Origin of the sequence: Olegusella massiliensis (assembly GCF_900078545.1) — a bacterium.
Taxonomy (GTDB): domain Bacteria; phylum Actinomycetota; class Coriobacteriia; order Coriobacteriales; family Atopobiaceae; genus Olegusella; species Olegusella massiliensis.
The window spans coordinates 922,744-1,755,906 of sequence record NZ_FLLS01000002.1; the positions used below are offsets into that span (position 1 = coordinate 922,744).

General features: G+C 49.2%; 695 protein-coding genes, 15 tRNA genes, 6 rRNA genes, 2 other RNA genes, 3 pseudogenes, 1 CRISPR repeat array and 3 riboswitches (1 of these 725 only partly in view). Of the genes and pseudogenes, 510 read left to right on the forward strand and 211 right to left on the reverse strand.

All coding sequences use genetic code 11. The features are described from left to right. The 13 genes from BN4314_RS04400 to BN4314_RS04460 all read left to right on the forward strand — a co-directional run. Positions 1 to 496, forward strand: the 3' portion of a protein-coding gene (locus tag BN4314_RS04400; protein WP_068539996.1) for a class II aldolase/adducin family protein. Its footprint begins 176 nt before the window's first position; the window shows 496 of its 672 coding nt (coding positions 177-672); its start codon lies beyond the left edge, outside the window; its stop codon occupies positions 494 to 496. A gap of 137 nt (positions 497 to 633) precedes the next feature. Next, positions 634 to 1,473, forward strand: a complete 840-nt coding sequence (locus BN4314_RS04405) for a hypothetical protein (protein WP_068539997.1) — start codon at positions 634 to 636, stop codon at positions 1,471 to 1,473. A 30-nt stretch (positions 1,474 to 1,503) separates the two neighbouring features. Further along, a complete protein-coding gene (locus BN4314_RS04410; protein ID WP_068539998.1) occupies positions 1,504 to 2,493 on the forward strand; it encodes a dihydroxyacetone kinase subunit DhaK in 990 nt (329 codons plus the stop codon). 60 nt (positions 2,494 to 2,553) lie between these two features. Continuing rightward, on the forward strand, positions 2,554 to 3,198 hold the full coding sequence (locus BN4314_RS04415; RefSeq protein WP_068539999.1) for a dihydroxyacetone kinase subunit L: 645 nt from the start codon (positions 2,554 to 2,556) through the stop codon (positions 3,196 to 3,198). Positions 3,199 to 3,272: 74 nt separating this feature from the next. After that, positions 3,273 to 4,967: a dihydroxyacetone kinase family protein gene (locus BN4314_RS04420; protein ID WP_068540004.1), complete on the forward strand. Its 1,695-nt coding sequence runs from the start codon at positions 3,273 to 3,275 to the stop codon at positions 4,965 to 4,967. Positions 4,968 to 5,250: 283 nt separating this feature from the next. Next, positions 5,251 to 7,986 carry a helix-turn-helix transcriptional regulator gene (locus BN4314_RS04425; protein WP_068540005.1) on the forward strand — a complete coding sequence of 912 codons (2,736 nt, stop codon included), beginning with the start codon at positions 5,251 to 5,253 and terminating at the stop codon, positions 7,984 to 7,986. 119 nt (positions 7,987 to 8,105) lie between these two features. Then, positions 8,106 to 8,798: a hypothetical protein gene (locus BN4314_RS04430; protein ID WP_068540006.1), complete on the forward strand. Its 693-nt coding sequence runs from the start codon at positions 8,106 to 8,108 to the stop codon at positions 8,796 to 8,798. Between the two features lie 178 nt (positions 8,799 to 8,976). Continuing rightward, the gene (locus BN4314_RS04435; protein WP_068540007.1) at positions 8,977 to 9,498 is read left to right on the forward strand and encodes a DUF2712 domain-containing protein; all 522 of its coding nucleotides are present in this window, start codon (positions 8,977 to 8,979) and stop codon (positions 9,496 to 9,498) included. Positions 9,499 to 9,566: 68 nt separating this feature from the next. Beyond that, positions 9,567 to 10,262, forward strand: a complete 696-nt coding sequence (locus BN4314_RS04440; RefSeq protein WP_068540008.1) for a hypothetical protein — start codon at positions 9,567 to 9,569, stop codon at positions 10,260 to 10,262. After that, a complete protein-coding gene (locus BN4314_RS04445; RefSeq protein ID WP_068540010.1) occupies positions 10,259 to 11,116 on the forward strand; it encodes a hypothetical protein in 858 nt (285 codons plus the stop codon). Before BN4314_RS04440 ends, BN4314_RS04445 begins: the two co-directional genes overlap by 4 nt. Further along, positions 11,113 to 11,958, forward strand: coding sequence for a hypothetical protein (locus BN4314_RS04450; protein WP_068540011.1), 846 nt, complete (start codon positions 11,113 to 11,115; stop codon positions 11,956 to 11,958). Before BN4314_RS04445 ends, BN4314_RS04450 begins: the two co-directional genes overlap by 4 nt. A 1-nt stretch (position 11,959) precedes the next feature. Further along, a complete protein-coding gene (locus BN4314_RS04455; protein ID WP_068540012.1) occupies positions 11,960 to 12,640 on the forward strand; it encodes an ATP-binding cassette domain-containing protein in 681 nt (226 codons plus the stop codon). Next, a complete protein-coding gene (locus BN4314_RS04460; RefSeq protein WP_068540014.1) occupies positions 12,633 to 13,277 on the forward strand; it encodes a hypothetical protein in 645 nt (214 codons plus the stop codon). The genes BN4314_RS04455 and BN4314_RS04460 overlap by 8 nt, the downstream gene beginning before the upstream one ends. A 172-nt stretch (positions 13,278 to 13,449) precedes the next feature. Here the strand turns inward: BN4314_RS04460 and trxA are convergent, their stop codons facing one another. Beyond that, a complete protein-coding gene (trxA, locus tag BN4314_RS04465; protein WP_068540015.1) occupies positions 13,450 to 13,767 on the reverse strand; it encodes a thioredoxin in 318 nt (105 codons plus the stop codon). 156 nt (positions 13,768 to 13,923) lie between these two features. On the opposite strand from trxA, the gene BN4314_RS04470 reads away from it, so the two are divergent. Both BN4314_RS04470 and pgi read left to right on the forward strand, forming a co-directional pair. Further along, positions 13,924 to 14,478 carry a hypothetical protein gene (locus tag BN4314_RS04470; RefSeq protein WP_068540016.1) on the forward strand — a complete coding sequence of 185 codons (555 nt, stop codon included), beginning with the start codon at positions 13,924 to 13,926 and terminating at the stop codon, positions 14,476 to 14,478. Between the two features lie 296 nt (positions 14,479 to 14,774). After that, positions 14,775 to 16,469, forward strand: a complete 1,695-nt coding sequence (gene pgi / locus BN4314_RS04475; RefSeq protein ID WP_068540021.1) for a glucose-6-phosphate isomerase — start codon at positions 14,775 to 14,777, stop codon at positions 16,467 to 16,469. Between the two features lie 91 nt (positions 16,470 to 16,560). Here the strand turns inward: pgi and BN4314_RS04480 are convergent, their stop codons facing one another. Next, positions 16,561 to 17,793, reverse strand: coding sequence for a hypothetical protein (locus tag BN4314_RS04480; RefSeq protein ID WP_068540027.1), 1,233 nt, complete (start codon positions 17,791 to 17,793; stop codon positions 16,561 to 16,563). A 547-nt stretch (positions 17,794 to 18,340) separates the two neighbouring features. Between BN4314_RS04480 and BN4314_RS04485 the strand changes: the two genes are divergently transcribed. Both BN4314_RS04485 and BN4314_RS04490 read left to right on the forward strand, forming a co-directional pair. Continuing rightward, positions 18,341 to 20,089, forward strand: a complete 1,749-nt coding sequence (locus tag BN4314_RS04485) for an ABC transporter ATP-binding protein/permease (RefSeq protein ID WP_068540028.1) — start codon at positions 18,341 to 18,343, stop codon at positions 20,087 to 20,089. Next, positions 20,086 to 21,807, forward strand: a complete 1,722-nt coding sequence (locus BN4314_RS04490; RefSeq protein WP_068540029.1) for an amino acid ABC transporter ATP-binding/permease protein — start codon at positions 20,086 to 20,088, stop codon at positions 21,805 to 21,807. Before BN4314_RS04485 ends, BN4314_RS04490 begins: the two co-directional genes overlap by 4 nt. Here BN4314_RS04490 and BN4314_RS04495 read toward each other — a convergent pair. Together BN4314_RS04495 and ade are read right to left on the reverse strand one after the other, a co-directional pair. Beyond that, a complete protein-coding gene (locus tag BN4314_RS04495; RefSeq protein WP_068540031.1) occupies positions 21,804 to 22,673 on the reverse strand; it encodes an HAD-IIB family hydrolase in 870 nt (289 codons plus the stop codon). The two genes, BN4314_RS04490 and BN4314_RS04495, sit on opposite strands and share 4 nt — an antisense overlap. A gap of 32 nt (positions 22,674 to 22,705) precedes the next feature. Next, positions 22,706 to 24,514 (reverse strand): adenine deaminase, encoded by a 1,809-nt coding sequence (gene ade, locus BN4314_RS04500; RefSeq protein ID WP_068540032.1) that lies wholly within the window; start codon positions 24,512 to 24,514, stop codon positions 22,706 to 22,708. Positions 24,515 to 24,639: 125 nt separating this feature from the next. On the opposite strand from ade, the gene BN4314_RS04505 reads away from it, so the two are divergent. The 3 genes from BN4314_RS04505 to BN4314_RS04515 all read left to right on the forward strand — a co-directional run bounded on the left by BN4314_RS04505 (position 24,640) and on the right by BN4314_RS04515 (position 26,646). Then, complete coding sequence (locus tag BN4314_RS04505; RefSeq protein ID WP_068540036.1) at positions 24,640 to 25,698, forward strand: Gfo/Idh/MocA family protein; 1,059 nt, start codon at positions 24,640 to 24,642, stop codon at positions 25,696 to 25,698. Between the two features lie 144 nt (positions 25,699 to 25,842). After that, positions 25,843 to 25,938: signal recognition particle sRNA small type (gene ffs, locus BN4314_RS04510), an RNA gene on the forward strand. 69 nt (positions 25,939 to 26,007) lie between these two features. Further along, positions 26,008 to 26,646 (forward strand): DedA family protein, encoded by a 639-nt coding sequence (locus BN4314_RS04515; protein ID WP_021734445.1) that lies wholly within the window; start codon positions 26,008 to 26,010, stop codon positions 26,644 to 26,646. A 217-nt stretch (positions 26,647 to 26,863) separates the two neighbouring features. On the opposite strand, the gene BN4314_RS04520 is transcribed toward BN4314_RS04515, so the two are convergent. The 3 genes from BN4314_RS04520 to BN4314_RS04530 all read right to left on the reverse strand — a co-directional run bounded on the left by BN4314_RS04520 (position 26,864) and on the right by BN4314_RS04530 (position 29,669). Further along, on the reverse strand, positions 26,864 to 27,658 hold the full coding sequence (locus tag BN4314_RS04520) for an ABC transporter ATP-binding protein (protein WP_068540037.1): 795 nt from the start codon (positions 27,656 to 27,658) through the stop codon (positions 26,864 to 26,866). Continuing rightward, positions 27,658 to 28,575, reverse strand: coding sequence for an ABC transporter permease (locus BN4314_RS04525; RefSeq protein WP_021734421.1), 918 nt, complete (start codon positions 28,573 to 28,575; stop codon positions 27,658 to 27,660). Before BN4314_RS04525 ends, BN4314_RS04520 begins: the two co-directional genes overlap by 1 nt. Positions 28,576 to 28,685: 110 nt before the next feature. Further along, positions 28,686 to 29,669: an ABC transporter substrate-binding protein gene (locus BN4314_RS04530; RefSeq protein WP_068540038.1), complete on the reverse strand. Its 984-nt coding sequence runs from the start codon at positions 29,667 to 29,669 to the stop codon at positions 28,686 to 28,688. 164 nt (positions 29,670 to 29,833) lie between these two features. Between BN4314_RS04530 and BN4314_RS04535 the strand changes: the two genes are divergently transcribed. Continuing rightward, positions 29,834 to 30,298: a low molecular weight protein-tyrosine-phosphatase gene (locus BN4314_RS04535; protein WP_068540039.1), complete on the forward strand. Its 465-nt coding sequence runs from the start codon at positions 29,834 to 29,836 to the stop codon at positions 30,296 to 30,298. Positions 30,299 to 30,304: 6 nt separating this feature from the next. On the opposite strand, the gene BN4314_RS04540 is transcribed toward BN4314_RS04535, so the two are convergent. After that, positions 30,305 to 31,585, reverse strand: a complete 1,281-nt coding sequence (locus BN4314_RS04540; protein ID WP_068540041.1) for an Mbeg1-like protein — start codon at positions 31,583 to 31,585, stop codon at positions 30,305 to 30,307. 112 nt (positions 31,586 to 31,697) lie between these two features. Between BN4314_RS04540 and BN4314_RS04545 the strand changes: the two genes are divergently transcribed. The 3 genes from BN4314_RS04545 to BN4314_RS04555 all read left to right on the forward strand — a co-directional run bounded on the left by BN4314_RS04545 (position 31,698) and on the right by BN4314_RS04555 (position 35,913). Further along, a complete protein-coding gene (locus BN4314_RS04545) occupies positions 31,698 to 33,050 on the forward strand; it encodes an MATE family efflux transporter (protein WP_068540816.1) in 1,353 nt (450 codons plus the stop codon). A gap of 30 nt (positions 33,051 to 33,080) precedes the next feature. Continuing rightward, on the forward strand, positions 33,081 to 34,502 hold the full coding sequence (locus BN4314_RS04550; protein ID WP_068540818.1) for an adenosylhomocysteinase: 1,422 nt from the start codon (positions 33,081 to 33,083) through the stop codon (positions 34,500 to 34,502). Between the two features lie 67 nt (positions 34,503 to 34,569). Continuing rightward, complete coding sequence (locus tag BN4314_RS04555) at positions 34,570 to 35,913, forward strand: amidohydrolase family protein (protein WP_068540043.1); 1,344 nt, start codon at positions 34,570 to 34,572, stop codon at positions 35,911 to 35,913. Between the two features lie 80 nt (positions 35,914 to 35,993). On the opposite strand, the gene BN4314_RS04560 is transcribed toward BN4314_RS04555, so the two are convergent. After that, positions 35,994 to 37,256 (reverse strand): adenosylhomocysteinase, encoded by a 1,263-nt coding sequence (locus BN4314_RS04560; protein ID WP_068540045.1) that lies wholly within the window; start codon positions 37,254 to 37,256, stop codon positions 35,994 to 35,996. Between the two features lie 57 nt (positions 37,257 to 37,313). After that, complete coding sequence (locus BN4314_RS04565) at positions 37,314 to 38,597, reverse strand: amidohydrolase (RefSeq protein ID WP_187369547.1); 1,284 nt, start codon at positions 38,595 to 38,597, stop codon at positions 37,314 to 37,316. 48 nt (positions 38,598 to 38,645) lie between these two features. Here BN4314_RS04565 and BN4314_RS08325 point away from each other — a divergent pair, with 48 nt between their 5' ends. From BN4314_RS08325 to dnaX, 5 genes are all read left to right on the forward strand, one after another. Next, complete coding sequence (locus tag BN4314_RS08325) at positions 38,646 to 38,777, forward strand: hypothetical protein (protein ID WP_021734397.1); 132 nt, start codon at positions 38,646 to 38,648, stop codon at positions 38,775 to 38,777. 119 nt (positions 38,778 to 38,896) lie between these two features. Further along, positions 38,897 to 39,868, forward strand: a complete 972-nt coding sequence (locus BN4314_RS04570) for a transporter substrate-binding domain-containing protein (RefSeq protein WP_021734367.1) — start codon at positions 38,897 to 38,899, stop codon at positions 39,866 to 39,868. A gap of 145 nt (positions 39,869 to 40,013) precedes the next feature. After that, positions 40,014 to 40,877 (forward strand): amino acid ABC transporter permease, encoded by an 864-nt coding sequence (locus BN4314_RS04575; RefSeq protein WP_021734418.1) that lies wholly within the window; start codon positions 40,014 to 40,016, stop codon positions 40,875 to 40,877. Positions 40,878 to 40,887: 10 nt separating this feature from the next. After that, positions 40,888 to 41,682 carry an amino acid ABC transporter ATP-binding protein gene (locus tag BN4314_RS04580; protein WP_021734451.1) on the forward strand — a complete coding sequence of 265 codons (795 nt, stop codon included), beginning with the start codon at positions 40,888 to 40,890 and terminating at the stop codon, positions 41,680 to 41,682. A 122-nt stretch (positions 41,683 to 41,804) separates the two neighbouring features. After that, complete coding sequence (dnaX, locus tag BN4314_RS04585; protein ID WP_068540050.1) at positions 41,805 to 43,937, forward strand: DNA polymerase III subunit gamma/tau; 2,133 nt, start codon at positions 41,805 to 41,807, stop codon at positions 43,935 to 43,937. Positions 43,938 to 44,042: 105 nt separating this feature from the next. Here the strand turns inward: dnaX and BN4314_RS04590 are convergent, their stop codons facing one another. The 3 genes from BN4314_RS04590 to BN4314_RS04600 form a co-directional block, all read right to left on the reverse strand. After that, positions 44,043 to 44,882: a hypothetical protein gene (locus BN4314_RS04590; RefSeq protein WP_068540061.1), complete on the reverse strand. Its 840-nt coding sequence runs from the start codon at positions 44,880 to 44,882 to the stop codon at positions 44,043 to 44,045. A gap of 66 nt (positions 44,883 to 44,948) precedes the next feature. Then, complete coding sequence (recR, locus tag BN4314_RS04595) at positions 44,949 to 45,554, reverse strand: recombination mediator RecR (protein WP_068540063.1); 606 nt, start codon at positions 45,552 to 45,554, stop codon at positions 44,949 to 44,951. A gap of 3 nt (positions 45,555 to 45,557) precedes the next feature. Further along, entirely contained in the window at positions 45,558 to 45,866 is a 309-nt protein-coding gene (locus BN4314_RS04600) for a YbaB/EbfC family nucleoid-associated protein (protein WP_222859683.1), read from the reverse strand. A 171-nt stretch (positions 45,867 to 46,037) separates the two neighbouring features. Here BN4314_RS04600 and BN4314_RS04605 point away from each other — a divergent pair. The 4 genes from BN4314_RS04605 to BN4314_RS04625 all read left to right on the forward strand — a co-directional run bounded on the left by BN4314_RS04605 (position 46,038) and on the right by BN4314_RS04625 (position 50,990). Then, positions 46,038 to 46,114: transfer RNA gene (locus BN4314_RS04605), tRNA-Asp, on the forward strand. 257 nt (positions 46,115 to 46,371) lie between these two features. Further along, positions 46,372 to 47,385, forward strand: a complete 1,014-nt coding sequence (locus BN4314_RS04610) for an HhH-GPD family protein (protein WP_021734413.1) — start codon at positions 46,372 to 46,374, stop codon at positions 47,383 to 47,385. 33 nt (positions 47,386 to 47,418) lie between these two features. Then, positions 47,419 to 47,964 (forward strand): rubrerythrin, encoded by a 546-nt coding sequence (gene rbr / locus BN4314_RS04615; protein WP_068540067.1) that lies wholly within the window; start codon positions 47,419 to 47,421, stop codon positions 47,962 to 47,964. Positions 47,965 to 48,341: 377 nt separating this feature from the next. Continuing rightward, complete coding sequence (locus tag BN4314_RS04625) at positions 48,342 to 50,990, forward strand: C1 family peptidase (protein ID WP_068540071.1); 2,649 nt, start codon at positions 48,342 to 48,344, stop codon at positions 50,988 to 50,990. Positions 50,991 to 51,197: 207 nt separating this feature from the next. Here the strand turns inward: BN4314_RS04625 and nth are convergent, their stop codons facing one another. Next, complete coding sequence (nth, locus tag BN4314_RS04630; protein WP_068540074.1) at positions 51,198 to 51,878, reverse strand: endonuclease III; 681 nt, start codon at positions 51,876 to 51,878, stop codon at positions 51,198 to 51,200. A 190-nt stretch (positions 51,879 to 52,068) separates the two neighbouring features. Between nth and glgB (BN4314_RS04635) the strand changes: the two genes are divergently transcribed. From glgB (BN4314_RS04635) to BN4314_RS04660, 6 genes are all read left to right on the forward strand, one after another. Next, positions 52,069 to 54,342, forward strand: coding sequence for a 1,4-alpha-glucan branching protein GlgB (glgB, locus tag BN4314_RS04635; RefSeq protein WP_068540076.1), 2,274 nt, complete (start codon positions 52,069 to 52,071; stop codon positions 54,340 to 54,342). 67 nt (positions 54,343 to 54,409) lie between these two features. After that, a complete protein-coding gene (locus BN4314_RS04640) occupies positions 54,410 to 56,863 on the forward strand; it encodes a glycogen/starch/alpha-glucan phosphorylase (RefSeq protein ID WP_068540081.1) in 2,454 nt (817 codons plus the stop codon). Between the two features lie 119 nt (positions 56,864 to 56,982). After that, entirely contained in the window at positions 56,983 to 58,134 is a 1,152-nt protein-coding gene (locus tag BN4314_RS04645; protein ID WP_021734411.1) for a glucose-1-phosphate adenylyltransferase, read from the forward strand. Positions 58,135 to 58,136: 2 nt separating this feature from the next. Next, positions 58,137 to 59,231 (forward strand): glucose-1-phosphate adenylyltransferase subunit GlgD, encoded by a 1,095-nt coding sequence (glgD, locus tag BN4314_RS04650; protein ID WP_068540823.1) that lies wholly within the window; start codon positions 58,137 to 58,139, stop codon positions 59,229 to 59,231. Between the two features lie 9 nt (positions 59,232 to 59,240). Continuing rightward, positions 59,241 to 60,725 (forward strand): glycogen synthase GlgA, encoded by a 1,485-nt coding sequence (gene glgA, locus BN4314_RS04655; RefSeq protein ID WP_068540083.1) that lies wholly within the window; start codon positions 59,241 to 59,243, stop codon positions 60,723 to 60,725. A gap of 156 nt (positions 60,726 to 60,881) precedes the next feature. Further along, complete coding sequence (locus BN4314_RS04660) at positions 60,882 to 64,142, forward strand: 4-alpha-glucanotransferase (RefSeq protein WP_068540085.1); 3,261 nt, start codon at positions 60,882 to 60,884, stop codon at positions 64,140 to 64,142. A gap of 164 nt (positions 64,143 to 64,306) precedes the next feature. Here BN4314_RS04660 and BN4314_RS04665 read toward each other — a convergent pair whose 3' ends face one another. Continuing rightward, positions 64,307 to 65,089, reverse strand: a complete 783-nt coding sequence (locus tag BN4314_RS04665; protein WP_068540087.1) for an exodeoxyribonuclease III — start codon at positions 65,087 to 65,089, stop codon at positions 64,307 to 64,309. Positions 65,090 to 65,393: 304 nt separating this feature from the next. Here BN4314_RS04665 and BN4314_RS04670 point away from each other — a divergent pair, with 304 nt between their 5' ends. Both BN4314_RS04670 and folK read left to right on the forward strand, forming a co-directional pair. Then, a complete protein-coding gene (locus tag BN4314_RS04670) occupies positions 65,394 to 66,131 on the forward strand; it encodes an NAD-dependent protein deacylase (RefSeq protein WP_068540089.1) in 738 nt (245 codons plus the stop codon). Positions 66,132 to 66,177: 46 nt separating this feature from the next. Then, complete coding sequence (folK, locus tag BN4314_RS04675) at positions 66,178 to 67,596, forward strand: 2-amino-4-hydroxy-6-hydroxymethyldihydropteridine diphosphokinase (RefSeq protein WP_068540094.1); 1,419 nt, start codon at positions 66,178 to 66,180, stop codon at positions 67,594 to 67,596. A gap of 89 nt (positions 67,597 to 67,685) precedes the next feature. On the opposite strand, the gene BN4314_RS04680 is transcribed toward folK, so the two are convergent. After that, a complete protein-coding gene (locus tag BN4314_RS04680) occupies positions 67,686 to 68,510 on the reverse strand; it encodes a type III pantothenate kinase (RefSeq protein WP_068540095.1) in 825 nt (274 codons plus the stop codon). A 138-nt stretch (positions 68,511 to 68,648) separates the two neighbouring features. Here BN4314_RS04680 and rpmE point away from each other — a divergent pair, with 138 nt between their 5' ends. Then, complete coding sequence (gene rpmE, locus BN4314_RS04685) at positions 68,649 to 69,077, forward strand: 50S ribosomal protein L31 (protein WP_021734417.1); 429 nt, start codon at positions 68,649 to 68,651, stop codon at positions 69,075 to 69,077. Positions 69,078 to 69,216: 139 nt separating this feature from the next. Here the strand turns inward: rpmE and BN4314_RS04690 are convergent, their stop codons facing one another. Then, positions 69,217 to 70,626 (reverse strand): hypothetical protein, encoded by a 1,410-nt coding sequence (locus tag BN4314_RS04690; RefSeq protein ID WP_068540096.1) that lies wholly within the window; start codon positions 70,624 to 70,626, stop codon positions 69,217 to 69,219. A 269-nt stretch (positions 70,627 to 70,895) separates the two neighbouring features. Between BN4314_RS04690 and BN4314_RS04695 the strand changes: the two genes are divergently transcribed. The 8 genes from BN4314_RS04695 to upp all read left to right on the forward strand — a co-directional run bounded on the left by BN4314_RS04695 (position 70,896) and on the right by upp (position 79,105). After that, positions 70,896 to 72,599 (forward strand): M3 family oligoendopeptidase, encoded by a 1,704-nt coding sequence (locus BN4314_RS04695; RefSeq protein ID WP_068540097.1) that lies wholly within the window; start codon positions 70,896 to 70,898, stop codon positions 72,597 to 72,599. A 128-nt stretch (positions 72,600 to 72,727) separates the two neighbouring features. Next, positions 72,728 to 73,795, forward strand: coding sequence for a peptide chain release factor 1 (prfA, locus tag BN4314_RS04700; RefSeq protein WP_068540098.1), 1,068 nt, complete (start codon positions 72,728 to 72,730; stop codon positions 73,793 to 73,795). A 103-nt stretch (positions 73,796 to 73,898) separates the two neighbouring features. After that, complete coding sequence (locus BN4314_RS04705; RefSeq protein WP_068540099.1) at positions 73,899 to 74,846, forward strand: alpha/beta fold hydrolase; 948 nt, start codon at positions 73,899 to 73,901, stop codon at positions 74,844 to 74,846. After that, positions 74,843 to 75,724: a peptide chain release factor N(5)-glutamine methyltransferase gene (prmC, locus tag BN4314_RS04710; RefSeq protein ID WP_068540100.1), complete on the forward strand. Its 882-nt coding sequence runs from the start codon at positions 74,843 to 74,845 to the stop codon at positions 75,722 to 75,724. Before BN4314_RS04705 ends, prmC begins: the two co-directional genes overlap by 4 nt. A 41-nt stretch (positions 75,725 to 75,765) precedes the next feature. Continuing rightward, entirely contained in the window at positions 75,766 to 76,416 is a 651-nt protein-coding gene (locus tag BN4314_RS04715; RefSeq protein WP_068540102.1) for an L-threonylcarbamoyladenylate synthase, read from the forward strand. A 45-nt stretch (positions 76,417 to 76,461) separates the two neighbouring features. After that, entirely contained in the window at positions 76,462 to 77,718 is a 1,257-nt protein-coding gene (gene glyA / locus BN4314_RS04720) for a serine hydroxymethyltransferase (RefSeq protein ID WP_068540103.1), read from the forward strand. 69 nt (positions 77,719 to 77,787) lie between these two features. Beyond that, a complete protein-coding gene (rpiB, locus tag BN4314_RS04725) occupies positions 77,788 to 78,246 on the forward strand; it encodes a ribose 5-phosphate isomerase B (protein WP_068540104.1) in 459 nt (152 codons plus the stop codon). A gap of 211 nt (positions 78,247 to 78,457) precedes the next feature. Further along, on the forward strand, positions 78,458 to 79,105 hold the full coding sequence (gene upp, locus BN4314_RS04730; RefSeq protein ID WP_021734431.1) for a uracil phosphoribosyltransferase: 648 nt from the start codon (positions 78,458 to 78,460) through the stop codon (positions 79,103 to 79,105). Positions 79,106 to 79,120: 15 nt separating this feature from the next. Here upp and BN4314_RS04735 read toward each other — a convergent pair whose 3' ends face one another. Beyond that, positions 79,121 to 79,426, reverse strand: a complete 306-nt coding sequence (locus BN4314_RS04735; protein ID WP_021734407.1) for a hypothetical protein — start codon at positions 79,424 to 79,426, stop codon at positions 79,121 to 79,123. Between the two features lie 354 nt (positions 79,427 to 79,780). Here BN4314_RS04735 and BN4314_RS04740 point away from each other — a divergent pair, with 354 nt between their 5' ends. The 44 genes from BN4314_RS04740 (at position 79,781) to BN4314_RS04955 (ending at position 130,854) form a co-directional block, all read left to right on the forward strand. Further along, positions 79,781 to 79,966, forward strand: a complete 186-nt coding sequence (locus BN4314_RS04740) for a hypothetical protein (protein WP_021734382.1) — start codon at positions 79,781 to 79,783, stop codon at positions 79,964 to 79,966. Between the two features lie 26 nt (positions 79,967 to 79,992). Then, entirely contained in the window at positions 79,993 to 80,796 is an 804-nt protein-coding gene (gene atpB, locus BN4314_RS04745; RefSeq protein ID WP_068540109.1) for a F0F1 ATP synthase subunit A, read from the forward strand. A 117-nt stretch (positions 80,797 to 80,913) separates the two neighbouring features. Beyond that, positions 80,914 to 81,108 carry an ATP synthase subunit c family protein gene (locus BN4314_RS04750; protein WP_021626236.1) on the forward strand — a complete coding sequence of 65 codons (195 nt, stop codon included), beginning with the start codon at positions 80,914 to 80,916 and terminating at the stop codon, positions 81,106 to 81,108. A 40-nt stretch (positions 81,109 to 81,148) separates the two neighbouring features. Further along, positions 81,149 to 81,751, forward strand: coding sequence for a F0F1 ATP synthase subunit B (gene atpF, locus BN4314_RS04755; protein ID WP_068540111.1), 603 nt, complete (start codon positions 81,149 to 81,151; stop codon positions 81,749 to 81,751). Further along, entirely contained in the window at positions 81,738 to 82,217 is a 480-nt protein-coding gene (locus tag BN4314_RS04760) for a F0F1 ATP synthase subunit delta (RefSeq protein ID WP_068540112.1), read from the forward strand. Before atpF ends, BN4314_RS04760 begins: the two co-directional genes overlap by 14 nt. Beyond that, complete coding sequence (gene atpA, locus BN4314_RS04765) at positions 82,207 to 83,856, forward strand: F0F1 ATP synthase subunit alpha (RefSeq protein ID WP_068540113.1); 1,650 nt, start codon at positions 82,207 to 82,209, stop codon at positions 83,854 to 83,856. Before BN4314_RS04760 ends, atpA begins: the two co-directional genes overlap by 11 nt. Positions 83,857 to 83,864: 8 nt before the next feature. Beyond that, positions 83,865 to 84,782 carry an ATP synthase F1 subunit gamma gene (atpG, locus tag BN4314_RS04770; RefSeq protein WP_068540114.1) on the forward strand — a complete coding sequence of 306 codons (918 nt, stop codon included), beginning with the start codon at positions 83,865 to 83,867 and terminating at the stop codon, positions 84,780 to 84,782. 5 nt (positions 84,783 to 84,787) lie between these two features. After that, positions 84,788 to 86,266, forward strand: a complete 1,479-nt coding sequence (gene atpD, locus BN4314_RS04775; RefSeq protein WP_035097459.1) for a F0F1 ATP synthase subunit beta — start codon at positions 84,788 to 84,790, stop codon at positions 86,264 to 86,266. A 7-nt stretch (positions 86,267 to 86,273) separates the two neighbouring features. Beyond that, positions 86,274 to 86,714, forward strand: a complete 441-nt coding sequence (atpC, locus tag BN4314_RS04780) for an ATP synthase F1 subunit epsilon (protein ID WP_068540115.1) — start codon at positions 86,274 to 86,276, stop codon at positions 86,712 to 86,714. 21 nt (positions 86,715 to 86,735) lie between these two features. Then, the gene (murA, locus tag BN4314_RS04785) at positions 86,736 to 88,022 is read left to right on the forward strand and encodes a UDP-N-acetylglucosamine 1-carboxyvinyltransferase (protein WP_068540116.1); all 1,287 of its coding nucleotides are present in this window, start codon (positions 86,736 to 86,738) and stop codon (positions 88,020 to 88,022) included. A gap of 100 nt (positions 88,023 to 88,122) precedes the next feature. Beyond that, positions 88,123 to 88,566, forward strand: a complete 444-nt coding sequence (locus tag BN4314_RS04790) for a metal-dependent transcriptional regulator (protein ID WP_068540117.1) — start codon at positions 88,123 to 88,125, stop codon at positions 88,564 to 88,566. An 81-nt stretch (positions 88,567 to 88,647) separates the two neighbouring features. Beyond that, complete coding sequence (locus tag BN4314_RS04795; protein WP_068540118.1) at positions 88,648 to 89,544, forward strand: UTP--glucose-1-phosphate uridylyltransferase; 897 nt, start codon at positions 88,648 to 88,650, stop codon at positions 89,542 to 89,544. A gap of 12 nt (positions 89,545 to 89,556) precedes the next feature. After that, positions 89,557 to 90,966 carry a phosphohexomutase domain-containing protein gene (locus BN4314_RS04800; RefSeq protein WP_068540119.1) on the forward strand — a complete coding sequence of 470 codons (1,410 nt, stop codon included), beginning with the start codon at positions 89,557 to 89,559 and terminating at the stop codon, positions 90,964 to 90,966. A gap of 266 nt (positions 90,967 to 91,232) precedes the next feature. After that, positions 91,233 to 92,745: ribosomal RNA gene (locus tag BN4314_RS04805) — 16S ribosomal RNA — on the forward strand. Between the two features lie 240 nt (positions 92,746 to 92,985). Then, positions 92,986 to 95,915 (forward strand): 23S ribosomal RNA (locus BN4314_RS04810). A 106-nt stretch (positions 95,916 to 96,021) separates the two neighbouring features. After that, positions 96,022 to 96,136 (forward strand): 5S ribosomal RNA (gene rrf / locus BN4314_RS04815). A 655-nt stretch (positions 96,137 to 96,791) separates the two neighbouring features. Further along, positions 96,792 to 98,304, forward strand: a 16S ribosomal RNA gene (locus BN4314_RS04820). A 240-nt stretch (positions 98,305 to 98,544) separates the two neighbouring features. After that, positions 98,545 to 101,474 (forward strand): 23S ribosomal RNA (locus BN4314_RS04825). 106 nt (positions 101,475 to 101,580) lie between these two features. Next, positions 101,581 to 101,695, forward strand: a 5S ribosomal RNA gene (rrf, locus tag BN4314_RS04830). Together the 16S, 23S and 5S rRNA genes form the textbook arrangement of a ribosomal RNA operon. 304 nt (positions 101,696 to 101,999) lie before the next feature. Continuing rightward, entirely contained in the window at positions 102,000 to 105,056 is a 3,057-nt protein-coding gene (locus tag BN4314_RS04835; protein ID WP_068540120.1) for an AfsR/SARP family transcriptional regulator, read from the forward strand. Between the two features lie 174 nt (positions 105,057 to 105,230). Beyond that, positions 105,231 to 108,020 (forward strand): preprotein translocase subunit SecA, encoded by a 2,790-nt coding sequence (secA, locus tag BN4314_RS04840; RefSeq protein ID WP_068540122.1) that lies wholly within the window; start codon positions 105,231 to 105,233, stop codon positions 108,018 to 108,020. A 95-nt stretch (positions 108,021 to 108,115) separates the two neighbouring features. Next, positions 108,116 to 109,225 (forward strand): peptide chain release factor 2, encoded by a 1,110-nt coding sequence (prfB, locus tag BN4314_RS04845; protein WP_068540124.1) that lies wholly within the window; start codon positions 108,116 to 108,118, stop codon positions 109,223 to 109,225. Further along, positions 109,222 to 110,115 (forward strand): YitT family protein, encoded by an 894-nt coding sequence (locus BN4314_RS04850; RefSeq protein WP_021735684.1) that lies wholly within the window; start codon positions 109,222 to 109,224, stop codon positions 110,113 to 110,115. Before prfB ends, BN4314_RS04850 begins: the two co-directional genes overlap by 4 nt. Before the next feature lie 146 nt (positions 110,116 to 110,261). Continuing rightward, entirely contained in the window at positions 110,262 to 110,945 is a 684-nt protein-coding gene (locus tag BN4314_RS04855; RefSeq protein WP_021735806.1) for a transaldolase family protein, read from the forward strand. Between the two features lie 40 nt (positions 110,946 to 110,985). Next, the gene (locus BN4314_RS04860; RefSeq protein ID WP_068540126.1) at positions 110,986 to 111,816 is read left to right on the forward strand and encodes a transketolase; all 831 of its coding nucleotides are present in this window, start codon (positions 110,986 to 110,988) and stop codon (positions 111,814 to 111,816) included. Beyond that, positions 111,813 to 112,754, forward strand: coding sequence for a transketolase family protein (locus BN4314_RS04865; protein ID WP_068540128.1), 942 nt, complete (start codon positions 111,813 to 111,815; stop codon positions 112,752 to 112,754). Before BN4314_RS04860 ends, BN4314_RS04865 begins: the two co-directional genes overlap by 4 nt. Positions 112,755 to 113,305: 551 nt before the next feature. Next, positions 113,306 to 114,409 (forward strand): cell division ATP-binding protein FtsE, encoded by a 1,104-nt coding sequence (ftsE, locus tag BN4314_RS04870; RefSeq protein ID WP_068540130.1) that lies wholly within the window; start codon positions 113,306 to 113,308, stop codon positions 114,407 to 114,409. After that, positions 114,402 to 115,334: a permease-like cell division protein FtsX gene (locus tag BN4314_RS04875; protein WP_232309716.1), complete on the forward strand. Its 933-nt coding sequence runs from the start codon at positions 114,402 to 114,404 to the stop codon at positions 115,332 to 115,334. Before ftsE ends, BN4314_RS04875 begins: the two co-directional genes overlap by 8 nt. Positions 115,335 to 115,385: 51 nt before the next feature. Continuing rightward, complete coding sequence (gene rnr / locus BN4314_RS04880) at positions 115,386 to 117,413, forward strand: ribonuclease R (RefSeq protein WP_082911170.1); 2,028 nt, start codon at positions 115,386 to 115,388, stop codon at positions 117,411 to 117,413. 52 nt (positions 117,414 to 117,465) lie between these two features. Continuing rightward, positions 117,466 to 118,311, forward strand: coding sequence for a hypothetical protein (locus tag BN4314_RS04885; protein WP_068540133.1), 846 nt, complete (start codon positions 117,466 to 117,468; stop codon positions 118,309 to 118,311). 4 nt (positions 118,312 to 118,315) lie between these two features. Next, entirely contained in the window at positions 118,316 to 118,798 is a 483-nt protein-coding gene (gene smpB / locus BN4314_RS04890; RefSeq protein WP_068540135.1) for an SsrA-binding protein SmpB, read from the forward strand. A gap of 192 nt (positions 118,799 to 118,990) precedes the next feature. Next, positions 118,991 to 119,791, forward strand: coding sequence for a GntR family transcriptional regulator (locus BN4314_RS08330; protein ID WP_082911171.1), 801 nt, complete (start codon positions 118,991 to 118,993; stop codon positions 119,789 to 119,791). Between the two features lie 78 nt (positions 119,792 to 119,869). Then, the gene (locus tag BN4314_RS04900) at positions 119,870 to 121,075 is read left to right on the forward strand and encodes a BMP family lipoprotein (protein WP_068540139.1); all 1,206 of its coding nucleotides are present in this window, start codon (positions 119,870 to 119,872) and stop codon (positions 121,073 to 121,075) included. A 105-nt stretch (positions 121,076 to 121,180) separates the two neighbouring features. Further along, positions 121,181 to 122,752 carry an ABC transporter ATP-binding protein gene (locus tag BN4314_RS04905; RefSeq protein WP_021735706.1) on the forward strand — a complete coding sequence of 524 codons (1,572 nt, stop codon included), beginning with the start codon at positions 121,181 to 121,183 and terminating at the stop codon, positions 122,750 to 122,752. Continuing rightward, positions 122,733 to 123,857: an ABC transporter permease gene (locus BN4314_RS04910; RefSeq protein ID WP_021735779.1), complete on the forward strand. Its 1,125-nt coding sequence runs from the start codon at positions 122,733 to 122,735 to the stop codon at positions 123,855 to 123,857. Before BN4314_RS04905 ends, BN4314_RS04910 begins: the two co-directional genes overlap by 20 nt. Position 123,858: 1 nt before the next feature. After that, a complete protein-coding gene (locus BN4314_RS04915) occupies positions 123,859 to 124,773 on the forward strand; it encodes an ABC transporter permease (protein ID WP_021735803.1) in 915 nt (304 codons plus the stop codon). Further along, complete coding sequence (locus BN4314_RS04920) at positions 124,766 to 125,374, forward strand: cysteine hydrolase family protein (RefSeq protein ID WP_021735686.1); 609 nt, start codon at positions 124,766 to 124,768, stop codon at positions 125,372 to 125,374. Before BN4314_RS04915 ends, BN4314_RS04920 begins: the two co-directional genes overlap by 8 nt. Next, entirely contained in the window at positions 125,374 to 126,366 is a 993-nt protein-coding gene (locus BN4314_RS04925) for a carbohydrate kinase family protein (RefSeq protein ID WP_021735750.1), read from the forward strand. The genes BN4314_RS04920 and BN4314_RS04925 overlap by 1 nt, the downstream gene beginning before the upstream one ends. Positions 126,367 to 126,379: 13 nt before the next feature. After that, entirely contained in the window at positions 126,380 to 127,135 is a 756-nt protein-coding gene (locus tag BN4314_RS04930) for a nucleoside phosphorylase (RefSeq protein ID WP_021735680.1), read from the forward strand. A gap of 15 nt (positions 127,136 to 127,150) precedes the next feature. Further along, positions 127,151 to 127,936, forward strand: a complete 786-nt coding sequence (locus BN4314_RS04935) for a BtpA/SgcQ family protein (RefSeq protein ID WP_021735775.1) — start codon at positions 127,151 to 127,153, stop codon at positions 127,934 to 127,936. 55 nt (positions 127,937 to 127,991) lie between these two features. Next, the gene (locus tag BN4314_RS04940; protein WP_035098581.1) at positions 127,992 to 129,140 is read left to right on the forward strand and encodes an iron-containing alcohol dehydrogenase; all 1,149 of its coding nucleotides are present in this window, start codon (positions 127,992 to 127,994) and stop codon (positions 129,138 to 129,140) included. Then, complete coding sequence (gene trpA, locus BN4314_RS04945; protein ID WP_232309717.1) at positions 129,133 to 129,870, forward strand: tryptophan synthase subunit alpha; 738 nt, start codon at positions 129,133 to 129,135, stop codon at positions 129,868 to 129,870. The genes BN4314_RS04940 and trpA overlap by 8 nt, the downstream gene beginning before the upstream one ends. A gap of 162 nt (positions 129,871 to 130,032) precedes the next feature. Then, positions 130,033 to 130,173, forward strand: coding sequence for a rubredoxin-like domain-containing protein (locus BN4314_RS04950; protein WP_021735716.1), 141 nt, complete (start codon positions 130,033 to 130,035; stop codon positions 130,171 to 130,173). 87 nt (positions 130,174 to 130,260) lie between these two features. Beyond that, the gene (locus tag BN4314_RS04955; RefSeq protein WP_068540143.1) at positions 130,261 to 130,854 is read left to right on the forward strand and encodes a TMEM175 family protein; all 594 of its coding nucleotides are present in this window, start codon (positions 130,261 to 130,263) and stop codon (positions 130,852 to 130,854) included. Between the two features lie 576 nt (positions 130,855 to 131,430). Here the strand turns inward: BN4314_RS04955 and BN4314_RS04960 are convergent. Together BN4314_RS04960 and ssrA are read right to left on the reverse strand one after the other, a co-directional pair. After that, positions 131,431 to 131,943, reverse strand: a complete 513-nt coding sequence (locus BN4314_RS04960) for a helix-turn-helix domain-containing protein (RefSeq protein ID WP_021735736.1) — start codon at positions 131,941 to 131,943, stop codon at positions 131,431 to 131,433. Positions 131,944 to 132,302: 359 nt separating this feature from the next. Continuing rightward, positions 132,303 to 132,673: a transfer-messenger RNA gene (ssrA, locus tag BN4314_RS04965) on the reverse strand. A gap of 168 nt (positions 132,674 to 132,841) precedes the next feature. On the opposite strand from ssrA, the gene BN4314_RS04970 reads away from it, so the two are divergent. The 13 genes from BN4314_RS04970 (at position 132,842) to rpsI (ending at position 146,065) form a co-directional block, all read left to right on the forward strand. After that, positions 132,842 to 133,750 carry a patatin-like phospholipase family protein gene (locus tag BN4314_RS04970; RefSeq protein WP_068540145.1) on the forward strand — a complete coding sequence of 303 codons (909 nt, stop codon included), beginning with the start codon at positions 132,842 to 132,844 and terminating at the stop codon, positions 133,748 to 133,750. A gap of 255 nt (positions 133,751 to 134,005) precedes the next feature. Continuing rightward, complete coding sequence (locus tag BN4314_RS04975; RefSeq protein ID WP_021735739.1) at positions 134,006 to 135,592, forward strand: ABC transporter substrate-binding protein; 1,587 nt, start codon at positions 134,006 to 134,008, stop codon at positions 135,590 to 135,592. A 134-nt stretch (positions 135,593 to 135,726) separates the two neighbouring features. Continuing rightward, positions 135,727 to 136,668: an ABC transporter permease gene (locus tag BN4314_RS04980; RefSeq protein ID WP_021735695.1), complete on the forward strand. Its 942-nt coding sequence runs from the start codon at positions 135,727 to 135,729 to the stop codon at positions 136,666 to 136,668. 2 nt (positions 136,669 to 136,670) lie between these two features. Next, positions 136,671 to 138,695, forward strand: coding sequence for a dipeptide/oligopeptide/nickel ABC transporter permease/ATP-binding protein (locus tag BN4314_RS04985; RefSeq protein ID WP_068540147.1), 2,025 nt, complete (start codon positions 136,671 to 136,673; stop codon positions 138,693 to 138,695). Then, positions 138,695 to 139,546, forward strand: coding sequence for an ABC transporter ATP-binding protein (locus BN4314_RS04990; RefSeq protein ID WP_068540149.1), 852 nt, complete (start codon positions 138,695 to 138,697; stop codon positions 139,544 to 139,546). Before BN4314_RS04985 ends, BN4314_RS04990 begins: the two co-directional genes overlap by 1 nt. An 81-nt stretch (positions 139,547 to 139,627) precedes the next feature. Beyond that, positions 139,628 to 140,623, forward strand: a complete 996-nt coding sequence (locus tag BN4314_RS04995) for an acetylxylan esterase (protein ID WP_068540151.1) — start codon at positions 139,628 to 139,630, stop codon at positions 140,621 to 140,623. Next, positions 140,623 to 141,501: an acetylxylan esterase gene (locus tag BN4314_RS05000; RefSeq protein WP_068540153.1), complete on the forward strand. Its 879-nt coding sequence runs from the start codon at positions 140,623 to 140,625 to the stop codon at positions 141,499 to 141,501. Before BN4314_RS04995 ends, BN4314_RS05000 begins: the two co-directional genes overlap by 1 nt. Before the next feature lie 49 nt (positions 141,502 to 141,550). Next, positions 141,551 to 142,471, forward strand: a complete 921-nt coding sequence (locus BN4314_RS05005; protein ID WP_068540155.1) for a dihydrodipicolinate synthase family protein — start codon at positions 141,551 to 141,553, stop codon at positions 142,469 to 142,471. Between the two features lie 12 nt (positions 142,472 to 142,483). Next, the gene (locus BN4314_RS05010) at positions 142,484 to 143,458 is read left to right on the forward strand and encodes an ROK family protein (protein WP_068540157.1); all 975 of its coding nucleotides are present in this window, start codon (positions 142,484 to 142,486) and stop codon (positions 143,456 to 143,458) included. An 11-nt stretch (positions 143,459 to 143,469) separates the two neighbouring features. Then, positions 143,470 to 144,159 (forward strand): N-acetylmannosamine-6-phosphate 2-epimerase, encoded by a 690-nt coding sequence (locus BN4314_RS05015; RefSeq protein WP_068540159.1) that lies wholly within the window; start codon positions 143,470 to 143,472, stop codon positions 144,157 to 144,159. Between the two features lie 88 nt (positions 144,160 to 144,247). Further along, the gene (nagB, locus tag BN4314_RS05020; RefSeq protein WP_068540160.1) at positions 144,248 to 144,976 is read left to right on the forward strand and encodes a glucosamine-6-phosphate deaminase; all 729 of its coding nucleotides are present in this window, start codon (positions 144,248 to 144,250) and stop codon (positions 144,974 to 144,976) included. A 253-nt stretch (positions 144,977 to 145,229) separates the two neighbouring features. Further along, positions 145,230 to 145,670, forward strand: coding sequence for a 50S ribosomal protein L13 (rplM, locus tag BN4314_RS05025; RefSeq protein ID WP_021735807.1), 441 nt, complete (start codon positions 145,230 to 145,232; stop codon positions 145,668 to 145,670). A gap of 2 nt (positions 145,671 to 145,672) precedes the next feature. After that, entirely contained in the window at positions 145,673 to 146,065 is a 393-nt protein-coding gene (gene rpsI, locus BN4314_RS05030; protein WP_021735799.1) for a 30S ribosomal protein S9, read from the forward strand. A gap of 541 nt (positions 146,066 to 146,606) precedes the next feature. Here rpsI and BN4314_RS05035 read toward each other — a convergent pair. Then, a complete protein-coding gene (locus BN4314_RS05035) occupies positions 146,607 to 147,494 on the reverse strand; it encodes a DeoR/GlpR family DNA-binding transcription regulator (RefSeq protein WP_068540162.1) in 888 nt (295 codons plus the stop codon). Between the two features lie 282 nt (positions 147,495 to 147,776). Here BN4314_RS05035 and BN4314_RS05040 point away from each other — a divergent pair, with 282 nt between their 5' ends. The 16 genes from BN4314_RS05040 to pth all read left to right on the forward strand — a co-directional run bounded on the left by BN4314_RS05040 (position 147,777) and on the right by pth (position 164,803). After that, positions 147,777 to 148,229, forward strand: a complete 453-nt coding sequence (locus BN4314_RS05040) for a PTS sugar transporter subunit IIA (RefSeq protein WP_021735709.1) — start codon at positions 147,777 to 147,779, stop codon at positions 148,227 to 148,229. An 85-nt stretch (positions 148,230 to 148,314) separates the two neighbouring features. Then, positions 148,315 to 149,778 carry a PTS ascorbate transporter subunit IIC gene (locus BN4314_RS05045; RefSeq protein ID WP_068540164.1) on the forward strand — a complete coding sequence of 488 codons (1,464 nt, stop codon included), beginning with the start codon at positions 148,315 to 148,317 and terminating at the stop codon, positions 149,776 to 149,778. 193 nt (positions 149,779 to 149,971) lie between these two features. Next, the gene (locus tag BN4314_RS05050) at positions 149,972 to 150,253 is read left to right on the forward strand and encodes a PTS sugar transporter subunit IIB (RefSeq protein WP_021735735.1); all 282 of its coding nucleotides are present in this window, start codon (positions 149,972 to 149,974) and stop codon (positions 150,251 to 150,253) included. An 81-nt stretch (positions 150,254 to 150,334) separates the two neighbouring features. Continuing rightward, positions 150,335 to 151,189, forward strand: a complete 855-nt coding sequence (locus BN4314_RS05055; protein ID WP_021735732.1) for a transketolase — start codon at positions 150,335 to 150,337, stop codon at positions 151,187 to 151,189. Then, positions 151,190 to 152,149: a transketolase family protein gene (locus tag BN4314_RS05060; RefSeq protein WP_021735793.1), complete on the forward strand. Its 960-nt coding sequence runs from the start codon at positions 151,190 to 151,192 to the stop codon at positions 152,147 to 152,149. Between the two features lie 320 nt (positions 152,150 to 152,469). Beyond that, the gene (glmS, locus tag BN4314_RS05065) at positions 152,470 to 154,317 is read left to right on the forward strand and encodes a glutamine--fructose-6-phosphate transaminase (isomerizing) (protein WP_068540166.1); all 1,848 of its coding nucleotides are present in this window, start codon (positions 152,470 to 152,472) and stop codon (positions 154,315 to 154,317) included. Between the two features lie 4 nt (positions 154,318 to 154,321). Beyond that, entirely contained in the window at positions 154,322 to 154,822 is a 501-nt protein-coding gene (locus BN4314_RS05070) for a holo-ACP synthase (RefSeq protein ID WP_068540168.1), read from the forward strand. Between the two features lie 4 nt (positions 154,823 to 154,826). After that, entirely contained in the window at positions 154,827 to 156,443 is a 1,617-nt protein-coding gene (locus BN4314_RS05075; protein ID WP_068540170.1) for a bifunctional ADP-dependent NAD(P)H-hydrate dehydratase/NAD(P)H-hydrate epimerase, read from the forward strand. Between the two features lie 11 nt (positions 156,444 to 156,454). After that, positions 156,455 to 157,615: an alanine racemase gene (alr, locus tag BN4314_RS05080; protein WP_187369548.1), complete on the forward strand. Its 1,161-nt coding sequence runs from the start codon at positions 156,455 to 156,457 to the stop codon at positions 157,613 to 157,615. A 43-nt stretch (positions 157,616 to 157,658) separates the two neighbouring features. Further along, positions 157,659 to 158,273, forward strand: a complete 615-nt coding sequence (locus BN4314_RS05085) for a uracil-DNA glycosylase (RefSeq protein ID WP_068540171.1) — start codon at positions 157,659 to 157,661, stop codon at positions 158,271 to 158,273. Next, entirely contained in the window at positions 158,270 to 158,770 is a 501-nt protein-coding gene (gene tsaE, locus BN4314_RS05090; RefSeq protein ID WP_232309718.1) for a tRNA (adenosine(37)-N6)-threonylcarbamoyltransferase complex ATPase subunit type 1 TsaE, read from the forward strand. The genes BN4314_RS05085 and tsaE overlap by 4 nt, the downstream gene beginning before the upstream one ends. A 412-nt stretch (positions 158,771 to 159,182) precedes the next feature. Then, positions 159,183 to 161,672, forward strand: coding sequence for a tRNA (adenosine(37)-N6)-threonylcarbamoyltransferase complex transferase subunit TsaD (tsaD, locus tag BN4314_RS05095; RefSeq protein WP_232309719.1), 2,490 nt, complete (start codon positions 159,183 to 159,185; stop codon positions 161,670 to 161,672). A 140-nt stretch (positions 161,673 to 161,812) separates the two neighbouring features. Further along, positions 161,813 to 161,886, forward strand: a tRNA-Gln gene (locus BN4314_RS05100). 192 nt (positions 161,887 to 162,078) lie between these two features. Then, positions 162,079 to 163,074 carry a bifunctional UDP-N-acetylglucosamine diphosphorylase/glucosamine-1-phosphate N-acetyltransferase GlmU gene (locus tag BN4314_RS05105; protein ID WP_082911172.1) on the forward strand — a complete coding sequence of 332 codons (996 nt, stop codon included), beginning with the start codon at positions 162,079 to 162,081 and terminating at the stop codon, positions 163,072 to 163,074. A gap of 127 nt (positions 163,075 to 163,201) precedes the next feature. Next, positions 163,202 to 164,209: a ribose-phosphate diphosphokinase gene (locus BN4314_RS05110; protein WP_068540175.1), complete on the forward strand. Its 1,008-nt coding sequence runs from the start codon at positions 163,202 to 163,204 to the stop codon at positions 164,207 to 164,209. 9 nt (positions 164,210 to 164,218) lie between these two features. Then, positions 164,219 to 164,803, forward strand: coding sequence for an aminoacyl-tRNA hydrolase (gene pth, locus BN4314_RS05115; protein ID WP_021735763.1), 585 nt, complete (start codon positions 164,219 to 164,221; stop codon positions 164,801 to 164,803). 46 nt (positions 164,804 to 164,849) lie between these two features. On the opposite strand, the gene BN4314_RS05120 is transcribed toward pth, so the two are convergent. Then, positions 164,850 to 165,863, reverse strand: coding sequence for a LacI family DNA-binding transcriptional regulator (locus tag BN4314_RS05120; RefSeq protein WP_068540177.1), 1,014 nt, complete (start codon positions 165,861 to 165,863; stop codon positions 164,850 to 164,852). 222 nt (positions 165,864 to 166,085) lie between these two features. Between BN4314_RS05120 and BN4314_RS05125 the strand changes: the two genes are divergently transcribed. The 7 genes from BN4314_RS05125 (at position 166,086) to gltA (ending at position 174,361) form a co-directional block, all read left to right on the forward strand. Further along, a complete protein-coding gene (locus tag BN4314_RS05125; RefSeq protein ID WP_232309720.1) occupies positions 166,086 to 167,135 on the forward strand; it encodes a Gfo/Idh/MocA family protein in 1,050 nt (349 codons plus the stop codon). Positions 167,136 to 167,173: 38 nt separating this feature from the next. After that, positions 167,174 to 168,094, forward strand: a complete 921-nt coding sequence (locus BN4314_RS05130) for a sugar phosphate isomerase/epimerase family protein (RefSeq protein WP_021735740.1) — start codon at positions 167,174 to 167,176, stop codon at positions 168,092 to 168,094. Positions 168,095 to 168,184: 90 nt separating this feature from the next. Next, a complete protein-coding gene (locus BN4314_RS05135) occupies positions 168,185 to 169,294 on the forward strand; it encodes a substrate-binding domain-containing protein (protein ID WP_021735747.1) in 1,110 nt (369 codons plus the stop codon). 67 nt (positions 169,295 to 169,361) lie between these two features. Then, positions 169,362 to 170,891, forward strand: coding sequence for a sugar ABC transporter ATP-binding protein (locus BN4314_RS05140; RefSeq protein WP_068540179.1), 1,530 nt, complete (start codon positions 169,362 to 169,364; stop codon positions 170,889 to 170,891). Next, positions 170,891 to 171,919 (forward strand): ABC transporter permease, encoded by a 1,029-nt coding sequence (locus tag BN4314_RS05145; RefSeq protein ID WP_021735772.1) that lies wholly within the window; start codon positions 170,891 to 170,893, stop codon positions 171,917 to 171,919. Before BN4314_RS05140 ends, BN4314_RS05145 begins: the two co-directional genes overlap by 1 nt. Before the next feature lie 208 nt (positions 171,920 to 172,127). Beyond that, positions 172,128 to 172,970, forward strand: coding sequence for a sulfide/dihydroorotate dehydrogenase-like FAD/NAD-binding protein (locus BN4314_RS05150; protein WP_021735688.1), 843 nt, complete (start codon positions 172,128 to 172,130; stop codon positions 172,968 to 172,970). Beyond that, complete coding sequence (gene gltA, locus BN4314_RS05155; RefSeq protein WP_021735754.1) at positions 172,958 to 174,361, forward strand: NADPH-dependent glutamate synthase; 1,404 nt, start codon at positions 172,958 to 172,960, stop codon at positions 174,359 to 174,361. The genes BN4314_RS05150 and gltA overlap by 13 nt, the downstream gene beginning before the upstream one ends. A 337-nt stretch (positions 174,362 to 174,698) precedes the next feature. Here gltA and BN4314_RS05160 read toward each other — a convergent pair whose 3' ends face one another. The 3 genes from BN4314_RS05160 to galE form a co-directional block, all read right to left on the reverse strand. Next, positions 174,699 to 175,628, reverse strand: a complete 930-nt coding sequence (locus tag BN4314_RS05160; protein ID WP_068540181.1) for a peptidoglycan-binding domain-containing protein — start codon at positions 175,626 to 175,628, stop codon at positions 174,699 to 174,701. After that, positions 175,629 to 176,687, reverse strand: a complete 1,059-nt coding sequence (locus BN4314_RS05165) for a polyprenyl synthetase family protein (protein WP_068540183.1) — start codon at positions 176,685 to 176,687, stop codon at positions 175,629 to 175,631. Between the two features lie 127 nt (positions 176,688 to 176,814). After that, the gene (gene galE, locus BN4314_RS05170) at positions 176,815 to 177,882 is read right to left on the reverse strand and encodes a UDP-glucose 4-epimerase GalE (protein ID WP_068540185.1); all 1,068 of its coding nucleotides are present in this window, start codon (positions 177,880 to 177,882) and stop codon (positions 176,815 to 176,817) included. Positions 177,883 to 178,074: 192 nt separating this feature from the next. Between galE and BN4314_RS05175 the strand changes: the two genes are divergently transcribed. The 3 genes from BN4314_RS05175 to BN4314_RS05180 all read left to right on the forward strand — a co-directional run bounded on the left by BN4314_RS05175 (position 178,075) and on the right by BN4314_RS05180 (position 182,097). Beyond that, positions 178,075 to 180,723, forward strand: coding sequence for an acyltransferase family protein (locus tag BN4314_RS05175; protein WP_068540187.1), 2,649 nt, complete (start codon positions 178,075 to 178,077; stop codon positions 180,721 to 180,723). 680 nt (positions 180,724 to 181,403) lie between these two features. Further along, on the forward strand, positions 181,404 to 181,640 hold the full coding sequence (locus tag BN4314_RS08180; protein WP_187369549.1) for a hypothetical protein: 237 nt from the start codon (positions 181,404 to 181,406) through the stop codon (positions 181,638 to 181,640). Between the two features lies 1 nt (position 181,641). Beyond that, positions 181,642 to 182,097 (forward strand): hypothetical protein, encoded by a 456-nt coding sequence (locus tag BN4314_RS05180; RefSeq protein ID WP_068540188.1) that lies wholly within the window; start codon positions 181,642 to 181,644, stop codon positions 182,095 to 182,097. A gap of 144 nt (positions 182,098 to 182,241) precedes the next feature. On the opposite strand, the gene BN4314_RS05185 is transcribed toward BN4314_RS05180, so the two are convergent. The 3 genes from BN4314_RS05185 to BN4314_RS05195 all read right to left on the reverse strand — a co-directional run bounded on the left by BN4314_RS05185 (position 182,242) and on the right by BN4314_RS05195 (position 187,449). Beyond that, positions 182,242 to 185,973 carry a phosphoribosylformylglycinamidine synthase gene (locus tag BN4314_RS05185; RefSeq protein ID WP_068540190.1) on the reverse strand — a complete coding sequence of 1,244 codons (3,732 nt, stop codon included), beginning with the start codon at positions 185,971 to 185,973 and terminating at the stop codon, positions 182,242 to 182,244. Between the two features lie 69 nt (positions 185,974 to 186,042). Next, positions 186,043 to 186,639 (reverse strand): hypothetical protein, encoded by a 597-nt coding sequence (locus BN4314_RS05190; RefSeq protein WP_187369550.1) that lies wholly within the window; start codon positions 186,637 to 186,639, stop codon positions 186,043 to 186,045. 186 nt (positions 186,640 to 186,825) lie between these two features. Continuing rightward, on the reverse strand, positions 186,826 to 187,449 hold the full coding sequence (locus tag BN4314_RS05195) for a glycerol-3-phosphate acyltransferase (protein ID WP_021735720.1): 624 nt from the start codon (positions 187,447 to 187,449) through the stop codon (positions 186,826 to 186,828). A gap of 209 nt (positions 187,450 to 187,658) precedes the next feature. Here BN4314_RS05195 and BN4314_RS05205 point away from each other — a divergent pair. Beyond that, a tRNA-Met gene (locus BN4314_RS05205) sits at positions 187,659 to 187,735 on the forward strand. Positions 187,736 to 188,114: 379 nt separating this feature from the next. Beyond that, positions 188,115 to 188,825: an ATP-binding protein gene (locus BN4314_RS05210; protein ID WP_021735794.1), complete on the forward strand. Its 711-nt coding sequence runs from the start codon at positions 188,115 to 188,117 to the stop codon at positions 188,823 to 188,825. 213 nt (positions 188,826 to 189,038) lie between these two features. On the opposite strand, the gene BN4314_RS08430 is transcribed toward BN4314_RS05210, so the two are convergent. After that, the gene (locus BN4314_RS08430) at positions 189,039 to 189,209 is read right to left on the reverse strand and encodes a helix-turn-helix domain-containing protein (RefSeq protein WP_081700955.1); all 171 of its coding nucleotides are present in this window, start codon (positions 189,207 to 189,209) and stop codon (positions 189,039 to 189,041) included. A 137-nt stretch (positions 189,210 to 189,346) separates the two neighbouring features. On the opposite strand from BN4314_RS08430, the gene BN4314_RS05215 reads away from it, so the two are divergent. The 7 genes from BN4314_RS05215 (at position 189,347) to BN4314_RS08100 (ending at position 197,533) form a co-directional block, all read left to right on the forward strand. Continuing rightward, a complete protein-coding gene (locus BN4314_RS05215; RefSeq protein WP_021735783.1) occupies positions 189,347 to 189,931 on the forward strand; it encodes a type IV toxin-antitoxin system AbiEi family antitoxin domain-containing protein in 585 nt (194 codons plus the stop codon). Between the two features lie 231 nt (positions 189,932 to 190,162). Next, entirely contained in the window at positions 190,163 to 190,777 is a 615-nt protein-coding gene (locus tag BN4314_RS05220) for a TetR/AcrR family transcriptional regulator (protein WP_021735813.1), read from the forward strand. Between the two features lie 63 nt (positions 190,778 to 190,840). Next, the gene (locus tag BN4314_RS05225) at positions 190,841 to 191,458 is read left to right on the forward strand and encodes an MptD family putative ECF transporter S component (RefSeq protein WP_021735719.1); all 618 of its coding nucleotides are present in this window, start codon (positions 190,841 to 190,843) and stop codon (positions 191,456 to 191,458) included. A gap of 75 nt (positions 191,459 to 191,533) precedes the next feature. Further along, complete coding sequence (locus tag BN4314_RS05230; RefSeq protein ID WP_035098550.1) at positions 191,534 to 192,280, forward strand: energy-coupling factor transporter transmembrane component T family protein; 747 nt, start codon at positions 191,534 to 191,536, stop codon at positions 192,278 to 192,280. Beyond that, complete coding sequence (locus tag BN4314_RS05235) at positions 192,277 to 195,540, forward strand: energy-coupling factor transporter ATPase (RefSeq protein ID WP_232309721.1); 3,264 nt, start codon at positions 192,277 to 192,279, stop codon at positions 195,538 to 195,540. The genes BN4314_RS05230 and BN4314_RS05235 overlap by 4 nt, the downstream gene beginning before the upstream one ends. Beyond that, entirely contained in the window at positions 195,534 to 197,372 is a 1,839-nt protein-coding gene (locus BN4314_RS08280; RefSeq protein ID WP_068540192.1) for an ABC transporter ATP-binding protein, read from the forward strand. The genes BN4314_RS05235 and BN4314_RS08280 overlap by 7 nt, the downstream gene beginning before the upstream one ends. Continuing rightward, the gene (locus BN4314_RS08100) at positions 197,369 to 197,533 is read left to right on the forward strand and encodes a hypothetical protein (protein WP_155887096.1); all 165 of its coding nucleotides are present in this window, start codon (positions 197,369 to 197,371) and stop codon (positions 197,531 to 197,533) included. The genes BN4314_RS08280 and BN4314_RS08100 overlap by 4 nt, the downstream gene beginning before the upstream one ends. A 410-nt stretch (positions 197,534 to 197,943) precedes the next feature. Here BN4314_RS08100 and BN4314_RS05245 read toward each other — a convergent pair whose 3' ends face one another. Next, complete coding sequence (locus BN4314_RS05245) at positions 197,944 to 199,338, reverse strand: AlbA family DNA-binding domain-containing protein (protein ID WP_068540193.1); 1,395 nt, start codon at positions 199,336 to 199,338, stop codon at positions 197,944 to 197,946. Positions 199,339 to 199,581: 243 nt separating this feature from the next. On the opposite strand from BN4314_RS05245, the gene BN4314_RS08190 reads away from it, so the two are divergent. From BN4314_RS08190 to istB, 4 genes and pseudogenes are all read left to right on the forward strand, one after another. Then, complete coding sequence (locus BN4314_RS08190; RefSeq protein WP_198145549.1) at positions 199,582 to 199,815, forward strand: helix-turn-helix domain-containing protein; 234 nt, start codon at positions 199,582 to 199,584, stop codon at positions 199,813 to 199,815. Positions 199,816 to 199,827: 12 nt separating this feature from the next. Continuing rightward, positions 199,828 to 200,472 (forward strand): annotated as a pseudogene (gene istA / locus BN4314_RS08435) (IS21 family transposase); the annotation flags it as partial. Beyond that, on the forward strand, positions 200,467 to 201,033 hold the full coding sequence (locus BN4314_RS08440; protein WP_408634888.1) for a Mu transposase domain-containing protein: 567 nt from the start codon (positions 200,467 to 200,469) through the stop codon (positions 201,031 to 201,033). The pseudogene istA and the gene BN4314_RS08440, both read left to right, overlap by 6 nt. A gap of 2 nt (positions 201,034 to 201,035) precedes the next feature. After that, positions 201,036 to 201,791, forward strand: coding sequence for an IS21-like element helper ATPase IstB (gene istB, locus BN4314_RS05255; RefSeq protein WP_187369551.1), 756 nt, complete (start codon positions 201,036 to 201,038; stop codon positions 201,789 to 201,791). Between the two features lie 53 nt (positions 201,792 to 201,844). Here the strand turns inward: istB and BN4314_RS05260 are convergent, their stop codons facing one another. Further along, positions 201,845 to 202,939: an IS3 family transposase gene (locus tag BN4314_RS05260; RefSeq protein WP_148424865.1), complete on the reverse strand. Its 1,095-nt coding sequence runs from the start codon at positions 202,937 to 202,939 to the stop codon at positions 201,845 to 201,847. After that, positions 202,846 to 204,486 (reverse strand): dihydroxy-acid dehydratase, encoded by a 1,641-nt coding sequence (ilvD, locus tag BN4314_RS05265; protein WP_068540195.1) that lies wholly within the window; start codon positions 204,484 to 204,486, stop codon positions 202,846 to 202,848. Before ilvD ends, BN4314_RS05260 begins: the two co-directional genes overlap by 94 nt. A gap of 482 nt (positions 204,487 to 204,968) precedes the next feature. Here ilvD and BN4314_RS05270 point away from each other — a divergent pair, with 482 nt between their 5' ends. From BN4314_RS05270 to BN4314_RS05310, 9 genes are all read left to right on the forward strand, one after another. Next, the gene (locus tag BN4314_RS05270; RefSeq protein WP_068540196.1) at positions 204,969 to 205,595 is read left to right on the forward strand and encodes a bifunctional 4-hydroxy-2-oxoglutarate aldolase/2-dehydro-3-deoxy-phosphogluconate aldolase; all 627 of its coding nucleotides are present in this window, start codon (positions 204,969 to 204,971) and stop codon (positions 205,593 to 205,595) included. A gap of 2 nt (positions 205,596 to 205,597) precedes the next feature. Continuing rightward, positions 205,598 to 206,059 carry a PTS sugar transporter subunit IIA gene (locus tag BN4314_RS05275; RefSeq protein ID WP_068540197.1) on the forward strand — a complete coding sequence of 154 codons (462 nt, stop codon included), beginning with the start codon at positions 205,598 to 205,600 and terminating at the stop codon, positions 206,057 to 206,059. Positions 206,060 to 206,120: 61 nt separating this feature from the next. Continuing rightward, a complete protein-coding gene (locus BN4314_RS05280; RefSeq protein ID WP_068540198.1) occupies positions 206,121 to 206,399 on the forward strand; it encodes a PTS sugar transporter subunit IIB in 279 nt (92 codons plus the stop codon). An 82-nt stretch (positions 206,400 to 206,481) separates the two neighbouring features. Continuing rightward, the gene (locus BN4314_RS05285) at positions 206,482 to 207,867 is read left to right on the forward strand and encodes a PTS galactitol transporter subunit IIC (protein WP_082911173.1); all 1,386 of its coding nucleotides are present in this window, start codon (positions 206,482 to 206,484) and stop codon (positions 207,865 to 207,867) included. 31 nt (positions 207,868 to 207,898) lie between these two features. Beyond that, positions 207,899 to 208,894 (forward strand): NAD(P)-dependent oxidoreductase, encoded by a 996-nt coding sequence (locus BN4314_RS05290; protein ID WP_068540199.1) that lies wholly within the window; start codon positions 207,899 to 207,901, stop codon positions 208,892 to 208,894. Between the two features lie 56 nt (positions 208,895 to 208,950). Continuing rightward, a complete protein-coding gene (locus tag BN4314_RS05295) occupies positions 208,951 to 209,238 on the forward strand; it encodes a UxaA family hydrolase (protein WP_068540838.1) in 288 nt (95 codons plus the stop codon). Further along, a complete protein-coding gene (locus BN4314_RS05300) occupies positions 209,231 to 210,406 on the forward strand; it encodes a UxaA family hydrolase (protein ID WP_068540200.1) in 1,176 nt (391 codons plus the stop codon). The genes BN4314_RS05295 and BN4314_RS05300 overlap by 8 nt, the downstream gene beginning before the upstream one ends. 52 nt (positions 210,407 to 210,458) lie before the next feature. Continuing rightward, positions 210,459 to 211,550 carry an iron-containing alcohol dehydrogenase gene (locus tag BN4314_RS05305; RefSeq protein WP_068540201.1) on the forward strand — a complete coding sequence of 364 codons (1,092 nt, stop codon included), beginning with the start codon at positions 210,459 to 210,461 and terminating at the stop codon, positions 211,548 to 211,550. A 122-nt stretch (positions 211,551 to 211,672) separates the two neighbouring features. Continuing rightward, on the forward strand, positions 211,673 to 212,653 hold the full coding sequence (locus tag BN4314_RS05310; RefSeq protein ID WP_068540202.1) for a phosphoglycerate dehydrogenase: 981 nt from the start codon (positions 211,673 to 211,675) through the stop codon (positions 212,651 to 212,653). A 322-nt stretch (positions 212,654 to 212,975) separates the two neighbouring features. Here the strand turns inward: BN4314_RS05310 and BN4314_RS05315 are convergent, their stop codons facing one another. Then, complete coding sequence (locus BN4314_RS05315) at positions 212,976 to 214,010, reverse strand: IS3 family transposase (protein ID WP_232309758.1); 1,035 nt, start codon at positions 214,008 to 214,010, stop codon at positions 212,976 to 212,978. Beyond that, positions 213,899 to 214,138, reverse strand: a pseudogene (locus tag BN4314_RS08285) (transposase); the annotation flags it as partial. The gene BN4314_RS05315 and the pseudogene BN4314_RS08285, both read right to left, overlap by 112 nt. A 137-nt stretch (positions 214,139 to 214,275) precedes the next feature. Between BN4314_RS08285 and BN4314_RS05325 the strand changes: the two are divergent. Then, positions 214,276 to 215,157 (forward strand): hypothetical protein, encoded by an 882-nt coding sequence (locus BN4314_RS05325; protein ID WP_068540204.1) that lies wholly within the window; start codon positions 214,276 to 214,278, stop codon positions 215,155 to 215,157. A gap of 26 nt (positions 215,158 to 215,183) precedes the next feature. On the opposite strand, the gene BN4314_RS08105 is transcribed toward BN4314_RS05325, so the two are convergent. Further along, positions 215,184 to 215,321: a hypothetical protein gene (locus tag BN4314_RS08105; RefSeq protein ID WP_021735808.1), complete on the reverse strand. Its 138-nt coding sequence runs from the start codon at positions 215,319 to 215,321 to the stop codon at positions 215,184 to 215,186. Positions 215,322 to 215,585: 264 nt separating this feature from the next. Here BN4314_RS08105 and BN4314_RS05330 point away from each other — a divergent pair, with 264 nt between their 5' ends. From BN4314_RS05330 to BN4314_RS05400, 14 genes are all read left to right on the forward strand, one after another. Continuing rightward, positions 215,586 to 217,514 carry a BglG family transcription antiterminator gene (locus BN4314_RS05330; RefSeq protein ID WP_068540205.1) on the forward strand — a complete coding sequence of 643 codons (1,929 nt, stop codon included), beginning with the start codon at positions 215,586 to 215,588 and terminating at the stop codon, positions 217,512 to 217,514. Then, a complete protein-coding gene (locus tag BN4314_RS05335) occupies positions 217,504 to 218,559 on the forward strand; it encodes a M20/M25/M40 family metallo-hydrolase (RefSeq protein WP_068540206.1) in 1,056 nt (351 codons plus the stop codon). Before BN4314_RS05330 ends, BN4314_RS05335 begins: the two co-directional genes overlap by 11 nt. Positions 218,560 to 218,634: 75 nt before the next feature. Next, a complete protein-coding gene (locus BN4314_RS05340) occupies positions 218,635 to 218,967 on the forward strand; it encodes a PTS lactose/cellobiose transporter subunit IIA (RefSeq protein WP_068540207.1) in 333 nt (110 codons plus the stop codon). Positions 218,968 to 218,969: 2 nt separating this feature from the next. Further along, on the forward strand, positions 218,970 to 219,311 hold the full coding sequence (locus BN4314_RS05345; protein WP_021735802.1) for a PTS sugar transporter subunit IIB: 342 nt from the start codon (positions 218,970 to 218,972) through the stop codon (positions 219,309 to 219,311). Positions 219,312 to 219,314: 3 nt separating this feature from the next. After that, positions 219,315 to 220,658, forward strand: a complete 1,344-nt coding sequence (locus tag BN4314_RS05350; protein ID WP_021735733.1) for a PTS sugar transporter subunit IIC — start codon at positions 219,315 to 219,317, stop codon at positions 220,656 to 220,658. Positions 220,659 to 220,736: 78 nt separating this feature from the next. Further along, positions 220,737 to 221,819, forward strand: coding sequence for a M24 family metallopeptidase (locus BN4314_RS05355; RefSeq protein ID WP_068540208.1), 1,083 nt, complete (start codon positions 220,737 to 220,739; stop codon positions 221,817 to 221,819). After that, the gene (locus BN4314_RS05360) at positions 221,820 to 223,019 is read left to right on the forward strand and encodes a MalY/PatB family protein (RefSeq protein WP_068540209.1); all 1,200 of its coding nucleotides are present in this window, start codon (positions 221,820 to 221,822) and stop codon (positions 223,017 to 223,019) included. Then, positions 223,006 to 223,617 (forward strand): RDD family protein, encoded by a 612-nt coding sequence (locus BN4314_RS05365; protein WP_068540210.1) that lies wholly within the window; start codon positions 223,006 to 223,008, stop codon positions 223,615 to 223,617. The genes BN4314_RS05360 and BN4314_RS05365 overlap by 14 nt, the downstream gene beginning before the upstream one ends. 548 nt (positions 223,618 to 224,165) lie before the next feature. Continuing rightward, on the forward strand, positions 224,166 to 225,833 hold the full coding sequence (locus tag BN4314_RS05370) for a hypothetical protein (RefSeq protein ID WP_068540211.1): 1,668 nt from the start codon (positions 224,166 to 224,168) through the stop codon (positions 225,831 to 225,833). Positions 225,834 to 226,167: 334 nt separating this feature from the next. After that, positions 226,168 to 226,836, forward strand: coding sequence for a response regulator transcription factor (locus BN4314_RS05380; RefSeq protein ID WP_068540213.1), 669 nt, complete (start codon positions 226,168 to 226,170; stop codon positions 226,834 to 226,836). Next, on the forward strand, positions 226,833 to 227,885 hold the full coding sequence (locus BN4314_RS05385) for a sensor histidine kinase (RefSeq protein WP_068540214.1): 1,053 nt from the start codon (positions 226,833 to 226,835) through the stop codon (positions 227,883 to 227,885). The genes BN4314_RS05380 and BN4314_RS05385 overlap by 4 nt, the downstream gene beginning before the upstream one ends. 236 nt (positions 227,886 to 228,121) lie before the next feature. After that, positions 228,122 to 228,898: an ABC transporter ATP-binding protein gene (locus tag BN4314_RS05390; protein ID WP_035098597.1), complete on the forward strand. Its 777-nt coding sequence runs from the start codon at positions 228,122 to 228,124 to the stop codon at positions 228,896 to 228,898. Next, the gene (locus BN4314_RS05395; protein ID WP_081700952.1) at positions 228,843 to 230,978 is read left to right on the forward strand and encodes an FtsX-like permease family protein; all 2,136 of its coding nucleotides are present in this window, start codon (positions 228,843 to 228,845) and stop codon (positions 230,976 to 230,978) included. The genes BN4314_RS05390 and BN4314_RS05395 overlap by 56 nt, the downstream gene beginning before the upstream one ends. A gap of 77 nt (positions 230,979 to 231,055) precedes the next feature. Further along, entirely contained in the window at positions 231,056 to 231,343 is a 288-nt protein-coding gene (locus tag BN4314_RS05400; RefSeq protein ID WP_021735797.1) for a hypothetical protein, read from the forward strand. Positions 231,344 to 231,422: 79 nt separating this feature from the next. On the opposite strand, the gene BN4314_RS05405 is transcribed toward BN4314_RS05400, so the two are convergent. Beyond that, complete coding sequence (locus tag BN4314_RS05405) at positions 231,423 to 232,688, reverse strand: sensor histidine kinase (protein WP_082911177.1); 1,266 nt, start codon at positions 232,686 to 232,688, stop codon at positions 231,423 to 231,425. Next, the gene (locus BN4314_RS05410) at positions 232,685 to 233,392 is read right to left on the reverse strand and encodes a response regulator transcription factor (protein ID WP_068540215.1); all 708 of its coding nucleotides are present in this window, start codon (positions 233,390 to 233,392) and stop codon (positions 232,685 to 232,687) included. The genes BN4314_RS05405 and BN4314_RS05410 overlap by 4 nt, the downstream gene beginning before the upstream one ends. A 241-nt stretch (positions 233,393 to 233,633) precedes the next feature. Between BN4314_RS05410 and BN4314_RS05415 the strand changes: the two genes are divergently transcribed. The 3 genes from BN4314_RS05415 to BN4314_RS05425 are packed head-to-tail and all read left to right on the forward strand — an operon-like array spanning position 233,634 to position 236,015. Continuing rightward, positions 233,634 to 234,533, forward strand: a complete 900-nt coding sequence (locus BN4314_RS05415) for an ABC transporter ATP-binding protein (protein WP_068540216.1) — start codon at positions 233,634 to 233,636, stop codon at positions 234,531 to 234,533. Continuing rightward, positions 234,533 to 235,279 (forward strand): ABC transporter permease, encoded by a 747-nt coding sequence (locus tag BN4314_RS05420; RefSeq protein ID WP_068540217.1) that lies wholly within the window; start codon positions 234,533 to 234,535, stop codon positions 235,277 to 235,279. Before BN4314_RS05415 ends, BN4314_RS05420 begins: the two co-directional genes overlap by 1 nt. Position 235,280: 1 nt before the next feature. After that, the gene (locus BN4314_RS05425) at positions 235,281 to 236,015 is read left to right on the forward strand and encodes an ABC transporter permease (RefSeq protein WP_068540218.1); all 735 of its coding nucleotides are present in this window, start codon (positions 235,281 to 235,283) and stop codon (positions 236,013 to 236,015) included. A gap of 102 nt (positions 236,016 to 236,117) precedes the next feature. Here the strand turns inward: BN4314_RS05425 and BN4314_RS05430 are convergent, their stop codons facing one another. Beyond that, positions 236,118 to 237,017: a DegV family protein gene (locus BN4314_RS05430; RefSeq protein WP_021735718.1), complete on the reverse strand. Its 900-nt coding sequence runs from the start codon at positions 237,015 to 237,017 to the stop codon at positions 236,118 to 236,120. Between the two features lie 290 nt (positions 237,018 to 237,307). On the opposite strand from BN4314_RS05430, the gene BN4314_RS05435 reads away from it, so the two are divergent. Further along, on the forward strand, positions 237,308 to 239,128 hold the full coding sequence (locus BN4314_RS05435; RefSeq protein ID WP_021735780.1) for an ABC transporter ATP-binding protein: 1,821 nt from the start codon (positions 237,308 to 237,310) through the stop codon (positions 239,126 to 239,128). Positions 239,129 to 239,131: 3 nt separating this feature from the next. Next, the gene (locus tag BN4314_RS05440) at positions 239,132 to 240,871 is read left to right on the forward strand and encodes an ABC transporter ATP-binding protein (protein ID WP_068540219.1); all 1,740 of its coding nucleotides are present in this window, start codon (positions 239,132 to 239,134) and stop codon (positions 240,869 to 240,871) included. Between the two features lie 156 nt (positions 240,872 to 241,027). Here BN4314_RS05440 and BN4314_RS05445 read toward each other — a convergent pair whose 3' ends face one another. Together BN4314_RS05445 and BN4314_RS05450 are read right to left on the reverse strand one after the other, a co-directional pair. Further along, a complete protein-coding gene (locus BN4314_RS05445; protein WP_021735757.1) occupies positions 241,028 to 242,005 on the reverse strand; it encodes a GTP-binding protein in 978 nt (325 codons plus the stop codon). A gap of 96 nt (positions 242,006 to 242,101) precedes the next feature. Further along, a complete protein-coding gene (locus BN4314_RS05450) occupies positions 242,102 to 243,160 on the reverse strand; it encodes an NAD(P)-dependent alcohol dehydrogenase (RefSeq protein ID WP_068540220.1) in 1,059 nt (352 codons plus the stop codon). Between the two features lie 681 nt (positions 243,161 to 243,841). Between BN4314_RS05450 and BN4314_RS05455 the strand changes: the two genes are divergently transcribed. The 3 genes from BN4314_RS05455 to BN4314_RS05470 all read left to right on the forward strand — a co-directional run bounded on the left by BN4314_RS05455 (position 243,842) and on the right by BN4314_RS05470 (position 245,865). Beyond that, positions 243,842 to 244,852: an SPFH domain-containing protein gene (locus BN4314_RS05455; RefSeq protein ID WP_068540221.1), complete on the forward strand. Its 1,011-nt coding sequence runs from the start codon at positions 243,842 to 243,844 to the stop codon at positions 244,850 to 244,852. Between the two features lie 12 nt (positions 244,853 to 244,864). Further along, positions 244,865 to 245,053: an Arc family DNA binding domain-containing protein gene (locus tag BN4314_RS05460; RefSeq protein ID WP_068540222.1), complete on the forward strand. Its 189-nt coding sequence runs from the start codon at positions 244,865 to 244,867 to the stop codon at positions 245,051 to 245,053. A gap of 389 nt (positions 245,054 to 245,442) precedes the next feature. Next, positions 245,443 to 245,865 (forward strand): VanZ family protein, encoded by a 423-nt coding sequence (locus tag BN4314_RS05470; protein ID WP_187369552.1) that lies wholly within the window; start codon positions 245,443 to 245,445, stop codon positions 245,863 to 245,865. A 103-nt stretch (positions 245,866 to 245,968) separates the two neighbouring features. Here the strand turns inward: BN4314_RS05470 and BN4314_RS05475 are convergent, their stop codons facing one another. Then, entirely contained in the window at positions 245,969 to 247,090 is a 1,122-nt protein-coding gene (locus BN4314_RS05475) for a helix-turn-helix domain-containing protein (protein ID WP_068540225.1), read from the reverse strand. Positions 247,091 to 247,194: 104 nt separating this feature from the next. Between BN4314_RS05475 and BN4314_RS05480 the strand changes: the two genes are divergently transcribed. From BN4314_RS05480 to BN4314_RS08200, 4 genes are all read left to right on the forward strand, one after another. Beyond that, positions 247,195 to 249,012: an ABC transporter ATP-binding protein gene (locus BN4314_RS05480; protein ID WP_068540226.1), complete on the forward strand. Its 1,818-nt coding sequence runs from the start codon at positions 247,195 to 247,197 to the stop codon at positions 249,010 to 249,012. After that, positions 249,005 to 250,759, forward strand: a complete 1,755-nt coding sequence (locus BN4314_RS05485; RefSeq protein ID WP_068540227.1) for an ABC transporter ATP-binding protein — start codon at positions 249,005 to 249,007, stop codon at positions 250,757 to 250,759. Before BN4314_RS05480 ends, BN4314_RS05485 begins: the two co-directional genes overlap by 8 nt. Positions 250,760 to 250,869: 110 nt before the next feature. Continuing rightward, positions 250,870 to 251,391 carry an alpha/beta hydrolase family protein gene (locus BN4314_RS08195; protein ID WP_198145551.1) on the forward strand — a complete coding sequence of 174 codons (522 nt, stop codon included), beginning with the start codon at positions 250,870 to 250,872 and terminating at the stop codon, positions 251,389 to 251,391. An 83-nt stretch (positions 251,392 to 251,474) separates the two neighbouring features. After that, on the forward strand, positions 251,475 to 251,795 hold the full coding sequence (locus tag BN4314_RS08200; protein WP_198145553.1) for an alpha/beta hydrolase family protein: 321 nt from the start codon (positions 251,475 to 251,477) through the stop codon (positions 251,793 to 251,795). 26 nt (positions 251,796 to 251,821) lie between these two features. Here BN4314_RS08200 and BN4314_RS05495 read toward each other — a convergent pair whose 3' ends face one another. Further along, entirely contained in the window at positions 251,822 to 252,661 is an 840-nt protein-coding gene (locus BN4314_RS05495) for a copper homeostasis protein CutC (RefSeq protein WP_068540228.1), read from the reverse strand. A 554-nt stretch (positions 252,662 to 253,215) separates the two neighbouring features. Here BN4314_RS05495 and BN4314_RS05500 point away from each other — a divergent pair. The 3 genes from BN4314_RS05500 to BN4314_RS05510 all read left to right on the forward strand — a co-directional run bounded on the left by BN4314_RS05500 (position 253,216) and on the right by BN4314_RS05510 (position 257,981). After that, positions 253,216 to 255,735, forward strand: coding sequence for a ribonucleoside-diphosphate reductase subunit alpha (locus BN4314_RS05500; RefSeq protein ID WP_068540229.1), 2,520 nt, complete (start codon positions 253,216 to 253,218; stop codon positions 255,733 to 255,735). A gap of 60 nt (positions 255,736 to 255,795) precedes the next feature. After that, on the forward strand, positions 255,796 to 256,854 hold the full coding sequence (locus tag BN4314_RS05505; RefSeq protein WP_021735683.1) for a ribonucleotide-diphosphate reductase subunit beta: 1,059 nt from the start codon (positions 255,796 to 255,798) through the stop codon (positions 256,852 to 256,854). Positions 256,855 to 257,048: 194 nt separating this feature from the next. Next, on the forward strand, positions 257,049 to 257,981 hold the full coding sequence (locus BN4314_RS05510; RefSeq protein ID WP_232309759.1) for a magnesium transporter CorA family protein: 933 nt from the start codon (positions 257,049 to 257,051) through the stop codon (positions 257,979 to 257,981). A 134-nt stretch (positions 257,982 to 258,115) separates the two neighbouring features. On the opposite strand, the gene BN4314_RS05515 is transcribed toward BN4314_RS05510, so the two are convergent. The 8 genes from BN4314_RS05515 to BN4314_RS05545 form a co-directional block, all read right to left on the reverse strand. Next, positions 258,116 to 259,150, reverse strand: coding sequence for a YeiH family protein (locus tag BN4314_RS05515; RefSeq protein ID WP_068540231.1), 1,035 nt, complete (start codon positions 259,148 to 259,150; stop codon positions 258,116 to 258,118). A gap of 274 nt (positions 259,151 to 259,424) precedes the next feature. Further along, a complete protein-coding gene (locus BN4314_RS08110) occupies positions 259,425 to 259,562 on the reverse strand; it encodes a hypothetical protein (RefSeq protein WP_157089941.1) in 138 nt (45 codons plus the stop codon). Next, positions 259,559 to 261,133, reverse strand: a complete 1,575-nt coding sequence (locus tag BN4314_RS05520) for a hypothetical protein (protein ID WP_068540232.1) — start codon at positions 261,131 to 261,133, stop codon at positions 259,559 to 259,561. The genes BN4314_RS08110 and BN4314_RS05520 overlap by 4 nt, the downstream gene beginning before the upstream one ends. Positions 261,134 to 261,145: 12 nt before the next feature. Further along, positions 261,146 to 261,931, reverse strand: coding sequence for a metal ABC transporter permease (locus BN4314_RS05525; RefSeq protein ID WP_021735618.1), 786 nt, complete (start codon positions 261,929 to 261,931; stop codon positions 261,146 to 261,148). Next, positions 261,924 to 262,601, reverse strand: a complete 678-nt coding sequence (locus BN4314_RS05530) for a metal ABC transporter ATP-binding protein (RefSeq protein WP_021735656.1) — start codon at positions 262,599 to 262,601, stop codon at positions 261,924 to 261,926. Before BN4314_RS05530 ends, BN4314_RS05525 begins: the two co-directional genes overlap by 8 nt. Positions 262,602 to 262,609: 8 nt before the next feature. Then, a complete protein-coding gene (locus BN4314_RS05535; RefSeq protein WP_068540233.1) occupies positions 262,610 to 263,629 on the reverse strand; it encodes a metal ABC transporter substrate-binding protein in 1,020 nt (339 codons plus the stop codon). Positions 263,630 to 264,083: 454 nt separating this feature from the next. Further along, complete coding sequence (locus tag BN4314_RS05540) at positions 264,084 to 264,755, reverse strand: transaldolase family protein (protein ID WP_021735637.1); 672 nt, start codon at positions 264,753 to 264,755, stop codon at positions 264,084 to 264,086. Positions 264,756 to 264,809: 54 nt separating this feature from the next. Next, entirely contained in the window at positions 264,810 to 267,224 is a 2,415-nt protein-coding gene (locus BN4314_RS05545; RefSeq protein WP_068540234.1) for a glycyl radical protein, read from the reverse strand. 107 nt (positions 267,225 to 267,331) lie between these two features. Between BN4314_RS05545 and BN4314_RS05550 the strand changes: the two genes are divergently transcribed. Continuing rightward, complete coding sequence (locus BN4314_RS05550) at positions 267,332 to 268,240, forward strand: glycyl-radical enzyme activating protein (protein WP_068540235.1); 909 nt, start codon at positions 267,332 to 267,334, stop codon at positions 268,238 to 268,240. Positions 268,241 to 268,323: 83 nt separating this feature from the next. On the opposite strand, the gene BN4314_RS05555 is transcribed toward BN4314_RS05550, so the two are convergent. After that, positions 268,324 to 269,070 (reverse strand): DeoR/GlpR family DNA-binding transcription regulator, encoded by a 747-nt coding sequence (locus tag BN4314_RS05555; protein ID WP_068540236.1) that lies wholly within the window; start codon positions 269,068 to 269,070, stop codon positions 268,324 to 268,326. Between the two features lie 88 nt (positions 269,071 to 269,158). Between BN4314_RS05555 and BN4314_RS05560 the strand changes: the two genes are divergently transcribed. From BN4314_RS05560 to BN4314_RS05590, 7 genes are all read left to right on the forward strand, one after another. Further along, positions 269,159 to 269,758 (forward strand): metal-dependent hydrolase, encoded by a 600-nt coding sequence (locus BN4314_RS05560; RefSeq protein WP_187369553.1) that lies wholly within the window; start codon positions 269,159 to 269,161, stop codon positions 269,756 to 269,758. 488 nt (positions 269,759 to 270,246) lie between these two features. Continuing rightward, entirely contained in the window at positions 270,247 to 272,169 is a 1,923-nt protein-coding gene (locus BN4314_RS05565; protein WP_068540237.1) for a C69 family dipeptidase, read from the forward strand. A 256-nt stretch (positions 272,170 to 272,425) separates the two neighbouring features. Next, on the forward strand, positions 272,426 to 272,977 hold the full coding sequence (locus BN4314_RS05570; RefSeq protein WP_068540238.1) for an NADPH-dependent FMN reductase: 552 nt from the start codon (positions 272,426 to 272,428) through the stop codon (positions 272,975 to 272,977). Positions 272,978 to 273,292: 315 nt separating this feature from the next. Continuing rightward, on the forward strand, positions 273,293 to 274,489 hold the full coding sequence (locus BN4314_RS05575) for an FprA family A-type flavoprotein (RefSeq protein ID WP_068540239.1): 1,197 nt from the start codon (positions 273,293 to 273,295) through the stop codon (positions 274,487 to 274,489). A 123-nt stretch (positions 274,490 to 274,612) separates the two neighbouring features. Beyond that, positions 274,613 to 274,996 carry a GntR family transcriptional regulator gene (locus tag BN4314_RS05580; RefSeq protein ID WP_315522668.1) on the forward strand — a complete coding sequence of 128 codons (384 nt, stop codon included), beginning with the start codon at positions 274,613 to 274,615 and terminating at the stop codon, positions 274,994 to 274,996. A 2-nt stretch (positions 274,997 to 274,998) separates the two neighbouring features. Continuing rightward, positions 274,999 to 276,024, forward strand: a complete 1,026-nt coding sequence (locus BN4314_RS05585) for an ABC transporter ATP-binding protein (RefSeq protein WP_082911181.1) — start codon at positions 274,999 to 275,001, stop codon at positions 276,022 to 276,024. After that, positions 276,025 to 276,741: an ABC-2 transporter permease gene (locus BN4314_RS05590; protein WP_021735658.1), complete on the forward strand. Its 717-nt coding sequence runs from the start codon at positions 276,025 to 276,027 to the stop codon at positions 276,739 to 276,741. It begins immediately after the preceding gene. Positions 276,742 to 276,806: 65 nt separating this feature from the next. On the opposite strand, the gene BN4314_RS05595 is transcribed toward BN4314_RS05590, so the two are convergent. Further along, positions 276,807 to 277,529 (reverse strand): B3/B4 domain-containing protein, encoded by a 723-nt coding sequence (locus BN4314_RS05595; protein ID WP_021735639.1) that lies wholly within the window; start codon positions 277,527 to 277,529, stop codon positions 276,807 to 276,809. Between the two features lie 193 nt (positions 277,530 to 277,722). Here BN4314_RS05595 and BN4314_RS05600 point away from each other — a divergent pair, with 193 nt between their 5' ends. From BN4314_RS05600 to BN4314_RS05690, 19 genes are all read left to right on the forward strand, one after another. Continuing rightward, positions 277,723 to 280,242, forward strand: a complete 2,520-nt coding sequence (locus tag BN4314_RS05600) for an ATP-dependent helicase (RefSeq protein WP_021735600.1) — start codon at positions 277,723 to 277,725, stop codon at positions 280,240 to 280,242. Positions 280,243 to 280,314: 72 nt separating this feature from the next. Continuing rightward, positions 280,315 to 281,217: a glucose-1-phosphate thymidylyltransferase RfbA gene (rfbA, locus tag BN4314_RS05605; protein ID WP_021735601.1), complete on the forward strand. Its 903-nt coding sequence runs from the start codon at positions 280,315 to 280,317 to the stop codon at positions 281,215 to 281,217. Between the two features lie 84 nt (positions 281,218 to 281,301). After that, positions 281,302 to 282,324 carry a dTDP-glucose 4,6-dehydratase gene (gene rfbB / locus BN4314_RS05610; protein WP_021735612.1) on the forward strand — a complete coding sequence of 341 codons (1,023 nt, stop codon included), beginning with the start codon at positions 281,302 to 281,304 and terminating at the stop codon, positions 282,322 to 282,324. Between the two features lie 22 nt (positions 282,325 to 282,346). Further along, positions 282,347 to 283,825: a sugar nucleotide-binding protein gene (locus BN4314_RS05615; protein WP_021735645.1), complete on the forward strand. Its 1,479-nt coding sequence runs from the start codon at positions 282,347 to 282,349 to the stop codon at positions 283,823 to 283,825. A gap of 9 nt (positions 283,826 to 283,834) precedes the next feature. Further along, positions 283,835 to 284,257, forward strand: coding sequence for a 6-pyruvoyl trahydropterin synthase family protein (locus BN4314_RS05620; RefSeq protein ID WP_068540240.1), 423 nt, complete (start codon positions 283,835 to 283,837; stop codon positions 284,255 to 284,257). A gap of 147 nt (positions 284,258 to 284,404) precedes the next feature. Further along, entirely contained in the window at positions 284,405 to 285,448 is a 1,044-nt protein-coding gene (locus tag BN4314_RS05625; RefSeq protein ID WP_021735591.1) for a cellulase family glycosylhydrolase, read from the forward strand. Further along, on the forward strand, positions 285,448 to 286,362 hold the full coding sequence (gene rsmI / locus BN4314_RS05630) for a 16S rRNA (cytidine(1402)-2'-O)-methyltransferase (RefSeq protein WP_021735590.1): 915 nt from the start codon (positions 285,448 to 285,450) through the stop codon (positions 286,360 to 286,362). Before BN4314_RS05625 ends, rsmI begins: the two co-directional genes overlap by 1 nt. A gap of 106 nt (positions 286,363 to 286,468) precedes the next feature. Continuing rightward, positions 286,469 to 288,094 (forward strand): methionine--tRNA ligase, encoded by a 1,626-nt coding sequence (gene metG / locus BN4314_RS05635; RefSeq protein WP_021735615.1) that lies wholly within the window; start codon positions 286,469 to 286,471, stop codon positions 288,092 to 288,094. A gap of 80 nt (positions 288,095 to 288,174) precedes the next feature. Next, positions 288,175 to 289,056 carry a 16S rRNA (adenine(1518)-N(6)/adenine(1519)-N(6))-dimethyltransferase RsmA gene (gene rsmA / locus BN4314_RS05640; protein WP_051333109.1) on the forward strand — a complete coding sequence of 294 codons (882 nt, stop codon included), beginning with the start codon at positions 288,175 to 288,177 and terminating at the stop codon, positions 289,054 to 289,056. Next, positions 289,053 to 290,039: a TatD family hydrolase gene (locus tag BN4314_RS05645; protein ID WP_068540241.1), complete on the forward strand. Its 987-nt coding sequence runs from the start codon at positions 289,053 to 289,055 to the stop codon at positions 290,037 to 290,039. Before rsmA ends, BN4314_RS05645 begins: the two co-directional genes overlap by 4 nt. A 90-nt stretch (positions 290,040 to 290,129) precedes the next feature. Continuing rightward, positions 290,130 to 290,945 (forward strand): ComF family protein, encoded by an 816-nt coding sequence (locus tag BN4314_RS05650; protein ID WP_232309722.1) that lies wholly within the window; start codon positions 290,130 to 290,132, stop codon positions 290,943 to 290,945. Between the two features lie 340 nt (positions 290,946 to 291,285). Next, on the forward strand, positions 291,286 to 292,452 hold the full coding sequence (locus BN4314_RS05655) for a substrate-binding periplasmic protein (RefSeq protein ID WP_068540242.1): 1,167 nt from the start codon (positions 291,286 to 291,288) through the stop codon (positions 292,450 to 292,452). Between the two features lie 105 nt (positions 292,453 to 292,557). Beyond that, on the forward strand, positions 292,558 to 293,151 hold the full coding sequence (hpf, locus tag BN4314_RS05660) for a ribosome hibernation-promoting factor, HPF/YfiA family (protein WP_187369554.1): 594 nt from the start codon (positions 292,558 to 292,560) through the stop codon (positions 293,149 to 293,151). After that, a complete protein-coding gene (locus BN4314_RS05665; RefSeq protein WP_082911183.1) occupies positions 293,138 to 294,229 on the forward strand; it encodes a DegV family protein in 1,092 nt (363 codons plus the stop codon). The genes hpf and BN4314_RS05665 overlap by 14 nt, the downstream gene beginning before the upstream one ends. A gap of 140 nt (positions 294,230 to 294,369) precedes the next feature. After that, positions 294,370 to 295,395: an NAD(P)-dependent oxidoreductase gene (locus tag BN4314_RS05670; protein ID WP_068540243.1), complete on the forward strand. Its 1,026-nt coding sequence runs from the start codon at positions 294,370 to 294,372 to the stop codon at positions 295,393 to 295,395. 38 nt (positions 295,396 to 295,433) lie between these two features. Continuing rightward, the gene (locus BN4314_RS05675) at positions 295,434 to 296,213 is read left to right on the forward strand and encodes an NYN domain-containing protein (protein WP_035098478.1); all 780 of its coding nucleotides are present in this window, start codon (positions 295,434 to 295,436) and stop codon (positions 296,211 to 296,213) included. 35 nt (positions 296,214 to 296,248) lie between these two features. Continuing rightward, positions 296,249 to 296,848: a hypothetical protein gene (locus BN4314_RS05680; protein WP_068540244.1), complete on the forward strand. Its 600-nt coding sequence runs from the start codon at positions 296,249 to 296,251 to the stop codon at positions 296,846 to 296,848. Positions 296,849 to 296,981: 133 nt separating this feature from the next. Beyond that, entirely contained in the window at positions 296,982 to 297,851 is an 870-nt protein-coding gene (locus tag BN4314_RS05685) for a hypothetical protein (protein WP_068540245.1), read from the forward strand. A gap of 5 nt (positions 297,852 to 297,856) precedes the next feature. Continuing rightward, complete coding sequence (locus BN4314_RS05690; protein WP_068540246.1) at positions 297,857 to 299,047, forward strand: purine-nucleoside phosphorylase; 1,191 nt, start codon at positions 297,857 to 297,859, stop codon at positions 299,045 to 299,047. Between the two features lie 14 nt (positions 299,048 to 299,061). Here BN4314_RS05690 and BN4314_RS05695 read toward each other — a convergent pair whose 3' ends face one another. Further along, complete coding sequence (locus BN4314_RS05695; RefSeq protein ID WP_068540851.1) at positions 299,062 to 301,638, reverse strand: DEAD/DEAH box helicase; 2,577 nt, start codon at positions 301,636 to 301,638, stop codon at positions 299,062 to 299,064. Between the two features lie 376 nt (positions 301,639 to 302,014). Here BN4314_RS05695 and BN4314_RS05700 point away from each other — a divergent pair, with 376 nt between their 5' ends. Both BN4314_RS05700 and folP read left to right on the forward strand, forming a co-directional pair. Continuing rightward, positions 302,015 to 302,740 carry a hypothetical protein gene (locus tag BN4314_RS05700; RefSeq protein ID WP_021735653.1) on the forward strand — a complete coding sequence of 242 codons (726 nt, stop codon included), beginning with the start codon at positions 302,015 to 302,017 and terminating at the stop codon, positions 302,738 to 302,740. An 84-nt stretch (positions 302,741 to 302,824) separates the two neighbouring features. Next, the gene (folP, locus tag BN4314_RS05705; protein ID WP_068540247.1) at positions 302,825 to 303,688 is read left to right on the forward strand and encodes a dihydropteroate synthase; all 864 of its coding nucleotides are present in this window, start codon (positions 302,825 to 302,827) and stop codon (positions 303,686 to 303,688) included. Between the two features lie 14 nt (positions 303,689 to 303,702). On the opposite strand, the gene trmB is transcribed toward folP, so the two are convergent. The 4 genes from trmB to yihA form a co-directional block, all read right to left on the reverse strand. After that, positions 303,703 to 304,542: a tRNA (guanosine(46)-N7)-methyltransferase TrmB gene (gene trmB / locus BN4314_RS05710; protein WP_021735616.1), complete on the reverse strand. Its 840-nt coding sequence runs from the start codon at positions 304,540 to 304,542 to the stop codon at positions 303,703 to 303,705. Positions 304,543 to 304,556: 14 nt separating this feature from the next. Continuing rightward, positions 304,557 to 306,218: a putative manganese-dependent inorganic diphosphatase gene (locus BN4314_RS05715; RefSeq protein ID WP_021735625.1), complete on the reverse strand. Its 1,662-nt coding sequence runs from the start codon at positions 306,216 to 306,218 to the stop codon at positions 304,557 to 304,559. A 150-nt stretch (positions 306,219 to 306,368) separates the two neighbouring features. After that, on the reverse strand, positions 306,369 to 307,943 hold the full coding sequence (locus tag BN4314_RS05720) for an FAD-binding protein (RefSeq protein ID WP_068540248.1): 1,575 nt from the start codon (positions 307,941 to 307,943) through the stop codon (positions 306,369 to 306,371). 2 nt (positions 307,944 to 307,945) lie between these two features. Further along, positions 307,946 to 308,542: a ribosome biogenesis GTP-binding protein YihA/YsxC gene (gene yihA, locus BN4314_RS05725; protein ID WP_148424868.1), complete on the reverse strand. Its 597-nt coding sequence runs from the start codon at positions 308,540 to 308,542 to the stop codon at positions 307,946 to 307,948. A 321-nt stretch (positions 308,543 to 308,863) separates the two neighbouring features. Here yihA and BN4314_RS05730 point away from each other — a divergent pair, with 321 nt between their 5' ends. From BN4314_RS05730 to BN4314_RS05765, 8 genes are all read left to right on the forward strand, one after another. Next, positions 308,864 to 310,435 (forward strand): TerB N-terminal domain-containing protein, encoded by a 1,572-nt coding sequence (locus BN4314_RS05730; protein ID WP_068540249.1) that lies wholly within the window; start codon positions 308,864 to 308,866, stop codon positions 310,433 to 310,435. After that, positions 310,428 to 311,798: an ATP-binding protein gene (locus tag BN4314_RS05735; RefSeq protein ID WP_068540250.1), complete on the forward strand. Its 1,371-nt coding sequence runs from the start codon at positions 310,428 to 310,430 to the stop codon at positions 311,796 to 311,798. Before BN4314_RS05730 ends, BN4314_RS05735 begins: the two co-directional genes overlap by 8 nt. 84 nt (positions 311,799 to 311,882) lie before the next feature. Next, a complete protein-coding gene (locus BN4314_RS05740) occupies positions 311,883 to 312,269 on the forward strand; it encodes a GntR family transcriptional regulator (RefSeq protein ID WP_021735603.1) in 387 nt (128 codons plus the stop codon). Then, positions 312,262 to 313,173, forward strand: a complete 912-nt coding sequence (locus BN4314_RS05745; RefSeq protein ID WP_021735661.1) for an ABC transporter ATP-binding protein — start codon at positions 312,262 to 312,264, stop codon at positions 313,171 to 313,173. Before BN4314_RS05740 ends, BN4314_RS05745 begins: the two co-directional genes overlap by 8 nt. Beyond that, positions 313,148 to 315,151 (forward strand): ABC transporter permease, encoded by a 2,004-nt coding sequence (locus BN4314_RS05750; protein ID WP_068540251.1) that lies wholly within the window; start codon positions 313,148 to 313,150, stop codon positions 315,149 to 315,151. The genes BN4314_RS05745 and BN4314_RS05750 overlap by 26 nt, the downstream gene beginning before the upstream one ends. Positions 315,152 to 315,266: 115 nt before the next feature. Further along, positions 315,267 to 317,624, forward strand: coding sequence for a DEAD/DEAH box helicase (locus BN4314_RS05755; RefSeq protein ID WP_068540252.1), 2,358 nt, complete (start codon positions 315,267 to 315,269; stop codon positions 317,622 to 317,624). A 68-nt stretch (positions 317,625 to 317,692) separates the two neighbouring features. Further along, positions 317,693 to 318,070, forward strand: a complete 378-nt coding sequence (locus BN4314_RS05760) for an HsmA family protein (protein WP_068540253.1) — start codon at positions 317,693 to 317,695, stop codon at positions 318,068 to 318,070. 108 nt (positions 318,071 to 318,178) lie between these two features. Then, positions 318,179 to 318,358, forward strand: a complete 180-nt coding sequence (locus BN4314_RS05765) for a hypothetical protein (RefSeq protein ID WP_021735650.1) — start codon at positions 318,179 to 318,181, stop codon at positions 318,356 to 318,358. A gap of 32 nt (positions 318,359 to 318,390) precedes the next feature. Here the strand turns inward: BN4314_RS05765 and lpdA are convergent, their stop codons facing one another. From lpdA to gcvT, 6 genes are all read right to left on the reverse strand, one after another. Then, entirely contained in the window at positions 318,391 to 319,761 is a 1,371-nt protein-coding gene (lpdA, locus tag BN4314_RS05770; RefSeq protein WP_068540254.1) for a dihydrolipoyl dehydrogenase, read from the reverse strand. 8 nt (positions 319,762 to 319,769) lie between these two features. After that, complete coding sequence (locus tag BN4314_RS05775) at positions 319,770 to 320,759, reverse strand: lipoate--protein ligase (RefSeq protein WP_068540255.1); 990 nt, start codon at positions 320,757 to 320,759, stop codon at positions 319,770 to 319,772. 36 nt (positions 320,760 to 320,795) lie between these two features. Next, on the reverse strand, positions 320,796 to 322,235 hold the full coding sequence (gene gcvPB / locus BN4314_RS05780; RefSeq protein ID WP_068540256.1) for an aminomethyl-transferring glycine dehydrogenase subunit GcvPB: 1,440 nt from the start codon (positions 322,233 to 322,235) through the stop codon (positions 320,796 to 320,798). Further along, the gene (gcvPA, locus tag BN4314_RS05785; RefSeq protein WP_068540257.1) at positions 322,232 to 323,548 is read right to left on the reverse strand and encodes an aminomethyl-transferring glycine dehydrogenase subunit GcvPA; all 1,317 of its coding nucleotides are present in this window, start codon (positions 323,546 to 323,548) and stop codon (positions 322,232 to 322,234) included. The genes gcvPB and gcvPA overlap by 4 nt, the downstream gene beginning before the upstream one ends. A 3-nt stretch (positions 323,549 to 323,551) precedes the next feature. Then, positions 323,552 to 323,935 (reverse strand): glycine cleavage system protein GcvH, encoded by a 384-nt coding sequence (gene gcvH / locus BN4314_RS05790; RefSeq protein WP_035098475.1) that lies wholly within the window; start codon positions 323,933 to 323,935, stop codon positions 323,552 to 323,554. Positions 323,936 to 324,005: 70 nt separating this feature from the next. Then, positions 324,006 to 325,088: a glycine cleavage system aminomethyltransferase GcvT gene (gene gcvT / locus BN4314_RS05795; protein WP_068540258.1), complete on the reverse strand. Its 1,083-nt coding sequence runs from the start codon at positions 325,086 to 325,088 to the stop codon at positions 324,006 to 324,008. An 84-nt stretch (positions 325,089 to 325,172) separates the two neighbouring features. Further along, positions 325,173 to 325,244: riboswitch (glycine riboswitch) on the reverse strand. Between the two features lie 3 nt (positions 325,245 to 325,247). Further along, a riboswitch (glycine riboswitch) is annotated at positions 325,248 to 325,330 on the reverse strand. 213 nt (positions 325,331 to 325,543) lie between these two features. Here gcvT and ettA point away from each other — a divergent pair. The 6 genes from ettA to BN4314_RS05830 all read left to right on the forward strand — a co-directional run bounded on the left by ettA (position 325,544) and on the right by BN4314_RS05830 (position 333,764). Further along, on the forward strand, positions 325,544 to 327,223 hold the full coding sequence (gene ettA / locus BN4314_RS05800; protein WP_021735589.1) for an energy-dependent translational throttle protein EttA: 1,680 nt from the start codon (positions 325,544 to 325,546) through the stop codon (positions 327,221 to 327,223). A gap of 609 nt (positions 327,224 to 327,832) precedes the next feature. Beyond that, the gene (locus BN4314_RS05810; RefSeq protein WP_068540260.1) at positions 327,833 to 328,486 is read left to right on the forward strand and encodes a ZinT/AdcA family metal-binding protein; all 654 of its coding nucleotides are present in this window, start codon (positions 327,833 to 327,835) and stop codon (positions 328,484 to 328,486) included. Positions 328,487 to 328,709: 223 nt separating this feature from the next. Then, positions 328,710 to 329,915, forward strand: coding sequence for a metal ABC transporter solute-binding protein, Zn/Mn family (locus BN4314_RS05815; protein WP_021735664.1), 1,206 nt, complete (start codon positions 328,710 to 328,712; stop codon positions 329,913 to 329,915). Positions 329,916 to 329,923: 8 nt separating this feature from the next. Next, positions 329,924 to 330,595, forward strand: a complete 672-nt coding sequence (locus BN4314_RS05820; protein WP_021735652.1) for a metal ABC transporter ATP-binding protein — start codon at positions 329,924 to 329,926, stop codon at positions 330,593 to 330,595. Next, positions 330,588 to 331,445: a metal ABC transporter permease gene (locus BN4314_RS05825; protein ID WP_051333108.1), complete on the forward strand. Its 858-nt coding sequence runs from the start codon at positions 330,588 to 330,590 to the stop codon at positions 331,443 to 331,445. Before BN4314_RS05820 ends, BN4314_RS05825 begins: the two co-directional genes overlap by 8 nt. 132 nt (positions 331,446 to 331,577) lie before the next feature. Further along, positions 331,578 to 333,764: a heavy metal translocating P-type ATPase gene (locus BN4314_RS05830; protein ID WP_082911187.1), complete on the forward strand. Its 2,187-nt coding sequence runs from the start codon at positions 331,578 to 331,580 to the stop codon at positions 333,762 to 333,764. Between the two features lie 71 nt (positions 333,765 to 333,835). Here BN4314_RS05830 and BN4314_RS08115 read toward each other — a convergent pair whose 3' ends face one another. Both BN4314_RS08115 and glmM read right to left on the reverse strand, forming a co-directional pair. Further along, positions 333,836 to 334,099, reverse strand: coding sequence for a hypothetical protein (locus tag BN4314_RS08115; RefSeq protein ID WP_148424869.1), 264 nt, complete (start codon positions 334,097 to 334,099; stop codon positions 333,836 to 333,838). Between the two features lie 112 nt (positions 334,100 to 334,211). Beyond that, positions 334,212 to 335,546: a phosphoglucosamine mutase gene (gene glmM, locus BN4314_RS05835; protein WP_068540261.1), complete on the reverse strand. Its 1,335-nt coding sequence runs from the start codon at positions 335,544 to 335,546 to the stop codon at positions 334,212 to 334,214. Between the two features lie 211 nt (positions 335,547 to 335,757). Between glmM and BN4314_RS05840 the strand changes: the two genes are divergently transcribed. After that, positions 335,758 to 336,300 (forward strand): cysteine hydrolase family protein, encoded by a 543-nt coding sequence (locus tag BN4314_RS05840; protein ID WP_068540262.1) that lies wholly within the window; start codon positions 335,758 to 335,760, stop codon positions 336,298 to 336,300. Positions 336,301 to 336,413: 113 nt separating this feature from the next. Here the strand turns inward: BN4314_RS05840 and BN4314_RS05845 are convergent, their stop codons facing one another. Beyond that, positions 336,414 to 337,220 carry a DNA glycosylase gene (locus BN4314_RS05845; RefSeq protein ID WP_021735642.1) on the reverse strand — a complete coding sequence of 269 codons (807 nt, stop codon included), beginning with the start codon at positions 337,218 to 337,220 and terminating at the stop codon, positions 336,414 to 336,416. 159 nt (positions 337,221 to 337,379) lie between these two features. Between BN4314_RS05845 and asnS the strand changes: the two genes are divergently transcribed. From asnS to BN4314_RS05875, 6 genes are all read left to right on the forward strand, one after another. Next, a complete protein-coding gene (asnS, locus tag BN4314_RS05850) occupies positions 337,380 to 338,783 on the forward strand; it encodes an asparagine--tRNA ligase (RefSeq protein WP_021735638.1) in 1,404 nt (467 codons plus the stop codon). A gap of 43 nt (positions 338,784 to 338,826) precedes the next feature. Further along, on the forward strand, positions 338,827 to 339,180 hold the full coding sequence (locus BN4314_RS05855) for a methionine--tRNA ligase subunit beta (protein WP_021735635.1): 354 nt from the start codon (positions 338,827 to 338,829) through the stop codon (positions 339,178 to 339,180). 102 nt (positions 339,181 to 339,282) lie between these two features. Next, positions 339,283 to 340,671: a class II fumarate hydratase gene (fumC, locus tag BN4314_RS05860; protein WP_068540854.1), complete on the forward strand. Its 1,389-nt coding sequence runs from the start codon at positions 339,283 to 339,285 to the stop codon at positions 340,669 to 340,671. A gap of 185 nt (positions 340,672 to 340,856) precedes the next feature. After that, complete coding sequence (locus tag BN4314_RS05865; protein WP_035098469.1) at positions 340,857 to 341,999, forward strand: ABC transporter substrate-binding protein; 1,143 nt, start codon at positions 340,857 to 340,859, stop codon at positions 341,997 to 341,999. A gap of 93 nt (positions 342,000 to 342,092) precedes the next feature. Further along, positions 342,093 to 343,820, forward strand: coding sequence for an ABC transporter permease (locus BN4314_RS05870; protein WP_021735596.1), 1,728 nt, complete (start codon positions 342,093 to 342,095; stop codon positions 343,818 to 343,820). Between the two features lie 2 nt (positions 343,821 to 343,822). Further along, on the forward strand, positions 343,823 to 344,899 hold the full coding sequence (locus tag BN4314_RS05875; RefSeq protein WP_068540263.1) for an ABC transporter ATP-binding protein: 1,077 nt from the start codon (positions 343,823 to 343,825) through the stop codon (positions 344,897 to 344,899). Here BN4314_RS05875 and BN4314_RS05880 read toward each other — a convergent pair. Then, positions 344,871 to 346,085: a cation diffusion facilitator family transporter gene (locus tag BN4314_RS05880; RefSeq protein ID WP_068540264.1), complete on the reverse strand. Its 1,215-nt coding sequence runs from the start codon at positions 346,083 to 346,085 to the stop codon at positions 344,871 to 344,873. The two genes, BN4314_RS05875 and BN4314_RS05880, sit on opposite strands and share 29 nt — an antisense overlap. Positions 346,086 to 346,344: 259 nt before the next feature. Here BN4314_RS05880 and BN4314_RS05885 point away from each other — a divergent pair, with 259 nt between their 5' ends. Beyond that, positions 346,345 to 347,220, forward strand: coding sequence for a MarR family winged helix-turn-helix transcriptional regulator (locus tag BN4314_RS05885; RefSeq protein WP_068540265.1), 876 nt, complete (start codon positions 346,345 to 346,347; stop codon positions 347,218 to 347,220). Positions 347,221 to 347,276: 56 nt separating this feature from the next. Here the strand turns inward: BN4314_RS05885 and BN4314_RS05890 are convergent, their stop codons facing one another. Both BN4314_RS05890 and BN4314_RS05895 read right to left on the reverse strand, forming a co-directional pair. After that, positions 347,277 to 348,755 carry a 3'-5' exonuclease gene (locus tag BN4314_RS05890; RefSeq protein ID WP_068540266.1) on the reverse strand — a complete coding sequence of 493 codons (1,479 nt, stop codon included), beginning with the start codon at positions 348,753 to 348,755 and terminating at the stop codon, positions 347,277 to 347,279. 192 nt (positions 348,756 to 348,947) lie between these two features. Continuing rightward, on the reverse strand, positions 348,948 to 350,858 hold the full coding sequence (locus tag BN4314_RS05895) for a DUF3825 domain-containing protein (protein WP_068540267.1): 1,911 nt from the start codon (positions 350,856 to 350,858) through the stop codon (positions 348,948 to 348,950). A gap of 211 nt (positions 350,859 to 351,069) precedes the next feature. Here BN4314_RS05895 and BN4314_RS05900 point away from each other — a divergent pair, with 211 nt between their 5' ends. Next, the gene (locus BN4314_RS05900) at positions 351,070 to 351,753 is read left to right on the forward strand and encodes a phosphatase PAP2 family protein (protein WP_068540268.1); all 684 of its coding nucleotides are present in this window, start codon (positions 351,070 to 351,072) and stop codon (positions 351,751 to 351,753) included. Between the two features lie 169 nt (positions 351,754 to 351,922). Here the strand turns inward: BN4314_RS05900 and BN4314_RS05905 are convergent, their stop codons facing one another. Then, positions 351,923 to 353,323 carry a Na+/H+ antiporter NhaC family protein gene (locus tag BN4314_RS05905; RefSeq protein ID WP_068540269.1) on the reverse strand — a complete coding sequence of 467 codons (1,401 nt, stop codon included), beginning with the start codon at positions 353,321 to 353,323 and terminating at the stop codon, positions 351,923 to 351,925. A gap of 194 nt (positions 353,324 to 353,517) precedes the next feature. Here BN4314_RS05905 and BN4314_RS05910 point away from each other — a divergent pair, with 194 nt between their 5' ends. From BN4314_RS05910 to BN4314_RS05920, 3 genes are read left to right on the forward strand one after another with little or no spacing between them, the layout of a single operon-like run. After that, entirely contained in the window at positions 353,518 to 354,474 is a 957-nt protein-coding gene (locus tag BN4314_RS05910) for a LysR family transcriptional regulator (RefSeq protein WP_068540270.1), read from the forward strand. An 8-nt stretch (positions 354,475 to 354,482) separates the two neighbouring features. Then, positions 354,483 to 355,391 carry an RluA family pseudouridine synthase gene (locus BN4314_RS05915; protein WP_232309723.1) on the forward strand — a complete coding sequence of 303 codons (909 nt, stop codon included), beginning with the start codon at positions 354,483 to 354,485 and terminating at the stop codon, positions 355,389 to 355,391. A gap of 47 nt (positions 355,392 to 355,438) precedes the next feature. Further along, positions 355,439 to 357,010 carry a 4Fe-4S dicluster domain-containing protein gene (locus tag BN4314_RS05920; protein ID WP_068540271.1) on the forward strand — a complete coding sequence of 524 codons (1,572 nt, stop codon included), beginning with the start codon at positions 355,439 to 355,441 and terminating at the stop codon, positions 357,008 to 357,010. A 354-nt stretch (positions 357,011 to 357,364) separates the two neighbouring features. Here BN4314_RS05920 and BN4314_RS05925 read toward each other — a convergent pair whose 3' ends face one another. Together BN4314_RS05925 and BN4314_RS05930 are read right to left on the reverse strand one after the other, a co-directional pair. Then, a complete protein-coding gene (locus BN4314_RS05925; protein WP_021735211.1) occupies positions 357,365 to 357,673 on the reverse strand; it encodes a hypothetical protein in 309 nt (102 codons plus the stop codon). A gap of 320 nt (positions 357,674 to 357,993) precedes the next feature. Further along, positions 357,994 to 358,644 (reverse strand): HAD family hydrolase, encoded by a 651-nt coding sequence (locus BN4314_RS05930; protein WP_068540272.1) that lies wholly within the window; start codon positions 358,642 to 358,644, stop codon positions 357,994 to 357,996. Between the two features lie 119 nt (positions 358,645 to 358,763). Between BN4314_RS05930 and secG the strand changes: the two genes are divergently transcribed. Further along, positions 358,764 to 359,012 (forward strand): preprotein translocase subunit SecG, encoded by a 249-nt coding sequence (gene secG, locus BN4314_RS05935; RefSeq protein ID WP_021735160.1) that lies wholly within the window; start codon positions 358,764 to 358,766, stop codon positions 359,010 to 359,012. A 460-nt stretch (positions 359,013 to 359,472) separates the two neighbouring features. On the opposite strand, the gene BN4314_RS05940 is transcribed toward secG, so the two are convergent. From BN4314_RS05940 to BN4314_RS05955, 4 genes are all read right to left on the reverse strand, one after another. Beyond that, on the reverse strand, positions 359,473 to 361,245 hold the full coding sequence (locus BN4314_RS05940; RefSeq protein ID WP_068540273.1) for an ABC transporter family substrate-binding protein: 1,773 nt from the start codon (positions 361,243 to 361,245) through the stop codon (positions 359,473 to 359,475). Positions 361,246 to 361,460: 215 nt separating this feature from the next. After that, the gene (locus tag BN4314_RS05945; protein ID WP_021735146.1) at positions 361,461 to 363,503 is read right to left on the reverse strand and encodes a dipeptide ABC transporter ATP-binding protein; all 2,043 of its coding nucleotides are present in this window, start codon (positions 363,501 to 363,503) and stop codon (positions 361,461 to 361,463) included. A 79-nt stretch (positions 363,504 to 363,582) separates the two neighbouring features. Further along, a complete protein-coding gene (locus BN4314_RS05950; protein ID WP_021735148.1) occupies positions 363,583 to 364,620 on the reverse strand; it encodes an ABC transporter permease in 1,038 nt (345 codons plus the stop codon). Positions 364,621 to 364,630: 10 nt separating this feature from the next. Beyond that, positions 364,631 to 365,623 carry an ABC transporter permease gene (locus BN4314_RS05955; RefSeq protein WP_021735200.1) on the reverse strand — a complete coding sequence of 331 codons (993 nt, stop codon included), beginning with the start codon at positions 365,621 to 365,623 and terminating at the stop codon, positions 364,631 to 364,633. 431 nt (positions 365,624 to 366,054) lie between these two features. On the opposite strand from BN4314_RS05955, the gene BN4314_RS05960 reads away from it, so the two are divergent. The 16 genes from BN4314_RS05960 (at position 366,055) to uvrB (ending at position 383,394) form a co-directional block, all read left to right on the forward strand. Next, complete coding sequence (locus tag BN4314_RS05960; protein ID WP_068540274.1) at positions 366,055 to 366,981, forward strand: ABC transporter permease; 927 nt, start codon at positions 366,055 to 366,057, stop codon at positions 366,979 to 366,981. 8 nt (positions 366,982 to 366,989) lie between these two features. Continuing rightward, complete coding sequence (locus BN4314_RS05965; RefSeq protein ID WP_068540275.1) at positions 366,990 to 368,048, forward strand: ABC transporter permease; 1,059 nt, start codon at positions 366,990 to 366,992, stop codon at positions 368,046 to 368,048. Positions 368,049 to 368,065: 17 nt separating this feature from the next. Next, positions 368,066 to 369,088, forward strand: a complete 1,023-nt coding sequence (locus BN4314_RS05970; RefSeq protein WP_021735169.1) for an ABC transporter ATP-binding protein — start codon at positions 368,066 to 368,068, stop codon at positions 369,086 to 369,088. Position 369,089: 1 nt separating this feature from the next. Beyond that, a complete protein-coding gene (locus BN4314_RS05975; protein WP_068540276.1) occupies positions 369,090 to 370,103 on the forward strand; it encodes an ABC transporter ATP-binding protein in 1,014 nt (337 codons plus the stop codon). Between the two features lie 128 nt (positions 370,104 to 370,231). Continuing rightward, positions 370,232 to 372,133 (forward strand): peptide ABC transporter substrate-binding protein, encoded by a 1,902-nt coding sequence (locus tag BN4314_RS05980; RefSeq protein WP_068540277.1) that lies wholly within the window; start codon positions 370,232 to 370,234, stop codon positions 372,131 to 372,133. Between the two features lie 222 nt (positions 372,134 to 372,355). Then, positions 372,356 to 372,838: a ribonuclease HI gene (gene rnhA, locus BN4314_RS05985; RefSeq protein ID WP_068540278.1), complete on the forward strand. Its 483-nt coding sequence runs from the start codon at positions 372,356 to 372,358 to the stop codon at positions 372,836 to 372,838. Positions 372,839 to 373,097: 259 nt separating this feature from the next. Beyond that, positions 373,098 to 374,312: a 30S ribosomal protein S1 gene (gene rpsA / locus BN4314_RS05990; protein WP_068540279.1), complete on the forward strand. Its 1,215-nt coding sequence runs from the start codon at positions 373,098 to 373,100 to the stop codon at positions 374,310 to 374,312. Between the two features lie 145 nt (positions 374,313 to 374,457). Beyond that, positions 374,458 to 375,723, forward strand: coding sequence for a peptidase T (gene pepT, locus BN4314_RS05995; RefSeq protein ID WP_232309724.1), 1,266 nt, complete (start codon positions 374,458 to 374,460; stop codon positions 375,721 to 375,723). Next, a complete protein-coding gene (gene coaE, locus BN4314_RS06000) occupies positions 375,704 to 376,333 on the forward strand; it encodes a dephospho-CoA kinase (RefSeq protein WP_082911191.1) in 630 nt (209 codons plus the stop codon). Before pepT ends, coaE begins: the two co-directional genes overlap by 20 nt. A gap of 135 nt (positions 376,334 to 376,468) precedes the next feature. Beyond that, on the forward strand, positions 376,469 to 377,443 hold the full coding sequence (locus tag BN4314_RS06005; RefSeq protein WP_068540281.1) for a glutamate ABC transporter substrate-binding protein: 975 nt from the start codon (positions 376,469 to 376,471) through the stop codon (positions 377,441 to 377,443). 62 nt (positions 377,444 to 377,505) lie between these two features. Further along, complete coding sequence (locus BN4314_RS06010; protein ID WP_068540282.1) at positions 377,506 to 378,165, forward strand: amino acid ABC transporter permease; 660 nt, start codon at positions 377,506 to 377,508, stop codon at positions 378,163 to 378,165. After that, positions 378,162 to 379,004, forward strand: a complete 843-nt coding sequence (locus BN4314_RS06015; RefSeq protein WP_021735183.1) for an amino acid ABC transporter permease — start codon at positions 378,162 to 378,164, stop codon at positions 379,002 to 379,004. Before BN4314_RS06010 ends, BN4314_RS06015 begins: the two co-directional genes overlap by 4 nt. A 55-nt stretch (positions 379,005 to 379,059) precedes the next feature. Continuing rightward, a complete protein-coding gene (locus BN4314_RS06020) occupies positions 379,060 to 379,812 on the forward strand; it encodes an amino acid ABC transporter ATP-binding protein (protein ID WP_148424870.1) in 753 nt (250 codons plus the stop codon). 61 nt (positions 379,813 to 379,873) lie between these two features. Next, positions 379,874 to 380,632 (forward strand): gamma-glutamyl-gamma-aminobutyrate hydrolase family protein, encoded by a 759-nt coding sequence (locus BN4314_RS06025; protein WP_232309725.1) that lies wholly within the window; start codon positions 379,874 to 379,876, stop codon positions 380,630 to 380,632. A 56-nt stretch (positions 380,633 to 380,688) separates the two neighbouring features. Continuing rightward, complete coding sequence (locus tag BN4314_RS06030) at positions 380,689 to 381,105, forward strand: zinc ribbon domain-containing protein (protein WP_021735213.1); 417 nt, start codon at positions 380,689 to 380,691, stop codon at positions 381,103 to 381,105. 6 nt (positions 381,106 to 381,111) lie between these two features. Continuing rightward, the gene (gene uvrB, locus BN4314_RS06035) at positions 381,112 to 383,394 is read left to right on the forward strand and encodes an excinuclease ABC subunit UvrB (protein WP_021735170.1); all 2,283 of its coding nucleotides are present in this window, start codon (positions 381,112 to 381,114) and stop codon (positions 383,392 to 383,394) included. A gap of 50 nt (positions 383,395 to 383,444) precedes the next feature. Here the strand turns inward: uvrB and BN4314_RS06040 are convergent, their stop codons facing one another. The 6 genes from BN4314_RS06040 to BN4314_RS06065 form a co-directional block, all read right to left on the reverse strand. Continuing rightward, on the reverse strand, positions 383,445 to 384,917 hold the full coding sequence (locus tag BN4314_RS06040) for a polysaccharide deacetylase family protein (protein WP_068540284.1): 1,473 nt from the start codon (positions 384,915 to 384,917) through the stop codon (positions 383,445 to 383,447). Between the two features lie 55 nt (positions 384,918 to 384,972). Then, positions 384,973 to 386,673, reverse strand: coding sequence for an NAD(P)/FAD-dependent oxidoreductase (locus tag BN4314_RS06045; protein WP_068540285.1), 1,701 nt, complete (start codon positions 386,671 to 386,673; stop codon positions 384,973 to 384,975). Positions 386,674 to 386,685: 12 nt separating this feature from the next. After that, complete coding sequence (locus tag BN4314_RS06050) at positions 386,686 to 387,975, reverse strand: aminoacetone oxidase family FAD-binding enzyme (protein WP_068540286.1); 1,290 nt, start codon at positions 387,973 to 387,975, stop codon at positions 386,686 to 386,688. A 3-nt stretch (positions 387,976 to 387,978) separates the two neighbouring features. Next, positions 387,979 to 388,848 (reverse strand): Mrp/NBP35 family ATP-binding protein, encoded by an 870-nt coding sequence (locus BN4314_RS06055; protein WP_232309726.1) that lies wholly within the window; start codon positions 388,846 to 388,848, stop codon positions 387,979 to 387,981. Positions 388,849 to 388,947: 99 nt separating this feature from the next. After that, entirely contained in the window at positions 388,948 to 391,104 is a 2,157-nt protein-coding gene (locus BN4314_RS06060) for an LTA synthase family protein (protein WP_068540287.1), read from the reverse strand. Beyond that, positions 391,101 to 392,123 carry a glycoside hydrolase family 25 protein gene (locus tag BN4314_RS06065; protein ID WP_021735143.1) on the reverse strand — a complete coding sequence of 341 codons (1,023 nt, stop codon included), beginning with the start codon at positions 392,121 to 392,123 and terminating at the stop codon, positions 391,101 to 391,103. The genes BN4314_RS06060 and BN4314_RS06065 overlap by 4 nt, the downstream gene beginning before the upstream one ends. A 184-nt stretch (positions 392,124 to 392,307) precedes the next feature. Between BN4314_RS06065 and BN4314_RS06070 the strand changes: the two genes are divergently transcribed. From BN4314_RS06070 to BN4314_RS06085, 4 genes are all read left to right on the forward strand, one after another. After that, complete coding sequence (locus BN4314_RS06070; protein WP_082911194.1) at positions 392,308 to 392,676, forward strand: ArsR/SmtB family transcription factor; 369 nt, start codon at positions 392,308 to 392,310, stop codon at positions 392,674 to 392,676. Between the two features lie 3 nt (positions 392,677 to 392,679). After that, positions 392,680 to 393,759 (forward strand): nucleoid-associated protein, encoded by a 1,080-nt coding sequence (locus BN4314_RS06075; RefSeq protein ID WP_068540288.1) that lies wholly within the window; start codon positions 392,680 to 392,682, stop codon positions 393,757 to 393,759. Between the two features lie 108 nt (positions 393,760 to 393,867). Continuing rightward, entirely contained in the window at positions 393,868 to 394,191 is a 324-nt protein-coding gene (locus tag BN4314_RS06080) for a glutaredoxin family protein (RefSeq protein WP_068540289.1), read from the forward strand. After that, entirely contained in the window at positions 394,188 to 395,345 is a 1,158-nt protein-coding gene (locus tag BN4314_RS06085) for a glycerate kinase family protein (RefSeq protein ID WP_068540290.1), read from the forward strand. Before BN4314_RS06080 ends, BN4314_RS06085 begins: the two co-directional genes overlap by 4 nt. A 36-nt stretch (positions 395,346 to 395,381) precedes the next feature. Here BN4314_RS06085 and BN4314_RS06090 read toward each other — a convergent pair whose 3' ends face one another. After that, positions 395,382 to 396,803, reverse strand: a complete 1,422-nt coding sequence (locus BN4314_RS06090; RefSeq protein ID WP_148424871.1) for a lipopolysaccharide biosynthesis protein — start codon at positions 396,801 to 396,803, stop codon at positions 395,382 to 395,384. 194 nt (positions 396,804 to 396,997) lie between these two features. Between BN4314_RS06090 and BN4314_RS06095 the strand changes: the two genes are divergently transcribed. From BN4314_RS06095 to BN4314_RS06150, 12 genes are all read left to right on the forward strand, one after another. Beyond that, a complete protein-coding gene (locus BN4314_RS06095; RefSeq protein ID WP_325062666.1) occupies positions 396,998 to 399,709 on the forward strand; it encodes a phosphoenolpyruvate carboxylase in 2,712 nt (903 codons plus the stop codon). 236 nt (positions 399,710 to 399,945) lie between these two features. Further along, positions 399,946 to 400,227, forward strand: a complete 282-nt coding sequence (locus BN4314_RS06100) for a FeoA family protein (RefSeq protein ID WP_021735139.1) — start codon at positions 399,946 to 399,948, stop codon at positions 400,225 to 400,227. Between the two features lie 103 nt (positions 400,228 to 400,330). After that, on the forward strand, positions 400,331 to 400,552 hold the full coding sequence (locus BN4314_RS06105; protein WP_021735168.1) for a FeoA family protein: 222 nt from the start codon (positions 400,331 to 400,333) through the stop codon (positions 400,550 to 400,552). Between the two features lie 120 nt (positions 400,553 to 400,672). After that, positions 400,673 to 402,934: a ferrous iron transport protein B gene (gene feoB / locus BN4314_RS06110; protein ID WP_068540291.1), complete on the forward strand. Its 2,262-nt coding sequence runs from the start codon at positions 400,673 to 400,675 to the stop codon at positions 402,932 to 402,934. 334 nt (positions 402,935 to 403,268) lie between these two features. Beyond that, on the forward strand, positions 403,269 to 404,234 hold the full coding sequence (locus tag BN4314_RS06115) for a lactate/malate family dehydrogenase (RefSeq protein ID WP_068540292.1): 966 nt from the start codon (positions 403,269 to 403,271) through the stop codon (positions 404,232 to 404,234). Between the two features lie 302 nt (positions 404,235 to 404,536). Continuing rightward, positions 404,537 to 406,264, forward strand: coding sequence for a hypothetical protein (locus BN4314_RS06120; protein WP_035098076.1), 1,728 nt, complete (start codon positions 404,537 to 404,539; stop codon positions 406,262 to 406,264). A gap of 19 nt (positions 406,265 to 406,283) precedes the next feature. Next, on the forward strand, positions 406,284 to 407,039 hold the full coding sequence (locus BN4314_RS06125; RefSeq protein ID WP_232309727.1) for an ABC transporter ATP-binding protein: 756 nt from the start codon (positions 406,284 to 406,286) through the stop codon (positions 407,037 to 407,039). A 6-nt stretch (positions 407,040 to 407,045) separates the two neighbouring features. Continuing rightward, the gene (locus tag BN4314_RS06130) at positions 407,046 to 409,409 is read left to right on the forward strand and encodes an FtsX-like permease family protein (protein ID WP_021735172.1); all 2,364 of its coding nucleotides are present in this window, start codon (positions 407,046 to 407,048) and stop codon (positions 409,407 to 409,409) included. 158 nt (positions 409,410 to 409,567) lie between these two features. After that, positions 409,568 to 410,974: a cation:proton antiporter gene (locus BN4314_RS06135; protein ID WP_068540293.1), complete on the forward strand. Its 1,407-nt coding sequence runs from the start codon at positions 409,568 to 409,570 to the stop codon at positions 410,972 to 410,974. A 97-nt stretch (positions 410,975 to 411,071) separates the two neighbouring features. After that, positions 411,072 to 411,854 (forward strand): ZIP family metal transporter, encoded by a 783-nt coding sequence (locus tag BN4314_RS06140; protein WP_068540294.1) that lies wholly within the window; start codon positions 411,072 to 411,074, stop codon positions 411,852 to 411,854. Positions 411,855 to 412,016: 162 nt separating this feature from the next. Continuing rightward, positions 412,017 to 412,778, forward strand: coding sequence for a DUF3793 family protein (locus BN4314_RS06145; protein WP_068540295.1), 762 nt, complete (start codon positions 412,017 to 412,019; stop codon positions 412,776 to 412,778). Positions 412,779 to 412,857: 79 nt separating this feature from the next. Then, entirely contained in the window at positions 412,858 to 413,268 is a 411-nt protein-coding gene (locus BN4314_RS06150) for a flavodoxin domain-containing protein (RefSeq protein WP_021735162.1), read from the forward strand. A 142-nt stretch (positions 413,269 to 413,410) separates the two neighbouring features. On the opposite strand, the gene BN4314_RS06155 is transcribed toward BN4314_RS06150, so the two are convergent. Continuing rightward, complete coding sequence (locus tag BN4314_RS06155) at positions 413,411 to 413,836, reverse strand: Fur family transcriptional regulator (protein WP_068540296.1); 426 nt, start codon at positions 413,834 to 413,836, stop codon at positions 413,411 to 413,413. Positions 413,837 to 413,991: 155 nt separating this feature from the next. Here BN4314_RS06155 and BN4314_RS06160 point away from each other — a divergent pair, with 155 nt between their 5' ends. Together BN4314_RS06160 and eno are read left to right on the forward strand one after the other, a co-directional pair. Further along, positions 413,992 to 414,519 carry a hypothetical protein gene (locus BN4314_RS06160; protein ID WP_068540297.1) on the forward strand — a complete coding sequence of 176 codons (528 nt, stop codon included), beginning with the start codon at positions 413,992 to 413,994 and terminating at the stop codon, positions 414,517 to 414,519. Positions 414,520 to 414,838: 319 nt separating this feature from the next. Continuing rightward, entirely contained in the window at positions 414,839 to 416,128 is a 1,290-nt protein-coding gene (gene eno / locus BN4314_RS06165) for a phosphopyruvate hydratase (protein WP_068540298.1), read from the forward strand. Positions 416,129 to 416,389: 261 nt separating this feature from the next. Here the strand turns inward: eno and BN4314_RS06170 are convergent, their stop codons facing one another. Both BN4314_RS06170 and BN4314_RS06175 read right to left on the reverse strand, forming a co-directional pair. Continuing rightward, the gene (locus tag BN4314_RS06170; protein ID WP_068540299.1) at positions 416,390 to 416,926 is read right to left on the reverse strand and encodes a hypothetical protein; all 537 of its coding nucleotides are present in this window, start codon (positions 416,924 to 416,926) and stop codon (positions 416,390 to 416,392) included. A gap of 201 nt (positions 416,927 to 417,127) precedes the next feature. Next, on the reverse strand, positions 417,128 to 417,643 hold the full coding sequence (locus tag BN4314_RS06175) for a ferritin (RefSeq protein WP_068540300.1): 516 nt from the start codon (positions 417,641 to 417,643) through the stop codon (positions 417,128 to 417,130). A gap of 163 nt (positions 417,644 to 417,806) precedes the next feature. On the opposite strand from BN4314_RS06175, the gene BN4314_RS06180 reads away from it, so the two are divergent. Then, a complete protein-coding gene (locus BN4314_RS06180) occupies positions 417,807 to 419,201 on the forward strand; it encodes an MATE family efflux transporter (protein WP_082911195.1) in 1,395 nt (464 codons plus the stop codon). A gap of 5 nt (positions 419,202 to 419,206) precedes the next feature. Here BN4314_RS06180 and BN4314_RS06185 read toward each other — a convergent pair whose 3' ends face one another. From BN4314_RS06185 to BN4314_RS06195, 3 genes are all read right to left on the reverse strand, one after another. Further along, positions 419,207 to 420,133: a putative ABC transporter permease gene (locus BN4314_RS06185; RefSeq protein ID WP_021735182.1), complete on the reverse strand. Its 927-nt coding sequence runs from the start codon at positions 420,131 to 420,133 to the stop codon at positions 419,207 to 419,209. A gap of 67 nt (positions 420,134 to 420,200) precedes the next feature. Further along, positions 420,201 to 420,713 carry a nitroreductase family protein gene (locus BN4314_RS06190; RefSeq protein ID WP_068540301.1) on the reverse strand — a complete coding sequence of 171 codons (513 nt, stop codon included), beginning with the start codon at positions 420,711 to 420,713 and terminating at the stop codon, positions 420,201 to 420,203. Between the two features lie 939 nt (positions 420,714 to 421,652). Further along, a complete protein-coding gene (locus BN4314_RS06195) occupies positions 421,653 to 422,447 on the reverse strand; it encodes a hypothetical protein (protein ID WP_068540302.1) in 795 nt (264 codons plus the stop codon). Between the two features lie 237 nt (positions 422,448 to 422,684). Here BN4314_RS06195 and BN4314_RS06200 point away from each other — a divergent pair, with 237 nt between their 5' ends. After that, entirely contained in the window at positions 422,685 to 424,868 is a 2,184-nt protein-coding gene (locus BN4314_RS06200) for a family 78 glycoside hydrolase catalytic domain (protein ID WP_068540303.1), read from the forward strand. Between the two features lie 157 nt (positions 424,869 to 425,025). Here the strand turns inward: BN4314_RS06200 and BN4314_RS06205 are convergent, their stop codons facing one another. Next, a complete protein-coding gene (locus BN4314_RS06205; RefSeq protein WP_068540304.1) occupies positions 425,026 to 425,634 on the reverse strand; it encodes a hypothetical protein in 609 nt (202 codons plus the stop codon). A 362-nt stretch (positions 425,635 to 425,996) separates the two neighbouring features. Further along, a riboswitch (TPP riboswitch) is annotated at positions 425,997 to 426,108 on the forward strand. A 46-nt stretch (positions 426,109 to 426,154) separates the two neighbouring features. Here BN4314_RS06205 and BN4314_RS06210 point away from each other — a divergent pair. The 5 genes from BN4314_RS06210 (at position 426,155) to yfbR (ending at position 430,100) form a co-directional block, all read left to right on the forward strand. Beyond that, the gene (locus BN4314_RS06210) at positions 426,155 to 426,493 is read left to right on the forward strand and encodes a thiamine-binding protein (RefSeq protein WP_068540305.1); all 339 of its coding nucleotides are present in this window, start codon (positions 426,155 to 426,157) and stop codon (positions 426,491 to 426,493) included. A gap of 10 nt (positions 426,494 to 426,503) precedes the next feature. Continuing rightward, a complete protein-coding gene (locus BN4314_RS06215) occupies positions 426,504 to 427,286 on the forward strand; it encodes an ABC transporter permease (protein ID WP_068540306.1) in 783 nt (260 codons plus the stop codon). Further along, the gene (locus BN4314_RS06220) at positions 427,286 to 428,335 is read left to right on the forward strand and encodes an ABC transporter substrate-binding protein (RefSeq protein WP_068540307.1); all 1,050 of its coding nucleotides are present in this window, start codon (positions 427,286 to 427,288) and stop codon (positions 428,333 to 428,335) included. The genes BN4314_RS06215 and BN4314_RS06220 overlap by 1 nt, the downstream gene beginning before the upstream one ends. Before the next feature lie 2 nt (positions 428,336 to 428,337). Then, a complete protein-coding gene (locus BN4314_RS06225; protein ID WP_068540308.1) occupies positions 428,338 to 429,153 on the forward strand; it encodes an ABC transporter ATP-binding protein in 816 nt (271 codons plus the stop codon). A 344-nt stretch (positions 429,154 to 429,497) separates the two neighbouring features. Then, positions 429,498 to 430,100 (forward strand): 5'-deoxynucleotidase, encoded by a 603-nt coding sequence (gene yfbR / locus BN4314_RS06230; protein ID WP_068540309.1) that lies wholly within the window; start codon positions 429,498 to 429,500, stop codon positions 430,098 to 430,100. On the opposite strand, the gene BN4314_RS06235 is transcribed toward yfbR, so the two are convergent. Then, complete coding sequence (locus BN4314_RS06235) at positions 430,097 to 431,047, reverse strand: hypothetical protein (RefSeq protein WP_068540310.1); 951 nt, start codon at positions 431,045 to 431,047, stop codon at positions 430,097 to 430,099. The genes yfbR and BN4314_RS06235 overlap by 4 nt on opposite strands. Before the next feature lie 297 nt (positions 431,048 to 431,344). Between BN4314_RS06235 and fba the strand changes: the two genes are divergently transcribed. Then, the gene (fba, locus tag BN4314_RS06240) at positions 431,345 to 432,217 is read left to right on the forward strand and encodes a class II fructose-1,6-bisphosphate aldolase (protein ID WP_021735138.1); all 873 of its coding nucleotides are present in this window, start codon (positions 431,345 to 431,347) and stop codon (positions 432,215 to 432,217) included. 408 nt (positions 432,218 to 432,625) lie between these two features. Here fba and BN4314_RS06245 read toward each other — a convergent pair whose 3' ends face one another. From BN4314_RS06245 to sufC, 6 genes are read right to left on the reverse strand one after another with little or no spacing between them, the layout of a single operon-like run. Then, positions 432,626 to 433,087, reverse strand: a complete 462-nt coding sequence (locus BN4314_RS06245) for an RrF2 family transcriptional regulator (RefSeq protein WP_082911196.1) — start codon at positions 433,085 to 433,087, stop codon at positions 432,626 to 432,628. A 2-nt stretch (positions 433,088 to 433,089) separates the two neighbouring features. Then, a complete protein-coding gene (gene sufU / locus BN4314_RS06250; protein WP_068540311.1) occupies positions 433,090 to 433,524 on the reverse strand; it encodes a Fe-S cluster assembly sulfur transfer protein SufU in 435 nt (144 codons plus the stop codon). Then, on the reverse strand, positions 433,511 to 434,776 hold the full coding sequence (locus BN4314_RS06255) for an aminotransferase class V-fold PLP-dependent enzyme (protein WP_068540312.1): 1,266 nt from the start codon (positions 434,774 to 434,776) through the stop codon (positions 433,511 to 433,513). The genes sufU and BN4314_RS06255 overlap by 14 nt, the downstream gene beginning before the upstream one ends. Next, positions 434,777 to 435,862 (reverse strand): SufB/SufD family protein, encoded by a 1,086-nt coding sequence (locus BN4314_RS06260; RefSeq protein ID WP_068540313.1) that lies wholly within the window; start codon positions 435,860 to 435,862, stop codon positions 434,777 to 434,779. It abuts the gene before it with no gap. Next, entirely contained in the window at positions 435,862 to 437,271 is a 1,410-nt protein-coding gene (gene sufB / locus BN4314_RS06265) for a Fe-S cluster assembly protein SufB (protein ID WP_232309761.1), read from the reverse strand. Before sufB ends, BN4314_RS06260 begins: the two co-directional genes overlap by 1 nt. Position 437,272: 1 nt before the next feature. After that, positions 437,273 to 438,058: a Fe-S cluster assembly ATPase SufC gene (sufC, locus tag BN4314_RS06270; RefSeq protein WP_068540315.1), complete on the reverse strand. Its 786-nt coding sequence runs from the start codon at positions 438,056 to 438,058 to the stop codon at positions 437,273 to 437,275. A 414-nt stretch (positions 438,059 to 438,472) separates the two neighbouring features. Here sufC and BN4314_RS06275 point away from each other — a divergent pair, with 414 nt between their 5' ends. The 7 genes from BN4314_RS06275 to ybaK all read left to right on the forward strand — a co-directional run bounded on the left by BN4314_RS06275 (position 438,473) and on the right by ybaK (position 447,272). Then, positions 438,473 to 439,201 carry a hypothetical protein gene (locus tag BN4314_RS06275; RefSeq protein ID WP_068540316.1) on the forward strand — a complete coding sequence of 243 codons (729 nt, stop codon included), beginning with the start codon at positions 438,473 to 438,475 and terminating at the stop codon, positions 439,199 to 439,201. Positions 439,202 to 439,371: 170 nt separating this feature from the next. Further along, the gene (serC, locus tag BN4314_RS06280) at positions 439,372 to 440,454 is read left to right on the forward strand and encodes a 3-phosphoserine/phosphohydroxythreonine transaminase (RefSeq protein ID WP_068540317.1); all 1,083 of its coding nucleotides are present in this window, start codon (positions 439,372 to 439,374) and stop codon (positions 440,452 to 440,454) included. Positions 440,455 to 440,528: 74 nt separating this feature from the next. Beyond that, positions 440,529 to 441,701, forward strand: a complete 1,173-nt coding sequence (locus BN4314_RS06285; protein ID WP_068540318.1) for a 3-phosphoglycerate dehydrogenase family protein — start codon at positions 440,529 to 440,531, stop codon at positions 441,699 to 441,701. Positions 441,702 to 441,977: 276 nt separating this feature from the next. Then, positions 441,978 to 442,895, forward strand: a complete 918-nt coding sequence (gene cysK / locus BN4314_RS06290; RefSeq protein ID WP_068540871.1) for a cysteine synthase A — start codon at positions 441,978 to 441,980, stop codon at positions 442,893 to 442,895. Between the two features lie 2 nt (positions 442,896 to 442,897). Then, complete coding sequence (gene epsC, locus BN4314_RS06295) at positions 442,898 to 443,656, forward strand: serine O-acetyltransferase EpsC (RefSeq protein ID WP_082911197.1); 759 nt, start codon at positions 442,898 to 442,900, stop codon at positions 443,654 to 443,656. A gap of 111 nt (positions 443,657 to 443,767) precedes the next feature. Next, the gene (uvrA, locus tag BN4314_RS06300) at positions 443,768 to 446,677 is read left to right on the forward strand and encodes an excinuclease ABC subunit UvrA (RefSeq protein WP_068540319.1); all 2,910 of its coding nucleotides are present in this window, start codon (positions 443,768 to 443,770) and stop codon (positions 446,675 to 446,677) included. Between the two features lie 97 nt (positions 446,678 to 446,774). After that, entirely contained in the window at positions 446,775 to 447,272 is a 498-nt protein-coding gene (gene ybaK, locus BN4314_RS06305) for a Cys-tRNA(Pro) deacylase (RefSeq protein WP_068540320.1), read from the forward strand. Between the two features lie 419 nt (positions 447,273 to 447,691). On the opposite strand, the gene fic is transcribed toward ybaK, so the two are convergent. Then, complete coding sequence (gene fic, locus BN4314_RS06310; RefSeq protein ID WP_068540321.1) at positions 447,692 to 448,297, reverse strand: protein adenylyltransferase Fic; 606 nt, start codon at positions 448,295 to 448,297, stop codon at positions 447,692 to 447,694. Positions 448,298 to 448,843: 546 nt separating this feature from the next. On the opposite strand from fic, the gene BN4314_RS06315 reads away from it, so the two are divergent. Further along, on the forward strand, positions 448,844 to 449,044 hold the full coding sequence (locus BN4314_RS06315; protein ID WP_148424873.1) for a hypothetical protein: 201 nt from the start codon (positions 448,844 to 448,846) through the stop codon (positions 449,042 to 449,044). A gap of 79 nt (positions 449,045 to 449,123) precedes the next feature. Beyond that, on the forward strand, positions 449,124 to 449,246 hold the full coding sequence (locus BN4314_RS08335) for a hypothetical protein (RefSeq protein WP_267899993.1): 123 nt from the start codon (positions 449,124 to 449,126) through the stop codon (positions 449,244 to 449,246). Between the two features lie 588 nt (positions 449,247 to 449,834). On the opposite strand, the gene BN4314_RS06320 is transcribed toward BN4314_RS08335, so the two are convergent. Further along, positions 449,835 to 450,962 carry a glycerophosphodiester phosphodiesterase family protein gene (locus BN4314_RS06320; RefSeq protein WP_068540323.1) on the reverse strand — a complete coding sequence of 376 codons (1,128 nt, stop codon included), beginning with the start codon at positions 450,960 to 450,962 and terminating at the stop codon, positions 449,835 to 449,837. A gap of 109 nt (positions 450,963 to 451,071) precedes the next feature. Between BN4314_RS06320 and murJ the strand changes: the two genes are divergently transcribed. The 4 genes from murJ (at position 451,072) to uvrC (ending at position 457,576) form a co-directional block, all read left to right on the forward strand. Next, positions 451,072 to 452,823: a murein biosynthesis integral membrane protein MurJ gene (murJ, locus tag BN4314_RS06325; protein WP_198145555.1), complete on the forward strand. Its 1,752-nt coding sequence runs from the start codon at positions 451,072 to 451,074 to the stop codon at positions 452,821 to 452,823. Positions 452,824 to 452,963: 140 nt separating this feature from the next. Beyond that, on the forward strand, positions 452,964 to 454,181 hold the full coding sequence (locus tag BN4314_RS06330) for a C40 family peptidase (RefSeq protein ID WP_068540324.1): 1,218 nt from the start codon (positions 452,964 to 452,966) through the stop codon (positions 454,179 to 454,181). A gap of 78 nt (positions 454,182 to 454,259) precedes the next feature. Then, positions 454,260 to 455,549, forward strand: a complete 1,290-nt coding sequence (locus BN4314_RS06335) for a carboxylate--amine ligase (RefSeq protein WP_232309728.1) — start codon at positions 454,260 to 454,262, stop codon at positions 455,547 to 455,549. An 11-nt stretch (positions 455,550 to 455,560) separates the two neighbouring features. Next, positions 455,561 to 457,576: an excinuclease ABC subunit UvrC gene (gene uvrC / locus BN4314_RS06340; protein ID WP_082911198.1), complete on the forward strand. Its 2,016-nt coding sequence runs from the start codon at positions 455,561 to 455,563 to the stop codon at positions 457,574 to 457,576. A gap of 63 nt (positions 457,577 to 457,639) precedes the next feature. Here uvrC and whiA read toward each other — a convergent pair whose 3' ends face one another. Both whiA and rapZ read right to left on the reverse strand, forming a co-directional pair. Continuing rightward, positions 457,640 to 458,581 (reverse strand): DNA-binding protein WhiA, encoded by a 942-nt coding sequence (gene whiA, locus BN4314_RS06345; protein ID WP_068540326.1) that lies wholly within the window; start codon positions 458,579 to 458,581, stop codon positions 457,640 to 457,642. A gap of 19 nt (positions 458,582 to 458,600) precedes the next feature. Continuing rightward, positions 458,601 to 459,542, reverse strand: a complete 942-nt coding sequence (rapZ, locus tag BN4314_RS06350; protein WP_068540327.1) for an RNase adapter RapZ — start codon at positions 459,540 to 459,542, stop codon at positions 458,601 to 458,603. Between the two features lie 282 nt (positions 459,543 to 459,824). Between rapZ and gap the strand changes: the two genes are divergently transcribed. The 10 genes from gap to BN4314_RS06405 all read left to right on the forward strand — a co-directional run bounded on the left by gap (position 459,825) and on the right by BN4314_RS06405 (position 473,097). Beyond that, entirely contained in the window at positions 459,825 to 460,850 is a 1,026-nt protein-coding gene (gap, locus tag BN4314_RS06355) for a type I glyceraldehyde-3-phosphate dehydrogenase (RefSeq protein ID WP_021625730.1), read from the forward strand. Between the two features lie 137 nt (positions 460,851 to 460,987). After that, positions 460,988 to 462,181 carry a phosphoglycerate kinase gene (locus BN4314_RS06360; RefSeq protein WP_068540329.1) on the forward strand — a complete coding sequence of 398 codons (1,194 nt, stop codon included), beginning with the start codon at positions 460,988 to 460,990 and terminating at the stop codon, positions 462,179 to 462,181. Further along, positions 462,174 to 462,938: a triose-phosphate isomerase gene (gene tpiA, locus BN4314_RS06365; protein WP_068540331.1), complete on the forward strand. Its 765-nt coding sequence runs from the start codon at positions 462,174 to 462,176 to the stop codon at positions 462,936 to 462,938. The genes BN4314_RS06360 and tpiA overlap by 8 nt, the downstream gene beginning before the upstream one ends. A gap of 373 nt (positions 462,939 to 463,311) precedes the next feature. Beyond that, entirely contained in the window at positions 463,312 to 464,730 is a 1,419-nt protein-coding gene (locus BN4314_RS06375; protein ID WP_068540335.1) for an efflux RND transporter periplasmic adaptor subunit, read from the forward strand. Then, a complete protein-coding gene (locus BN4314_RS06380; protein WP_269746751.1) occupies positions 464,727 to 465,665 on the forward strand; it encodes an ABC transporter ATP-binding protein in 939 nt (312 codons plus the stop codon). Before BN4314_RS06375 ends, BN4314_RS06380 begins: the two co-directional genes overlap by 4 nt. A gap of 17 nt (positions 465,666 to 465,682) precedes the next feature. Next, complete coding sequence (locus BN4314_RS06385; protein WP_068540337.1) at positions 465,683 to 467,509, forward strand: hypothetical protein; 1,827 nt, start codon at positions 465,683 to 465,685, stop codon at positions 467,507 to 467,509. An 8-nt stretch (positions 467,510 to 467,517) separates the two neighbouring features. Then, the gene (locus BN4314_RS06390) at positions 467,518 to 468,810 is read left to right on the forward strand and encodes an ABC transporter permease (protein WP_068540339.1); all 1,293 of its coding nucleotides are present in this window, start codon (positions 467,518 to 467,520) and stop codon (positions 468,808 to 468,810) included. 171 nt (positions 468,811 to 468,981) lie between these two features. Then, on the forward strand, positions 468,982 to 470,778 hold the full coding sequence (gene aspS, locus BN4314_RS06395; RefSeq protein ID WP_068540341.1) for an aspartate--tRNA ligase: 1,797 nt from the start codon (positions 468,982 to 468,984) through the stop codon (positions 470,776 to 470,778). 31 nt (positions 470,779 to 470,809) lie between these two features. Continuing rightward, the gene (locus tag BN4314_RS06400; protein ID WP_068540343.1) at positions 470,810 to 471,577 is read left to right on the forward strand and encodes a prepilin peptidase; all 768 of its coding nucleotides are present in this window, start codon (positions 470,810 to 470,812) and stop codon (positions 471,575 to 471,577) included. Between the two features lie 182 nt (positions 471,578 to 471,759). After that, positions 471,760 to 473,097: a coiled-coil domain-containing protein gene (locus BN4314_RS06405; RefSeq protein ID WP_148424875.1), complete on the forward strand. Its 1,338-nt coding sequence runs from the start codon at positions 471,760 to 471,762 to the stop codon at positions 473,095 to 473,097. A 207-nt stretch (positions 473,098 to 473,304) separates the two neighbouring features. Here BN4314_RS06405 and BN4314_RS06410 read toward each other — a convergent pair whose 3' ends face one another. Further along, positions 473,305 to 474,783: a C69 family dipeptidase gene (locus BN4314_RS06410; RefSeq protein WP_021735501.1), complete on the reverse strand. Its 1,479-nt coding sequence runs from the start codon at positions 474,781 to 474,783 to the stop codon at positions 473,305 to 473,307. A gap of 202 nt (positions 474,784 to 474,985) precedes the next feature. On the opposite strand from BN4314_RS06410, the gene BN4314_RS06415 reads away from it, so the two are divergent. From BN4314_RS06415 to BN4314_RS06425, 3 genes are all read left to right on the forward strand, one after another. Then, positions 474,986 to 475,189: a cold-shock protein gene (locus BN4314_RS06415; RefSeq protein WP_021625714.1), complete on the forward strand. Its 204-nt coding sequence runs from the start codon at positions 474,986 to 474,988 to the stop codon at positions 475,187 to 475,189. Positions 475,190 to 475,522: 333 nt separating this feature from the next. Next, positions 475,523 to 476,671: a coiled-coil domain-containing protein gene (locus BN4314_RS06420; protein WP_068540345.1), complete on the forward strand. Its 1,149-nt coding sequence runs from the start codon at positions 475,523 to 475,525 to the stop codon at positions 476,669 to 476,671. 140 nt (positions 476,672 to 476,811) lie between these two features. Beyond that, positions 476,812 to 478,227, forward strand: coding sequence for a Sapep family Mn(2+)-dependent dipeptidase (locus BN4314_RS06425; protein ID WP_068540347.1), 1,416 nt, complete (start codon positions 476,812 to 476,814; stop codon positions 478,225 to 478,227). Positions 478,228 to 478,696: 469 nt separating this feature from the next. On the opposite strand, the gene BN4314_RS06430 is transcribed toward BN4314_RS06425, so the two are convergent. Further along, the gene (locus BN4314_RS06430; RefSeq protein ID WP_068540349.1) at positions 478,697 to 479,365 is read right to left on the reverse strand and encodes an HAD family hydrolase; all 669 of its coding nucleotides are present in this window, start codon (positions 479,363 to 479,365) and stop codon (positions 478,697 to 478,699) included. Between the two features lie 292 nt (positions 479,366 to 479,657). Here BN4314_RS06430 and BN4314_RS06435 point away from each other — a divergent pair, with 292 nt between their 5' ends. After that, positions 479,658 to 481,073, forward strand: coding sequence for a Sapep family Mn(2+)-dependent dipeptidase (locus BN4314_RS06435; protein ID WP_068540351.1), 1,416 nt, complete (start codon positions 479,658 to 479,660; stop codon positions 481,071 to 481,073). A 223-nt stretch (positions 481,074 to 481,296) separates the two neighbouring features. Here BN4314_RS06435 and BN4314_RS06440 read toward each other — a convergent pair whose 3' ends face one another. From BN4314_RS06440 to BN4314_RS06460, 5 genes are all read right to left on the reverse strand, one after another. After that, positions 481,297 to 482,286 carry an ABC transporter ATP-binding protein gene (locus BN4314_RS06440; RefSeq protein WP_068540354.1) on the reverse strand — a complete coding sequence of 330 codons (990 nt, stop codon included), beginning with the start codon at positions 482,284 to 482,286 and terminating at the stop codon, positions 481,297 to 481,299. Then, positions 482,286 to 483,281 (reverse strand): ABC transporter ATP-binding protein, encoded by a 996-nt coding sequence (locus BN4314_RS06445; RefSeq protein WP_021735468.1) that lies wholly within the window; start codon positions 483,279 to 483,281, stop codon positions 482,286 to 482,288. The genes BN4314_RS06440 and BN4314_RS06445 overlap by 1 nt, the downstream gene beginning before the upstream one ends. Before the next feature lie 10 nt (positions 483,282 to 483,291). Further along, positions 483,292 to 484,191 carry an ABC transporter permease gene (locus BN4314_RS06450; RefSeq protein ID WP_068540357.1) on the reverse strand — a complete coding sequence of 300 codons (900 nt, stop codon included), beginning with the start codon at positions 484,189 to 484,191 and terminating at the stop codon, positions 483,292 to 483,294. 9 nt (positions 484,192 to 484,200) lie between these two features. Next, positions 484,201 to 485,121, reverse strand: coding sequence for an ABC transporter permease (locus BN4314_RS06455; RefSeq protein ID WP_068540359.1), 921 nt, complete (start codon positions 485,119 to 485,121; stop codon positions 484,201 to 484,203). Between the two features lie 120 nt (positions 485,122 to 485,241). Next, positions 485,242 to 486,942, reverse strand: coding sequence for an ABC transporter substrate-binding protein (locus tag BN4314_RS06460; RefSeq protein ID WP_068540361.1), 1,701 nt, complete (start codon positions 486,940 to 486,942; stop codon positions 485,242 to 485,244). Between the two features lie 255 nt (positions 486,943 to 487,197). Between BN4314_RS06460 and BN4314_RS06465 the strand changes: the two genes are divergently transcribed. Both BN4314_RS06465 and BN4314_RS06470 read left to right on the forward strand, forming a co-directional pair. Continuing rightward, positions 487,198 to 488,559: an alpha-L-fucosidase gene (locus BN4314_RS06465; RefSeq protein WP_232309729.1), complete on the forward strand. Its 1,362-nt coding sequence runs from the start codon at positions 487,198 to 487,200 to the stop codon at positions 488,557 to 488,559. 3 nt (positions 488,560 to 488,562) lie between these two features. After that, positions 488,563 to 491,205 (forward strand): transglutaminase-like domain-containing protein, encoded by a 2,643-nt coding sequence (locus BN4314_RS06470; protein WP_068540375.1) that lies wholly within the window; start codon positions 488,563 to 488,565, stop codon positions 491,203 to 491,205. Between the two features lie 91 nt (positions 491,206 to 491,296). Here the strand turns inward: BN4314_RS06470 and BN4314_RS06475 are convergent, their stop codons facing one another. The 3 genes from BN4314_RS06475 to BN4314_RS06485 all read right to left on the reverse strand — a co-directional run bounded on the left by BN4314_RS06475 (position 491,297) and on the right by BN4314_RS06485 (position 496,550). Next, entirely contained in the window at positions 491,297 to 492,241 is a 945-nt protein-coding gene (locus BN4314_RS06475; protein ID WP_068540377.1) for an ROK family protein, read from the reverse strand. Between the two features lie 178 nt (positions 492,242 to 492,419). Continuing rightward, positions 492,420 to 495,002: a tetratricopeptide repeat protein gene (locus tag BN4314_RS06480; protein WP_068540379.1), complete on the reverse strand. Its 2,583-nt coding sequence runs from the start codon at positions 495,000 to 495,002 to the stop codon at positions 492,420 to 492,422. A gap of 312 nt (positions 495,003 to 495,314) precedes the next feature. Next, positions 495,315 to 496,550 (reverse strand): DUF1015 domain-containing protein, encoded by a 1,236-nt coding sequence (locus BN4314_RS06485; protein WP_068540382.1) that lies wholly within the window; start codon positions 496,548 to 496,550, stop codon positions 495,315 to 495,317. A gap of 163 nt (positions 496,551 to 496,713) precedes the next feature. Here BN4314_RS06485 and BN4314_RS06490 point away from each other — a divergent pair, with 163 nt between their 5' ends. The 3 genes from BN4314_RS06490 to BN4314_RS06500 all read left to right on the forward strand — a co-directional run bounded on the left by BN4314_RS06490 (position 496,714) and on the right by BN4314_RS06500 (position 499,759). Further along, on the forward strand, positions 496,714 to 497,436 hold the full coding sequence (locus BN4314_RS06490) for an HAD hydrolase-like protein (protein ID WP_187369556.1): 723 nt from the start codon (positions 496,714 to 496,716) through the stop codon (positions 497,434 to 497,436). Positions 497,437 to 497,576: 140 nt separating this feature from the next. After that, positions 497,577 to 498,002, forward strand: coding sequence for a hypothetical protein (locus tag BN4314_RS06495; protein ID WP_068540384.1), 426 nt, complete (start codon positions 497,577 to 497,579; stop codon positions 498,000 to 498,002). Between the two features lie 29 nt (positions 498,003 to 498,031). Beyond that, positions 498,032 to 499,759 (forward strand): ABC1 kinase family protein, encoded by a 1,728-nt coding sequence (locus BN4314_RS06500; protein WP_068540386.1) that lies wholly within the window; start codon positions 498,032 to 498,034, stop codon positions 499,757 to 499,759. 65 nt (positions 499,760 to 499,824) lie between these two features. Here the strand turns inward: BN4314_RS06500 and BN4314_RS06505 are convergent, their stop codons facing one another. The 3 genes from BN4314_RS06505 to BN4314_RS06515 are packed head-to-tail and all read right to left on the reverse strand — an operon-like array spanning position 499,825 to position 504,117. Beyond that, positions 499,825 to 501,804, reverse strand: a complete 1,980-nt coding sequence (locus BN4314_RS06505; protein WP_082911202.1) for an ABC transporter ATP-binding protein — start codon at positions 501,802 to 501,804, stop codon at positions 499,825 to 499,827. Beyond that, on the reverse strand, positions 501,797 to 503,650 hold the full coding sequence (locus BN4314_RS06510) for an ABC transporter ATP-binding protein (RefSeq protein ID WP_082911203.1): 1,854 nt from the start codon (positions 503,648 to 503,650) through the stop codon (positions 501,797 to 501,799). Before BN4314_RS06510 ends, BN4314_RS06505 begins: the two co-directional genes overlap by 8 nt. Beyond that, positions 503,650 to 504,117 carry a MarR family winged helix-turn-helix transcriptional regulator gene (locus BN4314_RS06515; RefSeq protein WP_068540388.1) on the reverse strand — a complete coding sequence of 156 codons (468 nt, stop codon included), beginning with the start codon at positions 504,115 to 504,117 and terminating at the stop codon, positions 503,650 to 503,652. The genes BN4314_RS06510 and BN4314_RS06515 overlap by 1 nt, the downstream gene beginning before the upstream one ends. Positions 504,118 to 504,451: 334 nt before the next feature. Between BN4314_RS06515 and BN4314_RS06520 the strand changes: the two genes are divergently transcribed. The 3 genes from BN4314_RS06520 to BN4314_RS06530 are packed head-to-tail and all read left to right on the forward strand — an operon-like array spanning position 504,452 to position 508,115. Beyond that, complete coding sequence (locus tag BN4314_RS06520) at positions 504,452 to 505,204, forward strand: DeoR/GlpR family DNA-binding transcription regulator (RefSeq protein ID WP_021735436.1); 753 nt, start codon at positions 504,452 to 504,454, stop codon at positions 505,202 to 505,204. Then, entirely contained in the window at positions 505,201 to 506,103 is a 903-nt protein-coding gene (gene pfkB, locus BN4314_RS06525; protein WP_068540390.1) for a 1-phosphofructokinase, read from the forward strand. The genes BN4314_RS06520 and pfkB (BN4314_RS06525) overlap by 4 nt, the downstream gene beginning before the upstream one ends. Before the next feature lie 47 nt (positions 506,104 to 506,150). After that, on the forward strand, positions 506,151 to 508,115 hold the full coding sequence (locus BN4314_RS06530; protein WP_068540392.1) for a PTS fructose transporter subunit IIABC: 1,965 nt from the start codon (positions 506,151 to 506,153) through the stop codon (positions 508,113 to 508,115). A 194-nt stretch (positions 508,116 to 508,309) separates the two neighbouring features. Here the strand turns inward: BN4314_RS06530 and BN4314_RS06535 are convergent, their stop codons facing one another. Continuing rightward, entirely contained in the window at positions 508,310 to 509,197 is an 888-nt protein-coding gene (locus tag BN4314_RS06535; RefSeq protein WP_082911204.1) for an alpha/beta fold hydrolase, read from the reverse strand. A 2-nt stretch (positions 509,198 to 509,199) separates the two neighbouring features. Beyond that, positions 509,200 to 511,254, reverse strand: coding sequence for a class I tRNA ligase family protein (locus BN4314_RS06540; protein ID WP_068540394.1), 2,055 nt, complete (start codon positions 511,252 to 511,254; stop codon positions 509,200 to 509,202). 223 nt (positions 511,255 to 511,477) lie between these two features. On the opposite strand from BN4314_RS06540, the gene BN4314_RS06545 reads away from it, so the two are divergent. The 4 genes from BN4314_RS06545 (at position 511,478) to queA (ending at position 516,163) form a co-directional block, all read left to right on the forward strand. Continuing rightward, positions 511,478 to 512,398 (forward strand): SPFH domain-containing protein, encoded by a 921-nt coding sequence (locus BN4314_RS06545; RefSeq protein WP_021735382.1) that lies wholly within the window; start codon positions 511,478 to 511,480, stop codon positions 512,396 to 512,398. A 161-nt stretch (positions 512,399 to 512,559) separates the two neighbouring features. After that, positions 512,560 to 513,207 carry an epoxyqueuosine reductase QueH gene (locus BN4314_RS06550; protein WP_232309730.1) on the forward strand — a complete coding sequence of 216 codons (648 nt, stop codon included), beginning with the start codon at positions 512,560 to 512,562 and terminating at the stop codon, positions 513,205 to 513,207. A gap of 113 nt (positions 513,208 to 513,320) precedes the next feature. Continuing rightward, positions 513,321 to 514,919 (forward strand): alpha-amylase, encoded by a 1,599-nt coding sequence (locus tag BN4314_RS06555; protein ID WP_068540396.1) that lies wholly within the window; start codon positions 513,321 to 513,323, stop codon positions 514,917 to 514,919. Between the two features lie 59 nt (positions 514,920 to 514,978). After that, a complete protein-coding gene (queA, locus tag BN4314_RS06560) occupies positions 514,979 to 516,163 on the forward strand; it encodes a tRNA preQ1(34) S-adenosylmethionine ribosyltransferase-isomerase QueA (RefSeq protein WP_068540890.1) in 1,185 nt (394 codons plus the stop codon). Positions 516,164 to 516,204: 41 nt separating this feature from the next. Here the strand turns inward: queA and BN4314_RS06565 are convergent, their stop codons facing one another. Next, positions 516,205 to 517,497: a coiled-coil domain-containing protein gene (locus BN4314_RS06565; protein ID WP_068540398.1), complete on the reverse strand. Its 1,293-nt coding sequence runs from the start codon at positions 517,495 to 517,497 to the stop codon at positions 516,205 to 516,207. Between the two features lie 174 nt (positions 517,498 to 517,671). Here BN4314_RS06565 and BN4314_RS06570 point away from each other — a divergent pair, with 174 nt between their 5' ends. From BN4314_RS06570 to BN4314_RS06675, 21 genes are all read left to right on the forward strand, one after another. Then, a complete protein-coding gene (locus BN4314_RS06570; RefSeq protein ID WP_021735307.1) occupies positions 517,672 to 517,944 on the forward strand; it encodes an HPr family phosphocarrier protein in 273 nt (90 codons plus the stop codon). Between the two features lie 103 nt (positions 517,945 to 518,047). After that, positions 518,048 to 519,175 (forward strand): tRNA guanosine(34) transglycosylase Tgt, encoded by a 1,128-nt coding sequence (tgt, locus tag BN4314_RS06575; RefSeq protein WP_068540400.1) that lies wholly within the window; start codon positions 518,048 to 518,050, stop codon positions 519,173 to 519,175. 175 nt (positions 519,176 to 519,350) lie between these two features. Then, positions 519,351 to 520,844 (forward strand): protein translocase subunit SecD, encoded by a 1,494-nt coding sequence (gene secD, locus BN4314_RS06580; protein WP_021735515.1) that lies wholly within the window; start codon positions 519,351 to 519,353, stop codon positions 520,842 to 520,844. After that, on the forward strand, positions 520,837 to 521,832 hold the full coding sequence (gene secF, locus BN4314_RS06585; RefSeq protein ID WP_021735311.1) for a protein translocase subunit SecF: 996 nt from the start codon (positions 520,837 to 520,839) through the stop codon (positions 521,830 to 521,832). Before secD ends, secF begins: the two co-directional genes overlap by 8 nt. Positions 521,833 to 521,904: 72 nt before the next feature. Then, a complete protein-coding gene (gene recJ, locus BN4314_RS06590; RefSeq protein WP_232309731.1) occupies positions 521,905 to 525,123 on the forward strand; it encodes a single-stranded-DNA-specific exonuclease RecJ in 3,219 nt (1,072 codons plus the stop codon). Positions 525,124 to 525,127: 4 nt separating this feature from the next. Next, positions 525,128 to 527,488 (forward strand): RelA/SpoT family protein, encoded by a 2,361-nt coding sequence (locus BN4314_RS06595; protein ID WP_068540404.1) that lies wholly within the window; start codon positions 525,128 to 525,130, stop codon positions 527,486 to 527,488. Positions 527,489 to 527,490: 2 nt separating this feature from the next. Beyond that, a complete protein-coding gene (locus BN4314_RS06600; protein ID WP_082911205.1) occupies positions 527,491 to 528,270 on the forward strand; it encodes an MBL fold metallo-hydrolase in 780 nt (259 codons plus the stop codon). Positions 528,271 to 528,392: 122 nt separating this feature from the next. Beyond that, a tRNA-Leu gene (locus BN4314_RS06605) sits at positions 528,393 to 528,479 on the forward strand. A 591-nt stretch (positions 528,480 to 529,070) separates the two neighbouring features. Then, positions 529,071 to 529,634, forward strand: a complete 564-nt coding sequence (infC, locus tag BN4314_RS06610) for a translation initiation factor IF-3 (RefSeq protein WP_035098345.1) — start codon at positions 529,071 to 529,073, stop codon at positions 529,632 to 529,634. Between the two features lie 4 nt (positions 529,635 to 529,638). Then, complete coding sequence (gene rpmI / locus BN4314_RS06615; RefSeq protein WP_021735415.1) at positions 529,639 to 529,833, forward strand: 50S ribosomal protein L35; 195 nt, start codon at positions 529,639 to 529,641, stop codon at positions 529,831 to 529,833. A gap of 56 nt (positions 529,834 to 529,889) precedes the next feature. Next, positions 529,890 to 530,255 carry a 50S ribosomal protein L20 gene (rplT, locus tag BN4314_RS06620; protein ID WP_021735526.1) on the forward strand — a complete coding sequence of 122 codons (366 nt, stop codon included), beginning with the start codon at positions 529,890 to 529,892 and terminating at the stop codon, positions 530,253 to 530,255. A 259-nt stretch (positions 530,256 to 530,514) separates the two neighbouring features. Then, entirely contained in the window at positions 530,515 to 531,276 is a 762-nt protein-coding gene (gene cas6, locus BN4314_RS06625) for a CRISPR-associated endoribonuclease Cas6 (RefSeq protein WP_068540406.1), read from the forward strand. After that, positions 531,267 to 533,618, forward strand: a complete 2,352-nt coding sequence (gene cas10 / locus BN4314_RS06630; RefSeq protein WP_082911207.1) for a type III-A CRISPR-associated protein Cas10/Csm1 — start codon at positions 531,267 to 531,269, stop codon at positions 533,616 to 533,618. Before cas6 ends, cas10 begins: the two co-directional genes overlap by 10 nt. A gap of 3 nt (positions 533,619 to 533,621) precedes the next feature. Next, the gene (csm2, locus tag BN4314_RS06635) at positions 533,622 to 534,026 is read left to right on the forward strand and encodes a type III-A CRISPR-associated protein Csm2 (RefSeq protein ID WP_068540408.1); all 405 of its coding nucleotides are present in this window, start codon (positions 533,622 to 533,624) and stop codon (positions 534,024 to 534,026) included. A gap of 5 nt (positions 534,027 to 534,031) precedes the next feature. Beyond that, complete coding sequence (csm3, locus tag BN4314_RS06640) at positions 534,032 to 534,703, forward strand: type III-A CRISPR-associated RAMP protein Csm3 (protein ID WP_068540410.1); 672 nt, start codon at positions 534,032 to 534,034, stop codon at positions 534,701 to 534,703. Between the two features lie 3 nt (positions 534,704 to 534,706). Then, positions 534,707 to 535,636 carry a type III-A CRISPR-associated RAMP protein Csm4 gene (gene csm4 / locus BN4314_RS06645; protein WP_068540413.1) on the forward strand — a complete coding sequence of 310 codons (930 nt, stop codon included), beginning with the start codon at positions 534,707 to 534,709 and terminating at the stop codon, positions 535,634 to 535,636. A 3-nt stretch (positions 535,637 to 535,639) separates the two neighbouring features. Beyond that, positions 535,640 to 537,046, forward strand: a complete 1,407-nt coding sequence (gene csm5 / locus BN4314_RS06650; protein WP_068540415.1) for a type III-A CRISPR-associated RAMP protein Csm5 — start codon at positions 535,640 to 535,642, stop codon at positions 537,044 to 537,046. Continuing rightward, a complete protein-coding gene (csm6, locus tag BN4314_RS06655; RefSeq protein WP_068540418.1) occupies positions 537,043 to 538,257 on the forward strand; it encodes a type III-A CRISPR-associated CARF protein Csm6 in 1,215 nt (404 codons plus the stop codon). The genes csm5 and csm6 overlap by 4 nt, the downstream gene beginning before the upstream one ends. Positions 538,258 to 538,284: 27 nt before the next feature. After that, entirely contained in the window at positions 538,285 to 539,295 is a 1,011-nt protein-coding gene (cas1, locus tag BN4314_RS06660; RefSeq protein ID WP_148424876.1) for a CRISPR-associated endonuclease Cas1, read from the forward strand. A 7-nt stretch (positions 539,296 to 539,302) separates the two neighbouring features. After that, positions 539,303 to 539,662, forward strand: coding sequence for a CRISPR-associated endonuclease Cas2 (cas2, locus tag BN4314_RS06665; protein ID WP_082911208.1), 360 nt, complete (start codon positions 539,303 to 539,305; stop codon positions 539,660 to 539,662). A gap of 61 nt (positions 539,663 to 539,723) precedes the next feature. Further along, a CRISPR array of direct repeats spans positions 539,724 to 541,190; the repeat unit is 36 nt; unit sequence GTTGATTGACTTAGATCCCCGAGAGGGGACGGAAAC. Positions 541,191 to 542,251: 1,061 nt separating this feature from the next. Further along, complete coding sequence (locus BN4314_RS06675) at positions 542,252 to 543,463, forward strand: glycosyltransferase family 4 protein (protein WP_068540424.1); 1,212 nt, start codon at positions 542,252 to 542,254, stop codon at positions 543,461 to 543,463. Positions 543,464 to 543,544: 81 nt separating this feature from the next. On the opposite strand, the gene BN4314_RS06680 is transcribed toward BN4314_RS06675, so the two are convergent. Beyond that, positions 543,545 to 544,474: a radical SAM protein gene (locus tag BN4314_RS06680; RefSeq protein WP_232309732.1), complete on the reverse strand. Its 930-nt coding sequence runs from the start codon at positions 544,472 to 544,474 to the stop codon at positions 543,545 to 543,547. A gap of 87 nt (positions 544,475 to 544,561) precedes the next feature. Continuing rightward, positions 544,562 to 546,376, reverse strand: coding sequence for a 1,4-alpha-glucan branching protein GlgB (gene glgB / locus BN4314_RS06685; protein WP_068540429.1), 1,815 nt, complete (start codon positions 546,374 to 546,376; stop codon positions 544,562 to 544,564). A 204-nt stretch (positions 546,377 to 546,580) separates the two neighbouring features. Between glgB (BN4314_RS06685) and BN4314_RS06690 the strand changes: the two genes are divergently transcribed. The 6 genes from BN4314_RS06690 (at position 546,581) to rho (ending at position 554,016) form a co-directional block, all read left to right on the forward strand. Next, positions 546,581 to 546,656: transfer RNA gene (locus BN4314_RS06690), tRNA-Ala, on the forward strand. 190 nt (positions 546,657 to 546,846) lie between these two features. After that, the gene (locus tag BN4314_RS06695; protein WP_021735512.1) at positions 546,847 to 547,152 is read left to right on the forward strand and encodes a hypothetical protein; all 306 of its coding nucleotides are present in this window, start codon (positions 546,847 to 546,849) and stop codon (positions 547,150 to 547,152) included. Positions 547,153 to 547,313: 161 nt separating this feature from the next. Continuing rightward, a complete protein-coding gene (locus tag BN4314_RS06700; protein WP_068540432.1) occupies positions 547,314 to 548,798 on the forward strand; it encodes a nicotinate phosphoribosyltransferase in 1,485 nt (494 codons plus the stop codon). 123 nt (positions 548,799 to 548,921) lie between these two features. Continuing rightward, the gene (argS, locus tag BN4314_RS06705; protein WP_068540434.1) at positions 548,922 to 550,766 is read left to right on the forward strand and encodes an arginine--tRNA ligase; all 1,845 of its coding nucleotides are present in this window, start codon (positions 548,922 to 548,924) and stop codon (positions 550,764 to 550,766) included. 312 nt (positions 550,767 to 551,078) lie between these two features. Continuing rightward, on the forward strand, positions 551,079 to 551,750 hold the full coding sequence (locus tag BN4314_RS06710) for a MarR family transcriptional regulator (RefSeq protein WP_068540436.1): 672 nt from the start codon (positions 551,079 to 551,081) through the stop codon (positions 551,748 to 551,750). Positions 551,751 to 551,979: 229 nt separating this feature from the next. After that, positions 551,980 to 554,016: a transcription termination factor Rho gene (gene rho / locus BN4314_RS08020; protein ID WP_082911209.1), complete on the forward strand. Its 2,037-nt coding sequence runs from the start codon at positions 551,980 to 551,982 to the stop codon at positions 554,014 to 554,016. A gap of 161 nt (positions 554,017 to 554,177) precedes the next feature. Here rho and BN4314_RS08290 read toward each other — a convergent pair whose 3' ends face one another. Next, positions 554,178 to 554,453, reverse strand: a complete 276-nt coding sequence (locus BN4314_RS08290; protein WP_222859681.1) for a hypothetical protein — start codon at positions 554,451 to 554,453, stop codon at positions 554,178 to 554,180. A gap of 779 nt (positions 554,454 to 555,232) precedes the next feature. On the opposite strand from BN4314_RS08290, the gene BN4314_RS06725 reads away from it, so the two are divergent. The 8 genes from BN4314_RS06725 to BN4314_RS06760 all read left to right on the forward strand — a co-directional run bounded on the left by BN4314_RS06725 (position 555,233) and on the right by BN4314_RS06760 (position 564,947). Beyond that, positions 555,233 to 556,531: a hypothetical protein gene (locus BN4314_RS06725; protein ID WP_068540440.1), complete on the forward strand. Its 1,299-nt coding sequence runs from the start codon at positions 555,233 to 555,235 to the stop codon at positions 556,529 to 556,531. Between the two features lie 195 nt (positions 556,532 to 556,726). Then, on the forward strand, positions 556,727 to 557,956 hold the full coding sequence (locus tag BN4314_RS06730; protein WP_068540442.1) for an ABC transporter substrate-binding protein: 1,230 nt from the start codon (positions 556,727 to 556,729) through the stop codon (positions 557,954 to 557,956). A gap of 88 nt (positions 557,957 to 558,044) precedes the next feature. Continuing rightward, complete coding sequence (locus BN4314_RS06735) at positions 558,045 to 558,920, forward strand: branched-chain amino acid ABC transporter permease (RefSeq protein WP_068540444.1); 876 nt, start codon at positions 558,045 to 558,047, stop codon at positions 558,918 to 558,920. A gap of 4 nt (positions 558,921 to 558,924) precedes the next feature. After that, positions 558,925 to 560,043 carry a branched-chain amino acid ABC transporter permease gene (locus tag BN4314_RS06740; RefSeq protein ID WP_082911210.1) on the forward strand — a complete coding sequence of 373 codons (1,119 nt, stop codon included), beginning with the start codon at positions 558,925 to 558,927 and terminating at the stop codon, positions 560,041 to 560,043. A gap of 73 nt (positions 560,044 to 560,116) precedes the next feature. Then, positions 560,117 to 560,956 carry an ABC transporter ATP-binding protein gene (locus tag BN4314_RS06745; RefSeq protein ID WP_068540899.1) on the forward strand — a complete coding sequence of 280 codons (840 nt, stop codon included), beginning with the start codon at positions 560,117 to 560,119 and terminating at the stop codon, positions 560,954 to 560,956. 3 nt (positions 560,957 to 560,959) lie between these two features. After that, positions 560,960 to 561,667, forward strand: a complete 708-nt coding sequence (locus tag BN4314_RS06750; RefSeq protein ID WP_187369557.1) for an ABC transporter ATP-binding protein — start codon at positions 560,960 to 560,962, stop codon at positions 561,665 to 561,667. Positions 561,668 to 561,810: 143 nt separating this feature from the next. After that, on the forward strand, positions 561,811 to 563,631 hold the full coding sequence (locus BN4314_RS06755; RefSeq protein ID WP_068540446.1) for an ABC transporter ATP-binding protein: 1,821 nt from the start codon (positions 561,811 to 561,813) through the stop codon (positions 563,629 to 563,631). 8 nt (positions 563,632 to 563,639) lie between these two features. Next, positions 563,640 to 564,947, forward strand: coding sequence for an L-cysteine desulfidase family protein (locus tag BN4314_RS06760; protein ID WP_068540448.1), 1,308 nt, complete (start codon positions 563,640 to 563,642; stop codon positions 564,945 to 564,947). Between the two features lie 95 nt (positions 564,948 to 565,042). On the opposite strand, the gene thrB is transcribed toward BN4314_RS06760, so the two are convergent. Continuing rightward, complete coding sequence (gene thrB / locus BN4314_RS06765) at positions 565,043 to 565,969, reverse strand: homoserine kinase (protein WP_021735322.1); 927 nt, start codon at positions 565,967 to 565,969, stop codon at positions 565,043 to 565,045. Continuing rightward, the gene (gene thrC / locus BN4314_RS06770) at positions 565,966 to 567,459 is read right to left on the reverse strand and encodes a threonine synthase (protein WP_068540450.1); all 1,494 of its coding nucleotides are present in this window, start codon (positions 567,457 to 567,459) and stop codon (positions 565,966 to 565,968) included. Before thrC ends, thrB begins: the two co-directional genes overlap by 4 nt. A 101-nt stretch (positions 567,460 to 567,560) precedes the next feature. On the opposite strand from thrC, the gene BN4314_RS06775 reads away from it, so the two are divergent. The 3 genes from BN4314_RS06775 to BN4314_RS06785 are packed head-to-tail and all read left to right on the forward strand — an operon-like array spanning position 567,561 to position 571,064. Next, complete coding sequence (locus BN4314_RS06775) at positions 567,561 to 568,709, forward strand: homoserine dehydrogenase (protein ID WP_068540452.1); 1,149 nt, start codon at positions 567,561 to 567,563, stop codon at positions 568,707 to 568,709. A 3-nt stretch (positions 568,710 to 568,712) separates the two neighbouring features. Further along, complete coding sequence (locus BN4314_RS06780; protein ID WP_068540454.1) at positions 568,713 to 570,038, forward strand: aspartate kinase; 1,326 nt, start codon at positions 568,713 to 568,715, stop codon at positions 570,036 to 570,038. 15 nt (positions 570,039 to 570,053) lie between these two features. Beyond that, positions 570,054 to 571,064, forward strand: a complete 1,011-nt coding sequence (locus BN4314_RS06785) for an aspartate-semialdehyde dehydrogenase (protein WP_068540456.1) — start codon at positions 570,054 to 570,056, stop codon at positions 571,062 to 571,064. Between the two features lie 217 nt (positions 571,065 to 571,281). Here the strand turns inward: BN4314_RS06785 and BN4314_RS06790 are convergent, their stop codons facing one another. The 5 genes from BN4314_RS06790 to BN4314_RS06810 all read right to left on the reverse strand — a co-directional run bounded on the left by BN4314_RS06790 (position 571,282) and on the right by BN4314_RS06810 (position 574,359). Then, positions 571,282 to 572,172, reverse strand: coding sequence for an amino acid ABC transporter ATP-binding protein (locus BN4314_RS06790; RefSeq protein WP_082911212.1), 891 nt, complete (start codon positions 572,170 to 572,172; stop codon positions 571,282 to 571,284). A 94-nt stretch (positions 572,173 to 572,266) separates the two neighbouring features. After that, on the reverse strand, positions 572,267 to 572,920 hold the full coding sequence (locus BN4314_RS06795) for an amino acid ABC transporter permease (RefSeq protein WP_021735387.1): 654 nt from the start codon (positions 572,918 to 572,920) through the stop codon (positions 572,267 to 572,269). Positions 572,921 to 573,032: 112 nt separating this feature from the next. Further along, the gene (locus BN4314_RS06800) at positions 573,033 to 573,911 is read right to left on the reverse strand and encodes a transporter substrate-binding domain-containing protein (protein ID WP_068540458.1); all 879 of its coding nucleotides are present in this window, start codon (positions 573,909 to 573,911) and stop codon (positions 573,033 to 573,035) included. A gap of 289 nt (positions 573,912 to 574,200) precedes the next feature. After that, positions 574,201 to 574,277: transfer RNA gene (locus BN4314_RS06805), tRNA-Lys, on the reverse strand. 5 nt (positions 574,278 to 574,282) lie between these two features. Beyond that, positions 574,283 to 574,359, reverse strand: a tRNA-His gene (locus tag BN4314_RS06810). A gap of 393 nt (positions 574,360 to 574,752) precedes the next feature. Here BN4314_RS06810 and BN4314_RS06815 point away from each other — a divergent pair. Continuing rightward, positions 574,753 to 576,390 (forward strand): aminotransferase class I/II-fold pyridoxal phosphate-dependent enzyme, encoded by a 1,638-nt coding sequence (locus BN4314_RS06815; protein ID WP_269746752.1) that lies wholly within the window; start codon positions 574,753 to 574,755, stop codon positions 576,388 to 576,390. Between the two features lie 78 nt (positions 576,391 to 576,468). Here BN4314_RS06815 and thpR read toward each other — a convergent pair whose 3' ends face one another. The 4 genes from thpR to BN4314_RS06835 all read right to left on the reverse strand — a co-directional run bounded on the left by thpR (position 576,469) and on the right by BN4314_RS06835 (position 581,006). Beyond that, the gene (gene thpR / locus BN4314_RS08025) at positions 576,469 to 577,641 is read right to left on the reverse strand and encodes an RNA 2',3'-cyclic phosphodiesterase (protein WP_187369558.1); all 1,173 of its coding nucleotides are present in this window, start codon (positions 577,639 to 577,641) and stop codon (positions 576,469 to 576,471) included. Between the two features lie 10 nt (positions 577,642 to 577,651). Further along, positions 577,652 to 578,968 (reverse strand): amidohydrolase family protein, encoded by a 1,317-nt coding sequence (locus BN4314_RS06825; RefSeq protein ID WP_232309733.1) that lies wholly within the window; start codon positions 578,966 to 578,968, stop codon positions 577,652 to 577,654. An 87-nt stretch (positions 578,969 to 579,055) separates the two neighbouring features. Then, positions 579,056 to 580,255, reverse strand: coding sequence for a DUF349 domain-containing protein (locus BN4314_RS06830; protein WP_187369559.1), 1,200 nt, complete (start codon positions 580,253 to 580,255; stop codon positions 579,056 to 579,058). Between the two features lie 202 nt (positions 580,256 to 580,457). Continuing rightward, positions 580,458 to 581,006 carry a glutathione peroxidase gene (locus BN4314_RS06835; RefSeq protein ID WP_068540463.1) on the reverse strand — a complete coding sequence of 183 codons (549 nt, stop codon included), beginning with the start codon at positions 581,004 to 581,006 and terminating at the stop codon, positions 580,458 to 580,460. 174 nt (positions 581,007 to 581,180) lie between these two features. On the opposite strand from BN4314_RS06835, the gene guaA reads away from it, so the two are divergent. From guaA to BN4314_RS06875, 8 genes are all read left to right on the forward strand, one after another. Beyond that, entirely contained in the window at positions 581,181 to 582,188 is a 1,008-nt protein-coding gene (guaA, locus tag BN4314_RS06840; RefSeq protein WP_082911215.1) for a glutamine-hydrolyzing GMP synthase, read from the forward strand. 50 nt (positions 582,189 to 582,238) lie between these two features. Further along, a complete protein-coding gene (locus BN4314_RS06845) occupies positions 582,239 to 582,451 on the forward strand; it encodes a hypothetical protein (RefSeq protein WP_148424878.1) in 213 nt (70 codons plus the stop codon). 156 nt (positions 582,452 to 582,607) lie between these two features. Then, complete coding sequence (locus tag BN4314_RS06850; protein WP_068540467.1) at positions 582,608 to 582,793, forward strand: hypothetical protein; 186 nt, start codon at positions 582,608 to 582,610, stop codon at positions 582,791 to 582,793. A 548-nt stretch (positions 582,794 to 583,341) separates the two neighbouring features. Beyond that, positions 583,342 to 583,548, forward strand: a complete 207-nt coding sequence (locus tag BN4314_RS06855; protein WP_021735392.1) for a hypothetical protein — start codon at positions 583,342 to 583,344, stop codon at positions 583,546 to 583,548. A gap of 2 nt (positions 583,549 to 583,550) precedes the next feature. After that, positions 583,551 to 585,347 carry a type I restriction-modification system subunit M gene (locus tag BN4314_RS06860; RefSeq protein ID WP_068540469.1) on the forward strand — a complete coding sequence of 599 codons (1,797 nt, stop codon included), beginning with the start codon at positions 583,551 to 583,553 and terminating at the stop codon, positions 585,345 to 585,347. A 2-nt stretch (positions 585,348 to 585,349) separates the two neighbouring features. Then, positions 585,350 to 586,597, forward strand: a complete 1,248-nt coding sequence (locus BN4314_RS06865; RefSeq protein ID WP_082911216.1) for a restriction endonuclease subunit S domain-containing protein — start codon at positions 585,350 to 585,352, stop codon at positions 586,595 to 586,597. 2 nt (positions 586,598 to 586,599) lie between these two features. Beyond that, positions 586,600 to 587,739, forward strand: a complete 1,140-nt coding sequence (locus BN4314_RS06870) for a PDDEXK nuclease domain-containing protein (RefSeq protein WP_068540471.1) — start codon at positions 586,600 to 586,602, stop codon at positions 587,737 to 587,739. Further along, positions 587,736 to 590,828: a type I restriction endonuclease subunit R gene (locus BN4314_RS06875; RefSeq protein ID WP_068540473.1), complete on the forward strand. Its 3,093-nt coding sequence runs from the start codon at positions 587,736 to 587,738 to the stop codon at positions 590,826 to 590,828. Before BN4314_RS06870 ends, BN4314_RS06875 begins: the two co-directional genes overlap by 4 nt. 430 nt (positions 590,829 to 591,258) lie before the next feature. On the opposite strand, the gene BN4314_RS06880 is transcribed toward BN4314_RS06875, so the two are convergent. Together BN4314_RS06880 and BN4314_RS06885 are read right to left on the reverse strand one after the other, a co-directional pair. Continuing rightward, the gene (locus BN4314_RS06880) at positions 591,259 to 591,513 is read right to left on the reverse strand and encodes a hypothetical protein (protein ID WP_068540475.1); all 255 of its coding nucleotides are present in this window, start codon (positions 591,511 to 591,513) and stop codon (positions 591,259 to 591,261) included. Positions 591,514 to 591,523: 10 nt separating this feature from the next. Further along, positions 591,524 to 591,841 (reverse strand): hypothetical protein, encoded by a 318-nt coding sequence (locus BN4314_RS06885; RefSeq protein ID WP_187369560.1) that lies wholly within the window; start codon positions 591,839 to 591,841, stop codon positions 591,524 to 591,526. 529 nt (positions 591,842 to 592,370) lie between these two features. On the opposite strand from BN4314_RS06885, the gene BN4314_RS06890 reads away from it, so the two are divergent. From BN4314_RS06890 to BN4314_RS06910, 5 genes are all read left to right on the forward strand, one after another. After that, positions 592,371 to 598,406 (forward strand): Cna B-type domain-containing protein, encoded by a 6,036-nt coding sequence (locus BN4314_RS06890; RefSeq protein ID WP_068540479.1) that lies wholly within the window; start codon positions 592,371 to 592,373, stop codon positions 598,404 to 598,406. Between the two features lie 291 nt (positions 598,407 to 598,697). Beyond that, a complete protein-coding gene (locus BN4314_RS06895) occupies positions 598,698 to 599,030 on the forward strand; it encodes a DUF4298 domain-containing protein (RefSeq protein WP_068540481.1) in 333 nt (110 codons plus the stop codon). Between the two features lie 81 nt (positions 599,031 to 599,111). After that, on the forward strand, positions 599,112 to 600,071 hold the full coding sequence (locus tag BN4314_RS06900) for an NAD(P)-dependent oxidoreductase (RefSeq protein WP_068540483.1): 960 nt from the start codon (positions 599,112 to 599,114) through the stop codon (positions 600,069 to 600,071). A 159-nt stretch (positions 600,072 to 600,230) separates the two neighbouring features. After that, positions 600,231 to 600,920, forward strand: a complete 690-nt coding sequence (locus BN4314_RS06905) for a queuosine precursor transporter (RefSeq protein WP_068540485.1) — start codon at positions 600,231 to 600,233, stop codon at positions 600,918 to 600,920. Positions 600,921 to 601,163: 243 nt separating this feature from the next. Next, positions 601,164 to 601,670 carry a flavin reductase family protein gene (locus BN4314_RS06910; protein WP_068540487.1) on the forward strand — a complete coding sequence of 169 codons (507 nt, stop codon included), beginning with the start codon at positions 601,164 to 601,166 and terminating at the stop codon, positions 601,668 to 601,670. 154 nt (positions 601,671 to 601,824) lie between these two features. Here the strand turns inward: BN4314_RS06910 and BN4314_RS06915 are convergent, their stop codons facing one another. Together BN4314_RS06915 and BN4314_RS06920 are read right to left on the reverse strand one after the other, a co-directional pair. Next, entirely contained in the window at positions 601,825 to 603,942 is a 2,118-nt protein-coding gene (locus BN4314_RS06915; RefSeq protein ID WP_068540489.1) for a HelD family protein, read from the reverse strand. Positions 603,943 to 603,945: 3 nt separating this feature from the next. Beyond that, the gene (locus BN4314_RS06920; RefSeq protein ID WP_068540909.1) at positions 603,946 to 604,908 is read right to left on the reverse strand and encodes a DMT family transporter; all 963 of its coding nucleotides are present in this window, start codon (positions 604,906 to 604,908) and stop codon (positions 603,946 to 603,948) included. 135 nt (positions 604,909 to 605,043) lie between these two features. Between BN4314_RS06920 and BN4314_RS06925 the strand changes: the two genes are divergently transcribed. From BN4314_RS06925 to BN4314_RS06945, 5 genes are all read left to right on the forward strand, one after another. After that, positions 605,044 to 606,249, forward strand: a complete 1,206-nt coding sequence (locus BN4314_RS06925) for an NADP-dependent isocitrate dehydrogenase (protein WP_068540491.1) — start codon at positions 605,044 to 605,046, stop codon at positions 606,247 to 606,249. Between the two features lie 75 nt (positions 606,250 to 606,324). Further along, complete coding sequence (locus BN4314_RS06930) at positions 606,325 to 607,773, forward strand: PQQ-binding-like beta-propeller repeat protein (RefSeq protein ID WP_148424880.1); 1,449 nt, start codon at positions 606,325 to 606,327, stop codon at positions 607,771 to 607,773. Next, positions 607,766 to 608,569, forward strand: a complete 804-nt coding sequence (locus tag BN4314_RS06935; RefSeq protein WP_187369561.1) for a hypothetical protein — start codon at positions 607,766 to 607,768, stop codon at positions 608,567 to 608,569. Before BN4314_RS06930 ends, BN4314_RS06935 begins: the two co-directional genes overlap by 8 nt. Before the next feature lie 49 nt (positions 608,570 to 608,618). Next, positions 608,619 to 609,119: a ribonuclease domain-containing protein gene (locus BN4314_RS06940; RefSeq protein ID WP_187369562.1), complete on the forward strand. Its 501-nt coding sequence runs from the start codon at positions 608,619 to 608,621 to the stop codon at positions 609,117 to 609,119. Continuing rightward, positions 609,112 to 609,405, forward strand: a complete 294-nt coding sequence (locus tag BN4314_RS06945) for a barstar family protein (RefSeq protein WP_021735497.1) — start codon at positions 609,112 to 609,114, stop codon at positions 609,403 to 609,405. Before BN4314_RS06940 ends, BN4314_RS06945 begins: the two co-directional genes overlap by 8 nt. A gap of 70 nt (positions 609,406 to 609,475) precedes the next feature. Here the strand turns inward: BN4314_RS06945 and BN4314_RS06950 are convergent, their stop codons facing one another. Both BN4314_RS06950 and trhA read right to left on the reverse strand, forming a co-directional pair. Beyond that, on the reverse strand, positions 609,476 to 610,162 hold the full coding sequence (locus BN4314_RS06950; protein WP_021735303.1) for a YoaK family protein: 687 nt from the start codon (positions 610,160 to 610,162) through the stop codon (positions 609,476 to 609,478). Between the two features lie 112 nt (positions 610,163 to 610,274). After that, on the reverse strand, positions 610,275 to 610,931 hold the full coding sequence (gene trhA / locus BN4314_RS06955; protein ID WP_068540499.1) for a PAQR family membrane homeostasis protein TrhA: 657 nt from the start codon (positions 610,929 to 610,931) through the stop codon (positions 610,275 to 610,277). 170 nt (positions 610,932 to 611,101) lie between these two features. Between trhA and BN4314_RS06960 the strand changes: the two genes are divergently transcribed. Next, positions 611,102 to 611,626, forward strand: a complete 525-nt coding sequence (locus tag BN4314_RS06960) for a DUF1836 domain-containing protein (RefSeq protein ID WP_082911220.1) — start codon at positions 611,102 to 611,104, stop codon at positions 611,624 to 611,626. Next, positions 611,623 to 612,624, forward strand: coding sequence for an asparaginase (locus tag BN4314_RS06965; RefSeq protein WP_068540501.1), 1,002 nt, complete (start codon positions 611,623 to 611,625; stop codon positions 612,622 to 612,624). The genes BN4314_RS06960 and BN4314_RS06965 overlap by 4 nt, the downstream gene beginning before the upstream one ends. Before the next feature lie 45 nt (positions 612,625 to 612,669). Here the strand turns inward: BN4314_RS06965 and BN4314_RS06970 are convergent, their stop codons facing one another. The 4 genes from BN4314_RS06970 to BN4314_RS06985 all read right to left on the reverse strand — a co-directional run bounded on the left by BN4314_RS06970 (position 612,670) and on the right by BN4314_RS06985 (position 617,741). Continuing rightward, a complete protein-coding gene (locus tag BN4314_RS06970; protein ID WP_068540912.1) occupies positions 612,670 to 613,947 on the reverse strand; it encodes a glutamate-5-semialdehyde dehydrogenase in 1,278 nt (425 codons plus the stop codon). 39 nt (positions 613,948 to 613,986) lie between these two features. After that, positions 613,987 to 615,105 carry an Ldh family oxidoreductase gene (locus BN4314_RS06975; RefSeq protein WP_068540504.1) on the reverse strand — a complete coding sequence of 373 codons (1,119 nt, stop codon included), beginning with the start codon at positions 615,103 to 615,105 and terminating at the stop codon, positions 613,987 to 613,989. Positions 615,106 to 615,181: 76 nt separating this feature from the next. Then, positions 615,182 to 616,372 (reverse strand): NAD(P)-dependent malic enzyme, encoded by a 1,191-nt coding sequence (locus BN4314_RS06980; protein ID WP_068540507.1) that lies wholly within the window; start codon positions 616,370 to 616,372, stop codon positions 615,182 to 615,184. A 76-nt stretch (positions 616,373 to 616,448) separates the two neighbouring features. Further along, positions 616,449 to 617,741, reverse strand: a complete 1,293-nt coding sequence (locus BN4314_RS06985) for an O-acetylhomoserine aminocarboxypropyltransferase/cysteine synthase family protein (RefSeq protein WP_068540509.1) — start codon at positions 617,739 to 617,741, stop codon at positions 616,449 to 616,451. Between the two features lie 113 nt (positions 617,742 to 617,854). Here BN4314_RS06985 and BN4314_RS08300 point away from each other — a divergent pair, with 113 nt between their 5' ends. Together BN4314_RS08300 and BN4314_RS06995 are read left to right on the forward strand one after the other, a co-directional pair. Then, entirely contained in the window at positions 617,855 to 619,195 is a 1,341-nt protein-coding gene (locus BN4314_RS08300; RefSeq protein ID WP_082911221.1) for an ADP-ribosylglycohydrolase family protein, read from the forward strand. Positions 619,196 to 619,334: 139 nt separating this feature from the next. Beyond that, positions 619,335 to 619,410: transfer RNA gene (locus BN4314_RS06995), tRNA-Arg, on the forward strand. Positions 619,411 to 619,428: 18 nt separating this feature from the next. On the opposite strand, the gene BN4314_RS07000 is transcribed toward BN4314_RS06995, so the two are convergent. Next, the gene (locus BN4314_RS07000) at positions 619,429 to 621,372 is read right to left on the reverse strand and encodes a DUF4012 domain-containing protein (RefSeq protein ID WP_068540511.1); all 1,944 of its coding nucleotides are present in this window, start codon (positions 621,370 to 621,372) and stop codon (positions 619,429 to 619,431) included. Positions 621,373 to 621,698: 326 nt separating this feature from the next. Here BN4314_RS07000 and pfkB (BN4314_RS07005) point away from each other — a divergent pair, with 326 nt between their 5' ends. Both pfkB (BN4314_RS07005) and ptsP read left to right on the forward strand, forming a co-directional pair. Then, entirely contained in the window at positions 621,699 to 622,634 is a 936-nt protein-coding gene (gene pfkB / locus BN4314_RS07005; RefSeq protein ID WP_021735408.1) for a 1-phosphofructokinase, read from the forward strand. A gap of 104 nt (positions 622,635 to 622,738) precedes the next feature. Continuing rightward, a complete protein-coding gene (gene ptsP / locus BN4314_RS07010) occupies positions 622,739 to 624,445 on the forward strand; it encodes a phosphoenolpyruvate--protein phosphotransferase (protein ID WP_021735342.1) in 1,707 nt (568 codons plus the stop codon). 193 nt (positions 624,446 to 624,638) lie between these two features. On the opposite strand, the gene BN4314_RS07015 is transcribed toward ptsP, so the two are convergent. Beyond that, entirely contained in the window at positions 624,639 to 626,141 is a 1,503-nt protein-coding gene (locus BN4314_RS07015; RefSeq protein ID WP_021735281.1) for a basic amino acid/polyamine antiporter, read from the reverse strand. Positions 626,142 to 626,224: 83 nt separating this feature from the next. After that, on the reverse strand, positions 626,225 to 627,001 hold the full coding sequence (locus tag BN4314_RS07020; protein WP_021735338.1) for a dimethylarginine dimethylaminohydrolase family protein: 777 nt from the start codon (positions 626,999 to 627,001) through the stop codon (positions 626,225 to 626,227). A gap of 217 nt (positions 627,002 to 627,218) precedes the next feature. Here BN4314_RS07020 and BN4314_RS07025 point away from each other — a divergent pair, with 217 nt between their 5' ends. Further along, entirely contained in the window at positions 627,219 to 627,872 is a 654-nt protein-coding gene (locus BN4314_RS07025; protein ID WP_021735261.1) for a GntR family transcriptional regulator, read from the forward strand. A gap of 25 nt (positions 627,873 to 627,897) precedes the next feature. Here BN4314_RS07025 and BN4314_RS07030 read toward each other — a convergent pair whose 3' ends face one another. Together BN4314_RS07030 and BN4314_RS07035 are read right to left on the reverse strand one after the other, a co-directional pair. Beyond that, on the reverse strand, positions 627,898 to 628,890 hold the full coding sequence (locus BN4314_RS07030) for a diacylglycerol/lipid kinase family protein (protein WP_068540513.1): 993 nt from the start codon (positions 628,888 to 628,890) through the stop codon (positions 627,898 to 627,900). 187 nt (positions 628,891 to 629,077) lie between these two features. Beyond that, positions 629,078 to 629,153, reverse strand: a tRNA-Gly gene (locus BN4314_RS07035). A 201-nt stretch (positions 629,154 to 629,354) separates the two neighbouring features. Here BN4314_RS07035 and BN4314_RS07040 point away from each other — a divergent pair. The 7 genes from BN4314_RS07040 to BN4314_RS07070 all read left to right on the forward strand — a co-directional run bounded on the left by BN4314_RS07040 (position 629,355) and on the right by BN4314_RS07070 (position 637,648). Further along, positions 629,355 to 629,431: transfer RNA gene (locus BN4314_RS07040), tRNA-Pro, on the forward strand. Positions 629,432 to 629,643: 212 nt separating this feature from the next. Further along, positions 629,644 to 631,005, forward strand: coding sequence for an NADP-specific glutamate dehydrogenase (gene gdhA, locus BN4314_RS07045; RefSeq protein WP_068540515.1), 1,362 nt, complete (start codon positions 629,644 to 629,646; stop codon positions 631,003 to 631,005). A 218-nt stretch (positions 631,006 to 631,223) separates the two neighbouring features. Beyond that, a tRNA-Leu gene (locus BN4314_RS07050) sits at positions 631,224 to 631,308 on the forward strand. 65 nt (positions 631,309 to 631,373) lie between these two features. Further along, the gene (gene tig, locus BN4314_RS07055; protein ID WP_187369563.1) at positions 631,374 to 632,717 is read left to right on the forward strand and encodes a trigger factor; all 1,344 of its coding nucleotides are present in this window, start codon (positions 631,374 to 631,376) and stop codon (positions 632,715 to 632,717) included. Positions 632,718 to 632,855: 138 nt separating this feature from the next. Next, positions 632,856 to 633,464 (forward strand): ATP-dependent Clp protease proteolytic subunit, encoded by a 609-nt coding sequence (locus BN4314_RS07060; protein ID WP_021735414.1) that lies wholly within the window; start codon positions 632,856 to 632,858, stop codon positions 633,462 to 633,464. Positions 633,465 to 633,484: 20 nt separating this feature from the next. Next, on the forward strand, positions 633,485 to 634,861 hold the full coding sequence (gene clpX, locus BN4314_RS07065) for an ATP-dependent Clp protease ATP-binding subunit ClpX (RefSeq protein WP_082911223.1): 1,377 nt from the start codon (positions 633,485 to 633,487) through the stop codon (positions 634,859 to 634,861). A 75-nt stretch (positions 634,862 to 634,936) separates the two neighbouring features. After that, a complete protein-coding gene (locus BN4314_RS07070; RefSeq protein WP_068540517.1) occupies positions 634,937 to 637,648 on the forward strand; it encodes a valine--tRNA ligase in 2,712 nt (903 codons plus the stop codon). Between the two features lie 58 nt (positions 637,649 to 637,706). Here BN4314_RS07070 and BN4314_RS07075 read toward each other — a convergent pair whose 3' ends face one another. Next, on the reverse strand, positions 637,707 to 638,618 hold the full coding sequence (locus BN4314_RS07075) for an aldose 1-epimerase family protein (protein WP_068540519.1): 912 nt from the start codon (positions 638,616 to 638,618) through the stop codon (positions 637,707 to 637,709). A 136-nt stretch (positions 638,619 to 638,754) separates the two neighbouring features. Here BN4314_RS07075 and BN4314_RS07080 point away from each other — a divergent pair, with 136 nt between their 5' ends. The 18 genes from BN4314_RS07080 (at position 638,755) to BN4314_RS07160 (ending at position 658,459) form a co-directional block, all read left to right on the forward strand. Next, positions 638,755 to 639,963 (forward strand): MalY/PatB family protein, encoded by a 1,209-nt coding sequence (locus BN4314_RS07080; protein ID WP_068540521.1) that lies wholly within the window; start codon positions 638,755 to 638,757, stop codon positions 639,961 to 639,963. A 145-nt stretch (positions 639,964 to 640,108) separates the two neighbouring features. Next, a complete protein-coding gene (locus BN4314_RS07085; protein ID WP_068540523.1) occupies positions 640,109 to 641,821 on the forward strand; it encodes a gluzincin family metallopeptidase in 1,713 nt (570 codons plus the stop codon). A gap of 79 nt (positions 641,822 to 641,900) precedes the next feature. Then, complete coding sequence (locus BN4314_RS07090; RefSeq protein WP_187369564.1) at positions 641,901 to 642,542, forward strand: 4'-phosphopantetheinyl transferase family protein; 642 nt, start codon at positions 641,901 to 641,903, stop codon at positions 642,540 to 642,542. Beyond that, positions 642,529 to 643,149 carry a 5-formyltetrahydrofolate cyclo-ligase gene (locus tag BN4314_RS07095; protein WP_068540527.1) on the forward strand — a complete coding sequence of 207 codons (621 nt, stop codon included), beginning with the start codon at positions 642,529 to 642,531 and terminating at the stop codon, positions 643,147 to 643,149. The genes BN4314_RS07090 and BN4314_RS07095 overlap by 14 nt, the downstream gene beginning before the upstream one ends. 220 nt (positions 643,150 to 643,369) lie before the next feature. Next, positions 643,370 to 643,510, forward strand: coding sequence for a hypothetical protein (locus tag BN4314_RS08130; protein ID WP_021735491.1), 141 nt, complete (start codon positions 643,370 to 643,372; stop codon positions 643,508 to 643,510). 240 nt (positions 643,511 to 643,750) lie between these two features. Further along, positions 643,751 to 644,101 carry a hypothetical protein gene (locus BN4314_RS07100; RefSeq protein ID WP_021735282.1) on the forward strand — a complete coding sequence of 117 codons (351 nt, stop codon included), beginning with the start codon at positions 643,751 to 643,753 and terminating at the stop codon, positions 644,099 to 644,101. Positions 644,102 to 644,401: 300 nt separating this feature from the next. Then, entirely contained in the window at positions 644,402 to 646,066 is a 1,665-nt protein-coding gene (locus BN4314_RS07105) for a formate--tetrahydrofolate ligase (RefSeq protein WP_068540529.1), read from the forward strand. 61 nt (positions 646,067 to 646,127) lie between these two features. Continuing rightward, complete coding sequence (locus BN4314_RS07110; protein ID WP_068540531.1) at positions 646,128 to 646,754, forward strand: cyclodeaminase/cyclohydrolase family protein; 627 nt, start codon at positions 646,128 to 646,130, stop codon at positions 646,752 to 646,754. 2 nt (positions 646,755 to 646,756) lie between these two features. Then, a complete protein-coding gene (locus BN4314_RS07115) occupies positions 646,757 to 647,611 on the forward strand; it encodes a bifunctional 5,10-methylenetetrahydrofolate dehydrogenase/5,10-methenyltetrahydrofolate cyclohydrolase (RefSeq protein WP_068540533.1) in 855 nt (284 codons plus the stop codon). Continuing rightward, entirely contained in the window at positions 647,612 to 648,229 is a 618-nt protein-coding gene (gene folE / locus BN4314_RS07120) for a GTP cyclohydrolase I FolE (RefSeq protein ID WP_021735447.1), read from the forward strand. A gap of 9 nt (positions 648,230 to 648,238) precedes the next feature. Continuing rightward, a complete protein-coding gene (locus tag BN4314_RS07125; RefSeq protein ID WP_068540535.1) occupies positions 648,239 to 649,675 on the forward strand; it encodes a bifunctional folylpolyglutamate synthase/dihydrofolate synthase in 1,437 nt (478 codons plus the stop codon). Positions 649,676 to 649,790: 115 nt separating this feature from the next. Continuing rightward, entirely contained in the window at positions 649,791 to 650,222 is a 432-nt protein-coding gene (locus BN4314_RS07130) for a double zinc ribbon domain-containing protein (RefSeq protein WP_021735337.1), read from the forward strand. 421 nt (positions 650,223 to 650,643) lie between these two features. Then, positions 650,644 to 652,404 carry a threonine--tRNA ligase gene (gene thrS, locus BN4314_RS07135; protein WP_068540537.1) on the forward strand — a complete coding sequence of 587 codons (1,761 nt, stop codon included), beginning with the start codon at positions 650,644 to 650,646 and terminating at the stop codon, positions 652,402 to 652,404. A 17-nt stretch (positions 652,405 to 652,421) separates the two neighbouring features. Then, on the forward strand, positions 652,422 to 653,252 hold the full coding sequence (locus tag BN4314_RS07140) for a putative ABC transporter permease (RefSeq protein WP_021735325.1): 831 nt from the start codon (positions 652,422 to 652,424) through the stop codon (positions 653,250 to 653,252). Positions 653,253 to 653,292: 40 nt separating this feature from the next. Then, positions 653,293 to 654,093, forward strand: a complete 801-nt coding sequence (locus BN4314_RS07145) for a PLP-dependent aminotransferase family protein (RefSeq protein ID WP_068540539.1) — start codon at positions 653,293 to 653,295, stop codon at positions 654,091 to 654,093. 226 nt (positions 654,094 to 654,319) lie between these two features. After that, a complete protein-coding gene (gene adhE / locus BN4314_RS07150) occupies positions 654,320 to 656,944 on the forward strand; it encodes a bifunctional acetaldehyde-CoA/alcohol dehydrogenase (RefSeq protein WP_068540541.1) in 2,625 nt (874 codons plus the stop codon). Between the two features lie 36 nt (positions 656,945 to 656,980). Next, the gene (locus tag BN4314_RS07155; RefSeq protein ID WP_021735490.1) at positions 656,981 to 657,781 is read left to right on the forward strand and encodes an aminoglycoside phosphotransferase family protein; all 801 of its coding nucleotides are present in this window, start codon (positions 656,981 to 656,983) and stop codon (positions 657,779 to 657,781) included. A gap of 21 nt (positions 657,782 to 657,802) precedes the next feature. Next, positions 657,803 to 658,459, forward strand: a complete 657-nt coding sequence (locus BN4314_RS07160; RefSeq protein ID WP_068540543.1) for a hypothetical protein — start codon at positions 657,803 to 657,805, stop codon at positions 658,457 to 658,459. A 121-nt stretch (positions 658,460 to 658,580) separates the two neighbouring features. Here BN4314_RS07160 and BN4314_RS07165 read toward each other — a convergent pair whose 3' ends face one another. Genes BN4314_RS07165 through BN4314_RS07180 form a run of 4 tightly spaced genes read right to left on the reverse strand, consistent with a single transcriptional unit; the run spans position 658,581 to position 661,398 of the window. Next, positions 658,581 to 659,072, reverse strand: a complete 492-nt coding sequence (locus BN4314_RS07165; RefSeq protein ID WP_021735344.1) for a dihydrofolate reductase — start codon at positions 659,070 to 659,072, stop codon at positions 658,581 to 658,583. An 8-nt stretch (positions 659,073 to 659,080) separates the two neighbouring features. Then, on the reverse strand, positions 659,081 to 659,929 hold the full coding sequence (gene thyA / locus BN4314_RS07170; RefSeq protein ID WP_068540545.1) for a thymidylate synthase: 849 nt from the start codon (positions 659,927 to 659,929) through the stop codon (positions 659,081 to 659,083). Positions 659,930 to 659,933: 4 nt separating this feature from the next. Further along, complete coding sequence (locus BN4314_RS07175) at positions 659,934 to 660,374, reverse strand: hypothetical protein (RefSeq protein ID WP_068540547.1); 441 nt, start codon at positions 660,372 to 660,374, stop codon at positions 659,934 to 659,936. A gap of 10 nt (positions 660,375 to 660,384) precedes the next feature. Next, the gene (locus BN4314_RS07180) at positions 660,385 to 661,398 is read right to left on the reverse strand and encodes a diacylglycerol/lipid kinase family protein (protein ID WP_021735435.1); all 1,014 of its coding nucleotides are present in this window, start codon (positions 661,396 to 661,398) and stop codon (positions 660,385 to 660,387) included. Positions 661,399 to 661,556: 158 nt separating this feature from the next. Here BN4314_RS07180 and rnd point away from each other — a divergent pair, with 158 nt between their 5' ends. The 6 genes from rnd (at position 661,557) to BN4314_RS07210 (ending at position 666,747) form a co-directional block, all read left to right on the forward strand. Continuing rightward, positions 661,557 to 662,687 carry a ribonuclease D gene (rnd, locus tag BN4314_RS07185; RefSeq protein ID WP_021735514.1) on the forward strand — a complete coding sequence of 377 codons (1,131 nt, stop codon included), beginning with the start codon at positions 661,557 to 661,559 and terminating at the stop codon, positions 662,685 to 662,687. Between the two features lie 52 nt (positions 662,688 to 662,739). Then, positions 662,740 to 663,414, forward strand: coding sequence for a zinc metallopeptidase (locus BN4314_RS07190; RefSeq protein ID WP_021735472.1), 675 nt, complete (start codon positions 662,740 to 662,742; stop codon positions 663,412 to 663,414). Position 663,415: 1 nt separating this feature from the next. Further along, positions 663,416 to 664,837, forward strand: coding sequence for an exodeoxyribonuclease VII large subunit (gene xseA, locus BN4314_RS07195; RefSeq protein ID WP_021735340.1), 1,422 nt, complete (start codon positions 663,416 to 663,418; stop codon positions 664,835 to 664,837). 2 nt (positions 664,838 to 664,839) lie between these two features. After that, complete coding sequence (gene xseB / locus BN4314_RS07200) at positions 664,840 to 665,103, forward strand: exodeoxyribonuclease VII small subunit (RefSeq protein WP_068540549.1); 264 nt, start codon at positions 664,840 to 664,842, stop codon at positions 665,101 to 665,103. 36 nt (positions 665,104 to 665,139) lie between these two features. Continuing rightward, positions 665,140 to 665,487 (forward strand): HIT domain-containing protein, encoded by a 348-nt coding sequence (locus tag BN4314_RS07205; RefSeq protein WP_021735221.1) that lies wholly within the window; start codon positions 665,140 to 665,142, stop codon positions 665,485 to 665,487. A 90-nt stretch (positions 665,488 to 665,577) separates the two neighbouring features. Further along, a complete protein-coding gene (locus BN4314_RS07210) occupies positions 665,578 to 666,747 on the forward strand; it encodes an acetate/propionate family kinase (RefSeq protein WP_068540551.1) in 1,170 nt (389 codons plus the stop codon). A gap of 54 nt (positions 666,748 to 666,801) precedes the next feature. Here the strand turns inward: BN4314_RS07210 and BN4314_RS07215 are convergent, their stop codons facing one another. Beyond that, a complete protein-coding gene (locus BN4314_RS07215; RefSeq protein ID WP_068540553.1) occupies positions 666,802 to 667,290 on the reverse strand; it encodes a GNAT family N-acetyltransferase in 489 nt (162 codons plus the stop codon). 215 nt (positions 667,291 to 667,505) lie between these two features. On the opposite strand from BN4314_RS07215, the gene pckA reads away from it, so the two are divergent. The 3 genes from pckA to BN4314_RS07230 all read left to right on the forward strand — a co-directional run bounded on the left by pckA (position 667,506) and on the right by BN4314_RS07230 (position 671,708). Continuing rightward, the gene (pckA, locus tag BN4314_RS07220; RefSeq protein ID WP_021735225.1) at positions 667,506 to 669,143 is read left to right on the forward strand and encodes a phosphoenolpyruvate carboxykinase (ATP); all 1,638 of its coding nucleotides are present in this window, start codon (positions 667,506 to 667,508) and stop codon (positions 669,141 to 669,143) included. 137 nt (positions 669,144 to 669,280) lie between these two features. Continuing rightward, positions 669,281 to 670,303, forward strand: coding sequence for an ABC transporter substrate-binding protein (locus BN4314_RS07225; protein WP_068540555.1), 1,023 nt, complete (start codon positions 669,281 to 669,283; stop codon positions 670,301 to 670,303). Between the two features lie 61 nt (positions 670,304 to 670,364). Next, positions 670,365 to 671,708: an ATP-binding cassette domain-containing protein gene (locus tag BN4314_RS07230; RefSeq protein WP_068540557.1), complete on the forward strand. Its 1,344-nt coding sequence runs from the start codon at positions 670,365 to 670,367 to the stop codon at positions 671,706 to 671,708. Between the two features lie 145 nt (positions 671,709 to 671,853). Here BN4314_RS07230 and pta read toward each other — a convergent pair whose 3' ends face one another. Further along, entirely contained in the window at positions 671,854 to 672,831 is a 978-nt protein-coding gene (pta, locus tag BN4314_RS07235; protein ID WP_068540559.1) for a phosphate acetyltransferase, read from the reverse strand. 221 nt (positions 672,832 to 673,052) lie between these two features. Here pta and glf point away from each other — a divergent pair, with 221 nt between their 5' ends. From glf to BN4314_RS07260, 5 genes are all read left to right on the forward strand, one after another. Then, positions 673,053 to 674,255: a UDP-galactopyranose mutase gene (gene glf, locus BN4314_RS07240; RefSeq protein WP_068540561.1), complete on the forward strand. Its 1,203-nt coding sequence runs from the start codon at positions 673,053 to 673,055 to the stop codon at positions 674,253 to 674,255. Positions 674,256 to 674,308: 53 nt separating this feature from the next. Further along, positions 674,309 to 675,343, forward strand: coding sequence for a glycosyltransferase family 2 protein (locus tag BN4314_RS07245; RefSeq protein ID WP_021735250.1), 1,035 nt, complete (start codon positions 674,309 to 674,311; stop codon positions 675,341 to 675,343). A 147-nt stretch (positions 675,344 to 675,490) separates the two neighbouring features. Next, positions 675,491 to 675,676 (forward strand): ferredoxin, encoded by a 186-nt coding sequence (locus BN4314_RS07250; RefSeq protein WP_021735336.1) that lies wholly within the window; start codon positions 675,491 to 675,493, stop codon positions 675,674 to 675,676. Positions 675,677 to 675,782: 106 nt separating this feature from the next. Next, positions 675,783 to 676,400 carry a Maf family protein gene (locus BN4314_RS07255; RefSeq protein ID WP_021735418.1) on the forward strand — a complete coding sequence of 206 codons (618 nt, stop codon included), beginning with the start codon at positions 675,783 to 675,785 and terminating at the stop codon, positions 676,398 to 676,400. Positions 676,401 to 676,411: 11 nt separating this feature from the next. Further along, positions 676,412 to 677,422, forward strand: a complete 1,011-nt coding sequence (locus BN4314_RS07260) for a P1 family peptidase (protein ID WP_068540564.1) — start codon at positions 676,412 to 676,414, stop codon at positions 677,420 to 677,422. Between the two features lie 3 nt (positions 677,423 to 677,425). Here the strand turns inward: BN4314_RS07260 and BN4314_RS07265 are convergent, their stop codons facing one another. Further along, on the reverse strand, positions 677,426 to 678,451 hold the full coding sequence (locus BN4314_RS07265; protein WP_068540566.1) for a S66 family peptidase: 1,026 nt from the start codon (positions 678,449 to 678,451) through the stop codon (positions 677,426 to 677,428). A 212-nt stretch (positions 678,452 to 678,663) separates the two neighbouring features. Here BN4314_RS07265 and BN4314_RS07270 point away from each other — a divergent pair, with 212 nt between their 5' ends. Then, complete coding sequence (locus tag BN4314_RS07270) at positions 678,664 to 678,864, forward strand: CsbD family protein (protein ID WP_021735403.1); 201 nt, start codon at positions 678,664 to 678,666, stop codon at positions 678,862 to 678,864. A gap of 376 nt (positions 678,865 to 679,240) precedes the next feature. Next, positions 679,241 to 680,029, forward strand: a complete 789-nt coding sequence (locus tag BN4314_RS07275; protein ID WP_068540568.1) for an alpha/beta fold hydrolase — start codon at positions 679,241 to 679,243, stop codon at positions 680,027 to 680,029. 231 nt (positions 680,030 to 680,260) lie between these two features. On the opposite strand, the gene BN4314_RS07280 is transcribed toward BN4314_RS07275, so the two are convergent. Beyond that, entirely contained in the window at positions 680,261 to 680,914 is a 654-nt protein-coding gene (locus BN4314_RS07280; protein WP_068540570.1) for a cupin domain-containing protein, read from the reverse strand. A 134-nt stretch (positions 680,915 to 681,048) separates the two neighbouring features. Here BN4314_RS07280 and BN4314_RS07285 point away from each other — a divergent pair, with 134 nt between their 5' ends. Beyond that, complete coding sequence (locus BN4314_RS07285; RefSeq protein ID WP_021735453.1) at positions 681,049 to 681,720, forward strand: Crp/Fnr family transcriptional regulator; 672 nt, start codon at positions 681,049 to 681,051, stop codon at positions 681,718 to 681,720. After that, positions 681,713 to 682,081: a DUF488 domain-containing protein gene (locus BN4314_RS07290; RefSeq protein WP_068540571.1), complete on the forward strand. Its 369-nt coding sequence runs from the start codon at positions 681,713 to 681,715 to the stop codon at positions 682,079 to 682,081. The genes BN4314_RS07285 and BN4314_RS07290 overlap by 8 nt, the downstream gene beginning before the upstream one ends. Positions 682,082 to 682,225: 144 nt before the next feature. Here BN4314_RS07290 and BN4314_RS07295 read toward each other — a convergent pair whose 3' ends face one another. From BN4314_RS07295 to ppk1, 5 genes are all read right to left on the reverse strand, one after another. Beyond that, complete coding sequence (locus tag BN4314_RS07295) at positions 682,226 to 683,746, reverse strand: DUF438 domain-containing protein (RefSeq protein ID WP_068540573.1); 1,521 nt, start codon at positions 683,744 to 683,746, stop codon at positions 682,226 to 682,228. 178 nt (positions 683,747 to 683,924) lie between these two features. Then, on the reverse strand, positions 683,925 to 684,599 hold the full coding sequence (locus BN4314_RS07300) for a DNA alkylation repair protein (RefSeq protein ID WP_068540920.1): 675 nt from the start codon (positions 684,597 to 684,599) through the stop codon (positions 683,925 to 683,927). A gap of 242 nt (positions 684,600 to 684,841) precedes the next feature. After that, positions 684,842 to 688,060 carry an SHIRT domain-containing protein gene (locus tag BN4314_RS07305; RefSeq protein ID WP_148424882.1) on the reverse strand — a complete coding sequence of 1,073 codons (3,219 nt, stop codon included), beginning with the start codon at positions 688,058 to 688,060 and terminating at the stop codon, positions 684,842 to 684,844. A 200-nt stretch (positions 688,061 to 688,260) separates the two neighbouring features. Further along, the gene (gene rlmD, locus BN4314_RS07310; protein ID WP_068540577.1) at positions 688,261 to 689,595 is read right to left on the reverse strand and encodes a 23S rRNA (uracil(1939)-C(5))-methyltransferase RlmD; all 1,335 of its coding nucleotides are present in this window, start codon (positions 689,593 to 689,595) and stop codon (positions 688,261 to 688,263) included. Beyond that, a complete protein-coding gene (gene ppk1, locus BN4314_RS07315; RefSeq protein ID WP_068540579.1) occupies positions 689,592 to 692,033 on the reverse strand; it encodes a polyphosphate kinase 1 in 2,442 nt (813 codons plus the stop codon). The genes rlmD and ppk1 overlap by 4 nt, the downstream gene beginning before the upstream one ends. A gap of 592 nt (positions 692,034 to 692,625) precedes the next feature. Here ppk1 and arcA point away from each other — a divergent pair. The 6 genes from arcA to BN4314_RS07345 all read left to right on the forward strand — a co-directional run bounded on the left by arcA (position 692,626) and on the right by BN4314_RS07345 (position 699,446). Continuing rightward, positions 692,626 to 693,879, forward strand: coding sequence for an arginine deiminase (gene arcA, locus BN4314_RS07320; RefSeq protein ID WP_068540581.1), 1,254 nt, complete (start codon positions 692,626 to 692,628; stop codon positions 693,877 to 693,879). A 93-nt stretch (positions 693,880 to 693,972) separates the two neighbouring features. Further along, a complete protein-coding gene (argF, locus tag BN4314_RS07325; protein WP_021735486.1) occupies positions 693,973 to 694,965 on the forward strand; it encodes an ornithine carbamoyltransferase in 993 nt (330 codons plus the stop codon). Positions 694,966 to 695,361: 396 nt separating this feature from the next. Beyond that, complete coding sequence (locus tag BN4314_RS07330; protein ID WP_068540584.1) at positions 695,362 to 696,831, forward strand: YfcC family protein; 1,470 nt, start codon at positions 695,362 to 695,364, stop codon at positions 696,829 to 696,831. Between the two features lie 112 nt (positions 696,832 to 696,943). Continuing rightward, positions 696,944 to 697,429: a hypothetical protein gene (locus BN4314_RS07335; protein WP_068540586.1), complete on the forward strand. Its 486-nt coding sequence runs from the start codon at positions 696,944 to 696,946 to the stop codon at positions 697,427 to 697,429. A gap of 107 nt (positions 697,430 to 697,536) precedes the next feature. Next, the gene (gene trpS / locus BN4314_RS07340; RefSeq protein ID WP_068540588.1) at positions 697,537 to 698,592 is read left to right on the forward strand and encodes a tryptophan--tRNA ligase; all 1,056 of its coding nucleotides are present in this window, start codon (positions 697,537 to 697,539) and stop codon (positions 698,590 to 698,592) included. Between the two features lie 254 nt (positions 698,593 to 698,846). Then, entirely contained in the window at positions 698,847 to 699,446 is a 600-nt protein-coding gene (locus BN4314_RS07345; RefSeq protein ID WP_068540590.1) for a 5-formyltetrahydrofolate cyclo-ligase family protein, read from the forward strand. A gap of 95 nt (positions 699,447 to 699,541) precedes the next feature. Here the strand turns inward: BN4314_RS07345 and aroQ are convergent, their stop codons facing one another. The 5 genes from aroQ to aroA form a co-directional block, all read right to left on the reverse strand. Then, positions 699,542 to 700,552, reverse strand: a complete 1,011-nt coding sequence (gene aroQ / locus BN4314_RS08035; protein WP_082911225.1) for a type II 3-dehydroquinate dehydratase — start codon at positions 700,550 to 700,552, stop codon at positions 699,542 to 699,544. A 131-nt stretch (positions 700,553 to 700,683) separates the two neighbouring features. Beyond that, a complete protein-coding gene (locus BN4314_RS07355) occupies positions 700,684 to 701,970 on the reverse strand; it encodes a shikimate kinase (RefSeq protein ID WP_068540592.1) in 1,287 nt (428 codons plus the stop codon). Beyond that, positions 701,970 to 703,115: a bifunctional chorismate mutase/prephenate dehydratase gene (locus BN4314_RS07360; protein WP_187369565.1), complete on the reverse strand. Its 1,146-nt coding sequence runs from the start codon at positions 703,113 to 703,115 to the stop codon at positions 701,970 to 701,972. The genes BN4314_RS07355 and BN4314_RS07360 overlap by 1 nt, the downstream gene beginning before the upstream one ends. Before the next feature lie 47 nt (positions 703,116 to 703,162). After that, on the reverse strand, positions 703,163 to 704,299 hold the full coding sequence (gene aroC, locus BN4314_RS07365; RefSeq protein WP_068540596.1) for a chorismate synthase: 1,137 nt from the start codon (positions 704,297 to 704,299) through the stop codon (positions 703,163 to 703,165). Next, positions 704,289 to 705,605, reverse strand: a complete 1,317-nt coding sequence (gene aroA / locus BN4314_RS07370) for a 3-phosphoshikimate 1-carboxyvinyltransferase (protein WP_082911250.1) — start codon at positions 705,603 to 705,605, stop codon at positions 704,289 to 704,291. Before aroA ends, aroC begins: the two co-directional genes overlap by 11 nt. A gap of 205 nt (positions 705,606 to 705,810) precedes the next feature. On the opposite strand from aroA, the gene aroF reads away from it, so the two are divergent. From aroF to aroB, 3 genes are read left to right on the forward strand one after another with little or no spacing between them, the layout of a single operon-like run. Next, complete coding sequence (aroF, locus tag BN4314_RS07375) at positions 705,811 to 706,905, forward strand: 3-deoxy-7-phosphoheptulonate synthase (protein WP_021735444.1); 1,095 nt, start codon at positions 705,811 to 705,813, stop codon at positions 706,903 to 706,905. Next, positions 706,892 to 707,788, forward strand: coding sequence for a prephenate dehydrogenase (locus BN4314_RS07380; RefSeq protein WP_068540600.1), 897 nt, complete (start codon positions 706,892 to 706,894; stop codon positions 707,786 to 707,788). The genes aroF and BN4314_RS07380 overlap by 14 nt, the downstream gene beginning before the upstream one ends. A gap of 12 nt (positions 707,789 to 707,800) precedes the next feature. Then, complete coding sequence (gene aroB, locus BN4314_RS07385) at positions 707,801 to 708,868, forward strand: 3-dehydroquinate synthase (RefSeq protein WP_068540602.1); 1,068 nt, start codon at positions 707,801 to 707,803, stop codon at positions 708,866 to 708,868. 62 nt (positions 708,869 to 708,930) lie between these two features. On the opposite strand, the gene BN4314_RS07390 is transcribed toward aroB, so the two are convergent. After that, a tRNA-Arg gene (locus tag BN4314_RS07390) sits at positions 708,931 to 709,007 on the reverse strand. Positions 709,008 to 709,074: 67 nt separating this feature from the next. Here BN4314_RS07390 and BN4314_RS07395 point away from each other — a divergent pair. The 21 genes from BN4314_RS07395 (at position 709,075) to rsfS (ending at position 733,384) form a co-directional block, all read left to right on the forward strand. Beyond that, positions 709,075 to 711,510 carry an HAD-IC family P-type ATPase gene (locus BN4314_RS07395; RefSeq protein ID WP_068540604.1) on the forward strand — a complete coding sequence of 812 codons (2,436 nt, stop codon included), beginning with the start codon at positions 709,075 to 709,077 and terminating at the stop codon, positions 711,508 to 711,510. Continuing rightward, positions 711,446 to 714,190, forward strand: coding sequence for an aconitate hydratase AcnA (gene acnA, locus BN4314_RS07400; RefSeq protein ID WP_082911227.1), 2,745 nt, complete (start codon positions 711,446 to 711,448; stop codon positions 714,188 to 714,190). Before BN4314_RS07395 ends, acnA begins: the two co-directional genes overlap by 65 nt. A 62-nt stretch (positions 714,191 to 714,252) precedes the next feature. After that, positions 714,253 to 715,281 carry a zinc ribbon domain-containing protein gene (locus BN4314_RS07405; RefSeq protein WP_068540606.1) on the forward strand — a complete coding sequence of 343 codons (1,029 nt, stop codon included), beginning with the start codon at positions 714,253 to 714,255 and terminating at the stop codon, positions 715,279 to 715,281. 134 nt (positions 715,282 to 715,415) lie between these two features. Next, a complete protein-coding gene (locus BN4314_RS07410; protein ID WP_068540608.1) occupies positions 715,416 to 715,958 on the forward strand; it encodes a peptidylprolyl isomerase in 543 nt (180 codons plus the stop codon). A gap of 64 nt (positions 715,959 to 716,022) precedes the next feature. After that, a complete protein-coding gene (locus BN4314_RS07415) occupies positions 716,023 to 717,510 on the forward strand; it encodes a tetratricopeptide repeat protein (RefSeq protein ID WP_068540610.1) in 1,488 nt (495 codons plus the stop codon). Positions 717,511 to 717,529: 19 nt separating this feature from the next. Beyond that, entirely contained in the window at positions 717,530 to 718,582 is a 1,053-nt protein-coding gene (gene mreB / locus BN4314_RS07420; RefSeq protein WP_021625356.1) for a rod shape-determining protein, read from the forward strand. An 11-nt stretch (positions 718,583 to 718,593) separates the two neighbouring features. Next, the gene (mreC, locus tag BN4314_RS07425) at positions 718,594 to 719,610 is read left to right on the forward strand and encodes a rod shape-determining protein MreC (RefSeq protein WP_068540612.1); all 1,017 of its coding nucleotides are present in this window, start codon (positions 718,594 to 718,596) and stop codon (positions 719,608 to 719,610) included. Between the two features lie 6 nt (positions 719,611 to 719,616). Beyond that, entirely contained in the window at positions 719,617 to 720,192 is a 576-nt protein-coding gene (mreD, locus tag BN4314_RS07430) for a rod shape-determining protein MreD (RefSeq protein ID WP_068540614.1), read from the forward strand. 14 nt (positions 720,193 to 720,206) lie between these two features. Continuing rightward, the gene (gene mrdA / locus BN4314_RS07435) at positions 720,207 to 722,231 is read left to right on the forward strand and encodes a penicillin-binding protein 2 (protein WP_325062667.1); all 2,025 of its coding nucleotides are present in this window, start codon (positions 720,207 to 720,209) and stop codon (positions 722,229 to 722,231) included. A 1-nt stretch (position 722,232) separates the two neighbouring features. Further along, positions 722,233 to 723,441, forward strand: a complete 1,209-nt coding sequence (locus tag BN4314_RS07440) for an FtsW/RodA/SpoVE family cell cycle protein (RefSeq protein WP_068540615.1) — start codon at positions 722,233 to 722,235, stop codon at positions 723,439 to 723,441. An 89-nt stretch (positions 723,442 to 723,530) separates the two neighbouring features. Further along, complete coding sequence (locus tag BN4314_RS07445) at positions 723,531 to 724,520, forward strand: hypothetical protein (protein ID WP_068540617.1); 990 nt, start codon at positions 723,531 to 723,533, stop codon at positions 724,518 to 724,520. 211 nt (positions 724,521 to 724,731) lie between these two features. Continuing rightward, a complete protein-coding gene (rplU, locus tag BN4314_RS07450; RefSeq protein ID WP_068540619.1) occupies positions 724,732 to 725,040 on the forward strand; it encodes a 50S ribosomal protein L21 in 309 nt (102 codons plus the stop codon). 46 nt (positions 725,041 to 725,086) lie between these two features. Next, positions 725,087 to 725,338, forward strand: coding sequence for a 50S ribosomal protein L27 (gene rpmA, locus BN4314_RS07455; RefSeq protein WP_021735304.1), 252 nt, complete (start codon positions 725,087 to 725,089; stop codon positions 725,336 to 725,338). 364 nt (positions 725,339 to 725,702) lie between these two features. Continuing rightward, positions 725,703 to 726,272 carry a tryptophan transporter gene (locus tag BN4314_RS07460; protein ID WP_148424883.1) on the forward strand — a complete coding sequence of 190 codons (570 nt, stop codon included), beginning with the start codon at positions 725,703 to 725,705 and terminating at the stop codon, positions 726,270 to 726,272. Between the two features lie 41 nt (positions 726,273 to 726,313). Beyond that, positions 726,314 to 728,131, forward strand: coding sequence for an ABC transporter ATP-binding protein (locus BN4314_RS07465; protein ID WP_232309735.1), 1,818 nt, complete (start codon positions 726,314 to 726,316; stop codon positions 728,129 to 728,131). After that, complete coding sequence (locus BN4314_RS07470; RefSeq protein WP_021735274.1) at positions 728,132 to 728,878, forward strand: energy-coupling factor transporter transmembrane component T family protein; 747 nt, start codon at positions 728,132 to 728,134, stop codon at positions 728,876 to 728,878. A 117-nt stretch (positions 728,879 to 728,995) separates the two neighbouring features. Continuing rightward, on the forward strand, positions 728,996 to 730,366 hold the full coding sequence (gene obgE, locus BN4314_RS07475) for a GTPase ObgE (protein WP_068540926.1): 1,371 nt from the start codon (positions 728,996 to 728,998) through the stop codon (positions 730,364 to 730,366). Continuing rightward, positions 730,359 to 731,480 carry a glutamate 5-kinase gene (proB, locus tag BN4314_RS07480; protein WP_068540622.1) on the forward strand — a complete coding sequence of 374 codons (1,122 nt, stop codon included), beginning with the start codon at positions 730,359 to 730,361 and terminating at the stop codon, positions 731,478 to 731,480. Before obgE ends, proB begins: the two co-directional genes overlap by 8 nt. Before the next feature lie 46 nt (positions 731,481 to 731,526). Continuing rightward, positions 731,527 to 732,333: a nicotinate-nucleotide adenylyltransferase gene (nadD, locus tag BN4314_RS07485; RefSeq protein ID WP_082911228.1), complete on the forward strand. Its 807-nt coding sequence runs from the start codon at positions 731,527 to 731,529 to the stop codon at positions 732,331 to 732,333. Continuing rightward, positions 732,330 to 732,965, forward strand: coding sequence for a bis(5'-nucleosyl)-tetraphosphatase (symmetrical) YqeK (gene yqeK, locus BN4314_RS07490; protein WP_068540624.1), 636 nt, complete (start codon positions 732,330 to 732,332; stop codon positions 732,963 to 732,965). The genes nadD and yqeK overlap by 4 nt, the downstream gene beginning before the upstream one ends. Positions 732,966 to 732,991: 26 nt before the next feature. Beyond that, on the forward strand, positions 732,992 to 733,384 hold the full coding sequence (gene rsfS, locus BN4314_RS07495; protein WP_021735471.1) for a ribosome silencing factor: 393 nt from the start codon (positions 732,992 to 732,994) through the stop codon (positions 733,382 to 733,384). 9 nt (positions 733,385 to 733,393) lie between these two features. On the opposite strand, the gene dinB is transcribed toward rsfS, so the two are convergent. After that, positions 733,394 to 734,677 carry a DNA polymerase IV gene (dinB, locus tag BN4314_RS07500; protein ID WP_068540626.1) on the reverse strand — a complete coding sequence of 428 codons (1,284 nt, stop codon included), beginning with the start codon at positions 734,675 to 734,677 and terminating at the stop codon, positions 733,394 to 733,396. 259 nt (positions 734,678 to 734,936) lie between these two features. Here dinB and rpsP point away from each other — a divergent pair, with 259 nt between their 5' ends. The 28 genes from rpsP (at position 734,937) to BN4314_RS08305 (ending at position 761,891) form a co-directional block, all read left to right on the forward strand. Beyond that, the gene (rpsP, locus tag BN4314_RS07505; protein ID WP_068540628.1) at positions 734,937 to 735,254 is read left to right on the forward strand and encodes a 30S ribosomal protein S16; all 318 of its coding nucleotides are present in this window, start codon (positions 734,937 to 734,939) and stop codon (positions 735,252 to 735,254) included. Positions 735,255 to 735,257: 3 nt separating this feature from the next. Next, a complete protein-coding gene (locus BN4314_RS07510) occupies positions 735,258 to 735,575 on the forward strand; it encodes a KH domain-containing protein (protein ID WP_021735402.1) in 318 nt (105 codons plus the stop codon). 177 nt (positions 735,576 to 735,752) lie between these two features. Then, on the forward strand, positions 735,753 to 736,088 hold the full coding sequence (locus BN4314_RS07515; RefSeq protein WP_232309736.1) for a ribosome maturation factor RimM: 336 nt from the start codon (positions 735,753 to 735,755) through the stop codon (positions 736,086 to 736,088). A gap of 12 nt (positions 736,089 to 736,100) precedes the next feature. Continuing rightward, positions 736,101 to 736,808 carry a tRNA (guanosine(37)-N1)-methyltransferase TrmD gene (gene trmD / locus BN4314_RS07520; RefSeq protein WP_068540630.1) on the forward strand — a complete coding sequence of 236 codons (708 nt, stop codon included), beginning with the start codon at positions 736,101 to 736,103 and terminating at the stop codon, positions 736,806 to 736,808. A 1-nt stretch (position 736,809) separates the two neighbouring features. Continuing rightward, a complete protein-coding gene (lepB, locus tag BN4314_RS07525) occupies positions 736,810 to 737,358 on the forward strand; it encodes a signal peptidase I (protein WP_068540631.1) in 549 nt (182 codons plus the stop codon). Positions 737,359 to 737,448: 90 nt separating this feature from the next. Beyond that, entirely contained in the window at positions 737,449 to 738,354 is a 906-nt protein-coding gene (locus BN4314_RS07530; RefSeq protein WP_021735293.1) for a glycine--tRNA ligase subunit alpha, read from the forward strand. Further along, positions 738,355 to 740,451 carry a glycine--tRNA ligase subunit beta gene (gene glyS / locus BN4314_RS07535; RefSeq protein WP_068540633.1) on the forward strand — a complete coding sequence of 699 codons (2,097 nt, stop codon included), beginning with the start codon at positions 738,355 to 738,357 and terminating at the stop codon, positions 740,449 to 740,451. A gap of 68 nt (positions 740,452 to 740,519) precedes the next feature. Continuing rightward, positions 740,520 to 740,924: a kinase/pyrophosphorylase gene (locus BN4314_RS07540; protein ID WP_021735259.1), complete on the forward strand. Its 405-nt coding sequence runs from the start codon at positions 740,520 to 740,522 to the stop codon at positions 740,922 to 740,924. A 184-nt stretch (positions 740,925 to 741,108) separates the two neighbouring features. Further along, positions 741,109 to 743,838 carry a pyruvate, phosphate dikinase gene (gene ppdK / locus BN4314_RS07545; RefSeq protein WP_068540635.1) on the forward strand — a complete coding sequence of 910 codons (2,730 nt, stop codon included), beginning with the start codon at positions 741,109 to 741,111 and terminating at the stop codon, positions 743,836 to 743,838. A gap of 213 nt (positions 743,839 to 744,051) precedes the next feature. Beyond that, positions 744,052 to 744,396, forward strand: a complete 345-nt coding sequence (rplS, locus tag BN4314_RS07550) for a 50S ribosomal protein L19 (protein ID WP_021735394.1) — start codon at positions 744,052 to 744,054, stop codon at positions 744,394 to 744,396. 102 nt (positions 744,397 to 744,498) lie between these two features. Further along, positions 744,499 to 745,284, forward strand: a complete 786-nt coding sequence (locus BN4314_RS07555) for a ribonuclease HII (RefSeq protein WP_068540637.1) — start codon at positions 744,499 to 744,501, stop codon at positions 745,282 to 745,284. A 174-nt stretch (positions 745,285 to 745,458) separates the two neighbouring features. Beyond that, positions 745,459 to 745,872, forward strand: a complete 414-nt coding sequence (locus tag BN4314_RS07560; protein ID WP_068540638.1) for a YraN family protein — start codon at positions 745,459 to 745,461, stop codon at positions 745,870 to 745,872. 1 nt (position 745,873) lies between these two features. Next, positions 745,874 to 747,367: a YifB family Mg chelatase-like AAA ATPase gene (locus BN4314_RS07565; protein WP_068540640.1), complete on the forward strand. Its 1,494-nt coding sequence runs from the start codon at positions 745,874 to 745,876 to the stop codon at positions 747,365 to 747,367. A gap of 12 nt (positions 747,368 to 747,379) precedes the next feature. Next, positions 747,380 to 748,312, forward strand: a complete 933-nt coding sequence (locus BN4314_RS07570; protein ID WP_068540642.1) for a DNA-processing protein DprA — start codon at positions 747,380 to 747,382, stop codon at positions 748,310 to 748,312. Between the two features lie 14 nt (positions 748,313 to 748,326). Next, complete coding sequence (gene trmFO / locus BN4314_RS07575) at positions 748,327 to 749,712, forward strand: methylenetetrahydrofolate--tRNA-(uracil(54)-C(5))-methyltransferase (FADH(2)-oxidizing) TrmFO (protein ID WP_068540643.1); 1,386 nt, start codon at positions 748,327 to 748,329, stop codon at positions 749,710 to 749,712. Further along, positions 749,709 to 750,659, forward strand: a complete 951-nt coding sequence (locus BN4314_RS07580; protein ID WP_068540645.1) for a tyrosine recombinase XerC — start codon at positions 749,709 to 749,711, stop codon at positions 750,657 to 750,659. The genes trmFO and BN4314_RS07580 overlap by 4 nt, the downstream gene beginning before the upstream one ends. Before the next feature lie 213 nt (positions 750,660 to 750,872). Beyond that, a complete protein-coding gene (gene rpsB, locus BN4314_RS07585; protein WP_021735511.1) occupies positions 750,873 to 751,640 on the forward strand; it encodes a 30S ribosomal protein S2 in 768 nt (255 codons plus the stop codon). A 40-nt stretch (positions 751,641 to 751,680) separates the two neighbouring features. Further along, positions 751,681 to 752,553, forward strand: a complete 873-nt coding sequence (gene tsf / locus BN4314_RS07590) for a translation elongation factor Ts (RefSeq protein ID WP_068540647.1) — start codon at positions 751,681 to 751,683, stop codon at positions 752,551 to 752,553. Positions 752,554 to 752,686: 133 nt separating this feature from the next. Next, on the forward strand, positions 752,687 to 753,415 hold the full coding sequence (pyrH, locus tag BN4314_RS07595) for a UMP kinase (RefSeq protein WP_021735234.1): 729 nt from the start codon (positions 752,687 to 752,689) through the stop codon (positions 753,413 to 753,415). After that, positions 753,412 to 753,966 (forward strand): ribosome recycling factor, encoded by a 555-nt coding sequence (gene frr / locus BN4314_RS07600; protein WP_068540649.1) that lies wholly within the window; start codon positions 753,412 to 753,414, stop codon positions 753,964 to 753,966. Before pyrH ends, frr begins: the two co-directional genes overlap by 4 nt. Beyond that, positions 753,967 to 754,752, forward strand: coding sequence for an isoprenyl transferase (locus BN4314_RS07605; RefSeq protein ID WP_068540651.1), 786 nt, complete (start codon positions 753,967 to 753,969; stop codon positions 754,750 to 754,752). Further along, positions 754,749 to 755,708, forward strand: a complete 960-nt coding sequence (locus BN4314_RS07610) for a phosphatidate cytidylyltransferase (protein ID WP_068540653.1) — start codon at positions 754,749 to 754,751, stop codon at positions 755,706 to 755,708. Before BN4314_RS07605 ends, BN4314_RS07610 begins: the two co-directional genes overlap by 4 nt. Continuing rightward, positions 755,705 to 756,904 (forward strand): 1-deoxy-D-xylulose-5-phosphate reductoisomerase, encoded by a 1,200-nt coding sequence (gene dxr / locus BN4314_RS07615; protein WP_187369566.1) that lies wholly within the window; start codon positions 755,705 to 755,707, stop codon positions 756,902 to 756,904. Before BN4314_RS07610 ends, dxr begins: the two co-directional genes overlap by 4 nt. Then, complete coding sequence (locus BN4314_RS07620; protein WP_021735469.1) at positions 756,904 to 758,259, forward strand: M50 family metallopeptidase; 1,356 nt, start codon at positions 756,904 to 756,906, stop codon at positions 758,257 to 758,259. The genes dxr and BN4314_RS07620 overlap by 1 nt, the downstream gene beginning before the upstream one ends. Before the next feature lie 32 nt (positions 758,260 to 758,291). Then, positions 758,292 to 759,368 carry a flavodoxin-dependent (E)-4-hydroxy-3-methylbut-2-enyl-diphosphate synthase gene (gene ispG / locus BN4314_RS07625; RefSeq protein ID WP_068540655.1) on the forward strand — a complete coding sequence of 359 codons (1,077 nt, stop codon included), beginning with the start codon at positions 758,292 to 758,294 and terminating at the stop codon, positions 759,366 to 759,368. Positions 759,369 to 759,411: 43 nt separating this feature from the next. Beyond that, the gene (locus tag BN4314_RS07630) at positions 759,412 to 761,139 is read left to right on the forward strand and encodes a proline--tRNA ligase (RefSeq protein ID WP_068540657.1); all 1,728 of its coding nucleotides are present in this window, start codon (positions 759,412 to 759,414) and stop codon (positions 761,137 to 761,139) included. Positions 761,140 to 761,244: 105 nt separating this feature from the next. Next, positions 761,245 to 761,320 (forward strand) — tRNA-Ala (locus tag BN4314_RS07635). Between the two features lie 406 nt (positions 761,321 to 761,726). Further along, on the forward strand, positions 761,727 to 761,891 hold the full coding sequence (locus tag BN4314_RS08305; RefSeq protein ID WP_232309737.1) for a hypothetical protein: 165 nt from the start codon (positions 761,727 to 761,729) through the stop codon (positions 761,889 to 761,891). Between the two features lie 156 nt (positions 761,892 to 762,047). Here BN4314_RS08305 and BN4314_RS08445 read toward each other — a convergent pair. The 4 genes and pseudogenes from BN4314_RS08445 to BN4314_RS07650 form a co-directional block, all read right to left on the reverse strand. Then, a pseudogene (locus tag BN4314_RS08445) lies at positions 762,048 to 762,119 on the reverse strand (hypothetical protein); the annotation flags it as partial. Between the two features lie 58 nt (positions 762,120 to 762,177). After that, positions 762,178 to 762,510, reverse strand: a complete 333-nt coding sequence (locus tag BN4314_RS07645; RefSeq protein WP_068540660.1) for a siphovirus Gp157 family protein — start codon at positions 762,508 to 762,510, stop codon at positions 762,178 to 762,180. 63 nt (positions 762,511 to 762,573) lie between these two features. Then, a complete protein-coding gene (locus BN4314_RS08340) occupies positions 762,574 to 762,696 on the reverse strand; it encodes a hypothetical protein (RefSeq protein WP_267899994.1) in 123 nt (40 codons plus the stop codon). A 90-nt stretch (positions 762,697 to 762,786) separates the two neighbouring features. Next, positions 762,787 to 763,179, reverse strand: a complete 393-nt coding sequence (locus BN4314_RS07650; RefSeq protein ID WP_068540662.1) for an RNA polymerase sigma factor — start codon at positions 763,177 to 763,179, stop codon at positions 762,787 to 762,789. A 483-nt stretch (positions 763,180 to 763,662) separates the two neighbouring features. On the opposite strand from BN4314_RS07650, the gene BN4314_RS07655 reads away from it, so the two are divergent. The 9 genes from BN4314_RS07655 to BN4314_RS07690 are packed head-to-tail and all read left to right on the forward strand — an operon-like array spanning position 763,663 to position 775,935. After that, the gene (locus BN4314_RS07655) at positions 763,663 to 763,857 is read left to right on the forward strand and encodes a helix-turn-helix domain-containing protein (protein WP_068540664.1); all 195 of its coding nucleotides are present in this window, start codon (positions 763,663 to 763,665) and stop codon (positions 763,855 to 763,857) included. Positions 763,858 to 763,898: 41 nt separating this feature from the next. Then, a complete protein-coding gene (locus BN4314_RS07660; RefSeq protein ID WP_068540666.1) occupies positions 763,899 to 766,571 on the forward strand; it encodes a type I restriction-modification system subunit M in 2,673 nt (890 codons plus the stop codon). Beyond that, complete coding sequence (locus BN4314_RS07665; protein WP_068540667.1) at positions 766,565 to 767,698, forward strand: restriction endonuclease subunit S; 1,134 nt, start codon at positions 766,565 to 766,567, stop codon at positions 767,696 to 767,698. Before BN4314_RS07660 ends, BN4314_RS07665 begins: the two co-directional genes overlap by 7 nt. A 15-nt stretch (positions 767,699 to 767,713) precedes the next feature. Next, the gene (locus tag BN4314_RS07670) at positions 767,714 to 770,890 is read left to right on the forward strand and encodes a type I restriction endonuclease subunit R (protein WP_068540669.1); all 3,177 of its coding nucleotides are present in this window, start codon (positions 767,714 to 767,716) and stop codon (positions 770,888 to 770,890) included. Next, positions 770,890 to 773,454, forward strand: coding sequence for a YgjP-like metallopeptidase domain-containing protein (locus BN4314_RS07675; RefSeq protein WP_068540671.1), 2,565 nt, complete (start codon positions 770,890 to 770,892; stop codon positions 773,452 to 773,454). Before BN4314_RS07670 ends, BN4314_RS07675 begins: the two co-directional genes overlap by 1 nt. Before the next feature lie 16 nt (positions 773,455 to 773,470). Then, the gene (locus tag BN4314_RS07680; RefSeq protein ID WP_068540672.1) at positions 773,471 to 774,466 is read left to right on the forward strand and encodes a restriction endonuclease; all 996 of its coding nucleotides are present in this window, start codon (positions 773,471 to 773,473) and stop codon (positions 774,464 to 774,466) included. Between the two features lie 3 nt (positions 774,467 to 774,469). Further along, the gene (locus BN4314_RS07685; protein WP_068540674.1) at positions 774,470 to 775,597 is read left to right on the forward strand and encodes a hypothetical protein; all 1,128 of its coding nucleotides are present in this window, start codon (positions 774,470 to 774,472) and stop codon (positions 775,595 to 775,597) included. Further along, positions 775,524 to 775,700: a hypothetical protein gene (locus BN4314_RS08140; protein ID WP_157089942.1), complete on the forward strand. Its 177-nt coding sequence runs from the start codon at positions 775,524 to 775,526 to the stop codon at positions 775,698 to 775,700. The genes BN4314_RS07685 and BN4314_RS08140 overlap by 74 nt, the downstream gene beginning before the upstream one ends. A 28-nt stretch (positions 775,701 to 775,728) precedes the next feature. Next, complete coding sequence (locus tag BN4314_RS07690; RefSeq protein WP_198145558.1) at positions 775,729 to 775,935, forward strand: DNA-3-methyladenine glycosylase I; 207 nt, start codon at positions 775,729 to 775,731, stop codon at positions 775,933 to 775,935. Between the two features lie 698 nt (positions 775,936 to 776,633). On the opposite strand, the gene BN4314_RS07695 is transcribed toward BN4314_RS07690, so the two are convergent. Together BN4314_RS07695 and BN4314_RS07700 are read right to left on the reverse strand one after the other, a co-directional pair. Beyond that, a tRNA-Ile gene (locus BN4314_RS07695) sits at positions 776,634 to 776,706 on the reverse strand. Positions 776,707 to 776,919: 213 nt separating this feature from the next. Further along, positions 776,920 to 777,909: a helix-turn-helix transcriptional regulator gene (locus BN4314_RS07700; RefSeq protein ID WP_068540932.1), complete on the reverse strand. Its 990-nt coding sequence runs from the start codon at positions 777,907 to 777,909 to the stop codon at positions 776,920 to 776,922. A 109-nt stretch (positions 777,910 to 778,018) separates the two neighbouring features. Here BN4314_RS07700 and BN4314_RS07705 point away from each other — a divergent pair, with 109 nt between their 5' ends. The 3 genes from BN4314_RS07705 (at position 778,019) to BN4314_RS07715 (ending at position 779,981) form a co-directional block, all read left to right on the forward strand. After that, positions 778,019 to 778,345, forward strand: coding sequence for an HIRAN domain-containing protein (locus BN4314_RS07705; RefSeq protein WP_021735487.1), 327 nt, complete (start codon positions 778,019 to 778,021; stop codon positions 778,343 to 778,345). A 101-nt stretch (positions 778,346 to 778,446) separates the two neighbouring features. Next, a complete protein-coding gene (locus BN4314_RS07710) occupies positions 778,447 to 779,061 on the forward strand; it encodes a pyroglutamyl-peptidase I (RefSeq protein ID WP_068540677.1) in 615 nt (204 codons plus the stop codon). A 59-nt stretch (positions 779,062 to 779,120) separates the two neighbouring features. Further along, a complete protein-coding gene (locus BN4314_RS07715) occupies positions 779,121 to 779,981 on the forward strand; it encodes an HAD-IIB family hydrolase (RefSeq protein WP_187369567.1) in 861 nt (286 codons plus the stop codon). A gap of 29 nt (positions 779,982 to 780,010) precedes the next feature. On the opposite strand, the gene BN4314_RS07720 is transcribed toward BN4314_RS07715, so the two are convergent. From BN4314_RS07720 to BN4314_RS07730, 3 genes are read right to left on the reverse strand one after another with little or no spacing between them, the layout of a single operon-like run. Next, positions 780,011 to 781,753, reverse strand: coding sequence for an ABC transporter ATP-binding protein (locus BN4314_RS07720; protein WP_068540680.1), 1,743 nt, complete (start codon positions 781,751 to 781,753; stop codon positions 780,011 to 780,013). Beyond that, positions 781,746 to 783,467 (reverse strand): ABC transporter ATP-binding protein, encoded by a 1,722-nt coding sequence (locus BN4314_RS07725; protein WP_068540682.1) that lies wholly within the window; start codon positions 783,465 to 783,467, stop codon positions 781,746 to 781,748. The genes BN4314_RS07720 and BN4314_RS07725 overlap by 8 nt, the downstream gene beginning before the upstream one ends. Positions 783,468 to 783,500: 33 nt before the next feature. Continuing rightward, positions 783,501 to 784,982 carry a DUF1846 domain-containing protein gene (locus tag BN4314_RS07730; protein WP_021735287.1) on the reverse strand — a complete coding sequence of 494 codons (1,482 nt, stop codon included), beginning with the start codon at positions 784,980 to 784,982 and terminating at the stop codon, positions 783,501 to 783,503. A gap of 222 nt (positions 784,983 to 785,204) precedes the next feature. Between BN4314_RS07730 and BN4314_RS07735 the strand changes: the two genes are divergently transcribed. The 8 genes from BN4314_RS07735 (at position 785,205) to BN4314_RS07770 (ending at position 792,901) form a co-directional block, all read left to right on the forward strand. Next, the gene (locus BN4314_RS07735; RefSeq protein WP_068540685.1) at positions 785,205 to 786,434 is read left to right on the forward strand and encodes an alpha/beta hydrolase-fold protein; all 1,230 of its coding nucleotides are present in this window, start codon (positions 785,205 to 785,207) and stop codon (positions 786,432 to 786,434) included. A 74-nt stretch (positions 786,435 to 786,508) separates the two neighbouring features. After that, the gene (locus tag BN4314_RS07740) at positions 786,509 to 787,273 is read left to right on the forward strand and encodes a CDP-alcohol phosphatidyltransferase family protein (protein WP_068540934.1); all 765 of its coding nucleotides are present in this window, start codon (positions 786,509 to 786,511) and stop codon (positions 787,271 to 787,273) included. After that, positions 787,266 to 788,123, forward strand: coding sequence for a hypothetical protein (locus BN4314_RS07745; protein ID WP_068540687.1), 858 nt, complete (start codon positions 787,266 to 787,268; stop codon positions 788,121 to 788,123). Before BN4314_RS07740 ends, BN4314_RS07745 begins: the two co-directional genes overlap by 8 nt. 137 nt (positions 788,124 to 788,260) lie before the next feature. Continuing rightward, positions 788,261 to 788,692 (forward strand): FHA domain-containing protein, encoded by a 432-nt coding sequence (locus BN4314_RS07750; protein WP_021735522.1) that lies wholly within the window; start codon positions 788,261 to 788,263, stop codon positions 788,690 to 788,692. Between the two features lie 2 nt (positions 788,693 to 788,694). Then, entirely contained in the window at positions 788,695 to 789,447 is a 753-nt protein-coding gene (gene ftsR / locus BN4314_RS07755; RefSeq protein WP_068540689.1) for a transcriptional regulator FtsR, read from the forward strand. 35 nt (positions 789,448 to 789,482) lie between these two features. Continuing rightward, positions 789,483 to 790,016 carry an adenine phosphoribosyltransferase gene (locus BN4314_RS07760; RefSeq protein ID WP_068540690.1) on the forward strand — a complete coding sequence of 178 codons (534 nt, stop codon included), beginning with the start codon at positions 789,483 to 789,485 and terminating at the stop codon, positions 790,014 to 790,016. Between the two features lie 100 nt (positions 790,017 to 790,116). After that, positions 790,117 to 791,277 carry a C40 family peptidase gene (locus BN4314_RS07765; RefSeq protein ID WP_068540692.1) on the forward strand — a complete coding sequence of 387 codons (1,161 nt, stop codon included), beginning with the start codon at positions 790,117 to 790,119 and terminating at the stop codon, positions 791,275 to 791,277. A gap of 31 nt (positions 791,278 to 791,308) precedes the next feature. Further along, the gene (locus BN4314_RS07770; RefSeq protein WP_232309738.1) at positions 791,309 to 792,901 is read left to right on the forward strand and encodes a ClC family H(+)/Cl(-) exchange transporter; all 1,593 of its coding nucleotides are present in this window, start codon (positions 791,309 to 791,311) and stop codon (positions 792,899 to 792,901) included. A 247-nt stretch (positions 792,902 to 793,148) separates the two neighbouring features. On the opposite strand, the gene BN4314_RS07775 is transcribed toward BN4314_RS07770, so the two are convergent. The 6 genes from BN4314_RS07775 to BN4314_RS07800 form a co-directional block, all read right to left on the reverse strand. Beyond that, positions 793,149 to 794,105 (reverse strand): NAD(P)/FAD-dependent oxidoreductase, encoded by a 957-nt coding sequence (locus tag BN4314_RS07775; protein WP_068540695.1) that lies wholly within the window; start codon positions 794,103 to 794,105, stop codon positions 793,149 to 793,151. A 253-nt stretch (positions 794,106 to 794,358) separates the two neighbouring features. After that, positions 794,359 to 795,621 carry a uracil-xanthine permease family protein gene (locus BN4314_RS07780; RefSeq protein ID WP_068540697.1) on the reverse strand — a complete coding sequence of 421 codons (1,263 nt, stop codon included), beginning with the start codon at positions 795,619 to 795,621 and terminating at the stop codon, positions 794,359 to 794,361. A gap of 55 nt (positions 795,622 to 795,676) precedes the next feature. Further along, positions 795,677 to 796,990 (reverse strand): NCS2 family permease, encoded by a 1,314-nt coding sequence (locus BN4314_RS07785; RefSeq protein WP_021735319.1) that lies wholly within the window; start codon positions 796,988 to 796,990, stop codon positions 795,677 to 795,679. Between the two features lie 91 nt (positions 796,991 to 797,081). After that, positions 797,082 to 797,531 carry a dUTP diphosphatase gene (dut, locus tag BN4314_RS07790; protein ID WP_068540699.1) on the reverse strand — a complete coding sequence of 150 codons (450 nt, stop codon included), beginning with the start codon at positions 797,529 to 797,531 and terminating at the stop codon, positions 797,082 to 797,084. Continuing rightward, positions 797,528 to 797,977, reverse strand: a complete 450-nt coding sequence (gene nrdR / locus BN4314_RS07795) for a transcriptional regulator NrdR (protein ID WP_021735427.1) — start codon at positions 797,975 to 797,977, stop codon at positions 797,528 to 797,530. The genes dut and nrdR overlap by 4 nt, the downstream gene beginning before the upstream one ends. A 134-nt stretch (positions 797,978 to 798,111) precedes the next feature. After that, positions 798,112 to 798,564: a LysM peptidoglycan-binding domain-containing protein gene (locus BN4314_RS07800; protein ID WP_068540700.1), complete on the reverse strand. Its 453-nt coding sequence runs from the start codon at positions 798,562 to 798,564 to the stop codon at positions 798,112 to 798,114. A 191-nt stretch (positions 798,565 to 798,755) separates the two neighbouring features. On the opposite strand from BN4314_RS07800, the gene lexA reads away from it, so the two are divergent. Beyond that, entirely contained in the window at positions 798,756 to 799,400 is a 645-nt protein-coding gene (lexA, locus tag BN4314_RS07805; protein WP_021735446.1) for a transcriptional repressor LexA, read from the forward strand. Positions 799,401 to 799,402: 2 nt separating this feature from the next. Continuing rightward, positions 799,403 to 800,185 carry a heparan-alpha-glucosaminide N-acetyltransferase gene (locus tag BN4314_RS07810; protein ID WP_082911232.1) on the forward strand — a complete coding sequence of 261 codons (783 nt, stop codon included), beginning with the start codon at positions 799,403 to 799,405 and terminating at the stop codon, positions 800,183 to 800,185. Here BN4314_RS07810 and hflX read toward each other — a convergent pair. The 29 genes from hflX to crcB all read right to left on the reverse strand — a co-directional run bounded on the left by hflX (position 800,180) and on the right by crcB (position 831,337). Further along, positions 800,180 to 801,496 (reverse strand): GTPase HflX, encoded by a 1,317-nt coding sequence (hflX, locus tag BN4314_RS07815; protein WP_068540702.1) that lies wholly within the window; start codon positions 801,494 to 801,496, stop codon positions 800,180 to 800,182. The two genes, BN4314_RS07810 and hflX, sit on opposite strands and share 6 nt — an antisense overlap. Further along, complete coding sequence (gene miaA / locus BN4314_RS07820; protein ID WP_021735389.1) at positions 801,483 to 802,448, reverse strand: tRNA (adenosine(37)-N6)-dimethylallyltransferase MiaA; 966 nt, start codon at positions 802,446 to 802,448, stop codon at positions 801,483 to 801,485. The genes hflX and miaA overlap by 14 nt, the downstream gene beginning before the upstream one ends. Beyond that, the gene (gene miaB / locus BN4314_RS07825) at positions 802,445 to 803,815 is read right to left on the reverse strand and encodes a tRNA (N6-isopentenyl adenosine(37)-C2)-methylthiotransferase MiaB (RefSeq protein ID WP_021735374.1); all 1,371 of its coding nucleotides are present in this window, start codon (positions 803,813 to 803,815) and stop codon (positions 802,445 to 802,447) included. The genes miaA and miaB overlap by 4 nt, the downstream gene beginning before the upstream one ends. Further along, a complete protein-coding gene (locus BN4314_RS07830; protein WP_021735433.1) occupies positions 803,812 to 804,144 on the reverse strand; it encodes a stage V sporulation protein S in 333 nt (110 codons plus the stop codon). The genes miaB and BN4314_RS07830 overlap by 4 nt, the downstream gene beginning before the upstream one ends. Before the next feature lie 116 nt (positions 804,145 to 804,260). After that, complete coding sequence (locus BN4314_RS07835; protein WP_068540704.1) at positions 804,261 to 805,340, reverse strand: ATP-binding protein; 1,080 nt, start codon at positions 805,338 to 805,340, stop codon at positions 804,261 to 804,263. Positions 805,341 to 805,350: 10 nt separating this feature from the next. Next, entirely contained in the window at positions 805,351 to 806,910 is a 1,560-nt protein-coding gene (gene rny, locus BN4314_RS07840) for a ribonuclease Y (RefSeq protein ID WP_021735466.1), read from the reverse strand. A 259-nt stretch (positions 806,911 to 807,169) separates the two neighbouring features. After that, positions 807,170 to 807,844, reverse strand: a complete 675-nt coding sequence (locus tag BN4314_RS07845) for a regulatory protein RecX (RefSeq protein WP_068540705.1) — start codon at positions 807,842 to 807,844, stop codon at positions 807,170 to 807,172. Between the two features lie 7 nt (positions 807,845 to 807,851). Next, entirely contained in the window at positions 807,852 to 808,961 is a 1,110-nt protein-coding gene (gene recA / locus BN4314_RS07850) for a recombinase RecA (protein WP_068540707.1), read from the reverse strand. A 257-nt stretch (positions 808,962 to 809,218) separates the two neighbouring features. Further along, positions 809,219 to 809,731: a CinA family protein gene (locus BN4314_RS07855; protein ID WP_068540709.1), complete on the reverse strand. Its 513-nt coding sequence runs from the start codon at positions 809,729 to 809,731 to the stop codon at positions 809,219 to 809,221. Between the two features lie 3 nt (positions 809,732 to 809,734). Continuing rightward, a complete protein-coding gene (gene pgsA / locus BN4314_RS07860) occupies positions 809,735 to 810,364 on the reverse strand; it encodes a CDP-diacylglycerol--glycerol-3-phosphate 3-phosphatidyltransferase (protein ID WP_051333097.1) in 630 nt (209 codons plus the stop codon). A gap of 218 nt (positions 810,365 to 810,582) precedes the next feature. After that, positions 810,583 to 811,926: a 30S ribosomal protein S12 methylthiotransferase RimO gene (gene rimO, locus BN4314_RS07865; protein ID WP_068540938.1), complete on the reverse strand. Its 1,344-nt coding sequence runs from the start codon at positions 811,924 to 811,926 to the stop codon at positions 810,583 to 810,585. 48 nt (positions 811,927 to 811,974) lie between these two features. After that, positions 811,975 to 813,588 (reverse strand): helix-turn-helix domain-containing protein, encoded by a 1,614-nt coding sequence (locus BN4314_RS07870; RefSeq protein WP_068540711.1) that lies wholly within the window; start codon positions 813,586 to 813,588, stop codon positions 811,975 to 811,977. 3 nt (positions 813,589 to 813,591) lie between these two features. Next, on the reverse strand, positions 813,592 to 816,219 hold the full coding sequence (locus BN4314_RS07875) for an FtsK/SpoIIIE family DNA translocase (RefSeq protein WP_068540712.1): 2,628 nt from the start codon (positions 816,217 to 816,219) through the stop codon (positions 813,592 to 813,594). Then, a complete protein-coding gene (locus BN4314_RS07880) occupies positions 816,219 to 817,883 on the reverse strand; it encodes a ribonuclease J (RefSeq protein WP_068540714.1) in 1,665 nt (554 codons plus the stop codon). The genes BN4314_RS07875 and BN4314_RS07880 overlap by 1 nt, the downstream gene beginning before the upstream one ends. 766 nt (positions 817,884 to 818,649) lie before the next feature. Further along, positions 818,650 to 819,132: a hypothetical protein gene (locus BN4314_RS07885; protein ID WP_021735535.1), complete on the reverse strand. Its 483-nt coding sequence runs from the start codon at positions 819,130 to 819,132 to the stop codon at positions 818,650 to 818,652. Between the two features lie 267 nt (positions 819,133 to 819,399). Beyond that, positions 819,400 to 821,667 carry a polyribonucleotide nucleotidyltransferase gene (locus BN4314_RS07890; protein ID WP_068540716.1) on the reverse strand — a complete coding sequence of 756 codons (2,268 nt, stop codon included), beginning with the start codon at positions 821,665 to 821,667 and terminating at the stop codon, positions 819,400 to 819,402. Between the two features lie 147 nt (positions 821,668 to 821,814). Beyond that, positions 821,815 to 822,093, reverse strand: coding sequence for a 30S ribosomal protein S15 (rpsO, locus tag BN4314_RS07895; RefSeq protein WP_021735571.1), 279 nt, complete (start codon positions 822,091 to 822,093; stop codon positions 821,815 to 821,817). A 166-nt stretch (positions 822,094 to 822,259) separates the two neighbouring features. Beyond that, positions 822,260 to 823,009 carry a DNA repair protein RecO gene (gene recO, locus BN4314_RS07900; RefSeq protein WP_068540718.1) on the reverse strand — a complete coding sequence of 250 codons (750 nt, stop codon included), beginning with the start codon at positions 823,007 to 823,009 and terminating at the stop codon, positions 822,260 to 822,262. 2 nt (positions 823,010 to 823,011) lie between these two features. After that, positions 823,012 to 823,923 (reverse strand): GTPase Era, encoded by a 912-nt coding sequence (gene era / locus BN4314_RS07905; RefSeq protein ID WP_068540719.1) that lies wholly within the window; start codon positions 823,921 to 823,923, stop codon positions 823,012 to 823,014. An 11-nt stretch (positions 823,924 to 823,934) separates the two neighbouring features. Beyond that, the gene (locus BN4314_RS07910) at positions 823,935 to 824,309 is read right to left on the reverse strand and encodes a diacylglycerol kinase family protein (RefSeq protein ID WP_021735576.1); all 375 of its coding nucleotides are present in this window, start codon (positions 824,307 to 824,309) and stop codon (positions 823,935 to 823,937) included. 2 nt (positions 824,310 to 824,311) lie between these two features. Continuing rightward, positions 824,312 to 824,812, reverse strand: coding sequence for an rRNA maturation RNase YbeY (ybeY, locus tag BN4314_RS07915; protein ID WP_021735570.1), 501 nt, complete (start codon positions 824,810 to 824,812; stop codon positions 824,312 to 824,314). Between the two features lie 8 nt (positions 824,813 to 824,820). Next, positions 824,821 to 825,780, reverse strand: a complete 960-nt coding sequence (locus BN4314_RS07920) for a PhoH family protein (RefSeq protein ID WP_021735559.1) — start codon at positions 825,778 to 825,780, stop codon at positions 824,821 to 824,823. 122 nt (positions 825,781 to 825,902) lie between these two features. Beyond that, positions 825,903 to 827,168: a tRNA (N(6)-L-threonylcarbamoyladenosine(37)-C(2))-methylthiotransferase MtaB gene (gene mtaB, locus BN4314_RS07925; RefSeq protein WP_068540721.1), complete on the reverse strand. Its 1,266-nt coding sequence runs from the start codon at positions 827,166 to 827,168 to the stop codon at positions 825,903 to 825,905. Between the two features lie 12 nt (positions 827,169 to 827,180). Then, a complete protein-coding gene (gene dnaJ, locus BN4314_RS07930; RefSeq protein WP_068540723.1) occupies positions 827,181 to 828,290 on the reverse strand; it encodes a molecular chaperone DnaJ in 1,110 nt (369 codons plus the stop codon). Between the two features lie 78 nt (positions 828,291 to 828,368). Continuing rightward, a complete protein-coding gene (locus BN4314_RS07935) occupies positions 828,369 to 829,481 on the reverse strand; it encodes a DnaJ domain-containing protein (RefSeq protein ID WP_068540725.1) in 1,113 nt (370 codons plus the stop codon). 56 nt (positions 829,482 to 829,537) lie between these two features. Then, positions 829,538 to 829,612, reverse strand: a tRNA-Val gene (locus BN4314_RS07940). Between the two features lie 73 nt (positions 829,613 to 829,685). After that, positions 829,686 to 830,066, reverse strand: a complete 381-nt coding sequence (locus BN4314_RS07945; RefSeq protein WP_021735568.1) for a hypothetical protein — start codon at positions 830,064 to 830,066, stop codon at positions 829,686 to 829,688. 16 nt (positions 830,067 to 830,082) lie between these two features. Next, entirely contained in the window at positions 830,083 to 830,493 is a 411-nt protein-coding gene (locus BN4314_RS07950; RefSeq protein ID WP_021735569.1) for a GtrA family protein, read from the reverse strand. A gap of 418 nt (positions 830,494 to 830,911) precedes the next feature. Beyond that, on the reverse strand, positions 830,912 to 831,337 hold the full coding sequence (crcB, locus tag BN4314_RS07955; RefSeq protein ID WP_198145560.1) for a fluoride efflux transporter CrcB: 426 nt from the start codon (positions 831,335 to 831,337) through the stop codon (positions 830,912 to 830,914). A gap of 358 nt (positions 831,338 to 831,695) precedes the next feature. Between crcB and BN4314_RS07960 the strand changes: the two genes are divergently transcribed. Continuing rightward, positions 831,696 to 832,808 (forward strand): IS110 family RNA-guided transposase, encoded by a 1,113-nt coding sequence (locus BN4314_RS07960; RefSeq protein WP_068539149.1) that lies wholly within the window; start codon positions 831,696 to 831,698, stop codon positions 832,806 to 832,808. Positions 832,809 to 833,163: the final 355 nt, after the last annotated feature.

The window sequence follows — 833,163 nt, forward strand, 5'->3', positions numbered from 1 at the left end:
GGACTTTGATGCGAATGTTGTCGAGAATCAGACCGGTTTGCGTCCGACCTCAGAGTCCTTGATGCATCTGAAGATTTATCAGGAGCGCAAAGACGTTGTCGCTTTGGCACATACACATTCGATGTATGCCACAACCCTTGCCGTGCTCAACAAGCCCATCCCTGCGGTTGTCTATGAGGTGGCTACTCTCAATTGCTCCAAGGCTCGTATTCCTGTGGCTCCTTATGGTCGCCCCGGCACCCCTGCCCTTGCCGATAATGTGGTTGAAGCCATCCATGAGTCTGACGTTTTTTTGATGCAAGGTCATGGTTGTGCTGCTGTAGATGAGACCAGCGTGGAGGAAGCCTACCTCAAGGTCTGCTATATCGAAGAGCTGGCTGAGCTCTACTACCACGCTCTTGTTGCTGGTCAGGGTGTCGAGCCTTACAGCTTCCCTCCGGAAGAGCTTCAGAGCTGGGAGTACCCCAAAGAGATTAAGTTTCCCAACGCTAAATAGATAAAACTTCCAACATGGCAGATGCTACGTGCATCTGCCATGTCTTGGTGTTGCAATTAAGGGTGGCTGTGCCGATGGGGATGTGATTTTGCTAGCGGTGCTATAGCGCCATGTTAAGAAGAGTTTGGAATCACTATATGAGCAGGGGTAAGCAGGTGCAAAAGAGCAAAAAAATCCTTCAGACAAAGGACAGTGCGTTAAACTCTGTCGAACAGGATGTTATTGCTGCTATTGACGCTGCAAGTCCTGCGGCACGCCGTGAGTCAACGAAGGCGGATGCACAGACTGAGACACCCGAGGAGAAACCTACTCACAAAAGCGTTTGGGAAAAGACCGAAGACGGCGATTTAATCGTCTCGGAAAATCCTCTCACACATGCCAATAAAACCAATGAGCGCGATGAGCGTCGTCGCCAGAAAAAACGCATTGAGCGCCTGCGCAAAAAGTATGGCCTTGAACGTATGACTGAACGCAAGGAGCCCTTACCCATTTCGCTTGGCATGCGCATATGGACTATCGCTGAGGCGCTCGCGTTCAGCGCAGTATGGATTTTTGCTTTTAATCTGCTCTATGACCGACTAGGCGACATCATGGCAGCTGTTGGTCTTGCGGTGCTTTTCTTTGGCATATTGTTTGCTATGCATGTGACCCGTGGGCTGTTGGAGTCGCGTCGTCGTTATAGCGTAAAACCTTCGGCCTCGACAATTCACTATTACATGCAAATGCTGCATTACGACGTGAGATGGTGGGGTCTTATCACGTTTGGTGTGTATGCGGCCATGTGGTTTGTCGAGCGTTTAGTGCCTATTAGTGGCACCGCAATGGATGTGGTCTATATCGCGTGTGCTGCTTATCTGGGTTATATCTGGACTATCAAGTACAAAGGTAGTGAGTTTGTGCCCTTTACCTATATGGAGACTATTTTTTGCCTGATTGCCATGCTCTCTAATTACCTCGTGTTTTTTGTCATGCGCTAGGTTGCCACTGCGCAAAAGAAGGGATGAGCTATGAAAAAGATCATCAACGCACCTGAGAACTATACCGACGACATGTTGCGTGGTATCTACGCAGCTCATCCCGAGGTTACGTATGCCGAGGATGACCTGCGCTGCTACTGCATTGCCAAGCCCAAGCCCAACAAAGTTGCCATCATCACAGGCGGGGGTACAGGACATCTACCCCTTTTCTTGGGCTATGTAGGCGAAGGACTTATCGACGGCTGCGGTGTTGGCGGCGTCTTCCAGTCCCCTTCGGGTGAGCAGATCTACAACATTGCTAAGCAGGTTGAGACAGGTGCTGGCGTGCTGTTCCTTTATGGTAACTACACGGGCGACATCATGAACTTTGACATGGCAGCCGAGATGCTTGATATGGATGATATTGAGACTCGTTCTATTGTCGGTGCCGATGACGTCAATTCCAACGCAAATCCTGAGGCACGTCGCGGTGTTGCAGGCATCTACTTTATGTATAAAGCCGCTGGTGCCAAGGCAGACCAGGGTGGCAGTTTGGATGAGGTTCTTGCAGCTGCAAAGAAGGCCGGCGACAATGTCAGGACAGTTGGTTTTGCTCTGGCTCCTTGTATTGTGCCTGAAGTTGGCAAGTCTAACTTCACGCTTGGGGACAAGGAGATGGCCTTTGGTATGGGCATTCACGGTGAGCCCGGCGTTTGGAATGGCCCCATCAAGACTGCTGATGAACTAGCAGAAGAGTCGCTTGACCTTATCCTCAAGGATATGCCTGTGGCAGAGGGTGAAGAAGTTGCCGTACTTATCAACGGTCTGGGCGCTACCTCTGGCGAGGAACTCTATATTCTCTTTGATTCGGTCCATCGCCATCTTGATGCCAAGGGTATTAAGGTCTACAAGGCTATTGTCGGCGAATATGCGACCTCAATGGAAATGATGGGTGCCTCTATCTCAATCTGCAAGATGGACAACGAGCTCAAGGGCTATGTTGACTACCCCGTGAATACCCCCTTCATCTGCCAGAAGTAAGAAGTGCCTGGGACAAGTAGGTTCTGCCTGTCCCTTGTAATACGCAAGGAAGGAATCTGTATGGACAAGATGGGCGTAGAAGACGTTATTGAGATGTTTGAGAGCGTGGCGGCTATTTTTGCTGAGAAAAAAGAAGAGCTCTGCGAGATGGATGCCGCTATGGGCGATGGTGATTTAGGTCTGACGATGAATAAGGGTTACGCGGCGCTGCCGGGTTTGCTGCGCGACAACTCTGCTGAGGGCGATATTGGCAAGATGCTCGCAAAAGCTGGCATGAAGATGTCCTCTGTTGTTCCGTCAACAATGGGCACTTTGATGAGTTCAGGCATCATGGGCGCGGGCAAGGCGCTCAAGGGTAAGACCGAGCTTGAACCTGCTGACCTTATAACCTTCTATCGTGCTTTTGCTGATGCCTTGGCAAAACGTGGCAAGACTCAGTTGGGCGACCGCACTATTCTTGATGCGCTGGATGCAGGCGCAGTGAAAGCTGCAGAGGTAGATCCTGCAGAAGGCTTTTTGGCTGTTGCCACTGCCGCAGTTGAGGGTGCCAAAGCGGGTGTTGAGGCTACCAAAGATATGATTCCTAAGTATGGTAAGGCTGCAGTTTTTGCTGCTAAGGCCAAAGGTATTGCGGACCAGGGCGCGGTAGCTGGTTGCTACCTTGATACAGCCATCTTGAACTACTTCCAGGCTAAAAGCGCTTAGCCTATCCCTTTTCGGTAGGCGTGATGGATCTTTTGGCTGTCACGTACGTTTTTCTCGTTCTTAAAGGAGGTCCCATGCTATACAACGACCCTAAAACCTTTCGCGAGGATATGCTCAAGGGCTATGAAACGGCCTACCCTGAATATATTGTTCAGGTGCCAGGTGGCGTAGCTCGCGCTACTGAAATGCCTGACGATAAAGTTGCTATTATCAATGGCGGCGGCTCGGGTCACTATCCCGCATTTTGCGGTATTGTTGGCGATGGATTTATGGATGCAACCGTGGTGGGTAATGTTTTTACGTCACCTTCCACCGATGATGTTTTGCAGGTAGCAAAATCTGTCGAGCACGGTACCGGTATCTTTATCCTTGGTGGTAACTACGCTGGTGACAAGATGAATTTCAATCTTGCGCGCGACGCCTTGCGTGAGGAGGGAATCGACGCGCGCACCTTCTTCATTACCGATGACGTCGCTGCTGCAAAGCCCGAAGAATGGGAAAAGAGGCGTGGCAACGTCGGTACTTTTACCGTATTCAAATCCGTGGGTGCTGCTGCAGCTGAGGGCAAAGGCCTTGATGAGCTTGAGCGCGTAGCAAAGCTCTCCAATGATCGCGTGCGTACGATGAGCATAGGTTTCCGCGGCTGCACGTTGCCGGGCGAGAGTGCACCTTTGTTCAATGTGCCCGCAGGTAAAATGGAAATAGGCCAGGGCATTCATGGCGAGCCTGGTGTTGGTGAAGCAGGCCTTGCCTCTGCAGCTGAGGTGGCAGAACTGCTAGTCGATCGCGTCTTGGCAGAGGCTCCAGCAGATGACAACAAGCGTATTGCCGTTATTCTTGATGGTCTCGGATCCACCAAGTATGAAGAGCTCTTTGTGGTGTGGGGCACCGTGCGTGAGCTGCTTGAAGAACGCGGATATACCCTAGTTGAACCCTTGGTAGGCGAGTTTGTTACCAGTCTTGATATGGAGGGCATCGCGCTTTCTGTTGAATTCTTAACCGATGAGTTGGAGCGCTACTGGAAAGCCCCTGCATCCACTCCCGCATTCCGCAAGGGTGCAAGCGAAGGGCTTTCTGGTGCTCGTCGTGAGTATGTTGCAGTAGTCAACGCAAGCAAGAGTTACGCTGCGGGTTCCGAAGCTTCTCGCGCCGCTGCGTCCTATATTGTTGATGCGTTTAACCGCGTGAAAGCAGCGATTGCTGAGGCTGAGCCTGAACTTGCAAAGATTGATGGCGTAGCAGGTGATGGCGATCACGGTCGTGGCATGGTAAAAGGAACAACTTTTGCTGCTGAGGCAGCAACTGAGGCGTATGACGCAGGTGCCGCTGCAGGCTCTGTGCTTATCGAAGCAGGTAAGGCTTGGGCATCTAAGGCTGGAGGCACCTCGGGTGTGCTGTGGGGAGAAGCCCTCGAAGCTGCTGGCAAAGTTGTGGGAGACAACGCAGACAGCTACGATGCCACGATTGCGGCAGCTGCAACCAAAGCTGCATATGAGCGTATGCTTGAGCTTGGTGGCGCACATCGTGGTGACAAAACCATGCTAGACACCCTTATTCCTTTTGCTGAGGCACTTGAGGCTGCAGCACAAGATGGATCTTCTCTTGCTGATGCGTGGGCAAAGGCATCTGAGGTTGCCGATCAGGCTGCCAAGGATACGGCACAGCTTGTCCCCAAGGTTGGTCGCGCGCGTCCTGCGGCGGAGCGTAGTTTAGGCACACCCGATGCAGGAGCCGTGTCAATGGCTTTGGTTATTCGCACGGTGATGTAGTGAGGAGATAGCGTACGAGTAGACTCTACATAATCTAGAATGCTGTGCGACGTGAGCATCTTTCTTGTTTGTGTTCTCTAGCAAACGAGGATGAGAAAAAATAAGAGGGATGTTTTGGGCTGACTCCGAAAAAACAGGAGTCAGCCCTTCTCTATATAAAGGGTCAAGTAAAAAAGAGGGGTTTATACTTTGGTTTATAGTAAGCAGTGATTCCATAAAGATAATGAGAGACGAGAGCGCCCACATGCAAAAACGCCAACTGGACATAGTATGGGGAGCTCTCATGGCAGAAACTCTACTTGCTGTCCGGTTATGGCAGGGAGAGGGCCTAGGATATCCTGGCATATTTGTGTGCCTAGCAATGGGCATTATGGTAGGCGCAGTGTTTTATAACAAAATCGCGCATACAGACTTTTTTACCGTGGCTCATGGAGGTGTGGTTTTACTTATCGTTGGGTATGTCGTAACGACATATACCGTGCTGCTTTTTGCAATATATTCTACGGGCTTTATAGAGCCTCCCTTTATGGGTGAGCTGTATTGGATATGGGAACTGCTGCCCCAAGCACTCGTCATGACTTCTGGCGCACTTTGCATGTTGAGCTATGCTGCACGCGCCCAAACTTATGCTGATAAGGCAATTCAAGAAGAGGACCTGACGGTTCGTCATGGATTCCCTTTACTTCTTCTAGCAGGATTTTGTCAGTCGTCCTCGCAAATTTTTCCAGAACATCTATCACTTGGATATAACCTAATTTCTGCAGTTGTCGCGCTTGTTGCAGTGCTTGTGCTCCTTTATTGTGGCAGCCCACAGGCAGATAATGCGGCAGCTAGTCCCTCTGCAGAGAACTTGGGGAGCGAGGGTGACGCAGCGCAGATACAAACAGCTGGTGCGGAGGGGATGTCTACAAAAAAAGAAATTATTGCAAAGGCGCATGCTCTAGAACAAGGTTTTTTACGGGCAGACAAGTTGGCAACACAACGCGCCGTCTATATGGGGCTTTTTGCATGCGGACTCTTTATATGGAATGTAATGACGCGAGTCGTGAGCATGTATATGGTAGGCATCATTGCCTGTGCACTTCTCGTTCTTCTTTTGATACTGCTTGTGCTATCACTTTGGGGCTTAGTAAAAGACCCCACAAGTCCCGTTGAAGATGACCAGCTGGAAGAAAGGCTTATTGCAGTCAGGTCACTGTGCGTTGAAGCAGGCCTCAGCGATCGCGAAACGGCGGTAGTTGAGTTGATGCTCACAGGAAGGACATCCGCAGACTCTGCTAAGGATTTAGGTATTAGTGCTTCAACGGTGCGCACCTATCTTCGACGTTCCTACAAAAAGCTTGGCGTTGTTGATGGCCAGGAGCTCATGTCGCAACTTAATTGGGCAGATGATAGTACAAGCGCTCGTAGTGAGGACGAGACTCAGGCTAATGAGAACCACAGTTTTCAAAACATTGATTCGCTGTCAGATGTTTCTCAAAGTGATTGGGGGCTGTCTGGGCAACTGGAATGGAGGAAGCAGCTAAGTTTGCCAAGTTGGCTACATCTCCCGAGGAGCCTTGAGCTTTGCGGACCTATTTCACTTATTTATTTACTTTTATTACCCATAGGTGCCACAAATCAACTCTGGGGTTCAGGTCGCCATATCGTACTTGGCGTTGCTCTTGCTTTTGTTGTATGCGGCGCTCTGCGTTTGTATGCAGAGTTTCATCAGACAGAAGAAAAAGATGAAGAGGACGATGTAGCCTTTAGTGGTATAGAAAAATTTTTATTAGTTGTAGGCATCGTTTTTATGGTTGGCATATGTGTAAAGTACACCCAAACTTATATACGCGTAAAGGATGACGGCTTTTTGGACTTTGCTGCCCTAGGGTATCTACTCACGTATCTCAGTCTCACTTCATGTATTTTTTTATGTATCAGAGCAGCAATTCACACAAGCCGGGCATGTGAATTTATACAGGCTATTGCTGCTGCAGCGGGGATGATGGCCTTCTCGTTATTTGGAGACATTACTTGGCTTATTGCGATTGCTGTGTCAGTTGCTTTTACGGCTTTATTTGTAGTCGATACTACGTGGATAGTGAGTGATGGAAATACATATGGGCTAAAAGAGGAGCGCTCCCAACGGGCATCTCAGCTACAAACTGGCGTGATACGCGTAGCTGCTATAGGTGCTGCCGAGCGAATATCGCTCTGCCTACTCGCCGGTGTACTTGGCTTCGTTTTTGAGGAGTCGTGGAGAATTCACACGCTGCTGTGCGCGCTCCCTGCGTTTGTTCCCTTTATTGCAACGCTTATATTCTTGTCGGGATTTATACTGATAAAACACCGTATAGCACGCCTTTTCATTCCTGCAAGTATCGTCTGTGTGAGTGGGATACTGCTGATAGCGCAGCAAAGCATTTGGAATATATGCCCCTATATCATTTTTACTTGGTGTCCCATGGTGGTTGCGGCCGTATTCGTGCACTATCCGTGGCTGTCCTCCATTCTAGAAGAGCTATCTCCAGCAAATGGACTATCGTCTGCGCTGCATATCGCATCGGTCTGCCTTGTTTGTTTTGGTGTTGGAGCAGTTTTTGGCTCAATTGCAGTTGATAAGTATGCAACCTTATTGATAGCAAATTCATACTACTTTGAGTGGCTGGGTGGCCCCACCATCCTAAAGCAGATTTTTTTGTTTTGCTCGGGCATGGGATCGGTGCTGGCGTGCGCCGCAGCCATCTTCTGCTACGTACAGATATCTGGCAGGATTTCGAGCTATGAGCTGAGCGATAAGCTGCCTCAGTCGCTGGACGAGCGGATCCTTTATCTTTTTGCATCTCGAGGACTCAGTGAAATTCAAGCCCAGTCACTACTTGGCGTAATTCGTGGACGCACGACAAGAGAAATTGCCTCTCATCTGGGATATTCCTCTTCTAGTATTAGCGCGGCGCGTTCAAGTGGCTACAAAATTCTTGGTATCTCAAGTAGAGATAAGCTTGTTGACTTTGTTTCACATGGTTTAGGCATGTAAACAGCCCATTCTTCCAACTCTGGTACCCCTGTTGACTAGCGCTACACGTGCTATCGCACAACAATCTGCTTAGTACAGGCACCCGGAGACTTTGAAGAGTTGTTTGAGGGAGAGTCATTGTGGCAAGGATAGCTCAAATCACAAAAAGTGAGAAACGTGCCTTAAAGTTGCTTGTAGCGTTTACCATAGGATCCGTGTTGATATATGGAGCTTGGCTTACCTATCAGTATGCACTTTTAAGACAAGATCACCAAGAGGCCAAGGAATTTGAACAGAGTGAAAATAAACGTATGCATGGAGCGATGCATACAACAATTACCCTTGACTCCAAAAAAGATCGAAAAGAGACATCATCAGGTTATTCATATGGGGTGTGGTATTCATGGTCTGGAACGATGCAAGTTACGGTTGATAAGTATGAATTGTTTGATTCTCCAAAAGATGCAGGTCTTGCCGCTGGAGAGTACGATGAAATATCGCCTGAGGACAAAACATATGGATTTGCACTTATTACCTTTAGAGTAAAAAATATCGATGCGAAGCCTTTGTATAGCGACGATGGTACATTTCATATCAGTACCTTTAATTACAATTTGGGATCGGAAGTAGCCTACTTTAATAACTCAGCTTATACACTTGAACAGCCAGAATACCTTCACTTTAGATTAGATCCAGGTGAAGAAAAGACAATGGTTTTAGGGTTTTATCTGGACACCGATCCTTCAGATCAGGCAGCTGAACTTTCCATCGGCTCTGGCGGATCAGATATGTACCACCACATCTCCCTGAGCACAGAGAAAGATGACAAGTAATGATTTGGAGTGGCTGGGTGGTCCCTCCATCTTAAGACACGCTATTTTACGTGGTTGAGGTTTGTAGTCAGCCCGTTCTTCCAACTCTGGTACCCCTGTTGACTAGCGCTACACGTGCTATCGCACAACAATCTGCTTTAGTACAGGCACCCGGAGACTTTGAAAGAGAGGAAGAAGCATGCAACAAGGTAGAAAGCGCTGTTGTCTGAAATGGGCTGTGGCAGTAGCGGTATTACTCATGTGCGTTCCAGTTAGTCCCGCGTTCGCACATCCAATCAATGAAGCAACAAGTGATTCTCTTATAGCTCCTTCTGGTTCGAAGAGTCCAATGAGGGCTAACACGAATGATACGAAATATAATTTCGTATTTACCCTGTGGGATAAAACTGAGGGAACTCCTGGTCGTCGTAAAGAGGATACCACCCCAACATACGTAAATATAGCAACATTAAATATTGGTAATGGCAAGGCAAATATGTATGTAGATGGTGGCAAAAGCCAAACGGGATCATGGAAAAACATGACCGTTGGTGGCTATGCACCAGTCCAGGGTACGGGTAAGTGGTGCATTCACAACAATGTGAAAGAAAAAGGATATAGCTTTGCCAGATTGACCTCTTGGCTCAAGGAAGGCACGGGAGGACGCATATCAGGGTGGTGGAGTCCCGATAGTATGTACTCATATCCTTCTATGAATTAACTAGTAATTCAGCAATAAGGGCATGAATTAAGTTTCCGGGTGTATTTATTTGCTTTAGGAGAGTTGTAATGGCAAGGGTTGCTCAGATTACAAAAGGTGAGAAGCGTGCCTTAAAGTTACTTGTACTGCTTGCTATAGGATCTGTTTTGGTATACGGAGCATGGCTTACCTACCAATATGTGCTTGCGATGCAGTCTCAACAAGTGATTAAAGAGTTCAAGCAGAAAAATGAAAAGCATATGCACGGAGCGATGCATACAGCATTGATGTTAGATTCCACAAAGCACTCAATTGTCACTCCAGACGGTTTGTCTTTTGGTGTGGATTACGACTGGTCGGGCGTCATGCAGATAACAGTTGATAAGTACGAAGTGTTTGATTCTCCAAAAGATGCAGGTCTTACAGTTGGAGAGTACGATGAAATTCCGAGCAAGTTTAAGACATACGGATTTGCACTTATCACCTTTAGGCTAAAAAATATCGATGCGAAGTCTCTTGAGGGTAGTAATGACGGCACATTTAATATAGACACATTTCACTACAATTTGTCATCTGGCGCCTCTTATTTTAATAGTTCTGCTTATCCGCAAAGCAATCAATACTATTACCGCTACAAGTTAGATCCAGGTGAAGAAAAGACAGTAGTCCTAGGGTTTTATCTGGACTCCGATCCTTCGGACCAGTCTCCCGAGCTCTCTATTGGTAATGGGTCGCATATGCACTACCACATTCCTCTAAGCACAGAAAAGGATGACAAGCAATGATTCGCTTGCTAAAAATGGAGTTATCACGCGCTTTTCGCAATAGACTATACTATGCCGTTCTTGCGGTAGGCATTGTCTTGGCTCTGTTAAGTGCGGCTTATGGTATTCAAACGCATTTTGAGATGCTCCCAAAAGAGCTCTCTCCAACTAGTTGGGGACCAACGGGCTGGGATAGCTGCTATGTCTTTTGGATGTCAGTACATGATGTAGTTCCATTTGAAGGTTTGTTTTATCAGTTGGTGCTCCTGCTGGCAGCAATTCCTTATGCCTGCTCAATGCGTCAAGAACTTGAATTTGGGTACGCAAACCAAGTATTCTCGCGCGTATGTCGCGGAAAATATTTTGTTGCAAAGTATATTGCTACCTTTATTTCGGGCGGTCTTGTTGCCCTCATTCCGTCTACGGTTAATCTGGTGACACTTGCTTGCTTTGTGCCAGCATATCTTCCCTCAATTGAAAATGTTCTCAATATTGGTGTATATACCTCAGCTCTTTGGTCAGAGGTTTTCTATACGAATCCGCTGCTTTATTGTGTACTTTATTCGGCCCTTGCATTTTTTGTGTGTGGCTTGTGGGCTGTTTCAGTGCTCGGCTTGTCTCTTCTTATTCGCAATCGTGTCGCGCTCATTTCAGGCACATATCTCGCAGCCATTCTTTCCGATTTTATTTCCGATCGCTTTCATCTTATAGTTGGTGACGTACTTTATCCCGAGTTTGGATTGCCGCAACTTATTCGGGCAATGGAAGAAACAATAGGTACGCATAGCCTTATTGTAATTGGTATTTGGATGCTGGTCCTACTCGTTTTATCGATTATTCCGCCCATGGCGAGACTGGGGGGAGACGTATTATGAGCAGGTTTTTTAAATTCTTTATGCTAGATATTAGGGAGGGTTGGCGCCGCTCGTTTGCATGGTGGTTAGTTGCAGCAGGGGTTTTTCTTATTCTTCCGGTTGCATTTTATTTAAGCACACTAAATCTACGAGCAGAAGGCATAGCAGCTCAATTTACCTTAGGAGATTACTATTTTAATCTTACTGCGGGTGGGCTTGCCTACGATCCGACAAGCTCAACACCATTTACGCTGCCTATCAGCTGGTTTGCCCCCATTCTCTTATTAGCATACATCACCTTGTGGTATCCCTATCATGATTTGATGGGTTCAGGTAAAACAATGATGATTGCAAGTGGTTCGCGTTGGTCGTGGTGGCTTGCAAAGTGTGCGTGGATAATCGTATACGTTTGCATTTATTGTCTCATCGGATTCATATTGACAACAGGTTTCGCACTTATTGTTGGCTGCAATCATTCTTTTATTGCGACAGATACATCAGCTTTATTACTTAGATTTGTGAGCGTAATCAATTTCGATGTTACCAGCTACCATATTTTATCTTTTTTACGAATTGTACCTTTAGTGCTCTGTGCACTCTGCATGCTGCAACTTGCCATCTCGCTGCTTTTCCGTCCGCTGTGGGGCTATGTAGTAACGATTAGCATTCTTTTTGTGTCAGCCTTTTCGGGAAATCATTTTTTGCTGGGCAATTCTTTGATGGCAATTCGGAGCACTGTATATGTTGCAGATGGCGTATCACCCCTATGGAGCACCTGCCTTGGATTGATAGTGATAGTGGCCTCTGTGGTTATAGGGGGCCATTTCCTTACAAAGACAGACATCCTCGAGAAAGAAGCTTGATATGTCAGTAGAAATTAAAGAATTGAATAAATCAATTCGTGGTATAGACATCCTTAAAGACATTACTATGAGCTTTCCTTCTGGATATGTAACAGGACTTTCTGGAGTCAATGGCTCAGGCAAAACCATGCTTATGCGAGCAGTGGCAGGACTTATACGCCCCAACTCAGGAACGATAGATATTGATGGAAAACGCCTCTGGCGTGATATATCCTTTCCTCCAAGCGTGGGTGTACTTATTGAAAACCCAGCATTTCTCAATGACCGCACAGGTCTAGAAAACCTACGTATCCTCGCCTCTATTAAGGACTTGCTACAAGAAGACGATCTGCGATGCGTTATTAAAGAGGTGGGTCTTGACCCAGATGATAAGCGTAAGTTTCGCAAATACTCCTTGGGTATGAAACAGCGCCTAGGTATTGCTGCCGCAATAATGGAGCGCCCAGATCTCCTCTTGTTAGATGAGCCTACCAATGCGCTAGATTCTGATGGTGTGGCTATGTTCAAACGCATAGTCGCCCGTGAACGTGAGCGTGGTGCAAGCTGTGTCATCTCTTGTCACGATGCATCAATACTGCGTGAGCTCTCCGATCAAATCTACTACCTTGCAGAAGGCCATATTGATGGCTATGAAAAGCTTGAGTCTGCATCTGATTTAGAGAAAGATGCCCACCATGCATAAGAAAAAACACTATCTCATCGTTGCTGTAACACTTATAGCCTGCGCTTTGATAGGCATACGTATCTGGTGGGTTAATGCCACACGTATTGAGACTCCAGAGCAAACGTTTTCGATGAATGAAGAAGTAAAACTAAACGGAGCCTTTATTGATGATATTAGTGAGGATACGAAAGACTATTCTCTCACCGTAAAAAGTGCTCAAATAATGTCAGCAAATGAATATCTCAAACGCTACGCACGCGATGGCGTGACAAGTGTTGAAGGTGGAGACGTACCCAATACAAGAGTTGTACTTGAGGTGGAGTTTAAAAATTCTGGGAAAAAAGATGGTGGTGGCTTTAATTGTGTTTCTGCATGGGTAATAGGGAAACCTAATAAAAATACCTTTTATCGTACTGATTCTGAGCTTTGGGAGCACAGAGAAACTAAACTGGCGGGTACCATGTATGTGGGAGTTGGCATAAAAGGTGGCACTACATATACAACGTATTTACCTTTTTATATTCTTGATGATTCACCAGAGTTTTTTAAGCCGAATCCAGCAACAGGCTCAGAGTATGCAGTAATTAAAGAAAAGGAATTTTACTATCTTTTGGCAACAAAACCCCAGCGCATGGTTGTTGATATACATGTCTAGGTAAATATTAAGAAGCGCTATATCACCCTTTTTCTGTATCTAAAAGGAGACGGCATAAACTTAGTAAATCGCTTGTCGTGTCACTTTATATGCTCAAAGCCAATCCACCTTGGAGTGAATTGGCTTTTTGTTTGTACTGCCTAATGACTGAATTGGATATCTGCACGAACCCTTAGAGGCTGGCCTCAATTTGGCTGATAAGGGAAGACTTTGGCATGGAACCAACAAACTGCTGGACCACCTCGCCACCCTTAAAGAGAATTAGTGTGGGGATAGAGACAATGCCGAACTGCTGAGCAAGCGCAGGCTCTTCGTCAACGTTGCACTTATACACATTGAGTTTATCGGCCATCTCGTCGGAAACCTGCTCGACAACAGGACCCATTGCGCGGCAGGGGCCACACCAAGATGCCCAAAAGTCTACAAGGACGGGTTTGTCGCTGGACTTAATATCGTTAAAGTTGCTAGTAGTGAGCTGCTTGCTTGCCATGATTAGTTCCTCTCGTGAAAGCGCCGCATACCATACGGGATGCGCCAGTTTTAAGCGCACTTATTTCCTTGCTTTGACGTATACCCAATTTCTTACGTTGCTATCGCTCATGTAGAATTGTCTGTGAAGAATACGGAGGAAAGGCGGCGGACGTTCGTGGTTGTCAGTCAATCGAACCGACGTAAGGCATATCTTGCCAAGACGCAAGCGGAACTTGCATCGCTTGCAGAGCGTGGCGTGGTGATGAGCGGCAATGCTTTTTCATCGTTATTGCTGGTGAAAGGTGACCTATCACCTGAGGAACGTGCGGGTGGCGATCTGCTAGCGGGCGCCGATGGCAGGGCGTTGCGACAGGCGTTTGCGGCGCTGGGTTATGCGCCCGAAAATTGGACTGCGCTATCTGTGCTGCGCGCAGATGGCAGTGTTATGCAGCTAGAGCTTTTTTGTGAGGCAGTGGCGGCGCTGGGGCCTACAACGCTGGTCGTGCTTGATGAAGTTGCAGCAGATGTTGTGCGTTCTGCTTATGTGAATCAGCTGGTAGAAGTTGAAGAGTTGGACGCGGCGCTGCTCAAGGCTGGCCTTGTTGTGCGCGTGTTGGGCATGCGGGTGTTAAACCTAGGCGATTTTGCGAAGTCGCTGGAAGATCCACAACGCAAACAGTGGGCGTGGGCCTGCCTTAAGCGCATTCCGCCATTGGGCGAACCATATTAGGCATGGCGTCATGTGGCATAACGCTGCTGGCCGTAACACCACTGGGCATAGCGTCACGCGGCACAACGCCACGCGGGCGTGAATGCGACTTTTCTAAGCTAGTTCATTGGGGTAGCCCCGACTCAACCGAATTGCTTCAGTGTTTGAATCTTAAACTCTGTTGCATAATTCTGTTTGCATAAGATTCTCCGACAACTGGGATGCTCAGGTCACAAATTGGCTAATACGGTGGTAGGCTATGCATAGGTAGCACTGTATACCGTAGGCAGATCCTGCGGCAGGAAAAAGGAGTAGCTATGGCAGCAATTTCCGCACCTATCGATGCGACCCAAACTCCCGCATGGCAAGCACTTCAGAAACATTACGACAAGATGGTTGCTGATGGTTTTAACCTAAAGCGAGCTTTTTCCGAGGACCCTGATCGCGTTCAAAAACTCTCCTTTGATACTTCGGATTTGCATTTTGATCTGTCAAAAAACCTCATCGACGATACAACGGTATCGCTGTTAGCTGATCTTGGTCGTGCGGTGGATTTGGAAGCCCGTCGCGATGCCATGTATGCTGGCGAAAAAATTAATACTACCGAGAATCGTGCAGTGCTCCATACGGCCTTGAGGCGTCCCGCCGCCGATAAAGGCAAGGTGATGGTGGACGGACAAGACTGCGTTGCTGACGTGCATGAGGTGCTGGACCGCATGTATGCCTTTGCTGATCGGGTACGTTCGGGTGAGTGGCGCGGTGTGAGTGGTAAAACCATCAAGCATGTACTCTCGATTGGCATCGGCGGCTCTGATTTGGGCCCCGTCATGGTGTATGAAGCCTTGAAGCCTTATGTGACCGCAGGTATTGATTGCCGCTATGTCTCAAATATCGATCCCAACGATATTGCAGAAAAGACTCGCGGTCTTGATCCTGAAACAACGCTGGTCATCATTGTATCCAAGACTTTTACTACGCTGGAGACGCTGACTAATGCGCGTGAAGCAAAAACCTGGCTGCTCAAGACCTTGCAGGAGGCGGGCGCTATTGATGGATCAGATGAGCAAGCGGCTGATGCAATTCGGAAGCATTTTGTTGCGGTGTCGACCAATCTTGAGCTAGTTGAAAACTTTGGCATTGATCCTGAGAATGCCTTTGGTTTTTGGAGTTGGGTCGGCGGTCGTTATTCGGTTGGTTCTGCAGTGGGCCTGTCGCTGATTGTTGCTTTGGGACCCGATATCTGGCGTCAGTTCCTTGAAGGTTTTAACGAACTGGATGTCTATTTCCAGGAGACGCCGCTTGAGAACAATGTTGTGGCACTGATGGGTTTGCTGAATGTTTGGTATAACAATTTCTGGGGAACTACCAGCCATGCCGTGTTGCCATATTGCCAGTATTTACATCGTTTCCCTGCGTATCTGCAGCAGCTTACGATGGAGTCCAATGGTAAGGCAACACGCTGGGACGGCACACCGGTGACGTGTGCAACAGGCGAGATTTTTTGGGGTGAGCCTGGCACCAATGGCCAGCACGCCTTCTACCAGCTGATACACCAAGGAACTCGCAAGATTCCTGCGGACTTTATTGCTTTTGCCAATACGGCCCATCCTGTTGTTGACGGCGACCAAGATGTACACGAGCTTTTCTTGGGCAATTTCCTTGCGCAGACAAAGGCGTTAGCCTTTGGCAAGACTGCAGATGAGGTGCGTGCTGAGGGAACGGCCGAATGGATGGTGCCTGCGCGTGTATTTGAGGGTAATCGCCCGACAACCTCTATTTTTGGTGAGGCGTTGACTCCACATGCTCTTGGTGAGTTGATTGCGCTTTATGAGCATATTACCTTTGTTGAGGGTACGGTATGGGGTCTTGACTCCTATGACCAGTGGGGCGTTGAGCTGGGCAAGCAGCTTGCAAAGCAGATTACCCCCGCTTTCCAGGACGATGAGGCGTTAGCGACTCAGGATGCAAGCACACAAAGTTTGATTGCTTATTATCGCGCCCATAGAAAGTAAGCGCTTTATTAACCTGCCGTGAAATAGCCCCAGCTTGAGCTGGGGCTATTTTTTATCCTAGGGCCTCTATGTAGGGCGGCGTCTGCTTGGTTTAAAAGGCCGCGTGTCTAGAACCTACTAGGCTCAAACGTTCGAGTAGTTTCGTGCGCACCTCACGCAACTCACGAGTATCAGCGGTCTTGAAGAGCTTGGCGGTGTTGTTCGTAAATTTTTGTGCTTGACGTTCGAGTGCCCACACTACTTGGTCCATACGTTGTGCGCTGAGGAAATCGTTACTCAAGACGGGGATGACTTTGATGCCCAGCGCTTGTATATCTCGTGAGCGTCTGCGATCTGCTGCTTGATGACTGATTTCTCTTTTGCGCCAGCGATCAATTTGATCGGTGGCTATGCCAGCCTGCAGCGGGTCGAAGTGAAATCCACTACTTTCATATTCCAAGTCACAGAGCCATTGTGGATAGTACAGATCGGGGTGAAAATTATTTCGACCTACATAGAGGCGCGCATCATCGGGGATTGAAATTTTTGGATTAAGGACGGGCCGCGGGAGGCCGTATCCGCCAAGCTCTTCAGGAAGTGTCAGTGTGAGGGTAAGCGCGGTTTCCATTGGTGAGGCGGAATTATCCGTACAGTAGGTAAGGGCAGCCTCGAGTTTGTGGCGGTATCTGCGCATATTTGTCGCTTTGATAAAAGCCGCTATGCGTGCACACGTTGTAGCAGGATAGTCACAAGTAACAAAACTTTGCTCTGCGCGGAGAGAGCCATCGCGTTCTGGATGCAGAGAATAACGCCCGCACAATTCCATTATTACAAGTGCAAGCTCAACAATATCTAGCTGAGAGGTCAACTGCATAATGCTTAGCTCGGGACTCGAAATCGCGAGACTTGGATCAATGGGAAATATTGCTTGCGTAGGTAGCCTGCGCGACAGTGTAATCGTTCGAGACTTTGTACGCTGATAGCGTTGATTTTGGTTGAAGACTCCCAGCTCCAAAGGATGTTCCGCATCGATAGCACATCTATCAATAAATCGGCTGAGATCCGTCTTTGCAAGAGGACTGACAGTCTCAAAGTCAAAGCCACTATCTTCAAGAGTAGACCCAGACAGGGTGGCTAACTCAGAATTTGAGCTTAGTTGTTCGACGCAGAGCGTTGAATGAAATGTAGCTAAAGACTTTGTGCTGAGAACGTCTGCGCCCGCAGGAAATGAAAGCTGTATCTGTGGCAGGTCAACGAGTGGCTCTTTGATAGCATTCCCCCGATTTGAGTGGCTGCGGATAACCCGAGTGAGGAGTAACGCCGATTGGCCAACGACAATTTCCAATTTTGTCCCCTAAGTCAAAAAAACATCCACACTATTCAGCATGTAATTAAAAAATATATCCGATAACCTGCGGTTTCTAGATATATATCTATAATAGTGTGGATGTTTTTTGTTGTCATTTTAGAAAATTGAAAATATTGTTACCTGTAAACCCCCACATAGAATGGGGCGAATTGTTGGCTCATTACTCCACCGAAGGAAAATCTGCCTCGCAAAAATGCAGGTAAAGATAGGTGTTTTTGAGCAAAATTTCACACCCCCTATGTATGAGCCAGAATTGCTGACGAGCGTCATTTCCATACCGAGGTCATATTACCTATGCGTATGGTTTGAGGTGCCTTAAAAGAGCTTAGAATCGTTCATAAATAATTTAAATTAGTTACCAAATTAAATTGAAAGTATCAAAAACTATCTTTGGGTGAAATACTGTCGCGCAAGAAGGGAATGTTTACTTAGACAAACTAATTTCAATAACTAAATGGATGACAGAACTATCATCCATTTAGTTGCAGGTAATTTGAATCGCTATTGCATGTGAAGGGGCGGCATGCTGTTATTAGATAAAACACTTTTAAGACTGTCTAAAGGACTCTGGGGTTGGATAGTCGCCATTGTTGTAGTTCGTTTTGCACAACTTATCGGCGTTACTCTGTTTGCGGAGGTTATCGGTGCTTTTCTAGGCAATTTGGCAAGCCCTCAGCCTGATACTACCAGGCTTGCAGCCGCGGCGGCCGCCGCGGCTGCTGCTTCGTTACTCACCTTAGTTGCACGTCTTGCACAGGGGGAGCTGCAGTATCGCACCACCGCCTTTGCCCGCGTTCATCTGCGTGAAGTCATTTTTGACAAGGTTCTTGCTCTGGATGTAGGCGGTATCGAAAAAATTGGTCCGGTATCAGCCATCACCTCATCGGTGGATGCTGTTGAGCAGATGCAAACCTATTATTCACTCTATCTGCCTTCGCTGATTTTTTCGGGGATTGCTCCTATCTATTTATTTTTCCATTTAGCGCCCCTGTCGTTGTCTATAGCGGTATTGCTGTTAGTAGTATCTGTAGTGCTCTTGCCGCTCAACAACTTGTTCCGCCATCAAATAGAAGCTCTGCGCCGTCGCTATTGGATTTCGGTTGAAGATATGACAGCGTACTTTCTTGATTCGTTGCGGGGACTGACGAGTATCAAGCTTTTTGGTCGTGACGCAGATCGCAGCCAGACTCTACAATCCAAGGCAAGTCGCTTGAGCACGGATATCAATGAATTCATGCGTATCAACTTTAGCTCACACTTTGTCAATGAAGCGCTTATATATTTGGCTATAACCATTGCACTTGTTATCGTATGTTTCGACTTGGCAGCAGCTAGGATGACTGTGGGTGCTGGCCTCACCATTCTTTTGCTGGCTTATGGTTATTTTGCATCAATACGTCAGCTCATGGATGCAACCCACGACGCACTCACCGCAGTATCGGCTGCTACAAAGGTCGAAGATATCTTTGCGGTTGATACTTCCCGAGCTTACAATCCTCATGCGCCTACCGATCCCGAGACATATGACGGTATCCGCTTGGAGAATGTGAGTTTCAGCTATCCCGACTCTAAGAATCGCATGGCTCTACATAATGTTTCGCTTCGAGTGCCTCGCGGCAAGACAATTGCGCTGGTAGGCCTTTCAGGCTGTGGTAAATCAACGGTCGCAGCACTTCTTGCGCGCTTTATAGATCCCACAGTTGGCGCTCTTTATATCGAGGGGCAAAACTATCTTAGCCTTACCCCCGAGGAGTTGCGTTATCGCGTAGCAATGGTTCCTCAGACCGTCAGTCTCTTTACGGGCACCATCCGTGAAAATCTTCAGATTGCCGCTCCGCATGCAAACGATGAAAAGCTTTATGAGGCGTTGAACGAAGCTGCTTTGGGCGATTGGGTGCGTAGTCTGCCCGACGGATTAGATACCGAAGTAGGTGATGCGGGATCGCGCCTTTCGGGTGGTCAACGTCAAAAAATGGGCATCGCCCGCGTGCTTTTGTCGCAGGCAAAATATCTCATCTTTGATGAGTCAACCTCCTCGGTTGACGAAGAGAGTGAGCGGGAGATTTGGCACTGCATCCATCAGTTGTCACGTAACCGTACCTTGGTGATTATCTCTCATCGTCTTTCAACCATTCGTTGGGCAGATTGTATTTATGTTCTTGAACAAGGCTGCATTACAGCACAGGGTACACATGACGAGCTGATGCAGCATAAGGGTCTTTACCAGCAACTTGTCGCTGAGCAAGCAAAACTTGAAGGAGCTGCAGCATGAGTAAAAAGAAAAGCTACAGCTATGCATATCCACTTCCTGTACTCGTAATTCGCCTGTTGCGTATAGGCAAGCCAATCGCTTTCTATCTTGTGGTGTCGGCGTTTGCGTCACTTGTGGGCAATCTGGCGCGCCTGGGTGTTATGGGCTTTGGTGTTGCTGCAATTTTGAATGTAAGCCAGATGTTGGCTGGTGATTGGCGCGTTTATCTTGCGGGGGTAATTTTTAGCGGCAGTCTTATTGCGCTTTGTCGCTACCTTGAGGGGTGTTATTCGCATGTAGGCGCTTATAACTTGTTGGCACAGCTGCGTGTCCATCTATTTGAAGAAATTGACCGCCTGGCACCTACCATTTTGATTGAACGCAGCCAAGGCGAGTTGCTGTCTATTGCAGTAACTGATGTTGAAACTCTCGAGTTCTTTTTTGCGCATACGATAGGTCCACTGTTTACGGTGGTGCTTGTGCCTCTCGCCGCACTTTTGGTGGCGGCGCGCGTACATCTTTTGTATGTTGCGGTACTCCTGCCGATTTTTGTGTTGACGAGTGTTTTGATTCCGTTGCTAGCCTTACGTGTGGGCAGAGGCATTGGTCTGCGCTATCGTGCTGCTCTCGCCCAACTCAAATCATTGGTACTTGAAAGCGTGTATGGCATACAAGACATTCAAATATTTAGTGCGGGGCAGCAGCGCAAACGTCAGGTTCTAGCGGCAAATGAGCAGGTTAATAGTTCTGCGCATGGGTTGGCTCTTCATCAGCAGGCAGTATCCGCACTTCCTGACTTCTTTGTTTACCTCGCGCGTATTTTGGTAGTTGCTGTAGCAGCACGTCTTGCAGCGGCAGGTGTGGGAAGTCCCGCCGGAGCGATTATTGTCTCTTTCGTTGCAACAGCATCGTTTTCGTCGACGTTCTCCTTGACTTTTGTGGTGACGCACCTGCTTGAAGCATTTGCTGCGGCAGATCGGATTTTTCGCATTGAAGATTGCGCTGCAGCAATTGCAGATACGGGACGCAGGGATTGCGGATCAATCCAGTCTATCGAGTTTGAGAATGTGAGTTTTAGCTATCCTGGCGCGCATGCCTCCGTACTGGATGGCGCCAATCTGCATATCAATGCGGGAGAACGTATTGGTATTGCGGGACCAAGTGGCGCAGGTAAATCAACAAGTTTTCGCCTGTTGCTGCGTTTTTATGACCCCAATCGGGGACACATTCGGATTAATGGCGTTGATGCACGAGAGATTTCTCTAAACGTTTTGCGCCAACGTATAGCCTTGCTCGAACAGGATACGTACCTTTTTGATTGTTCCGTCGCAGATAATATTGCATTTGCGCAGCCAACAGCAACATTTGAGGAGGTGAGGCGTGCTGCAAAACGAGCAGGCATTGCCGATCTTATCGAGAGTCTGCCTGAAGCTTATGACACGCAAATGGGTCAGATGGGAGCGCGTCTTTCGGGTGGAGAGCGCCAGCGTATAGGTATTGCGCGTGTGCTGCTAGCTGACCCTGATGTCATTGTTATGGATGAGCCAACAAGTGCGCTTGATGTGTTGCATGAGCGCGAGCTCCTGCATACGTTGCAAACGGTGTATGCCGACAAGACCATCATTATGGTTTCTCATAGGCCTTCGACATTATCATCATGCGACCGCGTTTATCAGCTTGAAGATCGCAAATTCATCAAGCAGGTATCTGATGAGACGGCCGCTCCAAGAGCGCTCTAAGCTTGATACTGTTCCAGCCAGACAGCTACACCCTGTTCGTCAAAAGAAGGACAAATCTCATCAGCATCCTTGAGAATTTTGGGTGTGGAGTTAGCCATTGCGACAAAGGTACCGACACGACCAATCATTGAGTAATCGTTGCCGCTATCACCAAATGCGACAGAACGCGAAATGTCGAGTTTCAGCTCCTGACACAGTTGCTCAAGTGCGCTTCCCTTGTTGACACCAGCGCGGGTAAGCTCATATTCAATAGGACCCATCCGTGCGATGTCGAGCTGGCCAAGCGCGTGTAAGCGCTGGCCAGCCTCTTCAGCCAGTGCGGTGGTCTCAAAGCTGCATTCCATCTTAAAGACCGCGTCGGGATGCTTCGCCATGGCTTCATGAATGGAGTCCACAGGTTTCATACCTGTCATCGTATTTATGATGTCTTCTTCGCTAGTGGCATCGCCTAGGCCATCCGATCCTTTACGCGCCATATAAGTAATTGCACGGAGCTCGCGGTAAGTCTCGCTCTCATAAAAGATAAACCACGCAGGATTAAGGTCATCAAGGGTAGAAAAAACATCATTTACCAGCTCACGAGGCATTTCATTTTTAAAAAGAATGCTCTGGTCGCTCTGGCGGCGCACAACAGACCCATTAAGTGTTACCAGCCAATCGACCCAATCCCATACCAGCAAGTCGTGGAGCATATGCAGGGGACGACCGCTCACCACACAGACCTGAGCTCCATGGTCATGGGCGTATTTAAGTGCTGCTTGAACACGTGGATGCATTTTGCCCGAAATCGTATCAATGGTGGTGCCATCAAGGTCAAAGGCAACAAGTGAGAAGGGATAATTTTGCATGTGTGTCTGTTGCAGCACAGGCATTCCTTTCGATGGAAATTGACAGTAATTTACTCAGCTTCGAGTGGCTGGAACTGATAGCTTACGCAGTTAACATAACCTCTGTTGGTGATGCGCAGCACGGGCACACACGCCAGCGACATAATGCCCATAGTCATAAAGGGCGAAGGCATGGTGCATCCCATTGCGCGCCATGCCTCTTCCACCTGAGCAACTTTCTCAGCGATAAGCTCGATGCGCTGGTCGGAAAGCAGACCAAAGACAGGCAGTTCAACTAACGCGAGTATCTTGCCATCCTGAACGGCGACTTCGCCACCGCCGCACTCGATGAGAGTGCGTGCAGCCAGGGCCATATCAGCGTCGTTATCACCAGCAACCAGCAGGTTATGAGCATCATGCGCGACGGTCTGTGCGAGGGCGCCATGAATACCAAAACCATGCAAGAAGCCCGCTGCATGTGAGCCAGTGGCGTGATGGCGCTCAAAGACACAGACCTTAATCAAATCGTTTGCGGGGTCGCTGAGCAGTTCGCCGTCCTTGGCGAGGACTTCCATAACCAGATTATCTGTGACTGTAGAGCCAGGAGTAGAGCCAATGACATGCACCTTGACGGGACCATCGGCCTTATCAGTGGGAATACGGAAACTTTCCGAAGTGATTTCCATACCGAGATTCATGGTATGCGTATACTCCCGCGGCCAGTCGTAGGGCTCAAAGTCAAAGAGGGGCTTACCATCCTCAGCAACTAACTCACCATCAATAAAGACCTGATGGACGTTGAATTCATCAAGGCTATCGCACAGTACAATATCGGCGCATTTCCCGGGGATGATCGCCCCTAAATCATGGTCAAGATGAAAGCATGTTGCCGTGTTAATGGTTGCCATCTGTATAGCCTCGATAGGATTGATGCCGCAATTTACGGCAAGGCGCAGCAAGCGATCTACGTGCCCATCCTCAACAATGGTGCGTGGTTGATTGTCATCGGAGCACAGCGTACAGAATCTACTATCAATCTGATGATGTGTCAGCGCGGGAGCTAGACGTTTCATGTTTTGCCAAGCAGAACCCTGGCGCAATTGCACATACATGCCCAAGCGCAGCTTTGCGACTACATCTTCGGGACGATAGGACTCATGATCCGCCGTGATACCGGCGGCGATGTAGGCGTTGAGATCACGGTCATGCTCGGGCACCGTGTAATGGCCCGTAACGGTGCGCCCTGCTTTGAGCGTTTCGGCAACCTCGTCAAGAGCGTTGTCTTGGCAGGAAAGAATACCAGGATAGTTCATCATCTCGCCAAGAGCTACGGTGTCATCGCGTTGCATTTCTTGGGCGATATCAATGGCGCCAACCTTAGCTCCTGTATCTTCAAAACCCGGCACTGCTGGTACGCAACTTGGTGTGGTAACCATCGCTTTAAGCGGTGTGCGTTTAGCATCGGCTTCAGCAGCATGTACTGCTGCAAGACCCGCGACGTTGGCGATTTCGTGCGGATCCCACATGATGGCTGTGGTGCCATGGGGAACAACCGCACGTGCATACTCGGAAGGCGAGCACATGGAGGATTCAATGTGGATGTGTGAGTCGATAAGGCCGGGCAAAGCATAGTAGCCCGTAGCATCTACAACTTTGGTATGAGGTCCAATACAATGCTCGGCGGTCTTTCCCTCCAAACCCAGATAAGCCACACGGCCAGCGACAACGGCAATGTCTGCATCTTTTAGCAGTTCGCGGGTGGTAGTAGAAACTAAAGTTGCATGACGGATGACCAAATCCGCGGCTTGCTCACCGCGTGCAACGCGGATGAGGTCACGCTGACACTCCCATTGGGACTTTTTGCAATACGCATTGAACATGGCGACTCCAATCCATGGGTTTTGCTTTTAACATAATACCCCGCAGTCAGACAAAACAATTCCCACTGGTGGGATAATGAGAAATGACGGACAAATGTCAAAGTAAGCTGAGGGAGGTTGCAGCTATGGGACGTGAGTTAAGAATCGCGACTATCGGTACCAGTGCGATTTGTGAGAGGTTTCTTGATGCGGTAGCAAAAACTGAAGGTGTTTGCCTGGCAGGATGCTATTCGCGCACGCTTGACCGAGCAAAAGATTTTTCACAAAAGCATGGCGCGGAGTTAGCGTTTGACGATCTTGCTGAATTGGCTAGTTCACCTGATGTGGATGCAGTGTATATCGCAAGCCCCAATGCGCTACATGGACCTCAGGCAAAACAACTCATTGCAGGTGGCAAGCATGTGCTGGTAGAGAAGGCTTTTGCATCGAATGCTGCTGAAGCGGTGGAGGTGTTTGCTGCTGCAAAAGCCGCAGGGCTTATTGCGATGGAAGCAATGCGCAATCTTTATGACCCGGGTTTTGCCAAGATTGAACAGAATTTAGACCGCTTGGGAACTATTCGCCAAGCAACCTTCCGCTTTTCCAAAATTACTTCTCGCATGGCGCGCTTGCTTGCTGGTGAGCGTGTCAGTCAGTTTGATCCCTTACTTTCCGAGGGTGCCCTGATGGATATTGGCATCTATACCATGGAGCCCGCGATAGCGATTTTTGGCCAACCCAAGCGTGTGCTGGCTGCCGGAATTTGTATGTCAGTTCCTGGAGAGCCTCTTGATAGTGCTTATGGAAAGATTGATCTAGCAGGAGAGGTGCTGCTTGACTACGGAGACAAGGTAGTGAATCTTTCTTATGGAAAGGTGACGGACGATCTTATCCCGTCTCAAATTCAAGGGGAAACAGCCACTTTGACCATAGGAGCGCTGCCCAACTGCTCACAGCTAAAGCTCGTGACGCATGTAGATGCAGGTATGGCATATGGCACGGTAGGCGGTGCGGAAGAAGAGCTCCCCGTTGTGATACCCGAAAACGATATGGTGTATGAGCTGTCCTTCTTCCGTGATGCGGTGGCAGGGAAGGCTGAAGCACTTAAACGTGTTCATCAATTCCAGCAGGTGACCTGTGATGCGCTCACCACGATGGACGAAGCACGCAGACAGCTTGGCGTGCGTTTTCCTGCAGACAAATAGATAGAGAGTGCCCCTGTATATGCTTGTGGCTTTCGTCAGTACGTCTCTCAGTAAGTCACAAGCTTTATGAGTATTTGTGGCAGTGCGGTAGCCGAGCTAGGCAACAAAGCTTGGCTACCGCTATACTTTGGCCTGCAAGTGAGTTGGGTGGGTTCGGGCGACGCACTGTTCCGAACCTGGTCAGGGCCGGAAGGCAGCAGCCATAAGGAGCCTCGGGCGGGCGCCCGTTCCCACCGAGCGCACTTGCAGTCGCCCCGAGACTTTCTGAAAGCCCCGGGGTGTCATCATAAATAACGACGTTAGGAACACATGGGTATTGTCAACTTTTTTGTCGACCTTCTCCGCGACCCCCGCAGTGCCATCGCAAGCTGGATTGCGATGGGGCCTGTTGCCGCATATGGCTTTATCTTCTTGATCATTTTCGTTGAAACAGGGGTTGTGTTCTTTCCTTTTCTGCCGGGTGATTCTCTCCTTTTTGCATCAGGCTTTTTTGCAGCAACAGGCGACTTTAATATCTATCTGTTGCTGGGGATTGCGTGGTGCGCTGCAATTTTGGGCGATCAATGCAACTTTTTGATTGGCCACTTCCTTGGCAGGCGCATTATTGATTCGGGCAAAGTAAAGGCTATGACGCCTGAGCGCATAGAGAAGTCCGAGGCGTTTCTGGATAAGTGGGGTCGTCTTGCCATTTTTCTCGGGCGTTTCTTTCCCTTTATTCGTACGTTTGTGCCCTTCCTTGCTGGCGTGGGTGGCATGAAGTGGCATCACTTTGTGCTCTTTAATATCCTTGGTGGAATTACGTGGTCAACGCTTTTCCTACTTCTAGGCTATTTCTTTGGTGGTATCCCTGCCGTGCAAGCGCACTTTGAGCTGGTGGTTGTTGGCATTGTCTTAGTCTCAGTTATTCCAACAGTCGTTGGTCTGATTCGTAGCCGTCTCAATAGATAAGCCAAAGAATGACAGATGAAGAGATGCTTTTTCGCAGACGGCAATTGGGATACAAACCACAGATGGTTCGAGTTTCGAGGTAGGCAATCGTAAGACCGCAGGTTAAATTTTCCTCTAGTTCGAGAAACGAACCATCTTTTGAAATGAGTCATCTTTCGACAAACAAAGCATTTATCGAGAAGCGAACCTTTTTTTGAAATGTTTGCGGTGCGAGACTCTACGACAAAAGCATGCGGTCGTTTGCGAGCTCGCCTCCTGAGACTTCTTCAAATTTTTGAAGCAGATCTTGTACATGTAACTGCTGTTTTTCTTCGTCTCGGACGTCGAAAATGACATGACCCTCATGCATCATAATAAGACGGTTGCCCAAGCGAATGGCATCGTTCATATTGTGCGTAACCATGAGCGTAGTCAGTTTGTACTCTCCTACGAGTTTCTTAGTTAAATCCAATACTTTTGAAGCAGTCTTAGGGTCAAGAGCAGCGGTGTGCTCGTCTAAAAGTAACAGCTTTGGCTTTTTGAGTACTGCCATCAACAGGGTAAGCGCTTGACGTTGTCCACCAGAGAGTAGTCCCACCTTGGAGGTCATGCGCCCTTCAAGACCAAGGTCTAGCTGGGCCAGACGCTCATGGTAAAGAGCGTGTTCTTTTTTGCTGATACCCCATCTGAGCCCACGGCTTGCTCCACGTCGTGCCGCAAGAGAAAGATTCTCAATGATTTGCATGTCAGCGGCAGTGCCTCGCATAGGATCTTGAAAAACGCGGCCGAGATTGACCGCGCGTTTGTGTTCGCGTAGTCGACTGATATCCTGTCCGTCCAAGATGACCTGGCCGCCATCGAGGGGAAAGACGCCTGCAATACTATTGAGTAGGGTGGACTTGCCAGCTCCGTTGCCGCCTATGACTGTGACAAAGTCGCCAGGATTGAGGTGGAGATTTACATTAATGAGTGCTGGCTTCTCGTTAACGGTACCTTTGTTGAAGGTCTTACTGACGTTTTTAAGTACGAGCATTAGCACTCACCTCCTTTGGCATAAATGCGGTGCTGTTGATTGCGCTCCAAGACCACGGGTACGACTAGCGCAAGTGCAACAATAGCTGCAGATAGCAGTTTCATATCATTGGCGTCCATGCCCATCTGCAACACAATTGCACGAATGAGGAAATACACGACAGAACCTATAACGGCTGACGTGAGACGGCTGCCAAAGGCCTGTAATTTATTGGGGATGAGACGCCCAAGCACTTCGCCAATGACAATAGCGGCAAGACCAATAACGATGGCGCCTGTTCCCATGCCAATGTCAGCATACTTTTGGCTTTGACAAATGAGTGCGCCCGACAGACCCACAAAACCGTTGGAAAGCATAAGGGCAAAAAGCTTAGTGATACGTACATCTATGCCCAATGCGCGGCACATATCTTCGTTTTGGCCAGTAGCACGCATCGCCGAACCAATTTCAGTACCAAAAAACCAGTAGAGAAATACGATTGATAAAACAGCAACAACAATTCCCACAACAAGCGTTGCATTATCGCGCGAAATATGCAAAAGGGATGCGGTACGAGTAAAAACAGTGTCGACGTTTAAGAGTGGCGTGTTTGATTTGCCCATGACACGTAAATTGACAGACCAAAGCGCAATCTGAGTCAGAATTCCCGCCAAAATCGCTGGAATATCAAAGAGGGTGTGGAGCAGTCCGGTAACTGCTCCTGCGGCAACGCCTGCGAGCATACCCAGTAGTACTGCGACAAGCGGGTCGAGGCCCATCCCAACTGAACAAACTGCTGCAACACAGCCTCCCAATGCAAAGCTGCCGTCAACGGTGAGGTCTGCGATATCGAGCATTTTGTAAGTGATGAAGACTCCGAGTACCATCACACCCCAGAGGATACTCTGAGATATTGCTCCCGAAAGCGCTAATAGCATGTACTTCTCCCCAACATAGTCTTTTGCCGCCAGCTCAAAGCCCGCGCCGCGTTTGTTGACAATCGTGAGTGGGCAATCTTAAGAGTATCCATTATAAGAAAAGTGTGGTCCTAGGCATCCAATTTTGAGAGATCAATGCCGAGAGCTTCAGCAATCTCTTTGTTAGTTGTCAAGGTGCACTCGGAAACATCGAGATGTTCGATAGGCATCTCGGCGGGGCTTGCTTCTCCGTTGAGAATTTTGACAGCCATCTCGCCGGCTTTGTAACCCAATTTCTCGTAATCAATGCCGTAGGTGGCCAGGCCGCCGTTTTCCACCATCCCGCTTGCACCACAAATAATGGGGAGTTTGTGCTCGGTTGCAACCATAGAAACGGTTTGCATGCCTGATGCGATGGTGTTATCTGTGGGCGCGTAGATAACGTCTACCACACCAATCATTGATTCAACAACCTGTTGAATCTCATTAGAGCTTGAGACTGTGTAGTCTTCGGCATCTAAATTGCGTGTGCGAGCAGCATCGTGAGCCATTTTGGCTTGTACGCTCGAGTTGGACTCTGCAGTGCAGTAAAGAATTCCTACCTTCTTGGCATCGGGCAGGAGTTTTTGCAGCAGATCAAATTGTTTATCAACGGGTGTGAGATCAGAGGTGCCTGTGACATTTCCTCCCGGAGCATCATTGTCAGCCACGAGCCCCGAGGCAGCGTAGTCGGTAATGGCAGTGCCGACGATGGGAATATCTGTTGTGGCACCTGCTGCAGCCTGGCAAGCAGGCGTTGCTATGGCAAGAATGAGATCGTTGCCTTCGTTGACTAACTTTGAGGCGATAGTTTGGCAGGCAGATTGGTCATTTTGAGCATTTTGCTGGTCAATGGTGTAGTTGATACCCGAATCATCGAGCGCTTTGACAAAGCCCTTGTTTGCAGCGTCAAGTGCCGCATGCTCAGTTAGTTGTAATACGCCAATCTTGAATTTTCCATCGCCAGAGGAAGAACCGCCCGAGCTAGTCTTAGAACAAGCAGAAAGTCCAAAGGCAGCTAATCCCATGCCCCCCAATATGCTCAATGCACGACGACGTGTGATAGTATTTGACATGGCGCTCCTCCTCATAAGCTCCGCCACACAGTGTCGTATAGCGGTAATTTGTTTTTGTGTCACTTCTTGGGACAAGGGTACTAATACTATCATCGCTGTATGTATCCTGTTGGGTGTCTTGCAACAACAATTGATTACAGAGTCGTAACCGGTAGGATAAAGAAATGAATAAAATCCTTTTCATCTGCCATGGCAATATTTGTAGGTCAACAATGGCAGAGAGCGTAATGAAAGATTTAGTGTGTAAGGCAGGGCGACAACATGAGTTTGTCATTGACTCTGCCGCGACCAGTCGTGACGAAATTGGCAACCCCGTGCATCACGGTACCGTGCGCAAGTTGCATAAAGAAGGAGTGCCTGTCTGCGAGCATTATGCACGGCAGTTCCACGCCTCCGAGTATGGTAACTGGGATTTGATTGTTTACATGGATGATGAGAATCTTGGTGGCTTGCAGCGTATTTGCAGGGAAGACCCTGAGGGCAAGTTTGTCAAATTACTTTCCTTTGTGGACGGAAATCCGGGACAAAATGCCGCTAACATTGCAGATCCCTGGTATACCGGAGATTTTGATGCCACTTGGCGCGATGTGCTTTCTGGCTGCAAAGCATTGCTCGCGTATTTAGGATAGGCAAAGCTAGTCAGTTTTTTCGTCAGTTTTGTTAAGCGGACTTGGTAAAGACTTATCTTGTAGTGCGCCTGTTTGCAAGTCTTCAATACGTGCTTCGGTCTGTGCTTTCCATTCCGCGAGAGTTTCTTTGGTTTTTTTACCAGCTTCGGTGAGTGCATCGTTGACCGCTTTGGCAACAGGTGCCAAGACCTTGGCGGTCTGCTCGGCTGATTCCTCCGCCGCACCGCGCACGGCGCCTCCCATGGAATCCCACAAGAAACTGTTAATGATATTTTTACTATTTTCATCGAGCGACTTAAGCGAATCGGTGATTGCTCGGATTGCCGCAGGACTTTGCTCCACGATATCTGTGAGGTCATGAATATCATGGGAGATAAATGCCTGATAGAGCTCGTCAGTGAGATTCTTGCGTTCCTGCAAATCAAGGCTGGCGAGCAGTTCATTGAAGGCTCGTCCTATATGAGCGCTGGCATGGTGTTCTGCGTCTCCTCGTACCAATTTATCGCGCATAACCTGCCAGTTAATCGCGCTGTGCTCCATAACGCCTTGCGCGCTTGATTTGACGAGAACAGGCTCTACTGGATGTGATAAAAGCCCTGCTACGAGGCTGTATTCGGGCGTAAAGAGATGTGTGCGCTCGCGCAGGCGCTCAAAGGTTGAGAGTGGAAGTATAGCGTCGTCAAACCCTGGGGAGTCGTTGCACCAAAGTTCAATAATACGTTCATCGAGCTCTGGCGCCATAGCAACTGCATAGGCAGCCAGATTGCCGCCCTTTGAGTGCCCTCCAACTCGTAAGGGGCCATCTGTCAGGCTTGCGATGCGGCGGAGATAGGCGAGTGCATCTTTTTGTGCAGGGACGATGCTGTAGCTGATATCACAGTCCTCGATCCATCCCACCAAGCTGTCATCGGTGCCGCGAAACGAGACGTAGCTGCTGCCATCGGATAGACAAAGCGTCAACGCAGCAAATTGCTCACGCGCCTCTTCGTCAAAGTGTGTCTCGTAGCAACCAAGCTTTGCCTTGGCAAAGCGCCGGCCCGACTTGACCATGTATCCCAATAATTCATTCGTGCGGCTCGAAATAAGTGGTCCGTTGCTGGGCAATTCCTTTTGCGTAGAAAACCTATGCCACACCTCAGAGGTATCAAAGAACTCACCAGCAGGAAGTATGTTATCGAGCTTTAGATAAGACAGATGGGCGAGTATGATATTGTCCACTTCATTGAAAGGAACGTGGTCAAAATCGAAGTTACCAAACCAATCTAAGTAGTCAAACATATCTGCCATGAGCACCTCTCCTTTATTGGTATTTTTTATAGTACCAAAGAGGAGTTCACGGCTAGACTACTCTTACAAAGAGATTGTTATATACATGCATGGTGACGATAATTTGGACCCTATGAATAACGAAAAACTTTTTACTCAAACAAGCCCGACTCGTTTGTTTTTTATGGCGGCACTTCCTGGTGCTGTAAGCATGGCAGCCTCTTCGCTCTATAACGTGAGCGAAGGTCTTTTTGTCGGGCGCTTTCTTGGTAGCACGGCGTTTGCAGCGGTCAATCTTGCACTACCGCTTGTCATTATCAATTATGCAATTGCAGATTTGCTGGGTGTGGGCTCATCGGTGCCCATCTCAATTGCGCTGGGTCGTGGTGATGAGGATGAGGCTAACAATATTTTTTCAAGCACCATAGTGTTAATCCTTGCAGCAGGTTTGTTGACCGGATCTCTGCTTTTCTTGGGGGCGCCGTCTCTTTTTAGGGCAATGGGAGCTGAGGGGGAGCTACTTGATAATGCAGTAAAGTTCTTGCGAGTTAGTGCGATGTGGTCGCCCATCACAACCATTGCGTATGCGGTAGACAACTATTTGCGCATCTGTGGGCGCATCCGTCGCTCAACGAGTGCCAATATTTTGATGAGCAGTTTAGGTATTGCTCTGATGATTTTGTTTTTAGGTGTTTGGCATCTGGATGTAGCAGCTGCTGCACATGCGTTTTGCTTAGCTACTTTTATAGCCGTATGCGTGGCATTTTGGCCATTTTTTAAGGGTGAGTTGCAACTGCATTTTGTGCAACCTCAGTTTAGTTGGACCCTCATTCGCCGGGTGGTGGGCGATGGAACGCCAACGTTTCTTAGTAATATTGCGGGCCAAACAACTGCGCTGATACTGAATTTTTTCCTTCTTAAATTGGGAGGTCCTACTGCGGTTACTATCTACGGCATGGTGATGTATTTTGATGGCATGGTGTTTCCTCTCGTTTATGGCATGCTCGATTCCTTGCAGCCAGCAGTTGGTTTTAATTGGGGCCGCCATGATGTACATCGTGTCAAGCAGATTGAGCTGCGCTGTTTTGCGGCGGCGGCAGTGGTGTGCATTGTCGCACTTGTCTTGCTTTGGATTTATCCTGACGAAATTGTTCATATCTTTATAACGACTGCTCGTGGTGACAATCTGGCAGAGGCTATTCGGGCACTGCGACTATTCTCACTGGGCTATCTTGTGCGTTGGCTGGTGATGGGTACCTATAGCATGTTGGTGGCGCTTAGCCAGCCGCGTTTGGCTTCGATTTTGTCGTTATGCAACGCCTTCATTTTCCCCGTTACGCTGGTCTTTTTGTTGTATCCCTTGGGACTTTTGGGTATGTGGCTCAACTATGTTTGTGCTGAGTGGCTCGGTGCGATTTTGTCGCTTGCAGCGCTGTATTACTTTCGTCGAGAGTTGCGTGGCGGCAAAATTGAGATAGGTAGATAAGCAAAGCAGAGCGGAAGTTTGGTAGCTGATATGGAATTTGCACAATGGGTTGCGGAGTTGTCCGTGCGGACAAATAGGTCACTTGCAGGCTCACGCGTTTTTGTGACTGGGGACGCTCTGACAGATGATCTGCGCGCAGCGTTTCAGAGTTGGGGATTGTTGCCAATTTTTCAACGTGAGCAAGCTGATTTTATCTGGAATGAGTTGCCCCAAAAGAAAGAGCTTACTGGTGCCGAAGCCATGGCACGCGCTGCAAAATACATGCCTGTTACCCGTGCGCTTATAGATCGTCTTGTGGCCAAGCAAAGCTTAGAGGGGCTGCGTATTGCAGTTTGTCTGGTACTCGAGCCCAAGACAAGTGTGCTGTTGCAAGAGCTTAAGCGTGCGGGCGCTGAGGTAGGGGTGTGTGCGCCTGCCGCAGAAGTTGACCAACGCGTGGCTGATGAGCTCGCCAGACGTGATGTGATAGTTGAGGCATGTGCTACCTGGACGCCCGAGCAAGATCACGCAGCTGCGCTGCGTTTGCTTGATCGTCTGCGACCTAATTTGATTGTGGATGATGGGGGTAGTTTTGCGCGGCTATGCAAGCTAGAGCGTCCAGCGTTATCTAGGCAGCTCATAGGTGTGGCAGAGGAGACAACCTCGGGCGTTCGTGCATTTGCAGCCATGGAAGCAGCGCGGGAGCTGTCCTGGCCTGTGGTTGCGGTTAACGACTCGCGCCTTAAGACCTGCTTTGATAATCGGCATGGTACAGGTGAAACCTGTGTGACAAGCATGCAGGCTCTGCTTGGATGGAACTGTTTTTCCAGGGCCGAGGTAGTGGTTATTGGCTATGGCCCTGTGGGGGAAGGGTTTGCACGGCGTATTTGTACGCTGGGGGCGGACGTCTGCATCGTGGATGGTGATCCCGCAGCTGCTTTGCGGGCACGTTTTGATGGCTTTAATGTTGCCGATATTGCAGAAGCATTTGCAGGTGCTGATATGGTTGTGTCTGCAACGGGTGTTCGCCATACCGTATCGATGGAGGAGATGAAGCTGCTACGAGATAAAACGATCCTCGCAGTGATAGGCGGCATTGCTCATGAGCTTGCCCTAGACGATCTGCCCGCCGATGCACTAGGCGATGCAGACACAAATGCCATTTGTGAGCTGCAAGTTCCCGATGGCCCAACACTCCGCCTGCTTGCCCATGGTGATGGGGTAAATTACACCGCCGGTGGAGGCAATCCGATTGAGGTGATGGACCTGAGTTTGGCTGTGCAAGTGGCAGCGATAGCATATCTCGCAAAACATAAGGGAGAGCTTCCTGCCAAGCTGTTACGTCTTGGCAAGGATGATGAGAACCTTATAGCTCAGCTTGCGCTTGCTGTCCGAGGGGCTTCTGCACGACAAGTGGGGCAAAAGAGTGATACCGTGCCTGATTGGAAACTTACACGCTTTTCGGATGCCTAGCCTAAATGTCTGAAGCGCTATTGTGTAAGCAAATTGTGTGACCAAATTTGCCGCCAAGGAGGCAAGCATGCAGAGCCAACAAGTTATTGTGTATTCAGCTCCCCTGGTTGTACCTATATCGATGCCGGTTATCGTCGATGGTGCTGTAGCGGTACGTGGGGAGCGAGTTTTGCATGTGGGCACACGCTCTTGGGTGCTTGAGGTGCTGCACGAAGAACTGGATGCACAGGCTCAGCAAGGGATGCTTGAGCGGCATTTTGATGGCATGTTATTGCCTGGTCTTGTAAATGCTCATACGCATTTGCAGTACACGGGTATGTCTTCGGTGGGGCAAAAGATTTATGACAGTTTTCGCGCATGGGAGCTGGCTTTTGATGAGGTTTACGATGCGCCCGAAGAGAAGCCTTGGAAACATTGGGCATACGATGGTGCGCGTCAGCTCCTCGAATCGGGTGCAACGTCGGCAGCCGATGTGGTGTCTGATATCCAAGCAGTTGGTGCGCTTGGTAGTCACGGCATGCACGGTATTGCGTATTGGGAAGTTATGGATTGGGAAAATGAGGCTTGGTCGCGCGAGGGTGCACGCACGCTCATTAGTCAACTGGCAGAAGCTGGACGTAACCGAGATATTCGTTTGGGCATCAGCCCTCATGCACCCTATTCCTTAGGTTCAGGACCCCTGCTTGACTTGCCTGATATCGCACGTGGCCTTGGCATGCGCTTACATATTCATTTGGGAGAAACTCCTGTTGAGGGTGGAGCTTTTCCCTCAAGGCTCTCAAATCTTACCTCGCATGCATGGAGTGATAAAAACTGGGACGGTTACCTCGCGCTCCATGCGGCTGGGTTTGAGGCAAGTGCAATCCAGTTTGTTGATCAGCTGGGGGTGCTAGGACCAGATGTGCATATTGCGCATGGGGTATATGCATCGCGTGAGGATAGACGTATTTTGCGGCAACGTGGTGTCAGTGTTGCTTTGTGTCCACGCTCTAATCGTGTGACCTGCACCATGCGTGATGCGCCTGTTGCTCGCTATCTTGAAGAAGGCAATCCTATTGCAATTGGCACTGACTCCTTGTCGAGCTGTCCTTCCTTAGATGTTATGGATGATGCAGCTGAGGTCTATAGGCTTGCAGTTGAGCAGGGCTACGATCGCGATGATTTGTCACACCGCATTATTCGTGCGCTGACCTTGGGAGGGGCCGAGTCGATGGGGCTTAATTGTGGTCCCGATCGTGTTGGTCAGATTAATCCTGGCGCCCTTGCCGACCTCGCGTTCTTTGATATACCCATTGATGTCAGCACGCCTATGGGCGTTGAAGAAACGCTTGATTATTTTGTCCTCAAAGGTGCGGGTAGCTGTCGTGCAACGCTATTGTCTGGCAAGCTTGTCCACAATCGCGTCTGGTAGTAGGAAGCATTGCTTTTTGTAAAAGAAAAGCAGGTAAGCCTAAGGGCTTACCTGCTTTTGTATGGCTTATCCTCAAGCTTTTACACGTCGGAATCGTTGAGGTAGTGTTCTTGCTCGGGTGTAAGCACATCGATGTTCTTACCCATAAAGGAGAGTTTTTTACGAGCAGTCTCCAAGTCAACGTCTGTGGGAACATCCATGAGCAGCTCATCAAACTCACCTTGATGTTCAACCAGATATTTTGCAGAAAGCGCTTGAATGGCAAAGGACATATCCATAATTTCTGCGGGGTGTCCATCACCGCAAGCAAGATTGACCAAGCGACCCTCACCAAGAACATAAATCCAGACACCATTAGGCAGTTTGTAACCCATGATGTTTTCACGCATACGCTTGGATTCTACGGCAAGCTTGTGCAGGCCCTCCATGTCAACCTCGACATCAAAGTGCCCAGCATTGCACAGGATGGCACCCTCATGCATCAGAAGGAAATCTTCTTCGTCGATGACCTTGTTGCAGCCGGTAACCGTGATAAAGAAGTCACCTAAAGGTGCGGCCTCTGCCATAGGCATCACATCAAAACCGTCCATCACCGCTTCAATTGCCTTGACAGGATCGATTTCGGTAACGATGACACGAGCTCCTAGACCTTTGGCGCGCATGGCAACACCCTTGCCACACCAGCCATAGCCTGCAACAACAGCGGTTTTGCCAGCAACAACAAGATTGGTAGTGCGGTCAATGCCATCCCACACCGACTGGCCTGTGCCATAGCGATTGTCAAAGAAGTGCTTCATCATGGCATTATTAACGCGCACCATAGGGAAGCGTAGCTTGCCCTCGCGATTCATAGCTTCTAGGCGGATGATTCCCGTTGTCGTTTCCTCGCAGCCACCAATGACATGAGGAATAAGTTTTTGCAGCTCTGGATCGGTATGCATGAGATAAACCAAATCGCCACCATCATCGATGATGAGATCGGGACCAGCGGCGAGTACGGCGTGAGTACCAGTAGTATATTCTTCGGATGTTGCGCCATGGATGGCATGAACCTCAAGACCCTCATGTACTAATGCGGCAGCGACATCATCTTGGGTAGAGAGTGGATTGGAGCCCGTAACATACATTTCTGCTCCGCCAGCCGCGAGTACAAGGCAGAGATAGGCTGTCTTTGCTTCAAGATGAATGGACAGGGCAATTTTTTTGCCTGCAAATGGCTTGGTCTGCTCGAATTCTTCTTTCAGCATGGTAAGCAGAGGGCAATTGCGTCTTACCCAATCAATCTTGAGCAATCCAGAATCAGCAAGCTTAATGTCCCTGATAACACTTTTGTTGGCTGGCATACCTATCCTCCGTTACATAGTGCGCTGCTTTTGCACATTCTTACAAAATTGATCTATCTAGAGGTTGAGACGATGACAAATACGCGTGATTTCTGCACGCACTCGCTCTTCGTCAATAGTAAGTAATTCTCCGTGATCCATGACAAATTTACCATCAATCATGACGCTTTCTACCTCAGAACCGTTTGCCGAATAGGCGAGTGCAGCAGGAAGGTTAGTGGCAGGAATCATAGAGGGCAGATCGAGCCGCAACAATGCCAGGTCTGCTTTACGGCCGACAGTGATTTCGCCGCAGTTCAGCCTGAGTGCGCGGGCGCCATTGCTCGTTGCTGCGCGCAAGGTATCTGCTGCGGTGACGCAGGTGGAACTGTTATGGGTTCCCTTGTGTATCAAAGCAAATAGCCCCATTTCACGAAACATATTCTGTGCATTGTTGGAAGCAGGACCATCGGTGCCCAGGCATACATTTACCCCTGCTGCCATGAGTTCGGGCACTGGTGCAAAGCCATTGCCAAGTTTCATATTTGAAGCGGGATTGCTGACAACACTGACGTGCTTTTTTGCAAGAAGTCTGCGGTCGGAGGGGCTGACACGAATGCAGTGTGCCGCGATGCAGGGTACATCAAAAATGCCCGTGCCATCGACATATTCAACAGGCGAACAGCCATATTTTTCTTGGATGTTTTCAGTCTCAGTTTGGGATTCGGCAACGTGGATATGGATACCCATTTGAGATTTTTGGGCCACCTCGGCAAGCATACGCAGGTAATCAGGACCACAAGAATAAGGAGCGTGGGGCCCCAACAAAAAGGAAAGTCTGTCGCAATCACGCCAATCCTTGCGTTCGCGGAGGGCTTCTGCCAAGCGACTATCATCAAGATTGTATTCGTTGCCTACAAGACCTCGGCAGATGACGGCGCGCATACCAGTTTCGCTAACAGCGCGCGCAGTCTGATTAATATGCATCTGCATGTCATTAAAGCAGGTAGTGCCCGTACGAATCATTTCTGCTTGACTTAAAAGCGATGCCCAGTAGGCATCGTTGGGTTCCATACGGTCTTCGATGGGCTGCACACCACCAAAGAGCCAATCGAAAAAAGGTAGGTCATCAGCTACGTTGCGCATCGGCGACATGTAGCTATGTGTATGCGCATTGATGAGACCGGGGATTATGAGACGATCGTGCGCGTCGATGGTAGTCTCTGCTATAAATCCAGCGGGCGCCTCATCGATGCCTACGATTAGCCCATCGTTGATATAAAGCGATTTTTGCTCCACGCAAAAGCCAGATTCTTTGCCCTTGTCAAGCAAAACTAGGCCATTTTGAATTTCAAATCCCACAAGCAATCCTTTCGCAATTGAGCTGTTTTTAGTATAGCGAGGTGCTGAATGGGTGGTGGTGTTGCTTGGCTGGAGTGGACAGGTAGTGATGGGGAAGCTTTGGTGCTGCTTGGCAGGCATGACCTCATTACAGTGACAGAAAGGAATGTTACGTTTTTTGCCACTCATTTCTTGACTTAGCTCGCATACCAAGCGACAGATTGCTAGGATATTAGTGCTAGAGCTTTCGTAGGATGGCAGCTTTTGCTGCCATAACATACTCGTAGTTGTTGCGAGCGCGTTGAGGAGGGACTACGCAAATGGCGAATCTTGATAGGCGTAACTTTTTGAAGGCATCAGTTATTACTGCTGGTGCAGGAAGCGCTATGGTTTTGGCCGCATGCTCAAATAAGACACCTCAGAATAGTGGCAGCGCTGCGGGTAGTGCTGCGGGTTCGGCGAGCAATGATGCTGCAAAGGCGGAGAAGGCTGCTGCTTTTAAGGCTTCTTATCCTGTTGCTACCACTACCGATGAGGCAAAGGCACTTGCCACTCACGAGGCGGGTAAGCTGACTATTGCCACGGGTGAGCCTGCTTGGCCTCCCTATGTCATGGATGATGCCCCCGAGACGGGCGAGGGTTTTGAGGCTGCTGTTGCCTATGCCGTTGCAGCTCAGCTTGGCTTTGCTTATGACGATGTCGTTTGGGTGCGCACGAGCTTTGATAATGCAATTACTCCTGGCGATAAAGACTGGGATGTCAACATCCAGCAATTTGGCATTACTGAAGAGCGTAAGGCTGCCGTAGACTTCTCTAGCCCTTATTTCACCCCGACCCAATCGGTGGTTGTGGATGCTGCTAAGGATCACGACAAATTTGCAAAAGCAACTTCGTTGTCTGAGCTTAAGGATGCTTCCATTGGTATGGATGCTTCTTCTACAGCTCTAGCTTGGACACAGGAGAAGATTGGTAATAATGTCCAACCTTTGGGCGATACTGTCGACTCTGCTTCTCAGCTCAACTTACACCAGATTGACGGCGTTGTGACGGATACCCCCACAGCTGTTTACATGGCAAATCCTGATAACGGCGAGCTTGATAATGCCAAGCTTATTGGTCAGATTCCTGGTTCGAAAGCAGAGCCTCTTGCCTTTATTCTGCCCAAGGGTTCCAAGCTTACCGCTCCTGTTACGGCCGCTGTTGATGCCCTGACCAAAGACGGCAAGATTGAAGAACTTACCAAGCAGTGGATGGCAGAGTACACCACTGAGATCCCTACGCTTTCTGAGTAATACTCATATTTCGACGGCAGGCGGACTATTCTTCCGTCCTGCCGTTGTTATTACGGCTCATTAACCCAGCCGCTCATTCTTTGCACAGGACAAGAAAACCACCCGCTCTTGTGGGGGATTGTGATTTATGGAAAAGGTGGACAGGATGTCAGACGACAAACCACTCGATACTGAAGTAAGCAGCATCGAGCAGGAGCGTGAGGCGTTCCGACGTCACCAGAGTATGCGTTCTGTAGTGGTGAGTTTGCTGAGCACAGTTGCTTTTGTTGTGGCTGTGGGTATGATTCTCAACGCATCTCCCGGTTGGCCGCGTGTGCGCGAGATGTTTTTCTCACCCGAATATTTTGCCGATTCGTTCCCCAAGGTGCTTGATGGCTTGTGGCTCAATATGCGTGTGCTGGTTTATGCTCTTGCCGGCACAGCAGTGCTTGGTACCTTGTTGGCGGTTGTGCGCATTTCCAAATCGCCTGTTCTGTTCCCTTTGCGCGTGCTTGTGCGTGCCTATACAACGATTATGCGTGGCATTCCTATGCTGGTGGTGCTGTATCTAATCGGTTTTGGTATTCCTGGCCTCGGACTTTTTGGGCGCATGCACTCAGCGATACTGGGTACTGTTGCAGTTATTTTGAGTTACTCCGCCTATATCGCCGAGGTATTACGCGCAGGCTTTGAAGATGTACACCCATCACAGCGTGCCTCTGCTCGCTCATTGGGGTTGACTTCGGGTCAAACGGTACGTCTTGTTATCATCCCGCAAGCATTACGCAAGATTGCGCCCGCCCTGATGAATGACTTTATCTCTATGCAAAAAGATGTGGGCTTGATTTCGACCTTGGGTGCGGTTGATGCAGTTCGTGCAGCACAGATTGCGGTATCACGTTCGTTTAACTACACGCCTTATGTGGTTGCAAGCTTGCTTTTTATCCTCATGAGCATACCGTTCATTATTCTTAACGACTGGTACACCGCCCGCCTGCGCAAGCGTGAGCAGACGTCTGGCATGGTATAGGGGAGCTTTCGTGGCAGATTTGATTGCTAGTGAAGACTATAGCAGGCAGGAACAGCGCGTAGTTGGTGAGCCAGTCCTGCGCATTGACGGTGTGGTCAAACGCTTTGGTGACAATGTTGTGCTCAACCATATTTCTTTTGATGTACGCAAACACGAGACAGTGGCAGTGTTAGGGCCTTCGGGCTCAGGCAAGTCAACCTTGATGAAGTGTGTCAACCTTCTCGAGCAGGTCAATGATGGGCAAATTTGGCTGGGAGATACCGACATTACCAATCCGCGCATAGATCAAGATAAGACCCGCGCACGCATAGGTGTGGTCTTCCAGCAATTCAATCTCTTCCCACACATGCGCGTTATTGACAATGTCACTCTGGCTGCCCGTAAAGTGTTTGGTTGGAATCGTGCACGTGCCGAGGACCGCGCGATGGAACTGCTCAAGCGCATTGGCATGGATGTCAAGTCTCGCGAATTTCCTGATCGTCTTTCTGGTGGTCAACAACAGCGTGTAGCCATTGCACGTGCGCTCATGATGGAGCCTGAACTACTGCTACTAGACGAGATCACCTCTGCTCTTGACCCGTTGCTCGTCGGCGAAGTGCTCGAAATGGTCGAGGAGCTCAAAAATCAAGGTGCTACGATTTTGATGGCAACACATGAGATGGGCTTTGCTCATCGCGCGGCTGATCGTATCGTGTTGCTTCGCCGTGGCAAGGTGGCCGAAAACGGTACACCTCACGACGTTATGGATAATCCAAGCGACCCTGAAACCCGTGCATTTTTCCATTCGTATCGTGATTGGAATTAAACGGTTGTGACCGCTCTAGGCACTAAGATATTCTGCTTATAAATTTTTCGTTTGGCTCTGGCTACTCTGTAGTCTAGGTCGGTGGGTATACTTAGTATTCACCCAACCTGTACGGAGGAAGCATGGAGTCGCTCTATCGCAAATATCGTCCCCAGACATTTGAAGATGTTGTTGGACAACAGCATGTGGTTGCTACGTTAGAACATGCAATTGTTGAAGGCCGTGCCAGCCATGCTTATTTGTTTTGTGGGCCGCGTGGCACAGGCAAGACGACCATGGCACGCTTGCTGGCAAAAGCTTTGTTGTGTGAGCGTGGGGCGGGTCAGTTGCCTGATGGTACTTGTGAGCAATGCCAGCTTATTGCAGCGGGAGAGCATCCTGATGTCTATGAGCTTGATGCGGCTTCACGCACAGGCGTTGATAATGTGCGCGAAGAGATTATCAACAACGTCAGCTTTGCTCCTGTGGGTGGGCGTCACAAGGTTTATATCATCGACGAGGTTCATATGCTGACGACAGCAGCCTTCAATGCGCTGCTCAAGACTCTTGAAGAACCTCCAGCACATGTGACTTTTGTGCTCTGTACTACCGATCCGCAAAAGGTGCCCGCAACGATTTTATCGCGTGTGCAACGCTTCGATTTTCGTTCGATAAGCAATGCGGAGCTGCAGCAGCGGCTTGCGTATGTTTGTGAGCAGGAGAGTTTTAGCTACGAGCCCGCTGCACTGGAATTGGTTGCCCGTCATGCGCGCGGTGGCATGCGTGATGCGCTCTCCTCGCTGGAACAGCTATCGGTTTTTGGTGCGGGTTCAGTGACTGTTGAGCTGGCATCGGGTTTGTTGGGTGAAGTTAGTTCCGCAACACTTGCGGGCATAACAAAGGCACTTGCGGCACGTGATGTTGTTCAACTTTTTTCTGAAGTTGCCACTTTGGTTGATGAAGGCCAAGATTTGCTTCAGTTTACCCGTGAGTGGGCTGCGCACTTACGTGATGTGTATGTGATTGCAGCTGTTGGTCCCCGAGCAGAGATTGTGTATTCCAGCCAAGAAGAACTTGGAGAGCTGAGTGAAGAGGCAGCCGCTTTTGGGTCTGCAGATCGCATCTCTCGAATTTTGGGAATTTTGAGTGAAACGATGGGGGAGATGCGTACCGCACGCAACCCGCGCTTGACGCTTGAATTGGCTTTTACGCGTTGTGCCCGTCCCGGAAGTGATTTGACGCTTGAGTCTTTGGCAGAGCGCATTGCTGTGCTTGAGGCGCGAGCGTGCGATGGGGCTGCCTTGCCTGTAGCAAAGCCCGCAGCGGAAGCTAGGCCCAAGTCGCGCCCTGTTGCCGTGCCGAAGCCTAATCCGCGCCCTGTTGCTGCACCCAAGCCTACGCCTACGCCGCATCCTGTTGCTGCACCCAAGCCAGAACCAGCATCTGCAGCTGTTTCACACCCTACTGCGCCTGCACTACATCCTCTTACGCCGCAGACAGCACCAGTTCAGTCGCAGCAGTCCGCATCCTCCGCTTACACGGCTCATACGGCGGCATCAGCTGCTGCCATGACAAGCAGCGGAGACTGGAATCAAGTCATTGCTCAGCTTCAACAGGCAGCGCCTTCAAGCGCTGCTTTGCTTCGCAACTCTAGTGTTAAGTCTGATGATGGCAGTACGTTGGTTGTTGCTTTGCATGATGCTTCGTCTTTTGCAGCTAAGATGCTCTCTCGACCTGAAGTTGCTAAAACGGTGAACGACGCTGTGGCTGTGCAGTTTGGTCGCAGACAGGTAGTGTACGAAACTGCTGCCAGTGTTAGCTCTGCCACATCGGCTGTTTCCGCAATGGATGCGCCAGCGTCTCGCCCCGTATCTTCTCCCTCTGCTCCTCAGCCTCAATCACAGGCCGCTCCTATGCCCACGCCCGCCGCAGTAGTTTCGCCCTTGCCGCAGTCAGCCCCGGCACAGCCTGCGGCCGCTACAGCGCAAGTAGAGCCTGTGCAAGCCGAGGTACCCGTATCGCAAAAGGTGCCCGCGCAAGCTGAGGCGCCCGCACCGGCATCAACCATCGCTTCGCCTCCTACCCCGAACCCAACGCCAACATCAGCTGCTGTGCCTGTGACACATCCTGCCTCGACAGTTGCGCCACAGCCATCCCCTGCGAAGCCTTTGGATACCTCACAGCCTGACTTTGACCCCTCTGATGCAGCAAGTGTCATGAACATGCTGGTTGGTATCTTTGGTGATGGAGTCAAAGATCGCAGCGATCAAAATTAGCTCAATGTGTCCAAGATCTGCTTGACGTTTATTTGACAGTTTGCTCGATTGAGAAAGCAGAAGCTTATGCGGAGGCAGAGGTTTATGTGACTGTGCGGAAATGGCTTACGACAGCTCTACTTTTGTGGTTGTCCCATCCTTAGCAGAGACGGTTAGCGTAGAGTCATTTAGCTCAGCAGATACCAGTGAGCCCTTGCCGCCGACTGGCTTTTTATCTGCAGTAACAGGCACAGGTTCTGTATTGACACCACGCATGTATGCAAGGACATCCCAGCCAGCTTTGGTATTCTCAGGAATGATTAACGAACCATCAAAGAAATAAAGACCTATTGGTTGACCACTCAGCGTACACAGGGTTTGTTCTGCATCCGCGCCTTTTGCAAGATACGTTAAGGCATAGCTGCCATCAGTCTGCTCGCGCAGAGCATATGCAGCACCGTCATGCTTGAGGGTCTCACCAACAGCTGCCTGCGTCTGCTGGACGTTCTTCTTTGCGGCAGGGTTTGGTGCAAAAGCAGCACGCAGCAAGACGACAGCTAACAAAATTACGATTGCCGCTAGGACTCCTAGCAGGATATAGAGTTTGTGATCGCCATGAGTTTTGGTCTGATGAGACTTTACCTTGGGACGAGCAGAACGTGATAAGCGACGCTTGCTTGAAAGAGATGCTTGCGTCTGTGCTTGACGAGCCAACTCAGCATTGTCGCGATTGGTAATGCGCGCCCCTTGCCCTTTTTCCAAAAGTGAAAATGAACCAGTCTGAGCGGGGTCTACGCCGATGGGACGCGGAGAGTCATCATCAAGCGGTGAGGGAATCCGCGTGTTGGCGGGTTTTGTGCTGGGCGCAACGCCAGTCATGTGGCGGCGTAATCCTCTACGAGAAGAGTTTGCGGCCGCTCCAGAGCGCTGAGCGTTATTCCCGTGCTGTGCATGGTTTGCTGCCATCGTCTGTCCTCTCAGCCACATCTACAGACTGTTCTGTGATTTTACCGCTCATTTCATGTAATGAACCTAAAGAATACGGCGCGCCTCAATGGCTCGGCCAAGCGTCACCTCATCGGCGTATTCTAGATCGCCGCCAACAGGCAATCCGCTCGCAAGGCGCGAAGTTGTGATGCCCAGTTGGGAAATGATACGAGCAAGGTAAGTAGCGGTGGTCTCGCCTTCAACATTGGGATTGGTAGCAAGGATAACCTCGGTCACGGTACCGTCAGCAAGACGCGCGAGCAACTCGCGTACATGAAGTTGGTCCGGACCAATTTTATCCATCGGTGAAATAACGCCGCCGAGCACATGATATAGACCGTGATAGGCCCCCGTTCGTTCGATAGCGCTAATATCGCGCGGCTCGGATACAACGCAAATTGCCGAGCAATCGCGACTGGTGTCCGCACAAATTTCACAACGATCTTCAGTGGCATAGTTGAAGCAAATCGGACAAAAATGCACTTGGCGCTTAAGATCCAAAATTGCACGAGCCAAGCGGGATGCTTCCTCAGTATCCGCCTCAAGCAAATAGTATGCAATTCGTTGTGCCGACTTTGGCCCAATGCCCGGCAGACGCCCCAGCTCGTCAAGGAGGCGCTGCAGAGTATGTCTGTTGCTGGTATTTTCCAAGGTCTACATCAGCCCTGGAATATTGAATCCACCAGTAGCAGCGGAGACTTGCTGGCTCGCCGCTGCCTGAGCAGATTCAATCACATCGTTAACTGCGGTGAGAATCATGTCCTGCAGTAGATCAACATCTTCGGGATCGAGTGCCTGTGGCTCGATAGTGACTGAAGTAACCTTCATATCAGCAGTGGCAGTCATTTTGACCATACCGCCACCTGTTGAAGAAGAGACTTCGATGTCGCCGAGCTTTGCCTGAGCTGCTTCGAGCTGCTCCTGCATCTTGCGGGCCTGCTTCATCATCTGCTGCATATTCATCTGGGGCATGAAAAAATCCTCTCGTTTAGTCACCAAATTTGCACAAGTACCATCAAAATGCACGCTTAGAGTACTACTGTAACCACAAATAAGTCCCTAGATACAAATTTTTAAAAAAACGCTAGACAAATGCCATTGCTTCTGTGTACAATGCTTCCGCACGTGATTCCTGGGGTATTAGCTCAGCTGGTTAGAGCGCCGGCCTGTCACGTCGGAGGTCGCGGGTTCGAGCCCCGCATATCCCGCCAGGAAATTTCCAGACCCTACTTTGGTGGGGTCTTTTTTTGTAGCGAGCTGATGTGCCTTGCTTTCTGGCATATACATCTAAGATGAGCCATCTCCCTATTGTGTCGTCCCCTGTCTGCCAAGCGCCACACATCATTTCAGAAAAAATATCTTTTCTTATATGCTTATAAGATAACAAAGGAGGCTTAAAGGCCAGTCTGTGCCCGATGTTCCCTAAACGCGCTAAATTCTTTAAGCCTTAAGACAGGAGCAGATAAAAATGCCCAAATCACCCACCGATGGACCTTCTTTATCTTTAAATACCTTGCAAGAAGCCTCTCATATGTGTCGCGCGTTAGATGGTGCTGATAAGTGCGGTGTACGTTGGGCTTTGGCGAGAGACGCTATCTCTCTGACAGACGTGCCACAGTTTGACGTAGCGAATCTTTCTGAATTTCGCGTAAAGGTACTCGCTAAAGGGCATGAGCTTTATCGTGACCTGCCCTGGCGGCGCACACATGACCCCTATGCAATCTGGCTCAGTGAGGTAATGCTGCAGCAGACACAGGTAGCGCGCGTAGATGGTCGCTGGCAAAAGTGGCTTAATCGCTTTCCTAACGTAACGGCTCTTGCTGCAGCGTCCGTTGCCGACGTGCTTGAAGAATGGCAAGGGATGGGCTACAACCGTCGGGCACTTTCGTTACAAAAAGCCGCTCAGATGATTGTGCATCAAGGTGGAGAATTTCCTTGTGAACTAAAAGACCTGCTTGCCTTGCCAGGGGTGGGACCTGCCACTGCGGCAGGCATTCGAGCTTTTGCATGGGGGCTTCCTGGCATATATCTTGAAACAAACGTGCGGACAGTATTTCTTCACGAACTCTTTCCTCATGAGCTTGATGTGCCCGACAAGAAAATCACCCCTCTTGTTGAGCAGACCTGTCCTCCTGAAAGTACTGATGAGTTTGATAACCCTCGTAGCTGGTATTATGCCTTGCTTGATTACGGTGCATTTCTTAAAGCAAATCTTCCCAATCCTTCCCGTAGGTCACGTTCGCATGTCAAGCAATCTCGTTTTGAAGGCTCGCATCGTCAGAAAAGAGCGACTCTCATAAGGCTACTTTTGAAGGCACGTGGCGGAAATGATGCGGATGTTACGTTACTTACAAAAGAGCTCTCGAAACTTGAGGAGAAAGCGGGTAGACTCTCTTTAGATGTGGCCGAAGTCACGAGTCTGTTGCAAGAGCTTGAAGGGGAGGGCTTTTGTTATCTAGACGAGGGGCGCTGGCATGTCTAGCAGTTGAGTTGTCTAATGAGAGGAGAGGCCCATATGGCAATCGATTTTGAGAACTCCCAGACCAAGAAGAACCTTGAGGCTGCTTTTGCAGGTGAGTCTCAGGCACACACCAAGTATGAGTACTATGCCAGCAAGGCAAAGAAGGAAGGTTACGTTCAGATCTCCAATATCTTTGCTGAGACTTCTGGTAACGAGAAGGAGCATGCAAAGCTCTGGTTTAAGTATCTTCATGATGGTGATGTGCCTGATACTCTGACCAACCTGAATGATGCAGCTAATGGCGAGAACTATGAGTGGACCGATATGTATGTCGGTTTTGCTGCTACTGCCAAGGAAGAGGGCTTTGCTGAAATCGCAGCAAAGTTTGCTTTGGTTGGTGCGGTGGAGAAGGCTCATGAGGAGCGCTATCGCAAACTCGCCGAGCACATTGAGAAGGGTGATGTCTTCACTCGTCCTGGTGTCAAGGTTTGGAAGTGTCTCAACTGTGGCCACCTGCATGTCGGTGCTGAGGCCCCCGCGGTCTGCCCCGTCTGCAATCACCCACAGGCATACTTCGAGGAGCAGGTTGTCAACTACTAAGCAGTAGAAAGCAGTAGACTGTGCTCTGCTTGACACCATAGCACTCGAACTGATAAGCCCACTTCATTTTGAAGTGGGCTTTTGCATGAGAAGAGCATTTATTACACGGGAATGCAATGCATTTTTGGCAAGTGACTGAGCAAGTGTTAGTGAAAGTACTTGCTAATGCCGCTCATAAAATTTATAAGTATTGGGCGTTTATAAATAGGTCACCAAAAACATCCATAGCGATCTTAAAAATAGTTCATAACGATGAGCAGAATTTAGTATTTATACAAATAGCGATATACCATTAGCCGACTCTGCTTACTCATTCTTAAGTTCATTTCTCATTATTAAACTCGTTTGAGTTTTAGCTATTGTCTCTAGGAGGAGAAATGAATCAGAGAAGAACGCTCGCCATTCTTGATGCACGCGCTGCACATAGCGCGTGGTCAAAGCACAAGATGCTCTTTGGCATCGTTGCAGCTCTTGTTACCGCTATGTTGGCCCATCCTGTTGCAGCACATGCCACTGAGCTGCAGACTCTCAAGGAGCCCGAAGCCATTGTTGCTACGGTTGCCACCGACGCTCACGAGACGAGTGCCAAGGAAGCCGAACAAGCCACCGCGCTTGCGGAGACACCTGTCGTAGCCAACGATACCACTGTGGCGCCGAGCGAAGCTTCTGAGCTCCCTGCCGCAGAAGCCCCCAAAGTTGAAGAGCAGGCTAGTGAAACCGAAAAGTCACCAGAGGCTGAGGTGAGCAATGCCGCTACGGCAGATTCCAAGGTTGATGATAAAGCTGAGCAGCCCGCGACTCTTAAAAAGCAGCCCCAGGCTCCCACTGAACCCGCAAAGCCTGAATCTGTAATCGACAAGGCTTCCAAGCATGCCGCCGACAAGCTTGGTACCAAGATCATCTTTGATTTTAATGGTGATGGCAAGACGGATGCCGAAGACTGGAAAGCCTATCTCAAGTGGATGAGCGAATTCAAGCCTTTTGACTTTGACCTTAATACAGGCGATTTGGGCGATTCTCATAACGGTGGCATTCAGATTACCGGTGCTACTCAGATTATTGCAAATGGCTCCAATAAGTCTCGTACGCTGAGCTCTATCAATACCAACCTAGACGTTACCAAGATTACTCGCTACTACCTCAACAACGTTAAACAGGCTACGTCAATCAAAAATCAGAGCCCCTTTGGCACCTGCTGGTCTTTTGCCTCTATCTCGGCTCTTGAGAGTGCTATTTTGAAGGCGCAGGCAGGTGACAAGGCAACTGTAGTCAATCCCCATGACCACCTGAAGCCTATTCTTTCCAAGATTGACGACAAGGGCGTTGACTACTCCGAGCTTTACCTTGCTTGGATGGCATTTTCGCTGCAGGAGGCAGGCTCACAGAAGGGTGAGGGCGAGACCGATATCCTTCCCATTGATGAAGAGTGGGACCGCTTGCAGGCTGGTGGCTGGGCAACCATGGCCGAGACCCTCTTTACTGCTTGGCAGGCCATTGCAACTGAAAAAGAAGTGCCCTACTGGCCTAAGGGTGTTCCTGTTACCTTTGAAAACTTCTTAAAGATTGCGCGCATGGGACCAAAGTGGAAGCCCAACCCCAAGTCCATTAACAATACGGTTCGTGTCAAGGGCGTCTACTACTTGCCCGACCCCAACATTCTTGAGATGGACAAGAAAGACCATCTTGTTTGGAAGGGTTACAACAAGAATGCCAATAAGATTATCAAAGAAGCTCTTATTAAATATGGCGCTGTTCAGATTGGCTATGGTGCCGACACGGCACAGCCAGGTGCGCATCCCACGAGCAACTACTTCAATGCTAATACGTGGGCGCAGTATTGCGACGCAACCAACATTGAGATTACTCATGCAGTGACTATTGTTGGTTGGGATGATGACTTTGATCCTGCTAACTTCCAGGCAGATAGCAACAACATCAAAGGTCTTAAGAAAGGCGCTTGGCTCGTAAAGAACAGTTGGGGTTCTGGAGATTGGTATACCAAGAATTTTGGACTTGATCCTAACTCCCTCTACAACAATCGCCGCGTGCGTAAGTGGGGCATTATCGATCCTGAGACCGGTCTGCACACAGGCTACTTCTGGCTTTCCTACTACGACCACTCTATCAACACGCCATCGGTTTATGAGGTTGAGCTTGCTGATAAGAATGGCAAGTTCCAGCATGACCATAACTATCACTACGATACCGCTATCAACCAGTCGCAGGCACCTTTTGTGTTCCGCACTAAGGACTCTGGTACCTGGGTCTCCAACGTCTTTAAGGCAAAGGGCAAAGAAATCCTCAAGGCGGTTACAGTTCATACGTCGACTGCCAACTCAAAGGTCAAGATTCGTATTTACCTCGTGAATGCCAATGACCTGAAGGACAACAACCCCACCAATGATCGCAAGCCGGTACTTGAGATGGATTACAAGGCAATTCTTGCAGGTACTCACACTGTTGAATTGAATAAGTACATTCAGCTGAAGCCTGGTCAACTTTTTGCAATTGTTGAGAATATTGTCAGCCCTGAGGACAATTCATCTTTGATTAACCTTGAGACTGGTATGGCGCCAGCGGCACAGTATCCTTATCCTGCGGGAGCAAAAGCTACAGGTGAAGAGTCCAAGGGTCGCGCGATGGGTTACATCTGGACTCATATTGTTGCCAATCCAGGCGAGACATTCATCAAGATGGCGACCAAACAGGGCTATCTTTGGATGACCCCTCAGGAGCTTTCTGAGTGCTACATGGGCGGCAATGTCTTTGAGTTTGGCAACGCCCTCATCAAAGCGTTGACCTCTGATGGCACGCTGCCTGTTCCTGCTCAGCCCGAAAAAGTCAAGCCGATTGTGGCTCATACGGAAGATGCCAATGGCAAGCATATTCGTCATGCCTTAGCTTCGCGTACCTCCGCATTGCCGCAAACTGGTGATGCTGCAAATGGCGTACCTTTTGCATTGCTCGCTCTCGGTAGCGCTCTTGCTGCTGCAGGCGTTCTGGTGAAGAAGGACTCCGAAGCATAAAAATTAAGTAGCACTTTTTGCTGAAGCAGAGCGGCGGCGTTGAACCGTATGTAGAAGTGCGAGAAATGCTTTTGCGCTGCTTGTAGGAGTTGAGGAGGCGTTTGCCACCACCTAACAGTCTTTAGGCTGTTAGGTGGTGGTACTGTCTTGGTATCGGGTGCAGCAGCCCGGGATGTGAGATGGTAATGGTGCAGTTTGGGTAGAGTGTTAGCGCCTCTTGTGTTTAAGATAGCGATCGGGCTGGCCTGCGCTGGGGCAAAGATCGGCGAGAGGACACGCATCGCAGCGCGCTCCGCGGGCACTGCAGATTTCGCGGCCTAGGCGTATCCAAGTTTCATTTACCCCATGCCAGAGGCTTTTTTGAATAAGTTCAAGTAGATCTTTCTCAGCGGCAGCAGGCGTTGGCGCCTTGGTAAAACCGAGCCTTGTTGCAATACGATATACATGCGTATCCACTGCAATGCCTTCGACAATGCCAAAAGCCTTGTTAAGCACGATATTTGCTGTCTTTCGCCCTACACCTGGTAGACGTGTGAGTTCCTCCATGCTTTTTGGAACTTCTCCACCGTATTCAGAGATGAGTACTTGTGACAATTCAATCGCATGTTGTGCCTTAGTACGATAAAAACCTAGAGAGTGGATTACATCTTCCACCTGGTAAAGCTCTGCTTGGGCAAGTTCGGCAGGTCCTGGCCAACGCGCAAAGAGCTCAGGGGTTACCTTATTGACGGCAACATCAGTGGTCTGCGCAGACAGCATGACGGCCACCAACAGGGTAAACGGTGACGTATAGTCCAGCGCGCTTTCCATATGGCCATAGCGTTCCTCCATGCGAACGCAAGTCTCCTCAGCGCGTGCCTGCTTTGATTGCTTTGATTCGCGTGGCATTTCTTCCCCTTGTAATACGTAGCCAAAATAACCGCTTGCCGCTTATAGATTGTATCCACCTACCGCACATCCGATAGCATGCCCCATTTTGTTCTATCCAAGACTACTATGGAAGGGGTATGGAACCGTTCCCTCACCAGAGGGGATCAGACGCTAGCCAATGAAAAGCGGCGACTGTTGGAGGTAAGGAATGGGCACCACAGACACAATATATAGACTGAGCAATGATGACATTTATCTGCTGGCCGAAGGCGCTTGGTATCGCAGTTATCAAAAGTTAGGCGCGCATCCCGCAACAGTTGATGGTGTCGCTGGGTACTTCTTTGCTGTGTGGGTGCCTGACGTGCACTCTGTGCATGTTATTGGTGAGTTTAATGGCTGGGACCCCACAGCCAATCCGCTGGAAGTTACGCCCTACGGTGGCGTTTGGGAAGCTTTTGTTCCTGGTGTGCAAGAAGGCCAACTTTATAAGTATCTCATTGAAACTCAGTCGGGAGATCTGCTTTATAAAGCAGATCCCTATGCCTTCTCAGCTGAAATGATCCCTGGTACTGCCTCAAAGACTGCCGATATCGAGGGTTATGTCTGGGGCGACAAAAGCTGGATGGACAAACGCAAAAAGACCAATCAGATGAAGGCTCCTCTCAACATTTTTGAGGCACATCTTGGCAGTTGGAAGCGCCATGATGACGGCTTGGCTGGCAATGGTGACCCCGACTCTGATGACCATGCAGGTACCTACCTTACCTACGAAGATCTTTCGGTTGAGCTCGTTGAGTACGTTAAAAAGATGGGGTATTCCCACATCGAAATTCTGCCCGTGATGGAGCATCCCTTTGATGGCTCTTGGGGTTATCAGATAACGGGCTACTATGCGCCAACCTCGCGCTATGGTACACCCAAGCAGTTCAAGCATTTTGTTGATAGCTGTCACAAAGCTGGCATTGGTGTCATTTTGGACTGGGTTCCCGGCGGTTTTTGCCGTGATGAACATGGTCTAGTGCACTTTAATGGTCACAAGCTTTATGAAAAAGAAGAGCATCCCAATTGGGGTACCTTTAAGTTTGATTTTGCTCGAGGTGAAGTACACTCCTTCCTTATCTCCAATCTTCTGTATTGGATTGATGAGTATCATGCCGATGGTATCCGCATGGACGGCGTTACTTCCATGCTCTACCTCAACTTTGGCATTGATGATCCGCGTCTCAAAAAGTTCAATGAGAAGGGTACCGAGGAAGACTTGGTCTCGATTGAGTTCATCAAGGGCTGCAATGCCACCATTGGCAAATACTGTCCCGATGTGCTGATGATTGCCGAAGAGTCGACCGCATGGCCACTGGTGACCTATCCACCCGAGGATGGTGGCTTGGGCTTCCATCTTAAGTGGGATATGGGCTGGATGAACGATACGCTGCATTATATGCAGTCTGACTTCCCGTATCGCCCGTCCAATCATGGCCTTTTGACTTTCTCGATAATGTATGCATTCAACGAGAACTTCGTGTTGCCACTGTCTCATGACGAGGTTGTACACGGTAAGTGCTCACTGATTACACGCATGCCCGGTGATTACTGGCGCCAATTTGCCGGTATGCGCTCGTTGGCTTTTTATCAGATGACGCATCCTGGTGCCAAGCTTAACTTTATGGGTAATGAGATTGCCCAGTTCATTGAGTGGCGCTACTACGAGGGTATTCAGTATTTCTTGACAGAGCAGTACGAGGCACATGCTCATCAGCAGCATTTTGTGGCCAAACTCAATGATTTTTATAATTCTTACCCAGCGCTTTGGCAGCGTGCGTATACCCACGATGGTTTTGAGTGGATTAACCCTGATAATGCCGAGCAGTCCATCATCTCTTACATCCGTCATGGTGATAAGCCCAAAGATGATCTCTTCATCCTCATCAATTTTGATCCCGCTACGTATGAGGAATATCGCGTGGGTCTGCCATATGCAGGCAAGTGGAAAGAAGTGTTTAACACCGATGCCGAAGAATTTGGAGGCTCTGGTGTCACTAATTCGGGTTTTGTGTATGAGACAGTTGAAAAACCCTGTGATGGCCGCGATTATTGTGTGACGTTGCGTGTTCCTCCCATTGGCGGCTTGATTCTTGCTTATGAGGGGCCTCTTCCCTCAAAGAAGACCCGCGCAAAGGCACATACGAAGAAGGCATCAAACAAGACAACTAAGAGGGCTGCGGCAAAGGCAACCACAAAACCCGCCGCAAAGTCCGCCGCAAAGTCTGCAGCCCAGCCTGCAACAAAGTCAGCAGGTAAGCCGGCCGCAAAGCCCGCTACAAAGTCCGCCGATAAAGCGATGGTGCAGCCCAAGGCTGCCACAACATCTCTGACCACGCGTCCATCAGCAGCAAAGGCGATCGCAAAAAAGACGGTGGAAAGCAAAACTTCGATAACAAAAACAACTGCCAAACGCACAACGCGTCAGAGTAAGGCAAAATAGAATACACACTCGCAGTTTTTGGGATGCGAGTGTGTACCTCGTTTGGCAGTACCGTAGGAAGGCATATATGCAAATCGCAAATAAGCAGGTAGACATTGAAAACCTTAGCTTAGAGGCTTTCAATACTAAGGAGAATTTCAAGGCATACTACAAAGATTCTATCAGGAGTGCCTTTGGTCGTGAGTTTGAGGATTGTACACCGTATGAGCGTTATTACGCCCTTGCAACCCTCGTTGCTGGTCTTGCGCGCAAGGTAGAGGTCAAAAATTATGACAAGAACAAAAAGAAGGTCTACTACTTCTCGCTAGAGTTTTTGTTGGGACCTCTGCTGGATAACTATCTGCTCAATATTGGTGCTCGTGACGTTGTCGAAGACGGCTTGGCTGATTTGGGGACTTCTCTCGATGAACTCGAAAAGCAGGAGCCTGATCCTGGTTTGGGCAATGGTGGTTTGGGCCGTCTTGCCGCTTGTTTTTTGGATTCCATGGCAACGGAAGGCATTGCCGGCTATGGCAATGGCATGCGATATCGTTACGGTTTGTTCCGTCAGGAGATTGAGGGCGGTCGTCAGGTTGAAAAGACTGACAACTGGCTTGAAGGTGGCTATCCTTGGGAGACTCGTAAGGTTGGTAGTGCAGTAGATGTACAGTTTGGTGGCCAGGTAGTTCGCCACGAGAGCGATGGCGAGTACTGGTTTACCCAAGAAGGCGGCGAGATTGTTCGTGCCGTACCTTATGATCTGCCCATTATTGGTTATGGTGGCAACACCGTTAACCATCTGCGCATTTGGAAGGCAGAGCCCAGCTCTGAAGACTTTGACCTTGATGCGTTTAATGCTGGTGATTATGCGCGTGCAAACAAGTTCCGTTCGGATGTCGAAGCTATTTCGATGATTTTGTATCCCAACGATGCGGGTGAGCATGGCCGCCTGTTACGCCTTAAACAGGAGTACCTCTTTGTTTGTGCTGGTCTACAGGCTATTCTTCGCACATACAAGAAGGAGCATGGTGAGGATTGGGAGCATTTGGGTGACTACGTGAGCATCCATACTAACGATACTCACCCTGCCATGTGTGGTTCTGAGCTTATGCGTCAGCTTGTCGATATCCACCATGTAGACTTTGATTTGGCATATAAGATTTGCACTCAGACCATTAGCTATACCAATCATACGGTTATGCCTGAGGCGCTGGAGAAGTGGCCCATCAATACCTTTAGGGCTCTGCTTCCCCGCGTGTATATGTTTATCGAAGAGATTGATCGTCGTTATCGTGAGAGCTTCCCTCAAGATGCTCCTAACTGGCGTGATCAGCTCCAGGCAACAGCAATCCTGTGGGATGGTCAAGTGCGCATGGCCAATCTTTCTGTGATTTTCTCCCACTCGGTCAATGGCGTTTCAGCACTTCACACTTCTATTTTGGAAGAGTCGGTGCTTAAGGACTTCTATGCTTTGACACCTCAGAAGTTCAACAACAAAACCAATGGAGTAAGTCCTCGTCGCTTTCTTGCAAATGCCAATCCTAGTTATGCAAAGCTGATTAGTGATGCAATTGGTACTGGCTGGCTTAAGGATGCCGACGAGCTTAAAAAGCTTGAGGCGTTTGAGAATGACTCCAACTTCCTTGAGGGCTTCCGCGCCTCCAAAAAGACCAACAAAGAGCGCTTGGCCGCTTATGTCAAAAAGACTACGGGTGTAATTCTGGATACCTCCACGATTTTTGATGTGCAGGTTAAGCGTTTTCATGCCTACAAGCGCCAGCTGCTCAATGTCTTTAAAGTAGTTGACCTCTACAATCGCCTGCTGGCTGATCCCAGTTTTGATATCCAGCCAACTACCTTTATTTTTGCGGGTAAGGCTGCCCAGAGCTACGACTTTGCCAAGGAAGTTATTCGTCTTATCAACTCTGTTGCCGATGTTATCAACTCTGACGAGCGTGTTAACAAAAAGATGACCGTGGCCTTTGTGCCTAATTTTGCTGTTTCCAATGCTCAGTATATTTACTCTGCAGCAGACATCTCCGAGCAGATTTCTGTTGCGGGCGCCGAGGCTTCTGGTACTTCTAACATGAAGCTGATGATGAATGGTGCTATTACCTTGGGCACCTATGACGGTTCTAATATCGAGATTACTGAGCTTGTCGGCGAAGAAAATATCAAGATTTTTGGTCTGCGTGCACACGAGGTAGATGCTTTGCGCGCTAGTGGTAGCTACTATGCGTGGGATATGTACAATGCCGACCGCGCTCGTTTGGGTCGCATTATTGACCAGCTGACGGATGGTACTTTCGCACGTCTTTCAGGCAACTTTGAGAGTGTTCGAGATGCCTTGATGGTCAACAACGATCAAGATCTTGTTTTGAAGGATTTCTACTCCTATGTTCAGGCATGGGAGGAGCTAACCGCGCTTTATCCCAATCAGCAACGTTGGGATCGCATTTCGGTTCACAACACTGCTGAGTCTGGATTTTTCTCCTCTGATCGTACGATTAGAGAGTATGCGCGCGATATTTGGCACGTCTAGCACGGTCGCTGGGCGGCGGTACCGTCGCCTGGCTTTGGTGGGGATTTCGCTGCCCATTGGGGGCGGCGCCAAATATGTGATGTCCCCCTGGGGGAGACGGACGAAAGGGGAAGTGAGCCATGAGCAAGACCGAATGCATCGCGATGCTGCTCGCGGGCGGACGGGGAAGCAGGTTAGGCGTGCTGACAAGCAAAATCGCCAAACCAGCCGTCTCGTTCGGAGCGAAGTATCGCATCATCGACTTTGTACTTTCCAACTGCGCAAATTCTGGCATCAATACAGTTGGTGTTCTCACGCAGTATCGTCCTTACCTGCTGCACTCCTATGTAGGTAACGGCAGTGCGTGGGATCTCGACACCATTGATGGCGGTGGTATTTCCATCTTGCCACCCCACGAGACTCAGGCGGGTTCCAATTGGTATGCGGGTACTGCCGATGCCATCACGCAAAACATTGGCTTTATCGAGCAGAACGATCCTGAGTACGTGCTCATTCTCTCGGGCGACCAGCTCTATAGCATGGATTACCAAAAGATGCTCGACAATCACAAACGCCATAATGCAGATCTTACAGTGGCAGTTATGCCTGTGCCTTGGGAGGATGCGTCTCGTTTTGGCATTATGACGCAGGATGATGATGAGAGGATTCTTGAGTTCAACGAGAAGCCTGCCAATCCCACGAGCAATCTTGCCTCCATGGGCATTTATATCTTTAACGCCAAGCTCTTAGTAGATACCCTCAAAGCCGATGCTGAAAACCCTGATTCGCATCATGACTTTGGTGGAGACATCATTCCTGGTCTGCTGCACTCGGGCCATCGTCTCTATACCTATCAATACAATGGCTTCTGGCGTGATGTGGGTACTATTGCCAGCTTCCACGAGACCAGCATGGAGCTTTTGGGCAGGAATCCCGAATTTGACCTGTATGCAAAAGATACGCACGTCCTTTCGAATTCCTCCACTATGCCGCCCGCTTACATTGGGCCAGATGCCGTAGTTGATGATTGCTTGACTGCCGGTGGTGTTCGTATTCTTGGCACCGCCAAGCACTCCATTGTGTCTTTGGGCAGCACCATTGGTGATGGTGCAGTGGTTGAGGACTCCGTCCTTCTTCCGGGCGCTACCGTTAAGGCTGGCGCACATGTTGTTCGCGCAATTATGGGTGAAAACTCCACGGTCGCCGAAGGCGCAGTTCTAGGCACCGCAGATACAGCGGCCGATTACGCCGTCATCGGTGATGATGTCGTTGTCGAGAAGGAAGGGGAGTAATGATGCACAAGACCATCGGACTCATTACTGCTAACTACTCCGTCAAGGATCCTGATGTCCTGATAGAGAGTCGTCCAGTAGCGTCGCTGCCTTTCTTGGGCCGCTTCCGCCTGATTGACTTTGCCCTGTCCAACATGATTAATGCCAAAATTAACTCTGTTGGCATTGTGATGCCATACAATTATCGCTCGCTGACCGACCACGTTGGCGCTGGCAAAGACTGGGGTTTGTCCCGCAAAAAGGGCGGCCTATTTGTGTTGCCTGGCTCTGCTTTTGGTAGCACCCGCCATGGCTCGCGCTTTCTTGTGCGCGATCTTATCTACAACAAGGCATTCTTTAATCGCTCTGAAGCTGAATATGTGGTGTTAAGCAGTGCAAATTTTGTCTGCAACATCGATATTCAGGAGTTGATTGAAGCTCATATTGAATCTGGCGCTGATATTACCGTTTTGACTCAGACTGCTCGACATAATCATTCTGACGTGATGAGTTTTATTACCGAAGATGGTCGTGTTAAAAGCATCAAGCACGGTTGCTCTGAGGGCAATACTGCTTTCCTCGACTGCTGTGTCGTTTCTCGCGACAAGCTTTCTGAGATTATCAACTGGTACTCCTCCACTGATTACCTCGATCTTTTTGAGGCAATTCAGGGCGAGTATGATCGCGTTGATGTGCATGTTCACGAGTTTAATGGTTACTGTGCCCCCGTCTTTACTACCGAGGCATACTTCAAGGCCAATATGGACATGCTTAAGCCCACGGTTACTGACGAGCTCTTTGATCCCAAGCGTCCCATCCGTACCAAGGCTCACGACAATGCTCCTGCCAAGTTTGAGTCAGGCTCTAAGGTTACCAACTCGCGCCTTTCGGGTAGCGACCGTATTTATGGCACAGTTGCTGACTCTATCTTGGGCCGTAGCGTTGTTGTTGAGAGTGGTGCTGTGGTGCGTCATTCGGTCATCATGCAAAACTGCATCATTAAGAGTGGCGCGGTTATCGAAAATGCTATCGTGGACCGCAACAATATTATTCCCGCAGGTACTGAGCTGCGTGGTACCGTTGATAACCTCTTCATTATGAAGAAGGCAAACGAGTAAGGACTGGCAATGGCAAAAAGGGTAAGACGTAAGATTAGAGTTCTTCTAGCTGCATCCGAAGCCTTGCCCTTTGCCAAGACTGGCGGCTTGGGCGACGTAGCAGGTTCATTGCCACGTGCGCTCAAGCACGCTGGTGCCAAGGTAGCTGTTATTCTTCCTAAATACGGCACTATCCCTGAGCAGTATCGCAATCAAATGCGTCACATTATTGATTTTTATGTGCCGCTTGCTTGGCGCAATGTGTATTGCGGTGTCGAGAAACTCACCTACCAAGGTATTGATTTTTACTTCATTGATAATGAGGACTACTTTAGGCGTGACGCACTTTATGGCTATTTTGATGATGGCGAGCGTTATGCGTTTTTCTCCAAGGCAATTTGTGAGGCTATAACTCAGCTCCCAGAGCTTGCTTGTGATGTTCTACATTGCAACGATTGGCAAACTGCGCTGGTTTCCGTCTTTTTGCGTGAGTTCTATCAGGGCGTTGAGGCATGTCGCACTATCAAAACTATCTTTACGGTGCATAACGTCATGTTTCAAGGGCAGCTTTCGGATAGATTGCTGTCAGAGGTACTGGGATTGGATAGCATTCCTGCGGCAGCGCATCAATTGCGCTCGGATGAGCGCTCCATCAATTACATGAAGGCCGCACTGCTCTACAGCGATACGATTTCTACAGTAAGTCCTACCTATGCTCGTGAGCTGCAAATGCCCTTCTATGGCTGCGGCTTGGATGGCATTTTCCGTGAGCGTAGTTGGTGTCTGCATGGCGTGCTTAATGGCATTGACATAGAGGAATGGAATCCTGCTCAAGACAAGACTATCCCTCAGGCATTCACTACAGATGACCTCTCGGGCAAGGCGGCATGTAAGACTGCCCTTCAAGAGGAGCTGGGCTTGCGTGTTGATGCTGAGCTACCACTTATTGTGATGGTTGGTCGTCTGACCAACCAAAAAGGCTTGGGTTTGGTGCGTTATGCGATGGAACGGCTGATGAACAATGGTGTTCAGATGGCCATCCTTGGCACAGGTGATGCAGATCAAGAAGAAGCATTCCGCTATTTTGATACAACCTACGGTGACATGCTTTGTGCGCGTATTGCCTTTGATGGTGCACTGGCTCATCGCATGTACGCTGCTGGCGATATGCTCTTGATGCCGTCTGAGTTTGAACCCTGTGGTCTTGCTCAAATGATTGCTATGCGCTATGGCACACTTCCTGTGGTGCGCAGAACTGGAGGTTTGGCAGATAGCGTTGCTTCTTATAATCCCGAAACTGGTGAAGGCACAGGCTTTAGCTTTGCCAATATGAATGCAGATGAGATGGCAGACTGTGTGTTATCTGCTTGTGAGGTCTTTAGGACCAATCAACCCGCATGGCAGTCGCTTATGGTTCAGGCAATGCAGGCAGACTTCAGCTGGAATAGAGCCGCTGAAGATTACCTGAGCATGTATTATGACCTCCATCCAGAAATTATTCGATACAATAGCTAACGTCAAGGACAGGGAAGCTTGCAGTACAGCTGATTTTGGCCGTGCCTCAAGCAAAAATATACGTGCGTCCTTTTTCGTCCTGGCATGATGCTGTGCATCTGCTAGGACGTGTTTGTTGTGTATGGATAGATGTAGAAGAACGGGGATTGGTCACTCGTGAGAGCTTGTCATAACACTTCGGAGCGTCATTACCGCACTCCTTTGGGTGCGCTTCCCATGGGCGACACGGCAGCACTTGCCATTGATGTTTGGGACGAACCAGAGGCAACTGCCGAATTGCGTCTATGGACCGACGATGGGGGAGAGACCATTATTGCAATGGAAGGTTCCATCGAAGGTGACCATATTCATTTTACGGCTGAGCTCGCATCTGAGCGCCCAAGTATTGTGTGGTACTCGTTTCGTATTTATGCAGCTGACGGTAGCGTTTGGCGTTATGGCGCTGCTCCCAATCGTGCGGTAGGTGAAGGTGCGTTTGCATATGGCGAGCCCCCTTCATTTCAGCTAACGGTTTATGAACGCAGGCGACGTATTTTGCCTGAGTGGTTCAAACAGGCAGTGGTGTACCAGATTTTTCCCGATAGCTTTGCACGTGGCAGTGATTGGAAAGAACGTAGCAAGGTTTTAGATCAGCCACGGCACGGAGCTCAGAGGCGGCTCGTTGATTGGGGGATAACCCCTCGCTATGAGCGCAATGATGATGACTCGATTGCTACCTGGGATTTTTATGGCGGCACGCTTGAGGGCATCCGAGAAAAGCTTGACTATCTAGAGGGTTTGGGAATTACCTGCATTTATCTCAACCCAATTTTTGAGGCAACATCATCTCATCGCTACGACACAGCTAACTATCTCAAGATCGATTCGGTGTTAGGTGATGAGAAATCCTTTACAAAGCTCTGTGAAGACGCGGCATCCCATGGCATTTCTATCATCTTGGATGGTGTTTTTAACCATACGGGTGATGACTCGCTTTACTTTAATCGTTATGGCAACTACCCCGATTTAGGCGCTTGGCAGTCTGAGGATTCTCCGTATCGTGGTTGGTATAAGTTTGATGAGAATGGCGAATACAGCAGTTGGTGGGGTATTGCCAATATGCCTGATCTTGAGGAGACCAATCCTGAGTATCATGAACTTATCTGTGGTGATGAGGGCGTAGTGCGACATTGGTTGCGTGCAGGTGCGCGTGGCTGGCGTTTGGATGTTGCCGATGAGCTGCCCGATGACTTTATTGCTGACATTAAGCGAGCAGCACTTGCTGAGCGTGACGATGCGGTTTTGATTGGCGAAGTGTGGGAGGATGCCACAACTAAGCGCGCCTATGGAGAGCTGCGTCAGTACTTCTGGGGCGACGAGCTAGATGGCACGATGAACTACCCGTGGCGTCATACGCTGTTGCATTATATATTGGGTAGGGCAAGCGCTGACGAGCTTGCTGTTGTTCTCGAAACTTTACGTGAGAATTACCCACGTGAATCCTTCTATACGGCGCTGAATATCTTGGGTAGTCACGATCGTGTGCGTCTGCTGACTATCCTAGGTGGCACTCCCAAGCCCAACGCTCTCAGTGAGGACCAAAAAGCATCTTTTTGTCTGAATAAAGATCATCGCAATCTCGCGATAAGCAGACTTTGGGTGGCCGCCCTGATGCAAATGACCCTACCCGGTGTACCTTGTATCTATTACGGCGATGAAGCGGGTTGTGAGGGTTATGCCGATCCGTACAACCGCGCGAGTTTTCCTTGGGGCCACGAGGACCTTGATTGCCAGACGATTTATCGCAATGCTATCGCCTTGCGCAAATCTATGCCGGTAATGATCGATGGTGATTTTGAACCTTTTGCAGAAGGTGACGACGTACTGGGTTACTGGCGTTGGGATGATAATGAAACAGTCTGCGTGCTAGTTAACCGCAGCCTTGAAAGTTCGCATAAAGTGAGCGTTGAGATGCGCGGAGAGACTGTTTCTGATGTCATTAGCGGTGATGACCCTGAGGTGTGCGATGGCAAAGTGTCTATCTCTCTCTGGCCTTTGGGTACTGCAGTACTTTATTTCCGCTCAAAGAAACGTCTGCAAAAGCCTATGCCTTTGGGGATGGGTCTCATCTCGCATATCACTTCAATTCCCAATGATAAACATCCTGGTCAGCCTGGTACGCTTGGCGCTCCCGCAAAACATCTTGTTGACTGGATGGCGCGTACGGGACAGCGCTACTGGCAAATGTTGCCAGTCAATCCAACTGATCGCTTTGGTTCACCTTATGCGGGACTTTCAGCCTTCTCGGGTAATCCGCGTCTGCTCGAGGGTGGTGCTCGTGCTGCTGCAAAACCCTTTAGCGATAGCGAAAGACTTGCTGAATATCACCGTTTTTGCGAGGAAAATGAAGCTTGGCTTTTGCCCGCTGCAACGTTTGCAGCCATCAAGGAGCTTGTAGGCGAAAAGGTACCTTGGCAGAAGTGGCCTAAAAAATACCACAGCTGGTCACGTGCATTGGTTAAGTGTTCTGAGCTGAAGGCAGGTATTGCTCGTGCATGTCGTCAGCAGTTTGAGTTCCAGCGCCAATGGGATGAATTGCATGAGTATGCTCGCAAACGTGGCATTTTTCTGATTGGTGATATGCCCATTTATGTGTCGGCAGATTCTGCAGATGTGTGGAGCGAGCCTGAGATCTTTGATCTTGACGCCCACGGTTATCCAGCTGTCTGCGCCGGTGCGCCGCCCGATAGCTTTTCTGAAGATGGGCAGTATTGGGGCAACCCCACCTATAACTGGGATGAGTTGCGTCGCCGTGGGTACTCGTGGTGGATGCGCCGCTTTCAAAGAATGATTTCGCTTTATGACTATGTGCGCCTCGATCATTTCCTAGGCTTCTCATCGTTTTATTGCATTCCTCGCGGAGCTTCTGCAAAGAAAGGCCAATGGCGTTTTGGTCCGGGTATTGAGCTCTTCCAATGTGCCCACCGTCATTTTGGAGACCTACCCTTTATTGCGGAAGATTTGGGAGCTGTCACCCCTGCCGTGCGTGCCCTGCTTGCCGAGTCAGGCTTTGCAGGTATGGATGTTGTGCAGTTTGTAGATGGTGATGTACGCAGTGCTTATCGTGCATGTGCAGGCAAAATTACGTATGCGTCTACTCACGACACTTCAACCTTGCTTGGCTGGTGCAAAGAGAGTTTTGGCAACGATGACGCAGAGGATGTAGCCAAGCAGATTACGAGCCAGCTTCTGAACTCTGATGCTGATGTTGTTATGCTTTCTCTGCAAGACGTGATTGGTCTTGATGATAAAGCACGCATGAATAAGCCAGGCGTTGCTGAAGGTAACTGGTCTTGGCAGGCGACAGCCAAACAAATGGCTTTGGCAACTGAGTATACTCGTCAGATTGCATTGGAATCTGGCCGCTTTGCTTTTTAGCTCACACTGTTGACTGTTTGGTTTGTGCTTAAAAAATGGCTATCGGTATTTTTACGATAGCCATTCTTTCTTGCCAAAAGACGAGTTGTTATGATGCGTTTCTCATTTAAAAATTTATATCTAGTAAAAAGATATGATGTGGCGGGCTGCCAGCTCTTGGTGCACTATAGCGTAATCGTTAGCTCGACGGGGCAATGATCACTGCCGTAGATATTACTGAGGATGCGAGAGTCTACAATGCGGTCGGCAACACGATCACTGACAAGGAAGTAGTCAATACGCCAGCCTACGTTGCGTTCGCGCGCACGCATGCGGTAGCTCCACCAGCTGTAGGCATCCGTCTGCTCAGGATAGAGGCTGCGGAAACTGTCGGTAAAGCCAGCGTCCAGTAGCTGTCCAAAGCCCGCACGTTCCTCATCGGAAAAACCTGCGTTCATATGATTAGTATCGGGGTTTTTTAGGTCGATTTCCTCATGAGCAACATTAAAGTCACCGCAGGTTACTACAGGTTTTTCCTGAGCAAGACGAGCGAGAAATTCACGATAATCCTTGTCCCATACCATGCGTTCGTCTAAGCGAAGCAGGCCATTTTTTGAGTTGGGTGTATACACATTAACAAACCAGTAATTCTCAAACTCAAGAGCACAAACGCGGCCCTCATTGTCGGCAAACTCACAGCCAATTTTGCGAATTACTTGCCGTGGTTCTTCTTGGCTAAAGACAGCTGTGCCAGAGTAACCCTTGCGTTCTGCATAATTCCACGTTTGATAATAGCCAGGAAAATCTATCTTGATCTGGCCTTCCTGTAACTTTGTCTCCTGCAAAGCAAAGACATCAGCAGATGCCTGTTCAAAAATTTCAGGAAAACTCGGTTCTTTTTTCATAACGGCGCGCAGGCCATTAACGTTCCAAGATACGAGCTTAAGCTCGCGGGGAGTATCGCTCATGTACTATCCCATCTGCAAACTAAAGGCGGACTATACAACGACTTGATTAAGTGTAGCCTACCCAAAAATTAAGGCGATATCGTGTACATTTGATTTTATTGGTGGATACTCATCGCCTTAAGGACGAGCGATTAACTTTTGAGTACCTAGTCTTCATTGGACATGTTGGCTAACTGGTCCAAAATGCCCTCCATTCGCGAATTAGTTCGCTAGGAGATTTTAGTGAAGGTGGTAGGGGTGCTAGAGTGGATGGACAGGAGCTCTAACAAAAGCAGCGCATGAATGAAGCTGGAGTGTAGCTATCATGGGTCAAATTATTCGCGATCCTCAAGAGGCAGCACATGAACTCAAGCACCGTATAAGCAAAGCTCGGAACGTAGTTTTCTTTGGTGGTGCGGGAGTTTCGACGGCAAGTGGTATCCCAGATTTTAGAAGTCCAAATGGGCTCTACCGCCAAAAGCTTGATTACTCACCCGAAGAGATGCTCGAACATAGTTTCTTCATTGAGCATACGCAGGAGTTCTATGACTTTTATCGCACGCGCATGATTGCGCTTGACGCACGTCCCAATCAAGCCCATCTCAAACTTGCCGAGCTTGAGCGCGAGGGCAAGCTCGCAGCGGTGGTGACGCAAAATATTGACGGCCTGCACCAGGCGGCAGGTTCTCATCAGGTCTATGAGCTGCACGGTTCGGTTCATCGAAATATTTGTCAGCACTGTGGCAAGACGTATTCAGCTGAATGGATAGTGGCAAGCAAAGGCGCACCTCATTGTGAATATTGTGGCGGACTCATTAAGCCTGATGTAGTGCTTTACGGTGAGCCTCTTAACCAGGAAGTGCTTTATGGGGCAGCAACGGCTATCGCTGAGGCTGACATGCTTATTGTCGGCGGCACATCCCTCGTGGTATATCCTGCCGCAGGTCTCGTACAATACTTCCAAGGAAATGATCTTGCGATAGTCAATATGCAATCAACTCCTCAGGATGCAATGGCGGATCTAGTTTGTGTATGTGATATTGCAAAGGCTTTTGATTTTTGATCGCATCAGTGAGCTGTGCCCTATAGCGGGCTTGAGTGGAGGATTTATGGCTCGAGAGGACTTTGCCATTTTGCGTTGTGGACATCATGAACTCTCGCTGGCACGTCCACGTATCATGGGCATGCTTGAGGTGGGCCCTCGTGGTTTGGCGGCGGAGGAAGCAATTGCGCTTGGTAAGGCGATGCTTGATGAAGGTGCCGACCTTCTTGATGTGAGCTTTGCGCCAGCGCCAGAAGAGCTTCCTGCTACTGATTCTGCTGCAGCTCGTGCGCGTCGTGCGGCAATTGATATCGAGGGCGAGGCGGTAGTGCCCGTGGTGCGCGGACTTGTCGACACAGGTGCAATTGTATGTATTACCACCCGTCATCCACAGGTTGCAAAAATGTGTATTCGTCTCGGTGCAGAAGTGCTCGACGATCCTGAAGGCTTTACCAACGCCGAGATGGTTGAGGTTGCAGCCGAGAGTGATTGTGCTTGTGTGGTACTTTGCGATAGTGAGTTCCGCGTGAACGCCTCTCGTCGTTCAGTCGTACTTGACCAGACTCATACACCTTTGCGTCCTGTAGCATCCAACCGTCGTTTTACTTTGCCTGAAGAAGCGCCCATTATGCGTGAAATCATGGGCTTTTTAGGTGATCAGGCGCGCACGTTGTTGCGTGCTGGCGTTTCGCGTGATCGTATTTGTTTTGATCCTGGCTTAGGACAAAACAAAACTCCTGATGAAGATGTTGTAGTGCAGCGTAATGCAAAAAAGCTCATGTCATTGGGCTATCCATTGCTTCAGTCAGTATCTGAGGGAGATTTTTCTACTTCAGTTGCGGGATCTCAAGCAGACAAAGCGGCAGCTATGGGCTTTTGTATCTGGGGCATTCAGGCTGGAACGCGCATTTTACGCGTGCATGATGTGGCCCAGATGGCGGAGGCGGTTAATGCATATTGGGCAATGGCAAAGCCGGATGCACGTCAAGGCTTTGTCTCTTTGGGTTCAAATGTAGGTGACCGTATAGGCTATCTGTCTCAAGCGGTACAGCTTATTGATAAAATTCCGATGACCTGTGTTGTTGCCGTGAGTTCTGCTTATGAGACTGAACCCGCATATGGCATTGCAACGCCTGTTGCAAATGCGGTGGCCGAGATTCGTACCGAGTTGCATCCCCTAGTGCTGTTGGACCATCTGACAGAGATTGAAAATAAGTTGGGACGTATTCGTGATCCTAAAACGTTGGGTCACGGTCCGCGTACGATTGATTGCGATCTTGTGTGGGTTGAAGGCGAGACACATGCAGGAGAACGCTTGACGTTGCCGCATGCACATTTGGGTGAGCGTGATTATGTATTGGTGCCTATGGAAGATTTAATGCATGATCCCGTACGTTTTTTGACACATGCAGGTGTTGAGGTAGCAGAACCCGAGCAGCGCATCGGCCGCGTCACTTCCGAGCTTGGACCCCTCGACTGGAAATAAGCAGCACCGCGAGCGTGCGGCGCTTTGCTTGACAAGAAAAGCCCAGCAGTTGAGTCATTGCTGGGCTTTATATGATTGCGCGCAGGGTCTTAGATGCGATTTGCGCGTTTTTCTGCACGGTGAAGCCAAATTTGTCTAATACCACGAATAGTAATATCAGGATCGATTACATCAAAAATATCAGTTGCTTCGGCCACAACGGAAGAAAGCCCTCCTGTACCTACGATGGTACAGCGCGGCATGGTTGCACCGTCATGTGTTTGTGACCATTCAGCGCAAAGTTCTGCTTGTATGCGCCTCACCATACCTTCCGCCTGGACTGCTGCACCAATAACAATGCCTGACTGCACAGCAGTTTCGGTGCTGTTGCCGAGGGCATGGGCAGGAGCAATAAGCGGTACATTTGACAATTTTGCTGCACGCTCAAAAAGTGCAGCTGCCGAGAGCTGCAGACCTGGCATGATGACTCCGCCTCGGAAGCGACCATGAGCGTCAACCACATCGATATTAGTTGCGGTGCCAAAGTCAACCACAATGACGGGTGCACCATAGCGCGCCTTTGCGGCCACCGCATTTGCAATGCGATCGGCTCCGGCTTGACTAGGGTCGGGGAGGGCAACTTCAATCCCGCAATCGCGCGAAGCGTCTATCACTAGAGGAGTAGTCCCCGAAATCTCTTTTGCCAAGCGAATCCACGACTGAGTAAGCGTAGGCACGACCCCTGCGATTGCTATGTCGTTGATGTCTTGGAGCTTGTAGCCCAGCATATGAAAGTAACCATAGAGGCGAGCATGGAGGGAGTCGGCAGTATCTGTGCGCAAGGTTGCCATGCGCCACTGCCGAAGCAAGGTCTCATTGTCGGCGATTAAACCGAGGGTTGTTTGAGTATTTCCTATGTCAACTGCGAGAAACATGTGAGTCTCCTGGACTTTGCTTGGCGTTTTTGCTTCACACGTGTTATTATCGCAAAGCTTGTCACAAACGGTAGGTTATGTTTAGATAAGCGCACACCACTTGCCTGGTCGGAAACCAGGCCTACGTTAGGAGCTGTCATGAAGCAAGGAATCCATCCCGAGTACGTGGAGTGCACGGTACGTTGCACCTGCGGCAATACCTGGAAGACTCGCGCTACCAAAAGCGAGATGACCGTCGACCTCTGCGATAAATGTCACCCGTTCTACACCGGTCAGCAGAAGCTTGTTGACACCGGCGGACGCGTCCAGCGCTTCTCTGACAAGTTCGGTGGTGCTGCTGCACAGCAGCTTAAGCGTATGCAGGAAGCCAAGACTGCAAAGGCTGCACAGGCTGCCGAAGCTGCCGCTGCCGCAAAGGCTGCCAAGGAGGCAAAGGCTGCTGAGAAGGCCAAGCGTGCTGCAGAGTATGCCAAAAAAGCTGAGGCTGAGGCTGCCAAGAAGGCTGCCGCCGCTGCCAAAGAGGCAGAGTCTGCTACCGTTGCTGCTGAGGAGCCTGCAGCTAACTAAGGACCTGCTTTACAGATGTACGAATGACCCGCTAGCGCTGAGGGAACTGCGCCAGCGGGTTTTTTAAGTTGCTGAAAGCCATCCGAGCCTTTTAGCTTTGCGGGATGCGATTTGTAGATTCGTTTGCCGCAGCAGACCTTTAGTCTGCACCGTCTTTGCTCAGTGAATAGCTATCGGCAAATTCGCCTTTGACGGTGTAGGGGATGACCAAGAAGTTTTGCTCGTTTTCATAATGGGTTGCTAGTGTTGCGCTTGCTGCGTCTGGAGTTTTGCTTCCACCAAAAACCAGTGTCAGCTCGATGGTACCCTCAGCGGATTTAGGTGCTGTGTACTTTACTACCAAAGCCCCGCTTGCATTTGTTTCAAGCGTACTGGTAAACGAAATGTTCTCAACGCGAGCATCGCCTTCGCTTGAATCTGTGTCCTTTGACACAGCCCCGTGACGGTGTACAAGTCCAGAAAATGTTCCTGTTAACTGAGTAGTGCCATCACTGTTAGTCTGCGTACTACCAATAGTGATTTTGAGCGGCGAAGAGTTTGCGCCATAGCAGCCGTGGCCGTCATTTTTCTGGGATTGATAGCTGCCTGTCCACGTACCTACAAGCGGGGCGTAGTTGGTCTTTCGTGCATCTGCATCTGGTGTGCAGGATTTGATGTCCCACTGACCTGTTTTTGATGAGAGATGAAACTTGATGGTGAGCTTGCACTTGCGTTCGGAAAAACTGTCCTTGTTGGAAAAAGCCAGCACAATTGTGGCGTTGTTAGTCTTGGGGTCGAATTCTTCTTGGAATAGCGTGCAGTCCGCATCGCGATAGAGAGAATAAAGCGAGTCTTGCTCTGTAGAAGAAGTGTTTGTCTGGTTAGATTTCTCGTTTGTTTTGGCAGCTTTACGTTCGGCAATATCTGCGCGCTGTAAAAAAACGCGTGCTTGTGTAAGTACTTTATTCGTATCGGGACCTTTGCTAGCAGACCAGCTCACCTCTTGGATGATGAGATCTCCGGTTGCAGACCACTTGCCGTGGCTGTGATGGTCGTAGAGAAGGCTAACTTTCTCGCGCGCAGCAATTCCATCGCCTGCGTAAATGACAGCACCTGTCGCATTGCAGTGATCTTCATTGCGGATGACCTCGCTATAGTCTACAGAATCGAGGGTGAGTGTCGCATCACGGCCGAAATCGCCAGGGTCATAGGCAGGCGCTTCGGACAGGTTGGCAATGTCGCTGCTCACCTGATTGAGCGATGGCTTGTCAGTCGCACGGATTGATGAAATGGTAATCATTGACAGAAGAATGACTGTAGCTATCCCCAGCACTATGAGGCCACGTAGATGAGCTTGCAGCCAAGGATGACTCTTTAGTCTCGATTTTGGTGAGGCAATTGGATCTGGCCCTGAGCTCTGTTCTGGCACCTTATTGAAAAGATCGCGATTTTGAAGGCGTGTGGCGGTAACTTCAGTCTTTTCAAGGTTATCTGATGTGGCGCTGTGCTCCTCAGTGTTTGCTGCAGAAGAAGGCAGACTTGTATCGTTATGAAGTCCGTCTTTGCTCATCATGTATCCCTAAAGTTGCGTTGTGCTGTTTGCCGTTGTAACCAAAGCTTTTACCCATTATGGAGCTTACTGTGCATCTGCGCTACTGAAAGTGAGTATCGAGCGGGGTGCGGGTGGTGCAAAGATGTGAAAAAAAGGTCATTTCATGGTGGATTGAATTGCAGGGCAAAAGGGTATTTCTTATCACGAAGATGCGGTACTCATCTTTTAAAGCTAAAAATTTGCTAGCGTAGTGCTGTCTCAAAACAAGCAAAACGAAGGAGTTATCCATGAAGTTTCAGGATATGCCCTATGAGCGTCCCGATTTGGCAAAGATCAAAGCAGATATCAGTGCATTGACAGAACGCTTTGCCAATGCGAGTAGCTTTGAGGAAGCAGAGAAAGTCTTTCTAGAAAAAGATCAACTCGCCGGTCACATTTTGACCTTACAGACCCTTGTTGAGATTCGCCACTCAATCAACACGCTTGACGAGTTTTACGATAAAGAGCAGCAGTTCTGGAATGATGCATCCCCTGAGATTGAGGAAGCTGATGATGCTTGGAGTGCAGCTCTTCTTGCCTCGTCCTTCCGTCCTGAGTTTGAGGCAAAGTATGGCACGCTCATTTTTGATAAAGCTGAGCAGGATCGCCGCTGTTTTTCTCCCGCAATAATGGATGAGATGAAGCGCGAAAACGCCTTGGTTCAAGCATATGAAAAGCTTATCGCCTCTGCTCAGATTGAGTTTGAGGGTGGCATGTACACGCTTTCTCAGCTTGCTCCCCAAAAGCACGACAAAGACGACGCTCGTCGTCTTGCTGCCTGGAAAGCCGAAGGCTCATGGTACAAAGACAACCAATCTGAGCTGGATCGCATCTACGATGAACTGGTACATGTCCGTGATGCTATGGGCAAAAAACTTGGCTATGACAATTACCTTCCTTTAGGCTACGACCGTATGGAGCGTCTGAGTTACAAGCGCGAAGATGTCGAACGTTTCCGCAAGGCTGTTCGTACCTATGTGGTGCCTGTGGCAAATAGAGTTTTTCTTGAGCAAGCAAAGCGTATCGGTCGCCCATATCCCCTCTCCTTTGCAGATGAGGGCCTGACTTTCCGTTCAGGAAATCCTCTGCCTGAAGGCACGCCCGATGACATCGTGGCGGCTGCGCGCAGCTTCTACAGTGAGCTGAGTCCCGAGACCAAGGAATTCTTTGAGACTATGCTCAACGGTCAGCTCATGGATTTGCTTTCCACTAAGGGAAAAGCTGCCGGTGGCTATATGACTGAAATTCCTGACCACAAAGTTCCGTTCATCTTTGCCAACTTCAACGGCACTCAAGGGGATGTTGACGTGATGACCCATGAGGCGGGTCATGCTTTTAGTTATTACATGAATACTCAGCGTGTACCCGGCTTGCTTGCAATGCCGAGTTCAGAAGCTTGTGAGGTTCACTCTATGAGTATGGAGTTCCTCGCGTGGCCTTGGATTGAGGGCTTTTTTGGCAAGGATGCTCGTAAATATCGCTATGCGCATTTGGCGGGTGCCCTTACCTTTATCCCTTATGGCACGATGGTCGACCACTTCCAACATCTGATGTACGAGCAGCCCGAGCTGACCCCTGCCGAACGCCATGCTACGTGGCGTCGCCTGCTGGCAATCTACATGCCCTGGGTATCCGTTGATGGCGACATTCCTTTCTATGGCGACGGTATGGGTTGGCAACGTCAGATACACATTTATGAATGGCCGCTGTATTACATCGATTATTGCTTGGCACAAACTGTGGCGCTTGAGATTTGGGAGCTCTCCCAGGAGGACTTTGCCAACGCTTGGAAACATTACATGGCCTACACGCGTCAAGGTGGCACCAAAGCATTTACGGATCTTGTTGCTGGAGCCGAGCTTGTCTCGCCCTTTGATGAAGCATGTTTGCGCAGTGTTTGCGAGCACGCGAGCAAATGGCTTGACTCTTATGATTTGACGGGCATCGAGTAGCTAACAAAATAGATAGGTTTTAAGGTGGCAGGGCTTCAACGTTTAGCCTTGCCACCTCGGTGGTATCATTTGTGAGTTGAGAAATATGCGCAGCATTGACTGCGTGAGTAAAGCGTTGAGGAGCCATCATGCGGGACAAGCTCGAAAAACTCATTGCAGCCTATCTTGAGCTGGAAAAGAAACTCATGGATCCTGAGGTTGTGTCGGATCCTAAAGAATATGCGCGTCTTGCCAAGGAGCACTCAAACCAGTCTGATCTGGTGGAAAAGGCACGGGAGTACTTAACAGCGCTTGATGATATCGATGCGGCAAAGGAAATGCTGCGCGAGACCTCAGATGCTGAGGATAAAGAAATGCTTCAAGCAGATATTTCTGACAATGAAGCAAAGCTTCCCGGTCTTGAGGATGAGATTAAAATCATGCTCATTCCAGGCGACCCCAACGACGAGAAAGACACCATCGTTGAAATTCGCGCGGGCGTAGGTGGCGATGAGGCAAGTATTTTTGCGGGTGACCTTTTTGCTATGTACCAGCGTTTTGCTGCTTCTAGAGGGTGGAAAATTGAAGTTTTGAGCTCCAATGAGGGCACGGCTGGCGGTTTCAAAACTATTGAATTTAAGGTTATGGGAGACAAGGTTTACTCCGTAATGAAGTACGAGAGTGGTGTCCATCGCGTACAGCGTGTTCCCAAAACTGAGAGTCAGGGTCGCATCCAGACGTCGACAGCAACCGTTGCCGTATTGCCCGAAGCAGACGAGATTGATGTTCAGATTGCACCCGAGGATATTCGTATTGATACCTATTGCTCGTCGGGTCCTGGCGGCCAGGGCGTTAATACGACCTATTCGGCTGTACGCATTACGCACTTGCCTACCAATACCGTTGTTACTTCACAAGACCAGCGTTCGCAGATTCAAAACCGCGAAGCTTGTATGCAGATGCTGCGTGCACGTCTGTATGAGATGGAACTTGAAAAGCAACAGGCAGAGGCGGGCGCCAGCCGCTTGGCGCAGATTGGCCACGGCAATCGATCTGAAAAGATTCGTACCTACAACCAACCTCAGGATCGTGTGACGGACCATCGCATAGGTTTTAATGGCACGTACAATGGTGTGTTGTTGGGTGATACGTTGCCTTCGGTGATTGAGGCTCTTGCCGCCGCTGACCGAGCGGAGAAGCTCACACAGGCTGTCTAAACTAGCATTTGTCTGACGCCTCTGGCTTGAATGGAGCTAGAGGTGTTTTTTTGTTTATGCCTATGTACTGGGTGCGTGTACGGCAAGTCTGCAGGAGGTGCTTATGACCCACGAAGATATCAAGCTGCAATCAGCTGATGGGCAAACGACTTGTATAGGTGATATATGGCTGCCCAAAGATGTGCCCTGCGGTATCGTGCAGATTGTGCATGGGATGGTTGAGCATTTTCGCTGTTATGACAAGGTTGCCGAAGCACTGACGTCTGTGGGTTATGTCGTTTGTGGCATCGACCAGCTAGGGCATGGTCGAACAACGCCTCATACAGCTCAACGCGGTATATATGACCCCAAGCATGGTGCGGATTATCTCATCGAAGATCAGCATGCGCTCAGGCAGCTCGTCTCTAATCGTTTTCCCAAGCTACCTTATGTGATGCTGGGACATTCGATGGGTTCTTTTGTGGTGCGCTGCTATATAGCTCGCTATGGTGAGGGACTTGCTGGTGCCATTATCATGGGCACCGCATGGATGGCAAACGTTGCCGCTCCAAAGATTATTACCTCAATTATTGCGCGCTTTCATGGTTGGGGTTATCGCTCTGCTTTTGTAGACAGTATGGGCACAGGAAGTTATAACAAGAGTTTTGAGGGTACGGGTGCCAACACAGGCTATGAGTGGCTTAGCTCAGATCCTGCGCGTCCGATTAGCTATGCGGCTGATCCAGATTGTGGCTGGATGTTTTCGGTTTCGGGCTATTATGTCATTGCTCAGCTTCTTGAGGAAGCAGAGCGCCCCGAGGCTTTGATGCGCATCCCACACGAACTACCCGTGCTGATTTTATCGGGCGAGCAAGATCCCGTAGGTGAAAACGGTAAAGGTCCGCGCAGCTGTGCTATGGCTTTGCGCAAAGCCGGCCTTCTGGATGTGACAGTCAAGCTTTATCCTAACGCTCGCCACGAATTGCATAATGAGCGTTGCCGCCAAGATGTGCGAGCTGATGTGGTGAAATTTCTTGAAAGGGTCTGTGTGCCTGCTGGAGGAGAGCAATGACAAAAAACGAGTGGACCTGTAAGGCCATACTCGATTGGACAAGTGAGTATCTAGAGCGTAAAGGAGATGAGCACCCCCGCCTCTCTGCGGAGTGGCTGCTTTCTGGTGTATTGGGACTTTCTCGCATTGAACTTTATACCAACTTTGATAGACCACTTGATAGCTTGGAGCTTGCTGCAATGCACGCCGCTATTGAGCGTCGTGTAGCTGGAGAACCGCTGCAGTATGTCACGGGAGAGACTGCCTTTCGACATATCGTAGTCAATTGTAAAAGCGGTGTGTTGATTCCGCGCCCTGAGACGGAATTACTTGTTGAAGAGGTGCTGAACCATTTATCAGCTCAGCTCAATCAATACCCTGCGCTGGTATTGGAGGTAGGCTGTGGCACTGGCTGCGTTGCTTGTTCACTTGCTCACGAGCGAGCTAAGACACACGTAATCACGACAGACGTATCGCCTGATGCAGTAGCACTCGCACGCCTCAATCGCGATAAGTTGGGACTGACATCTCTGGTGGACGTTTTGGAGTGCGATCTTGCTTCTAAAGTAGATCCAAGACTTATGGGACATTTTGATGCACTTGTTTCCAATCCGCCCTATATCCCAAGTGAGGTGGTAGAAGAGCTACCTTATGAGGTATCAGGCTTTGAACCGCATCTCGCGTTGGATGGGGGTGCAGATGGTCTGGATGTGTATCGTCGCCTCCTAGAACTTGCAGGGCAGGCGTTGCTTCCCGGAGGTCTATTTGCGGTAGAGCTTTTTGAAACAACTCTTGAAGAGGCAGCAGGTTTAGCACATGCGCAGGGCATTTGGCAGTCGATTGAGGTGCATGAGGACTACACACATCGTCCGCGTTTTTTGCTTGCGGTGCGTGCATAGTAAAAGAATGCAGATAGTTTGTCTGTTGCAGGGAGAATACTATGGGTGCAATGATTGAGGTCGACCAACAATGTCCATCTGCAGAAGTGCTTACACGCGTCTGTGACGTTTTGTTACATGAGGGTGTGCTGGTAATGCCAACGGATTCGGTATATGGCATTGGCTGTCTTGCGGCGCCTGGCAACCCTGCGCGTGCGAGAGTTTTTAAAATCAAAGAGCGTCCAGCGGATATGACTCTGCCCTGGCTTGTTTCGGACGCATCTGAACTCGAACGTTTGGGTGTTGATATTCCTGCTTGGGCTACTGCATTGGCACAAGAGTTTTGGCCAGGTGCGCTTACCCTTGTTGTTAACGCGTCTGTGCAGGTGCCAAGCGAATACCAGCGTGCGGATAGCGGCACCATCGCTCTGCGTGTTCCCGACTCTATGTTGGTACGTGAACTTGCACGTCGCGTTGGTCCACTAGCGGTTACTTCAGCTAACACCCACGGAGTAGATGCAGCTGTCTCTGGTAGATCAGTTGAGGAGCGCATTGTTACATTAGCGGATTTGACTCTGGACTCAGGCCCCGCTCCACTAGCCATCGCGTCTACAATTGTTGATTGTACGGGGACGGAGCCAACTATTTTGCGCGAAGGAGCTATTCCTGCGATAGATATTATGCGGATTGCTTTAGGCGCAAGCTCTGCTTAATTGCAAAAAGGTCGAATGTGGAATAGACGGGGAGAGGAACTGCGTATGAACTTTAGATATCTGAGTCAGGCGGACCCTGAAGTTGCAGCTATTATCACCGACGAGCTTGGACGGCAGCGTGAATCTATTGAGCTGATTGCTTCTGAAAATCTTGTTTCGCTGCCGGTAATGGAAGCTGTGGGTTCTGTTCTTACCAATAAGTATGCAGAGGGCTACCCTGGACATCGTTTTTATGGTGGTTGCTGGGCCGTTGATAAGGTAGAGGAACTGGCACGCGAGCGCGCATGTCAGCTCTTTGGCTGCAAATTTGCAAATGTGCAGCCGCATTCGGGGGCTCAAGCAAACTACGCAGCCGAAGCTGCGCTTATGCAGCCGGGCGATACCTTTATGGGTATGAATCTTTCTGAAGGCGGTCACCTGACTCATGGCTCGTCTGCCAATTTTTCGGGCAAACTCTATCGTAATGTGTCTTATGGAGTAAGCTCCACCGACGGACGTATTGATTACGACCAGGTAGAAAACCTTGCTAAGGAATGCAAGCCAAAGCTCATTATTGCGGGCGCCTCAGCATATCCACGCGTTATTGACTTTGAACGCTTTGCTGAAATTGCATATGCGGTTGGGGCATATCTGATGGTGGATATGGCACATATCGCAGGTCTTGTGGCTGCGGGCCGACACCCGAGCCCCTTCCCCTACGCCGATGTAGTTACTACAACGACGCACAAGACCTTGCGCGGTACGCGCGGTGGGATGATTCTTACCAATGATGAGGAGCTGTACAAAAAGATAAACTCGGCGGTGTTTCCTGGGACACAGGGTGGACCGTTGATGCATGTTATTGCGGGCAAAGCAGTTGCTTTGGGCGAGGCACTCAAACCTGAGTTTGCAGCCTATATTGATCAGGTACTTCTTAATTGCCAAGCCTTAGGACAAGGCATGGTTGATCGTGGACTTGCGCTTGTATCAGGTGGCTCTGATAATCATTTGCAGCTGGTAGATTTGACTCCCTTAGGTGAAGTTACTGGTCGTGATGCTGAGCTTGTACTTGAAAAGGTGGGTATTACGGCAAACAAAAATACTATTCCAGGTGAGAAGCGTAGCCCCTTTAAAACATCTGGCCTGCGTGTTGGGTCGCCCGCAATTACCACACGTGGTTTTACCGAGCAAGAATGTTATCGCGTAGGAGAGATGATTGGCGAAGTATTAGCTGCACTTGAAGATGAAACGCTGGCGACTCATATAGCGGCTGAAGTTCAAGCCTTGCTTGCTGCTCACCCACTGTATCCCGAATTGGCTTAGATTGACTGTGGTCTTGCGCTGTAGTTATGGCGCACAGTTTATGAGACAAACATGAGAGAGGATATGTTTATGCGCGTTGCAATTGCTTCTGATCATGCAGGTTTTCTGCAGAAAAAGCCCGTCATTGAGTTCATTCAGGGTATGGGTCATGAGGTGCTGGATTTTGGACCCGATAGTGATGGCAGGGTAGATTATCCTGACTATGCCGATAAAGTTGCCCGTAAGGTTGCTTCTGGTAAAGCAGAATACGGTGTTTTGATTTGCGGCACTGGTTTGGGTATGGCAATTGCTGCCGATAAGGTTGCGGGGATTCGTGCGGTGTCCGTGCGGGATACAACCTTTGCACGTCTTGCTCGTGAGCACAATGATGCAAATATCGTCTGCCTGTCTGGTCGCTTTGTGAGCCTGATGGATAACTGTGCCATCGTTGAGACATTCTTAACGACAAAACATGCTGGCGGTCGCCATACAGATCGCGTTGCCAAAATTATGCGTGAGGATGACGCTGCTTTCCTCGGGGTGGAGTAGCAGTACTCTTGGGCGTTGCTTTTTGACATTAAGTTTTTAGTTAGCTCTTTATTCTGCCTAGGAGTGGAAGGATGTGCCATGGCTATTTCTATCTGCCATTTCTATCGAACGAACAATTTATAGGCTGTTCTGCGCTAGAATTTGGGAGGTATTAGGGGACTGCAACAGCATATCAGATGCGTTGTAGTTCACGCGAAAGAAAGGATCGCCCATGGCAATCGAGTTTGACGAGAGCCGTCTTACCATCATTGATCACCCCCTCGTACAGCATAAATTGCATATTTTGCGCGACAAGAACACCCCTACGAAGCAGTTCCGTGAGCTTGTGAGCGAACTTGCAATTTTTGAGGGTTATGAGGCTATGCGCGATCTCCCGCTAGAGGACGTTGAGGTTGAGACTCCGCTTGAAACTGCCGTATGCAAGCGTCTTTCGGGTAAAAAGGTTGCTATTATTCCCATCTTGCGCGCAGGCCTTGGCATGGTTGATGGCATCCTCTCTCTTGTTCCTTCTGCTCGCGTTGGCCATGTGGGCATGTATCGCGACCCTGAAACCCATGAACCGCATCAGTACTACTGCAAGTTCCCTCAGGATATCGAGAATCGTACCTGCCTGATTGTTGATCCCATGCTTGCAACTGGAGGCTCGCTTACCGCAGCTATTCAGTTCCTACGTGAGGCGGGAGTCAAAGATATTCGCGCTTTGACCCTCGTATCGGCTCCAGAGGGTGTCAAGACAGTTCTCGACTTTGATCCTGAGGTTCGCCTGTATACCTGTGCTCTTGATCGCCAGCTTAACGATGCTGCCTACATTCTTCCTGGCTTAGGTGATGCGGGCGACCGCATTTATGGAACCAAGTAAATAGAGCAACAAACCCTACTGGTCTTTTTTAGGTGATTTAGGTTTGAGAAAGCGCAGGATGCCACCGCGGCCATCCTGCGCTTTGTCGGCCTCAGATATATGCACATACTTGTCACAAATAGCTTTAGTGCGCAGATATTCACGGCCGCGCGGGTCGGTGACGGGCACTAGTTCTTCGGGGCTATCGGCAAAATAATGATCGGGGCCCTCATCTATGTGGGGGTTTGCCAAAATATAGCCACGCATGCAGGTTCCACGCCAGCGACCAGTGCGCTCGTTGCGTTCGAATTTGCCAAACTCGCAGTCTGTGCAATGCAGCATAAGAAGTCCTGTTCTCGGATAGCCTATTACTATCTGCGTCCAATCTTGATGATATGCTAAGCGAGAAATTCAAAAAAGGGCCTCAGACTTATGTGTTGAAGGCGTAAGTTCGTACATAGTTCAGAGGGCGTACAATTTAAAAGGACTATACTGGCGCTCCCGCATGACTGCACATCATAGGTAGTTCAAAGGGAGTACAATTTATGCGAACCATACTGCCGTCTGCTTTGATTTGCGGTAAGGAATAGCGCCTTGGAGACATGGAGTACAGTAGTTGTAGGTGCTATATGTGGCATAGTGGGAGCTCTCCCACAGGTGTATTTGTTTGAGTGTGCCATACGACGGCGTGGGAAAGTGAGTATTGCTTTAGGACTTCTGAGTGTTATTGTGTCACTTTGTGTATTTGAACTTGCTCTTTTTGTCGTGTGGGTGGTGGCGCCAAAGCAAGAGCTGAGTTTTGGGATTGCGTTAGTAGCTGCGTATCTCAGTCTTTGGACTGTTGGAGCAGTACGTGCCTGGCAAGATGCCCAAAAAGGCTGAGGACCGGGTTGGGGAAAGGACTTGCTGTGGGAGTCTTTGATAAGCTGCCAGCGGTTGTGGATGAGCTCGTAAAGGGCTTTAATTCCACACCAGCTTTTGGCAACCTAGGCTTTGGAATTACTCAGTATTCGTTCTGGTTGTACCTCTCCTGCATTTTTCTGCTTGTTCTTATGGTGGTCTTTACTAAGGCACAGGCAAAATCAATTGCTCCTAAAGGCAAGTTTGTCAATGGCATGGAGTTTCTCATTGAGTTTGTACGCGATGATCTCTGCATCGGCATGCTTGGTCGCGACAAGTGGCGCAAGCACTTCCCCTATCTTGCGACACTGTTTTTCTTTGTTTTGGTCAATGATGTAGTGGGTATTGTGCCTGGTATGCACCCTGGTACGGGTACCATCGGCACCACGGCCGCTCTTGCTCTCGTCTCTTTTATCTACTTTATCTGGATGGGCGTTAATGCCAAAGGTGGTTGGGGTTATATCAAGAGCCTTGCACCAGAAGGTTTGCCGCTGCCTTTAGCTCTTCTTGTCTGGGTTATCGAGATTTTCTCTACGCTCTTGCGCCCCATCACTTTGGCTATTCGTCTTTTTTGCAATATGTACGCAGGGCACATTGTTATGGGTACCTTTGCCGTTTTGGCATCAATGTTTTTCCAGCCCCTGCTGGTCGCATTTAACCCTGCCAATGCGGCAGGTGTCTTTGCTTCGATTGCATGGGTATTCGTTCTCATCATCATCTACCTTGTAGAGATGCTAGTTGCAGCAATTCAGGCATATGTTTTTACGCTTTTGACTGCCGTATACATTAGCTCTGCTGAGGAGGGCGACTAGTTACCATTTTTACCGTATATCACGGTATAAATTGGCCTTGTGCGGGTATAAGACCCGCTTGGCATAACGTGTAAGAAATAGCACGCACGTCTTTTAAGCAAGTCATAAGGAGGAACCGTGGGAGTTATTGGTTACAGCCTCGGCGTTATTGGTGCTGGCCTGGGCATTGGTTTGGCAGCATTTGGCGCTACAAGTGCAATGGCGCGTCAGCCTGAGGTACAGGGCCGCCTGTTCACCGTATTTATTCTCGCGTCCGCATTTGTCGAGGCCCTAGCTCTGATCGGCTTCGTTGTTACCCTGATTGCTAAATAAGCAGCGGGTGACAAAGACGTTTTGGACGGAGGCTAGCAATATGGACAACAAGACGCCGAAGGGTGTGCGCAAGCTTGCTGCACTGGGCTTCGCCGCAATTTCAGCGGCTTCTCTTTCAGGTTGCAGCATGCCAGAAAGCGCGAGCATTCTAATCCCCAAGCCTGCGGAATTTATTCCCGCACTGATTGCCTTCCTAGTCATTTGGTTTTTGTTGGCAAAGTATGCTTGGCCCACAATCATCAAGACCCTAGATGATCGCCAGGCAAAGATTCAAGAAGACTTGGATGCTGCTGAGCGTACGCGTGCTGAGGTCGAGAAGGAAAAGCACGAATATGCTACCCGTGTCGATCAGGCGCAGCGTGAAGCAGGAGAAATTGTTGCTGAGGCAAAGAAGGACGCAGAGTCTGTGCGTTCTGAAGTGCTTGCTAAGGCGCAAAAAGAAGCTTCGGGCATTATCGCAAAGTCGCATGAAGCTCTTGAAGGTGAGCGTCGTAAGGCCATGATTGAGCTCTCGGGCTCCGTTGTAGACCTTTCTGTCGAAATCGCAGGCAAGATTATCGGCAATGACCTCTCCGAAGATCAGCAGCGCGCCCTTGCTGAGAAGTATCTTGCAGAAGTGGGAAAGACCAATGACAAAGAGTAGCGACGACAGGCAGAAGGTTGAGGCTTACGCTCGCGCGCTGATTGAAGCAGGTCGTGCTGAGGGTCGCCCCAACGCTGACCTCGTGCAGTGGCTGCATGCAGGTAAGTTCTCACCTGAGGTTCTCGAGGCACTGGGAGCCATGCACCATGCTGGTGACCTAGAGCTTATCGATGCTGTCTCCAAGCAATACAAAGAGATTATCGATAATGAGGACGACACCGTAAATGTTACGGTAACCACAGCGGTTCCGTTAGATGAGGAGCTGCGCCGCAAGGTTAAGACAAAGGTCGAAGCAGATCTTGGTTGTCCCATTTACCTTGTCGAGCGAGTAGAGCCCGAGATTTTGGGCGGAATTATTATCGAGCAGCGTGGCAAGCGTTTTGATGCTTCGGTGCGAGCACAGCTCACCAGCATTCGCAGGCAGCTCTCAACTACCTTTATTGGAGTTGATGACAATGACAAATAGCATTAGCTCCAGCGAGGTCATGAATGCATTGCGTGACAGGCTGGCACAAATTGGTACAACGGTAGATCTTAATGAGGCATCCATTGTTACGTCGGTAGGAGATGGTATTGCTCGTATCGACGGACTTAAGACGGCTATGGCAGGTGAGTTGCTGGAATTTACCAGCTCTCGTACTGCGCACTCAGTCTATGGTCTTGCTCAAAATCTTGACACCGATTCTGTTGGTGCGGTTTTGTTTGGCGAGGTAGACACCATCAGAGAGGGCGATGAGTGCCATACGACCGGTCGCGTTATGGATATTCCTGTTGGTCACGCCATGCTTGGCCGTGTTGTTAATCCTTTGGGCCAGCCTATCGATGGTCAAGGCCCCATTAACACGTCGCACCGCCGTCCTATTGAATTTAAGGCTCCCGGCATCATGGAGCGTCAGCCAGTGTGCGAGCCAGTACAGACTGGCCTCATAGCAATTGATGCAATGGTGCCTATCGGTCGTGGTCAGCGTGAGCTTATCATTGGCGACCGCAAGACGGGCAAGACTGCTATCGCTATTGACGCTATCGTCAACCAGCGCGACACCGATATGATTTGTATCTATGTTGCGATTGGTCAAAAGGCATCTACGGTCGCAGCTATTCGCGAAGAGTTAGCTCAACGTGGTGTTCTTGGCAAGACTATCATTGTTGCTGCTACCGCTGCTGACTCCGCCCCCATGCAATACATCGCTCCTATGGCAGGCGCTGCTATTGGCGAGTACTTTATGTACAACGACAAAAAAGGCAATCCTGCAGATGCAGAGCACCCCGGTGGACACGTTTTGATTGTCTATGATGACCTATCAAAGCAGGCGGTGGCATACCGTCAGATGTCCCTCACGCTACATCGTCCGCCTGGACGCGAGGCGTATCCTGGCGACATTTTCTACCTGCATTCTCGCTTGCTTGAGCGTGCAGTCAAGATGAGTGATGCCAATGGCGGTGGCTCAATGACCGCTCTTCCCATCATCGAAACTCAAGAGGGAGACGTTTCTGCTTATATTCCGACGAATGTAATTTCAATTACTGATGGTCAAATTTATCTGCAGTCAAGTCTTTTCTTCCAAGGACAACGTCCCGCAGTTGATGTGGGCATTTCGGTTTCGCGCGTGGGTGGCGCTGCTCAGCTGGCTGCTATGAAGCAGGTGGCAGGTACGTTGCGTTTGGATTTGGCTAGTTACCGCGAAAAGCAGGCCTTTGCGCAGTTTGGCTCCGACCTTGATGCTACGACGCGCTACCAGCTCAACCACGGTGCTCATATGATGGAGCTGCTCAAGCAAAAGCGCTTTGCGGCACTTCCGGTAGCCGATCAGGTTATCTCGATTTTTGCTGCCAAGGAAAACTTCCTTGATGATATTGACCTTGAGAATGTGGTGCTCTTCCGTGACGAGCTGGCCAAGTATATGAATGAGCGTCACGGGAAGCTGCGTCGCAATATCGTTAAGAGCAAAATCAGCGACAAGCAGGCAGAGCGCCTTAAGATGCACATTGCGCATTTTAAAGAGCAGTTCCTCGCTAAGCATCCCAACCAAGAGGAGATTGACGTCGAAAGTTTCTCTGAGGATGCACAAGATTCTGATGACATTCGGAAGACAACCGAGGCATAAAGGCAGACATGGCGAATCTTCGTGACATATCGCATCGCATGGCCTCTATCAGGAGCACTATGCAGATTACGCGCACAATGGAGATGATCTCCACGGCGCGTATTCAGCGTGCTTTGCAAAGAGCTGAGGATGCAGCACCATACAAGGACGCAATTACCAACATTCTTGCCAATGTGGCTGCGGCAAGTTCTCTGTCTGAATTTCCGCTGCTTATACAGCATCAACAGGAAAAGAGTGTACTCTTTATCCTCATTGCTTCAGATCGTGGTCTTGCTGGTGGTTTTAATATTGTGCCTCAGCGCGAGGTAGAGCGTGATATGCAAAAGCTTGCTGCCCAAGGTAAACAAGTAAGTGTTATTACCTGTGGTCGTAAACCTACCGAGTACTTTAGCTATCGCAAGACAATGCCTGCTCTTTCTTTTGTAGGAATTTCTGCCGATCCTACTCGTGATGAAGCAGAGCGTATTGCTTCGTATGTAATCGATTCGTATACCTCAGGTAGGGTTGACCGCGTAGTTATTAAGTATTGGCATGCCAAAAACCGCATGGAGCAGCAACTGGTCACCGAGCAGTTGCTACCTCTCTCACGTGAAAAGCTCATGATGCCAAACAAACCGCGTAATCCTGAAGCAATGGGGGAGGTAGCGCTTGAACGCTTCCCTACTTTTAGTTTTGAACCTTCGGCTTCAGAAGTTTTGGGTTACCTCATTCCTTCCTATATCCGAACGGTAATTTACCATGCACTTCTCGATTCGGCTGCGGCGGAGCACGGCGCTCGCCGTCGCGCCATGCAGTCGGCCACTGATAACGCCCGGGAAGTTTTGAGTGGCCTCGAGAGGACCTACAACCGCGTACGCCAGAGTTCGATTACCACGGAACTCAACGAAATTATCGGTGGCGCAGCCGCATTGGAGGAAAGTAACTAATGTCTATGGAAACTACGAGAGAGCGTAGCGCTCTTGAGGACGCTGCGATTCAGCAGATGTCTCGTACCGCTGGTACAGGCACCATTGTTCGTATCGTTGGCCCTGTCGTAGACGTACAGTTTGGCAATCGTATGCCAAGCATTTATACGGCATTAACGGTCGAAGCTGATACGCCAATGGGTCATATTTCGACTATTCTCGAGGTTGAATCACAACTCCCCAACCGCGTAGTGCGTACCGTTGCAATGTCTTCTACCGACGGGTTGCAACGTGGTGTCAAGGTTAAGGCTACAGGCCATCCCATGATGATGCCTGTTGGCCCATCAACTCTGGGCCGGGTGTGGAATGTCATGGGTCAGCCTGTTGATGGCAAACCTATACCTGATGATGTTGAGTATTATCCCATTCACCATCCCGCACCAGCTTTTGACGAGCTGACTACGCAAACTGAGATTTTTGAGACAGGTATCAAGGCGATTGACCTGCTTGAGCCCTATGTTCGCGGCGGCAAGACCGGCCTTCTAGGTGGCGCAGGTGTTGGTAAGACCGTTTTGATTCAGGAGCTCATTAACAACCTTGCACAAGAGCATGGTGGCACCTCAGTCTTTACAGGTGTTGGCGAGCGTACTCGTGAGGGTACTGACCTCTATCTCGAGATGAAGGAATCTGGCGTTTTGGAGAAGACCTGCTTGGTCTATGGTCAGATGAACGAGCCGCCTGGAGCACGCTTGCGTGTTGGTCTGGCTGGTCTAACTACCGCTGAGTATTTCCGCGATAAGGGCCAGGACGTGTTGCTTTTTATTGACAACATCTTCCGTTTTTCCCAGGCAGGCTCTGAGGTTTCCGCGCTGCTTGGTCGTATGCCCTCTGCTGTTGGTTACCAGCCTACGCTGGCTACCGAGATGGGCGATTTGCAAGAGCGCATTACCTCGACACAACAAGGTTCTATTACCTCTGTTCAGGCAGTCTATGTTCCTGCAGACGACTTGACCGACCCCGCCCCTGCAACAACCTTTACCCACCTAGATGCCACGACGGTTCTTTCACGTTCCATTGCATCTTTGGGCATCTATCCTGCGGTTGATCCTCTGGCAAGCTCTAGCTCGGCACTGGATGCCAGCATTGTTGGCGAGGAACACTATCGTGTTGCTGTAGCTGTGCAGGAGATTTTGCAGGAGTACTCTGACCTGCAGGACATCATTGCTATTTTGGGTATGGATGAACTTTCCGAAGAACAGCAGCTCGTTGTTGCTCGTGCGCGCAAAATTCAGCAATTCTTGTCTCAGTCCTTCCATGTTGCTGAAAAATTCACGGGCAATGCAGGTGTGTACTGCAGCATTGAAGAAACTGTTCGCTCTTTTGCAGAAATCGTTGATGGCAAGTGTGATGATCTGCCCGAGCAGGTTTTCCGCTATGCGAGCTCAATTGATGACGTGCGTGCTCGTGCCGCCAAGATGGCAGAAAACTCTGTAGCAGGAAAGTAGGACGTCTATGTCTTCTATTACCTGCCAGTTTGTCCGTCCAGACAAGCTGCTCTTTGAAGGACATGCCAAACATTTAACCCTCCTCACTCCTTCGGGTGAGGTGGGTGTCTGGCCTGGGCATGCCGCTGAAATTTGCGCTCTTGGTGACGGCGTAGTACGCCTGCACCCCGTTGACGAAGAGGGCGGCGGCCAGGTGAACGTTATTATTTCAGGTGGCTATGCCGAAATTAGCAATGATATGGTTATTATCTTGGCTGATCACGCGCGTCGCTCGGACGATATTGATCCCAAAGTTGTGCGACAAACGCGCCAAAAAGCTTTTGATGCAAAAGAGCAACTTGCTGCAGATGACCACAGCAATGCGTATTATGACGAAAAGATTAAGTGGTGCAACCTGCTGCTGAAGCACGCCGCCTCCTCTGATGCGACTGCTACAGTAGAGGAGTAGCAGGCGACGAAAGAGGGCCTCATGGAAGCAATACAAGTCGAGGGCGGACATCCCCTTAGTGGTGAAATTATCGTTGAGGGTGCAAAAAATTCCACTCTAAAGCTTATGGCGGCTACCATTTTGGCCCCTGGCGTAACAACACTTACCAATGTGCCCAATATTGCTGATGTGCATGTGATGGGCAAGGTACTCAAGCGCCTTGGCGCTGAGATTGAAGTTGCAGATGAGCATACGCTTCGTATTGATACTTCAGGTGTTGACAAGTGGGAGACACCTTATCAATTAGTAGTTCAGATGCGAGCCTCAACAGCAGTACTTGGTCCTTTGTTGGGTCGTTTTGGCAAGGCGATTGTTGCCATGCCTGGAGGCTGCAACATTGGTGCTCGCAAAATTGATATGCACATTCTTGGTCTTGAGGCGTTGGGTGTGAGTTTTGATATCGATCATGGCAATATCCATGCTTCGACGCCTAATGGCTTGGTTGGTTCGACGGTGACCTTGGATTTTGCCAGTGTTGGTGCTACCGAAAACCTCATGATGGCATCAGTGCATGCGTGTGGAACAACCGTTATTGACAATGCTGCTCGCGAACCTGAGATTGTTGATCTAGCTAATCTTCTTAATGAAATGGGTGCTCATATCAAGGGCGCAGGTACTCCTGTCATTGAGATTACAGGCACCAAAGAAACTCTTCATCCAGTGGAGCACCGTACTGTTGGTGATCGTATTGAAGCCGGCACCTTTATTGGTATGGGTGGGCTAGCTGGCGGTCCTTTGACCGTGCGCGGCTTTGACCCTCGCCATCTTGATCTTGTTCTGCGCAAATATGAGCTTATGGGTCTTGATATTGAGCGCCTTTCTGATGGTGTTGTCGTACGCAAAAATGGTTCTATTAAGCCAACGGATATTCAGACTCTACCTTTCCCAGGCTTTCCAACCGATATGCAAGCGCAGACTATGTGCTTGTTGGCACTTGCTCAGGGCAGTAGTGTGGTAACCGAGAATGTCTTTGAGAATCGCTTTATGTTTGCCAGCGAGTTGCAGCGTATGGGTGCTGATATTGTTATCAAGGGTCATCATGCTATTGTGCATGGAGTTTCGGGTTTCTCGGGAGCCGAGGTAAAGGCCCCTGATCTTCGCGGTGGTGCCGCACTTGTTATGGCAGGTCTTGTTGCTGACGGGTACACCACGGTTACTGATGTGCATCATATCGATCGAGGGTATGAAGGCTTTGTTCCCAAGCTTACTTCGGTTGGTGCTGTCGTTCGCCGTATTGACTTGCCCGATCCCAGTTTTGATAGCGAGTAACCTCTATCTGCTTGACCGTTCACGGGTATTGTGATGTTTGACAAACCGCTTCAGTGGGTAAAGTTAGCCTCAACTGATGTCAAACGAAGGGTTTTTATATATGACTACAAAGTCAGGTAAAGTCAACACTCACGGTGCTGATAGCCTTTCTATGTCGAGCGAGGATTATCTCGAATCTATCTATAGGCTGAGTCAGACAAGCGATAAGCCCGACTCAAGTGTGCACTCGGTAGATGTTGCCGACCAGTTGAATGTCTCCAAGGCGAGCGTCAACAAAGCGCTGACCGCCTTGAGAGAAGCTGGCATGGTCGAGCAGGTGCGCTATGGTCGTATCGAGCTGACGCCTCAAGGCCGCGAGTATGGTCGTGATATCTGGCGTCGTCACCTCACGTTGCGCGCTTTCCTCGAGCAAGAGTTGGGTGTCGACCACGAGACAGCAAACGCTGAAGCTTGTCTTATGGAACATGATCTTTCTGCGGACACTATGAATCGCTGGGTTAGCTATCTAGAGGAGCAGGGTGTCTCGCTTAATATCGAGTTATAACGTGTAAACATACTCTCGCGTTCTGCTTTAATGAATAAAGAAATCTGCTAGAAAATGCAGCACAAACGAAAGGAATTGCTCATGAAGGCCGTAATCCCTGCCGCAGGTCTTGGCACCCGCTTTCTTCCGGCCACCAAGGCGCTGCCCAAGGAGCTTCTTCCCGTACTCGATAAACCTGTTATTCAGTATGTGGTAGAAGAGGCATTGGCACCTTCTGCAGTTGATGGTGTTGTAATTGTTAACTCTCATGAAAAGCCTCAGATAAACGAATACTTTTCGGTGGATAAGCATTTTGAGGAGTATCTTGAGGCGCATGGTAAAAGTAAAGAAGCAGAGCTTGTTCATGAAGCAGGTGCTCTGCCGGTAAGCTTTGTGTATCAAGATGATCCGCGTGGTCTTGGTCATGCGGTACTTTGTGCTGCTCCAGAGACAGCGGATGAGTCGTTCTTTGTTCTGCTTGGTGACTATTTTGTGCCCGAAAAGCAGATGTGCGTACGTATGCAAGAAGTATCTGAGGCTCACGGCGGCGCCTCAGTCATTGCGGTGGCGCCCGTGCCTGCCGATCAAGTGAGCCGCTATGGCATTATCGCTGGCGAACGTGTTGAGAGTCTTTCTGGTCTTGAAGATGCAGCCGATGAGGAGCCTGGTGCTGTTTGGAAAGTGAGTGGTCTCGTAGAAAAACCTAGCCTAGAAGATGCTCCTTCCCATCTCTTTATTGTTGGTCGCTATCTATTGTCTGCCCGAGTGATGGAACTTTTGCGTACTCAGGGCCCTGGTGCTGGTGGCGAGATTCAACTGACCGATGCCATGGCACGTCTTCTTGAAGAAGAAGAAATGTACGCTGTTGTAGTGGATCCCAACGACGGATGTGATACGGGTACTCCCGCCGCTTGGGCAGCCACTAACGCTCGTATGGCGCTTGCTAATCCCGCGTTCCGTGATGCCTTCATTGAGGGTCTCGGCGGAGCTAGAATCTAAGGGGCAGAAGTTATGCCCGTCATTAGGTTTGCTCCCTCCGGTTGGCAGGGGCGCTTTGACGGAGACTTTAGCGAAGCCAATGTCACGCGTATTGCTGGAGCTATTGGTGCAATTTGGTCTCAGCGCTATGGTGATGCTCGTGTGTATGTGGGCTACGACAGGCGCTACCACGCCGAATCATTTGCATTGCTTATAGGCAAAACGCTTGCGGCTTTTGGTCTACAGCCGCAGGTGTCACTTGGTGCCTGCCCTTTGCCAGCAGTTGAATGGGCTGCGGCAAACGATAGTCATGCTGCGGGTGCGCTCATGGTTACGGCTTCTGAGAGTCCGTGTGAGTATGGTGGCATTATTGCGCGTGGTAAAGACGGCGGTCCTGTAACCTCTGCATTTGCGCATGAGGTTGAGAGATGTGTGTTGGCAAATCCTCTTCCCACCTATGGTGAGGTCGAACGAGCCAATCTAGTAAAACCTTATCTCGATAATCTTTTGTCCTACTTTGATGCCGATCTGATCCGCTCGGCGCAGTTAAGGATAGTGCTTGATCCCATGTATGGTGCGGTGTCTGGGGTTTTGTACAATGCGCTTGAGACGATGGGCTGTTCGGTTACCGAAATTCATGGGGACCGACGTGAAGATTTTGATGGCTTGCACCCCAAGCCTGTAGAGCCTTGGGTAGATGAGTGTGAGCAGTTGGTCATTTGCCAGCACGCGGACGTGGGTCTTGTGCTTGATGGTGATGGCGATCGTGCCGCGCTTATTGATGAAAAGGGAAGACTGGTTGTTGCACACAATCTTGCTCCCTTAATTCTGGGCTATCTCGTCGAACATTACGGATTACGTGGCCGTGTGGTTACCACGTTGGCGAGTTCTATGCGTATTGTTTCACAAGCAAAACGCCTTGGTTTAGAAGTGACTCAGGTGCCCGTAGGCTTTGATCGCCTCTATGCTGAAGTACGCCAGGGTGATGTTGTAATGGCTGCAGAGGAATACGGTGGCATCTGCGTACCAATACATCTGTATGAGCGAGATGGACTTTTGAGTTGCCTTTTGGTGTTGGAGCTCTTAGCACAAGAAGGGCGTCCGTTGTCCGAACTTGTAGACGAACTTTCAGAGCGCTTGGGTTCAATGTCATATATACGGCGTGATTTACGCCTGGATTCTGCTGCATCCCAAACGCTGCGCAATCTGCTTCCGGGACTCAATCCGCCGACTCTGGCGGGAATGGAGCCTGTATCAATCAATCATGCCGAAGGGTTGCGCGTGCAATTCAAAAACGGCTCGTGGGCGATGTTACGCCCATCTCGATCGGGCTCTCACGTGCGCATTTATGCCGAAGCGGCAAATGCTGAAGCCCGCGATGCGCTTATTGAAGCTATGTCGCAGCTTGCAAAGCATCCTCACATATGGAGAAACCATGGATAGTCACCTACAACCCTCGCAAAGTAGAGCCGGGGTGCGTATAGTGATTCCTCGCGTTGCAACACACAAGCAACGCAGCGAACCTTGAAAACCGGATACTGCGATTGATGAAATCGATGAGAGACAGACGAAATGAAAGTCATTTCGGAGAGTGTGTACCACAATTTCGTATAACACAAACCGATCAATTTCATTGAATCCGAGATCAGCGTGATTTCGGGGACGGACCGACTCAAACAGTAGATTCGCTACTTATATAAGTAGCTTTTTGAACGGAGAGTTCGATCCTGGCTCAGGATGAACGCTGGCGGCACGCTTAACACATGCAAGTCGAACGATTAAAGCACCTTCGGGTGTGTATAGAGTGGCGAACGGCTGAGTAACACGTGGGCAACCTGCCCTTCAGTTCGGAATAGCTACGGGAAACCGTGGGTAATACCGGATGATCCACCTCCCTCGCATGAAGGAGGTGGCAAAGATTTATCGCTGAAGGATGGGCCCGCGGCCTGTTAGCTTGTTGGTGAGGTAACGGCTCACCAAGGCAGTAATGGGTAGCCGGGTTGAGAGACCGACCGGCCAGATTGGGACTGAGACACGGCCCAGACTCCTACGGGAGGCAGCAGTGGGGAATCTTGCGCAATGGGCGAAAGCCTGACGCAGCGATGCCGCGTGCGGGATGAAGGCCTTCGGGTCGTAAACCGCTTTCAGCAGGGACGAGGCCGCAAGGTGACGGTACCTGCAGAAGAAGCCCCGGCTAACTACGTGCCAGCAGCCGCGGTAATACGTAGGGGGCGAGCGTTATCCGGATTCATTGGGCGTAAAGCGCGCGTAGGCGGCCTGTTAGGTCAAGAGTTAAATCCGGGGGCTCAACCCCCGTCCGCTCCTGATACCGGCAGGCTTGAGTCTGGTAGGGGAAGGCGGAATTCCAAGTGTAGCGGTGGAATGCGCAGATATTTGGAAGAACACCGGTGGCGAAGGCGGCCTTCTGGGCCACGACTGACGCTGAGGCGCGAAAGCTAGGGGAGCAAACAGGATTAGATACCCTGGTAGTCCTAGCCGTAAACGATGGACACTAGGTGTGGGGGGAACATCCCTCCGTGCCGCAGCTAACGCATTAAGTGTCCCGCCTGGGGAGTACGGCCGCAAGGCTAAAACTCAAAGGAATTGACGGGGGCCCGCACAAGCAGCGGAGCATGTGGCTTAATTCGAAGCAACGCGAAGAACCTTACCAGGGCTTGACATATAGGTGAAGCGGTGGAAACACCGTAGCCGAAAGGAGCCTATACAGGTGGTGCATGGCTGTCGTCAGCTCGTGTCGTGAGATGTTGGGTTAAGTCCCGCAACGAGCGCAACCCCCGTCGTATGTTGCCAGCGGTTCGGCCGGGCACCCATACGAGACCGCCGGCGTCAAGCCGGAGGAAGGTGGGGACGACGTCAAGTCATCATGCCCCTTATGTCCTGGGCTGCACACGTGCTACAATGGCCGGCACAATGGGCTGCCAAGTCGCAAGACCGAGCGAATCCCTAAAGCCGGCCCCAGTTCGGATTGGAGGCTGCAACCCGCCTCCATGAAGTCGGAGTTGCTAGTAATCGCGGATCAGCACGCCGCGGTGAATGCGTTCCCGGGCCTTGTACACACCGCCCGTCACACCACCCGAGTCGTCTGCACCCGAAGTCGCCGGCCCAACCTTTTGGAGGGAGGCGCCGAAGGTGTGGAGGGTAAGGGGGGTGAAGTCGTAACAAGGTAGCCGTACGGGAACGTGCGGCTGGATCACCTCCTTTCTAGGGAGATACGCTTTCTAGGAAGCATCATTTACTTTGTACTTCTATGGGCGGCCCGTCCTTAATCAGTTTGTTTCTCATTGCACCATCTCGGTGCGCAGTGTCCGGTCTCGAGGGTTCGCCCTCGCCGTACCTTGAGAGCCGCATAGCGTGATGTAGATTGAAATCTACATTCTCCTTAATTTAATAAGATCGCATCAAGAAGATGTGCAAATCATCGTTATGTGATACCAACCATCGAAAGAAGATGGTAAGAGCACACGGTGGATGCCTTGGCACAGGAAGCCGATGAAGGACGTGACAAGCTGCGATAAGCTGCGGCTAGGGGCACATTCCCTTTGACCCGCAGATTTCCGAATGGGCAAACCCACGTGGGGTAATTCCCACGTACCTCGCGCCGAACACATACGCGCGAAGGAGGCAACCCGGGGAACTGAAACATCTAAGTACCCGGAGGAAGAGAAATCAAACGAGATTCCCCTAGTAGTGGCGAGCGAACGGGGACCTAGGCCAAACCGATGGTTGCTTTTGCGCCGTCGGGGTTGTGGGGCCGGTGTTGTGCAGTCAAAAATTCTTTAAGAAGTGGAATGGTGTGGGAAAGCCAACGAGACAGGGTTAAAGTCCCGTACACGAATCTTTAAGAACTGCCATCCGGTTCCCGAGTACTGCCGGACACGTGAAACCCGGTGGGAAGCTGGGGGGACCACCCTCCAAGCCTAAATACTCTCCTGTGACCGATAGTGAACCAGTACCGTGAGGGAAAGGTGAAAAGCACCCCGGGAGGGGAGTGAAATAGTACCTGAAACCGTGTGCTTACAAGCAGTCGGAGCGGAATTTATTCCGTGACGGCGTGCCTTTTGTAGAATGAGCCAGCGAGTTACGGTATGCGGCGAGGTTAAGCCAGTAAGCGAGCCGCAGCGAAAGCGAGTCTGAATAGGGCGCCCATAGTCACATGCCGTAGACGCGAAGCCAGGTGAGCTATCCATGAGCAGGCTGAAACGGGGGTAAGACCCCGCGGAGGGCCGAACCCACTTAGGTTGAAAACTGAGGGGATGACTTGTGGATAGGAGTGAAAGGCCTATCAAACCTGGAGATATCTCGTTCTCCCCGAAATAGCTTTAGGGCTAGCCTCGGATGTTTACCTGCGGAGGTAGAGCACTGAATGGACACGGGGGCCTCACCGCCTACCAACTCCAATCAAACTCCGAATGCCGCCGGTCTATAGTCCGGGAGTCAGAACATGTGGGCTAAGCTGTGTGTTCGAAAGGGAAACAGCCCAGACCGCCCGCTAAGGTCCCTAAATCCATGCTAAGTGGCAAAGGATGTGCGTTTGCTCAGACAACCAGGATGTTGGCTTAGAAGCAGCCATTCATTTAAAGAGTGCGTAATAGCTCACTGGTCGAGTGGACATGCGCCGACAATATACGGGGCTAAGCATGGTACCGAAGCGGCGGACTGATTTATCAGTGGTAGGGGAGCTTTCCGTCTGGAGTGAAGCTGTAGGGTAACCTGCGGTGGACCGGCCGGAAGTGAGAATGCTGGCATGAGTAACGAGAGCGGCGTGAAAAACGCCGCCGCCGTAAACCCAAGGTTTCCTGGGCAAGGCTAATCCTCCCAGGGTCAGTCGGGAGCTAAGGCGAGGCCGGAAGGCGTAGTCGATGCACAGCAGGTTGATATTCCTGCACCTCCGAAGCAATGTTTGAGCAATGGGGTGACGGAGAAGGGTAGCTCAGCGGGGTTCTGGACGTCCCCGTGAGAACACGTAGGCTGACAGATTGTAAAATGCGTCTGTCATATAGGCTGAGGTGTTGGACGAAGCAATTGAGTGAAGTGAGTGAGCCCATACTTCCGAGAAAAACCTCTAGTTAGTTGCTAGGAGCCCGTACCGCAAACCGACACAGGTGGGTGGGTAGAACATACCAAGGCGATCGGGAGAACTATGGTTAAGGAACTCGGCAAAATTACCCCGTAACTTCGGGAGAAGGGGTGACCGCTCGGTGATAGGACTTGCTCCTTGAGCCCAAGCGGCCCACAGTAAAGAGGTCCAAGCGACTGTTTATCAAAAACACAGGACTCTGCTGAAGTCGTAAGACGACGTATAGGGTCTGACGCCTGCCCGGTGCCGGAAGGTCACGAGGAGCTGTTAGCGCAAGCGAAGCGGCGAATCTAAGCCCCGGTAAACGGCGGCCGTAACTATAACGGTCCTAAGGTAGCGAAATTCCTTGTCGGGTAAGTTCCGACCTGCACGAAAGGCGTAACGATTTGGACACTGTCTCAACCATAGACCCGGTGAAATTGCACTAGTCGTGAAGATGCGACTTACCCGCGGAAGGACGGAAAGACCCCGTGAACCTTTACTGCAGCTTGACATTGGCTGCCGGTGCGTCGCGTAGAGGATAGGTGGGAGACTTTGAAGCAGGGACGCCAGTTTCTGTGGAGTCACCCTTGGAATACCACCCCCGACGTATTGGCATTCTAACCCGTGGCCGTGATCCGGCATGGGGACCGTGTCAGGTGGGTAGTTTGACTGGGGCGGTCGCCTCCTAAAGAGTAACGGAGGCGCACGTAAGGTCTGCTCAGGATGGTCGGCAACCACCCTTTTGAGTGCAAGAGCATAAGCAGGCTTAACTGCGAGGCCTACAAGCCGAGCAGATGGGAAACCAGGTTCTAGTGATCCGGCTGCTTAGAGTGGAATTGCAGTCGCTCAACGGATAAAAGGTACTCCGGGGATAACAGGCTGATCTTCCCCAAGAGTCCACATCGACGGGAAGGTTTGGCACCTCGATGTCGGCTCATCGCATCCTGGGGCTGGAGCAGGTCCCAAGGGTATGGCCGTTCGCCATTTAAAGCGGTACGCGAGCTGGGTTCAGAACGTCGTGAGACAGTTCGGTCCCTATCCTCCGTGGGCGTAGGAAAATTGAGGGAGGCTGCCCCTAGTACGAGAGGACCGGGGTGGACGGACCTCCGGTGTACGGGTTGTTGACCAACAGCATTGCCCGGTAGCTGAGTCCGGTTAGGATAACCGCTGAAAGCATCTAAGCGGGAAGCCTGTCCCAAGATGAGTTTTCCTTTTGGTAAGACCCCTCGTAGACCACGAGGTGATAGGCAGCAGGTGTAAGACGTGCAAGCGTTTGAGCTGAGCTGTACTAATCGGTCGAGCTCTTCTTTTATTATTTGTGTTGGGCACATCTTCTTATGCATCTTGTTAATGGAGAATCACGCTGTGCGGCCCTGAGGGCACGGCTGAGGTCGTACCTGATGGAACGCCTCTAGTTGGTCAGCGACCATAGCAGGGGAGGCACACCTGGTCCCATTCCGAACCCAGAAGTTAAGCCCCCGAGCGCCGATGGTACTGCGGAGTAGTCCGTGGGAGAGCAGGTCATCGCTGACCAACTAGGGGCGCTTTGTTTTGCGCAGAGAAAGGACTTCCTTTTGTGGAAGTCCTTTTTTGTTATGTGGATATCTTCTTGCACAGTAAGTCTCAAAGAGGGCTGTGGGGTTAGGACGAAGGATTAACAGGAGACTGCTTTTGCAGTATCCAAATATGAATACTTTTTGTGGAAAGAAAATTCTTTGTAAACGCGCAGAGATTGTGTAGGCATTCAGTTGCTCGATGTGCTTTTTTGCAAAAGAACGCGTTAGTTGCCGTCTGCTCTTTAAAAATGACCGTTTACCTGCATATATTTGCCTAGTCGGACTTTATCACGTAAAATATAACATCCAAGGAATCACAATCTATCTCTCTATCCTGGTCTCCATATATGGAGAAACCATGGATAGTCACCTACAACCCTCGCAAAGTAGAGCCGGGGTGCGTATAGTGATTCCTCGCGTTGCAACACACAAGCAACGCAGCGAACCTTGAAAACCGGATACTGCGATTGATGAAATCGATGAGAGACAGACGAAATGAAAGTCATTTCGGAGAGTGTGTACCACAATTTCGTATAACACAAACCGATCAATTTCATTGAATCCGAGATCAGCGTGATTTCGGGGACGGACCGACTCAAACAGTAGATTCGCTACTTATATAAGTAGCTTTTTGAACGGAGAGTTCGATCCTGGCTCAGGATGAACGCTGGCGGCACGCTTAACACATGCAAGTCGAACGATTAAAGCACCTTCGGGTGTGTATAGAGTGGCGAACGGCTGAGTAACACGTGGGCAACCTGCCCTTCAGTTCGGAATAGCTACGGGAAACCGTGGGTAATACCGGATGATCCACCTCCCTCGCATGAAGGAGGTGGCAAAGATTTATCGCTGAAGGATGGGCCCGCGGCCTGTTAGCTTGTTGGTGAGGTAACGGCTCACCAAGGCAGTAATGGGTAGCCGGGTTGAGAGACCGACCGGCCAGATTGGGACTGAGACACGGCCCAGACTCCTACGGGAGGCAGCAGTGGGGAATCTTGCGCAATGGGCGAAAGCCTGACGCAGCGATGCCGCGTGCGGGATGAAGGCCTTCGGGTCGTAAACCGCTTTCAGCAGGGACGAGGCCGCAAGGTGACGGTACCTGCAGAAGAAGCCCCGGCTAACTACGTGCCAGCAGCCGCGGTAATACGTAGGGGGCGAGCGTTATCCGGATTCATTGGGCGTAAAGCGCGCGTAGGCGGCCTGTTAGGTCAAGAGTTAAATCCGGGGGCTCAACCCCCGTCCGCTCCTGATACCGGCAGGCTTGAGTCTGGTAGGGGAAGGCGGAATTCCAAGTGTAGCGGTGGAATGCGCAGATATTTGGAAGAACACCGGTGGCGAAGGCGGCCTTCTGGGCCACGACTGACGCTGAGGCGCGAAAGCTAGGGGAGCAAACAGGATTAGATACCCTGGTAGTCCTAGCCGTAAACGATGGACACTAGGTGTGGGGGGAACATCCCTCCGTGCCGCAGCTAACGCATTAAGTGTCCCGCCTGGGGAGTACGGCCGCAAGGCTAAAACTCAAAGGAATTGACGGGGGCCCGCACAAGCAGCGGAGCATGTGGCTTAATTCGAAGCAACGCGAAGAACCTTACCAGGGCTTGACATATAGGTGAAGCGGTGGAAACACCGTAGCCGAAAGGAGCCTATACAGGTGGTGCATGGCTGTCGTCAGCTCGTGTCGTGAGATGTTGGGTTAAGTCCCGCAACGAGCGCAACCCCCGTCGTATGTTGCCAGCGGTTCGGCCGGGCACCCATACGAGACCGCCGGCGTCAAGCCGGAGGAAGGTGGGGACGACGTCAAGTCATCATGCCCCTTATGTCCTGGGCTGCACACGTGCTACAATGGCCGGCACAATGGGCTGCCAAGTCGCAAGACCGAGCGAATCCCTAAAGCCGGCCCCAGTTCGGATTGGAGGCTGCAACCCGCCTCCATGAAGTCGGAGTTGCTAGTAATCGCGGATCAGCACGCCGCGGTGAATGCGTTCCCGGGCCTTGTACACACCGCCCGTCACACCACCCGAGTCGTCTGCACCCGAAGTCGCCGGCCCAACCTTTTGGAGGGAGGCGCCGAAGGTGTGGAGGGTAAGGGGGGTGAAGTCGTAACAAGGTAGCCGTACGGGAACGTGCGGCTGGATCACCTCCTTTCTAGGGAGATACGCTTTCTAGGAAGCATCATTTACTTTGTACTTCTATGGGCGGCCCGTCCTTAATCAGTTTGTTTCTCATTGCACCATCTCGGTGCGCAGTGTCCGGTCTCGAGGGTTCGCCCTCGCCGTACCTTGAGAGCCGCATAGCGTGATGTAGATTGAAATCTACATTCTCCTTAATTTAATAAGATCGCATCAAGAAGATGTGCAAATCATCGTTATGTGATACCAACCATCGAAAGAAGATGGTAAGAGCACACGGTGGATGCCTTGGCACAGGAAGCCGATGAAGGACGTGACAAGCTGCGATAAGCTGCGGCTAGGGGCACATTCCCTTTGACCCGCAGATTTCCGAATGGGCAAACCCACGTGGGGTAATTCCCACGTACCTCGCGCCGAACACATACGCGCGAAGGAGGCAACCCGGGGAACTGAAACATCTAAGTACCCGGAGGAAGAGAAATCAAACGAGATTCCCCTAGTAGTGGCGAGCGAACGGGGACCTAGGCCAAACCGATGGTTGCTTTTGCGCCGTCGGGGTTGTGGGGCCGGTGTTGTGCAGTCAAAAATTCTTTAAGAAGTGGAATGGTGTGGGAAAGCCAACGAGACAGGGTTAAAGTCCCGTACACGAATCTTTAAGAACTGCCATCCGGTTCCCGAGTACTGCCGGACACGTGAAACCCGGTGGGAAGCTGGGGGGACCACCCTCCAAGCCTAAATACTCTCCTGTGACCGATAGTGAACCAGTACCGTGAGGGAAAGGTGAAAAGCACCCCGGGAGGGGAGTGAAATAGTACCTGAAACCGTGTGCTTACAAGCAGTCGGAGCGGAATTTATTCCGTGACGGCGTGCCTTTTGTAGAATGAGCCAGCGAGTTACGGTATGCGGCGAGGTTAAGCCAGTAAGCGAGCCGCAGCGAAAGCGAGTCTGAATAGGGCGCCCATAGTCACATGCCGTAGACGCGAAGCCAGGTGAGCTATCCATGAGCAGGCTGAAACGGGGGTAAGACCCCGCGGAGGGCCGAACCCACTTAGGTTGAAAACTGAGGGGATGACTTGTGGATAGGAGTGAAAGGCCTATCAAACCTGGAGATATCTCGTTCTCCCCGAAATAGCTTTAGGGCTAGCCTCGGATGTTTACCTGCGGAGGTAGAGCACTGAATGGACACGGGGGCCTCACCGCCTACCAACTCCAATCAAACTCCGAATGCCGCCGGTCTATAGTCCGGGAGTCAGAACATGTGGGCTAAGCTGTGTGTTCGAAAGGGAAACAGCCCAGACCGCCCGCTAAGGTCCCTAAATCCATGCTAAGTGGCAAAGGATGTGCGTTTGCTCAGACAACCAGGATGTTGGCTTAGAAGCAGCCATTCATTTAAAGAGTGCGTAATAGCTCACTGGTCGAGTGGACATGCGCCGACAATATACGGGGCTAAGCATGGTACCGAAGCGGCGGACTGATTTATCAGTGGTAGGGGAGCTTTCCGTCTGGAGTGAAGCTGTAGGGTAACCTGCGGTGGACCGGCCGGAAGTGAGAATGCTGGCATGAGTAACGAGAGCGGCGTGAAAAACGCCGCCGCCGTAAACCCAAGGTTTCCTGGGCAAGGCTAATCCTCCCAGGGTCAGTCGGGAGCTAAGGCGAGGCCGGAAGGCGTAGTCGATGCACAGCAGGTTGATATTCCTGCACCTCCGAAGCAATGTTTGAGCAATGGGGTGACGGAGAAGGGTAGCTCAGCGGGGTTCTGGACGTCCCCGTGAGAACACGTAGGCTGACAGATTGTAAAATGCGTCTGTCATATAGGCTGAGGTGTTGGACGAAGCAATTGAGTGAAGTGAGTGAGCCCATACTTCCGAGAAAAACCTCTAGTTAGTTGCTAGGAGCCCGTACCGCAAACCGACACAGGTGGGTGGGTAGAACATACCAAGGCGATCGGGAGAACTATGGTTAAGGAACTCGGCAAAATTACCCCGTAACTTCGGGAGAAGGGGTGACCGCTCGGTGATAGGACTTGCTCCTTGAGCCCAAGCGGCCCACAGTAAAGAGGTCCAAGCGACTGTTTATCAAAAACACAGGACTCTGCTGAAGTCGTAAGACGACGTATAGGGTCTGACGCCTGCCCGGTGCCGGAAGGTCACGAGGAGCTGTTAGCGCAAGCGAAGCGGCGAATCTAAGCCCCGGTAAACGGCGGCCGTAACTATAACGGTCCTAAGGTAGCGAAATTCCTTGTCGGGTAAGTTCCGACCTGCACGAAAGGCGTAACGATTTGGACACTGTCTCAACCATAGACCCGGTGAAATTGCACTAGTCGTGAAGATGCGACTTACCCGCGGAAGGACGGAAAGACCCCGTGAACCTTTACTGCAGCTTGACATTGGCTGCCGGTGCGTCGCGTAGAGGATAGGTGGGAGACTTTGAAGCAGGGACGCCAGTTTCTGTGGAGTCACCCTTGGAATACCACCCCCGACGTATTGGCATTCTAACCCGTGGCCGTGATCCGGCATGGGGACCGTGTCAGGTGGGTAGTTTGACTGGGGCGGTCGCCTCCTAAAGAGTAACGGAGGCGCACGTAAGGTCTGCTCAGGATGGTCGGCAACCACCCTTTTGAGTGCAAGAGCATAAGCAGGCTTAACTGCGAGGCCTACAAGCCGAGCAGATGGGAAACCAGGTTCTAGTGATCCGGCTGCTTAGAGTGGAATTGCAGTCGCTCAACGGATAAAAGGTACTCCGGGGATAACAGGCTGATCTTCCCCAAGAGTCCACATCGACGGGAAGGTTTGGCACCTCGATGTCGGCTCATCGCATCCTGGGGCTGGAGCAGGTCCCAAGGGTATGGCCGTTCGCCATTTAAAGCGGTACGCGAGCTGGGTTCAGAACGTCGTGAGACAGTTCGGTCCCTATCCTCCGTGGGCGTAGGAAAATTGAGGGAGGCTGCCCCTAGTACGAGAGGACCGGGGTGGACGGACCTCCGGTGTACGGGTTGTTGACCAACAGCATTGCCCGGTAGCTGAGTCCGGTTAGGATAACCGCTGAAAGCATCTAAGCGGGAAGCCTGTCCCAAGATGAGTTTTCCTTTTGGTAAGACCCCTCGTAGACCACGAGGTGATAGGCAGCAGGTGTAAGACGTGCAAGCGTTTGAGCTGAGCTGTACTAATCGGTCGAGCTCTTCTTTTATTATTTGTGTTGGGCACATCTTCTTATGCATCTTGTTAATGGAGAATCACGCTGTGCGGCCCTGAGGGCACGGCTGAGGTCGTACCTGATGGAACGCCTCTAGTTGGTCAGCGACCATAGCAGGGGAGGCACACCTGGTCCCATTCCGAACCCAGAAGTTAAGCCCCCGAGCGCCGATGGTACTGCGGAGTAGTCCGTGGGAGAGCAGGTCATCGCTGACCAACTAGGGGCGCTTTGTTTTGCGCAGAGAAAGGACTTCCTTTTGTGGAAGTCCTTTTTTGTTATGTGGATATCTTCTTGCACAGTAAGTCTCAAAGAGGGCTGTGGGGTTAGGATTGTTTGCTATATGCTTGGCGCAAATTTGGCAGCAGACTGATACAAGCTTGGCAGGATTGTGGATATCCCTTGAACTTTTGCATCTTATGCATTTAAAGTGACCTCTTATGCAGTGCGAGAATTTGGCAAGCAACTTCTTCAGGAACAATCAAACTTCCGGATCTGATTGTTTGGTAGAAGGAGAAGCCTATGGATGCACATGGTGTTAGCTCGAGTCTTGCTGTGGCTGAGGACGTTGTTGAGCCTGCGGAGGGTAGCCCTCTCTTGCCTCCCATGGCCCCACCAGAGCTATGCCGATGCGATATCGTACTTGTAGTGGGTGAGCCGGGACTTATGAAAACTCTGCTTGCAAAGCGTCTGCTTCAGAGTCGATCTTTAGATGCTCCGCAACCATTACTCACCTTTCTCAAGGCCAATTCTCATGAACTTGCCAAGAGACTTGAGGATACGCTCTGCAAGGCCAGAGCCGTGGCCCGCAAGCAGAAAGATCAGCTGGTCTGCGTACTTTTTGATGATTTTCCTGCCCTTGACGAAGAGACAATTGATAAGGCTACAGAGCTTATACGAGCTGCTGCGGTAGAGGGCGTCACCATACTGATAACACTTTGTCCAGAAGCGGAGCAGCTCTGTGAGGAGCTTCCAGAGGCGTATGTGCTTGCTGGTCGTGAATTGCTTTATCGCATGCCGCTACAACCCAGTGATTTAGCGCGGCGAGCTTGGAGTATGACCAATGGCATCCCATTGCTGGCACGCGCTCTTACACATGAGGTAGATCCGCATGCTCCACGTTATCTCGAATCGCTTCAACGTGTCGTAATCATGTCCTTGCGCAACGGCATACCTCTATCAGAGCTGAGAATTCGCTATGCGATGATGCTGCTTGGTTCAGGTAACTTTGAGCAGCTGCGTCAAATACTTCCAACGACTGATGATGAAACTCTTGCATGGATGCAGGCGGAAGCCTTTTTCTTTCAAGTCAATGTTTATACAGGTTCATTTTGTTGTGCGGGAATTGACGATATTTCGCTTTTCCGGCTTTGTTTTCCGAGTCTAAGACAATATGCAGGACTTTATGCTGATATCGTTGAGCAGGCCTTTAGCGTGTTGTGTCGAAGTCATAACTTTGTCCGTGCTGGAATTTGCGGCGCTTTGCTTCCCACAACAGATAGCCGCAGTAAGCTGCTGATGCCATGGGGAGTTGAACTTTGTGCAGCAGGAGCGTTGGGTATTATCAAAGACTGTCTTGCGGCAGCCCGGCAACTTTTTATGAAAGAGGAAGTAGGCTACCTAGAGAGCGCTGCTGCATATGCTTTGATTGAACAAAAGCAGATGGTAGCTCGCCAAGCCTTTGCGGCAGTAGTAGACCAACAAAAAACAAGGGGAGCAAAACTACAGTTTCGTGGTAATTCAGCGCTGCTGTTACGTATGCTTGCGCAGGGTCGTAGCCTTGCTATGGGAGATAAGCTTGTAGGCATACATGACAAAGCAGCAAAAGTATATCCAGAGTTGTTGTTGCATCTAGAGCTGAGGCAGCTCCTTTTTGAGGGGCAGTTTCATCGAGTTCTTGAGCGCTTTACCGAAGAGTCGCCGTGGTCACATGGCAAGAGTCTTGCTGAACTGTTGCTAATCAATGATTTGGTGCTTGCGACTGCGTTTGGCGGTGAGACCGTAGGAGACGAGCTCAACGCGCTGCTTGTCAAGGCAGAACAGGCACTAATTCATAGCAGATCCCAACGCTTGATGGACTACCAACTTGCGGTAAGCGAGCTGGTGGCGATTGCGGGCGGCTCTTGTAGCTCAGGTTTTTTAGAGCGTGCGGCAGCACGAGCGGAAAGTATGGGCGACCGCATGTTACGAGCGGTTTTTTCTCTGGCATTGGCACTTAGTGAGTTGAGAAATGGCAATCTATCAAGCGCACATGTAAGAGCGCAGCGCGCGGTTGATTTGGCAGCGCCCTGTGAGTTTGACTATATAGATAGCTGCGCGCGACTGGTTGAGGCTGTTATTGCGGCGCTCGCAGGAGATGCGGGACCACTGCGTCGCATGGCAGAAACGAAAAAAGAGAAAAGCATTCCTCAAGATCTCGCAAGACTATTACTTTCGTTTGGTGCTGACGTTATAGCGGATGGCAATTTTCACATTGAGTCTGCTCGTCCAGAGAATAAAAAGACACAGCGGATTGAGTTCCAGGTGCTTAGTTGGCACAAATTGCAAAACGATGCGTTGTGGCTCGTCGGTTGGCTGATTAACGATTGTGCAGAGATTTCCCAACTTTGTAGACTCAAGATGCCGAAGCACTGGATTGCGGCACTGCTGCCACACTCAGCGTCTACTCAAAAAATGACTTCCGTTACAACTGCCCGTCATAGTAGTTCTCCTGCCCAGACAGATAGTCCCCACCTATCACAGCACTCGCACGCTACTGAGCAGCCACACTATCACGTCGTTATCAATCTATTGGGTGGGCTCTCGGTAAGCGTTGATGGTCATCCCATTGAGATGCGAAAATTTAATCGGCGTCAGTCAAAGGTGTTGCTTGCTTTACTTGCGGCAAAAGAGAATCACCGTATGCGTCGTGTAGAACTGGCAAATCAAATTTGGCCTGACGCAACTTTAGAGCTGGGCATGCAAAGGCTTTACGAGGCGATATCTGGCGCGCGCAAGGCAATGGAGTCGCGTTATCGCGGTTTTGAACCCTTTTTGACAAATAAGGCGGATGGCACCGTAGCACTTAACCCTGAAGTAGTTGTTTGTGACGTTGATTGCTTTGTAGAAGCAGTGCATAGTTGTGCGGTCAATGATGGGATTGCAGATGAAGTAATCAATGCAGCCTGCGAGGTACGTGACCTTTATCTAGGCGATATGGATGTGACGACCATAAATCCTGAGCCATGGATTAGCTTGCGAGCAGAAAATCTTCGTTCAATGTTTGTTGCCGCAATGGTTACCGGTTCTCGCACAGCACTTCTCCAGGGAAAAGTGCAACTTGCCATACAGTTTGCGCGTAGCGCTGTCTCGGTGCAGTGTAACCGTGAAGATGTGGTTACGGTGCTTATTGAAGCTCTTGTGGCAGCGGGTCGTCCGGGAGATGCGCGCGATGCTTATCTGCGTTTCTGCAGCAGGGTTGTTGGCTCAAAAGGACTGCCACCTTCTCGTGAACTCAGGCGACTTGTTGCCGATCTTATACCAGAGCCTAAGCAGTCCTCCCACAGTCATATTGCGCGTGAAGATGTCATAGGAGCATGATGTGAAACACAAAATAGCCAAATTAGCGTCAAAAGAACGAAGAAATTGCGTGATGTAAACGCTTATTTGATGGGAACGCGCGTTGTGGCTCGCATAGACGTCCAAGACGCGATACCTTAGTGCTCGTTTGAGAAATTGGATGACCCTAGGGTCTCGGGCTTACGAAAGGCGCGTATGCCAAACTTCTTCTCCAGTCTCCTCAGTCGCGGAGCCAATAAGCAGCTTCGCGAGCTCGAGAAAATCGCTGCACTCGTGAATGACCGCGAGTCAACATACCAAGCCATGGACGACTCTGAACTCAAGTCCCAAACAACCCTCTTTAAGGAGCGTATTGAGCAGGGCGAGAGTCTCGATGATTTGCTCCCTGATGCCTTTGCAGTTGTGCGTGAGGCGTCTAAACGTTCGATGGGCATGCGTCACTTCGATGTGCAAATCATCGGTGGCATTGCCCTGCATCGAGGCATGATTGCCGAAATGAAGACGGGTGAGGGCAAGACGCTTGTCTCTACACTGGCAGGCTACCTTAATGCGCTCTCAGGCAATGGTGTCCACATCGTTACCGTTAACGACTACCTAGCAAAGCGAGACTCCGAATGGATGGGTCGCGTGTATCGTTATCTAGGCATGAATGTGGGCTTGCTGCAAAATGGTATGTTACCCGCACTCAAGAAGCCTGCGTATAACGCTGATGTCACGTATGGTACCAACTCTGAGTTTGGCTTTGACTACCTACGTGACAATATGGTAATGCGTGCTGACCAGCGAGCCCAACGTGGTCATCATTTTGCCATTGTCGACGAGGTTGACTCCATTCTCATTGATGAGGCGCGCACGCCTCTTATTATCTCGGGCGCAGGTACCAAGTCAGCCAATACCTATAAGGATTTTGCTCGCGCTGTTCGCGGCTTGATTCGTGGTGAAGAAACACCAGCTGATCCGCTGACAGGTGAAAAACCCGAGCCTACGGGCGATTATGTCATGGATGAAGCAAAGCGCACTATTACGGTGACCGATCGTGGCCTCAAAAAGGTTGAACGTGCGCTGGGTATTGATGATATTTATGCTGATATGTCTGGCCAGCTGGTCAATCATTTGCAGCAGGCGCTCAAGGCGCAGTATATGTTCCATCGCGATAAGGACTATGTCGTGATGGATGGTGAGGTCAAGATTGTTGACGAATTCACGGGCCGTATCATGGAAGGCCGTCGTTGGTCTGAAGGCTTGCACCAGGCAGTTGAGGCCAAGGAAGGCGTAGCTGTCCGCGAGGAAAACCAAACCATCGCAACCATTACCCTGCAGAACTATTTCCGCCTGTACGAGAAGCTCTCGGGCATGACAGGTACAGCTGTCACAGAAGATACTGAGTTTCGAGAGATTTACAAGCTGCCCGTTCAGGCTATTCCACCCAACAAACCCGTCATCCGTAACGATCACGATGATTTGATTTATCAGACCGTTGATGCAAAGTTTGATGCGGTGGCCGATGAGGTTGAGGGGCGACATGCTTATGGTCAACCTTGTCTGGTGGGTACAGTTTCCATCGAGAGTTCCGAGCGTTTGTCTCGCACGTTGAGTAAGCGCGGTATTCGTCATGAGGTTCTAAACGCTAAATTCCATGAGCGCGAGGCACAGATTGTTGCCCAGGCTGGTCGCGAAGGTGCTGTCACCATTGCTACTAACATGGCAGGTCGCGGTACAGACATTTTGCTTGGCGGCAACTCTGAAGAGATGGCTAAGGAATCTCTGCGTGAGCAGGGTATTGATCCTGAAGAAGTGAGCGACGAGCAGCTTGCCGCGGCTACTGCAGAAGCAAAGAAGATTTGCGAGATTGAGCGCGAACACGTACTTGCTGTAGGCGGGCTTTGTGTTATCGGTACGGAGCGTCACGAGAGTCGTCGTATTGACAACCAGCTCCGTGGCCGTGCTGGTCGTCAGGGAGATCCCGGTGAGACACAGTTTTACCTTTCGCTTGAAGATGATCTTATGCGTCTCTTTGGTGGTAACCGCATGGATCAGATTTCTGCTTTGATGACCAAAGCGGACTTGCCTCCCAGCACACCCATTCAACACCGTATGGTATCCAAGGCGGTTGAGGGCGCCCAGCGTAAGGTTGAGGAAGTCAATTATGCGATGCGTAAAAACGTCCTTGATTATGATGACGTTATGAACAAGCAGCGCCAAGTCATCTACGAGGAGCGCAACAAGATTTTAGATGGCAAGGACTTGGTTGCTCATGTCAATGAGGTTACTGAGAGCACCGTCAATAGGGTGGTAGCAGAGTTTTGTCCTGCTGATGCTGAGCCTGAGACCTGGGACCTTGATGGTCTGCGCTCTTGGATTGAACAATTAACAGGTCGTGAGGATACGCCGGTCACTGACGGTGAGTTTGACATTGATGAGCTTGAGGAAAAAGTGCGCGCTTTTGTGAGCGACTGCTACCAGCGCAAAGCAGATACCTTGGGAGATGAGGTGCTCCAAGCGCTCTCTATGCAAGTTATGTTGCGCGTAATTGATACTCGCTGGATGGGCTATTTGCAGGACATGGATTATCTGAGGACTGGCATTGGCCTGCGTGGTTATGGTCAGCGTGATCCTTTGGTGGAATATAAAAGCGAAGCCTACGCCGCCTTTACCGATTTGGTGAACACGATGTATGAGGACTTCCTTCGTACTATCCTGCGCCTACAGATTCGCTTGGCTCCCACCCAACCCGCCGTACAGCCTGCAGCCGAAGAACCTGAGACCTTGCGTGGAGCACACTTCTCTGGTCCTTCTGAGGTAGATGGAGACAATGGCAGCCCAACAATGCACCGTGCTCGTCACTCTTCGGAAAATCCGCATGCAGATGCAAAGCCTGCTACCTATCGTAAAAGCGATGATCCCTATGCAGGTGTTGGTCGCAATGAGCCCTGTCCCTGCGGCTCTGGTAAAAAATTCAAGAATTGCCACGGCAAGAACCGCTGACACAGATTGTTGACTTTGTTGCAAGCCGGGCGTGGCGTTAACTCTGACGTCAAGCTCGGCTTGTTTGTCGCTGCAGATGTTGGGGGAGGGGCAAAATGATAGATGCAGGCATGCTAAAAGAACTCAAAAAGCGTCTGGATGATATTGAGGGCTATCTGCATATAGATGAAAGACGTAAGCTCATTGCCAAGCTTGAAGAGCAGAGCGCAGTTCCTGGTTTTTGGGATGATGCAGACGCTGCTCGTCAGATTATGGAGCGTCTAACGCAGGCCAAGTCAGATGTTTCTGCTTTGCAAGAGGCCCGAAGCCAATTTGATGATGCTGAAGCAGCGCTTGAATTGGGTAGCGAGTTGGAGGATGAAGAGACTCTTGCCGAAGCCGAACAACTTGCAGTCGACCTAGCTCATCAACTCGATGAGCTAGAGCTTGCTAGTTGGTTTAATGATGAGAGAGATCATGGTGACGCTATCGTCTCTATTACCCCTGGTCAAGGCGGCCTTGAGGCGCAAGACTGGTGTCAGATGCTGTTGCATATGTACCTACGCTACGGTGAACGCAGAGGTTGGAAAATTACGGTCAACGATGCCCCTTCTGCCGACGTGATAGGTATCGATCATGCGACTTTTACCGTAAGCGGACACAATGCGTACGGGATGCTACGTGCAGAGCATGGGGTACACCGTTTGGTGCGCATCTCACCAACTGATGCAAAGAAGCGTCGTCAGACCACCTTTGCAGGTGTTGAGGTACTGCCTGTTTTGCCTGAGGATATTGAGTTTGAAATTGATCCCAATGATCTTCGCATTGATGTGTATCATTCTTCAGGTCCTGGTGGTCAGGGAGTCAATACGACCGACTCGGCTGTACGTATTACTCACCTTCCTACAGGAACAGTAGTTACCTGCCAAAACGAACGTAGTCAGATTCAAAATAAGGCAACTGCGATGGGCATTCTTCGCAGCCGTCTCTATGAGCTTGAACAAGCTAAGCGTGCAGCCGAACTTGATGAGTTACGTGGTCCCAAACGTGACATTTCTTTTGGAAATCAGATTCGCAATTATGTCTTATATCCCTTCCAGTTGGTAAAAGACCCACGCACAGGAGTAGAGACAGGCAACGTCGATGCAGTATTGGAAGATGGTGATTTGGATCGCTTTGTTGTGGGCTACCACAGATGGGCGGTTGGGGGAGGCGAAACCTCATGAGCAGAGTAATAACACGGACTCCTGTGCCTATAGCAAAACTGCTAAAGGATGCAGCTTATATCTTTGTGGGATCGCTGATATATGCCATTGGCGTTGACTGTTTTGAAGTACCTAATGGTCTTGCTGCGGGCGGTCTTACAGGTTTGGCCACAATTTTTTATGCGATTGCCAAGGATTATGGCATTCACTTTCCCGTTGGTATTCAAACCATTGCAATGAATGTGTTACTTCTTACCTATGTGGAACTTCGCACGCATGACCGTAGCTATGTAGCTCGCTCGATTGCAGGTATTTTAATCTCAGGCATTCTTACGGACGCACTAGCGCCCATTTTACCCAACCTTGCGGCAGATGATTTGCTGCTTGCTTCACTTTGGGGCGGCGTGCTTGTAGGTGCCGGTATTGGCATTGTTTTTCTTTCGGGAGGAAATACCGGAGGCACAGATATTATTGTGCAGATGATTGCCAAACGTACCGGTTCGCCAATTGGCACGGTTGCCATTGTGGTTGATGGTGCCATTATTTTGGCATCAATCCCCGTTTTTTCGCTCAGTAATGCATTGTATGCAACGATTGCGTTGTATATTTCTGGTCAGCTGATGGACATGGTGGTCGATGGCCCACGTACTGAGCGGGCAGCTTATGTTATCTCTGAATACCACGATCGTATTGCCAATGAAATTATGTACAATCTTGGTCGTGGTTGCACTGAGTTGCAAGCGCGTGGTGTATGGAGTGGTGCGAGTCGCCCGGTACTTTTGTGTGTTCTTGGTCGAAGTGAGACCATGCGTCTTAAAGATATTGTGGCGCGCATTGATCCAGATGCGATTATTATCATCTCCGAAGTGCATGAAGCATTTGGGCAGGGATTTGGCCGCATAGGGAATTAAGCCTTTCCCTTGCAGAAGCTGCGGGCCAAGGTGCCTTCGTTGAAGATACTATTGTGGTGCTTTGTATTCATCGTCAGAAACACAGGCGATGGTAGTACATTTTGTTTAGCTTTGTTTATGCAAGATTCCTGTGAAAGGGGACCGCAATGAAGTTTTTCATCGATACCGCTGACCTAGACGAGATTCGCGAGGCAGAAAGCTGGGGCGTCCTGTCTGGTGTTACCACCAACCCGAGTCTGTATGCAAAGACCGGTGGCAAGCTTGCTGATTTTAATGATCACATGGTCAAAATTTGCGAGATTTGCAAGGGCCTGCCTGTTTCGGCCGAGTCTCAGGCAAAGACTACAGAAGACATGATCCGCGAGGGTCGCGAGCTTTCTGCGTTGGCTCCCAACATTGTAGTTAAGCTCCCCATCTGTGAGGAGTCTCTTCCTGCAACTCACGTGCTCGCCGCTGAAGGCGTTCGCATCAACATGACATTGGTGTTCTCACCCACACAGGCTCTGCTTGCTGCTGCTGCTGGTGCTCGCTACATTTCGCCTTTTGTTGGCCGTTTTGATGATATTGCTGAGGATGGCATCGAGCAGTTGGCCAACGTGGTACAGGTGCTCAACAACTACGATTGGTCTGGCAAAAACGTCGACAATCAAGTTGAGATCATCACTGCTTCTGTTCGTACCCCCAACCACATTACCCAGGCAGCTCTTCTTGGTGCCGACATCGCTACAGTGCCCTTTGGTGCCTTGAAGAAGGCCATCAAGCATCCTTTGACCGATCAGGGTCGCGCTAGCTTTGACAAGGATTGGCAGAAGGTTCTGGATGCCCAGTAGAATTTGTACGCGCTTCTCTTACGAAGGGATGTGTCCTGACATGGGCAATATCGAACTCAAGAGACGTGCAAACGAGATTCGAAAAGGTATCCTGACAAGTGTTCATGCCGCAAAGTCAGGTCATCCCGGCGGATCTTTGTCTGCGACCGAGATTTTCACGTACCTCTACTTTGAAGAAATGCATGTTGACCCTGCAAATCCTGCAGATCCAACGCGTGATCGTTTGGTGCTGTCCAAAGGACACTGTGCACCAGGCCTCTATGCCACGTTGGCAGAGAAGGGCTTTTTCCCCAAGGAGTGGCTGTTGACGCTGCGTCATGTTGACTCTCGCCTACAAGGCCATCCCAATATGAATGACACGCCAGGCGTTGATATGTCAACAGGTTCGCTGGGGCAAGGCATCTCTGCTGCTGTAGGTATGGCTCTGTCCGCTCAAATGTTTGGCGATACCAATCGCGTGTATGCGCTGTTGGGTGACGGCGAAATTGAGGAAGGTCAGGTGTGGGAGGCTGCAATGCTTGCAGGCAACCACAAGCTTGATAACCTCTGCGTTATTGTTGATAACAACAATTTGCAGATAGACGGGCCTATCACTGAGGTCAACCCAGCTTATCCTATTGATGAGAAGTTCCGTGCATTCAACTTCCATGTAATTAATGTCGCTGATGGCAGTGACTTTGATCAGCTACGAGCTGCCTTCACCGAGGCTCGTGAGACTCAGGGTATGCCTACCGCAATTATTTGCAAGACTGTCAAAGGCAAAGGCGTCTCCTTTATGGAAGACCAAGTGGGCTGGCATGGCAAGGCTCCCAATGATGAGCAGTACGCCGAGGCTATGGCTGAGCTAACGAAGGTAGGTGAGGAACTGTGAGCGATGTACAAAAAATTGCCACCCGCGCAAGTTATGGCGCAGCTCTCGTAGAGCTTGGCAACGAACATGACGACCTTGTAGTTCTTGATGCTGACCTCGCGGCGGCCACTCAGACGGGGAAGTTCAAGGCAGCGCATCCCGAACGTTTTATAGATGTAGGTATCGCTGAGGCCAACCTCATTGGTGTTGCTGCAGGCATCGCGACAACGGGACGCGTGCCTTTTGCAAGCACCTTTGCAATGTTTGCAGCTGGTCGTGCTTTTGAACAGATTCGTAACTCTGTGGGATACCCTCATCTCAATGTAAAAATTGGTGCTACACATGCAGGTATTTCTGTTGGTGAAGACGGTGCCTCCCATCAATGTAATGAGGATATTGCCCTCATGCGTACCATTCCTGGGATGACAGTTGTATGCCCCGCCGATGATGTTGAGGCTCGTGCCTTGGTTAAGGCCGCCTATGAGTTTGTGGGTCCCATGTATATGCGCTTCGGGCGTCTCGCGGCTCCTGTGATTCACGATGAGGCGACGTATAAGTTTGAATTGGGCCGCGGAATTGTTGAGCGCAAAGGTGCAGATGTTACCATTGTGGCTACGGGATTGATGGTAGGCGAAGCTTTACAGGCGGCAGAGGAACTTGCCAAAGCAGGTATTGATGCTGAGGTTATTAACATTCACACTATCAAGCCGCTTGATGAGGAGCTCATCGTTTCGTCTGCAAACAAAACACGCAAGGTTGTTACGGTAGAAGAGCATTCAATTATTGGCGGTTTGGGCAGTGCGGTATGCGATGCTTTAGCAGAGAAGTACCCTGTGCCTGTCCGTAAAATTGGCATGAACGACACCTTTGGTGAGTCTGGTCCTGCTGTGGAACTGCTTGTCAAATATGGTCTGAGTGCTCAGAATATCGTTTCCCAAGTTACTGATTTTCTGAAATAGCTTTGTATCAAAGGTGATACAACAATCTCCTTCGCATATAACGTGCGGAGGAGATTTTTTGTTGCGCTATGTCTGGGTATCCTGCAAGGCATTTTTTGCAAAGCATTGCTTATAAACAAGCCAATCGCTAAGGGCTGGCGCTGCAAAACAAGATATCGTTCCACAAAACATAAGGGCTGGCATCACAAAACAAGATAGATGCTTCAAGCCTCGATGGCGTATTTCTTAGATGGTTCATTCTTCGCAGTCAGATGCCGTAAAAGAGCAGGTCATTTTTTCCTTGAGTTCGAAGGATGAACCATCTGAAGAAAAGAGGCCGAAACATGAACCATCGAGGGAAGAGCTGTGTCCATGAAGCAGCGTGGGAAACTTTCTTGAAAATAAAGGAGGGTAAAGGCGCGTAAAGCGGACCATTGCGATGGTATAAAAAGCAAAACTACCAAAAAGCTATGTCGCATCCATATGGACAGATTACTGCTTGCATGAATTACATGCATTTTTGGTACTATATATCAGTCTATCCATGTCGCGAACAAAACAAAGGAGATCTCGTGGCTCAACACTTTCGCAGCTCAGAGCGACAGGGGATGGCGGACCGAGATGTGACAGTTAACGACGAGAAGGTCGTGGCTGAAGTCGCGGACCAGACTCTCGTCGAAGAGGTCGCACCAGCCCCTGAGGCCGCTCCCATAATGGATTCTGTTGTTATTGCTGACACTGATGCCGTTGCAAGCACGGTGTCTGATGAAGAGGTGTCGGCAGCATTCGATTCTCTCTCATCTGTATCGCCTCTTGTGGCAGAGCCTGAAGCTCCTGCCTACGATATGCCTGAGGCTACATCGGCAGCAGCGCCCGTCACAGTTCCTCAAGTCCCAGTTATTTCGACTGTCGACACTCCTGCTGCACCCGCTTATAGCGATGCCTTCATGGATTCGCCGGCGGTGCCAAGGAATGGTACGCCTACCATCTCGATGCGTGGCGTAACAGTGGTCTACCCTGCTCAGCCTAATAAACCCGCCCTCGAAGACGTGAGTGTGGATATCTATCCTGGTGAGTTTGTCTTTATTGTTGGACATTCGGGTTCAGGTAAGTCCACCTTCATCCGCCTTTTAACTCGTGAGCTTCGCGCTACCCAGGGGCAGGTTTTGGTTGCAGGCCAAGACCTTACTAAGATGCGCAACAGCAAGGTACCCTACCTGCGCCGTCAGCTGGGCTGCGTCTTCCAGGACTTTAAACTTTTGCCTGACAAGACTACCTACGAAAATGTTGCTTTTGCTCTTGAGTGCATTGGCAAGCCCAAGTCTGTCATTAAGGCTCAGGTGCCTGAGGTACTCCGACTCGTGGGTCTTGGCGAAAAGATGGACAATTATCCCGACCAGCTTTCTGGTGGCGAGCAGCAGCGTGTGGCTGTTGCCCGGGCTATGGTTAATCGTCCGCCGCTTTTGGTCTGCGATGAGCCCACGGGTAATCTTGACCCCGCAATTTCGTTAGGCATCATGAAATTACTTGACCGCATTAACCGTGCTGGCACCACTGTCGTAATGGCCACGCATGACCGCGAGATGGTCGACTCTATGCGCAAGCGCGTTATCACGCTTGAGGCAGGCCATGTCGTCCGTGACCAGGAGAGGGGAGGCTACGGTTACTATGTCTAACTTCGGCTATTCCATACGTGAAGCGATTAAACATTTCCGCCGCAATTTTGGTACCTGCTTAGGCGCCACCATTACCATCTTTCTATCCCTTTTTGTTATCGGCGCTTTTGTGTTGGGCAGTGCCCTTCTTACCGGTCTCGTTGGTAGCGTTGAGGATCGCGTGACCATTCAGGCCTTCCTGTCTGATGATGCCGTCAACAAAAACCTTGATGAGGTCAAAGCCTTACAAGCAAAGATTGAAGGCTGGAAAGACGTTGAGCCTCCTGTTGTCTACAAAGACAAGGAGACCGCGCTCAAGGAGTATCGTGAGACCATGAGCAATCGCAACGCTGAAGAAGCGGTTGCCGCCTTAGATGGAATTAACCCTGTACCTGCATCCCTTGTTATCAAGTTGGATGACCCTGAGAAAGTCAAAAAAGTTGCTGACCACTTGGCGGCTGATTCTGATTTTGCCAAGCTATGTGATGATGCTAAAAATCCTTCCGCTTCTGTCTTGTATGGTCGTGAGACAGTTGAGCGCCTCTTTAGCGTAACGCGTTATATCCGCATAGCAACTATTGGACTGGTTGTTCTGCTTACCTTTGTCGCCTTTGTCTTTATTAACAACACCATTCGTTTGGCTATCTCTGCACGTCGTCGTGAGATTGGCATCGAGCGTTTGGTTGGCGCTTCTAATAGTTTTATTCGTGGACCTTTTGTTGCTGAAGCAGCACTGGAAGCCTGTCTAGGTGCCGCCTTTGCCATTGTTGCTTTGCACTTTGGCAAGGCAGCTCTGCTCCCTCGCCTGTCTGCAGCCATGTCCTTCCTCTCTTTCAAAATTGCCCCAAGGATAGTACTGAGCACCTATGGAGCACTGTTGATTATGGGCGTGCTGCTGGGTTTGCTAGGTTCTGCAATTGCTATGAGGCGCTATCTTAGGGTTTAGTAGTCGGTTGTGATGTGTTGTTGAGCATCACATAGTTCAGAAGAGGGGCATATGTCCCGCAAGAGAATTCATAAAGGCCATCGTCGTAACTCCGGCGGTGGCCTTCACCGTCCTCATCAAACGATTCAGGGGACATTGCATGTGCAACGCAAAGGCGTTGCTACCGTGGATACTGCCGGGGGCAGTTTTGGTGTTGCTCGTGGCGGTATTCACGAAGCGATGGATGGAGATGAGGTCCACGTACTGTTAGTGCAGCGCGGCAGACACGAGCGTCTAGCGGTGGTCTGCGATGTTATTACGCGTGCTCACAGTGAGTTTGTAGGCCTTTATGAGCTGGCAGATCCATTAGGAGTGATAACTCCTTTGGATGGCCGTCTGGCACGGGATTTTTTTGTATTGCCCGAAGATAGTTCTGCTCAGCGTCTAGGCGTTAAGCCAGGCGATGTAGTGCGCGCACGCATTTTGGAATACCCTAGCCGCCGCTCGGCAGGTGTGGTGACGATTGATGAACGTCTCGGGACGAGTTCAGAACTCGATTTGGATATCGAGGCATTGATTGCTTCTTATGGCTTGCCAGAACCTTTTTCTGAAGCAGTGCTTAGTGAGGCTCAGGCCTTGAGCTTTGATGCTGAAAAGCTTTTGACAAAGGACACGCTGCGGTGCGATTTGCGCCACTTGCTGGCGGTGACAATTGATCCTAGCGATGCTCGTGACTTTGATGATGCTGTTGGTGCTCGCATGTTGGATGATGGTGGTTTTGAGCTTGAGGTGCATATTGCTGATGTGAGCCATTTTGTCCCTTGGGGATCTTCAATTGATCTTGAAGCGCGAAGTCGCACGTGTTCGACGTATTTGGCTGATCGCGTCATTCCCATGTTGCCCGAAAAACTCTGCAATGACCTGTGTTCGCTGATGCCTGAGACTGATCGTCTCAGCATGAGTGTATTGATGCAGCTCAACGCCCGAGGCGAGACCATATCTTGCAAGGCAATGCCTGCTGTTATTCATTCATCAGCACGTTTGGATTACGACAGAGTTGATCAATTGTTGACAGGAGAAATTGCGGCAACAGACCTACCTTGTGCAGAAAAGTTACAGCAGCTCGTGTCAGAAATGCTGCACACACTCAACCACATTGCGATGCTCAGGCGCAAGATGCGCCAATGTCGAGGTTCGATTGATTTTGAGACAAGCGAATCTAAGGTTTTGCTTGATAAAGAGGGACATGCGATTGGTGTTAAAGTGCGTCGGCGTACTGCTGCAACAAGTCTTATTGAGGAAGCCATGCTTGCAGCTAATGAGGCTGTGGCACAAATGCTTGTACAAGCCCAGATTCCTGCGGCGTTTCGCGTACATGAGGCGCCAACGAGTGAGGATCTCAAGGCGACATTGCCAGTCTTGCGCGAACTAGGGGTGCTCAACGCGGAGGATGAGCCTGCGCTGGTGGCGGGTAGCCCACATGCTATTCAGGCAGTACTTGACGCTGCGAAAGATCAGCCTTCGGCTCCGCTTGTGTCGGCTCTACTTTTGCGCGCTCAAAAAAGAGCAGTTTATAGGCCAGAAAATCTCGGTCACTATGCATTAGGTGCGGATGCATATTGTCACTTTACTTCGCCTATTAGACGCTATCCCGACTTGGTGGTGCATCGAGCGCTCAAGGCTTTGCTTGCTAAGCAAAGGGAAAGTAAGGAGCAGCACCAAATTGCTCAGGTATTGCCCCAAATTTGTCGGAACTGCTCTGACCGTGAACGTATCGCAGATGCAGCAGGAAAGATGTCACAAAAGATAAAGATGGCAGAGTACTATTCTGACCACATTGGCGAAGCTTTCTCAGGAGTCATTATGGGCGTTGAACGCTACGGACTCTTTGTGACGCTTGACGATACCTTGGCGGAAGGCCTGTTGCCCGTGCGAGTACTGGGGGCAGAATGGCATCTTTTTGATGATGCGCACATGACACTGCGAGGAGAGGCAAGTGGCCGTGTGTGGCGCGTGGGACAACGCGTGGCCGTGCGCGTTGTGCACACCAATTCTGCTCGTGGGCAGATAGATTTTGCCTTGGCAAGTGATACCCGCTGAAACACTGCGAGCCCAGTCGGGTAGACTATCCTCACATGATGAGAGGAACAAGATGAATGCACCTACTACATTAGAAGAAGAACTTCTGCGAGCGGAAGGCTTGCTTGTCCAAGGTGAGGCTGAGGCTGCTCATACGCTGTTGGTACGCATGGCTGAAGATGCGGAAGGCTATGTTGACGCCAATTGTGTGACAACCGATGAACTGCAATGGTTTAGCTTTCCGTCGCTGTTTGAGCGCTTGGCATATCGTCGTGTTGAAGAAGATCCGCGCGAGTTGCGTGATGTGGGTGAGCCATTGGAGCGTTTGTATGGCGACTTGGGGCTTGCTGAGGTGCATCTTGGTGACTACGAAGCGGCAATGCGCGCGCTCACTCAGGCGGTGCGATGGAACCCTATGGGTTGTGAGCACAGGCTTAACCTTGCAGATTTATACCGTTTAGCAGGGAATATGCAGGAGTATTTGGCACTGACATACTCGGTATTTGAGCGCGCATCCGATGTGCAGCATCTTTGCCGGGCGTTTTTGAATTTTGCAAATTGGTTTGCCGAGACGGATAAGCCCCAGACTGCGGCGGCTGCACTAAGGGTGGCGCGTCGCCTGGACGCACAGGATGGCTCGCTTGCCGCAGCGCTGGAACAAGCGCAGGGCACTGATCGTGACCCCGATACCTTAAGTGATGCTGAGGCGCGCAAGCTTTTGAGTGAAGAGGGATTGCCCGATGGCGCAAATGCAGAGATTGCTATTTGCTTGCTGATGTGTGCAACAGATGCGGCGGATGCTGGCCAGCGTGGGCTTGCAACGCAGCTGACTCTACGTGCTCGCGACCTGGTGGGTGAAGATGCGGCGATGACCTTGCTACAGCTTATCCGTGCGGATAATACAGCGGATGAGGTTTAGCAGTATGGCTCAAAAGACAAACAAGCGTAATATAAAACTTATCTCGCGCAATCGTTCTGCTCGACATGAGTATGAGATTGAAGAAACCTGGGAAGTAGGTATTGAGCTTACGGGCACCGAAGTGCGCAGTTTGAGAGAGCGCGCTTGTCAGATTTCAGACTCCTACTGTATTGTCCGCAATGGGCAGCTGTGGTTGGTGGGTGTGCATATCCACCCCTTTTCACATGGTACGGTATGGAATGTTGACCCCGATCGACGCAGGCGCCTGCTTATGCACAAGCGTCAGATAAATTATCTTGATGAAAAGCTGCGTATTCGCGGCATGGCTATTGTGCCGCTGCAGCTTTATTTTGACGAGCATAACCGCGCAAAACTTCAAATTGGTCTTGCTCGTGGCAAAAAACTCTATGACAAGCGTCATGATTTGGCTCAGCGCCAGTCCGAGCGCGAGATGCAGCGCGCACTGAAGGAACGTAGTCGGTATTAGAGAACATGGCAAATACGACATAGATACAAGTAAATATACAGGTATTGCCGCCTTTTTGTTGGCGGCATTTTTTAGACCACTTACCGAGTTGGATGTGTATATGAAGAGAGGTTATCTATACTTCAACTCATCATGACAACCTAACAACATGATGTTTATAAGATACGAAATTGACACTTGGAGACACAAACAATGGATAAGGGAAAAGTGTCTACCAAACGGGTACTGAGGAACGGCACGGTAGTGGTTAACTCTACCCGGCCTCAATCTTACGTTCCAAAGTATTACACGGTTAAAGAGTGTATCTCCAAAAATATAGCTGCTAATAAATATAGGTCAGGCGATGCAATACCTAGTGAGCACGACTTAATGGAGTACTTTGGAGTTAGTCGCATTACGATTCGTCGCGCAATCGATGACCTTGTCAACGAGGGTCTTCTCTATCGCGTTCAAGGTAAAGGTACATATGTTAGCGGCGCGGGATTTAGCGAAGATTTACTTTCGCTTATGAGTTGTACTCAAGATATTCAAAACTTAGGAATGACCCCCACCAGGAAAGTAATATCAAGTTCAATTGTTGAGCCAGACGCTGAGCGGCGTACAGTGCTAAATCTTGGTGATGGCGAAGCTGTATTTCGACTTGAACGTATTTACTATGCGGATGATTTGCCCGTAAATCATACGACCACATATCTGCCGAGTCGTCTTTTTCCTGAAATTGAGCAAATTGACTTTTCACAAAACTCTCTTTATGAAGTGCTTCGCAAGCGATATGAAGTGCAATTGGTTGAAGCGTTTAGAACAGTACAAGCAGTTAGAGCAAATAATGACATTGCGCGATACCTGCAAATCTCAAAAGCTTCACCCGTGCTTTTCTTTAGCTGTGTAACTACGGGAGAAGTTCGTGGTCGAAAGATTCCAATTGAAACTTTTGACTGTCATTATCGCAGCGACAAATTCAAGTTTTATATCAGACAAGCTGCTGGTAATTAGACAGATTTTTTGGCAGGAGGACATCAAGAAAGATGTCTAGTTTTAAACGGTACAAGAAGCAACGAAAGGAAGAGAGAGATGAGAAGCACTAATGTTAGCAGGCGTTCTTTCCTAGGCGGATCCGTTGCATTGATTGGTCTTGGTCTTGCGGGCTGCGGCTCAAAAGGTAATTCCAAGACAGAATCTGGTTCAGCAGCTAAAGCTGGTGACAAGAAAGTAGCTATTGTATGTGATGCAGCAGGAAAGACTGACAACGGCTTTAACCAGCAAGCCATTGAGGCTGCTCAATCAATCTGTGATGAGAATGGCTGGGAGCTCAATGTTATTGAGCCCACCAATGGACTCCCCGCAGCTCTTGAGACGTTAGGTGAAGAGGGATACAACCTCGTCTTTAATATGCAATATGATTTTGAAGCCCTCATTAATGGCACTGGTGGTGCAAGCCCCTTGGCGGAGCAGTATCCAGATACCACCTGGGTAGTATTTAACGACAATCCTAATGTTGATAAAGAAGGCAAGCTTATTCATAAAAATGTGATTTCTGTTCTCTTTAATATGAATGAGAATTCTTATCTTGCCGGTGCTCTTGCAGTTTTAGTTAATGAGAACGCAGAAAAAATCTTTGCAGGCGGTGATTACAAGTTTACCGCTCCAGACAAGACACGTGCAATGGGCTTCATTGGCGGCACCGAATCTAATGGTATTACGGTATTCTCCTATGGCTTTATTCAGGGCATGCAGCATGAGGCGGAGAAACTTGGTGTGAAATATGACTATTACACCAAGTATGATGCTGGTTTTACAGATACTGCCGCTGGTTCAACGACAGCAGGTACCTACTATGACAACGGCGCAAATATTGTATTTGTTGCTGCAGGCGGCGTGGGCACAGGTGTAACCTCCAAGGCAAAAGAGGTTGGCAAGTTAGCTATAGAAGTTGATGCCAATAAGGATGAGGATCAGCCTGGTTATATTCTCACGTCTGTGTTGAAGTCAACCAATGTACCCGCCCAGGCGCTCTGCGAGGCGCTCGGTAATGGCAGTATTGCTGAGGTAGAGCGTGTGCAATATTACAACCTTGAATCTGGTGCAGTTGATTTGACTGATTTTGCAACGATTGAAAAGTCGATTACTTCTGATGAGGGCAAGACAAAGTGGGAAGAAGCAAAGCAGGAGATTGCAACTTTAAAGAAGCAAATTATTGATGGCGACATTAAGGTTGTAAACGCTCAAGAAGGCGAAACATTTGATCCTGCTACTTGTCCCAACGTGAATATTAAGTAGCTTGCTACATATAAGAGGGGATGGTTGCATTATTTGCATCCCCTCTTATTTCATGCGTTTTTATGTCTATGTGTTCCACCTCAACCATACGGAGATGTATGGCAGATGAATATTATCCAAACAATCGGCTTAACAAAGAAGTTTGGTGACTTTGTTGCCAATGATCACATTGACCTCTCAATCAAAGAGGGGGAAATCCGCTGCATTGTCGGCGAAAACGGTGCAGGCAAATCAACATTGATGAATATGCTCTATGGGATGTTGCGTCCTACGAGCGGCACACTTCTGCTCCGCGGTAAAGAAGTTCAGATTGACAGTCCTACCGATGCGATTAACCTAGGCCTTGGCATGGTGCACCAACACTTTAAGCTTGTACCTAGTCTTACGGTCTATGAGAATATTCTGCTAGGAGCCGAGATTAAGAAATCGGCAAATTCCCCGCTGATTGATACACGTAAAGAAATTGAAGTTGTACGCGCATTGATTGACGATTATGACTTTGAGCTGAATCCTGAGGATAAGGTTGAAGACATTTCCGTTGGCGAACGTCAGCGGGTAGAGATTCTCAAAATGTTATATCGCAATGTCGATATCCTTATTTTGGATGAGCCAACGGCGGTGCTTACCCCTCAAGAAGTTGACGGACTCTTTGAGAATCTTCGCAAACTACGCTCTCAAGGCAAAACTATCATCGTCATTACGCACAAGTTGCGTGAGGTCATGGCGTTGTCCGACAACGTTACCGTTATCAAAGCTGGAAAAGTTGTTGGCCAGCTTAAGACAAGCGAGACAAATGAAGTGGAACTTGCCCAACTAATGGTGGGTCGCAAGGTGGCCCATGCAGTTAATGATGGCTCGGTCCAAGCACCCTCTGACAACATTATGTATTACGTTGAAAATCTACGCACGATTGATGGGTATGGCAACGAAGTTCTCTTTGGAGTTTCATTTGAGGTTCATAAAGGAGAGATTCTTGGCATTGCAGGTGTTGAGGGCAATGGTCAATCAGAACTAGTAAGCCTTTTATCGGGGACGATGGAGGCTACAGCAGGAAAAGTATTTCTTAAAGGTAACGATATCACCAATTGGTGGCCTGATCAGCTTCGCCATGTTGGGATAGGTATTATTCCGGAAGATCGAGGTCTAGAGGGTCTATGTGGAACAATGAGCATTGCTGATAACGCGATAGCAGGCTATCACGATCGATCCGAAGTTTGTCATCATGGCTTTTTGGATAGCAGAGCAATTAAGACAAAGCGTGATCGTCTTCTTGAAGCCTTTGCTGTCCGTACGGGTGATGTTAACGGTGATGTAGGCGCTCTTTCTGGTGGAAATGCGCAAAAACTCATTGTTGCTCGTGAACTCGAAAGCAATCCACATTTCCTTATTGCCTGTCAGCCTACGCGTGGTGTTGATATTGGATCAGAAGAATTTATCCATGCTAAATTGCTTGATTTTCGTAATGCCGGCCAGTCAGTGCTGTTGGTGTCCAGTGAGCTTTCTGAGGTGCTAGGCCTTTCAGACAGAGTACTCGTTATGTATCGCGGAAAAATCGCAGGTGAAGTGGATCCTAAAAAGGTTACGAGTCGAGAGGTGGGCCTGCTGATGGCGGGAATCTCGGCCGAGGAGCAAAAATCAGAAAGAAAGGAGGTAGGCGATGAAGAGAACCAATCGTAATAATCTAAAAAAAGCCGTTTTAAACTCAGTTCTTCCTGTTCTGCTTGCTCTTATAATCGGCGCAATTATTATTGCCTGCATTGGTGAAGACCCTTTGGCTACGTATACCCTTCTTTTTGAGAAATCTTTACTGACGCCAAAAGGCTTTATGAACACCTTGCACTACGCGATGCCATTAGTGCTGACGGGCTTGGCAATCGCAGTGACATTCAAGGCAAATATATACAACATGGCAGTTGAAGGCTCGTGTGTTCTTGGCGGATTCTTTGCGGGTATCGTGGGAGCGAGTCTCTCTGCACAGATGGATGTTCTCTCTATGCAGGCCATCTGCCTTCTTACGGGCATACTTTTTGGTGTCCTCTTTGCGCTGCTTCCAGCTGTGCTTAAAGCAGTTTTTCACGTAGATGAGATGGTAGTTACCTTGATGCTTAACTACGCTCTCCAGAAGATTTTGGAGTACTTAGCAACTGGTGTATTTCGCGATACTGCCTCAGGCTATGTATGTACTCCTACAATCCATACAAATGCAATGTTCAACCGAATAGGCAATTTTCGCATTACACCCTTTGTATTTATAGCCTTGGTCGCCTTTATCATTATCTATTTGATAATGAAGCACAGTAAGTTAGGCTACGAAATTACCGCAATGGGGAAGAGTGCGACTTTCTCTGAAGCTATGGGTATGCGCACCACCCGCAAAATAATTATTTTAATGATAATCTCTGGGGCACTTTCAGGTCTTGCGGGTGCTGGCTGGATGATGAGCGAAAAATTCAAGTATACCTTGGACTTTTCAGGTAATCCTGGCCTTGGCTGGGATGGCATGTTGGTATCTCTGCTTGGTGGGCACTCACCTATCGGAATTCTGGTGGCGGCTATTCTTTATGCAGCGCTTAAAACTGGAGCAGATAGCATCAATATTTACTCCACCGTTCCGAAAGAGATAGTTTCAGTTATTCAAGGTCTGATTATTCTTTTCTTAGCTATCAAGTTTGTTGATGAGCGTTTTGGAGTAAGCGGCAAAATCTCGCAAGCAATACACACATATAAAGCTCGCCACAAGAAAACTACGTCTGATCAAATTTCAGTTCAAGAGGAGGTCTAGTATGCAGCTCCTCGGTAACATTCTGTACGACACTATTTACCATAGTGCTCCAATTATTTTGTGCGTTATCGGAGGTGTATTTGCCTTTAAAGCAAATGTGCTCAATATTGCGCTCGAAGGAATGATGGGTATTGGCGCATTTTTTTCAGTATATGTGACATTTATTACAGGCAATTTATTATTGGGATTTATTGCTGGGGTAATTGTAGCGTTGGTTTTTGGCGTGATGTTTTCGTTGTTTGGAGTGACTTTCAAGGGCAATGTTATTGTTGTCGGCCTTGCACTTAATTTGTTAGCAACAGCAATTGCAAGTTTCATTTTGGTGCAAATGGGTGAGTCAAACCTCACGCTTTCACATTTTAGTGTGGCAGATCTTCAGATTCATATCCCCTATATCGAATCTATACCACTTCTAGGCTCTCTTCTCTCAGGACATCCCTTCCTAACGTATGTTGCTTTTATTGGTGTTTGGCTGACATGGATGCTGATGTATCGTACAAAATTTGGCACCTATGTACGTGTGGTCGGTGAAAATGAAGATGCGGCAAAGAGTCTCGGCCTTAAGACAGATTTGTACAAGTGGTGTGCTGTGCTTATTGGGGCGCTTTGCTGTGGTCTCGCGGGCGTTAATCTCTCTACCGAGCGTTTGGGTCTTTATACAAATGGTATGACTGCGGCGCGAGGATTTATTGCAATTGCCGCTATTTATTGTGGCCGAGGCGATCCCTTTATCTCCTCTATTTATGCTGTTCTCTTTGGATTAGCCCGTTCCCTAGCAATTAATTTCGCTGTTTTTGCGGGTCCTATAGCAGGTCTCTTTGATGTTATTCCCTACATCGTGATGGTGGTCGCGCTCTTTGTGGCTTCCGTTAGTCAGCGCCGCCACGTCAAGGTTAGGGGGTTTGCAAATGGCTAGTAAAACAACATCTGCGGCAATCGATGCAAAAAATCATGACCAGACTGCTCTTTTGATTGTAGATATGCTGCGTGACTTTACTAACCCTGCAGGGCTGGTTTATTACCCACAAAATAGGGAAGTGCTTCCCCGTATCGCGGAGGTTCTAAAGAAATTTCACGATAGTAAGAGGTTGGTAATTTTTCTAAGGCATTTTACTCGTGCAAATAAGCCCGATGCTAAATCTTCATCTATGCGCCCGAATTCTATTGAGGGAAGTTGGGGTGACGAAATCGATGACATGCTTAGGGTGGATCCTGAGTGTGATTACATCATCAATAAAAGACGATACAGCGGTTTTTTTGGAACTGATTTGGATTTGGTCTTGCGTGAACACGACATAAAAAACCTGGTCATTGTAGGTACCAAGACAAATTGCTGTATCCGGGCTACGGTTACCGATGCGTTCAACCTTAACTACGAACCAATAGTTGTAAGGGAATGCGTAGCAACTAATTCCCAGATAGTAAATGAGGTAAACCTGCAAGATATCGATAAATACCTAGGTAGCGTCATTACTCAAGAGGAGCTATTTGAAAAGCTGGAGAGGGGGGAACTGTAATGACAGGTGATAGTTTGCCAATAGCCACTGAAGTACTAACGAGTGGTTATGTGAGCATGGATCATATGGTAAGAGTAAAGACACCTGTGCGCGTTGGATACACTTCCCTCATTTCTAACGCGAGCTGCAACACCATAAATTACGGCGGATGCTCGGTAAATATTGCCTATGCTTTAGCGCAGCTCAGTGTTGCAGCGGCGCCTGTGTTGCGTGTTGGTAATGATTGGGAGAACAATGGTTTTAGGGCTTTTCTTGAGAAGGGAAATGTCCGTACATATGCGATTGAAGTTATACCTAGTGAAATTACCTCCCTTTCATACATGGTGGAAGATCCGGAAGGCCAACATATCTGTCTCTTTTATCCGGGCTCAATGGATGCTTGCTATGCCCACAAGCTGCCTGAAAAGCTTTTTGAGGGAGTTAGCTTAGCTGTTATTACAGTCGGCTCTCGGCCTGATAATGAAGAATTCTTTCATCAGTGTAAGACGCATAAGGTGCCAGTGGCGTTTGGCATGAAATGTGACTTTGATGCCTTCCCGCAGAGCTTTCTTCTCCAATTACTCAGGGGGAGTCAAGTGATTTTCTCCAATGAAGGCGAGCGCGATTATCTAGTAGATCAGTTTGCTTTAGGGAGCATCGAAGAGCTTTTTGAATATGAGGCAAAAGTCATTGTGACTACAAAAGGAGCGAATGGCTCTTGCTATGCTGCAAAACTTCCTGATGGGACAATCGAGCACGGCAGCTTGGGCTGTTGTCCCGTAGACGAAATTGTGGATGCTACAGGTAGTGGCGATGCGTATATGTCGGGATTTATCTATGGCTACCTGCGTGGTTATGACCTCAAGGATTGCTGTGCTTTAGGGGCGACCCTTTCAGCATTCGTACTTGAAAAAGAGGGCTGCTGCGCAGGAGTGCCTGATGAGATGGAGCTGCTTGAACGCTTTACGGCTTTCCGTAAATCAATGTCGTTCGATGAAGGCAACAATAGATAAAAGAGGTTTCACTATGGGAACACTGTATATGGGCGGAGATTCTAGTACGATTGCCCCTACCGTTATTTTTTCAGGCGATCCTTGGCGTGTTGAAGTTGTCAAAGATTATCTTGATAGACCTAAGAAAGTTGCTTTTAATCGTGAATTTAATACTTATACCGGCAGTTATAAAGACGTGCCGGTAACGGTGACTTCAACTGGTATGGGGGCTCCTACGGCAGCGGTTGCGGTGGAAGAGATGTACGCATCTGGCATGCGCGTAGCCATCCGTATGGGGACCGTCATGTCGCTGGATGATGATATGCTGGGCGAATTTTTTGTACCCGTAGCTGCTATGAGGCGTGAAGCGACAAGCGATACCTATGTGGATAAATCGTTTCCTGCCGTTGCTGACTTTGATCTTATCAACGTGATGAATGAAGTGGTACATGACTATGGTCATCGCAGCAGCAATGGGATTTCATGCTCCATGGATGGCTTTTATACCCAGATGCATGATTCAAAATTTTCGCGTGAGTTTGGCCGCGATATAAGCAAGATCTTTCACGAGCTTCATAACTTGCATGTGGGCGGGGTCGATATGGAAACATCCTGCATGCTTACGGTTTGTCGTCTCATGGGCGTAAAAGCTTGTTCCCTTACCGTGGCAACAGTTCTTGAAAATCTTAAAGCTGCACTCCAAGGGAAGGCACGCACCGATGCAGAAGATCTGCTGTGTCGTGTTGCTCTAGAGGGCGCTTACCGCTATAACCAGCGCTTTGGCGCATAGAAGAAAGGATGTCTTATGAGTAAAACGCTATTTCCGTTAAACGGAAAAACCGCTATCGGAATGGTTCATTGCCTAGCTCTTCCTGGTGCTGCAAATTTTGATGGCAATATGGACAAAGTGGTCACGCAGGCAATTGAGGATGCACGCACTCTTGAGCGCGCTGGTGCAGATGCAGTTATTGTTGAAAATATGAATGATTTGCCTTTGCCAGCAGAGCTTAACAAGGTTGAGGTTGCTGCACTTGCAGCTGTCACTTCTTTGGTTTGCCACTCAGTGTCTATCCCCGTAGGAGTTGATGCTGCTTTCTCCGACGGCGAAGCTGCAGTTGCGGTTGCCGTAAGCGCTGGGGCACAGTTTGTGCGCTGCCCAGTCTTTGTTGATACGGTAGTCAACTTTTGCGGAACGATTGGTCCGTCTGCCCAAATTGTTATGCAGACGAAGGCCCGCCTGCATGCTGAGGATATTTTTGTTTTGGCAGATATCCAAGTTAAGCACTCACGCATGCTGTTGCCAGAGACCTCTATCGAGGAGTCTGCAGCTAATGCGGTTGCCTGTGGAGCCGATGGCATTATTGTTACGGGTTTGACGACGGGTATGGCGACTCCTATGGAGCTTGTCACGCGAGTAAAAAATGTAGTACAGGTTCCTGTTTTTGTGGGATCCGGCGTTACTGCCAAGTCTATTGCTGATCAATTGTCTATCGCAGACGGTGCCATTATCGGTACAAATACTAAACCTGGCGGAGTGTTATCGGCACCCGTTGACTACGACCTTGCACACGAGCTTTTTTCAAGCCGCTAAAACAAAGTTGTTTTTGTAAGCAGTGATATAGCACTGTAAGAACGGAGAGAAGAATATGATGCGTCCCATGAAGCTTGCAGGAAGTGAGCTTATGTTTGGCAAAGGAAGCCTCGAATACATCAAGACTTCCGTATATTGCAAGCGAGCAATCATTGTCATTGGTGGTAAGAGTGTTGAAAAAAACGGCACTCTTGCAAAAGTGGAAGAGTATTTTCACGCTAATGGTGCTCAAACTACGGTCTTTGAAGGTGTTGAGCCAGATCCCCACTTTGCGACTGTTAAAGCTGGCGCAAATGTAATGACTGAATGGCAGCCAGATCTAATTTGTGCGTTGGGAGGTGGTTCAGTAATGGATGCCGCAAAGACGATGTGGGTCATGTACGAGCATCCAGAACTTGATACGCTTGATAAAATATTGAGTACCAAGCCGTTGCCTAAACTGCGTGCAAAAGCACGCTTTATGTGCATCCCTTCTACTAGTGGAACTGCAAGTGAAGTCTCCCGTTCAGTGGTAATTTCCGATGATGAAACAGGTCATAAGCACGGCCTTGGTGATATGGAAATGATGCCAGATATCGCAATTGTTGATCCTCTGGTTTCCTGCTCAATGCCTGCACATGTTACTGCGGAAACGGGTATGGATGCGCTGACTCATGCAATCGAGGCGCTCGTTTCTAATCGTGCCAATTATGTGTCCAATATTCTGGCGATAGCTGCTGCAAAAGATATCGTTACCTGGCTTCCTAAAGCCTATGCCGATGGCAATAATATGGAAGCTCGCGAAATGATGGCAAATGCTTCTATGACGGCAGGGCTTGCTTTTACTAATGTCTCTCTTGGCATTGATCATTCGATGGCACAGACCATTGCAGGGTTTTTCCCCATGGCTCATGGTCGTATTTGCGCAATCCTGCTCCCTTATACCATTGAATGGAACAGCCAAGATTTAAGAGCAAAGCAAATCTATACCGATTTTGGCGCATTAATCGGTACTGATAATCTTGCGCAGTATGTGCGCGAGCTGAATATAGCAGTGGGCATTCCCCATTGCATTCGTGAAATTGTGCCTGATAAGGATGCCTTTATGGCAGTTCTTGATGATATGGCACGTCTATCGCTTGCTGATGGTTGCACTAAGACCAACCCCATTATTCCAACGGTTCCTCAATTTGCCGAGCTTATAGAAAAGGCCTACCTTGGCTAGAGAAGAGAAAAAGATGAAATTGATTTGTTATTTCTCGGGCGGATATCCTGATTTTAAGAGTGCCAATCGACTGGCTCACGCATATGCTGATGCGGGTGTGGATACCCTAGAGATTGATTTTCCTTCTTCCAATCCCTTTGTAGATGCTCCGTATATTCAGCAACGTATGAAAAAAGCTCTTGAGCATTGTAACGATCTAGATAAGTATCTTGAAGCCGTTGCCCAAATTAAGAGTGAATTGCCAAGTAAAGCCATTTTGCTGACTATTTATGAAAGCAGCATTGTAGAAATTGGCATCGAAAAATTCTGTGCTTTCTGCCGTGAGAATGATTTGCTTGATGTTATCGTGACAGGTCTTACAGGCGATGACGTAAAAGATGCTCTGATTGCAGGCGGTGTACATGTTAGCTGCTACGTTCCCTTTGATCTGCCAGAGACTGATGTAGAGTTAGCACTTTCATCAAATGGCTTTTGCTATCTTCAGGCAGTTCCCACGCAAGCGCAGATCAATGCAAAACACCCCGATCTTGCGTCTTGTATCAACTATCTTAGGAACCGGGGCTTAAAGAATCCAATATATTGCGGTGTGGGTGTGCATAGTCCAAAAGAAGCAAAAATGGTACGTGACGCTGGTGCAGACGGTGTGTTTGTGGGAAGTGCGGTATTAAAACTGACTGACGATTTGCCAGCAATGACTGAGTTGATTGGAAAATTTAAGGCAGTTTGTTAATTACATCTACCTAGCCATTTCTGTTGTGAGATGCAGCGCGTACTGAAGGAACGTAGTCGGTATTAGAGGGCGAAAACATTTTCTATCTGTGTTTAAAATTTCTCATACGTGGTATCCTACCTGCAAGCGCAAGGTGCGCAAACCGTCGAGAGAGGAGCCATTATGGCTGACGAGAAGACCTACACGTTCCGCTGCACTGTTTGTGGCTATGAAGTTACCGTCGACACTCCCGAGCTGCCTGATGACTATGTCTGCCCCGTCTGCGGCGTCGGTGCTGATATGTTCGAGCTGGTTGAGGATTAGTACTTCTTACAATGTGTATGGTAGAGGCGGCCCTGCGGGGTCGCCTTTTTAATACGGGTGCTTATGAGTTTGACGGCGGTGTGACGCATGACAACAGATAGACTTGAAGCTTTTTCTGATGGCTGTATTGCAATTTTTATTACGATTACCCTGCTGACATTTCGACTGCCAGAAGGAGATACGTATGCCAATCTCTTGGTACAAGTTCCTGCTTTTTTCTGTTATGCAATAAGCTTTATCGTGATTGGTATCTATTGGGGCAACCACCATCATCTGATTCATACCATTGAAAAAGTTTCTGAAAAAATCATGTGGGCAAATATGGCATGGCTTTTTGCGCTGAGTCTGGTGAGCTTTGCGACGGGCTGGGTGGCACTCTATATGCTTGCTCCGCATACAGTATCTTTTTTTGGTGTCATTTTGCTGGCATGCAATCGGACCTATGTGTATCTTGAACACTGTGTAGTTGAGTGCGAACGTGAAGAGGCAAAGCAGCGCGGTGCACGGTATAGCCTTGACGACAGGCTAGGCGAGCGCATCAAGGAGCGCGTATCGATGTGTTTCTATGCAAGTGGCGCTGTGATAGCGTTTTGGCTGCCTTGGGTTGCCGTGCTTTTTTACTTTGTGGTCAACGTTATCTGGTTTGTACCCGATCGTCGCATTGTCCACATTATGGAATAAACTTTTGCAGCGCTTTGATGTGTGCTTGATAAGAGCGTTTTGTATATAAATGTGATGGCGACTTCTTTTTTTCCTATAGGTGGTTCAGTAGGCACTCTTTTACCCGTAAGCAGCTCACCATGCTCCTATACGGCAATCATGATTTTCTCTGTTCGTCGTGGGCTTACATTGCAGCTGATGCTACAACGTAAGACGGACGGCACCTACTGCAATAGGTCAAGCCATCTCCAAATCACTTTTGTAGAGTGAAGAGAGCGGCCGTTCCTATTTAGTTAGGGGCGGCGTTTTCTTTGGGCAATCACATCGCCGCATTTTCCACTTTTTGCTTCATCACGCCATTCGGCTTTAAGCTGCGATGCCAGTGGGCGCCTTGTGGTTAGTGCTTAGTCCTTGAGCGCCAGGATGGCAGCGAACGCATCGACCTTAAGCCAAGGAACGATAACGAGCGCTAATACTCTTTTATTAGTGACGACAATCAACCGCAGCAAAATTGAGCGCAACTAAGAATACTTTGGCAGGTGTATAAGCGATCGATTCTGATCTGACTGCTCAAGACTCTTATCTTCAGCAGGCTTGCTAATAACTCTTTTTTTCTATGAGGATTATCCCGATGCCTGCGCCAACCAAAACAATAGGGGCAAGTCTGACAAAAGCCCATTCAAAGCTATGGATAATGGTTCCTATCACAGCAGTCTCAGGATTGCTATAGTCCCATTCCAAATACGATCCGTCTATTCCTAATAGAACTGCAAAGATGATGACAATTGCAACGCATAGTAGAATCAAAAACCATCGAAGGTGCTTTCTCCTAGCCTCTTTCTGTTGTGCTAGTTGAAAGTTAATGACCTCAAGCTTTTCTGATATGACCTTTAGTTCGTCAGTTTCAGTTACCGTTACGTTCTCGCCAAGCAGTGTGCTTGTGGGGACTTCGAATACATCTGATATGGAAATAAGCATTTCAGAATCAGGGACCGATAGGCCTCGTTCCCATTTTGAAACCGTTTGCCGCACCACGTTCAGCTTGATAGCAAGGTCGTCCTGCGAAAGTCCCTTAGATTTTCTCAGCGCTTTGATATTTTCGTTTAGCATTATTAAAAACCTCCTTCCGTACTCACGATAGACGCTCTTTGCGTTGCTGCAAGCAACGCAAATTAACATGTCATATTGCCTTGCTTATGTATCGAATAGCGCAGACGGTTCGTGTTTCGGTGTCAATCAGCAAGGATGGTTCGTTCTTCGAGTTGTCACAAATTCTGACCTGCGGTTTTATGGATGGGCATGCCAAAGTTTGAACCATCAACAGTTGGAGGAGTCGAAGCTTGAACCATCTGTTATATAGTTGCTTAACACATGTATTTACCTGCGGATGTTTGTCAATTCCCGATAGTAATGGCTTAATAAAATAAGACCCCTACCAGCGGAAACGCCGATAGGAGCCTGAAACGTCATGGTGGAGGCGCGGAGAATCGAACTCCGGTCCAAAGCAACTCCCTGACAGGTGTCTCCAGGTTCAGCCAGCGATTTAATCTTGGATGCTGTACACACGCTGACCAGCGCGCAGTATCCCAGTCGGTTCAGTCTTTGCTTGCGGCATACCGACTACGTCCGCAAGCGCATCTCCCTAGATGACGTCACACCGGGGGCGGGAGTGTTCCCCGGATAGACGCGCCAGGCTTAATTAAGCGGCGAGAGCCATGGAAGGCTCAAAAGAAAGAACGTTGTCGTCAATTCAATTTTGACTGTACCCCTGTTTTACGTGGCGAGGAGACCACGACCTGCTGCCCATCTCAGAATTACCCTGTCGAAACCAGTCGCCCCCAAAAAATAAGCCGCTGGCATGCAGTTACACACCAGCGCTGGCACGCCGTGGCGCACCAGTCAAAAAGGGGCACAGGGCCACCATGCGAATTTCAAAGTACCATCGCAGCATAACGCTTTGACGTAGTTTATTCTACCCAAGTAAGCATATATGTAGACAGGAGCCAAGATGAGCATACAAAATCGCATCGCTTTGGTGCTTGAAGGCGGTGGCTACCGAGGCATCTTTACGGCAGGCGTACTCGATGTGTTGATGGAGCGAGGGCTGGGCGATGAGTATGCCAGTGTTTGGGGTACCTCTGCTGGTGCTATGAATGCTGTTAACGTAAAGAGTCGCCAGATTGGGCGCACTATGCGCATCATGCTCGCCTTTCGGGATGATCGCCGCTTTATGTCCTTTATGTCTTTAGCCAAGACAGGTGATTTAGCAAGCGGTGAGTTTATCTACGACGAAGTCCAAAACAAACTCGACCCCTGCGATTATGAAGAATTTTTTGATAATCCTCTGGAGCTTTATGCAATAGCAACTGATGTCGTGTTTGGTACGGCTGCCTACCTACCTGTGCGTAGCAAAGAAGATTTTTTGGCGGTGCGTGCTTCTGCATCACTGCCCGTAGTTTCTCGTATGGTTGAGTTTGGCGGGCATCGCTATCTTGATGGCGGTACTGGCGATTCGGTTGCCTTTGAAGCAGCGCTTGGACTTGAAAGCGCAGCCGGCTCACTTCCCGAAGGATATGTACCAGCAGACCGAGCGCTTGTCGTGCTTACCCGCGACCGCACGTATCAAAAAGCTGCCTCATCTCAACGTCTTGCTCTTCGCTCACATCTTTATGACAATTACCCCTACTATCTTGAGGCGCTTCGTACACGTTATATCCGCTATAACGAGCAGCGTAAACGTTTGTGGCAACTTGAGGAAGAGGGAAAAATCCTCGTTATCGCTCCTGATAAGCCTGTAGAAGTTTCTGTCAATGAACATGATGGAGCGCCCTTGCTCGACCTCTATCTTCAGGGTCGTCGTCAGACGCAGGCGCGTCTTGCTGAAATTGACAAGTTTCTACATCCTGCCGAAAAATAAAAAATTTATAAAAATGAATAAGTAAAAAGCTGGCTTAATCAACCTAGTATTTTGCTAGGTAATATAAAATCGGTATTCAATAATAGTACCAGTTGATGAGGTGGTATCCCGCTCAGGGCAGATTATGACCGTCTGCCGAAATTCAATGGCCGCATCATCAAGGTTGTTTGCATTATTAAACAAATGCGTGCGCAAAAAGCGCTCGTTCAGTCATCGACGATAGTTGTCGGGTAACCTCATTCGAAAGGGGTATGCATGTCAGCCATCTCTCGTAGGCAGTTTATTGGTACGTCCGGTGCGGTAGCAGCTATGCTCGGTCTCGCAGCATGCGGTGGTCAGTCTGCTCCTTCCAGTTCTGGTAGTGGAGCTGGACCTGCTGGCAAAGGCGGCGGCACCATCACTGCTGGTTCTGGCTATGCAGGCAACAACTTCCACCCTGGTACGACTTCCTCTGCATTTTGCATGGGTGTCAACATCAATGTGATGGAAGGTCTATACGGTTTCGACTTCCATGACTTCTCGGTCTACAACCAGCTTGCAGCTGATGACCCCGTCAAGGTTGACGACACTACGTATGAAATTACTCTGCGCGACGGTGCAAAGTTCTCCGACGGCACCGACGTCAAGGCAGAAGATGTTGTCTCCTCCTTTAAGCGTGCAAGCGCTGAGGGCAATATCTATCAGTCTTTCCTGACTCCCTTCTCTGCGCTGGAGGCAAAAGACGACAAGACCGTCACCGTGAAACTTGCGTATCCGTTTGGTCTTATCAAGCAGCGCCTCGCTGTCTTTGGCGTCATCCCCACATCCATGAGCGATGATGACGCTACAGCAAAGCCGATTTGCACGGGTCCTTGGAAGTTTGACGAGATCAGTGCTGATGGTCTTACCGTTACCTTGGTTCCTAACGAGCATTACAACGGCAAGTTCCCCGCAAAGGATGAGAAGCTTACCTACACGTCTATGGTCGACGACACCGCTCGTGTAACTGCGGCAATGGACGGCACGACAATGGTGATGGAGAATGTCCCTGCTGACTCCATCGATCAGCTTACCGGTGCCGGTCTTAAGGTTGACTCCATCCAGGGCTTCTCTCTGCCCTTCTTGGCATTTGACTGCGCTAAGGATCCTTGGAAGAACAATGTTGCTCGCCAGGCCATCTTCTACGCTCTCAATGTCCCCAAGATGATTGAGAATGTTCTGCTCAATCAGGCAACTGCAGCTAGCTGCTACATCCCCGAGACGTTTGCCAACTACAACAAGGCAGCAAATGTCTACACCTATGACCCCGAGAAAGCAAAGAAGCTTTTGGCTGACGCGGGTGTCACCCCTGGCGCTATTACCCTGAACACCACCGACCACGGCTGGATTGTCTCTATGGCAGCGCAGGTCAAAGAAGACCTTGATGCTCTTGGCTTTAAGACCACCATCAATACCCAGCAGTCTTCGGCCATCTATGCTGACCTTGTGAGCACAGAGGGTTGGGGCGACTTACTGTTGGCTCCTGGCGATCCCTCTTGCTTTGGTAATGACCCCGACCTGCTTATGTGCTGGTTCTACGCTGACGGCGCCTTTACCAAGACCCGTACGTTCTGGCAGATGGGCAACCCCGATCAGTTCAAGGAGGTCAACGACCTCATGGACAAGGCACGTCAGGAAGTCGATGCGGACGCTCAGCAGAAGCTTTGGAACGAGTGCTTCGATAAGATTTCCGAATACGTACCTCTGTATCCCCTTCTGCACCGTAAGGTTTCCACTGCTTATAGTGCCGAAAAGATTGCCGATTTTGCTGGCATCCCCATTCCTGGCATGGATTTCCTCGGTGCAGCTACCACCGGAGCATAAGCTTTCGGCGTATATGCGCTGACAAAGAAAGGGTGCCAGTCTCTATGGCTGGTACCCTTTTTCGCAAGAACCTTTGAGGTTTTTGCATCCTCCCGCGGGGGAGACGGGAGTGGACGCGGACAGAAAGGGGCCTCATGAACAACCTCCTGCGTCTTATTGGTAGACGTCTTATTGCATTTCCCATAATGATTATTGGTGTGTCATTCCTCGTGTTTTTCCTTATGTCATTCTCGCCGGTAGATGAGGCATATGCGGCCCTGGGAGAGAGTGCCACCATAGAACAGGTGCAGGCATACCACAAGCAGTATGGACTTGATGATCCGTTGCCAGTACGTTATGGCCGCTACATGAACAATTTTTTCCATGGCGACTTGGGCACATATGGTGTCAATAGGGCGTCGGTTGCTGATCGTATTGCCTTGGCTTTGCCCGTTACTTTGCAGCTTACGTTTATTGGTTTGCTTATTGGCGCAATTGTCTCGTTCATCCTAGGTGTGATTGCAGCGCTCTACAGAGATAAGTGGCCTGATCAACTGTTGCGCGTTTTTTCGATTGCAGCATTGGCTACACCCTCGTTTTGGTTGGGCGTTATGCTTATTTTGATGTTCCTCGGCAAGCTACCTGTTTCTGGTCCCTTGCCACCTTTTGGTACGGCGGGCTATTGGGGGCGCATGTTGCTTCCTGCTATTGCACTAGCAACCCCGCTTACTGGTCAGATGATTCGTATTGTGCGTACTTCTATGGTTGAGGAGCTTGATCGCGATTACGTGCGTACTGCACGCGCGGCAGGTATTCCCTATGCCACCATCGTTAGTCGCAATGTTTTGCGCAATGCTTTGATTACTCCAGTTACTACCTTGGGTATGAAGATTGGTTATCTCATGGGTGGTGCTGTTGTTATTGAGGTTGTATTCAACCTGCCGGGAATGGGCATGACACTACTCGCAGGTGTTCAGGGAAACATTCCTACGCTGGTACAAGGCGTCACTACCGTGGTCGCTATCGCCTTTATCGTTATCAACATTGTGGTTGATATGCTCTACCTGCTAATCAACCCGCGCATTAGGTCGGTGTAGCCATGAGTAGAAAAGAACAGACAGAAAAGTTGGAGGCGTTGGCCGGTCGCAAGCCGCGACTTGGTGGCTGGAAACGTCTTGCTACTCCTTCGAAAGTTGCTTTGATTCTCCTTGCGGTGGTTGCAGTCATTTCTATCCTGGCGAGCGTGCTTGCACCACACCATCCAACGGAGATCTTCTCTGCGCGAACTGCTCCTAATGCTCAGTTCTTTTTTGGTACTGATGACAAGGGACGAGATGTACTATCCCGCCTTATGTATGGTGGCCGCTACTCGCTTGTTATTGGCTTTGGCTCGGTAGTCTTTGCTCTTGTACTGGGCTCAATCCTTGGTGCCCTTGCCGCAGTTACCCGCAAATGGATTTCTGAAGTCATCATGCGTATCTTGGACATTATTATGTCCATTCCGGGCATCGCCCTTGCCGCTGTTTTGGTCTCAGTGTTGGGCAATAGCGTGCCAGCAATTATTGCGTCTATCGGCTTGATGTATACACCACAGATTGCGCGTATTGTGCGAGCAAATATCATTTCTGAATATGGCGAAGACTATGTACGAGCAGTTGTGGTGTCGGGTGCTCGCGCACCTTGGATTTTGTGGAAGCATGTCCTGCGCAATTGCATCGCTCCCATCATGGTATTTACAGTGACATTGGTTGCAGACGCTATTGTTTTTGAGGCATCTCTTACCTTTATTGGTGCGGGCATTGTTGAGCCGACTCCTACTTGGGGCAATATTTTGTCTAATGCTCGTGGAGGCGTTTTGGCAGGTCGTTGGTGGCAGGCACTCTATCCCGGCCTAGCAATTATGTTGACCTCTCTTGCACTTAATATTCTGGCTGAGGGTATCACTGACGCAATCGTTGCAGCTCCTACGGCTAATGTTGAGGCAAATAACGATTCCACTCGTGAAGAAGATCGTATTCTTGCCAATCCCGTCTCTGCTTACAAGGCTCAGGCTCCCGCCCTTGCTGCCGCACTTACTGCATTGCGTGAGGTAGAACTTCAACGCGCTGATCGTCATAAACCTGACTATGATGTGAAGCCTTTGCTTGAGGTCAAAGACCTTTGTATTCGCTTCCCACGCCATGGTGATGTCGATGTAGTTGACCATGTCAGTTATTCCGTTCGTCCTGGTCAGACCATGGGCTTGGTGGGTGAATCTGGATGTGGCAAATCCATCACGGCTCTTACGGTGATGGGCTTGCTTGATCCACGTGCGACGGTCTCAGGTGAGGTTCTTTATGATGGTCGTAACCTGTTGGATCTTAATGACAAGGAACGCGAAGCTCTGCGTGGCAACGAAATTGCCATGGTGCCACAAGACGCCTTATCTTCGCTCAATCCGTCAATGCTCATTCGAGCTCAGATGAAGCAGCTCACCGATCGTGGTGGCACGCGCTCGGCTGAAGAGCTTCTTGAGCTTGTTGGTCTTGATCCCAAACGTACACTTGAAAGCTATCCGCATGAATTGTCCGGTGGTCAGTGCCAGCGCGTGCTTATCGCTATGGCTCTGACGCGTGACCCACGTTTGGTAATTTGTGATGAGCCTACAACGGCGCTCGATGTTACCGTGCAAAAGCAGGTCATCAAGCTTTTGAACGAGCTACGCGAGAAGCTTGGCTTTGCCATGCTCTTTGTCAGTCACGACTTGGCCTTGGTGGCCGAGGTTGCTAACGATATCACGGTTATGTATGCCGGTCAGGTTGTCGAGCAGGCTCCCACGAGCGAACTGCTTGCAAATCCGATTCACGAATACACCCGTGGTTTGCTTGGCTCGGTGCTTTCTATCGAGGCTGCAAGCGGTAGGTTGCATCAGGTGCCAGGAACGGTGCCTTCGCCCAAGGACTTCCCCATAGGTGATCGCTTTGCTCCGCGCTCAAGCCATCCTGAGGTTGGTTTGGACATTCGACCTATTCTCAAGACTGAGGTGGGTCACCCCAACCACGTGTACAACGAAATTCCCGATGAAGACATGATTGCTGCTGGTCTTGTACCACATGCACAGCAGGTCAAGGGAGGTGTTAAGTAATGAGCGAAACCATTCAGAACACTGCGCCTGATGGCACGGTAGATGGTGTGACCCCTATCATCTTTCTTGATGACATCAAGGTGACGTTCCGTACGCGTACAGGACCCATCTTGCATCCCAATTTGGTGCAAGCAGTTAAAGGTGTCACGCTGCGCTTAATGCCAGGACGGACAATTGGCATTGTTGGTGAGTCCGGCTGTGGCAAGTCCACGACTGCCAACGTTATGTGTGGTCTACAGACGCCTACGGAGGGGAAGGTTTGGTTTAAGGGTGTAGACGTGACAAGACGCTCCGCTGAGGATCGTATGAAGATTGGTCGCGTTATTTCGGTTGTTTTCCAAAATCCAGCCACTGCGCTCAACGCCCGCATGACTGTGCACGACCAGCTCATGGATCCTTTGCTGGTGCATCATATTGGCAGCACTCCCGAGCAAGAAAAGCGTGTGCGTGAATTGTTGGATATGGTCGGTTTGCCTTCAAGTAGCCTTCAGGCTTTGCCAGGTCAGCTCTCAGGTGGTCAACGTCAGCGTGTAGCTATTGCTCGTGCGCTTTCACTGGGGCCAGACGCAATCATTGCCGATGAGCCTACCTCTGCACTGGACGTATCGGTACGCGCACAGATCTTGAACCTCTTGACTGACCTAAAGCGCGATTTGGGTCTCGCAATGGTCTTTATCTCTCACGATATTTCTTCGGTGCACTATGTCTCCGATGATATTGCCGTGATGAACAGGGGCAAGATTGTCGAATTTGGACCTTCGGACGAGGTGTTCCTTAATCCGTCAGATGGTTACACAAGGACCCTTCTTGCCGCTGCGCCTTCGTTGCTCCATCCCAAATTAGGAAGATAAATATTTGACTGACTATGACGCGGTGTCTCATACGAGATGCCGCGTCTTCGCTCGCCCGTCTCGTATATCTGGAGGTGGCTTGTGCCTGTAACTGCATCTCAACTCGCAGAACTCAAAAAAATACACGGCGCTACGGTACCGCCGCTTGACTTTAATGAGTTTTGGGCGGAGAGAATGGCTGAGGCTGATGCTATACCGTTGCGTTATGACATCTCGCCTGCAGATGAGGTACCTCAGTATGATTGCTGCCAGTTCTTTGATGTGTGGTTTTATGGGATGGGCGGGGCGCGACTCTATGCAAAGTATGTCTTGCCCGTGACAGATGCATCGGCGCCTTTGGTATTGCAGTTTCATGGCTATCCAGGAGCTACACGTAGTTGGTTTGAGCAGGCTTCTTTTGCGGGTTTGGGGTATGCGGTGCTTGCTCTGGATAACCCTGGGCAGGGCGGCAAAAGCGAAGATATCGGTGGATATAAAGGCACAACAGTTTCAGGGCATCTCATCGCAGGTCTTGATGGAGATATGAAAGACAGCTACTACGTGCGTCTTTACCAAAATGTGCGCATACTTTGTCGGATTGTGCGGCAGCTACCGTGCATCGATTGCGCCCGTGTCTTTGTAAATGGCGCCTCCCAAGGTGGCGGGATGGGCATTGCTTGCTGTGCGCTAAATTCCGACTTTATTGTGCGTGCTTCAATTTTATATCCCTTCCTGTCGGATTTTCGTCGCGTATTTGAGCTTGGCCAAGATGAACTTGCTTATGAGGGACTGCGTTATTACTCACGGTGGTTTGATCCAGATGGCACACGACAAGACGAGATCTTTGGCAAACTTGCTTATATCGATACGCTGAGCTTTGCTCATTTAGTGCGCTCGGAAGTGCTGTTTGGGTCTGGTCTTTCCGATGCGGTCTGTCCTCTGCCTACGCAGTATGCCGTCTACAATGCGCTCAACTGCCCGAAGGTTCACGTGACGTTTCCATCGTTTGGACATGAGGAAATCCAAGCGTACGATGATTTGATTAATGATTTCTATCAGTTGGGTCTTGTCGGCATAGGAGGAGGTGCAAACGCATAATGAGCACTCCTCGCGATTTTGAAGAGTACTGGCGTGCGCGGGCAAGTCGAGTTTTGCTTGACCAAGACGTGCGGCGTCAACCCGCAGACGTTATAAAAAGCAGCTCAAAGCTTAGATGTGAGTATCTGAGCTATCGTGCAAGCGATGGAGCAGAGCTACACGCACGCTATCTTCAGCCAAAACAGCTGTCGCAAGGACCTTGTGTGGTGGTTTTCCACGATGTGGGCCGGCCTCAGCGAGGTTGGTTTTACCTCTCTCGTTTTGTGTCACTGGGGTATTCAGTATTTGCGCCAGAGATGCGCCCATGGTCAGGCGATGTTACGCGCGGCTGGCAAAATGGCCCTGATGCTTTGGAGTTGGCCCAGATTATCGAAGACGCGCTCACTGCTGTGGGTATTGCGGCAACTCAGACATTTTGCGCTCGCACAGGACTCGTGCTTTGGGGCGAAGGCTGGGGCGGAGCGCTTGCTTTAGACTCTGCTGCTTTAAGCTCGAAAATTTTGACTCCAGCAACGCTGCTTGCCTGCGCAGCACTCAACCCTTCTGCGGCAAACTGGCGTCAGCTGTGGGAAAGCGACGCTGATGGAGATTTGACGGTAGGATTACGGCGATATTTTCGCGAAGTTGATCCAAGGGGTATCACTGCGGAAGCACTGTTTAACACCCTGAGTTATGTAGATACGCGTTCATTTGCATCGCTTGTGACAACGCAGACATTGGTGGGGCGTTGCCTGATGGATACAGAGGCATTGCCATCTGCTACAAAGGAAGTGGTGTCTGCTCTTGCGGGAAATGTGACCTGCGTGGATTATCCAAAATATGCCCATGAGCGTGTCAATGACTTTGAAAATAAACTTTTAGCTTTTATGCATCTGTAGACTTAAATACGTAAAGAAGAAGTACTTCCAACATGGGAAAGGAAAAACAATGTCGGATTTCAAAATTCGTGGCGTTATACCTCCTGTAGTTGTTCCCGATACCGACGACCGTCAGCTTGATGTTGAGTCTTTCGAGCGTAGTATCAATCGCATGATTGATGCTGGTGTCGATGGCTTGTTCTTCTTGGGCTCATCAGGCGAGGCGGCTCTTGCTACTGATGAGCGCCGCGATGAAATTGCGCGTGAAGCTATGCGTATTGTCAACCATCGTGTTCCTGTTTTGCTTGGCATTATTGATACCGAGACCGAGCGCGTAATCGACCAAGGCAAGCGTGCACAAAAGCTGGGCGTAGATGCTCTCGTGGCGACAGCGCCGTTTTATGCCTTGGGTGGGCAAGCTGAAAATGAGGCACATTTCCGCATCTTGCATGAAGCGCTTGAGTTGCCGATTTTTGCTTATGACATCCCCGTGTGCGTACACACCAAGCTTGACTGGAAGATGCTTATTCGCTTGGGTGAGGATGGTGTGCTTGCTGGCGTCAAGGACTCCTCTGGCGATGACATTTCCTTCCGCTATCTCTGCCAAGAAAATGAGAAGGTGGGACACCCCCTGTCTCTGTTGACAGGTCATGAAATCGTAGTTGATGGCGCTTATCTTTCTGGTGCTGATGGCTCGGTGCCCGGCCTTGCTAACGTAGAGCCTTCGGGCTACGTCCGTATGTGGAAAGCAGCTGAGGCAGGAGATTGGTCAACAGCTAAGGCAGAGCAGGACAGGCTAAACGAAATTAGCCACATTTTTGATGTCACTTCAGGTGTGCAGGGCTTTGCGGCAGGCGTTGGCGCTTTTAAGACTGCGCTGCAGCTCATGGGTATTTTTGCGACCAATCAAATGCTTCGTCCCGTCAAGCGGCTTGAGGGTGCCAATGTTGAGGCTATTCGTACGGTACTGGTGAATAACGGCCTGCTCTAAGGAGGTTGACATATGGCAAAAGAGACTGCAGTTGTAGGCGTTGATATTGGCGGTACCAAGATTGCGTGTGGGATTGTACTGCTAAGTGAGGACTCAGTTCGTGTTGAGGCAGTCGAAAAAGTTCCCACTGAGGCCAAATGCGGTGGCAAACACGTTTTGGCTACCGTTATCGAGCAGGTCAAAGCTGCTCAAGCGCGGGCTCGTGAGCTGGGCGTCACGCCTGTTGGTGTGGGTATTTCCAGTGCTGGCGTGGTTAATCCTCGCAACGGTGACATTACCTTTGCAAATGATCTTATGCCTGGGTGGGGTGGTACGCATCTAGGAGCAGAAGTGAGTGCTCGCTCAGGTCTGCCTTGCCGCGTCTTGAATGATGTCCATGCCCATGCTTTAGGTGAGGCGCGTCGCGGTGGTGGGCGTGGAATGTCGAGCTGTCTGGTGGTAGCCGTTGGCACTGGTATTGGTGGTGCCTATGTCGAGCGCGGCACCATCATGCTTGGCGCTCACGATGAAGCAGGGCACATCGGGCATGTCGCCTGTATTGCAGCCGCGGGTGTTCCTTGTTCTTGTGGAGCAACGGGTCATCTTGAGCCTATTGCTGCAGGTCCGGGCATTATCGAGGAATTTGTTCGTCTTGGTGGCAGTCATACTCAGGCAAATGGCAGTCCCATGGATGGTGCTGAAATTGACCGGCTGGCTGCTGAAGGAGATAGTGCTGCTAAGAGAGCAGAAGAGCGCGCTGGCAGGGCTTTAGGTGAGGTGCTTGGCAGCATGTGCAATATGCTTGACCCCGCCTGCGTCATATTGTCTGGTTCGGTAGCACAGTGTGGCCCCGACTGGTCTGATGCCATGCATCAGGCATTTCTGGGACAAGCAATGCCACCTGTCCAAAAGACAGCGATTGTCAGTGGCGAGCTTGGGGGAGAGGCTCCGATTATCGGTGCGGCAGAAAACTTCTTGCACTCAGGCTATGCAGAGATTAGTGAGTAGGAGGAAGCTTCATGGCAGTGCCACAGCTCATCCAAAATCTGAAAGGCAAGCTCATTGTGAGCGTTCAGGCTTATCCTGGCGAGCCCTTGCGACATCCCGAAACTATGGCTCAGATGGCGCGCGCCTGTGAGCTCGGAGGAGCTGCAGCTATTCGCTGTCAGGGATTGTCTGATATTGCTGCCATCAAGGGTCGAGTGGATGTTCCCGTTATTGGTCTTTGGAAAGAAGGCCATGAGGGTGTCTATATCACGCCAACCCTGCGCCATGCTATCGCTTGCGTCAATGCAGGTGCCGACATAGTTGCAATCGATGCGACGGATCGTCCTCGCCCTGATGGCCGAAGCTTTGAACAGACCGTTGTTGATTTGCGCGCGCAGTGCGAGACACTGGTGATGGCTGACTGCATGACAATTGAAGATATTCGACATGCGGTTGCTGTTGGTTGTGACGTGATTTCGACAACCCTTTCGCATAACAAAGCTGCCATCAATACCACGATGTCAGAAGGTCCTGATTTGCCAATTTTGCGTCAAGCGGTTGAAGAATTCCCTAGCATACCTGTGATTTGTGAGGGGCATGTACATACACCAGCCGATGCTGCTGCTGCTATGAGTGCAGGAGCTTGGGCGGTTGTGGTGGGTACGGGCATTACTCATCCCACCTCTCTTACCAAGTGGTTTTGCGCGGCAATTGATGAATAGGGTGCAATCCAGTATTGTTGCGAAAGCTGTGGGTGGACGAGTGTTTTGTTCGGCTTAAAAATTGTGTTTTTGCGAAAGGAGATGCCATATGCGCATCATCGAGGCAAGAGATTATGAGGATATGAGCCGCAAGGCTGCAGCCATTATGGGTGCACAGGTTTTGCTCAAGCCCAACTGCGCTTTGGGTTTGGCTACAGGTACCACTCCTATTGGTGCATACAATCAGCTTATTGATTGGTACAAGCAAGGTTATTTGGATTTCTCTCGGGTGAGCACGTACAACCTTGATGAGTATCGTGGCTTGTCTCACGATGACCCTCAAAGCTACCACTATTTTATGTACGAGCATCTCTTCTCACATATCAATATTGATATTGAGGCCACTCATGTGCCCGACGGCTCCAATCCCAATGCCGAAGAGGCATGCTCAGGCTATGATGCGCTGGTTGAAGCTGCTGGATATGTCGATCTTCAACTACTAGGCATTGGCAATAACGGCCATATTGGCTTTAATGAGCCCGCCTCCGCCTTTGCTGCTGGTACCCAATGCGTAGATCTTACTGAGTCAACCATTGAGGCAAATAGCCGTCTTTTTGATCATATCGAAGACGTGCCTCGCCAGGCATATACCATGGGTATTGGTACCATCATGCATGCTCGCCGTGTTCTGTTGATTGCAAGCGGCCCCAAGAAGGCTCAGGCAATCTATGATACTGTTCGTGGCCCTGTGACGCCTGAAGTGCCCGCTTCTGTTTTACAGCTGCACCCTGACTGCACGATTGTTGCTGATAGTGAAGCGCTGGCTTTGCTTACGTAAGATAATTACGAACACAGATGGTTTTGTCCTTCTCTGTTGTAGTTGGATAGTTTGTAGCTTTAACCCCTGCCAGTTTATCTGGTAGGGGTTTGCTTGTATAAGTTGTGTATGAAAAAAAGCGCTGCACATGGGTGTTTTTTCGCGCTATACTTGAGAACGCTTCTTTGCAGAGCCCCGTAACCTCTGAGAAGAAAAAGCAAGCGTCTGTTCGTCCAGGAGCTGACGCATTTTAGTAGGTAAGTGGAGGAGTCAAGTGAACAAGTCGACTCATTACGCCAACAAGGGCGAGATTGAGCGCAAGTGGTTGCTCATCGACGCTGATGGCGCAACGCTTGGTCGCCTCGCAACAGTGGCGGCTATGGCGCTTCGTGGTAAGAACAAGCCACAGTACACCCCTAATGCTGACACGGGTGACTTTGTTGTCGTTATCAACGCTGACAAGGTTGTTTTGTCTGGCAACAAGGCAGATGCAAAGCGCTACTGGCGCTATTCTGGCTGGCTAGGCGGAATGCATTTTGAGTCTTTTAAGGAAGCTATGGCAAAGCACCCTGAGCGTGTTGTTGAGCACGCTGTCAAGGGCATGCTTCCCAAGACCAGATTGGGTCGTCAGCAGGGCATGAAGCTCAAGGTGTATGCTGGCCCCGAGCATCCTCACACCGCTCAGAATCCCACGCAGATTGATTGGAGGGCCTAGCCATGGCAGATACTGTTGTCTACACTGGCACTGGCCGTCGTAAGGAGGCCACCGCACGCGTGCGTCTCGTACCCGGCACTGGCAAGGTCGTGGTCAATGGCCGCGATGCCCTCAACTACTTTGGTCGTCAGCAGCTTGTTGACAATGCACTGGCACCTTTCCGTGTGACTGACACCCTTGATCACTTTGATGTTTTTGCCAATTGTGATGGTGGCGGCATCAATGGTCAGTCTGGTGCAATCCGTTTGGGCATTGCTCGCGCCCTGCTTTCTGCTGGTGAGTACCGTGCTGACCTCAAGAAGGCTGGCTTCCTCACCCGTGATGCACGTGCTGTCGAGCGCAAGAAGTACGGTCTGAAGAAGGCACGCAAGCGTCCTCAGTTCTCCAAGCGCTAAGCCTTCTGCGTTGTATTTGTACCTATTTGGGTTGTGCCCTTTCCGCCCGCTGGGAAACCAGCGGGTTTTTTGTGTCGCGACTTTGTGTGCGGCAGCGCGTGTCAAACGCCATATGTCGTTTCAGTCAACACAGTCCTGCTTGCCAAAAGTCACGGATCGTTTCAACTAGCGCGGCCTCTGCTTGCCAAAAGCCACATTCTGTTTCAATCAACACGGTTTTGTTTGCCAAACGCCACGTTCTGTTTCAGAAAAAATGTCAAAAGCCACACTCTGTTTCAAAGGGCCTGACGTTTGCTCAGGTAGATTTTTTTCGCGTGAAATGAAACGTGGCTTTTGGCAAAAAAAGTGAAATAGAACGTGGCGTTTGGCATCGGGCATGCAACAGAACGTGGCTTCTGTTGCATGGCATGCTGCAAGATGAGTTGATACTGGATTTGAGAAGGAGATGTGCGAATAGAGCGACGGAGTGATGGCAAATCTGAGAAGGAAGTGAGTTTATGCTCAGTCAGATTTGCTTGGGCGAGAGACCGACCTAGCGACGTTAGCTTGGATTTGAACGAAGCGTGGGAACGCCATAGCGGGAGAGTTGGGTTAAAATCTCAGGATCCGAAGCGTTTGTGATAATTGCCGAGAAGTCAGTGATGGAAGCAAAACGGAATACGCCAGGACGGTGAAACTTCTCTTCTTCTACCAGCAAAAAGCGATAGGAGGCGTTATGAATGACACGCTCTTTCATCTCGCCTGTGTCGATGGAGTTGGAAGTTACAGCTCCTTGCGTGAGGTTTATGCCACTTGCTCCGATAAATGCCTTTGCCATCAGCAAGGGCTCCAACAAACTTTGGGTAGCAGAACTCATTGAACCTGCAACTTGCACATTGAGATAGCCACCCGTGCCTAACACCGTAACATGAGGCAAGAAAGACAAGCGCCGCTGTACTTCAATCATATTGGTGGTAACAATGACGCGTTTGTCGCCTTCGGCAATTAAATCTGCCAGCAACAGGTTTGTTCGTGACACATCCAAAAAGATGGAGTCACCATTGTTGATTTCAAGATATGCACGTCGTGCAACTGCTTCACGAGCAGGATGCGCTGTAGTGTCAACTTCTTGTTCGACAGAAATGGGGCCTAAGGTGGGTTCGGAGATGTTCCAAGGCCAAGGGTGAGGCTGAGTAGTGGGATGGGCAGTAGATTCGAAACCTCGAATAGGATCCTGACCACTACGGCGGACAGTAGCGGGGGAGGGGCTCGTAGCCCTGCGAGCTCCACCGTAATAGCGCTCAATACGACCTTCACGAGAGAGGGCTTGTAAATCCTTGCGGATGCTATCGACACTCACATCAAAGCGACGCGCAAGGTTTTCAACACTAGCTGAACCCTCGATCTCAAGGATGGCAACGATCCGCGCCCAGCGCTCCTGACGAAACAAGTCCGCACCCCCTCTCTCTCGGCTGATAGACTTGTGGAAAATCTACCTCACGATACCTCCAAAACGGTAGACCTTTTTTAAACTCATCATAAATATGTAGAAAATATGTACAAAATGAGAATAAATAGGAATGTGTACGTTTTTCGAACAAAACAGGAAAAACATGAATAGAATGTGCACGTAATGAGAAGCATCTATGAACTTTCCAAGAGCTTACGCGCCAATAGAAAGGTCTTATGTTGCTTCTAGTGTTGAGAGCCGATTTTTGAGGGAGGTAACACTATGAGCGCTATGTCTGAAATGCTTAAAAGAGAAAACGTACAAATTGTTTCTTCTTGTGCAGATTGGCAAGATGCTATTCATGTGGCCGTCCAACCGTTGGTAGACGGTGGTTTTGTTACACCTGCCTATATTGACGGCATCATCGAAAACACAAACAAGTTTGGTCCGTACTTTGTGCTTGCTCCGGATTTGGCTCTGCTGCATGCCCGTCCCGAGCAGGGTGTAATCAAGCAGCAGCTTGCGGTAACTATTGCGCGCCAGGGTGTTGAATTCAAGCCCGGCGAGCCTGTTCGTGTCATCGTTACACTGGCTGCAACAGATCCCGATTCGCACATTGATGTAATGCGCGTCTTGGCAACGATGTTTGCCGATCCTGCAAATATCGAAAAAGTGGCAACCGCTGCTGATGCCGATGAGGTCTACAGAATTTTTGTTGAGGCATCTGCCGCCTAATACGTTGCTTTGCGGCCTGGCCGCCAAAGGACGTTTGTAATATGAGCGGAACCATGTAAGGCACATTGCAACTGGAGGAGGAAAAATGGCAGTACTAGACTTTATTGTCAACATTCTGTCGACGCCGGCTATTCTAGTCGGTCTGCTTGCATTTGTGGGTCTATGCCTGCAGCGCAAGCCTATTGAGGACATTGTCAAAGGCACCATTAAAACCATTGTTGGTTTCTTGGTGCTGTCCGCAGGTGCATCTTTCCTGCAGACCGGCTCTTTGCTCGCCTTTGGTGAGCTTTTTAACTACGCCTTTAATATGCAGGGCGTTGTTCCTAACAACGAGGCAGTTGTCGCTGACGCTCTTCAGAACTTTGGTACCAGCTCCGCTATCATCATGGCTTTGGGTATGGCGCTCAACATTGTTCTGGCTCGCTTCTCCCGTATGCCTTATATCTTCCTGACGGGCCATCACACTCTGTACATGGCATGCATGATTGCTGTCATTCTTGGTGGTGCTGGTCACCTTGAGGGCGCTTCTCTCTACATTGCTGGTGGTTGCCTGCTGGGTCTCATCATGGTTCTGTCTCCTGCTTATTGCCAGGTTACCTTCCGCAAGGTCACTGGTACCGATAGTGTTGCTTTGGGTCACTTTGGTGGCATCGGTTATTGGTTTGCAGGTGTCATTGGTAAGCTTTTTGCTAATGACCCCAATCGCAAGAGCACCGAGGAGATTAACTTCCCCAAGCGTCTTGTCTTCCTGCGTGATACCACTGTTTCCATTTCCATCACGATGATGGTCTTCTTCCTGATTGTTGTTGGCGTTGCTGTTGCCAAGGGTCTGCTGAACATTGTTCCTGCTGGTACCGATGCAACTGCAGCGGCTGAGCTGCTTGCTCCTTATGGTCTTACTGTTGGCAACCTTGGCGCGCTGCTTAACATTGGCACCGAGACCAAGACCAACTGGATTGTCTGGGCTCTTACCTCTGGCATGAGCTTTGCTGGTGGCGTCTACATCATCCTGTCCGGCGTCCGCCTGATCATTGGCGAGATTGTGCCTGCTTTCAAGGGTATCGCTGACAAGCTCGTTCCTGGCGCAAAGCCCGCTCTGGACTGCCCCGTTGCCTTCACCTATGCTCCCAATGCTGTTATCATCGGCTTCTTGAGCTCCTTCATCGGGGGTATCGTTGGTCTGCTGATTCTTAACGGTATCAACACAGCCATTCCAGTTGCCCTTATCCTTCCTGGTGTCGTACCTCACTTCTTCTGCGGCGCAACTGCTGGCGTCTTTGGTAATGCTGAAGGTGGTCTCAAAGGCTGCATCGCTGGCTCCTTTGCACACGGCTTGCTTATTACCTTCCTGCCCATGATTTGCATGCCTGTCTTTAGCGCTCTGGGCTATGTTGGCAGCACATTCTCTGATGCTGACTTCTCCTGGATGGGTATCGTCTTTGGTAACACCGTCAACTTTGCACAGAATGGTCTGCTTGTTGCAATTTGTGTCATCGTGTACCTGCTGCCGATCATCTACAACTTCGTCGCTCCCAAGAAGCAGGCCTAATGCCTCAATTCTTGTCTAAGTGATGAGATAGCAAAACGTGGAGCCGGAGCACACCTGTCTCCGGCTCCTTTGCTAGAAGTACCGTTTATCGGCGTTGTAATTTGTTCTGTATTACTGCGAGAAAAAGTGGATAGACTAGATACAAACACGCCGCTAAAACGATTGTCTGCGGCCCAACCAAAAGGAGATCACTATGGCTATTCGTAAAATTATGTGCGCCTGTGGTTCTGGTCTTGGCTCCAGCCTCATTGTTCACATGAACACTGAGGAAGTTGTCAAGAAGCTTGGTCACAGCGAGATTGAGGTTGACCATACAACCATTTCTGATATCAATCCCACAGCTGCTGACCTCTTTGTGGTTGGTGCTGACCTTGGCGACTTCATTGCGAGCATCCCCGATGATCGTAAAGTTGTTCTAAGCAATATTCTCGATAAGGCTGAACTTGAAGAAAAGCTCAAGGCAAAGCTGGGTTAGATTCCTATCTAATCGCCCTGTGTAGCCTTGGCTCACAGGGCCTTTTTTGTTTTGAAGGTTTCATAATTTATTGGAGGTAACGTGAAAGAAGAAGAGCTCAAGGAGGCAACGCTACTGGCAGCGCGTGTGCGTCGCGATGTACTTGCCATGTTGCAGCACCGCGGATATGGTCACGTTGGCGGCTCCTTATCCTTGGTTGAGCTGATGGCCGATTTGTACACCAAGCAGCTAAAACACGACCCTGCAAACCCCAAGTGGGAAGAGCGCGATCGCATTGTCTTGTCCAAGGGCCATGCAGGCCCCGTTATGTATTCTGTGTTAGCAGAGCGAGGCTTTTTCCCTAAATCGTGGCTCATGACTCTTAACGACCCTGGAACTAATCTGCCATCTCACACTGACCGCCTAAAAACACCAGGTGTTGATGCAACGACCGGCTCACTCGGTCAGGGCACTTCCGAAGCAGCAGGCATTGCGCAGGCACTTGCGCTTAAAGGATCTGATGCGTACACCTATCTCATCGTAGGCGACGGTGAGCTCAATGAGGGCCAGTGCTGGGAGGCATTCCAGTTCATTGCAGCAAAGAAGCTTTCCAACTGTATCGTCTTTATCGATAGCAACAAAAAGCAACTTGATGGCACTATTGACGAGGTTCTTTACGGCTTTGATTACGTAGAGAAGATGAAAGCCTTTGGCTTTGAGACCCAAAAGGTCAACGGTCAAGATATTGCCGCAATTGATGCTGCTATTGAGGCTGCAAAGCAGAACAAATCATCTGCTAACGCTATCGTTTTGGATACGGTTAAGGGTGCAGGTGTCAAGTACTTTGAGAACGCCGTATCTAATCACTCTATGAAGTGGAATAACGACGAAATCAACCAGGCAACCGATGAAGCTATTGCTGATCTTGATGCAAAAATTGAAGGGAGTGAGGCATAAATGTTCACACTTTCCGAAACGCTTGGCAGCAAGGGCGCCTCATATCGTGATGCCATCTGCGATAGCATCATCGACCTTATGAACACTAACGACAAAGTTATTATGCTTGAGGCCGACCTTGGTGGGGCCTCTGGTACGAACAAGATTTTGAAAGCACACCCCAAACAATATGTGCAAGTAGGTATTGCTGAAGCTGACATGATGGGTATTGCGGCTGGTATGAGTTCTGAGGGATTTATTCCCTTTACTCATACTTTTGGGCCTTTTGCGACGCGTCGCGCCTTTGATCAGATTTTCCTATCTGGTGGTTATGCGGCCAATACTATCAATATCTGGGGTTCTGACCCTGGCTTTACAGTGGGCGCAAACGGTGGCACGCATACAACTTGGGAAGATGTTGCAATTATGCGTACATTGCCAGGTTCTGTTATCTGTGATGCAGCTGATGCAGTGCAGGCCGACTGGATTGTGCGAGAGTTTGCCAAGATGGACGGTATTCATTATCTGCGCACAGGGCGCAAGGATGCTCCTTCCATTTATGCTGATGGCTCAACTTTTGAAATGGGCAAAGGCAACATAGTGCGCGAGGGTTCCGATGTACTGATTATCAGCGCGGGCCAGCTGGTTGCCGATGCTCTCAAGGCAGCAGATCTGCTTGCCGAGAAGGGCGTCTCTGCAGAGGTTATCGATATGTTCTGCATCAAGCCTCTCGATGTTGAGCTTGTCTTGGCTGAGGCGGCTGGCAAGCGTGCAGTGGTAACTTTTGAAAATCACAGCATCGTCGGTGGTTTGGGCGAGGCTGTTGCCGCTACCCTCATGGAAGGCGGCATTGCGGTGCCGTTTAAACGTCATGGCGTCAATGAGCGCTTTGGTCAGGTAGGTACGCCCGAGTTTTTGCAGGCGGAGTTCAAGCTCACTGCTGCCGATCTTGTGGAGACGGTTGAGGGTCTGCTTGTGTAAGTAAGCCTGCACGTTGCGCTTGTCTTGCTTGTCTTACTTATTGTGTTTACTAAGAGCACTATGAGTTAAGAGTTGCGTGTTATGACAGGACCGATGGTTGCCACTGTGGCACTATCGGTCTTTTTTCGTGCAATAGCTACGCAGGTCATTGCACTCAACTCACATGTTGTTAATAGCCGCACTCTTCAGTAGAAAGGGACGCTTCCGGGATTTGTATGGGAGATACATAAGCAATTTAGCTATGCGTACTTTCTATATATCGTCTTTTGCTGATGCTGGTAGAATTATGCAGAATATGGCACTTTTGGAAGAAGGAATGCATGTGCGGTATTGTTGGCTTTACCGGCAAAAATCAAGCACAGCAGTTTTTGCTTGATGGTCTGCAGGCCTTAGAATATCGAGGCTACGACTCCGCTGGCCTGTCTATTTTGTCTTCTGATGGCGAGCTGCATGCGGTGAAATGTTCCGGCCGTGTAGCAACTCTTGCTGAACGCTGCCAAACAGCAAATTTGGTAGGTACCCAAGGCATTGCTCATACGCGGTGGGCGACACATGGCGCACCGACCGATCGTAATGCGCATCCTCATACTGATTGTACGGGGCGCATTGCCATTGTGCACAACGGCATCATCGAAAACTATCTCAGTTTGCGCAGCTATCTGATGCAGCATGGCCATGAAATCAAGAGCGAGACGGACTCTGAAGTAGTGGCGCATTTAGTGGAAGATGCGTGGAATGGACCCGCACGTGGCAATTTGCTTGCCGCGGTTCGCAATGCGGTATCGCGCCTTGAGGGCTCATGGGCGCTTGCAGTTGAGTGTGCCGATGTGCCAGGTGAGCTCGTTGTAGCACGCAAGGGTTCGCCGCTGGTAGTTGCGTCGACACCTGAAGGTGCCTATGCTGCTTCTGACGTTATGCCACTTGCAGGCGTTGCTTCTGAAGTTATCAATCTTGAAGATGGTCAGTTTGCTCGCCTTTGCGCTAATGGCAACGTTGAGGTGTTTGAGGCAGACGGCACACCTTGCGCATATCCTCAGACTCTGCAGGTTGATTGGGATGCTTCTGCAGCAACACTGGGAGGCTACCCTGACTTTATGGCAAAAGAAATTGCCGAGCAGCCCGAGGCGCTGGAGCGCTTGCTCGCGGGTCGTTTGGGCAAGCATGGCATTGAGCTGGACGAGCTTTCCATGACAAAAGAAGAACTCGCGGCAATCGATCGCGTATATTTGGTTGCGTGCGGAACTTCTTACCACGTCTGTCTTATTGCCCGTGAGCTGATTGAGCGCTGGGCGCATATTCCTACGTTTTGTGAATATGCTTCCGAACTTAACTACAAAGATCCACTGGTTACCGACCATACGCTTTGCGTTATTGTGACCCAGTCGGGCGAAACGGCAGATACGCTGACTGCAGCTCGTCGTATGAAAGCTTTGGGCTGTAAGGTCTTTGCAATTACCAACGTGCTCGGCTCAACTGCTGCGCGAGAGTCCGACGGCACAATGTATGTGCAAGCAGGACCTGAGGTTTGTGTTGCATCGACCAAAGCTTATACGGCACAGATGGTTGCTGCATGTCTCTTGACGCTGCGACTTGCCTTTGCCAAGGGCGCCATGACCACAGAAGAAATTTCTCGACGCTATCATGATCTTGAGGCACTGCCCAATCTCATCCGTGAGGTTTTGAAGCGCAGCTGGCAAGACAAGCGCGTGGCACAGGTTTTTCGCAAGGCGCATTCAGCACTATTTTTGGGTCGTGGCGTCAATGCAACGACAGCATTTGAAGGTGCTCTCAAGCTCAAGGAAATTAGCTATTTGCACGCTGAGGCCTATCCTGCTGGAGAGATGAAGCACGGTCCGATTGCTCTGCTTGAGCCAGGCTTTCCCGTGGTTGCAATTGTGCCAGCAGACCATGTGCATGATAAGACGGTTTCGAACATTCAGGAAGTTCATGCTCGCGGTGCACACTGTATCGCAGTGGCCACCGATGGTGATGTTGATGTAGCACGTCAATGTGAGCATACTCTTTGGATTCCGCCTGTTCCCGAAGAAGAATTGGTGCCTATTGTGGCCATCGTGCACTTGCAGATGCTTGCACGTTTTGTTGCGATGGAACGCGGTTGTGATGTGGATAAACCTCGTAACCTCGCAAAGTCTGTGACAGTGGAGTAGGACTATGGCAACAGCTGGCATCGGCGTTAACATTTTGAATATAGAGCGTGTTGAGCGCACTTTGGCTCGCCGCCCGTCGATGGCCCGTCGGGTATTTACTGACGATGAGCGTCGCTATTGCGAGTCTCGCCCTCGTCCTGCAGCTCACTATGCCGCGCGTTTTGCTGCTCGCGGAGCTGTCGCGACTGCCTTGGGAGCAGGTCCCAAGGATGGTATTTGGATGAGAAATGTAACCATCGAGCGCGATGAAGATGGCAAGAGCCATGCAGTTCTTGCTGGTCGTGCACTTGAGCTGGCACAAAAGGCGGGTGTGAGCGAAATTGCCCTTTCCCTGTCTTTGACACACGAAGTGGCAGTTGCCAATGCGGTTGCGGTGACCGAAGATTTGCGTCCGCGCCTTGAAGAAAAGCCTGACCCTGCTGAGGAGTTACGTGCAACTTTTCGTCGTGCTCGGACGGTAATTGATGAATTAGAGCGTATCCAAGAAAACCCCACGAAGGAGTGATGACATGCAGCCAGTGCTTAATGTCGAAGATGTTAGAAGGGTTGAGGAGGCGCTCACCAAGGCAGGCGTGAGCGTGTCAGAGCTTATGCACCGCGCAGGCGCTGCGTTGGCCCATGAAGTACTGCGTATGGAAGACATCCATGAAGTTGCCGTCCTTGCAGGCTTGGGTAACAACGGTGGTGATGGTTGGGTAGCAGCAGATGAACTCAAGCGTCGTGGACTCAGCGTAACGGTGGTTTCGCCTGCAGAGATTGAGGACATTCACAGCGATCTTGCTCGCGTGTGTGCTCAAGCAGCCCACAAAGCAGGCGTTGGCGTGATGGTTGCTCCTCCGCGCGATCAACTGGATGCTCTGCTTGCGCGTGTCGATGTTGTGATTGATGCCATGTTGGGTACAGGTTTTCAAGGCAGCGCTCGTCCGCCTTTTAATGTATGGATTGATGCCGTGAATGCGTCGGGCGCACGCGTGGTTTCCGCTGATGTGCCAAGTGGGCTTTCTGCCCAGCGTGGTGTGGCCTCTGGTCCCTGCGTAGCCGCCGATATAACCGTGACAATGCTTGTGCTCAAACCTGGTTTGCTAGCTGATGATGGTCGCGATGCCTGTGGGTCTATTGTTGTAGCTCCTTTGGCCGAGCAGACCGAAAGACTTGTCCGTGAAGCAGATCCGGTAGCATGGCGCCCCGATCTTGATGACTATTTAGATGTGATGGTGCCGCAGTCTTCAGCGGTTGATAAGTTTAGTCGTGGCTCCGTGTTGGTGGTTGGCGGTTCCACTCGCTATCCAGGCGCTCCGATGATGGCTGCTCTTGCCGCTGCACGCGCGGGTGCTGGTTATGTAACGCTTGCGGTACCTGCAGCTATTGCCGGCCTTGTGCAAGCACACATGATGGAAATTCCGGTAATCGCATTTCCTGCTGATGGCGATGGTTGTTTTTCGACACGCGCTCATGATCTTATTGAGTCTCTGGCAAAAAAGTGCGATGTGACGCTTGTAGGACCTGGCATGCGTGTGAGTGGTTCAACGGTTTCTATCATTTCGTCTTTACTTACCGTTGATAAACCATTGGTTATTGATGCTGATGGCCTTAATTGTCTTGCTCGTCTTACTTCAAACCGATTGGATGAATTCCCCGAGCTGATTCGTCGTAAGGCGCCATTGGTTTTGACGCCGCATCGTCGTGAGCTTGGCAGATTGGTAGGACTATCTGATACGCCACCTGATTCACTCACGGCAACTCTTGAGGCTGCCCGTCGCATTGCTTGGGCCGATGGCGGCTCTGAGCTCTGTATAGTGGCAAAAGGCAGCGCGACCGCTTGCGTGAGCCCAGAGTCTGCTCTGCTTCCCAAACCTGGACCTGCGGCGTTAGCGACCGCTGGTTCGGGTGATGTACTGGGCGGTATTATTGCAGCGCAGTTAGCGACCACCAAGATTGGCACAGAGGGGCTGCCCTTACTTTCTGCCTTGGCCTGCGAGATTCATGGCCAGGCAGGGGCCATTGCAGCTGGGCGTTTTGGCTCGCGTGGTGTAATGGCAACAGACGTTATTGATGCAATTGGACTTGCGGCAGATGCCATCGAGGAGCAGGTAGCGCTTCTGGATGTGCCTACTGCAACGGAGTAGGAGGCTGCAGCATGGTGCAAACAAAGTATCCTTCTGACCGTTGGGCATGGGTGGAGATTGATCTTGGTGCAATCAAGAGAAATACACGGGCATTTCGATCGATGATTGAGCCAGGCACCAAGCTGATGTGTGTGGTTAAGGCAAATGGTTATGGCCATGGTGCAGTTGCTTGTGCCAAAGCTATGCGTTCTGGTGGAGCAGATCAGTTTGCGGTGGCAACCGTTGCTGAAGGTGTGGAACTGCGTAAAGCTGGAGCAACACGCCCTATTTTGATACTTAATCAACCTCCAGTTGATGCGGTCCCAGCGCTTGTGGAATACGACATTATGCCATCGGTATATGGGACAGAGTTTGCTTTGGCATACGGCGAGTGCGCTGCTGCTGCCAACAAGGTGGGCAAATATCATCTTGCAGTTGATACGGGAATGACACGTATTGGGGTAATGCCTGACGAGGTACGCGAATTTCGCCATGCGATTGACTTTCATCGAGGCCTTGAGTGTGCGGGTACCTTTACACATTTTGCAACAGCTGAAGTGCCGGGGAGCTGGGATTTTGAGTTGCAGGCTAACCGTTTTTCTGAGGCTATTGCTGAGTTGCGCGCATCGGGTGTGAATCCCGGTCTGGTACATTGCGACAATACACCAGGTACGGTATTGCATCCGCGTCAGCATTTTGACATGTGCCGCGTGGGCATAGGTTTGTATGGTTTACAAGCCTCTGATACCACTGCAGCACGTATGGATTTGGAACCTGCAATGAGCGTGCGTGCTCGCGTAACGCGTGCGATTAACCCCTCTGTAGGAGCAGGTGTTGGCTATGGGATGACTTGGCGTGTTCCTCGTGGAAATGTGCAGGTTGCAACAGTACCCTTGGGCTATGCAGACGGACTTGCTCGTACACTATCTAACCGTATTGACGTGCTGTGCAAGGGACGTCGTTTCCAGCAGGTAGGCAATATCTGCATGGATCAGTTTATGTTTGCGGTAGAGGTTAATACTGCTCGCAGTTATCAACCTATCGAGCCAGTACAAGAAGGCGATGTGGTAACCATTGTGGGCCGCGATGGTGACGATGAAATTACGCTTGATGATATGGCTGCAGTACGTGGAACTATCAATTATGAAGTTGCTTGTAACTTTGGGTTAAGACTTGAGAAGGTTTATGTCTAGAGCGCGCAAAATTCGTCCGAGTCTATTTTCGGAAGAAGGCAAAATGGGGGTTATGCATATCCCTGGTCATCAAGATCAAAAGCCAGGCGAGGTTTCTCTTGCAGAAATTCGTGCGGTATTGGGTGACTGTCACCTATGTCCTTTAGGAGAGACTCGCAATCAGCTGGTTTTTGGTGTGGGCAACCCTCATGCACGAGTGATGTTTGTAGGTGAAGCTCCGGGCAAAAATGAGGATCTCAAAGGGGAACCTTTTGTTGGTGCAGCTGGTCACAACCTTGATGCACTGTTGGGCCTTGCAGGGCTTCGACGTGAGGACATCTATATTGCCAACGTGCTTAAATGTCGTCCTCCCGGAAATCGTAATCCCCAACCCTCAGAGATTGAGCATTGCTCACCTTTTTTGCGTGAGCAAATTCGCAGTATATGGCCTGATGTTATCGTGTGCTTGGGCAACTTTGCGGCGCACTTTGTGTTACATACCGATGCAGGTATCATGAGCCTGCGTGGGAAATTTTATCAAGCGGGGCATTTTGCGGTGCTGCCCGTCTTTCATCCCGCCGCTGCTTTATATCACCGTGAATGGCAGCAATTTTTGGATGATGACTTCCGTATGTTGGGAGCCTGGCTGGCAGAGCATCCGGCAGGAGGCATAAGGTGAGTAAGCAGCCGATGGAAGAGGGCCTGTGTATAAAAACGCAGTCCACAGAAGAAACTATTGAGTTTGGTCGTACGCTTGGCGCGCAGTTGGCACCTGGTGATGTGCTGATTTTGACAGGAGATCTTGGCGCCGGTAAGACTCAGCTTACTAAAGGCATTGCGGATGCCTTGGGCGTTGAAGATGATGTGACAAGCCCCACCTTTACCATCGAGATGGTCTATGAAGGCAAGGATATGCCGCTGTATCACTTTGACTTGTATCGTTTAGATGATTCTGATCAGCTAGAAGATACTGGTTTGTTTGATGTGCTTGGTGGCGACGGTGTTTGTGTCATAGAGTGGGGCGAGCAGTTTGCAGATGAGATTGGTGATGAGCGTCTAGATATTTATCTTAGTCGCCTAGATGATGAGGTAGAAGCAGGTCAAGAGCCTCCCCGCAAGCTTTGTCTTGTTCCGCGCTGCCCGCGCGCTACTTCGCTTCTTAGCTGCCTCGCCTAGTTTCTAAATTAGTTGCCCGTGCCGTGGCTCTGCTTCTCTATAGTGGGCACTTTGGTGGTATAAGGTGTTACTTTATATGAGAATTAGCTTTGTTTAACTCCGTTGCAACCTCAGGTTGCAACGGAGAGCAACTACCTGCGCATTTATTGGTTTATGCAGGTAGATGGGGGTGTGGAAAAAACGTTGCAACCTGAGGTTGCAACGTTTGCTGCTGTAAGCGCAGGCAGGGAAAAATCTCGGGACATGCTAGGCGAGAAAGATAAGAGCGAAGAGACCGAAGCCAGAGGTATGTAATGAGGGTGAAGAGGGGTGTTGAGCAGCGAGGAGGGCTAAACTAAGGAATTTGGGATTGGCAGCGAGGTGGCCCCGTCCAAGGGGTCTTTAGCAAATAGCTTGATGAGATGAGTAGCGGATGAATGGCACTAACGATATGAATGCAAAGCAGGCCGAGCAGAACGTTCAGTTGGGGAAGCTGGTGCTTGCTCTTGATACCTCTACGGATATGCTGGCATGTGCAGTGGGTCGTATACAAGGCTCACAGGTTGAGCTACTCGCCTCTTCCGATCACCTATGTCGTCGCAAAGCCAATGTTGAGCTTGTGACAAGCTGTGAAGAAACGCTTGCACAAGCAGAACTTTCCATGGAAGACTTGGATGCAGTGCTCGTTGGCCGTGGTCCCGGCTCTTTTACTGGTGTCCGCATTGGCATTGCTACAGGTAAAGGTATTGCTTGTGGAGCAAACCTACCTCTGTATGGCGCATCTGCCTTGGATTCTGTCGCTTGGTCGATGTGGAAGCAGGGCACGCGCGGCAAAATAGCTGTGGCGGCTGATGCCATGCGCGGTGAAGTGTATCCGGGTATTTATGTGCTTGATGAGGCTGGTGCACATCGCACATTTGAAACCGAAACGGTGATGAAAGCGGCTGCCTGCGCGCAGGCGTGGGGCGCCCGTAAAGACCGAGATGAGTTACTGGTGGTTGGCGGTGGCCTTGTGAAACACCGTGCTGCCTTTGAATTAGCTGGCATGACGCATTTTGCCGCAGAGCAAAACTGGCTACCCACAGGCGAAGGCTTGCTTATGGCAGCTGCATCTGCTGATGGACGCAGTCGAGCAGGAAACGGAGATCCCGCACTCGTACTCCCTGTTTATACCCGCTTATCTGATGCGGAGGAAAGCGAGCGCCAGCGCTTGGGCCTTACTCTTCCCGCCTCGGTAAAGCTTACGGGAGTCGATGATGCACTTGCGTCCATTCATCTACAGCTTCGTCCCATGTCAGTTAACGATCTTGATGCGGTAGTTCGGCTTGAGCAAGATGTTTTCCAAGGTGCAGCCCATACGCCCTGGACGCGTGCAATGTTTTTTGAAGAGCTCTCCCAGCCCAGTCGTAGTTGGTGGGTAGCTCACGATCGCGGTCAGGTGATTGGTTTTGCAGGTGGTATGCTTGCGGGAGATGATCTTGAGCTACTAGATGTTGTAGTAGAGCAGAGCCGTCGTAGGCAAGGCATTGCAACACGTTTGATTTCTCGCGTGGCCTACGATGGACAAATGCTTGGTGCTCACTATCTATCCCTTGAGGTCGACTCCAAGAACACTGCAGGTCAGGCTACCTATGCGGCGCTCGGTATGAGTGAGGAAGGTAGGCGTTCTGCTTACTATGGCAAAGGTCACGATGCGTTGATTTTGCGTGCTGCTCTGCCGCTAGCTCTAGATGAGAAGCTTGTTGGTACTCGTCCCGAGCCCAAGCCGTCCCTACGTGAATGGCCAGTTCATGTTGCTTCACGCGCTACAGAGGCTCAGGCGCGCATCAAAGCGGCAGCTCCGCTTATCTTGTCTATTGAGTCTTCCTGTGATGAGACTGCTATGGCAATCATCAACGGTAAAGGCGAAATTCTCGCCAATGTTGTGGCAACTCAAATTGACTTCCATGCTCGTTTTGGCGGGGTTGTCCCCGAGATTGCCAGTCGCAAACATACCGAGGCAATTGTAGGTGTCTACGAAGAAACGCTCGCGCAAGCAGGTGCATTGCTGGGCGTTGGAACGCTGCTACCCTCAGACCTTACGGCTGTCGGCGTTACTGCGGGTCCTGGACTTGTTGGGGCGCTTGTCGTGGGCGTCGCTTTTGCAAAGGGTCTGTGCATTGGCGCTCATGTGCCCTTGCTGGCGGCACATCATCTCGAAGGCCATCTTTTTGCTAACCTCTTTGAGACGCCTGATCTTCAGCCACCTTTTGTGGCCAGCTTGGTTTCTGGTGGCAATACCATGTTGGTACATGTGCGCGATTGGGGAGATTACGAGATTTTAGGTACCACCATTGATGATGCGGTGGGTGAAGCATTTGACAAGGTGGCAAAAGCACTCGGTCTTGGTTATCCCGGTGGTCCTGTGATTTCGCGCCTGTCTGCCCAGGGCAACCCCAAGGCGATTCACTTCCCCCGTGCGATGATGCATAGCCATGATTTCCGCTTCTCTCTTTCGGGGCTTAAAACCTCTGTCATTACCTATATCGAAGGTGAAAATAAGGCTGGTCGTCCTGTCAACTTGCCAGATCTTGCTGCAAGTTTTGAAGCAGCGGTTATTGATGTGCAAGTTGCAAAAGCAACAGAAGCAGTGCGTCAGACGGGTGTCAAAGAGTTCTGTGTTGGTGGCGGTGTTGCTGCAAATCCTGGACTGCGCGCGGCTTACAAAAAAGCCTTTGGCAAGATGGGAGTTCGTGTCACCGTGCCACCAATGGTGGTTTGCGGTGATAACGGCGCTATGATTGCGGCTGTTGCGCTGCGCAATTGGCGTGCAGGCCTGATGGCTCCTCTTACTTTGGACGCAGATCCAAATGCAAAGATTGATGCATGGACAAGCCCAGAGCCTCCAGTTATTGCGAGCACTTGGCCTCCGCGCAACAAATGAGAGAAGTAGTCGCCATAAACAGGAATGGTCGCCATAAATACGCAGAGCGGAAAGTAACAGAATTTATCGCGAAAGTTTCATATACGTGTGAGATGACGACTGCGCAAGTGCTAGGCATCTGGTAGAATCAGCCGAGTCACTGGGGTATCGTCCAATGGCAGGACAACGGTTTTTGGTGCCGTGAATGGGGGTTCGAATCCCTCTGCCCCAGCCACTTTTTATTGCGCTTGTGTATGCGCAGCAAAATCTTGTATCAAAAGCTAATTCTTTTATTCTTGTGGTCGCATTTTGCAGGAATGTTTTGCCGCCCACATGGTAGTCTCTACGCTATAGTAATTTAAAAGAGAAGTTAGCTTGTTCAACTTCGCTTTAAGGATCTGCAAACCCCATACGGGAGGGTCTTGGCATGCCAACAACCGCGATTGTACTCGCCGCTGGCGAGGGAACGCGAATGAAGTCTGCCCATTCCAAAGTTGCCCACAAGCTCCTCGACAGACCCCTGGTCTGGTGGTCTGTGCGTGTGGCGCGTCAAGCTGGAGCTGATCGCATCGTGGTCGTTGTGGGAAGTCACAGCCAAGAAGTACGCGATTGTCTCGATGGTGAAGATGTGATTTTTGTCGAGCAAGCAGAACGTCTCGGCACTGGTCACGCTGTCCGCTGTGTACGTGATGCGCTTGGTAGCTTTGATGGTCCGGTCGTAGTTTTATCTGGTGATTCTCCGCTGTTGCGCACTGAAACCATCGTTTCTCTTATTGAACGCACAAAATCGGAGCATAACGCTTGTACGGTACTTACGATGACGCCTCCTGACCCTACGGGGTATGGACGTATTGTCTTTGATGAGACTGGCAAAGTTCAGGCAATTATTGAGCATAAAGATTGCACCCCTGAGCAGCGCCAGAGTTTGTCTGAATGCAACTCAAGCATTTACTGCTTCTGTGGAGGCAGGCTTACGGTCAACATTGACAAAATTGGCAACCATAATGTCCAGCATGAGTATTACCTCACAGACATGGTGGGTATTTATGTGGATATGGGTGAGCCCGTTGCCTCTGTGCATGTTGATGATTACGCTGAGCTGCTGGGCGTGAACAGTCGCGTACAGTTGGCTGAGGCAAATAAAGCCATGCAGTTGCGCATCAACCATGCACTGATGGCCGAAGGTGTTTCGATGCTTGATCCTGCGCTTGTCTGGGTGGGCCCTGAAGTGAGTATTGGACGTGACACCACTTTGATGCCTCTTACGATGCTCTGGGGTACTACGCAGATTGGCAAAGATTGTCTTATTGGTCCTCATACGCGCCTTACAGACGTGCAGGTAGGTGATGGTTATATTCTTGAGGATTTAGTTGCCAAAGAAATTAACATTGAGGATGAACTTGATGCTGCACAGCCTTCCTAAGCACATGTTTTACTTTTAGCTATCCAGGTGTATAGACACCTTGATAAGCAGTTTGTTTGCTGTATTGTTCAAATATTACAAAGAGTCGTAGTGCCAGCCACGCAGTCCCATCAAGGAGGACAAGTACATGTACGAAGATCTATGCGCCCCTATGTTTGCAACCAAGGAAATAAAGCTTTTTACCTGCAGCGGCAACAAGGAGCTCTCGCAGGAGATTGCCGACATCTTGCACCTTGAGGTTTCTGGTCTCAAGCTCGAAAAGTTTGCCAATGGCGAGATATATGCTCGTTTTGATGAGTCTGTTCGTGGTGACGAGGTTTTTCTTATCCAATCTATTGCAGGTAAAAATGTTAATGACCTGCTGTTGGAGCTGCTCATTGCAACTGACGCAGCCCATCGCGCATCTGCTGCAAGTGTGACAGCTGTCATTCCTCACTATGCCTATGCTCGTCAGGATCGTAAAGCTGCTTCTCGCGAGCCAATTACTGCTCGCCTTGTTGCCAACCTGCTTGAAACCGCGGGCGTTGATCGTGTTATTACTCTTGATTTGCACCAAGGCCAGATTCAGGGGTTTTTTGATATTCCTGTCACCCACCTTACCGCCCTTGATCTCTTTGGCAAGTACTATGCCGAGATGGGCGAGGAAAAGGGTTGGGATTGGAAAAACGTTGTCGTTGTTTCTCCTGATGTGGGTCGTGCTAAAGCTGCTAAAAAGCTCTCCGATATGCTGGGCTGCTCGCTTGCTATTGCTCACAAGGGCCGCCCTCGTCACAATGTTTCCGAGGTCATGGCTATCATTGGTGATATTCAAGGTAAGACCTGCATCATCAACGACGATATGATTGATACCGCAGGTACACTTTGCGGCTCGGTGAGGGAGCTTAAGAAGAAGGGCGCAGGCGACATTTATGTCTGCGCTACACATGGTGTTTTTTCTGGTCCCGCTATCGAGCGCCTTGAAGATGTGCCTATTGAAGAGTGCTGCGTTACCAATGCGATTCCTTGCGAGCATGCAAATAAGGAAGGCTCCAAGATCAAGACTGTCTCAGTGGCAAACGAGCTTGCTGAAGCAATTTATAAGGTATATACCAACCAGCCGACCTCTACAATTTTTGGTGGCGGCGGCGAGCTATAGGACGTTTTCATGCCCTCTGTTCCAAAAACAATTCGCATAGTCTGTGGTCTGGGCAATCCTGGTGCAGACTATGCGTTTACTCGTCATAGCATTGGCTTTGCTGTAGTTGACCGTTTGGCGGATGACTACGGTGTTCGCTATTGGAAAAGCGAAGCGGGATGTATGGTCGCGCGAATCACGGTGACGGATGTTTTTGGTGAAACGCGCGAAGTGCTGCTTGCCAAGCCACAGGATTTTATGAATACCAGTGGCGGGCCTCTTTCCAAACTTGCACGCTTACATCATGTGAGTCCAGCGGAGTTGCTGGTAGTGCACGATGAGGTCGATTTAGCGGCAGGTACGGTTGCCGCCAAGTGGGGTGGAGGCCTTAACGCACACAATGGCCTGCGTTCAATTGCTGACAAGCTGGGCACACGTGATTTTGGTCGCCTGCGCTGTGGCATCGGACGTCCTCCTGGAAAGATGGATGTGGCAACGTATGTGTTGCGTCAGCTCAAAGGTACTCAGTTAGAAGAGTTTGAGATGCTTGCCTCTGATGGTGCCGCCTGCGTAGAGCGTTGCTTGAAAGAAGGATTCGCTCAGGTAGCAAAATAGCGTGTCTTGCTTACAGGTAGTTGGGACTGGTAAGAGGGCTTAATTTTTACCTGCACATGTGGGCTGTGGACTCACGAGAGATGAGTTCGGTTTGTAGGAGCATGGATGACACGCCCGATGATGTGCCACGAAGTCTTTCCAGCATTAAAGTGCAAGCTGAATATCCCATTTGATAGCGTGGCTGAGCAATGGTAGTGATAGACGGCGTGAGCATCATTGACGACTCAATATTGTCAAAGCCAACTACAGAAAGTTCTTCAGGGATTTTGATACCCATTTTGAGTGATGCACGAATAACAGCAGCTGCATATACATCAGAGCAGGTAAAGATGCCGTCAGGAATTTCATCCAAACCAAAAAGATGACTTGCTGCCGAATATGCAAGTGCATAACTATTGTCAGGGAGCTGCATGGTGTACTCGGGGCGGAGTTGCAGTCCATGCTCTTCGAGTGCCTCGACAAAACCTCGATAACGCTCGCGTGTGTATTTGTATGTCTCGGGCCCCCTCATGATTGCTAGTCGTGTGCATCCACAGCTTACAAGACAATCGACTGCTGTTTTTGCGGCCATTCGGTCATCGATACTGATGAATGGCAAATCTGCTGCAGGAGTGTATTCAGCACACTGCACCACAGGAAATTTCTTGTCGAGTTCGACAAGAAATTCCGCATCAGTAGGGCATAACATGATGACCCCTGATGCGTTGCAAGCCTCTAATGCCGCTATAAAGCGCTCAAAGCTACCTCTAGCGGGGGCTTCATAGCGGACAAGAATTTCGCTTCCTGCCATACGCGCGGCATCTTGGGCACCATGAACAATCTCACTATAAAAGGGATTATCAAACCAAGGTATGCACATAACAATAGGCCCGCGCAGTGTACGAGTAACACCACGTGTTGGAACTTCGTAGCTGTAGCCGAGACGTGCCATGGCAGCATGAACGTTACGTGCTGTTGCAGGGTCGACAATATCAGGGTGATGCATAACACGAGAGACGGTCGCTGGGGATACTTGAGCCTCTTTTGCCAACTGTGAGACTGTTACTTTTTTTGCTGCCATGACGGATTCCTTCGCCTGAACAGATGAGCTGATAAATTTTCAGCACCTATCTTTACATAAGAGGAACTCAAAATTACTCAGAATCTTTCATTTAGATGAAAATCATGAAAATTTACCATTAGCAGTAAAAAATTAGCCGTCTAACGATGAAAACGTGAAAAGTAATGAAAAGATATTCAAGATAAATGAAACAAAATGCTCATTATTTCATGAAATACATTCATGCGGATGGGAGAGCTTATGCTGAAGGCAGGGGTTATAGGATGCGGACGTATCGCTCAAACTCGTCATCTACCCGAATATGCCGCCCGTAAAGATGCCGAGGTATTGGGTGTATTTGATCAAAATTCCACCCGTGCAGCAGAGGTGGCCAAGCAATTTGGTGCTCAGGCATATTCCAGTGCAGAAGAGCTCATTGCAGATGATCAGATTGATGCTGTAAGTATTTGCACTGCCAATGAAACGCATGCAGAGCTTGCAATTGCAGCCCTTCGTGCGGGCAAACATGTTCTTTGTGAAAAACCCATGGGTACCACCTTGGAAGAGTGCGAAGCTATGGCAGCGGCTGCACGTGAAACTGGCAATCAGCTGATGATTGATCAAAACCAACGTATTGCTGCGGCTCATTGCCGTGCTCGACAGTTGATTGCTGAAGGTCGCATTGGAAAGCCGTTGAGCTTTTCTACAACTTTCGCTCATGGTGGCCCCGAAACTTGGAGTGTTACACCCGGCACTACGAGCTGGTTTTTTGATAAGAAGCGCGCATCTCTTGGTGCGATGGCGGACCTCGGTGTGCACAAGACCGATTTGATTCAGTATCTACTTGGCAGTACGGTAGTCGAGGTCAGTGCAAAGATTGCCACACTTGACAAGCGTACTCCCGATGGCGAGCTTGTGAGTGTTGATGACAATGCCCTGTGCATCTATTGCATGAGTGATGGTGTAATTGGCACTATGCGTGCTAGCTGGACCAACTATGGCCCTGAAGACAACTCGACGATTATTTACGGTGATGCAGGCGTCATGCATCTGTATGACGATCCCACGCATTCAATCGTGATTGATTTGCGCGATGGCACGCGCGAGCTATATGACCTTGATGTTATTCAAACCAATGACAATCAAACCTCTTCGGGCATTATTGATGCCTTTGTCGAAGGCATCAAAGATGGCACAGGTCCTCTTATTTCTGCAGAGAGCGTATTGCCCGCAATGAGGGCAGTATTTGCTGCAGTTGAATCTGACCGTCTTGGTAAGGCCATTCGGATTTAACACAAAGTACCTATAGTGCGAGAAGGGAGCAAAGCTTTATGAAATTAGGAATGCTCACCGCAATCCTTGATGATTACAGCTATGAGGAAGCAATTGATGCTGCAGCTGCATTGGGGTATGAATGTGTAGAGGTTGCATGTTGGCCCCAAGGCAAAGCAGAGCGGCGTTACGCAGGTACGTCTCATATTGATGCGGAGCGCATACTCACTGATGATGCTTATCGTGATCACGTAAAAAGCTATGTGGCTGAGAAGGGCATTGAGCTTTCAGCTTTGGGCTATTACCCCAACGTACTTGATCCTGATCCATATCGTCGCGAGGTATTTGTTGCTCATTTGATGGCACTTATCCATGCTGCAGCGCGTTTGGATGTGCCTGTTGTGACTACCTTTATTGGTCGCGATCAAAAGCTCAATGTTGAGGAAAATCTTGAACTCGTAAAGCAGGTTTGGCCGGCGATTATTAAAACAGCTGAGGATGAGGGCATCAAGATTGCTATTGAAAATTGCCCTATGCTTTTTGGTCCTGAGCAGTGGCCAGGAGGTCAAAATCTCTTTACTTCCCCAGAGATGTGGAAGCGTATTTTCGAGATTCTTCCATCCGAAAATCTTGGCATTAATTTTGACCCCTCGCATTTTGTGTGGCAACAGCTTGACTACGTCCGTGCTGTTAGGGAATTTGGCGACAAGATCTTCCATGTGCACTTCAAAGACATCAAGCTCCTTTCCGATGAGCTAGCGCGCGTAGGGGTGCTTGCCTATCCGTTGGAGTACATGGTCCCTAAGCTGCCTGGTCTTGGTGACGTTGATTGGGGCTCTTTTGTCTCGGCTTTAACTGAGGCGGGTTATAACGGCCCTGCTTGTGTAGAGATGGAAGACCGCGCTTTTGAGAGTAGCCGTCAAAAAGTAATCGATAGTCTTACGCTGGCACGTCGTTACATGTTGCAATTTGTTATTTAGGAATCACGCTCTCATCGATGATGGGGGCTTGAAGGGACAGGGATTGATCCTGCAATGATTGGCAGTAATGCTGACGAAAGGGAGAGAGAAATGATTCAACTTAACCGTCGTACATTCTTGGTGGGCGCAATGGGCACAAGCCTTGCTACGGCACTTGCAGCTTGCGGATCATCCAAAACTGCAGACAGTGGCTCTTCTGCGGGTAGCTCGGCTACTGGCTCGGGCAAGCATATTTATGTTTTGACCCCTTCTGAAGATCATGGCTGGACTGGTTCTGTCGCTACTTTTGCAAAAGCAAAGATTGAGGAGGTCAACAAAGCTGGTACATACGAGGCTGAGCTTATTACTTCCGACAATGCGGCAGACCAGATTAAGCGTGTCGAGGATATCCTTGCAGGAGACACCAGCAAGATTGCAGGTATTGTTATCCAGCCTATGGACGACACTCTGCAGGCAACCGTTCAGTCCATCGCCGATGCCAAGATTCCCTATGTCGCATTCGATCGCATTATTGATGCTGTTGCCTCTACAGCAGTCTCTAATGTCAAGGGTGATAACCAGGGTATCGGCGCTGGTTCTGCTGCTTGGTTTGTTGAAAATGGTCTCAAGCCTGGCGATGACGTCTATGTCTTTGAGGGCGATACCTCCTCTGTTACCACCCTGCGTAATGAAGGTTTTACCAAGTATTTGACGGGTGATCTTGATTTTGATGGTGCTTCCATTGACAGTGCCGCAAAGTGGAGCGAGGACGATCTCAAGCACATTGCCAAGTCTGGCGCTACAAACTGGAGTCGTTCTGATACCAAGGCAGATTTCGAATCTTTGCTGGGTGATGAGGCAAATGCAAAGATCAAGTGGTGGTATTGCGAGGATGACGAGCTGGCTATGGGCATCCTTGAGGCCCTCAACGGTGGCGGTATTTCCGATTCCGCTAAGAAGACTTTCTTTGAACAGAAGCCTTTCATCACAGGTTGCGGTGGTCTCGATGAGCTCTATGAAGTTCTGCGCGGCAACTCTTACCAAGACATCGTTGCCAAGATTGGTGGCCTCATGTCTGTCACCTACTCGCCTTCCATGATTCAGACTGCAATCCAGGACCTTATCGATAGTCTTGATGGCAAGGATGTCGAGCAGGATCACGTTATCGAGTGCCATAACGTTACTGCTGAAAATGTTGCTGACTTCAAGTCCTTCAAGTAAGTAGCACGATGTACGACACGGGTGGGGTCCCTCTGCTCCACCCGTGTACTTTTTGGGAGGAGAGTGCATGAGCCTGCTTGAAATGCGTGGCATCAAAAAAGCATTTAATGGAATTGACGTGCTTAATGGTGTAGACCTTACGGTGGAACGCGGAGAGGTCCATGCCCTGCTTGGTGAAAATGGAGCAGGTAAATCCACACTGATGAATATCCTGACGGGAGTTTATTTCTCCGATGCTGGTACGGTGAACTTTGATGGTCAAAACCTTACAGGTTTATCAATTCGTGATACCGAAGCTGCAGGCATTGCCTTTGTGCATCAGGAACTTAGTTTGTTTAATGATCTTAAGGCTTATGAGAATATTTACCTTGGCAAGGAGATAATCAACCGTTTTGGTACATTGCAACACCGGCAAATGGCAAATGCTGCAGATGAGCTCTTTGCACGATTGGGTGTAGATATTGATCCTTACGCGGAAGTTTCTGAGCTCAAAACCAGTCAAAAGCAATTGCTTGAGATTGCAAAGGCACTCTTTTTTGATGCAAAACTCCTCGTTCTTGATGAGCCGACAACTGCACTCAACAATGAAGAAGTAGAGCATCTCTTTCAGATTGTGCGCAAGCTCAAGGAAAAGGGCACAGCATTTATTTTTATCTCCCATAAAATGCCAGAGATTTTTGAACTCTGCGACAGTTATACCGTCCTGCGTAACGGAAGCTTTGTGACATCAGGCAAGATTGCTGATACAACACCTGCTCGTGTGACGGGACATATGGTGGGTAGCGAATTGCGCCAAGGCGATGTGTATGTGGCTCGCGCTCTGGGCGATACAGTGCTGTCACTTAAAGATTTTTCAGGTCCAGGATTTGCTCATATCAATCTTGAACTACATCGAGGCGAAGTTGTGGGCTTCACAGGACTGCAGGGGTGTGGGAGTAGCGAACTCATGCAGTGCATGTTTGGTGCAACCTCACCCACCTCAGGCACAATTGAGATGAACGGGAAGCGATTGTCTGGTGGGTCTATCCATGAGGCAATGCGCTCTGGTATCGCTATGCTTGCCTCAAACCGTAAGGAAAACTCCTTGCTTCCAGACTTGTCGTTGCTTGAGAATATGTATGTCTCCGAGCAGGTACTTTCTGCTCGCCACTTTAACATCAAGTATGCAGAAGAAGAGCAAAAATTTGCCAATTACCGGGAGTCGCTGGGTATTAAATGCAATAACAGCGAGGATTTGATTACCGCGCTTTCTGGTGGTAATCAGCAAAAAGTTTTTGTGGCACGTTGGCTCAATACGGATGCGCAGGTTTTGCTTTTTGATAACCCCACGCAGGGCATTGACGTGGGTGCCAAGGCAGAAATATATCGACTCATTCTTACACTTGCTGAGCAAGGTAAAACTATTGTCATCAATACACTTGAGATTCCCGAAATCCGTCAAGTAGCAGATGCATGCTATGTCTTCTACGAAGGCTCGATTATCAAGGCGCTTTCTCATCAGAAAATTGAAGAGCATACCGTGATGTTATATTCCACCAATTCCCTTGCCGCAGAGGCGACGGGTGGCAACAAGACCAAGTGGCAGGAGGAACACTAATGGCAATAAATACTAAGGGAGGGACTTTACTTGGCTCTCTCAAGAAGTACGGCTATATTTTGGTTTTCTTGGTCATCTATCTGGTGTACGCCAGTGCAAGCGGCGGTTTGAGCATCGCATCTTCAATGAACATTTTGCGTCATAGTGCAGTTATTGGCTGCGTGGCAATTGGTATGGGCGTAATTTGCTTGACAGGTGATATTGATTTGAGCGTAGGCTCTATGCTGGCACTTGTTGCAGGTTTTGCAGTAGTAGCGTTCAATGCTACAGGCTCCATTATTGTGACGCTGCTCTTTGCGCTTGTCTTTGGCGCTCTGCTCGGCTTTATTAATGGCGTGTTGGTGGGCGTGGTAAAAATGCCTGCCTTTATTGCGACTCTTGCAACGATGCTTATTTATCGTTCTCTATCTCAGTATTTTTGCCAACACCTGCCGGCAGAGCTTATTGGAAACGGTAGTTCAGTTTATCGCATGTCTGCAAGTATTCCTTCTTATCAAGGACTCTATGGCTTTGGTAATGGCAAGCTTGGAGTTATCCCCATCGTAGGTATTGTGCTGATTGCTCTGGCTGTTGTCTTTGTATACGTGAGCGGTTTTACTAAATTTGGCAAGAAGATTTATGCCGTAGGATCTAACGCTAAGGCAGCTCAACTAGCGGGTATTAATGTCGCTCTTATGCGTACTCTTGTATTTACCCTTTCGGGTGTCCTGGTAGGTTTGGGTGCTTTTCTTTGGATTGCAATGAACGCTTCTGCTGATCCTGCAACTACAGGCAGTGGCTATGAGATGTACGCTATTGCCTCTGTTGTCCTTGGTGGCGTCAGCATGGCTGGAGGCCGAGGTACCTTCCTTGGGGTGCTTTTTGGCACACTTTCTTACGATGTTATCGACAAGATTATCATCGCCCTCAAGATGGATTCTCTTATCAACAATTCGATTAAAGGCGTCATCTTAATTTTGGTTATTCTGATTCAAATTTCAGCCCCCGAAATCCGTGCATGGTTCGTGTCGCGTCGTAAGTCTGCTTAAGGCGAAATACCACTATTTAACTAGGCTTTTTCATTTTTACCTCCTTCCTTAGGTTTAGCAATTTTGGGGAGGAGGTAGGGTGTTTTTGGACGTATTGCCTTAAGGGGAACCGCGCCTTTGCGTTACAATCTTTATGTTGTGTGGTTCGATCGGCGCGGGGGACGTGCGGATCGAATTGAGATGCTGCGAAGGAGAGGAGCCCTGCGCTATGTACAAAATCCTCGATAAGACGCAGTTCTCGGAGAAGGTATTCAAGTTCCGCATTGAGGCACCCAAGATGGCCAAGCACTGCAAGGCTGGTCAATTCCTGATGGTGCGTGCAAACGAGACGGGCGAGCGTGTGCCCTTCACTTTTGCGGATTGGGATGCTGACGAGGGCTGGGTTGAGTTCATCTTCATGGTAATTGGCAAGACCACCATGATGCTATCGACGTATCAGATCGGTGACATTATTCAGGATGTTACTGGTCCTTTGGGACGACCCAGCGAGTTTGAGGATGGTGTTTGGACGGTTATTGGTGGTGGCGTTGGCTTGGCTATCGCATTCCCCATTACCCGCCAGCTCGTCAAGACTGGTCATGAAGTTCATGCCATCATGGGTGCTCGTACCAAGGATTTGCTGTTGCTTGAGCCTCAGTTCCGTGAGATTCTCGACGACGAGCATGTTCACATCACCACCGATGACGGCTCCTATGGTGAGCAAGGCGTTGTCACCGCACCGCTTGAGCGTCTCCTGCAGGCTGGCCAGACGGATCACGTCTTCTGTGTAGGTCCCGTGCCGATGATGAAGTTCTCTGCTTTGACTGCCGAGAAGTACAACACGCCGATTACAGCTTCTTTGAATCCCATTATGGTTGATGGCACTGGTATGTGCGGTTGCTGCCGTGTTGAGGTTGGTGGCAAGACCAAATTTGCGTGCGTTGATGGCCCTGACTTTGATGCAACCAAAGTAGACTGGAATGACCTGCGTGCTCGTCAGGCTGCATACCGCACCGAAGAGGGTCAGGCCATGAAGGCCTATGAGGAGGCGAATTGCGCATGCCAGAAGTAAAGGGTCGTTACATTCCTGATATGAAGACGCCGCGTGTTCCTGCTAATGAAGAGCCGGCACTTGAGCGTGCTCGCGACTTCCGTCCCGTTGATAAGGGCTATACCGAGGACATGGCAGTTACCGAAGCTAATCGTTGCCTCGATTGCAAGCGTCCATTCTGTGTTGAGGGCTGTCCTGTCAACATCAATATTCCCAAATTCATCGAAGCCATCCGTAAGCGTGAGTTTGGTCATGGTCTGGATGTCATCCATGAAGACTCCATGCTGCCTGCCATCTGCGGTCGAGTCTGCCCGCAAGAGAGTCAGTGCGAGGGTAAGTGCATTCGTGGCAAGAAGGGCGAGCCTGTAGCAATTGGTCAGCTTGAGCGCTTCTTGGGCGACCGTCCTGAGCTTGCTTCTGCTCCTGTCAAGAAGCCTGCCAATGGCAAGAAAGTTGCCATTATTGGCTGTGGTCCTTCCGGCATTACCTGTGCTGGTGAGCTTGCTCGTGAGGGCTTTGACGTTACCGTGTTTGAGGCCTTCTTTACTGGCGGTGGCGTTTTGGTTTATGGCATTCCTGAGTTCCGTCTTCCCAAAGCAGTTGTCAAGCGCGAGATTGATGGCCTTGAGGAACTTGGTGTCAAGTTCGAGTACAACTCGGTGGTTGGTCGTATCACCGATGCCCAGGAGCTCTTTAACCAAGGCTTTGACGCCCTCTACATTGCACTTGGTGCAGGTCTGCCCAAATTCCTGAACGTTCCTGGTGAGAACCTGCCCAATGTCTTTTTTGCAAACGAGTACCTTACCCGTGTCAACCTCATGAAGGCAAGCCAGTTCCCTGAGTACGACACGCCTACCAAACACGGTAAGCATGTCGTAGTCTTTGGTGGCGGAAATGTTGCTATGGACTCTGTCCGTACTGCTTTGCGTCTGGGTGCTGATGAGGTTACCCTTTGCTACCGTCGTACCGAGGCCGAGATGCCTGCACGTCGTGCTGAGGTGCTCCATGCCAAAGCTGAGGGTGTCAAGATTCATGAGCTTGTCTCACCTCTGGAGTTTATTGCTGGTGAGGACGGCTCTGTCAGTGGTGTCAAGGTTCAAAACATGCAGCTTGGCGAGCCAGATGAGTCCGGTCGTCGCCGTCCTGAGCCTATCGAGGGCGACACGGAGATTATTCCTTGCGATGTTGCCGTGTCCGCAATTGGCACTAACGCTAACCCCTTTGCCGAGATGGTTGGTGATTATGACCTCAACAAGTGGGGCTACATTGCCGCCGATGAGGACGGTCGTACTTCCGATCCTCGTATCTGGGCTGGTGGCGACGTTGTTACTGGTGCCGCTACGGTTATTTTGGCAATGGGCGCTGGCAAGAAGGCCGCTGCAAGCATGACCAAGGCTCTGCTTGGCGAGTAAAGCTTCACGCTATTTATCTAGGTAGGTCAGGCGGGACTCGCAGACGCGAGTCCCGTTTTTTATGGCTGTCTATCTGGTTTTCTGCATTTTTTGCAGGCAAATTGCTGAGATAAAGCCAACCTAGCCTCACTTATTCTTTGACCAGCCCTCATAAGCGTTGCAACCTCAGGTTGCAACGCTTTCCATCTACCTGCACTTTTGTATAAATAAGCAGGTAGATGGCTATGACGAATATTCGTTGCAAGCAGAGGTTGCAACGAATACAAAAGGGATTTGCAATAAAAAAGCTCCAGTCTCAGACTGGAGCAGAGTAGAGCTTGGGATGAGAAAAGCAAAGCTAGTGTGCCTCAGGCAAAGCAAAGGCAGCACAGATTGCATCCAGCAGCATGACAGCAAAGGTCTGAGAGTCGCTCGCAGTAAAACTGCCGTCATATCCTAACTGGAGCGGCAACTCAATGCGAAGGACTTGTGGCTCCTTGTGTTTGTGTGTGACATCCAAAGCAACGCGGATACGCATGGGCAGCGCATCTACATCATCCATCGTTACATTTTGGATGGATGAGTCAGTGGGTAGTGGTGTTGTGGCCACAATAAAGAGCACATCAATATCTGAGCGAGCGTCATCAGGAGTATTGATAAGTTCAAGACCGCTCTCTTCAGTTGTAGCAGAAGCGAGGTTCCATACGCGTCCTGCAATATTACGAGAGATGGGTTCTTCGCCAGTAATCTGTATGCTCATCGATTCCAGTACATCTGCTGCGCGCGCAAAGCCCATACCACCCATAGGATGCGGGTCAGAAGCAGGCTTGCCGCCCCATACATGATGCAGACGATCAATAGCCTCAAAGGTATCTTGGAAGCACATGCCATCGGCAAGAGCCCCCTGGCTTTCTTGGAATTGCTTTACCGCAGACTCAGTGTAGGCGCCATAGTATCCATCAGCCTCTCCGCAAGAGAAGCCCAAGATATTAAGACGTGTTTGCAACGTACGCACATCGGAGCCATGAAACTTGGGCAACCTTAGGTAGAGCGTACGGTCACCGAGCTGGTAGCTTTCATCTACCAAAGCAGACCATGTTTCGGTATCGATGCAACTATCGAGTGTTAGCCCCTGCGCCAGACGAAAACGACCCACGGCTGTTGCGGTAGAAGGACCAAAACGACGAGCCTCAAGTTCGGCTGCATCAATCTGCTGACCGGTAGCAACTAGGCGCTCCTGGATGTCCTCCACGGCGGCGCCAGTCGCGCCCTCGCGAATGGGTTCCATTTATGCACTCCGTTCAATAAAGAAATCTGCCATAGAAAGCAGGGTGGCACGCGCCTCTTTGGCAAACATAGCGCCATCCAGCTTGAGTTTTGCTGTAGCAATCAGGCGAGCAGCCTCCTGCCGTACATAGTCAATCGATCCCGCCTCTTGCATGAGTTCGACTGCATATTTGAGTTTAGCAGCATCGGCTGTGTGGGACTTAAGAATCTGTAGTAGTTCTCCCTGCTTTTCTTCAGGAAGATGCGTAAGTGCATGAACCACTGCAAGCGTGCGCTTTCCCTCGGTGATGTCACTGCGGAAGTCCTTGCCTTGTGCTGTGGCATCACCTATGAGGTTAAGCAGGTCATCGGCCAGCTGGAATGCTAGGCCTGCTGCCATACCAAATTCTCTTAGTGCTTTGACTTGTTCAGGACTACCTCCGCCACAAATAGCGCCTACGGCCAAAGGTACTGCCCCTGAGTAATACGCAGTCTTATGTTGCGCCATGTATAGATAATCTTCGGGCGTAATATCCCAGCGCTCATCACGCACCCAGCCTAGGTCAAGCGCCTGTCCCTCGACCGTCATACGCTCCATGCGTACAATCTCGCTGATGGCACGCAATGTTACCGCGTCCGGCAGGCTGCTGTGAGCAAGCATATCGCTTATGACTTCTACTAACGCGAGGTCTCCTACGTTTATTGCAATCCCGATGCCTTCACTTACATGCACGCAGGGTTTGCCCCGTCGAGTCTCTCCTTGATCGGCAATATCATCGTGAATCAGCGCGGCACTCTGAAAATTTTCAATTGCGCAGGCAAAGGGTAGCGCCCGTGTGGCATCTCCCCATACTGCCTCACAGCCAAGCAGACAGAGCGCAGGACGTGTTCTTTTGCCTCCGCGTGCGGTAAATTCTGCGAGTGGCTCATAGAGATAACGCTCTAAGTCATCATGCTGGCTACCAGCAGCTGCATGTGGTGCATGAGTTGTGAGGTAGTCTTCGATGATAGGCAGGCTCCGACGTAAATATGCAACAAAACGACCAGGTTCGGGTTGTACACTCGCTGCATGTGAAGTCATATTTCGCCTGCTTTCTTATTGTCGTAAATAGTTCAGTTTTTAGTTTAGAACTCAATTTTAGCGTATGCCTGCTGTGTGCTGCGAAAGCTGACAGTTATACCGTTTGTAGCTGTCAGAGGGGCAGTAGCTACTCCTTGCTCTCAGACTCATAGCCATTGGGGTTGTTGCTCTGCCAATTCCAGCTATCGCGGCACATATCATCAAGGTTGTATTTTGCCTTCCAGCCCATCTTTTGCTCTGCTTTACTGCAATCTGCATAGTTGGCAACAACATCGCCTGCGCGGCGGGGACCAATCTTGTAAGGTAATTCTTTTCCACAAGCGCGTGAGAAGGCATGCACTACATCCAACACAGAAGAACCCTTACCCGTACCGAGGTTAAAAATCTCTACACCCGTACAGCCGTTCATCCAAGCAAGAGCCGCCACATGACCTGAGGCGAGATCCATCACATGGATATAGTCGCGGACGCCAGTGCCGTCAGGCGTGGGGTAGTCATCACCCCAGATACGGATGTATTCGCGTTTGCCCACGGCAACTTGTGCGACATAAGGTACAAGGTTGTTGGGAATTCCTTTGGGATCTTCGCCCATAAGCCCTGAGGGATGAGCGCCAATGGGATTAAAGTAGCGAAGCAAAACGACATCCCACTCGGAATCTGCCACGTGCAAATCGCTTAGGATTTGTTCGATCATCCATTTGGTCCAGCCATAGGGATTAGTGGCAGGTTTTTTAGGACTGTTTTCGGTGAGCGGCAATGTGTCGGGTTCACCATAGACGGTAGCTGAGCTGGAAAAAATTATGGACTTGCAGCCGTGATCGCGCATGACTTCAACGAGGTTAAGCGTATTGCCCAGATTGTTCTTGTAGTATTCGATGGGTTTTTCGACGGACTCACCTACAGCTTTGTAGCCGGCAAAGTGAATAACACGGTCAATCTGATTGTCCGTAAAGATGGTATCCATGGCCTTGCGGCTATTAACATCGGCCTCATAGAAGGTCAGACGGCTAGCTGCTTCATCGCCGACAATCTCGTCAATGCGATCGATAACGATATCAGAGGCATTGGATAGATCATCCACAACAATAACCTTATAGCCTTGCTGCAACAGTTCGACTACGGTATGGCTGCCAATGAAGCCTGCGCCGCCAGTAACGAGTACACACGTATCCTTGGGATTTTTCTTCTGACCCATGTCTGCTCCTTGATGAGATAAGAGTAAAACCTCGCTAGAAAGAGTATACATGCGCACGGTATTGGTAACGCGAGGAGCTGTAATGGACATTTTTCCGATACGTAGAACAGCCAAAGTTTACTTATGAGGTATTTTGAGTTGTTGACCTGCTACCATAGCGAAGTATCAAAGCTTAAATGATGGAGGCGTGACGTGAATCAGCGTATGGAACCAGATGGCTCTCGCGGTAATGGCTCTCAAAGCTCAAGTACCCGCAGGACTCATACGCCACGCCGCAGCGCTCGTGAAGCCGAAGAACGCCGTCGCACTCGTCGTAATGTGCGCCGACAAGAAGAACATCAAGGTCTATTTGCGCACAGGGGTATACGACACTCTCAGCGTGAGCCACAAGCAAAACAGGAGGCTCGTGATTTGCCTAGAGAAGAAAGACTGAGCGTTCGTCAGATGAGAGATGTCGCTACATCTGCCATCACCAATAGTGCTTCTCCATACGGAGAAGGGCCTGATGCTATCTCGCGTAATAAAAGGCTGCGTGTTGATGCGCTCGATGGTCTGCGTGCGATTTGTGCATTTGCCGTTATTGCGTATCACATGGGTATTAAGTGGATGTCGGGTGGCTTGCTGGGCGTTACGGTTCTCTTTGTGCTTTCGGGCTACCTAGCAACTGATAGCGTGATGAGTGAATTTGCTCGTAACAAGGGGCGTTTTGATATCAAAGCTTATTTTCTGCGTCGTGTTCGCAGGCTGATGCCGCAAGCTATACTTTGTGTAGTGGCGACTGCGGCACTTTGTACGTTGTTTAACCATATTTTGCTGACAAAAATGCGACCTGATGTTATTCCGTCTTTGCTGATGGTGCTAAATTGGTCAAAAATTTTGACGAAGGTTTCTTATTTTGCAGCTGCGGGTGCTCCTTCACCACTGACACATTATTGGTCGCTGGCCATTGAGTGGCAATTCTTTTTGGTGTGGCCACCGCTTTTGTATCTTTTGATGCGCCGGCGTGTGCCCAAGCGCCATATTCGCATTGCCCTGCTTGTGTTGGCGGCTATTTCTACAGCATTGATGGCTATTCTTTATACGCCTGGAGCGGACCCGTCGCGTGCTTACTATGGTACTGATACACGTGCAATGAGCCTGATTTTGGGTTGCTGGCTTGCTTTCAAACTGCCGCTTCGCAAGACCGCATCAGCGGTTGCTGAGGGTAAAAATCGCCGGATTGCCGAGCTGGCAGGAGCCCTGTCTATCGCAGCACTGCTTGTCATGATGGTATTTACTGAAGGATATACCTCATTTTCCTATTACGGCGGTGTCGCGCTTGCATCTGTGGTGAGTGTTATTGCTATTGCGGCTCTGCTCCCTTCGGGAACTATCATTTCCAAACTGCTCTCCCTGCTGCCTTTTGTGTGGCTGGGTCAGCGCTCTTATGCTCTTTACCTCTGGCATTACCCCATAGTTTTGCTGTTCTCAAATTTTAATTCGACGTCGGGTACGCCCTGGTGGTCATATGTGTTACAGCTGGCACTTACCTTACTTGCGGCCGATTTGACCTACCGTGTTGTCGAGCAGCCTTTAGGCAAAAAAGGAACGCTTACGGCAACGATTGCAAACTTTTTTGACGAAGTGCGTGAGCATGGAGCTGCGTTGGCGTTCAAGCAGCGTGCACTGATAATTGCACCAGTGACTTTGACATTGCTTATTGCAGTGTTTGGTTTGGCGCTGGTGCCTGCCGCTGATGCGGCAGGTGGTAAGTCTGGAGAAGATCAAGTAGTAGCTGCTTCTCTGCGTACTCCTACCGCCGATGGTGTTTACGATGTGGTGCTTGTAGGCGATTCTGTGCCCTTGGATGCCTACGACCAGCTTGCAGAGGTTTTCCCCAAAGGGCTGATTGATTGTAAGATTTCTCGCCAGATGGATGCGGGCATTAAAGTACTTAAAGGTTATATTGACCAAGGTGTTGTAGGCGATACCGTGGTGAGTTGTCTTGGTTCTAACGGTGCGCTTGAGGAAGCAGAGCTTAATCAGCTGCTTGAGCTTGTCGGTGATAAGCGTACGCTTTGGTTGGTCAACAATCGTATGAAAGATAGTTGGCAAGATGCCAATAACCAGCTAATTAGCAAGTTTGCTGAAGCTCATGACAATGTGAATGTTATTGACTGGTATGACCACAGCAAGGGTCATGACGATTGGGTTTGGCAAGATGGTGAGCATGTGACACCTGAGGGTGCAGTAGCGTACGCCCAGCTCATTAAGAAGTCGATGAATTATGAGACACCCACCAAGGAAAATACGACCTATTCGACACTGGTGGTTGGCGATACCGTAGCCTTGGATGCCACAGATGAGCTAGCGGCCGCCTTCCCACAGGGTGCAATTGACTGTGCCGAGGGTCGCGGCTCCAAGTCCACACATGAGACAATTACAAGTTATCTCAAAAAGAAGGTTGTTGGATCTAACGTTGTAGTTGCTGTTGGCGCTGAGTCTGTTTTGGTGAAAAATGAGCTCGAGAAATTGATTGATGAATTAGGCAAAGATTGCAAAATTTGGCTGGTAAGCGTTCGCTCGTCGGGTCCTTGGCAAGATGGTAATAACAAGCTGTTAAAGGGGATAGCTGAAGCTCACGACAACGTGCAGCTTATTGACTGGTACAAGGCGAGCGCAGGTCACGATGAGTACTTTGCGGGTGATGGTGCTCATCTCAGTAAGGGCGGCGCCAAGGCATACGCACAACTTGTAAGTGATGCTGTGGGCGACACGGCGGGTGCATCCAAGGATAAGGGCTCTGCTGATGCGGGAACAGATGCCAATACCAATGCGGATGCCGATTCCCAGAAGGCTTAACGTCCAAGCGAGTGGTAATCTGCCTTGGCTCTGTACTTTTCGATCTTATATCGCTTGGTTGCCTGGTTGCCGCTTTGCTTGGCTTCTGCTCCTACAGAGGGTTCATCTTTCTGTGGTCATCACGCTAGATGGTTCACGTTTCGGATGCTTTTCGATAGATGGTTCGTTTCTCGGTCTAGAGGAAAATTTGACCTGCGGTTTTGTGGAGCCTGACTCCGAAGGACGAACCATCTGCGATAGTACTGTAGGGAACAAGAAGAGCTCGGTGGTAGTAAAGTAATTCTAGGCAGATATTGATGCTGACAAGTTATATGTCAGCTATGATGGCAAAAATTTCGAGCCTTACGAAAAAATTTCTAATATACGCGTGACATATCTGGCAGATTCCTAATAGCAAGTAATTTTTGTTCTATAGCCCTGAAACGCTGATAATACAAATACGGACCTGAGCTTAGCTTATCTTTTCAAAAGATGTTTATAAAAATTTATGATGGGCTCAACTGTTGTATTTACTTGTGGCATCTATACATTTGTACTTCTGTGTTAACCGTTTACCGAACTAAACAGTACATATGCAGATATATTCTGTTAACGAAAATTATACTAAGTTAACTATAAGATACTTATAGTATGTTTTTAAGCTATTTGAGAGGAGAAGTGAGACATCCTTTGGTTTTCCGTTGAAATACGGAAGCACTATTGGTGTTTCAGTTTCTTTTGCTCGCGCTAATGCGGTTTCTGGTGTAACGGTTCGCATTCCCGCTGGCGGACGTAAGAAAGTAAAAATGAATTTAGAATACGTTTCCACACCATATACAGTTTATCGTGTTGATTCGAATGGAAAAAAACATTTCTATACGCGTAATCATTCTTTCCCAATTGTTTGCGGGCATGATTACAGAGTAGTGAAGGCTTAATATGTTCAAGAACATAACAAAGCAAAACGCATTGCTCCTATGTATCACTGCTGTGGTTTCAATAGTTATTACTTTTCTTGTAATGATGTTTATAGGGAAAGGTGTGGTGCTTAACTACATCGCCACAGGTGCACTCGAGGGGTATTCCTTGAAGGGGACATATGCTGTTGGAACAGAAATAGATAACTCTATTTATTTTGAAACTAAAGAAGACAGTCGTATCGTCACGTGGGGTGCACGGACTCCTGACACCGACTATGTGACGGGGACTGCGGAGCAAACTGATGACCCAAATATTTATGTATTGCTTGATGAAAAAGGCAGCTTTTATGCTTTAGCTCACCTAGCTTATGAAAGGAATAACACTGGCAAGTTGTTTGTCAGCTATGATGGCAAAAACTTCGAGCCTTATGAAAAAATTTCCAATATACGCGTGACATATACAGCAGAACCCTAATGGCCCGTAATCTTTACCTTGCTTAGTTTTTCGATTGTGGCGAGGTATGCGTTAAAATCAGGCATGCTTTATGTTCTACGGATCAAAAAAGCAGGGACGAAACACTCTTCGCCCCTGCTTTTGTCTGCTATGACAATACTTTGTTTAGCTGAAGTACTCGACACCGCCTTCAAAAATAGGCTGGAAGTGATTGCCAGGGACGTTTTGGAAGTTGCCCGCAGTCCAGCGTTCAGTGTGTCCCATTTTGCCAAAAATGCGACCGTCAGGGCTGGTAATGCCTTCGATTGCCATTACAGAACCATTGGGATTCACGTTTAGGCTCATGCTTGGTGTGCCCTGCTCGTCTACGTACTGAGTTGCAATCTGGCCGGATGCTATCATCTGAGTAAGCAGTTCATCGTTTGCTACAAAACGACCCTCACCATGACTAATAGCAATGGTATGTATATCGCCAACCTCGCAGTGTGAAAGCCAAGGCGAAAGATTAGAAGCAACGCGCGTGTGCACGAGCCTACTTTGGTGACGACCGATGTTATTGAAGGTCAACGTGGGACAGTTCTCGTCCATTGGACGAATATCGCCAAAGGGGACAAGGCCCAGCTTAACTAGTGCCTGGAAGCCATTGCAAATACCGAGCATCAAGCCATCACGTGCCTGCAGCAAGTCGCGTACCGCTTCGGTAACCTCAGGTGCACGGAAAAATGCAGTAATAAATTTTGCAGAACCGTCTGGCTCGTCGCCGCCACTAAAGCCACCAGGAATCATGATAATTTGGCTTGCCTTGATTTGGCGTACCAACTCGGCGGTACTTTCGGCAACAGCCTGAGGTGTAAGGTTGTTAATGACAAGCGTACTCACCTCAGCACCTGCACGTTCAAAGGCATAAGCAGAGTCATATTCACAGTTGTTGCCAGGAAAAACAGGGATGATGACGCGGGGTTTAGCAAGCTTAGGCTTGGGGGCGGGACGGCTGATATTCTTGTTGGCAATGTTAAAGCCTACGGTCTTTACCTGCTCACCTGCGCCGCGATAGGGGAATACGGGTTCCATATGGGATTCCCAAGCCTCCTGCAAGCCGAAAAGATCAATCTGCTCGTCTTCGCAGCTCAAGAGATAGTTGGCGGAGCTCGTGCCTAGACGAATTGCGTTGACGCCTTCAGGCAGTTTGGGCAAGCATGCACCCTCAGCCAGTTCAAGTACAAAGCTGCCATAAGCAAGCTCAAAGAGACTGTCCGCGTTGATGGCCTCATCGAGAGTCAGACCAATTTGATTGCCTATACACATCTTGAAAAGAGTTTCGGCCAAACAGCCATAGCCAGGAGTTGCCACGGCGTCCACTGTTTTCTCACCAATGAGTTTCTGAACGTAATCAAGCGCTGCAAGTAGTGACTTTGCTTCGGGCCTCACGCCATCGGATAAATAATTTGGCTTGATAAGCCACAACTCGGATCCCGCGCGCTTCAACTCGGGACTGGTAATGCGGTCAATTGAGCCTACAGCCGTTGCAAACGAGACAAGAGTGGGTGGCACATCAAGATTCTCAAAGGAGCCAGACATAGAATCCTTGCCGCCGATAGCGCCCACTTCAAGTTCGACTTGCGCCTTTAGTGCGCCAAGCAGAGCGGCCAGAGGCTTGCCCCAGCGCTCGGGCACATCGCGTAGTCGTTCAAAATACTCTTGGAAAGTCAGATAGGTATCCTGGCGCTTGAGACCTGCAGCAACAAGACGTGACAGCGACTCCACTACAGAGATATATGCACCAGCAAATTGATTGGCTTCCATCAGGTAAGGATTAAATCCCCAGGCCATACCACTAACTGTAGTGGTTTCACCATCAACCGGTAGCTTTGCCACCATAGCCATTGTAGGCGTGAGCTGGGTTTTGCCACCAAAAGGCATGAGTACCGTTGCAGCACCGATGGTGGAGTCAAAGCGCTCGGAGAGCCCCTTGTTGGAAGCAATATTTTCGTCGGTAAGCAAAGAGACGAGGCGCTCACTCAAGCTGTCTCCCTGCCAAGATGGGTGATAGTTGCCCTGCTTTTCTACGTGGACATCCTGATGTTTTGGTGCACCATTGGAGCCAAGGAACTCACGGCTTACATCAACGATAGTCTTTCCTTGCCACATCATGCGCAGACGCGGCTCTGCAGTGACTTCAGCTACGACTGTTGCTTCGAGGTTTTCTTCGCGCGCATAGTCCATAAACTTATCAACATCGGCAGGATCCAATGCGACTGCCATGCGCTCTTGGGATTCGCTAATGGCAAGTTCGGTGCCATCAAGACCCTCGTACTTTTTGGGAACGGCATCCAGATTGACTGCCAAACCATCTGCCAGCTCGCCAATAGCAACAGAAACGCCACCTGCACCAAAGTCATTGCAGCGCTTGATAAGTTTGCAGGCATCTTCGCGGCGGAAAAGTCGCTGGAGCTTACGTTCGATAGGGGCGTTGCCTTTTTGAACTTCAGCACCGTCTTTTTCTAGAGACTCGGCATTGTGAGCCTTGGAAGAGCCAGTAGCTCCGCCAATACCATCGCGGCCTGTACGACCACCAAGCAAAACAATTTGATCTCCTGGAGCGGGGACTTCGCGACGGACATGGTTTGCGGGAGTGGCCGCTACAACAGCACCGATTTCCATGCGTTTTGCTATATATCCAGGGTGATACAGCTCACTGACCTGACCTGTTGCAAGACCAATCTGGTTGCCATAGGAAGAATATCCTGCAGCTGCCGTAGTCACAAGCTTACGTTGGGGAAGCTTGCCTTCCAGGGTATCTGCAACGGGTACCAGGGGGTTGCCAGCGCCTGTAACGCGCATGGCTTGATACACATAACTACGGCCAGAAAGAGGATCGCGGATTGCACCGCCGATGCAGGTGGCAGCACCGCCAAAAGGTTCTATTTCGGTTGGGTGGTTGTGCGTCTCGTTCTTAAAGAGATAGAGCCAGTCTTCGCTGTGACCATTAACATCAACCTTGCATTTGACCGTGCAAGCATTGATTTCCTCAGACTCGTCCAAGCGCGTCAAAATACCTCGGTGCACGAGAGTTTTTGCACCAATGGTGCCAATATCCATCAAGCACAAAGGCTTTTCCTCGCGACCAAGTTCACGGCGTAGCTCAAGGTAGTGCTCATACTCGGCGCGAACATCCTCATCATCAATGCTTATATTTTCGAGCTTGGTGCCAAAGGTGGTGTGGCGGCAGTGATCCGACCAGTAGGTGTCAATAACGCGCACCTCCGTGATGGTGGGATTGCGCTGCTCACCGCGGAAGTAGTTTTGCAAAAACTCAATATCGGCCTGATCCATTGCCAGACCGTGGCTGGTGCGAAACTCCTCCAGCTCATCGCTATCCAGAGTGTTGAAGCCATCTAAAATCTCAACCGCTTCAGGTGTCACAATGTGCTGCTTGAGCGTCAGCTTAGGTTCAAGAGAAGCTGCACGCGCCTCGACCGGATTGATGACATAGTGTTTGATGGCATCCACGTCTGCATCAGTCAGATCACCGGTAAGCACATAGACCTTGGCTGAGCGCACCTCAGGACGTTCACCCTGACTAATGAGTTGTACACACTCGCTTGCACTTGCTGCGCGCATGTCAAATTGACCCGGTAAAAACTCGGTTGCAAAAACGTAGGCATCTTGAGGCAAAGTAGGCAATTCAAATGTGACATTGTCACTTTGCGGCTCGGAAAATACCGTGGGTATGCACTGCTTGAAGAGAGCCTCATCAATATCTTCGATGTCGTAACGATTAAAAAGGCGTAATTTGTCGAGATGCGTGATACCCAGAATTTCTTGAAGCTCGTGAGCGAGTTGACAAGCTTCAACATCAAAACCGGGCTTCTTCTCCACGAAAACGCGCGAGACCATAGGGACCTGCCTTCCAGAATGGGGATGCTTAGGTTGGGTTTCGTGTCAGGTTCTATGATAGCGCGACCGCTAGATTTTGAGGTCTGTTTCGTTGTGACTCATGGCATCAAATCGGTTGATGCGCGAGAGGATCTGCTCGAGGTCAAGAGCACCCCAGAGAAAGACGTGGGTGGATTGTGTATAGATAAGCAGGCTGCGGTAGCCACTGCTCAAATAACTGCGCATCCAACGCATTCGCCGAATCTCGGCATACCGGATTTTCTTTGTGTTGCCAAAAAATGAAGTTACGTTGAGCGAGTCTGCAAAGGTTGTTACACGATAGCGACGGATGCCGAGCCACATAATAAAAGCTACCACCAAAAAAGAAGCAAAAAAGGTGTAGACCGACATACTGTCTGTAGTAAAAACACCTACCGAGCAGAGCCAGCCGGCAACAAGGCCCAATACACCGACAAACGTCATCATCAGCATGAGTGTGGAGGAAATGGAACGAGGTACGAGATAGGTATCGTGATGAGTGTGATGGCGCTCAGAGATGCCAGAATCGCCAATCCATTCAATCAAAATTGACAGTAGAGGCACCAAGCCGATAACTATGACTAGTGCAAGCGGGCCCATCGCCAATCCTCCAAAGGCGGATGCCATCACCGCGATGGGGTGAGGCATATGCAAGAAAGGACGCAAAATACCTGTTCATCGGCGGCGTGTTGCTTGTCCAATGCATGAGGGAAAAGCAACAAAACTTTTATCGTCAGAAAGTAGGTTATCAATTTAGCGACAAAATTTTTTTTGGCGTACAAGGTGTGCGGTATCAGTTTTGCGGTGCGCGGTGCAGCGGTAGCTATTCTTCTGTTAGCGGTGCAAAATACCACGTATTTTGGTTGAAATACCTGCACGAGCAGTTGATCCGCTGGAGATTCCTCGTAGGGTGCTGCCATGGGCGATAACCATCAAGACTAGTAGAGCGAGCGCTATGAGGAAAAATTCTGCGGACATGTGGATGGTGGCTACAAGAGCAAGCCAGCAGACGCAAATTGCAACAGCACCCACACAGAGGTAGCCCGACAGGATTACCGCAAGCAGACCAAAGAGACAGGAGCCAATACCCAGCAGAGGAGAGGCCAAAATGATGGCAGAACAGGTGGTAGTGACGCCTTTGCCTCCGCAAAAGCGATGCCAGATAGGGTAGTTGTGACCAAGTGTCGCGCCAAGACCCGCCCACATTCCTGCAAGCAGGGCAACGTCAGGATAGAGTGCACGAGCGATAAGCCAGCCTGCGATAGTTTTTGCAATGTCTCCCGCGAGGACAAGCAGGGCAGCTTTTTTACCGAGCTCATGGCCAATGTTTGCCATGCCGGGGTTGCCTACTCCCACATCAAAAGCACTTTTGTGCGCAAAAGTGTAAGAGACGACGTCTGCGGTGAGAAAGCAGCCAAGGACATATCCGATGAGCAGACTAGTAATGCGCATGGTCATGGAAAAATCCTCTCGGAGGTTGTTGCTCTGAGAAATGCTTGTAGCTTTAGCATAGTGCTGGCTGTAGCTTTTAGCATAGTTTTTTCTAGGGCAGCATTGGGGTTGGGTGCAAGGAGATGTGGATAAAGCTTCACGATTGTGCCGCGCTGTTTGACAGAAGCGAAGATAATGCGTATCTTTATATATCGCGCTAAGGCGCATCCAGACATTGCGGGGTGGAGCAGTCTGGTAGCTCGCCGGGCTCATAACCCGGAGGTCGTTGGTTCAAATCCGGCCCCCGCGACCAAAAATACAGAGAGACCTGCAGAAATGTTGGTCTCTCTTTTTTTTTCTTAGAAATCGATGGTACATCAATAGGTACATCACTTTTTTTCAGAAATTGATGTACAAATGATTCTATCAAAAAATGTGGTTGAAATATTGACAACGAAAAAGTGCTGCTTTAACTTAACAGCAAGGACGGGAGTCCGAAAATGTATGGGGCGTCCAGAGCCCCTTAAAAAAGTGCCTGTGGGAGTGTTCACCGTCCCACCCAGCTGTTTCGCCGACCCGAAACGCCGTAGCTGGGCACCCCGGTCGTAAGGCTTGGGCAGGTGTTTGGTGAAACGGTGAGACCGAGGCAGGATTTGTCGACCTCGGCGGTCGGATAAAGTGGAAGCCTTTGGATGGGGCGACTGGACCCACACCCGACATTTTATGCGTGCGCCTACAGGGGTACGCGCTCGATTAGTGGGTGTGTACCATGTTTAAAGCTCGACGACCTGGTCGACGTGCTGGCGTCGTCCACCGGCTCGCTCACGAGCCCCTCCAGGATCGAGGCGACTTTCAAAAGCGCTCTTGGCTCGCGGATCAGCGCGAACACGCTGGAGTCCTACATCGGTTACCTCGAGGACGCCTTCGTGGTCAGCGAGGCCAGCCGCTACGACATCAAGGGCAGGAAGTACATCGGAGTAGTGCGCAAGTACTACTTCGAGGACGTCGGGCTGCGCAACGCCCGTCTGGGCTTCCGCCAGGTCGAGGAGAACCACCTCATGGAGAACATCGTCTACAACGAGCTGCGCGCACGCGGGTTCTTGGTCGACGTGGGCGTGGTGACCAAGCGCGAGAAGGGCGCCGACGGGCGCGAGCACGAGTCACAGCTCGAGGTGGACTTCGTCGCGAACCTCGGTGGCAGGCGCTACTACATCCAATCGGCCTACGCCATCCCCGACGACGAGAAGAGGCGCCAGGAGAAGGCGTCGCTTCTGCGCGTGGGGGACTCGTTCGAGAAGATCGTGCTGGTTAAGGACGTCGTCAACCAGTCCCGAGACCACGACGGTATCGTGACCATGGGGCTCTTCGACTTCCTGCTCGACCGGGACAGCCTGCGCATCTGAGCCGCACGCCCTCCCGTTGACGAAAAGGTGCACAATCGGACAAATCCGTCAATAGCGTCGAAGCCCGATTGGACACAAGCCCCGAGGAGCTCGCACTCCTGCAGGTTCTCGAGGACTTGACACCCGCGGCGAAAAGGGAAGCCTGCGTTTGCAGAATCAAATGGCCGCCCACCAAACGGGCGGCCATTTCTGCGTGCATGGTCGGTTTACGCATCAGGCGGCTACAACTTCGCCGGAAACAACTGCACGCTGTAGGTACTCTTCTAGCGCGCGGCGGTTAACGCGGATGGTCTTGGCCCCCAGCTTCACCGCCGGAATGTCGCCCTGGTGGATGAGCTTGTAGATGGACGCGATGGGCGCGAGGACGTCAGATTCCCAGCAAATCGAGCACGCTCACATCGGGCCCCACGGCCGGGAACAGCGCGGCATCGGGTCTAGGCCGACGGCATCCGCCCTATTGTCCTTATCGACTGAATATGAGAGAATGTTCAGTGTAAACGGACTACAGGGAGATGACGGGCATGCAGGCTATCGTCGATTTGGCGCAAAGCAACGGCGGGCTGGTGACGACGGCGCAGGTCGTGGGCGCCGGCATCCCACGAGCCCGGATCTCGGACATGGTGAAGGCGGGTGAGCTCGAGCGCGTGCGACGCGGAGTCTACTGCCTGGCCGACGCCTGGGAGGACGAGTGCCTGGCGGCGCAGCTCCGCTTCCCCAAGGGCGTCTTCTCCGACGGGACGGCGCTCTACCTCCACGGCTACACCGACCGCACGCCGCTGCGGCTCACCATGTGCTTCCCGCGCTCGTACCGGGCCACCAAGGCGCGGGAGGAGGGCATCGAGGTGCGCACGTGCGCCGACGACGTGCTCGACCTCGGCCTTGCAACAATCAAGACCGGCTACGGCAACGAGGTGCGCGCCTACGACCTGGAGAGGACGCTGTGCGACATCGTGCGCGGGCAGCGCGTCGTGGACGTGCAGGTGGTCAACCCGGCCATGAAGCGGTACGTGCGCAGCGGCGGCAGGGACGTCCAGAAGCTGCTGGGTTACGCCCGCGAGCTCGGCGTGGAGAAGAAGGTACGCAACTACCTGGAGGTGCTGCTGTGAGGACGAGGAACGCGATGCAGCTCAAGGCGATCATCCGCAGCTTGGCCAGCATACGCCCGCGCGACTACTACGACCTGCGCACGCTGTGGCTCATAAGAGGCGCTGCAGGCGGAGCAGCTGTGAAACGGCGCCTATTGACAAATCCGTACTTACGAGCAGGTTTTTCTGTTGACAGGTGAGTTGCCGCTTGCTATTTTAATTAAGTAAGCTATAACTAACAAAAGAGGTTGCATGCCGATAAGCGCTTCCGAAACGCGCACAGCCTTGCTGAAATGCGGCAAGGAGGAATTTCTCAAGCGAGGCTTCAAGAAGGCTTCGCTGCGCGCCATCTGCTCGAAGGCGAACGTGACGACCGGTGCGTTCTACACCCACTTCAAGACGAAAGACGAGTTCTTCTGCGCAATCGTCGAGGATGACCTGCACGAATACAACGGGTTGTACGACGGCCTGATTGATCGCGTCGTCGGGCGGGTTTCGTCCAGCCAGGGCGAAGAGCGGAAGATCATGGAATTCATCATGGACCACCGCGCGCTGTTCTGCCTGCTGTTCGATTGCTCGGATGGCTCGTCGTACGAGGGGTTCAAGGACGATTTGCTCCGGAAATTCGACATCACCTATCAGCGCTTTTTCGATTCGTATGCAGCTAAGCCCGTCGATCCGGCACTCGTGCGGACGGTCGTGCGCATGAAGTTCGCGCAATATTGCGAGATGATCTACGGCGACTTCGACCGAGATGAGGTGATGCGCATAACCGATTCCCTTGCGGAATTCACACGGGCAGGGTTCGAAGCCCTGCTGGGAACGAAGTTCGAGAGCCCGGGCTATGTGCCCGGGCTTTTTTCATAACGAAAGGTATCAAGTGTTATCTAAAGGCGGCGCAGAGGGCGCCGACGACGAAAGGAGAAAATCGTGGCACGTAAGGAAATCACCCAGCAGACCGGGCAGGACGACAAGAAGCTGCGCACGCGCGACCTTATCTATGCGGGTGCGTTTGGGGCAATCTACCTGGTGGTTATGCTGATCATCGTCTTGGGTACGAGCGCAATTCCGGTGCTGTACCTGATCGCCCCGCTGACGGTGGGTATCGTGTGCGGTACGATTTACGAGATGTGCGTGCTGAAGGTTCACAAGTTCGGGGCCGCGCTCATTTTAGGCGTGCTGTTTGCGCTGGTAGCCTGCGGCACCAACATCATCGGGCTTATCGTGGCGATCCTTGTGGCGGTCGCGGCGGAGCTGGTCATCAAGGCGGGCGACTACAAATCCAAGAAGATGTACCTGGCTTCCTATGTGGTGTTCAACATCAACATGGCCTGCCCCTATCTGATGCTCGTGTTCGCGTATGACGAGTTCATGACGCGCGCAGCCGAATACTACGGCCAGGCGCACGCCGACGGCCTCATGGCCGTGATGCCCTCGGGCGCCATCTGGGGCGCGAGCTTGGGCCTTGCCATTTTGGGCGGCATTATCGGTGCGCTCATCGCGAGCAAGCTCATCGCGAAGCATTTCGAGAAGGCCGGTATCGTTTAAGGCTCCGCTGTTCTGCCGAAATGCAAGCCGTTTCTGATTTTGCCGAATCTGCGATTCTATTGGTTGTGGTGTTCCATGGATTTAGAGCTTTACGGTGACGACTCGAAGGGGGTTGTGAAATTCGACCCCCGCACGAAGATGCTCGTGTTCCTTGCGAGCTGCGTCGTCGGTATCAATTCGTACAATTTCGCGGCGCTAGTCGTGTATGACACGATGCTCTGCCTGGTATTCGGGCTGGCGGGCAAGCCCGTGCGCGCCCTGAAGGCATTCGCCGCGTTTGCCATGGCGGTATTCCTGCGCGTGTGCATCGAGGCGCAGGGCACGGGCGCGGGGTCGATTGTCATGATTTGCGAGATGCTCATCTCGCTGTTCCTGTTCTGCTTCCCGTTTTTCCTGTCTATCATGCTGCTCGTGCAAACGACGCGCATCAGCCAATTCTTGGCAGCATTCCAGGCTATGCGCGTGCCAGCCCGCGCCGTCATCCCCGTGGCGGTGCTGTTCCGCTTCATCCCGACGGTGGCCGACGAATGGACGGGCATCCGCAAGGCAATGGCGTTTCGGGGCATCGAGCTGACGTTCGGCAATGTGATCAGGCATCCGGGTCAGGCGATCGAATACATGCTGGTACCGCTGCTCATGTCCAGCGTCGCGGTGATGGAGGATCTTGCCGCCGCCGCCGAGGCGCGCGGGCTGGATGCCGACCACATTCGCACATCGTACGAGGATGTGAAGATGGGCGTTGCGGATTACGTCGTGGTCGTCGCCTTCGCGGCCGTAGCGCTCTTCGTGCTGGTCACGAGCATCGGGGCGGTGGTCGCATGAACGAGGGCATGATCCGCTTCGTCGATGCGAGCTTCCATTACGGCGGCGAGCATGGCACGGGCGAGGGCGTCGATCACGTGGGTCTGACCATCGCGCCGGGCGAATGCGTCATTTTCTGCGGGCGGTCGGGCTGCGGTAAGACCACGATAACGCGCCTGGTGAACGGCCTGGCGCCCCACTTCTTCGAAGGCCAGATGGAAGGTGAGGTGTGGGTGGGCGACACGTGCGTGACCACCGCCCCGCTCGCCGACGTGGCGGCGCTGGTGGGAAGCGTGTTCCAGAACCCGAAGAGCCAGTTCTTCAACGTCGATACCACGGGCGAGGTCGCGTTTGGCTGCGAGAATCTGGGCCTGCCGCGCGAGCAGATCCGTGCGCGCGTGGATGCGGCGGTGCGCGACTTGCAGCTGGATGCCCTGATGGATCGTAACATTTTCGAGCTGTCGGGTGGCGAGAAGCAGCAGGTGGCGTGCGGTTCGGTATATGCGGCCGACCCTGCGGTGTATGTGATGGACGAACCGTCATCGAACCTCGATCGCGGAGCCATGCGCCGGCTGCACGATGCCATTGCGCGCATGAAGGCCGCCGGTAAGACCGTGGTCGTGTCGGAGCACCGCCTGCATTACCTCATGGATGTGGCCGACCGGTTCGTGTATCTGGACGACGGCATCGTGGCGCGTGAATTCACAGCGGCCGAGCTGCGCTCCTTACCCGACGGCGAGCTGCAGCAGCTGGGCTTACGCTGCACAAGCTTGGCGGATTTGGCTGCCGTGCCTACGCATGCCATCGGCGCCGCGCAGGTTCCCGCCCTGGATGCGCTCGACCTTTCGTGCGCGAAGGGCGGGGCGCAGATCCTCGACATCGAGCGCTTGGCGCTTCCCGCCCACAGCATTGTGGCGCTCATCGGCGATAACGGCTCGGGAAAGTCGACGCTATCCGAGGTGCTCTGCGGCGTTTTGCCTGCTAATGGCGGCATCGGCTTCAATGGGATGTACCTGGACGGGAAGGCGCGTGCCCGTCGGAGCTTCCTGGTGATGCAGGATGTGAATCGCGAGCTGTTCAGCGACAGCGTTGCCGATGAGGTGCTGCTGAACGCCGGCGTAGGGCGCGAGCAGGCCGATAAGGTTCTTGCGCGCCTGGGCTTGTCCGATGCGGCCGATCGTCACCCCGCCTCTCTTTCGGGCGGGCAGAAGCAGCGCGTCGCCATCGCGAGCGCGCTGTGCTCGGGCAAGGACGTGTTGTTCTACGATGAGCCCACGAGCGGGCTCGACCGCGACGGCATGGAGCGCTTCGCCGACCTGCTGGCGGAAGTGCGCGACGATGTGGACGTGCAGGTGGTCGTCACGCACGACCCCGAGCTTGTCGTGCGCGCATGCACCCACGTGCTGCGCATGGACAACGGGCGCGTCGCCGGCATCTACCCGCTTGATGGGCAGGGCATCGAGCGCGTGCTGTACTACTTCACATCCGAGGCGTGCGAGAATTCGAGCCGCCGGCGCGAGAAGACGACGCCGCTCGGCAAGATCTGGTCCTATGCGGCGGGGCAACGTGGACGCATCGTGGCATCGGCCGTGCTTATGACGCTGGGAGCCCTGTGCTCGGTCGTGCCTTACCTGGCTGTATTCGGGTTGGTGGATGCCGCGCTTGCCGGCACGCCGCCAACGCTCGAATCCGCCGCACCTGCGCTTGCGGCCGTCCTTGCGTGCCTGGTGCTGCATGCCGTTTTGTACATGACCGGCTTGCAGCAATCGCATCGCGCCGCGTATCGCACGCTGGAGAATCTGCGCTGCTCGTTGCAGGAAAAGCTCGACCGACAGCCCATCGGCACGGTGCGCGACATGGGCTCCGGAGCCCTGAAGAAGCTGTTCAACGACGACATCGAGTCCATCGAGCTGCTGCTGGCGCACATGATTCCCGAGGGGGTGGCCAACATCGCCGTACCCGTGGTCGTGCTGCTGGTCATGGCGGTCGTCGATTGGCGGCTCGCACTGCTCACCGTCATCATGATCGCGTTCGGCATAAGCGCCTCGGGGCAGATGTACACGACGGGTACGGAGCGCATGGGCAGCTACTTCGCTGCATCGAAACGGCTGAACAACACGATCGTCGAATACGTGGATGGCATGGAGGTCGTGCGCGTGTTCAACCGCGGCGACGAAGCGAGCGAGAAGCTGGGCAACGCCGTGCGCGGATACCGGGACTACGCGCTGGCGTGGTATCGGGCGTGCTGGCCGTGGATGGCCGTGTACGGCTCCCTCTTCTTCACGGCGGCGCTCTACACGTTGCCGTTCGGGGCGCTGCTCATTTTGCTTGATCAGCTGAGCCTTTCGTCGTATGTGCTCGTGCTGTGCATGACGTTCGGCATAGGGCCGCTGCTCACGCACGTCATCGGCTTCATCGGCGCGCTTCCGCAGGTGAACTACAAGATTCAGTCGCTCGAGAAGGCGCTTGACCGCCCGCCCGTGCGCGAGGGCGCGAGCGCATACGTGGGCGGCCCGCGTGATGTCTCGTTTGAGGACGTGCATTTCGGCTACGGAAACGACGAGGTGCTTCACGGCGTGTCGTTCACGGCGTGCGAAGGGCGCATGACGGCCATCGTGGGCCCGAGCGGTTCGGGCAAGTCGACGCTGGCCAAGCTGATCGTGCACTACTACGACGTGGAAAGCGGCTCGGTGAGCATCGGGGGCCAGGATATCCGCGACATGACCCTCGAAAGCCTGAACGAGCAGGTCTCGTACGTGTCGCAGGAGCAGTTCCTGTTTAACGACAGCATTCTGGAGAACATACGCATCGGTCGGCCGTCCGCCACCGACGACGAGGTGCGCGAGGCGGCGCGCCGTGCGCAGTGCGATGAGTTCGTGACCAAGCTGCCCGATGGCTACGGCACGCAAGCGGGCCGGGCGGGAGACATGCTTTCGGGCGGGCAGCGCCAGCGCATCGCCTTCGCGCGCGCCGTGCTGAAGGATGCGCCGATCATCGTGCTTGACGAGGTGACGGCGTACGTGGACCCCGAGAACGCCGAGCGGATGAACGCCGCTGTGGCCGAACTGGTGCGCAACAAGACGGTCATCGTCGTCGCGCACCGCCTGAGCACGATCGTGGATGCCGATAACATCATCGCCATGGCCGATGGTCGCATTCTAGACCAGGGCACGCACGGGCAGCTGCTTGAAGGCTGCGCGACGTATCGCGATCTGTGGTCGGCTTCGGCCCAGGCTGGCTCGTGGACGCTGAAGGCCGAAGGGGGTGTTGCAGCATGTTAGGGCTTGTCCGGCAGATCATGCGGTTCTGCGGTCCGTATGCCAAGCGCATCCGCATCGCCTGGATCTTCGCATTCCTTAAGTCGCTGTGCGCAAACGCGCCCATCGTCGTTGCTGTCGTGCTGGTGAATATGCTGGTGGAAGGCATGCTGGATGCGATGGGATGCATCGTTGCGGCGGTGTTGCTGCTGGCGCTGATCGTGCTGCAATCGGTGTTTCAGAACGCGGTGGACCGCTTGCAGTCGGCGGCGGGCTACGAGATCTTTGCCGAGAAGCGCATGGAGTTCGCCGCGCATCTGCGGCATTTGCCCATGGGGTATTTCAGCGCGGGCACCATGGGGAAGATCAGTTCGATCCTCTCGAACGATATGACGTTCATCGAGGAGCAGAGCATGCGCATCCTGGCCGATGTGGCATCCGATGTGTTTGCCCAGGCCATCATCGTGGCATTCCTGTTCTTCCTGCACCCGTTCGTTGGCGCGGCGGCGCTTGCCTGCGTGGTCGTTGCCTGCGTGCTAGGGCACTTCATGAATCGCGAGGCGCTGGCCGATTCGGCGCGGCGCCAGCAATCCATCGAGGATTTGTCGGCGGCCGTGCTGGAATATGCGGCTGGCATCGCCGTGAACAAGAGCTTCAACCGTGCTGGTGCGGGTGCGGCCGAGTTGCGTGCGGCGTTTTCGGATATGACAGCATCGAACCTCGCGTTCGAGCACAACCATGCGCCTTGGGAGCGCCGGCTGCTCATCGTGTATGCGCTGGGCATGACTGCGGTGGCTGCGCTTTCCGTGTGGCTGCTGAGCGAGGGCACCCTTGCGCTTGGGTCGTTCATCGGCGTGATGCTGTTCGTGTTTAACCTGTTCGCGCCCCTGAAGCACCTGTATCTGCAGGATACGCAGGTCACGATTATGAAGACGTGCATGGACCGCTTACGGGAGGTCATGGACGAGCCCGAGCTGCCCGACGATGGCGCTTCTGCGCTGCTGCCTTCCGGTGCGGTGTCTGGTGCAGCACCCGACGCGGCACCCGCCGCAGTGCCCGACGCGGCACCCGACGCAGCACCTGCCGCAGCGCCCGACGCAGCGCCTGCCGCAGCGCCCGACGTGGAGTTTCGCAACGTTACGTTCGGCTATGGGGGCGAGGCTGTGCTTTCGGGCGTGTCGTTTGCGGCCGAGCGCGGGCAGACGGTGGCGCTTGTGGGGCAGAGCGGTTCCGGCAAGACGACCGTGGCGAACCTGCTCGCGCGTTTCTGGGATGTGCAGGATGGTGCGGTGCTTGTGCGCGGCGTCGACGTGCGCGACCTGCCCATGAGCGTGCTCATGGGGCACCTGAGCATGGTCTTCCAGCGTGTGTACCTGTTCGAGGATACCGTGTTCAACAACATCGCCATGGGCAATCCGACCGCAACGCGGGAGCGCGTGGAAGCGGCGGCTCGCAAGGCGCGCTGCCACGACTTCATCAGCGCGCTGCCGTATGGGTACGATACCGTGATAGGCGCAGGGGGCGCCAGCTTATCTGGCGGCGAGGCGCAGCGCATCTCCATTGCGCGGTGCATTCTGAAGGATGTGCCGATTGTCATTCTGGATGAGGCGACGGCCAATTTGGATGCAGACAACGAAAGCGCCATCCAACAGGCGATGACGGAGCTCTGCCGCGAGAAGACGACGATCGTTATTGCGCATCGGCTGAATACGATCGCCAATGCCGACAAGGTAATCGTGTTGGATGCGGGTCGCGTGGCCGAAGCGGGAACGCATGATGAGTTGCTGGCGGCCGGCGGCCTTTATGCGCGCATGGTGGCTGCGGCGGCCGAGGCGGGCGAATGGAGCGAGCGATGATAAGCAAAACGGCAATCAAGATGCTGGGGCTGGCCTTGATGGTCGTCGGCGTGTTCGCGATTCTGTTCGGAACGCACCTGGTTGGCGCGGCATGCGTTGCCATCGGCGTGATTGCCCTTCTCGTGGGGTTGGTGCTGTACGCCGTGGTGCGCACCGATTGAGCGCGGTGAGCCGGATAGCCCGTTCGCTGGATGAAAGTGCTCTCCAGCCCGTCGCATTTCGCGTGTAGGGGCACGCCAAGCCTCTTGTTGCGTAAAGCATGTTCAATATTCCGACTTTGTCAATAACGACGCGACCGCGAAAAAGCTGCGCAGCAACCGGGAGGCGAGCGTTGCGGCAGTTGGCCGGCCGTAAACTCGGGCGTGAAAGCGAGCTGGAGCTGCCCGCTTTCGGTAAAGAGCTCTGGAGCGTCCGCGTGGTCAGTCCGTGGCTTGCTGGCGCTATGCGAAATGCGGGCAGCAGTCCGAGGGGGGCGTTAGGGTAATCGTCGATTCCGATCGCAAGCGCCTTGCCTCCTCCTTGGTCTCCTCAGCGGGGGTCATGCGGCGTCTCCGGTCCCTGCTGCAACGCATTATCCGGCCGGCACGTACCTCCGTGCCCGGCCGTTGCCCACTGGAGTTACGGCTCCCTCCTCGACGAGCGCGGCGAGCGCGCGCTGCGCGGTCCTCCTGGAATAGCCGGCCTCGACGGCCTCGGACACGGACAGGCTGTCGCGGGATGCAACCAATCTCGCTATTCCGGCAACGACGTCCGTGGAATTTCTGGCACCCGGCGTCGCGTCGCCCAGCGCTCCGGAAGGCCGGTAGATGGGGACCGATGCGGTGAACACAGTCCCCTCGATGAGTTCGGGGTCCTCCCCGGAATAGCGCGGTGAGTACCTGAACAGGTTCCTCGTGCCGCTGCCCAGCTCCTCGGCGAGTCCGATGCTGGAGAAGAAGGACGAGATTATGGGGTTCTTCGGCAGGGGGCTGAAGCCCTCCGGGGTGATGGGTCCCTGGAACATGGCCCTGCTCGCGTTCTCCGTGCGAAGGGCTTTGCCGTCGATGACGATGCGCGCCGGGTAGGGGCTCGTGAACTCGCGATGTATCAGGCAGTTGGCGATCACCTCGCGCACGATAACGTCGCGCAAGCTGACCGACTCGTCCCCGTCGAGCGCAAACCTGTCCGGCATGTGCTTCCGGCAGAAACCCGCCAGCAGGTCGTAGGCGTCGACGAGGTTGCAGCGGACGACGATGCGGTCGTCGTAGCGGCTCTCGGGGTCCACCCGCCATATCGCGTCGGTCTTGTACGGTGGGCAGACGGAGCGGATGACCTCGTCCCTGCCAATCAGGAGCACGGCGGCAAGGTTGAAGCCCTCGTCTCCCGTCGAGAAGTCCTTGCCCAGAAGCCCCGCCGACCTCATCAGCTCCTCGTCTCCGAGCCTTGCCCATTCGTGGTCGGCTCGCTTGCGGACGGCCCTTTCGCGGATTCCGTCGAGCATCTCCAGCTTCAGGTCGCCCGGCCCGACGTGCTTGTACACCCTTTGCTCGGTGTAGAGCCCCTGCTTGCGTATGCAAATCTCCGCCAAGCGCGACGCGCTGCGCACCACTATGTTGGAATCCTCCACCCGTTCGTAGATTTCGCCCTTGAACCGGTGCATGTTGGGGCTGGGCGGGACCCAGAGCCTGAGCACCGCCTTCCCCTCGAAGTCGACCTCTTCGAACTCGAAGGAGACCGGGGAATCGAACAGCTTAGGGTTGTTTACCACGTTGACGATGTTGCGCTTGATGGCAAGGGCGGCGTCCGCCTTGATCCCCGAGACGGTCCCATCGTCCTCGACCCCGAGGAAGATAGAGCCGCCGAAGGTATTCGCGAACGAGCAGACGGACTCGAATGTGTCCCTTTCGGGCTGCTGCCCGCATCTCTTGAATTCGACGCTCGCGGTCTCGCCGATCGCGAGCGTTTCCGCCAGAGTCTGGTGGTCCATTTACAATCGGCCTCCTTTCTGCGCCAGAATACATCATATGGCGCGATTTGGCGCATAAATGGCGCGATTTGGCGCGGAACGAGCGTTGGGAGGGTGTCTTGTTCCGTTCGATAGGTGTATGCGGTAGCTTGAGATAGAACACGCTGGCACGATCGTTTTGAACACAACGGCAGACATGCCGACCAACACAACCGGCTAACTTGGTTGTCGCTTGAGTAATTCAACCGAGGAGGCCAGAAAGGTATGATCAGCATGTCGCAAGTTCATTCTATACGCCTGCTGCGCAGGGAGGGCGAGACCATCGCGGGAATCGCCAGAAAAGTGGGTGTGTCGCGAACGACCGTCTACGAGAAGCTCCGCGAGGGGGACTGCTCGCCGAAGATGCCCGTCAGACAGCACAAGCACAGGATGCTCGACGATTACAGGGCAATCATCGAGGGCTGGCTTGACGAGGATTCCCGCAACTGGCGCAAGTAGCGCCACACCGCGCGCAGGATATGGCAGCGGCTGCGGGACGAGTACGGGGTCAGATGCTCGGAATCCACCGCCCGCCACTACGTCTGCGAGTTGAAGCGCACGCGCAGAAAGCCCGAGGAATGCTTCCTCGACCTGGTGTGGAGACCGGGCGAGGCGCAGGCGGACTTCGGCGAAGCCGACTTCTACATCTGGGGCGCCAAGCGTCGCATGAGCTTCTTCGTGCTCTCGTTCCCCTACTCGAACATGGGCTTCGCCCAGCTGTTCCCCTCGGAAAACGCCGAGTGCGTATGCCAGGCGCTCAAGCAGGTGTTCGAGTTCACGGGCGGCGTGCCCGCGCGCATCGTGTTCGACAACGCCACCGGCGTGGGCCGGCGCGTCTGCGGGGGCGTGCGCACCACCGAGACCTTCACGGCGTTCGCAGCCCACTACGGGTTCGCCTACAGCTTCTGCAACCCGAACTCCGGTCACGAGAAGGGCAACGTCGAGGGCAAGGTCAAGTTCATACGCTCCAACCTGTTCGTTCCGGTGCCGCGCCTGCAGAACGTGGGGCGCTACAACGCGCGCCTGCTCGGGAAATGCGCGGGGCTGGCCAAGGAGCACTACATCAAGGGCGTCCCCGAAAACGAGCTCTTCGCGGAAGACAGGGCCGCCATGCTAGGCCTGCCGGAAGCGTCGTTCAACGTGGTCCGATACATGACCGCCCGCGCCGACAAGCAGGGCAAGGTGCAGGTGGACGGGCGCCACTTCTACTCGACCGACCCCGCGCTGGCGGGCGCAGAGGTGATCGTCGCCCTAGGCGCCACCACCGTGGACGTGTTCACCGCTGACGGCGAACTCGTATGCGCGCACGAGCGCCGCTACGGCAGCGCGCCCACCGACTCGACCAATCCGGCCAGCCAGCTGCCGTTGCTCGCCGTGAAGCTGGGCGCCTGGGCGAACAGCCAGGTCAGGGCTTCCATCCCCGACAGCCTGCGAGAATACATGGACAGCCAGGGCAGGCGCGACCTCGCCGGCAGCCTGCGCATCATGCGCGACCAGGTCGAGGCCAGCGGCTGGGACGCGGCCATCGACGCCATGGAGGTCGCCTTGGAATCGACGGGCAGGGTCGATGCCGCCAGCGTCGCGGTCGCCGCCGCCCGCGGCGTCGGCGGCGCGATAACGTACGACGAGCCGGTCGACCTCGCCGCCTACGACGAGGCGATCAGGAGGGCGGTGTAGCCATGCCCATCAGGTCCAAGAGCGACGCCGAGACGCTGCGCGGGCTGGCGCGCAGCCTGTACTTTTCCAACGACACCATCGACTGGTTTCTCGCGGAAGCCAACGCCGCCCAGCTCAGGAGCGTTGTCGGGATGATCGAACACGAGCTGGAGGTGCGCGAGCGCAACAGGCGCGCCCGCCTGTACAGGCGGGCGAGGGTCCCGCAGGGGAAATCCTTCGAGGGCTACGACTTCTCGCAGGTGGTGCTCCCCGAGGGGTATTCCGTGGAGGACCTCAAGTCGCTGTCGTTCATCGATATGGCGCAGGACTTCGTGTTCCACGGCCAGACCGGCCGGGGTAAGACCCATTTGGCCATCGCGCTGGGCAACGCCGCGGTGATGGCGGGGAAGACCGTGAGGTTCTACACCGCCGCCGAGCTCGCGCTGTCGCTGGCGAAGGCAAACCGCGAGCACGCGCTGGAGGCGACGATGAGGGACATCGCCAGGAACGACCTGGTAATACTGGACGAGTTCGGCTACGTGCCGCTCGACGTCGAGAGCTCGCGCCTGCTGTTCCAAGTGGTGTCGCTATGCTACGAGACGCGCAGCATGATACTTACCACCAACATCGAGTTCGGGAAATGGGGCACGATACTGGGCGACGACAAGCTTGCCGCCGCGATGATCGACCGCATCGTGCACCATGGCCGACTCGTGGAATTCGGCGGCAACAGCCACCGAATGGACGCTGCGCTGATGCTCGGGAAGGCGGAAGTCTAGAAATCACGGCATGTCTGCCAAAGTGTCCAATCTGTGCGTGCCACTGTGTTCACCTATCGCTTGACAGAAACAGTCCACCCCTCCCAGTCCCTGCCGTGGAACGCCTCGTTCTTGAGCGTCCCGAAGAAGCCCTCGCACGCGGCGTTGTCGGGGCTCGTCGACTTCCTCGACATCGACCTCGCGATGCCGGCGGCCTCGCACCTCTCCTTCCAGCCCGGCCACCGGTAGTGGCGGCCGCGGTCCGTGTGCAGCAGCGGCGCCTCGCCGGGCGCCGGCCTGGATATCGCGTCGTCGAGGCTCGAGTTCGCCAGGTCCGCGTCGGGCGACGTGCCCAGCGCCCAGCCCACGGGCCTGCCGTCGAACAGGTCGACGACCAGCGACAGGTAGACCCTGTCGCCGCAGGGCAGGGCGAACTCGGTGATGTCGGAGGCCCACCGCTCGTTGGGGCGGGACGCGGAGAAGTCGTGCGTGCCGTCCTCCCTCAGCAGCAGGTTCGGCGCCCCGGCGTCGGCCTCGCCCCGGTAGGAGCTGTAGCGGCGCCTCCTCCTCAGCCAGACCGGCCTCAGGCCCTGCTCCCGCATCGAGCGCCGCACCAGCTTCTCCGACACGGGCCCCGCCCTGCGCGCGACGACCTCGCGGACGAAGCGGTAGCCCCTGGCCCCGCGCCCGTCGCCCTCGAAGGCCCGCCTGACCTCGGCGTCGAGCCAGGGCCTGGCCGGCGGCCTGGTCATCGCCCCGAGCTGGTGGTAGTAGGTCGACCGGGCCAGGCCCAGCCTCCCGCGCGCCGCGGCCGCGCCGAACCTACCCGACAGCCTCTCCGCCACCGTCGCCTTCTCCCGGTTGGTCAGCGCCGACGGAACGCAGCCCGNACATCGAGCTCTACTACAACAGGCAGCGGTTGCATTCCAAGAACGGATATATGGCGCCTTGCGACTTAGAGCGAGATGCCGCCTGAAGATGCTTAAATAATTGTCCAGAAAACCTTGACCACTCCAATCCGACCATCGCTGGATGGTCCAGCTTTTAGTCCGCAGTCCCAACGGAAAATGAGTCTCTAACTGAGAACGGCACCCGTCTTTGCGGATCCCACTTGCTTGGCATAACGAGCAAGGAGTCTTCCGCCGTTCTCGTGAATCATCGGCTCCCACGCCGCACGCCTACGCTCCAAATCTTCCTCGCTCACCTCAAGCTCAATGAGGTTGCGGCTCAGGTCAATGTGGATGATGTCGCCATCCTCCACAAGCGCAATGGGCGCGCCGTCGAGCGCCTCGGGGCACAGGTAGCCAACGGACAGACCACCCGAGGCACCAGAGAAGCGACCATCGGTGATCACGGCAGAGTTGGGAATACCCTTCATGATCTCCGTCACGCGGTGAAGCTCCTTCATACCCGGCCCGCCCTTTGAGCCCTCGTAGCGCACGACAACGCCCGTACCAGCAGCGATGCGGTGCTCGTTATAGGCTGCAAACGCCTCGTCCTCAGAGTTGAACACCATGGCAGGGCCGCTCCACACGTGCTGGTTGGCCGGAACGGCGCTCGTCTTGACCAACGCTCCCTCCGGGGCCAGGTTGCCATAGAGAACCTGGATGCCGTTGGCAACCGAGGCCGGATCGTCCTGCGTCCTGATAACCGAACGATCAACGGGGATGCCGCCTGCAAGCTCGCTGGCCATGGTCTTGCCGCTTACCGTCATGACGCTCGTGTCGAGACTCGCCTCGATAGTCTTGAGAACCGCCGGAATGCCACCCGCCTTGTACAGGTTGATGCACGAGATATCCCCGTTGGGCACCACGCTGCAGACAACGGGCGTGCGCGAGGTAACCTCCGCAACCTTGGCCCACGTACATTCAAGGCCAAGCTCGTCTGCCAGCGCGGGCAGGTGAATAAGCGCGTTGAGCGAGCCGCCAATGGAGGCAAGCAGGGCCACGGCGTTGTCGATTGCACTCTGCGTCATGATGTCGCTTGGCTTGATGCCCCTGCGCACAAGGTCAACAACGGCCGCACCGGTGCGCCTGGCGGAGAACCTGCGCTGGCTCGTCGAAGAGGGCCACAAGGCGCCATAGAGTAGCATCATGCCCAGACCCTCGCAGAGGCACCCCATCGTGTTGGCCGTACCCAAGAACGGGCAGATGCCGGGACCCGTGTAGTAACGAAGCGTCCCCTCGATGACCTCGCGCTCGGTGGCCTCTCCCGCCAGGAAGCGAGCGCGCAGGGCCTTGGATTCGGACGGCTTGATCTCGTCATAGCAGGGGCCTGCGGTAACGATGGCGGCGGGCAGGTCGATGCGCGCCGCGGCCATGAGCATGCCGGGGATAATCTTGTCACAGCTACCCATATAGACAACGCCGTCAAAGCACCCCTCGCCCACGATCATGGCCTCGCACGAGTCCGTGATAAGGTCGCGGTGGGGCAGGCAGTAGCGCATGCCTGCATGGCCCTGCGCCACGCCATCACACATGCCAATGGTGTTGAACTCAATGGGTTCGCCGCCAGCCTCCAAGATTCCCTTCTTGACCTCGGCGGCAAGCTGCCGCAGCGGCTCATGGCCGGGGCAGAGCTCATTCCAGCTGTTGGCAATGGCAATGAGTGGCTTGTCCGGATTCTCGAGAGAGTCAATGGATACACCCGCCGCCGCAAGGTGAGCCTTAGAGATGGCCCTCTGGAAGGGCTCCAACTTGTCAATTGCTCGCTGCATGGGAAGTCCCCTTTCCCGATAGATGGAGTCGCTTGATAGGCGCCGCTGATGAGGAAAACCCCGATTACGCGGCTAGGCCCATGGTATCGCCTCGCAAAGTGTGTGCGTCTGCGACCGCTCATTAAGCATGAAATATGGAGGAAATATGTAGATGCTTAACATATGAATGCTGAGATATACAAAAGCAAAATGAAAATATGCACTTTGTAATAAGCGGAATACGTGGTAGGGGGGGGTATCTCAAAGAATTCAAATTTAGTATTCGGTAAACGGTGCTTTATCATTTCAATAAAATGCAGGTAATTTGCGTTATCAGCCTGGCAATTTGCCGTTTACGGATTTGACCTTTACTGCTTTATCAGAAGTGAAGAAAATATAAACCAGTAATTCACAGCTTTAGTGAATTATGCATTTATAAAGACAAACGCTTTGATGACTGCAGGCCATGGCTCTGGTTCTAACAGGGAGAGGAGAAGAGCTGGATGTTTGACAAGAATGCTGATTTTCCCAAGGTGACGGTGATTCTTCGAGGCTATACATACGAGCAATGCCGCTGCGTGGTCGAGCAGCTCGTTGGCACGAAGCTCAATGCCGTTGAGGTTGCGTTTAACACTCCGGGCGCTGCTGACATTATCGACAGGCTCAACGGAGAGTTCGGTGCCGAGGTAAAGATTGGCGCCGGCACGGTCACGACGGAAGAGCGCGCGGTTGCCGCCGTTAAGGCGGGCGCGCACTTCATGTTGTCGCCTATCAACTTCTCGGACCGGATCTTTGAGATTGCGAAGGACGCCGGTGTGGTAACGGTCCCCGCGGCGTTTAGTCCCTCCGAAATCGTTGAGATGTTCGACAAGGGCGCCGACATCGTGAAGGTGTTCCCCGCGGGCATCCTGGGTCCCAAGTACTTTAGCGACGTGCAGGCTCCTCTGGATTACTTACCTCTCATGGCCGTAGGCGGCGTTAACGGCGGCAACGTCCAAGAGTTCTTCGATGCTGGCTGCTCTTACGCTGGAATTGGCTCTGGCATTTTCGACAAGCAAGACATCAGAGAGATGAACTCTTCGGCACTGGCGCACCAGATTTCCGAATTCGAGAAGCGCGTGAGGTGGTAGTGATGGCAGAAGTTAAGTTCAACGAGTCGCTCGTTCTGGATCTTGAGAATCCCGAGAGCACGGCCCAGGTCGAGGGCGTACTGGCAAACCACCTTTATGAGCTTGGTAGCGTTAAGGAAAGCTATATGGGTGCCTTGGCTGAGCGCGAGAAGAACTATCCCACGGCGCTCGAGGTCGGCGAGATTAACGTGGCCATACCTCACTGCGACGCCGAGAACGCTAATGAGGCCGCGGTCTGCGTTGGCATTCTTCGCAAGCCAGTGGATTGGCGACGCATGGATGACCCCGACGCCACGACGCCCGTGAGGCTCGTTTTCATGCTTGCACTTAACGAGGCTCACTCCCACCTCGAGATGATTCAGAAGATCATCGGCGTTATCCAGGACCAGGAGTTTGCCAAGAAACTTGCCGAAAGCAATGCCCATGAGGCTTACGAGCTCCTCGCTCCTCGATTCGCAGAGTAGTCAACTTGCGTAGGTTGTTTAAAACCGCGGCACGGGTCGCGGAGGAAGAAAGGATAGCTAGATGAAAAGCATCTTGTTTGCGTGTGGCAACGGCATGGTGACGTCGACGATGGTCGCACACAAGGTGACCGACTACCTCAAGGAGAACGGCGTTGAGGTCAAGTACAACCAGTGCCGCGTCCAGGAGGTGGAGCATCTCGCCCAGGATTACGACCTTGTGGTTACTTCGGGCAGGTTCAAGAAGGGTGCCGTCCAGACGCCGGTGATCATGGGAACTCCTCTGCTCACGGGCATTAACGAGAAGGCCGTCCTGCAGCAGATTCTCGACGCGGTCAAGTAGGCAGTATCCGGCGGGAGAGGCACTGTAGGTCTGTATAGATTTGATGGGTTACCAGTTTGAAAGGAAAGTGAGTTAAAGAAGTATGGACGCATTCCTGAATGGATTCATGACGGTGTTTAACGCCATCATGAACGCCGGAGTCTACGTGATGCTGCCTATCATCATCACGCTTCTCTCCCTGCTCTTTGGTCTGAAGCTGAGTAAGGCTTTTAAGGCCGGTGTCACGATTGCCATTGGCTTCGCAGGCATCAACCTTGTCGTTCAGCTTATGAAGGATCAGCTTGGCCCCGCGGCAAAGGCCATGGTTGATACCGTTGGTATTCAGCTCGATGTTCTCGACGTGGGATGGAGCGCTCTTGCGTCGGCCGCTTGGGCAAGCACCCTCGTTCCCGTTATCGTGCTCGAGGTTATTGCCGTCAATATCGTGATGGTGGTTCTTAAGCTGACGGATACGATGGACATCGATATTTGGAACTACCACAGCATGCTTACCTGTGGTGGCCTGATCTTCTTCGTGACCGGCAACCCTGCATACGCCCTGATTGGCGTTGCCATCATGTCAATCATCACGTTCAAGTTCGCCGACTGGACGCAGCCCTTTGTGTCTCACTACTATGGCATCCCCGGAGTTTCGCTGCCTCATGTGCCTGCTCAGAGCTCCCTTATCATTGCGGCTCCCCTGAACTGGCTCTTCGACAAGATTCCCGGTCTCAACAAAATCGATATCGATATGTCTGGCGTTCGCAAGTATCTCGGCTTCTTCGGTGAGCCCTGGATGCTTGGACTTATCCTCGGCTGCGTCATTGGTGCGCTTGCCGGCTATGATCCGGGTAAGATTTTCACCCTTGGTATTTACATGTCTGCCGTCATGGTGCTCATCCCCCGCATGACCCAGATCTTCGTTGAGGGCCTTATGCCCGTGTCCGAGGCGGCTGGCGAGTGGTGCCAGAAGCACTTCAACGGCCGACAGCTTCACATTGGCCTTGACGCTGCCGTCATCGTCGGCGATGAGTCCGTCATTACGCTGACGCTGCTCATGACCCCCATCACCATTCTTCTTGCCGTGATTCTGCCGGGCAACCGCATGCTCCCGTTCGCTGACCTTGCGGTCATCACGTTCCGCATCTGCCTCATCCTGGCCATTTGCCGTGGCAACATGTTCCGCTCGCTTATCATCGGCACCGTTGTTATGGCTTCGGTTCTCTACTGTGGAACCTGGTCTGCCGAGGCTATGACTGGCTTCGCTACGGCCACCGGCCTGAGCTTTGACTCGGGTCTCATCGGCTCCTTCTGCGGACCGTCCTTGATCATGTCCTACATCATCTTTAAGGCGTGCACCACAAATCCTGTTGTCATCATTCCGATTATTCTCGTCGTCTTCATTGCCGTTTGGTACATCGTCGAGAAGAAGGTTGGTATGAAGAAGGTCGAGGAGTACGCCGCCGCTTGCGATGACATGCTGGAATAGCACGGACCGATTGCATTTGAAAGGATGAGTCATGGGGCAGGATACGAGCGGTGTGAGCATTGCGATCACCAACACGAATTCTTTTGGCTATGCCATTCCCGAGCACATGGAGCGACTCGAGAAGCTCGGGCCCGTGAGGCGCGTAAGCGTGCCTGGCGACTGTCGGGGTAGGGAGCTCGCCGAGGCGGTTGGCGATGCGAATATCATCATCACTTCTGGAACGCCTCAGTTCGACAGGGAGTTCTTTGAGTGCAAGCCGGAGATGAAGCTCGTTGCTCGCGACGGTCTTGGTTTCAACAACGTTGACGTTGAGGCGGCGCGGGAGCGTGGATGCTTTGTCACAAAGGTCGAGAAGTCTGTGGAGCGAGAGGCCGTGGCCGAGTGCGCCGTTTGCGAAATGATTGATTTGATTCGCAAAATCTGGCTTGGCATTCGCGCGGTCGACTCGAACAGGTGGCTCGACCGAGGTCAGTTCGTTGGATTTGAGCTTCGCAACCGCACTGTTGGTATTGTTGGCTGCGGTAATATTGGCAGTCGCGTTGCGGAGATTCTCCACCATGGATTTGGTGCGCGAGTAATTGCCAACGATCCCGTGGCGGATGAGGCGTGGGCCCAGAAGAACGGCGTCGAGTATGTAGATCTGGACACGCTCGTTGCCGAGTCTGACGTCATTACGCTCCATGCAACCCTTAACCCAACGTCTTTCCACCTTGTTGATGAGAAGTTTCTTGCTGGAATAAAGCCGGGGACCTATCTCGTTAACACGGCGCGTGGCGACATACTCGACCAGTCTGCCGTAGTTGACGCGCTGACGAGCGGAAGGCTCGCGGGACTCGCAATCGACGCCACAAGCGTTGAGCCCCCTGCTTCCGACGACCCGTTCCTCAATAACCCAAGAGTGCTTATCACGCCGCACATCGGCGCCTACACGGTTGAGGCATTGGGGGGCATGGGCGACATCTGCGTTACCAATGCCGAGCTTGTGGCTAGGGGCGAGAGGCCAGAGCATATCGTCTGGGAAGAGTAAGAGTGGCGAGGGGCGGGCACCAATACCGCCCGCCCTTTTCTTTTGATTGGAGTGCCATGAATAAGCGCGCCTTGCTTATGAACGAGAAGGACAACGTCATCACGGTTATCGACGCCGTCCAGAGCGGTGACGTGATTACGGTTACGCGCAAGGACGGAACCGTCGTGGGCGACCTGAAGGCGCTCGAGGCGGCTGACCGCTATCACAAGCTGGCTTATTTGGATTTGGAGCCGGGCGACCTTGTAACTAAGTATGGCCAAACCATCGGGCGCGCCACTTGCGCAATTAGGCGTGGGGAGTATGTGCACGTCCACAACATCGAGAGCGTTAAGACCAATGATTAGCGGATTTGTCAGGCCTGACGGCAAGGTCGGAATTCGAAACAAGGTTCTAATCCTGTCAACTGTTGGCTGCGCAAACAACACTGTCAAGAGGATTGCCGCACAGGTCGAGGGGACGGTTGCCCTTCCCAACGTTAAGGGTTGCGGGCAGATTGGCAAGGGCATCGATATCATGCGTCGCTGCCTCGCGAATGTCACCCAAAACCCGAATGTCTACGGCACAATCATCGTGGGCCTGGGCTGCGAGACGACTAAGCCGCACGAGCTGGCTGAGCATGTTCGTTCGCTTTCTGACAAGCCCGTGGAAGTGTTTACCATCCAGGAGCTTGGAGGTACGCCCAAGGCAATTGCCTACGGCGTTGCGCTCGCCCGGAAGATGGTTGCCGAGGCGGGGCTTGTGCCTCGCGTCCCTGTTGAGCCCTCCAAGATTGTTCTCGCTACCAATTGCGGTGGGTCTGACGCCACGAGTGGCCTCGCCGCCAATCCAACCGTTGGCGCCTGCTCTGACATCCTGATTTCCAAGGGCGGAACGGTGATGCTGGGAGAGACTACTGAGCTCATTGGTACCGAGCACCTGCTTGGCGAGCGTGCAAAGGACGATAAGGTCAGGAACGACATCTACACGATTGTTCAAGACCTCGAGCATCAATTTATTGCCAACGGTATTGACGTCCGTGGAGCAAACCCGACCCCGGGCAATATGAAGGGTGGCCTTTCTACTCTCGAGGAGAAGGCCCTCGGAGGCATCTCCAAGGGGGGATCAGGACCTATTAACCAGGTTGTTGGATATGGCGAGATCCCGTCTGAAAATGGCCTCGTCATTATGGATACGCCTGGATATGACATCGAGAGCGTGTCGGGCATGGCCGTTGGCGGTGCACAGGTCTGTATCTTTACGAGCGGACGCGGTAACCCCGTGGGCAATGCTCTCATTCCCGTGATTAAGGTTACGGGTAACCCCGAGACGTACGAATCGATGAAGGATAACACCGATCTTGATACCTCTGGTGTTATCGATGGCTCTGACACAATCGATTCTCTTGGCGAGAAGCTGTACGGCATTCTCGAAGATGTGTGCAACGGCATGCCCTGCAAGTCCGAGGCTTACGGGTTCGATGACTTTGCGGTCTATCACAACGAGGAGATTTGGTGTACCTGCGACCTTTCGTAGGACTTGATGGGCTGTCCGTCGTATTAACCGTTTCGTTTACATGGAGGTTCTAATGGATTTGTCTTCGCGGGACTCGGCAATTAAGTTTGGTATGGGTCGGTACAGGCAGGCGTCAGGCCTGTTGGAGCAGCTTGGAGATGAGTTGTCTCGCTTTGGCAATAAGGCTCTTGTGATTGCTGGCGAGCGCTCATGGGGAGCTGTGAGAGACCGTCTTGTTCCCGTGTTTGAAGAGTCAAAAATCGAAACAAGCCTTGTGATCTGGAAGGGTGCCTGTTGCGCCGAGGGAGCCAGGGAACTCAGCGACAGGGCGGCAGAAATTGACGCAAAACAAATCATTGGCATTGGCGGCGGCAAGATAATCGATCTTGCAAAGGCAACTGCCGAGTTGCGCGGCGTTGGCGCAACTCTCATTCCCACCAATGTTGCTCAGTGTGCACCGGGGGCATGCACGAGCGTAATGTACACGCCGAATGGGGCCAAGGATGTTACGTGGCGCTATGGGCATGAGGTCAATGGCTGCTACATAGACCTCGACGTGATTGCCCAATGTCCGCCCCGGTATCTTGCCGCTGGGATTGTCGATGCAATGGCCAAAAAGATTGAGATACTGAATGGTAGGCCAAATCTTGACCTAATGGCGACGGATATCGATTTGTATACCGCATATAACATCGCGTGCTACACCTACGACGTTCTTAATAGCCGCTGGCAGCAGGCTATTGAGGACAACAGGGCTGGCCGGGTAACTAAGGCCCTGGAAGATGTTGTGTTTGCCGCGGTGCCCGTTACCGGCGTTATCTCTAACACTACGAGGGGATATAACCAAACTCAGATTGCCCATGTGATATATGACGGAGTGCGAACGCTCTTTACCGAAGAGGCAAAGCAGTCCCTTCACGGGGAGATCGTTGCCGTTGGCCTGTTCTGCCAACTGTATTTCAATGGGCTTGAGAAAGAAGAGGATGGCCTGAAGAACATGCTGAGAAGCATGGAAATGCCGCTTACACTTTCGGACTTGGGCATCGATTCCAAGGAGGAGAACCTCGAAGCGCTTGAGCGCTATATTGCTGGGTCGCGCCATTTCAATAGCGAGGACCCGATTGCTAGGAAGAGGCTTCACCGCGCGATGCTCGAAATGATTTAGTTGTCTGCAGCAAGGTGGCAAGATGGGGCCGGGCCAATCTGAGGAAATGGCCCGGCCCGATTTTTGCTGACCAGTTTTATACTTCTGTTCAGATTTTTTATTCAAGAAGAAGAGTCTTGGAAATGCAAAACGCCTCCTTCAAAGTTGTCTCTTTCGCCGCAACGTTTGGCGTCTTTACGACGGAGCCAAAACAACGGCTTGAAGATGCCGGCTGCGAGGTAAAGATCATTAAGCATAGCCGCGTGCTGACCGATGCCGAGAAGATTGGCTGCGCAAGGGATGCCGATGCCGTCATTCTTGGCGGCGACGGCATGTCGAGACGCGTGATTAACGCCCTGCCAAAGCTGAAGGTCATTGCTCGGCATGGTCGCGGCATAGATGGCATTGACTACAAGGCGGCGACAGACAAGGGCGTTATGGTCGTGAATGCCCCTGGTGTCAACATTGAGGAGACAGCAGACCTTACGTTAGGCCTCATCCTCGATCTTGAGCGGCACATTACCCAGATGAACAATGACCTCAAGGCTGGTATCTGGGAAAAGCGTGCTGGGCACAGTCTATATGGCAAGACGATTGGCATCATTGGCGTGGGTGACATTGGCCTTGCTGTTGCGCGGCGCGCGATGGGTTTTGGCATGGATATCCTGGGAAACGACATTCGTCAGCGGCCCGATGCGGCAAAGACGGGGTTGATGTTCACGGGTTTGAACGATTTGCTTAAGCGAAGCGATATCGTGACTATTCATACGCCGCTTACTGCATCAACCACCAACCTGATTGGCGCCAAAGAGTTAAGGATGATGCGAGAAGACGCAATTCTTGTTAACACCTCGCGCTGGGGAATCATCAGAAAAGAAGCCCTGGAAAAGGCGTTGCAATCTGGCCAACTAATGGGATATGCGACTGATGTGCACGAGCAGGAGCCGGGGCCCGCTCCGTCATTTGCTGATTTGCCGAACGTCCTTGTTACGCCCCATGCCGGATCGGCTACGTACGAGACAAACCTGCGAATGGGCATGACGGTTGCCGACAACATCATTGCGGTCAAGAATGGCGTGACGCCACCAAATCTGGTCACATCTGTTTCATTGATATTTGGGTAGGGACAGGGCTGGGGTAATCGACCGAACGGTTGCGCTTAATGAGACGAGAGCGTTCGCGAGGCCACCGCTTAGGCTCCTAAGCCCAGAGGCTGCTGGTCTGTAATATATAGATGTCTGCAAACTATGGGGCCGTACCTTTGGATACGTTAATCGCTGTTATTTATTGTCTTGTTGCGGCGGCCGGCGTCTGTGTAGTTCGGCGTTTTGGCCCGTTCTCGCTCTCTTCGTACTGCGTTGAGGGACTGCGGACATTTTCTTGGACAGTCTAGCGTACCGGGACTTTGGAGTGGTCAAGGTTTTCTGGACAATTATTTAAGCATCTTCAGGCGGCATCTCGCTCTAAGTCGCAAGGCGCCATATATCCGTTCTTGGAATGCAACCGCTGCCTGTTGTAGTAGAGCTCGATGTATTTGAACACCTCCTGCCTCGCCTCGTCCTTGGATTTGTATCTTCTGTCATTTATCAGCTCTCGCTTGAGCGTCTTGAAGAACGACTCGGCCACCGCATTGTCCCACGGATTTCCAGGCCTTGACATTGACTGGGCTATCCCGTGCGACTCGAGGCATCTCTGGAATGCGCGCGAGGTGTATTGGGACCCCTGGTCGTCGTGGAACACCAGCGAGAAGTCATCCGGCGGATCCTCCCTTCCGACGGCTTGCTCAAGCGCATCGATGGCCAGCTTCTCCGTGATCCTGTCCGACATCGACCATCCGACGACCTTGCGATGCCACGCGTCTATCACGGCCGCGAGGTAGAGCCAGCCCTCGTCGGTATCGATATAGGTGATGTCGCCGACCCAGAGCCTGTTCCTGGCGTCCACGTCGAAGGCGCGGTTGATGAGGTTCACGCGCGGATCGCCCTTCTCGACCGGCTTCGCTCGCCTGTGCTTTCTCGTCGTGCCCTTAGCCTGGAGGCCCAGCCTGCGCATGACGGCCAGGACGCGCTTCTCGCTCACGGCTATCCCGTCGCGCCTGAGCTCGCGGTTGATGCGGCGGTAGCCGTACCGGCCCTTGTGCAGCTCGAACTTCTCGGCGACGAACCCTTCGAGCGCCTCCCGCTCTATCTGCGCGTTCGACTTGGGCCTATTCAAGTAGTCGTAGTACTCGGATTTGGAAACGCGGAGGATCTCGCATGCCTTCCTGATGGGGCCGAATTCGCCCCTATGCGCCTTGATGAACTCGCACCTCACGCATGGTCTTGACTCAAGAAGGCCCGGAAATTTTTTAGCAGCTCGTTCTCGCGCTCGAGCTCCTCGACCTTCTTCCTGAGCTTCACGATCTCGTAGTCCTTGTTGACCTTGGGGCTTCCGTTGCCGGGAAAGGCGGCATCGCCCATCTCCTCGTATTCCTGAGCCCAGCGTCTGAGCGTGGAATCCTTGATCCCAAGCTCCTTTGCGAGGTCGACGACTCTCATCTCTCCGCTCAGCACCACCCGAGCGGCCGCGACCTTGAACTGCTTGTCGTAGCGCTTCCTTCTTTGGGTCATCCCGAACACCTTTCACCCTTAACTTGGTGTCCAGAAAATTATGCCCTCTCCACACCTTTCACCCTTAACTTGGTGTCCAGAAAATTATGCCCTCTCCAGTTCGGGATGCTGCTTCGGTCTGGACGGAAAACGGGAAGTTGAAGATCTTTACTCCTCCCATTACGCAGGAAGAGCTCGATCATATCATCGATGGCTTCAAGGAATCTCTCGGCATTAACTGGGCTACCCAGCAATGGTTTGATGATATATGGCTTGAACCGGCAGAGCGGTACTGGCAAAACGAGAACGCACATGCTTGCTGGCGAGCAATTTTCTTTGATAATCGGCTTGTTTGTTTAGGGGTTCTCGACTCGGAAGATGAAGCTGGGATTCCGCGCCCACCCGAAAGCCTCATTGCAAAAGCTTGCGAAGACTCAAAACCTTTTAAGGCTGTTGATTTCGCTTTGACTGTGAGCGGAATTTGGCGTGTTACTCGTGTATTTGACGCGCAATTTACAGACTTGCCGATGTCGGTGAATCCTTGCGAGTACTACGAGAAACTGGGTAATTGTGTAGGCGATGCCCCTGTTGTGCCCGAGTGGGCATGGTGTCTAGTCGGCAAGATTGTCGACAGGAATATTGTTGGAAAAGACCATCGAGTTGTTCATGGAACGCGTCATTTTGCGCCCGGGACTAAAGTGTATTGTGCTTGTGAGCTAGGCGGTAACGGCTGGGAGCGCATTTGCGTAATCGGCGTGCCGCGCTACTCAGATAAGCTTGTATGCATGATGATTCCCGCGACGAAGATATGCGATTTCCATTTGGAAAAGGTGACTGACAAGAGTGTCATCGAAGTTATGACGAACGGATATTTAGGCGGCGCCTTCTGCTCTATTCACCCTGCTCAAATCAGGTTTGGCTGGACTGATTCCGATGAAGACAAGAGGGATATCGAAGGCCTTGTTGAAGCGTTCAAGGTTTGCCCATGGATCACGGACGAGAAAGCAGAGACGTCCGGGAAATCTATCAAGAACGATTAATGCAAAATGCTGAACGTTCTGCTCTCCTACTCGCCAAGAGTAAAGCCCTTCTGACTTGCTATCTTGTGGGTCTCCGTGTAGTCGGATACACGCTTGAAGCGCTCGTCGGTCGAACGGTCGAGATTATCCAGCCTATGCAATGTCTTTGATTTGCACGTCATCATACGCGATGATTGCCGTCTTGTTCTTAACGGACTCTTAGCCGGGTAGAAGCAGTTTTTCTCTTTGAAACGTTGATGGAATTGTATCAAGTGCGCTCACATCTATCAAAAGATGAATGAAGTTAGACCTCAATCTCTTTTGTGTGTGGCTATACCTGTATCCTGGTTTACTTCAGGCAATTGAAATATAACTTGCGTCATTTAGAACAAAATTTATCCTAAATGTGAGGGTACAGCTCGTCTATGCTGTTTGCAAGGAGGTGCACCATGCGCTTGGTTCGACTTGCAGAGCGACTCTCTAAAGCAACGATGCCAGTGGACAACTTAACTCTTGCGGCGGAGCTTGGTGTGTCTGTGCGAACTGTTCAGAACGACCTAAAAACCTTACGTTCTGCGTCTTCTGAGCATGGTTTCTTGCTTCTGACAAAGCGTGGTGTCGGCTCTACTATTCGAATAAGCAATTCAAGTGCATTTGATGCGTACCTACAGAGGCTACGCATGGGTTCTGAAATTACCCCTTCCGAACTTCCGCAACTTGTACTCCAAGTACTTGCAATAAAGACAGACTATGTAAGTGCTGAAAGTCTTGCTCAGACACTTGGTGTGGGAAGAACTGCAATTATTGCAGCGCTGGATAAAGCGGAATCTCTGGCAAAAGAAGAAGGTTTTACTATGGAGCGACGCCCTCATCTGGGCGTGCGTATAAAAGGTGAGTTCACTACGAGGGTTAGTTTCCTAACCACCCGCTATGCCAACAATGATTGTTTCATGCGAAATGTGGTTGACTCCAGTCTTCCTGACGTTTTTTCCCACATTGCATGTGAACTTCGCCACACTCTTGCCGCAGCGGGAATCTACGTGAACTATCCTGAGTTTAATCGACTTCTCGCGCTTCTCAAGATACTTGTTTACATGCAAGTGAATGGCTTGGATCGACGGGATAGCGATGATAGCTATGGGCATCAAGAACCACTACAAGCTTGTACCTCGCTGGTTTTTGATTTGATTAGTGCAATTCGCGAGGCAACGGATGTAAAGCTTAGTTCTGCAGCAATCACCTATCTGGATGAGGTTCTTTGTAGGTTGACGGATGGAATGCAGCGGGGTGGATATGAACTTAAGGGAGAGATCGCCCATATGATGGGTGACTTTCTCACTGAGTGGGATTCATCTCATGGCACGACTTATATGCAAGACAATGCATTTCGGACAATGCTTCTCAATCATCTAGCTCTTCTTATTAGTAGGCTATCGCGTAATGTTGCTTATCAGTGTGCATTTGGCGAGGAATTGACCATTACTAATCCTTCAAATGTAGATCTTGCTCTGCTTATTTGTCAGCGTCTTCAGGAGTGTTTTGATGTTGAAGTGACGGATGATGAGATAAGCCTTGTAACTGCTCATCTTGCGGCTCATAACGAACGCGAGCGACAGAACCGTTTGCGCGATTTTGCTCGCGTGGCAGTGGCTTGCACAACTGGTGCAGGGGGCGCTTATTTAGCTAAGCTTCAGTTTGAGCAAATCTTTCCTGTGGCAGATGTCCGCACCTTCTCCTATTTGGATATAGAGGGCATCAAGTCTTTTTCACCAGATTTGGTGCTGAGTATGATACCCCTTGGCAGCTCAATCAAAGCTCCTGTTATCAAGATTAGTGAGGTTTTAAGCCAAGAGGAAATCTCTAGTATTAATGAAGTTATCAGCTACGGTGAACTCCAAGATGGCAAGACCTCAGTATCCCAAACCAAAATTCCTTTCCGCGCCGATTTCTTTCGACGACTAACCCCTTCCTCAGAAATCAACCACTACACCAGCGTTGTGAGTCGTATGGCTAAAGAATTGGTGGATTGTGGACTAGCTCAATCAGGCTTTCATGACCTAGTTTTAGAGCGCGAGCAGTATGCATCTACCGTTTATCTCAATGGTGTCTGTATACCTCATCCTATGGAGCCAGTTGGCAATCAGGATGTTGTATCAGTCTGTGTAGTGGAGCACGGTTTGACTCATGGCAGCAAGGAGGTATGTCTTATCTTTCTTGTGTGCCTTAGAAAAGAGCATATCAACATGTATCAGCCGATTGCTCGTAGGCTTTATGCCCTTATGCGTAATCGTCAGTTGGTTAATCGCCTGATGTCGGTGGTGGATGGTCGTGAGTTCATTAAGGTTTTTGAGCGGGCGGAGGTAAATTATGCAGATTGAGCAAATCCTCATGAAGCTATGCTCAGCAGATGCTGTGGCAGGAGATGAGGGGGAGATTCGTAACATTACCCGCGAATTCATGAAGCCATTAGCAGATGAGGTCATGACTGATGGAATAGGGAGCCTTGTCTTTCATATGCATAGTACAAACGAGAATCCCGTCAAGATTCTTTTTTGTGCACACATGGATGAAGTTGGTTTTTTGGTACGTCATATTTCTCCCATAGGTATGGTTTATGCCCATCCAGTAGGGAATCCTTTGGCAAAGAGTCAAGACATGCAGCAGGTGAGGATTACTACAGCTTCTGGCAAGAAAATCCGCGGTGTAATGAATACCACTCGCGACATGACGGGGCAGGTTGAGGATGTCTATGTGGATTTAGGCGTGGATAGTGAAGAGGCCGTGCGTTCACTAGGTGTATCCGAGGGAGATATGATTTGCTGGGCTACCGAACCCTACGAGCTCTCAGAGGGTGTAGTGTCCGGCAAAGCAATGGACGATCGAGCTGGCATCACAGCACTGGCGCAAGCCATGGAGTCCATACGTGCAATGGGTACGCCTACCAACGACCTTTACTTTGCTGTGACCTCCAGCGAGGAGGTGGGAACCCGCGGAGGCAAGCTTTGTTGTGAGCTTGTTCAGCCAGACCTCGTAGTAGCAGTAGATGTGGCCAATCATTCTGAACTTGATAGAGGATTTAAGAATCATCGGCACCTTGGGGCGGGCCTTATGTTGGAGCTCTACGACAAGACCATGTCACCTAATCGTGCTCTGTTAAATTGGGTTCGCAATAATTTGGAAGCCGTGGATGTTCCCTACCAGTCTGACATGTTTGGTGGAGGCGGTACCGATGCAGGCTTAGCTCACATGGTGGGGACGGGGTGTCTGGCGTTGGTATTGGGGATACCTATTCGCTACTGTCACAGTAGCATTAGCCTAGCGTCTATTGCAGATATCAAGGCGACTGCTCGCGCGGTGACATCTATAGCCACAAGACTTGCCGTAAGAGATATTGCTTCCTTTACAGACTTTATTCACCGTTAAGCGACTACGAAGAAACTTCCTTTGAACTTAAGTTAGATTTGCTGCCTCTCCTGAGGGTCAGAGAAAGGAAACGCAATGACTGTAGACGAACAACAGATTCTATTGATGATTTCTTCGTCTGGTGTGAGCAAGACCAAAACCTTTGAGGCACTTCGCAAGTGCAAGACAAGGGAATACGATGCTGCGCGCGAGCTTTTAGCAGAGGCAAAGAAGGCGGATTTAGAAGCGCATAATGCTCAGTCCGCGATGATTTCTGCTGCCTTACGCACTGATGGAGCTGATGCACCGTCCATATCATTGCTTGAAGTACATGCGCAGGATCACTATATGACATCCCAGCTTGCTCGAGACCTTATCGAGGAGCTTGTAGATGTGTTTGAGGCAAGAGATGCGGAAGGTAGGGAGTAAGAATGAAAATTGTGCTTTGCTGTGCAGGAGGTTTCTCTACGACTATGCTCATGGACTCCATGAAGGCAGCCGTCAAGAAAAGCCCAAAGCTGAATGAGGATGACTTCCAGTTTGATGCCATCCCCGTAGATTTGCTTGACGCTGAGATTGAAGATGTTGATGCCATTGTTTTAGGACCTCAGATTGCTCATAAGCTTGACTCGGTAAAAAAACAGCTTGGCGATCGTCAAGTACCTGTGGTGGTTGTGGACTCTAACACCTATGGACAGATGGACGGGGCAACCGTCCTCAAAAAAGTTCTCATTGAGCTTAAGAAAATTGATATTGCAAGGAACGGGAGGTAAACAATGAGTGAAGCAACAGAAAAGCACGGCATGGGATTTGAATCTTGGATTGACAAGCACCTAACACCCATTGCTAACTGGATGGACAAAGAAGTACATCTTAGTGCCATCAAGAAGGCTATGGTTGGACTTACCCCACTCCTGATTATTGGCTCCTTCTGCCTGATTCCCGAGGCTATCCCCAATATGATTGGAACGGAGAATGCCTTCTCCCAGGCAATCCTTGCCAACCTGGACCTTATTTATATTCCCTATAAAGTGGGCATGGCTCTCATGTCTCTTTATGCCTCGGCGATCATGGCGTATCACTTGGCCAAGTCCTACCGTCTAGATGTTCCTGGCTGTATCTCCATGGGTGTTATTTCCTTCTTAGTTTTGGCAGTGGACTACACCGAAGATGGTGGTATCAATACAACTTTCTTGGGACCCAAGGGCCTTTTTGCCTGTATGTTTGGCACCTTGATAGCTGTCGAGCTATTTCGCTGGTGCAAAAAGAGAAATTTCACTATTAAAATGCCAGATCAGGTGCCTGACTTTGTCTCCCGCTCCTTTGAGATGATTCCTATTTCCGTGATTATTATTGGATTCTTCCTGATTATTCGTATCTTCTGCGTCAATGTATTGGGGACTATGCCCCCACTAATTTTCACGGTTATATTAGCGCCGCTGGTTGGATCGATGGATAATCCTTTTGCTGTATTGTTCCTGCGTATGCTCAACTGCCTCCTCTTCTTCTTTGGCATCCATCCTTCTGTTTTAAGTCCCATCACCAGCCCCATTTCCACTCAGTTTTTGGCTGAAAATATTGCCAACTACCAAGCTAATTTGCCAATGACGCATTTCTTCTGTCCTGGACCTATGAGCGCATTTGGCAACTTTACGGGTACTGGTATCACGGGTGGTCTTGTACTTCTGTGCATGTTCTCCAAAAACGATATGCTTAAAAAGATTGGTCGTGTCGCTTTCATTCCCATGCTCTTTGGCATCAATGAGCCCATTCTTTTTGGAGCACCTGTTGTTTTGAATCCACTCTTTTTCTTCCCGTATGTCATTGGCGGTGGCATTGTGGGTACCTTTGATGCTTTTGCGGTGTCACTGCACATGCTCACCCCTTCCTTTTTCACACCGCCTTATGTGGGTGTCTTCCTAGAAGGATTCTTGACCAATCTTGATCCGCGTTCCATTGTGGTTAATGCTTTGCAGTTGGCAGCCTCTTTTGCTATCTACTTCCCCTTCTTCAAAATTTATGAGAGAAGGCTCAACGAGCAAGAGCAAGCAGAATCGGCGAGTAACTTACTATCTGCTGAAGATCAAGCCCTACTTGATGAGATGGATTTGGGGATTTAGTACCTCTACTTTGCAAAGTGGTGCCATGAAGATTTTTTTGATGGCACCACTTTTTGTATCTTAAGTTGGGAGAAAAAGATGGCACGCCACATTGAGGATGTGCGAGCACTTCTTGACCAAGAAGAACTAGATGCAATTCTCATCTGTTCAAAGGCTATGAAGCGATGGATGGGCACTCTAACGGGTGGCGGCTGTTTTGTGCTGATTGCTGCTGATGATAAGCGCTTGCTTTTAGATGGTCGTTATATAACTGAAGCACGTGAACAAGAACATGACCTTGTCATTGACCTTCTTCCCAGCCAATCAAGTTGTAATCTATGGATACGTCTAAAAGAACTTGCATTTCGGCAAGGCTGGAAGAGGATTGGTTTAGAGGGAGAAGCTACATCAGCTGAAACTTACCAGACGGCTCAGCAGTTTGTTGAAGAACCCGTGCTTCTTACCGATCAGATGGCACGTCTTCGTATGATTAAGACACCTGACGAGGTGATACATCTGCAAGCGTCTGTAGAGTTGGCAGACGATGTCTTTGCTGCAGTAGTGCCCAAACTCAGGGTAGGTATGACTGAGCATGAAGTCTCCGCGCTCTTACAATTTGAGTCAGTGAGACGCGGAGCCGAAAAAATGGCTTTTGATACTATCGTTGCTGCAGGAGAGCGCACAGCTTTGCCTCATGGTCGCCCGACATCGCGTGAGATTCGATATGGTGATAATCTCATGTTGGATTTTGGTGTTCAATATGAGGGCTATCAGTCTGACATAACAAGGAATGTTTTCTTTGGCGAGCCACGAGAAGAGCTCTCTCATATCTATGATGTTGTACTTGAAGCACAGCTTGCTGGTATTGCTGCTATTGCTTTGAATGTGGACTCTGAAGATGTGGATAGAGCTGCCCGCTTTATAATTGAGAAAGCTGGATATGGTCAATATTTCAACCATGGTCTAGGCCATGGTATTGGCGTTGATAATGACACTGAGTTACCGCTTCTGCGTCCAGGTAAACACTTTCGGCTTGCAGAGGGTATGTGTATGAGTTGCGAACCCGGCATCTATATTCCTGGATTGGGAGGCATCCGTATTGAAGACGATGTCCTTCTCAAAGATGGATATGGGCACCCTCTCAACCAAGCTCCCAAGACCAAAATTATTTTGGAGGGATAAATGCCCATTCATAACTTCGATATAGTGCATGATCGTCGCGGGACATATTGTACTCAATGGGATTACATTCAGGATAGGTTTGGAAAGCCAGGCATTCTACCTTTTTCTATTAGCGATACGGATTTTACTACGCCTGAGCCCATTGTACGTAAGGTCACCGATGTTGCTTCTAGGGGGCTTTACGGATACACCCGCTGGAACCATCATGATTTTAAGGGTGCTGTTGCTGACTGGTTTTTACGACGTTATAGCGCTTCGATCGTTGAAGATTGGGTACTTTACAGCCCTTCGGTCATGTACTCTGTCTCTCTTCTTGTCCGTCTACTAACTAAGACTAACCAAGGTGTCCTGAGTCTCAATCCAATGTACGATTCGTTTCCTGGCGCCATCACAGGTAATAGACGGCATATGGTTACGAGTACTTTAGTGTGGGACGGCAGCAAGTTTGTTATGAATTTCGATGAGTTGGAGAAGCTTGCACCAAATTGTGGCATGTTTTTGCTTTGCTCACCCCACAATCCCACTGGTCGTATATGGACTCGTGAGGAGTTAGCAAGAGTGATTAGCCTTTGCTCTCGTCACGATCTCTGGCTAGTTACGGATGAGATTCATGCAGATATCAATCTCTGCGGACGTCCTCACATATCTGGTTTGGACTATGTGGGTACATGGAGCAAGATTATTACGGTTTCATCTGCATCAAAAACATTCAACACGCCTGCTCTGGGCGGCTCATATCTTATTATCCCTGACACAAATGTTCGTGAGGCCTTTATCAACCACACCCGTCATGTAGATTTCCTCAACTCAGCTACAGTTCTAGGAATGCATGCAACCATAACGGGGTATCGGGAGTGCGACTATTACGTAGACCAACTCTGTGAGTACATCCGTGGAAATATGCGATATCTAAAAGAGTGGTTGCAAGAAAACTATCCCCAGATACGTTTTGAAATTCCAGATGGTACCTATCTTGCTTGGATGGATGTAAGTAGGTTGGGTTACTCTACAGCAAGTCTCCAGAACGCCCTAGTTAACGTGGGAGAAGTTGGAATCATGCGGGGTGATACCTATGGTAGTGCGGGTGAGGGTTATCTCCGTATGTGTATAGGATGTCCTCGTAGCAAGCTTGAAGAGGGATTAATCCGTATAGGTAGGGGTATCGAGTGGCTGAGAGGAGAGAGCAGTGTCCAAGGCTAAGATTCAACCAGACAATACGCATAAGCAAAGCGCTTACGAAGTTCGCAGTATGCACAACCATATCTGGCGTCGTATAAGTGCGTATGTTATAGATTGGACTCTCTCTGGTATTCTCATAGGTTTTCCAGGTGTGGTTATCTTTAATCTTTTATGCGGAACTCATGAACTTTTTACGAGTCTTTATGTATTTCCAGCTAAAGGCTTAAGCGTAGGTTGGTCGTATGTGGTTTGTGCCACCTCATTGATGATATTTCTTGTCTACTTCGTGGTGATTCCACTAAAGATTTGGCGAGGGCAAACGCTAGGTAAACGGATTTTCAGACTGCGCATAGAGCATCAAGATAACAAGGATCTTGATCTTCGAACCATGCTTATGCGCCAGATGTTGGGGCTACTACTTGTGGAAGGCATATCTACGCTTGCGGGTACGTATCTTCGCCAAGCTCTTACTTTGTTAATCGGCTCTTATGTGGAACTTCCTCTTTTGGCTGTGGCATACGTGATTACTATGATTTCAGCAGTTTTGGTCTTTGTGAGTAAGAAAGGCCTCGCTCTCCATGATTTGCTCGCAAGGACATGCGTGGTCGCGGCTGATTGATGGTGGGAGCTCAGGACAGATTTCCGTACGGAATGGTCAGACCTTTTTTGATGGGGTATACGCTGGCGTTACTTTAATAAGCATATGCTATTGACCTGTCTGCCAAACAGCATGAGCGTGGGATTTTTCGAAGGCGCTCTATAAGAAATTTCGATAGATGGTTCGTTTGTCGGACTGTTCAGCGACAAATGGTTCAAGCTTCGAACCTTTTTTCAATAGATGGTTCGTTTCTCGAACTAGAGGAAAATCTGACCTGCGCTTTTATGCTTGCTTACTTCGAAACTCGAACCATCTTTTGTTTGAGGCGTCGAAACTTGAACCATCTATGGTTCGAGTAGTTAACATCAGCAATCTTGCATCTGCCTAGTTCTCTATAGGCATCGCTTCAGAAAAAAGTAATTCTGCTCTATCTAATCTAAATTAGAGTGAGCAAAGTCAATCTGTTAAGTCCAACAGAGCGGTTTTCGCTTGCTAAAAAGTAGAAGCTACTGGTCTGGTGCCGTCTTATATATTGCGTGACGATACCAATATAGTGAGGAGATTTTCATATGACACGTGAACAGTCCCCTTTCCTTATTAAATGTTCCTCATGTGGACAACAGGCCGACTTTGACATCATGACGCAATCGTATCGTTGTACGTACTGCGGAAACGTTGACTCTGTGGGCGATGCTCTTGCTAGTTTTAAGGCGCGCCAAAAAACTGGTGAGCAACGTGTGGCACTAGAGGCACGCGAGTACCCGCGCGTAGTTTACAACTGCCCTAACTGTGGAGCAGAAATTTCAGTAGAAGAAGGCGAAGCGGGAGGCATCTGCGACTATTGCGGAGGCAAGCTCGTGCGATCTGAGTTTACAGATGCTAGCAATATGCCTTGGACTATCATTCCTTTTGCTCTTACAAAGGCCGAGGCAGCGGCACAACTTACTGCATGGTGCGACTCTCACGCAAGCACTCCTGAAGCTCGCAAGCTTAGGACGAGAATCTCCAACCTCAAGGGAGCTTATCTGCCTTACCAATATATTGCAGGTTCTGTTGTATGCGATGTTTCGCAGGATAACTCCGCACGTACCTATCATTGCGCTGGCGAGCTTAAGGATACGCCAGTCAATACGGTAAGTAACCTTGATAACGAACTACTTGATGCCGTTGAGCCCTTTGACTCATCGGGCATTCGCGAGTTTGAGTTCGGTTGGATTGCGGGACAGAAAGTAAAGTTACAGGATGTGAGTGAGGCAGAGCTCGAAAAACGCATTGCCGAAGAAGTACGTCATGACTATTCACCTATCTTTGCAAAAAAGTTTGGTACACAAGGAATTGGCATTACACCGTCTATCGACAATATGATAAATACCACCACGCTTTTGCCCCTCTATTTTATAAAGAAGGGAAAAGCAACACTTGCTGCCGTGAATGGTCAGACTGGACGCGTTGCGATAAACACCACGCGGTACAAACATGACTACAAGTGGGCAATCGAAGCAGGACTGGCAACACTTGTAGTGCTGCTCGTTATGCTGTATTTATTCCGCGGGGTATACGAAGTTTGGTACGAATGGTTAGGTATGTCGGCAGCTGTTGCTGGAGTCGCAGGAATTTTTTTCTTTGGGATACTTGGACAAGATCGCGACACAAGCGGAACACATGTTATTTATGACAATGGTGTCATTAGTGCAGAGCGCGATGGCAATACACTTCGCTACGTCACCAGTAGTAAGGATAAGCAACTCAAAGCATCTGTAGCGCCACCTGTACTTTTTGAGCGTCAGCAGGATACTTGGGTACCTGTTGATCTGAGTTTTTATACACCGCCCCGTGTGATGATGCTCATCTGTTTGAGTCTTTTTGCACTATTTGCACCTGTGGTGCTCGCAGCGTTGATTCGTCTTATTCAAGTTGCTTCGGACACCAGAGCTTCGTCGGAGCTGTTTGCAAATTTTGATATTGGCTATGGCGCAGCATGGTATTGCATCGGCCTCTTTTTGATGATTCTTGCTGGGACAAAGGCTGGTCGAAGGCTGGTATTTGACTTCCCCATATTTCATCGCATTATGCCTGATGGTAGCTTTGGTCCTTTTGATACAAGAAACTCTCGTGTTAAAGGTTCCCTGTTTGGCACTATCCTGCATACCGTGTTGGACATACTACGTGAATTGCCCCTTTTTGCCCTTCTTTTTGTCGTATTACTCATAGGATCGGCTTGCGCAATTGCATTTTAATAACGTCAGATAAACGACTAAAAGATAGTGATGCTTAGTTGATTTCTTGAGCATATGATGGCTGATTCTTTCCAATAGTTGAATTCGAAGGCTATCTCTTCAATCTTACTCGTGCTCTTGCCATCAAAACCATGACGTCGCTTGGTGCCCCCGTGTTGACAACGCAGGTTATAACGACCTTCATTATGGACTTGACCAGCTCAAGTTCTGCTCGTAGCATTAAGAAGGTTCGTTGGGGTACTGCACCTTTCATCATTGGCGCAGGGATACTGACATTGTCTGCAACCATTGCTCTTTGCAGCGCTTTCATTTGTGGTAGGGATGTACCTTTAATATGGCACGTATTTTTGTCATAGAGGATGATGAAGCAGTTCGTACTCAGCTTGCAATCCTTTTGCAAAACGCAGGACATGAAGTCATTGAACCTTCGTCGTTCAAATATCTTGCAACAGAAGCCATTAGGTCAAACCCGCATTTAGTCCTGCTTGATCTTGGCTTGCCAGGTACTGATGGTCAGTATGTAGCGCGCGAATTGCGTCAACGTTCTGATATCCCCATCGTGGTCCTTACAAGTCGTGCGAGCGAACTTGATGAACTCATGAGCCTTTCTTTGGGTGCAGATGACTTTATTGCAAAGCCCTACAATGGGCAGGTTTTGCTTGCCCATATTGATGCGATACTTCGTCGTACTCAATCTGCTATGGAAGCAGGACGTTGTATAAGCTGGAAAAACCTCACACTAGATGTACTGCGTTCTACTGCAAGTCATGAGGGAAAAAGCATTGAACTAACCAAAAATGAATTGCGCACTCTTGAATTGCTGATGCGTGGTGAAGGCGCGGTTATATCGCGCGAAGAAATCATGGAAGCACTGTGGGACTCCGATAGCTTTGTTGATGACAATACTCTCACGGTCAACATGAATCGTCTGCGTCAGACTTTAGGGCGCATTGGGGTAAATGATTACATCACTACTCATCGTGGACGAGGATATTCTGCATGAGTCCTCTTGATTATCTGCGTGCTCACCTAGCAAGCACTATTGCCTCACTCGCTGCATCGGTATTACCTTTTTTGTTATTACAGCAGATGGGTCTTGAGCATGATCCAGCCTTGCTCGTCTCTCTGTGCATATTTTTCTTTTGTTTGCTGTCAGGCTTGAGTAATTATGCGCATGAAAAAAGTTTTATGGATGCGCTGATGCGTCTTTCTGCAGAGGATGTTGATCCTTTTGCTAGCGCTACACAACTGAGACGTCCAGATTTTGCTGAAGGCGAGATTACTTGGCAAGCCATCAATAAGCTTACCCGTGAAGCGCGGAACAAAATAGGCGAGCAGCAAGCTCAAACTGCCGCATATCGCGAATATATTGAGACTTGGGTGCATGAGATTAAAACGCCTTTAGCAGCCCAGCGGCTTATGCTTGAAAACTTACATGATTCGCGTTTGCGTCCCTATGCGCAGGAGCTTAGTCGCGTGGAAGAATATGTTGAGCAAGCGCTCTTCTTTGCGCGAAGCTCATCGGTTGAGAATGACTATCTTATTCGACAGTGTGCGCTTGATGATTTGGTGCACGCGGCAGTTAAATCTCGTGCACGAAATCTTATTGCTTGCAAGATACATCTAGACTTTCAAGGTTTAGGAGATCCTGCGCCAATAGTGCCTTGTGATTCCAAATGGATGATTTTTATTTTGGGGCAGCTTATTGATAATGCGGTGAAGTATTGTGCAGATACACAGGGGTATCCTCGAGTACCAAAGCTTTCTTTTTCTGCCCAAATGCTGGATAAGGGTAAGGCAAATGAGAGAGTAGAACTATGTGTTGCGGATAATGGATGCGGTATTTCTCAGGCTGATCTTCCGCGTATTTTTGAGCGCGGTTTTACGGGAGAAAATGGGCGTCAGCACTTACGTTCAACTGGTTTGGGGTTGTATCTTGCCTATACCCTCTGTCATAAAATGGGTCTTTCTCTACGTGCGGAAAGCCTTCAGGGGTCTTGGACAAAAATTATCATCGCTTTTCCTTGCCAAGGTTTAGATGAGCATTTATAAAGCACCTGCACTCGTACGACATATTTTTAACTTACAAAGATGTAAGGCAAAGGTCACCTCTTTCGATGGCAGTGACTGATGAGTCGCGACATGATGTTTGTTGCAAACAAAAAGACGGCTGTCAGTGTTGACAACAGAAGGGGAAGCTGATGATTGTACACAAACAAGATGTGGACGCGGGCAAGCATTTTTCTAACTCAAGCGATGTTGCAGCTCGCACAATAAATAATGCTGCAATGAGCAGTGATGCTTCTGTAATTTTGCAGGTAAACAATGTTGAGAAGACTTATGGAAACAAAGATGCTGTTACCCGTGCGCTTGCAGGTGTTAGTTTTGCTGTGCAAAAAGGTGAGCTCGTGGCTATCATGGGTCCTTCTGGGTCGGGCAAGTCTACCTTACTAAATTGCATTGCTACCATTGACGTGCCTGACTCAGGCACTATTTTGATAGGAGACCAAGATAGTTCTCGTTTGTCTCAGCGCAAACTTGCAGATTTTCGTCGTAAGCATTTAGGTTTTATTTTCCAAGACTCTAATCTACTTGATGCTCTGACTGCATACGAAAATATTGCATTGCCGCTTTCTATTGACAGAGTAGCTGCCGCAGAAATTGCATCTCGTGTGGAATCCGTTGCTGCTACTTTGGGCATTACAGAGGTTTTAGACAAGCGTCCATCTCAGATGTCGGGAGGTCAGCGCCAACGTGTAGCTGCAGCTCGTGCCATCGTTACCAATCCTGATCTCGTATTGGCAGATGAGCCCACTGGTGCTCTTGATTCTAAAAATAGTCGTATCCTGCTTGAGCGTCTAGAAAATTTGAATCGCGCCCACAACGCAACTGTGCTGATGGTTACCCACGATGCATTTGCTGCAAGCTATTGCCGCCGTGTCATATTTATTCGTGACGGACGCTTGTTTACCGAGCTGAGGCGTGGAGAGATATCTCGCCGCAATTTTTATGAACGCATCGTTGAGGTGGTTGCAACGATTGGCGGTGGTGCTGATGCTCGCTAAGCTTGCTTTTGGCAATATTAGGCGCTCTGCACGCGACTATTCAATCTATTTTGTAACCTTAGTGCTGGGTGTAGCGGTGTTTTATGCCTTTAACAGCATTGCAGTCCAAGCGGATTTTCTTGACAAAAGTGCTGCCGAAGGCGTGCGCAATATGGAGGCCTTCATTACGGGCTTGACGGTGTTTATTGCCATTATCATGGGCTTTCTTATGGTCTACGCCAATAATTTTCTAATGCGTCGGCGCAAGCAGGAGCTGGGCCTCTATCAGGTTTTGGGTATGAAGCGCTCCCAGGTGTCTTTTATTATTACCTTCGAAACGTTCATGGTCGCTTTGATTTCCTTTGTGGTGGGTATCTTGGTGGGGATGTTACTCTCTCAGCTTTTGTTATTTGTGACTGCAGCGCTCTTTCGCACTAAAGTAACCCACTTTCATTTCTTCTTTTCTACGAACGCATTGCTTATCACCTTGGTCAGTTTTGCGTTGATTTTTGTGATGATGGCGCTGCTTAATCTTTATAGCCTACGGAAACTCAAGCTTATCGAGTTAATATCTGCACGTCATCAACAAGAGCATATAGTTATCAAAAGTGTGTCGCTTTCGACTGCGCTCTTTGTACTTGGCTGTGGATTGGTGGGAATTGCCTATTATCGTCTGTTGACTTGGGGATTTCCTGGTTTTAACTCTGGAGCAAATCCTTTGCAGTTTGTTGTGACTACCGTGATGGTCATTGTGGGTACAGTTTTGGCATTCTTTGGCCTCGCTACGGTGGCCACCTCATTGCTTCGCAGGTCAAAGCATTATTGGCGCGATCTTAACGCCTTTACGATGCGACAGGTAGATTCTCAAATTAATTCAGCTTGCATGTCAATGGCTGTGGTTTCTTTGGTGCTGTTTTTAGCGATCACATCGGTAACAGGTGGCATGAGTATATGTTCAGCGCTCAATGAGATGGCACGCGCTTCTTCACCTTTTAGCGCCTCAATTAAAGTGCTATATGGCCCCGATACGACAAAGGTAGTAGATATTCAACAGATTGTTGCAGATGAGGGAGTAGATCTTGCGTCTGTAGGTACTTCTAGTTTATCAACGCTGTACCGCACTGACAAAATAGTAAGTAAGCATACCTCAGTTCATCTTTCTAATATCGGGGATAAGCTTGGGATTGAGCTACCCGATGCATTTAAGAATGCCAGTGGCAATATATTGGGTATGTTTGCAATGAGCTTGAGTGATTACAATTCGACTCGTGAGATTTTGGGTATGCCAAAAATTCAACTCGCAGATGATGAGTATGCAATTAGCTGCACCCTCAGTGGCATTAAACAGTTTTATAAGGAGATGCTGAGGAAGGGCTATGATCTCGAGGTAGGAGGGCGCAAACTTCATGCATCCACGCTCGGCTTAATAGATGATCCTTCGGCTGCTATCGAAAATTCTCTTATTGCAATGAACCCCGGTACTCTTATTCTTCCCGATGATGTGCTAGAAGCAGGGACACCTTATGAGACCGTGTTGAATCTCGCTTATATAAAACCAGTAGCGCAAGCAAACGTTTCAGTTCAAAAGGCAATTGATATTCTTGAACAGTTCCAAGCTGATAAGGGAGAGACAAATCATGTGATTCAGGTGATGAGTCTCACGGCAACTGAAGCAACGCAAAATGGAAATACACTATCTGGCCTCATTAGTTATTTAGCAATATATATTGGATTTGTACTCGTAGTAAGCTGTGCCACTATTCTTGCAATTCAACAGCTTTCTTCTTCTGCTGACTCCGCTCCTCGCTACTGCACCTTAGCGGAGCTTGGTTGCCCAGATAAGCTCCTACGTCGCTCACTCGCAACTCAAATTGCGGTGTCATTTATTTTGCCTTTGATAGTTGCTTTGGCTCACTCACTCTGTGCACTCATAGTTGTGATCAAGTTGATTGAATCGTTTGGCTTTGTGAATTTGGTTTCAAGTTCTACTTTAGTGCTCGTGATATTCGTGGTGGTATATGGTGGTTATTTGTTGATAACCTATGCCTGCTCGCGCGGATTGATGCTTGCAGCTATTACCGAAGGCAGGCATGCACTGTAGTTTTTAGAGCGGAGGCACCGCAAACAAATATGCACCAAAAGGGTCAGTCATCTCGACTGACCCTTTTTGCATAAGAAGTGATTGAGCTTATTGGCTATGGCGCAGCATGGTATTGCATCGGCCTCTTTTTGATGATTCTTGCTGGGACAAAGGCTGGTCGGAGGCTGGTATTTGACTTCCCCATATTTCATCGCATTATGCCTGATGGCAGCTTTGGTCCTTTTGATACAAGAAACTCCCGTGTTAAAGGTTCCCTGTTTGGCACTATCCTGCATACCGTGTTGGACATACTACGTGAATTGCCCCTTTTTGCCCTTCTTTTTGTCGTATTGCTCATAGGATCTGCCTGCGCAATTGCATTTTAATAACGTCAGATAAAGAAGAAACCTATGGAAGAGGCTGCAATACCGCGTCTCTATTACTTCACTGCGACCTCTTCATGCTTTACGTTCGCCGCACTGCAATTGGTAGCTCCACGGTACAAGTACACCCGCAGCCCTCATTGTTTGTGAAGCTTGCTCGTCCACCATGGGCTGTAGCAATGCGTTGCACGATAACAAGCCCCAGCCCGTGTTCGGGAAGCTCATCACTCGACTTCTTCTTAAGTGTCGGGAGTAACACATCCCCAAATCCATGCCCGTCATCGCTCACGGAGAGCACGCAGCGTTGTCCGAATGCCAATCCAAACAATCCCGTGCGTATATCAAGCGATACAGTTACATGGCAGCCCTGCGGATTGTGTCGGATGCTGTTGCCTATGAGGTTCGATAACATGCGCTTTAAGAGTGCCTCGTTGCCACGTATGCAGACGCCTTCAGCTGTAGGTGCTACAGCCAGCTCTAGTTCGCAATTACCTGTTTTCTCGTCTAAGAAACTTGCTACCGCTGAGCGTGTAACTGCTGCGAGGTGCACGCCGCAGGTATCAACTGGCTCCATGGAGTAGCGTAAACGATTTGCCGTGTTGAGATCGGCAAGCAGCGCTGCTGTTTCTTGTGACTTTGTCACAATGCGCTTAGCGCGTACCCGCTCTGCGTTATCAAGATGAGGACTTTCTAACAGTTCACTTGCATCAGTAACAACCGCCGCAAGCGGTGTACGTACATCGTGGGAAACCGCCGCCACCCATTCATTGCGCGCATCATCGCGCCGTTTCCATGATCGACGGGCAAATAGCCATGCGAGCACGACAAGCACACTCAGATCGACAAAGAAAAGTGCAACGACGAGTAGAATATCTCCACCTAATACTGCGAAGCTCGATGTGAAGGAGTATTTCCACACCGAGTTCTTTGGCAGTCCTACCACTACCAGTCCCTCACCGTGTCTCCAAACGGATACGGGATAGTCGTTTAAGTACCAGCGTGCAAAAGATGCGACGTCAGCAGGGGTATAGCTTGCGGGTACATCATCGGGCACATCAAGACCCCAGGCTAGCTGTCCATCTTTATTGATAAGTAAAGCCCAGCAGTTGCGCTTGCGAAGGTTCCTCACCATATTCGTAGAGAGAGTATATGTACTACCTCGTTTGGTGAGTGCTTGAGATACCTCTGTAGCGGTTGGACCAGTATCGTTTGCACCTGTGAGGAAAAGCGTCAAGGTGACCGCAGCCACAATGAGAACGTTAGTGATAAGGATGACTGAGGTGCCAATGATGCAGGATGCGACAACACTCAGACCATTTTGCATGTGCGTACGCGCTAACCCCTTCATTGTGTATCCTCGTTCACTAGGCGATAGCCCAAGCCGCGTACCGTAACCACCCAGTATGGATGTGAAGGATCATCCTCAATCTTCTCGCGTAGGCGGCGCATTAGGATTGCAAGAGCATTGGCATAGCCAAATTCATCTCCGTAGACGCTGCGGCATAGTTCGTCGGTCGTTACAATAAGGTCACGACTCTCAGATAAGCGCTTGATGAGGGCATGCTCCTTGGCAGTGAGGGTTGCCACCGCGCTACCAGCACGATGTACTTCACCTGTTGCCAAATCAACCGTTGTCTTTCCCAGCACGATTGTAGGAAGTACTTCGGGTAGACGATAACTGCGACGTAATACGGCAGCTATTCGTAGCAAGAGCTCGGCGGGTAAGAATGGCTTGGTTACATAATCATCGGCGCCTAATCCCAAACCTCGTAGTCGGCTGGCATCCTCATCGCGGGCAGAGAGGAACAGCGCGGGCGCATTGCTCGTCTCGTGCAGGCGACGTAAAAGATCAAAACCGTTGCCATCAGGCAACATCACATCAAGCAGGTAGAGATGTGGCTGCCAGGTGCTGGCGAGGAAGAGGGCGTCCGCCACGGTAGCACTCCCGTGTACATCGCGGTACCCCTCGCGACCAAGAAGTCCGAGCAATTGTGCGCGAAGGGTGGGATCGTCTTCCACCACAAGTATCCGTGCCTCGTATATATCTCTCATGCTCTTACCTCCTGTTTTCCTGCATTTTAGCCTAGCAGTAAGAGGGGTGTTCTTAGGGCATCCTTCTTACTCAAAAAATGAAAGCTAAATGAAAGGTGGGGGAAAGCGAGGTGAAATTTGCGGATTCTAGCCTTGAAATGGCGATTTGGATAGCTAATCGATAGTTTGTTTTTTGCACAAGATTCAGATGGTTGGCAGGTCTTTTTAAGCTGCGTAGAAAGAGAAGTGAGGAAGGGAAAAGATGAGCGAATTGGCAATCGCTACGCATGCACTGAGCAAGTCGTACAGTGGCACGCGTGTTGTAGATGGCATCGAACTTAGGGTGCCAAAAGGAGCGGTGTATGGCTTTCTTGGCCCCAACGGAGCAGGAAAGTCCACCACCATGAAGATGATTTTGGGTCTTGTGCGTCCTTCGTCCGGAGAGGTGGATGTGTTAGGTGAGCGCATGGGAAGAGTCAACCGTCTTGAGGTTCTTGCACACGTGGGCTCACTCATAGAGAATCCGAGTTGTTACCGTCATCTTACAGCACGCGAGAACCTTGATATCATTCGCAGGCTCAAGGGACTTCCTGTTTCGTCAATTGATGAGGTTCTCGAGACGGTGGGGTTGGCCGATACGGGCAAGAAGCTTGCAGGCCAGTTTTCACTGGGCATGAAGCAACGCTTAGGACTTGCAGCTGCGCTGCTTGGCAATCCCAAATTGGTACTGCTTGACGAACCTACTAACGGCCTTGACCCCGAGGGTATACATGAAATGCGTGCGCTCGTCCGTAGGCTACCCCAGACACATGGCACTACGGTCCTAGTTTCGAGTCATTTGCTTTCTGAGATTGAGCAGATGGCCAATCAGGTAGGCATCATTAGTCGAGGCCATATGGTGTGGCAAGGTTCCCTTAAGGAGTTGAGGGCATCTGCCAAGCGACAGCTAGCCTTTCGCACGACCGATGACCAACGTGCATCCGTGCTCTTGGGTGCCACCAAACAGGATGGTTGGCTGCTGACTTCCTTTGCCGACGATGCGACAGTAGCGCGTCTTTCCCTTGCACTGGCACGGGCAGACATTGGCGTCGTGCGGATTGAAGAACGTAGCGAGAGTATCGAAGACCTTTTCCTTGCTCTCACAGAGGGGAGGAATCTGTGATGCGCGCGCTTATGCTTGAGTTTGCTAAGCTCAGGCGCAAGAAGGTATGGCTCATCTGTTTTGCTACTGCTGCTCTCTGCCTCATATGGATGGCGCCCAGCGCTGCACGCACTATCCAGGGTTCATCGGACGGAACAACATCCCTGCTCTATATGGCTCCAATTGTAAACTCTATCGTTTTGACTTTATTTGCTGCGATTATCTCATCTCAAGCGTGTGAGACTGATCACGAGGCACGGGCTCTAAAGGAGCTCCTATGTCTACAGCGTCCCGCTACGCTCTTTGCCGCAAAGCTTGCCTGTAGCCTCGTGCTCATCACCTTTACGGTCGCGCTAGAAACTGGGGGACTTGTCATACTTGCTGCCTATAAGAGCTTTACTGATCAGGTAGGTGTTGGCGAATTTGCAGTTTTTGCCATTTGTCAGATTGGCCCCACCTTTACAGTGGCTGCTGTTGTACAGGCAGTTGCGCTGCGTTGGGAGAATCAGTTTGCCTCGCTCGCACTGGGCCTTGCCCTCTCGCTCGCAGGTCTGTTTAGTCTCTTTTTCCCGCCTGTCATCCAGCGTTTTATTCCTAGTGGCTACTTCGGCCTGCTTTCATGCGCACGGATGAACTGGGACGCTGCTGCACATGTGATGTCCTTCTACATCGTGCCATTTGCCTGGGGAGATGCAGCTCTTTTGGCTGCGATATGTGCGACAGTCATCGCAGTCTCGTCCGTTTGGTTCTCAAGAAAGGAGCTCTAGCATGATGATGCAAGCTCTGTGTGCGGAGGTTAATAAATTACATCGCGCACCCATCTGGATCGTCTATGTGACGCTACCTTTTATCGCGGCAGTTATCGGTACCTTCAATTACCAACAAAATTTAGGTCAACTTACGCCAGGCTGGGAAAATCTCTGGACGCAGCATACTCTGTTTGAGTTCTACTTCTTTTTGCCTGCACTTGTAGGTGCGGGTTGCTCATGGCTCATGGGGCTCGAGCATGCGGGGTCAAATTGGAACCAATTACTTACGAGTCCTGTCGGTTCTTGGCGTATCGTTGCCGCGAAGCTCGTGGTGGGCACAGTGATGCTGGGTGTCGCCCTTACTGCGACAGGGGCGTTGTTCGTAGCCTGTGGGAAAGCAGTGGGTCTTGCTGCTTTGCCGTCCTGTGACTATATCGCCTATCTCCTACTCGCCTGGATCGGGGGCATAGCTATGGTGGCAGTGCAACTGCTTGTGTCATTAGTCGTGCGCAGCTTTGCCGCACCAGTAGGAATAGCACTTGTAGGGAGTATCTCGGGTCTTTTGCTCTCGTCTAAAGGATGGGGCTTGTGGTGGCCTTGGGCGCTTATGTCGTTGGCATCAAACGCCAACGGACGAGGCACCCTAATGTCCGCCGAACTCGTGCAATTTGTGGGCATAGTTGCCCTCTTTTCCATTGCAGCATCCGTCCTCTGCGCTCTGATAATGTCACACGCGGCAGCAATATCTAAATAGGAGGACAAGACGAGAGAGCTGCAGCAATGCTCGGAGTAAAACACAACGATGCATAAGAAGTGATTGAGCTGATGGAGCAAAACGAAATCGGAGACAAGGATGCTAGGCAGTAATTATCTCTGGCATCGTTGAGGCAAGTTTGGCAGAAAGAGGCTCCTGGCATTCGTAGACTAACCCCACTGCAGGACCTACGTGCACACCAATTACAGGGCTTGCAGGAGTTACCATGACCTCTCTTCCGACAATAGGCTCAATGCACTCCGTTGCCCATGCCTGCGCAACGTCTTTGAATCCGATGTAATGAACAGTGACATTTGCCAAGCCTTTTTCGTGGATATCATGCTTGAAGGTGTCGACGATCTTTTGCAAAGCTTTCTTTTGAGTTCGTACCTTTGTAAAGGTTGTTGCAATACCGTCTTGTACGGTGAGGATAGGGGAGATACGAAGCACATTACCGAGAAGTGCTGAAGCCCTTCCGATACGCCCGCCTTTTTCCAAAAACCTTAGGGATTCTGGTACAAACAAAAACCTTGTTAACAAAATAGTTTTTTTTGCAGCTTGGACACAATCCATCAGACTGCCACCAGCATCTCTACAGGCGCAGGCAGAGATAACAGGCCAGCCCAATTCCATGCAGTTAGTCATACTATCGATGAGCGCATAGTTAAATGAGGGATGTCTTTCGGATATTTCCCGCGCAGCCCTTATGACGCTTTCCAAAACCCCAGACATCTTAGCGCTAATGAATATGCCCAAGACTTCTTTGCCCTCAACAGCAGCCTGCTCAAGTGCAGTTTCTACAGCGAGCGCAGAAGGCTGGCTTGAGGTAGGTATATCGTCAATCATCTCGTATATTTTTGAATAAAAGGCATCAAGATCCATCTCGCCTTCGCTGTAGCTAGCACCACCATGATTAACCGTCAGGTTGAGTAAGCAAATATCTAGCTTCTCTCTTAAAGCTTTTGGGATTGAAGACGTAGAGTCGGTGATGATGCGTATCATGGGCGTAAAACCTCTCGTATCTATAACACAGCAGACTCTATTGTTGTGGCTCATTTTGATACTGAGAGATTTTAGATTCAAGCTCCCTTTGGCTTTGTTGGTTAGGGCGAAACGTGCGTGCTTTATCAGTAGCGTAGGGTAAAACCTTCTTTTTCAGTTCGCTTTAGAAATTCAGCGCCCCTATTACACATACATGTTCAAAAAGTTAGTGATAGATTACTTTAATGAGATTATAGTTAGCCATGTATAACTATTGCTCTCGACGATAAGTCTGAAGAAAAGAGGTGTCTATGGCTGAAAAGGCAGCAAGAAACGCTGCGACTCAGCAGCAAAACAAAAGCATTGCCCTTATGTTCAAATATGCAGGTAAGTATCGCTTTCTTACCTATCTAGGTGTGCTTTGTTCTGTATTGGCTATGGTATTGGGATTTGTTCCGTATATCTGTATTTGGCTTGTGGCACGTGACCTGATTGCGGTTGCTCCTAACTGGGCTAAAGCGACTCAGTTAGCTCACTATGGTTGGATAGCGTGCGCCTCTGCAATTGCCGGTATTTTGTTGTATTTTGCTGCGCTAATGTGCACACATGTAGCAGCTTTCCGTACGGCTTCTAATCTGCGTAAAGCTAGTGCACAGCACTTGATGCAGGTGCCTTTGGGCTACTTTGATACTCATGCATCAGGAGAAATCCGCCGCATCATTGATGGCTCGGTAGGATTGACCGAGGCCTTTTTGGCACATCAGCTTCCTGATGTAGGCGGTACCGCTGCATTGTTCATTGGCATGCTCATCCTCCTTTTTGTCTTTGATTGGCGCATGGGATTAGCCTGTTTGTTGGATGCTGTGATTTCTATTGCCTGCGTTAGCATGATGATGGCGGGCAAGGGTATGAACTATATAAATGAATATCAATCAGCCCTTGACCGTATGAATAAAGCAGCTACGGAATATGTTCGAGGCATTCCTGTCATCAAAGTTTTTCAGCAGACCATCTATAGTTTCAAAGCCTTCCATGAGGCTATCGAAGCATATAGCGATATTGCTCAAAGTTATGCAAACAATTTTTGTCGCGTGCCCCAAGCACTCAATCTTACTTTTATTGATGGCATAGTAGCGCTACTTGTACCAGCAGCGTTGATTTTGGCTCCAGGAGCAAAAGATTTGCCGCACTTTTTGGCCGATTTTGCCTTCTATGCCATTTTCTCTGCAGTAGTCTCGACCGCTCTCCAACGCCTTATGTTTGCGGCAAATTTTACCATGCAGGCTAATAATGCAATGGAACGAATTTCAGCTGTACTCGAAGCTCCTGTATTACGTGATGCAGCAGTGATTGAGCATCCATCAGGTTCCTCCATTAGTTTTGAGCACGTGAGCTTTCGTTATGAAAACAGCAAAATTGATGCATTGAATGATTTGAGTTTTGCTATACCAGCAGGTTCAACTGTTGCCTTGGTGGGTCCTTCGGGTGGAGGTAAGACAACTGCTGCATCGCTTGTCCCGCGTTTTTGGGATGTATCGGCAGGCAGAGTGTTGGTTGGCGGTGTAGATGTGCGCAATATTGCTCAGAGTGACTTGATGAATCAAGTTGCTTTTGTCTTCCAAAATAATCGCCTATTTAAAGGCAGCATTCTTGACAATGTTCGGGCTGCTCGTCCTGAGGCAAGTCGTGAAGAAGCTCTTGACGCTTTGCGTGCAGCTCAGTGTGATGACATTTTGCTTAAAATGCCAAATGGTGCTGATGAGCTTATTGGTCCTGGTGGCACCTATCTGTCTGGCGGTGAAGTCCAACGTATTGCGCTTGCGCGTGCAATTCTCAAAAACTCACCTATTGTGGTGCTCGATGAGGCAACCGCTTTTGCAGATCCAGAAAACGAAGCGCTTATCCAAAAGGCTCTCGCACGTCTTACAGAGGGTCGTACGGTTTTGATGGTGGCACATCGTCTTACTACCGTGCGCAATGCTGATCAAATTGTGGTACTTGATGGTGGCAAACTTGTTGAAAGTGGCAATCACGACGATTTACTTGCTGCAAATGGGCGTTACGCACATATGTGGGCGGACTATCAGCAGTCCATTAATTGGAAGATTCGATCCACGGGAAAGGAGGCATAAAAGATGTTGAATTTGCAAAAACGCTATGGCCTCTCTGCCCAAGGAGCAAAAAATATCCAGAAGGGCATCTGTTGGACAGTCATCGTAAATCTTGTAGTCATGGCAGGAATGTCTCTGTTTTATTTGGCAATGCGCGACTTGATGGCAGTAGTTACGCAAGATGCGAGCATGCCTACACTGCTCCCTTATATCTTAGGCTGTCTTGTCTTTTTACTACTTTCGTTTGTTACGCATGTACAACAGTACATCAACACCTACGGTACGGTTTATGACGAGGTGTCGCACATCCGCATCTCGCTGGCCGAGCGCCTGCGTAAGCTGCCTCTGTCTTTCTTTGGCAGCCATGACCTTGCTGACCTTACCGAGACGATGATGTCTGATGTAGACAAGCTAGAGCACGTGTGGTCTCATGTATTGAGCTATCTGTACGGGTCGATTATCTCAACAGCTATCATCGCACTAGGTCTTTTTGTCTTTGATTGGCGTCTTAGCCTGGCTGCACTTTGGTCGGTGCCTCTGGCATTCGTATTACTCTTTGGCTCACAGTCTTGGTGGAAGTCGTTGCAGGATCAAGCTCGCATGAAGTCGCTTGAAGTTTCTGACGGTATGCAAGAACTGCTCGATAACGCTCGTGAGATTCATGCAACCAATCAAATTGATGCCTATCTTTTGCAACTAAACTCAAAGATTGATTGTGCGGAATCAACAATGCAGAAGGCAGAGTTTGTCGGTGGACTTTTTATCAATAGTGCTACCGTGATTTTGCGTCTTGGTATTGCAACGACGATTTTGGTTGGAGCATATCTTATTAGTACAGGCGCGATTGACTTCTTGACATTTTTTATGTTTTTGCTGGTTATATCACGTATTTATGCACCGTTTGACCAGTCATTTGCGCTCATTTTTGAGCTCATCCTGAGCAAGCTTTCCTCTGCTCGTCTCAATCGATTTTTTGATGAGCCGCTTGCAACGGGCAGTGAGGATTTCCAGCCTGCAAATCACAGCATTAGCTTTGAGAAGGTCGGATTTGATTATGGTACAGGTACCGAAAAAGTGCTTGAAGAGGTGAGTTTTATAGCACATGAGGATGAAGTTACCGCGTTGGTAGGTCCTTCTGGTTCGGGCAAGTCTACCTGTGCGCGCTTAGTGGCTCGTCTTTGGGATGCAAATGCAGGCGCCGTGCGCATTGGTGGTGTTGACGTAACAGAGGTTGATCCCGAGACGCTCTATGGACATATATCGATTGTGTTCCAGGACGTTATGCTCTTTGATAACAGTGTGATGGAAAATATACGTATTGGTCGTCGCGATGCGAGTGATGAAGAAGTGCTTGCTGCGGCAGCAGCAGCTAACTGTGATGAGTTTGTTGAGCGTATGCCTGATGGCTATCAGACCTTAATTGGTGAAAACGGCAGTCGCTTATCAGGTGGTGAGCGTCAGCGTATTTCTATTGCACGCGCGATGCTTAAACGAGCGCCAATTATTTTACTTGACGAGGCAACGGCATCACTTGATGTGGAAAACGAGACCAAGGTGCAAAAGGCCTTGTCTAGATTATTGGAAGGCAAAACCACTCTTGTTATTGCGCATCGTATGCGTACTATTTCTAGAGCCGATAAGATTGTGGTGCTTGAGGATGGTCAGGTAATTGAGCAGGGCAGTCCTGCCGACTTGCTTGCGCGTGATGGAAAATTTGCCCATATGGTTCAGTTGCAAAACCAAAGTGAGGTCTGGGCATTGTAAAGAATCTCAAAAAGTAGATCCTGGCACGCTGAGTTGAGTTCTGTTGATGGGCTCAACTCAGCTTTGCAAGAGACCTTACAGGCAAGCTGAGTAAGTGTCCTAAAGCAGACGATGAAGCTATATGTACAGCTCACTGGTTTTTTATATATAAGTATCTTATTTGTTGTGGCTATGATCATGCTCCTGCTCGTCATGTGCATGATGATGTTCGTGTCGCAATTCAGCATGTTTTTGCCATAGAGCAGGCACAAAGGTTTCGCGCAGGCCCGAGCGCAAAAGTTCTTCTCCGATAAAAACGCAACGCGTTTCTTCTTGGGTATCTTCGATGCCAGAAATAGCCCAGCTTCGCTCAACCAAATCAAAGCGCAGTTTTTGGTTTCCGCAGTTCACCGTACCTTTTGCTCGAGCTAATTTGCCAAATACACCAGCTGAGAGTGCGTCAAGCAACCAGATAAGATGAGTGGGGCTCGGCAGTTCTACGTGTTCGAGAGCCATCGTTTCAAACTCAGGACTTTCTGCATGGTTTGCATCCGAAGTTTCTAGTGTGCCCGTGCGCCCCCGGAGGAACAGACGAGACCACCATTCATCAGGAATATTTTTATAAGGAAGTGCAACAAATTCAGCCTGTGGGTTGAGTTGCTCTACCAACTGATGAATTGCATCTGCGTCAGATGTTGCTCCAAGTTTGGACACGATTACCGTTGCAGCATGTATGATTTGATCATCAAATATCTGCTGCGCATGCTGTCGTTGTTGGACCCATGAAAGTGCATCTACTACCACAACGGGCGCTAGCTGCGAAATGCGCTCCCACTCTACCTGTGAGAGATTGTCCAGAACGTTTCCCAAGCGAGCAACTCCCGTAGGCTCCACAATGAGATATTCAGGATCTAAGGTATTTGAAATAGTAAGCACCGAACTTGCAAAGTCTTGCTTGCCCGAGCAACAAATACAGTTTTCAACGGACTCCCATACCTGTAAATCAGAGTCAGCTCGTAGACGTCGTGCATCAATATCTGCTTCGCCATACTCGTTCTCGTAGATAACGGCGTCTTTGCCAGTTCGGCGCAATAATTCCTGAATAAAGGTAGTTTTACCTGCGCCAAGACAACCAGAAACCACGAGAATCTTCACAGCACGCTCCTTGCTTAATCTACTGTGCTAGTAGATGAAAACCAAAAAAGGCCGCCGCGTAGGGCGGCGGCCTCAGTCATACAAGTGCTACAAAACCTAGTCGATGACAACAACGGGCTTGATGAGGTCTGCTGGCTTGTCCCTCATGAGGAACAGCGCCTCCTCGAGGTGGTCCCAACCGTGGAAGACGTGGGTGCACTCAGGGTGCAGGTCAAGACGGCCAGCAGTGACGAGGCTGGAGAGCTTCTCCATGCGCAGGCGTCCGCCAGGCATGAGACCGCCGCGGATGTCCTTGTGACCCATGCCAACACCCCACTCGACGCGCGGGATGTTGATGTAGTCGCCCGAGCCGAGGTAGTTGACGTTGCCGATCTTTCCACCAGGCTTGAGCGCCTTGACGGCGGGCTCGAAAGTTTCGACGGTGCCGCCGGCGATGCAGACGCGGTCCACGCCCTTGCCGCCGGTAAGCTCCATGACCTGCTCATCGATGGGGCCATCCTTGTACGAGATGAAGTCTGTTGCACCATAGCCCTTGGCAGCTTCGATGCATACGGGGCGGGTGCCGACGGCGATGATGCGAGAGGCGCCACGCAGGGCTGCGCCTGCGACGCTCATAAGGCCCACGGGGCCAATGCCGATGACCAGGACGGTATCGCCTAGCTGGACATCAGCAAGCTCGACGGCGTGGAAACCAGTAGGTACCATGTCGGACAGGATGCAGGCATCAGCAGGGTTCATGCCCTCGGGCATAAGGGCGAGGTTGCCGTCGGCATCGTTTACGTGGAAGTACTCGGAGAACACGCCGTCCTTGAAGTTGGAGAACTTCCAGCCAGCGAGCATGCCACCAGAGTGCATGGAGTAGCCAGCCTGTGCTTCAAGAGAGTTCCAGTCAGGAGTAATAGCGGGGATGAGGACGCGGTCGCCGGGCTTGAAGTCCTTGACCTCGGAGCCCACCTCAACAACCTCGGCGGAGGCTTCGTGGCCCAAAATCATGTTGTGGCGATCGCCGATGGCGCCTTCCCAGAGCGTGTGAACATCTGAGGTGCAGATGGCGACAGCGAGCGGCTTGACAATGGCATCGAGTGGACCGCAAGCAGGCGTATCCTTCTCAATCCAGCCAGACTCGCCAATCCTGAGCATTGCATAACCCTTCATGGTGCCTCCCTTTTGTTGAAACAGACCTATCATTTACATGTGGAAAGCCATGCTTTTTAGCACAGCAATTCGCTTGGATTTTATCGTATTAATTAGGGGTCTGAATAGACCCTATTTTTATTAATCTTTTTAGGCGAATAATCCTATATAACGAAAAAATAATAAATATATACATAAAATACGCGTCATATCGTGTAAACGATCATATTAGCAAGGTGTGATTGGCGTTATGCCGACCCTGAGCAGGATAAATAACTCGTCCTGAGCAATGCCAAAACAAGCTACCCGGTAATCAGAAATAAGACTACTAGATAATCCGATTTGTTCTAAAGTAATGTTCTGAAATCGTTGCAACCTCAGGGTGCAACGATTTTTTCATACACCCATCTATCACTTGCTTTAAGAGAATCTGCAGCTAAAGTCCGTGTGTTGCAACCTCAGGTTGCAACAAATTTGCTGCTTATAGTTTCATTGAGATTACGCGGTGCACTAGGGGATTACGTAGCTTGCTTGTTGCAAGCAAATAAAAAAGAAACGCCTACAAAAGTCGCTTGACAAGAAACCAAAGTGATATCACAATGAGTTCACCGCATGCGTGATTTGGCTCTGCATGTACGGAAATACCGTTGAGTTATGAGTTGCTCTAGCCATTTTCTGGCGCCTTTTGAAAGGGATGTCATTATGAGCAAAGAAAAAGTATTACACGTCTCTTCTGGTTGGGGCATGCTTGCAATAGATTTGCTGATGTTTGCTGGCTCCATTGCCTGTTTTGTGCTGAGTCTCATAAGCATGATTCAAGCAGACGAAAGTGCGCTTCCCGTGCCAGTTCTAGCAGTGCTTGGCCTTATTGTGAGTGTGCTTATTTTTGTTGTCGCCATTATCGTTTCCAATGGTTTCTTTTCTCTACAGCCAGGCCAAGCACGCATTTGCGTACTTTTTGGTCAATACCAAGGCACCGTACGCGATGAAGGCTTGCGTTGGGCAAATCCTTTTTTCTCTAAGAGTTTGGGTGCTGTTTTAGGGCACTCTTCTTCAAGTCTCAAAGTGGGTGAGGAAGGTGTGTCTTTTGATACGCGCAAGCCCACATCAGCGACCATTTCTCTGCGTGCCCGCACTCATGACGGTGAGCGTATCAAGGTTAATGACAAGATGGGCAATCCCATCGAGATTGCAACGGTTGTTGTATGGCATGTAGCCGATACGGCAAAGGCTGCCTTTGACGTTGATAACTACGAGAGTTATGTGTCGATGCAGACCGAAACTGCCCTGCGTCACGTGGCAAGTATTTATGCCTATGATCATATGGAAGACGAGGATAACAATAATAACGCTATTACCCTGCGTTCCAATATTGAAGAAGTGTCTGCCACGCTCAAAGCAGAGCTTGATCGCAAACTAAGTGTTGCTGGTGTAAGTGTGGATGACGCTCGTCTCACTCATTTGGCATATGCACCTGAAATTGCACAGGCAATGCTGCGTCGTCAGCAGGCCGACGCTGTTATTGCTGCACGTAAAAAGATTGTTGAGGGTGCAGTCAGCATGGTTGACATGGCCCTGTCTCAACTCTCTGATGGAGGTATTGTCGAGTTTGATGACGACCGCAAAGCTGTCATGGCATCGAACTTAATGGTAGTTCTTTGCGGTGAATCTGAAGCTCAGCCTGTGGTGAATACCGGTAGCCTCTATCAGTAGGATTTGATTGGCATGTCAAGGAAGCAATATCCTCTGCGCATAGACCCAGAGCTTTGGGAAGCGGTGCAACTGTGGGCCGCTGATGAAATGCGTAGCTCTAATGCCCAGGTAGAGTGGATTATTCGCGATGCTCTCAAGCGTGCAGGACGCTTGCCCGCCGCAAAACGTTCACCCAAGAAAGATTTAGGGTCACAAAGCTAAGCGGCAACTGCGGAAGAATAAAACCATACCTAGATGTTATGTATCTAGGTATGGTTTATTTTCATGTACAAGTAGTCTTTCACAGGCAGTTCACAAGGCATTTTTTCTGCAGATGGTCGCAGTTGTGCCTCGAATCTCAGGGCATCCATATTGGGTGCGATACTGTCTCTGGCTTCCTGCAGGCGGTTCAATGCCGTCGCTCTATTGCCGTAAAAGCACTGTTTGCTTTTTTGCTGAGGGTGCATCTTGAATCCGATTGAGCAAAATACAAATAAATGGATGATCATGAACCCGTTGTATTGCATTTCTCACAGGCGGTTCAAAGGCGTACCGAATGACTCGAGAAACCCCAGATAAAAATTGTCGTAAGGGTGCTTATTGAATCGTTTGTGGGTAAAAAGGTGCTTATTGAACCCGATGTAGCCAAAAGGGTGCTTCTTGAACCTATTGCCTGCCCAGCTTTGACAAGATGGTCCATCTTTCGAGATTCAGAAAAATCTGACCAGCCCTATATTTTGCTTTGGCAACCCGCTACTCTTTTCTTTAACCTTGTTGTTTTAGTCCCTTTAGGATGCATCTTTCGTACAAAGGCGGTGCCTGTAGGTAAATCAATCATTGCTGCAATACTTATCGTACTTGTATGTGAATCGTTACAGTATGTGTGCAAACTTGGCATCTTTGACGTGATAGACGTCGTGTCTCATGTAATTGGTTTTATTTTTGGCTTCTATTTGGCGGATGCACTTATTGATTTTGGGCTGCACTTTAGTGCCGTCAATGAACATATTTGTTCCCTGACAAGAAAAAACTAACATCCCATATGCTTTCAAACTTTATTATGTATACCTGTAAAAAAGTAGCGTGTTGTCTGGCATATCTTGTATAAGAGGGACATTGCGTAGGATAAGCAGCGTGCTACCTATTCAAAGGATTTTGATATGGGTGTGACAGTTTGTCACGACGAAAGCGGCTGGGTGTCATGCCCGTCATTGCTTTGAAAGCTTCTGAAAATGCGCCTTGATTGGCATAACCAACATACTTGGCTATGTTACAGATAGTCTCGTTTCCGTCTAACAATTGCATAGCGGCAAATTCCACGCGCTGCTTTCGTATAAAATCTTGAGGAGTAGTTCCGCGACTGCGCCTAAAGGCATCAATGAGGCGCGCCGCACTAAGATGTAGCACCTTTTCAAGGGTACGCGTGGATAGATCTTGATCAAGATTTGCTTTTATATATTGGCTAGCTTCTTCACAGATTTCCCAATCCTGTACCGAACGTGAGCTACGAGCTGTATGATCTCTGTGCACACCATCTATAAGCAGTACAAGAAGTTCAATAAGCTTAGCGCGATAGTAGGCAGGCGCACAGTTTTTACTAGGACGCGCGTCTACGAATTCATTCATTGCTTCTTTAAGCTTGGATAGCTCTCGAGTGCCGTCAAGCTGTGAAATAGCAGAAAGAATATCTTTGGGAGTAACTCCCAAAAGACAACTATAGCGCTCAAGTGCTTTTGGACGCAGAGAAAGAGAACAACTTTTGAATTGAACGTGAGCTTCGCATATTTGTTGGAACAGATGATAGGTCCATCTATAACCAATAAGAGATGGGCGCTTATCTGGTAGTGGTTCGATGAAATAGTTGGTCATATCATGTCCATAGCAACCAAACCCTATGAGTGCGACTGACGGACCTCGATAAATCGCGCGCTCATTCAGCTTTAAATCCATTGAGATAAGTACCGCATCTGAATCGATGATGCCATACCAGTACTTTCCACTGCCTCGGGCTGGATTCATTACCCAAGTTGACCCATACGATCTGATTGCAGTCTTAGAAATCCATCCCTGGTCCAGTGCTTCTTTACTGGGAACGCAGCCTATAGTTTGCAGCATTGGCTCAAAGGTATTGCGGATGGCAGATAAATCACCAGATGACTGCTCAGTCAACAATTCCGGGTCTTCCGATAGTTTTTTGTACCACTTACTCGAGAAATGATTTTCGGTAATATTCATTATTTTTTCGGGGACCTTCTCCATTTAGTACTTCCTTAGCAGCTCATATGCAAAGCTCTATAGAATGAAATGTTAGTAAAGGTTAACATACTTCAGCTCGCCTTCGGGTTTGGACTGAGTGGTGACTCATGGGAGGTACTGCTGTGCCACAAGTTTCTGAAGAAGACCGCCAAAAAGATAAAGCTGGTCGCGAGGCAATGAAAAAACTCTCGGCACCAATTAAGGGAAGAACAAGAATCGCCCAGATACTTACTGTTGCATCTGCCATGCTTGCTTTTGTACCGTACTTTGCGCTAGTAAAGCTGGGAGACGTTTTTCTTGATGTGTCGACGGGTAACTATCCACTTGATACTCATCAGGTTGAGCATATTGTTTCGCTGCTTGTTATGTTCTTTTTAACTAAGATGACGTTGTATGTGCTAGCGCTTTCGATTACACACTTTGCCGATGTGAAGCTGCGCGTGTTGATTCGTGAGCGCATTGCAGAGCGTCTGAGCAGTGTTCCTTTAGCATGGTTTGACACTCATGGTTCGGGTTCTATTCGTAGTGCCGTACAGGATGACACGCGTGTGGTGCATACCGTGATTGCACATGCACCAGTTGATTTGGTTAATGGTGCATTAACGCCGCTTGTTCTGCTTGTTTTTATGTTTGTTATCAACTGGAAGTTGGCTCTGGTAGGCGTCGTTACGGTGCCTATTTATATGCTGCTTTACGGTAGTTCAATGAAAGATATGGGTCCAAAAACTGCCGAAATGAATACGCATTTAGCTGAGGTTTCCTCAACGATGGTTGAGCTTGTCTCGGGTATTAAGGTGGTTAAAGCCTTCTCTAAGGTAGGGGAGGCACACGACAATTATCAAAACGCAGCCAAGGGTTTTGCAGATTCTTACTGGGCTTGGTGCGGACCCTTAATTGGTTTGTGCTCCGTAGCACAGGAGTTTGTGTCCATACCTGTAATTTTGCTGGTAAACCTTGGCGGTGGCGGCCTGCTGTGTACTGCTGGCTTGGCGACAGTTCCACAATTGCTTGCTTGCACGCTTATAGCCGTTGTATTGCCAAATGCAATGACTACGGTTTCGAATATCGTCTGGTCATATCAGACTGCAGGTGCAGCTGCGATACGTCTTTGCGAGCTCATGGAAGTTGATACTTTGCCGCAAACAGATTGTCCTCAACTACCTGAAGGTGATTTGGATATCGAGGTTGATGGCGTCTCTTATTCCTATGGAGAGACAAACGCTTTATCACAGCTTTCATTGACGTTTAAACCCAATACGGTGACAGCGCTGATTGGTCCTTCGGGATCGGGTAAATCAACGCTCGCCACGCTTATTGCACGTTTTGATGATCCTGACGAGGGGACAATTCGTCTAGGTGGGATTGATTTGCGACAGATTGATACAAACGAACTGTATCGTTATGTGTCTTTTGTTCTGCAAGATTCAATGTTGCTTAATACCAGCATTCGCCGAAATATCTCTTTGGCATGTCCTGATGCTAGCTTGGAAGAAGTGCGGAGAGCTGCACAGATTGCGCAGATAGATGACTATATTATGTCGCTACCCAAGGGCTATGACAGCGTGTTGGGATCCGATTGTCAGCTATCAGGCGGTGAAGGTCAGCGTGTAGCTATTGCTCGTGCGATTTTAACTGATGCTCCAATTTTGATTATGGATGAGGCAACTGCCTTTGCCGATCCTGATTCTGAGGTTGAAATTCAGCGTGCTCTCAGAAATTTAATCCAAGGGCGTACCGTGCTTGTTATTGCTCACCGTCTCAATTCAATTCTCGGTGCCGATCAAATTGCAGTAATGGAACGTGGGCATATTGTTGCGCTCGGCACTCACCAGGAATTGCTTAATAACGGTCATTACCAAGCCCTGCTTCAGCAGAGTGGTTTTGAAAATTTCCTTTCCGCAAAGGAGAGTGACATTTATGCTTAAAGACAAGTTGATTCTTCCGCGTCTCTATCGTTTTATGTCTCGCGCTGATAAAGCAATTCACCAGAAAGGCTCCTTTTATAAGCTTGTATCAGGTGTTATTAGCGGTGCGAGTTTAACTGCAATTATGCCAACAGTTACTGCTTTGCAATCTGGGACGCCACAGTGGGGATTGAGCTATAAGGCATGGATAGTTTTTCTTGTCGTGCTTGCTTTGTGTGGGGCCGTGACTTCGGTTGAGGGCACCAAGCTGAGCTATATATCGGGTTTAGGGTACATGCGCAATCTGCAGATTATGATTGGCAATAAAGTTTCGCGTTTGCCTCTGGGCTGGTTTGACTCTCAGAGCGCGGGCCGCCTAAGTCGTATGGTTACCAATGAAATGATGTCAACAGGACAAGTAGCTGCATATTTCATTGGTAGCCTTCTGCATAATGCGTCTGCCTGTATTATCTTTTGTCTTGGTTGCTGGATATGGAATTGGCAGTTGGGACTGTTGCTTAGTGTGGGTGTGCCTATTGTATTTTTGCTGATGCATGTGGGGCAGGCCTGTGTTTTTCGCATGTCTCATTTAGAAAACAAAGGAGAAGAGCTAATTGCAGCACGCATCGTTGAGTTTGCTCAGTGTCAAGGAGCGCTTCGCGCTTGCAACGCGAGCAGTAGCTATCCCGAGTTGAAGGATAGTTTTTCAAAGAGCAAAGCTTGTCTAACTCGTGGTCTGTGGTGGGGTGTTGTAGGAAATTTCCTTTCGGGTATGGGTGTGCAGATGCTTACTGTGTTAGGCATCATGGTTGTTTGCCAGATGGGGCTTACAGGAAACATGAGCCCTCTTGAAACACTCATTATGATTGGCGTCATTTTGCGTTTTTCGGTACTTCTCACCGAGGTAGCAGCTTCACTTTTTGGTCTTGAAGAGCGCCGTATGATGCTCAATGGTATTGATGAGGTAATGGATGCACCCGAGATGTCTGTATGCGAGCAGAGCGTAGGGCTGCCCGCTGATAGCTCCGTTGAGCTAAAAAGCGTTGCTTTTAGCTACATAGAAGGTCAACCTGTTATTCGCAATGTCAGCGTGATGGCACCCGCATCAAAAATGATTGCTATCGTAGGCCCATCTGGTTGTGGCAAAACCACACTCATTAAACTTATTGCTCGTTTTTATGATGTCGATGCAGGGCAAATTACCATCGGCGGGACAGACATACGGAATCTTTCTACGCAGCATCTCTTTGAGCAAGTGTCTTTTGTTTTTCAGGATGTATATCTCTTTAACGATACACTCCGCAATAATGTATTGATTGCTCGCCCCAATGCTGGAGAAGCAGAACTTACGCGCGTTGCTGAGCTAGCAGGAATGACAGAGATTATCGAACGTTTGCCCGAAGGCTGGGAAACGCCTTGTGGTGAGGGTGGACGTAGTTTATCTGGTGGTGAACGTCAGCGTGTTTCGATTGCACGTGCTCTGCTCAAGCAGGCGCCTATTGTGCTGTTTGATGAAGCAACCTCTGCACTCGATGCAGAAAACGAGGCGAATATCGTGCGCTCCATGGAGGAGTTGAGACAGCATTCGACTCTGATTGTGGTGGCCCATAAGCTTGAAACTATCAAAATGGCAGATCAGATTGTGGTAATGAATGCGGATGGAGAGTTGGCAGAGGTTGGTACTCATGAGGAACTGCTTGCGCAGAATGGTAGCTACGGTGATTTTTGGAACAAGCGCTGCTTAAGCGCTCAGTGGAGTCTTGTATAGAAGTGCTGAAGTGTAATTACGTGCTTTAAGACTGCGATTTGGACGAGCAGGACTATAGTGTCAATAATAATTTGTATTCTTGATATCGGTTTGAGACGGAAGAAGTTATAATGCCGCGTCCTGTCGCAGTCGTGCTTGGAATAGTTGGTGTAGCAGGATTTGCGCTCTATATGGCATCAACCATAGCGCACCCGCAAGGCAACGATCTTAAAGCCGAGCGTCAGTGGGAGATTGACCATGGGCTTTGGGGAGATTTTGATTTGCTTTCTCAAAGCGAATATCAGGTAAAAGAATATGACGGATATGAACTCCACTGCAGTTTTGTGCCTGCAGAACACACCAGCAACAAGTACGTCATTATTTCTCACGGCTTTTGTTCTAATCGCTATGGTGCAGCGAAATATGTAGCAAGTTACCGCAAGCTCGGCTTTAACTGCATCATCTATGATATTCACGCACATGGGGAAAATGCCTCAACTACCTGTACGCTTGGCAATCTTGAGTCTGAGGATTTGCTTGCCCTCATTCAGGACACACATCAACGCTATGGCAAAGACATTACCCTTGGTCTGCATGGTGAGTCTATGGGCAGTGCAACAATGCTTTCGGCGTTGGGAAAAGTCCTGACATAGATTTTGCCGTAGCGGATTACGGTTTTGCTAATTTATACGATCTGCTGTAGGCAGGATACGATCAAGCCCATCTAGGAGCACTGATGTCTGTGGTTGGTGCAGCGTATCGCCTGCGTTACGGTTATGACTTGCACGATACTAGTCCCATAGGAGCGCTTAAAAACAATGAAGTGCCTCTGTGCTTAATTCATGGGTCTGACAACGACCTAATTGCACCATCAAATAGCGGAAAATTACGTGATGCTACCAAGGGTTATGTTGAGCTACATCTTGTCGATGGTGCCAGGTATGCAGGGTCTCGAGAGCTTTTGGATGAGGATGCTTATATTGAAATCATCGCAGCATTTCTCAAGAAGGCGCTACATTGGTCTTGCGATAATGAGGGCAATATCCATGCCGACTAGTGTGCAGCACCTGACTCATGGTTTAGTCATCTGGCATTTGAAATCCCTGGTAAAAACTCAAGTAATGAGTGGCTTGAGTCTGTGGCGGACGAAGAGTATTCCAAGCTCGCTTGGACTTCAGCATGGTGCACGGTATAAGTGAGCGCTTGAGCGCGCTCTTTGCTCACACAGTCAAAGGAGCAGGATAGGTCATCCTCAAGGTAGGCATAACTGACCTCATTGCGGGCGGTAGTGGGGTCTTTTTCGTAGTCTCGGCAGGAAGCATGTACCTGGCTTATGCCAGTTTTGTTGATGAGCTCACAGACATTTTGTGCATTGATGCCTGCACCAGCGAGGATTTGAATACGCCCTGCTGCTTGTTTTTGCAGCTGAGCAATGAGCGTTGCTCCCGCATGTGCGCTTGGCTTTTGACCACTGGTAAGAATACGGTCAACTCCGCAATCAACGAGCATTTCAAGTGCGGCTTTGGGGTTGGGCGTTACGTCAAAAGCACGGTGGAACACTGCCTCTTTGCCTGCTGAATGTGCAAGTTCAACCATCAGGCGTGTTTGCTCAACATTAATGGTGGCATCAGGGTTAAGAAAGCCAAACGCAACCCCATCTGCTCCTGCATCTATGAGCGCTGAGGCATCAGCAAACATAACCTCGACTTCGTGGGGAGAGTAACAAAAACCTGCTCCCCGTGGGCGCAGCATGGTGATAAGGGGAATATCAAGAGCCCCGCGCACAAGACGTAGTGTGCCCAAACTGGGTGTAAGACCTCCCAACCACAAGGCAGAGTTGAGCTCTACACGGTCAGCACCTGCGTCCCGGGCGCTTAGGCAGTCTTCGTAGCTTCCAGTGCATATCTCGACCGTTGTAGGCATTGCTCCTCCTCGCTTTGCTTCATACGTATTCCTTAGTTTTTATCACATACTACAATCTTGCATGTAAAAAACTTGCACGCAACAAACTTGTATATAGCAATCTTGCATGCAACAAATCTTGCATTCAATGTATCCAATAAATCTATATTTGCATCTAGGTAGTTAAATCTTTTAGCCCCGAGGAGTCGTTTTTGTTCGCATCCCGACTAAAAACGCGTCCACGGGGCTAAAAGTTGAACTATTAGCTGTTTCGTGAGCTAAATAGTTGAACTAGTGATAATTTGCGCCCTAGATATGAGTGTTTGGTACAAATTAGACGTTTTGCGACCTAGATATGAGTGCTTGGTACAGCTCTCGCATTCTCAGCAGCAAACGCACAAGCAATTGCAGAGCTGATATCCAACTATAGCAACAATATATAGTGGTTTGATTTCGTATGTGCTTCTAAATATTGCGTATATTGGCTTAAAAAGCAGCGAGCTATGGTATCGTAGTCACCGTTGTTTTTAGTCTTATCGGGACAGATTTGCTCCGCTTCGTGGCATGGGGGATACATGCAAATTATCAAACGCAATGGCTCGCTGGAGGAGTATGACTCATCCAAAATTGCGCGAGCAATAGAGAAGTCTTTTGCAGCAACTTCGACTAAGCCCGCAGAAGATGAGATTGCCAAACTCGTCTCACAGATTGAGAGACGCATGGCAGAAGAAAATGCAACAAGTGTTGAGCACATCCAAGATCTTGTAGAAGAAGTGCTGATGCGTGAGGGACATTTTGCGCAGGCAAAGTCCTATATTTTGTATCGTTCACGCCGTACGGAGCTTCGTCAGCAGCGCCAGGAAATCGTTGGTCTGGTGGGCGATGAGGGTATTGATGCGCTCATACTGCGTATCCAGCACGATTTTCTCGATGAGCAGTATTCGAGCTCTGCTTTATTCAATCGTTTTAGAGGGTTTTTGACAGAAGATATGGCATATCAGCAGCGTCTTGAGGCGCTGGTGCGCGCAGCTGTAGAGTTGACAAGCAAAGAAGCACCCAAATGGAGCTACATAGCAGCACGTTTGTTGGCCTATAGCCATCACGCCAAGATTAATAAGATGATGGCAGCACGTTCGATTGAGTCTTTTTATGACAAGCTGCGTTATTTAACTGAGCTAGGCCTGTACGGTACCTACATTCTTGAGTCCTATACCCGAGAAGAGATTAATCAAGCTGCGAGCTTTATTGACAACAACCGCGATGATCTTTTTGATTACGCTGGTCTCGATTTAATGTTGCATCGTTATGTCATTCGCTCCTTTGAGGGTGAGGCACTTGAGACTCCGCAGGAGATGTTCTTGGGTATTGCTCTTCATCTTGCTATGCAAGAGAAGCCCGCAGTACGTCTGGGCTGGATTAAGCGCTTTTACGACATGTTAAGTACACTCAAAGTGACTATGGCAACGCCGACGCTATCCAACGCACGTCGTCCTCAGCATCAGCTTTCTAGTTGCTTTATTGATACAGTGCCCGATTCGCTTGAGGGTATTTACCGCTCCATTGCAAATTTTTCTCAGGTTTCAAAATTTGGCGGCGGTATGGGCATGTATCTGGGTAAAGTCCGCGCTGCAGGCGGCTCTATTCGGGGCTATAAAGGTGCTGCTGGTGGTGTTATTCGCTGGATTCGTGTGATTAATGATACGGCTGTAGCAGTTGATCAACTTGGCGTACGTTCGGGTGCCGTGGCAGTTTATCTTGATGTGTGGCATCGCGATTTGCCAGAGTTTTTGCAGCTACGTACCAACAATGGTGACGAGCGTATGAAAGCCCACGATGTATTTCCTGCCGTTTGTTATCCTGACTTGTTTTGGAAGATGGCAAAAGAAAATATGTCGCAGGATTGGTACCTGATGGATCCTCACGATATTCTGACCGTCAAGGGCTATGCCATTGAGGATTATTTTGGAGACGAGTGGGAGAAGCGCTATCTAGACTGCGTTGCTGACCCCCGTATTCCTATGCGTACGCTGCCAATTCGTGAGCTTGTCCGCCTGATTCTGCGTTCAGCCGTTGAAACAGGTACACCCTTTGCCTTTATGCGTGATACGGTCAATCGTGCCAATCCTAATCCGCAAGCAGGTGTTATTTACTGTTCCAACCTTTGCACCGAGATTGCGCAGAATACTTCTGCCATGGAGTCGGTCAGCCAAGAAGTCATCACCAAAGAGGGGGATACCGTTGTGGTGAACACCACGCGCCCTGGTGACTTTGTTGTATGTAACCTCGCAAGCCTGACACTTGGGCGTATCAATGTTGAGGATGACGAGGAGCTGCGTCAGATTATTCATTCGCTTGTGCGTGCCTTGGATAATGTTATCGACCTGAATTTCTACGCACTGCCTTATGCAAAAATTACCAATCATCGTTATCGCTCAATTGGTCTTGGTGTCAGTGGGTATCACCACATGCTTGCCAAGCGCCACATTCGCTGGGAGAGCGAAGAACATCTGCGCTTTGTTGATGATGTTTTTGAACGCATTAATCGTCATGCAATTGAGGCTTCCAGTGCTCTTGCTGCTGAGAAAGGCTCCTATCGTTACTTTGAAGGTTCTGACTGGCAGACTGGTGCCTACTTTGATAAACGCGGCTACACGGGTGAAGTTTGGGATAGCCTGCGTCGTCGCGTTGCTGTGCAAGGCATGCGCAATGCATATTTGTTGGCAGTAGCCCCAACCAGTTCGACTTCTATCCTTTCGGGCACTACGGCAGGCCTTGATCCTATTATGAAGCGCTTCTTCTTAGAGGAGAAGAAAGGCATGATGCTGCCGCGCATTGCTCCTGAGCTTTCGATGGATACCTATTGGTATTACAACGCTGCACATAATACCAATCAGCTATGGTCTGTGCGCGCAGCAGGCGTGCGTCAGCGTCATATCGATCAGGCTCAGTCGATGAATCTTTATATCACCAATGAGTATACGATGAGCCAAGTGCTCAAACTGTATATCGAAGCATGGGAGCATGGTGTCAAAACGCTTTATTATGTGCGCTCCAAGTCTCTCGAGGTAGAAGAGTGTGAGAGCTGCTCGTCTTAGGCATACGCAAGAAGGACTGCAACACACGAGAAAATGAATGCGATACGTGAGGGTGGGGATATGACCATCGAAAAGAGTAATCAGCTGGTACGAAAAGCGCTGTTCAATCCACAGGGTGATACCGCAGTGCGCAACCGACGTATGATTGGTGGCAATACTACTAATCTCAATGACTTTAACAATATGCGCTATGGCTGGGTGAGTGATTGGTACCGTCAGGCAATGAATAATTTTTGGGTACCTGAGGAAATTAACCTCGCCCAAGATGTTAAGGATTACCCCCATCTCAGTGAAGCAGAGCGTAGTGCATACGACAAGATTTTGAGCTTTCTTGTGTTTCTTGATTCACTGCAAAGCTCCAACTTACCCAATATTAGTGCCTATGTAACAGCAAATGAGGTCAACCTCTGTTTGGGTATCCAGACCTTCCAGGAATGTGTTCACTCACAGAGCTATTCTTACATGCTTGATACCATCTGCTCTCCCGAAAAGCGCAATGAGATTTTGTACCAGTGGCGTGATGACGAGCATTTGCTACGCCGTAACACATTTATTGGCAATTGCTACAACGAGTTTGTGAATCATCAGGATGCGCGCGCATTTTTGCATGTGATCATGGCGAATTATATTCTTGAGGGTGTGTATTTTTACTCAGGATTTATGTTCTTCTACAACCTTGCGCGCAATGGCAAAATGCCTGGAAGTGCCCAGGAAATTCGCTATATTAACCGCGACGAAAATACACATCTGTGGCTCTTCCGCAATATTATCAGCGAGCTTCAAAAAGAAGAACCACAACTCTTTGATGAGGAGATGATCGCTGAGCTGCGAGCGATGCTGGAAGAAGGTGTGCGTCAGGAGTGTGCTTGGGGTCGCTATGTTATCGGTAACAAAATTTCGGGTCTTACAGGGGATATGGTTGAGAACTATGTCCGCTATCTAGGCAATCTCCGCTGGAGTGCTCTGGGATACGGCAATCTTTTTAAAGATAATCGACGTGAACCTGAGGATATGGCTTGGGTTAATCAATATTCCAACGCCAACATGGTCAAGACGGACTTCTTTGAGGCGCGCTCTACTGCCTATGCGAAATCGACCGCATTGGTAGATGACCTGTAGGATTGAGATGATTGCTAGGATATTATTGGGACATTGAGAGGCTGCGTACACAAGGCAATCTCATACGAATAGCCGCCCAGTTCTAGGACAACGAGAAATGGGTGGCTTTCCTGTGCTAGGCTTTCCTTGCATGAAATGGATGCCGTCACCGCTATGTTGATGACTTGCAGATGGGGAGGTATACGTTGATTGAGATGTTTCGAACTGAAGGTCGCGTAACCTCATCAGTTGATGATATGGGTGAAGGCAGTTGGATAAGGCTCAGTGCGCCAACGCTTGATGAGGTAGACACGATTGCTGATATCTTTGGGCTTGAGCGTGATGATGTTCTGGCTGCAACTGACCTTGAGGAAAAGGCGCGTGTGGAATATGAGGGTGACACCATGATGATATTGGTCGATGTACCCTCATCGGGCGAGATCCATGGTGAGCAGGCTCGCAACACAGTGCCTCTCTGCATTATTCTGACCAAGTCGAATGTCATTACGATTTGCTCGGAGCGTTTTGCTTTGCTCGATGATTTTTCATCAGGCAAGGTACGCGGGTTCTCGACTTGGCGACATAGCCGTTTTGCTTGCAGTATTTTGCTGCGTCTAGGAGTGTTTTATCAGCAGGTGTTGGCAGATATTGACCGTAAGCGACTTGCTCTTGAAGGGCGAATGGATCGCAGTATCAACGAATCTGACCTTTTTGATTTGCATACTTTAGAGTCATCGTTGGTCTATCTGTCAACCTCGCTGCAGGGCAATGCCAATGTGCTTGGGCGCCTGCGCCGCTCCTCTCGGCTTCTGCAGCATGAGGGGCTTGATGAAGAGCTTGAAGATGCTGTTATGGAGCATCAGCAGGCAATTGAGATGGCACAAATTTATCGCAACGTTATTGATGGTACGCGTGATCTAATGTCTTCAGTGATGGATTTGCGCCTTAATGAGGTCATGCGTCGTTTAACGGTCATCACAGTCGTACTATCAATTCCAACGATTATCTCGGGCTTCTATGGTATGAATGTCGATACACGTTGGATGCCTTTTGCCAATACGGTGCACGGCTTTACCCTGATTAGCTTACTGACCGTGCTTGTTTGTTGGCTACTTATTATTCTGCTCAAGAAACGCCGTGTATTTTAGAAGTTGGTTAGAACGTATTTTTGATCAGAGGCACTGCTAAACGCAGTGCTCTCTGATCTTCGAGATACTTCTACAGATATTACGTTTAACACCCTAAAATTGATGTGATGTACATCAAAGGCTATTGGCATTGCTTACCAAATACCAAGAAGATGCTGGACAACCAGACTGGTAGCGATGATACCAATCCAGCAGCAAAAACCTAGAGCAATAGGTTTGCCGCCCGTACGGACGAGTTTGACGATATTAGTATTAAGGCCAATCGCTGCCATCGCCATGATAATAAAGAACTTACTGAGGTTTTTGAGTGGTGCAAAGATAGTGGTAGGTAATCCAAATGAGCTCAAGATTGTGGTAACAAGCGATGCGAGTACAAACCACAATAGAAACATAGGGAAGGCGCGTTTAAACGAAAATGTGCTTGCACCTTTATCCTTTTCATGATGAGCCTGGAACAACGCAAGAACAAGTGTAATAGGGATAATGGCAAGCGTACGCGTTAATTTGACGGTGACAGCCTTGTCTAGGGTTGCAGTACCTAGGCCGTAGAGCGCATCCCAGCTGGCTGCAGTAGCGGTAACTGAGGAAGTATCATTAACAGCAGTACCAGAAAATATACCGAAGGCTTCACCACTAGTAGTACTAAAGCCCAAGGCTGCTCCGATAGCGGGAAATGTTAGAGCAGCAATGAGGTTAAAGAGAAAAATAACTGACATTGCCTGCGCAACTTCCTCATCATCAGCATCTACTACTGGAGCGGTTGCAGCAATGGCGGATCCTCCGCATATAGAAGAACCCACACCGACCAAAATTGAAATCTTGGAAGGTACCTTAAGTGTTCGATGTATTAGGTATGCCACAATCAAAGAGGCGCTGATGGTAAGTACAATGATGGGTAATGATTGTGCACCAGTTTGGGCGACAATACGCAGGTCAAGACCAAATCCCAAGAGTACAACAGCTGCTTGAAGGATTTTCTTTGAGGTAAAACTGATGCCCATATCATACTCAGCGCGATTTTTGAAAAAAAGAGCAACAATCATGCCTGCAATAATGCCAAGAACTGGTCCTCCTACTACAGGAAATAATGTGCCAAGCCACCAGCAGGGAACAGCAATTGCAAAGCATAGTAGGATACCTTTAGCGTTATCTTTTGCAAATCTCGGCATAAATCTCCTTGTTTGAGTTGGATGTCTGTCAAATCGGTCTTGTCATGATACATCCGAGAATGCTGAAAAATGCTAACTTCATCTATTTTCTGGCTTGGCTATAAAACTCAGCAGTTTTTCTATGGATGTGCCTGCTGATTTTATGCCTTACATAGAGGGATTATTTGGGGCAATACAGCTATAGGACAATTTATGAGCACTCTCTTCATAAGAAAAAAAGGAGGAACGTAAAGCTCCTCCCTCATCTAATAGCCGTTCAGCTCTTGGTGGCTTATTAGTTTTTGCCAGCTAGCGCCTTGAAATTATAGGTCTTTCCATATACGACAACGGTGCCATCATTGTTGAAGACAATGTCTTTGAGTTTTACATTGGGAAGCTCAAAGAAGGCATCATTAAACTCGTTTTCGCTCATACCGTAGATCGCGCTGTACTTGGCATTATCTCTTGGTCGCTCATGCCTGCATTAGGGCTTTTGGACTCTGCTTGTTCGATGGTAATACCGGGATACTTTGACTTGGGGTTGGAATAGACGCTGGTATAGCTGCCATCCTCAAAGTAGATGACCCAGCAACCCTTGTTGGCCTGCACGATACGGATGACCTTCTTCTCAACCTCCGGGGCTTCTTTTTCGTTTTGATTTTCGTCCTGATTGTTATCTTCAGCGGGTTGTGTCTCATCTTTATCAACAGTTGCGGCATTTCCCCAGCCGTTTTTGCCTTCGGGTCGTGCTTCGGGGTGGAGTACCAAATACTTGAGAGTAGCAACAACATCGCGGGCATTATCAGAACCAAAGGTAGAACCACCATCACGGCAGAACTGAATGATGGTATCGATACTGACATAGTGATAGTGATCATAGTGAGGAATGACAAAGGCATTGCGGCTCTTGTCAAAACGTGTGGTGTGAGCTGCACCGCCGTAGCTAAGTTTGTCTAAAGGTACGATTAGCTTTGCTTCCACATCATCGTATTCAAAACGCTCGTTATCTTCTACGGGATCGAAATGCTTGCCGTGAGTAGGATCGTACTCTTCAATCTTAATATCAGGGTAAAGATTGCTGGGGTCATCGCGAGTAATACTTTCGGTACCATCAGCATGGCGCAGATGCCAGTGGTCTTCGTGATGTTCGATACCCACAATACGTTTGGGGTCATTGGGATCCTGCTTGATAGGGGTTACTTTAGTTTTGCTTGGCTTGTTAGGTTTGCCATGCTCACCAATATAGTTTTCGATTTTGATATTGGGGAAGATGCGCGCTGGATTGTCATGTGTGATGAACTCACTACCATCCTTGGTATAGGCATGCCAATGATCACCGTGTTTGGCGATGCGAACGATAGGCTGCAGGGATAGCTCGCGCAAGCCTACGACACGTACAATACTTAGACCGCCAGGTAGTTTGGGCAGACTCTTGTTTTGTTTTGCACCTGTGGTTTTGTTGGTCCTTGCCTGTTGGACATTGGGCTTGGAGCTACTGTGATCAGCGTGAGAACCCGTGTAGGTCCCTACTATTGCATGGGGGTAGTAGGGGCGAGGATCGGTGTAAGTTACAAACTCAGAGCCGCCAGCAGTAAAAATATGCCAGTGATTGCCGTGCTGGAGAATTGTGACCACGGCATTAGGATCGATGCGGGCGAGCTCCTTGCCTGTGACAACCTTGGCGGTCTTTTTGAGGTCACGAGAACTTTTTGCCTTGGCAGGATCGGTATAAGTGATAATTTCACGACCGTCTTTGGTAAAGACATGCCAATGATCCCCGTGCTGAACCACTTTTACAATCTCGTTGGAATCAACTTTGGAGTCAATTAAGACCTCAGTAGTGTGGTCTACTTGGAAGTTTTGAGTTTTCTTTTGGATTGCTGCGGAAGCCTCTTTTTGGTTTTGGGCAGCAGGAGAAGTGGGTTTTTGACCGTAGCTACAAGCGCTCGCGGCAAGAGCGAGACAAAGGGCACCAGAAAGCGCCGCTTTCTTTGGGTTATTCATTTTTAAAAATTCCTAACGTTTTTTCACAATCAGACTAATAACGAGAATAAAGACGCTAATCAGCACAATTACCGCACCGGGGCGCAGGTTGTAGTAGTACGAAATAAATAAACCTGCATACACCGAAATGAGCGAAATGACGATGGCAATAGCCAAAGTACCTCTATAGGTGCGACCCAGCTGCATAGCGCCAATGACTGGTACAACAAGAAGCGAAGATACGATGAGTGAGCCGATGGTCTTTGCAGCGATGGAAACCGTAATGGCCACCATGAAAGAAAATGCAAAGCTCAAGGTCTTTGCCTTGATGCCAAGAAGTGCTGCGGCTTCGGGATCGAGCACACTGAGGTAGAGCTTGTCATAAAGCAGACGATACGCAATGAGAACGACACAGGCAATGATAATGACGAGGTAAAACTCCATATCACTAATGGTCACGATGGAACCAAAAAGGTAAGAGCTAATGGAGTTGCTGTTACCCGCAAGGCTGGTAAAGATGCCCGCTAGGCCAATTGCAGAAGCAAGTACGATAACAGCAGAAATTTCTTGATAAGCTTTGAGTTTGCTGCTCATGAGTTCGGTTGCAAGACCTGCAATAATGCAGGCAACAATAGATCCCAGCAGTGGATTAAAACCAAAGCAAAGACCCGCAGCAACACCAGCTAGCGAAGCATGTGAAAGCGTATCACCCATCATCGATAGGCGCTTGAGTATGATAGGAAGACCAATGCAAGGCAAGATAATTGCCAAAATGCTGCCTACCATAAAGGCACGTTGCATAAATTCATACTTAAACAAGGTCTTCCATACCTCCCTTCCACAGCCTAGGGTCCAGTTCAGAGCAGCTACCGTTTTTAAGACGAACAACTCTATCGACAAAATTCGTCGCCTCAGCCGGGTGATGTGTTACTAGTACAATCGCGCGTCCTTCATCGGCAAGCCCGCGTAAAATCTGATAGAGCTCAGCTGAAAAAATCTTGTCGATTCCTGAGGTTGGTTCGTCAAGAAGGATGAGACGAGCGTCTTTTGCTAGTGCCAAAAGGAGTCCTACACGCTGAAGCTGACCACCCGAGAGTTCACTGAGGCGGCGATTTGCGTGATCTTCAAGTTCTACTGTCGCTAGAAGCTCGGTAATGCTTGCCTTCTTTTTAAGATGGCGAAGCTCAATGCGCACCACTTCTTCAACCGTAGTGGGAAAATACTTGTAGCCCAATACTGCATTCTGTGAAACATAGGCAATGTCGCGATAGTGATTGTCGATGGCGTGGTCGTCACCAAAGAGACTTATTTTGCCGGAGCTTGGTTTGAGCCTGCCCAAGATTAAATTCATCAAGGTAGACTTGCCAACACCATTTTCACCAATAAGGGCCAGGAACTGCCCTGCATCAACTGAGAGGTTCAGCTGATGCAGGACGGATTCCTGTTCGTACGAAAAACTTAAGTCGCTGATAGCTAGTGCGTTTGCCATAAGAAAATCTACTTATCGAAAGACTTCATAATCATGTCAAGGTTGCGTTCCATGAGACCGAGGTAGCCGAGGTCCTTCTCCTCATCGGTAACACTTTCCATAGTATAGATGCTGGCGGTCTTTACACCGGTATTTTTAGCGAGAGTTTCAGCAACCTTGGGAGTCGCCTTGCCCTCAAAGAAGATTGTACTGACCTTGTGCTGCTTAACAAAGTCGGCAATTGTGGCAAGCTGCTGAGCAGAGGGCTCGTCTTCGGGGGAAATGCCGGTTACTGCAACCTGCTTTAGACCATAGTCATTGGCAAGATAGTTGAATGCAGCGTGTGAAACGATGAGGTAACGCTGGTCTGCAGGGATAGAAGAAATTTTCTCCTGGAACTTCTTGTCGAGAGCATCAAATTTGGCAGCTGCTTCATCAAGATTCTTTTTGTAGTACTCAGCATTGTCAGGATCAATTGCGGAGAGCTTCTCGTAGATAGCGTTGAGCTCCATCTTTGCATTCTTGATGCTTAGCCATGTATGGGGGTTGATACCACCGTGGTGATGATGGTGGTGCTCATGCTCCTCGGACTCCTCATCATGATTCTCGCTGCCGGAGTGCTCATGCTCTTCTTCCTCATCATCCTCGCCTTTGAGTAGGGTGAGACCCTCAGACAGATCGAGGAATTTACTGTCATCATTGGCAGTCTCTTTGAGATCGTCAATGAAAGACTCCATTCCCGCACCGTTGTAAACGATGAGATCTGCTTCGGAAATTTTGCCCATTTCGGAAGCTTGTAGTTCAAAGTCGTGAGGCTCTTGGTTACCGCTGATAATCATTTCGACGTTCATCTTGTCGCCGGCGATGGTTTTGGTGAGGTCATAGATGGGGAAGAAGGTCGTGTAGACGGTCTTTTTTGCGCCAGACTGAGTGGTAGCACTGTTGGAACCTGCAGCTTGCTTGCCAGAAGTGCCACAGGCTGCCAAGGGGAGAGCTAGAAGGGCTGCTGCTAACGCAACTGCTAGCGTTTTACCGAATTTCTTGTGCATCATATCTCCTTGCACGTTCGTCTGATTCTCATTTTGAAACGATTTTTGAGCTGCTCAGACAAGCAATTCGGCACTCAAGCGGGTGACAAATTTAAAAGTAAGCTCAATTCGAATTCGAAAATGAGAATCAATATTAAATTGGTCTGAAGTAGGTTAGCACAGTTGAGGGATAAAGACATTGGTCATTTTTTAAAAAGTTAAGTCCATAAAACATTCGCTTTTCTGCGCTGCGTTGCTGTGCTGTATGGCTTGTCATACATACGCCGAGTGTAGGCAGTGCGATAGCGCCGGGAGTGTCTGCAGGAAGCTGGTAAAACATAATATGAATTGCCTCCCAGTCCTTAGAGGAATAGGAGGCAATTTGAGGTAGCGATTATGGCTATGGCTCGCACTACTCAAACTTTACGAGCAGTGCATTAGCGATGCAAAAAACCGTGCAAAAGACGCTGCAAGCCTATGCTTTGAGAGTGTTGCGGCTGTACGCCTTCTGCCAGTTGACGGAAAACTCGTCAACAGCGATAGCAGTACCAGGGTGATCAATCATGGCGCGGATGACATCGGGAGCAACGGTCAAAGCAGGGCAACCTGCGGCGAGCAACTGATGTACCTGATCGACATTCTTGAAGGAAGCAGCGCAAACCTTGGAATCGATGTTATAGATTGCCAGCGTATCCACGAGCTCGGCTACCTGACCAACACCATCACCATAGTTGCACATACGATTGACGTAAGGAGCCAGATAATCCGCGCCAGCCTTGGCTGCCCAGAATGCCTGGTCGGGCGAATAGATACCCGTAGCCAAAATGTTGATGCCCTCTGCCTTGACGGCAGGGATAGCCCGCAGACCCTCACGACTCACAGGAATCTTGACTAACATGTTTTTACCGCCACGTAAAGAAGCAATCATACGAGCCTCTTTGAGTATTCCTTCATAATCGGTGGCAATTACCTGTACAAAGACCTTTTGATCTTCGTTGAACTCCTCAAAAATATCGGCTAGAGCCTGTTCGGGAGACTTACCCGATTTAGTGAGAATGGTGGGATTGGTTGTTACGCCATCAATAGGAAGAATGGCATTGAGCTCCTTGATGTCTTCGATATTTGCGCTATCGATAAAAAATTCCATGGGATCCCTCCGTTTTTCCTGTGTATCTACGGTACAACTCAAACCCTATCTTACTTATATTGTCTGTTCGGTACGTCCAATAATGTCATCTTGTGTTGCTTTTGAAAGGGCGTTAAAGAAGGCGCTATAGCCAGCTACACGCACAATCAAGTCCTTGTAGTTCTCGGGATGTGCTTGGGCATCAAGCAGCGTTTCGCGGGATACCACGTTGAACTGTACATGATAACCATGCAGACGGTTAAAGAAGGTACGCAGCATCATTTCGAGCTTTTGCTTGTTTTCCTCGCGAGAAAGCATCATGGGTGTAACTTTTTGGTTGAGCAAAACACCACCGGTAATCTTTTCGGTAGGAAGTTTGGTGATGGATTTAAACACCGCTGTGGGTCCCTGCTTGTCACAGTTGTGAGCAGGACTACAACCCTCGGCGAGAGGTGCATGCGCGTGGCGTCCGTCGGGGGTTGCCATGGTGCCCATACCCTGGCCGACATTTGCGGAAATAGAGCTTGTGCCAGCATAGCGGATGCCGCCAACAGGTCCACGCATATAGCGAGTCGAAGGGTAATGCTCAATTTCTTGGATATAGGGTTCATAGGCCTCGACTGCAAGCTGATCGACATAGTCGTCATCGTTGCCATACTTGGGGGCATTTTCAATGAGCAACATTTGGATGCGCTGGCCTTCTTCAGATTGGAAGTCTTCGAGGATGGCATCCCATAGTTGCTGTGTAGTGATTGTCTTCTCTTCAAAGACAAGTTTTTTAATAGCTGCAAGACTGTCTGCCATGTTGGCCAGGCCTACCTGCAATCCAGAGATAAAGTCGTAGACCGCACCGCCTTCTTTGATGGTTTTGCCGCGTGCAATACAGTCATCGGTGAGCGCCGAGCAAAGCACATCGGGAACATCACGCTCAGAAGCTTTGTCGATAAAGTTCTCAACAATGACCGAGTAGCGAGTCATCTCGCGAATTGTGCTATCCCAAGCGGCAAAGAGCTCATCGTAGCTTTGCATAGCGGTGAAGTGGCCATAGTCTTTGGTGAAGCGTCGGCCGCTGGTGAGATCTACACCACCGTTCATTGCGCAGAGCAGCAGGCGAGGGAAGTTGAGATAACTCATGCCCGTGCAGCGATAGCCCCACTTGCCCGGAACCGCAGTTTCAACACAGCCGATTGCAGAGTAGTTATAGGCATCTTCTTCGGCAACACCCCAGTTGATAAATGAGGGGATGATAACTTCGTCGTTGTTGAGAGCGGGCATACCAAAGCCAAGCTTCATCACTTCAACGCACTCATCGAGGAATATCTTGTCGATATTGGCGTGATAGCGCACCGTAAGATTGGGCTGGGTGAGGCGGGTTTGCGCAACCGATTGCAGCACAAGATAAGAGAGCTCATTGACTGCATCTTTGTGCTCGGTGGTTTGGCCGCCAATGGTGACGTTTTGATACATGGGACTGCCAGCTGAAGAGAGCGTATGCGACTGACTGCGGATCTTTTGGACAGTCAGAGACTTGATCCAGAGGTTAGTAAGCAGTTCAAGCGCTTCATCGCGCGTGATAGCACTGCTCGCAAGATCTGCTTGGTAATAGGGCAGCATATACTGATCAAAACGGCCATAGGAAAGTGAGTGACCGTTGGACTCAATCTGCAGTAAAACCTGGGAGAACCATACGGCTTGAATGGCTTCGCGGAAATTGTTTGCAGGCTCATAGGGAACCTTGGCGCAAATCTCACTCATACGGGTAAGCTCTGCCTTACGGATGGGGTCACTCTCAGCTTGAGCAAGCTCAAACGCAAGATCAGCATAGCGCTGAGCCCAGCGATGAACGGCCTCAATCACAACGAGAACGGCACGATAAAAAGCCAGCTTATCAACAGATTCGGGGTCAGTGAGGTCGAGTGCTTCTTTAGCTGCACGCGCACGTTCCTCATAGCCGCGCAGACCTTCACGTAATAGGCGGGCATGATTGATAGCTAGGTGGGCATCGCCTGCATTGAGTTTGCCCTCCATGCCAAAAAGGCCCGTCTCCATAAAGACCGAAACCTCGTCGGGAAGCAGAGCCATACCGCGGTCGCGCAGAGTATTGTTTTCCCAATAGGGTGCAATCTCACGAATGCGAGCTTTGTCTTCGTCGGTTACGTAGAAAACGTCACCATCACGTTTGTCAAAAAGATCCAGCTCATTTATGACAAAGCCGAGTGTGTACTCGGGAAACACCGGAGCATTGCAGTTTTTGCTTGCTTGGTTTCCTGCAAGCAGTGTTTTGTCCTCAATGTAGATGCTCATCTTGTCCAAAATATGAGCAAAAGAGAGAGCACGGCGGAGAACAGGAGGCTGGTTTGTGCTCTGTTTGTAGGACTCAGTGCAAAGAATTGCGCGCTCAGCGTCAACGAAGGGCTTTTCATCGAGCACTTCTTCACGGAATGCCTGCATGCGGGCAGTCAAAGAACCAAAGTGCTTGGAATTCTGCATAGCCTTCTCCATTTCATAAAAAAGCTTGAAAAGTTTCGAACGTAAGTTTATGATACCAAGCGGAGAGGGAATGTCAAGTAAAAAGACAAATTGTGCAGAGGATATATATGCAGTCAGCCACCGTATTTAACATCCAAAAATTCAGTCTCAATGATGGTCCCGGAATCCGTACGGTGGTGTTTTTGAAAGGTTGTCCTCTGCGTTGTTTTTGGTGCTCCAACCCCGAAAGTCAAATGCGTCGTCCGCAGTTGGAGTGGAAGGCAGACGCCTGCATTGAATGTGGTGCTTGTATAGCTGCCTGCCCACAAGCGGGTGTGTCAACGACAGCAGGCAAGCGGCACGTCAATATAAACACCGTTGATGGCTCATCTGAACTTGCAAAGCAGATGGTAGATACATGTCCAGGCCGTGCGCTATCCTTGGTGGGAACGACACAGACAACAGAAGAGGTTCTCAAAGTCTGCCTGCAAGATAAGCCCTTTTATGAGGATTCGGGTGGCGGCGTTACGTTGTCTGGCGGTGAGGCCATGCTTTGGCCTGAGTTTGATATCGAGCTATTGAGTCTGCTGCATGCTGAGGGAGTGGATACCTGCATTGAGACCGAAGCTTATGTTTCAAACAAAGTCTTTGCTGCGGTGGCGGAGCATCTTGATCACCTGCTGATTGATTTTAAACATGGCGATCCACAGGCGCATAAACGCGGCACAGGCGAGACAAACGAGTTGCCTCTAGAAAATATTCGTTGGGCACAAGAAGCGGGTAAGGATGTGCTGATACGAACGCCAGTTATTCCCCGCTTTAACGATTCGGTTGAAGATGCAAAATGCATGGCAGAAACCCTTGCTGAGTTGGGGATAGAGCGTGTGCAGCTGTTACCTTTCCACAATTTTGGCGAAAGTAAATACGCTCTGCTTGAGCGCAACTACCAGCTCTCAGGAGAAAAAAATCTCTCGAGTGATGACTTGTGCGCCTATGCTCAAGCATATGAACGTGCAGGCATCCATGCTTTTTGCTAGTTGCTCTGTTCATCTGTGAGCTCATTGCAATACTAAATATCAGCAGATGAGCAAAGATGCGGCATCTCGTGTTTGGTGAGCGCTTAGGCAAGCGCGATATGAATGCCGAGTTTTTTGACTTTGCGACGGTCAGCAGGACTGATGCCAGCGTCAGTAACAAGATAAAGCGGCTTGTTTTCAAAGCGCAAAGGTACGGCTTCATATTGATGGAACTTTTCGGATTCAGTGAGCACAACTACTTGCGCCGCTGATTCTGCCATGGAAAGTACTGCTTCCGCGCGGAATTGATCTCCGTTGGTAAATCCTATGCCGTCAAGCCACCCATCAGCTCCAATAAAAAGGCGCTCTACCGCAAAGGACTTTACGCAGCTACGCAGTAGTGGACCTACGGTGACCTGAGAATCGCCTTGGACCGTACCACCGAGGAGCACCGTTGTGATATTGGGAGAGTCACGCACATACGTGCTGATAAAAACACTGTTGGTGATGATGGTGACGCCTTGGTGTGTATCCGCTAACTCGCGGGCAAGCAGGGCACAACAACTGCCGCTTTCAATCATGATAGTTGCACCATCGGATATCGATTCGGCTGCTCGCTTGGCGATGCGAAGTTTTTCTTCATAGTGGTAGGCAAGACGTCCAGCTACATCATTGGGATTTGAAAGTAAAGCAAAGCCATGTTCGCGTAAAGCAAGGCCGCGTGTTTGCAGGGAGTCGAGATCTTTGCGCATGGTGACGGTTGAAACGCCAAAATGCTCAGCGAGAGCAGAAACCTCAATTTTCTTTTCACTGGTTAGCAGTTCAAGAATCTGAGCGTCGCGTTTGGACATAACACTCCTATCGAAGAAAAATAAGCAAAATCATTTTCATATGAAACCATGATATATTTTTTCTAGTAAAAGGTGGTGAAAGTAGATGATGGGCAAAACCCACATAACTGTTGGTATTGCAGCGGCACTCTTTGTGTCGCAGCCAGCGAGTTCTGCTGCCTGTATGGCCGCTGTCCTTGCGGGTGCACTTGGTTCGATTACACCTGATATCGACGTGCACGCCACGAGTCACAGTCGCGATGTTTTCATTGCGCGGCTTATCGTAGCTGTGCTGGCCATAGTGAGTTTTGGTATTGACCGTGCTTTAGGGGCACAGCTCTGGGCATATATTTTGCAGATCCAGCTCAGTCAACAAGTTATAGGACTACTTGGCTTTTTTGGGCTTTGTATTATCGGCAGGTTTACGCCGCATCGGAGTTTTACTCATTCGGTACTGGCGCTTGTACTCTTTTCTGTGACGATAGGTCTTGTGCTGCCGATGGCAATCCCTTCTTTTGCAGCTGGGTATGCCGCCCATTTGTTGCTTGATTTGCTTAATAAAATGCCGATGAATCTGCTCTTTCCTTTGGAGTCGAGCTGGTGTCTGCATTTATGTCATGCTGACGGACTTACCGACAAAGTGTTGATGCTTGCTGGTTTGGTGGGCGATATTGTTCTACTCACCCTTTGTATTGAAAAATTTATATAGGAATATCCTATTCATAAGAGTCTAAATCACCTTAGCTCTATCCATTATATTTAGTACTTATCCTTAAAATATGCATTATAAATTTGTTGTCATCTGTCGCAGGAGAAGCCCGGAGCATTATTTTTTCATCAGTTTTTCAGCAAAAGATTTTTAGTGCTTTTTTGCTAGCTCAAAGCCCTGTTGATTTTCAAGACAATGATGTCCTAGAGCTTTTTTCGAGTTTTTTGCAGTTTTAAGGACTTTTTTACGAGCGCAACATCTGAAGTAGGCATTAGCTTATGGGTCCACCCGTGGTAAATTCCCCAAACCAAACGTAGGCCTGATTAACCATTTTATCTGCTCATGACAGCTCACGGCAGCTATTGCCCCGCTCGCCGTATTGAGAGCGATTTATACAATATTTCAAAAATGTTTCGCTATCGTGAGCCATGGCCGTTTCGTTTTTACAGCGGAAGCAACAGGCTTCCAAGCTGAGAGGAGACTAGCACATGTACAAGAAGTTTAGATTCTCTAAGGCAACCCGCGCTCTCATCGTTGCTGCAACTGCAGTCGCAATTTCGGGTATTCCCCAGACTGCTCTTGCCTGCACCCAAGTTTATATAGGCTCCGAACTTACCACTACAGGTGATACTTTCTGGGGTCGCGCAGAAGATTATGCCAATCGTTACCCCAAGGCTTTTGGCGTTGCTCCTGCTACCAAAAATGGCAAAGTCATTCAAAGTTACGAGAATGACACCGATCCCAAAGCAAGCTTCTCTTATAAAATTGATGGCCCTACGTTCCGTTATACCTATGTTCGCGATACACCTGATAACTGGACTGAAGCTGGTGACGCGAATGCCAAGGCTTATTCCGAGGCTGGTACCAATGAGAAGGGCGTCAGTGTTTCTTCAACTCTAACCACCAATATGAGCGATGCTATTGATAAGGTTGACCCTCGTATTGATACGGGTATTGGTGAGTACAGCATCCATGACTTTGTCCTTTCTCAGGCTTCTACCGCTCGCGAGGGCGTGGAGCTACTTGGTAAGGTTATTGATGAGCAGGGATCTCAGGACTGCAACCAGATTGTTATTGGCGATGCAAACGAGACGTGGATCTTTGCTCAGCTGTCTGGCAAGCAGTGGATTGCCGTTAAGATGGCATCCGATCAAGCTTCTTTGAATCCCAATATGGATAACCTCAAGTTTGATGTTGACCTTGAGGATAGCAAGAATTGCTTGCACTCCAAGGATCTCAAAAAGGTTGCCGAAGATGCTGGTACCTATGTTGAAAAAGATGGCAAGATGGACGTTGCCAGTTCTTATGGCAACAGCTCTGAGGATCAGGGTGTAGGTCAAAATACCCGTTATGTCCAAGGACATCTTTACTTTGGTGAGAAGCTTACTGAGGGCAGCGACTATACCGTTGACAAAGACGGCTCCGTAGCCACCGTTGCTAACTCTACTTTCTATGTCAAGCCTGCCGAAAAGGTTGATACGTTCACGGTTTTGCGCTCCTTGGGCGCTCGTGGCGAGGGCACAGCGGTAGATGCCAACAAGAACGATAAGCTCTATGCAGTTGGTAACAATCGTAGCACCGAGAGCCATATCTTCCAGGTACGCAAAGGCTTGGATGCCGATATTGCAACCATTCAGTGGGAGGGTTTGTCCCGCACTGAGTTCACCCTTTATATTCCTAGCTATTCTGCATTGCTGACTGAAGTTGACCAGGATATCTATCCCAACGAGGCTGCATACGATACCTCGCATGTTGGTGACATTATGGAATACAGCAAGGATAAGGATGGCAACAAGATCTACGACGAGAAAATCACTGAGTCCAACGAGAAAATTGCTCTGAAGGATTCTGGCACGAAGTATCTCGATTACGATTTGATGGACCTTAATACTCTTGCTTACAACCACCGCAAAGATGTTGCTGAGGGTGTTCATGCATATCTTGATGTCTTGCAAAAAGATATTATTGCTCAGCATGAAACCGTTGATGCTCAGATGAAAGATGTCAAAGACGGCAAGGCTCGTATGGCCTTTGCAAATAAGGCTCATGATGTTGTATCCGAACAGGCACAAGCCAAGGTGCATACGCTGGTACAAGAAGTACGCGATTATCTGAACGCTGGAGATACCTCCAAGCCTTTTGCTGCAAGTGATCTTGCTGAGGGCAAGCTTGCTACTGCTTTGACCTATGCTGACGAGCTGGCAAAATTTGATGCTGATGCCGCTGCTAAGGATGTCGTCGAGCCGGTTGAGGAGGAGAACACCAAACAGGAGGCACCTGCCGAGGGATCTGCAGACAGCAAGAAGGCTGACGAGGCACGCTCTATGCCAACTGGTGTTATCGGTGTCATCATTGCTGTTGTAGTAGCAATTGCTGGCTTTGTTGTTTACCGTGGTCGCAATAAGGAGTAAGTGCAATAAAGAGTAAACAGCTGCACATATAGTGAAGCTTTGTTGCTGACTATCAAACCGTCTGTCGTATGAATTGCATCAAGCGTGGATTTCAACATTGCAAACCATGTTATTAAGATGCAGCTCAAAAGGCAGGCGGTTTTTTGTAGCGGGTATGTGGTCTTAGGCGTAGATGAAAACCTCGTGATTTACCGGGTATAAAACAATATGTTCAAGCTCAATGGCTTGGTGCCGAAATAAAGAGAGGGATAACGCATTGAAGAAGACCATCCTTATGGTGCAGGGTTCCCTGCGCAAGCAGTCATTCAATCGTCAGCTCCAGGCAGCTATCATCCAAGCTTTAGGTGATGCGGTCGAGGTTAAAGAACTTGACTTTGGGGATGTGCCTTTTATGAACCAAGATATTGAATGGCCAACCCCCGCATCTATCCAGCGCGTGCGCAACGAGTTTGCTGCCGCCGATGGTATTTGGATTGTCACCCCTCAGTACAATGCAAGCTACCCAGCTAATATCAAGAATCTTATTGACTGGATGAGTCGTCCTTCGGCTCAGGGCTCTTCCAAAAAAGCGACCAAGGATAAGAAAGTCACCTTCTCTGGTATTGGAGGCAGAACCGCAACGCTAGAGATGCGCACCAGACTTGGCGAGCTTCTTCCTTTTGTTGGGATGAATTCCATGGATGAGTTGGGCCAAGGCTATACGGTCAATGGTTCTGCTTGGGGGGATAATGTCGTTGTTTTCACTGATGAGCAAAAAGCGGCTATTCAGGCTCAGGCAGATGCTTTCCTCAAGTTCATTGAGGCCTAAGCATTAACGAACACTCATCCAGCTCCTTTCCTTTGTGAAAAAAACAGCATCCTATAGGATGCTGTTTTTTGTAGGTCATCAACCCAGGACCGTGCGCTCTTTGCACAGGACAAGAAAAACTATTCGCTATGCGAGAAGCATCTGCAATGTGCTGTTTATCGAAACAGTTATGCTCTGCACGTCTCTTTATAGGCAGAATCGCATATCATTTGAGATGAGAGCTTTCTCCAGACATTTCTGCTTGCAGTGCACATGCAGGGACGTGGGGAAAATTTATATGTGCTTGATAAGCGTTACTCAGCAAGGAGTGAGATTATGCACAACGTTCGCGAGATTTGCGAAGATAGTTGGTGGTTGGGCGCATCTGATAGGCGGCTAGAGTTTTTTGAAAATACCTATCCCACACCTGCGGGCATGTCGTATGACAACTATCTTATCTTGGATGAGAAGACCTGCTTGATGGATGGCACTGATGAGGTCACCATACTGCAGGTAATGGAAAACCTTGAGTATTTACTTGCTGGACGTACGCTTGATTATATGGTCGTAGATCATATGGAGCCCGACCATTGCCGTATGATTCCTCAGCTGGTAGAGCGCTATCCCGAGATTAAGCTTGTGGCTACGGCCAAGTCTTTTGAGTTGATGTCACAATTCTTTGATTTTGATGTTACTCCTCATGCAATTACGGTCAAGGAAAACGATACGCTTGAGCTGGGACGCCATACCCTGCAGTTCTTTTTAGCTCCCATGGTCCACTGGCCCGAGGTGATGGTTTCCTACGATCAGCTGACAGGCGTTTTGTATTCCGCCGATGCCTTTGGTGAGTTTGGTGCGCTGGGTGGCAACATCTTTGCTGATGAGGTTGATTGGGAGCACTACTGGCTGGATGAGGCGCGTCGCTACTACGTTAATATCGTAGGTAAGTATGGTGTGCAAACCAATATGCTGCTCAAAAAACTTGCCAAGTTGGATATCCGTATGATTTGTCCGTTGCATGGCCATATCTGGCGCAAGGACTTTAATCTCATTCTTGATAAGTATGCCAAGTGGGCAAGCTACGAACCCGAAATCGATTCTGTCGCAATCTTTTATGGCTCAGTTTATGGCGATACAGCTGTTGCGGCTGATATTCTTGCGGGCAAGCTGGCTGAGCGCGGCATGCGCAATGTACGCGTTTACGATAGCTCCAAGACGATGACCTCTGAGCTTGTTTCTGTTGCCTTCCAATACTCCAAACTTGTCTTTGCTTGCGCCACCTATAATTTGGGCATCTTTGATAGCATGCGCACTTTGCTGGACGATATCGCAGCTCATGCCCTTAAGAATCGCGTTGTTGGTATTATGGAAAACGGCAGTTGGGCTCCTACGGCGGGCAAGCTCATCCAAACACAAGTTGAGGCCATGCCCAATATGACTATTATCGAGCCTGTGGTGCACCTGCGTTCTAGTGTTAAGGAAGTAAATCTCGCCGAGATTGAGGCTTTGGCCGACGCCCTCGCTTCCGCCTAATTCGCCTTACATTAGCTGTTATTTATCCGCTTAGGGAGAGTCCTAAGCGGATTTTTCTTGACATACTGTATATATATGATATATACAGTATGTACACAATGAACAGAACAAAGGGAGAGGGAAATGAGCGTGGAGATTGTAATTTCCAACTCCTCGGGCAAGCCCATCTATGAGCAGATTGCAGATCAGTTGAGAGCGGCTGTTCTTGCAGGCGATCTTTGCGCTGGTGAGCAGCTTCCATCCATCCGAAGCCTTGCAACGAGTCTGCGCATTAGCGCCATTACCACTAAACGTGCCTATGCAGAGCTTGAAGCCCAAGGCATTTTGGAAACGGTCCCTGGTAAAGGTTGCTTTGTAGCGGGTGTCGATCCAGGACTTTTGCGAGAAGAGCAACTCAGACGGGTAGAAGCAGCGCTTGCGCAAGCGGTCACTGTGGCACGAACTGCTGCGATTGATTCTCAACAACTGCACGAAATGCTTGACTTGATTCTTGAGGAGGAACACTGAGCATGAAAGCATATGTGGGTACAGACGCTCAGAGTGCTGCGCATTTTGCGCGTAAGCCTTTTGATAGGGATAACAAGCTTCCCCTTGGTAGTCTTGACTTGTCAGGGGAAATTTGCGATTTGAGATTGCGCGAGATTGACAAACGTTACGGTGACTTTGCCCTTCAATCAGCATCTCTTGATGTGCCTCGAGGGTCGATTGTAGGTTTAGTGGGCCGTAATGGCGCAGGTAAATCTACACTTATGAAAGTTGCACTCGGTTGTGTGCATGCTGATGCTGGTTCGGTCGAGCTCTTTGGCAAAACACGAGATGCTCTTTCCGGTGCGGAGCTCAACGCTCTTAAAGCACGTATAGGTTATGTGAGTTCGGTCTGTGCATATCCGTTGCGAATGAGTGTGGCGCAGGTTGCAACAATGTATAGCTTGGCATATCCAAAGCTTGACTATCCGTTGCTCCAACATCTGCTTGAGCGTATGGGCTTGCTACAAGCAAATCCAAAGCCCCATCGTTCATATGCTGCCCGCAAAAAGGTTGGAGAGCTTTCTCGCGGTATGGGTATGAAATTACAGCTTGCTTGCGTGCTTGCCTGCGGTGCAGATTTGCTTGTAATGGACGAACCGACAGCAGGTCTTGATCCTATTGTGCGCGATGAAGTGCTCGATATTTTACGCGAGAGCATGGAAGATGGCACGAGATCAATTCTCATTTCTAGTCATATTACCAGCGACCTTGAGCATATCGCAGACTATATTGTGATGCTTGAAGAGGGAAAAATTGCATTTGCAAGTGATTGTGGGCGCATTTATGACGAGATGGGTATCGCTCATTTGCGCGGCGAGGAACTGGAGTATCTGCTTGCAAGTGCTTATATTCCTGAAGGCCAAATCCGTATAGTAAAGCGTGACTTCTCCTGGGATGTGCTTGTTTTCAACCGTGCTCAGTTTGAGCAGCGCTTCCCAACTTTTACCATTGATAAAGCGACAATCGATGAGACGATGACCCTCGTTGCGAAGGGAGAGCTGAGATAAATGCTTGCGGTTCTTTATGCAGATTGGTGCCAGTTTTTGCGCAAATTTCCGCAGTATCTTCTGCTATTTGCGACGGTAATTATTCTCGTTGGAGCGGGCGCAGTCTTTGGAGGAGACGACATAGATATTGCTCACGTCACGATAACAAAGTTGCAGATACAGATTTCGCTCACCATTTTCTTTATGGTGATGTATATCTTGGCAGGAGGTGCTTTTTCAGATGACGAAGCAAATGGTTGGCAGCAGGCTCGTGATGCGCTTCCTCTGACGCGCGCTCAAGTGGTAACAGGACGTTATGTTTTTGTGTTTGCGGTAACTATTACGGGAGCTATCGTTTGCATACTGCTCAATGGTGTAGTGGTACTCGCAATGCAACAATTCAACAGCAATGCCTTAAGCACTATGACAGAAGTTGGCTCTGTACTTGTAGCGGCTGCCTTGATATTGCTTCTGTTACTTTCACTCCAAATGCCTGTTTTGTTTTGGTGGGGAGCTCAACGAGCTTGGCCTGTTATGTCGCTGCCTGTGATGCTTCCGTTATTGTTAACTTTCCCTGCACCAAGGCAAGGATTTTTACGAGCGACAGAAACGCTGTCAAAGCTGTATGCGCAACTAGGGATGGGATGGAGTTTAGTTGTTGCGGCTCTGCTTGTGGGTTTACTCTCCTTCGCCTCGCTCAAACTCTCGCAGAAACTTTACGCAAAGCGGGATTTGTAAGAAAAAGCGCCTGGGGCCTGTGCTGTCCCAGGCGCGCTGTGCGTTATAGGCGGATAAGTCAGCGCTTAGATAAGTGGAGTCGTGCGATGATCAATCGTCAGATAATCTTTGTTGGTGGTATGAGCACCAAGAATTTCGCTGGTAAAGACTTCTAGTTGATCGATAGCAGCATGCAGATCATTCACGCGATGAGGCTCAATACACTCCATGATAAAGGCGCAATGAGGGGTGTTGTCTGTAGCTGCGCTGCGCTGGCAGTCACGCCAGTTCCAGCAACGACAAATAGCCCCCGCATCGTCTAGGTATGCAAGCTCACCAGCGAGGGTGGGATCAGGAGTATCCTCACCAACAGCCAGATAGTCGTCTCCACCTTCGCTTAGCGCGAGACGGAAGGTGCCCACAAAAGCATCGATATTTTCTACGCCCATGGGGAAGGCATAGGTCAGAGAAACTGCATTGGACACATCAACTGCGGGGTTGATGGAGCCAACAGGATTGTCTTTAAGGACGCGCTTAAGTAGGTTTTCGATTGAGCAGCGGGCACCATGCTTGGTCTTAAATTTGCGGTATGCCTCGCGCCATACCGCAGGAACTTCGTTTTTGCTAATGGGGTTGTTGGGCACCCATTTGCGCGCAACGATATTGGCACGTTTAAGCTCCTTCTGAGCACGGGCGACCAGTTCGGGATCAATTTGGTCGGTTGGCTTGATGCCATCTACGGTCAAAACGCCGATAGTTGCCTCAGGGAAAAGCTCCCAGAAAGACTCCTCAGTGACAAAATTAATCATATGACCCTCCATGTTGCTGCTCGTTGAGAGCGCGCTTGAATGACTTAAATGTTCCCACATTAGTTAAGACTTATGTTGCAGAGTTAAACAAGTCGAAAATTGATGAACAAATAAGAGACAGATGAGTAAAGCCCTTTTGAGGTCCGCTACAGGGGGTAGACTAGTAGCTCCCACATGATGAACGGAGTTTCCCTTGTCACTGTCTTTTGATGAGTTTATGAAGTCTCAGTCTAGCTTCTCTGAGCGACAGAGCGTAGCTGCGTCTGTTGTAAAAAAACAATCTCGAGTAGCAGTTGGTACGACTGATAAAGAGTCTTTTGCCTCTGTAGAAAGCGCTGTTGATATTGATAGTCTTAATGCTGCGCAGCGCAAAGCGGCGCTGTGTACACGTGGGCCCTTGCTGGTTTTGGCAGGCGCTGGTTCAGGCAAGACGCGGGTGTTGACGTACCGCATTGCGCACATGATTTCTGATGAAGGAGTGCGTCCTTGGCAGGTGTTAGCAATCACCTTTACCAACAAAGCAGCAGCCGAGATGCGCGAGCGTCTGGACGCATTGCTCCCTGGGGGCACGCGTGGTATGTGGGTGTGTACCTTCCATGCAATGTGTGTGCGTATGCTGCGCGAGGATGGTGAGCTGCTGGGCTATCGTCCCAATTTTACTATCTATGATGACGATGACTCAAAGCGTCTTGTCAAGACCATCATGGATGAGTTGGATATTGACCCCAAGCAATTTCCCCTACAGGCTATTCGTTCACGTATCTCACAGGCAAAAAATGCAATGAAAACAGCTGCGGATATGGCAGATGAAGCCACAGGGGATCATAATCCGCTTAGTCTCAAAGCAGCTCGTGTATATCGAGAGCTGCAACTTCGCCTGGCACGAGCAAACGCTATGGATTTTGATGATTTGCTTATCAAGGCATATGAGCTGTTGGCAAAACATCCCGACGTATTGGACAAGTATCAGGAACGCTTCCGTCAAATTAGTGTGGATGAGTATCAGGATACCAACCATGTTCAGTATTCCATTACCAATTTGTTGGCAGCAAAGTATCGCAATTTAATGGTGGTTGGCGATGACGACCAGTCAATTTATAGCTGGCGTGGTGCCGATATAAAAAATATTCTTGCTTTTGAGCAGGACTATCCCGATGCGCAGGTAGTCAAGCTCGAGCAGAACTATCGCTCAACCCATCATATTTTGTCTGCAGCAAATGCTGTGGTGAGTAACAATTCTCGACGCAAGGCCAAGCGTCTTTTTACCAATCGCAACGATGGCGACAAGATTTTTCTGTATCAAGCCGATGATGAACGCGATGAGGGTCGTTGGATTGGCTCGGAGATCGAAAAAAATCATGATGACGGTACCAGCTACGATGACATTGCGGTCTTTTATCGCACTAATTCTCAGTCGCGTGTACTCGAGGATATGCTGTTGCGTGCGGGGGTGCCTTACAAAATCGTGGGCGGTACGCGATTCTTTGATCGAGCAGAGATTCGCGATGTAATGGCTTATCTCAAGCTCGTGGTCAATCCCGACGATGACATATCGGCCTTACGTGTTATCAACACGCCCCGTCGAGGTATTGGTACAACTTCCATTGGCAAAATTCGCAGCTATGCCACAGAACACGACTTGACCTTCTTTGCAGCTGCTCAAGCTTGTGTGGCAGAAACAGGTCTTTTTAGTCCTAAGGTACGTGCAGGTTTGGGTGAGTTTAGCGCAGCTATAGAAGCAGGTCGTCATCTGCAGGGTGACTTGTCAGATGTGGTTGAGACAATTGTTGACAAAACGGGTCTTATACGTGCTCTCGAGGCAGAGCATTCCGTTGAAGCCGATGGTCGCATTGATAACATTCGAGAGTTTTTTGGTGTGGCTGCCGAGTTTGATGAAACGCATGATGATGCCACAGCAACGCTTGAAAGCTTAGCCCAACTTGCTGCAGCTGTCACAGCGGATGAAGCTTCCGCAGCGCCCCGTGCAGCAGCAGAAAATGCGGCGAGCGTTGCTGCCAAAAAGCTCCCTGCTTTTATGGAGTGGCTAGCTCTGCGCTCGGATCTTGATAGTTTGGCTGGCTCCAGTAGCGCGGTAACGCTCATGACTATTCATTCTGCAAAGGGCTTGGAATTCCCTGTTGTATTTGTTGCGGGTATGGAAGAGGGGCTTTTTCCTCATCGTGCAAAGGAAGGCGAGCCAGATTCTTTTGAGGAAGAACGCCGTCTTGCCTATGTAGCCATTACCCGAGCAGAGCGCAGGCTCTATCTGAGTTATGCAGCAACACGTAGAATGTTTGGCTCTACCTCGGCAAATGCGCCGAGCCGCTTCTTGGCAGAAATCCCTGAAGATGATGTTCAAACCATAGGTCTTGGTTCTTCGGGATATCGTGGAGTTGGTTGGGAAAAACGTGGCGATCGGCATGGTACCTATGGTAGTGGCCGCGGTAGCGAGGTTTACGGTGGGCAGGTCTTTGGTTCGCGTACGCGCTCAACGGGTGGTTCTCGTGAGATGGGTTCTAATGCACAGCCCATTCGTCGCGATGTCGCAAAGGCAAATGAAAGCTTTGCGGTGGGCGATCGGGTGTCGCATAAGACTTTCAAGATGGGTACTGTGCGTGCAATAGACAAGGACACTTTGACAGTCTATTTCGAAAGTCTTGGCACTACCAAACGCTTACTTAAGGGATTTGCGCCGATAGTCAAGATTGTTTAGGAGCAAACGACTCTTTGGCTCTGCTTGCGTTACTCTTACTGTATCTGTAAAGCCCTATACAGGAGGTTGTTTGTGAAAGGCATTATTCTTGCGGGTGGCTCGGGAACGCGCCTGTACCCCTTGACCATGGTCACGTCCAAGCAGCTTTTGCCTGTGTATGACAAGCCGATGATTTACTATCCGCTGTCTACGTTGATGCTGGCTGGCATTCGCGACATCTTAGTGATTTCTACTCCTACAGATACCCCTCGTTTTGAGCAGTTGCTGGGTGATGGTAGTCAGTTTGGCATCTCACTGAGCTATGCTGTGCAGCCAAGTCCTGATGGTCTCGCTCAAGCTTTCATCATTGGCGAGGAATTTATTGCAGGAGATTCTTGTGCGCTCGTCTTAGGCGACAATATTTTTTATGGCAATGGTCTTTCTCGTCATTTGCGTCATGCGGTAAAGGCAGCTGAGCGTGAGGGAGGAGCGACGGTCTTTGGTTATTACGTGGATGATCCCGAGCGTTTTGGCGTGGTGGAATTTGGGGAGGATGGCAAGGCAGTTTCTATCGAAGAAAAACCCGCCAACCCCAAAAGCAATTACGCTGTAACCGGTCTGTATTTTTACGATAACCGCGTGACCGAGCTGGCTCGTCAGGTTAAGCCTTCTGCTCGTGGTGAGTTGGAGATTACGTCCCTCAATGAGATGTATTTGCAGGATGGCGCTCTTGATGTGGTAACGCTGGGTCGTGGTTATGCATGGTTAGATACAGGTACCATGGACAGCCTCTTTGATGCCTCCAACTTTGTTCGTACTATCGAAAGCTCACAGTCTATTATGGTTTCAGTACCCGAAGATATTGCGTATCAAAATGGCTGGATTGATAAGGATGCGCTTAGGCAAGCAGCCGAGGCGTACGGTAAAAGTCCCTATGGTGAGCACCTGCGTCATTTGCTTGATGGCAAGATTCGCAAGGATAGCCGCTTTGAATAGGATTGGATAGCCAGTTCACGCGGGCTTTGCTTGCCTTGTATACATGAGAAAACAGCACCGTTTTGGTAGCCGAAAGGAACCTACATGGCAGAAGAGAAATTTATTCCCAAGCACATTCTGGTGACGGGTGCGGCTGGTTTTATTGGCTCAAATTTTGTGCATTATGTCACCCGTGAGCACCCAAAGACACAGGTGACGGTGCTGGACAAGCTTACCTATGCAGGTAATATTCATAATCTCGATGGTATTGCGCCTGAGCAGATGGATTTTGTACAGGGAGATATTTGTGATGCTGAGCTGGTAGACCAGCTAGTCTCACACTGTGATGCTGTCGTACATTATGCCGCTGAGAGTCACAACGACAATTCGATTTTGGATCCGTCACCCTTTATCCAAACCAATGTGGTGGGTACCTATACCTTGTTAGAAGCAGCACGTAAATACGATGTGCGTTATCACCAGATTTCAACCGATGAGGTTTATGGAGATCTGGCCTTAGATGACCCTCACAAGTTCCACGAGGGTTCACCTTATTGTCCAAGTAGTCCTTATTCTTCGAGCAAAGCGAGCGCAGACCACCTGGTGCGTGCTTGGCATCGCACATTTGGCGTACGCGCCACCATTTCAAATTGCTCCAACAACTATGGTCCCTACCAGCACATTGAGAAGTTTATTCCTCGTCAGATTACCAACATATTGTGTGGTATTCGTCCTAAGCTTTATGGCGATGGCAAAAATGTGCGTGACTGGATTCATACCGATGATCATAGCAGTGCGGTCTGGACCATTCTTACTCAGGGACGTATAGGCGAAACATATCTCATTGGTGCTAATGGCGAGCGCAACAATATTGATGTTTTGCGCTTGATTTTGGAGCATATGGGCCGAGCTGTCGATGACTTTGATTGGGTGCGTGACCGTCCTGGTCATGACCGTCGTTATGCCATTGATGCGAGCAAGCTTCAAACTGAGCTTGGTTGGCACCCATCCCACACTGACTTTGAGAGCGGACTTGATGCCACTATCGCTTGGTATCGCGATAATCGTAGCTGGTGGGAGGACACAAAAGCCGAGACTGAGGCAAAATATGCCAAGCAAGGTCAGTAAGTAAAAATTCGAGGGAGCTCCAGTGGATTTTGGAAAGCAGCTTGCGGCACACGAGACAAGCATACCAGGCGTTATTGTTTTTGATCTAACGGTGCACGGCGATAATCGCGGCTGGTTCAAGGAAAACTGGCAGCGTTCCAAGATGTTAAAACTGGGACTCCCTGACTTTGGTCCTGTTCAAAACAATATCTCTTATAACGAGTCTCGCGGTGCTACCCGTGGCATTCATGCTGAGCCTTGGGATAAATTGATTTCTATCGCGGCAGGCAAGATTTTTGGTGCTTGGGTAGATTTGCGTCCTGGCGCGAGCTATGGTCAGGTTTTTTGCTGTGAGCTCGATCCAACGCGAGCAATTTATGTGCCACGTGGCGTGGGTAATGCATACCAGGCACTTGAGGATGGCACCATCTACACCTACCTTGTTAATGCGCATTGGTCTGCCGAGCAAAAGAAAAACTATACGTTTGTAAATTTGGCTGATCCACAGCTCAATATCAGCTGGCCCATCCCTTTGGAGAAATCGATACGCTCCGAGGCAGACTTACACCATCCTTTCCTTGCAGATGCCTTGCCCATGGGTCCTCGTAAAACTTTTGTAGTGGGTAGCAACGGTCAGCTCGGGCGTGCACTCCAAGCAGAAGTCGCGCGTCGCGGGCTTGAGGGCTGGGAGTTTCACGATATCGAAAGTTTTGATATGTGCGATCCTGCAGCCTATGAACATATTGCTTGGGATACCTTTGGCACCATCATTAATGCGGCTGCTTTTACGGCGGTGGACAAGGCGGAAACCGCTGAAGGTCGTAGAGCTGCTTGGAACATTAATGTCGAGGGTGTCGCCAAACTTTGTCGTGTGGCTGCCGAACATCAGCTCACGCTTGTACACGTGAGCAGTGATTATGTTTTTGATGGTATTCAAGAAAGCCATAACGAAAGCGAGGAGTTTGCTCCCTTAGGTGTCTATGGACAAACCAAGGCCGCAGCAGATGCACTCGTCGCACAGCTCCAACGTCATTTTATTGTGCGTTCAAGTTGGGTTATTGGTGATGGCAAAAATTTTGTTCGCACCATGATGGATCTTTCGCATCGCGTGGCAGCAGGCAAGCTTTCGCAGGTGAGTGTAGTTAACGATCAAATTGGTCGCTTGACCTTTACAAAAGATATGGCTGCAGGCATTTTGTGGCTGTTGGGATATCGTGAAGGCGATACGGCACTCGATGACCGTGCGCCACATGCTGAATTTGGTACCTACAATCTCACGGGTAGCGGCGCGAGTGCCAGCTGGGCTGATATTGCTGCGCGCATTTTTGATTTGACTGAGGGCAATGGCGGGGCGGTCAAGCCAGTTTCTACAGCAGATTATTTTGCTGAGGCTCCAACCCCCATTTCTCCTCGTCCCCATTACAGTACTCTTGCATTGAATAAACTCTCAGCTACGGGCTTTGTTCCTGCGAATTGGGAACAATCGCTCAAAGCCTATATTGAGGCTGAGAAGGCTCATTAGGAGATAGTGGTGTTTGGACTCAAGACGGAAGCGTGCTTTGATAGCGCACATTTTTTAGCTGACTATCACGGCAAATGCGAAAATCTTCATGGTCATCGCTGGCGTGTTGTTGTGTATATCAAGCAAGACCAACTTGGCACTGAGGGAACACAGCGCGATATGGTGCTTGATTTTGGTGAGCTTAAGCGTGTCGTGCGTGAAGAGGTTGCTGCGTTTGACCATATGTTTTTGGTTGAAGAGGGTACGCTCAAGCAGGCTACTATTGACGCGTTGTGTGACGAGGGTTTTAAGCTCAAGATAGTGCCCTATAGGACAACGGCCGAAAATTTAGCCAAGAATTTTGCTGAACTTTTTTACAAACGTGGCCTGCCTATAAGTCAAGTAGACGTATATGAAACGCCTTTGAACTGTGCAAGTTATTTTGTAGATTAGCTTTATTGCCTGCATCTGTGCATATCTAGATAAAAGCGACCAAATGTATCCTTTTTTGTGGATAAAGGATCATTATGTATCCCCTTGATGTCCACTGAGGTGGGTATACTTCAAGTGCGAGCAAAATTTTGAACAGAGGAGCAAGTAATGGACAGGCGGACCCTACATGGCGTGAACCTTACTGGTTGGCTCACACTTGAGTCATGGGTTACCCCTGGTCTTTTTGCGGATTCTGGTGCCCTCGACGAGCCTTCACTGATTCGTGCGGTGGGTATAAAGCGCTATCAGGAGATAGTGCACCATCATCGTGCGACCTTTATCTCCCAGGCAGATTTTGTACAGATTGCAGGTCGCGGGTTTAATGCCGTGCGGCTGACCGTGCCTTGGTATGTGTTAGGTGATGATGGTCCCGAAACTGGTCCTTATGTGGGATGTATACAGCAGGTCGATACTGCGCTTGAGTGGGCAGAAGATGTTGGGCTCAAATTGCTGCTTGTGTTGGGTGTCAATCCTGGTCGCGAGGCAGATGATGGTGGCCTTGTACATGGTCGGGCGCGTTTTGTTGACTATCGCCAAAGTGCTTTGCAAGTCATTGCTACGCTGGCTCGCCGCTATGCATTACGCGATGGTTTTGTTGGTATTGAAGTAGCAGATGAGCCCCTCGCTCAAGTACGTCATGGCTTGGTCTTAAGCGATGGTGTGCCTATGCACATCTTGCGTACCTATTATCGTGATGCATACGAGATTATTCGTAAAGAGGCGGGCGAGGATGCCGTTGTAGTTTTGCCCGATGCAGATCTACATCACTCGTGGCGTTCGTTTATGGGACAGCGTCAATACAAAAATGTTTGGCTTGATGCTCATCTTTACCATTACGAGGATAAGGTGGATGCTACAGGTCCTGTGGGCGTGCGCAAACTTGTGGCAAGCTCTCGCGCAGCGCTTAAAGCTATAGGACGTGGCCGTCTGCCCGTGATGGTAGGTAAATGGTCTGGTTCTTTACCTTTCCCCGATTCTCTGATGACACCTGAAGGTCGCATTGCGCTTGAGCGTGTTTTTATTGCCGAACAAATTAATGCTTTTCGCGACTGTCCTGCGTGGTTCTTCCAGACTTGGAAGACGACAGGCAGGCTGATAGGCTGGGATGCTCGTGTAGCTTTGGCGACTTTTGAGAGGCGGATGCTCGACTAATGGCTATTGCACATTCTCATGCAGCCGCAGCACAAGGAGAGGGTGTTCTTTCTTTAGTTGGCACACCTATTGGTAACCTTGGAGATATTTCACCACGCGTAAAGAAGACTTTGAGTTCTGCTGATGTGGTGCTTTGTGAAGACACCCGAGTTACCGGCAAATTGATGTCATATTTAGGTCTGCATGTACCTCTTGAGCGTGCCGATGACAATGTGCTCGCGAGTCGTATTGAGCCTACGCTTGCCCGTATCGCTGCGGGTCAACGCGTTGCTTTTGTATCGGATGCAGGTATGCCTGGAGTATCCGATCCTGGTGTTCGTTTGGTAGATGCAGCGCTTGAGCAAAGTCTTTGCGTGGAAGTTATTCCTGGACCCTCAGCGCTTACATGCGCTTTGGTGGCATCGGGTCTTCCCATGGAGCACTTCTTCTTTGAAGGCTTTTTGCCGCGGAAAGCAAAGGCCCAGCAAGAGCGTTTGGCCGAACTTTCGGTAGTACCAGGGGCATTGGTGCTCTATGAGTCTCCACGTCGTGTGGTAGATACCTTGACAGTAATTGCTCAGGCTTTTCCTCAACGTTTGGTAGCTTTGGTGCGCGAGTTGACTAAGTTGCATGAAGAAGTTTTGCGTGGGCTAGCACGTGAGTTGATAAATGAACTTGTCCAGCGACAAGCTGCAGGTAATGTGCTTAAAGGTGAGTGTGTCATTGTGATTGCACCGCCTTCCGCAGACGAATTGCGCCAGATTGCTCTGCGTCTTTCACAAACTGCTGAACAACCGGTCAGTTTTGAGGAAGCGGTACAAGCAGGACTCGCCGTAGGAGAAGCAAAAACGGTCCTTGCTAAGCGTCTTGCCAAGCGATATGGTCTCCCAAAATCCGATGCCTATGCTCGCATTTTGGAGCTCTCTGACAACTAAACTGCCTAGGGTCTGTTTGTACGCATTTCTCTGAGGAGCACAAAGGAGGCTTGCGTTAGAATAGTAAGTTGCATCATTCGCAGACTTTTAGCAGGAGATATTTTTCATGGCAGACAATCTAAACAAGCCGTCTTTTTATATCACCACCCCTATCTATTATGTCAACGCCGCCCCGCACCTCGGTACCGCATACTGCACTATCTTGAGTGATGTGCAGGCCCGTTATCGCCGCGCTGCTGGCTATGATGTCAAGTTCCTCACGGGCCTTGATGAACATGGTGAGAAAGTTGAGACTACGGCCGCTGAACACAAAATGACTCCTCAGGAGTGGTGTGATTCGCTGGCTCCTGCTTTTACAGATATTTGGAAGACCCTTGAGATCTCCAATGATGACTTTATTCGTACTACCGAGCCCCGTCAGGAGCGTGCGGTGCAGTATCTCTGGGAGCGCATGAGGGAGTCAGGCTACATCTATAAGGGCAGTTATGATGGCTGGTATTGCGTTCCTGAGGAGACGTACTTTACCGAGACTCAAGTACGCCACTCCGACGAGGAAAACCACACCGAAGGTCAGCATCTTTGCCCCGACTGCGGACGTATGTTGCAGCGTGTGCAAGAGGAGAGCTGGTTCTTTAAACTCTCTGCTTTCCAGGATCGTCTGCTTGCTTTTTATGATGAGCATCCTGACTTTGTGATGCCCTCCTTCCGCATGAAGGAAGTTCGCACCTTTGTTGAGGGTGGCCTGCAAGATCTTTCCGTCAGTCGCACGAGTTTTGACTGGGGTATCAAACTTCCCTTTGATGAGAAGCATGTGACGTACGTCTGGTTTGATGCGTTACTTAACTACATGACGGCAGTGGGTTATGGTCAGCCAGGTGAAGATGCCGCTGTAAATCTTGCACGCCGTTGGCCTGCTCAGTATCACGTGGTTGGTAAGGATATCATCCGTTTCCACTGTGTTATTTGGCCTGCCATGCTGATGGCTATCGGTGAAGCCCTGCCCGAACACGTCTTTGCTCATGGCTTTTTGATGGTCCGCAATGAAGAAACCGGCCAGGGCGAGAAGATGAGTAAATCTCGCGGCAATGCTATTGCGCCTCAGGAGGTTATCGACTTACTGGGCATTGAGGGCTACCGCTATTACTTTATGCGTGATTGCAAGCCTGGTGAGGACGGCGCTATCTCTTTTGCTCGTATGGAGCAGGTTTATAATGCCGACTTGGCTAATAGCTGGGGCAATCTTGTGTCTCGTGCACTTAATATGTCCGTCAAATATTTTGATGGAAAAACTCCTGCGCTTCCTGCGGATTGGGCGCAGCGTGAAAGTCCTTTGACACAGGTAGCTGCAGGTATCTATCAGCGCTATGCCGCAAAGATGGATGTCATGGCATATCCTGAGGCAATTGATGAGGTCATGGCCCTCGTGGGGGCTGCAAATCACTACATTGAGGATTCCAAGCCCTGGGCTTTGGCAAAGCCAGATGAGAATGGTGTAGCCCAGTTAGATGAGCTGTCCTTTGTCATTGGCGGCCTGCTTGAGGCGATCCGCATTTCTGCTCATCTGCTCGCACCCTTTATGCCCAAGACATCCTCTGAAGTTTTGCGTCGCCTTTCCTTAGGAGATGAGGCCGAGTCTGACGATTTGGCTGCTGTATGCGCCTGGGGTCAGCTGCCTTCTGGCATTGCGGTGGAGAAGGGCGAAGCGCTCTTCCCACGTTTGGCATCTAAATAAGCAGAGCCATGTAGAGATAGGTGTCTATACGTAGCACCACATATCAATTTGTTCAGCCGCAAGAGGGGAGAGCAGACGTGATGACTGAGACCAAGCAAGCGCCATTTTCGTCTGTCGTGTGCTCGCCTCTTGCCAATCCTCGTGCTACCCGTGCTGCTCTGGAGCGTCACGGTCTTGTTGCAAAGCATCGCTTGGGACAGAACTTCTTAGTTGATGATTCTGTTGTGTGTCGTATTTTGCAGTTAGCCGAGCTCAGTAAAGCAGATACGGTACTCGAGGTGGGTCCTGGCATGGGTACGCTTACCTGTGCACTTTTGCCTCGAGTAGAAAAAGTCATTGCCGTTGAAGCCGATCACACACTAGAAGCGGTACTTGCTGAGACATGTGCCCAAAACTCTGATTGCCTAGAGATTCTTTGGGGCGATGCGCTCAAAGTGTTGCCTTCTAGCCTGGGTAAGGCGCAGCCGACTCAGTTGGTTTCCAATTTGCCATATCAAGTAGCGGCAACTTTGATACTTCGTGTGTTGAGTGAACTTCCTTCTATCAAACGGGTGGTCGTAATGGTACAGGCGGAGGTAGCAGACCGTATTGCAGCTGTACCTGGCAACAAAACCTATGGTGCATATACCGCAAAGCTTGGACTTTATGCTCAGGTAACTGGACGTTTTGAAGTAAGTCACACCTGCTTTATGCCAGCGCCACATGTTGAGTCAGCGGTTGTGCGTATTGATAGGCGACCGCTCACGCCTGATGTTGGCTTCGCCTTTGTGTCTCAGGTTATTGATGCTGCCTTTGCGCAGCGACGCAAAACTATTCGAAATTCCATGGCCGCAAGCGGCTTTGACAAAACAGCTCTTGATACTGCGTTTAAGCAGACACACATTCAGCCCACGTGTCGTGCAGAAATGCTTGCTGTTGAGGACTTCATACAGCTTGCTCGAGCCTTGGAGTTAAAGCGATGAATATAGAGCTGAGTCAAGAACAGCTTAGTGCTGAGTATTGGTATCTACGTGACAAAAAGAAACGCGTAATAGATTTTCCTCAGCCTTTGGTGGCGTTGGCAGATACTCACGCTCACCTTACCGTCTTTCAAAAAACAGATCCTGTAGAGGCTTTGGTGCGAGCAGCTCTTGCAGGACTGAGGTTTTTGGTGGTGCCACTTGATCCCACAGAGGATGTAAAAGATGTTCCTGCTTTTCTTACTTGGTGGGATGAAATCAAAGAGCAGGCTCGTGCAATGCTGGAGCAGCTGGAAGAGATAGGTATTGCGGCAAGCAGTGCTAAAAATTTGTTTGATGAACTTTATTTCATTGCAGGCATTCACCCCTACGGTGCTCAGATTTGGCTTGATGACGCATCAGCTCATGAGCGTTTGGATATGCTGCTTGCTCATCCCTACTGTCTTGGTATGGGCGAAATTGGCCTTGATTTTGGCCCGTATAATGAGTTGCCTCAAGAGGTACAACTTGAGACCTTTCATCAGCAACTACGCATGGCGCATGAGTATAACCTTCCTGTTGAGCTGCACCTGCGTGATGGAGAAAACGATAGTTTGGGTCATGACCTCGCACTTCAACTGCTTCGCAAAGAGGGTGTGCCGCAGGCAGGATGTGATCTGCATTGCTTTACGAGCGGTCCTGAAGTTATGAAGCCTTTTGTTGAATTAGGCTGTCATATTGCCTTTGGTGGTGCTGCCACTTTTAAGCGTTCCGATGATATTCGTGCGGCATTTCTTGCCTGTCCAGATGAGCTCATACTGTCTGAGACTGATTGTCCTTATATGGCACCAACTCCTTTGCGCGGTATGGAGTGTGAGCCTGCAATGGTAGCTTTGACTATCGATTTTTTGGCTGAACAGCGTGAGCTCGCGGGTGTTTCTTCTCGCGCAGAAACGTATCGCAACTTTTGGTGTAACGCTCACAAGTTCTTTGGACTTACGTTTTAACTAGTAGGTATTGATACGCTAGGGATTGGGTATATCCCAAGCACTGGTCTTCCTCGTGTACTGTTTGTGCGCGAGGGGAGTTGCCCTGTCTTGAGTTCATATCAAGAAAATCAGTCGTACAATCTAGAACTTCATTTTTTACTTGACCATCTCATTGAGTTAGTGTGGCCTACTCGCTGTATCGTCTGTGATACGTCAGGCAAGTTGCTGTGTGACAATTGTCGCCAGAAGCTTAAGTGGATACAACAACGCTATGCCTGTCCTATCTGTGGTACTCCACATGGCTGGCTCACCTGTACAAACTGCGGAGCAGAAGCCCTACGTGAAAGACGTGTGCAAAAAAATTCTGAAACTAATGGAGAGCTTGCGCCCTATCACTGGGAAGCTCGTACGACTATCTCGGCATTGGAGTTTTCAGGTAGCGGTGCGTTGCTGGTAACCACACTTAAAGATTCTCATGAATTGCGCTTGGCTCCCATTATCGCAGCTGTGATTGCTACAGCTCTTGATGAAGCGGCAAGCTGGACGGCAGCAGATGGTTGTGCACGTTATGACTTTCAGAAGCTAGATGGAATTTGTTTTGTACCTGCCTCGCCTTCAGCTTTTTTGCGCCGTGGTTTTGACCACATGGAACTTATTTCGCAGGCGCTTGCAGCTTTGTTGGGCCTGCCTGTGTGTGACGTATTGCTGCGCCATGAAAGTCGCGATCAGCGCGAACTGGATAGGCAGAGTCGTTTGCGCAACTTAGAAGGTTCGGTGGAGGTGATAGATGATGTAGCTGGTGCTCGTCTGTTGTTGGTAGATGATGTTATTACAACAGGTGCTACCCTGCGTGAAAGTACGCGTGTCCTGCTTGAGCGCGGCGCTGAATCGGTAACCGCGTGTTCTCTTGCGCGTGCATGGTAGGTAAGGGTAAGTAGCTGGTATAATATGTATCGTCTTTCCAGGTCTGTGGTTGCGGACGCAAATGGCTATGGTCTGTGCGTCTTAGTCCATGGCAGACGAGGCCAAAAGGATCCACGTAAGTTCGGATCGCGATTCGAGCGAGCATGGCTCGTCCTAGAGGTAAGCCGCACCGCCCGTCCTACTAGAGATATTCCGTCTCGCGGGCGAGAGAGTTTGTAGTGGGGGCATCGCGTAGCCCGAAGCGAAGACTCCTGTGCGCGAGTGTGGGGTCAAATACCAGGTCAGCTGGGAAGACGGTGTGTTTTTGAGTAAGCTCATAGTGGCTTTGAGAGGATAGTGTATGGGGCGAAGTACAAAAAAGAAGCTCATTGGCCTTGTTTGTACCGTACTTATTTCGGGTTGTTTGATAGGCTGCAAAGCTCAACTTCCTTTTAAGCTTCCCTTTGAGCTACCAGACTTGTCTCACATTATTTCTCCAACCACAAAGCAGGGAAGTATTGCTGATGGCCTTGCTTCTCTCAAACGCAGTGGTTCTGATTTGGCAGAACCTACTCTTCGTCAGACTGGTGTGCTCACCGTCGGTATCAACACCAATATCACGTCAGCGCCTTTTGTGCTTTCAACGCTGGGTGACGATACGGTTAAGGGCTACGGCATCGAGTTGGGCGAGGCGCTGGCCGATGAGTTGGGCTTAGACGTGCGCTTTGTGAACGTGAGTGATATTGATTCTGCTTGTGCCAATACCGTTGATATTGTGCTGGGCGTTTCAAAAGATGATGTCAAGAAATGCAGTATTGTTGGCCAGACCAATGAAGCAGCGCCCTCTTTCTTTTATCGCGGTGATGAGCGTGTGCTCGCAAAAAAAGAGCTGATGGGTAAGAGTTGTGGTTTGGTGGCAGGCAAATCTTCTGAGGTAACTCTTAGTCGTACCGATCTCAAGATGAATAAAAAAACTTTTGGTAATCTCAACGAAGCGTTCGATGCTCTTGATGCTGGTGAAGTGGAATATGTACTTTGTGATGCCTACGCTGGTGCTTTTCTTGCCAATCAGTACAAAGATATTCACTTTGCTGGGAGTCTGATAGCTCCCGTAAATCGTGGTATTGCTGTACTTTCTTCTAACAAGAGCCTCATTACTGAAATAGGACGTGCTCTTGAGACCCTTCAATCCAATGGTGTTGATACTATCTTGCGTACGAGGTGGTTGGGTAAATTTTCAGGTCTTAGTGCTAAGACGCAGATAGAGGGCATCAAAATTACCGAGAAGAAAGAAGATGCCCCTGAGGTTGCCACCAATGCAGGTAGCGCAACAGCACCTAAAAATACCAGTGATTCTGGCGACTCTCTTGATTACAGCGACTACAGCAATTACAACACGTATAACAACTATAACGCAGGTGGAAATGCTGATGCTGGTGGTAATGCTGAAGTCACAGGCGGTGAGGAGGCCAGCTATAGCACAAATGGCGGTGAAAGTGGCGAAGAAACAGTCACGCCCCAAGAGTAGCCGCTGGGCGGATTGTTGGTGATGCTTTGGGTAAGAGAGGGTATCAAAGCAATAGGGCAGAGCTTTTGAGCCCTCGTTTTATAGGACTACAACAAGGAGGCGCCAATGGTGGATATTAAGATTTCGGGACGCAAGGTTAGCGTCACGGACGCCATGCGCGATGCCGTTGAGGAAAAAATTGGTAGCGCCCTCAAGGTGTTTGATATTCAGCCTATGACCTGCGAAGTTGTGCTGCGCGTAGACAAAAATCGCTCTAACCCTGAGCGTCGTGCCTGTGAGGTTACGGTTTTTGTTCGTGATACTGTCGTACGTGTTGTTGCTGAGGCCCAGGATATGTATGCGGCAATTGATGAAGCTGCTGACAAGGTAGCTCGTCAGCTGCGTCGCTATAAGACCCGTGTGGTTGATCGCCGTCAGCATGCAGGTCATGCTATGCCTCGTCCTCTGCCCACTTCTGTAGAGGACTTGGCAGATTTGATTGAGCCAAGTGAGGATGATGATCAGCTGGTACGTGAGAAGTACGTTGATCTCAAGCCTATGACCGAAGAACAGGCATTGGTACAGACCGATTTGCTCGGCCACGATTTCTTTGTTTTTGAAAACGCAACAACAGGGCTTATAAATGTCATTTACCACCGCAACAATGGTGGTTATGGCATTATCAAGCCAAAGATCGAGGAGTACGATGAGCGAGCCTAGTTGCGAGAACGAACAGCCCATTGATATTCAGGAGGGCTCTGCTGCGAGCAGCGGGGCCCTTCCCCCACAACATGAGGGCAGTAGGCCTGCCGCGGCTCCTCATGAACTAAGGCGTATTGGCAGCGCATATCACAAAAAGCGTACTACGCGCATCATGGTAGATACCACCTCTGACTATAACGCTGAAGTTTTAAAACAGCTTGGCATTGAGGTGATTCACTTTCGCTATGTGGGTCCTGATGGTGAGCGTGAAGACGATTTGTGGACCTCGCAGACGCCACATGAGTTCTATGAGTGCATGCGCAAAAACCCTGACGCACGTTTTACCACTGAGGCAGTCACGCCAGGTACTTACCTTGAGGCTTTTGAAAACGCCGCCAAGGAAGGCACGCCTACGCTCTACCTGTGCTTGTCTGAAGGTCTTTCCTCAGCTATTAACTCTGCTCGGCAGGCTGCAGAAATGATTGCCGAAAAATATCCAGATTTTGAGCTCTATGTGCTGGATAACTGCTGTGATTCTGCTGCAGCAGAGCTTTTGGCTATTGAAGTTGTACGTCAAGCTTCTTTGGGGCTTACTGCTGAGGAGCTTTATGCATGGGCACAGGATGCACGCTATTTTGTGCACGGTTATTTTACGTTAGATAGTTTGCATTGGCTGGGTTTGGGCGGGCGCATTCCGCCTGCAGCAGCTCAGTTGGGCGGAAAGTTAGATATGAAGCCCGTCCTTTCTTATGATATCAATGGCTCTCTCACATTGCGCGGTGTGTGCCGTGGTCGTAAAAAAGCTCTGCGCGCCATTCTGCAAGACTTTCGTGACAATTACGCCCATGATTCTTCATTACCGCTCGGTATTGTCTCAGCTGATGCAGAAAAAGATGCGGACTGGCTTGAAGCTCAAGTTCGTAAAGAAAAGGGCTGCGAAGATATCGCAGTTATTCGTAGCTCGGTTTCTCCCGTGTTAGGTTCTCATGTGGGTCCTGGTATGGTGGCACTTTGTTTTTGGGGTATTGACCGTAGAGAGAAATTATCTCTGACTGACCGTATCGCACGTCGCGTGCGTAAGCGGGGAGATCGATAAAAAGTAGAACAGCTTGTATGCCAAGCGTTTTATATGAAGAAGAATAGAAACTGCGCAAAAGGGGAATCGTAACAGGGACTTATGTCTTGTGGACAGAAATTTTTTTTGTTCATACAGCGCAGTATTCAATGGAGGAATAGATGCACGATCAGCATGCTCAAATAAACGCTCAATCTCAGGTTGCCTTTATTGGTACGGGCATCATGGGTGCGCCCATTGCAAAACACATTCTCGATGCGGGCTATGACCTTACCGTCTTTAATCGCAGTAAGGACAAGATGGCAACTTTGGTAGATGCGGGTGCTCATGAGGCAAACTCCATTGCCAGCGCTGTTGAGAATGCTGACGTAGTCATTACTATGTTGGGCTATCCCACCGATGTTGAGGATGCGTATCTGGCAACGGCAGGTATTCTTGCAAGTTCCAAGAAAGGTGCCTATCTTATCGACCTGACAACCAGCTCACCCGAGCTTGCGCGCGATATTCATGATGCTGCTGAAGTTTCGGGTAAGCATGCCTTTGATTGTCCCGTAACGGGTGGACAAGAAGGTGCTGAGGCGGGTACGTTAACACTTATTATCGGTGCTGATGAGCCTACGGTAGCTCCGGTACTTCCTCTTCTTCAGACTTTTTCTGCCAAGCAGTACTACTTTGATGCTGCAGGTAAGGGCCAACTGGCAAAACTTACCAATCAAGTATCGCTTGCTTCTTGCATGATGGGTTATGCCGACGCTATGGCTTTGGCAGAACAGGCAGATCTTGATGTTCAGCAGACCCTACAGATGATTTGCGATGGCATGGGTGGATCAGTTGCGATGACTCGTCTGGCTCCCAAGTCACTTGCGGGCAACTACAAGCCGGGCTTTTTGGCAGAGCATCTCCACAAAGACTTGAACCTGGCTTTGGCATCTGCGCAGGATTTGGGTATCACGCTTCCTGGTGCGGAGACGGCATTTACGCTCTATGACCTACTTTGTCAGGTGGGTGGCTCTCGCATGGGGACCCAAGCTTTGACTCTGCTGTATGCTGACCAAGAAACTGGTGAAGCAGCTGGTCTTGACTGGTCTATTTTGGAAGCAGAGCAGGATGAAGATGAGGGCTGTGATTGTGGCCATAGCCATGGTCATGATCACGATTGCGGCTGTGATCATCACCACAAGGACTAAGACTGCTGCAAACATGTAGCACATAGAATGGATTGTGTATGAGTGAGAATGAAGCACAACGCTCCATGGCGGTGCTCATTGACTATGAAAATTTGGCATTAGGCACAGGTAAACGCAAGCGTAATGGCCACCAAGAACCGGGACCTCGTCCCGATGTTAAAAAAATTCTCGAGCGTTTGGTTGAGAAGGGCCGCATTGTTTCTAAGCGCGCCTACTGTGATTGGCAGCGCTTTGGTGATGCAATTACACCCCTGCATGAGCTGGGCATCGAGCTCATTGAAATTCCTGACCGTGCTTATACGGGTAAAAATTCGGCAGATATTCGCTTGTCTGTTGATGCGGTAGAGATGTGCTTTACCAAAGATCACATCGATACTTTTGCCATTTTATCGGGCGACTCTGACTTCTCTCCGCTGGTAGCTAAGCTCAAGGAATTTGGCAAAACAGTTGTTGCGGTGGGTATGAAGGAATCTACGAGTCCACTTCTTTCCGAAAACTGCGATGAATTTATCTTTTACGAAGACATTGTCAGTGATACGGGCATCCCTGATTTTCGTAGCAAGGTTTCCAAGGACAAACACGAGTGTTATCAACTGCTTTTTGAGACTATTGATGCGCTTCAGCGTGAGAATGATAGCCCTGCTCTCGCCAGTCTTATCAAGCAAACGATGCGCCGTAAGCGCCCCCAGTTTTCGGAGCGTACCTACGGTTATCATTCCTTTACCAATCTTTTGCGCGAGGCATCTAAGCTTGGCTTTCTTGAGACACATCAGGATGAAAAGAGCGGCACTGTTGTCGTAGATGGATTCAAAGAGTAATGACTGCCATAAAGGCATATGAGAGGAAGCGAACTATGACCGAGCAACAAACAACTCTGAGCGATGAAATGCTTGCCTCGTGTGTGGAAGAGCTGGGAGGCGTTCGTCGTAGGGCACGCCAAGAAGCAGCCCATGCGCTCGCCGCCGTTGCACATGATACGCCAGAGCGCATTCATGACTTCGTACCTCAGCTGGTGGAGGCTCTCTACCGTCCTGAAGCTCAGACACGCTGGGAGGTACTCGATGCGCTTTCCTGTATTGCTTCCGAGCGTGCTGACTTGGTAGCAGATGGTTGTGATGGTGCTGAGGCAGCTCTTTTTGATGAGAGTTCTTCTTCGGTGCGTGAGTCTGCGTTTAGATTCCTTTCATGTTTTGGTGCAACAACCCCTGAGAGGTCCAATGCAGTCTGGCGTCTGTTGGATGAAGCTGTGCAATGCTATCACGGCGACCCCGAATATCGCGACATGTTGGCAAGCTTGCTGCTCTTTGCACAAGGCTCTCTTTCTGATGAGACTCGTGCTGCGTTGATTGAGCGTGTGAGTTTTGATGCTGAACATGGACATGGCTATATCAAGGCTTTTTCGGGAGATATCCTTAAAGCTTTGTCTGATGCAGCAGATTCCAATGCTGAGTAGTATCATTTTTTTCGTTTTGCAGACTGTCGATATGAGATGCAATGCTGCTTATTAGCGCAAAGATGAAATTGCAGACCTTGTCGGTCAGCGCGAAATTTGCACTATGACAGCATTGGTTTTGCAGGAGGTTTAGATGGCAGGAAATTCACACACGCTCTCTGGTTTTAAGCGCATTATGTGGCCACTTATCGCTGTAGTGTGCCTTGTTGCGGGTTTATTGATTGGTAAGTTTGTGCTTACCAGCAGCACAAGCGCCGCATCAATTAAAAACCTTGGTGACAAGGACACAATTGCTGCTGACAAGCTTGATACCGTAATAGCAACGTATACCTACGCTGGAAAGACCTCCAACATTACTGTTAAAGATGTATTGGAGCTTTCAGGCAACATTGATAGTGCAAAACAAAAAGATGGTAGCTACCTCGTACCCGCTGCTGATGGAGTACTTGCTGCTGTACGCACTCAGATTGTGTTGCAAGAGGCAGAAAATCAAGGAATCAAGATTTCTGACAAAGAACTTGATGAATACACCACTCAGCAATTAGGTAGTGCCGACTACGAGACGCTTGCCAAAAATTACAAGGTTGATGTTGATGTCCTCAAGAAGCTGATTCGTGAGCAGGCTATGACTACCAAGCTGCGCGAAAAAGCAACAGGTTTGACTGCTCCTACGGCACCTAGCGCTCCTACTAAGCCTTCTGATGACAACAAGGACAAGGCTACCGAAGATTATGCCAAGTACATCATTAAGCTTGCGGGTGATCAGTGGGATGCCAAGAAGAATAGCTGGAAGGATGAGGCGGGTAGTTATGCCGCAGCTCTTGCCAACTATAATTTTGATGGCAAGACTGCTACCTATGAGGTTGCAACTATTGCCTACAAGACTGCAATGACTGAGTATTCAGCCAAGAGCCAAGAGATTACCCAGACGTATCAGAAGTACTTCAATAGTCTTTTTGCTAAAGCAACGCTTTCTTTGAGTACGCTTGTCATAAGGAATTAAACACTGTGCGTGTCATAGTGAGCAAATGTTTGCAGGGTTTTGCTTGCCGTTATGACGGTGGAGCAAAACCCTGTTTTGCTGTCTCAAGACTATGTGAAAAAGCCGAAGTAAGAGGGGTTTGCCCCGAATGTGAGGCAGGTCTTCCCGTACCCCGCCCACCCGCAGAGCTTCAAGATGGTAGGGTATTTTTTAAAGACGGGCGCGAGGTGACCGAGGCTTTTTACCGTGGTGCTCATCTCTGTTTAGAGCAAGCACGGCGCTTTGGAGCATCGCTCGCGGTTCTTAAAGAGAAGAGTCCCACCTGTGGTGTCTCGTACGTTTATGATGGTACATTTTCAGGAGTATTACAGAAGGATGCGGGTATCTATACTCGACTGCTGCTGGAGGAGGGGATGTGTGTGGTAAGCGAAGAGGTTGTTGAGAGTTGCAAACCGTCTGTTGAGCACCCCGTAGCTATCATTTTGGGAACTGGCTTGGGTCATATTGCGCAGCTCGTTAAGCCTGTACGTCGCATTGATTATCACGATATTGAAGGTTTCCCTGTGGATGCGCGACCTATTGAAGGCCATAGCTTCGAAGCAACCATTGGCACCATTGATGGAGTGCCAGTCATTGTATATCCCGGTCGTATCCATCTGTATCAGGGCTATTCTGCCGCTGAGGTTACCTCATTGGTGCGTCATGCTCATCATTTGGGCGCACGAGATATTATTTTTGCTTGCGCGACTGGTGCCGTTGAAGGCAAAGACCATGTGGGCCTGGGTATCCTGTCCGATCAGATTAACCTTACGGCACGGAGTCCTTTGGCTGAGTGGGATGAGATTCGTAATATCGATACGCCTTTTGTAGATATGACTGATGCGTATAGTCCTTATCTGCGCACGCTTGCTCGTGGTGTCGCCGATGATGCGGGCATCGCCGTAGAGGAAGGTGTTTTTGCGGGCGTGCTTGGTCCCTGTTTTGAGACCAAAGCCGAGGTGGCTGCTCTGCGCACGTTAGGCGTGTCATATGTAGGCATGTCAACAGCCTGTGAGGTTATTATGGCACGCGCTCTCGAGATGAATGTTTTGGGCCTTACCTTGGCGGCAAACGCTGCAGGAGATGGCACATCAACACATGAAAGCGTGCTTTTGCAGGCGGGTAAATATGCAACTCAGTTTGAGCGTCTTGTACGCGGTGTTTTAAGAATGCTCTAAATCAAAGTAGTCCCTCAATCAAGATCTTCATAGAATCCGGCGCGGTAGTTGTCAAAGACTACTTCGCCGTTTTCTTGTGTCTCATCAAGCAAAACATCGGCTTTGATTTGGAAATCACGCTCATCGTCCGAGTCGCTAATGATTTGAGTAAGCTGCCAGCGATGTTCGCTCTTCTCGTTTTGTTCGTCGATAAAGAAGAATTGTGTGGAACGTGCATCAGCGTCTAGTTTGATAGAGCCATGCTGCTCAAAGAAGGCATCAGAGCATTCACGCCAACGACGTTGCCCCCAGCCCCAATCGATATCGATGGTGCCTAAGGTTTGAATATCGCGTGCGGCGAGTAGGCGTACGCGCTTCCAGAGTGCGTTGCGGACGAGTAGCGTGACCGCGCGACGGTCACGAACAACAACGTCTTTTGCCATAGGCGGACACTGCTCTTCGCTGTTTGTGCCAGATGATTCCCACTCGTCAATAAGGCTAGAGTCTATGGTGCGCACGGTAAAGCCCAGCCAGTCGATGATTTCTTTCAGTTGGTCGTTGAGCTTATCGGGAGGTACCGTGCGTGAAAGCGCACGATATGCTTCGGAGAGATAACGCAACAGGGTACCTTCAGCTCTGCTCATGCCAAAGCCTGAGACATAGCTTCTAAAGTCGTTCGCTGTTTCGAGCATATCGCGGAGTACGGACTTAGGATGCAATTCGTAATCACGAGCCCAAGGGACTTCTTTGCAGTAGCTATCAAAAGCACGGTAAAGCAGATCAGCGAGGGGCCTAGGATAGCTCACCTCAGCTATGCGCTCGATGCGTTCGTCATATTCAATACCTTCAGCACGCATAGCTGCCATTGCCGTGTCACGGGCACGTCGTTCCTGTACACGCAGAATCTGCCAAGGATTTTCGAGAGTAGATTCAACCATGGAAATGAGGTCATAGCTATAACTCTCGCTTTCTGGGTCAAGCAGCTCAAGTGCTGCAAGCAAAAAAGGCGAGAGTGGCTGGTCAAGAGCAAAATCGTCAGGAAGTTCCACCATCGTGGAATAGTTGGTACTGCCATCAGCTTGCTTGGTGCACAATACCACCTCAGCATCAATGAGCGTTGCCATAACCTCATCAACACGATTATTAAGACGTTGTTTTTGCTCGTCTGTCTGAGCGGAATTGGCTATGAGCTTGCGCATGCGTGCCATGGCATCTCCACCTTGCATAACTTCGGCAAGCACCATGGAGTGTGTGACGCGTAGGCGCGGTGTAAGCGTTTCGGGGATAGACTCTATCAGCTGCGTAAGGGTTTGCTCGTTCCAGCTTACAAAACCCTCAGGTGGGTGCTTCTTTTTGACGCGACGACGCGCTTTGGGATCGTCACCTGCTTTTGCAAGCGCTTTGGCGTTTTCGATTTCGTGCTCGGGTGCAAGCGCAATGACGAGGCCCTCGGTATCAAAACCCGACCTGCCTGCACGACCAGCAATTTGATGAAACTCGCGGCTTTTGAGGCGGCGCATACGATTGCCATCAAACTTGGTAAGCGAAGTCATTACAACCGTATGAATGGGCACATTGATTCCTACACCGAGCGTATCCGTACCGCAGATGACCGGCAAAAGACCCCTTTGAGCAAGCTTTTCTACGAGCAAGCGATATCGTGGGAGCATTCCTGCATGATGTACGCCAACTCCTGATGAGAGTAGACGCTTGAGTGTTTTGCCAAATGCCGTGGTAAAGCGGGTATCTTTGGAAGCCTGCTTGACAGCCTCACGCTGAGCTTTGTCCGAAACACCAAAGCTTGAGAGTGCTTGTGCTGTTTTGAGAGCTGCATCTTGGGAGCTATGGACAATATAGAGCGGTGTTTCGTTGTTTTTGATAGCGAGCTCGACAGTTGCTTCTAGAGGCGTGAGGGCATAGCGATAGTGCAAAGGAACAGGACGCTGTGCATCAAGTACCAAGTCAACACTTCTCTTTGTATGCTCTTTCAGCGAGGAGGCAATCTGGCTGACGTCAACCAAGGTGGCACTCATAAGCAAAAACTGAGTGTGAGTGAGCGTGAGAAGAGGTACCTGCCATGCCCAACCTCGGTCAGGGTCAGCATAGTAGTGGAACTCATCCATTGCTACAGCCGCAACATCGCTCTGCTCACCCTCGCGGAGGGCCAGATTGGCAACAATTTCTTGGGTACAACAAATAACTGGCGCATCAGAATTGATATGAGTGTCACCTGTTATCATGCCGACATTGTCGCGGCCAAGCAGGTCAACGAGGCCAAAAAACTTCTCGTTGACGAGCGCCTTTATAGGGGCGGTGTAATAGGCCACCTTGCCAGCGCAGAGTGCAAGATAAAGCATGCCAAGGGCCACTAAGGATTTCCCTGAACCTGTAGGGGTGCCCAAAATAACATGATTACCTGCAGCAAGCCCAAGCAGAGCTTCTTCTTGATGGGGCCAAAGCTCGATATCTCGTGACTCTACCCACTTTAAAAACTCGTCAAGAGCATCTTCGGGTTCCATATCCTCGTCGTAGAGGGGGAGCTGCCCCGAAGCTGGTAAGCGACTCTCACCATCATTTGTCCATGTATGTGAGGTTTCAGAGAAAGTATCCATTGCATAAGAATTTGTGTTGTCTTCCGAATCGTTCTGAGAAAAATGCTCTGCCGCAATGACCACTATAAAACTCCCTGTAAGCGCATATATAAATAAAAGCGCTTCTTGGCGATAGCACTATTTGTACCCTTTCTATCCTAGCTTAGCGATGGCGCGACATATGCAAGTTATAAAGGAAAGCTTGGATAAAACTTGGCATCTCTTGCTGAGCGTACAGTCTTTTTGAAAGAGTAACAAAGAAAACTGCTGGTCAATCCCCTGTAGTTTGAGGCCAGCTGGCCGCCAGTTTAAGACAAGGCTAATTCAAATTTTGAGCTCAGATTTGTTCAGATGCCTCTAGGCTTGCTTGCATAGTTGGTACGTGTGAGGAGAGAAAATGCTTGCAACAGATGAGGGATATGTCTTTGACGATGCCTACGATATAGCTGAAGTGGGATATTTTTGGGAGCGCTGTCATCCCGAGAGTTTTCATGAGGCGCAGGAGCGTTTTGTACAAGAGGTTGATCCTTATGCCATGCATGTGATGATGCCTTGTGAGAGTGATATCCAGCTTGTACAGATGATGTTTACCGAATGGCTCGTCTTTGACTATGTAGCGCCTGATGGACACAATCCGCTTTATCACTACATGGATGCCTGCAACGGGGCTGGACGCTGTCTGACAGCTGATCAACTTAAGCAAGTAGAACACTCACAGTTTTTCTCCCAGTTTTGGGTAATTGCGCAGGATGAGGAGCATGAGACTGCCTTGCTTGCAGATAGCAAAAGCAAACAGCTTTTTCATCTGCACAATGGATTGGTAGCATGTAATGAAAACTGGGAAGATGGACTCCTAGGTCTAAGGATTGCGCATATTGATGGTGAGTGGCACATGGTGGGCGGTATTCCTCTTCATGATCGAGGTCTATGCAAAGATGAACATGTTTGCGCAGCTGAGATGAGCCAATATCACTTTGAAGGTCCTACTGCAAAGAATAACTGTGCGCAGAGCTATCTGTCATGTGCACGAGATTTGATTGGCGCGCGGGGCCGTTATCGGGGGACGGTAGAGGTGGTGGCCTATCCTGAGTCCGAATCTGCTTGTTCAACTGGTTTGCTATAGGCAGCTGAGTTGAGACGTGGTGTTATAGCTTGCAAGCGAGTATCCTCATAGTGCAATATGACTAGGACAGCAGGGGAGCAGCTCATGACTATAGAAGAATCGCAGCCAAAAAAACCTACATACTGGCTGTGCGGGAAATATCAACTTGAGCTCTCACATCCTTTGATTATGGGCATTCTCAACGTCACTCCTGACTCTTTTTCCGATGGCGGGCGCTTTACCTCAGCAACACAGGCAATCGAAGCAGCACAGCTCATGATTGAGCAGGGTGCAGATATTATTGATGTCGGTGGAGAGTCAACGCGCCCCGGATCGGATGAGGTGGCACCCTCAGAGGAGCTTTCACGCGTGCTGCCTGTGGTAGAAGAACTTGCACTACGAAATATCGTGGTATCGGTTGATACTCGTCACGCCGAAGTTGCGCGTGCCTGTGTGGAAGCTGGGGCTTCCATAATCAATGATGTATCAGGTTTTCGCGATCCCGCTATGGTAGAGGTTGCAAAGGGCTCGGATGCAGGTCTTGTAGTGATGCATATGTTGGGTGAGCCAAAAGGTATGCAGGTGGCTCCCCAATACAAAGATGTTGTAAGGGATATTTCATGGTATCTCTGTGGTCAAGCCCAGATGCTTGAAGAGGCAGGTATTGCTCATGAGCGTATTTGTATTGATCCCGGACCCGGCTTTGGCAAGACAACAGACCATAATCTATCCTTGCTCCGTGCAACTCATCGGCTCTCAGCATTGGGCTGGCCTTTGATGGTGGCAATCTCGCGCAAGCGTTTTGTAGGTGAGATTACCGGTGTCTCTCAGGCGCGGGAGCGAATCTTTGGGTCAGTTACTGGCGCTTGTTATGCGGTGGCACAGGGAGCAGCAATAGCGCGTGTACATGACGTGGCAGCTACGGTGCAGGCATTTCGGATGCTTCGTGCAATACAAGAGGCTTCCTAAAAGCAAAGCGTGTTTTAGCGTTGTTGTTTGGCTTTGAGATTGCGTAGATTGATAACGGTGGCCTCCATACCGTGAGGTACGTAGTTCATGGTACTGAGGTCATCGGGAAGATAATCAACCAAGCTTTGCGAGACAGCTTTTTCGGCCAGCGCTAGTTCATCGGTATGAGGCATAGGTTTGTGACTGGATACAGCGCAAATCCCATGAACCTGAGCCCCTTGAGCCGTGAGTCTTTGTTCATATCCAGTTTCGGGATCTCCGGGATGGTCTCGGCGCACATCATCGCTCATCCAGCAAATGTCATAGCCAGCCATTTCAAACTGCGGACGAGAGTACAGCCACAGTGGCGTGCTATCTGTCTTAAAGATTATTTTTGCTTCTGGCGCAAGAAAGCGCCTCAATGTGGCGAGTTGAGCTACATGTGTGAGGCGTAGTTTGGCATGACGTCGTTTGGGGTGGGGGGTCGGAAAGTTGATGTAGATACGGCTCAGTTCAGCTGGGGCGAAAAAAACTTCTAGACGCTCAGCAGTGCCAGGGATAAGCACGGCGTTTTTAAGCCCTGCTTCACAAACTGCCTGAGCAGCATAGGCGATACATACAGGCTCGTTGTCGATACCGAGAAAGAGTACATCAGGGTTGCGGCGCGCAGCTTCGACAAGAAAAGTTCCTTTGCCACAACCCAAATCGAGATGTACTTCACGAAAAGCAGAATTTGCACTCCCATCAAGAGGCTTGCAGGCTGTTGCCCACAGGCCCGCAAACTGGGAAGGAGAAGTTTCAATTGCGTCCGCATAGCGGGCAAGCCGTTCCTCAAGGACAAAACCCTTGGGGAGGCGTAGGTGAAGCGCATGCATGCTTACATCCTTGTTCAGTCAGCTTCCTCAAGATTCTGGAAAGCTGCCATGATAGGCGGAATCATCTGTTTTTTGCGGCTCACTATGCCAGGTAGAGTAAAGATTCCATCAACGGGCTCGACACCAAAGGCGCGACGAGCAATACCTTCGGCGCCAACGCCGTAGTACAGCAACTCAGTGGTTTGGCTTTTTACATCGGTGAACATATAGAAGATTATGGGGATGTCATTAGCAACAGCGGCTTCTTTAAGGTAAGGACCCACAAGAGCCTCAGCGGCCTTGCGACTATTGGTAGTCATGTATGAGCCCTGACCCACGCCAAACTTTGCTTGACCACGGCTAAAGATCTTGAAGTCTGAGTTAAAGACCTCTTCGGCAGTACGACCGCTGACATCAGCGCCTGCATCAAACATAGCATCTGCATAAGGCTCTATATCTTCACCACAGATAGCAGCTAACGCCTCGCCCGCAATACGGTCACGCTGAGTGCAAGTGGGGGAGCGGAACATTAAGGTGTCAGAGAGAATAGCCGACATCATCAATCCAGCGATATTCTTGGGAATCTCGACACCTAGTTCTTGGTAGATGCCATAGAGAATAGTGCAGGTGCAGCCCACGGGTTCATTGCGGAAGTAGGCAGGTTGGGAGGTCTCAATAGTGCCAATGCGGTGATGGTCGATGATTTCCATGATGATGGCTTCTTCAAGGCCATCGACAGCCTGAGCGCGCTCGTTGTGATCGACCAAAATGACATGCTTGCGGTTGACTGACAGTAGATTGGGTACCGAGACAACACCAGCATAGTGGCCATTTTCATCCAATACAGGGAAGAAACGGTGGCGAGATTGGGCGATAACCTTGCGCGCTTCATCTACTGAGGTATCTACTGAAAAACGAAGGATACCGTCGGTGAGCATACGATCACGTACTGGCAGCGACATCGTGATAAGACGAGAAGCGGCAAAGGTGTCATAAGGTGTGGTAATGACAGCGATACCTTTTTCCTCTGCAGATTTTTTTACCACGTTAGAAATACGTGCACCAGCGCAAACTACCATGCAGCTGACGTTGGATTCAACAGCAAATAGCTGAGTTTCAAAGCGGTTGGTGACCAAAACAATATCGCCCTTGTGGATGGAGTTTTCCATCAACTCGGGAGTGGTGCCTACCGTGACTGCACCGCGCTCAATACGAGCTTCGGGGTCCCCCAGCACCATCTCACCTTTGAGGGTTTCAACGACATTGCGATACTTGGTATGTGCGGCGGAAAGAACGCTGTTATCAAAGATATCCATATTGGCATTAGCAATATCTTTAATCGCAATGATGCCTTGTAGGTCGTTGTTTTCGTCGGTAATGCAGAGCGTATCAACTTTGGTATCGCGCATCCTGTTCCAGGCGCTAAACAAACTCATATCCGCATCGATGCCTTCAGATTTTTGAACCTGAACATCTTTAATCTGGGGAGTAACTGTGGTAATGAGTTCAGGTTCCTTGAAGCCAAAATGATTGAGGACAAAAGCAGTCTCACGGTTGATGGTGCCTGCTCGACGAGGCTCATAGATGTGATCGCCCGTGTGGTTTTTGAGATAAGCGTAAGAAATGGCAGCGCAGATGCTATCCGTATCTGGGTGAAGGTGGCCGATTACGTTGACCTTGCGAATGTTGTTGGGCATATAGGCCTCCTGCGAAGTTGACGCGCAAAGTTATGCACGTACTTTGTCTTGTTATGCAGGAATGGTACAGCGTTTCATAGTCATTCCTACCCTCAGATAGGACTTACGGTGGGAATCCATAGGTATGTGACGAGCAACAAACAAAAAGTCCTAAAAAACAATAGGAGTAATGTCAAATTCTTCACGGCGTAGGGTGAGCGTATGAGCTTGAGCACATGCAGAATTTGCCGTGGGAAAGTCATGTCGGAAATGCGACCCGCGGCTTTCAGGACGAGCAAGCATTGCGGCAACAAGAGCCCGTGCGCTGAGACAGGCGTAGCTAACGCGTGCCGTAAGAGCGATGCTTTGAGGATCTGAGCTTGGCGTAAAACGCTGAGAAAGCTGAGCCTGGATATGAGATAGCTGCTGTTGAGCCTGGGTAAGTGTCCTACTCTCTCGTCCTAGCAAACAGTTTGTATCCATGATGTGGCGAATGTGTTTGAGTGCGTATTGGCAGTCGGTAATGCTGGCAGCCTTTGTGGGCAAAACGATGCTGTGCATTTTTGTCGTGTGACTTTGCGCATATGCTGCTGCGGCCTGACCCGCAATTTCGCCAAAGACGAGGCAGTTAGCGCTGGAAAGACCTCCTATTCGGTCTGCTCCATGCATGCCGCCGGTGGCTTCTCCGCAGGCAAAAAGTCCAGGTATGCCACAGGAGGCTGAGCTGTCAATATAAATGCCACCGTTTGCGGCATGAGCATAAGGAGCAATGCGTACGTTTTTAAAGGGGCTGCAGTGAAAGCTATGGTAAAACCAGTCGGCATAGGTCTGCATAAATTCGGGCAGCACGTCAGGTAAGCTATAGCTTAGTTTTGCTCCACCGGACTTGCGAGCGATAGCAAGATCTACAAGATGGTCAGGTAGGCTTGCCGAGAAGGGCCCATGGCCTGCACGAGCTGTCATAAGATGAGAGAAGTTTTGCTCCTCAAATCCCTCGAGACGAGCAAAACGGAAGCTTTTCTCATTAAAAACAATTCCCTTTTTTGGGCTCAAAAGCCCTGGCATTATCTGGATGAATTCAGCGTTGATAAGTGCAGCTCCATGTTTGAGAGCAATTGCCTGAGCAGTGCCCAGTACATCGGGCATAGTTAAAGTGTGCTCAAACAGTCCGCCAAAACCACCTGTGGCAAGTACGACTGCGCCTGCTTTGATTTGTCTCAATTCGCTGTGAGTTGAGTCATAAAGCAGAGCTCCACATATGCCACAATCGTCTTCCACTAGGTCGATGAGCTCATGGTAGGGAAGCATCATGAGCTGTTGAATTTCAAGGGCATCTGCAATCGCTTTTCGATAGGCGCTACGACCAAGACCCTGCCAACTGCGTTGCTTGTGATCAAAACAGGGAATGAATTCTTGTTGCTCGGCAGCTTGAGCATGTCGCAGATGAACACCGCGTGATTCAAGTTGTCGGACTGCGGGCTCGATACCTTTGACGAGCTGTGTAACTAGGGTGGGTACTGCCATTCCGCGTCCAACAGAAAGTATTGTCTGCGTAAGTTCTGCTTCATCGGAGATGTCTTGGGGGCCGATGAGTCCCAGACCCCACGTGCCACCAAAAAAGCTTGAGCCAGAAAAGATGTGAGCGGTGCTTGCGAGTATGATACGTGCACCAGTATTGGCGGCAGCAAGAGCAGCGGTCGTGCCTGCAATACCTGCGCCTATGACCAAGACATCACAATCACGCATGGCTATGCCCAAGGAGATACAAACTCGCCAATAAGCATACGCAAATCTTCAATGCCCTGTCCAGTCTCTGACGAGCAAATCAATACAGGTGTATCTCCAGGAGCTTTGAGCTGGGCGCAAAGTGTGCGTGTTTGTTTGACTTGTTTTTGTTTGCTCAGCTTGTCTGCTTTGGTCAAGACAATTGCCATGGGAAGCTGATGGTCGGCAAGGTAGTTAACCATTTGAGTGTCAAGAGGACTTGCATCATGACGGATATCGATAAGACATACTACCAAAGCATGTTGGCGAGGCTGTTCAAAATACCCATTCATCAGGTCGCTCCAGCGCGCTCGCTCGCTTGCACTGACTTTTGCAAAGCCATAACCAGGCAAATCGACAAAATCGACCATATCGGTGGGAAAGAAGTTGATAGTGCTTGTCTTTCCTGGTTTGGATGAAACTTTGACCAAACCACGACGATTAAACAGTCTATTCATGAGCGATGACTTGCCCACGTTGGAGCGTCCCGCAAAAGAGACTTCGGGGCGCGTAGATTCGGGTAGTTGCGCAGCAGTGCCATAGGCAGCCGCAAAGTGAACCTGTTGATAATTAATAGACATACACACTCCTCCAACTGAGTGTTTTTATTGTGCCAAAATCTGTCACTCTCTGCTGTACGGTAAAAAGTGTCTGTTGAATAGGCGATTGCTCAATCTATTCCAGCAACCTGTAGTACGTCTTTTCTTCCAACTCCCAAAGAGTTCTGCCTGGCTGCCAACCTAGACACAAAAGGCCTGATAAATGGCCTAAGCTATTTGATGGTATGGAGTGTTGACTGATCTTAGTAAGAACGTATATACCATAACAGATATACTACTTTTGTATCTGTGCGACACTGGATGTTGGACTCAACAATATCGTAAGAACGGTGCTGGAGGATGATGGCGGGCGCCAAGCATTCAGCTCATACACATGGACGTCCGGATGTGGCTGCGCTGCGTGAAGCGATTGACGCGCGGCTTCGTGGTCGTGCTGCCTTCAGCGATACAAATTACAGCGATGAACCTATTATTTTTTCAGGCAAAAAACTTAAGAGTTACGTACCTGAACAGCTCGCTCAAGCGAGGGCATTGGCGCATAGCCCTGCAATGTTGCATCACAGTGAGGCATATATTTTTTGGCGCCAGGCAAGGTTTTTGGCTGACTACGAAGATGATTTTGAGTACCACGGACATTTCTCTCGTTATTTCCCTACTTATCAGTTGATGAACAATGAGCAGCTGAGGGGTTATTTTTCTTGGCGTACCCAGTGGCGTCACGGTAAGGTTCAGGCTACGGAGACCTCCTTTGTATATCTTTGTGCTTATGAGTTGTTGCATTGTGTTGGTGTAGATGATGCGCTGCAAGCTCACAGTCAGATCGCCAAGCTGCGCAAAAACTATGGCAAAGATCTCGCAGATTATCGTCTGTTCAAAAACTTGACTGAATGGATGGATGAGTTTGTCATCTATTGGGATTTGCCTCAGGAGCTACTGGAAGAGATGCCCTATCGCGAGGAAGATAGGGCTTTGCTGGCTTTATCTACAGTTGCAGATATCACCGATGAGCAGCTTTTTTCTGCTTTAACAGGACTTTCTTCGTATCGCATTGAAAGCTCTGCTTTGTATAAAGTACGGCCAGCAACAGTTCAGCGTGTTGTGTGTGAGGTTGTACGTAAAGTGAGCGCCCATCATGATCGCTCACTCAAGCGCAGTATGCTCGAGAGTTACTGTGGCGCATGTACGGAGCGAGATTTTCCCCTGCTTCGCAATGCAGTTTTTGCTGATCCAAGAGCGGGCGCAAATCGCAGTTATGAACTGAGCCTCTTTGATCAACTCTATTGCCGAGGTGGTTTTTGGTCACGCAAACGTTATTGGGGCATGACAAAGTCTCGCAAAAAATTTGGTGATTTACTTAAAACTATTGATGCTGCGATGCGGGAGCAGCTCAATTTTGAACCTTCCATTGAAAGTCCTCTTAAAACTCGCTACATCGTCCAAGTAGCTTGCGAGCTAACTCAGCGCTGTGTAGATGAGCAAAAAGCAGCAGAACGTCGAGCCGTGCATATTGATTTTTCCAAACTGGGAAGCATTCGCAGCGCTGCTGATACCACGCGAGATCGTTTGATTGTGGAAGAAGAACCTGAATTTGTTTTAGATGTTGCGGCAGTTACAACGGAAGTGTCCGAGCCAGATTTAACAGAAGCGCATGAGCTAGATACCTTGGACGAGCCTGAGCCAGATACCACGGTTACGTTCAGTGACGAAGAGCGAGCACTGCTTAGTTGTCTGCTCGAGCAGAACTCTGTGGTTGCTTTTGAGCGCGAACATCAGCTGATGGTATCGCTGCTTATCGAGTCCATTAATGACAAGCTGATGGATGTCATTGATGATGTGGTCATTGATGCGAGTTCTGTTGAACCTCAAATATATGAGGACTATCTTGACGATATAAGGGAGTTGCTCCATGCCTAAGGTACCCAAGCGCATAGCAAATACGGTAATCAACTCGCTTAAGGGTGGCGTTGTACCACGCGTGGGCTTGCCTTATATCACCGTAGGGCGCACACACGAGATTGAAGCGCTGCTCCATGATGTGGAGGTTATCCGTGAAGGAGGAGCATCATTTCGTTTTGTAGTGGGTAAGTATGGTTCGGGCAAGTCATTTTTGCTGCAGACCATTCGAAATTATGCAATGGATTTAGGCTTTGTCGTTATGGATGCCGATTTATCTCCTGAGCGTCGTTTGCAGGGTAGCCATGGGCAGGGACTTGCTACCTATAAGGAGCTTGTGCGCAATATGGCCACCAAGACTCGTCCTGAAGGTGGCGCGTTGACACTCATTCTTGACCGTTGGATTTCTGGTGTGCAAAGTACGGTAGTTGCCGAAGGTCTATCAGCGGATGATCCTCATTTTGCTGCTACCGTTGAGCAGCGTATTAGCGATGTCATAACACAGATGGGCGAAATGGTTCATGGTTTTGATTTTGCTCACCTGCTACAGCTGTATTTTCGTTCGTACCTAGAGGGTAACGATGAGATAAAAGGCAAGGTTATTAAGTGGTTTCGCGGGGAATATGCCAACAAGACTGAAGCTCGTCGGGAGTTGGGCGTAGGCATAGTTGTGGGCGATGATGATTGGTATGAATACGTCAAGCTCTTTGCGTTTTTTCTCAAACAGGCGGGCTATGCAGGCTTATTGATGCTGGTAGATGAGCTCGTCAATATTTATAAGGTGCCAAACTCGATTACCCGTCAGTATAACTACGAAAAAATTCTAACGATGTACAACGACACGTTGCAAGGCAAAGCACGCTACCTAGGCATCATTATGTGTGGTACACCCCAAGCTATTGAAGATCGTCGTCGGGGTGTGTATTCCTATGAGGCTTTACGTTCTCGTCTCTCTGAAGGTCGTTATGCTGCGGGTGTCTATAAGGATTTAATGGCGCCCGTCATCCAGTTACAGCCACTCACTCATGAAGAAATGCTGGTACTCATAGAAAAGCTTCAAGATATCCATGCGCAACTCTATGCGTATGAGCCTCGTCTGACCGAGATGGATTTGGTGAGTTTTATCAAACAAGAATACGAGCGTGTAGGTGCAGATACGCATATCACGCCGCGCGAGGTAATTCGCGACTTCATTGAGCTGCTAGATATTTTGTATCAACATCCTGAGGCTCAAGTAGTCGAGGTGATGGGGCAAACAATAGGGGGCGCAAGTGAAAGTGATGCTGAGGCTTTCACACAGACCGCAGGCATTGCTTTGCCCCGTAGTGGAGCTCCTGCCAGCTCTGGTAGATCGCAGCAAGATTTTTTTGAGTTCAAACTCTAAAAGGAATTGTGTATTGACTTTAGAGAACCCAGCTGTATTATCTGTATTAAATGAACTAATACAGTTATAGCTGAGGGGGTGCAAGTGATTCAAATTAGCTATAAAGACTCTCGGCCCATTCACGAACAAGTAGAAGATGGCATACGGCGTCTTGTTGTATCGGGGGCACTGGTGCCAGGTGAGCAGTTGCCCTCTGTGCGTGAGCTCGCATCTACTCTCGCTATCAATCCCAACACTATAGCTCGTGCGTATCGTGAGCTTGAAATGCAGGGTTATGTATGCAAGGTAGCAGGTAAGGGCTCGTTTGTAAGTGAAGGGGTGCCTGATGATCATCAGCGCATTACAGATTTACGTTCTGCTTTTGACGAAATTGCAACTGAGCTTCTGTATTTGGGCATTGATTTGGCCGCATTAAAAAAACAACTTGATAAGCTTGCTTGTGCTATGGGAGGGGAGGGACAAAATGACTAATGAAATGCTCATTACCAAAGATGTTGTAAAGAATTTTGGCAATTTTCGTGCGCTTGACGGCGCTTCGATACGTGTGCCAAAGGGTAGTGTGTATGGCTTGGTAGGGCCTAATGGTGCGGGTAAATCCACCTTGCTCCGTCATGTCATGGGAATACTTCGTCCTGATGAAGGTGAAGTCTATATCGATGGCGAGCCCGTGTGGGAAAACGACGTGCTTATGCAGCGTGTTGCCTTTATTCCCGATGAGCTCTTTTACTTTCCCAATGCAACAATTCAGGATATGAGGCAGTATTATCGCGGACTCTATCCCCGTTTTGATGATAAGCGCTTTGAGACTTTGCATGAGGTATTTAGCACGATTGATAACAAACGCCCTGTGCGTCGTTTGTCCAAAGGCATGCAAAAACAGTCGATTTTTTGGTTGTCTTTATGCTGCCATCCAGACTTTTTGGTACTCGATGAGCCCGTGGATGGCTTGGATCCTGTGATGCGTCATCAAATCTGGAGTCTGCTCATGAATGATGTGGTTGAGCAGAACACGACGATTTTGGTTTCCTCTCACAACTTGCGTGAACTCGAAGATGTGTGTGATCACGTGGGCATTATGCACAAGGGCAAGATTTTGTTGCAGCGATCGCTTGAAGAGTTGGAGGGCAGTGTCTCCAAGGTACAAGTTGCCTTTGCAAATCAGCCGCCAGCATTTCCTGAAGATATCAAAATCATGCATCACGAAAAGCAGGGCCATGTCCACACCCTCATCGTGCGGGGCAAGCGTGAACAGCTTGTCGCACACTTAACGGCACTACATCCGCTTTTTTTGGATGTGTTACCGCTCACGCTAGAGGAGATATTTATTTATGAGATGGGAGGCGTGGACTATGGCATCAAAGACATCCTTGCTTAGCCGCACAGTTTTCCTAGGACATATCAAGCGCTTTGTTCCTTTGTGGGTACTCTATACCGCAGTACTCACCATTTGGTTGCCCATAGGCCTGTCCCTGCGTTTTCAGAGCATGGAACGCCCAACTGCCCAAGATTTGTATACAGTGGTTTACATGCACGTAAGCCTTAAATCATTTATTTTTGTGACGGCGGTCTTTGCAATTATCTGTGCCGTTTGCCTTTTTTCATATCTATACAAGAGTTCCTCGGCAAATATGATGCATGCCTTTCCACTCAGGCGTTCAACTCTTTTTGTATCAAGCTATCTTGCCGGTTTGTTTATGATGCTGGTGCCTACGGCTGTAGCGCTTTTACTCATGTTTTTGGTATGTGCTTCTCACCAGGTCATTTGGGTAAGCCTGATGTCACAGCTGGCGATAGGTGTACTTTTTAGCTCTCTCTTTTTCTTCTCGTTGGCATCGCTGTGCTGTATGATTTCGGGCACTATATTTGCAGCTGTTGCGTTTTATGGCATCTGCCAGCTCGCCTGGAGCGCAGTGTACACTCTGGTGATGATTTTTGTTGTCAACTTTACCTATGGTATGGAGCAGCTGTCCACGCCTGTATTGATGTTAGGTGGCAACGTAGGGTTTTTGTCTCCCTTGCCGTATTTATTAGGTCATGTCGGACTATTTGCTCAGAATATTGACCTTGCAGGTGGCTTTAATCCCGCAACCATTGATGCCAGAACACATATCGAAGGTTTTCAGTGTCTCACGGCGTTTTTTATCGCAGGATTTGTTGTGACGGCACTTGCTTGGTGGATTTATAGCAAAAGGCGTATTGAAAGTGCGGGCGATATGGTTGCTTTTCCCGTGCTCAAATTGCCTGTACGCTGGTTAGCTGCCTTTATTGGCGGTATGGGAAGCACCTTTGTGATGGCTGCCCTAAGAGGTGTTGCGGGAAGCCGGCAGGATCTCGCCGTATTTGTTGGGTATTATGCACTTTTTGCCCTGATATGCTTCTTTGTGACGGAGATGATTCTCAATAAAACGGTGCGTATCTTTACTCGCAGTCGTGCAGTTGAAGCACTCGCAATGTGTGCTTTAAGTTCGGTTCTACTTGTGGGGCTTGGCTTGGACCTAGCTGGTTTTTCGACCACAATTCCGCAGACTAAAGATGTTTCAACCTTGAATCTTCAAGTTTGTGACACCGATTATGCTGCTCAGGCAGGACTTGGCAAAGATTCCGATCGCCTGATGCAACAAACGATTGATTTACATCAAACTATTGTGGAAAATCGTGATGAGCTCAAAGCTGAGGTAGAGCGTATCAGTAGTTCTTCTGACGCTACTACGGTCTATGTACGCTTTGCGTATCAGCTCAAAGATGGTCGCAGCTTGACCCGATCTTATGTCATTCCTGTCTCTGAGCAAACGGTCAGAGATCCCCATAGCGCTGCGTCAAAGTTGCTCAATATCTACAGCGATTCTGATTTCTTCCTTAATGCTTTGCTTGGATACGATCACGCTGATTTCGAGTGGGTTGGCGCAGTGTTTGCGCCGAGCTACAAAGGTGGGGACTCTGGTGAAAGTATCAGCATTGATAAAAATAAGGCAAAAGCTATGGGAGAAAAGCTCATATCTTATATTCAGAGTAAATCTTGGAAGGAATCTGCGCTGAGTCGTATAGGACTAACTGCGAGCAATGCAAGCAACGAGTATCAATACTTCGGGTCGTTGGTAATGAATGGTCGCTATGAGGGAACCGGCAATACGACTCAACGTATCTTAGCTGATACCGGTCTTTTGAATTACACTGAGAACAGTCATGGTGCATGGGGCTATTCAGAAAATACCAAAACCAATGACGATGGCAGTTTCACCACTAACATCAGTCTCTCCCTAGATGTTGATAACGATCTTATGGCAACGGATTTTGCCGAGGTGATAAAGGCCTCCGGCATCAAATTGGACGCTAACGATGCAGCTGCAAACTAATACCAGTTTGCCCTCCTTTCTCAAGCGTCTTCCTTCTTCGAGGGAAGACGCTTTTTTTGGCTGTGAAAAGTACATAAGCGAATATCTGTGCTAGCGTGAAGTGTTGGGAGGGAATATGGAAGCATTTGAGCGTTATGCGCCGTTTATTCAGGATTTTATTTACCGCAATGGGTGGCAATCGCTGCGTGGTGTGCAGGTGGCAGCCGCTCATGCGATTTTTGATACAGACGATAATGTGTTGCTCTGTGCATCCACAGCTTCTGGAAAAACTGAGGCAGCATTTTTCCCCATACTGTCAGTTTTGGAGGAAGAACCCTCAAGTTCTGTTGGGGCGCTCTATGTGGGCCCACTCAAAGCACTGATAAATGATCAGTTTGGACGCTTAGAAGAGCTTTGTGAAGAAGAGGAGATTCCTGTCTGGCGTTGGCATGGAGACGTTGCTGCTTCGCGCAAGGCAAAATTGATAAAGCATCCTTCAGGAATATTGCAAATTACGCCAGAATCCCTTGAGGCACTGTTGCTACATCGCCATTCAGCAATCCCCAAGCTCTTTGGTGATTTGCGTTTTATTGTGATTGATGAGGTACATTCTCTCATGCGGGGCGATCGAGGCGCTCAGACCCTTTGTGTGATTGAACGCTTGTCTCGTCTAGCAGGAGTGAGGCCACGTCGTATTGGACTGTCTGCGACAGTGGGCGATCCCGAGCGTACGGGCGAATATCTTTCTGCGGGTACAGGGCACAAAACGCTCATTTTGCGCATTGATGATGCGTCTCAACGTTGGCGCTTGTCAATGGAACATTTTTATATCAGTGATTATCAAGCTGTTGATGATGAGTTGGGGCGCGGACCTTATGCCCATCGGCATGAGGCAGAGGAAGCAGCTGTATTGACCGATATCGAGGTGGATGGGGGCATGCCGGGCAAAGAAGGACTTGCTTGCATGCCTCAGCGCAGCTATGAGAGCAAAACCGATACTGCACCCCAGCTAGCAGATCCAGGCCTCGGATATATTTTTGAACATAGTCGGGGTAAAAAGTGCTTGGTTTTTTCCAATTCGCGCGAGGACGCTGAGGCGGTGACTACGACGCTTCGCTCATATTGTGAGGCAAATGGTGAGCCAGATCGCTTTTTAATCCATCATGGCAATCTTTCTGCTCCCTTGCGAGAATCTGCCGAAGACGCAATGAAGGATGAAGAAACAGCCCTCACTACAATTACAACCTCAACTCTTGAGCTTGGTATTGATATTGGAAGACTTGAGCGCGCCTTTCAAATTGATGCACCTTTTACGGTATCAAGTTTTTTGCAGCGCATGGGGCGCACTGGTCGTCGTGGTACGCCGTCCGAGATGTGGTTTGTCATGCGAGAAGAACGACCTGAGCCTCGCTCCACCTTGGGTGAAACTATTCCTTGGAAACTTTTGCAAGGCATTGCTTTGGTGCAGCTCTACCTTGAAGAGCGCTGGGTTGAGCCTCCCCGCCTGGATCGCCTACCCTTTAGCCTGCTTTATCATCAGACAATGGCAACACTGGCATCACAAGGTGAAATGAGTCCCGCAGAACTTGCAGTGCGCGTGTTGACTCTCACGCCATTCCAACGGGTTACAACAGATGACTATCGAGTACTGCTTCACCATTTAATTGCGAGCGAACAAATTCAACAGACTGATGAAGGCGGCCTTATTGTGGGCTTAGCGGGGGAGCGTGTGGTTAACAATTTCCGCTTCTACGGAGTCTTTGTTGAGAGTGAGGAGTACACCGTTCGTAGTGAAAGCCAAGAGCTTGGTACTACGGTGATGCCGCCACCTGTAGGTGACAAAATTGCTATTGCGGGTGCCACGTGGCTGGTAGAAGAAGTGGACCATAAACGGCATATGGTTTACTGCACCCAGGTAAAAGGTCAGGTGCCTGCCTATTTTGGCGAGTGCCCCGGTGACATTCATACCCATGTACTCGAGCGCATGGCACACATTCTCGCAGAAGATGTGATATATCCCTATCTCATGGATAATGCCCGTGCTCGTCTTGCTCAGGCGCGTCGTACGGCAGGCGCTTCAGGCATGCTTAACGCGCCGCTTATCAATATTGGTGGAGATAGTTGGGCGCTGTTTCCTTGGCTGGGCAGTTATGCTTTTTTGGCTCTAGAGCGTTTCCTTAAGCTGCGCTGTTCAGAGGAGTTAGGACTTAAGGGCCTGGACTCAAGTCGTCCATACTTTTTGCAATTCCGTATGAAAGCAGATGCGCAAACCTTTGTTGATGTGCTTGCCAAGCAAGCCCTGCGTCCGCTTGATCCCCTTGAGTTGCTCTATCCTAAAGAAGTGCCTGTTTTTGAAAAGTATGATGCCTATGTGCCAGTTGAGCTGGTGCGCAAAGGTTTTGCCTATGGGATTTTAGATACAGAGGGCATGTTGCATCGTGTGCGTCAATGGTGTGGCTTGCCTGAGTTGCCTGAGTTAGGAGGTCAAGCGTAAGGGTTTTAGTGGGGTGTTTGGGCGTAGGATAGCTGGGGAGAGAAAAACAATATGGAGCAGGAGAACTCATGAAACCAATGCTTTTGGCTGCAATCATTGCAATTACACTCGCACTTATTTTGTATACCATTGGCGTCTTTTCCGAACGTCACGCAAAAGTACTTAAGCCAATGCATCTTACACTGTTTTGGTTGGGATTGATTTGTGATAGTACAGGTACAGCCTTGATGAGCAAGATTGCCCAAGCAGGTGCTACAGGAATTGGATTACATGCAGTTACCGGTGCTCTAGCGATTGTTCTTATGGCATTTCATGCAATTTGGGCAACGGTGACGCTTGTGAGTCACAATGAAAAACGTGCTCGTACCTTCCATCGCCTCAGTCTTTTTGTCTGGTTGGTATGGCTTGTGCCTTATGTTATAGGTGTGTATATGGGTATGCATTAGACAGTTTTGTAGGAACTTTTGGTTTTAGAGTTTTGTTGGTAAGGGCGTTGCAGTGCGTAAAGGGCAGCAGTATTGCCGCCTCAGGCGAACACAAGTAGGGGATGCGCTATGGCTATTAGTTACGTAGATTCCAGCGAGCTCGATGAGTATCTGATGATGCCTGATTGCCCTGAATGTGGTAGTGAGGACGTAGTCTGTACGGAGACCTACCAAGATGGTGAGTGGACCATCAAGCAGTATTTCTGCAACAAATGTGGACATGTTTGGGTTGAGCGAAGCAAGGCATAAGATTGCGAGCCAAGATATAAGACAATCGCTGCTTATATCAATTGAAACGCGGCTTCGGCAATGAGCTCGCTTACGGTGGGATGCGGGTGGATTGTTGCAGCAAGCTGGGCTGCTGTCATGTTTTGTGCGATGGCTACAGCGATCTCTCCGATGAGGTCGGTGGCACGCGGACACACAAGCTGTGCCCCTAAAATTTGTCCGTCATCTTTTGCGGCAATAAGCTTGAGATAGCCTGAGTCGCCACCTTCTATCAGACATTTTGCATTGGACCCACTTACGACTTTTGCCACACGGATTGAGAGTTTGCGCTCTTTTGCCTCGGTTTCGGTCATGCCGATGGATGCTACTTCAGGTGAGGTATAGACACAGCTAGGAATGAGCTGCTCATTTATGAGCTGCTCCTCATGACAGATGGCCCGTATCACATTGCGTGCCTGAGCCATTGCAACGTGTGCGAGTTGAGCTGTACCTGCACGGACATCGCCGATTGCCCACACATGAGGTAGGCTACTGCGTCCGTCATTATCGCAAATGAGAGCACCGCGTTCTAACTTTGCGCAGATAGTATCTGCAAATAAGCCCGTTGTTTCGGCAGCGCGTCCCGTAGCAATAAGTACGCCATGAGCACACAGCTGTTGTTCGTTACCCTTTTTGTCGCAATATCTGACGCATAGGGTATCGTTTTGCTGCGTAATTTCAGCAACACGAGCAGACGTTTCAATCTTGACCTTTGATTTTTTGAGATGCATGTTTACCCGCTGGGCGATTTCCTTGTCAAAGGGTGGCAGTATGCGCTCCATTGCCTCAAGAATGCTCACTTGTCGACTTAATGCAGCATATAGTTCTGCACATTCGACTCCGATAACGCCACCGCCAATAATTATCAAGGAGGAAAGATCTGCACCTTCACCCTCAAGGATATCATCGCTGGTAAGTACCCCAGGAAGATCGATGCCAGGAATAGGAATGCGTTTGGGCACCGAGCCTGTGGCGATGATAAGCTCATGTGCTTCGTATTCCATTCCGCCGCAAACAATGATGCACGATGCATCATTTGCAGAAGTGAGCTGCGCCTCTCCTTCTATTAACGTAACTTTGTCGTTTTTCATAAGTTTGGCGAGACCATCACGAAGACCGGTCACGATTTTTGTCTTGTGCGCATGCATGGCAGAAAAGTCCAACACTACGCCCGAGCAGCTGATGCCATATTCACTTCCGCTGCTTGCCTCAACGAAAGCTTTAGATGAGTGAAGTAGAGCTTTTGTAGGTATGCAACCGCGGTTAAGGCAGGTACCACCAAGGAGATTGCGCTCAAATAAAACGACCGATTTGCCTCGACGAGCAGCCTCGTGGGCTGCGGTATAGCCGCCAGGACCTGCACCGATAATGGCAATATCAAACATGTTTTCTCCTAGCGGGCAGCAATTGATAGGACTAATTGTGCAAGGTCAAAGGCGACCTGCTTATCTATTTTTTCGCCCTCAAGGCGGGATCGCAATTCGGACGCATCAAGTGCGCAACCCGAAAGGGCGCGTTCTACAAGGATGGGTAAACCTTCGGCAAGAGCGTCTGTCCAGAGATAGGCTTGCTGTATGAGTCCCTCTGCAATCTCAAGGTCAAGACGGACGGTGCCCCAAGAAAATCGAGCTTCAGCTCCTTGGGACAGATGGCGTTTTTTCCCAAGATTCCATGCTGGCGAAGCAAAATGCGTGCGGAGCTGCTCAAGATACTCCTCATCAAGTTGAGTAGAATCTATGCGCTCTACCTGAGAGTTGAAGACCTTTCCAAATGACTGGCCAAGCGCAGACTTGAGCTGCTGTATGGTGAGCGAGGGCGAAAGTTCGGATAGGTTGACAACACGTGAGCGTATCGATTTGACGCCGCGTGCTTGTAATTTGAGTGGTGAAGGTTGCAAGTAGCGGCTCAGTGCGCCGAAATCTGCTGCAACAAGAAGTGTTCCATGGTGGTAGCTATGCTCACCTTCGTGCAAATACGCACAACCCGAAAACTTTCTTCCATCTACGGTGAGGTCATTGCGACCTGTAGCCTGCGCATTGATACCAAGTGACTGTAACGCGTTAAGTATTACCGCATTTTGCTTTGCAATATCAAAGTCTTTTGTTGGTATAAGGAAGGTAAAGTTCAAATTGCCAAGATCGTGATATACTGCACCGCCTCCAGAAAGTCGCCGCACAAGGTGCCCACCCTCAGCTTCGAGAGCACATACATCACATTCATCCAAAGCATTTTGATTGCGCCCAATTACCACGGTGTGGGCATTTTGCCAGAGATAAAGTACGCAGCAATTGGGGCCCGTCTGCTCAAATAAGAGTCTCTCAAGAGCAAGATTGGCATAGGGGTCATAGCCTTTTGCCTCTATGAGTCCCAAGTTCTTTATCACGGTGATTTCCTCTCGTGGCAATTGGGCGTTTCTTAGTTACTCAACATCAAAGTCATAGCGTAGGTGTGGTTTACGTGCAGCACCCACCTCATCCGGTCGTCCTATAGGACAGCTAAAGGGCGCATCGTGCAGACGTGTCCCATCGTGGCGCGCCTCGGTCAAAATAGTCTTGAGGATGCCGATAAACTCATCAAGAGTTTCTTTGCCCTCAGTTTCGGTAGGCTCTACCATGAGTGACTCGTGCACGATAAGCGGGAAATACATAGTGGGTGGATGAATACCAAAATCAAGCATACGCTTGGCAACATCCATTGCAGACACGCCGCATTCATCCTTGAGAGGCCCTATATCCATCACAAATTCGTGCATACAAGAATCAGGGAAGGGGATAGTAAAATCCTTACGTAGCGCTGCAAGTAGATAGTTTGCATTCAAAACTGCATTGGCGGAGCTCTGTCTCATGCCGTCTGCGCCAAGTGACAAGATGTAGGCATATGCACGCAGAACTACAAGGAAATTCCCATAGAAGCTACGTACCCTCCCAACACTTTTTGAGGGCGTCTCAAAGCTAAAGCCAGCATCAGTTTTGGTGATAAGAGGTCCTGGCAAATAAGGTGCAAGTTCTGCTTTGCAAAGTACAGGACCCGCACCTGGGCCACCTCCGCCATGAGGTGTCGAGAAGGTCTTGTGCAGGTTGAGATGGGTGCAATCAAACCCCATATCGCCTGGGCGGACGCGTCCCATAATTGCGTTGAGATTTGCACCGTCGTAATAGCAAAGGCCTCCCGCTTCGTGGATGATGCGGGTAATCTCAAGAATATTGCGATCAAAAAGCCCGAGGGTATTGGGATTGGTGAGCATCAGCCCCGCGGTGTGGGGACCTACGGCTGCCTTGAGTGCATCGAGGTCGACTCCGCCTTCATCGTTAGAAGCTACCGAAATTACCTGAAAACCAGCCATACTTGCCGAGGCGGGATTGGTGCCATGCGCAGTATCAGGAACGATAATTTCATCACGTTCGGCTTTACCATGATCAAGGAGCCAAGCACGGATGAGCAGCAGTCCCGTAAGCTCGCCATGGGCACCTGCTGCCGGCTGTAAGGTGGTCGCATCCATGCCACACACTTCGCGAAGGGTGTGATCGATGTTATAAAGCAGCTCAAGGCAGCCCTGCACCGTTGACAGAGGCTGCAAAGGATGGATGTCAGCAAAATTTGGCATGCTGGCAAGGACTTCATTGACGCTGGGATTGTATTTCATGGTGCAAGATCCCAGGGGATAAAAACCATCATTGACACCATGGGTCTGCTTCATAAGCTCGGTGTAATGGCGAGCTATATCGACTTCGGAGAGCTCGGGAAGCCTTGGTGCCTGTGTGCGTAACTGTGCGGCATCAAAGTGAACCTCAGCTACGTCTAGTGCGGGTAGAAGCTCGCAATGACGCCCCGAAACACTACGCTCAAAGAGGAGTTTCATACACCGCTCACCTCCTTAAGAGCAGCAATGAGTAGGTCGATTTGCTCGCGGTTGTTGAGTTCGGTACAGCACCAGAGCAAACCCCCGGCAACAGGAAGACCGGCAAGGATTCCCCTCTCGCTCAGCTTGGCTACAATTTGTTCTGCATCGAAGGGACAGTTGGTAAGGAACTCATGGAAGAAAGGACGCGTGTCACGTAAGCTAAACCCAGGGATTTCTTCAAGGCACCTTTGCAGGTAATGTGCATGAGCAGTACAGCTTTGTGCGACTTGATAGATGCCTTTGGGGCCCATCGCTGCGAGATAAACCGAAGCTGTCATAGCGCACAGTGCTTCATTAGAGCAAACATTAGACGAGGCTTTTTCACGGCGAATATGCTGCTCGCGTGCTTGGAGCGTCAATACAAAAGCGCGACGTCCCTTCGCATCAGAGGTCTCGCCTACAATGCGGCCAGGCATCTTGCGCATGAGCTTTTTTGTGCATGTCATCAAACCCAGATAAGGACCGCCAAAGCTTAGCGGCATACCAAGAGCTTGCCCTTCGCCTACGGCTATATCAACTCCATACTCACCAGGAGTTTTGAGTAAGCCCAAGGAAATAGGATTAAAGCTCATAACAAGCTTGGCGCCATTGCTGTGTGTTGCGGCAACAATTGCATCAATATCTTCAATCACACCATAGTAGTTAGGACTTTGTACCAGCACAGCGGCTGTGCCAGCATTCATAGTGCTTTCAAGTGCAGCGATGTCAGTTGCACACTTATCTGCAGCTACCACGTGTACGGGAACTTTGCGGCTTGCACAATACGTCTTGACGACAGCGATGGTTTGCGGGTCGACCGTAGCAGAAATAATAACGTCTTGGCGTTTGCGCTCTTGGCACATCAACACTGCTTCTGCAGCAGCGCTTGCCCCGTCATACATAGATGCGTTGGAAACCTCCATGCCTGTGAGTTCGCAAATCTGTGTCTGGTACTCAAAGATTGACTGGAGCACACCTTGACTTATTTCTGCTTGATAAGGCGTGTAAGCCGTGCGGAATTCCTCCTTGCTCGTAACGCTCTGCACGATTGCAGGGATGTAGTGGCGGTAGGCGCCAGCGCCGCGAAAGATGCTCTGAAAACGCTGATTTTTATTGGCAAGCTTGCTGAGAGTATCAACAACTTCTAATTCGCTTTTCCCTACAGGGAGCTCGAGTTTGGATACCAGCGCTTCTTTGGGGACTACTTGATAGAGTTCATCTAAGGAGTTGAGGCCTACGGTTGAGAGCAGCTCTTTTTGCTCTGCTGCAGTTGATGGGACGTAGACTCCCATGGTTTATGCCTCCTCGTTGGCGCAATGTTTCATGTAAGCTTTGGCATCAAGCAGCTCTTCTATATCACTGACATCTTCAACTTTGATGAGCCAACTGCCATAAGGATCCTCATTTACCAGCTCAGGAGCATCAGCAAGTTCCTCGTTGACTGCAGCAACGGTGCCTGTGAGCGGGCTAAATACATCGGATACTGCTTTGACAGACTCGATATCAGCAAAAGGTTCGCCAGCAGTGATGGTATCGCCTTCTTCGGGAAGGTTGACAAATACGATGTCGCCAAGGGAATCTTGCGCAAAGTCAGTCAGACCTATTGCATAGATATCGCCATTTTTCTCGACCCACTCATGGGAGGTGGTGTACTCAAGTTCTTCTTTGACCTCTGCCATCATGCAATCCTTTCTTACTGCTTTTAGTTATTCGGACTTTTTAAGTCCGCTTAGTGCTAAGAAGTGCAAATTAGTCGCGCTTGTAAAAAGGAAGTTCTACGATACGCACAGCTAAGCGCCTGCCACGGACATCGGCTTCTGCCTGAGTGCCCACTGCGGCATGAGCAACATCGACCTTTGCCATAGCAATTGACTGCTTAAGATGAGGTGCAAACGTGCCAGAAGTTGTGTGGCCAATAAGTTCATCGCCAATGTAGAGGTTTTGATGTTCGCGTAGAATGCCACGTTCTGTTGCAATAAGACCCACGCGAATGACCTGAGGATCGCCTTTGGAAAGCAAAGCATCGCGTCCGATGAAGTCGTCTTTGTTGAGTTTGACGCCAAAGTTCAGACCTGCTTCTAGCGGTGTGGTTTGCTCATCCATTTCATGCCCATAAAGTGGCATCGCTGCTTCAAGGCGCAGAGTATCTCGAGCACCCAAACCACAGGGAATAAGCCCTTCGTCTTTGCCTGCTTCGCGGAAGAGCTGCCAGAGTTTTGTGACCTGATCGTTTGCACAGTACAGCTCAAAACCCTTTTCACCGGTATAGCCTGTGCTTGACACCAGGCAGTCAATGTCACCCACGAGAACATGAGGACAAAAACTGTAATAGCCTTGGGGTAGCGTTTGGGGATCAGTTAGTTTTTCGATAATGGTTTGCGCCAAAGGTCCCTGTAGTGCAAGTTGGGCAGTACTGCTTGATAGGTCTTCAAATTGCGTATCAGGCAGTAAGTTTGCCTGCATGTGAGCAATATCTTTGTCATGATTATCGGCGTTGATAACAACAAAATAGTCATCGTCGGCAAACTTATAGACGATAAGGTCATCGATGCAACCGCCCTGCTCATTACACATAATGCCGTAACGACATTTGCCTATCTTCATTTTGCTGTAGTCGTTGGTAAGTAAATGATTGATGGTAGCAAGAGCACCAGGACCTGAAAAACGTACTTCGCCCATATGAGATACATCAAAAAGACCGCAATGTGTACGTACGGCTTCATGCTCTGTGCGAATGCCGGTGGGGTACTGTACTGGCAGCAGGTAGCCAGCAAAGGGGACGATTTTTCCACCTTCTTTTACATGGATGTCGTACAGGGGTGTTTTTTTCATAGCTACTCCCTCGAGACTTTGTGGCTTCCAGCGCGAAACGGTAGAGTCATGTTTTACGAACAGAGCAAAACTTCAGCTCTGTGCCCTTGTCTTTGACCTGAAAGATTCTCCAAATAAATGGATTGCTTCTTCGGTGGTCAGATGACCTTTCCAAGGTTTCGTCGGCGAACGGTCCTTTTGCCTGAGAGTTATTGCCGCCCCTTCGGCTCCGTGTGAGTCACGGTCTCTTCCGTTCGTGTCTTCCGAGAGTATTCATTTGTCGTACCTGTAGGTACTTGTCGCCATACTAACAAGTGATTTCGTGTTTTATCACTAGCAATCGCTTTGGGGTGGCGGAGACACGGTGAACGGAGTAGTGAGGATGAAAGTAAGCTGTTTTGCCTGTTATTATCGATTAAGAAGTAAAGCAACGTGAGACTGTCTTGTAGTATGCAAAGCAGGATATGAGGAGAGATATGGCAGAGTTTGTCTACCAGATGTACAAGGTTCGCAAAGCTTTTGAGGGCAAAGTCATTCTTGATGATGTGACGATGGGCTTTTTCCCTGGCGCCAAGATTGGCGTTGTCGGTCCTAATGGTATGGGTAAGTCGACCCTGCTCAAAATCATGGCAGGCATGGAAGATATTTCCGCAGGTGAAGCAAGAATGGCACCAGGCTATAGCGTAGGTATGCTACAGCAGGAACCACCTTTGGATGATTCCAAAACGGTTAAAGAAAACATCGAGATGGCTTTTGGCGATTTGCTTGCCAAGATTGAGCGCTTCAACAAAATCGGTGAGGAAATGGGCGAGCCTGATGCTGATTTTGATGCTCTGATGAGCGAGATGGGTGAGCTACAAACTGAGATTGATGCGGCAAATGGCTGGGATCTGGATAGCCAGCTGACGCAGGCGATGGATGCTCTGCAGTGTCCTGATCCAGATGAGCAGGTTGACCACCTGTCGGGTGGCGAGCGTCGTCGTGTGGCGTTATGCAAGCTCTTGCTGGAGGCGCCTGATTTGCTGCTGCTAGACGAGCCAACCAACCATCTGGATGCTGAGTCGGTACTTTGGCTTGAGCAGTTCCTCAAGAATTACCCTGGTGCAGTGCTGGCAGTTACACATGACCGCTATTTCTTGGATAACGTTGCCGAATGGATTTGCGAGGTTGACCGCGGAACGTTGTATCCCTATAAGGGTAATTACTCCACCTATTTAGAGACCAAAGCAGCCCGCCTTGAGATGGAGTCCAAGCAAAATGCTCGTCGCGCCAAAAAGATGAAGTCTGAGTTGGAGTGGGTGCGCAGCTCTCAGAAAGCACGCCAAGCAAAAAGCCGTGCTCGTCTTGCCGCGTATGAGCAAATGGAGGCGGAGGCACGCCAGACCAAAAAGACTGACTTTACAGATATCCAGATTCCCGTGGGTCCTCGTTTGGGTAACAAGGTGCTTGAGGTTGAGCATCTGCATAAGGCCTTTGGTGAGCGCGTGCTCATTGATGAGTTGAGCTTTACGTTGCCACGCAATGGTATTGTTGGTGTGATTGGCCCCAACGGTGTAGGTAAGTCGACACTCTTCAAAATGATAGTGGGCCAGGAGCAGCCAACGTCTGGCTTGTTGGAGTTGGGGGAGACGGTAAAGCTTTCCTATGTCGATCAGGGACGCGCTGGCCTTGATGCCGAAAAAACTGTTTGGGAAGTTGTATCGGATGGTAATGATTATATAGTTGTCGGCGATCAGGAAATTCCCAGCCGTGCCTATGTTTCTGCTTTTGGTTTTAAGGGCACCGACCAGCAAAAACGTGCAGGTGTTTTGTCTGGGGGCGAGCGAAATAGGCTCAATCTTGCTTTGACCTTACGACAGGGTGGCAACCTGCTGTTACTCGATGAGCCTACTAACGACTTAGATACTGAGACGCTTGAGAGCTTGGAAGAAGCTTTGCTTGCCTTCCCTGGCTGTGCTGTGATTACTAGCCATGACCGTTGGTTTATGGACCGTGTTGCCACGCATATTTTGGCATGGGAAGGTACTGACGAAAATCCTGGTGCCTGGCATTGGTTCGAAGGCAACTTCGAAGACTATCAAGCAGATCGCATACGCCGTCTAGGCCCGGATGCTGCGCGACCTCATCGCCTGCATCGCAAGCTTACAAGGGACTAGACTCTGCTTTTCTGCTAAGTGATTTTGGTGCCGCTCCATTGCTGGGGCGGCATTTTTGTACGGGTCATCAACCCTGTTGCACGCGTTTTTATGCGCGAGACAAGAAGTAGGTCAGCATCAAAAGCCACTCTATGATTTGTGACTTGGTGGAGGACGAAAAGGGGACGAGTTTTGGCAAGCAGAGCTGACCTGCTAGGTGAGGGAAAAAACACTGTATTGTGACCGGAAATCGCAGCTCCAGCATGCAAAACACCGTTTTGTGACAAATTAATTGTTTGATAAAGCATCCAGCAGCTGTTTTGTAAAAGACAAATTCATGTTTTGATGTTTTTACAATTTTAGAGGTTGCGAAAGAGTTTCTTTGCGGTGGTAGTGACGTATGAAATGATGCTTCCTGGGTAGCAGATAGTTAATACACAAGTCTCATGCGCGTGGATAAATATGGGGTTCTACCTATGCTCGCACGTTAGAACCAATCACAGTTTATCGTGTCAATACTGAAGTCGAAGATTTAAGTTAGCTAAGGTTGACAAATGTAAAATAAGAAATACCCTAGTAAAAGTTAACCATGGTTATCTTTAGGATAAGGATAGAAAGTGGAGATAGATAATGAATAGGATGACAACTCTTGCAGCTTCGGGCATTTCTTTTGCTCTAGCAGCAACTCTTGTACTAACCGGTTGTGCTGACAACAATACTCCAACGCCTGCTGGATCTGCTGGTTCCTCCGCTGGCAGTGCAAGTAGCTCGCAGAGTGCTACCCAGACCGTTAGTCTTTCTGATTGGGCAGGCAGTTGGAATGGTTTTTCTGCTTACCTAAGCAATCCCGAGCTCGATAGCACCTTTAAGGAAGTGGGTGAGCGCGATAAGAAGTCTGCCGATGAGGTAAAGAAGGACTTCTCTGCCAAGGTAAAGGCTGACTTTGATGGTCTTAAGATCGAAGGCGATACCGTTACATTCCTTGATGGCTTTGAGGATAAGGGTGGTAAGGAACTTACCCATGCTGAATATCACTTTAAGGAAGCTCGCAAAGTTGAGCATGGTGGGCACCAGTTAGAGTGGGATATTTTTGAGGCAAGCGATCCTCAGGCAGAATATCCCGTACTACTGATGATGCCCGTGCATGGTGAAGAAGAAATGGTTCACTTCCATATGCGCTATGGCAAGAATGCCGATGAGTTGATGGCTGCTGGCGATTGGTATCCCACCTTTGTTAAGCCCAATACCACACTTGAGCAGGTTAAGGGCGAAATCAAGGAGTAACGCGCATACAGAGCCTGCGTTGGCTGCCGAAACCCCCAGCTTTTGGCAGCCTCTTTGCTCTCTTTGGCTGCATTTTGCGTGAGAAAAGATTTTGCAAGGAGTTTTTATGCACTACACAAGAAGAGACTTTCTGAATATGTGTACCAGGGCGTGTTTGTTACCTCTTATGGGGGCATCGCTTGTTGCATGTAAAAAAACACCGCATGTACCTGCTGGGAGTCCCTTGGCTTACGCATCATTTTTTCCCGTGTATGATCTTGCGCGCGAGGTGGCAGGAGATGCGGTAGAGATACGCTCGTTTATGCCTGCGAACAAAGATCCTCATCTGTGGGAACCAACTCCCAAGGCTTTGCGTGACCTTTCAGTAGCTAATTTGCTCATTATCAATGGCGCCAATATGGAGCATTGGGTCGACCAAGTGCGTGACAACATTCCAGCGCTCCCCATGCTCAGGCTCTCGGATAGCGTTGATTTGATTACCTATAAAGGTGCTGCTGCAATGGGTGAGTTTCAGTATATGGCGCGACTTGAAGTCAGGCCGGGTACCTATGGCTTTGAATTTGGTCATACTCACCAAGACATCATGCGTGTTGCGTTTATCCAGGCATCGGCAGATACCTCCGAAAAAGAACTCATCAAACTTGGCCGTGAGGTTATGAACAAGCAGGGCAAAGTTGTTGTCCAGCACTCCATCATAGATGTTCAAGCAAACGAAGTGTATGCACTTGAAATGGGACATGAGAGTGGCTATATCGGCTTTACGCTGCCCAAAGGCAAAGATTGGCTCTTAGTTTCTGATCGCGCATCAGAAGACTTGCTTTCCTATCGTTTGGTTACCAAAGAAAATGGCGATGAGATTCCTGTAAAACAGGTTGTAGAAGGTGCTTCTTCAGGACATGACAAGATCACGTTTGATCCGCACTCATGGCTTTCGCTCAATAATGCAAAGCACTACTGTAATCTCATTTGTGACTGTTTGAGCAAACAGTTCCCTGATGGAGAACGTGGCTTCAGAAAAAACAAGGTCGATGTGGTGTCACGTCTGACTGAACTTGATGCGGAATATCAGGATAAATTTGCAGATCTAAAGCGTCGCGAGTTTGTAGTCACACATAATGCTTATGCCTATCTCTGTCGTGACTTGGGTATCAGACATTTTCCTCTTCAGGGACTCACATCCACCGAGGCTCCAGCCCTAAAAACCGTGCGAAAAGCAGTGGAATTCTGTCGCAGTCATGACGTTAATACGGTGTTTTATGAGCTTGGGGCATCGTCTAAGGGAGCAGATGCAGTTGCAGGTGAAATTGGAGGACGTGCCGTTCCTCTGGCTTCGATGGAATATGTGAGTGAAGAGCAGGGCGCTGAGTTGCACGGTTATGTCGAAATCATGCGTTCGAATCTCGAAGCTATCTATCAGTCCTTGGTTTAGGAGGCCGGATGAATGCCGTTGAAGTATGCGATCTGAGCTTTGGTTATACAGCAGAGCCAGTGTTGAAAAAAATATCCCTGAGCGTTGCCGAAGGTACGTCTTGTTGTATTACAGGCGAGAATGGCTCGGGCAAGTCGACCCTGCTCAAACTGATTTTGGGTGAGCTGAAGCCGCGCAAGGGTAAGATTTTAGTTTTTGGTGAACCTGCATCACATATGAGCAATCCTCGTTGTATTGCGTATGTACCCCAAGCAAATGTTATGGACAAGGTGGCATTTCCTACAACTTGCCGCGAAATGGTATCGCTAGGTCTTTATGGCGACTTTGGTTTTATCAAAATACCGCGCAAACGTCAGTTTGAGCGAGCTGAGCAGGCTTTGGCTGATATGGGACTAGCGGCTTATGTGCGCGTGCCTTTTAACGAACTTTCGGGTGGATTACAACAGCGTGTCATGATTACGCGCGCGCTTATCAACGACCCCAAACTCCTTGTGCTTGATGAGCCTACAGCAGGTGTGGATAGCGAAAGCAAGATCTGCTTCCTTGAGCTGTTAGATCGCGTACGAGCAGAACGAGGTATTAGCACGCTTTTGGTATCACATGAGTTAGAGCTTGTGTCGGCGCATATGAAGCTGGATGCGACTTGGCGAATTGTAGATGGGAGGATTACCCATGCTTGAGTTTGATTTTATGCGTCGCACTTTGCTTGCGGGCGTGATGTTGGCCGTCGCATTGCCCCTGATTGGCATTGTGATGATTAACCGCAAGACTTCGATGGTAAGCGATGCGTTGTCCCATGTGTCTTTGTTGGGTGTGGGTATTGGCCTGATGGGCGGCTTTGATCCCGTACTCGGTGCGGTAGCAAGCTGTGTAGCGGCGGCTTTTATGATTGAGGCCGTTCGTGTGCGCTTGCCGCATTTTGGGGACATGTCTGTTGCAGTCATCATGAGTGCTGGGTTGGGCTTGGCTGTCATTTTGGCGGATTTAGCTCCAGGTGGTAATACTTTTGAATCCTATCTTTTTGGCTCGATTGCTTCGGTGACTTTAATTGATTTGGTTTGGACAGCAGTAGTGTTTGTTGTCGTTGTAGCTGTAAGCATTATTTGTTATGCGGCTCTGTTGGATTTGGCGGTAGATGTAACCTTGGCGCGACTAGCAGGTGTCAAAGTTGGTGTAGTCAACGGTATTTTCACCTTGCTTTCTGCGATTACAATTGGCCTCGCGTGCAAGGTTGTGGGCGCACTGTTGGTAGTGTCTTTGGTCACACTGCCAGTAGCGACCGCTTTGCTTGTTAGCCGTAGTTACAAGCAGACCTGCATTTTGTCGGTGGTTTTAGGCGTGATTTATACATTCTGTGGCTTGAGTTTTTCGTATTATTACGATGTCCGGCCGGGTGGCGCCATCGTGGTTGCTGCGGTTATTGGCATCATTTTGTTTACCATTTACGGACGTCTACGTCGGCGACCTAAAACGATGGTAGAAGCCAGTGTTCCCACAAAAATAAACAAAACAGCAGTGGCCGGGGAGTAGAACTTCACTTTGCTTTGCTTGGTAGAAGGAATTCTGTAGCGCTTTACTTTTTTACTAGACAGGAGGAAAGTAGAGCGCTATGCTTTAGCAGAAGATATGAATATATGCTCATATATTGTTTAGGAGTATCAGATGAGTGAGATTAAAGAGCAGCAAGGTGGTGGCTGCAAGGAAGAAAAGCAGTGTCATTGCCATGAGGAGCAGCACGAGCACAGCCACGATTGTCATTGCCATGAAAAACATGACCACAGCCATGTGCATACTGACTCAGGTAATAGTAGTCATAATCATGAGCACTGCCATGACACAAAAGGCCATAGCCATGGATGTTGCTGTGGTGATTTGAGTCAAGCTCGCAATGAGGATGAGGAAAATCCTAAAGCCCAGCTCATCCGTATCATTGCTGCCGCTATTCTCTTGCTCATTTGTGTGGGTGTTGAGCGGACGTTTGAACCCTCGATGTGGGTTCGCCTTGTGATATTTGCTGTGCCCTATGTAGTCGCAGGCTATGATGTGTTGGCAGCGGCTTGGCAAGGGATTTGCGATCATGATCCGTTTGACGAGAATTTGTTGATGGCCGTATCAACGCTGGGTGCCTTTTCAATTGGTTTTTTGCCTGGTGGTGCGCCCGAATTTGCCGAGGCTGTCTTCGTCATGCTTTTTTATCAGGTCGGCGAACTCATCCAAGATGCTGCAGTGGATAAGAGCCGTGATTCCATCGCAGAGCTTATGGACATCCGCCCTGATATTGCCAATGTTGAGCGTGCTGGTAATGTTGTGAGCGTGGATCCTGCAGAGGTGGCGCTCGGCGAGCTTATTATTATTCGCCCTGGCGAGCGTATACCTTTGGACGGTATTGTTGTTGAGGGTAATTCAAGTTTAGATACAGTTGCTCTTACGGGTGAGAGTCTTCCCCGAGCTATTGGTGTAGGCGATGAAGCAATTTCAGGGTGTGTTAACCAATCGGGCACCTTGCGCGTACGCGTAACAAGCAGTGCTGGCGAATCCACAGCTAGTCGTATTTTGGATTTGGTTGAAGGTGCCCGCGAGCGCAAGTCTCGCTCTGAACGCTTTATCACACGTTTTTCTCATTACTACACTCCTCTTGTAGTATTTGCTGCGTTGGTGCTTGCCTTTTTGCCACCACTGCTGTCTGCTGACTTTGCTGCCGCCTTTCCCACATGGGCACTACGTGCTTTGACCTTCTTGGTTGTGAGTTGCCCCTGCGCCTTGATGGTGTCTGTACCCTTATCTTTCTTTGGGGGTTTGGGTGGAGCCTCGCGTCAGGGCATTTTGATTAAGGGAGGCAATTATCTTGAGGCTCTTGCCGCAGTTGATACTGTTGCTTTTGACAAAACAGGCACCCTGACTCGTGGCTCCTTCGAGGTGACTGCCGTGCATGATATTGCCTGCGTTGAGGCGGGAGAATATAGCAATGGTCGTGGCTATGCTGGTCTTGATGCTTGCGATGAAGATGAGCGCCGCCTGTTGCATCTTGCGGCCCATGTTGAGAGTTTTTCAACCCATCCCATTGCACTTGCTTTGCGTCAGGCTTATCCAGAAACAGATGATGATTGCAGCGTAAGCACTGCTCATGAAATTGCTGGTCAAGGTATTGTTGCTACGGTTGATGGCAGACGAGTTGCTGTGGGCAACGAGCGCCTTATGAAAGCAGAAGGCGCGCATTTTTATCGTTGTGAACATGTAGGTGCTGCAGGTACGGTTATCCATGTTGCAATTGATGGTGTTTATGCTGGCCATATTGTTATTGCCGATGAGATCAAAACTGATGCTGCCAAGTCAATTCTGGCAATGAGGGAAGCCGGAGTTACAAAAACGGTCATGCTCAGCGGAGACCGCCAACAGACCGCGGCTGAAGTTGCTGACAAAGTCGGTGTTGACGAATACCATGCAGAACTTCTTCCTGGTGATAAGGTCAAACAAGTTGAGCATCTGCTTGCTACTGAAAAGACTGGTGGCAAACTTGCCTTTGTTGGTGATGGCATTAATGATGCTCCCGTTTTGGCGCGTGCAGATGTGGGTATCGCGATGGGTGCACTTGGATCAGATGCTGCTATTGAGGCAGCGGACGTCGTGCTGATGGACGATAGACCCTCACAGATTGCTGTTGCCATTCGTATTGCTCGCGGCACCATGCGTATTGCTCGTCAAAATATTTTCTTTGCCTTGGCTATTAAACTAGTGATTCTGACGCTGGCTGCGGTGGGTTTGGCTCCTATGTGGCTCGCAGTCTTTGGAGATGTAGGCGTTATGATTCTTTGTGTGCTTAATGCAACCCGTGCATTGCGCCTGAGCTAAATGACTCTCATATAAGTTGCTCTTTTACTCCGTTGCGAGCTCATCTTGCAGCGGAGTTTCTTTAGCTGCATTTACTGCGCTGCTTGCCAAAAGCCACGTTGTGTTTCAGAAAAAATGTCAAAAGCCACATTCTGTTTCAACGGTCCTGACGTTTCCGCAGATAGATTTTTTTCGCGTGAAATGAAACGTGGCTTTTGGCTAAAAAAGTGAAGTAGAACGTGGCGTTTGGCACCTGACATGAAACGGAATGTGGCGTTTGGCACTTGGCTTGAAGTGACATGAAACGGAATGTGGCGTTTGGCACTTGGTGTGAAATGAAGTGTGGCTTCTGCCACATGGCATGCAACAAAAAGCTATCCCAATCTGAGGTTGGGATAGCTTGGGGTGTAGGTAGGAGCTGTAAGCAGATCCATATTTCTGCTGAGATGCTGCTAACTCTCTCTATGGTTAGTCTAGAGCCTTTAGTGCCTCGACTACAGGGGCAACTGCCTCTTCGCACTCCCGTTGGGTGGGAGCTTCGGCCATGACACGGACAAGCTGTTCGGTACCTGAGGGGCGTACGAGCAAGCGGCCGTTACCGTTAAGTTTTGCTTCTACTCCAGCAATTGCGGTCTTAACGCTATCGTGATTAAGAGCATGTTCTTTGTCAGAGACAGCAACATTGACCAGTGCTTGTGGGAAAATCGTTACAGGGGCAGTGAGTTCGGAGAGTGGCTTGTTCTTTTTGACCATTACCTCAAGGATACGCAGGGCGGTCATGATGCCGTCGCCGGTCACCTCATAGTCAGAGAAAATGACGTGACCAGATTGTTCGCCACCCAGTTTGTAGCCATTCTCGCGCATGCAGGCATGGACGTACTTATCACCGACTGCAGTTTGAGTCGTCTTAAGACCGTTGGCCTCACAAGCTTTGAAAAAGCCCAGATTACTCATTACGGTAGCAACAACCATGTGGTCGGGGAGTTTACCTAGCTCATCGAGGTATTTACCGCAGAGGAACAGCGTTAGGTCGCCATCTACAACTTCGCCACGCTCGTCTACGGCAATGCAGCGGTCAGCATCGCCATCAAAGGCAAAACCACAGTCCAGCAGGTTGCCACGGACATGATCTTGCAGGGTAGAGATATGTGTGGAGCCACAATTGACATTGATATTAAAGCCATTAGGTGTGTCATTGATGACATGTACCTCGGCTCCAAGGGTGGTAAAGACGCGCTCGGCAACAGTCCAGCTTGCGCCATTTGCGCAGTCTAGGCCAATTTTCATGCCATCAAGACGGAAGTTTGCGGTAGCAACCAGATGGTTGAGATAGCGCTCGCGGCCTGCTTCATGGTCGATAGTGCGGCCGATAGCATCGCCGGTAGCCAGAGGAACCTCAATCTTTCCATCGATGTATTCCTCAACTTTCTCGAGGATTTCGGGCTCCATCTTGAAGCCATCACGATTGACCAGCTTGATGCCATTGTCCTGATAGGGGTTGTGGCTAGCGGTAATCATGATGCCGCAGTCAAAACCACCATCAATAACAACATAGCTCACAGAAGGGGTGGGCGTGACATGCAGTAGATAACCGTCAGCGCCGCTCGCCACCAAACCAGACGCGATGGCATACTCAAACATATAACTGGAGCGTCGAGTGTCCTTGCCCACTACAATACGTGCTTTACGGCCTGTGCGTAGACCGTAATACCAGCCAATATAGCGGCCAATCTTGAATGCATGCTCAACTGTGAGACCTTCGTTTGCCTTGCCGCGGAAACCATCAGTGCCGAAGTATTTCATTTGAACTCCTTTTTATGTTTAGGTACTCCGCCAAAAGCGTTCGCGCCTTATTTTAGCGTTTTGAATTTCATACGCAGTCATGCCCGCGATATCTACGGATTAGGAGGCGATAGGCATATGGTTGTCGCGGCTAGTTATTTATGGAACACTAGATGTACGGACTTTTTGGTTCGTGCATCTTTTTGTCGTAGACGTCGTGGCTGGGGGAACGATGAAGAAAATCCTTGTTGTGGTAGATATGCAAAATGACTTTGTTGATGGCGCTTTGGGAACACCTGAGGCTCAGGCGATTGTTCCTGCAGTAGTCAAAAAGATTGCGACGTATCCCGCTGATTGCGTGTGGGCCACAAGGGATACACATTCTGTTGACTATCTTCAGACTCAGGAAGGCGCTCATTTGCCCGTGGAGCATTGCATCAAGGACAGCAAAGGTTGGCAAATTTGTCCGCAGGTGGCTGCAGTTTTGAGCCCCACAACACGTATTTTTGACAAGCCAAGCTTTGGGTCGATGGCTTTGACTCAGGCGCTGGTAGAAGAAGATACCCGTGAACTTGCGCTTTCTGGTGAGCATATTGAAGTCGAGTTTATTGGTTTGTGCACAGATATTTGTGTTGTCTCTAATGCTTTGCTTGCCAAGGCGGCATTGCCTGAGGTAACGATATCGGTTGATCCAAGTTGCTGCGCTGGCGTTACGCCCGCAGCGCATGAGGCAGCCCTTGCCACCATGCGTAGCTGCCAAGTGCAAGGTGCATAGCCTGCATTTGCATAGTAGCTAGGACCTTATTTTGTAGCATTGACCAATGGTTCTACCATCAGTTTACCTTCTTAAGTCTTGTTTCCTGATGGTAGAACTGTTTTGCTAGGCTCTTAACGTTTTGCGTGCTCGCGCATCCAAGCAAAAACAAACTGCTGCTGTACACCACCAAGACGCTCATGCCACACAAAACCATAGTCTCGTTCGGCCTTCTTTATCCAGGTATCGCGAGGCACTGCTTCTAGATAACCGAGGCCATAAAGGCAGATGCAGCTTGCGACTTTGGGACCGATACCTCGAAGAGTTTGAAACTCAGCCATTTGCGTAGAAAGTGCTGCATAAGGGCGACTAAGCGACAATGGCTGCCAGCCTCTCACCACCTGTGTTGCCAAAGACTCGAGATAGGGCTTTCGATAACCAAGTTTAAGCGCCGCACAAAGTGTTTCATCGCCCAGAATTTCTAAGAGACGAGATGCTGTTGGAACGCAGCCAATGGGATTACCCTGCTTCATCAGTAAGTCCATAGTGTGTTGGATGCGCGTGATAGAGGAGTTTTGACTGATAACAAAGCTCACAGCCACATCCCACCAGTTTTGATAAAGCACACGTATGCCCTGCTGTGTCTCGAGCACTTCTTGTTTGAGAAGCCCCGAGGCAATAAGTTCTGTTTGCATGAGGGCATAGTTATCATCGAGCGCAAGGTAGTGGTGCCAATAGTTTGCTTCTCTCGCAGAAAGTTCACTACCGTCAGGACGGCTTAACGACAACGTCTTACCCGTCTGCTGTGCTACGCATTGCTGGTGGCCCGATGCGATGAGGTAGCTTGTGGCGTCTGCCTTTTGGATTGGATGCCATGTGAACACCTGTCCACTTTCTGCGATCGCAGAAAGTGAGAAGTTCTTGACGGTAAAGCTTGTCATGCACTCCTCTTTCCATGTCGTTTATTTGCAGGATAGCGCGAGTTAGCAGATAGTGCAGACTAACTTGGACTCCTAGCTGTCATAAGGAGGCTATTTGCGATACGCTAGGAAAGTTAATGCTCAGCGCGGATATGTGCGCTGCATGCCAGGGAGGAAAATGTGAATCGTACTAAGATTGCACAGCTATTTGCTGATAAAGATGAGTTTGGTGGACATGATATTACCGTCGCCGGTTGGGTTCGTTCCATTCGCGATATGAAAAATTATGGCTTTGTCGTGCTTAATGATGGCAGCTGCTTTAAGGATCTGCAGCTGGTTATGCAGCGTGATGGCCTGGTCAACTATGACGAAATTGCTGCGTGTGGAACGGGTACCGCACTTATTGTGCACGGTAAGCTTGAGCTGACTCCCGACCGTCCTCAGCCTTTTGAGTTGCAGGCACGTGAGATTATTGTTGAAGGTGCCTGTGCTGATGATTATCCTTTGCAAAAGCAACGTCAGCCCAAGGAATTTTTGCGTACCCAGCAGCATCTGCGCAGTCGCACCAATTTATTTCGTGCGATTTTTCGCGTGCGTAGTGTAGCGGCCTATGCAATTCACCGCTTTTTCCAGGAGCATGGCTTTGTTTATGTGAATACACCCATCATTACTGCAAGTGATGCTGAGGGCGCCGGCGAGATGTTCCGTGTGACAACACTTGACGTAGCTAACCCACCGCTCCTAGAGGATGGCAGCGTTGATTGGAGCCAAGACTTCTTTGGTAAAGCGGTAAATCTCACCGTGTCTGGCCAGATTCAGGGTGAGAACTTTGCCCTGTCTTTTGGTGACATCTACACCTTTGGCCCAACTTTCCGCGCAGAGAATTCCAACACTCGTCGCCATGCAGCAGAGTTTTGGATGATTGAGCCTGAGATGGCTTTTGCAGATCTTGCTGACGAGATGCAAAATTCTGAGGATATGCTCAAGTATGTTATTCGCTACGTACTTGACCATTGCCCTGATGAGATTGAGATGTTTAACAAGTTCGTTGACAAGGGCCTACGCGAGCGTCTGGAACATGTGGCAAGTTCTGACTTTGCGCGCGTAAGCTATACCGAGGCGGTAGAGATTTTGACGAAGGCTGCCTCTGAGGGTACTCAGTTTGAATACCCTGTTGAGTGGGGCATTGACCTGCAGACCGAACACGAGCGCTATTTGACCGAGAAGTATTTTAAGCGACCGACGTTTGTGACTGATTACCCGCGTGAGATTAAAGCCTTTTATATGCGCCTGAATGATGATGGCAAGACGGTTGCTGCAGCGGATTGTTTGGTGCCAGGTATTGGCGAGATCATCGGTGGTTCTCAGCGTGAGGAGCGCCTTGATATTCTTGAATCCCGCATCAAGGAGCTGGGTATGAATCCCGACCAATATAAGTATTACCTTGATCTGCGGCGTTACGGTGGTTGTCACCATGCGGGTTATGGTTTGGGCTTTGAGCGCCTCGTGATGTATCTCACGGGTGTCGATAATATTCGCGACGTGTTGCCTCATCCTCGTACGGTAGGTAATGCTGAGTTTTAGTTGAGTGAGTCGCAAGATTGGGTACCGGAAGAAAAGAGTCTCTATGAGTGAGCCTGTTAAACCAGAAATTAGCTATGACGATTTTGATAAGCTTGATATCCGTGTTGGCCTCATTACCTCGGTTGAGGATGTGGCTCAGTCCAAAAAGCTCGTAAAGATTACCGCTGATTTTGGTGATTTTACGCGCCAGATTCTCTCTGCTTTTAAAGATGAGAACCGTGATCCTCAAAGTGTTGTAGGCAAAAAGTGTCTCTTTGTTGTGAATATGGCGCCGCACAAAATGGCAGGAGAGATGTCAGAAGGTCTTTTGCTGGACTTAGGTTACGACGATGGTCTACGCCCACCTGCGCTGGCAATTCCTGACTTTGATGTTCCTGCAGGCACTCGCTTGAGCTAGTTTGTTAGCTGACAAGCTACCCTACAGGTATCCCATAACCCTATTGAGCGAGCGCTGTTACACTCGACTCATCGAAGCATGGCGAGGGGAGCAAGCATGGGCATGAGTGACGAAATGCGCGTTGAGCATGATTCTATGGGTGAAATGCTAGTACCCATCGATGCACTTTGGGGTGCGCAGACTCAGCGTAGTCATAATAATTTTCCCATTGGCACCGAACGTATGCCTATCGAAATCATTCGTGCTTTTGCGCTGGTCAAAAAAGCTGCTGCTCTTGCTAATGCTGAACTTGGAAGTCTTAATCAGACCTGCTGCCAGCTCATTTGCCAGGCAGCTGATGAGGTGCTTGCAGGTAAATGGGACGAGCAGTTCCCTTTGGTGGTGTGGCAGACAGGATCGGGTACCCAATCCAATATGAATATGAATGAGGTACTCGCCACCCGAGCAAATCAACTTGCTGTCGAGCAAAACATCGTCCTTGATCAGCCTATTCACCCTAATGATACGGTCAATATGTCGCAATCGAGTAACGATACCTATCCGACCGCTATGCATGTTGCGGCAGTCTGCGCGCTGCAAGAACAGCTACTCCCTGCTCTTGATGGTCTTATTTCTACGTTAGCTCGTCTTGAAAAAGAAAATCGGGGCGTGATGAAGTGTGGTCGCACTCATCTGCAAGATGCAGTGCCTATAGGGTTTTGGCAGGAAATCTCAGGATGGCGTGGTCTGCTTGAGGGTGCAAAGGAAGAAATTTTGGCAAGCTTGGGCGGACTTTTGCGCCTTGCTTTGGGTGGAACTGCGGTGGGTACAGGATTGAATGCACCTGCGGGTTTTGCTAAATGTGTAGCAACACAACTAGCGGGTCTTACGGGACATGCTTTTGTTACTGACCCAAATAAATTTAGGGCACTTTCTGCTAAAGATGCGTTGGTTTTTTCGCATGGAGCACTTAAAGCGCTTGCAGCCAATCTCATGAAAATCGCCAACGATATACGCTGGCTTGCCTCAGGTCCACGTTTGGGCTTGGGCGAGATTTCTATTCCCGCAAATGAGCCTGGCAGTTCAATCATGCCAGGTAAAGTTAATCCCACCCAATGCGAAGCAGTGACGATGGTTGCCGTACAGGTTATGGGTAACGATGCTACAATCGGTATCGCAGCTAGTCAGGGTAATTTTGAGCTCAATGTTTTTATGCCTGTCATTGCCTATAACTATCTGCAATCTCTCCGCTTGCTTGCCGACGTGATGAATTCTTTTGAGCAGCGCTGTGTAGCAGGTATCAAGCCTCATATCGACAAAATGGCAGATAATCTCTCTCGGTCTCTTATGCTCGTAACCGCGCTCTCTCCTGAAATTGGCTACGAAAATGCAGCTCAGGTAGCAAAAAAAGCATATTTTGAGGGCACAAGCTTGCGCGAAGCTTGCACAGAATTGGGGTTTTTGACGGCAGAGCGTTTTGATGAGGTCTTTCATCCTGAACGCATGGTCTAAACAACAAAAATAAATTTTATGCGGACCGTTTGCCGAGTATATGCCTTAGAACACCTATTTCCTCTGTTATATATATATTTTCGGTTGAGAATAGCTATGTTGGGTTCTAGATTTTCTGGAACAAGCGTGTCACCATTTCCTGCCAGCAAAAGGTAGGAGCAAGTGATACAGGAAAGGAAAAGCTTATGAGTAACGTAACGCGCAAAGGCTTTCTCGCTACTACAGCTGGCATGGGCATTGCTTTAGGCCTAGCAGCTTGTGGCGGCAAAAACAACGGTGGCAATGCTGGTTCTGCTGGTAGCTCCAAAAAAGATCCTGTTGGTGCGAGCGCCGAGCTGATTGATGCAGCCAAGAAGGAAGGCTCCCTCGTTGTCTACGTTTCCTGTGAGGAAGACTATGGCGCGGCTGTCTGCAACCACTTCCAGGAGCTTTATGGCATTGAGACTTCCTATCAGCGCCTGTCTACCGAAGAGGTAGAGGCAAAGATTGAGGAGGAAAAGGGCAAGCCTTCTGGTGATGTTTGGTTTGGTGGCACGACTGATCCTTACAATGTTGCTTCCTCCAAGGGTCTGCTTGAGAAATATGATCCAGAAAATGCCAAACACCTTATTGATGAGTCCTATAAATCCACCGAGAATGACTGGTATGGCATCTACAAAGGCATCTTGGGCATCATGTACAACAAAGAGGAACTTGAGCGCCTGAAGCTCGATGCTCCCAAGGACTACGATGACCTGCTTGATGAGAAGTACAAGGGTCTTGTCTGGATGGCCAACTACAACACCTCTGGTACGGCCTTGCTTTTCTTGAATACCATGATTCAAAAGAAGGGCTCCGAGGAAGCTGGTATCGAGTTCCTAAAGAAACTTGATAAGAATATCGCTCAGTACACCAAATCTGGTTCTGGGCCTTCCAAATCGGTGGGTACTGCAGAGTGCACCATTGGTATTGGCATGCTTCACGATGCTATTTACCAGATTGTTGATAACGGCTATGACAATATTGGTCTGCAGGTTCCCAGCTCTGGCGCATCCTATGAGATCGGCGCTACGGCAATGTTTGCAGGGTGCGCTCATCCCAATGCGGCAAAGCTTTGGCTTGAGTATGCCTTGAGCCCTGAGTGCGTCGGCCTTGCCCAGAGCAATGGTTCTTATCAGTTCCTTGTTATTGACGATGTTGAGCAGCCCAAGGTTGCCACAGAGTACGGCCTTGATCCCGACAATGTCATGAAGTATGACTTTGAGGATGCAAAGCAGAACAGCGAGAAGTACAAGAACGACCTTATGCAGGCCCTAGGCGGCGGCGACGATCGCTTTAAGACCGAATAAGGCCCGTTGATTGTTTTTTTGAGTTTTGATTTTTAGGGCCAAGTGGGCATATACCCGCTTGGCCCTAACTGCCGATGGGAGGTAGATTGCCTCATGGCAAAGGCTAAGACAAAGCAAGGCGCTGCACTTGATAGGGCAAAATTTTTTGGCGACCCTGTCATGGTAACCACCATTGTGGTGCTTATTGCCCTGCTTGCGCTGTTCATCCTGTACCCGCTTGCGATACTGCTGGTGGACTCCATTATTACCAATAAAGGCTTGTCCCTTGAGGTCTTCCAACGTATTTTTAATATGCCGTCCTTCAATCATGCAATCTCAAATACGTTGAAGGTAGGTTTTGTCGTTGGAATCCTGTCGGCACTGGTTGGTTTGCTATTTGCTTATGTCGAGGAGTATGTTGAACTCAAGACAAAGTTTTTGACGGGACTTTTCAAGGTGGTCTCCATGCTGCCTGTTGTCTCGCCTCCCTTTGTGTTGTCTCTGTCTATCATTTTGCTCTTTGGCAAGTCAGGCCTGATAACTCGCCAAATTTTGGGTATTTACGACAACAATGTCTACGGTTTTTGGGGCATTCTAGCGGTACAGACTTTGACCTTCTTCCCCGTGTGCTACATGATGTTGCGTGGTTTGCTGCGCAACATCGATCCTTCTCTTGAGGAAGCCGCCCGTGATATGGGAGCTTCTCGTTGGAAAGTCTTTACCTCAGTGACTTTGCCGCTGATTTTGCCTGGTTTGGGCAATGCATTTTTAGTGACGTTTATTGAGTCGATTGCTGACTTTGCAAACCCGATGATTATCGGTGGCTCCTACGATACGCTAGCAACTACTATCTATCTGCAGATTACGGGTGCCTATGACAAGCAGGGTGCCTCTGCAATGGCAGTGGTTTTGCTTTGTATTACGCTCGTGATGTTCCTTGTGCAAAAGTATGTACTTGAGGCCAAGAGCACGGCGACCCTCAGCGGTAAAGCCAGTCGTGCACGTATGTCTATCACTGATAGTTCAGTGCGACTGCCGCTCGCTATTATCTGCGGTGTCATTGCGGTATTTGTTGTGGTGATGTATGCCTGCGTGCCTCTGGGTGCGCTCTTCAAGACCTGGGGTCGTGATTATTCGCTCACTCTGCGCTGGTTTGACATGGTATTTAATAAGTATCATGGTCTTGAGGCGTTCAAAGATTCGTTCCTACTTTCACTCATTGCTAGTCCAATTACAGCCTTGTTCTCGATGATTATTTCTTATCTTGTGGTCAAGAGAAACTTCTATGGCAAGGGCTTTATTGAATTTGTTTCTATGCTGGCCATGGCTGTGCCTGGTACTGTCTTGGGCGTTGGTTATATTCGTGGCTTTGTCGGCGGCGTTTTTGGTACAGGTTTTTTGCAGAGCATCTATAACTCTGCTGCCATTCTTATTATCGTTTTTGTGGTGAGATCTTTGCCGACGGGTACGCGTTCAGGTATCTCGGCTTTACGGCAGATTGATAAGTCTGTTGAGGAAAGTGCCTACGATATGGGCGCTGACAGTTTCACCGTATTTAAGACGGTGACGTTGCCACTTATTAAAGACTCGTTCCTCTCGGGCTTTGTAACCACGTTTGTCCGCTCGATTACTGCAATTTCAGCAGTTATTCTGTTGGTTTCGCCCAAGATTTTGATGATTACTGTTCAGATTAACGAGTTTGCCGGTAAGGGTCAGTATGGCATTGCCTGCGCCTTTGCCACCATCTTGATTATTATCACCTACGCATCCGTACTCATCATGAATGCAATCATCAGGCGTTGGGGCAAAAATAGTGTCGCCAGCCGCGTTGAGGAGGACTAACAATGACCAAGGAAAAGCAGAGTGTTCGTTTGGAACATGTCTCTAAGATTTATCAGGACCCCAAAACGGGGAAAGATTTTTATGCCGTACAAGATGCTAATCTGATGATGGAACCAGGCTCATTTACGTGCCTGTTGGGCCCTTCAGGCTGTGGTAAGACTACGATTCTGCGTATGATTGCTGGTTTTGAGAGTCCCGATGAGGGTGAGATTTTCATGGGTGAGGTCCCCATCAACAAGCTCACGCCTAACAAACGAGATACGGCGATGGTCTTTCAGAGCTATGCATTGCTTCCGCACTACAATATTTTTGACAACATTGCCTATGGCCTTAAGTTGCGCAAGCTTGATGCGGCAACCATTAAAGATAAGGTTGAGCACATCATGGCGCTTGTGGGTCTTGAAGGCATGGAAGATCGCATGACCAATCAGCTTTCGGGTGGTCAGCAACAGCGCGTTGCGTTGGCTCGTGCCCTTGTTATCGAGCCAGGCGTGCTGCTTTTTGACGAACCACTTTCCAACCTTGATGCCAAATTGCGCGTGGATATGCGTACCGAGATTCGTCGTATTCAGCAGGAGGCAGGTATCACCGCAGTCTATGTTACCCACGATCAGTCCGAAGCGATGGCCATTGCCGACCAAATCATCATTATGAAAAAGGGCGTAGTCGCCCAGATTGGTGGCCCGCACGAGGTGTATAACCATCCCGCTGATGAATTTGTTGCTGACTTTATTGGTGAGTCAAACTTCCTTCGCGGTAAGCTTTCCGAAAAAATGGGTGATACAGGCGTTGTAGAGACCGAGGGCTTCAAGGTTCCCGTGACCGCTGTCAGTCATCTAGAGTTGGGAGCCAGCGCAACGCTGGTTTTGCGTCCTGAGGCATTGACCTTAGCTGATCATGGTCTGCTTAAAAGTGAGGTTGTACTATCTCGCTTTATGGGCGCATATCAAAACTATCATGTCCGTATTGGTCATGCGTTGGTTAAACTTGCGGTATATAACCCTCGTAACAAAAAGATTTACAACGTGGGTGACACAGCATATGTGGACTTTAACCCTGAGGATGTTCATGTTCTTTAGAGTTGATATCATCGGCAATGTGCAAGTAACCCTCGTCAATAACGATTGAGAGTGTGCTATTGCCGATGAGAGGTTTGAGTACCTCATTCAAAGCTTCACGTAGCTCATCGTTTGTCATAGGTAAGCCTTGTGGGCGTATGCAATCAAAAGAGATTGTTGCGCCCGCTTTTGTGTCATTAACTGAGCCCTCGACATGCATATCGTGAATGGTCAGGCGGGGATCGATTGAGCGTATGCGGCGGGCGATCCTGTTGTGTAAATCGGTGTGCTCGGGGTCGCAGGTGATGATGGGATCGTAGTGCAATACCAGATGAAGACCATCTTGGGAAAGAAAATCCTGCTCTATCTGGTCAAGGATTTTATGGGTTTCAAGTGGGTTGCGCTCAGCTGCCATCTCGACATGTGCACTGGCAAACTGCCTACCAGGACCGTAGTCATGCACCATAAGATCATGGGTAGCAAGTACTCCTGGGTAGGAAAGAATACGACGACGAATGTGCTCAACTTTTTGTGTACTAGGAGCGTGGCCCAGCAAAGGATCAACTGTATCTTTGACGAGCTGTACACCGCTATAAATAACAAAAGCAGACATCGCAAGGCCAGCCCATCCATCAAGATTAATACCCGTTAAATGGGTAATGAGGACAGCGATGAGCACTCCTGTGGTCGTGAGGGTGTCGTTGCGAGAGTCGATAGCTGCTGCTTTGAGCGTCTTAGAGGAGATCTGCTTGCCCACCTTGCGTGTGTAGTTCATCATCCAGAGCTTAAGCAAGATAGAAGCAAGCAGAGCAATGCCGGTAAGTATCCCAAAATTAGTTGGACTGGGATAGATGAGTTTTTCAATAGAGCTTTTGAGTAGTTCAAGGCCCATTGCCATGACGAGTAGTGCCACTACCAGCCCTGCAACATATTCGTAGCGACCATGCCCATAAGGATGTTCAGCATCAGCAGGCCTGCCAGCTAGTTGGAAACCAACGAGCGAGATAATATTGCTTGAGGCATCCGAGAGGTTGTTGACCGCATCAGCTATGACCGAGACAGAACCCGCAGCAATACCTGCGAGAGCTTTTGCAGTAGCTAAAGTAACATTGCAGATGATGCAGACAATGCTTGCATGGCGGCCGATGGCAATACGATCGAGTGGTTGTACGGCCTGCTCAGTTTTTTGTTGTTGATTTGTGGACATGGGTTCTCCATAGCTATCGACAATTAGCAAACAGTCTACCCCCCAATTGCCCTTTTTATAGGTATACGGATTGATAAAAACTGCGCATCCTGTATATAAGCAGGACAAATTCGTGTGAATCAGCTGTGTTTACCAGGAATGTTTCTTGGGTAGTTTAGACTTGTCCTGGCAGCAGCTTGCTGTCTTGAAAAACCTTGACATGGGGTCAGGGTCGCGCGGAAGCGCGGGTGCGGGAGCACCGGAAGAAAGATGAAGGTATATGAACGCCAACGAGATGATGGACCCGGCACGCGAGAATTTGCCTGAATGGGCTCAAGAGCCAAAGATGACAGAGCCAGTAAAGGAGAGCTCTGTAGCAAGCAAGACAGATGATGATAAGTTGTTTATGGACGAGTTGATGAAGGCATCTCGTCTGATGCGTCAGCGCCAGCGCATGATGGGCGATGAGCGTCGTGATGCTGCTGAGCGCGATCGTGAGGCTCAGCGTGCTCTTAAAATGCTGACTCTCAAGTCTGAGATGGAACAAAAAGAAATGGCCGAGCTGATGGGTACTCGCCTGCGTGCTTTGGACGAGCTGCTGGCTGGTCTTGAGAAGCGCGGTCTCGTTACTCGTGTGCAGCCCGAAGAGCCTGACATGCGTATAGTGCGCGTCTCTTTAACCGAGCAAGGCAGGGGCACGTCTGAGGGTGAGAGTGCGGATAGTGTTGAGCCCACTTTGATTCCTGGCTTTGCTGAAGAAGATCGCAAGGACCTGGTCGAACTGCTTAAAGGTCTTAACGCATCATTGGAGGCTATGGGTCTGCGTGATGAGGACCGTGGGCCTCGTGGCAGTTTCCGTGGCAGCGAACGTGGTGGTTTTGCTGGTAGACATGATGACAATAGACGAGGCGGGGGCCGTGGGGGCTTCCCTAGTCGTGATAACAGGCGCGATGGTTTCCATGGCCGTGATGAGCGCGGCAGCGATCGTGGAGGTTTTCGCGGTGAGCGTAATGACCGCGGCGGCTTCCGTGGTAATCGCCCCAATCATAGTGCTCGCTATGAGCACAATGACCGTGGCAACCAGCGCTTTGGTAGTCGCCGTAGTGGAGGTTTTGGTGGCGGCAATCGTGGTCGCGGCTTTGGTAGCAGTAACTAAAAGTTTTGCGACCTGGGCGCATCTTGCCTCATAAGCCTTGTTTCATAAAGCTGTTACTAACTAAAGCAGGCAAGCGAGATGGAGTGCGTAGGAAGTTTGCCAGTAGCACTCACTTGGGCGAGCGCTACTGCAAAGCAGGCAAGTCCGTGAGCTAAACCAGTTTGGTCTACTACGCTCAGGCGCGCTTGGATGACCTGTGGATTGGCGTTGCTTTCGCCGGTAATAGAAGCAACAAAATCCCCTTGCTCAACACTTCCTATCCGTACAGCTGCCTTAAGATGTTCGGGTAGTTGGGATGCCGCTTGAGTAAGCCAGGAAGCAGACCAATTTGCAAGTTCAAGAGAGCCTCCGCGCGAAACTGTAGCAAGAGGTTCAAGAAGCGCTTGCTCGAGGTTTTTGCTCGCAGTTTTGAGCTGGGGTGAGTGCTTTGTCTGTATACGCTTTGTATCGTGTGATTTTGTCGTTGTGGTCGTAGTACCCGTCTTCTTGTGAGTGGCGCTTGTGTTTGGAGATTTGGCTTCTGCATGTGTGGAACTCACAAACATATTACGGAGAGCAAACTCAGCTTGTACAGTGCGCAGCATCAGGTTGGTATCATCAAGACCAAGGTGTTTTTCTACTTCTCCTGTGTCCAAGGTGCCGCGACGACGTGCCCAGTTTTCTAGTGAAGCGGGGCGCGATTCGCGGGGCAACCCCACCATATCCTTGTCAATGCGACGGCAAATATCGCGTGTGTCGATAGGTATAATCTTGCCTGCTTTGCGTGCTTCGGCATAACCGTTGAGGTGCAGCATCATCCAAGAATCCTCAAATGAAGCATTGTGTGCCATAAAAGGATACCGAGAAAGCAGGGTTACCAACTGTTTTTGTAGATCTTTGTCCTGACGCAGGGGTTTTTTACCAGCAAGCATATCAGGGGTAATGTGATGAACACGCTCCATTGGAATCTTGCGACCTTCCCATGCATCAGGAAGTCCACAGTAGACGGCACGACCATTTTGGGGAGTTGCTTCGGGCGTGAGCTCCATGGTTTCCCAGCCAATATTGATAATATAGCCACGGTCAGGATTGCGCCCTGTAGTTTCGAGGTCAATACCAACAACGGTACCCTTGACGGGTGCGGCAACATAGACCACGGCAAGATTGTCCATATTGCCGCCTACTTCGCGTGTAACCTTCTTAAACGAGCGATGCTGTAGTGCAGCTACGCCATGGATAAGATCGGCGTCAGTCATACCGCGTGAAAGATTAGGACTGTTGGATTCGGCGCGACGGGTCGCGAGGGCAACTGCCTCTGGCGCATCGGAGGTTTCTACTAGGTCACAAAGCGTGCGATTGCGGTCGGCTAGTTCACGCACTAAATCAAAGGAGAAAGACTCCTTGCCCAATGGCTGCGCAAACCACTCATCGCGCAAGACTTTAATGGCCTCCTCAGTCCTGAGGCGCTCTGATTCAACGGCAGAAAGACCATCGGCAAGAAGAAATTCAGGAATAAAAAATGAGCCGGCAAGTTCAATAGCTTGACTAACGTTCATGGTGCTCCTTGTGGTGCTAATTTAGCGAATGGAACTTATGGATATCCAGCCGCCTCATCTTGTGTGCTGTCTTAGATTCTACCCCTCAATCAGGACAGGCTTGCAGCTATGATTTTGCATTGATGCGGCAAAAAGCTTTTGCAGCCAAAGACTTGTCAGAGTTCATTTGTGATGCTGGGTAGACGTACTGTATCAGGCTTTAAGGGCTTCCGAGAGCCAGCGAGGCATTTGAGCTGATACCACACGAGCACATGCATAGGCATCACGCAAGCAAAGCGTCTTCAAGGGGTGTAGGCGACCTGCTTGGTATTGTGCTATAAGTGCTGCGCTCACTTGGGGGTTAGCCTCTTCTGCTGTTGTTTTTTCAAGTGGGAGTAACAGGTAATTTTCACTTGTTTGAGGATCCCAAATGAGTGCGAGTTCACGAAAGGATCTTTTTACGCGAGCGAGTGCACGCATGCAGGCTTCTGTAGTAACGTCCGCGCGGGGATTGTCGAGAAGTGTGGTTTCATATGGTAGATAGAGATCCTCGAGAGAAGAGATATAACTTGCAGGAGCGGGGAGCATCTCCCAGCCAGTGAGACGAGGATCTGTCGCCGTGAGCGCCGCGACAAATTCCGCAGGCCCAGACTCTGCGGCAGAGACTACATTCATGAGACAGAAAATCTCCTGGTAATTCGCATTGACCAGACCAGTATTCCAGAGTTTTTGCTTGCCGTCAGTTGACGCTACGACGCGGTTTTGTTCAAGTGCGCGAACAAAGTTGACACTGAGATATTCACGCAGAATTGGCAGGTCGTCCTCGTCTATCTCACCCCAAGTTTCATGAGCCGCAAGCAGGAAAAAGCTTTGACAAAATTCTGTCCAGCTTCCGAAATGCAAATGTCGAGAGAGTTCTAAGGCGAGATTACGACGACGATAAGGTGCTAAAGAGGTGGCAGAGATTGCCATCCAGAAATCCTGTGTTGTGCGAGGGACTGTGGCCAGCTCTCTATGCTCGGGAGTTGATCTGCATTCTGTATGCATCTGGACATCAGAGATAATCCAGCGCTTGCCTGCGTTTAGACCATTACTGCGTTTGAGATACACCTCAAGAGGTTTTTTGCCGGCATCGTGATAGCGCAAGGGGAAGTGAGCATCATTGCGCGTGTAACTCACATTGCCAGTTGCACGAGCGACCTGCCAATCCTCCTCGAGTGTTGATAGGACGTCAGCGCCGAAGGGTAGCGATAGGGCGAGCTTGCTCATAAGTTCTTCAGGACAGCGCACCTCAGGCCAGAATTGCTTGGGCAAGGCACGCTCTGCAGCACTTTGAGTGGGAATACTAGGGGTAGACATAACAGCCTGAGATGTAGGATGAGGTGCAGAACTTTTGTGTTCAGATTTGGGAAACAAACCCTCTTCCAAAAGACTTTCGTCTTCTATGACGTTTTCTTCCTCGAGGCTTTCTACATCAGGCCCAGATTTGGGAACAATAGTGAGACGAATTGAGGGCTGAGGGGTCAGAAGGGCAGTGTTGGTCTCATTTGTATTTTCGCCCTCAAAGGGAGTTTCATTTTTAGGTTTTTCTGCCGTTTCGTCAGGAACATCGGAAGCCTGGTTTTGCTCAAGCTCGATAGGATCTGGCGTTTTTGCAACAGCTATTTCAACTTGCGCAGACGTTTTGGCAGATGTGTTTTCGGATTCTGCCGTACTGATTGGTTCAGACGCAGCTGTTTCTTCTTCTGTCAGTTCTTCATGCAGGGGTTTTAGTGGCTCGCGATGAGGTGGATGTATAGGTCTCATCTGAGCCTTTTTGCGCTTCCAGGGCTTGCCAGTTTTTTTGGGTGCTTCATTTTCCGCAACTGTTGTTAGTGTGGTCAGTGCTTCATCAAACTGAGGATGTGCCTGTAGCGTGGCATATATGCGTCCACCTTTAAACTTGGTGAGGGTCACAAACTCAAGTTTTTCCAAGAGCTCTGGTACAGACTCGCAGTCTAAGTCATACGCTGTGATGCCATCTGCCTGCAATACTTCTGTGATGCGGGGCAAAAAGATTTGCTTGCCCTGGCCAAAAGCCTCAAGAAAGAGGCGATACAAATAAAGCGCGTTTTCTGTACTCATTCTCGATGTCATAATATCCTCTCAAAGCTGTAAAACAACTCTTGTGAGGAGTTGTACGAGTTCAAATCTAGCGTTGTACCTACCTTATGGTAGCGTCCGCGGAAGACATAAGTTTGCGGCGTTACGATGCCTTTATGCTTAGTTAAGGATACACAAAGAATTATTGGACAAAATAGCTTATGCCTACATGACCGGCGAGCGGAGATTTTGAATGGATACTGAGTTGCTTTCACAAGAAGCCCAAGAAGTGGCTAAGAAGGGCCGGCGCCTTGCGTGGGCAAACCGACGCTCAGTGATTTTTGCTATCTGTGTCGTAATTTTTTTGCTTTTGCTAGAAGATGTGTGGGGAGGCGAGATACTGCGCCTTGATCGTCTGGCATACCACTATATCGTTGAGGATTTGCGGAGTGATTTGCTTACGCCAATTATGCAGGCAATTACAGGCTTAGCAATGCCCGTAGTGTTGGTGGTGGTATGGATTGTTGCGGCTGCTTTTGCGCCAGGGCGGCAGCCGGGGCGGTGTATGTTATTCAATTTGGCAGGCGCTACTGTGCTTAATGTTTTGCTTAAACAGCTGGTACAGCGTCCGCGCCCTGAGGGCTTTCGCCTCGTAGCGGAGAGCGGTTATAGTTTTCCATCGGGACATTCGATGGTGGCAATGGCATTTTATGGTCTGCTTGCTTATTTGGTATGGCATTATGAGAAAGACCGCGTCATGCGTTGGGTGTGGTCAGTCTCACTCGCGTTTGTGGTACTTGCTGTGGGCGTGAGTCGCATTTATTTAGGTGTGCACTATGCATCTGATGTGTTGGCTGGTTTTTGTGTCTCAATGGCTTGGTTGGCGGTGTATACCAAGGTAGTTTGCCCGCTCTTTTTGCCCGAACCAGCTGAATAGCCCTGACACTCGCAGGTCTAGACCCTGGTTTAGTAAACGCTACAAGCTCTTAATCCCCGCAGTTTTTGATCCCAGTATGTCCTGGGGACTAGGGACGCTTTTAACCTTGCGCGCAAAGGCGCACAAAGATGTGTGATGCGCAAGGTAGAGACAGCGAAAAGTACTGTGATTATGCGACCTTAGGAAGGGCATCTATGGTGCCACGAACGCGTCGGACATCATCGTGCTCAGCAAGACCCAGTAAGCGTCCTGCCTCAGAGGCAACAAAGTTAGGATCTTTGCGCGACTTAAAGGACAGAAGCAAGGTCCAAAGCGGAATGAGATATAACAGGAAGGCCCACACAATGCAGCTAGTGGGGGCATCTACAAAAGAAAGAATAGCTGCGCAGGTAATCGACCAAGGCACGAGCGCTGTAATTACAATAGCGCTGTTTTCTAGGTCCAGTGCTAGAGCAGAGCCATCGCCTTCGACGTCGTCGCAAAGCTGCTGGGTTAGCATGACTGCTAAAGTTTGCTCGCAGCTAATGATGGCCGCCAGTACTGAAGTAATAAGCACACTCACAAAGGGCGTATAGCGTTGGGAAATCTTTTGAATCATACCGCGCATACCGCAAATGAGCCCCGTGCCCTCAAAGATAGTTGCATAGCTGCCAGCAATAGAGATGATTGCGATAATCTCGAGCATTGTGTGAATACCGCCGCCATCAACCATATGTGCCAAGGCAGGATTCATTGAGTGGAAGCCACCAAAGTAAAGCGCCGGCAGCTCTCCTACAGGAACACCTTGGACAAAGACGCAGATAAGGCTTGCTAATGCGAGGCTCACCAACATAGTTATATGCACGCGCACCTTAAAAGCAGAAAGTACAATAACGGCAAAAGCGGGAAGCAAGACTACAGGTGACATTTCAAAACTTGACGAAAAAGCAGCAGAAACATTGGGAACCGTACCTGAACCTGCGCTAAATATTCCTATAAGCACGTAGAGAATACAGCTGCCGATAAAAGGAACGATGCCAGTGCGTAGCATGCGCTTCACATTGTCAAAGATATCGGTATCAGTGATAGTTGCTACGATAAAAGCACTTGATGACATGGGGGACCAACGGTCGCCGCAGTAGGCTCCAGCCAAAATTGCCCCACCAGCAAACATGGGATTGATACCCATGGCGCGGGCGATGGTCATGCAGATAACGCCCATTGTTGCTGCTGCACCAAAAGAGGTGCCCATAAGCGTTGACATTGCTGAGCAGAGCAAAAAAAATGCAAGCAAGCAAAGCTGTGGAGAAATAATCTGGGTTGACAGACAGACAATAGCTGGAATAGTACCTGATGCACGCCAGCTTGCGGTAATGGCTCCAATGATGAGCAAAAGAAGAAGTACGGGACGAACCTTAGATACGCCCTGCTTGATCATGCCAAAAAGGGCTTGGGGTTTGTGTCCGCGAAAGAGACCATATGCCAAAAAGATCATGAGGCCCATGGCAAGCGATACAACTAGGGGAATGCCTGAAGAGAGGGTAACTAAAAGTATTACGACGAACAAACCAAGAGTAATGTACTCAGCCATGCGGCAAGTCCCTTTCATTTAATACGCGCACATACAGAGCTATTCTTGCCGCATGAGAACATTGAGTCAAACTGTATTTAGATGTACTATATACAAATATTATTTGTGTTAAAAAAGCATCAAAAACGCTACGTAAAGCTAAGTGTATTGCTCAACAGGGATTCAGATATGTGTCCGCATAAGGGGAGAACAATATGAACTTTAGCTCCTTTGATTATTTTATTGCAGTTGCAGAAGAGCTTAGTTTTACTCGCGCAGCCGAGCGGCTCAACGTAACCCAGCAAACACTATCTGCTCATATTGCTGGCCTTGAGCGCGAGCTGCACGTGAGACTAGTCGATCGCCATGTGCCTTTGACGCTGACATATGCCGGTGAAGAATTTCTTGAATATGCACGCCATTTCCAAACTAAGCGTCGCGTGATGGAGCAGGAGTTTCGCGATATTTCTGGCAACCAGCGTGGTCTTTTGCGCGTTGGCGTGGCATCTACGCGTGGTCACATTATCATGCCGCGTACTATAGCCAGTTTTCAGCGTCGCTATCCTCAGATTACGGTCAGCTTGTACGAGAGTGAAAACCAAGACTTGGTACAGCTGTTGCGTGAAGGACGCGTTGATATGGTTGTTGCAACAATCGAATCTGATGCACAGGGATTAGTGGTGAAAGATTTGTACGATGAGGCAGTTATGCTGCTTTGTCGTCAAGATTTGCTTGAACGCTATTATCCTGGTCGCGCAGAAGAAGTGGTGGCAGAAGCGGCAAAAGATGGGGGCCTCAAAGCACTAGAAAAGCTACCTTTTTTGCTGGTAGGAGATGGAGATATACCAGGGGCAGTACCTCGCCAGGCCTTTCGTCGCGAAAACATCCATCCTGATGTGCGCGTAATTTCTAAAAATGCTGAAACTCTGGTGGCACTGGCATACCGAGGGGTAGGCGCTTGTTTTTGCTCATCTGAGCTTGCCCATACGAGTTTTCCCCACTCAGCAGAAGCAGGTATGCGCCTCATAGACCTCGGTGAAGGAGCAAAGTATCCCATCTGTGTCGCGTGGCGCAACTCCCCCCATACGTGGTCTATCGTTACGGCCTTTTATGATTTGCTCCAAACCAAAGTGAGGGATGGCAAGGGCTGGTCGGCAGAAGGTCCTCTCTAGGAGTTGCAATGAGCAAAACTCAGGCGTTTCATGTGGTCTCTGATGGAGAGCAGCTATGCTTTATGCCCACAAGAGAGATGTTGGCAGGCCAACTTCTTGCGGCAGCAGGAATTTCTAAGCGGCAAACTCAGCGCATCTTTGCGAATGGACGCTTGCGTTTGGCAGAGCAGGTCCTGCATCCCGAGGACATGCTCAGTGCTTGGGAAGAAGTAAAGCTTCAGCTAGCTGTTAGGCCAGTGCAGTGTCTGGACCCATCTGCAGCGAAAGGCTTTTCTTTGCTTGCAGCCGATGCGTTTTTTCTTTCAGTTGATAAACCTGCAGGTATTTTAGTGCATGGAGATGGGACTGGAGCTCCCAATCTGAGCGAGCGAGTTGCAGAGTATCTATGTACACAGGGTTATGCTGGGCGACCTCAAGCAATTCAGCGCCTCGATGTAGCAACGACGGGATTGGTGATATTTTCTCTTACCGAAGAATTCCAACCTGCCTTTGATGCTCTGGTGGCAAGCAACGCTTTGCGTAAACGCTATTTGGCCGTGGTTGCAGGGGACTTCCCCTCGTGCATTCATCAGATAGATGCAGCTATCGGTCGCGATCGTCATAATGCTCATCGCATGCGTATACATTCCCATGGAAAAGAAGCACATACTCGTGTTTGTGTACTTCAGCGCTGCAAGGGTTTGAGCTTACTGGAACTTGAGTTGCTTTCTGGACGCCGCCATCAAATTCGAGTACATCTTGCTTCTGTGGGCTTTCCTTTGCTAGGAGATAGTCTTTATGGTGGTGTGCCGCATCCTGATGGTTTAATGCTTCATGCTTGGCGTGAGGAGTTTGAGCATCCAGTAACTCAACAGCATATAAAGCTCGAAACCGCTTTCCCAAAACGCTTTGCCAAGCTGGGCTTTACTGCGTCATAATAGACTTTAAGAATTGGGGAGAAATACAGCAAAAGAGAGAGGCAACCATGGCTGATACCATGCGTGGCGTGTACACCAGTCTAACTAAAATTAGGCGTGATGTATTCCGCGAAGTCGCAAAGATTTGCTATAGCATCCCGAGTCATCCCGAAAGTGGTGATGAATATTTTGATGCTAAATTTGACAATCTTCCGTACAAGATTTTGCCTGGTGATGTAGCTACTTATCGTGAATCAGTTTTTCTTGAGCGTGCCATTGTTTCTGAGCGCATTCGTTTAGCCTTGGGCTTGCCTTTGCAAGGCGTTGACAAGCCTTGCCGTGTTTCTGAGGGAATCAAAGAAGCTACGACTAACGGTTTGGATTACTATAAGCCGCCGCTGATTAATGTTATCAAGTTTGCTTGCAATGCTTGCAAAGATAATGTGTATGAAGTCACAAACAGCTGTCAGGGCTGCCTTGCCCATCCCTGTCGTGAGATTTGTCCCAAACAGGCGATCTCGTTTCAAAACAAGCGTGCAGTTATCAATCAAGACCTTTGCATCAAGTGCGGACGTTGTGCGCAGGTTTGTCCTTACCACGCAATTCATCGTCACGTGCGTCCCTGCGCTGATGCCTGCGGCATGCACTGCATTGGTTCTGACGAGCATGGGCGTGCTGAAATTAATTCTGAAAAGTGCGTTTCTTGTGGTCAGTGCCTCATTAACTGCCCCTTTGGCGCTATCGCCGATAAGAGTCAGATTGCGCAGGTTATCTTCTCTATTCTTCAGGGAGAAGAAGTGATTGCTGCGGTTGCGCCTGCCTTTGTTGGCCAATTTGGCGGTAAAGGTAATGTTGGCAAGCTGCGTGAAGCCTTCAAGCTATTAGGCTTCTCCGGTGTTGAGGAAGTCGCTTTGGGTGCCGACCTCTGTACAGTGCAGGAAGCAGAGGATTATCTTTCTGAAGTACCTGATAAGCTTCCATTTATGGGCACATCTTGTTGTCCCGCATGGGCTTCTATGGCAAAGAAAGAATTCCCCGAGCACAAAGAAGCCATTTCCATGGCGCTAACTCCGATGGTTTTGACCGCGCGTATGATTCGAAGCCAACATCCCCACGCAAAGATAGTTTTTGTAGGACCATGTGCAGCAAAGAAGGGTGAAGCACTTCGCAAGTCTGTTCGCTCTGAGGTTGATTTTGTTTTGACCTTTGAGGAAATGGCAGGCATGATGGAAGCCAAGGACATCGATTACCTCAGCTTACATGATGATAATAAGAGCGATTTTGACGTTGCGAGTGCTGATGGTCGTGGTTTCGCGGTCGCGGGTGGCGTTGCAAACGCGGTTGTTAATGCAATTCATGATAAATATCCTGACCGTGAGGTGTCTATCGCAAATGCTGAGAGTCTTGATGAGTGCCGACAGATGATGAAAGATGCCATCAAAGGCAAATATCCTGGCTATCTATTGGAAGGTATGGCTTGTCCTGGCGGCTGTGTGGCTGGCCCTGGTACTTTGGTGCAGATCAAGAAGTCGGCCTCTGCAGTTAAGCGTTATGCCAAGAGGTCGCCGCATAAGTTTGCTACCGAAAATATGTACCTTGACCATCTGGAGAGCCTCACTGCTGATTTTGATTCTGAGTAAATAATTTGCGCACAGAGATGTAGCCAAGCAGAGCTTGCGTTTAACGTGCCTTCGGTTAGAGAGGGCACAGCGTGAGTGCAGATGTGCCCTCGACCACAGATGGTTCGAGTTTCGAACGCGCCAATTACAGATGGTTCAAGTTTCGAGGTCTTAAACAAAAGATGGTTCGAGTTTCGAGGTAGGGGAGCGTAAAACCGCAGGTCAGATTTTCCTCTAGTTCGAAAAACGAGCCATCTATCGAAAAGCAGACCGAAAAACGAACCATCTATCGAAATTATGACTAAGGTCCGCTGACTTACGCCAGCGGACCCCGAGTCGTTTTAGAACTTTATGTAAAGCTACGATACGCTTTGCTTACGCGCTTTTCTCATGAGAAAGAGACGCATAGAACTTGGAGTCAGAGAAGACATCCTTGATGGTTTTGCCGTGGATGAAGGGAAGAGCCAAGAACTCATCGACCGTAGGTACCAAAGGGCTGCAATCTACAAAGTGATTCTTGCTATTACGCCTGCTGGTGTCCTGTGCACGCCACGACTCGAAGTTAACGTCGGTCAGATAATAGACATTGCCGTCGACCTTCATATACACTGAGTGATTGCAGTGCAGATAGTCGGCGAGCTCGTCGTAATTAATCTCGAGTGCCTCAGCAGCTTTCTTACCCATGTATGCCACCTTTCCTCGGATGAGTGGATGTTTCCATATTCCAATAGTAGCCCGAAATTACCAGTTTTATACGCACAGCCACTTACCGATAGGTAAGCGTTGTATTCGCGGGATTTTCTGAGGAAAAAATATAAAATCCGCAGTTGATTGCCCAAAAAATAAACATAAATGATGGCTTAATGAGCATGCTTTGAAGGCATTGTGAATATCAAGAATTTGTTGGTTTCTTTTTTGCTTATGCGTTTTGTAGGATAAGCAAATCGCATCTTCCTGTGGCGTATGTCATCCTCGCCACGTTTCGTTGCGGCTTTGGGTTGCAACTAGCTGAGGATTGCCTGTAGTAGTGCCGCTGTGTCACTGACAATAAGTGGCGCTCCATGCTCACGTAAAAAGTCATGGTCGCGGAAACCCCAATCCACCACAATACAGTCGCAGCTAGTATTGCGAGCGGTATCGATGTCAACCTCTGAGTCGCCAATGTAGACACAATCAGCGGGTGTGAGTTCAAAACTTTTGAGTGCTGCCTGTACCATGTCGGGAGCGGGTTTGCGCCGAACGCTTTCGCGCTCACCAACAGCAATATCAAACTTACCAGAGAAGTACTGCTTTACAAGTTCCTGAACAGCAAAATCGCCCTTGTTAGAAACCACAGCGCAGCGAATATTGTGTGCGTGCAAGGCATCAATCAGCTCATATATACCCGGATAGGGAGCAGTTGTCTCGGCGCAGTGATCCGCATAATGAGCTTTGAAATCTGTCAGGACTTGTTGTGTTAACGATTCAGGTGTATTGAGAGGCACGGAATGTTCAATGAGAAACTTCATACCATTGCCTAGATTGCGGCGGGTTTCTTCATGACTTTTTTTGGGCATGTCGTGAAGCTCGAGGGCATAGTTAACCGAGGACCACAGGTCCTCAAGGGTATTTAAGATGGTGCCATCCAAATCAAAAATCGCTGCTGAATAACCCATATGTATCCTTAGTCTTGAAGTTATGTGGCAAACACTAATAGATGGTATTCTGCTAAAATTGTATGCTATCCGTCTTGGAGTTGGTATGCGGTTGTGTCTGCCGCGTGAAGGAGTCTTTTGTGAACGTGCTTAATATTATCCTCGTTGTTTTGCTTTTTGCTTCTGGTTTGTTCACGGCTTTGCTTATCCTGATGCACTCTGGCAAAGGTACAGGTGTTTCTGACATGATTGCAAGCTCCATGTACAATTCCGCTGCTGGTTCTGCCGTTTGGGAAAAGAATCTTGACCGTTTGACTGTCATTTCTGCAGTGGTCTTTGGTTTGTGCATCGTAATCATGGCGTTGACATTCCCTCTGGGCACCATCTAAGCCCTGCTGACATCCTGTACGTCTAAACCCGCAGCTTCCTGCGGGTTTTTTCATGCCTTATGCTTCTGTGTCATGCCAAATTCCACACATCATTTCCAATGTCGCAGCTTTGCTTAACAAATACTACGTTCTATTTTGTTCAGTGGAGTTCTGCGTGCCAAACGCCACGTTCCGTTTCAGAAAAAATGTCAAAAGCCACATTCCATTTCAAAGGGCCTGACGTTTCCGCAGGTAAATTTTTTTCGTGTGAAATGAAACGTGGCTTTTGGCAAAAACAGTGAAGCAGAACGTGGCTTTTGCCACGCGGAGTGAAATGGTTTGAAGTAGAACGTGGCGCATGGCAAGCAGAGCCGGATTGATACTCGAGACGACTCGAGATGTGCCGTGCATCTCTCAGTAATAAAAAAGAGCCTCCCAAAGGAGGCTCTTAGTCGCGCTTATTTGGCGCAAGCAAGATAAGCTACTTTGCCCAACCAATGTTCTCAGCCTGGATATCGGAGAGCAGAGCGGGACCCCAGTTAGCAAGACCAGCCTTGCAGAGCATGCAGTCTGCACCAGCGTACAGAGGGATGAAGGCGTAGGAAGTAAGAGCTTCCTTCTCAGCCTCGTTAAAGGCCTTCATCTGCTCAGCGTGATCGGCGATACCCGTGACAGCAACAAACTTCTCATCGAGTTCCTTGGAGCCAGTGTGGGTGAAGTTGGAGTCGCTGTCGACACCAAAGATCTGCTTGCCGTTGTTGTAGGAAGCAGAGCTAGAGTTCCAACCAAAGAGGAAGGTATCCCAGTTGCCGCCAGTCAGAGTCTTGGAGAACTCAGAAGCAGGCTTATTGTCGATGTCAATCTTTATGCCGGCATCCTTGGCCATCTTTTGGATAGCAGCAGCACGGTTCTTGACGGTGTTGGAGTCACCAATGGCGGTAAAGGTAAAGGCAACCTGCTTGCCGTCCTTCTCGTAGTAACCGTCGCTACCCATGGTGTAGCCAGCATCCTCGAGGGTCTTTTTGGCGGCAGCAATCTGCTCCTCGCCAGGCTTGGGATCAGTGACATCCTTGGGCAGGTTGTTCTCATAGCCGTCCATCCAGGGCAGAATAGTCAGCGAGCCCAAGCGCTCCTCAGACCAGTTAACACCCTGATAGACGATGCCCAAGATGGTCTCGGTGTTGATGCACTGGACGAAAGCCTTGCGAACTGCGATGTCCTTGAGGCCCTCACGGGAAGCGTTGACCTCGATACAAGCAATGCTGGTGGAGTCGCCACGACGCACCTCGGTGTCCTCCATACCCAAGAAGTTGGAAAGCATCTCGGCAGAGCCGCTCTGGCCAGCCTCAGTGGCGTCAACCTCACCATTCTTGAAGGCGTTGAACATTGCCTGAGAATCCATCTGCTTGAAAGTGATGGACTCGAGTTTTGCCTCGTCGCCCCACCATTTGTCGTTGCGGACAAAGGTGATCTCGGTCTCATCGGCCTTGTCGATGACGAAAGGACCGCAGCCCCACTCGTTGTGCCAGTTGTTGACCCAGCCCTCGTTAAAGACCTTAGGATCAGCAGCTGCAGGGTGTAGGGCACCCATCAGAGACTCATAGGGGTAGAAAGGCCTATCGAAAGTGATGATAGCCTGCTTGTCATTCTCGCCCTTCTCGACGCTTGAAATCTGATCAAAGCCGTCAGTAGCAGAAGGAGTGTAGTTCTCGTCTTGACCATTCATGCAGCTCCACAGAGCCTTAACAGCGGTCCAGTCGATGGGGGTACCATCGTTAAAGACTGCCTTCTCGGCGAGATTGAGGGTAACAACCTGCTTGCCGTCCTTGTCCTCAACGGAGCTGGACTCAACAAAGTTGGGGTTGGGCGTAAACTCTTTGCCGGTAGGATCGCAGCGATAAAGAGTAGCAGCCTGGTTGTAAAGGTACCAGAACCACCTGATGTAGGTGGTATTACCGTTTACGCTGAAGTAGTTAAAGTCTGGGCCAATCTCGGTAATGGGGAGCACGAGGGTGCCGCCGTCCTTGATTGCATCGCGCTCAAGCGGGTTATTGTAGGTCTTGCCCTTCTCAGGGATGGGAAGCTTGTCAAGCGGGGTAGTTGCGGGAGAACCGTTCTGGGGCTCAACACCTGCGTCGCCCGCGTTAGAGCCAGCGCCGCTGTTGCCAGACTTGCCGCACCCAGCCAGACCAAGTCCAGCGATGGTGGCAGCAGTACCTGCCATACCCAAGAACGAACGACGAGAAAGTGCCATGTTTCCTCCAAAATGTCAGCGAACAAATAACTAGTGCTGAAAAGCACCTATTGGTACTCCACAATATCTTATTAGAAATCACATAAAAAATGGTGAGATATCTGTGGATGGACGTTTCTAATCTGTTACATGATGCAATAGACGTCCGATACATACAAAAAAGTGACCCGCACATTGCGAGTCACTTTCAACTTGTTTTTTGCACTGAAGCTATGCTAGGCCTTGTGGCTAGAAAGTAGGCTAGAAGAGGAAACTAACTTGCCATCCTGATAGACCATACGCTCGCGTGTGCGCTCAATCTTGGGGTCAGGAATGGGGATAGCAGAAAGCAGAGCTTGTGTGTAAGGATCTTGCGGATTGGTAAAGACTTCTTCGGTGTCTCCCTGCTCAACAATCTTGCCGAGGTGCATAACGGCAACACTGTCGGAGATGTGGCGAATAACTGCCAGGTCATGAGCAACAAAGAGATAAGAAATCTTGAGCTGTACCTGCAGATCTTCAAGCAGGTTGATGATGCCTGCCTGGATAGAGACATCCAGAGAAGCAATAGGCTCATCAAGCAACAAAATCTTGGGGCTGGTAGCAAGGGCGCGTGCAATAGCAATACGCTGACGTTGACCACCCGAGAACTGAGAGGGGAAGCGGTCCACATAGTCGGGGTTGATACCGACAAGATGCATCAGCTCACCAATACGCTTGTTGATATCCTTGGGCGACCATTTCTGCGCGCGCAGGGGCTCTGCCAACACATCATAGATAGGCATACGAGGGTCAAGTGAGCTCATGGGATCTTGGAAGATAACCTGCAAATCACGTCTAAGCTCACGACGTTCGCGGTTGTTTTTAAGGCTTGCAATGTCCTTACCCAGTACGGTAATACTGCCGCTTTCAGGTTTCACAAGATCCATGATCTGCATTAGTGTGGTGGACTTACCCGAACCAGACTCGCCAACCAAAGCTAGTGTCTCACCCTCATGGAGCTTGAAAGAGACATGGTCAACGGCAGTCATCGTACCCTTGTCACGGCGAATCAAACCCTTGCCTTGAACAGGGAAGGTCTTTACCAAATCCTTGACCTCAAGGACAAGGGGGCGCTGATCGCGAGGTACTTCGGCCCACTTGGCTGGTAAGGGCTCAAGCTTGGGATAAACATCTTCAAAGTTGAGGTGGCGATCGCGGATGGTTGCGAGCTTATGACAGCTTACAAGGTGGCCTTCGGCAGCGTTAAAGGGATCAAGAGTTGGCTCAATCTCAAAGCAGGAGCCGCTTGCCATGGGGCAGCGCGGTGAGAAGGGACAGCCCTTAGGAATAGCTGCCAGCGAAGGAGGGTTGCCCTTGATAGGGACCAGACGGTGCTCAGCCGCTACGTGAGGCTTGGGTACGGCACCCAAAAGGCCCATGGTGTAGGGGTGAGAAGGCTGGTCAAAGACGGTGTCGATACTGGCACGCTCGACAGCACGACCAGCATACATAACCAAGACATCGTCTGCGGTACCTGCGATTACACCCAAATCGTGGGTAATCAGGACAACCGCTGCGCCTGTCTCACGTTGAGCTACAGCGAGCACATCTAAAATCTGTGCCTGAATGGTTACGTCGAGTGCCGTGGTGGGCTCGTCTGCAATGATGACATCAGGGTCGTTAGCGATGGCAATGGCAATAACAACGCGTTGACGCATACCGCCAGAAAATTCGTGAGGGTAAGCGTCCAGACGATCCTCGGGGTTGGTAATACCCACCATGGTAAGCAGTTCGATGCAGCGATCATGGAGCTGCTGCTTGGTCATATTGGGGTTATGAATGAGCAAGGTTTCTGCTAACTGATCACCAATACTGAACATGGGTGTTAAAGCAGATAGAGGGTCCTGGAAAATCATCGAGATAGACTTGCCGCGAAAAGCGGCCATCTCTTCATCTGTCTTGTCTACCAGCTCTTCTCCATTAAATTTGACCGAACCGGTAACGTAAGCATTGTCATCAAGAAGGCCAATCAAAGAAAGAGCAGTTACCGATTTGCCCGAGCCCGACTCACCGACGATACCTAAGGTACGTCCGCGCCAAAGGTCAAAGTTAACGCCACGTACGGCGTCGACGCGACCTGCCTCGGTTGCAAAAGACACCTTGAGGTTGCGAATACTCATGATAGGGTCGCCCTGAGGGGCACCCTTGGGTCCGTTATTTTCAAGCAGCTCATAGCGTAAGGTATCGTCCTTGACAACCCAAGAGGTCTGCGTACTTGTACTTGTCGTTTCGGCCATTTGTAGCTCCGTCACTTTCATTTGTTGTGCGCTCGTAGGTGAGCGCGCCATACCCAAGACGTGAAATCACAAACTTTCTTTACGCCTTAGCGGTCTCGGTAGCAGCTGCATCCTCTTCGGCATCATCTTCTACAGTGCCGGCAGCGCGGGAATACGGATCGATTGCATCGCGCAGACCATCGCCGATGAGCTGCATGCTGACGCAGAGCACAATCAAAACGATAGAGGGAATGAGAATAACCCAGGGGGCAGAAAGCATAGCGGATGAACCCTGGCTCAAAAGGTAACCCAAAGATGTATCGGGAGCCTTGATGCCCAGACCCAAGAAGCTATAGGCAGTCTCGGAGTTAATACCACCAATAACACCCAGCACCGTGTCCAAAATCAAGATGGAACCAAGGTTGGGAATAAGGTGACGAATAATGGTCTTAATAGGGGAGACACCCATGTATTTTGCGGCACGAACATAGTCGCGTTCACGCAGAGAAAGCGCCATGGTACGCAGGGTACGAGCATAGCCAATCCAACCAAAGGCAGTCAGGCCCACAATCAGCATCCACCAGCCCTCAGTACCGCTGGAGGCACGAACCACCATGGCCACAAGCAAAAAACTTGGGATGATAAGTAGCATATCGAGGAACCACATGCCAATTTTTTCCGGAACGCCGCGTACATAAGCAATAGAGGTGCCAACAACTGCAGCGATGATGGTGGTTAGCACAGAGTAAATAATACCGATTGCCAAAGAACGGCCGAGGCCATGAACAACGCTGGCAAACAGATCAAAGCCACCGCCATCGGTACCAAACCAGTGCGTTGGATTGGGAGGTACGTTCAGCGCCGTGAAATCGGGGTCGGTATAGGTAAAGGGCGTCATATATGGCCCAAAAATAGCGAGAATGATCAGGATAATCAGGATAACAAGTCCCACCATAGCGCTACGCTGGCGCACAAAACGACGACCAATAAGTGAAAAATAGCCGATACGCTTGACCTCGCCACCAGAGCCACCCAGCTCGTCGGCCAATAGTTCGAGCTCTGCGTTGGTGAGGTGGACCTCATCAGGTTTTACGTCCGTATTTTCAGGGGACGCAAGCTGTCTTTTTTCTTCAGACATTGTGCTCTCCTTAGCTCATCTTGATTCGAGGATCGAGTGCTGCAGCAAAGAGGTCGGCAAGTAGAGCACCGACGAGCGTACAAGCACCACTGAAGGCGGCAACAGCAACCGCACCATGAATATTGTTGTTGTTGATGCAATTGATGAAGTATTCACCAAGACCGTGGATAGCAAAAATCTTCTCGGTCATAACAGCACCAGTAAAGATGCTAGCGATGGAGAAAGCTACAGATACGGCAGTAGGAATCAAAGAGGCGCGGAGCGCATGTTTGCGAATAGCCTGTTTTTTTGTAAGACCTTTTGCACGAGCAGTGCGCACATAGTCAGCGTGCATTTCGTCAAGCAAATACGTACGCTGACCTAAGTGATAACCAACGGCGCTGATAATAGTAAGGACGATGGTTGGCAGTAAAATGTGCTGAAGAAAGTCGAGCAGACTAACAAAGAAGTTGGAACCGCCGTAGCTGGAAAGTCCCGTTACATAGAAGATGCGTGTGCCAGCCGCGGTATTAACTTCGATTGCAAAAAATACAATCAGAATTGCCAAAACAACAGTTGGGATGACCATGAACAGTGAAGCGACACCGCTCCAAAAACGGTCTTGCCACTGGTATTGGCGTTGAGCTGTGTAGACACCAAGACTTACGCCGACCACGATAGAAATAATGGTAGCAAGTAACATGAGCTGGACAGAAGCGCCAATACGGGAAGAGATTTCGTTGTTAACCGAAGCGCCTGTTGGAGTCTTGCCAAAGTCAGCTTTGGTGAGAATGTCACCAATCCACTTTTGATAGCGCTCCATGATAGGTGTCTTATCGTTGAGGTTGGCAGCATTAAGTGCGCGCTCAATAGATTCTTGTGGGGGCCGTGGAGTACGAGACTCATAATTAGAACGTGGACTCATAAAAGCTGAGGCCAAAAAGAAAGTGAACGAGGTTGCTACAAAGATCATAACTATGTAGTTCAAAACTCGCTTAACGACGTATCCGACGAATCGCGCCATGAACGCTCCCCATTTCAGTCCGCATCGCACTTGATGCGGGAGACATACAGTTTTTGTTAACTGCTATCCCTTCTTGCATTATGCGTACATACAGAAGGCTCCGACAAGAAGCCTGCTGCATAACGCAGCGAGGCATGCCAATTAAACAGTGGGGTAATAGGGTACCTCACAGACAAAAGACACGCAGCACAGCATTCTATATACTACCATTTTTGAAATTCCCGCAGCAAATTTATGAAATCTTCTTCTGCGTACAGGGAGTTTACTGTTCATCTTTGCTAAACCTTTGGGCCCCCTAAATGAAACCCCCCTGTAATCTATCCGTAATGTGGGTTAGCAAAGATAATTTAAGTTTTGTTTAGATAAGTTTGCGTCATTCCACAAATTTTTGATGAGAGCTGAGAATTTATATCCGGCGACAGGAGAGCTTTATGAACTCAAAAGAAGTTGCCTACATCATCAAAAGGGTGCTCTTTGCTTTTGTCACCATCTGGGCAGTCATTACCATCACGTTTTTTGTAATGCACTCTGTGCCAGGTGGGCCCTTTGCGAGTGAGAAGGCAGTTACGCCTGCTGCAAAAGCAGCGCTTGAAGAGAAATTTGGTCTCAATAAGCCCTTGTTTGAGCAGTATCTCACTTACCTAGGTGGCGCTTCACACTTTGACTTTGGCCCCTCGCTCAAGCAGCGCGGTCGTGAGGTAACCACTATTGTTGCCGATGGTATGAAGACTTCAGCAAAGCTTGGTGTCGTTGCATTGATTATCGCTACAACATCAGGCGTTTTGCTTGGCGCTCTTGCCGCATTGAGGCGCAATACTATCGTCGATAAAATCATCATGGTTATCACGACAGCATTTGTATCGATGCCATCGTTTATTATGGGCACGCTGCTCTTATTACTTTTTGCCATTGAGTTGCATCTTTTGCCCGCAAATGGTGCAGCCAAAGGTGGCCTGATACTGCCTATTGTGACCTTGGCGCTTTATCCTATGGCCTATATTACGCGTTTGACCCGCTCTTCAATGCTTGATGTGTTAGGGCAAGACTACATTCGTACTGCCAAGGCAAAAGGCGTTTCGCAGCGCAATATTATTCTTAAGCATGCCCTCAAGAATTCCTTGATTCCCGTTATTACGTATCTGGGGCCCGAGCTTGCCTACATCACCACAGGCTCTTTGGTTGTTGAGCAGATCTTTGCGGTACCTGGCATTGGCCGTGCATTTGTTAACTCAATTACTGGTCGTGATTACCCGCTCATCATGGGTACCACAATCATTCTTGCCACACTCATTGTGGTTATGAACCTTGTAAGTGACATTTTGTATCGCGTGGTTGATCCGCGCATCAGCCTGGATTAGGAGTGATGATGAACAAGAATCCCCTGAGTATGCAGGTTGACATGGACGATTTCCTTCCTGCATCTGAGGAAGAAAAGTTCTACATGGTGCAAATGCGCGCCAGCTCGACCTTCTTCCGTGATGGTTGTAAGCGTTTTTACAAAAACAAAGTTGCTTTTACCAGCTTGGTAGTCATTGTGTTGATTGTTATCTCAGCCGTCGTACTGCCTATCGTGTGGCCCTATTCCTATGATGTGCAGCTGGGCGTTCAACCAGGCAAGCCTGTTGATGCTTCTTATAACAACTTGGCTCCAATGGAGTATTCCCACAGCGAACAACAAATGATGAAAGATGGTCAGTCTGTCTTCCCACACTTTTTTGGTACTGACGCTTCTGGTCGTGACTACTTCATTCGTGTCGTCTATGGCACACGTATCTCGTTGGCCGTAGGGTTTTTTGCTTCCATCATCGTATTGATTGTGGGTCTGACTATGGGCTCCATCGCAGGCTTTGCGGGTGGTCGCATCGACATGGCAATCATGCGCATCGTTGACATTATCTATTCTCTGCCCGACATGTTGATGGTTATCTTGCTGGCATCGGTTATGCGCGCAAGCTTGGGCAGCGTTTTTGATGGCACGGTGTTCGCCAAAATTGGTTCGAATATTTTGTCCCTGTTCATCATCTTTGCATTGTTATATTGGTGCTCGATGGCACGTCTCATTCGTGGCCAGATTTTGTCTTTGCGCGAGCAGGAATATGTTCTTGCCGCTCAGGCGGCAGGTGCCAAGGCAAAGTGGATTATCACAAAGCATCTCATTCCCAACTGCATTTCTATCATTATCATTTCGACAGCACTGCAAATTCCCTCTGCAATCTTTACGGAGAGCTTCCTGTCTTTTTTGGGTTTGGGCGTCAATGCTCCTATGCCTTCGCTGGGTTCACTCGCTTCCGATGCTCTGAACGGTATTTCAAGCTATCCCTCGCGTTTGGCAATTCCGGCTCTTGCAATTTCTCTCATCGTCTTGGGTCTTAACCTCTTTGGCGATGGTTTGCGTGACGCATTTGATCCCAAACTGAACAACTAGGAAGGGAGGGGATTTAGATGGCGCTTCTTGAAGTAAAGGATTTGCATACATCCTTCTTTACGGATGCAGGAGAGGTAAAGGCCGTTAACGGTGTGAGCTTCAACCTTGATCATGGCAAGGTGTTGGGCATCGTAGGCGAGTCCGGTTCGGGCAAGTCAGTAACTGCGTATTCCATCATGCAAATCTTGGCCCCTACAGGAAAAATTGTCGGTGGCTCTATCAAGCTTGATGGTCAAGAGCTGGTGGGTGCAGGCGAGCAGGTCATGCGAAATGTGCGTGGCAACAAAGTCTCAATTATTTTCCAGGATCCGATGACCTCTTTGAATCCCACCCTGAGCATTGGTCACCAGCTAATGGAAGCCATTCTTTTGCATACCGATCGCACACGCGAACAAGCGGAAGCGCGTGCCATTGAGATGTTGAGCTTGGTTAATGTCAATGAGCCTGCAAAGCGTATGAAGCAGTATCCACACGAGTTTTCCGGCGGTATGCGCCAGCGTGTCATGATTGCTATGGCGCTTGCCTGCGAACCCGATATTTTGATTGCAGATGAGCCGACTACGGCGCTTGACGTAACGATTCAAGCACAGATTCTCGAGTTGATGCAAAAGCTACAGCGCGAGATGGGTATGGCAATTATCATGATTACCCATGACCTGGGTGTTGTTGCCCAGATGTGCGATGAGATTGTTGTTATGTATGCGGGTTCTTATTGCGAGCGTGGTACCGCGGATGAGATTTTCTACAACCCACGTCATGAGTACACTCGCGGTCTGCTTCGCTCTATTCCGACGTTAGGATCGATGGGTCAAAAGCTGCATCCTATTACGGGTACCCCGATTGACCTGCTCAATCTTCCTGAGGGCTGTCCCTTTGCTCCTCGTTGCGAAAAGGCAATGAAGATTTGTATTAAGCACCCCGCCGAGTCGATGGATATCAATGCATTCCACAAAGCGTCCTGTTGGCTTAATGTCAAAGATCTCTGCGAAAAGCAACAGCCTGCTTCTGTTGTGAGCGCTCAGGAAGGAGGCGAGGCATAAGATGGCTGACGAAATCAAAGCCTCTGCAAATAAGGAAACTCCTTTGGTTGAAATTCGCAACTTCAAGAAGTACTTTCCCGTAAAGACAGGCTTCTTTGGTTCGACACCGCTTAAGGCAGTTGATGATGTCTCGTTTTCGATTAAGCGTGGCGAGACTTTGGGCCTGGTAGGTGAGTCTGGCTGCGGCAAAACTACCGTCGGCCGCACAATTTTGCACTTATACGAACCTACCGCAGGGCAAGTTATTTACAACGGCAAACCTGTCAATTCCAAATCAAAAGAAGAGATGGCAGAGTTCCGCCGCAAAACGACGATGGTCTTTCAAGACCCCTATTCCTCACTGAATCCTCGTATGACGGTTTCCGATATTATCGGCGAACCTTTGGATATACATGGCATGTGCAGCTCAAAAAAGGAGCGTATGGATCGCATACTTGAGCTAATGGATCGCGTAGGTCTCAACTCCGAACATGCCTCGCGTTATGCTCATGAGTTTTCAGGTGGTCAACGTCAGCGTATTGGTATTGCCCGTGCTTTGGCAAGCGGCCCTGAATTTATTGTCTGTGACGAGCCTGTCTCGGCGCTAGACGTCTCCATTCAGGCGCAGGTCATCAATATGTTTGACGAGCTGCAAGACGAGCTTGGTCTGACGTATCTGTTTATTGCTCATGACCTTCTGGTGGTGCGGCATATTTCCGACCGTATTGCGGTTATGTATTTGGGCAAGATGGTTGAGCTGTCAGATGCTGCTGAAATCTATGATCATCCCATGCATCCCTATAGCAAGTCATTGCTTTCCGCAGTACCCATTCCTGATCCCAAGATCGCTCGTGCCAACAAGCGAATTCCTTTGCAGGGCGATATCCCAAGTCCTCTGCATGCGCCTTCGGGTTGTCCGTTTCGTACGAGATGTCCGTTTGCCAATGAGAGTTGTTCTGCTTCCATGCCTGAATTCAAGGAGGTTAAACCAGGTCATTTTGTCGCTTGCCATCGCGTGGAAGAGATTAATTCTTAAACATATTAATTCTTAGGTTCATCTTGGTTTCTGTTGCACTAAAAGTGCACTGAAATACTTGGTAACAGTTCACTGTTATCAGAAGCTAGACAGTATCAAGTCTCAGATCCGATAAAGGGGGAGTTAGCATGTCTCAGCTCACACGTAGGAATTTTGTTAAGACCGTTGGCCTAGCTGGTCTGACCTCGATGCTCGCTGCATGCGGCAACGGTGGTGGATCTGGTTCTGGGTCTGCAGCCGCAGGCGAGACTATCGACAGCATTGGTGTTTGCTTGGCTTCCGAGCCCGATAGTATCGATCCTGCTCTCAACTCTGCAGTTGATGGCGCCACGTTGATTTCTCACCTTTTTGCTGGTCTTGCAAAATGGGAGAAAGATGGTGAAGAGTTCAAAATTGTTCCCGACTGCGCGACCGAGCTTCCTAAGGGTGAAGATACTGGTGATGGAAAGCTCACCTATACCTATATTTTGCGCGACGGTCTGAAGTGGAGCGATGGCAAGGATTTGACGGCCAACGATATTGTCTACTCTTGGAACCGTGCTGCAGGACCTGCGCTCTCTGGTGACTACAACTATATGTTTGACCAGATTGATGGTTATGACGCAATGTGGGAGTCTAGGGATACGGGTGAGACAAAGAAGAATGAAGAGACAGGTGAAGAGGAGCCTGTTCTCGAGTTTGTAAATCCCGATGCCAAGCTCAATGTCACTGCCAAAGATGATAAGACCCTTGTGGTTGTTGCATCCAAGAGCTGCGAGCCTTACTGGAATGAGCTGCTTGCCTTCCCGACCTTCTTCCCCGTTCGCGAGGATGTCGTTAAGAGCGATAAGTGGGCAACTGATCCTTCGACCTATGTCAGCAATGGCGCCTACAAGATGACCGCCTGGGATCACAACTCTGTGATTAGCGTTGAGAAAAATGAGAACTACCACAATGCCGATGTGGTCACGATGAAGGAGATTCAGTTCTACCTCTCTGACGATGCGAATAATATGCTCTCTAACTTTGAGAATGGCACGTGGCAGCTCATCGATGATGTTCCCACCAATGAGATTGCTTCTCTGAAGGAAAAGTATCCTGATGAGTTTAAGGTTGATGGCCAGCTGGGCACCTATTATGTCAACTGGAACGTCAATCTTGAGATTCTTCCTGCTGGTACCAATCTTACTGGTGCCGAGGCCGAGAATGCGCGCTCCGAAATCCGCAAGGCAATCGCTTTGCTCTTTGACCGCAACCACATCATCAACGATATTGCTCAGGGTGGACAGGTGCCCGCTTCTTCCTTTGTTGCTATGGGCATGACTGACGCTGACGGCTCTCAGTTCTACGAGAACGCTGGTGACAAAAAGAAGAATGGTTATATTGGCTACATTGATGTTGCAGACGAGTCTTTAGAGAAGAACTTCGCTGCTGCTATTGAGACGCTGAAGAAGTACTACAAGTATGACGAGAAGAAAAAGACCTTTAGTGACTTCCCCTCTTTGACCTACCTGTACAATACCCAGGAATCTCACAAGATGATTGGCGAGTACCTACAGGCGGCGCTCTCTGGTATCGGCATCAATGTCAAGCTAGAAAACCAAGAGTGGAACACCTTCCTCAATACTCGTAAGAACGGCGACTACGGTATCGCACGTAATGGCTGGGTGGCAGACTATAACTACCCGATGACCTTCCTGGATATGTGGACGACGCAATCTGGTAACAATGACGTCCAGTTTGGTAAGGGTGCCCACGCAAGTCTTAAGGCCTATAGCGTTGATACCACTGATGCGGGTGGTGACCTCAAGGTTGAGAATGGTACGTGGGCTGAGACCTATGACAAGCTGATTGATGCCATCAAGGCTGAAGCTGACAGCAAAAAGGCCTACGCTTTGATGCACAAGGCAGAAGATTTGCTGATGTCTACCGGTTGTATCTGCCCTCTGTACTTCTACACCGACCTTTATATGGTTGACAAGAACCTCAAGGGCTTCTTCAGCATTCCTCTGGGCTACAAGTTCTTTACGTATACCACGCTTAAGAAGTAGTTTTGCGTGTAGCTGGCGGTGCGCTTGCGCTGTCATGCAGGTTTGAATGAGAGGCGGCTGCCTTCGGGCGGTCGCCTTTTTGGCGCTGAGGCTAGGTGTTTGGGATGACCTGACGGGGGCACGACTGCACTGAGCGAGTAAAGGTAAGCGACAGCGATGGTGGCATGAGATGGGTAAGAACTCCAATTACCTATAGACTAGGAAGGGTAAAAGGAGGTGCCGATGCGGGTGACGATATATACCGACGGATCAAGTCGAGGTAATCCAGGCCCTGGTGGCTATGGTGCAGTGCTCATATATACAGATAAGCAGGGCGTAGAGCATCGTCGCGAGTTATCTGCAGGATATCAGCGTACAACCAACAATCGTATGGAGCTAATGGCGGTCATCGCGGGTTTAGAGGCGCTTAAAAAGCCCTGTGAAGTAGAAGTGCATTCTGACTCCCAATATGTCGTTAACGCCTTTAACAAGCATTGGGTAGATGGCTGGAAATCTCGCGGTTGGAAAACCGCCTCAAAACAGCCTGTCAAAAACCCTGATCTTTGGTGCCGCCTCCTACAAGCAAAACAGCCCCACAAAGTGAGCTTCATATGGGTCAAAGGGCACGCAGGTCAAGAGCTTAATGAGCGCTGCGATGAACTGGCAACCAAGGCAGCAGACGGCGAGTTGGGCCCCCTTCTTATTGACAAAGGTTTTACCAATTAAGCCAAACTATGTTTTCTGAAAAAAAGTGCATGAAACTCTGGCTTGCCGCTTGAAATTAACCGCCGTTACAGGGTAATCTATACTTCGTGTGAGTTCTGCCCACACACTGTATCTGTTGGCCCCCGATAGCAAGGTCAGTTTCCACACGTGCGAGGTTGCACGGCGAGCGGGCGCGTTGCGGCGCCCACCGTACGTTAGACAGCGCCCTACGGCAGCGATCACCGCGATCGGGGCCCCGTTGTTCGAAAGGGGTCCACCTTTGAGTGAGATTCAAAACTCGTCCGTCTTTGCGTTGGATGAAGTATCCGATGAGGAGATGAACAAGCTCATTGACGGCACTATTACTGCTTTTGATGAGGGCGACTTGGTCACTGGCACCGTCGTCAAGATTGAGCATGATGAGGTTCTGCTGGACATTGGTTTTAAGAGCGAGGGCGTTATTCCTTCTCGTGAGCTCTCCATCCGCAAGGATGTTGATCCCTCCGAGATTGTGCACCTTGGCGATCAAATTGAGGCTTTAGTTCTCCAGAAGGAGGACAAGGAAGGCCGTTTGATTCTCTCCAAGAAGCGCGCTGAGTACGAACGTGCTTGGAATAGTGTCGAGGAGAAGTTCAACGCCAATGAGAACGTCGAAGGCGAAGTTATTGAGGTTGTTAAGGGCGGTCTTATCCTTGACATTGGCCTGCGTGGCTTCCTGCCTGCTTCTCTTGTTGACCTTCGCCGCGTCAAGGATCTCGCAGCATTCATGGGCACGCGTATTGAGGCTCGTGTTATCGAGATGGACCGTAACCGCAACAACGTTGTCCTTTCTCGCCGTGTTGTTCTTGAGGAGGCTCGCAAGGCCGAGCGTTCCGACATCCTCTCCAAGCTCAAGCCTGGCATGCACCTCAAGGGTCAGGTTTCCTCCATCGTCGACTTCGGTGCTTTTGTCGACCTTGGCGGTATCGATGGTCTGGTTCACATCTCTGAGCTCTCTTGGAATCACGTTAACCACCCCTCTGAGGTTGTTAAGGTCGGCCAGGAGATTGAGGTTCAGGTTCTCGATGTGGATCTCAACCGTGAGCGCATCTCCTTGGGTCTCAAGCAGACCACCGAGGATCCTTGGCGTGTTCTCGTCAAGAAGTATCCCGTTGGCGCTATCGTTGAGGGTGTTGTTACCAAGCTCGTCTCCTTTGGTGCCTTTGTCGACTTGGGCGACGGCGTCGAGGGTCTCGTGCACATCTCCGAGATGGCACGCCAGCACGTCGAACAGCCCAGCCAGGTCTGCAGCGTTGGTACCAAGGTCCAGGTCAAGGTCATGGAGATTGACCTCGACCGTCGTCGTATCTCCCTGTCGATGAAGTCTGCTGCTGAGACTCTTGGCTTTGAGGTTGACGTGACGCCGCTCGAGAATCCGGAGGCTGCTGAAGCTGCTGAAACTGCTGAGGAGTCCGAGCCTGTCGAGGCTGAAGTTGAGGCTACCGAGGCTGAGTAAGCTTGTGTTTTGTCCGCTTTGCTCGGATATATAGTTCGTTTAGGCGGAGTCGCTCTGTGTGACTCCGCTTTTATTATGATGAAAGTCATTTTCTTGCTGAGTAATTGCTTGTTCAGGCGCGCATTCTCAAGGTTTAGGAGCAGTCATGGCAAAAGAGAATATGAGTGATGTAGTTGCGCGACTTATGAGGTATTGTGCTATTCCCTCACCCTCAGATGCTCTTTCTCAAAGCGGTGTTCCTTCATCTCCCGAACAGCATACGATGTCAGCTTGCATTGCAGATGATTTGCGTGAGCTGGGAGCCGAGGACGTAAGCATGGATGAGCATGCCTATGTTATTGCTCACTGGCCAGCGAGTGTGGGCGCAAAAAACCTGCCTACCTTGGGCTTTTGTTGTCATGTTGATACCGTACGTCAGCTGCATAATGCTCCTGTCTGTCCCCAGATAGTGACCTATCCGGGTGGTCGCTATGTGATTGGATGCGATAGTGACGGTAATGAAGTTGCTATCAGCCCAAAGACAAATCCTCAGCTGGCGCAGATGGTAGGAGAAAAGCTCATCTGCGCAGATGGGACTACCTTATTAGGCGCCGATGACAAAGCAGGTTGCGCAGAGATCATCTCTCTGCTTGCGCGTCTCAAGGACAATCCCGGCCTGCCACATCCGCGTCTTGCGCTAGCTTTTGTGCCTGATGAGGAGATTGGTCATGGAGCCTCCCTGCTTGACCTTGAGCGTTTTGGTGCACGTTGGGGCTATACCATTGATGGTGGTCCGATGGGGGAGTTTTGTTATGAGACCTTTAACGCCGCAGAGGCCCGTCTCAAGGCGCGTGGTGTTTCGGTACATACGGGTACCGCAAAAGGTTTGATGATTAATGCCGCCGAATGTTTAATGCACTACAACGAGTTGCTACCCGCACAGGATCGTCCTGAATATACCGAGGGGCGTGATGGTTTTTATTATCTAGAGCGGATATGTGGTGACTGTGAGACGGCGACAGCCGATTACATTATTCGTGATCACGATGCGCTTAAGTTTGCCCAGCGTAAGCACTTGATGCAGGATGCGGTAGATTACTTTAATCAGCGCATGGGTGCTAAAGTTCTTAGTATCGATATCCATGATCAGTATCACAATCTGGCAGATATTGTGTTACTTCTAGAAAATGCCCCTCTTATTGAGCGCGCCCGTGCTGCATACAAGACGGTGGGCTATGAGATGAAGTGTATTCCCATGCGAGGTGGCACCGATGGTTCTCAACTTTCTTTCCGTGGGTTTGCATGCGCAAATCTTTCTGCCTGCTATTACAATGCACATGGACCCATGGAATTTGTTCCGGTAGCCGAGCTCGAGAGCATGGTCGATATGCTCCAAGAATTGGTGGCACTTTATGCTCAGCCCAATGCCTAAAACAGGCAAAGCGCGGATAGTATTTCTCGTAGGTGGCATTGCTTCGGGAAAGTCAAGCGTGGCAGCTCAGCTCGAGCGCTTGGGCGCCATATGCATTGATCTTGACCAAATTTCGCGCGAAGTATTGGTTCCGGGCTCTGCCTTGCTTAAAGATATTGCAAAAGAATTTGGAGCAGATCTTATCCAGGCAGATGGAAGCCTTGATCGACACAAGTTGGCCCTCAGGGCTTTTGTGAGCGCTGAACGTACGGCGACTCTCGAGGCGCTCGAACTGCCCGCAATTAAAAAGGAGCTTGTAGAGCGCATTAAATGTATTCAGCTAGTCCAAAAACAGGCGCCCTGTATTGTGGTTGAGGTTCCGCTTCCCGATAAAATGGGGCCGCTTTTGGAGCTCGCGGATGAGGTGCTTGGTGTTATCTGTCCGCGAGAACTTCGTCGTATACGTGCTCTTGATCGTGGTATGAGCGAGCATGACTTCGAGCGACGTGTCGCTCGTCAACTCAGTGATGCTGACTTGCTGGCCCTCTGCGACACTACACTCGATAACTCAGGTGATCAAGAAAGTCTCAAAGAGCAGTTACAAAAGTGGTGGAACGAACGTTTTGTGTAGCATTTTTTAGCATCACGTAATGAGCAAGTTACACGATGATTTTTGCAGGTATGAGCAGAACTCGACTTGGGTACAGTAAAAAACTAAGCGAGTATTCTGTCCGATGAAACTTGCTCATCACGAAAGGATGTACGTATGGCAACTCTAGACTCTAATCTTTCCCGTCGCCAAGTCTTTGGTTTGGGTGGTATCGCCTCTGTTGCCGCCTTTGGTCTTGTAGCTTGTGGCGGTCAGTCAGCTGATGCACCCAAGGACAAGGATGGAAGTGCTGTTGACGAGACGGTACAGATTGATGCCAAGATCTACGATGATGTAATCTCTGCTGGTACTACCGCAGATGATGCTGCAATTACAGCTAATAGCTGGGCAAAAAAGATTAAGGGTGCTGGTGAGTTTCGTGTTGGCGGCGTTGATACATCTACGCTATTTGCCCTTCGCGACCCCGAAAGTCAAGCAATTCGAGGTTTTGATGCGGGCCTTTATCAGCTGCTCACCCGCTATATTTTGGGTGATGAGTCAAAGGTAAAGTTTACGCAGGTCACCTCTGATACTCGTGAGTCTTTGCTCCAAAACGACAATGTTGACGCTGTCTTTGCAACGTATTCCATTACTGACGATCGCAAGAAGCTGATTTCTTTTGCAGGTCCCTATTATGAGAGCCAACAGGGCATTTTAGTGGCTGCCGATAATACTGATATCAACGGTATTGATGACCTTGCAGGCAAAAATGTGGCCGCTCAGTCTGGCTCGACTGGACCCTCCATTCTTGAGAAAGAGGCGCCCAAGGCAAATGTCCAAGAATACAAGACCGATGAGGAAGCTCGCCGCGATCTGGAGCAGGGTCGCGTTGATGCGTATGTTATCGATATGACCATGCAGGTTAGCTCTATGGCTAAAAATCCTGGTAAGTATCGTATCGCTGGTGATGCCTTTGGCCCTATTGATGCCTATGGTATTGGTCTTCCCAAAGATTGCGATGGAGTCAAGTTTGTTAACGACTGGCTCAAGGCCATCGAAGAGGATGGCACCTGGGAGAAACTCTGGAAGGTTTGCATTGGCGACCGTACCAACATCAAGGAGGTTCCTACGCCTCCCGCAATTGGGGCCTAAGTTTTTGTAAGTTTTGGCCCCCGTGCGACGAGCGCGGGGGCTTTATTTTGGGAGGAGTGTGAATGGGGATTTCCGAGCTGATGGCAGAGTATGGCAGCAAATACCTCTTGGCTCTTTTGAGTACCTGGCAGCTGACCCTGATCTCATTCGCCCTGGGTATGATACTTGCTATTGTGGTAACCATCATGCGCGTGTCGCCTATCAAGCCACTACGGGTGCTCGGCGACTTTTATGTACAGGTATTTCGCAATATCGCAGGAGTTTCTCTGCTTATCATTGTCTACTACGCTCTGCCGTATTTAGGTTTGGTGCTTAAGCCTCTGACCTGCGTAATTATTACGGTTACTCTCATCGGTTCGGCTTTTGGTTCTGAGAACTTTATGACAGGTATCAATACAATCGGCGTGGGTCAAATTGAGGCGGCGCGCTCTATCGGCTTGAGCTTCTTCCAGATTATTCGTCATATTGTGGCACCCCAAGCTTTGCGTTCGGTGGTGCTGCCCATGACTAATCTGCTGATTGCGGTCATGCTCACGACAGCGTTAGGTTCGCAGATCCCACTTAATCCTCAAGAACTGACGGGTTTGGTGAGCTACATCAATACTCGTACTACGGGTGGTATTACGACCTTTTTGATTTCTGCTTTGGGATATGTCCTCACAGCGCTGGTGATAGGTTATGTTGGCAATCGCCTTGACAAGAAGGTGAGGATTCTGCGATGAGCGTACATGTTTCTGTACGTGATTATCTTTATGAGGAGCCAGGCCCCAAGACGCGTCGTGCCATTCGCCTGTGCACGGCTATCTCGGCAGTAGCGCTTGTAGCTCTGCTTGCTTTGATAGTGCGCAGCTTTGCGGTAGCAGGCCAGTTGGATCCAAAGTACTGGTCTTTCTTCCTTTCGTCTGCAACCTGGCGTTTTTTGGGAATGGGACTTGTCGGCACTATAGAAGTGGCGCTTACTGCTGGCATACTTGCGCTGGTACTGGGCTTTCTATTGATGTTGATGCGCATGAGTTCCTATGCTGTCCTGCGGGGCATCGCGCGCGTCATCACGGAGTTTTTCCGTGGTGTACCCAGCCTGTTGCTGATTTACTTTTTCTTTCTCGTCATTCCTCAGTACGGCTTCAAAATGCATACCTTCTGGATGATTACAACGCCTGTAGCACTGGCGGCATCCGCGGTACTCGCTGAAGTTTTTCGTGCAGGTATGAACGCAGTTCCTGTAGGTCAGACAGAAGCAGCACTTTCTTTAGGTATGCGCCCTTTCATGGTCAAAATGAAGATTGTTTTTCCTCAGGCCGTGCGCATAGTTATTCCCTCGTTGATTTCTCAGCTTGTGGTTGTAGTGAAAGATACAACCGTTGCCTATGTGGTGAGCTTCCCCGATATGTTGCAAAATGCTCGCGTACTCATTGCTAACTATGATGCCTTGGTATCGACTTACCTTGTTATTGCCGTGGTTTATATTCTGATTAATTATGGTGTCAATCAGCTGGCCATATATGTTTCCAAGCGCAGTGGTGGAACAATTGTAACTCAGACCAACATCGATCCTGTGTGAGCTGCTCGCACGCAGCAAAGAGGATTTTGAGCTCAAAATACGAAATGGAGTCATCATGAGCAGTACCGAGCAGATCCCTGTCATAGAACTTCGTCATGTTGACAAACACTATGGTCAGCTACATGTACTCAATGATATTAATTTGACTGTTAATAGGGGAGAGGTATTAGTCGTCATTGGACCGTCTGGTTCAGGTAAGTCGACTATGTGTCGTACGATTAACCGTCTTGAATGTATTGATTCTGGTGAAATTCTCATTGATGGCCAGGCGCTCCCGCAAGAAGGCAAGGAGCTTGCAGCCGTGCGTGCGGAATTAGGCATGGTATTTCAGAACTTCAACCTCTTTGCACATAAGACCATTCTTGAAAACGTCACGATGGGTCCTGTTGAGGTACTCAAAGTCCCACGTAAAGAGGCGGAAGAACGTGCGATGGCTTTGTTGAGGCGCGTGGGTGTAGCCGAGCAGGCAAACAAAGTACCCGCACAGCTTTCTGGCGGTCAACAGCAGCGTGTAGCTATTGCACGCTCCCTTGCAATGCAGCCCAAAGCGATGCTTTTTGATGAGCCTACCAGCGCCCTTGACCCCGAGATGATCAACGAGGTGCTTGATGTTATGGTTGAGCTTGCGCGTGCAGGTATGACCATGATTGTCATTACCCATGAGATGAGCTTTGCTCGCCGTGTGGCGCATCGCGTTGTTTTTATGGCGGATGGAGAGATTATCGAGCAGGGTACCCCTGATGAATTCTTTGATCACCCCAAGACTGAGCGTGCTAAGGAATTTCTTGACTCAATTATGGGACATTAGGCCCCTATTGGTGATAGGGTAGTGAGCGTTTGTAAGACGAGCTTGCAAGGAAGGTTGTAGTGTGGATAAGAAGGTCAAACGTCCGAGGATTTGTGTTCCACCCCGCATGGAAGAGCGGACTGCTCCTGTGTCGGTTGATAATTTTCTCGCGCCACTTGAGGGCGGTGCCTCTGACTTTGTTGATGCCATTATCGCTGCGGGCGGTATGCCAGTTTTAATGCCTATGACTCATGATGACTCTTTAATCGCTGAGTATGTGGAATTCTGCTCTGGTTTGGCAATCCCTGGGGGAGAGGACGTGGATCCTGCACTGTGGGGTAGTGAGGATTCCTACGACGAGAGTCTGCTCAATCACGACCGCGATCAGCTTGAGCTTGCACTTATCAAGGGCTTTCGTGCCGCAAACAAGCCTATCTTTGCTACCTGTCGTGGTATGCAGATACTCAATGTTGCCTATGGTGGCACCCTCGATATGGCCATCGAGAAGCGCCAGCCTCTGCCCGGAATGATGCTTTGGCATCATACAGGCATTTTGTCATCGCCAGCGCACCCCATTGATATTGTTGAAGATTCCCTGCTCTATCACTGCGTGGGTGATGTCACGATGGTTCAAGCCAATTCTTCACATCACTGTAGTGTTTTGAAGCTGGGTAAAGGGCTCAATCAGACTGGCCAAGCCACGGATGGAATTCCTGAAGCGATTGAAGATCCCCGTGCGCATTTTGTACTCGGCGTACAGTGGCATCCTGAGTATACATGGCAGCGCAACGAGACCGATGCATGCATCTGGCGTTCGTTTGTTAACGCTTGTAGAGCTTAGTCAGGCTGTACACAGCATTCATGTCTATACTTGAGCTTACGAACAAAGGAGTTCCTATGAATGATAAGTTGTATGAGTTGCAGCAAAAGATCAACCTCTGGATGCAGGGGCGTAATGGTGCCGATACCTTGAGCAATACGAGTATTTGGTCGGGTATCATCCTTTATATCATCGGATTGATTTCGCACGTAGCTGCGCTGAACTTTATCGCGTTGGTGTTGGTGGTCTATGCCTTTTTCCGTATGACCTCACGCAGTCTTGATGCACGTGCCAAGGAAAATAAGGCGTTTCTCAAGCAGGTCGGTCCCTTGCGTCCTTGGTTCAAAAACCCTGCAGCTGCGTGGAACGAGTTCCGTAGCTATAAGCACTTTAAATGCCCTCATTGTGCTCAGCGTATGCGTGTTCCTCGCGGTCGCGGCAAGCTGCGTGTTAGCTGCCCCAAGTGCCATCACAAGTTTGAGTGTGAGTCCTAGTTCACTATGCCCGAAGACGTCAAGCAATTCAAATTACAGGGGCATACTGCTGTAGATACTGTACGAGAGCGCTTTGGTGGGGAGCTGAAGCGCTTTGGTTTAGACCATGGTGATACGCCTCTTAAGGTTGTATCTGATTATGCTCCTGCAGGTGATCAGCCCCAGGCTATTGCGAGCCTTTCTAAAGGTATCCGCGATGGTTTGCGCTATCAGACTCTTTTGGGAGTAACGGGCTCGGGCAAAACCTATACGATGGCAAAAACTATTGAGGAGCTTAATCGCCCAACACTTATTATGGAACCCAACAAAACGCTTGCAGCTCAGGTTGCAAGTGAGATGCGTGAGCTCTTTCCTCATAATGCTGTTGTCTATTTTGTCTCGTACTACGACTACTATCAGCCTGAGGCCTATGTCCCGCAGACTGATACCTTTATCGAAAAAGATGCTTCCATTAATGAAGAAGTTGAGAAACTCCGCCATCAGGCAACAAGTTCTCTGCTTTCACGTCGAGACGTTATTGTCGTTGCTTCGGTGAGCTGTATCTATGGTATCGGTAGTCCCCAGGATTATGCTGGCTTGGCACCTAATATTAGCAAAGATATACCGCTTGAGCGTGATGAACTTATTCGCAATCTAATTGATGTGCAGTATGACCGAAACGATTATGACCTTGCTCGTGGCACCTTCCGAGTGCGTGGTGACACGGTTGATGTGTATCCGCCCTATGCAGACAATCCCTTGCGTATTGCTTTTTTTGGTGATGAGGTAGAGACCATTGCCGAGGTAGATAAGGTAACTGGTGAGATTGTACGCGAATTTGATGCCATCCCCATTTGGCCTGCAAGCCACTATGTGACCGAACAGCCCAAGGTACAACATGCACTGCAGTCTATCAACGAGGAGCTTGAAGCACGTGTGGCTGAACTCAAGGCGCAAGACATGCTCCTTGAAGCTCAGCGCCTCTCTCAGCGCACAGGCTATGATCTTGAAATGCTTGAAACCATGGGTTTTTGCTCGGGTATTGAAAACTATAGCCGTCATTTGGACGGGCGCAGCCCAGGTGAGCCTCCCTATACCCTTATTGACTATTTTCCGCGTGATATGCTCTGCATTATCGATGAGAGTCATGTGACGGTACCGCAAATCCGTGGTATGTATGAGGGAGATCGTTCACGCAAGGTGACTTTAGTAGAACATGGTTTTCGTTTGCCATCCGCGCTGGATAATCGGCCACTGCGCTTTGATGAGTTTGAACAGCGTATCCCCCAATTTATCTATGTATCGGCAACGCCAGGTGATTATGAAGAGAAGGTTTCTCAAAACGAGGTTCAGCAGATTATTCGTCCGACAGGCCTGCTTGACCCTACCGTGGAGGTTCGTCCTGTACGTGGACAGATTGATGATTTGATTGACGAGATCAAGGCACGTATTGCTAAAAAAGAGCGTGTATTGGTAACTACGCTGACCAAGCGTATGGCAGAAGACCTCACTGATCACCTGCTTGATGAGGGTATTCGCGTTAATTATATGCACTCTGATACCGCAACACTTGACCGTGTTGAGATTATTCGCACGCTACGCGAAGGCAAGATCGATGTCCTTGTAGGCATCAATCTGCTGCGTGAAGGCCTTGATATTCCTGAGGTATCGCTCGTTGTTATTTTGGATGCCGATAAGGAAGGGTTTTTACGCAATCGTCGCTCGCTTATCCAGACTATGGGTCGTGCTGCTCGAAATGCCCACGGTGCCGTCATTATGTATGCCGACAAAATGACTGACTCGATGAAGATTGCTATCGACGAGACACGCCATCGACGTGAACTACAGGAAGCGTTTAATGCTGAGCATGGGATTGCGCCGCAAACTATTCACAAAAGTCTTGGCGATATTAGAGGCTTTATTGAAGATGCAGAAGCAACACTGGCTGGCAAGGATCGCTCCCGTGGTGATACGTTCGGTCATGGAGCTTTTTTTAGCGGAAAAGATGGAGCTGTCCTTAAGACAGTGGGAAACGATGAAGAGGCAGCTGCTGAGGTATTTGTGGCAGAGCTTGCAGATCTTCCTGCTTCCGAACGTGAGTCTTTGCTTGCCTCATTGGAGTCTGAGATGCAGCAGGCTTCAGAGGAGATGGACTTTGAGCGTGCGGCGCGGCTGCGCGATCAGCTGGTAGCCATCCGCACTCGTCTCGAGGGAAGCAGCGCTGAGGACATTATTGGCCGTCTTAAGAAGACCGATCGTAAGGGTTCTGCTCATGCAACAAGAAGACGGTACCGCCCGCGTAAGCACTAACGCGTTTAGTACCGTCTACGTATATCTCGTCCAAATTTGGATGAATTCCCTTACGCAGTCGTTCCGTCGTCAGACTTGGATTTGTCATCCTTGGCGTCTGCTTTGCCGGAATACTTGTTATTAATCTCAAATAACTCGTCAATCGTGACAAACTTAAAGCCTTGTTCCTTGAGATAGGGAACAGCTTTTTTGACCGCCTCAATAGTCTGAGTACGATCTCCACCACCGTCGTGGCAAAGGATAACCTGTCCTGGCTTGGCAGACTTGATGGTGTTTTCAATGCTTTGAGCACCAGGACGGCTCCAGTCCTCAGTATCGAGGTTCCAACCAATCTCTGCATCAATCATGCCACTGAGTGTATTGACAATCTCGCCATAGAAATTGCCACCAGGCGCGCGGAGAATATGGGTTACCTTGGTACCTAGGCAATCTTCAATAGCCTGAAGGCCTTTGGTGATTTCATTTTTTTGTTCTTCGGCGGTCATATAGGTAAGGTTGACACCCTGACCTGCACCTGCAGCGTGATCCCAGGTATGAGTAGCTACTTGGTGTCCCTCGGCATGCTCACGCTTAACGGTATCAGCATGCTCAGCGACCTGATTGCCAATAACAAAAAATGTGACATGGATGTCGTTTTCCTTGAGAACATCTAAGAGCTGAGGAGTGGTCTCCCAAGGACCATCGTCAAAGGTTAAGGCGACGACCTTTTCATCGCCTACATTTGCATCAATGATGTGGTAGCCAGCGTCAATTGGTTCTTTGGTAGTCTCGCTGACAGTCTTGCCTGATACCTTGCCTGTGCGTGTGGTTTTTTCACCCTCGCTACCCTTGCTGTAAACGTGTAGTGCAGCTCTGAAGTAGCTATCGAGTGTGCTGAAATCATCACTTTTGGTCTCAAAAGGAATCTTTTCAGTCTTTTCGCTATAGTCCTCGGTAGTATCGGCACCATCAGAGATGGTGACTATCGCATTAGCGACTAGTTTGCTTGCAGGATTATTGGTCTTTTTGCCGTTGATGGTGGCGGCAAATATATCGCCTTTGCCTTCGGCAGCGACACTGCCATCGACTGCCATGAGGTTACCGGGTTTGGGCGAAGCAAGGCCATCTTTGATGGCACCTTGCAGGGTAGTGCCTGCGCTGACACGATAAGTAGTGCCATTGATGCTTACATCAAAAAGAGGTGGATTGCGTACAAGGTAGACACCTGTAGCGCCTACGCCTGCGACCGCAGCAAGTGCAGCTGCTGCCTTGAAAAGGCCACGGCGAGTCATACCATCCGAAGATTTGCTGTTTGCATAGGCAGATTGAGATTGTCTGCTGTATGCGCTGGAATCCAACAGATGCGCCTGATTGGAGACGGTACGCCGAGTATGCTGCATATGGTTGCCATGCGTAGCTCGACGCGCTTGAGGAGCGGCGCCTGCGGCATGAGCAGCGGCGTGGCGTTGAGTTTGGCGTGGCTGAGGATGAGTGTTGGACTGGGTTTGCCTTTGAGGCTGAGGGTTGTGTTGCATCTTATCCATAGTTACCCCTTTGAAACTTCTAGAACTGAACCTCATAGTAGCAGTTCATGCAAGTCTAAGTTGTAGTTTTCCAACTCTCCACCAAAGCAGTTGCAATACGGATGCCATCTGTAGCTGCACTCATGATGCCTCCTGCATAACCTGCGCCTTCACCTGCAGGCCATAAGCCTGTGCAAGATACAGACTGCAGGCCTGCTCCACGTATAACACGAACAGGAGAGCTTGAACGTGTCTCTGCTGCAGTAAGAATCGCAGTTTCTTCATTAAAGCAGGACAGACGACGTCCCATCAGAGGAATTGCCGCACGCAGTACCTCACTGACATAATTGGGTAGGCACGTATCAATTTCTCCCCATACAACACCGCGAGGATAGGTGGGCATTACGTCAGCGGCTCCGGTAGAGGGTTGACGCGCGAGAAAATCTCCTACAAGCTGAGCTGGAGCTGCGTAGTTGGAACCACCCAGCTCAAAGGCTTTGTGTTCACAGCTGCGTTGGAGTTTAATGCCCTCTAAAGGGTCATCTCCTGGCAGGTCATCAGGAAACACATTGGCAAGCAAACCAGAGTTGGCATTGATACCATCGCGAGCAGTAAAACTCATACCATTGGTGACTACAGCATCTTTTTCGCTTGTGGCAGCTACCACATAGCCACCAGGACACATGCAAAAGGAAAATGCGCTTCGCCCTCCAATGCGTTCAAGTTCTGGTGGAAGATGGGCAACGAGTTTATAGGGTGCGGCTCCAAGAATAGGATCGCCCGCAAAACGTCCATATTGCGCACGGTCAACATCTGCCTGTAGGTGCTCAATGCGTACTCCCATAGCAAAAGTCTTGCGTTCAAGAGCAATGTCCTTGTCTTGAAGCAACGCAAAAACATCGCGGGCAGAATGTCCACAACTAAGCACCACATCGTTGGTATCGATTTGCTCTTCTCGAAGGGTGCCATCAGAGAGAGTTTGAACCACTTTGATGCCCGTGATACGGCGTTCTCCCTTGGTGCCTTTGTAGATGATATTGGTCATGCGACAACGGCAGCGCAGCTCTCCACCTAGCTCACAAATTCGCTGAGCAATATGGGTGACAACCTGGGGGAGCACATCGCTGCCTACATGAGGATGAGAGTCCCAAAGGATATCTGCTGAGGCGCCTGCTTTAACAAAGGTATCAAGTACCAGCCGGTGTAGTGGGCTTTTGGTACCTGTGGCAAGTTTTCCGTCCGAAAACGTGCCCGCACCGCCCAGTCCAAACTGGATATTGGATTCACGGTCGAGTTCCGCTCCATGATTAAATGCATTCACTACATGGCTGCGTCGTCTTGCATCGTCACCACGCTCAATCAGAATAGGTTTCAATCCTGCTTCTGCAAGTGTAAGTGCGCAGAAAAGACCAGCGCAACCAGCTCCTACAACAACAGGACGTTTGTGAGCGAGCAGGGTTGGTTCAATATATGGCCAGTATAAAGGCACCTCTTCTACCTGCTTGACGCCACTCTTGTCGTGGCAGTGTTCCAAGCGATGTAGAAGCTCGCGCTCGGCATTGGCTCCACCGCGCAGAGTTGCCCTGAGCGTGTAATTGAGCTTTAGACGATCTTTCTTGCGTGCATCTATAGAACGCCGCTGCAAAACGATGGAAGTTATATCATCGGGAGCCACATGTAGGCGGCGAAGCAGGGCGGCACGACAAGCTTGTGTCTCTGCGCTTTTGTCACCATGCATATCGCGTGGGGAAAGTTGGATGCCTGAAACTTCAATCATGTACCTTGCCTTTCACCCTGAGCATAGCTGAGCTGCTGCACTGCCGGCTACTATGCCACTTTTCCATGCCCAGGCAAGGTTAAAACCACCACAATCCGCATCGATATCGAGTGCTTCTCCACAGGCAAAAAGTTGAGGGCAGCTTTGAATGGCAAGCGTTGTTGGTTCAAACTGATGTATATCGAGGCCACCACGGGTGACTTGTGCCAATTCGGGATGAGCAATACCACTGACGCGTAACGGGAAGTTCTTTACCAAGCTAAGAGCATAGCTCAATGGGTCTGCTTGCACAGCAAAATCGGGGGCGTCTGCGCGCGTATCGTTTGCGAGAACCCATCGCTTGCGTGCCAACTTGATAATTTGTGCTGCAATAAGAGGGTCAAGCACCCCATCAAGACATCCATCAACGAGCATGCCGCTGAGTTGAGGATCTGCAATTTGACGCAGTTCAGAGGCGTTGTAGTCGGGGGCGAAATCCAGTGTAATCACATCATCTGGCTGAACATGTCGGGAAAGATTAAAGCATACAATGCCCGAAATGCCATAGTCGCGCAGTAAGACTTCTCCGCGCTCGCGAGCTTGTGGGAAGGCGTTCCGATAGATATGAGCGATGACTTGGGCTCGTCTTCCGGTCAGACTTGCAAGGGGAGAATTTTTACAGGCAAGTGGTGTGAGTATAGGCGACTCTGGAACAAGTTCTAGACCTAGGCCTGCGGCAATGTGAGAGCTTGCGCCACCACCCACGGCAATAATGGTTGTGCGAGCGTTTATAGAGCAATGCTGTGCAGACTCTCGCGTTTCATCGGCAATCTTGATAGTACAGGTGCCATCATGCATTTCGAGTTGCTCGACTTTGCGTCCACAGGCAACAATCACACCAGCTCGTTTTGCGCGGGCAAGGAGCACATTGCGTACGCTCGCTGCCTGACGTGACACGGGATAGAGGCGATCTTCTTCAAGTGTCCAACGCAAGCCACATGCGTTCCAAAAACCCAGCACATCATTAAGCCAGCTGTCGCCGCAAACTTCAGCAACAAATTCAGGATGGTTGTAGTGCTTTGGCGCAAGTGAAATATTTGCCAAATTGCAGCGACCATTCCCCGTGGCAAGAATACTCTGAGCTGCCTGCAGTTTTTGCTCGATAACAACTGTCTTGGCACCTGCCTCAGCAGCTGTTATGGCGGCAACCATTCCAGAGGCACCTCCACCAATGATGCAGACATCACAGTTTTGCGGGAGGGTAGTATTGTGTGCCTGAGCGAGCAGAAGCGCTTGTTTTTGCGCGCGTGAAGATCCTTTCATGTCTTAGTTCCCAAAAAGAGAGCTAGCTTGTACGATGCTCTTAACAGCATCTGGTAGCAGATTTTCGGGCAGATCTTGCTCAAAACTGCCCTTGTCACAGCTTGCTGCCAGTGTAGGATCGATGGGCAGGGACCCCAACAGCGTCAAACCATCGTGCTGCGCGGTTTTGGCAGTCTGGCTTGGTCCAAAAACTTCGATATGCTTGCCGCAGTCAGGGCAGATGGCATAAGCCATGTTTTCAACTAAACCAAGTACGGGGACGTTCATCTCCTGTGCCATATTGACAGCCTTGGAAACTACCATCTGTACTAAGCCCTGAGGCGCGGTAACAATAATAAGGCCATCGATGGGCACCTGCTGAAAGACGGTGAGTGCAACATCGCCCGTTCCCGGAGGCATATCGACAAGCAGGTAATCAATCTCGCCCCATACGGTTTCTTCCCAAAACTGCTTGAGTACACCCATAAGGATGGGGCCACGCCACAGTACAGGATCCGTTTCGTTTTCGAGTATGAGGTTGGTTGATACTACGCGGATACCTCCCTTTGTGGTGACGGGAATCATCATAGAAAGTTCTGGATCGCCCATAATGCGCTCATCTGATAAGCCAAACATCTTGGGTATTGAAGGCCCTGTAATATCAGCATCAAGGATGCCAACCTTGTATCCCTTGCGGGCAAGTTCGCAGGCCAAAATGCCCGTAACGATGGATTTGCCCACGCCGCCCTTACCAGAAACTACGCCGATAACATGCTTTATGCGACTGTACTCGTTGGTCTTAAAATAGAAAGACTCCTGGGGAGCCTTGCCAAAGGTTGCCTCAACCTCACGACGTAGCGCCTCTTCCTCTTCGGGCGTCATTTCATCTGCCATGAAGTATCCTCTCTCGGTAACTTTCATCAATGCTTTAATCCTACCCGCTTTACAGGTACATCACTCAAGCAAAACGAGCTTTATGTGACTTTTGGGCATTTAGACAAGGCTACCAAAGTCTCGGTAGGAGAGATAATGCAGTTCTTGCAGGGTTTTTGCAGCTGCGTTGTTTGTATCCTCGTTGAGGTCATGCCAGGTACCTTTAAGATCGCAGTAGCCAAACAGATTGAATCCGATGAGTTGATCGCGGGCTCCAAGCTGGGCTTTTTGATGTGGTGTGAGTGGCATGCCTATCTGCTCAAGGCTTTGCGCGGCAAGGTCAGAAGCACTTGCGACGTGGTTTTGTGCTGCTTGGCTGCTGCCTGCGACTTGGTAGTTTGCCCAGATGAGGTAGTCACTTTGATATAGGCGCTCTTCATGCGTTACCGTGTCTTCGCCAGTATAGAGAGCATCATTGATGACATTGGAAAAATAGGGCTGATGATCACCAAAAAAGACAAGCAAAACGGGGCGGTCGAGCTTGCGTAGCTGGCTGACAAAGTCTTTAAGAGCCCGATCGGATTCTCCAATGCAAGCAAGGTATTCTTTGATGAGGCAATTGGTGTTGTCATCGAGCTTGGCATTGCCAAAGTCTGCGTATGGCATCATTTTGTCGGCGGGAATACCACCTTGGTTGTAGCCACTGTGATTTTGCATCGTGACCGTAAAAATAAATTGTGGCTGCTCGCCAGATTGCAGTATGTCCAAAATCTTGTCGTAGCACGCTTCATCACTCACAGCATTGTGGAAACTCTTAGCATCCTTAAAATCGTCAATATCGTAGAAGTGCTCAAAACCCATGCCCTTATAGCTGCGATCGCGATCCCAATTTGAAGCGAGATTGGGATGCAGAGCCACACAACGATAGCCCTGCTTGGCAAGCTGACGGGGCAGAGTTGCGACCTTCGTGAAATCATAGAGGGTGTAAGGGTATTTGCCGTTACCCACAAACGCCATGGATTGCCCGGTAAGAAATTCAAATTCGGTGTTGCACGTGCCGCCACCATTGACGGACACGGCGAGTTTGCCACGCCTGAGGACATCGGAAAAACTCTGCTTGAACCACTCGGGTCCCAGGTAGCCACCAAAATCGTCGTAGAGCGTAAGGTCGGTAAAGGTTTCATTCATGACAACTACGATGGAAGGCTTTTGCTCTTTCCACTGTGCCTGAGCTGCAGAAAGTCCGGGGTTTTTGTCTGCGTTTTTTTCGTAGCGCCCAATGAGCTCGCTTTCCGCTTTTTTGGCGGCTTCGACAGAATATCCCGCTGGTTTTTTAATGGGAAGATCTTGAGCTTCGGCGATAAAAGAAGGCAGGAAGCAGTACTTTTTGTGATCAAGAAGCTGCCACTCCCACCAATATTCGACCTTGATATGCAATTGATTTTGGTAGTTAGGGACCAGCAGCATAAAGGCAAGAGCAAGGGCCGCCAGCCCCGCTGCACTCCAATGACGCAAGAGACGAGAAGCAAGATGTGTGTGGCTCTGCTCGTGATACAGAAGTGAGCAGCAGAAAATACCCAATGCTGCACAGCTAAAGCCGAGGAGCATAGGTGCTTCGAGTTGGTAGTTGTAGCCTCCACTTACTGCTGCAGCAGTGCCTGCTGCATAGAGGTCACCTATGCTTAATACGCTACCCTTGAACGTCAGTACAAAGCCCTGCACCATTCCAATACAAGTAAAAGTGATCACGCCGAGAGCAAGAGCAAGCCCTGATCCCAAAAAGAGTTGGTATATCAGGATTAAAACGAGCAGTATGAGCAGTAGTTCCAATGCTGCAGCATGTGGCAGGACAAAAGGAAAAAAAGAATTACAGCTGAGTTCAAGTGCATACAAGGTGCTGATACAAATCCAGAGCAAAAGTTTTGCTTGCACACTGAGCCAACTCTTTTTTCCGCGGAGTTTCTCGTGTTCGATTTGTTGTTCGTAAAGTTGTGGCGCAATAAGACGACGGCGCAGACTTGCATGTCCGCAAAACCATAGGGTATAAGCGCTAATTGCAGCGATGAGGACGCTATCGGTATAAGGCCAAACCAGCAGGCAAGCAGCAATTATTCCAGCTAAGACAGCAAATAGACCAGACCAGAGGGTATCGCTTACACGTGGTAATTGCGTATGGTTTTGTTTGTCTGGATGACGATGTGCTTTTGTTATTTCTGCGCAGAGTACGACTGCGGATGCCGTGAAGGCTGCGGCAGAGATGAGCGCTTGCGGTGTCACTTTTTAGCTTTCTTGAGGATGGGCGTAAGATCAAGGTCAAGATCAACGGGTCCCTCAATGCCAGCTACGCTACCTGTACTGGAGTATTGCCAGATAGCCATCCGAATCGAGGTGGAGGGCATGCTGGCATACTCGGCATACCAAAAACCGCGAGAGGCGAGTTTTTCGGTATCAAAGCCCATAAGTCCACTTGCATTGCCGTAGACCATAGCAGAATAACCAGCCTCTTCAATGCGTTCACAGAAGGCAATGGCAACAGCGGTGCGGTCGTCAAAACTCATCTCCTTAACACGTTCGGTTTTGAGGTTACCCGTCTCAAAGTCAAAGACAACAGGATAGGAGATGGTAGTGTTTTTGATGGCGTTGAGCACCAGGTCTGCTTCTTCACGAGCTTCATCAACGCTCATCGCCTGTGAGTAAAAATACACGCCAAGCTTAAGTCCTGCTGCACCTGCGTCAGCGAGGTTTTTCTCAGCAGTCTCATCCTCAGCAATTTTGCCAATATCGGCACTGCGGTAGCCTACGCGAATATAGGCAAAGTCAATGCCATCGGCAGCAACACGCTCCCAGTCGATGGCTCCTTGGTGCTGTGAGACATCGATGCCCGTATACGAGAGGGTTTTCCCGTCTGAGACATACGTGATACGGCCCTTATTGTCCGTTTTAAGCTTTGACCAGTCATAGGGGTTGTCATAGAGCTTGGAAGCATCAACACCTGCATTAATTTGGTTTTGAGTGGCGGGCGCCTGGCAAGCGACCAGGCGAAAACCCATAATGACTGCTGCCACTACCAGTACGAGCAATACGGGTAAAAATGCAGAGGAACGCCTACGCTCATTGCGGCGACGCAGATTGGTGGGCTTGCGGCGAGCTGTGGCATTACTATGACGGGCATCAGGGCGCTGCCTTGGGGCAGAAGGAGTCGTTCTTCTTCTTGCGCGGGCAGTATTGGTGCTGATGTGTGAATGACGCTGTCTATTTCTGTGTGCTGGCGTTTGTTTACGTCTTCTGGCTGCCAAAAGCTCACCTCCTTGTCTACTTTGCTTTGCGCGGCTTGTGCGTACAGGCCTCATGTCTTGTTTACCAAAGGCTTCAATCCTGAAGAATAGTGTCGATGCAGAGTTCTCTCTCCTGTAGTTTAGCGCGCCTCTCAAAGACCTGCGATATACTCACAAACCAAGACAAAGATTATGGAGGATGCTCATGTCTGAAACACCTCATCATCACGAAGAAAAGCCCGCCTTGGTGTCAGATGCCGAGCTTTGTGAGCTGATAAAAGATGACGATTTAATCTATACCGCAACGCAAATTTTTGATGCGCTTTCGGATTATACGCGCTTTAGGATTTTGGGGGCGCTATCAATGGGGGAGCGCAGTGTTAAGGAACTTGAAGAGGTGTGCAATGTGTCCCAATCGGCGGTTTCACACCAGCTACGTTTGTTGCGCGACCGCGGTCTTGTGTCGGCAAGGCGCGAGGGCCAGCGTTCGGTGTATACCATTGCGGATGATCATGTAAATACGCTTTTGCGTGTCGGCCTAGAACATGCCGGCCATACATTTGAGGGAGTTTAGTAGATGCTCAAGGTAGACCATGCAGTGTTGCATGTTTTTGATTTGGATACGGGCTCGTGCATATTGTCCGAACACGAATTAGATTTGAGTGAACGTCAGCCGCGTTCATATGTGCAGCGTATGATGCGCAAGGCAACAAATAGCCCAGATAACAACACAGCAAAACTTGATACAGCCTCAAATTTAGGATCCGAATTATTACGGTATGCACAAGGCCTACAAACACTTGTAGATCTATCGCAAGATATTGCTCGCGAGCTGTGGGAACCACTGCGCATGAGCGAAGAAGCAACGCCCTGCGATTTGCTGGTAGCTGATTTTACTGATACTGAGGCGGCACATGCGACTTTAGGGACAAAAATTGATGTTGATGATGACGTGCCTTGGGATGATGAAAAAGAAGAAGATCGCAGTCGCCGTTTCTTGGGCATTATGTTGCTCCCGCGTAAGCGTGCCTTTGTGCATCAGCTGATGGATAGGGATGGCGTCTCGGCCAGTGGTCTTTCAACAAATGATTCTGCTTTGCCCAATCCTACACAGAAGTTATCGCACTACATGGTGGTTGATATGGATAACCTTGAAGTAGGTATCGTTGACGAGAAGATACAGCTTGCTGGCAATCCTTGTTACCTGCTTTCTCAAACCTTGCTTCGCTGCACACCAGCGCCTTCCCCGCGCAAGGTGGTAGATACGGTGGTACGTATTGCAGGCGATATTGCCGAGCAATACGGTGAGCCTGCAGCGCTTGTGATGGCGGATGCCAAAGATTATGTGACCCATAGGGCACAGCAAGATAGTGCAATTACACCGCAAGAGCTGGGTGAGCAAGTATTTGCAGATAAGCCCGAGCTTGCAAGTCGTTTTGCGGCGGCGGTGCAGGAGGAAGCTTTGCCCGAAGAAGTTCATTTGCGTGCTTCGGCAGCAAATCGTTTGGCAAAAAGTCACCGTATACGTACGGATACAGGTATCGATATTACCTTCCCGTCTGCCTATGCATCCGATCAGCACTACATTGAGTTTGCACAGGATCGTGAGGGCGGCATCCAGATTACCATCCATGCCGCACATATCGAAAATCGTTAGTTTTTGCTTAGTCCGTTTGGCGAGAGTTTGAAAGCAAGGTGTGTGGGTAAGTTTTATATTGGTTGTAAGAACGCGCGATGACGTGTTATTGATGAGAAATGAGAAGTTATGGCAAAGCTTGAGCTTTTTTATAAATCAGATTGTCCGTGGTGTCACAAGGTCATGGATTTTATGGATGCTCACCATATTGAACTTGAGATGCACGATATTTACGCTGAAGAAGACGGCGATGCCGAACGTGCTCGCCTGATTGAGTTTGGTGGCAAGCGTCAAGTGCCCTGCCTTTTTATTGATGGCAAGGCTCTTTATGAGTCAAGCGACATTATTGATTATTTGGGTCGTGAGTTTGGCATTACTGAGGATACCGCGGCAGATACGGACGTTCCTTCGGGTACTGCTTGCTCGATTGCGGGTGGTTGTAGCTTCAAATGAGTACGCTGCCTCACCTCGATACCAAGGTTTTGATAGCCACCGATTCCTTTAAAGGTTCTGCAACCAGTGCAAAAGCGGCAGAGCTCATAGCACAAGGTGTGCAGAGAATCTGTCCACAAGCTCATGTTCGTTGTGTGCCCATCGCTGATGGTGGGGAGGGTACGGTAGATGCGCTTTTGGCCACGCGGGGTGGCGAGCGAAGAACACTGCAGGTAGAAGGCCCTCTCGGGGGACAGATTGATGTTTCATACGGTGTTTTGTCTGATGGCTCTGCTGTTATGGAGGCTGCTTCTGCTGCAGGTATCGCCTTGAGCTCTTGTTGCGAAGAAGATGCGTTGCAGGCTTCAAGTTTTGGTCTTGGGCAGATGATTTTAGATGCGCTTGACCGCGGGGTAGGTCGTATTTATCTAGGCTTGGGTGGTACTGGCACAAGCGATGGTGGAGCAGGCCTTGCTCAGGCGCTGGGTGCTCGTGTGTTGGCACTTGATGGCAGCGAGGTTACTCGAGGCTTAGTTGGTTTGCGTGATGCTGTGCGCATTGACCTTTCAGGTTTAGATTTTCGTCTCAAGGTAACCGAGATTGTTCTGCTGACTGATGTGACAAATCCTTTATATGGGCTTGACGGTGCCATACACGTATATGGTCCTCAAAAAGGGCTTCCCCAAGACAAGCTGGGTATTTTTGATTCGTGGATGGTACGTTACGCCCATGCGATGATGGAGTCGGTGGGTAAGGATACATCCCGCATGCATGGTGCGGGTGCTGCAGGTGGTCTGGGGTTCTGCTTGGCTGCTTTGTGTGGGGCTACTCCCAAACGTGGCATCGAAGAAGTACTTGATGCCATCGATTTTGATCATATGTTGCGCGGTGTTGATTTGGTAATTACAGGCGAGGGTCGCATGGATGCGCAAACTGCATCAGGCAAGGCTCCAGTAGGCATTGCTCGTCGAGCACGCTCTCGCGGCATCCCTGTGATTGCTGTGGTTGGCAGTCGCGCAGACGACTTGGGTGCGGTTTGGGGCCAGGGTATCGACTTGGTAATTCCTGCGCTCACAGAGCCCATGACGTTGGAGCAAGCTTGTGCCAGAACAGTCACCTCGTTGCCACTTGCTGGCGAAACTGCCATGCGTGCTTTTATGCTTGGATACCACTGACGCGCATGGTATTTTTTTGATGATTAGTCGGACGCCCTAGGCACGACGACGGATGGTGACATATTGGATGGCGAGCAAGATGAGCAAAACGCCCATCGTGACCAACGAAGCATAGACGGCACCACGTAGTTTGAGTAAATGCACCAGGCCATATGAAACGGGCACCGAAATTGCAAAACCTAAGGTATAAAGCTTGGTTACCGCTTCTTGTTGGCGTACTACGGTAATAATCTGGTACAAAAAGTCGATAGCAGCAGCAATGCCGCCCGAGATAATCATCGCATAGATAAGGTCACCAAAACGCTCAAAGTCGACACCATAGAAAAAGCTCATGGCTTTGATGCCAATGACACTCATGATCACCGCCACAACGGCGGTTACGGCGGCAGTGACTCCTAGCACGGCGAGAATGATGACATCAAAGCGCCTTCTGCCACGCGGGTCTGCCCAGACATTTGCGAGGCGAACAAGCTGTGGCTTGTAGACAAAGCCGACGGTCATGATGATGGCATGTGCAGGGAAATAAATTGCGTTGTAGTAGAGCTGGTTGTCATAGGACAAAGCACCTTCCATTGCAAATTTGGGCATGTTGTCAATAACGGCATAGAGGAAAAGTGCTGCTGCAGCTGGAAAGCATTGGATAAAGATCTCGCGAATTTCAACGAATTCAGGTGTACGTGATTTGGGCGTTTCAAGAAGCGCCAAAGGCAGCGTCGCAAAGAGAAAGCTTGCTATAGCGCCAATCAAAAGTGCCATGCTTGCTGTAGCTAAATTGCGGGTCAACAAAAGTACAGCGCTGCAGGCAATGAAGGTTACAGATGAGCGCAACGCCTGAGAAATCCCTGCTAGGTAGAGTTTATCTTGCTGTTGTAGACGCCCTTCATAGACATCGGCTAAGGCGTCTATCATGCGGAAACCAAAAACGCCAAAGCAAATTTGATTCATCTGATGGTCATATTGGTGCAGTGCACACCACACAACACCCACAGCAACCATCAAGGCACAAGCCAAGAAACGCTGAATCTGATATGCCGCAAAGCTCTGCTCTTCGTGTACATCAGAAACTTGGAAGGTGCGCGCTCCGTAGTTGCCAATAAACATCAACATCATGCCAGTTACGTATGCCATCGAAAACATACCGGCGCCTTTGACGCCTACGAGCTGCGTGACTACAACTGTAAGAAAAGGAAACTCTGCACCCCAAGCAGCTAGGCCAAGCGAGTTCCAAATGTAGTCGCGCTGTGTGCGTCCTGCACCATAGAGCTCTACCGCATCGCCAAATTCGTGACGGGTAACCGATTGCAGCAAGCGGTCCCACCAACTGTTGATAATGCGTACCAAAGGTGAGGGCTTATGTTCAGCGGGACTTGGTCTGCGGGCATTACGAGCTGCACGAACGCGACGGGCTTGGGCAGCGCGAGCACGTCTTTGTTGAATAGTGGAAAATACCTTGTTCACTCAAAACCCCTTTTGTATCGCTTTGTCTGGAACTGATTGTAAAGCTCCAGTTTGAGTATGAGCGTAAATTCTGAGTTTCTTTAAGGTCAAGATAAGGTGACATGCGTGCAACGCGACAAAATCGCGCTATGGTATCTGGGCATGTGCAAAAAGCGCAACAACTCGCGCTTACATACTGCACGGAAGGAGCAATGATGCAAGAACAGGGGAGTACGGTACCCCAAGGAAAAAATGCTGCTGCACGAGCGTTTGATGCGGTAGATGTGCCCGATCAGATTAAGGACAATCTCTCGCTTTTTCTGCGTTTGGTAAGTACCATCATCAAAGAAAACGATCCAAGCTTGCTTGCAACCTTTGAGAATCTGCTTGCTGCTGAGGCGGATTTATATAACAAGAACTTAGACACCAAACAGCGCGAATCAATCTTTGAAGAAGCGGTGGGTACCATAGATTTGCTGCCGACCGAGCAAGCAACGCTGTTAATGCGTGCGTTTGCAACTTTTTTTCACTGTGCAAATATTTGTGAGGAGAGCTATCGCGTACATGCACTTAAGGCTCGCGAGGCAGAACACAAGCCTTCTGTTGAGAGTGATCCTGTCAACGAGCTGACGGTTGCTTATCACGAACTCACTCTTGAGTGTGGTAAAGAGGGAGCAGATCGTTTGCTTGAGCGTTTAGAGTTTCATCCGGTGTTTACCGCGCATCCTACTGAGGCGCGACGCAAAGCAGTCGAAGGTAAAATTCGTCGTATTGCCGATTTGCTTGAGGAGCGTTCACGTCTATCAGGTATTGGTTTGGTGGAAAATGAACGCCTGATGTTGCAAGAGATTGAAGCTTTGCTGCGTACTTCTCCCATTGCGCTCAAAAAACCCACACCTGTTGAAGAGGCCGATACGATTCTGGGCATTTTTGATGCGACGCTTTTTGATATGGTGCCCGAGGTATATCGCCGTTTTGATGACTGGGCACAGGGAGATAAGGCCGGTCTGCTACCGCCTAAATGTCCCGCGTTTTTTCATCCTGGGAGCTGGATTGGCTCTGATCGCGACGGCAATCCTAACGTAACAGCCAAGGTGAGCCGTGATGTTGCTGAGAAATTCCGCGTGCACGCGCTTGAGGCGTTGGCACAGCATACCCATGATGTGGGCCGTAATATGACACTGGATGTGTCAACAACTCCGGCATCTGCAGAGTTGCTCAATCTGTGGAATCATCAAGTTGAAATGAGCGAGGGGCTTACAAGTTCTGCTCTTGAACGCTCGGCATTTGAGATTCATCGTGCTGTTATGCTGGTGATTTCCCAGCGTTTGCGCGCAACGGTGAGCCGTACAGCAGATGTGATGTATCCATCTGCGGAGGCATATATAGAGGATCTGCACGTGGTGCAAAGGTCGCTCGCTGAGGCTGGTGCTGTGCGTACTGCGTATGGTCCCTTACAAAAATTAATTTGGCAAGCGCAAACTTTTGGCTTTCATCTGGTTGAGATGGAGTTTCGTCAGCATTCCGTCGTGCACGCTCGAGCGCTGGCGGATATTCATGAGCATGGTCGTTGGGGAGAACGTGGCCAGCTCAATCCGATGACTCGTGAGGTACTGGATACCTTCCGTGCAGTCGCCTGGATTCAACGGCGCAATGGTGTCAATGCTGCGCGCCGCTACATCATCTCATTTTCTAAAACTGCAAAGGATGTTGAAGCGGTCTACGAGTTGGCGCGTCTTGCTTTTGCACATGCTGAGGATGTGCCGACGCTCGACGTCATTCCGCTGTTTGAGCAACTAGAAGACTTGCAGAATGCTGTATCAGTACTTGATGAGATGCTGCATTTACCCGAGGTTCAGCGTCGTCTTGCTCAAAATGGTCGTAAGCTTGAGGTTATGCTTGGCTACTCTGATTCTTCCAAGGATGCTGGTCCTACTGCTGCAACTTTAGCGCTGCACCAAGCCCAAGGTGAAATTGCTGCCTGGGCCGAAAAGAACCATATTGACTTAACGCTTTTCCATGGCCGTGGAGGTGCTGTTGGACGAGGGGGAGGCCCCGCAAATCGTGCAGTACTGGCTCAACCCAAAGGCTCTGTTAATTGCCGTTTCAAACTAACTGAGCAGGGCGAAGTTATCTTTGCTCGCTATGGAAATGTGGCATTGGCTCGTCGCCATGTTGAATCGGTTGCAGCAGCAACTCTGCTGCAGTCTGCACCTGCCTCTGAGTGGACCAATACAAAATCCACCGAGCGCTACTGGCCGATGGCGCGTGATTTGTCTGAGTTTTCACGCGAGCGTTATCTCGACCTGCTTGAAAGCGAGGGCTTTGCCGAGTGGTTTGCTACGGTAACGCCTCTGACTGAGATTGGTTTAATGCCTATTGGTTCGCGTCCTGCTAAGCGCGGTTTGGGTGCCAAGTCTCTTGATGATCTGCGTACAATTCCTTGGATTTTCTCCTGGAGCCAAGCACGTGTAAATCTCGCTGCGTGGTATGGCTTGGGTACTGCTTGTGAAAAATTGGGCGACCTTGACAAACTGCGTAAAGCATATTGTGAGTGGCCACTGTTTTCGACCTTTATTGATAATGTTGAAATGTCACTGGCAAAGACGGATAGCCGTATTGCACGTATGTATCTTGAGCTGGGCGGACGTGAAGATTTGGCAGCAAAGGTACTGGATGAAATGATGCTGACTCGTCGCTGGGTATTAAGTATTGTTGGTGATGAGTGGCCTTTACAGCATCGCCGCGTGCTTGGTCCTGTGATTCGTATGCGTCTGCCCTTTGTGAACGTGCTTTCGATGACCCAAGCACGTGCGTTGCGGGCAGTTCGTGGCGGTAAGTTGACCGATGCTGAGCGCGAGCGTCTTATCTACTTAATTTTGTGTACCGTATCTGGAGTCGCGGCTGGTCTACAAAATACTGGCTAAGCAGATTTTGGCTAAGCAGACGCGAGTACGACAGCTGTGCTTGCGCCTGCTTTGTGTAGATGCTTGCCGAATCCTCTGTAAGCAAAATGGTGCGTGATGAGGTGCTGGCACAGAGGTTCTGATTATTTTTTCACGTAAAGAAAAAAATTCTTGCTACTCTTTAAGTTAACCTTATACTACTATGAGTTAAGACTGGCGAACATGTCTGAAGGGGTTTCAGATGCTGAGGAGGAAACATGGAAGTCGCTATGAATAGACTAGTTTCTGAGTCCGCTTCTCCTGCGACAAGTCCCGTAGGAGCGCAACTGCCGTTGAACTTGGTGCATGAAGGTGAAACTGTTCACGTCCTTAAGTTGCATGGTGATAAAGCAACCCGCCAGCATCTCATTGAATTGGGCTTTGTTGAAGGTAGTCAAATTAAAGTTATTACTCACTCTGCATCGGGTGTTATCGTTAATATCAAAGGTGCCAACCTGGGCATTGACTCTAACATGGCTCGGCGCATTACTACGTATTAGGGAAAACGCCACATTCTGTGGCATTCCATAGGCGTCTTTATGAGGGAGACGTCAGATGTGTATGTTGTCGCAAAACTTGCGGCAAAATCAGGAGGGAAGAGGGATGACTACTCTCAAAGATGTGAAGGTTGGCAGCAGCACTGTTGTTACCAAACTCACCGGTACAGGCGCTATCAAGCGGCGCATTATGGATATGGGCCTGACCAAGGGTACCGAAATTTATGTGCGCAAAGTCGCACCTCTAGGCGATCCTATTGAGATTACCGTGAGAGGTTATGAGCTGAGCATTCGCAAGGATGAAGCAGAAAACGTTGAGGTTGCGTAATTAGAGGGACATATCAATTTTTTTGCATAAAGAGTTCGGCTCGTCTAACAAAATGGCAACGCCACGTGCCTAAAACCGTGGCAGTACGCTTTGTGCGTGCAGTAACAAGAAAGGTTTGGAATGGCAGATAAGACTTACATTGCGCTTGCAGGCAACCCTAACTGCGGCAAAACCACGCTTTTTAATGAGTTGACGGGCTCTAATGGCTATGTCGGCAACTGGCCGGGTGTTACCGTTGAAAAAAAACAGGCGCCTTGGCTTGCCGATAGAAAGATTGAGTTTGTTGACCTTCCAGGAATTTATTCCTTGTCTCCCTATTCTCCCGAAGAGACGGTTTCTCGTGATTACCTGCTGGATAGTCGCCCTAATGCGACGATTAATCTTGTCGATGTAACTAATCTTGAGCGCAATCTCTATCTCACAACGCAGGTTCTTGAGACGGGCTGCCCTGTGGTAGTGGGCCTCAACATGTGCGATTTACTCAAAGAGCGTGGTGATGTTATTGATACCAAAGCTTTGTCTGAGAAGCTTGGTGTGCCCGTGCTAGAGGTTTCAGCTCTGCACAATCAGGGACTGGACGAGCTGGTGAAGACTGCCGTTTCTGCTGGCAAAGCTGGCAAGGCTGCTACGGGTGTCAAATGTTTCCCCGCAGATGTAGAGGATGCGCTTAGCAAGATTGCAGCTCGTATTACGGGCAAATGTGCAGCTAACTTAGTGCGCTGGTATGCCATCAAGATCTTTGAGCGCGATGCGGTAGCCGTTGACTCACTGAAGCTTTCTCAGGCAATGCTTGCTGAGCTTGATGCAATCATATCTACGGTTGAAGCTGAGCGTGATGATGCTGCTGAAGACATCATTGCTTCTGAGCGTTACGAGTGGATTGCTGGTGTTATGGATGCCTGCGTTAAAAAGGCACCCAAAAAGCTTACGCGCTCTCAGAAGATTGACAAAATTATCACCAATCGTTTTTTGGGTTTGCCTATCTTTATGCTCGTTATGATTGGTGTGTATTGGATTGCCATCTCGACTGTTGGTACAGGAGCTACCGACTGGGTTAATGACAATCTCTTTAGCGACGGCTGGGAGCTCTTTGGCATGGCCATGCCTTCAATTCCAGCTGTTGTGACGGGCTGGCTTGAGGCAGCGGGCGCAAGTGCGCTGGTCACCAGCCTTGCAGTTGATGGCGTTGTTACAGGTGTTGGTGCTATTTTGGGCTTTGTACCTCAGATGACCGTACTGTTTGTCTTGCTTTGCTTCCTTGAGGATTGCGGCTATATGAGCCGCGTTGCCTTTGTTATGGACCGCGCATTCCGTCGTTTTGGTTTGTCTGGCAAGTCGTTTATTCCTATCTTGATTAGCTCTGGCTGTGGTGTCCCCGGTGTTCTTTCGACCAAGACAATCGAAAACGAGCGTGATCGCCGCATGACCGCTATGGTTACGACTTTTATTCCGTGTAGTGCCAAACTGCCCATCATTGCTCTGCTTATGGGCGCACTGATTGGTGGCGTTAAGGCATGGTGGATTGCGCCATTTTTCTATTTCCTTGGTGTGCTTGCGGTTATTGTGTCTGCCATCATGCTCAAGAAAACCAAGCCCTTCTTGGGTGAGCCTGCTCCCTTTGTGATGGAGTTGCCTGATTACCACTTCCCCTCGATTAAGTCTTGGTTCTTGCATGTGTGGGAACGCGTTAAGAGCTTTATTGTCAAGGCAGGTACCATTATCTTTGCGTCAACGGTAGTGGTGTGGTTCCTTTCCAACTTTGGTTTTGCTGGGTGGGAAGGCGGCAGCGGTGCTTTTGGGTACCTGCCTGGCATGGAGGGCGCTCCCGATGAGTTTATTGACTACTCTGTGCTTGCCACTTTCTCTGGTCTCATTGCTTGGATTTTTACACCTTTGGGCTTTGTCAGCTGGAAGGCAACTGCTATGTCCGTTATGGGACTAGTTGCCAAGGAAAATATTGTTTCTACCTTTGCCACGCTTTCGTCTTTGGGTGATGCAGGGGAAACTGACCCCTCCATGTGGGTTGCCTTTGGCCAGATGTTTGCTGCGAATGGTGTGGTCAATACCGGCGCGATGCTTGGTTTTGTTGCCTTTAATATGCTCTGCGCACCCTGCTTTGCTGCCATGGGTACCATCAAGCGTCAGATGGATGATATTAAGTGGTTCTGGGCAGCGATTGGTTATGAGTGCCTCTTTGGTTGGGTTGTCGGCATGATAATCAATCAGCTCTATGGTCTGATTGTTTACGGCAGCTTTGGTTTTTGGACGCTGGTGGCGTTTGTGTTGCTCGCAGCTATGTTGTTCCAGCTCTTCCGCCCGGTGCCTACGCATGAGCATAAGGACAACAAAATCCTGACAAAGCTTAGCGAGCAATCCCAGTAAGCTTTGGTTTCATTTGGCTTGATGTGCACGTTGTAATTTGGAGCTGCATCAGAAGTTGATTCTGATGCAGCTCTTTTTTATAGCTATCCCAAGTGCCGCTTGAGCAGATGGATAAGTAAGTCCTCCCGTACCAAGCATACGTATGTCTGTATCCCGCAGGGTGCTCAGGCAGAGATCCTCTCAGAGTCATTCATCGTTGCAGGCGCTCTTGTGTCTCAACTGCGTTACAGCTGCTGCGGCCATCCTGTGCTGCGTGCATAATACTTGCATGTTCGTGCGGGTTGTCTTGGTATCAAGTTTTACCACGACAACAAGCAGCAATTTGGAGGTGCATATGAAGGCAAGAAAGATCGGCATCATCGGAGTGGGTCATGTTGGTGCTCATGTGATGTTTGATATGGCAGTCCTAGGGATTGCCGATGAAATTATTCTTGTAGACATTAACGACAAAAAGTCTGCCTGCGAGACCCAAGATCTCTTCGATAGCTTGTCTTTGTTACCGTATCGCGTTCGTGTTCGTGTGGGTGATATTGAGGATTTGGCTGATGCTGATGTAGTGGTAAATGCCTCTGGCAAGGTCTCTCTGCTCATCGGTAGTACTGATCGTACGCGTGAGCTGCGCTATACCATCCCCGCAGTGCATACTTGGGTTGACCGCCTGCACACGTCTGGCTTTGACGGCATATTGATCGATATTTCTAATCCTTGTGATGTGGTTACACGTGAGATTGCCTTGGGTTTGGGGCTTCCCAAAGGCCGTGTATTTGGTACAGGCACCGGTTTGGATACCGCGCGTTTGGTATCGCGCTTGGCAGAAGAGACGGGCATCGGCCACAAGTCAATTACTGCTTTTATGATTGGTGAGCACGGGAGCGCACAGTTTTGTCCGTGGTCGTGCGTGAGTTTTGCTGGTGTGCCTTTAAGTGAGATGGCAAAACGTGACGAGAAGTTTGCCTTTGATCACGACAAGATAGAAGATCTTGCGCGCCAAGGTGGTTGGGTTACCTTTGCGGGCAAGCAGTGCACGGAGTACGCTATTGCGTTGACGGCCGCACGTATGGCCCAGGCTGTGCTACATGATGAGAAGCTCATTATGCCTGCAAGCGCTTTGCTTGAGGGAGAATATGGCGAGCAAGACATTTACGTGGGTATTCCTGTAGTAATTGGCGCTGGCGGTGTTGAGCAGATCCATGAGCTGCCACTAACCGCAACAGAGCTTGCGCGCTTCCACGACTGCTGCGAGAGCATTCGCACCAACATGGCGCTTGCCGATGAGTTATATCCCGAAAAGCAAGCGTAGATCCAGCATATTTGAGCTGCAAGACTGACTATAAAGCGTGTCTATCAAATGGTAGGCACGCTTTTTATCTTAAGTTTTCTATCAAGCAGAGCTTCTCAGTTATTTTGATACCTATTTTTAAAGTATGCGCAGGGGGCTGCCGCTGGTAAAAAGACTCCTGTTTAAGAAGTGAGAAAGAGCTTAAATCATGTTACCTCTGGTATACTTATTGAGTTAGTTATAGAAAACTTATGAGTGGGTGAGAAACAATCTTTCATTTAGAGTACTTCTCAGCCATACTCGCAGCGGAATAGGAATTGACTATGGGTGATACCAGGAAAACTAATTCCTTTATGACGCAGAAGCTCTGGGAACTCACAGCGCAGACCAGTTGCCAAAAAAGGGCAGTGGTCGCTGCAGCCATGCTTGTAGTGACAGGTGTGGTGTGCATACTTGTGCTTCAATTGCCTCAACTCAAATCTGTTCAGGCGCAGGGGAGAAGGCCTGTTACCACTTTAAGCACCAAGCAAAACAATGCCACGCAAAGCGCTGTCGCCACCCAAGCTGACTTTTCACAAGCAACAATACCTCAGGAAAAGTCCGAAACCGTAACAGTACAAGCGGCTCCTGATGGTAGTTTTCACGATATACGTGTAGCGGTTCAGCTCACCAACCCCAGCAGTGCAAAAACCCTGCGTGACCAGTCAAATCTTTCTGAACTCGAAGAAGATGAAACGAACGCTCGGCCTACAAAAACAGCTCAAGGCCTGCTGTGGTCAAGTGGGGAGCCTACCCTCAAGTACAAAGGTAAATCCACACAGCAGCTGCCTTTTGCTCTGCGGATGAGTTATGAGCTTGATGGCAAGACAATCACTGCCAACCAACTTGCAGGCAAAAGCGGGCACGTTAAGATTTGCTACCAATTTGAAAATCTTACAAGTAAAGATCCAAAGCACTGCGTGCCTTTTGTTGCACTTTCTGCTCTTATGCTTGATGGCGAGAAGTTCAGTAAAGTGCAGGTCAGCAATGGTAAGTCGATGGATATGAACGAGCGTATCATGGTAGTTGGATATGCCATGCCCGGTTTGCAGGAAGGTCTTCATCTCAAAGGAGATACCCAAGATATCCCCTCATCATTCACCATCGAAGCTGATGTTAAAGATTTTGCACTTGATACTGCTGTGACACTGGTTTCAACTGATGCTCTCAATGATTTCAAGCTTGAATTTGGTGAAGATGCACGTGACTCAATGGACAAACTTAAAGATGCCAGCTCACAGCTTACATCTGGTTCGCAGTCACTTGCTGATGGTATGGACAAGCTGAGTTCAGGTGCAGGTACTTTATCTGATGCCATAGTAACAGCTCAAACGGGTGCATCTCAGCTCTCGGAAGGTGTGGATAGCTATACGAGTGGTGTTGATCAAGCAGCCAAGGGGGCTACAACTTTGCAAGCTGCACTTGATGCGGCTGTAGAGGAGGCACAGTCCCAGGCGGCAGTAGCTCAGGACACTCTTTCTCAGCTGCAAACGCAGTATGCAGCAGCGTATGAAGCAGTCCTTGCCGACCCGAACCCCGAAAACCTCGCTGCACTACATGAGGCGGTCCAGGCGCTTGCTCATACATCAGGGATTGCGGGCCAGGCGGCAGGTGCAGCAGCAGCTTTACAAAATGACCAGCTTACGCAGGGCATTTCTTCGCTGAATACGGGTTTGGCTAGGCTTAGCGCTAACAGTCAGCAGCTCAAAGATGGTGCATCCCAGTTGAACGACGGTCTTTTGCAGTTAAGTGATGCGAGCGGCGCGCTTGCAAAGGGTACCGACAAGGCAGCAGAAGGATCCTCCGCGCTTGCCGAGGGCTTCTTGCAGCTCGACAAGCAGGGCATTCAGCGCATCGTCAGTCTATATGAAGACGATGTCGTTGGCCTTCGTGATCGCATAAAGTCGCTGCAAGCAGCAGGAAAACGCTATGACACTTTCAGCGGTATTGAGGCTGGCACCAAAGGCAGCGTGCGCTTTGTAATCAAGACTGCAGCCATTGGCCTAGATTAGCAAGACGATGGGAAACACTATGCTTGACCAGGAAATGACCAAAAATCAGTCATCTTTCACTGAGCCCTTCACAGACGCTTATGTGAGCGTCTCACGCTTGTATAAGTCCTATGGTACGGGCGATGCGCATATCACCGTTCTCGACGGTATCGAGACAAACATCAACAAAGGTGAGATGTGCGTTTTGTTAGGTCCATCAGGCTCGGGAAAGTCAACTTTTCTCAATCTATTAGGAGGTCTTGAGCAAGCAGATCACGGGAGCATCCGTATTGCTCATACGGATATTTGCCAGCTCAATAGACGTGATCTTATTGAATATCGTCGCCGTGAACTGGGGTTTGTCTTTCAGTTTTACAATCTGCTGCCAGACTTGACGATTCGTGAAAATGTCGAAGTGTGTGCGCATCTGAGCAAAAATCCGCTGCCCGTAGATGAGCTGCTTGACCGCTTAGGTATTAGGGCGCAGGCAAAGAAATTTCCACGTCAAGTATCGGGTGGGCAACAGCAGCGTTGTGCAATTGCTCGTGCGCTTGTCAAACGTCCAGGCTTGCTGCTTTGCGATGAGCCTACGGGTGCACTTGATTATGAAACCTCCCTTGATGTACTTGATGTACTCGAGCGCATGAACAAAGAGTTTGGTGTGACGATGGTTATCGTGACGCATAATGATGCAATTGCGCAGATGTCTGATCGTGTTATGCGCCTGCGTGAGGGCGCACTTGTGCAAGACAAACGTAATACTCAACGTCTGCACGCCTACGATTTGAGCTGGTAAACGCCTATGTCTCCCTTAAAGCATCGCATTTTGCGACAACTCAAAAATAACTTTGGCAAGTATCTTGGAATCTTCCTGATGATGGCGTTTATGATTGCGTATATCTCGGGTTTTTTAACCGCGGCAAGTTCCATTCACACCCAACTTGTTGAATTGCCTGAGCGTTACCATCTAGAAGATGGACGCTTTACCGTAACGCACAAGTTAGATGAGCGCCAGATGAGTGCTGCCGAGAAAGGTCGTTTTTCTTGGCTGGATCGTTTGACCCTATCTTTGGCCGAAGAGGACACAAATCTTGATAATTATGAGCAGCTTACGGTTTATCCGCTCTTCAGCCACGATCTTAAAGCGACGATTCCACATGACCCCGTCAAAAATAAGCGACCTATTAACATGCGCATTTATGCCGCGCGTGACAAGGTTAATCTGCCGCAGATTCATGTAGGGACACTGCCTAAGACCGATGATGAGATTGCCATCGATGTTACCTTTGCGCGCAACCATCAACTCAAACCTGGTGATAGTTTTAATCTTGCGGGGCACAAGCTGCGGGTAAGCGGCACCGTGACACTGCCTGATTACACCACACTTTTTGAGAAGAATTCCGACTTTGTGATGGATGACTTTACATTTTGTGTGGGCGTGCTGACGCCACAGGGGTATGCGGCTTTTGCAGACCAGCCCGAAACTTATACGTACGCTTATAAATTTAATACGACACAACTCAATTTAGCGCAACGTACCACAGCCGAGAGAAACTTGCTGCGTGCACTATCACTTGCCGATGCCCATGTTACTGACCTTGTGGACGTTACATCCAATCAAGGAGTGAACTTTGCTCCCAAGGATACTGAAGGCGATTCGCAAATGTGGCAGGTTCTTTACTACATCATTGTGATAGTTATGGCATTCATTTTTGTGGTGCTTACGCGCGCGAGCATTGAAGCCGAATCTCCCGTCATTGGTACGTTATTGGCATCGGGCTACAGACGCATAGAGCTTATGCGTCACTACGTTATTTTGCCTATGCTCGTTGCTATTGCTGCAGCTATTGTGGGAAATTTGACTCAGTTTGTCTTTATTCGATTTACCTATGACATCTATAGCAGAAGCTATAGCCTGCTGCCCTTTGACCTAAAGGTTAATCCAGGAGTTTTCTTTCAAGTAACGGTAATTCCTGTGCTCTTACTTTTTGTCATTACCGTGCTTGGCTTAGCTTCAAAACTCAAGTACACGCCACTGGCCTTTTTGCGGCACGAAGCTACGCGTGTCCGCCGAGGTCATGGTTGGCCTCTACCTGCACGTTGGCCTTTCTTTACTCGTCTGCGCCTACGTGTGTTATCCAATAACATTGGCAGCGCATTCACTATCTTCTTTGGTATCTTTGCGACAGGAATTTTGCTGATTATGGGCCTCGGCATGATGCCAATAGTCGAGCATATGGCAGAGAAAATGGCTGATGCTATGCCCGCTCAGCATGTTTATACTCTGCGTCGTTCTGTAGAGTTGCCCGCTGAGGACGCAGCACTCGCATATCAAGCAGAAAAAGTTGAATTTGCAACTCTTCAGGTTTCCAAAAAATGGAATTGGGGCCCGATGGATATTACCACCTACGGCATTGATGCTCAGGGCCCTTATTGGAAGGATTTTGATGTACGTGATGGAAAAGTTGTTATTGGTGGTGGGTTAGCACAAAAGTCTGACCTTGCCGTGGGTAGCACACTTGCATTGCGTGACGCTTATCAGGACAAAAATTTCTCGGTAGTCGTCTCGGCAATTAGTGATAATAAAATCGATACGAATGTATATATGAGTCGTGAAAAGCTCAATGAACTGCTCGGCAACAAGGCAGTAGATTTCAATGGTTGGGTATCCAATAAAGATCTGCATTTTGACAAATATGATGTGTTGTCTGATTTGACGCCAGACGGTGCGGGTAAGATGGCTGACCAGATGCGTGCATCGATGGGTAGCATGATGAACTTAATCGTATCAGCAGCGCTTATTATTTATGCCATTGTGATTTATTTGTTATCAAAAACAGTGCTTGAACGTAGTTCACGTGCAATTTCTCAACTCAAGGTATTTGGTTACCGCAGTGGTGAGTTAAGCCGTGTGTATATCCATGCAATTAGCCTGTGCGTGATTTTGTCGCTGATATTGACAGTTCCTGTAATAAAGCTTGCCTTTACAGGGATTTGCGAACTGATCTTTATGGATTACGATCTTGCGCCCGAGATTGTATTGCCGCCCATGCTGTATGTACAGTACATACTCATTGGCCTCAGCTGTTATGCGGTGGTAGCCATTGCCAATCATGTGCATTTGTCGCGTGTGCCGTTAGCTGTTGCACTCAAGAGTCAGGAGTAAGACACGTAACCTTAAGGCCGGTAGTGTAAGTTGCTGAGGAACTGTTTTTGATTGCTTTTGTGAGGGAATGCGCACATGCACCCGTGTGTTCATGGCAACAAATTGCACCAAAGGTTAAAATAACGTGCTATTCGATTTGTCAGATCCGAGGGGGACCTATGCTGACGACCCTCTTTCTTCTTTCAATTGCTTTGCTTGTAGCGTTTCTTGCGCCGATTGTTGCAAGCATCATTCCTGGACGAGCAGTACCTGAGGTCGTGCTTTTGGTATTTGCAGGTGCCATTTTGGGTAGATGGCTGCCGATTGCAAACGATACAGGTATGGAATTTTTTTCCGAACTTGGCATGGCATTCCTCTTCTTGATGGCAGGTTTTGAAATTGAGCCAACAAAGATGTCGGGAAAGATGACCCGTCATGCCCTGCTTTCGTGGCTGGTATCGTTGGGGCTAGCATTACTTTTTATTCAAGGCATTTCTTCTGTTCGTTTTTCGGGAGTAGCGGGCTATGCTTTTGCAATTGCACTAACCACCACGGCATATGGCACACTTGCGCCCATCATGCGCGAGCGCGGGCTGCTTGGCACGCGCGTGGGGAAAGCGGTCACGACATATGGTGCACTGGGCGAAATATTGCCCATTGTTGCGATGGCTTTTTTGTTGTCAACACGTGATCATATGGCGACCAGTGTGCTGCTACTGTTTTTTATAGTGATGTGCGTGCTCATTGCGACGTTTCCTTTACGCGCAAGAAAACTTGGAGGCAAATTACAGGCATTTTTGCAAAGCAATGCGGCAGCTAGTACTGAAGCGGCTGTACGTGCTGTTACTTTGCTTTTGGTTTTCCTCGTATTTTTGGCAGAACGTTTGGGCTTTGATGCAGCATTAGGAGCATTTGCAGCAGGCTTTACCTTGCGTGGTCTTTTGCCTACGGGCAACGATCATCTTGAGTTGCGCTTGCGTGTGATTGCGAGTGGCTTTTTGGTACCCGTGTTTTTCTTTGTATCCGGTGCGACAATTGATTTGGCTGCGGCGTTTGCGGATTTGAAACTACTTTTTGGCTTCATTGCTTTGCTTGTGCTGGTGCGTGGAGTGGTAATAGGAATTTCCTTAAATATGTGTTCTGAAACGCGTTCAATGAGTTGGCAAGAAAAGTTTTCCGCTGCGGCATACTGCACCATGGCTTTGCCTTTAGTGGTTGCGGTTACACGAATTGCAGTAAATAGTGGCGCAATGGGGGTTTCTGAAGCATCAGTGTTGGTCACGGCAGGTGCATTGACAGTGTTGCTAATACCAATTCTTACCTCATTGGTGCGCGTTACCAGCGCTACTCATCCTGTAGAAGCTGCTCGTGAAATTGCAGCTCATGAGCCGGTTTGGGAAGTTATTGAGCAGCACCGTTTGGAGTTGCGTCGAGAAGAACAGCATCTCAGAGATCTGCGTCGCCATGCGCGCAAACATAAGATCTCCTCGACTGATTATTTGGCAACGGGTCATTTGCAGAGGGATAAACAATTTGGCGAAAATGCCCGGCGCCAATCACATTCACAGCGAATAGATTCAGACTAATGCGCAGTCGAGGGTAAAGCATTAATGTAGGCGGGTATACTTTCGCCAGAATTATGAGCGAGGCTTTGTTCTCGTTTTGCTATGGAGGTTTGCTACTATGGACTCTGCAATTGTTATTGGTGTGCTCATTCCCTTTTTAGGTACATCGCTGGGCGCAGCGTGCGTCTTTTTTATGCGCAACAATCTTTCCGATACTGTAGACCGAATACTGACTGGCTTTGCTGCGGGCGTTATGGTTGCGGCATCGATTTGGTCACTGATTATTCCTGCCATTGAGGGTTCAGCATCGTTGGGTAAATGGGCATTTTTACCAGCCTTTTTTGGATTCTGGTTGGGGATTTTATTTTTGCTCTTTTTAGATCATGTCATTCCACACCTTCATGCGCGTGCAAATGAAGCAGAAGGTCCTGTTTCTAATCTGCGCCGTACCACAATGATGGTGCTTGCCGTTACCATGCACAATATCCCTGAGGGAATGGCCGTTGGAGTTGTTTATGCAGGCATGGCACTTGGTGGAGCAGGAATTACTGCCTCTGCTGCGGCTGCACTTTCTTGGGGTATTGCAATTCAGAATTTTCCCGAAGGGGCCATTGTATCGATGCCTTTGCACGAAGAAGGGGAGAGCAAACTCAAAGCATTTGCGTTGGGTGTGCTGTCTGGTGTGGTAGAACCCATCGCTGCAGTTATTACTCTGTTTGCAGCAGAACAAGTCGTTGTTATTATGCCCATCCTGTTGTCTTTTGCGGCGGGTGCCATGATGTATGTTGTGGTAGAAGAGCTGATCCCAGAAATGAGCGCGGGCAAGCATTCTAATGTTGGCGTGCTGGCATTTGCTCTCGGCTTCACTATTATGATGGCGCTTGATGTCGCTTTGGGTTAAGGCTCGAACCGTTTGACTGTCGTTTGATGATTTGAAGTTCCTTAGGTGTTGCCGGCTTGGTCCGGAACAATTTCACTAGGGAAAACTAAGAGTTGACCCAAATAAGTAAACCATGTATAACTATCTTGTTATAAGTAAGCGTTAGTTAACAAGGGAGAGGGCATGGGAGACTCACTTTTGCTGGGCACGTGCTATCATCCTGAGGTGCTCAATAGCTTTGCCAGCTCAAATCCCGATTCTAACGGTGAAAGTATTCATCAACATGAGAAGACTGAAGCAGCGCTCGCTCGTGAGCTCGTGGGTCGTCTTGTAGTGGGAGCAGCGGGGGTTATTTCTGGGATAAAACCAGCATCTTTAGTAAATTATGTCCCCCATGTTCTTGAGTTAAATGGAACTCATCCGCGTGCAGCACGTGCAGCAGAGCGCAAAGCTATTTGCTGTTGTGCGCGAAATCTCGTTCGCTTTGGCTTGCGTTTGATTGTGCTGGATCGTCGTGGTGGTAGAGTAGTCCTCTTTATATATCGTCCCTGTGCTTTGAAGCAAGTACTTACTGATTCTAAGGTGTGTTCTCTGCTTACTGCTACAGGTTACGATATTCGTTCGCTTGACACGGTGATCTCTACCCTGCGCCAGCGTATGGCAAATTACTATGGTGCAGCCACTCATTGTGCGGCAAGCTTTCCGCATGAAGTTGGTCTTTTGCTGGGTTATCCCGCTGAAGATGTTCGAGGTTTTATGGCTGGCAAAAAAGAAGTATGCCGAGGCCCTTGGAAAGCTTATGGCGACGTAAAAGCTGCACAAGCTCGCTTTCACTGTATTGCCGCCTGCGAACGGCATTGTCGTGAGCGCTTTGCTGCAGGTGAGTCCTTTGCAGAATTGCTTGCTCAGCCAAGTGTTATGCACATTCTACAGTCTGTCCTGTAATGACCATAGTAAGTAGGTTATTTGGTATCAATTCGCACACGCGAGGTACATGTCGAGAGTCCTTTGATTGGAGAAACAAATGAGCAAACTGGCAGTTGTGTATTGGACAATGACTGGCAACACCGAAGCTATGGCCCAGGCCGTAGCTGAAGGTGCGACCGATGCAGATGTTATTGCTGTCGCCGACTTTAGTGCTGATAAAGTTGCAGACTATGATGCTTTTGCGTTTGGCTGTCCTGCGATGGGCGCAGAGGAGCTTGATACTGACGAATTCGAGCCTGTTTGGGATGAGTGCTGTCCTGAGTTTGGTGACAAGCCGGTTGCTCTGTTTGGATCTTATGACTGGGGTACTGGCGAATGGATGGAGACTTGGAAGTCCCATGCCGAGGAGGCTGGTGTCCAGGTGGTTGATACCGTTATTGCCAACCTCGAGCCTGATAATGATGTAATTGAGGCTTTGAAGAATCTAGGCGCAAAGCTCTCTGCCTAAAGGCTGTTTAACGCTGAGATAACAAAACATATCTATCAATCAAAACGGCAGGTGTGCTTATGTCATGCCTGCCATTTTGGTAAAAGTTTCTGCCATGTTTGCAGTATTGAGCGTAGCTATATTATTTGTTGTGCTGTTTTGTCTAATCGTTCTGCTTTGCCATGCATTCTTCGCAGGTGCCATAAAACACGGTCTGCCACGGATCAATCCTAAATCCATGCTCTTTTTCGATATGCTCGCGAATTCCAGATAGCTCATCACAGTGCAGGTGAATGAGCTTGCCACATTCGCGACAAAGACAGTGAAAACAGGCTGGCTCGTCGTGATTGTTCTGATCGCCCACGTATTCATAGCACGCAGCACAACCACGAGCATCAGGCATTTTATGTACCTTACCCTCACCCTCAAGTTGTGTAAGCGTACGATATACCGTTGCAACACTGGTAGCATAGCCGTCCTCAGCAACGCTTTGGACAAGAGCTTGGGCAGTGATATGATTGCCAGCATTTTTTTGAAGTGCAGAAAGAATTGCGTCACGTTGTTTGGTTTTGTAGCGCTGCCTTGCCATATTTGCCTTCAACTTTCTAGTTATCACACGACAAATTTTAGCGGTTGAATCGTTGAATTTGAAAACGGTTTCATATCGTAGCACGGCGTAAGATTAGCTAAACTAAAACAAGCAACTCTTTGCATAATTCGTATATGCCAAAACGGGGAGTTCTTATGGTTAGCATTGATATGACAATTGGCCAAGAAGAAAAAGATGTACTGCTTGAGTTGTCCTTGCGTTTTCCAATATACAAAAGTCGCATATCTAAGGTTCGTATTTTTGTTGCAGTAGCCGCAGTAGCATCATTTGTTTTTGTGCTGTTAGACTACGGATTTTGGTTTCGAGTATTAATGGCAGCTGCAACCATATTTTTTGCTTGGTATGCCGCAATAGGTTACAAGTGGGTATACGGCAGGAGTTTTAAGAAAATGCAGCGTTCGATGGACGAACGTTTTGTGTCAAACAAACGTCACTATGAACTTGATTCACAAGGTATCACTTCTACTTCTCAGGTGGGTAAGGCTCAAAACAACTGGGATGCATTTGAGGTTTGGGGAATCTATCACTCCTATGTATATATTCGGCGTTTTGACGGTGGCATAGTGCTACTTGACCAACGACTGCTGGTTGATAGCGAGCGGGAAGAGCTTTTTGACATACTAAAAGCTTCGGGCGTTTCGCGCGAGTCTGAGGCGAAATAACTTACAACTAAGAGCAGCGTCAAAGTGTCTTGAGAGTTTACCTCTCAAATTGAGTATGTAGCATTCTGCTTTAGTATCTTGCGCCAAGTTGACTAATCTGCGTGTTTTGATGTCGTTTTACTACGGCTCGTTGATATACCTTGTGCTGATTTCACGCGAGGTCGTCATTGATTCAAAAATGAAAAGTTTCCTTAATCTGACTTTTATCATGGATTTTGCAGTTTAAAATGTATGATATGGCTAACTAATGGATAACCTACTTTATAAGTAGGATTTAATCCATCAGTAGGATTTGGTCCGCCGCATGAAAGGGGCTTATATGAGCAAGATTGCAAAAGTATATGGTCGCGAAGTTTTGGATTCTCGTGGTAATCCCACAGTTGAGGTTGAGGTAACTCTTGAAGATGGCAGCTTTGCTCGCGCCATCGTTCCGTCTGGCGCATCTACTGGTGAGTTTGAGGCTGTAGAGCTGCGTGATGGTGATAAAAACCGTTACCTCGGTAAAGGTGTTTCGCAGGCGGTGGCCCATGTTAACGATGAATGCCAAGTCATTGTGGGCATGGATGCCCACGATCAGCGCGCCGTTGATCATGCTTTGATTGCTGCTGATGGCACGCCTAACAAGGGAAAGCTTGGTGCAAATGCCATTTTGGGCTGCTCACTTGCTGTTGCTCGCGCTGCTGCCATCTCTGCTGGTTTGCCTCTGCATGAGTATTTAGGCGGTGCTGGTGCCCATACGCTGCCAACCCCGATGATGAACGTTCTCAATGGTGGCGTACATGCCGATAACAACGTGGACTTCCAAGAATTTATGATTATGCCCGTAGGTGCTCCGACTTTTAAGGAAGCTCTGCGCTGGTGTGCTGAGGTCTATCACACCCTTAAGAATGTTCTTAAGGAAGCTGGTCTGAATACCGGTGTGGGCGATGAGGGTGGCTTTGCTCCTGACCTCAAAACTAATGCTGAGCCCTTTGAATACCTCATGCGTGCGGTCAAAGAGGCTGGTTTTGAGCCAGGCCGTGACTTTATGTTTGCTATGGACCCCGCGACGTCTGAGGTCTATAACAAGGAAACCGGTATGTATGAGCTCAAGGGCGAGGGTCGCACTCTGACCACCGACCAAATGATTGATTACTGGGCCGAGCTTGTTGACACGTATCCCATCATCTCCATTGAGGACGGTTTGGCTGAGGAAGATTGGGATGGCTGGGTCAAGTTGACCGAGCGTCTTGGCAAGAAGGTCCAGCTTGTCGGTGATGACCTCTTTGTTACCAATACTGAGCGCCTCGAGAAGGGCATCAAACTGGGTGCGGCAAATGCCATTCTTATCAAGGTCAACCAGATTGGCTCTTTGACCGAGACCCTTGAGGCTATCGAGATGGCAAAGCGTGCCGGCTATACCGCTGTTGTCTCTCACCGTTCTGGCGAGACCGAAGACACCACTATCGCCGACCTTGCTGTAGGCACCAATGCTGGTCAGATTAAGACTGGTGCACCTTGCCGTACTGACCGCGTAGCCAAGTTCAACCAGCTTCTGCGCATTGAGGACAATCTAGATGAGGCATCTGTCTACGATGGTATCAAGAGCTTTTATAACCTAGGTAAGTAAGCTAACGAGGATTGGACGTTCTGCTTACGTAAGCAAAGTAGTACAAACCGCGGGTGCCTTTGTTGGGCTCCCGCGGTTTTGCTTGTCTGAGCAATACATGCCAGCTTTTCCGAGTCCAAAGGCATATGCGATCTTTTGCGATGAAGCTTTATTACCGTTTCCACCTCATATAGGCAATGGCATCAGACGCGCGTTTTGCTTATATGCTCAATCTAAGCATGACTAAGTATCCGATTATATTACGGTCAAATGGTTGGTGAGTTAGCCGGCACTGCCTTCTGTCTCTGAGTCGCTTGAGATGGTCATAGGAATATTTGCTATCTTGTCGATAGGGCGCAACTTACCATCACCAAAATCGATATATATCAGACCGGCACTCTGGTTATTTGGCATGCCCATATCAAAGGAGTAGGCAAGATGTGCTTTGCCGTCCGTGCCTCCATCATCACGATGCAGAATATATATGTTGGGATCTTGGGTGGCTTCTACCGTGCCGTTAATCTGCTTTTCATCTTGGGGATTTGCCTGCCAAGTGATTGTGCCCGTTTTTTTATCAGGATGAGAAAAGCTTACCGATGTTTGTGTATCGCCTTCAAAGGCGCCAGGATATTTTGTAGGAGTGCCGTGGCTTTGATATGTTCCCGTCAGTTTGAAGCCCTCTTTTGAAGCGATAACGTAGGCTTGGGCTTCTTTTTGTGCTTTGGCCATAAGTCCTGCAAGTATGCCTACGACAACAAGGAGCAGCACAATAATTATCTCGCGCCAACGCCGCTTGAGGAATTTGCCCATATTTTTCATTATGAGATCCTCACATTCTTAAATGAACGAGAAATCGTCGTGAGCCGAATTAACGCTTCGGCATAGTGTACTACAGGTACTGTGGCACGTAGCTCTGCTTGACTGTGTATGAAAAAAGCCTAGGAGTCGATGTGACGTCCTAGGCTTTGTTTGTGAACAAGCAGATCGTGCGTGCTGCATGTCATCGCGTGCAAGTAAAACTTACATTGGCAGAGTAGGAGCAACAAAAGTTCTCGTTTGGTATTCGCGATCCAGCGCAAAGAGACCTTGTGGCGTGGTGCCGAAGAGCTTCATGTTAGAAATCACCTCGGCAGCCTGGGCCTCTTCTTCGCCCTGCTCTTTGATAAACCAATCCAGCATCTGCATCGTGCGGAAGTCATTAACCTCTTTGGCAGTGGCATAGCAGTCATTGACAAGTGAGGTGACATATTCCTCGTGTTTGAGGCCCTCTTCCAACGGCTCAAGATCGTTCTCAAATGTCTTGGTGGGCTCCTCAAGAGCAGACATCTTGACATTCACACCGTTATCAAGGAGGTAACGGCGCAAAATCTTGGCATGAGCAACTTCTTCTTGAACCTGAATCATGTACCAGTTGGCAAAACCCTTAAGACCGCGCATCTCATAATAATCCGCGAAAGTTAGGTAGTAATACGCCGACCACAGCTCCCTGTTGATTTGATAATTGAGTTTCTCGGCGACCTTTGCATCGAGTGCCATAGCAGTCCTTTCCTTGTGATGGGTGCATTACTGAGTACATATTTGATATACCCTGTATGCCTTTAAGATTTCTCCAGATTTTTGAACTAAATATTTTGTCGATTTTTTTATAACTTGCGCAGAGCTGAGGTACAACGGTATATAGACAAAAAGATGAACGGAGATGGCTGGTGTGACGGTAAGCAGTCCAACATTACAGGCGGATGAGGAAGCAACACAGCGCAAGCGAGAAGAGATGCTCACTCAGCCCATAGGTCCCCTTATCTTGCACCTAGGCGCACCGTCAGTGGTTGCGAACATCGTAACAACCATTTATAACCTTGCTGATTCATTTTTTATCGGACAGATTTCGACTGCCGCAGAAGGCGCTGTGGGTGTGGCATTTTTTGTCATGACCCTTATCCAAGGTATAGGTTTTTATTTTGGTCAAGGTACGGGCAATGCATTAGGGCGCTACCTTGGCAAAGATGAGCGTGAACAGGCGCAACGTATGGCAACAGCAGGGCTTGCGTTGTCATTTGGTTTTGGCGTGATTCTAGCTGTGGTTGGAACGATTTTACTTGAACCAATATGTCGTCTAGCAGGGGCGACTGAGACCATATTGCCGCATGCAAAAGCTTATATGTCCCTCATATTAATTGGCGCACCATGGATGGCAGCCTCGCTGACAACAAACTTCCAGCTGCGTATGGAAGGCGAGTCGTTCTGGTCGATGGTGGCCTTAGTTACGGGAGCTGTATTGGATTTTTTGCTTGATCCGATTTTTATTTTTGTGTTGCATATGGATATCGCTGGTGCAGCCTTGGCGACGATTATCTGTGAATTGATTAGCTTTTTGATGATTGTGATTTCGTCACAAAAATTGGGTGTAGCACCGTATGACTTTAGACTGCTGAAGATTGATGGCGATTTGTTGCGAGAAATTAATAACGGAGGTTTGCCTTCACTTGCACGTCAGATGGTATCAGGCGTGGCAACAGTTGCGCTCAATCATGCTGCGCAGCCTTTTGGTGATGCGGCTATTGCGGCGATGGCTATTGTGTCACGCGTTTCGAGTGTGGGGAATTATGTGCAGATTGGTATTGGCCAGGGTTTTCAGTCGCTATGCGGTTACAACTATGGGGCAGGTAGAGGAGATCGTGTGCGCAAAGGCTATTTCTTTGCGGTGCGTGCCTGCATAATTGCAGTTGCTGCGGTGAGTGCACTGGTGTTTGTTTTTGCGCCACAAATTGCAGCTGGCATGCGTAACGATCCCGAGGTAGTTGCAATTGCAACGGTAGCTTTGCGTTTTCAAGCAATAACTTTACCGATTACCGGCATTGCAATGATTACGAATTTTATGTTGCAAACGACAGGACGTATGTGGCGTGCCCTTTTCTTGGGCCTGGCGCGTCTGGGCATTGTGCTGGCCCCCATGGTCACGCTGCTGCCATTAGTATTTGGCCTGTTAGGTGTTGAAATGGCACAGTCAGCTGCAGACGTGGTGACCGTATGCATTGCCATTCCGATGGCTCGAACAGCACTGCGTGAGTTGGGTGTGGTGCAGCCAGTAGAGTAAAACTTTTAATAGGATTCTAGATTTTGGAATCGATTTGCAATGAACTGATCGGTATAGTGCGTGTCTATCCACACTTCAAAAGCATTTGCAGGTGGAATTCCCATTTCGCGTGAGACCTTTCGATCAAAACAAAATATAGTCATCCAAATGTCAAGGCTGAGATAGGTTGCCAACAGTACGATAAAGACGAGCTGTCGCTTTGAATGAAAAGTGCCAATGGCATAGAGTAAGTTTGGCATGATGGTACGTGTCCAGATAAGACCAAGCAGTCCCCAGATAACAAGAAAACGCCAGGCCACATAGGGTGTGATGTGGTCAGGAAGATAGATATAGGTCCAAGAGCGTGCATGGATGAGGTGCTCCATACCCCAGCCAGTGATTTGCTCGAGTGTACCGCCGATAATGGCTCCCGAGAGAAATATCTGCAGGTTATTGGCATGGTGGCGGCGTAGAAAATATGCGTTGAAAGTGAGCAAAACCGCACCAAAACCGTAGAGCGGTGAAAATGGTCCCCATACGAGTCCAACACGACTTTGGGTGAGCCCAGCTGTAATGAGCATCCAAATTTCTTCCAATATCAGTCCCAAAATGCTACACAGGAAGAAAATCATGATGGCTTGCCACCAACCGATGGGCGTGGCATCAAGAAACTCCTCGCGCAGATCGCGCACGACATCATTTACGCGACGTCGTTGCTCACGCGAAAGGCGAGGGCTTCTAAGAGTGTAGAGCGTCTTGCGCGTGCCACGCGCTTGTCTCCAAGCACGTGCCGTAGCAATCTGGATTTGAATGTCTTCATCAAGTTTTTTGTTGGCGCTTAGGCGGTCAAGCTCTTTTCCGCCGCCGAGCCAGTTCCAAAAGTTGCGAATGAGCCAAGCGATTAGCTTGAGGACCTCAAGTAAAACAACGAGGCCGATAATAGTCCAAAGCACAACCTCTCCTTACTTTTTGGTCTTGAGTATTTGGATGAGTGAATGCTGCGTTGGTGTGCTTGTGTTGCTAGAGATAGCTAACCGTTTCGGACAGCGGCTTGCGTAACTCATGATTTTTGAGAGGAACGCCATCTGCTGCAGCATGTCCTAAATCAAGTAGAGCCACAGGTACGTACTGCTTGGGCAAGTCAAAAATCTGCTGGGTTTGCTCAGGGTTAAAGAGATTAACCCAGCAGCTGCCCAAACCTTCGTTTGCTGCAGCAAGCATCATATGGGTGGTCACAATTGCTGCATCCTCAGCCCCTGAATCCTGGGAGCTTTGTGGATAGTGGAAGACAGCATCGGCGTCGTAACACACCAACAAGACGATAGGGGCACCGTACCTGCAAGGCGTTATTTCGTCTACTTTGGCGAGAGCGTCAGAACTCTTGAGCACATAGATGCGCTGCGGCTGACTATTTTTTGCAGTAGGCGCAAGACGACCTGCCTCAAGAACAACTGCAAGCTGCTGATCATCGATTGGGGTGTCGGTGTATGCCTTGCAAGAGAAGCGAGCTTGTGCGAGTGAAAGAAAGTCCATAATGTCATCTCCTTTTTGCCGCTTTAGTTAGCTTAGCAAATTGGGGTGATGTATCTGTTGTTTGATAAGAAAAAGTGCGGGGAGGATAGGGGAGAGGTAACGAAGAGCTGCAGTGGTGAAAGGCTGCATATTTATAGAACAGCTCTTCATATGAAAGCCCTCCTCAATTCCTACTAATTTTTAGGAATAATGCTTGACAGCAATAAGTAACCCATGTATAACTTTTATTGTCAAAAACAGAAGGAGGCTAAGATGATTCAAGCAGTAATTTTTGCAGTAGCTGTAAGCGTCTTGGGCCTCGCGATTCATAATTTTTGTTTGAGACAAGTTGTTTAAACCTGGCTGAGGCTGTGGACCCTCTCCCCACAGCGATAAGCCCTTCATAACCGCCGACGTTCCCCCTTTCTTGCGTCGGCGGTTTTATTTTTGCTGAGGTTTTGGGATATAGGCAAAAAAGTGTCTGATTGTATTTCTTATATATGGCAGATAAGAAAATCTATCTCGGAGCAGCAGCTGTTAAGTATTTTGTCAAGGAAGTTGCTGCTTATAAATATAGTAAGAATATCAGAGGATAGCTACCCCTCTTCGCTCTGAGGGCCGATGTGCGCCATTGCCCCGTTTTTGAGTCTCAGTGTTTTCGCTGGTAAAAGACCTATTTTGAAAGGCAGCTTTTTTCCCGTGTTTTGCCGCACCTTTTAGTTTTAACAAACTCGCTGATAGACGACGTACGCCCGTATTTCAAACATAAATATCTTATCCAATAACAGCTCTAAATGGCGCACATCGGCCCTCAGAGCGAAGAGGGGTGTAATCAGAGGTTTTCTACCGAGTGGTTTTGCTTGATTGAAATCTGACCTAAACTGAGGTTGGGATAGGTTTGCGTCTATGTTTAGGCAAGCAGGACGAGGCGCAGATTGACAGTCCAAAACACCTTGCAGCTTACCAGTCACTGCTCCAGTCAGTATCGCTGCTGTCCCAGCCGCCAAAATCAATATCCCAATCGTCATCGTCCCAGTCGTCGTTATTCCAGTCATCATCACTGGTGTTGGACTCATAGCGCGGAACGTTTGAATCGGATAAGTCCGAGGTATTCTTGCCTTCAAAATACTCATCGGCGTTGTCTTCCAGTTGATCAGGTACATCAGAAGCAGAGGTCCAGTCGTTACCAGTTGTTTGGTACCAACCACGATCGTAGTAGTAATAGTTGTTGTTATAACGGTAGTAACCCTTGCTGTGCGTGCCGGTAGACATTATCGCTGCGGCAATGGTGACAATGAAGACGATAACGATGATGATGAGGGCTAAGACAATGTTTTTTATGATGTTTGCTTTGTTGGAGCTGCCTTGGTGTCGCTGGGATTTGCCGCTCTGCTTACGATCCAGAATTTCAGAGCGCATTTTTTGATAAATTTCATTGACGGCATATGCTTCATCGTCGCCTGAATAACGAATGACGCGAGAGCCATCGGCTTTGTTTTTATAGACAATAAAATTGCCATCCGTCGGGTTTTTGTAAATGCCAAAAGCACGAGGCTCCTTGTAGTCCTGTCCAATGAAAAAGCGCATCTTTTCCAGCGGAAGCTTGTGCGCATGGGCAAAGGCAAGCAGCTCTTCAATGGTCTTTGGCACGCCGTGGCCGCTGCGGGTCATATGCTCGTTTGGCGCTCCGCAATATGGGCAGCGTTCGTCAGTCTCATCGATGTAGTTGTCGCAAAAATCGCATTTAACCTTCATGTGGCAGCCTCCTCGATGAAGTCCTAGGGGCGCGGATGTGGTGCATACTTGAGAATAAGTGTATCCTAGCTCAGCCAAAGCGTGTAAAGCCGTTAATGTTGCGCACGCGAATGTTTACAAATTGCACGTAGGCGTATCGCGTTAGAATAGATATGTGCATTACCTGCGCAAATTCGGCGCGTATTGCGTTGGCTGGCGTGGAAAATGTCTCGACACAGATGAGGCATAGGAGGAGCTATGACATCTGCACTAAAAACCGCTGCTTGGATTTCGGGACCTGAGTTTGACTATGGTTCAGATAATGCGGGTTACTTTGATGAACATCACAATCATATTGTAAAAACCGATTTTGACTGCGATACGCCCAAGGGAGCGACGTTGGAGATTGCTTCGCTGGGTTACCGCGTGGCACGCATCAATGGTCAGCGTGTTGGCAAAGACGAACTGGCGGGGGCGTGGACGCGTTTTGATAAGTTAGTTTATTTTGATCGCTACGATATTTCTGATTTGTTAGTAGCGGGCAAGAATAGCATTGAAATAGAGCTAGGTAATGGCTGGTATAACCCTGCTCCCATTTTCCTGCAAAGCAAGCAGAGCCTGCGCGATAGCTTATCGGAAGTTGGTACGCCTCAGGTATTGGCAGCGGTTGTTGCTGCCGATGGCACGACGTTGACCTGCACTGATGCAAGCTGGATTTGGCGTGAGGGGCAGCTGACCTTCAACAATCTCTATCTGGGTGAACATCGTGACCTAGGATTTGAAGGAGTAGAGCGAGGCGCGGTTGTTGCACGCCCCAACACGCGCGTGTTAGCACCGTCAGTAGTGCCTGGTTGCTCGCGAGAAGGTGTGGTGATGCCAGGCGCAGCACGCGAATTTGCTGATGGCATTTTGATTGATATGGGTCAGATGATTGCAGGCATCATTGAGTTTCATTTTCATGCATGTGCCGGTCAGAAGGTTACCATCAACTACGCTGAGCAGCTCGATGAGGAAGGTAGACTACTCTTTGCTGCAAATGAGCTTATTCAGCAGGACATACTGACTTGCACTGAAGGTAAGAATTTCTTTACCAATGAATTTTGTTGGCATTCCTTCCGCTATGCCTTCGTTGAAGGGCTTGCTATGGAGGATTTTGAGCGCTTTGATGCCTACTATGTGCATACGGCCCTCATCCAGACGGGAGATATTGTCACAGATAACGCCTCTTACCAGCAATTATTTGATGCTGCGCGCCGTACAAAGTTAAACTGCATCCATGGTATTTGGGAGAACAGCGCGTTCGACCGTTTTGGCTACGGTGGCGATATGGCGGCGCTGTTCAATTCGAATGCGTTTCTTTTTGATACAGAAGGCCTGCTGGACAAGACACTGGGTGATTTCTCGCGTGATCAAACTGCACGAGGTGGTGTACCGGCTACAGTGCCTGGAGTTGGTGTTGGGACTGCGTGCCCTGCGCCTGGAGAAGGCCCCCTGTTATGGCAGCTTGCCTATCCCTATTTGGCTGTTCGAGCAGATCAGTGGTATGGCAGGAAAGATCTGCTTGAGCGTGAATGGCCCCAGTTAGAGCGCTTCTCTCAGTATTTATTGAGTTTTGATCCAGCTGAACTTGCCCAGTTTTGTCTAGGCGATGTAGGTGGCATCAGCGATAGTGAGGGTGAGACACCCGACCGTGAGTTTGTTGGCTGGTGTGCGATTTTTTGGGCTTTGAGTTGTGTAGATGAGGTTGCCAATCGCCTCGGCAAGCAAAACCAAACACTCGAGGCAGCTATCGAAAAGCTGCACAAACAAATTGTTGAGCGCTTTGCCCATGCTGATGGCAGCTTTGGTGATGGTACGCAGACCTCATATGCTTCTGCGGCGGCATTGGGTTTGGGAGACGGGCGTAAGCTCAGTCATAAACTGGCAGAAGCAATTCGTGCAAATGATGGCGTTGTGAGCTGCGGCATGTTTGGCTCGGTGCTTGCTTTTGATATGCTCAATCGTTTTGGATTAGATGAGTTTGTTGAAGGCTGGCTGCTGCGTGAACAGTCCCCAAGTTTCTTGGATATGCTATCTGAGGACTCTGGTTCGCTTAAAGGGGTCTTTGGGGGCCATATTATCTCGCGCAACCACGCGATGATGTCGGGTTATGTGCAGTGGATGGCACAGGCACTAGGCGGCATACGTGTGGCAGATGATGCGCAGGCTGCAAATCACCTCGTGATTTCACCTTTCTTCTCGCCAAAGACTAACAGTCTGACCTGCTCGTATGTGACTCCTCGTGGACAGGTATGCGTGAGTTGGGAACGGCAGGCAGCAGGTATTGCGCTGACGGTGACTGTGCCTGCGGGGACGGCGGCAGATGTTTGGGTTGACGGTGCTATCAACACACTTCCTGCCGATGATGCGCCAATAACGCAAGCTTTTCTCATCGAAGCCTAGTTTGCGCCTGAGATCTGCTTGCCTACTTATCCACTAAGCGCGCTCATTTTGTCAGCAATGAGCGCGATATGCCTCGTGTATTTGTGCAGTTGGTGAAAGCTCATCAAGGTAAACGGTGTCATCGCCTAGATGCTTGGGTTTAAGTCCTGCTGCATGGTTATGCGCTATAGGGGTGCTGCAGTGTCTCCATGTCCTCTGCGTTGACCAGCCAGCACTTCATCGGAGAGGCTAGTGCGCAATCGGCGGCATTGAAGATGGCAAGGCCACGTGCGCTCATGACCGCGCGGTACCAGTGGCGAATCTGCCCCTGTCCCTCGTTGAGCAGGCTCCTCACGACGCTTGGCGTAAGGAGGGGCTTTTCATGGGCCTGCTTTTCGTCGAAGAACTCAGAGAAGAAGACATAGTCGGGGCACTTGTTGGCTTCGACCATCTGAGTGATGAGCTCGTCCACGTTGTCGAAGAATCGCTCCGCGTTGTAGAGAAGACCCCTCCTGGCATCGGGGGTCGAGCAAATCTTTTCGACTTCCGTCAAGGCGACGGAACGCATGTATCTCGTCACACGAATTCCGCCGTCATCGAAGAGGATGAGTCTGTCACACTCCTTGCAGTGCCAAACATCAGACTTCTCGCCAGGGACGTAGTCTAGGTCGAAAAACGCCTCGCTGTCGGCGAACTGGTCCATAAGGGTGGATGAAACGAAATACCAGACGTTGTCGTGATCGTTCTCGCGCACGTCGTTTCCACAGAGGCACCCAATGTGAGACATAGCTCGCGCTCCTTCCTTGATAGTGTGATGAATGCCAATAAATTCAGAAGGAGCCCCTCGCGCAGTGCTTGGTTCTGGTGGAAAACGGATAGGGGAAGCCCAAATCGATAATCCCTTCCGCTCATTATGTCTTCGTTTGAGTGCGCGACGTCCTTAATGAATAGCTTACATCCTTTGCCACGCTCCACAACTGGTTGCTCATGTAGCGTAGTGTGGCGTTTTCATGACTCGGGTTTCTGGCAGCAGATGGACTGCTATTCCAAACTCCACAGATAAAAAACACTCATGTTTGCAAGCATTGCAAATAATCCTATATCCTCATCTACCTGCGAGTTTGCGATGGACTGCGGGGGCGGTATAATGGCATCGACAAGGGGGGCTGGCGCACGCCGGCTGAGATTGGGTCCACTGCGACCCTGACCCGTAGACCTGATCTGGGTAATGCCAGCGTAGGGACCAGCGTATACGAAGGGTCCCGCAATGGCGCGGGGCCCTTTTCCTGCGCCGGAAAGGAGAGCAGATGAACTGCTCTGTAGCAATTCAGTATCTTCCCATGGATACCACGAGCGATGAAGAAACTTGCCGTGTGGTAGATGCGGTCATCGCCTACATTGATTCGACAGGGCTGGACTACTTTGTTGGTCCCTTCGAGACTGCCATCGAAGGCGATTACGACGCGTGTATGGAGTGTATCAAGCAGTGCCAGTTGGTAGGTGCCGCTGCGGGCTGTGGGCATGTCATGACTTATGTCAAGATCAATTACAAGTCCACAGGTGATGTCATGTCCACCGAGCACAAAGTGGGCAAATATCACGCGGATGACCCTGAGTTTGCTGCGGTCAAACAGTCCGCTGCGTAATTGTCAGCTCATGTTTAATTTCTCAAGCAAAGCCCAACGTCGGCGTCTTGTGGTGCCTAGCATAGCCATCATTGGCCTGCTTGCCTTTTGGCAACTTGCCTGCTTAGCGGGATGGGTGCCCAACTTTATGCTGCCCAGTCCCATTCAAGTGGTCCAAGCGCTCATCTACGATGCTGCTTTGCTTGCAAGCCACTCAATAACGACGCTGATAGAAGCGGCGTTAGGTCTTGTAATCGGCGTGGCGCTGGGTTTTGTGGTTGCTGTGCTGATGGATCGCTTTGAGACGGTTGCACTAGCGCTCAATCCCTTGGTAACGATTAGCCAAACGGTGCCAACGATTGCCATTGCGCCTCTGTTAGTGCTGTGGTTTGGCTATGGCCTTGCGCCAAAAGTTATCCTCATTGTTATCTCGACCTTTTTTCCGATAACTGTGTCACTGGTTGCAGGATTTCGTTCGGTAGATCCTGACCTCATCGCACTTATGCGTACGATGGGTGCCTCGCGGATGCAAGTGTTTATCAATGCAAAGCTACCTGCTGCGCTGGAGTCTTTCTTCTCTGGACTGCGTATTAGCGCTACCTACGCCATTGTCGGCGCTGTTATTGCCGAGTGGCTCGGTGGTTTTGCGGGGCTTGGCGTTTATATGACTCGTGTCCGCAAGTCATTTTCGTATGATCGAATGTTTGCCGTAATTCTTCTTATCTCAGCTTTGTCGCTGCTACTCATGAGAGCTGTTGATCTCATGCAGCGATTGGTAATGCCTTGGCTTAAGGCAGAAAGGAACGACCAATAATGAAGCACATCAAATTTTCTCAGGGTATTTCTCGCCGTAATTTTCTAGCCGCTAGTGCAACTGCGGCAGGCAGCCTAGCGCTTGCCGCCTGTGGTGCTCATGCGGAAAAAGAACATGCGACAAACGGTTCTAGTGCAGCTAAAAAAACAACAAAGCTCACCTTTTGCTTGGATTACACACCCAACACCAATCACACGGGCATCTATGTTGCCGCTGCAAAAGGTTACTTTGCCGATGAAGGTCTCGAGGTGGAGATTGTCCAGCCTGCCGAAGATGGCGCTGACGCAATGATTGGTACGGGTCAGGCTCAGTTTGGCGTGTCTTATCAGGACTATATTGCTAACGATATCGCCGGAGGTAATACAGGCATTACTGCAATCGCGGCGATGGTACAGCACAATACCTCAGGCATTATGTCTCGTAAGGAAGATGGTATTACTCGTCCCAAGGCGTTGGAGGGCCATAAGTACACTACCTGGGAGATGCCCATCGAAAAAGCCACTATGAAGCAAGTCGTCGAAAAGGATGGGGGAGATTGGTCCAAGGTATCCTTGGTACCCTATACCACCAATGACGATGTTGCGGGTCTTCAGTCAAAGATGTACGACGCCGTGTGGGTATACGAAGGCTGGGCCGTACAACAAGCTGCGCTGCAGAAGGTCGATGTGAACTACTTCTCCTTTATCTCAATCGATGAGACCTTTGACTACTACACGCCTGTTATTGCAGGTAACGTTGACTATATGAAGAAGAATGCTGAAGTTACCAAGGCTTTTTTGCGTGCAGTCAAGAAGGGCTATGAGTTCTGTGTTGACCATGCAGATGAGGCGGCAGATATTTTGTGCAAGCAGGTACCTGAACTTGATGCTGACTTGGTAAAGAAGAGCCAAGAATTCCTTGCAGGCCAGTATACGGCTGATGCTACGAGCTGGGGCGTTATTGATTCTGCTCGTTGGAGCGGCTTTTATAAATGGCTCAACGATAACCAGTTGGTAGAAAAAGAGCTTGATGTTAATGCAGGCTTTGATACTCAGTACCTCGAGGCATAACTATGAGTTCTGCAGCTTTTGAAAACGCTTCTGTTTTTGTGGATGATGTTACGGTGGCGCCCGCTCTAAAAGCGCAGCATCTGAGCCTATCTTGGGATGACTCACACGTTGTTGTAGCTGATGTAAATATTACAGTGAGTGCTGGCGAAACTGTCTGCATGGTGGGGCGTTCAGGCTGTGGAAAAACTACGATTTTGCATGCTTTAGCTGGTCTTACACGACCTTTAGAGGGGCAGATTTTGCTTCACGGGAAAGATGTGACGGGCATTCCAGGTCATGTGAGCTACATGTTTCAAAAAGATTTGCTTATCCCCAGCAAACGGGTGCTGGACAATGTGTGTCTGCCGCTAACGCTTAAAGGCATGAGCAAAGCGGCGGCACACAAGCAAGCACGACCGTTGCTGGGGCGTTTTGGTTTGGCTGATACTGAGGATAAGTGGCCATCGGAGCTCTCGGGTGGCATGCGCCAGCGCGCTGCTTTTTTGCGCACATACCTGATGGGCAATGATGTAATGCTGCTGGACGAACCGTTTTCGGCGCTTGATGCAATTACCCGCAAAGACCTACGCGAATGGTTTGTGTTGACAAGTCGAGAGCTTGGTGTGGCAGCGCTGATGATTACCCATGATGTAGACGAAGCAGTTGCCTTGGCAAGTAGAGTGTATGTGCTGGGCGGCAATCCATCTGCAGGAAAACCAAGCCATATTTTGGGCGAGGTTTTGGTACAGCGCGAGAGCGGGTCGAGTGACGCTGACTTTGAGCTCACGTCCGCTTTCTTGGAAGCAAAGCGCGCGGTTCTCGCCCTGCTTAATAGCTAATTTACTTTTCCATCTGTTGTTTGAGGAGCCTGCGGAGCAGTACAACAAAGCAGTAGGAAAACGATTACTTCATAGAGCCAAAAGGACCATGAGGCTTGGCTCCATGGAGGATACGTAGCTGTGGACATTGATAGCAATAGTCGCTAAAAGCCTGGATCGATAAAAACACAAAAGGCAGCCCCGTAATAGCTCCTTGCGAGAGCTTATTTTTTGTGTCCACAGAGCTTGATAAAATACTACCTAAGCGGCCAAGTTCGTGTGTCATGCTTTGTAAAAGGCAAGTTAATGTCTAGGTTTTAGGACCGCGTAGATTTGCATAGGCGGTTTGAGAAGATAGGGGAGTCATGGTAGCCAAGAGAGAAGAATCGCATTTCTTTGCCCTGCTTTCTCGATTAAAGTATATTGACCGTTGGGTCTTGATGCGCTGTTCGCGTACGGAAAATCTTTCTGAACATTCGCTGGAAGTTGCGATGATTGCTCATGCGCTTTGCGTGATTGGTAACGTGCGCTATGGTCGCAATCTCAATTCCGAGCGAGCGGCGTTGGTGGGCATGTATCATGATGCATCCGAAATTATTACTGGTGATATGCCAACACCGGTAAAGTATCGTAACGGTCAGCTGCGCGATGCATATCACCAGGTAGAGGCTGAGGCAGAAGATGAGCTATTGGATACGCTGCCCGAGGATTTGCGCGATGAGTTTGAACGAGTATTTCGTTTTGGCGCAGATGACAAGCTGATGTTGCGTCTAGTCAAAGCGGCAGACAAACTATCTGCCCTTATCAAATGTGAGGAAGAAGAGCGTAGTGGTTCGGGCGAGTTTGCGACCGCTGCAGCTTCCACACGTCAGAAACTTGAAGAGATGGCACGAGAGCTGCCCGAAGTGCGTGACTTTATGGAAGAGTTTTTGCCTAGCTATGGCCGTACCTTAGACGAGCTTCTTTAGTTTGAGCTGCTAGAGGTATTTGTTTGGTTGTCGCCGGTACCGCTCTTACTCGTATCTGTTTCTGTAGAAGAAGTGCCGGCGTCAGACTTGTCGTGGTTCTGCTTATCCTCGCTTGGATTGGTCTTGTGAGGATCACCATTTGCAGTATCAGAACTGCCGCTGTCGTTGTTTTCGCCATCATTTCCGCTTGGGTGGTCGTTTTCGTTCGTCTTTGCGGGGTCGTCAGTCTTGTTGGGGTCTGTTGAGCCTGTCGTCTTGTTGTCTGTCGTAGTGGCAGTATTTGCATTTTCGTTAGCTTTTTGCTGAGTGTCTGCTGAGTTGTCCTGCTCGCGTGTGTCTGGCTTGGTGTAGGTTGATGGTATCAATACAGTTTTGGAGCCAAGGCCCTCACCTGCTGTGACAAGTGAAATTATTCCAGCTGTTATTGCGAGAGCTAGTAATGCTGCGGCAATGGCTACGCCTAGACGACGCCAGGCCAGCTTGTTTGTGCGTGCAGCTGCGGCTTGGCGGATAGAATGTGGAGCTATAGGAGTTCCTGTTGTTGCATGGGAATGTGGGCCAGTTTTGTCTGAAAGAGTGAGTGGGCGCTGTTGTACTACAGTGTGATCCATTGCAGGCTCAGACATAGCCACAGTCGCATCGCTGCAGGTGGAATCCGTGTTTTTCTCAAAAGGCGAAAAAGTTGTAGGTAAAGAAACATTCTGCAGCTTAGCTGCCGAACGATGAATGATTTGCTGGTAAATCTGACTTGCAAAAGATGAGGCAGCCGCTGCAATTATGGTACCGATAAGAGAGCCTGCAACGCCAATTTTGGTTGAAAGTATGAGCGCTGTACCTGCTGCCATTGCACTTGCAAATACTGTCGCAAAGGAAACCTCGCCAAACAAGCCTTTCTTTTCGCCAGAGTTGGCAGCTGCGGCATTGACATCGTTTTTCTTGTAAGCCATAGCTATTGAAGTGCCTCCTCAAGGTTAGTCGTCTTGCTCATTTTCCCGAATTGGCCTCGGTTATACCAGTCAAGCTAAAATTCTTGGCAGAATTACACGAAAAGCTAATTGCCCTTGCATGTTTTCGTCAAAACTTTCCCTAGCTTAGCATCCCAAAAATTGGCCTCTCTCTGGTCTTGCTCATAAGACTTTCTAGAAAAGCAGTGCCCAGCTGACAAATGCGGACGTTTAAAGACGGATTGGCTGGTAAAATGTTTTGTAGGACGTGTTCGGTAGTTGCGACATTAGGAGGCACACATGCTTGTCAACGCAACACAGATGCTCCAAAACGCTGAGAAGGGCCACTATGGCATCGGCGCATTCAACACTAACAACCTCGAGTGGGCAGACGCCATCATCACGGCTGCTGAGGAGAAGCAGTCTCCGCTGATTATTCAGTGCACCAGTGGCGCCATGAAGTGGCAGGTTAGCTTCAAGGTTGTTTCTGAGATTGTGCATCAGATCGTTGAGGATAGGAAGATTACCGTTCCTGTTGCTTTGCATCTTGACCATGGTTCGTATGAGGCTTGCTTTGATTGCATCGAAGCTGGCTTTACCTCCGTTATGTATGACGGCTCTCATGAGGCTGACTTCCAGACCAACCTCGATCGTACCGCTGAGATTGTGAAGCTTGCTCATTCCAAGGGCATCTCTGTTGAGGCCGAGGTCGGTGGCATTGGTGGTACTGAGGACGGCGTTACCGCTCAGGGCGAGCTTGCTGACCCCGAGCAGTGCAAGCAGATTGCTGATTTGGGCGTTGACTTCCTCGCTTGTGGTATCGGTAACATCCACGGTCTGTACCCTGATAATTGGGCTGGCCTGAGCTTTGATCGTCTTGCCGAGATCAAGGCTGTTGTTGGCGATTTGCCTCTCGTTCTCCATGGTGGCACAGGTATTCCTGTTGACCAGATCCAGAAGGCAATTGCTAACGGCGTTTCCAAGATTAATGTCAACACTGACCTTCAGGTGGCCTTTGCTAACGCTACTGCTAAGTACTGTGCTGAGCATCCTGGCTTTGATGACAAGGCATTCGATCCTCGTAAGCTCCTCAAGCCTGGTCGCGAGGCTATTGCTACCCGCACCAAGGAGCTCATTGACGAGTTCGGTTCTGCAGGTAAGGGCTGGGCATAAGTTTTTGCTGCGTATGCCAAGACGAGCGTATTGCTTGTGCTCTGATGACGTATTGCTGCATGTAAGCGTGATGGTTAAAAGGAGTCAACCTTCGGCTTGGCTCCTTTTTATGCTGACTATTTTTTAACAAGTGGCGTCGACGACACTCAAAAAGAACAAACCGTAGATGTCGAGTAGGCTGCACACTTCAGATGGGAAGCAGGGCAGGGAAGCGGAACACAAACCTCAGATGGGAGGCATGCCACAAACCACAGATGGTTCGAGTTTCGGACGTAGCCAGCATAAAACCGCAGGTCAGATTTTCTTCTAAGTCGAGAAATGAACCATCTATCGAAATTGTGGCAGTATCAAAATTGTGACTATGCGGGAAAAGGTGACGTGTTCATCACCATAGCGGGAGGTTTTTGCCTAGCAGTCGATGTGGTTGATCTGGGTGTTAGCAGGATGTGCTTCGGATCCGCCCGTAGGTAAAATGTCTGCCAAAGTTTTACCGTCCAAATACTCAGCGGTGACCTGGCCGAGACCTACCCATACTTTTACCGTAGGACAATCAAAAACCTGCGGGCAAATCTCATCGCGGGTACACTGTAAACACGCTACCGGCGCCAGAGAACCCTCGGCAGCACGCAATATTTCGCCGATGGTGTATTCCTCGGGTTTGCGTGTCAAACGATAGCCGCCGCCCTTACCGCGCTGACTATCAACGTAGCCTGCTTTGTGCATGAGCGCAATAACCTGCTCAAGATACTTACGTGAGATCTTTTGCCGCTCAGACACATCCCCAAGCGAAATCCATCCTTCATGCGTTGCCAAATCGCTCATTGCGCGTAAGGCATAGCGCCCCTTGGTGGAGAACATATTTGCAGCCATGGCTAGTCCCCCTTTTCCAGCATTTCTTCAAGCGTGCGCCACGCCAATTCTGCACATTTTACACGCGCAGGCATATGCGAAATATCCTTCAAGCTCGCTGCATCTTCGAGTAGAGCAAGTTTGTCAGGATCAGCTTCGGTGCCACGTACCATGTCCATAAACAAGCGACACAACTCGATTGCTTGTTGGGGTGTTTTGTCTGTTATAAGGTCAGCCATCATATCAGCTGATGCCTGGCTGATTGCACAGCCACTACCCTGATAAGCTGCTTCCTCAATTACTCCGTCACTGCCGATTTTGACGGAAAATACCAGGTCATCACCACAGCTCGGGTTAACACCTTCATGGGTGTGTGTGGGGTTGTCCATCTGATATTTGTAGTCGGGATGGGCAACATGGTCCATGAATGCGGCATTGTAAAGATTAACGGTTTCCATGGAATACCTGCCAAACCTGTTTTAGGCCTTCGACCAGGCGGTCGATATCTGCCTTATCGTTATAAAAAGCAATACTTGCGCGACTGGTACTTGACACACCCAGCTCAATCAAGAGTGGCTGAGCACAGTGATGACCTGCACGAATACAAATGTCTTGCATATCAAGAATAGAAGCGACGTCGTGTGGGTGCACGTCTCCTACGTTAAAGGCAACCGAGCCTAGGTGACGCCTGCCATCGGTAGGGCCGATGATATCGATAAAGTCGAGCGCTGCTAGTTGATCGGTGAGGTAGCGTGCCAGCAGACGTTCGCGCGTCTCAAGAGTATTCCAGCCTTTTTCTTCCAAGTAGCTCAAAGCTGCATTTAGAGCATAACTGCCTGCAGCGTCTTGTGTGCCCGCCTCAAATTTTTGAGGCACAGGAGCCCATACAGCATCAGTTTCGCTAACGGAGTCAATCATCTCGCCACCAGTCAAGAAGGGCGGCATGACATCGAGTAGCTCTGCTTTGCCCCAAAGGACGCCAACACCCATAGGACCGCACATTTTGTGAGCCGAGAAAGCAAGCAGATCACATCCAAGTTTGCGCACGTCAACAGCTATATGCGGTACGGACTGTGCACCGTCGACGACCATCTTTGCACCCATGGCATGTGCTCGTGCAGCAATCGCGGCAATGTCGTTTTCGATGCCAAGTACATTGGAAACCTGTGTAACCGAGACAATCTTTGCACGTGGACCAATCTTGGCCTCAATTTCGGCGGGCGTGATGCGAAAATCCTCATCAAGTCTCAAAAATACCAACTTTGCACCAGTCTCGCGGCAAATCTGTTGCCAAGGAATGAGATTGGAATGATGCTCCATAATCGAGACGACTACCTCGTCACCTGGCTGTAGAAGCAGATGTCCCAACGAACGTGCAACAAGATTGAGACTTTCAGAAGCATTCCGCGTAAAGATAATCTCATTAGCCTGCGGGATGTCCTGTTTGTCCACAGCACCAATAAAACGCGCGACATGCGCCCGCGTCTCAGCGATAGACTGCGTCGCGTCAACCGACAGGCGATACAGGCCACGTAAGGGGTTTGCATTCATCGTCTCATAGAATTTGCGTTGTGCATCAAGCACGCAAGCAGGACGTTGTGCCGTTGCAGCGCTATCCAAAAAGACCAGTTGGGGATTGTTGGCCAGCAGAGGGAAATCCGCCTTATAAGGGTTTTGCTCAATGAGAGCGAGCTCATCAGCATTCAACATTTAAGCCTCCTTGCTCTCGTCAAGCTCGTGTGCGACCTCAGTGCCTAAAATGGCTTCCGCTCGTCTGACGGCGGCAGCATGTAAATCCTCGGAGGGTGCATTGATGATTGCATCATCAAAGATTGCACGGACAAAAAGCGCCTCTGCTTCCTCGCGAGAAAGACCACGGGCAGCAAGGTAGTCCAGCTGCTCGGGACTCACCGAACCGATGGTGGCTCCGTGATTGCCCTGGACATCATCTTCATCACAAAGTACCGTTGGCAGCGTTTTGTTGACAATATCGTTGCCAGTCACCAGTACCGTTTCGGATTCGTTGCCTTTGGCATCTTTTGCACCGTGAATCAAATCAATGGTCTGGCGCAAAGTTTTTTTGCCAGCATCGGCAAGGACACCCGTTGCGTGCATCTCAGAGCGGCTATGGCGACCGCACATACGACATAGCTGATTTACGTCAAGCAGATCGTCTCCGCTTACGTGGTAGCGCATGGTTAGATCCAAGCGGCTGGATTGGCCCGCAAGCTTGCACCCAAAACCAAATGCGACCTTTTTGCCACCCAAAGCGTATTGGCGTACCGAAATCTGTGCGTTTTCATTGGCAAAAATGCCCACAGTTTCGATGTGTTGTCCTTCAACGGCGACAAGTTCAGTTAATTGCAGTTTGGCGCCGCGCTCAACATAAATGCGGGTAAGTGCTGCTGATGTCAGGTCCGATTTGGTGGCATTGCTGTTATTTGGCGAGCTTGCGGTGTCAGCAGCGACCACAGTCACCGTTGCGCGCGATCCCGCGCGTAGCATCACCGCGGTATTGGCAATATGTCCTGCAGAAACGTTAATAACGATGGGTTCGCTGCGTGTGGTATTGCGTGGCACTTCAATATAGTGACCATCGCCTGCAGCAGCTGCAATCCACGTAGCTGCCTCGCTGCCTGAACCCGTCTCGACACTATCAAAGATGCGCGGCACTGCTTCGTAGACTTTGCCTGTTGCGTTAGGTGTGGGCACATCAAATTGCACATCGTTAATGCGCAAATAGTTCCAAGTTTCAGCAACAGGTACGTTGACGTGCGAAAGAGTTTGCATATCCATTAGCCGATTGCCCCCTCCATCTCGAGTTTGATCAGGTTGTTCATCTCGACCGCATACTCAAGGGGGAGCTCCTTGGACACGGGGTTAGCAAAACCATTGACAACCATTGTGCGAGCTTCTTCTTCGCTACATCCACGGCTCATCAAATACAAAATAGTGTCATCAGAAATGCGGCCAATGGTGGCTTCGTGGCCCACCTGTGCAGAGCTACAACGTACATCCATTGCTGGGATGGTGTCTGAGCGACTGATATCGTCAAGCATCAGTGACGAGCAGCTCACAGATGCACGAGCGCGTTCAGCTTTGCGACCAATGACAACGGAGCTGCGGAATGTGTTGATGCCACCGTCTTTTGAGATTGACTTGGTTTCGACCGATGCGGTGGTATCGGCGCCCTGCAGGATAACCTTGCAGCCCGTATCGAGATCTTGATTTTGACCAGCAAAGGTGATGCCGGTGAACTCAACACTGGAGCGGTCACCCTTCATAATCGAGGTGGGGTAGAGGTAGGACACATGGCTACCAAAACTACCCGAAATCCATTCCATTTGTGAATCGGCACCCACTGTGACACGTTTGGTGTTGAGGTTAAACATGTTCTTTGACCAGTTTTCGATGGTCGAATAACGCATGTGTGAGTGGTTGCCAACAAAGATTTCAACCGCGCCAGCATGAAGGTTTGCGGCATAGTATTTTGGTGCTGAACAACCCTCAATAAAGTGCAGGTTAGTATCATCTTCGCAGATAATCAGCGTATGTTCGAACTGTCCTGCACCCTGTGCATTGAGGCGAAAGTAACTTTGCAGTGGATAATCTACCGTGATACCGCGTGGCACATACACAAAAGAGCCGCCTGACCATACCGCGTAGTGCAGCGCAGCAAACTTGTGGTCACGAGGCGGAATCAACGTGCCAAAGTATTGCTTAACCAGCGGCTCGTATTCGCTGTGAAGCGCATCTTCGATGGTAGTGTAAACAACGCCTTGCTTTGCCATCTCTTCTTTCATGTTGTGATACACGATTTCGGAATCATACTGGGCACCTACACCAGCGAGACTCTCGCGCTCTGCTTGCGGAATGCCTAAACGCTCAAAGGTATCTTTGATGTCTTCAGGCACTTCTTCCCAGTTGCTAGCCTGCTTGGTTTTAGGCGAGACGTAGGTTGAGATATGACTCATGTCGAGCCCGCTTGTATCTGGGCCCCAATTGGCCGGCATCTCGAGATTTTGGTAGGTTTCTAGCGCGTCCAGGCGCATTTGCGTCATCCACTCGGGCTCATCTTTTTTGGCCGAGATAGAGCGCACAATTTCGGGGGTCAATCCATCGGCGTAACGCTCGTAGCCCTCTTCTGATTTGGTGAAGTCATACAGTGAGCGGTCAACGTCTTGGACCTGTGTCCTTTCTGTCAAGCTACTCACCGCCCTCGGCGCTTGCATTGGCCGCGTTTTCAAAGCGCTCAAAGCCGTTGCGGTCGATATCATCAATCAAAGAAGCAGGACCTTCGGCAACAAGTTGGCCTCTGACCATGACATGGGTGTGATCCACATCAAGACGCTCGAGGATGCGGGTGTTGTGTGTAATCATAAGCAGTGCGCCATCGCAATCTTTGCGATAGGCTTCAATGCCACGAGATACAACGGAGAGTGCGTCTACATCGAGACCCGAGTCAGTTTCGTCAAGAATTGCCAGTTTGGGACGAAGCAGCAGAAGCTGTAGCATCTCGATTTTTTTCTTCTCGCCACCCGAAAAGCCTACATTGAGTTCACGGGTGAGAAAACCCTGATCCATGCTCAGCTGGTCGCAAATCTCACCGACGCGCTGGCGGAACTTGCGAGCGTTCATTTTGAGCTCGGGGCGCATCTGGGTAATGGTGCGCAAAAACGAGTACAAAGGCACGCCAGGTACCTCGACAGGTGCTTGATAGGAGAGGAAGATGCCAGCGAGACTACGCTTGTTGGCAGCTTGCTCGGTAATATCAACACCATCAAAAATAATTTGGCCATCCGTGATTTTGTAGGTGGGATCGCCCATGATGACGTGACCCAACGTAGATTTTCCTGCGCCATTGGGTCCCATCAGGACATGGGTTTCGCCTGATGCCACTTCCAAGTTGGCATGATGGAGGATCTGCTTGTCCTCGGTGCCGGCGGAAATATTACGCACACTGAGGAGTGTGCCATGAGTTGTGTCGGACATAAACGTCTCTCCGTTCGTATAGCTGCAGCCAGATGTAGCAATTCACGCGAGTTAAATCCGGTTCTTGCGGTATCGTGCTGCTGCTTCCCTCCCTCGAAGAAAATGCTCCTGTTCGAGCAATTTCTTTGTGGAAACTCTCCGCGCTCAAGCGTCGCTCTTATGGCGCGTGCTTGGTTGAACTTCCTTTGTAGAAAAGCTCTTACCTAAAGAGGTTCCCCTTTTTCTTCTAAATCATACTAGCTGAGGGGTATTTAAACTGAAAGAGAATATTTGGCTTTTTTGAACTCCTACACAAGCTTCAATTGCAACTTTTTATAAGTGGTCTCATCGTTTTTGTGTCAACAAATACAAAATCGCGGTCCTACCAACAGATTATTCACGCTAGAGTTTTATATGAACAAAAGGAGGATCGCCATGCTTGCTCATAATCGATTTGAATTGGTGGGTGTAGGAAAGCAGCTGGTAACGGCTGCTTTGATGGCTGTGCTCGCAGGCTCTTTGATGGCATGCAGTGGTGGTACAGCAAAAAATATCCCTGCAGAAACAGGTGAAATAGGCTCTCAAGCTGCAGAAAGTTCAGCTAGCAAGAAAGATGCAGCTCATAGCGATAATAGCGATAAATCTGATACTACTGTTAGCCAAGAGAGCAAGGATGCCTCTGCTGAAGGCTCAAATGCAACAACAAAGACGGTATCTACCGAAGCATATGCCAACAAAAAATATGGCTTTACCTTCGATTCATCGTTTTGTAACGACCTCAAAAAGTTGGATGAAACCGAGGATTCGGTGCATTTTAACAGCAAAAATTGGGAAATGGATCTTGTTGCGCAGGCAAAGGAAAATACTGCTCATCTCGGAGCTTCGGCAGTGGCTGATACTTATACCAAGTCAGCGGATAGTTCAATGGAGCCCGATGTTTTGGTAGATGAAGGCGACAACGTCTCATACTGTCTGGTAGTTCAGGCTGAAAAGGATAAAGATGGCAAAGCAATCGTTGTCGTTTATATTTCTTATGTGGGCTCAGGCAGTATCCAAGGTCTGCGTGCAAGCTTTCCCGCAGAAAAATATGCGAATTTAAGCGAGGAGCAAGCTCAGCAGCTTGTGGCATCTTTCGTTCCAGGTGATTTAAAGGCGCGCCACTAGAAAAAGAATAAATGCTGCCAAGCATAGGCGCCGCATGACATAAAGATTATGAGAACGTAACGCTTCCATGTCAGCTCGTAACAAATCCGTCTCTATTCACAAAGCTGTGCGATAGTTTCCAGAGCAATCGTGTGATTGCAAACTGCAATGATAGAGAGAATAGAGGACGTATGAGTCGCGTATACAATTTCAGCGCAGGGCCAGCCGTGCTACCGGAAGAAGTTCTCTCATCTTGCCAGTCTGATCTGCTTGATTATCGTGGCTGTGGTATGTCCGTTATGGAAATGAGTCACCGTTCGGCTGTTTTTCAGGAGATTCTCGATGAAGCCGAAGCCAATCTTCGCGAGCTCCTTGGCGTTCCTGATAATTATAAAATTCTGTTTCTCAGCGGCTCAGCGCATCACCAGTTTGCGGCTGTGTGCATGAACCTTATGAAAAACCGCGTGGCTGATTACATCATCACTGGTCAGTGGGCTAAAAAGGCCTATGCAGAAGCCAAGCTATTTGGTCAGGTAAATATAGTAGCAAGCAGTGAAGACGCAACATTTAGCTACATTCCTGACTGTTCAGAGCTTGCAATTGATGAGAATGCTGATTTTGTTTATATCTGTGAAAACAACACCATCTATGGCACAAAATTTCACCAGCTGCCATGTACTCGCGGCAAGATTTTGGTTTCTGATGTATCGAGCTGTTTCCTCTCGGAGCCAATGGATATTTCTCGGTATGGTGTCGTTTATGGCGGCGTCCAAAAAAATATTGGCCCAGCAGGCATGACTATCGATATCATTCGCGAAGACCTTATCCGCGATGATGTTTTGCCCGGTACTCCAACCGTAATGAAGTGGAAGACCCAGGCAGATAAGGGATCTCTCTACAACACGCCTAATTGCTGGGATATTTATGTCTGTGGTCTTGTCTTTAAGTGGCTCAAAAAGCAGGGCGGACTTGCAGCAATGAAGCAGCTCAATATTGAAAAAGCCCAGCTCCTTTATGACTTCCTTGATGCATCATCGTTGTTTAAGGGTACGGTCCGTACAAAGGATCGCTCTCTTATGAATGTGCCTTTCATAACGGGGGACAAGGCGCTCGATGCAGAATTTGTAAAGCAGGCAAGCGCTGCGGGTCTTGTCAATCTCAAAGGCCATCGTAGCGTCGGCGGTATGCGCGCCAGTATCTATAATGCGATGCCCAAGCAGGGCGTTGAAACCTTAGTCAAATTTATGGGCGACTTTGAACGTGCACATAAATAGGGTGTTTACCAGTAAAGGTCAGAGCGCGATTGGTCGCAACAAAATGTGTTGCAACAAACATAAGGGAGATTTGTATGAAAGACCGCAAGGTTTATTGTCTCAATGCAATTTCTGCTATCGGTACAGATAGTTTCCACACTGGTTATAGTCTTACTGATCAGCTAGATGATGCCGCAGGCGTTATGGTGCGTTCCGCAAAAATGCATGACATGGCATTTCCACCCAGTCTACGTGCTATTGCTCGAGCGGGTGCGGGTATCAATAATATCCCGTTAGAACGTTGTTCGGAAGCAGGCATTGTTGTCTTTAATACTCCTGGTGCCAATGCAAATTCTGTCAAGGAACTTGTGCTTGCGGGCATGCTGCTCGCATCGCGCGACCTACTCGGTGGTGTTGCGTGGGTGCAAGACAATGCGTCCGATCCTGCTATTGCCAAGTCTGTCGAAAAGGCAAAAAAAGCCTTTGCAGGTCATGAAATAGCAGGTAAAACCCTTGGTGTTGTTGGTTTGGGCGCCATTGGTTGGCGTGTAGCAAACGCCGCCATCGACCTTGGTATGAAGGTCATGAGTTACGATCCTTACATGTCGCTCAGCAGTGCATGGCATTTGAGTCCACAGGTAGGCAATACCTCTGATCTAGGTGAGCTTGCTGCGCAAAGTGACTTTTTGACGGTACATGTACCTGCAGGTGACAAGACAAATAAGATGATTTCAGCCGATATCATTGCTCGCATGAAGCCAGGTGCAACTTTGCTCAATTTTGCCCGCGATATCGTGGTGGATGAACAAGCAGTTGCAGAAAGTTTGCAGGCAAAAAAGTTGCACAAATATGTGACTGACTTTGCAAATCCCCTGACGGCCAACCTACCTGGAGCAATTGTTTTGCCACACCTCGGGGCTTCTACCGAGGAAGCAGAAGATAACTGTGCAGTCATGGCAGCACAGCAGCTTCAGAACTACCTTGATAACGGTGATATCACCAATTCTGTTAATTTCCCCGCTATTGATTTAGGTGTTTGTGAAACTGCATCTCGCGTATGTGTATTGCATCGCAATGAGCCTAATATGCTGTCGCAAATTACAGGCTTTTTTGGCAAAGCAGGACTCAACATCGAAAATCTTGCCAACAAGAGTCGTGGTAGGTATGCGGTGACGTTGCTGGATATTGATGAGACGATGCCGCATGATACGGCGGAGCGCCTGGGAGATATTGCTGGAGTTCTTCGCGTGCGTCGTATTGAAGGTTAGTTTACAAGCAGAGCGTGCTATCAGTAGAGCAGAGCTGTGCATGATTGTGACGCACAAAGCAGCAATATATAACGCGCGATTCACCTTTGGGTCGCGCGTTTTTTGTTACATAAGAGGATATTCATACGTCACAAGTAGGAATTAAGGGTATAGTGACTCGGTAGCAAATACGTCGCTTGTGGGTGAACAACACCGTTGTTTTATCTACGTGCGTCGGGATGAGCATTGCCGAATCAGGGGAGATTTGACCTGCTCATTTGTGTGGAAGAGGAGTACATTATGGAGATTGCAAATCGTGTAGAAGGCCTTATTGGCTCTACGCCTCTTATTGATTTGTCAACCCTTACATCTAACAGCTCTGCTCGTATTCTCGGTAAGTATGAGGCCAAAAATCCTGGTGGATCTATCAAAGACCGCGTTGCGCTTTTCATGCTCAATGCAGCCGAAAAAAGTGGCAGTCTTGCTCCTGGCGGCACCATTATTGAGCCCACCTCGGGCAATACCGGCGTTGGTCTTGCCATGCTTGCTGCCGCTCGAGGGTATCACCTTATCTTGACGATGCCCGATACAATGAGTATTGAGCGTCGCCGTCTTGCTGCAAGCTATGGTGCAGAGATTGTCCTTACACCAGGCGCTGAGGGTATGGTAGGTGCAGTCAACAAGGCTGAGGAGTTGCACTCAACAATTCCTCACTCCATTATTGCAGGTCAATTTTCCAATCCTGCCAATCCGCAGGCACATTACGAGACTACGGGCCCCGAAATTTGGCGTGATACTCAGGGAAGCGTTACAGCAATTGTGGCAGGTGTGGGCACGGGGGGCACGATTTCTGGTGCTGCTCGCTATCTTAAGGAGCAAAATGCCGGCATTCAAGCGATTGCTGTCGAGCCTGCAGAATCTCAGGTGCTCGCGGGTAAACCTGCTGGTCCTCATAAAATCCAAGGCATTGGTGCCAACTTTGTCCCCAAAAACTATGATGCACATCTTATTGACGAGGTGCTTTCAGTAACATCTGCACGCGCCATTGAGGTAAAAAAACTTCTTGCAGAAAAACTTGGTTTGCTTGTGGGTATTTCCTCAGGGGCCTCGGTAGCTGCTGCTTTGGAACTTGCCTCTCGCAAAACCTATGTTGAGGCAACTATTGTTGCCATTTTGCCTGATACTGGTGAGCGTTACCTCTCAATGGAGTTCTAAGCATGGCACCAATTACCCCAGCTCCCATCAACGCAAGTGCGCCAACGACTGAAGGCGTGCCCCTGCGTCAGCTGATGCGCGAGGATCTTGATGCTGTGTTTGCACATGATCCTTCTGCAACTTCGCTTTTCCGTGCACTGATGTTTTCGGCGGGCTTGCGTATCGTTTGGGCCTATCGTTGGCAGCATTGGTTGTGGCAGCATGGACATACGTTTTTGGCCCGCCTGTCACATCGTCGTACCCGCCGTCGTTATGGCTCGGATATCCATCCCGCTGCTTGTATTGGACGTCGTTTTGCTGTGGATCATGGTGTGGGTGTGGTCATCGGCGAAACTGCCATTGTGGGAGATGATTGTCTTGTCTACCAGGGTGCGACCTTGGGCATGACAGCAAAGAATTTTGCCGCAACAGGCAAACGACATCCCACCGTGGGTGCAGGTGTACTCATCGGTGCAGGTGCCATTGTGTTGGGCGATATCACGATTGGTGATCGCTCCAGCGTTGGAGCCGGTTGTGTTGTAGTCAAACCCGTGCCTGAAAATTCCACCGTAGTGGGGATTGCGGCGCATGTCATTGGCGATCGTCGGACATGTCCGGCAGACGATGCTAATTGGGGCGTTTTGCTGCGCACGAGCCCCGAGCTTCAAGCTCGTCTTGACGCTGTGAGTCGCGAGTTTGGCGTAGAAAAACAGAGCGTATCACCGCAAACTATCGCAGCTGCCGATTGCAACTGCCCCCAAGTAGACAGGGTGGCACAATAGGGAATCTGTGCTGTTCTGCTTAGTTGCTAAAATTTAATAAGAATTCATCACGATTTGTCCTTGGGCATCTTGTGCGATGTCGCAAAGACAGGTAGATAAGTGAGGCGCCGTATGGCTTCGGAAAGCATTGTTATTCGCGGAGCGCGTGAGCACAATCTGCGCGATATCAACGTCACCATCCCTCGCGACAAGCTTGTGGTTATTACCGGCTTGTCGGGATCGGGTAAGTCAAGTTTGGCCTTTGACACTATATATGCCGAGGGTCAGCGCCGCTATGTCGAGAGTCTTTCTAGCTATGCGCGCCAATTTTTGGGACAGATGGACAAGCCCGATCTCGACTCAATTGATGGCCTATCGCCAGCTGTTTCCATCGATCAAAAAACCACCTCACGCAATCCCCGCTCCACCGTGGGTACAGTTACAGAAATCTATGATTATCTGCGTCTCCTCTATGCACGCGTGGGTGTGCCTCACTGTCCTGAGTGTGGCCGCGTCATCGAGCGTCAGACTACCGATCAGGTATCAGATAAGGTTCTCGAGGCAGGTATGGGCCGTCGTGCCTACGTACTGGCACCTGTGATTGTGGGCCGCAAAGGTGAGTACACCAAGCTTTTTGAAGATCTGGCCAAAGAAGGTTTTTCGCGCGTGCGTGTTGATGGCGAAATTCGTGAGCTTGGTGGAGAAGAAATTCGTCTGGACAAGAAGTTCAAGCACAATATTGAGGTCGTAGTAGACCGCGTTGTTATCAAAAAAAATTCACTTGGGCGTATCGCTGAAGCTGTAGAACAAGCAACGCGTCTTGCGGAAGGGAGGGTAGCGTTTTACCTCCTGCCTCAGCGCGATGCACCCGAGGGTAGTGAGGGCGATTTGCTGGAGTACTCTCTTGATCTTGCCTGCCCCATTCATGGTCATTCTATTGGTGATTTGCAGCCGCGCGATTTTTCTTTCAATGCACCGTATGGCGCCTGTCCTGACTGTGATGGTCTAGGTACAAAGCGTATGGTGGATGCTGAAGCATTGATCGAGGACCCCAGCTTGTCTGTAGCAAGTGGGGTTTTTGGCAGCATCTTTGGTCATTCTAATTACTACCCGCAGATTTTGGCTGCGGTATGTCGCCATTTTGATGTTGATCCTGAAACTCCTTGGCAAGACCTACCAAAAAAAGTGCGTACTGCTCTGCTTGATGGTACAGGATCAACCAAGATTCACGTAGACTACCATACGCGTGATGGTCGTGATACCAATTGGTCGATTCAATTTTCTGGTGTGCGTTCGATTCTTTTTGACAAGTATCAGGAGACGAGCTCAGATACTATGCGCGCACAATTGGATCGATATATTCGCGAGATATCTTGCCCTACGTGTCACGGTGCGCGACTCAAGCCCGAGTATCTTGCGGTGACTATTGGCGGCAGTAATGCAAAGGGTGAGGGTGTGCCCGAGCGCAATATTTGGGAACTCTGCGAGCTTTCTTGTAAGGATGCTCTGACGTATTTCCGAGGTCTGCATTTGACGGAGCGCCAGCAGCTCATCGGAGCCCCTATCGTGAAGGAAATCCTTGCACGCCTGCAATTCTTGGTGAATGTGGGCTTGGATTATCTGACGCTTTCTCGTGCAGCAGCAACGCTATCTGGTGGCGAAGCCCAGCGTATTCGTCTGGCAACCCAAATTGGCGCGGGTCTGATGGGCGTGCTCTATATTCTTGATGAGCCATCGATTGGCCTGCATCAGCGTGACAATGACCGCCTGATTGCAACGTTAGGTAACCTGCGCGACCAAGGTAATACGGTTATTGTGGTTGAGCATGACGAGGACACGATACGTGCGGCAGACTATGTTATCGATATGGGTCCTGGTGCTGGAGAAAATGGCGGCGGAGTTGTTGCTGCAGGTACGCCAGCTGAAATTGCTGCTAACCCTGACTCGTTGACGGGAGCCTATCTTACTGGCAAGCGGATGGTGGCACTGCCGGAGGGTCGTCGCAATCCAGGTCGTGGTGCACTTAAAATCACGGGTGCAACGGCCAATAACCTCCGTGGCGTTAATGCTAAAGTCGAGTTTGGCACGCTGACGCTGGTGACAGGAGTGTCTGGTTCGGGCAAATCTTCGCTGGTTACAGATACTTTGGCACCTGCACTCACCAATGCGATTCAGCGTAGCAAACGACCTGTGGGTCCTTATCGCAAACTTGAGGGTGTAGAAGAAATCGACAAGGTTATTGATATCGACCAATCACCTATTGGGCGTACACCTCGTTCAAATCCTGCAACCTATATTGGACTTTGGGATGATTTACGTGCACTTTTTGCTTCGACTCCTGAGAGTCGTGCGCGTGGTTACAACCCAGGACGTTTTTCTTTTAACGTATCGGGTGGTCGCTGCGAGGCCTGCAAGGGTGACGGTCAAATCAAGATTGAGATGAACTTCTTGCCCGATATCTACGTGCCTTGCGAAGTGTGTCATGGCAAGCGCTACAACCGAGAGACTTTGCAAGTTCTCTATCATGGCAAGTCAATCTCGGACGTGTTGGATATGACGGTGACCGAGGCATTGGCGTTTTTCTCGGCCATCCCAAAGATTAAAAACAAGCTCAAGACGCTCTACGATGTGGGTTTGGGTTATGTACATCTGGGTCAGTCCGCAACAACCTTATCCGGTGGTGAGGCTCAGCGCGTAAAGCTGGCAAAAGAGCTGCATCGCCAGCAGACGGGACGCACTTTTTACATCCTTGATGAGCCGACAACAGGTTTGCATTTTGAGGACGTGCGTCAATTGATCGATGTATTGGAGCGCCTGGTAGATGCAGGTAATACGGTGCTTGTCATTGAGCATAATCTTGATGTAATCAAAATGGCAGATCGTATTATCGACCTTGGACCAGAAGGCGGAGCTGATGGCGGTACGGTTGTTGCTTATGGCACGCCCGAACAGGTGGTACAGGTGCCCGAGAGCTATACCGGCAAGTATTTGGCACCCATCCTTGAGCGCGACCGTGCTCGTATGAAAGCAAAGAAAGGGTAAGTGTTGCGGTACGGTTATATGAGAGATTTATGAGAGACATTACCGCTAGAGACACTACTGCGAAAGACACTACCGCTTTGCTTAGCTAGGGAGTTACATGGCAAAAAAAGACAAGGTTCAAAAAACAAATGCGATGCGTGAACTGGATCGTGCGGGTATTCGTTATGAGGCGCTCGAGCTTGAAGGCGAAGAAGATATCTCGCGCGGTTTGGGCGTGCGCATGGCACATGAAGCTGGCGAGGATCCCGATTCGGCGTTCAAGACTTTGGTTTGTGTGGCACCGTCGGGAAACCATGTTGTGTGTTGCATTCCCGTCGCACAGGAGGTTGATCTTAAAAAAGCCGCAGCTGCAGCTGGAGAGAAATCTCTGACGCTTTTCCCTTGGCGGGAGCTGGAGGGTTTGACAGGGTATGTGCGCGGAGGTTGCTCTCCTATTGGTATGAAGCGGCAGCTGCCAACCTTGATTGATGAGACGGCCCAACTATTTGAGCGCATTTCAGTGTCGGGCGGGCGGCGTGGCCTGTCTTTGATGGTAGAGCCAGACGCGTTGCTTGACTTCCTTGGAGCAAGCTACGCCGATATCACTCGTGTATAGGCAAGAATTGCGTATATGCATGACCTAGGTCGTTGCTTTCCGTGTTACTTTCTGCTGAGAATTGCTTGCGGTTTGTGCCGGCACTTCAAAATTAGATAAGTTTTTATCTGATACTCTATATCTGATATAGTTGATTAAAACATTTATACTTGGTCAGCTATAGCGCTACTTGGAATTACGAATAAATTCTTGTATAGCTGCAATTAGATAGGGGATTGCTTTTATTATCGAAACGATGATAACTGCAACAATTATAAAAACCAAGATTTCAGGCATGTGATTACCTATCTATCCGAGGTTTACATTCGTTTGCATACATTTGGTTTGTCCTGTTTATCAACATCCTTACGACACAGTATAGTTGAACCAAATTTATTCCCAAACATGAATCAAGGGCGTATCTATCAATGTGTTCTGTCTTACAGATATTCAGTCTTATAGCTTGTATATCCTTCGTAATGATAGCTTGCATCAATACCTTTCATGTACACGTCTCTATCAGAGATGGCATACGTTAGAGCTTCATGCAAGACGTGTTTGATTTCGATATCTCGGATAGGGCTACGTTCCATTGCGAGAAGATAATCTTCTTTATTGACCTTACTCCAATCAATTACCTGGCCAAGATTCTCCTTGAGCATTAAATCGAGCCAAATCCTAGTAGAACGCCCGTTTCCTTCACGAAACGGATGAGCAGCATTCATTTCGACATACTTCTCAACTATTTCATCAAAAGATTCCTGAGGCATTTTCTCAATATTTGTAAGACTTGTTTCAAGATACATAACAGGAGCGAATCTAAAGCTTCCCTTGGCGATATTTACTGTACGAATTCTTCTCGCAAATTTATACACATCTTGGAAAAGGAAAGCATGAATCTTTTGAAGTGACTCGACTGTTCCTGGGATAAGCGTATCTAGGAATCCGCTCTCGAACATCTCAAGAGCTCGCTTTTTACTCAAGCGCTCCTCTTCGCGAGCAAGCTCTGCTTCTTCTGTGAGATGGAGTTTATTTTCTAAGATCATAGATTCATATTTCCTTATACAAATAACTTTTTGAGGAAGGATTACTTCATATTCCTGAGTATATCCAACTTACACAAGTGAGGGATGATGAATAAAGCGTAAAGAGGAGGCTGAAGTGGTTTTTCCGGACCATCCAAAACCACTTTAGATTAAGAGAATTGCGCAGGATTGCATTATTAGATATCGACATCCAAGGGTATTGTGGCGTAGGTCAACTGATTTGTAGAGTAAATTTCTTGTCATAGGAAGAAATAAAGCCGCTACGTAGATAAAACTACTCAAGCTGTCCTAAAAATAACCCATCTGAGTACATATGTTCAGATAATCTAATTTTAATTACGTTTCAAACAATACTATTCCAAGTGTTTATGCGAACGAGTAAGAACTTGAAATAAAGGTACTCTTTGGATATTGAATGTGAAAAGGATAGGTTTTAGTGTCCGCATAAGTTGTTAGAGTTGAGAAATAGAGAGTTCAGGTGTTTCAAGTTAGCCAATTGCTGCTACAAAGGAGCTGAAACAAGCAATGTTGTATGCACACTCAAATATGGCAGCAACCAAGAAACAGGAGAAGGTGCTTAGTGCGCTAGGCATTCCAAGCGACCTATCGTCCCTTACAGATGACCAATGGTTTGATGCCGAATCAAAGCTGAGCAGCGAACTACAGATGCGCGGTATTTCTGACGGTGGGCTGAACGAGTACGGCAAAATTTGTGATGCGCTTCTATTCGAGTTATCCCAAGTCTAAACATTGACCGCGTGAGCTACCTTTTAACCTCCCTTCTAGTTGCTGAGATAAGCTCAGCACACAAGAGGGAGGTTTATTTATGCTGGAAGACCCCACTAAGGGCGAGGAGACCACCAAAGACCCCGAGGGCGGCGAGGTTAGTGCAGACTTTAAAGCTTACAAAACCTCTACCGAGCGTAAGAAAGTTGAACTCAAGCTTTGAGTTGTCAGTAATGCTCCCCGCACACGTGGGGATGATCCTGACACTTGTGGGACGTGTCAAGCTCAAGTTCGAAGGTTGTGATACGGTAAACAAGAGCCTATTGCCACGTCGTATGCGAGACGATAGGCCCATTTTTATTTGCGCTCAACAACTGCGAACCTTTAACAACGCGCAGTCGTGCGTTAGAACAAACGCTACTCCCCGCGCACGCGGGGATAATCCCTCAGCTGGTGTGTGGTATAAAGGAAGTGAGGCGGAACCCGGACTACAACTGGTCCTTTTGGTTCCGCTTTCTTTTTCTACTCCGCGCACGCGGGGATAATCCCACCCGTCTACGGTTTTGGAGACCGTCACTCTGTCGTTTAACTAAGCGGGTGTTTGGGTCTTGGCTGATTAACTGGGTAAAAAGGTGCTATAAGACTTGCAATTTGTTAAAGGGTGCTTATTGAACCCGCTGTAAGTAAAAGAGTTTTTATCGAACCTTCTACAGCCAATAAGGTGTATATCGAATCACCTATGGGGTGCAGGAGGAGGATATTAGAAGGGGAGTGCAGAAGGAAGGTGCATGCGCCATTCCCTCCACACACCTTACTTGCTCAACCTCGATTTTGTTTCGGGGCGAATATGCTCAAAAATCGCAGGAGCACCTTCACGCTCAGATTCGGCGAGGTCGGCTTCGCTGCGTACGGTCCATGTCATCATACGTGCGCCCATTAGACGCGTCGCTAACCACACAAAGAGATTGTGTCTGTCGGCAAACTTGTATGCAATGTAGTCTGGTCTACCCATCACATTGCACAAAAGCCAAGACTGTCCTACACGTAAAGGCAAACCGTACTTCTCGGTACCAAGATCGAGCAAAAAATCCTCGCTTAGCTGTCCGCGCAACACGCCAGGACGGTGGCGACGTAACCACCACAGCACACGAGTGTCAAAACTTTGGATGCAGTAATCTACATCGTATCGGTCAAGCGTGAGCATTACCAAACGTACGAGGTCAGCGTAATTAGTAACGGTAGTCTTGAGCTCGATTAGCACTGGTGCACAACGGTGCTTAGTCTGAGGATCAGTATCAAAGAGTGCAATGGCCTGCGAAAAAGTGGGAATCTGTTCATCGGTGTCAAGCAGGCGATATTCGCAGAGCTCCTCGTGGGTGAGTTGCTCGACAAAACCCGCACGACCACATACGCGCTCAAGGTCAGAGTCATGTACAACGACAGGTACATTGTCTTTAGTGAGACGAACATCCATCTCGACACCATAGCCAGCCTCAGCTGCAGCACGAAATGCGGGCAGGGAGTTTTCGGGCACAAGATTTGCCCAATCGCTGACATCGTCTTTCCACAGCGGTGGAGCTACCACGGCATCGGGGCTCTTGGTGATTACCTTGTCGGTGAACTGTACAATCTTATCGGGGAACTGCATGATGCCGTCACCTTTGCCGACACCCTTAAAGGGGTCTCCTGCCATACCTTTGGGGTAAGCCTGCGCTGAGGGCGGCACATCAAAAAGCCCGCGATGTGCGTAGCGGTGCTTCTCGATTTCCTTCCACTTGGCGGTTGTTTGCCAGTCGCGTCTACGTGGGGCAACAAAAAACGCCGCAGTTCCTATGACACCTATCGCAGCAGCGCCAGCCTTTAGCAGAGCGCGACGCCCCTCCGATGTGAGGTAGGGCTTGTGATGCTTCAAAAATGATGAGATAGCATTCTTTGACATGAGCTCTCCTTCCAGGCTGTATTCTTAGCATCTTAGTGCGTTTTTGTCGAGCGCGCCCGTCTCAGCGGTCGATGGTTAAAATAGGAACATAACGTCTCGAAAGGACCTTATGGCTGCCAAGCATCTAAGACAAACATCTGCCACCGAGCTGGCTCGTCGTTCCCATCACAATCATGCAGCTTTGCCACCAGCACATATGGTGACAGAGAAGCGGGATGTGCGTGTTGCAAAAGCCACTCGGGCTACGGTGGATACGGTCAAGCAAAACCCAGAGGATAGTATCTCAACTGAGGTAGCCGTAGGGCGCTCAGCCGCGCTGATGAGTGTGCTTGTAGCTATTAGTCGTATTACAGGATTTTTCCGTACCTGGGCGCAGGCTTTTGCGCTGGGCACTTCTCTTTTATCTAGTTGCTATACCGTGGCCAACAATCTGCCAAATCAGCTCTACGAACTGGTAATCGGCGGCATGATTGTGACAGCGTTTTTGCCAGTCTACCTGTCAGTTAAAGAGCGCTCGGGTCGCGAGGGCGCAAACGCTTATGTATCCAATCTGCTTTCTATTGTGTTTTTGCTGATGGCAGCGCTCACGCTGCTGTGTATTGGCTTTGCGGGGCAACTGGTCTATCTACAATCGGCAGGTACCAATCAAACACAGATGGTCGATGCGGTTTGGCTTTTTCGCTTCTTTGCAGTGGAAGTGCTGTTGTATTGCTTGTCATCTGTCGCCTCGGGCGTGCTTAATGCCGAGCGGGATTATCTGTGGTCAAATGCTGCCCCTATCTTTAATAATTTCATCACGATTGCTTCGTTTTTGTTGTTTGCTGCGCTACAGTCAACCAACTTGCCCTTGGCCATGCTTGCCCTCGCGCTGGGTAATCCCTTGGGTGTATTGGTACAGGTTGTCATGCAAATTCCCAGCCTGCGCCGCCATAAGGTGCAGCTTAGTTGGAGAATCGACCTACATGACCCAGCGCTCAAAGAGACATTGGCTATTGGCATACCCACCCTTATCACGACAGGCTGCGCTTTTGTGACGGTTTCAGTTATGAACTCCTATGCACTGATGGCTCTGCCCGACCAGGGTAGTTCGGTGCAGTATTACGCGCGTCTGTGGTACACCCTGCCGTATTCGGTGCTTGCAATTCCTGTGACTACAACGATGTTTACCGAGCTATCAGATATGTATGCGCGGCGCGATATGACCAGCTATGTACGCGCTTTTACCAAAGGAGCAGGGCAGATTCTTTTTACCTTGCTACCCTTTATGATGTATCTCATCGTGTTTGCAGGACCTTTGATGCAACTGCTGCGTTTAGGTGCATTCGACAGTGAAAGTGCCAATATTACAGCGTACTACCTGCGTTTCTTGGCTTTGGCATTGCCTTTCTTTGGTCTATCGACCTTCTTTCAAAAAGTATTTTCCTCAATGCGTCGCATGCTGAGCTTTGCTTTGGTCAATGTGGCGGCATCGGTGGTACAGGTGGCCTTTACCGCGATATTAACCCCCATCATAGGTATTGCGGCGGTGGCCTTAGGTTCGGCTGCGTTTTACTTTTTTATTGATTTGCTCGCTTTTGTACTGCTGTACCGTGAGTTGGGTCACATTGGCATGCGTGAGCTCGTAGGCGCCTCCGTGTGGTCAACGGTTCTTGGCGTTATTGGGGCAGCTGTAGGCTACTTTGCCAACATGCAGTTGGTAGCATTGGGGCTTGCTGGATCTTTGGTACGCACGCTTGCGGCACTTGCCCTCTCTGGTATCTTGGCGGTGCTGATAACCTTTGGGGCAGCGGTAATCTTCAAACTCCCTCAAGTTTCCTTTTTACGCCAAGTGCTTGGAAAGTTTTTGCGTCGCCGCAGCTAAAAAAGAACATTAAATTGTCTGGAATATATTCAAAAATTCGGTGAACGTTGTGTTTTTCTCTGCTGAGCGTAGAGGTCTTGGCAGAAGCTGTGTTGTCTGCGCTAAAATGCTTCTCATATGCGATACAGGAAGGTGAAACGATGCAGAATTCGCAGCACAACACAACTGGTATCACGCGTCATATTCAAGGCAAACATATTGCCGCCGTTTTGGGTCTTGTACTTATGTCCGCAAGCGCACCAATGATGGCTCCGCGTATCGCGTTTGCAGATACCTCCGCTCAGCTACAGGCACAACTTGATGATGCCAAGGCGCATCTGAATGAAATTCAGGCCAAACTCATGGCCGCCGGCGAGGAGCTCAATGATACGCAATATCAGCTTGAGCAGACCAAAGCCAAAATCACTGAGATGCAAAAAAAGATTGATACTACCAAGACTTCCATCAAGGAAAACACCGAGAAGTTGGATAAGCGTCGTGCTGTATTGGCTGATCGTGTGTCGGCCAACTACAAGATGGGCGGCACGTCTTTGCTGAGCATTGTGCTTGATGCCGATAGCTTGGAAAGCTTGATTTCCAATATTTACTACGCCGACAAAGTGGCAGCAGCAGACAAGTCTCAGATTGATGAGATTTCCGACCTTCAAAGTGAGTTGGAAACTCAGGAAGCCGAGCTACAAAAACAGCAGGATGCACTTAAAGAGCAAGAGAGCTCTCAGCAGAAGTTGGTTGATCAAAAGCAAGCTCAGCAAGATGAGCTCGCCTCTCAACAAGCAGACCAAAAGGCCTATATCGATAGTCTTTCTGCTGAGGTACAAAAGGCTTTAAAGGCTGAGGCCGAAGCAGAACGCAAGCGTCAGGCAGAAGCTGCAGCCGAAGCAGAACGCCAAGCTCAGGCCGCAATTGATGCTCAGCAGCGCCAGCACGAAGGCAACAATACGCAAAATCCTGGCAATAACAACAATGGTAATTCGAACAATACAAATAACGGTGGTTCGAGTAATAAGCATTTCGATGGTACTACACGCTCCATCATTGTCCAGGCAGCATATTCCTGTATTGGTACGCCATATGTACTGGGTGCCTATAGCCCTGGTACTGCTATTGATTGTTCGGGTCTGACTAAGTGGGCCTACGCACAGGCAGGTTTGAGTATTCCTCATAGTTCTGCAGCTCAGCGCAATATGACTAACATCAAACCGATTTCTCAGTGCCACCCGGGGGACATGGTCTTTTGGTATGGGCACGTTGCGATTTATGTAGGCAATGGCAAGATTGTTCATGCCAACTACGGTGGCGTTGAGGAGACGACGCTGTACGGTAGTTATCTCGGCGGCGGTTGCCCCTTTGATATTTAAGCATGAGACTCCAAAATGCGGCGGGTCCCAGCTGGGGTCCGCCGCATTTGTATGTGTATAAATAAGGAAGGAAGTCCTGTGAGCCAGCAAGCTGCAGCAGCACGCCATATCCACAGTGAAAAAGACGTAGCAAAACATCTGGTGCCCGTGGTTTTGGGTGCCGATATTTTGGGCTATTCATACGTGCGTTGCTTCCATGAGGCCTATGGGATGAATTCCATCGTATTAGCATCGGCAGATGTCAAAGCAACCTCGTCCAGTCGTTTTGTTGACTATCGTGTGGTAGAGGGCATTGATCAAGAAGATGCTCTGATTGCCTACCTCAGCGAGCTGGGAATGCAGCTGGATGCCCAAGACCAAGTAGGTATTTTGCTTGGTTCGGGTGACTGGTACGCGCGTATTTTGTCACAGCACAAGACGGAGTTGATGCAGTGGTTTGTGGTGCCCTATATTGACTTTGATCTGCTTGATGAAATTACGCAGAAAGAGCGTTTTTACGCGCTTTGCGAAAAGCTGGAAATACCGTATCCAAAGACACGTACTTACGATTGCGCCGATCCAAACGCACGCATTGATACCAGCGAGTTTGCCTATCCTTGTATTGCCAAACCATCCAATTCAGCGCGCTATCATTATGCAGAATTTGCAGGTAAAAAGAAGATCTTTGAGGTTGAAACGCCGGAGGAGCTAGAGCGAATTTTTGCTGCGTTGCAGGCTTCAAGCTATGATCGCGAGCTGATTGTGCAGGAGTTTGTGCCAGGGGACGATGATGCTTTACGTTCGATTACGCTTTTTGCTGATCAAAACGGTGACGTGCGTGTATCGGCTATGGGGCGCGTGGTGTTACAAGACCATGCACCGTCAGCAATTGGTAACCCCGTGTGTATTGTGGGTGAGCGAGATGAGCGCGCTATTGCAGATGCTGCTCGCTTTTTAAAGCACGTAGGTTATCACGGATTTGCTAACTTCGATTGCAAATTGGATCCGCGTGATGGTAGCTATAAGTTTTTTGAAGTAAACACACGTCCTGGACGTAATAGCTATTACCTAACGCTGGCGGGTGTAAATTTTGTAACACTCTTTGTAAAAGACTATGTATTAGGCCAGGTTATCCCTGTTCAGAAAGCAAATAAGCCTTTTGTATATGCGTGTATTCCGCCCATAGTCGTTCGTAAGACGGTCAAGGATGCTGCACTGCGCGAGCAAATCCTCAATATGTATCATCAAGGGCTCGCAAAGTTTCCACTGGATTATGCGGCAGACTCTCTGCGTCATCAGTTTTGGGCATCAATTACCTATTATCATCAGGTAGCAAAGTTCAAGAAATATGTTTGGGATACCGGCGGCAAGCAGGCCGCTGCTGACTAAGGTCTGCTTGTATGACTATCAAAGACCCTGCGGCCCATCAGCCAGATTTACATTCACGTATCCCACGTCCCGAGGATGAAGGCTTGCCTTCGATTGCCGAGCAGGTAGAGCGTGTGCCTACCGAGCCAGGTTGCTATCTGTGGAAAGATGCTCGCGGTGATGTCATCTATGTTGGTAAGGCCAAAAATCTGCGCGCTCGTATGAAGCAGTACGTGCAGCTGACCGATGATCGTCTTAAGATTCCACTCATGATGCAGGTTGTACGCTCGTTTGACTATGTGGTTGTAGGGTCTGAGCACGAGGCATTGGTGCTCGAACGCAATCTCATTGGGCAGTACCATCCGTACTTTAACGTCGATTACAAAGATGATAAAAGTTATCCCTATATTGCGGTGACCGAGTCCGATCCGTATCCAGCGATTAAATATACTCGCGAAAAGCATCGCAAGAAGACCCGCTATTTTGGGCCTTACACTGATGCGCGTGCAGCACGCCAGACTATCGATACCCTGCGCAAAGTAGTACCAATTTGTATTTCTACCTGCGCGGAGTGGCGACGCTGCCAGCGCTATTTAGCATCCCACCCAGATGAGGTTGCCGTAGCTCCACTCGTGCTTGGCAAGCTGGGGCGGCTCTGCTTTGACTATCACGTGGGATTGGGACCGGGTGTGTGTGCAGGGGCTATTGATACGCCTGAGTATGCACGACACGTAGACCAAGTAGTGCGTTTTTTGTCAGGTAAGCGCCGGGATATACTCAATGAGCTGACCGAGCAAATGCACGATGCTGCGGCAGATTTGGATTTTGAGCGTGCTGCTCGTCTAAAAAAGCGTCTTGAGGCACTGGCAGCAACAGGTGAGCGTCAAGAAGTGATGTTTTCTTCTGATGTAAATATGGATGTGATTGGCTTTACGCGCGAGGAGACAATTAGCTGTGCTTGTGTCTTTGTGGTGCGTGAAGGCGTAACGATTCGTAGCGCTGAGTTTGTGCTGGACAAGGGCCTTGACGTGACCGAAGAAGAGCTGGTTGATGGCTTTTTGGCCCGTTATTACAACGAAACGGCTGACATCCCTGCCGAGGTAGATGTAGCGGTGGAGTTGCCTGATGCAGCGGCTGTAGGAAAGTGGCTCGCAGAAAAGCGCGGTCGCGCCTGTCATCTGCATGTGCCCCAGCGTGGCGAAAAAGCGCATCTTCTGCAAATGGCTGCCAAGAACGCGCGTCATGCTCTCAATCGGTATATGGTGCGCACAGGTTATGCAGACAAGCGTACCAATGAGGCATTGCTGCAGTTGGAGAGTGCTTTGGCGCTTGACGTGCCTCCCATGAGAATTGAATGCTATGACATTTCTACCTTGCACGGGGCGTTTACCGTAGCATCAATGGTGGTCTTTACCAACGGACGACCAGATAAGAGTGCATATCGTCGCTTTAAGATTCAAGCTGACCTGGATGAGGCAAACGACTTTTTGTCCATGAGTGAGGTATTGGGCCGACGTTTTTCGCCCGAACGTGTAGCAGATGAGCGTTTTGGCAGCCTGCCCGATTTGTTGGTGGTTGACGGTGGCAAGCCACAGCTGTCAGCTGCGATGGGTCAGCTGGCTGAGCTTGGGCTTGATATCCCTGTTTGTGGTTTGGCAAAGTCCGATGAGGAAGTATTTGTGCCTTGGGATGAGATGCCCGTTGTGCTGCCGTCAGGTTCTGCTTCCTTGTATTTGATCAAGCAAATCCGAGACGAGTCGCACCGTTTTGCGATTACCTTCCATCGCAACTTGCGTACCAAGGCACAGTCTGTATCGATCTTAGATGAGATTGCTGGCGTTGGACCCAAGCGCAAAAAGGCAATTATGGCGCGATTTGGCTCGTTCAAGCGCCTGCGTGAGGCATCGCCCGAACAAATTGCCGAGGCTAAGGGCGTACCTGCTGCTGTTGCTGAAGCTGTCTGGCAAGCTCTTCGCGCCTTTGAAGCCGAGCAGGATAGTGCTCAGGCGGACGGCGTTTGGCAAGCAGGGGAGCGCCATTTGAAATGATGTGTGGCGTTTGACAAGCAGAGCGTCGTGGGTCTTAAGCGCGCTACGGATCTCCTTATCGATTTAGCTTTGCTTGTGGCTACGCTCATCGAGAAAAGCAGCAAGACGGAGAGCACGATGATGCATAGCAGATTTGCCGACTGGCGGATTGCAGAGCTTGCCCAAAGACGCTAACGATAGCTCGGGATGCATTCGTCGCAGCAAGCAGAACTCGCGTAGCGCAGGTGGCAAAACTCGAAGGCCAACTTCGCGTTCTGCTCGATCTACCAGGGCTTGTTGTGTGGCTGCAGCTCCTGTGGAACGTGCTTGATTGGCAATTTCGGCATTTACGCGACGATTAACATCGTTTTTAAGTGTCTTTACCTGGCGTACTTGTGACACTGCCAAGGCAGAGCGCTTGGCGCCAATTACTCGCAGCATTGAAGCGACACCTTCAAAGCTTTTTAGATACACCACATACGACCCGCGTCTGTGGTTTACACGGGCATCGACTCCCAAGTTAGTAGCGAGCTCACGCACTTCTTCGGCGAGGCGTTCACCCGAAAGTGCAATCTCCAAATGGAAATCTCCTCGCGGATCAGACACAAAACCACCAGCCATGAACGCGCCGCGCAAATACGCCTCCTGACAGCAGCGCTTTTTGACGAGTTTTGGTGGAATGCCTGACGCAAGTCCGCGTCCTGGTAACAAAATACCTAGCTGAATGAGTGCGTCTTCCAGCTCTGCTTGATTGCGAATTTCAATCAAAAAATTATGCGCGCGGTGTAGATTGGAGCGACGTACCGTCAGCGGTGTCTCCAAGTCAAATAAGTTGTGTGACAGACGGATCATCGTGCGTGCTACGGCACCTGTTTCGGTGGCCACGCGCAACGACCAGCTGCCCGATCCGTGAAATGAGAGCGTGCCGCAAACGCGCATAATGGCCGAGAGCTCAGCATATGCGCAGTCAGGACAGCTACCATCCACGCGAGAAAGTTCATCTTTGACCTGAGCTGTAAATGACATAAGCTAGCCTGACTGCGGACTAATGTGCGTCGGACTCGCCTTTGCGGAACACGGCGAGCTTGAGATCACGGTGGGAGAGCGTCACATTGTATGTGCGCTCCTTGAGGTAGGCAGCAGTATAGTTGGCAATAGCGACGCTACGATGCTGACCACCAGTGCAACCAATTGCAATGGATAGTGTTGGCTTGCCTTCGGCTACATAACCTGGCATGACGACATCCAGTAGATGCTCCCACGCCTTGGTAAATTCGCGCGTTACAGGGTGATCGAGCACATATGTTGCGACACGTTCGTCATTACCTGTGAGATTGCGCATTTCAGGGTCATAAAATGGATTGGGCAAGAAACGCACGTCAATAAGCAAATCCGCCTCTGTTGGCAAGCCATGCTTAAATCCAAAGGAAAACACATGCACATCCATGAGCTGCTGTTCGCTTACATGCGAGAAGTTACGACGGATGCGGCCGCGCAAAGTTGAGGTGCGCATGCGACTGGTATCTATCACGAGGTCGGCGCGGTTGCGAACCTCTTGGAGCTGCGTGCGTTCACGACGTATTGCGTTTTCGATACCCTCACCAGAAATTTGTAAAGGGTGACGGCGGCGATTTTCATCATAGCGGCGACAAAGTACTTCGTCTGAGCTATCCAGAAAGATTATTTTGTAGCTGATTTCGTGGTCATCAAGTTCCCTGAGTGCATCAAAGAGATCTTCAAACAGTCCCTGGCTACGCAAGTCGCAGGTCACAGCTAAGTGACGACCTGTTGCAGAATTAATACCCACAATATGCGCGAGTTGCAAAATAAGTCCAGGCGGTAGATTGTCAATGCAGTAGTAGCCCATATCTTCAAAAGCATGCATCGCCTGAGTGCGTCCCGACCCTGACATGCCTGTGATAATCGCAACATCAGATACCGTAGCATCTTCGGCTGCTTTGCGCATTTCGCGGTCTTTGGCTGTCATGATGTCTCCTTTGCAACTCTTATCTAATCCTAGCGCAGATGAGCTCACTCGGCCTCACAACAGCTTGAGAAGTCTGCATAGTAGAGAAAAACATCGTAATGTGAGATTGATTCCACATCTACTAACCGTAATAGCTCACTTTTTATACTAAACACTGATTTTTTCTAAGAACTCGTTATTTCGATGGGTTTAGACTCCATTTTTTGGGTAGAATTTAAAGAGTAATCGACTAGGTCTTGTTTCAGGGATAGGCTCTGAAGAGGCCTTGCGAAAGGAGACAGCATGGCAGTTAAGGTTGCTATCAACGGCTTTGGACGTATCGGCCGTCTGGCTTTTCGTCAGATGTTTGGTCACGAGGGCTCCGAGATCGTTGCCATCAACGACCTCACTTCTCCCGACATGCTTGCGTATCTGCTGAAATATGATTCTACTCAGGGCAACTATAGCCGCGACCACAAGGTCGAGGCTACTGAGGATGCTATCGTTGTCGATGGCAAGAAGATTACCATTTACAAGGAGGCTGACGCTAACAACCTTCCTTGGGGCGAACTCGGCGTTGACGTTGTCCTCGAGTGCACCGGTTTCTACACCTCTAAGGCAAAGGCACAGGCCCATATCAATGCTGGTGCCAAGAAGGTCGTCATCTCTGCTCCTGCAGGCAATGACCTTCCCACCATTGTCTTTAATGTCAACCATGAGCAGCTGACCGCTGATGACAATATCATCTCTGCAGCTTCTTGCACCACCAACTGCCTCGCTCCCATGGCAAAGGGTCTCAATGACTTTGCTCCTATCGTCTCGGGCATTATGACCACCATCCACGCCTTCACCGGCGATCAGATGCCTCTTGATGGTCCTCAGCGCAAGGGCAACTTCCGTCGTAGCCGTGCTTGCTCCGAGAACATCGTTCCCAACTCCACGGGTGCTGCAAAGGCTATCGGCTTGGTTCTCCCTGAGCTCAACGGCAAGCTCATTGGCGCAGCTCAGCGCGTCCCGACGCCCACTGGCTCCCTCACCAACCTCTACGCTGTCGTTGACAAGACCGTCACCGTTGACGAGGTTAACGCTGCCATGAAGGCTTATGCCGAGACCATCCCTGAGACCTTTGCTTACAACACCGATGACATCGTTTCTCGCGATATTGTTGGTGAGACCCATGGTTCCATCTTTGATGCTACTCAAACCATGGTTCAGGACCTTGGCAATGGCCAGAGCCTCGTTCAGGTTACCTCTTGGTATGACAACGAGAACTCCTACACCTCCCAGATGGTCCGCACCATCAAGTACTTCGAGAAGTTCGTCGCCTAGTCGACGCGCTCCCCTTGGTTGCAATGGGCGCGGTGCAGCTTTCGGGCCGCTCCGCGCCCTTTTTTTAAGAGGAAATATTGGATGTGCATCCAAGCCCTTACAGGGCTTTAGTCGCACCAGTACAAAAAGGAGCATCTATGGCATTTACCAAGAAGACCGTCCGTGACATTGATGTCAAGGGCAAGAAAGTTCTGATGCGTGTTGATTTCAACGTGCCTCTCAAGGATGGTGTTGTCACCGATGACACCCGCGTTCGTGCTGCAATTCCTACCATTAAGTATCTCAAGGAGCAGGGTGCTGGCATTATTTTGATGAGTCACCTTGGTCGTCCCAAGGGAGACGGTCCTGAGCCTGAGCTTTCGCTCAAGCCTGCAGCTGACAAGTTGGCCGAGCTTACGGGCTTTGATGTCAAGTTTGTTCCTGATACCTATGGTGATGAAGCTGCAGCAGCGTGCGAAGAGGTCAAGCCAGGTGACATCATTGTTCTTGAGAATGTTCGCTTCCTCAAGGCTGAGAAGAAAAATGACCCCGAGGTTGCAAAGAAGCTTGCCTCCTACGCTGACATCTTTGTTCTCGATGCGTTTGGTACGGCTCATCGTGCACAGGGTTCCGTCGTTGGCCCAGCTGCTTATCTGCCTGCTGTCGCCGGCTTCCTGCTTGAGAAAGAGGTTGATACTCTGACCTCCATCTTTGCTGATCCCGAGCGTCCCTTTGTTGCTATCGTTGGTGGATCTAAGGTTTCCTCCAAGATTGGCGTTCTTGACCACCTGATTGACTCTGCCGATACGCTCATCATCGGTGGTGGTATGGCGTATACCTTCTTCCTTGCCAAGGGTTATAAGACCGTTGGTACTTCTTTGAAAGAGCTTGATTGGGTTGAGCCTGCAGCCAAGATGCTGAAGAAGGCCGAAGCCAAGGGCTGCAAGATTTTGCTTCCTATCGATAATGTCGTTGCCGACCATTTTGGCGAAGACGCAACGGGCGAAATTGTTCCTTCTGATGCTATTCCCGAAGATCGCATGGGCATGGATATTGGTCCCAAGACTATTGAGCTGTACTGCGATGCTGTTAAGGCTGCAAAAACCGTCTTTTGGAATGGCCCCATGGGCGTCTTTGAGATGGATCAGTTTGCAAAGGGCACCGAGGCTGTTGCTCGCGCCATTGCAGATTCTGATTGCACATCTATCATCGGTGGCGGCGATTCCGTGGCTGCTATTAACAAGTTCAACCTTGCTGACAAGATGAGCTGGATTTCCACGGGCGGCGGCGCCTCGATGGAGCTCGTTGAAGGCAAGGCTCTTCCTGGAGTGGAGGCGCTTCTCGATGCGTAAAAGGATGATTGCTGGCAACTGGAAAATGAATATGACCTACAACGAGGGCGTTGTCCTCGCACAAGGTCTTGCTCGCGAGCTCGAGGGTGGTACGGGCGACGTAGACGTGGTCGTTTGCCCCCCTGCGGTTGATCTCAAAGGTGTTTCTGAGGTCATTGAGCACGAGTCTGCTCCCTTTGCTCTTGGTGGACAGAATGTCTACTGGGAAGAGAAGGGTGCCTATACGGGAGAGACCGCTCCCAATATGCTGGAGGCTGTTGGCGCTACCTACTGCATCATTGGTCACTCTGAGCGTCGTGGTTACTTTGGTGAGACCGATGAGGATATCAATCGCAAGGCCAAGGCACTGATGGCTCACAATATTGTGCCTATCAGCTGCTGTGGTGAGTCTCTTGAGATCCGCGAGGCTGGCACCCACGTTGCCTTCGTTGTTGACCAGATTAAAAAGGACACCGAGGGTCTCGAGATTACTGATCCCTCCAAGTATGTCATTGCTTATGAGCCTATCTGGGCCATCGGTACGGGCAAAACTGCTACTGCTGATGATGCTCAGGAAGTTTGTGGTGCAATTCGCGAGACCTTGACCGAGATCTTTGGCAAGGAAATTGCTGATGGTATCCGCATTCTCTATGGTGGTTCCGCAAAGCCCGACAACGTTGCTGGCTTCTTGGAGAAGCAAGACGTTGATGGTGCGCTCGTTGGCGGCGCATCCCTTAAGGCTGATAGCTTTGCTGCTATGGTTAAGGCTGCAATGTAAGGAGCATTGTGCTTGCATCTAGCGCTGCCCAGTAGCGCCGCTTGTCTTGCATGCATAGTGTTGCATGGTGGTATCCAAGCCTCGTTGCCTTGTGCGGCGAGGCTTTTTTGTGTTGCTTATCATGTATGGATGTCCGGCTATTTTGCGTTCTAAGGTAGATGCACAAAAAAGCTCACGCTTCATCCCATGTTGGTATGCGCCCTGCTCGCCAAAGAAATTGCTTGCAACAATCATAAGCTAACATTAACTTTTCTTAATACCAGCCCTTTTATTACAAACCGGGACACGTTCGCCGACTAAAAGCCTTGCCACAAACTCAAGGACACTTTAGCATCTAACAGGGAAGATGCGGGTATGGAGAATGAGGCACATCATGGATTTGGGAAAGACTACTAACCATGGTTTGGGTGGTTTGAAAAACCTGCCACGTAAACGACTTGCTACCATCATTGCGGTAGCGGCCGTGTTGGTATTAGCGGTGATATTTTTTGTGGTGCGCTCATGTGCGGGCGCGCCAGGAGATGCAGTCTATGTGCAGCCAGTTGCAAATGTCAACATTGCTGCCGCCGATGCCCAAGTAGGACGCTATTCGGGTGTTGTTGAATCAGCGGGATCACAAAAGGTAAGTTTTGACAACGAGCGCACTCTTGACAAGGTTTCTGTCAAAGTGGGCGATCATGTCAAAGCAGGGCAGGTGCTTTTTAGCTATGACACAACTTCCCTCAAGCTCACAGCTGAAAAAACTCAGATTGAAATAGACCGTCTGGACCAGACCATTGCAAATAGTAGTGAGCAAATCAGCCAGCTCCAAAAGCAGGCAAATAATTCCTCGGGTGATGAGCGTCTTGATGCGCTTGCACAAATTGGACAACTTCAGGCTGATATTGCTCAAGCCCAATACGACAAGAAAACCAAAACAGCCGAGCTTGAGCGTCTCCAGGCAAGCATCAAAGATCCTTCAGTCAAAGCTGAAATTGCCGGCACCATTGAGAAAATCGATATGAACGTTATTTCTGGATCGGGCCAGAATAACGGTGATGCAACTCCTACTGCAGACGAAGGCAGTGATGATAACGGTGGCAGCGGATCAGCTAGTGGTGACAGCGCTTTTATCACTATTCTTGCAGATGGTGATTTTCGTGTAAAAACTGTTGCCAATGAGCAGGGCATTGGCTCTATTTCCAATGGCATGGAAGTTATCGTGCGCTCTCGTGTGGATACTACCCAGACTTGGAAGGGTAAGGTTGGCAGTATTGATTCCAAGCCTCAAAAGAGTAATGAAAATGAAGGCATGGAGGGCGGCAATGGAGGCGAAGCTTCCAAGTACAGCTTTTACGTTAATCTCAGCGTTTCAAAGGGTTTAATGCTGGGCCAGCATGTGACGGTTGAGCCCGACCAGGGCCAGGCAAGCAACCTCAAAGGCATCTGGATTGATACGGGCTGGATTGTGACAGAAGGCGACAAGTCCTTTGTGTGGGTAACTGATCACGAGGGAGGCAAGCTCACTCGCCGAGAAATCAAGATTGGTGAGAAGAACGATGAGCTTGCAGCTGTGCAAGTACGTGAAGGCTTGAGCAACAGTGATTTTATTGCTTGGCCAGCTGATAATTGCAAAGAAGGTGCTCCCACAACAACCGAGATGGTTATTCCTGAGCCGGGTGACGGGCAGGACGCTGGTGGCAGCTCCGAGCAGGGAGGCGGACAAAACAACCCTGGGCAAAACGGTAATGGTAGTGAAGAGCCTTCGGTAACGCCTTATGCTGGTTCTGCTGCAGATGGTGATGACAAATGAGCGCGGCACATCTCTCAACGCGCATTTTAGCAACGGGTGAGCACAGCCAAAAGTCGCATAAACTTTCAGCTTTGCCGACCATAGGCTCCGGCTCTACTTTAAAGCCTCTTGAGACGGGTGATTTGGCGCCAACGACAAAGGCGGTTTTGCCCGTAAATTTGCCGGTTATTAACGCCAACAATCAGGCAGACGACCTTGAAGACACCAATTCTTTGCGCATTAAGCAGGCTGAATCAGAGTCATTGACGTTATCGGGGGAGCATCTGCTTGACCTTCGTGATGTCTATAAGACATACGGCGTTGGCGAGATGGAAGTACCCGTCTTGCACAATATCAATCTGACGGTGGATGATGGTGAATACGTAGCTATTATGGGCCCTTCTGGCTCGGGCAAGTCTACCCTCATGAATATCATCGGCTGTCTCGACGTGGTAACAAAGGGTACGTATTTACTTGATGGCACAGATGTTTCTAATCTTAGTGATGATGCGCAGGCGCAGGTTCGCAATCGCACCATTGGCTTCGTCTTTCAAAATTTCAATTTGATGCCGCGCGAAACTGCTGTAGAAAATGTTGCACTACCCATGATATATGCAGGTATCGGCCGCGCGGAGCGACGCGAGCGTGCTTACAAGGCGCTTGAACGCGTAGGTCTTGCCGATCGTGCAGAGTTTTTGCCAACCAAACTTTCTGGTGGCCAGTGCCAGCGTGTAGCTATTGCACGTGCCATTGTGATGCATCCTCGTCTGTTACTTGCTGATGAGCCAACAGGGGCCCTGGATTCAGTTTCGGGAAAGCAAGTTATGGAACTTTTTGCCGAACTTAATGCCTCGGGTATGGCTGTTGTGATGATTACTCATGATCCTACTATTGCCGATCATGCCCAAAGGATTTGTCATATAGTCGATGGTCAACTTGCGGATGGTGCGCTATGAGCGGAAAACGGCAACCAATGACAAAACAAAAGCGTATCCTCACCATCACGGGCGTTGTGGTACTCATTTGCGCGTTGATAGTAGGCGTCATTCTTCTTATTCGTAACTTTACTCGCAAACCCGTTGAGGTGTTTCCTGTCTCAAATATCAACAATGGCATGGTCGATGACGGCGGTACCTTATCTGGTCAAGTCGCTCAGGGTGACGTTCAGACACTCAAGCTTTTGGAGGCCCCTCTTGAATCCATCAAGGTCAAGGAGGGGAGCAAAGTTAAGGTTGGCGATGTGCTGGCAACCTTTGATATGACGCAGGTTAAACTCACCAAGCTGTCGCACAAAGCACGCCTAGGCGCCGTCGAAAGTGAACTTCGTCGAGCAAAACGTGAACTCGCGCGTGTATCCAATTTGACGCCTGCTCCCGAAGATGGTGGGGGCGACGGCGGTGGTGGCGGCGGCGAGGAGCCAAGGGTTAAAAGGATAGATCACGGTGAGCTGCCTTTTGTAGATAAACTAACTCCCAAGAGTAAGTCTGCTACCGAAGGGAAAAACGTAGAGTACTACGTCGAGGCTACAGGTGGTGCGAGCCTGTACGATTTACTTTACTTTGTAAAGCCAGACACAGTGATTAGCTCTGACTTTCTTAAGATGCTTAAAGAGCAAAACAAAACTTGTGAATTGCGCCTCTTTACTATTGGAGATGACAAGAAGCCCGTCCGTTGCGGTAGCTGGGTTTTGGTAGGTTCTCTGCTGCCTGCAGAGACTGCTGATAGCTCGAGCCAAACTGAAGAGGATACGGGTACTGGTACAGGCACGGGCACGGGTACAGGCACTGAAGATAGCGGTACAGGTGCAGATGAGGGTTCTGCTTCTGAAAATACTAACAATGAGTCCACACCTGGTGCTCAAAAAAATGATGCATATGCTGACTGGCGTGCGGGTGCAGGTATTATTGGTAAGGATGGCAAGACTCTAGAAGAAAACCCCAAGGTTGTGCGCAACTGCGGCGTTTTTGTTTCTATGCAGCCCCTTGTTTACGAACGTTTTGAAGAAGTTCCACTGGAAGATGACAATAACGACGATGTTGAGGCACCCGAAGAGCAGTCTTATACGCGCGAGCAAATCGACAACATGATTCGCGAGCAAAAGAAGGCTGTTGAAACTGCAAGTTTGGATGTGCGTGAGGCTCGTATCGCTGTTCAGCAGGATGAACTTGTCAATGATAAGGGCGAAGTACAGGCAAAAATCGCGGGTACGGTGACCAAGGTTGCTGACCCCAAAAAGATCCGTAAAGGGGACACCTTGCTTTCGGTACAGGGCAAGGCAGCATATAGCGTGACGATTTATGTTGATGAGCTTTCGCGCAACTCTATCCAAATAGGTGATACCTATCGCATCAATACGTATCAGTCTGGTGCTTCGGGTATAGCTCATGTCAAAAAAGTTGGTACGGTACCCGCACCAAGCGGACAGTATGCCTCGGGCAATCCGTCCAATACGTTTTATCCGGTAACTTGCGAAGTCACCGAACTCGATGACCCCTCTATGAGTTTTGAGGTGGGCGAGGGCTGCGATGCGAGGAAGTCTACGGACGAAGATGAGGGCGATATTATCAGCCTAGACAAAATGTACATCCGAAATGATAAGGATGGTTACTACGTAATGGCTGCAAATCCGCAGGGTAGGCTCGAACGTCGCGGCATAAAGGTTGGACGGATTTACTGGGGCAGCATCATTGAGGTCAAGGATGGTTTGACACAAGATGACAAAATTGCATTCCCCTATGGTCGAGATGTAGTTGAGGGTGCGCCGACCAAAGAAGTCGATAGCCCCAGTATGGACTTTTAGGGGGAGCCATGATTGAAAATCTGCGCATTTCCCTTCGGGGCATTTGGTCGCACAAGCTTCGTAGTTTGCTTACTATGCTTGGTATTATTATCGGTATTGCGGCGATTATCTCGATTGTCTCCACTATTGAAGGTACTAACGAGCAGATCAAGCGCAATCTCGTAGGTTCTGGTACGAATGCCGTTGCGGTTATAGCGACTCTTGATGGTAATTCACTGGAATATGGTATTGATAATCCTCCCGTGGGCACTCCTATGCTTGACGAGGATGTTAAGCAGGAGCTTACTGGTATTGACGGTGCCACCCGTGCGGCTTTTTATCGCAAATTGAACTACGCTCCTAACGTATATTTCCTCAATACCTCGCTGGACTCGGCTGCAATTGCAGGCATTGACGAAGATTATCTCGAGACAGCAGGTCTGTCTGTTATTGCAGGGCGTGGCATCACTGCTCATGATATGAGTGGCCAACGTATTTGCTTGATTGACAAATCAGTGGTCCGTGCAGCTTTTAATGGGGTTAATCCTTTGGGAAAAACAATTGATATTGCGGGCGAGCCTTTTGTAGTTGCTGGTGTTGTTGCCCCAACGTCGCGTTTTGAGCCAACCATCGAAAACATATCTGATTACTACATGTATGAAAATACAGGTGGTGGAACAATTTATATCCCCAATACACTGTGGCCCACTATTTCTAAGTATGACGTGCCGATGTCTGCCTTGGTGCGCGCTGCCTCGACCGATGATATGGGCAAGGTGGGCAAGAAGGCTGCGGATCTGCTTAACAAAAAAATTGGTGCCAATACCCAAGCCAGTCCCAAGGAACAAGACGAGAAAAGCGGGAGCGGTAGCGGACTGAGCTATCAAGCAGTAGATGTAACCGAGCAGACCCAAAAGCTGCAGCAGTTGGCGAGTTCAACTAATGCCATGCTTATTGGCGTTGCTTCGATTTCGCTCATTGTTGGCGGTATTGGTGTTATGAACATCATGTTGGTTTCGGTTACCGAGCGTACACGAGAGATTGGACTGAAGAAGGCCTTGGGCGCGCGTCGCCGTACCATCCTGATACAATTTTTGACTGAAGCGGTCATGCTGTCAGGTATTGGTGGCTTGTTTGGCGTGATTGTAGGCTTTATTTTGTCGCATGTAATTTCGGCACTCGCGGGGCTGCCTGTGGTGATTAGTGTACCAGCAGTCTTGGTAGCTGTGGCATTTTCAATGGTGGTGGGTGTGGTCTTTGGCATCATGCCATCGATGAAAGCAGCTCGCCTGAGCCCCATTGATGCTCTCCGCTATGAGTAGTGTCTACGAGATATATTTTTGTGAGTAGGGTTGGAATGCGCACTTGTCGCGATTCTTCTGTGTCTACGCTGCTACCATGAGAGTCCGTGCTTTACAGTGCAGTCTACGCTGTAGGGCCGTCTGCTGATCTGCGTCCGTACGGCACGGGGCGCGAGAGACGAGAGGATTTTGATGAGCAAATTTAGCATGCATACTCACAGCTGTGGCGAGTTACGTCGCGAGAACATTGGCGAGCAGGTTACCCTTACGGGCTGGGTGTGGCACCGCCGTGACCATGGTGGCATGGTTTTTATTGATTTGCGCGACCGTGAGGGTTTGACGCAAATATCTTTTGATCCTGACCACGCTGATGGTGTGCCTTTTCATGTGGCCGAGAAGGTTCGTCTTGAGTGGCCTGTTTTAGTGCGTGGCGTTGTGCGTAGTCGCGGTACCATGGCAAATCCCAATCTTGCCACGGGCGATATCGAAATTCTTGTCGATGAGATGCAGGTGCTGAACTCTTCGCAGACGCCCCCTTTCCCCATTGAGGATGATGGTGATACCGCTGAAGACATTCGTCTGCGTTACCGTTACCTTGATATTCGTCGTCCAGTAATGACAAAAAATTTGCGCTTGCGTTCAGATTTTGCCTTTGCGGTTCGTGAGGCTTTCCATAAGCATGATTTTGTTGAGGTTGAGACGCCTGCGCTCTTCAAATCGACGCCTGAGGGAGCTCGAGATTTTCTTGTACCCAGCCGTACTCAGGCGGGCCACTTTTATGCGCTGCCTCAATCGCCGCAGCTACTCAAGCAGCTGCTCATGGTGGGTGGCATTGAGCGCTACTACCAAGTAGCAAAGTGTTTCCGTGATGAAGATTTGCGTGCTGACCGCCAGCCCGAATTTACCCAAATCGATGTTGAAATGAGTTTTGTCGAGCAAAACGATGTGATGGGCTTGGCTGAAGAGGTGATGCATGATGCACTAGCGGCAGTGGGTGTTGATTTACCTCTGCCTATGCGTCGCATTTCTTATTGGGATGCTATGGACACATATGGCTCCGACAAGCCTGACACTCGTTTTGGCATGGAAATTCATGATGTAACGAGCATCTTTGCAAACTGTAAGTTCAAAGTCTTTTCATCTGCTGCAAATGCAGAAGGGGAGTACGTTAAGTGCATTAATGCCAAAGGTGCGGGTTCTTGGGCGCGCTCTAAAATTGACAAGCTCGAGCCCATTGCACGGAGCTTTGGTGCAAAAGGTCTTGCCTGGGTTGCCTTCCGTCCTGACGGTACGGTAAATAGTCCGGTTGCAAAATTCTTCTCGGATGAGGAAATCGCGGCGCTTAAGGCCGAGATGGACGTTGCAGCTGGTGACTTAATTTTGTTTGCAGCAACCAAGCGTCTAGAAGCCGATGAGATTTTGGGTGGCATCCGTACTCATATGGCAGCTGCGTTGGAGTTGCCTCGCGAGGGTCACGATTTCCTTTGGGTTGTCGATTTCCCGCTCTTTCACTGGGATGAGGATCGTCAGGCCTACGCTGCTGAGCATCAGCCCTTTACTCAGCCCCTTGAAGAGGATGTTGAGCGTCTGGATAGCGATCCTCTGTCTGTTGGCTCTCATACCTTTGACTTTGTCATGGATGGGTTTGAGGCTGGCGGTGGTGGCATGCGTATTCATAATGCCGAGCTGCAAATGCGTATTCTCAAGATGCTGGGCTTTACCGAGGAACGTGCACGCGAGCAGTTTGGCTTTTTGATGGAAGCTTTGACCTTTGGTGCGCCTCCTATGGGCGGCTTTGCTTTGGGTCTCGATCGTGTGTGCATGCTGCTTGCGGGCGCCGATTCAATTCGTGAGGTTATGGCCTTCCCCAAGACGACTTCAGGATCTGACCTCATGAGCGCTGCTCCAAGCATTGTGGGTGAGCGCCAGCTGTCTGAGCTTGGGCTGGAAGTTTTACCGAAGGCCAAAGAAGAAGAGCTACAACAGTAATTCGTATGATATAAGGAGGAGCGGAAGCTCTATGACTGAGCCGCAAGCTTGGGTGCAGATGGTCGTGCTTGCACTGGTGCTGGGCTTTGTCATGGTGCGTCCGCTCCTTTTTTGTGCACGCAGTTTATTGACAAGCGCGTATCAAAGCAATGCAGTGAAGGCAGCAGTAAAGATAGACGCTTTGGGTGGCACTACGCTTGCTATGGTGACATTGCAAGCGGTGTGTAGTGTGCTGTATCTGCTGCTTTTGTGGCGCTATGGCTTTACGGCTGAAGTTCTCGAACTGCTTATCTTTGTGAGCGCCTTGCTGGTACTGACGCTGACAGATCTTGCGGCGTGCTACATTTCCAATGAGTGTTTACTTGTCGCAACGGGTGCTCGGCTCTTATATCTGTTGAGTGAGGGATTGGCAGGTAGGGTAAGTTTTGCTGTGCTCGCCACGGCTTGTCTTGATGCAGTTATAGTTGCCGCTCCGCTGCTTGTCCTTGTGTTGCTGATGGATCTGCTGTTGAGGCGCCCGAGTATGGGTGGAGGAGACCTCAAGCTTTTTGCGTTGGCAGGATTTTATTTTGGTTGGCAACGCTGTATTCCGCTTATTTTGATTGCATGTATTTTGGGTATTGGCTTCTCATTTGTGTGGGGAATGCGAAAAAGCAAGCGCGGTGCTGTCTCCTTATGCTCCATAAGCCCAAAGCCTACAGCTGACTTTCCCTTTGGCCCTGCCATCGCAGCATCGTGCTTTGTGATTGCCCTGCTAGGAGACGAATTTTTGATTTGGCTCATGAGCTTTTTTAGCTAGGTTTATCGCTTGTACGGAATTGTCTTCAGCGAAGAACTCATTTTGCAATGAATCAAAAGCTGTTCGAATGGGCACACTGCTGCCATTAACCGTTTTTTGGGCGCACGTTACCCATCGACTGCTGTAGTGCTACTATGAGTGGATACATATGCCAAGCAAATACAGCACAAACGGAGGTAGGCTTGGAAACGCGTAAGAACAAGCGCAATGGCGCTTATCCTTTTAACCCAGACCGCATGAATACCCCTGCAGATGATGCTGCTGATATGCCGGGCGAGTCTACGTTTACTCGTCGTGCTGCCCTGCGTATGCTGTTAGGCGCTGGCATTGGTACGGCTCTGCTTCCCACGACAGCCCTTGCTGTGGACAAGACCAAGGTCAACGAAGCCCAGGATGCTCTGGACGACGCTCAGGCGAAATACGACCAAGTGAATTCTCAGCTTGATATGCTTGGTAATGAGTTTGAGGAGTTGGCACAGCAGCAGTCTGCGACACTCAGCCAGATTGAAGAGACCTCGCGTCAAATCGATGACACCAAGACAAAGGTGGGCGATACTCAAAAACGTATTGACGAGACGCAAAAAGACATTGCTAAGCGCCAAGCTGAGCTTGACTCCAAAAAAGAGGTGCTTGCGGCTCGCGTTGCGGGGGCGTACAAGTCTGGTGGACGCGACTTTTTGTCAGTACTCATGAGTTCTGCTTCCTTTGAGGATCTTATTTCCAACGTTTACTATCTCGACAAAATCAGTGAATCTGATGCGGCGATGATTGAGGACGTCAAGAAGGCAAAAGAGACGCTGGACCGCAAAAAGGCTGGACTTGAGGAAGATAAGACCAAGCTGCAAGAGCAGCAAAAGTCTTTAGAACAGCAGAAATCCGACCTTGATACACTCAGCCAGACCCAAAAGCAACAGCTTGAGGATATGCGTGCCAAGCAAAACGAGGTGCAAAAAACTCTTGATGGCTTGTCTGGTGAAGTTGCGAGCTTGATGAAGAAGCGCGATGCCGAGATTATGGACTACAATGCGGCGCGTCAGGCTGAGAAGGAAGCAGCAAGAAAAGCGGCTGCGGACAGCAATCCTGGTAGCAGTAATGCGGGATCACATATTTCTAAGGGCGGCGGTCAGTCTTCAGCCTCTACGGGTTCGCAGGCAGCTATCGTGAATGCTTGTCATAGTGTTGGTTCGCCTGGTGCAGGTTACTGTGCTATGTGGATATCGCTGGTGTTCCAGCGCGCGGGCTATGGCTATATTGGTGGCGATGCATGTGATATGTATAACGCCTATTGCACCAGCTCTAGCAAATCCAACCTTAAAGTTGGCATGATTGTAGCGGTATCGTCGCACCCCCATACGCGTGCTGGTCGTATTTATGGTCACATTGGCATCTATATCGGTGGCGGTATGATGATGGACAACATTGGCTATATTCGTACCGAAAGCGTTGATGAGTGGATTTCTTATTATGGTCAGACGGTGACGCCGCGCTGGGGCTGGGCTGGCAACATAGTTTTGAGCTAAGGCTGCCCTTATATCCACAGATGGTTCATCCTTCGGTGTTTACTGCCATAAATGCGCAGGTCATTTTTTTGGAAGTCCGAAGGACGAACCATCTGTAGAAACAGCTGTAAAAGTAAGCACATAGAAGCAAGCAAAGCAAACATATGCAAGCACACGCCAGTGCACATAACCGTAGCTCAGCATGCTCCTATGTCACAAATAGGTGTACTAGCCGTCGTTGCGCGAGAAGCTGTTGGTCATGCGTAGGCTGACAGTATCCAACACGCATGCGAGCAACTTGTTAGTTTCCTCGCGAACGACATCGGCAATGGCTTCGTTAGTCTGCTCGCGGATCTGCTCGTTAGCTTCGTCTTCAACCTCGTAAATGAGCGCAAGAGCACGAGCGGGTACTGCTTGCTGATAGCGCTCGATAAGCGGAGCGCAGTCGTAGAAGTGTGCATCGGCCATAGCGGCAATCAAACGATTTGCCCAGTAAAAAGACTCAGTACTGACCCTGGAGCTGGTGTTGGAGAAGTACTCAGGTGTTCTGCTGACTCCCACAAACTGAGGAACGATAGCGTTAAAGACATTAGAGCCAAATGCGAGCCAATGGATCGCACGAGTAGCCTCAGGACCGTCAGCGCGAAGTTGCAAAATAGATAGCTCACTGGTGCGGTTGATGCCAATGGGGCGATACATACGGCGCTGTGCTGGATCGCCTCCACGTCCGTATGGGTCATATGGTGTGCCCTGATAGTGGCGGGAAAGCAAATCTTTAACGTCAGCGACGGTGAGTTTGCGTTCGGGATGTACTGCCCAAGGAATATCATCGCTTTCAGGGGTAAACTCGGCATCAGGTCCTACCCATAGTGCTCCGTGAGGTGTAAGGGTGCGCTGTAAGTCCCAAGCGCGTGGCGTATTATATACGTGGTCAGCATCGGAGTGTGATCCAAAAGCGTAACGGGGGTTGAATTGGCCATCCAGTGAAAGATCTAGGTGATTGGTTGATATAAACTCACGTAAATCCTCACTACATAAGAAGTTTATGCCCTCTCCAAAGGCGTCTTTCATATCAAAAAAGTCGATTCCCAATTGATTGGGCATGGTAACGACGCAATCATCAGGAACACGGACAGCAATCCAGTGGTGACCACCGATAGTTTCGAGCCACCAAATCTCGTGAGCGTCTGAAAATGCAATGCCGTTCATTTCGTACGTGCCATATTCGCTCAGCAGAGCACCAAGGCGGATTACACCTTCTCGAGCACTGTGGATATAAGGCAGCACGCAGGTAACAAAATCTTCTTCACCAAGACCGCCTGCAAGCTCGGGAATATAACCACTCTCACCCTCAGTGCCGACAGCGGCAATGAGCTCCACGAGTGGGTCAGCTGCAAGTACAAGTTCGTTGGTGGTGATGGTTTCTGTTGCGTTCATTGCAACATTAGCATCGTTAATACCAGCAGCAGCCCAAGTACCGCCACCCTCAATAGCTTCGGGGGTCGAGCTGTAACGCAGGGGATTATCGGGTAGCTCTACTTCCACATGGCTGATGACCGAGCGGTAATGACGAGGTTGGTCTTCGGGGTTAACGATGACAAATTTTTTGGGATTCCACTCACCGTTGCAAGAATCCTCATTGCGTCCGACGAGCGTCGAACCGTCGTAGCTCACTGCTTTTCCTACAAGCAAAGTCGTGCAAGACATGCTGCCTCCTTTTGTCCAAAGCTGCAAACGTTATAGTGTGCATTTAGCAGTCTATATACGCCGTCAGCGGATTGTTGGCATAAAACACCTTGTTTTGAGGTACTATAACCCTTGTGTCGCGCGGGACATCCGCTCGATATGGTATCGCGCGAAAAGCGCAGCGTTTATTGCGTCATAAAGGCGCACGAAGGAAAGGCACGTCATGGCACAGGGTACTGTTAAGTGGTTCAACCCCGACAAGGGCTACGGCTTCATCTCTCGCGAGGATGGCGACGACCTGTTCGTCCACTACAGCGAGATCAAGATGGACGGTTTCAAAACTCTTGATGAGGGTCAGGCTGTCGAGTTTGATATCACTACTGGTCAGAATGGTAAGCTTCAGGCTTCCAACGTCACCAAGGCATAGTTTCCCGCTGCGCTTAGCAGCTGAAGCAAAAGCTTGAGAGGGGTCCGAAAGGGTCCCTCTTTTTTTGTAGGTTCAAAATCCCAAAAGTCGACTTATGCCAAATTCCTGCAGTTATGAGTTGACATTTGGTGAATGGGCTTCTCTCGGGTAGAATCTTGAAAGTTATTCGGTTGCCATAGCTTGCTTATAGGCTGTTGTAGCCCACAAAAATGAAGAGTTTTTTATTTGCAGGATACGTCGTCGTTTTGGTCTTGGGCGGCAAAGCACTATTTAAGAGACAAGACGTACCTCCGCTTATGCGGCCAAAAGGTGCGCAGAAGAAGGGACTCTAGCGTGCAGCAATGGCAGGCAGCAACTAGTCGACAAGCGCTCAAGATTCTCGCACTTGCACTTGCAGGCACTTTGTTGGCATTCTCAACGCCGATTGTTCTTCCCCATGTCGCATACGCCGCTGGTAAAGATGACATTGCTTCTATTGCCAAGCGTGTTGAGAAGGCAAACGACGATTATGATGCCGCGGTCAAGAAAGTCGAAGATGTCAAGAAGCGTATGAGTGAGGTCCAAGATCGTATTGATACGATTAATGCTCAACTCCCTGAGCAGCGCGAAAAGTCTGCAAGCTCTATGCGCACGCTCTATAAGTTCCAACAGTCTCGCGGAGGCCTGATTGATTTAGTCCTTTCTTCAGAGGATTTTTCGAGCCTTTTATCGACTCTTCAGTATCTCAACATTATTTCGGATAAAAATACCGATGAAATTACTTCTTTGATAGAACTGCAAGACGAGCTTGAAGTAGCTCAGACCACTCTCACGGCGGAAAAAGTTGAGGCTGAGGAAGCCCGTCAAAAGGCAGAGGATGCGTTGAATGCAGCCGAGGAGGCTCGTGCTGAGGCAGAAGCTCGTGCGGTAGAGCAGGCAAAGGAAGAGGCGGCTGCCCGCGCGGCAGCTCTTGCTGAGGCAGAAAAGGCAGAAGCCGAGCATAAGACTTTTAAGACCGTTAATGGTAACGAAGTTAAGGTGAGTTCCAACGCCAAACAAGACGGGTCAACTCCTGCAAAAGTTGATCACAACACGTCTGCTGTAGAAACTAACGGTGGCAATAAGAAAAGCAATGGTTCTTCTTCATCTGACTCTGTTGACTCCTGGGCTGCACGCATTGATGCCTACCTTGCAGGTTCGCCGCTTGCTGGTCAGGGGAGGACTTTCGCCGAAGCTGCTCTTCGCTATGGTGTTGATCCGCGCTGGTCTCCAGCAATTTCATGCATCGAGTCCAGCAAAGGCGCTGCTTGTTTTAAGCCACATAATGCGTGGGGCTGGGGCAGCTGCAGCTGGGGTAGTTGGGAAGAGGCTATCAATGCGCACGTTGCTGGCCTCGCGAGTGGCTATGGCTATACCATCTCGCTAAGCGCGGCAAAGAAGTATTGCCCGCCCAACTATTCTTTCTGGTATTCTTGCGTCTCCTCGGAGATGGCTAGCATCTAAGCCAAAGAGACAGGTAAGTAAACTTAAACGAGCTTGATGCGCGAGTATCCGCTGCGATAGGTCTTAAGTCTGGATTATCGGCTCCTTTTGTGTCGTTTTACTCCGCGCAAAAATGTGAGTATTGAGGTTGGGAGGCCTAGATGGTTGATGAACAATTCAAGCAGAACGTTGATGCCTTTGTCGATGAGGTCTGGGAAGACGTTGTTGCTGATATTCGCAGGCTCGTGCGTATTCGTTCTGTCGAGGATCGCGCTGCCGCAAAGCCTGGTATGCCTTGGGGTTCTGCCTCCCATGATGCGCTCGTAGTCGGTCTAGGCATTGCCGATCGTTTGGGCCTGGACGCACATGAGTGCGAGGGTTATTTGGGCTACGCAGACCTTGCCGGTGAGTCGGACAAGCAAATCGCGACCATTGCTCATACTGATGTTGTGCCCGAAGGCTTAGGTTGGACCTTTCCTCCCTTTGATGTTTCGCGTAAGGAAGGTTGCCTTGTTGGTCGTGGTGTTTTGGACGATAAAGGCCCCTGTGTGTTATCGCTTTATGCTGCTCACTATTTTGTGCGTGAGGTACAACGTAGCGGCAAGAAGCTTCCGTATACCCTGCGCTGCATCGTAGGTAACAATGAAGAAACCAATATGAAAGACCTTGATTGGTATCTTGAGCGCTACCCCATGCCTGTATTTGCATTTTCGCCCGATGCAGAGTTCCCGCTGATTTGCGGTGAGAAGGGCCTGTATTCAGGAACTTTTTGCTCGGGCAAGATTGCAGGTGATGTCATTGTTGAGCTCGATGGCGGTACCGTTGGCAATGCAATTCCTGGTCGCGCAACTGCTGTGGTCAGGCGTGTAGCAAGTGAGCTGCCTGAAGCCGATAATATCGATATTGAGGCGGCGGGGGATAGCCAGGCACTCATTACTGCTCATGGCAAGGGAGGTCATGCTTCTCGACCTGCAGGTACTATCAATGCGATTGCTTTGCTTGTTGACTATTTGCTAGAGCACAAGCTGTGCTCTGCTAAGGAGCGCGTCTTCCTCGAGATGGAGCGCATACTGCTTGCGACAACCGATGGCTCTTCGGTGGGCATCGCAAGTGAGGATGATAAGTTTGGGCCGCTGACGCTCATTGGTGGCACAGTGCGTACGGAGAACGGCTGCTTTATACAGACGGTTGATTCACGCTTCCCGACTACTACGACGGGTGAACACATCACCGAAACACTCAGCAGCTTTGGAGCCCAATATGGCTGCAACTACGCTGAAGGACGCAATGTTACGCCCTTTTATGTGAGCCCTGAGCTGCCCGAGATTCGCTGTTTGTTGGATACTTATGAAGAGTATAGCGGGCGTGAGGGCAAGGCCTTTACCATTGGCGGTGGTACCTATGCGCGCCACTTTGCTTGTGGAGCTGCCTTTGGTCCCTGGGATCCAGCCGATCCTGTACCCGAGTGGGCAGGCCCCGAGCATGGTCCCAATGAGGCAATTCCTGAGGCCAGCCTTAAGCGTGCGCTTAAAATTTATATTGTGAGCATTGCCCGACTGATGGAACTCGAATTCTAAGACCTTCTTGTAGTTTAGATGCTTCAAGCTTCAGTTCGCATAAGCACAGATGGTTCATCCTTCGAGTTGTTTACTAACAGATGGTTCGTTTGTCGAACTAGAAAAAAATCTGACCTGCGCTTTTATACTCGCCGACTTCGAAACTCGAACCATCTTTTGTTTGAGGCTTCGAAACTTGAACCATCTGTTATGTTTACTTCGAAACTTGAACCATCTGTTATGTTTACTTCGAAACTGGTTGTAGGGTACGTCAGGGCATGCCTTCTGATATAGCAACCATTCAATGGGAGAATCTCTCTCGTGTAGAATTTGGCTTGTTTATACCTAGCTACTCGGCACTTCTTACTGAGGTAGCTTTTGCAAAACACTCCTTCAGCTTAGTCTGGAGGAGTGTTTTCTCAATAGCAGTATGAAAATGGAACTGGTGTGGGGACGTATCATTTACTTAGTTACCTGTGAATAATGTTTCTTATGTCAGACAGATATCCCGCCAGTCGTGTAAAAAAATATCTGCGAGCCGTGTTATGACCTGCTCGTCTTGCATGGGGTCATTACTGGCAACAGCGCAGGTTAACATTCCAACACTATGAGCAGAACGAATACCCTCAGCAAGATCTTCGAACACAATACAGTTGGCTGGGGCAACGCCAAGCCGATGAGCCGCCTCGAGGTAAATATCAGGATGATCCTTGGGATGGGAGACATCCTTCCCATAAACCTGTTGGTCAAAAAGACTGTGCACATCAATATGACGGCATGATTCTAATACCTCAGCATCGTTTACCGTTGCCAATGCACAGGGAATGCCCTGCTTTCTTAAGGCTTCGATATAGGCTTGAGCGCCTGGACGTAAACGAACGCGGTTGTGATAGAGTGCCTTTCCCAATCGGTTCCACTCATCACATATTTCATCGACAGTTTCACGCAGGCCAAAACGCTCGATGGTATAGCGCGCGCCCTCCTGAAACCCCATCATTGAGAGCATTTTTTGGTACTCAAGATCAACCTCAATGCCACGTGAACCCAAAAAAATTTGATCGACCTCATGCCAGATCGAGTGCGTCTCAGCAATTGTTCCATCAAAATCAAAAATTGCAGCTACAAATTCTGCCGGCCATAGCCGTGTATCTACTGCCATTTATCTACCGCCCTGCGTGGGATATGTTGCTATCCTTGGCATTCTAAAGGAGTCTATGGCTTATCCTGCAGCTCAAGAGCAGACAAATACTACTAATTCATGCATGTTTGCTTCTTGTATCTTTTGTGCATGACTTTCTGCAAAAATTGTGTATACCCAAAGACTCTTCCCGCTAACTTTTGCCGTCTACCGAGCCTCAAAGCGATTTGCCGCTTTGGTTCTCTCTGATGATATTAAACGCTAAACTAGCAATGGTTATGCAATCAAATGAGTTTCGACAGAAAGGACTGTCATGGCAGACGAGCAGGTCAAACAGGACGCGCGCGCTTATATTGAGCGCGAGTGGGAAAACATCGTTGCTGATGTTGCTACCCTTGTCAGTATTCGTTCCGTTGAGGATATGGAGCATGCTGCCGAGGGCATGCCGTATGGCCCCAAGCCTTACGAGGCTTTGTGCGCCGCATGCGATATTGCAGAACGCATGGGTTTTGATACTCACAATTGTGACGGCCATATCGCTTATGCAGATATCCCTGGTGCTTCCAAAAAGCAGCTCGCTCTTATTGGTCATACCGACATTGTGCCCGAAGGCACTGGTTGGACTTTCCCGCCCTTTGAAGTTACCCGCAAAGATGGCTACATGATTGGTCGCGGTGTTCTTGATGATAAGGGTCCTCTGGTTATGGGCATGTATGCGGCCAAGTTCTTTAAAGAGCAGGCAGACAAGACTGGTGAGCCCCTGCCTTATACCATCCGTTGCATTATCGGTAACAACGAAGAGACCGATATGCGTGACGTGGAGTGGTATATCGAGAACTTCGAACAACCCGCGTTCCTTTTTACTCCCGACGCAGACTTCCCGGTAATCTGTGGCGAAAAGGGTGGTTATTCTGCCACCATCCGTTCCAACAAGGCAATTGCCGACCAGATTGTAAGCTTTGAGGGTGGCACTGCCGGCAACGCTGTTCCTGGTCAGGCGATTGCAATCGTACGTGCCGATGCCTCCAAACTCACTGCTGCTGACCGTATTGAGGTTGAGGACTTGGGCGACGGTACCGTTCGTATCATAGCTACCGGTATCGGTGCTCATGCCTCCATGCCCGAGGGTTCCGTAAATGCAATTCTCGTTCTTGTTGATTATCTGTTGGACAATGGTATTGGTAGTGAAGCAGAGCGCCGCTTCCTTGAACTTGATCACAAGGTACTTTGCACCACGGATGGCTCTTCTATGGGCTTTGCTTCCCGCGATGAGATGTTTGGTCCTCTGACCTGCATCGGTGGCACCATCTGCATCAAGGATGGTATTTTTGAGCAAACCATCGACTCTCGTTATCCTACCTCTATTAGTTCGGATGAAATTAGCGCTGCTATTGAGAAGGTTCTTGCTGATTACGATGCTAATCTCACGATAGATCTTGATATGCCGACCTTCTATATCAAGCCCGATCATCCCGCAATCCAGACCTGCGTAGACACGTACAACGAGTACACGGGTCGCGATTCTGAGGCTTATGTTATTGGTGGAGGCACCTATGCGCGTCACTTCAATTGTGCCTGCGCCTTTGGTCCCAATGATCCTGCCTTCCCGATGCCTGACTGGATTGGTGCTGAGCACTCTGCCGATGAAGGTTTTTCTGAGGAGCAGTTCAAGAAGGCCTTGGAGATTTACATCGTTGCGATGTCTCGTCTCATGAAGCTTGATTTCTAAGCTCTGCTTGTATATGTGTGGTTTTAGGCATCAGGCTTTTGGCCTGATGCCTTTTTTAGCTAGATATCTCAAAAGCAAAATATGACTCTGTGAAAGCCCAGCGTAAGGTGTATCAGAATAACTATGAGCTGCTGAAATGTGAGTATGAAGGTCACATAAGAAAAGGGGAGATGTTCTTTTGAACTATCTCCCCTTGGATTAGCTGTATGTGCTAAACAACCGCTTAGATCTTTGCATTTGGAAAGTGACACTTCACGAAGTGGCCATGGGAGGGCTCTGTCATCTGCGGGACTTCAGTTTTGCACTTCTCGGTGGCAAATGGACAACGCGTATGGAACGGGCAGCCTGAAGGGATATTCGTGGGGCTTGGCAGATCACCCTCGATAAGCATATGCTTCTTCTCAATCAAAGGATCGGGGATAGGCACAGCGGAAAGCAGGGCCTGCGTGTATGGATGCAGTGGGTTTCCGTAGAGGTCCTCATTGGGAGCGACTTCCATGAGCGAGCCCAGATACATGACACCGATGCGATCGGAAATCATCTCGACGACAGCGAGGTCATGGGAGATGAAGAGGTAGGTCAGGTTGTATTGCTCCTGAACATCGCGGAGAAGATTCAGAACCTGAGCTTGAATGGATACGTCGAGAGCCGAAACGGGCTCGTCGGCCATGATAAGCTTAGGATTTACCGAAAGTGCGCGAGCGATGCCGATACGCTGGCGCTGGCCACCAGAAAACTCGTGAGGATAGCGCTCGCCATGCGAAGCCGAAAGACCAACGACCTCAAGCAGCTCCTGTGCTTTTTTCAAGCGCTCCCCGCGGCTCATTTTGGTATGAACAAGCAGCGGCTCGCTAATAATATCCTGTACCTTCATGCGCGGGTTGAGTGATCCGTACGGGTCCTGAAATACCATCTGCATCTCTGCGCGTAGGGTACGAACCTCTTTCTCGGAGAGCTTCGCCACATCCTTGCCCTCGAAGAGAATTTCTCCTTCGTCGGGCATGATGAGATGGTTGATCAGACGTGCGGTGGTAGATTTTCCGCAGCCAGACTCACCCACGAGCGAGAAGGTCTCACCAGGCATAATGTCAAAGGACACGTCATTTACCGCATGGACAAACTTGTTGGCACGACCAAAAAAGCTCTTGCCCACAGGGAATTTCTTGCTCAGTTGACGAACGGACAGCAATGGTTTGGTTTCAACTGCACTCATTATTTCTGGGCCCCCTCTCGAGCATCGTGATAGAACGGACATGCACAGAGATGGCCTTTAGAAACTGTTTTGAGCTCAGGAAGCTTCTGCTTGCAAGAATCCTGCGCATACTTGCAGCGCGGAGCGAAACGGCAACCCTCGGGCATAACGGACAGATCAGGAACGGAGCCGGGAATGGATGGTAAGCGGCGTAGTCGCTTGCCGAGACGCGGCACCGAGGCAATAAGGCCCTCGGTATAAGGGTGCTGTGGATGGGCAAACAGCTCCTTGATTGGCGCTTCCTCGACAATATTGCCAGCGTACATAACGATGACACGGCTGCAGGTTTCGGCAACAACACCCAAATCGTGCGTGATAAGCAGGATGCCCGTGTTACGGCGGTTACGGATATCCTCCATCAGCGCCAAAATCTGAGCTTGGATGGTTACATCGAGCGCAGTGGTAGGCTCATCGGCAATTAGCAGCTTAGGCTCGCAGGACATGGCCATAGCAATCATGACGCGCTGGCACATGCCACCCGAAAGTTCATGTGGGTAGTTGCGCAATGTCATCTCAGGCTCGGGGATTCCTACAAGTTTGAGAGCGTCAACACAGCGTTTGTGAACGTCGGTCTTACTGATATTGCTGTTGTGCAGTTTGATGACCTCGGAAAGCTGGGTTTCAATGCGCATGATTGGATCAAGAGCACTCATAGGCTCCTGAAAAATCATGGACATATCGTTGCCGCGCATGGACTGCATCTCGTTTTTGCTGAGGTTAAGGATTTCTTTGCCATCAAACTTGATGGAGCCAGAAATCTTGGTCAGACGCTCGTTATGCAGACGCATAACGGAAAGGGAGGTTACAGACTTGCCGCAGCCAGACTCACCGACCAGCCCCACAATCTCACCGGCGTTGACGTTGAAAGATACGCCGTTTACAGCCGTGATCCAATCCTTTTTACCATGCTTGAATTGTGTTCTGAGGTCACTGACCTCTAAAAGAGTTTCAGACATCAGGACTCCCTTAGTTTAGTCGCGGATCAAGCGTATCGCGCAGACCGTCACCAAACAAGTTGAAGGCAAGCACGGTCAAGAAGATTACCAAGCCAGGAAAGAGAACCAGGTTAGGAGCAATAGCGAGATAGTTGCGACCCTGAGAGAGGATTGCACCCCATTCAGCCTGCGTCACAGATGCTCCAAAGCCCAAAAACGACAGGGATGATGCCGAAAGGATGGCACCACCGATGTTCATCGTAAAGTTGACGATAAGAGCCTGCATAGTACCTGGAAAAATGTGCACGAACATGATGCGGGCATAAGAGCAGCCGATGGACTTTGCTACCTCGACGTATAGCTCGCTGCGAACCTCTAGCACTGCACCGCGGATGATACGTGCAAACGATGGTACGGTGAACACAGCAACGCCGATCATGATGTTGGTGATACCGGGACCTATGATGGCAACTATTGCGATGGCGAGCAGAATGCCTGGGAACGCAAACATGACGTCGCAGACACGCATGATGAACGAATCGATAACGCCACCGAAGAAGCCAGCGATGAGACCCAAGACGACGCCTGCAGCGGTGCCGATAACCGAGGCGGTAAGTGCCGTACCTATTGATAGCTGCGTACCAGCAAGGATACGGCTAAAGACATCGCGACCAAACTCGTCGGTGCCCCATATATGCTTGGACGAAGGACCAGCTAGAATCGCGTTGTAGTCATACGCGTTAGGATCATACGGTGTAATGCTAGGTCCGATTACGGCCAAAATCAGGATGAAGATGATGAATAAAAGGCCAATAACGGCCGTTTTGCGGCGCAAGAACTTCTTGATGAACTGCTTGATTGGACTTTGCGCCTTTGGTAGCTCCTCTGCTTTAAGCGTCGCGGAGGCAGTATGTACAGTGGTATCAGACATGGCAATCTCCTATTTGTAGCGCACACGCGGGTTGATGAGGCCGTACAAGATATCCGCAAACAGGTTGATCACCATATACTCAATCGAGAAGAACAAGATAAGTGCTTGTACGACCTCGTAGTCACGAAAACCAATAGAGTCGACAAGCAGACGGCCCAAACCAGGGATTGAGAAGACTGACTCAACTACGACAGAACCAGCAATCAATGCGCCAATCTGGAGAGCTGTGACAGTGACGACGTCAATGGCGGAGTTCCTGAACGCGTGGCGCATGATGACGAGATGCTCAGGGAGGCCCTTAGCGCGTGCAGTACGGATATAATCCTTGTCCAGATTTTCAATCATCGAGGAACGTGTTACGCGTGCCAGGATACACATGATGCCAGCACCCAAAGCGATTGAGGGAAGAATATAGCCTTGCCAAGACTCAAGACCACCCGTAGGTAGAAGCCTCAGGTTCACAGCGAAGATTTGCATGAGCTGCAGACCCAGCCAAAAGTTGGGTAGCGAGATACCAGCGATGGCGATAACCATACCGATGAGATCGAAGGTACGACCGCGATTCACAGCGGCTAGAACACCGATAATGATACCCATGAGCGCCGACCAAGTGATTGAGCAAATAGTCAGGTAAATCGTGATGGATAAACGGGGCACGAGGAGTGCGATAACGGTGGTCTTATTGGCATAGGAGATGCCGAAATTACCTGTGAAAATGCCAACAATCCACTTGAAATACTGTGATACCAAAGGTTGATTCAAACCGAGCTGGTTACGAATCTCGTTCACCTCACCGACGGTTGCGGTAGGACCAGCAATTTGGCGGGCGGGGTCACCAGGGATAAGGTGAATAAACAAGAAGATGATGATGGAGATAACAAATAGCAGAGGAATCATGTTGATGATTCGTTTAACGATGTATTTCCCCATATAGCTTCTTCCCCTTTCAAATCAAGGACAAACAAGTCGTAAAACTGCCGGCCTCCGCAAATGGAAGACCGGCAGAAAAACTATTTGCTTGTCAGCGTATAGAACCGAACACGCGCAGCCTTAGACAGTAAGCTTAGCATGAATTACATCGATACCCTGCGCAACATACTTGATACCAGACAAATATGCCTTGTAGGACATCAGTGTGTTGTCAGAAGCGAGATAGAGCCACGGGCACTCTTTCCAGACGATATCCTGGCACTTGCCGTAGTGCTTGTTCTGCTCTTCCTCAGTGGTGGCCTCGTTGCCAAGCTCCAGCTCATGGTCAAACTCTTCGTTCTTCCAGAAAGCGGTGTTGTAACCAGTCGGGGGAGTCATAGCGGTGGAGAGCAGCGAACGCATGAAGCCGTCGGCGTCAGACTGAGACCAGTTGACATACCACATTTGAATCTCGGTGGTGTCCTCGGGCTCAGCTGCAATCTCGGCATTAGTAGCGGCTTCGTTGGGGAGAACCTCAACCTCGATGCCAGCCTCCTTGAGCTGCTGCATGACAAAGGTCATGCCCTTGGTCTCTTGAGTTGAGTTGTCGCCGATAATCTGGACCTTGAAGCCGTTTTCATAGCCAGCCTCCTTAAGGAGTGCTTTAGCCTTATCAAGATCGTAGGCAAACGGCTCCTGCTCTTTGTAACCAGGCACGAGGGCAGGAAGAACAGAAGTGGCTGGAGTGGCGGCACCAGAATACATAACCTTGACATATTCGTCTTGGTTGAAGGCATAGTTCATGGCCTGACGTACGCGAACGTCAGAGAGCTCCTTGAGGTTGGTATTGAGGGTCACATAACGCATGGTGGTGGAGGGCATGGAAACCATGTTGATGTCACCGGCGCTGCGAATGGTAGCAACTTGGTCGGTCGGCATTGGGTAGATGACTGTAGCTTCACCAGTCTGGAGAGCAGCAATACGAGAGCCAGCTTCGGGAACGACTTTGAAGTCGACACGGTCAATCGCGATCTCGCCCTCGTCCTTCTGTCCGCCCCAGTATTTTTCGTTCTTGAGGAGCGAGCAGTGGTTGCCCTTGGCATACTCTTCGAGAATGAAAGGACCAGAACCAGCGGACTTCTTGGAGTAATCGTAGTTCGGGTCGGTGACGATTTTGGGGTTTACGATATAGAACTGTGTGACAGAGTTCATGAAGGGGGCGTAGGGCTTTGGCAGGTGGAAAGCAACCTTCAATGGGTCGTTATCAACCTTGTAGACATTATCGATGCGGGTCTCTTCGGTATTGTCATCAATAGTGCGGATGAACATGCGGCGACGACGCCAGCCGTTTTCCTTCTTTATGCACTCCTGGTAGTTGGTAACGATGGCATCGGCATCAAGAGGTGTGCCATCTTCGAAGGTAATACCCTCATGAATCTGGAAGGTATAGGTGCAACCATCCTCAGAGACCTCATAGGAGTCAGCAGCTTTCGGAACGAGCTTGTAATTCTCGTCGAATGCATACAGGGAATCATAGATGTAGTACACGACGTTGCCAGAATTACCGTCTGACCAGTTCATGGGGTGCATATTCTGAATTTCGCCCTCGAGCGCAATGATGCACTCGTTCTTGGGAGCCTTGCCATCGGTCTTCTCGGCTTTGACGACGAAACCGTCTTTGTCAGCAACGATTCCCTCAACAGAGCTGGAGCCGGAACCCTTAGATTCTTCAGAACCAGTCTTGCCACAAGCGGCAAGGCCGAGAGCAGCAGCACCAGTTACAACGGCACCGACAAAACCACGACGGGAAACGGCGGGGTTAAGTCTGTTTTCCAAATCCATGAAACTCTCCTTCCGTGACTGCAAGCTATCCAAAACCGCAGACATCCTTATCCTCGGTGAGACCGTTGAAGGCTTTCAACTTCAATGAATCTCGCACCGCAATTTATTGTATTAAATTCGGGTTGTTTCTTTATTTATGATGCTTTAAGATGACCGCTAAAGCAGGTGAACGGTTGTTGGTTTACCAATCGCGTCCAAATAACTACCGTTCACGACTCGTAACCTGTGGTTTGCATACAATCTGACAATCACAGAATGGATATCGCCATGACCTATCAGTTTGATCGCGCTCAATATGACAAGCGCATGAAGTGGTATTTGCATGACCGTTTTGGTCTTTTTCTTCATTTTGGTTTGTATTCCATTCCCGCCCGCGGTGAATGGGTTCGCAGTGATGAAGAGATGCCCGAGGAGTTATATCAGCCCTACTTTGATGAGTTTAACCCCTATGCCTTTGATGCTCGCAGCTGGGCGCGTACCGCACGCAAGGCTGGCATGAAGTACGCTGTGCTTACGGCAAAACACCACGATGGTTTTTGTCTCTTTGACACCCAGACTACCGACTGGAAATCGACTAAGACGCCCTTTGGTCGCGACATTGTCTCTGAGTTTTTAGAGGCCTTTCGCGCCGAAGGTCTCAAGGTCGGTCTGTACTACTCGATTATTGACTGGCATCACCCTGATTTCCCGCAGTATGGCGATCGTCAGGCTCCACTGCGTAACGACCCTGTGGCAGGTAGCAACGAAGGTCGTAACTTCAACCGTTACCTCGACTACATGCATGAGCAGGTGCGCGAGCTCTGCACCAACTATGGCAAGCTTGACCTTATGTGGTTTGACTTCTCCTACGACTCACCCGTTAATGGTATGAAGATGCGTAGCGAGACCTGGCGCGCAACCGAGCTCATGAGTATGGTACGTGAGCTGCAGCCGCAGGTCATTACTAATAATCGTCTCGAGGTTTCAGGTGAAGGCTTTGGCTCACTTGCCACGTGTAATCCTACACCCTACCATGGCGACTTCGTGACACCTGAGCGCATTATCCCACCAAACAGCATTCTGGATGTGGAAGGTAATCCCCTTTCCTGGGAAGCCTGCATCACCATGAATGACAACTGGGGTTACTGTTCCACTGACACTAACTACAAGCCATCTTCGTTGCTTATCCACAAGCTTGTGGAATGTGTCTCCAAAGGGGGTAACCTCATCCTGAATGTTGGGCCTGACGCTACCGGTCGCTTCCCTGAGCAGTCGTGCGCTATTCTGAAGCAGATTGGCACGTGGATGGATCGCAACTCCCAGAGCATCTATGGTGCTGGTGTGTCAGCGGGCGGTCCCATCGAACCCGAGCGTCCCGAGTGGGGTCGCATCACACGCAACAACAACACGTATTACTTCCATCTGTATGAGAACGCCTTGGGTCCTGTACCGCTGATGGGTGTGCCCAAGGATTGCGTCGAATCTATCCGTCTCCTTCGTGACGGTAGTGAGGTCAAGCTCTCCCATAGCTGGACACACAGCGACTACCCGGATATTGCCTTTGCCGACCTGGGTCCCTTGCCCTATCTGCCAGATCCTGTGGATACCGTTTTGGTCGTCAAGATTAAGGAGAGCTAACGCATGCCCATTCTATCTCCCGCCTTCGTCACTTTTGCTCAGACTAAATTCGATGAGCGTGCGAAGCTGCTTAAGCCCCTTGCAAGTACTATTGCTGCAGGTCTTTCCCGTGTCGACAACGCCGATGTAGTAGCGCTGATCAAAAACTACTATGGCACTCTGCCGCTTACCGATGTGTTTGACACCGATTTCTCCGTGTTTGAGTCCATAGCGCGTCAGGCGATCAAACTTCGCATCACCTCGCCTTGGTGTCGCGAGGTGGACGAGGATATCTTTATCCACTTTGTCGCCACCCCACGTGTAAACAACGAACCCCTTGTCGACTCGTGGCCCATCCTACGTGAGGAGTTGACTAAACGCATTGCAGGTATGAGTGCCTATGACGCCGTGCTTGAGATTAACTACTGGTGTTGTGAGACCGCAACCTATCAGACAACCGATGAGCGCACCCTAGGCCCGTTGGGTATGTTGGCATCTGGTAGCGGGCGCTGCGGTGAGGAATCCACATATCTGGTCACTGCACTGCGCGCAAACGGCATTCCTGCGCGTCAGATGTACACCCCGCTGTGGGCTCATTGCGATGACAATCACGCCTGGGTTGAGGCCTACGTTGATGGCAAGTGGTACTACCTGGGTGCCTGCGAGCCCGAAGAGGCACTCAATCGCGGCTGGTTCACTGCTGCCTCTGGTCGTGCTATGTTGGTGCATACCCGCCTGTTTTCCGACTATGGATGCGATTTCGAGCGCGACGGAAGCATCCTTGCACGTGAGGGCAGCCAGGTCATCGTGAATCAGACAGAGGCCTATGCGCCCACCGTTAAATTCACGGTCATGGTCACCGATAAAGCGGGCGAGCCTGTTCGTGATGTGTATGTGCGCCTAACACTTATGAACTTTGCTGAGTGGGGTACCATCGCGCAGCTTGTTACTGACGAGCATGGTCGTGCGCAGATCGTGATTGGCAAAGGAACACTACGCGTTTTCGCTTCAACCGAGACTCAGATGGCGGATGCCTTAGTCAATACCGAAAAGTGCGACTATGTGGAACTTAGCTTACACGATGTAGATATGGCAGCCTCCGCTTCGTGGCGTGACATCGATGCTTTCGCACCTGCTGATCATCCCGCCCCCTCCTGCTCACTTACGCCTGAGCAGGCAGCTCGGGGACGCATCCGCAAGCATGAAGCTGACCAGATGCGCACCGAGCGCGTAGCAGCCTTCGTTGAGAAGGCTCGTCGTCTGGCTGCTGCTGCGACTCATGCTGATGACGATTGTCTCACGTACTATGAGCAGGCTTTTGCCAACGCTCCTGAGGTTGATCGCTTCCTGGCTAGAGACAATGAAGTTGACCGCATCCAGCTGCTCTCGACCCTCACCACGAAGGATTTCCGCGATCTTAACGCTGATGTTTTAGAGGACCATCTAGCGGGTGCTCGCGCAATGCACGATGCAGCAATTGCCTACCTCGAGCGCGAGGGAGCAAAAGATGATGCTGAGAAACTCTACGTAAAGTACGTCCTCGCTCCGCGTATCATGTTCGAGCAGCTCTCGAGCTTCCGATCGTATTTCGTCGAGACTTTTGACGCTGCGACGGTTGAGCAATTCCGTGCAAATCCACGCTGCGTGTGGGACATGATTTGTGAGAACCTCGACTTCACTGCTTCTGAGCACGTAAAGAAGCTTTGTGCCAGCCCGCGTGGTGCTTGGCTTTCTCGTCAGGGAAGTCAGGTTACTTGTCGTGCATTATTTGTGGCTATCTGCCGTGCCTTTGGTATCGCTGCTCGTCAAAACCCGCATGACCGCGCCATTGAATACTATCACCAGGGTGGATTCGTGGCTGTCGAGCGCCCTGTGCATACGGTTGATGTCACGTTCACGTCCGACGTAGAACCAGGTCCTGGTTACTTCCAGGCTTGGAGCGTTGCCCGTCTGGAAACGAACGTCACAGTTGCTGGTACTCGGGCCCTGGGTTTTGAAGCTCTCGACTTTGGGGGTTCCTCGATCCAAGATAAATTGTGCACACTGCCGCTTCCTGCGGGCGATTACCGACTAGTCTGCAGCACTCGTCTGCCAAGCGGTGATGTGCAGGTTGCCGAGCGTAGCTTCCCTGTGAGCGACATGGGTACTAACGATTCCATCGCACTCGTTTTGCGTGAACCTGAGGTAACGCAGATGCTTGAGGATATTGCACTCGAGGCCTTCACCTTGTGCGATGTCGAGGGTAACGCCATCAATGTTGCCCAGATTGCCTCCGAACACGGAGTGAATTCACACCCCATTGCCATCTCGTTTTTGGAACCTGGCATGGAGCCCACTGAACATTTGCTCAACGAGCTGCATGAACAAGCAGAGCGCGTCGCTAAGGCTGATTTGCCACTCGTTTTTGTAATTAGCAATCCTGCTCAACTTGAGGATCCCACGCTTGCTCGTACGCTCCCCACACTCACCGGTGTGACTATTGCGTATGACGATTTTACTGAGCTCCCCGAGAAAATTGCACGCCGTATGTTTGTAAATCCCGAGAAACTGCCGCTTACCGTGCTCGCTTGTAAACAGTCCGATGGAAGTCTACGTGGCATCTATGCCACTGCTGGCTACAACGTGGGCACCATCGATTTGCTTATGAAGCTTATCGCCCTCGTCTAGTCCAAAGCAACGTTCTTGCATATATTCGGTTTAGTAAAGGGAGCATATTGTTGATATGCTCCCTTCTTTAGATTGGTATGTCGAGATAAATTTACGCGTTGGTCACGGCATAGTATGCAGCACCGAGCATGCCAGCATCATTACCTAGAGAAGCGACGGTGATAGGCGTGTTTGCACAGCAGGACAGCGTCATCTTCTTGAAAACCTTGGTTACATGGTCGAGATAATGCTCTGCACCAGCGGAAACTCCACCGCCTAGTACAAAAACCTCGGGATCGAAAGAGCAAGCGGCATTGGCAAGTCCAAAGCCTAGGGTTTCTGCCATCGTGTCGATAGCAGCACGAGCAGCCTCATCACCTGTGACGAGAGCCTCGAACACGCTTCGGGAATCGGAGGGGCCAGAGAGCTCGACGGGTTTACAGCCGCGCTTCTCGCACTCCATGCGATAGCTGTTGACAATACCCGTGGCGGAAGCATACTGTTCCAGACAGCCACAGCGACCGCAGCCACACTGACGCGTTTCGGCGGGGTTGACAATCACGTGGCCCAACTCTCCCGCAGCACCATTAGCGCCTGCAAGAACCTTTCCGTCATACACAATGCCTGCCCCGATGCCAGTGCCGATCGTAACGAACACGAGGCTGTTGTAGCCTGCGCCAGCGCCCTTCCATAACTCACCCATAGCAGCTGCGTTGGCATCATTGAGAAAGCCTACGTATGCGTTTGGAAAAGCGGTCTGCAGCGCATGGTATAAGCCCAACAGGTTAAGGTTCAGATTGGCAATGACAGCAATATTGCCGTCAGCGGGAATGGGGCAAGGAACGGCAAGGCCAATGCCCTTGAATAGGGAAGCGTCAATGTTAGCGCTCTTGAGTACCGACTTGACGCCGTCCGTGACAGCCGTATACCCTGCTTCATCTATGAGTGGAGGGGTAGGAACGTTCGCTCTGGCAAAGATGTTTCCATCCTTGTCTACAATGCCGATCTTGACCGAAGTGGCACCCACATCGATGCCCGCATAGAATTCATCTGCCATATTCTTCCTCTTTCTCGAAGGAAAATATCGTTTCTAATTTCACTACACTGGATGATAACGTGACATACTCCAAGTGTGTTTCAAATATCGCGGAGTGGTTGTAGGCACGCATGTGTTCGGCAAGACGTATGCTCATTTTTGTAAGATAAACGTTGTTTACAAACTTAAGGGGAAGACCTTACAGGGAGTCGGGGAAACTTTCGAGAGAGTTCATCATGCCGACGATAATGTCGTCAGGCGTGAATGCTGCCAGTGTGGACAAGAAATTCCGTGCAACAGGAAAAACTTCCGCATCAAGTGATGCCTGAGCGCATTCCATAAAGACCCCAGACATTTCATCGGTGGGCGACTCAGGAATATGGTGAGTCTCGAGGATGTGGTGCAGCTCGGTGGGTGAGAGTGGTTCGCGCGCATCTTTGATGCCTGTCTGCATTGAGAGCGCTGTGAGTTCCATTGCAATGGTCGGCATGGCAGCTGGAACAAATTGTGTTGCCATCTGATAGCATGCCCGTGCAGCCAAAATGTTACCCTGCTTCCATTGGAAGAAAGCCATGCGGTAGTAAGCAGTACCAACAGCTTGAGGATCGTGTGCTTCTTTAAGCAACTGCGTGAGAAGTTCAACGGCTGCTTTATCGTTGCCTGATGCTTCTAAACACCGTATCAACTGTAATTTTGCATGTGCATCCAGAGGAGCAATACGTACCAATTCTCGAGCATGTTCTGTTGCTCGTCCCACATGACCTTCCGCAAGCTCAGCCATAACTGCGAGCACATGAGCATTGTAGTAGGTATCAGGTATGAGCATGAGGCTGCGACCGTTGGCTTTGTGGATGCGATTGTAGAGCGCACGGTCTACAAAACTCGAGAAAAAACGCCACTCTACCTGCGGAGACTCAGCATATGTACCGGCTGCATCCAGCGGTTCTAGCGCAGCCCTGAGTACTTCCAGTGCACCTGAGGCGTTATGAGCTTGTAGCGCCCTGCGCGCGAGCTCGCAGGCACGAGACAGCACATCTCCCGTCATAAACTCTTCGACAACAGACTGAGGTTCTCCATCAATCGATCCGCGTACGAGGGCATTTGCTGTACGTTCTGCAGCACTACGAACGCTAGGATCAGGATCGTCTCCTGCCAGCTCAAGGATGGTGTGGACGTTATGCTGAGTTGCATTCTTGCGTACAGGTGCTACCAATCGTCGCAAGATGTCATCAGCGATTGCTTCGCGTTTCTCGGATTCTTGGATAGCAAGCCCGCTTACGTGGTCGGTGCCCAGTGCATGTGCTAGGTGTTTTGGTAGCTTGCGTGTTGACATCGAAACGCTTTCGTAACGCCGCCGCGGGCAGAAGCGCTCTTCTGCAAGAGAAAAACTCTGCGTAACAGGACGCAAAAAGCCATCCTCAAGGCGCATGACAGGACAGAAGGGTCGCATAATTTTTTCGAGGTCATCGGTATGATCAAGCTCCGTTTTGGCAAAGCGCCAACGGTCAAAATCTACCGAGAGATAGCAATCATGACGCGAGGAAGTATCCAGAATGCCTGCTATCCAAACATGCTTAATCTTGGAGGATGCACGGAACGCACTTGCCGCCAAAAGCAGGGCAAGACGAATAGCATAAGCAGAAGCCATTTGGCGACGCATCTGTTTGGTAGTTTGCACACGCTTGCTTTTATCATTGAGCATCGGCACTGCCCATGAATTGGGGAAGACATCTGAAGGTATAAGTTGTATTTCGATAGCGACATTACCATCGGCGACATTGGTGCGCCATGATGCGGTCAAGCGATAGGGTAGCTGGAAGCTCTCGATAGCTGTTGAGATGTAGTTGCGTACTGCCCACTCACCATCAGGTTCTACACCATCGGGCAGCTCAATAGGAGTATCAATAGCTGCTGCCTGTGCCACAATCGAAGAAGTAATGCGCTGTTGAAGCACAGCGACATCTTCTTCGCTTGCATCTTGTGGGTCTTCAAAATAACTGTACGCAAAGCGCAGCGCATTAAGTGCAGCTTCGATGCGCAGAATTGTGAGAATTGCTGAGTAGGGGAGCTGTCCCTGCTCAATTCTGAGATACAGCATACCGGATGCATGCGGGCGTACAATGCGTATATGAGGTAGTTCAATCTTCTCGTCAAAAAGTCCCGATTCATACAAGCGATGTGCCAAGAAAAGCTCTACACCACAAGGTAGGAGGGGTTCTTCATCCTTGGCATATTCAAGCTGAGATACCATATCGTTGGGTTCTGCTTCGCTAAGATCTGCTTCTTCAAGGGCGAGGGCACCGTAGAAGTTTTCGCGTTCGCGCACCTCTGCAGCAAAGAGTTTGAGCTCACCTAAAGGGTCAGGGCTTTCAAGCAGTTTTTTGGTGAACTCTGTAAAGTCAAGCTGTGAGCGAAGATAGGCGGGTTCACCATCATCTTCAGCGACTACAGGTGCTTCTGTGGAGCTCAGTGTCTGATTGGCATCGGTAGTATTAGGGTTCAGAGGGGGATGGGATACATCCTTTCTTTTGGATGTATCGTCAGTTGCAAGCTCTGTAGCCTCAACAGCGCCAGTAGTTTTGGCATCATCAACAGCACAAGACTTGCTTGCGAGTGCCGCTTTGTGTTTTGCCTGCAGAAGAACATAGGCGCTGACAGCACCACCAACAACACCTAGCAATACAGCAATTGCCAGCTCATTGTTTGGCACCAATCTTGCTATGCCCAGTGCAGCTGTTATCCCCAGTACCCATAAAATCGCTTTTTTCAAGTGCGATTTCATCGTAGGTGCTGAGGTCTCCCTATTTTTTTGTGTATCAGTACGGCCCAAAAGTCGCATTCATCTCACTTTCACAAGTTGCTCTATATAGTTTTATACCCCAGCAGGCACACATTAAAACCTCTCGTGTGGCAATACAGCTGCCTTGAAGAGCCCTTTTGTAGTTGTTTTCTTAAATACTTTTTTGAAGCAAAACTTAAAAAAAAGACGGCAAACCTTGCAAGTTCGACCTCGCTCTGCTTTTTCGCTATGCCTCCACTGCTGCAGACATATATTAAAAGGGACACATACTTTCTGACATCCGCAAAATCGAGACTAGATATGACGAATAAAAAGTCCTGAGAGAAGTTTTGGTTCAAACCACGTTGACTTTGGCGGCATCAACAAACCAGCATCGGATACAGACATGAGTTCATCGAGCGAAGTTGCGTGCAACGTGATGGCAACACCGCTATTTCCTGCTGCTTCCCCGCTGCGCTTAGCTGCGTCTTTACCTCCAATAAAAGAAATGCGTGAGTCAACGGTAGGGTCATCGATGCCAAAAATGGGACTCAAGATAAGATTTTGCACAAGAGAGGTATCAAGCCTTGCGACAGGGTTATCTTTTGCAGGCCTCTCAGTAAGTCTTAACTCATACCATTTGCCTTCGAGCTTCAAGCCAAATATGCCTTTTTGGGCAGGGTCTACTACACCCTCTACTTTCGTAATGCTAAAGCCCTGCTTGCTCAATTCCGCAAGTATTTCAGCGGACGTTTTACTCCCTTTATCCGTGATAACGCGGTTATACGGCAAAATATGCAGCTGACTTGCGGGAAAAAGTACTGCTAAAAAAGTGTCTGCCTCGCTGGAGGTATGCTGAGCTGTTTCCTGCAACTCTGCGCGTTTTTCTTGGCATACGGCAACTGCCGACGCAGCTCGATGATGCCCATCGGCAATGTAGGCACAAGGTATCTGGTCTAGCATGAGCTGTAGTGATCCCACAGCTACATCGCGTGCCACGCGCCAAATGCTGTGCTGGCAACCTGTTTCGTCTGTAAAATCGTAGAGCGGCTCCGCGCTGCTCATCAGTGCAATCAAGGCATCAAGTGCACTGTTGTCGCGATAGGCAAGGAAAATCGGCCCTGTCTGTGCACTCGTTGCGCGTATGTGGTTGATGCGGTCTTGTTGTTTGTCTTTGCGCGTTAATTCGTGGCGATGGATGATGCCATCTTCGTAATCAGACACCGCCGCTGCGCACACCAGACCCGTTTGGGTATGTCCATCGACTGCCATGCGCCAGATATAGTAACAAGCCGACTCATCACGCAATAAGGTGCCATCAGCTACACGCTCATTTAGCAGCTGCCGCGCCTTTTCGTAAACCTTAGGAGCATACATGTCCTGCTCTGCTGAAAAAGAGGTTTCAGGCCGATCGATAGATAAAAATGACTGAGGATGTGCTGCTACATACTCAGCTGCGCTTGTACGGTCAAACACATCATAGGGTAGCGCGGCAAAATCGGCCGCTCTCTCAGGTGTGGGGCGAAAACAGAAAATTGGTTGAGTGTGCATAACCGCTCCTTTTGCTTTTGTGTAGCGCGAATCCATGGTAGCCCAAGCGGGTAGAATAAGGCTGTGCGTCTCAAGGAGTGCGCACGTGATTTTACACACTGAGGCGAGTAGCGCACAGACTTTGTTCGCATCATGCGTTGCTTGCATGGCTTGGAGGCACTGTATGAATCTTCGTCATCTGTCCAAACCAACTGATCCAGCTGCATGTTCGGTGCAGGTTATGCGTGATCTTGCGCAGCGCCCCTGCATCCTTTTTGATTATGATGGCACGCTGGGTAATACCACTCAGTCAATTGTGGCTACAGCGCGCGCGGTGTTAAGTGATTTTGGCATGAGTGAAGAAGAGATGGGAGACTTGCGTCGTCTGATTGGGCCACCTTTTCCTCAAGCATATTCCGAGGTATATGGCTTATCCGAGAAAGATGCGGCCACCGTCACGGCACATTATCGTAAATTGTATGATGTCTGCGGTCCCGAAGCATGGCCTCCTTTTGACGGTATCCCCGAGTTGTTGGCGCAGCTTCAGGCCAATGGCCGTCATTTAGCTGTTGCTTCATCCAAACGACAGGGCCTGCTTGAGCGTTGCGTTAGCGATGGCAAGATAGCTGATTATTTCGAAGCTATTGAAGGCAAGAAAAATGATACGAACAAGCAGACTAAAGCTGACACCATCCAAGCCGCCATCGACAAACTAGGTTTTACGGCCGAGCAGACAGTAATGGTAGGCGACAGACATTATGATGTGGAAGCCGCCAAGCAAGTTGGCCTGCCCTGCATCGGCGTCTACTTTGGCGACACAGCGCCTGCCGGCGAGCTTGAAGAAGCAGGTGCTATCGCAGTGGTGCATAGTGTGGATCAGCTTGGTCGCATCCTTTGTGGCATATAGTTGCTGAACTGAGGGGTAAAACCACCGTTTGCGGTGTTCTCATGGAGTCGAGCGAAAAATTTTGTCAGAGCTCGCGTACGATGGGTATACAAAAGCCAACGGGTGCACACCCGTACAAGCTACAAACAAAGGAGCTTATTATGGCATTGCTTGACGACATGTCCGAGACCGCCCGTAAGATTTTTCTAGCTGGCATTGGTGCTGTTGCAACTGGCGCAGAAATGTCTGGTCAAATTGCAGAAAAGTCTGGTGCGCTCATCGAAGATCTGGTCAAGAAGGGCGAGCTTACGGTAGAGCAGGGCAAGACGCTCAATGAAGAGCTCAAGCACAAGGCTTCCGCGGCAAGTAGTGATACCGAGGCAAGTATTTTACGCGCCCGTCTACGTGGTATGACGCCCGAGGAGCGCGAGGCCTACGTGGCAAAAATTGCTCAGATCAAAGAAGACCTCAATGCTGAGCCTGTCGAGGTTGATGGTGAGCCTGTTGAGGAACCCGATATTGAGGTCGAAGTTGAGGTAGAGCCTGAGAGCGAAGCTAAGTCTGAGTCTGAGGATACCGAGGCATAGCATTTGCTGTTCCGCAGAGGTGTTCTTCCGTGACTGAAGACGAATTTGGACCTGAAGACCGCCTTGAGGGCTGGGAAGAAGCTCTCAAGGCGCAAGAAGGTGCCTTTGAGACTATAGGTATTTTTGGTGGGCGAAACACATCGTCTGACCAGTACCAAATTACGCGGGCGAGCAAACTGTCTCGTCTGAGGGATATCTTGGCGATTGCCAGCCATTATGATGTCTGGCACGGTTTGACGCCGCGGAGCATGAGGTCTCTGCTTGAAGAGTTGGGGCCTACCTTTGTAAAAGCAGGGCAGATTCTTTCTATGCGTTCGGAAATTTTGCCCGAAAGCTTTTGTAATGAGCTCAAAAAGTTGCGTACCGAAGTCGAGCCCATGGATCGCACGACCATGCTGCAGGCTTTGCGCGACGAATATTCAACTCCTATCGAGGATATTTTTGACGCTATCGATGATGTGCCGTTAGGTTCGGCATCAGTCGCTCAAGTGCATAAGGCTCGTCTTGTTACAGGTGAGTTGGTAGCTATCAAAATTCAGCGCCCTCAGGTACAAGAAAAGATGGCGCAGGATATCTCTATCATGCGCTCTCTTGCCCGCCGCATGGACAAACTGCTGCGAGGCAAGCTGTTCATTGATTTTTCTTCAGTGGTCGATGAACTTTGGCAGTCTTTTGTCGAAGAAACGGACTTTTTGGTCGAGGCCAAAAGTCTTGAGGAATTTGGTCGCAATAACGCTAACTGTAAATTTGTTGACTGTCCCAAGCCGTATTGGCGTTGGTGTACCCGCCATGTAGTCGTGATGGACTACGTTGAGGGTATCCCTGTCGATAAAACCGAGGAGCTCAAAGCGGCAGGCTATGACTTGTCCGAAATTGGCTCAAAGCTGGTTGACAATTACACACGTCAAATGCTTGATGATGGTTTCTTCCACGCCGATCCACATCCGGGCAATCTTGTAGTACGCGATGGTCAGCTGATTTTTCTCGATTTGGGCATTATGGGGCGCCTCACGGCGCTTGATCGAGCAGCGCTAACCGATATGGTGGTAGCAGTAGGTACCCGTGATTCCGTACGACTCAAAGATGGTTTATTGCGTTTTGCTTCCTCTGATACATCAGAAGTTGATCATGCAAGTTTGCTTGCAGATCTCGATCAAATTATTGCTAACTACGGTGAAGCAGATCTTTCCGAGCTTGATATTGCGGGTTTCTTTAATGCGTTGATTTCGATGGCGCGTGAAAATGGCATCGAGTTGCCAGGTTCGGTCACGATGCTGGCTCGCTCGCTCGTAACCCTCGAGAGCTTGGTCGATGAATTTTTGCCTGGTACTTCTATTGTTGACATCATTGGTCAGCATGTGAGTCATGTACGCAAAGAGCGTGTTGCCCCCATTGATGAGCTGCGTAGTTATGCGATGGAATTTGGTCGGGCAACTCATAGTTTGCTCCAGGCAGGAAGCGAAATGTCAAATATTTCGCGCATGCTTACCCGAGGTCAGCTCAGGACACAACTTGATGTGAATGGCCTGCACCGGCCTATGCGCAGTTTGGCACATGCGCTCGACCGCTTGGCAATGAGTATTATTATTGCTGGCTTATTTATTGGCTCATCGGTGGTGTATTTTGCCCGCATCAAGCCTGTTGTTTTTGGCATTCCTGTGATTGGATTTTTAGGCTATTTAGTGGCACTTGTTTTGGGCCTTTGGATTGTTATTTCCATCCTTCGTGAAAGTCATCGTCGCAAGCAAAATAAGTAGCGAAAAGCAAAGGAAAAGCGCCTAGCTGTGAACAGCTAGGCGCTTGGCTACGTCGCATAGTCTGACTATTCCAACTCGAACGCTCCAGTGTAGAGCTGATAGTAAGTACCTTTTGCTGCAATCAGGTCATCATGGGTACCGCGCTCGATAATGTGGCCATGGTCAAGCACAATAATCACGTCAGAGTTGCGAACGGTCGACAAACGGTGGGCGATGACAAAGGTTGTGCGACCTTCCATGAGTGCGTCCATACCATGCTGCACTATCTGCTCGGTACGGGTATCGATGGAGCTGGTTGCTTCATCAAGAATCATGACTGGCGGATCGGCTACAGCGGCGCGTGCAATTGAGAGCAGTTGGCGCTGGCCCTGCGAAAGGCGAGCAGCGTTGTCCGTAAGCATAGTCTCATAGCTCTGCGGCAGACGACGGATGAAGCTATCGGCACCTGCAATTTTTGCCGCACGGATGCACTCTTCATCGGAGGCACTCAGCTTGCCATAGCGAATGTTGTCCATAACCGTACCAGTAAATAGGTTGGTATCCTGTAGCACCATGCCAAGTGAGCGGCGCAAATCTGCTTTGCGAATCTTGTCAATATTGATGCCATCGTAGCGAATTTTACCGTCGGAAATATCGTAGAAGCGGTTAACCAAATTAGTGATAGTTGTTTTGCCAGCGCCTGTAGCGCCAACAAAAGCAACTTTTTGACCAGGTAAGGCATACAGTGAAATATCGTGTAGAACCTCGTGGTCAGGCTTATAGCCAAAGTCTACATCGACAAACACCACTTCGCCTTGTAGAGGAATCAAATCAACCTTGCCGCTGTTCTTGTGGGGATGTTTCCAAGCCCACTTACCAGAGTTTTCGTGGCACTCATGGAGACTTCCATCGGAGTCACGCACAACATTGACGAGCGTAACGTAGCCCTCATCGGTCTCGGTAGGCTCATCAAGCAGCTCAAAAATCCGTTCAGCGCCAGCGAGACCCATGACTACAAAGTTAATCTGGTTGGATACCTGACCAATTTGGCCTGCAAAACGCTTAGTCATATTGAGGAAGGGAATCACAATATCAATGGAGATAAGCATGCCCGAAATCGAGGGGTTGGCCATATGAGTCTCGAGCATAACGATACCCATAAGCGCAACTAACACATAGGCGATATTTCCCATATTCATCAGGATAGGGGCAAGCGTATTGCCATAGATGTTTGCCTTGTTGGAAGCCTCAAATAAGCGCGCATTAACCTCGGCAAAGCTCGCCTTGGTGGCCTCTTCGTGGGTAAATACCTTAATAACTTTTTGGCCACTCATAGCCTCTTCAACAAAACCTTCAGCATGTGCAAGCTCATGTTGCTGATCAAGGAAGAAGCGAGCAGAACGACCGCCCAGCAGACGGGTAACCCAAAACATCAGCGCAATAACCACCAGTACTACCAGTGATAGGGGTACTGAATACCACAGCATTAAAGCGAGAACTGAAATCATGGCAATACCAGAAATCAGCAGGTTGGGAAGGGCTACGCCAATCAGCTGACGTAGAGTATCAACGTCATTGGTATACGTAGACATAATGTCGCCATGTTTGCGCGTATCAAAATATCTAATGGGCAAATCTTCCATGTGGCTAAACATATCATTGCGAACGCGCATGAGCGTACCTTGGGTGACTACAGCAGCAAGTTGAGTCTCGATAACAATGGCTATCAATGCCAGTACGTAGCAGCCCAAGAGCGTAAATGCAATTTGCATAAGGGGAGCAGCTGCTGCCGACCAATCGCCTTGTTTCCAATACTGACCCACAACAGCAATGGCTTGCTGCAAAAACATGGAAGGCAAGGTGGCCACAACGGCCTGGGTAATGATGCAGATAAGAATAATGACGGTGTGAGCGGGATAGTAACGTATCATAAGGCCAATGGCACGTTGCAGCGTTGCCATGGGCCTGCGAGCTCCGCGCTTATGTTCAGGCTTGGAGTCGCTTTCGCCTGCGGGCTTTTGAGTTGTTTGAGCAGTTTCCTGCTTGAGTTCGTCTTGCTTACTCATCAGCCTTCCCTCCCTCTGCGATATCGCCCATGCGCTCGTCGTGGGACTTTTTGTTTTGGGTGGTATAGATGTCGCGATAAATATCGGATGTGTGTAGCAGTTCATCATGGGTGCCGATAGCGCTTATATGTCCGTCATTGAGTACCAAAATACGGTCGGCATCTTCGACAGACCCCGTACGCTGTGCGATGATAATCTTGGTTGTCTCAGGCGCGTAGCTGCGCAAACCATCGCGAATCAGACGATCGGTCTTGGTATCTACCGCACTGGTAGAATCGTCCATGATAAGGACACGTGGATGCTTGAGCAGGGCGCGTGCAATACAGAGGCGCTGTTTTTGACCACCAGAGACATTGGTGCCACCTTGCTCAATATAGCTGTCATATTTGTCAGGCATCAGCTGAATAAACTCATCTGCCTGCGCAATCTTGCATGCTTCGATAAGTTCCTCATCGGTGGCGTTTTTATCGCCCCAGCGCAGGTTTTCTTTGATGGTGCCCGAGAAAAGTACATTGCGTTGTAGCACAACTGCTACGGCATCGCGAAGGGTATCAAGATCATAGTCGCGCACATCGTGACCGCCCACGCGCACGGTACCTTCGGTTGCGTCGTACAAGCGGCTGATAAGCTGGATGAGGGTAGACTTACTGGAACCCGTTCCGCCGACAATGCCAAGTACCTCGCCGCTCTTAATATGTAGATTAACATCAGAAAGTGCCATACGGTCAGCGCGCTCAGAATAGCGGAAGCTCACATTGTCAAAGTCAATGCTGCCATCGGGTACTTCCATCAGAGGGTTTTCGGGATTTTTGATATCAGGGGTTTCCATAAGTACTTGGCAGATACGCTGAGCGCTCTCAAAAGACATCGTGATCATGACAAAAATCATCGTGAGCATCATCAAGCTCATCAGTATCGACATGCCATAGGTAAGCAGAGCAGATAAGGCTCCAACCTGCATGAGAGTGCCTTTGGATTGAATGATAGCTTTGCTGCCAAAGTAGATGACAAAAAGGAAGATGACATCAACCGAGAAGGTCATTACGGGGCTAATCCAAGCCAAGATACGCTCAACGTGGACAAAGTCGTGGTAGAGTGAGCCGCTCGCATCTCCAAATTTTTGTTTCTCATACTCTTCGCGAACATAACTTTTGACTACGCGTATACCATCAATGTTTTCTTGAACGGAGTCATTCAAGCGATCGTATTTCTTGAAAATACGGCGGAAGATAGGCAAAACCTTCACAACAATAAAGAAGAGAAATATACCTAGGAAGAGAGCAACAACCACAAAGACTGCTGCCATAGGACCTGCTGTAGCAAATGCCATGACGATGGCAAAGACAATCATCATGGGCGAACGGATTGCCGTACGAATAATCATCATGTATGCCTGCTGGACATTGGTTACATCTGTGGTGAGGCGGGTAACCAGTGATGAGGTTGAAAAACGATCAATATTGGAAAACGAAAAATCTTGAATCCGTGAGAAGATATCGTACCTGAGGTTTTTTGCAAAGCCAGCAGAGGCGGTTGAGCAGGTCACACCTGCTGCAGCACCAAAAGCAAGCGAGAGAATTGCGAGGAGGATAAGGGCAACTCCAAAGTTGGCAACGACGCTCATGCCAGCGCCTTCGTTGATGGCATTGATGAGCCCTGCGGTCAAGAAAGGCAGGGCACACTCGATGAGAACCTCAACGGTCACAAGAAGAGGAGTCTTAATGGAAAGCTTTTTATACTCACGAATACTGGGTTTAAGGATAGCGATGACCTCGCTAAAGCTATAAGCACCATCCTGGAAACCAAGACGCTTAGCCCAGCCTTGTTTTCGTGCTTCTTTTGCCATTACATCGCCCTCTCTTGATCTTCAATTTCGTGCCAATGTGCAGATATACAGTCAAGCATTTCTGCCAGTTGAGTTTTTTGTTCGTCTGAAAGCGGATAGAGGGACTGCTCTATAAAGGCTTCATGCTTGGCGTTGATTTCTTCAGCGCGCGTCGTTCCTTCTACGGTCAAAATCACCTCACGCTGACGACCATCGTGTTCCATGGGCTTGCGTTCAATCAGCTTTTCGTTTTCGAGTTTAGTGAGTACTTCAGAAAGTGATGCAGCTGCAGTTCCTGCCTGAGCGAGCAATTCGCGTTGAGGGAGGCTTCCACCAGCTTGACGCAGAGTAATGAGAATGTAGGGCTTGCCTGCGCGACCTCCTGCATGTTGATGCAAGAAAAAGCCGAGGTAAGCAAAATTTCGAAGTACTCGGCATTCGGTAGATAGTGGTGTGACCTCGTTTTTTTCGTCTTTTGCCTCGAGCATGATTTCCTCCCTCGCTCGAATAGTTTGTTTCTAAATTAGTGAATGTGCAGGAATTGTAGGTACCGAAAGAGCTGATGTCAAGGTACCGAACAATTTCTCTATTTTTATTGGAAGAAGTCCAAATTTCGCTCAAATAGGATATCCAAGACAGGCCAAAGAGCGTGGGAAAGTAAGTAGTACGACCGATTCCGGTGATAAAACTACCGGTCGCCGTTTATTTTGCTTATAAATGAGCGAATATGAGCGAATATATTGCAATAAAATTAAAATAGATCATAATCAATCAAAACAGATAGAGGATTGCAGATAGAGGATTGCTTCCCTAGGAGGCGAAATGTTGGCTCCAGAGAGACGCGAACGCATAGTTCAGCTTGTTGATATGTATGGCAGCATTTCGGCCAGTAGACTCATAGAAGAACTCGATGCTAGTCCTGCAACAATTCGCCGCGATATCGAAGCTCTAGCTCAGATGGGCCGTCTCGTTAAAGTGCATGGCGGCGCCACGGCACTCAATAGCTTTACCTACGAGACTTTTGATCGCGCTATGGATGAACGTTATGCGTTGAGTGTCGGTGAAAAGAAAATCATTGGTGCGCATGCTGCCGCACTTATTGAGCCAGGAGATTTTGTTTATATCGATGCAGGGTCTACCACTGAAGCTCTGGTAGATGCTCTGGATTGTCCGGGCGTAATGTTTGTTACCAATTCAGTCGTGCTTGCACGCAAGCTTGTATGTAAGGGTTACCGCACCTTTCTTACAGGCGGCGAGCTTAAGGCATCAACAGAGGCTTTGGTAGGTCCCGAGGCAATTTCAGGTATCCAACGTTATCACTTTACCAAGGGTTTTTGGGGTACCAATGGTGCCACGCGTGCTCAAGGTTTTACCACTCCTGATATTAACGAGGCCCAGGTCAAGCATGCAGCTATGGAAAGGGCGGGCCAGCGTTTTGTACTTGCAGATGCCGATAAACTTGGCCGTGTTGCGCCCGTAACTTTTGCAGAGTTCGCTTCGGCTACGGTTATCACCGCAGGCGATGTGAATAGTGTGTTCGGTAAGCTTCCCAACGTAGTGGAGGTATCTGAATGATTTACACCGTTACATTCAATCCAGCGCTCGACTATGCAGTGGGGGTGGAACACCTACAACTTGGCTCGGTCAATCGTACTTGCAGTGAAAAAATTCTTCCTGGTGGTAAGGGTATCAACGTATCAATTGTCTTGGGCAATTTGGGGCATGAATCCATCGCATTGGGCTTTGTCGCAGGCTTTACTGGTCGTGAGATTGAAGAGCGCACGGAGTCTTATGGTGCTCGGTGCCAGTTTATTCATGTCGCTGAAGGTCTTTCTCGTATTAATGTAAAGATCAAAAGCGATGAAGAATCTGAAATCAATGGTATGGGACCGCGTATTACCGACGCTGATGTGCAGGCGCTTTTTGAGCAGCTTGATACCCTAGTTGAAGGTGACGTGCTGGTGATTTCTGGCTCGATTCCTTCGGTGCTGCCAGCTGATATGTATGAGCGTATCATGGCCCGTCTTGAGGGGCGTGGCATTCGTATTGTCGTTGATGCCGAGCGTGAATTGCTTACCAACGTGTTGTCGTATCACCCGTGGTTGATTAAACCAAACAACCATGAGCTTGGGGCCATTTTTGGTGTTGAGCTGCGCACTCGCGATGAGGTTGTGCCTTATGCCAAAAAGCTACAAGAGCGTGGTGCGGCAAATGTATTGATTTCTATGGCAGGAGAAGGTGCAGTGCTGGTTGCTGAAGACGGCACGGTTACTGGTGGTCCTGCTCCTAAGGGCACTGTGGTCAACTCCGTAGGTGCTGGTGACTCGATGGTTGCTGGCTTTGTAGCGGGTTATTTGGAGAAGGGAAATTACGAGGACGCATACAAGATGGGCGTTGCGTGTGGTAGCGCATCTGCATTCTCGCCTGAGTTGACGACTCGTGCTGAGGCGGAAGCTCTGCTTGCAACTCTATAAGACAGGTCGATAGCTGGCACACGTATGTTAGGTGAAAGGGGAGACGCATGAGGATTAAAGACTTACTTAAGTCCGAGACAATCAAGATTGGAGGTGCTCCAAAAGATAAAGCTGCAACCATCGACCAGATGGTGGCGCTGATGGAGCATCAAGGCAACATTATTGATGTTGAGACCTATAAAAAGGCAGTCCTTGCTCGTGAAGCCGAGATGAGTACGGGCGTGGAGAACGGTCTTGCTATCCCTCATGGCAAGTCTTCTGCGGTAAGCAAGCCTGGTTTGGCTGCAATGACCATTCCTGCAGGTGTTGACTATGAAGCACTTGATGGAGAGCCGACCACGCTGGTCTTTTTGATTGCAGCTCCCGACACCGAGGACAACGTACATTTGCAGGTGCTTGCAAGCCTTTCCCAACTCTTGGTTGATGAGGAGCTTTGCAATAAGCTGCGTGCAGCAAAGACGCCAGATGAGTTCCTTAATCTGCTCAATGCCGCTGAGGATGCTCTCTATGTTGCCGAGCAGGAAAAGAAGCATGAACTTGAAGCTCAGACGGGTCAGTTTGATCTCGTTGCTATTACTGCTTGCCCCACCGGCATTGCTCATACCTATATGGCTGCAGAAAGTCTTGAGAAGAAGGCTGCCGAGATGGGTCTTAAAATCAAGGTTGAGACCCAGGGTTCTGGCGGTGCTAAAAATGTCATCACGGCAGAGGATGTCAAATCTGCAAAAGGTGTCGTAATCGCCGCTGATAAAAACGTCGACCTTGCACGCTTTGCGGGTAAACCTGTCTACTCCACTACCGTTACCAAGGGCATCCAGGAACCTGAGCTGCTTATCAACAAGGTCATGAATGGTGAGGCTGCTATTTATGCTGGTAGTGGTGCCGCACCAGTGAGTTCGGCCGATGATGGTGAGGGCGTTGGTCATATCATCTACAAACACCTGATGAACGGTGTTTCTCACATGCTGCCATTCGTTATTGGTGGCGGTATCCTGACAGCACTTGCCTTCCTCTTTGATATGGGTGCAGCTGGTGCTGGCAATTATGGTTCTTCTACACCTTTTGCCTTCTTCTTTAAGGCAATCGGCGGTGAGGCTTTTGGTTTGATGCTGCCCATCCTTGCGGCATATATCTCGATGTCGATTGCTGACCGTCCTGGTTTGGCACCTGGCTTTGTTGGTGGTTTATTTGCCAAGGCTGGCTATAGCTTAGGTTATGTGACCGCAACTGCAGCTGGTGATGCGGAAGCGGCTGCCGCTGCCTGCGTCTCTGGTGGTTTCCTAGCAGCACTCTTTGCTGGTTTTGCTGCAGGCTACATTATGTTGAGTATCGAGAAGCTCTGCGACGGTATGCCTAAATCTCTTGAAGGTATCAAGCCCATCCTCATCTATCCACTTTGCGGAGTGCTTGTTGTTGGTGGCGTGATGTTCCTGCTTAACCCGATTTTTGGCGCTATCAATACTGCTCTAAACAACTTCCTTGCTGGCATGGGTACAACCAACCTTGTTTTGCTTGGCGCAGTTGTCGGTGGCATGATGTCCATCGATATGGGTGGCCCATTCAACAAGGCTGCCTACGTCTTTTCCACGGGTCTACTTGCTGATGCCACGCTTGGCTCCGCTGGTCAGGTAGTCATGGCTTCCTGCATGGTTGGTGGTATGGTGCCGCCTTTGGTTATTGCTCTGTCCACAACCTTCTTTAAGAACAAGTGGAACAAGGCCGATCGTGACGCTGGCTTGGTAAACTACATCATGGGCCTGTCCTTTATCTCTGAGGGCGCCATTCCCTTTGCTGCTGCTGACCCTGCCCATGTTCTTCCGAGCTGCATCGTTGGTTCTGCTGTTGCTGGCGGACTGTCTGCACTCTTTGGTTGCTACAGCCCTGCTCCCCATGGTGGCGCTTGGGTTATTGCTGTCCTTGGCAATCCCGCGATGTTCATCCTTGCCCTGCTCGCTGGTTCTGTTGTTGGTATGCTGATTCTTTCCTTCTGGAAGAAGTCTGTCAACGAGTAGAGGTCACTCTCACGTGGCGTTACTCGCGCAAGCTACACTGCTTGTCCATAGGTAGTTCAAGGGAGTCGCCTTGCTGCGGCTCCCTTTTTCTTTTCGACTCTGCTGAAAGATCGAGGCTGCTTTAACGATTACGACTCTGCCTGTCAAACGCCACACATCGTTTTAACTGTCGTGTCTTTGAAGCAGATGGATCGTTACTCGGCAGCGGCGATGGTAACGAGTAGTTCGCGGAGGACGGCTTCGGGAGCGACTTTGGGCAAAGTATGATCGGCATTTGCGATGATGACTTCGCGTGCGTCAGGAATCGCCGTGGCGATGCGGTGGGTCTCACTTTGCGGAATTTCGTCAAGCTCACCTGCCATAACGCAGGTAGGACACGCAATATCTTCCAAGCTCGCAGGATCAATATGTGGCTCGACTACCATCATGTGAAGCAACTCCGCTATATGAGAGGCCTCTACACGGGTTGGGGCCGGCGTACCATCTTCGTAACAGGCAGACTCATCACCAGCAACGGACCAAGCGCGGTATGCCTCGGCAGTTTCTTCAAAAAAATCATTGCTTCCCATATTGTCAGGCGAAAGGTTTGCGCCAATCGAGCAAAGCGAAGCTACACGCTCCTCATAGTCGCGCGCCATTAACAAACCTTCGATAGCGCCATCAGAAAAACCTAGTACGTGTACTTTTGCGAGATCTGCAGCATCAAGTGCAGCAATAGCATCAGCGCACATGAGCTCATACGTGAGTGGAGCCGTGCCTCTTGTGCTGACACCTTGAGCTCGAGAATCCACCGCAAGTACCGTGCGCCCACAGCCAACGAGCGCATCAATCACCGCACCAAAAATCCCATGTTCCTCACCGTTGCCATGCAGCATCAATACGGGGTAGCGAAAAGGAACCGCGACATTTACTACGACAGGTGCCCCATCTGCTGGCGCGTAGAGAAACGCGTGAATATGAGCTCCATCCTTAGTGAGCACATCAAACTCACACGTGAGCTGGGTATGCGGGCGCTCATAAGGGCGTGGAATATGTAGAGGTGGCAACTCGGGCATGAGTTGGTTTGGAGATAACTCAAGCATGCCTATCTACCTTGACTTGGATGTTTCTCAAAGAAATCAAAACGTGGAGGTAGCGCTACGATAGCATGCTCAGTAGGAGTCTGACCAAGGAGTGCGGCCAATCCAGCGGGATCTTCAAAGCAATGTTCCCATGAGAAGAAGAGCTCTGACTCAAAGCCCAAATACTCGCAAATCTTTTCGCAACCAGTAGGCGCGGCGGGATGCATGAGCAGCGTCGTTGTGCGTAAGGCTGCAAAGGCATCAGCAAGCGCTTGCTCGTAGGCAGCATCATCGCCCTTGGCGGCTTTGCTTGCGTTGCCCCACCGTTTGTTGGCAGCGCGAGCAAAATCATCTACAACGCCTAGTGCACTGTGTGCGTCAAATACGTGAGCTGCACGTTCAAAGGCAAGCACAGCTTCACGGCATTCATCAACAACTTCTGCCTTGGGAGCTACTGTGGGCAGGTGGCCCTCACAGACATTTGCCGCACCATAAAAGCAGGAACGCGCTAAACGATTAAATATATTCGTCAAAAATGCGCTTTCTTTTAGGGCGGGGTCAGCCACGCGCGGATCGTCTTTTACGAGTACTTCTTCACCGGTTTTTTTGTCCTTGTGTGAGACAGAAGTATCAAAGGCCTTAGGGGAGAAGGAGACTGCTTTTTGATCGAGGGCTAGTGACAACCAGTGGCAACGCAGCTGTTCGGGCGTGTAGTAATCAAGTAGTTCGGCTGCCATTGGAGGTTTAATAGCACCCGAGCTGGAAGCCTTCTTATTCATAAAGAGCACGTGATAGTTGGCAATTGGCGTGTCTTGTGTGAGCTTCCAGTCAAGTGCTGCCCACATTGCGGGCTGAGCAACGCAGTAGAAATAGATGTTGTCTTGGCCGATGAACTGATAAACCTTTGCCTCGGGATCGCACCACCATGCGCGCCAATCGTGATTGGCGTAGCGTGGCGTTTGGCCTTCGCCACTTCGGTCAGAATCAAGTGCGAGTGCGGTTTGTACAAAGGAGATAGGCGCCCACAGGCTTTCGGGCCAGCACCACACAGTTAAATCTTGGTTTGTGGCAGCAGCAGAGCCATCGATGTCTGGTGCTGGTACGCCCCAAGAAATATTGCCCGTAATGCGGAATGGCAGCAGGGTTTTGCCTGTGCGGAAGCGAATCTCGGCTCCTTCCAAAACACTGCGTGCTTTGTCACGATCTTGCCAGTTGTTGAATTCGACCGAGAAGGACGACTGGTTTTTCTCGGCCTCAATGGTTGTGTGCTGAGGCAGCTCTGCTTCAACAGCATGGTAGGTCTCGTAAAACTTTGTCTGGATATACATTACTGGTGCCACAAGTGACTCACGCACCGTCTTGGTAACGATAGCGCGCACTTGAGGATCAGCGTCCCACTCGTCCATGAGTTCCTCGAGCACGTGTTGGTATTTCGGCAAATCAAAGTACCAGTTTGCAACGGGGCGCAGCTCGGGCGTGGTGCCGGTGAGCTGCGACACAGGTGCAATAAGCTCTTCGGGATCAAATTGGTGACCCAAGTCGCATTCGTCTGCGTAGGCTTTTTCGGACTTGCAACCGCGGATGGGGCAACGACCGATAACCTGGCGACCATTGAGGAACTGCTTGGCTTTGGTGTCATAAAACTGCAAGGTCTCGCGCTTGATAAGAACACCCTTTTCATACAAACGACGAATTAAGATATCGGAAAGTTCTTCATGAAAATGAGCTGCTGGCTCCAGTCCAGAACCTGCAAAGATATCGAGAGAAATTCCGTAGGCATCAAGCGCGACCTTTTGCGCTTCGTGATTGTCGCGCACGTAGTCTTCAATGGTGCCTGCATAGCTTTCGCCTTCGACCTTCTTGCGATAGCCCTCCATGATGGGTGAGCCATAGCAGTCGGTGCCCGAAACAAACAACACATTTTTGGCACCAATACGGTCGCGCAGAAAACGAGCAAAAAAATCCGCTGGCACAAATACGCCACCAATGTGGCCAAAGTGCAGGTTTTTGTTGCCATAAGGCATTCCGCCTGTGATAACGGCGCGACGGGGGAAATTTGGACGATCTACAGAAGACATGCGTACTGCTCCTAGAGTTGATGGGTGTGCTTCGCGATTATCCCACAATGTTGCAGGAAGCGGGCAGGGAAGTTGGGTGTAATAGATTGTGACGGTATTGTGATGACAGACGTAGAGCAAAAATATCGCCCGCAAGGCTCAGATTAAGAGTAGGTGGAGAAGGGTACTATCTACTCGTCTTTTGGGTGCAGCCAAGCGGACTGCGTCTGAGAAAGGAAATGCGATGTTTTTCCTATTTGTAATTCTGCTGGTTTTTGGTGCTAGTGCAGTGCTTTCGACGGCGTATGTTGTGCGTCAACAGCACGTTGCAATCGTCGAGCGGCTCGGTAAATTTCATGGCATTATGTTGCCTGGCTTTCATGTGAAGGTGCCTTACGCTGATCGTACCTTTGATGTGGACTTGATGACCGAAGATCAGCATATGACCTTTGATGCCAAAACCTCTGACAATGTCACCATCGAGTTGGATGTGTCTATCCAGTATCACGTTGACGCATCTGATATTCAGTTGGGTGCTGAGAGTGGTATTTGGAAGAGCCGTTACACCCTGACTAATCCTGTGACTCAGATGCAGGATTATCTAGCAGATGCTTTGCGTAGCCAAATTCCTAATCGTAGTCTTGACGAGGTCTTCTCTGAGAAAGATGCCATTGCTCAGGCCATTGACGAAGCAGTTGCGACAAAGATGCTGAACTACGGCATTGTACTGGTAACTACGCTGATTACTTCAATCCGCCTGCCTAAAGAGGTACAGGAATCGATGAACCATATCATCGCATCCAAGAATAACCTTGAGTCTGCTACCAATGATGCAAATGCCGAGCGTGCAAAGACGGTTATCGCGGCAAAGGCTCGCGCCGAAGCTATGGCAGCCGAGGGTCAAGGTATCGCTGACCAACGTGTCGCTATTGCTCGTGGTATCAAAGAATCCATCGATACCATTAAGGGATCCGAGCTCACTGAGGCCGATGCCAATCGTTTGTTTGAGTTTACCCAGTGGATTGATATGATGCGCGGCTTTGCCGAAAAGGGTGCATCGACGGTGGTGCTACCCAATGATTTCCGTGAGAGTACATCTCAGTTTGAGCAGTTTGTCTCTGCTTTGGAAACTCCCCGCGCCTCCAGTGAAGATGGGGAAAACTAAGCGTCTATCTGCATAAATGCAAGCAACTTGAAACTCGGCAGCTCAAAAGGCTGTCGAGTCTCTTTTATTGAGTATGCATAGTCCTCACAAATGAGTCTGCTATGCTTGGCTGGCTGTTGTGCTTGGCTGGTCGCTTGAACGTACCATCTTGAGGAGGTGGCATGGAAAAGCAAAGCACTACGATAATGTTCCCGCCACAGAGGATAGCTCCCCATCCTGGCACACCTTTGCTTTTGCATGCTTGCTGCGGTCCTTGCTCACTTGAACCGCTCAAACTTTTGCGGCAGGAGGGTTGGGATCCTTTAATCTGTTGGACTAATCCCAATATTGCGCCCGTTGCCGAGCATGACTTACGTCTGCGCACCTTGCAGGCTTGGGCACATGATATTGCTCACGTAGATGTTATCGTAGCTGGGGATGACCGTGAGAGCTGGGAGCGCAAGGTGGCACCCGCGGGACTCAAGCGTGAGCGTCGCTGCCGCGCTTGCTATGCACAGCGTCTCGAGGAAAGTTGTCGTGTGGCTGTTGCACAGGGCTTTGAGTACATCAGCACAACGCTGGTAGTCTCGCCGTATCAGCTCTTTGAGGTCTGCCATGAGGTGCTGTTTGCGCTGGCGCATCGTTATGGTCTCACGCCAGTCTGGCGTGATTTTCGTCCGTATTATCCCGAAGCGACTATAGAGTCGCGTGAGCTCAATATGTATCGCCAAAACTATTGTGGTTGTCGTTTTTCGGCAGCAGAGGCCGCGCTTGACCGCCAACAGGCGCGTGATGTTCGCAAAGCTGCGCGTAAAAACCAGCTTGGCTAGGGGGATTGATTTGGCTCGGGAGATTACCGCAGCCAGCCTGGCGTTTTGCTTTGCTCGAGCTATCCCTGCGATGTGCCCCAAACTCCTAACGAATTCCTACATTGGAGGAACGTATGAATAATGGCATGATGCTCCAAGGTTTTTCTTGGTATCTTCCTGCAGACGGTCAACATTGGAAGCGTATGGCACGGCTTGCGCCGACGTTGGCACAGATGGGAATCACAGCGGTCTGGCTGCCGCCTGCGTATAAAGCAGCTGAGGGTGGCGAGAGTGTGGGCTATAGCGTATATGACACCTGGGATTTGGGTGAGTTTGACCAGTGTGGCTCGGTACGTACTAAATATGGCACCAAAAAAGAATATCTTGCGGCGATTGGAGCCCTGCAAAAGGCAGGCATTCAGGTGCTCGGTGACATCGTACTCAATCATCGTATGGGTGGTGAGGAGACTGAGCATGTGCGTGCATTTGAGGTTGATGCTGCCGCACGTGAATCTGACCTGACCGAAGAAAAGACCATTTCTGCGTGGACCCGCTATCGTTTTCCTGGGCGTAACGCTCAATACTCTGATTTTCAGTGGGATTGGACCTGTTTTCACGGTACGGATTGGGACGAGGACACGCATCAGACAGGCATCTTTCGCTTTGCCGGCAAGAAGTGGGACGAGGATGTTGACCATACTGAAAATGGCAACTTTGACTACCTCATGGGTAACGATGTTGATGTTAACAACCCTGCCGTTGAAGCAGAGCTGGTGCGCTGGGGTGAGTGGTATATAAAGACAACGGGTCTTGATGGTTTGCGCCTTGATGCGCTCAAGCACGTGTCAAAGTCTTTCTTCCGCCGCTGGATTGCTCATTTACGTGAAAAATGTGGCTGTGAACTTTTTACCGTAGGTGAGTATTGGTCGCCTGAACTAAGCGAACTCGAAGCATATTTGGGCGAAGACATGCCAATGAGTCTCTTTGATGTACCGCTACACTACAAACTTTTTGGTGTGTCAAATAGCATGGGCACTATGGATTTAGCCCATCTTTTTGATGGTACCTTGGTAGCAAGTAACCCTGTACATGCAGTGACCTTTGTGGACAATCACGATACCCAGCCAGGCCAAGCCTTGGCATCTACGGTTGCGTCTTGGTTCAAACCAAGCGCCTACATGCTGATATTGCTGCGTGAAGCAGGTTATCCTTGTGTCTTTTATGGTGATCTTTTTGGTGCTGGAGCCGAGGCTAAGGCTGGCGAGGAGGGAGAAGACACGCCCGCGTTGCCTGTGGTACGTAATCTTCCCCTGCTCATGGAAATTCGTCAGCGTCATGCGTACGGCGCACAACATGACTATTTTGATGACAAAGATCTCATTGGATGGACGCGCGAAGGCGATGATGAACATGCGGGTAGTGGCATTGCGGTGGTAATTACTGACGGAGAGGGCGGCACCAAGCACATGTATGTGGGCACCCAGCATGCGGGCAAAGATTTTGTCTGTGTCGTAGGCCAAGAAGATAAGATAGTAATTGATGAGGAAGGCTACGGTGACTTTAGCGCTGCTCCTGGTTCAGGTAGCGTTTACCTTGAGGCCAAATCTGCAGAGGCACTCAAGCATGATCGTATCCTGCGTCGTGCCGAGACCGAGCCTTCGATTGTGCCCACTTCACGCAAGGGTGCTCATCCTGTGCCTGCCAATTTCGCTCCCTGGCGTCGTCGGAAGTAGGCTCGTGCTATTGTTGTCGCGGTCTTTTGTTTTGTTTGCAAGGAGCTATACACATGCCTATGCGCACTGATGATTTTGATTATGAATTGCCGCAAGAGTTGATTGCGCAAGCCCCTGTCGAGCCGCGTGATTCGTGTCGCCTGTTGGTATTGCACCGCGATGCGACCTCAGACGGACGTCCCGCGGGCAGTGTCGATGACCGTCACTTCTATGACATACTGGACTATCTCGAAGCTGGAGATTTGCTTGTTATCAATAAGACGCGCGTGATGCCTGCGCGCCTTGTGGGACGCAAGCGCAAGACGGGTGGTGTTGCTGAAACACTGTTGCTGAAGCGCCGTGAAGATCAAGATCCGTTGGGTCACGTGTGGGAATGCCTGGTCAATCCAGGCAAGCGTCTCAAGCAGGGCGCTGTGGTGGAATATCGCGAAGGTGGCCTGCATGCATCTGAGGCATCTCCTGTGGTACTTTCAGGCGAAATCCTTGATTTTGTTCCTGATAACAAGGGCGGACGTCTTATTCGTTTTACTCCTGCCGACGGTCTTACCCTAGACGAGGCTATACACAAAGCGGGTCATGTGCCTTTGCCCCCCTATATCACCAAGTATGAAGGTGATCCCGAAAAGTATCAGACGGTCTATGCTATGCAAGAAGAGCACTCTGCTGCTGCTCCCACGGCAGGTCTACACTTTACATCTGAACTGCTTGATCGTATAAAAGCTGCAGGTATCGGTATTGTTGCGGTGGAACTAGAGGTGGGTATCGATACCTTCCGTTTGGTAACTGAAGATGATCCCAGCGAACATGTCATGCACACTGAGCGCTATCACCTTCCGCAGGAGGTGGTCGATGCGGTACATGCTACCAAAGCTGCCGGTCATCGCGTTATTGCAGTGGGAACAACAGCTGTCCGCTCGCTTGAAAGTGCCTGGGAAGCAAAGGCACCTGTAGCAGCGTGCCCCGTAACGGCGCGTCATTTTGAAGACGCTGATGACTCTGCAGCGATACTGGGCAAAGGTGACATTGTGGCGCGCAATAGCGCCACAACCAATCTGTACCTCATGCCTGGTTCTACCTATCACGTGGTAGATGGACTAATCACTAATTTCCACGTACCGCGTTCGACACTGGTGATGCTGGTTTCGGCATTTGCGACACGCGAACAGATTCTCTCGGCGTATCGGCATGCAGTTAACGAGAAGTACCGTTTCTTCTCCTTTGGAGACGCCATGTTTATCGAGTAATCATCTCTTGTGTGCGTCAATATCATCGTGGTTATAGGTGCTTACTTAGAAAAGAAAAGCAGCCAAATTACAGCTACGATAATGATAACGAGCACAATAGCGATACTGATGATCAATGCGCGCGAGCCACGAGTCTCGGTTCTGAGTATATGCTCTTTTTGGGCAAGAGAATCAGCCTCAGCATTCATTGCCGCTGCTTGTTCTTGCGAGTTTGCGATACGCTCGTGCAGCTCGGTAGTCACTTCAGGTGTGGAGTGGATATCGTTAGCCTCATCTAGCGCTGCTTGTGCAACATCTGCGCGCTCGCGAGCTTCAGTAGCATTGTCGTTTGCCTGTTCAAGATCGCTATCGCAGACCGCAATCTGCTTTTTGAGTGCCTCTTCGTCAGCCATGGCCTGTTTATAGAGCCCGTCATATTCTTCTTTACGGGCACCTGCCTCGGCCTTGGCCTCACTTGCCTGATGTTCCACCTCGGCCAAAATCTGCTTGCGCGAAGCGAGATAGGTCTGCGCTGTTTCAACGCGTTGATCGGCTTCAGCTGTTACGGTGGGAACCTTTTGTTTGGCAAGGTCAAGTGCTGCTTGTTCAGTAATGACTTGGTGCAGCAGACGGTCGGAGGTGCTTGGAGTGGTATTTTGGCTTTGCTTTGCACGGGTAAGCTCGTCTTGTGCGCGTTGTAAGCGATCGCGTGCGGTATCAACTGCACGGTTTGCCGAGGCTATTGCTGCATCACGGTTGCGTACCGCATCTGCTTCTTGGGATTCGGCAGATTTAGCATCGCGGCGAGCCTCACCGAGGGCGCGTGATGCATCATCAGCGCGCGCTTTGGTGGTTTCCATGAGACCCCGGTAAGGACCCAGCTTTTCCTCATGTTTGGCTTTCATCGCCTCAAGTTGTTTTATGAGATCGCTACGAGTTGCACTCGCAAGGTCACCACGAGCATGCGCATCTTTCTCATCAGCACTTGCTTGTTCGAGATCGGCGGTATTACGGGCGATGATTTGCTCAAAATTTTGCTCAATGGACAGACGGTGATTGAGCTCATCGGTGTCTTCCTCGATTTCAGCTTGAAGTTCGGCAAGACGTTGACGAGCTTCCTCGGTGCGCCTCGAGGCATGATGTACCTCACGTAAAGCAGTAATACCCGCGAGAAATGCATTTTCAGACAACGGTTTTTCATCGCTTTCAGCGGATAATTCCCTCGTTGTTGGCTCATCAGTTGGAGCTGAGCCATAGGCAGCGGGATAGCTGTCAGGCATATCTGCTGAATGTAGTGTCTCAGGAGCGCTATCCTGTTCGTCTGTTTTTGTCTCATTTGCGAAGAAGAGCTTCATCGTGTTCCCTTTCGCTATATCTGCAAAGTGCTAAAAATTAGTATACGTGTTACTAGATAAATTTTATTCTGTCGTATCCGAAATTGGCTCGCCGATATTATGCCCTGATGTTTGCTAGAATGACATCAAGTCCAACGGCGAGAACGTTCTCGCCTCTCATCTAAGGAGTCCAGTATGGTTTCGAAGCAGACGACGATCACGAACGCTACTGGCCTGCACGCCCGCCCCGCATCCGTGTTCGTCAGCGAGGTCAAGAAGTACCAGTCCAAGATTACGATTCGTAACGTTGACAAGGACAGCGCTCCTGTTAAGGCTAACTCCATCATGATGGTTTTGGCTGCTGGCTTGGGTACCGGTACCACCGTTGAGCTTGCATGTGACGGTCCTGACGAGCAGGAAGCTCTCGACGCTCTGATTGCTCTTATCGACAGCGGCTTCGGCGAGTAGGCACATTTTGGCGCGCTTGCGCAGTTTGTGGCACATCAAAGCCCAGCACCAGTATGTGCTGGGCTTTTTGTTGGTATTTTGTAGACAAGAATGACGAGGCAGTATGTTTGAGTACGACATCATCGCAGAAGATCCAAAAACCCATGCACGCGCAGGTGTCTTACATACGCCTCATGGTGATATTCCAACCCCTATTTTTATGCCTGTGGGTACGAAGGCAACGGTAAAGGGTTTGATGACTTCGACTCTGTCCGAGTTGGGCACCAAGATTTTGCTGGCAAACACCTACCATTTATCAATGCGACCAGGTGCGGATTTAGTTGCTGAGATGGGCGGCCTGCATGACTTTATGCAGTGGCATGGACCTATCCTTACCGATTCGGGTGGATTTCAGGTCTTTTCACATGGTGACTTCGTCAAGCTTAGTGATGAGGGCGTACGTTTTCGTGCGGTTGATTACGACGGAAGTTATGTCTTTTGGACTCCTGAAGACAATATGGAAATAGCTCAAAAACTGGGCGCTGATATTGTGATGCAGTTGGATCAGTGCCCTGGCTATCCTGCAAAGCGTAGTTTTGTTGAGCGTGCGGTTGAGCTTTCAAGCAAGTGGGCTGAACGCTGCTATAAGGCACATACCCGCAAAGACCAGGCACTTTTTGGCATTGTTCAGGGCGGTATGGATCTGGATTTGCGTTTGAGAAGTCTGCGCCACCTAGAGGAGTGCGGCAATTTTCCCGGGTATGGTATCGGCGGTTATTCAGTAGGCGAGGACCATCAAACGATGTTTGAGACGTTGACACCTTTGGTCTCTGAGTATATGCCACGTAACAAACCCCGCTACTTAATGGGTGTTGGCAATCCCACCACTTTGGTGCGCGGCGTGGCTTGTGGAATTGATATGTTTGACTGTGTACTTCCCACACGCACTGCTCGTATGGGTACGGCATTTTCAAGCGAAGGTCGTATCAATCTCAAAAATGCTCGCTTTACTCACGATGCAGCTCCTTTGGATGCCGAGTGTCATTGCCCCGTATGCCAAGGTGGTTACACGCGTGCTTACCTACATCATTTAGTTAAGCAAAATGAAATGCTCGGTGGCATTTTGTTATCACAGCACAATATTTTTTATCTTCTACAGCTGATGCGCGATGCTCGTGAAGCCATTATTGCAGGTACATACCATGATTTTGTCAATACGTGGAATGAGTTGCCCGCGAGTAATGACTTTTAAAAAGCAGCGCGATTGTTCTTAACTATTGTTTTCTTGTCAAAAAATAATGCAATAAATCAGCCGTTCGTAGCTCAATGTTGCTGTTCGAGGGGCTGCATTTGTCCTTGCGCCGTTTTATGTCTGCCAAGACTGGTAAAATGAGCTGGTTAAACTACTGGTAGTTCAGGAGATATATATGGCAAGCAAGAAGAACGGCTCAAAGTCCGCTTCGGGCTTTGACAGCTGGAGGCAGGCGACATCTGGCTCTACGACAAGCAATCAGCGTAACAAAGCTCGCAAAACGAGGCGTATGCCTGCGGTTTTACAGAGGCATATTGCAACACTTGTGCTTCTTGCGTGCCTGTGTGTTGTGTGTGTCTGGGGCTTTACACCTTTAAGTGAGCGCATTACGCAGGGTCTTGATATCCGTGGTGGTGTGTCTGTTATTTTGACGGCCGCCAAACCGGATGGTTCTACTCCAACAGGCGACGAGATGTCCACAGCTACCACTATCGTCCAAAATCGTGTGAACTCTTTGGGTGCCTCTGAAGCTACCGTACAAAAGCAAGGTTCCAACTCAATCTTGGTACAGATTCCTGGTGCGACTGATGCCGATTCTGCAGTGCAGACTATCGGTAAGACAGGCAAGCTTGAATTCGTTCGTCTCGATGAGATTGGTGATGCTGATGCGCTTGCTCGTCTTGGGAGCAAAGATGCCAGCAACATCCAGCTCAAGCCAGGTACGTACAAGGCTTTTATGGATGGTTCGTCTATCACTTCGACTTCGGTAGCACAAGCAGGTCAATCGGCTACTGGCGCCTATGCAGTTAATGTCAAGCTCAATTCTGATGCGGCAAAAACCTTTGCCAAGGTTACTCGTGAGCTTGCGCCTACCAATGGACGTATTGCTATTGTGCTTGACGGCGTCATTAAGTCATCGCCTGCAGTGCAAGAAGAAATTGGTGGCGGTCAGGTTTCTATTACAGGTGGCTTTACTGCTGAGGAAGCTCGTTCACTCAAGACCATCCTTGATTCTGGTTCTCTTCCAGTAACGCTGACCTACTCAGAGAGCCGTGTTGTTGGTCCTACGTTGGGTCAAGATTCGCTCACACAGGGTGTAGTGGCAATTGCTGCGGGTGCTGCGATTGTTATCATCTACCTGTTTGTCTTCTACCAAGGGCTTGGCCTTTTGACCATGGGCTCACTTGGTATCTTTGCGCTGCTCTATCTAGGTTTACTGGCGTTGCTTTCGCATTTTGGAGCGTACTCATTAACGCTACCAGGACTTGCTGCAGTGGTGTTGACTACCGGTTCTGCTGCGGACTCCTCGATTTTGGTTCTTGAGCGCTTCCGTGAAGAGATTCGTATGGGACGTACTGTACGACAAGCTTCGATGTCTGGTGTCAAGCATGGTATCGCTACCTCGCTCGATGCCGATGCTGTTACGTTGGTAACCGCCATTGCTCTTTTTGCTGTGGCAGTCGGTTCGGTTAAAGGCTTTGGTCTTACCTTGATGTTGGGTGTTGCCTGCGACTTGGTAACGATGTTTTGTTTTAAAGCGCCCGCACTTCGCCTGTTAGCAGCTTCTATCGAGAAGCATCCTAGGTTCTGGGGTGTTCGCGGCGATATGGAAGAGGGCGAGCGTGCACGTCATGGTCAGCCTTCGAAAGGGGGTGTGGCCCATGCGTAGCCACTTCGCGTCTGAGATTAACTTTATGGGTCATCGCTTCCAGTTGTTGACCTTCTCGGGAATTTTGATAGTGCTATCAATCGTAGGCTTAATTGTTCGCGGCTTGGTCTTTGGTATTGAGTTCCGCGGTGGTACTGAGATTGACTTCCAAAATACGGGCGATATTAGTATTGCTCAAATGCGCAGCGCACTTGAGGCAACAGGTGAGCAAAACCTTACTATTCAAACGGCGGTAACCGAGGGCGAGAAGGGCTTCCTTGTGCGCTCGGATGCGACCAATCCTACGGATGCAACGGCACATGCTGCGGCTGCTGCCGAGTCGCTCAAGCTGCCTAAGTCCTCCTATACGGTTACCACTATCGGTCCCGACTGGGGTGCTGATACGGTACGCTCCTCAAGCATTGCCTTTTTAGTGTCGCTGGTCGCCATCATTGCTTTTGTGTCCATCCGCTACGAATTTAAGATGTCTATTACAGCGGTGGCTTCTTTGGTGCATGACCTTGTCATTATTTTGGGTGTGTATGCGTGGACCCAGACACCCATTACCCCCAATGTGGTGGCTGCACTACTGACCGTTATGGGTTATTCGCTCTACGATACGGTTGTTGAGTTCAACCGTATAAATGAGAACGCCAAGCGCGGTGGAGATGCAAACCACCGTACCTATTTCCAGATTACAAACTATTCGATTAACGAAGTGATTGTTCGCACCATCAATACAACTATTACAACCATTGTGCCCATCATCGTAATGTATGCCATCGGTGGCACAACTCTGCGTGACTTTGCGTTTGCCATGCTTATTGGTGAATTGTTGGGTACCTACTCAAGCTTTGCTATCGCAAGCCCGCTGCTTGCGATTTGGAAGACTCACGAGCCTAAATGGCACAAGCTTGAAGAGCGCTATGGTGGCGCTGGGGCTGCAGTACGTATTGTCCAGCAGAATGAACGCGGAGCAGCTCACAGCTTTGCAAAGCGCGGGCTGTAGCCCATGGGCGGCTTGGCGGGCAGCAGATGCTGGCAGCTGCTGCAACAAGATAAAAAAGCAGAAGTCAGACTTATGTCTGAGTTGGGATTAGCACCTTTAGCAGCGCGTGTTTTGGCTGCTCGAGGTGTGAGTGACCCTGTTGAAGCACAAAGATTTTTGACTCCTTCTCTTGAACGTGACTGGTCCGATCCACTGTTGATTCCAGATATGGAAGAAGCGGTGCAGCGCATCATGCGCGCCATCTCTGACGGTGAGTCAATCGCGGTTTTTGGTGACTTCGATGTGGATGGTATGTCGGCAGCAAGCGTTTTGGGCTTGGGCTTGCGTGCGCTTGGAGCACAGGTGCAAGCTTTTATTCCTGATCGCTTTACTGAAGGATATGGTCTTAGCAAAAATGCTTTGTTGCGCGTAGTTGAGGCATGTAAGCCTCAGTTGGTGGTAACTGTTGATAATGGCATTGCTTCGGCTGAAGAAGTAAAAGCTTTACTTGAGCACAATATTGATGTGGTGATTACCGATCATCACGAGCCTGCGGATTTGGTGCCAACGGGTGTTCCGGTGGTTGACCCCAAACTATCCGCTGACTGTCCGTCTCGAGATTTGGCGGGAGCAGGTGTTGCGCTCAAGCTCGTCTGTGAACTGGGTCGCCGATTGGGACAGCCACATTTGTGGCGCTCATTGACCGAGCTTGCCTGTCTGGGTACTGTTTCGGACATGATGGTGCTTCAGGGAGAAAATCGTGCCCTGGTGGCAGATGGTATTGAATGCATGCATCATTCTACGCGTCCCGGTTTGGCAGCATTGGCACAAATCGCCAAGGTAGACTTATCGACGGTTGCTGCTGACGACCTGCCCTTCTCGATTATTCCGCGCCTTAATGCGGCAGGACGAATGGGTTCTACCGACATTGCTTTTAAGCTGCTTTTTACCGACGATATTGAAGAAGCGAGTTTGCTTGCGGCTTCGCTGGAGCAGATCAATGAGGTTCGTCGCGAGACAGAATTTGCTATGTCCGAAGCGGCTCTCGCAGAAGCAGAACGTTGCTGGGATGGTGGCCGTGTTGTAGTAGTTGCAGGCGGAGACTGGCATGAGGGCGTCAAAGGTATTGTGGCCAGCCGTATCGTCAATCACTATCACGTGCCAGCCATCGTATTTTCTTTGGTAGATGGCGAAGCACGTGGTTCGGGGCGTTCGGTTGGTACGGTTGATCTTTTTCATGCCGTTGAGCAGTGTGCTGATTTGACTATTCGTTTTGGTGGCCATGCAGGTGCTGTTGGTGTCACCGTTTCCGAAGACAAAATTGACGCTTTTCGCAAGCGGCTCTCTGCGGTACTCGCAAAACTTCCCCAGGAGCAATTTGAATATCGTAAAGAGGTCACGGCGCTTGTTGAGCTTTCTGAGCTCAATGTCGAGACGGTTGCCTCGCTTGAGGCACTGCAACCCTTTGGCCAGGGCAATAAAAAGCCCCTCTTTGCCGTGCGCGGTGTTTCGATGCGCGATCGCAAACGCTCGCGTAATGGCAAACATCTTTTGTTTATTGCAACAGATGGCTTTAATGAAGTTCCTGCTGTGATGTTTAATGCTCCCGAGTTGGAGCGTGCTGCTTCTACCGAAAGTATTGTTGATCTCGTATTTGAAACAAAAAATGAGACGTGGCAGGGTCGTACCAAAACCAAGCTGATGGTCAAAGATATTTTGTTTCGCGATCAACCAAGCCGCGGACCTGCGCCAGGCGAATCTCTCATACTTGAAGGATTTGATCCTCCAACGCCCAATCCTGCAGAGCATCGAGGCGAGTTGGCACAACTTGATTACGATGAGCTGACTGAGGTATTGGCAGCTGAGCTCATTGGCGAACACCAGCTCCTTCCTGCTCAGCGCGAAGCACTTGCCTGCTTGGCAAAAAAGCAATCGACGCTTGTGGTGATGGCTACCGGTCGGGGAAAGTCACTTATCTTTCATGTGCATGCAGCGCGTGAAGCAGTTGCCTATCACAAGGCATCAGTTTTTGTTTATCCTTTGCGTGCTCTCGTTAACGATCAAGCTCGTCATCTTCAAGATGAGTTTGCACATATTGGTGTTGGTGTTCGCGTGCTTACGGGTGCGACACCCCAAGACAGGCGTGCAACAGTTTGGTCGGAATTGGCAGATGGAAGTTGCGATATCGTCTTAACCACACCAGAGTTTTTGGCGATTCATACTGATCGCTTTGCGCAAATAGCGCGTATCGGCTTTTTAGTGGTAGATGAGGCGCATCATGTGATGCAGGCCACATCAAATCGTCCCGCGTATGCAAAGTTCCCTGAAATTCGTCATGAATTAGCTCATCCTACGGTGCTGGCTGTCACAGCTACTGCTCCACGAGAGGTTGCTTTGCAGATTCAAAATCTGTTAGGCATTAGCAGTGAAAACATCCTTATTGATAATGCTGTCCGTAAAAATCTCGAGTTGCTTGACTGTCGAGAGAAGCGTGACCGTGAGTTGGCTCTTGCCTCCCTTGTTGCAAAAGGGGAGAAGTGCATTATCTATGTCAACTCGCGTGAGGAAAGCGTTTCTTTGGTACGCAAGCTCCGTCATATGACCGGCGAGCTAGCCGATCGCATTGCTTATTACAATGCAGGTCTTGAACCGCGTGTTCGCGTCAAGGTTGAGCGGGCGTTTCGTGATGGACGGCTGTGTTGTATTGTCTCTACCAGTGCGTTTGGAGAGGGTGTCAATATTGGCGATGTGCGCCATGTCGTGCTCTACCAGTTGCCCTTTGGTCGCACTGAGTTCAATCAGATGAGTGGCCGTGTGGGTCGAGATGGACTCCCTGCTTATATTTGGCTGATGTTTTCTGCTCGAGATGCCTCGGTTAACGAGCGTCTCTTGGCTGCTGCTGCTCCCACGCGCGATGAGCTTAAAATGCTGTGGCGCGCGCTGCGTCTGCTGGAGCACACAAGTCACGACGACATTGTCCGTGTAAGTGATGAGGAGCTGGCAGCACAAGCTCGTCTGCAAGATGGGCGCTATGCGCTTGATGCGCAGGTTTCCGAGGCAGGAATTGCTGTTTTTGCTGAACTTGGTCTACTCCAACTAAGTAGTTACGGGCCCACGCGCGAAATTAAGCTTACAAGCAATCCACCGCGCATGAATTTGGCTCAGTCAGCCCGTTATGTTGAGGGCATCAGGGCTGCTGAGGACTTTGCAGAATTCCGCGAATGGGTTTTGCGTTGTGCACAAGCAGAGCTGCTTGATAGTATTAACAAACCAATTGTGCCAGGCTTTGGGCATGTAGTATGTGGTGGGTGAGAGTATGGGAACGTTTCTAAAGCAGCAAAATGTTGAGGGTCGACGAAGTAATTCTGACATACCACAGGCGGACAACTGGCGCGTTTTGCAGGTAACTTGTGCAGATACCCTCGATGACGAAGCCAACAGGAGCGTTGAAGAGGCATACCGCTTTGCTGCTGAATTCCACCGCGATCAGCGACGTCGTTCGGGCGAGCCCTATATCAACCATCCTGTTGAGGTTGCCTTAATTTTGGCTCGTGATCTGCGCATGGATGCTGATTCAATCTGTGCGGCTTTGCTTCACGACACCGTTGAAGATACACCTGCAACCCTAGATGACGTGCGCAAACGTTTTGGTGACAATGTTGCCGAGATTGTCGATGGTGTTACCAAACTAACCTCTATTCACGTGTCTTCGATGGACGAAAAGCAAGCTCTCAACCTTCGCAAGATGTTCTTGGCAATGTCCAAAGATATTCGCGTTGTTATCGTCAAACTTGCCGACCGCCTACATAATATGCGCACGCTTGCAGCGATTCCACCTGACCGTCAGCAGTATAAGGCACACGAGACTATGGATGTCTATGCACCTTTAGCAGACCGTCTAGGTATTTCTTCGGTTAAATGGGAGCTCGAAGATCTGGCTTTTTTCTACCTTGAGCCTGAGGAATATGCACGTGTGGCTCGTATGGTGCAGGATTCGCGTGCTCAGCGGGAAGAGGATACCAACGCTGCTATCAAGACGCTCGATGATGAGTTACGCCGTGCAGGTATGTCAGACTATCAAATTTTTGGTCGCCCGAAGCATTTGTGGTCTATTTATCAAAAGATGACGCGCAAAGGCAAGGAATTTTCTGATATTTATGATCTTATTGCTCTGCGCGTACTGACGCGCACCGTTGCGGATTGCTATTCGGCATTGGGTGCAGTTCACTCTCTTTGGCATCCACTACCTGGGCGTTTTAAGGACTATATTGCAACGCCCAAGCCCAACGGTTATCAGTCTCTCCACACGACGGTAGTCGGCCTTGATGCGCGCCCTATTGAAATTCAGATTCGTACCTATCAGATGCATGAGCAGGCCGAATACGGTATTGCGGCGCATTGGCTCTACAAGCGCTCTGGCAATTCTCAAGGTAGATTTGATTCATCTGACCGCGATATTGACTCGCAAATTAATTGGATTCGCAAGACGCTTGACTGGGCTGTCGAAGACGAAATCGGCGATCCACATGAGTTTTTGAACAATCTGCGTGTCGATCTTTTTGAGGACGAGATCTTTGTCTTTACGCCTAAAAGCGCAGTTATGAGTCTGAGGCGCGATTCAACGCCGCTTGACTTTGCCTATCAGGTACATACCGAGGTTGGCAATCACTGTGTTGGCGCCAAGGTCAACGGCTCAGTTGTGCCTCTGACCACCAAGCTGCAGAGTGGCGATCGCGTTGAAATTTTGACTAACAAAAACTCCAAGCCGAGTCGCGACTGGATGAATATTGTGGCGACGCCTTCTGCGCGAGCCAAGATTCGTAAGTACTTTTCGACCCTCTCAAAAACAGATGATGCCGAGCGTGGTCGTGCTGATTTAGCTCGCGAGCTGCGCAAGCGTGGTTATGGTATTGCAACTAAGCGCACGACGAAGGCGCTTGAAGAAGTTTGTGGCATGCATGACTATCACGATGTCGACATGATGTTTGCAGCTATTGGCACAGGTAAAGTTTCACTGCGCTCTGTTGCCAACCATGTCCAAGAAGTGCTTGAGCGTGATACGCCCGAAAAGCAAGCAGAGGCAGCCGCTACCGCTCAGGCAAAGCGAGAGCGTGAAAAAGCTTTTTCCGACGATATTCCTTTTGCTAAAGCAAAACTCATGCGCAAGCGTGCACAATCTGACCGTAAGCGTCGTCATAACTGCGGTGTTGTGGTTAAAGGCGATCCAGATTTGCTTGTCCATTTGGCACATTGCTGCAATCCTGTTGCAGGCGACGATATTGTGGGCTTTATTACTCGTGGTCGTGGCGTTTCGGTACACCGTGCGGGTTGTCCCAATGTGAAGGGGCTCATGAACCACCCTGAGCGCATGATTGATGTGGAGTGGGATACCTCAGGAGCTACAGAGTTCCAAGTAGAAATTGTTGTTGAGGCTTCCGATCGCATGGGCCTGCTTAAGGATGTCACCATTGTTTTGGGTGATACGGGGGCAAATATTCTTTCTGCAGCAACACAGATTTCCTCGCAAGGTGTGGCGAGGCTTCGCTTCCTTTTGGCAATATCCGATGCGTCTTTGCTTGATACGGTGCTCGCTCATGTGAGTCGTGTGCCATCGGTATTTGACTGCCGGCGTATCATGCCGGGTGAAGGCGCTAACCAGATGAAGAAAAGGGCATAACTATGTCTGAAGAAGAAAAGAAACGCGAAAGTTGTTGCGATGGTCATCATGAGGATGGTCACTGTTGTGGCGGTCATAGCCATGAGGACAGCTGCTGTTGCGGGCATCATCACCCTGCACCCAGTGATGGGGAAGATCAGGTTCGCATGTTTGTGGTGGGTCAGCTGCAGACCAACTGCTATGCCTATATCTCACAAGGGGAGTGCCTTATTGTGGATCCTGGCGCATCAGGCGTAGGCATTGCCAAGCACTTAGAAGATGTACATATCAAAAATATTGTTGCGACCCATGGTCATGGTGATCATGTGGGCGGGGTCTTATCTCTTCAGCGTGTAACTGGTGCACGTTTCATGATGCACGAAGCTGATGTTGAACTTGCTTCACACGCAGGTGAGGAAAGTGAGCTAGGCCGTACATACGACAACAACGCTCCTGCTCCCAATCGGCTTTTGCATGAAGGGGATGTTATTGAGCTGGGCACAGCAAGCTTTCGTGTGATTGAAGCTCCAGGTCACACTCCTGGTGGCATTGTTTTGCTTGGTGAAGGTACAGCGCTTGGACTTGCATTTGTGGGTGATACCCTCTTTAAGGGCTCTTGCGGAAGGACCGACCTTGCAGGTGGTAATCGTGAGATTTTGATGCAAACCCTGGCACGTCTCAAAAAGCTTGTGCCCGCACACACAACCCTTTTGTGTGGACATGGGGACATGACAACGATGGAAGACGAACTTGCAAACAATCCTTGGTTGCAAGATACCGAGGTAAGCGACGGTATTCAGTAGGCAGAAATGCGTAGCTTTGCTTATCTGATGTATGGTCTGGAGGCTTTCAACCAGTCCTAAGCAAAAAATTGTTTTATGAGACAAGCAAAACGCTTAGTTTCTGATATAGTGTTTCCTGCTTTGCCCGAGTGGCGGAATTGGCAGACGCGACGGACTCAAAATCCGTTTCTGGCAACAGAGTGTGAGTTCGAGTCTCACCTCGGGCACCATAGAACGGACGACGAGCAGACTTGAGGGTCTGCTCGTTTTTTTGTGTTGCCATCTTGAATGGATACTTTTTCTCTGCGCGCCCACAACTTTGCCTGCCACAATTTTGCTAGATGGTTCATTTGTCGAACTGCGTACCGAAAGATGGTTCGTTTCTCGAATTAGGGGAAAATGTGACCTGCGGTTTTATGCGTGCCGACTTCGAACCTCGAACCAGCTGTGATTTCCGCGCTCGAAACTTGAACCAGCTGTGATGCGCGTATTAGGCGATAGCTCGTATGTTAGTTTAAACATGTCCGTAGAAAACCACGTCACGGAAAGCCTCTGCAAAGTAGCAGTAGGCTAGGAAAACGCGTGTTCTTCTTGTGTGCTATAAAAAGCTGAGCTATAGTACTAAAGGTTACAAACGCAAAGCGGGATTTCCTGCGGGATATCCCCACCTGAGTGGCGCGAGAGCTGCTGCCGGGTCAGACGAAAAACATGCCAGCCATGTTGTTCTGCTAGGCGTAGCGGAAACGTCTCCCGGATGCTTTGCGACGGGAGTTTTTTGTTGGAGGGGAAAGTGACCCTCCTAAGAAGGGAAGGTGGAGACGCTGGCAAAGAAGGACGACCTTCGGGTCAACGGCGAAATCACGTCTCGTAGCTGCCGACTCATCGGAGTTGACGGTGCGCAGCTTGGTCTGTTTGATGTGAGAGATGCTACGCGTATTGCGCGTGAGCAACACCTCGACCTTGTGGAGATTGCACCTGGTGCAGAACCTCCTGTTTGTCGAGTAATGGACTACAGCAAGTATAAGTACGAGCAGGACCGCAAGGCCAAGGCTGCACGCAAGAAGCAGGTCAAGGTCGAAGTCAAGGAAATGAAGTTCCGCCCCAAAATCGACGTGGGTGACTTTGAGACCAAAAAGAAGCACGTCATTCGCTTCCTTAAGTCTGGAGCTCGCGTAAAGATTACCATCATGTTCCGTGGCCGCGAGATGGCTCATCCGGAGCAGGGCCTGCGTGTTCTCGAGCGTCTTGCAGAGGATCTCAAGTCCGTAGCAACGGTCGACCAGCAGCCCAAGATGGAGGGCCGCAACATGCATATGCTCGTTTCGCCGATTAAGGGTGCATTTGATGCGAAGCCCGATGAGGCAGAGCTAGAAGAGAAGGAGTAACAACATGCCCAAGATGAAGACGCACAAGGGGTCGGCAAAGCGTTTCCGCCGCACCGGCACTGGCAAAATTATGCGCGCAAAGGCTTTCAAGAGCCACATCCTGACCAAGAAATCTCAGAAACGTATCCGCGGCTTCCGTAAAGAAGCAGTGCTTTCTGCTGCTGACGCTCAGGTTGTTTCCCAGCGTATGGGCAAGTAAGCGCAACCGCGTATAAACGATAGCGACTATTTTGTCGCAGCTAGGAGTTGATTAATATGGCACGTGTCAAGCGCGCGGTTGCAGGCCGCAAGAAGCGTCAGACGCTCGTCGAGCGCAGTAAGGGTTACTACGGTGTTGGTTCTCGTACCTTCCGTGGTATGAAAGAGCAGGTTCAGCACTCTGGTCAATATGCATACCGCGATCGCCGCAACAAGAAGCGTGACATCCGTGGTTTGTGGATTCAGCGCATCAATGCTGCTGCCCGTCTGAATGATCTTTCCTACAGCAAGTTCATGCATGGTCTGAAGCTTGCTGGCGTCGAGCTGGACCGCAAGGTTCTTGCTCAGGTTGCCTATGAGGACGAGGCTGCTTTTGCTTCTCTCGCCGAGGTCGCCAAGAAGGCACTCGCTGACGCTGAGTAGCAGATTCTGCACAAGTAGTTTTTCTTCACATATATTTTTATATTTGCCCTAGGCTGCTTTGTTGGCCTAGGGTTTTTTTAAAATCCATTGAAAATTAGACAGGTATTTATCACTAGATTTAACTCTCCCTAGTGGGCTAGTTAACTTGAATGCCTGGTGCACTATTATTGTTACATATTGAATAGAATTACAACGGTTGTATTTGATAAAAGAGTTAGATTGTATATACAGTTGTAATCCGAGATGAGGAATGGCTGCAATGCAAAACATCACAAAACTCCACTTAGCTATGCAGTTTCCAGAGAATGTGAAGATAGGATCGCCATTAGCAAGTGGGTATGGACCTTTTCTCCAAGGTGTTCTCATGGAGCAAATAGATTCTTCATATGCGTCTTTTTTGCATAGTCAACCGTTCAATCCGTATAGTATCTACTGTGAACTTGATAGACAACATCAGGTACTCAACTGGAACATTTCGACCCTTACAACCGAAGCATCTGAGCAGATTATCAATCCAGTTGTCAAGCTTGATGAAGTGTGTCTTCGTGGTACAAATGAAGTACTACCAATCATTGAGAAGACTGTCTCAACAATTACAACCAAAGAGATTACAGACCTCATTAATACTGCTAAAAATAAAAAAATAAAGGTGCGATTTGTTACTCCTACGGCATTCAAAAGTGGGGGTGAATATGTGATTATGCCTACAGTACGTCTGATATTCCAAAATTTGCTTATGCATTATACCCAAGTGTACGAAAGTGGGCATGAGGTCGATTCGGAGACACTGGCCTACATTGAAAAGAATGTTCGTATCACATCGTATGAATTGCGCACACAATATTTTTCACATGCCACAGATGGCGGAAGAAGAATACCCGCTTTTGTCGGCACTATAACCCTGAGCTTCAGGGGTCCATATATGCTTGTTGGGCTTGCAAATATGTTGTTGAAATTTGGTGAGTATGCAGGTATTGGAATCAAAACTTCAATGGGAATGGGAGGCATGCAATGCCTATAGAAGGCAGATCTCTTGACTGTGAGTTGGGAACATATGAGCAGATGATTGATGAACTGAGAATCCCGTTGATTTTTGGTGCTCTTTTGCATGATATTGGAAAAGTTATATATCGAGCTGGCTCTAATCAAGGCAACCATTCAAAACTGGGCGCAGATTTCCTTTTAGATGAGATAGCACCACAGAACACAGACTACGATGGTATTTTTGGTAGGCAAATTATCGAGCAAGTGCGTTACCATCATGCAGATGCGCTTGTTAAAGCGAAAATCCCTGACGATTCCTTGGCATATATAACGTACTTCGCTGACAATATTTCTGCTGGTATGGATCGTAAAGAAGAAGGTTCAGAGAGTGGAGGTGCAGTTTTTGATAGAGCTGTAAAGCTTAGAAAAATTTTCAATATACTTAATGGACATCATGACGATAATACAATTGAGCATGAAGATTACAACAAAATCCGTGAGGATCTTAAGCGAAATCTTATCCACATAGATATTAGCTGGCGACAAGTGAATTCTCTCATCAACTTGCTTGAGGCTACTGTTGATAAAATTCCTTCTTCTACAAAAATGTCACAGCTTGTAGATGTTTCCTTATTCGATCATCTGAAAACGACGGCAGGTATTTCAAGTTGTATTTTCGAATATCTTGCGGAACAGAACATCAAGAATTATCGCTCAGCGCTCTTTGATAAGGCGACATCTAAGACGTTTTATTCTAAGCCAATGTTTTTACTCTATTCCTGTGATATGAGTGGTATTCAGGACTTTATTTATACCATTAGTGGGTCTGGTGCTTTAAAGCAGTTACGTGCCAGAAGCCTCTATCTCGAGATGCTTCTTGAACATATAACGGACGAGTTACTTGCGCGTCTTGGGCTTAGTCGTGCCAATCTTCTTTACACAGGTGGAGGGCATGCTTATCTTTTACTGCCCAACACATTGAGGGTAAAGAAAACATTACAAGTATACAAAGAAAAATTGAATGAGTGGTTTTTGAAGCAATATCGGACTGATCTTTATCTAGCGAATGCATGGGTTGAATGTAGCGGTGACGATCTTGCCAATAAGGACGAAAGTAGTGAACGTTATCGCAATCTATATCGAAATCTCTCTAGCAAGCTTTCTGCACAGAAGGCATCACGATATTCAGCATCTACTATTCGAAGCCTTAATTTCTCGGATAGAAAAGGTGACCACAGTCGCGAGTGTACTGAATGTCATCGCTCTGATTTAGATATAGAGAATGGAAAATGCCCTCTCTGTCTTGCGCTTGGGAGAATTTCTTCGCAACTCATAGCGAAGGATGTTTTTGTTGTCTCTAAAGTCATTGACGATAACACTGAACACAAATTTGCACTACCGCTACCGTTTGGTTATTCACTGTGTATGTACTCAAAGGATGAATATATAGAAAAGCAACCAACTGTTCGTCGTGTCTATACAAAAAATAGTTGGAATACTGGGATTGATTATGCGACGCATATTTGGATGGGTGACTACACGGCACCATATAACAAAGAATTGGGCATTGCCGATTATGCAAACAATGGAGCTACGTTTTCAAATGGTGATTCTACAAACGGGGAACTAGGAATTAAGCGCCTTGGCGTATTGAGGGCAGATGTAGATAATCTGGGGGCAACCTTCGTCAACGGACTTCCAGATGAAAAAGTTTCTCTTAGTCGAACATCTACTTTGAGTCGAGCACTTAGTTATTTTTTTAAATACCAGATTAATGAGGTTCTAAAAAGAGGGGACTATCGAGTACAAATTATCTATTCGGGTGGTGATGATTTATTTATTATTGGTAATTGGAGCGATATTATGCATGCCGCTACGGATATTCATGCTGCGCTTGATGAGTTTACAGGCAACGGTACACTTACCATAAGTGCAGGTATAGGCATGTTCGACGCAAAATATCCTATTGCAAGCATGGCTGAAGAAACTGGTGCACTTGAGGATGCTGCAAAACTATACGTGCAACCAGATAATGGCAAAACAAAAAATGCAATTGCACTATGGTCTCAAGAATCTGTTTTCAGCTGGGAAGAATTCATTCAGGAAGTAGTTCCTTTAGAAGCAAAAATTCATACGTTCTTTGACGCAAATGAAAAAGGTAAAGCATTTATCTATAGTCTTGTAGCGTTGCTGCGCGATATCCGAAATCCTATTTCACTACCAAGACTTGCCTATCTATTAGCTCGTAGTTTTGAAGATTATGCTGATGGCAAAGACAACAGTCGTGAGTTGTTTGATTTAGCAATGGACAAGACAAAATGCCGGTATTTGCTTGTTGCATTGGAATGGTATGTATATAGCGTTCGTGAGAAAGGATAGGTAATGACAGAAAAAAATCCGATTATATTGCTGAAATGCAAAAATGGTAATGCGCTCAACAGTAAGAACTTTGCTGATTTTGCCGAAAATCAAATAGCGCCAAATGGGACGCTTAAGTATTCAAGGCTAACCACATCAAAGCTTCGAAGTATCTACGGAATGATTACGAATATCTATTCAAAGATTAATACCTGCGATAGCTTCAAGGAGTATTTGTCAGATTTACAGCACCTCAAGGTTAAGATGGCGTATGAGTGCGGTCGAGATGATGTCGTTAAAGACTTTATCAAAGGTACATTTCTTTTGGCCGCGATCGACTATATCAAAGATTATGACCAGTTCATTCTTTATTGCCGCTATGCGGAGAGTTTAGTTGCATATTTTAAATTTTATGGTGGAAAGGAATAGCGGCTATGAGTTATACCAAGATTAAAATTCAAGGGATTATTGAAGTAAAAACTGGCCTACATATTGGTGGAGATGATTCGTTCAGCGCAATTGGGGCAATCGATTCGCCTGTAGTACGCGATCCAGTTAGTCGGATGCCAATTATTCCAGGTTCTACACTCAAGGGTAAATTACGCTCATTACTTGCGCGCGATAAAAATACTGTGCCAGCAAAGGGAACGCCAGGCTTTGAAAATGATTGCGCTGAAATCAAGCGGTTGTTTGGATCGGCAGCAAAAGATAGTAATAGTGATGGTACGGGAATCCAAATGTCGCGCCTGCAATTCTCAGACTGTTTTCTTGTAAATAAGGAAGACGGGCCATCCAGTATTTTTGAAGTTAAATTCGAAAACACAATAGATCGTCTTACAAGTGTCGCGAATCCACGTCAAATAGAGCGAGTGGTAAGAGGAACAAAGTTTGGCATGGAAATTATCTACAACGTGGAAGATCCCGAATATCCCGAACAAGTTGTAGAGGACTTTGCCAATATTGCGATCGCTTTTAGACTCTTACAAAACGATTATCTAGGTGGTGGAGGCACACGTGGTAATGGCAGGATAGCCATTAAAGACCTTACTGCACAAGTAGTTACAGGTGATACATCATTCCCCGTTCCTGAGCTAAAGCTGGATTAGTGTATGGATACAAAAATTGTAAAGCTTAGTTTCGAGGCACCAGTGCATTTTGGCAAGGGACGTTTATCAGATGCCTCATATGTTTGCGATGCTGGAACTATTTTTAGTGCTCTTTATATAGAAGCACTAAAAATGGGGTGTGCTGATTCGTTGCTCACTGCTGCCACTTCCGGAAATCTTACTATTAGTGATGCTTTTCCCTATATTGGCAAAACTCTATATTTACCAAAACCAATGGTGAGTTTTGTAGAAAGCGGAACACAGCAACAAAACCATGACTCTCGGGAAAAGAAAGCCCATAAGAAACTTGCGTATATTCCGGCTGTAAAGTATCAAGATTTTTTTACAGGTAGCCTTGACGCACTGCAAGAGATAGATACGTTCAACCGAGGCATAGGTTCCCATAGCCTAATGACCAAGGTAAATCTTACATATGAGCATAAAAAAGAGGCGGATCCCTACCATGTGGGCAGTTTCGTATTTGCAAATAATGCGGGAATCTACTTCATCATTAGAGGTTCTTATGATTTGGCACCGTTGTTAGAATCTTTGCAGTATTCAGGCATTGGCGGAGAGCGTTCCAGTGGCTATGGACGCTTCAAATATGGATTCATTGATGATGATCCAATTGTCGCGGTGAGTGAGCAAATTTGTGATGGGCAAAAATTTGTTCTTCTTTCCTCGGCAGCACCTCGAAACGATGAACTTGATGATGAACTTCTTAATGAAGCTCAGTATAAATTGGTAAGACGCGGTGGATTTATTCAGTCATCGTCACACCATTTGCTTCAACAGAAAAAACGAGACTTCTATGTTTTTGCGGCTGGCTCAATATTTGGTTGCAAATTTAGCGGTGATGTATTTGATGTCAATAACACCGAAGGCGCTCATTCAGTCTATCGTTATGCTCGTGCATTATGGTTGGCGGTGTAGTACATGGTCATGAAAAATTATCGACTAACTCTTACAACAAAGGGCCCCGTGCATATTGGTAACGGAGATAGAATTGGCAAAAAAGATTATTTCCGTCACAACGGCAGGATTGCAGTCCTCGATGTACCTTCTTTTATTAGCTGCTTAAATGAGCGGCAATTGAAGGAATACTGTGATTTCCTTGAGACTAAATCAGCGCTGAATCTCGAAGACTTTCTGAGAAACGATAAGTCATTACGGTTTGCTGCGGAAAAATCTATACAGTACTGTCTTGATATGGGATTCCCCGCCCGCCCCATTGATGTGCAATCCTTTGTAAAAGATTCCGAGGGGCAGCCATACATCCCTGGGTCAAGTGTCAAAGGTATGTTGAGAACGGCATTACTTACAAATTTAATTTTGGAAAGTGATAGAAAAAAGCTTGAGTCCATATATTGGGAATGCCCCAATATAGCTAGCAATATTATTGAGGGGAAATTACTACGCAACTCGTTATCTGGTAGCAGTGTCACGAATGATGCAACAAGCGATATCATGCGCTTTATTTCGATATCTGACTCTGATTCACTAAGTTTAGATTCCTTAGTGTTTGTAAAGCAATATGATGAGTTTGCAAAGACGGATGGTGGCTGGCACAAACCTAATATTGGAAGGCGCATCGATAGGTCAGGAAATGAGCTAAATATCTATCGTGAGTGTTTGCGTCCAGGTACTGATATTAATTTTGTTTTGAATATAGATGACAGAATAAATGAATATATTCCTATAGTATCGCTTGACGTCGATAGACTCTTATCATTATTTGAGCGTCAAAATAGCCTTTATCGCGAACGCTATTTAGACAAATTTGATATGAGCTTCGATACAACTGATGACCATCGCATTCATACTGTAGATAACAAACCAAAAAGATGTTGCTATGTGATACAAGATGGTCCTTTTATGGGTCAGCAATGTAGAAATCGAGCTGTGGATGGAACTGATTACTGCAACAAGCATGTGGATAAGGCGGTAGAAAAAAGAGCGAATAGCAAATCAGTGACTTGCTATCTCGGCGGTGGGATTGGGTTTAATAGCAAAACAATAGCAGCAGCATTATTCAAGGACGAAAATAGATACTTAAAGGCTGTTTCACAGGAGCTCTATAGCCAGTTCCCGACCAAACTGGATACATCTGCTAGTTTTTTCCATAACAAAGAGCTTAGTCATCAGGTGAACAAAGCTGGATTTAAACCAAAACAATTTCAAGCTATTTATAGTAAGGGTCGCCTCAGAAAGGCAAAGAATGATCCTCGTCATTGGGAAGATGTTGAGCTTGGAGTTGCTCCTCATACTCTCAAACTTGGGATATTTGATGGTAAAAAATATCTTATGGGTAAATGTGAACTACGTATTGAGGAACAGCGATGAAAAATTTATTCTCACCTGTTGGAACAGCAGATCCTATCACCTTGCTTGGTGACGGCCCTCTGTTACATATTGTGCGTTGGTATAAGCCTGATAACATCACCTTGTTTCTTTCTCCAAAAATAATGAAATACCAGGAAAAAGATGCACGATATACGCGTGCAATAAAATTGCTTTGCGATAAAACAGGGCAGCGTATACCTGAAATTAAATTGGTCGTATCTGATAATAAAGAAGTGCACCGCTTTGACATTTACATCGAGGAGTTTCGTAAATGCCTTCGTGAGATAGCAAAAAAACATGATGACGAAATGATACTTGCAAACGTCTCCTCAGGTACACCTGCTATGGAAGAAGCACTAGTTGCTCTTTCAGCAATTGGAGAGTTTGACATGGAATTATTGCAGGTTGCAACTCCGCGTAGAGATAGCAATAAGAAGGAAGATCGAGAAAACCCTGATGCATACGAACTAGAAGTATTATGGGAATTAAATCCCGATAATGAAGGCAGCGCCCCGTGTCGTATAGAGGAAACTCAACTTCCCAACCATAAAGACCGCTTGTTGAGAGTTAATATCGCAGAACTAATCAAAAGCTATGACTATACAGCTGCATTGAAACTGGCAAAGCAGCTCAACAAGGGGCAAAACATTTACGGAGATCTCAAAAATCTTGTTGAACAAATAAACCTGCGATGTGATGGTAATAAGCTGGTAAACTATTTACGGGTTATGGAAGTGCGCCTTGAACAACAAAATTATGTTGAATTTTGTCGGTCGTTGACCCCTGCACTCTTTGAAACAGCGAAGAGAATACTCGCAGAATCTTTTGATATATCGCAGTTTCTTATCCCGGGTACCAATAAGCTTGATTTAGAAAAGGTACATAGAAACAGAGTAGTAGATCAAGTTATTGGCAGAGATTTACATGAAGGTTCTCCAAACCATCTTGCAAGTTGGCATTTGATTAAGTTATTTAAGCAGTACTGTGGAAATCAGAAGGCATCAGTTAAGCTTGACAGACTCAGAGATTTTGAATCTGGCTGCAGAAATACTTTAGCGCATGAGATAACCAAAGTTGATAAAGCCACGTTCGAAAAAGATGGAAGAATGAAGTTAGATGAGGTAATGCGTTACTTATTTGAGCTTAATGATATTAAACCTGGGTGGTTTAGAAGAAGGAATGATGATCTTCTCGAATTGCTGCGGAAGTAGTGGCTCTAACTGAGGAGGTAAGGAATCGTGCCCTATCTCTATTTAATGGAGAGTAACGCACAAGTCGGATTTGTGGATAATCAAATAACCATTAAAACAAGTGATGGGGACAGGCCTCGTGCTATCCCAATCGCGTCTGTTGAGGGTATATGTGTGTTCGGACAGCCCCAACTTTCAACTCACCTTATTCGTGCATGCATATCGAAAAATATTTCGGTAGGATATTACTCGGAAGATGGGCGTTATTTTGGCAATATCAGTTCATCCCAGAATATCAATCCTGTGAGGCAAAAGCGGCAAGTTTATTTAACAGATAACAGAGATTTTTGCCTTGCGTGGTCCAAACGTATTATTTCTGCCAAGATTCAAAACAGCTTGATGCTGCTTACTTCAATGGATGGTGTATATAAGTTCAATGATGACGAACTTAATGGTATTAGACATTCACTCGAACAGATAGACCTTGCTGACAGTGTAGATATGGCTTTGGGTTTTGAGGGCAATGCCGCTAAGTGTTATTATTCTTGTCTCTCAAAGCTTGTGACTAATGATGCATTTGCTTTCAAGGGAAGAAGTTCACGGCCGCCAAAAGACGCGTTTAATTCGATGCTTTCATTTGGTTATACGCTTCTTTATCGCAATATTGCTGGTGCTATTGAACGGCATGGCCTTCATCCATATTTTGCCTTCATGCATAAGCTGCATGCTGGGCACATTGCGCTGGCATCTGATTTGATAGAGGAGTATCGCGCACCACTGGTGGATCAAACAGTGCTTTCCTTGGTGAATAATGGAGAAGTTGAAATCGATGGGTTTTATACTAATGATGCTGGTTCAATTTATATGACGCGAGATACATCAAGAATACTCACCAATAAGATTTCTGATGTTATTACACAGACACGTGTTTATCTTGCAGATTATGGAGATAGAAAAACTTATGGTTTTCAAGCAATGCTTGATAAGAAGATATCCAGTGTTGTAGCAGCTATAGAGTGTTGCGATGTTGATCAATACCATCCTTTTGTGTGGAAATAGGAGATAAGTGGCTGTGAGCATTTGTAAGGAGTCACATAGTTCTCCCGGGAGACAGCAAGGAGCATCACCTTCAACTAATAAATATTATGTGCTCATTCTTTTTGATATTTCGGATCCTAAAAAGGGACGTCAGCTTGTTAAGCTCCTAAAAGGTTATGGAACAAGAATTCAGAAATCGGTGTTTGAAGCGCAAATTACTAAGTCTCAAGTGAAGGATCTAATTACACATATTCGTAATCTTATGTCATCAAAGAATCACTTCAATCCTAATGACAATGTTAGAATATATGAGGTTGCGGGTCATTGTAACTTGACAGTTTTTGGTGATTATAATGAATGGATACTTGAAGAAAATATTTTTATATAGCAATTTTTCTATGAACCTGAAAACCTACAGTTTAACTGACATTTCGTCTATACTCTATACCGTTGATTGACTTAGATCCCCGAGAGGGGACGGAAACAACCAATAGGCTAGAGCACCCGTGCGGGTAGCTATAGTTGATTGACTTAGATCCCCGAGAGGGGACGGAAACAAGCTGTGTAAGCTTCCAAAGCTGTGATGATACGAGGTAGATGTTGATTGACTTAGATCCCCGAGAGGGGACGGAAACTTTGCCCCACACGTAGGGCAACCCGCGATATAATCGCGCCCAGTTGATTGACTTAGATCCCCGAGAGGGGACGGAAACTTAAAAAGAGTTCTGGTATCGACTTGCGCGATTCAGTTGATTGACTTAGATCCCCGAGAGGGGACGGAAACTTCCCAAGCGATGGCGGCCGTGCTAACAATGGCCTCTTGTTGATTGACTTAGATCCCCGAGAGGGGACGGAAACTCGTCGATACGGTCCCCAAAAGTCTTTTCGATCTTTTCAGGTTGATTGACTTAGATCCCCGAGAGGGGACGGAAACAACAACTTTTCGCGTTCACTGTCGGTGAACCTACAACTAGTTGATTGACTTAGATCCCCGAGAGGGGACGGAAACTATGGTTAATCGACATCTCGTGGTGATATTTCTAATTCCACAGTTGATTGACTTAGATCCCCGAGAGGGGACGGAAACTGTTTTGTTCGTGGTCGGCTATTTTCGGTCACTCGCGCTACAGTTGATTGACTTAGATCCCCGAGAGGGGACGGAAACTCGGACTTGAACGCTTCCTCTTCTACGCAGTCCTTGCACGTTGATTGACTTAGATCCCCGAGAGGGGACGGAAACGTGTTACCGTGCCAATCCCATTGCGATACGTTGGTTCCAGTTGATTGACTTAGATCCCCGAGAGGGGACGGAAACATGCACGTCAAAAATCACTTCATCAGTGATTAAGTAGGGTTGATTGACTTAGATCCCCGAGAGGGGACGGAAACTAGGGTATGGGGGGTCTTTTGTGCAGAAGGCCAAGCCCTAGTTGATTGACTTAGATCCCCGAGAGGGGACGGAAACACGTAAGTATCGAACGCGCTAAAAGCCGCGTTCGCTGTAGTGTTGATTGACTTAGATCCCCGAGAGGGGACGGAAACGTGTTACCGTGCCAATCCCATTGCGATACGTTGGTTCCAGTTGATTGACTTAGATCCCCGAGAGGGGACGGAAACATGCACGTCAAAAATCACTTCATCAGTGATTAAGTAGGGTTGATTGACTTAGATCCCCGAGAGGGGACGGAAACTAGGGTATGGGGGGTCTTTTGTGCAGAAGGCCAAGCCCTAGTTGATTGACTTAGATCCCCGAGAGGGGACGGAAACACGTAAGTATCGAACGCGCTAAAAGCCGCGTTCGCTGTAGTGTTGATTGACTTAGATCCCCGAGAGGGGACGGAAACAATGTGTCTTCTGAAATGCCCGTGAACCTTGCTGTTGTTGATTGACTTCGATCCCCGAGAGGGGACAAACTTTTTGACTGATTTGGCTTGTTTATAGTTTTTGGCATTTAGGGAAAATGTATTTGATGATATTTTTTGTATAGGCCCTCGATATATTTCCAGATGTAACCTTAAGCTGTTAAAAAGCAGACTGCATGCAGCCTCTCAACACGCTACGAGTTACGGTGCAGCTGCAACATGAGAAAAGAGTTCGCGATTCATCAGTTTTATTGGAATTGGGTTCATAATGCATCATTGACCCAAAAATTATCAAGCATTTTTTGAAGCAAGAGGTGATTGAGGAGTCTTTCTTGCTTGAATAGATGCTCCAAGCTTCGACGCCTCAAACGATAGATGGTTCGTTTGTCGAACTGCTTACCGAAAGATGGTTCGTTTGTCGAACTAGAGGAAAATCTGACCTGCGTTTTATGCTTGCCGACTTCGAAACGCGAACCATCTGTGGCGCGTGTCATCTGCCATCTGTGGTTTGTGTTCCACCGGCGCTCCAGTGGCTGCGTGCGTAAGCATATACGCCGAACACGCATTTTCCCCATGCTAAAAATAGGGACAAAAAATCGCCTCCCTGTGGCTACGTTGTGAACCCACCCATAATAGGTGGGTGCTCTCAGCGCCTTTTCCAGCTTCCTCAACAACGGAGGATTCCTGTACTGGAAACGCTATGCGAGCTCCCTCAAAAACGCTTGTCGGTTCACCCATTCTGTGCCACAGGGGGACGACACCTTTATTATCGTTGACCGTTGGAATAATTCCAGTCTTGACTTGCGTTGTGAGAGCGGGAAAATTGAGAGTGCATTGCAAAAGCACTCTTAGGACATTTTGCTGCAATGACAAAGCAATATCTTCGGATAATAAAAACCCGCCATAAAGCAAAACTATTCATAATGCAAAGCTATCGTGCAGCTGCTACAGCTCGCTGTCACGTAGTATACCGTCGCGTTTCTTTTTGATTTGCTTTCCTGCTTCCCATTTTTATGATTGTGTAGCTTTCAGTTACAATGCCTAGATGTATTTGATTGCGAATCCAACTTTGGGGTGCGGGCGTCCGTCCGGCAAAACCCTAGTGGGGAGGTGTCATGGATGTCAGATGGGTGCCCTATGCGGCAGTTTTTCTCTCTGCCCTTGTCGCCTCGCTTGCAATGACACCTCTGGCAGGTCATATTGCGTGGAAAGTAAACGCCGTTGACTACCCTGGCATCCGTCGTATCAACAAGCAACCCATTCCACGTATGGGAGGCATTGCAGTATTTGCGGCCATTGTAGTGGCTTTTCTGGTTCAGTACGTTGGAACGACGTATCTTGGCTGGGAAACCGTGCTTTCGCCATCGGTACATTTGGCAGGTATTAGCTATCAAGTGTTGGCGAGTGCCTTTGGCATCATTTTTCTCACGGGCATTTTAGATGACAAATTTCATCTTAAACCTTTGCAAAAACTTGCAGGTCAACTCCTTGCAGCAATTATTGCGGTATCGGGTGGCTTGATGATAGGCTCGGTGGTTAACCCCTTTAGTGGTAGCTATTTTTATCTTGGTTGGGCGGCATATCCGGTTACGGTTTTTTATCTCGTTGCATATGTGAATATTTTTAACCTGATTGACGGTTTGGATGGTTTAGCCTCAGGCATCGCCTGTATTGCGGGCTTTACCATGTTTACGCTGGCGATGTTCGCGGGACGTCCCGATGCGGCAACCCTAGCAATTTCTCTGGTAGGAGCAACACTTGGTTTTTTGCGTTACAACTTCCATCCCGCGAGTATTTTCCTAGGTGATTCAGGTTCGTTGCTGTTGGGCTTTACGCTAGGAACGGTGTCTTTGCTTTCTGTTACCCGTATTGCTGGCTTTACTACGGTAATTGTGCCGCTGGTGATTGCAGGCATGCCCATTATCGATACGTTTTCTGCGATTATTCGCCGCTTTAGAGCAGGTGTCAGTATTGGGCAGGCAGATCGTGGACATATCCAGCATCGTCTGCTCAATAGGGGTTTTGATCAGCGTCGTGCCGTGTTGACGATGTACGCTTGGACAGGTCTTTTGTGCATCGGCACGTTGATTATGACGCAGGTGAGTGTGGGTCCGCGTGTGGCGGTTTTTGGTGTGCTGGTGGTTGGTTCAGCAGCATTTGCTATGCATTTACGTCTATTTGAGCCCGTACTTCTTCATCATTACAACAAGAACACAGGGGAAGACGAGCTCGTTGATCCCGACAATCCTGCCTTTGAGGATGAGAAGGAACGCTTTGTTAAGGAACACCATCTTGAGCGTTTGGACATCCGTCGTCGTTCTAAGTAGCTGTCAAGCGTGACGCAGTAGGTGTTCAGGTTGGTGTAATAGCCGCCACGTCAAACTTGACGTAAGTTCCTACGTTGGATGCTATAGAGCAGGGCCTGCAGGACTGGTGACACCCGTAGCATCAAAGGCGGGAATAAAACTTTCGGAAACGGTACCCCCTTGCTGCCACCACAGGTGCTCAAAGCCCATCTCATCAGCATGGTCAAGCACAACTTCATATTCTTCGTCGATGACCGACCGCGCTAAATTGCCACCCGCTAATCGACAGGCTTTGTTGGGTGTATATTGATTCATCACAGATAGATCGACCTCGTTGCCACAAAGTTCCCATACACGGTCAACTACTGCACAAGAATCATCTATATGACCAGGTAACACAAGGTGTCGCACAATGATGCCGCGTATCATACGACCATCCGGTTCTACGACACGCCCGCCTGCAGTCCGCAGGAGTTGCAGCATTTCACGTAGTGCTGCTTCGGCGACTTCAGGATAGTTGGCTGCTTTGGAGAGAGTTGCTAGTTTGGCTGAGGCGTATTTAAAGTCGGTAAGCCAGATATCAACAGTTCCCTGCATCGCGCGCACTGCTTCGACTGTCTCATACCCTGAGGTATTACAGACAATGGGCAAGCTAAGCCCAGCCTTTCGAGCCATGCGTACAGCCTCAAGGATATGTGGTCCGTAGTGTAAAGGAGTGACAAGGTTAATATTGAGTGCACCTTGTGCCTGCAACTCAAGCATAATTTCTGCAAGGCGTTCAACCGTGATTTTGAGACCACAGCCTTCCTGTGAGATTTCGTGATTTTGGCAAAAAACGCAGCGCAGGGGGCAGCCGGTAAAGAAAATTGCACCAGAACCCGCCTCACCAGAAATGGGAGGTTCTTCCCAATAATGCAAAGCAGCACGGGCAATACGCAGCTCATCCGCGGCACCGCAAAAGCCGGCTTGCCCTTGGTTGCGCCGTGCGTGGCAATGACGCGGACACAGCTCGCAAATTTCGTAGGCACTCATATCCATGTGAAGCTTCTTTCCAAAGCAAAACCAAGCAAAACGGCACTACCGTCCTGCGTAAATCTTTCTTTTGGCGGTATCAAGTGCCTAGTCTAGGCGTAAAAGCACAGCTGAAAGCGGAGCTAGGTCAAGTGTCACACTACCTTCTTTTACCACATAGCTAAGCTTTGCATCTCGAGGACATGAACCCCCGTAGATATCCCAGTCGCTGTTGATAAGCGGCGTAAGCTTTGTTGTGGCGTCAAGTTGTAATTGGTAGGCAGGCCATGGCTGGTCAGATAGATTGAGCACGCAGAGAATGCGCTCGCCATCCACTCCGCGTTCGCGGCGCTCAAAGGCATAGACCATATGCTGCGCATCATCTACCTGGCGCCATTGGAAGCCCGCCTGGACATAATCTTGATCCCAAAGGGCAGGATGTGTGAGATAGCAGTGATTGAGCTCGCGGCAGTAGCGTGCAAATGCTTGATGAACGGGATATTCAAGTAGCATCCAGTCCTGCTCACGTTTTTCATCCCACTCACGCAGCTGGCCAAATTCCGAACCCATAAAATTGAGCTCCTTGCCGGGGTGGGCAATCATATAAAGATAGAGCGTGCGAGCCTGAGGGAATTTCTTCTCGTAGTCACCATCCATCTTTTGAAGGATGGTAGCTTTACCGTGTACCACTTCGTCATGTGACAGGGGCATAAGATAGCGCTCACGGTGAAAATACATCATCGAGAAGGATAGCTTGTGGTAATTTTCGGGACGCCACGGCTGACCAGTCTGGAAAAGCTCAAGCGTATCGTGCATCCAACCCATATCCCACTTGTAGTCAAAACCGAGTCCACCTTCCTCAACGGGTCGCGTGGTGCCATCAAAATCAGTGGAGTCCTCAGCAATCATCAAGGCTCCAGGGTTGAGGCTACGCATACCCGAGGTAAAACGACGCACAAACTCAACGGCATTAGCATTGACGCCACGGGACTCATCACCCTGCCAATAAATGATGCGACTTACCGCATCCAAGCGTAGGCCATCAAAGTGATAGGTAGCCAGCCAGAAGTTTGCCGCTGACTGCAAAAACGAGCAGGTTTCGCCACGTGAGTGCATGAAGTTATGGCTGCCCCATTCAGAGACGCCAACGGCTGCATGGGGATATTCAAACAGCGGCGTACCATCATAGTTGGCAAGACCATAAGCATCAGTCGCAAAGTGCACAGGTACGAAGTCAAGAATAACGCCAATACCTGCGGTATGTAGGGCATCTACCAGCTGCATAAGCTGGGTGGGGGAGCCATAGCGGCTGGTTGCAGCAAAAAAACCCGTAGTTTGGTAGCCCCAGCTACCGTCAAAGGGATGCTCTGCCAAAGGCATAAATTCGACGTAGTTATAAGCGTTTTCTTTTAGATATGCGGGAAGAATTTCCGCGAGTTCAGAATAGCTGTACCAATCTGCAGGGTCATCAGACACCTGCTCACCTGAGTGCTTGCGCCAACTGCCAAGGTGCATCTCGTAGATATTGATGGGAGCGGTATAGCTGGCAGTTGTACCATTTTTTTTGCGCGTTGCCATCCACTTTTGGTCGTGCCATTGGTAACTTAAATCGCAGCTGATGCTGCGCCAATCAGGGCGGAGTTCCATTGCAAAGCCGTAAGGGTCGCAGTGATCTTGGTAGCTGCCGCCATGGTAGATGCGGTAGACATAGTGCTCCCCATAGCCAATACCTTCGGCCTCTACTTCCCAAAAATTGCCATCATAAATTTTATGCATGGGCCATTCGCCAGAATCGCCAATTACGACAATGCCCTCAGCGCTTGGCGCAAACGTACGCCATACCATGCCTGTATCACTAAGGTGGGCCCCCAAAAAATCATGAGCAAAAAATTCGCGGCCTGCGTAAAAGTCCTGCTTATCCATAGGTTCTCCCTGAGTGACAAAGGCAAGTATGCTACTAAATGTATAGTTTTTATAGCTGGACGTCTCACATTATGGCACGAAGTTGCCAAGCAAAGTAGTACGCTGCGTTTGCCGTATGGCTGTGATGATATGCCTTGCCTAAGCTGCGTATCGGTTGACATATGTTGTGCAAATTGCCACAATTACCAACGCAGCATTTTAATCGGGGATGTAGCTCAGCTGGGAGAGCGCTGCCTTCGCAAGGCAGAGGCCGAGGGTTCGAATCCCTTCATCTCCACCATTTGATTTTGTGATATCGCCCCTGTTTACCTGCATTTTTGCAGGAGCAGGGGCGCTTCTTTTGTGTCTGGCGGCTTAAACTCTTCTACCTAAAGTTCTATTTTGTCTCCAACGTAACAAAACGCTAGACTGGCGTGAGTAGATTATTACGAGGGCATAGATTACGAGCGCATAGAGCAAGGAGAACAATCATGGCAGATGAACTCACAGAAGCAGAGCGCGCTGAGCTCGAGCAGCTTCGTGCAGAGAAAGCTGCCCAACAAGAGGCGGCACAGGCCGCTCGTGATCGTGCGGAACTGCAACGTCTCAAAGAGGAGCGTGCTCGCGCTGCTCGCGAGGCAGAGGCAATCAAGCGCGAAGCCGCTTTGCGCGAGCAGGGTCGCAAGTTCATGGAGCCCGACGAAGACGATCTCAACATGCCAATGGGACAAAAAATCGTCCTTGCTGTTATTGCGTTGCTTGTCCTTATGATTGTGGTTTCGCATTTTCTGAAGTAGTTCAGACTCTATGGCTGCTACATGCCTCGTTTTAGCTTTCGTGGCAAAGGCAGCTTGGGGGGGACCTGTTTTTTCGTCTCGTGGTACTCTGTAGTGCGAAGTGTTTGCGGGGACTACTCGTTGCCTCCCGTAGACAAAGTTTTTTCGGGGAGGAACATCAGATGGCCTTAACCGACCGCACGACTCCGCAGGATGTCGCGCTTAATACCGACCTTTACGAGCTAACCATGGCTCAGGGCTTTTGGGAGTCTGGCCTCAACCAGGGAGAAGCGTGTTTCAACGTCTTTTTCCGTGAGTGTCCCTTTGACGGCGGATACGCTGTCTCCTGCGGTCAGGGCCAGATTGCTGAACTTGTAGAAAACTTTGTGTTTAATGAAGATGCGCTCGAATATCTTGCCGCTTTGCCCGCACCTGGTGGCGGGCTTCTTTTTAAGCAAGGCTTTATTGACTATCTGCGCGATTTCCGTATGCATGTTGACATTTGGGCCCCTCGTGAGGGTGATTTGATTTTCCCGCGTGAGCCACTTGTGCGCGTGCAAGGTCCTGTGATTGATTGCCAGCTACTTGAGACCGCTTTGCTAAATCTTATAAACTTCCAGACCTTGGTAGCTACCAAGACCGCTCGTGTTGTTACGGCAGCTCAAGGTCATGCCGTCTCAGACTTTGGTCTACGTCGTGCTCAGGGTCCCGATGGGGGCCTTGCCGTTGCTCGTGCCTCTTATATTGGTGGCGCTTCGAGCACATCCAATGTCCTTGCCGGAAAAATTTACGATATACCTGTTTTTGGTACACACGCCCACAGTTGGGTTATGGCTTTCCCAACCGAGATCGAGGCCTTCCGTGCCTTTGCAAAATCCAGTCCTAAAAATTGTGTGCTTCTGCTCGATACCTACGATGTCCATCAAGGTATCAAAAATGCTATCAAGGTTGCAAAAGAGATGGAAGCGGCAGGGGAGCGCTTGGCGGCTATCCGTATTGATTCGGGTGACCTTGCCAAACTCACTAAAGAAACTCGTGAAGCCTTTGATGAAGCGGGTTTGCCTTATGTAAAAATCAGCGCTTCTAACGACCTTGATGAATACACTATCCAGTCTCTTTTTGCACAGGGTGCGCCTATTGATTCTTTTGGTGTGGGTACCAAGCTTGCTACCTGCGATCCTCAGCCCTCGCTGGGTGGTGTCTATAAGCTATCGGCAGTACGCAATAGCAAAGAAGAGCCTTGGTTGCCTAAGATTAAGCTCTCCGAGCAGGCCTATAAACGTACTCTACCAGGCAGTATGCATGTCATTCGCTTTGTTGATGATGCGGGACGTCCCGTAGGCGATCAGATAGTGGATGATTCGGTAGCGGTGGGCAACAGCATGATTGCTGTGGATGTCAACGATCCTTTAACTACCTACGATTTTACTGGTGCGACAGGTATCGAGTTGCTTGAGCAGATTGTCGATGATGGCAAACGCTGCAAAGAGCCCGACACTATTGCCGTTGCAAAAGAGCGCTGCCGTGATTCGCTGATGAGACTTGATCCTGCCGTCAAACGCTTCCTCAATCCCCAGACCTATCCTGTGGGATTGGAGCCAGGACTTGACAAGTTGCGTCACGATTTGGCACGTACGGAGAGACGAGCTGCTTCTAAGACTCGCTAACGTGTAGCTTGTGTATCTCTTTGATAGTGCTCGATACAAGCAGTGGTTTTGCTAAACTTACTATTTATGATGCGACAGCAGCTTGCTGACGCAGGATTTGACGTATGACCGAAGGAGTGCAGTATGCCCGAAAAGATCGAGGAACTTATCAGGCAGGCGATTGCCGCTGCCCAACAGGCAGGCGACCTTGCAAGCTTCGAGTTGGAAGACTGCGGAGTCGAGCGACCGGCTGACGCTGACAATGGTGATTGGACCTCGACAGTTGCATTGCGCTCTGCTCGTCTTGCTCATGCAGCTCCCGCCAAAATTGCTGCCGCTATTGTGGCTCATATGCCCGAGGACAAGCAGATTTCTAAGGTTGAGGTTGCAGGTCCTGGCTTTATCAATTTCTATCTCAGCGCTGCTGCAAGCAACGATGTTTTCCGTCTAGTACGCGAAGCTGGTGCTGATTGGGGCAAATCTAATGTAGGTAATGGCCTCAAGCTGAATTATGAGTTTATTTCTGCCAACCCCACGGGTCCTTTGCATGTTGGCCATGGCCGTTGGGTAGCGCTTGGTGACTCAATGTGCAATATCTTTGATCACACCAACTTCAAGGTTGATCGTGAGTATTACATCAACGATCACGGTTCTCAGATGGATGTTTTTGGTAGCTCTGTTGCTACGCGTTATCTGCAACTTGTTGAGGTTATACGCAAGGACAATGTGGACGTTGCTACCGCTCATGCCACGCTTTTGGCAGATCGTGAAGCATATGTCGACGACGAGATGGACGAGCATCCCGAGCAGCATCCCTACATGGATGCTTTTAACGAGGCTTTGGGCGGCAACTCCTACGGCGGTGACTACATCATTGACATCGCGCGCGAGTTTTATGAGGCTGATGGCGACAAGTGGTATGACGTTGCGCCTGAAGTGCGTACTGATGAGTTCCGTGAGCGCGCGTATCAGGCAATGCTTGCCCGCATCAAGGCTACCTGCCACCAAGCACGCTGCGATCTAGATTTGTGGTTCTCCGAGCGGACTCTCTATATCAAGGATGAGACGGGTACTTCTCCTGTTGATCGCGCCTTTGCAAAGCTTGACAAGAAGGGCTATCTCTACAAGACCGATGATGGTGCGTTGTGGTTTAAGTCTACTGCCTTTGGTGATGATAAGGACCGTGTTCTCATCAAGAGCAATGGCGAGTATACCTACTTTGCTTCTGACGTTGCCTATCACTGGGATAAGTTCCAGCGCGATGACTACTCCATTGATCTTTGGGGTGCCGATCACCACGGCTATATTGCCCGCGTCACTAATGTCTGCGACGCCTTAGGTTACCCCGGTCAATTTGAGGTTAACCTTGGTCAGTTTGTAAACTTGCTGCGCAATGGTGAGCCTGTTCGTATGTCCAAGCGCCGCGGTACTATGGTCTCTTTCAAGGAGCTGCTTGATGAGGTTGGTACCGACGCTACCCGCTATACGCTCGTTTCCAAAAGCTCAAATCAGACCATCGACTTTGATATCGAAGCCGCAAAAAAGCAGGAAGCTAGCAACCCTGTTTTCTACGTACAGTATGCCCATGCGCGCATCTGCTCTATTTTGCGTCGTGCTGCAGGGGTCAATGAGGATGAAGCTCGCGAGCTTGGCATGGATGTTGTTGCCAGCAAGGCCATTGGTGCAGACTATAATCTGTCGCTGCTTACCGAGCCCTCTGAGGCAGCTCTTGCTCGCAAGATTTCTGAGTTCCCTGAGCTTGTTGCTTCCTGTGCACGTGACCGTGCGCCCTTCCGTTTGACTCACTTCTGTGAGGAGCTTGCCGCTTCGTTCCACGGCTTCTACCAGCATTGTCAGGTACTGCCTAGTGAAGGCCGCCCCGTGGATGCCGAGCTTTCCCACGCACGTCTGGCTGCAATCGATGCCGTTCGTATTAACCTTGCGATTGCCCTCAAGCTGATTGGTGTTTCTGCTCCTGAGGTTATGTAAGGCTGATTTTTAGCTGCAAAAAAGCACTAGGTAAGCCCGAGGTGTGTGCCTCGGGCTTTTTTATCAACAAAACCATGAAGCTTACTGCCATGTGTTTTGCTTTGCTTAGTAGATGTCCATTCGAGACCCAGCTTTTTGCGCTGTGTGAATCTAACGTATTAGCAGTTCTTTACAAATATGTGAAAATTTTTATCTATATGAGTTCATATAAATTCTTTTCGCGTTAAAGTTCTAACAGGAGGAAGTGAAGTTTCAAGCTACCAATGGGGCATAATGGCTCATAGGGAGTGCTTTTACTGGAGGAGGTTTCTTGTGGAGGTACGTGAGTATTTGGCAATTCGCCGCGCCTACAACACCATCCGCCAGAGGTGCGATGCAGATCGGCGTCTCACCTTTTCTGAATTTGCAATTTTATGCAGACTTTCTCTCTTGCCTGAGGGCTTACGTACCTCGGATATTGCTGAATATCAGGGCTGCCTGCGCCCCACGATGACACACCGCACAAAGCACCTTGCCGATCTCGGTTTTATTATGCGTACACAGGGCAATACTGACTGTCGTAATGTTTTGTGTAACCTCAGTGATGACGGTGCAGAGATGGCCGCCAAGCTTTGCTCGCAAACACGCTCTGAACTCGCACATTTGCTGTCCAATCGTCCAACCACTGATCATGTGCGTAAGTATGTTGATGCCATGGGCTCTATTGATGTAATGGCTCGCGACTTAGTATTGCTTGCACTCTACACACAACTCGATGGCCAGGCAACCATCGGTGCCATTGTCGATGCGCTGGGATTTTTACAGCCTACGGTGTCGATGGCTGTTTCTGCTTTGGCTCGCGATGGCTTGCTTAATCGTGATGCATCTTTGCGTGGCAAATCCTCACATCCTGTCTCTTTGACCAAAGAAGGGCGTGCGGAAGCAAAGAGTCTCAATGATTGTATTGAGGCATTGACTCCTGTCCGTCGTGCTCGCAGACAGTAATTTTTACTTCTCAAAGGGATTCTCAAAAAAATATAGTATTCTTGCCAACATTGATATAGTTGATAATGTTATTATGTGACAAGTCCGCGCAAGCTTGCGCATTCAATCTTTTCTAGCAAGCACAATCAAAGTGGTTAGTACATCGACATGTATCACGTTGTAATGCAAAGCTGGGATACCCCTTTGAGATGGGCTGTTGTTGCAGAGCGCCCAGGAAGGTAGTACCTGCATGGAAGAAAATATCGTTGCTGAAAAACTCGGTGAAGAAGCGTCCGTTACACAACAAAACAATGCTTCTCCTGAGTTAGGATCTGGTGATACATCCGTCAGCACCGAAGAGACCCCCAAACCTCGGCGTAGACGTACACGTAAAGTAGCAGCTACAGCAGAGACGGGCCAAACTGCTTTAAGCCTGGATAGCGATGTGTCTGCTACCGAGCCAGCTACAAAACCTGTGAGGCGTCGCAGGAAGAAGGTCGTAGCTGAGGCAGAAGCAGATGTTCGGCCAGAAACGTCTGAAGAAGCCCCCGCGTCCAAGCCGCGTAAAAGGCGTACGCGTAGCAGTGCAAAGGTCAAGGTGGAAACTGCTGCTACCGAGACCCAGGGTGAAACCCCCACAGAGGTAGCTTCTCCCGATGAGATTCATCCCACAGCTGCGCTTGCCGAGCACAATACAGACATTGCAGCTTCGCAAGCAAATGAAATACAGCTAGCTGATTTCCAGAGCGCCAGTCAAGCGACCAATTCTGAAACCGCTATCCAAGCTAGCAATTCTGACCAAGTCACCAATCCCGAGATGGTCCCTCAAGAAAATGGTGAGTCTTCAGAGTCAGCTGAAACAAATGAAGTTCATACTCCGCGTCGTCGCCATCGTGTAACTGCGCGTGATCGAGACTCTGAGGCGCGTCGTGATCGTACGGCAAATGTGGTAAATAATCGCAACCGTCGCAATAACCGTCGCAACAAAAATACTCCTGATCGCACTGTCGAGCCCTCTCTTACTCTCGAAAATCTTTCTGAGATGAAGGTGGCAGAGCTTCGAGAAAAAGCCGCCGAGCTGGGTGTTGACTACGTTGGACGTCGTAAGAAGGAGCTTATCGAAGAGCTCTTTTCAGCGGCTGCTGCAGCAGAGGGCTTTTGCGACGTGGATGGCGTCGTACAGATGCAGGCGGAAGGCTATGCTTTTTTGCGCACAGGCAATTTTTCTGCAGGTGATCACGATGCTTTTATCCAACAACAAATTGTGCGTCAGTATGGCCTGCGCCCTGGTGATCGCATCAAGGGTATGGTGGGTCCTGCTCGCTCTAGCAGTAAATTCCCGCCACTGCTGCGTATTGACACCATTAATGGTAAAACACCTGAAGAGATTAAACGTCGCCCACGTTTCCGCGATTTGACGCCGATTTATCCCAATGAGCGTCTTGTTATGGAAATGGGCAAGGATTCTACTACAGGTCGCGCGATTGATTTGGTGGCTCCCATTGGTAAGGGCCAGCGTGGGTTGATTGTTTCGCCTCCTAAGGCCGGAAAGACTACCGTGCTCAAGCGTATCTGCCAGTCCATTGCAGTTAATAACCCCGAAGTTCATCTCTTTTGCTTGCTGGTTGACGAGCGCCCTGAGGAAGTTACCGATATGGAGCGTTCTATTCGCGGTACGGTTGTGGCATCTACCTTTGATATGCCTGCATCTAACCACACTGCGGTGGCCGAGATGGTTATCGACCATGCAAAGCGCCTGGTAGAGCTTGGTGAAGATGTGGTTGTGGTGCTCGATTCCATCACGCGTCTTGCTCGTGCCTACAATCTTGCCCAGCCTGCTAGTGGTCGTATTCTTTCTGGTGGTGTTGATTCTGCTGCGCTTTATCCGCCCAAGAAGTTCTTGGGTGCAGCGCGCAATATCGAAGGTGGCGGCTCCTTGACGATTCTCGCGTCTGCTCTCGTGGACACGGGCTCAAAGATGGATGAAGTTATCTTTGAGGAGTTCAAGGGTACAGGCAATATGGAACTCAAGCTCGATCGTGATCTTGCGGATCGTCGTATCTTCCCCGCAATCGATCCAGTGGCTTCGGGTACGCGTAATGAGGATTTGCTTATCGATGCGCAGATTCAGCCCTTTGTCTGGGGTATTCGTCGTATTCTTGCCAATATGAACAATACCGAGCGTGCAGCAACAGCACTGGTTAAGGGCCTTAAAGCTACCAACAATAACGAGGAGTTCTTGATTCGCTCTGCTAAAAAAGCTGCCCAGAGTGACTACCTGTCCTAGTCTGTAGCAGTTTGTCATCGCTTGTCAAAATGGTCCAAAAGGCATTCTTGCAATTACCATCAAAAAAGATTGCAGTTGCTAAAGAATGCCTTGTTGGATGCTTTTCAAATGATGTATAGGCATCTATTTGCCCGCAGCCATATATGTATATGTATAGCGCTTTATTCTGCGTTCTTATTACTTGAATTATTAGCTAATGTTCCATACAGCAAGCCAACAACCAGGCCGCCATGCTCTATTGCATAGACAACTACATCGAAGGTAGATTGAGCCAAGGGACCCGAAAGCAATGGCTTTGCTTGACTAAAATTACTTTTCAATAGAAATAATGCGATATAGAGCACTATTACGACAAGCCAAATGATGCCTTTGAGTATGTTTTTGTGCCTTGTGGCTAGCAGTGACGTTGCATGTAGTATTTTTGATGCAACAAACATTCCAAGAGCACAGGTAATTATCGGCAGCGCAAATAACATGCATATAAACGAAAACCTAAAATCATAATGTAGATATGCGAAATCTCTAAGAAAGATAATGTAGTATACAGTATATATGCATGCAGCTGCCAAAATTATGCGAGGAAAATATTTTCGAATTGCTTCCATATTCCAACTCCAAATTTTTTGCATACTTAATTTTTAACTTCATCCAAACACATATGTCCAGTCCCTCGTTTCGAGACTCATGTATAGAGTAGTACTTGTTTATCTGCTTAGCTAAAACAGAAGCTAGCTTTTGTATCAAGAAGTATATTTAAGGCCGCAAATGGTAGTTTTTTGGATAAATATGTCCCAAATAACCAAGCTTAGCAAGTCACCTAGCACTTACATCGTTGCAACCTCAGGTTGCAACGAAATTAATTTACCTGCTGAAATACATAAAACTGTAGCTAGTTGGCCTGTTAAGGAAATCGTTGCAAGCTCAGGTTGCAACGATTTGCGGGGTATAGAGGTTGCAACGATTTTTGAGCATATGGTAAGAAACGCTGCTAGTTTTTGCAGCAGAAGAGGCACTAATTTTTACCAATAAACAGCTTCATCCTTGCATTTCTTAAGATATGAATTATAGTTGCATCAGGTCTGGACTATTTTGTCGAGATAAAACGCGACGGTACACGAAACTCAAACACAGCAAGCCGTTGCAAAAGCTGTACCAAGGCGCTTTTGCCTTAGCTTTCGTGTACCCCGCTGCACAGGTAAGCGAGCGGGGAGGAACCATGAAGTATACAACGCATTCGCCAGCTATTGTGGCAGGTCTTCTTGGTGCTGCTACAACTTCGCTTGCGAGACCCGCTTATGCTATGGGCCGCTCTGCAGCGGCGCTCACGCTGCCCACTGTGCATGCGTCAGCCGATTTTTTGATGGGTATGGCAACAGGTGCTGTTGCTTGTGGCATCGTCGGCTTTGTTATTTTTGTCATATCTGAGCAGTTAGATAAGCGAGCAGAACAGCGCGCAAGCAAAGACTCTGTCTCAGCAGATGCAAGCTCTGGGTCTGTTGCAGGGGATACGTGTGCTGGTATGCCAGTTGTGCTGGATGCAGTTTCTGAAGCAGTACCAGATCAAGCAGATGAGCAGGCACAAGCTTCAGCAACAGTTGCTCCAAACGGCTCAGCTGATGGCCTAGGAGCGCACGTTGCTACCGACTATGCAGATATTGCCGAAAATTACGTTGAGAAACTGAGCTGGAAACAGCGCATGGCTTCTCGCGCAGCAGGTGTCAAGGCTATGCTCACTCAGCGTCTAGGTCAGGACATGTTGCAGGATGTACCTGTGATTACGCGCGCCGATGGCAGTGTGGGTGATGTGGGTACCGACTGGTGGGACGCTGCTATGGCAGCAAATCTTCGTCGAGACAAGTTTGTGCTTGCAGCTGAAAAAGACTTTGATATTATGTCGGCTCATCATCATGTAACGCCAGCAACACCTGAGGTCCCCCAGCCTGCAAAACCGCATGTAAACCCCACGGTAGTGCCCAATATGCAGTCTGTTTCGCGCGCTGATCAGATTCGCTGTCGCATACCTGAAGTCGATTTGGGAATCTATCCTGAACACCGCAATACTGCTTGTGTAGATAATACTGAAGACTTGTGGAATCAGGCCATGACGGCCATGGAAGCCCGTGATACCGAGCCTGCAACTGCAGCAGGTACCCCAAGTGATGAACTAGATCCTTCTACCTTGCATGCGCCCGATACGCCTACGGCAGTGCTGCCTTTCCGTCCTGTTGCCGGTCATCCCGAGGTGGTAGACAAGTCCAGCTACGTAGATTATCTGCTTCGTCAAGAAATTGAGAATAACAGCTCCGATGCTGTTAAGCGTAGCTCCCGCGATTATCTTCGCGTACTTGAAGGCGGATCTATGTCTTCGGCACCAACCTTGTTTAATATTGCCCGCGCAGAACAAGCAAAGAGCAACTATGTACCCAAGCATATGGCAGGCGTTGCAAAAGATGCAGAAAATGAGGCGGTCAAGTCCCAAGAAGAAAGTGTTTACCGTTTTGCAAACGAGGCATAGACCAGCAGTTTAGCTGTCCTATGGTAAATTTAGGCGCTTATATTTCTAAATAAATATTTTTATGTTACAGACAAAAAAACTGATGCTATCTTGCATTGGGGTTGCATCATGTTGCCTCTAGAGTGTGGTAAGCCCAAATTGCGTAGGGAGGAGCCCTACGTAATTTGAGAAAGTTCAACAGAAGGAGGACTGATTATGAAGACGAATCTGACGCGCCGGAACTTTCTGGGCACCATTGGTATTGCTACTGCTGGTCTAGCTCTAGCTGGTTGCGGTAACTCTGGTAGCGCTGGCTCTGGGGATTCAGGCGAAAAGGCAAAGAGTCAAATTGATGGACCCAAGAGTTCGTTTAAGGTTGGCGGTATCGGTCCTTTGACTGGTGCAGCTGCAATTTATGGCACTGCTACGGACTGGGGTGCGCAGGTTGCCGTAAACGAAATCAACAAAGCTGCCGGTGATGTGACCTTCTCCTATAACTGTCAGGATGATACACACGTTGCCGAGACTTCAGTCAATGCGTACAACAATCTCAAGGATTGGGGTCTTCAGATTCTTGTTGGTACTACGACCACCGCTCCTTGCGTGGCAGTTTCCGACAAGACAAACAAGGATAATATCTTTGAACTGACGCCTTCCGCATCTTCTGTCGACGTTATTGGTGAGGGATCAAGTCGCAAGTCCAATGTATTCCAGATGTGCTTTACCGACCCCAACCAGGGCAAGATTTCTGCAGATATGGTTGCCCAAAAAAAGCTTGGCACCAAGATTGCCATTTTGCACGATCAGGGTGATACCTACTCCACTGGCTTGCACGATGGTTTTGTTGAGGAAGCAAAAAATAAAGGACTTTCGATTGTTGCTGACGAGTCTTTTGACTCCAACAACAATACTGACTTTACGTCTCAGTTGGGTAAGTTTAAGGATGCAGGTGCAGACGTTGTTGTCATGCCCTTCTATTATCAGCAGGGTGGCCTGGTGCTTCAGCAGGCAAAAGATAATGGCTACGAATTTACCTTTGTTGGCATGGATGGTATGGACGGCATTTTGCAGCAAGATGGTTTTGACGCCAGCGTTGCCGAAGGCCTCTACCTCATTACGCCTTTCACTGCAGACACTGAAGACGAAAACACGCAAAAGTTCGTCGATGCCTTCTCCAAACTCTCTGATGGTGTTAAGCCTAATCAGTTTGCTGCAGATGCCTATGACTGTGTTTTTGCAATTAAGCAGGCCATTGAGACATCTGGCGTTACGTCGGACATGTCTGCATCTGATATCTGCGATAAACTTGTTGCATGCTTTACGGCAAAAGACTTTAAGTTTAGCGGTCTGACTGGTACCGATATGACTTGGAGTGAGGATGGTACCGTCTCCAAGATTCCTCAGTGCTATGTCATTAAGGATGGCAAATACCAGGTAGTTGCCTAAAGTCCGATATTGATTGCAAGGACAGGACGGAGGCGGCTATTGCCACCTCCGCCCTGCTGTTAGCTGCGAGGGAGAAGGGGCGCGTTAGATGCAATTTTTGTCCACCCTTATAAATGGACTGTCGCTTGGCAGTATTTATGCCGTTATTGCTCTGGGCTATACCATGGTCTATGGTATCGCGCGTATGCTGAACTTTGCACACGGCGACATTATTATGGTTGGAGCCTATATTTGCTTTTTTATGATGGGTTTGTTTGGACTGCCGCCACTGCTGGCAGTACTCATTTCCATTGTAGGCTGCACGCTACTTGGCATTGTTATCGAGCGTCTTGCGTACAAGCCGCTGCGCAGTGCTCCTTCGCTTGACGTGCTGATTACTGCTATTGGCGTATCTTATTTTTTGGAAAATGGCGCGCTGTTGCTCTTTGGTTCCAATCCTAAGGTGTTCAAGTCAGTCATACCTTTTGGCCCCTTGCAAATTGGCAGCCTTACTATCAAGTCCACCGCACTGGTTTCCATTGTGGTCTGCGCTATTGTTGCTGTTGCGTTGACGCTCTTTACTCAACGGGGCAAAATGGGCAAAGCGATGCGTGCGGTTTCCGAAGATAAGGGTGCCGCTCAGCTTATGGGCATCAATGTGAATAAAACCATCTCGCTCACCTTTGCTATTGGCTCTGGCTTGGCTGCAGTAGCTGGCATTTTGCTGTGCTCGTCTTATCCTACGCTGTATTACATGACGGGTTCCATGCCTGGTATCAAGGCCTTTATTGCTGCCGTTATTGGTGGTATCGGCTCGATTCCCGGAGCGTTTTTGGGTGGCCTTATTTTGGGTGTTATCGAGATGTTTGCTCGTACCTACGTCTCTACTAAGTTTACTGACGCTATCGTTTTTGGTGTATTGATTATTGTGCTGTTGGTTCGACCTGCTGGCCTTTTGGGCAAGCCTGTGAACGAGAAGGTGTAGCCCTATGGAATACAAAATGTCGCGATCTTTGCGTTCAACTCTCACTACCTATGGTGTTGTCGTGCTGTTCTTTGTGGTCTGTGAGATTTTGATTGCAACGCATATCCTCTCTTATTCGCTCCAAGGTCAGCTGGTGCCCATCTGTGCGTATGTCTGTATGGCAATTTCACTCAATCTTGTCGTGGGTATTTCTGGTGAGCTTTCGCTGGGACATGCAGGATTTATGAGTATCGGTGCCTTTTCTGGCGTAGTTGCGGCTGCTCTTGTGGGGGCCGTGGCAGCAAATGAGCCAGCAATTCTTGTCATCTCGATGCTTGTCGGTGGATTGCTTGCTGGTGTGATGGGTTTTTTGATTTCTATTCCGGTTATGCGCCTACATGGCGACTATCTGGCCATTGTTACCCTAGCCTTTGGCGAGATTATCAAGAATATCTTGAACAATCTTTATGTGGGGATGGACGAGAGTGGTTTGCATCTCAGCATGAATAGTGAAAGTTCCCTGCATATGTCTCAGGCAGGCAAAGTTTTGCTTGCAGGCCCTAAAGGTGCAGTTGGCGTTACTACGATTGCAAACTTTACTGTGGGTATCTTGTTGGTGCTATTTTGCCTTTTTGTAGCACTGAATCTCATTAATAGCCGTTCTGGTCGCGCCATTCTTGCTGTTCGTGACAATCGTATTGCAGCTGAAGCCTGTGGTATCAATTCGATGAAGTACCGTATGATGGCTTTCGTGGTTTCGGCAGTGCTTGCTGGTATGGCAGGTGCACTCTATGGTCTGAACTACTCGAGCTTTATCCCCAGCAAATTTGATTTCAACAATTCCATTATGGTGTTGGTGTTTGTTGTCTTGGGCGGTATTGGCAATATCCGTGGTGGCATGATTGCAGCAGCAGTGCTGACTGTGCTTCCCGAAGCCCTGCGTTTCCTGTCTACCTATCGCATGCTGATTTACTCTATCGTGCTGATTGCCGTTATGCTTATCTCCAACAACGAGCAGGCACGTATGGTATTGCGTAGGTTCAAAAATAATTTCAAAAAGAGCCGCAAAAAGAAGGCTGCTCCTCAGGTAGCTGTTGCAGGGGCTGGTGCTGCGAGCGCAAAGGAGGATGGCGCCAATGACTAAGGAAGAAAAGCAGGCTGTGTCGGCTCCTAAGGGCCAACGCTCTGGTATCAAAGCGCGTCGTGTTACCACCAAGATGGTACCTTTGCCTTCAACCTCTATTGTGCCCGAGCGCGACCTTGGTAAAGAGCCCATCCTTGAATGCCGTCATTTGGGCATTGATTTTGGCGGCCTGCATGCTGTTGAGGATTTTGATATTGCTGTAGGCCGTACTGAAATTGCGGGCCTTATTGGTCCTAACGGCGCAGGTAAAACGACCATCTTTAACTTGCTGACCAAGGTCTACCAGCCCACACGAGGTACGATTTTGTTGGATGGTCAAGATCTCAATAATATGAGTGTTCCTAAGGTCAATCAGGCGGGCATTGCTCGTACCTTCCAAAACATTCGCCTCTTTTCCAACCTATCGGTTGAGGATAACGTGCGTATTGGTCTGCACAATCAGGTGAAGTGTTCAATGCTCAACGGCATCTTCCGTACCCCACAGTTTTTCAAGAGCGAAAAGGCCTTCCATAAGCGCGCCCTTGAACTGCTTGACGTGTTTGATATGGCCGATCTTGCTCAAGTCTCTGCGGGTTCTTTGCCCTATGGCGCTCAACGTCGTCTTGAGATAGTCCGCGCTCTTGCAACCGAGCCCAAGCTGTTGTTACTTGACGAGCCTGCGGCAGGCATGAATCCCTCCGAGACCTCTGACTTAATGGACAGTATTCTCAAGATTCGCGATGAGTTCCAGATTGCCATTATGTTGATTGAGCACGACATGGACCTTGTTATGGGCATCTGCGAAGGCATTGCTGTTTTGAACTACGGCAAGATTATTGCCAAAGGTACGCCCGACGAGATTCAAAACAATCCCGAGGTTATCGAGGCTTATCTGGGTTCTCAAGCCGATGCCTCTGCAGAGAAGGAGGCCTAAGCTATGGCATTGCTTTCCGTGCGAGATATGCATGTGTACTATGGCTCGATCCATGCCATCAAAGGTATCTCCTTTGACGTTGAGGAAGGTGAAGTTGTTACCCTGATTGGCGCTAATGGTGCAGGCAAATCCACGACACTCAAGACGGTTTCGGGTTTGATGGTGCCACGTGCGGGTGAGATTGAATTTGCAGGGGAGTCCATAGCTAGCGTTCCAGCAAATGATTTAGTGCCCAAGGGTTTGGCATTGTGTCCTGAGGGTAGGTCTCTTTTCCAGGCTATGAGCGTAGAAGAAAACCTCGAGATGGGTGGCTATACGCGTCCCAAAAACGAAGTCGCCGACGATATGGAGCGCGTCTTTGCTCTTTTTCCACGTTTGAAAGAGCGTCGTCGTCAAATTGCCGGTACGCTTTCGGGTGGTGAGCAGCAGATGGTTGCCATGGGACGCGCCATGATGAGCCGTCCGCGCCTACTCATGCTCGACGAGCCTTCGATGGGTTTGGCACCTATTCTCGTGCAGGAGATTTTCAATATTATTCGCCGTTTGCACGACGAGGGGACTACCGTGCTTTTGGTTGAGCAGAACGCTCAGATGGCACTTTCTGTTGCTGATCGTGCCTATGTTCTTGAGACAGGCCATATTGCGATGGATGGTCCTGCTTCTGAGCTTGCGGCAGACGACCGTGTGCGCAAAGCCTATCTGGGTGGTTAGGCAAGCTGACGCTCTGTACTACTAGAGTTTAAGCAGACCGCTTAAGTTTGTTTGCGCAGCTCGGTTTTGTTTGCGCTGCTAGAGTTTGCAATAAATGGGTAGGATTTCCCTTGACAGACACTTTGTTGAGGGGAATTTTTTGTATGTCACAACGCAAGCAGGGCAAACTTGACCCTACGACTACGCGTCGCACCTTACAGCGCTTCTGGGATGTCACCAAGAAGATGCCTGGTGTCACGGCTCTTTCGGTGCTCTCTTCTGCAGGTTATATCGTGCTTCTAACCTTTATTAACACCTATGTGATGGGTTTGATAGTTGATCGCGTACAGCAAGGTCAGGTAGCGCCAGATCAGGTATGGCAGGTTTTCGGACCATATATTATTGCTTTGATACTTGTTAATGCTGTGGGCCAGGTGCTTTCAAAGTTGCAAGATTACAGTGTCTATAAACTTGAAATCAATGGCAATTATCGGCTTTCACGCCTGTGTTTTGATACGCTTTCCAATCAGTCGATGACGTTTCACAACGGGCGTTTTGGTGGAGCATTGGTGAGTCAGACGAGTCGTTTTACCTCGGGTTATACGGGGCTCGTTGATGTGGTGGTGTATTCGCTTATTCCAACAGTTGCGTCTATCATCTGCACTATCGTGATGCTTGCGCCACAGGTGCCTCTCTACGTGGCTATTCTCTTTATTGCGCTTGTCATTTATGTCAGCATTGCTTACAAGCTTTATAAAAAAATTTTGCCACTCTCTGAAGCAAGCTCCTCTGCACAAAACCGCCTGTCTGGGGTGCTTTCTGACGCAGTAACCAATATTCTTGCCGTCAAAACAAGCGGTCGTGAGGACTATGAATACGAGCTTTTTGTTGCAGCTGATAGGGATGCACGTAAAGCTCAGACAGCAACCATGCACGCTATGCTTGCCCGCGGCTTTACTACCAGCGCCTTGATTACGGTCATCATGACCATTGCTTCGATTTTTGTAGCTGGCGGTAATGCTTGGTTTGGCATTTCTGCCGGTACTCTGGTGATGATTTTTACCTATACCTACAACCTCACCATGCGCGTGAACTACTTCAATTCGATGATGACACGCATCAATACTTCTTTGGGCGATGCGGCCGAAATGACACGGGTGCTCGATGAGCCGTTGCTGGTTGCAGACGATGAGGATGCACTCCCTCTCAAGGTGAGTCAGGGCGCCATCGACTTTAGCCATATTGGCTTTGCCTATCCTGATGCGCCAGCAAAAGAGAAGGTCTTTACAGACCTGTCACTGCATATTCCTGCAGGACAGCGCGTTGGCTTGGTGGGCCGTTCTGGCTCAGGAAAGACGACTTTGACCAAATTGTTGCTGCGACTAGATGATGTGCAGGAAGGTCAGGTGCTGATAGATGGGCAAGACGTCTCTCATTGCACCCAGCAAAGTTTGCGCTCACAGCTTGCGTATGTACCTCAAGAACCCTTATTGTTTCACCGAAGTGTGAGGGACAATATTGCTTATGGCAAGCCTGATGCAAGTGATGAAGAAATTCGTCAAGCTGCCGAACAGGCCAATGCGATGGAGTTTATTGAGCGTCTGCCTCAGGGTCTCGATACTATGGTGGGCGAGCGCGGAGCAAAACTTTCGGGCGGTCAACGTCAGCGTGTGGCTATAGCACGTGCAATTTTGGTTGATGCTCCTATCTTGGTGCTTGATGAGGCCACGTCTGCGCTGGACTCCGAGAGCGAGGCGTTGGTGCAAGGAGCGTTGGAAAACCTTATGCGCGGACGGAGCGCAATCGTTGTTGCCCACCGTTTGTCCACAGTTGCTGCCCTTGATCGCATAGTTGTGCTTGCTGACGGCAAAATTGTAGAAGACGGTACACACGCCGAGCTTATAGCCGCTGATGGCGAGTATGCTGGTTTGTGGTCACGACAGACGGGTGGTTTTCTCGAAGGAGATGGGGAGACAGGAGAGTAGGAGAAATGATGACAACGCAGGCTTTGCCCGACTTTCTCGGTTTGCTCAAAAAAGAGGTCATACCCGCTCAGGGCTGCACCGAGCCTATTGCCGTTGCGTTTGCTGTATCGGTTGCATCTGAGCAGCTGAGCTGCGATCCTGCAGACATCAAAGAAATTCACTTGCTGCTTTCTGCCAACATCATCAAAAATGCCTTGGGTGTTGGCATCCCTGGTACTGGTGCTGTGGGTATTGAAATTGCTGCCGCATTGGGTGCGGTTGTGCGACGTTCTGCTGCGCACCTAGAAGTTCTGGCCAATTTTGCTCCCGAACAGTTGGAGCTTGCACGTCAGATGGTTGCCAAAAAACGTATTCAGATAGAGCAAAAAGCTACCGACGAGCAACTCTATATCGAGGCACAGCTCAAATCTGTGACAGGTGAGACAAGCCGTGCGGTTGTGGCGCGCGATCATACCAATGTGGTACGCATCGAGCACTACGGTAAGGTGATTTGCGATAAGCCTCTGAGCGTTAGTAGTGCTTCTGATGCGGGTACGGGTCTCACTATCAAGAATATCTATGACTTTGCTACAAGTGTTGATGCCGCCGATATTGCTTTTTTGCTCGACTGTGTTTCGTTGAATATGGCGGTGAGTAAAGAAGGCCTGTCGGGTGGCTATGGTCTACGTGTGGGCGAAAAGATTGCCTCAGGTACAAGTGGTGCGAGCTCAATGCTCCTTAACAATATTGCCCTGCGTATCATGGCAGCAACGGCTGCAGGCAGCGATGCGCGTATGGCTGGTTGTCAGCTCTCGGTCATGACAGTAGCAGGGTCAGGCAATCAAGGTATTGCTTGTACGGTGCCGGTCATTGAACTGGCGCGTGAGTTGGGCTCCAGTGACGAGAAGCTATCGCGTGCGCTTGCGATTTCTGGGCTGGTGGTATGTCATCTTAAGGAGTATATGGGCAGGTTATCTCCACTTTGTGGCTCGGGAATTGCTGGTGGTACAGGTGCTTGCTGTGGTATGACCTACTTGCAAGGTGGTACCGAATCTCAGCTTGAAGCAGCGGCTAACAATATGATTGCTATGCTTCAAGGTATGATTTGCGATGGTGCCAAGGCTACCTGCGCGCTCAAGATTGCGGCAGGTACCAACGCTGCGCTCCATTGCTCTGCTTTGGCTTTGGCGGATATTTCGCCTTCGAGCTTGGATGGCATTGTCTTTGATAATGTCGAGGATACTATTTGCAACATCGGTACCTTTGTGCGCGAAGGCATGCAGCATACCGATGAGACGATACTTTCCATTATGCTCAAGAAGCAACTTGGCAATTAGCCTGCTTGCCTGTCAGTGTGCAGGCAAGCATCAATATAAGCTGCCTTGTGAGCCGTCCGCAGGGGCATACGGCAGTAGAAACGATGGCCTGTAGGCTAGCTCGCAAGAATTTCTAAACCGGTTTTGCAGGCTTGTAGAGTTTCGATTTGCAGGCCGCGACATGCTCCTTCTGCGGCAGAAACGCTTTCCATGGTGACAAGCGTGCGTCTGACTCCAGCAGCTTTCTGCTCGTTTTTGCAGATGGCAAGCATGGTTGCGCCTGAACCCGAAATGACAAAAGCTGAAGCTCCTGAACTCAGTGCTGCCGAGCGCAAGGCTTCGTAATCAGGAATCAAGCGCGCACGATAGGGCTCGTGCAGCTTATCATGTGCGCAGGCGGCAAGGAGCTCCGCATCGCCCGTCTCAAGTGCGCGTACCATAGCAACACAACGACCCGTCTGCCATACAGCGGTTGTGATGGGTACCTCCGCTGGCAGCACGCGCCGTGCCGCAGCGGTACGTACCTCGTAAGGCGGCACAATGGCAATAAAGCGTAGGTTATCAGCAACGTCAAAACGTTGAGTCCACACACGTCCTGCATTGCTAAAGGAGCAAACCAAGCCTCCCAAAACGGCAGGGGCAACATTGTCGGGATGTCCTTCTAACGAACTTGCCATCTGAATGATGCGCTCGCGATCTAAACTGACGCCCGACAGTGCATAGGCGGCAGCAATACCAGCCACAATACAAGCAGAACTCGAACCGAGGCCCCCCGCTAGAGGAATGGGGGAGTCGATAGTGATGTTGAGCAATTCTTCGATAATTCCGAGCTCAGAACAGGTATGGCAGTATGAGGTCCACACCAGATTATCGGCTCCACAAAAACGAGGTTCGCAACCTTTGATATGCAGCTGACCGTCGGTGCTAGGCACAAAGCTAAACGTCGCCATCATATCGAGTGCAAGGCCCAGGCAGTCAAAGCCAACACCCACATTGGCCGAAGTTGCAGGGACTTGGATTTTTAGCACGCGAGGTTCGCTCATAATAACAACCTTTCTGCCGTGTGCTCGATGTAGCTGTTCATCTGCTCGCGCTTACAGAGGTCAAGATGGCGTTCAGGTAGTTGTTTGAGTTCGAGTAGTTGGTGTGGCGCAGGCATGCCCGTAAATTTTTGTAAGGCTTGCATGCATTCAAACCCATCCAAGCCCTCGGTGCTTTGCCCCAGCGCCTCAAGAACGGAGGCAGAAAACTTATAGGGATTAGCGGTGGAAAGACAAACGCGAGGAATGCCTTTGCTTTGCGTTTGCTCGCGAAGTACATGCATAGCAACAGCAGTATGTGTATCCAAGAGTACCTGAGATTCTTCCCAAATATCACGTATGGTTGCTTGCGTCTGTTCATCTGTGGCGCGACCGCAGGCAAAAAGCTCGCGGAGGCGGCAAAGCAGAGCCTCGGGCAGCTCATAGGATCCCTCTTGCTCCAGGCGGTCCATGAGCTCAGATACGAGTTGGGTGTCTCCTTCAGATAGGTAATAAAGCAGACGCTCAAGGTTGGAGGATACAAGGATATCCATCGAAGGTGAGAGGCTTTTTTCAAAGGGACGCAGGCGGTTATAGCGACCGGTTGAGATGAAATCAAAAAGCACATCGTTAATGTTGGACGCTACGATAAGACGCGATATGGGAAGCCCCAAAAGCTTGGCATAATAGCCCGCAAGTACATCACCAAAATTGCCCGTAGGCACACAGAACTCCACATCATCACCGAGCTGAATGACTGCCTTGTCAATGAGTTGCTTGTATGCTGAGAAGTAATAGACCACCTGAGGTACCAGGCGACCTATATTGATGGAGTTTGCGCTGGATAGGGCGATGTTTTTCTGGGATAAGCGCTCGGCAAGCTTGTGATCGGCAAAGATATGCTTGACTTCGGTCTGAGCATCATCAAAGTTGCCGTGTATTCCACAGACGGCCACGTTGCAACCACGCTGTGTAACCATTTGCAGGCGCTGTACATCGGATACGCCACCTTTGGGATAAAAGACGGCAACTCCTGTGCCAGCTACATCCGCAAAACCCTCAAGAGCTGCCTTGCCCGTATCTCCTGAGGTTGCTGTCACAATCATGATCTGCTTGTCATCCTGGGCATCTTTGCGTGCGACTGACATGAGCCGAGGTAGTATCTGCAGTGCTACATCTTTAAAGGCGCAGGTGGGACCATGCCAGAGTTCTAACATCCACACATCGCCTACAGGTACAAGCGGAGTAATGAGGGGCGTGTCAAAACGCTTGCCGTAAGCCGCCTCCACACAATCTGCAATTTCTTCTTTACTAAAATCGGGAAGCAACAAGCCCAACACACGACAAGCGAGGGCGTGATAGTCCTCAGTACATGCCGCCGCAAGGTCAATTTTGAGATTATTAAGGGAATCTGAGACATACAGACCCCCATCGGGAGCAATTCCGGCAAGAATAGCTTGCTTACTTGTTACAGAGGGCTCAATGGAGCGTGTGCTGTGATACAAACGTGCCAAGATGGGCTCCTAGCTCTTCGTGGGTCTGTGCCTTGTAGCTATCATAGAACTGCAAACATGCTTATGCGAAAGCGTAAACATAAACGAAAGATAGGATCGAGATGAACATCGCTCTTTTAGGGTATGGCACCGTAGGTAAAGGTGTTGACAAGATTTGTAAAAATCTTCCCGATATCAGGGTAACGCGCATTCTTGAGCTACCCAACCACCTCACTGATCCGCGCATGACCTCCAATTATGAGGAGATTTTGGCAGATGACAAGGTGGAGATGGTCTTGGAATGCATGGGTGGCATCGAGCCTGCGCATAGCTTTATCGCAGCCGCGCTCAAGGCGGGAAAACCTGTGGTGACTTCCAACAAAGCTGTTGTGGCTGCGCATTTAAAAGAGTTTGTGGAGCTGGCGCAAACTACAGGCGTGCCCCTCCTGTGCGAGGCTGCGGTAGGTGGTGGCGTGCCATGGTTATCCTCTATTCGCAATGCTCGTCGCGTTGATGAGATTTCTGCTGTATCAGGGATTATGAATGGCACAACCAATTATCTGCTGACTTCTCTTGAGGAGGGAGACGCCAGCTTTGATGAGGTGCTCGCCGAAGCGCAACGTTTAGGTTATGCAGAAGCAGATCCTTCCGCAGATATTGATGGTATTGATGTTCGCAATAAAATTATTATTTCTTGCCTGACCGCCTTTGATGCATTTTGTTCTGCCGAGCAGGTCTGCACGACAGGTATTCGTTCGCTCAAAAGCAGTGACGTGGCACTTTTTGCCGTCCATGGTCGTCGCGTCAAATTGATGGGTCGAGCAGTACGCAAAGGGCAGCGCTATGCCGCTGTTGTCGAGCCTGTAGCACTACCCCAGACGGCAACCGAGGCCAATGTTCCTGCTAACTTTAATATTCTTTCGCTTACTGGTACCACGGTAGGTGAACTCAAATTCTATGGTCAAGGAGCTGGCTCCTTGCCTACGGGCAACGCTATGGTGCAGGATATCCTCGACTACATGGCAGGGGAGCGTCCCAACTTTGCCCTTTGCGAAAAAATGAGTTTTGACGTAGATCTTCTGTTGGGCGATTATGTATTGCGCTGTGGTGGCGCAGCTACTATGGCGGCAAAAGAAGGCTGGAAGGCCTATGGTGCCGATGCTTGGCTTATCAAAGATATCAACCCTGTTTGTGCAAGCGAGCTTTTGGCGAAGGCTCGCGAGATTGACCCCGAGGCGCTCATTTTTTTGCGCCCTAGGAAGGACGCCTAGTTCATGATTAAGGTTGCAAAATTTGGCGGGTCCTCGGTTGCAAGTGCCGAGCAGTTTCGCAAGGTAAAAAGCATTATCCAAGCTGATCCAGATCGCCGTTTTGTGGTGGTATCGGCAGCGGGTAAACGTTTTTCTGACGACAATAAAATCACCGATTTGTTGCTACTTGCCAACGCCCATATCCAATACCATGTGGATGCTCAGCCGCTGCTCTCGCAAATTGAGCAACGCTTTGTTGAGATTGCAAAGGCGTTGGATCTCAGATATCCCGTTGCTGAGAAGTTCGAGGAGTTCTCCTCGGTGGTGACTTCTTTGTCGCCTGAATATATTGTGAGTCGCGGTGAATTTTTTACCGGACAGCTGATGGCTGAGTATCTCGGGCTGCCTTTTGTAGACGCCTCGGACACCATTGTTTTTCATCATGATAATACGGTGGACTTTGAACGTACGGCCATGCGTGTAAAAGAAGCAGCTCAGCGCAATCCTCGTGGCTTTTTGCTGCCAGGTTTTTATGGTTGTACCGTTGATGGTACGGTCAAACTCTTTCAGCGTGGTGGTGGAGATATTACCGGTGCGGTACTTGCTCGCTGTCTCGAAGCAAACGTCTATGAAAACTGGACAGATGTGCCGGGCTTTTTGTCTGCCGATCCACATGTTGTTGATATGCCGCGTGCAATTCATCGTATTACCTTTGATGAGATGCGCGAGCTTTCTTACATGGGCGCCTCGGTGCTGCAGGAAGATTCAATTTTTCCGGTGCGTGAGGCCAATATCCCCATCCAGATTAAAGACACCAACTCGCCCGACCGCAAAGGCACAATTATCCGTGAGACGGCCGAAGAACGCGAAGTCGAGCACCTCATTACGGGTATCGCCGGTCGCAAGGACTTTACCGCAGTACATATCCAAAAGACGCATATGTCCGACAAGGTGGGTATCGTGCGTTCTGCTTTATCAGTATTTGAGCGTTACGGCGTTTCGATAGAGCATTTGCCAACAGGTGTTGACTCCTTTGGCATTGTGGTGAATAGCGCCGATGTAAAGGACAAGATTTACCCCATCATCACCGATCTGCGTCGTGAGGTGGCGCCTGATGACATTACGGTCACTGACAAATTAGCTTTGATTTCCATTGTGGGCCGCAATCTCCGTCGTCGCCCTGGCTCGTCAGGTCTTATCTTTGGCGTATTGGGCAAGGCAGGAATCAATATTCGTTTGATTACCCAAAGCTCACAGGAGATTTCGATTATTGTCGGTGTGGACAACGATGATTTTGAGCGTGCAATTCGCGTGATGTATGACGGCTTTGCTGCACACGAAAAAGTTTAGGCGGGAGTTATGAGTATGAGCGGAAAAACTGTTGCCATTCTGGGCGCCACAGGTGTTGTGGGTACACAGATGTTGAAGTGTTTGGAAGAGCGAGATTTTCCCGTTAGTCGTTTGGTGCCCCTTGCGAGTGCGCGTTCGGTGGGACGTACGGTAGTATTTCATGACAAGCAGATCCCAGCCGTTCTCGCGGCTCCTGAAGCCTTTGAGGGCGTCGATATTGTGCTGGGAGCTGCAGGTGATGATATCGCGCGCGAATTGCTGCCTGAGGCGGTAAAACGCGGTGCTGTGTGCGTTGATAATAGCCATGCTTTCCGTATGGATGCTGATGTGCCACTGGTTATCTCTGAGATTAATGCAGCAGATGCTAAAAACAACAAAGGTATTATCTCCAATCCCAACTGTGCCACGATTATTGGTCTTGTGCCTACCTGGCCTTTGCATCAGCAGGCGGGTCTCAAGCGCATGGTGGTCTCGACCTATCAAGCAGCATCTGGTGCGGGTATGCCCGGCTTGAAGGAGCTTGAGCGTGAGATGGAGGCGGTGGCCGCAGGTGAGCCTGTGGGCAATACTGCCCCGTTTGCACATCAGTTGGCGGCAAACCTTATTCCTCAGATTGGTTCTGAGAAGGAAGCAGGCTATACCAGCGAAGAGATGAAGATGCTCTACGAGGGCCGCAAGATTATGCACTTGCCTGAGTTACGCGTGAATTGTACCTGTGTGCGTGTCCCTGTTATGCGTTCGCATTCTGAGTCAATCACAGCAGAGTTCGAGCGTCCCATTTCGGTAGATGAAGCGCGCGAGATTTTGACAGCTGCGCCTGGTGTACGTGTGGTGGATGATTTGGCGGCTGCCAAATATCCTATGCCGCTTGAGACATCCGATCAGGACCTCATCTATGTGGGCCGTATTCGTCGTGATTTGTCGGCACCTGACGGTGTGAATGCATTGACGTATTGGGTTTGTGGCGATCAAATTCGCAAGGGTGCGGCCACTAATGCCGTGCAGATTGCCGAGCAGCTCTTGTAGCTTTGGGCGTTGCGCTCTCAACTAGCTGCTGACCCCGCCACGCGAGCTCAATTTGGGTAGTTGTGTTCTAAACCAGCTGCCAACCTCCTCTCTGCGCGCTCAACCGTTGCAACCTCAGGTTGCAACGATTTGGAGGGCTTGATTAGGAATGCGTTGGGACTTTGCTGCAAAAATTTGCAAGGATCCCCTGGGTAGAGCACATGCCCCGCGCCTCCATTTATTCTTTGGTGGGGGAGGCAAGAAACGCGCGGGTGCGAGGATCGCTCGGATAATCAAATACCTCCTTGGGCGTTCCTTCTTCTACAATGCGACCATCTAGCAGCAGACAGACACGATCGGAAGCAGCCCGCGCAAAACTCATCTCATGAGTAACAAGTCCGACGGCCATGCCTTCTTCTGCCAGAGAGCGAATCAGCTTGACCATATCATCGGTCAGGCGAGGATCTAGGGCAGAGGTTGCTTCGTCAAAGAAAATCACGCGAGGCTTCATGCAGAGTGCACGTGCAATTGCAACGCGCTGCTGCTGACCGCCCGAGAGCTGACAGGGAACCTTGTCTGTATGCTCAGTGAGATCGAGACGTTCAAGTAGCTTACAGGCCTGCTCTTTAACTTCTGCTGGATTACGTTTTTGCACTACCAGTGGTGCATCCATCACATTTTGCAGCACTGTCATGTGGGGGAAGAGGTTGTAGTCCTGAAACACAATGCCAAAGCGCATACGTGCGCGCTGCATAGCAGCTCTGTCATAGATGGCAGGTTGAATGTCGAGAGTATGCTCTCCTGCTTCGGGATTTGGGTCCTTCTTGGCACGAGAATCAAGCTCGGATCCGCGCGGCTTGCATACCACGATGCTGTCGTAGGATAGCTCGCCTGCGTCAAAACTATCCAGCAATGTCAGGCACCGCAGCAAGGTGGACTTACCTGCGCCCGATGGACCGATAATGGACAGTACTTCTCCGCGGTTAATCGTCAGAGAGATATCGTGCAGCACCTCGTGTTCGCCAAAGGACTTACGGGCGCCTCGCAAGTAGACGGCTGGTAGGCCGACGAGTGAGGAATAAGAAATATCGGGCGTGGGAAGCTTGCGTTGGGGCTTCTTTTTGAGCATTGCGGATTCCTTAGCTTTGCTTGACGGATTGAGTAGGGAAAAACAGGACTTTGAAGTACGTAAGCAGGACTTATGTGAGGTAGCTGAACTGAGCTTAGTCGTGATAGTAGGCAAGCTTTTTTTCGGCGCGGCGCAGCAGAGCTTCGATGATGAGACAGGTTATCCAATAAATTGCAGCTGCAATAACAAACGGTACCATCGTGTGCTCGCGAGCGACGAGAGCCTTGCCTGTGGTAAACATCTCGATGACACCAATGGAGAATGCCAGTGAGGTGTCTTTGACCAAAGTCACAATTTCATTTCCCATAGCAGGGAGGATACGTTTGACCACCTGAGGCAAGATGATGCGAAAGAAGGTCTGACTACGCGAATACCCCAAAGCTTTCGCTGCCTCATATTGGCCGCGCGGCATGCTCTGGATACCCGAGCGATAGATTTCTGCAAAATAGGCGGCATAGTTAATCAAAAAAGATGCAAGAACGGCCACCATCATGTAACCGGGTCCCATGGTGATACCAAATACGTAATACGGAGCAAAAAAGACCGCGAACATCTGCAACATCAAAGGTGTGCCACGCATCAGGCTGATATAGATGCTGATAAGCCATGCGAGCGGCTTGATGCGAGAGAGGCGTCCCAAGGCGACAGGGATGGCCAGAAGCGTTGCTCCTATCAAGGTGACAAAGAAAATCTCGAGACTGATGCCATAGCCCTCGATGAGTTTTTGGAACATGATAGAGACTTCCATACTGCCATCCTGTCATACGGTTGATGTGCGAACTGTTTTCGAACTGCTTTCCCAAAAGCAGACCGCGACTGTGCGAGTCGCGGTCTTAAAATCATAGCTTGTTGGTGGCACCTTATGCCTTTGGTAGACACCAGAGGTCATAAGAAACACCCTGATTACTATACTTCTCACAAATCTTTTTGACGGTGCCGTCGACATCGAGCGCTTGGAGATCTGCTTGGATGGTAGCTGCGAGCTTCTTGCCTTCATCATTTTTTGCACAGCCGATCCCAAAGTGCTCGGAATTCAAAGATTCATCAAGAATGGTGAACTCTGAGCGGCCGTCGATATTAAAGACAGCGACGGGATAGTCAACAGCAATAGCGTCGTAGGTGCCCTGTTCAAGGGACATGAATGCGGTGTTGTACTCGCCGATGGTATCGAGTTTTCCAAAGCTCTTGCCAAGTTCTGCTTGGCTTCCGCCCTCGGAGAGCAGCTCGAGGGCGGCCGAGTCAGCTTGGGTGATAACACGCTTATCCTTGAGGTCGCCAAGCGCTTTGATGTTTGAATCGGACTTTACAACGATGACCTGGCGGTTTTCCATATATGCGTCAGTAAATGAATAGTCCTTCTCGCGATTCTCGATGGTAAAGCCGTTCCAAATACAGCTAATCTGACCAGAGTTGAGCATGGCATCTTTTGCATCCCAGTTGATAGGGGTGGGTGTAAAGGTCCAACCTTCCTTTTTGCAGACGGCTTGTGCGAGATCGAGGTCAAAGCCCGTGTAGTTGCCATCTTTGTCAAGGTAGCCGTAGGGTGGGAAGGCGTCATCAAAGCCGACGATAAGCTCAAAACCCTTCTTTGTTGCCGAACCTGCACTACCCGCTGCTGATCCCGTGGGTGTAGGCTTGTTTCCACAAGCGGCAAGCATGCTGAGAATACCTGCGCTCGCAGCAAAACCACTTGCCTTGATAAAAGACCTACGATTGATTTGCTTATCTTGGATGCTCATCTTGATTCCCCCTGTCGCGTGAGCCGGACATCCTTTTCGTGCAGCCACTTTAGTTAACTAAACTTTAGTATGCTAAAGTAAGGATAATGAGCGAGGCGCAAAGATGCAAGAAAAACTTTGTTACCATTTGAATTCGTAGTTTTTCGCAAGCGGGAGTACAAGCATTCTCTCCGCAAGATGGGTGATATAAAGCCAGATGGCAAGGCGAAAAAGCGTATGTCACTTTTCTGTCACTGCATGTTATTGGATAATAAAAAAGGTCAGAGCCAAAGCTCTGACCTGCATATTCTGGTGCGCCGTCAGGGATTCGAACCCTGGACCTTGGGATTAAGAGTCCCCTGCTCTGGCCAGCTGAGCTAACAGCGCAAAAATGGGGTGGGTAGTGGGTCTCGAACCCACGACCTCCGGAGCCACGGTCCGGCGCTCTGGCCAACTGAGCTACACCCACCATCTGCCCCGCACGACTTTCGTCGCGCTTCAGCGGAAGTTATTATTACCTAGCGCCAAAAGAAATGCAAGGACAATTTTGTCTTTTTTAAAAATAGCGCGAATTACTTTGATATTTTCTCATAGAAAAGCACGATTAACAGGAAAAATGTTATTCGATACAAGCGGAAGAAAAACGCATGACTTATTTGAATAAAAAATGTACTGTGTCAGTTTTATATTGAACATTATTCTGAACTTAAATCTTGAACTTTGAACTATTATGTTTTCAACGCTTTGAGAACAAAATTGAACTTTGAACTTTTGCATGAAGAGAGCTCGTATTTAAAGTTCACACGTAGTGTTTCTCTGCAAGATGGATTGAGACGAGCGGTAAAGACAGGTACCGTCAGGAATGAGCGGAGTAGACATGGATAGCCAGGGTTTTCCTGAGCGTTTGGCCAAGATTATGGAGGAGCGTGACCTCAAGCAGGTTGATTTGTTGCATCTGGCCTCCGCATCGGGAGTAAAGCTCGGCAAAAGCCAGTTGAGCCAGTATGTTAGCGGCAAAACTATGCCACGCTCTGCCGCATTGAGCTCGTTAGCAGAGCTTTTGGGCGTTGAAGAAAACTGGCTTGCAGGTACCAATCAGCAGCAGACGGCTCGCGATCATGCAGCGGTAGCCCGAGCAGCCGATGACGAGCGGTCTGGTACGCGAGCTACCACGGGCGCTACTGCGCCCCTCAAACCGGGTTTATCTGCGACCAAGCAGTCAAATGGTAGTCACAAGTTCAGCTCTACTTCACAGAAAAAAGTGTACCGGGAGGTTCATCCTATGCGCCATTTCAATAAATCTGCCAAGCTCGAAAACGTGTTGTACGACGTGCGTGGCCCTGTTGTTGATGAGGCAAACCGCATGGAAGAGGATGGCATGAACATCCTCAAGCTCAACATTGGAAACCCCGCCACGTTTGGTTTTCGTACTCCCGATGAGGTTGTTTTGGACATGGCAGCGCAATTGACCCAGTGTGAGGGCTACTCAGCATCTAAGGGTCTCTTTTCGGCGCGCAAGGCAATTATGCAGTATTCGCAGGTCAAGAACCTACCAAACGTCACGATGCACGATATCTATACTGGCAACGGTGTTTCTGAACTTATCAATTTGTCGATGTCGGCGCTGCTTGATGATGGTGACGAGATTTTGATTCCAAGCCCAGACTATCCGCTGTGGACTGCCTGCGCAACGCTTGCCGGTGGCAAGGTTGTACATTATCTATGTGACGAGCAGGCAGACTGGTATCCCGATATAGACGATATTCGTTCCAAGATTACGCCTGCTACCAAAGCCATTGTTATCATTAATCCCAATAATCCAACCGGCGCACTCTACCCACGTGAGGTGCTGCAAGAGATTGTAGATATCGCTCGTGAGCACCAGTTAATTATTTTTTCTGACGAGATTTACGATCGTCTTGTAATGGAAGGCGAGGGTGAGCACATCTCTATTGCCTCGCTCGCACCTGACCTGTTTTGTGTGACTTTCTCAGGCCTCTCCAAGTCCCACATGATTGCTGGCTATCGCATTGGCTGGATGGTACTGTCTGGCAACAAACGCATTGCCCGTGACTATATTTTGGGCATCAACATGCTTTCAAACATGCGTCTGTGCTCTAATGTGCCCGCACAGTCTATTGTTCAGACGGCGCTGTGGGGTCATCAGTCGGTGCGCGACTATGTCCAGCCAGGCGGCCGTGTCTACGAGCAGCGCGAGTACGTATACAATGCGCTCAAAGATATTCCTGGTATCAGCGTGGTGAAGCCTAGGGCAGCCTTCTATATTTTCCCCAAGCTTGACCGTGAGCGCTTTAATATTACCGATGACCAGCAATTTGCCCTCGATTTGCTCCAAGACAAAAAAGTGCTCATTGTTCAGGGCACTGGTTTTAACTGGAGTGAACCCGATCACTTCCGCATCGTTTACCTGCCGCGTATCGAGACCCTCAAAGAAGCTGTTGACAAGCTGGCAGACTTCCTGAGCTATTATCGCCAGTAAGTTAGTGTGCTTGTGCGTAAGCAAAACCATGCCTGCGCACAAACAAAAATTTTGTTTGGTCGTACGTATCTGCCCATACTAGTTTTGTGTGAGCAGATACCTAAGCTTTGCCACGAAGCGCTTGCGGTCTTCAGAAGTAAAAGGAGCGGGTCCTTTTGTTCGGCCTCCTGTACGGCGAACTTTCTTTTCTTCGTGACGTAGCATCAAGTCAAAATCGATAGTTTCTTTGTGATAGATGTAACCGCGTACTCCTATTGCAAGCGCGCCGCGGCCGAGCGCCATCCCTGCAAGGCCGATATCCTGGGTCACTACAAGGTCTTTTGGCGCAAGTTGCTCCACGATGGCAAAGTCAGCGCTGTCGGCGCCAATACTCACGTTGAGCACCTCTACCCAAAAGCCATTCTTTGCCTGCCTTGGGCTACGAGGATCGTCAGTCTGAATATGGCGTTCAAGGTTTTGAGTGGTATTACCTGCAATGACAACGGGAATGCCCTGTTTACGTGCGCAAGAAAGGGTCTCACGAATGACAGGGCAGGCATCAGCATCAATAAATATCGTACGAGGGTGCGTCGTCTTTGTGGCATTGACGTCGCGAGATAAGATGGGCGATTCTTTTGCCGAATACTCAGCATGAGCGATTTCATCATAGAGCAGAGGTCCGTCTTTACTCTCACGATGGCTCCAAACCAGTGAAAGTGAGGAGGCTTGCCACTGGGCTGCCCAACGTATATCGCTGTCGTGTTTTTGAGATTGTGCGGCCAAAGCTTCTGCCAAGCCTGCGGCCTTAGAGTTTTGCGAAAGACGAGCACCACGGAAAAGACTGATATGGGGGATATAGATACCAAAGCTACTGCTTTGAAAATCGCCCAATCCCTCTGCGACAAGCTCTGTGCAAAGTCGTGCATGGAGCGCATGTAGGCTATCCAGATCGCCGTCTAAACCTCGCCAAACAATCGCTCCACCATGGCGTTTCTCAAAACAACCAAGAGATGCCAGCTTGAGCTCAAATGGCAAGGTACTCTGTGCGCAGCGAGCTATAGCGCGTTTGGCAGCGGTTTCCTGCAAAGCGGTGCACTCGCCCAAAAAGGCGAGGGTCAAATGTAGATTGCGTTTGGAGCTCGGTTTGGGATGCGCAATGAGTGAGCTGAGGTCAGCTTGGGTGGCTATCAGCGCACGACGTACTGCTTCATGAGGCCAGATGGCAATAAAGAGTCGCTTGCTTTTGTCGGTAGGGTCTTGGGGCTTGTCCATGTATGTAGTCCTACAAGAATTTGTCGAGCTCACGGTCAAGTATTTTTTTGCGCATGACATGTGGATGTTTCACCACATACCCTCGTGTTACAACCATTTCGATATCCCTCAGCGCGCTGAGGTCTTCAAGAGGATTTTTGGAGCAGACAATCATGTCAGCACATTTGCCTACCTCGATAGAGCCAGTTGTATCCCCAATACCTGCCAGTTCAGCATTACGCAAGGTGGCCGTATAGAGAGTAAATTTTTCAGAGACACCAACCATCTTGTGGAAGTAGACCAGCTCGCGCCAGAAGTCATATTGGGAAACCCAAGGACACCCCACATCGTTGCCGAGGGCGACAGGAATGTCATGAGCTAAGGCTGCCTTTGCACAAGAGATAATGCCGTCAAAGACCATCTTGCCGTTGAACTGCTCTATCTCTGAGGCACCAGATATGCTGCGATCAAAAAGGGCATAGGAAAGAGCGGGTGAAATAGTGCATGTCAGGAAGGCACCACGATCCTTAAATAGCTGAATAATCTCATCGGTGGGTTCGGCACCGTGTTCAATAGAGTCAACACCATTTTCGAGAGCAACCTTGACGCCTTCAGTGGATTCAACATGTGCTGCAACAAGGTAGCCACAGGCATGTGCTTCATCACAGGTAGCCTTTACCATCTCGGGAGGCATCTTGAGCTCGCCTGGCACACCTTTTGCCTTTGCATCAAGTACGCCACCGGTAATCATCAGCTTAATTAAGTCAACGTTTTGGGCTTGAGCCTTGTGAACCAAAGCACATGCCGCATCGGAGCTTTCAGCAGCTATTGCGACTGAGCCTGCCATATGACCACCAGGTACTGAAATGCCTTCGTTTGCTGCAATGATGCGTGGCCCCAACTGATTGCCACAAGCAATTTCATCACGTACGCGCGTATCCAAATCACGGAGGCCGCCGACGGTACGTATGGTAGTTACTCCGCTCATCAGTTCAATTTTTGCATAGGAGCGCACGAGCGCATGGGCAATAGCTGCGCTAATAGGATTGGAAAAGAGTTTGTCTACCAGTGCGGATGCGTCACGCTGCTTCTTTTGGGGCTTGCCGTTGCCTGCAAGATGCACATGCATATTGATAAGGCCAGGTAGAAGGTAGCCCCCGTCCAAATCAATGATTTCATATCCAGACAAATCAGAGATTTGCTCGCTTATGGCTACAATGGTATCGCCCTCAACAAGCACCGCTTTGCCCGTTTGAGCGCTCATATCTTTGGTGCCATCAAGAATGACGCCATTTACATACGCACGCTTGCTATGAGAGCTGCTGTACTTGGCCATAAAAATCGCCATCCTATCTGTTTGATAAGACGTCTTGTGATGTGGAAACTCACAAGACGTCTGGGGTGTTGCGTATAGTAGCTGTAAAAACCTTAGAGCCTAACGTTTCATCTTGTGGCGGATGTCTGCCATATCATGTTCGATATCTGCAATGTCGTGCTGGTAGTCTTCTAAGCGTTTCGTCAAATCACGACGACGGTCATCATCATCGGTGGTCTTGATCTGGTATTCCAAAACGTCGACCTGCTCCTCAAGCTTGTCGAGGGTGCGCTGCTTTGCTGCAAGGACGCCTTCCATACGCTCGCACCACGCGGCGTGGCGTTGTTCCCACTCAGCATGACGACGCTCATTGTATTTTTTGCGCTCGTCCCAGAAGGGGTTTTGAGCTAAACGGAAGCGCTCCCACAGCTGGTCGTTTACTTCTTTGCCGGCAAAACCCGTAGCTTTCCACGCATCACCAAGAGCGCGCATAGCCGAAGTGGCCTCACGCGAATAATCTTTGGCATCGCTGAGCTCCTGTGCGCGTTTGATGAGACCTTCTTTTGCTGTGGCGTTCTCAGCAATTTTTGCTTGGCGGCGTTTGTAGTTTTCACGCTGTGCGTCAAAAAATGTCTGACGAGCCCCATTAAAGCGAGTCCAAAGCACCTCGTCGGCCTGACGACCCGCAGAGCTCAGTTTGCGCCACTGATCCATCAGCTCGCGCATCTGTGCGCTACCATTGCGAAAATCCTTAGCTTCAGCGACGGCTTCGGCTTTCTGTGCCAGTTCTTCTTTGGCTTTGGCCATAGATTGCATAACGGCATGGCGCTCTTCGCGGAACTTTGTGCGTGCGGCTTGAAATGCGTTCCACATCTCGTCTTCGCGTGGAGTAGAAAAGCCATGGACGGCCTTCCATTCGTCCATCAAGGCGTTCATTTTGCGCAGGGCAGCTCCGTCACGTTTTTCGTCAGCAAGCAAAGCCTCGGCCTTTTTGACTAACGCGGCCTTCTTGTCCAATACTTCATGGAGCTGTTTGAGGGGGTCTCCGGTAATGCCAAAACCATATTCGGTTTTGCCGCCCGATTTGCGGTCATGCTTCCAAAATAGCAGCTCATAGCCACCATCACGTTCAATTCCAACCCAACGACCAACACCTTTGGGGTCATCTGCGGGCTTGCAGGGCTCATCGTCAGCATTGCGGCCACCGTAGATTACCTCAGCAAATTTTGCTCCACTTGTCTCATCCGTGAACTGGTTTTGCTCAGCATAAGGATCGCCAAAGTCAAGAATTTTTTCCCACAAAGCCATATCTACTCCCATGTGCGCAATTGCGCCTCGCATGCACTAATGCGCTCATTATGAACCATGATGGCGAAGTTTCCGACCTCGATAGGTATAAACAGTTAAGTTAATCGAGTGAGAGGAAATATTGAAGGCAAAAAACGACCGCCCAGCAGCATGAGAGACTCAAATAGGGTCATATACAGCAGCTGAGCGGTGTGCCTAGTTACTCAATTTTTGCTTATAGGGCAGCTTTGATTGCAGCCTCAACCTTGTCCATAGATACGGTAGGCTCAAAACGAGCAACAATATTGCCTTCGCGGTCAACAAGCCACTTAGTGAAGTTCCACTTGACGTAGGCCTTTTCGCCAAATTCCTGATCGATGCTTGCGCCAAAAGGCTTCATTGCCAAGGCTTTGACACTTTTGCCCCAGCCCTGGAAAGGCTTTTCGGTGGCAAGCCACACAAAGAGCGGGTCTGCACCATCACCGTTGACTTCGAGCTTTTTATACTGAGGAAAATCCGCGCCAAATTTTAGCTGGCAGAATTGGCGAATCTCCTCATCGGTGCCAGGCGCTTGGTTACGGAACTGATTGCAAGGAAAGTCAAGGATTTCAAAATCCTGTGCCTTGTACTCGCGATAAATTCGCTCGAGGTCCTCATACTGAGGGGTAAAACCGCAACCAGTGGCGGTATTGACTACCAATAAAAGCTTGCCTTTGTAGTCGGCAAGACTTTGGGTGCTGCCGTCGGGCTTGGTGACGGTAAAGTCATAAATATTTTGTGCCATGTTGAACTCCTCTCTAGGGCGGATAGTAGTTGTGGCTCTTCCACAACTTTTCTCGCTCGCAAAAACAGTATCACACAAAGTATGTCTCGACGTGATACCTAAGATTAGTCTGCCCCGTTAGCGTATCTTTCCGCTACGATTTACCTACACTAAAGAGTTTGTGGTGCAAGTAACATGACATGCAACAAGAAGGGGTGTCACATGGTTGACAAGCGTCCAGAGGATATGGCTCGTATTAGCACGGCGGATCTTGCTGAGGCTTTTATTGCCCAGCAAGTCGAGGCGGTTCGCGCGCAGGTAGGGGATGGCAAAGTTCTGCTCGCCCTGTCTGGTGGCGTTGACTCTTCTGTTGTGGCAGCTCTGCTTGTGCGCGCTATTGGCAAGCAGCTCGTATGTGTGCATGTGAATCATGGTTTGATGCGTGCGGGGGAGTCCGAGCAGGTCATTGAGGTGTTCAAGAATCAGTTGGACGCAAATCTAGTGTATGTTGACGCTACTGACCGTTTTTTGAGCTTGCTTGAGGGTGTTGAGGAACCTGAAGCTAAGCGCAAGATTATCGGTGGAGAATTTATTAAGGTATTTGCTGAGGAAGCAGCTAAGCTTTCGGGTGTGGGTTTCCTTGCGCAGGGAACAATTTATCCTGACATTATTGAGTCCGAGAAAGGTGTTAAGGCTCATCATAATGTGGGTGGTCTGCCTGAAGATATGGATTTTGAACTGGTAGAGCCTGTGAAATATCTGTACAAGGATGAAGTGCGTGTGGTAGGTAGTGCCCTTGGCTTGCCTGATGAGATGGTTTATCGTCAGCCGTTCCCTGGTCCTGGTTTGGGTGTACGCTGCTTGGGTGCGATTACACGTGATCGCCTCGAGGCTCTGCGCGCAAGTGACAAGATTTTGCGCGATGAGATTGCAGCTGCTGGTCTTGCGGGGGCGATTTGGCAGTACTTTACGGTGGTGCCCGATATGCGTGCCACAGGTGTGCGTGATGGCAAGCGCGCCTTTGACTGGCCAGTCATTATTCGTTGCGTCAACACGGTAGATGCTATGACAGCTGAGGTGCCCGAGCTAAATTGGGCTTTACTCAAGAAGATTACCGCGCGTATTCTTTCTGAAGTGCCTGGCGTATGCCGTGTATGCTACGACTTGACCCCCAAGCCCGTTGGCACAATTGAGTGGGAATAGGTATGCACCCTTTGCGAGGGAGGTCGGAAACAGCGTCCCTCGTTGCGGTTTTGCTTGCCAAACGCCATGGATCATTTCAAGCAGACCAGCTTTGCTTGCCAAACCCCACGGATCATTTCAAGCAGACCAACCCTGCTTGTCAAAAGCCACGTCCTGTTTCAGAAAAAATGTCAAAAGCCACGTTCCGTTTCAAAGAGCCTGACGTTTCCGCAGGTAAATTTTTTCTGCGTGAAATGAAACGTGGCTTTTGGCTAAAAAAGTGAAGTAGAACGTGGCGTTTGGCATCTGGCATGAAGTAGAACGTGGCGTTTGGCAGTTACGTCCATAAAATGGCATGAAAGATGAGAAGTGAGCCAGAGGCCCGTCTCCTAAGTAAACTTGTAATCGTAAAATCACTACAAATGCTTAGAGGTACGCACATGGCTCAACTTAATATTATGCTGAGCCAGAACGAGATTTTGCAACTTTTGGGAGAAAACAATGGCAGTGCTTTTAGGGTACTTTTACAAGAGACCCTCAATGCTGTTTTAAGTGCAGAATCTACCGAGCAGCTTGGACACCTCCCGATGCACCTCGCAACCGGCAGACCATCTTCGAGCTCATAAACGATCAGGCAAACAGGTTTGGTGTCGACAAGAACAGCAAAACCTAGTATGTGAAAATGCAGCCCGATGCCATGACTTCGCGGACTACCTCGACAGTCTGGGCGAAACCGATGTGCAGCTCGTTGTTGGCGAGCTGACACGTCGCGTGAGAGTGGGCGAGCTCAGAAACGGCTTCCTCATTTTTTATTTGCATGCGGTATTCAGTTGTGTGCTGTGATGTACGTAGTATACGCAAGCCATTAGAGCAATGTATAAAGGCATATATCTGAGGAGATAAGAAACTTAACCAAATTGGACAGACATGAGATTATTCTGGAGTGCCATCAAATAATTGCCTGTTAATGCTTGGCTGCGGTTGCTTGCGTGAGACAAAAGGCAAAATATTTTTGGCTTATTTTGGGCTCATGGCAAAATGAAACACGAATCTTTGGGCTCAAACGGCGAGAATTTACCGTTCTAGCTGCGACGTAAAATTACTCATTTGCATAGTACGCTCTGATAGAATTGAGTCCAGATTTGTATTGCATCATGCAATTGCGGAGGTTCACATGAAGTACGCCGACCTAATTGATGGAGAGGCTAAGGCAAGCGAGCTCAAGAGCTTTCTTGTGGACGGCGAGAACGTCGCGGTGACCATTCGCATCCCTAAGAATATGCGCGACGCGGCGAAGGAAGCCGCGGCTCTTTCCGGCATCAGCTTTACGTCGTTGGTGAAGATGAGCCTTATCGAGTATCTATCCAAGAAGGAGAAATAGTAATGCTCAACAGCGACAAGCTCATCAAGGCAGTTGGCGCCAATATCCAGGAGAAGGCATCTCTCATCTGGGCTGCGGCCGATACCTTGCGCGGGCCCTATAAGCCGCATGAGTATGGCCTAGTCATCCTTCCCATGACCATTATCAAGCGCTTTCACGACTGTCTTGCACCCACGCACGATGCTGTGCTCGCCGCTGCCGAAAAATACAAGGCGCTTGCCGTGAAGGACGGTTTTCTGCGCGATGCCTCCGGCTATCCGTTCTACAACACCTCGAAGTTCACCTTCGAGAAGCTCAAGGCAGACCCGGAAAACATCGAAGATAACTTCAGGGACTACCTCAACGGATTCTCGGACAACGTGCAGGATATCCTGACACGAATGAAGTTCTCCGACCAGATCGAGCGCCTTTCTGATCCAGATGCCCCGCTGCTCTACCAGGTTGTCTGCGACTTTTGTAAGCCCCAGGCAGACATGACTCCCGATAAGATTAAAGCGGTAGACATGGGCTATATCTTCGAGAACCTCATCCAGCGCTTCTCTGAGTCCTACAACGAGGACGCCGGCGCACACTTCACGAGCCGCGACATCGTCTATGTCATGACCGACCTGCTTATCCAGGCGGACCCGCACGTCTTTGACGGCGAGCGTATCACCAAGACGGTCTACGACCAGGCTATGGGCACCTCGCAGATGCTTGGCTGCACCGAGGAGCGCCTGCGCCAGCTCGACGCCGAGGCCCGCGTGACCTGCTACGGTCAGGAGTTCAATCCCTTCACCTTTGGCATTGCGAAGGCGAGCGCTCTCATCCGCGGCAAGGACGACGCCAACATGCGCTTTGGCGACACCCTCTCCGCCGACAAATTTGAGGGCTTCAAGTTTGACTACTGCATCTCCAACCCGCCATTCGGCGATCCGTGGAACCCGCAGGCTGCCGCGGTGGAAAAGGAATTTAAGACCGCTGGCGGCGGGCGCTTCCCTGTGGAGAAGCTCCCGGCTAAGGGTGACGGCCAGATGCTCTTCGTGCTCAATGGTCTAGCCAAGCTCAAAGACGATGGTGTGATGGCGATCATCCAGGACGCGAGTCCGCTCTACAAGGGTAAACCTGGCAGTGGCGAGGACAGCATTCGCCGCTACGTGCTGGAGAATGACTACCTCGACGCCATCGTGCAGCTGCCTTGCGACTCGTTTTACAACACCGGCATTGCCACCTACGTATGGCTTTTCAGCAAAGCGAAGGTGCCTGAACATCGTGATCATGTGCTGCTCATCGATGCCTCTCAGTGCTTCGAGAAGCGTCGCAAGGGCATTGGCGACAAGAAGAATGACATCACCAAATCCTCCCGTGACCTTATCGTTCAGGCATACTCCGAGTACCGCGACGGCACCTGGGTGGGCGACGGATCTAACGGGCAGGAGCTTACGGTCGAAGCGCGCCTGATGCAGACGGTCGAGTTTGGTTTCAACCGTGTGGTTGTGGAGTCCCCCGTCGTCGACGAGGACGGAGAGCCCGTCCTTAACAAGCGTGGAAAGATGCAGGCTGACAAGGCGAAGGAAGATACCGAGGACATCCCGCTCACGCAGGATATTGACGCCTACATCGAGCGTGAGGTGTGCCCGTACAACAAGCATGCCTGGGTGGATAAGAAGAAGACCAAGGTGGGCTACACCATCCCGTTCACGCGCGTGTTCTACAAGTACACCGAGCTTGAACCGGCCGACGAAATCGCCAAACGCATCCTCGAGCACGAGAAGACGCTTGAGCGCAGCCTCGAAGCGCTTTTTGGCGAGGTGCGTTAGCGATGCGGGAGATGAAGGATAGCGGTGTCGAGTGGCTCGGCGAGGTACCAGCGGGGTGGGGCGTCGTTCCAGGCAAGCGTATTCTAGTGCTTTTGCAGCGTCCTGTGGAGGACGATGACGGCGTCATCACCTGCTTCCGGGATGGGGAGGTTACCCTCCGAGTGCATCGCAGAATTGATGGATTTACCGTTGCGCTCAAGGAGATTGGGTATCAGGGGATCAAACCTGGTGACCTTGTTGTCCACGGGATGGACGGCTTCGCGGGCTCCATTGGCATCAGTGACTCCCGCGGCAAGGCCTCGCCTGTGCTCAACGTCATGGATTCGGACCAGAACAAGCGCTTCCTGATGTACTACATGAGAGGATTGGCCTATCGCGACGTCTACATGGCCCTCTCGGATGGCATTCGCGTGCGTTCGTGTAACTTGAGCTGGAAGAAGATCGCCAATTTACTGTTTGCCTTGCCCCCTCTCCCCGAGCAGCGCCGCATCGCGGGCTACCTGGACGAGAAGTGCGCCGAGATTGACCGCGCTGTCTCCGCCGCCGAGCAAACCATTGAGGAATACAAGGCATATAAGAACTCGGTAGTCTATCGGGCGGTTACCAAGGGTCTCGACGCTGATGCTCCTATGAAGGATAGCGGCGTCGAGTGGCTCTGCGAAGTGCCCGTGGGATGGGGGTTGCGCCAGGTGGGACAGCTCGCTGACCAGACCAAGACCCCCAACAAGGGCATGGTTGAGTCGAATCTCCTCAGTCTGAGCTACGGCAAGATTAAGAGGCGCGACATCTATGCCACCGATGGCCTGCTGCCAGCTAGCTTCGAGACCTACAACATCATCGAGCCCGATGACATCGTTTTCAGGTTTACCGATCTGCAAAACGACCAGAAAAGCCTGAGGGTCGGCAGGGTTACTGAGCGCGGCATCATCACATCTGCCTACGTGACCGTGCGGCCGTTTGATCCGTCCTGCTCGAGGTTCCTGTACTACGCCCTGCACGCCTACGACCTGCGTAAAGGCTTCTACGGCATGGGCGCTGGCGTCCGTCAGGGCCTCAAGTGGCAGGAGGCCAAATATATAAAGCTGCCGTGGCCCGGTAATGTCGATCGTGGTCGCATCGCGGACTACCTAGACGAGAAGTGCTCCCAAATCGACACCGCCATCGCTGCCAAGCAGGCTATCATTGCCGACCTCAAGGCGTACAAGCAGTCGCTCATTTACGAGACTGTTACTGGCAAACGGGAGGTATAGCCATGGCGTCTGAAATCAATGGGTACAACAAGGTAGTCGAAGTCATAAAGACGGCGATTTTACAGGCGCAGTATGTTGCGGCCAAGGATGCAAACGCCCAGCAGCTGCAGCTGTACTATGCGGTGGGTGGATACCTTGCGTGCCTGAGCGAGCAACAACAGTGGGGCTCGGGAGCCCTCGATGCAATAGGCGAGCGCCTTCAAAGGGATTTGCCCGGTCTTCGCGGCTTTTCTGGCAGGAACCTCCGCTTCATGCGGACGTTCTACTCGGAGTGGTGCGATAGGCTAGACGGGCTGCCTAATTTGGAACTTGCAAGTGCCGAATTGGCGATTGACGATGCAGCTGAAACTTGGAACTTACAAGTTCCAGAATCTGGGGCTTTCCCGCTGAATGAGTTCCTGTCTATCGGATTCACCCATCATCGTTGGATTCTCTCGCTGGCAAAGACTCTCGACGAGCGCCTCTTCTACATCCGCAAGTGCGCCTCGGAGCATCTGAGCGTCGATGCCCTCAAGCATTCGATTAAAGCTGACGATTTCTATCACCAGGGCAAGGCCCCAAACAACTACCTCGCCACGCTGCCCAAGAGCCAGCAGGCCCTGCGTGCCATCAACACCTTCAAGGACGAATACCTGCTCGACTTCATCAACGTGGAAGAGCTCGGTGTACGCGATGCTGAGGACGTTGACGAGCGCGTGCTCGAGCAGGGCATCGTCCAGAACATCAAGCAGTTCATCATGACATTTGGGCGGGGTTTCTCGTTCGTGGGCAACCAATTCCATCTTGACGCCTTCGGGGTGGATCAGTACATCGATTTGCTGTTCTTCAACCGCGACCTCAACTGTCTTGTGGCCGTCGAGCTCAAGCGCGGGCCATTCAAGACCGCCTACCTAGGCCAGCTGTCCGGATATCTGCGGGTGCTGGATGACTTTGAGCGCCGCGAGCATGAAAATCCCTCCATTGGCCTGGTGCTCTGTAAAGACATGAGTAAGGCATTTGTTGATTATGTCATCCAGGACTACAACAAGCCCATGGGCGTAGCTACGTATAAAACCTCGGAGGAGATGTCGAGTGAGCTGCTCGATGCACTTCCGCCTATCGACGATCTAAAGACGTTACTGGAAGGGAATGAGACCCTATGACGATCGAGGCCAAGGAGCATAATCTCGAAGGGGATATCGAGGCGTTTCTCTGCTCATCTGCGGGCGGCTTCCTTAAATGTGATGACAGATACTCGTTCCTTTATATCGAGGACGGCAGCTATCAGATGGTCGGCGGTGGCTACATGGAGTACCGCGACCGCGCGCTCGACGCCACCACCCTAGTCAACTTTATCCAGACGACGCAGCCCAAGGCATGGGAGCGCTTCGAGCGCATGTGTAACTCCGACCCCACGGCAAAGTTTGTCAAGGTTTTCAACGACGCTGTCAATCGCTTGGGTATGGTCGCGGTTCTCAAGCACGGCTTCAAGCATCGGGGCATCTCGTTTAAGGTGTTGTTTTTCAAGCCGGAGAGCAGCCTCAACGAAAGCGCTGCTGCCCGTTACGCCAAAAACGTCTGCCGCTGCATCCGCCAGTTTCACTTTGCCGAGGCAGGCAACCAGACCATCGACATGGTCTTGGACGTGAACGGCATCCCCTTAGTGGGTATAGAGCTCAAGGACCAGTTTACCGGCCAGGACGTCGAGAACGCCATGCGCCAGTGGCGCGAGGACCGTGACCCGCGGTGCCGCTGCCTCAAGTTCAACACGCGCATAGTAGCGTTTTTCGCTGTCGACCTCGAGAACGTCTACATGACCACGAAACTGGAGAGTGCGAAGACGATTTTTTTGCCCTTTAACCAGGGCTCCGCTGGGGCGGGAAACGACGGCGGCGCGGGCAATCCCGCAAACCCGGACGGTTACGCCACGCACCACTTATGGGAGGTTGCCTTGCAGAAGGACAGCCTGCTCGACATCATCAACAAGTTCCTCCACCTGGAAGTCAAGGAAGAGACGGAACTCGACGCACGTGGGCGCGAGGTGAAGCGCAAAAAGAAACGTATCATCTTCCCGCGCTATCACCAGCTCGACTCCGTGCGCAAGGTTATCGCCGATGTGCGCACGAACGGGACGGGCAAGAACTACCTCGTGCAGCATTCGGCGGGCTCGGGCAAGTCTAACAGCATCGCCTGGACGGCCTATCGCCTGGCGTCCCTCTTTGTGGACAATGAACCGCTGTTCGATTCTGTGGTCGTCGTCACCGACCGCCGCGTGCTCGACAGCCAGCTGCAGAAGACCATCTCGGGCTTCGACCACGCCATCGGATCGGTTGTGACCATCGGCAAGGACAAGACCTCGGCAGACCTGCGCGATGCCATAAACGGCGGGTCCCGCCTCATCGTCTCGACCCTGCAGAAGTTTCCCGTGATCTACGAGCAGGTTGAGAGCAAGGGCAGGCGCTTCGCCATTATCGTCGATGAAGCTCATTCGTCCCAGACGGGAACGAGTGCACTCAAGCTCAAAAGCGCCCTTGCTGACAAGCGTGATGCTTTGGAAGAATACGCCGAAATCGAAGCAGAAGCTGAGGACGCCGCCGCCGATTGGGAGGACGAGCTCGCCCGTGAACTCGCGAGCCATGGCCGCCACCGGAACCTGACCTTTGTGGCCTTTACCGCTACGCCGAAGGAGCAGACGCTTGAAATGTTTGGCGATGAGTGGCCCGATGGGTCCTTCCATCCATTCCATATCTATTCGATGCGCCAGGCAATCGAAGAAGGTTTCATCATGGACCCCCTCGCCAACTACGTGAGCTATTCGGAAGCCGTCGAGCTTGCGCGTACGGTTCCGGACAACCCAGATGTTCCGAGTAGCCCCACGCTCAAGTTGCTCCGCAAGTACAAGGAGCTGCATCCCTATGCCCTCGGCCAAAAAGCCGAGATCATTGTGGAGACGTTCCGCAACGTGACACGTACCAAGATTCGCGGCAAGGGCAAGATGATGGTGGTCACGGCGTCGCGCCTTGCGACGGTACGCTACTACCACGAGATTAAGCGCTATATGCAGAAGAAGGGCTACGACGACATCGAGGTGCTGGTGGCATTTTCGGGCAGCATCAGTGACCCTGCGGACGGCCCCGACGGTCCCGAGTACACTGAACCGTCACTCAATGTCGGGCACGATGGCCAGCGCGTCGCTGAGAGTCAGACGAAGGCCGAGTTCCACAACTACGGTGATGTCCTCGTGGTTGCTGAGAAGTACCAGACGGGTTTCGATGAGCCTCTGCTGCATACGCTGGTGGTGGACAAAAAGCTTAAGGACGTGAAGGCTGTCCAAACGCTCTGCCGCGTCAATCGTATCCATCCGGATAAGGAGGACACCTACATCCTCGACTTCGTCAACAAGCCCGAGGATATCCAGAAGGCATTCGAGCGCTTCTATACCGAGACTTCGCTTTCCGAGCAGATCAACACTGATCTTCTCTATCAGGTGCAGACCGACATCCGCGGCTATGGACTTTATGGTGAGTCCGATATCGAGGCAGCGGCAAAGATAGTCTTTACCGATAGCAAGGACAAGTCGCAGAGCAACATGCAGGGCAAGCTTGCGGCAGTTTTGAGGCCGGCGGTCGCGCACTACAACGAGCTGGACGATGACGCACGCTACCAGGTGCGCCGCAAGGTGCGCAGCTTCTGCAAGTGGTACGCCTACATTACCCAGATCGTGCGCATGTTCGACCGCGACCTGCATGAGGAGTACGTGTACCTGAGCTACTTGCGTCATCTTCTCAATGCTGAAAAGATCCCCGTCGAAGCCGTTGACGACAAGGTCGAGATGCGCTTCTACAAGCTCAAGCGCGAGTTCGAAGGGAGTATCTCGCTCGCGGGCGGCGGGGGAGTGCTCGAGCCCGGCGGTGGCGCCACGAACTTTACCCTCGACAAGAAGCGCGATCCGCTGCAGGTGCTTGTTGACAAGTTCAACGAGCAATGGGCAGGCAACTTCACCGAGGGTGACCGTGTGGTAATCGATACGCTGTGGAAGCGTATCGCCGACAATCCGCAAGTCGCTGATACCATCCGTCGCGACGGGCGTCGTGTGTTCGAGTCCAGCGTGCTCCCCAAAGTGTTTGACGCGGAGGCGCGCAGGGCTTATGCGGAGAATGTGGACTCTTTCACCAGTCTTTTCGAGGATAGCGAAAAGTATAGGGCGATGATGAACGCGATTGGGCAGCTGCTGGTAGAGAAATTTAAGTAGGAGCTTGGATCGACGGGGTTGAACTTGGCAAGAGGATTGTGTGCAAGCCACTTTTGTCCCCGGGACAAAAACGAAACTGCGGGTGCGCGGTTGCGAAATAGCTTGCGGGTTTTCCCGTGTTTTGTCCCAAACGTCCATGCGGCGGCACATGGGGGATGCGGTGCAAAGCGGTTAAAACCGACGATCCAACTGAAATCGACTGGAGTGGCACAGCAGCAGACGAGCGTAAAAGAGTGGAAATAGGGAATAGGGATTTTCCCTTAGCGAGGGAGGTCGGAAACGGCCTCCCTCGTTGCGGTTTTGCTTGCCAAACGCCACGGATCACTTCAAGCAAGTAACGTCCATAAAATGGTGTAAAAGATGGGAAGTGAGCCAGAAGCCCGTCTCCTAAGTAAACTTGTAATCGCCAAATCACGAATTGTTAAAAGGTTCAATAGCTGATTTTGCTTTCGTTCTTACGGAGCTCGCCGTTCTCCTCGAGCCTCATATCGAGCCACCAGATTGGTATCGGAAGAATATCGTCGATGGGCTTGCTGTTATTCCAGATGTTGATGAACTCCTGCGTTTTTCTATCATATAGGAACTTGCAATAGACATCAGAATCGGGAGACGAAAACTCGCCTCCGTAAAACCCGTCGTCATATTCGATATTCTTGAAATAGAAGTTGATGTAAAAACCGCTCATCTTTTCTACCTCACTTAATAATGAATGCTTTTCGAAACTCACACTTACTGATTCTCATTTGCTGGACAAACGTATCGTAACTTTGTACACCAATCGGAATCTTTAATCCGTGCTTGGTAACGCTGACGTTATCTCGTGCCGTGGCGTCTGCCTCATAGGTAGATCCCTTGTTCATCCAAAGGAGCAGGTCGTTGGTTGCACATGTCTCTGGATACAAATAATAGCCGACCTTGGCATCGAACCAGAACATATAGGCAAGTACCTGCAGGTAATCACGGTTTCTGATGTTTTCGATTGGTTTGTACTTGGCATCGGCAATGATTCTCATCTCGTTATCCCTGCTGATGAAATCTGGGTAGATTAGCCCGATATTCCCATCAAAGAGTCTCTATGCTCCCTTGCCAGCTTTGTTCAACGAGTGATAAAAGGCGTCTTCAATCAGGGAGTTTTCTCTCTTCTCTAAATCTGAATGGTGCGGGAATGACGGGTGTGTAGGTTCCTTTCAGCTCCCATTCCTCTTCCTTGTAATCAAACACCTTAAGTAACAGCACCCAGACAAGCTGCATTTCCGCATAGGTTCAACAATCGTCCGGATTTTTTTGCTGGCCGGTCTCATGAGTTTGAGGAGTAGCTCGTGTCCATGCTGATGCGGGACGAAGATGCCTGCGCTCGACAGTACAACACGGGGGAGGTAAGAACGGCTGAAACTTTCGCTTCGCGTGAGGACAAGCAATAAAAGCCGACCTCTGCCTACCACTTAGAAAAAAAGGCAGATAAATGGCCTATTTGCTAGGTTTGTGCGCTTTATGTGTGCCATAATGCTACATGGCTTATTGTCAAAACACTGGGGTTTAGATATGAGACACTCTTCCACTCGCCACTTTATTCATCTGCTGCTTCTGGCTTTAATCCCTCTTGCGGTACTTTCAGTGCTGGTTGTACCGGCTTTGGCCGATGCACTAGGTGCTACCGAGCCTGCCGCTCAGGAAAAACCCGCTGCTCCATCGGCAAATGGGGAGGGGTCTGCCGCTAATGCTGCTGCCGCCACAGACGGCGCCCCAGCTTCCTCAGATGCGGCTGCCTCAGATAAGGATGCACTTGAGCAGAGCCAAGCGACAAGTGCTCCTGCTGTGCGAGCGCCCGCTCAGGCGTCGTCTTTTGATTTCAACATTAACTGGACCAACGCCGTAAGCTCAGGTGTTACAGCCTACAGCTACGACGATGCGGCCGACCCCAACCACACTAACCTTATTTTTCATCCCGTAAACAACCGTGGCTCTCTTACGGCAACGGTAGCCGTCTCGCTCAAGATCAACGCCCCCGCAAATGAGACCTTCCCTCCCGGGAGCATCAAGATCACCGTGCCTGCAGCTCTCTATAAGGGCTGGGATGGCACGAGCAATGTGAACTACGACATGTACGGCCCAAGGTATAATCCCACGCTCAAATGGCAGTTGGTGGAGGCACCCCAGACCTCATCGAGTGCCGACTTTAACTACGTGGACAACGGCGACGGTACGCTTACCATTACCAACTACACCACTCTTGCGGGAGGTGCTCAGTTCTACTTTGAACAGGCCTTCTCATTCACGGCAAGCCACGTGAAGGTGGACGCCCAGGGCGTCACGCACACGTCGTATAACATTACGCTCAAAGTTGATAAGGACGCTGACGGCACCAACGAGGTCAGCACAACCAAGACCCTCACGAGCGAGCTGCACAACAAGAACGACGACATGAGCGTAGCGCTCAAGCACGCTGACCTCACCTCGGAAGATGGCGTGTACCTTGGCTGGCGCAGCGCTTGGGGCCCCAAGCCCGCCGACGCAGATAAGTACTTCTACGTGATTTGGCATGCCGACGTAAAGCGCCCTGCCGACAACACTATTCCCTATACCTACATGTTCAGACAGGAGCAGCAGGACGGTGAGCTCATCGGTATCCAGCGCTATGGCCGAAATAAGCATGGCTTTGAGTCTCTCGGATATCTCAACGGCGACACGGATAGTTCCTATAAGGACATTACTAAGGATGGCTGGCGCAGCTACACGGACGAGCCTAACGTGGGCATGCTCAAGCAGTTTGACCCCGAATACCGGAAGGCAAACCCGTGGTCTGAGAACTGGCTCTGGAACAATGGATATGAGGCCAGCTACAACACCGTCCGTTACGCGCTTTTAGAGCGCTATCCCATCTCATTACTTGAGGAGGCCAAGGCGCGGGGCGTGGACCTTCAGCACGACGGCCTTCCCGTGCACAACAAGGTCTCCGTCCAAGAGACGCAGTCCAACGGCGTGACACGTGATAAAAAGTATGCCGAGGCGACTACCCAGGTGTATGTAAGACCCTATGGCGGAGACCTGGGCATTACCAAGAACTCTCGTGAATCAGGTGAGTATGGCTGGTACGAGTTTGCCCAGACGTTTATCGCGCAAGATCGTGATGCTGTCCTCACCACTCAGTCTCGGCCAACGTTTAGCACACATGCAACGTTTCAACCCCCGACTGCTCCCACTTGGGACGCGGCAACCGAGACGTACAGCGTTAAGCCCTATGTGGCCGAGGTGGAGGAGGCAACGCCTCGGGTCATGACCGAGAACAAGTTTTCACAGCGTCGTCGAGCCAGCGAAGTGCTACCCACGATGACCGAGCTTGAGGATGCAGACTACAGCTATTCGTCGGTGAGGCTAGCCCTCGCTGGCTACGATGCGTACCCCGGATCCCAGGGCGTCTGGCAGCTGGCCTCTGATCAAGGGACCGACGGCGAGAAGTTCGGCGCTACCGAAATCTTGATTCGCAAGGCGGGATCACCTAACTATGAGCTGTATGGCAAGCTCACTGTGGAATACACGGGCGCCAAGGCTACCCCCACCTATACCTTCACGCCCGCCGATGGCAGCGAGCCCACCAAGGGCGCAACGGTTGCATTGCCTGACTCGGTCGTGGGACTCAAGTATCGCGTGCACAGCCAGTACTTCCGCACATCCCTCACGGCGGCCACCACGCTGACCTTGCATCCGACCGCACATCTCAAAGGTCTGATTGCTGCAGACATGCAGGCAGAGCAGCCCACATCCCTCGCCACGAGTGCCTCGTTGCGCCTGTCTGAGGACGGTCAGCAGAAGAGTAGCGCTAACACGCTCTATCAGGACGCTTTCGTTGCTGCCTCCCGGCTTAGAGGTCTCACCTTTACTACGTATCTTGAAAAATCGCAGCTTAGCGGCAAAGACTCTAGCGGCAAAGACTACTTTATAGACGATGCCGCCGCGGGCGTTCAGACGCGCTGGGTCAACGCCAGGTTCGGGACCTACTCCTCGCTGTGGGGCTCGGGCTATAAGGACAAAAGCTACCTCAAGCCTTACGTGGTCACATCGGGCGTGTTTTATGACCTGCTTCCCGCTGGAACCTCGGTAGATGCCTCGCAGGTGCAGATGTTCACCGGTCCTTGGGGCTACGATAGCCTTCCCAAGGACGCCTATTCCGTGCGCTTCCAGGAAAACTGGGAGGGCTCGGGACTTACAATGATGATTGTTGAGGTCACGGTACCCGACGAGATAGCGGATGCCGCCAAGCTGCGTGAGCATGCGTTTAGTCTGCGTATTCGCTACCCGCTTGCAAACTCCTACCACAACATTGCCGACCGCGGCAACAAGGTACTCAACACCGTTGCCTTCCACGATACGTCAGGTGCTACCAAAAAAGACCTGTCGGGGAGGTTTACCAACCCCAACTACCTCAGGCGGCAGTATTACCAAGACCTCATCAAGGATGACCCCACAGAATGGGCGTTGCAGCAGACCGACATTGAGTACAACCCCGTTACGGTCAAGCAGTCGGGTGTCTCCAAGAAGGTTGCTAACGACCATGATAAGCTCTATGACAGCCAGACGAGCGAGTATTTGGGCAACAAATACTCCTATCAGCTCTTGTTTGGTACGTCTAACAGTACCCGCACGGATAACCTTGTGTTTTATGACATTCTTGAAAACGGTTCCAAGACCGAAAGTAGTGCCTGGAGAGGCACGTTTGACTGGATTGACCTGAGCTCTATCAAGGCAAAAGAATCATGGAACCATCCCGGTGAGACTTGCGCTCCTGTGGTGTACTACGCCACGAGAGTGCCTACCACAGCCCAGATGGATATCTCCAACACAAGCGTGTGGAGCACCACCGAGCCTGCCAACAAGGCCAGCATTAAGGCCATTGCGATAGATTGCACCAAGACAAACAAAGGCAACGACTTCTCGCTTGACTATGGCACGGGCGCCAGCGCATACGTGCACATGGTGGCACCTACTGATGAGGCACTGGTAGGCAAGCAGGCAGTCAACCCCGTGTATGCGATGGCTCGCACCTTTGTGGGTCAGTCTGCCTCATCAAGCGATAAGGTCAAGTCCTATGAGGCCTCCGCTAAGATTAAGCTTTTGGGCTATGACCTTGAACTTCACAAGACCTCAGATCCCGCAACGGGTACCAAGGACGCGCCTGCCCAAATCGACAACACCAAGGGCACGCCGGTGACCTATACGCTGAGCGTCACCAACAAGGGTACAGAGCTTGCACTGAGAGACATCGTAATAAAAGACCCCATCCCCGAAGGTCTTTCGGTACTGCGCGACCAGATTAAGGTGACCTGCCCTGAGCTCAAGCTTAATGGCGCCACCCTGACCACGGCGACCTCGGTGTCTGCCTCCGAGGAGGACGGCACACTCACTCTGGGCATCGGCTCTTTGCCCGCAGGTGCCACGATGAAACTCAGTATCCCTACGGCCCTTACAGACGACCTTATAAAGTCAACGACCTTCGTGAACACAGCACACATCACCTCTGTTGAAGGACATGACAAAGACATCGCCTCTGAGACGACCTATCACAAGGCAACTAAGACCTACACCCTTGACTATGTGGTCTCACCTGATCCTATCTACGGCACGCCAGGGGATAGCACCACACCTGCAAGTGTCAGTGACATTGAGTACGATACCACCCAAACACTTGCCAAGACGCTTGTGACCACTCAAACAGGTGCTACCAAAGACGGTAAAGAGGTTCAGGGCTACTGGACCTTTGCAGGCTGGACCCACAAGCAGGATGGCACCGAGATCATCACCAAGCTCAATATCCGCAAAAACGAGACGGTCTATGGCCGCTGGGTCTTTGTTCCTACCAAAGATCTGACCGTAACCAAGTCCTGGGCAGGCATCTCTCCTGCAGGTACCTCCAACCTTTCAGTCACCCTTGAGCTCATGCGTGATGGGGTGGCGACGGGTAACACCCAAACACTGAGCGCTGCAGGAGGCTGGCAGGCTACCTTTAAGGGGCTTGTGCTTTACGACAACGCAGGTAAGGCCCATGTCTATACCGTACATGAGCAAGGAGAAAAAGACGGTAAGCTGAGCCTGGCATCTCAGGACTTTGCCGTAACCTATGGTAAAGATGGACACTCAGTTACCAACACCCTTAATAACCCCAAGATTCAAATTACAGGCTCTAAGGTTTGGGATGATAAGGACGATCAAGACGGCATCAGGCCTGACTCTGTAGTAGTGAGCCTGCGTGCTAACGGCAAAGATACCGATAAGAGTGCAACTCTTACCAAGGAAAACTCTTGGGCCTTCTCATTTAAAGATCTTGATACCTACGACAAAGACGGTAAAGCTATCTCCTACAGCGTGGTAGAGCCTGCCGTACCTGAAGGCTACACCTGCTCTATCACCGGCTCTCAGGACAAAGGCTTTACTATTACCAATACCCATAGTCCCGCTGAGCGTACCATCAACGTTACTAAGAGCTGGATAGACAACAACAACGGACGAGGCCTTCGTCCCTCATCTATTACCGTAAATTTGCTTGCCAACGGTACCAAGGACAAGTCACTCGTACTTACAGCTGATAAGGATGGTAACTGGAAGGGAAGCTTTGGCTCTGTGCCAGTAAATGCTGGCGGCAAGGCTATTAGCTACACCGTTACTGAGGATGCGGTAGAACACTATCAAGCAACCCAGCCTGTTGCTGTTGAAAATGACACTGCCTCCATTACCAATACCCTTGTTGGTACCATCACCATTCCTGTTCAAAAGAAGTGGGTAGGCCCTGCTGCAAAAAGCGTCACCATACATCTATTTGCTGATGGGCAAGAGATTGATAGCGTCACGATCGATAAGGCCTCTGGCTGGCACCATGAATTTAAAGACCTTCCTGAATACACCAACGGTGTTCCCATTACCTACAGCGTGACCGAAGATCCTATTGCAGGCTATACAACAGAGGATATCGAAGGCAACATCCAAGAAGGCTTTACCATCACCAATAGCTATACTCCTACCTCTACAAGCTATGAGCCCTCCGTACAAAAGCGCATTGAGGGCCCCTCTCCTGCAACGCCTGATAGCTTTGAGTTTGTCCTGACGCCCAAAGACTCCTCGTTCCCCATGCCTGAGAGTGCCAAAGACGGCCGTGCTGTCGCGCAGCTCACAGGTGAGGGCACCACCACGTTTGGCCAGATTAGCTTTACGATGCCTGGTACCTATAGCTATACAATCACCGAAACCAAAGGCGATGCTGGCTGCAGCTACGATGATGCGACCTATACCCTAACGCTTACCGTTGAAGATATCGGCGCAGGTGTTCTTCAGGTTACCCAAAACAGCCTCACCCTCACGCGCGGTGGTACAGAAAAAGACGCAGATCTTTCCTCTGAGCAGGGAAATGCAGTCTTTACTAACGTCTACGCCAAGCCTACACCTGCTAAGCCAAAGGTAAAGCGCACCAAGCGTGCACTTCCCAAGACAGGAGATGACACTAACTTCGTTGCAGGTTCTCTTGTTGTCTCAGCACTGGGTCTCATCGCAGGCGCAGCCCTTCTTGCTCGCAGAGAACGCCAGTGTGACTAGCACTCAGCTCAGGTCGTACAGAGCAGGGTCTGCTCAACGTTAAGACCCACAGAGGCAAGACAAAGACGCGGTGGTCGGGAAACCGGCCACCGCGTTCAACGTCCTTAACGGCATCTGTTTTGGCGATGCAATGACGCAATAAAACCCGATATAGTCAATCTGTGTGCCGTTTGAGCAGGTCTTGCTAAATCACGTGCGCACCTGCCTTTGCGTGATGACAGACGGCTAGACTGGGTATATCCAAGAACGTCGGATGCATCTTTGTATACCTAAAAAAGTGAGGTAGCACCTATGGACGTCAATGCCACACAGATAGCACGTATTCAAGCTATGGAAGCTGCGCTCAATAGACTGATTAATAGCATTGATCAGATTGACCGCGCACTTAATACCTACGAATCGATGTGGGCAGACTACTCTGCCCTCGATAGCTACTACTCTGGCAAGCTTTGGTGGGATGACCTTGCTGCTGATGAAGCAGGTGCGCTTCCTGTTGATCTGCCTCGCGGTGTTCTATCAGAAGATGGAGTCTACGATGCCCTCGGATCAGCTGAGGCACTACGCGAGCGTATTCGCGAATTAGCTGAGCTACGCAGCACATCGTTGCTCGACAAAGAACGCTAGGCATTAATGCTCACCAGGTTAGAAACTGCATACAAATAGGTACGATAGTGGAGACAGACAAGTTCCACAAAGGGGCAGCTTATGAAAATCGTAGCTTTTGAAGTTCGAGCTGATGAGCAAGCTGAGTTTGCTCGGCAAGCAAAGCTTCCTGATATTGAGCTCAAATTGAGATCAGATGCTCTGAGTGCAGATACGCTTGATGCTTGCAATGGCGCAGATGCCGTGCTCATTCTTGGACGCATGCACTACGATGAACAGCTCTTGGCGGCTATTAAAGCGCGTGGCGTAAACTGCTTGGTTACTCGCTCTATTGGTATGGATCATATCGACCTGGATGCAGCTCAACGTCTAGGAATTGCGGTGTCGAATATCAGCTATGCGCCTGATAGCGTGGCGGATTTCACCATCATGTTGCTTCTTATTGCGCTGCGCAAATATAAACCAGCGCTGTATCGTCAAAATGTCAATGACTATTCGTTGGCAGGTCTCCAGGGACGTACCTTATCCTCGCTTACTGTGGGTGTTATTGGCGCAGGGCGTATTGGACGTGCGGTGCTGGAGCGTCTTTCGGGATTTGGCTGCAAGCTCCTTGCATATGGTCCATCAGGTGTTCGTGATGTTCCTGCTGGCGTGCAAGCAGCTAGCCTCGAAGATTTGCTTGCCCAAAGCGATGTCGTAAGTTTTCATGTGCCTTTAACGAGCGAGACGCAGGGTATGGTGGATGCAGACTTTATTGCGCGCATGCGCGATGGTGTTGTGCTGGTCAATACTGCCCGTGGCGAGCTCATGGATGTTCCCAGCTTGATTGAAGGCATCGAGACAGGCAAAATCGGCGCTTTGGCAATGGACGTCTTTACCAACGAAGGGTCAATTTATCATCATAGCCTGGTCAACGATATTGTTGCTAATAGGGATATGGCGTATCTGCGCCAATTTCCCAATACGGTACTTACGCAGCATATGGCGTTTTATACCGAACAAGCGGTGGGGGAGATGGTATCGCACGCGATTGAGGCGGCGCGTCGCCTGTGTGCTGAGTAGCAAAGGCGGAGGCGGGTTTAGTCGCTAGCTTCTGCTTGAGCACAAGAGCTGCAAGTACGAGCGAAGGCTTTAGAGTCATGCTTGTGTTGTATTGCACCGCACATTTATGCGAAAATATGCCCTCGTGTGGCACGAAGGAATACTAGTGAGGGGAACTAGATGTACAACGTATTCATGCTTGCCGCTGAGTCGGTAGTCTGTTTTTCACTTTTGGTAATGGTTGCAAAGTTTTTTGGCAAGCCTGGCCTTTATGTATGGATGGCAGTTGCATCGATTTTGGCGGAGATTCAGGCCTGCGTTATGTGTGACTTTGTCGGAGTCGTCTCGACTCTAGGTAATGTTTGGTTTGCTTCAAATTTCTTGGCAACTGATATTTTGAATGAGGTATATGGACATGAGGCTGCCATAAAAGCAGTTAAACTGCAGGTTGCAGCGCTGATTACCTATATTATTGGTGCGCAGATTACCCTGCTATACCTGCCCTCTTCGTTTGATATGGCAATGCCTGCACTGATGACAACTTTCTCGATGTCAATTCGTACAACGGGCGCAAGTGTCGTTTGCTTGGTTGGTGCCAACTGGCTGTCTGTCCAGATTTATAGTCTTTTGCGCGATCGCATTGGACACCGCTTGTTGTGGCTACGTGAAAATATTGCCGATACAAGCGCAAACGTAATTGAGAACTTTGCTTTTATGTTCCTTGCTTTTGGTGGCCTGTATAGTATGCCTGACCTACTTGTTATGATTATCAGTGTCTCGGTTATTGAGACTATTATTAGCTTTATTGATACGCCCTTTTTGTATCTGGCGCGCTACGTAATGGGCGAAGGCGAGCCAGTTATTGCCTAGGATGAAAGCCTGCATAAACTGTATTTTTCAGCCGGGAAGCCTTGTGCCTCTCGGCTGGTTTTTTACGCACGCCGAAAAAGCGGACATGCGCATAATTTGCCCTTCTGCTTTTGCTACGCTAGAGCAGAAGCAAAACCTCAACTTTTGATTATGAGTTGCTGAAAGCGGGGATTTCCGTCACAGCAGCCGCAGAGGGGTGGCTGTGGTTTGCTTGCTCAACAAAAAAGAGCTTGGGGAGGAAGTATGGACGCAACTGCTTTATTTAAGTTTAGTTCGGGTCTTTATGTCGTATCGGCTGCCACCAAAGATGATTATGGTGCCTGCATTATTAATACGGGCCTGCAGCTGACAGCGCAGCCTTTGCAGGTAGAGGTTGTAGTGAACAAAGAAAACCACACTGAGCACGTGATTGAAGAAGCAGGACACTTTGCCTTGGTGGCTCTGACCCAGACAGCTGATATGCCCTTTATTGGTCGTTTTGGCTTCCGTACCTCAAGCGATTTTGATAAGTATGAGGGAATTGAATGCCTCAAGACACTCGATGGCGATCCATATTGCCCTGAGCATGCTGCCTGTCTTGTTTGCTGCAGGGTTGTTCAGCAGCTTGATGTGGGAACGCATATGCTTTTTGTGGGAGAGCTTGTTGATGCACAAAACCTTAATGATGAGCCACCTTTGACGTACGCGTATTATCACAGCACGCTCAAGGGCAAGACTCCCAAGAAAGCCTCTTCCTATATTGGTGATTAAAGCTTACGAGAGGTATGAGAATTTAAGTCTTGCAAGCGGCAAGAGAACGTAAACCTCGCGGGAGGCACAAGAATTAAACCTCATAGCTCACAAGCCCGAGCGAGGAAATATACACCTTGCGGCACACAAGAGCGGGCAAGAAAATTGTGATGGGCTAAGTGCGCTGAAGTAGCGGGCTCATCTTGTTTTGGGAGTAGATCTCAACAACATGAGTTGCGCGTGAGATAGCAGTGTAGAGGCGGCGACGCGCAATTGGAGTGTCGGGATATACGTCTATTTGGGTATCAGGAATGATGACACGGTCAAATTCCAAACCTTTAGCAAGTTTGAGATCCATCACAATGACGCCTTTTGCCGGCAAAGCCTCATCACGACTGAGCAGCTTGACGTCACGGCCCAACTGACGTGCGAGCCAATGTGCACGCTGTCTATCTGCACAGATAATCGCTGTAAGTCCACCTTTTTGAGCGGCATTTTTGGCAGCAGCGCGCAACGTGTCTATATAGTCATCATTGCTACAGGCCTTAATAATGGGTTCGATTCCTGATTCCTGTACCGAGGTGAGCTGGGCCTGCTCCTTTTCGGAGAGAAGACTGGCAAAAAGTGCGGTAACTTCAGGAGAAGAACGATAACTTGTGAGGAGCCTGGCTTCCTTAATCGCAGTGGCGCCTCCAAAGATTTCACGGATTTCATTCCAGCTTGCAGAATGCTCGCGCGTTGCCTGATGAGGATCGCCCAGCAGCAAGAAATGAGCTCCACGGAAATAACGTGCAAGTACGCGCAGTTGGACTGTGCTGTAGTCCTGTACCTCGTCAATCACGACATAGCGCGCATCTTCGGTACCATGTCCTGTAATCAGGAGTCGTAGCCATAGATGCTCTGCTCCACTGAGACTTTTTGTACCGAGAACGCGCGTGCCAATACGGTCGAGTCGCAACCATTCCAAGGCGTCGACAGCTGCGTGTGCTGCGGCAAATCGCGTGGCTATAAATTCACGGGTAAGTGCAATAGTTTCCTCTTCGCTATCGGGGTCAATACGGTGACCAAAGATCTCAACTTGTTCGTCAATATCCAGTCCAATGAGTTCTTCTTGCCAACGTTCTTCGCGTGACATGCGACCAAACTTACGCTCGATAGCCTCATGCATTTTGTCAGTTGAAAGGGCAGTACGACGTGGACCAGCAGAAAATTTTGCGAAGGAGTTCCAAGCAGAGGCTACTTGACTTGGTTTGAGGATGGACTCACCTGCAAGGGAGATGCCGCGGAAGTCTTGCGGTTCAAACTCCAGCGTTGCCAATGCTTGTTCAAGCGCATCCAGCTGGCTTGCATTGCCTTCAGCACCATCACCACGCTGGTCCAATCCAAGACGCGCAAGAAACTCCTGCCAGGTGTTTGTCTGGGGATTTGCCTCACCCAGCTGCGGTAAGACTGTATCGATATACCGTCCAAAAACTGGGCTCGGGGTAAAAAGCCACACGTGGCTGGCATCAAGATTGTCACGTTGGCGATACAACAAAAATGCGATGCGCTGCAACATGACCGACGTTTTGCCCGAGCCAGCAATACCTGATACCAGCAGTACCGGTACATCTTTGTGACGAATGATAGTGTTTTGCTCACGCTGAATGGTGGCTGTAATAGCGCGGAGTTTTTCAGAATGCTGCCGCCGCAGTGCATTAAGTAACAATGCATCCTCGATAGCGACATTGGTATCAAAATACGAGTGAAGCGCATCCCGCACGAGGTCAAATTGGCGGCGCAGCAACAGCTCAACCGTGCGCACACGGTCGCCAACCATATAAGACGTTTTGCCCATTTCTTGATTGTAGTAGGTCTCAGCAATAGGACTGCGCCAGTCAACAACCAAGGGATTTGCTTCTTTATCGGTGACGCCCGTGGTACCGATATAGACATCGCGAGGTGGGCGACCAGGACGCATGCGCAGGGTGACTTTGGCGAAATAGGGCTGCTCAAGCAGCAGCAAAATGCGTGCCAACTTATCTACCGAGATATCGTGATAGTTGTTATAGGTATCGATAACGGAATTGAGTGTCTCGATGGCCGCAAGGGTCTCCATGGTTTCATCGGCACTGCCAAAGTTTAAGCGGACCTCTTCAGAAAGGGTAATAAGGTCCTGCCGCGCGCCATGATGGTTGGTCTCGATTTCCTCGCTAAGTTCGTCACGCAGGGAGATGAGCTGGGCATATATCTCACTGAGATGGGCTTGTTCTGCAGCAAATTCAGCAGTGTTCTTGACCGTTGAAGCATCCATTTACTACTCCGACAAGATGGGGGCAGTGCTTGTTTGGGCACTTTCGCGCTGTTCTTTGCGCTCTATGTGACCACCAATCAGTTCACTGACCAAAATTGATACAAAAATTGAAGCAAAACCTACAAGCATAAGTGCCGTTAGGGTCTCGTGATACATGAAAACCGAAAAGATAACGCCAAACACGCTCTCAAAAGACATGATAAGTGCTGCCTGAGAGGGATCAACATACTTTTGTCCGAAATTTTGCATCACGATAGCAAGGACGGTGCTCAACAAAATCAAGAAGGCAAGTTTGCCAAGCAAATCTGGCGTAAAGCTTGAGATGGTGGGCAGTGCGTCTTTTGTAACGATGCCTGCAAGTGCACATACCGCAGCAAATACTAATAATTGAATGACAATGAGGGTGGGTAGATCATGGGCGGGTGCCAGTATAGAAATCAGCACAATGTTGATAGCGAAAAGTACTGCACAGCCGAGAGTCAAAGTGTCTCCAAGACCCATCGTAAAGGCGCTTGCAAGTCCTGTGGCACTGCTTCCCACGGTGACAAAACAAACCCCCACAATGCATAAAAGCGCAGCTAGAACATTATGTGCCTGAGGACGCTTGTGCTTTATTGCCCAATACAAAAAAGGCACTATCACACAGTAAGTTGCCGTAAAAAAGGCATTTTTAGCGGGCGTTGTATAGGTCAGGCCTATATTTTGTACCAGATAAGCAGCGCCACCCGAGATGCCAATGAGCGCGCCTGCCACCACATGCGAGGAATCTAGATTGTCCCGGAGGCGCTTCCAAAAGATTGGTATACAAAAAAGCCCCGCCGCTGCAAAGCGGATGGCAAGGAGCCACGTTGCTGGAATCGCATCAAGGGCGCCTTTGAGCACAACAAAGGAACTACCCCAGATCAGTGTGGTGACAAGCAGAGCAAGTTTGTAGACCCATAGAGGGAAGGCAGTTGTTCTTTTCATGGGGCAAGTATAGCGGCAAATACAATTTTGCGTGAGCATTGTTGCGCTGTGTTACGGCTAACCCAGTCACGCTGTGCTGCGCGCTACAATATATAGGTTGCAAGTACTTGGCTACCAGCATCTCAAGGGAGACTTATGGCTGACAAAATCCAGATGAAAACACCGCTTGTCGAGATGGACGGCGATGAAATGACCCGCATCATCTGGCAGATGATCAAAGACGAGCTGATTTTCCCGTTTATTGATTTTAAAAGTGAGTATTACGACCTTGGTCTGGAAAATCGCGATAAAACTGGCGATCAAGTAACTATTGATTCAGCTGAAGCTACCAAGCGTTTGGGTGTTGCCGTTAAGTGTGCAACCATTACTCCCAATGCGCAACGCGTGGAAGAGTATAAGCTGCATCAAATGTGGAAGAGCCCCAATGGCACTATTCGTGCCATGCTTGATGGTACGGTTTTTCGTTCGCCCATCATTGTGCGCGGTATCGATCCGGTGGTGCGCAGCTGGAAAAAGCCTATTACCATTGCTCGTCACGCGTACGGCGATGTGTACAAAAACGCCGAAATGCGCGTGCCAGGCGCTGGCAAAGCGGAACTTGTTTTTACGGCACCAGATGGCAGCGAAACCCGTGAGCTTATTCAAGAGTTCACTGCTCCTGGCATCATTCAGGGTATACACAATCTGGATGCTTCCATTGAAAGTTTTGCGCGTAGCTGCTTTGAATTTGCACTTTCTACCAGGCAGGATTTATGGTTTGCTACCAAAGACACCATTAGCAAAACCTACGATCATCGTTTTAAAGATATCTTTGCTGAGATTTTTGATGCAGAGTATCGCGAGCGCTTCAAGGCGGCAGGTATTGAGTATTTTTATACCCTTATTGATGATGCCGTAGCGCGCGTGATGAAGTCCGAAGATGGTTTTATTTGGGCTTGCAAGAACTACGATGGCGATGTGATGAGCGATATGCTCTCGAGCGCCTTTGGTAGTCTTGCGATGATGACCTCGGTACTTGTCTCGCCCCATGGCTACTACGAGTATGAAGCTGCACATGGCACTGTGCAGCGCCACTACTACAAGCATCTCAAGGGTGAGCCTACAAGCACCAACTCTGTGGCAACAATTTTTGCTTGGTCAGGCGCCTTGCGCAAGCGTGGTGAGCTTGATGGCTTGCCCGCACTGATGGCTTTTGCTGACAAGCTTGAACAGGCAACCATTGATACGATTGAGTCAGGCCAGATGACGGGAGACCTTGTGCGTATCACAAGTATTGCCAATCCCACAACGCTGGATACACAGGGTTTTATTGCTGCTATTGCAAAGAGACTCAAGGCGTAGTGGAGCGCTTGAATGACAGATCCTGTGGGTACAAACCCAATGCGCGAGTCACCAGAACCACAAGGAGGCACGGCTGTGTTTGCAAATCCTGACCGTATCCTTGCGCTTGTTCTTGGAGCTTTCTTTGCCGTGGTAGCTGTGCTCATGGTATTTCATTGGCATTGGAGATTTCCTGATTGGCAGGATTTGCCCAGTGCTCGTCTCAATCTATTTTTGAACGGTGGGCCGGTGAGGGTATCTTTAGAAGCAGGTACCGATGCCGATGCAAAAGAGACAACACAAATTCCCATCTTTCAGGAACTGTACGAACGTGAGTTATTAAATAAATTTGCTCCATCACGAAAGCTTGTACTGGATGAATTATCGTTGATGCCGGGTTTAGCACACACGAGAAGTTTTGATGCCTGGGATGGCTCGCCAGCAATGAGCAGGCATATGGTGCCCCAAGGTGTTGCGGTATCTGACAAGTGGATTTTTGTCTCGGCATATGACGGTGCCTATCAAACAAATTCTGTGCTCTACATGATTGATAAGGCAACGGGCAAACTTGCCAAGACTATCGTGCTGGAGGGTCAACCTCATGTGGGTGGTTTAGCGTATGACAATACCGTTGACCGTCTTTGGATAGCAACACATAAGGGCAAAGCTGCTCAACTTGCCTCGGTGAGTCTAAAACAGCTTGAAGCGTATAAAGCTGAGGATAATAAACTGCTTGAATATGATACTCAAATAAGTATTGCGAGTCCTAAGCGCGCATCTTTTGTTGAGTATTTTGAAGGTAGTTTGTATGTGGGATATTTTGATGTTGCAGGTCCGGGTATCCTGTGTCGCTATCGTTTGACGTGGGGAGGAGAGTTGCTTGGCGAGGTGGCAAGCTCTCCTACTGAGACTTGGGAAATCCCCACGCGTGCTCAGGGAGTAGCACTCACAAAAGACTATGTGTTTGTCTCACAGTCCTATGGTGTTGAATCATCAAGACTGTATGTATATGAGCGCCAGAAGACTCGTACCCCGCATGCAGATCCTTTTGTAAGTGAAGTCCAGGCTGAGGCAAAAGATGTGACTGAGCTTGCTCGTCTGCGCGCAAAGGCAGCTGATAAAAGTACAGATATACTCCTCAATTTTGCCAAAAGGCAGCAAAATCGCCCCGATGCGACTTCTTCAGCAGACCCTCTCAGTACTCAGATAGGTTCCGCTGATGGAGGTTCCGCGGGTGCTACTAAGCCATCGGCACACAGCCTCAATGCAAAGTTTGTAAATAGCGCTGCCGAATCCATAAAAAGCATTGCACGCCAAGTCCGCAAAGCGAGTAACAAGGCAGCTCAATACCATTCAAATTATATTGCCTGCCTGCGCTTGCCACCGATGATGGAAGATATTTCCGTTAAGGATGGGTTGCTTTACGCTGTTTACGAATCTGGTGCGGCAATTTATCGAGAAAAATATGGTGTGGGAGTCGATCGTGTCGTTGCCTACCCCTTAGAAGTTATCCTTGAGCAAGCGGGGGTGACAAATGATGAGTGACTCCTCGCAAGATAGCAAAGTTCGCTTATCTCGTACTACACGTTTCCCGCTTACTAGACTTGTGCTTTGTTTTGGTGGCTGGATTTTCCTTTTTTTGTTGCTAGGAACCAATAATCCCGTCTCTCAAATCCTCAATTTGTCCCCTTGGGGTTTTGTGCTGGAGGCCAAGCCCTTAGATTATCTTGTATGTATTGGTGGACCACTTCTTGCTTTTGTCTTGGCAGTGGCGTTGTTGGTAGTGGGAGTTGGTCCCATTCGTGCAAAGCAGGCCCTTTTTTGTGATCCTCTCCTTGATCATCTATTTAAAAAACCACAGCTTGAGACCCCACAAACTTTGATTGCCTTTATCCTGCTTTTTGTGTTGCTGCGCATGGCAGGTGAGTTGCTTGCCATCTTTTTGCCTCCCGCTCTGATACCGGAGACACCTTTAGTGCTTGCAGATTTTCAGTTTGATACTCCTGTGTTAGGTATTGCGGTGGGTTTGCAACAACTCTTTTTCATGGCACTTCATCTGCTTATTGTGCTTGCGCCCTTATCGCTTGCCGAGCAGTCTCGTTTGCTAGACAAAGCGGGTTCGTGGCGGTGGCTTTGTGTGGGGCTTTGGCTCCTTATTGCAGGTAGCTTGGTAGAGTTTACGCCGCTTACGGGTACGTTTGTGTACTGCGCATTGGCATATGGACCGTCTCGGGTGCTTTGTGGCTGGTATTTTTTGAGGACAGGAGATTTTGCCCGGACAGTGTTTTTTGCTTGGGTTATTGAGGAGGTTCTGGGCTTTGCATTTTACGTTTTGTTCTAACGGGAAACGTGTATTTTGTAACGTAAAAATAGCAAGTGTCGTTATCAGTTTGCTGCTGTCGTTTGTGCTGCTTGCTGGTTGTAAGGCAACCTCACCTGTGCAGGCGTATAACAATGCCCAGGGCGGCGTTGCAGGAGATAGCCAAAGTGAAGTGAGCATCGCTAAAGGTGAAAACTATTACGACCTTGAAAGTGTTGTGCTCTATCTGGAAAGCTACAATGAGCTGCCACCCAACTATGTCACTAAAAAAGAAGCACGTAAACAAGGATGGTATGGAGGCAACCCCAGCAATGTGATACCAGGCGCTGCAATTGGAGGCGATTATTTTGGCAACTATGAGGGTGCCTTGCCCAAGCTGCCAAAAACGGAGCATTATCGCGAATGCGATATTGATACGTATGGAAGTACGTCTCGTGGCGAGCGTCGCCTAATCTATGTGGATGATGGTGATAGTAGTAATGGAGCAGGTCCATACTATTACACCGAAGACCACTACGACAGCTTTGCTGAAGTGCAGATTCAAAATGGCAAGGTGATTATAAATGACTGACGTCGTAGAGCGACCACGCTATATTCTTAGTGCAAAAAAGATGAGCGACAGAAACAAAGCGCTCGATTATATGTACGAAACCCTGCCGTTGCCAAGTGATGGCGGCCGCAATCTTGATGCGATTGCTGATTTGATGGGGGAACTTCCGAGTTGCGTCATCGAACTAAGACATGTTGAGCTGCTTGATGGAAATGGCCCTCTAGCTGAGTGGGGTCTGCAGCTTCGTCGCATGCTTTTTGATACCGCCCTGCAACGTGATGACCTTGACCTTGTCATTGTCCGCTAATCTACAAGCTATCGCGGGGCAGAAAGTGACAAAGGTAAGTGGTTTAAAAGGCACGTGGGTCATTATGAGCCTAGATTGCCTTGTGATGGTTGTCGCGATGCATGAGAAGCCAGCCAATTCCCAGCAAAACACAGCTGATTGCAATGGTGTGTAGTCCTAGGTGTACAAGCAGAGCATTACCTAAAACAGCACCGATAACAAAGGTGACAACCACACCGTAATAAAGTCCTGCTGTCTGTAAATGAGAGATTTTCTTTCCATCAAAATACTCGACGAGTTCCTGTGTACCACTGCGTAGGTTGCCGATACACATGGTGGTGGCAAACGCATGCCCATGCAGCTTGCGAAAAGCTTGTACTTGCATGCCACAAGCGAGGGAAGTCAGACTGTTGGCAATAAGGTTATAGTCGGGTCCTAAGCAAGCAACTATAGCAAGCAAAACGATTTCTCCCAGCACGACATGCTGGCGCCAATGGATGCCTGGCTCCTTTGGACTGTCATGTTTGTGACGGTGGCGAATGAGCTCGGAGGCGATACAGCCCAGCGCAAATGCGATGATGGGGGAGAGGTAGCGGCCAATGACATCCCAGTTGCCGGTGGAAAGATTGACACCCAAAAGAAGCAGATTGCCTGTTTGAGCATTTGCAAATACCTTGCCACGTGCGAGATAGGAATAGGCATCCATCAAGCCACCAGATAGTGCCAATACCAGCGCAAGCTCAAGTGATTCGGATGTTTGAATGGCCTTGGATCGCACAGATAAACCTTTCGCAGAACAAGCTTGCTCTCAACAATGGCACAATCTGTGCTGAGCACAAGACTCAAGCCAAAGTTTTGACAAGAATCAAACCTTACAGGTTTTCGCAAGCCTAAACCATGCGCATAAAACCAATCATCTGGATGACTGACCCTAGCAGTACAAAGATATGCCAGACACAGTGCATAGGTGGATATTTGCTTCCTGCCAAATAAAAGATGATGCCTATCGTATAGGCTAGCCCACCCGCAAAGATCCAAGCCAGCCAGCCTTGCCCTACCTCAAGCAGAGTAGGCAGGGGGATGAGCATGATTGCCCAACCCATCAAAAGGTAGCTAATTTGACTGAATACCTTGGTAGGCTTTGCCGTCATATCATAGGCATTTGCAGCAATTCCCAGCGCTGCAATACCCCATTCCACTGCAAGCAATAATTTACCAGCAGTTGTATTCCAAAACACAATAAGTGCAATGGGCGTATAACAACCTGCAATCAACAAATAGATAGAGCAATGATCAAGGATGCGTAGCACTTTCTTTGCTCGTCCTACGGGTAATGCATGGTAGGCGGTACTCACGCCATAGAGCAACATCAGGGAGAGTGCATAGACAACAATGCCGACAATCTTTGGGACCGAAGGCGCCTCAAGGGCAGAACGGAGCATCCATCCCAATGCGAACAGACCAAGTCCAACGCCGACAAGATGCGAAATAGCATTAACCGCTTCTTCACTGGGGCTATATTTGGGTAAAGGAATGCGATCGAGCATGGTGACCTCCCTTGTTCCTTCTGTATAATTGTAACAATATAGATATGAGATTATAGGGTTATTAAAAACCATACACACAAATTAACAAACTCATCTTTGACGAAGCAGAACCTAAACAATAAAATTTGTAGAGGTGTGCTTACGGGCATAGTTGCTAAGGAGCAAACAAAGTGAGCAAAGCAGAAAAAGAAACACGAGCTTCTTGTCAAGTACCGCTGACGGACTTTTATTTGCCTGCGCTACGAGACATTCCCGATGTAGGCCTGTTGCTTGAACAAACATGCCGATTAATTAATGGTTATCTAGACCCCTTGGGCAGTGTGCGTCTGACACCATCGATGATTTCCAACTATGTCAAGCAAGACATTATCGACCGCCCTATAAAAAAGCTCTACTACCGCAATCATGTGTGCGATCTTATTTTTGTAGCAGTCGCAAAGACGGTACTGCAACTCGATGATATTCGTAGTTTGCTCGAGCTTCAGCGTGCGCAATACACGCGTGAAGTGGCCTATCAGAGTTTTATTGAACTCTTTTCCGCGGCAATCAAGGGTACAGAGAGTATCTCTATAGATGAGGACAGTGAGCTTAGGCAGCTGTTATGTGAACTGGTAAGCTGCTGTGCCAACCAGATTCATTTAGAACAACGAATTCGTTTTATTCTTGACAAGCAAAGCCAAGGAGAATCTGCATGAAGCGCATATTGCTTATAGCCACAGGCGGTACTATTGCCTCGGTCGCCGGTGAAGCAGGGCTTTCACCTGCCATGACAGGAAAAGAATTGGCATTGCAAGTACCGCTCATCGAGGGTTTGTGCAAGCTTGATGTTGTTCAGCCGATGAATATCGATTCAACCAATATGCGCCCTTGCGACTGGCTCTGTATTGCTCGAGAAATTCGTGATAATTACGATAGCTACGATGGCTTTGTGATATTACATGGCACCGATACGATGGCCTATACGGCGGCAGCGCTCTCTTATCTCATCCAAAACAATGACAAACCAATCGTGCTCACGGGCTCACAGCAGCCTATGGGCAGCCCCTTTACCGATGCCAAACTCAATGTGTATCAAAGTCTGCTGTATGCTCTTGACGATGAGAGCAGTGATGTGAGCGTGGTTTTTGGGGGCGAGGCGATTGCGGGAACGCGTGCGCGCAAACAACGGACGATGAGTTTTAACGCATTCTCAAGTGTTAACTATCCAGCCCTCGCGATTATACGTAATGATCAAATTGTTCGCGTTAGCTCTGCTCATAAACTCGACAGACAAGCGCGAAAGCCTTGTTTTTATGACAAGCTGAATGAGCGCGTGATTGTTATCAAGCTTACGCCCAAGCTTCAACCGTCAATTTTTGCTCTGCTTCAGGAGGATTATGACGCCATCATACTTGAGACCTTTGGTATTGGCGGCGTTCCCGAATACCCTGATGCATCGTATAAGCACGCGATAGACGAGTGGATAACCTCGGGTCGCAGTTTGGTGATGACAACACAGGTACCTGAGGAAGGCCTTGATTTAGGTGTGTATGAAGTTGGGCATGCCTACGCCAACAAGCCTGGTATTTTACAGGGCGGCGACATGACTTCTGAATCGCTTGTAGCTAAGACTATGTGGGTGCTTGGACAAACGCGCGATACAGTAAAAATTAGTGAGTTGTTTTACCGTCCAGTCAACCACGACCGTAGCTAGTCACATCAATCAGGGTTGTAGCTGAACTTGTGCACCACCCGGCTCTTAGAGGTCACGATGCGTAAACTGACGCTTGCCTGAGGCATAGTCACTCACAATATGGTTTTGCCCACGCAACAAATACTTATAGGTTACGAGTCCCTCCAGTCCTACAGGACCGCGCGCATGAATCTTGCCCGTAGAAATGCCCACTTCAGCGCCAAAGCCGTAACGGTAGCCATCGGCAAAACGTGTCGATGCATTGACATAGACACCTGCTGAGTCAACCATCTGTTGGAACTTGTTAGCTTCGCTCTCATTGCGGGTAAGAATTGCATCGGTATGATGAGAACCGTAGCGATTGATATGCTCGATTGCTTCTTCAGTATTCTTTACAAGCTTGACACTGAGTTCAAGAGCGAGATATTCGTGAGCATAGCCGTCTGCGCCTAGAGGCTTTACCTGAATGTAGCGGGCGACCTCGTCATCACCGTGCAGATGCACACCAGCTGCCCCGCAAGCTGCAGCCAATCGGGGCAGAAAGTCCTTCGCGATACTGCGCTGTACCAAGACAGTCTCTGTCGTATTGCAGGCAACTACGTATTGTGTTTTGGCATCAATAAGCACACGCAGAGCTTGGTTGAAGTCCGCGCTCTGCTCTACAAAGCTGTGGCAAATTCCATCGGCATGGCCCATTACAGGGATTTTGGTATTGTCCATAATGTGGCGGACAAAGGCATTGGAACCGCGCGGGATGAGCAGGTCAACATCACCATCACAACCCAGTAGTTCATCAATATCAGCATGGGATTCTGCCTGCATGAGGCAGGCTGAAGGAAGCCCCGCCTTAAGGATAGCGTCGTGAATGAGGACAAAAAGACAGCGATTGGTCTTAGCGGTTTCACGTCCTCCCTTAAGAATTGCACAATTGCCCGATTTGATGCAAAGGGTTGAAATCTGCACGAGCGCATCGGGGCGCGCCTCAAAGATGACACCGATAACGCCTATGGGGCAGCTTATACGGCGGAGTTCTAGACCCTCGTCAAGGTCGCGATCAAGTGTAATGACTCCAAGCGGATCGGGAAGACCAATGAGCTGGTCGATGCCCAAACAGACATCGTTTAGTTTGTGCTCATCAAAGCAGAGACGTTTAATGAGCTGACTTGCAATTCCTGCTTCCTCGGCAGCTTGTACATCTGCAGCATTTGCCGCAAAAATCGCGTCTTTCGCTTCAAGCAGAGCTTGCTTTACCAGCTCAAGTGCATGATTGCGAAGTGCAATATCGCTCGCAGCAAGTACCGGTGCACTAAGTTTCATCTGGCGAGCATCATCACGAATACTCATCATATTTCTCCTTCTGAGCAATAAAGAAACGATGCTCTTTTATAGATCTTCAAAATCAAAATGATAGGGAAGTCCTAGTTCGTCTCGGACGGCAATAAGGTCTGCTTGGACACCAGAGCCTACCGGCACACCTTTGTCCTTACGCTCTTGTGCCGCCAACCACTCTTTTTCGCCTGCGGTATAAATACGGTCTTGACCTGGAGCTTTTTTAGAAGCACGCAGTGCACGACAGATATCACCAGCAATTTTTTCAAAGGTCTTACGGCCGCAAAATGCTTCAGGATCAATCACAAAAAAGAAGTGTCCCAAGCCATACATCTGTGGCTTTCCATCAGCAGATACACCCATGAGCGCCTTCATAAACTTGCCGCCAGCAAGTGCTGCTGAGAGAATTTCGACAACTGCTGCATAACCATAGCCCTTGTATCCTGCGGTGGCATCTCCAACGCCACCCAGAGGAGCGAGAGCTGCTGTGCCATCCACAAGATCTTTGAGTATTTGTTGGCTATCGGTTTCGGTGCCGCCATCAGCAGTAACCACACAACCCGCAGGGGTCTTTTTGCCCTCGCGTGCATAGTATTCGATACGACCGCGTTGAACAATGGACGTGGCGCAGTCTATACAGAAGGGAAACTCCTCATCTGTTGGTAGAGCAAAAGTCAAAGGGTTTGTACCCATCATATTGTCTACGCCAAAGGTTGGTGCGATAGAGGGACGAGCATTGGTACCCGTAAGACCAATCAAGCCCTCCTTGCTTGCCATTGTGGCCCAATAACCAGCGATGCCATAGTGAGTAGAGTTTTTGATTGCACCACCCGCCATGCCTTGAGCTTTTGCTTTCTTAATAAGCATCTGCATCATTTTGTGGCTCGCAACCATGCCCATGCCGTCATGCGCATCCATAACAACGGTGGTTGGAGTTTCACGCACAATCTCAGTATGAGTAACAGGTAGCAATGTTCCACGTTTGATACGGTCGAGATAGATTGGCTTAAAGCGGTTGCAGCCGTGGCTTTCGATACCACGACGGTCGGATTCCATTAAGACATCGGCGCAAATCTCAGCGTCAGCCCTCGGTACACCATAGGCTTCAAAGGCGTCAACCATAAAATCGCCGATTTGCTTCCAAGGAACATAAGGACGCGTTTCTGTACTCATGGTCTGCCTTTCGTTGTCGTGGAGCTGCTTGTCTTATAAAGCTCAGTGTAGCAAGCGAAACGACAAATACTGCACTCTAGGCACGAGCAATACCTTCAACGCGCGCTTGGTTGGCGACAGCGGTTGCTACCGCTTTGGGCACACGATCATCAAATGCACTGGGAATGATGTAGTCTTCGCGCAATTCGTCTGTGCCAACGATGTCCGCGATTGCCTGTGCCGCTGCCAGCTTCATGCCCTCAGTGATGTCAGTTGCACGCGCATCAAGAGCTCCGCGAAAAATTCCTGGGAAGACAAGCACATTGTTAATCTGATTGGGAAAATCTGAACGTCCCGTTGCAACCACACGAGCTCCAGCGGCCTTTGCCTCGTCAGGCATAATTTCGGGCGTGGGGTTTGCCATTGCAAAGACAATAGCATCATCTGCCATGGCTGAGACGAGTGTTGCATCGAGCACCCGAGGAGCAGAAACGCCGATAAAGATATCACGGCCAGGAAGCACCTCTGCGAGATGGCCGTGAATCTGCTCGGGGTTAGTGCGCAGAGCCATGGCTGCTTGTGCGGGATTCATCCAATTTTCGCCAGGAGCAAGTGCTCCTCTTCGAGCCAATAAAACAATATTTGTCGCACCAAGCTCAATCAGCAGATTGGCAATAGAAATGCCAGCAGATCCTGCACCATTGATAACGATACGCGTGTTTTCGAGTTTTTTTCCCACAAGGCGCAATGCGTTCATAAGACCTGCTGAGCAGACAATCGCTGTGCCATGTTGATCATCGTGAAAGACAGGAATATCAAGCTCTTGGCGCAGGCGCGTTTCTATTTCAAAGCAGCGCGGAGCAGAAATATCCTCAAGGTTGATACCACCAAAGCTGGGTGCCAATCGCTTGACTGTTTGGACAATCTCATCAGGATCCTTTGTATCGAGACAGATGGGAAAGGCATCGATGCCACCAAACTGTTTGAATAAGATGGACTTGCCCTCCATGACAGGCATAGCTGCCAGGGGTCCAATATCGCCGAGTCCTAGTACGGCGGTACCATCCGAGACAACTGCAACAAGATTGCGTTTTGCGGTGTAGTCCCATACCGCATCAGGGTTGCGAGCAATTTGGCGGCAGGGCTCGGCAACGCCAGGAGTATAGGCAATGGAGAGATCATCACGATTATTGAGTGCAACCTTGCTGGTGACCGCGATTTTACCGTGATGTTGACGGTGCATCTCGAGTGCTAATGCGGCAAAATCCTTATGCTCATTCGCTGTCATAATCCCTCCAAATACTTAATTCATGCTCGTAATAACAAAAAGCGGCACCATAAAGATGCCGCTTGTACTCGGTGATTTAGGCCAAAGCAGCAAATGCTTGCTCAAGGTCACTAAGGATATCTTTGGGGTCTTCCAAGCCACAGGACAGACGAATCATACCAGGGTAGATGCCTGCAGCCAGTAGCTGCTCATCGGTGAGCTGGCGGTGGGTCGAAGTGGCAGGATGCAAAGCGCAGGTTTGCGAATCAGCGACATGTACCTCCTGAGACACAAGCTTCAGATGATCAAGTACTGCCGCCGCACGGTCACGGCTGCCGCCCTTGGAGCCCTTGCCATCTCCTACCACAAAGGAAATGACTCCGCAGGGGCCATCAGGTAGATACTTATTTGCGAGCTCATGATAGGAATTGGATTTTAGGCCAGGGAAGTTGACCGAATCTACCTCGGGACGCGCCTCAAGATATTCGGCAACTTTTTGAGCGGTACTTGTATGACGCCTCATACGAAGTGCAAGGGTCTCGAGTGTCTCATTGAGAATAAAGGCATTGGTTGCAGGGGGATTGACGCCAAAATCACGCATGAGCTGCATACGAGCCTTCATAATAAAGGCAATCTTGCCATAATCACGCGTATAGATGATGCCATGGTATGACTCATCAGGTTCGGTAAAGTCAGGGAAACGACCAGAAGCAGCCCAATCAAATTTGCCTGAGTCAACAATGATGCCGCCGACCGTTATGGCATGACCATCCATGTACTTGGTAGTGGAGTGTATAACGATGTCAGCGCCCCATTCGATAGGACGGCAGAGTACAGGCGTGGGGAAGGTATTATCCACAACCAAGGGCAATCCAGCTTCGTGAGCTGCAGAAGCAAAAGTCTCTAGGTCAAGTACAGCGAGAGCAGGGTTAGCAACAACTTCGCCAAAAACAAGCTTGGTTTCAGGACGAATAGCTGCGGCGATTTCCTCTTTTGTTGCACGAGGAGAGACGAAAGTGGTGGTAATGCCAAACTTAGGCAGGGTGGTAGTAAAGAGATTTACCGTACCACCGTAAATCGTGGAGGAAACCACACAGTGATCGCCTGCCTTGCAGAGGTTGGCAACGGTCAGGAAGCTTGCCATCTGACCAGAGCTTGTCAGCATAGCTGCAGCGCCGCCCTCAAGATTTGCAATTTTTTCTTCTACTGCAGAGCAGGTGGGGTTGGTAATGCGGGAATACATATGACCCTGCTCGGGATGATCAAAAAGATTTGCCACTGCATCGGTTGTGTCATAGTGAAAAGTGGTGCTGAGGTAGATTGGCAAGCAGCGAGGCTCGCCATTGCCTGCCTGATATCCTCCATGGATGCAGGTAGTATCGATGCCCATAGTAATAAATCCTTTCCTTTGGGTGGCATACTTGTTAAGCGTAGCGCTTAGAGGGCAGCAATGTCGATATAATTTTTGTTGACAGTTTGCGTGAAAAAAGTGAGGCTACATTTATGCTTGACAGCATACAAAAGCTTTGTGTAAGCGATGAAAATTTGCAGGAGCATCTTCTACAAAGTCAAACTGTGTGGACAGGCAAAATTTTTTCGGTTGAAACCTCTCAGGTGAGCTGTCCTGATGGGAGGCTTGCGTATAGAGAGCTGGCGCGTCACCATGGGGGCGCTGCTGTGGCAGTCATACGCGATGGCAAGCTGTGTTTGGTGCGTCAGTGGCGTGTATCGGTGGATCAGCTGACCCTTGAAATTCCAGCAGGCAAACTCGAGTCAGGAGAAGATCCTACGGTTTGCGCTGCTCGCGAACTTAAAGAAGAAACGGGCCTTGTGGCCAGCTCACTTGAGCTTTTGGCAACCTCGTATGGTTCGATTGGTTTTACTGATGAACATACGATGATTTATCTTGCGCATGGCGTGCATCAAAGTGATGCAATCCCTGATAAAGGTGAGTTTGTTGATGTCGTGTGGCTTGATATCTCCGAAGTTTTAGATGCCGTCAAAGCAGGACTTATTTGTGATTCCAAAACTATCATTGCCGCCAGCATGGCTGCCCAAGCACTACGACGTCGTGCTCAACTAAAGTCAGTAATCTATGGGCTTGCAATAGGGGATGCCTTGGGCGTGCCGTATGAGTTTTGTGAGCGCGGAAGTTTTTGTTGCACAGATATGGTGGGGCACGGAACACATAATCAAGAGGCAGGAACATTTTCGGATGATACCAGTATGACTTTGGCAACCTGTGACAGCATTCGTGTGCGTGGCTTGATTGACCTTGCTGATATGCGCGAGCGCTTTTGCCGCTGGTTATATGAAGGCGCATATACGCCTGATGGCATTTGTTTTGATGTGGGCAATACAACTGCAGTGGCCTTAAGACAGGGATATGGCTGTGAGGGCGAGTGGGATAACGGTAATGGTTCGCTTATGCGCATTGCTCCTCTTGCTTTTATCGCGGCAAGTGATAAGGATATTCGTGCGGTTTCAGCTATTACTCATGCACATGCCTTGAGCTGTAGTGTCTGTGTGAGCTTTGTTCACATCCTAAGGCGTTTAGCAGCTGGTGCGACCGCGGCGGACGTGGCAGGAGAGTGGAAGGGGCAGCCTGCGCCTGCATCCAGTGGTTTTGTGCAGCATGCCTATGATGCAGCCCTTTGGTGTTTAGCAAATACGTCAAGCTATCGGGATTGTGTACTTGCTGCAGTTAATCTGGGTTCGGACACGGATACCACTGCTGCTATTGCTGGCGCATTGGCAGGTGTGCTCTATGGTTATGATGCTATTCCCGTCGAGTGGGTTTCTGCTTTGCGCGCAAAAGATTTGATCGAGTCCTGCTTGTTTTAATATTTTACTGGCTTAGCTGAAACTGAAGCTGGTTTTGTACTGAGAAGTATATTTAAGGCCACAAACAATATCTATGATACTTAGGGCACGAGATAGTGTAGGTCGTGGTAGGATATGCCTGCACGAGTTCCAGTAACGGGCGCCCTTAGCTCAATGGATAGAGCACCAGTCTTCTAAACTGTAGGTTGGCGGTTCGAGTCCGCCAGGGCGCACCATTTTTACGCGTGTATTTTTCAGTTTTCATCAGCGTGTACGCTAGGAGTCTGCCTAAGGGTTGGTTTGCCAGCATCAGCAGGGCAGATGAGCTTGTAGGTGATAGTAACTGTCTCACCATAGTCAAGCTGTACCGCGCAGTTTTCAAGTTTGCGTCCATCCCATTCCATAGGCTCATGGGTAAAGCTCAGGCCATTAGCTGTTTGCGACTCACTCTTGGCATCCACATCGCTTATCAAAACGTCTTCGGATGCAAGTAGGTAGAGCTGCAACATCATGTCGGCATCGCTACGTCTACCTGCACTTGCATTACCCAACACAACAAAGCCTCCTGCACTACTCCAAAGTTCATAAAGCGTGGGCATATCGATTGTATTGGTGAGCGTTGTCGTGACTTGATAACTAACACTGCCATCAGATTCCTGGGAAGCCTCGCCAATTTCTGTTTTTGCATGTAGATACCAGCTAATACGCCCGTTGGTTTTTTCATTGATATAAACGCCCAAGACAGGAGATTTTTTGTCGTTGTCATCTATACCAGCAAAGCCGAGGTCGGAAACGAGTTTTTCTTCCTCAGTATCAGCAAGCCACAAGAACAGTCTGTGCTGCTTGACACTAGCACGGAGCGTCTTGGTGAGTTTGGCAGTATCAATGCTGCCCAGCTTTTCAAACAAAGGACCCACGCTGGCATTGCAAACATCTTCAATCTTTTTGCCCTGTTCCCAAGGGCCGATATTCTGCGCGAGCTCTTTAAGGACGTATTCAGCAAAATTTTTGCTATCAAGAATAGTTTCATCATCAAGGGTGACATCACCGGTTATAGCAAGCAGATTTTGCACAACATAGGGGTCAAGCAAAATCACCCCATCAACGTGATTACCCGTCTGATTTTCATAAGACTGGGCGAGTAGTTCGGCGGCACGTGATGGGTTGGGGATGGAGGTAATTTGTGATGGCTGTGAGCTCAGCGTGTCTCCTACAAGCTCATCTTCTGCAGCAGATGTCTTGAGGAGCTTATCACTACTTAAAGGAGCGCTAAGAGAATCGTCATGTGAGAAGGGCTGCAAAACCAATGAACCATTGGAGACAGTTAGGATGCTCTTGCTAAGGGGAGCACCGCCTAAGGAACGCGCTTGATCGTTATCTTGAATAACCACCAGATAGTTGCGTGTTTCTTGGGAACCAAGAATGGTTGCGGCATGGGGTGCAAGTTTGTGTGCACGCTTGCTGCGCAAATCTAGCTCATCGAAGGCTTTTTGAGCATGCTGAGCTGCTTTTGCAAAGTCTGAATCTCCCGTAGAGACAAGAGCGGATAACTGCTTTTTTGTATCGGATATTTTTGTTTGATTGTCGCTGAGCGGATCGAGTGTGCCTGAGAGGAGCTCAAGATTAACCTTGCCACTTGAAAGGATTTGAACGCTTTTTTCCTTTTGCGCAACTTTCATAAAAGGCTCGACGATGTCATGCGAGAGTAGCTGAGCAGCAGAGGAAAGCTCTTGAGCTGCATGAGCATCATTTCCTGCCACAGGCAAAATTGACACAAAAGGCCAGAGCGAACCTTGGGTAAGTGACTTTAGGCTATCCGCATCGGCAGTCATTGAGGCAGAAGCCTTATTTGCTGCGGCGACATCTCCTGCATCTACAGCGTCTTTAAAACTGGCATAACTTGCCATGACTTGTTTTGCTTTGCTTCCCGCTTTGCGCACCTCACCAGAGATGGCATTGCTTGCAATGGCGCCTGCGATAACAAAGACTACAGCTGCGGTGCCCAGTACAATTCGCAACGAAGGTAGACGAAGAGGACCACGATGGTGAGTAAGCGGCATGCGGTTTTCTGCATACTTTGCGTCGCGAGCAGTCTGTTTTTCGTGCTCGCTCATGGAATGTTGAATGGTCGCGCGACCAGCAGAACGTGCACGAATAGTACGGAGGCGTTCTTCGCGGGAGTTCTTTTCATTACCCATGGGCAAAATCTGCTTTCTTCAACCAGTGTACAAAGGCGCAGTTGAATACTTCCTGTATGTAATTATCTTCCACCACACTATGATAGTGATAAAAGAAATGTTTCGGTGCTATATTGCTTGTCCGTTTTAGTGGTGTAGGCTGAATTTTGTGGCTGATGGCTGCTTTGAAGATGACGAGGGCATTCAAATATGAAACCGATACCATCTTTTACCGTACGTACAGCAGGTTTAAACGACCGTCTTCCAAATTATTCTCTCTTCTCGTTTCGCAAAGTCTAAAGTATGTGAGAATATGAATCGAGTTGGTATCTGGAAAGGAGCTCGCGTTGATTTACACGATGACCCTCAACCCTGCCATTGATTACGTCATGCATCCTTTGACGTTGGATATGGGTTTTACAAACCGCTCTTCGAGTGAAGAAATTTATTGCGGTGGAAACGGAATCAATGTTTCGACGCTCCTCAATGAGCTGCAAGTTCCCAATGTCGCTTTGGGCCTGCTTGCTGGCTTTACAGGTGACTACATGCTGCAGATGCTGCAGGATGCTGGTCTCACTTGTAATTTTGTCCGCTTGGACAAGGGTTTCACTCGTGTTAATGTCAAGCTTATCGGCATTGCAATGACGATGGTTAACGGCATGGGCCCCAAGATTTCTGAGAAGAAAGTCGATGAGCTCCTTGAGCGCATCGATGCTATTGGCGAGGGCGATACCCTTATTTTGACGGGCTCCATCCCCAAGTCTCTGCCTGAAAATATGTATGAGATTATCATGCGCCGTCTTAAGGACCGTGGTATTCGCTTTGTCGTTGATGCTCCTGGTACGCTATTGTTGCAGTCACTGGAGGCTGAGCCCTTCTTGATTAAACCTAACAATCATGAGGTGGGCCGCATCTTTAATGCTCACCCCGAAACTCCTGAAGAGTGTGAGCCTTATGCCCGTGAGCTGCAGAAGCGCGGCGCGCAAAACGTTATCGTTTCCTGTGGTGGACATGGTTCATTGTTGCTTGACGAGAATGCTGTGATGCACACCGTGCCTACAACAAAGATTCGTCTTGTTAACGCTACCGGTGCAGGTGACTCTATGGTTGCAGGTTTTATCGCCATGGTTTCTGCTGGTGCTGATTATGAGGATGCTCTGCGTTTTGCTTCTGCTTGCGGTACGGCAACCGCAGCAAGTAAGGGTATTGCCAAGCGCGCAACTATCGATCGCGTGTATGGTCGTCTCATCGATCTCATCAACAAGCAGACAAAACAAAAATAGGTTCGGTCTTAGACATTGTCTTCTCGCTTTATATGGAGATGGCGTCAATGGATTTGCCGCGCCATCAGGCGCGTGTCTTATGGGAACGCAAAAGAGGAGTGCATATGTTGAAAGGTGTTAATGCATCGGATGGCATTGGCATTGGTGTCGCACGTGTCGCAGTGGAACCTGATCTCTCCTTTACTCCGACCGCCCCCAAAGATCTAGAGGCTGAAAAACTTCGTTTTTCGGCTGCTCGTGACAAGTTTATTGCTCGTACTAATGAGCAAATTAAGCGCATGACGGCAGACGGCCTCGAAAATGAGGCTGGCATTATGGGTGCTCACATCGAGTTTGCCGAAGATGATGGCATTCTCGAAAGTGTTAATGACAGCATTGATGAGGGTATGTGCGCCGAGCAGGCTGTTTCCGAAGCCTATAACATGTACTACAATATGTTTATCAACATGGAAGATGAGCTCTTCCAGGCACGTGCCGCTGACGTTGCCGATGTAAAGACTGGTTTGCTCGCCAATCTATTGGGCAAGGAGTTAGTTGACTTGTCCAACCTGCCCGAGCATTCTGTTGTTGTTGTGCGTGAGCTCACACCTTCGATGACCGCTGACATTGACAAGAACAACATCGCTGGCATTATTACCGAGACAGGTGGCCGTACTTCTCACTCCGCCATTATTGCTCGTGCTATGGAGATTCCTGCCGTCCTGTCTGTTGAGAACTGCACGACTGCTATCAACAATGGGGACCTGCTGATTGTTGATGGTACTCAGGGCGAGGTTTTCTTAGATCCTAGCAATGAAGAGCTCGATAGCTACAAGTTTAAGGCGGAGCTGCTTGCCGCTGACAAAAAGAGGCTCGAAGTATATCGTGGTAAGCCCACCAACACCGCTGATGGTATGAGCAAACTGCTTGTTGCTAATATTGGCAATCCCGACGATGCGACCGCCGCTATTGAGCATGACGCTGAGGGCGTTGGCCTTTTCCGTTCCGAGTTCCTTTTTATGGATGCTTCTGAGTTACCCACCGAGGATGAGCAATTCTCCGCTTACCAAAAAGTTGCCTTGCGTATGAAGGACAAGCCTGTCATTATTCGTACGCTTGACGTGGGCGGTGACAAAGAGATTCCCTACCTTAACCTTGTCAAAGAAGAAAATCCCTTTATGGGATTCCGTGCTGTTCGCTACTGTCTTGCCAATCCTGAACAGTACAAGGTACAGCTTCGTGCTCTGTTGCGTGCTTCCGCCTTTGGTGACATCAAGATCATGGTGCCTCTGGTAACCGACCTCGTTGAGCTGCGCAAGGTCAAGAAACTTGTTGAGGAATGCAAGAAGGAGCTCGATGAGCGTGGCGTTGCTTATGACCCCAATATTGAGGTTGGTACCATGATTGAGACGCCCTCCGCGTCTTTGATTGCAGATTTGCTTGCCGCTGAATGTGATTTCTTCTCTATTGGCACGAATGACCTTATCGGTTATACGATGTGTGCAGACCGTGGCAATGATCGCATTGGATACCTCTATGAGGTTTACCAGCCGTCTGTACTGCGCTCGCTTAAGCGCATTATTGAGGAAGGCAACAAGGCCGGCATCTTGGTTGGCATGTGTGGCGAAGCAGCAGCTGATCCTTTGATTATTCCTGTGCTGATTTCCTTTGGCCTCGGTGAATTCTCCGTATCCTCGCCGTCCATTCTGCGTACGCGCTACATTATTTCGCAGTGGACCAAGGAAGAGGCAGACGCTTTGACCGAAAAGGTTATGAAGCTCGAGACTGCAGCTGAGGTCAAGGCTGCCCTGCAGGCTGCTGCCAAGAAGTAAAGCTTGCTAAAGGGTAGATAGCTCCAAGCTCGTACTACACGTTAAGAGCATTAACAGAGCCCCAAAATCTGATTTGTCTCAGGTTTTGGGGCTCGTATTTGCTCATTGGAAGCTCTTCGTTACCACGTTTGAGTAACTACCTACCAATCTATTGCAGGTAGCCTTAGACGACTGCCACCTGCAGTCCGCTTCCTTACAGTACCGAAATGACACCCGTTGCAATAAGATATACCGATGCCACCATTGTGATGATAATAATTGCTGCAATGACTTTATCCACTATAGTTGGCAAAATCTTTTTGCCTTGGGTTACTTCGCCCCAAGCATAAAGAATAATGCCTGGGCTAAACAATATGGTTGTAATCATAATGCCAGTTAACCCACAGGACCATACTAGAAAGATAGTATATGCTACACCTAACGAGCCAAAAAAACGTGCCTTGTTGATATTACCCGCACCATCGGCGCCCATGAACTTGTTCTGCCAAGCGATTTTGGCAAAGTACAATACCGAGGCAACATAGGGCACTAAAATTGTACATACGGCACAGTTGTACATAAACTGATAGGTGCTTGTTGCAAATACTGCCAGAATCAGAAATAGTTGTGTAATTGCAGATGACACAATGAGTGTCACGATGGGAGACCCTGCTTTGTTTGAGTACGCAAACATCTTGGGGAAAGTACCCATTTTTGCTGCTTCATGCGGAGTTTCGGCATTGATGATGACATAACCTAACATAGCGCCTAACAGCGACAGCACTACGCCGAGATTGACAATGGCAGCACCAACAGGTCCGATGGCAGCTTCGAGTACACCAGCCATCGAAGGTGTTGCGAGCTGTGCCATCTGCTCGCGAGGTACTACACCCATACTGAGGACTGATATCAGCATATACAGTACAAAAATGGCAATAAATCCAATAATAGTTGAACGTCCCACATCTTTCGCGAGACGAGCGCGTCCTGAAATTACCACGGATGCTTCGATGCCGGTAAAGACCCAAACAAGTGCAACCATAGTGGATACGACCTGTTCAAAAAAGCCCGGACCACCTGGTTCACCCATAAAGTTGGCCATAAAAATAGAAGGATTAAATTTACCCAACAGCAAAATCGAGACGATAAAGAGACCAAGAGGAATAATCTTTGCAATGGTTACAAAAATATTGAGTTTAGCTGCCTCTTTGACACCTTTTGCTGACAACCAGACCAAAAACCATAGATATGCTGAGGCACAAATACATGAGAGAAGATTGTTCCCACCTTCGAAAGGTTTAAAGAAATATCCAAGTGCTGAGAAGAGCAAAAGAGCAAATGAGACGTTAGATAGGCATCCTGAAATCCAGTAGCCATATGCTGAAATAAAGCCAACAAAATCACCAAATCCTGCGGCAGCATAGGCGTAAATACCGCCAGTTAGGTCAGGCCGCGCACGTGATAAACCAAAAAAGCACATAGCAAGCGACAGTACGCCTACAAAGCAAATGCCCCAGCTAATCAGTACAGCTCCTGTATTGGCACCGCCTGCGGCAAGGTCACCTGCTAGCGAGAAAATACCACCGCAAATGCTTGCCGTGATAACCATCATTGACAGACGTAGTAAACCCATACCATTGGGATCAATGATTTTGTTACCTTGTTTGTCTATAAGTAATTTTGTGGGACTACTTGTCGTTACATTAGATGTTTGCATCGTAGCAGCCTCTCTCCGAAGTAAAAGGTTGCGTAGATCGTTTTACCGTCCTACGCAACCTTTTGGGGATGATGAAAAAAGCTCTAGAAGCGTAAGCCTAGGCAGGATAGACCGCCATCGAGTTTGCGATATTCAGATGTATCTACCACGATAGTTTTATAACCAGCATCTTGTACGGCTTTGAGTACAGTGGGATAACCCTCAGCGACAATGACTGTGTCATTCATCCAAATGCAGTTGGCGCCGTAGGCCTCTTCTTCAGGAACAATAATTTTGTTGTAGTTTGCAAACTCAGCTTTTTCGATAAATTCACCAGAAACAAGCATATTGTTGTTCTCGATATAGTTGACGCCTGTCTTTAGATGCAACACCTTTTCCAAAGGTACTTCAACACACTTTAGACCCCACTCTTGTAGTATGGCGGCAAATTGGCGGATACCTTCTTCGTTGGTACGCTTTGATTTACCAACATAGAATGTGTTGCCTACCATCATGACGTCACCACCCTCAAGAGTGCCCGGTGAGGTAATGTGACGAATTTTGTCATAATCAAAAAAACGATGCAGCACAGGTTCAAGCAACGCTGCCTCACCACGACGAGTGTCAGCTCCTGGGTTGTCTACAATAACACCGCAAGATGTAATTACGCAGGTATCCTCAACGAAGCAGCTGTCAGGGTACTCTTCAGATGCAGGGAGTACGGTAACATCTACGCCACAACGCGTAAGAGCATCAATGTAATCATTGTGCTCTTCAATAGCTCGATTGTAGTCGGGCTTTCCAAGCTCAGGGGCAGAGGTAATGCCGTCAATCAATGAGTGACTTGGACGACGGACGATGCAGTGAGTGAATCTAGCCATGGCCAAACTCCTTTCAAAAAAAACTAACTTTGCGCTTTGCAAGTCCAAAATATCTTTAAGAGTTGTATACCGTGTACAATCTATACTCAAAGGTATTATTTTTTCAGTAAGCGGTAGATAACATGCTATTTATCTTTATTATTTTGTTTATATAGGCAATAATGTCGATTGTATACAATCGTAATACAAAAACAACAGCTTATAGGTGCGTGACAGCATGAGTAAAGAAAAATATTTTTCTCTCAAAGATCATGTGTATATGCATATTGCCAATCTCATTAATGAAGGAATGTTAGGGGAGTTTGAACATATTAGTGAACAAAGCATTGCTGATGCGCTGTCAGTGAGTCGCACTCCTGTAAGAGAAGCGCTGATGCAGCTTGCAGACGAAGGATACTTGGAGCGTTTGCCGCGAAAAGGTTTTACGGTGCGTGGTTTTGATGAGTCAGCTGCGCGTGAAGTGTTTGAAATTTTGGGACCACTTGACGGGAGAGCGGCTCTTTTGGCAGTAGAACGTATGAGCGACAATAATATTGCGCAACTGGGATTTTTGTGTAACAGTATGCAGCTGGCTATCAATAGCGGATTATTTGATCGCTATGATGATTTGCAACGCGAGTTTCATCAAACTTACGTGCGAAAGTGTGGAAATAGTCGACTTGCAGACTATATTGATAATCTTAATCGCTTTTTTATGAAACGCGCCTATTTGCAAGAAAAGCCTGAGGTACTGGAAGCAAATGCGCGCAAAGCTAATAAAGAACACGCACATATTTTGGCACTTTTCAAAAAACGGGATGGCATTGGGTTGCAATCTTATATACGGGATGTTCACTGGTCATTGGATAATGCTAAATATCTATCTTGGTAGGGAAGAGCAGTGCTACCTGTGCGGTCTATAGGGCGGATAGTTTCAATGAATCGGTAGCATTTCTCGGAGCGATAACTTTCAAAACAGCAGGGGCTACATCGATGCTGTGATGTTTTTGCTGGAGGATTTTTTCTCCATCGATTTGTCCTGGGGGAATTTCTTCAGGAAAGTATATGTCCAAATGAGTCAGTTGATCAAAAACTAAATGCCGAGATTGTGTGTGCTTTCCTAGACGGGCCAAGCCAAAGAGTCGCAGCGTGTTGGGTACGATTGGCAAGCTGCAGTTATAACAGAGGTCAAGTAGACCATCAGACGGATCTGCCTTGGGCGTCACCTGGAAGCCGCTACCATAGCTTACGCCCTGTTGCACTGCAAAAATAATTTCGCGACCTGAGATTTCTTTTTTGTTGCCAGTGGCGTCGCAGTAGCTTGCGTTAAAAGCCCAGCCATGATGAGCTTTACTCATAATTTTGAGACCAGAAGTAGCAAAAAGTGCAGCGCCTCGTTGGTGGGTATTTGCCGCGCGACGATCGGTGGTATCAATAGCAATAGCTGCATCAAGTCCAAAAGAGAGCGTTTCTATGTAGTACTTTTCTTCTGGAGTGCCCTTATCTAAAACACCTAGATCAAACTGTTTTGTCGTACCCATCATAATTTCAGTAAGTGCAGATTTGGGGTCGTTAATGGCAGATCCAAGGGTGCGCGCAAAGTCGTTTCCCGAACCCATGGCTATTACAGCAAGGATAGGGCGATAGGCTGCAGGTATGTGCATAAGCCCATTCACCACTTCGTTGATGAGACCGTCTCCACCAAGTGCAATGACGGTATCTGCTTCGATCGCCTGAGCAGCTAAATATTGAGCATGGCCAGGTGCATGAGTAAGCTGCATTTGGAACGTATCTGTTGCAGAACTATGCGCTTCAAAGTATCGGCGAACAAACTCAGCTGCATGAGCCCCTTTACCACTGCGAGCAGCAGGGTTGGCAATAACGATAGTGCGTCCCAGTTGTCGGCTCATGGACAAAACCTTTCAAGCTTGGCTTCTATAAAACTTTACTTGTATAAAGTATAGGCCTGACCTGAAAAAACAACGCTGGACAAAAAATGTGAGCAGAGAGGAAAGATATGTGCCGGAATGTGGCATATAACAGCACGTACAACATAAAAAAGCCAGCGTCTCAATGACGCTGGCCTCGGCATTTTTATGGAGCGGCGGACGGGACTCGAACCCGCAACAATCAGCTTGGAAGGCTGACGCTCTACCAATTGAACTACCGCCGCACATGTCGTGCTAAGACAGAATAACCCAAGTCTTCATAACACGCCACATAATTCTTGTCTTTGCTGAGTAATTCTCACAAGAATTGGAATATTTTGTAGTATGGGTTTGTGAGCACAGCGCAAGCAAAGTAAAAAATTCTTGCGAAGTTATTCTATCCGTTGCGATAAAGGCACAGCTCATCTATAATTGCCCTCCGTCAACGGGGCGTAGCGCAGCCTGGTAGCGCGCCTGCTTTGGGAGCAGGATGTCGTGGGTTCGAATCCCGCCGCCCCGACCATATTTTTTTGCCACGTAGCGAACCGTTTTATTTATTTGCTAGTTAGCAAACTGTTTCATAACAGATAAATTTGATGCCTGATTTAGTAGGCAAAGCAAAACCTGTCTACTCTAGACTGGGCGTGAATGAGAACGCTATAGGGGCGCTGTCTTGGGATGGTGCCCGCACCGGGGCGACAGGTGTCGTGCCCGCACTACCATGAGAGGGGAAGCATGTCCGCACAAAACTATTCTGAGCGCGTTATCGCTGAGCTTTCCGAGCGTTACGCTGATCAACCCGAATTTATTCAGGCTGCAACTGAGGTTTTAACAACCCTCCAGCCTGCTCTTGACGCCCATCCCGAGTACGAGCAAGCTGCTTTGCTTGAGCGGCTTGTAGAGCCAGAGCGCATAGTCATGTTTCGCGTACCTTGGATTGATGATGAGGGCAAAGTTCAGGTTAACCGTGGATATCGTATTCAGTTTAATTCAGCCATTGGACCTTACAAGGGTGGTCTACGCTTGCATCCTAGCGTGAATCTTTCCATCCTCAAATTCCTAGGCTTTGAGCAGATATTCAAAAATAGTCTTACAACACTTCCCATGGGCGGTGCCAAGGGCGGCTGCGACTTTGATCCCAAGGGTAAGTCTGACCGTGAAGTTATGGCATTTTGTCAGTCCTTTATGACTGAGCTTTTCCGTCACATTGGCCCTAATACCGATGTTCCCGCAGGTGATATTGGCACCGGCGCTCGTGAGATTGGATATATGTTTGGCCAGTATAAACGCCTGCGCAATGAATGGTCTGGCGTGCTTACCGGCAAGGGCCTCAGCTATGGTGGCTCTCTTGCGCGTACGCAAGCAACGGGCTATGGTGCGGTTTACTTCTTGTCTCATATGGTAGCCGAAAAAGAGGGTGCTCCCACCGTTGCAGCAGCTCCTCTTGCAGATAAGACCATCTGTGTTTCTGGCTCGGGCAATGTGGCAATCTATGCAGTTCAAAAAGCCGAGCAGCTCGGCGCAAAAGTTGTTACTGTCTCTGATTCGTCAGGTTATATCTATGATTCCGATGGCATTGACGTAGCCACGTTGCAGACGGTAAAAGAAGTACATCGTGCGCGTCTCACCGAGTACGCTGCTGCTCGTCCTAACGCTGTCTACCATGTAGGTGAGCGTCCTTGGGGGGAGACCTGTGATATTGCGATGCCTTGTGCTACGCAAAACGAGCTTGATCTCGACAATGCCAAGGAGCTTGTTGCCCATGGCGTTAGGTATGTAGTTGAGGGCGCCAACATGCCAACTACCCTTGAAGCAACTCAGTATTTGCTGCAAAATGACGTCTTCTTTGCGCCTGGCAAGGCTGCAAATGCTGGTGGTGTTGCGACTTCTGGTCTTGAGATGAGTCAAAACGCAGAACATCTCTCTTGGACCTTTGATGAGGTTGACGAAAAACTCAAAGGCATCATGGAGTCTATCTATACTGCTGCACGCAACGCTGCCAAGCAGTACGGTCATGAGGGTGATTTGGTTTTTGGTGCCAATATTGCTGGTTTCCTCAAAGTGGCAGAGGCTATGATGGCTCAGGGCGTTTGCTAAGGCGTCTATACGAGATAATCTGCGCGTGATGGTTTTAAAGCGCCTGCCGCTCTCATGCTCGGCAGGCGCTGTTTTCGTCTAGAACTTCTGCTTCAAAGCATAGATAATCCGCATATCTTTTCCGTCAACGGTAGTCATGTAGTTGCTACGTGGTCAGTTTGAGTTTCCCTACCCAGCGGAGGGTTATTTTGCTAATATCTTCTCCTGTGTGTTTATATGCGGGCGTGGCGGAATTGGCAGACGCGCTGGATTTAGGTTCCAGTGGGGCAACCCGTGAAGGTTCAAATCCTTTCGCCCGCACCATTCACATAAGAGGTAAAGCCAGATTAGCGTTTGCGTATGATTTGGCATGAGACACTGGAGGAACGTTGAAGATTTCCGTCACTTCTGAGAGGACCGACGACGGCAAGGTCGCGGCCAAGGTTACTGTCCCTGCTGCTGAGGTCGATGCTACGGTCAAGAAGACCTATCGTGACATTGCTCAGCGCTATAACTTCCAGGGCTTCCGTCGTGGTCGTGCACCACGTCCTGTTATTGATGGCATTTTGGGTAAGGATGCCGTTCTCGCACAGGCTACTGACGAGCTGCTCCAGGAGATTCAGCCTCAGATGATTGAGGAGCTCGACCTTGTTCCTGTTGAGCGTCCTGACTGGGGTGAGTCTGATCCTGTTGTTGAGCACGAGGATTTTGTTATCGATTGCACGGTTGTCGTGCCTCCCGTTGCTGGTCTTAAGAGCTATGATGCTCCCGCTATCAATATGCCTCCTGCAGAGGTAACTGAGGCAGAGATTGACCACCAGATTGAGCAGTTGCTCACGTATCGCACCACCTTTGAGCCCAACAAGCGCGCCAAGAAGGTCAAGGCCAAGGACATGATTACGGTCACTGCCGTTGACAAGAAGGGCGAGTCTGGTATTGCTGGTGAGGATCGTAGCGTAGCCCTTGGTAATCCCAACCTTGCCAAGGAGCTCGTCTCTGGAATTGTGGGCATGAAGGTTGGCGAGACCAAGACCATCTCTTGGACTCACAGCCACGATGACCATACCCATGAGTTTGAGGTTGAGGTTACTATCAACAACATCCAGAAGGCAGTTACTCCCAAGCTTACCGATGAGTTTGCTAAGACTGGCTTTGGTTTTGATACCGTTGCCGAACTTCGTGACGCTGTCAAGGAAGAAGTTGCGGCAGACAAGAAGGAAGGCCTGCCAGGTCTTAAGGAAGATCGCGTTGTGGCTGCTATTGGCGAACAGCTTGATCTCGAAGAGGTTCCCGAGGCCTATCAAAATCAGGTGTTCAACGAGCTTGCTCAGGAGTTCTTGGGTCAACTTTCTCGCCGCGGCATGAATCTTGATATGTATCTCAGCATGCAGGGCATCAAGAGCGATGAGTTCTTGGCTGACTTGCATGATCAGGCTGAAGAGCGTGCGCGCCAGTCTCTAGCCCTTGATGCTTTGGCAAACGAGCTCAAACTTGACTGCAGCGATGAGGACATCCGTAGTGAGTTTAAGAAGGCCAACGTCAAAGATGTTGATTCCTCCATCAAGGAGTTCCTCTCTGATGGTCGTATGCCTGCGGTACGTCAGTCCATCCGTCGCACCAAGGCTGTTAACTGGCTTGTTGATAATGCACAGGTTACCGAGGTTGACGAGGTTGCCGAGGCTCGTGCCAAGGATGAGGGCAACAAGGACGAAGCCAGCGAGGACGCTGAGTAGTTTTTGGTTGCAAGTTTTTGATGGTCAAGTGCCCTGGCAGAAAAACTGCTGGGGCACTTTTATCCATACATGTCTCAGAGAGCTACGAGTGGGGTACCATCGTTAGGTAAAGCATTTCGTAAGCGAAAGGATGCACTCATGCACAACCCAACAAATATTCCTTTGATTCCCTATGTGGTTGAGCAGACCCCTCGTGGCGAGCGTAGCTACGACATCTATTCAAGACTACTCAACGACCGTATTGTCTTTCTTGGTGAGGAAATTACACGCGAATCTGCAAATCTTGTTATCGCACAGCTATTGCACCTAGAAAGCCAAGACCCCGACAAGGACATTAGCCTGTATATCGACTCTCCTGGCGGCGAGGTCTATGCTGGTTTGGGCATTCTCGATACGATGAATTTTATTAAGCCCGACATTTCGACCATCTGTGTTGGTATGGCAGCATCGATGGCGTCTGTCCTGCTTGCTGCTGGTACGAAAGGCAAGCGTATGGCACTTCCTAACTCGATGGTGCTGATTCACCAGCCTATCTCTGGTGCTCAAGGACAGCAGACCGATATTCAGATTGTGGCGAATGAAACCAAATGGATTCGTGAGCACCTCAATGAATTGCTTGCAACCTATACTGGTCAGCCAGTCGAAAAAATTAATGTTGACACCGAGCGCGACAATTATATGCGTGCCCAGCAAGCGATGGAGTATGGCCTCGTAGACCGTGTTATTACGTCACGCACCGAGCAGTAAGATTTTGAGTAGGAGGGCACATGCCTTCGTTTGGTAACAATGGAACAGGGATGTTTGACGAGCTACATTGCTCGTTTTGTGGCAAGACTCGTACTCAGGTGCGCAAGCTAATTCAAGGACCTGATGGTGTATTCATCTGCGATGAATGTGTTGCTGCTTGTCAGGATATTATTTCAGGCTCGGATGCCGAGGATGCTCGCGCACGAGCCCAAGAACTGACACATATCGACAATGATGCAGCTGCTGGTTTTGAGCTAGCGCCTGAAAGAGAGGTTGAGCCTAGCAGCGAGCCGCCTCTCAAAAATCTTCCAACGCCGCATGAGATTTATGACGAACTTTCAAACTATGTCATGGGTCAAGAAGAAGCAAAGCGCGCAATGAGCGTGGCTGTCTACAATCATTATCGCCGCATTGCCGCAGGCGCTGATGAGGTTCCTGAGGAGAGCGAAGACGTTGAGATTGCAAAGTCCAACATCTTGCTACTTGGCCCTACGGGTACGGGTAAAACATTACTTGCCCAGACGCTTGCCCGCTTCCTTGAGGTACCCTTTGCCATTGCTGATGCAACCACTTTGACCGAGGCGGGATATGTGGGTGAGGATGTCGAAAATATCCTCCTCAAGCTCATAACGGCTGCAGATGGCGATGTTGAACGTGCTCAAATGGGCATTGTTTACATCGATGAGATTGACAAAATTGCTCGCAAAGCTGAGAACCTCTCGATTACGCGCGATGTGTCGGGTGAGGGTGTCCAGCAGGCATTGCTCAAGATTCTTGAGGGCACCGAAGCTGCCGTACCCCCTACAGGTGGTCGCAAGCATCCTCAGCAAGAGCTTATTCGCATCGATACCACCAATATTTTGTTTATCTGCGGTGGTGCTTTTGTGGGCTTGGACAAGATTGTTGCCGATCGTATTGGCAAGAAGGGTATCGGCTTTAATGCTGAGCTTTCGCGTAAGGTCGAGGAGGACCAAGACGAGCTTATGAGCAATGTCATGCCCCAAGATCTGCATAAATTTGGCATGATCCCTGAGTTCATTGGGCGCATTCCGGTGATTTGCTCCACGCGTGAACTGACGGCAGACGATTTGGTTGAGATTTTAACCAAGCCGCGCAATGCTATTGTCAAGCAGTACAAGCGTATGTTTGATCTTGAAGGCGTTGATTTGAACTTTACAGAGGATTCTTTGCACGAGATTGCTGACCAGGCTATTGCCCGCGGTACGGGTGCTCGTGGTTTGCGATCTATCTGTGAAGCAACGCTGCAGAACACGATGTTTGATTTACCAAGCGACCTCGATATTACCGAGGTTATTGTGACGCCTGAATCGGTGGGTGGCGCGCAGTCTCCCCAGATTGTACGTTCTGGTAAAGGCGCCAACCGTTCGAACTTGTAAGTTTTATTCCGCCAAGACGAAGCGTGCTCGAGACATGAGCACCCACCACGTCGCGGCAGGAGAGGGAGGATTGTTATGGAAGAAATGCCCAAGACCTACGACCCTGCTACCAACGAACCCGATCAGATTGAGCGATGGGTTCAGGCGGGCTGCTATCAGCGTTCTTGCGGTGTAGGGGACTGTACAGTTACCATTCCGCCTCCCAACGTTACTGGTATTTTGCATATGGGTCATGCGATGGATGACAGTATCCAAGATACCTTTGTGCGCTATAACCGTATGTGCGGCCGCTCTACTCGCTGGATTTTGGGCACCGACCACGCAGGTATTGCTACTCAAACCAAGGTCGATAAAAAGCTCAAGGCAGAAGGTAAGTCTCGTCTTGAAATGGGTCGTGAGAAGTTCTTAGATGCCTGCTGGGACTGGACTCATGAGTACGGCGGCACGATTATCAATCAGATTAAGCGTATGGGTTGTTCCATCGATTTTGATGATGAACAATTTACGATGAGTCCTGAGTTTTCTCGTGCGGTCCGCAAGGTCTTTGTCGACTGGTACCATGACGGCCTTATTTATCGAGGCAAGCGTATCGTGAACTGGTGCCCTCATTGCCGTACCGCTATTTCTGATGATGAGGCCGAATATCACGATGAAAAAAGCCATCTTTGGTATTTGCGCTATCCCTTGGTAGAGCCTGTAGGGGATACAACGTATATTACTGTCGCCACCACACGTCCCGAGACCATGCTTGGCGATACGGGCGTTGCGGTCAGCCCTCAAGATCCAGAAAAAGCTGACTTTGTGGGCAAGAAGGTTTTGCTTCCCATCGTCAATCGGGAGATTGAAATTTTTTCTGATTGGCATGTCCAGCCAGGTTTTGGTACGGGTTTTGTCAAGGTAACTCCTGCTCATGACCCTAATGACTATGCCATGGGTCAGACTCACGATCTTGAACAGATTAATATTTTTGACGAAACTGCGCACGTGGTTGAGGGCTATGGCATCTATTCGGGCATGGATCGCGATGAGGCTCGAGAGGCTATTGTTGCTTGGTTTGACGCACACGGCTTGCTTGATCATATCGAAGATATCGACCATTCAGTTATGCATTGCTATCGCTGCGATACTGCGCTGGAGCCATGGCTGTCCGAGCAGTGGTTTGTCGCTGTTGACAAGCTCAAGGCACGTGCGACTCAGGTGGTAAAGGATGGTGAGGTGACATTCCATCCTGCGCGCTGGACCCAGACGTACCTCAATTGGATGGAAAACCTCAAGGACTGGTGCATTAGCCGTCAGCTCTGGTGGGGTCATCGTATTCCCGTATTTTACTGCGAGGAGTGCGGTTGGGAAGATGCCCTGCTTGAAGATACTGATGTTTGCCCACATTGTGGAAGTCATCATATTCATCAAGATGAGGATGTGCTTGATACTTGGTTTTCCAGCCAGCTATGGACTTTTGCTACGCAAGGTTGGCCCGACCATCCAGAACGCATGGAAGGCCATCACCCTACCAAAGTACTCGTGACCGCTCGCGACATTATTGCATTGTGGGTTGCGCGCATGATTATGAGTTCTTTGTACTTTACCGACGAGGTGCCGTTCCACGACGTGTATATTTACGCGACTATCTTGGCTAAGGACGGTAGCCGCATGTCCAAGTCCAAGGGCAATGGCGTTGACCCCATGGATTTGATGGAAAAGTACGGCGCAGATGCTATGCGTCACAATCTGCTCACGTTGATCACCAACAATCAAGATGTTAAGTTTGACGCCGATATCGACAAGAAGACGCGCGAACTCATTAAATCTGATCGTACTGATGCAGCGCGTTCCTTTGTTACCAAGATTTGGAATGCCAGTCGTTTTGTACAGATGAATCTTGAGGGCTATCAGCCCGGAGCTCCCGTGGCCAAAACGTCTGAGGATGCGTGGATGCTTTCTCGTCTTGCTCGTGCGGTTGCTACGGCTACGCGCCAGCTAGAAGCATATGAGTTTGGTGATTATGCGCGCGACCTGCAATCATTCTTCTGGAATGAGGTTTGCGACTGGTATATCGAGCTTTGCAAAGGTCGGCTGCTTGATGGTGCCCCCGAAGAAAAGCTGCAAGTACAGCGAAATTTGGTCTATGTGCTTGATGCTAGTTTGCGTCTGTTGCATCCCGTCATGCCTTTTGTCACCGAAAAGATTTGGGATGCGTTGCCTGCAAGCGAGCTTGATTGTGATGAGAATGACACGTATGTCAGCCACGATGGTCGTTTCCTTATGATGGCTGCCTGGCCTGAGGAAGCAGACTTTGTTTCCTATGTCAACGAGCGTGCGGAGCATGACTTTGAGTTGGCAAAGGTGCTGGTGGGTGCTGTGCGTTCCACGCGTGCGCGCTACCGCCTCTCCCCACGCACCGAACTTGATGTGGCAGTACGTACTATGGGCAATGATGCCGAGGTTATCGAGGCTCAGCGTAGCTTTATTTGTAATGTGGGCCACATCGACCAGATGGTAGTTGGCGCGCGCATTGACAAGCCTCAGGGCGCTATTTCTGTTGCTCTCGGTGATATGGAAGTATTTGTGGCACTTGGTGGTCTCATTGATTTTGAAGCAGAGAAGAAGCGCCTGACCAAGCAGCTTGAGGCTGCTCGAAAAGAGCTTGCTGGTACCGAGCGCACGCTTGCCAACGAAAGCTTTGTTGCTAAGGCAGCCGCGGCTGTTATTGAGAAGAAGCGCGCGCGTGCTGATGAGCTGAGTGCAACTATCTCGCAGCTTGAAAATCAGATTGCTGACTTTAGCTAAGTAAAACATAGCGCGACAACTTGCATATTTTTTGTAAGCTGCCGCGCTATGACTCTGTTTAAAGCAAGGTTATAGTAAAAGCGCGCTCAATAGTCTTGCCAGGTTCTGCTATGAGACAGCCTTGCTTGTGCTCAAGTGTGTCATCTTCATCGGTACGTGTTGCAGTACCTGTCCATGGCTCAATGGCGACAAAAGGTGCATCTCCCGTCTCACAGCCAGGAGACCAGATGCCCAAATAGGGAAATCCCTCAAAATCCAGACGCAGTACAGGCTTATCGGCGCCATCTACCAAGGTGACACGAGAATCAGGCGTGCCTTCCAATTCGATGGTGTCATAGCAAAAAAGCTTTCGGTCTAAAGGAAGTTTATCTGCCTTATCAACAAGGGGCGTTTTAATCTGATAGTCCCAAAGACCCTCATCACTCACCCCAGGCGAAACATAAGACCAAGGCCGTGTAAAACGCAATGCATAGTCTCCCCAAGCACCCCTATGCTGCGGCGCAGGAACATTAAACGCGGGGTGTCCACCGACTGAAAAGGGGAGCGGATTAGCTCCTGTATTAGTGACAGAAAAGCTCTGGCGTAGGGTATCTACCGCTCCGCCATCCACACTTGCTTTAAGGCTATAGCTCATGCGCAGGACAAAGGGGTAGGGGAAAGCAGCCATAGTATCTGCGTCAGAGCAAAGCTCGAGCGTTACGGCATCTGTGCTCTGCTCAGCTACCGTAAAGTCTTTGAGACGTGCAATACCGTGTCGGCCCATATGGCAGCAACCTGCTGCACTCTGAGCCTGGTCGTTGCGAATGCTACCGACAATTGGGAAGAGTACGGGAGCGTGACGACCCCACCAGCGCTCATCGGCTTGCCACAAAAATTCATCGTCTCCTCGCCGCAGGCTTGAAAGCTCAGCTCCGTGTAGTTTTACGTGTGCAGAAAGATTGCCCGAAGTAATTGCAACAACATTGGACATATGAACTCCTTCTTTGTGTGAGTGGCAGGATTTTCTTTTTGCGCCCTACATGCTTTGTAGTCATTCTAGAATGAGCACAAAGAAAGTGACACTATGCAAGTTAAAGATTTGTCTCTGTAGAAAGGAAGTGCCTCAGATGTCGGCATATGATTTCACCACGGTTTATGAGCGTCGTGGTCACGATGCAACTGCATATGATGCTGCTGGAAAAGAGGTCTGGGGTTTTGAGCCTGCTGCTCCCAAGCAAGGTTTTGACTTTATCCCGATGTGGGTAGCCGATATGAATTTTGCAACTTGTCCTGCAGTCACAGATGCTATTGCAAAACGCCTCGCACATCCATTGTTTGGATATTTCCAGCCGAGCGATGCCTATTACCAGGCAATTTGTGACTGGCGTCGTCCTGGGCATCCCACTATCACACCTGAGCTTATTGGCTATGAGAATGGTGTGCATGGTTTTATTACTTCAGCCATCCAAACGCTTACCCAGCCAGGGGACAATATTTTGCTGCACAGCCCTGTCTATGTGGGTTTTCGCTCTGATGTAGAAGGCATAGGTCGTCATAGTGTTTATAGTCCACTTTACCGTGATGAGCAGGGCATCTGGCGTATGGATTATGAAGATATGGCTCGAAAGATTGCAGAAAATAACATTAAAGTTGCCATTTTCTGCTCACCCCACAATCCTTGCGGTCGCGTTTGGGAGTATGAAGAACTCAAGGCTGCCATGGCTGTTTTTGAGGCTGCAAATATTAGCGTTATCAGCGATGAAATCTGGGCTGACTTGGTATTTTCAGGTCATAGGCATATACCTACACAAATGGTATCTTCTTGGGCTCGCGAACATGTTGTTGCGGCATATGCGCCAAGCAAAACGTTTAATCTTGCAGGCCTTATTGGTAGCTATCACGTGATTTATAACGAGAACCTGCGACAGCAGATTAGTGAATTTGGTGAGAAAACCCACTATAACGAGATGAACGTCCTTTCTATGCATGCCCTTATTGGCGGCTATTCTTCGCAAGGTCATGAGTGGAAAGACCAGCTTATGAATGTCATCGAAGACAACGCGCGCCTTTTTATTGACTATATCGAAACACATTTTGATGGCGTGAGCTGTGCGATGCCTCAGGGTACCTACATGCTTTTCTTGGACTGTACGCAGTATTGTGAGCGACATGCTTGCACAATTGATGATGTCCTGCAGGCAGGTTGGGATGTGGGTGTAGGTTGGCAGGATGGCCGTCATTTTGAGGGACCTTGTCATATCCGTATAAACCTTGCATCACCCCGTTCACTTATTGAAGAAGCGCTTGTGCGAATAAAAAATTATGTCTTTGTGTAATCTTTCTTTTAGCCTCATATGAGGCCCTATGGGAGGATGAATGAAGGCTCTGCTCACAAAGGCTTCTATATAGCGTCGCCTTGCCAGCAAAACGATACGGTCGCGTGTCAAAAACTATGCGTTGACACGTTGAGGAGGACTAACGATGTTTCGAGCATTTCGCACACAGTCGAGGCTGTCAGCTGTAGTGCATAAATATAAAGCGGCTGGTTTTGTGTGGCGCTTTGCTTTTGCAAGCTTAGTGGCTTTGCTTACGTTTGGCTTGACAACAAGTTGCAGTGTTATGGGCGTGAGTCATGATGATTCAGCAGCTCAGTCAAGTCAGCTTTCGGCAACGCGTCCTATGGTGGTTCCACACTACAAAAAATTCGATACAAAGAGCTTTCAAAAGGCTTGTGACAAACTTACTAAACTTGCAAAAGCCGGAGATGAGGCGGCAGTTATCAAGCAATACGATGTGCTCTATAACAAGCTTGCCAAGCTTGACGACAATGCCAATGCCGCCTATCTTGCGTATTGCTCAAATATAAATGATGAGACTCGTTCAAAACAATTTACTGAGGCTCAACTGGATTCGGACAACTGTCATAACGCGGCAAATCTGGCATTTGCTGCTGTCTGCAAAGGCTCTTGTGCCCAGACTTTCAAAAAGCATGTAGGTCAGGTGGCCTTTGATTATTACACACAGTCTGAAGAGTCCAGCAAACGTGAGCTTGACCTTGACAAACAGGAGGCCAAACTTAAGGAGGAGTATTTCTCGGCAATAAACGAAGCCGATCAAGACGAATTGACGCCCACCGAGCTTAATGAAAAGGTTGGGCCTATCTTTGTTAAGCTGGTTAAAATCCGCACTGAGCTGGCAAAACTTAATGGTTATGATAACTATGCCGATCTTGCCGATGATGTGTATTTGCGTGACTATGAACCCGAGGATCTTAAAAAGCTTTATGCGGCTGTCAAAAAGATCGGTCCACGTTTCTTTGAGCTTTATTATGGAAGTGATGCTTCGTTTGCTTTTACCGAAGAGGCGCCCGAGCAAGATCTTGCAACGACCCTTAATAAACTTCAATCAGCTGGCAGCAAGATTGATCCAGTTGTGAGCGATTCGGTTGAGCTGCTCAAAAAACATCATCTTTTTGATATCGGCGGCGATGACGATCGCATGGATGGTGCCTTTACAACGGTTTTTGTTGAAAATCAGGTACCGTTTATCTATATGAAGGCTGATGGTGTGACCGATCTACAGACACTGTCACACGAGATTGGTCATTTTACTGATTACCGCCTTAATGCATCGCCCAATAATTTGGTATATGGCGGCGGCAATCTTGATATCTCTGAGATTCAAGCAAATGGTCTTCAAGCTCTTTTTACCAATTTTTATGATGAAATATATGGTGGGGAACTTGGTAAAAAGGCAGCAAGCGCCAACCTTATGGATCAGTTGACCAATGTGATGGATGGTTGTATCTATGACGAATTTCAGCGTGAAGTTTATACACATCCTGATATGACTTTGGATGAAATTAACAAGTGCTATGCGCGCATTGCGAGTGAATATGGCGATGAAACCGACGATGAAAACGCTTATTGGTGGCAATATGTGAGCCATACCTTTGATTCGCCGCTCTACTATGTGAGTTATGCCACCAGTGGTATTGCAGCACTGCAACTTTGGGATAACAGCCAAACTGACTTTAAGGGTGCGTGCAAGACTTGGCGAGAAATTATCGATGCAGGTTGCTACAACTATGGTTATCGCGAACTCATGGCAAAGGTCAAGCTCATTGATCTCACGGATACTCATAAAGTGAGCAAGACCTGCAGCGATGTGTTGGATTATATCGAGAGGCTATAGTGTGGCAGGCGTGGCTCCAAAGACAGTGAAGGTAGACCTCTATGTATTACATACAGAAGGTTTAGAGAAACTGTGGCAAGTGCGGCCTGCACCGCTTCTTTCTACTGCTTGTGCAAAGGCTGAGCATCTCTTAAGTTTGCAAACCCCACGCGCAACAGCTGCAGGGTTAGGTGTATTTGGTGCTGCCTTACTTTTAAGTGCTGTGCTTGGTATTAGTGATGCAAAACAACTCCGCTTTGGGGAGTATGGCAAGCCTTATCTTGTAAGTGGTAGTCCTCAATTTAACCTTTCAGATGCTGACAATTTAGTAGTTTTGGGCGTATGCGAAGAAGAACTCGGAGTAGATGTTGCACCTGTCATGAAAAACATCTCTGACCGGGCTCTCTTTGCCTTGGGACGAGCGCTTGGTATACCTCACAAAAAGGGCGATGAGCCGAGTGCGCAGCTACAAGAATTGGCATCAGATCCGATACATTTTGCACGCCAGTGGGCTCGTATCGAAGCAGTGCTCAAAGCGCAGGGTACGGGTTTTGGCATGGATTCGTCTATCTATTTACCGTGGATGAACGAATGGCAACTTGCTTATCTCAACTACGCAACATCGGTTATTTGTGTGGCGACAGCACAGTGCGCACAGCTCTGCTTGCATGAATTTGATGCAGATGCATGGGTGGCAAGTTTAAAGCCGAGCTTTGAGGGGTGTGTGTATGGAAGGCAATGAGATGATGGCGCGAAAAAAAGAACTGAGAACGCAGCTCATCCAGCTACGTAAAAGTTTGTCTTATGATGAGCGCGCCCGTATTGATACGCTTATCGCTAAAAATGTGGTAGCTACAGCTGAGTGGCGCAACTCTGCTTTGATTTTGACGTACCTTTCGGTCAATGAAGAGGTTGATACGCGCGAACTAATTGAACTCGCGTGGCAGGCAGGAAAGACCGTTGCGATTCCTCGCGTTATTCCTCATACCCGTCTGATGGACTGGTATCGCATTCAAGATTTCAATCAGTTAGAAAAAAGTAAGTTTGGCATCCTAGAGCCTTTGGCAGATCCAAAGAATCTGATTCGTCTTTCTGATGAAGGCGTATTTGGTATTCCGTCTTTGGCTCTTGTGCCTGGATTGAGCTTTGATCTGGCAGGCTATCGTATGGGTTATGGCGGCGGCTTTTATGACAGCTTACTCGCAAGTTTTGCAGGTTACTCTGTTGGTCTTTGTCGTGAAATTCAGTTGCGAGATAGTTTGGCAGATTTACGCGTTATTGATATCCATGATCAAGCTGTAGAACTTGTTGTGAGTGAGCAGCGAACTCTGAGGATAAACGCTGAGTAGCTGCCCTGTTAACTCAGATGCATAGGTATACCGTCGTGTTTCTCTGAAAAAGGAGCGCACGGATTTTGTGGTTTTGTATACGTATAAACGTAACAAAATATTTTTGTGTTAATTACTAAAAGAAACAGTAGAAAAAATGTAATAGCAGATAAAACGCCGTGTTATAGTGGGTATGTAAGTTACGAGAATGTTACGGCGGCGGTAGAGAAGGATGGTTCATATGGTAATCATCGCTTTTGTTTTTGCTTTGTTTATTGGTGGACTCGTTCTTTCTGCAGTTCCCTGCAGTACCACATCTGAAAGTGCGGATCAGCCAGACTATCACTATGTTCCTTATGCAGGAGATATCTGGAAGGCATAAGTCTGTAGTACCAACATAATTGAGATTTCATTTAGACCCTATTTGCGAGGCGTCACACCCATAGTGTCGTCTCATTTTTTTACTCACCATATGCCGCAGGCGCTCTGGAATCGTTTTGGCCGATTTGCTTTAACATGGGCATGAGTCTTTTTTAGAAGCAGGGTAGTATCCAGATGAACTGCGTTTTTGCAGCTAGCTGTTACGATATATATTTTGATTGAAAAGTATAGGAGAGCTTCCATGCCTATAGATGTACAAGCACTACGCGATGATTTGCTAGACCTCAAGCTTAAGTCAGTTCTTATTTTAGGTTCATCTGAGGTGATGCGCACCAAACAGGTAAAGGGCCCACTCGCATTGGCGCACCTTGCAGTTCTTACTCCCAGTGATGAAGAAAAAGCATGGCTTGAGGCGGTGATAAAGACAGGCGTTGAAAATGCTGATACCGAGCACTTTAAACGACTTGTAGATCATGCGGCAGAACATGGGTCTCAACTTGCCGTTATTCTCGACCCGACCTTAATGAAATTGGCAAGCATATCGCAGTTAAAGACAGCTGTTTTGGATGCAACTAAGTATCTGAAAGATTAGATTTTATTGAGGTGAAAGGGTCATTATCGACCTTCATAGTAGGGCGGTAGTGTTGGACTGCCTCTTGAAGGTGTTAGCCTCCTTACGGGTATTGATTGCATTATTGGTGGTCAACGTAGATGTCCCAACACCATTTGTAATGCGGCGATTACTAAGAATAATTCAACATGACAAGACAGGTGAACCGCTTAAACGGTATGTCAAGAATTAGGCATAAAAAGATTTGGACTTATCTGTACTATTAACAGATGAGATTGACATACGTTTTGTCTCATCTGTAAAGAAGGGGAGTTTGCAACTATGGCCAAGTCCGATATTGAGATTGCCCAAGAAGCAGAAATAAAACCAATCAAAGAGATTGCTGCAAAGCTGGGTTTAACCGATGATGAGCTCATTCCCTACGGTCACTTTATGGCCAAAGTTGATGTGAGCAAGCTCGCAGACAAGCCTAAGAAGGCCAAACTCATCCTTGTGACTGCCATCAATCCCACGCCTGCAGGTGAGGGTAAAACGACCACTTCGGTTGGTCTTGCCGATGCAATGAACCGCCTAGGTTACAACACGGTTCTTGCTCTGCGTGAGCCTTCGTTAGGCCCTGTTTTTGGCGTTAAGGGCGGTGCTGCGGGTGGTGGCTATGCCCAGGTCATCCCCATGGAAAACATCAATTTGCATTTTACTGGTGACTTCCATGCTATCGAAAACGCTAACAATCTTTTGGCAGCCATGCTGGATAATCACATCAAGCAAGGCAACGAGTTGAACATCGATCCTCGTCGTATCGTGTGGAAACGCGCGATGGATATGAATGACCGACAGCTTCGTCAGATTGTTGATGGCATGGGCGGGGTTGCCAATGGTATGCCACGCCAAGATGGCTTTGATATTACCGTCGCCTCAGAGGTAATGGCCGTGTTCTGCTTGGCAACAAGTTTGTCGGATCTCAAAGAGCGTCTTGGTCGCATTGTGGTTGCCTATACCTATGACCGCAAGCCCGTATGCGCACATCAGCTTAAGGCCGAAGGCGCGATGACTGCATTGCTCAAGGATGCTATCAGTCCGAACCTTGTGCAGACACTTGAGCACAATCCTGCTTTTGTTCATGGTGGCCCCTTTGCCAATATTGCACATGGCTGCAATTCGGTATCCGCTACCACTACGGCAATGCAGTTGGGCGACTATGTTGTTACCGAAGCTGGCTTTGGTGCTGATCTTGGTGCTGAGAAGTTCTGTGATATCAAGTGCCGTTTGGCAGATCTTTCACCTGACGCCTGTGTGGTTGTCGCTACCGTCCGCGCGCTTAAACATCACGGTGGGGTCGCAAAAGCTGATCTGAACAGTGAGAATCTCGAGGCACTTGAGGCAGGTCTTCCCAACCTTTTGCAGCATGTTGACAACATGAAAAATGTTTATGGCCTACCTGTAGTCGTGGCTCTTAATGCCTTCCCAACGGACACCAGAGCCGAGCTCGACCTCGTCGAGGCAAAATGCAAGGAATTGGGCGTTAACGTTGCGCTCTCTGAAGTCTGGGCGCAGGGAGGCAAAGGTGGCGAGGCGCTTGCGCGCGAGGTTGTGCGTCTTTGCGACGAACCTTCGGACTTCCACTTTAGTTATGAGCTCGGAAATATCAAAGATACTATCAATGCTATTGCTTGTCGTGTCTACCACGCCGATGGCGTGGACTTCACGACGGCCGCAGAAAAGCAGATCAAGCAGCTTGAGGACCAGGGCTTTAGCAATATGCCCGTATGCATGGCAAAGACCCAGTATTCTTTTAGTGACGATCAGACCAAACTTGGTGCCCCCAAGAATTTCCGTATTACTGTGCGTAATGTCAAGGTATCTGCAGGTGCGGGCTTTATTGTAGCGCTCACAGGCGACATCATGACCATGCCAGGCTTGCCCAAACATCCTGCAGCAGAAAATATCGATGTTGATGAAAATGGCAACATCGTAGGTTTGTTCTAAATGTATCAAGAGTGCAGAAGTTTCAATCTGCACTCTTTTCTCTCAATTTGAGGTGGACTTCATGACAGAACAACTGAGCACACTTAGTTGTCGCGATTTTGCTGCGGTATTAGCTTCAAAGCAGCCCGTGCCGGGAGGCGGGGGAGCAGCAGCTCTGGTGGGTGCACTTTCTGCAGCACTCTGTTCAATGGTGGGCAATTTCACCACAGGTAAAAAGCGCTATGCCGAGGTAGAGGCAGACATCCAACGTATGCTTGTGGACGCCGGAGAGCTCCGTGAAAAATTACTTAATCTCGTTGATGATGACGCTATTGCTTTTGAGCCGCTTTCGCGCGCCTATACAATTCCCAAAGAAGATCCTCAGCGTATAGCAATTCTCGAGGCGGCTACCCAAGATGCGTGTAAGGCCCCACTTGAGATGATGCATGTATGTGCCCAGACCATTGACCTTCTTGATGAGATGGGGCAAAAGGGCTCACGCATGCTTCTTTCTGATGTAGCGTGTGGTGCTTATTTTGCTGTTGCTGCGCTGCAGAGTGCGGCTCTTAATGTTTTTGTGAATACCAAGCCGTTTCGTTCACATGACTGGGCAATTGCCGTCGAGAATGATGCGAAAACATTGTTGGATATGTACCCCGAGCGGGGCAACTTAGTTGCTCGAAAGATATTTGACCAACTAAAGAGGTAAAAATGGCAAAGCTATTACAAGGTGCGCCCGTAGCTGCTGCGTTGACCGAAAAGCTCCAGCTGCGTACCGCGCTGCTCAAAGAACAGGGTATTACACCTACTTTAGCAATCGTGCGGGTAGGTGAGCGTGCAGATGACCTTTCCTATGAGCGTGGAATTCTTAAACGTGCTGAGAAGATAGGGCTGGGTGTTTGTCAGTTCATCCTGCCTCTTGACTGCAGTCAAGAGGAGCTACTCAAGGTGATTGGTGAGGTAAATACGCGCGATGATATTCATGGATGTTTGATGTTTCGTCCGCTGCCTGCCCATTTGGATGAAACGTGCGCTTGTGAGCTTCTTGATATAAGCAAGGACATTGACTGCATTACGATGGGCTCACTTGCTGGTGTTTTTGCCTCGCGTCCCGAAGGCTTTCCGCCTTGTACCGCAGAGGCAGTTGTGCGCTTGCTCGAGTATTACGGCTATGAGCTTCGTGGAGCCGATATTTGCGTTGTTGGACGTTCTCTTGTGATTGGCAAACCCGTATCTATGATGCTTCAGGCAAAAAATGCGACGGTGACCATGTGTCATACAAAAACACGCAACTTAGCCGAGCATTGCCGTGCCGCAGACATTTTGGTGGTTGCCGCAGGTCATGCAAAAACCATTGGCGCTGCTTTTGTGCACGAAAATCAGATTGTTGTTGATGTTGGTATTAATTGGGATACTAATGCGGCAAAACTTGTCGGTGACGTAGACTTTGAAGCTGTTGAATCCCTTGTTGCGGCAATCACGCCTGTGCCAGGAGGTGTTGGTTCTGTGACGACGGCAGTGCTGGCGCAGCATGTGGTCGAAGCAGCTGAGAGGACGGTAGCCTAGATGGCTGACGAACAAACATATACGCAGATGGCAGGGCAGGCTACCAGCAAGATTGATCGTCCTCGTGCTGAAGCCGCCATCCGCGAACTACTCTATGCGATAGGGGAAGATCCTCATCGCGAGGGTCTGCAGGGTACTCCCGATCGTGTGGCGCGTGCCTGCGAAGAACTTTTTGCTGGTCTATCTGATGATCCTGCCCGTTACTTGCGCAAGCAGTTCCAAGAAGACCATAACGAAGAGATGGTTATCGTGCGGGATATCCCATTTCACTCTATGTGTGAACATCATCTTTTGCCCTTTATTGGTAAGGCACACGTTGCCTACATTCCACGCGCAGGTCGCATTACGGGTCTTTCCAAAATTGCTCGCTGTGTGGCGGGCTTTGCGGCGCGTCCACAGGTACAAGAACGTCTGACAGCAGAAGTAGCTGATGCAATGGTAGCCGAGCTTAATCCCTTGGGCGTGATGGTGGTTATCGAAGCAGAGCATACCTGTATGACCATGAGGGGTGTCCGTGCCGCAGGTGCCGTGACGGTAACCTCCTCGGTCCGTGGTTGTTTTAAGCAAAACGAAAAAACTCGCACTGAAGCGCTGCGCCTTTTGGGTGTAAGCCATTAGGGGGTAGCCATGGCTTATTCTCTTCCTTTTGAGGTTATAAACTGGGATTATGAGCAAGCGCTTGATCAGCTGCATCGGGCGCTACATTTTGGTATTCAACCCATGCTCGAAACCGTTATCGATATGCTTGCTGAGCTGGGAAATCCTGATTTATGCTTCGATGCTTTGCAAATCGCTGGCACTAATGGCAAAACCAGCACGGCACGTTATACCGCAGCCATTCTTATGGGCGAAGGCCTTAGCTGTGCTTTGTATACCTCACCAGGCCTTACGAGTTATACCGACCGTATGGAAATTGGTGGACATACCGTATCCAAGGAGAGCTTTGCACATGGTCTTTCGGCAGCAGCTCAGGCAGGCATGCGTGTTAATGCGCGTCGCAAGCAAGCAAAAGAGCGTCCTTATGACATTACAGAGTTTGACCTTATTACGGTAGCCGCAGCGGTTGTTTTTGCTGAAGCTGATGTTGATGTGGTGGTACTGGAATGTGGCATGGGTGGTAGATGGGATGCTACTTCTGCCTACGGCAATATCACTAACTGTGCAATTACGGGTATCGGTCTAGATCATATGGCAGTACTCGGTGATACTCTCGAAAAGATTGCTGCAGAAAAGGCTGCCATTATTAAGACTGGTCGCAGCTGTGTACTTGGTGTGGGAACAGCGACTCCTTCGAGCGTCGAAGATGTTTTTCTTGCGCAGTGTCAGGCGCAAAACGTTATACCTAGCCTAGTGCGTCCTGAGCGGCTGATTGATGCGAGAGGCCTTTTGCATCCCGGCACTCTTGCAGTACATGAGACGCTGCCTCATGTACGCTATCGCATTTCTCGGCATGCTGAGCGTGTGGGTGGCTCGATGGTGATGGATATAACGAGTACTCGAGCGAACTATCAGGATATTTCTGCACTCAAACCTGACTATCAAGCGGCAAATATCTGCTGTGCGGTACAGCTTGCCGAAGACTATCTTGACCATGCACTGGATGAAGATAAACTTTATGATTCAGTTGTAAGTTGTCCCACGCCTGGACGCTTTGATGTCTACCGGACAAATCCTCTGGTATTGGTGGATGCAAGTCATAACCCCCAGTCCATCGCTGCGTTTATTGCAGCAATACAAGCTATCGAAGCCGATGTCTCCAAACGCCCTGCTTTGCTTTGTGCAATTTTTGCTGACAAGAATTACCAAGAAGTTGTGCACCTCCTTGCCCCTGAATTCCCTGAGATTTATTGCACGCAGACAGATTCTTTGCGAGCATTGCCAGCACCTGAGCTTGCCGCGTGCTTTGAGCAGGCAGGAAAAAAAGTGAGTGCTATCTATTCCACCACAGCAGAAGCGCTTACGTCGCTTGCTGATGCTCACCAAGACTGTGTTTGCTGTGGCACCATCACACTGGCAGGAGAGATTGCGGCCCTACTTGGTCATCCTGTACCGCCAAAGCACTAATTTCATATGCCTATCTTGTACAACTCGGTCAGCAATTGTTGTTGTGCCTATTTAAATGGACGCCTTTTGCTATTATGATTCGAGCAACTAACGCCGTTGAAAGGCTGCCGTAGTCATGTCTGAGCTTATGAATCAAATTATTACGCCCGAAGTGCGCATGGTTTTGTACCTCTTCGTCGCTTGCATCGTGATGCTTTACATCCTCTCGATTGTTTATGTCATTCGTGATGCGCAACGTCGTGGAGCTGAGCCTTGGTGGCTGTGGGCCATTATTTCGGTCATTCCTATAGTCGGTCTTTTGGCCTACGTTATTCTTCGTCCATCCAGCTATCTGGTAGATCGAGAAGAGCAGGACTTGGATATTGCTCTGCGTGAGCATCAGCTGTCTCACTATGGCATTTGCCCTAAGTGCGGGGCTCCCATTGACCGTGACTTTGTTGTTTGCCCCATCTGCAACACACAGGTGCGCAACGTCTGTCCAACTTGTCACCGTCCTTTAAATGCTGACTGGAAAGTGTGCCCTTATTGCCGTACGCATATCCAGTAAAGGTAAAATACAGATACTTTTAGACACCCGCTTTCAAGCGGGTGTTTTTTTAGCTCCGGCGTTGCCTTGGATCATACAGAAAGTAAAGTTTCTTGCTTTGACCTCAAAAATCTTTTCTGAGCGGAACACCGCTGTATACGTGCATCAGGAAAGTGGTATTACGCCAGAAAATATGGCGGCGCTGTTGCATCTGTGTAGAGTGTTGTAAAGTAAGACAGTCTGTGTATGTCGTTTAGCCGGGAGGCAAGAAGTATGTGGCATCCTTGGGGATATTGCCCCACGATGAAAAACAACTCAATGAAGCCTCTTGAAGAAATCATGCGCACGCCAACTATCTAGGCGCCTGCCTCTTGATACGGCCTTTTGGTCGCGGGCAAGCGCCTTGGTATTGTTGAATTTTATTTGCAGGGAGAGGTTTTCCATGAAGGTTCTTTTTAACGATGGTCATGTGGATGAGATTCCCGCTGAGGAGGAGCTCCACGTTATCCGTCATACGGCAGCACATATCCTGGCAGAAGCGGTAAAGTCGCTCTATCCCCAAGCTCACTTTGGTTATGGTCCTGCCAATGAGAATGGCTTTTATTACGACATTGACCTTGGCGATACCAAAATTTCCGAAGATGATTTGCCTGCCATTGAAGCGCAGATGCGTGCAATTACCAAGGCCAACGAAAAGATTTCGACCTTTGAGCTACCTCGTGGTGAGGCTATTGAGCTTATGCAGGAACGCGGTGAGAAGTACAAGGTCGAGCATATCGGTGATTTGCCTGAGGATGCACGCATTACCTTCTATCAGCAGGGCGACTATATTGATATGTGTGTTGGTCCTCACCTCATGTATACCAAAGGACTCAAAGCGTTCAAGCTTACTGCTGTTTCCGGTGCTTATTGGAAAGCTGATGCCAACAACAAGATGCTTACGCGTATTAGCGGTACTGCTTTCCGTAATAAAGAAGAGCTTGCCGAGCATGAGCGTCTCATTGAAGAGGCCAAGAAGCGCGATCATCGTAAGATTGGCGCCGAGATGGAACTCTTTATGATGGCAGACGAGGGTCCAGGTTTTCCTTTCTGGCTTCCCAATGGCATGCTGCTTAAGAATTCCCTCATGGATTATTGGCATGAGATGCAGATGAGCCATGGTTATGATGAGGTCCAAACGCCAATTATTTTGTCCCGCAAGCTGTGGGAAACCTCAGGTCACTGGGACCATTACAAAGAAAATATGTATACCACCAAGATTGACGATGAAGATTTTGCCGTCAAGCCTATGAACTGTCCTGGTGCCTGCCTCATTTACAAGAGCAAGCCTCGCAGCTATCGTGACTTGCCTCTCAAGCTTGCAGAAGCAGGACTTGACCACCGCCATGAGCTCCGTGGCGCGCTCCATGGTCTTTTCCGTGTCCGCTCCTTCACACAGGATGATGCGCACCTCTTCATTCGCCCTGATCAAATTACCGAGCAGGTTACTGATACGGCGCATCTGATTACTGCTTATTACGAGCAATTTGGCTTCCCTTATCGCGTTGAGCTTTCTACCCGTCCTGCTGACTCAATGGGTTCGGATGAAGATTGGGAGCGTGCCGAGGCGGGTCTTAAGGATGCCCTTGAGAAGCTTGGTGTTGACTACAAGCTCAACCCAGGCGATGGCGCTTTCTATGGACCCAAGATTGATTTTCATCTAGAGGATTGTTTGGGCCGTGAGTGGCAGTGCGGTACCATCCAGCTTGACTTCCAACTTCCACAAAACTTTGAGTTGGAATACACCACCGCTGATGGCAGCAAGCAGCGCCCCATCATGATTCATCGTGCAGGCTTTGGCAGTTTTGAGCGCTTTATTGGCATGTTGACCGAGCAGTATGCAGGCAAGTTCCCCACGTGGCTCTCTCCTTGCCAAGTCAAGATTTTGCCTGTCTCTCAAAAAACCCGTGAGTATGCTCACCAGGTCGCCGATGTGCTTCGCGATGCCCGTATTCGTGTCAAGGTGGATGACCGTGACGAGAAGATAGGCTATAAGATTCGTGAAGCGCGTGGCATCGATCGTGTGCCTTACATGCTGATTTTGGGTGAACAGGAGCGTGATGGCGAATATATTTCTGTTCGTGATCGCAGCAATGAAACCCACCAGAGCCAGCTTGATGACTTTGTTAGCGCAATTACCGCTGAGATTTCTGCGCGCAACTAAAGAGTAGGTAAGGATTTATGCTCATTGCCAGAAGCTTTATCACTTTTCTCTTTTTTAGTTTTTGTGGCTGGCTGTGGGAAACTTTTTTTTGCACGGTCCATTCAGGAAGCTTCCAAAGCCGAGGCTTCCTGTTTGGACCGATTTGTCCCATTTATGGCGTTGGTGTTCTCAGCGCTCAGTTTACCTTTGCCGTTATTGAAAAATGGACAGGTACCTTACCTTTGCTACAGACTTTTGTTATCTGTGTAGTAGGAGGTATTGTTATTGAGTACGCTACCTCTTGGTACCTTGAGCAGCGCTTTAATGCACGTTGGTGGGACTACAGCCACATGCCTTTGAATATCCATGGACGTATCTGCCTGCCAGTTTCTTTGATATTTGGTGCGGCGGGTTCCTTTGCGCTGAGGATTGCACTTCCTTGGTTTGCCTCCGTTGAGTCATTGCTTAATCCTTTGGTGCTAGAAGTAATTTCTCTGGTTGCAGCAGCTATTTTTGGTGCGGATTTCGCGTTAACTGAGGCGGTATTGTCCGAGCTTCAGATGAAGGTCAAAGACCTAGACAACGAGCTAACACAACGTGGCGAGCGTATGTATCAGGTTGTTGCAGGAGCGCCATCTGAGTTAAAGGCCAAGGTGAGCGAAGTGGGTGCTGAGGCAAAAGCTGTCATGGAGGCCGGTGGTGATCAGTTAGTCACTCTTGCGAGCGATTCTAAACGTAGTGTGAGCAATCAGATGACAAAGGCTGTCCTTACGCTGACGTACTGGCAGCAAGACCAGTTACAGAGAATGCGCAGTGTGCAACCAAGCTCTTGGGTTGGCAAACTCAAAGACAGAATGTCCAAGAACTAAGGCTTGCAAAGATAATTACGTGCGGCGCTAAGGAATGACTATGAGTCAAACTGAGCTAGAAGAACTCATTTCTCGCTTATTAGGTAAAGCTTATACTCGCATTGTTGCAGGTAACGATGCAGAGACACTTGCGTGTCTGCAGAGTTGGGCAAGTTCCTGCGCTACGCTTAGCAGTGTGGATGTCTTGGGCAGCCTCCCTTTAAGCTGCTCTGATATTCGCAAAGAAGCACAGCGGACTCACCAGCAAGGGAAAGCCTTGTTGGTCAATACAAGTAACTGTAGTGCCTTTGCTTGCTCAGCAATTCGTCTAGGTGCTGATGTGTGTTTCGAGCGTTTGGAAGATACCTGCGGAAGCAGTGCAAAGGGAATAGTGGCGATATCGCTGCCTCGCAAGGGTTCTGCTTGGTCTGTTCGGATCCAGGAGCATATAGACCGCCTGCCTCGTGTAGATGTAGGCAAGCAGGACGCTTTGCTTTTGCGCTATCGTGCCTATGAGAAGCTATGGCATGAGTCGAGTGATGTTGCTTTTGCCGTAGCAGCATATTTGGTGGCACATCCTGTGGTAAAGCATGTCTATTACCCTGGACTTTTGCGCAATCAAAACGACTCAAGCCAGCGCGATCAACTGAATGCTTGTGCACCGTCTACTCTGCAGGGTGGTTTTGGCCCCTATATTGAGGTAGCGCTCGCGAAGAAGCTTTCTGCAAAAAATTCTGCGAGTACCAATGATTTGCTCTGTTACCGCGGTCCTTTGGATGGACGTGAAGTTTATCGTCTTGATTGTCGTCACATGAGTGTAGATTTTCTTATCGGCCACCTTGAAATTTTGCTTAACGCATAGTCAATGGTTGATTGCCCATAGACGCTTGAATTATCCGATCCATGCATGGACTTGCGCAGCTGAGTAGCTAAAGTATTTTTGAGCGCATAACTCGCTTTACTTGTATACAGAGTCCTGGTCAACCCATATTTTGATTAATTGAATACGCTTTTTGATGCAAAAATCTTGCTATGCCTAGTACCATAGAGGGTAGGGCAAACTCGCATCCGACATGGGAAGGGGAGCCATGGCAGACAAACAGGCCTATATCGTCGTGGATAGTGACGATGCGCTTGATGGAGCGCTTGCGCGAATGCGCGAGGCACAAGCCATCTTCGCGACATACACCCAAGAGCAAGTTGACAAGATTTTCTATGAAGCGGCAATGGCAGCTAACAAGGCTCGTATTCCGCTTGCTCAGATGGCTGTCGAGGAGACAGGCATGGGCATCATGGAAGACAAAGTTATCAAGAACCACTTTGCTTCCGAATACATTTACAACCAGTACAAAGATACCAAGACCTGTGGCGTTATCGAAGAAGATTCTGCGTTTGGTATGACCAAGATTGCAGAGCCTTTAGGTGTGGTAGCGGCAGTTATTCCTACTACCAACCCCACCTCTACAGCAATTTTCAAGTGCTTGCTCTGCCTTAAAACCCGCAATGCAATCATGATCTCTCCGCATCCTCGTGCAAAGAATTGCACGGCTGAAGCTGCTCGTATTATTGCTGAGGCAGCCGTTAGCGCAGGCGCACCTGCGGGTGTTGTTGGCTGGATTGCTTCTCCTTCGCTCGCTGCTACCAATGGCCTTATGCGCTCGGCAGATATCATTTTGGCTACGGGTGGCCCTGGCATGGTCAGCGCTGCATATAGCTCAGGTACCCCTGCGCTCGGTGTTGGTCCGGGCAACACACCTGCCATTATTGATTCTACGGCTGACATCAAACTTGCCGTGAGCTCCATCATCCATTCCAAGACTTTTGATAATGGCATGATCTGTGCTTCTGAGCAGTCTGTGACTGTTTTGGCTGACATCTATGATGAAGTTAAATCTGAGTTTGAGCATCGTGGCTGCGTCTTTTTGTATGGTGATGACCTTGAGAAGGTCAAAAAGACTGTCATCATCAATGGTGGTGTCAATGCCAAAATTGTTGGTCAGTCTGCCCATACTATTGCCCAAATGGCAGGTGTTGAGGTTCCCGAGGGCACCAAGATTCTTATCGGTGAGGTGAGTGATGTCTCTCCTGCAGAAGAGATGGCTCACGAGAAACTCTCTCCTGTGCTTGGCATGTACAAGGCTGAGACCTTTGAGGAAGCTCTTGCCAAAGCAGAGCGTCTGGTTGCTGATGGTGGCTATGGCCACACCGCTTCGCTGTACGTCAACGTAAATGAGCGTGAAAAGATTTCCGCTCATGCCGCTGCTATGAAGACCAGCCGTGTTCTCATCAATACTCCTTCTTCGCAAGGTGGTATTGGTGACATCTACAACTTTGCTCTAACCCCGTCGCTAACACTGGGTTGCGGCTCTTGGGGCGGCAACTCCTTCTCCGGCAACATTGACGTCCACCAGCTACTCAATACCAAGTCGGTGGCAGAGAGGCGTGAGAATATGCTGTGGGTACGTACTCCCGAGAAGGTCTATTTTAAGAAGGGCTGCATGCCTGTAGCTCTGCGTGAACTGGGTGCCGTCTATGGTAAGAAGCGCGCCTTCATCGTGACTGACCAATTCCTCTTTAAGTCTGGCTTTACCAAAAAAATTGAAGAGAGCCTGGACGCCCAAGGCATTGCTCACTCCAGCTTCTGGAATGTTGCCCCCGATCCCACGCTCCAGTCCGCAGAAGAAGGTCTGACTCAACTGCGTGCCTTCGAGCCCGATTGCATTATTGCTATCGGCGGCGGTTCTGCTATGGACTGCGGCAAGATCATGTGGTCAATGTATGAGAACCCCGAAGAGAAGTTTGCTGATATGGCCATGGACTTCATGGACATTCGCAAGCGTGTTTATGACTTCCCCAAGATGGGCAAGAAAGCCTTCTTTGTCGCGATTCCTACTAGCTCAGGTACTGGTTCTGAGGTAACGCCATTCTCTATCATTACCGATGCTACGACAGGTATTAAGTACCCCATCACCGACTACGAACTCATGCCCAATATGGCCATCGTAGACACCAACAACATGATGACTCAGCCCAAGGGCTTGACTTCCGCTTCAGGTGTCGACGTCTTAACTCACTGCCTTGAGGCCTATGTTTCGGTTATGTCGAGTGACTTTACCGACCCTTGGGCTCTGCGTGGCATGAAGAATGTCTTTGATTATCTGCCTCGTGCCTATGACAATCCCAACGATGTTGAGGCACGTGACCATATGGCTAATGCTTCTTGCTTGGGCGGTCTTGCCTTTGCAAACGCTTTCTTGGGCGTCAATCACTCCATGGCTCATAAGCTGGGTGCTTATCACCACATTCCTCATGGTTGGGCAAATGCAGTTTTGCTTCAGCGCGTTATGCGCTACAACTCCTCTGAGCGTCCTGTCAAGATGGGAACCTTCCCTCAGTATGATCATCCCAAGACCTTGGCTCGCTATGCTGAGTGTGGCCGTTACTGTGGGTGTGAGGGCAAGACGGATGAAGAGGTCTTTGAGAACTTCCTCAAAAAGATTGCTGAACTCTTTGATCATGTGGGAGTCAAACACACCATTGCTGAATATGGTGTTGATGAGAAATACTTCCTTGATACCCTCGATGAGATGAGTCTGAACGCCTTCAACGATCAGTGCACAGGCGCCAATCCTCGCTATCCGCTGGTCTCTGAGATCCGTGAGCTTTATCTCGACGCCTACTATGGTCGTCCCGCCAGCTCTTACGATGCATAAGCCAATCTGTACCGTTTCTTAAAAGAAGGGATGGACATGAAGCTCTCTGATAGTAAAACCGAACTTGCACGTCGTCTTAACAAGGTGGTTTACCAGGATGGTAACCGCGTGGTGAAGGTCTTTAATGACCAAAAACCCGCCTCTGATGTTTTTAATGAGGCACTCAATACTGCTCGTATCATGGGTACTGACATCAAGGTATCTGAGGTACTTGAGGTCTCGCGCATTGAGGGTGGCGAATGGAATGGCAGCTGGGCTATTGCTAACAGCTATATTCCTGGTCGTACTTTGCGCGAGATTGCCAATGAGGTTTCCTACCCCGACAAAAGCAATCCTGACCTCGATAAACTACAAGAGTTCACCGAAACAATGGTTGATCTGCAGATTGCTGTCCAAAACGTCAAGGCGCCCTTGCTTAATCGCCAAAAGGACAAGCTTGCTCGTATGGTCAACTCGGTTAAGGCGATAGATCCTTCGACCCGCTATGACCTTGAGCTGCGTGTTGATAGTTTGCACAACATCGGCGCAGTTTGCCATGGTGACTTTGTTCCTAGCAATATCATCGTTGCTGATGATGGAGAGCTCTACATCTGTGACTGGGCACACGTTACCGCTGGTGATCCTGTGGTAGATGCTGCCCAGACATATCTGCTTCTCAAGCTTCGCCATCCCATTTGGGCTGAGAGCTATCTTGAGCTCTACACGCGCAAGGCTGATGTTGCCAAGCAAAAGATCCACTATTGGGTACCTGTTGTTGCTGCAGCCGAGCTTGCTCGCGGTCGCAAGCGTGATGAGGAGTTTCTCATGGCGCAAGTCAATGCGGGTGACTTCCAGTAGGTCTTTATATGAGGAAAAAAGATGGAGCTACATTCAAAGATACAAAAAGTTTTTGGTCTAGCGTGTGCCTGTGTATTGGCCGTTGCCATTAGCTTGGGTATCACTGCTTGTGGCAATAATGACAAGCAGGTCATCCAGGAAGATCTTGAGGATGTCCTTGATACCTTCAAGAATCCTACGGTCAAGTCCATCAAAAAGGCGGTGGTCAAGGCGGGTGCCACCAAGGATGAAATTGAGTATCTGGATTCCTCCTTTGGGACAATTGCCCAAATCGGTATTGATCCCGATGATTTGTTCCACTACCTCTTTCTCGACTTTGATTACAAAATTGAGGATATTGAGGTGAATGGAGATACGGCTACCGCCAAGCTTTCAATAACTACCAAGGATTTTGAGGCTGCTACCAAGTCATTTCAAACCGAGCTGTCCAGCGATAGCATCAAAGATGAAATGACGAATTTGTATGCGCAGTCTGGCAGTGACACGACAGTGCTCTATAAGTTTATCTTTGAAAAGCTCTATGCTTGCCTTGAAAAGGCTGATAGTAAGGCCCAGGATATTACGGTTGATCTCAAGAAGAATTCCAAGGGCTCATGGTACTTTGAAGACAAAAGTATGAATGATTTCAATAATGCGCTTTTTGGTGGCATGAATGAAATGGGTACTGCATTGCAGTAGTAGTTAGTGTCATAACAACCGTAAAAAAGAGCCTCTCGAAAGGGAGGCTCTTTTGTATGAACAAGACCTTCATTGCTTTTATCTCATAAACTGAAGAGCTCATGATACAAAAGCAAGTGGTTTAGACGCGGGTATAGCGGGCGAATGAGAAGGGAATGCCTTCGGAAGTACTACCGCCCTCTTCGATTTCGCTCAGCTGCCAGCTAGGATCCTCATCAAGATTGGGGAAGAAAGCATCGGCAGGGCGCAGACAATCATTTTTGGTTACCACAACTTCGCTGCAGTAGGGAAGTAGCTGACGGTAAACGGAGCTGCCACCAATAACCCATACCTTATTGGGCTGCTCGCTACTCACCAGCTCTAACGCTTCTTCTACAGAAGCAGCGCGTTCTACACCCTCGCGATAAAAATCGCTTTGACGGGTAAGCACAATATTGCGACGCTCTTTGAGTGCACGACCGCCAGGAAAACTATCGAGAGTACTGCGTCCCATAAGCACGGTACCACCCTTGGTGCAGCGTACAAAATGACGCATATCCTCTCGATTATTCACAAGGAGCTGTCCTTTATTTCCAATGCCCCAGTCAGAACATACCGCAACAATTGCTCGCATATTGCTCCTTATACTGCAATCGGAATATTTTTAACCTGCGGACCATGTTGATAGTTCTCAACTATAAGGTCCTTGGTGGTAAAGTCATAGAAGTTGTGTATTTCAGGATTAAGGCTTACCCGTGGTGCTGCATATTGAGGTCTGCTTATCAACTCCTCAATAACAGGCACATGGCGATCATAAATATGTGCATCAGCAATCATGTGTACAAGCTCGCCTGCATTCATTTGAGAAACTTGGGCCACCATCATGAGCAACAAGGCATACTGACATACGTTCCAGTTATTTGCCGCCAATACGTCTTGACTGCGTTGCACAAGCAACATATTTAGGGTAGGTCTCGACTCGTTTGGCTCCTGCGTTACATTGTAGATAGCGTTAAAGGCACAGGGATACAGGTTCATCTCTGGTAAATCAGCAAACTGATAAAGATTAGTCATAATGCGACGCGAGTACGGTTCATTTTTGAGTTGCCATAGCACACGATCCATCTGATCCATTGCGCCTTCGGGATAGTGTGTTTTTTGGGCTACTTGGTATCCATATGCTTTGCCGATAGAACCACTCTCATCTGCCCATTCATCCCAAATATGAGGTTTTAGGTCTTTGATATTGTTGGATTTACGTTGGTAAATCCACAGGACTTCATCCATACAACTCTTAAGACCAGTGCGGCGTAGTGTGAGCGCAGGAAATTCTTCGCTTAGGTTATAACGGTTGCATACGCCAAACTGTTTGATGGTATAAGCAGAACTACCGTCTTCCCAATGAGGGCGCACGCGCTGTCCTTGGGTGGTAGTGCCGTGGTCAATTATATTGCGACACATGTCAACAAAAATCTGGTCTGCTTTGCTCAAAATATTACCCTTTCAAGAGGTCTCCAACGAGAGAACTATCTTGAGACTGACCTGAATAGAGGCCATTTGATTCATCCTCAAGAGATTCGCCACCATGACTATTATTTGAAAACATATAGGGATCGCCTGAGGAAAGCAGCTCATCGCCAACCGCTTCAGCTAGTGCGCCAAGACCGCTAAAGCTCGCGCCAATCAGTAAGAAGAGCAGCAACACCGCAATGCCTGCAATGACATAAGCCTTATTTCCAGCTGTACCGTTATCAGGTGCTGTGGTACCAGAGATGGATTCAATGACTGCAGGAACGGCAGGCATGATTGATTGGTTGACAAACATATTTTCGTCGTGTTTTGCTTCTGTTTTGTCTTGCTTTGACTCTACTTGCTTTGGTTCTTCTTGCTCTTCTTGTAAGTCTTCTTGCAAGGAGTTGTTAGGATGAGTGGTCATTAAAACCTCCTTAGGGTCGGTGAAGCAAGCTGGCATGCAGAGGTACAGGATACGAAGGTGCTATCGCTTCACCAAAGCGAGGATTATCTTCGTTGTGAGTATCGTTATGGTCATGATAGCTGCTCAAGCCGTCAACGATAACGCGGTTTGCTTGTGGCAACACACGCGCCTCATAACTCATGACTTTGCCATCAAAAGTTTCTCCGTCATATTGGAGTGGGGCGGGTTTTGTGAGCTCGACACAAATATGTTTGCCGCGGAAAATTTCAATAGCAGGACGGCCAAGATTACGCCCCTCTTTGTCTACGAGACTGGCCACAATCGGACGTAGCAAACCAACGGGACTAGACTGCTCAAGCACAATAACCTCTAGCAAACCGTCATCCATACGCCCATCGGGGACAATACGAACGTCACCTTGTAGGGTTGAGTTGTTGGCAATAAGACAAGAAATACCCTCGCGTTCAAAGGTCTTACCATCTACGGTAATTTTGAAATGATGAAGCTCAGGGCGCACATTGGCAAGAGCTGCGGCAAAGTAAGCTGCTTCACCAAAAGTTGATTTGCCCTCAACTGCTGCCTGCATAATCTGAGCGTCATAGCCTGTGCCCATCATGATGGAAAAACCACGCGTATGAGCAACGCCTTGCTCATCAACAAAGGTCAGCTCACCTAAATCGGTTTGCGCTGTGCGGCCAATGCGGCAGGCGCGTGCGAGTGCGGACGGCTCTGCAGCAGTATTTAGATTGACACAAAAGAGGTTTGCGGTACCAGAGGGGAAGACACAGGTGATAACCTCGCGATTACGTAGTGCATACAACAAGGAGGTAGTTGTACCATCGCCACCTGAGACAACCACAAAGTCAAATTCCTCGGCATCAACAACAGCCTCATCAGCGCGTTGGTTGTCCGCGAGGAGGCGCAATACGCACTCGTCACCGCCGCTCAGCAGTGCTCGTTCAAACTCATATATGGCTGAAGAGCCAAAACCAGAGCGTGAATTATGCACAATCAAGCACCGCATTAAATCCTCCACTAACTGCCTTGTCTCGGGCGCACCTACCTACCTTCGTTAGCTATCATGGTAGATGGCCAAAAGATGGGAAGGTGTGACCGCGTGAACGAGCATCACAAGTCATAAACATACCCTATCTATAGGAGAATCAGTACCGGGGAGATTGCGTGTACATAACAAGCAAAGATGAGCTTGAAAGCTTTTGCGAGCATGCGCGTTGTGCCAAGATGCTTGCGGTAGATACAGAATTTTTACGAGAGAAAAGCTACTACCCCAAGCTTTGCTTGGTGCAGCTTGGCACAGTTGAGGAAATTGCCCTGATAGATCCCTTGGCAATTTCTGACCTGTCACCCTTGGCAGACATCATGATTGATGCACAAATTGTTAAAGTTTTTCATGCGTGCAGCCAAGATCTTGAGGTGCTTTTTGATGTGTTAGATGTGGTGCCTCAACCAGTTTTTGACACACAATTTGCAGCAGCATTTTTAGGTATGCGTCAGCAGATTAGTTATGGTGACTTGGTTAACGAGGCGTGTCGCGTGCGTTTACCCAAAGCACAATCTTTAAGTGATTGGTCACATCGACCTTTGACTGCCGAGCAGTTGGAATATGCTGCTGATGATGTGCGCTACCTCCCTCGTATCTATGAAAAGATAATGGATGAGTTGTTGGCAAAAGATCGTCTTGGGTGGGTTTTGCCCGAGATGCAGCAGCTCATCGATAAAATTACGCTCACACGTGATCCGCGTGAGGCATACATACATCTCAAGCATTCTGCTTCACTCACGCGTCGACAGCTTGCTATTGCGCGTGAGGCTTGTGCGTGGCGAGAAGAAATGGCAGCCCAGCGTGATGTTCCGCGTCGATGGGTGGTATCTGATGAGGTGCTTGTTGAGTGTTCCCGTCACCTTCCACGTGATATCAATGCTATAAAACGCATTCGAGGGGCAGCGAAGATCTCCACCTCAGATGCGGAAGCTTTGCTTGCAGCGCTGCGTAGGGGGGCGAAATCGGACGGTTCTGATTTGCCTCGTCGAGCTCATAAGGAGCATCCATCCAAAGAATCTGAGGGTGTCATCGATTTGATGAATGCGATGGTGCGTATTAGCTCGGCGGAGTGTGGCATCGCACCTCAGCTTTTAGCAACCCGTGATGACTTGCACGATTTGCTCGCAGGCAAGTGCGATTGTGCACTTTTGCAGGGCTGGCGCAAGCAAATCATAGGTAATCGCCTTGAAAAGCTTTTGTCTGGTGAGCTAGGTCTGACTGTTAAAGACGGTCGTATCGAGTTGCTGTAAGTGTGCCGGTCTTCTTGGGTACAACAAAATTAGACGATTAAAGGGGGTTTGGATGTATTACGGTGACGGAGCCTATATTCTGTTGCTTATTGCGACCGCTGTTTTGGGAATGGGTACACAGGCTTATATCAAAAGTACGTATAAAAAATGGTCTGAAATTGATGGGTCTGATTCAGGAACGGGTGCCGAAGTAGCACGTCGCATGCTTGATTCTATGGGTGCGCATGATGTTGGCATCGTTCGTACGCCGGGTCATCTTTCGGATTTTTATGACCCTCGTGACAACAAGCTGCATCTGTCTGATGAAAATTTTGATGGTGGTTCGGTTGCTTCAGTTGCTGTTGCTTGTCATGAAGCAGGACATGCGGTGCAAAACGCCAATGGTTATGTTCCCATGAAGATTCGCACCGCAATTGTACCTGTGGTCAATTTCACACAACAAGCTTGGGTTTTTCTTTTTATGTTTGGTCTTATTACGGGCATGTTTGGTCTTGCCAAGATAGCCGTTCTGCTTTTTGCCTTCTCAGTTGTATTTCAGCTGGTAACCCTACCCGTTGAGATTAATGCTTCAAGGCGTGCCATTGCGTATCTGGGACAGAGCGGTTCTGCTGTTGATGAGCGCGGTGCTCGCAAAGTGCTCACTGCGGCAGCGCTTACCTATGTAGCCGCCGCATTAATCTCAATCCTACAATTTTTGTATTATGCAAGTCGCGTAAGGGAGCGTTAAGGTGGGCTGGAATTGGGAACGCGGAGAAGAACCCATAGTTGTGCCTGAGCAATCTGCTGCAGAAGAAAAATCTAGCTATTCAGTTGCCGAAGCGGTGAGTCTTGCGAAGCTAAAAATATCCGAGATTCCTCGCCTGACTGTTTTGGGCGAGGTGACGGGTTTTCATGGTCCTAATGCCCGCAGCGGCCATTGTTATTTTCAGCTCAAAGACGAATCTTCCGCAATGGATGTCACTATGTGGCGAGGAAGCTTTCAGAGGCTCTCCTTTGATTTGCGAGATGGTCTGCAGGTAGAGGCTACGGGTAGTTTTCAGGTCTATGACAAGAAAGGCAGTCTTTCCTTCAATATCAGCTCGATGAAGCTGGCTGGTGAAGGTGCTTTGCGCCAGCAGGTAGCCGAGCTTGCCCGCAAACTCCAGCATGAGGGACTAATGGATTCTGCTCGCAAACGTAAAATTCCTCTGTTTTGCGAACGGGTTTGTGTTGTGACTTCGCTTTCTGGTGCAGTTATCGATGACGTAAAGCGCACGCTTGCCCGTCGCAATCCCTTGGTGACAATTCAGGCTGCGGGCTGTACTGTGCAAGGTCCAGGTGCTGCTTCAACTATTATTGCTGCCTTAGAGCTTGCGGCAGCAGCACATCCCGATGCGATTTTATTGGTGCGCGGCGGCGGTTCTTTCGAAGATCTGATGACCTTCAACGATGAAGCGCTCGCGCGTGCGGTAGCTGCCTGCCCCGTGCCTGTAATCACGGGTATTGGCCATGAGCCAGATACCTCTATTTGCGACATGGTTTCTGATCGCCGCTGTTCTACCCCCACTGCTGCCGCAGAGTCTGTTGCGCCTGCAATGAATGAGTTGGAAACCGCTCTTAATGGCAGACAGATTCGTCTTGGACAATCTCTGCTCAGCATGCTGACAAAGAGTAAGCAGTATATTTTGATGCTGGGTGACTCTTCCAAGCTTTTGATTGAACGTGAACTGAGCAAAAAAGCGCAAGAAATTGAGGCTCTTGCTGCTCATCGCTGTCTGCAAGATCCCCTTGCTATTGTTCGCGAACCCATGGAGAGTCTTGAGCTGAGTGCCGAGCGCTTGCATGACGCAATGCCACGCATGATGCTTGCGCTGCAGGCCAAAACAAATGATCACAAGACTCGCCTTGATGGGATAGGACAGCGCCTTTTGCGCCCTTATCAGCGGCAACTCACCCATGCGGCAGCAACACTTGATGCGCTTTCACCCTTGCGGGTGTTAGGACGTGGCTACTCGCTTGTACAGACGAGCGAGGGACACGTGGTAACTGATGCAGCCCAACTCAAGCAGAGCGATCTTGTCACCTTGCGCTTGCGCAAAGGTTCTGCTCACGCTCAAGTTATCAGCGTAGATAATGAGTCGAATTTTGCTTCCAATACGAAAGGAAAGTAGCCATGGCAGAAGACAAAAAAATAGAAGAATTGAGCTTCAAAGAAGCCTCCATTGAGCTTGAACAAATTGTCCGCGCGCTTGAGGCAGGCGATTTGGAATTAGAAGATGCTTTGGCTCGCTATAGCCGTGGCGTTGAACTGCTTGCCGATTTAAGGAAGCGTCTTGCTCATGCTGAGCAACGTGTAGAGGTATTGCTTGCTTCTGACCAGACGACTACTACCGACACTACAGCTGCTCCTGCGACTGCTTTTTTGAATGAAGACTAACGCAGCGTATATATTTTGTGAGGAAAGGGGAGTGCTGTGGACGACTGCATTTTTTGTAAAATTGCCAATCATGAAATTGAGGGCAGCTATGTATATGAGGATGATTTGGTCTGTGCCTTTAACGACCTTAATCCTCAGGCGCCCGTACATGTATTAATTGTTCCCAAGGCTCACTATGACAATCTCATTGACCATGTGCCTGCCGAGCTTGTCGTGGCACTTAATCATGCCATAGAAGAGGTTGCGCGTATTACGGGTGTGGACAAGACGGGCTTTAGAGTGCTTGCCAATACAGGCGCTGCTGCGGGACAGACAGTGATGCACTTACATCTGCATCTTCTGGGTGGCAGGTCACTAGGCGAAGGATTGCTTCCTGAGGAATAAGGGTTTGCAAAGAAGCTTTTGTCGTTGCCAAGAGCTTCTTTGCATTGGCGTATGATAAGTGCGGCTTATCTGCACCGCGAGAGGAGATTCATGAACGTCCTGGTCATTAATGCTGGTAGCTCATCTTTGAAATATCAGCTGCTCGATGTTGATACCCGCAAGGTTTATGCAAAGGGTAACTGCGAGCGTATTGGTATTGACGGCTCTTTTATTGGTCATGAGGAGATGGGTGGCGACAAGCAAAAGCTCGTTGTTGAACTTCCCGATCATAAGACCGCTATGAAGTATGTCAATGAAATTTTGAGCAAGCTCGGCAAGTCCGTAGATGGCATCGGCCATCGTGTTGTTCAGGGTGGCTGGTATTTCCCCGAATCCAAAGTTGTTACCGATGAGACGTTGGGATGGGTCCGTGAGGTTGCTCCTTTAGCGCCGCTTCATAACTATGCTGAAGCAGATGTTATCGAGATGTGCCGCGACCTCTATCCCGGTGTTGGTAATGTTATCGTTGCAGATTCTGCTTTCCACTATTCCATCCCTGAGCGCGCTCACCGCTATGCTCTGCCTCGTGATGTGGTTGATAAGCTGCATATCCGCAAGTATGGTGCCCATGGTACTAGCCATCGTTTTATTTGGCGTACCGTTGATGAGTTCACCAATCATACTGCTCACAAGCTGGTAAGTTGTCACTTGGGTTCCGGCGCTTCCCTTTGCGCTATTGAAGATGGCAAGGATATGGATACCACAATGGGTCTGACGCCACTTGATGGCCTCATTATGGGCACCCGTTGTGGCACCGTTGACCCTGCTACAGTTTTTTATCTACAGCGTGTGGGTGGTTACAGCATTGATGAGATTGACAATATGATGAACAAGCAGTCTGGTCTGCTTGCTGTTTCTGGCGTGTCTTCTGACTCCCGCGATATCGAAGATGCTGCCGCCAAGGGCGACAAGAATTGTCAGATGGCGCTTGACATGTTCTCTTATCGTACAGCCCAACTTTTCTGCGAGATGGCAGAAGCTATGCACGGTGTTGACACCATGGCCTTCTCTGCGGGTATTGGCGAAAATTCATCTGCCATGCGTGCGGGTGTCTGCCATGAGCTTGAGTGGTTGGGTGTAAAGATAGACGAGGAAAAGAACAACGTCCGTTCTGGTGAAGTCCGTGACATTTCTGCTGCTGACTCCAAGATTCGTGTTCTCATCGTTCCCACCGATGAAGAGTATATGATTGCGCTCGATGTTAAAGAATTGCTTGGTTAAGCAGTTTTAACACGTAATGATTGATAGCCGGAAGCTTTTCGCTCCCGGCTATTTTTATGCTTGCGTGAGTTCAAACGCAAACCGTGCATCGCCAGTTTCGAGATAAATGACACCACACTTTCTAAAACCTCTACTTTTAAGAAGTCGCTGCATGGGGTAGTTGTCACGGTGCGTGTCAACGCGGATTATCTGTGCGTGCGCGCAAGCCCAGTCAAGCAGAAAACTTCCAATTCCTGTGCCTTGGCGGAGCGCCGCTATGCGATGTATTACGTGGTAAGGCCCTTCGTCCAGCCAAGCGCCCTCAATGTAGTGGTAACTTGGGTCAGGTCCTTCCTCAAAATCCATATAACCGCAGACCTCTTGTGCAGCATCAAGACATACAAAAGCAGATCCATGAGCAAGGTCGCGTTTAACTTCGATTTCTCCTGGATACTCTCCTGGCCATTGATGGGGATTCCCATGGCTACACATGTAGTTGCGCGCTGCATCAAAAACACGAATAATCGCGGGTATATCACTTATTTGAGCAGGTCGTATTTGCATGGTGAACGCTCCTCTCAAAAATATTTTGCCCAAAGGTTCTGTCTTTTTTGATCGATTAGCTGTGCTCAACTGTCGCCAATGTGTAAATAATGATTCTAAATGGATTTGCTTCGTAAACTTTGCCCGTAAAATATTTTTCTGCACGTTGGTATCCATTGAATGTCTGTCTATCCTCGTTTGAGGAGAGGTCAAGCAGGCCGTATTGAGGAGGCATCATGCCAGCAATGACTACGTCCAGTGTCGCTACACAGCTCATGTCCGTTGGTGTCGACGTTGCGCACCCGCAGCTCCTCATTGACCCATCTCCTTCGCTGCTTGTTGAACGCGCAATCGAAGCACATGAGGGCGTCTTAACCAGTACGGGTGCCTTGTGTGTAGAAACAGGTAAGTACACGGGACGCTCACCGAAGGATCGTTTTATTGTTGATACCCCCAATGTGCATGACAAAATTGCTTGGGGTAAGGTCAACATGCCTTTTTCTGATGAGGCATATCAAAAGGTAAAGGCAGCGGTTTGTGAGTATCTTAGCTCTCGTGATGTGCTTTTTGCTGAGCGTTGTCTTGCGGGTGCTATGCGTATTTACTCGCGTAAATTCCTTGTAATATGCGAAATGGCAAGTCAGGCGCTTTTTGCGCATCAGTTGCTTATTCGTCCTGCAGAAGAGCGTTTGAGCTCTTATGGTTTTGCTGATTTTGTAGTACTTTGTGCTCCAAAATTCAAGCTTGATCCTGAAAAGTATGGCACGCATTCCGAGGCATGTGTCCTGATTAATTTTGAAGAGCACATTATTATCGTCGCAGGTACTGCTTATTCTGGAGAGATAAAGAAAGCAGTCTTTTCTACGATGAACTACCTCATGCCAGTAGAAGAAGGCGTTTTGCCCATGCATGCTTCTTGTAATGTTGATCCGCATGACCATACGACGGCGATTTTCTTTGGCCTGTCTGGGACAGGAAAGACCACCCTTTCCGCAGACCCACGTCGTTCGCTTGTTGGTGATGATGAGCATGGCTGGTCTGATCAGGGTGTCTTTAACTTTGAGGGCGGCTGTTATGCAAAAGCTATTCGCATTTCTCCCGAGACTGAACCTGAAATTTATAATGCGATTACCTTTGGTGCAGTTGTTGAAAATGTCATTCTTGATCCTGTAACACGCATTCCTGATTACTATGACGATACGCTCACCGAAAATACCCGCGTTGCTTATCCTATAGAACACATTCCCAATGCAGTTGCAGGCGGCTTTGGTGGAATGCCAAACGTTGTTATTTTCCTTACAGCCGATGCTTTTGGAGTGCTCCCTCCGATTTCTCGTCTGACTATCGAGGGTGCAATGTATCAATTTGTTTCGGGCTTTACGAGCAAAGTTGCAGGTACTGAGCGTGGCATTGTTGAGCCTACCCCTACATTCTCGACACTTTTTGGTGAACCTTTTATGCCGCTTGATCCTCTCATCTATGCACGTATGTTTGGCGAGCGTATGAAGGAGATGGGCACCCGCGTTTATCTTATTAACACTGGCTGGACCGGCGGTCCCTATGGTACCGGTGAGCGCATTAGTCTTACCTATACACGCCAGATGGTGACAGCGGCTTTATCTGGTGTGCTCGAGAGGCAGCGTGGCCTCAAACAGCGTTGGCGCCATGATGAGCGCTTTAACCTTGATATACCTACCTCTGTACCTGGTGTGCCCGATCGTATCTTGGATCCGCGTCGAACATGGTCTGATCCTGAAGCGTATGACAAGCAGGCTGACAAGTTGGCAGCTATGTTTGTCAACAATCAGTGCGAACGCTTCCCTGGTATGGATGCCGAAGTTATCGCAGCGGGTCCTCATCGTATTGAATCCTAACGTCGCGTGATTTTCGACACAAAAAGTCAAAACTCTGAGCTCCTGTAGGTTCAACTGCAGGAGCTCATTTGATAGTGCGCTACCATGGTTTGTGTATAAGCGTCACCTAAGTACCCACGTGTTTTGAAAGGATTGCCATGCACACGTTTTCACGTAGGGATTTTATTGCTATCGCAGGAGGAATAAGCGCCGGAGCAGTACTTTCTGCTTGTTCCAATCAAGGAAAAACGCCTGATGGAAGTGTCGAAACAACATCCGAATCAGCTGAGCTGGCTGTACGCATCGCTACACTCAAAGGTCCGACTTCCATGGGCTTAGCAAAGCTGGAAAAAGATGTGCAGGATGGCAAATCCGAGCATTCTTACGAGTTCAAAATGTATACCAATCCGGCTGATGAAGTATTACCCCTGCTGGTAAAAGGCGATGTTGATATTGCTTGTCTTCCGGCAAATGTTGCTGCTATTGCCTACAACAAAACCAAAGGCGGTGTGCGCGTTATTGATATCAACACCTTGGGTGTCCTTTATATAGTGAGCGCAGATGATAAGATTTTGCAGTTAAAAGATCTTGCTGGTCGCACACTTTATGTACCCAATCAAGGTACAACTCCTGACTATGTTACGCAGTTTTTGCTCGCAAGCGCCGGTGTGTCCGATCAGGTGACTATCCAGTATGTAAGCGAGCCAACCGAGATTATTGCCTCACTTGCCAAAGATTCGACTGCCGCCGGTGTTCTTCCTGAACCTTTTGTGACTGCTGCGCTGACAAAAAATGAATCGCTTCATCGAGTGCTGGATCTGAGAAAAGAGTGGGGATCTGCAGTAGATGATGATAGTGAACTCGTTACTGGTGTGACCGTGGTACGCAGTGAGTTTTTTACGCAGCACCGCAAGCTTGTGGAGCAGTTCTTGTCTGACCATGAAGACTCGGTACATGAAGTAAATGCTGATCCGAAGACCTATGGTCAAGTTATTGTTGACTTGGGCATTGTTGATGCTGCGCCCATTGCTACCAAGGCTATTCCTCATTGCAACCTTGTGTACCTGAGTGGCAATCAAATGCGCGAGTCTCTTGAGGGCTATTTCAAGGTGCTGTTTGAGGCAAATCCCAAGTCGGTAGGTGGTCAGCTGCCACAAGATGATTTCTACCTCGTTGACTAGCGGCGCTGTGAAAAAGCAGGTCAGACATATAGGGCGTAATTCAAGACTACTGCAGATAGTAGTGGCCGTTGTGGTCTGGCTGTGTATTTGGCAGCTTGTAGCGTTTGCGGTAGGAATGGATTTGCTTCTTGCAGGACCACTTCAAACTTTTCAGGCGCTACTACAGCTTTTTGTGAGTGGTGAGGTAGTTACTACGGTACTTTGGTCGTTTTTACGTATCGCGTGCGGCTTTGTACTGGCGTATGCCACAGCGCTTTTGTTGGCCTATAGCGCATGGCGCCACACCACACTTGAGATGTTCTTGCATCCAGCATTGCTTGCTATCAAAAGTACGCCTGTGGTCTGCATTGTGGTCATGTTGCTCATTTGGTTTGGCGCGCCTTGGGTGAGCCTATGCTGTGTTCTGCTTGTCGTGCTGCCCGCGACATATTTTGCAGCCCTCGAGGGTTTTCGTGCACTTGATAGTCAACGTTTACGGATGCTCAAACTCTATCGAGTTGATTCGTTACATCAGTTTGGGGCATATATTTGGCCTGCCCTCCAATCGTATTTACATGCTTCTGCAAAAATGACTGTGGGTATGAGTTGGAAGGCAGGAGTTGCAGCAGAGCTCATAGGCAGTCCCGCGGGGAGTATAGGCGAACGTATTTATCAGGCAAAAATAGTGCTTGAGACAGCTGATGTGTTTGCTTGGACCATAGTTATTGTGTTGCTTGCCTATATCTGTGAGCAGGTGTTTTTATATTTCCTTTTACACTCAGCTGATATTTGTTCTGCTTGGGCTATAAGGACAGCCGCGAAAAAGCAACAAGCCGCTCCTATCTCAAAAAAGCTCGTTATTACATCACTAAGCTGTTCACGCGGAAAAAAGCAGCTTTTTGAGGGCTTTACACAGAGTTTTGCAGCGGGTTCCAAGACTTGTCTTATGGCTGCTACAGGTACGGGCAAGACTACGCTCTTGCATATTATTGCAGGAATAGAGTGTGCTGATAGGGGAGAGCTTGAGCATGAGGGGTATGTTTCTCTTGCCTATCAGAAAACCTGTTTGCTCGAACAACTTAGCGCTTTGGATAACCTTGTGCTTGCTACGGGTCTGCCTTTTGCCGCAATAGAAAAGCTGCTATGCGAGATCCTTCCTCTAGAGCTGCTTTCTCAGCCTGTATGCCAGCTTTCAGGCGGTGAACGTCGCTGTGTTGAGCTGGTGCGTGCACTTGCCGCACCAAGTACCCTTGTTTTGCTGGATGAACCCTTCGCATCGCTGGATGAAGAAACTCATCGTCGGAGCGCTGAGTTTATTTTGCGACATTTGGCTGGGCGCACTCTTATTGTTGCGACGCACGATGTTGGCGATGCGACTCTGCTGGGGGCCTCTATTCTTTTACTCGATATTGATAGTGATGCCTGAGGGTATAAGAGAAGCTTCTCTTCTTGCCCACATAAGAAAGAACCCATCAGCGGGCTATACAATGCCCAAACCGATGGGTTCAGTCAAAAGGAGGCTTTTGATACAGCCTCCTTAGTGTGTAACACACAGCAAACTAGATGTGAACTTATGCCATTTGCTGAGCTTGGACGGCGGTAATGGCGACAACACCAACGATGTCCTCAGCACTGCAGCCACGGGACAGGTCATTGACAGGCTTAGCAATGCCCTGCAGGATGGGACCGTAGGCCTCGGCCTTGCCCAGACGTTGCACTAGCTTATAGCCAATATTGCCCGATTGCAGGTCGGGGAAGATAAGGACGTTCGCATTGCCTGCGACGGTTGAGTCAGGAGCTTTGATGTCTGCTACAGACTGTACCAATGCTGCGTCAAGCTGGAGTTCACCATCGGCTGCAAGTTCAGGAGCCTTTTCGTTGACAAGCTTAATAGCCTCTCGCACCTTGTCAGCAGAATCGCCCTTGGCAGAGCCCTTGGTAGAGTAGGAAAGCAGTGCAACCTTAGCCTCACCGCTCATAAATGCTTTCCAGCTGGCGGCAGAAGCGATAGCAATCTCAGACAGTTGGTCGGCATCAGGGTCAATGTTGAGACCAATATCAGAGAAGATGAAATTGCCATCTTGTCCGTATTCGCAATTAGGCACACATACAACCATAAAACCCGAGACCAATTTGGTGCCAGGAGCAGTCTTTAGGATTTGGAGAGCAGGACGCAGGGTGTTAGCGGTGGAATGACAAGCACCAGAAACCAGGCCGTCAGCATCACCCATTTTGACCATCATGGTGCCAAAATAGGTAGCATCTTTGACCTGTTCACGTGCTTGCTCGAGGGTAACACCCTTCTTTGCGCGGAGTTCAGCAAACTTCTGTGCGTAAGCCTCTGCACGCTCATCAGAGACAGGATCTACAACAACAGCACCAGGAACATCAATTTCTGCAGGATTGCCGAGAATGACCAGATTTGCTAAGTCTTCAGCAACAATCCGTTTTGCTGCCTCAATGGTACGAGGATCTTCACCTTCTGGCAGCACAATGGTTTTTTTATCAGCTGCAGCAGCTGCTTTCATGCGTGCGAGGAAGTCACTCATGCATTTCTCCTTCTTTTTTTGTGAGAAAATTTCTCAGCTTACAGGACATCGCTTGGTCATTTGATGCCTTTCTAGGTCATTATAGAGGCCTTGGCGCCATGCGTGGTAAACTCTCGAATAATGTTGAATCAGACAGTTTGGCACAGCTGTGCCATATATAGTGATTTCTTAGGAAAAATCACTAGAGAAGCGCGGGGAAGTTGCCTGCGCAGGAGGATGACATGAGCATACAGATGGGCCTACCCGCCAGCTTTAATGGCAGTACGTATGATGCAATTATTGTCGGTGCAGGGTATGCGGGTGCCGTGTGTGCACGCCGACTTGCTGAGCAGTCTGGCTTTAAGGTGGCCGTACTAGAGCGCCGTCCGCACATTGCAGGTAATGCCTACGATCGTTTTGACGAGGCTGGCGTACTTATTCATGAGTACGGTCCCCACATTTTTCACACCAACGATGAACGAGGGTTTGATTTCCTGTCGCGCTTTACCGACTGGACCGATTATCAGCACAAGGTACTTGCCAATATTCATGGCACTCTCATGCCTGTGCCCTTCAATCACAAGTCTTTAAAGCTTGCCTTTGGCGAGGAAAAAGGCGAACACCTCTACCAAAAGCTTGTGGCCGCCTTTGGCGAAAACAAAAAAGTCCCCATTATGCAACTTCGAGAGGCAAATGACCCCGAACTGTCGGAGGTTGCAGATTATGTTTACGAGAACGTCTTTTTGTACTACACGATGAAGCAATGGGGCAAAACTCCTGATGAGATTGACCCTGCTATTACTGGTCGTGTCCCTGTTTTTGTGGGTGACGATGATCGTTACTTCCCGACTGCCACCTATCAAGGTGAGCCTGTTGACGGCTATACTGCCCTTTTTGAGCGTATGCTCGACCACGATCTCATTGAGGTATATCTCAACGTCGATGCGCGCGATATACTCTCTGTGTCCGAGACGCGCGTGCAAATTTGCGGCGTTCCTTATGGTGGAGAAGTTATCTATACAGGCCCGCTTGATGAGCTTTTCAATATGGATTTAGGCCCTCTTCCGTATCGTTCTCTCGATATGCGTTTTGAGACCCTCGATATCGATCAGTTCCAGCCCGTCGGTACCGTTAACTACACTACAAGCGAAGATTTTACGCGCATTACTGAGTTTAAAAATCTTACGGGTCAGGTGCTACCTGGCAAGACAACCATCATGCGCGAATATCCCATGCCTTATGAGCCAGGTGGCAATCAGACACCTTACTACGCTATTCTTGAGGAGCAAAACATCGAGCTCTACAAGGCTTATCGCGCAAGAGTTGAGGGCCTGCTTAACTTCCACGTGGTGGGTCGCCTAGCAGAGTATCGTTATTATGATATGGATGGTGTTGTGAGCTCTGCTTTAGCACTTTCGGACGAGATTATTAAAGCAAATCACTAAGGTAAGAAGATCCTCAAATAGGATTTTTGATGAGCGAGAATAGGTTTTATTGCATGCAAAAGACCATCAGTTTTGGCATTCCGTGTTACAACTCCTCCGAGTACATGGATCACTGTATCAGTTCAATCCTCGAAGGCTCTGGATATGCCGATGACGTTGAGGTCATCGTTGTCGATGACGGTTCGACCAAAGATGATACCTTCTCCAAGGCTCAGGATTGGGAGCGCCGTTATCCCAATCTTGTAAAAGCTGTTCACCAAGAAAATGGTGGCCATGGCATTGCCGTTCTTAAGGGTTTGAGCAACGCAACGGGCGTGTACTACAAGGTCGTTGACTCTGATGACTGGCTGGATGGCGATGCCTTGCAGGCTCTGCTTACCAAGCTTCGTCATTTTATTAAGTTTGATACTCGCGTAGACCTTGTTATTAGCAATTATGTCTATGAGCACGTTGAGGATGGCAAGCAGATTGTTATCGACTACCATCGCGCGGTGCCCCGTGGCAAGATTTTTACGTGGGACAAAATTGGCCACTTTAATATATCCCAGAATCTGTTGATGCACTCTTTGTGCTATCGCACCGATATTCTGCGTGATGGTGGCGTACCTATGCCCGCTCACACCTTTTATGTGGACAACATCTATGCTTATGTACCCTTGCCTCGCTGCAAGACGCTTTATTACCTTGATGTTGACCTTTATCGCTACTTCATTGGCCGTGACGACCAATCCGTTAGTGAGAAAGTCATGATTGGCAGAATCAATCAGCAGCTGCGTATTACTCGCATCATGATGTACGCCTATCACCTCTATGACGATGTTGAGCCAGCAGAGTTGCGTAGTTATATGCTGGGATATTTCCAACTCATGATGGGTGTCAGCTCGATTTTCTCTAAGCTTTCTGAAGAGCCTGATGCTCAAAAGAATCTCGATGACTTGTGGGAAGAGCTACGCCAATATGACCATCGTATGTATGTGCGTTGTCGCCACGGTCTCATTGGCCAATCAATGAACCTGCCCGGTGATATGGGTAAAAAAGTTTCTGTTGGACTCTATCGCGCAGCGCAAAAACTGGTGAAATTTAATTAAACTATAGCGTAGCTTTCAACTTGCTGGTAGTATCTCGGCAAGTCATGTGAGTACGCACAAAGGACCTCTAGCCTTATGCGTACAAACGTGTAAAAATGTAGCAACGCTTGGATAAGGGGTCCAAGCGCGGAAGTGAGAGGATTTATCATGAAGGCATCTGTTAGCGAGGAGTGCATCGGCTGCGGCATGTGCGAGGGTACTTGCCCCGACGTATTTGAAATTGGCGACGACGGTCTTGCTCATGTCATCGTTGACGAGGTCTCTGCTGACGTCGAGGATGACGCAAAGCAGGCTGCTGAGGATTGCCCCGTTGAGGCCATCACTGTCGAGTAGTGATTGTTAGCTCAACCTGCAATCTCAGATTGACCAGCGAGGCCGGCTCCTGTGGGGGTCGGCCTTTGTTGTAGAGCGTGGGCGTAGGTAGAGAAGGGTATATATCGTGATACTTGCTTCAGCGTCACCCCGTCGAGCAGAACTGCTGCAGGCAGAGGGGTTCCAATTTGAGACGCATCCCGCCTGGACAGATGAAACACGTGCTCCAGGAGAAGACCCTGTCTCATACGTACGTCGCCTCGCCAGAGCAAAAGCTTGGGTTGTACACAATGACAACCCTCAACTTGCTCAAGGAGAAACTCTTATAGCTGCTGATACTATTGTCTGGACTGATGATGGCTTGGTATTGGGCAAGCCGAAAGACGCCGACGAGGCTCGTCACATGCTGTATGTACTATCTGGTCGCAAACACTTGGTGACCACAGGTGTTTGTATCTTGATTGATGGCAACCCCATGGCAGGATGTATCTCTGAGACCACCTTTGATGAGACAACTTCGGTGAGTTTTTTTGGGCTGAGTGATGAGGAAATAGAATGGTATATTTCCACAGGTGAACCCTTTGATAAGGCTGGCGCTTATGGTATTCAAGGTCGTGGTCGCAGGTTGGTGAGCGGAATCTGTGGCGATTTTTACAATGTCGTTGGCCTGCCAATAGCTCATCTTATACGCGAGCTTGATCGCATCCATGCAAATATTGATAACGTTTCTTCTTATTGGTTTTAGGAGGAAGTTTCGTGCAGCAGATTAGTTCCATTACCCAAATTCCCGGTATCTATGTGGGTCATGCCACGCTTGCTGAGGCAGGGACAGGATGTACGGTTATCGTGTGTCCTGCAGGTGCTACGGGCGGTGTTGATGTACGTGGGGGAGCTCCTGCTACACGGGAGACTGATTTGTTGCGCCCTGAAGAGACGGTTCAGACTTTGGATGCTGTGGTGCTCTCTGGCGGCTCTGCATATGGTCTTGCGGCAAGTTGTGGGGCCGCAGAAGAGCTTGAGCGCCGTAGAATCGGTGTCAATGTTGGAGTAGGTGTTGTACCCATAGTGAGTTCTGCTTGCCTCTTTGATCTAGGTTGTGGGCGCTCTGATGTGCGTCCTGGTGTTGCAGAAGGTGCCGCCGCTATTCGTGCGGCTTTTGAGCATGCAGAAGAACCCCTTGAACGAGGCAATGTGGGTGCAGGAACGGGATGTACGATTGGTAAAGTAGCCGGCCCTGCTCGTAGTATGAAGTCTGGACTTGGTGAAGCGGTAGAGCAGGCAGGCGAGCTCATTTGTGGAGCAGTTTCGGCCGTTAATGCTGCAGGAGATATTTGGGACCCTGATACTCATAAGCCAATTGCTGGCGTGCTTAACGAGGATGGGACAGGTCTTGCTTCGACTGCAGAGCTGGTACTTCAGCTGCAGCGTGAGTCCGATTTTGCGCGCGTACATGGTGTTCCGCGCACTAATACCACCATTAGCTGCGTTGTCACAAATGCACGTCTTAGTAAGGCTGAGGCCACGAAAGTGGCACAGATGGCAGCCGACGGCTATGCACATGCTATCAAGCCTACACACACCACCAATGACGGCGACACTATCTTTGTTATGGCGACCGGTGAGGTAGAAGCTCCTGTTGATGTAGTAGGTATACTTTCTGCGCAGGCCATCGCGCATGCCATTGTTGATGGTGTGCGTAGTGCTCAGAGTGCCTATGGAGTTATCTCCTCAGCTGAGCTACGGCAATGTGCTACAGCTCAGAGATAAGCATTACGAAAAACGGATAATTTGCTGGCTAGTGTCTACTGTTGCAGGCACACCAAAAGGAATGATGCATCGAGGCGTTGCGTGGCCGACATTAATATTGGTGACAATTGGCAGTGACGGATTATCAATGACCTCTACCAAAAGCTGCTTATAATCTTCGACATACATTTCATCCATTGGTTTGCCAATGAGTATGCCAGATACAACGTCAAAAATTCCTGTCTGTTTTAGCGTTTTGAGCATTTTGCGGTACTTCTTGGGCGTGGGCTGTTCTTCGCTCGTTTCAAGGAGAAGGATTTTATTTTTCCAGTCCTCTAATGTGGGGAAAAGTCCGTATTTTTGACACAGTTCAACGGAGTCTTTATGGCGGTCGTTATTAAAAATATCATAGAGGGAATCAATGCATCCCCCCAGGATTTCGCCTCTGAACCGACCATTTCCTTGGAGCAGCTCAAAACCTTGGTTATGGAAAGACGGCATGTGAGTGCCAACGGCATTTTCAGAGAAATCAGATCGACTCTGGTACCAGCGTGCACTGGGAAAAATTTCGTGGATGGTACCACATCTCAGCAGTTCTTCAAAATAATATTTGGTGTAGGGAAGCATCAGTGGACCAAGTTCGCAGATATCTGGCAGAAATGCTTGTCCGTAAAATGTCTTCATTCCGATTTTATGCAGCATCAAATGGTTCATTGTTGTGTCTGAAAAGCCAAGAAAAACTTTATCAGAGATAGCGGATCTCAATTCGTCATGTTCAAAGAGATAGGGAAGCAGACGATAGGTATCGTCACCGCCAATTGCACATAAAATCATATCCGTTTTTGGATCCTGCAATGCTTCTAGTAAATCCTGTGCTCTATATTCGGGATGAGCTTTTAGTACTTCTATGCCATCACAGGCATGAGCTGAGAACTTCACCTGCAGGCCATATTGGCTTAATCGTTCCAGTCCTCTCTTCAATTCATGCTTTACAAACGATTCTCCAAGTACCCCGCTCGAAAGGCTTACGATTGTTACGGTTTTTATCATGCTCTATCTCTTTTCAGCAATTGGACAATTCCAGTCAGAAACTAAGCGTGAGACTACCGTTTATCTAAAACTCAACCGATGGCAGATTACTGTTTGAGTATGCATTGACACAATTAATTAAGAATAGATATCATATTTTTAATAGATAGGCATATGACATATCGTATAGCTATCTATTATTCATATAGTTGCAGCTCAAGGAGGTATTTATTATGGCAGATAAGGGATTTACCGATAAGGTCAAAGGAAAAGTAAAAGAAGTTGCTGGCGACATTACAGGTGATAACGCAGAAAAAGCGTCAGGTCTTGTTGATCAGGTTGTAGGTAAAGCAAAAGAAGTAGCATCAAACGCTAAAGATGTCGCCGAAGAAGTTGTGGAAAAAGCAAAAGACAAAATAGATGAAGCTAAGTAAAAACAAGAATCAATTGTAATTGTATGATGACGATCCTCCTATGTTAAGACAAGAACATAGGAGGATTTTTTGTAAGAGAGACTGGAAAATAAAAAGATACGACACCACTATCTGCGCATTTAAACTTTTTAGTCTGTGAGAAGGTTGGCCTCATGTTCCCATGCCAACCCTATGATATTTGTCATCTGCTCCCCTCATATTGACTAGTCTTAGTCCGTTGAATGCCATTTATAAAAAAGAGAAACTACCCTAGTTTCTGATGAGAGCAAGAATGTTTTTCCTTATGTGTTCTCCGCCGCACGATACCGTAAGATTTTTTGAAATGCCATATTGAGTGGTACCAAAAATCTCTTAATGAAATGGGAGAGGAGAATATATGAAATCAATCAAATTAGCCCATTCGCCAATTACCTATTTTGTCAGTGGAAGAGGGCATGCGGAATGGATACTTTTTATTCACGCTGCTTTTGTCAACCATGCTATGTTTAGAACACAGTTTGAATATTTTCAAAACAAATACAATATTCTTGCCATAGATATTATTGGTCATGGACAGTCAACAGATGCCCAAAACCGCGACAGCATAGATAAGATGTCAGAATGGATATTTGACATCTTAAAGGAAGAAAAGATTACAAAAATACATATTTGTGGTGTTTCGTTGGGGGCAGTATTGGCGCAGGATTTTGCTAATCATTACCCAAACGCAGTAAGTTCATTGGCCTGCTTTGGAGGTTATGACATCAATAATTTTGATCCGAAAATGCAAAAGGAAAATGGCGCAAAACAGATGATGATGATGGTAAAAGCTCTTTTTTCGATCAAATGCTTTGCCAATGCAAATAAGAAAATTTCTGCCTACACTTCAGAGGCGCAAAATGAGTTTTACGCTATGAATATTCTTTTTCCCAGAAAGTCATTTAAATTTTTAGCAAGCCTTAAAAGCATGATAAATAAGTCTAAGACGGGAAAACGAAATTATCCTTTGTTAATTGGATGCGGAAGCTTTGATATGCCAATGGAATTAGAGGCAGTAAAACTCTGGAAAATACGGGAGCCGAATTGCCAAGTAGTTATTTTTGAAAATGCGGGACACTGTGTCAACATGGATGTGCCAAGAGAGTTTAACGAGACTCTGGATGATTTTTGGACAAATGCAGAATAAAAAAACTGTTTAAGACTTAATCGTAGAAAATAGTCAATTGTTGTTCCTTACTTGGGCACTTCATTTTGCCAATTCCTCATAGGCTTCGGCATTTCGTTTAATGAGGTAATCCGAAATTGAACGAATTTCGTCATCCGAGGGATGATTGATGTCTTCCACCTTTCGATAGAACTATTCTTTTAATACTGAAAACAAAACATCTTATTCTAGGCCGTCGTTTTTTCACCCTCTCTATTCCAATGTAAGAATTAGTGCCATTTTAAATTGCTTCGTCGCTTTTACGGAGTGCAGAGCAGCTTTCGCAAAGTGGAAATTTTCACCTGCCTTGAGCGAATAATCTTTTCCCTCATATCCAATCACAGCCTCGCCGTCCAAGGCAAAAATCAGCGCTTCACCAGGAGCGGCGTGCTCCGAAAGCCCTGTACCTTCATCAAAGGCCATAAGGATAAACTTCATCTTGTCATTGTGTACCACATCCATATTGACGATCTTTCCTTCCGCATAGGGAATAAGATCTTCTAATTTGAAAACTTTGCCTGCTTTGATTACTTCGTTCATATGATCTTCCTTTCTTACCAATACTTCCGTATAGACCGCCCCTTCCTCTGTTCTCATCCCCATAGGGGTATCCACCAAGGTCAAAAGACTGTCTCCGGATTCCAGTTTTTGCAAAAAACCGTCATTCCCGTAAACCACCATACTGCCATCTGCAACAAGAAGCATTTTATAGGTTGGAAAAATTTCTGCGCTAATATCTGTGTTTTTCGCCAGCGAGAAATATGTGATAGAGTTTTTTCCGCCATACACTTCTTTTGAGATTGTGCATTTTGGAACTGAGGCGTTATCCTTTCCTATAGAAAAAACCTCTCCTATCTTTTCCTTCATCTGATTACTTCCTCTACAATTTTTTTATTGATTGATGGCGGCTAAATACGCTGCTCCTTTTTTTGAGTCTCGCTTTCATTATATTATAATAAGAACAACAAATATGTTGCTTTGACAACATAATGGAGGGTTTTATGAATACTTTTTTTCTGGTCACTACGCAACTTTTTCGTGGCATTAATGAACGTGAAATCGCCGAGTTGCTCTCCTGTCTAAAGGCATATGAGCACAAATTTCAAAAAGGAGAAATCATCTTCCGAGCAGGATCGCCTGTCAACGAGATTGGGCTTGTGGAATCTGGCAGCGTCAATATAGTAGTTAATTTCTATTGGGGAAATAGCAATATTTTTGGCCATGTTGAAACGGGACAGGTCTTTGCGGAAAATTATGCTGCTATTCCCGGAAGAGAACTCATCTGTGATGTTGTTGCCTGCGAAGAAACCCAAGTGCTCTTTTTAAATATGCAGAAGATGCTAACCACTTGCCAACATGCATGTACCTACCATACCCGCCTTATTAAGAATATGCTCCAGATTTCCGCGCAGAAAAATCTGAATTTATCGGCTCGTATGATGCACACAGCTTCCCATTCTCTGCGAGAAAGGCTACTATCGTATTTATCCAAGCAAGCACTGGAAAATGGAACCTTACACTTTACCATCCCATTTAATCGCCAACAACTTGCTGACTACCTCGCTGTCAACCGCAGTTCTATGTCGAAAGAGCTTTCTAAAATGCAGGATGACGGATTAATTACTTATCATAAAAATCAATTTACACTGAAGGTGCCTCGATCTTATGAATGAATTACATTGCAAGCGAATCTATGAGCCGGCCAAAGATACAGACGGTTTTCGTATTCTTGTGGACAGACTATGGCCACGGGGCATCAAAAGAGAACATGCTCAAATTGATTTATGGGTTAAGGAAATCGCTCCATCAAACGAGCTTCGGAAATGGTTTTCTCATGATCCGGCAAAATATGATGTGTTTGAAAAAAGATATAGACAGGAATTGGCAAGCAATCCAGCGTCAAAGAAATTTAACAATCTGTGCCTACAGAAGATAAAAGATCAAAACATAACCCTGCTTTATGCCGCAAAAAACGAGCAATACAATCACGCCGTTGTAATAAAACAATGGTTAAAAGAACAAATCCAGGGTTGAAAAAACAGGAGAAGCAACCCAAACAAATCGACAATCTCGTGGAAACTCTCTAACCCAGTTATTTTCACGGGATACGTCATTTACTGCAAAAAAAGTTCCCCACTGAATAATCTCAGCAGGGAACCTTTTGTTTTCAAACTGAGCTTATGCCCTATCTCCAAGAAAATGTTTCTTGGCAAATTCCATATCCTGCACAAGCTCAACCGTGCCTATATACTTGCCGGTCTTGTCCCTCACTGCCATGTATTGGACGAGCATGGTTCGTCCGCCCTTCTCCATCCAAACCGAAACTTCGTTGCGACGGTTATTCCTGAAATCATCAATGATCTGTCGTACCATCGGCTCAATCTTCGGCGGATGACAGGAAAATACCTCGCGGTCAATTGCCATAACGGGACGCTTGAATACCTTTGGTCCTTCATTGAAAAAGCGATTAATGTTGTCTGCATCGACAAAGGTAAGCTCTATCGGGATCGTGTTCAGAAGTGCAGTAAGCTGTTCTATTGTCAGGTGTCCGCCTGGCATGACAATCTCGCCCTCTGCAGGGACCGGCTCAATAATTCCTGCATTTTCAGCTTCTTCCCATGTCTCATTTTGTATACCGAAGCAAACCGCATAATCCTTGGAGTCCCGATAAATGCCGTACCATTCTTCTTCCGTAAAATGAGCTGCACAAATGGGAAACAAAATGTTCTGTTCTTTATAAATCATCTCCTCTGCGCGAGCCAGCACAGCGTCAAGTCTGACATTCCATTCTTCATCATGTTCTACTTCTCCCGCAAGTAAGCCAAGCTCGTCACGGATTTCATCGTCCACCGTCCACATCACATCTGACGGACCAGATATGCCGTACTTTACCTTGAGCAGAGGATAAAGCAGATCGCCCTTTTTTGCATAGTGGATTGAAAGCTCACGAATTGAGGGAAGGAGAGATTCCTCACGCTTCTCCTTAAATTCTGCAAGGAATTTGGAAAGCGCATCGTTTTCCTTCGTCAGTGTGTACAAAGGATGCCCAATCCTTGCTCCCATCGTGGTAGCAAGCACTTTTTTATCGGTGTTGTCCTTTTGAGCAGGGGCACTCTTGTCGCGTTCCTCCTGCACCTTCTGCCTTAATATTGAGGCTTCAACTTCTTTTTCAGCATTGGCCAATCGCTCCACCGCCGTTGTACCGTGGAAAAGCGCCGAATGGACGTCGCAAAGACGCTGAACCTCGGAAAGTGGCGTGCCCTCCGCCAGTAATTCCTGCTCCGCCTGCATAATCTCTGAAGCATCGACTTCACTGAATTCACGGATGAAGTCTGCTCTTACATCTTCCAGTTCTTCCCCTTCGCCCAGTCTATTCAAATAGGCTTTGAGGTGTTCCGTTCTGCTCTTGGGAGGATTGCCTGTTGCCGGTTCTTTCATTTCAGCCTGTACTGTGAAGGTCGTGTCCGGCCTTTCACCGGCAAGCTCAAAGCCATGTTCCATCAAGGTCGTCACAATATCCATCATAGGAATATTCTTCATCTTGGCGCCTTTTGGAATCGTCATAATCTTGCCAATCGAATGCAGCATAGGCTTCTTCGTGATTTCGGTAAAACCAAGATCTGCCATAATATCAATCAGTTCTGGATATTCCTGCGTCAGCATAAAAACACTTTTATTCAAATCAAGTTTCTTTGCCATGGCGACAGACTCCTTTGCTTTTTTCGTTTTATAGTATCTTTTTCTCAAGTTAATTTATGTTGCTATGACAACATACTTATGCAAATTGCAAGATGGAGGCGGGGGAGAAGGTGAAAGGCTAAAGCCGCTTGGGCAATCTATCCGACAGAATATTCTTTTTTCATCAAAATGGAATTTGTTATCGCTTCAGTGACTTTACATAGTCTTTTTGTTGCGGTGTAATGCGCTTACTTTCACGGGCTTTTTGTATTGCTTTATTGTGAGTCCATGCATCCAAGCGATGATCTTCGAGGTATTTTATGGTTGCATCCCATTGCTTTGCCAAAGCGGTTGCAAAGAACCATGCAATCATCATCTGGACATAATACTCTTCACTCTGTACAGAAACGGGTATTTCCAGATACTCAGGCTTAAAGTCATGATCAAGAAAATGAGACATTAACATCTCAATGCCAAAGCGGCACGTATAGGTCTTTTCCGATGTGGACCATTCTTTGATTTTTTCTAAAAGTGATGTTTTATTCTTCTTGAAAATATTAGGGGACATGATGTCACAAACAGCCCAATTATCTACGTAGGGCAGAAACGTATCGACTGCAACAATGCATGCGTCATAGTCTTTCATTTCAGAAAGAAGGAGACCGTGGAGGATATTTTCATCATAGTATGTATGCGGCAGGTCTCTCAGGAATTCAGATACTTCTGTTTTCTTGGCAAGCCTTTTGGCAAGCTTTCTGGCCTCTGGAACTCTGACCCCTATAAACAGCTTCCTTGGAATATTGGGCGTTAGGTTTGCCTGAAAATCTGCGTATGAGATATCTTGCAATGCAAATAATTCTTCTTTGATAGTCACTTTCTTACACTCTCTAATCAATCCTAATTTGCTGCTCTCACAGCTCTTCTGGACGTACAAGAACCCGATATCTATCTTGGCAACCCAACTCTCAGACCTCTGCGCCCTTAGATAAGTTCCCACAAAGCGTTTTATCTGCCGATGCCACTGCAGAAAAAGAAAGACAAAAAACGGTATAGTCGCATTTCACGACTATACCGTTTTTGTTGGGATTACAAACTCCCTAAGTTACACTGCCTAGCCTATAGATTGTTATTTTTCTTAAGTCCCAGTGCTAGTGCCAAGAGAGCAGATCCGGTTAGTGCCATAACACCTAGATAGAATGAAGTACTTGTTGTATCGCCAGTTTTTGGCAGAACGCTTACACGAGAAGTTACCTTCTTATGTCCTGTATTTTTATTTACAGAACCTGGCTTTACTGTTCCTGGCTTCTTTTGATCTTTCGGGTTGACCGGTTCTGCCTTAAAGGTCCAAGAACCTGTAATGCTTGCGTTCTTGTCACCCATGGTGCCGTTATTCGGATCGGTCCAACCGCTGAAGGTCCACGTACCCTTCTTACCGTCCTTCTTGCCCTCTACCTTGTCGCCGGCCTTGTAGGTGGTATCTACGGTGTATTTGTCACCAGCATAGTAGCTACCGTTGTCCTTCGGGAGCTCTTTTCCTGCCGGTGCGTCCTTACCCCAGTCGTAGCTCACCTTGTGCTTTGGTGCTTCGGCAAAGGTCCAAGAACCTGTAATGCTTGCGTTCTTGTCACCCATGGTGCCGTTATTCGGATCGGTCCAACCGCTGAAGGTCCACGTACCCTTCTTACCGTCCTTCTTGCCCTCTACCTTGTCGCCGGCCTTGTAGGTGGTATCTACGGTGTATTTGTCACCAGCATAGTAGCTACCGTTGTCCTTCGGGAGCTCTTTTCCTGCCGGTGCGTCCTTACCCCAGTCGTAGCTCACCTTGTGCTTTGGTGCTTCGGCAAAGGTCCAAGAACCTGTAATGCTTGCGTTCTTGTCACCCATGGTGCCGTTATTCGGATCGGTCCAACCGCTGAAGGTCCACGTACCCTTCTTACCGTCCTTCTTGCCCTTTGCCGTGTCACCCTTCTTGTAGGTGGTATCTACGGTGTAGTGATCGCCCTTGTGGTAGCTGCCTGTATCTTTTGGAACAGCCTTTCCCTCCGGTGCCTCTCCATCCCAGCTATAGGTCACTGTATATGTAGGGAGTTCATACACAACGGCTATTTCATGGTTTTTATCGAGGTTTGTAAAGGTATAGCTATTTGGGTACTTAGATATATCCACTTGCTCGTTATCAACGGTTACGCTCTTTAGCTTGTAACCATCCTTTGGTGCATAGTTTATGGTCTTGTTGTCTCCCTTATATGCATCGCAGCTCGGATCAATGGTTCCGTTTGTTACGGATGTAGTGATTTTTAGTTTGACCCGGCTCTCCTTCCAAATTGCTTTGACTTGCGTATCTTTGTCAACCGTAATCTCAGTGCCTGGCGCTAGTTTTTTGCCATTCACTTCCCAGGTGTCAAATTCCTGATTTTCAGGGGCAGTGAAAGCATTGCTCAAAATCTTGTACTTTGAGCCCTTGTTGAGCTTCTTGCCATCCATTTTGCCAGTGCCGCCGTTGCCATCGTAGCTAACAGTGGCAGTTTCGAGCTGCTTGCTTGCTTTATCTGAATCAAGCTTATCGGTGTCACCCTCAAGGCCACCGTTGTCCTTAGCGGTTGCCGTGATGGTTCCCCCAACTTTGACGTCTTCGACACTCAGCGTTATCACACCGGTGTCCTCGTCAACGCCAGTTCCGCTCCATTTATTGGTTTGCAAATCTCGCGTTGCAGTGACGGTTTTCTCCGCTCCAGAAGTATCCTTATAGGTAATAGTGTAAGACAGCAAGTCAGTATCATCACCAGGCTCTTTATAAGCCGGTGGAGTAATGGTAACTTTGCCGGTATCCGTATCTACCTTAATCGCAGGAGATTTAGGTGCGATATTTTTCAGCAGATCTTCGGGTGCGATTGTTATTTTTGGTTTAGCTCCATCATTTAATTTATATGAACCATCCTCATTTGTTTCTGGAACAAATTTATAATCATTGTTCGGGTCCCAAGTACCTGCTACATCATTACCACTAAATATTTTGACATTGCCGCTGTCATCAATTTGTATAACTGCCGGAACTCCATCCCAGTCTCCGGTTCCGTTTGGTAATTTAGATTCTCCATTTACTATAAATGCGTTTCTTATAGCAGCATCAATTGCTTTTTTATCTTCAGGTGTTACTTTTCTAGGGTCTCTAACTTTTATTTTTTCTACTTTTACCGGTTGAACCGTTGTTGTAGAACAAGATACAAATTTATGGGGTTCTTTTACAGAAACGCCAACTATTTGGTCGAGCTCTAAACTTTCCCCTTCTCGTAAAGTATAGGAAAAAGTTCCATCGCTTTGTAAAGTTACCCCTATCGGGTCAGATGAGTCTTTGTCAACTGTACACTTTTTTTCATTACAATATTGATTTGCTTTATTTTTATTAACATTAATGACTAATTGTACTTTTATGCCGTCAAAAGGTCCCGGTCCTGCCAGTTTTCCCTTAACTACATTGTCTACAATTGTAATGCTGCCAATCTCAGGTGATCTTGAGGTTTCTGTAACTTGTTTTACAGTTAAACCCGGAGCTTGTATTTCTCCTGTTGTTGAGTTATCGGTGTAGGTTACTGTATAAGAAGCAGTTTTATTAGGATCTATTCCAGTGATTTTAAATTCAACAGACTTAATATCCTTAACGATAGTTGGATTTGCTTTTTTGAACAAATCTATAGCTTCAGCTTTTTCGTCAGCGTTAAGAACATTGGCAACGTATTCTTCTACCCAGATTTCGCCGGTGGGCATTGTAAGAGTAACTGTAGATGCCTTAGATGGTTGTGCAGTTGCAGTTACCTCCGGTGATTTGTCGTCATTTATTTGTTGGTAGACAGTAACCGTATCGCCTTTTGCAACTTTAATGCCACTAGGTAAGTTTACTGACCATTTTGTTCCAGTTGTAGGCGTAACAGAAAGATTGGCTTTTTCAGTGCCATCTTCGCCCTTTAATGTTACATGGACTGTTGCTATTACAGTTTTATTCTTTCCATTAACTTTAACTTTAGCTTTTGCTAGATTGGCTCCGGAAATCGTCGTGTCATCATATAATATCGGGTTAACGGTCGGTGCTTTTACCTTAATCTGCGTAACCGCCTCGTTAACAATCTCCGGTCCTATCTCTAGGCCGTCACCCTGTTCCTCGTTGGATTTGATGCTTGATGGTTCTTCCTTTACAGAAGGGACAACTTGCGTTTCAGATTGAGGTGTTTCTTGCAAATTTTCGGAATATGCCATTGGTGCCCATGACATAAACATAAGCATCAAGGACATCAATACAAGCGGAACTCTGATAACATTCTTGTGTTTTTTTGTTTTCATAATTACCTTTCCCAACTACGGTATAGCGTTGGATTTCTCCTTTCTCCGATGTTTCCTATCAATTTGATTAATCTCATCTTTGAGTATTTTTACATCTTTCATTACAAATGAATAAATCATGCAACTCTAATGTTTGATAAGTATACACTCGTCATATCTCAATCGTGGACTCAATTTATTGATTTCAATAGGCTTAGAGGTCATTTCACATCTCCCCTTGACATCAAGACAACGCACTCCACATGGTACGTCTGGGGGAAGAGGTCAACAGGGGTGATGCGTAGTGGCCGATAGTTACCTATTGCGCAAAAACGTGCGAGATCACGTGCAAGTGTTGCGGGATCACAGCTTACATATGCAATGCGACGGACGCGCTGTTCTGAGAGTTGCGTGACTACATTTTCTGCAAGCCCAGCACGTGGTGGATCAACAACAATCAAATTTGCATCGCTATCAGGAAACTCTCGACCAGCATCTCCGCCGATAACATCAACGTTTTGTAGCTGTGCATTATCGAGATTACGGCGGAGGTCACGAACGGCAGGGCCAGATGCTTCTACCGCAGAGACAAACTCACAGCGCTTTGCAAGAGGTAGTGTAAAGGTGCCTGCGCCGCAGTACAGATCCATTGCCTCTTCGTCTGGCTGAGGGTCAAGTCCTGCAAGTACCAGTTCAATTAAACGTTCTGCTCCTAAGGTATTAACCTGAAAAAAGGAGGGAGCAGAAAGAGCCATGCGCTGCCCGGCAATACGCTCGGTCCAATACCCCTTACCAGAAAGCACTTCTACACCAGTGATGCGGCGTGCTTTTTTTAACCCTTTGGTGAGTATGCGTACCATAGAGTTTGCATGCGTGGCATCACCGAGGACTTTTGCAGCTTGAGCACGGGGAAAAGCGCCTGGTTTTCCCCAGAGTGCAATTTCAATATCTTTAGTATGTAGTGCTACACGAATACCAACTCGTTCGAGACCAAGTTCATTGGTGCCACCGAGATAACCCAAAGCACCTGATACTGCTTTGACAAGTTTTGCATGCTTGTCTTGTAAAAGTGGGCACGAATCGACCTTGATGACGGACCCATCCTTTGCATGCATGCCTACCACAAGGCGACCTTTTTGCCAGCTTACGGCAAGTTCCACTTTGTTGCGATATCCCCAGTCGGCAGAAGGGCGCTCGCAGTCTGCAACTAGGGACTCAGCTTTTGCTGTCTCAAAGTGTCCGATGCGAACGAGTGCATCCACAACAGATGAGCGCTTTGCTTCAAGTTGCGCCTCTTTTGAAAGAACCCCCCAGGGGCAACCACCACATATAGTTGCATAAGGGCAGGGAGGAGCGACGCGTTTTTTAGAAGACTCGACAATATGCGTAACTCTGCCTTTTGAAAAGTTGGAGCCGTCTTGTATGACTTCAACCTCGGCCGTGTCACCAGGAACAGCCCCAGAGACGAAAATAGTCTTTCCTTCTGGAGTGTGAGCGATTGCGTCAGCTCCATAGGCCATACGCTCTATTTGTAGTGTGAGCACTAGCTCTGTCATCTCCTCAAGCCAAATAAGGTGGCAATACCTTCACCAATCAAGTGGAATGCTTGACTTATGCGACTGCGTGAAATCTCAGCGTTCTTGGCGCTTATTTCATTTTCAGCCGTTTGGCTACTCATATTGGAAGCGTCGGTGGCATCCTGCGCTTTGGGTTCAGTTGTAGCGGAAGAAATACGAGCAGCCTCTTCTACAGAAGGACCTCTGCCATGGGAGTTCTGAATGCGGTGACGTTTTGCAGTGGCCTGGGCATCAGCTGCTTTCCGGGCGCGTTCGCTGGCAAGCGCGCATAGTTTTTCCTGAGAGTTAACGAGTAGTTCGCCTTCGGCGAGTTCAATCTTTTGCCAGCTGCCATCAGAGGTGAGCTGACGAGCCTTGGTGTTATCAGCAAGCTGGAGATCCATGTATTCTTTGACCATTTGACGACAACGTGGGTCAAGCACGGGATAGGCAATCTCAACGCGACGTTCGGTGTTACGTGTCATCATGTCGGCAGAGGAGAGATAGATGGTATCCATCTCGAATCCAAAGGCGTAGACACGGGCATGTTCAAGGAAGCGCCCCACAATCTGGCGTACTACCAATCCGTCGGTTTTGCCTGGGACATTGGCTTTAATACAGCAAATACCACGAACGATAAGTGTTACTTGAACACCAGCTTCGCAGGCTTCCGAGATCTTATCAATGACATCGCGGTCAGTGAGCGAGTTCATCTTCATAAGAACAGCGGCTTCATGACTACTTTTTGCACGATGAATCTCACGATCAAGGCCACTCATCACTAAAGGCTTGAGACGGGTAGGTGCCACGCCAAGATAGCGGTAACTACCATGCAGATTACCTAACGAGAGGTTGCGGAAAAATACATTGCCATCCTCGCCAATGCCTTCATGTGCGGTAAGTAGCATAAAGTCTGAGTACAGACCCGCTGTCTTCTCATTGAAATTGCCAGTACCTAGGCAGGTAATTCGCTTTATTTCACCTTGATGGTGATAGATAATCTGGCAAATCTTAGAGTGCACCTTAAACCCTTCTTGGCCATAAATGACGGTGCAGCCTGCGTCTTCAAGGCGTTCTGCCCAAGCAATATTGTTTGCCTCATCAAAGCGTGCACGCAGCTCCATTAATACGGTGACATCTTTGCTATTTTCGGATGCTGCAATCAAAGATTCGCACAGCTTAGAGAGTTTTGCTACGCGATAAAGCGTAATTTTAATCTGAATACAGTCATCATCTGATGACGCTTCATGGATAAGTTGTAGCAGCGGATCCATCGACTCATAGGGATAAAAAAGGAGGATATCGTTAGCTTCAACTTGTGGACGAATGGGTTTTGACATATCAACCATTGAAGAAGGTTGAGGCGAGAAGGGATTATACAGCAGCGTGGCTCGCGAATCTGCAGGTAAGTGTGAATCGAGCGAAAATATATAGCCCAAATCGAGGGGTATAGTAACGCGGAAGACACGCTTGCGGGGCAGTTCTGTCTCGCTGAGGATAAATTTCTCCAAATCTTTGGGAAGTTGTCCTTGGATCTGTAAGCGCACTGGCTGCAAACGCTGGCGTAGCTTGAGTACGCGTTTCATATGCTGACGATAGTCTTCTTCCTCGCCAACGCCTTCGCCATCCGGATCAATATCTGCATTGCGTGTGAGACGGATGACCGCAGAATCAGTTGGTAAGTAATTGCCAAAGAGTCCATCGAGGCGCGTACGAATTACATCTTCGATGAGGGTGTAACGCCATACTTCTTGTGTGCTGGGTAGGGAAATCACACGGGGGAGTGACGAGGGTACTTCAATAATGCCCAGCATGCCCGACTCATCAGGTCCATTGAGTGAACAAGTCACATAAAGTTGCATATTGCGCAGATTGGGGAATGGATGGCGAGGATCGACAATTTGCGGCGAGATGATAGGTGCAATATGCGTGTCAAAATATTTGGAGACAACGGCCTTGTCAGCATCGCTCATAGTTTCACAGCTTGCACGCGCAAGACCGCGATGAGAAAGTTGCGACTCAATAATCTCCAGTGCTTTTTCTTGCTTTTCAATGTAGCTGGGAAGTACGTTAAAGATGGCTCGAAGCTGCTCGGCTGGAGTTTGATCGGATTTGTTATCTGTAGGCTGATGTTTGAGGAGATTCAAATCGGAAAGACCACCGATACGGATCATAAACCACTCATCAAGGTTTGAGTCAAAGATAGATACGAATTTCAGCCGTTCGAAGAGAGGGACGGTTTCATCTAACGCTTCGTCAAGGACACGGTCATCAAAGCGCAGCCAACTAATCTCGCGGTTTTGCGTATACGAAAAATCAAGTTTTGGTGATTGGTTTTTTTCGTTTTGAGAAGAATTCTTTGGAGAGCCAGTTTCCTTTAAAGCTTTTGTTGACTTCTCAGGATTTTTGTCGTGAGTGGTTGTATCTTTATCTGCCATAGATGATCCCCCATTTCTTAGGTGCTCAACAAGCTTCATTTTATCAGCTGGAAGAGTTCGCTGGTTGTGTTTAAGCAATATAAAATGTTGCGAGATGCAATTTTTGTCAGTGAAGCATCTAAGCGGAGCACTTTAAAATTTGTTGGAATTTTGGTTAAAAATTTGCTTTAGAAAAATTTTTTTAGAGATGTTTATATGCTAAATTCATTCTCTAAAATAAGAATAAAAATCAATGTTTAGCAAATAAACTGTATATTACATGAATGTTACAACATTCTCTCTCAAATTCTAGAAGTCAAGCCAAACAAAAAAATATAAACGAAATAATCAAGAAATAATGATGACTTTATGCAGGTAATCAGGGAAGAATTGTGAATATAACCATCTAAATTTGTTACGAACAACCGCTCAACGAAAAAATAATACCGTTCCCCCGTGAACAAATTTATGGCTATCGAAATTAAAAACTATTGGATATAGTTAGGAATTGTAATACAGAGGCTTGTGGCTTTAGATAAAAAACCGCGATGCCGATGTGAGGTTTCTATTCAAGTTGTGCCAGAAGACTGGCACAAAGGAGTGGGAGGAAATCATGCCTAAGGGACTTAATGTCCACAGCGAGATTGGTGCCCTCAAAAAGGTACTGCTCCACCGTCCTGGCGAAGAACTGCTCAACCTGCCGCCCGACGAGCTCGGTCGTCTGCTTTTTGACGACGTGCCCTTCCTTGAGGTAGCCCAGGAGGAGCATGATCGCTTTGCAGAGATTCTGCGTGAGCAGGGCGCTGAGGTTTTGTACCTCGAGAAGCTCGTTGCTGAGGCTCTTGATGCAGCAGGCACTCGTGAGGAGTTCACCAACCAGTGGCTCGACGAGTCTGGCCTTCGTGGCACGCACACCCGTGCAGTTGTCAAGGAGTTCATGGATTCCATTGAGGATACCCAGACCTTCGTAGAGAAGACCATCGCTGGTATTCGTAAGAACGAGCTTGAGCTTCCGACTCGTTCCAGCAATCTGCTTTCTGACCTTGTTGGCGCAGATCAGGATAGCGAGTCTGATCTCTTGATTGATCCTATGCCCAACACCTACTTCACTCGTGACCCCTTTGCAATTGTTGGTCACGGCGTTAATCTCAACCACATGTTCTCTGTCACTCGTAATCGCGAGACTTTGTATGGCAAGTACATCTTCCGTGATCACCCTGAGTACAAAGAATCTCCTTTGTGGTATCGTCGCGATTCTGCTTACCACACCGAGGGTGGCGATGTTCTCAACATCAACGCTCACACCTTGGCAATCGGTATCTCTCAGCGTACACAGGCTGCCGCCATTGATGCTTTGGCACAGCACATGTTCTGGGATAAGGCAGACCAGTGCGAGATTGACACCATCTACGCCTTCAATATCCCTGTGTCTCGTGCCTTCATGCACCTTGATACCGTCTTTACCCAGATTGATGTTGACAAGTTCACCATTCACCCAGGCATTATGGGCACCCTGCAGGTCTTCAAGCTCACCAAGGGCGCTTCTGAGGGCGAAATTGCTATCGAGGAAATGAACGACACCCTTGAGCACGTCCTGGCAAAGGCCATGGGTCTGGATACCGTCCAGCTCATCAAGTGTGGCGGCGGCGATCCTGTCGCAGCAGCTCGCGAGCAGTGGAACGATGGTTCCAACACCCTCGCAGTTGCACCTGGCAAGATTTGCGTTTACCAGCGCAACACCGTTACCAACGATGTTCTGTACAAGGAAGGTCTCGACCTTCTCGTTGTGCCTTCCGCAGAGCTTTCCCGCGGTCGTGGCGGCCCCCGTTGCATGTCCATGCCTTTCTGGCGCGAGGACCTCGCGTAGGCGGCGCTTAAACAGTAGTACCCAAAGGGCAGGTTTTACCTGCCCTTTGGCTTGTAAGTCAGATATAAAAATTTTTTACGAAAGGAATGAATTATGGCCATCTCTTTGTCCGGTCGCAATTTCCTTAAGCTGCTTGACTATACCCCTGCTGAGATCAACTACCTTCTTGATCTGGCTGCTCAGTTTAAGAACATGAAGCGCGCTGGTATCCCTCACCGTTACCTTGAGGGTAAGAATGTCGTTCTTATTTTCCAAAAGACCTCTACACGCACCCGTTGCGCATTTGAGGTTGGCGCTTATGACCTTGGCATGGGTGTTACTTATTTGGATCCCAATAGCTCTCAGATGGGCCACAAAGAGTCCACTGAGGACACTGCCCGTGTTCTTGGCCGCATGTTTGATGGTATTGAGTACCGCGGCTTTGCTCAAGAGCAGGTTGAGGAGATTGCAGAGAAGTCTGGCGTTCCTACCTGGAATGGTCTGACCGATAAGTTCCATCCCACCCAGATGCTCGCTGACATCCTTACCATGAAGGAAGAGTTTGGTGATCTCCGCGGCAAGAAACTCACCTTCTTTGGTGATGCTCGCAACAATGTTGCTAACTCTCTGATGGTTGTTTGCGCCAAGCTTGGCATCAACTTCTGCGCTTGCGGTCCTGAGGCACGCATGCCAGATGCTGAGCTTGTTGCTACCTGCCGCGAGATTGCTGCTGAGAACGGCTGCGAGATTGTTCTGACCGAGGATCCCCACGAGGGCGCCAAGAACTGCGACTGCCTCTACACCGACATTTGGGTTTCCATGGGTGAGTCCTATGACCTGTTTGGTGAGCGCATCAAGCTTCTGAAGCCTTACCGTGTTACCAAGGAGCTCATGGCTGAGGCTAACCCCAACGCTATCTTTGAGCACTGCCTTCCTTCCTTCCATGACACCAATACCACCCATGGCAAGGAGGTTGCCGAGGAGTTTGGTATCACCGAGATGGAGGTTACTGACGAGGTCTTCGAGGGCCGTCAGTCTCGTGTTTTTGACGAGGCAGAGAACCGCATGCATACCATCAAGGCTGTTATGTACGCAACTCTGAAGTAAGTTTTGATTTTTATAAAGCAAGGCACCTCCTTGGATTTTGAATCCAAGGAGGTTTTTTTGGGACTACTATAATATTTGTATATTGTCAAGTAACAATTTTTCTATCCTAATTTTTATATTCTCAAAATATTGCAAATTTTGGTTGAATAAAACATATGGATGGAAACTCTTTTATGTTTATTCTTCTAAAACATGCAGGTTATCCGTGCTTAAATTGGGTGAGAGTAGATAAAGTTATCCAAAGAAGATAATCGAATATTTTCACCGATAAATTGCTTACGCTCACCATTGTGATGGACTTGTGATATCTTATTTTCGCTAATATTACACATGTTCTGTTGTGTGATAGGCACAAGTTTTGTTGGAGCGCCTAAGGGCGCAAGGAAAGGAGTTGGAATGGCTGAGGTAACTAAGCCAAAGAAGAAGAGGGAGATGCTAACTTCGTTTAGTATCATTTTCATCCTCATGATTGTTGTTGTAGCCATCTCATGGCTGCTTAATGGCCAGGCTACTGGTGCTGTGACCGAAGATGGCGCAAAGGAGCTTGTCGCAGGTGCTTCTCTCGGCACGTTCACCATGGCAGCCGTTAATGGTTTTGGTGACGCAATGCCCGTCTGCCTCTTTGTTATGGTCCTGGGCGGTTTTCTTGGTATCGTCAACAAGACCAATGCTCTTAACGTTGGTATTACCAATCTTGTTAAGAAGATGCATGGCAAGGAGCTTGTCCTCATTCCTGTTTTGATGTTTATCTTTGCAATTCTGGGCTCAACCTATGGCTTCTGCGAAGAGACCGTCGGCTTTTACATCCTGCTTGCTGCAACCATGATGGCTGCAGGCTTTGACCCCATGACTGGCGTTATGATGATTCTTTTGGGTGCTGGTGTTGGTTGCCTCGGCTCCACGGTCAACCCCTTTGCAGTTGGTGCAGCTGTTGACGCTCTCAGTGGCGAAAGTGTTGGCATTGCAGTTGACCAAGGTATCACCATTGCGCTTGGCCTTATCCTCCTTGTTGCTACGTGGGCAGTTTCTTCTTTCATCGTTATGCAGTATGCCAAGAAGGTTCGCAAGGATCCCTCTGCAACCCTCATGTCCGAAACTGAGCTCGAGGCCGCCCGTGAGGCTTACGGCAACAACATCGCTGAGGTTGGCGATGCTCAGCTGACTGGCAAGCAGAAGGCAGTCCTTTGGGTCTTTGCACTCTCCTTCCTCATCATGATCCTCGGCTTTGTGCCCTGGGGCAGCTTTGGCGTTACCTTCTTTGACTCTTGGTCTGGCTTCCTGACTGATGTTCCTCTGGGTCAGTGGTACTTTGCTGAGTCCACCACATGGTTCCTTCTCATGGCCATCATCATTGGTGTTGTCTATGGCTTCTCTGAGCACGAGATTGTGGACACCTTTATGGTTGGTGCAGGCGAAATGATGTCCGTTGTCCTGATCATTGCCGTTGCCCGTGGCGTCACCATGATCATGAACGCAACCAACCTTTCCAACTATGTTTTGAACAATGCCTCCGCAGCACTGAATGGCACCTCTGGTCCTGTTTTGGCTGTCGGCAGCTACCTGCTTTACTTCCTACTTTCCTTCCTGATTCCTTCGACTTCTGGTATGGCTGGCGTTTCCATGCCTATCATGGGGCCCTTGGCTGTCAACCTTGGCTTCAACCCTGCAGTTATGATCATGGTCTTCTCTGCTGCCTCCGGTGTTGTCAACCTGATTACCCCGACCTCCGCAGCAATTATGGGTGGCCTTGCTCTTGCTCGTGTTGAGTATTCCACTTGGTTCAAGTTTGCCATCAAGCTTGTTGCTATCCTGTCTGTGGTCTGCGTGATTATTCTTGCTATCGCTATGACAGTGATCCCTGCATAAATTTTCACGTAGCAGCTGTTAGACAAGAAGGACTCCTGGTTTCAGGAGTCCTTCTCTTATGTCATAATTTAGAGCCTTGGCTTGTTTTCTTACTTTGAATGGACAAATCCTTATGTTTTTTCAATCCCAAAACCTAACCAAGCTTTCTTCGCGTGTTGCGTTGGCTACTAGTGCGATTTCTGTTATTGCTACGCTTGTTATCGTTATGCATCCTGATAGCTTTGCGGTGGTTTCAGCTAAGTCTGCAAGCATTGGTAACATTGTTTTGCTTGTTGCGTTAGTACAGCTTACTTTGGGTGTAGTGGGGGAGCTGCGATACCGCTCTCGAGCACGCACGGATTATCATCCATCTTTGGGAAGAGGCGTTGCATCTGCTGTTATTGCCTTTATTTGTCTCGCTTTTGATTATGTGCTGCTAAGTTCACTTTATTCAGCGGCTTTTGGTACCACGCTGAAACCTGTGGGCTCAGCTGAGCTATTTCATATCTTTGCTCTTATTGGATTTATTGATGCACTCTTTACCCTTTTGCTGGGAGCGCTTCATGCAATTGCAGCGATTCTTGCCTTACGTGAGGAAGCTGCGGAGTTTAACGAATAAAGACCATTTGGGTCAAAGTATTTGTCAAAGCATTACGTTTTGACTATCCAGCCGCTGGGATGTTTAGCCTATGATAGGGAGCGTTAACGAGATTAGAGGAGGCTTTGATGCCCAACGAGGGAAGTTATGAAGCAGCGCTGAGGCGTAGCAATGAAATTCAGGCAGATCTTGCCGATGGTAAAACCGAAGCCTATACCATGCTTACGGGAGACCGTCCTACAGGTCGTCTGCATATGGGTCATTATTTTGGCACTCTGATTGAGCGCGTACGCCTACAAAACATGGGCATTAAGTCCAATGTCATCATTGCGGACTATCAGGTTATCACCGATCGCGATACTACTGAGCATATCCAGGATAACGTCTACAACATGGTGATGGATTATCTTGCTTGTGGTATTGATCCTGCAAAGACCATGATTTTTACTCACTCAGCAGTCCCTGCGGCCAATCAGCTGATGCTGCCGTTTCTCTCCTTGGTTTCTGAGGCTGAGCTTGAACGTAACCCTACGGTTAAAGCCGAGCAGGAAGCCAGTGGACATGCATTGACAGGCTTGCTATTGACCTATCCCGTACATCAAGCCTGTGATATTTTGTTTTGCAAGGGCAATATCGTTCCTGTCGGCCGCGATCAGTTACCTCATATTGAGATAACAAGTAAAATCGCTCGTCGCTTTAATGACCGTTTTCACTGTAAGGTGTTTCCTGAGGTCGCGGGGCTCCTTACCTCTACGCCCTTGCTTCCTGGCCTAGATGGTCGCAAGATGAGCAAGTCTTATGGCAACGCTATCTCTTTGTGTATGACGGCAGAAGAAACCGCAAAGCTCATCAAGAAGTCCAAGACCGACTCCGATCGCAATATTACCTTTGATCCTGAGAATCGTCCTGGTGTCTCTGCGCTGCTTACTACAGCAGGTATTTGCACAGGTCGCGATCCCAAAGAAATTGCAGAAGAGATTGGTATGGGCGGTAGCGGTGCGCTTAAACGTTATGTTACCGAGGCAGTTAACGGCTATTTTGCTCCAATTCGTGAGAAGCGTCGTGAGTACGAGCAGGACCTTGATTACATCAAAGATGTACTACACGATGGTAACAGACGCGCCAACGAGCTTGCTCAGACCACGCTTTCTGAGGTGCAAGAGGCGATGGGTATGGTTTATTAAATTCAGCTTCTGTGGGTGCATTTTGTTTTTAGTGGCGGGGCGCACGCTTGACGGTACAAAAAAGTACGCTGACATCAAGATGTATTCGAAGGTTGAATCTATTCTTTCGTTTACGATGTGCACATCGACATTTTCAAAGGTTTTATGCGCATACTTAGGGGTATAAAAACCTGGCATGAGTTTATCTTCAATGTAGGGGGAAGCTTTTGCTATGATTTTTAAACTGACACTATAGCGCAGTAGAGGAGAAATGCATGGCAAGCTCTAATGGAGCAGACGCAAGTAAGACTGCACTTGAAGCAAGTTATCTGCGTGCATTACCGACTCCTGTTATCAGTAGCGTCACAGACAATGAAGGTGCGCTTGACTTATTAGCCAAACTTGATTTGTGGACTCGTGCGCAGGTCCTGTTGCTACCTGTAAGCGACCAAGGTGGCATCTCTATGACAACCCTTGCCAAGCGAGCTTTTGCTGCTGGCAAACGTGTGGGACTTTGCTTGAATTGCAATGGTGTTGCCGACTGTATTGAGATCTTTTCTGAAGCAGAACTTAGTGTTACAGAGCGAACGATTCCTAAGGCATCTAGCTGCAGCGCCGAAGGCGATACGTTGGGCTTCAGCTGCAGCGAGCTTGTTGAGTCGCTCTGCATTGTATCCGGATTGGTGTTTGATAGCCAAGGGTATCGCGTTGGTGAAGATGACGATAAACTCGATGAGTTTCTTGCTTTCTATCCTGGTCACAAGCTTGCTCTTGTCCGTTCGATGCAGATCTCAAGCAATCCTTTGCCACATGGAGACAAAGCAATCGCTGTTGATTATCTCATCACCGAAAATGCTGTCTGGCATTGTGGTTAGTTTCTTCTCCACAGCAGACTTACAACTTGATTTTGCTTCGCAGACGGTTTACGACGTACTCTTTTTTCCTAGTAGGTTCTTACGATGCGCCTTTACTACAGCTTGCATGCAGTGACATTCAGATGAGCGGCCATATCCCTAATTGCTTTGGCGTAACCCTTGACACCTAAGCCCACAATAGACTCAAAGCATGCGCCGCGCACGTAAGAAATCTGTCTAAATGATTCACGTTTGTCTACCTCAGATATATGCACCTCAATAGTGGGAATATCAACCGCACGCAGGGCATCAAGCAAAGCAATTGAAGTATGCGTGAGAGCTCCTGGATTGATGATGATACCGTCATAAGTCTGATAGGCATCTTGGATGCGGTCAACGATATCGCCCTCATGATTGGACTGAAAACACGAGCAGGTACTAAAGCCAGCTTCACTGGCTACCGCTTTGCAAAGTGTGAGTAGATCATCGTAGCTTCTGTGACCATAAATATCTGGTTCGCGAATGCCAAGCATATTGACATTAGGTCCGTTGATGATAAGAAGCCTGTAATCTTTAGTAGGAACACTCTCATTCTCATAATCATCAGCAATGCGGAGCTCGTTTGACTTTTCTGGCACAGCATCTGTTTCGTCTGTCTTATCATGCTCAAAAAGTTGGCTGAGACCTGCCAAATCATCAACATCAGAATGAGCATGACTCAAAAGATGGGCACCATCAGATAAATCGGCATTGTTGGCACGTGATTGTGCCTCGTAGGAGCGCTGACGAGAAGGGCTAATACGCACACGTAGATTGGATGCTAAAGGAGAGGTGCCCACTACGGCATCTGCATCATCAGGATTAAGGCCCGTGAGCTCAACAAAAGAGTTATACACGTCGCGAACAAGACGCGGTCCAAAAACCACCTCAAGGCCATCGAAACCTCGTGAAACTAAGCCAAGCACTCCTGTGATGGATTCAAGTTCCTCATCATTAACTTCTTCAGGATTGATGATACGGAGCCTTAGTCGCGTCATGCACAAAGAGTTGGAGAGGACATTTTCTTTACCGCCCACATTCAAAAGTACTGATTTTGCGATTGACGAAGGCGAAGCTTCGACTGCCATAAGATCCTATCCTCCCTGAAGTTGCGAGACTTCAGTATAGGAAAAATTCTGCCCTACATATAGCTTTTCTTAAGTTCAAACGGTGAGTGGCAGCTTGTTTAGGTAAAAAAATTAATCGATCACATTAATTTTTATATCGTTTGGGTTTTTAGGAAGTCAGAAATAGCGCGCGCATCACCTGAAGGAGATCCTGTGCACGCAATAATGGTATCCGCCCAGCTACGATAGAGATGCATGCGTTCTTCTGCGAGTTGGATGAGTCCTTTGGACTGTGAGAGGGGTCTGTCCCTAGTGGAAAGCTGTTCAACAGGGCGATCCAGCATCACGATAAGTCCATTTTGGTGAAGCAAATCGTAGTTGTTTTTGCGTACAACTACACCGCCACCACAGGAGATGACAAGACCTGATTTGCTTGCATAGTCGGCAAGAATTTGAGATTCAGCGTCGCGAAACGAAGCTTCACCATGAGCACTAATAAAGTCTGCAGCACTGGCATCTTCTTTTATTTTAAAAGCCGCATCAAGGTCAATAAAAGGACGATGCAACTCGCGTGCTAAAAGAGTGCCTGTACTTGTCTTGCCAACTCCTGGCATTCCAATTAAGCAGATATTGGTCATAGAACTGCGCAACTCACGCTCAATCACCTCAATAGTCTCCTGTGAATGGGTCGTGCTTAAGAAAAGCTCAGATGAAAGAGCTGCCTGAGCAACGAGCATGGCAAGTCCAGACTCAAAAGGAATGCCGAGACGTTCTGCTTGTAAACATAGGCCCGTGCGTGTGGGGTTGTAGACGATATCAATGACTCCCCGCAGATGAGTGAGCTTTGCCAGTTTTGTATTGCTCAGAGGGCTTGCAGGACAGCTGGGATACATGCCCACAGGTGTTGTATTGATAAGAAGTCTCGCGTCTGCATGACGCGTGTCAAGTGTGTCATAGCTATCGTCACTATGACGAGAGATGACACTGACAGAGGCTCCAAATTCCTTAAGAGCGGCTTGCACTGCCTGACTTGCACCACCAGATCCCAAAACGACAACAGGCAGATGAGAAAGTAGCTGTGCTCCATTTGCTCCCCAGTGACGCTTACAAAAGCGTTTCAGCATCCAAGCAAAGCCGCCCACATCACTATTATCGGCATAAATACTGTCATCGCGACGTTTAACCAAGGTGTTGGCAGCACCTATGCGTTGTGCCCGCTCACTTACCTCATCAGCCAGTGCAAAAGCATTGACCTTGTAAGGAATGGTGACATTGAGCCCCTGCCATCTGCCATGGCGAATAAAGTCTTTAACTTCTTCTGGCTCGCGTTCAAAAAGTGCATAGGGAGTTGAGCCTAACATCTTGTGGATGCGAGGTGACCAGCTATGCCCAAGTTTGCGACCAAGGAGGCCAAAGCGAGAGTCAGGGGCTTCAGCCATTAGATGACCTCGCGGTAACTTCCGAGATAGCGCATATTTTCGCAGACATTACCTAGGGTGGACATGAGCTGCGTAAATTCAGGAGCTACTACAGGACAATCCACATCAAAGTAAAACATGAATTCAAAGTCCTTGCCGAGAATAGGCCGACTCTCAAGTTTAATGATGTTGATATCAAGGGCATAAAACTTAGCAAGCACTTTGAAAAGAGCTCCGGGTTCATTGCCAACGACAAGCATCAAAGAACTGCGATCGGCACCAGGATAGACGGTGAGTTTTTTTGTGATACAAGCAAAGCGGGTGTAGTTGTCATCGCGATCCTGCACTGCTTGTGCAAGGGGAACTAAGCCATAAAGTTCTGCGCACGCGCGTGATGCGAGGGCAGCAACATCACTACGTTCAGAATTAGCAACCAGTTTGGAGGCAGCGGCGGTATTCTCAACCACATGTACCTGCGCATGAGGCAGTGATTGCAAAAAACTCATACTCTGAGCAACTGCTTGCTCATGGCTATATATCTCGCGAATATCCTCAAGTTTCGTGCCTGGTTTGGCAAGAAGATTGTGATCAACCTTAAGGCGGCAGGTGCGTACGATATGGAAGTCATACTGCATCATGAGGTCGTAGACCTCATTGACCGATCCGGCACTGCTGTTTTCAATGGGCAGCACACCATAGTCAGAAAAGCCCTGGTCAACCGCACGAAAAACACCATCAAAGGTATCGAAATAGCTAATGTTGGCATGCTTAAACAGACGATCAGCTGCAATCTGTGAATAAGCCCCCTCAACGCCTTGGCAGGCAACAAAGGCATCGCGAGGGAAAAGCTCAGGAGACTCTTTGAGGGCTTCGTTAATGCTTGCAACTACCTGATTGTCGCGACCCAAAGCCCTCGTTTGGCGTGAGCGAGAAGCTTCCATAAGCAAAGACATCAGTACTTGGACATAGGCCTGCTGGTCCTTGGGCACCTTGGCTGCAGCATCGACAAGTATTTGGTGTTCGCGATTGCGGTCAAAAACGGGAAGCTTGTTCTCAGCTTTATAGGCTGCGACCTCATGGGCAATATCCATGCGTTCCTTGAAGAGCTCAAGTATGTCGTCATCGATACGGTCAATATGCTTACGTAGTTCTGAAATATCTGCCATGGTCATTCTGCTTTCTTAAAGTAGAGGTTATTTGTTCCTTTTGTAGTTTAAAGGCAATGCTCATCATCTGCGCCACAGGGTGGCCAAGCAAGCCAAGAATCCAAGATAGCAAGGGCACATGCGGACTCTGCTACAGGGACAGCGCGTGGGGCTATGCAGGGGTCGTGTCTACCACGTATACGCAAAACAGTCTCTTCATTGCGTATGAGATCAACTGAGTGCTGCTCCTGTGCGATTGAGGAAGTGGGTTTGACTGCCATGCGCCACAAGAGAGGCGCGCCACTTGTAATGCCCCCTAGATTTCCACCCGCATCGTTTTTGGCGGGATATATCTTGCCATCAACAATGACATAGGGGTCATTGTGCTCGCTACCACGCATTCTTGCGGCGGAAAAACCCGCACCAAATTCCAGACCTTTTACTGCGGGAATTCCAAAAACAATACGAGCAAGAGTTGATTCGATTCCGTCAAACATGGGCGAGCCGATGCCTGAGGGGAGTCCTGTGGCAACACATTCCACAATACCACCGACAGAATCGCAAGATTTTCTTGCCCTCTCGATCTGGATCTGCATCTCTTCTGCTGCCAGCTCACTCAGTACAGGAAAGCTTCGGCCATCCTTTAAGCTGTGCATTTGTGCTGCGAGTGCCTCTGTGTCAGCAATAGATCCTCGGGCAAGAAATGCCTCATCGGTAACACCTGCACATTCACTGAGGTGAGCGGCGATGCAAATGCCACGCTCGGACAAAAGTTGCATGGCAATACCACCTGCTGCGCAAAGTGGCGCGGTGAGACGACCTGAGAAGTGTCCTCCGCCCGAGACATCCTGTGCGCCATGCCATTTTTGTTGAGCTGTCCAATCTGCATGACCAGGGCGAGGCACGCGCTTAAGTTCTTCATAATCTCCAGGACGTGTATTGGTGTTTTGAATAACAAGTGCCAGCGGTGCTCCCGAGGTAGTACCACTCTGGTTGAGGCCGGACAGAATAGACACAGCATCCGCCTCTTTGCGCGGCGTTGACCAGCGCGCTTGACCAGGTGAGCGGTGTTTCATATGTTGGGCAAGCGCCTCTAGATCGATATAGTGGCCTGAAGGGAGGCCTTCGATGACACAGCCAATAGCAGGTGAATGAGACTGACCAAATATGGTGACACGCAAGGCGCTGCCAAAACTAGAGGGCATGTATGGCCTCCTGAGCTTGTGCTTTGCCACCCAGCAGGGCAAAGTCTTTAAAAAACTGGGGATAGGATTTAGCAACACAGTCTGCCCCGTGGATCAGCGTATCTCCGGTGCATTGGGTTGCCAAAATAGCTGCCATCATTGCAATACGATGATCTCCTGCAGCGTCTACAACTCCACCCGTGAGAGTTGACCCTCCGCTTATAAGTAAATCATCGGTTTCGATGCGAGCTTGTGCGCCGAGCGCTTGCAGTGTTGCACTGACGGTTTGCAGTCGATCTGATTCTTTAAGGCGTAGACGACCAGCGTTGGCAAGGCGTGTGGTACCCGTAGCGCATGCGCCAAGAATAGCCAGCGGTGGCACAAGGTCGGGGCAATTTGAAACATCAATACGTATGCCTTGCAGGGAAGCAGGACCTACGGTTGCGGTATTGTTGCCACGAACAACGTGTGCACCAAAAAGTGAAAGGGCTGCCAAAATAACGCGGTCTCCTTGAGCGCTGCTTAGGTTGAGCTGTTTGACTGAAATAGGCAGCTTGCCGATAGCAGCTGCTACCAGCCAAAACGCAGCGTTAGACCAGTCTCCCTCCACCCTGACTGTCTCAGGGGCAGCGAGTTGTGTTCCAGACCCGAAAACACGATAAGTGCGATAGCTACCATCAGCGAATTGTTTGTGTCCTGCTTCGTATTCCACTCCAAATAGGCTCAGTGCGTTAAGGGTTAAACGAACGTAGGGCTCGGACTGGAAGGGCTCACTCACTAATATCTCTGTTGTGCCTTTGAGCAGAGAAGCGGCAAGTAAAAGGCCGGTCACATACTGTGAAGAAACATTGCCGGGTAACGTATAGTTTCCAGCTTGGAGCTGTCCTGTCAGTTTGAGAGGCCAGCTGCCAAACTCAGAAAGATTACAGCCATGTGAGTTAAGTGCTGCTATAAGTTGAGCGAGTGGACGCTTTGCTAAGCGACCTCTTCCTATAAAGCTTGCCTCTGCGCCAAGCGCTGCTGCTACAGGTAACATAAAGCGCAGGGTAGAGCCAGACTCTCTGCAGTCGAGCTTTGCGTGGGCATATGGCTCAAACCTTGATGTTTTTGGGATGGGGACTACACGAAATCCTATTTTGGTATGTGTGATACGTGCACCAAGTGCTCTGAGACAGGCAATTGTGGCATCAATATCCTGTGAACTACTACTGCAGTCGATGTTGCAAGTCTTATCAGCAAATGCAGCCAAGATGAGCAGTCGATGAGCGACGGATTTGGAGGCAATAGAGCGAAGTTTGCCACCAAGACTTCCTGGGCTAATGAGCATATCCACGCAGATACTCCGAAATCTCGTTTGGTTTCTTACATAGTTATTGTAAGGAGTGGATTATGGTAAGGAGTGGAAAATTCAAGAGATATAAATACGTCGCAGTAGTTACTAACTTGTCATTTGAAAATACTTATTTTTGTTGGGTTGTTACCATGTACTATGACTAAATATTTTGATTCGAAGACAAAGGAGGATGGCCCCTATGATTGCCATCGTTAAAAAGACAGCTACCAAAGAGCAGCTGGACCATTTTATTCAATGGATTGAGGGCCGTGGGTACAAGGCAAATGTCAGCCAGGGACAAAATGAAACCATTGTGGGCATTATTGGCGATACCACACAAATTGATCCCTTCTTGCTTGAAAGTATGGACATTATTGAGCAGGTTCAACGTGTGTCTGAACCCTTCAAAAAGGCCAATCGTAAGTTTCATCCCAATGACACCATTGTTGATTGTGGTCGAGGCGTATTGATTGGTGGCGGTCATTTTCAAGTTATGGCTGGACCTTGTTCAGTCGAAGGAATGAACTTGATTGAGATTGCACGCGCAGTCAAAGCGGCTGGAGCCACGATGCTGCGCGGGGGTGCATACAAGCCTCGCACGAGTCCTTATGCCTACCAAGGTATGGGTGAAGAAGGGCTTGACCTGTTACTTGAGGCGGCGCAAGAAACCAATATGCCTATTGTTACTGAGGTTATGGATCCTCGCGATGTCCAACTTTTTGTGGACAAAAAGATTAATGTTATGCAAATTGGTGCTCGAAATGCGCAGAACTTCCCGTTGTTGCGTGAGGTGGGAAAAACCAACATCCCTATCCTGCTTAAGCGCGGAATTGCGGGTACGATAGATGAGTTGCTGATGGCTGCAGAGTACATCATGAGTGAGGGAAATCAAAACGTTATCCTGTGCGAGCGTGGCATCCGTAGTTTTGAGAAGCGTACACGTAATACCTTTGATGTCAATGCAATTCCTGTACTACACAAACTGACGCACTTACCTGTGGTAGGAGACCCCAGTCATGCGACAGGCTACACACGTTACGTAAGTCCTATTGCCTATGCGGCAACCGCTGCAGGTGCTGATGGTTTGGAAATCGAGGTTCACAATCAGCCTTCTCTTGCGTGGTCGGATGGGGCACAAGCACTCACGCCTGAGATGTTTGCTGAGGCTATGAAGCGCATTGCTTTAATTCGTCAGGCAATTACGGTAGACCTTGATTGCGAGGAAGCGCCGCTGCCTGGCTCCATGGATGCAAAAAATCTTGCAGCTGAGAGGGAAGAGGATGCCAAAGCCTAGTCTAAATGAATCCAATACATCAAATTTTGTTTCAGGGCGTGTTGGTATCGTTGGTCTTGGTCTGATGGGAGGCTCTTTTGCCAAAGCCCTCCATGAGGGTGGACGCGAGGTTTTTGCCTGGAATCGCACGCATGCAACTCTTGAGTTAGCAATGATTGATACGGTTGCAGGTGAGCTCAATGATATGTCCATTCCCAGCTGCGAACTCTTGATTTTGGCGGGCTATCCTGCGTCAGCGATTGAGTGGCTAAAAGAAAAAGCTCCACTTATTTCAACGGGCACTATTGTGATTGACACGGTGGGCGTTAAGCGCGCGGTTTGTCAAAGCGGCTTTCCGTTGGCAAAAAAATATGGTTTTGCTTTTGTGGGCTGTCACCCTATGGCAGGTACTCAGTACTCTGGTTATGCACATTCACGCGCTTCAATGTTTCGCGGCGCTCCCATGGTGGTGGTACCTCCTGAGCAGATGGACGACATTGAGCGTGTAGATATTTTGGAGCGACTCAAGCAACTGCTCGCGCCCGTAGGTTTTGGTAGTTGGATGCTTGCTAGTGCTGCCTATCATGATGAGATGATTGCTTATACGAGCCAGCTTGCGCATGTGGTGTCTAATGCATATGTCAAAAGTCCTGCGGCACGCCATCACAAGGGTTTCTCGGCTGGTTCTTACCGTGAGTTGACGCGTGTTGCACGTTTGAATCCAGGTATGTGGACAGAACTCTTTTTGGATAATGCAGATAATTTAAGTGCAGAACTAGAGACTTTGATTGGCAATTTGCAGCAGTACAAAGATGCACTTGATAAGCATGATGAGCAAAAACTCTTTGATCTTTTAGCGGAAGGCGATCGCCTGAAGCGTGAGGCGGAGTCACGCTCTGCTTAGAGGAGAAAACTGATGAAAAGCGTTTCGGTGAACACGCCATCGCGTAGCTATGAAGTACAGGTAGGAAATGACATTTTAAATTCCTTGGGTTCTGTAGCGCGCAGCTGTGTTGGTGGACAAACAGCCATGCTTGTTTCAGATAGCAATGTATACCCTTTGTATGGCGCACAAGCACAAAACGCGCTTAAGGCTGCAGCTTACGACGTAAAAACTGCCATTATTCCTGCAGGTGAGCAATCCAAAAATATGACCGTTCTTTCAGGTCTGCTTGAACATTTTGCTGAGGCTGGTCTTGCCCGAGATGATGTTGTGGTGGCGTTAGGCGGTGGGGTTATAGGCGATTTAGCTGGCTTTGCTGCTGCCTGTTATATGCGCGGTTGTGCGGTAGTGCAGGTGCCTACTTCATTACTTGCGATGGTTGATTCCTCTGTTGGTGGTAAGACAGCTGTGGACCTTGCTGCAGGTAAAAATCTTGCGGGTGCCTTTTGGCAACCATCTGCCGTCATTGCCGACATCAACTGCCTATCGACGCTATCGCCTGAGCTCTTCTCTGATTCTATTGGCGAGGTTATCAAGTACGGCGTGCTCTGTGACCCAAAGCTTTTTGCGTCCCTTGAAGAAAGAGCGCTTACGTTGGATGATCCTCAGCGCATCATTGAGCTTGTGAGTCGTTGTGTTGAGATTAAACGTGATGTAGTGGATGCAGACGAATGTGAAGCAGGACTTCGTCAAACCCTCAATTTGGGCCACACGATAGGCCACGCCATTGAGGCAGAAAGTGAGTATCGCTTGGGTCATGGAAGTTGCGTTGCCGCAGGCCTTTGCTGTATGGCCCGCGCTGATGCTGCTCTTGGACTCTGCGATATTGATACCAGTCAACGTATTAGCAGTCTTTGTGCCGCACATGGGCTACCTACCACGACAGCGCTTGATCCGGATTGTCTCTATAGGCGCTCATTGGCAGATAAAAAACGTCATGGCAATAACATCAATCTTGTGCGTATACATGCTATTGGTGAGGTTACAGTTGAACGCGTGAGTCTTGAGAAATATCGTCAAATTCTGGATTTATGTCGCTAACGTCTTTATTTTTAAAACAAAAGTCCGTAGAAGTTTATGCTCCTACGGACTCATTTTGCGTGTGGTGCCCTCTGTGGGATTCGAACCCGCGGCCTTCTGCTCCGGAGGCAGACGCTCTAATCCACTGAGCTAAGAGGGCGAACGTTTGGCATTATAGTTAATCAACCTAGGGTAGAGCAAGATGTGTGACTTTGAGAGGGGGAGCGTTGGCGTTTTCCGATAACTATACAGGTCTTAGTGGAGCTGAGGTAGCAAAGCGTAAGGCTCAGGGTAAATCAAATGTCGACACTGATGTCAAAACAAAAACAATCGCGCAAATCATTAGCGAACATACTCTTACCTTCTTTAATGGCATAAACCTCGTGATTGCACTTTTGGTGCTTGCTACAGGTTATTTTCGCAATCTTTTGTTTGTCACCACGCCTCTCATTAATCTTTTTATTGGGGTGATTCAAGAGATTCGAGCAAAACGTCAGGTTGATAGACTGCAGCTCTTGACCGCCTCAGAAGTGCGCGTACGGCGCGATGGCAAAGATCAGCTTATTTCTTCTTCGGAACTCGTGCTTGACGATGTGATTGTTCTTGCCCATGGACAGCAGGTGCCTGCAGATTCTTTGGTGCTTGCGGGTAGCGCGACTATGAATGAAAGTTTATTGACAGGTGAGTCTGAGCCTGTTTCAAAACATGTTGGTGATGCGATTCTCTCAGGTTCATTCGTTGACTCGGGGTCTCTGGTATGCCGCATTAATAAGGTAGGCAAGGACGGTTATGCTGCGCATATCAATGCGGAAGCAAAATACGTTAAGCCCATACGCTCTGAAATTAAAAGCGTTGTTGAATCTGTTGTCCGCCTTGGTAGCTACATGCTCATTCCTCTCGGCTTTGCGCTTTTTATTCGTACATCTATGACGGGAGCTGAGCTTAATCATGCGATTTTGACCTCGGTGTCTGCAGTTATCGCCATGATTCCTCAAGGCCTTGTTCTGTTGACTTCAACTGTATTAGCTGTCGCAACGACGCGTTTGGGTCAACGTCAGGTGCTCGTACAGCAGGCATATTGCATTGAGACGCTTGCTCGTGTTGATACGCTTTGTTTGGACAAGACGGGCACTCTTACCACAGGTGGCATGATTGTTGACCAAGTTGTAGGTGCAGATGGCGGAAAACAACTTCGCCAACAAACACTCACTGCACTGTCTACCATTGCTCATGCAGGTAAGGACGATGCAAACGAAACTGCTACTGCTATTTTGAATTTTGTTAAAACGCAGAAGGTTGCGCCACGAGATGTCGTGCGTACGGTCCCTTTTTCTTCTCAGCGCAAATACTCAGGTTGTATTTGTTTGGATGGGCAAGCGCTCGTAATGGGTGCAGCACAGTTTGTACTTGGCGATGAGTGTTCCTCTGTAGAGGCTCAGCTTCGTTCTTTTGGTGAATTAGCGCGCGTATTAATTGTGGCGCGTGTTGAGGATTTTGACAAAAATGGTGTATTTGTTGGCAAACCACAACTCCTAGGCTTTGTGAGTATCCAAGATGAACTTCGTGCCAGCGCGCAGGAGACGATGGAATATTTCATCCAACAAGGAGTTAATCTCCGGGTTATTTCGGGTGATGACCCGGTAACGGTCTCCGCCATTGCTCGTATGGCGGGTGTTCCTCAAGCTGACAAATGGATTGATACTTCAACGCTTACAGACAAAACAGCTGTTGCACAGGCGGTGAGAGATTATTGCGTCTTTGGCCGCGTGACCCCCGAAATAAAGCGTGAATTGGTTATTGCACTCAAAAACCAAGGGCATACGGTTGCTATGACGGGCGATGGAGTGAACGATATCTTGGCTTTGCGTGAAGCGGACTGCTCGGTTGCTATGGCCTCAGGTTCTGCAGCAGCGCGCAATGTTGCCGAGATTGTCCTTGCTGATGATGATTTTGCTCACATGCCTGAAGTTGTTGCAGAAGGACGTCGTTCTATCAATAATCTTCAGCGTTCGGCTTCTCTGTTTTTGGTCAAGACGGTCTATGCTGCAGTCCTAGCTTTTATTTGCGTATTTTTGCCACCCTATCCTTTTATTCCTATACAAGCTTCGCTTTTGTCAGGCATCGTTATTGGACTTCCAAGCTTGGTACTTGCATTGGAGCCCAATCATGAACTTGTCACAGGATCTTTCCTTGAGCACGTGCTAAGTCGTTCACTACCGGCATCATTGGCGATTGTAGTCGCTCTTTTTGCCGAGATTTTGGCTGGACGTGCGCTTGGTTGGTCTTTTGGATTGGTATCAACAGCTTGCACCTATTTGGTTGCCATCATAGGTATTATCTTGGTATGGCGTATTTCGCTGCCCCTCAATGCACTGAGAAAAGCTCTTCTTGGGGTCATGATTTGTTCACTGTTGATTGCAACGTTATTTTTCTTTGAGTTCTTTTCAATTGAGGATTTATCGCTTGGAGGTTACATCTTTTGCGCGATTGTAGCTTTGCTGTCAGTGGGGATATTCAAGCATAGTTATGATTGGCTAAGTGGGCCTGCGCTTGATGCCGGGTTCCTTAAAGGTGCAGTTGCTCGGGTGGAGGCATTAAATGTTGGACGTGACAAGCGACGCGCAGCTTGGCAAGAAGCCTTGCGCGACCGATTTGAAAGTTGATGTTAGCTCTGAGAATTTTGTGCAAGCAGTACATAAGGCAAAAAAGAGCGTAGAGCTTGTTGTTGGTAAAAAGAAGTTTCGCGCATATAAGGTTGCGGATATTCCTGGGGCAGATAAGCTTCCCTATGCCTTATTTGTTTTGCTAGAAAACTGTGTACGTCGCGCCAAAGATGACGATGAAGCTGCTCTTTTGGCGGGTCGTATCGTCTCGGCGGCACTTGAGGGCACCAAGGGTGCTGAAATTCCTTTTATGCCCGCTCGCGTACTCTTTCAGGATTTTACGGGTGTACCTGTTTTTGTAGACTTTGCTGCTATGCGCGACGCTATGGTAGCTCGTGGTGGGAATCCGGAGCGTGTGAGCCCACGTATCCCGTGTACCTTGGTCATTGACCATTCGGTCATTGCTGATGAGGCAGGTACCTCCTGCTCTGCCTTGACTAATCGTCTCAAGGAAGTAGAGCGCAATCGTGAACGCTTTGCTTTCCTTAAGTGGTCAGCAAAATCCTTTGACAACGTGCGCATAGTTCCTCCAGGAGAGGGGATTTGCCATCAGCTCAATATGGAACGTTTCTGCGAAGTTGTCTCTACCGACGCTCTTGCCGACCAAACAGTTCCCGTTGCATGTTTTGATAGTCTGGTTGGCACCGACTCCCATACCACTACAGCAAATGGCCTCGGTATTCTTGGATGGGGTGTTGGTGGTATAGAGGCTGAGGCTGCAGCTTTAGGTCAGCCGATAAGCATGCTGGTGCCTCCTGTGGTTGAGCTTAAGCTTACCGGTAGATTGCCACAAGGAATCAGTGGTATGGATTTGGCGCTTACGGTGTGCGAGCGACTGCGCGCAGAGGGTGTTGTAGGCAGTCTTGTGGAGGTTACTGGTGATGGCGTGGGTACGCTCAGTGCTACCCAACGTGCATGCGTTGCCAATATGACTCCAGAGTATGGAGCTACAACTACGCTTTTTCCCGTGGATACTCCTACGATGGATTATCTTTTGCTTACTGGTCGCTCAGAAGAGCAAATTAAGCTCATTGAAAAATACCTTGATTTGCAAGGCATGCGAGAAAAAACTTCTGATCGCGTGTATGCCAAAACCATTGAGATTAATCTTGCTGAAGTGCAGCAGAGTTTAGCTGGGCCCTCAAGACCACATCGACGTGTTGTGCCCGCAGATCTTGCTATACGTTTTGAAGAGGGTGTTATCGCTCACGGTCATGTGCCTCATGAGATGTTTGATATTCAACTCAAAGGACAGAGGTATCAGATTGGTCACGGTGCTGTTGCAATTGCTGCTATCACTAGCTGCACTACAGCAACTGACCCTGCCATGATGGTTCAGGCTGGCCTTCTTGCAAAGGCGGCAGTTGATAAGGGCTTGCATACCGCTCCTTGGGTCAAGACTATTTTGGCTCCTGGCAGTCATGCGGCAGCAATGATTCTTGACCGTGCAGGTCTTTCTGAGAGTCTTGAGCAGCTAGGCTTTGCTGTGTGTGGCTTTGGTTGCATGAGTTGCATTGGTAACTCAGGTCCTATTGCTGCTCCTCTTCACGATATTACAGACCGCGTTGAGCTTGCAAGCGTGCTCTCGGGTAATCGTAATTTTGATGGGCGCATCTCTCCTGATGTGGCGCAAAACTTCCTCATGGAGCCTGCGCTGGTGGTTGCATATGCATTAACCGGTACGGTTAATTGTGATTTGACGTCGACACCAGTAGGACATGCTGCTGATGGTACGCCCCTTATGCTTTCTGAGTTAATGCCAAGCGATGATGAGGTAGCTCAGATTTTGGTATCGGTACTGACTCCTGAGCTTTATGAAGAGGGTGGCATAGGGCTGCAGAGTGGATATCCTGAATGGGCTTCAATTCCTGCGAGCTCTTCTGCTACCTTCAACTGGGATACTTCGTCTACCTATGTACGTCGTCCCAGCTATTTTGAAGAGGCGCGGACGGGGGAGAGCATCAAGATTCAAGGTGCTCGCGCGCTCGCTTTGTTAGGTGATTTTGTAACAACAGACCATATTTCACCAGCAGGAAGCATTGCAAGTGATGGTCCCGCTGCACGTTATTTAATCGAGCGGGGTATCAGCGAGGACGACTTTAATACCTTTGGTAGTCGCCGTGGTAATCATGAACTTATGATGCGCGGTACCTTTGCCAACGTAAAACTTGTCAATAAGCTTGCTGCTGGTAAGACGGGTGGTTGGACGCGCAACTTTGTTGATGGTACGCTCACGAGTATCTTTGATGCCGCTATGGATTATCGCAGCAAGCAAATCCCTCTCGTTATCATAGCGGGCAAGATGTATGGCTCGGGATCGAGTCGCGATTGGGCTGCAAAAGGTCCTGCCTTGCTTGGCGTGCGCGCGGTACTTGCCGAAAGTTTTGAACGCATTCATCGTTCAAACCTTGTTCAAATGGGTGTTATTCCCTTACAGTTTTCTGAAGGTCAAAATGCTGAAACACTAGGCCTTGATGGTAGTGAAGAGTTTGATTTGTCCGAAATCAAACTTGAACAACTTATAGCTGGCGATACCAGTTGTATGGTCTGCGCTCGCAAATCTCATGGCGACCGTGTGCATTTTGAGTGTGTGGTACGTATTGATACGCCAACGGAGGCAGATTTTGTACGAGCAGGGGGTATCTTGCCCTATGTGCTCAATGATTTGAGTGCAGTATAAGTGCGCAAGCAGTCTGATCTCTATGAAGATTGTGTATCTATGAATGAGGAAGGAGGAGGTCTGTGATTTGTCCACATTGTGGTTCGCATATTTCTGATGATGTATTGCGTTGTCCTGCTTGTCATGGTGACTTGGGTATGACCACGCGACTTCCTCGTCTTGAGCAAAGCTGGTGTGCCAATTGTGGTGCGCTGGTTCCTTTAGGTGCTGACCGGTGTTCTGCTTGCGGCACTCTTGTCCCTGCCAAGCTTCATCCACAAAGCAATATATCCACAGCTACCAAAGAGATTTTAAAAAAAGCTGAGGAAGAGCGGAAAGCCCGTGAGGAAAAGAGTTTGGAGGAGGGGGAGACCCATGCAATGCCGCGCATCGAGAGTGCGGTTCCTGCAAACCCTGAGGCTTATGGCCCTTTAAACAAACATGATAATTTCCCGCGCGCACGCGTAGCTTTGGTAGCAGCTCTTGCATCGTTGCTTGTGGTGGGTGGTACGGTACTTTATATCACTCATCCTTGGAATGCTGAGGCTTTTGCCACCAAAGCAAAGGTACCTGCGGATATGTCTATGGCAGGATTTCCTGGCAAAAAAAATGAGTTGAGTCAAGATAAGGCATCAGGCTCTGATGCAGAAAAAAAAGTGCTTTCTGCTGATGAACTTACATATCAAAAGCTCATGGCAGTCTATGAGCAGTACAACAGCTATGAAGAGGAGCTCGAAAAAAGCGAAAGCCTGCTGAAAGAAAAGGGCACGAGGGGCAGTGCTGACGAACGTAAAGCAGGTCACGATAGCCAAGAGGAGCTTGCCATTCGTCTGGATAATACCCTCAAGTCAGTAGATGAGATTGACATCACAACGGGCACTTATGCTCAGGATGTATCTAACTTTAAAACTCTCGGTTCGTGGCTGCGTAACTGGTCTGACGATCTTCGTACCTGTTGGAAAAAGTCTGCCGAACTTGACAATGCCAAAGGTAGAGGTGATGAGATTTTTGCTGCAATTAATGAACACACCGACTCAAGTGGCAAGAATACCTTCCGTTCACACTTTGATTCGAATTATTCAGCCTGGAAGCCAACAAAACCTGCTCAGTAAATTTAGGTTTATGGTTTATTCTTAACTATAACTTAGCGTCTGCCGAATATGTGAAACGCGGCTTGCGCTGGTAAACTCGTACAGATATGTTTAATGCTGCTGGCAACATGCCGTAGTGAGGGGTGAGCAGACACATGGGTTTCTTCTCTGATCCGCTCTATGAGCCTGAATATAAGGTCGTAGGCGATGAGATTGCCACGATCGATACTAATAAGGGTGTAATTCGCGTGCGTCTTGATGGTGCAGGCGCGCCTATTCATGTCGCAAACTTTTGCGAGCTGGCTTCGGCTGGTTTTTATGATGGTCTAAAGTTCCACCGCTATGTTCCTGGTTTTGTTATCCAAGGTGGTTGCCCTCATACGCGCGATATGTCTGCCATTGATGTTGCGGCAGGTAAGATGGGTCCCGATGGAATGCCTGGTACGGGTGGCCCTGGCTATCGTATCAAACAGGAATTTACGACCAATCCTCGCAATTCCCATGATGATGGCGCTCTTGCTATGGCGCGTTCTCAGTCGCCTGATTCAGCAGGTTCTCAATTCTATTTCTGCCTCGGTGCTCAGCATGGGCTAGACTCTGGTTATACAGTCTTTGGCCAGACAATTGAAGGCCTTGAGATTGAGCAGTCTTTGCGCGCAGGCGATAGTATTAATTCAATTCGTATTGAGCATGCGTAAGTCTCAGTAACTGTCTGAGCGTGGTTGGCTGAACTAGGCTCAAGAATGATAGGAGCGTCCCAGAGTGAATACACAAGCATTTGCAGCGGGAAATGAAGCATACAAACAGGCAAACTTTGGTGTTGCAGTAGAGCTGTTTGTTCAGGCAAAAGGTCCTGGTGAGGTGTCTGGTCAGATTGACCATCTTCTTGGTAACTGCTACATGCGCCTTGGCCGTTATGACGAGGCTGCAGTTTCTTATGCCGATGCTCTTCGTGACTCCACCTATGGTCATACGGGCGCGCTAGCCTGCAATCGTGGTCGCGCTTTGCTTGCTGCAGGTCGTCCGCAGGAGGCTGTTGCCTCTTTGACAATGGCGACTAAAGACGGCAGCTATGCTACTCCTTACAAGGCTTATATTGCTTTGGGTGATGCCTATCTGCAGTTGGGTGATGCGCGTGATGGTGGTGTTGCTTATCGCAATGCTGCAATTGATGAGTCCAACCCTAAGCCTTCTGTGGCTTTGACCAAGCTTGGCTCTTGCTTTATGAAGTTAGGCCGTGCAGCAGATGCTATCGAGGCATATCGTACTGCCCTTGATTTTGCGACTGCCGAAGATAATCAAAATAAGATTTATGCCTCTATGGGTCTTGCCTATGTAGCGGCAAATCGTATGTCCGAGGCTGCTGATGCTTTTGGCCGTGCCACCACTGATGGTCACTATCAGCTGACACCCGAGGAGCGTATCTCTGCGGATGCCGCCCAGCGCGCATTAAGTGCCAAGTCAGGTGATGGTCCTTCCGAGACAGATGCACTTCTCGCTGCTGCGGGATATGGCTCTCAAAGTGTGAGCGCCGGGGTTGATCCCCTTGATCCCTTGGGCAAGTCCGGGGAATTTATTCCTTCGCCTGAAGATACGGGATTCTTTTCTCTTAATGAAGAAGAAGTGGTAAAGCAAGATAAAAAGATTCGCCGCAAGCACAAGCACCGTGGCCTTAAAGCCTTCTTTATTTTCTTCTTTATTTTGGTACTTCTTTTGGGCGCAGCTGCCTTTGCGTATTGGAAAGGCTATGGCTGGCCTATGCAGGCTGATGTCACTACCAGTCTTTTTGAGAAGGCAAATGAAGGCGCTGACTACTCGAGTCTTGTGTCTCCCAAGCTGACCGATGATGCTCGAAAACAGCTTGACCAAGAGCTTCCTGCTGGTGTGAAGTCGGTCAAAGCGGTTACTCAAGAACAGTCTATGAGTACTTCTAAAGTGCTTGTTGATGTCCAACTGCAAGATGGTGGTTCGCTGGCATATACTGCGACCCTTGTTCGTGAAGGCATTGGTTGGAAGGTTGCCAAGATAGAATTGCAATCCCCTTCAACTGCCGGTGGCGATACCAAACTTGAGACTGAGCCTTCGCAGTCTGATACAGCGGATAAAACTGATGCTAATGCGACTCAGCCTACCGAAAATGCTACGACTCAGAGCAATCCTACGACCGACACTCAAAATACTTCCGAGCAGAACACTCAAAATAACGATCAACAAAGTACTGATTCAAACACCCAGACGTCCCAGAACTAGCAGGTAGAAGGCAGGGAAGATGTCGATTCTCGATACACTCTTCGGGGAGTATAGCGGCGATCTTGCAATTGACCTTGGAACAGCAAATACTTTGGTTGCTGTTCGTGGTCAAGGTATCGTAATTAATGAGCCCTCCGTTGTCGCTATCGATAAAAGTGAGGATAGAGTGCTGGCAGTCGGCGCTGATGCAAAGCGCATGATTGGTCGTACTCCTGGTTCTATCATTGCTGAGCGCCCGCTCAAGGATGGCGTTATTGCTGACTTTGATGTCACTGAAGTGATGCTTCGGTATTTCATCGAGAAAGCTCGCGGCTCTCAATCTAGGCAGTATCCTTGGTCGCCTCGTCCCCGCGTTGTTGTTTGCGTGCCTTCCGGTGTCACTTCTGTCGAGAAGCGTGCTGTTTTTGAGGCTACCATCCAGGCTGGTGCTCGTCAGGCATATTTAATCGAAGAGCCCATGGCTGCAGCTATTGGTGCTGATTTACCCATTGAAGACCCAACGGGATCTATGGTTGTTGATATTGGCGGCGGCACCACTGAGGTTGCTGTTATTGCTATGGGTGGCATTGTTGTATCCCAGTCGATTCGTACTGCTGGTGATGAGTTTGACCAGGTTATTCTTGAGCATGTACGCGATGCATATAATCTTTCGATTGGTGAGCGTACGGCGGAAGACATCAAGATTAAGGTTGGCTCCGCTGCGCCCTTGGCAGAGGAATTAGATGTAGAGGTTAATGGCCGTGATGTTATGAGCGGTCTTCCCAAGGCCGTGCGCATTGAAAGCGAGGAAATTCGCCGCGCTCTTGACAAGCCTTTGGATGATGTTACCAAGGCAGTTAAGGATGCTTTGGATATAACTCCTCCTGACCTTGCAAGCGACCTGATGTATTACGGAATCCTTCTGACTGGTGGCGGTGGTTTGCTGCGCGGTCTTGATCAACGCCTACGCGATGAGACCGGTGTGCCTGTCAACGTGAGTCCTACCGCACTCGAAAACGTCGTTAACGGCTGTGCCAAGGTCCTTGAGGCCAATGCATTGACGGGTGGCTTCGTACAGAGTGCGGGTCAGTAGGGGGCTATAGCATGCCTCGTCATTCACTCGGCGGACTTGGTACGCCTGCTCAGCTGCGTAAGCGCAGTGTCAATAATGGCTTGCGAGTTGCAGTCGTGTGCGTTGTACTTTCCGTAGTATTTTTTACTTTGGGGAGTCGCGAAGCAGGAAAAGGTCCTCTCAATAGTATCCGCGGTGGCTTTCAGGTAATTATGAGCCCTGTAAAGACGCTTGGCGCTGCTGTCACGGCACCTTTTCAAGGTTTGGGAAATATCTTTGCCAACCTTACGTCGAGTCAGGAGACACTCTCTGAGCTTAAGACGCGCAACGAAAAGCTGACTGCGCGTAATGCTGAGCTTGAAGAAGCTCAGCAAACAGCAAAACGTTTACAGAAGCTTTTAGACTTGCAGGACTCCTACAATCTCAAGTCTACAGCGGCGCGTATTATTGCGGGTTCGACTGACTCATGGAGTTCTACGGTTACCATTGATAAGGGTACTCTTGCGGGTCTTGCAGTGGGCATGCCTGTTACCGATGCTGCAGGTATTATTGGTCAGACTATTGCCTGCAGCCCTACGTCTTCAACGGTCCGTCTGCTTACAGATGAAGGCTCGAGTGTGGCCGCAATGCTTCAAGGTACGCGTGTCCAAGGTATGCTTAATGGTTCTGCCGATGGCACTCTACATCTCACTTTGATTGGTACTGACCAAAAAGTTGAAGTAGGGGATATGGTAGTTACCAGTGGATTGGGTGGTGTTTTCCCCAAGGGTCTACCTCTGGGACGCGTATATAACGTCAATCGTACAACAGGAGCGCTCTATCTCGATATCCAAGTTTCCGCTCTTTCTTCCACGGAGAATTTTGAAGAAGTATTGGTAGTTACCTCGCTTACCGAAGGGCAGGAAGCTACAGAAAAAGAAATCGCAGCTGCCGACAAGCAAGACTCAAAGCAAGTAAAGGGTGTCAACAACAGTGCCAACAGTGGCAGTCCTGCTTTAGGTAGTAGCAGTTCTGATGGTTCTGATAACTCATCTTCGGGAGAGGAGTAGGCGACCATGCAGATACGTGACAAAAATAAAAATCGCCGCTCCTTTGGTGTTTTGGCGCTGATTTGCATTGTGCTTCAGCTAGCCTTGGCTCCCAATATTGGTATTGGAAATGGACGCGCAAATATCGCTATGGTATTTGCGGGAATTGTCTCTTTGTCTGTTGGTGGCGGAGCCGGTGTGCTTGCTAGTTTTGCTGCCGGCGTGTTTTATGATCTATCCACTACAGGGCCTTTTGGTTTGATGGCTTTCTTGCTTACCGTGATGAGTTATATCTTGGGATCTGAAGAACGCAATAGGCTTTCTGATGAGCCTACTGAAAGTATTACTGCTTTTGCGGCCAGCTCGCTGGTAGCTAACTTGGTTTATCACTTAACCATGCTTTTTGTGGGAGCATCCAAGTCCTTTGTTGATGCCGTAGTGTTGAGAACGCTACCGACTTTTTTGCTGACACTCCTAGTTTTTGCTATTTTTACGCACTTCTTAAATCTGGGATCTGGTAATTCTGCCATGAAGACCGCGCGCAAAGCTGGACTTGCAGGTAAGCGCCGCGGTGGTGGACATTACGATCTAGGAAAGCTGTAGGCTGAGCTATGAGTATGACCACGGTCATTGTAGTCATCTGTCTACTCATTGCTCTTGCCCTTATTGTCATTTTCTTGATATTTGGGCGAGGGGAGTCACGTTTTACCTTTGATATTGGTGGGGCTGCGCCTCGTGCGATGGGTGGTGCGGGTAACTCACCAGATACTGGTTTTCGCGAGCGTTTGGCTGGGCTTGGTATTTTTTCAGGGACAGTAATTGCGGCGCTTTGGGTCAAACTTTGGTCCATGCAGCTTCTCTCTACCAATACGTATAGTCAGCAGGCTGAATCCAATCGTACCCGTACTATTTCGACACCTGCTCCGCGTGGTCGTATTTTGGACCGCAATGGCAATGAGTTGGTTACCAATAGGTCTTCTTTGACGGTGACTGCTTCATCGGTGGTTGCCGATGATCAACTGGAGTGTCAGCTCCTTGGCAACCTTATCGGTATGCCTTGGCATGCAGTGCGCCGCAAAATCCAAGATACAAGCGACGGTGCACAAAGCATGCGTACGGTTGCTTCTGACGTTTCTCGTCATACTGTGGCCTATATTGAAGAACGCCCCTATCTTTTCCACGATGTTACTGTGGAACAGCGTACGGTGCGTCTTTATCCCCATGGCAGTCTCGCTGCTCACGTTGTTGGCTATACGGGCACCATATCTGCTGATCAGCTCAAGAATGCCAAGGATAAAAGAACCGGGGGCAATGCCGACTATCAGTCAGGAGACACGGTAGGCCAAGCGGGCGTTGAATATCAGTATGAAAATGTTTTACAAGGTATTCGTGGTGAAAAGACCGTATATGTCAATGCTGATGGTAAGGTACTTGATCACGTAAGTACCATTGATCCTCAGCCTGGCTCTGATGTGATGCTGACGTTGGATAGTGGTCTCCAAGAAGCTGCTGAAGAGGCTTTGCAAAAGATTATAAAAAAGCTTTCTAAGCCTGAAAACGAAGATCGTATCGCAGGCTGTGTCATCTGTATGGATGTCACTAATGGTGAAATTCTTGCTATGGCAAGTGAACCAACATTTTCCCCCAATATCTTTGTTGGGGGTATCTCTGCTTCCGACTGGGAAGAGCTTGGTAAGGAAGAAAGCGACAACCCTCTCCTCAATCGTGCTGTAACTGGTCAGTACCCTTCTGCTTCCACAATCAAACCACTTTCTGCTTTGGCAGCCTTAGACAATCAGCTTGCAACTCAAAGCTCTACCTATAATTGCACTGGATATTGGACTGGTTTTGGTAAAGATTATGGCCAGTACTGCTGGAACCATGATGGCCACGGCATTATGTCTATTGAGACAGGTATAGTCTTTTCCTGCGATGTTGTTTTTTATGAAATTGGTAAGGCAATCTTTTATTCCAAGACCCCCGAAGCGTTGCAGGATAAATATCGCTCTTGGGGCTTGGGCAAAAAGACAGGTATTGATTTGCCCAGCGAATCTGTGGGGCGTGTACCTGATGCAAAATGGAAGTGGAATTACTTCAGTTCGGCAGATGATACTGCTCGTAGTTGGCAAGGCGGCGACAATACCAACCTTGCTATAGGTCAGGGCGACTTGTTGGTGACACCGTTGCAAATGACTTGCGTTTATGCCGGCCTCGCTAACGGTGGATACTGGTTTACTCCACATGTGCTTAAAAGCGTTATGTCTCGTGAGGGTTCTGGATCAGTTATCGATTACAAGGCAAAAGATCCTAAAAAAGTCAAGGAAAGTGATACGAATTTTGATTTGATACATAGAGCGCTTAAAGGTGTTGTCTATGATGAATCTGAAGCTCAGGCATCTCATTTCACCAATATGACCGTGCGCGTTGCTGGCAAAACTGGTACTGCAGAGTCTGGCCATGACCAGCCTCATGGTTGGTTTATTTCCTATGTTCCTGCAGATAAACCCAAATATGTTGTTGCATCATGCTTGGAATATGCAGGCTTTGGTAGTGCTTCGGCTCTTTATGTTGTTCGTGACGTACTTGGTGCTATCTATGGTCAACCCGATACATCTGAGCAAGAGGTAGAGGGGGATAGATAACATGGCAGAAAAATCTTCTTTTTTTGAGCATCTTCGCTCACTTTTTGACAGGCAGAATATCGCATCTACAAAAAAAGGCCGCCTTTCAGGGCCTTTGAGTAGTTTTTATCTAGGTGGACTTGTGCCTGTATTACTGTTAGTATGCTACGGCACCGTAATTATTTGGTCTGCTTCTCGTACTATCGCGGACGTCTCTTTTCCTCGACATTTGCTAGGCATCATAATGGGTTTTGCTGTGGCAATTGCTATTTGGCGCAGTGACTATCGCGTGATGCAATCATCTTCGATTGTGCTTTTTGTTATTATCGTCGGGCTGATTGTATTACCCAATGTTCCTGGTTTTGGCATTTCTGCCAAAGGTATGACAGGCTGGGTCAAAATACCTTTGGTGGGCTTGCGTTTCCAGCCTTCAGAAATTGTCAAGGTACTCACTATTTTTTTGATGGCAGGTCTTGGCGCAGAATACAATGGCAAGATCGATACTCTGCAAGATTATTTCAAGATTTGCGGTGTACTTGCTGCTATTTTTGCCATTTTGATTATTCAGGACCTTGGTACAGGTCTCATTGTTTTTGTTGTTGGTGCCTCCATTATTATCATGTCTGGCGCCAAGAAAAGCTGGGTTCTCATTACTATTGGTTTGGTAGTAGCTGTTGCTGCTTTGGTTGTTGGTCTTTCATTGGCTGACAATGTTCCACACGCTCTCAAACTTCTTAAGGCTTATCAGCTCAAACGCTTACTTGTCTTTGTTGACCCTTCGGTAGATCCTGCTGGTGATGGTTACAACCTGCTGCAGGCGAAAATTGCAGTTGGCTCTGGCGGACTATTTGGTAAAGGTATCGGTAATGCGAGTCAAGCTTGGTCGGGCTTTTTGCCTGAGGCACACACTGACTTTGTTTTTGCTCTTTTGGCAGAAGAGTTTGGTTTTATGGGGGCAACTTTGCTTTTAGCTCTCTTTGGTTGGGCAATATTTTCTACGATTTGGCTTGCGCGTCGTTTTGAATCACCGTATGCAAAATTGTTGCTTGCAGGTGTTGCAACAATGTGGACGTTCCAGCTCTTGCAAAATGTGGGTATGTGTATTGGAATTATGCCTATTACCGGCATTCCCTTACCCTTTATTAGCTTTGGTTCATCTTCGATGGTTGTACAACTATCGGCTGCAGGTATTATTCAATCCATTTGGCATCATCGTCCCAAAGCTGCTTAGGCAAATACATAGGACGCATCATTTATCACGATGCTTGTTTTTCTTGACAGTACAATGGAAAAGGAAAACGGTGTAGAGGAGAAACTGGCATGGCAAAGAAGGCTTTTTCGCTATCGAGCATGCTTGAGCTTATAAGTGAGAGCAAAAGCTCTGATGAGCAGCGTTGTGCACCTACACATACTTTGGTACTAATCGATATGTCTGCTGCTCGTGAGCTGGTACTTGAACTCAAACGACTGCTTTGTGCCGAACAGTCAAGTGCTGAGTTAAGCATCAAAGAGCTTGAATATGGTGTGGGCACAACGCTTGTGCCTGACCTTGCTATTTTTGTTGTGGGGAGTCAGTTTGCTCTTGTGGCCAAAGAAGCAAAGCGTTTGGCAGAATCTGGAGTACCCTGCGCTTTGATTGCGGAAAGCAGTCTCGATCTACCTTCTTTTGACAATTTGGACGAACGTTTTAAAGACTTACTGACGCCTATTGCCGTTTCAAATACTGCAGACCTTGCAAAACCTTTAGCTCAGTGGATGGTAGAGGCTAGCGATAAAGCAGTGGCCTTTGCTGCGTCTTATAGTTTTTGTAGACAGACACTCATTGATTCGCTTGTACTGCTTTGTGCTGCTCAAAATGCTGCGGTTGGTGCTGTCGATATTATTCACGGCTCAGATTTTCCCATCATGACCGTCAACCAACTCAAATTAGCCTTGAGCATTGCTGCTGCATCTGGCCGCTCTTTATCGCCTGCTTTTTTGATAGATACGGCTTTGGTTTTGGCTTGCGGGCTCAGTTGGCGTCAGCTTGCTCGTGTGCTGCGCAATATTTTGCCAATAGGCAATTGGTTGGGGAGAGGAGCTATGGGATTTGCAGGTACCCTGCTCACCGCTCAGCTTTTGGAAGCTCAAAATGACGGAAGCCTTAGCCGTGTTGCAGTGAGTCTTAAAGACAAGCTACTTACACAACGCGCTGCAGTCGCCGAGGCTCAGCAGAGCCATACTGCAGTCAAGCGCATCGCCCCTGTGTTATCCAGCGATGTTTCCACTGCGCCTACAGCAGGTACTACCGGCTATATAAGCTATCGCTAAATCGGACGTCAAATCGCAATATCTTGGGGTAAATAGTCTACATTTGGTGTTAGTCTTGTGGATGCGATAAAGAACTTGCTCCAATTGGCTAAGCTGTATATCCTAACTAGAGGCGTCCGCTGTATCTCTGACGGTTTTTCCGTTGACGATGCAGGTCGACGCCTGTATTATGGATAGCTGTTGCACTATTCCAGCATCGAAGGGTTCTCACATGTACGCAATCGTTACGACTGGTGGCAAGCAGTATAAGGTTGCCGAGGGCGATGTCATTGACGTCGAAAAGCTCAACGCGCAGCCTGGCGACAAGGTCAACCTCGACGTCCTGATGCTTGCTGACGACGCAAAGACCGTTGTCGCTCCCGCTGAGCTCGAGGGTAAAAAGGTTATCGCTGAGGTGGTCGATCAGCACAAGGGCAAGAAGGTTATTGTCTTCAAGCTTCACAAGCGCAAGCGTTATCATCGCACCAAGGGTCACAGGCAGCAGCTTACGCGCCTGCAGATTACTTCCATCCCCGCGTAGGCTCGCGCTATTCCCGTTAGTTTTTTCGAGTAAGGCAGGTAGTACTATGGCACATAAAAAGGGCCAAGCGTCTTCGCGCAATGGTCGCGATTCCAACGCTCAGCGTCTTGGTACCAAGATTTTTGGCGGTCAGACAATTAAGACCGGTCAGGTTATTGTTCGTCAGCGTGGCACGCACATTACTCCTGGTACAGGCGTGGGTCGTGGCAAGGATGACACGCTTTTTGCACTGCAGGATGGCACCGTGCAGTTTGTTAGAGGTGCCAAGCACGTTGTTAACGTGGTGCCTGCTGAGTAGAGTACAAGCTGTATGAGCACACCCCATCGCTGATGCGATGGGGTTTTCTTTTGTTTGGCTGTCTTGCTTGAACACTTTGTTTCAATTCATAAACGTATGTGAAATGAGACGTAATCTTAGCTTGCTCTTTGATATAGTCCCACTAACACGAAACCGAGTGAAGAAGGGAGTTTGACCATGATGACTCAGATAAGCATTGCTAAGGGCATGAACTGGTGGTGGCGTAGCTGGTCTTCTTTTGGTCGACTCTAGTCGCTTGCTGCCATATGACTTGTGCAGACGACTTCCGGGTTGACCGGGAGCCGTTTTTTTGTGACATTCAATTTACCTTTGACTATCAAAGCTCATGTTAGGAGAAACTCTCATGGAAAATTCGAAGCTTACTGACGCTGAAGTCCGTACCATCAAAAGTACTCAGGCACAGTCGGGCAAACTCGATGTTGGTTCTTTGGTTCTCGTCGCGATTCTTCTTGCTGCAGGTTTTATTCTCAATGCAACAGTGGGTAGCATGCTCGCTATTACAGGTATCAAACCTGAGTTCTGTATTGCTGCATATTGCTTGGCTATCCTGTTGCTTAAGCCAAACCTGCCTCAAGCAATAATCTTTGGTATCCTCGCAGCCACCGTCATTCAAATTACTACTTCCATTCCTGGTGTTGAATATGTGGCGGATATTCCTGGTGCAGCTGTAGCCTTTTTGTTAGTCAATAAATTTACCGATGATAAGACACCTGTATATCTCCCTTTTGTAGTGGGTTTTGTCACTACTTTGGTCTCTGGTCTTATTTTTGCTTCTATTGCAATGGTTATCGTGCTTAAAGGTGCACTTGCTTCCATGCTGCCCTTATTAATTGTTGTGCTGAGTACTGCAGTGGGCAATGCCTTGGTAGTAGGTGGCCTTTACCCTGCTTTACGTAAGGTTGTCTCTCGTTAATTTACATCAAGGGTGTTCTCATCCTTTGAAAGGGGTTTGTAGTGTCAGTATGTAGGGCATGTGATTCGACTGCCACACCAGTTATTCAATTGTCTCACGTATCGTTTGCTTTCGAAGATATGACGCAAAAAAATAACTCCCTGCATATGCGCCCCTATGCGTTACGCGATGTAAGTGTTGACATTAATGAAGGTGACTTCGTAGGTATCATTGGTCCTTCTGGAGCAGGCAAAACCACTCTTACTTCAGTGCTGTCGGGTGCGATACCTCATCATTTTAAAGGTGAGTTCAGAGGTGCTTGTTTGGTAGCGGGTATTGATACCTGCGAAGTCGAGCTTACGGATGTTTCTCAGATTGTTGGTAGCGTCTTGCAGGACATTGATGCACAGATGGTTTCTGCAAACGTAGAAGATGAGTTACTTTATGGTCTTGAAAATTTCGGCGTTGATCATGAACAAATAATGCCGCGCGTATTTGGGGCGCTTGAAGCGGTAGGCATCCCTGATTTGCTTTATCGCGATATTGCGACTCTTTCTGGGGGACAAAAGCAAAAAGTTGCCATTGCGGCAATTTTGGCTTTGCAACCTCGTGTGTTGGTTTTGGATGAGCCTACGGCAGCACTCGATCCTCTTTCCTCGCGTCAGGTATTTGATACGCTTCGCCTACTCAATCAGACGCAAGGAATTACTGTGGTAGTGGTGGAGCAAAAAGTTGCTCTACTTGCTGAATATTGTCAGCGTATGCTCGTACTTTCCGAAGGAACGGTTGCCCTTGATGGCAGCCCCGCAGAAGTTTTGACGCACCGTCAAGAACTCAAAGCCATTGGCGTAGATTCTCCACGCGTTACTCGTGTGTCAAATAAGCTGCACGCAAAGCAGCTACTTGATAAAAGTTGTTCTTTTTTGACTACGGATACTGCATTTATTGGTATCAAGAATCTAATCGCTGGCAATAAAACTCCTCGCACGGCTGATTTTGAGCCCAGAAGAAGTGAAGATGCATTTGTAATGCAACCCGAACCTAGCACTACTGTCATGCAACAGCCAGTTTTATCTTTTGATCATGTAGGTTTTTCCTATGGTCCTCATGCTGCTTCGGTGCAAGATATTAATTTTGAGGTGCATCCAGGTGAACTGCTTGCCATTATTGGCCAAAATGGTGCAGGTAAAACTACCCTTACCAAACTCATGAATGGTCTTCTCAAGCCTTCCGAAGGTAGGGTAAATATCTGTGGTTTGGATACAACTGTAGCTCGTACAAGTCAGATTGCACGTTATGTCTCAACGCTTTTTCAAGATCCCGATCATCAGATTTGCAAAGAAACTGTCCTCGATGAAGTAGCTTTTTCCTTGGAATTGCTAGGCGTTGATACACAAATAGCCCGCGCTCGAGCAACACAAACGATTAAACGGTTTTCCTTACCAGCTGATGTGGCTCCGTTTTCGCTTTCACGTGGCCAGCGGCAGATTGTGGCTCTTGCCAGTGTAGTCGTCGTGCGCCCAAAATTGCTTATTTTGGATGAGCCTACCTGCGGTCTTGATTATCAAGAGTGCATGGTCGTCATGAGGGCGGTCAAAGAGGCGCGCAAGCAGGGCTGTGCCATTGTGATGGTGTGCCATGACATGGAAGTTGTCTATGACTTTGCAAGTCGTATTATGGTCATGTCTGATGGCTTTAGTCGTGCTGACGGCAATCCTGTTGAGCTTTTTGAGAATACTGCGCTCATGGAGCAAGCTTCTGTTGCACCGCCGCAGATTCTTGGTCTTTCGAACAAGTTGGCAGCTGATGGCTATAGTGCCTATAAAAGTCTCTCTGAGGTGAGCGATATTGTGACCATTACGGAAGGTCTGGTGAGATAAATGGCAGGTCTTCTGAAATACTCCGAGGGCACCACTTTGCTTCATCGAGCCAATCCTCTTTCCAAGGTTTTATTGGCGCTCTGTATTTGTGTGGCTGTTTTTTTAGCGCCCCATCCCTTTGCATTGCTAGCCATCATTGGTGTGGAAGTACTCATAGGTCTTTATGCGGGCATTGGCAAAGAGACTCTCAGTCTGCTTACGGGCCTTTTGGGCTTAGGCTTGATAATGTGCTTGGTTCAGCTGCTTATTATTCGAGATGGCACGGCTATTTTTTTGTTTGTGACAGACCGCGGTCTTTCCACAGGTGTATTAGTCGCCTTGCGCCTCGTAGCTTTTGCCATTCCCTTAGTACAAATGCTCACTTTGACTCGACTTACTGACCTTGCAAATGCTGCGGTTGAAGTGTTGCATGTTCCGTATCGTTACGCCTTTACCATTACAACTGCTCTTCGTTTTGTGCCGATTTTTGCGGATGAGATGAACAAAATCGTTGAAGCTCAGACTGCCCGAGGCGCCTCTTTTGATGAAGGTGGAATTTTTAGACGCCTACGTTTGATGTTGCCGCTTGCAGCACCGCTGCTCATCTCTTCGGTTGCCAAAGCCGATAATACTGCACTTGCAGCAGAGGAAAGAGGCTTTTATTTGCGCACGCGTTCCTCTTCCTATAAACGCTATCCTTTTGGCGTGGCTGATATTGTTGTATTTGCTGTAGGCGTGCTCATTGTGGCTGCTTCTATCCTTTGGTAAGGATTATTTTTTACCTTAACCCAGCTAGGTATAGGCATGATGTCCCTTGGGCATGCTGGGTTTGTTACCATAGAAGCAGCAATCAAGGAGGAAACTTTGGGCGTTAGCTTCACAGATATGTCGAGAATCTGCGTTAAGGGCGGAGATGGTGGTGCTGGCTGCATGTCATTCCGTCGTGAGGCGCATGTACCTAAGGGCGGACCTGATGGGGGAGATGGAGGTCGTGGTGGCGATGTGGTGCTTGTCGCTGATCCACATATTTCATCTTTGATTGACTATCGCTTTAAGCATCATTTTAAAGCGGAACGCGGTACTCATGGGCAGGGGTCGCGCCGCCATGGTAAGGATGGCCGTGATCTTGAACTGCATGTACCGTTAGGGACGGTCGTGCGAGAACTTGATGCTGAGACTATGGAGCCATGTTTTGAGATTGCCGATCTTGTTGCTCCTGGGGAGCGTGTCATTGTGGGCCCTGGTGGTCACGGCGGGCGTGGCAATATTCATTTTGTGAGCTCTGTGCGTCGTGCTCCTGCTTTTGCAGAAAAAGGCGTGCCTGCAAAGGAACATTGGATTGAGCTTGAGATGAAACTTTTAGCTGATGCAGCCTTGGTTGGCATGCCATCGGTAGGAAAAAGCTCTCTTATTGCGCGTATCTCAGCTGCTCGCCCCAAAATTGCTGACTATCCCTTTACAACACTTGTACCTAATCTGGGAGTAGCTCGCACACAAGATGGATCATCTTTTGTCGTTGCAGATGTTCCCGGCCTTATTGAGGGCGCAGCTCTTGGCAGAGGGTTGGGTCATGAATTCCTTCGCCATATTGAACGAACAGCCTTATTGATTCATGTGGTTGATGCGACAGGTGGTTTTGAGGGTCGTGACCCTGTTCGCGACTACAAGACCATTAATACAGAGCTTAAGGTATATGCTGAGGAGTTCTCTGAACGCCCCCAGATTGTTGTTGCCAACAAATGTGACATACCGGGTACCGAGGATGCCGTCGCTCGCCTAAGGGCGGCAGCCACAGCCGATGGCAGATCTTTCTTTGCCGTGTCAGCAGCTACCGGTGAAGGTTTAAATTCCCTTGTTGCTGCCTGCGCGACACGTGTTGCAAGCCTTAGGGCTGCTATTAAGGTGGGGGAGTCTGCCGAAGAGCTAAATGCACGTCTCGAAGAACAACGTCGCCGTCGTGAAACGGCTATCCACATTACGCGTGAAGAGCGCCATGTTTGGCGTATTACCGGGGACGCTATTGAGCGTATGATTGTGCAGACTGACTGGGAAAACGAAGAGGCTATTTCGTTTATGCAGCATCGCATGCAGCGTATTGGCCTGTTTGACCGTCTAGAAAAAGCGGGAGTTCAGGAAGGCGATGAGGTGCGCATTTTGGGTTTTGCCTTTGATTATGAGGGTGCCCGCAATGCTCAGTCTGTCTTAGAGGAAGAGTTCTTAGAGGACGCGGAGGACGAAGGTTTTGTCGATGCCTAATATCGTACCTACAGGTGGAACTATTGTTGTCAAACTTGGCTCGTCAACGCTTGTAGATAAAAATTTTCGTATCGATACCTCTTTTGTGCGTCAGCTTTGTGACCAAATAGCTGAGCTTGAACATCAAGGCATCAACGTTATTCTTGTCTCCTCAGGGGCTGTTGCCGCAGGTCTTGATAAGCTGGGCTTTGAGAGACGACCTAAAGATATAGCTTTACTACAAGCGTGTGCTGCTGCTGGCCAGGTTGCTCTTGTTGGGGCTTACGGTGAGGTTTTGGAAGAACATGGCATTGCCTGTGGTCAGGTGTTGCTTACCCGGCGAGATATGATGGATAGAGTAGGCTATCTCAATGCACGCACAACTCTACGCAGCCTTATTGAGCTGGGTGCAGTGCCCGTTGTCAATGAAAACGATACGGTTTCTGTAGCTGAATTTACTTTTGGCGACAACGACACGCTGGGTGCCATCGTGGCCACCTTAGTGGCAGCAGATTTGTACATCATTTTGTCTGATGTAGATGGGCTATACACTGCCAATCCTTCGACACACCCTGAAGCTACACTTATCCATCATGTGAGCCAAATTGATACTCATATCAGTGCAATGGCATCAGGCTCGGGTAGCTCTATTGGTACAGGCGGCATGGCAACTAAGCTTCGAGCAGCACGTGCTGCGATGGCAGCAGGCATTCCTACGCTTGTGTGTCGTGGACGTACGCCACATATTTTGCTTGATGCCGTGCTGGGCAAGGAGATAGGTACGCGTTTTGAATCTGCTACGGCAAATCATGAGGATTCACGCAAACTATGGATTGGGCTTGCCGAACCTGCTCGCGGGCAAATTACTCTCGATGAGGGAGCCTGCAAAGCTGTGCTCGAACAAGGTGGTTCAATTCTTCCTGTGGGCATTACCCAAAGTGAAGGGAGTTATGCCGAAGGTGATGTTTTGAGCGTGTTTGGTCCCGACGGCAGTCTTATTGGTCGCGGAGTGAGCCGTTATAGCAGTGAAGATATGATCCGCGTACAAGGTTTACGCCTTGAGATTATTGGGCGTTTCTTGCCTGAAAAAGCATCTACTCCTGCAATTCACCGAGATGAAATGCTTGTTTTTTAGCATGAGCGATAGCTAGACTCAATGAGCGGAGAGGAGAACCCTCGAAATGCCTTTGCGAGAGCCTGATGACGGTAGCGGTGTCCTAAGTCCTGCGCATATCGCGAGTCAAAAGTTGCGTATACGCACGCCTGCCTGTGGTGACTTACCACTTCTGGGTAGCGATCCAAAAAAGCACTATCGTTTGGGTATTATGGGTGGCACTTTTGACCCCATTCATCATGGGCACCTTGTTTGTGCTGAGACCGCTTTTGATGCGCTCAATCTTGATGTCGTAGTCTTTATGCCTGCGGGTTCTCCCGCCTTCAAACAGCATGTGCATGTTTCTTCGGGTGAAGACCGCTATGCTATGACTTTACTTGCTACCTCAGACAACCCACATTTTATGGCGAGTCGCTTTGAGGTAGACCGTGAGGGTGTGACGTACACAGCTGAAACGCTTCGTTTGCTGAGATCAATATATCCAAATAATGTTGAGCTTTTCTTTATTACCGGTGCAGATGCTATTGCCGATATAGTGCGTTGGAAGGATGCAGGAAATATTGCAAATCTGGCTCATCTCGTAGGTGCTACTCGTCCAGGTTATGACTTGAGACATGCACAAGCTGCAATCGAAGAGTCTCCCTATGACTTCCAAGTAACTTATCTTGAAGTGCCGGCATTGGCAATATCCTCAAGTTATCTGCGTAGGCGTGTTGAAGAAGGCCAGAGTCTACGTTATCTTACGCCGGATGCCGTTACTGGTTATATTCACAAACATGAGCTTTATGGAGCACGTTCTTTGAGCTATGGATCGGTGATGGGACTGGGAAAAACCCGTGTACATGATGGTGCTACAGAGGAAGTAACTGCATGAGTGAACTTCAATTTTGTCGCGAAATCAATGAAGACCTTGATGCTGATCAAATCGTAGAGCTTGCAAAGCTGCGCGCTGCTTTGCGTGAGCATATGGCTGTTGTTAAGCCCAAGAGGTTTGCTCATTCACTTTCTGTAGCGGCTGAAGCAGCACGCTTGGCACATATCTATAGTGTTAGTTCCTATCTTGCACAGGCGGCGGGTATATTGCACGATTGGGATAAGACGCTTACCTTTGATGAGCAATTACAGCACGCTCAGGCTGCAAATATTGATATGGGTGTTGAGCTTTCTTTGGTGGGAAATCTTTTGCATGGCTTAACTGCCGCTCACGATTTGCCTTGCCAATTTCCTGAACTTCCTTCCGAAGTATGGCAAGCTATTGCTCGTCATACCACAGGGGCTCAAGATATGACACCTCTTGATATGGTGCTATTTATTGCTGACGGTATTGAGCCTTTGCGTCCTGCAAGTCCAGGAATTGAGCGTACACGCTCGCTTGTAGGAAAAGTTTCACTGGAAGAGCTCTATTGGGAGTCGTTTATTGGCGGTGTAGTCTACGTGTTGGAAGGTAGACGCTACCTTTATCCGGGTACCCTAGAGTTATACAACAGCTATGTCCTTAAGCACTAAGGAAGTCTTCAAGAAAGGTTAGCTACATGGCAGTTACACCCCTCGAACTCGTACACGTTGCCGCAATTGCTGCAGATGACAAAAAAGCTCAGGATTTGGTCATTATCGATCTTGAAAATGAGACCGATATGTGTGATTACTTTTTGATTTGTACAGCTTCTAGCAAGGCACAAGCTGATGCAGTGCTCGAGGCAATTGAGGAAAAGGTAAAGATGAATTGCCAAGAAGCACCCTTGTCTGTTGAAGGCAAAGCAGGTTCTGGCTGGACTTTGATGGATTATGGTGCCGTAGTTATTCATGTTTTTAGACCTGAAGCACGAGAGTACTTCCGTATTGAACGCCTTTGGGGAGATGCTCCACGTGTGAATTTTGGTTTAGAGGGCCAGGCAGAGCTAGATTCTCATGACAAAAATAAATAAGCTTCCGGCTTATTTAGAGCGACCGCTTTCATTGAGCTCGCCGCGTAGGCGCAAATCGTGTCCATAGGCAATAACGGAATTTCCAAAACGTGATTTTAGTTCGTCAGTGGTAAGAGCAAGGCGGCGTAGGTCACGTTTTTTCTTGGCCAGGCGTTGATTTACTTCTCTCTCAGACTCCGTTTCAAAGAGACTGAGCTGTTGGGATTTGTTTGCTCCAAAATTGCTTATACCCACGCCTACAAGACGTACAGGGCTTCCTTCATGCCAAATCTGCTCAAGGAGTTCGAGTGCTACCTGGGCAAATTCATGTTCATCATCTGTAGCTTGATCAAGTTGACGCTGAATAGTATGGCTTTTATTGAAGTCAAACTTGAGCTTTAAGCTTAGCTCACTACCTTTAAGCCCCTTTTTTCTCAGGCGTGCACCCGTGAGTGCGGCTACATGCAAGACCGCAGCATAGACATCTTTTTTATCGCATAGATCATGGGCAAACGTACGCTCAGAAGACACTGACTTTGGAGCCTCACGTATGGCCCGCTCCGCGACGACGCTTTGCTCTTTGCCTGCCGCGCGTTCTATGAGGCGAGGTCCATAACTTCCTAATATGCGTCTGAGTTGCTGTGGATCTGCTTGGGCAAGTTGTCCGAGAGTTTTTATATGTAGCGATTGAAGCCTTGCTTCCGCCTTACTCCCGATACCACTCATAGCGCGTACGGGCAGAGGTGCCAAAAAGAGAGCTTCTGTACCTGGAGGCACAATGGTAAGTCCACGGGGCTTTTCTCGCTCAGAGGCGATTTTGGCTATAGTTTTGTTGATGCCAAGTCCAATTGAGCAACTAATTCCAAGTTTCTCCACACGATTTTGAATCCGCCGACAAATAACAAGGGGATTTTCTGCAGCATAGCGACCGGGTGTTATATCAAAAAAAGCTTCATCAATAGAAACTTGCTCTACCAAGGGAGTTTCATCAACAAGAATATTCATGACAGCTGCAGATAACTCGCGGTATCGTGAGAAATGACCTTCAGTCCAAATTGCTTGGGGGCAAAGACGTTCTGCTTGAAAACTAGGCATAGCAGAATGAATGCCAAATTTGCGCGCTTCATAAGATGCGGTTGAGACGACACCGCGATGTTTTGAGGAACCCCCAACAATAAGGGGTTTGCCTCGCCATTCAGGGTGATCAAGCTGCTCGACCGAGGCAAAAAAAGCATCAAGATCAAGCAAGCCGATTGCTCGTCCTGACCAAGGAATTACTGCTCTGTCATCGTGTGCATTCTCCATAGTTGTCATTATAGGTAAGTGGCAGGGCGGTTCGTTTGTTCTAAGCGCCCCCGTATAAACTGAAATACTTTTTGCTCAAAAATTCAAAAAACATTGATAAATTTGTTCTTAGAGCTGCTTAAACGTTGCTTTTACATGGATTTTGTCTTTAAGATACAAAAACTATACCTTGCACCAAACGCTAGGAGTCGTATAGTAGGAGAGCATTTGTGTGGCAAAGCGACACAACTACTACTACCACGGTGTCGCTCGTCTGAAGGAGTTTTCATTGGCAGTCAAGATTCGTTTGGCCCGTCACGGCGCCAAGAAGCGTCCCTATTATCGCGTTGTCGTCGCTGATGGTCGTATGCCTCGCGATGGTCGTTATATTGAGGAGGTTGGTCGTTATAATCCTTTGACCACTCCCAAGACCATCCAGCTTGACCTTGAGAAGATTGATGAGTGGGTTGCTAAGGGTGCTCGGCCCAGCTCTACTGTCTCTCATCTGATGGACATCGTGCGTACTGGTGCTCCTGCACCTGAGAAGAAGGCCAAGCTTTCCAAGAAGGCTCAGGCCAAGGTAGCAGCAGCTCAGGACGAGGAGTAAGCCATGGCCGGCGAATTCGCCGACGTCACTGAAGAGACCATCGATATAGTCGAGGAGATTCAGGACGGTGAGGAGCTCGCCTCGGACAAGGTTGCAGATCTCGTGGAGTATATCGTGTGTGGTTTGGTAGCCGATCAAGATAGCGTTTCTTTGGATGTTACCGACCGTGAGGGCAGCGCACTTATTGAGGTGAGCTGCGCCGAAGAAGATGCCGGCCGTATTATTGGTCGTCGTGGTCGCACGATTAAGGCCATTCGCACGCTTGCTCGTGCCCTTGGTTCACGTGTAGGTACTTCTGTCGAGGTAGAGGTTGTAGGTTAGGTGGCCATGGCGCGCAAACATTGGCGCTTGGTCGCAGGTATAACAAAGACACATGGCAAAAGTGGGGAGGTCGTAGCGACTCCGGTCGCGGGGCTTCCCCCCTTGTTATACGCCGGTATGCATGTGGCCTGTGTTCCACCTGTGCTCAAGCGAGATAGGTTCCATCGGATAGATCACGTGACCAACGCAGGCACGGGTCAGTTAATTTCGCTATCTGATGTCACCAGTATTTCTGACGCCCAAGTCTTGGTGGGCCATTATCTTTTAGCTCCTGTCGAAGAGTTACCTGGTGATTTAGGTCCTGCCTTGGATGAGCTGGTAGGTCGTCAAGTAGCTGACCGCGCATATGGTGAACTGGGACGTATCTGTGAGATTATGATCGGCCCTGCCAATGATGTTTGGGTTGTGCGTCAAGGCAACAAAGAAGTGTTGATTCCTGCTATCGATGAGTTCATTGACGAGTTGCCTACTCAAGGCGTTATTCATGTTCATTTGCCTGATGGACTTGTTTAGGGAGGAGAGGCTGTGCAAATTGAAACACTTTCCGTCTTTCCCGAAGTCTTTGAACCTTATATGAATGCCTCTATCATGGGCCGCGCACAGGATAAAGGAATTTTGAGCTTTAAAGCTTATAATCTGCGCGATTGGACACATGATAGGCATCACACGGTAGATGATGCTCCTTTTGGTGGCGGGCAAGGCATGCTTATGAAGCCTCAACCCATCTTTGATGCCGTGCGCGATCTTAAGTCCCGTAGTTCATCTGTGCCCTATGTGGTTTTCTTTTCACCTTGTGGAAGACGTTTTGATGAGTCTTGCGCACAACGTCTTGCCAAAAAAGAGCATCTATTGTTTGTTTGTGGTCGTTATGAGGGTATGGACGAACGTTGTTACGAGCTGGCAGATGAGATTATCTCCCTTGGTGATTACGTACTGACAGGTGGGGAGCTTGCAGCTTTGGTTGTAAGTGATGCTGTCGTGCGTTTATTACCGGGTGCTTTAGGTGATGAGAATAGTGCGTTAGACGAATCTTTCTCAGATGGTTTGTTGGAATATGCCCAATATACTCGGCCCGCTGATTTTGAAGGTAAAAAAGTGCCCGAAGTTTTGCTCTCAGGTAATCATGCAGAAATTGCAAAATGGCGGGCTCAAAGTGCATTGGAGCGTACCCAAAAGTGGCGTCCTGATTTGCTAGAAGATGCTTCTTTGGCACGTCAGGAGGGGAGGGCGTAGTATGGAAAAACGTGGTATTCCCAATTGGCTACAATGGGTGCTGACCTTTGTCATTGCTATTGGGGCCAGCTTGCTGATCCGCGCTTATGTGGTTGAATTTTATGAAGTGCCATCAGGCTCGATGCTTCAAACAATCCAGCAGGGGGATCACCTGATAGGTGAGAAAGTGAGCCTGTGGACAAACGAGCCTCAAGTGGGTCAGATTGTAACCTTTAACGATATTAAAGGCACAGGCGATACGCTTATTAAACGTATCATTGCAGGCCCTGGTCAAACTGTTGATATTAAAGATAATGCAGTTTGGGTTGATGGTAAAAAACTTGATGAACCCTATACCTCGGCTGCCCCTACGTATCCTTTAAACGAAACGTGGGTGGCAGGTGGAATTACGTATCCTTTTACCGTCCCCGAAGGACAGGTTTGGGTTATGGGGGACAATCGCACCGATTCCCTTGACTCGCGTTATTTTGGACCCATTCCTATAAGTTCCATCACTTCTGAGGCAATATGGATTTATTGGCCGCCCAACCGCTGGGGTGCCTTAAAGTAGACACACAGTTTTATGAGCTGCAACTGATGTACGAGAAAATCAAAGTATGGTTTTGTCGTACAAAGAAGTTAACGAGAGGAAAGCAGGACTATGAGTACTACTCCACTAAGCTTCCAAGACATGATCTTGGCCCTTGAGCATTACTGGGCAGATCAAGGTTGTACGGTTATGCAACCTTACGATAGCGAGGTCGGTGCTGGTACCTTTCATACCGCTACTTTGCTACGTAGCTTGGGGCCCGCAGCTTGGCGCACCTGCTATCCGCAACCTTGTCGACGTCCTGCTGATGGACGCTATGGTGAAAATCCCAATCGTATGCAGCATTACTATCAATTCCAGGTAGTGCTCAAGCCTAGTCCAGCTGATTCTCAGGAACTGTATTTGGGATCGCTTACAGCAATTGGCCTTGACCCTGCAGAGCATGACGTCCGTTTTGTTGAAGATGACTGGGAAAGTCCTACGTTGGGTGCTTGGGGCTTGGGCTGGGAAGTCTGGATGGATGGCATGGAGGTTACTCAATTTACCTACTTCCAACAGGTAGGTGGCATTGAAGTTGACCCTGTTCCCGTGGAGATTACCTATGGCCTTGAGCGCATTGCTATGTATGCTCAACAGGTTGATTCGGTTTATGACTTGGTATGGAGTTGGCTGCCTGATGGCACCGCTATCAAATACGGTGATGTCTTCCTCGAAAACGAGCGTGAGTTTTCGGTATATAACTTTGAGCTGGCCAATGTTGCCATGATGCGACAGAAATTTGATGATTACGAGAGAGAGTGCCACGCCTGTCTTGATCGTAAGTTACCGCTTCCTGGCTATGACTGCGTTATGAAGTGCAGTCATGCCTTTAATCTACTGGACTCTCGCGGTGCACTGTCTGCTGTTGAACGCGCAAATTATATTCTTCGTGTACGTACCCTTGCCAAAGCTTGCTGCGAGTCATATTTGGCAGAGGTCGCGAGTAAATCTAGCGCAGATAAGAAGGAGGTGGCCTAAATGGCTCATAAGAAGGATTTTCTTCTCGAAATTGGTACTGAGGAAATGCCGTCCGCACCTCTTTCTAACGCCGTTGTTCAACTGGGAAAACTAGTGGACGAAGGACTTGATGAGCTTGGGCTGTCTCACGGTGAGGTGCGTATTATCTCGACACCGCGTCGTCTCGCTGCTCTTGTGGCAGACGTGGCTTGTGCTACCGAGGAGCGCAATGAGTCTCGTCGTGGACCTGCCGCACGTATTGCCTTTGATGCTGAGGGTAACCCTACCAAAGCAGCTCTTGGATTTGCTCGTAAACAAGGGGTGAGCCCAGATCAGCTGCAAAAGCATGTAGATGCCGATGGCAACGAGTATGTCTTTGCTGAGATTCACGAAGAATCCCATCCAGCAGAACCTCTGCTGACCCAGCTTGGTGAGCGCATCATCTCGCATCTTGAATGGCCTAACTACCGTAGTCAGCGCTGGGGCTCTGAGCACGTGAGTTTTGTGCGCCCGGTTCGTTGGATTTGCGCTCTTCTGGGGAGTGAAGTTATAGAGCTCACGTATGGTGATGTGACAAGCAGCAATACTACCCGTGGACACCGCGTGTTAGGTGCGGGAGAGCATGTAGTCGCCGAGCCCAAGCTTTACGAAGATGTTCTTCGCTCTGCTTGTGTGCTGGGTGAAAAAGAGCGTGCAGAGGTTATTCGTAAGGGTATTGCTCAAATTGAAACTGAGCGTGGTGGTGCACATGTAGATACACCCCGTGCTACGTTCCAAGAGGTTGTCAATCTTTGTGAGTGGCCCTCAGTTATTGTGGGTAAGTTTGATGAGGAGTTTCTTGCTGTTCCTCATGAGATTATCTGTGAGTCCATGCTTTCCAATCAACGTTATTTTCCTATTTATGACAAGAATGGCAAGCTTACCTGCGAGTTTGTTGTTGTGAGCAATGCAGACCCTCGCTGCGCTGCAACGGTTATCGATGGTAATGAGCGTGTGGTGAGGGCTCGTCTTGACGATGCAAAGTTCTTCTATGATGAGGACCTTAAGGTTCCGATGGATGAATTTGTCGAGCGTTTGAGCCAGGTTGTCTTCCAAGAGAAGTTGGGCACCATGCGTCAAAAGGTTGAGCGTATGGAAGCCCTTGCTTTGGCAGCTGCGCAGCAGTTGGATGCTAACGAAGAACTAGCACAGAAGGTACAACGCTCCGCACATCTTGCCAAGGCAGATCTCGTGAGCCAAGCAGTTATTGAGTTTACGAGTCAGCAAGGTGTTATGGGTGGTTACTATGCTGAGGCAGCGGGGGAGTCTGTTGAGGTTGCCGATGCAATTCGCGAACACTACCGTCCTCGTTTTGCAGGCGACCAATTGCCTTCTGGTGTTGTGGGGCAGCTTGTAGCCTTGGCTGACAAGATTGATACCGCTTGTGGCATGTTTGCTATTGGTGAGCCGCCTACAGGCTCTGCAGACCCCTTTGCTGTGCGTCGTGCGGCAATTGGTGTGATTGCTATTCTCAAGATTTTGCCCAAGCTTGAGCTTCGCAAGCTTATTCATTGTGCGCTTTCTAGTCTTGCGGCACAGGGCATTAGCTTTGATGAATCTGAAGTTGAGGCGAACGTTGCCAGGTTTTTTGCAGGTCGTCTTGCTGCTATGGCTAAAAAAGATGGTATTGCTCCGGACGCTATCGATGCTGTTTCTGCAGTAGGTGTCATTGACCCCGCGGAATTCTTTGCCCGCGCTCACGCTCTTGATGAGGCGCGCTCAAGTCAACCTGAACTTTTTGATGATTTGGCGGTGGCATACGCCCGTGCCGCGCACCTTGCTGACAAAAATTTAGGTATTGAAGTTGATAAAACTTTACTTACTGAACCTGAATCGAGCTTGCTCCAAGCTTGTTGCGAAGGTGAACAGAATGTGGAGAAAGCATTGACTTCAGGTGACTATGAAGGGGCATGTCGCTCTCTCGCGGCATTAAGAGAGCCCATCGACCGATTCTTTAATGACGTACTTGTCATGGACGAGGACACTAAGTTAAGGGAGAACAGGCTTCGACTGTTAAACCGCTTTGCAAATGTCTTCGCAGACGTGGCAGATATCGGAGCACTTTCCCGCAAACGCTAGGTATGTACGCTTTGTCATGTGTACAAAGTCGGACATAAAGGTCCGGTTTGAGAGGAAGGAACGCATTCATGCCTGAGGACTTCATCGGCGAGGAGATTGGGGAAGAACCTCTTCCCGTCGTATTCGTTCTCTCTGACGCTCGCGGCAAGACTGCGGTCGGCGTTGTAGAGGCTGCGGCTGACCAGTTTGAGGATGATGCGATTATTGTTAAACAGTTGGGCAATGTAAGCAATGTTGAGATGGTTTGTGACTACCTCGACAAGAATCGCGAAGAGGATACACCTACGGCTGTTTTTCACACAATTGCTGATAAAAATCTTCGCCGCGATATTAGGCGCGAGCTAGACAGCAGGGGTATTCCTTCTGTTGACTTGCTTGGTCCTGCTATCACGGTTATTTCTAGCCTTACGGGTTCTGAGCCCGTAAGTATCAGTGGGCATCGTGCAGAAATTTCTGTGCAAGAGCTCGCGTAAGCTGCTCATATTGTGAAAAATTGAGCTAGACATGCAGGCCAATATTTCCTCGTAGTGCGGAAACGATGGCCTGCATGTCTGCCGTGTTAATTTGGATTCAGCTTAAATGCTGGATTGCGCTATCATGCTGCTGTTGGTACTGGGGTGGCTTTAGCTACCTAAAGCAATGAATCAAGGAGTGCGTATGGCTGAAAAGCACGTGTACCGGTTCGGCTTTGACGAAAATGGTAAGAATGTGACTGAGGTCGCAGGCGAGACCGTCGACAAGGCAAAGTGGATTACAGGTGGCAAGGGCGCAAACCTTGCCGAGATGGCCAATATTGGTCTTCCTGTTCCTCCAGGATTTTCTATTACCTGCCAGACTTGTGTTGAGTATTCTGGTGCAGGCAATGTTTGGCCTGAAGGTGTACTCGACGAGATTGATGAGTACCGTAAGGATCTCGAGAAGCGTATGGGCAAGAAGCTCGGTGACGCCGAGGATCCTCTGTTGGTATCTGTTCGTTCCGGTGCTCCTTTCTCCATGCCTGGCATGATGGATACGGTTCTGAACCTTGGTTTGAATGATGACTCTGTTCAGGGTCTTATCAAGCAGACTGACAATCCCCGTTTTGCTTACGACTCCTACCGTCGTTTTGTTCAGATGTTCTCTGACGTAGTTATGGGTGTTTCTGGTCAGCTCTTCGAGGATGCCATCAACGCCAAAAAGGCCGAAAAGAGCGTTAAGCTTGATACTGAGCTCGATGCCGATGACCTTAAAGATCTTGTTGCGACGTTCAAGCAAATCTTTGCTGATAACGTTGATGTCGAGAAGTATCCTGAGGTTGAACTTGACGGCAAGGCTGTCTTCCCCCATGACCCCATCCTGCAGCTCCGTCTTGCCGAGCAGGCAGTCTTTGGCTCTTGGAATACCGAGCGCGCCATCCTTTACCGTAAGCAGAACAAGATTCCTGATGAGCTTGGTACTGCTGTCAACGTGCAGGTAATGGCCTTTGGTAACAAGGGCAACACCTCTGCTACTGGCGTTGCATTTACCCGCAATCCTGCTGATGGTACCAATGAGCGTTACGGTGACTTCCTCGTCAATGCTCAGGGCGAGGATGTTGTTGCTGGTATTCGTAACACTGAGCCCATTGCTGATCTTCCCCATGTCCCTGGTCTTGAGGAGGCAGGTAAGGAGCTCTTCCGCGTCTTTGAGATTCTTGAGGATCACTACGCTGACATGATGGACCTTGAGTTCACCATTGAGCAGGGCAAGCTTTGGATGCTGCAGACTCGTGTTGGCAAGCGTACCGCTTTGTCTGCACTTCGTGTCGCTATCCAGATGGTTGAAGAGGGTCGTATCGACAAGAAGACCGCTGTGTCCCGTGTTGCTCCCGATCAGCTTGATCAGCTGCTTCACCCTCAGTTTGACTCCAAGGCAAAATATGATGTCGTAGCTAAGGGCATGAATGCTTCTCCTGGCGCAGCTGTGGGCGCTGTTGTCTTCTCCTCTGCTGACGCCGTTGCTTATCAAGAAGCTGGCAAGCCCTGTGTTCTCGTTCGCTGGGAGACCACTCCTGATGACCTTGCTGGCATGGTTGCTGCCGAGGGCATCTTGACCTCACATGGTGGCAAGACTTCTCATGCAGCAGTTATTGCTCGTGGTATGGGTGCGCCCTGCGTCTGTGGTTGCGAGTCTCTCCATATTGATGTCGCCAAGAAAGAAGCTAGCATTGCTGGTAGCGACATCGTTTTGAAGGAAGGCGACATCATCTCCATCGATGGCTCCACGGGTAACATCATCCTCGGTGCTGTTGATTTGGTTCGTCCTGAGCTCGCTGGTGACCTCGGCACCATCCTTGAGTGGGCTGACGAGATTTCTAACGATGAGTCTCTTGGTCGCGTCTTCCAGGTTCGTGCCAATGCTGACAACCCTGCTGACGCAAAGCTCTCCCGTGAGTTTGGTGCAACTGGTATCGGTCTTGACCGTACTGAGCACATGTTCTTGGGTGATCGCAAGCAGCTTATCCAGTCCTTTATTCTTGCCGAGGATCAGGCAACCAAGGACGAGGCTATTGCTAAGCTGTATGAAGCTCAGATTGGCGACTTCTACGAGATGTTCAAGGCCATGGATGGTCTGCCTGTCATCGTGCGTCTACTTGATCCTCCTCTGCATGAGTTCTTGGAGTCCCCGCGTGAGCTTGAGGTTTCTCTCGCACGCGCTGAGGCAAAGGGTGAGGATATCAGCGAGGGTAAGGCGCTCCTCAAGAAGCTCGATAGCTATCAGGAAGCCAACCCCATGCTTGGCCTGCGTGGTTGCCGTCTAGGCATCGTCTATCCTGAGCTCAATGATATGCAGACCCGTGCCATCGCTACCGCTATGGCTCAGCTCAAGAAGGAGGGTCTCGATCCTCAGCCTGAGATCATGATTCCTCTTGTCTCTCTTGAGACCGAGATTGAGCAGGTTCGTGCTCAGGTCGAGGCTCAGATCAAGGCTGTGTGCGAGGCAGAGGGTGTCGAACTCTCCATCCCCGTTGGCACCATGATCGAGATCCCTCGCGCTGCTGTCATCGCTGATGAAATTGCAAAGCATGCCGACTTCTTCTCCTTCGGCACCAATGACCTCACGCAGATGGGCTTTGGCTTCTCTCGTGATGACGTTGAGTCTGCATTTGTTCCTCAGTATCTTGACCGTAAGATTCTCAAGTCTAACCCCTTCGAGACACTCGATCCTGGCATTGCCAAGCTCGTTAAGCTCGGTGTTGAGGGTGGTCATGAGGGCAATCCTGGCATTGTTTGTGGTGTCTGTGGCGAGACCGGTGGTGACCCCGAGTCCATTCACATGTACTACAAGCTCGGCCTCGATTATGTGTCCTGCTCCCCTTATCGTGTGCCTATTGCACGCCTTGCAGCAGCACAGGCCAAGCTCGACTAGTTTGATTTTTGCATCAAGCTGATTTTGAGAGGAGCCTCTAGGGGGCTCCTCTTTTTTGTGAAATTGCACGTAACTTATGTGATACAGCAGACAAAACCCTTATTAGTACTTGTAAGGGACTTGATAAACGCTTAGAATGACCGACGGTGTGTAAACATGCCATGTGCCGTGCTTGAGTTGGCGGCACCTCTGGACGAGAGATGAGGAAGTTTCATGGACTACATCAAGGCGATTGAGCGTCAGCAGATTCGTGAGGATATCCCCACAGTCATCGTTGGCGATAACGTCAAGGTACACTATCGCATTAAGGAAGGCGAGCGCGAGCGTCTGCAGGTCTTCCAGGGTGATGTTATCCGCATTAGTGGCGAAGGTGCTCGCGAGACTTTTACGGTTCGCAAGCTGAGCTTTGGCATTGGTGTTGAGCGTACATTCCCCATGCATTCTCCCAAGATTGCAAAACTCGAAGTTGTTCGTCATGGTCAGGTACATCGTGCAAAGCTGTACTACCTCCGCGATCGCGTGGGCAAGGCAGCTCGTCTTCGCGAGAAGCGTATTTAGTTTTAGCGCAACAAAACGAGTGTTTAAGCCGTCCTTTAGGGCGGCTTTTTTATGTTACAGACTTGCTGTGTGCTACATTTTATTTGGATAAAACAAGGGAGGATGTCTGTGGAGCATGCTGCGACAGCACGGGAGATTGCAGGGCTTTTTAAAACTGCCTCTCATGATGAAATAGACAACTTGATTTCTCGCTACGCAGAAGATCCGCGGGCGCAGGTTCAGCAGGCGCTAAAAAGTGCACGTAGACGTCAAGAACATTTCTTGCGGGAGCGTAGTCGTGTGCACGGAATGTATCTCTTGCAAAAAGAACTTGGTGGTTCAGGCATCACTATTGGTGTAGATGAGGTGGGCAGAGGTGCAATAGCAGGACCTTTGACGGTCGCAGCAGTGGTATTGCCAGATGAGCCAGAGATTTTGGGTGTCAATGACTCCAAACAATTAAGTCCCCAGCAGAGAAGCGAGCTTGCTTTACGGATTCAAACCATAGCAGTTTCTATCGGTATTTCTCATATACCTGCTGAGCTAATCGATAAGCAGGGTATGGCAGCTTCGCTTAGACAAGCAATGAGTGAAGCTATTGTTGATACGGGAGTCGAACCAGACTCTGTTTTGATCGATGGAAATCCCGTTCATGCACATCCCAAGGAACGAACGATTGTTAAAGGTGATGCAAAAATCGCCGCAATTGCTGCAGCTTCGATTGTTGCCAAAGTGACACGAGATCAACTGATGGTTGAGTATGACAAAAGTTATCCTGAATACCACTTTGCTTCTTGCAAAGGCTATGGTTCCGCAGAACATATTGCAGCAATTAAGCAATTTGGACTCACACCTCTCCATCGTGTAAGTTTTTGCAGCAACTTTGTGGAAATGCCGTCGCTTTTTTAAGAATATTTTTGTGCCCGCCTTTTGTGATTCTTGTCAGTTGAACTATTTCTACTGGACAGGCTTGTTATGCAGCTGCGCTTGCAAGACTGCTTGCAGCTGAAGGTCAGATTAACAACAAACAAAATCCAAGTTGCCCTCTTCAAAGTCTTATAAGGGATCGAGAAGGGAGAAATTTTGGAAGCAACAGAGCGTGAAAAGCCAATTGCAGAGTTGACTTCAAAGGAGCTGGGTTATCTAGGAGAGTGTTTAGCTTGTCGCTATTTGGAAAATACTATTGGCCTAAAAATTGTAGAGCGTAATTGGATTTGTTCTGCCGGTGAAGCCGATATCGTTGCGATTGATGACAAGCAGCATATTCATCTCGTTGAGGTGAAAACACGATATACCACAAAGGAAACTTCAACGATATATCCTGAAGAAGCCGTGAGTCAAGCCAAACAACGTCGCTATCGCAATATTGCACTGATGTATATCAGTGCTCATGCTCTTGAGACACAGGTGTATTTTAGTGTGCTTGCACTTAACGTATATGGTCAGCACAATGCCCATGTACGCTACATTCCCTATGCCTATATGTGGGATGAATAACATGGCAACACAGTCTCGATTTGCAGTGCATACAGCGGTTATTAGGGGAGCTGAGGCTCTTCCTGTAACCGTAGAAGTATCTCTTGCTGCGGGAATTCCTGGGATGACCATTGTTGGTATGCCTGATTCTGCAGTCTTGGAAGCGCGGCCACGCGTGCGCTGTGCTTGTAAGGCAGCTTCCTATGACTTGCCACGACTCCATATCACGGTCAATCTTGCTCCAGGAGAACTTAAAAAACGAGGGAGTGGCTTGGATTTACCTATAGCGGTGGCCACTCTTGCTGCTACCGGACAAATTCCCCATAGAGATTTAGATAGCTGCCTTTTTGTAGGGGAACTCGCATTGGATGGCGGGGTAGCTGCGGTACGGGGCATGGTTGCTTATGCACTTCTTGCCGATGAAATGGGTTTGGAGTTGATAACAGGGGCAGGAGAGGCTTTGCCCGCAAACTTAGCATCACATATGAAGCTGCTTACAAGTTTGACTCAGCTTAAACAGGGGGTTGATCGACTCGCTTATGACAAACAAACTCAATTTTTGGAAATTTCAAAGCAGCCATATAGTCTTGATTTTGCCGATGTTATAGACCAAGAGATAGCTAAACGTGCTTTTTGCTTAGCTGCTGCGGGTGGTCATGGCTTACTTATGGTGGGGCCTCCTGGAGCTGGAAAGACCATGCTTGCCAAGCGGCTACCTACCATACTCCCAAGCTTAGCTGCGGAAGAACAGACAGAGGTGCTGCTTATTCACTCCTTGGCAGGAGAACCCCTCGTTGAGGGTTTTCAAATGATTCGTCCTTTTAGATCGCCTCATCATTCTATTTCATATGCAGGTATGGTAGGCGGTGGCAGACCTGTTATGCCCGGTGAGGTATCGTTGGCCCACAATGGGATTTTGTTTTTGGACGAGCTGCCGGAATTTGCTCCAGGTACGCTGCAAGCCTTACGCCAGCCTCTTGAAGATAAAGAAGTGCGTATTGTTCGCGTAGATGGCATTTATAAATTCCCCTGTGCCTTTCAATTAGTTGCTGCAGCCAATCCATGTCCTTGTGGGTATCTGGGTGATGTAGGGCACGTATGTACCTGTAGCCCTGGACAGGTCACTCGCTATCAAGGACGTATTGGCGGTCCCTTAATGGATCGTATTGATTTGCAGGTTACTGTGACACGACCTAAGGAATCACGAGTTATTCAAGGGGAGTTAGGTACAAGTTCTACTCAGATGAGAGAGCTTGTCTGTCAAGCTCGTGAGTTTTGTGCATGGAGAGGCACGCATAACGAAAAAGGGCAGACAGCTAGTCTTGCTGAAATCGCCGCGCTTGATCTTAAAGCTCAAAGCACCTTAGAAGATATTGCTCGAAGAAAATCTTTTGGAGGCAGAGCTATTTCACGAGTTGTAAGAGTAGCAAGGACAATTGCAGATTTGGATTGTCGGGACGAAGTAAACAGTACAGACATTGTCGAAGCATGCTCGTATCGTACGATGAGTTCATAGAAAGGCAAAAGTATGTATACAAGTCATGAATTGCACTTAGGAGATGAAGCGTATCCCAAAGAATTACAATTATTAGAAAAGCCACCAGATCCTCTTTATGTCTATGGCGACCTCGATGTATTAGCAGAACGAAAACTCTCTGTTGTGGGTGCACGGCAGGCAACTCCTTATGGTATTGCAGCTTCACGTATGGCAGGACGTGTTGCCGCTGAGTGCGGGCTTTGTGTGGTTTCTGGCGGTGCACGTGGTTGCGATAGCGCTGCAGCGCGTGCGGCTCTTGCCGCTGGTGGAAAGACCATAGTGATCTGTGGCACCGGTGCCGATCGTGTATATCCAGACAGTTCACGTGATGTCTTTGAGAAAGCCTTAGCCCAAGGTGGTGCCATAGTATCTATGGAGTATTGGGGTCAACCGCCCAAACGCTGGGCTTTTCCTAAACGTAATCAGCTTATTGCAGCTTTAGGTGAGGTTTTGTTTGTATGTGAGGCAGGTATCCGATCGGGGACTACGAGTACAGCTGAAGTTGCGACAAATTTAGGACGAAGAGTTTATGCAGTACCTGGTTCAATTTTTTCGCCTCAATCAGTTGGTACAAATCGCCTTATCGCTGATGGTGCAGCTATGGTATGCAGCGAGCAAGATTTAGAAGCCATGATTTCTCTTGATTTTGGCTGCCTCCGCGCCTGGACTGGACAAATTCCTGCGGAGGAGGGAAGAGTGTTATCCGCTCTCATTGCATCTGCTACGCGACCTGATGAACTAGCTTTGACTTTGGGTATGGATCCCCTCACGCTTTTGCGGACACTTTCTGAGTATGAAACTAAAAATATTGTTGAGCGACTTCCTGATGGTCGCTATGCTCCTACTGCTGACTATTTGAATACACGCGCTAGAATTGGACAAATACAGATTACCTCTGATTGTTTTTCGACGAGCATTCTTTGATTGGTTGATTTTCTATGGCAGTAGTTGTTGATGTTGTTGGTGGAGGTCTTGCAGGTAGCGAGTGTGCGTTGACGCTTGCGCGTCGTGGCATTGCTGTGAGGCTTTATGAGATGCGTCCTCACGTGGCATCTCCTGCACACAAGACGTCAGATTTTGCTGAGCTTGTCTGTTCCAACTCTCTTAAATCTCTTCGTGCTGATAGTGCGGCGGGATTGCTCAAACGCGAACTCGTGCTCATGGGTTCTGCCTTAATTGAGCTTGCCTTTAAGGCGAGCGTGCCAGCAGGTGGAGCGCTTGCAGTTGATAGGGAGCAATTCTCGCAGTTAGTCAATGCTGCTATTGAAGCTGAACCCCTTATTGAAGTTGTTCGCAAAGAAATAACGGATCTTCCGAAGGGCTATGCAGTAATTGCTGCAGGTCCTCTTTGCTCAGCGTCACTTTTCGAGGCGCTTTCAAAACAGCTGGGGGCAAGTCGTATGTCGTTTTATGATGCGGCTGCTCCTATTGTTGATGCGGAGTCTCTTGATAAAGAAATAATTTTTAGTCAGTCACGCTATGAAGAAGCAGGCAGTGGTGATTATCTCAACTGTCCTTTGAACAAACAAGAATATGAGCAACTTGTAGGAGAACTCATCTCAGCCAAACGTGTGATTGCGCGTGATTTTGAACAAAAAGATCTCTTTAGCGCCTGTCAGCCTGTTGAGGAAGTAGCTCGTAGCGGTATTGACTCCTTGAGGTTTGGAGCACTCAAACCTGTAGGTTTAACAGATCCTCGCACGGGCCATCGCCCGTGGGCAGCAGTTCAGCTTCGTGCGGAGAATATCAATAAAACCGCTTATAACCTTGTCGGTTTTCAAACCAACCTTAACTGGGGCGAACAAAAACGAATATTTCGTCTTATACCAGGTCTAGAGCATGCAGAGTTTTTCCGTTATGGCGTTATGCATAGAAACAGTTTTGTGGACAGTCCACATGTGCTTGAACACGGTTTTTGTATACCTAAAACCCAAATTCGCCTTGCAGGCCAGATTACGGGTACTGAGGGCTATACCGAGGCTATTGCGTCGGGTCTGTTTGCAGCACTCAATACCTATGCGGCCCTTAAAGGGCTTGCAGCTCCAGAGCTGCCACCAAGTGCAGCATTTGGTTCGTTGGTGCACTATGCTTCAGATCCCTTTTGTACTGATTATCAGCCCATGCATGTTAATTTTGGTATTGTAGCTCCCTTGGAGGGTCCGCGTCTTAAAAAGAAAGACCGCTATGCCGCATATGCCAAACGTGCAAAAACAGATATGGAGACATTTGTACAAAATCGACAAGACATTTTTGCTAATTATGCAGGTACATGGCCTGATGCAAACTGGGAAAATGCCTTTTTGGAAGGTCATGAGGACGCATGAATGCAATAGATGTTCAGAAAGAACAGCCACAACAGCAAGATTTTTCAGTATTGGTCAAGCAGTACTTAGCCTATCTTAAAGACGTTCGCAATCTTTCTGTCCATACTCTACGTGCTTATCAAGGTGATTTGGAAGCATATGATGCCTGGCTTCAATGTCAGCAGATTGATGGACTTGATGTCTCTCACCGTCAAATTCGTTCTTGGCTTGCCGAGCAGGTACGTGCGCGCTATGCCTCATCTACCATTGACCGGAGGCTATCTGCTATCCGTGATATATATCGTTGGCTTGTGAGAGAAGGTTTTACCGAAAAAGATTGTGCTGCAGCTGTTGCTAGCCCCAAAAGAGCAAAGACTTTGCCTCATACGCTTGATGCTGTTTCAGTAGAAAAACTTCTTGCCGTTTGTGATCTCAGCAGTAGTGAGGGCATACGTGACCGCGCTTATTTAGAACTCTTAGCGGCAACAGGGGGACGTATCTCAGAAATATCTGCCCTCAATATATCCGATATCGATATGGACTTAAAACAAGCTCGTCTTTTTGGAAAAGGTTCTAAGGAACGTATTGTTCCACTTTATCCTGAAGCCATTAAGCGTTTGCTTGACTATTATCAATTTGCACGTCCAGCGCTGTTAGCAAAAGCGAAAGTACAAAGCGATGCTGATAGGCAAGCGATATTTATCTCTACACGCGGTAAGCGTATGAGTGCAGATGCGTTGAGGGTGCGCTTTTCGCACTATATCAAGCTGGCAGGTCTCGATGCTTCACTTACACCTCATGCTATGCGCCATTCATATGCTACAGAGCTGCTTTCGGGGGGAGCCGACATTCGTTCTGTTCAAGAACTTTTGGGGCATGCTGATCTTTCCACGACTCAAATTTATACGCACCTTTCGATAGAACGGCTTAAAGATGCGGCTCGTCAGGCACATCCAAGAGCAGAGTAGTTGTGGATTTGGGCGCATTGTGATGGCAAAATTGCTCTCAATATGAGCTTGGTACTGCATAGATAAGCTGTTATACTGTCTAGTTGCTGTGCGTCCGTACAGTATATTTCACACGCGTGGCCACCCAAAAGCCATGGTGCCTAGGCTTAAGCCATAACCTAGGTGGTTTAAGGGGATGACACCACGCGGAGGATCAACCAATGGAGGTTAAAGATGGCTAAGATTACTATTCAGACTTTGCTCGATGCAGGTTGCCACTATGGTCACCAGACCCGCCGCTGGAACCCAAAGATGAAACCTTATATCTTTGGTGAGCGCAATGGCATCTACATTCTTGATCTCAAGCAAACCCTTTTTGACGCTGACAAAGCCTATACCTTCCTCAAGGAGACTGCTGCTAAGGGTGGCAATGTTTTGTTTGTCGGTACCAAAAAACAGGCTCAGGAGCCTATTTCTACTCAAGCTGCTCGTGCTGGTATGCCCTACATCAATCAGCGCTGGCTTGGTGGTATGCTCACCAACTTTGTGACCATGCGTTCTCGTATTGATCGTATGGAACAGCTCGAGGCCATGGTAGAGACTGGCGACATGGCTCGTCGTGGCAAGAAAGAGCAGGCTGTGCTTACCAAGGAGCTCGAGAAACTGCAGCGTAACCTTGGTGGCGTTCGTGACATGCGTGCTCTGCCTCAGGCACTCTTTGTTGTTGATACCAAGCGTGAGGAGATTGCCATCAAAGAGGCTAACCGTCTTCACATCCCCGTTGTTGGTCTTCTTGATACCAACTCTGATCCTGACGTGATTGATTACGGCATTCCTGCAAACGATGATGCTATTCGTTCCGTTGATTTGATGTGCCAGCTTGCTGCCGATGCAGTTCTTGCTGGTTCTGGCAAGGAGCAGATGACTGCCGCTGAGATGGCAGGCGAAGATGCTGCCTCCATTGAGGCTGAAATGGCCACCGAAGCTCCTGCTGCAGAGTAATTCAGACCAACCAACAAAGAGACCCTTAAAGGAGGTCACCATGGCACAGATTACCGCTGCTCTTGTTAAGCAGCTCCGCGAGATGACAAACTCCCCGATGATGGAGTGCAAAAAGGCACTTGTGAAAGCTGATGGCGATATTGAGCGTGCAATTGACGTTCTTCGTGAGATGGGCGTAGCCAAGGCTGTAAAGCGCTCCGGTCGTGCTACCAATGAGGGCGCTGTTGCTGCTTATGTGTCTGAGGATGGCAAGACTGGTGCACTGCTTGAGCTTACCTGCGAGACTGACTTTGTTGGTACCACCCCCAAGTTTACTGGCTTTGCTGCCGATCTTGCCAAGGTTGTTGCTGAAAATGACCCTGCAGATGTTGATGCACTTAAGGCTTGCACAATGGGCGAGGGTACCGTTGAGTCCGAGCTTACTGAGATGATTCACGTCATCGGTGAGAACATGAAGATTATCCGCTTTAAGCGTATGACCTCCACGGGCGCTCTTGCGAGCTATATCCATCTTGGCGGCAAGCTTGCAGACCTTGTGTCCTTCTCTTTTACCAAAGAAGAGACTGCTGCAAATGATGACTTCAAAGCTTTTGCGCATGACGTTGCTATGCAGGTTGTCGCTGCCGATCCTGTCGCTGCACGCCGCGAGGATGTTCCCGCTGACCTTCTTGAGCGTGAGAAGACCATTTATGCTGCACAGGCCGCTGAGTCCGGCAAGCCTGAGTTTGTTCAGCAAAAGATGATTGAAGGCCGTGTTAATAAGTATTACAAGGAAAACGTCCTTACCGAGCAGGTCTTTATCAAGGATTCAGATGTCACCATCAGTGAGCTCGCAAAAAAGATTTCCAAGGCCGCAGATGATACCATCGAGATTCTTGCCTTTGAGAGATATGCCTTTGGTGAGACTGAGTAAGCTTTATACGCTTTAGAGGGCCGGCGCAAGTCGGCCCTTTTTTTATGCAACGAGACGCTACCGCCCACCAAGGGGAAATACATTAGCTTTCATAACTTTGTTAAAATGTCATATCAGGATACAAGGAGGTCATATGTCTGAATATAAATATGACAGGGTGCTGCTTAAGCTCTCTGGAGAAGCACTGATGGGTTCAAAAGAATTTGGCATTGACCCAAGTGTTCCTGAGCGTATTGCTCGCGATATAAAACCTGCGTATGAGGCTGGTGTTGATATTGCCATCGTGGTTGGTGGCGGCAATATTTTTCGCGGTCTTACGGGTGCTGCGGCTGGTATGGATCGCGCTCAGGGCGACAATATGGGTATGCTTGCCACGGTTATAAATTCACTGGCTCTCCAGGACACCTTTGAAAAAGCTGGCATGGACTGCCGTGTGATGAGTGCTATCGAAATGCGCTCTGTAGCTGAAACCTATATCAGACGTCGTGCCATTCGTCATTTAGAAAAAGGTAGGATTACGATTTTTGCTGCTGGTACTGGTAATCCCTATTTCACCACTGATACTGCAGCAGCTTTGCGCGCTTGTGAGATTGACGCCGATATCTTGATGAAGGCTACCAAGGTAGATGGTATCTACGACCAAGATCCCGTCTCTCATCCTGAAGCGCTTAAGTTTGATACCATCAGCTATAACGAGGTTCTTACCCGTAACCTCAAAGTTATGGATGCCACTGCCACGGCCCTTTGTCATGATAACCACATGCCAATTATGGTTTTTAGCCTCGACGAAGAGGGTGTTTTTGACCGTGCCCTCCGCGGCGAGCTCGTAGGAACTACCGTTATCGAGGAGGACGCACAATGAGTGAGTTTACCGATTTTGCCAACAAGCATATGGATAAGTGTATCGAAAATCTTGTTGCAGGCTTTGCAAAGGTGCGCACGGGCAGAGCAAACCCTCAAGTGCTTAATCCAATCAAGGTTGACTATTATGGCCAACCAACGCCTATCACGCAGCTAGCAGCTGTCAAGGTTCCTGAGGCCTCTCTACTTGTTGTAGAACCTTGGGACAAAAGTGCGCTGCGTGCCATTGTTAAAGCTATTGAGGCTTCGGATTTGGGAATCACTCCCAATGAGGATGGCGTATCTATCCGCCTTCCTTTCCCTAAGCCCACCGAAGAGCGCCGTCGCGAGCTTTCAAAAGACTGCAGCAAACTTGCTGAAGAAGCAAAAATTGCTATTCGCAATGCTCGCCGTGATGCTAATACTCGTGTTGATCGTGCTGAAAAAGAGGATGACTTGCCCGAGGATGAGGCCAACCGTACCAAGAAAGCTATTCAAAAGCTCACAGATGATTACACGAAAAAAGTCGATGAGCTACTTAAGGCTAAGACTGCTGAAGTGATGGAGATTTAAGTGGAGCGCAACGAAGCAAAGCTTCGCGCCTATTACGGTGATGCTCCTTCCGATATCAAACTTGATGATATTGACCTAACTCGTATTCCCAGTCATGTTTCTATCATCATGGATGGTAATGGGCGCTGGGCACAGGCGCGAGGGTTAGATCGTACAAAGGGCCATGTAGCAGGTGTTGATTCCTTACGCGAAGCAGTGACTACGAGCGTACGCTTGGGTCTTGATGTCCTGTCTGTCTATGCATTTTCTACAGAAAACTGGCGTCGTCCTCAACGCGAAGTCAATCTCTTAATGCATCTGTTTGCAACGACTTTGGTTAAAGAACTTCCTTTATTTCATCAAGAAAATGTACGACTGCGTTTTTTTGGCGATCTTGAAGCCCTACCTCGTGAGACATATAAGGTGTTCCAAAAAGGTCTTGCAGAAACGGCTGATCACACAGGTATGACCTTTGCTTTGGCGGTAAATTATGGTTCGCGCGCTGAGATTGTTCGCGCTGCTCGTCTTTTAGCTCAAGACGTTGAGGATGGTAAGCTTTCTGCAGATGATATCGACAGTGAGATGTTTGCCTCGCGACTCTATACTGCAGGCCTTCCTGATCCTGAACTTCTTATTCGTAGCTCGGGTGAGAAACGCTTGTCAAATTATTTGTTATGGCAGTTAGCCTATACCGAGTTTTATGTAACAGATACCTATTGGCCTGATTTTACGCGTTGGGACATGTTAAGAGCAATCCACGCATTCCAAAATCGCAACAGGCGCTTTGGGGGAGTGGTTAATAAGTGAGTGACGACGACAACTCCACTACAAGCAAGCAAAGCAATGTGCGCAATCGTGGTATTGATGCGGGCATTGCTCGTCTTGAGACACATCGCAAGTCTACGGCATCCTCGCGTGCTGAAGGTAAGCTTCGTGGACAGGTAGCGCGTGATAATGCCGAAAAGCTCTTACAACGCAGCTTGTCGGGCGCTATCTACGCGATTAGCATCCTTGTGTGCTTGTATTTGGGCACCATTCCTACTGCCGTTATTGTTGCTTTGATGGCATGGCTTTGTTGTTCCGAATTTTTTCGCATGGTGCGTATGGCAGGTCGTATGCCCAATGAACTTATTGGCCTGACAGCAGCTGCTCTTTTTCCACTTGTACCTTTGACCGGTAGCTATCCTTATCTGGTATTGGCAGTATTTTTGCTTATTATGGCAAACGCTATTTGGTATGTGTTGACGCCACGTGCCACCGCAGCAGATGTTGCACTATCGGTCTTTGGACCTATCTATACCTCACTGATGTATGCCAGCATCGTTGCAATTCGTTGCGTCGATCCGGGCAATACGGGGGCTTTTTTCACTTTTGCTGTTATGGGCTCAGTGTGGCTCAATGATGCGCTTGCATATTTTGTCGGGTCACGCTTTGGCAAGCATAAGCTGGCTCCCCAGATTTCGCCTAAGAAATCTCTTGAGGGTTTTTGGGGCGGTATGGTGGGCGGTATTATTCCTTGGATTATTCTTGCAATCCTTCATATCCGCGGCATGCATTTTGGACTCGCAATTGCTGTGGGGCTGCTTGTCTGTATTTCTGCTGTTTTGGGTGATTTATTTGAATCACGCATCAAACGCGGCGTTGGCGTTAAGGATTCAGGAAATATTATTCCTGGGCATGGAGGAATGCTCGACAGGGCTGATTCTATGCTTTTTGCGGGAACAGTTGCTTGGGCTGCCTTGTTGTTAGGAGGCATTTTGTGAGTATCTTTGAAGATACATCACCCAAGAGTCCTCGTCCGCGCCCACTGCGTGTAGCAGTTTTGGGCGCGTCGGGTTCTATTGGGACTCAAACTTTGGATGTTTGTCGGCAGCATGCTGATAAATTGCAGGTAGTTGCCCTATCGGTGTGGTCTGCAACTGATAAGCTTGTTGCAGCTGCACGTGAATTTGGCGTGAAATATGTTGGTATAGGCGATAAGACCCATGCGCATGATGGCGTACTTGATGGCCTGCCTTTAGACTGTCAAATTTTTTCAGGTGACAATGCTTTAACTGAGCTCGCTATTCTTCCTGAAGTTGATTGTGTTGTGTCAGCTGTAGTGGGATTTGCGGGTATTCGTTGTGGGTATGAAGCCCTTAAGGCAAAAAAAATTCTCGCGTACGCCAATAAAGAGTCTATTGTCTGCGGCGGAGACCTTTTAATGCCTCTTGCAGGGCCAGGACAGCTTATTCCTGTTGACTCTGAGCACAGTGCTATTTTCCAATGCTTGGTGGGTAAGCGTACTCGTGACGTGTATTGCCTATGGCTTACCTGTTCTGGTGGTCCTTTTTATGGCAAAAAGCGTGAGGAGTTGGCTGGTGTAAAAGCTGCTGATGCTTTAGCACATCCCACGTGGGCTATGGGACCTAAGATTACCATCGATTCAGCTACGCTTGCCAATAAGGGCCTTGAAGTACTTGAAGCACATCAGCTTTTTGAGGTCTCAGTCGACCAGGTGCGCGTACTTATTCAGCGGCAAAGTCGTATTCATTCGATGGTAGAGTTCAGTGATGGCGTTGTCATGGCTCAACTTGGGCCGTCTGACATGCGCCTACCTATTCAGTATGCACTTAGCTACCCTGAGCGCTGGGAAACCCCTGCAGCGCGTATTGACTGGTGTAGTGTTCCTGCTATGAGTTTTGGTGAGGCTGATGAGAAGACTTTTGGCTGCCTAGCTTTGGCAAAACGTGCAGGCAAGCAGGGTGGTACGGCGCCTTGTGTTATGAATGCAGCCAATGAAATAGCAAATCTCGCTTTTCGTCAGGGTCGTTGTGGTTTCCTTGATATCGAGCATATTATTCGTTCTGTTATGGATGAAATGGATAGTAGCGTTGTTGAAAGTATTGAGCAGCTCGTTGCTATCGACGCAGAAGCTCGTAGGCGTGCCACAAATGTTCTTGAGAGGTGTGGCGCTTAATGGGAGCTGTATCGGCACTATTCTGGGGACTTCTTATCCTTTCTATACTTGTGACTGTCCATGAGGCAGGGCATTTTCTTGCAGCACGAGCTTGCGGCATGCGTGTAACAGAGTTTTATTTGGGTATGCCCAGTCGCTTTCACTTGGCAAAGAAGTCAAAAAAATATGGTACAGAATTTGGAGTAACTCCGCTGCTACTTGGCGGTTATACCAGGATTTGTGGTATGGAAAATGCTGGCGACGAGCGTTTATCTGAAGTTTTTGCGTATGTGCAAAAACAAGGTCGTTGCGACTCGAGCCAGATTGCGAGCGCTCTTTCTGTGGACGAAGAAGAAGTTGAAGCCAATCTGAATGTTTTATTTGATTGGGCCGCTCTTCGTGATTGTGGCATGCTTGAGCAGGGTGAGAAAAGTGTTTTGGTTGCAAGCACCCTTGCTCGTGATCCTTTTATGCTTACAGAATATGATCGTGGACACAACTTTGAGCTGAAAGGTAGTACCGCAGAAGGGGAGGCACGCCCTCTTGTTGATGCAAAGACAGCTCTGGAGTTTGAGCGTGCGCGCACCTACGATGGTAAGGGCTTTTTTAAGCGCTTCTTTTGCCTTATTGCTGGTCCTGCAGTCAATATTGTGTTGGCATTCTTAGTTGTCGTGGGTGTTTCTATGGCAACAGGCTTTGAGGTGGCATCTGGTACCAATGAAATTGGGGCTGTGACCAGTGATAGTTTGGCACAAAAGGCTGGCCTTGAAGCGGGCGATAAAATTACCGCAATTAATGATACAGCGGTACAAAATTGGGCCGAGATCGTCGATTCGCTTGATAAGGAGTTTAAAGATCCTCATCCTTTTGAGTTGAGCTATGAACGTGCTGGCAAACTGCAAAAAACTACTATCAATTTGCCAAGTGATGGAAGCGTCAAGTTGATTGGTATTGCTGCCAAGACCACACATGCTTACCCCAATTTTTTTGAAGCGTCCCATATAGCTTGGTCGTATGCCCAGATAATTGCAGGATCAGCTGTACGTCTTATCATGCCCCAACACACCGTTGAAGTGCTCTCTCAGTCATCCTCAGTCGTTGGTATTTCGGTTATGGCCTCTGAGGCAGCACATTCTGGCATTCACAGCTTATTGATGTTTGCTGCATTAATTTCGATGTCTTTAGGCTTTATGAATCTGCTGCCTATTCCTCCTTTGGATGGCGGCAAGATTTTGATTGAAATGATTCAGGCAAGTATTAAAAGACCCATGTCCCTCAAGGCAAAAGCAGTTTTGAGCTATATCGGGCTTGCGCTGTTGCTCGCGCTGTTTGTCTTTGCAGTAGGCAATGACGTTTTGCATTTTATCGTCCGCTAATATCACCACTCAGATATTCAAAGGGGAGAGGTATGAGTAGCGAGCTTCCTCATAACAAGACGCGCCGAGTCATGGTGGGTTCTGTAGCAGTTGGTGCTGGTGCGCCTGTATCAGTACAGTCAATGTGCAATACAAAAACGGATGATGCAGCGGCCACCCTTCACCAAATTGCTGAATTTGCAACGGCAGGGTGTGAAATTGTGCGCGTAACTTTGCCCAATGCTGCAGTTATCTCTTCATTTGAGCGTATCTGTGCCGAAAGTTCTTTACCTGTCGTGGCAGATATCCACTTTGACTATAAGCTTGCTCTTGCAGCTATTCATGCTGGAGCGGCTGCTGTTCGCATTAATCCAGGCAATATCGGATCTTTTGATCGAGTTGATGCCGTCATTGATGAGTCGGGTGCTGCTGGTACGGCAATTCGTATTGGTGTCAATGCAGGTTCTTTAGATAGGGAAGTAGACGCTCGAGAGGATCTGAATCTACCGCAGAAGCTTGTCGAAAGTGCTGTTAGCTTTTCTCAACATTTTGAAGAGCGTGGTTTTCAGAATTTTGTACTTTCCGCAAAAGTCCATGGGGTATCAGAAACCATTGAAGTCAATCGTATGCTTTCGCAAGCACTACCCGATGTCCCTTTGCATATTGGTGTGACCGAAGCAGGCACTGCTCGCCAAGGTACGGTTAAGAGTGCTATAGCGCTGGGTACTTTGCTTGCTGAGGGCATCGGTGATACCATGCGCGTTTCTTTGACAGCAAATCCTGTTGAGGAAATACGTGTGGGCTGGGATATCCTTTCTTCGTTGGGAATTCGTCGCCTTCATCCTGAGCTTGTGAGTTGCCCCACTTGTGGTCGTACTCAAGTGAATCTTATTGAGATTGCGCGCAGCGTTGAAGAACGTCTGCAGACCTTACGCGTACCCATTTCGGTGGCTGTTATGGGTTGTGTAGTTAACGGCCCAGGCGAAGCACGCAGTGCTGACATTGGCGTTGCCTGTGGTAGGGGAACCGCGATGCTTTTTGCCAAAGGCAAGCCCATTCGTAAAGTAGCTGAAAAAGATATTGTTGAAGAGTTGTTTGCTGAAATTGCCCAGCGCTGGCCTGCATCTTAAGGCTAGTATGGGTGAGCTTATGTTTTGAGCGGAAGGATTTTGGATGATGAATTATATGAGGATGTCGCGCCTCTATGCTCCGACTCTCAAGGAAGATCCCACAGAGGCTGAGCTTGCGAGTCACAGACTCCTTTTGCGTGCAGGTATGATTCGCAAAGAGGCTGCAGGGCTTTATGCGTATTTACCTCTTGCTTGGCGTTCTATTCGCAAGATTGAAAATATCTGTCGCGAGGAGCAGGAAGCAATCAACTCCCAAGAGATGATGGTTCCTATTTTGACTGATGCTGAACTTTGGCATCAATCTGGTCGTTGGGACGCGTATGGTCCAGAGCTTATGCGTTTTTCAGACCGCCACAACCGTGAATTTGCCCTTGGTCCTACTCATGAGGAGACTTTTACCGACTTAGTGCGTAGCGAGCTTCGTAGCTACAAGCAGTTGCCTGTAACGCTCTATCAGATTCAGGATAAATTCCGTGATGAGTTGCGCCCTCGCTTTGGTTTGATGCGTGGTCGTGAGTTCATCATGAAAGACGGGTATTCCTTCTCAGCTACGCAAGAGTCGCTACAAGAGTGTTATGACATGCAGAAAGACGCATATGCACGTTTCTGCCTTCGCTGTGGCTTGCGTGCGCTGCCCGTAGCCGCTGACTCTGGTCAAATAGGCGGTGACACCTCTGTTGAGTACATGGCTTTGGCGGATGCCGGCGAAGCTGCGCTTGTCTATTGCGATGAATGTGGTTTTGCAGCCGATACTGAGGCCGCAACAGCTCACTGTGAAGTAATTGATGATGTTGCGGGTGAGCTCACGCGTATTGAGACACCTCATGTCACGAGCATTGCAGATTTAGCGACTTTTCTTGACGTACCTGAGGCACAAACACGCAAAGCAATTGCCCTCATTGATGGTGAGGGTCAACCTTGGATTGTTATGGTTCCTGGCGACCATGAGATCAATGATGTCAAAACTGGTCACGCCTTTGGTGAGTATCACCTTATGACTGATGAAGAGCTTGAGCTTGCTGGTCTTCAGAAAGGTTTTATGGGACCAGTAAATGTTCCTGACGGTGTTTTTGTAGCCGCAGATATTGCACTTAAAAATTCAAGCTCATGGCTTGTGGGTGCAAACGAGGCAGGTTACCATTTGCGCTCTGCTCAACTTGGCCATGATTTTGAAATAAACCAGTGGGTTGATGTGATTACCGCTAAAGCTGGGGACATATGCCCCCATTGTGGACAGGCACTTTCTGGCGCTCGTGGCATTGAGTGTGGACAAGTATTCCAACTAGGTACTAAGTATTCTGAAGCAATGGGAGCTACGTTTACCGACGCTGATGGTAAAGAAAAACCGCTCATCATGGGCTGTTATGGCATTGGCATTTCTCGTACACTTGCGGCAGTAGTTGAACAACATCACGATGATGCAGGCATTATATGGCCTGTTTCTGTTGCGCCTTATGAAGTTGAGGTAATCTCGCTCGATAATAAGGGAGAGGTTTTTGAAGCTGCAAAGCAAGTCGCTACCAAGCTTAGTGAAGCAGGCCTGGATGTTTTACTTGATGATCGCAAAGAGCGACCTGGCGTTAAATTTGCTGAAGCAGATTTGATGGGATTCCCTTGGCAAGTGGTTATCGGCAAGCGTGGTCTTAAGACGGGTATGGCAGAGCTTAAGTGCCGTGCAACAGGAAAGCGCGAGGACATTGCGCTTGATGAGCTTGCAGACAGGCTGACTGAGCAGATTGTTCCTGCGCGTATGGGTCTTTTAGCCAAGTAGTACACAATCTCAGAAATCTGTCACGTCAAGTGATCGCAAAATTTTTTTGAAAGATTGCTTGACGTGAAGTTTTGCTCTGCTATAGTTACTAACGCACCAACGCACGGGGATATAGCTCAGCTGGGAGAGCGCATGACTGGCAGTCATGAGGTCAGGGGTTCGATCCCCCTTATCTCCACCAAAAATGCCTTACTCGAACTTTTGTAGGTAAAAAAATTTGAGTTCGAGTGAGATTCGATATCTGTGTGATCATCACACGCAGCAAGACCGCACCTGATTTGTTTCAGGATGCGGTTTTTTGCTGCCCAGACTTTTGACAGTGCTGAATCGGCGTTCTGACGTATTGCCCGGTTCACTTTTGCGATTTCGTCTTTGAAGGGTTCCACGATGGCGTTGAAGGGTGGCCGGTACTCGGCCTCGATTTCCAGAGGCACTTCCTTGCTGCAGGAGATGTAGATTTTTTCGAAGATGGCTTGGTTAAGCATTCGCTTTACGATGTCGGAGCCATTTCGGTAGAAGGTGGCGACGTCCTCGAGTAGCTCGAGGGCGTTTGTCAGGTTCCGGGATATCTGCTCGAAGGTGGCGTCGTGCTGCTTGATCTCGTGGTTGATGGCAGCCAGCTCCTTGGCGATGCGTTCCTGTTCGGATTTCAGGAGATCCAGCGGGATCGCATCGTTGTAGTGGGCTTCGAGGAGCTTCTCGCTCTTATGTTCCAGCTCCCGCTTCCTGCCGAGCAGGCCATCGATCTCTAGATCGTACTTTTCTTTTTCCTTGGCGATGACGCCTTGGAGCTCTTCCTCGACTGCAGAGCGAATCTGCGGAGGGAGCTGGATGTCGTCGTAGAGGCGCTCTATCTTCCTTTCCACTTCCCCGATGAGGACGTAGCGCGATTTGCAGTTGCCCACCCTGCGGTGCCTGCCGGAGCAGACGAAGTAGGGATAGACCGTCCCATTCTTTTTCTTCGTGTTGCTGATGAGCATCCGCTCGCCGCAAAAGGCGCAGTAGACAGTGCCTTTCAGGAAGTGGGGATGCTTGTTGTTACGTTCTCCGTTGATGCGTGATTCCAAGACGGTCTGTGTCTTCTCCCATGTGATGTCGTCCACCAAGGGTTCGTGGGCACCGGCGTATTCGACACCCGTGTAGGTGTCGTTCCTTCAGCCTTGCTTCCTCAGCCTTCAGCGCCGCGACATCGGAGCGCGTGTTGAGCACGAGCTTGGCAAGGTAGGTCAGGATGTCCGTGCGCTCCATCTCGAGCGCGTCCAGTTCCTTCAATACTTCGTCCGTGCTTTCGCCGATCTCGCCGGTCTCGCAGTCGATGTCGATGCGGTCGATGAGCTCGGCGATCTGCTGGTTAATCTCGTAGAGCTTCATCTGCTTCCTCCTTTACTTCTGTGATGGCGACGGTCTCGACGCTGCTTCCGGGGATGAGGATGGTCAGGCGCTCCTTCTTGCCCAGCAGGTCGGCATCAGCTTCTCGCGGATGCCGACCTGCTGGCAGGAGACGATCCCGTCCTCGCGCCTTTTCTTGTCGATGCCGACTGTCAGGTTGTGCTTCATCTTTGGTTCACCTCGCTTTCCGTGAATGTCGGAGAAGCGGGATTGCCTCTCCGACATACGGACATCCGGGGTGGTGTTTGAGGGGGTGTGTTAGAAAAGTTTTTTGAACTTCGCCCGTGCAGCCTCGACGGACTCGCGAATCGTCTTGATGTCCTTGCCCTCGCGACGGGCGATCTCGCGAAGCGACAGGCCGGAAGCGACCATCAGCATGCGGCGCTGCTGGACTTCGGTGAGCTGACTGAAGCACTCACGGATACGGGCGTTGCGCTCCGGGGTGTCGTCCGTCAGCTTCTCAACGAAGTCCTCGGGGTCGGCGTACTCGATGCCCTCAAAGTCGATGGCATCGAGGGAGTAGCAGTGCCTTCTGTGTTTGCGGTCGGCGGATTCCTCCTTACGCCGCGAGTCGATGATCAGGGTTCCGTAGAACTCGTCCACATCGATCTCGTTGACCTCGCCGGTTACAGATTTGTACTTGATAAGCATGAAAAGGCCTCCGTTTCTGTGGCTCGAAACGGAGGCCGGGAGGACGCATAGCAAGACACCGTGAAGGAGAAGCAAGTCAATCCGAACGACTCAGCGTTTCGAGATTGCAGCTCGTCCTTCCGGTGGTGGCTGCTGGTTGTTAAGTTGTCAGTTCAGCGCCGGAACATTCCTGCAGGTGAATGCACTGAACTTGCTTTTGATTATGGGCTGCAGAAAAGGGAAAGTCCCGGACATGAACATGTCCTATTTTTGGCACCTGAGCAGGAGAATTGTGGAAGCAAAACTGTGAAACCCGGGCATATCTGCGATTGCTTGCCGGACATCACGATGTCCGGGCAGTAATTTCAGAGATGCGACATGTTTCCATACCCTCAAACAGGCCTTAGATATACGCAAATAACAACAAACCGATTGTAGTTAGCAGGTCAGCGGCTTATAATAGGTGTGGTGAATTGTCTTAACTCAACCGATGAGGTGGAACCAATGGAAGAAATGATCAGCGACAAGTGGATAAACATAGATGAGGCGGCGGACTATCTGGGCGTGAAGCCCGTCACTTTGCGTGGTTGGCTCCGCAAAGACAAAGGCGTCCCCGCTCACAAGATAGGAAAGCAGTGGAAGTTCAAGCGTTCTGAACTTGACGAATGGGTGCAGAGCGGCAAGAGCGCCATCGAGTAGTTGGCATGGCTGCGAATATAAATAAAGGAGTTAATTAACCTATGGCGGTCAAGAAAACAGAACTGTACAGCTCATTATGGGCAAGCTGCGACGAGCTTCGAGGAGGTATGGATTCCTCGCAGTATAAGGATTACATCCTGACGCTTCTTTTCATGAAGTATGTGTCAGACAAATACAAAGGCCAGAAGTATGCTGATATCACCGTGTTCGACAAGGCGCACGATCCGGAGAAAGACCCGGAGAAGCGGACAGGGTGTTCTTTCGACGACTTCGTCGCTTTGAAGAATCAGAGAAACATCGGCGAAGGGATGGACAAGATCATCTCGCGCCTTGCGGATGTTAACGACAGCTTGAAGGGCGTCATCGACATTGCTCACTTCAACGATGAGGCGAAAATCGGTAAAGGCCAAGAGATGGTGGACAAGCTCACTAAGCTCATTTCCATCTTCCAGCGCCCCGAACTGAACTTTTCTAAGAACAAGGCCGAGGGCGATGACATCATCGGCGATGCATACGAATACCTGATGCGCAACTTTGCCAGCGAAAGCGGCAAGAGCAAAGGGCAGTTTTACACCCCGGCAGAGGTATCGAGAATCCTTGCGAAGGTTATAGGAATCGATAAATGCAAAGACACCAATGCGGTGATCTGTGATCCAGCATGCGGTTCTGGTTCGCTTTTAATCAGGGCAATCGCAGAAGCACCGTTCCAGATTGCTGGTTATGGGCAGGAAAAGGACAGTTCTACGGCGGGGCTTGCCAAGATGAACGCCGTGCTGCATGACAAGGCGTCCATCATTATCAGGTCAGGGAACACCTTCTCCGATCCGCAGTTCTTGAAAGAAGATGACGATTCGGAACTGAAGCGATTTGACTATGTGGTGGCAAACCCTCCGTTCTCCATGAAGAACTGGACGGCGGGCGTGCAGGAGTTTGGCAGGTTCAATGGATATGGAGACCGCCCACCTGCAAAGAACGGCGATTACGCATGGCTACTTCACATTCTCAAAACGCTAAAGTCAACCGGTAAGGCTGCGGTCATTCTGCCCCACGGTGTGCTGTTCCGCGGCAATGCAGAAGAGACTATCCGAAAGAGCATCGTGGACAAGGGATGGATCAAGGGGATTATCAGCTTGCCGCCCAACCTTTTCTACGGGACAGGCATCCCGGCGTGCATTCTCGTCATCGATAAGGAGGGCGCTGAGAACCGTCAGGGTATTTTCATGATCAACGCCAGCCGCAACTACGTGAAGGATGGGAATAAGAACCGCCTTCGTGAGCAGGATATCTATCGGATCATTACAACGTTCAACGAGCAGATCGAGGACGATCCCAAATACGCCCGGTTCGTGAAGTGGCAGGAAATCAAGGTTAAGAACAAGTACAACCTCAATATCACCCGTTATATCGATGCGTCTGATCCAGAGGATATTCAAAATATCGATGGGCACCTGAACGGCGGCATTCCGCAGGAAGATATTGATAGCCTGCAGGATTATTGGGATGCGTTCCCCGAGCTGCGAAAAGCACTGTTCAAGAAGGTACGCGCTGGATTCTACGAGCTAAAAATCGGCAAGGAGGACATTCGTCAGGCCATCTATAGCGACGAGGAGTTCTCTGCCTATGGTAAGCAGATAGACAAGGCCTTTTCTGCTTGGAAAAAATATGCCCGCCCGCGTCTCATTAGTGTGGATGACACCTTGGATGCACGGTACTTCATAGACGATCTGGCTTCTTATCTTATTAAGAAATACGAGGGGTTCACCCTTGTCAGCAAATACGACGTCTATCAGGTGCTTCTTGCCTACTGGAATGAAGTGATGAACGATGATGTTCTGCTCATCGCTCACGAAGACAGGGGCTATGCCTTGGCTCGCGAAACCGAGAACATCATGGGCGAATATACATCTGGCAAGAAGAAGGGGCAGGAAAAAGTCATAGGTTGGGAAGGTCGTTTGATACCGAAGAGCCTAATCATTGACTACTTCTTTTCGGACGAAAGGGATGCCATCGAGGCTGCGGAGGACGTCATTGCACAGACCGAATCAGAGCTGAATGATCTGATCGAGAACTGCGATGACGAGTCTTTGCTTTCCGAAGTGGTGTCCGATGATGGCAAAATCAAGAAGAAAGAGCTTGAGGAGAAAATTGCCGCCATCCGCTCGAAAATCACTACGCCTGCAATTGAGGCTCTTCAGAAAATGCTGAAAAGGTGGGACTCCATCAGCAAGAAGAAGGACTACACAGCATACGTAGAGAAGAACCCGCTTTGCGCCGAAGCATGGACTGACAAAGGAACAATAAACAAGACATCCATCATCTATGCAATCAAGATCCTGCAAATGAGTGAGCCGGTGCCTGAAGCGTATGAAGATGACTTTGCGGATCTGGAAAAGGCCAGCGAATTGATGAACAAGGCCAGTGAGCAAACATCCTTGATTAAAGCATTGAGCGCAGAACTTGATACGAAATGTCGCGATCAATATGACAAGCTGACCGATGATGAGATCATCGAACTTCTGGTCAATCGGAAGTGGTGCAACACCATCGCCGAGGGTATCAACCAGCTTTACCTTGACGTGTCGCATCGGCTGGCCAACCGCGTGGTGGTGCTGTCAGAACGCTACGAGGACACTCTGCCGTCACTTGAGGGCATCGTGGACAGCTATGAGATGAAGGTCAAATCTCATCTGGAAAGGATGGGATTCAAATGGTGACGTATCCAAAGGAGTGGCAAATAAAGTCCGTAAGCGAGTTTGCGGCAATTGGAACAGGTTGCAGGGACACACAAGATAATGTTGTAGGAGGCATTTATCCGTTTTTTGTGCGTTCAAACAATATTGAGAGCATTAATATTGCGGACTACGAATGTGAAGCGGTTCTAACAGCTGGAGATGGTGTGGGAACCGGAAAGGTATTTCACTACATCAACGGAAAGTTTGCCGCGCATCAGAGGGTCTATGTGATTCGCGACTTTTCAGGAATTAGCGGAAAATACTTCTATTACTTTTTCTCAAATAACTTCAGAAAAGAAGTTGAAAAGTACACGGCAAAGTCTTCAGTTGATTCTGTTCGTAGAGCGATGATTGCTGATATGGAAGTCCCAATCCCTTCAGTAAGCGAGCAACAAAAAATAGTAGCTGCTTTGTCCGATGTTGACGAGCTAATTCTGAACCTCGAAAAACTAATCGAGAAGAAGACCGCCATCAAGCAAGGTGTGATGCAGGAGTTGTTATCAGGGAAAAGACGATTAGATGGTTTTTCCGCTGTATGGAAGCAATCGCCACTATCTGATATTTGCAAGGTATATGACGGAACTCATCAAACGCCTACCTATACATCGCAAGGAGTTCGCTTCGTATCTGTTGAGAACATTGAAGACATTTATGAATCAAATAAATACATTTCCGAGCATGATTTCTATCTTGGGTTTAAGGCCACTCCTGAACCAGGCGATATCTTAATGACAAGAATTGGCGATATAGGAACATCGACAGTCGTAACAAAGAAAGAACGCCTTGCATATTACGTCAGCCTTGCACTGTTTAAGGAAATAAAGATAAATAGCCACTTTCTAAATCATTACATAATGAGTAGCGAGTTTAAAAAGGGACTTGATGAGCGCACTTTGCATCACGCTACTCCCAAGAAAATAAATAAGGGGGAGATAGGAAAGTGCGTCGTCAGATATCCAGAAGACATAAGCGAACAAAAGGCGATAGCAGAGGTTTTAGATGATTTTTCGCATGATATTTTGCAGCTGACTCAACAGCGAAATAAATGCTTGTCCCTAAAGCAAGGCATGATGAACGAACTGCTCACCGGCAGAACAAGGTTGATATAACGGAGGTATATTCGCATGAGCATTGGCGAAGCTGAGAGAAAGACGCAGGCGCGGGTCGTTGATTTCTTTAAAGATAGAGAGATCCTTGATTACACCTATCTTGGTGACCTCAGAGATGAGGAAAACAAGAATATCAAAGATGACCGCCTCAAGGCATATTTACAGCGTGCGGGATACTCCGATACGCTGATTGAGGGCGCAATCTTCCAGCTTACAAAGGCTGCCAGGGATATGACACGAGGCGTCTACGATGCCAACAAGAACGTTTACTCCCTACTGAAGTATGGCGCAAAGGTCAAACCATCTCCGGAGGCTTCGGAGGAGACGGTGTTCTTTATCGACTTCGATCAGCCTGCAAATAACGACTTTGCCATAGCCGAAGAAGTTACGGTGGTTGAGGTTCAGGAAAAGCGACCTGATCTGGTTATTTATCTAAATGGCATCGCTGTAGCAGTAATAGAACTCAAACGAAGCGCGATTTCCGTCTCGGAAGGCATCCACCAGAACCTGACGAATCAGAAAGATAGTTTTATTGAGCCATTCTTCACGACTGTTCAATTCTGTATGGCGGGAAACGAATCAGAGGGTTTGCGCTACGGGACGCTCAAGACTAAGGCCAAGTTCTACATGGAATGGAAGCCGGATGGATTCCTATCCAACGAAGATGAGCGCGACGTCAATGATGTACGCATCGAAGATCAGTGCATGCAAATCGATAACAACTTACTGCGCTCCCTTTATGCCATGTTTGATAAGACGCGCTTTCTCGACCTAATTGAAAACTTCATCGTATTCGACAAGGGCATCAAGAAAGTGTGCCGTTATAACCAGTACTACGGGATCAAACGTGCCCAGCAGCGAGTAGCGAAGAACAAGGGCGGCATCATTTGGCACACCCAAGGCAGCGGCAAGACCCTGACGATGGTCTGGCTGGCTAAGTGGCTGCTCGAGAATGGTGGCGAGAACGCAAGAGTCCTTATCGTAACGGATAGAGAAGAGCTGGACGATCAAATAGAAAAGACGTTTATCGGTGTGAACGAGAAGAAGATTGTTCGCACGACAAGTGGGCAGGATCTTGTCACCAGATTAAACTCGCTCGATGACTCTCTGATGTGTTCGCTGATCCATAAGTTTGGCAGGCGTGGTGGAGAGGTCACAGAAGCCGACTATGAGAAGTATATAGAAGAACTGAAGAAGTCCTTGCTGGAGGATTTTTCCGCCAAGGGGACAATCTATGTCTTTGTGGATGAGTGCCACAGGACACAGTCCGGCAAACTGCATGCGGCTATGCAGGCAATCATGCCCAAGGCCACTTTCATAGGCTTCACAGGAACGCCGCTTCTTAAGAAGGACAAGAAAACCAGTATCGAGATATTCGGAACCTATATACACACCTACAAGTACGATGAAGCTGTCAACGATGGTGTTGTGCTTGATTTGCGCTACGAAGCGAGGGATATTCCGCAGGATCTGTCTTCGCAGGATCGAGTCGACCAATGGTTCGAGATTAAGACTCGAGGACTATCGCCGCGTGCCAAAACCAAGCTCAAGGAAAAATGGGCGACGATGCAAAAGGTTTACAGTTCCCGCTCCCGGCTGGAGAAGGTGGCGTGGGACATCATTCAAGACTTCGACATGAAGGCACGCCTAATGGATGGCAGCGGCAATGCCATACTTGTGGCTGACAGGATCTATACCGCATGCAAATACTACGAGATCTTCCATAGCCGGGGCTTTCGGAAGTGCGCAATCGTATCATCCTACACTCCGCAGGCTGGAGATTTGCGAACCGACACGGTGAGCGATGAGGATGACACCGAGACCTTCGAAAAGTATAAGACTTACCTGCGGATGCTTGGGCTCGACCCGAACAATCTGCCAGAAAGAGTGTCGATACAGAAAACCGTTGAGGATTTCGAGACCGAGGCAAAGCGGAAGTTTGTCGAAGAACCGGCAAACATGAGCCTGCTCATCGTAGTTGATAAGTTGCTCACCGGTTTTGATGCTCCGCCTTGCACCTATCTCTATCTTGACAAGAAGATGCAAGATCACGGACTCTTCCAGGCAATCTGCCGTGTGAACCGTTTGGATAACGGCAATGATGATGAGCAATCTGAAGAGAGTAAGGAGTTCGGCTTCATCGTTGACTACCAGCAGCTCTTTGGGAGCCTCAAAGATGCTATGGACACCTATACGGGCGGCGCATTCGAGGGTTATGACGACGAGGATGTAGCTGGTCTTATCAAAGACAGAAGCAAACAGGCCATCAGTACATTCAAAGAGATATATGAGGAACTGGAAGAGCTGTGCGAAGGCGTAGATGAGCCACGTGAAGACTTGCAGTATATCCATTATTTCTGCGGTGAGTCTGGAGCCGACGAGAGCGAAGAAGAAATTTACGCCCGGTTGAGGGAGAAGCTCTACCGCCTCGTGAGCAGGCTGGTACGCGCCTTCGCAGAGGCTAAGCCATATCTAATTGATGCCTGCCCGCAAGCAGAGATTAACAAATACGAGAGCAAGGTTCGTTTTTACATCGAGCTTAAGCAGACTATCGGCAACAGTAGCGGCGACTTCCTCGACTACAAGGCCTATGAACCAGATATGCGCAAGCTTATTGACAACTACATCGTGGCCTCTGACAGCATTAAGATCGGCGAGTTTGACGATTTGACACTGCTGGATTTCGTCGAGGACAAGGGTCAGGAACTGGTCGACGATGTTCCGGAAGGAAAGAAGGAAGGCGCTGCCGAGGCTATTGAGAACAACATACGCCGCAAAGTGGTGGAAAAGGTCACGGTCAACCCGAGGTACTACGAAAAGATGTCCGCCATCCTCGACAAGCTCATCGAGGAGCGCAAGCAGGGAGTCAAAGATTACAAAGAACTGCTGGATTACTACGTGCAGCTTGTGAAGAACGTGGAACACCCAGAGGACAACGAAGACTATCCGCAGGAGATCCGTAGCAGCCGTGCGCTTCAGGCAATCTTCGACAACCTACCTGATGACGATGAGACAGAAAAGACCGAAATAGCAAAACGGATACACAATGCGGTACTCAAGAACCGCATAGCAGGATTTAGAGGAGACACGATCAAGGAGAACAGGATCAAGCGTGCCCTGCTCGAGATTCTCGCCGATGACTTGGATGTGGAGCGCATCTTCAAGATCATCAAAAAGCAGGAGGAGTATTAATGCAAATTGTCGTCGCAGGCATACCGATTGATGTTCAAAAAAAGAATATCAAGAACATGCATCTACAGGTGAAACCTCCGGATGGTCATGTTGTTATTTCTGCGCCTTCATCCATCGACGACAAGGCGATCGAAGCCTACGCGCGCACCAATCTAAGCTGGATCAAACGATCGATCAAGAAATTCGAAGACCAGCCGCGCAGCAGTAAGCGTCAGTATGTCTCCGGCGAGACGATATACATCTGGGGAAGCCAGTACTTCATAAAGTTCGTTCACGATAGCCAGAAGAACAACTTCGTTATCGAAGGTAATCAGGTTATTCTACGGATGAACAAAAACAGCACGGTCAAACAGCGTGACAACTACGTCAAAGAACAGTACCGTGCCATGCTCAAGAAAGAGATTGAGCACTATCTGCCAAAATGGGAATCGATAACAGGGCTTCACTGCGAAAGTTGGCAGACCAAATACATGGTCACCAGATGGGGTACATGTAACACGGAGAAGAAAAAACTCTGGTTCAATCTTCAACTGGCACAGAAGCCTTTGGAATGCCTTGAGTTCGTTATCCTGCATGAGCTTATTCACTTGATCGAGCGCACTCACAATGCGACATTCATCTCCTACATGGATCTCTACATGCCGAACTGGCGAGAGGTTCGCAAGGAACTCAATGACCGCAAGCTCGACTACTACGATGCGCAAAACGAGAGCCCGCTGAAGAGGCTGATCGATACCAGCCGCTTCGACGAGGTCAAGGATGCTGCGCTGCAGCATCTTGAAAGTGAGAAGCTGCTCGCTTCTGGCGAGACATGCTCCGACGTGGAGATCGAGAACGTGATCCATATCGAGGAACGTCAAGAAGGCTTTATTGACTTCGATGTTGTCGTCTCCTGCGATATCGAAAAGAAAAGCACCCGTCGCAGCAAGGCGCAGTTCTACGAGAAGTGGCTGAATGTCCATTGTCGTGTCTCTCTTGGGATAGAGCTGTCTGGCTTCGAGATCGTAAGCGTCGAGCCCTGTGAGACTAAAGAAGAAAACGAGAACAGCCGCTTTTCCGGAGAGCTCGTTCCCATCATCTCAAGGGAGGATCTGGAGGATGAGGCCACGCGCTTTCTCGAGAAATACTACAAGAAGGCGCTGCGGGAATCCGTTCCGGTTCCTATTCGGGAGATCGCCGGGAATGCGATGGAACTCCGCATTGTGGAGGATGAAAAGCTCTCAGACGATTTGTCCGTATTCGGACTTATTGTGTTCGAGGATGGCAATATTGCGAACTCCGACAGGAAGATCATCATCCGCAACGCCAAGCGCGGAACCATGTATGTTGACCCGCGTGTATTCTACGAGCGAACGCTCGGTACGCTGAACAGCACCATCGCCCATGAGTGCTTCCACTGGCACAGGCACCAACCGTATCACGCGCTCATGAAGATGATCGGGGCAAAGGATGGTCTCGGAAAAAACATCCAGTGTGCCATCGGTGCCAATCGAGGCAACTCCGACAGATGGAAGGCCGTCGACTGGATGGAGTGGCAGGCGAATGAAATCGCGCCGAAGATTCTGATGCCCTATAAAACTGCAAAGCGGTATTGCAAGAAGCTAATTGAAGAGAACGTTGCCCATTTGGATGGGCAGAAACGCATGGCTGCGCTGGAGCAGGTTGTGGATGATGTTGCCGCTTACTACGGTGTATCGCGGCAGGCCGCAAAGATTCGCATGCGAGAACTTGGATTACCAGAGGTTGATGGAGTCTATTCGTACCTCGATGGACAGTACATCAGGCACTTCCAATACAGCATCGATGCGCTGAAGGATGGCGAGACATTTTCCATCTCTATGACGGATTTGTTTAAGGCGTATTGCTTTGATGCGAGATTCCGTGAATTGATTGATTCAGGATATGTTGTATATGCAGATGGGCACCTTTGTTACAACCATTCGGATTATATAACCGTCGATGGTAATGGCATCGCGAGAATGACGGACTATGGGCTTGCCCATGTTGATGAGTGCTGTTTCGTCTTCGAACGCGGTTATACTTTCGACTCGAAGTATCAGGGCGTGCGGAACTACCAGCAGTTCCTGACAAAGACAAACTTTCAGCTCTCAAGCGCAGAGCTTTCATACGATGAGAATAACCCGCACAACAAGGCTCTGAATGCGGTCATGGAAAATGCGGCGAAATATGCCGCAAGGCAGAGACAGCTGCCCGGTTCTTTTGCTGAATCACTCGTTCAGCTCATGAAAGAACAAAAGATAACGGTTGAGGCACTTTCAGATAGATCCCTTCTAGGCGTAAAGACTATACAGAGACTTCGCAACGATGAAGAGTACCCCACAAGCAAGCAGACAGTATTGGCGCTCTGTGTGGGGCTACGACTTTCCTCTGCGGATGCAGAGGATTTGTTTAGCAAGACGGATTTCAAGCTGAATACCAAGCAGATAGAGGACTACATCTACCGGTGCGTCCTCGGGGCATGCGCGAACAACTCGATATACGTGATAAACGAAATGTTGAAAAGGCACAAGGTGCCACTTCTTGGTAGTTCACCAGAGGAATAAACGGAGGAACACAGACATGAGCCAAATCGAAGAAAAGAAGATATGGGGCATCCACACGCAGGACGACAACCTTTTCCTGCATGGCAACGTAATCGCCATTGGCTGGAAGGACATGGGTGACTTGCGGCTGATCGGAGATGACCGCGACGCCTTCAAAGAAAGGTACGTGGAGGTCTACCCCGACGCCAAGAAAGGCAGCGTTGCCACGGGTGCTGGGATGCTGTTCCGCTTCCTGCACGAGGCGCAGATCGGTGACTACGTCGTGTTCCCGTCCAAGAGCAACCGACAGATCAACATCGGCACCATTGAGAGTGACTACATCTACGAGGCGGATGCTCACGAATACGTGCAGCAGCGCAAAGTGAAATGGCTCAAGCATCTGCCGCGCACATCATTCTCGCAGGGAGCCCTCTACGAGATCGGTTCTGCCATGTCGTTCTTCACCGTGAAGAACTATGCTGACGAATATCTGTCTGCGCTCGACAAGGACTTCAAGAAGGTTGTGAACGAGGATGTAGAGGACGAGAGCGTCGGTGCCACGGCGGAGGACATCGTCGAGAGCACGAAGGACTTTATTCTTAAGGAGCTGAGCAAGAAGCTCAAAGGGTATGACTTGGAGCTGTTCATGGCAGACCTGCTGCGAGCGATGGGCTATCGGACGACGGTATCTCCTCATGGCGGCGACAGCGGCATCGACATCGTCGCATACAAAGATGAGCTGCCTCCGCGCATTCTCGTTCAGGTCAAGAGCGGAGACAGCGACATCAAGGAGGAGACGATCCAGTCATTGAAGGGCGCGATGCGTGAGGGCGACTACGGTCTGTTTGTCACGCTATCCGACTATAAGAGAAACGCCCAGAAGTATCTGGATAGCACACCAATCATCCGTGGCATCAACGGCTCGGAGTTGGTGGAGCTGATTCTTAAGTACTACATGGATTTGAGTGAGAAATACAGGAAGATGATCCCGCTGAAGATGGTCTATATCCCGGTGCCCCGGGAAGAGGAATAAACGATGAGCAATCTAATCGTCAGGCGAAAAGACGAAATAGTCGATCATCAAGAATCGGAGGTCACACCCCTCCAGTATATTGAAGTGCGGCTAACGGATATCGACTCAGCAAGGGCGAAGAATATTCTCGCGCAGGTCGTTCAGCAAGCTGGTATAGCGAAGGATGCAGCAAAGGCGCTATCCAAGGACACGATGTACGTCCTCGACATTCCCAAGAAGATCCAGAAGGGTCTTGAGACTGGCAAGTTTACCTTTATGCAAAAGAAGGATACGGGCGAAAACCTCGCTGCCATCTACGAGGTCGTTGACGGGAAGAAGAGCCTTTTTGCAAATCTGGCGGCAAAGGAAGTTCAAGTTGCAAACGAGAGAGTGGTTCGAGATCTGGGTCAAGGCGTGCAGCAGCTCGCGCTTCAGCAGCAGATGGCCGTGGTTCTCAATGAGATAGAGGACGTGCACAAGACCGTCGCTCTCATTGAACAAGGACAGAAGGACGACCGTTTTGCCGAGGTCAAGTCCGGGTACGACCAGCTCCGGCTTGCACTAAAGACTGCAGACGAGGAAAAACGGAACCGGATGATCGAGAATGCCATGCAGACAATCACGTCCGGGTCGAACAAGATTCAACTTGCCCTTAGCCGCAGGATTGCCGACTTCGAGGCCGTGCCAAGCAGCGACATAGGCGTCTACTGGAAGATGCTCACATCCCACAAGTCTTACATCGACAAAAAGGATGCGGAGTACGACGAGATCGGCGAATACTTCGAATACTACGAAACCGCGTCGAGGCTCCTTGCATACGCAAGCCTGATGGAGGATGAGCCTGAACGTGTCGAAGAGATAACACGGCTACAGGGCGAGTTTATTGGCTCGCTCGATGCTGGCAAGCTGAAGACGATAGCAAAGCTCCATCCGGAGGAGTCCTTTGATTCCGAGTGGTACATGAACCCACAAGGCTACATAGAAGGAACCCGGCAGGAGTACATCGATTTCATTGAAGGAAATTACGACTACATGTCGATAGAAGCTACAGGTGCGCAGTTGCTGGAGGTTTTGGAAGATGAAGAAACTGAGCAAGAAGAACAACCCGGAACAGGAGAAGAACAAGTTCCAGAAGGCGAACGAGAGGATTGATGCTGGCAAGAAGGCCATAGGAGGAGCAGGGCTTCTGGCAGGCATCGCCGTCGTGGCCAAGAAGGCGCTCCCGGTTGTAAAGAAGATAATCTTCAGGGCTTAAAACTATGGGCTACTGTACTTGGGCGGGCATGAACGATGCCAACAGAATCTACCGCGATACGGAATGGGGCATTCCGGTTCACGACGACCGGCACATGTTCGAGCACTTGTTCTTGGAATGCATGCAGTGCGGACTTTCGTGGGATCTGATGCTGAAGAAGCGCGAGATCTTCCGAGCGTGCTTCGACGACTTCGATTACGACAAGATCGCCGAATACACGGAAGATGATGTGTGACGCATTCTCGCCACGGAAGGCATGATTAAATTCTCAAAGCCACATGGAACGCCTTATAAAGCGGCTGCTTGTCGTGCTAGGGCTTTTTGTGGGTGGTCTTATCATCGTCTAACCCGTGCCGACAGTTGGCGCCTTGATACTGCTCGCATCTCCCGTCATCGCTCTCTCAGCGCTGCCAGCGGAGATTAAAGCTCAGCACGAGCCAAAAGCACAAAAGGTGTCGTCTGCTTCTGTGTGAGTTGTCCAGCACGTAGACCAGCCCCAAGACGAATTCGGCAACGTTAATAATTACTCGCTATCTGTGAGTGTCCCTGAGTTAGGTTGTATTGAGAACTGCCCCTTTACTGGCGAGCTGCTCAGTTGCTTATCTTGGCCGAACGGTTCAAAGCTTTGGTATGCGAATTCATCTGTCTGCGCCAGATTTGCCGCCGACCTTGCAAAAGTTGAGAGCAAGACTACAGGCGTTACTATTCACGAGCCAGGCATCCCAAGGCTTGAGACGTATCCTGCGCTAATCCTTCCTACCGCGGTAGGGGAGGAGCCGAATCCCGATGGCTTCGCGCGGTTTCAACGAAATGCCCATGACAATTTGGCGCGATGGGAAGGTGTAAATGATGACTTTTCTAAACTTCTGTCACTCCGTGTCACTTCGGCAACAAAAAAGGTCAGAGCCAAAGCTCTGACCTGGTGTTTTCGGGTGGGCCCAGTAGGATTCGAACCTACGACCCAGGGATTATGAGTCCCCTGCGCTAACCTCTGCGCCATGGGCCCGGACAGGAATGCATACTACCACGTATTTAAGTTTATCGGAACCAAAGATTTGGCGACATAGGTGATTTCATGCAGTCTTCCAAAACAAATTCAGCTTTTGTTCTCATTACTATCTGTTGTGACATGTGTACTCGCTTGAAGCCTCTATAAGAAATATATAAGTAGACACACATTTTTTCTGCCTCAAATGAGACAGTCTCAGCTTTTTAGTGTTCAGTTATATCTTTTTAAGATGTCTCTCAGATACGTGAGGTAGTGTTCTTTTACGCTGCTTGGGGACTCGATTGCTACTTTAGACCCCAGCATAGCGATCCATCCATAGAGCACAGGGCTTTCAACCACATGCGCAGTAACATGTGCTGCACGGCCATCTTTTGTGGCTACCGATACTACGTCTCTACCAAAGCGATCAACAACTACATTCATTACGTCTTCTTGCACAAGTAGAGTCAAAGCCACACGCTCACCTGAATACATGCCAAAAACGTAGTTTCCTGCCTCGTCTGGATTGTAAGAACTTATAGCTTGATTTTTCTCTGCTGGCTCTTCAAGTTTGAGTATTTGTTCCATGCGATCGATGCGATAGTTTCTCACTGATTGGTCAGCCTGGCTGTAAGCAACGAGATAATAGTTATCATCCGCATAAACTATGCTTACTGGTGTTACGACATGACGTGCCCCATCTTTACGGGCAACCTTCTTTTTGTTTGCGTTATAGCGAACGTAACGAAATGACACCTTTTGGTGATGAGCCATTGCTTCTTGTAAGCGGTCAACGGCTACAAAATCCGACTGGGTTTGAATACGAGGACGTCCGTGAACATGTATTTGCTTATTGAGTGCGAAACGTTCAGACCTAGATGCAAGCGATTTGATTGCTTTGACCAGCTCATTTGAGCTTCTGTCTGACAGAAAGCGACTGGATTGAATCGCATCAATAAGCAGGGTAAGTTGTGCAAAATTAAAATCGCGTCTGATAAGTGCGTATTGCACAGGCTGAGTACGGAGCCGCTTGATAGGCAAACCGAATTCACAGAGCGCATCTATATCGGCATAAAGGCTTTTTCGCTCAGCAGAAATGCCCTGTTCAGATAATTCTTCAATTAATTCAGGCATGGTGAGTCCATGTTCGGCGTCTGTGTATTCCTGAAAAATTTTCATTAGTCGCAAAAGCTTGAGCTTTTGAATATTACTGCCAGCCATCATGACCTCACGTTTCAAAATACTACCTACCTGTCCCAATATTAGTTCAGCAAAATATGGCCGTGCAGTTAAATTAAGGTTAACGGTAATAAAAGGGAAGGAGACAATTATGGCAGAGCGTTCAAAGAACTATTGTTACTTTTATATCGCGGGTTTTAAGTATTGGGATGGCTTGTTTGTCCAATCCAAGCTTAAAGTCGGGCAAAAACTCAGGTTGGTACCCGAATTAGATAACCCTTTTGATCCTCATGCGATTGCAATCTATCGTAAAAAGACAAAGCTTGGTTTTGTGCCCAGAAAGCTCAATGAGGGATTGGCTCAACTTTTGTATTTTGGCCACGGCGAAATTTTTGAGACGTATGTTGCCGAAGTTAATCTTGACGGTGATCCTTGGGAACGTGTGGCTGTAAGTATTCGCGTGAAAGATGCTCGCTAGGGACGTATACTGACCTCCATCCGCTTGCTTTTACGCAGGGGGATTGGGAGTCCAATGATTAAAATACAGGGCATAAGCTATTTCGGTATAAGGAGACGTTATTGAAGCTTCTGCTGACAGCCTTTGATGCCTTTGGTGGAGACAAACTCAATGCTTCACAGCTGGCGTTGGATCAGCTTCCTGATGAGATTGAAGGAGTGCGACTCCAGAAATTGTTCATTCCTACGGAGTTCCAAAAAGCGCCTGCTCTCATAAGGCAAACAATTCAAGAATTGTTACCTGATGCGGTCGTTTCTTTAGGACAGGCTACGGGGCGCCGTACGCTTACCGTAGAACGTATCGGCGTTAATCTCATCGATGCTCGCATTCCTGACAATTCTGGGAATCAACCTAAAGACCAGTGTATTGTGCCCCAGGGTCCCGATGCACTTTTTTCTAATTTACCTACGCGTCAGATGGTAGAAGCGATGCAGCATGTAGGAATTCCTGCAGAACTTTCCTATACGGCAGGAACGTATGTGTGTAATTCAGTGCTTTATAGCACCAGATATTTTTGCTTGACTCATTATCCCAACATTTTAAGTGGGTTTATACATCTGCCAGCTACGCCTGAACAAACAGCATCGCATGAAGGCAATACAGAGATTCCATCAATGTCTACCGCAAAAGTGGTTCTCGGTCTCGTAGAGGCTCTCAAAGCTGTCATACTTTATTAAGACGGCCCTTTACACTGATTTTGGAAGGCAGTTTCATGATCAAACTGGCGCTATACGATATGGATAATACGATGCTTCCCTTGGGTGAACCTTACATTCCTGAGAGATCTATTCAAGCCATTCGTGCTTGCCAGGAACTTGGCATTGACGTTGGTCCCTGCTCGGGACGTTCGCGCGCCGAACTTGCCCAGTTCTTTCAAAATGATGCAAGCTGCTATAACACGGGTGTAACCATCAATGGCATGCGTATTTATCTTAGCGGACAGCTTGTTTATGAAGTAAGCCTATCCAACAAGGCCTTAACTAAAGTAAAAGAGATTGTTGTTCAGCACAGCGGAGCTGCGCTTGCCCTGTATAGGGATAATAAAACGCCTTTCTGGGTGGGCATGCCTCAAGAAGAACTTGGAGATATGTATCACTTTGCGCAGCTTGAAGCAGCGACATGTGTTGATGCTGTCCCAAATGATGCGTTTATGAAGGCAGGCATTATCTTTTTTGCAGACAAAGATAAATTTCTTGCTCTGCAAGCAGATCTTGAAGCTGCTTGTCCTGAATTCGATTTTGTATCCACCGTAGATTACTGGTGGGATATTATCCCGCGCAATGTGAGCAAACAAGTAGGCGTAGACATTTTGCGCAAGACCATGAATTTATCTTTGGATGAGGTCTGCGTTTTTGGTGATGCGGATAATGACCTAGAAATGCTCCGCTTTGTCCCTAATTCTGTATGCGTTGCAAATGGTAATGAACGTGCGCATGCAGCAGCTCGTTGGCATATTGGAGCCAGTGCTGATGGAGCAGTTGCATCTGCTCTCTGGGATATCGCACATGCAGCTCAGACAGGCGGAATGCCTGCCTTTATGTGCGAGCAAAACCGTAATCATCAGCGTATTGATGCCCAGGGAAATCACGTCGACTAAGACATGTGTCCATCTGCGCTGTGTGTGAGTTACTCTGCTAGTTCAAACTGAGCATAAAAAAGTTGTGCATAGAAACCATTTTGTGCCAAAAGTTCCTCATGTTTACCCATTTCAATGATGTTACCGTCTCGCATAACGACAATTTTGTCAGCCTCTTGGATGGTCGAGAGGCGATGGGCTACAACAAGGCTCGTCTTTCCAACCATTAATCGATCAAACGCATGCTGTATGTATAGTTCAGTACGGGTATCGATATTTGATGTGGCCTCATCCAAAATGAGGATATGTGGCTGAGCAAGAAAAACTCGTGCTATACAGAGCAGCTGTTTTTGACCCGCGGATAGTGTTACAGATTCGGTTCCAAGAATAGTATCGTAGCCCTGAGGTAGTTTTTCTATAAATCCATGGGCATGAGCTTGTTTTGCGGCTGCCTTTACTTCGTCAAGGCTTGCTGCAGGCTGTGCCATAGCAATATTGTCTTTGACGCTTGCATGTTCTACCCATGTATCCTGCAGCACCATACCAATCTGCGACCGTAAACTGTCGCGCGTGAGACTACGTATATCAATGCCATCAAAGAGAATATTGCCTGAGTGGATGTCGTAAAAACGCATGAGTAGATTAATGAGGGTAGTTTTTCCGCAACCGGTAGGACCAACAATAGCAACGCGCTCGCCCGGCTCTATATCGAAAGATAAGTCCGAGATGAGTGGATGATCTAGCGTATAAGAAAAATCTATCTTTTTAATACTGATGGCTCCACTGGTATCGCTCAATATACGGGCGTTCGGGGCATCGGTAGGAATTTCTTGTTCTTCTAAAAGCTCAAAGAGTCGTGCAGCGCAGGCAAACGAATTTTGAAGCTCGGTGATAACCCCAGAGATATCATTGAATGGCTTGGTATATTGATTTGCATATCCTAAAAATGCCGTGAGGCTACCTACGGTCATGCCACCCGACAAGACAATCAAGGCACCAAAAACACCTACGCCTGCATAAATCAGATTATTAATAAATCGTGTCCCAGGATTTGAAAGTGCCGAGTAAAGTACCGCCTTAAAATTAGATTGACGAAGCAGTTCGTTAGACTCACTGAATTGCTTGCACGCACTTTCCTGCATACTAAACGCTTGGACGCTCGAGATGCCTTGAATCATTTCTGAGGCAATAGCTGTCATCTTTCCACGCCGTTGTGACTGATTACTAAAATGATTAAAAGCTTTGCGTGAAAGAATTCGTGCTAACAAAATTGACAGAGGAGTAATGCAAACTACAAGCAAAGCAATATGCCAGTTAAGGTAAAACATAAAGACAAGCGTCAGCACAATAGTGAGCATGCCTGTGAAGAATTGCTGAAAAGCCATGATGAGGCCATTAGAAAATTGATCCACATCGTTAACGACACGAGAAGCAAGATCTCCGTGACTATGTGAGTCAATATAGGACAGCGGCATCCGCTGTAACTTCGCGAATGCGAGGGTGCGCAGGTCATAAAGCATGCCATAGACTATGCGGTTAGTAAGACGTGTCAGCAGCCATTGTGCTGTAGTGGTGGCAATAACTGCCAAAAGCATCCATTGCAAAGCAGAAGTAAGTGCTGCAAAGTCCACTTTGGAAGGACCTACTGCAGCATCTACTGCATTACCCGAAAATACCGGTACCAGCAGCGTACTGATAACCACAACAACAGCAAGCGCAAGGATGCCTATAACTTGTGCGATATAAGGACGCATCAAAACAATAATTTTTTTGAGAGTAGAATCCTTATGCATGGACAGCACCTCCCTTGACTTGGGAGGCACAGATTTCTTGATATACCGAACACGTATCAAGCAAGTCATCATGGGTACCAATACCTGCAATATGGCCATGATCGAGTACGATGATTTTGTCGCTTGTCCTAATGGAGGTAACTCGTTGCGAAATAATAAGGCAGCTGGTATCTGCCAAATCTTTCCTTAAGGCTTTGCGAAGAGCTGAGTCCGTGGCAAAGTCTAAAGCTGATGAGGAATCATCGAGAATCAATACTTTGGGCTTGCGTACTAGGGCACGTGCAATTGCAAGACGCTGCCGTTGACCACCAGAAAGATTTTGACCTAATTGTTCAATTTCTGCATCAAGTCCACCTTTAGCTTCAACGATATTATCCGCTTGGGCAGTATGAAGGGCATCATAGAGCTCTTCTTCCCGTGCATCAGGGTTGCCCCAACGAAGATTAGAAGCGATGCTTCCCGCAAAAAGCTGTGCTCCCTGTTCGACGATGGAAATAATCTTACGAAGACTTGCTAAGGAATAACTACGGATGTCATGTCCACCAAGCTTAATGGAACCCTCGGTCACATCATAAAAACGCATTAATAATGCTGCGAGACTTGTCTTGCCTGAACCTGTACCTCCAATAATGCCTACCGTTTCACCAGGTTGTACATCAAAACTGATATGTGAGAGTGCGGGACCCGCAGCATGAGGGTAGACAAAGGTCACATCATGTAAGCTCAGAGCAGGTTGTTCGCGACAGGCATTGAGTGAGCCTTCTTTCATTGAGGGCGTAACTTTAAAGATTTGTTCAATGCGCTTAGCACAAGCAAGAGATTTAGATACTTGGATGATGCAGTTTGCAAGCTTTACACCCTCAATGAGAATCTGCGTACTGTAATTGATAAAGGCCATCAGTTGGCCCTGAGTAAGATTTCCCAGCTGCACCTGCTGCCCACCAACAGCAAGTACAACTACCAAGCCAATATTAGTTGCTGCATAGGTGAGGGGAGTAAGAAGGCCCGAGATATCGCCTACATGCGCTTGTTCTGCGCGCAGCTCTCCTGCCACTTTATTCATTTCGCTAATTTCGTGTTGCTCGCGTCTAAAAGCACGAATTACCCGCACGCCCTCGAGATTTTCTGAGGTAAGAAGCAAAACACTATCTAAATGATTTTGGACAATTTTGTACAAACGTGCAGCTATGTGCATCAAGCCAAAGACAAGGGCAAGTAAAATGGTAATAGTAAGGGTATAAATTAGACCTTCTATGTGACTGATAGTAAAAACGAGAATTAGCGCTCCAAAGACAACGAAGGGGGAGCGCAAAACCAGACGGAAAAAAGTAGTTACGCCATCTTGAACCTGTTGGGAATCATTGGTAAGACGTGTGACAAGAGTTGATCGACCAAGCCCATCGATATCTTGGCGAGAAAGACTCGTGATATGACAAAAGAGATCATCTCGCAAGCGAGTACCAAAACCTGCAGCGAGTTTGGCGCAAAAATATTGCGCAGTACTTGCCGATGCGAGACCAAAAACACCCATACCGAGAAGCAACACACCGTGCATAAGGAGATAATTTTTGTCATTATGAGCCAGGCCGATATCAATCATTTGCGCCATAATCAGCGGAACGGTGAGCTCAAAAGCGGCTTCTAAAAGCTTAAATAGAGGGGCGAGGAGGCATTCTTTTACATAGGGCTTTAAATAGCGTAAAAGACTTTTCATTCACCTAACCTTCTCTCGCCTCTCATTAAAAGTTTAATTGTGGTAATACATGTGGTGCTCAAACTTTGGTTCGCAGCAGACATTAATGCCCAGCTGACGATAGGTGGCTTCATCTGCCGCGCTGATAATCACCGAGAAATAGGCCGTGAGACCTTTGAGATCATCTGCAGCAGCAATAGTTTGCGCAGCGAGAGGATTTGAAGGCGAGCTCGAAGACAGCGCAATTAACATCTCGCCTGCAGAAAGCAAGGTATTGCTGCTATGCAGATAATCTTTTTTGAGTGCACGGATAGGAGCTAAGGCTTCATCGCTGACAACATAGGTCTCATCGGGTACACCAGCAAGGTTTTTAAGCGAGTTGAGCAACAAGGAGGCAGCAGGATCAAGCAGATCACCGCGTTTGCCCGTCATCACTTGTTTGTTGGGAAGAGTCATTGCACCTGCAGGTAGCCCTGAATTCTCTTCACGGTCAAGACAGGCCCGATGGGCAGGATCATAGTCGACCGTGATGTCCGCTTTGCTCATGAGAAGTTCGAGGTTTGCTAAGGCATCACGACCCATACCCGTACGACGTACTTGTTCAGCAGTATTGAAATAACGACGTACAATTTCATGTTTTGCTGCAGCGCAGCACACTTCGTCATCATTGATGCAATAGCCAACCATATTGACGCCCATATCGGTTGGTGAACGATAGGGACTCTCACCCAAAATTTGATCAAGCATTGCTTTGAGTACGGGGAAAGTTTCTACATCTCGATTGTAGTTGACGGTTATCTGACCATAGTTATCCAAGTGAAAAGGATCGATCACATTGCGGTCATTGAGATCTGCTGTTGCAGCCTCATAGGCAATATTGACCGGGTGAGCTAGAGGGAGGTTCCATACAGGGAAGGTCTCGAATTTTGCATATCCTGCATTTACACCATGAAGGTGCTCGTGGTAAAGCTGGGAAAGACAGGTTGCAAGCTTACCAGAGCCAGGACCAGGAGCAGTTACCGCAACGATAGGCCTACTGGTCTTGACAAAGTCATTTTTGCCAAATCCCTCATCGCTGACTACATAAGACATATCTGAAGGATACCCATCAATGAGATAGTGGTGATAGACCGTCACACCCATTGATTCAAGTTTCTTTTGGAAGGCGTCAGCATGAGACTGACCGGTGTAGTGAGTGATAACAATGCTTTTTGCTAAAAAACCGCGCTCATGATAGGCGTCCAACAGGCGCAATACGTCATCATCATAGGTAATGCCTATGTCACTGCGCCGCTTGCCACCTTCGATATCATTAGCATTGGTAACCAATAAAATCTCTGCATCTTCAGCCAACTGCGTCAACACGCGCAGCTTGGCATCTGCCTCAAAGCCAGGAAGCACTCGAGTTGCATGATAGTCGTCAAAGAGCTTACCGCCGAACTCAAGATAGAGTTTGCCTCCAAAATTGGAAACACGATCACGAATGCGCTCTGCTTGGATGCGTACATATTTTTCATTGTCGAAACCGATTTGCATGTAACTGCCTTCTTTGCACTTGCGCCTACATTTACTGTGGCGCACGCAGAGGCGGCGCCTTTACAATGATGGCACAATCAAAGCAAAAGTGAACGATTTTTCTTAATTCGACCAAAGTACTCAGATAATTCTAATTCTGGGATTGGATTGTCATGTGATGGGGGAGAGTAGTTCACAGGCGCTAGAATAAGAAGAGCCGTCAATCAGGATGAAGGGATTTTCATGGAGAGCTTCGAAACAACTATTGAGAGTAGCTGCCTTAACGAAGATCTTGATGTCATTGTCTACGGCAGTGGCGGTACTCCCTTCATTGTCTTTCCTTCTTTTGATTTTTCAGCGGGTAGTTGGGAAACGGGCGGGATGATTGATGCCCTTTCAGAGCTTATTGAGGCAAAAAAGATTCAACTCTTCTGTACTGATTCGGTAGATGGCTCGAGCTGGTATGCTCGAAGTGCTGATTTGACATATCGTTCGGATCGTCAAAAGGCTTTTTTAGAGTATGTTCAAACTGAACTCCTCCCGTATGTCAAAAAAACGAGTCGCTCACGGAGAAAACCGCTTTTAGTAGGTTGTGGAGCAGGCGCCACCAATGCCGCTGCCACTCTTTTGAAACAACCGAGCCTGTATGGCGGACTACTTGCATTGTCTGGCGCGTTTGATGCACGCTTTTATTCCGATGGTGCCACTACTTTGGATTGGTTGTCGTGCTCACCTATTGACCTCATGCAAGACTTAACAGCAGCTCAGCTCAAACAACTTAATGATATGCCCCTCGCTTTTATCTGCGGCCAATCTCCTGACGAGACAGGTGCTGAAACGATGCGCCATATGGATGAGCGTATGGCTGAGCTCGGCATTCATGCAAGTTTTGAATACTGGGGTTTTGACGTTAATCACAGCTGGTACTGGTGGAAAAAAATGGCTTGTGAGCTTGTGCCCGTAGTACTTGAGCGCGCGGGTCTTGCCAAACGTCGTCAGCTGAGCCTCAAGGCTTTGGCAGATGCTGCAAACGCTAAATTAGACGACATGAAGGCAAATGCTCAACAGCGGTGTGAAGAAGAGCAGTTCGCCGAGCGCCGCCTTGAGAGCATCAGGGCTGAGATCAAAGAGAAAACCGAACGTGCAGATACAGCTGCCGCAACCGCCAAAGATGCTTGGGATAAGCGTAATAAGACTGCGGCTTTACTTGCCTCACTTGATCAAAAAGCAAGTGCACTCCAAGCAGAAGCAGATGCTGCAGTAAAATTTCAACATGAAGCTGAGTGGTTTGCAGGCGAGGCACGTAATAATCTCAAGATGGCAAGTACTGCTCGTCTTGCGGCAGAAGCGCGTGTTTCTGCAGCACAAGAGGCTGCAGATTTGGCAAAATCCAATCTTGAGCAAGCTGAAGCATTAGTTTCTCGCTTACAGAAAAGAACGACCGTAAAGAAAAAGGGGGCTAAAAAAGCTTAAATGCTAGTATTAGTACGTTGCACACTGCAAGGTTGGAAGGTAAATAGTCGTTGAAACCGAGTGAGCACTCCGTTTTGCAAAAGCGGACTGAAAAAATTAAGACTCGCATTGACCCAGATACTGCTCATGCACAGATGGCTGGTGCTTTGATAGCAGAGGTGGGTACTCCTGACAACCCAAGCAGTCAGATTTTTACCCTTGCAAATGTCATTACTTTTTGTCGTCTACTGCTGACAGTAGCGTTTCTTTTTCTTTTTGTACGTGGCAACAATCGCTTATTGGCGCTACTTTGCTATGCCATAGCTGCAGGTACAGACTTCTTGGATGGACAAGTTGCCCGGCGCACCCATACGGTAAGTTGGTTGGGTAAAATCATGGATCCCATTATGGATCGTGTCTTGCTTTTTACCGGTGTATTGGGACTTATGATTACTGGTGAGTTACCTTGCTGGATTGCACTTTTTGTTATAGGTCGTGATGCTTATTTGGCGCTAGGCGCTATTTGGCTGCAACGTTATCGCCGTCGTCCGATTGATGTCGTTTTTATTGGCAAGGTCACTACAGCTCTCTTTATGCTTGGCTTTTGTGGCCTGCTCATCGGTGTGCCACATGTGCCAGGCATAGGACTGTTAGAGAGCGTTTATCTTCCGGGTCTGGGTACTCAACCGGCGGTATTGAGTATCTGGCTCGTATATGCAGGCGTTGTTTGCTCTACTATCACTGCGATTATTTATACCAAAGAAGGTCTTTTCTTTAAAAGAGAAAGTCTTGCAGGGCGGGATGTTGAGTCGGCAGAGTCCAATGCACGTGCTCGTAAGGCGCTGAAGAAAAATGGATAAATCAGCTATTACTTCTGTAGCAGAACTCGCAAGTTTTTTGCGTACTGAACACGAATTGCTTGGAGCTCAGTTTGAGTTTTTTGAAGAGCTTGAAAGTGAGTTACCTATAGCCTATGCAGGAGTTGATGAGACCGCTGCCCTACGCACGGATATTGGTCTTATAGATTTGTCTGGCATGAGTGTGACTCTTATTGCAGGTCCTGTAGCACAGGCTTTTATTGAAATGGTTTGCGCAGGTAGAAGGCTTGCGGTAGGGGAGGCTTTATTTGAGCCTATACTTGCTGGGGATGCTTCACTCATAAGCATTCCTTTGCTTTTGCGTACGGGGGATAGCGAATACTTACTTTGCGATGTATCTTCACGCGCATCTCTTCTTGATGCATGGCTGCATTTTATTGCCACAGCCCAGCAGAATGATAGCGCGCCTTTTAAAGAAATACAGCTTGAGGATGCATCTTTTAAGCTTGTCCCACTTTTACTGGCGGGACCTGGAGCAAACTCAGTGTTGTCTGACTATCTTGCAGGAGAAGTTCCAACTACAGGACAGGTACGCAGCCTTGAACTGGACAAAATACGCTGTCTGGTCACGTCTTTACCCAAGCCGTTTGATAAGGCATATCTCGTCATGGTGCCGCCTCACTATGTTCGTGTACTCTGGCGTAGTTTTTTATCGTTTACACGAGTCCATCCAGTGGGAAGAACGGCACTCTTTGCACAAGCAGAGCAGATGATGCCCTGGGTTTCTTGGCTGCACTCAACTGAGCGTATCAAAAAGTCAGCTCACGAATTACAGACCCTTAATCTACTTCGTCAGGAATCAGATTTTATTGGAGCTCGTGCGCTGGACTAAGGTATGACAACGAGAGCCATTTTTGCTCCAGTAAGCGGACAGTTTTCATAAAATATTTCTTAATGAGTGCAAGTAGCGCTACTATAGATAGTGGTTTTTTATGACTTGCTAGTATTCACCTATTGAAGGAGTAACCCATGCAGAATCCGCGACCGAATGAAATGGGCGCCACAGAAATATTCCGCATGCCATCGCCTGATTCAACTGCTCCTGATTTGCTTTCTGACGCCAATGCCGGCAGACCCATGTTATCTATTGTTAAGGGTCCTCAGACTGGAGCTCAGTTTATTTTGACGGATGACACAACTACTCTTGGTCGTGACCCTTCAAATTCTGTCTTTCTTAATGATATGACCGTTTCTCGTCACCACGCACGCATTGATTTGCGAGGCATGGCGTCAGGTTTTGCCACAATCGAGGACTTAGGCTCGCTTAATGGCACGTGGGTAGACGGCGCTATTGTCAATAAAGCAATGCTTAAAGATGGTTCAACTATTCAAATTGGCACCTTCCGTATGATTTTTCATTCCAATGGAGGCCGCCAATCTAGGATTGAAACCGGAGCATAAGCATGGCTGATGCCGGTTATCTGACAATCGGTAAAGTGGTAAAGCGGCTTCAGTCGCAATATCCCGACCTGTCTGTTTCGAAGGTTCGCTATCTTGAGGGTGAAGGTCTGCTTAACCCAGCGCGTACGCCTGGTGGTTATCGCCTGTATTCTCAACATGATGTACATCGTCTTGAAAAGATATTGTATTTGCAAAAGTCGCGTTTTATGCCACTTTCCATTATCAAAGAGCAGTTTGAGCAGGGGATAGAAGATAGTTCTGCCAAAATCCAGCAAAGCGAGATGAACGTTATTCCCTTAGATCAGGATCGCCCCGAGGATATTGAAAAACTTCATCCTATTGAGCGTATGCCTGAGCTTTGTGGTGTAAGCGCTGGTTTTGCGCAGCAGCTCGCTGAGGCGGGCGTTATCAAGCTATCCCGATCTCCTCATGGTCGCGATTTGGTAGATGGACACGATCTTTCCTTGATTCGTGCCTGTGACCGCCTTCGTCACTATGGTATGGAAGCCAAGCATCTGCGTATTTATGTGCAGGCAGCTCGTCGTGAAAGTGGGATGTTGGAGCAGGCTTTAGTTCCTTATGCGCACCGTGGCAGTATCGATGCGCCTCCAAGTGATGCAACCCGTAAGCAATTTGCTGAGGCTCTTAACGAAATGATTCAGCTTACCGATATGGTGCGCGATGAGCTTTTGCGCCATCACATCAACAATGCATATAAAGAAATGTCAGTCTCAGCTATAAAAAGAAAAAGTTAAATCGGGTATCTGTAGCACAGATGAAAGGAACCATTATGTCTGACTTCGATCTTGAAAGCCTTGTCATCGATATCCCTGATTATCCCGAGCCCGGTGTAATCTTTAAGGACATCACACCTTTGATGGCTGATTCCCGCGGTTTGGCGATTTCCATTGATCGTATCGTGGATCACTTCATTGGCAAAGGCATCACCAAGGTCGTTGGTGCTGAGGCTCGTGGTTTTTTGGTCGGTGCACCTGTAGCATACCGTCTCAAGGCGGGCTTTGTTCCTGCTCGCAAGCCTGGCAAGCTTCCACGTGCAGTCTACTCTCAACAATATGCGTTGGAGTATGGCACCGATGAGCTTCAAATTCACAAAGATGCAATTACTGAAAGCGATAAAGTTCTTATTGTTGATGATTTAGTAGCAACTGGCGGTACTGCTGTGGCCACAGCCAAGCTTGTTGAACAGTCAGGAGCCAAGGTTGTGGGATTCTCTTTTATTCTAGAGCTTGCATATCTAAATCCTCGTGAGACCATTGCCGCTCAATATAGTGACGAGGTATTTACCCTGATTCAGGTCAGGTAGCTTAGAAAATTTTATGGGGCTTCTTGCATAACGCTATAATTAGCTAGATTCGTGTTGCGACTTTTGTCGTAGCGGAGCTATGAATATTAAGGATTTGAGTATGGACATCAAGCACAAGGCAGTTGTAGCTGGCCTTACAGTCGCCTTTGCGTTGGCCACTATGAGCCCTTTTGCGTTTGCTGCACCTAGTGCTGCTGATTTGAATACTGCCCAGGCTAAACTTGAGAGTTTGGGCGGAGAGCTTGCTTCAATTCAAAGCGATCTTGACGCTCAGGCAACTACGCTTCAGCAGACCCAAACGGATATCGCAAAAAAACAGACACAGATTGACTCGACAAAAGAGGATCTCAAATCAGCACGCAAGGTTTTGGGCAATCGTATGCGCTCAAATTACAAAACTGGTGGATCCAGTCTTCTTTCGGTGCTTCTTGGCTCTGAGAGTGCAGAAGATCTCATCTCCAACATCTATATTGCAGACCGTATTGCAGATCAGGATGCTGCAAACATCTCTGCTGTGCGCGATCTTGAGGATCAGCTCAACAAAGAAAAGTCTGATCTTGAGTCCAAAAAGGACGATCAAGAAGCCAAAATTAAGAAAACTCAGCAGCGTGCTGATGAATACTCTTCCAAGGTCGCTGCAGCTCAGGAATACTATGATTCCCTAAGCGCCGAGGTCAAAGCACAGCTTGAAGCCGAAGCTGATGCGGAAGAAAAACAAGCTGCAGAAACAATTTCTAAGGGTGGCACGGTCAAAAAGCAAAGTGGTACCTCAACAGCGGTTGGTGCTATCAAGGATTACAAGCAGCAAAACAATTCTCACGTTCAGAATAAATCTGCGGGCAAGTCCGAAACAAAGAACAAGACCAACAAGTCTAAAGACTCTAACACCAAGACGCCTTCCAAGAAGGGTAGCGGTGGACATGCCTATAGTGGCGGCGGTTTGAGTTCTGCTTATTCTGCAATTGGTTTACCTTATGTCAGTGGTGCTACTGGTCCCGATAGCTTTGATTGTTCTGGTCTTGTTTGCTACTGCTATGGCTATGCCCGTGGTCGTACTACCTATGACATGATTGATTCACTCAAGGCTTCTGGCGATTGGCATACCTCAATTTCTGAGCTTAATCCTGGTGATCTTGCCTTTACTAGCTCAGGTCACGTGGGTATTTATGTTGGCAATGGCGTCTTTATTGATGCACCGAGTCCGGGCCGTACCGTAACACAGCGTTCTATGTGGTCTTTCATTGGAGGCGGACCCTACTAGGATGTCTGAAAATCAGCATTCTCCACTCATAATGAGACTCTCCTCTGAGCATCAGCTTACGCTGGTCGGGGAGGGTCTTTTGGTAGGCGCTTTTGGCGGTATTATTGTGACGCTATACCGTCTTTCTTTAAGCTTTGCCGAAAAGATGCTCAGAGCCTATATAACTGCTATGACAGGCAATTTTGTGGGGATTGTTGGATGGATTTTTATACTCATTCTTATCTGTTTTGCTGTCTGTAGGCTGATGCTTTGGGAACCGTATACCCAGGGCTCTGGTATTCCTCAGACCGATGCTGAGGTGATGGGGCGCATCAATATGCCTTGGCACCGCGTGCTTGGTACCAAGTTTATAGAAGGTACTCTCTGCGCATTGGCAGGTCTTTCTCTTGGTCGCGAAGGCCCCAGCGTGCAGTTGGGTTCGATGATAGGCAAGGCGGTTTCTCGCGGTCTACATCGTGGCAGGCAAGAAGAACGACTTCTTGTTACCTGCGGGGCTGCTGCAGGTATGTCTGCTGCTTTTAACGCCCCTCTTACAGGTGTGCTCTTTGCCCTTGAGGAGATTCATAAGGAATTTACGCCCACACTCATTTTGTCAGTTATGGCAAGTTCGGTTGCCTCAGACTTTTTGGTCTCGCAAATTTTGGGTGTAAAGCCTGTTTTGCAACTGATTTTTATTGGTAATCTTCCACATAGCAACTATGTCTTTGTCGTACTTTTAGGTCTCGTGTGCGGTGTATTTGGCGCACTTCACAACCTTGGAATGTTTGCCTGCCAAGAAAAGTTTTATGGCAAGATCATGACATGCCTGCCGTATACCCGCCTCGCTATACCTTTTGCCATGGTAGCCTTCGCGGCTTTTTTGGCACCAGATTTGATGTGCGGCGGTGATGCCATTGTTGAGATTTTCCAAACAAGCACTCTGTTGCCTTTGGGTACTATTGTCTTTCTGCTGATAGGTAAATATATCTTTACCACTATGAGCTTTGCTTCAGGAGCTCCCGGTGGCACGCTCTTTCCGCTGGTAGTGCTTTCGATGCTTGTGGGAGAACTGTATGGAGTAGTAGTTACTCAGTTTTTTGGTGTACCAAATAGTTATGTGGTGAACTTCGTGGTAATGGCCGTGGCGGGGATGTTTGCCGCGGTTGTGCAGGCTCCAGTTACGGGAGTCGTTCTTGCTTTTGAGTTGACTGGCAGTCTTGATGCTTTGCTTGCCGTTTCTATTGTTTCGATTATTTCTTTTGCAATTGCTCGTTCGCTACATGTTGATGCCTTTTATGAACATCTTCTCGCCAATCTGTTAGGTTCGACACCACGAGACCCTGACAAGACAGGGCTAGCGGGGGAGAAAGTACTGCACACTTATTATGTTGGCGCTGGCAGCATGCTTGATGGCAAGCGTATTCGTGACATTGTTTGGCCAAAAACTGCACGTATTGTTGCTATTACTCGCGCAGGTTTAGATATTATTCCGCGCGGAGATGTGCAGCTTTATGCAATGGATGAACTTCTTTTGATAATGAGTGTTGAAGATGAATTTGAGTCCCAAAAATGGGCTCACAATGTCTGTCGCGGATCTATTAAGCCTCGCACTACAAGCGCTCTGTCGTCAAAGGACAAAAACTAGTTTCATACGACTTGTCGTATTAGCCATTTTACAAATTAGCTCTTATATATAACAGGGGATCGCAAGCTTACAAAAGAGACTTTCTTTATAGTTGTTACTTTACATAATATATATTATCAGCTTTATATCCCAATCTAAGCTGTTAAAGATATAGAGAAGACCCCTTAGCTCACGTTTCATTGAAACAAGAAATACTAAGGGGTTCTATTGAAACTAACTATGAGTAATTAATCTGTTATATCGCTGCTTAACCTTCGACTGGCTGACCAAGATATGCTGACGCAGAGTTCACCGCAATTGCACCGTCTGCCGCTGCAGTAATTATCTGACGCAAGGGTTTTTGACGTAGGTCTCCTGCCGCATATAGGCCAGCTGTTTTGGTTTCAAGCCGATCATTTGTCACAACATAGCCTCTGGAATCAAGCTCAACCAAATCAGAAATAAGCTCGGTTGCTGGCACACGACCAACAAAGACAAAGACGCCGAAGCTACCTTCTGGGTAGGTTTCGGTCGTTTCCTCACCAGTTGCATTATTCCTGAAGGTAACAGAGCTGAGCAGCTGTCCCCCATCAACTCGGACAATACTAGTTAGGTACCTAATTGTAAGTTTCGGATTCTCATCTACAAGCTTCGCTACAGATGCCTGTGCGCGCAGATGATCCTTGCGAACAACAAGTACAACCTCGTCTGCAAACCTTGTCAAAAACAAAGCCTCTTCGCAGGCAGAGTTACCTCCCCCGATGATGAAGACTTTTTTGCCGCGATAAAACATTCCATCGCAAGTGGCGCAATATGAAACGCCATGACCTGCATATTTTTCCTCACCCTCAAAACCTGCATGTCGAGGGGTTGCACCGCCAGCGACAATTACGGTAGCGCTGTCATAATCAGCCTCGGGTGTATGTACAAGGAAGCGCCCCTCCCCTGTATGCTCAATGCCCTCAACAATTGACATCTCAATTGTTGCGCCCAAGTCTTCTGCTTGCTGTTGCATAGCATCAGTCAAAGTAAAGCCGTCAGTATGAGGGACACCAGGATAATTATCAATTTCACTTGTAGAAATAACCTGGCCACCAACTGCTTCTTGCTCAAGCAATACGGTGTCAAGCATGGCACGTTGCGCATAAATGGCAGCAGTCAAACCTGCAGGACCGCCGCCCACAATTACCATATCCTTTGTACGTGTTGTTGTCTCATTTGACATATCAAGCCCTTCTCTTACCCTCAAATTGAAGGCTGAATTATCACTGAAAGTAGGATACCCAATAAAAATAGATGCAAACAGCAGTTAATATAAGTTGATTTTAAAAACAGCAGGTAAAACAAGTTGCTTACATCTGGACGGCTCAAATTTGATATTTTTTGCGTCGCTATATTTTAAAAAGTCTAGCGCCAAAAAAGAGGTGCTGACCTGCGTCAACACCTCTTTTATAATAACTATTCTTTAGATGTAGCCTTTATTCCTTTTGAGAAGAAGAGCTGTGAGGCAAAATCAAGTTGAGCAGAATGCCTACAAGTGCCGAAGTTGCCATACCCGGAAGTGTGTAGTTGCCCATAGGGATGGTAATACCACTTGTCTCCATGCCTACACCTAAAATAATGACAACAGAAGCAATCATAAGGTTGCGATTATCATCAAAATCTACTTTATTGGTAACGAGCATATGTAGACCGTTACTCGCAATAAGGCCAAAGAGCAGCAAGCTTACCCCACCCATTACAGGGGTTGGAATAGAGCTAATGAGTGCTGCAAGCTTGGGACAAAAACCACCAACAACCAGCGCAAAAGCAGCTGCGTACCAAAAAACTTGTGTGGCATATACGCGAGTTACACTCATCACACCAATGTTTTCAGCATAGGTTGTAGTGGGAGGACCACCAAGAAATCCTGAGATAACAGTAGCAATACCATCACCTGCAAGGGATTGCGGTAGCATTTCGCGATAGTCGCGACCAACAATCTCGCCCACAGCCAAGAGGTGACCTATATGCTCAATGACAACCACCACAGCAACAGGGGCAATAAGTACAATAGCGCCCCAATCGAAGCTCGGATGAGTAAATGTAGGAAGTCCCAACCATGCCGCATCAAGTACCGGCGTAAAATCTACAAGCTTAATGAAGCAGGAGAAAATATATCCCACAATAATGGCCAGAAGAACTGGCATGGTACCAAATAATCCACCCATGCTCGAGAAAATGACGGCTGCTACCAGTGTTACCGCTGCGGCAATGGCGCCTAGTGCCACAAAAGAATCTGTAGAGGAATAAAGAGCCATTTTTACTGCTGTGGCAGATAGGCCAACACCGATAACAATCATGACCGAAGCGACAAGTACCGGTGGCAGTACTCTATCAAGCCAAGCAGTACCAATAATTTTGATAAGTAGCGCGGTCAGTAGGAACACCACGCCAGAGACCACAACACCGCTCATAACAGCATTGAGAGAGCCTGTGGTAGCTGCTACGGCAATGATAGGACTAATAAAGGCAAATGAGCTACCGAGATAGCTAGGAATCTTATTGCGGGTTACGAGAAGGTAGCACATGGTACCAATACCCGAACACATAATTGCAACCGAAGGTGACAATCCCGTAAGTGTAGGTACAAGCACAGTAGCGCCAAACATGCTCATCATATGCTGAATACCCAGAGGAATGGCACGAGCGGGAGCTACATGATCATCGACGGCGATAACTTCACGTTGTTTTGATGCCATACGACCTCCTTATTTAAAAAAGAGCCCGGATGCCCGGGCTCTTAACCTGCACTTGTTAAACAAGTAAGAAATAAAGGACAAAGGCAAAAGTTGCTACCCACATCAAAGGCTTGATCTTCTTGATTTGACCAGTTACCGCAGCAACGAGTACATAGGCAATAAAGCCCATACCGATGCCGTTGGAAATGGAGTAGGTAAAAGGAATGCCTGCAACGATCATGAATGCAGGGAAGCCCTGGAGAACATCTCGCCAGTCGATGTCAGCCACATCAGTCATCATCAAAAAGCCAACAACAACAAGAGCGCCACAGGTGGCAGCAGAGCTGATGATGGCAATAACGGGAGAGAAGAAAGCAGCAAGAATAAAGAGTACACCCGTTGCAACAGAGGTCAAACCAGTGCGACCACCATCAGCTGCACCAGATGCAGACTCGACAAAAGTTGTAATAGAAGAAGCACCAAGCAGGCCGCCCATAGCAGCTGCAGCAGAGTCAACAATCAAAATCTCACGAATGTTTTCAACAGAGCCATCCTCATTGAGGAACTCACCCTGTTTTGCAACAGCCATAGCGGTGCCCATGGTGTCAAAGAAGTCAGACATCATCAGCGAGAAAGCAAAGACAAGCAAAACGGGGGTGGTCATCACTTTGACAATACCTGTCAAGCCGTTGGCATCAGCTAAGAAAGGTGCGCCAAAGGAAGAAAAATCGAGACCAGAAACGATGCCCGTAGGAGCCTGAGTAACGCCTAGAGGTATGCCAGCAAGCACCGCGATAAGAATGCCCCATAGCAGAGAACCGGGCACTTTTTTCACATACAAAATGATAGAAGCAACAATAGAAATCATGCCAACGATAAAGACTGGTTCAGTTACTTTACCGAGGGCAACCATAGTTGCCTCATTGGCAACGATAATGCCTCCGTCCTTAAGGCCAATCATCGCAATAAAGAGGCCAAGACCAACGGAGATGGCATGACGCAAAGAAACAGGAATTGCATCCATGATTGCTTCGCGTAAGCCGCAAAGAACGAGCACCAGAATAGCGATGCCCTCAATGAAGACTACTGCCATTGCAGCATGCCAGTCGTTGCCAGCAATAGCGGTGAGCGAAAAGGCAACAACGGCATTGATGCCCATACCAGAAGCACAAGCCAAGGGCCTATTAGCAAAAACGCCCATTAAGATGGTCATGAGGCCTGCACCGAGACAAGTTGCAGTGACAGCCGCAGTGACAGGTACACCTGCAGCTGCAAGTAGCGAGGGATTGACTGCGATGATATAAGCCATCGCAAGGAATGTCGTCAGGCCAGCACGAATTTCCTGACCAGTTGACGACCCCCTCTCTGCAAACTTGAAGAAGTTCTCCATTACTTTCCCCTTCCCTTTTTGGAAAACATGCTGTCAAACCTAAAAGACAGCAGTATTTCAAGGCACGCCAGCCGCGCCTCAAAATCAAGTATTAATTGGTGCCACTTGATCCAAAACCAGCAGCACCACGATCCGTCTCATCAAGTTCGTCTACTTCGACAAGCTCAACAATAGGAACTTTTTGAATAACGAGTTGTGCAATGCGTTCCCCACGCTCAATTACGAGGGGCTTATGAGGATCTAGATTAATAGCAACTACTTTGAGTTCGCCACGATAGTGGCTATCCACCAAACCAGGAGTATTTGCCATAGAAAGACCTTCGCGCAAAGAACGACCACTGCGAGGTTGGACAAAACCTGCATAGCCTTCTGGAATAGCAATGGCAAGGCCAGTAGAAACAAGTCGACGCTCAAGAGGAGCTAGAGTAAGTGATTCACTTGCACGCAAATCAAGACCTGCGTCGCCTTGATAAGCATAGGTAGGAAGTTCAACAGAAGGATCAAGGCGCTTAATAGGCAATGAGATATGCTCAGAGGTCACTGTGCAAGACTCCTTAGCTCTTCGTAAAATTCATCTACATCTTTAAAGTCGCGATATACAGAAGCAAATCGAACGTAGGCCACTTTGTCAATATCGCGAAGCTTAACCAAAACTAGTCTGCCAAGATCTTGAGACAAAACCTCGGTTTGTCCCTGATCTCGCAAGTCTGCTTCAATATCACCAATGAGCTCGTCGAGAGTTTCGATACTGATATTTCGTTTGACGGTAGCAGCAAGCAATCCGCGCATAAGCTTTTGGCGGTCGAAAGTCTCTTTGGTGCCATCTTTCTTGACAACAAGAAGCGGTACTTCTTCACGACGCTCATAAGTTGTAAAGCGATAGCCACACCCTACACATTCACGACGCCTTCTAATAGCATCAGCGCTTTCAGATGGACGGGAGTCAACTACTTTGGACTCCTCACAGCCACATTTTGGGCAGCGCATCGAGCTCCTTTGTGATAGTGCCATTAAAACCAGTCACAAACTTTACACGATGTGCAAACAAAATAAAGGCAAAAACACAAATTGAAACACTATACCTAGGGTTTGGTAACAGAAGTACATACAAGTAAGACAAACTAAGCAGGAACAGATAAGTTCATTCCCACTGATAATGATTGAGCATCTATATTATTGAGCTGCTCAATTAAACGAAGTGTCTCGGAAGTACTCATACCTTTAATCTGATGAGATTCAGAGATAGACCAGAGTGAATCCCCTGGCTGAACCGTAGTTGTGGCATAACGAAGGTTGAGTTGAGCTGTAGCAATACGATTTGCATCTAACTGATCGCTGATATATAAACTCGCAGCAAACGTAATAACAACAACAACTAGTGCAGCAAAAATAGTAAAGCGATACGAGCGCTGTTGAACAGTGCTTTGGTGTAAATCAGTGCGAGTTGACGGACAGCTTGTTGCGCAATCTTTACCGCCCTGGATAAGCGTAAACGTGGTGCGACGGTATTGAGGCGTCAACGCAGAAGAACCTGCCGTTTCATAGCTATAGTTTGTGTTGCTGCGGTAGTTCATCTTTTTCTCCTCCCGTTGCTTACGCATATCTTCTCATGGCAGGTGGACACCAAAATGAGATACGAACATATGTGCGTAGAACAACTGTACTCTATTATGAATATATAAGAGAACATGTCAAGAGAAAAAGAACATCTGTTTTATTTTTCTTCGCAATGCTTTATACTGCTTTTAGCATCAAAGGAGGCGGCATGAGCAACAAGCAACTGAGCAAAAGACAGCGTGCGATTTACGAATTTATCTGCAGTTATACCAAGGAGCATTCCTATCCTCCTTCGGTACGTGAAATTGGCACTGCAGTTGGCCTTGCGTCTCCCTCGACTGTTCATACGCATCTCAAGATTCTTGAGCAACATGGCTACATAACAAGGGATTCCAATAAGCCTCGCACCATTGAGGTTGTCGAAAGCGAAGATACTTCCTCGGCAAAATTAGTTGAGGTTTCTCAGGATTTGTCTGCCGATATCATTAAATTGCCGCTGGTGGGTCGTGTGGCAGCAGGTATTCCTATCTTGGCCGAGCAAAATGTTGAAGATACGCTTTCTTTGCCCACAAGCATTGTGGGAGATGCAAGTTCTTTTGTGCTTCGCGTGCATGGCAGTTCAATGATTAACGCAGGCATTTTCGATGGCGATTATATTATTGTCAAAGAGCAGCATGATGCCCATGATGGCGAGATTGTTGTGGCTCTTATTGATGACTCTGCCACGGTAAAAACGTTCTATCGCGAAAAAGAGCACATTCGCCTTCAGCCTGAAAATGATTTAATGCAACCCATTTATATTCGCAATCCCACTATTTTGGGTAAGGTTACCGGCCTTATTCGTCAGATGTAATTATGCCGAGTTACCACGCAACGCAAGATACTCATCAAGATGGCCCTAAGTCTTTACACTTGGGGCGTCTTTATACCCTAGATGCCATTCGTGGCTTCACCATCATTTCGATGGTTGTCTTTCACGCGTGTTATGATTTGCAATTCTTACAGGGAAAGTTTCTTTTTTTCTTTCAAGCACCTTTTATTGATATATGGCGCGCTTCAATATCTTGGGTTTTCCTCATAATAGCTGGCCTAAGCTGCAGCCTCTCAAGAAATAATCTCTATAGAGCGCTCCGTTATGGTCTTTTAGCGTTTGTAATATGGCTGGCAACCACCTTGGCTGCAGTAGATGCAGCCATTAATTTTGGCATCATTTTTTGTATGGCCGTATCCACTTTTATTGCCTGGTTAATCGAACAGACCATCCTTGCAAAACGTTGGAATTATATTCAGCTTGTTGCCTGCGTCATGCTTTTCTTATTTTGTCTTCCACTTGCAGCTGGTTTTGTGAGCATAGGTCAAGTAAAACTCATGCTACCCACATGTTTATATCAAAGTGAATGGCTTTCTTGGTTAGGATTTCCTGGACCTCATTTTGTATCGGGAGATTATTATCCCCTACTTCCCTATGGCCTTCTTTATATGGCGGGAGCACATCTTGGGTGGCAATGGAAGAAATCGGAATATCCTGAGTGGCTTTTTCGATACCGCTGCAAACTGCTTGAGTGGATAGGTCGCCATCCTCTACAGATTTATATCCTCCATCAGCCTATCATTTTGTTGCTCTGCTATGCCTTATAACAGGTCTTTGTCAGTAGCTTTCTCCTCGATTTGGTAAGGCTGAAGTGCTGCTGCCATCTGCTTGTCGGCCTTTACCGTGATTAACACACCACTTTGTTCGTACCTCTCACTAATCATCTGACAGCGCTCGTGTATACGAGCAAGCAAAGCTCCTCTGTCGTAGGGCACGCATGCGGTCAAAGTACTTTGCCCTGTAGCTGCTTCTTGCGCAATACGATATAACAAGCCTCGCAGTCCCCAACCCTGTTGAGCAGAGATGGCCACAGAACCAGCTTCGGTCGTTTCAATGGTATGTATCGCATCATCAGCAAGCAGATCACATTTGTTGTAAACCAAAACAGTAGGAATGTGATCGGCCTTAATCTGCTCTAATACCTGACGCACCGCTATAATTTGCCGTTTTGCATTGGGATCCGCTGCATCTACAACAAGCAAAATAAGATCTGCAGATACAACCTCAGCGAGCGTAGACTTAAACGCTTCGACCAAAGTGGTCGGTAGCTTTTGAATAAAGCCAACCGTATCAGTAAGAGTAATTTTTCGACCTTCCTCAAGGGAAAGAGAGCGTGTTGTGGGATCTAGGGTGGCAAACAGTTCATCTTTGGCGTACACCTCAGAGCCAGTCAAACGATTCAAAATTGTTGATTTGCCAGCATTGGTATAACCCACGAGCGCAACACTCCATACACCCGAACTCCAGCGAGCTTTACTTTGTATGCTGCGTCTTTGATCAAGATTCTTAAGTTCTCGACGAAGCGTAGAAATACGTGCACGAATCAAACGACGGTCAACTTCAAGCTGAGATTCTCCCATGCCAAAACGGCTACCAATACCGCCACGTGTGGAGTCGCCAGCAAGATGACTCCACATGCCACGAAGTCTTGGATAGAGATATTGCAGCTGAGCTAGCTGCACCTGCAATCTACCTTCACGAGTTTTTGCATGGCGTCCAAAAATATCCAAGATGAGTGCCGTGCGGTCAATAACTTTGGTAGGTTCTCCGATAAGTCGTTCAAGATTGGACTGTTGAGATGGCGAGAGTTCGTCATCAAAAATAACAATATCAATATCAAGAGCTGCTACAAGACGCTTGAGCTCAAGAGCTTTTCCTGAGCCAATAAACGTGCGTGAAATAGGCGTATCAAGTTTTTGTGTAACGCGGGTAATAACTTCTGCACCATCAGTTTGGGCAAGTCGTTCGAGCTCATCAAGGGACTCTTCCAAGGGCCAATCACTCTTGCCTAAATCTACACCCACAATAATGGCGCGTTCAGGTACAAATTCAGTTGAGCGCAGATTAAATCTTGGCACTCAGGTCACCTGTTTCTGTAGAAAGATATGCTTTGTAAGCTCTGAGGATTTGCTTCGTTGCTTCTTCTTCGGATAGTGTTTCAAAATCAAGCCACTGTACACGCCCATCATGTTCGAACCAAGAGATTTGGCGTTTGGCGTATTGACGTGTCTTAATGATGACTTGTTCTTTTGCTTCTTTAAGCGTACAGACACCATTGAGATAGTCTAGAACTTGTCGGTAACCAATTGCTTGCTTTGAAGTAAGTGCTGTTTCCAAACCTTGTTGTTGCAAGCGAAGTACCTCATCTACTAAGCCCGCATCAAACATCTGATGGACACGCTGTTCAATGCGTTGATGTAAATGTGAACGGTCACGCTTGATGCCCCAAATGAGACAGTCGTAATGAGTTTTGCGTGTGTGCAAGCCAGCATGTTGTTGGGCATATGAAATGCCCTCATCAGACATCTCAAGCGCTCTCACTACACGCTTTACATTACAAGGATGGATAAGTTTGGCGCTCTCGGGATCCCGATTTTCTAGCACATGGTAGAGGGCCTCTGCTCCCTTTTGTATGGCTAACTGCTCATACGCCGCACGAGAAGCTCCCCCTGTAGAGCCTGCAGGAAAGTCCATCTCATCAATAACAGCATTGAGATACAAGCCCGTACCACCACAAAGTACGGGAGTTTTATGAGCAGTTAGAAGATTTTCAATTTCCTTGCGTGCAGCTTTTTGAAAAAGGCGGGCTGAATATGCTTCACCGATTTCGGCTACATCAACCATCAGCAAAGGGCAGCGTCGTTCTGAGATAGCGGTCTTAGCCGTGCCTATATCCATCCCTTTGTATATCTGCATAGCATCGATTGAAATGACAGCAGAGGTCAAGGCAAGAGCTACATTTTCAGCAAGAGAGCTTTTACCAGAAGCTGTAGGACCAACAATCGCAATAAGAGGATTGCACTGACTCATCGGGCTGCACCTACCATGCTGCCGCGCAAATACCAGGTACGAGCCTCCTCCACGTGCACATCACAAAGCTTGCCAATAAATTCGTCAGGCATTCGTCCTTCAGGTAAATCAAATAGCACCGTTTGATTGTGTGGGCTGTGACCCGTCAAAACTCGTGCATTACGTTTTGAAGTACCTTCTACTAAGGACTCTACCATGCGTCCCTGATAAGGAACGTTTGCCTCATAAGCACGCTGTTCAATGCGTTTAGCGAGGCGATCAAAGCGATCTTGAATTTCTTCATGAGTTGTCTTGATTTCCATACGAGCAGCAGGTGTGCCAGGACGAGGTGAATAGATAAAGGTATACGCCGTATCAAAACCTGCTTCATCTACCAGTGAAAGCGTCTCAAGAAAGTCCTCTTCAGTCTCTCCGGGAAATCCGACAATGATATCGGTAGAAAGCGTAATATCCGGTATGGCCACGCGCAAACGACGAGTCAAATCAAGATATTCATCTCTGGTATAACTACGGTTCATGGCCTTAAGAATGCGCGTTGATCCAGACTGTACTGCCAAGTGTAGCTGCGGCATTACAGCAGCGGTCTCTGCCATAGCAGCAATAGTTTCATCGCTCAGATCTTTGGGGTTAGAAGAAGTAAAGCGAATACGCTCAATTCCAGTCTTGCCTACCTCACGCAACAGCTCAGCAAAACGAGGTTTGCCATAAAGGTCACGACCATAGCTGTTGACATTTTGGCCTAACAAACAGATTTCACGTACGCCATCTGCAACGAGATGCTGACATTCATCAACAATGCGCTCTAAGATGCGACTTTTTTCACGTCCACGCACATACGGTACGATGCAGTACGTGCAGAAGTTATTACAGCCACTCATGATGGGCACCCATGCATGAAAACTATTTGCACGCCTGCTGGGAAGCTCGGTAGAAAAGCCCCGTCCTGCTTCCTGAATATCTACCTCAGGAACATTTGAATCACGTTGAAGAGCATGTTCAATTAGCCCTGGAAGCTCAGCTATGGCACTGGTGCCAAAGACAACATCCACGCCAGGGATATGCGTCCGAATATCCTCTCCATCGCGTTGTGCAATGCAACCACCTATTGCCACAATCCTTCGACCTGAAGGAGGTTTAGGAGCACTCACCATAGAAGATGCTTGACCATAAAGACGCTGGTCAGCATTTTCGCGTACAGCGCAGGTCATATAAACTACAATGTCGGCTTCTTCAGGCGTAGCCACGACAATGCATCCACAACTATCTAAAAGGCCAGCTACTCGCTCGCTGTCATGGAGATTCATCTGGCAACCGAAAGTTTTTACAAAATAAGTACGACCTGTCAAAGCGTGATTTTCTAGCGTCATAAATCAACCCCATAATCGTCAGAATGCATGACTACAGGAAGAGACTGTGAATTACCCCCAAGAGTTATGGGATGAACATATATGGCAATACGTACTGCCGTTCGCGATTGACCGCCAATTTCGATATCGGCAAAGGTGGGAGCACAACTAATATCAGTACCTGTAGGAATGAGAAAGCCTCGAGCAATGGCAACAGCTTTTATAGCTTGATTGACAGCACCAGCACCAACTGCCTGCATTTGGCAAGGAACGCCGTCTTTGACCATACCTGCGATAGCACCTGCTACCGATGCGGGTGAAGACTTACTTGAGACCTTCAAAAATTCCATTTGGTGCTCCTGCAATCAAACTGCTGTATTTAAGTATCCAATGAGTGTGTCTATTAGTGCTACCTGCGGTATTTTATCCTACGATGAATCTAATCTATAACGCAAGCAAAAAGTATTTAATCCCCACCTGCCAATTCAAAACTCACAGTGACCCTACCTTTTCCTGCATTTATTCGAGGTGCAGAAGCCAGCTCTAGATAGTAGCGTTGTGCCAAAAAAGCAAAATCGCGTTCCATGAGACGAGAAAATTCTTCAGCATCTTGCGGAGTAATACGTAATCCGCGTTGATCCTTTTTAAGGTCTATCTGTTTGTTGGTGGTAGAGGCAAAACGAGAATGACTGAGGCGGGCATAGACGCTACGAAGTGGTTTGATAGCACCAGAAAGTATGCGATGAGCGGTACGCTCAGAAATATTCAGCCCAAGCTCAGCTGCCACCCTTGCAAGTTCGCTTGCATCCGCTGCCTCATGGATACGTTCAAGTAGCTGGAGTTCATCGAGGCTCTCAAGGAATAAGAGCTTGGTAGCCTCTAGCTGGGGGCGAGCTTTTTTGCGGGCAGTGGCAACAATGTCTGCAGCAGAACCAAGAAATACTTCGCAGACTCCCCTCTCTTCGAGGGCAAATTCCGCACAGGCACGAATGATATTGTGGGGCCCGCGTAGTATGGTTTGTTCATCCTCATCGCTGTCCATGACAGGCCATGTTGACTGATCTGCTTTTTCAGCAATTTTATTGATATTAGATACAACCTGTATCGAGCTTCCCTTGCCAGGAGCAGAACAAATGACACGGGCTGAATCCGCATTGGTACGTACTGAATACAAAGCCATACCACGACCATGGACGCCCCAGCGATCCATATGCATCGTTTCGAGCTTCGAAGTAACACGAGCATCAAAAATGCGCTCTTGTAGCTCAAAAGGAATACCTGTGCCATCGTCCAATATGGTAATAGTGCGTCGATCACCTTCGCGAGATGTGGCAACATAAATATGATTTGCTCCCGCATCGCGTGCATTGCGCAAAAGTTCCACTATGACATCCTCAACATTGCGAATGTCATGCGCAGCCTGTCTACGCTCTGCTTCATCAACGCGAAGACGAACAAAGCCTTGGCCAAGACTTTCTTCGACTCTCAGACCTTTACCTGCGACCTGAGCTACAAATTCTGCAAGATCAGAGGAACTCTCTACCATAAAGGAAGGCCTACTTGGCTACGTCTACTGCGCGAGACTCACGAATAACAACCACTCTAACCTGTCCGGGATATTCCATCTCATTTTCAATTTGCTGGGCAATATCGTGAGCGAGGACCACCGACTCGACATCGCTAATCTTTTCGGGCTTGACCATAACATGCAACTCACGACCAGCCTGCATGGCATACGTACGCTCAACGCCTTCATGGGAGTTGGAAATTTCTTCAAGACGCTCGAGACGCTTGATGTAGCTTTCAGCAGACTCACGACGAGCACCAGGGCGAGCAGCAGAAATGGCATCTGCAGCTTGCACCAAGACGTCCAAGACCGTCTGAGGTTCCACATCGGCATGATGAGCTTCAATGGCGTGAACAATATCAGCACGCTCACCATAACGCCGGCAAAGATCAGCGCCAATAACAGCGTGAGGACCTTCCACCTCGTGGTCAATAGCCTTACCAATATCATGGAGCAAGCCAGCGCGCTTGGCAGGGGTCGGATCCATACCGAGCTCATTTGCCATAATGCCACAGAGAGATGCCACCTGCACAGAGTGCATGAGTACATTCTGCCCAAAAGAAGTGCGGTATTTGAGAGCACCTAAAACTTTAATGATCTCAGGGTGCAGATCATGAATGCCGGTATCAAATGCAGCAGTTTCTCCTGCCTCTTGGACACGCTCAGAAACAAGCTTTTCTGCCTTGTTGTACATCTCTTCAATACGGGCAGGATGGATACGACCATCCGCAATAAGATTTTCAAGAGCAACACGTGCAGTCTCACGTCGTACGGGATTAAAACTCGAAAGCACCACTGTCTCGGGCGTATCATCGATAACTAATGAGACACCAGAAATCTGCTCAAAAGCACGGATGTTGCGACCTTCGCGGCCAATAATACGGCCTTTAAGGTCGTCGGAGGGGATATGAACACTGGTAACGGTAATCTCACCGGCTTGGTCAGCTGCGCAACGCTGAATTGCCGTAGTAACAATCTCACGAGCGGTTTTATCGGCCTGAGCTTTGATGTGCTGTTCAGAATCACGAAGAATTTGAGCTTCTTCACGTACAGTATCTGCACGAACACGGTCGAGTAGTTCCTGACGGGCGTCTTCCCGCGTCAAAGAAGAAATGCGCTCAAGTTCGCTGCTTTGCTTTTGCACCAAAGCATCGACTTGCCGACTACGACTTTCTATCTGACCCTGAAGACTGGCAAGCTGATGCTCCTTACGATCAAGAGAATCAGAACGTTTATCAAGCAGCTCTTCACGCTGAAGTACGCGCTGCTCCATCTGGTTAATTTCACCTTTGCGCTGCTTTTCCTCAACATCATACTTTTGACGGAGTTGAAGAATTTCTTCGCGAGTTTCTACTTGAGCTGCACGTTTAGCATTTTCTGCATCACGAACAGCATCTTCGGCAATACGCCGAGCCTCAGTCTCAGCTTCACGAATACGTAGCTCAGCCGCTTTAGCTTTAGAATTGGCAGAATTATTAATGACTACATAGGCAATTCCTATGCCTAAAAGTAGGCATACAAAACCTACTGCAAAAAATAATGGACTCATACTTACTCCTCAGGTGGTAAAGCATAATATTCAAAAAAATAAGGGACCTTCATAGGTTCATGAAAAGACCCGCCACCTGACGACGCTCAGTCCCGCAATGAAAAGACATCAATAACAAATAAAACTATTCAATGTCGCATCAAGAACGCGACGAGATCACTCTGGTGACCCTTCAACTTTATGCGCTAGCAGACAAACTGTCAAATTAACGCTTGTAAAATATTTAGATAAAAAGGTGGCATAGGTGCAGATAAACCGCCTATTGTTCCTTTTCAGCTGCTTCTTTAAGAACTCGCTTAACGGCAGGAATTGCATCGCTCATGGCAAACCCCCTGCTCATAAGAAAACGTACGAGCTTTTGAAAATCATTTTTGCCACATAAGCTACGTGTACTCGCAAGTTCATAGGCGCGTTCAGTCTGGTTTTCTAAATCGATAAACTCTTCGGGCCATCCCTCTATTTCATTGAGATTAATACCTTTTAAAGCAAGCTCTTTTTCGATACGTTTAGGACCCCAGCCAACATTAATCTTTGAGCGGATATATAGGGCAGCATAGCGCTGATCGTCGAGCGCTCTCCCCTTTTTGGCATGTTCTATCAGCTCTTCGATAGTCTGCCGAGCATAGCCATCTTCTTGTAATTTGCGACTTGCTTCCATACATGAATAATCACGTCGATTAAGCAGGTTTGCTAATCTCTGTGTTGCGCAACGCTGAGCGATTTCACCTAGCTGATAAAAAAGCTCCGCACGAGAAGTAGGATAAATCTCATCACAATCTAATGACTTTTTGAGTGAGCGGGCTACCGCAACAGGTACCAGTATTTTTTCTTCACCCGAAGAGTCTTCGATGTAAAAAACGCTACCCCTTTTTCGACCGAATGAGGGGTAGTGATTTTTATCTGGAAGCTCAACTCGTATTTCAAAATCTGACATACAAAAACTACTTTGTAGAATCGTCAATGTCAGGAGAAAGATCTTCGGGCATAGTGGGCATCCCTACACGCTCGTCACCCAAAATAAGACCACACGCAATACGCACCTGATTTTCAATCTCATCGCGCAATTCGGGATTGCTAGCCAAGAATTCTTTGGCAGCCTCATGGCCTTGTCCAAGACGTTCTTCGCCGTAGGTATACCAAGAGCCGGACTTGTTGACAATCTTATAGTCAACACCCATATCAAGGACGGAGCCTTCCTTGGAAATGCCCGTGCCATACATAATGTCAAATTCTGCTTGACGGAAAGGAGGCGCAACTTTGTTTTTTACTACCTTGACGCGCACGCGATTGCCAATGATATCACCATCTTTTTTGATGGAGTCCACACGGCGAATATCCATGCGCACCGAAGAGAAGAACTTGAGAGCACGCCCGCCAGGAGTAGTCTCTGGGTTACCAAACATCACACCAATTTTTTCCCGAAGTTGATTGATAAAGATGCAGGTAGTCTGAGACTTAGACAGAGAGCCTGCAAGCTTACGTAAGGCTTGACTCATCAAGCGTGCCTGCAGACCAACCGTAGTGTCGCCAATCTCACCTTCAATCTCTGCTTTAGGTACAAGAGCAGCAACGGAGTCAACAACAACCACATCAATTGCACCAGAACGTACAAGCATGTCGCAAATCTCAAGCGCCTGCTCACCTGTATCAGGCTGAGAAATGAGTACTTCATCAATGTCAACGCCGAGACGCGCTGCATAGCCTGGGTCCAATGCATGCTCCGCATCGATGAAAGCCACCACGCCACCCATCGCCTGGGCTTCAGCCAAAATTTGCAAGGAAAGAGTGGTTTTACCAGAAGATTCAGGGCCATAAATCTCAACTATACGACCACGAGGTACACCGCCAATACCCAATGCAGCATCCAAAGCAAGACTTCCTGTAGGAATAGCCTCTACTTCAAGATCGGGGCCATCATCACCGTAACGCATAATGGCACCATTGCCAAAACGCTTCTGAATTTCTGCAGTGGTACTCTCTATCATCTTGTCACGTTCAGTGCCATACGTTTTGCTATGGACCTCACGAGCAGCGGCTTTTGACTTTGCCATGCCAACCCTTCCCTTTTATTTTGACCATATGCAGTCTAAACGAACAACCGTTCGGTGTCAACGCACACCCCAAGTCTACCTGAGCTTGCAAATACAAAAGAGAACAGTTAAAAGCAAGTATTTGGCAAGTCTGCAACTTTCAGACTGCCATTATCACTAGCAGCAATTTGGACAAAGCTGCCAGAGTTTTTCTCATCTGTTTATGGGGAAATCTATCAAGTAAACAAAAACCTTTTCAAATAGATAGGCATTTTCGTTTAGAACTCATGAACTGCTTCTAAAAGAAGTTGGAGCGCTTGAAGGACTGCTTGCTTGCGCACCATCATACGACCACCATCAAAGTGGCAACAAAGGCTACGCACCATTTGGGAAGAACTCAGACCAAACCAAACGGTTCCAACAGGTTTGCCGGGCTGTGCACCACCAGGGCCTGCTATGCCTGTTACTGAAACAGCCACATCGCAGGAAAGAGCTTTAACTGCTCCATTTGCCATTTGTTGGGCGCACTCTGCAGATACGGCACCCAATTCTGGTGTCGCAAAAATATCTTTTGAGACACCAAGTATGGCTTGTTTGACTGTGATGGCATAGCTCACAATGCCTCCCTTAAGTATCACAGAGGCCCCAGGGATATCGGCAATGCTTGCAACAACAAGGCCTGCTGTACAAGATTCAGCAGTGCCAAGCTGTAAACCTTTTGCCGTCGCATCATGAACAAGTTGAGAAGCAGCCTGTGTGATAGCTTGTTGTAGCTCCTCGTCCTTAGACATTATTTACTCCTCATCAAGCAAATAACGCCAACCTTTGATGAAGTAGTCAATGCCAGACCAAGCGGTAAGTAAAACAGCAGCAAACATAACAATTTGGAAGAATCCCATAAGCGCATTGAATATGATGCCTGCAGATAGTGCGCGTACAACGAGCAAACCAGAAATTGCAATCATAGTGATAGCGGTTTTCCATTTTCCAAGCTCGCTAGCAGCAATAACAACACCTTTGGATGCAATAACCATACGCAAACCAGATACCAAAAATTCTCGAGCAATGATAACAAGGAGTACCCAGCTATTGACCATATGCTGTTCAAGCAGGAAGGAGAGCGCTACCAATACCACGAGTTTATCTGCAATTGGGTCAAGGAATTTACCAAAAGTGGTAATTTCTCCTTTGCTGCGCGCAAGATAGCCATCAAGTTTATCCGTAAGGGAAATTGCTATATAAAAAAGCGCTACGAGGAATGCGGCAAAGGAAAATGTAGCACCGTCCGAGGCAGGCACAGCCTCTGCAACAAAGAGCCATACAGGAATAAACAAAACACGAATACAGGTAACAATGTTTGCAGCAGTCCAAATAGAGCTGCTACGTAAACCCGTCTTGGTATGGGAATCTTTGGTAGCGTTCATCTTAGACTTGGCAGCGGACGTGGCACGACGCTTGCTTGCAGGCCTGCGATTAGCAGGCTTGCGGGGATGATGGGGTCGATCAGAAACCGCCGCAATATCTGATTGAGTATTTTTCTCACGAACAACTGTAGATTTTGGCTCTGGCCTCTTTACCGCCGCTTCTGGATTATGCTCCATTGTTTTTTGTTCATCCATTTTTACTCAGCGCTCCCATCTGACTACTTACAGATAGTTCCATACAGCTCATAACAGACACAATCTACCAGTTCACAGCTAACAATATCACCAACAGAAGCTTCTCCTTGGGCAATATGTACTGCTCCATCAGAATCTGGTGCCTGAAACCACGTATGACCGATAAGCTCAAGTCCATCGTTGCCTTCTTCAATGCCATCAATAATGACATCAACCTGTTCGCCAAGGTGTTTTGCGGTAGCAGCAAAGCCCATTTCGTCAGCTAAATCCTGCAAGCGTTGAGCACGCTCAAGCTTGATGTCTTCAGGTATTTGGTCAGCCATACGTGCACCACGGGTACCTTCCTCGGGTGAATACGCAAAAACCGACGTATAATCAAAGCCTTCCTCCGCCAAAAAATCAAGGAGTTCATCGGCTTCTTCGTCTGTCTCACCAGGAAAACCCGCCATTCCTGTCGTGCGCAGTACCATACCTGGAATTTCTCGCCGCAAATGTGCAAAGAGTTTACTGAGTTGTTCTCTACTTCCAGACCGGCCCATAGATTTGAGTACACGTTCATTACAATGCTGGATAGGAATATCGATATAAGGCAAAATTTCAGGAGTATCACGAATGGTTGCAATCAGCCCTTCGGTCATTCCTTCAGGTTGCAGGTAAAGTACACGAATCCAACCCTTGTAAGGTCGCATAACTTCAGCGGCCTGACGCATAAGAGCTGCGAGTGTAGAGGGCTCCTTAAAATCAGAACCCCAGATGCCCGTGTCTTGGCCAATGAGAACAATTTCACGAACACCACCTTTTGCCAGCTCACTAATTTCAGTCAGAATTTCTGAAGCAGGACGAGAAACATAGCGACCGCGAATAGAGGGAATCGCACAAAAAGCGCAGAAGCGATCACAGCCATCAGAAATTTTTACATAAGCACTTGCACCCGAAATGGTGCGCAGCATATGTCCCGCAAGCTGAGGGGTCTCGCTATCTTTCATTCCTAGAACATCATGTACAACGCTAAGAATATTGTCTTCCTCATCAGTGCGCACAAAAGCGGCGACCTCGGGAAGCTCAGCAGGAAGCGCTGCACCATAGCGTGAAGGAACGCAACCGCACATGATAAGAGGGCAGTTTCGCACTCCCTGTGAGACTGCCTCCGCCAAATCAAGTGTGGTTTCAACAGACTCAGTAGTCGCTGAGGCCAAAAAAGAGCAGGTATTAATCAAAGCTACGTCTGCATCGGTACTCTCTTGAGTTTCTGTAAGACCGCCTGCCAAGAGCAGAGAACGCATACGATCACTATCGACTTCATTTTTTGCACAGCCGAGCGTAACTATCAAAAACTTTTTTTCTTTTGCATCGTTTTTGGTCAATATTGCTTCGACAGTTTGGACTTTGTCCACAGTTACACCTATCTCAAATCGTTATTGTTGGTCAGTATCTGACGTAGATTGTTCCTCGGAACTTATACCGCCTTGGTTGGTAGAATTGCCGTTTTTGCTGGGACTTTTTTTATCGTTGTCCTTAGTAGCTTTTTCATCATTTGTAGCAGGTCCATCGATAGTAACCGAACCCACACCAGAAGCTTTTTGATCAAAGCTTTGCACCTTGCCATTACGCGTAACCGTAACAGCCGTAGGATCAGAAACCTCTACCTGCATCGCTTTGGTTACATTGTATGTAGCAGACCAAGGACCCGTAAGAGTGTCTGCTTCTTTATTTTCACCATCTACCGTTACTTCAACCCAGCTCACACCACCATCTGCAATAGCTACCGTAACCTCAACTTTCGTCTCGCTCTTCTGTGTCTTTGCTACCTCCGGAACATTGAGCTCAGAACCCGTGTCGGTATTTGACTGATGAGCATCAGTAGTAGATCGATCACTCTCATCAGTTTTTTTAGTCTCGGTTGTAGAAACAGCAACGGTATTGCTACGGCCATTTGAAGCCATATTTGAAGTACAAGACGTCACTGACGAAATAATGAGCATAAACAAGATAACTGCCAGCACCAAAAGAATGATAACAATGAGCTTCATATTGTCAGAAAAAATATTCGATATCATACCAAGCAGACCTTGGGGCTGTTGAGGACGTCTGTTGCGTCTATTGGGATTTTGAGAAGAAGTTCTCCGCTGCTGCCTGCGAACATTAGGGCGCTGAGCATCAACAAGAGGCCGTGCACCTGCACGTCCTGCTCCAGCAGATGCCATCTGATAGGGATTCGCTTGGTCGTCATAACGCAAATCATCGATATAGTCAGTAGGCTCAACCCTACGTCGAGTAACATAATCGCGTTCAGGACGTGGAAGCGCAGTGGGAGCTGCATGATTTTCTGTCTGAATCGGGACACGAGGACGATAACCTGACCGCTGTCGCTGCGGACGTGCTAACGCAAGCCGATTGTCATGACTAGAGTCACCATAGCCATCAACTCGCAGCTGATCTCTGCCACGTGCACGCTGAGCTTGGGCACGCGCTGCACGTCGAGGTTCTGAGGTATCTGGAGGAAGCATGGTATAGCGCTTTTCTCCGCCTTCCAGACGTCCACGAACATCTTGGGTTTGATTGTCGTAGGAGCTATAGCCGCCACTATTGGATTGTTCATAACTGCGAGAATGTACAGAAGAAACGGTCGAAAATCCAGCGAGGTCACCTGCATATCCACCAGAAGTAGGTAACAAGCCACGAGCGCCAGAATTTTCACGCTCGGTGCGACTTCGACGTGTCTCTACGGGCATGCGCGCACCATCACCCAAGCCACGTCTTCGTGATTGATGATCGCCTCCCGACTGATAATCAGCTAAATCAGAAGCAAATTGACGTGTTAAACGCTGGGCATCGAGACCAAGGTAGTTTGCGTAAGAGGCAAGCATACCTTGGGCATAGCCACTTTTGGGCATGTCATCCCAACAACCATCTTCAAAAGCAATAATAACCTGCTCTTTAAGTCGAAGAACACGAGAGGCCTGTGCAGTGCTGATGCCCAGCTCGCGTCTGCGACGATACAATATTTCGCTAAAGCGAGGTCTAGCCATCTCTTACACCTCCCGGAATTTTTGCTCTGCTTCCTTCAATTGCTCTAGCCCGTCTTCATCAAGAAGAACTTCACGTGGCTTGGAGCCGTCAGGAGGACCTACTATACCTTTGGCAGCAAGCATATCCATAATGCGTCCTGCTCTAGCGTATCCCACCTTGAGCCGGCGTTGAAGTCCACTGGTCGAACCTAGCTGAGATTCCACGACAATTTGCGCTGCTTGCCATACCAAAGGATCATCGTCATCGTCACCTGTTGACGCACCATTACTAGGCTGACCAGGAACCACCTGAGTAAGAATTTCCTCATGGTAATCGGGCTCACCCTGATCACACCAATGCGCAACAACAGATTCAATCTCAGCGTCAGCAACATAGCAACCAAGAATGCGCCGTGTACGATGGCCTCGGAACTTAAAAAGCATGTCACCATTACCTAACAGGCGATCGGCACCCGTCTGGTCAAGAATGACACGCGAGTCCATGCTCGAGGCAACTGAAAGCGCAATACGGGTCTCAATATTGGACTTAATAAGACCTGTTACCACATCAGCTGAAGGGCGCTGGGTAGCAAGCACAAGATGAATACCTGCTGCACGCGCAAGTTGAGCAATGCGAACAATAGATGCTTCAACGTCTTTGCCAGCAACCATCATAAGGTCAGAAAGCTCATCGATAATGATGACCATAAAGGGCATGGGCTCAGGTGGATTATCCATCTCGGAGAGCTTACCTGTGGTACACATCTCGTTATAAATGGTGATATTTCGAGCACCTGCGCGTTCAAATACCTTGAGCCTACGCTCCATCTCAGATACTGCCCACTGAAGTGCACTCGCGGCTTGACGTGGCTCGGTTACCACGGGTACGTAGAGGTGTGGAAGACCGTTATAGCCCGAGAACTCTACACGCTTCGGGTCAACCAAAATGAGCCGAACCTGCTTGGGTGTATCACGCATCAAGATAGACATAATAAGACTGTTAATCATTACAGACTTACCCGAACCCGTAGAACCTGCTACCAGTAAGTGTGGCATTTTGGCCAAGTCTGCAATAACTGCTTTGCCGCCTGCATCGCGACCAACCGCAAATTCCAGTGGACCGCCCTTGGCATAAGGTAAAACATCACCGATGCAGACACTTTCGCGTTTCTTGTTGGGAATTTCGATACCAACTCGCGAAGTGCCAGGAATGGGTGCAAAAATACGCACGGATTCAGCTGCTAAGGTGAGTGCAATATCATCCTCAAGATTAACAATTTTATTTACTCGCTCGCCCTCCCCCATTTCTACTTGAAATGTGGTAACAAGAGGACCAGAAACGTAGTCAACAACTTTGCTGCTAAGACCAAATTCGGACAGAGTTGACTGAAGTCTACGCATAGTTGAGGTTAGCTCAGCATCGGTTGATGCACTTTGGGCGCTATGAGGATTAGAGGAAAGCATCTCAAAGGACGGAAGTTTAAACTCCTGGGTGGAATCCCCGGGACGTGCATGAATAGATTGTGCTTGAGTACGTACGTTTACCGCCGAAGACGTAGGCGCTTTGGACTGCTTACGCTGAGCCTTGGGAGTCTTAAGGCTCTCAGTAGTTGTAGCTGATGCGTCTGCGTCATAGGGCAGTTCGTCCTGCTCAACAAACTGCGCACGTAAAAACTCAGGGATAGAAGGAGTTTTGTCTTTTTTGAACTTGGAATCAGACTTTCTAGAACGCGTCAAACGCTGGGTGAGCTGAGTTTGTTGTGTTGTCTCCTCTGCATCATCTTCAACAACATTTACGGGTTCGGAACTTGCAATCGGTTTTTTATGACGACGCAACACCGTAGTTTTGCGCGCACCAATAAAACTAGTTGCTGGAGTGGTGGGATCAGACTCGGAAGCATCCGCCCATTCATCTTGGCCAGCCCAATCTTGCTCGATGACAGGCGAGGCGGCAGCACGCGCGTTTCGACGCTCAATGCGCTTCTGTGCGCGTTCTGCTTTGCGCTGCCGAAGCTCTTCAAAATGACGCTCACGAGCTTCTTGCAAACTACTACCCGCATCCGAAGCTTTTGCCTTGATATGCGCAATGGCACCTGAGATAGAAAAGCCACAGACGACAAGACCAACAAGAATAATGCCGCTGAGCAATACCACACCTACGCCAAAGCCCACACTCTTCAGCAAGCCCCAAGCAATTGCCCCACCTACATAGCCACCACGGTTAAACAAAACTTCTTTTGACAAGACAAGGTCAGGATCTGCTTCGCCTCCAGGAAAGCTCAGTGACATAAGACTCAAAATAGCCAGCAGCATCAACGAAAGGCCTAGGGCAACATGACCCGAGAGGGGCCCATGTCCATCAGCAAAAAATGTAAGAGCAAACAAAGCAATACTGAGGGGACATAAAAGTGCACCCCTACCAAAGAGCCAACTTAAGAACTCTCCTGCCTTTTGGGTTACTGGGGCAGGTGTGGTCAGCAGCAAAGCTACAGCCATGGCTGCTGCAAGTGCAAGGAGCAAAACACCAATAATGTCGTTTGCCTCAGCGCTACGGGGTGTAGGAGCTTGCTTTGCCGCACGCCTCACACCCTGACGTTGACGTCCTTGTCTGCCCCGCAACTCTGCTGCGTTTGATCTGCGTCTTGAGGGCATTAGACCTCCATTACCACCGGAATCACCATAGGTCTTGTATGGGTACGCGACCAAATGAAGTTAGAAAGACTACCACGAACTGTACGGCGAATCTGGTCAACACTTGCGCCCTTCGATTGTGCCTGGCGCTCAACCGTCTGACGCACGTTGGCTGTGGCATCACTCATGAGAGCCTCATCGGCCGCATATGCAACACCACGAGCAGAGAACTCAATATCGTTTGCCTTGTGACTCCTCTTTCCTACCGTCACAACCACAGTAATGATACCGTCCTCGCTGAGCTTTTGCCTGTCACGGAAGAGGATGGGGTCAACATTTGAAATGCTGAGGCCATCAACATATATCAAACCGGATTCGACACCTTTACCCCAACGTAACTTGCCATCAACAACCTCAAGCGCATCTCCATTATTGGCAATAAAGATATGATCTTTGGGCATACCCATTGCCATGGCAAGTTTTGCGTGCGCTGCAAGATGCACTGCTTCACCATGGACGGGTGCAAAGTAGTGTGGCTTGCAAAGCGCAAGCATAAGTTTGAGCTCTTCTTGGCGTGCATGACCTGAGACATGCACCGTTGCGTTAGTCTTGTCATAGATGGTGCAACCTATTTTGGTAAGGGCGTTGATAATACCCTGTACGCTTTTCTCGTTACCAGGAACAGGCGTTGCAGAAATAATCACGGTGTCATTCGCAGTAATTTGTAGTGACTTATGATCACCTGTTGCCATACGACCAAGGGCGCTCATAGGCTCGCCTTGACTACCAGTACACATCACTACAACTTTGTCGTCAGGAATCTCTCCAATTTCAAACGCATCGATGAGATTTTTTTCGTCTACATGTAAATACCCAAGTTCTCGAGCAACCCTCGTATTGGTCACCATGGACCGCCCTGTCACCACAACTTTGCGACCAACAGAGGTGGCGGCATCACAAACCTGCTGGATTCTATGGATGTGGCTGGAGAAGCTCGCCACAAATACCCTGCCAGGAGCATTCTTAATGATATGGCGCAGGGTCGGACCAACCGTTGCTTCACTTGGTGTAAAGCCTGGTTGGGTGGCGTTAGTAGAATCTGATAGCAACAAATCGATACCCATAGTGGCAAAGCGAGAGATAGCTTGGAAATTGGTTCGCACGCCATCAATGGGCGTCTGATCGAGTTTAAAGTCACAGGTGTGCAACACTGAGCCTGCTGGTGTACGAATATATACACCAAGAGCACCTGGGATAGAGTGTGTTACCGAGAAGAAATCGATAGAGAAGTTGCCCAGATTGATGTGAGTACCATTTTGAACCTCGCGAAAACGAGGAGAGTTAATTTTGTGCTCAGCAAGCTTGCCTTCGACAATACCCAAGGTCATCTTGCTGGAATAAATTGGCACTTTGTGGTTGAGATCAGCCAAAAGATATGGCAAAGCGCCCGTATGGTCCTCGTGACCATGGGTAATAAGTATGCCTCGAAGCTTGTGCTCGTTTTCGAGCACATAGCTATAGTCTGGCAAAATCAAATCAATTCCAGGCTGGTTGTCTTCGGGAAACATTAAACCAGCATCGAGCAAAATCATGTCATCGCCATACTCAAAGGCAGTCATGTTCTTGCCAATACCGTCCAAGCCTCCCAAAGGAATAATCCTTAAGGGAGTTTGTTTTTTAGCCATATGTGTTCGTATTCCTTTCACATGTACCCAATAAAAATATATGCAGCTGCTTTAGCAGCTAAACTTTCTTGTTTATTAGTCATTGTAAGACTAGCAAGACTTTGATGCTTGCGCCGCTTGCACTCTCATACCAACCGCTCGCCGAGACTACACAAAAGTCGTAGTTTTATGGGATCTTTTTGGGTATGAAAGAAGTAACAACGTAGTCGAGAGTGTTACTGAGAACGGAGGTGGTTCCGATGTACAGAGCAGTGGAAGAGGCTTCTGAGCAGGATGAAATGGCGGCTTCCCATTTCGTTTCCCAGAACCACTCCTCCGATGTAACCTCTGCCTTTTAGTACACGCTAGATAGCGTACAGTTTGAGAGTAGTTACTCTTTAGCAGAGAAGCCAGCATTGTAGGAGTTGGTTCTTATCCTCCAGAAGCTTCTAGTTGGGCAGACGACCGAGATATCATTCTCATCTCGTCTGGCGTAGAAGCCTGTTATGCAGGCTGGTTTGTCACTAGTCCAGATTGCGGGATCCTAGAGACCCGAGCAGAAAGGTACCTGACAAACGTTGCTCTTCGCGTCAATTGCTTGAAAGCGATATGATTCCGATGGGCAAATAAAAGCACGGGCGCCCCGCATCCTCGGCGGGGCGCTTTTTTCTAGCTTTTTTTCTAAATGGTTCGTTTTTCCGCAACAGATGGTTTATTCTTCGAGCTTTTTAAAACACGACCTGCGGTTTTGCGTTTATTTACCTCGAAGCTTGAACCATCTATATTTTTACAGCTTGACGTTATAAACCCTTTGTGCCATCGCAATAAAATCAGCCGCTTCTTCTTTTTGCAAAACCTTGATCATGAGTTGACCACCAGGTAATGGGCGATCAGTAATAGACATCATGGCAGAGCCACCCTTAAATTTATCGCTCTTCCATACATATTGACCATTGGTAATCTTTCTTTTAATGGAGATAATATCACTCGGTTGTAAGAAAACCGGCTCATCATACTCTTCTAATTCATTGTCTACCGCAATGACAACCATTGAGCCATCATCCTTGTAGCCAACAATATAATTGGCATAGGTGTTAATTCTGACAACAACGGCATTTGTAGTAGATAAGCCATACATATAAACGAGTTTATAAGCATCTCCATCTGGCACTAACGAATTAAATATCGAACGCATTTTTTGCTTATTAGCATTACTTTCTTCCGATGATGCTCCAGCCAATGTATCTTTTAGAGAATCAAATAAGCCCATGTATTATCCTTTCAGTTTTTACATAAGTTAAAGACCCTAAAGAGTAACTTTACATATAGGATAAATCCTTCAAGCCTCCCCTATCAAGGAGAATAATATGTAGTGGTTCTGCTAGAAGAATTACAACAATACATTTTAAACTTACCGCAAAATGCAGTCCTGTAGCCTCAAATCTCATGTGATATAGAAAGCAAAAAAATCAATTTACATACTAAAAGCCCAGTTCCATTATAGGAACTGGGCACTGAATACTACTAAAACAAATGGTTAGCTCTCGTGGTGACGGCGAGGCTTACGAGGCTCGCTAGATTGATCTCCGCCATTATCGCCAGGGCGCCTATGAGAATTCATATTGGCGCTACGACCACGACGCTCACGGTTACCGCCAAAACGGCGCTCACGTCCAGGTTCACTGTTGTTCTTGTGAGTGGAGTTAGCAGGAGCCTCGGGCTTGTCAAGACGATCAAGAGAAATCTTGCCCTTTTCATCCACGTCAAGAACCATAACTTTGACCTCATCGCCCACAGCCAAAACGTCCTCAACTTTGTCAACATGACCTTTGGCGACACGGGAGACATGAAGCAGACCATCTTTACCAGGAAGTAGTTCAACAAAAGCGCCAAAAGGCTGAATGCCTACGACACGACCGTTGTACTCCTCGCCCACTTCAGGCACTTTAACGATAGCCTTAATACGCTCGGCAGCCTCTTCACCAGCAGCGGAAGTGCCTGCGATAAAGATGGAACCATCCTCTTGGATATCAATGGTCGCACCCGTCTCTTCTTGGATGCCACGGATGATCTTGCCACCAGAACCTATGACGTCGCGAATCTTGTCAGTAGGAATCTGCATGCTAATAATCTTAGGTGCAGATTCTTTGGTTTCCTCACGAACAGCGGGAACGGCATCGAGCATAGCATCAAGGATATGCATACGGCCCTCATGAGACTGCTTAAAGGCCTGACGGAAAATCTCAGGAGTAAGACCCGTTGCCTTATTGTCCATCTGCATAGCAGTGATGCCCTTGGTGGTACCGCAAACCTTAAAGTCCATATCACCTAGGAAGTCCTCAACGCCTTGGATGTCAGTCAGGACAACAGTCTTGCCTTCTTCTTGGATGAGCCCCATTGCAACACCAGAAACAGGACGCTTGATAGGTACACCAGCATCCATCAAAGCCAAAGTGGAACCACAGGTAGAAGCCATGGAAGAAGAACCATTGGACTCCATAACCTCAGACACCACACGGATGGCATAGGGGAAGTCATCCTCAGAAGGAATAACGGGACGCAAAGCACGCTCTGCCAGAGCACCGTGACCAATCTCACGACGCTTGGGTGAACCCATACGACCAGTCTCACCCGTGCAGAAGGGTGGGAAGTTGTAGTGATGCATATAGCGCTTGCCCTCAAGAGGATCAATGGTGTCAAGGCGCTGCCACTCATTGAGCATGCCTAAGGTGCAGATAGAAAGCACCTGGGTCTGGCCACGCTGGAAAAGACCTGAGCCATGTACCAAAGGCAGATAGTTGCCTTTTATAAATAGAGGACGAACCTCGTCGCAAACACGGCCATCAACACGCTCACCAGTCTCAACGACCATCTGACGCATGGCGTGTTTTTCGAGCTGCTTGAGCTCGCTGGTAATGGCTCGACTCCACTCGCTTTGCTCCTCGGGACTAAACTCGTCCTTGATTTGCTCCTTGAGCTCATTGACCTGAGTCTCGCGAATTTCCTTATCTGAACTCTTGATGGCGATCTTCATTTCATCCATATGTGCGTTAATGCGCTCTTGAACCTCAGGAATAGGTTCATCGAGCACATACTCACGAACAGGGAACTCACCATTAAGCTCAACACATTTAGCAAAAAACTTGCGCTGCTCTTCACAGAAAGCAGCAATAGCCTGCTGACCAAAGGTCATTGCAGCAAGCATGTCCTCCTCAGAAATCTCGTTGGCTCCAGCCTCCAACATGGAAATATAGGTAGCAGAACCAGCAAGCTCAAGATCGAGGTCAGAATTGTCTTGCTCCTCAAATGTTGGGTTGACGATAAATTCACCCGTATCACGATTGCGACCGATACGAACACCTGCCAGAGGACCCTCAAAAGGTACACCACCAACAGTTAAGGCAGCACTAGCGCCCATGATAGAGATGGTATCAACGCTGTGAACTTGATCAGCCACCAAAGGCATTGCAACAACCTGAACCTCATTGCGGAAACCATCAGGGAAAGATGGACGCAAAGGGCGGTCAATCATACGTGCAGTCAGAGTAGCCCTCTCACTAGGACGAGCCTCACGCTTGAGATAGCCACCAGGAATACGACCTACTGCATACATCTTTTCAATAAAATCAACAGTCAGAGGGAAGAAGTCGTAGTCTTTACGCTCCTTCGAAACGACCACCGTCACATTAACGATGGAATTTCCACAACGTACAAGGCACTGCCCTGTTGCCTGCTTGGCGAGCTCACCCGTCTCGAGGCTATAGTGCTTACCGTAGAGGTCAAACTCGTGTATAACCTTTGTCATTCTTTTCCCTTGTCTCCGCCTACCCCTTGTAGACGGGCCGCTTTGTAGGAAGAAACCTTTTCGTTCAACCTACAGGACCGCATTCTGCGACCCTTCATAACAGCAAGAGAGCGCCCGCAGGCGCTCTCACGATTGCCGAACTATGAGCTACTGAATATTGTCGCGAATACCAAGGCTCTTAATAAGCTCACGATACTTCTCAATATCGCCAGCCTTGATATAACCCAGCAGACGACGACGCTTACCAACGAGCATCAAAAGACCACGACGCGTGTGATAGTCCTTTTTATGGGACTTCATGTGCTCGGTCAAGCTCTTGATACGCTCAGTGAGCAGAGCAACCTGGACCTCAGCGGAACCAGAGTCCTTCTCGTCCTTGCCGTACTGAGAAATAATCTCAGCCTTGCGCTCCTTGCTTGTAGCCATACGACGTTCCCTTCTTCTAACAAATTCGCCTCAAACTGAGATAGTCGTCCGGGAAAGACGAGCTTCTAAGTTAGAGGTACGGACTGATTAAGGATAGCACTGAATTTATTTTATGCAGCTTAAGAGAGGATTTTATTGTGGTACTCTCAGTTTTTCCACGAACGAACTATAGACCAAGGAAAAATTCTCCTGCCCGCAGGCGACATTCAAGCTGAGAAATTGCCCAGCCATGTGCAAGCAGTGTAAGACGCAAAGCCAAAGCATCGGTCATGGATACCTCTAACAACTGATCGAACGTCAAGCTAATAAGAGAGCGCAACCATGAGATTTCTTCCTTGCTGAGTTCTTCTGCACCTGCAATACTTTGCGCGCAACTAGAACATAGCACCCCACCTACTGCAGCAGAAAATCTGCTCACCGCAAAATCCCCGCAGGCAACACAACTATCAAGCTCAGGACGCCAGCCGCAGTGTGAAAGCAACTTAATACTAAAAGCTGCAACCACCAATAACAGATGCGCTCTATCTTCTGCCTCCTCACAGGCCCGCAATGCGCGCGAACATAGGGGATATAAATAAGGATCGGGCGCATCTTCATAGCAGTTGTGCAAACTAAGCTCACTGACTGCAGAAGCAGCGCTCACTCGCGCTAAATCACCGCGCAGGCCCACATGTGCATCAACAGTGGTTGCTTCAGCCACAATGCCTAGATTGCGCCCTTCTGTAATCAAAAAATCAGACTCACAAAATAGCTCAGAGCGTGCAGCTAGACGTCCTCCTGGCTTACGCGCTCCCTTTGCTACTGCACGCAGCTGTACGCCAGTTTCTCCAAGAAGAGTAAGAATGAGATCCTGCTCCCCCAGCTTAGTGCTGTCTAGTACCAGGGCTCGAGTACGTTTGGTGCGTCTACCTACCATAACTACTCATCAGCTACCAAACCGAGTCGAGAAATTTCAGTGCGGTCGCGCCGCCATGCAGGCTGTACACGAACAAACAAATCTAGATAAATAGGTACACCAAAAAGTCTCTCAAGATCACGGCGGGCTTCTGTACCAATTTTTTTGATCATAGAACCCCCTTTGCCAATAACGATGCCTTTTTGCCCATCGCGCTCAACCAAGATTGTGGCAACCATAGAACCATGACCATCTTTGGCCCACTCAATATCCTCACAGCGCACAGCAAGTGAATGCGGTATCTCCTGACGCAAATTTCGAAAAGCTTTTTCACGCACAAACTCTGCTACGAGCTCTTCATCCTCAAGGTCGCAGTCCATATCCTCAGGAAACCAGCGCGGGCCATCAGGCAAATAAGAAGAGGCAAGATCGATAAACCCTTTAACGTTAAAACCCTGCTTTGCTGAAACCACCAGCACATCATCAAAATCAGCAAGTTGAGCTGCGGCGCGGGCTTGGGCATCTGCAGTCGATTGATCTACTAAATCTGCTTTGGTAATCAAGAGAATCTTGTGTGGAGCATTGGATGCACGTACATGGCTCGCAACCCACTCATCGCCACGCCCCACTTCCTGGGTAGCATCAATAAGTAAGGCTATAACATCCACATCTTCAAGTGCACTGAGGGCTGCACGGTTGAGCTCCTTACCAAGCGCATCTTTGGGTTTGTGCAAGCCCGGCGTATCCACAATGATGAGCTGCGAATTATCGGTATTTATCACTGCTCGCATTTGACGACGCGTAGTCTGGGCAACATTGCTGGTAATTGCAAGCTTATGACCTACAGCGGCGTTAAGTAGAGTTGACTTGCCAACATTAGGACGTCCAACCAAGGTCAAAAAACCACTATGAAACTCAGTATTAGTCTCACTCACAAGACCAGCTCCTAGCTCAAAAGTGCACGAATAAAGACAATTAATCCAACGATAGCAACAGCCGTACAAAGTAAAAGCTCGGCCGCTGCTGCAATATCTTTTGCACGTCCCGCCAGCTCGTTAAATTCAGGAGATACCAAATCGACAACGGTCTCGATAGCAGTATTAAATAATTCGCTTGCCAACACTGCACCACAACAAAGCAAAACAATAGCCCAGCTTATGGCATCAAGATGCAGCAAAAGACCAGCGATGATAGTAACTGTGCCACCCGCCAACATTACTTTGATGTTGCGTTCTTGGATGAAAGCGGTTTTTACACCCTTAAGAGCATAAGAAAAACTCTCAATAAAGCCAGGGTGACGTGGGGGCTGTCCGGGAATCATTGTTAATCATCCTTATGGCGAGTGAAATTAACACGAGCCAAATCACCATCAGTATGGATAAGCTGCAACAGCTCATCCTCGCGAGCTTCCATTTCCTCTGCCTCACTGTCCTCAAGATGGTCATAGCCCAGCAGATGAAGGAGACCATGTACCAACAACATACGGCACTCGTCCGCAGCCGTGGTACCAAAACCTGCCGCTTGCTGCCTGACATACTTAGAAGCAATAACAATATCACCTAGTTCACAAGGCACGCCCTCACCTAGGCCAGGCTCATCAGGACGCTCACATTCAAGAGAGATAACATCTGTGGGCATATCTTGCCCTCGCCATTCAGCGTTGAGTTTTTGAATGCGTTCATTACTTACAAAAGAAATAGAGACCATACAGGGGCGCGTAATCCCCTCTTCCTTAAGAACAAGATCAACGATATCTTCTATTTCTTGCTCGCTCACAAGAAGTTCGGCGCCATCGTTGCTACTAATGTCATATTCGTAGGCCATCTCATCCCCTATCGACTATGCTTGTTTTGCTCAGCCGCAGCATATGCTTCAACAATTTTTGCTACCAGAGAATGACGAACGATATCATCTCTACCAAGATCCACAAAGGCAACCTCGTTGACAGATTTGAGCACTTCACGAGCTGAATGAATACCGCTCTCGCCCAACAAGTCACGTTGGCTGGCATCACCTGTGATAACAAATGTCGAAGAGACGCCCAAGCGAGTTAAAAACATCTTCATCTGCTCGGGCGTGGTATTCTGCGCTTCATCAAGAATGACAAAAGAATCATTAAAGGTACGTCCACGCATAAAAGCTAAAGGCGAAATTTCAATGGTACCTTGCTCAATCATTGTAGTTGCACGCTCAGTATCGGTCATGTCAAAAAGTGCATCATAGAGAGGGCGCACATAGGGATCAAGTTTTTCCTGCAAGGTACCTGGCAAATATCCAAGAGACTCCCCTGCCTCAACTACAGGACGAGCGAGCACAATGCGTGCCACCTCATGACGCTTCAGCGCAGCTACTGCCATAGCCATCGCCAGATAGGTCTTGCCAGTACCTGCTGGACCAAGCCCAAAGGTAATACGATGCGTACGTATTGCATCCACATACTGACGTTGACCTTCGGTCTTGGGTCGCACGGTACGGCCGCGATGCGTCAGCAGTATGTCGCCCGATAAAGACTGCATCTCAGGTGCGCCATGCAAGACCTGCTCAATAATGAGATCAACATCTTGTTCATCAAGAGGATCTCCATCTTCGGCACGAGAAATCAAGCGATAAAAGACAGATGTCAGCTGCTCTACAACCTCAGCCGGACCTGTAATGGCAATCTGATCCCCGCGAACCGTAACCATCGCATCAAAGGCTGCATCAACACGACGTAACAAAGTGTCTGCAGGACCTGTTAGGCTTAGCGGGTCTATCGAATCAGGTATGGTCAAACGTGCTCGTGTTGGCTGCAAGAACCCTCCTTGGTATAGCTTTAACTGCCTTTTCATTGTCTCTAAACTCAATTGAAATCCAAAGACAAATTGTTTATGGAATTGAATGTACCACGCTTAGCACCTTTGCATAGCAGCAAGTATTAAATCGTCCGTGCATCCAAGCTAAAATCTTCGCAGATACTATGAGGCACCACGCGCACAAGAGAGCCTACCGGAACACAAGGATCTAGTAACACATCAAAAAGACCACCAGATATACCTCGTCCCTGAGACTGTACCACCACAAGCTCCTCGCGACCAAGGCAAAGTTCTGCTTGCTGATGACGCATTCTACGAGCAAGCTCGCGCACCCTGCGAGCACGTGCTGACATAAGCTGTGCAGGCACTTGACTGGGCATCGTAGCTGCAGGGGTACCTGGACGTTTGGAATAACGAAAAACATGCATTTTCGCAAATTGCATTTCTTCGCAAAATGCTAGGCTCGCCTCAAAGTCATCATCAGTCTCGCCAGGAAAGCCAACGATAAGATCGCAGCCCAATGCAAGTTCTGGCATAGCGCTACGAGCACACTGCACTACCTTGCGATACAGCTGAGTATCATACACACGTGCCATACGTCGCAAAGTCCTATCAGAGCCAGCTTGAAGACATATATGCAAGAAAGGCGCAATGCGACCAGCAGATTTTGCCATCACATCAACAAGCTCCTCTGTGACATCAGGGGGCTCTATCGAAGATAAACGGATGCGCTCCACCTTGGTTTCTTGCAAAATGCGTTGCAGTAAAGCAGGCAAATCGCTGACATTTTTAGAACCAGGCAAGCGATAGCTGCCGAGATTTACACCAGAAAGTACAACTTCAGGTGCACCTCCTGACACAGCTTTGCGTATAGAATCCAGTACATGCTCAGGAGCTAAAGAGTTTGCTTTACCACGCGCTTTCCAAATGATGCAGTAGGTGCAACGATTATCGCAGCCATCCTGAATTTTGATACCTGGACGCGTTCGACCTGTAGGAGTTACACCTGCATGGTGACAAGTTGCATGAGAATTGAAATCGTTATCACTATCAAGCTCGGCTAAAAGCTTTGCTGCAACTGTAGATTTTTCGGCCACTACACGTACAGAGGAACTGAGTGCTTGTAGCTCATTGCCAAACAAGCTTGCATCACAACCAGTTGCAAAGACCAGAGGATGAGATTTAAGTCCGCTCAAATATCGGACTACTTTGCGGCATTTTGCCTCTGCTTCATTAGTGACAGCACAGGTGTTGACCACAATTGCGTCTGCTTCATCCTCAGACACAATCACACAGCCCGCATCTTCTAGCTCATCGGCAATAAGATCGAGCTCCAGCCTATTGAGTCGACAGCCTAAATTGTGAAAGGCAACTTTAGGTGCAGTCATAGCACTATTCGCTTACTTTTTTGTCTTCATGCGAGAGGATGTTTTTGTCTCGCGCTGCTCGATCAAATCGCGTATAGCATTTTTTTGCTGATAGTTAAGATTGTCGGGCACCACAACACGCACAACAGCGAAAAGGTCACCACGAGATTTACCACCACGACGAGGCATACCCTGACGCTTTACGCGAATTTGCTGACCAAACTGACAGGCAGCAGGAACAGTAATGTGTACGGTCTCGCCCTCCAGTACGCCATCGATATCGCGTGAACAGCCCACCATCGCCTCAAGCGCATCAATCTGCAACTCACAATACAAATCATCGCCTTGGCGTTCAAAGCGATCGTCTTCCAAAACCTCGATGGCAACTACAAGATTGCCCGACTTATCGCCACGAATACCAGCTTCACCCTTGGCTTCAACCTTAAGTGTCTGACCTGAGTGCACACCAGCAGGAATATCGATATCCACCGTCTCACGAGAAGGCGTGCGCCCTTGCCCACCACAGGTTTCACAGGGATGATCAACAACTTTGCCTGAGCCTTGACAATCAGGACAGGTGGCCTGTGTTTGCATCTGACCAAAGATGGTGCGCTGCACCTCTACTACACGTCCCGTACCGTGGCAACGCCCACAGGTAGTTTCATGTCCACCTTCTGCAACGCCGCTGCCATTACAATCATCACACGGCGCAAGACGCTCGTATGAAATAGTTTTTTTACAACCAGCAGCCGCCTCAGCGAGGCTAATGCGTAGCGTAATGCCCATGTCACGGCCATGTGTACGAGTGGGACGACCCGCTCCAGAAGCACCCCCACCAAAAAATGAGTCAAAGATATCGTTGATGCCAAAGCCGCCGCCAAAGATATCGGACATATCAACGTAATCAGAGCCAAAACCACCAGGACCATCTGCAGTTCCATAGCGGTCGTAATTTGCACGCTTGCGCTCATCGGAAAGCACTGCATATGCCTCGTTAACTTCCTTAAAGCGCTCCTCAGCGTCTGATTCTTTGTTAACGTCAGGATGCAAAGCACGTGCTTTTTTTAAAAAGGCTCTCTTAATTGTCTTTGCGTCAGCATCTCGCTCAACTTCGAGTAACTCGTAATAATCCTTCTGTACCACAGTACTATCCCCCAACAAAAGCGTTTACTCGCACAACTTATGCCCCAAAATCCTTGTGCTGATACAAAGATTCAATTTTTAATAACGTCCTAGTGTCGAGCATGCCAAAACAAACGTCGTGAACACTCGGATAATCAGGAAGAAAAACACTATAGGCAGTACAGAAGAAGCGGCACGCACAAGTATGCGCCAGGCATTACGCCACCAGTACTTACTATGTGTAAATCCACCACTTGATATCACCACAAAGAGGAATAGAGCTAGTGCGATAACAAGCCCAATGAGCATGGTTTGCTGATTAGAAAGCGCATAGAGCAGCAAAAACGGAATAAAAAGCCCAAGACTCCTAAAACCCATGGTCGCACGTCCATCAGGCTGTTCGGCAGGCACTCCTATACGACAAACAAAATCTCCCGCTGTCTCGCCATTGGTACCTGCATTTCCCTTACCAGGCACGCGTACCGTATCACCATCATGACTACCCGCAGGAATATCAACCACAACTTCACTTGCAGTTAACACGCGCCCTGCTCCGCCACAGACAGAGCAAGGATCTGCTACAACCTGACCCGTACCTTGACACTCGGGACAGACCATCTCCATCACACCAAAACCAATAAAGTCACTTAGGTTGAGTGATATGCGCCCACTGCCATTACAGGTCGGGCAAGTTTCAGGATGCTCAGTATGCACGGAACCCGAACCATGACAGGCATTACATGTTGAATAGCGTTGGTAGGTAATGCCACGATGTACACCTTGTGCAGCCTGGGTTTCATCGATATCAATTTGGAAGATGATATCGGCGCCAGCTTTAGGATTGTATGAACGCGAACGCTGAGCAGAACTAGCTTGTCTGCGGAAGGCGCCATCAAAACCACTAAAGGGAAATCCCCAACTAAAGGGGTTGCCATAGGAGTCTGGATAAGAACCAGCTGGGGCACCATAACTCGCTCCTGCAAAGGGAGAACCAGACCTCATTGCATCATAACGGCGACGCTTATTGTCATCAGAGAGAACCGCATAAGCCTCTGAGACTTCCTTGAAGCGTGCCTCAGCGTCAGATTCCTTGTTGACGTCAGGATGAAGCTTGCGAGCCTTCTGTTGGAAAGCCTTGCGAATCTCATCTCCTGTAGCCTCTTTTGCCACACCAAGAATCGCGTAATAGTCCTTTTCATTCATTGAAGACATGGACCATCTCCTATAGCAAAAAGGCCAGGGGCAAAAGTCCCTGACCCAAACATTTGTGGTGGGCGACGCTGGTTTCGAACCAGCGGCCTCATCCGTGTGAAGGATGCGCTCTACCCCTGAGCTAGTCGCCCGTGCGCAAGACACTATATCAGATGTAGCCCTTAGGCGCTACAAAAAAGCTAAGCACACGAAATCGTAAAAATACTAAGCGCGGTCAAGAGCACGCTTAGTCTGGAAAGAAAAAATCATAATAAGCAAATCTATCACAGCAGCAGGAACAATCACATATGCCACCAAAGATAGACCGTGTCCCATATAAACTGCCAAGCCAAACGCACCACAGGTCAACAGCAAAATAATCAGTGCAAACACACGTAGACCAGCCGCTTTTAGTGGCACATTAGCAGCGCGCGCTCCATGAACTCCCATAATCAGCGAAAGAAGTCCTACCGCCATAGGTACAAAGACTATGGTAATTGAAGTCCCAAAGGGTGCAGGAATAAACCAAGAGCCTATTAGCTCGAAAATACCAAGAAATAAACTGGCAAGACACATGATTTTGACACGCTTGCATTCGGGCGTCATAAGTGTTCCCCTCTTGCTATGAGTAATTGCTCGCATCCAACCAATGATGACGGCTGACAAAGTTCCATATTGCCACAATAACAGTAGCTAAAAGCTTACTGAAGGTAACCGCCTCCGGACCAACACCAAGCCAGAGGGTACCCAGCGCAATAATAATCTCATTGAGTAGAAGACCAATGAGTGAGAAAACGACAAAAAGTGTAAATTCCTTTTTACGAGAAATATCATCACGTCGCTCAAAGACAAAGCGCATGGAAGCTAGGTAGTTGAATACGGTAGAAACTATATAGGATATAAAAGCTGCAATAACGGGATCCCACAGAAGTATTTGGCTGAGTATCATCAGCAATGCATAGTCAATGACAAATGCAACGACACCAACTACAGCAAAACCAATGAACTGCTTTGTCAGTTCTTTGAACTCCAACGCTATGCCTCTCTCATAAAAATATACCTTGCTCCATAGCAATCATAAACCTAAAGCTACATGGTGTTATATTGCAGCTTATTTGGCAAGTTGTGCTTATACATCACACTTTATTTCCGCAGCTTCAGCTTACACGAGGGTGGCATTCGTAGATGGTTCGAGTTTCGAAGTAGGTGCACGTAAAATCGCAGGTCAGATTTTTCTCTAAGTCGACAAACGAACCATCTATTCTAATTCAGTATAAAAAGGGATTGCGCTTATATGCTGAATCAGGATGCTTATGTAGTGTTATGGATTGTTTCAGTATCAAACAAAAAGGCGGGTCGGGTTTTACCCCTTCCCACCTGCACTTTCATGTAGTAAAACCTTAGCATTGATACAATGCACTCTCAGATTTGCTAGACGGGACATTTTGATTTTAGACCATTTTCATTCCAAGCATTAATCCAATGAGGCTTAATACTACAGAAGCGATGGCATACCCAATTGCGATTACGATATGCCCTGTTTCAAGATAACCATACACTTCAACAGAAAATGTCGAAAATGTTGTAAGCCCACCGCAAAGACCGAATTTCAAAAACAACAATTTGTTTTCACTCATCCCGTGTTTCTGTGCCTGAGCAATTATGACACCTATCAAAACAGCGCCAAGAACATTAACTAAAAGTGTGTTGAGAGGATAGTTTCCAGCTTTTTGCAGTTCTACTTTAGACAATAAATACCTTGTGATTGAGCCAATGAATCCGCCTGCACCTACTGCAATACACCTTATTAGCATAAAATGGTTCCTTTCATTTTTAGGCATAGAAAACGCCAGCATCCTTATTCCAATAGAAGTCATCAGCTATCAGCATGTTTAAGTACTTTCATAAGTTACTCGACAGCACCTTCTAGGGCGTTTATGGTGAATGGGAATCCAAAACAAAAGTTCAGCGGCGATACCGCAATAGCCGTTCTTGAACATCCAAATCTGTAGTGCTGAGTTATGTGTGTGAGATTCCTCTTTTAATACAATTCTGAAAAAAATTTTGTCATATTTTTGTCACTTTGTATCACCTGATAATAAAGACGATATGAGAGAAGCATTGAAGCCCCCTTGCTCATGTCATCTCGCGGGCTAGAGGACTGCCACAATGTGAGCTAGATATATTGGCTTGTGCGGCAATCTCATACCGCACACATGGAAGGGGGCTTCTCTTATGTATGTTACCTCCATTGGCCTTGATGTCCATGCCCGCTCAATCTCGGCTGCTGCTTTTAATCCCTTTACAGGAGAGATAACGCAAGCAGAGTTTCCAGCACAAGCCGAGCCAATAGCTAAATGGGCTAAGCAGTTCGAAAGTCCCAAGTGCGTCTATGAGTCGGGACCAACCGGATGGCATCTGGCACGTGAGCTCAAGGCGCTCGGCGTTGATTGCAGCGTTGCTGCCGTATCCAAGATGCAAAAGCCTTCAGCTGACAAGAGACGCAAGAATGACAAGCGCGATGCTGCATTTCTTGCCCGCATGCTTGCTTGCCACAACATCGTCGAGGTCTTCATCCCCACAGAAGAAATCGAGGCGGTCCGTGACCTCTCAAGAGCCCTAGACGATGCAAGAATCGACCTGCAAAGAGCACGCCAGAGGCTCTCGAAATTCCTGTTGAGAAGAGGTTATGTCTTCGATGAAAAGAATGCGCTTAACCAGAGGAAGAGCGCCTGGACAAGAGATCACAGAAAATGGCTTGAGTCCATGACCTTCACAGGCCCCGCTAGGGTGACCTTTGTCCACTATGTGACCTGCGTAAGATGCGCCGAGACTGACAAGAGATCTCTAGAAAAGGCCGTAAAGACAGAAGCAAGGACAGACAGGTGGGCACCAACGGTAAGAGCACTTTCGACTATCAAAGGAATAGACGAGGTGAGTGCCTTTTGCCTTGCTGCAGAGGCCGGACTCTTCTCCAGGTTTGGATCTGCTGAAGAGTATGCCAGCTGGTGTGGACTCATTCCTTCCGAGCACTCATCAGGAGAAAAAGAATCAACAGGACACATTACCAAGACAGGAAACAACGCTTCCAGGCGCATCCTCGTTGAGAGCGCTTGGCATTTCGCAAGCTGTTCGGCAAAGCCCAAGCAGATTCCTGACGAATGGTGCGTACCCACCTCCATACGCTTACGAGGCAATGTCTGCACTAAACGTCTTACTCAAAGGCATGCCCAACTCTCGAAAGCCACGCACAACCGCTGTATCGCCAATGTCGCGGTCGCCCGCGAGCTTGCCTGCTGGGTCTGGGAGATAGGACGGCGAGTGGAAGGAACCTATCAAGAAAGATAGGGGCCTACCCTTCATAAGACTTTTGCCAGGGATGCCTGTGCATCGACGCAGTGCTGGGATCTGCTCACGAGACCTTTTTTGGACAGCCCATAAGGGCCGCGTCCGCCATTAAAGACTGATATTCGCAATGAAGATCCCAGACGAAGAATCGAACTGCGGTACCGTGCTCTTACCAGCTGTTGGATCTCATAACCAACAGGAGCACAAATCAAAGCCCGCGAATATTAGCTTGCCAAGCAAGCGCCGACTAAGGAATGCTCAGTACAGACCATCCCCGGTTGAAAGTAGTAGCAGGTCCCAAGGAAACTTTAGGACCTGCTACGTCATGCCACTTGACAATGCTTCTCTCATATTA

What these genes read in the sequence shown, in the direction of transcription:
- BN4314_RS04405 (WP_068539997.1), top strand. Translation starts at nt 634, where the DNA reads ATGAGCAGGGGTAAGCAGGTGCAAAAGAGCAAAAAAATCCTTCAGACA.
- BN4314_RS04410 (WP_068539998.1), top strand. Translation starts at nt 1,504, where the DNA reads ATGAAAAAGATCATCAACGCACCTGAGAACTATACCGACGACATGTTG.
- BN4314_RS04415 (WP_068539999.1), top strand. Translation starts at nt 2,554, where the DNA reads ATGGACAAGATGGGCGTAGAAGACGTTATTGAGATGTTTGAGAGCGTG.
- BN4314_RS04420 (WP_068540004.1), top strand. Translation starts at nt 3,273, where the DNA reads ATGCTATACAACGACCCTAAAACCTTTCGCGAGGATATGCTCAAGGGC.
- BN4314_RS04425 (WP_068540005.1), top strand. Translation starts at nt 5,251, where the DNA reads ATGGCAGAAACTCTACTTGCTGTCCGGTTATGGCAGGGAGAGGGCCTA.
- BN4314_RS04435 (WP_068540007.1), top strand. Translation starts at nt 8,977, where the DNA reads ATGCAACAAGGTAGAAAGCGCTGTTGTCTGAAATGGGCTGTGGCAGTA.
- BN4314_RS04440 (WP_068540008.1), top strand. Translation starts at nt 9,567, where the DNA reads ATGGCAAGGGTTGCTCAGATTACAAAAGGTGAGAAGCGTGCCTTAAAG.
- BN4314_RS04445 (WP_068540010.1), top strand. Translation starts at nt 10,259, where the DNA reads ATGATTCGCTTGCTAAAAATGGAGTTATCACGCGCTTTTCGCAATAGA.
- BN4314_RS04450 (WP_068540011.1), top strand. Translation starts at nt 11,113, where the DNA reads ATGAGCAGGTTTTTTAAATTCTTTATGCTAGATATTAGGGAGGGTTGG.
- BN4314_RS04455 (WP_068540012.1), top strand. Translation starts at nt 11,960, where the DNA reads ATGTCAGTAGAAATTAAAGAATTGAATAAATCAATTCGTGGTATAGAC.
- BN4314_RS04460 (WP_068540014.1), top strand. Translation starts at nt 12,633, where the DNA reads ATGCATAAGAAAAAACACTATCTCATCGTTGCTGTAACACTTATAGCC.
- trxA (WP_068540015.1), bottom strand. Translation starts at nt 13,767, where the DNA reads ATGGCAAGCAAGCAGCTCACTACTAGCAACTTTAACGATATTAAGTCC.
- pgi (WP_068540021.1), top strand. Translation starts at nt 14,775, where the DNA reads ATGGCAGCAATTTCCGCACCTATCGATGCGACCCAAACTCCCGCATGG.
- BN4314_RS04485 (WP_068540028.1), top strand. Translation starts at nt 18,341, where the DNA reads ATGCTGTTATTAGATAAAACACTTTTAAGACTGTCTAAAGGACTCTGG.
- BN4314_RS04490 (WP_068540029.1), top strand. Translation starts at nt 20,086, where the DNA reads ATGAGTAAAAAGAAAAGCTACAGCTATGCATATCCACTTCCTGTACTC.
- ade (WP_068540032.1), bottom strand. Translation starts at nt 24,514, where the DNA reads ATGTTCAATGCGTATTGCAAAAAGTCCCAATGGGAGTGTCAGCGTGAC.
- BN4314_RS04505 (WP_068540036.1), top strand. Translation starts at nt 24,640, where the DNA reads ATGGGACGTGAGTTAAGAATCGCGACTATCGGTACCAGTGCGATTTGT.
- BN4314_RS04515 (WP_021734445.1), top strand. Translation starts at nt 26,008, where the DNA reads ATGGGTATTGTCAACTTTTTTGTCGACCTTCTCCGCGACCCCCGCAGT.
- BN4314_RS04520 (WP_068540037.1), bottom strand. Translation starts at nt 27,658, where the DNA reads ATGCTCGTACTTAAAAACGTCAGTAAGACCTTCAACAAAGGTACCGTT.
- BN4314_RS04525 (WP_021734421.1), bottom strand. Translation starts at nt 28,575, where the DNA reads ATGCTATTAGCGCTTTCGGGAGCAATATCTCAGAGTATCCTCTGGGGT.
- BN4314_RS04530 (WP_068540038.1), bottom strand. Translation starts at nt 29,669, where the DNA reads ATGTCAAATACTATCACACGTCGTCGTGCATTGAGCATATTGGGGGGC.
- BN4314_RS04535 (WP_068540039.1), top strand. Translation starts at nt 29,834, where the DNA reads ATGAATAAAATCCTTTTCATCTGCCATGGCAATATTTGTAGGTCAACA.
- BN4314_RS04540 (WP_068540041.1), bottom strand. Translation starts at nt 31,585, where the DNA reads ATGGCAGATATGTTTGACTACTTAGATTGGTTTGGTAACTTCGATTTT.
- BN4314_RS04545 (WP_068540816.1), top strand. Translation starts at nt 31,698, where the DNA reads ATGAATAACGAAAAACTTTTTACTCAAACAAGCCCGACTCGTTTGTTT.
- BN4314_RS04550 (WP_068540818.1), top strand. Translation starts at nt 33,081, where the DNA reads ATGGAATTTGCACAATGGGTTGCGGAGTTGTCCGTGCGGACAAATAGG.
- BN4314_RS04555 (WP_068540043.1), top strand. Translation starts at nt 34,570, where the DNA reads ATGCAGAGCCAACAAGTTATTGTGTATTCAGCTCCCCTGGTTGTACCT.
- BN4314_RS04560 (WP_068540045.1), bottom strand. Translation starts at nt 37,256, where the DNA reads ATGCCAGCCAACAAAAGTGTTATCAGGGACATTAAGCTTGCTGATTCT.
- BN4314_RS08325 (WP_021734397.1), top strand. Translation starts at nt 38,646, where the DNA reads ATGGGTGGTGGTGTTGCTTGGCTGGAGTGGACAGGTAGTGATGGGGAA.
- BN4314_RS04570 (WP_021734367.1), top strand. Translation starts at nt 38,897, where the DNA reads ATGGCGAATCTTGATAGGCGTAACTTTTTGAAGGCATCAGTTATTACT.
- BN4314_RS04575 (WP_021734418.1), top strand. Translation starts at nt 40,014, where the DNA reads ATGTCAGACGACAAACCACTCGATACTGAAGTAAGCAGCATCGAGCAG.
- dnaX (WP_068540050.1), top strand. Translation starts at nt 41,805, where the DNA reads ATGGAGTCGCTCTATCGCAAATATCGTCCCCAGACATTTGAAGATGTT.
- BN4314_RS04590 (WP_068540061.1), bottom strand. Translation starts at nt 44,882, where the DNA reads ATGGCAGCAAACCATGCACAGCACGGGAATAACGCTCAGCGCTCTGGA.
- BN4314_RS04600 (WP_222859683.1), bottom strand. Translation starts at nt 45,866, where the DNA reads ATGAATATGCAGCAGATGATGAAGCAGGCCCGCAAGATGCAGGAGCAG.
- BN4314_RS04610 (WP_021734413.1), top strand. Translation starts at nt 46,372, where the DNA reads ATGCCCAAATCACCCACCGATGGACCTTCTTTATCTTTAAATACCTTG.
- rbr (WP_068540067.1), top strand. Translation starts at nt 47,419, where the DNA reads ATGGCAATCGATTTTGAGAACTCCCAGACCAAGAAGAACCTTGAGGCT.
- BN4314_RS04625 (WP_068540071.1), top strand. Translation starts at nt 48,342, where the DNA reads ATGAATCAGAGAAGAACGCTCGCCATTCTTGATGCACGCGCTGCACAT.
- nth (WP_068540074.1), bottom strand. Translation starts at nt 51,878, where the DNA reads ATGCCACGCGAATCAAAGCAATCAAAGCAGGCACGCGCTGAGGAGACT.
- glgB (WP_068540076.1), top strand. Translation starts at nt 52,069, where the DNA reads ATGGGCACCACAGACACAATATATAGACTGAGCAATGATGACATTTAT.
- BN4314_RS04640 (WP_068540081.1), top strand. Translation starts at nt 54,410, where the DNA reads ATGCAAATCGCAAATAAGCAGGTAGACATTGAAAACCTTAGCTTAGAG.
- BN4314_RS04645 (WP_021734411.1), top strand. Translation starts at nt 56,983, where the DNA reads ATGAGCAAGACCGAATGCATCGCGATGCTGCTCGCGGGCGGACGGGGA.
- glgD (WP_068540823.1), top strand. Translation starts at nt 58,137, where the DNA reads ATGCACAAGACCATCGGACTCATTACTGCTAACTACTCCGTCAAGGAT.
- glgA (WP_068540083.1), top strand. Translation starts at nt 59,241, where the DNA reads ATGGCAAAAAGGGTAAGACGTAAGATTAGAGTTCTTCTAGCTGCATCC.
- BN4314_RS04665 (WP_068540087.1), bottom strand. Translation starts at nt 65,089, where the DNA reads ATGAGCGATACTCCCCGCGAGCTTAAGCTCGTATCTTGGAACGTTAAT.
- BN4314_RS04670 (WP_068540089.1), top strand. Translation starts at nt 65,394, where the DNA reads ATGGGTCAAATTATTCGCGATCCTCAAGAGGCAGCACATGAACTCAAG.
- folK (WP_068540094.1), top strand. Translation starts at nt 66,178, where the DNA reads ATGGCTCGAGAGGACTTTGCCATTTTGCGTTGTGGACATCATGAACTC.
- BN4314_RS04680 (WP_068540095.1), bottom strand. Translation starts at nt 68,510, where the DNA reads ATGTTTCTCGCAGTTGACATAGGAAATACTCAAACAACCCTCGGTTTA.
- rpmE (WP_021734417.1), top strand. Translation starts at nt 68,649, where the DNA reads ATGAAGCAAGGAATCCATCCCGAGTACGTGGAGTGCACGGTACGTTGC.
- BN4314_RS04690 (WP_068540096.1), bottom strand. Translation starts at nt 70,626, where the DNA reads ATGAGCAAAGACGGACTTCATAACGATACAAGTCTGCCTTCTTCTGCA.
- BN4314_RS04695 (WP_068540097.1), top strand. Translation starts at nt 70,896, where the DNA reads ATGAAGTTTCAGGATATGCCCTATGAGCGTCCCGATTTGGCAAAGATC.
- prfA (WP_068540098.1), top strand. Translation starts at nt 72,728, where the DNA reads ATGCGGGACAAGCTCGAAAAACTCATTGCAGCCTATCTTGAGCTGGAA.
- BN4314_RS04705 (WP_068540099.1), top strand. Translation starts at nt 73,899, where the DNA reads ATGACCCACGAAGATATCAAGCTGCAATCAGCTGATGGGCAAACGACT.
- prmC (WP_068540100.1), top strand. Translation starts at nt 74,843, where the DNA reads ATGACAAAAAACGAGTGGACCTGTAAGGCCATACTCGATTGGACAAGT.
- BN4314_RS04715 (WP_068540102.1), top strand. Translation starts at nt 75,766, where the DNA reads ATGGGTGCAATGATTGAGGTCGACCAACAATGTCCATCTGCAGAAGTG.
- glyA (WP_068540103.1), top strand. Translation starts at nt 76,462, where the DNA reads ATGAACTTTAGATATCTGAGTCAGGCGGACCCTGAAGTTGCAGCTATT.
- rpiB (WP_068540104.1), top strand. Translation starts at nt 77,788, where the DNA reads ATGCGCGTTGCAATTGCTTCTGATCATGCAGGTTTTCTGCAGAAAAAG.
- upp (WP_021734431.1), top strand. Translation starts at nt 78,458, where the DNA reads ATGGCAATCGAGTTTGACGAGAGCCGTCTTACCATCATTGATCACCCC.
- BN4314_RS04735 (WP_021734407.1), bottom strand. Translation starts at nt 79,426, where the DNA reads ATGCTGCATTGCACAGACTGCGAGTTTGGCAAATTCGAACGCAACGAG.
- atpF (WP_068540111.1), top strand. Translation starts at nt 81,149, where the DNA reads ATGGACAACAAGACGCCGAAGGGTGTGCGCAAGCTTGCTGCACTGGGC.
- BN4314_RS04760 (WP_068540112.1), top strand. Translation starts at nt 81,738, where the DNA reads ATGACAAAGAGTAGCGACGACAGGCAGAAGGTTGAGGCTTACGCTCGC.
- atpA (WP_068540113.1), top strand. Translation starts at nt 82,207, where the DNA reads ATGACAAATAGCATTAGCTCCAGCGAGGTCATGAATGCATTGCGTGAC.
- atpG (WP_068540114.1), top strand. Translation starts at nt 83,865, where the DNA reads ATGGCGAATCTTCGTGACATATCGCATCGCATGGCCTCTATCAGGAGC.
- atpD (WP_035097459.1), top strand. Translation starts at nt 84,788, where the DNA reads ATGGAAACTACGAGAGAGCGTAGCGCTCTTGAGGACGCTGCGATTCAG.
- atpC (WP_068540115.1), top strand. Translation starts at nt 86,274, where the DNA reads ATGTCTTCTATTACCTGCCAGTTTGTCCGTCCAGACAAGCTGCTCTTT.
- murA (WP_068540116.1), top strand. Translation starts at nt 86,736, where the DNA reads ATGGAAGCAATACAAGTCGAGGGCGGACATCCCCTTAGTGGTGAAATT.
- BN4314_RS04790 (WP_068540117.1), top strand. Translation starts at nt 88,123, where the DNA reads ATGACTACAAAGTCAGGTAAAGTCAACACTCACGGTGCTGATAGCCTT.
- BN4314_RS04795 (WP_068540118.1), top strand. Translation starts at nt 88,648, where the DNA reads ATGAAGGCCGTAATCCCTGCCGCAGGTCTTGGCACCCGCTTTCTTCCG.
- BN4314_RS04800 (WP_068540119.1), top strand. Translation starts at nt 89,557, where the DNA reads ATGCCCGTCATTAGGTTTGCTCCCTCCGGTTGGCAGGGGCGCTTTGAC.
- BN4314_RS04835 (WP_068540120.1), top strand. Translation starts at nt 102,000, where the DNA reads ATGGATGCACATGGTGTTAGCTCGAGTCTTGCTGTGGCTGAGGACGTT.
- secA (WP_068540122.1), top strand. Translation starts at nt 105,231, where the DNA reads ATGCCAAACTTCTTCTCCAGTCTCCTCAGTCGCGGAGCCAATAAGCAG.
- prfB (WP_068540124.1), top strand. Translation starts at nt 108,116, where the DNA reads ATGATAGATGCAGGCATGCTAAAAGAACTCAAAAAGCGTCTGGATGAT.
- BN4314_RS04850 (WP_021735684.1), top strand. Translation starts at nt 109,222, where the DNA reads ATGAGCAGAGTAATAACACGGACTCCTGTGCCTATAGCAAAACTGCTA.
- BN4314_RS04855 (WP_021735806.1), top strand. Translation starts at nt 110,262, where the DNA reads ATGAAGTTTTTCATCGATACCGCTGACCTAGACGAGATTCGCGAGGCA.
- BN4314_RS04860 (WP_068540126.1), top strand. Translation starts at nt 110,986, where the DNA reads ATGGGCAATATCGAACTCAAGAGACGTGCAAACGAGATTCGAAAAGGT.
- BN4314_RS04875 (WP_232309716.1), top strand. Translation starts at nt 114,402, where the DNA reads ATGTCTAACTTCGGCTATTCCATACGTGAAGCGATTAAACATTTCCGC.
- rnr (WP_082911170.1), top strand. Translation starts at nt 115,386, where the DNA reads ATGTCCCGCAAGAGAATTCATAAAGGCCATCGTCGTAACTCCGGCGGT.
- BN4314_RS04885 (WP_068540133.1), top strand. Translation starts at nt 117,466, where the DNA reads ATGAATGCACCTACTACATTAGAAGAAGAACTTCTGCGAGCGGAAGGC.
- smpB (WP_068540135.1), top strand. Translation starts at nt 118,316, where the DNA reads ATGGCTCAAAAGACAAACAAGCGTAATATAAAACTTATCTCGCGCAAT.
- BN4314_RS08330 (WP_082911171.1), top strand. Translation starts at nt 118,991, where the DNA reads ATGGATAAGGGAAAAGTGTCTACCAAACGGGTACTGAGGAACGGCACG.
- BN4314_RS04900 (WP_068540139.1), top strand. Translation starts at nt 119,870, where the DNA reads ATGAGAAGCACTAATGTTAGCAGGCGTTCTTTCCTAGGCGGATCCGTT.
- BN4314_RS04905 (WP_021735706.1), top strand. Translation starts at nt 121,181, where the DNA reads ATGAATATTATCCAAACAATCGGCTTAACAAAGAAGTTTGGTGACTTT.
- BN4314_RS04910 (WP_021735779.1), top strand. Translation starts at nt 122,733, where the DNA reads ATGAAGAGAACCAATCGTAATAATCTAAAAAAAGCCGTTTTAAACTCA.
- BN4314_RS04915 (WP_021735803.1), top strand. Translation starts at nt 123,859, where the DNA reads ATGCAGCTCCTCGGTAACATTCTGTACGACACTATTTACCATAGTGCT.
- BN4314_RS04920 (WP_021735686.1), top strand. Translation starts at nt 124,766, where the DNA reads ATGGCTAGTAAAACAACATCTGCGGCAATCGATGCAAAAAATCATGAC.
- BN4314_RS04925 (WP_021735750.1), top strand. Translation starts at nt 125,374, where the DNA reads ATGACAGGTGATAGTTTGCCAATAGCCACTGAAGTACTAACGAGTGGT.
- BN4314_RS04930 (WP_021735680.1), top strand. Translation starts at nt 126,380, where the DNA reads ATGGGAACACTGTATATGGGCGGAGATTCTAGTACGATTGCCCCTACC.
- BN4314_RS04935 (WP_021735775.1), top strand. Translation starts at nt 127,151, where the DNA reads ATGAGTAAAACGCTATTTCCGTTAAACGGAAAAACCGCTATCGGAATG.
- BN4314_RS04940 (WP_035098581.1), top strand. Translation starts at nt 127,992, where the DNA reads ATGATGCGTCCCATGAAGCTTGCAGGAAGTGAGCTTATGTTTGGCAAA.
- BN4314_RS04950 (WP_021735716.1), top strand. Translation starts at nt 130,033, where the DNA reads ATGGCTGACGAGAAGACCTACACGTTCCGCTGCACTGTTTGTGGCTAT.
- BN4314_RS04955 (WP_068540143.1), top strand. Translation starts at nt 130,261, where the DNA reads ATGACAACAGATAGACTTGAAGCTTTTTCTGATGGCTGTATTGCAATT.
- BN4314_RS04960 (WP_021735736.1), bottom strand. Translation starts at nt 131,943, where the DNA reads ATGCTAAACGAAAATATCAAAGCGCTGAGAAAATCTAAGGGACTTTCG.
- BN4314_RS04970 (WP_068540145.1), top strand. Translation starts at nt 132,842, where the DNA reads ATGAGCATACAAAATCGCATCGCTTTGGTGCTTGAAGGCGGTGGCTAC.
- BN4314_RS04975 (WP_021735739.1), top strand. Translation starts at nt 134,006, where the DNA reads ATGTCAGCCATCTCTCGTAGGCAGTTTATTGGTACGTCCGGTGCGGTA.
- BN4314_RS04980 (WP_021735695.1), top strand. Translation starts at nt 135,727, where the DNA reads ATGAACAACCTCCTGCGTCTTATTGGTAGACGTCTTATTGCATTTCCC.
- BN4314_RS04985 (WP_068540147.1), top strand. Translation starts at nt 136,671, where the DNA reads ATGAGTAGAAAAGAACAGACAGAAAAGTTGGAGGCGTTGGCCGGTCGC.
- BN4314_RS04990 (WP_068540149.1), top strand. Translation starts at nt 138,695, where the DNA reads ATGAGCGAAACCATTCAGAACACTGCGCCTGATGGCACGGTAGATGGT.
- BN4314_RS05000 (WP_068540153.1), top strand. Translation starts at nt 140,623, where the DNA reads ATGAGCACTCCTCGCGATTTTGAAGAGTACTGGCGTGCGCGGGCAAGT.
- BN4314_RS05005 (WP_068540155.1), top strand. Translation starts at nt 141,551, where the DNA reads ATGTCGGATTTCAAAATTCGTGGCGTTATACCTCCTGTAGTTGTTCCC.
- BN4314_RS05010 (WP_068540157.1), top strand. Translation starts at nt 142,484, where the DNA reads ATGGCAAAAGAGACTGCAGTTGTAGGCGTTGATATTGGCGGTACCAAG.
- BN4314_RS05015 (WP_068540159.1), top strand. Translation starts at nt 143,470, where the DNA reads ATGGCAGTGCCACAGCTCATCCAAAATCTGAAAGGCAAGCTCATTGTG.
- nagB (WP_068540160.1), top strand. Translation starts at nt 144,248, where the DNA reads ATGCGCATCATCGAGGCAAGAGATTATGAGGATATGAGCCGCAAGGCT.
- rpsI (WP_021735799.1), top strand. Translation starts at nt 145,673, where the DNA reads ATGGCAGATACTGTTGTCTACACTGGCACTGGCCGTCGTAAGGAGGCC.
- BN4314_RS05040 (WP_021735709.1), top strand. Translation starts at nt 147,777, where the DNA reads ATGAGCGCTATGTCTGAAATGCTTAAAAGAGAAAACGTACAAATTGTT.
- BN4314_RS05045 (WP_068540164.1), top strand. Translation starts at nt 148,315, where the DNA reads ATGGCAGTACTAGACTTTATTGTCAACATTCTGTCGACGCCGGCTATT.
- BN4314_RS05050 (WP_021735735.1), top strand. Translation starts at nt 149,972, where the DNA reads ATGGCTATTCGTAAAATTATGTGCGCCTGTGGTTCTGGTCTTGGCTCC.
- BN4314_RS05060 (WP_021735793.1), top strand. Translation starts at nt 151,190, where the DNA reads ATGTTCACACTTTCCGAAACGCTTGGCAGCAAGGGCGCCTCATATCGT.
- glmS (WP_068540166.1), top strand. Translation starts at nt 152,470, where the DNA reads ATGTGCGGTATTGTTGGCTTTACCGGCAAAAATCAAGCACAGCAGTTT.
- BN4314_RS05070 (WP_068540168.1), top strand. Translation starts at nt 154,322, where the DNA reads ATGGCAACAGCTGGCATCGGCGTTAACATTTTGAATATAGAGCGTGTT.
- BN4314_RS05075 (WP_068540170.1), top strand. Translation starts at nt 154,827, where the DNA reads ATGCAGCCAGTGCTTAATGTCGAAGATGTTAGAAGGGTTGAGGAGGCG.
- alr (WP_187369548.1), top strand. Translation starts at nt 156,455, where the DNA reads ATGGTGCAAACAAAGTATCCTTCTGACCGTTGGGCATGGGTGGAGATT.
- BN4314_RS05085 (WP_068540171.1), top strand. Translation starts at nt 157,659, where the DNA reads ATGGGGGTTATGCATATCCCTGGTCATCAAGATCAAAAGCCAGGCGAG.
- tsaD (WP_232309719.1), top strand. Translation starts at nt 159,183, where the DNA reads ATGAATGGCACTAACGATATGAATGCAAAGCAGGCCGAGCAGAACGTT.
- BN4314_RS05105 (WP_082911172.1), top strand. Translation starts at nt 162,079, where the DNA reads ATGCCAACAACCGCGATTGTACTCGCCGCTGGCGAGGGAACGCGAATG.
- BN4314_RS05110 (WP_068540175.1), top strand. Translation starts at nt 163,202, where the DNA reads ATGTACGAAGATCTATGCGCCCCTATGTTTGCAACCAAGGAAATAAAG.
- pth (WP_021735763.1), top strand. Translation starts at nt 164,219, where the DNA reads ATGCCCTCTGTTCCAAAAACAATTCGCATAGTCTGTGGTCTGGGCAAT.
- BN4314_RS05120 (WP_068540177.1), bottom strand. Translation starts at nt 165,863, where the DNA reads ATGGCAGCAAAAAAAGTAACAGTCTCACAGTTGGCAAAAGAGGCTCAA.
- BN4314_RS05125 (WP_232309720.1), top strand. Translation starts at nt 166,086, where the DNA reads ATGCGGATGGGAGAGCTTATGCTGAAGGCAGGGGTTATAGGATGCGGA.
- BN4314_RS05130 (WP_021735740.1), top strand. Translation starts at nt 167,174, where the DNA reads ATGAAATTAGGAATGCTCACCGCAATCCTTGATGATTACAGCTATGAG.
- BN4314_RS05135 (WP_021735747.1), top strand. Translation starts at nt 168,185, where the DNA reads ATGATTCAACTTAACCGTCGTACATTCTTGGTGGGCGCAATGGGCACA.
- BN4314_RS05140 (WP_068540179.1), top strand. Translation starts at nt 169,362, where the DNA reads ATGAGCCTGCTTGAAATGCGTGGCATCAAAAAAGCATTTAATGGAATT.
- BN4314_RS05145 (WP_021735772.1), top strand. Translation starts at nt 170,891, where the DNA reads ATGGCAATAAATACTAAGGGAGGGACTTTACTTGGCTCTCTCAAGAAG.
- BN4314_RS05150 (WP_021735688.1), top strand. Translation starts at nt 172,128, where the DNA reads ATGTACAAAATCCTCGATAAGACGCAGTTCTCGGAGAAGGTATTCAAG.
- gltA (WP_021735754.1), top strand. Translation starts at nt 172,958, where the DNA reads ATGCCAGAAGTAAAGGGTCGTTACATTCCTGATATGAAGACGCCGCGT.
- BN4314_RS05160 (WP_068540181.1), bottom strand. Translation starts at nt 175,628, where the DNA reads ATGGAACCCATTCGCGAGGGCGCGACTGGCGCCGCCGTGGAGGACATC.
- BN4314_RS05165 (WP_068540183.1), bottom strand. Translation starts at nt 176,687, where the DNA reads ATGACTTCACATGCAGCGAGTGTACAACCCGAACCTGGTCGTTTTGTT.
- galE (WP_068540185.1), bottom strand. Translation starts at nt 177,882, where the DNA reads ATGGGTCAGAAGAAAAATCCCAAGGATACGTGTGTACTCGTTACTGGC.
- BN4314_RS05180 (WP_068540188.1), top strand. Translation starts at nt 181,642, where the DNA reads ATGTTCAAGAACATAACAAAGCAAAACGCATTGCTCCTATGTATCACT.
- BN4314_RS05185 (WP_068540190.1), bottom strand. Translation starts at nt 185,973, where the DNA reads ATGGTCTCGCGCGTTTTCGTGGAGAAGAAGCCCGGTTTTGATGTTGAA.
- BN4314_RS05190 (WP_187369550.1), bottom strand. Translation starts at nt 186,639, where the DNA reads ATGCCTCACCCCATCGCGGTGATGGCATCCGCCTTTGGAGGATTGGCG.
- BN4314_RS05195 (WP_021735720.1), bottom strand. Translation starts at nt 187,449, where the DNA reads ATGACCATGCGCATTACTAGTCTGCTCATCGGATATGTCCTTGGCTGC.
- BN4314_RS05210 (WP_021735794.1), top strand. Translation starts at nt 188,115, where the DNA reads ATGGGGCGACTGGACCCACACCCGACATTTTATGCGTGCGCCTACAGG.
- BN4314_RS05215 (WP_021735783.1), top strand. Translation starts at nt 189,347, where the DNA reads ATGCAGGCTATCGTCGATTTGGCGCAAAGCAACGGCGGGCTGGTGACG.
- BN4314_RS05220 (WP_021735813.1), top strand. Translation starts at nt 190,163, where the DNA reads ATGCCGATAAGCGCTTCCGAAACGCGCACAGCCTTGCTGAAATGCGGC.
- BN4314_RS05230 (WP_035098550.1), top strand. Translation starts at nt 191,534, where the DNA reads ATGGATTTAGAGCTTTACGGTGACGACTCGAAGGGGGTTGTGAAATTC.
- BN4314_RS05235 (WP_232309721.1), top strand. Translation starts at nt 192,277, where the DNA reads ATGAACGAGGGCATGATCCGCTTCGTCGATGCGAGCTTCCATTACGGC.
- BN4314_RS08280 (WP_068540192.1), top strand. Translation starts at nt 195,534, where the DNA reads ATGTTAGGGCTTGTCCGGCAGATCATGCGGTTCTGCGGTCCGTATGCC.
- BN4314_RS08100 (WP_155887096.1), top strand. Translation starts at nt 197,369, where the DNA reads ATGATAAGCAAAACGGCAATCAAGATGCTGGGGCTGGCCTTGATGGTC.
- BN4314_RS05245 (WP_068540193.1), bottom strand. Translation starts at nt 199,338, where the DNA reads ATGGACCACCAGACTCTGGCGGAAACGCTCGCGATCGGCGAGACCGCG.
- BN4314_RS08190 (WP_198145549.1), top strand. Translation starts at nt 199,582, where the DNA reads ATGATCAGCATGTCGCAAGTTCATTCTATACGCCTGCTGCGCAGGGAG.
- BN4314_RS08440 (WP_408634888.1), top strand. Translation starts at nt 200,467, where the DNA reads ATGCTAGGCCTGCCGGAAGCGTCGTTCAACGTGGTCCGATACATGACC.
- istB (WP_187369551.1), top strand. Translation starts at nt 201,036, where the DNA reads ATGCCCATCAGGTCCAAGAGCGACGCCGAGACGCTGCGCGGGCTGGCG.
- ilvD (WP_068540195.1), bottom strand. Translation starts at nt 204,486, where the DNA reads ATGCAGCGAGCAATTGACAAGTTGGAGCCCTTCCAGAGGGCCATCTCT.
- BN4314_RS05270 (WP_068540196.1), top strand. Translation starts at nt 204,969, where the DNA reads ATGTTTGACAAGAATGCTGATTTTCCCAAGGTGACGGTGATTCTTCGA.
- BN4314_RS05275 (WP_068540197.1), top strand. Translation starts at nt 205,598, where the DNA reads ATGGCAGAAGTTAAGTTCAACGAGTCGCTCGTTCTGGATCTTGAGAAT.
- BN4314_RS05280 (WP_068540198.1), top strand. Translation starts at nt 206,121, where the DNA reads ATGAAAAGCATCTTGTTTGCGTGTGGCAACGGCATGGTGACGTCGACG.
- BN4314_RS05285 (WP_082911173.1), top strand. Translation starts at nt 206,482, where the DNA reads ATGGACGCATTCCTGAATGGATTCATGACGGTGTTTAACGCCATCATG.
- BN4314_RS05290 (WP_068540199.1), top strand. Translation starts at nt 207,899, where the DNA reads ATGGGGCAGGATACGAGCGGTGTGAGCATTGCGATCACCAACACGAAT.
- BN4314_RS05295 (WP_068540838.1), top strand. Translation starts at nt 208,951, where the DNA reads ATGAATAAGCGCGCCTTGCTTATGAACGAGAAGGACAACGTCATCACG.
- BN4314_RS05300 (WP_068540200.1), top strand. Translation starts at nt 209,231, where the DNA reads ATGATTAGCGGATTTGTCAGGCCTGACGGCAAGGTCGGAATTCGAAAC.
- BN4314_RS05305 (WP_068540201.1), top strand. Translation starts at nt 210,459, where the DNA reads ATGGATTTGTCTTCGCGGGACTCGGCAATTAAGTTTGGTATGGGTCGG.
- BN4314_RS05310 (WP_068540202.1), top strand. Translation starts at nt 211,673, where the DNA reads ATGCAAAACGCCTCCTTCAAAGTTGTCTCTTTCGCCGCAACGTTTGGC.
- BN4314_RS08105 (WP_021735808.1), bottom strand. Translation starts at nt 215,321, where the DNA reads ATGATGACGTGCAAATCAAAGACATTGCATAGGCTGGATAATCTCGAC.
- BN4314_RS05330 (WP_068540205.1), top strand. Translation starts at nt 215,586, where the DNA reads ATGCGCTTGGTTCGACTTGCAGAGCGACTCTCTAAAGCAACGATGCCA.
- BN4314_RS05335 (WP_068540206.1), top strand. Translation starts at nt 217,504, where the DNA reads ATGCAGATTGAGCAAATCCTCATGAAGCTATGCTCAGCAGATGCTGTG.
- BN4314_RS05340 (WP_068540207.1), top strand. Translation starts at nt 218,635, where the DNA reads ATGACTGTAGACGAACAACAGATTCTATTGATGATTTCTTCGTCTGGT.
- BN4314_RS05345 (WP_021735802.1), top strand. Translation starts at nt 218,970, where the DNA reads ATGAAAATTGTGCTTTGCTGTGCAGGAGGTTTCTCTACGACTATGCTC.
- BN4314_RS05350 (WP_021735733.1), top strand. Translation starts at nt 219,315, where the DNA reads ATGAGTGAAGCAACAGAAAAGCACGGCATGGGATTTGAATCTTGGATT.
- BN4314_RS05355 (WP_068540208.1), top strand. Translation starts at nt 220,737, where the DNA reads ATGGCACGCCACATTGAGGATGTGCGAGCACTTCTTGACCAAGAAGAA.
- BN4314_RS05360 (WP_068540209.1), top strand. Translation starts at nt 221,820, where the DNA reads ATGCCCATTCATAACTTCGATATAGTGCATGATCGTCGCGGGACATAT.
- BN4314_RS05370 (WP_068540211.1), top strand. Translation starts at nt 224,166, where the DNA reads ATGACACGTGAACAGTCCCCTTTCCTTATTAAATGTTCCTCATGTGGA.
- BN4314_RS05380 (WP_068540213.1), top strand. Translation starts at nt 226,168, where the DNA reads ATGGCACGTATTTTTGTCATAGAGGATGATGAAGCAGTTCGTACTCAG.
- BN4314_RS05385 (WP_068540214.1), top strand. Translation starts at nt 226,833, where the DNA reads ATGAGTCCTCTTGATTATCTGCGTGCTCACCTAGCAAGCACTATTGCC.
- BN4314_RS05390 (WP_035098597.1), top strand. Translation starts at nt 228,122, where the DNA reads ATGAGCAGTGATGCTTCTGTAATTTTGCAGGTAAACAATGTTGAGAAG.
- BN4314_RS05395 (WP_081700952.1), top strand. Translation starts at nt 228,843, where the DNA reads ATGAACGCATCGTTGAGGTGGTTGCAACGATTGGCGGTGGTGCTGATG.
- BN4314_RS05405 (WP_082911177.1), bottom strand. Translation starts at nt 232,688, where the DNA reads ATGAAGGGGTTAGCGCGTACGCACATGCAAAATGGTCTGAGTGTTGTC.
- BN4314_RS05410 (WP_068540215.1), bottom strand. Translation starts at nt 233,392, where the DNA reads ATGAGAGATATATACGAGGCACGGATACTTGTGGTGGAAGACGATCCC.
- BN4314_RS05415 (WP_068540216.1), top strand. Translation starts at nt 233,634, where the DNA reads ATGAGCGAATTGGCAATCGCTACGCATGCACTGAGCAAGTCGTACAGT.
- BN4314_RS05420 (WP_068540217.1), top strand. Translation starts at nt 234,533, where the DNA reads ATGCGCGCGCTTATGCTTGAGTTTGCTAAGCTCAGGCGCAAGAAGGTA.
- BN4314_RS05425 (WP_068540218.1), top strand. Translation starts at nt 235,281, where the DNA reads ATGATGATGCAAGCTCTGTGTGCGGAGGTTAATAAATTACATCGCGCA.
- BN4314_RS05430 (WP_021735718.1), bottom strand. Translation starts at nt 237,017, where the DNA reads ATGATACGCATCATCACCGACTCTACGTCTTCAATCCCAAAAGCTTTA.
- BN4314_RS05435 (WP_021735780.1), top strand. Translation starts at nt 237,308, where the DNA reads ATGGCTGAAAAGGCAGCAAGAAACGCTGCGACTCAGCAGCAAAACAAA.
- BN4314_RS05440 (WP_068540219.1), top strand. Translation starts at nt 239,132, where the DNA reads ATGTTGAATTTGCAAAAACGCTATGGCCTCTCTGCCCAAGGAGCAAAA.
- BN4314_RS05450 (WP_068540220.1), bottom strand. Translation starts at nt 243,160, where the DNA reads ATGAAGGGTTATGCAATGCTCAGGATTGGCGAGTCTGGCTGGATTGAG.
- BN4314_RS05455 (WP_068540221.1), top strand. Translation starts at nt 243,842, where the DNA reads ATGAGCAAAGAAAAAGTATTACACGTCTCTTCTGGTTGGGGCATGCTT.
- BN4314_RS05460 (WP_068540222.1), top strand. Translation starts at nt 244,865, where the DNA reads ATGTCAAGGAAGCAATATCCTCTGCGCATAGACCCAGAGCTTTGGGAA.
- BN4314_RS05475 (WP_068540225.1), bottom strand. Translation starts at nt 247,090, where the DNA reads ATGGAGAAGGTCCCCGAAAAAATAATGAATATTACCGAAAATCATTTC.
- BN4314_RS05480 (WP_068540226.1), top strand. Translation starts at nt 247,195, where the DNA reads ATGGGAGGTACTGCTGTGCCACAAGTTTCTGAAGAAGACCGCCAAAAA.
- BN4314_RS05485 (WP_068540227.1), top strand. Translation starts at nt 249,005, where the DNA reads ATGCTTAAAGACAAGTTGATTCTTCCGCGTCTCTATCGTTTTATGTCT.
- BN4314_RS08195 (WP_198145551.1), top strand. Translation starts at nt 250,870, where the DNA reads ATGCCGCGTCCTGTCGCAGTCGTGCTTGGAATAGTTGGTGTAGCAGGA.
- BN4314_RS08200 (WP_198145553.1), top strand. Translation starts at nt 251,475, where the DNA reads ATGTCTGTGGTTGGTGCAGCGTATCGCCTGCGTTACGGTTATGACTTG.
- BN4314_RS05495 (WP_068540228.1), bottom strand. Translation starts at nt 252,661, where the DNA reads ATGCCTACAACGGTCGAGATATGCACTGGAAGCTACGAAGACTGCCTA.
- BN4314_RS05500 (WP_068540229.1), top strand. Translation starts at nt 253,216, where the DNA reads ATGCAAATTATCAAACGCAATGGCTCGCTGGAGGAGTATGACTCATCC.
- BN4314_RS05505 (WP_021735683.1), top strand. Translation starts at nt 255,796, where the DNA reads ATGACCATCGAAAAGAGTAATCAGCTGGTACGAAAAGCGCTGTTCAAT.
- BN4314_RS05510 (WP_232309759.1), top strand. Translation starts at nt 257,049, where the DNA reads ATGTTTCGAACTGAAGGTCGCGTAACCTCATCAGTTGATGATATGGGT.
- BN4314_RS05515 (WP_068540231.1), bottom strand. Translation starts at nt 259,150, where the DNA reads ATGCCGAGATTTGCAAAAGATAACGCTAAAGGTATCCTACTATGCTTT.
- BN4314_RS08110 (WP_157089941.1), bottom strand. Translation starts at nt 259,562, where the DNA reads ATGAGCGAAAACGAGTTTAATGATGCCTTCTTTGAGCTTCCCAATGTA.
- BN4314_RS05520 (WP_068540232.1), bottom strand. Translation starts at nt 261,133, where the DNA reads ATGAATAACCCAAAGAAAGCGGCGCTTTCTGGTGCCCTTTGTCTCGCT.
- BN4314_RS05530 (WP_021735656.1), bottom strand. Translation starts at nt 262,601, where the DNA reads ATGGCAAACGCACTAGCTATCAGCGACTTAAGTTTTTCGTACGAACAG.
- BN4314_RS05535 (WP_068540233.1), bottom strand. Translation starts at nt 263,629, where the DNA reads ATGCACAAGAAATTCGGTAAAACGCTAGCAGTTGCGTTAGCAGCAGCC.
- BN4314_RS05540 (WP_021735637.1), bottom strand. Translation starts at nt 264,755, where the DNA reads ATGGAATTTTTTATCGATAGCGCAAATATCGAAGACATCAAGGAGCTC.
- BN4314_RS05545 (WP_068540234.1), bottom strand. Translation starts at nt 267,224, where the DNA reads ATGCAGAATTCCAAGCACTTTGGTTCTTTGACTGCCCGCATGCAGGCA.
- BN4314_RS05550 (WP_068540235.1), top strand. Translation starts at nt 267,332, where the DNA reads ATGCAGTCAGCCACCGTATTTAACATCCAAAAATTCAGTCTCAATGAT.
- BN4314_RS05555 (WP_068540236.1), bottom strand. Translation starts at nt 269,070, where the DNA reads ATGTCCAAACGCGACGCTCAGATTCTTGAACTGCTAACCAGTGAAAAG.
- BN4314_RS05560 (WP_187369553.1), top strand. Translation starts at nt 269,159, where the DNA reads ATGGGCAAAACCCACATAACTGTTGGTATTGCAGCGGCACTCTTTGTG.
- BN4314_RS05565 (WP_068540237.1), top strand. Translation starts at nt 270,247, where the DNA reads ATGTACAAGAAGTTTAGATTCTCTAAGGCAACCCGCGCTCTCATCGTT.
- BN4314_RS05575 (WP_068540239.1), top strand. Translation starts at nt 273,293, where the DNA reads ATGCACAACGTTCGCGAGATTTGCGAAGATAGTTGGTGGTTGGGCGCA.
- BN4314_RS05580 (WP_315522668.1), top strand. Translation starts at nt 274,613, where the DNA reads ATGAGCGTGGAGATTGTAATTTCCAACTCCTCGGGCAAGCCCATCTAT.
- BN4314_RS05585 (WP_082911181.1), top strand. Translation starts at nt 274,999, where the DNA reads ATGAAAGCATATGTGGGTACAGACGCTCAGAGTGCTGCGCATTTTGCG.
- BN4314_RS05590 (WP_021735658.1), top strand. Translation starts at nt 276,025, where the DNA reads ATGCTTGCGGTTCTTTATGCAGATTGGTGCCAGTTTTTGCGCAAATTT.
- BN4314_RS05595 (WP_021735639.1), bottom strand. Translation starts at nt 277,529, where the DNA reads ATGATTAATTTTGTCACTGAGGAGTCTTTCTGGGAGCTTTTCCCTGAG.
- rfbB (WP_021735612.1), top strand. Translation starts at nt 281,302, where the DNA reads ATGGCAGAAGAGAAATTTATTCCCAAGCACATTCTGGTGACGGGTGCG.
- BN4314_RS05625 (WP_021735591.1), top strand. Translation starts at nt 284,405, where the DNA reads ATGGACAGGCGGACCCTACATGGCGTGAACCTTACTGGTTGGCTCACA.
- rsmI (WP_021735590.1), top strand. Translation starts at nt 285,448, where the DNA reads ATGGCTATTGCACATTCTCATGCAGCCGCAGCACAAGGAGAGGGTGTT.
- metG (WP_021735615.1), top strand. Translation starts at nt 286,469, where the DNA reads ATGGCAGACAATCTAAACAAGCCGTCTTTTTATATCACCACCCCTATC.
- rsmA (WP_051333109.1), top strand. Translation starts at nt 288,175, where the DNA reads ATGACTGAGACCAAGCAAGCGCCATTTTCGTCTGTCGTGTGCTCGCCT.
- BN4314_RS05645 (WP_068540241.1), top strand. Translation starts at nt 289,053, where the DNA reads ATGAATATAGAGCTGAGTCAAGAACAGCTTAGTGCTGAGTATTGGTAT.
- BN4314_RS05655 (WP_068540242.1), top strand. Translation starts at nt 291,286, where the DNA reads ATGGGGCGAAGTACAAAAAAGAAGCTCATTGGCCTTGTTTGTACCGTA.
- hpf (WP_187369554.1), top strand. Translation starts at nt 292,558, where the DNA reads ATGGTGGATATTAAGATTTCGGGACGCAAGGTTAGCGTCACGGACGCC.
- BN4314_RS05665 (WP_082911183.1), top strand. Translation starts at nt 293,138, where the DNA reads ATGAGCGAGCCTAGTTGCGAGAACGAACAGCCCATTGATATTCAGGAG.
- BN4314_RS05670 (WP_068540243.1), top strand. Translation starts at nt 294,370, where the DNA reads ATGCACGATCAGCATGCTCAAATAAACGCTCAATCTCAGGTTGCCTTT.
- BN4314_RS05675 (WP_035098478.1), top strand. Translation starts at nt 295,434, where the DNA reads ATGAGTGAGAATGAAGCACAACGCTCCATGGCGGTGCTCATTGACTAT.
- BN4314_RS05680 (WP_068540244.1), top strand. Translation starts at nt 296,249, where the DNA reads ATGACCGAGCAACAAACAACTCTGAGCGATGAAATGCTTGCCTCGTGT.
- BN4314_RS05685 (WP_068540245.1), top strand. Translation starts at nt 296,982, where the DNA reads ATGGCAGGAAATTCACACACGCTCTCTGGTTTTAAGCGCATTATGTGG.
- BN4314_RS05695 (WP_068540851.1), bottom strand. Translation starts at nt 301,638, where the DNA reads ATGGATACTTTCTCTGAAACCTCACATACATGGACAAATGATGGTGAG.
- BN4314_RS05700 (WP_021735653.1), top strand. Translation starts at nt 302,015, where the DNA reads ATGCTTGCAACAGATGAGGGATATGTCTTTGACGATGCCTACGATATA.
- folP (WP_068540247.1), top strand. Translation starts at nt 302,825, where the DNA reads ATGACTATAGAAGAATCGCAGCCAAAAAAACCTACATACTGGCTGTGC.
- trmB (WP_021735616.1), bottom strand. Translation starts at nt 304,542, where the DNA reads ATGCATGCGCTTCACCTACGCCTCCCCAAGGGTTTTGTCCTTGAGGAA.
- BN4314_RS05715 (WP_021735625.1), bottom strand. Translation starts at nt 306,218, where the DNA reads ATGCCCAACAACATTCGCAAGGTCAACGTAATCGGCCACCTTCACCCA.
- BN4314_RS05720 (WP_068540248.1), bottom strand. Translation starts at nt 307,943, where the DNA reads ATGCGTGATTGTGATGTCTTGGTCATAGGCGCAGGTATTGCAGGCACG.
- yihA (WP_148424868.1), bottom strand. Translation starts at nt 308,542, where the DNA reads ATGTCTATTAATTATCAACAGGTTCACTTTGCGGCTGCCTATGGCACT.
- BN4314_RS05730 (WP_068540249.1), top strand. Translation starts at nt 308,864, where the DNA reads ATGGCGGGCGCCAAGCATTCAGCTCATACACATGGACGTCCGGATGTG.
- BN4314_RS05735 (WP_068540250.1), top strand. Translation starts at nt 310,428, where the DNA reads ATGCCTAAGGTACCCAAGCGCATAGCAAATACGGTAATCAACTCGCTT.
- BN4314_RS05745 (WP_021735661.1), top strand. Translation starts at nt 312,262, where the DNA reads ATGACTAATGAAATGCTCATTACCAAAGATGTTGTAAAGAATTTTGGC.
- BN4314_RS05750 (WP_068540251.1), top strand. Translation starts at nt 313,148, where the DNA reads ATGGCATCAAAGACATCCTTGCTTAGCCGCACAGTTTTCCTAGGACAT.
- BN4314_RS05755 (WP_068540252.1), top strand. Translation starts at nt 315,267, where the DNA reads ATGGAAGCATTTGAGCGTTATGCGCCGTTTATTCAGGATTTTATTTAC.
- BN4314_RS05760 (WP_068540253.1), top strand. Translation starts at nt 317,693, where the DNA reads ATGAAACCAATGCTTTTGGCTGCAATCATTGCAATTACACTCGCACTT.
- BN4314_RS05765 (WP_021735650.1), top strand. Translation starts at nt 318,179, where the DNA reads ATGGCTATTAGTTACGTAGATTCCAGCGAGCTCGATGAGTATCTGATG.
- lpdA (WP_068540254.1), bottom strand. Translation starts at nt 319,761, where the DNA reads ATGTTTGATATTGCCATTATCGGTGCAGGTCCTGGCGGCTATACCGCA.
- gcvPB (WP_068540256.1), bottom strand. Translation starts at nt 322,235, where the DNA reads ATGAAACTCCTCTTTGAGCGTAGTGTTTCGGGGCGTCATTGCGAGCTT.
- gcvPA (WP_068540257.1), bottom strand. Translation starts at nt 323,548, where the DNA reads ATGGGAGTCTACGTCCCATCAACTGCAGCAGAGCAAAAAGAGCTGCTC.
- gcvH (WP_035098475.1), bottom strand. Translation starts at nt 323,935, where the DNA reads ATGGCAGAGGTCAAAGAAGAACTTGAGTACACCACCTCCCATGAGTGG.
- gcvT (WP_068540258.1), bottom strand. Translation starts at nt 325,088, where the DNA reads ATGAAAAAAACACCCCTGTACGACATCCATGTAAAAGAAGGTGGAAAA.
- ettA (WP_021735589.1), top strand. Translation starts at nt 325,544, where the DNA reads ATGGCAGAGTTTGTCTACCAGATGTACAAGGTTCGCAAAGCTTTTGAG.
- BN4314_RS05810 (WP_068540260.1), top strand. Translation starts at nt 327,833, where the DNA reads ATGAATAGGATGACAACTCTTGCAGCTTCGGGCATTTCTTTTGCTCTA.
- BN4314_RS05820 (WP_021735652.1), top strand. Translation starts at nt 329,924, where the DNA reads ATGAATGCCGTTGAAGTATGCGATCTGAGCTTTGGTTATACAGCAGAG.
- BN4314_RS05825 (WP_051333108.1), top strand. Translation starts at nt 330,588, where the DNA reads ATGCTTGAGTTTGATTTTATGCGTCGCACTTTGCTTGCGGGCGTGATG.
- BN4314_RS05830 (WP_082911187.1), top strand. Translation starts at nt 331,578, where the DNA reads ATGAGTGAGATTAAAGAGCAGCAAGGTGGTGGCTGCAAGGAAGAAAAG.
- glmM (WP_068540261.1), bottom strand. Translation starts at nt 335,546, where the DNA reads ATGAAATACTTCGGCACTGATGGTTTCCGCGGCAAGGCAAACGAAGGT.
- BN4314_RS05840 (WP_068540262.1), top strand. Translation starts at nt 335,758, where the DNA reads ATGAAGAAAATCCTTGTTGTGGTAGATATGCAAAATGACTTTGTTGAT.
- BN4314_RS05845 (WP_021735642.1), bottom strand. Translation starts at nt 337,220, where the DNA reads ATGACAAGCTTTACCGTCAAGAACTTCTCACTTTCTGCGATCGCAGAA.
- BN4314_RS05855 (WP_021735635.1), top strand. Translation starts at nt 338,827, where the DNA reads ATGAGTGAGCCTGTTAAACCAGAAATTAGCTATGACGATTTTGATAAG.
- fumC (WP_068540854.1), top strand. Translation starts at nt 339,283, where the DNA reads ATGAGTGACGAAATGCGCGTTGAGCATGATTCTATGGGTGAAATGCTA.
- BN4314_RS05865 (WP_035098469.1), top strand. Translation starts at nt 340,857, where the DNA reads ATGAGTAACGTAACGCGCAAAGGCTTTCTCGCTACTACAGCTGGCATG.
- BN4314_RS05870 (WP_021735596.1), top strand. Translation starts at nt 342,093, where the DNA reads ATGGCAAAGGCTAAGACAAAGCAAGGCGCTGCACTTGATAGGGCAAAA.
- BN4314_RS05875 (WP_068540263.1), top strand. Translation starts at nt 343,823, where the DNA reads ATGACCAAGGAAAAGCAGAGTGTTCGTTTGGAACATGTCTCTAAGATT.
- BN4314_RS05880 (WP_068540264.1), bottom strand. Translation starts at nt 346,085, where the DNA reads ATGTCCACAAATCAACAACAAAAAACTGAGCAGGCCGTACAACCACTC.
- BN4314_RS05885 (WP_068540265.1), top strand. Translation starts at nt 346,345, where the DNA reads ATGAACGCCAACGAGATGATGGACCCGGCACGCGAGAATTTGCCTGAA.
- BN4314_RS05890 (WP_068540266.1), bottom strand. Translation starts at nt 348,755, where the DNA reads ATGAACGTTAGTCAAGCTATTGAACTTGCCGGCTCATTTTTTATTCCT.
- BN4314_RS05895 (WP_068540267.1), bottom strand. Translation starts at nt 350,858, where the DNA reads ATGAGTACAGAAAACGCGCTTTATTTGTATCGCCTCTTTCTTGAGGCT.
- BN4314_RS05900 (WP_068540268.1), top strand. Translation starts at nt 351,070, where the DNA reads ATGGATACTGAGTTGCTTTCACAAGAAGCCCAAGAAGTGGCTAAGAAG.
- BN4314_RS05905 (WP_068540269.1), bottom strand. Translation starts at nt 353,323, where the DNA reads ATGGCTGAGTACATTACTCTTGGTTTGTTCGTCGTAATACTTTTAGTT.
- BN4314_RS05910 (WP_068540270.1), top strand. Translation starts at nt 353,518, where the DNA reads ATGAACTTTAGCTCCTTTGATTATTTTATTGCAGTTGCAGAAGAGCTT.
- BN4314_RS05915 (WP_232309723.1), top strand. Translation starts at nt 354,483, where the DNA reads ATGAGCAAAACTCAGGCGTTTCATGTGGTCTCTGATGGAGAGCAGCTA.
- BN4314_RS05920 (WP_068540271.1), top strand. Translation starts at nt 355,439, where the DNA reads ATGGCTGATACCATGCGTGGCGTGTACACCAGTCTAACTAAAATTAGG.
- BN4314_RS05925 (WP_021735211.1), bottom strand. Translation starts at nt 357,673, where the DNA reads ATGGGTAAGAAAGCTGCTGAGGCACTCGAGATTAATTACGACGAGCTC.
- BN4314_RS05930 (WP_068540272.1), bottom strand. Translation starts at nt 358,644, where the DNA reads ATGGGTTATTCAGCAGCGATTTTTGATTTGGATGGCACCATCTTAAAT.
- BN4314_RS05940 (WP_068540273.1), bottom strand. Translation starts at nt 361,245, where the DNA reads ATGGCACTTTCTCGTCGTTCGTTCTTGGGTATGGCAGGTACTGCTGCC.
- BN4314_RS05945 (WP_021735146.1), bottom strand. Translation starts at nt 363,503, where the DNA reads ATGGCCGAAACGACAAGTACAAGTACGCAGACCTCTTGGGTTGTCAAG.
- BN4314_RS05950 (WP_021735148.1), bottom strand. Translation starts at nt 364,620, where the DNA reads ATGTCTGAAGAAAAAAGACAGCTTGCGTCCCCTGAAAATACGGACGTA.
- BN4314_RS05955 (WP_021735200.1), bottom strand. Translation starts at nt 365,623, where the DNA reads ATGGCGCGATTCGTCGGATACGTCGTTAAGCGAGTTTTGAACTACATA.
- BN4314_RS05960 (WP_068540274.1), top strand. Translation starts at nt 366,055, where the DNA reads ATGAACTCAAAAGAAGTTGCCTACATCATCAAAAGGGTGCTCTTTGCT.
- BN4314_RS05965 (WP_068540275.1), top strand. Translation starts at nt 366,990, where the DNA reads ATGAACAAGAATCCCCTGAGTATGCAGGTTGACATGGACGATTTCCTT.
- BN4314_RS05970 (WP_021735169.1), top strand. Translation starts at nt 368,066, where the DNA reads ATGGCGCTTCTTGAAGTAAAGGATTTGCATACATCCTTCTTTACGGAT.
- BN4314_RS05975 (WP_068540276.1), top strand. Translation starts at nt 369,090, where the DNA reads ATGGCTGACGAAATCAAAGCCTCTGCAAATAAGGAAACTCCTTTGGTT.
- BN4314_RS05980 (WP_068540277.1), top strand. Translation starts at nt 370,232, where the DNA reads ATGTCTCAGCTCACACGTAGGAATTTTGTTAAGACCGTTGGCCTAGCT.
- rnhA (WP_068540278.1), top strand. Translation starts at nt 372,356, where the DNA reads ATGCGGGTGACGATATATACCGACGGATCAAGTCGAGGTAATCCAGGC.
- pepT (WP_232309724.1), top strand. Translation starts at nt 374,458, where the DNA reads ATGGCAAAAGAGAATATGAGTGATGTAGTTGCGCGACTTATGAGGTAT.
- coaE (WP_082911191.1), top strand. Translation starts at nt 375,704, where the DNA reads ATGCTCAGCCCAATGCCTAAAACAGGCAAAGCGCGGATAGTATTTCTC.
- BN4314_RS06005 (WP_068540281.1), top strand. Translation starts at nt 376,469, where the DNA reads ATGGCAACTCTAGACTCTAATCTTTCCCGTCGCCAAGTCTTTGGTTTG.
- BN4314_RS06010 (WP_068540282.1), top strand. Translation starts at nt 377,506, where the DNA reads ATGGGGATTTCCGAGCTGATGGCAGAGTATGGCAGCAAATACCTCTTG.
- BN4314_RS06015 (WP_021735183.1), top strand. Translation starts at nt 378,162, where the DNA reads ATGAGCGTACATGTTTCTGTACGTGATTATCTTTATGAGGAGCCAGGC.
- BN4314_RS06020 (WP_148424870.1), top strand. Translation starts at nt 379,060, where the DNA reads ATGAGCAGTACCGAGCAGATCCCTGTCATAGAACTTCGTCATGTTGAC.
- BN4314_RS06030 (WP_021735213.1), top strand. Translation starts at nt 380,689, where the DNA reads ATGAATGATAAGTTGTATGAGTTGCAGCAAAAGATCAACCTCTGGATG.
- uvrB (WP_021735170.1), top strand. Translation starts at nt 381,112, where the DNA reads ATGCCCGAAGACGTCAAGCAATTCAAATTACAGGGGCATACTGCTGTA.
- BN4314_RS06040 (WP_068540284.1), bottom strand. Translation starts at nt 384,917, where the DNA reads ATGGATAAGATGCAACACAACCCTCAGCCTCAAAGGCAAACCCAGTCC.
- BN4314_RS06045 (WP_068540285.1), bottom strand. Translation starts at nt 386,673, where the DNA reads ATGATTGAAGTTTCAGGCATCCAACTTTCCCCACGCGATATGCATGGT.
- BN4314_RS06050 (WP_068540286.1), bottom strand. Translation starts at nt 387,975, where the DNA reads ATGAAAGGATCTTCACGCGCGCAAAAACAAGCGCTTCTGCTCGCTCAG.
- BN4314_RS06055 (WP_232309726.1), bottom strand. Translation starts at nt 388,848, where the DNA reads ATGGCAGATGAAATGACGCCCGAAGAGGAAGAGGCGCTACGTCGTGAG.
- BN4314_RS06070 (WP_082911194.1), top strand. Translation starts at nt 392,308, where the DNA reads ATGTCTGAAACACCTCATCATCACGAAGAAAAGCCCGCCTTGGTGTCA.
- BN4314_RS06075 (WP_068540288.1), top strand. Translation starts at nt 392,680, where the DNA reads ATGCTCAAGGTAGACCATGCAGTGTTGCATGTTTTTGATTTGGATACG.
- BN4314_RS06080 (WP_068540289.1), top strand. Translation starts at nt 393,868, where the DNA reads ATGGCAAAGCTTGAGCTTTTTTATAAATCAGATTGTCCGTGGTGTCAC.
- BN4314_RS06085 (WP_068540290.1), top strand. Translation starts at nt 394,188, where the DNA reads ATGAGTACGCTGCCTCACCTCGATACCAAGGTTTTGATAGCCACCGAT.
- BN4314_RS06095 (WP_325062666.1), top strand. Translation starts at nt 396,998, where the DNA reads ATGCAAGAACAGGGGAGTACGGTACCCCAAGGAAAAAATGCTGCTGCA.
- BN4314_RS06100 (WP_021735139.1), top strand. Translation starts at nt 399,946, where the DNA reads ATGGAAGTCGCTATGAATAGACTAGTTTCTGAGTCCGCTTCTCCTGCG.
- BN4314_RS06105 (WP_021735168.1), top strand. Translation starts at nt 400,331, where the DNA reads ATGACTACTCTCAAAGATGTGAAGGTTGGCAGCAGCACTGTTGTTACC.
- feoB (WP_068540291.1), top strand. Translation starts at nt 400,673, where the DNA reads ATGGCAGATAAGACTTACATTGCGCTTGCAGGCAACCCTAACTGCGGC.
- BN4314_RS06115 (WP_068540292.1), top strand. Translation starts at nt 403,269, where the DNA reads ATGAAGGCAAGAAAGATCGGCATCATCGGAGTGGGTCATGTTGGTGCT.
- BN4314_RS06120 (WP_035098076.1), top strand. Translation starts at nt 404,537, where the DNA reads ATGGGTGATACCAGGAAAACTAATTCCTTTATGACGCAGAAGCTCTGG.
- BN4314_RS06125 (WP_232309727.1), top strand. Translation starts at nt 406,284, where the DNA reads ATGCTTGACCAGGAAATGACCAAAAATCAGTCATCTTTCACTGAGCCC.
- BN4314_RS06130 (WP_021735172.1), top strand. Translation starts at nt 407,046, where the DNA reads ATGTCTCCCTTAAAGCATCGCATTTTGCGACAACTCAAAAATAACTTT.
- BN4314_RS06135 (WP_068540293.1), top strand. Translation starts at nt 409,568, where the DNA reads ATGCTGACGACCCTCTTTCTTCTTTCAATTGCTTTGCTTGTAGCGTTT.
- BN4314_RS06140 (WP_068540294.1), top strand. Translation starts at nt 411,072, where the DNA reads ATGGACTCTGCAATTGTTATTGGTGTGCTCATTCCCTTTTTAGGTACA.
- BN4314_RS06145 (WP_068540295.1), top strand. Translation starts at nt 412,017, where the DNA reads ATGGGAGACTCACTTTTGCTGGGCACGTGCTATCATCCTGAGGTGCTC.
- BN4314_RS06150 (WP_021735162.1), top strand. Translation starts at nt 412,858, where the DNA reads ATGAGCAAACTGGCAGTTGTGTATTGGACAATGACTGGCAACACCGAA.
- BN4314_RS06155 (WP_068540296.1), bottom strand. Translation starts at nt 413,836, where the DNA reads ATGGCAAGGCAGCGCTACAAAACCAAACAACGTGACGCAATTCTTTCT.
- BN4314_RS06160 (WP_068540297.1), top strand. Translation starts at nt 413,992, where the DNA reads ATGGTTAGCATTGATATGACAATTGGCCAAGAAGAAAAAGATGTACTG.
- eno (WP_068540298.1), top strand. Translation starts at nt 414,839, where the DNA reads ATGAGCAAGATTGCAAAAGTATATGGTCGCGAAGTTTTGGATTCTCGT.
- BN4314_RS06170 (WP_068540299.1), bottom strand. Translation starts at nt 416,926, where the DNA reads ATGAAAAATATGGGCAAATTCCTCAAGCGGCGTTGGCGCGAGATAATT.
- BN4314_RS06175 (WP_068540300.1), bottom strand. Translation starts at nt 417,643, where the DNA reads ATGGCACTCGATGCAAAGGTCGCCGAGAAACTCAATTATCAAATCAAC.
- BN4314_RS06180 (WP_082911195.1), top strand. Translation starts at nt 417,807, where the DNA reads ATGGCTGGTGTGACGGTAAGCAGTCCAACATTACAGGCGGATGAGGAA.
- BN4314_RS06190 (WP_068540301.1), bottom strand. Translation starts at nt 420,713, where the DNA reads ATGGACTTTCTTTCACTCGCACAAGCTCGCTTCTCTTGCAAGGCATAC.
- BN4314_RS06195 (WP_068540302.1), bottom strand. Translation starts at nt 422,447, where the DNA reads ATGAAGGTTAAATGCGATTTTTGCGACAACTACATCGATGAGACTGAC.
- BN4314_RS06200 (WP_068540303.1), top strand. Translation starts at nt 422,685, where the DNA reads ATGACATCTGCACTAAAAACCGCTGCTTGGATTTCGGGACCTGAGTTT.
- BN4314_RS06205 (WP_068540304.1), bottom strand. Translation starts at nt 425,634, where the DNA reads ATGTCTCACATTGGGTGCCTCTGTGGAAACGACGTGCGCGAGAACGAT.
- BN4314_RS06210 (WP_068540305.1), top strand. Translation starts at nt 426,155, where the DNA reads ATGAACTGCTCTGTAGCAATTCAGTATCTTCCCATGGATACCACGAGC.
- BN4314_RS06215 (WP_068540306.1), top strand. Translation starts at nt 426,504, where the DNA reads ATGTTTAATTTCTCAAGCAAAGCCCAACGTCGGCGTCTTGTGGTGCCT.
- BN4314_RS06220 (WP_068540307.1), top strand. Translation starts at nt 427,286, where the DNA reads ATGAAGCACATCAAATTTTCTCAGGGTATTTCTCGCCGTAATTTTCTA.
- BN4314_RS06225 (WP_068540308.1), top strand. Translation starts at nt 428,338, where the DNA reads ATGAGTTCTGCAGCTTTTGAAAACGCTTCTGTTTTTGTGGATGATGTT.
- yfbR (WP_068540309.1), top strand. Translation starts at nt 429,498, where the DNA reads ATGGTAGCCAAGAGAGAAGAATCGCATTTCTTTGCCCTGCTTTCTCGA.
- BN4314_RS06235 (WP_068540310.1), bottom strand. Translation starts at nt 431,047, where the DNA reads ATGGCTTACAAGAAAAACGATGTCAATGCCGCAGCTGCCAACTCTGGC.
- fba (WP_021735138.1), top strand. Translation starts at nt 431,345, where the DNA reads ATGCTTGTCAACGCAACACAGATGCTCCAAAACGCTGAGAAGGGCCAC.
- BN4314_RS06245 (WP_082911196.1), bottom strand. Translation starts at nt 433,087, where the DNA reads ATGGCTGCAAATATGTTCTCCACCAAGGGGCGCTATGCCTTACGCGCA.
- sufU (WP_068540311.1), bottom strand. Translation starts at nt 433,524, where the DNA reads ATGGAAACCGTTAATCTTTACAATGCCGCATTCATGGACCATGTTGCC.
- BN4314_RS06255 (WP_068540312.1), bottom strand. Translation starts at nt 434,776, where the DNA reads ATGTTGAATGCTGATGAGCTCGCTCTCATTGAGCAAAACCCTTATAAG.
- BN4314_RS06260 (WP_068540313.1), bottom strand. Translation starts at nt 435,862, where the DNA reads ATGGATATGCAAACTCTTTCGCACGTCAACGTACCTGTTGCTGAAACT.
- sufC (WP_068540315.1), bottom strand. Translation starts at nt 438,058, where the DNA reads ATGTCCGACACAACTCATGGCACACTCCTCAGTGTGCGTAATATTTCC.
- BN4314_RS06275 (WP_068540316.1), top strand. Translation starts at nt 438,473, where the DNA reads ATGCTTGCTCATAATCGATTTGAATTGGTGGGTGTAGGAAAGCAGCTG.
- serC (WP_068540317.1), top strand. Translation starts at nt 439,372, where the DNA reads ATGAGTCGCGTATACAATTTCAGCGCAGGGCCAGCCGTGCTACCGGAA.
- BN4314_RS06285 (WP_068540318.1), top strand. Translation starts at nt 440,529, where the DNA reads ATGAAAGACCGCAAGGTTTATTGTCTCAATGCAATTTCTGCTATCGGT.
- epsC (WP_082911197.1), top strand. Translation starts at nt 442,898, where the DNA reads ATGGCACCAATTACCCCAGCTCCCATCAACGCAAGTGCGCCAACGACT.
- uvrA (WP_068540319.1), top strand. Translation starts at nt 443,768, where the DNA reads ATGGCTTCGGAAAGCATTGTTATTCGCGGAGCGCGTGAGCACAATCTG.
- ybaK (WP_068540320.1), top strand. Translation starts at nt 446,775, where the DNA reads ATGGCAAAAAAAGACAAGGTTCAAAAAACAAATGCGATGCGTGAACTG.
- fic (WP_068540321.1), bottom strand. Translation starts at nt 448,297, where the DNA reads ATGATCTTAGAAAATAAACTCCATCTCACAGAAGAAGCAGAGCTTGCT.
- BN4314_RS06315 (WP_148424873.1), top strand. Translation starts at nt 448,844, where the DNA reads ATGGCAGCAACCAAGAAACAGGAGAAGGTGCTTAGTGCGCTAGGCATT.
- BN4314_RS08335 (WP_267899993.1), top strand. Translation starts at nt 449,124, where the DNA reads ATGCTGGAAGACCCCACTAAGGGCGAGGAGACCACCAAAGACCCCGAG.
- BN4314_RS06320 (WP_068540323.1), bottom strand. Translation starts at nt 450,962, where the DNA reads ATGTCAAAGAATGCTATCTCATCATTTTTGAAGCATCACAAGCCCTAC.
- murJ (WP_198145555.1), top strand. Translation starts at nt 451,072, where the DNA reads ATGGCTGCCAAGCATCTAAGACAAACATCTGCCACCGAGCTGGCTCGT.
- BN4314_RS06330 (WP_068540324.1), top strand. Translation starts at nt 452,964, where the DNA reads ATGCAGAATTCGCAGCACAACACAACTGGTATCACGCGTCATATTCAA.
- uvrC (WP_082911198.1), top strand. Translation starts at nt 455,561, where the DNA reads ATGACTATCAAAGACCCTGCGGCCCATCAGCCAGATTTACATTCACGT.
- whiA (WP_068540326.1), bottom strand. Translation starts at nt 458,581, where the DNA reads ATGTCATTTACAGCTCAGGTCAAAGATGAACTTTCTCGCGTGGATGGT.
- rapZ (WP_068540327.1), bottom strand. Translation starts at nt 459,542, where the DNA reads ATGACAGCCAAAGACCGCGAAATGCGCAAAGCAGCCGAAGATGCTACG.
- gap (WP_021625730.1), top strand. Translation starts at nt 459,825, where the DNA reads ATGGCAGTTAAGGTTGCTATCAACGGCTTTGGACGTATCGGCCGTCTG.
- BN4314_RS06360 (WP_068540329.1), top strand. Translation starts at nt 460,988, where the DNA reads ATGGCATTTACCAAGAAGACCGTCCGTGACATTGATGTCAAGGGCAAG.
- tpiA (WP_068540331.1), top strand. Translation starts at nt 462,174, where the DNA reads ATGCGTAAAAGGATGATTGCTGGCAACTGGAAAATGAATATGACCTAC.
- BN4314_RS06375 (WP_068540335.1), top strand. Translation starts at nt 463,312, where the DNA reads ATGGATTTGGGAAAGACTACTAACCATGGTTTGGGTGGTTTGAAAAAC.
- BN4314_RS06380 (WP_269746751.1), top strand. Translation starts at nt 464,727, where the DNA reads ATGAGCGCGGCACATCTCTCAACGCGCATTTTAGCAACGGGTGAGCAC.
- BN4314_RS06385 (WP_068540337.1), top strand. Translation starts at nt 465,683, where the DNA reads ATGACAAAACAAAAGCGTATCCTCACCATCACGGGCGTTGTGGTACTC.
- BN4314_RS06390 (WP_068540339.1), top strand. Translation starts at nt 467,518, where the DNA reads ATGATTGAAAATCTGCGCATTTCCCTTCGGGGCATTTGGTCGCACAAG.
- aspS (WP_068540341.1), top strand. Translation starts at nt 468,982, where the DNA reads ATGAGCAAATTTAGCATGCATACTCACAGCTGTGGCGAGTTACGTCGC.
- BN4314_RS06400 (WP_068540343.1), top strand. Translation starts at nt 470,810, where the DNA reads ATGACTGAGCCGCAAGCTTGGGTGCAGATGGTCGTGCTTGCACTGGTG.
- BN4314_RS06410 (WP_021735501.1), bottom strand. Translation starts at nt 474,783, where the DNA reads ATGTCTTGCACGACTTTGCTTGTAGGAAAAGCAGTGAGCTACGACGGT.
- BN4314_RS06415 (WP_021625714.1), top strand. Translation starts at nt 474,986, where the DNA reads ATGGCACAGGGTACTGTTAAGTGGTTCAACCCCGACAAGGGCTACGGC.
- BN4314_RS06425 (WP_068540347.1), top strand. Translation starts at nt 476,812, where the DNA reads ATGGTTGATGAACAATTCAAGCAGAACGTTGATGCCTTTGTCGATGAG.
- BN4314_RS06430 (WP_068540349.1), bottom strand. Translation starts at nt 479,365, where the DNA reads ATGGCAGTAGATACACGGCTATGGCCGGCAGAATTTGTAGCTGCAATT.
- BN4314_RS06435 (WP_068540351.1), top strand. Translation starts at nt 479,658, where the DNA reads ATGGCAGACGAGCAGGTCAAACAGGACGCGCGCGCTTATATTGAGCGC.
- BN4314_RS06440 (WP_068540354.1), bottom strand. Translation starts at nt 482,286, where the DNA reads ATGAGTGCAGTTGAAACCAAACCATTGCTGTCCGTTCGTCAACTGAGC.
- BN4314_RS06445 (WP_021735468.1), bottom strand. Translation starts at nt 483,281, where the DNA reads ATGTCTGAAACTCTTTTAGAGGTCAGTGACCTCAGAACACAATTCAAG.
- BN4314_RS06450 (WP_068540357.1), bottom strand. Translation starts at nt 484,191, where the DNA reads ATGTCTGATACCACTGTACATACTGCCTCCGCGACGCTTAAAGCAGAG.
- BN4314_RS06455 (WP_068540359.1), bottom strand. Translation starts at nt 485,121, where the DNA reads ATGGGGAAATACATCGTTAAACGAATCATCAACATGATTCCTCTGCTA.
- BN4314_RS06460 (WP_068540361.1), bottom strand. Translation starts at nt 486,942, where the DNA reads ATGGATTTGGAAAACAGACTTAACCCCGCCGTTTCCCGTCGTGGTTTT.
- BN4314_RS06465 (WP_232309729.1), top strand. Translation starts at nt 487,198, where the DNA reads ATGGATATCGCCATGACCTATCAGTTTGATCGCGCTCAATATGACAAG.
- BN4314_RS06470 (WP_068540375.1), top strand. Translation starts at nt 488,563, where the DNA reads ATGCCCATTCTATCTCCCGCCTTCGTCACTTTTGCTCAGACTAAATTC.
- BN4314_RS06475 (WP_068540377.1), bottom strand. Translation starts at nt 492,241, where the DNA reads ATGGCAGATGAATTCTATGCGGGCATCGATGTGGGTGCCACTTCGGTC.
- BN4314_RS06480 (WP_068540379.1), bottom strand. Translation starts at nt 495,002, where the DNA reads ATGAAATCGCACTTGAAAAAAGCGATTTTATGGGTACTGGGGATAACA.
- BN4314_RS06485 (WP_068540382.1), bottom strand. Translation starts at nt 496,550, where the DNA reads ATGCACACTCAACCAATTTTCTGTTTTCGCCCCACACCTGAGAGAGCG.
- BN4314_RS06490 (WP_187369556.1), top strand. Translation starts at nt 496,714, where the DNA reads ATGAATCTTCGTCATCTGTCCAAACCAACTGATCCAGCTGCATGTTCG.
- BN4314_RS06495 (WP_068540384.1), top strand. Translation starts at nt 497,577, where the DNA reads ATGGCATTGCTTGACGACATGTCCGAGACCGCCCGTAAGATTTTTCTA.
- BN4314_RS06505 (WP_082911202.1), bottom strand. Translation starts at nt 501,804, where the DNA reads ATGAGTAAGCAAGACGAACTCAAGCAGGAAACTGCTCAAACAACTCAA.
- BN4314_RS06510 (WP_082911203.1), bottom strand. Translation starts at nt 503,650, where the DNA reads ATGGCAAAAGAAGCACGAAAACAAGGCTGGGCTAAGCGTCTTGGTTTC.
- BN4314_RS06515 (WP_068540388.1), bottom strand. Translation starts at nt 504,117, where the DNA reads ATGCTCGAGGCAAAAGACGAAAAAAACGAGGTCACACCACTATCTACC.
- BN4314_RS06520 (WP_021735436.1), top strand. Translation starts at nt 504,452, where the DNA reads ATGTTGGCTCCAGAGAGACGCGAACGCATAGTTCAGCTTGTTGATATG.
- pfkB (WP_068540390.1), top strand. Translation starts at nt 505,201, where the DNA reads ATGATTTACACCGTTACATTCAATCCAGCGCTCGACTATGCAGTGGGG.
- BN4314_RS06530 (WP_068540392.1), top strand. Translation starts at nt 506,151, where the DNA reads ATGAGGATTAAAGACTTACTTAAGTCCGAGACAATCAAGATTGGAGGT.
- BN4314_RS06535 (WP_082911204.1), bottom strand. Translation starts at nt 509,197, where the DNA reads ATGCTTGAGTTATCTCCAAACCAACTCATGCCCGAGTTGCCACCTCTA.
- BN4314_RS06540 (WP_068540394.1), bottom strand. Translation starts at nt 511,254, where the DNA reads ATGTCTTCTGTAGATCGTCCAAATTTCCCCCGTCGCGCCGTTATCACA.
- BN4314_RS06545 (WP_021735382.1), top strand. Translation starts at nt 511,478, where the DNA reads ATGTTTTTCCTATTTGTAATTCTGCTGGTTTTTGGTGCTAGTGCAGTG.
- BN4314_RS06550 (WP_232309730.1), top strand. Translation starts at nt 512,560, where the DNA reads ATGGAAAAGCAAAGCACTACGATAATGTTCCCGCCACAGAGGATAGCT.
- BN4314_RS06555 (WP_068540396.1), top strand. Translation starts at nt 513,321, where the DNA reads ATGAATAATGGCATGATGCTCCAAGGTTTTTCTTGGTATCTTCCTGCA.
- queA (WP_068540890.1), top strand. Translation starts at nt 514,979, where the DNA reads ATGCGCACTGATGATTTTGATTATGAATTGCCGCAAGAGTTGATTGCG.
- BN4314_RS06565 (WP_068540398.1), bottom strand. Translation starts at nt 517,497, where the DNA reads ATGAAGCTCTTCTTCGCAAATGAGACAAAAACAGACGAACAGGATAGC.
- BN4314_RS06570 (WP_021735307.1), top strand. Translation starts at nt 517,672, where the DNA reads ATGGTTTCGAAGCAGACGACGATCACGAACGCTACTGGCCTGCACGCC.
- tgt (WP_068540400.1), top strand. Translation starts at nt 518,048, where the DNA reads ATGTTTGAGTACGACATCATCGCAGAAGATCCAAAAACCCATGCACGC.
- secD (WP_021735515.1), top strand. Translation starts at nt 519,351, where the DNA reads ATGGCAAGCAAGAAGAACGGCTCAAAGTCCGCTTCGGGCTTTGACAGC.
- secF (WP_021735311.1), top strand. Translation starts at nt 520,837, where the DNA reads ATGCGTAGCCACTTCGCGTCTGAGATTAACTTTATGGGTCATCGCTTC.
- recJ (WP_232309731.1), top strand. Translation starts at nt 521,905, where the DNA reads ATGTCTGAGTTGGGATTAGCACCTTTAGCAGCGCGTGTTTTGGCTGCT.
- BN4314_RS06595 (WP_068540404.1), top strand. Translation starts at nt 525,128, where the DNA reads ATGGGAACGTTTCTAAAGCAGCAAAATGTTGAGGGTCGACGAAGTAAT.
- BN4314_RS06600 (WP_082911205.1), top strand. Translation starts at nt 527,491, where the DNA reads ATGTCTGAAGAAGAAAAGAAACGCGAAAGTTGTTGCGATGGTCATCAT.
- rpmI (WP_021735415.1), top strand. Translation starts at nt 529,639, where the DNA reads ATGCCCAAGATGAAGACGCACAAGGGGTCGGCAAAGCGTTTCCGCCGC.
- rplT (WP_021735526.1), top strand. Translation starts at nt 529,890, where the DNA reads ATGGCACGTGTCAAGCGCGCGGTTGCAGGCCGCAAGAAGCGTCAGACG.
- cas6 (WP_068540406.1), top strand. Translation starts at nt 530,515, where the DNA reads ATGCAAAACATCACAAAACTCCACTTAGCTATGCAGTTTCCAGAGAAT.
- cas10 (WP_082911207.1), top strand. Translation starts at nt 531,267, where the DNA reads ATGCCTATAGAAGGCAGATCTCTTGACTGTGAGTTGGGAACATATGAG.
- csm2 (WP_068540408.1), top strand. Translation starts at nt 533,622, where the DNA reads ATGACAGAAAAAAATCCGATTATATTGCTGAAATGCAAAAATGGTAAT.
- csm3 (WP_068540410.1), top strand. Translation starts at nt 534,032, where the DNA reads ATGAGTTATACCAAGATTAAAATTCAAGGGATTATTGAAGTAAAAACT.
- csm4 (WP_068540413.1), top strand. Translation starts at nt 534,707, where the DNA reads ATGGATACAAAAATTGTAAAGCTTAGTTTCGAGGCACCAGTGCATTTT.
- csm5 (WP_068540415.1), top strand. Translation starts at nt 535,640, where the DNA reads ATGGTCATGAAAAATTATCGACTAACTCTTACAACAAAGGGCCCCGTG.
- csm6 (WP_068540418.1), top strand. Translation starts at nt 537,043, where the DNA reads ATGAAAAATTTATTCTCACCTGTTGGAACAGCAGATCCTATCACCTTG.
- BN4314_RS06675 (WP_068540424.1), top strand. Translation starts at nt 542,252, where the DNA reads ATGGATGTCAGATGGGTGCCCTATGCGGCAGTTTTTCTCTCTGCCCTT.
- BN4314_RS06680 (WP_232309732.1), bottom strand. Translation starts at nt 544,474, where the DNA reads ATGAGTGCCTACGAAATTTGCGAGCTGTGTCCGCGTCATTGCCACGCA.
- glgB (WP_068540429.1), bottom strand. Translation starts at nt 546,376, where the DNA reads ATGGATAAGCAGGACTTTTACGCAGGCCGCGAATTTTTTGCTCATGAT.
- BN4314_RS06695 (WP_021735512.1), top strand. Translation starts at nt 546,847, where the DNA reads ATGGCAGATGAACTCACAGAAGCAGAGCGCGCTGAGCTCGAGCAGCTT.
- BN4314_RS06700 (WP_068540432.1), top strand. Translation starts at nt 547,314, where the DNA reads ATGGCCTTAACCGACCGCACGACTCCGCAGGATGTCGCGCTTAATACC.
- argS (WP_068540434.1), top strand. Translation starts at nt 548,922, where the DNA reads ATGCCCGAAAAGATCGAGGAACTTATCAGGCAGGCGATTGCCGCTGCC.
- rho (WP_082911209.1), top strand. Translation starts at nt 551,980, where the DNA reads ATGGAAGAAAATATCGTTGCTGAAAAACTCGGTGAAGAAGCGTCCGTT.
- BN4314_RS08290 (WP_222859681.1), bottom strand. Translation starts at nt 554,453, where the DNA reads ATGTTTGTTGCATCAAAAATACTACATGCAACGTCACTGCTAGCCACA.
- BN4314_RS06725 (WP_068540440.1), top strand. Translation starts at nt 555,233, where the DNA reads ATGAAGTATACAACGCATTCGCCAGCTATTGTGGCAGGTCTTCTTGGT.
- BN4314_RS06730 (WP_068540442.1), top strand. Translation starts at nt 556,727, where the DNA reads ATGAAGACGAATCTGACGCGCCGGAACTTTCTGGGCACCATTGGTATT.
- BN4314_RS06735 (WP_068540444.1), top strand. Translation starts at nt 558,045, where the DNA reads ATGCAATTTTTGTCCACCCTTATAAATGGACTGTCGCTTGGCAGTATT.
- BN4314_RS06740 (WP_082911210.1), top strand. Translation starts at nt 558,925, where the DNA reads ATGGAATACAAAATGTCGCGATCTTTGCGTTCAACTCTCACTACCTAT.
- BN4314_RS06745 (WP_068540899.1), top strand. Translation starts at nt 560,117, where the DNA reads ATGGTACCTTTGCCTTCAACCTCTATTGTGCCCGAGCGCGACCTTGGT.
- BN4314_RS06750 (WP_187369557.1), top strand. Translation starts at nt 560,960, where the DNA reads ATGGCATTGCTTTCCGTGCGAGATATGCATGTGTACTATGGCTCGATC.
- BN4314_RS06755 (WP_068540446.1), top strand. Translation starts at nt 561,811, where the DNA reads ATGTCACAACGCAAGCAGGGCAAACTTGACCCTACGACTACGCGTCGC.
- BN4314_RS06760 (WP_068540448.1), top strand. Translation starts at nt 563,640, where the DNA reads ATGACAACGCAGGCTTTGCCCGACTTTCTCGGTTTGCTCAAAAAAGAG.
- thrB (WP_021735322.1), bottom strand. Translation starts at nt 565,969, where the DNA reads ATGAGCGAACCTCGCGTGCTAAAAATCCAAGTCCCTGCAACTTCGGCC.
- BN4314_RS06775 (WP_068540452.1), top strand. Translation starts at nt 567,561, where the DNA reads ATGAACATCGCTCTTTTAGGGTATGGCACCGTAGGTAAAGGTGTTGAC.
- BN4314_RS06780 (WP_068540454.1), top strand. Translation starts at nt 568,713, where the DNA reads ATGATTAAGGTTGCAAAATTTGGCGGGTCCTCGGTTGCAAGTGCCGAG.
- BN4314_RS06785 (WP_068540456.1), top strand. Translation starts at nt 570,054, where the DNA reads ATGAGCGGAAAAACTGTTGCCATTCTGGGCGCCACAGGTGTTGTGGGT.
- BN4314_RS06790 (WP_082911212.1), bottom strand. Translation starts at nt 572,172, where the DNA reads ATGCTCAAAAAGAAGCCCCAACGCAAGCTTCCCACGCCCGATATTTCT.
- BN4314_RS06795 (WP_021735387.1), bottom strand. Translation starts at nt 572,920, where the DNA reads ATGGAAGTCTCTATCATGTTCCAAAAACTCATCGAGGGCTATGGCATC.
- BN4314_RS06800 (WP_068540458.1), bottom strand. Translation starts at nt 573,911, where the DNA reads ATGAGCATCCAAGATAAGCAAATCAATCGTAGGTCTTTTATCAAGGCA.
- BN4314_RS06815 (WP_269746752.1), top strand. Translation starts at nt 574,753, where the DNA reads ATGAGCGGAGTAGACATGGATAGCCAGGGTTTTCCTGAGCGTTTGGCC.
- thpR (WP_187369558.1), bottom strand. Translation starts at nt 577,641, where the DNA reads ATGGACAAGCCCCAAGACCCTACCGACAAAAGCAAGCGACTCTTTATT.
- BN4314_RS06825 (WP_232309733.1), bottom strand. Translation starts at nt 578,968, where the DNA reads ATGGCGATTTTTATGGCCAAGTACAGCAGCTCTCATAGCAAGCGTGCG.
- BN4314_RS06830 (WP_187369559.1), bottom strand. Translation starts at nt 580,255, where the DNA reads ATGGGAGTAGATATGGCTTTGTGGGAAAAAATTCTTGACTTTGGCGAT.
- BN4314_RS06835 (WP_068540463.1), bottom strand. Translation starts at nt 581,006, where the DNA reads ATGGCACAAAATATTTATGACTTTACCGTCACCAAGCCCGACGGCAGC.
- guaA (WP_082911215.1), top strand. Translation starts at nt 581,181, where the DNA reads ATGACATGCAACAAGAAGGGGTGTCACATGGTTGACAAGCGTCCAGAG.
- BN4314_RS06850 (WP_068540467.1), top strand. Translation starts at nt 582,608, where the DNA reads ATGGCTCAACTTAATATTATGCTGAGCCAGAACGAGATTTTGCAACTT.
- BN4314_RS06855 (WP_021735392.1), top strand. Translation starts at nt 583,342, where the DNA reads ATGAAGTACGCCGACCTAATTGATGGAGAGGCTAAGGCAAGCGAGCTC.
- BN4314_RS06860 (WP_068540469.1), top strand. Translation starts at nt 583,551, where the DNA reads ATGCTCAACAGCGACAAGCTCATCAAGGCAGTTGGCGCCAATATCCAG.
- BN4314_RS06865 (WP_082911216.1), top strand. Translation starts at nt 585,350, where the DNA reads ATGCGGGAGATGAAGGATAGCGGTGTCGAGTGGCTCGGCGAGGTACCA.
- BN4314_RS06870 (WP_068540471.1), top strand. Translation starts at nt 586,600, where the DNA reads ATGGCGTCTGAAATCAATGGGTACAACAAGGTAGTCGAAGTCATAAAG.
- BN4314_RS06875 (WP_068540473.1), top strand. Translation starts at nt 587,736, where the DNA reads ATGACGATCGAGGCCAAGGAGCATAATCTCGAAGGGGATATCGAGGCG.
- BN4314_RS06880 (WP_068540475.1), bottom strand. Translation starts at nt 591,513, where the DNA reads ATGAGCGGTTTTTACATCAACTTCTATTTCAAGAATATCGAATATGAC.
- BN4314_RS06885 (WP_187369560.1), bottom strand. Translation starts at nt 591,841, where the DNA reads ATGAGAATCATTGCCGATGCCAAGTACAAACCAATCGAAAACATCAGA.
- BN4314_RS06890 (WP_068540479.1), top strand. Translation starts at nt 592,371, where the DNA reads ATGAGACACTCTTCCACTCGCCACTTTATTCATCTGCTGCTTCTGGCT.
- BN4314_RS06895 (WP_068540481.1), top strand. Translation starts at nt 598,698, where the DNA reads ATGGACGTCAATGCCACACAGATAGCACGTATTCAAGCTATGGAAGCT.
- BN4314_RS06900 (WP_068540483.1), top strand. Translation starts at nt 599,112, where the DNA reads ATGAAAATCGTAGCTTTTGAAGTTCGAGCTGATGAGCAAGCTGAGTTT.
- BN4314_RS06905 (WP_068540485.1), top strand. Translation starts at nt 600,231, where the DNA reads ATGTACAACGTATTCATGCTTGCCGCTGAGTCGGTAGTCTGTTTTTCA.
- BN4314_RS06910 (WP_068540487.1), top strand. Translation starts at nt 601,164, where the DNA reads ATGGACGCAACTGCTTTATTTAAGTTTAGTTCGGGTCTTTATGTCGTA.
- BN4314_RS06915 (WP_068540489.1), bottom strand. Translation starts at nt 603,942, where the DNA reads ATGGATGCTTCAACGGTCAAGAACACTGCTGAATTTGCTGCAGAACAA.
- BN4314_RS06920 (WP_068540909.1), bottom strand. Translation starts at nt 604,908, where the DNA reads ATGAAAAGAACAACTGCCTTCCCTCTATGGGTCTACAAACTTGCTCTG.
- BN4314_RS06925 (WP_068540491.1), top strand. Translation starts at nt 605,044, where the DNA reads ATGGCTGACAAAATCCAGATGAAAACACCGCTTGTCGAGATGGACGGC.
- BN4314_RS06935 (WP_187369561.1), top strand. Translation starts at nt 607,766, where the DNA reads ATGAGTGACTCCTCGCAAGATAGCAAAGTTCGCTTATCTCGTACTACA.
- BN4314_RS06945 (WP_021735497.1), top strand. Translation starts at nt 609,112, where the DNA reads ATGACTGACGTCGTAGAGCGACCACGCTATATTCTTAGTGCAAAAAAG.
- trhA (WP_068540499.1), bottom strand. Translation starts at nt 610,931, where the DNA reads ATGCTCGATCGCATTCCTTTACCCAAATATAGCCCCAGTGAAGAAGCG.
- BN4314_RS06965 (WP_068540501.1), top strand. Translation starts at nt 611,623, where the DNA reads ATGAAGCGCATATTGCTTATAGCCACAGGCGGTACTATTGCCTCGGTC.
- BN4314_RS06970 (WP_068540912.1), bottom strand. Translation starts at nt 613,947, where the DNA reads ATGAGTATTCGTGATGATGCTCGCCAGATGAAACTTAGTGCACCGGTA.
- BN4314_RS06975 (WP_068540504.1), bottom strand. Translation starts at nt 615,105, where the DNA reads ATGAGTACAGAAACGCGTCCTTATGTTCCTTGGAAGCAAATCGGCGAT.
- BN4314_RS06980 (WP_068540507.1), bottom strand. Translation starts at nt 616,372, where the DNA reads ATGACAGCGAATGAGCATAAGGATTTTGCCGCATTAGCACTCGAGATG.
- BN4314_RS06985 (WP_068540509.1), bottom strand. Translation starts at nt 617,741, where the DNA reads ATGGGCATCGATACTACCTGCATCCATGGAGGATATCAGGCAGGCAAT.
- BN4314_RS08300 (WP_082911221.1), top strand. Translation starts at nt 617,855, where the DNA reads ATGCTTGACAGCATACAAAAGCTTTGTGTAAGCGATGAAAATTTGCAG.
- BN4314_RS07000 (WP_068540511.1), bottom strand. Translation starts at nt 621,372, where the DNA reads ATGGGTAATGAAAAGAACTCCCGCGAAGAACGCCTCCGTACTATTCGT.
- ptsP (WP_021735342.1), top strand. Translation starts at nt 622,739, where the DNA reads ATGTTGAAAGGTGTTAATGCATCGGATGGCATTGGCATTGGTGTCGCA.
- BN4314_RS07015 (WP_021735281.1), bottom strand. Translation starts at nt 626,141, where the DNA reads ATGCAAACATCTAATGTAACGACAAGTAGTCCCACAAAATTACTTATA.
- BN4314_RS07020 (WP_021735338.1), bottom strand. Translation starts at nt 627,001, where the DNA reads ATGGCTAGATTCACTCACTGCATCGTCCGTCGTCCAAGTCACTCATTG.
- BN4314_RS07025 (WP_021735261.1), top strand. Translation starts at nt 627,219, where the DNA reads ATGAGTAAAGAAAAATATTTTTCTCTCAAAGATCATGTGTATATGCAT.
- BN4314_RS07030 (WP_068540513.1), bottom strand. Translation starts at nt 628,890, where the DNA reads ATGAGCCGACAACTGGGACGCACTATCGTTATTGCCAACCCTGCTGCT.
- gdhA (WP_068540515.1), top strand. Translation starts at nt 629,644, where the DNA reads ATGTCCGCACAAAACTATTCTGAGCGCGTTATCGCTGAGCTTTCCGAG.
- BN4314_RS07060 (WP_021735414.1), top strand. Translation starts at nt 632,856, where the DNA reads ATGCACAACCCAACAAATATTCCTTTGATTCCCTATGTGGTTGAGCAG.
- clpX (WP_082911223.1), top strand. Translation starts at nt 633,485, where the DNA reads ATGCCTTCGTTTGGTAACAATGGAACAGGGATGTTTGACGAGCTACAT.
- BN4314_RS07070 (WP_068540517.1), top strand. Translation starts at nt 634,937, where the DNA reads ATGGAAGAAATGCCCAAGACCTACGACCCTGCTACCAACGAACCCGAT.
- BN4314_RS07075 (WP_068540519.1), bottom strand. Translation starts at nt 638,618, where the DNA reads ATGTCCAATGTTGTTGCAATTACTTCGGGCAATCTTTCTGCACACGTA.
- BN4314_RS07080 (WP_068540521.1), top strand. Translation starts at nt 638,755, where the DNA reads ATGTCGGCATATGATTTCACCACGGTTTATGAGCGTCGTGGTCACGAT.
- BN4314_RS07085 (WP_068540523.1), top strand. Translation starts at nt 640,109, where the DNA reads ATGTTTCGAGCATTTCGCACACAGTCGAGGCTGTCAGCTGTAGTGCAT.
- BN4314_RS07095 (WP_068540527.1), top strand. Translation starts at nt 642,529, where the DNA reads ATGGAAGGCAATGAGATGATGGCGCGAAAAAAAGAACTGAGAACGCAG.
- BN4314_RS08130 (WP_021735491.1), top strand. Translation starts at nt 643,370, where the DNA reads ATGGTAATCATCGCTTTTGTTTTTGCTTTGTTTATTGGTGGACTCGTT.
- BN4314_RS07100 (WP_021735282.1), top strand. Translation starts at nt 643,751, where the DNA reads ATGCCTATAGATGTACAAGCACTACGCGATGATTTGCTAGACCTCAAG.
- BN4314_RS07105 (WP_068540529.1), top strand. Translation starts at nt 644,402, where the DNA reads ATGGCCAAGTCCGATATTGAGATTGCCCAAGAAGCAGAAATAAAACCA.
- BN4314_RS07110 (WP_068540531.1), top strand. Translation starts at nt 646,128, where the DNA reads ATGACAGAACAACTGAGCACACTTAGTTGTCGCGATTTTGCTGCGGTA.
- BN4314_RS07115 (WP_068540533.1), top strand. Translation starts at nt 646,757, where the DNA reads ATGGCAAAGCTATTACAAGGTGCGCCCGTAGCTGCTGCGTTGACCGAA.
- folE (WP_021735447.1), top strand. Translation starts at nt 647,612, where the DNA reads ATGGCTGACGAACAAACATATACGCAGATGGCAGGGCAGGCTACCAGC.
- BN4314_RS07125 (WP_068540535.1), top strand. Translation starts at nt 648,239, where the DNA reads ATGGCTTATTCTCTTCCTTTTGAGGTTATAAACTGGGATTATGAGCAA.
- BN4314_RS07130 (WP_021735337.1), top strand. Translation starts at nt 649,791, where the DNA reads ATGTCTGAGCTTATGAATCAAATTATTACGCCCGAAGTGCGCATGGTT.
- thrS (WP_068540537.1), top strand. Translation starts at nt 650,644, where the DNA reads ATGAAGGTTCTTTTTAACGATGGTCATGTGGATGAGATTCCCGCTGAG.
- BN4314_RS07140 (WP_021735325.1), top strand. Translation starts at nt 652,422, where the DNA reads ATGCTCATTGCCAGAAGCTTTATCACTTTTCTCTTTTTTAGTTTTTGT.
- BN4314_RS07145 (WP_068540539.1), top strand. Translation starts at nt 653,293, where the DNA reads ATGAGTCAAACTGAGCTAGAAGAACTCATTTCTCGCTTATTAGGTAAA.
- adhE (WP_068540541.1), top strand. Translation starts at nt 654,320, where the DNA reads ATGGCAGACAAACAGGCCTATATCGTCGTGGATAGTGACGATGCGCTT.
- BN4314_RS07155 (WP_021735490.1), top strand. Translation starts at nt 656,981, where the DNA reads ATGAAGCTCTCTGATAGTAAAACCGAACTTGCACGTCGTCTTAACAAG.
- BN4314_RS07160 (WP_068540543.1), top strand. Translation starts at nt 657,803, where the DNA reads ATGGAGCTACATTCAAAGATACAAAAAGTTTTTGGTCTAGCGTGTGCC.
- BN4314_RS07165 (WP_021735344.1), bottom strand. Translation starts at nt 659,072, where the DNA reads ATGCGAGCAATTGTTGCGGTATGTTCTGACTGGGGCATTGGAAATAAA.
- BN4314_RS07175 (WP_068540547.1), bottom strand. Translation starts at nt 660,374, where the DNA reads ATGACCACTCATCCTAACAACTCCTTGCAAGAAGACTTACAAGAAGAG.
- BN4314_RS07180 (WP_021735435.1), bottom strand. Translation starts at nt 661,398, where the DNA reads ATGCGGTGCTTGATTGTGCATAATTCACGCTCTGGTTTTGGCTCTTCA.
- BN4314_RS07190 (WP_021735472.1), top strand. Translation starts at nt 662,740, where the DNA reads ATGTATTACGGTGACGGAGCCTATATTCTGTTGCTTATTGCGACCGCT.
- xseB (WP_068540549.1), top strand. Translation starts at nt 664,840, where the DNA reads ATGGCAGAAGACAAAAAAATAGAAGAATTGAGCTTCAAAGAAGCCTCC.
- BN4314_RS07210 (WP_068540551.1), top strand. Translation starts at nt 665,578, where the DNA reads ATGAACGTCCTGGTCATTAATGCTGGTAGCTCATCTTTGAAATATCAG.
- BN4314_RS07215 (WP_068540553.1), bottom strand. Translation starts at nt 667,290, where the DNA reads ATGCAAATACGACCTGCTCAAATAAGTGATATACCCGCGATTATTCGT.
- pckA (WP_021735225.1), top strand. Translation starts at nt 667,506, where the DNA reads ATGCCAGCAATGACTACGTCCAGTGTCGCTACACAGCTCATGTCCGTT.
- BN4314_RS07225 (WP_068540555.1), top strand. Translation starts at nt 669,281, where the DNA reads ATGCACACGTTTTCACGTAGGGATTTTATTGCTATCGCAGGAGGAATA.
- pta (WP_068540559.1), bottom strand. Translation starts at nt 672,831, where the DNA reads ATGAGTGACTTCCTCGCACGCATGAAAGCAGCTGCTGCAGCTGATAAA.
- glf (WP_068540561.1), top strand. Translation starts at nt 673,053, where the DNA reads ATGAGCATACAGATGGGCCTACCCGCCAGCTTTAATGGCAGTACGTAT.
- BN4314_RS07245 (WP_021735250.1), top strand. Translation starts at nt 674,309, where the DNA reads ATGCAAAAGACCATCAGTTTTGGCATTCCGTGTTACAACTCCTCCGAG.
- BN4314_RS07250 (WP_021735336.1), top strand. Translation starts at nt 675,491, where the DNA reads ATGAAGGCATCTGTTAGCGAGGAGTGCATCGGCTGCGGCATGTGCGAG.
- BN4314_RS07265 (WP_068540566.1), bottom strand. Translation starts at nt 678,451, where the DNA reads ATGATAAAAACCGTAACAATCGTAAGCCTTTCGAGCGGGGTACTTGGA.
- BN4314_RS07270 (WP_021735403.1), top strand. Translation starts at nt 678,664, where the DNA reads ATGGCAGATAAGGGATTTACCGATAAGGTCAAAGGAAAAGTAAAAGAA.
- BN4314_RS07275 (WP_068540568.1), top strand. Translation starts at nt 679,241, where the DNA reads ATGAAATCAATCAAATTAGCCCATTCGCCAATTACCTATTTTGTCAGT.
- BN4314_RS07280 (WP_068540570.1), bottom strand. Translation starts at nt 680,914, where the DNA reads ATGAAGGAAAAGATAGGAGAGGTTTTTTCTATAGGAAAGGATAACGCC.
- BN4314_RS07285 (WP_021735453.1), top strand. Translation starts at nt 681,049, where the DNA reads ATGAATACTTTTTTTCTGGTCACTACGCAACTTTTTCGTGGCATTAAT.
- BN4314_RS07290 (WP_068540571.1), top strand. Translation starts at nt 681,713, where the DNA reads ATGAATGAATTACATTGCAAGCGAATCTATGAGCCGGCCAAAGATACA.
- BN4314_RS07295 (WP_068540573.1), bottom strand. Translation starts at nt 683,746, where the DNA reads ATGGCAAAGAAACTTGATTTGAATAAAAGTGTTTTTATGCTGACGCAG.
- BN4314_RS07305 (WP_148424882.1), bottom strand. Translation starts at nt 688,060, where the DNA reads ATGAAAACAAAAAAACACAAGAATGTTATCAGAGTTCCGCTTGTATTG.
- rlmD (WP_068540577.1), bottom strand. Translation starts at nt 689,595, where the DNA reads ATGACAGAGCTAGTGCTCACACTACAAATAGAGCGTATGGCCTATGGA.
- ppk1 (WP_068540579.1), bottom strand. Translation starts at nt 692,033, where the DNA reads ATGGCAGATAAAGATACAACCACTCACGACAAAAATCCTGAGAAGTCA.
- arcA (WP_068540581.1), top strand. Translation starts at nt 692,626, where the DNA reads ATGCCTAAGGGACTTAATGTCCACAGCGAGATTGGTGCCCTCAAAAAG.
- argF (WP_021735486.1), top strand. Translation starts at nt 693,973, where the DNA reads ATGGCCATCTCTTTGTCCGGTCGCAATTTCCTTAAGCTGCTTGACTAT.
- BN4314_RS07330 (WP_068540584.1), top strand. Translation starts at nt 695,362, where the DNA reads ATGGCTGAGGTAACTAAGCCAAAGAAGAAGAGGGAGATGCTAACTTCG.
- BN4314_RS07335 (WP_068540586.1), top strand. Translation starts at nt 696,944, where the DNA reads ATGTTTTTTCAATCCCAAAACCTAACCAAGCTTTCTTCGCGTGTTGCG.
- trpS (WP_068540588.1), top strand. Translation starts at nt 697,537, where the DNA reads ATGCCCAACGAGGGAAGTTATGAAGCAGCGCTGAGGCGTAGCAATGAA.
- BN4314_RS07345 (WP_068540590.1), top strand. Translation starts at nt 698,847, where the DNA reads ATGGCAAGCTCTAATGGAGCAGACGCAAGTAAGACTGCACTTGAAGCA.
- aroQ (WP_082911225.1), bottom strand. Translation starts at nt 700,552, where the DNA reads ATGGCAGTCGAAGCTTCGCCTTCGTCAATCGCAAAATCAGTACTTTTG.
- BN4314_RS07355 (WP_068540592.1), bottom strand. Translation starts at nt 701,970, where the DNA reads ATGGCTGAAGCCCCTGACTCTCGCTTTGGCCTCCTTGGTCGCAAACTT.
- BN4314_RS07360 (WP_187369565.1), bottom strand. Translation starts at nt 703,115, where the DNA reads ATGGCAGATATTTCAGAACTACGTAAGCATATTGACCGTATCGATGAC.
- aroC (WP_068540596.1), bottom strand. Translation starts at nt 704,299, where the DNA reads ATGCCCTCTAGTTTTGGCAGCGCCTTGCGTGTCACCATATTTGGTCAG.
- aroA (WP_082911250.1), bottom strand. Translation starts at nt 705,605, where the DNA reads ATGCTCATTAGCCCAGGAAGTCTTGGTGGCAAACTTCGCTCTATTGCC.
- aroF (WP_021735444.1), top strand. Translation starts at nt 705,811, where the DNA reads ATGATTGCCATCGTTAAAAAGACAGCTACCAAAGAGCAGCTGGACCAT.
- BN4314_RS07380 (WP_068540600.1), top strand. Translation starts at nt 706,892, where the DNA reads ATGCCAAAGCCTAGTCTAAATGAATCCAATACATCAAATTTTGTTTCA.
- aroB (WP_068540602.1), top strand. Translation starts at nt 707,801, where the DNA reads ATGAAAAGCGTTTCGGTGAACACGCCATCGCGTAGCTATGAAGTACAG.
- acnA (WP_082911227.1), top strand. Translation starts at nt 711,446, where the DNA reads ATGTTGGACGTGACAAGCGACGCGCAGCTTGGCAAGAAGCCTTGCGCG.
- BN4314_RS07410 (WP_068540608.1), top strand. Translation starts at nt 715,416, where the DNA reads ATGGGTTTCTTCTCTGATCCGCTCTATGAGCCTGAATATAAGGTCGTA.
- mreB (WP_021625356.1), top strand. Translation starts at nt 717,530, where the DNA reads ATGTCGATTCTCGATACACTCTTCGGGGAGTATAGCGGCGATCTTGCA.
- mreC (WP_068540612.1), top strand. Translation starts at nt 718,594, where the DNA reads ATGCCTCGTCATTCACTCGGCGGACTTGGTACGCCTGCTCAGCTGCGT.
- mreD (WP_068540614.1), top strand. Translation starts at nt 719,617, where the DNA reads ATGCAGATACGTGACAAAAATAAAAATCGCCGCTCCTTTGGTGTTTTG.
- mrdA (WP_325062667.1), top strand. Translation starts at nt 720,207, where the DNA reads ATGACCACGGTCATTGTAGTCATCTGTCTACTCATTGCTCTTGCCCTT.
- BN4314_RS07440 (WP_068540615.1), top strand. Translation starts at nt 722,233, where the DNA reads ATGGCAGAAAAATCTTCTTTTTTTGAGCATCTTCGCTCACTTTTTGAC.
- BN4314_RS07445 (WP_068540617.1), top strand. Translation starts at nt 723,531, where the DNA reads ATGGCAAAGAAGGCTTTTTCGCTATCGAGCATGCTTGAGCTTATAAGT.
- rplU (WP_068540619.1), top strand. Translation starts at nt 724,732, where the DNA reads ATGTACGCAATCGTTACGACTGGTGGCAAGCAGTATAAGGTTGCCGAG.
- rpmA (WP_021735304.1), top strand. Translation starts at nt 725,087, where the DNA reads ATGGCACATAAAAAGGGCCAAGCGTCTTCGCGCAATGGTCGCGATTCC.
- BN4314_RS07460 (WP_148424883.1), top strand. Translation starts at nt 725,703, where the DNA reads ATGGAAAATTCGAAGCTTACTGACGCTGAAGTCCGTACCATCAAAAGT.
- BN4314_RS07470 (WP_021735274.1), top strand. Translation starts at nt 728,132, where the DNA reads ATGGCAGGTCTTCTGAAATACTCCGAGGGCACCACTTTGCTTCATCGA.
- obgE (WP_068540926.1), top strand. Translation starts at nt 728,996, where the DNA reads ATGTCGAGAATCTGCGTTAAGGGCGGAGATGGTGGTGCTGGCTGCATG.
- proB (WP_068540622.1), top strand. Translation starts at nt 730,359, where the DNA reads ATGCCTAATATCGTACCTACAGGTGGAACTATTGTTGTCAAACTTGGC.
- nadD (WP_082911228.1), top strand. Translation starts at nt 731,527, where the DNA reads ATGCCTTTGCGAGAGCCTGATGACGGTAGCGGTGTCCTAAGTCCTGCG.
- yqeK (WP_068540624.1), top strand. Translation starts at nt 732,330, where the DNA reads ATGAGTGAACTTCAATTTTGTCGCGAAATCAATGAAGACCTTGATGCT.
- rsfS (WP_021735471.1), top strand. Translation starts at nt 732,992, where the DNA reads ATGGCAGTTACACCCCTCGAACTCGTACACGTTGCCGCAATTGCTGCA.
- dinB (WP_068540626.1), bottom strand. Translation starts at nt 734,677, where the DNA reads ATGACAACTATGGAGAATGCACACGATGACAGAGCAGTAATTCCTTGG.
- BN4314_RS07510 (WP_021735402.1), top strand. Translation starts at nt 735,258, where the DNA reads ATGGCCGGCGAATTCGCCGACGTCACTGAAGAGACCATCGATATAGTC.
- lepB (WP_068540631.1), top strand. Translation starts at nt 736,810, where the DNA reads ATGGAAAAACGTGGTATTCCCAATTGGCTACAATGGGTGCTGACCTTT.
- BN4314_RS07530 (WP_021735293.1), top strand. Translation starts at nt 737,449, where the DNA reads ATGAGTACTACTCCACTAAGCTTCCAAGACATGATCTTGGCCCTTGAG.
- glyS (WP_068540633.1), top strand. Translation starts at nt 738,355, where the DNA reads ATGGCTCATAAGAAGGATTTTCTTCTCGAAATTGGTACTGAGGAAATG.
- BN4314_RS07540 (WP_021735259.1), top strand. Translation starts at nt 740,520, where the DNA reads ATGCCTGAGGACTTCATCGGCGAGGAGATTGGGGAAGAACCTCTTCCC.
- ppdK (WP_068540635.1), top strand. Translation starts at nt 741,109, where the DNA reads ATGGCTGAAAAGCACGTGTACCGGTTCGGCTTTGACGAAAATGGTAAG.
- rplS (WP_021735394.1), top strand. Translation starts at nt 744,052, where the DNA reads ATGGACTACATCAAGGCGATTGAGCGTCAGCAGATTCGTGAGGATATC.
- BN4314_RS07555 (WP_068540637.1), top strand. Translation starts at nt 744,499, where the DNA reads ATGTCTGTGGAGCATGCTGCGACAGCACGGGAGATTGCAGGGCTTTTT.
- BN4314_RS07565 (WP_068540640.1), top strand. Translation starts at nt 745,874, where the DNA reads ATGGCAACACAGTCTCGATTTGCAGTGCATACAGCGGTTATTAGGGGA.
- BN4314_RS07570 (WP_068540642.1), top strand. Translation starts at nt 747,380, where the DNA reads ATGTATACAAGTCATGAATTGCACTTAGGAGATGAAGCGTATCCCAAA.
- trmFO (WP_068540643.1), top strand. Translation starts at nt 748,327, where the DNA reads ATGGCAGTAGTTGTTGATGTTGTTGGTGGAGGTCTTGCAGGTAGCGAG.
- BN4314_RS07580 (WP_068540645.1), top strand. Translation starts at nt 749,709, where the DNA reads ATGAATGCAATAGATGTTCAGAAAGAACAGCCACAACAGCAAGATTTT.
- rpsB (WP_021735511.1), top strand. Translation starts at nt 750,873, where the DNA reads ATGGCTAAGATTACTATTCAGACTTTGCTCGATGCAGGTTGCCACTAT.
- tsf (WP_068540647.1), top strand. Translation starts at nt 751,681, where the DNA reads ATGGCACAGATTACCGCTGCTCTTGTTAAGCAGCTCCGCGAGATGACA.
- pyrH (WP_021735234.1), top strand. Translation starts at nt 752,687, where the DNA reads ATGTCTGAATATAAATATGACAGGGTGCTGCTTAAGCTCTCTGGAGAA.
- frr (WP_068540649.1), top strand. Translation starts at nt 753,412, where the DNA reads ATGAGTGAGTTTACCGATTTTGCCAACAAGCATATGGATAAGTGTATC.
- BN4314_RS07620 (WP_021735469.1), top strand. Translation starts at nt 756,904, where the DNA reads ATGGGAGCTGTATCGGCACTATTCTGGGGACTTCTTATCCTTTCTATA.
- ispG (WP_068540655.1), top strand. Translation starts at nt 758,292, where the DNA reads ATGAGTAGCGAGCTTCCTCATAACAAGACGCGCCGAGTCATGGTGGGT.
- BN4314_RS07630 (WP_068540657.1), top strand. Translation starts at nt 759,412, where the DNA reads ATGATGAATTATATGAGGATGTCGCGCCTCTATGCTCCGACTCTCAAG.
- BN4314_RS07645 (WP_068540660.1), bottom strand. Translation starts at nt 762,510, where the DNA reads ATGAAGCTCTACGAGATTAACCAGCAGATCGCCGAGCTCATCGACCGC.
- BN4314_RS08340 (WP_267899994.1), bottom strand. Translation starts at nt 762,696, where the DNA reads ATGAAGCACAACCTGACAGTCGGCATCGACAAGAAAAGGCGCGAGGAC.
- BN4314_RS07650 (WP_068540662.1), bottom strand. Translation starts at nt 763,179, where the DNA reads ATGCTTATCAAGTACAAATCTGTAACCGGCGAGGTCAACGAGATCGAT.
- BN4314_RS07655 (WP_068540664.1), top strand. Translation starts at nt 763,663, where the DNA reads ATGGAAGAAATGATCAGCGACAAGTGGATAAACATAGATGAGGCGGCG.
- BN4314_RS07660 (WP_068540666.1), top strand. Translation starts at nt 763,899, where the DNA reads ATGGCGGTCAAGAAAACAGAACTGTACAGCTCATTATGGGCAAGCTGC.
- BN4314_RS07665 (WP_068540667.1), top strand. Translation starts at nt 766,565, where the DNA reads ATGGTGACGTATCCAAAGGAGTGGCAAATAAAGTCCGTAAGCGAGTTT.
- BN4314_RS07670 (WP_068540669.1), top strand. Translation starts at nt 767,714, where the DNA reads ATGAGCATTGGCGAAGCTGAGAGAAAGACGCAGGCGCGGGTCGTTGAT.
- BN4314_RS07675 (WP_068540671.1), top strand. Translation starts at nt 770,890, where the DNA reads ATGCAAATTGTCGTCGCAGGCATACCGATTGATGTTCAAAAAAAGAAT.
- BN4314_RS07680 (WP_068540672.1), top strand. Translation starts at nt 773,471, where the DNA reads ATGAGCCAAATCGAAGAAAAGAAGATATGGGGCATCCACACGCAGGAC.
- BN4314_RS07685 (WP_068540674.1), top strand. Translation starts at nt 774,470, where the DNA reads ATGAGCAATCTAATCGTCAGGCGAAAAGACGAAATAGTCGATCATCAA.
- BN4314_RS08140 (WP_157089942.1), top strand. Translation starts at nt 775,524, where the DNA reads ATGAAGAAACTGAGCAAGAAGAACAACCCGGAACAGGAGAAGAACAAG.
- BN4314_RS07690 (WP_198145558.1), top strand. Translation starts at nt 775,729, where the DNA reads ATGAACGATGCCAACAGAATCTACCGCGATACGGAATGGGGCATTCCG.
- BN4314_RS07700 (WP_068540932.1), bottom strand. Translation starts at nt 777,909, where the DNA reads ATGGCTGGCAGTAATATTCAAAAGCTCAAGCTTTTGCGACTAATGAAA.
- BN4314_RS07705 (WP_021735487.1), top strand. Translation starts at nt 778,019, where the DNA reads ATGGCAGAGCGTTCAAAGAACTATTGTTACTTTTATATCGCGGGTTTT.
- BN4314_RS07715 (WP_187369567.1), top strand. Translation starts at nt 779,121, where the DNA reads ATGGATAATACGATGCTTCCCTTGGGTGAACCTTACATTCCTGAGAGA.
- BN4314_RS07720 (WP_068540680.1), bottom strand. Translation starts at nt 781,753, where the DNA reads ATGCATAAGGATTCTACTCTCAAAAAAATTATTGTTTTGATGCGTCCT.
- BN4314_RS07725 (WP_068540682.1), bottom strand. Translation starts at nt 783,467, where the DNA reads ATGAAAAGTCTTTTACGCTATTTAAAGCCCTATGTAAAAGAATGCCTC.
- BN4314_RS07730 (WP_021735287.1), bottom strand. Translation starts at nt 784,982, where the DNA reads ATGCAAATCGGTTTCGACAATGAAAAATATGTACGCATCCAAGCAGAG.
- BN4314_RS07735 (WP_068540685.1), top strand. Translation starts at nt 785,205, where the DNA reads ATGGAGAGCTTCGAAACAACTATTGAGAGTAGCTGCCTTAACGAAGAT.
- BN4314_RS07745 (WP_068540687.1), top strand. Translation starts at nt 787,266, where the DNA reads ATGGATAAATCAGCTATTACTTCTGTAGCAGAACTCGCAAGTTTTTTG.
- BN4314_RS07750 (WP_021735522.1), top strand. Translation starts at nt 788,261, where the DNA reads ATGCAGAATCCGCGACCGAATGAAATGGGCGCCACAGAAATATTCCGC.
- ftsR (WP_068540689.1), top strand. Translation starts at nt 788,695, where the DNA reads ATGGCTGATGCCGGTTATCTGACAATCGGTAAAGTGGTAAAGCGGCTT.
- BN4314_RS07760 (WP_068540690.1), top strand. Translation starts at nt 789,483, where the DNA reads ATGTCTGACTTCGATCTTGAAAGCCTTGTCATCGATATCCCTGATTAT.
- BN4314_RS07765 (WP_068540692.1), top strand. Translation starts at nt 790,117, where the DNA reads ATGGACATCAAGCACAAGGCAGTTGTAGCTGGCCTTACAGTCGCCTTT.
- BN4314_RS07770 (WP_232309738.1), top strand. Translation starts at nt 791,309, where the DNA reads ATGAGACTCTCCTCTGAGCATCAGCTTACGCTGGTCGGGGAGGGTCTT.
- BN4314_RS07775 (WP_068540695.1), bottom strand. Translation starts at nt 794,105, where the DNA reads ATGTCAAATGAGACAACAACACGTACAAAGGATATGGTAATTGTGGGC.
- BN4314_RS07780 (WP_068540697.1), bottom strand. Translation starts at nt 795,621, where the DNA reads ATGGCATCAAAACAACGTGAAGTTATCGCCGTCGATGATCATGTAGCT.
- BN4314_RS07785 (WP_021735319.1), bottom strand. Translation starts at nt 796,990, where the DNA reads ATGGAGAACTTCTTCAAGTTTGCAGAGAGGGGGTCGTCAACTGGTCAG.
- nrdR (WP_021735427.1), bottom strand. Translation starts at nt 797,977, where the DNA reads ATGCGCTGCCCAAAATGTGGCTGTGAGGAGTCCAAAGTAGTTGACTCC.
- BN4314_RS07800 (WP_068540700.1), bottom strand. Translation starts at nt 798,564, where the DNA reads ATGAACTACCGCAGCAACACAAACTATAGCTATGAAACGGCAGGTTCT.
- lexA (WP_021735446.1), top strand. Translation starts at nt 798,756, where the DNA reads ATGAGCAACAAGCAACTGAGCAAAAGACAGCGTGCGATTTACGAATTT.
- BN4314_RS07810 (WP_082911232.1), top strand. Translation starts at nt 799,403, where the DNA reads ATGCCGAGTTACCACGCAACGCAAGATACTCATCAAGATGGCCCTAAG.
- miaA (WP_021735389.1), bottom strand. Translation starts at nt 802,448, where the DNA reads ATGAGTCAGTGCAATCCTCTTATTGCGATTGTTGGTCCTACAGCTTCT.
- miaB (WP_021735374.1), bottom strand. Translation starts at nt 803,815, where the DNA reads ATGACGCTAGAAAATCACGCTTTGACAGGTCGTACTTATTTTGTAAAA.
- BN4314_RS07830 (WP_021735433.1), bottom strand. Translation starts at nt 804,144, where the DNA reads ATGGAATTTTTGAAGGTCTCAAGTAAGTCTTCACCCGCATCGGTAGCA.
- BN4314_RS07835 (WP_068540704.1), bottom strand. Translation starts at nt 805,340, where the DNA reads ATGGTAGAGAGTTCCTCTGATCTTGCAGAATTTGTAGCTCAGGTCGCA.
- rny (WP_021735466.1), bottom strand. Translation starts at nt 806,910, where the DNA reads ATGAGTCCATTATTTTTTGCAGTAGGTTTTGTATGCCTACTTTTAGGC.
- BN4314_RS07845 (WP_068540705.1), bottom strand. Translation starts at nt 807,844, where the DNA reads ATGTCAGATTTTGAAATACGAGTTGAGCTTCCAGATAAAAATCACTAC.
- recA (WP_068540707.1), bottom strand. Translation starts at nt 808,961, where the DNA reads ATGGCAAAGTCAAAAGCCGCTGCTCGTGAGGTCCATAGCAAAACGTAT.
- BN4314_RS07855 (WP_068540709.1), bottom strand. Translation starts at nt 809,731, where the DNA reads ATGTCTAAGGACGAGGAGCTACAACAAGCTATCACACAGGCTGCTTCT.
- pgsA (WP_051333097.1), bottom strand. Translation starts at nt 810,364, where the DNA reads ATGAACGCTACCAAAGATTCCCATACCAAGACGGGTTTACGTAGCAGC.
- BN4314_RS07870 (WP_068540711.1), bottom strand. Translation starts at nt 813,588, where the DNA reads ATGGCTAGACCTCGCTTTAGCGAAATATTGTATCGTCGCAGACGCGAG.
- BN4314_RS07875 (WP_068540712.1), bottom strand. Translation starts at nt 816,219, where the DNA reads ATGCCCTCAAGACGCAGATCAAACGCAGCAGAGTTGCGGGGCAGACAA.
- BN4314_RS07880 (WP_068540714.1), bottom strand. Translation starts at nt 817,883, where the DNA reads ATGGCTAAAAAACAAACTCCCTTAAGGATTATTCCTTTGGGAGGCTTG.
- BN4314_RS07885 (WP_021735535.1), bottom strand. Translation starts at nt 819,132, where the DNA reads ATGGGCTTATTTGATTCTCTAAAAGATACATTGGCTGGAGCATCATCG.
- BN4314_RS07890 (WP_068540716.1), bottom strand. Translation starts at nt 821,667, where the DNA reads ATGACAAAGGTTATACACGAGTTTGACCTCTACGGTAAGCACTATAGC.
- rpsO (WP_021735571.1), bottom strand. Translation starts at nt 822,093, where the DNA reads ATGGCTACAAGCAAGGAGCGCAAGGCTGAGATTATTTCTCAGTACGGC.
- recO (WP_068540718.1), bottom strand. Translation starts at nt 823,009, where the DNA reads ATGGTAGGTAGACGCACCAAACGTACTCGAGCCCTGGTACTAGACAGC.
- BN4314_RS07910 (WP_021735576.1), bottom strand. Translation starts at nt 824,309, where the DNA reads ATGATTCCCGGACAGCCCCCACGTCACCCTGGCTTTATTGAGAGTTTT.
- ybeY (WP_021735570.1), bottom strand. Translation starts at nt 824,812, where the DNA reads ATGGCCTACGAATATGACATTAGTAGCAACGATGGCGCCGAACTTCTT.
- mtaB (WP_068540721.1), bottom strand. Translation starts at nt 827,168, where the DNA reads ATGACTGCACCTAAAGTTGCCTTTCACAATTTAGGCTGTCGACTCAAT.
- BN4314_RS07935 (WP_068540725.1), bottom strand. Translation starts at nt 829,481, where the DNA reads ATGTCTTCAATGAATGAAAAGGACTATTACGCGATTCTTGGTGTGGCA.
- BN4314_RS07945 (WP_021735568.1), bottom strand. Translation starts at nt 830,066, where the DNA reads ATGACGCCCGAATGCAAGCGTGTCAAAATCATGTGTCTTGCCAGTTTA.
- crcB (WP_198145560.1), bottom strand. Translation starts at nt 831,337, where the DNA reads ATGACTTCTATTGGAATAAGGATGCTGGCGTTTTCTATGCCTAAAAAT.
- BN4314_RS07960 (WP_068539149.1), top strand. Translation starts at nt 831,696, where the DNA reads ATGTATGTTACCTCCATTGGCCTTGATGTCCATGCCCGCTCAATCTCG.